The 890,424-nt window shown below is 67.9% G+C and carries 863 protein-coding genes, 14 tRNA genes, 11 pseudogenes, 1 CRISPR repeat array and 2 riboswitches (2 of these 891 cut by a window edge); of the genes and pseudogenes, 510 read left to right on the top strand and 378 right to left on the bottom strand.

What is annotated here, in order from left to right:
- The 4 genes from E3U26_RS06670 to E3U26_RS06655 all read left to right on the top strand — a co-directional run.
- On the top strand, window positions 1-325 hold the 3' portion of the coding sequence (locus E3U26_RS06670; RefSeq protein ID WP_072461696.1) for a DMT family transporter. The gene continues 629 nt to the left of window position 1, outside the view; 325 of the gene's 954 nt are visible here — the last part of the coding sequence; its start codon lies off the left edge, out of view; the stop codon is at window positions 323-325.
- 135 nt (window positions 326-460) lie between these two features.
- Window positions 461-537, top strand: a tRNA-Pro gene (locus E3U26_RS06665).
- Window positions 538-1,433: 896 nt separating this feature from the next.
- Window positions 1,434-2,117 carry a UPF0149 family protein gene (locus E3U26_RS06660; RefSeq protein WP_074991450.1) on the top strand — a complete coding sequence of 228 codons (684 nt, stop codon included), beginning with the start codon at window positions 1,434-1,436 and terminating at the stop codon, window positions 2,115-2,117.
- Between the two features lie 261 nt (window positions 2,118-2,378).
- A protein-coding gene (locus E3U26_RS06655) for an IS5-like element ISPme2 family transposase (RefSeq protein ID WP_088238952.1) occupies window positions 2,379-3,166 on the top strand; the annotation gives its coding sequence in 2 pieces (ribosomal slippage) (window positions 2,379-2,715 and window positions 2,715-3,166; 789 coding nt in all).
- A gap of 590 nt (window positions 3,167-3,756) precedes the next feature.
- On the opposite strand, the gene E3U26_RS06650 is transcribed toward E3U26_RS06655, so the two are convergent.
- From E3U26_RS06650 to E3U26_RS06635, 4 genes are all read right to left on the bottom strand, one after another.
- Complete coding sequence (locus E3U26_RS06650; RefSeq protein ID WP_499104607.1) at window positions 3,757-5,706, bottom strand: caspase family protein; 1,950 nt, start codon at window positions 5,704-5,706, stop codon at window positions 3,757-3,759.
- Window positions 5,675-10,594, bottom strand: coding sequence for a two-partner secretion domain-containing protein (locus tag E3U26_RS06645; protein WP_499104606.1), 4,920 nt, complete (start codon window positions 10,592-10,594; stop codon window positions 5,675-5,677). Before E3U26_RS06645 ends, E3U26_RS06650 begins: the two co-directional genes overlap by 32 nt.
- 31 nt (window positions 10,595-10,625) lie before the next feature.
- Window positions 10,626-12,395 (bottom strand): ShlB/FhaC/HecB family hemolysin secretion/activation protein, encoded by a 1,770-nt coding sequence (locus E3U26_RS06640; protein ID WP_499104605.1) that lies wholly within the window; start codon window positions 12,393-12,395, stop codon window positions 10,626-10,628.
- Between the two features lie 112 nt (window positions 12,396-12,507).
- On the bottom strand, window positions 12,508-13,020 hold the full coding sequence (locus tag E3U26_RS06635) for an OmpA family protein (RefSeq protein ID WP_166435530.1): 513 nt from the start codon (window positions 13,018-13,020) through the stop codon (window positions 12,508-12,510).
- Window positions 13,021-13,208: 188 nt separating this feature from the next.
- Between E3U26_RS06635 and E3U26_RS06630 the strand changes: the two genes are divergently transcribed.
- Genes E3U26_RS06630 through E3U26_RS06615 form a run of 4 tightly spaced genes read left to right on the top strand, consistent with a single transcriptional unit; the run spans window position 13,209 to window position 19,706 of the window.
- Window positions 13,209-13,964, top strand: a complete 756-nt coding sequence (locus E3U26_RS06630) for a PP2C family protein-serine/threonine phosphatase (protein WP_072461700.1) — start codon at window positions 13,209-13,211, stop codon at window positions 13,962-13,964.
- A 1-nt stretch (window position 13,965) separates the two neighbouring features.
- Window positions 13,966-14,913 carry a M15 family metallopeptidase gene (locus E3U26_RS06625; protein WP_499104604.1) on the top strand — a complete coding sequence of 316 codons (948 nt, stop codon included), beginning with the start codon at window positions 13,966-13,968 and terminating at the stop codon, window positions 14,911-14,913.
- Window positions 14,889-17,294 (top strand): type VI secretion system membrane subunit TssM, encoded by a 2,406-nt coding sequence (locus tag E3U26_RS06620; RefSeq protein WP_499104603.1) that lies wholly within the window; start codon window positions 14,889-14,891, stop codon window positions 17,292-17,294. The genes E3U26_RS06625 and E3U26_RS06620 overlap by 25 nt, the downstream gene beginning before the upstream one ends.
- 60 nt (window positions 17,295-17,354) lie before the next feature.
- On the top strand, window positions 17,355-19,706 hold the full coding sequence (locus E3U26_RS06615) for a type VI secretion system Vgr family protein (protein ID WP_499104602.1): 2,352 nt from the start codon (window positions 17,355-17,357) through the stop codon (window positions 19,704-19,706).
- Here E3U26_RS06615 and tagF read toward each other — a convergent pair.
- The 14 genes from tagF to E3U26_RS06545 form a co-directional block, all read right to left on the bottom strand.
- Window positions 19,693-20,184 (bottom strand): type VI secretion system-associated protein TagF, encoded by a 492-nt coding sequence (tagF, locus tag E3U26_RS06610; protein WP_499104601.1) that lies wholly within the window; start codon window positions 20,182-20,184, stop codon window positions 19,693-19,695. The two genes, E3U26_RS06615 and tagF, sit on opposite strands and share 14 nt — an antisense overlap.
- Complete coding sequence (gene tssM, locus E3U26_RS06605; RefSeq protein WP_499104600.1) at window positions 20,166-23,696, bottom strand: type VI secretion system membrane subunit TssM; 3,531 nt, start codon at window positions 23,694-23,696, stop codon at window positions 20,166-20,168. Before tssM ends, tagF begins: the two co-directional genes overlap by 19 nt.
- Window positions 23,697-25,091: a type IVB secretion system protein IcmH/DotU gene (gene icmH, locus E3U26_RS06600; RefSeq protein ID WP_072461704.1), complete on the bottom strand. Its 1,395-nt coding sequence runs from the start codon at window positions 25,089-25,091 to the stop codon at window positions 23,697-23,699.
- A gap of 9 nt (window positions 25,092-25,100) precedes the next feature.
- Entirely contained in the window at window positions 25,101-26,435 is a 1,335-nt protein-coding gene (tssK, locus tag E3U26_RS06595) for a type VI secretion system baseplate subunit TssK (protein WP_499104599.1), read from the bottom strand.
- Between the two features lie 11 nt (window positions 26,436-26,446).
- Complete coding sequence (tssJ, locus tag E3U26_RS06590) at window positions 26,447-26,920, bottom strand: type VI secretion system lipoprotein TssJ (protein WP_036761409.1); 474 nt, start codon at window positions 26,918-26,920, stop codon at window positions 26,447-26,449.
- On the bottom strand, window positions 26,917-28,140 hold the full coding sequence (tagH, locus tag E3U26_RS06585) for a type VI secretion system-associated FHA domain protein (protein WP_499104598.1): 1,224 nt from the start codon (window positions 28,138-28,140) through the stop codon (window positions 26,917-26,919). The genes tssJ and tagH overlap by 4 nt, the downstream gene beginning before the upstream one ends.
- On the bottom strand, window positions 28,140-29,177 hold the full coding sequence (tssG, locus tag E3U26_RS06580) for a type VI secretion system baseplate subunit TssG (protein ID WP_499104597.1): 1,038 nt from the start codon (window positions 29,175-29,177) through the stop codon (window positions 28,140-28,142). The genes tagH and tssG overlap by 1 nt, the downstream gene beginning before the upstream one ends.
- Window positions 29,141-31,003 carry a type VI secretion system baseplate subunit TssF gene (tssF, locus tag E3U26_RS06575; RefSeq protein ID WP_116221962.1) on the bottom strand — a complete coding sequence of 621 codons (1,863 nt, stop codon included), beginning with the start codon at window positions 31,001-31,003 and terminating at the stop codon, window positions 29,141-29,143. The genes tssG and tssF overlap by 37 nt, the downstream gene beginning before the upstream one ends.
- Window positions 31,003-31,749 (bottom strand): type VI secretion system baseplate subunit TssE, encoded by a 747-nt coding sequence (locus E3U26_RS06570; protein WP_116221963.1) that lies wholly within the window; start codon window positions 31,747-31,749, stop codon window positions 31,003-31,005. The genes tssF and E3U26_RS06570 overlap by 1 nt, the downstream gene beginning before the upstream one ends.
- A gap of 25 nt (window positions 31,750-31,774) precedes the next feature.
- Window positions 31,775-32,263: an Hcp family type VI secretion system effector gene (locus tag E3U26_RS06565; protein WP_036760978.1), complete on the bottom strand. Its 489-nt coding sequence runs from the start codon at window positions 32,261-32,263 to the stop codon at window positions 31,775-31,777.
- Window positions 32,264-32,406: 143 nt separating this feature from the next.
- Entirely contained in the window at window positions 32,407-33,921 is a 1,515-nt protein-coding gene (gene tssC, locus E3U26_RS06560) for a type VI secretion system contractile sheath large subunit (RefSeq protein WP_449045981.1), read from the bottom strand.
- Between the two features lie 3 nt (window positions 33,922-33,924).
- Complete coding sequence (gene tssB / locus E3U26_RS06555) at window positions 33,925-34,473, bottom strand: type VI secretion system contractile sheath small subunit (RefSeq protein WP_036760983.1); 549 nt, start codon at window positions 34,471-34,473, stop codon at window positions 33,925-33,927.
- A 58-nt stretch (window positions 34,474-34,531) separates the two neighbouring features.
- The gene (locus E3U26_RS06550) at window positions 34,532-35,605 is read right to left on the bottom strand and encodes a type VI secretion system protein TssA (RefSeq protein ID WP_499104596.1); all 1,074 of its coding nucleotides are present in this window, start codon (window positions 35,603-35,605) and stop codon (window positions 34,532-34,534) included.
- Between the two features lie 197 nt (window positions 35,606-35,802).
- Window positions 35,803-37,905 (bottom strand): serine/threonine protein kinase, encoded by a 2,103-nt coding sequence (locus tag E3U26_RS06545; RefSeq protein WP_499104595.1) that lies wholly within the window; start codon window positions 37,903-37,905, stop codon window positions 35,803-35,805.
- A gap of 173 nt (window positions 37,906-38,078) precedes the next feature.
- Here E3U26_RS06545 and tssH point away from each other — a divergent pair, with 173 nt between their 5' ends.
- Genes tssH through E3U26_RS06520 form a run of 5 tightly spaced genes read left to right on the top strand, consistent with a single transcriptional unit; the run spans window position 38,079 to window position 44,961 of the window.
- Window positions 38,079-40,865, top strand: coding sequence for a type VI secretion system ATPase TssH (gene tssH, locus E3U26_RS06540; RefSeq protein WP_499104594.1), 2,787 nt, complete (start codon window positions 38,079-38,081; stop codon window positions 40,863-40,865).
- Window positions 40,866-40,873: 8 nt separating this feature from the next.
- On the top strand, window positions 40,874-41,986 hold the full coding sequence (locus tag E3U26_RS06535; protein WP_499104593.1) for a DUF2169 family type VI secretion system accessory protein: 1,113 nt from the start codon (window positions 40,874-40,876) through the stop codon (window positions 41,984-41,986).
- The gene (locus E3U26_RS06530; protein WP_499104592.1) at window positions 41,983-43,047 is read left to right on the top strand and encodes a 3-oxoacyl-ACP synthase; all 1,065 of its coding nucleotides are present in this window, start codon (window positions 41,983-41,985) and stop codon (window positions 43,045-43,047) included. Before E3U26_RS06535 ends, E3U26_RS06530 begins: the two co-directional genes overlap by 4 nt.
- Window positions 43,044-44,015 (top strand): DUF4150 domain-containing protein, encoded by a 972-nt coding sequence (locus tag E3U26_RS06525; RefSeq protein WP_116221969.1) that lies wholly within the window; start codon window positions 43,044-43,046, stop codon window positions 44,013-44,015. The genes E3U26_RS06530 and E3U26_RS06525 overlap by 4 nt, the downstream gene beginning before the upstream one ends.
- A gap of 1 nt (window position 44,016) precedes the next feature.
- The gene (locus E3U26_RS06520) at window positions 44,017-44,961 is read left to right on the top strand and encodes a hypothetical protein (RefSeq protein ID WP_499104591.1); all 945 of its coding nucleotides are present in this window, start codon (window positions 44,017-44,019) and stop codon (window positions 44,959-44,961) included.
- Here the strand turns inward: E3U26_RS06520 and E3U26_RS06515 are convergent.
- From E3U26_RS06515 to meaB, 6 genes are all read right to left on the bottom strand, one after another.
- Complete coding sequence (locus tag E3U26_RS06515; RefSeq protein WP_499104590.1) at window positions 44,949-45,302, bottom strand: hypothetical protein; 354 nt, start codon at window positions 45,300-45,302, stop codon at window positions 44,949-44,951. The two genes, E3U26_RS06520 and E3U26_RS06515, sit on opposite strands and share 13 nt — an antisense overlap.
- Window positions 45,302-45,718: a DUF6484 domain-containing protein gene (locus E3U26_RS06510; protein WP_449045990.1), complete on the bottom strand. Its 417-nt coding sequence runs from the start codon at window positions 45,716-45,718 to the stop codon at window positions 45,302-45,304. Before E3U26_RS06510 ends, E3U26_RS06515 begins: the two co-directional genes overlap by 1 nt.
- 90 nt (window positions 45,719-45,808) lie before the next feature.
- A complete protein-coding gene (locus E3U26_RS06505; RefSeq protein ID WP_499104589.1) occupies window positions 45,809-46,603 on the bottom strand; it encodes a hypothetical protein in 795 nt (264 codons plus the stop codon).
- A gap of 259 nt (window positions 46,604-46,862) precedes the next feature.
- Window positions 46,863-47,138, bottom strand: a complete 276-nt coding sequence (gene rpmB / locus E3U26_RS06500) for a 50S ribosomal protein L28 (RefSeq protein WP_011748713.1) — start codon at window positions 47,136-47,138, stop codon at window positions 46,863-46,865.
- Window positions 47,139-47,293: 155 nt separating this feature from the next.
- Entirely contained in the window at window positions 47,294-47,884 is a 591-nt protein-coding gene (locus E3U26_RS06495; protein WP_499104588.1) for a methylated-DNA--[protein]-cysteine S-methyltransferase, read from the bottom strand.
- Entirely contained in the window at window positions 47,881-48,891 is a 1,011-nt protein-coding gene (gene meaB / locus E3U26_RS06490) for a methylmalonyl Co-A mutase-associated GTPase MeaB (protein WP_499104587.1), read from the bottom strand. The genes E3U26_RS06495 and meaB overlap by 4 nt, the downstream gene beginning before the upstream one ends.
- Before the next feature lie 139 nt (window positions 48,892-49,030).
- Here meaB and E3U26_RS06485 point away from each other — a divergent pair, with 139 nt between their 5' ends.
- The 3 genes from E3U26_RS06485 to E3U26_RS06475 all read left to right on the top strand — a co-directional run bounded on the left by E3U26_RS06485 (window position 49,031) and on the right by E3U26_RS06475 (window position 51,678).
- Window positions 49,031-49,393: a thioredoxin domain-containing protein gene (locus E3U26_RS06485; protein WP_449045993.1), complete on the top strand. Its 363-nt coding sequence runs from the start codon at window positions 49,031-49,033 to the stop codon at window positions 49,391-49,393.
- A gap of 75 nt (window positions 49,394-49,468) precedes the next feature.
- On the top strand, window positions 49,469-50,761 hold the full coding sequence (serS, locus tag E3U26_RS06480) for a serine--tRNA ligase (protein ID WP_499104586.1): 1,293 nt from the start codon (window positions 49,469-49,471) through the stop codon (window positions 50,759-50,761).
- Between the two features lie 77 nt (window positions 50,762-50,838).
- Window positions 50,839-51,678, top strand: coding sequence for a hypothetical protein (locus tag E3U26_RS06475; protein WP_499104585.1), 840 nt, complete (start codon window positions 50,839-50,841; stop codon window positions 51,676-51,678).
- A 15-nt stretch (window positions 51,679-51,693) separates the two neighbouring features.
- Here the strand turns inward: E3U26_RS06475 and der are convergent, their stop codons facing one another.
- From der to E3U26_RS06430, 9 genes are all read right to left on the bottom strand, one after another.
- Entirely contained in the window at window positions 51,694-53,160 is a 1,467-nt protein-coding gene (der, locus tag E3U26_RS06470) for a ribosome biogenesis GTPase Der (RefSeq protein WP_449045996.1), read from the bottom strand.
- A complete protein-coding gene (locus E3U26_RS06465) occupies window positions 53,157-54,479 on the bottom strand; it encodes a PQQ-binding-like beta-propeller repeat protein (RefSeq protein ID WP_116221978.1) in 1,323 nt (440 codons plus the stop codon). Before E3U26_RS06465 ends, der begins: the two co-directional genes overlap by 4 nt.
- An 82-nt stretch (window positions 54,480-54,561) precedes the next feature.
- Entirely contained in the window at window positions 54,562-55,257 is a 696-nt protein-coding gene (locus E3U26_RS06460; RefSeq protein WP_499104584.1) for a tetratricopeptide repeat protein, read from the bottom strand.
- A gap of 41 nt (window positions 55,258-55,298) precedes the next feature.
- On the bottom strand, window positions 55,299-56,210 hold the full coding sequence (rarD, locus tag E3U26_RS06455) for an EamA family transporter RarD (protein ID WP_072461725.1): 912 nt from the start codon (window positions 56,208-56,210) through the stop codon (window positions 55,299-55,301).
- Window positions 56,211-56,543: 333 nt separating this feature from the next.
- A complete protein-coding gene (locus E3U26_RS06450; RefSeq protein ID WP_499105782.1) occupies window positions 56,544-56,699 on the bottom strand; it encodes a Trm112 family protein in 156 nt (51 codons plus the stop codon).
- A gap of 35 nt (window positions 56,700-56,734) precedes the next feature.
- Entirely contained in the window at window positions 56,735-57,373 is a 639-nt protein-coding gene (locus E3U26_RS06445; protein WP_036757024.1) for an LON peptidase substrate-binding domain-containing protein, read from the bottom strand.
- A 1-nt stretch (window position 57,374) separates the two neighbouring features.
- Window positions 57,375-58,286, bottom strand: coding sequence for a thioredoxin family protein (locus E3U26_RS06440; protein ID WP_116221980.1), 912 nt, complete (start codon window positions 58,284-58,286; stop codon window positions 57,375-57,377).
- Between the two features lie 109 nt (window positions 58,287-58,395).
- Window positions 58,396-59,181, bottom strand: coding sequence for an exodeoxyribonuclease III (locus E3U26_RS06435; protein WP_499104583.1), 786 nt, complete (start codon window positions 59,179-59,181; stop codon window positions 58,396-58,398).
- A gap of 318 nt (window positions 59,182-59,499) precedes the next feature.
- Window positions 59,500-60,186 carry a response regulator transcription factor gene (locus tag E3U26_RS06430; protein WP_036757032.1) on the bottom strand — a complete coding sequence of 229 codons (687 nt, stop codon included), beginning with the start codon at window positions 60,184-60,186 and terminating at the stop codon, window positions 59,500-59,502.
- Between the two features lie 133 nt (window positions 60,187-60,319).
- Between E3U26_RS06430 and ribA the strand changes: the two genes are divergently transcribed.
- Together ribA and E3U26_RS06420 are read left to right on the top strand one after the other, a co-directional pair.
- A complete protein-coding gene (gene ribA, locus E3U26_RS06425) occupies window positions 60,320-61,381 on the top strand; it encodes a GTP cyclohydrolase II (protein WP_499104582.1) in 1,062 nt (353 codons plus the stop codon).
- A 17-nt stretch (window positions 61,382-61,398) separates the two neighbouring features.
- Window positions 61,399-61,914, top strand: a complete 516-nt coding sequence (locus E3U26_RS06420) for a L,D-transpeptidase family protein (RefSeq protein WP_279578038.1) — start codon at window positions 61,399-61,401, stop codon at window positions 61,912-61,914.
- A gap of 22 nt (window positions 61,915-61,936) precedes the next feature.
- On the opposite strand, the gene E3U26_RS06415 is transcribed toward E3U26_RS06420, so the two are convergent.
- Complete coding sequence (locus E3U26_RS06415) at window positions 61,937-62,686, bottom strand: SDR family NAD(P)-dependent oxidoreductase (protein ID WP_114535781.1); 750 nt, start codon at window positions 62,684-62,686, stop codon at window positions 61,937-61,939.
- Between the two features lie 97 nt (window positions 62,687-62,783).
- Window positions 62,784-63,998: a THUMP domain-containing class I SAM-dependent RNA methyltransferase gene (locus E3U26_RS06410; protein WP_499104581.1), complete on the bottom strand. Its 1,215-nt coding sequence runs from the start codon at window positions 63,996-63,998 to the stop codon at window positions 62,784-62,786.
- Between the two features lie 164 nt (window positions 63,999-64,162).
- On the opposite strand from E3U26_RS06410, the gene E3U26_RS06405 reads away from it, so the two are divergent.
- Window positions 64,163-64,957: a VOC family protein gene (locus tag E3U26_RS06405; protein ID WP_499104580.1), complete on the top strand. Its 795-nt coding sequence runs from the start codon at window positions 64,163-64,165 to the stop codon at window positions 64,955-64,957.
- Between the two features lie 90 nt (window positions 64,958-65,047).
- Here E3U26_RS06405 and E3U26_RS06400 read toward each other — a convergent pair whose 3' ends face one another.
- Window positions 65,048-65,836, bottom strand: coding sequence for a metallophosphoesterase family protein (locus E3U26_RS06400; protein ID WP_036757042.1), 789 nt, complete (start codon window positions 65,834-65,836; stop codon window positions 65,048-65,050).
- Window positions 65,833-66,795 carry a diacylglycerol/lipid kinase family protein gene (locus E3U26_RS06395; RefSeq protein ID WP_116221984.1) on the bottom strand — a complete coding sequence of 321 codons (963 nt, stop codon included), beginning with the start codon at window positions 66,793-66,795 and terminating at the stop codon, window positions 65,833-65,835. The genes E3U26_RS06400 and E3U26_RS06395 overlap by 4 nt, the downstream gene beginning before the upstream one ends.
- 380 nt (window positions 66,796-67,175) lie before the next feature.
- On the opposite strand from E3U26_RS06395, the gene E3U26_RS06390 reads away from it, so the two are divergent.
- The 3 genes from E3U26_RS06390 to E3U26_RS06380 are packed head-to-tail and all read left to right on the top strand — an operon-like array spanning window position 67,176 to window position 69,798.
- Window positions 67,176-68,381: an isochorismate synthase gene (locus tag E3U26_RS06390; protein ID WP_499104579.1), complete on the top strand. Its 1,206-nt coding sequence runs from the start codon at window positions 67,176-67,178 to the stop codon at window positions 68,379-68,381.
- The gene (locus tag E3U26_RS06385) at window positions 68,381-69,037 is read left to right on the top strand and encodes an isochorismatase family protein (protein WP_116221985.1); all 657 of its coding nucleotides are present in this window, start codon (window positions 68,381-68,383) and stop codon (window positions 69,035-69,037) included. Before E3U26_RS06390 ends, E3U26_RS06385 begins: the two co-directional genes overlap by 1 nt.
- Window positions 69,028-69,798, top strand: a complete 771-nt coding sequence (locus E3U26_RS06380; protein WP_499104578.1) for an SDR family oxidoreductase — start codon at window positions 69,028-69,030, stop codon at window positions 69,796-69,798. The genes E3U26_RS06385 and E3U26_RS06380 overlap by 10 nt, the downstream gene beginning before the upstream one ends.
- Here E3U26_RS06380 and E3U26_RS06375 read toward each other — a convergent pair.
- The gene (locus E3U26_RS06375) at window positions 69,795-70,040 is read right to left on the bottom strand and encodes a phosphopantetheine-binding protein (RefSeq protein ID WP_499104577.1); all 246 of its coding nucleotides are present in this window, start codon (window positions 70,038-70,040) and stop codon (window positions 69,795-69,797) included. The two genes, E3U26_RS06380 and E3U26_RS06375, sit on opposite strands and share 4 nt — an antisense overlap.
- Before the next feature lie 8 nt (window positions 70,041-70,048).
- The gene (locus E3U26_RS06370) at window positions 70,049-71,671 is read right to left on the bottom strand and encodes a (2,3-dihydroxybenzoyl)adenylate synthase (RefSeq protein ID WP_499105769.1); all 1,623 of its coding nucleotides are present in this window, start codon (window positions 71,669-71,671) and stop codon (window positions 70,049-70,051) included.
- Between the two features lie 187 nt (window positions 71,672-71,858).
- Here E3U26_RS06370 and E3U26_RS06365 point away from each other — a divergent pair, with 187 nt between their 5' ends.
- Together E3U26_RS06365 and E3U26_RS06360 are read left to right on the top strand one after the other, a co-directional pair.
- Window positions 71,859-73,208: a non-ribosomal peptide synthetase domain-containing protein gene (locus E3U26_RS06365; protein WP_499105768.1), complete on the top strand. Its 1,350-nt coding sequence runs from the start codon at window positions 71,859-71,861 to the stop codon at window positions 73,206-73,208.
- 58 nt (window positions 73,209-73,266) lie between these two features.
- The gene (locus tag E3U26_RS06360) at window positions 73,267-73,731 is read left to right on the top strand and encodes a GNAT family N-acetyltransferase (RefSeq protein ID WP_214272271.1); all 465 of its coding nucleotides are present in this window, start codon (window positions 73,267-73,269) and stop codon (window positions 73,729-73,731) included.
- Between the two features lie 5 nt (window positions 73,732-73,736).
- Here E3U26_RS06360 and E3U26_RS06355 read toward each other — a convergent pair whose 3' ends face one another.
- Window positions 73,737-74,171, bottom strand: a complete 435-nt coding sequence (locus tag E3U26_RS06355; protein WP_499105766.1) for a hypothetical protein — start codon at window positions 74,169-74,171, stop codon at window positions 73,737-73,739.
- Window positions 74,164-74,784, bottom strand: a complete 621-nt coding sequence (locus E3U26_RS06350; protein ID WP_072461738.1) for a DUF5671 domain-containing protein — start codon at window positions 74,782-74,784, stop codon at window positions 74,164-74,166. The genes E3U26_RS06355 and E3U26_RS06350 overlap by 8 nt, the downstream gene beginning before the upstream one ends.
- Window positions 74,785-74,983: 199 nt before the next feature.
- Between E3U26_RS06350 and E3U26_RS06345 the strand changes: the two genes are divergently transcribed.
- The 3 genes from E3U26_RS06345 to E3U26_RS06335 all read left to right on the top strand — a co-directional run bounded on the left by E3U26_RS06345 (window position 74,984) and on the right by E3U26_RS06335 (window position 76,770).
- Window positions 74,984-75,058, top strand: a tRNA-Gly gene (locus E3U26_RS06345).
- A 274-nt stretch (window positions 75,059-75,332) separates the two neighbouring features.
- The gene (locus E3U26_RS06340; RefSeq protein ID WP_036757148.1) at window positions 75,333-76,595 is read left to right on the top strand and encodes a class I SAM-dependent methyltransferase; all 1,263 of its coding nucleotides are present in this window, start codon (window positions 75,333-75,335) and stop codon (window positions 76,593-76,595) included.
- A gap of 101 nt (window positions 76,596-76,696) precedes the next feature.
- A tRNA-Cys gene (locus E3U26_RS06335) sits at window positions 76,697-76,770 on the top strand.
- 74 nt (window positions 76,771-76,844) lie between these two features.
- Here E3U26_RS06335 and E3U26_RS06330 read toward each other — a convergent pair.
- A complete protein-coding gene (locus tag E3U26_RS06330; protein WP_499105765.1) occupies window positions 76,845-77,912 on the bottom strand; it encodes a tyrosine-type recombinase/integrase in 1,068 nt (355 codons plus the stop codon).
- 73 nt (window positions 77,913-77,985) lie between these two features.
- Here E3U26_RS06330 and E3U26_RS06325 point away from each other — a divergent pair, with 73 nt between their 5' ends.
- The 3 genes and pseudogenes from E3U26_RS06325 to istB (E3U26_RS06315) form a co-directional block, all read left to right on the top strand.
- Window positions 77,986-78,171 (top strand): hypothetical protein, encoded by a 186-nt coding sequence (locus E3U26_RS06325; protein ID WP_499105764.1) that lies wholly within the window; start codon window positions 77,986-77,988, stop codon window positions 78,169-78,171.
- A gap of 225 nt (window positions 78,172-78,396) precedes the next feature.
- On the top strand, window positions 78,397-79,965 hold the full coding sequence (istA, locus tag E3U26_RS06320) for an IS21 family transposase (RefSeq protein ID WP_028717560.1): 1,569 nt from the start codon (window positions 78,397-78,399) through the stop codon (window positions 79,963-79,965).
- Window positions 79,895-80,164: pseudogene (gene istB / locus E3U26_RS06315) on the top strand (IS21-like element ISPkr1 family helper ATPase IstB); the annotation flags it as partial. The gene istA (E3U26_RS06320) and the pseudogene istB (E3U26_RS06315), both read left to right, overlap by 71 nt.
- 27 nt (window positions 80,165-80,191) lie before the next feature.
- On the opposite strand, the gene E3U26_RS06310 reads toward istB (E3U26_RS06315), so the two are convergent.
- The 16 genes from E3U26_RS06310 to E3U26_RS06235 form a co-directional block, all read right to left on the bottom strand.
- A protein-coding gene (locus E3U26_RS06310; RefSeq protein WP_114537220.1) for an IS3-like element ISPfe1 family transposase occupies window positions 80,192-81,345 on the bottom strand; the annotation gives its coding sequence in 2 pieces (ribosomal slippage) (window positions 80,192-81,099 and window positions 81,099-81,345; 1,155 coding nt in all).
- An 89-nt stretch (window positions 81,346-81,434) separates the two neighbouring features.
- Window positions 81,435-82,059: a CRISPR direct-repeat array (repeat unit 32 nt; unit sequence GTTTCGATCCACGCCCCCGCGAAGGGGGCGAC).
- A 189-nt stretch (window positions 82,060-82,248) separates the two neighbouring features.
- Window positions 82,249-82,539, bottom strand: coding sequence for a CRISPR-associated endonuclease Cas2 (gene cas2 / locus E3U26_RS06305; protein WP_085503159.1), 291 nt, complete (start codon window positions 82,537-82,539; stop codon window positions 82,249-82,251).
- A gap of 1 nt (window position 82,540) precedes the next feature.
- Entirely contained in the window at window positions 82,541-83,575 is a 1,035-nt protein-coding gene (cas1c, locus tag E3U26_RS06300; RefSeq protein ID WP_499105762.1) for a type I-C CRISPR-associated endonuclease Cas1, read from the bottom strand.
- The gene (gene cas4, locus E3U26_RS06295; RefSeq protein ID WP_499105761.1) at window positions 83,572-84,204 is read right to left on the bottom strand and encodes a CRISPR-associated protein Cas4; all 633 of its coding nucleotides are present in this window, start codon (window positions 84,202-84,204) and stop codon (window positions 83,572-83,574) included. Before cas4 ends, cas1c begins: the two co-directional genes overlap by 4 nt.
- Window positions 84,205-84,206: 2 nt before the next feature.
- Window positions 84,207-85,157, bottom strand: coding sequence for a type I-C CRISPR-associated protein Cas7/Csd2 (gene cas7c / locus E3U26_RS06290; RefSeq protein ID WP_499105760.1), 951 nt, complete (start codon window positions 85,155-85,157; stop codon window positions 84,207-84,209).
- Window positions 85,154-87,070: a type I-C CRISPR-associated protein Cas8c/Csd1 gene (gene cas8c, locus E3U26_RS06285; protein WP_499105759.1), complete on the bottom strand. Its 1,917-nt coding sequence runs from the start codon at window positions 87,068-87,070 to the stop codon at window positions 85,154-85,156. The genes cas7c and cas8c overlap by 4 nt, the downstream gene beginning before the upstream one ends.
- Before the next feature lie 66 nt (window positions 87,071-87,136).
- Window positions 87,137-87,865 (bottom strand): IS21-like element ISPkr1 family helper ATPase IstB, encoded by a 729-nt coding sequence (gene istB, locus E3U26_RS06280; RefSeq protein WP_024843951.1) that lies wholly within the window; start codon window positions 87,863-87,865, stop codon window positions 87,137-87,139.
- On the bottom strand, window positions 87,795-89,363 hold the full coding sequence (istA, locus tag E3U26_RS06275; RefSeq protein ID WP_028717560.1) for an IS21 family transposase: 1,569 nt from the start codon (window positions 89,361-89,363) through the stop codon (window positions 87,795-87,797). Before istA (E3U26_RS06275) ends, istB (E3U26_RS06280) begins: the two co-directional genes overlap by 71 nt.
- A 74-nt stretch (window positions 89,364-89,437) precedes the next feature.
- Window positions 89,438-90,220, bottom strand: coding sequence for a plasmid recombination protein (locus E3U26_RS06270; protein WP_499105757.1), 783 nt, complete (start codon window positions 90,218-90,220; stop codon window positions 89,438-89,440).
- The gene (locus E3U26_RS06265; RefSeq protein ID WP_499105756.1) at window positions 90,213-91,070 is read right to left on the bottom strand and encodes a hypothetical protein; all 858 of its coding nucleotides are present in this window, start codon (window positions 91,068-91,070) and stop codon (window positions 90,213-90,215) included. Before E3U26_RS06265 ends, E3U26_RS06270 begins: the two co-directional genes overlap by 8 nt.
- A 660-nt stretch (window positions 91,071-91,730) precedes the next feature.
- On the bottom strand, window positions 91,731-92,087 hold the full coding sequence (locus E3U26_RS06260) for a DUF779 domain-containing protein (protein ID WP_036757070.1): 357 nt from the start codon (window positions 92,085-92,087) through the stop codon (window positions 91,731-91,733).
- A 2-nt stretch (window positions 92,088-92,089) separates the two neighbouring features.
- Window positions 92,090-93,124 carry a zinc-dependent alcohol dehydrogenase gene (gene adhP, locus E3U26_RS06255; protein WP_499105755.1) on the bottom strand — a complete coding sequence of 345 codons (1,035 nt, stop codon included), beginning with the start codon at window positions 93,122-93,124 and terminating at the stop codon, window positions 92,090-92,092.
- Window positions 93,125-93,220: 96 nt separating this feature from the next.
- On the bottom strand, window positions 93,221-94,747 hold the full coding sequence (gene adh / locus E3U26_RS06250) for an aldehyde dehydrogenase (RefSeq protein WP_072461760.1): 1,527 nt from the start codon (window positions 94,745-94,747) through the stop codon (window positions 93,221-93,223).
- A gap of 106 nt (window positions 94,748-94,853) precedes the next feature.
- Window positions 94,854-95,852, bottom strand: coding sequence for a helix-turn-helix domain-containing protein (locus E3U26_RS06245; protein ID WP_036757076.1), 999 nt, complete (start codon window positions 95,850-95,852; stop codon window positions 94,854-94,856).
- 125 nt (window positions 95,853-95,977) lie between these two features.
- Window positions 95,978-101,479 carry an alpha-2-macroglobulin family protein gene (locus tag E3U26_RS06240; RefSeq protein WP_499105754.1) on the bottom strand — a complete coding sequence of 1,834 codons (5,502 nt, stop codon included), beginning with the start codon at window positions 101,477-101,479 and terminating at the stop codon, window positions 95,978-95,980.
- Between the two features lie 57 nt (window positions 101,480-101,536).
- The gene (locus E3U26_RS06235; RefSeq protein ID WP_072461762.1) at window positions 101,537-102,592 is read right to left on the bottom strand and encodes a quinoprotein relay system zinc metallohydrolase 2; all 1,056 of its coding nucleotides are present in this window, start codon (window positions 102,590-102,592) and stop codon (window positions 101,537-101,539) included.
- Between the two features lie 138 nt (window positions 102,593-102,730).
- On the opposite strand from E3U26_RS06235, the gene pqqA reads away from it, so the two are divergent.
- The 6 genes from pqqA (at window position 102,731) to E3U26_RS06205 (ending at window position 106,766) form a co-directional block, all read left to right on the top strand.
- Window positions 102,731-102,823 (top strand): pyrroloquinoline quinone precursor peptide PqqA, encoded by a 93-nt coding sequence (gene pqqA / locus E3U26_RS06230; protein WP_036757082.1) that lies wholly within the window; start codon window positions 102,731-102,733, stop codon window positions 102,821-102,823.
- A gap of 65 nt (window positions 102,824-102,888) precedes the next feature.
- Window positions 102,889-103,779, top strand: a complete 891-nt coding sequence (gene pqqB / locus E3U26_RS06225; RefSeq protein ID WP_499105752.1) for a pyrroloquinoline quinone biosynthesis protein PqqB — start codon at window positions 102,889-102,891, stop codon at window positions 103,777-103,779.
- Window positions 103,776-104,570, top strand: a complete 795-nt coding sequence (gene pqqC, locus E3U26_RS06220) for a pyrroloquinoline-quinone synthase PqqC (protein WP_243785573.1) — start codon at window positions 103,776-103,778, stop codon at window positions 104,568-104,570. The genes pqqB and pqqC overlap by 4 nt, the downstream gene beginning before the upstream one ends.
- Window positions 104,567-104,866: a pyrroloquinoline quinone biosynthesis peptide chaperone PqqD gene (gene pqqD, locus E3U26_RS06215; RefSeq protein ID WP_036757092.1), complete on the top strand. Its 300-nt coding sequence runs from the start codon at window positions 104,567-104,569 to the stop codon at window positions 104,864-104,866. The genes pqqC and pqqD overlap by 4 nt, the downstream gene beginning before the upstream one ends.
- On the top strand, window positions 104,863-105,999 hold the full coding sequence (gene pqqE / locus E3U26_RS06210; protein ID WP_499105751.1) for a pyrroloquinoline quinone biosynthesis protein PqqE: 1,137 nt from the start codon (window positions 104,863-104,865) through the stop codon (window positions 105,997-105,999). The genes pqqD and pqqE overlap by 4 nt, the downstream gene beginning before the upstream one ends.
- Window positions 105,996-106,766, top strand: coding sequence for a quinoprotein dehydrogenase-associated SoxYZ-like carrier (locus tag E3U26_RS06205; RefSeq protein ID WP_499105750.1), 771 nt, complete (start codon window positions 105,996-105,998; stop codon window positions 106,764-106,766). Before pqqE ends, E3U26_RS06205 begins: the two co-directional genes overlap by 4 nt.
- Here E3U26_RS06205 and E3U26_RS06200 read toward each other — a convergent pair.
- Genes E3U26_RS06200 through E3U26_RS06190 form a run of 3 tightly spaced genes read right to left on the bottom strand, consistent with a single transcriptional unit; the run spans window position 106,754 to window position 109,101 of the window.
- Window positions 106,754-107,344, bottom strand: a complete 591-nt coding sequence (locus tag E3U26_RS06200; protein WP_499105749.1) for an ATP-binding cassette domain-containing protein — start codon at window positions 107,342-107,344, stop codon at window positions 106,754-106,756. The genes E3U26_RS06205 and E3U26_RS06200 overlap by 13 nt on opposite strands.
- Window positions 107,334-108,116, bottom strand: coding sequence for an ABC transporter permease (locus E3U26_RS06195; protein WP_114535793.1), 783 nt, complete (start codon window positions 108,114-108,116; stop codon window positions 107,334-107,336). Before E3U26_RS06195 ends, E3U26_RS06200 begins: the two co-directional genes overlap by 11 nt.
- 7 nt (window positions 108,117-108,123) lie before the next feature.
- Entirely contained in the window at window positions 108,124-109,101 is a 978-nt protein-coding gene (locus tag E3U26_RS06190) for an ABC transporter substrate-binding protein (RefSeq protein WP_499105748.1), read from the bottom strand.
- Window positions 109,102-109,291: 190 nt separating this feature from the next.
- Here E3U26_RS06190 and E3U26_RS06185 point away from each other — a divergent pair, with 190 nt between their 5' ends.
- The 10 genes from E3U26_RS06185 (at window position 109,292) to E3U26_RS06140 (ending at window position 119,323) form a co-directional block, all read left to right on the top strand.
- A complete protein-coding gene (locus tag E3U26_RS06185) occupies window positions 109,292-110,002 on the top strand; it encodes a response regulator transcription factor (RefSeq protein WP_499105747.1) in 711 nt (236 codons plus the stop codon).
- Window positions 109,999-111,180, top strand: coding sequence for an FIST signal transduction protein (locus E3U26_RS06180; RefSeq protein ID WP_499105746.1), 1,182 nt, complete (start codon window positions 109,999-110,001; stop codon window positions 111,178-111,180). Before E3U26_RS06185 ends, E3U26_RS06180 begins: the two co-directional genes overlap by 4 nt.
- A 3-nt stretch (window positions 111,181-111,183) precedes the next feature.
- On the top strand, window positions 111,184-112,509 hold the full coding sequence (locus tag E3U26_RS06175; protein ID WP_449046037.1) for an ATP-binding response regulator: 1,326 nt from the start codon (window positions 111,184-111,186) through the stop codon (window positions 112,507-112,509).
- A gap of 84 nt (window positions 112,510-112,593) precedes the next feature.
- Window positions 112,594-113,211 carry a hypothetical protein gene (locus E3U26_RS06170; protein WP_114535797.1) on the top strand — a complete coding sequence of 206 codons (618 nt, stop codon included), beginning with the start codon at window positions 112,594-112,596 and terminating at the stop codon, window positions 113,209-113,211.
- Window positions 113,208-113,546, top strand: a complete 339-nt coding sequence (locus E3U26_RS06165) for a hypothetical protein (protein ID WP_036757127.1) — start codon at window positions 113,208-113,210, stop codon at window positions 113,544-113,546. The genes E3U26_RS06170 and E3U26_RS06165 overlap by 4 nt, the downstream gene beginning before the upstream one ends.
- A 58-nt stretch (window positions 113,547-113,604) precedes the next feature.
- Complete coding sequence (locus tag E3U26_RS06160) at window positions 113,605-114,387, top strand: SDR family oxidoreductase (RefSeq protein ID WP_499105745.1); 783 nt, start codon at window positions 113,605-113,607, stop codon at window positions 114,385-114,387.
- A gap of 54 nt (window positions 114,388-114,441) precedes the next feature.
- Window positions 114,442-114,531: riboswitch (glycine riboswitch) on the top strand.
- A 133-nt stretch (window positions 114,532-114,664) separates the two neighbouring features.
- Window positions 114,665-115,777 (top strand): aminomethyltransferase family protein, encoded by a 1,113-nt coding sequence (gene gcvT, locus E3U26_RS06155; RefSeq protein WP_499105744.1) that lies wholly within the window; start codon window positions 114,665-114,667, stop codon window positions 115,775-115,777.
- Window positions 115,778-115,787: 10 nt separating this feature from the next.
- Window positions 115,788-116,144, top strand: a complete 357-nt coding sequence (gene gcvH, locus E3U26_RS06150; protein ID WP_081750479.1) for a glycine cleavage system protein GcvH — start codon at window positions 115,788-115,790, stop codon at window positions 116,142-116,144.
- Window positions 116,145-116,294: 150 nt separating this feature from the next.
- The gene (gene gcvP / locus E3U26_RS06145; protein ID WP_499105743.1) at window positions 116,295-119,123 is read left to right on the top strand and encodes an aminomethyl-transferring glycine dehydrogenase; all 2,829 of its coding nucleotides are present in this window, start codon (window positions 116,295-116,297) and stop codon (window positions 119,121-119,123) included.
- Window positions 119,124-119,247: 124 nt separating this feature from the next.
- Window positions 119,248-119,323: transfer RNA gene (locus E3U26_RS06140), tRNA-Ala, on the top strand.
- 132 nt (window positions 119,324-119,455) lie between these two features.
- On the opposite strand, the gene E3U26_RS06135 is transcribed toward E3U26_RS06140, so the two are convergent.
- The gene (locus E3U26_RS06135) at window positions 119,456-119,656 is read right to left on the bottom strand and encodes a hypothetical protein (protein ID WP_499105742.1); all 201 of its coding nucleotides are present in this window, start codon (window positions 119,654-119,656) and stop codon (window positions 119,456-119,458) included.
- An 88-nt stretch (window positions 119,657-119,744) separates the two neighbouring features.
- Here E3U26_RS06135 and E3U26_RS06130 point away from each other — a divergent pair.
- Both E3U26_RS06130 and E3U26_RS06125 read left to right on the top strand, forming a co-directional pair.
- Window positions 119,745-120,532 (top strand): IS5-like element ISPme2 family transposase gene (locus E3U26_RS06130; protein WP_088238952.1). Its coding sequence is split into 2 segments (ribosomal slippage): window positions 119,745-120,081 and window positions 120,081-120,532, totalling 789 coding nucleotides; the frame shifts between segments, so codons are not numbered across the junction.
- A 388-nt stretch (window positions 120,533-120,920) separates the two neighbouring features.
- Window positions 120,921-122,074, top strand: a protein-coding gene (locus tag E3U26_RS06125) for an IS3-like element ISPfe1 family transposase (protein ID WP_114537220.1) whose coding sequence is annotated in 2 segments (ribosomal slippage) — window positions 120,921-121,167 and window positions 121,167-122,074 — 1,155 coding nt in all. Because the reading frame shifts where the segments join, the coding sequence is not laid out codon by codon here.
- A gap of 424 nt (window positions 122,075-122,498) precedes the next feature.
- Here the strand turns inward: E3U26_RS06125 and E3U26_RS06120 are convergent.
- Window positions 122,499-124,715, bottom strand: coding sequence for a heavy metal translocating P-type ATPase (locus tag E3U26_RS06120; protein WP_499105741.1), 2,217 nt, complete (start codon window positions 124,713-124,715; stop codon window positions 122,499-122,501).
- 92 nt (window positions 124,716-124,807) lie between these two features.
- Between E3U26_RS06120 and E3U26_RS06115 the strand changes: the two genes are divergently transcribed.
- The 5 genes from E3U26_RS06115 to E3U26_RS06095 all read left to right on the top strand — a co-directional run bounded on the left by E3U26_RS06115 (window position 124,808) and on the right by E3U26_RS06095 (window position 127,657).
- Window positions 124,808-125,248 (top strand): MerR family transcriptional regulator, encoded by a 441-nt coding sequence (locus E3U26_RS06115; RefSeq protein ID WP_499105740.1) that lies wholly within the window; start codon window positions 124,808-124,810, stop codon window positions 125,246-125,248.
- Window positions 125,249-125,315: 67 nt separating this feature from the next.
- Window positions 125,316-125,945: a CDP-diacylglycerol--glycerol-3-phosphate 3-phosphatidyltransferase gene (gene pgsA, locus E3U26_RS06110; protein ID WP_036758991.1), complete on the top strand. Its 630-nt coding sequence runs from the start codon at window positions 125,316-125,318 to the stop codon at window positions 125,943-125,945.
- Window positions 125,935-126,186, top strand: a complete 252-nt coding sequence (gene moaD, locus E3U26_RS06105) for a molybdopterin converting factor subunit 1 (protein WP_036759065.1) — start codon at window positions 125,935-125,937, stop codon at window positions 126,184-126,186. The genes pgsA and moaD overlap by 11 nt, the downstream gene beginning before the upstream one ends.
- A 1-nt stretch (window position 126,187) precedes the next feature.
- Window positions 126,188-126,628 carry a molybdenum cofactor biosynthesis protein MoaE gene (locus tag E3U26_RS06100; RefSeq protein ID WP_499105739.1) on the top strand — a complete coding sequence of 147 codons (441 nt, stop codon included), beginning with the start codon at window positions 126,188-126,190 and terminating at the stop codon, window positions 126,626-126,628.
- A gap of 72 nt (window positions 126,629-126,700) precedes the next feature.
- The gene (locus tag E3U26_RS06095; protein ID WP_036758998.1) at window positions 126,701-127,657 is read left to right on the top strand and encodes an acetyl-CoA carboxylase carboxyltransferase subunit alpha; all 957 of its coding nucleotides are present in this window, start codon (window positions 126,701-126,703) and stop codon (window positions 127,655-127,657) included.
- Between the two features lie 284 nt (window positions 127,658-127,941).
- Here the strand turns inward: E3U26_RS06095 and E3U26_RS06090 are convergent, their stop codons facing one another.
- Window positions 127,942-129,210, bottom strand: coding sequence for an aspartate aminotransferase family protein (locus E3U26_RS06090; protein ID WP_499105738.1), 1,269 nt, complete (start codon window positions 129,208-129,210; stop codon window positions 127,942-127,944).
- A gap of 100 nt (window positions 129,211-129,310) precedes the next feature.
- Between E3U26_RS06090 and E3U26_RS06085 the strand changes: the two genes are divergently transcribed.
- Entirely contained in the window at window positions 129,311-130,027 is a 717-nt protein-coding gene (locus E3U26_RS06085; protein WP_499105737.1) for a rhomboid family intramembrane serine protease, read from the top strand.
- On the opposite strand, the gene mnmC2 is transcribed toward E3U26_RS06085, so the two are convergent.
- Window positions 130,024-130,680, bottom strand: coding sequence for a tRNA (5-methylaminomethyl-2-thiouridine)(34)-methyltransferase MnmC2 (gene mnmC2 / locus E3U26_RS06080; RefSeq protein WP_499105736.1), 657 nt, complete (start codon window positions 130,678-130,680; stop codon window positions 130,024-130,026). The genes E3U26_RS06085 and mnmC2 overlap by 4 nt on opposite strands.
- 47 nt (window positions 130,681-130,727) lie before the next feature.
- On the opposite strand from mnmC2, the gene E3U26_RS06075 reads away from it, so the two are divergent.
- Window positions 130,728-131,744, top strand: coding sequence for an NAD(P)/FAD-dependent oxidoreductase (locus E3U26_RS06075; protein ID WP_036759004.1), 1,017 nt, complete (start codon window positions 130,728-130,730; stop codon window positions 131,742-131,744).
- Here E3U26_RS06075 and E3U26_RS06070 read toward each other — a convergent pair.
- A complete protein-coding gene (locus tag E3U26_RS06070; RefSeq protein ID WP_036759006.1) occupies window positions 131,728-132,237 on the bottom strand; it encodes an NnrU family protein in 510 nt (169 codons plus the stop codon). The two genes, E3U26_RS06075 and E3U26_RS06070, sit on opposite strands and share 17 nt — an antisense overlap.
- Before the next feature lie 89 nt (window positions 132,238-132,326).
- On the opposite strand from E3U26_RS06070, the gene E3U26_RS06065 reads away from it, so the two are divergent.
- Both E3U26_RS06065 and E3U26_RS06060 read left to right on the top strand, forming a co-directional pair.
- On the top strand, window positions 132,327-132,890 hold the full coding sequence (locus E3U26_RS06065; protein ID WP_036759070.1) for a DUF4202 domain-containing protein: 564 nt from the start codon (window positions 132,327-132,329) through the stop codon (window positions 132,888-132,890).
- A 16-nt stretch (window positions 132,891-132,906) separates the two neighbouring features.
- Window positions 132,907-133,569, top strand: a complete 663-nt coding sequence (locus E3U26_RS06060) for a sirohydrochlorin chelatase (protein WP_499105735.1) — start codon at window positions 132,907-132,909, stop codon at window positions 133,567-133,569.
- Here E3U26_RS06060 and E3U26_RS06055 read toward each other — a convergent pair.
- From E3U26_RS06055 to E3U26_RS06025, 7 genes are all read right to left on the bottom strand, one after another.
- A complete protein-coding gene (locus tag E3U26_RS06055; protein WP_036759010.1) occupies window positions 133,566-133,889 on the bottom strand; it encodes a DnaJ family domain-containing protein in 324 nt (107 codons plus the stop codon). The two genes, E3U26_RS06060 and E3U26_RS06055, sit on opposite strands and share 4 nt — an antisense overlap.
- 69 nt (window positions 133,890-133,958) lie before the next feature.
- On the bottom strand, window positions 133,959-137,051 hold the full coding sequence (locus E3U26_RS06050) for a valine--tRNA ligase (RefSeq protein WP_499105734.1): 3,093 nt from the start codon (window positions 137,049-137,051) through the stop codon (window positions 133,959-133,961).
- A gap of 61 nt (window positions 137,052-137,112) precedes the next feature.
- Entirely contained in the window at window positions 137,113-137,772 is a 660-nt protein-coding gene (locus tag E3U26_RS06045) for a glutathione S-transferase family protein (protein ID WP_499105733.1), read from the bottom strand.
- Window positions 137,772-138,404 (bottom strand): glutathione S-transferase family protein, encoded by a 633-nt coding sequence (locus E3U26_RS06040; RefSeq protein ID WP_499105732.1) that lies wholly within the window; start codon window positions 138,402-138,404, stop codon window positions 137,772-137,774. The genes E3U26_RS06045 and E3U26_RS06040 overlap by 1 nt, the downstream gene beginning before the upstream one ends.
- A 3-nt stretch (window positions 138,405-138,407) precedes the next feature.
- Window positions 138,408-139,043 (bottom strand): YceI family protein, encoded by a 636-nt coding sequence (locus E3U26_RS06035; RefSeq protein WP_116222032.1) that lies wholly within the window; start codon window positions 139,041-139,043, stop codon window positions 138,408-138,410.
- Entirely contained in the window at window positions 139,040-139,828 is a 789-nt protein-coding gene (locus tag E3U26_RS06030) for a VOC family protein (RefSeq protein WP_499105730.1), read from the bottom strand. Before E3U26_RS06030 ends, E3U26_RS06035 begins: the two co-directional genes overlap by 4 nt.
- Before the next feature lie 11 nt (window positions 139,829-139,839).
- Complete coding sequence (locus E3U26_RS06025; RefSeq protein WP_036759023.1) at window positions 139,840-140,196, bottom strand: DUF1428 domain-containing protein; 357 nt, start codon at window positions 140,194-140,196, stop codon at window positions 139,840-139,842.
- 88 nt (window positions 140,197-140,284) lie between these two features.
- Between E3U26_RS06025 and E3U26_RS06020 the strand changes: the two genes are divergently transcribed.
- The gene (locus E3U26_RS06020) at window positions 140,285-140,998 is read left to right on the top strand and encodes a winged helix-turn-helix transcriptional regulator (RefSeq protein WP_499105729.1); all 714 of its coding nucleotides are present in this window, start codon (window positions 140,285-140,287) and stop codon (window positions 140,996-140,998) included.
- On the opposite strand, the gene E3U26_RS06015 is transcribed toward E3U26_RS06020, so the two are convergent.
- Complete coding sequence (locus tag E3U26_RS06015) at window positions 140,932-141,414, bottom strand: peroxiredoxin family protein (RefSeq protein ID WP_072461665.1); 483 nt, start codon at window positions 141,412-141,414, stop codon at window positions 140,932-140,934. The two genes, E3U26_RS06020 and E3U26_RS06015, sit on opposite strands and share 67 nt — an antisense overlap.
- A gap of 79 nt (window positions 141,415-141,493) precedes the next feature.
- Here E3U26_RS06015 and E3U26_RS06010 point away from each other — a divergent pair, with 79 nt between their 5' ends.
- Together E3U26_RS06010 and rsmD are read left to right on the top strand one after the other, a co-directional pair.
- On the top strand, window positions 141,494-142,690 hold the full coding sequence (locus E3U26_RS06010) for an NAD(P)/FAD-dependent oxidoreductase (protein WP_499105728.1): 1,197 nt from the start codon (window positions 141,494-141,496) through the stop codon (window positions 142,688-142,690).
- Window positions 142,687-143,283: an RsmD family RNA methyltransferase gene (rsmD, locus tag E3U26_RS06005; RefSeq protein WP_499105727.1), complete on the top strand. Its 597-nt coding sequence runs from the start codon at window positions 142,687-142,689 to the stop codon at window positions 143,281-143,283. Before E3U26_RS06010 ends, rsmD begins: the two co-directional genes overlap by 4 nt.
- On the opposite strand, the gene E3U26_RS06000 is transcribed toward rsmD, so the two are convergent.
- The gene (locus tag E3U26_RS06000) at window positions 143,250-143,681 is read right to left on the bottom strand and encodes an Lrp/AsnC family transcriptional regulator (RefSeq protein ID WP_024843560.1); all 432 of its coding nucleotides are present in this window, start codon (window positions 143,679-143,681) and stop codon (window positions 143,250-143,252) included. The genes rsmD and E3U26_RS06000 overlap by 34 nt on opposite strands.
- Before the next feature lie 140 nt (window positions 143,682-143,821).
- On the opposite strand from E3U26_RS06000, the gene E3U26_RS05995 reads away from it, so the two are divergent.
- A complete protein-coding gene (locus tag E3U26_RS05995) occupies window positions 143,822-144,979 on the top strand; it encodes a type III PLP-dependent enzyme (RefSeq protein ID WP_499105726.1) in 1,158 nt (385 codons plus the stop codon).
- An 80-nt stretch (window positions 144,980-145,059) separates the two neighbouring features.
- A complete protein-coding gene (locus E3U26_RS05990) occupies window positions 145,060-146,145 on the top strand; it encodes a T6SS phospholipase effector Tle1-like catalytic domain-containing protein (protein WP_240540181.1) in 1,086 nt (361 codons plus the stop codon).
- Window positions 146,146-146,169: 24 nt separating this feature from the next.
- On the opposite strand, the gene metF is transcribed toward E3U26_RS05990, so the two are convergent.
- Window positions 146,170-147,033: a methylenetetrahydrofolate reductase [NAD(P)H] gene (gene metF / locus E3U26_RS05985; RefSeq protein ID WP_072461662.1), complete on the bottom strand. Its 864-nt coding sequence runs from the start codon at window positions 147,031-147,033 to the stop codon at window positions 146,170-146,172.
- A gap of 90 nt (window positions 147,034-147,123) precedes the next feature.
- On the opposite strand from metF, the gene E3U26_RS05980 reads away from it, so the two are divergent.
- From E3U26_RS05980 to E3U26_RS05960, 5 genes are all read left to right on the top strand, one after another.
- A complete protein-coding gene (locus E3U26_RS05980) occupies window positions 147,124-148,041 on the top strand; it encodes a LysR family transcriptional regulator (RefSeq protein ID WP_072461661.1) in 918 nt (305 codons plus the stop codon).
- A gap of 411 nt (window positions 148,042-148,452) precedes the next feature.
- A complete protein-coding gene (locus E3U26_RS05975; RefSeq protein WP_072461660.1) occupies window positions 148,453-149,547 on the top strand; it encodes an MlaE family ABC transporter permease in 1,095 nt (364 codons plus the stop codon).
- On the top strand, window positions 149,544-150,320 hold the full coding sequence (locus tag E3U26_RS05970; RefSeq protein ID WP_036759037.1) for an ABC transporter ATP-binding protein: 777 nt from the start codon (window positions 149,544-149,546) through the stop codon (window positions 150,318-150,320). The genes E3U26_RS05975 and E3U26_RS05970 overlap by 4 nt, the downstream gene beginning before the upstream one ends.
- 4 nt (window positions 150,321-150,324) lie before the next feature.
- A complete protein-coding gene (locus E3U26_RS05965; RefSeq protein ID WP_036759039.1) occupies window positions 150,325-151,626 on the top strand; it encodes an MlaD family protein in 1,302 nt (433 codons plus the stop codon).
- Window positions 151,627-151,636: 10 nt separating this feature from the next.
- Window positions 151,637-152,263: an ABC-type transport auxiliary lipoprotein family protein gene (locus E3U26_RS05960; RefSeq protein ID WP_036759042.1), complete on the top strand. Its 627-nt coding sequence runs from the start codon at window positions 151,637-151,639 to the stop codon at window positions 152,261-152,263.
- On the opposite strand, the gene E3U26_RS05955 is transcribed toward E3U26_RS05960, so the two are convergent.
- From E3U26_RS05955 to E3U26_RS05900, 12 genes and pseudogenes are all read right to left on the bottom strand, one after another.
- Window positions 152,264-152,695: a DUF6841 family protein gene (locus tag E3U26_RS05955; RefSeq protein WP_214272320.1), complete on the bottom strand. Its 432-nt coding sequence runs from the start codon at window positions 152,693-152,695 to the stop codon at window positions 152,264-152,266. It abuts the gene before it with no gap.
- A 12-nt stretch (window positions 152,696-152,707) separates the two neighbouring features.
- On the bottom strand, window positions 152,708-154,579 hold the full coding sequence (gene uvrC / locus E3U26_RS05950) for an excinuclease ABC subunit UvrC (protein WP_499105725.1): 1,872 nt from the start codon (window positions 154,577-154,579) through the stop codon (window positions 152,708-152,710).
- A gap of 301 nt (window positions 154,580-154,880) precedes the next feature.
- Entirely contained in the window at window positions 154,881-155,651 is a 771-nt protein-coding gene (locus E3U26_RS05945) for an SDR family oxidoreductase (protein ID WP_036759049.1), read from the bottom strand.
- Between the two features lie 103 nt (window positions 155,652-155,754).
- Complete coding sequence (locus E3U26_RS05940) at window positions 155,755-156,558, bottom strand: S49 family peptidase (protein WP_036759051.1); 804 nt, start codon at window positions 156,556-156,558, stop codon at window positions 155,755-155,757.
- 40 nt (window positions 156,559-156,598) lie between these two features.
- Window positions 156,599-157,468 (bottom strand): ribokinase, encoded by an 870-nt coding sequence (locus tag E3U26_RS05935; RefSeq protein WP_214272322.1) that lies wholly within the window; start codon window positions 157,466-157,468, stop codon window positions 156,599-156,601.
- 138 nt (window positions 157,469-157,606) lie between these two features.
- Window positions 157,607-158,320, bottom strand: a pseudogene (locus tag E3U26_RS05930) (cytochrome c1); the annotation flags it as partial.
- A gap of 669 nt (window positions 158,321-158,989) precedes the next feature.
- Window positions 158,990-160,312 carry a cytochrome b gene (petB, locus tag E3U26_RS05925; protein WP_114535821.1) on the bottom strand — a complete coding sequence of 441 codons (1,323 nt, stop codon included), beginning with the start codon at window positions 160,310-160,312 and terminating at the stop codon, window positions 158,990-158,992.
- Between the two features lie 10 nt (window positions 160,313-160,322).
- Complete coding sequence (gene petA, locus E3U26_RS05920; protein ID WP_208021296.1) at window positions 160,323-160,895, bottom strand: ubiquinol-cytochrome c reductase iron-sulfur subunit; 573 nt, start codon at window positions 160,893-160,895, stop codon at window positions 160,323-160,325.
- Window positions 160,896-161,092: 197 nt separating this feature from the next.
- Window positions 161,093-161,884 carry a JAB domain-containing protein gene (gene radC / locus E3U26_RS05915; protein ID WP_499105724.1) on the bottom strand — a complete coding sequence of 264 codons (792 nt, stop codon included), beginning with the start codon at window positions 161,882-161,884 and terminating at the stop codon, window positions 161,093-161,095.
- A 45-nt stretch (window positions 161,885-161,929) separates the two neighbouring features.
- Complete coding sequence (dnaJ, locus tag E3U26_RS05910; RefSeq protein WP_036759083.1) at window positions 161,930-163,084, bottom strand: molecular chaperone DnaJ; 1,155 nt, start codon at window positions 163,082-163,084, stop codon at window positions 161,930-161,932.
- A gap of 81 nt (window positions 163,085-163,165) precedes the next feature.
- Window positions 163,166-165,082, bottom strand: a complete 1,917-nt coding sequence (gene dnaK, locus E3U26_RS05905; protein WP_036759063.1) for a molecular chaperone DnaK — start codon at window positions 165,080-165,082, stop codon at window positions 163,166-163,168.
- Window positions 165,083-165,339: 257 nt separating this feature from the next.
- Complete coding sequence (locus E3U26_RS05900; protein WP_036752462.1) at window positions 165,340-166,161, bottom strand: ABC transporter permease; 822 nt, start codon at window positions 166,159-166,161, stop codon at window positions 165,340-165,342.
- Window positions 166,162-166,303: 142 nt separating this feature from the next.
- On the opposite strand from E3U26_RS05900, the gene cysQ reads away from it, so the two are divergent.
- From cysQ to E3U26_RS05855, 9 genes are all read left to right on the top strand, one after another.
- Window positions 166,304-167,101: a 3'(2'),5'-bisphosphate nucleotidase CysQ gene (cysQ, locus tag E3U26_RS05895; RefSeq protein WP_036752393.1), complete on the top strand. Its 798-nt coding sequence runs from the start codon at window positions 166,304-166,306 to the stop codon at window positions 167,099-167,101.
- 5 nt (window positions 167,102-167,106) lie between these two features.
- Entirely contained in the window at window positions 167,107-167,907 is an 801-nt protein-coding gene (locus E3U26_RS05890; RefSeq protein ID WP_499105722.1) for a 3-deoxy-manno-octulosonate cytidylyltransferase, read from the top strand.
- Window positions 167,907-169,160 (top strand): glycosyltransferase family 2 protein, encoded by a 1,254-nt coding sequence (locus E3U26_RS05885; protein WP_499105721.1) that lies wholly within the window; start codon window positions 167,907-167,909, stop codon window positions 169,158-169,160. The genes E3U26_RS05890 and E3U26_RS05885 overlap by 1 nt, the downstream gene beginning before the upstream one ends.
- 102 nt (window positions 169,161-169,262) lie before the next feature.
- Window positions 169,263-170,153, top strand: a complete 891-nt coding sequence (locus E3U26_RS05880; protein WP_036752388.1) for a UTP--glucose-1-phosphate uridylyltransferase — start codon at window positions 169,263-169,265, stop codon at window positions 170,151-170,153.
- 6 nt (window positions 170,154-170,159) lie between these two features.
- Window positions 170,160-171,158, top strand: a complete 999-nt coding sequence (gene galE / locus E3U26_RS05875; protein ID WP_499105719.1) for an NAD-dependent epimerase/dehydratase family protein — start codon at window positions 170,160-170,162, stop codon at window positions 171,156-171,158.
- Window positions 171,148-172,386, top strand: a complete 1,239-nt coding sequence (locus E3U26_RS05870) for a glycosyltransferase family 4 protein (RefSeq protein WP_499105718.1) — start codon at window positions 171,148-171,150, stop codon at window positions 172,384-172,386. The genes galE and E3U26_RS05870 overlap by 11 nt, the downstream gene beginning before the upstream one ends.
- A gap of 28 nt (window positions 172,387-172,414) precedes the next feature.
- Entirely contained in the window at window positions 172,415-173,437 is a 1,023-nt protein-coding gene (locus E3U26_RS05865) for a glycosyltransferase family 2 protein (RefSeq protein ID WP_499105717.1), read from the top strand.
- On the top strand, window positions 173,434-175,128 hold the full coding sequence (locus tag E3U26_RS05860) for a DUF5927 domain-containing protein (RefSeq protein WP_499105716.1): 1,695 nt from the start codon (window positions 173,434-173,436) through the stop codon (window positions 175,126-175,128). The genes E3U26_RS05865 and E3U26_RS05860 overlap by 4 nt, the downstream gene beginning before the upstream one ends.
- Complete coding sequence (locus tag E3U26_RS05855) at window positions 175,125-176,519, top strand: hypothetical protein (RefSeq protein WP_499105715.1); 1,395 nt, start codon at window positions 175,125-175,127, stop codon at window positions 176,517-176,519. Before E3U26_RS05860 ends, E3U26_RS05855 begins: the two co-directional genes overlap by 4 nt.
- A gap of 21 nt (window positions 176,520-176,540) precedes the next feature.
- Here E3U26_RS05855 and E3U26_RS05850 read toward each other — a convergent pair whose 3' ends face one another.
- The 7 genes from E3U26_RS05850 to choX all read right to left on the bottom strand — a co-directional run bounded on the left by E3U26_RS05850 (window position 176,541) and on the right by choX (window position 183,285).
- The gene (locus E3U26_RS05850) at window positions 176,541-177,482 is read right to left on the bottom strand and encodes a DMT family transporter (protein WP_036752370.1); all 942 of its coding nucleotides are present in this window, start codon (window positions 177,480-177,482) and stop codon (window positions 176,541-176,543) included.
- The gene (gene queG / locus E3U26_RS05845; protein ID WP_243783868.1) at window positions 177,479-178,531 is read right to left on the bottom strand and encodes a tRNA epoxyqueuosine(34) reductase QueG; all 1,053 of its coding nucleotides are present in this window, start codon (window positions 178,529-178,531) and stop codon (window positions 177,479-177,481) included. The genes E3U26_RS05850 and queG overlap by 4 nt, the downstream gene beginning before the upstream one ends.
- Window positions 178,512-179,201 carry an FtsZ-binding protein FzlA gene (fzlA, locus tag E3U26_RS05840; RefSeq protein ID WP_036752368.1) on the bottom strand — a complete coding sequence of 230 codons (690 nt, stop codon included), beginning with the start codon at window positions 179,199-179,201 and terminating at the stop codon, window positions 178,512-178,514. Before fzlA ends, queG begins: the two co-directional genes overlap by 20 nt.
- Window positions 179,202-179,288: 87 nt before the next feature.
- Entirely contained in the window at window positions 179,289-180,047 is a 759-nt protein-coding gene (gene mtgA / locus E3U26_RS05835; protein WP_499105714.1) for a biosynthetic peptidoglycan transglycosylase, read from the bottom strand.
- Between the two features lie 39 nt (window positions 180,048-180,086).
- Window positions 180,087-180,668, bottom strand: a complete 582-nt coding sequence (locus tag E3U26_RS05830) for a DUF1269 domain-containing protein (RefSeq protein ID WP_499105713.1) — start codon at window positions 180,666-180,668, stop codon at window positions 180,087-180,089.
- 181 nt (window positions 180,669-180,849) lie between these two features.
- Window positions 180,850-182,346, bottom strand: a complete 1,497-nt coding sequence (betC, locus tag E3U26_RS05825) for a choline-sulfatase (RefSeq protein WP_499105712.1) — start codon at window positions 182,344-182,346, stop codon at window positions 180,850-180,852.
- The gene (gene choX / locus E3U26_RS05820) at window positions 182,347-183,285 is read right to left on the bottom strand and encodes a type 2 periplasmic-binding domain-containing protein (RefSeq protein WP_499105711.1); all 939 of its coding nucleotides are present in this window, start codon (window positions 183,283-183,285) and stop codon (window positions 182,347-182,349) included. It lies immediately after the preceding gene.
- A gap of 173 nt (window positions 183,286-183,458) precedes the next feature.
- Between choX and E3U26_RS05815 the strand changes: the two genes are divergently transcribed.
- Window positions 183,459-183,534: transfer RNA gene (locus E3U26_RS05815), tRNA-Ile, on the top strand.
- 7 nt (window positions 183,535-183,541) lie between these two features.
- Here E3U26_RS05815 and E3U26_RS05810 read toward each other — a convergent pair.
- From E3U26_RS05810 to E3U26_RS05785, 6 genes are all read right to left on the bottom strand, one after another.
- A complete protein-coding gene (locus tag E3U26_RS05810) occupies window positions 183,542-184,660 on the bottom strand; it encodes a tyrosine-type recombinase/integrase (RefSeq protein WP_499105710.1) in 1,119 nt (372 codons plus the stop codon).
- A gap of 2 nt (window positions 184,661-184,662) precedes the next feature.
- Complete coding sequence (locus E3U26_RS05805) at window positions 184,663-184,833, bottom strand: hypothetical protein (RefSeq protein WP_499105709.1); 171 nt, start codon at window positions 184,831-184,833, stop codon at window positions 184,663-184,665.
- Between the two features lie 129 nt (window positions 184,834-184,962).
- Window positions 184,963-185,580: a hypothetical protein gene (locus E3U26_RS05800; protein ID WP_499105708.1), complete on the bottom strand. Its 618-nt coding sequence runs from the start codon at window positions 185,578-185,580 to the stop codon at window positions 184,963-184,965.
- A 54-nt stretch (window positions 185,581-185,634) separates the two neighbouring features.
- Window positions 185,635-185,853, bottom strand: a complete 219-nt coding sequence (locus E3U26_RS05795) for a hypothetical protein (protein WP_499105707.1) — start codon at window positions 185,851-185,853, stop codon at window positions 185,635-185,637.
- A 1-nt stretch (window position 185,854) separates the two neighbouring features.
- The gene (locus E3U26_RS05790; protein WP_499105706.1) at window positions 185,855-186,130 is read right to left on the bottom strand and encodes a hypothetical protein; all 276 of its coding nucleotides are present in this window, start codon (window positions 186,128-186,130) and stop codon (window positions 185,855-185,857) included.
- Window positions 186,127-186,285: a hypothetical protein gene (locus E3U26_RS05785; protein WP_499105705.1), complete on the bottom strand. Its 159-nt coding sequence runs from the start codon at window positions 186,283-186,285 to the stop codon at window positions 186,127-186,129. Before E3U26_RS05785 ends, E3U26_RS05790 begins: the two co-directional genes overlap by 4 nt.
- A 346-nt stretch (window positions 186,286-186,631) precedes the next feature.
- Here E3U26_RS05785 and E3U26_RS05780 point away from each other — a divergent pair, with 346 nt between their 5' ends.
- Complete coding sequence (locus E3U26_RS05780; protein ID WP_285048280.1) at window positions 186,632-186,886, top strand: hypothetical protein; 255 nt, start codon at window positions 186,632-186,634, stop codon at window positions 186,884-186,886.
- Between the two features lie 198 nt (window positions 186,887-187,084).
- Here the strand turns inward: E3U26_RS05780 and E3U26_RS05775 are convergent, their stop codons facing one another.
- The 10 genes from E3U26_RS05775 to E3U26_RS05730 form a co-directional block, all read right to left on the bottom strand.
- The gene (locus E3U26_RS05775) at window positions 187,085-188,146 is read right to left on the bottom strand and encodes a phage portal protein (protein WP_499105704.1); all 1,062 of its coding nucleotides are present in this window, start codon (window positions 188,144-188,146) and stop codon (window positions 187,085-187,087) included.
- Between the two features lies 1 nt (window position 188,147).
- Window positions 188,148-188,699, bottom strand: coding sequence for an HK97 family phage prohead protease (locus tag E3U26_RS05770; protein ID WP_058097237.1), 552 nt, complete (start codon window positions 188,697-188,699; stop codon window positions 188,148-188,150).
- The gene (locus tag E3U26_RS05765; protein WP_499105703.1) at window positions 188,699-189,934 is read right to left on the bottom strand and encodes a phage major capsid protein; all 1,236 of its coding nucleotides are present in this window, start codon (window positions 189,932-189,934) and stop codon (window positions 188,699-188,701) included. The genes E3U26_RS05770 and E3U26_RS05765 overlap by 1 nt, the downstream gene beginning before the upstream one ends.
- A gap of 8 nt (window positions 189,935-189,942) precedes the next feature.
- Window positions 189,943-190,275 (bottom strand): HNH endonuclease, encoded by a 333-nt coding sequence (locus E3U26_RS05760; RefSeq protein WP_082658044.1) that lies wholly within the window; start codon window positions 190,273-190,275, stop codon window positions 189,943-189,945.
- On the bottom strand, window positions 190,272-191,906 hold the full coding sequence (locus E3U26_RS05755) for a terminase large subunit domain-containing protein (protein ID WP_011748913.1): 1,635 nt from the start codon (window positions 191,904-191,906) through the stop codon (window positions 190,272-190,274). Before E3U26_RS05755 ends, E3U26_RS05760 begins: the two co-directional genes overlap by 4 nt.
- Window positions 191,903-192,118, bottom strand: a complete 216-nt coding sequence (locus E3U26_RS05750; RefSeq protein ID WP_128492958.1) for a hypothetical protein — start codon at window positions 192,116-192,118, stop codon at window positions 191,903-191,905. Before E3U26_RS05750 ends, E3U26_RS05755 begins: the two co-directional genes overlap by 4 nt.
- Window positions 192,119-192,470: 352 nt before the next feature.
- On the bottom strand, window positions 192,471-192,737 hold the full coding sequence (locus E3U26_RS05745) for a hypothetical protein (RefSeq protein ID WP_011748912.1): 267 nt from the start codon (window positions 192,735-192,737) through the stop codon (window positions 192,471-192,473).
- Window positions 192,734-193,267, bottom strand: a complete 534-nt coding sequence (locus tag E3U26_RS05740; protein WP_499105702.1) for a head-tail connector protein — start codon at window positions 193,265-193,267, stop codon at window positions 192,734-192,736. The genes E3U26_RS05745 and E3U26_RS05740 overlap by 4 nt, the downstream gene beginning before the upstream one ends.
- Complete coding sequence (locus E3U26_RS05735; RefSeq protein ID WP_499105701.1) at window positions 193,264-193,596, bottom strand: hypothetical protein; 333 nt, start codon at window positions 193,594-193,596, stop codon at window positions 193,264-193,266. The genes E3U26_RS05740 and E3U26_RS05735 overlap by 4 nt, the downstream gene beginning before the upstream one ends.
- 227 nt (window positions 193,597-193,823) lie before the next feature.
- A complete protein-coding gene (locus E3U26_RS05730; RefSeq protein ID WP_243783865.1) occupies window positions 193,824-194,564 on the bottom strand; it encodes an N-formylglutamate amidohydrolase in 741 nt (246 codons plus the stop codon).
- A gap of 120 nt (window positions 194,565-194,684) precedes the next feature.
- Between E3U26_RS05730 and pyk the strand changes: the two genes are divergently transcribed.
- The 8 genes from pyk (at window position 194,685) to E3U26_RS05690 (ending at window position 201,028) form a co-directional block, all read left to right on the top strand.
- Entirely contained in the window at window positions 194,685-196,130 is a 1,446-nt protein-coding gene (gene pyk, locus E3U26_RS05725) for a pyruvate kinase (RefSeq protein WP_036752328.1), read from the top strand.
- Window positions 196,131-196,170: 40 nt separating this feature from the next.
- Entirely contained in the window at window positions 196,171-196,683 is a 513-nt protein-coding gene (locus E3U26_RS05720) for a hypothetical protein (protein WP_499105700.1), read from the top strand.
- A gap of 106 nt (window positions 196,684-196,789) precedes the next feature.
- Window positions 196,790-196,990 (top strand): 50S ribosomal protein L35, encoded by a 201-nt coding sequence (rpmI, locus tag E3U26_RS05715; protein ID WP_017998717.1) that lies wholly within the window; start codon window positions 196,790-196,792, stop codon window positions 196,988-196,990.
- 12 nt (window positions 196,991-197,002) lie between these two features.
- On the top strand, window positions 197,003-197,362 hold the full coding sequence (gene rplT / locus E3U26_RS05710) for a 50S ribosomal protein L20 (protein WP_011748559.1): 360 nt from the start codon (window positions 197,003-197,005) through the stop codon (window positions 197,360-197,362).
- A gap of 199 nt (window positions 197,363-197,561) precedes the next feature.
- The gene (locus tag E3U26_RS05705) at window positions 197,562-198,923 is read left to right on the top strand and encodes a cytochrome P450 (protein ID WP_243783863.1); all 1,362 of its coding nucleotides are present in this window, start codon (window positions 197,562-197,564) and stop codon (window positions 198,921-198,923) included.
- 31 nt (window positions 198,924-198,954) lie between these two features.
- Window positions 198,955-199,299, top strand: a complete 345-nt coding sequence (locus E3U26_RS05700) for an arsenate reductase family protein (RefSeq protein ID WP_499105699.1) — start codon at window positions 198,955-198,957, stop codon at window positions 199,297-199,299.
- A gap of 62 nt (window positions 199,300-199,361) precedes the next feature.
- Window positions 199,362-200,453: a phenylalanine--tRNA ligase subunit alpha gene (gene pheS / locus E3U26_RS05695; protein WP_114536473.1), complete on the top strand. Its 1,092-nt coding sequence runs from the start codon at window positions 199,362-199,364 to the stop codon at window positions 200,451-200,453.
- Window positions 200,450-201,028, top strand: a complete 579-nt coding sequence (locus tag E3U26_RS05690) for a hypothetical protein (protein WP_499105698.1) — start codon at window positions 200,450-200,452, stop codon at window positions 201,026-201,028. Before pheS ends, E3U26_RS05690 begins: the two co-directional genes overlap by 4 nt.
- A 53-nt stretch (window positions 201,029-201,081) precedes the next feature.
- Here the strand turns inward: E3U26_RS05690 and E3U26_RS05685 are convergent, their stop codons facing one another.
- Window positions 201,082-201,393 (bottom strand): TM2 domain-containing protein, encoded by a 312-nt coding sequence (locus tag E3U26_RS05685; protein WP_499105697.1) that lies wholly within the window; start codon window positions 201,391-201,393, stop codon window positions 201,082-201,084.
- A gap of 195 nt (window positions 201,394-201,588) precedes the next feature.
- Between E3U26_RS05685 and pheT the strand changes: the two genes are divergently transcribed.
- Window positions 201,589-203,976, top strand: a complete 2,388-nt coding sequence (pheT, locus tag E3U26_RS05680; RefSeq protein WP_499105696.1) for a phenylalanine--tRNA ligase subunit beta — start codon at window positions 201,589-201,591, stop codon at window positions 203,974-203,976.
- Between the two features lie 46 nt (window positions 203,977-204,022).
- Here the strand turns inward: pheT and E3U26_RS05675 are convergent, their stop codons facing one another.
- Window positions 204,023-204,412, bottom strand: a complete 390-nt coding sequence (locus E3U26_RS05675) for a hypothetical protein (RefSeq protein ID WP_499105695.1) — start codon at window positions 204,410-204,412, stop codon at window positions 204,023-204,025.
- Between the two features lie 84 nt (window positions 204,413-204,496).
- On the opposite strand from E3U26_RS05675, the gene E3U26_RS05670 reads away from it, so the two are divergent.
- A protein-coding gene (locus E3U26_RS05670) for an IS3-like element ISPfe1 family transposase (protein ID WP_114537220.1) occupies window positions 204,497-205,650 on the top strand; the annotation gives its coding sequence in 2 pieces (ribosomal slippage) (window positions 204,497-204,743 and window positions 204,743-205,650; 1,155 coding nt in all).
- A gap of 23 nt (window positions 205,651-205,673) precedes the next feature.
- Here E3U26_RS05670 and E3U26_RS05665 read toward each other — a convergent pair.
- Window positions 205,674-205,877: a hypothetical protein gene (locus E3U26_RS05665; protein ID WP_499105694.1), complete on the bottom strand. Its 204-nt coding sequence runs from the start codon at window positions 205,875-205,877 to the stop codon at window positions 205,674-205,676.
- Between the two features lie 71 nt (window positions 205,878-205,948).
- A complete protein-coding gene (locus E3U26_RS05660) occupies window positions 205,949-206,650 on the bottom strand; it encodes a glutathione S-transferase family protein (protein WP_499105693.1) in 702 nt (233 codons plus the stop codon).
- A gap of 97 nt (window positions 206,651-206,747) precedes the next feature.
- Here E3U26_RS05660 and mscL point away from each other — a divergent pair, with 97 nt between their 5' ends.
- Together mscL and E3U26_RS05650 are read left to right on the top strand one after the other, a co-directional pair.
- Window positions 206,748-207,185, top strand: a complete 438-nt coding sequence (gene mscL, locus E3U26_RS05655; protein ID WP_114536477.1) for a large conductance mechanosensitive channel protein MscL — start codon at window positions 206,748-206,750, stop codon at window positions 207,183-207,185.
- 157 nt (window positions 207,186-207,342) lie between these two features.
- A complete protein-coding gene (locus E3U26_RS05650) occupies window positions 207,343-207,801 on the top strand; it encodes an Lrp/AsnC family transcriptional regulator (protein WP_175562323.1) in 459 nt (152 codons plus the stop codon).
- Window positions 207,802-207,872: 71 nt separating this feature from the next.
- On the opposite strand, the gene rpsU is transcribed toward E3U26_RS05650, so the two are convergent.
- The gene (gene rpsU, locus E3U26_RS05645) at window positions 207,873-208,079 is read right to left on the bottom strand and encodes a 30S ribosomal protein S21 (RefSeq protein WP_011748553.1); all 207 of its coding nucleotides are present in this window, start codon (window positions 208,077-208,079) and stop codon (window positions 207,873-207,875) included.
- A gap of 125 nt (window positions 208,080-208,204) precedes the next feature.
- Between rpsU and E3U26_RS05640 the strand changes: the two genes are divergently transcribed.
- Both E3U26_RS05640 and E3U26_RS05635 read left to right on the top strand, forming a co-directional pair.
- Complete coding sequence (locus tag E3U26_RS05640; RefSeq protein ID WP_036752297.1) at window positions 208,205-208,891, top strand: COQ9 family protein; 687 nt, start codon at window positions 208,205-208,207, stop codon at window positions 208,889-208,891.
- Between the two features lie 11 nt (window positions 208,892-208,902).
- Window positions 208,903-209,880 (top strand): NAD(P)H-quinone oxidoreductase, encoded by a 978-nt coding sequence (locus tag E3U26_RS05635; protein ID WP_499105781.1) that lies wholly within the window; start codon window positions 208,903-208,905, stop codon window positions 209,878-209,880.
- A 233-nt stretch (window positions 209,881-210,113) separates the two neighbouring features.
- Here the strand turns inward: E3U26_RS05635 and E3U26_RS05630 are convergent, their stop codons facing one another.
- The gene (locus E3U26_RS05630) at window positions 210,114-210,734 is read right to left on the bottom strand and encodes a ribonuclease T2 family protein (protein WP_036752293.1); all 621 of its coding nucleotides are present in this window, start codon (window positions 210,732-210,734) and stop codon (window positions 210,114-210,116) included.
- Window positions 210,735-210,895: 161 nt separating this feature from the next.
- Between E3U26_RS05630 and E3U26_RS05625 the strand changes: the two genes are divergently transcribed.
- Entirely contained in the window at window positions 210,896-211,642 is a 747-nt protein-coding gene (locus tag E3U26_RS05625; protein ID WP_036752291.1) for a DUF1013 domain-containing protein, read from the top strand.
- 44 nt (window positions 211,643-211,686) lie between these two features.
- Here E3U26_RS05625 and E3U26_RS05620 read toward each other — a convergent pair whose 3' ends face one another.
- Window positions 211,687-213,159, bottom strand: a complete 1,473-nt coding sequence (locus E3U26_RS05620) for an NAD-dependent succinate-semialdehyde dehydrogenase (protein ID WP_036752289.1) — start codon at window positions 213,157-213,159, stop codon at window positions 211,687-211,689.
- A gap of 280 nt (window positions 213,160-213,439) precedes the next feature.
- Here E3U26_RS05620 and E3U26_RS05615 point away from each other — a divergent pair, with 280 nt between their 5' ends.
- Complete coding sequence (locus tag E3U26_RS05615) at window positions 213,440-214,159, top strand: DNA alkylation repair protein (protein ID WP_499105691.1); 720 nt, start codon at window positions 213,440-213,442, stop codon at window positions 214,157-214,159.
- Here E3U26_RS05615 and E3U26_RS05610 read toward each other — a convergent pair.
- Entirely contained in the window at window positions 214,147-214,656 is a 510-nt protein-coding gene (locus E3U26_RS05610; RefSeq protein ID WP_449044257.1) for a hypothetical protein, read from the bottom strand. The genes E3U26_RS05615 and E3U26_RS05610 overlap by 13 nt on opposite strands.
- 124 nt (window positions 214,657-214,780) lie before the next feature.
- Here E3U26_RS05610 and moaA point away from each other — a divergent pair, with 124 nt between their 5' ends.
- The gene (gene moaA / locus E3U26_RS05605; protein ID WP_499105690.1) at window positions 214,781-215,827 is read left to right on the top strand and encodes a GTP 3',8-cyclase MoaA; all 1,047 of its coding nucleotides are present in this window, start codon (window positions 214,781-214,783) and stop codon (window positions 215,825-215,827) included.
- Here the strand turns inward: moaA and E3U26_RS05600 are convergent.
- Window positions 215,824-216,177 (bottom strand): GFA family protein, encoded by a 354-nt coding sequence (locus E3U26_RS05600; protein ID WP_036752283.1) that lies wholly within the window; start codon window positions 216,175-216,177, stop codon window positions 215,824-215,826. The two genes, moaA and E3U26_RS05600, sit on opposite strands and share 4 nt — an antisense overlap.
- Before the next feature lie 159 nt (window positions 216,178-216,336).
- Here E3U26_RS05600 and uvrA point away from each other — a divergent pair, with 159 nt between their 5' ends.
- The 4 genes from uvrA to E3U26_RS05580 all read left to right on the top strand — a co-directional run bounded on the left by uvrA (window position 216,337) and on the right by E3U26_RS05580 (window position 222,096).
- Window positions 216,337-219,195: an excinuclease ABC subunit UvrA gene (uvrA, locus tag E3U26_RS05595; protein ID WP_499105689.1), complete on the top strand. Its 2,859-nt coding sequence runs from the start codon at window positions 216,337-216,339 to the stop codon at window positions 219,193-219,195.
- A gap of 385 nt (window positions 219,196-219,580) precedes the next feature.
- Window positions 219,581-220,741: a Hint domain-containing protein gene (locus E3U26_RS05590; protein ID WP_499105688.1), complete on the top strand. Its 1,161-nt coding sequence runs from the start codon at window positions 219,581-219,583 to the stop codon at window positions 220,739-220,741.
- 102 nt (window positions 220,742-220,843) lie between these two features.
- Window positions 220,844-221,428, top strand: coding sequence for a hypothetical protein (locus E3U26_RS05585; RefSeq protein ID WP_499105687.1), 585 nt, complete (start codon window positions 220,844-220,846; stop codon window positions 221,426-221,428).
- A 281-nt stretch (window positions 221,429-221,709) separates the two neighbouring features.
- On the top strand, window positions 221,710-222,096 hold the full coding sequence (locus E3U26_RS05580; RefSeq protein WP_499105686.1) for a LysR substrate-binding domain-containing protein: 387 nt from the start codon (window positions 221,710-221,712) through the stop codon (window positions 222,094-222,096).
- A gap of 24 nt (window positions 222,097-222,120) precedes the next feature.
- Here E3U26_RS05580 and glmS read toward each other — a convergent pair whose 3' ends face one another.
- Together glmS and E3U26_RS05570 are read right to left on the bottom strand one after the other, a co-directional pair.
- Window positions 222,121-222,606, bottom strand: coding sequence for a methylaspartate mutase subunit S (glmS, locus tag E3U26_RS05575; protein WP_499105685.1), 486 nt, complete (start codon window positions 222,604-222,606; stop codon window positions 222,121-222,123).
- A gap of 151 nt (window positions 222,607-222,757) precedes the next feature.
- Window positions 222,758-223,195 (bottom strand): YbgC/FadM family acyl-CoA thioesterase, encoded by a 438-nt coding sequence (locus E3U26_RS05570; RefSeq protein WP_036752279.1) that lies wholly within the window; start codon window positions 223,193-223,195, stop codon window positions 222,758-222,760.
- 509 nt (window positions 223,196-223,704) lie between these two features.
- Here E3U26_RS05570 and tolQ point away from each other — a divergent pair.
- The 9 genes from tolQ to E3U26_RS05525 all read left to right on the top strand — a co-directional run bounded on the left by tolQ (window position 223,705) and on the right by E3U26_RS05525 (window position 233,125).
- On the top strand, window positions 223,705-224,400 hold the full coding sequence (tolQ, locus tag E3U26_RS05565) for a protein TolQ (protein ID WP_036752275.1): 696 nt from the start codon (window positions 223,705-223,707) through the stop codon (window positions 224,398-224,400).
- A 1-nt stretch (window position 224,401) separates the two neighbouring features.
- Window positions 224,402-224,866 (top strand): ExbD/TolR family protein, encoded by a 465-nt coding sequence (locus tag E3U26_RS05560; protein WP_036752272.1) that lies wholly within the window; start codon window positions 224,402-224,404, stop codon window positions 224,864-224,866.
- 3 nt (window positions 224,867-224,869) lie between these two features.
- Window positions 224,870-226,441 carry a cell envelope integrity protein TolA gene (gene tolA / locus E3U26_RS05555; protein ID WP_499105684.1) on the top strand — a complete coding sequence of 524 codons (1,572 nt, stop codon included), beginning with the start codon at window positions 224,870-224,872 and terminating at the stop codon, window positions 226,439-226,441.
- 88 nt (window positions 226,442-226,529) lie between these two features.
- Window positions 226,530-227,840 (top strand): Tol-Pal system beta propeller repeat protein TolB, encoded by a 1,311-nt coding sequence (tolB, locus tag E3U26_RS05550; RefSeq protein WP_373995203.1) that lies wholly within the window; start codon window positions 226,530-226,532, stop codon window positions 227,838-227,840.
- A gap of 22 nt (window positions 227,841-227,862) precedes the next feature.
- The gene (gene pal, locus E3U26_RS05545; protein WP_166435538.1) at window positions 227,863-228,372 is read left to right on the top strand and encodes a peptidoglycan-associated lipoprotein Pal; all 510 of its coding nucleotides are present in this window, start codon (window positions 227,863-227,865) and stop codon (window positions 228,370-228,372) included.
- Complete coding sequence (locus E3U26_RS05540) at window positions 228,372-229,292, top strand: tol-pal system YbgF family protein (RefSeq protein WP_499105683.1); 921 nt, start codon at window positions 228,372-228,374, stop codon at window positions 229,290-229,292. Before pal ends, E3U26_RS05540 begins: the two co-directional genes overlap by 1 nt.
- On the top strand, window positions 229,282-230,511 hold the full coding sequence (tilS, locus tag E3U26_RS05535; protein ID WP_214272387.1) for a tRNA lysidine(34) synthetase TilS: 1,230 nt from the start codon (window positions 229,282-229,284) through the stop codon (window positions 230,509-230,511). The genes E3U26_RS05540 and tilS overlap by 11 nt, the downstream gene beginning before the upstream one ends.
- 60 nt (window positions 230,512-230,571) lie before the next feature.
- The gene (gene ftsH, locus E3U26_RS05530) at window positions 230,572-232,470 is read left to right on the top strand and encodes an ATP-dependent zinc metalloprotease FtsH (protein ID WP_036752405.1); all 1,899 of its coding nucleotides are present in this window, start codon (window positions 230,572-230,574) and stop codon (window positions 232,468-232,470) included.
- Between the two features lie 337 nt (window positions 232,471-232,807).
- The gene (locus tag E3U26_RS05525) at window positions 232,808-233,125 is read left to right on the top strand and encodes a chorismate mutase (RefSeq protein WP_036752255.1); all 318 of its coding nucleotides are present in this window, start codon (window positions 232,808-232,810) and stop codon (window positions 233,123-233,125) included.
- Between the two features lie 486 nt (window positions 233,126-233,611).
- Here E3U26_RS05525 and E3U26_RS05520 read toward each other — a convergent pair whose 3' ends face one another.
- The 5 genes from E3U26_RS05520 to ruvC are packed head-to-tail and all read right to left on the bottom strand — an operon-like array spanning window position 233,612 to window position 237,094.
- Window positions 233,612-234,022 (bottom strand): PaaI family thioesterase, encoded by a 411-nt coding sequence (locus E3U26_RS05520; RefSeq protein WP_072461621.1) that lies wholly within the window; start codon window positions 234,020-234,022, stop codon window positions 233,612-233,614.
- Complete coding sequence (gene ruvB / locus E3U26_RS05515) at window positions 234,015-235,040, bottom strand: Holliday junction branch migration DNA helicase RuvB (RefSeq protein ID WP_499105682.1); 1,026 nt, start codon at window positions 235,038-235,040, stop codon at window positions 234,015-234,017. The genes E3U26_RS05520 and ruvB overlap by 8 nt, the downstream gene beginning before the upstream one ends.
- Window positions 235,037-235,912 (bottom strand): M48 family metallopeptidase, encoded by an 876-nt coding sequence (htpX, locus tag E3U26_RS05510; protein ID WP_499105681.1) that lies wholly within the window; start codon window positions 235,910-235,912, stop codon window positions 235,037-235,039. The genes ruvB and htpX overlap by 4 nt, the downstream gene beginning before the upstream one ends.
- 5 nt (window positions 235,913-235,917) lie before the next feature.
- Complete coding sequence (gene ruvA, locus E3U26_RS05505) at window positions 235,918-236,589, bottom strand: Holliday junction ATP-dependent DNA helicase RuvA (protein WP_499105680.1); 672 nt, start codon at window positions 236,587-236,589, stop codon at window positions 235,918-235,920.
- A 10-nt stretch (window positions 236,590-236,599) separates the two neighbouring features.
- Window positions 236,600-237,094, bottom strand: coding sequence for a crossover junction endodeoxyribonuclease RuvC (gene ruvC, locus E3U26_RS05500; protein ID WP_036752241.1), 495 nt, complete (start codon window positions 237,092-237,094; stop codon window positions 236,600-236,602).
- 125 nt (window positions 237,095-237,219) lie between these two features.
- On the opposite strand from ruvC, the gene E3U26_RS05495 reads away from it, so the two are divergent.
- From E3U26_RS05495 to E3U26_RS05470, 6 genes are read left to right on the top strand one after another with little or no spacing between them, the layout of a single operon-like run.
- Entirely contained in the window at window positions 237,220-240,060 is a 2,841-nt protein-coding gene (locus E3U26_RS05495) for a monovalent cation/H+ antiporter subunit A (protein WP_449044237.1), read from the top strand.
- Entirely contained in the window at window positions 240,060-240,443 is a 384-nt protein-coding gene (locus E3U26_RS05490; protein WP_036752235.1) for a Na+/H+ antiporter subunit C, read from the top strand. Before E3U26_RS05495 ends, E3U26_RS05490 begins: the two co-directional genes overlap by 1 nt.
- On the top strand, window positions 240,440-242,014 hold the full coding sequence (locus tag E3U26_RS05485) for a monovalent cation/H+ antiporter subunit D (protein WP_499105678.1): 1,575 nt from the start codon (window positions 240,440-240,442) through the stop codon (window positions 242,012-242,014). Before E3U26_RS05490 ends, E3U26_RS05485 begins: the two co-directional genes overlap by 4 nt.
- Entirely contained in the window at window positions 242,011-242,502 is a 492-nt protein-coding gene (locus E3U26_RS05480) for a Na+/H+ antiporter subunit E (protein WP_072461616.1), read from the top strand. Before E3U26_RS05485 ends, E3U26_RS05480 begins: the two co-directional genes overlap by 4 nt.
- On the top strand, window positions 242,499-242,768 hold the full coding sequence (locus E3U26_RS05475) for a cation:proton antiporter subunit F (protein ID WP_499105677.1): 270 nt from the start codon (window positions 242,499-242,501) through the stop codon (window positions 242,766-242,768). The genes E3U26_RS05480 and E3U26_RS05475 overlap by 4 nt, the downstream gene beginning before the upstream one ends.
- A gap of 9 nt (window positions 242,769-242,777) precedes the next feature.
- Window positions 242,778-243,161 (top strand): Na+/H+ antiporter subunit G, encoded by a 384-nt coding sequence (locus E3U26_RS05470; RefSeq protein WP_036752398.1) that lies wholly within the window; start codon window positions 242,778-242,780, stop codon window positions 243,159-243,161.
- Between the two features lie 229 nt (window positions 243,162-243,390).
- Here the strand turns inward: E3U26_RS05470 and dapA are convergent, their stop codons facing one another.
- The gene (gene dapA, locus E3U26_RS05465; RefSeq protein WP_499105676.1) at window positions 243,391-244,266 is read right to left on the bottom strand and encodes a 4-hydroxy-tetrahydrodipicolinate synthase family protein; all 876 of its coding nucleotides are present in this window, start codon (window positions 244,264-244,266) and stop codon (window positions 243,391-243,393) included.
- Between the two features lie 103 nt (window positions 244,267-244,369).
- Between dapA and E3U26_RS05460 the strand changes: the two genes are divergently transcribed.
- Entirely contained in the window at window positions 244,370-246,523 is a 2,154-nt protein-coding gene (locus tag E3U26_RS05460) for a lytic transglycosylase domain-containing protein (RefSeq protein WP_499105675.1), read from the top strand.
- Here E3U26_RS05460 and E3U26_RS05455 read toward each other — a convergent pair.
- The 4 genes from E3U26_RS05455 to E3U26_RS05440 form a co-directional block, all read right to left on the bottom strand.
- Window positions 246,477-247,436 carry a DMT family transporter gene (locus E3U26_RS05455; protein WP_499105674.1) on the bottom strand — a complete coding sequence of 320 codons (960 nt, stop codon included), beginning with the start codon at window positions 247,434-247,436 and terminating at the stop codon, window positions 246,477-246,479. The genes E3U26_RS05460 and E3U26_RS05455 overlap by 47 nt on opposite strands.
- Window positions 247,437-247,498: 62 nt before the next feature.
- Window positions 247,499-248,287, bottom strand: coding sequence for an inositol monophosphatase family protein (locus tag E3U26_RS05450; RefSeq protein ID WP_036752221.1), 789 nt, complete (start codon window positions 248,285-248,287; stop codon window positions 247,499-247,501).
- 68 nt (window positions 248,288-248,355) lie between these two features.
- A complete protein-coding gene (gene hutC, locus E3U26_RS05445; RefSeq protein WP_036752217.1) occupies window positions 248,356-249,057 on the bottom strand; it encodes a histidine utilization transcriptional repressor HutC in 702 nt (233 codons plus the stop codon).
- Complete coding sequence (locus E3U26_RS05440; RefSeq protein ID WP_214272395.1) at window positions 249,054-250,415, bottom strand: formimidoylglutamate deiminase; 1,362 nt, start codon at window positions 250,413-250,415, stop codon at window positions 249,054-249,056. The genes hutC and E3U26_RS05440 overlap by 4 nt, the downstream gene beginning before the upstream one ends.
- 96 nt (window positions 250,416-250,511) lie before the next feature.
- Between E3U26_RS05440 and hutI the strand changes: the two genes are divergently transcribed.
- The 11 genes from hutI to E3U26_RS05385 all read left to right on the top strand — a co-directional run bounded on the left by hutI (window position 250,512) and on the right by E3U26_RS05385 (window position 262,297).
- Complete coding sequence (gene hutI / locus E3U26_RS05435; RefSeq protein ID WP_499105673.1) at window positions 250,512-251,714, top strand: imidazolonepropionase; 1,203 nt, start codon at window positions 250,512-250,514, stop codon at window positions 251,712-251,714.
- Window positions 251,707-253,248 carry a histidine ammonia-lyase gene (hutH, locus tag E3U26_RS05430; RefSeq protein WP_499105672.1) on the top strand — a complete coding sequence of 514 codons (1,542 nt, stop codon included), beginning with the start codon at window positions 251,707-251,709 and terminating at the stop codon, window positions 253,246-253,248. The genes hutI and hutH overlap by 8 nt, the downstream gene beginning before the upstream one ends.
- Window positions 253,245-254,036 carry an N-formylglutamate amidohydrolase gene (gene hutG / locus E3U26_RS05425; protein WP_499105671.1) on the top strand — a complete coding sequence of 264 codons (792 nt, stop codon included), beginning with the start codon at window positions 253,245-253,247 and terminating at the stop codon, window positions 254,034-254,036. The genes hutH and hutG overlap by 4 nt, the downstream gene beginning before the upstream one ends.
- Window positions 254,033-255,181, top strand: a complete 1,149-nt coding sequence (locus E3U26_RS05420; RefSeq protein ID WP_499105670.1) for a CaiB/BaiF CoA transferase family protein — start codon at window positions 254,033-254,035, stop codon at window positions 255,179-255,181. Before hutG ends, E3U26_RS05420 begins: the two co-directional genes overlap by 4 nt.
- The gene (locus E3U26_RS05415; protein ID WP_499105669.1) at window positions 255,178-256,332 is read left to right on the top strand and encodes an acyl-CoA dehydrogenase family protein; all 1,155 of its coding nucleotides are present in this window, start codon (window positions 255,178-255,180) and stop codon (window positions 256,330-256,332) included. Before E3U26_RS05420 ends, E3U26_RS05415 begins: the two co-directional genes overlap by 4 nt.
- A gap of 12 nt (window positions 256,333-256,344) precedes the next feature.
- Complete coding sequence (gene hutU, locus E3U26_RS05410) at window positions 256,345-258,009, top strand: urocanate hydratase (RefSeq protein WP_072461606.1); 1,665 nt, start codon at window positions 256,345-256,347, stop codon at window positions 258,007-258,009.
- Window positions 258,010-258,072: 63 nt separating this feature from the next.
- A complete protein-coding gene (locus E3U26_RS05405; RefSeq protein ID WP_036752194.1) occupies window positions 258,073-258,891 on the top strand; it encodes a transporter substrate-binding domain-containing protein in 819 nt (272 codons plus the stop codon).
- A 59-nt stretch (window positions 258,892-258,950) separates the two neighbouring features.
- A complete protein-coding gene (locus E3U26_RS05400; RefSeq protein WP_072461605.1) occupies window positions 258,951-259,598 on the top strand; it encodes an amino acid ABC transporter permease in 648 nt (215 codons plus the stop codon).
- Window positions 259,598-260,260: an amino acid ABC transporter permease gene (locus E3U26_RS05395; protein WP_036752188.1), complete on the top strand. Its 663-nt coding sequence runs from the start codon at window positions 259,598-259,600 to the stop codon at window positions 260,258-260,260. The genes E3U26_RS05400 and E3U26_RS05395 overlap by 1 nt, the downstream gene beginning before the upstream one ends.
- A 4-nt stretch (window positions 260,261-260,264) precedes the next feature.
- The gene (locus E3U26_RS05390) at window positions 260,265-261,035 is read left to right on the top strand and encodes an amino acid ABC transporter ATP-binding protein (RefSeq protein WP_499105668.1); all 771 of its coding nucleotides are present in this window, start codon (window positions 260,265-260,267) and stop codon (window positions 261,033-261,035) included.
- A 158-nt stretch (window positions 261,036-261,193) separates the two neighbouring features.
- A complete protein-coding gene (locus tag E3U26_RS05385) occupies window positions 261,194-262,297 on the top strand; it encodes an NADH:flavin oxidoreductase/NADH oxidase (protein ID WP_499105667.1) in 1,104 nt (367 codons plus the stop codon).
- 36 nt (window positions 262,298-262,333) lie between these two features.
- Here the strand turns inward: E3U26_RS05385 and E3U26_RS05380 are convergent, their stop codons facing one another.
- The gene (locus tag E3U26_RS05380; protein WP_499105666.1) at window positions 262,334-263,488 is read right to left on the bottom strand and encodes a DUF3734 domain-containing protein; all 1,155 of its coding nucleotides are present in this window, start codon (window positions 263,486-263,488) and stop codon (window positions 262,334-262,336) included.
- Between the two features lie 302 nt (window positions 263,489-263,790).
- On the opposite strand from E3U26_RS05380, the gene E3U26_RS05375 reads away from it, so the two are divergent.
- Together E3U26_RS05375 and E3U26_RS05370 are read left to right on the top strand one after the other, a co-directional pair.
- Window positions 263,791-265,068, top strand: coding sequence for a hemolysin family protein (locus E3U26_RS05375; RefSeq protein ID WP_036752176.1), 1,278 nt, complete (start codon window positions 263,791-263,793; stop codon window positions 265,066-265,068).
- A gap of 69 nt (window positions 265,069-265,137) precedes the next feature.
- A complete protein-coding gene (locus E3U26_RS05370) occupies window positions 265,138-266,121 on the top strand; it encodes a hydrogen peroxide-inducible genes activator (RefSeq protein ID WP_499105665.1) in 984 nt (327 codons plus the stop codon).
- Here E3U26_RS05370 and E3U26_RS05365 read toward each other — a convergent pair.
- The 5 genes from E3U26_RS05365 to E3U26_RS05345 form a co-directional block, all read right to left on the bottom strand.
- Window positions 266,102-266,938: an energy transducer TonB family protein gene (locus E3U26_RS05365; protein ID WP_499105664.1), complete on the bottom strand. Its 837-nt coding sequence runs from the start codon at window positions 266,936-266,938 to the stop codon at window positions 266,102-266,104. The genes E3U26_RS05370 and E3U26_RS05365 overlap by 20 nt on opposite strands.
- On the bottom strand, window positions 266,935-267,498 hold the full coding sequence (exbD, locus tag E3U26_RS05360; RefSeq protein ID WP_499105663.1) for an ExbD/TolR family protein: 564 nt from the start codon (window positions 267,496-267,498) through the stop codon (window positions 266,935-266,937). The genes E3U26_RS05365 and exbD overlap by 4 nt, the downstream gene beginning before the upstream one ends.
- Window positions 267,499-267,501: 3 nt before the next feature.
- Complete coding sequence (exbB, locus tag E3U26_RS05355; RefSeq protein ID WP_499105662.1) at window positions 267,502-268,770, bottom strand: MotA/TolQ/ExbB proton channel family protein; 1,269 nt, start codon at window positions 268,768-268,770, stop codon at window positions 267,502-267,504.
- Window positions 268,771-268,925: 155 nt separating this feature from the next.
- A complete protein-coding gene (locus E3U26_RS05350) occupies window positions 268,926-269,963 on the bottom strand; it encodes a siderophore-interacting protein (protein WP_499105660.1) in 1,038 nt (345 codons plus the stop codon).
- Window positions 269,964-270,023: 60 nt separating this feature from the next.
- A complete protein-coding gene (locus tag E3U26_RS05345) occupies window positions 270,024-271,196 on the bottom strand; it encodes a pyridoxal-phosphate-dependent aminotransferase family protein (RefSeq protein ID WP_499105659.1) in 1,173 nt (390 codons plus the stop codon).
- 280 nt (window positions 271,197-271,476) lie between these two features.
- Between E3U26_RS05345 and E3U26_RS05340 the strand changes: the two genes are divergently transcribed.
- The 3 genes from E3U26_RS05340 to dinB are packed head-to-tail and all read left to right on the top strand — an operon-like array spanning window position 271,477 to window position 275,020.
- On the top strand, window positions 271,477-273,216 hold the full coding sequence (locus tag E3U26_RS05340; protein WP_499105658.1) for an ABC transporter ATP-binding protein: 1,740 nt from the start codon (window positions 271,477-271,479) through the stop codon (window positions 273,214-273,216).
- Window positions 273,216-273,932, top strand: a complete 717-nt coding sequence (ygfZ, locus tag E3U26_RS05335) for a YgfZ/GcvT domain-containing protein (RefSeq protein ID WP_499105657.1) — start codon at window positions 273,216-273,218, stop codon at window positions 273,930-273,932. Before E3U26_RS05340 ends, ygfZ begins: the two co-directional genes overlap by 1 nt.
- The gene (dinB, locus tag E3U26_RS05330; protein ID WP_499105656.1) at window positions 273,929-275,020 is read left to right on the top strand and encodes a DNA polymerase IV; all 1,092 of its coding nucleotides are present in this window, start codon (window positions 273,929-273,931) and stop codon (window positions 275,018-275,020) included. The genes ygfZ and dinB overlap by 4 nt, the downstream gene beginning before the upstream one ends.
- Here the strand turns inward: dinB and E3U26_RS05325 are convergent.
- Complete coding sequence (locus tag E3U26_RS05325; RefSeq protein ID WP_116171074.1) at window positions 275,011-275,952, bottom strand: DUF533 domain-containing protein; 942 nt, start codon at window positions 275,950-275,952, stop codon at window positions 275,011-275,013. The two genes, dinB and E3U26_RS05325, sit on opposite strands and share 10 nt — an antisense overlap.
- A 208-nt stretch (window positions 275,953-276,160) precedes the next feature.
- Here E3U26_RS05325 and tuf (E3U26_RS05320) point away from each other — a divergent pair, with 208 nt between their 5' ends.
- The 63 genes from tuf (E3U26_RS05320) to E3U26_RS05010 all read left to right on the top strand — a co-directional run bounded on the left by tuf (E3U26_RS05320) (window position 276,161) and on the right by E3U26_RS05010 (window position 329,740).
- A complete protein-coding gene (tuf, locus tag E3U26_RS05320; RefSeq protein WP_036754146.1) occupies window positions 276,161-277,336 on the top strand; it encodes an elongation factor Tu in 1,176 nt (391 codons plus the stop codon).
- Window positions 277,337-277,629: 293 nt separating this feature from the next.
- A complete protein-coding gene (gene yghX, locus E3U26_RS05315) occupies window positions 277,630-278,520 on the top strand; it encodes a dienelactone hydrolase family protein (protein WP_499105655.1) in 891 nt (296 codons plus the stop codon).
- 51 nt (window positions 278,521-278,571) lie between these two features.
- Window positions 278,572-278,964, top strand: a complete 393-nt coding sequence (locus E3U26_RS05310) for a VOC family protein (RefSeq protein WP_114536194.1) — start codon at window positions 278,572-278,574, stop codon at window positions 278,962-278,964.
- A complete protein-coding gene (locus tag E3U26_RS05305) occupies window positions 278,961-279,374 on the top strand; it encodes a GFA family protein (RefSeq protein WP_036754097.1) in 414 nt (137 codons plus the stop codon). The genes E3U26_RS05310 and E3U26_RS05305 overlap by 4 nt, the downstream gene beginning before the upstream one ends.
- Before the next feature lie 212 nt (window positions 279,375-279,586).
- Window positions 279,587-280,240 carry a CatB-related O-acetyltransferase gene (locus E3U26_RS05300; protein WP_036754100.1) on the top strand — a complete coding sequence of 218 codons (654 nt, stop codon included), beginning with the start codon at window positions 279,587-279,589 and terminating at the stop codon, window positions 280,238-280,240.
- Between the two features lie 57 nt (window positions 280,241-280,297).
- Window positions 280,298-282,139 carry an ABC transporter ATP-binding protein gene (locus tag E3U26_RS05295; protein ID WP_499105654.1) on the top strand — a complete coding sequence of 614 codons (1,842 nt, stop codon included), beginning with the start codon at window positions 280,298-280,300 and terminating at the stop codon, window positions 282,137-282,139.
- 50 nt (window positions 282,140-282,189) lie between these two features.
- Window positions 282,190-282,265: transfer RNA gene (locus tag E3U26_RS05290), tRNA-Trp, on the top strand.
- Between the two features lie 49 nt (window positions 282,266-282,314).
- On the top strand, window positions 282,315-283,097 hold the full coding sequence (locus E3U26_RS05285; protein ID WP_499105653.1) for a hypothetical protein: 783 nt from the start codon (window positions 282,315-282,317) through the stop codon (window positions 283,095-283,097).
- Window positions 283,098-283,263: 166 nt separating this feature from the next.
- Window positions 283,264-283,458 carry a preprotein translocase subunit SecE gene (gene secE / locus E3U26_RS05280; protein ID WP_024845742.1) on the top strand — a complete coding sequence of 65 codons (195 nt, stop codon included), beginning with the start codon at window positions 283,264-283,266 and terminating at the stop codon, window positions 283,456-283,458.
- Window positions 283,459-283,653: 195 nt separating this feature from the next.
- Window positions 283,654-284,193, top strand: a complete 540-nt coding sequence (gene nusG, locus E3U26_RS05275) for a transcription termination/antitermination protein NusG (protein ID WP_036754109.1) — start codon at window positions 283,654-283,656, stop codon at window positions 284,191-284,193.
- Window positions 284,194-284,281: 88 nt separating this feature from the next.
- A complete protein-coding gene (gene rplK, locus E3U26_RS05270) occupies window positions 284,282-284,734 on the top strand; it encodes a 50S ribosomal protein L11 (RefSeq protein WP_036754111.1) in 453 nt (150 codons plus the stop codon).
- 3 nt (window positions 284,735-284,737) lie between these two features.
- Window positions 284,738-285,436, top strand: coding sequence for a 50S ribosomal protein L1 (gene rplA, locus E3U26_RS05265; protein ID WP_036754114.1), 699 nt, complete (start codon window positions 284,738-284,740; stop codon window positions 285,434-285,436).
- A gap of 258 nt (window positions 285,437-285,694) precedes the next feature.
- On the top strand, window positions 285,695-286,210 hold the full coding sequence (gene rplJ, locus E3U26_RS05260) for a 50S ribosomal protein L10 (RefSeq protein ID WP_036754117.1): 516 nt from the start codon (window positions 285,695-285,697) through the stop codon (window positions 286,208-286,210).
- Window positions 286,211-286,277: 67 nt separating this feature from the next.
- The gene (gene rplL, locus E3U26_RS05255) at window positions 286,278-286,655 is read left to right on the top strand and encodes a 50S ribosomal protein L7/L12 (RefSeq protein WP_036754120.1); all 378 of its coding nucleotides are present in this window, start codon (window positions 286,278-286,280) and stop codon (window positions 286,653-286,655) included.
- 239 nt (window positions 286,656-286,894) lie between these two features.
- Window positions 286,895-291,043 (top strand): DNA-directed RNA polymerase subunit beta, encoded by a 4,149-nt coding sequence (rpoB, locus tag E3U26_RS05250; protein WP_072464176.1) that lies wholly within the window; start codon window positions 286,895-286,897, stop codon window positions 291,041-291,043.
- A gap of 3 nt (window positions 291,044-291,046) precedes the next feature.
- A complete protein-coding gene (locus E3U26_RS05245; protein WP_139294139.1) occupies window positions 291,047-291,358 on the top strand; it encodes a hypothetical protein in 312 nt (103 codons plus the stop codon).
- Window positions 291,355-295,563, top strand: coding sequence for a DNA-directed RNA polymerase subunit beta' (rpoC, locus tag E3U26_RS05240; RefSeq protein ID WP_499105652.1), 4,209 nt, complete (start codon window positions 291,355-291,357; stop codon window positions 295,561-295,563). The genes E3U26_RS05245 and rpoC overlap by 4 nt, the downstream gene beginning before the upstream one ends.
- Window positions 295,564-295,796: 233 nt before the next feature.
- On the top strand, window positions 295,797-296,072 hold the full coding sequence (locus tag E3U26_RS05235) for a hypothetical protein (RefSeq protein ID WP_072464175.1): 276 nt from the start codon (window positions 295,797-295,799) through the stop codon (window positions 296,070-296,072).
- A gap of 161 nt (window positions 296,073-296,233) precedes the next feature.
- The gene (locus E3U26_RS05230) at window positions 296,234-297,175 is read left to right on the top strand and encodes a DMT family transporter (RefSeq protein ID WP_083539324.1); all 942 of its coding nucleotides are present in this window, start codon (window positions 296,234-296,236) and stop codon (window positions 297,173-297,175) included.
- Window positions 297,175-297,996 (top strand): putative rhamnosyl transferase, encoded by an 822-nt coding sequence (locus E3U26_RS05225; protein WP_499105651.1) that lies wholly within the window; start codon window positions 297,175-297,177, stop codon window positions 297,994-297,996. The genes E3U26_RS05230 and E3U26_RS05225 overlap by 1 nt, the downstream gene beginning before the upstream one ends.
- Before the next feature lie 256 nt (window positions 297,997-298,252).
- Window positions 298,253-298,624, top strand: coding sequence for a 30S ribosomal protein S12 (rpsL, locus tag E3U26_RS05220; RefSeq protein ID WP_010399029.1), 372 nt, complete (start codon window positions 298,253-298,255; stop codon window positions 298,622-298,624).
- A gap of 12 nt (window positions 298,625-298,636) precedes the next feature.
- Window positions 298,637-299,107, top strand: a complete 471-nt coding sequence (gene rpsG / locus E3U26_RS05215; RefSeq protein WP_036754140.1) for a 30S ribosomal protein S7 — start codon at window positions 298,637-298,639, stop codon at window positions 299,105-299,107.
- A gap of 18 nt (window positions 299,108-299,125) precedes the next feature.
- Entirely contained in the window at window positions 299,126-301,249 is a 2,124-nt protein-coding gene (gene fusA / locus E3U26_RS05210; protein WP_072464173.1) for an elongation factor G, read from the top strand.
- An 86-nt stretch (window positions 301,250-301,335) separates the two neighbouring features.
- Complete coding sequence (gene tuf / locus E3U26_RS05205; RefSeq protein WP_036754146.1) at window positions 301,336-302,511, top strand: elongation factor Tu; 1,176 nt, start codon at window positions 301,336-301,338, stop codon at window positions 302,509-302,511.
- Window positions 302,512-303,558: 1,047 nt separating this feature from the next.
- Complete coding sequence (rpsJ, locus tag E3U26_RS05200) at window positions 303,559-303,867, top strand: 30S ribosomal protein S10 (RefSeq protein WP_010400227.1); 309 nt, start codon at window positions 303,559-303,561, stop codon at window positions 303,865-303,867.
- A 10-nt stretch (window positions 303,868-303,877) separates the two neighbouring features.
- On the top strand, window positions 303,878-304,615 hold the full coding sequence (gene rplC / locus E3U26_RS05195) for a 50S ribosomal protein L3 (protein ID WP_036747352.1): 738 nt from the start codon (window positions 303,878-303,880) through the stop codon (window positions 304,613-304,615).
- On the top strand, window positions 304,615-305,235 hold the full coding sequence (gene rplD, locus E3U26_RS05190; RefSeq protein ID WP_036754151.1) for a 50S ribosomal protein L4: 621 nt from the start codon (window positions 304,615-304,617) through the stop codon (window positions 305,233-305,235). Before rplC ends, rplD begins: the two co-directional genes overlap by 1 nt.
- Window positions 305,232-305,528, top strand: a complete 297-nt coding sequence (locus tag E3U26_RS05185) for a 50S ribosomal protein L23 (protein ID WP_024844053.1) — start codon at window positions 305,232-305,234, stop codon at window positions 305,526-305,528. Before rplD ends, E3U26_RS05185 begins: the two co-directional genes overlap by 4 nt.
- A gap of 95 nt (window positions 305,529-305,623) precedes the next feature.
- Window positions 305,624-306,460, top strand: a complete 837-nt coding sequence (gene rplB / locus E3U26_RS05180; RefSeq protein WP_036754154.1) for a 50S ribosomal protein L2 — start codon at window positions 305,624-305,626, stop codon at window positions 306,458-306,460.
- Window positions 306,461-306,463: 3 nt separating this feature from the next.
- Window positions 306,464-306,742 carry a 30S ribosomal protein S19 gene (gene rpsS, locus E3U26_RS05175; protein WP_010400236.1) on the top strand — a complete coding sequence of 93 codons (279 nt, stop codon included), beginning with the start codon at window positions 306,464-306,466 and terminating at the stop codon, window positions 306,740-306,742.
- Between the two features lie 5 nt (window positions 306,743-306,747).
- The gene (gene rplV / locus E3U26_RS05170; RefSeq protein WP_024844055.1) at window positions 306,748-307,143 is read left to right on the top strand and encodes a 50S ribosomal protein L22; all 396 of its coding nucleotides are present in this window, start codon (window positions 306,748-306,750) and stop codon (window positions 307,141-307,143) included.
- Complete coding sequence (gene rpsC, locus E3U26_RS05165; RefSeq protein ID WP_036754157.1) at window positions 307,143-307,865, top strand: 30S ribosomal protein S3; 723 nt, start codon at window positions 307,143-307,145, stop codon at window positions 307,863-307,865. Before rplV ends, rpsC begins: the two co-directional genes overlap by 1 nt.
- 12 nt (window positions 307,866-307,877) lie before the next feature.
- Window positions 307,878-308,291 carry a 50S ribosomal protein L16 gene (gene rplP / locus E3U26_RS05160; protein ID WP_036754161.1) on the top strand — a complete coding sequence of 138 codons (414 nt, stop codon included), beginning with the start codon at window positions 307,878-307,880 and terminating at the stop codon, window positions 308,289-308,291.
- Window positions 308,292-308,483: 192 nt separating this feature from the next.
- Window positions 308,484-308,690: a 50S ribosomal protein L29 gene (gene rpmC, locus E3U26_RS05155; RefSeq protein WP_072462399.1), complete on the top strand. Its 207-nt coding sequence runs from the start codon at window positions 308,484-308,486 to the stop codon at window positions 308,688-308,690.
- 12 nt (window positions 308,691-308,702) lie between these two features.
- A complete protein-coding gene (gene rpsQ / locus E3U26_RS05150) occupies window positions 308,703-308,951 on the top strand; it encodes a 30S ribosomal protein S17 (RefSeq protein WP_036754166.1) in 249 nt (82 codons plus the stop codon).
- Window positions 308,952-309,027: 76 nt separating this feature from the next.
- Window positions 309,028-309,396: a 50S ribosomal protein L14 gene (gene rplN / locus E3U26_RS05145; protein ID WP_010400243.1), complete on the top strand. Its 369-nt coding sequence runs from the start codon at window positions 309,028-309,030 to the stop codon at window positions 309,394-309,396.
- Window positions 309,396-309,701, top strand: a complete 306-nt coding sequence (gene rplX, locus E3U26_RS05140; RefSeq protein WP_036754169.1) for a 50S ribosomal protein L24 — start codon at window positions 309,396-309,398, stop codon at window positions 309,699-309,701. Before rplN ends, rplX begins: the two co-directional genes overlap by 1 nt.
- Entirely contained in the window at window positions 309,701-310,261 is a 561-nt protein-coding gene (gene rplE / locus E3U26_RS05135; RefSeq protein ID WP_036754171.1) for a 50S ribosomal protein L5, read from the top strand. The genes rplX and rplE overlap by 1 nt, the downstream gene beginning before the upstream one ends.
- A gap of 18 nt (window positions 310,262-310,279) precedes the next feature.
- Window positions 310,280-310,585 (top strand): 30S ribosomal protein S14, encoded by a 306-nt coding sequence (rpsN, locus tag E3U26_RS05130; protein ID WP_024844062.1) that lies wholly within the window; start codon window positions 310,280-310,282, stop codon window positions 310,583-310,585.
- A 9-nt stretch (window positions 310,586-310,594) separates the two neighbouring features.
- Window positions 310,595-310,993 carry a 30S ribosomal protein S8 gene (rpsH, locus tag E3U26_RS05125; RefSeq protein WP_114535287.1) on the top strand — a complete coding sequence of 133 codons (399 nt, stop codon included), beginning with the start codon at window positions 310,595-310,597 and terminating at the stop codon, window positions 310,991-310,993.
- An 11-nt stretch (window positions 310,994-311,004) separates the two neighbouring features.
- Window positions 311,005-311,538 (top strand): 50S ribosomal protein L6, encoded by a 534-nt coding sequence (gene rplF / locus E3U26_RS05120; RefSeq protein WP_036754174.1) that lies wholly within the window; start codon window positions 311,005-311,007, stop codon window positions 311,536-311,538.
- Between the two features lie 12 nt (window positions 311,539-311,550).
- Window positions 311,551-311,910, top strand: a complete 360-nt coding sequence (gene rplR, locus E3U26_RS05115; RefSeq protein WP_036754177.1) for a 50S ribosomal protein L18 — start codon at window positions 311,551-311,553, stop codon at window positions 311,908-311,910.
- 117 nt (window positions 311,911-312,027) lie between these two features.
- Window positions 312,028-312,594: a 30S ribosomal protein S5 gene (gene rpsE / locus E3U26_RS05110; protein WP_036754180.1), complete on the top strand. Its 567-nt coding sequence runs from the start codon at window positions 312,028-312,030 to the stop codon at window positions 312,592-312,594.
- Window positions 312,595-312,606: 12 nt separating this feature from the next.
- A complete protein-coding gene (gene rpmD, locus E3U26_RS05105; protein ID WP_036754182.1) occupies window positions 312,607-312,795 on the top strand; it encodes a 50S ribosomal protein L30 in 189 nt (62 codons plus the stop codon).
- Window positions 312,796-312,936: 141 nt separating this feature from the next.
- On the top strand, window positions 312,937-313,677 hold the full coding sequence (locus tag E3U26_RS05100) for a hypothetical protein (protein WP_116222143.1): 741 nt from the start codon (window positions 312,937-312,939) through the stop codon (window positions 313,675-313,677).
- A 221-nt stretch (window positions 313,678-313,898) separates the two neighbouring features.
- Window positions 313,899-314,384: a 50S ribosomal protein L15 gene (gene rplO, locus E3U26_RS05095; protein ID WP_036754184.1), complete on the top strand. Its 486-nt coding sequence runs from the start codon at window positions 313,899-313,901 to the stop codon at window positions 314,382-314,384.
- 103 nt (window positions 314,385-314,487) lie between these two features.
- Entirely contained in the window at window positions 314,488-315,864 is a 1,377-nt protein-coding gene (secY, locus tag E3U26_RS05090) for a preprotein translocase subunit SecY (protein WP_072462396.1), read from the top strand.
- A 40-nt stretch (window positions 315,865-315,904) separates the two neighbouring features.
- Window positions 315,905-316,561: an adenylate kinase gene (locus E3U26_RS05085; protein ID WP_036754188.1), complete on the top strand. Its 657-nt coding sequence runs from the start codon at window positions 315,905-315,907 to the stop codon at window positions 316,559-316,561.
- A 163-nt stretch (window positions 316,562-316,724) separates the two neighbouring features.
- A complete protein-coding gene (rpsM, locus tag E3U26_RS05080; protein ID WP_036754304.1) occupies window positions 316,725-317,093 on the top strand; it encodes a 30S ribosomal protein S13 in 369 nt (122 codons plus the stop codon).
- Between the two features lie 12 nt (window positions 317,094-317,105).
- On the top strand, window positions 317,106-317,495 hold the full coding sequence (rpsK, locus tag E3U26_RS05075) for a 30S ribosomal protein S11 (RefSeq protein WP_011747123.1): 390 nt from the start codon (window positions 317,106-317,108) through the stop codon (window positions 317,493-317,495).
- Window positions 317,496-317,615: 120 nt separating this feature from the next.
- Window positions 317,616-318,632 (top strand): DNA-directed RNA polymerase subunit alpha, encoded by a 1,017-nt coding sequence (locus E3U26_RS05070; RefSeq protein WP_036754191.1) that lies wholly within the window; start codon window positions 317,616-317,618, stop codon window positions 318,630-318,632.
- A gap of 111 nt (window positions 318,633-318,743) precedes the next feature.
- Entirely contained in the window at window positions 318,744-319,166 is a 423-nt protein-coding gene (gene rplQ, locus E3U26_RS05065) for a 50S ribosomal protein L17 (RefSeq protein ID WP_072462395.1), read from the top strand.
- 348 nt (window positions 319,167-319,514) lie between these two features.
- The gene (locus E3U26_RS05060; protein ID WP_011747126.1) at window positions 319,515-320,126 is read left to right on the top strand and encodes an autoinducer binding domain-containing protein; all 612 of its coding nucleotides are present in this window, start codon (window positions 319,515-319,517) and stop codon (window positions 320,124-320,126) included.
- 67 nt (window positions 320,127-320,193) lie between these two features.
- On the top strand, window positions 320,194-320,784 hold the full coding sequence (locus E3U26_RS05055; protein ID WP_036754195.1) for an acyl-homoserine-lactone synthase: 591 nt from the start codon (window positions 320,194-320,196) through the stop codon (window positions 320,782-320,784).
- Window positions 320,785-320,845: 61 nt separating this feature from the next.
- On the top strand, window positions 320,846-322,174 hold the full coding sequence (locus tag E3U26_RS05050; RefSeq protein ID WP_036754198.1) for a replication-associated recombination protein A: 1,329 nt from the start codon (window positions 320,846-320,848) through the stop codon (window positions 322,172-322,174).
- Window positions 322,171-322,545, top strand: coding sequence for a CrcB family protein (gene crcB / locus E3U26_RS05045; protein ID WP_499105649.1), 375 nt, complete (start codon window positions 322,171-322,173; stop codon window positions 322,543-322,545). Before E3U26_RS05050 ends, crcB begins: the two co-directional genes overlap by 4 nt.
- Window positions 322,542-323,588, top strand: coding sequence for an RluA family pseudouridine synthase (locus E3U26_RS05040; RefSeq protein WP_114535283.1), 1,047 nt, complete (start codon window positions 322,542-322,544; stop codon window positions 323,586-323,588). The genes crcB and E3U26_RS05040 overlap by 4 nt, the downstream gene beginning before the upstream one ends.
- Window positions 323,585-324,247 (top strand): HAD family hydrolase, encoded by a 663-nt coding sequence (locus tag E3U26_RS05035; RefSeq protein ID WP_499105647.1) that lies wholly within the window; start codon window positions 323,585-323,587, stop codon window positions 324,245-324,247. The genes E3U26_RS05040 and E3U26_RS05035 overlap by 4 nt, the downstream gene beginning before the upstream one ends.
- A complete protein-coding gene (locus E3U26_RS05030; protein WP_036754208.1) occupies window positions 324,240-324,953 on the top strand; it encodes an ATP12 family chaperone protein in 714 nt (237 codons plus the stop codon). The genes E3U26_RS05035 and E3U26_RS05030 overlap by 8 nt, the downstream gene beginning before the upstream one ends.
- 153 nt (window positions 324,954-325,106) lie before the next feature.
- Window positions 325,107-326,132 (top strand): amino acid ABC transporter substrate-binding protein, encoded by a 1,026-nt coding sequence (locus E3U26_RS05025; RefSeq protein WP_116222149.1) that lies wholly within the window; start codon window positions 325,107-325,109, stop codon window positions 326,130-326,132.
- A 114-nt stretch (window positions 326,133-326,246) separates the two neighbouring features.
- Window positions 326,247-327,500 (top strand): amino acid ABC transporter permease, encoded by a 1,254-nt coding sequence (locus E3U26_RS05020; protein ID WP_499105646.1) that lies wholly within the window; start codon window positions 326,247-326,249, stop codon window positions 327,498-327,500.
- A gap of 1 nt (window position 327,501) precedes the next feature.
- Entirely contained in the window at window positions 327,502-328,956 is a 1,455-nt protein-coding gene (locus E3U26_RS05015) for an amino acid ABC transporter permease (RefSeq protein ID WP_072462390.1), read from the top strand.
- Window positions 328,957-328,966: 10 nt separating this feature from the next.
- On the top strand, window positions 328,967-329,740 hold the full coding sequence (locus E3U26_RS05010) for an amino acid ABC transporter ATP-binding protein (RefSeq protein ID WP_036754218.1): 774 nt from the start codon (window positions 328,967-328,969) through the stop codon (window positions 329,738-329,740).
- 711 nt (window positions 329,741-330,451) lie between these two features.
- On the opposite strand, the gene E3U26_RS05005 is transcribed toward E3U26_RS05010, so the two are convergent.
- Window positions 330,452-331,312: an aminotransferase class IV gene (locus E3U26_RS05005; protein WP_499105645.1), complete on the bottom strand. Its 861-nt coding sequence runs from the start codon at window positions 331,310-331,312 to the stop codon at window positions 330,452-330,454.
- Window positions 331,313-331,478: 166 nt separating this feature from the next.
- On the opposite strand from E3U26_RS05005, the gene E3U26_RS05000 reads away from it, so the two are divergent.
- On the top strand, window positions 331,479-332,435 hold the full coding sequence (locus E3U26_RS05000; RefSeq protein ID WP_499105644.1) for an HpcH/HpaI aldolase/citrate lyase family protein: 957 nt from the start codon (window positions 331,479-331,481) through the stop codon (window positions 332,433-332,435).
- A gap of 422 nt (window positions 332,436-332,857) precedes the next feature.
- Here E3U26_RS05000 and E3U26_RS04995 read toward each other — a convergent pair whose 3' ends face one another.
- The 4 genes from E3U26_RS04995 to E3U26_RS04980 are packed head-to-tail and all read right to left on the bottom strand — an operon-like array spanning window position 332,858 to window position 337,904.
- Window positions 332,858-334,480, bottom strand: coding sequence for an ABC transporter ATP-binding protein (locus E3U26_RS04995; RefSeq protein WP_499105643.1), 1,623 nt, complete (start codon window positions 334,478-334,480; stop codon window positions 332,858-332,860).
- Window positions 334,477-335,286 (bottom strand): ABC transporter permease, encoded by an 810-nt coding sequence (locus E3U26_RS04990; protein ID WP_499105642.1) that lies wholly within the window; start codon window positions 335,284-335,286, stop codon window positions 334,477-334,479. The genes E3U26_RS04995 and E3U26_RS04990 overlap by 4 nt, the downstream gene beginning before the upstream one ends.
- A complete protein-coding gene (locus E3U26_RS04985) occupies window positions 335,283-336,221 on the bottom strand; it encodes an ABC transporter permease (RefSeq protein WP_036754233.1) in 939 nt (312 codons plus the stop codon). The genes E3U26_RS04990 and E3U26_RS04985 overlap by 4 nt, the downstream gene beginning before the upstream one ends.
- 48 nt (window positions 336,222-336,269) lie before the next feature.
- Entirely contained in the window at window positions 336,270-337,904 is a 1,635-nt protein-coding gene (locus tag E3U26_RS04980) for an MFS transporter (protein ID WP_499105641.1), read from the bottom strand.
- A gap of 252 nt (window positions 337,905-338,156) precedes the next feature.
- On the opposite strand from E3U26_RS04980, the gene E3U26_RS04975 reads away from it, so the two are divergent.
- Window positions 338,157-339,458 carry a D-amino acid dehydrogenase gene (locus tag E3U26_RS04975; protein WP_499105639.1) on the top strand — a complete coding sequence of 434 codons (1,302 nt, stop codon included), beginning with the start codon at window positions 338,157-338,159 and terminating at the stop codon, window positions 339,456-339,458.
- Between the two features lie 66 nt (window positions 339,459-339,524).
- Here E3U26_RS04975 and E3U26_RS04970 read toward each other — a convergent pair whose 3' ends face one another.
- Complete coding sequence (locus tag E3U26_RS04970; RefSeq protein ID WP_024844092.1) at window positions 339,525-339,785, bottom strand: GlsB/YeaQ/YmgE family stress response membrane protein; 261 nt, start codon at window positions 339,783-339,785, stop codon at window positions 339,525-339,527.
- 309 nt (window positions 339,786-340,094) lie between these two features.
- Between E3U26_RS04970 and E3U26_RS04965 the strand changes: the two genes are divergently transcribed.
- The 3 genes from E3U26_RS04965 to E3U26_RS04955 all read left to right on the top strand — a co-directional run bounded on the left by E3U26_RS04965 (window position 340,095) and on the right by E3U26_RS04955 (window position 342,490).
- On the top strand, window positions 340,095-340,838 hold the full coding sequence (locus E3U26_RS04965; protein WP_499105638.1) for a L,D-transpeptidase: 744 nt from the start codon (window positions 340,095-340,097) through the stop codon (window positions 340,836-340,838).
- 129 nt (window positions 340,839-340,967) lie between these two features.
- Window positions 340,968-341,507, top strand: a complete 540-nt coding sequence (locus E3U26_RS04960) for a hypothetical protein (protein ID WP_036754248.1) — start codon at window positions 340,968-340,970, stop codon at window positions 341,505-341,507.
- A 71-nt stretch (window positions 341,508-341,578) separates the two neighbouring features.
- Window positions 341,579-342,490 (top strand): lytic transglycosylase domain-containing protein, encoded by a 912-nt coding sequence (locus E3U26_RS04955; RefSeq protein WP_499105637.1) that lies wholly within the window; start codon window positions 341,579-341,581, stop codon window positions 342,488-342,490.
- Window positions 342,491-342,554: 64 nt separating this feature from the next.
- Here E3U26_RS04955 and E3U26_RS04950 read toward each other — a convergent pair whose 3' ends face one another.
- From E3U26_RS04950 to serB, 3 genes are all read right to left on the bottom strand, one after another.
- Window positions 342,555-344,024 (bottom strand): ABC transporter substrate-binding protein, encoded by a 1,470-nt coding sequence (locus E3U26_RS04950; protein ID WP_499105636.1) that lies wholly within the window; start codon window positions 344,022-344,024, stop codon window positions 342,555-342,557.
- A 56-nt stretch (window positions 344,025-344,080) separates the two neighbouring features.
- Window positions 344,081-344,773 (bottom strand): CDP-alcohol phosphatidyltransferase family protein, encoded by a 693-nt coding sequence (locus E3U26_RS04945; RefSeq protein WP_036754257.1) that lies wholly within the window; start codon window positions 344,771-344,773, stop codon window positions 344,081-344,083.
- 94 nt (window positions 344,774-344,867) lie between these two features.
- Window positions 344,868-345,743, bottom strand: a complete 876-nt coding sequence (gene serB, locus E3U26_RS04940; protein WP_116222443.1) for a phosphoserine phosphatase SerB — start codon at window positions 345,741-345,743, stop codon at window positions 344,868-344,870.
- 194 nt (window positions 345,744-345,937) lie between these two features.
- Here serB and E3U26_RS04935 point away from each other — a divergent pair, with 194 nt between their 5' ends.
- The 6 genes from E3U26_RS04935 (at window position 345,938) to hspQ (ending at window position 352,981) form a co-directional block, all read left to right on the top strand.
- Complete coding sequence (locus E3U26_RS04935) at window positions 345,938-347,092, top strand: phosphoserine transaminase (protein WP_072462382.1); 1,155 nt, start codon at window positions 345,938-345,940, stop codon at window positions 347,090-347,092.
- Window positions 347,093-347,207: 115 nt separating this feature from the next.
- Entirely contained in the window at window positions 347,208-348,797 is a 1,590-nt protein-coding gene (gene serA, locus E3U26_RS04930; protein ID WP_114535276.1) for a phosphoglycerate dehydrogenase, read from the top strand.
- Window positions 348,798-348,849: 52 nt separating this feature from the next.
- Window positions 348,850-349,578, top strand: a complete 729-nt coding sequence (locus tag E3U26_RS04925) for a metallophosphoesterase (RefSeq protein WP_243784309.1) — start codon at window positions 348,850-348,852, stop codon at window positions 349,576-349,578.
- A 176-nt stretch (window positions 349,579-349,754) separates the two neighbouring features.
- Complete coding sequence (locus tag E3U26_RS04920; protein ID WP_499105635.1) at window positions 349,755-351,383, top strand: Na/Pi cotransporter family protein; 1,629 nt, start codon at window positions 349,755-349,757, stop codon at window positions 351,381-351,383.
- Window positions 351,384-351,843: 460 nt separating this feature from the next.
- Window positions 351,844-352,305 carry a CreA family protein gene (locus tag E3U26_RS04915; protein ID WP_072462379.1) on the top strand — a complete coding sequence of 154 codons (462 nt, stop codon included), beginning with the start codon at window positions 351,844-351,846 and terminating at the stop codon, window positions 352,303-352,305.
- 343 nt (window positions 352,306-352,648) lie between these two features.
- A complete protein-coding gene (gene hspQ / locus E3U26_RS04910; RefSeq protein WP_072462378.1) occupies window positions 352,649-352,981 on the top strand; it encodes a heat shock protein HspQ in 333 nt (110 codons plus the stop codon).
- Window positions 352,982-352,983: 2 nt separating this feature from the next.
- Here the strand turns inward: hspQ and E3U26_RS04905 are convergent, their stop codons facing one another.
- The 3 genes from E3U26_RS04905 to mutS all read right to left on the bottom strand — a co-directional run bounded on the left by E3U26_RS04905 (window position 352,984) and on the right by mutS (window position 356,717).
- A complete protein-coding gene (locus E3U26_RS04905) occupies window positions 352,984-353,541 on the bottom strand; it encodes an ATP-binding protein (protein ID WP_072462377.1) in 558 nt (185 codons plus the stop codon).
- Window positions 353,538-353,885, bottom strand: a complete 348-nt coding sequence (locus tag E3U26_RS04900; protein ID WP_036754272.1) for an STAS domain-containing protein — start codon at window positions 353,883-353,885, stop codon at window positions 353,538-353,540. Before E3U26_RS04900 ends, E3U26_RS04905 begins: the two co-directional genes overlap by 4 nt.
- Before the next feature lie 195 nt (window positions 353,886-354,080).
- A complete protein-coding gene (gene mutS, locus E3U26_RS04895; RefSeq protein WP_499105634.1) occupies window positions 354,081-356,717 on the bottom strand; it encodes a DNA mismatch repair protein MutS in 2,637 nt (878 codons plus the stop codon).
- A gap of 183 nt (window positions 356,718-356,900) precedes the next feature.
- Between mutS and E3U26_RS04890 the strand changes: the two genes are divergently transcribed.
- The 5 genes from E3U26_RS04890 to E3U26_RS04870 all read left to right on the top strand — a co-directional run bounded on the left by E3U26_RS04890 (window position 356,901) and on the right by E3U26_RS04870 (window position 361,658).
- A complete protein-coding gene (locus tag E3U26_RS04890; RefSeq protein WP_499105633.1) occupies window positions 356,901-357,713 on the top strand; it encodes a 2-keto-4-pentenoate hydratase in 813 nt (270 codons plus the stop codon).
- 126 nt (window positions 357,714-357,839) lie between these two features.
- The gene (locus E3U26_RS04885) at window positions 357,840-358,946 is read left to right on the top strand and encodes an ABC transporter substrate-binding protein (RefSeq protein WP_499105632.1); all 1,107 of its coding nucleotides are present in this window, start codon (window positions 357,840-357,842) and stop codon (window positions 358,944-358,946) included.
- 53 nt (window positions 358,947-358,999) lie between these two features.
- Window positions 359,000-359,848, top strand: a complete 849-nt coding sequence (locus E3U26_RS04880; RefSeq protein ID WP_243784302.1) for an ABC transporter permease — start codon at window positions 359,000-359,002, stop codon at window positions 359,846-359,848.
- Window positions 359,845-360,627 (top strand): ABC transporter permease, encoded by a 783-nt coding sequence (locus tag E3U26_RS04875; RefSeq protein ID WP_072462372.1) that lies wholly within the window; start codon window positions 359,845-359,847, stop codon window positions 360,625-360,627. Before E3U26_RS04880 ends, E3U26_RS04875 begins: the two co-directional genes overlap by 4 nt.
- The gene (locus tag E3U26_RS04870; RefSeq protein WP_499105631.1) at window positions 360,624-361,658 is read left to right on the top strand and encodes an ABC transporter ATP-binding protein; all 1,035 of its coding nucleotides are present in this window, start codon (window positions 360,624-360,626) and stop codon (window positions 361,656-361,658) included. Before E3U26_RS04875 ends, E3U26_RS04870 begins: the two co-directional genes overlap by 4 nt.
- A gap of 10 nt (window positions 361,659-361,668) precedes the next feature.
- Here the strand turns inward: E3U26_RS04870 and E3U26_RS04865 are convergent, their stop codons facing one another.
- Window positions 361,669-362,433 (bottom strand): WecB/TagA/CpsF family glycosyltransferase, encoded by a 765-nt coding sequence (locus E3U26_RS04865; RefSeq protein ID WP_116222164.1) that lies wholly within the window; start codon window positions 362,431-362,433, stop codon window positions 361,669-361,671.
- A 108-nt stretch (window positions 362,434-362,541) separates the two neighbouring features.
- On the opposite strand from E3U26_RS04865, the gene E3U26_RS04860 reads away from it, so the two are divergent.
- From E3U26_RS04860 to E3U26_RS04840, 5 genes are all read left to right on the top strand, one after another.
- A complete protein-coding gene (locus tag E3U26_RS04860) occupies window positions 362,542-363,966 on the top strand; it encodes a hypothetical protein (protein ID WP_114536525.1) in 1,425 nt (474 codons plus the stop codon).
- 99 nt (window positions 363,967-364,065) lie between these two features.
- Window positions 364,066-370,359 carry a type I polyketide synthase gene (locus E3U26_RS04855; RefSeq protein ID WP_499105630.1) on the top strand — a complete coding sequence of 2,098 codons (6,294 nt, stop codon included), beginning with the start codon at window positions 364,066-364,068 and terminating at the stop codon, window positions 370,357-370,359.
- Window positions 370,360-370,361: 2 nt separating this feature from the next.
- Window positions 370,362-371,354 carry a glycosyltransferase family 2 protein gene (locus E3U26_RS04850; protein WP_499105629.1) on the top strand — a complete coding sequence of 331 codons (993 nt, stop codon included), beginning with the start codon at window positions 370,362-370,364 and terminating at the stop codon, window positions 371,352-371,354.
- Window positions 371,351-375,994 (top strand): MupA/Atu3671 family FMN-dependent luciferase-like monooxygenase, encoded by a 4,644-nt coding sequence (locus E3U26_RS04845; RefSeq protein ID WP_499105628.1) that lies wholly within the window; start codon window positions 371,351-371,353, stop codon window positions 375,992-375,994. The genes E3U26_RS04850 and E3U26_RS04845 overlap by 4 nt, the downstream gene beginning before the upstream one ends.
- On the top strand, window positions 375,991-376,614 hold the full coding sequence (locus E3U26_RS04840; protein WP_499105627.1) for a 4'-phosphopantetheinyl transferase family protein: 624 nt from the start codon (window positions 375,991-375,993) through the stop codon (window positions 376,612-376,614). Before E3U26_RS04845 ends, E3U26_RS04840 begins: the two co-directional genes overlap by 4 nt.
- Here the strand turns inward: E3U26_RS04840 and E3U26_RS04835 are convergent.
- Window positions 376,595-377,800 carry a glycosyltransferase family protein gene (locus E3U26_RS04835; RefSeq protein WP_499105626.1) on the bottom strand — a complete coding sequence of 402 codons (1,206 nt, stop codon included), beginning with the start codon at window positions 377,798-377,800 and terminating at the stop codon, window positions 376,595-376,597. The two genes, E3U26_RS04840 and E3U26_RS04835, sit on opposite strands and share 20 nt — an antisense overlap.
- Window positions 377,801-378,033: 233 nt before the next feature.
- Here E3U26_RS04835 and E3U26_RS04830 point away from each other — a divergent pair, with 233 nt between their 5' ends.
- The gene (locus E3U26_RS04830; protein WP_240540192.1) at window positions 378,034-378,213 is read left to right on the top strand and encodes a hypothetical protein; all 180 of its coding nucleotides are present in this window, start codon (window positions 378,034-378,036) and stop codon (window positions 378,211-378,213) included.
- Here E3U26_RS04830 and E3U26_RS04825 read toward each other — a convergent pair.
- Entirely contained in the window at window positions 378,207-378,905 is a 699-nt protein-coding gene (locus E3U26_RS04825; protein ID WP_114535465.1) for a sugar transferase, read from the bottom strand. The genes E3U26_RS04830 and E3U26_RS04825 overlap by 7 nt on opposite strands.
- 306 nt (window positions 378,906-379,211) lie before the next feature.
- Here E3U26_RS04825 and E3U26_RS04820 point away from each other — a divergent pair, with 306 nt between their 5' ends.
- Window positions 379,212-379,982, top strand: a complete 771-nt coding sequence (locus E3U26_RS04820; protein WP_116222172.1) for a hypothetical protein — start codon at window positions 379,212-379,214, stop codon at window positions 379,980-379,982.
- Here the strand turns inward: E3U26_RS04820 and E3U26_RS04815 are convergent.
- Window positions 379,979-380,806: a glycosyltransferase family protein gene (locus E3U26_RS04815; RefSeq protein ID WP_499105625.1), complete on the bottom strand. Its 828-nt coding sequence runs from the start codon at window positions 380,804-380,806 to the stop codon at window positions 379,979-379,981. The two genes, E3U26_RS04820 and E3U26_RS04815, sit on opposite strands and share 4 nt — an antisense overlap.
- Before the next feature lie 272 nt (window positions 380,807-381,078).
- Here E3U26_RS04815 and E3U26_RS04810 point away from each other — a divergent pair, with 272 nt between their 5' ends.
- From E3U26_RS04810 to E3U26_RS04795, 4 genes are all read left to right on the top strand, one after another.
- A complete protein-coding gene (locus E3U26_RS04810) occupies window positions 381,079-381,819 on the top strand; it encodes a P-loop NTPase family protein (RefSeq protein WP_036760114.1) in 741 nt (246 codons plus the stop codon).
- A 24-nt stretch (window positions 381,820-381,843) separates the two neighbouring features.
- A complete protein-coding gene (locus tag E3U26_RS04805; RefSeq protein ID WP_499105624.1) occupies window positions 381,844-383,346 on the top strand; it encodes a GumC family protein in 1,503 nt (500 codons plus the stop codon).
- The gene (locus tag E3U26_RS04800) at window positions 383,346-384,722 is read left to right on the top strand and encodes an oligosaccharide flippase family protein (RefSeq protein WP_036760118.1); all 1,377 of its coding nucleotides are present in this window, start codon (window positions 383,346-383,348) and stop codon (window positions 384,720-384,722) included. Before E3U26_RS04805 ends, E3U26_RS04800 begins: the two co-directional genes overlap by 1 nt.
- Window positions 384,723-384,804: 82 nt before the next feature.
- Window positions 384,805-387,087, top strand: coding sequence for an NADP-dependent malic enzyme (locus E3U26_RS04795; protein ID WP_036760120.1), 2,283 nt, complete (start codon window positions 384,805-384,807; stop codon window positions 387,085-387,087).
- Between the two features lie 60 nt (window positions 387,088-387,147).
- Here the strand turns inward: E3U26_RS04795 and E3U26_RS04790 are convergent, their stop codons facing one another.
- Together E3U26_RS04790 and trhO are read right to left on the bottom strand one after the other, a co-directional pair.
- Window positions 387,148-387,747, bottom strand: a complete 600-nt coding sequence (locus E3U26_RS04790) for an outer membrane protein (protein WP_036760122.1) — start codon at window positions 387,745-387,747, stop codon at window positions 387,148-387,150.
- Between the two features lie 220 nt (window positions 387,748-387,967).
- Window positions 387,968-388,873 (bottom strand): rhodanese-related sulfurtransferase, encoded by a 906-nt coding sequence (trhO, locus tag E3U26_RS04785; RefSeq protein WP_499105780.1) that lies wholly within the window; start codon window positions 388,871-388,873, stop codon window positions 387,968-387,970.
- Window positions 388,874-388,973: 100 nt separating this feature from the next.
- Between trhO and pncA the strand changes: the two genes are divergently transcribed.
- Together pncA and pncB are read left to right on the top strand one after the other, a co-directional pair.
- Window positions 388,974-389,570 carry a bifunctional nicotinamidase/pyrazinamidase gene (gene pncA, locus E3U26_RS04780; RefSeq protein ID WP_072462361.1) on the top strand — a complete coding sequence of 199 codons (597 nt, stop codon included), beginning with the start codon at window positions 388,974-388,976 and terminating at the stop codon, window positions 389,568-389,570.
- A complete protein-coding gene (gene pncB / locus E3U26_RS04775; RefSeq protein ID WP_499105623.1) occupies window positions 389,567-390,877 on the top strand; it encodes a nicotinate phosphoribosyltransferase in 1,311 nt (436 codons plus the stop codon). The genes pncA and pncB overlap by 4 nt, the downstream gene beginning before the upstream one ends.
- 179 nt (window positions 390,878-391,056) lie before the next feature.
- Here the strand turns inward: pncB and E3U26_RS04770 are convergent, their stop codons facing one another.
- Complete coding sequence (locus E3U26_RS04770; protein ID WP_499105622.1) at window positions 391,057-392,727, bottom strand: glutamine-dependent NAD(+) synthetase; 1,671 nt, start codon at window positions 392,725-392,727, stop codon at window positions 391,057-391,059.
- Window positions 392,728-392,858: 131 nt separating this feature from the next.
- On the opposite strand from E3U26_RS04770, the gene E3U26_RS04765 reads away from it, so the two are divergent.
- Entirely contained in the window at window positions 392,859-394,316 is a 1,458-nt protein-coding gene (locus tag E3U26_RS04765; RefSeq protein ID WP_499105621.1) for an MORN repeat-containing protein, read from the top strand.
- Between the two features lies 1 nt (window position 394,317).
- On the opposite strand, the gene E3U26_RS04760 is transcribed toward E3U26_RS04765, so the two are convergent.
- From E3U26_RS04760 to E3U26_RS04725, 8 genes are all read right to left on the bottom strand, one after another.
- The gene (locus tag E3U26_RS04760; protein ID WP_499105620.1) at window positions 394,318-394,896 is read right to left on the bottom strand and encodes a hypothetical protein; all 579 of its coding nucleotides are present in this window, start codon (window positions 394,894-394,896) and stop codon (window positions 394,318-394,320) included.
- A gap of 279 nt (window positions 394,897-395,175) precedes the next feature.
- Window positions 395,176-396,329, bottom strand: a protein-coding gene (locus E3U26_RS04755) for an IS3-like element ISPfe1 family transposase (protein ID WP_114537220.1) whose coding sequence is annotated in 2 segments (ribosomal slippage) — window positions 395,176-396,083 and window positions 396,083-396,329 — 1,155 coding nt in all. Because the reading frame shifts where the segments join, the coding sequence is not laid out codon by codon here.
- A 31-nt stretch (window positions 396,330-396,360) separates the two neighbouring features.
- Window positions 396,361-396,606, bottom strand: a complete 246-nt coding sequence (locus tag E3U26_RS04750) for a hypothetical protein (protein ID WP_499105619.1) — start codon at window positions 396,604-396,606, stop codon at window positions 396,361-396,363.
- A 412-nt stretch (window positions 396,607-397,018) separates the two neighbouring features.
- Window positions 397,019-397,876 carry a carbon-nitrogen hydrolase family protein gene (locus tag E3U26_RS04745; protein ID WP_499105779.1) on the bottom strand — a complete coding sequence of 286 codons (858 nt, stop codon included), beginning with the start codon at window positions 397,874-397,876 and terminating at the stop codon, window positions 397,019-397,021.
- An 8-nt stretch (window positions 397,877-397,884) separates the two neighbouring features.
- Window positions 397,885-398,466 carry a GNAT family N-acetyltransferase gene (locus E3U26_RS04740; protein ID WP_499105618.1) on the bottom strand — a complete coding sequence of 194 codons (582 nt, stop codon included), beginning with the start codon at window positions 398,464-398,466 and terminating at the stop codon, window positions 397,885-397,887.
- Window positions 398,463-398,888, bottom strand: a complete 426-nt coding sequence (locus tag E3U26_RS04735) for a ketosteroid isomerase-related protein (RefSeq protein ID WP_072462355.1) — start codon at window positions 398,886-398,888, stop codon at window positions 398,463-398,465. The genes E3U26_RS04740 and E3U26_RS04735 overlap by 4 nt, the downstream gene beginning before the upstream one ends.
- Window positions 398,889-398,971: 83 nt before the next feature.
- Window positions 398,972-399,640 (bottom strand): ABC transporter ATP-binding protein, encoded by a 669-nt coding sequence (locus E3U26_RS04730; protein ID WP_036753211.1) that lies wholly within the window; start codon window positions 399,638-399,640, stop codon window positions 398,972-398,974.
- A gap of 4 nt (window positions 399,641-399,644) precedes the next feature.
- A complete protein-coding gene (locus E3U26_RS04725; protein ID WP_499105617.1) occupies window positions 399,645-401,402 on the bottom strand; it encodes a KpsE/RkpR family capsule polysaccharide export protein in 1,758 nt (585 codons plus the stop codon).
- A 253-nt stretch (window positions 401,403-401,655) separates the two neighbouring features.
- Between E3U26_RS04725 and E3U26_RS04720 the strand changes: the two genes are divergently transcribed.
- A complete protein-coding gene (locus E3U26_RS04720) occupies window positions 401,656-402,408 on the top strand; it encodes an ABC transporter permease (protein ID WP_036759960.1) in 753 nt (250 codons plus the stop codon).
- A 547-nt stretch (window positions 402,409-402,955) separates the two neighbouring features.
- Here the strand turns inward: E3U26_RS04720 and E3U26_RS04715 are convergent.
- Entirely contained in the window at window positions 402,956-405,829 is a 2,874-nt protein-coding gene (locus E3U26_RS04715) for a calcium-binding protein (protein ID WP_499105616.1), read from the bottom strand.
- Between the two features lie 187 nt (window positions 405,830-406,016).
- Here E3U26_RS04715 and rfbC point away from each other — a divergent pair, with 187 nt between their 5' ends.
- The 5 genes from rfbC to E3U26_RS04690 all read left to right on the top strand — a co-directional run bounded on the left by rfbC (window position 406,017) and on the right by E3U26_RS04690 (window position 410,624).
- On the top strand, window positions 406,017-406,598 hold the full coding sequence (gene rfbC / locus E3U26_RS04710) for a dTDP-4-dehydrorhamnose 3,5-epimerase (RefSeq protein ID WP_072463644.1): 582 nt from the start codon (window positions 406,017-406,019) through the stop codon (window positions 406,596-406,598).
- Window positions 406,595-407,632 (top strand): dTDP-glucose 4,6-dehydratase, encoded by a 1,038-nt coding sequence (rfbB, locus tag E3U26_RS04705; protein WP_499105615.1) that lies wholly within the window; start codon window positions 406,595-406,597, stop codon window positions 407,630-407,632. Before rfbC ends, rfbB begins: the two co-directional genes overlap by 4 nt.
- The gene (gene rfbD, locus E3U26_RS04700; RefSeq protein WP_499105614.1) at window positions 407,629-408,480 is read left to right on the top strand and encodes an SDR family oxidoreductase; all 852 of its coding nucleotides are present in this window, start codon (window positions 407,629-407,631) and stop codon (window positions 408,478-408,480) included. The genes rfbB and rfbD overlap by 4 nt, the downstream gene beginning before the upstream one ends.
- Window positions 408,477-409,379 (top strand): glucose-1-phosphate thymidylyltransferase RfbA, encoded by a 903-nt coding sequence (rfbA, locus tag E3U26_RS04695; protein WP_072463647.1) that lies wholly within the window; start codon window positions 408,477-408,479, stop codon window positions 409,377-409,379. Before rfbD ends, rfbA begins: the two co-directional genes overlap by 4 nt.
- A gap of 195 nt (window positions 409,380-409,574) precedes the next feature.
- A complete protein-coding gene (locus E3U26_RS04690) occupies window positions 409,575-410,624 on the top strand; it encodes a glycosyltransferase (protein WP_499105613.1) in 1,050 nt (349 codons plus the stop codon).
- Between the two features lie 211 nt (window positions 410,625-410,835).
- Here E3U26_RS04690 and E3U26_RS04685 read toward each other — a convergent pair whose 3' ends face one another.
- Genes E3U26_RS04685 through E3U26_RS04645 form a run of 9 tightly spaced genes read right to left on the bottom strand, consistent with a single transcriptional unit; the run spans window position 410,836 to window position 415,434 of the window.
- Window positions 410,836-411,366, bottom strand: a complete 531-nt coding sequence (locus tag E3U26_RS04685) for a hypothetical protein (protein WP_499105612.1) — start codon at window positions 411,364-411,366, stop codon at window positions 410,836-410,838.
- Window positions 411,367-411,378: 12 nt separating this feature from the next.
- A complete protein-coding gene (flgH, locus tag E3U26_RS04680) occupies window positions 411,379-412,131 on the bottom strand; it encodes a flagellar basal body L-ring protein FlgH (RefSeq protein WP_499105611.1) in 753 nt (250 codons plus the stop codon).
- 10 nt (window positions 412,132-412,141) lie between these two features.
- Window positions 412,142-412,558, bottom strand: a complete 417-nt coding sequence (flgA, locus tag E3U26_RS04675; RefSeq protein ID WP_036760474.1) for a flagellar basal body P-ring formation chaperone FlgA — start codon at window positions 412,556-412,558, stop codon at window positions 412,142-412,144.
- On the bottom strand, window positions 412,558-413,343 hold the full coding sequence (flgG, locus tag E3U26_RS04670; RefSeq protein WP_499105610.1) for a flagellar hook-basal body protein: 786 nt from the start codon (window positions 413,341-413,343) through the stop codon (window positions 412,558-412,560). The genes flgA and flgG overlap by 1 nt, the downstream gene beginning before the upstream one ends.
- Window positions 413,344-413,354: 11 nt before the next feature.
- Window positions 413,355-414,071, bottom strand: coding sequence for a flagellar hook-basal body complex protein (locus E3U26_RS04665; RefSeq protein WP_036760479.1), 717 nt, complete (start codon window positions 414,069-414,071; stop codon window positions 413,355-413,357).
- A gap of 3 nt (window positions 414,072-414,074) precedes the next feature.
- Window positions 414,075-414,341 (bottom strand): flagellar biosynthetic protein FliQ, encoded by a 267-nt coding sequence (locus E3U26_RS04660; RefSeq protein ID WP_036760481.1) that lies wholly within the window; start codon window positions 414,339-414,341, stop codon window positions 414,075-414,077.
- 9 nt (window positions 414,342-414,350) lie between these two features.
- Complete coding sequence (gene fliE, locus E3U26_RS04655; RefSeq protein ID WP_036760483.1) at window positions 414,351-414,629, bottom strand: flagellar hook-basal body complex protein FliE; 279 nt, start codon at window positions 414,627-414,629, stop codon at window positions 414,351-414,353.
- 11 nt (window positions 414,630-414,640) lie between these two features.
- Window positions 414,641-415,033 (bottom strand): flagellar basal body rod protein FlgC, encoded by a 393-nt coding sequence (gene flgC, locus E3U26_RS04650; RefSeq protein ID WP_036760486.1) that lies wholly within the window; start codon window positions 415,031-415,033, stop codon window positions 414,641-414,643.
- Window positions 415,034-415,044: 11 nt separating this feature from the next.
- Window positions 415,045-415,434: a FlgB family protein gene (locus E3U26_RS04645; protein WP_214272446.1), complete on the bottom strand. Its 390-nt coding sequence runs from the start codon at window positions 415,432-415,434 to the stop codon at window positions 415,045-415,047.
- A gap of 108 nt (window positions 415,435-415,542) precedes the next feature.
- On the opposite strand from E3U26_RS04645, the gene E3U26_RS04640 reads away from it, so the two are divergent.
- Entirely contained in the window at window positions 415,543-416,859 is a 1,317-nt protein-coding gene (locus E3U26_RS04640) for a FliI/YscN family ATPase (protein WP_499105609.1), read from the top strand.
- Window positions 416,860-416,984: 125 nt separating this feature from the next.
- Window positions 416,985-417,608: pseudogene (locus E3U26_RS04635) on the top strand (Crp/Fnr family transcriptional regulator); the annotation flags it as partial.
- 111 nt (window positions 417,609-417,719) lie between these two features.
- Here E3U26_RS04635 and E3U26_RS04630 read toward each other — a convergent pair.
- The 3 genes from E3U26_RS04630 to E3U26_RS04620 form a co-directional block, all read right to left on the bottom strand.
- Window positions 417,720-418,580 carry an extensin family protein gene (locus tag E3U26_RS04630; RefSeq protein WP_499105608.1) on the bottom strand — a complete coding sequence of 287 codons (861 nt, stop codon included), beginning with the start codon at window positions 418,578-418,580 and terminating at the stop codon, window positions 417,720-417,722.
- A 2-nt stretch (window positions 418,581-418,582) separates the two neighbouring features.
- The gene (locus E3U26_RS04625) at window positions 418,583-420,022 is read right to left on the bottom strand and encodes a L,D-transpeptidase family protein (RefSeq protein ID WP_499105607.1); all 1,440 of its coding nucleotides are present in this window, start codon (window positions 420,020-420,022) and stop codon (window positions 418,583-418,585) included.
- Window positions 420,023-420,132: 110 nt separating this feature from the next.
- Window positions 420,133-420,882, bottom strand: coding sequence for a GntR family transcriptional regulator (locus tag E3U26_RS04620; RefSeq protein ID WP_499105606.1), 750 nt, complete (start codon window positions 420,880-420,882; stop codon window positions 420,133-420,135).
- A gap of 277 nt (window positions 420,883-421,159) precedes the next feature.
- Between E3U26_RS04620 and E3U26_RS04615 the strand changes: the two genes are divergently transcribed.
- The 4 genes from E3U26_RS04615 (at window position 421,160) to E3U26_RS04600 (ending at window position 424,720) form a co-directional block, all read left to right on the top strand.
- Window positions 421,160-422,335, top strand: a complete 1,176-nt coding sequence (locus E3U26_RS04615) for an MFS transporter (protein WP_499105778.1) — start codon at window positions 421,160-421,162, stop codon at window positions 422,333-422,335.
- A 57-nt stretch (window positions 422,336-422,392) separates the two neighbouring features.
- Window positions 422,393-422,872, top strand: coding sequence for an ureidoglycolate lyase (locus E3U26_RS04610; RefSeq protein WP_036760810.1), 480 nt, complete (start codon window positions 422,393-422,395; stop codon window positions 422,870-422,872).
- Window positions 422,869-423,501: a ribonuclease HII gene (gene rnhB / locus E3U26_RS04605; protein WP_072463663.1), complete on the top strand. Its 633-nt coding sequence runs from the start codon at window positions 422,869-422,871 to the stop codon at window positions 423,499-423,501. The genes E3U26_RS04610 and rnhB overlap by 4 nt, the downstream gene beginning before the upstream one ends.
- Before the next feature lie 88 nt (window positions 423,502-423,589).
- Entirely contained in the window at window positions 423,590-424,720 is a 1,131-nt protein-coding gene (locus E3U26_RS04600) for a site-specific DNA-methyltransferase (RefSeq protein ID WP_072463664.1), read from the top strand.
- 138 nt (window positions 424,721-424,858) lie between these two features.
- Here the strand turns inward: E3U26_RS04600 and E3U26_RS04595 are convergent, their stop codons facing one another.
- Together E3U26_RS04595 and E3U26_RS04590 are read right to left on the bottom strand one after the other, a co-directional pair.
- A complete protein-coding gene (locus E3U26_RS04595) occupies window positions 424,859-425,995 on the bottom strand; it encodes an alkane 1-monooxygenase (protein WP_499105604.1) in 1,137 nt (378 codons plus the stop codon).
- A 58-nt stretch (window positions 425,996-426,053) separates the two neighbouring features.
- The gene (locus tag E3U26_RS04590) at window positions 426,054-427,064 is read right to left on the bottom strand and encodes an A/G-specific adenine glycosylase (RefSeq protein ID WP_499105777.1); all 1,011 of its coding nucleotides are present in this window, start codon (window positions 427,062-427,064) and stop codon (window positions 426,054-426,056) included.
- Window positions 427,065-427,215: 151 nt separating this feature from the next.
- Between E3U26_RS04590 and E3U26_RS04585 the strand changes: the two genes are divergently transcribed.
- Complete coding sequence (locus tag E3U26_RS04585) at window positions 427,216-427,791, top strand: DUF721 domain-containing protein (protein ID WP_036760800.1); 576 nt, start codon at window positions 427,216-427,218, stop codon at window positions 427,789-427,791.
- On the top strand, window positions 427,788-428,444 hold the full coding sequence (locus E3U26_RS04580; protein ID WP_116222189.1) for a DsbA family protein: 657 nt from the start codon (window positions 427,788-427,790) through the stop codon (window positions 428,442-428,444). Before E3U26_RS04585 ends, E3U26_RS04580 begins: the two co-directional genes overlap by 4 nt.
- Window positions 428,445-428,523: 79 nt before the next feature.
- Here E3U26_RS04580 and lpxK read toward each other — a convergent pair whose 3' ends face one another.
- From lpxK to E3U26_RS04535, 9 genes are all read right to left on the bottom strand, one after another.
- Window positions 428,524-429,513 carry a tetraacyldisaccharide 4'-kinase gene (gene lpxK, locus E3U26_RS04575; RefSeq protein WP_499105603.1) on the bottom strand — a complete coding sequence of 330 codons (990 nt, stop codon included), beginning with the start codon at window positions 429,511-429,513 and terminating at the stop codon, window positions 428,524-428,526.
- Window positions 429,510-430,742: a 3-deoxy-D-manno-octulosonic acid transferase gene (locus tag E3U26_RS04570; RefSeq protein ID WP_116222191.1), complete on the bottom strand. Its 1,233-nt coding sequence runs from the start codon at window positions 430,740-430,742 to the stop codon at window positions 429,510-429,512. The genes lpxK and E3U26_RS04570 overlap by 4 nt, the downstream gene beginning before the upstream one ends.
- A gap of 16 nt (window positions 430,743-430,758) precedes the next feature.
- Window positions 430,759-431,004, bottom strand: a complete 246-nt coding sequence (locus tag E3U26_RS04565; RefSeq protein ID WP_036760816.1) for a DUF4170 domain-containing protein — start codon at window positions 431,002-431,004, stop codon at window positions 430,759-430,761.
- A 346-nt stretch (window positions 431,005-431,350) separates the two neighbouring features.
- A tRNA-Leu gene (locus E3U26_RS04560) sits at window positions 431,351-431,436 on the bottom strand.
- Window positions 431,437-431,520: 84 nt separating this feature from the next.
- Entirely contained in the window at window positions 431,521-432,441 is a 921-nt protein-coding gene (gene rocF, locus E3U26_RS04555) for an arginase (RefSeq protein WP_499105602.1), read from the bottom strand.
- A 124-nt stretch (window positions 432,442-432,565) separates the two neighbouring features.
- Window positions 432,566-434,680 carry a TonB-dependent receptor domain-containing protein gene (locus tag E3U26_RS04550; RefSeq protein WP_116222192.1) on the bottom strand — a complete coding sequence of 705 codons (2,115 nt, stop codon included), beginning with the start codon at window positions 434,678-434,680 and terminating at the stop codon, window positions 432,566-432,568.
- A gap of 192 nt (window positions 434,681-434,872) precedes the next feature.
- Window positions 434,873-436,591 carry a methionine--tRNA ligase gene (gene metG / locus E3U26_RS04545; RefSeq protein ID WP_449045054.1) on the bottom strand — a complete coding sequence of 573 codons (1,719 nt, stop codon included), beginning with the start codon at window positions 436,589-436,591 and terminating at the stop codon, window positions 434,873-434,875.
- Between the two features lie 95 nt (window positions 436,592-436,686).
- The gene (locus E3U26_RS04540; protein WP_116222194.1) at window positions 436,687-437,130 is read right to left on the bottom strand and encodes an NUDIX hydrolase; all 444 of its coding nucleotides are present in this window, start codon (window positions 437,128-437,130) and stop codon (window positions 436,687-436,689) included.
- Between the two features lies 1 nt (window position 437,131).
- Entirely contained in the window at window positions 437,132-437,746 is a 615-nt protein-coding gene (locus tag E3U26_RS04535) for a GcrA family cell cycle regulator (protein ID WP_072463668.1), read from the bottom strand.
- Between the two features lie 131 nt (window positions 437,747-437,877).
- Here E3U26_RS04535 and E3U26_RS04530 point away from each other — a divergent pair, with 131 nt between their 5' ends.
- The 4 genes from E3U26_RS04530 to argF all read left to right on the top strand — a co-directional run bounded on the left by E3U26_RS04530 (window position 437,878) and on the right by argF (window position 441,506).
- Entirely contained in the window at window positions 437,878-438,699 is an 822-nt protein-coding gene (locus E3U26_RS04530; RefSeq protein WP_072463669.1) for an ABC transporter permease, read from the top strand.
- Between the two features lie 165 nt (window positions 438,700-438,864).
- On the top strand, window positions 438,865-440,037 hold the full coding sequence (locus tag E3U26_RS04525; protein WP_499105601.1) for an aspartate aminotransferase family protein: 1,173 nt from the start codon (window positions 438,865-438,867) through the stop codon (window positions 440,035-440,037).
- Window positions 440,030-440,482: a GNAT family N-acetyltransferase gene (locus tag E3U26_RS04520; protein WP_499105600.1), complete on the top strand. Its 453-nt coding sequence runs from the start codon at window positions 440,030-440,032 to the stop codon at window positions 440,480-440,482. The genes E3U26_RS04525 and E3U26_RS04520 overlap by 8 nt, the downstream gene beginning before the upstream one ends.
- A 97-nt stretch (window positions 440,483-440,579) precedes the next feature.
- The gene (gene argF, locus E3U26_RS04515; protein WP_114537279.1) at window positions 440,580-441,506 is read left to right on the top strand and encodes an ornithine carbamoyltransferase; all 927 of its coding nucleotides are present in this window, start codon (window positions 440,580-440,582) and stop codon (window positions 441,504-441,506) included.
- A 93-nt stretch (window positions 441,507-441,599) separates the two neighbouring features.
- On the opposite strand, the gene E3U26_RS04510 is transcribed toward argF, so the two are convergent.
- Window positions 441,600-441,881, bottom strand: a complete 282-nt coding sequence (locus tag E3U26_RS04510) for a hypothetical protein (RefSeq protein WP_499105599.1) — start codon at window positions 441,879-441,881, stop codon at window positions 441,600-441,602.
- Between the two features lie 544 nt (window positions 441,882-442,425).
- Between E3U26_RS04510 and E3U26_RS04505 the strand changes: the two are divergent.
- Window positions 442,426-442,566 (top strand): annotated as a pseudogene (locus E3U26_RS04505) (type VI secretion system contractile sheath small subunit); the annotation flags it as partial.
- Window positions 442,567-442,599: 33 nt separating this feature from the next.
- On the opposite strand, the pseudogene E3U26_RS04500 reads toward E3U26_RS04505, so the two are convergent.
- Window positions 442,600-443,047, bottom strand: a pseudogene (locus E3U26_RS04500) (hypothetical protein); the annotation flags it as partial.
- Window positions 443,048-443,283: 236 nt separating this feature from the next.
- Between E3U26_RS04500 and E3U26_RS04495 the strand changes: the two are divergent.
- Window positions 443,284-443,475 (top strand): annotated as a pseudogene (locus E3U26_RS04495) (IS5/IS1182 family transposase); the annotation flags it as partial.
- Between the two features lie 113 nt (window positions 443,476-443,588).
- On the opposite strand, the gene E3U26_RS04490 reads toward E3U26_RS04495, so the two are convergent.
- The 10 genes from E3U26_RS04490 to sauS all read right to left on the bottom strand — a co-directional run bounded on the left by E3U26_RS04490 (window position 443,589) and on the right by sauS (window position 457,194).
- Complete coding sequence (locus E3U26_RS04490; protein WP_036760758.1) at window positions 443,589-444,002, bottom strand: hypothetical protein; 414 nt, start codon at window positions 444,000-444,002, stop codon at window positions 443,589-443,591.
- Between the two features lie 12 nt (window positions 444,003-444,014).
- Window positions 444,015-445,298, bottom strand: a complete 1,284-nt coding sequence (locus tag E3U26_RS04485) for a sulfite oxidase (protein ID WP_499105597.1) — start codon at window positions 445,296-445,298, stop codon at window positions 444,015-444,017.
- Between the two features lie 207 nt (window positions 445,299-445,505).
- Entirely contained in the window at window positions 445,506-446,945 is a 1,440-nt protein-coding gene (locus E3U26_RS04480) for an NAD(P)(+) transhydrogenase (Re/Si-specific) subunit beta (RefSeq protein ID WP_499105596.1), read from the bottom strand.
- Between the two features lie 13 nt (window positions 446,946-446,958).
- Entirely contained in the window at window positions 446,959-448,533 is a 1,575-nt protein-coding gene (locus E3U26_RS04475) for an NAD(P) transhydrogenase subunit alpha (RefSeq protein ID WP_499105776.1), read from the bottom strand.
- Window positions 448,534-448,561: 28 nt separating this feature from the next.
- Complete coding sequence (locus E3U26_RS04470; protein WP_499105595.1) at window positions 448,562-449,548, bottom strand: phosphate acetyltransferase; 987 nt, start codon at window positions 449,546-449,548, stop codon at window positions 448,562-448,564.
- 3 nt (window positions 449,549-449,551) lie between these two features.
- Window positions 449,552-450,568 carry a YeiH family protein gene (locus E3U26_RS04465; RefSeq protein ID WP_072462047.1) on the bottom strand — a complete coding sequence of 339 codons (1,017 nt, stop codon included), beginning with the start codon at window positions 450,566-450,568 and terminating at the stop codon, window positions 449,552-449,554.
- A gap of 213 nt (window positions 450,569-450,781) precedes the next feature.
- The gene (gene xsc / locus E3U26_RS04460) at window positions 450,782-452,563 is read right to left on the bottom strand and encodes a sulfoacetaldehyde acetyltransferase (RefSeq protein ID WP_499105593.1); all 1,782 of its coding nucleotides are present in this window, start codon (window positions 452,561-452,563) and stop codon (window positions 450,782-450,784) included.
- Window positions 452,564-452,778: 215 nt separating this feature from the next.
- Window positions 452,779-454,104: an MFS transporter gene (locus E3U26_RS04455; protein ID WP_036758144.1), complete on the bottom strand. Its 1,326-nt coding sequence runs from the start codon at window positions 454,102-454,104 to the stop codon at window positions 452,779-452,781.
- A 157-nt stretch (window positions 454,105-454,261) separates the two neighbouring features.
- The gene (locus tag E3U26_RS04450) at window positions 454,262-455,788 is read right to left on the bottom strand and encodes an acyl-CoA synthetase family protein (protein ID WP_499105592.1); all 1,527 of its coding nucleotides are present in this window, start codon (window positions 455,786-455,788) and stop codon (window positions 454,262-454,264) included.
- On the bottom strand, window positions 455,785-457,194 hold the full coding sequence (sauS, locus tag E3U26_RS04445; RefSeq protein ID WP_449045718.1) for an acylating sulfoacetaldehyde dehydrogenase: 1,410 nt from the start codon (window positions 457,192-457,194) through the stop codon (window positions 455,785-455,787). Before sauS ends, E3U26_RS04450 begins: the two co-directional genes overlap by 4 nt.
- Window positions 457,195-457,401: 207 nt before the next feature.
- On the opposite strand from sauS, the gene E3U26_RS04440 reads away from it, so the two are divergent.
- The 3 genes from E3U26_RS04440 to E3U26_RS04430 all read left to right on the top strand — a co-directional run bounded on the left by E3U26_RS04440 (window position 457,402) and on the right by E3U26_RS04430 (window position 460,619).
- Window positions 457,402-458,436: a LacI family DNA-binding transcriptional regulator gene (locus E3U26_RS04440; protein ID WP_036758153.1), complete on the top strand. Its 1,035-nt coding sequence runs from the start codon at window positions 457,402-457,404 to the stop codon at window positions 458,434-458,436.
- Window positions 458,437-458,750: 314 nt separating this feature from the next.
- Entirely contained in the window at window positions 458,751-459,017 is a 267-nt protein-coding gene (locus E3U26_RS04435) for a hypothetical protein (RefSeq protein ID WP_499105591.1), read from the top strand.
- Between the two features lie 276 nt (window positions 459,018-459,293).
- Window positions 459,294-460,619: an MFS transporter gene (locus E3U26_RS04430; RefSeq protein WP_499105590.1), complete on the top strand. Its 1,326-nt coding sequence runs from the start codon at window positions 459,294-459,296 to the stop codon at window positions 460,617-460,619.
- Between the two features lie 522 nt (window positions 460,620-461,141).
- On the opposite strand, the gene E3U26_RS04425 is transcribed toward E3U26_RS04430, so the two are convergent.
- A complete protein-coding gene (locus E3U26_RS04425; RefSeq protein WP_499105589.1) occupies window positions 461,142-461,465 on the bottom strand; it encodes a hypothetical protein in 324 nt (107 codons plus the stop codon).
- A 43-nt stretch (window positions 461,466-461,508) separates the two neighbouring features.
- Between E3U26_RS04425 and E3U26_RS04420 the strand changes: the two genes are divergently transcribed.
- Window positions 461,509-461,895 carry a methylglyoxal synthase gene (locus E3U26_RS04420; RefSeq protein WP_499105588.1) on the top strand — a complete coding sequence of 129 codons (387 nt, stop codon included), beginning with the start codon at window positions 461,509-461,511 and terminating at the stop codon, window positions 461,893-461,895.
- 254 nt (window positions 461,896-462,149) lie between these two features.
- Here the strand turns inward: E3U26_RS04420 and E3U26_RS04415 are convergent, their stop codons facing one another.
- Complete coding sequence (locus E3U26_RS04415; RefSeq protein ID WP_499105587.1) at window positions 462,150-463,301, bottom strand: YncE family protein; 1,152 nt, start codon at window positions 463,299-463,301, stop codon at window positions 462,150-462,152.
- A 351-nt stretch (window positions 463,302-463,652) separates the two neighbouring features.
- Between E3U26_RS04415 and E3U26_RS04410 the strand changes: the two genes are divergently transcribed.
- The gene (locus E3U26_RS04410; protein ID WP_499105586.1) at window positions 463,653-465,281 is read left to right on the top strand and encodes a hypothetical protein; all 1,629 of its coding nucleotides are present in this window, start codon (window positions 463,653-463,655) and stop codon (window positions 465,279-465,281) included.
- Window positions 465,282-465,354: 73 nt separating this feature from the next.
- Here the strand turns inward: E3U26_RS04410 and E3U26_RS04405 are convergent, their stop codons facing one another.
- Window positions 465,355-465,558: a LysR substrate-binding domain-containing protein gene (locus tag E3U26_RS04405; RefSeq protein ID WP_276242948.1), complete on the bottom strand. Its 204-nt coding sequence runs from the start codon at window positions 465,556-465,558 to the stop codon at window positions 465,355-465,357.
- A 325-nt stretch (window positions 465,559-465,883) separates the two neighbouring features.
- Here E3U26_RS04405 and E3U26_RS04400 point away from each other — a divergent pair, with 325 nt between their 5' ends.
- The 3 genes from E3U26_RS04400 to E3U26_RS04390 all read left to right on the top strand — a co-directional run bounded on the left by E3U26_RS04400 (window position 465,884) and on the right by E3U26_RS04390 (window position 467,820).
- A complete protein-coding gene (locus E3U26_RS04400) occupies window positions 465,884-466,810 on the top strand; it encodes an alpha/beta hydrolase (protein ID WP_499105585.1) in 927 nt (308 codons plus the stop codon).
- Window positions 466,811-467,016: 206 nt separating this feature from the next.
- Window positions 467,017-467,211 (top strand): DUF1127 domain-containing protein, encoded by a 195-nt coding sequence (locus E3U26_RS04395; RefSeq protein ID WP_072462037.1) that lies wholly within the window; start codon window positions 467,017-467,019, stop codon window positions 467,209-467,211.
- Between the two features lie 159 nt (window positions 467,212-467,370).
- On the top strand, window positions 467,371-467,820 hold the full coding sequence (locus E3U26_RS04390; RefSeq protein WP_036758128.1) for a thiol-disulfide oxidoreductase DCC family protein: 450 nt from the start codon (window positions 467,371-467,373) through the stop codon (window positions 467,818-467,820).
- Between the two features lie 45 nt (window positions 467,821-467,865).
- On the opposite strand, the gene E3U26_RS04385 is transcribed toward E3U26_RS04390, so the two are convergent.
- On the bottom strand, window positions 467,866-468,561 hold the full coding sequence (locus tag E3U26_RS04385) for a gamma-glutamylcyclotransferase (RefSeq protein ID WP_181820514.1): 696 nt from the start codon (window positions 468,559-468,561) through the stop codon (window positions 467,866-467,868).
- Between the two features lie 120 nt (window positions 468,562-468,681).
- The gene (locus tag E3U26_RS04380) at window positions 468,682-469,461 is read right to left on the bottom strand and encodes an aminoglycoside adenylyltransferase domain-containing protein (protein ID WP_499105584.1); all 780 of its coding nucleotides are present in this window, start codon (window positions 469,459-469,461) and stop codon (window positions 468,682-468,684) included.
- A 237-nt stretch (window positions 469,462-469,698) separates the two neighbouring features.
- Here E3U26_RS04380 and E3U26_RS04375 point away from each other — a divergent pair, with 237 nt between their 5' ends.
- Together E3U26_RS04375 and E3U26_RS04370 are read left to right on the top strand one after the other, a co-directional pair.
- Complete coding sequence (locus E3U26_RS04375; protein WP_499105583.1) at window positions 469,699-470,232, top strand: hypothetical protein; 534 nt, start codon at window positions 469,699-469,701, stop codon at window positions 470,230-470,232.
- Between the two features lie 217 nt (window positions 470,233-470,449).
- The gene (locus E3U26_RS04370) at window positions 470,450-471,730 is read left to right on the top strand and encodes a replication-associated recombination protein A (RefSeq protein WP_499105582.1); all 1,281 of its coding nucleotides are present in this window, start codon (window positions 470,450-470,452) and stop codon (window positions 471,728-471,730) included.
- Window positions 471,731-471,829: 99 nt separating this feature from the next.
- Here the strand turns inward: E3U26_RS04370 and E3U26_RS04365 are convergent, their stop codons facing one another.
- Both E3U26_RS04365 and E3U26_RS04360 read right to left on the bottom strand, forming a co-directional pair.
- Window positions 471,830-472,873, bottom strand: a complete 1,044-nt coding sequence (locus tag E3U26_RS04365; protein ID WP_499105581.1) for a sulfotransferase family protein — start codon at window positions 472,871-472,873, stop codon at window positions 471,830-471,832.
- Window positions 472,874-472,901: 28 nt separating this feature from the next.
- The gene (locus tag E3U26_RS04360) at window positions 472,902-473,492 is read right to left on the bottom strand and encodes a TetR/AcrR family transcriptional regulator (protein WP_072462031.1); all 591 of its coding nucleotides are present in this window, start codon (window positions 473,490-473,492) and stop codon (window positions 472,902-472,904) included.
- Window positions 473,493-473,582: 90 nt separating this feature from the next.
- Here E3U26_RS04360 and E3U26_RS04355 point away from each other — a divergent pair, with 90 nt between their 5' ends.
- From E3U26_RS04355 to E3U26_RS04340, 4 genes are read left to right on the top strand one after another with little or no spacing between them, the layout of a single operon-like run.
- Window positions 473,583-474,569, top strand: a complete 987-nt coding sequence (locus E3U26_RS04355; RefSeq protein ID WP_072462030.1) for a 3-oxoacyl-[acyl-carrier-protein] synthase III C-terminal domain-containing protein — start codon at window positions 473,583-473,585, stop codon at window positions 474,567-474,569.
- Complete coding sequence (locus E3U26_RS04350) at window positions 474,569-475,501, top strand: NAD-dependent epimerase/dehydratase family protein (RefSeq protein ID WP_499105579.1); 933 nt, start codon at window positions 474,569-474,571, stop codon at window positions 475,499-475,501. The genes E3U26_RS04355 and E3U26_RS04350 overlap by 1 nt, the downstream gene beginning before the upstream one ends.
- On the top strand, window positions 475,489-476,271 hold the full coding sequence (locus tag E3U26_RS04345) for an MBL fold metallo-hydrolase (RefSeq protein ID WP_499105578.1): 783 nt from the start codon (window positions 475,489-475,491) through the stop codon (window positions 476,269-476,271). The genes E3U26_RS04350 and E3U26_RS04345 overlap by 13 nt, the downstream gene beginning before the upstream one ends.
- Window positions 476,268-477,548 carry a F390 synthetase-related protein gene (locus E3U26_RS04340; protein WP_499105577.1) on the top strand — a complete coding sequence of 427 codons (1,281 nt, stop codon included), beginning with the start codon at window positions 476,268-476,270 and terminating at the stop codon, window positions 477,546-477,548. Before E3U26_RS04345 ends, E3U26_RS04340 begins: the two co-directional genes overlap by 4 nt.
- 50 nt (window positions 477,549-477,598) lie before the next feature.
- On the opposite strand, the gene E3U26_RS04335 is transcribed toward E3U26_RS04340, so the two are convergent.
- Entirely contained in the window at window positions 477,599-478,345 is a 747-nt protein-coding gene (locus E3U26_RS04335; RefSeq protein ID WP_499105576.1) for an SDR family NAD(P)-dependent oxidoreductase, read from the bottom strand.
- Between the two features lie 250 nt (window positions 478,346-478,595).
- Between E3U26_RS04335 and E3U26_RS04330 the strand changes: the two genes are divergently transcribed.
- Window positions 478,596-479,861, top strand: coding sequence for a CAP domain-containing protein (locus E3U26_RS04330; protein WP_499105575.1), 1,266 nt, complete (start codon window positions 478,596-478,598; stop codon window positions 479,859-479,861).
- 57 nt (window positions 479,862-479,918) lie between these two features.
- On the opposite strand, the gene E3U26_RS04325 is transcribed toward E3U26_RS04330, so the two are convergent.
- A complete protein-coding gene (locus tag E3U26_RS04325) occupies window positions 479,919-481,046 on the bottom strand; it encodes an ATP-grasp domain-containing protein (protein ID WP_499105574.1) in 1,128 nt (375 codons plus the stop codon).
- A 92-nt stretch (window positions 481,047-481,138) separates the two neighbouring features.
- Between E3U26_RS04325 and E3U26_RS04320 the strand changes: the two genes are divergently transcribed.
- A complete protein-coding gene (locus tag E3U26_RS04320; RefSeq protein WP_499105573.1) occupies window positions 481,139-481,891 on the top strand; it encodes a hypothetical protein in 753 nt (250 codons plus the stop codon).
- A gap of 179 nt (window positions 481,892-482,070) precedes the next feature.
- Here the strand turns inward: E3U26_RS04320 and E3U26_RS04315 are convergent, their stop codons facing one another.
- Window positions 482,071-482,394, bottom strand: a complete 324-nt coding sequence (locus E3U26_RS04315; RefSeq protein WP_036758107.1) for an FYDLN acid domain-containing protein — start codon at window positions 482,392-482,394, stop codon at window positions 482,071-482,073.
- A gap of 149 nt (window positions 482,395-482,543) precedes the next feature.
- Here E3U26_RS04315 and E3U26_RS04310 point away from each other — a divergent pair, with 149 nt between their 5' ends.
- The 4 genes from E3U26_RS04310 (at window position 482,544) to E3U26_RS04295 (ending at window position 486,963) form a co-directional block, all read left to right on the top strand.
- Window positions 482,544-483,227, top strand: coding sequence for a M48 family metallopeptidase (locus tag E3U26_RS04310; protein WP_114536699.1), 684 nt, complete (start codon window positions 482,544-482,546; stop codon window positions 483,225-483,227).
- A gap of 45 nt (window positions 483,228-483,272) precedes the next feature.
- Complete coding sequence (locus E3U26_RS04305; protein WP_036758106.1) at window positions 483,273-483,917, top strand: GntR family transcriptional regulator; 645 nt, start codon at window positions 483,273-483,275, stop codon at window positions 483,915-483,917.
- Window positions 483,918-484,019: 102 nt separating this feature from the next.
- Window positions 484,020-484,871 (top strand): helix-turn-helix domain-containing protein, encoded by an 852-nt coding sequence (locus tag E3U26_RS04300; RefSeq protein ID WP_499105572.1) that lies wholly within the window; start codon window positions 484,020-484,022, stop codon window positions 484,869-484,871.
- A gap of 232 nt (window positions 484,872-485,103) precedes the next feature.
- The gene (locus E3U26_RS04295; RefSeq protein ID WP_499105571.1) at window positions 485,104-486,963 is read left to right on the top strand and encodes a TonB-dependent receptor domain-containing protein; all 1,860 of its coding nucleotides are present in this window, start codon (window positions 485,104-485,106) and stop codon (window positions 486,961-486,963) included.
- A gap of 280 nt (window positions 486,964-487,243) precedes the next feature.
- Here E3U26_RS04295 and E3U26_RS04290 read toward each other — a convergent pair whose 3' ends face one another.
- From E3U26_RS04290 to E3U26_RS04280, 3 genes and pseudogenes are all read right to left on the bottom strand, one after another.
- Window positions 487,244-488,101 carry an arsenate reductase/protein-tyrosine-phosphatase family protein gene (locus E3U26_RS04290; protein ID WP_499105569.1) on the bottom strand — a complete coding sequence of 286 codons (858 nt, stop codon included), beginning with the start codon at window positions 488,099-488,101 and terminating at the stop codon, window positions 487,244-487,246.
- A gap of 77 nt (window positions 488,102-488,178) precedes the next feature.
- Window positions 488,179-489,180, bottom strand: coding sequence for a TAXI family TRAP transporter solute-binding subunit (locus tag E3U26_RS04285; RefSeq protein WP_499105568.1), 1,002 nt, complete (start codon window positions 489,178-489,180; stop codon window positions 488,179-488,181).
- A gap of 273 nt (window positions 489,181-489,453) precedes the next feature.
- Window positions 489,454-490,214 (bottom strand): annotated as a pseudogene (locus E3U26_RS04280) (IS5 family transposase).
- Window positions 490,215-490,443: 229 nt separating this feature from the next.
- On the opposite strand from E3U26_RS04280, the gene E3U26_RS04275 reads away from it, so the two are divergent.
- The 3 genes and pseudogenes from E3U26_RS04275 to istA (E3U26_RS04265) all read left to right on the top strand — a co-directional run.
- Window positions 490,444-490,761, top strand: coding sequence for a type II toxin-antitoxin system RelB/DinJ family antitoxin (locus E3U26_RS04275; protein ID WP_425355728.1), 318 nt, complete (start codon window positions 490,444-490,446; stop codon window positions 490,759-490,761).
- Window positions 490,754-491,029 carry a type II toxin-antitoxin system RelE/ParE family toxin gene (locus E3U26_RS04270; RefSeq protein ID WP_116222242.1) on the top strand — a complete coding sequence of 92 codons (276 nt, stop codon included), beginning with the start codon at window positions 490,754-490,756 and terminating at the stop codon, window positions 491,027-491,029. The genes E3U26_RS04275 and E3U26_RS04270 overlap by 8 nt, the downstream gene beginning before the upstream one ends.
- A 346-nt stretch (window positions 491,030-491,375) precedes the next feature.
- A pseudogene (istA, locus tag E3U26_RS04265) lies at window positions 491,376-492,023 on the top strand (IS21 family transposase); the annotation flags it as partial.
- A 26-nt stretch (window positions 492,024-492,049) separates the two neighbouring features.
- On the opposite strand, the gene E3U26_RS04260 reads toward istA (E3U26_RS04265), so the two are convergent.
- A protein-coding gene (locus tag E3U26_RS04260) for an IS3-like element ISPfe1 family transposase (protein ID WP_114537220.1) occupies window positions 492,050-493,203 on the bottom strand; the annotation gives its coding sequence in 2 pieces (ribosomal slippage) (window positions 492,050-492,957 and window positions 492,957-493,203; 1,155 coding nt in all).
- A 107-nt stretch (window positions 493,204-493,310) separates the two neighbouring features.
- On the opposite strand from E3U26_RS04260, the gene E3U26_RS04255 reads away from it, so the two are divergent.
- The 6 genes from E3U26_RS04255 to E3U26_RS04230 are packed head-to-tail and all read left to right on the top strand — an operon-like array spanning window position 493,311 to window position 497,030.
- Window positions 493,311-493,928: a hypothetical protein gene (locus E3U26_RS04255; RefSeq protein ID WP_499105567.1), complete on the top strand. Its 618-nt coding sequence runs from the start codon at window positions 493,311-493,313 to the stop codon at window positions 493,926-493,928.
- Window positions 493,929-493,933: 5 nt separating this feature from the next.
- On the top strand, window positions 493,934-495,259 hold the full coding sequence (locus E3U26_RS04250; protein WP_499105566.1) for a phage portal protein: 1,326 nt from the start codon (window positions 493,934-493,936) through the stop codon (window positions 495,257-495,259).
- Window positions 495,256-495,981: a collagen-like domain-containing protein gene (locus E3U26_RS04245; RefSeq protein ID WP_499105565.1), complete on the top strand. Its 726-nt coding sequence runs from the start codon at window positions 495,256-495,258 to the stop codon at window positions 495,979-495,981. The genes E3U26_RS04250 and E3U26_RS04245 overlap by 4 nt, the downstream gene beginning before the upstream one ends.
- A complete protein-coding gene (locus tag E3U26_RS04240; RefSeq protein ID WP_499105564.1) occupies window positions 495,981-496,307 on the top strand; it encodes a head-tail connector protein in 327 nt (108 codons plus the stop codon). The genes E3U26_RS04245 and E3U26_RS04240 overlap by 1 nt, the downstream gene beginning before the upstream one ends.
- Before the next feature lie 49 nt (window positions 496,308-496,356).
- The gene (locus tag E3U26_RS04235) at window positions 496,357-496,653 is read left to right on the top strand and encodes a phage head closure protein (RefSeq protein ID WP_499105563.1); all 297 of its coding nucleotides are present in this window, start codon (window positions 496,357-496,359) and stop codon (window positions 496,651-496,653) included.
- Entirely contained in the window at window positions 496,650-497,030 is a 381-nt protein-coding gene (locus E3U26_RS04230; protein ID WP_499105562.1) for a DUF3168 domain-containing protein, read from the top strand. Before E3U26_RS04235 ends, E3U26_RS04230 begins: the two co-directional genes overlap by 4 nt.
- Here E3U26_RS04230 and E3U26_RS04225 read toward each other — a convergent pair.
- Entirely contained in the window at window positions 497,027-497,263 is a 237-nt protein-coding gene (locus E3U26_RS04225) for a hypothetical protein (RefSeq protein ID WP_499105560.1), read from the bottom strand. The genes E3U26_RS04230 and E3U26_RS04225 overlap by 4 nt on opposite strands.
- Window positions 497,264-497,278: 15 nt before the next feature.
- Between E3U26_RS04225 and E3U26_RS04220 the strand changes: the two genes are divergently transcribed.
- The 7 genes from E3U26_RS04220 to E3U26_RS04190 all read left to right on the top strand — a co-directional run bounded on the left by E3U26_RS04220 (window position 497,279) and on the right by E3U26_RS04190 (window position 502,524).
- A complete protein-coding gene (locus tag E3U26_RS04220) occupies window positions 497,279-497,872 on the top strand; it encodes an HK97-gp10 family putative phage morphogenesis protein (RefSeq protein ID WP_499105775.1) in 594 nt (197 codons plus the stop codon).
- A gap of 212 nt (window positions 497,873-498,084) precedes the next feature.
- Window positions 498,085-498,540, top strand: a complete 456-nt coding sequence (locus E3U26_RS04215; protein ID WP_499105559.1) for a phage tail tube protein — start codon at window positions 498,085-498,087, stop codon at window positions 498,538-498,540.
- Window positions 498,540-498,983 carry a GTA-gp10 family protein gene (locus E3U26_RS04210; RefSeq protein ID WP_499105558.1) on the top strand — a complete coding sequence of 148 codons (444 nt, stop codon included), beginning with the start codon at window positions 498,540-498,542 and terminating at the stop codon, window positions 498,981-498,983. Before E3U26_RS04215 ends, E3U26_RS04210 begins: the two co-directional genes overlap by 1 nt.
- Window positions 498,980-499,123: a hypothetical protein gene (locus tag E3U26_RS04205; protein ID WP_499105557.1), complete on the top strand. Its 144-nt coding sequence runs from the start codon at window positions 498,980-498,982 to the stop codon at window positions 499,121-499,123. Before E3U26_RS04210 ends, E3U26_RS04205 begins: the two co-directional genes overlap by 4 nt.
- The gene (locus tag E3U26_RS04200) at window positions 499,113-501,278 is read left to right on the top strand and encodes a tape measure protein (protein ID WP_499105556.1); all 2,166 of its coding nucleotides are present in this window, start codon (window positions 499,113-499,115) and stop codon (window positions 501,276-501,278) included. The genes E3U26_RS04205 and E3U26_RS04200 overlap by 11 nt, the downstream gene beginning before the upstream one ends.
- On the top strand, window positions 501,278-501,940 hold the full coding sequence (locus E3U26_RS04195) for a hypothetical protein (protein ID WP_499105555.1): 663 nt from the start codon (window positions 501,278-501,280) through the stop codon (window positions 501,938-501,940). Before E3U26_RS04200 ends, E3U26_RS04195 begins: the two co-directional genes overlap by 1 nt.
- Window positions 501,940-502,524, top strand: coding sequence for a YqhG/Tai3 family protein (locus E3U26_RS04190; RefSeq protein ID WP_499105554.1), 585 nt, complete (start codon window positions 501,940-501,942; stop codon window positions 502,522-502,524). Before E3U26_RS04195 ends, E3U26_RS04190 begins: the two co-directional genes overlap by 1 nt.
- A gap of 9 nt (window positions 502,525-502,533) precedes the next feature.
- On the opposite strand, the gene E3U26_RS04185 is transcribed toward E3U26_RS04190, so the two are convergent.
- Complete coding sequence (locus tag E3U26_RS04185) at window positions 502,534-502,794, bottom strand: hypothetical protein (protein ID WP_499105553.1); 261 nt, start codon at window positions 502,792-502,794, stop codon at window positions 502,534-502,536.
- Between the two features lie 108 nt (window positions 502,795-502,902).
- Here E3U26_RS04185 and E3U26_RS04180 point away from each other — a divergent pair, with 108 nt between their 5' ends.
- The 5 genes from E3U26_RS04180 (at window position 502,903) to E3U26_RS04160 (ending at window position 511,139) form a co-directional block, all read left to right on the top strand.
- The gene (locus tag E3U26_RS04180; protein ID WP_499105552.1) at window positions 502,903-503,298 is read left to right on the top strand and encodes a GNAT family N-acetyltransferase; all 396 of its coding nucleotides are present in this window, start codon (window positions 502,903-502,905) and stop codon (window positions 503,296-503,298) included.
- Window positions 503,298-505,382: a phage tail protein gene (locus E3U26_RS04175; RefSeq protein ID WP_499105550.1), complete on the top strand. Its 2,085-nt coding sequence runs from the start codon at window positions 503,298-503,300 to the stop codon at window positions 505,380-505,382. The genes E3U26_RS04180 and E3U26_RS04175 overlap by 1 nt, the downstream gene beginning before the upstream one ends.
- A gap of 63 nt (window positions 505,383-505,445) precedes the next feature.
- Complete coding sequence (locus E3U26_RS04170; protein WP_499105549.1) at window positions 505,446-509,540, top strand: hypothetical protein; 4,095 nt, start codon at window positions 505,446-505,448, stop codon at window positions 509,538-509,540.
- Window positions 509,541-509,787: 247 nt separating this feature from the next.
- A complete protein-coding gene (locus E3U26_RS04165) occupies window positions 509,788-510,735 on the top strand; it encodes a hypothetical protein (protein WP_499105548.1) in 948 nt (315 codons plus the stop codon).
- 77 nt (window positions 510,736-510,812) lie between these two features.
- Window positions 510,813-511,139 (top strand): phage holin family protein, encoded by a 327-nt coding sequence (locus E3U26_RS04160; protein WP_499105547.1) that lies wholly within the window; start codon window positions 510,813-510,815, stop codon window positions 511,137-511,139.
- On the opposite strand, the gene E3U26_RS04155 is transcribed toward E3U26_RS04160, so the two are convergent.
- On the bottom strand, window positions 511,120-511,326 hold the full coding sequence (locus tag E3U26_RS04155; protein ID WP_499105546.1) for a hypothetical protein: 207 nt from the start codon (window positions 511,324-511,326) through the stop codon (window positions 511,120-511,122). The genes E3U26_RS04160 and E3U26_RS04155 overlap by 20 nt on opposite strands.
- A 179-nt stretch (window positions 511,327-511,505) precedes the next feature.
- On the opposite strand from E3U26_RS04155, the gene E3U26_RS04150 reads away from it, so the two are divergent.
- The 5 genes from E3U26_RS04150 to E3U26_RS04130 all read left to right on the top strand — a co-directional run bounded on the left by E3U26_RS04150 (window position 511,506) and on the right by E3U26_RS04130 (window position 513,125).
- Window positions 511,506-511,715: a hypothetical protein gene (locus E3U26_RS04150; protein WP_179921155.1), complete on the top strand. Its 210-nt coding sequence runs from the start codon at window positions 511,506-511,508 to the stop codon at window positions 511,713-511,715.
- On the top strand, window positions 511,712-512,338 hold the full coding sequence (locus E3U26_RS04145; protein WP_499105545.1) for a glycoside hydrolase family 108 protein: 627 nt from the start codon (window positions 511,712-511,714) through the stop codon (window positions 512,336-512,338). Before E3U26_RS04150 ends, E3U26_RS04145 begins: the two co-directional genes overlap by 4 nt.
- Before the next feature lie 2 nt (window positions 512,339-512,340).
- Entirely contained in the window at window positions 512,341-512,538 is a 198-nt protein-coding gene (locus tag E3U26_RS04140; protein WP_499105544.1) for a hypothetical protein, read from the top strand.
- On the top strand, window positions 512,535-512,789 hold the full coding sequence (locus tag E3U26_RS04135) for a hypothetical protein (protein ID WP_499105543.1): 255 nt from the start codon (window positions 512,535-512,537) through the stop codon (window positions 512,787-512,789). Before E3U26_RS04140 ends, E3U26_RS04135 begins: the two co-directional genes overlap by 4 nt.
- A gap of 135 nt (window positions 512,790-512,924) precedes the next feature.
- Entirely contained in the window at window positions 512,925-513,125 is a 201-nt protein-coding gene (locus E3U26_RS04130; RefSeq protein ID WP_499105542.1) for a hypothetical protein, read from the top strand.
- Here the strand turns inward: E3U26_RS04130 and E3U26_RS04125 are convergent.
- From E3U26_RS04125 to E3U26_RS04090, 8 genes are all read right to left on the bottom strand, one after another.
- Complete coding sequence (locus E3U26_RS04125) at window positions 513,116-513,412, bottom strand: hypothetical protein (protein ID WP_499105541.1); 297 nt, start codon at window positions 513,410-513,412, stop codon at window positions 513,116-513,118. The genes E3U26_RS04130 and E3U26_RS04125 overlap by 10 nt on opposite strands.
- A complete protein-coding gene (locus tag E3U26_RS04120) occupies window positions 513,409-513,720 on the bottom strand; it encodes a hypothetical protein (RefSeq protein WP_499105540.1) in 312 nt (103 codons plus the stop codon). The genes E3U26_RS04125 and E3U26_RS04120 overlap by 4 nt, the downstream gene beginning before the upstream one ends.
- Window positions 513,717-513,845, bottom strand: coding sequence for a DUF551 domain-containing protein (locus E3U26_RS04115; protein ID WP_499105774.1), 129 nt, complete (start codon window positions 513,843-513,845; stop codon window positions 513,717-513,719). Before E3U26_RS04115 ends, E3U26_RS04120 begins: the two co-directional genes overlap by 4 nt.
- A 114-nt stretch (window positions 513,846-513,959) precedes the next feature.
- Complete coding sequence (locus E3U26_RS04110) at window positions 513,960-514,274, bottom strand: hypothetical protein (RefSeq protein ID WP_499105539.1); 315 nt, start codon at window positions 514,272-514,274, stop codon at window positions 513,960-513,962.
- A 133-nt stretch (window positions 514,275-514,407) separates the two neighbouring features.
- Window positions 514,408-514,482, bottom strand: a tRNA-Val gene (locus E3U26_RS04105).
- A gap of 56 nt (window positions 514,483-514,538) precedes the next feature.
- Entirely contained in the window at window positions 514,539-514,832 is a 294-nt protein-coding gene (locus tag E3U26_RS04100) for an HU family DNA-binding protein (RefSeq protein ID WP_072462018.1), read from the bottom strand.
- Window positions 514,833-514,903: 71 nt separating this feature from the next.
- A complete protein-coding gene (gene lon / locus E3U26_RS04095) occupies window positions 514,904-517,321 on the bottom strand; it encodes an endopeptidase La (RefSeq protein WP_243785393.1) in 2,418 nt (805 codons plus the stop codon).
- A gap of 209 nt (window positions 517,322-517,530) precedes the next feature.
- Window positions 517,531-517,731 (bottom strand): CsbD family protein, encoded by a 201-nt coding sequence (locus E3U26_RS04090; RefSeq protein WP_036758093.1) that lies wholly within the window; start codon window positions 517,729-517,731, stop codon window positions 517,531-517,533.
- Window positions 517,732-518,441: 710 nt separating this feature from the next.
- Here E3U26_RS04090 and E3U26_RS04085 point away from each other — a divergent pair.
- Window positions 518,442-519,626, top strand: coding sequence for a GT-B fold glycosyltransferase domain-containing protein (locus E3U26_RS04085; RefSeq protein ID WP_499105773.1), 1,185 nt, complete (start codon window positions 518,442-518,444; stop codon window positions 519,624-519,626).
- 56 nt (window positions 519,627-519,682) lie between these two features.
- Here E3U26_RS04085 and ileS read toward each other — a convergent pair whose 3' ends face one another.
- Window positions 519,683-522,613: an isoleucine--tRNA ligase gene (gene ileS, locus E3U26_RS04080; protein WP_499105538.1), complete on the bottom strand. Its 2,931-nt coding sequence runs from the start codon at window positions 522,611-522,613 to the stop codon at window positions 519,683-519,685.
- A 182-nt stretch (window positions 522,614-522,795) separates the two neighbouring features.
- Here ileS and E3U26_RS04075 point away from each other — a divergent pair, with 182 nt between their 5' ends.
- From E3U26_RS04075 to E3U26_RS04065, 3 genes are read left to right on the top strand one after another with little or no spacing between them, the layout of a single operon-like run.
- Window positions 522,796-523,968 carry an FAD-dependent oxidoreductase gene (locus E3U26_RS04075; RefSeq protein WP_499105537.1) on the top strand — a complete coding sequence of 391 codons (1,173 nt, stop codon included), beginning with the start codon at window positions 522,796-522,798 and terminating at the stop codon, window positions 523,966-523,968.
- A gap of 40 nt (window positions 523,969-524,008) precedes the next feature.
- The gene (locus E3U26_RS04070; RefSeq protein ID WP_449045658.1) at window positions 524,009-524,410 is read left to right on the top strand and encodes a group III truncated hemoglobin; all 402 of its coding nucleotides are present in this window, start codon (window positions 524,009-524,011) and stop codon (window positions 524,408-524,410) included.
- 46 nt (window positions 524,411-524,456) lie between these two features.
- Complete coding sequence (locus E3U26_RS04065) at window positions 524,457-524,780, top strand: VOC family protein (RefSeq protein ID WP_499105536.1); 324 nt, start codon at window positions 524,457-524,459, stop codon at window positions 524,778-524,780.
- Between the two features lie 6 nt (window positions 524,781-524,786).
- On the opposite strand, the gene E3U26_RS04060 is transcribed toward E3U26_RS04065, so the two are convergent.
- The 6 genes from E3U26_RS04060 to E3U26_RS04035 all read right to left on the bottom strand — a co-directional run bounded on the left by E3U26_RS04060 (window position 524,787) and on the right by E3U26_RS04035 (window position 528,728).
- Window positions 524,787-525,419, bottom strand: coding sequence for a trimeric intracellular cation channel family protein (locus E3U26_RS04060; RefSeq protein WP_243785391.1), 633 nt, complete (start codon window positions 525,417-525,419; stop codon window positions 524,787-524,789).
- Window positions 525,416-525,883, bottom strand: a complete 468-nt coding sequence (rnhA, locus tag E3U26_RS04055) for a ribonuclease HI (RefSeq protein ID WP_072462013.1) — start codon at window positions 525,881-525,883, stop codon at window positions 525,416-525,418. The genes E3U26_RS04060 and rnhA overlap by 4 nt, the downstream gene beginning before the upstream one ends.
- Window positions 525,880-526,485 carry a glutathione S-transferase family protein gene (locus tag E3U26_RS04050; protein WP_499105535.1) on the bottom strand — a complete coding sequence of 202 codons (606 nt, stop codon included), beginning with the start codon at window positions 526,483-526,485 and terminating at the stop codon, window positions 525,880-525,882. The genes rnhA and E3U26_RS04050 overlap by 4 nt, the downstream gene beginning before the upstream one ends.
- 93 nt (window positions 526,486-526,578) lie before the next feature.
- Entirely contained in the window at window positions 526,579-527,529 is a 951-nt protein-coding gene (gene ispH / locus E3U26_RS04045) for a 4-hydroxy-3-methylbut-2-enyl diphosphate reductase (protein WP_036758077.1), read from the bottom strand.
- Window positions 527,530-527,568: 39 nt separating this feature from the next.
- On the bottom strand, window positions 527,569-528,132 hold the full coding sequence (locus E3U26_RS04040) for an adenine phosphoribosyltransferase (RefSeq protein ID WP_036758075.1): 564 nt from the start codon (window positions 528,130-528,132) through the stop codon (window positions 527,569-527,571).
- Complete coding sequence (locus E3U26_RS04035; RefSeq protein WP_499105533.1) at window positions 528,132-528,728, bottom strand: flavin reductase family protein; 597 nt, start codon at window positions 528,726-528,728, stop codon at window positions 528,132-528,134. Before E3U26_RS04035 ends, E3U26_RS04040 begins: the two co-directional genes overlap by 1 nt.
- A gap of 231 nt (window positions 528,729-528,959) precedes the next feature.
- Between E3U26_RS04035 and E3U26_RS04030 the strand changes: the two genes are divergently transcribed.
- Entirely contained in the window at window positions 528,960-529,520 is a 561-nt protein-coding gene (locus E3U26_RS04030; RefSeq protein ID WP_499105532.1) for a GNAT family N-acetyltransferase, read from the top strand.
- On the opposite strand, the gene E3U26_RS04025 is transcribed toward E3U26_RS04030, so the two are convergent.
- Window positions 529,508-530,071, bottom strand: coding sequence for an Ivy family c-type lysozyme inhibitor (locus E3U26_RS04025; protein ID WP_499105531.1), 564 nt, complete (start codon window positions 530,069-530,071; stop codon window positions 529,508-529,510). The two genes, E3U26_RS04030 and E3U26_RS04025, sit on opposite strands and share 13 nt — an antisense overlap.
- Before the next feature lie 157 nt (window positions 530,072-530,228).
- On the opposite strand from E3U26_RS04025, the gene E3U26_RS04020 reads away from it, so the two are divergent.
- Window positions 530,229-531,050, top strand: coding sequence for an EcsC family protein (locus tag E3U26_RS04020; RefSeq protein WP_114536686.1), 822 nt, complete (start codon window positions 530,229-530,231; stop codon window positions 531,048-531,050).
- Here the strand turns inward: E3U26_RS04020 and E3U26_RS04015 are convergent.
- The 3 genes from E3U26_RS04015 to hemE all read right to left on the bottom strand — a co-directional run bounded on the left by E3U26_RS04015 (window position 531,047) and on the right by hemE (window position 534,693).
- The gene (locus tag E3U26_RS04015; protein ID WP_036759760.1) at window positions 531,047-532,582 is read right to left on the bottom strand and encodes an ATP-dependent DNA helicase; all 1,536 of its coding nucleotides are present in this window, start codon (window positions 532,580-532,582) and stop codon (window positions 531,047-531,049) included. The genes E3U26_RS04020 and E3U26_RS04015 overlap by 4 nt on opposite strands.
- Window positions 532,583-532,769: 187 nt before the next feature.
- Complete coding sequence (locus E3U26_RS04010; protein WP_499105530.1) at window positions 532,770-533,648, bottom strand: DMT family transporter; 879 nt, start codon at window positions 533,646-533,648, stop codon at window positions 532,770-532,772.
- 16 nt (window positions 533,649-533,664) lie between these two features.
- Window positions 533,665-534,693 (bottom strand): uroporphyrinogen decarboxylase, encoded by a 1,029-nt coding sequence (hemE, locus tag E3U26_RS04005; protein ID WP_114536683.1) that lies wholly within the window; start codon window positions 534,691-534,693, stop codon window positions 533,665-533,667.
- Between the two features lie 75 nt (window positions 534,694-534,768).
- Between hemE and hemC the strand changes: the two genes are divergently transcribed.
- Window positions 534,769-535,710: a hydroxymethylbilane synthase gene (hemC, locus tag E3U26_RS04000; protein WP_208021314.1), complete on the top strand. Its 942-nt coding sequence runs from the start codon at window positions 534,769-534,771 to the stop codon at window positions 535,708-535,710.
- Here the strand turns inward: hemC and cbiB are convergent.
- Window positions 535,707-536,636, bottom strand: coding sequence for a cobalamin biosynthesis protein CobD/CbiB (gene cbiB, locus E3U26_RS03995; RefSeq protein ID WP_499105529.1), 930 nt, complete (start codon window positions 536,634-536,636; stop codon window positions 535,707-535,709). The genes hemC and cbiB overlap by 4 nt on opposite strands.
- A complete protein-coding gene (locus tag E3U26_RS03990) occupies window positions 536,633-537,187 on the bottom strand; it encodes a histidine phosphatase family protein (protein ID WP_036759751.1) in 555 nt (184 codons plus the stop codon). The genes cbiB and E3U26_RS03990 overlap by 4 nt, the downstream gene beginning before the upstream one ends.
- A gap of 184 nt (window positions 537,188-537,371) precedes the next feature.
- On the opposite strand from E3U26_RS03990, the gene E3U26_RS03985 reads away from it, so the two are divergent.
- From E3U26_RS03985 to E3U26_RS03975, 3 genes are read left to right on the top strand one after another with little or no spacing between them, the layout of a single operon-like run.
- Window positions 537,372-538,532, top strand: a complete 1,161-nt coding sequence (locus E3U26_RS03985; protein ID WP_499105528.1) for an isovaleryl-CoA dehydrogenase — start codon at window positions 537,372-537,374, stop codon at window positions 538,530-538,532.
- Window positions 538,532-539,029, top strand: a complete 498-nt coding sequence (locus E3U26_RS03980) for a lysozyme inhibitor LprI family protein (RefSeq protein WP_499105527.1) — start codon at window positions 538,532-538,534, stop codon at window positions 539,027-539,029. Before E3U26_RS03985 ends, E3U26_RS03980 begins: the two co-directional genes overlap by 1 nt.
- Window positions 539,029-539,466 (top strand): lysozyme inhibitor LprI family protein, encoded by a 438-nt coding sequence (locus E3U26_RS03975; protein WP_214272496.1) that lies wholly within the window; start codon window positions 539,029-539,031, stop codon window positions 539,464-539,466. The genes E3U26_RS03980 and E3U26_RS03975 overlap by 1 nt, the downstream gene beginning before the upstream one ends.
- A 62-nt stretch (window positions 539,467-539,528) precedes the next feature.
- On the opposite strand, the gene E3U26_RS03970 is transcribed toward E3U26_RS03975, so the two are convergent.
- Window positions 539,529-540,137 (bottom strand): OmpW/AlkL family protein, encoded by a 609-nt coding sequence (locus tag E3U26_RS03970; protein ID WP_114536677.1) that lies wholly within the window; start codon window positions 540,135-540,137, stop codon window positions 539,529-539,531.
- A 143-nt stretch (window positions 540,138-540,280) separates the two neighbouring features.
- On the opposite strand from E3U26_RS03970, the gene E3U26_RS03965 reads away from it, so the two are divergent.
- The 7 genes from E3U26_RS03965 (at window position 540,281) to E3U26_RS03935 (ending at window position 548,148) form a co-directional block, all read left to right on the top strand.
- Entirely contained in the window at window positions 540,281-541,885 is a 1,605-nt protein-coding gene (locus E3U26_RS03965) for a carboxyltransferase domain-containing protein (protein WP_499105526.1), read from the top strand.
- Window positions 541,886-541,890: 5 nt separating this feature from the next.
- A complete protein-coding gene (locus E3U26_RS03960; protein WP_072461999.1) occupies window positions 541,891-542,391 on the top strand; it encodes an O-acetyl-ADP-ribose deacetylase in 501 nt (166 codons plus the stop codon).
- A gap of 79 nt (window positions 542,392-542,470) precedes the next feature.
- Window positions 542,471-544,399, top strand: coding sequence for a biotin carboxylase domain-containing protein (locus E3U26_RS03955; RefSeq protein ID WP_499105525.1), 1,929 nt, complete (start codon window positions 542,471-542,473; stop codon window positions 544,397-544,399).
- Entirely contained in the window at window positions 544,396-545,049 is a 654-nt protein-coding gene (locus tag E3U26_RS03950) for a glutathione S-transferase family protein (RefSeq protein WP_499105524.1), read from the top strand. The genes E3U26_RS03955 and E3U26_RS03950 overlap by 4 nt, the downstream gene beginning before the upstream one ends.
- Window positions 545,036-545,890: a hydroxymethylglutaryl-CoA lyase gene (locus E3U26_RS03945; protein ID WP_114536673.1), complete on the top strand. Its 855-nt coding sequence runs from the start codon at window positions 545,036-545,038 to the stop codon at window positions 545,888-545,890. The genes E3U26_RS03950 and E3U26_RS03945 overlap by 14 nt, the downstream gene beginning before the upstream one ends.
- Window positions 545,887-546,672 (top strand): crotonase/enoyl-CoA hydratase family protein, encoded by a 786-nt coding sequence (locus E3U26_RS03940; RefSeq protein ID WP_499105523.1) that lies wholly within the window; start codon window positions 545,887-545,889, stop codon window positions 546,670-546,672. Before E3U26_RS03945 ends, E3U26_RS03940 begins: the two co-directional genes overlap by 4 nt.
- A 279-nt stretch (window positions 546,673-546,951) precedes the next feature.
- Window positions 546,952-548,148: an MFS transporter gene (locus tag E3U26_RS03935; RefSeq protein WP_036759730.1), complete on the top strand. Its 1,197-nt coding sequence runs from the start codon at window positions 546,952-546,954 to the stop codon at window positions 548,146-548,148.
- Here E3U26_RS03935 and E3U26_RS03930 read toward each other — a convergent pair.
- On the bottom strand, window positions 548,059-548,826 hold the full coding sequence (locus tag E3U26_RS03930; protein ID WP_036759729.1) for a DUF599 domain-containing protein: 768 nt from the start codon (window positions 548,824-548,826) through the stop codon (window positions 548,059-548,061). The genes E3U26_RS03935 and E3U26_RS03930 overlap by 90 nt on opposite strands.
- A 93-nt stretch (window positions 548,827-548,919) precedes the next feature.
- Here E3U26_RS03930 and E3U26_RS03925 point away from each other — a divergent pair, with 93 nt between their 5' ends.
- Together E3U26_RS03925 and E3U26_RS03920 are read left to right on the top strand one after the other, a co-directional pair.
- Entirely contained in the window at window positions 548,920-549,162 is a 243-nt protein-coding gene (locus E3U26_RS03925; RefSeq protein ID WP_072461994.1) for an HP1242/YdcH family protein, read from the top strand.
- Window positions 549,163-549,373: 211 nt separating this feature from the next.
- Complete coding sequence (locus E3U26_RS03920; RefSeq protein WP_036759727.1) at window positions 549,374-549,820, top strand: Hsp20 family protein; 447 nt, start codon at window positions 549,374-549,376, stop codon at window positions 549,818-549,820.
- Window positions 549,821-549,999: 179 nt separating this feature from the next.
- Here E3U26_RS03920 and recR read toward each other — a convergent pair whose 3' ends face one another.
- The 4 genes from recR to E3U26_RS03900 are packed head-to-tail and all read right to left on the bottom strand — an operon-like array spanning window position 550,000 to window position 553,088.
- Window positions 550,000-550,602 (bottom strand): recombination mediator RecR, encoded by a 603-nt coding sequence (gene recR / locus E3U26_RS03915; RefSeq protein ID WP_036759725.1) that lies wholly within the window; start codon window positions 550,600-550,602, stop codon window positions 550,000-550,002.
- Window positions 550,603-550,605: 3 nt separating this feature from the next.
- Window positions 550,606-550,950: a YbaB/EbfC family nucleoid-associated protein gene (locus E3U26_RS03910; protein ID WP_499105522.1), complete on the bottom strand. Its 345-nt coding sequence runs from the start codon at window positions 550,948-550,950 to the stop codon at window positions 550,606-550,608.
- Window positions 550,951-550,953: 3 nt separating this feature from the next.
- Window positions 550,954-552,732, bottom strand: coding sequence for a DNA polymerase III subunit gamma/tau (locus E3U26_RS03905; protein WP_214272502.1), 1,779 nt, complete (start codon window positions 552,730-552,732; stop codon window positions 550,954-550,956).
- 59 nt (window positions 552,733-552,791) lie between these two features.
- Window positions 552,792-553,088, bottom strand: a complete 297-nt coding sequence (locus E3U26_RS03900; protein WP_072461991.1) for a DUF2218 domain-containing protein — start codon at window positions 553,086-553,088, stop codon at window positions 552,792-552,794.
- A gap of 107 nt (window positions 553,089-553,195) precedes the next feature.
- Here E3U26_RS03900 and E3U26_RS03895 point away from each other — a divergent pair, with 107 nt between their 5' ends.
- The 5 genes from E3U26_RS03895 (at window position 553,196) to E3U26_RS03875 (ending at window position 557,068) form a co-directional block, all read left to right on the top strand.
- Window positions 553,196-554,158 (top strand): serine hydrolase domain-containing protein, encoded by a 963-nt coding sequence (locus tag E3U26_RS03895; RefSeq protein WP_499105521.1) that lies wholly within the window; start codon window positions 553,196-553,198, stop codon window positions 554,156-554,158.
- 126 nt (window positions 554,159-554,284) lie between these two features.
- Window positions 554,285-556,105, top strand: coding sequence for an ABC-F family ATP-binding cassette domain-containing protein (locus E3U26_RS03890; protein ID WP_499105520.1), 1,821 nt, complete (start codon window positions 554,285-554,287; stop codon window positions 556,103-556,105).
- A 182-nt stretch (window positions 556,106-556,287) separates the two neighbouring features.
- The gene (locus E3U26_RS03885; RefSeq protein ID WP_036759195.1) at window positions 556,288-556,494 is read left to right on the top strand and encodes a cold-shock protein; all 207 of its coding nucleotides are present in this window, start codon (window positions 556,288-556,290) and stop codon (window positions 556,492-556,494) included.
- 68 nt (window positions 556,495-556,562) lie between these two features.
- Complete coding sequence (locus E3U26_RS03880; RefSeq protein WP_036759192.1) at window positions 556,563-556,763, top strand: hypothetical protein; 201 nt, start codon at window positions 556,563-556,565, stop codon at window positions 556,761-556,763.
- A 155-nt stretch (window positions 556,764-556,918) separates the two neighbouring features.
- Window positions 556,919-557,068: a hypothetical protein gene (locus tag E3U26_RS03875; RefSeq protein ID WP_157034092.1), complete on the top strand. Its 150-nt coding sequence runs from the start codon at window positions 556,919-556,921 to the stop codon at window positions 557,066-557,068.
- 16 nt (window positions 557,069-557,084) lie between these two features.
- On the opposite strand, the gene E3U26_RS03870 is transcribed toward E3U26_RS03875, so the two are convergent.
- Both E3U26_RS03870 and E3U26_RS03865 read right to left on the bottom strand, forming a co-directional pair.
- Window positions 557,085-557,660 carry a retropepsin-like aspartic protease family protein gene (locus E3U26_RS03870; protein WP_243785759.1) on the bottom strand — a complete coding sequence of 192 codons (576 nt, stop codon included), beginning with the start codon at window positions 557,658-557,660 and terminating at the stop codon, window positions 557,085-557,087.
- Window positions 557,660-558,271, bottom strand: coding sequence for a MarC family protein (locus tag E3U26_RS03865; RefSeq protein WP_499105519.1), 612 nt, complete (start codon window positions 558,269-558,271; stop codon window positions 557,660-557,662). Before E3U26_RS03865 ends, E3U26_RS03870 begins: the two co-directional genes overlap by 1 nt.
- A 159-nt stretch (window positions 558,272-558,430) precedes the next feature.
- Here E3U26_RS03865 and E3U26_RS03860 point away from each other — a divergent pair, with 159 nt between their 5' ends.
- The 10 genes from E3U26_RS03860 to E3U26_RS03815 all read left to right on the top strand — a co-directional run bounded on the left by E3U26_RS03860 (window position 558,431) and on the right by E3U26_RS03815 (window position 570,360).
- Entirely contained in the window at window positions 558,431-558,757 is a 327-nt protein-coding gene (locus tag E3U26_RS03860) for a twin-arginine translocase TatA/TatE family subunit (RefSeq protein ID WP_072461988.1), read from the top strand.
- Window positions 558,758-558,775: 18 nt separating this feature from the next.
- Window positions 558,776-559,285, top strand: coding sequence for a Sec-independent protein translocase subunit TatA/TatB (tatB, locus tag E3U26_RS03855; RefSeq protein WP_499105518.1), 510 nt, complete (start codon window positions 558,776-558,778; stop codon window positions 559,283-559,285).
- A 33-nt stretch (window positions 559,286-559,318) separates the two neighbouring features.
- Complete coding sequence (gene tatC, locus E3U26_RS03850; RefSeq protein ID WP_036759184.1) at window positions 559,319-560,179, top strand: twin-arginine translocase subunit TatC; 861 nt, start codon at window positions 559,319-559,321, stop codon at window positions 560,177-560,179.
- Complete coding sequence (locus tag E3U26_RS03845; RefSeq protein WP_036759181.1) at window positions 560,172-561,014, top strand: ATP-binding protein; 843 nt, start codon at window positions 560,172-560,174, stop codon at window positions 561,012-561,014. The genes tatC and E3U26_RS03845 overlap by 8 nt, the downstream gene beginning before the upstream one ends.
- A gap of 200 nt (window positions 561,015-561,214) precedes the next feature.
- A tRNA-Met gene (locus tag E3U26_RS03840) sits at window positions 561,215-561,291 on the top strand.
- Window positions 561,292-561,584: 293 nt separating this feature from the next.
- Entirely contained in the window at window positions 561,585-563,336 is a 1,752-nt protein-coding gene (locus E3U26_RS03835; protein ID WP_346428956.1) for a sigma-54-dependent Fis family transcriptional regulator, read from the top strand.
- 140 nt (window positions 563,337-563,476) lie between these two features.
- Entirely contained in the window at window positions 563,477-565,624 is a 2,148-nt protein-coding gene (locus E3U26_RS03830; protein ID WP_499105771.1) for a hydantoinase/oxoprolinase family protein, read from the top strand.
- A gap of 15 nt (window positions 565,625-565,639) precedes the next feature.
- Complete coding sequence (locus tag E3U26_RS03825; protein ID WP_499105517.1) at window positions 565,640-567,955, top strand: hydantoinase B/oxoprolinase family protein; 2,316 nt, start codon at window positions 565,640-565,642, stop codon at window positions 567,953-567,955.
- A 69-nt stretch (window positions 567,956-568,024) separates the two neighbouring features.
- A complete protein-coding gene (locus tag E3U26_RS03820) occupies window positions 568,025-568,525 on the top strand; it encodes an acetone carboxylase subunit gamma (protein ID WP_036759216.1) in 501 nt (166 codons plus the stop codon).
- A 182-nt stretch (window positions 568,526-568,707) separates the two neighbouring features.
- The gene (locus E3U26_RS03815) at window positions 568,708-570,360 is read left to right on the top strand and encodes an acyl-CoA dehydrogenase family protein (protein ID WP_499105516.1); all 1,653 of its coding nucleotides are present in this window, start codon (window positions 568,708-568,710) and stop codon (window positions 570,358-570,360) included.
- On the opposite strand, the gene E3U26_RS03810 is transcribed toward E3U26_RS03815, so the two are convergent.
- From E3U26_RS03810 to thrS, 8 genes are all read right to left on the bottom strand, one after another.
- Entirely contained in the window at window positions 570,345-571,274 is a 930-nt protein-coding gene (locus tag E3U26_RS03810) for a DNA/RNA non-specific endonuclease (protein WP_499105515.1), read from the bottom strand. The genes E3U26_RS03815 and E3U26_RS03810 overlap by 16 nt on opposite strands.
- Window positions 571,274-571,528, bottom strand: a complete 255-nt coding sequence (locus E3U26_RS03805; protein WP_139293952.1) for a hypothetical protein — start codon at window positions 571,526-571,528, stop codon at window positions 571,274-571,276. Before E3U26_RS03805 ends, E3U26_RS03810 begins: the two co-directional genes overlap by 1 nt.
- Before the next feature lie 19 nt (window positions 571,529-571,547).
- Window positions 571,548-573,095 (bottom strand): S8 family serine peptidase, encoded by a 1,548-nt coding sequence (locus E3U26_RS03800; protein WP_243785749.1) that lies wholly within the window; start codon window positions 573,093-573,095, stop codon window positions 571,548-571,550.
- Window positions 573,096-573,636: 541 nt separating this feature from the next.
- Window positions 573,637-575,901, bottom strand: a complete 2,265-nt coding sequence (locus tag E3U26_RS03795) for an adenosylcobalamin-dependent ribonucleoside-diphosphate reductase (RefSeq protein WP_499105514.1) — start codon at window positions 575,899-575,901, stop codon at window positions 573,637-573,639.
- Window positions 575,902-576,056: 155 nt separating this feature from the next.
- Complete coding sequence (locus E3U26_RS03790; RefSeq protein ID WP_499105513.1) at window positions 576,057-576,704, bottom strand: DsbA family oxidoreductase; 648 nt, start codon at window positions 576,702-576,704, stop codon at window positions 576,057-576,059.
- Window positions 576,701-578,305 (bottom strand): class I adenylate-forming enzyme family protein, encoded by a 1,605-nt coding sequence (locus tag E3U26_RS03785; RefSeq protein WP_499105512.1) that lies wholly within the window; start codon window positions 578,303-578,305, stop codon window positions 576,701-576,703. Before E3U26_RS03785 ends, E3U26_RS03790 begins: the two co-directional genes overlap by 4 nt.
- A 211-nt stretch (window positions 578,306-578,516) precedes the next feature.
- Window positions 578,517-578,723, bottom strand: coding sequence for a cold-shock protein (locus tag E3U26_RS03780; RefSeq protein ID WP_011747293.1), 207 nt, complete (start codon window positions 578,721-578,723; stop codon window positions 578,517-578,519).
- Between the two features lie 227 nt (window positions 578,724-578,950).
- Window positions 578,951-580,897 (bottom strand): threonine--tRNA ligase, encoded by a 1,947-nt coding sequence (thrS, locus tag E3U26_RS03775; RefSeq protein WP_499105511.1) that lies wholly within the window; start codon window positions 580,895-580,897, stop codon window positions 578,951-578,953.
- Window positions 580,898-581,061: 164 nt separating this feature from the next.
- On the opposite strand from thrS, the gene E3U26_RS03770 reads away from it, so the two are divergent.
- Window positions 581,062-581,808: an alpha/beta hydrolase gene (locus E3U26_RS03770; RefSeq protein ID WP_499105510.1), complete on the top strand. Its 747-nt coding sequence runs from the start codon at window positions 581,062-581,064 to the stop codon at window positions 581,806-581,808.
- A 42-nt stretch (window positions 581,809-581,850) separates the two neighbouring features.
- Here the strand turns inward: E3U26_RS03770 and phaZ are convergent, their stop codons facing one another.
- Window positions 581,851-583,194, bottom strand: coding sequence for a polyhydroxyalkanoate depolymerase (gene phaZ / locus E3U26_RS03765; protein WP_114535293.1), 1,344 nt, complete (start codon window positions 583,192-583,194; stop codon window positions 581,851-581,853).
- A 112-nt stretch (window positions 583,195-583,306) separates the two neighbouring features.
- Here phaZ and phaC point away from each other — a divergent pair, with 112 nt between their 5' ends.
- The 4 genes from phaC (at window position 583,307) to E3U26_RS03745 (ending at window position 587,154) form a co-directional block, all read left to right on the top strand.
- Window positions 583,307-585,637, top strand: a complete 2,331-nt coding sequence (gene phaC / locus E3U26_RS03760) for a class I poly(R)-hydroxyalkanoic acid synthase (protein WP_499105509.1) — start codon at window positions 583,307-583,309, stop codon at window positions 585,635-585,637.
- Window positions 585,638-585,750: 113 nt separating this feature from the next.
- Window positions 585,751-586,224, top strand: a complete 474-nt coding sequence (locus tag E3U26_RS03755) for a phasin (RefSeq protein ID WP_036751216.1) — start codon at window positions 585,751-585,753, stop codon at window positions 586,222-586,224.
- Window positions 586,225-586,426: 202 nt separating this feature from the next.
- Entirely contained in the window at window positions 586,427-587,014 is a 588-nt protein-coding gene (phaR, locus tag E3U26_RS03750) for a polyhydroxyalkanoate synthesis repressor PhaR (protein WP_072461976.1), read from the top strand.
- A 50-nt stretch (window positions 587,015-587,064) separates the two neighbouring features.
- Window positions 587,065-587,154, top strand: a tRNA-Ser gene (locus E3U26_RS03745).
- 266 nt (window positions 587,155-587,420) lie between these two features.
- Here E3U26_RS03745 and E3U26_RS03740 read toward each other — a convergent pair.
- From E3U26_RS03740 to E3U26_RS03680, 13 genes are all read right to left on the bottom strand, one after another.
- Complete coding sequence (locus E3U26_RS03740) at window positions 587,421-588,137, bottom strand: M48 family metallopeptidase (protein ID WP_499105508.1); 717 nt, start codon at window positions 588,135-588,137, stop codon at window positions 587,421-587,423.
- Window positions 588,134-591,361, bottom strand: a complete 3,228-nt coding sequence (locus tag E3U26_RS03735) for a type I restriction endonuclease subunit R (protein ID WP_499105507.1) — start codon at window positions 591,359-591,361, stop codon at window positions 588,134-588,136. Before E3U26_RS03735 ends, E3U26_RS03740 begins: the two co-directional genes overlap by 4 nt.
- Complete coding sequence (locus E3U26_RS03730; protein ID WP_499105506.1) at window positions 591,361-592,431, bottom strand: DUF4917 family protein; 1,071 nt, start codon at window positions 592,429-592,431, stop codon at window positions 591,361-591,363. The genes E3U26_RS03735 and E3U26_RS03730 overlap by 1 nt, the downstream gene beginning before the upstream one ends.
- A gap of 3 nt (window positions 592,432-592,434) precedes the next feature.
- A complete protein-coding gene (locus E3U26_RS03725) occupies window positions 592,435-592,665 on the bottom strand; it encodes a DUF2188 domain-containing protein (protein ID WP_413852216.1) in 231 nt (76 codons plus the stop codon).
- The gene (locus E3U26_RS03720; RefSeq protein ID WP_499105505.1) at window positions 592,655-593,875 is read right to left on the bottom strand and encodes a restriction endonuclease subunit S; all 1,221 of its coding nucleotides are present in this window, start codon (window positions 593,873-593,875) and stop codon (window positions 592,655-592,657) included. The genes E3U26_RS03725 and E3U26_RS03720 overlap by 11 nt, the downstream gene beginning before the upstream one ends.
- Window positions 593,868-594,905, bottom strand: a complete 1,038-nt coding sequence (locus E3U26_RS03715) for a virulence RhuM family protein (RefSeq protein WP_499105504.1) — start codon at window positions 594,903-594,905, stop codon at window positions 593,868-593,870. Before E3U26_RS03715 ends, E3U26_RS03720 begins: the two co-directional genes overlap by 8 nt.
- Window positions 594,898-596,415, bottom strand: coding sequence for a type I restriction-modification system subunit M (locus E3U26_RS03710; protein WP_499105503.1), 1,518 nt, complete (start codon window positions 596,413-596,415; stop codon window positions 594,898-594,900). The genes E3U26_RS03715 and E3U26_RS03710 overlap by 8 nt, the downstream gene beginning before the upstream one ends.
- Window positions 596,415-597,005, bottom strand: coding sequence for a restriction endonuclease subunit S domain-containing protein (locus E3U26_RS03705; protein WP_499105502.1), 591 nt, complete (start codon window positions 597,003-597,005; stop codon window positions 596,415-596,417). The genes E3U26_RS03710 and E3U26_RS03705 overlap by 1 nt, the downstream gene beginning before the upstream one ends.
- Window positions 597,006-597,087: 82 nt before the next feature.
- Window positions 597,088-597,474 carry a bacteriophage-like protein gene (locus E3U26_RS03700; RefSeq protein WP_041375641.1) on the bottom strand — a complete coding sequence of 129 codons (387 nt, stop codon included), beginning with the start codon at window positions 597,472-597,474 and terminating at the stop codon, window positions 597,088-597,090.
- Complete coding sequence (locus E3U26_RS03695) at window positions 597,471-598,796, bottom strand: recombinase family protein (protein ID WP_499105501.1); 1,326 nt, start codon at window positions 598,794-598,796, stop codon at window positions 597,471-597,473. Before E3U26_RS03695 ends, E3U26_RS03700 begins: the two co-directional genes overlap by 4 nt.
- Entirely contained in the window at window positions 598,793-599,248 is a 456-nt protein-coding gene (locus tag E3U26_RS03690) for a DUF2924 domain-containing protein (RefSeq protein ID WP_499105500.1), read from the bottom strand. Before E3U26_RS03690 ends, E3U26_RS03695 begins: the two co-directional genes overlap by 4 nt.
- Before the next feature lie 323 nt (window positions 599,249-599,571).
- Window positions 599,572-600,303: a hypothetical protein gene (locus E3U26_RS03685; protein ID WP_134727203.1), complete on the bottom strand. Its 732-nt coding sequence runs from the start codon at window positions 600,301-600,303 to the stop codon at window positions 599,572-599,574.
- Between the two features lies 1 nt (window position 600,304).
- A complete protein-coding gene (locus E3U26_RS03680; RefSeq protein ID WP_134727204.1) occupies window positions 600,305-600,982 on the bottom strand; it encodes a LexA family transcriptional regulator in 678 nt (225 codons plus the stop codon).
- Between the two features lie 116 nt (window positions 600,983-601,098).
- Between E3U26_RS03680 and E3U26_RS03675 the strand changes: the two genes are divergently transcribed.
- From E3U26_RS03675 to E3U26_RS03615, 13 genes are all read left to right on the top strand, one after another.
- Complete coding sequence (locus E3U26_RS03675) at window positions 601,099-601,782, top strand: hypothetical protein (protein ID WP_499105499.1); 684 nt, start codon at window positions 601,099-601,101, stop codon at window positions 601,780-601,782.
- Between the two features lie 197 nt (window positions 601,783-601,979).
- Entirely contained in the window at window positions 601,980-602,246 is a 267-nt protein-coding gene (locus E3U26_RS03670; protein WP_094022092.1) for a helix-turn-helix transcriptional regulator, read from the top strand.
- Window positions 602,246-602,593, top strand: coding sequence for a hypothetical protein (locus E3U26_RS03665; RefSeq protein WP_245758743.1), 348 nt, complete (start codon window positions 602,246-602,248; stop codon window positions 602,591-602,593). The genes E3U26_RS03670 and E3U26_RS03665 overlap by 1 nt, the downstream gene beginning before the upstream one ends.
- A 35-nt stretch (window positions 602,594-602,628) precedes the next feature.
- The gene (locus E3U26_RS03660; RefSeq protein WP_499105498.1) at window positions 602,629-603,111 is read left to right on the top strand and encodes a hypothetical protein; all 483 of its coding nucleotides are present in this window, start codon (window positions 602,629-602,631) and stop codon (window positions 603,109-603,111) included.
- 104 nt (window positions 603,112-603,215) lie between these two features.
- Window positions 603,216-604,073 (top strand): ATP-binding protein, encoded by an 858-nt coding sequence (locus tag E3U26_RS03655; RefSeq protein ID WP_499105497.1) that lies wholly within the window; start codon window positions 603,216-603,218, stop codon window positions 604,071-604,073.
- Between the two features lie 22 nt (window positions 604,074-604,095).
- Window positions 604,096-604,869 carry a hypothetical protein gene (locus tag E3U26_RS03650; RefSeq protein ID WP_499105496.1) on the top strand — a complete coding sequence of 258 codons (774 nt, stop codon included), beginning with the start codon at window positions 604,096-604,098 and terminating at the stop codon, window positions 604,867-604,869.
- 79 nt (window positions 604,870-604,948) lie between these two features.
- The gene (locus E3U26_RS03645) at window positions 604,949-605,179 is read left to right on the top strand and encodes a hypothetical protein (protein ID WP_036731921.1); all 231 of its coding nucleotides are present in this window, start codon (window positions 604,949-604,951) and stop codon (window positions 605,177-605,179) included.
- A gap of 140 nt (window positions 605,180-605,319) precedes the next feature.
- Complete coding sequence (locus E3U26_RS03640; RefSeq protein WP_036731919.1) at window positions 605,320-605,547, top strand: DUF6511 domain-containing protein; 228 nt, start codon at window positions 605,320-605,322, stop codon at window positions 605,545-605,547.
- Window positions 605,548-605,557: 10 nt separating this feature from the next.
- Entirely contained in the window at window positions 605,558-605,773 is a 216-nt protein-coding gene (locus E3U26_RS03635) for a hypothetical protein (RefSeq protein WP_036731917.1), read from the top strand.
- A complete protein-coding gene (locus tag E3U26_RS03630) occupies window positions 605,770-606,567 on the top strand; it encodes a hypothetical protein (protein ID WP_499105494.1) in 798 nt (265 codons plus the stop codon). The genes E3U26_RS03635 and E3U26_RS03630 overlap by 4 nt, the downstream gene beginning before the upstream one ends.
- Complete coding sequence (locus E3U26_RS03625; protein WP_499105493.1) at window positions 606,564-607,313, top strand: hypothetical protein; 750 nt, start codon at window positions 606,564-606,566, stop codon at window positions 607,311-607,313. Before E3U26_RS03630 ends, E3U26_RS03625 begins: the two co-directional genes overlap by 4 nt.
- Window positions 607,310-608,629, top strand: a complete 1,320-nt coding sequence (locus tag E3U26_RS03620) for an ATP-dependent DNA helicase (RefSeq protein ID WP_499105492.1) — start codon at window positions 607,310-607,312, stop codon at window positions 608,627-608,629. The genes E3U26_RS03625 and E3U26_RS03620 overlap by 4 nt, the downstream gene beginning before the upstream one ends.
- Before the next feature lie 8 nt (window positions 608,630-608,637).
- Complete coding sequence (locus E3U26_RS03615; RefSeq protein ID WP_499105491.1) at window positions 608,638-611,226, top strand: VapE domain-containing protein; 2,589 nt, start codon at window positions 608,638-608,640, stop codon at window positions 611,224-611,226.
- A gap of 66 nt (window positions 611,227-611,292) precedes the next feature.
- Here E3U26_RS03615 and E3U26_RS03610 read toward each other — a convergent pair whose 3' ends face one another.
- Window positions 611,293-613,308 (bottom strand): ATP-binding protein, encoded by a 2,016-nt coding sequence (locus E3U26_RS03610; protein ID WP_499105490.1) that lies wholly within the window; start codon window positions 613,306-613,308, stop codon window positions 611,293-611,295.
- Between the two features lie 534 nt (window positions 613,309-613,842).
- Between E3U26_RS03610 and E3U26_RS03605 the strand changes: the two genes are divergently transcribed.
- The 4 genes from E3U26_RS03605 (at window position 613,843) to E3U26_RS03590 (ending at window position 616,764) form a co-directional block, all read left to right on the top strand.
- Window positions 613,843-614,364, top strand: coding sequence for a hypothetical protein (locus tag E3U26_RS03605; RefSeq protein WP_499105489.1), 522 nt, complete (start codon window positions 613,843-613,845; stop codon window positions 614,362-614,364).
- Window positions 614,361-614,561, top strand: a complete 201-nt coding sequence (locus E3U26_RS03600; RefSeq protein WP_499105488.1) for a hypothetical protein — start codon at window positions 614,361-614,363, stop codon at window positions 614,559-614,561. Before E3U26_RS03605 ends, E3U26_RS03600 begins: the two co-directional genes overlap by 4 nt.
- Window positions 614,554-614,979: a DUF6362 family protein gene (locus tag E3U26_RS03595; protein WP_499105487.1), complete on the top strand. Its 426-nt coding sequence runs from the start codon at window positions 614,554-614,556 to the stop codon at window positions 614,977-614,979. Before E3U26_RS03600 ends, E3U26_RS03595 begins: the two co-directional genes overlap by 8 nt.
- 450 nt (window positions 614,980-615,429) lie before the next feature.
- Complete coding sequence (locus E3U26_RS03590; RefSeq protein WP_499105486.1) at window positions 615,430-616,764, top strand: site-specific DNA-methyltransferase; 1,335 nt, start codon at window positions 615,430-615,432, stop codon at window positions 616,762-616,764.
- On the opposite strand, the gene E3U26_RS03585 is transcribed toward E3U26_RS03590, so the two are convergent.
- Window positions 616,709-617,338 (bottom strand): hypothetical protein, encoded by a 630-nt coding sequence (locus E3U26_RS03585; protein WP_379144978.1) that lies wholly within the window; start codon window positions 617,336-617,338, stop codon window positions 616,709-616,711. The genes E3U26_RS03590 and E3U26_RS03585 overlap by 56 nt on opposite strands.
- Before the next feature lie 67 nt (window positions 617,339-617,405).
- On the opposite strand from E3U26_RS03585, the gene E3U26_RS03580 reads away from it, so the two are divergent.
- Window positions 617,406-617,612 carry a DUF7220 family protein gene (locus tag E3U26_RS03580; protein ID WP_499105485.1) on the top strand — a complete coding sequence of 69 codons (207 nt, stop codon included), beginning with the start codon at window positions 617,406-617,408 and terminating at the stop codon, window positions 617,610-617,612.
- Window positions 617,613-617,665: 53 nt separating this feature from the next.
- Here the strand turns inward: E3U26_RS03580 and E3U26_RS03575 are convergent, their stop codons facing one another.
- Window positions 617,666-618,238 carry a DUF3489 domain-containing protein gene (locus E3U26_RS03575; RefSeq protein WP_499105484.1) on the bottom strand — a complete coding sequence of 191 codons (573 nt, stop codon included), beginning with the start codon at window positions 618,236-618,238 and terminating at the stop codon, window positions 617,666-617,668.
- Window positions 618,239-618,332: 94 nt separating this feature from the next.
- Window positions 618,333-618,605 carry a hypothetical protein gene (locus tag E3U26_RS03570; protein WP_499105483.1) on the bottom strand — a complete coding sequence of 91 codons (273 nt, stop codon included), beginning with the start codon at window positions 618,603-618,605 and terminating at the stop codon, window positions 618,333-618,335.
- 111 nt (window positions 618,606-618,716) lie between these two features.
- Here E3U26_RS03570 and E3U26_RS03565 point away from each other — a divergent pair, with 111 nt between their 5' ends.
- From E3U26_RS03565 to E3U26_RS03535, 7 genes are all read left to right on the top strand, one after another.
- Window positions 618,717-619,301: a hypothetical protein gene (locus E3U26_RS03565; RefSeq protein WP_499105482.1), complete on the top strand. Its 585-nt coding sequence runs from the start codon at window positions 618,717-618,719 to the stop codon at window positions 619,299-619,301.
- Entirely contained in the window at window positions 619,249-621,243 is a 1,995-nt protein-coding gene (locus E3U26_RS03560; RefSeq protein WP_499105481.1) for a phage terminase large subunit family protein, read from the top strand. Before E3U26_RS03565 ends, E3U26_RS03560 begins: the two co-directional genes overlap by 53 nt.
- Before the next feature lie 3 nt (window positions 621,244-621,246).
- On the top strand, window positions 621,247-621,462 hold the full coding sequence (locus E3U26_RS03555) for a phage head-tail joining protein (protein WP_168782140.1): 216 nt from the start codon (window positions 621,247-621,249) through the stop codon (window positions 621,460-621,462).
- 3 nt (window positions 621,463-621,465) lie between these two features.
- Window positions 621,466-622,986, top strand: coding sequence for a phage portal protein (locus E3U26_RS03550; protein WP_499105480.1), 1,521 nt, complete (start codon window positions 621,466-621,468; stop codon window positions 622,984-622,986).
- A 4-nt stretch (window positions 622,987-622,990) separates the two neighbouring features.
- Window positions 622,991-624,016: a Clp protease ClpP gene (locus tag E3U26_RS03545; protein WP_499105479.1), complete on the top strand. Its 1,026-nt coding sequence runs from the start codon at window positions 622,991-622,993 to the stop codon at window positions 624,014-624,016.
- A gap of 4 nt (window positions 624,017-624,020) precedes the next feature.
- A complete protein-coding gene (locus E3U26_RS03540; protein WP_499105478.1) occupies window positions 624,021-624,386 on the top strand; it encodes a head decoration protein in 366 nt (121 codons plus the stop codon).
- 82 nt (window positions 624,387-624,468) lie between these two features.
- Window positions 624,469-625,482, top strand: coding sequence for a major capsid protein (locus E3U26_RS03535; protein ID WP_499105477.1), 1,014 nt, complete (start codon window positions 624,469-624,471; stop codon window positions 625,480-625,482).
- Between the two features lies 1 nt (window position 625,483).
- Here E3U26_RS03535 and E3U26_RS03530 read toward each other — a convergent pair whose 3' ends face one another.
- A complete protein-coding gene (locus E3U26_RS03530; RefSeq protein ID WP_499105476.1) occupies window positions 625,484-626,329 on the bottom strand; it encodes a PGN_0703 family putative restriction endonuclease in 846 nt (281 codons plus the stop codon).
- A 15-nt stretch (window positions 626,330-626,344) separates the two neighbouring features.
- Here E3U26_RS03530 and E3U26_RS03525 point away from each other — a divergent pair, with 15 nt between their 5' ends.
- The gene (locus E3U26_RS03525; RefSeq protein ID WP_499105475.1) at window positions 626,345-626,659 is read left to right on the top strand and encodes a head-tail joining protein; all 315 of its coding nucleotides are present in this window, start codon (window positions 626,345-626,347) and stop codon (window positions 626,657-626,659) included.
- Window positions 626,660-626,664: 5 nt separating this feature from the next.
- The gene (locus E3U26_RS03520) at window positions 626,665-627,297 is read left to right on the top strand and encodes a DUF6441 family protein (protein WP_499105474.1); all 633 of its coding nucleotides are present in this window, start codon (window positions 626,665-626,667) and stop codon (window positions 627,295-627,297) included.
- Window positions 627,298-627,342: 45 nt separating this feature from the next.
- Here E3U26_RS03520 and E3U26_RS03515 read toward each other — a convergent pair whose 3' ends face one another.
- Window positions 627,343-627,720, bottom strand: coding sequence for a hypothetical protein (locus tag E3U26_RS03515; protein WP_499105473.1), 378 nt, complete (start codon window positions 627,718-627,720; stop codon window positions 627,343-627,345).
- Window positions 627,721-627,807: 87 nt separating this feature from the next.
- Between E3U26_RS03515 and E3U26_RS03510 the strand changes: the two genes are divergently transcribed.
- Complete coding sequence (locus tag E3U26_RS03510; RefSeq protein WP_499105472.1) at window positions 627,808-628,227, top strand: acyl-CoA transferase; 420 nt, start codon at window positions 627,808-627,810, stop codon at window positions 628,225-628,227.
- Between the two features lie 10 nt (window positions 628,228-628,237).
- On the opposite strand, the gene E3U26_RS03505 is transcribed toward E3U26_RS03510, so the two are convergent.
- A complete protein-coding gene (locus E3U26_RS03505; protein ID WP_499105471.1) occupies window positions 628,238-628,693 on the bottom strand; it encodes a thermonuclease family protein in 456 nt (151 codons plus the stop codon).
- Window positions 628,694-628,749: 56 nt separating this feature from the next.
- Between E3U26_RS03505 and E3U26_RS03500 the strand changes: the two genes are divergently transcribed.
- From E3U26_RS03500 to E3U26_RS03430, 15 genes are all read left to right on the top strand, one after another.
- Complete coding sequence (locus E3U26_RS03500; RefSeq protein WP_499105470.1) at window positions 628,750-629,691, top strand: phage tail tube protein; 942 nt, start codon at window positions 628,750-628,752, stop codon at window positions 629,689-629,691.
- Window positions 629,692-629,693: 2 nt separating this feature from the next.
- A complete protein-coding gene (locus E3U26_RS03495) occupies window positions 629,694-630,149 on the top strand; it encodes a phage-derived protein YdaY family protein (protein ID WP_499105469.1) in 456 nt (151 codons plus the stop codon).
- A gap of 68 nt (window positions 630,150-630,217) precedes the next feature.
- Window positions 630,218-630,376 carry a DUF7697 family protein gene (locus E3U26_RS03490; RefSeq protein WP_227364206.1) on the top strand — a complete coding sequence of 53 codons (159 nt, stop codon included), beginning with the start codon at window positions 630,218-630,220 and terminating at the stop codon, window positions 630,374-630,376.
- On the top strand, window positions 630,369-632,786 hold the full coding sequence (locus E3U26_RS03485) for a phage tail tape measure C-terminal domain-containing protein (RefSeq protein WP_499105468.1): 2,418 nt from the start codon (window positions 630,369-630,371) through the stop codon (window positions 632,784-632,786). The genes E3U26_RS03490 and E3U26_RS03485 overlap by 8 nt, the downstream gene beginning before the upstream one ends.
- Window positions 632,786-633,412 carry a DUF2460 domain-containing protein gene (locus E3U26_RS03480; protein WP_499105467.1) on the top strand — a complete coding sequence of 209 codons (627 nt, stop codon included), beginning with the start codon at window positions 632,786-632,788 and terminating at the stop codon, window positions 633,410-633,412. Before E3U26_RS03485 ends, E3U26_RS03480 begins: the two co-directional genes overlap by 1 nt.
- The gene (locus tag E3U26_RS03475; protein WP_499105466.1) at window positions 633,409-634,293 is read left to right on the top strand and encodes a DUF2163 domain-containing protein; all 885 of its coding nucleotides are present in this window, start codon (window positions 633,409-633,411) and stop codon (window positions 634,291-634,293) included. The genes E3U26_RS03480 and E3U26_RS03475 overlap by 4 nt, the downstream gene beginning before the upstream one ends.
- Window positions 634,290-634,724 carry a C40 family peptidase gene (locus E3U26_RS03470; RefSeq protein WP_499105465.1) on the top strand — a complete coding sequence of 145 codons (435 nt, stop codon included), beginning with the start codon at window positions 634,290-634,292 and terminating at the stop codon, window positions 634,722-634,724. Before E3U26_RS03475 ends, E3U26_RS03470 begins: the two co-directional genes overlap by 4 nt.
- A gap of 9 nt (window positions 634,725-634,733) precedes the next feature.
- Window positions 634,734-638,699 carry a glycoside hydrolase/phage tail family protein gene (locus tag E3U26_RS03465; RefSeq protein WP_499105464.1) on the top strand — a complete coding sequence of 1,322 codons (3,966 nt, stop codon included), beginning with the start codon at window positions 634,734-634,736 and terminating at the stop codon, window positions 638,697-638,699.
- A 53-nt stretch (window positions 638,700-638,752) separates the two neighbouring features.
- The gene (locus E3U26_RS03460; protein ID WP_499105463.1) at window positions 638,753-639,133 is read left to right on the top strand and encodes a hypothetical protein; all 381 of its coding nucleotides are present in this window, start codon (window positions 638,753-638,755) and stop codon (window positions 639,131-639,133) included.
- A 74-nt stretch (window positions 639,134-639,207) separates the two neighbouring features.
- Window positions 639,208-640,284: a DUF2793 domain-containing protein gene (locus E3U26_RS03455; protein WP_499105462.1), complete on the top strand. Its 1,077-nt coding sequence runs from the start codon at window positions 639,208-639,210 to the stop codon at window positions 640,282-640,284.
- Window positions 640,285-640,303: 19 nt separating this feature from the next.
- Window positions 640,304-640,591: a DUF6127 family protein gene (locus E3U26_RS03450; RefSeq protein WP_075784372.1), complete on the top strand. Its 288-nt coding sequence runs from the start codon at window positions 640,304-640,306 to the stop codon at window positions 640,589-640,591.
- A gap of 73 nt (window positions 640,592-640,664) precedes the next feature.
- Window positions 640,665-641,339 (top strand): YcbK family protein, encoded by a 675-nt coding sequence (locus E3U26_RS03445; RefSeq protein WP_499105461.1) that lies wholly within the window; start codon window positions 640,665-640,667, stop codon window positions 641,337-641,339.
- Entirely contained in the window at window positions 641,336-641,593 is a 258-nt protein-coding gene (locus E3U26_RS03440) for a hypothetical protein (RefSeq protein ID WP_409928533.1), read from the top strand. Before E3U26_RS03445 ends, E3U26_RS03440 begins: the two co-directional genes overlap by 4 nt.
- A 16-nt stretch (window positions 641,594-641,609) precedes the next feature.
- Window positions 641,610-641,747, top strand: a complete 138-nt coding sequence (locus tag E3U26_RS03435) for a hypothetical protein (protein WP_499105460.1) — start codon at window positions 641,610-641,612, stop codon at window positions 641,745-641,747.
- Window positions 641,748-641,842: 95 nt separating this feature from the next.
- Window positions 641,843-643,882 (top strand): DNA/RNA helicase domain-containing protein, encoded by a 2,040-nt coding sequence (locus tag E3U26_RS03430; protein ID WP_499105459.1) that lies wholly within the window; start codon window positions 641,843-641,845, stop codon window positions 643,880-643,882.
- 48 nt (window positions 643,883-643,930) lie between these two features.
- On the opposite strand, the gene E3U26_RS03425 is transcribed toward E3U26_RS03430, so the two are convergent.
- A complete protein-coding gene (locus E3U26_RS03425) occupies window positions 643,931-644,596 on the bottom strand; it encodes a HEPN domain-containing protein (protein ID WP_165905395.1) in 666 nt (221 codons plus the stop codon).
- 26 nt (window positions 644,597-644,622) lie between these two features.
- Complete coding sequence (locus tag E3U26_RS03420; RefSeq protein WP_499105458.1) at window positions 644,623-645,597, bottom strand: helix-turn-helix transcriptional regulator; 975 nt, start codon at window positions 645,595-645,597, stop codon at window positions 644,623-644,625.
- Window positions 645,598-645,734: 137 nt separating this feature from the next.
- Between E3U26_RS03420 and E3U26_RS03415 the strand changes: the two genes are divergently transcribed.
- The 6 genes from E3U26_RS03415 (at window position 645,735) to E3U26_RS03390 (ending at window position 657,625) form a co-directional block, all read left to right on the top strand.
- Window positions 645,735-646,013: a hypothetical protein gene (locus tag E3U26_RS03415; protein WP_499105457.1), complete on the top strand. Its 279-nt coding sequence runs from the start codon at window positions 645,735-645,737 to the stop codon at window positions 646,011-646,013.
- 144 nt (window positions 646,014-646,157) lie between these two features.
- Entirely contained in the window at window positions 646,158-649,466 is a 3,309-nt protein-coding gene (locus E3U26_RS03410) for a TM0106 family RecB-like putative nuclease (RefSeq protein WP_499105456.1), read from the top strand.
- Between the two features lie 38 nt (window positions 649,467-649,504).
- The gene (locus E3U26_RS03405; RefSeq protein ID WP_499105455.1) at window positions 649,505-652,000 is read left to right on the top strand and encodes a DUF8426 domain-containing protein; all 2,496 of its coding nucleotides are present in this window, start codon (window positions 649,505-649,507) and stop codon (window positions 651,998-652,000) included.
- Window positions 651,997-653,328, top strand: coding sequence for an McrC family protein (locus tag E3U26_RS03400; protein ID WP_499105454.1), 1,332 nt, complete (start codon window positions 651,997-651,999; stop codon window positions 653,326-653,328). Before E3U26_RS03405 ends, E3U26_RS03400 begins: the two co-directional genes overlap by 4 nt.
- A gap of 57 nt (window positions 653,329-653,385) precedes the next feature.
- Complete coding sequence (locus E3U26_RS03395; RefSeq protein WP_499105453.1) at window positions 653,386-654,813, top strand: hypothetical protein; 1,428 nt, start codon at window positions 653,386-653,388, stop codon at window positions 654,811-654,813.
- The gene (locus E3U26_RS03390; RefSeq protein ID WP_499105452.1) at window positions 654,806-657,625 is read left to right on the top strand and encodes a DEAD/DEAH box helicase; all 2,820 of its coding nucleotides are present in this window, start codon (window positions 654,806-654,808) and stop codon (window positions 657,623-657,625) included. Before E3U26_RS03395 ends, E3U26_RS03390 begins: the two co-directional genes overlap by 8 nt.
- Window positions 657,626-657,787: 162 nt before the next feature.
- On the opposite strand, the gene E3U26_RS03385 is transcribed toward E3U26_RS03390, so the two are convergent.
- Window positions 657,788-658,941, bottom strand: a protein-coding gene (locus tag E3U26_RS03385) for an IS3-like element ISPfe1 family transposase (RefSeq protein WP_114537220.1) whose coding sequence is annotated in 2 segments (ribosomal slippage) — window positions 657,788-658,695 and window positions 658,695-658,941 — 1,155 coding nt in all. Because the reading frame shifts where the segments join, the coding sequence is not laid out codon by codon here.
- Between the two features lie 358 nt (window positions 658,942-659,299).
- Here E3U26_RS03385 and E3U26_RS03380 point away from each other — a divergent pair.
- The 5 genes and pseudogenes from E3U26_RS03380 (at window position 659,300) to E3U26_RS03360 (ending at window position 667,520) form a co-directional block, all read left to right on the top strand.
- Window positions 659,300-660,088, top strand: a pseudogene (locus E3U26_RS03380) (IS5 family transposase).
- A 71-nt stretch (window positions 660,089-660,159) separates the two neighbouring features.
- On the top strand, window positions 660,160-660,408 hold the full coding sequence (locus E3U26_RS03375) for a FitA-like ribbon-helix-helix domain-containing protein (protein WP_028710727.1): 249 nt from the start codon (window positions 660,160-660,162) through the stop codon (window positions 660,406-660,408).
- 3 nt (window positions 660,409-660,411) lie between these two features.
- The gene (locus E3U26_RS03370) at window positions 660,412-660,837 is read left to right on the top strand and encodes a type II toxin-antitoxin system VapC family toxin (RefSeq protein WP_028710726.1); all 426 of its coding nucleotides are present in this window, start codon (window positions 660,412-660,414) and stop codon (window positions 660,835-660,837) included.
- A 31-nt stretch (window positions 660,838-660,868) separates the two neighbouring features.
- Window positions 660,869-664,000 (top strand): helicase-related protein, encoded by a 3,132-nt coding sequence (locus E3U26_RS03365; protein WP_499105451.1) that lies wholly within the window; start codon window positions 660,869-660,871, stop codon window positions 663,998-664,000.
- 13 nt (window positions 664,001-664,013) lie between these two features.
- Complete coding sequence (locus tag E3U26_RS03360) at window positions 664,014-667,520, top strand: type ISP restriction/modification enzyme (protein WP_499105450.1); 3,507 nt, start codon at window positions 664,014-664,016, stop codon at window positions 667,518-667,520.
- 37 nt (window positions 667,521-667,557) lie between these two features.
- On the opposite strand, the gene E3U26_RS03355 is transcribed toward E3U26_RS03360, so the two are convergent.
- The 4 genes and pseudogenes from E3U26_RS03355 to E3U26_RS03340 form a co-directional block, all read right to left on the bottom strand.
- Window positions 667,558-668,747, bottom strand: a protein-coding gene (locus E3U26_RS03355) for an IS3 family transposase (RefSeq protein ID WP_499105449.1) whose coding sequence is annotated in 2 segments (ribosomal slippage) — window positions 667,558-668,495 and window positions 668,495-668,747 — 1,191 coding nt in all. Because the reading frame shifts where the segments join, the coding sequence is not laid out codon by codon here.
- Window positions 668,748-668,807: 60 nt separating this feature from the next.
- The gene (locus E3U26_RS03350) at window positions 668,808-669,182 is read right to left on the bottom strand and encodes a hypothetical protein (RefSeq protein WP_499105448.1); all 375 of its coding nucleotides are present in this window, start codon (window positions 669,180-669,182) and stop codon (window positions 668,808-668,810) included.
- The gene (locus E3U26_RS03345; RefSeq protein ID WP_499105447.1) at window positions 669,179-670,504 is read right to left on the bottom strand and encodes a recombinase family protein; all 1,326 of its coding nucleotides are present in this window, start codon (window positions 670,502-670,504) and stop codon (window positions 669,179-669,181) included. Before E3U26_RS03345 ends, E3U26_RS03350 begins: the two co-directional genes overlap by 4 nt.
- Window positions 670,501-670,954, bottom strand: a pseudogene (locus tag E3U26_RS03340) (DUF2924 domain-containing protein). The gene E3U26_RS03345 and the pseudogene E3U26_RS03340 overlap by 4 nt, the downstream one beginning before the upstream one ends.
- Window positions 670,955-671,285: 331 nt before the next feature.
- Between E3U26_RS03340 and E3U26_RS03335 the strand changes: the two are divergent.
- Both E3U26_RS03335 and E3U26_RS03330 read left to right on the top strand, forming a co-directional pair.
- Window positions 671,286-673,448, top strand: a complete 2,163-nt coding sequence (locus tag E3U26_RS03335; protein ID WP_418024613.1) for a hypothetical protein — start codon at window positions 671,286-671,288, stop codon at window positions 673,446-673,448.
- A gap of 421 nt (window positions 673,449-673,869) precedes the next feature.
- Window positions 673,870-674,586: an RNA polymerase sigma factor gene (locus E3U26_RS03330; protein ID WP_062563252.1), complete on the top strand. Its 717-nt coding sequence runs from the start codon at window positions 673,870-673,872 to the stop codon at window positions 674,584-674,586.
- On the opposite strand, the gene E3U26_RS03325 is transcribed toward E3U26_RS03330, so the two are convergent.
- Complete coding sequence (locus E3U26_RS03325; protein ID WP_499105446.1) at window positions 674,574-675,008, bottom strand: type II toxin-antitoxin system VapC family toxin; 435 nt, start codon at window positions 675,006-675,008, stop codon at window positions 674,574-674,576. The genes E3U26_RS03330 and E3U26_RS03325 overlap by 13 nt on opposite strands.
- Window positions 675,005-675,244 carry a FitA-like ribbon-helix-helix domain-containing protein gene (locus tag E3U26_RS03320; protein ID WP_018000085.1) on the bottom strand — a complete coding sequence of 80 codons (240 nt, stop codon included), beginning with the start codon at window positions 675,242-675,244 and terminating at the stop codon, window positions 675,005-675,007. Before E3U26_RS03320 ends, E3U26_RS03325 begins: the two co-directional genes overlap by 4 nt.
- A gap of 124 nt (window positions 675,245-675,368) precedes the next feature.
- Between E3U26_RS03320 and E3U26_RS03315 the strand changes: the two genes are divergently transcribed.
- The 8 genes from E3U26_RS03315 to E3U26_RS03280 all read left to right on the top strand — a co-directional run bounded on the left by E3U26_RS03315 (window position 675,369) and on the right by E3U26_RS03280 (window position 681,337).
- Window positions 675,369-675,569: a hypothetical protein gene (locus E3U26_RS03315; protein ID WP_285048386.1), complete on the top strand. Its 201-nt coding sequence runs from the start codon at window positions 675,369-675,371 to the stop codon at window positions 675,567-675,569.
- Window positions 675,566-677,791: an AAA family ATPase gene (locus tag E3U26_RS03310; RefSeq protein WP_499105445.1), complete on the top strand. Its 2,226-nt coding sequence runs from the start codon at window positions 675,566-675,568 to the stop codon at window positions 677,789-677,791. Before E3U26_RS03315 ends, E3U26_RS03310 begins: the two co-directional genes overlap by 4 nt.
- A gap of 318 nt (window positions 677,792-678,109) precedes the next feature.
- Window positions 678,110-678,334 carry a hypothetical protein gene (locus E3U26_RS03305; RefSeq protein ID WP_499105444.1) on the top strand — a complete coding sequence of 75 codons (225 nt, stop codon included), beginning with the start codon at window positions 678,110-678,112 and terminating at the stop codon, window positions 678,332-678,334.
- The gene (locus tag E3U26_RS03300; protein ID WP_101750951.1) at window positions 678,327-678,707 is read left to right on the top strand and encodes a DUF6362 family protein; all 381 of its coding nucleotides are present in this window, start codon (window positions 678,327-678,329) and stop codon (window positions 678,705-678,707) included. Before E3U26_RS03305 ends, E3U26_RS03300 begins: the two co-directional genes overlap by 8 nt.
- Window positions 678,708-678,845: 138 nt before the next feature.
- Window positions 678,846-679,190, top strand: a complete 345-nt coding sequence (locus E3U26_RS03295; protein WP_499105443.1) for an HNH endonuclease — start codon at window positions 678,846-678,848, stop codon at window positions 679,188-679,190.
- 129 nt (window positions 679,191-679,319) lie between these two features.
- Window positions 679,320-680,624 carry a site-specific DNA-methyltransferase gene (locus E3U26_RS03290; RefSeq protein ID WP_499105442.1) on the top strand — a complete coding sequence of 435 codons (1,305 nt, stop codon included), beginning with the start codon at window positions 679,320-679,322 and terminating at the stop codon, window positions 680,622-680,624.
- Entirely contained in the window at window positions 680,621-680,830 is a 210-nt protein-coding gene (locus tag E3U26_RS03285; RefSeq protein WP_499105441.1) for a DUF7220 family protein, read from the top strand. Before E3U26_RS03290 ends, E3U26_RS03285 begins: the two co-directional genes overlap by 4 nt.
- Window positions 680,831-680,899: 69 nt before the next feature.
- A complete protein-coding gene (locus E3U26_RS03280; protein ID WP_499105440.1) occupies window positions 680,900-681,337 on the top strand; it encodes a hypothetical protein in 438 nt (145 codons plus the stop codon).
- Between the two features lie 69 nt (window positions 681,338-681,406).
- Here E3U26_RS03280 and E3U26_RS03275 read toward each other — a convergent pair whose 3' ends face one another.
- Both E3U26_RS03275 and E3U26_RS03270 read right to left on the bottom strand, forming a co-directional pair.
- A complete protein-coding gene (locus E3U26_RS03275; RefSeq protein WP_499105439.1) occupies window positions 681,407-681,556 on the bottom strand; it encodes a hypothetical protein in 150 nt (49 codons plus the stop codon).
- Between the two features lie 95 nt (window positions 681,557-681,651).
- The gene (locus tag E3U26_RS03270) at window positions 681,652-681,897 is read right to left on the bottom strand and encodes a hypothetical protein (RefSeq protein WP_499105437.1); all 246 of its coding nucleotides are present in this window, start codon (window positions 681,895-681,897) and stop codon (window positions 681,652-681,654) included.
- Between the two features lie 121 nt (window positions 681,898-682,018).
- Between E3U26_RS03270 and E3U26_RS03265 the strand changes: the two genes are divergently transcribed.
- The 16 genes from E3U26_RS03265 to E3U26_RS03190 all read left to right on the top strand — a co-directional run bounded on the left by E3U26_RS03265 (window position 682,019) and on the right by E3U26_RS03190 (window position 701,151).
- Window positions 682,019-682,489 (top strand): phage terminase small subunit P27 family, encoded by a 471-nt coding sequence (locus tag E3U26_RS03265; protein ID WP_285048372.1) that lies wholly within the window; start codon window positions 682,019-682,021, stop codon window positions 682,487-682,489.
- On the top strand, window positions 682,473-684,245 hold the full coding sequence (locus tag E3U26_RS03260; RefSeq protein ID WP_499105436.1) for a terminase large subunit: 1,773 nt from the start codon (window positions 682,473-682,475) through the stop codon (window positions 684,243-684,245). The genes E3U26_RS03265 and E3U26_RS03260 overlap by 17 nt, the downstream gene beginning before the upstream one ends.
- A gap of 27 nt (window positions 684,246-684,272) precedes the next feature.
- The gene (locus E3U26_RS03255) at window positions 684,273-685,580 is read left to right on the top strand and encodes a phage portal protein (RefSeq protein ID WP_230377229.1); all 1,308 of its coding nucleotides are present in this window, start codon (window positions 684,273-684,275) and stop codon (window positions 685,578-685,580) included.
- Entirely contained in the window at window positions 685,567-686,433 is an 867-nt protein-coding gene (locus tag E3U26_RS03250; RefSeq protein WP_499105435.1) for a Clp protease ClpP, read from the top strand. The genes E3U26_RS03255 and E3U26_RS03250 overlap by 14 nt, the downstream gene beginning before the upstream one ends.
- 10 nt (window positions 686,434-686,443) lie before the next feature.
- Window positions 686,444-687,730, top strand: coding sequence for a phage major capsid protein (locus E3U26_RS03245; protein WP_230377226.1), 1,287 nt, complete (start codon window positions 686,444-686,446; stop codon window positions 687,728-687,730).
- An 80-nt stretch (window positions 687,731-687,810) separates the two neighbouring features.
- A complete protein-coding gene (locus E3U26_RS03240) occupies window positions 687,811-688,251 on the top strand; it encodes a hypothetical protein (protein WP_152367102.1) in 441 nt (146 codons plus the stop codon).
- A 67-nt stretch (window positions 688,252-688,318) separates the two neighbouring features.
- On the top strand, window positions 688,319-688,858 hold the full coding sequence (locus tag E3U26_RS03235; RefSeq protein WP_499105434.1) for a head-tail connector protein: 540 nt from the start codon (window positions 688,319-688,321) through the stop codon (window positions 688,856-688,858).
- 2 nt (window positions 688,859-688,860) lie between these two features.
- Complete coding sequence (locus E3U26_RS03230) at window positions 688,861-689,181, top strand: phage head closure protein (RefSeq protein ID WP_230378524.1); 321 nt, start codon at window positions 688,861-688,863, stop codon at window positions 689,179-689,181.
- Between the two features lie 25 nt (window positions 689,182-689,206).
- A complete protein-coding gene (locus E3U26_RS03225; RefSeq protein WP_259676960.1) occupies window positions 689,207-689,482 on the top strand; it encodes a DUF6127 family protein in 276 nt (91 codons plus the stop codon).
- Window positions 689,483-689,555: 73 nt separating this feature from the next.
- A complete protein-coding gene (locus tag E3U26_RS03220; protein WP_499105433.1) occupies window positions 689,556-690,230 on the top strand; it encodes a YcbK family protein in 675 nt (224 codons plus the stop codon).
- Complete coding sequence (locus E3U26_RS03215) at window positions 690,227-690,484, top strand: hypothetical protein (RefSeq protein ID WP_230377217.1); 258 nt, start codon at window positions 690,227-690,229, stop codon at window positions 690,482-690,484. Before E3U26_RS03220 ends, E3U26_RS03215 begins: the two co-directional genes overlap by 4 nt.
- Before the next feature lie 261 nt (window positions 690,485-690,745).
- Window positions 690,746-695,644: a DEAD/DEAH box helicase gene (locus E3U26_RS03210; RefSeq protein ID WP_499105432.1), complete on the top strand. Its 4,899-nt coding sequence runs from the start codon at window positions 690,746-690,748 to the stop codon at window positions 695,642-695,644.
- Window positions 695,641-697,521, top strand: coding sequence for a PIN domain-containing protein (locus tag E3U26_RS03205; RefSeq protein WP_499105431.1), 1,881 nt, complete (start codon window positions 695,641-695,643; stop codon window positions 697,519-697,521). Before E3U26_RS03210 ends, E3U26_RS03205 begins: the two co-directional genes overlap by 4 nt.
- Window positions 697,522-697,571: 50 nt before the next feature.
- Window positions 697,572-698,711, top strand: a complete 1,140-nt coding sequence (locus tag E3U26_RS03200) for a coiled-coil domain-containing protein (protein ID WP_499105430.1) — start codon at window positions 697,572-697,574, stop codon at window positions 698,709-698,711.
- Window positions 698,708-700,546 carry an ATP-dependent Clp protease ATP-binding subunit gene (locus tag E3U26_RS03195; RefSeq protein WP_499105429.1) on the top strand — a complete coding sequence of 613 codons (1,839 nt, stop codon included), beginning with the start codon at window positions 698,708-698,710 and terminating at the stop codon, window positions 700,544-700,546. Before E3U26_RS03200 ends, E3U26_RS03195 begins: the two co-directional genes overlap by 4 nt.
- Complete coding sequence (locus tag E3U26_RS03190) at window positions 700,543-701,151, top strand: 4Fe-4S single cluster domain-containing protein (protein WP_230377212.1); 609 nt, start codon at window positions 700,543-700,545, stop codon at window positions 701,149-701,151. Before E3U26_RS03195 ends, E3U26_RS03190 begins: the two co-directional genes overlap by 4 nt.
- A gap of 305 nt (window positions 701,152-701,456) precedes the next feature.
- On the opposite strand, the gene E3U26_RS03185 is transcribed toward E3U26_RS03190, so the two are convergent.
- The 6 genes from E3U26_RS03185 to E3U26_RS03160 all read right to left on the bottom strand — a co-directional run bounded on the left by E3U26_RS03185 (window position 701,457) and on the right by E3U26_RS03160 (window position 705,673).
- Entirely contained in the window at window positions 701,457-701,804 is a 348-nt protein-coding gene (locus tag E3U26_RS03185) for a M48 family metallopeptidase (protein WP_499105428.1), read from the bottom strand.
- Between the two features lie 179 nt (window positions 701,805-701,983).
- A complete protein-coding gene (gene istB, locus E3U26_RS03180; RefSeq protein WP_024843951.1) occupies window positions 701,984-702,712 on the bottom strand; it encodes an IS21-like element ISPkr1 family helper ATPase IstB in 729 nt (242 codons plus the stop codon).
- Entirely contained in the window at window positions 702,642-704,210 is a 1,569-nt protein-coding gene (gene istA / locus E3U26_RS03175) for an IS21 family transposase (RefSeq protein ID WP_028717560.1), read from the bottom strand. Before istA (E3U26_RS03175) ends, istB (E3U26_RS03180) begins: the two co-directional genes overlap by 71 nt.
- 108 nt (window positions 704,211-704,318) lie before the next feature.
- Window positions 704,319-704,699 (bottom strand): hypothetical protein, encoded by a 381-nt coding sequence (locus E3U26_RS03170; RefSeq protein ID WP_499105427.1) that lies wholly within the window; start codon window positions 704,697-704,699, stop codon window positions 704,319-704,321.
- A gap of 413 nt (window positions 704,700-705,112) precedes the next feature.
- Window positions 705,113-705,286: a hypothetical protein gene (locus tag E3U26_RS03165; RefSeq protein WP_499105426.1), complete on the bottom strand. Its 174-nt coding sequence runs from the start codon at window positions 705,284-705,286 to the stop codon at window positions 705,113-705,115.
- Window positions 705,287-705,490: 204 nt separating this feature from the next.
- The gene (locus tag E3U26_RS03160; RefSeq protein WP_499105425.1) at window positions 705,491-705,673 is read right to left on the bottom strand and encodes a helix-turn-helix transcriptional regulator; all 183 of its coding nucleotides are present in this window, start codon (window positions 705,671-705,673) and stop codon (window positions 705,491-705,493) included.
- A gap of 414 nt (window positions 705,674-706,087) precedes the next feature.
- Between E3U26_RS03160 and E3U26_RS03155 the strand changes: the two genes are divergently transcribed.
- Entirely contained in the window at window positions 706,088-707,020 is a 933-nt protein-coding gene (locus E3U26_RS03155; RefSeq protein ID WP_179921185.1) for an IS5 family transposase, read from the top strand.
- Here the strand turns inward: E3U26_RS03155 and E3U26_RS03150 are convergent.
- The 6 genes from E3U26_RS03150 to E3U26_RS03125 all read right to left on the bottom strand — a co-directional run bounded on the left by E3U26_RS03150 (window position 706,978) and on the right by E3U26_RS03125 (window position 711,358).
- Window positions 706,978-707,286 carry a hypothetical protein gene (locus E3U26_RS03150; protein WP_499105424.1) on the bottom strand — a complete coding sequence of 103 codons (309 nt, stop codon included), beginning with the start codon at window positions 707,284-707,286 and terminating at the stop codon, window positions 706,978-706,980. The two genes, E3U26_RS03155 and E3U26_RS03150, sit on opposite strands and share 43 nt — an antisense overlap.
- Window positions 707,283-708,689, bottom strand: coding sequence for a tyrosine-type recombinase/integrase (locus E3U26_RS03145; RefSeq protein ID WP_499105423.1), 1,407 nt, complete (start codon window positions 708,687-708,689; stop codon window positions 707,283-707,285). Before E3U26_RS03145 ends, E3U26_RS03150 begins: the two co-directional genes overlap by 4 nt.
- Before the next feature lie 147 nt (window positions 708,690-708,836).
- Window positions 708,837-708,926 (bottom strand) — tRNA-Ser (locus tag E3U26_RS03140).
- A gap of 46 nt (window positions 708,927-708,972) precedes the next feature.
- Window positions 708,973-710,313 (bottom strand): sensor histidine kinase, encoded by a 1,341-nt coding sequence (locus E3U26_RS03135; protein ID WP_499105422.1) that lies wholly within the window; start codon window positions 710,311-710,313, stop codon window positions 708,973-708,975.
- Entirely contained in the window at window positions 710,310-710,972 is a 663-nt protein-coding gene (locus E3U26_RS03130; protein ID WP_036751072.1) for a response regulator transcription factor, read from the bottom strand. Before E3U26_RS03130 ends, E3U26_RS03135 begins: the two co-directional genes overlap by 4 nt.
- On the bottom strand, window positions 710,969-711,358 hold the full coding sequence (locus E3U26_RS03125; protein WP_240540205.1) for a hypothetical protein: 390 nt from the start codon (window positions 711,356-711,358) through the stop codon (window positions 710,969-710,971). Before E3U26_RS03125 ends, E3U26_RS03130 begins: the two co-directional genes overlap by 4 nt.
- Window positions 711,359-711,496: 138 nt before the next feature.
- On the opposite strand from E3U26_RS03125, the gene E3U26_RS03120 reads away from it, so the two are divergent.
- From E3U26_RS03120 to E3U26_RS03090, 7 genes are all read left to right on the top strand, one after another.
- The gene (locus tag E3U26_RS03120; RefSeq protein WP_499105421.1) at window positions 711,497-712,417 is read left to right on the top strand and encodes a hypothetical protein; all 921 of its coding nucleotides are present in this window, start codon (window positions 711,497-711,499) and stop codon (window positions 712,415-712,417) included.
- Between the two features lie 186 nt (window positions 712,418-712,603).
- Window positions 712,604-714,184 (top strand): OpgD/OpgG family glucan biosynthesis protein, encoded by a 1,581-nt coding sequence (locus E3U26_RS03115; protein WP_499105420.1) that lies wholly within the window; start codon window positions 712,604-712,606, stop codon window positions 714,182-714,184.
- A 5-nt stretch (window positions 714,185-714,189) separates the two neighbouring features.
- Complete coding sequence (gene mdoH / locus E3U26_RS03110) at window positions 714,190-716,355, top strand: glucans biosynthesis glucosyltransferase MdoH (RefSeq protein WP_243784498.1); 2,166 nt, start codon at window positions 714,190-714,192, stop codon at window positions 716,353-716,355.
- Window positions 716,352-717,485, top strand: a complete 1,134-nt coding sequence (locus tag E3U26_RS03105; RefSeq protein WP_499105419.1) for an OpgC domain-containing protein — start codon at window positions 716,352-716,354, stop codon at window positions 717,483-717,485. Before mdoH ends, E3U26_RS03105 begins: the two co-directional genes overlap by 4 nt.
- Window positions 717,486-717,552: 67 nt before the next feature.
- Window positions 717,553-719,220 carry a formate--tetrahydrofolate ligase gene (locus E3U26_RS03100; RefSeq protein WP_449045612.1) on the top strand — a complete coding sequence of 556 codons (1,668 nt, stop codon included), beginning with the start codon at window positions 717,553-717,555 and terminating at the stop codon, window positions 719,218-719,220.
- A gap of 3 nt (window positions 719,221-719,223) precedes the next feature.
- A complete protein-coding gene (locus E3U26_RS03095) occupies window positions 719,224-719,829 on the top strand; it encodes a nicotinate-nucleotide adenylyltransferase (RefSeq protein WP_449045611.1) in 606 nt (201 codons plus the stop codon).
- Window positions 719,826-721,238: a serine hydrolase family protein gene (locus E3U26_RS03090; protein ID WP_499105418.1), complete on the top strand. Its 1,413-nt coding sequence runs from the start codon at window positions 719,826-719,828 to the stop codon at window positions 721,236-721,238. Before E3U26_RS03095 ends, E3U26_RS03090 begins: the two co-directional genes overlap by 4 nt.
- Before the next feature lie 49 nt (window positions 721,239-721,287).
- On the opposite strand, the gene E3U26_RS03085 is transcribed toward E3U26_RS03090, so the two are convergent.
- Window positions 721,288-721,710: a tellurite resistance TerB family protein gene (locus tag E3U26_RS03085; protein ID WP_036751052.1), complete on the bottom strand. Its 423-nt coding sequence runs from the start codon at window positions 721,708-721,710 to the stop codon at window positions 721,288-721,290.
- A gap of 89 nt (window positions 721,711-721,799) precedes the next feature.
- Between E3U26_RS03085 and E3U26_RS03080 the strand changes: the two genes are divergently transcribed.
- Entirely contained in the window at window positions 721,800-723,392 is a 1,593-nt protein-coding gene (locus E3U26_RS03080; protein ID WP_499105417.1) for a lysine--tRNA ligase, read from the top strand.
- A gap of 140 nt (window positions 723,393-723,532) precedes the next feature.
- Complete coding sequence (locus E3U26_RS03075; protein ID WP_114536244.1) at window positions 723,533-725,827, top strand: glycosyl hydrolase family 28-related protein; 2,295 nt, start codon at window positions 723,533-723,535, stop codon at window positions 725,825-725,827.
- Window positions 725,828-725,861: 34 nt separating this feature from the next.
- Here E3U26_RS03075 and E3U26_RS03070 read toward each other — a convergent pair whose 3' ends face one another.
- On the bottom strand, window positions 725,862-726,347 hold the full coding sequence (locus tag E3U26_RS03070; protein WP_499105416.1) for a HugZ family pyridoxamine 5'-phosphate oxidase: 486 nt from the start codon (window positions 726,345-726,347) through the stop codon (window positions 725,862-725,864).
- Window positions 726,348-726,453: 106 nt separating this feature from the next.
- Here E3U26_RS03070 and cobU point away from each other — a divergent pair, with 106 nt between their 5' ends.
- The 5 genes from cobU (at window position 726,454) to E3U26_RS03045 (ending at window position 731,329) form a co-directional block, all read left to right on the top strand.
- Window positions 726,454-726,987: a bifunctional adenosylcobinamide kinase/adenosylcobinamide-phosphate guanylyltransferase gene (gene cobU, locus E3U26_RS03065; protein WP_499105415.1), complete on the top strand. Its 534-nt coding sequence runs from the start codon at window positions 726,454-726,456 to the stop codon at window positions 726,985-726,987.
- Window positions 726,984-727,940, top strand: coding sequence for a nicotinate-nucleotide--dimethylbenzimidazole phosphoribosyltransferase (gene cobT / locus E3U26_RS03060; RefSeq protein ID WP_036751042.1), 957 nt, complete (start codon window positions 726,984-726,986; stop codon window positions 727,938-727,940). The genes cobU and cobT overlap by 4 nt, the downstream gene beginning before the upstream one ends.
- The gene (gene cobS / locus E3U26_RS03055; protein ID WP_499105414.1) at window positions 727,933-728,700 is read left to right on the top strand and encodes an adenosylcobinamide-GDP ribazoletransferase; all 768 of its coding nucleotides are present in this window, start codon (window positions 727,933-727,935) and stop codon (window positions 728,698-728,700) included. The genes cobT and cobS overlap by 8 nt, the downstream gene beginning before the upstream one ends.
- A 134-nt stretch (window positions 728,701-728,834) precedes the next feature.
- Complete coding sequence (locus tag E3U26_RS03050; RefSeq protein WP_243784496.1) at window positions 728,835-729,458, top strand: TRAP transporter small permease subunit; 624 nt, start codon at window positions 728,835-728,837, stop codon at window positions 729,456-729,458.
- The gene (locus tag E3U26_RS03045; RefSeq protein WP_214272561.1) at window positions 729,455-731,329 is read left to right on the top strand and encodes a TRAP transporter large permease; all 1,875 of its coding nucleotides are present in this window, start codon (window positions 729,455-729,457) and stop codon (window positions 731,327-731,329) included. Before E3U26_RS03050 ends, E3U26_RS03045 begins: the two co-directional genes overlap by 4 nt.
- 102 nt (window positions 731,330-731,431) lie before the next feature.
- On the opposite strand, the gene E3U26_RS03040 is transcribed toward E3U26_RS03045, so the two are convergent.
- The gene (locus E3U26_RS03040) at window positions 731,432-732,556 is read right to left on the bottom strand and encodes a TRAP transporter substrate-binding protein (protein ID WP_036751032.1); all 1,125 of its coding nucleotides are present in this window, start codon (window positions 732,554-732,556) and stop codon (window positions 731,432-731,434) included.
- A gap of 247 nt (window positions 732,557-732,803) precedes the next feature.
- On the opposite strand from E3U26_RS03040, the gene nrdR reads away from it, so the two are divergent.
- Together nrdR and ribD are read left to right on the top strand one after the other, a co-directional pair.
- Window positions 732,804-733,268 (top strand): transcriptional regulator NrdR, encoded by a 465-nt coding sequence (nrdR, locus tag E3U26_RS03035; RefSeq protein ID WP_036751029.1) that lies wholly within the window; start codon window positions 732,804-732,806, stop codon window positions 733,266-733,268.
- Between the two features lie 14 nt (window positions 733,269-733,282).
- On the top strand, window positions 733,283-734,275 hold the full coding sequence (gene ribD / locus E3U26_RS03030) for a bifunctional diaminohydroxyphosphoribosylaminopyrimidine deaminase/5-amino-6-(5-phosphoribosylamino)uracil reductase RibD (protein ID WP_449045710.1): 993 nt from the start codon (window positions 733,283-733,285) through the stop codon (window positions 734,273-734,275).
- A 15-nt stretch (window positions 734,276-734,290) separates the two neighbouring features.
- Here the strand turns inward: ribD and E3U26_RS03025 are convergent, their stop codons facing one another.
- The 3 genes and pseudogenes from E3U26_RS03025 to E3U26_RS03015 form a co-directional block, all read right to left on the bottom strand.
- Window positions 734,291-736,282, bottom strand: a complete 1,992-nt coding sequence (locus E3U26_RS03025; protein ID WP_499105413.1) for a capsule polysaccharide biogenesis protein — start codon at window positions 736,280-736,282, stop codon at window positions 734,291-734,293.
- Window positions 736,283-736,286: 4 nt separating this feature from the next.
- A complete protein-coding gene (locus tag E3U26_RS03020) occupies window positions 736,287-737,366 on the bottom strand; it encodes a polysaccharide biosynthesis/export family protein (RefSeq protein WP_499105412.1) in 1,080 nt (359 codons plus the stop codon).
- A gap of 200 nt (window positions 737,367-737,566) precedes the next feature.
- Window positions 737,567-738,984 (bottom strand): annotated as a pseudogene (locus tag E3U26_RS03015) (capsule polysaccharide biogenesis protein).
- 226 nt (window positions 738,985-739,210) lie between these two features.
- Here E3U26_RS03015 and E3U26_RS03010 point away from each other — a divergent pair.
- The 8 genes from E3U26_RS03010 (at window position 739,211) to E3U26_RS02975 (ending at window position 745,086) form a co-directional block, all read left to right on the top strand.
- Window positions 739,211-739,804, top strand: a complete 594-nt coding sequence (locus E3U26_RS03010) for a riboflavin synthase (protein WP_499105411.1) — start codon at window positions 739,211-739,213, stop codon at window positions 739,802-739,804.
- On the top strand, window positions 739,804-740,382 hold the full coding sequence (locus E3U26_RS03005) for a hypothetical protein (RefSeq protein ID WP_036751022.1): 579 nt from the start codon (window positions 739,804-739,806) through the stop codon (window positions 740,380-740,382). The genes E3U26_RS03010 and E3U26_RS03005 overlap by 1 nt, the downstream gene beginning before the upstream one ends.
- Window positions 740,372-741,490 carry a 3,4-dihydroxy-2-butanone-4-phosphate synthase gene (gene ribB, locus E3U26_RS03000; RefSeq protein ID WP_036751019.1) on the top strand — a complete coding sequence of 373 codons (1,119 nt, stop codon included), beginning with the start codon at window positions 740,372-740,374 and terminating at the stop codon, window positions 741,488-741,490. Before E3U26_RS03005 ends, ribB begins: the two co-directional genes overlap by 11 nt.
- Window positions 741,491-741,494: 4 nt before the next feature.
- The gene (locus E3U26_RS02995; RefSeq protein ID WP_499105410.1) at window positions 741,495-742,046 is read left to right on the top strand and encodes a 6,7-dimethyl-8-ribityllumazine synthase; all 552 of its coding nucleotides are present in this window, start codon (window positions 741,495-741,497) and stop codon (window positions 742,044-742,046) included.
- A complete protein-coding gene (gene nusB, locus E3U26_RS02990; protein WP_036751013.1) occupies window positions 742,043-742,543 on the top strand; it encodes a transcription antitermination factor NusB in 501 nt (166 codons plus the stop codon). The genes E3U26_RS02995 and nusB overlap by 4 nt, the downstream gene beginning before the upstream one ends.
- 82 nt (window positions 742,544-742,625) lie before the next feature.
- Window positions 742,626-742,931: a hypothetical protein gene (locus tag E3U26_RS02985; protein WP_072462862.1), complete on the top strand. Its 306-nt coding sequence runs from the start codon at window positions 742,626-742,628 to the stop codon at window positions 742,929-742,931.
- Window positions 742,932-743,352: 421 nt separating this feature from the next.
- Entirely contained in the window at window positions 743,353-744,273 is a 921-nt protein-coding gene (locus E3U26_RS02980; RefSeq protein ID WP_036759386.1) for a DUF481 domain-containing protein, read from the top strand.
- 336 nt (window positions 744,274-744,609) lie between these two features.
- Window positions 744,610-745,086 carry an MmcB family DNA repair protein gene (locus E3U26_RS02975; protein WP_036759385.1) on the top strand — a complete coding sequence of 159 codons (477 nt, stop codon included), beginning with the start codon at window positions 744,610-744,612 and terminating at the stop codon, window positions 745,084-745,086.
- On the opposite strand, the gene E3U26_RS02970 is transcribed toward E3U26_RS02975, so the two are convergent.
- Window positions 745,067-745,294, bottom strand: a complete 228-nt coding sequence (locus E3U26_RS02970) for a DUF6324 family protein (RefSeq protein WP_024844535.1) — start codon at window positions 745,292-745,294, stop codon at window positions 745,067-745,069. The two genes, E3U26_RS02975 and E3U26_RS02970, sit on opposite strands and share 20 nt — an antisense overlap.
- A 115-nt stretch (window positions 745,295-745,409) precedes the next feature.
- On the opposite strand from E3U26_RS02970, the gene E3U26_RS02965 reads away from it, so the two are divergent.
- From E3U26_RS02965 to dusA, 3 genes are all read left to right on the top strand, one after another.
- Window positions 745,410-745,486, top strand: a tRNA-His gene (locus E3U26_RS02965).
- 350 nt (window positions 745,487-745,836) lie between these two features.
- A complete protein-coding gene (locus E3U26_RS02960) occupies window positions 745,837-746,412 on the top strand; it encodes an outer membrane protein (RefSeq protein ID WP_449045599.1) in 576 nt (191 codons plus the stop codon).
- A 266-nt stretch (window positions 746,413-746,678) separates the two neighbouring features.
- Window positions 746,679-747,689 (top strand): tRNA-dihydrouridine(20/20a) synthase DusA, encoded by a 1,011-nt coding sequence (gene dusA, locus E3U26_RS02955; RefSeq protein ID WP_499105409.1) that lies wholly within the window; start codon window positions 746,679-746,681, stop codon window positions 747,687-747,689.
- Here dusA and E3U26_RS02950 read toward each other — a convergent pair.
- Entirely contained in the window at window positions 747,673-748,539 is an 867-nt protein-coding gene (locus E3U26_RS02950) for a phosphotransferase (protein WP_499105408.1), read from the bottom strand. The genes dusA and E3U26_RS02950 overlap by 17 nt on opposite strands.
- Before the next feature lie 46 nt (window positions 748,540-748,585).
- A complete protein-coding gene (gene mazG / locus E3U26_RS02945; protein ID WP_243785241.1) occupies window positions 748,586-749,341 on the bottom strand; it encodes a nucleoside triphosphate pyrophosphohydrolase in 756 nt (251 codons plus the stop codon).
- A gap of 411 nt (window positions 749,342-749,752) precedes the next feature.
- Here mazG and yajC point away from each other — a divergent pair, with 411 nt between their 5' ends.
- From yajC to E3U26_RS02890, 11 genes are all read left to right on the top strand, one after another.
- Window positions 749,753-750,085, top strand: a complete 333-nt coding sequence (gene yajC / locus E3U26_RS02940) for a preprotein translocase subunit YajC (protein WP_036759383.1) — start codon at window positions 749,753-749,755, stop codon at window positions 750,083-750,085.
- Between the two features lie 16 nt (window positions 750,086-750,101).
- Complete coding sequence (gene secD / locus E3U26_RS02935) at window positions 750,102-751,766, top strand: protein translocase subunit SecD (protein ID WP_036759382.1); 1,665 nt, start codon at window positions 750,102-750,104, stop codon at window positions 751,764-751,766.
- A gap of 12 nt (window positions 751,767-751,778) precedes the next feature.
- The gene (gene secF / locus E3U26_RS02930) at window positions 751,779-752,771 is read left to right on the top strand and encodes a protein translocase subunit SecF (protein ID WP_036759380.1); all 993 of its coding nucleotides are present in this window, start codon (window positions 751,779-751,781) and stop codon (window positions 752,769-752,771) included.
- Complete coding sequence (locus E3U26_RS02925) at window positions 752,771-753,127, top strand: Mth938-like domain-containing protein (protein ID WP_083539286.1); 357 nt, start codon at window positions 752,771-752,773, stop codon at window positions 753,125-753,127. Before secF ends, E3U26_RS02925 begins: the two co-directional genes overlap by 1 nt.
- Window positions 753,124-753,756 carry a heme ABC exporter ATP-binding protein CcmA gene (gene ccmA / locus E3U26_RS02920; protein ID WP_114534713.1) on the top strand — a complete coding sequence of 211 codons (633 nt, stop codon included), beginning with the start codon at window positions 753,124-753,126 and terminating at the stop codon, window positions 753,754-753,756. Before E3U26_RS02925 ends, ccmA begins: the two co-directional genes overlap by 4 nt.
- A 24-nt stretch (window positions 753,757-753,780) precedes the next feature.
- Window positions 753,781-754,437 (top strand): heme exporter protein CcmB, encoded by a 657-nt coding sequence (ccmB, locus tag E3U26_RS02915; RefSeq protein ID WP_036759377.1) that lies wholly within the window; start codon window positions 753,781-753,783, stop codon window positions 754,435-754,437.
- Window positions 754,438-754,489: 52 nt separating this feature from the next.
- Window positions 754,490-755,215, top strand: a complete 726-nt coding sequence (locus E3U26_RS02910; protein ID WP_036759376.1) for a heme ABC transporter permease — start codon at window positions 754,490-754,492, stop codon at window positions 755,213-755,215.
- Window positions 755,212-755,355 carry a heme exporter protein CcmD gene (ccmD, locus tag E3U26_RS02905; protein WP_024844546.1) on the top strand — a complete coding sequence of 48 codons (144 nt, stop codon included), beginning with the start codon at window positions 755,212-755,214 and terminating at the stop codon, window positions 755,353-755,355. The genes E3U26_RS02910 and ccmD overlap by 4 nt, the downstream gene beginning before the upstream one ends.
- A 13-nt stretch (window positions 755,356-755,368) precedes the next feature.
- Window positions 755,369-755,887 carry a DsbE family thiol:disulfide interchange protein gene (locus tag E3U26_RS02900; RefSeq protein ID WP_036759389.1) on the top strand — a complete coding sequence of 173 codons (519 nt, stop codon included), beginning with the start codon at window positions 755,369-755,371 and terminating at the stop codon, window positions 755,885-755,887.
- A 191-nt stretch (window positions 755,888-756,078) separates the two neighbouring features.
- Complete coding sequence (hisC, locus tag E3U26_RS02895; protein WP_116222822.1) at window positions 756,079-757,182, top strand: histidinol-phosphate transaminase; 1,104 nt, start codon at window positions 756,079-756,081, stop codon at window positions 757,180-757,182.
- Window positions 757,182-758,117: a prephenate/arogenate dehydrogenase family protein gene (locus E3U26_RS02890; protein WP_036759372.1), complete on the top strand. Its 936-nt coding sequence runs from the start codon at window positions 757,182-757,184 to the stop codon at window positions 758,115-758,117. The genes hisC and E3U26_RS02890 overlap by 1 nt, the downstream gene beginning before the upstream one ends.
- 173 nt (window positions 758,118-758,290) lie before the next feature.
- Here E3U26_RS02890 and E3U26_RS02885 read toward each other — a convergent pair whose 3' ends face one another.
- Window positions 758,291-759,298, bottom strand: a complete 1,008-nt coding sequence (locus E3U26_RS02885) for a DUF2125 domain-containing protein (RefSeq protein ID WP_499105407.1) — start codon at window positions 759,296-759,298, stop codon at window positions 758,291-758,293.
- 92 nt (window positions 759,299-759,390) lie between these two features.
- On the opposite strand from E3U26_RS02885, the gene E3U26_RS02880 reads away from it, so the two are divergent.
- The 3 genes from E3U26_RS02880 (at window position 759,391) to E3U26_RS02870 (ending at window position 763,086) form a co-directional block, all read left to right on the top strand.
- Window positions 759,391-759,945 carry a gamma-glutamylcyclotransferase gene (locus E3U26_RS02880; protein WP_036759370.1) on the top strand — a complete coding sequence of 185 codons (555 nt, stop codon included), beginning with the start codon at window positions 759,391-759,393 and terminating at the stop codon, window positions 759,943-759,945.
- Between the two features lie 83 nt (window positions 759,946-760,028).
- Window positions 760,029-761,705 carry a hypothetical protein gene (locus tag E3U26_RS02875; protein ID WP_449045591.1) on the top strand — a complete coding sequence of 559 codons (1,677 nt, stop codon included), beginning with the start codon at window positions 760,029-760,031 and terminating at the stop codon, window positions 761,703-761,705.
- The gene (locus E3U26_RS02870; RefSeq protein ID WP_499105406.1) at window positions 761,695-763,086 is read left to right on the top strand and encodes a peptidoglycan-binding protein; all 1,392 of its coding nucleotides are present in this window, start codon (window positions 761,695-761,697) and stop codon (window positions 763,084-763,086) included. The genes E3U26_RS02875 and E3U26_RS02870 overlap by 11 nt, the downstream gene beginning before the upstream one ends.
- 64 nt (window positions 763,087-763,150) lie before the next feature.
- Here the strand turns inward: E3U26_RS02870 and E3U26_RS02865 are convergent, their stop codons facing one another.
- Window positions 763,151-763,702, bottom strand: coding sequence for a LabA-like NYN domain-containing protein (locus E3U26_RS02865; RefSeq protein ID WP_036759365.1), 552 nt, complete (start codon window positions 763,700-763,702; stop codon window positions 763,151-763,153).
- A gap of 12 nt (window positions 763,703-763,714) precedes the next feature.
- On the opposite strand from E3U26_RS02865, the gene folK reads away from it, so the two are divergent.
- The 4 genes from folK (at window position 763,715) to E3U26_RS02845 (ending at window position 767,534) form a co-directional block, all read left to right on the top strand.
- Window positions 763,715-764,308, top strand: a complete 594-nt coding sequence (gene folK, locus E3U26_RS02860; RefSeq protein WP_499105405.1) for a 2-amino-4-hydroxy-6-hydroxymethyldihydropteridine diphosphokinase — start codon at window positions 763,715-763,717, stop codon at window positions 764,306-764,308.
- 72 nt (window positions 764,309-764,380) lie between these two features.
- Window positions 764,381-764,737, top strand: coding sequence for a DNA-directed RNA polymerase subunit omega (gene rpoZ, locus E3U26_RS02855; protein ID WP_024844556.1), 357 nt, complete (start codon window positions 764,381-764,383; stop codon window positions 764,735-764,737).
- A gap of 22 nt (window positions 764,738-764,759) precedes the next feature.
- The gene (locus tag E3U26_RS02850) at window positions 764,760-766,877 is read left to right on the top strand and encodes a RelA/SpoT family protein (protein ID WP_036759362.1); all 2,118 of its coding nucleotides are present in this window, start codon (window positions 764,760-764,762) and stop codon (window positions 766,875-766,877) included.
- Window positions 766,878-766,889: 12 nt separating this feature from the next.
- Window positions 766,890-767,534: a DUF2062 domain-containing protein gene (locus E3U26_RS02845; protein ID WP_036759361.1), complete on the top strand. Its 645-nt coding sequence runs from the start codon at window positions 766,890-766,892 to the stop codon at window positions 767,532-767,534.
- On the opposite strand, the gene E3U26_RS02840 is transcribed toward E3U26_RS02845, so the two are convergent.
- From E3U26_RS02840 to E3U26_RS02830, 3 genes are all read right to left on the bottom strand, one after another.
- Window positions 767,531-768,841, bottom strand: a complete 1,311-nt coding sequence (locus tag E3U26_RS02840) for an NAD(P)/FAD-dependent oxidoreductase (RefSeq protein ID WP_499105770.1) — start codon at window positions 768,839-768,841, stop codon at window positions 767,531-767,533. The genes E3U26_RS02845 and E3U26_RS02840 overlap by 4 nt on opposite strands.
- A 68-nt stretch (window positions 768,842-768,909) precedes the next feature.
- The gene (locus E3U26_RS02835; protein WP_072463842.1) at window positions 768,910-770,268 is read right to left on the bottom strand and encodes a glutamine synthetase family protein; all 1,359 of its coding nucleotides are present in this window, start codon (window positions 770,266-770,268) and stop codon (window positions 768,910-768,912) included.
- Entirely contained in the window at window positions 770,265-770,975 is a 711-nt protein-coding gene (locus E3U26_RS02830) for a type 1 glutamine amidotransferase (RefSeq protein WP_072463843.1), read from the bottom strand. The genes E3U26_RS02835 and E3U26_RS02830 overlap by 4 nt, the downstream gene beginning before the upstream one ends.
- 148 nt (window positions 770,976-771,123) lie before the next feature.
- On the opposite strand from E3U26_RS02830, the gene E3U26_RS02825 reads away from it, so the two are divergent.
- The 3 genes from E3U26_RS02825 (at window position 771,124) to E3U26_RS02815 (ending at window position 773,489) form a co-directional block, all read left to right on the top strand.
- Complete coding sequence (locus E3U26_RS02825; RefSeq protein ID WP_072463844.1) at window positions 771,124-772,251, top strand: aminotransferase class V-fold PLP-dependent enzyme; 1,128 nt, start codon at window positions 771,124-771,126, stop codon at window positions 772,249-772,251.
- A gap of 97 nt (window positions 772,252-772,348) precedes the next feature.
- Entirely contained in the window at window positions 772,349-772,777 is a 429-nt protein-coding gene (locus tag E3U26_RS02820; protein WP_036759354.1) for an ElaB/YgaM/YqjD family protein, read from the top strand.
- Between the two features lie 10 nt (window positions 772,778-772,787).
- Window positions 772,788-773,489, top strand: a complete 702-nt coding sequence (locus tag E3U26_RS02815) for a phage holin family protein (RefSeq protein WP_499105403.1) — start codon at window positions 772,788-772,790, stop codon at window positions 773,487-773,489.
- 82 nt (window positions 773,490-773,571) lie between these two features.
- Here the strand turns inward: E3U26_RS02815 and grxD are convergent, their stop codons facing one another.
- From grxD to E3U26_RS02770, 9 genes are all read right to left on the bottom strand, one after another.
- Window positions 773,572-773,934, bottom strand: a complete 363-nt coding sequence (gene grxD / locus E3U26_RS02810) for a Grx4 family monothiol glutaredoxin (RefSeq protein WP_036759351.1) — start codon at window positions 773,932-773,934, stop codon at window positions 773,572-773,574.
- Window positions 773,935-773,986: 52 nt separating this feature from the next.
- Window positions 773,987-774,229 (bottom strand): BolA/IbaG family iron-sulfur metabolism protein, encoded by a 243-nt coding sequence (locus E3U26_RS02805; RefSeq protein WP_024844566.1) that lies wholly within the window; start codon window positions 774,227-774,229, stop codon window positions 773,987-773,989.
- Between the two features lie 230 nt (window positions 774,230-774,459).
- Window positions 774,460-775,647: a Hint domain-containing protein gene (locus E3U26_RS02800; RefSeq protein WP_499105402.1), complete on the bottom strand. Its 1,188-nt coding sequence runs from the start codon at window positions 775,645-775,647 to the stop codon at window positions 774,460-774,462.
- Between the two features lie 415 nt (window positions 775,648-776,062).
- Window positions 776,063-776,320: a hypothetical protein gene (locus tag E3U26_RS02795; RefSeq protein ID WP_449045577.1), complete on the bottom strand. Its 258-nt coding sequence runs from the start codon at window positions 776,318-776,320 to the stop codon at window positions 776,063-776,065.
- A complete protein-coding gene (locus E3U26_RS02790) occupies window positions 776,317-777,414 on the bottom strand; it encodes a quaternary amine ABC transporter ATP-binding protein (protein ID WP_499105401.1) in 1,098 nt (365 codons plus the stop codon). Before E3U26_RS02790 ends, E3U26_RS02795 begins: the two co-directional genes overlap by 4 nt.
- Window positions 777,407-778,294, bottom strand: a complete 888-nt coding sequence (locus E3U26_RS02785) for an ABC transporter permease (RefSeq protein WP_499105310.1) — start codon at window positions 778,292-778,294, stop codon at window positions 777,407-777,409. Before E3U26_RS02785 ends, E3U26_RS02790 begins: the two co-directional genes overlap by 8 nt.
- Before the next feature lie 397 nt (window positions 778,295-778,691).
- Window positions 778,692-779,690 (bottom strand): glycine betaine ABC transporter substrate-binding protein, encoded by a 999-nt coding sequence (locus E3U26_RS02780; RefSeq protein ID WP_072464124.1) that lies wholly within the window; start codon window positions 779,688-779,690, stop codon window positions 778,692-778,694.
- Window positions 779,691-780,699: 1,009 nt separating this feature from the next.
- Window positions 780,700-781,470 (bottom strand): Bax inhibitor-1/YccA family protein, encoded by a 771-nt coding sequence (locus E3U26_RS02775; protein ID WP_036760057.1) that lies wholly within the window; start codon window positions 781,468-781,470, stop codon window positions 780,700-780,702.
- Window positions 781,471-781,592: 122 nt separating this feature from the next.
- A complete protein-coding gene (locus E3U26_RS02770) occupies window positions 781,593-782,561 on the bottom strand; it encodes an NADPH:quinone oxidoreductase family protein (protein WP_499105400.1) in 969 nt (322 codons plus the stop codon).
- Between the two features lie 179 nt (window positions 782,562-782,740).
- On the opposite strand from E3U26_RS02770, the gene E3U26_RS02765 reads away from it, so the two are divergent.
- The 7 genes from E3U26_RS02765 to E3U26_RS02735 all read left to right on the top strand — a co-directional run bounded on the left by E3U26_RS02765 (window position 782,741) and on the right by E3U26_RS02735 (window position 792,151).
- The gene (locus E3U26_RS02765) at window positions 782,741-783,100 is read left to right on the top strand and encodes a helix-turn-helix domain-containing protein (RefSeq protein WP_499105399.1); all 360 of its coding nucleotides are present in this window, start codon (window positions 782,741-782,743) and stop codon (window positions 783,098-783,100) included.
- Window positions 783,101-783,184: 84 nt separating this feature from the next.
- Window positions 783,185-784,000: a histidinol-phosphatase gene (gene hisN / locus E3U26_RS02760; RefSeq protein WP_036760037.1), complete on the top strand. Its 816-nt coding sequence runs from the start codon at window positions 783,185-783,187 to the stop codon at window positions 783,998-784,000.
- Window positions 784,001-784,088: 88 nt separating this feature from the next.
- Window positions 784,089-785,474, top strand: coding sequence for a magnesium transporter (mgtE, locus tag E3U26_RS02755; protein ID WP_036760038.1), 1,386 nt, complete (start codon window positions 784,089-784,091; stop codon window positions 785,472-785,474).
- A complete protein-coding gene (locus tag E3U26_RS02750; protein ID WP_499105398.1) occupies window positions 785,471-786,061 on the top strand; it encodes a 5-formyltetrahydrofolate cyclo-ligase in 591 nt (196 codons plus the stop codon). The genes mgtE and E3U26_RS02750 overlap by 4 nt, the downstream gene beginning before the upstream one ends.
- Before the next feature lie 395 nt (window positions 786,062-786,456).
- Window positions 786,457-790,077, top strand: a complete 3,621-nt coding sequence (locus tag E3U26_RS02745; protein WP_072464121.1) for a vitamin B12-dependent ribonucleotide reductase — start codon at window positions 786,457-786,459, stop codon at window positions 790,075-790,077.
- 61 nt (window positions 790,078-790,138) lie between these two features.
- Window positions 790,139-790,390 carry a hypothetical protein gene (locus E3U26_RS02740; protein WP_036760042.1) on the top strand — a complete coding sequence of 84 codons (252 nt, stop codon included), beginning with the start codon at window positions 790,139-790,141 and terminating at the stop codon, window positions 790,388-790,390.
- 213 nt (window positions 790,391-790,603) lie between these two features.
- A complete protein-coding gene (locus E3U26_RS02735) occupies window positions 790,604-792,151 on the top strand; it encodes a DegQ family serine endoprotease (RefSeq protein ID WP_499105397.1) in 1,548 nt (515 codons plus the stop codon).
- 77 nt (window positions 792,152-792,228) lie between these two features.
- Here the strand turns inward: E3U26_RS02735 and E3U26_RS02730 are convergent, their stop codons facing one another.
- Window positions 792,229-792,999 (bottom strand): invasion associated locus B family protein, encoded by a 771-nt coding sequence (locus E3U26_RS02730; RefSeq protein ID WP_499105395.1) that lies wholly within the window; start codon window positions 792,997-792,999, stop codon window positions 792,229-792,231.
- Window positions 793,000-793,463: 464 nt separating this feature from the next.
- Here E3U26_RS02730 and E3U26_RS02725 point away from each other — a divergent pair, with 464 nt between their 5' ends.
- Window positions 793,464-795,038 carry a P-loop NTPase family protein gene (locus E3U26_RS02725; protein WP_499105394.1) on the top strand — a complete coding sequence of 525 codons (1,575 nt, stop codon included), beginning with the start codon at window positions 793,464-793,466 and terminating at the stop codon, window positions 795,036-795,038.
- Here the strand turns inward: E3U26_RS02725 and E3U26_RS02720 are convergent.
- Window positions 795,025-795,357, bottom strand: a complete 333-nt coding sequence (locus E3U26_RS02720) for a DUF6477 family protein (protein WP_499105393.1) — start codon at window positions 795,355-795,357, stop codon at window positions 795,025-795,027. The genes E3U26_RS02725 and E3U26_RS02720 overlap by 14 nt on opposite strands.
- 213 nt (window positions 795,358-795,570) lie before the next feature.
- Between E3U26_RS02720 and E3U26_RS02715 the strand changes: the two genes are divergently transcribed.
- Complete coding sequence (locus E3U26_RS02715) at window positions 795,571-796,758, top strand: DUF6456 domain-containing protein (RefSeq protein WP_114537191.1); 1,188 nt, start codon at window positions 795,571-795,573, stop codon at window positions 796,756-796,758.
- 91 nt (window positions 796,759-796,849) lie between these two features.
- Here E3U26_RS02715 and E3U26_RS02710 read toward each other — a convergent pair whose 3' ends face one another.
- On the bottom strand, window positions 796,850-797,398 hold the full coding sequence (locus E3U26_RS02710; protein WP_036760060.1) for a peroxiredoxin: 549 nt from the start codon (window positions 797,396-797,398) through the stop codon (window positions 796,850-796,852).
- Between the two features lie 140 nt (window positions 797,399-797,538).
- Here E3U26_RS02710 and lipA point away from each other — a divergent pair, with 140 nt between their 5' ends.
- Together lipA and E3U26_RS02700 are read left to right on the top strand one after the other, a co-directional pair.
- Entirely contained in the window at window positions 797,539-798,486 is a 948-nt protein-coding gene (gene lipA / locus E3U26_RS02705) for a lipoyl synthase (protein WP_036760049.1), read from the top strand.
- 166 nt (window positions 798,487-798,652) lie between these two features.
- Window positions 798,653-798,736, top strand: a tRNA-Leu gene (locus tag E3U26_RS02700).
- 684 nt (window positions 798,737-799,420) lie between these two features.
- Here E3U26_RS02700 and E3U26_RS02695 read toward each other — a convergent pair.
- The 8 genes from E3U26_RS02695 to E3U26_RS02660 form a co-directional block, all read right to left on the bottom strand.
- Window positions 799,421-799,496, bottom strand: a tRNA-Ala gene (locus E3U26_RS02695).
- Window positions 799,497-799,817: 321 nt separating this feature from the next.
- Window positions 799,818-800,792 (bottom strand): glutathione S-transferase family protein, encoded by a 975-nt coding sequence (locus tag E3U26_RS02690; RefSeq protein WP_499105391.1) that lies wholly within the window; start codon window positions 800,790-800,792, stop codon window positions 799,818-799,820.
- Between the two features lie 69 nt (window positions 800,793-800,861).
- On the bottom strand, window positions 800,862-801,305 hold the full coding sequence (locus E3U26_RS02685) for a thioredoxin family protein (RefSeq protein ID WP_499105389.1): 444 nt from the start codon (window positions 801,303-801,305) through the stop codon (window positions 800,862-800,864).
- Window positions 801,306-801,385: 80 nt separating this feature from the next.
- Window positions 801,386-803,173, bottom strand: a complete 1,788-nt coding sequence (locus E3U26_RS02680) for a SulP family inorganic anion transporter (RefSeq protein ID WP_499105387.1) — start codon at window positions 803,171-803,173, stop codon at window positions 801,386-801,388.
- Entirely contained in the window at window positions 803,164-803,589 is a 426-nt protein-coding gene (locus E3U26_RS02675) for a DUF6691 family protein (protein WP_072464113.1), read from the bottom strand. Before E3U26_RS02675 ends, E3U26_RS02680 begins: the two co-directional genes overlap by 10 nt.
- A gap of 1 nt (window position 803,590) precedes the next feature.
- On the bottom strand, window positions 803,591-804,010 hold the full coding sequence (locus tag E3U26_RS02670) for a YeeE/YedE family protein (RefSeq protein WP_036761444.1): 420 nt from the start codon (window positions 804,008-804,010) through the stop codon (window positions 803,591-803,593).
- Complete coding sequence (locus tag E3U26_RS02665; RefSeq protein WP_499105386.1) at window positions 804,007-804,312, bottom strand: YgaP family membrane protein; 306 nt, start codon at window positions 804,310-804,312, stop codon at window positions 804,007-804,009. The genes E3U26_RS02670 and E3U26_RS02665 overlap by 4 nt, the downstream gene beginning before the upstream one ends.
- 15 nt (window positions 804,313-804,327) lie before the next feature.
- Window positions 804,328-805,206: an MBL fold metallo-hydrolase gene (locus E3U26_RS02660; RefSeq protein WP_116222867.1), complete on the bottom strand. Its 879-nt coding sequence runs from the start codon at window positions 805,204-805,206 to the stop codon at window positions 804,328-804,330.
- Between the two features lie 427 nt (window positions 805,207-805,633).
- Between E3U26_RS02660 and ald the strand changes: the two genes are divergently transcribed.
- A complete protein-coding gene (gene ald / locus E3U26_RS02655; RefSeq protein ID WP_072464316.1) occupies window positions 805,634-806,752 on the top strand; it encodes an alanine dehydrogenase in 1,119 nt (372 codons plus the stop codon).
- Between the two features lie 6 nt (window positions 806,753-806,758).
- Here the strand turns inward: ald and E3U26_RS02650 are convergent, their stop codons facing one another.
- Together E3U26_RS02650 and E3U26_RS02645 are read right to left on the bottom strand one after the other, a co-directional pair.
- Window positions 806,759-808,243 carry a CYTH and CHAD domain-containing protein gene (locus E3U26_RS02650; RefSeq protein WP_499105384.1) on the bottom strand — a complete coding sequence of 495 codons (1,485 nt, stop codon included), beginning with the start codon at window positions 808,241-808,243 and terminating at the stop codon, window positions 806,759-806,761.
- 153 nt (window positions 808,244-808,396) lie between these two features.
- Window positions 808,397-809,674 carry a S8 family serine peptidase gene (locus tag E3U26_RS02645; protein WP_499105383.1) on the bottom strand — a complete coding sequence of 426 codons (1,278 nt, stop codon included), beginning with the start codon at window positions 809,672-809,674 and terminating at the stop codon, window positions 808,397-808,399.
- Window positions 809,675-809,768: 94 nt separating this feature from the next.
- Here E3U26_RS02645 and E3U26_RS02640 point away from each other — a divergent pair, with 94 nt between their 5' ends.
- From E3U26_RS02640 to E3U26_RS02620, 5 genes are all read left to right on the top strand, one after another.
- Window positions 809,769-810,260 carry an RNA polymerase sigma factor gene (locus E3U26_RS02640; RefSeq protein WP_072464314.1) on the top strand — a complete coding sequence of 164 codons (492 nt, stop codon included), beginning with the start codon at window positions 809,769-809,771 and terminating at the stop codon, window positions 810,258-810,260.
- A 45-nt stretch (window positions 810,261-810,305) separates the two neighbouring features.
- Window positions 810,306-811,019 carry an anti-sigma factor family protein gene (locus tag E3U26_RS02635; RefSeq protein ID WP_499105382.1) on the top strand — a complete coding sequence of 238 codons (714 nt, stop codon included), beginning with the start codon at window positions 810,306-810,308 and terminating at the stop codon, window positions 811,017-811,019.
- 44 nt (window positions 811,020-811,063) lie between these two features.
- Window positions 811,064-812,683 (top strand): SLC13 family permease, encoded by a 1,620-nt coding sequence (locus E3U26_RS02630; protein ID WP_499105381.1) that lies wholly within the window; start codon window positions 811,064-811,066, stop codon window positions 812,681-812,683.
- Window positions 812,684-812,820: 137 nt separating this feature from the next.
- The gene (locus tag E3U26_RS02625; protein ID WP_499105380.1) at window positions 812,821-813,993 is read left to right on the top strand and encodes a glycerate kinase family protein; all 1,173 of its coding nucleotides are present in this window, start codon (window positions 812,821-812,823) and stop codon (window positions 813,991-813,993) included.
- Window positions 813,994-814,104: 111 nt separating this feature from the next.
- Window positions 814,105-814,842: a calcium-binding protein gene (locus E3U26_RS02620; protein WP_499105379.1), complete on the top strand. Its 738-nt coding sequence runs from the start codon at window positions 814,105-814,107 to the stop codon at window positions 814,840-814,842.
- 77 nt (window positions 814,843-814,919) lie between these two features.
- On the opposite strand, the gene E3U26_RS02615 is transcribed toward E3U26_RS02620, so the two are convergent.
- Entirely contained in the window at window positions 814,920-815,564 is a 645-nt protein-coding gene (locus tag E3U26_RS02615) for a hypothetical protein (protein ID WP_499105378.1), read from the bottom strand.
- A gap of 279 nt (window positions 815,565-815,843) precedes the next feature.
- On the opposite strand from E3U26_RS02615, the gene E3U26_RS02610 reads away from it, so the two are divergent.
- Together E3U26_RS02610 and E3U26_RS02605 are read left to right on the top strand one after the other, a co-directional pair.
- Window positions 815,844-817,214, top strand: a complete 1,371-nt coding sequence (locus tag E3U26_RS02610; protein WP_499105377.1) for a malonyl-CoA decarboxylase — start codon at window positions 815,844-815,846, stop codon at window positions 817,212-817,214.
- A 16-nt stretch (window positions 817,215-817,230) separates the two neighbouring features.
- Window positions 817,231-818,757 (top strand): malonate--CoA ligase, encoded by a 1,527-nt coding sequence (locus E3U26_RS02605; protein WP_499105376.1) that lies wholly within the window; start codon window positions 817,231-817,233, stop codon window positions 818,755-818,757.
- Window positions 818,758-819,080: 323 nt separating this feature from the next.
- Here the strand turns inward: E3U26_RS02605 and groL are convergent, their stop codons facing one another.
- Together groL and E3U26_RS02595 are read right to left on the bottom strand one after the other, a co-directional pair.
- Window positions 819,081-820,718 (bottom strand): chaperonin GroEL, encoded by a 1,638-nt coding sequence (gene groL, locus E3U26_RS02600; RefSeq protein ID WP_499105328.1) that lies wholly within the window; start codon window positions 820,716-820,718, stop codon window positions 819,081-819,083.
- A 54-nt stretch (window positions 820,719-820,772) separates the two neighbouring features.
- Window positions 820,773-821,087, bottom strand: a complete 315-nt coding sequence (locus E3U26_RS02595) for a co-chaperone GroES (protein ID WP_499105375.1) — start codon at window positions 821,085-821,087, stop codon at window positions 820,773-820,775.
- A gap of 307 nt (window positions 821,088-821,394) precedes the next feature.
- Here E3U26_RS02595 and E3U26_RS02590 point away from each other — a divergent pair, with 307 nt between their 5' ends.
- Complete coding sequence (locus E3U26_RS02590; protein WP_499105374.1) at window positions 821,395-821,862, top strand: hypothetical protein; 468 nt, start codon at window positions 821,395-821,397, stop codon at window positions 821,860-821,862.
- A gap of 8 nt (window positions 821,863-821,870) precedes the next feature.
- Here the strand turns inward: E3U26_RS02590 and E3U26_RS02585 are convergent, their stop codons facing one another.
- Window positions 821,871-822,089, bottom strand: a complete 219-nt coding sequence (locus tag E3U26_RS02585; protein WP_036759637.1) for a hypothetical protein — start codon at window positions 822,087-822,089, stop codon at window positions 821,871-821,873.
- Between the two features lie 212 nt (window positions 822,090-822,301).
- Between E3U26_RS02585 and E3U26_RS02580 the strand changes: the two genes are divergently transcribed.
- Both E3U26_RS02580 and E3U26_RS02575 read left to right on the top strand, forming a co-directional pair.
- Window positions 822,302-822,769 (top strand): alpha-crystallin domain-containing protein, encoded by a 468-nt coding sequence (locus E3U26_RS02580; protein ID WP_499105373.1) that lies wholly within the window; start codon window positions 822,302-822,304, stop codon window positions 822,767-822,769.
- Between the two features lie 71 nt (window positions 822,770-822,840).
- Window positions 822,841-823,350 carry an Hsp20/alpha crystallin family protein gene (locus E3U26_RS02575; protein WP_499105372.1) on the top strand — a complete coding sequence of 170 codons (510 nt, stop codon included), beginning with the start codon at window positions 822,841-822,843 and terminating at the stop codon, window positions 823,348-823,350.
- A gap of 66 nt (window positions 823,351-823,416) precedes the next feature.
- On the opposite strand, the gene E3U26_RS02570 is transcribed toward E3U26_RS02575, so the two are convergent.
- The gene (locus tag E3U26_RS02570; protein ID WP_499105371.1) at window positions 823,417-824,541 is read right to left on the bottom strand and encodes a YihY/virulence factor BrkB family protein; all 1,125 of its coding nucleotides are present in this window, start codon (window positions 824,539-824,541) and stop codon (window positions 823,417-823,419) included.
- Window positions 824,542-824,781: 240 nt separating this feature from the next.
- Here E3U26_RS02570 and E3U26_RS02565 point away from each other — a divergent pair, with 240 nt between their 5' ends.
- From E3U26_RS02565 to E3U26_RS02545, 5 genes are all read left to right on the top strand, one after another.
- The gene (locus E3U26_RS02565) at window positions 824,782-825,564 is read left to right on the top strand and encodes a thioredoxin domain-containing protein (RefSeq protein WP_499105370.1); all 783 of its coding nucleotides are present in this window, start codon (window positions 824,782-824,784) and stop codon (window positions 825,562-825,564) included.
- A gap of 94 nt (window positions 825,565-825,658) precedes the next feature.
- Window positions 825,659-826,135 (top strand): carboxymuconolactone decarboxylase family protein, encoded by a 477-nt coding sequence (locus tag E3U26_RS02560; protein ID WP_499105368.1) that lies wholly within the window; start codon window positions 825,659-825,661, stop codon window positions 826,133-826,135.
- Entirely contained in the window at window positions 826,125-827,018 is an 894-nt protein-coding gene (gene sigJ / locus E3U26_RS02555; RefSeq protein ID WP_499105366.1) for a sigma-70 family RNA polymerase sigma factor family protein, read from the top strand. The genes E3U26_RS02560 and sigJ overlap by 11 nt, the downstream gene beginning before the upstream one ends.
- Window positions 827,019-827,193: 175 nt before the next feature.
- A complete protein-coding gene (locus E3U26_RS02550) occupies window positions 827,194-827,727 on the top strand; it encodes a type 1 glutamine amidotransferase domain-containing protein (protein ID WP_116222794.1) in 534 nt (177 codons plus the stop codon).
- Between the two features lie 151 nt (window positions 827,728-827,878).
- Window positions 827,879-828,940, top strand: a complete 1,062-nt coding sequence (locus E3U26_RS02545; protein WP_499105364.1) for a DNA topoisomerase IB — start codon at window positions 827,879-827,881, stop codon at window positions 828,938-828,940.
- A gap of 222 nt (window positions 828,941-829,162) precedes the next feature.
- Here E3U26_RS02545 and yghU read toward each other — a convergent pair whose 3' ends face one another.
- A complete protein-coding gene (gene yghU, locus E3U26_RS02540) occupies window positions 829,163-830,038 on the bottom strand; it encodes a thiol:disulfide oxidoreductase (RefSeq protein WP_499105362.1) in 876 nt (291 codons plus the stop codon).
- Window positions 830,039-830,334: 296 nt separating this feature from the next.
- Here yghU and E3U26_RS02535 point away from each other — a divergent pair, with 296 nt between their 5' ends.
- The 3 genes from E3U26_RS02535 to E3U26_RS02525 are packed head-to-tail and all read left to right on the top strand — an operon-like array spanning window position 830,335 to window position 832,936.
- The gene (locus tag E3U26_RS02535; RefSeq protein ID WP_036759621.1) at window positions 830,335-831,144 is read left to right on the top strand and encodes an ABC transporter ATP-binding protein; all 810 of its coding nucleotides are present in this window, start codon (window positions 830,335-830,337) and stop codon (window positions 831,142-831,144) included.
- The gene (locus E3U26_RS02530; protein ID WP_036759619.1) at window positions 831,141-831,920 is read left to right on the top strand and encodes an ABC transporter permease; all 780 of its coding nucleotides are present in this window, start codon (window positions 831,141-831,143) and stop codon (window positions 831,918-831,920) included. Before E3U26_RS02535 ends, E3U26_RS02530 begins: the two co-directional genes overlap by 4 nt.
- 14 nt (window positions 831,921-831,934) lie before the next feature.
- The gene (locus E3U26_RS02525) at window positions 831,935-832,936 is read left to right on the top strand and encodes an ABC transporter substrate-binding protein (protein ID WP_036759617.1); all 1,002 of its coding nucleotides are present in this window, start codon (window positions 831,935-831,937) and stop codon (window positions 832,934-832,936) included.
- Between the two features lie 48 nt (window positions 832,937-832,984).
- Here the strand turns inward: E3U26_RS02525 and E3U26_RS02520 are convergent, their stop codons facing one another.
- On the bottom strand, window positions 832,985-833,917 hold the full coding sequence (locus tag E3U26_RS02520) for a LysR family transcriptional regulator (protein ID WP_499105361.1): 933 nt from the start codon (window positions 833,915-833,917) through the stop codon (window positions 832,985-832,987).
- A gap of 105 nt (window positions 833,918-834,022) precedes the next feature.
- On the opposite strand from E3U26_RS02520, the gene E3U26_RS02515 reads away from it, so the two are divergent.
- Window positions 834,023-835,210, top strand: coding sequence for a CaiB/BaiF CoA transferase family protein (locus E3U26_RS02515; RefSeq protein WP_499105360.1), 1,188 nt, complete (start codon window positions 834,023-834,025; stop codon window positions 835,208-835,210).
- Window position 835,211: 1 nt separating this feature from the next.
- Complete coding sequence (locus tag E3U26_RS02510) at window positions 835,212-836,165, top strand: hydroxymethylglutaryl-CoA lyase (protein WP_499105359.1); 954 nt, start codon at window positions 835,212-835,214, stop codon at window positions 836,163-836,165.
- Window positions 836,166-836,309: 144 nt separating this feature from the next.
- On the opposite strand, the gene E3U26_RS02505 is transcribed toward E3U26_RS02510, so the two are convergent.
- Entirely contained in the window at window positions 836,310-836,819 is a 510-nt protein-coding gene (locus tag E3U26_RS02505; RefSeq protein WP_499105358.1) for a beta/alpha barrel domain-containing protein, read from the bottom strand.
- 478 nt (window positions 836,820-837,297) lie between these two features.
- On the opposite strand from E3U26_RS02505, the gene E3U26_RS02500 reads away from it, so the two are divergent.
- Window positions 837,298-838,302: an acyltransferase family protein gene (locus E3U26_RS02500; protein ID WP_244295346.1), complete on the top strand. Its 1,005-nt coding sequence runs from the start codon at window positions 837,298-837,300 to the stop codon at window positions 838,300-838,302.
- Window positions 838,303-838,515: 213 nt separating this feature from the next.
- Here the strand turns inward: E3U26_RS02500 and E3U26_RS02495 are convergent, their stop codons facing one another.
- From E3U26_RS02495 to E3U26_RS02470, 6 genes are read right to left on the bottom strand one after another with little or no spacing between them, the layout of a single operon-like run.
- Complete coding sequence (locus tag E3U26_RS02495; protein WP_499105357.1) at window positions 838,516-839,601, bottom strand: glycosyltransferase family 4 protein; 1,086 nt, start codon at window positions 839,599-839,601, stop codon at window positions 838,516-838,518.
- Complete coding sequence (locus E3U26_RS02490) at window positions 839,598-841,136, bottom strand: ABC transporter permease (RefSeq protein WP_499105356.1); 1,539 nt, start codon at window positions 841,134-841,136, stop codon at window positions 839,598-839,600. Before E3U26_RS02490 ends, E3U26_RS02495 begins: the two co-directional genes overlap by 4 nt.
- Complete coding sequence (locus tag E3U26_RS02485) at window positions 841,133-841,909, bottom strand: ABC transporter ATP-binding protein (protein WP_499105354.1); 777 nt, start codon at window positions 841,907-841,909, stop codon at window positions 841,133-841,135. Before E3U26_RS02485 ends, E3U26_RS02490 begins: the two co-directional genes overlap by 4 nt.
- Window positions 841,899-842,894, bottom strand: a complete 996-nt coding sequence (locus tag E3U26_RS02480; RefSeq protein WP_499105353.1) for an ABC transporter substrate-binding protein — start codon at window positions 842,892-842,894, stop codon at window positions 841,899-841,901. The genes E3U26_RS02485 and E3U26_RS02480 overlap by 11 nt, the downstream gene beginning before the upstream one ends.
- Before the next feature lie 19 nt (window positions 842,895-842,913).
- Entirely contained in the window at window positions 842,914-844,488 is a 1,575-nt protein-coding gene (locus tag E3U26_RS02475; RefSeq protein ID WP_499105351.1) for an alkaline phosphatase family protein, read from the bottom strand.
- Window positions 844,485-845,222, bottom strand: a complete 738-nt coding sequence (locus tag E3U26_RS02470; RefSeq protein ID WP_499105350.1) for a CDP-alcohol phosphatidyltransferase family protein — start codon at window positions 845,220-845,222, stop codon at window positions 844,485-844,487. The genes E3U26_RS02475 and E3U26_RS02470 overlap by 4 nt, the downstream gene beginning before the upstream one ends.
- A 94-nt stretch (window positions 845,223-845,316) precedes the next feature.
- Here E3U26_RS02470 and E3U26_RS02465 point away from each other — a divergent pair, with 94 nt between their 5' ends.
- Together E3U26_RS02465 and E3U26_RS02460 are read left to right on the top strand one after the other, a co-directional pair.
- Complete coding sequence (locus tag E3U26_RS02465) at window positions 845,317-845,865, top strand: cytochrome b (protein ID WP_499105348.1); 549 nt, start codon at window positions 845,317-845,319, stop codon at window positions 845,863-845,865.
- A 155-nt stretch (window positions 845,866-846,020) separates the two neighbouring features.
- Window positions 846,021-847,622 carry an OpgD/OpgG family glucan biosynthesis protein gene (locus tag E3U26_RS02460; protein WP_499105346.1) on the top strand — a complete coding sequence of 534 codons (1,602 nt, stop codon included), beginning with the start codon at window positions 846,021-846,023 and terminating at the stop codon, window positions 847,620-847,622.
- A gap of 1,035 nt (window positions 847,623-848,657) precedes the next feature.
- On the opposite strand, the gene E3U26_RS02455 is transcribed toward E3U26_RS02460, so the two are convergent.
- From E3U26_RS02455 to E3U26_RS02415, 9 genes are all read right to left on the bottom strand, one after another.
- Complete coding sequence (locus E3U26_RS02455; RefSeq protein ID WP_499105345.1) at window positions 848,658-849,707, bottom strand: TniQ family protein; 1,050 nt, start codon at window positions 849,705-849,707, stop codon at window positions 848,658-848,660.
- A gap of 2 nt (window positions 849,708-849,709) precedes the next feature.
- Window positions 849,710-850,672, bottom strand: a complete 963-nt coding sequence (locus E3U26_RS02450; RefSeq protein WP_499105344.1) for a P-loop NTPase family protein — start codon at window positions 850,670-850,672, stop codon at window positions 849,710-849,712.
- Window positions 850,673-850,676: 4 nt separating this feature from the next.
- Window positions 850,677-852,860, bottom strand: coding sequence for a transposase (locus E3U26_RS02445; RefSeq protein WP_499105343.1), 2,184 nt, complete (start codon window positions 852,858-852,860; stop codon window positions 850,677-850,679).
- Window positions 852,860-853,408, bottom strand: a complete 549-nt coding sequence (locus E3U26_RS02440) for a hypothetical protein (protein ID WP_114535528.1) — start codon at window positions 853,406-853,408, stop codon at window positions 852,860-852,862. Before E3U26_RS02440 ends, E3U26_RS02445 begins: the two co-directional genes overlap by 1 nt.
- Window positions 853,409-854,311: 903 nt before the next feature.
- Window positions 854,312-855,040 (bottom strand): IS21-like element ISPkr1 family helper ATPase IstB, encoded by a 729-nt coding sequence (gene istB, locus E3U26_RS02435; RefSeq protein WP_024843951.1) that lies wholly within the window; start codon window positions 855,038-855,040, stop codon window positions 854,312-854,314.
- Complete coding sequence (gene istA, locus E3U26_RS02430; RefSeq protein WP_028717560.1) at window positions 854,970-856,538, bottom strand: IS21 family transposase; 1,569 nt, start codon at window positions 856,536-856,538, stop codon at window positions 854,970-854,972. The genes istB (E3U26_RS02435) and istA (E3U26_RS02430) overlap by 71 nt, the downstream gene beginning before the upstream one ends.
- Window positions 856,539-856,646: 108 nt before the next feature.
- The gene (locus E3U26_RS02425; protein WP_499105341.1) at window positions 856,647-857,426 is read right to left on the bottom strand and encodes an ABC transporter ATP-binding protein; all 780 of its coding nucleotides are present in this window, start codon (window positions 857,424-857,426) and stop codon (window positions 856,647-856,649) included.
- A 294-nt stretch (window positions 857,427-857,720) separates the two neighbouring features.
- The gene (locus E3U26_RS02420) at window positions 857,721-857,909 is read right to left on the bottom strand and encodes a hypothetical protein (protein WP_036758520.1); all 189 of its coding nucleotides are present in this window, start codon (window positions 857,907-857,909) and stop codon (window positions 857,721-857,723) included.
- Window positions 857,910-858,819: 910 nt separating this feature from the next.
- Window positions 858,820-859,062 (bottom strand): DUF2312 domain-containing protein, encoded by a 243-nt coding sequence (locus E3U26_RS02415; RefSeq protein WP_083539266.1) that lies wholly within the window; start codon window positions 859,060-859,062, stop codon window positions 858,820-858,822.
- 144 nt (window positions 859,063-859,206) lie between these two features.
- On the opposite strand from E3U26_RS02415, the gene E3U26_RS02410 reads away from it, so the two are divergent.
- The 5 genes from E3U26_RS02410 to E3U26_RS02390 all read left to right on the top strand — a co-directional run bounded on the left by E3U26_RS02410 (window position 859,207) and on the right by E3U26_RS02390 (window position 863,395).
- Complete coding sequence (locus tag E3U26_RS02410; RefSeq protein WP_083539265.1) at window positions 859,207-859,434, top strand: hypothetical protein; 228 nt, start codon at window positions 859,207-859,209, stop codon at window positions 859,432-859,434.
- 1 nt (window position 859,435) lies between these two features.
- Complete coding sequence (gene dtd, locus E3U26_RS02405) at window positions 859,436-859,885, top strand: D-aminoacyl-tRNA deacylase (protein WP_214272764.1); 450 nt, start codon at window positions 859,436-859,438, stop codon at window positions 859,883-859,885.
- Window positions 859,886-860,106: 221 nt separating this feature from the next.
- Window positions 860,107-861,510 (top strand): DEAD/DEAH box helicase, encoded by a 1,404-nt coding sequence (locus E3U26_RS02400; protein ID WP_499105340.1) that lies wholly within the window; start codon window positions 860,107-860,109, stop codon window positions 861,508-861,510.
- Between the two features lie 83 nt (window positions 861,511-861,593).
- Window positions 861,594-862,172, top strand: coding sequence for a thymidine kinase (locus tag E3U26_RS02395; protein ID WP_036758515.1), 579 nt, complete (start codon window positions 861,594-861,596; stop codon window positions 862,170-862,172).
- Window positions 862,169-863,395, top strand: coding sequence for a cytochrome b/b6 domain-containing protein (locus E3U26_RS02390; RefSeq protein ID WP_499105339.1), 1,227 nt, complete (start codon window positions 862,169-862,171; stop codon window positions 863,393-863,395). The genes E3U26_RS02395 and E3U26_RS02390 overlap by 4 nt, the downstream gene beginning before the upstream one ends.
- A gap of 127 nt (window positions 863,396-863,522) precedes the next feature.
- Here E3U26_RS02390 and ndk read toward each other — a convergent pair whose 3' ends face one another.
- A complete protein-coding gene (ndk, locus tag E3U26_RS02385; RefSeq protein ID WP_011748041.1) occupies window positions 863,523-863,945 on the bottom strand; it encodes a nucleoside-diphosphate kinase in 423 nt (140 codons plus the stop codon).
- Between the two features lie 165 nt (window positions 863,946-864,110).
- Between ndk and E3U26_RS02380 the strand changes: the two genes are divergently transcribed.
- The 4 genes from E3U26_RS02380 (at window position 864,111) to E3U26_RS02365 (ending at window position 867,762) form a co-directional block, all read left to right on the top strand.
- The gene (locus E3U26_RS02380; RefSeq protein ID WP_036758546.1) at window positions 864,111-865,958 is read left to right on the top strand and encodes an ABC-F family ATP-binding cassette domain-containing protein; all 1,848 of its coding nucleotides are present in this window, start codon (window positions 864,111-864,113) and stop codon (window positions 865,956-865,958) included.
- A 100-nt stretch (window positions 865,959-866,058) separates the two neighbouring features.
- Window positions 866,059-866,793, top strand: coding sequence for a MipA/OmpV family protein (locus E3U26_RS02375; RefSeq protein WP_114535534.1), 735 nt, complete (start codon window positions 866,059-866,061; stop codon window positions 866,791-866,793).
- Between the two features lie 64 nt (window positions 866,794-866,857).
- Window positions 866,858-867,217 carry a DUF59 domain-containing protein gene (locus E3U26_RS02370; protein WP_036758506.1) on the top strand — a complete coding sequence of 120 codons (360 nt, stop codon included), beginning with the start codon at window positions 866,858-866,860 and terminating at the stop codon, window positions 867,215-867,217.
- Window positions 867,214-867,762 carry a sugar O-acetyltransferase gene (locus E3U26_RS02365; protein WP_208021383.1) on the top strand — a complete coding sequence of 183 codons (549 nt, stop codon included), beginning with the start codon at window positions 867,214-867,216 and terminating at the stop codon, window positions 867,760-867,762. The genes E3U26_RS02370 and E3U26_RS02365 overlap by 4 nt, the downstream gene beginning before the upstream one ends.
- 3 nt (window positions 867,763-867,765) lie before the next feature.
- On the opposite strand, the gene E3U26_RS02360 is transcribed toward E3U26_RS02365, so the two are convergent.
- Both E3U26_RS02360 and hemF read right to left on the bottom strand, forming a co-directional pair.
- The gene (locus E3U26_RS02360; RefSeq protein WP_499105338.1) at window positions 867,766-868,326 is read right to left on the bottom strand and encodes a histidine phosphatase family protein; all 561 of its coding nucleotides are present in this window, start codon (window positions 868,324-868,326) and stop codon (window positions 867,766-867,768) included.
- Window positions 868,326-869,186, bottom strand: a complete 861-nt coding sequence (gene hemF, locus E3U26_RS02355; protein WP_449044512.1) for an oxygen-dependent coproporphyrinogen oxidase — start codon at window positions 869,184-869,186, stop codon at window positions 868,326-868,328. The genes E3U26_RS02360 and hemF overlap by 1 nt, the downstream gene beginning before the upstream one ends.
- An 80-nt stretch (window positions 869,187-869,266) precedes the next feature.
- On the opposite strand from hemF, the gene E3U26_RS02350 reads away from it, so the two are divergent.
- Window positions 869,267-869,680 carry a hypothetical protein gene (locus E3U26_RS02350; protein WP_499105337.1) on the top strand — a complete coding sequence of 138 codons (414 nt, stop codon included), beginning with the start codon at window positions 869,267-869,269 and terminating at the stop codon, window positions 869,678-869,680.
- 3 nt (window positions 869,681-869,683) lie between these two features.
- On the opposite strand, the gene E3U26_RS02345 is transcribed toward E3U26_RS02350, so the two are convergent.
- From E3U26_RS02345 to clpS, 3 genes are read right to left on the bottom strand one after another with little or no spacing between them, the layout of a single operon-like run.
- Window positions 869,684-870,493 carry an SDR family NAD(P)-dependent oxidoreductase gene (locus E3U26_RS02345; RefSeq protein ID WP_036758495.1) on the bottom strand — a complete coding sequence of 270 codons (810 nt, stop codon included), beginning with the start codon at window positions 870,491-870,493 and terminating at the stop codon, window positions 869,684-869,686.
- Entirely contained in the window at window positions 870,490-871,539 is a 1,050-nt protein-coding gene (locus E3U26_RS02340; protein ID WP_499105336.1) for a class I SAM-dependent methyltransferase, read from the bottom strand. Before E3U26_RS02340 ends, E3U26_RS02345 begins: the two co-directional genes overlap by 4 nt.
- Before the next feature lie 3 nt (window positions 871,540-871,542).
- On the bottom strand, window positions 871,543-871,860 hold the full coding sequence (gene clpS, locus E3U26_RS02335) for an ATP-dependent Clp protease adapter ClpS (RefSeq protein WP_024845416.1): 318 nt from the start codon (window positions 871,858-871,860) through the stop codon (window positions 871,543-871,545).
- Between the two features lie 283 nt (window positions 871,861-872,143).
- On the opposite strand from clpS, the gene E3U26_RS02330 reads away from it, so the two are divergent.
- Window positions 872,144-873,775: a D-alanyl-D-alanine carboxypeptidase family protein gene (locus tag E3U26_RS02330; protein ID WP_258551861.1), complete on the top strand. Its 1,632-nt coding sequence runs from the start codon at window positions 872,144-872,146 to the stop codon at window positions 873,773-873,775.
- 598 nt (window positions 873,776-874,373) lie between these two features.
- Here E3U26_RS02330 and E3U26_RS02325 read toward each other — a convergent pair.
- The gene (locus E3U26_RS02325; RefSeq protein WP_072463627.1) at window positions 874,374-874,832 is read right to left on the bottom strand and encodes an Lrp/AsnC family transcriptional regulator; all 459 of its coding nucleotides are present in this window, start codon (window positions 874,830-874,832) and stop codon (window positions 874,374-874,376) included.
- A complete protein-coding gene (locus E3U26_RS02320) occupies window positions 874,829-875,284 on the bottom strand; it encodes an Lrp/AsnC family transcriptional regulator (protein WP_499105334.1) in 456 nt (151 codons plus the stop codon). Before E3U26_RS02320 ends, E3U26_RS02325 begins: the two co-directional genes overlap by 4 nt.
- A gap of 126 nt (window positions 875,285-875,410) precedes the next feature.
- On the opposite strand from E3U26_RS02320, the gene ilvC reads away from it, so the two are divergent.
- Complete coding sequence (gene ilvC / locus E3U26_RS02315; protein WP_036758482.1) at window positions 875,411-876,433, top strand: ketol-acid reductoisomerase; 1,023 nt, start codon at window positions 875,411-875,413, stop codon at window positions 876,431-876,433.
- A 182-nt stretch (window positions 876,434-876,615) separates the two neighbouring features.
- A complete protein-coding gene (locus E3U26_RS02310; protein WP_499105333.1) occupies window positions 876,616-877,089 on the top strand; it encodes an NUDIX hydrolase in 474 nt (157 codons plus the stop codon).
- A 3-nt stretch (window positions 877,090-877,092) separates the two neighbouring features.
- Here E3U26_RS02310 and E3U26_RS02305 read toward each other — a convergent pair whose 3' ends face one another.
- On the bottom strand, window positions 877,093-877,734 hold the full coding sequence (locus E3U26_RS02305; protein ID WP_499105332.1) for a TenA family protein: 642 nt from the start codon (window positions 877,732-877,734) through the stop codon (window positions 877,093-877,095).
- Between the two features lie 65 nt (window positions 877,735-877,799).
- A riboswitch (TPP riboswitch) is annotated at window positions 877,800-877,930 on the bottom strand.
- A gap of 170 nt (window positions 877,931-878,100) precedes the next feature.
- Between E3U26_RS02305 and E3U26_RS02300 the strand changes: the two genes are divergently transcribed.
- Window positions 878,101-879,291 (top strand): AI-2E family transporter, encoded by a 1,191-nt coding sequence (locus tag E3U26_RS02300; protein ID WP_036758477.1) that lies wholly within the window; start codon window positions 878,101-878,103, stop codon window positions 879,289-879,291.
- 76 nt (window positions 879,292-879,367) lie between these two features.
- Here E3U26_RS02300 and hflC read toward each other — a convergent pair whose 3' ends face one another.
- The 4 genes from hflC to rpiA are packed head-to-tail and all read right to left on the bottom strand — an operon-like array spanning window position 879,368 to window position 883,890.
- On the bottom strand, window positions 879,368-880,495 hold the full coding sequence (gene hflC, locus E3U26_RS02295) for a protease modulator HflC (RefSeq protein WP_499105331.1): 1,128 nt from the start codon (window positions 880,493-880,495) through the stop codon (window positions 879,368-879,370).
- On the bottom strand, window positions 880,495-881,700 hold the full coding sequence (gene hflK, locus E3U26_RS02290) for an FtsH protease activity modulator HflK (RefSeq protein ID WP_036758471.1): 1,206 nt from the start codon (window positions 881,698-881,700) through the stop codon (window positions 880,495-880,497). Before hflK ends, hflC begins: the two co-directional genes overlap by 1 nt.
- 58 nt (window positions 881,701-881,758) lie before the next feature.
- The gene (gene gorA, locus E3U26_RS02285; RefSeq protein WP_499105330.1) at window positions 881,759-883,159 is read right to left on the bottom strand and encodes an NAD(P)/FAD-dependent oxidoreductase; all 1,401 of its coding nucleotides are present in this window, start codon (window positions 883,157-883,159) and stop codon (window positions 881,759-881,761) included.
- Window positions 883,156-883,890: a ribose-5-phosphate isomerase RpiA gene (rpiA, locus tag E3U26_RS02280; protein WP_370362688.1), complete on the bottom strand. Its 735-nt coding sequence runs from the start codon at window positions 883,888-883,890 to the stop codon at window positions 883,156-883,158. Before rpiA ends, gorA begins: the two co-directional genes overlap by 4 nt.
- Before the next feature lie 147 nt (window positions 883,891-884,037).
- Between rpiA and E3U26_RS02275 the strand changes: the two genes are divergently transcribed.
- The 3 genes from E3U26_RS02275 to E3U26_RS02265 are packed head-to-tail and all read left to right on the top strand — an operon-like array spanning window position 884,038 to window position 886,144.
- A complete protein-coding gene (locus tag E3U26_RS02275) occupies window positions 884,038-885,180 on the top strand; it encodes a bifunctional 2-C-methyl-D-erythritol 4-phosphate cytidylyltransferase IspD/2-C-methyl-D-erythritol 2,4-cyclodiphosphate synthase (RefSeq protein ID WP_499105814.1) in 1,143 nt (380 codons plus the stop codon).
- 2 nt (window positions 885,181-885,182) lie between these two features.
- Window positions 885,183-885,680 carry a phosphatidylglycerophosphatase A family protein gene (locus E3U26_RS02270; RefSeq protein ID WP_072463621.1) on the top strand — a complete coding sequence of 166 codons (498 nt, stop codon included), beginning with the start codon at window positions 885,183-885,185 and terminating at the stop codon, window positions 885,678-885,680.
- 44 nt (window positions 885,681-885,724) lie between these two features.
- Window positions 885,725-886,144: a CinA family protein gene (locus E3U26_RS02265; RefSeq protein ID WP_499105813.1), complete on the top strand. Its 420-nt coding sequence runs from the start codon at window positions 885,725-885,727 to the stop codon at window positions 886,142-886,144.
- A gap of 111 nt (window positions 886,145-886,255) precedes the next feature.
- On the opposite strand, the gene E3U26_RS02260 is transcribed toward E3U26_RS02265, so the two are convergent.
- From E3U26_RS02260 to E3U26_RS02235, 6 genes are all read right to left on the bottom strand, one after another.
- Complete coding sequence (locus E3U26_RS02260; protein ID WP_499105329.1) at window positions 886,256-887,299, bottom strand: threonine aldolase family protein; 1,044 nt, start codon at window positions 887,297-887,299, stop codon at window positions 886,256-886,258.
- Window positions 887,296-887,736 (bottom strand): YcgN family cysteine cluster protein, encoded by a 441-nt coding sequence (locus E3U26_RS02255; protein WP_036758454.1) that lies wholly within the window; start codon window positions 887,734-887,736, stop codon window positions 887,296-887,298. The genes E3U26_RS02260 and E3U26_RS02255 overlap by 4 nt, the downstream gene beginning before the upstream one ends.
- Window positions 887,736-888,665 carry a bifunctional riboflavin kinase/FAD synthetase gene (locus E3U26_RS02250; RefSeq protein ID WP_036758451.1) on the bottom strand — a complete coding sequence of 310 codons (930 nt, stop codon included), beginning with the start codon at window positions 888,663-888,665 and terminating at the stop codon, window positions 887,736-887,738. Before E3U26_RS02250 ends, E3U26_RS02255 begins: the two co-directional genes overlap by 1 nt.
- Before the next feature lie 32 nt (window positions 888,666-888,697).
- Window positions 888,698-889,141: a MaoC family dehydratase gene (locus E3U26_RS02245; protein ID WP_036758533.1), complete on the bottom strand. Its 444-nt coding sequence runs from the start codon at window positions 889,139-889,141 to the stop codon at window positions 888,698-888,700.
- A 108-nt stretch (window positions 889,142-889,249) separates the two neighbouring features.
- Window positions 889,250-890,119, bottom strand: coding sequence for a TIGR01459 family HAD-type hydrolase (locus tag E3U26_RS02240; protein ID WP_036758447.1), 870 nt, complete (start codon window positions 890,117-890,119; stop codon window positions 889,250-889,252).
- A gap of 15 nt (window positions 890,120-890,134) precedes the next feature.
- Window positions 890,135-890,424, bottom strand: the end of a protein-coding gene (locus E3U26_RS02235) for a manganese-dependent inorganic pyrophosphatase (RefSeq protein ID WP_036758444.1). Its footprint extends 631 nt past the window's final position; the window shows 290 of its 921 coding nt (coding positions 632-921); the start codon falls outside the window, past its right edge; it ends in the stop codon at window positions 890,135-890,137.

Genomic DNA, 890,424 nt, shown 5'->3' with positions numbered 1-890,424 from the left:
CGGGGTGATCGCGGCCTTGGGCCTGGCGGCGGGTTTCCTGCTGATCCTGGCCTATCAGGCCGGCGAGGCGGCCAATGTCGCGCCGATGCAATATTCGCAGATGCTCTGGGCGGTGGGTTACGGCTGGTTCCTGTTCGGCGAAAGCCCGGACGGGCCGACGGTGCTGGGGGCGGGTCTGATCATGGCCTCGGGGCTCTACATCCTGATGCGCGAGCGGCTGGGCGCCTCGCGCCTGCGCCCGGCGACGCGGGCGCGCCTGGGCGCCGAGGCGGTGACGGCCCCGCGCTGGAGCCTGTTGCAGCGCCTGCTGCGCGCACGGGGCTGACGCGGCACTCGCCCGGCACCGGCAGGCGAGATCTCCGCGCTTGCTGTGCGCGGGGCTGACGCTGTTTTCTGCGGCTGTCCCGCAAGATTCCCCCTTGCATTCCGCCGCCCCAGGGGCTACCTGCCCCTTCACGGTCGGAGCGTAGCGCAGCCTGGTAGCGCACCTGCTTCGGGAGCAGGGGGTCGGAGGTTCGAATCCTCTCGCTCCGACCATGGAATTCTTGTGTGGATTGCCACTGAAGTCTTCCTCAAGTGGCCACAAATCTTCCTTTGCGGCAGCAAGGCTGACGTAGTTTGGAAGCGTTACAGGCGATACCCCGCACTACAGAAAATTTCCTGAGCCAGCGGTCTACTGTCCTTCCGGCTTCAATTCGCGAGCCAGGGGCATGGGAAGAAGCGATCAGAGGCTCTCGAATGCGGAAGCAGATCGAGCGAAGTTCATCGCAGCTTCGCAGAAAAGGGCTGGTCGGCGCGGCAGCAAGCAATCCCTCGAGTCGCCGGACAGTTTCGGCCCATTGCTGCCTTTCACACCCGAGCTGGTCGCTGCGGTGCGGCTTCCCCAGAACGGTCATTTGTGATTGCGGCGACCCTTCTCGCATGGCAAGCCCGGAAAGCGGAAAAGAGCTGATTTTCGCGCTGTGGCTCGCTATATCGAGGAGTAGTGAAGGGTGTTCACAAAATTTGGTAGGATCGCAGGCGTTGGGGCCGTTGCTATTGGCATCGTAGCGATCATCGGATCGTTCGTTGTTGCCCCCGATGTGCTGGCCCCCGACTTTGATCGGACCTCTATGGCACAGTCGGCGCTCTGGCTTTCGCAAGGTTCAGCGTTGGTGTTCTTCGGCTTGGTCCTCGGGGTCCTTTGTGAAATTAGCATCAAGTTAGGCAAATAACACCCGCTGGGAACACGGTGAACAAGAGCGAGTTCTTAGGCACTCACGGCACTTTGCAGACGTTGGCGCGACGATCTGATGCTACGTCGCGGCTTCACCACTGCGGACATTCGGGGTGCCTGCAGCAATCTTCCTGTCCGAGCTTGAAGCAGGCTTCGCGCGGATTGCGGGTTGGCGTCGCGCAGAGTAAAAAATTCCGAGCAACACCGGGAGGTATTTATGGACCAGTCCGATCAGGAACTCGAGCGTCTCAGCGCGCTGTTGCATGCGCTGCCCATCGAGAACATGCCCATGACGCTCAGTGAACTTGATGGCTACGTAGTCGGTGTTCTTGCCTGCCCGGATATGATCCCGCCCTCGGAATGGATGTCCCATGTCTGGGGAGAGACAGGTGAGGCAAATTTTCCCGATCAGAAAACCGCCGAAGCCACGGTCGGTGCGGTCATGGCTCACTACAACTCGGTTGCGGAGGCGATGACCCGCTCACCTTGGATCGAACCCATCTACGAGGTTGACCCCAACAGTGATGAGGTGATGTGGGAGCCTTGGATCGATGGCTTCACTCGCGCTATGGGGCTAAGACCGGATGCTTGGGATCGACTGCTCGCTCAGGCCGACGAAGAGACGCGGACGACGATGATCTTCTTGATGGCGCTTCAGGAAATATACACTGGCCACAGCAAGTTCACGGATGAGGAGATCGACGAAATCGACCTTGAAGCACCCAATCTGATCCCGAACTGCGTTGCGACGATACTCTATCAGTCTCGTCCCGAGCTTTCCCGCATGGAGCCCGCAAATCGTTCCGAGATGCCGTTCAACGCCGGTCCCCGGCCCGGGCGGAACGACCCATGCTCCTGTGGGGCGGGCCGCAAATACAAGCAATGTTGCGGTCGGAACTGACCGATCGCCCAAGTCTCTCACGGCCCGTAGCGGACGTTCGGCGGCCTTCGGTTTGCTGCGCGACAGCATCTCCGAAGCGAATGTTCGCCGCAGACGCAGCAGTGCGGGCAGGCCTCAAACCTCTCTGTGATGACCTCAGAACCCGGATGCGCTTGCGCGCCGTAAGAACAACCGCTGCCTCGCTCCATATTGGCATCCTAGGGTGTGTTGACAAAAGGGATTCACCGGGCGCGGTGATCGTGATTCAAGCTGGTATCTGCAATGGAGACCAGCGTGGCACGAAACCTGATGTCGAACGACGAGTGGGCGTTCTTTGAACGCTTCATCCTGGCTGTCCGTTCTCCGAACGGCCGCAAGCCCACGAACCATCGGCTTGTTCTGGATGGGATTTTCTGGATCGCCCGAACGGGGTCGCCCTGGCGCGACCTGCCGGAAGAGTTCGGCAAATGGTCGTCTGTCTATCGGCAGTTCCGGCGCTGGACGTTGGCGGGGCTGTGGGAACAGATCCTGGAGGCGCTGAACGAGAGCCGGATCGTGCCGGATGCGCTGCAGATGATCGACAGCACCGTGGTTCGCGCTCATCATCAGGCAGCGGGCGCAAAAGGGGGACTCCGCGCCAAGGTTTCGGCCGCTCGCGAGGTGGCTTCACGACCAAGATCCATCTGCGGGTCAATGCGGCAGGCCTGCCCATGAGAACCGAGATCACGGCCGGGCAGACATCGGACTACCTCGGCTTCGATCTGGTCATGGCTGACAACCTGCCCGAGCCAAGCGTTCTGCTCGCAGACCGCGGCTACGACTCCGACAACATCCGCAAGACCATGGAGGTGCGCGACGTGGTGCCGGTCATCCCCATGCGCAAAACCCGGAAGCTACGGGTCGCCGTTGACCGCAGGCTCTACCGCCTGCGCAATCTCGTTGAGCGGTGCTTCAACAAGCTCAAGAATGCCCGTCGCGTCGCCACCCGCTACGACAAGACCGCCGAAAGCTTCCTGGGCTTCATCGACATCACGTCGATCCGCCTCTGGCTCCGCCATTTGTCAACATGACCTAATCAGGGTTTGACTTGCTTCGATTATTTTCGGTCGTCGAGGTAGAGGTTCCTGATCCTTGCCAATTCTTTTGTCGTTTCAGGAAGTCCGGCCTTTTGTTTGATAAGGCACACTTCCGGCGCGCATCCCTCCCTTCAACGATGCCATCCTGTAGCGCAGGCGGCGAGTCCTCCTGCGCAAATAGGGTGGCAAGGTCTCGCGACGGCACACGAGTTGCATGACCGGGCTTCGGTCGCGGCATGGTTAAGGTTCAGGTCAAGGATGTCCTCGACACCATGGTCGGTCCCGCCGAGGAGGGCGTGGCCGTGCCCTGCGTTACCGATGAGATGGGCTTCGCACGGCCGGGCGCCGACCGGGATCTTCATGGACCGCGGCCAGAAGGTCGAGGGAGGCGGCACCCGGCGATTTCGTCAGCAACCCGCAAGGCCCCCGCGCGCGCGTTCCTGCAACAGGTCCTCCCCTGAACTGCCGCTGGGGGCCGGCTGTGCGGCAGGCAGCGATCCCAGGGGTTGCGCAGGCAGCAGATGCCCGGCAAGGCCCGGCAAGGCCCGGCCGGTTCCGACGCATTGCCGGCGTGGCGGCCGCGCTCAGCCCGACAGCGCCGCTGCGTTGAAGCCGCCGTTGCGCCACAGTTCCAGCGCCTGGCTCAGCGCCGGGCCGGGCCTGCCGTCCGCCGGGCCCTGGTAGAGCCCGGCCCGCGCCAGGCGGCGTTGCAGCGCGCTCAGCGTCTCGGGGTTCCAGTTCCCGCCCTGCTCGGCCAGCTCGCGCAGCAGGCCGCCATCGTCGGACGCGACGCCCAGCAGCAGCTGCACCGCCGCGCGCGAGGGGTCGCGGGGGATGCCGCGCCCCTCGTCCAGCAGCACGGCTGCGGCGCGGTGGCCGCGCGGCTCGCCCTCGCGCGCGGCGCGCTCGAACAGCGTCCGGGCGTCGCCGGGATCGCCGAAGCGGCCCTCTTGCGCCAGCACGCCCAGGTTGAAGGTGGCGATCGGCGACCCGGCCTGCGAGGCCTGCTGCATCAGCGCGATGCCGCGCTGCTGGTCCTGGGCGCGGGGGCTGTCCAGAAGCGTCACCGCCAGGTTGATCGCCGCATCGGCGCTGCCGGCGGCGGCCGCCCTTTCGTAAAGCGCCAGCGCGCCGGCCGGGTCAGGGGCCACGCCGTCCCCGGTTTCCTTCAGCAGCGCCAGGCTGACCATGGCCCGCAGGTCGCCGCGCCCGGCCGCGGTTTCGTAAAGCGCCACCGCCTGGGCGCGCAGGCCGGCCGCCGCCGTCGCCCGTGCCAGCAGCGCGACATATTTCGCCTGGCGGGGGTGAAGCCGGCTCGCCTCGTCGCAGGCATGCATCGCCTCGACGGCGTTCTGCGCCAGCAGTTCGTAGGAGACGCCGGGCGTGGCCTCGGTCCCGTCGCGCGGATGGGTCGCCAGCAATTCGCAGCGCCGGGCGGGGCCGGGGTCGGCCTGCGCCGAAAGCTCGGCCAGCAGCCGCCGGGCCTCGCCGATATGCGGCCCGTCGGGATAGCTGCGGGCATAGCTTTCCAGCAGCGGCTTCAGCCGGCTGCGCCGCGCCAGATCCCACAGCTGCTCGCCCGCCGCGCCCTCAGCCTCGGGCCCCATGCTGCGCCGCGCCTGGCCCGCGCGTGAGGGATCCTGCGCCAGCAGCGCCAGCACCTCGCCGACATGGCTGCCGTTGGGATAGCGCTGCAGGTACAGCCGCAGCAGCGCCGGATCGGCGGCGCGGACCGAGACCTGGTAGAACAGCGTCTCGGGCGAGGCGGTGGGCGGGCCGTCGGCAAAGCGGAACCGCCGGGTCAGCGCCGAGGCGTCCCAGGGGATCTGCTGCCCGCCGGTCCGCGCCATCACGTCCTTGCGCACCGCGATCATCATCTCGCCGATGTCCTGGGCGGGGGTGTGGATATGGCTCAGCAGCGCCTCGGTGAAGGTGCCGTTGCGGCCGGCGCCGTCAAAGGCCACCGCGCCGGGCTGGGTGGCATAGGCGATCAGGAAATCCGCGGGGCTGCCGATCCGGGCCAGGCCGCGGCCGGCGCCGGCAAGCCGCAGCGGATTGTCGCCGCAGGCGTCCAGCAGCACGATCTTGACCCCCGGCGCCCCGGCCATCGCCCCCAGCACCTCGTCCAGCGCCACGGTGCGCTCGGTGGCCTGGTCCAGCCGCTCCAGCCGGAAATCCCGCGGCAGCAGATAGTTCCGGTCGGCGACCTGAAAGGCATGGCCGGCATAGTAGAACAGCGCCACCTCGGCGGTCTGCGCCGCCGCGCCGAACTGGCCGATCAGCGCCCGCATCTGCGCCTGGTCGCTGTCCACGCCCAGGATCACCTGGAAGCCCAGGTCGCGCAGCGCCGCGGTCATGTCCTCGGCATCGTTGGCGGGATTGTCCAGCGCCGGCACGCCGCCATAGGCGGCATTGCCGATCACCAGCGCCACCTTGGGCGCCGCCGCGGCCTCGGCGGCCAGGAACAGTGCCGCGACCAGCGCGGCGAGGATGAGGGCGGGCCTAAAGCCCGACCGCGCGCACCAGGACGGCATCGGCTTTCTCGACCGTGGCAAGGATCAGCCCCTCCTGCCGGGCATGGGCGCGGGCCAGTTCGGGGTCTTCGACCCGCAGCAGCGCGATCTGCTTGACGATCTCGGCCCGCGCGCCGGCGATGGCCTGGCTGGCCTCGCGCAGGGCGTCGCCGCGGATGGCGCGGCGCTCGGCATCGCTGCTGGCCGTGGCCAGCCGGTCCATCGCCCGGCTGCGCGCCGCGCCGATCTCGGCGCTGGCCTGGCGCAGGATGGCCGAGACCGTCTGCATCGAGGGCGGCAGTTCCGCCGAAAACTGGTCCAGCGCGCTGGAATAGCGGTCCAGCGCCCGCGACAGGCAGGCCAGCATGTCCTCGGCCTGGCCCTCGTGCTGGCTGCAGGCGTCGATCATCTGCGACACCTCGTCCGACAGGGCGGCAAGCCGGGCCAGCCCGTCCTCCTGCACGCCGCCGCCGTCTGTGATCAAGGGCGGATCGGTCGGCAGCGTGACCGGAAGGGGCAGGGGGCCGTCCGTCGGGTTCGGCAGCCCGGTCTCCGGCAGGGTGTTCTGCGCGATGGGCAACCCCCTGGCCGTGCCGGGGCTGACGATCTGCAAGGTGCCGGGGGCATAGGTGATGGCATAGTTCGCCTCGGCCCCCGCCAGCATCCGCGCGTCCGCGGCGGTGATGCCGTAGGCGCCCGGCGGGCTGGCCGCGGCGGCATCGCTGGCCAGCAGGACGTCGGTGATCGCGTCGCCCTGGGCCAGGGTGCCCGCGATCAGCGCCCAGTCCAGCACCGGCGCGGTGCCGAAGCGGGCCGCGGCGTCGCGGGCGCCGATGGTGATGGCGCGGCGCAAGACCTCCAGCGCGCCCTCGGCATAGGTGATGATGTAATTGCCGGTCGCATCGCCGCCCGCGCCCTCGATCCGGGCGCCGCCGGCACCGATGACATAGGGCGAGCCGGCGACCCAGGCCCCGGCCGCCGCGCCCTCGCTGGCCAGGTCCAGCGCGGCCAGCCGGTCGTCATAGCGCAGGCCCGTCGCGGTGGCGTCCCCGACCAGCAGCCGGCGCTCTTCGCCATAGGTCTTGCTCAGGTCGTTGGCCGAGACGGTCAGCAGCGCGCGGTTGATGGTCAGGCTCGCCGCCGAGGCGATGATGCGATAGCCGGTCCCGTCGGCCGAGGTGACGCTGCCCGCCGTCTGGATGGGATAGGTTCCGGCATTGCGCACGCCCGCCGGCAGGCCGAAGATCCCTGCGACCAGGGGCTGGTCGCCGAACAGGTAGCGCCCCAGCCCATGCACCGTGCCGCCGGGCGTGGGCAGGGCGTCGCCATAGGTCGCGGACAGCGGCGCGGGTGCGGCCCAAAGCACCGGGTCGATGCTGTAGAGCTGCGGATAGGCGCCATTGCCGCCCGGCGCCCAGGTGGTGGTGAAGCTCCAGCCCGTCGCGCGGGCCATGAAGCCCGCCGTGTCCTGCAACTGCGCCGTGGTCAGCCCGCCGCCGCCGGCGGATTGCTGCTGCCCGCTGGCCTGGCGGTCCCAGAACGAGGCAGTGGTGCTGCCGGTGCCCTCGCCCTCGTCATTGGCCCCGACCAGCCCGCCGATGCGCAGCAGGCCCGCCGCGGCCGTGGAACTGATCCGGCCCGCCGCATGGGTCCGCGCGATGCTGCCGGCGTTCGAGCCGACCAGCCCGCCGATGGTCGCGGGCAGGTTGCCGGAATAGGTCACGGGCGCCAGCGCATAGGCGTCGGCGATGCTTCCGTCGTTCCACCCCGCCAGCCCGCCCAGGGCCGAGCGCGGGCCGTCCAGCGCCTCGGTGCCGTCCAGCGCGACCTCCAGGCTGCCCGAGGCGCGGGCGCGGGCGATGGTGCCCAGGTTCCAGCCGACCAGCCCGCCCGCCGCCGTCACCGCATTGCCCGAGACGCTGACGGCATTGTCGGCAAAGGCATCGGCGATCTCGCCCTCGTTCGCGCCGGCCAGGCCGCCGATCTCGGCGATGCTGTCGCCCTCGGGCAGGCCGGACAGGACAAGGCCCAGCCCGCCCAGGGCATAGGCAGCGCCGATGGTGCCCTCGTTCACGCCGACCAGCCCGCCGGCCCGGACATAGCCCGCGGTGTCGAGGTCCATGGCAACGTCGCTCCAGGCGTCCGAGATGGCGCCGCTGCTGGTGCCGGCCAGGCCGCCCAGGGCCAGCAGGCGGATGGTCTCGACATCGTCCTGCGACAGGGTGATGCCGCCGCTGGCCGAGACCCCGGCCAGGTCCGCCGCGTTCTCGCCCACCAGCCCGCCGATGATCCAGTGGCCGTTGCCGGTCTGGGAGATCTGCGCGGCGGCGGTGGAATCGGCGATGCTGTCGCCCTCCTGGGTCAGCCCGACCAGCCCGCCGATCCGCGAGGCGGGGGCAAAGCCTTCGCTGTTGTCCTCGGATCCGTCGAAGCCGGAATCGATGCTGCCGGCATAGCGGCTGCCGGTGATCGTCGTCCCGCCCAGCGATTGCCCGACAAGGCCGCCGGCCAGGACCACGTCGCCCCAGCCGTCCGCCTCGCCCGCAAGCGCCAGGGCGACGCGGGATTCCGCATCGGCGATGCGGCCGTCGCCGAACAGCCCGGCCAGGCCGCCAAAGCTGGCGCTGCTGACCGAATCCTCGCCCATCTCGGCCGCGATCCGGCCGGTGACCAGCACGTTCTCGATCACGTTGGGCGCGGCGCCCGCCTGCGTCTCGCCGACCAGCCCGCCGGCGACGGGGGCGAAGCTTTGCCGCGCCTCCAGCGCGATGTCCAGCAGGCGCAGGTTCTGGATCGTGGCGCCGGCGATGATGCCGAAAAGCCCACCCGGACCCGAGGAGACCACCTGCGCCAGCCCGCTGATCGCATGGCGCCCGCCCGCCGCCGCGGCGCCATCGAGGCTGCCCGAGAAGGGGGTGCCGCGGCTGCCGATGGGCCGGAACCCTTCGCCCAGGTTCCAGCCGGCCGTGCCCGATGCGGCGATGTCGGCCCCCAGCGCGTAATGCGCCCCGGCATAGCCGGCCGAGCCGATGCCCTGAAGCCCATAGGCATCGGTGACGACATAGCGGCTGGCGGCGGTCCCGGCGCCGCCCGTCGCCCGCAGGAAGCCCGCCGTGTCGGAAAGCGCGAAGTCGCGCGCCGCAAAGCCCGGCAGCGTGGCCGCGACCTGCCGCCATTGCGAGGCGCCGTTCAGGCGGAAGCTGTCCACCGAGACGCCCGCCGCCGCCGTGACCAGCGGCGCTTGCAGGTTCAGCACCCCGGCCGGCCCCTGCACCGGCGCGTTCAGCGCGATGCCTTCGCCCGCCGCCAGGTTCAGCGCCGTCGCGCCGCTCCAGCTCAGCGCGCCCAGGGTGGTAAGGCCGGCGCCGGCGGTCAGCGACAGCTGGCCCGGCCCGCTCCAGCTCATCGCCGCATTGACCAGCAGGTCGTTGTCGGCGCGCAGGTCCAGATGGCTGGCCGCGCCGGCGGCAAAGGTCAGGGTCATCGGCGTATCGACGACCAGGTCGCCGGCATCGTCGCCCTCGCCCTCGGTCGAGAGGATATAGTGGCCGGGGTCCAGCAACATGCCATAGATGTCCGTTACCAGCACATGCGTCGGATCGTCGGGGTCAAAGGTCTCCTCGTCGACGATGCGCAGGTTCTGCGGGTCGAACAGCACCGTGCCCGGCCGGCCGCGGGGGGCGGAGACCCGCACGTCGGAACTGCGGATCGCCAGGGCGCCATGGCTGGAGATCTCGGCAAAGCCGCCATCGCCGCCCATGTCGCCGCCGCGCGCCGACACGCTGCCGGCAAAGCGGGTATGCTCGTCGGACCAGACGATGATCCGCCCGCCATCGGCACGGCCGATGCCGTCGGCCAGCAGCCGCGTGCCGGCGTCCAGCGTGGTGCGGCGCGCCCGTGGCAGGCCGGCCCCGCCGCGATAATCGCCGCCGACGCGGATCAGCCCGCCGCCGCCGGTGCCGCTGGCATCCAGCACCGCGCCCTCCAGCGCGATCTCGGCGCCGGTGACGGTGATACTGCCGCCGCGCTCGGGCCGCGCCGCCGGCCGCGCGGTGCTGACCGGAGGGGCCGCGGCGCGCCGGCCGCCGCTGGCATCGATCCGGCCGGCGATGCGCACCCGGCCGCCGTCGCCGCCGCCCAGCACCACCCGCCCCGAGTGGCCCGAGACGGTGCGCGCCTCGGTCACGCCGGTCAGGTTGATCGCATGGCGCGCGGCATGGCGCGCCGTCGCCGCCTCGATCTCGATTACGCCGCCATCGGCCGAGATGCGGCCGTTCTGCCCGACCAGCGCCATGGCGTCGCCGTCCTCGGCCGGGGGCAGGGCCACCGACAGGAAGTCGTCGCCCGAAAGGTTCAGCACCGCCCGCCGCCCCGCGCCCAACCCCACCGTGCCCAGCGGCACGCGGATCGTGCCGCTGTTGGCGACCCGCCCGCCCAAGAGCGCGGCATAGCCGCCGGGGATGATGTCGATGCGGCCGCGATTCTCGACGCTGCCGGGCCGGTCGCCGGAAAAGCGCAGCCGGCCGGCGGTGAAATCCTCGTTCGAGATGTCCAGCGTCGAGCCGACGAAGCCCGCGGTGGCGATGCGCCCCTCGCGCCCGACCAGGATGCCGTTGCGGTTGACGACGAAGACCTGGCCGTTCGCGCCCAGGAAGCCGTCGATCCGGGTCGGGCTGTCGCCGGTCACGCGGTTCAGCAGCGCTGCATCGCGCCCCGGCTGATGCACCCGGACCGAGCCGCCGGCGCCGATGCTGAAGCTGGTCCAGTCGATGATGGCGCGGTCGCTTTGCTGGTCGACCCGCATGGCGCCGGGGTTCGGCGTGGCGATGCTGGCGCTGCCGCCGACGACGTTCGGCCCGCTGGGCAGGGTCTGCGCCGCCAGCGGTCCCGGCACCAGCGCGCTGCACATGAGCAGCGCCGCCCAAAGCCGGCGGCCGGGGCTAGAAGCGATAGGTGCTGACGATCGTGAAACGCGAGGGATCTTCCTGGCCATCGTCCCTGTTCCCTTTGCCGTATTCCAACCTGATGAGCGCCGAGGAATAGCTGGGATCGCGGATCAGCCGCAGATCGACGCCGATGCCGAACGAGCTGGCCTCGATGCGCGCAGCCTCGTCGGCGGTGGGATTCTCCAGATGGACCGCGCCCATGGCGGCAAAGACATAGGGGCTGACCACCAGCGGGTGCCCGAAGCCCTGCGCCGGGAAATGCCGCGCCACCTCGCCGCGCAGGAACCAGCCGGAATCGCCCGAAAGGCTGCCCAGGTCAAAGGCCGACAGCCCCTCGGTCGAGGCGATGCCGAATTGCTCGCTCGACAGCAGCGGGTCGCCGAAGGCGCTCTGCGCCTGCCCGGACAGCGCCATGCTCCAGTCCTGGCGAAAGTCGCGGTCGTAGCGGAAGGACAGCTCCAGCTTGCGGAAATCCGCATCCGCGCCGGCCCGCGACAGGGGCTCGGCCGGCGTCGCCTCGGCGGCGCTGCGCGCGCCCAGGGCGTCCAGCCCCACCGACAGGACGGCCGCCATGCGCAGCGCGCTTTGGTCGGAAAGCTGCCAGTTGCCCTCGCCGGTCAGGCGCAGGACGCGGGTGCGGTCCTTGTAGATCCCGAAATCGCCGGCGCCGGTTTCCAGATCCTGCCGGTCGCGTTGCAGGTCCAGCGCCGCCGTGACCGAGATGTTGCGCTTGACCGAGCGCACCACCGGATAGAACAGCCGCACAGACAGCCGGTCGAAATCCGAGGCCGTGGCCACGTCGCCGCTGTCCGGCCCGGCCTTGGAACTGGCCGCCTCGATCCCGAAGGTCAGCCCGTCGTTGCCCAGCGGAAACACCGCGCCGCCCGCCAGCGTGCGCAATTGCGGCCGGTCGTCCAGATAGCCCCGCTCGCCCAGCTTGGGATGGCCCGAGGCGCGCAGGTAGAACACCTCGCCCCGGCCGAGCTGGTTGTTCAGCTCGACCCCGGCGCTGAGGTTCCACCGCCCCAGCTCGCGCGAGAAGCTGTTGTCCAGCCCGACGAAGCCGGTAATCGTGCGGAATTGCGGGTTCAGGATGATGACCGTGCCGCCGGGCCGGGCGCCGGTGGACAGCGCCGATCCCAGCGCGACGCCGAACATGTCGCCCGCCAGCAGCAGCCGCCGCTCGATGTCGGGCAGGCGCAGGGTGGGGCGGTCGACCAGCGGCGCGGTCACGGCGTCCAGCCGGGCGCGCAGGCCGGGGGGTGCGGCGCTGGTGTCGATCTTCTCGACAAAGCCGTTGACCACGGTCAGGCGCAGCGGGCCGCCATCCTCCAGCGTCTGCGCCGGGATGACCACGCGCGCCAGCACATAGCCGTCGCGCACGAAGCCCGCCTCCAGATCCGAGGCGGCGGCGAAGATCTCGGACACCGCGATCCGCTTGCCGATCAGGCGCTGGCGCAGCGCGGCGATGCGGGTTTCGCTGTCGGGCAGGGCGCCCTCGACCCGGACATCGGCCAGCTGGATCGACAGCCGCTCGGCGCCCTCGGGCGCGGCCAGCCCCGGCGAGCCGCTGAACACCACCGCGCCGGTCAGCCGCTGCATCGGCGGCTGGTAGCTGTCCTGGGTGATCTGGCTTGCGGTCGGGATCCGTGTCTGGCCCTGCGCCGGCCCCGCCAGCAGGGCCGCCGCGGCAAGCGCCGCGATCCAGCCTGCCGGGCGGGCGAAGGGGCGTGGCCGGCGGATGCCGCGTCTTGCAGATGTCACGTTCTTGCCTCCCCCGAACGGTGCGGCGGCAGGGATGCCGCCCCGGTTTCGTCAGCCCGTCGAAAGCGTTCTTCTTATCGGTATCCAGCCGCTGCCGTGGCGGCCCGTCGCGTCAACTCAATGCCTGGAACTCGACCCGGCGATTCTCGGCTGCCGCCGGGTCGGCGGGATTGGCCAGGAAGCGCTTGCCCATGCCAAGCGCCTCCAGCCGCGCTGCGGCGATGCCGCAATCCTGGACCAGCCAGCGGCGCACCTCTTCGGCGCGCAGCTTCGAAAGCGTCTCGTTATAGCTGTCCGAGCCCTTGGCGTCGGTATGGCCGACGATGCGGAACAGCGCCACGTCCGACTGCCGCATGGCCCCGCACATCTTTTCCAGCAGCGGGTGCTGGTCGGGCGCGATGCTGGCCGAATCGAAGGCGAAGCGGATGGCGATATTGACCTGAAGCTCGGGCGCGAACTCGCCGAAGACCACGGTGCCGCCCTCTGCCGGCGCCTCGGCCCCTGCCGGCTCGCCGCCCTGGGGGACGGCGATCATGTCCAGCCCGCGCGTCTTCTGGCCCTGGACGGTGGCGCGATACATCTCGCGCTGGGCCTCGAAGCGTTGCAGGATCTGTTCTTCGGTCAAGTCCTGCCCCTGGGCGGAACCGACCAGAAGGCAAATACCGGACAATATGGCCAAGCCGGTCCGCAGCACGGGAATCACCATAAAAAAAACTGCATCCCTGAAAGATTATTTTACGCTAAACTAAAGATGTTTTCAATTCTTGCGCGATTGTTCGGGATGAGGCTGCCTTGCCCGCAAAGGATCACCCGGTGAACGGTCCCACCACCCGGCGCGGCCTGTCGGTCAGGGGCGCGGGGCTGACCCATCGCGGCACGGTGCGCGACCAGAACGAGGATGCGATCCTGGTCGATCCCTCGGGCCGGGTCTGGGCGGTGGCCGACGGCATGGGCGGGCACCGGCTGGGCGGCTATGCCGCGGACCGGGTGATCGACGCGCTCGAGACGGTCGCCGACGGCGAAGACCCTGCCGCCGCGCTGGCCGCGCGCTTTGCCGCGGCCGATGCGCTGATCGCCGCGCGCGGCCGCAGCGAGGGCGCGGTGATCGGCGCTACCGCCGTCGCGGCAGTGATCCGGCGCGGGCGACTGACGCTGGCCTGGGCCGGGGACGCGCGGGCCTATCTGCTGCGCGAGGACCGGCTGGCGCGGCTGACCCGCGACCATTCGCTGGTGCAGGAGCTGGTCGATGCCGGCCGGCTGGCGCCCGAGGCGGCGCGCGACCACCCCCAGGCCAATATCGTCACCCGCGCCGTGGGGGCGGGGGCGGCGCCGGAACTGGCGGCGCTGGACCTGGCGGCGGGGGACCGGCTGCTGCTTTGCTCGGACGGGCTGACGCATGTGCTGGCCGATGCCGCGCTGGCCCAGGCGCTGCGCGAGACCCGGCCCGGCACGGCGCTGGCCGCCGGCACGCCCGCCGATGCCGCCTGTGCCCGGCTGTTGCAGCAGACGCTGGCGGCGGGGGCGCCGGACAATGTCTCGGTCATCGTGGTCGACATCGGGCCGGGCTGAGATGGGCCGCCGTCCCGCCCCGCCGACCGCCCCGCCCGCGCGCAGCGCGATGCCGGGGCGCGGCCGGGCCCCCGCGCCGCGCCCGGCGGGCAGCCTGGCCGCGCCGATCATCGTGGCGATCGGCGTGGTGATCGGCGCCATCGCCTTTGCGGTCACCATCTGGTTTCTCGACAGCGCCGACCAGGCGACCGAGCTGCGCCTGTCCCGGCAAGAGGCGGAACTGGCCCTGCTGCGCGAGGCGCTGGCCGAGGCGCGGGTGGAACGCCAGGGCCTGCGCGCCGATCTGGCGCAGCTGCGCGACGACCTGAGCCTGGTGGCGAACCGCGCCCCGGTCGCGCCGCCGCTTCAGGCCGCCCCTCCGGCGGACCTGGGCGCCGAGGATTTCGAAAGCCCGCCCCCGACCGAGGCGCTGACCGAACAGATGCGGCTGGCCAAGTCGCGCTTCAACAAGGGCATCACCCAGCCGCGCAATGCGACCATGCTGGCGATCCTGGGACCGCCGCGCGACAGCTACAACACCGATTGCCAGCCCGTGACCAACCCCCGGCTGCGGGCGCTGATCGAGACGCGCAAGGTCGGGCCCATCACCGTGACCATGCTGAAGCCTGCGCTCGACAGCCTGGCGCGGGTGCTGGAGCGGCTGGAGCAGAGCGATCCCGACATCCATGCCAAGCTGGGCACCGCCGGCGGGCTTTGCGCGCGGCTGATCCGCGGCTCGACCCGGTCGATCTCGAACCATTCCTGGGGCACGGCCATCGACCTGACGCTGGAGGGGCAGCTCGATCCCTTTGCCGATGGCGCGACGCAGTTCGGCCTGCTGATCCTGGCCGAATATTTCAACGAAGAGGGCTGGTTCTGGGGCGCCGCCTATAACAGCCGCGAGGATTCGATGCATTTCGAGATCGGCGAGGAGACGCTGCGCAAATGGCAGGCCGAGGGGAAGCTCTGAGCGCCGCCGCCGAACGGCTGGCCGGGCCGGTGCTGGCCTATGCCGACCGACTGCCCTGGGTGGCCGAGGACATGGCGGCGCTGGCCGGCCATGCGCGGGTGCTGCTGGACCGCTTCGGGACCGAGGCGCTGCGCGCGGGCCTGCCGCCGCAGGCGGTGGCGGCGGCGCGGGCGGCGCTGGCGCTGCTCTTGCAGGATGCGGGCGCGGCCAATCCGGCGCTGCCGGGCTGGCAGGGCGCGGCCCGCGGCTTTGGCGCCATGGACGGCGCCAGCCTGGCCGAGGCGCTGCGGCGCGGCGGGGCCGAGCTGGACCCGGTGCGCGCGCTGGTGGCCGATTGCCTGGCCCGGACCGAGGCGCGGCGCCAGGCGCTGGACCGCAGCCGGCCCGCCGGCTGGGGCGCCATGCTGGCGGTGCTGGCGGCGGCCTGGCTGCTGGCCGCGCTGGCCTGGGCGCTGTGGGTCGAGACCGGGCAAAGCCGGGCGCTGGACCGGCTGTTCCAGGCCGAGGCTGTGGCGGCGGGCTTGGACCGCGATGCGCCCTTTGCCGACCTGGGCGCGCGGCTCGACCGGCTGCGGCGGGCCGAGGCGCAGGTGGCGGCGGGCATGGCGCGGGTGCGGGTGCGTCCGCTGGGCTGGCTGACTGGCCGCGATGCCGCCCGCCGCGCCGCCGCTGCGCTGGCCCAGGCGCGCGCCCGCCACCTGCCGCCGGCCCTGGCCCGCGCCATCGACACCGCCCTGGCCGGCGAGGGCGAGCCGGCCGCCGCCTATGACACGCTGCGCGCCTGGTCGGTGCTGTCGGGCGCGGCCGACTGGCAACCCGCCTGGCTGGCCGGCTGGGCCGAGGATCGCGCCGGCGCCGATCCCGCCCTGGCCGGCCTTGCCCCGCATCTGCTGGCCCTGCCGCACCGTCCCGACACCCCGGTCGCGCCGCCCGATGCCGAATTGCTGGCGCAGGCGCGCGTCCTTGCGGCCGAGACGCCCGAGCCCGAGCGCGCCTTTCTGGAGCTGCGCCGTTCGGCCGAGGCGGCGGCGCTGCCGCCCTGGCGCCCCTTGCAGGCGCTGCCGGTGCTGGCGGATATTGCCGAGCGCCGCTCGGGCCTGCCGCTGGACCGGCCGGTGCCGGGGCTCTACACCGCCGCCGGCTGGGACATGGCGCGCGCCCGCGGCGCGGGGCTGGCGGTCGAGGCGGCAAGGCAGGCCGGCGCGGCGCTGTTCGCCGAAGCGCCCGCCCCGCAGAACGACAGCCCCGACCGGGTGATGGCGCTGTTGCAGGGGGCGACCTTGCAGCATTGGCAGGGTTGGCTGGGCGACCTGCGGTTGCGCTCCTTCGACGACCGGCGGCGGGCGGTGCTGGTCTCGGGGGCGCTGTCGCGGCCGGATTCGCCCCTGGCGGCGCTGATCGCCGAGGCCTGGCGCCAGGCCGGCGGCACCGACCGCAGCCGCCCGCACGCGCTGCAACTGGCCGTCGCCGTCCGCTTCGGCCCCGAGATCCAATATGTCGAAAGCGGCCGCATCGCCCAGATCGCCGCGCTGTTTGCCGAGCTGAACGTGGCCTTGGGGGCGATGGACGCGGATGCGGCGGATGCGCAGCGCCGGCTGCTTGGCGTGCAGGCGCGGGCGCGCACGGTCCGCGCGCTGCGCGACGCGCCGCCGCTGATCGGCCGGCTGGTCGAGGATACGCTGGCCGAAAGCGGCGCGGCCGAGGCCAGCGACCTGACCAACCCCTTGACCCGTGCCTGGCAGGCCGAGGTGTTGCCGCTTTGCGCCCCGGCGCTGGCCGGGCGCTTTCCCTTTGCCCAGGGGCCCGATGCCGATCCGGCCGCGGTCGCCGCCCTGATCGGGCCGGGCGGCGCGATGGACCGTTTCCTGGCCGCGCGCGCCGCCACCCTGCTGGACCGCGAGGCCGATCCCTGGCGCTGGAAGCCCGAGGCGCGCTTTGCCGGGCTCAGCCCCGACAGCGCCGCCTTTCTGCAACGCGCGCTGACGGCGGGGGCGGCGCTGGCGCCGGGGCTGCGCATCTCGGCCGCTGCCCTGGCCGAACGCGGGCGGGCCACGCTGCTGATCGGCGGCGATGGCGGGCCGGTGGGCGCGGCGGGGGATGCGGTGGCGCTGGACTGGCCGGGCGCCGATCCCGCGGCCGGGATCGAGGTCAGCTTCGCCACGCCCGAGGGCGCGGCCCGGTTGCAGCAGCCCGGCCCCTGGGGGCTGATGCGCCTGCTGGCGCCCCTGCGGCTGCGCGAACGCGACGGCGGCCGGCGCTTCCTGATCGACCTGCGCACCGAAGGCGCGCGGCTGTTTCTGGAAATGGGGTTCGAACGGCCGCTGAACCCGCTTTCCGCCCGGCGCCTGCTGGCGGGACTTGCCTGCCCGCAGGTGCTGTAATCATTCGCCAATCCGCCCGGCTTGCGTCATACTGGGCCCGGCAATCGGCAGGAGGTCAGCATGTCATCCGCCCGCGAGATCACCGTCGCCATTCCCGCCATAGGCGAGCCCGTCACCTTCGAGCGCATGGAGGGCGAGGAACAGGTCTCGGCCCTCTTCGCCTTCGAGCTGCGCCTGTCGGCCAAGACGCTGGAGGTGAAGGCGGCCGACGTGCTGGGCACCCGCGCCACCATTGCCGTCAAGGGCCCCGAGGACAGCGAGCCGCGGCATTTCGACGGCCATGTCGCCGAGTTCGGCCTGGCCGAGATTCGCGACGATTTCGCCTTCTACCGGCTGCTTCTGCGCCCGGCGTTGTGGTTCGCGAGCCTGGCGACCGACAACCGCATCTTCCAGAACCTCTCGGTGCCCGACATCATCGACGAGGTGCTGCGCGCCTATCCCGACGTGGTGCTGGACAAGCGGCTGGAGGGCAGCTACCCGCCCCGCGACTATTGCGTCCAGTTCGAGGAAAGCGACCTCGACTTCCTCCAGCGGCTGATGGAGGAGGAGGGGATCTTCTATTTCTTCGAACATTCCCAGGACGGCCATGTCACCGTGCTGGCCGATGCCAATGCGGCGATGAAGCCTGCGCCGGGGGCCGAGGAGATCGCCTATGAGCCCGACAGTCCCAGCGCACCGCGCGAAGGCGACTACCTGACCGGCTGGGTGCCGCGCGCCTCGGTGCGGATCGGCGGCTTCGCGCAGACCGATTACGATTTCCTGAAACCGTCCTCGGACCTGATGGCGACGGCGAGCCGGCCCGAGGGCCATGCCGGCGACCGGCGCGAGGCTTATCTTTATCCCGGCCGGCACCTGGACCTGGGGCGCGGCGACCGCCTGGCCGGCATCCGGCTGGAAGAGGCGCAGGCCGCCTTCGAGCGCGTCGCGGCCGAGGGCACCGCCCGGCCGCTGGGGCCGGGGCGCAGCTTCACCCTGGCGGGTTTCCCGCGCGAGGCGGAAAACGACCGCCACCTGGTGCTGTCCGCCCGCTATCGCATGTGGGACGACCAGGTCCGCGCCGGCCAGCGCGCCGGGCAGGAGGGGCGCGATCCGCTGGGCTATCACGTCCGGCTGGTCTGCGCGCCCGCGCGCATCCCCTTTCGCCCCGAGCGCCGCACGCCGCGCCGGCCGATGCGCGGGCCGCAGACCGCCGTGGTGGTCGGCCCGGCGGGGGCCGAGATCTATACCGACGAACATGCGCGGGTGAAGGTGCAGTTCTTCTGGGACCGCAAGGGCCGGCGCGATGCGCATTCCAGCTGCTTCGTCCGCGTCAGCCAGGCCTGGGCCGGGGCGGGCTGGGGCTTCATCCAGATCCCCCGCATCGGGCAGGAGGTGATCGTCGATTTCCTGGACGGCGATGCCGACCGTCCCATCGTCACCGGCCGGGTCTACAACGCCGAGCAGGTGCCGCCCTATGGCCTGCCCGGCAATGCCACGCAATCGGGCTGGAAATCCAACAGCTCGCCCGGCGGCGGCGGCTGGAACGAGCTGCGCTTCGAGGACAAGGCCGGCGCCGAAGAGGTGTATTTCCAGGCGCAGAAGGACCATAACGAGCTGATCAAGAACGACGAGACCCGCCGCATCGGCCATGACTGGATCGAGGATGTCGGCAACGACGCGACCCAGTCCATCGGCAACGACCGGCGCGAAAGCGTGGGCAACGACAAGTTCACCACCATCGGCGCGAACCGCCAGGTCTCGATCGGGGTGGACGATACGGAAAAGGTCGGCGGCCATCGCAGCCTGGACGTGGGCGCGACCGAGACGATCCATGTCGCCGCCAGTTCCACCGAGGCCATCGACGGCGCGCACAGCCAGACCGTGGGCGGCATCCAGACCGTCACCGTCAAGGCGGCGCGGGTGGACAGCGTGGCCGCGACCGAGACGCGCAATGTCGGCGCGGCGCAGACCAACACCATCGTCGGCGCGCGCGGCGTGACGGTTCTGGCCGGGCAGAATCACGCCATCTCCTCGGATGACGGCTGGAAGGTGGGCGGCAACCGCTCGACCAACGTGGCGGGGAACGAGACCGTCGAGGTCGGCGGCAACCGCAGCCACAAGGCGGGCGGCAACCGGGTCGAGAAGGTCGGCGGCGATTCGTCGCTGGACGTCGCCGGCAAGCGGGCCACCACGGTCGGCGCGGATGAATTGCACAAGGTCGCCGGCAAGATGGGGCTGGACGTGGGCGCGGCGCTGGCCGTCGTGGCGGCGGATTCGATCGCGCTGACCTGCGGCTCGGCCGCCATCGTGCTGAAGAAGGACGGCACCATCACCATCGAGGGCAAGGACATCACGATCAAGGGCTCGGGCAAGATCGACGTGAAGGCCTCGGGCGAGACCTTGGTCAAGGGCTCCAAGGTCAACCTGAACTGAAGATCGCCGCCAGCGCAGGCTCCGGCGCCTGGGGGTCGGTGGCCAGCGCGGCATCCCCCCGCCGCCACAGCAGCAGCGGCGGCGCCTCGGCATTGCCGGCCGGCGCGGGCAGGGCCGCAAGCGCCTGCCACAGCGCCTCGGGGTCGGGCGTGGCGGCGGCTTGCAGCGCGGCATCGCACCAGGGCTCCAGCGCCTCGGGTCCGGGCAGGCCGTCGGCCAGCAGGAACAGCGCCAGCGGAAAGCGCCGCCCCACCGCATCGGCCGAGGGCAGCACCAGCCCCGCCGCCGCCCGCCCGCCCGAGGCGATGCGCAGCCGCAGCCCGCCCCGCGGCCAGCCCTCGCGCTCGGCCAGATGCGCCGCGGCCCAGCGGTCCCAGCGGCGGCGGAACGGTTCGGGCAGGCCGCGGCCGACAAAATCGCCGCGCGCCGGCAGCTTGCCCCAGAAGCCCGCCTGCGCGGTCAGAACGCTTCCGGGCATCGGAAGGCGCCGAACATGCTGAGGTCGAAGGGATTCTCGACCGAGGCCGCGCGCAGCTCGAACCGGGCGGCATAGGGGCCGATGCCCAGCCGCAGGCCAAAGACCTCGGGCAGCGCGGTGGGCGACAGCCCGGCCTTGCGCACCAGCCGCAGCCAGGCCCAGGCGCCGGTTTCGGTGCTGATCGCCTCGCCCGTGCCATCGACGGGGGTGAAGCTCAGCGAGATCAGGTTGGTGCCGTCCTTGCCCGGCCAGGTCATCGGCATCGGCCGGGCGGCGGCGTTGAAATAGACCAGGCTCTGTCCGTCCACGTTCAGCGTCACCCGCGCGGCATTCGGGGTCAGGTCCTTGGGCTCCAGCGTAAAGGCCATGACCGGCCCCGCGCCGCCCGGAAACAGCGCGTCGCGGATGGCGCGGGCCTGTTCGAACGGCGCCAGCGTGCGCGCGTCCAGCCCCAGGTCGGCCCGCCAGCGCCAGGGCCGGGCGCTGCTGTCGACATAGGGCGCCAGCGTCTCGTTGGTGAAGCCGTCGAAGCGGCCGCCGGGGCCGAAAAGCTGCTGGAAGTCGCTGACCGTCACGTCGATGGCGGAATCGGCGACGAAGGGATAGCGCCCGCCCGTCGCCGCGCGGCAGAAAGGCAGCACGTCCGCCCGCCAGCGCGCGTTGAGCTGGGCCAGGATCGCCTCGCGCGTGACGCTGATCGTGTCGCCGGCGATGGCGCCCAGCCAGGCGTTGACCGGGTCGGGCAGGGTGGCCGCGACATTGCGCAGGTCGCCCGTCAGCTGCGGCAGCCCGCCGCGCGACAGCAGCGCCGCCTGCGGATCGGGGCTGGCCTGCACGGTCAAAAGCTCCTTGGACAGCGCACCCAGCGCGGTCTCGGCGTCCAGGATCAGCGGCGGCTTGCCGTCCACCTCGGCGACGATGGCCTTGAGCGGGGCGAAATGCCGGGCGATCTCGGCGCCGGGGGGCGGCGGCTCGGGCTCGCCCGGACGGCGGGCGGCGGCGGCGACCTTGGTGCCGATCCGGGCCGCCGCGCCAAGGCCCAGCTTGCCAGCCACCTTCTTCAGCACGCCGGGATTGATCTCGGGGCTGTCGCCCTGTTCGGGCGGGCGCGCCAGGTCGGTTTCGGCGACGACGGCGTTCAGCAGCCGCTTCAGCGTGCTGTCGGGGCTGGCCAGATCCTTCAGGTTCGCCGTGGCGGTGGCCAGGTCGGGGATCGGCGCCAGCCGCACGTCGCGCAGGAAGCCTTCCCAGGCGTTGATGAAATCGTCCTGGTAAAGCTTCATCATGTCGGCCTGCAGCGAGGCGGCCGAGGCATCGGCGCTTTCCGCGCAGCCGCCGGCAAAGACCTTGCGGTCGTTCAGCGCCGCCTCGGCCATGCTGGGCAGCATCGGCAGCACCGTGGCGTGAAAGCCCTGCCAGGTGAAGGCGCCGGGAATGCCCTGGCGCAGGGTCTGGCCCGACAGCCGCGTCAGAACCTGCCCCGCCAGCGGCCCGGCCTTTTCCGCCGGGATCCAGTCGGGCAGGGCGGCGATCTCGGGCTCGGACATCAGCGCGCGATAGCTGCGCAGCGACAAGGGCACGGTGCAGACCGCCTGCAAGGCGGCCTCGACCAGCTGCGGATCGGCCTGGATGCGGCTTTCGTCGCCGCCCAGCCGGTCCAATGCCGCCAGTTGCCAGGCGCGCGCGGCCTCGGTCGGGAAGGGGGTCTCGGCGGCAAAGCGGGGCAGCACCTCCTGCCACCATTCCGCCAGCCAGGCCCGGTCATAGGGGCCCAGCCCGGTCAGCATCTGATAGGCCTTCAGCGCGCCCAGCAGGAAATCCGGGTCGCGGATCTGCCGCCACATCGTCGCTTCCAGAAAGGCGACCATGCGCGGCTCCAGCAGGTTGCGCAGCCCGCGTTCGCGGGCCAGCCGGGCCGCGCCCTCGATCTCGGCCGCGGCCGAGGGGCCGATCAGCGCCAAGGGCCCGCCGGGTACCGGCGTCCGCGCCGCCTCGATCTCGGTCATGGCGTCCAGCGCGACGGGCAGGTCCAGCGGCTCGGTCGGGGCCTGGCGCGAGGCGGCGTTGGCGAGCCGCCCCGACAGGTCGGCCAGCAGGCGCTGCTGGTCGGCGACGGCGCCCGACTGGCGCATGGTGTTGAACAGGAACCCCAGCCCCGCCAGCAGCACCAGCAGCGCCGCCGCCACGGCCGAGCCGCGCCAGATCCATGTCCGGCGCTCTTCGGCGCGCGGATCGAAAAGGCCCAGCCCCGCCTCGCCAAAGATCACCCCGGCCAGCAGGTCGTGCAGGAAGAAGGACCGCCGTTCGCCCATCATGCGATGCGGCATGGGCGCGGGCGCCAGGCCAAAGCCCGCCGCCATCCCCGCCAGCATCCGGTCCAGGGGCGAGCCGTCCTGCGTGGCCGAGGTCAGGTAGAAGCCGCGCAGCCAGGGCGCCTGCTCGTAGCGGCTTTCGCCGAAGGCGGTGTCGATCAACAGGCGCAGCGGCGCCTCCAGCCGCTCGAACTCGGCCGGAAAGCGGAAGATCGCGGCGCGCTGCGGCAGGTCGGCATCCTCGGCCAGCCGCGCGTCCAGCCGGCCCTCCAGCACGGCGGCGAGGCTGCGGAACTCGCGGGTGATCGCCTCGGGCTCGGGCAGGGCGTCGACGGGCAGGGTGGCGCCCCAGACCTGCGCCCGCTGGGCCGAGGTCAGCGCGCCGAAGAACGCCTCGAAGCCCGGCAGCCGGTCGGCCTTGGTCAGCATCAGATAGACCGGCAGCTGCATCTCCAGCCGCTCGCCGATCTCGGTCAGGCGCTTGCGGATCTCGCGGGCGTGGCGGCGCAGCGCGTCCTCGGGGCCCAGCAGCTCGTCCAGCGACAGGGCGACGATCACCCCGTTCAGCGCCCGCCGGCCGCGATGCTTCTTGAGCAGGTCGAGGAAGCCGGCCCATTCCGCCGCGTCGCGCTCGGGCTCGCTCGACTGGTCGGTATAGCGGCCGGCGGTGTCGACCAGCACGGCGGTTTCGGTAAAGAACCAGTCGCAGTTGCGGGTGCCGCCGACGCCCTTGAGGTCGTCGTTCAGCGCGATGGGAAAGTTCAGCCCCGACTGGCGCAGCGCCGTGGTCTTGCCGGTGCCGGGCGGGCCGATGATGACATACCAGGGCATCTCGCGCAGGAAGCGCCGCTTGCCCAGCCGGGATCGGGCCAGCGTGGCCAGGATTTCCTGGAACTTGCCGCCGATCTCGGCCGCGGCATCGGGCGCGTCGGGCAGGGGCGGCGGCGCGGCCAGCTCGGTGACGAACATGCGGTTGCGCCGCGCGGCGCGGATCTGGCCCAGCAGCAGGATCAGCAGCCACAGGACCAGGATGGCGCCCAGGCAAAGCGCGCGGACCTCGGCGCTTTCCAGCGGCGCCGCCTCGCCGACCGAGACCAGCGGGCCGTAGAACCAGATCGCCGCCGCCAGCAGCGCCAGCCCGACGAAGGTCCAGAAGCCGCGGGACAGGAGGAACCGGAACATGGCCTTGAAGATGCGCATCTATTGCCTCTTCTCGATGCGGATCTCGATCCGGCGGTTCTGGGCGCGGCCGTCGCGGGTGGCGTTGTCGGCCACCGGCTGGCTGTCGGCGCGGCCTTCGGCGCGGATGAGTTCGGCGGGCACGCCGGCCGCCGCCAGCGCCTGTGCCACGGTCTCGGCCCGCGCCTCGGACAGGCCCTGGTTCGAGGCAAAGGGGTTGCTGCGCTGCACCGGCACGTTGTCGGTATGGCCGCTGACCGCGACCGCGCCGATGCGGTGCGCGTTGGCGACGACGGTCCTGCCGATGGCCTCGACCAGCGGCTGATAGGCGGGGTTGAGGGCGGCCTTGGCCGAGCGGAACACCTCGGGGTCGCTGGCCTGCACCACCAGCACGACAAGGCCCGAGGTCTCGCGCCCCTTCATCGCCGGGCGGAGGGCGGCGGGCAGGGCGGCCTCGAAGGCGGGCAGCAGCGGGTCGATCACCGTCGCCGGCAGTTCGGGGGCCGGCTCGACGGTCTGGCGGACCGGGCGGAAGATCGCGGCGCGCTCGGCCGGAGGCAGGGCGGCAGCCTGGGTGAACAGGCTTTCCGCCTTGCCCGACAGATGCATGGACAGGCCCGTATGGATCGCCAGGACCAGCCCCAGCGCCCCCAGCCACAGCGTCCACAGCGGCACGGCGAAACGGCGCGGCGTGTCGGGGGCGATCACCCCGGCGCCATGCGGGGCCAGCGGCATGGCCTCGCGTTCGGGGTCGCGCAGCAGCCGGGCGATCTGGGCGCGCAGCGCCACCAGCGCGCCTTCGCCCGCGCCGCCCTGCACGCGATACTTGCCGCGAAAGCCCAGGCAGAGGCACAGCCAGGCCAGCTCCAGCAGGTCGCGTTCGCCGGCCGGGTTGCGCATCAGCGCCTCCAGCCGGTCGAAGAAGCGGGTGCCGGCATCGACCTCGCCGGTCATCTGCGTCACCAGCGGCTGGCGGGGCCAGTCGCTCTGCCCGCCCCAGGGCGTGTTCAGCGCCAGATCGTCCAGCAGGGCGGCGACGAACCAGGCGCCCTGGTCGGCCCGGCTCAGCGGCACGCCGGCGGCGACCGAGGCGTCGCGCCCCTCGACCAGCACCGATTGCAGCCGCGCCCGCAGCGCCTCGGGGCGGGCGGGGGGATTGGCGCGTTCAAGCTCGGGCGCCAGTTCCAGCAGCGTGGCATGGGCGGCGACCAGCGGGTTGGGATGCGCCCGCCCGCGCCGGGCATGGGGTGCGGCCTCGGGTGCGGTAGGATCGGGCGTGGCCTGCCAGGCGGGGCGCGGCGCGGCGGGGACGGGGCCGGGCGAAGCGGGCTGGGATTGCGGCCGGCCCGCGCCCAGCGGGCGGATGCGGGTGCGGCCGGGGTCGCCAAGGCCGAAGGGATCGTTCTGGTCGCCCATCCCCCGCCCCTACCTGCTGACCGCGTAGCAGTCGATTTCGGGCTCGCGGTCCAGCTTGCCCGACACGCCCAGCACGAAGCCCGGCGAGGCTTGCAGCCGCGCCCAATGCTCGGACTTGCGGTCCAGCTCCAGGCACAGCCGGTCGCCGTCATAGGGGATCTCGCGCGGCTGCGAATGCAGCGGCCGCAGCGGGATGCCCGGCAGGCGCGAGGTCCAGAGCGCCTCGAACTCATCGGCCGCGCCCACAGTGACCTGGCGGGTGAACAGCTGCATCAAGCCCTCGTCCGACATGTCCGAGCCGATGCGCAGCACGATGCGGCTGTTTTGCAGGATCTCGGGATTGTCGATGCGCACCTTCCAGACGTTCTGGGCGTGGCGCGCCACCGGCAGGGCGCGGGATTTCGGCTCGACATGGCGCAGGGACAGGATCAGCGAGCGCAGCGCATCCGCCAGCGCGGCGAAGGCCGGCTGCGGGTCGACATGGTCATAGTCCGGCAGCGGCGACAGCCGCCGCGTCGATGAGCCATAGGTCGCCATCCGCCCCGCCAGCTCGGCCAGGTCGGCGAAAAGCTCGGAGGGGTGGGCAAGGTTCTGCGCCAGCAGGTGCTGCAGCCGCGGCCGGGCGGCATTGGCCAGCTCCAGGATCAGCAGGTTTTCGACCGAGCGGCCGGCGCCGCCCAGCACCATGCCGCCCTGCGCCTCGATGATGCGGTCGAGCCCGCCGACCAGTTCCTTGAGCAGTCCGCCATACCAGGGCACGGCGGCCAGCGTCAGCGCGGGGGGCAGCCAGCCCTCGGCCAGCACGACGCGGCCGTCGGCGGCCAGCCCCTCGATCCCGGCCAGCGGCAGGGTGACGGCGCCCTGCACCGGCTCGCCGGGCAGGATCAGCCGGGTCGAAAGCCGGGCGATCTCGACCTCGGCCGGCTCGGCGCCGCCGCGGATCTCGTCGCGCAGGCTGGCCCATTCGCCGCGCCAGCGCGCACCGCCCGGCTCGGCATGGGCGGGATCGACCGCGGCGGTGCCGGGCTGGCGCGGCGCCACGCCCAGCAGGACCGCGCCGGCGGGCGTGGCGCGGCCGACCGTGACCGGCGGCGGCGCCGGGGCCTCGGCCGGGATGCGAAAGGCAGTGCCGTCGGGAAACAGCCCCTCGGCCTCGGCGACGGCGACCTGCCCGGCCTCCAGCGCCGAGGGATCCAGCCGCAGCGCGACAAAGCCCCATGCCTGCCGCGGCCGCGTCCGCAGCAGCGCGCGCAGCTGGGCCGCGGCATGGCGGTCCTGCTGCTGGAAATGCTGCGGGCGCAGGAACAGGCCCTCGGACCAGACGACGCGGCTGCCTTCGGTCATGCGCTTTCCCTTCAGGCTGGAGCCATCACGACGCCGCCCGGCCCGGCGGTGACGGTGAAGCTGGCGGTCCCGGTGGGCGAGACGGCGGCCTTGGCGCGGGTGGTCTTGCCGGCCGGGTCGCGATAGCCGGCGACCACCGCCACCGCCGTCGTCGACGGGTCGAGCACCAGCGCCTTTTCGGCGCTGCCGCCGGGGGCCAGCGTGACCGTCTCGGCCTTGACCAGGTCGGCCCCCAGGGCGGCGGCGGGATCTTGCAGCGCCAGCGTGTCGGCGGCGTCGAAGCCGGCGGTGCCGCGCAATTGCAGGATGTGCAGCGTCAGCGGCCGGTCGCTGCCGTCGGGGCCGGGATTGACCCCGGCCGCGGCCGACATCGCCAGGTTGACCGAACCGGGCCCCTGCGGCCCGCCGCAGGCCGCCGTCAGCGCCAGCGTTCCAAGCCCGGCCAGCGTGGCCCGGCGCGTGAATAGGGGAAAGATCGTGGTCATGGCTCGCTCCTGTCAGGGGTTTCGTAGGCATCGCGGAATTCGGCGCCGACCTCGCCCAGGAAGCGATCCTCGGCGGCGCGGGCGATCTCGGCCCAGCGGGCGGCATAGGCGTCCCAGAGCAGCGCCGAGCGCCCGCCCGCCAGCAGCGCCCGCAGCAGCCCGGCATCGGCCAGCTGCGCCTCGATCGCCTCGGGCGAGAAGCGGTCGATCATCCGGCGCAGCGCCGCCTGCAGCCCGTGCCAGCTGCGCATCCGGTGGTCGGCAAGGTCGCGGAACGCCTCGGCGATGGCGGCGTCGGGGTCCAGATAGCCCGCCCCGCGCGGCGCGACCAGCGCGGCCACCTGCTCGTCGGGCATGGCCAGGAATTTCAGCGGGTTGACCTGGGCTGCGCCCAGCGTGGTGCGGGCGACGCGCAGCGAGCCCTTTTCCTCGGCCCGCGCGCGCAGCAGCGCGACCAGCCCCTCGGCCAGCATGCGGTAGCGCCGGCCAAGCGCTTCCAGGTCCACGCCCTCGGCGCCCGACGGGTCCAGCCCGGCGCCGCGCAGGAAGGCGGCGGCCGCGTCGGATGGCGGAGGCGGGGCCGTGGGGGCAGGGGTTTCCTCGACGGGCGCGGGATCGGGCTGGGGCGGCGTCGCGCCAGACGGTCCCCAGTTCCAGTCGTCGCCCGGTGGGGGCGGGGCTGCCGGTTGCGCGGCCGGCAGCGGGTCCAGCGTGAAGGGATCGTCGAAGCCGGGCGGCGGTGCCGGCGGCTGCGGCGGCGCGAAACGGCCGGTCGTGCGCTCGAAGGGCTCGGGCAGGTCCGAGGGCCGCGGCGGAGGCGGCGGCGGCGCCGGATCGCGGGGGGCGAAGAACGGGTCGATGCCGATGCCCGGATCGGCGGGCGCCGCCGCTGCCGCCTGCGCCCCTGCCTCGACGGCCACGCCCAGCGTCACGTCGCCCAGCCGCAGCCGCATCCCGTCGCACAGCGCGGCGCTGCGGCCCGGTCCCAGCGGCTCGGCCGCCGCGTCGATGAACAGCCCGCCCGAGCTGGTATCGGTGACGGTCCAGCCCTCGGCCGTGGCCTCGACGATGCAATGGCGGCGCGAGACGAACATCTCGGGGTCGTCGATCTGCCAGTCGCAGCCCGGCTCGCGCCCCAGCACCGCCCGGCCGCCCTCCAGCCGCAGCTCTGGCCGGGGCTGGGGAACGGGGCTTGTGAGGACGGTGAGGCGCAGGGTCATCAGGCGGCCTGCCTTTCGTCCAGCGGCAGGCGCAGGTCGTCGCGGTCCCGCGCGGCGCCGTCGCCCAGCCAGCCGGTCCGCCCCAGCGCCATGCCCGCGCCCAGCCGGGGCGGCGGCACCTGGGGCGCGGCCAGCACCAGTCGCAGGTCGAAGCCGATCTCTTCGCCCATGGCAAAGCGCAGCAGGCGGCGCAGCGCCGCCCGTTCCGGGCCGTCCTCGGCCAGCCGGCGGTATTGCGCAAGGCCCAGCGGGCCGACGGTGATCTCGGCCCGCGCCTGCGGCTGGTAGACCCGCGGCCCCAGCATCGCGCCCCGGCCCAGCCCGGCATGGGCGCGGCCAAGGCGGCTGGCCAGGGCGGCGGGGATGTCCTGCCAATAGGGCACGAACTCGACCACCCGCACCGGCGCGCCCAGCAGGTCCGACAGCAGCGCGGCCAGCGTCTCGGGGCTGCGGATCTGGCTGGCCAGCCCGGTGGCGTGGCGCAGGACCGGCGCGGGATCGTCGAGCGCTTCGGCGATGCCGGGCAGGCCGAGGCCCGCCAGCGCCGCGATCATCGCCGCCAGCCGGCCCTCGCGCCCGTGGTCGGCGGCGATGGCGGGCTGCGCCTCGGCAAAGGCGCGGTAGTAAAGCGCCATCATCCGGTGCTGGAGCAGGTTGCAGAACTCCAGGAAGGCGCGATCCGCCCCCGGCTCGGGCTGGGCAGAGCCGGCGAACCAGCGTTCGGACATGCGTTCCAGGATGCGCCGGCTAAGGTGCAGCGGCATCGGGCCTTCGGGTCCGAACAGCCCGGTGATCTCCAGCGCGATGCGGGCGGGGCCGTCGCCCTCGGCGGGGCTGAAGCGCGCGACCTCGCAGGCGGCGGGGCCCAGCCGGATCTCTTGCCCCAGCCGCGCGGGCTCCTGTTCCGGGCCGCCGGCATGGCCAAAGCGGCGGCCGGGCGATTCCAGCCGGCGCATCAGCGCGAAGGCCTCGATGCCGGGGGGCGGAGGGGGTTCCGGCGTCAGATCCGGGGGCGCAGGCCGGGCCGCATCGGCCATGACATCTCCTCCTGTTTCTGCACAAGGCGGGTGCGGGTGCGCACGAAGCTGTTGACCGAGGCGTGGCGCGCGAACAGCCGGTCCAGCAGCGCCGGCAAAAGCAGCCGGCTGGCCCCGGCCAGCGGCGCCTCGTCGATTTCCAGCGTGATCTCGGTGCCGCGGCCGAAGGCCAGCGGGCCGGGCAGGTCCAGCCGCTCGATCACCGGGCGGCTGGCGACGGCGGCGACGGCGCGGGCGTGGCGGGCCAGCCGCGGATCGCCGCGGTCGGCGTAAAGCGCCAGCAGCGCGCAAAGCGGCGCGCCGTCGCGCCCGGCCTCGGCCAGCGACAGATGGCCAGAGGCAAGCTGCGCCACCAGCCGCCAGGTCAGCTCGTCCAGCCCCGCCGCGCCGCTTTGTCCGGCCATCGGTGGCGCGCCCGCCAGCGCCGGTTGCGGCCGGCGCATCGGGCCGACCAGATCCACCCGCATCACCGGCTCGCCGCCCTCGGGCGTCAGCCGCGGCGTGTCGTCCAGGATCGGCAGGTCGCGATTGGTGCAAAGCGCGCGGATGTCCAGCCGGCGCGGCATCCAGTCCCCGGCGCGCGAGACCGAGATCCACAGGTCGTGCCCGGCATGGGAACTGCGCATCTGGCCGCGCCGGATCTCGTCGGTGGCCGGCCGGCGGGGGCGGCGCTCGGCCCACCAGAGCGGGCCGGGATGGCGCGGCGCCTCGGGGGCATGGGCGGGGCAGAGCAGCCCGTCCGCGCCCTCGCGGTCGGCATCGGCGACGCGGACCAGGCGATAGACCTCGAAGTCGCGGGTGCGGGCGCGGTCGGGGTGGACCGGATGCGCCGTGGCCCGCGCGTCGAGTTCGACGAAATTGCATTCCTTCTCGAACAGGTTGACCAGCGGCACGGCGAAGAGCCGGAAATCGTCGCGGCCCAGCCCCTCCAGCAGCGGCTCGGGGCGGGAAAGCGGCACGGCAAGCTCCAGCGCCACGCCTTCGCCGCATTGCCGGGCGGCGGGGGCGAGCCCCTCCAGCCGCAGATAGTGAAAGCGTTCCGGCATCAGGAAATAGTCGCGCAGCAGCCGGAACCCCTCGAAGCTGGGGCGCAGGCGGGGGGTCAGCCCCTCGTCGTCGCCGGTGCCCACCAGGCCGGGCCGGCCGAGGGAAAGCGCCTGCGCACCCGGCCGGGCGGGACGGGCCAGCGCGCCCAGGCCGCTGCCGAAGATGGCGTCGAACAGCGCCCCCGCCCGCGCGCTGCCGGCAAAGCACAGGTCGAGCCTATCCAGCGCCAAGGCTGACAGCGCGGCCGGTCCCGTCGCGTGCAGGCCGATGCGGATGCCCGCCTCGGCCCCCGGCGCGGCAAGGCCGGCGGCGGCCAGCGCGCCGCGGTCGGGCAGGTAATCGGCCGCCGCCAGTGCCAGCGGCCAGAGCGTGACCGCCTGCGCGGTGGCATAGGTGGCGCGGGTGGCCAGACCTTCGCGCACGGCGGCGGTGAAGCGGCTGCCGCGCGGCACCGGATGCCCGGCCGCCATGGCCTGCACCTGCGGGCCGGGCTGCAGCACGCCGATGCCCATGGCCGGCCCCGGCGCGGCCAGGTCGGGCCAAAGCGCATCCAGCACCCCGGCGGCGAAACGCTGGCCCTCGGCCTCGACCTTCATCCGCGTGCGGGCGGCCAGGAAGGCCACGCCCTCCAGCAGCCGCTCGACATAGGGGTCGGGGCAGGGCAGGGCGTCCAGCGACAGGTTGCGCGCCACGTTGGGATGCAGGGCGGCGAATTCGCCGGCCAGCACCCGGATATGGTCCAATTCGGCCTCGTAGGCGGCAAGGAAGGCGCGGTCCATCAGCCCTCCTCCAGCACCGTGGCGGCGGCGCCCGTGTCAAGGTCGATGGTGGTCAGCAGCCGCAGCCGTTCGGGCGCGGGGGCCATCAGAAGCAGCCCCTCGATGCGCACGCGCAGGCCGGTGCGGGTGCCGGGCTGGACGGTGACGCGGATGGTGTCGCGGCGCAGGCGCGGCTCGAACACCGCCAGCACCTCGCGCAATTCGCGCGCCAGCGCCTCGTGGTCGAAATCGCCCGCGCGCCGCCCGGCAAAGGCCGGGACGCCGTAATTCAGCACCGAGGCGCGGACATGGGGAAAATCGGCCAGCATCTCGGCCGGATCCTCGGCGCCGCCGGCGATGCCGGGGGGTGCGGTGCGGCGCTCGGCCGGGGTCAGCAGATAGCGCACTTCCAGCCGCTCGATGCCGAAGAGATCCTCGATGTCGCGGCGCACCGCCTCGCGCAGCACCTCGGGCGTGACCAGGATGCCGCGTTCCTGCAGGGCGGCGCGGCGGGCCTGCAATTGCGCCAGCGCCGCCAGGTCGCGCGCCTGGTCGGGGTCGAGCCCGTCCCGCCCCTCGCCCGCAAGCAGCGCCGCCAGCCGGGCGGGGCCGTGGCGGGCAGCCAGGGCCGCCTCGCGCCGGGCGAGCTCGGCCGTCATGGCGGGCAGGTCGTCGATCAGCCGGTCCCACAGGCTCGGCTGCACCTCCTCGCGCCGCGCCTGGAGGGGCGTGGCGGTGCGGGGGCGGTCGGGGGCGGGGCTGGCCATGGCGATCCTGCGCGCCTCGGGGCGGTCACTTGGCGGCCATCAGGTCGTATTCGACCTCATGCTCGTCGCCTTTCGAATGGTCGTCGGCCTGGACGACGTATTTGACGGCGATCTTCTCGAACGAGATGCCGATCTGCTCGGCGATGGTGTCGATCTCGGGTGCGGGCTGGTTCTGGCTCATCGAATAGGACGAGATCAGGCAATTGGTCATGGTGATGGTCAGGTAGTCCAGATGCGCCTCGCCCGAGTCCTTGCGGACGGTGAAGGTCATGGTCTCGAAGGCCTTGCCCTGCATGCAAGCCAGCGCCAGGTAGGGCGAGGCGGCGTCATACCATTTGTAAAGCGTCAGGTCGCTGACGGTGGCGCGCCCGCGCACGCGGCCAGACCCGGTTGCGGCCGAGCTTTTCTGCTCGGCCTTCAGGTCGGCGCCCCAGATGTCGATTTCGCCTTCGTGATCGGCCCGGCGCGATTCGCCGTCGATGCCGTCGATCTTGAGGTATCCGGTGAAAGCCATCTCACATCTCCCTGTTCGGCCTGTTCGGCAAGCCGGGTTTCAGACATGGCGGGGCCCGTCGGGGCCGCGTCGGGGGCCGCGCGCGCCCTGGCGCCCGCCGGCCCGGCGCCGCAGGGGCCGCCGCGGCCCCTGGGCAAAGCGCGTCACGGCCCCTTGACCGAGGGCAGTTCCGAAACCAGCCGCAGCGAGGCGTTGATGCCTTCCAGCTGGTAATGCGGGCGCAGGTAGAAGCGGGCGGCGTAATAGCCGGGCCGGCCCTCGACGCTGTCCACCTGCACCTCGGCCTTGGCCAGCGGCCGCTTGGCCTTGGCCTTGTCGTCGGCCATGGCGGTATTGGCCAGCACGTAGCGGTTGATCCATTCGGACAGCCAGACCTCCATGTCGGCGCGTTCCTTGAAGGTGCCGATCTTGTCGCGGGCGATGGCCTTGAGGTAATGCGCGAAGCGGCAGACCGGCAGCAGATAGGGCAGGTTCGCCGACAGCCGCTCGTTGGCCTGGGCGTCGGGATCGACCAGCCGCCCGGCGCGGGCCTCGCAATCCTGCAGGGTCTGCGCGCCCAGGAAGGCCGCGACATCGGTGTTCTTGCGGTGCAGGATCGGCATCAGCCCCAGCTTGGCCAGCTCATGCTCGCGCCGGTCGTCGATGGCGATCTCGGTGGGGCATTTCATCACCACCGAGCCGTCGTCGCTGGGGAAGGTATGCACCGGCAGGTTGGTGACGGCGCCGCCCGATTCCACGCCGCGGATCTGGCTGCCCCAGCCGTAAAGCTTGTGGCTGCGGTTGATGTTCACCCCCATCGGGAAGGCGGCGTTCATCCAGACGTAATGGTCGTGCTTGCCGTCGATCTCTTCGCGGAAGTCGAAGCCCTTGACCGGGATGGTGTCCGGTCCATAGGGCAGGCGCGCCAGCACCCGCGGCAGGGTCAGGCCGATATAGCGCGCATCCTCGCTTTCGCGCAGGCTTTGCCAGGCCGCGTAGTCGGGCGAGGACGTGACCATCTTCAGGTCTTGCGGATTGGGCAGTTCCTGCCAGCTTTCCATGCGGAACAGCCGGGGCGAGGCCGCGGCGATGAAGGGCGCATGCGCCGAGGCGCAGATCCCCGACAGGTTGCGCAGCAGCCCCACGTCGCGCGGGTGGTGGCTGAATTCGTAATCGCCGACGATGCTGCCGAAGGGCGCGCCGCCGAAGCTGGAATATTCCTCGGTATAGAGCTTGCGGAACATGGGCGACTGGTCCCACATCTGCCCCTCGAAATCCTCCAGCTGGTCGGCAAGCTCGTCCTTGGTGATGTTCAGCACCCGGATCTTGAGCATGGTGTCGGTTTCGGTGTTGTTGACCAGGTAATGCAGCCCGCGCCAGCTTCCTTCCATGCGGCGGATCTCGGGGGTGTGCAGCACCTCGTTCATCTGCGTGGTCAGCAGCTCGTCGATGCCGGCGATCAGCGACTTGATCGAGCGCACGGCATTGCCGGAGATCGTGGCGCTGCCGGCCTTTTCGCGGGCGGCAAGGGCCAGGTTCGCGACCAGCTCGCGCAGCTTGGCGCTGTCGTCCTGTTCCTTGACGCGGAAGTCCTTTTCCAGAAGCGTGCCGAATTCGTCCAGGTCGACGGCCTCGGCTTCGGCGGCGGCTTCGGTGCCCTTGAGTTCCTGTTCGGCCATGGCTCAGCCCTCCGTCCCGTCGCCGCCGGGGGCCACCGCCTGCTCGGCGACGCGGGCCAGCAGCGGCTCGTCGTTCAGAAGCTGGGCGATGCGCTTTTCGGCGCTGGCCTTGCCGTCCATGTAGCTCAGCAGTTCCTCGAGCTTGCGGCGCATCTTCATCAGCTCGGCCAGTTCGGGGATCTGCTCGGCGATGCGGTCGGGGGCGAAATCGCCCATGTTGCGAAAGGTCAGGTCCACGAACATCTCTTCTTCCTCCGCGCCGGCCTCCTCGCCCTCCTTGCGGGGCAGGCGGTTGGGGATGCGGGCGGTGACGCGGGGCGAAAGCGCCTCCATGAAGGCGGGGAAGCGGCCGGCATCCACCTCGACGAAGGACCGTTCGGCGGGCGGCTTCTGCGCCTCGCGCGAGGTGGACTTGCCCGCCAGATCCGCCATCACCCCCATGACGAAGGGCAGTTCGATGGTGGTCGGGCTGCCGTAATGCTCGACGTCATAGGCGATCTGCACCCTGGGGGCGCGATTGCGCTCGATTACCTTGGCCTTGCTCTCGCTCATCGCGGGTTACTCCCTGTCGCGGCGCCATCGCGGCGCCGGCCCCGATTGCGCCCTGCCGTCAGCGTCCCTTGTCCTCGGCCACTCCGGCGACATTGCGGAATTCCTTCATCCCTCCCGGCGCCAGTTCCTCCATCAGCTGCAGGAAGTTCATCGGCACCATCTTCTTCATCCGCCGCGCCAGATGCGGCAAAGGCGAGGCGGGTTCGTTGCGTTCGTAGAAATCGATGATCAGGTCGAGACAGGTCGCGACCTCGGCACGCGAGGCCAGCCTTGCCGGCAGGCCTGCCGATGCGGGCGCGGTGGCAACGGCCGCGGGGGCGGGCGTTTGCGCGGACGGTGCCGCAGGCGCATTGGCCTGCGCCTGCGCCGCTGGCTGCGTGGGGCGGCTGAACTGCGCCTCGGGGCTGGCCAGCGTCGCCGCCATCCGCTCCAGCATCCGGCGCAGCGCCGGGAAGCGGGTCGGCGGGTCGTCCCCGATGCGCGCGGCCAGGGCCGCCTCCAGCCGGGCCAGCGCCGCCAGCGCGGCCGCAAGCCCGGTTTCCAGCTGCGCCACCGCCTCGGGCTCGGTGTCGCGCAGGGCGCGGCAGGCGGTCAGCACCCGCGTCGCCCTGGCGTCATGGCGGGCGGCGCGGTCGGCCTGTTCGGCGGCCGAAAGCCCCGTCGGCCCCTCGGCCGCCAGCACCGAGGCCGTGACCGCCCCCGCCGCCAGATCCCCGCCCGAGACCGCGGGCAGGCCGCGCGGGACCAGCACGGTGTTGAACTCCAGATCGCCCAGGATGCCGGCATCGGCATTCTCGATCTGGTAGAGCGCGTTGATCCGGCGCAGCGCGGCCTCGCGCACCAATTGGCCCTCGCGCAGGGCGGGATGCAGGTGGTCCCACCAGGTTTCCAACGTCTCGGCCAGCAGGTCCAGCCCCTCGGCCAGCCCCTCCGCGCCGCGCAGGTTGGTCATGATCCGCGCCACGACGACCAGCAGGCGCAGGTCGCGGCCGGCCTGGGCCAGCGCCTCGGCCTCGTCCAGCAGATGCGCCCAGTCCAGCGCCACGTCGCCGGTATTGCCCTTGGCCAGCTGTTCGGCCCGTGCCGCCCGAGAGGCCCCGTCCAGCGCCCTTTCGAGCGCCAGAAACCTCATGTCGTTGCGAAGATCCAACCCGGCGGAATCCGGCACGGCGAGCGGAGCGAGAAACATAGGGGAAACCTTTTCAAAGGCCGCATTATGTTCTTCTCGAAATGGGAAAATCATCTCATGGACTGCGGCTTTGCGCAATGAAATCCTGCGGATCGGCGGCGGCGCCCCCTGGCTGGGGCGTGCCCCCGGCCTTGGCGCGGTCAGGGCCGCAGGTCCAGGATGCGCTGGGTGGCGGCCAGGATGCGCTGCGGATCGGCCGCGCGCCGCGCCGCCAGCGCCTCGGCAAAGGCGTCGGCGGATTCGTCGCCCGGCCGGCGCTCGTCGAAAAGCGGGCCGCGGGTGACGAAGGCAAAGATCCCCGCCTTGCCGAAATCGCGGTCGTTCACGCGAAAGGCGATGCGTCCCGGCCCCAGGCCTGCATCCTCGGCGGGCCAGAGCACGCGCACGCGGCTGAGCGCGCCTTCGGGCTGGCCGATGCGGTCCAGCCGGGTTTCCTGGTCGGCCATGTTGGGCAGGACGTTGAAGACCTTGCCGGTTTCCTCGACCGCGACCCAAAGCTCGGCGCCGGGCGTCGCGGCCAGTTCGGCAGGGATCAGCACGTCCGCGACCGGGTTGTCGCCGGGGCGATAGATGCCGGTCAGCGAGGGCTCGGGCCGGCGCGCCTCGGACAGGCGGATGCCGATGCCGCCCTCGGGCAGGCCCGCCGCCGCTGCGCGGATCCGGCAAAGCGAGGGGCTCAGCGTCTCGGTCTCCAGTCGCAGGGCGCGCTCGCCCAGGGCCGGGCGCAGCGCCTCGGCCAGGGCCGCGGCGGCGGCGGCATCGGGCAGGGCGCCGCGGATCGCGACGCCGGCGCCGGGCGGGGCGCCGCCCTGGGGCAGGTCGCTGGTCAGCGGGCCGCAGCGGGCGGCGCCGGCCAGCAGCGCGTCCAGATCGGCGGGCATCAGCAGGGCGGGGCCGGCGGCAAGCCGCGGCACCAGCTCCATGCCCGAGGCCCGCGCCCATTCCGCCAGCCGGGCGGCGATGGCGTCGCGCTCGGCCGGGGTGGGGGCGCTGCCGGCGATCTCGGCGCGCAGGTCGGTGACAAGGACCGTCCAGTCCTGCAAGCCCTGCAATTGCGGGAAAAGCCGCTCGACCGCCTCGGCCCAGCCGGGCGCGGGCATGCCGCGCGCCGGGGCCAGTGCGTCCTGCGGCGGGCTGCCGCCGGCGGCGGCGGCGAAGGCGGCGGCGATCCGCGCGGCGCTGGCCGCATCCGGCGCCGGGCCGGACAGCCGCGGCGCCTCGCCCCCCGCCGCCTCCAGCCGCCAGGGCTGGACCAGCGGCAGGGCGGGGAAAAGCAGCGGCCTTGCGGCCAGGAACCCGCCGGCCAGCACCACGGCCAGAAGCAGCAGGACCAGCCAGCGCTGCCCGCCGCCCGCCTTGCGCGCCGGCTGCGGGCGCGGCGCGGCGCCCTTGCGGGCCGGCGCGGCCTCGGCCCCCTTCAGCAGCGCGTCCAGCCGCGCCACCACCGCGGCGGCCGAGGGCGCGCGTTCCCCGATGCGCGGCGCCGAAAGCCACAGGATCAGCCCGGCCAGCGGTTCGGGCAGGCCGGTCACGTCCAGGGGCTCGGCCTTGCGGCGGATCATCTCACCCGGCGTCGCGCCGGCAAAGGGCACCTCGCCCCGCGCCGCCGCCAGCAGCAGCGCGCCGAGCGCATAAAGGTCGCTGGCCGGCTCGGCCTTGCCGTCGAACTGTTCGGGCGCGGCATATTCGTATTTGCCGGCGAACTGGTTGCCGACCACGGTATGCGCCCCGGCGGCGGTGTCCTTGGCGATGCCGAAGTCGATCACCGTCGCGCCCTCGACCCGGCCGTCGCGCAGGATGACGTTGTCGGGCGACAGGTCGCGATGCACCACGCCGCGGGCATGGGCGGCGACCAGCCCCTCGGCCACGCGATGCGCGACGATCAGCAAGTCGCGCGTGCCCAGCCGCCGTTCGGCCATCACCTCGGACAGCGCCGGGCCGTCGATGAAGTCCATGACCAGAAAGACATGGCCCTCGGGCGTGCGCGAGCAGTCGCTGTAGCGCACCACGGCGTCGTGCAGGATGTCGCGCATCGCCTCTTCGCGGCGCATCAGCTCAAGATAGCCCTCGTCGCCGGAAAAGCCGGCCGAAAGCGCCTTGATCGCCACCACCCGGCCGGTGACGAGGCTTTTGGCGCGATAGACCTCGCCGGTGCCGCCGCGGCCCAGCACGCCCTCGACGGCCCAGGTGTTGTTGAGCACCTGGCCCTCGCGGAAGATGTCCCCCGGCAGGGCCGGGATCATGGCGACGTTCCCTTTTGCGGCAGGCTGGCCATGGCCGGCTCCTTGCGAAAAGATTTCCGAAAGCCGCGGTTTTGAAATACACTTTCCCCTAGGATCATTTCCCCCCGAGCCTGCCCCTGGCAAGCCCGTTTTATCGCTCCGGTTCTTTTGCCAGCTTTGCAAGGATGGCCAGGATGACGACCGTGACGCCCCGTGCCCCCGCCAGAGGATCCCGAGAAACCGTCAAGCGCAAGGAACTGGTCGGCCGGCTGGATGCGCTGTGCCTGCGGGCGTTTTCCGAAGGGGCGCGCAACGCCAAGGCGCGCGGCAATCCCTATGTCGAGCTGGTGCATTTCATCGCCGCCCTGGCGGGGGCGGCGGATTCGGACCTGGCGCTGATCGCCGCCGCGGCCGGGGTCGATGCGGCGCGGCTGGAGGGCGACCTGGCCCGCGCGCTCGACGCCTTGCCGCGCGGGGCCAGCGCGGTCGAGGAGTTTTCCGACCATATCTTCCACGCCATCCAGGAGGGCTGGACGCTGGCGGCGCTGGAGCGGGGCACCGACCGCGTGCGCTCGGGCGACATCCTGGTCGCCTGCCTCAAGACCCCGGTGCTGGAAGGCTTGCTGCTGCGCATCAGCCCGGAATTCGGCCGCATCGACCCCGACCGCCTGGCGCCGGACCTGCCCGGTATCCTGGCCGGCTCGGCCGAGGCCGAACCGGCGGCCCCGCCCGAGCCCGCGCCGGCCAATGTGCCGAAACCGCCCGAAGGGGCGCTGGCGAAATACGCCACCAACCTGACCGAGCGGGCGCGCGCCGGCAAGATCGACCCGGTGGTCGGCCGCGACCCGGAAATCCGCCAGATCATCGACATCCTGATGCGGCGGCGGCAGAACAACCCGATCCTGACCGGCGAGGCCGGGGTGGGCAAGACCGCCGTGGTCGAGGGCTTTGCCCTGCGGCTGGCGCGCGGCGACGTGCCGCCGCAGCTGGCGGCGGTCGATCTGTGGCTGCTGGACATCGGGCTGATGCAGGCCGGCGCGAGCGTCAAGGGCGAGTTCGAGAAGCGGCTGAAAGCGGTGATCGACGAGGTGCAGGCCTCGGCGAAATCGGTGATCCTGTTCATCGACGAGGCGCATACGCTGATCGGCGCCGGGGGCGCGGCGGGGACGGGCGATGCCGCGAACCTGTTGAAACCGGCGCTGGCGCGGGGCGAGCTGCGCACCGTCGCCGCCACCACCTGGGCCGAATACAAGCAGCATATCGAGAAAGACCCGGCGCTGACCCGGCGCTTCCAGGTGGTGAAGGTCGAGGAGCCTTCGGAAGCCGCCGCGGTCGGGATGCTGCGCGGCGTGGCGGGCGTGCTGGAACGGCATCACCGGGTCGAGATCCTGGACGAGGCGATCGGTGCGGCCGTCTCGCTGTCGCATCGCTATATCCCGGCGCGGCAATTGCCGGACAAGGCGATCAGCCTGCTCGACACCGCCTGCGCCCGCGTCGCCGTCAGCCAGCACGCGACGCCGGCGGAGCTGGAGGATCTGGAGCGCCGCCTGCAGGCGCTGGAGATCGAGGCGGGCATCATCGCCCGCGAGGCCGCCATCGGCATCGACACGACCGAGCGCCAGGCCGCCAACGACGCCGCCCGCGCCGCGGCCGAGGCCGAGCGCGCCGCCGCGCTGGAACGCTGGGAGGCGGAAAAGGCGCTGGTCTCCGACATCCTTTCGCTGCGGGCCGAGCTGCGCGGCGAGGGCATGGCGCTGGACGAGACCGGGGCGGAAGCCGGGGGCGAGGCCGCCGAAATCGCCGCCGAGGGGGCATCTGCCAGGGCCGCGCCCGATGCGCCTGCCGCGGCCGCGCTGTCCGGTGATGCGGATGCCGAAACCCCGGACCCTGACCCGGCCGCGCGGCTGTCGCTGTTGCGCGCCAAGATGGCCGAGCTGGCGGAGCGGCAGGGCGAGCGGCCGCTGATCCTGCCCTCGGTGGACCGGCTGGCGGTTGGGGCGGTGGTGCAGGACTGGACCGGCATCCCGCTGGGCCGGATGCTGGCCAGCCAGACCGAGCGTGCGCTGGGCCTTGCCGGCCTGCTTGCGCAGCGCGTGGTCGGGCAGGACCATGCCATGGCCGCCATCGCCAGCCGCATCCAGACCGGCATGGCCGGGCTGGGCGCACCGGAAAAGCCGATGGGCGTCTTCATGCTTTGCGGCCCCTCGGGCGTCGGCAAGACCGAGACCGCGCTGGCCCTGGCCGATGCGCTTTACGGCGGCGAGCAGAACCTGATCTCCATCAACATGAGCGAGTTCCAGGAGGCGCATACCGTCTCGACCCTCAAGGGCGCGCCGCCGGGCTATGTCGGCTATGGCAAGGGCGGCGTGCTGACCGAGGCGGTGCGGCGCCGGCCCTATTCGGTGATCCTGCTCGACGAGGTGGAAAAGGCCCATCCCGACGTCCACGAGATCTTTTTCCAGGTCTTCGACAAGGGGATGATGGACGACAGCGAGGGGCGGCGGATCGATTTTCGCAACACGCTGATCCTGCTGACTTCGAACGTGGGCACCGACGAGATCATGGCGCTGACCGATGCCGGCCGCAGCCGGATCGAGATCGACAGCCTGTCGGCCGCGCTGCGCCCGCCGCTGCTGAAGGTGTTTCCCCCGGCGCTGCTGGGGCGGCTGGTGACGATCCCCTACCTGCCGCTTTCGGATGCGATGATCGAGGCCATCGCCGGGCAGAAGCTGGTCGGCATCGGCCGCAGGCTGGCCGCCGCGCATGGCGCCGAGCTGGTGATCGGCACGGGCGTCATGGACCAGATCCGCGCCCGCTGCACCGAGGTCGAATCGGGCGGCCGCATGGTCGACGCCATCCTGACCGGCGCGATCCTGCCCGAACTCAGTCGCCGGGTGCTGGACGCCAGGCTGGAGGGGCGCGGCATCGGCAGGGTGACGGTGACCGGCGGGCCGGACGGCTTTGCCTATGCCCTGGACTGAGGCGTGCCGTGCAGATCCTGGACCAGACCGGCTTTCCCCATCAGATGGGGACCGGCATGGACGTGGCCGGGCAGGCCTTCATGCTGCTGGTGGTCAAGGGCAGCTTCGCCTTTCCCGAGCGTGAAAGCGACCCGCCCCTGCCGCTTCAGGACCAGCGCCCGCTGGTCATGGCCGACGAATATACCGGCGCGCCGGGCTTTTCCGCACCGCTTTGGGAAAGCGATTTCGCCTTTCGCAAGCCTCTTTGCGACGTGGTGCTGAACGGCGCCGCCCATGCCCCCGGCGGCCGCCCGGTCGAGCGGCTGCGCGTGGGGCTGGCGGTGGGCAACTGGTCCAAGCAGTTCGACGTGGTCGGCCAGCGCGAATGGCGTACGCTGGGGCCGGCCATTGCCGCGACCCGGCCCTATCCCTTCACGCGGATGCCGTTTTCCTATGACACCGCCTTTGGCGGGCCCGACCGCAGCCGTCCGCCCGGCCCCGACGTGCCGGTCCATGCCGCCAATCCGGTGGGGCTGGGCTGGGCCACCGCCGCGGGCGGTAGTCCGGCGGGCCTCGCGCTGCCCAATACCGAGGCGCCGGGGCAGGAGATCACCTCGCCCTATGGCGACTGGCAGCCGATGGCGCTGGGGCCCTACGGGCGCGGCTGGCCGCTGCGCCTGCCCTATGGCGGCACCTATGACGAGCGCTGGGTGGCGGAAACCGCGCCCTTCCTGCCGCGGGACTTCGACGAGCGTTACTACCAGATGGCGCCCCCCGACCAGCAGATCGTGCCGCCCGCGCCTTTTACGCCGGTGGTGCTGGTGCATCTGACCCCGCGCGGGCGCGAGGCGTTCCGCCTGCCCGACACCCGGCTGCCGTTCCGGGTCTGGCGCGGGCGCGACTGCTGCCTCGACACCGTGGCGCTGCCCGACACGCTGGCCATCGACGCCGAGGCGCGGGTCTTGATGCTGAGCTGGCGCGTGCAGGTGCCGATCCGCCGCACCATCGCCGAGTTCTCGCGCGCCTGGATCGGCGTGCCCACCGCCGCCATGCTGCGGGCCGAGCGCGAGGGGCGCGGCTATATCCGCCTGGCGGCTGTTCTGGGCGAGGGCGGGGGCGCGGACGGGGGGAACGGTCCATGATCGGCGTGCTGGCGGCGGGCATGGTCACGGCGGTGGGGCTGGACTGGGCCTCGTCGGCGGCGGCGATGCGGGCGCGGCTGGACGGGTTCGCCGAGATGCGCTTTACCGCGCCCGGCGGCTGGCGTATCGGCGCGCCGGTGCCGCTGCCACGCAACTGGATCGGCCAGCGGCGCATGGCGCATCTGGCCGCCGGCGCCTTGGCCGACATCTTGCGCCAGGAACCCGCCGCGGCCGAGGCCGCGCTGATCCTGTGCCTGGCCGAGGAGGGCCGCCCCGGCCGCCCGGTGCCCGATCCCTCGGCGCTGCTGCGGATGCTGTCGCAGATCCTTGGCCTGCCCGAGCGGCGGGCGCATGTGGTGGCGCATGGCCGGCCCTCGGGCTTCGTCGGGCTGGAGCGGGCGCGGCGCATGATCGCGGCGGGGCAGGCGGGGCGGGTGATCCTGCTGGGGCTCGACAGCTACCTGACCGGGCCGGCGCTGGCGCATTACGCGGGGCTGGAGCGGCTGCTCCAGGACGGCAACGCCGACGGCTTCATCCCCGGCGAGGCGGCGGCGGCGGTGCTGCTGGGGCCGGGCGGCGCCCTGCGGCTGACCGGGCTGGGCCTGGCGCGCGAGGTGGCCTTCCTGGGCAACGGCCGGGGCGAGGGGGGCGCGGACCTGCCCCTGCGCGGCGACGGCATGGCCGCGGCCTATCGCGCCGCCCTGGCCGAGGCCGAGACCGACCTTGCCCATGTCGAATACCGCATCTCGGACCTGCCGGGCGAGCAGCATTTCTTCCGCCAGGCGGCGCTGATGACCTTGCGGCTGGAACGCGGCCGCTCGGCCTTCCAGGACCTGTGGAGCCCGGCCGAGAGCCTGGGCAATATCGGCGCGGCCGTGGTGCCCGCCATGCTGGGCATGGCGCTGGCGGCCGTGCGCAGGGGCTATGCGCCGGGCTCGCCGGTGCTGGTCGATGCCTCGGGCGACGACGGCGCCTGCGGGGCGGCGGTGCTGCACGAGGCGCGCGGCGCCGCCCGGCGCGTCTCGGCCGAGGATCGCTTTGCCACGGGGGCGGCGCGATGAGCGGGGTTTTCGCCAACGGGCTGGAGATCAGCGGCAAGGCGGTCAACGCCCAGACCATCGCCGCCTTTCCCGACACCTGCTTCACCCCGCCCGAGAACCCGGCGACGCCGCCGGGCGTGCCGGTGCCCTATCCCAGCTTCGGCATGGCCTCGGACACGGAAAACGGCACCGGGACGGTGTTCATCTGCGGCAAGACGGTGAACATCAAGAACAAGTCCGACGTCAGCCGCACCTCGGGGACCGAGGCGGGTTGCGCGGCGAAAAAGGGCATCATCACCTCGAAGAACACCGGCAAGAAATACTTCACCTCGTGGTCGAACGACGTGAAATTCGACGGCGAGCCGGTGATCCGCTTTTCCGACCTTGCCACGCACAACCATGCCTCGCCCGGCGGGCAGACGCCGCCTTTCCCCGAGATCTGCGCGGCGAACCAGGCCTTTGCCGATTGCGTGACGCTGCTGAACAAGCTGGAAATGCAGCTGCACGAACATGGCAAGTCCCCTTGCAAGCATCCCGACCAGTCCGAGCATCCGCTGGAAAACCAGATGATGCAGAAATCGCGGGGCGGCACGAATTATGCCGCCTTTCCTGGCTATCATGTGGACAAGGCGCCCTGCATCTGCATGCGCTCCTTCAACCTGAACCCCGATGGCAGCCCCAAAAGCGGCGCGGGCAGCATGAAGGGGGCGCCGCATCCGATGAAGTCCAAGGCCAACCGTGATCTCTTGAAGAAGAGCCCCAAGCCGACCGTGCGCGAGGCGCTGGACGAGACCAAGCAAGCCTATGGCGATCACCATGACAAGCTGCAACCGCCCACCTCGGAAGAAGAAAAGAAGGCCGCGCTGGAATGCATCGAGGTGGTGATCGTGACCTATCTGCAAAGCGTGGCCAAGCCCAAGCAGAATGCCGACGGCTCGACCAGCCAGCCATCGACGCAGGACGTCCTGAATACCCAGTTGAGGAATTGACATGGCCGATACCGACACCCCTTCCGGCAATCCCCTGGACGATCTCGACCCTTCCGAGGTGAGGATCGAGGCGGTGGATGCCTTTCACCTGGGCGGCACGCACTATGCCGCCAGTTTCGAATTGACCGACATCCATTGCGAATTCTCGCGGTCCTTCCTGCTCGACATCGACTTCGGCGAGACGCTGACCTTCACGGTGCGGTTGCAGATCGAGGACGCGATCAATTCCCATGCCACGCTGGCGCCGGACAGGCATGTCGTGCTGGAACTGGGCGGGTTGATCCATGACCTGACGCCTGCGGGCGACAGCGTCACCGCCTTGCCCGAAGGTGTATTGCGGCGGATCTGGCATCTGGAGGGCGGCCCGCAATTCGTCTTTGGCGACCGCGGCGTGGCCTATGTCCGCGAACCGGGCGGCGACTGGGAGTTGATCGCCCCCCATGATCTGGCGGTGTTGCGCGCCATTCACGGCAGTTCGGCCCAGGATGTGCATGCCTGCGGCCATGGCGGGTTGCTTCTGCGGCTGGAAGGCCGCGCCTGGGTGCCGGTGGAGATCCCCGACCAGCGCAATTTCTACGCCCTGGAGGTCTCGGCCGATGGTGCAATGCATTTCGGCGGCGCCGAGGGCACCGCCTATGCGCTGATGGGCGAGGAATTGACGCCGTTGGAGGCTGCGCCTTGGGATTATTTCGGCATCTGCAGTTTCAAGGGCCGCCGCTACTGGACCGATTCCTCCTATGGCATCAGCGTGCAGGAGGGCAACGCGCTGCGTCCGTTCCGCAATCTGGGGCAGGGATTTTTCATGCACGCCTCGGCCGAAAAGCTGGTGATCTCGGGTTGGAAGGAGATCTTCATCTTCGACGGCGAGAACTGGGAGGGGTTCGAGATGGGCTATGACGGCAATATCTTCCTGCGTCGGCTCGACATGGCGGATTATGGCGGCTGACCCAGCCGGCCGGCCAGATAGGCCCTGACCTTGTCCAGGTCCAGCGCGGCCACCCGCAGCCCCTCGGCGCCGGGCTGCAGCATGCGCAGCACGAACAGTTCGCCCGGTTCGGGATATTCGGCCATGCGCGTCTCGGCCATGCGCAGCCCCTCGGCGCCGGCCATGCGCAGCCCGTCCAGATGCGCCTCCAGCCGCTCCAGCAGGCGGGCGATGCGCAGGGCGTCCATCTCGGGGTTTTCCTCGGGGAAAAGCATCGCCCGGTCGTAGAGCGTCCACAGGAAGGCCGCCTGCTCGGCGTGCTGACGCAGGATCTCGGGCAGGGCGGGGGCGGGCGGATACATCAGTTCAGGTTGATCGAGCCGCCCCGGATGCGGTTCGCCGCCGAGGCGTGGCTGACCAGATAGGTGCCGCGAATGGTGATATGGCCGTCCGCCTCCATCACGATCGAGGCCTTGCCGCAGCGCAGCTCGATCCGCTGCTGGGCGGTGATGCGCAAGGGCTCGCCATCGGCGACCGCCACCGGCCCGGCGGGCATGGCCGAGACGATGCGGCCGATCACCAGCGGCCGGGCCGCGTCGCCATCCTCGAACAGGATGGCAAGCTCGGCGCCGATGTCGCCCGGATCGAAACGCACCAGACTGCGCGCCGGGACCGCCTGGGCCGAGGGATTGCCGGGAAAGACCACCAGCGGCCGCCCCTTTTCCAGGCCCAGCAGCATGCCGATCACCACGCCGCCGCGAACATCCTCGCCGATCATGCCCAGCCCTCCGCCCCGGCTGCGGCGATGATAGCATGGTCGGGCCCCGAGTTCACCGGCTTTCGCGGCCTGGCCCGCCTGTGCGAGGGGCTATGGCCCGGCGATGCGGCGCAGGAAATCCGTCAGCCGGTGGCGGGCGGCGAAACCGCCGCAGAAGGACGAAAAGATCGCGCGGAGCTGCTGATCGCTGTGGTCCTGGCCCAGCGTGCCGTAATCCCGCCCCTCCACCAGCTCCGTGCCGAGCTTTTCGGACAGCACGGGCTTGCCGGCGAGATACGAGGACAGCAGCCGCGGATATTCGGTATAGATGCCATCGGCGAAATGGATGTTGACGACGCCGCGGCTGTCGCAGACGGCCTTGTGCAGGTCTGCGCCATAGGTCTCGGACAGCACGTGGCAATGATCCTTGGGCAGCCGGGCCAGGATCTTGGCCCTGCGGTCGTTGAGGGCGCCGAAGAACACCGGCGGGCGTTGCCCGGCCCGATAGGGCACCGGCCGGCAGGGAAAGACATGCGGGCCGAACAGCACCCGGCGCCGCAGAAAGCCGGGAAGCCATCGGTAATAGGGGGCGTTGGCGGGGCTGAGGTCCAGGATGAGGTGATAGAACAGCAGCTGTTTCAGCAACCGCCGTGGGCGGGGCTTTCTCCACATCGCACGGCCGTCTTCGTCGAAGTAATGTTCGGTCTGGAGGCCGAGCCGCAGCCCCCTGCGGAACAGGGCGGGGCCGAATTTCCGATGGATGCCGACATAGATGTTGATCCGGGCGGCGGGAAGGTTTTCCGCCCGGATGCCGGCCAGCATGTCGCGGGCGAACTGATCGAGGACGGGATGATTGGAAAAGACGGTCAGGGAGCCGATCTTGTGTTCCCGAATCGGATCACCCATCGCGGCCTCGTCTGGCAAAGCCTGCTTGCCGTTTCATGCCGCGGCCGCCGTCGATGCCGGGCGGGACAGGGCCGGACAGGATGTGCCCGCCGACCCTGGGGACCGCGCGGGACATCGTGCGGGACGATGCCGCCGATCCGCGGCGGGGCGGCTGTGGCGCGTTCCGATGCCGGGCCGGGGCATATGCAAAGGCCCCGCCGTCGCCGGCAGGGCGCATCGCATGGGACCGGCCCCGAATCGGCGCCACGGTCGAAGGGGATCAGGCTTTCGCCAGTTCGCGCTTGATCTTCAGCGCGCGGTCGGACAGTTCCGCGTCCTTGGCCTTCGCCAGGAAGGCGTCCAGGCCGCCGCGGTGATCGACCGAGCGCAGGGCCGCGGCCGAGATGCGCAGCTGGTAGCTGCGGCCCAGCTTTTCCGACAGCAGCGAGACTTCGTTCAGGTTGGGCAGAAACCGGCGGCGGGTCTTGTTGTTGGCGTGGGAGACGTTGTTGCCGCTCATCGGGCCCTTGCCGGTCAGTTCGCAAACGCGCGACATGATCTTGTTCCTTCGATTCGATCCTGCACGGGCGGCTGCCCGCAATATGAAAGGGCGCCGCGTGGCAGCGCCCGGAAATCCGTTTGCGCGGAATAAAGCGAGACGGGGGGCGCGTCAAGCGTTTTCGCCGGGCCGTCCGCTGCCGCCGCGTCGCTTCATGCCGCGAAATGCGTGGATTCATGCGCGATCAGCGCCTGCTTGCGCCACAGCCCGCCACCATAGCCGGTCAGGGCGCCGTCCGAGCCGATCACCCGGTGGCAGGGAATCAGCACAGCGAAGGGGTTGGCGCCGTTGGCCCGCGCCACGGCGCGGATGGCCGTGGGCCGGCCGATGCGCCGCGCCAGCTCGGCATAGCTGATGGTCCGGCCTGCGGGGATCTGTTGCAGATCCTGCCAGACCCGGTTCTGGAAAGGGGTGCCGGACAGCGCCAGCGGCAGCTCGAACCCGGCGCAACGGCCCGAGAAATAGGCCGAAAGCTGCGCCTGGGCGCGGTCGGTGACGGCGGTGCGGCCGCAGCCGATCGCGGCCCTCGCGTGCCGCGCCGCCCGGCGCAGCCCCGCCCCGAGCCGGGCGGGGTCGGCAAATTCCAGCAGGTGCAGGTGCGTGTCGTCGGCCAGGGCGACCATGCCGCCCAGGGGCGTGTCGATCCAGCCCGCCAGCAGCCGGGCATCCGGCGCCGGGGCCTGGCCCAGCAGCGCCGGCAGGGCCTGGCGGAAATCCTGCGCGTCTTCCAGCGCGGCGCTCATGCGCCCTGCAGCGACCGGGGGCGGGACGATCCGGCCTCGGGCGCGGCCAGCCAGTCCAGCATCTGCGCCGCCGCCGAATCGGGGTCGCTTTCGCCCCGCGCCACCGCGTCGCCCATCTCGCGCAGCCGGGCGCGCACCTCGGGCCGGTCGAGCCGCGCCAGGAGCCCGGCGCGCAGCTCGGACAGGAACCAGTGCCGCGCCTGCTCGGCCCGGCGGGCGTCGAAATACCCGTGCTCGCGCCGCCAGTCGGCCAGCCAGGTCATGTTGGCCCAGGCCTTTTCCAGCCCCTCGCCGGTATAGGCGGAAACCGGCAGCGCCTTGGGGAACCCCTCGGGGTCGTAGGGGCGCTTGCGCAAGAGCCGCAGCGCGCCGGCGTAATCGGCCACCGTGCGCATCGCGGTCTCGCGCAGATCGCCGTCGGCCTTGTTGACCAGGATGATGTCGGCGATCTCCATGATGCCGCGCTTGACGCCCTGCAGCTCGTCGCCGCCGGCGGGGGCGAGCAGCAGGATGAACAGGTCCGACATCTCGGCCACCAGGGTTTCGCTTTGCCCGACGCCCACCGTCTCGATCAGCACCACGTCGAAGCCGGCCGCCTCGCAGAGCCGCACGGTTTCGCGGGTGCGCCGGGCGACGCCGCCGAGCTCCGCGCGCGAGGGCGAGGGGCGGATGAAGGCGTTCGGGTCGCGCGAGAGCGTTTCCATCCGGGTCTTGTCGCCCAGGATCGAGCCGCCCGAGCGCGCCGAGCTGGGGTCGACGGCCAGGACCGCGACCTTGAGGCCCTGCGCGGTCAGCATCTTGCCGAAGGCCTCGATGAAGGTGGACTTGCCGACCCCCGGCGTGCCCGACAGGCCGATGCGCAGGGCCTGCCGCTCGGGCAGCGCGGCCAGCAGCGCGACGGCGCGGGCGCGGTGGTCGGGGCGGGTGCTTTCGATCAGCGTGATCGCGCGGGACAGCGCGCGGCGATTGCCCTGCGTCAGGGGTTCGGTCAGTTCGTCCATGCCCATCCCGGCTGCATCCTTGCGACGCGGGGGCCGACTGCCCCCGCACCCCCGTGGATATTTCCACACGGAAGACATGTAAACGCCGGGCCGTTGTGGTGGAAGGGTGTGTGGGGTAGGTCTGGCGCGGGAAACGGAGCGGGTCATGCTGACACGGCGGGCGATTCTGGCCGGGATGGCGGCGGCGATGGCGGCGGGGCCGGTGGCGGCGGCGGCCGGGTTGCAGTTGCTGATGGTGCGGCGCCGGGGCTGCGTCTATTGCGCGCAATGGGATCGCGAGATCGCTCCGGTCTACGGGCGGCATCCCGAGGGGCGGGCGGCGCCGCTGCTGATGGTCGACCGGGACGGGCCCTGGCCCGACGGGCTGGTGCTGGCGCGGCGGCCCTGGCTGACGCCCACCTTCATCCTGCTGCAAGGCGGGGTCGAGCAGGTGCGCGTCGAGGGCTATCCGGGGCGGGAGCGGTTCTTCGGGGTCTTGCGCGATATGATGGCAGCAGTGGCGGGTTGAGAGGGCGGGCTGAGGCTTTCGCCTTGCGCCGCTTTGGGTTATCCGGGGCCGCGTAACCTGCCAGAGGAATGGGCCATGCACGACATCCGCGCCATCCGCGAAAACCCCACCGCCTTCGACGCTGCGCTTGGCTTGCGCAACATGGCCCCGGTTTCGCCCGAGATCCTGTCGCTGGATGCCGACCGCCGGTCCCGCATCGCCGCCGCCGAGACCGCCCAGGCCGAGCAGAACCGGGCCAGCAAGGAGGCCGGCGCCGCCAAGGGCCGCGGCGATGATGCCGAGTTCCAGCGGCTGCGCGCCCTGGTGAGCGCCAAGAAGGACGAGACCGCCCGGTTGCAGGCCGAGGCCGCGGCGCTGGATGCGAAACTGCGCGAGTTGTTGCTGGCCGTTCCGAACCTGCCCCTGGAGAGCGTGCCGGCGGGTCAGGACGAGGATGACAATGTCGAGATCCGGCGCTGGGGCGAGCCGCGTGCCTTCGACTTTGCCCCGCGCGAGCATTTCGAGATCGCGGGTGTCCGCCCCGGCATGGATTTCGAGACCGCCGCCAAGCTTTCGGGCGCGCGCTTCGTGGTGCTGAAGGGCGGCGTCGCCCGCATCCATCGCGCGCTGGCGCAGTTCATGCTGGACCTGCATGTCGCCGAGCATGGGCTGGAAGAGACCTGGGCGCCGGTGCTGGTCCTGTCCGAGATGATGGAGGGCACCGGGCAATTGCCGAAATTCGGCGAGGACAGCTATCAGACCCGCGAGGGCTGGTGGCTGATCCCGACATCCGAGGTCACGCTGACCAATACCGTGAACGGCGACCTGGTCGATCATGCCAGCCTGCCGCGGCGCCTGGTGGCGCATAGCCAGTGCTTCCGGTCCGAGGCCGGCAGCGCCGGGCGCGACACCGCGGGAATGCTGCGCCAGCACCAGTTCGAGAAGGTCGAGATGGTCTCGATCACCGATGCGGAATTGGGGGTGGCGGAACATGCCCGCATGACCCGCTGTGCCGAGACGGTGCTGGAGCGGCTGGGCCTGCCCTATCGCACCATCGTGCTGTGCGGCGGCGACATGGGCTTCGGCGCCCGCATCACCCATGACCTGGAAGTCTGGCTGCCGGGGCAGGGCCGGTATCGCGAGATTTCCTCGGTCAGCTATTGCGGCGATTTCCAGGCGCGGCGGATGAATGCGCGCTATCGCCCGGCCGGCGGCGGCAAGCCCGAGTTCGTCCATACGCTGAACGGCTCGGGCCTGGCGGTGGGGCGCACGCTGATCGCGGTGCTGGAGAACGGCCAGCAGGCGGACGGCTCGGTCCTGCTACCCGAGGCGCTGCATCCCTATCTGGGCGGCCGGACGCGGCTGGGCGCGGACGGCGTGCTGGCGTGAATTAACAAAAGATAGATCGCGCGAAACCCGCCGCGAGCGGGCGGCGTTTCCTGCCCATGTCTCGCGCGGGCGCCCTGTTGCTGATCCTGGCAGTGCTGGTTTTCATTGCCAGCACGCTGCTGCATGCGGTCCAGCCCGGCCCGCCGATGCCGGCCCTGGCGGATGGGGGCTACGGCCTGTCGCCCTGGCAGGGCCTGGGCGATTTTCCCGCCCCTTCGGTCGATCTGTCGGCGCTGTTCCTGCAGCCTCGGGGCCCCGGCATGGCCGGGTTGCTGGGCATGACCTGGCTGGCGCTGGCCTATCACGCCGGGCGGCGCTGGCTTGAGCTGCGCCGGATGCGCCTGGCGCAGGCGGCGGCGCCCGACGCGGGGGGCGAGCTGCCGCCGCAAAGCCTGGGCCCCCCGACCGCCGGCCACCTGCTGCGGCTGCATCGCCATGACGACAGCCTGGCCGAACATGCGCCGCTGATCGTCGGGCTGCTGGCGGGCGCGGTCTGGCCTTGGCTGCTGCACAGCCATCCCGTCGCCGCCTTCCTGCTGTCGGCGGCCATGCTGGCGGGCTTCCTGGCGGCGGCGCTGCGGGGGGTCCGGGTCGGCAGCCTGGTGCAGCGCAGCTCGGCGCTGGGCTTCGTGGCGGGCTGGGGGCTGCTGGTCAGCTTTGCCGTCTTTGCCGGGCTGCTGCGCGACCGGCTGGGCGTGCCGCAGGAGGTGGCGGCCGTGGTCGCGCTGCTGATCGGCTCGGTCGCCGCCGTCAGCGTGCAGTTGCGGCTGGGACGGCGGATCGGCTTCAGCGTGGCGCTGATCTGGGGGCTGATCGGCATCGCCGCGGCCACCGTCACCAGCGCCGCGGCCATTGCCACCATGACCGTCATCGCCATCGCCATCATTGCCGTGGCGCTGGTGCGGGTGTTGACCTAGGCGGCGGCCGCCCGCCTAGCTGCCCTTGGGCTTTTGCCGCTGCCTGTGCTTGGAGAGCGCGCCGGACTGGCTGATCTTGCTGGCCTTGTCCTTGTAGGGGTTCTTGGTCCCCTGGTCGCGGAAGGTCAGCCGGATCGGCGTGCCCGGCATGTCGAAATCGGCCCGCAGCCCGTTGACGAGATAGCGCTGGTAGCTGTCGGGCAGCTTGTCGGTATGGGTCGCCATCACCACGAAGGCCGGCGGCCGGGTCTTGACCTGGGTGATATAGCGCAGGCGGATGCGGCGGCCGCCGGGCGCGGGCGGCGGATGCGCCTCGGTCATGGCGGAAAGCCACTGGTTCAGCCGGGCGGTGGGGATGCGGCGGTTCCAGACCTCATGCGCCTTCAGGATGGCGTTGTGCAGCCGGTCCAACCCCTTGCCGGTGCGGGCCGAGACCGTGACCAGGGGCGCGCCCTTCAGCTGCGGCAAGAGCCGCTCGAAGGCCTCGCGCAGTTCCTTGAGCTTTTCGGGCTTGTCCTCTTCCAGATCCCATTTGTTCGCGGCGACGACCACGGCGCGGCCCTCGGTCTCGGCGAAATCGGCGATGCGCAGGTCTTGCTGCTCGAAGGGGATGCCGACGTCCAGAAGCACCACCACCACCTCGGCAAAGCGCACGGCGCGCAGGCCGTCGGCGACGGAAAGCTTTTCCACCTTGTCGGTCACGCGCGCCTTCTTGCGCATGCCGGCGGTGTCGAAGATGCGGACCGGCGTGCCCATGAAATTCGTGCTGACGCTGATCGAATCGCGGGTGATGCCGGCCTCGGGGCCGGTCAGCAGCCGGTCCTCGCCCAGGATCTTGTTGATGAGCGTCGACTTGCCGGCATTCGGCCGGCCGATCACCGCGATCTGCAAGGGCTTCTGCGGGCTGGGGCGCCAGTCCTCGTCCTCGTCGCCATCCTTGACGGCGACATCGGTTTCGGGCGCCTGCTGGACGTTCTGCGCCTCGAACTGCTCGGCCAGGGGCAAGAGCGCGCGGTAGAGGTCGTCCATGCCCTCGCCATGCTCGGCCGAGATGCGCAGGGGCTCGCCCAGGCCAAGCGCATAGGCCTCCATCGCGCCCGCCTCGCCGGCGCGGCCCTCGGCCTTGTTGGCGGCCAGTATGACGTGCTTCGCGCGCTTGCGCAGGATGTCGGCGAAATATTCGTCGGCCGCGGTCACGCCGACGCGGGCGTCGATCACGAACAGGCAGACATCGGCCTCGTCCACCGCGCGCTCGGTCAGGCGGCGCATGCGGCCTTGCAGGCTGTCGTCCTCGGCGATCTCCAGCCCGGCCGAATCGACCACGATGAAGCGCAGGTCGCCCAGCCGTCCCGCGCCCTCGCGCAGGTCGCGGGTCACGCCGGGCTGGTCGTCGACCAATGCCAGGCGCTTGCCGACAAGGCGGTTGAACAGCGTGGACTTGCCGACATTGGGGCGCCCGACAATGGCGAGGGTAAAGCTCATCTGTATGCGATCAACTGGCCGTCATGGGTGACGACGTAAAGGGTCTGGCCCGCGACGGCCGGGCCTGCCGCGGCGCCGCCGGGGATCTGGGCGGTGCCGATCAGCGCGCCCGAGGCGGGATCGAAGACGCGCAGATAGCCGTCCGACGAGGCAAGGTAAAGCTTGGAACCGGCCAGCACCGGGCCGTAATGGTTCCAGACCCGGTCCTGCTTGCGGATGACCTGTTCGGTGAAATAGGGCAGCTTCTGCGCCCAGACCCGGCCGCCGTTGGCCGCGTCCAGCCGGATCAGCTGCGCCTGGTCGTTGACCAGGAAGACCGAGTTGCCGGCGGCCAGCACCGGGCTGGCCGCGCCCTCGCGCGCGTGCCATTTCATCGTGCCGGTGGTCAGGTCATAGGCGCCGACGCCGCCGGCGCTGGTGCCGGCATAAAGCGTATTGCCCAGGATGACCGGGTCGCCGGTCATATCGCGGAAATAGCTGACCGCGCGGCCCAGCCGGGTGCCGCCGACATTGGCGACCCAAAGCTGGCTGCCGTCGCCGGCGTCGACGCCCGCCAGCGCGCCGGTGTTCGACGGAAAGACCACCGTGCCGCCCGAAACCGCGGGCGAGGGGGCGCCCATCACCCCGGCCATGTCCTTGTTGCCGAAGCTGCGCCACAGCACCTTGCCGTCATTGGCGCGCACCGCCCAGCCGGTCTGTTCGCGGTCCATCACATAGACCACGCCATTCGCGACCGTGGGCGCGCCGCCGATGGTCGAGCCGACCTTCTGCCGCCAGGCGACGCCGCCGGTGCGGGCATCCAGCGCCACCAGCTCGCCATAGCCGGTCGAGGCGAAGACGCGGTTGCCCTCGAAGGCCAGCCCGCCGCCCGAGACGCTGCGGTCGCTTTCGCCGGCCGGGCGCAGGTCCACGCTCCAGACCCGGCCGCCGCCGGTGGTGGTGGCGGTGACGGTGGATTGGCTGTCCAGCGCAAAGACCAGCCCGCCCGCGACCACCGGGTCGGCGGTGATGCGGTGGCGCTTGTCCGAGGCCGCGCCGATGGGCGCGGCCCAGATCCGCTGCGTGCCGGCGCCAAGCGCGGCATTGCCCGGCGCATGGGCGGCATTGCCGGCGCGCTGCGGCCAGTCGGCATTGGCGCGCACCGGCGGCAGCGACAGGGCGGCGGTGGTCGGCGCCTGCGCGCCCTCGGTCGCGGGGCTGTCGGGGGACAGCACGGCGCGCGGGTCCAGCCGTTCGCCGGGCAGGATGGTGTCGCGCTCGGCGCAGGCCGAAAGGGCGGTCAGGCCAGCCAGAGCGGCGATCAGGGACAGCCTCGTCATCGCTTTCTCCTTTATCCGGGCCGGGGTGACATCGGGTTTCGGCCGCGGGCGCGTTGGTTCGGTTTGCCGGCGGGACCGGCCATCAGTTCGCGGCGGGGGCCGGCATGGTCTGGGGCACGGGGCCTTCGGCGGGCTCGGGCTCGACCCCCAGGGTGATCATCATCTCGGACAGGCGGCGGCGCAAGGGCTCGGACAGCCCGTCCTTTTGCTGGATCTGGCCGATCAGCATCACCGCATCCTCGGTGCGGCCGGCGCCGATCAGCGCCACCGCCTTCTGCTCCAGCGCCAGCAGCTCGAAGGGCGCGCCGGGCTTGGAGAGATCCGCCAGCAGCCGGTCGCGTTCGGCCGCATCCATCGCCGGGCCCGCCACCATCACCGCCTTGAGCAGCGCAAGATCGCGCAGCACCGCATCGTTGCGCAGCCCCTCGGCCGCGGCCTTCAGCCGCTCGGCGGCCTTCTGCGGCAGGCCGGCCTCGGCCTCGGTGCCGGCGGCCAGCATCTCGGCCAGCAGCTTGCGGCCGGCCGAGCCGGCGGGATCGACGGCGGAAAGCGCGGCGATCGGATCCTGGCCCTGGCGCGCGGCCAGGACGGCGTCGCCCCAGGCCTCGGCCCGGCTTTCGGCCTGGCTGCCGGAATATTCCCGCCAGGCGGCGCCGCCGACGATGCCCAGGATCACCAGGAGCGCGATCCAGCCATAGCGGCGGAACAGCGCGAACAGCCGGTCGCGGCGCAGATCCTCGGTGACCTCGTCGATGAAGCTGTCGTTCTGATTGGCCATGTCGCCCCCGGATGTTCTTTCGCGCTGTTCTATACGCGGTTTCACCCGTTTGCCAATGGCGGGGCGTGCCGGGACTGGCGCAGGGCCGAGGCGGAATAGATCGCCAGCGCCGCCCAGATCATCGCAAAGGCGATCATGTGCCAGCCGGTGAAGGGTTCGCCGAAAAGCAGCACGGCGCACAGGAATTGCAGCGTCGGGTTCAGGTAGAACATCAGCCCCAGCGTGGCCATGCCCACCCGCCGCGCGGCATAGCTGAACAGGATCAGCGGCACCGCCGTCACCGCGCCCGAGGCGACCAGCAGCAGCGTGTCCGGCAGATTCGCGCCGAAGCCCAGCGGCTCGGCCAGAGGCGCGGGCATCGCGCCCAGCGACTGGGCGACCAGCCAGCCAAGCGCCAGCGGCGCCAGCAGCGCGACCTCGGCCGCGACGGACAGCACTGGCCCCAGCGGCAGCGCCTTCTTGACCGCGCCGTAGAGGACGAAGGTCAGCGCCAGCCCCAGGCTGATCCAGGGGGCGACGCCCAGGCCCCAGGTCAGCAGCGCCACCGCCAGCGCCGCCAGCAGGACCGCCAGCGCCTGCACGCGGGTCAGGCTTTCGCCGAAGAACAGCACCCCCATGACCACCGCGGCCAGGGGAAAGATGTAATAGCCAAGCGAGCTTTGCACCACATGGCCAGACTGCACCGCCCAGATGAACATGCCCCAGTTGGTCGAGACGGTCAGCGCCGCAAAGGCGATCCGCCCCAGCTGGCGGCCGCTCAGGGCGGCGCGCAATTGGCCCAGCCGGCCCTGAACGCCCAGGATGGCCAGGAACAGCGCCAGCGACCAGATGGTGCGATGCGCCAGCACCTCGACGGTGGGCACGCCGGCCAGCGCGCGATAGTAGATCGGCGACAGGCCCCAGGTCACGCAGACCGCGATCATCGCCCAGAAGCCCTTGGTCCATTCGCTCATGCGCGATTCCTTTCGTCCCGCCAGCCATGCGTCCGATTCGCGGCAAGGGCAATGCCGGGGCCCCACGATCCGGCCAGGGCCGGCCGCGCCGATGGGCAAGAGGCCGGTTGCGCAGGCTTCCGGCCGGGCCTTGGCCGGACGGTGACCGACGCCGCGGCCGCAGCGGATGGGCAAGAGTGCGCGGGGCCGGTTCCCCTGGCTTCCCGCCGGGCCTTGGCCCCGCAAGGCCACGCGGCCTTCGCCGGGCGCGAGGGAGGGAGGCCGAGGCCCGGCCCCGATCCACGGTTGCGAGACCCAGGGGACATGCAGCCAGCCGGCCGCGCGGGCTTTCCCTCAGGCGCGGATCTGGCGCGCCTCGTTCAGCAGCATGATCGGGATGCCGCCCCGGATCGGAAAGGCCAGCCCGACCGCTTCCGAGACCAGCTCCTGCGCCTGCGCGTCATAACGCAGCGTCGTATGCGTCACCGGGCAGACCAGCGCCTCGAGCATGTGGCGGTCGTAGCCGCGTTCGGCGGTGTCGTCGGTCACTGGATCGTCTCCTCGTTGTCGCCGCCGTGCAGGGCGTATTCCAGCAGCCCCTCCAGCAGTTCGCGGCGGCCGGCAAGCACCGGCGCCTCCAGCAGGGCCTGCTTTTCCTCGGGGGCAAAGGGCAGCAGCATGGACAGCGAATTGACCAGCGTCTCTGCCTCCGAAGCCTCGGCGGCATCCCAGTCGGTGGACAGGCCGCGCTGCTCCATGTAGCGGCCCAGCCGCGCCATGAAGCCCTTGCGGTCGAAGCGCGGGTCTTCCTCGGGCTGGAGGGCCAGATCGCCCTCATAGCCCGACCAGTCCACCTGGCCGCGCAGATAGGGGGTGAAGCCGGGCCGCACCTCGTTCAGCCGAAACCGCGAACGCGCCCGAAGCGAAATCATCAGCCGGCCGTCGTCCAGCTCGGAAAAGGCCACGATCCGGCCCGCGCAACCGACCGAGGCCAGCGAATCGAGCCCGCCCTCGGCCGGCTGGATCATGCCGATCAGCCGCGAGGGGGTCTTCAGCACGTCCTCGACCATCTGCAGGTAGCGCGGCTCGAAGATCTGCAGGGGCAGGCGGGTGCGGGGCATCAGCACCGCGCCCGGCAGCGGGAACAGCGGGACGGTCTCGGGCAGGTCGATGCCGCGCGCCATGTCAGGCGAAGATCAGCGAGGACAGGCGGCGGCGCCCCTTCTGCGCCAGCGGATCGGTGGGCTTCATGGCATCGAAGATGGTCAGAAGCTGCGCCTTGGCCGCGCCCTCGTTCCAGTCGCGGTCGCGGCGGAAGGCCTCCAGAAGCTGGTCGATCGCCTCCTCGACCTCGCCGGCGGCATGCAGCGCGGTGGCATAGTCGAAGCGCGCCTGCTGGTCGGCGGGATCGGCCTCGACCTTCTGGCGCAGCTCGTCCAGGGGGCCGGCGCTCGCGGCCTGTCGCGCCAGCTGCAGCTGCGCGCGCGCCGCCTCGACGGGCGCGGCACTGGCGATGGCGGCGGGCACCTGCGCCAGGGCTTCCTCGGCCCGGTCGGCATGGCCGGCGGCCAGATGGGCGCGGATCAGCCCGCCCCAGGCGGCGGCGTTCTCGGGCTCCTCGCCCAGGATGGCCGAGAAGGTCTCGGCGGCATCCTCGGCCGCGCCTTCGGCGATCATCGCCTCGGCGGCATCCAGCGCCTCGGCCAGCCCGCCGTCATCGCCGCCAAGCGCCACCAGCTTCTCGACGAACTGCTTGATCTGGCTTTGCGGGATCGCGCCCTGGAAACCGTCGACCGGCTGGCCCTGGAAGAAGGCATAAACGGTCGGGATCGACTGCACGCGCAACTGGCCGGCGATCATCTGGTTCTCGTCCACATTGACCTTGGCCATGCGGACGCGGCCCTTGTGGCGGGCGACCTCGGCCTCCAGCTGCGGGCCAAGCGTCTTGCAGGGGCCGCACCAGGGCGCCCAGAAATCGACGATGACCGGCACTTGCATCGAGGCTTCGACCACCTCGGCCATGAAGGTCGCCTCGGATACGTCCTTGATGAAATCGGCAGGGGCGGCATCTTTGGGGGCGGAGCCAAGCTCGAGCATCGGGTATCCTCATGCGAAAGGGTCGCCTCCTAGATGGCGCAGCGACCGGCGCGATGCAAGATTGGCCGCGCCCCGCGCGCCCCTGCGGCGATGCGCCGCAGCGGAGGGGTCAGAGATCGAAGCTGGCCAGCACCGGGACGTGGTCGCTGGGCTGCTGCCAGCCGCGCAGGGGCCGCAGGATGCGGCTGTCGTGGCCGGCATCGGCGATGTCGGGGGTGGCCCAGATATGGTCCAGCCGCCGGCCCTTGTCGGCCGCGTCCCAGTCGCGCGCGCGATAGCTCCACCAGCTGTAGAGCAGGCCCTGCGGGATATCCTTGCGGGTGATGTCCACCCATTTGCCGGCATCCTGCGCCGCGCCCAGGTGCTCGACCTCGACGGGGGTGTGGCTGACGATCTTCAGCAGCGCCTTGTGGTTCCAGACGTCGTCCTCGCGCGGGGCGATGTTCAGGTCGCCCACCATGATCGAGCGCGCGGGCCGGTCGGCATGGAAGACGTCGCGCATCTCGGTCAGGAAATCCAGCTTCTGGCCGAACTTGACGTTCTGCTCGCGGTCGGGAATGTCGCCGCCCGCCGGGACATAGAAATTGTGGATGGTGACGCCGTTTTCCAGCCGCGCGGCGACATGGCGGGCATGGCCGAGCCCGGCATAGTCGCGGTCGCCCGCATCCTCGATCGGCAGCTTCGACAGGATGGCGACGCCGTTGTAGCCCTTCTGCCCGCGCGCGACGAAATGGTGGTAGCCCAGTGCCCGGAACGCCTCCAGCGGGATCTTCTCGACCGGGCTCTTGGTCTCCTGCAGGCACAGGATGTCCGGGGCTTCCTCGGCCAGCAGGCGGGCGACGAGGCCCTCGCGCAGGCGGACCGAGTTGATGTTCCAGGTGGCGATGGTGAACACGGGCAGGCTCCTTATTCCGGGCGCGACCCTAGGGGGCAAGGCCCGGCTTGTCCATCGCTGCCGGACCGGGGGTTTCACACCCCCGGACCCCCGTGGGATATTTGGACACAGAAGAACAGCACCGAGAGGCTGCTTCTTTCGTGGAAAAATATCCTCGGGGGGTGCGGGGGGCGAAGCGCCCCCGCGGGACGGCGCCCATGGAAAACCCGGCCGCCGGGCTGGGCCGGGGCCGGGTCATCATGTGGCCGCATCCTCCGACCACCGGGCTTCGCAAGCAGAACCCGCAAGCCGCGTGCGGGTTCCGCCGATCGGCATGGATCAGGCGACCAGGCGATAGCCGCCCGATTCCGTGACCAGCAGGCGCGCGTTCGAGGGGTCGGGCTCGATCTTCTGGCGCAGGCGGTAGATATGGGTTTCCAGCGTATGCGTGGTCACGCCGGCATTGTAGCCCCAGACTTCATGCAAGAGTACGTCGCGCGGCACCACCCCGTCCTGGGCGCGATACAGGAATTTCAGGATGTTGGTTTCCTTTTCCGTCAGCCGGATCTTGCGGTCCTTCTGGTCGATCAGCATCTTCATCGCCGGCTTGAACGTATAGGGGCCAAGCTGGAAGATCGCGTCCTCGGACTGCTCATGCGTGCGCAGCTGCGCGCGCAGCCGCGCCAGCAGCACCGGGAACTTGAACGGCTTGGTGATATAGTCGTTCGCCCCCGAATCCAGGCCCAGGATGGTGTCGGCATCGGTATCGTGGCCGGTCAGCATGACGATGGGACATTTCACCCCCTGCTTGCGCAGCCGCTTGCACAGCTCGCGCCCGTCGGTATCGGGCAGGCCCACGTCCAGCACCACGAGGTCGAAGATCGCGCCCTTGGTCCTTTCGACCGCCTCATGGCCCGAGCCCGCCTCGAACACCTCGAAATCCTCGGTGGCGACCAATTGCTCGGCCAGCGCCTCGCGCAGGTCATCCTCGTCATCGACCAGCAGGATCTTTTTCAGTCCGGCCATTCTTGCCTCCTTTGGCGTTATGGCGGAAAACTGTGGCGCGGCGCGGCAGGCGTCCAGCGGTTTGCAGCAATTCTCACATGGAGTTGTCGGAAATCCGCCCTATGTTTCAGATTGTTTCAACCATGCTGGCCCGATGACCCTGATCCCGACCCTGACCGAGACCCTGTCGCGCGCTCGCGCGGATCTGCGCATCGGCCTGCCCGTGGTGATCGGCGACCAGCTTGTCGCGGCGGCCGAGACGCTGACCGCCCCCCGGCTGGAGGCGATGCGCGCGCTTGGCCCGGCCGTGCTGGCCATCACCGGCCCGCGCGCCGAGACGCTGAAGGTCCGGGTCTATGACGGCGACCTGGCGCGGATCGAGGTGCCGGGCGATGCCGATCTGGCCTGGCTGTGCGCGGTGGCCGATCCGGCGGGCGACCTGATGACGCCGATGAAGGGCCCCTTCCGCAGCCCGCGCGGCGGCGATGTGGACGCCCATCGCGCCGGCATCGCGCTGGCGAAATCGGCGCAGCTTCTGCCCGCCGTTCTGGTGGTGCCCGTGGCCGGGCCGGCCGAGGGGCTGACGCGGCTGTCGCCCGGTCCCGCGCTGGCGCAGATGGCGACCGAGGCCGCGATGGCCCCCGTTGCCGCCGCGCGCCTGCCGCTGCTGGCGGCCGAGAATTCCAAGCTGCACATCTTCCGCCCCGACACCGGCGAGGCCGAGCATTACGCTGTCGAGATCGGCGCCCCCTCGCGCGCGGCGCCGGTGCTGGCGCGGCTGCATTCGGCCTGCTTCACCGGCGACGTGCTGGGCAGCCTGAAATGCGATTGCGGGCCGCAGCTGCATGCCGCCCTGGCCGCCATGGGCCAGGCGGGCGAAGGGGTGCTGCTTTACCTGAACCAGGAGGGGCGCGGCATCGGCCTGGCCAACAAGATGCGCGCCTATGCCCTGCAGAACCAGGGTTTCGACACGGTCGAGGCCAATCACCGCCTGGGGTTCGAGGATGACGAGCGCGATTTCCGCATCGGCGCCGGCATCCTGAAGAAGATGGGCTTCGGCGCGGTGCGGCTGATGACCAACAATCCGAAAAAGGTCGCCATGCTGGAGGGCCACGGCATCCGCGTGGCCGAGCGCGTGCCGCTGATCACGCCGCGCAACCGCCACAATACCGGCTATCTGGACGTGAAGGCCGCGAAATCGGGCCATCTGCTGTGAGGCTGCTGCTGACGCCCATGGGGCTGCGGGCGGGGTCGCGGGTCATTCCCTGCGCGGTCGGGCGCGGCGGCATCCGCACCGACAAGCGCGAAGGCGACGGCGCGACACCCGTGGGCCGGCACCGCATCGTCGGGCTGCTCTATCGTCCCGACCGGGTGGCGCGGCCGGCGGCCTGGGCGCGGCCGATCCTGCCGGGCGACCTGTGGTGCGATGCATCAGACCATCCGGCCTATAACCATCCGGTGCGCGCGCCCTTCGGCCCCAGCCACGAGGCGATGCGGCGCTCTGATCCGCTTTACGACATCGTGCTGGTGACGGATTGGAACTGGCCCGATGCCCGGCCGGGCGCAGGGTCCGCGATCTTCCTGCACCAATGGCGCCGGCCGGGGTTTCCGACCGCCGGCTGCATCGCCATGGCGCGGCGCGACCTGGCCTGGCTCGCCTCGGCCGTCGCGCCGGGGGATGTGCTGGACATCCCCGCCCTGCCGCGCTGGCCGGGGCGCAAGGCCACGGTGCGGCACGGCAAGGACTGAGGACGGCAAGGGCTGAGGCGCGTCAGAGCGCCGTATAGCCGCCGTCCACCAGGTGATAGCTGCCGGTGATGAAGCTGGCGCGCTCCGAAAGCAGGAACAGGACAAGCCCCGCCACCTCGTCCGCCCGGCCCAGCCGGCCGACGGGATGGCGGGCGACCAGCGCCTGCTTGACCTCCGGGTCCAGCTGGTCGAGCAGCGGCGTGTCGATGAAGGCCGGGCCGACCGAGTTCACCCGGATGCCCTGCGCCGCATATTCCAGCGCCGCGTTCTTGGTCATGCCCACCACGGCATGCTTGGCCGAGACATAGGCCCCGGCCCCGTTGAACCCGACCGAGCCGAGGATCGAGGCCATGTTCACGATCGCCCCGCCGCCCGATTCCAGCATGGCCGGAATGCCGTAGCGCATGCCATAGAAGACCGCGTTCAGGTTGACGTCGATCACCTTTTGCCAGCCGTCCAGCGGGTATTCCCCGACCGGCGCGCTGGGGCCGCCGATGCCGGCATTGTTCACCAGCAGGTGCAGCCCGCCCAGCCCCTTGGCGACCTCGACGGCCTTGCGCACCTGCTCGGGGTCCGAGACGTCGCCCGCCACGGCCTCGGCCCGGCCACCCGCGGCGACGATCCGCTCGGCGGTGGCGCGGGCCGTCGCTTCATGCAGGTCGGCCGCCACCACCGTGGCGCCCGAGGCGGCCAGTTCCAGCGCGATCGCCTCGCCCAGCCCCGAACCGGCGCCGGTGACAAGGGCGATCTGGTTGTCGAAACGAATATCCATGCGATTCTCCTGCGCGGTTCCGGGACAGCATATCATCCGCCGGGAACCCGTCCCTGCGACCAACCGTATCAATGCGCGGCGGCGGCCTGGGTTCCCGTTACAGCGGCCCGGTCTGCCACTGCCGGATCTTCAGCCCGCCATGGGCGACGTAGGGGCCCGGTTCGCGAAAGGGCAGGCCGGTGGCGCGGGCCAACGGCGCCTCGCTGGTGACAAGGCCGACGCGCCAGCCGCGGAAGCGTTCGCGCAGAACCTCGCCCAGCGTCGCATGCAGGCCGAAAAGCGGACCCTTGTTGCCGATGCGCGCGCCATAGGGCGGGTTGACCATGACCAGGCCCGGCGGGCCTTCGGGGCGGAGGAGATCGCCGATGGCGCGGTTTTCGAAGCTGGTCCAGCCGTCCAGCCCGGCGCGGGCGGCGTTTTCGCGGCTCATGCGGATCGCGCCGGGGTCGCGGTCGCTGCCGTGGTAGCGCGGTTCGGCCGGCGCGGGCGGGGCAGGGGCGTTGCGCATCGCCTGCCATGCCTGCGCGTCGAAGCTTGGCAGCCGTTCGAAGGCGAAAGGCCGCATCCGTCCGGGGCTGAGGCCCGCCGCGATCTCGGCCGCCTCGATGACGAAGGTGCCCGAGCCGCACATCGGGTCCAGCACCGGCTCGGCCCCGTCGAAGCCGCATTGGCGCAGGAACATCGCCGCCATGGTCTCGCGCATCGGCGCCTTGCCCACCGCCTGCTTGTGGCCGCGCCGGTGCAGCGATTCGCCCGATGTGTCCAGGCTGATGGTGCAAAGGTCGTCCTCGATGCGGATCTTCAGCGTGACCGGCACGTCCTCGGCCAAGGGGGCGCCCAGGCTGTCGCGGATCGCGGCCTCGATGCGCTGGGTGATGGCGCCGGCGTGATAGATGCGGGACTTGCGGCTGCTTGCCTCGATGCGGATGGGCACGTCCGGGCGCAACCAGTCGGCCCAGGGAAAGCGGCGCGCGCGCTTGTCGAGCTGCGCCGGATGCAGGGCGCGAAAGGCGCCGATGCGTGCGAGGACGCGGGTCGCGCCGCGGATTTCCAGGTTCGCCCGCCAGACATCCGCCCAGCCGCCGGTGAACGTGACGCCGCCGGGCTGGGCCTGCGCGTCCCAGCCGAGCGCGCGGGCTTCCGCCGCCAGCGGCTCTTCAAGGCCGGGGGTGGCGACCAGGAAGATCTCCATCCGCGCCGGATCGGCGGCCAGCGGCGCGGCGTCAGGCTGGGGTCGGGGCGGGGTCTTGGCGGATCGGGTCTTGGCGGGCTGGGGCTTGGCGGGTTGGGTCTTGGTGGTTCGGGGCTTCATCGGGTTCCGGCTGGCGAAAGGGCCCCGCATCATGCGCCGGGGCGCGGGCGAAGGCAATCCGTGGCCATTGTCGCCGTTGCGGCGGCAGTATTCCCCGATTGGCGCCATTTCGTGCCATGCGCATCGCCCCTATCTTGGGCGCAACAGGATATAAGGAGAGCATGATGGCCACGAGTGACGCCCCCATCCAGATCGGCCGGGTGGCCCTGATCGTCAACGACCTCGACCGGGTCGGGGATTTCTACCGCTCGGTGATTGGGCTGGAGCGGATCGCCGGCAGCGGCGAGGAACTGGTGCTGGGCGCGGGCGACAAGCCGCTGCTGGAGCTGCGCCGCGACCGGGCCGCCCGCCCGCGGCCGCAAGAGGCGGGGCTGTTCCATACCGCCTTCCTTCTGCCCGACCGCGCGGCGCTGGGACGCTGGCTGCGCTTCGTCGCCGGGCGCGGGATCGGGCTCGACGGGGCCTCGGACCACCTGGTCAGCGAGGCGCTCTATCTGCGCGACCCCGAGGGCAACGGCATCGAGGTCTATGCCGACCGTCCTCGCAGCGCCTGGCAGCATGACGGGGCCGAGGTGCGGATGGACACGCTTGCGCTGGACATGGCGGACCTGCTGGCGGCGGACGCGGGCGCCTGGACCGGCGCGCCGGAGGGAAGCGTGGTGGGCCATGTCCACCTGCAGGTGGGCGACGTGGCCGCGGCCGAGGATTTCTGCATGAACCGCCTGGGCATGGAGCGGATGGCGCATCGTTTCGGCGCGAGCTTCTTTGCCACCGGCGGCTATCATCATCATCTGGCAGGCAATGTCTGGAACAGCCGCGGCGCGGGGTTGCGCAGTCCCGGTTCGGCCGGGCTGGCCGAGGTGGTGCTGGCCGCCGATCCCGACCGGCTGCGGGGGCTGGGGGCGGCGGCGTTGCGCGATCCCTGGGGCACCGTCTTCCGCGTCGAGCCCAAGGGTTGAGCGGGGCCGGGGGCTTTGCCCCCGCGCCTCCCGGACCCCTCGATGGGGTCCGGGAGGCGCTCCCCCAGGGTATTTATGCAACGAAGAAGATCAGGCCGGGCGCCAGAGCCCCTCGCGGCGGGTGAAGCGCAGCTGTTCGGGCGGGCGGAAGCCGGGCTCGGTCATGGGCGCGACGTGGCGCTCGACCAGCAGGTCGGGGCCGGCGAACTCCAGCACGGCGAATTCGTTCTGCCGGTCGCCGGGCCGGTCGCACAGCGCGGTGCCGGCCTGGACTTGCAGGATCGGCCGCCCCCGTTCGCCCAGGAAGGCGCCGATCGACCACAGGTGCAGGTGGCCGGTCAGGACCAGCTGCACGCCCTCGGCCTGAAAGCCGGCCAGCGCCGGGGCGGCGCCCTGCATCAGCGCCTTGTCCACCTGCGGGCGCTGCTGCATCGGGTGGTGCAGCGCGACGATGTTGATGCAGGCGGGGTCCAGCCCGGCGATCACCCGCGCCACCTGCGCGGGCGTGACGATGCCGCGCTGCCAGGACATCGGGTCCACGCTGTTGATGCCCTGCACCCGCAGGTTGCCGACATGGCCCACGGGCTCGAGGTTCTCGGCGATGGCGCGCCGCCAGCGGCGCCAGGGGCGCATCATCCGGTCCGCCAGCTTGTAGAGCGGGATGTCGTGGTTGCCGGGCACCGCCAGCAGCGGCGCCTCGATCCGGCGCAGGAAGGCCGCGGCCTGCGCGAATTGCGCCGAGCGACCGCGATGGGTCAGGTCGCCCGTCACCACCACCAGATCGGCGCGGGCGGCGTTGATGCGGTCGATCAGCGGCTCGACCAGCGGCTTGCGCTCCAGCCCGAAATGCAGGTCCGAGAGATGCAGGATGCGCGTCATCCGGCATCCCGCCCGCCGCTATCGGCCGGGACCAGCACCTTCAGCGCGCCCCGGCGCACGCGGATGCGAAAGGGCGAATCCATCCAGGTCTTTTCGCCGTCATGGGCGACATATTCATGGCGCGGCACGGTCTCCAGCTCGAATTCATCGGCGCAGATCAGGTCGAAATCGGCATAGCGCGCCGTCTTGCCCAGGGCCAGCCGCAGCGCCGAGCGCACCAGCGGCCCCGGCCGCTTCGCCCGCGCCAGCAGCAGCGCCATCTGGCCCTGGCGCACGCAATCGGCCCCTTCCAGCCCGAAGGTGTCGAGCTGGTAGGCGCTTTTCGCCACGAAGGCCAAGGCGGTGGTGAAGCGCCGCTCTTCGCCGTTCGCGCGCACGGTCAGGTGCAGCGGGCGGCGCAGCGTCCACAGCGCCGCCACCGCCGACCAATAGGCCGCCAGCCGCGACCGGCCCCAGCGCCGATAGATGCTTTCGCGGCGCCGCAGGATCTCGGGATAGGCGCCGAAGCTGACATTGTTCAGGAAGATCATGCCGTTCATCTCGCCGACATGGACGCGGCGGATGCGGGGGGCGTCGAAGATCGCCAGCGCCGCCTCGACCGTCTCGCCCGAGCCGAGGTCGCGGGCGAAGTAGTTGAAGGTGCCGCCGGGGATCACCGCCATCGCCGCCGGGGTGCCGGCGACCGCGCCGGCCACGGCCGCCTGGGTGCCGTCGCCGCCGGCGGCGACGATCAGGTCGAACCCCTCGGCCACCGCCTCGCGCGCCATGGCGGGCAGGTCGGCACCCTTGCCGGTGCCGCGGAACCGAAGCTCGGCCACCCGGCCCTGCAAGGCCGCGCGCAGCTTGCCCGCGATGTCGTCGCCCGCCTCGCGCCCCGAGCCCATGTTCACGATGGCGCAGACCCGCGCCCTGGCCAGGTCGAAATCGGGGCTTGCTGCCGGCTCGTCCTGGCCGTTCATGTCCTGGTCCTTTCCGCATTGCCACGCCCCCCGAACCCGCGGCCCCGGCGCCCGGTTCCGGTTCCCGCCGGGGCCGGGGTTGCGACAATTCGCCGGCCGGCACTAATCCTGATCTTTTTACTTGCCTTTCTGGACCCGCTTTGACAGATTGCCGGCGGGAAGCTGAAGGGCGGGATTTCCAGACCGCCGCCCGACCGGCCGTGCCCCTTGGGGATTGCGGCGGTTCGCCACCCGAGACATCAGTTGCCAAACCCTGCGCAGGAGAGTTCTGCCCCGGATACGATCGCAGCATCATCCATGTCTGCACAGCCAGCGCCAGTTCCAAAGCCGCTGGCCGCCGCCGGGATCGGGGACGAAATTCCTTTGAAACGAGATGCATGATGAACATCCGCCTTTCCGAGGCGCCCAGCAAGACGGCGTCGCCCGTGCCTGATCCGGTTCTTTTCGGTTTCGACGGCCCTTCGGGGCGCATCCTGGGGCGCGGCCCCGCGCGGCGGATCGCCGCCGGCAGTGCCGCGACGCTGGAGACGCGCGTGGCCGCGGCCCTTGCCGGGGCGGCGCCGGACGAGATGATCGGCGGCGCCTTGCCCTTTGACCGCGAGGCCGGGGATTGCCTGTGGCAATGCCGGCGCAGCGATGCGCCCGCGCCCGGCGGCGCCGCGCCGCAGGGCCTGCCGCTGCCGGACTGGCGCCTGACGGCCGAGCCTGCCGCGCGCGACTATGCCGGCGCCGTCGCCCGCGCGCTTGGCATCATGGCCGAGGAGGCCGGCGGCCGCGACGCGCTGGAAAAGATCGTGCTGGCCCGCACGCTGCTGGTCGAATCCACCGCGCCGATCCCGGTCGAGGCGCTGATGGCGCGGCTGCATGCCGACCGCAGCGTGACCGCCTTTCGCGTGGCGCTGCCCGCCGGGCCCGAGCATCCGCAGGGCCGCGCGCTTTGCGGCGCCACGCCCGAGCTGCTGGTCGAGAAGCGCGGCCGGCGCATCGCCTCGCATCCGCTGGCGGGCTCGGCCCGGCGGCTGGCCGATGCGGCCGCCGACCGCGCCGCGGCCGAGGCTCTGTCCGGCTCGGCCAAGGACCACCGCGAACATGCGCTGGTGGTCGAGTCGATCCTGGACATCCTGGCCCCCTATTGCCGCGAACTGGGCTGCCCCGAGGGCACCTGCATCACCTCGACCCGCAGCATGTGGCACCTGGGCACCCGGATCGAGGGGCGGCTGAAGGACGAGGACACGCCCTCGGTCGTGCTGGCCTCGGCGCTGCATCCGACGCCGGCGGTCTGCGGCGTGCCGATGGCGCGGGCGGCCGGCTTCATCAAGGCCCTTGAACCCGTGGCGCGGGATTTCTATGCCGGCGCGGTCGGCTGGTGCGACGCAAGCGGGGACGGCGCCTGGCATGTCGCCATCCGCTGCGCCGAGATCAGCGGCCGGCGGGCGCGGCTATACGCGGGCGCGGGGATCGTTCCCGGCTCGGACCCGATGGCCGAGGCCGCCGAGACCGGCGCCAAGTTCGGCGCGCTTCTGGCCGCCCTTGGCTTGCCGCAGGATGCGGCCCTGCAGGGCGTGCCCTGCAACGGAGAGACCTGATGGCCCTGCCCGGCATCGCCCCCTATGTCCCCCCGACCGAGGCCGAGCTGCCCAAGGCGCGCGGCCCCTGGCAGCCCCGCCGCGACCGGCTGGCGCTGCTGGTCCACGACATGCAGCGCTATTTCTGCCGCATCTATCCCGAGGGTGCGCCCCTGGCGCCGGTGGTCGGCAACATCGCGCGGCTGATCGGCGCGGCGCGGGCGGCGGGCGTTCCGGTCTTTTACACCGCGCAGAAGGGCGACCAGTTCCGCCCGGATCGCGGGCTTCAGGCCGACCTGTGGGGGCCGGGGATGAGCGCCATCCCCGAGCATGAGGAGATCCTGCCCGAGCTGGCCCCGGCGACGGGCGACATCGTGCTGCTGAAGCATCGCTACAGCGCCTTCCAGCGCTCGAACCTCGAACATCTGATGCGGGCGCGCGGCCGCGACCAGCTGATGATCTGCGGCGTCTATGCCCATATCGGCTGCCTCGCCACCGCCGTCGAGGCGTTCCAGCGCGACATCGAGGCCTTTGCCGTGGCCGATGCGCAGGCCGATTTCTCGCGCGAGAAGCAGGACATGGCCATGGGCTGGATCGCCGCCACCTGCGGCGTGGCCCTGTCCACCCGGCAGGCGCTGGCGGCGCTTGGCGGGCAGGAGATGAAATCATGCGCCTGACCGGATTCCGCGACCGGACCGCCATCGTCACCGGCGCGGCGGGCGGCATCGGCCGCGCCGTGGTCGCCGCGCTGCTGGAGGCGGGGGCCAGGGTCGTCGCCACCGACACCGAATCCGCGCTGGCCGGCAACCCCGTCGCGGGGGCCGAGAACCGGGTGCTGGACGTGCGCGACGGCGATGCCGTCGAGGCGCTGGTGGCCGAGGTCGAGGCGACGCATGGCCCGCTGGGCCTTGGCGTCCATACGGCCGGCGTTCTGGCCATCGGGCCGCTGCTGGACCTCGCGCCCGAGGAATGGGAGCGGGTGATCGGCGTCAACGCCCGCGGCACCTTCAACGTCACCCGCGCCTTCGGCCGCGCCATGGTGCGCGGCGGGGGCGGCGCCATCGTCGCGGTCAGTTCGAACGCGGCGGGGATTCCGCGGCTGAACATGGGCGCCTATGCCGCCTCCAAGGCGGCGGCGACCATGCTGGTGCGCTGCCTGGGACTGGAGCTTGCCGCGCAGGGCGTGCGCTGCAACATCGTCGCCCCCGGCTCGACCCTGACGCCGATGCAGACCGGCATGTGGACCGAGGACGGCGGCGCCGGCGAGCGCGCGGTGATCGAGGGCAGCCTGGATGCCTATCGCACCGGCATCCCGCTGAAGAAGCTGGCGACGCCCGAGGACATCGCCGGCGCGGTGATGTTCATGCTGTCCGACCAGGCGGGCCATGTCACCATGGCCGACCTTTACGTCGACGGCGGCGCGACGCTGCGCGCCTAGATCCGGGACACGATCAGCGCCCACCAATTGTCCAGCGTCGGCTCGCGGGCCAGTTCCTCGAAACTGGCCTCGACGCCCATCTGCTTCAGCTCGGACGAAAAGGTCATTACCGCGATCGAGTCGAGCCCGTAGAGGACGAGGTTCTCGGCGGGCTCGATCTCGCAATCGTCCTCGATCATCTTCCGCACGTGGGCGGCCAGCCATTCGGGGCTGAGATCGGTCTTTTCGGCAATATCCATCATTCGTCCTTTCAGGCGGCGGTTTCGGCCACGAGGCTGTCGCGCAGGCGGCGCTTGTCGATCTTGCCCACCGCCGTCAAGGGCAGTTCGGGCACGAAGCGGAAGCGGTCGGGCAGCTTGTATTCGGCCACGCCCAGCTCCAGCAGGTGCCGGCGCAGCGCCGGCGGCGAAAGCTTGCCCGCCCCCTCGCGCAGCACCAGGAAGGCGCAGCTTTTCTCGCCCAGATGGGCGTCCGGCGCGGCGACCAGCGCGGCATGGGTGATGTCGGGATGGCGCACCAGCAGGTTCTCGATCTCTTCGGCGGCGATCTTTTCGCCGCCCCGGTTGATCTGGTCCTTGATGCGGCCCACGACGCGCAGGTTGCCGCCCTGCCGCACCACCACGTCGCCCGAGTAATAGAACCCCTCGGCGTCGAAGGCTTTCGCATTGTGTTCCGGGCTGCGGTAATAGCCGCGGAAGGTATAGGGGCCGCGCGTCGCCAGCGCGCCGGGCGTGCCGTCGGGAACGTCGCTGCCGTCCTCGTCGACGATGCGCACCTCGTCGTCGGGGCTGATCGGCCGGCCCTGGGTGGTGAAGACCACCTCGGGCGGATCGTCCAGCCGGGTATAGTTCACCAGCCCCTCGGCCATGCCGAAGACCTGTTGCAAGCGGCAGCCCAGCAGTTCCGGCACGCGCCGCGCGGTCGCCTCGGCAAAGCTGGCGCCGCCGACCAGCATCAGCTCCAGGCTGTCCAGCATGGCGCGGCGGGCGGGATCTTCTTCGACTGCGCGCAGCCACAGGGCCACGGCGGGCGGCACCAGCGGCGCCATGGTGATCCGCTCGCGCGCGACGATCTGGAAACAGCCCAGGGGCTCGGGGCTGGGGGCCATGACCACGGTGCCGCCGGCATGGAACACCCCCAGCGTGCCGGGCGAACTCATGGTGAAGTTGTGCCCCGCCGGCAGGGCGCACAGGAACCGCGTGGCTGAGGTCACGCCGCTGATCTGGACGCTGGCGCGGATGCTGTAGTCGTAATCGTTATGCGTGCGCGGGATCAGCTTGGGCGTGCCGGTGCTGCCGCCCGACAGCTGGAAGAAGGCGACCTGGTCGGCAGGCGTCGGCCCCGCGCCCTCGGGCAGGTCGCCGTCCGGTGTCAGCCAATGGGCCAGGCTGCGGGCGGGATCGTCCTCGCCCAGAAGCAGCAGATGCGCGACGCCGCCGGCGCGCAGCGCGTCGGCAAAAGCGTCGTCGCGGAACAGTTCGTGGTCGCGCGCGGCGATGACCACCCGCGGCGCGATCTGGCGGACATATTCGGTCAGCTCCAGCCGGCGATGGCTGTAGAGCGCGTTCACCGGCGCCACCCCGATTCGCAACAGCGCGAAGAAGGCGATGAAGAACTCGGCCACGTTGGGCAATTGCACCACCGCGGTATCGCCATGGCCCAGCCCCTGCCGCGCCAGGCGCGCGGCCAGGTTGCGCGACAGCCGGTCCAGGTCGCCATAGCTGAAGCGGCGCGAACCGCAGACCAGCGCCTCGGCCTCGGGGTTGGCGGCCAGCTGCGCGTCCAGGATATGCGTCAGCGGCTGGTCGATCCAGTAACCGGCCTCGCGATAGCGTCGGGCGAGGTCTTGCGGCCAAGGGCTGAATTCAATCATGCGGATACCTGCTTTTACGGCAATGAGCCGCCCAAGGCGCTTGCGGCACCTTGACGGATGACAATAGTTGAGTATTTTTATCCCGCTTTCTCTCTCGAAGCAAGCCAGCCGCGTCCCCACCCGGATGCAACCAAGCCAGCCCTCTCTCGTTCAGAATGCCAGACCCTGCGACAGGGACAAGGATTTCATGACGCATCATCAAGCCGAGGGGTTGTGGCTGCCCCTGACGCTGGCCCAGCTGGATTTCTGGGAAGAGTTCCGGTTCCATCCCGGAGAGGCGGTCTCGACCGTCGCCCATGCCATCGAATTGCGCGGCCTTGCCGATCCCGAGGCGCTGGCCCGCGCCATAAAGGCCACCATCGCCGAAACCGACATCATGGCGCTGCGCTTCGGCCTTGGCGCCGACGGCCGGCCGGTGCAGCGGGTCGATCCCGCTGAGCGGCCCGCGCTGCGCCGCATCGACCTGTCGGACCGCACGGATGCGCGCGCACATGCCTTTGCGCTGATGCAGGCGGATGTCGATGCGGCGCTGGACCTGCTGGTGCAGCCCATCGCGGCGCAATGGCTGGTCCGGCTGGCCGAGGGGCATTACCTGTGGTTCAACCGCGGCCATCACATCGCGCTGGACGGCTATGCCATGGGCCTGGTCGAACGCCGCTGCGCCCAGCTTTACGCCGCGCTGGCCGAGGGCGCCGATCCCGGCCAGCCGCTGCGCCCGCTGGCCGCCTATCTGAACGAGGAAACCGACTATCGCGCCAGCCCGCGCCATGCCGCCGACGCGCGCCATTGGGCCGGGGTGCTGGCGGCCGAACCCCGCCCGCGCGTGCTGCGCAAGGGGTCCGAGGACTATCCGGCCGAGGCGCTTTGCGCCGCCCACGACCTTGCCGCCCTGCGCCCGGCGCTGATGCGGCAGGCGCAGGCGGCGGGTATGGGCTGGCCGGACCTGCTGACCGTGATCTGCGCGGCCTGGGCCGCCTTGCATCTGCGCGACGGCTCGGCTGCGCATCTGTGCGACGACCGCGGCCGGATCGCGATGCCGGTCTGGCTGCCCTACATGAGCCGCATGGGCAGCGTCGCCGTCTCGGTCCCGGCGCTGGTGGTGAACATCCTGCCGCTGGACGTGACGCTGCATCCGGGCGAGCCGCTGGGCGAGGCGCTGGCCCGGCTCGGCGGGCGGCTGCGCCAGCTGCGCCGACATGGCCGCTACCGCATCGAGCAGATCGCCGAGGATTACGGCATGGAGCCGCGCAGCCGCTTCTTCTTCTCGCCGCTGATCAACGTGCTGCCCTTTGACGAGGCGCGATTCGCCGGCTGCGAGACGACGCGGCACGTGCTGTCGAACGGGCCGGGCGACGGGTTCAACATCACCATCCGCGGCGATGGCGAGGCCCGCGGGCTGGAGCTGCTGGTCGAGGCCGACCCGACCCTGACCCCGCCCGAGGATTTCGCCGCGCTGGCCCGGGGCCTGCCGCTTTTCCTGGCCGCGGCGCTGGCGCCCGAGAACCTGTCGCGCCCGCTGTCGGACCTGCCGGGCTGACATGCCCTTGCCGGCCCCTTTCCCCCGGCGCAACCTGCGCCGGACAGGAGGGGATGGGATGGACAGCGACGTGATACGCCTTGCCACGGCCGGCGACCTGGCCGTGGTCGAGGAAGTGGTGAACAGCGCCTATGCGCATTACACCGCCCGCATCGGCCGCAAGCCGGGACCGATGCTGGACGACCATGCCGCGCGCATCGCGGCCGGGCAGACGCATCTGCTGGAACGGGATGGCGCGATGCTGGGCCTGATCGTGCTGATCCCTCAGCCCGATGCGCTGCTGGTCGAGAATGTCGCCGTCTCGCCCGCCGCGCAGGGGCTGGGGCTTGGCCGGCGGCTGATGGATTTCGCCGAAACCCGTGCCCGCGCGGCTGGCCTGCCCCGGCTGCGGCTTTACACCCATGTGGCCATGGTCGAGAATCAGGCGATCTATGCCCGGCTCGGTTATGCCGAGACCCGCCGGGTGATCGAAGCCGGGCTGCACCGCATCTATATGGAAAAAGCCGTGCCCTCGTCGCGATAGGGGCCCTAGTCGCGATAGGGAATCGTCGCCTCGGCCCCCGGCCGCTGCGACCCGGTCGGGATGAAGCTGCGCGTGCTGCAACCCGCCGCGTCGCGATCCCAAGGACCGGACCGCGGGGGCTGCGGCAGTTCGAACCCGGCGCAGAGCCGATAGCTGCGCGGCCCCGTGACCTCGTAGCGATAGGGCGTGCCGGTAAAGGGATCGGCCAGCCGCACCTGCCAGTCGCATTGCGGCGTGGTCGCCAGCGTCTCGGGCAGGCGGTCGCCGTTCTCGCGCGCCAGGCAGACCACCAGCCGGGCCAGGTTGGCCAGGTCGCTTTCCCGCTCGCGGTCGCGGCGCTCCTTGCGGGCATGGCCGGGGCCGCCGGTCAGCGCCAGCCCGGCGACGACCGCCGCCGCGGCCAGCAGCGCGATGGCGATGGTGGCCCAGCCCTTAATCATTCAGCTCGTCCCGGTAATAGGCAAAGACCAGCCCCGCGACCCCGGCGACCAGCGCCGCCTTGGCGGCGAAACGCGCCGTCAGCTCGCCGTTGAGCAGCGTGTAGATGACATAGATCCCGTCCGCCAGGAACACCAGCGCCACCACCAGCAAAGTCACCGAGGCGAACCACTTGCGCACCAGCGACCGCCGTCGGCCGCCGTCGCCCAGGCTCATCCGCGCCACCTTGCGGTTGAGGATCACGAACAGCGGCACGAAGGCGATCAGCGAGGCGATGGACCAGCGGGTCGAGCTGCCCGGTCCGTAATAGCGGCTGTCGGCCGGGTCGGGGATCAGCCGCTCGATCAGCACCATGCCCAATTCGCAGACATGCCAGCCGATCATGCCCAGCGACAGGAACAGCAGGCCGTAAAGCAGCGCCTCCTGCGCCGAGGCATAGGGGCGGGGCCGCGGCACCGGCGGCAGGCCCGGCGCGGTTTCCCAGCCCCCCAGCGCCTCGTCGATCTCGGGCGCGGACCAGCCGGCATGGGCCAGCGCCTGGGCGATGCCCTCGCGCTCGCCGCCCTGTGCCAGGGCGCGGCGGACATATTCGGAAAGCTGGTCGGACGGTTTCATCGGCACCCCCTGTCTGGCCGGCAGGTTTCGGCAAGCCGGCGGCGCGGTCAAGCCCGCCAAGGCCGCAGCCGGGCGCAATTTTCCCCGCCGGGCCGCGTCGGCGAAAATTTTCCCGGCGGCGCGATTTTTCCCCTTGCACCCCCCGGCGCGCTCCCATAAATGACGCCTCACCGAAGGCGAAGCGCCATCGGGACGGAGCGCGGGCGTAGCTCAGGGGTAGAGCATAACCTTGCCAAGGTTAGGGTCGTGAGTTCGAATCTCATCGCCCGCTCCAAAAGTTTCCTTCGGGAACGGCGAAAAGCGGCCTTCGGGCCGCTTTCGGCTTTTCGGGCGGCTTTTCGGGCCAAAGCTTTGCCCGGCCAAGGCCCTGCGCGATCAACCTGCGGCAGACCCTTCACCCTGCCTCTGGCCATTTTCGGCGAATCGGCGCTAGTATGGCAACCGGAGTTGCCCCGGCAGCCAGGTCCGGGACAGTCGTCAGGAACAAGCTGCCGCGCCTCGCAACCACGCATCCCCCGAACCGCGGCCAGCCCAAGCGTGAGGTGATCATGCCGGCTCTGGAAGCTCTGATCGAACGGAAACTGCAACAGCTCTCGGTGCCGCTGGCGGTCCGCCTGCCCTCGGGGCGGCAACTGGGCCCGCCCGATGCGCGCGTGACCATCGCCTTCAAGGACATGGGCGCGCTGGCGCCGCTGGCCTCGGCCCGGCTGGGCCGGCTGGGGGACGAGATCGTCCGCGGCCGCGCCCGGATCGAGGGCTCGATGCGCGACCTGATGCGGATCGTGGCGGCGCTGGTGCCCAGCGACGGCCAGCCGATCCAGCCCAAGCCCTGGCAGCGGCTGCTCTATCACGTGCATTCGCTGCTGCGCCACAGCCGCGACCGCGATGCAAGGCAGATCCGCGCGCATTACGATGTCTCGGACGAGTTCTATGCGCTCTGGCTCGACCCGCGGCGGGTCTATTCCTGCGCCTATTTCGCCGAGCCGCAGATGACGCTGGCGCAGGCGCAAGAGGCCAAGCTGGACCTGATCTGCCGCAAGCTGGACCTGCGCCCCGGCGAGCGCTTCGTCGACATCGGCGCCGGCTGGGGCGGGCTCTTGCTGCATGCCGCGCGCCATTACGGCGTCGATGCCACCGGCATCACCCTGTCGCAGAACCAGTTCGACCATGTCGGCCGGATCATCGCCGAGGAGGGCCTGGGCGACCGGGTGCGCATCCGGCTGTGCGACTATCGCGACCTCGTGCCCGACCAGCCCTTCGACAAGCTGGCGTCGGTGGGCATGTTCGAACATGTCGGCCGCGCCCGGATGGGCATCTATTGCGACACGCTGCGCCGGCTGCTGCGGCCTGGCGGGCTGGCGCTGAACCACGGCATCGCCGCCTCGGGCTTGGACGACGCGATGGTGGGCGGCGGCCTGGGCGATTTCATCGAGAAATACATCTTTCCCGGCGGCGAGCTGGTCCATGTCAGCCAGGCCATCCGCAGCCTGTCGCAATCCGGGCTGGAGATGGTCGATACCGAGAACCTGCGCCCGCATTACGCCCGCACGCTCTGGGCCTGGTCCGACGCGCTGGAGGCGCAGTTGCCCGAGGCCGAGCAAGTGCTGGCGCGCTCGATGCCGCCCGATCGCGCGGCCGAGGTGTTGCAGGCCTACCGGCTGTATCTGGCAGGCTGCGCGCTGGCTTTCGAGCAGGGCTGGGTGGCGCTTTACCAGATCCTGCTGATCCATCCCGACCCGGCGCTGGCGACGCCGGACCTGCCTGGGGCGCAATCCGCCTATCCCTTCCGCCGGGACCATGTCTATCGCTGATCCCGGCCGTCACCCGGTCGCAGGCGAAGGGGGAAAGCGGCGGCCGCAGCAATAACCCCCTTGACCCCGCGCCTTGGAAACCCTAGCAAACGCAAGGCTCCGGCGGGTTGGCGGAGAGGTTACGCAGCGGATTGCAAATCCGTGAAGACCGGTTCGATTCCGGTACCCGCCTCCAAGTATTTTCAAGAGCTTGTGCCATATCGGGCTTTCCCCTCATTCCAGCGTTTACAGTAGCGTTTACAGTTTCGTTCACTTTGCGCCCCCTTTCGCTTGGGCAAGCTTGACCAGAATGCCATCCGATTCATCCGGCGAGACGCGAGCGTAATGCTCGATTACGGCTGCCGCGTAACGCACCGACCAGCCCATGTGCGAGGCGATATGCGCCAGTTCAAGCCCCGCATTCAGCAGACGTGTAGCAGCGGTCCCACGCGTATCCTGGAGCCGCAAATCATACCCCAGAGCCTCGGGTGTCAGCCCTGCCTTGTTCCGCCAGTAGCGCAGGCTGTCCGAGGCGTGACGGCCGGTCATAGCCCGCCCGCGATCACTGACCAGGATCAACATGCGGTCGACCGGCGTGGCATCGATCAGCGCGGCCATGGCCGGGGTGACGGGAACTGTGGCGATGCGCTTGCGCTTATTCGTCCTGATGCGAATGCGGCGCCCCTGCGGCGTCTTCTCGATCTGGTTGCGATGCAGGCGCACCAGATCGGCCGGCCGTAGCCCGGTTTCACAGCCGGCAGTAAGGATGCGCTGCACCCACTCCGGCGCGATGGCGCAAACAGCTTCACGCTGCGCCGGAGTCCACACGATTTCCGAACGATCCACCTCATAGACCTTCCGAAAGTCGCCGCAGTAGTGCATCCGGATCTTGCCGGCGTCCTTCCAGGCCCAATTGAGGATCCGCGTCACCACGGTTCCGGCATAGTCGTACTGGCGCGGCGAATGCGCCCATTGCTTGCGCCATTCATTAACCTCGCCGCGCGCCTCGGGTTCCTCGAACATCGCGGCAGGGTCGTCCTTGAACGCCGCCGCGAAGCGTAGCGCCCAGAGGCGATAATCCTGCCGGGTGCGCTCGCCCTTGGGCATCTCTGCGCTCGACAGAAAGTCATCGACCATTTGCTCGGTCATGTAATGCGCCGGCTTGGGGCGGGCGGTTGCCTCGGCGAATGCCACGAAGAAAGCCGGATCACTCGGAAAGCGGGCGCTGTCCTCCCAGAACTTGGGCCCACCGCGCCAAGCATAGAAATGAAACTTCGCGCCCGCCTTGGTGACGCGCCGAACGCAATGAACGCCCTTCGGCCGGTTAGATCGAAGCATTGCGCGCCCTCCGTTGCGCCACCAGCGACGCGGCACCATCTGAGCCCCGCGACGGCGTCAGGATATCCATACCTTGGGCCGCATCGAGGCGCTGACGAACATGCTTGGGATCGAACCATCCGGGACGGCCTGGAACATGCCGCAGGCCGAGCTTTGCGCAGAAATTGCGAAAGGCACTATTCGCGCCGGCATAGCCCCATTCCTCGGCCAGATCCTCGGCACGGATCAGGCCAATCATCTGGGTGAAGTGAGACGGTAAGGCTGACATGTAGCCCCTCCACGGCTTATACCTTTCATCGCACACTTGGGCGCGGAGCGGAGGGCGGATCGCCCGCACCTGCGAGTTGCTTTGCTTCGCGCAGCAGGATTTCTGTGAACCGGCGTGCAAAATTGACCCCGTAACGGGGTAATCGGCTTCCAAAAATGACCCCCCTTACGCTGATGGTCATGATGCCTCCGAGGCTATCGGGGGGCACAGTGTGGGATGCTGGTTGTGGAGACGATTGCGAAGATCCGCCGGGCGTATTTCCAGGACAAGAAGTCGATCAAGCATATCTGCCGAGAGCTGCGGGTATCGCGGAACACGGTTCGGAAGGTGATCCGGTCCGGCGCAACGGAGATGACTTACGAGCGAACCGTCCAACCGCAGCCGAAGATCGGTCCCTGGAAAGGCAAGCTCGACGAGATGCTGGCGGCGAATGCGCGCAAGCCGAAGCGCGAGCGGCTGACCCGCATCCGGATTTTCGAAGAGCTCAGGGCCCTCGGATATGACGGCGGCTACGACGCGGTCCGACGCTATGCGGCTTCGTGGTCGCAGGCGGAGCAGGAAGCGTCAGCCGCCGCCTATGTGCCACTGAGCTTCGATCCGGGTGAAGCCTACCAGTTCGACTGGAGTCACGAGGTCGTTCTGATCGACGGCGTGACCACCACGGTGAAGGTGGCTCACGTCCGGCTTTGTCATAGCCGGATGCTGTTCGTCCGGGCCTACCCGCGAGAGACGCAGGAAATGGTGTTCGATGCCCATGACAAGGCCTTTGCCTTCTTCGGCGGCGCCTGTGCGCGTGGGATCTACGACAACATGAAGACGGCGGTGGACACGATCTTCGTCGGCCGCGACCGCGCGTATAATCGCCGGTTCCAGCAGATGTGCGGACACTACCTTGTCGATCCCGTCGCCTGCACCCCCGCGTCCGGCTGGGAGAAGGGACAAGTAGAGAACCAGGTTGGCGTTGTCCGGCGGCGGTTCTTCGTGCCGCGGCCGCGCTTCAAGAGCTACGCGGAACTCAACGCCTGGCTTCAGGATCGCTGTATTGCCTGGGCCAAGGCCCATCCGCACCAGGAATTGCGTGATCGGACAATCTGGGACGTGTTCCAGGATGAGCGGGCGAGCCTGGTGCCCTACGTCGGCCCTTTCGACGGATTCCATGCCGTGCCGGCCTCGGTGTCCAAGACCTGCCTCGTTAGGTTCGACAAGAACCGCTACTCGGTCGATGGTCGCGCCGTCGGCCGTCCGGTCGAGATCCGCGCCTATGCCGAGCGGGTCGAGGTCTGGCAGGACGGCAAGATCGTCGGCCGGCACGACCGCGCCTTCGGGCGCGACAAGGCCATCTATGACCCGCTGCACTACATCCCGGTGCTGGCCCGCAAGCCCGGCGCCCTTCGAAACGGCGCTCCCTTCAAGGAATGGGAACTGCCGCCGGCGATACGACGCGTCCAGCGTAAGCTGGGGCGCGTGCCGAACGGTGACCGTCAGATGGTCCAGATCCTGAGCATGATCCCAACGGATGGACTGGAAGCCGTCGAGGCTGCCTGCGTCGAGGCCCTGACCGAAGGCGCCCCGGCGGCATCGGTCGTTCTGAACATCCTGGCCCGACATCGCGAGCCACCACCTCCGTTGACCATCGCCACGCCGGACGCGTTGCGCCTGACCTGCGAGCCCGTGGCCGACTGCAAACGCTACGACAGCCTCAGGAGACCCCGCCATGGAAAGATCACAGGTGCTGGACGCGATGGGCCAGTTGAAGCTCTACGGCATGAAGGCCGCCTACGATGAGATCATCGCCACGGCGGTGAAGCGACAGCACGAACCGCAGCAAATCGTGGGCGACCTGCTGAACGCCGAGATCAGCGAGAAACAAGCTCGCTCGATCAAATACCAGATGACCATCGCCAAGCTGCCCTTGGCCAAGGAAGTCGACGAGTTCAGCTTCGAAGACACGCCCGTAAACGAAACGCTGGTGCGCGATCTGGCCTTGACCTGCCCCCCGGTCGTCCCTCGTTCATAACGAGAGTCCTTGGGGTTGATATTGGTTGGTTTCGGGTGTGGCAAGCGCGCCGGGCGCGGAGCCCTCAGATTGCTCAAGCGCTCGGCGCGCGTCGGACGGGGTCTTGTTGCCCAGCGAGGAATGGGGCCTGACGTTGTTGTAGTCGTAGCGCCAGAGGGCCAGTTTGCGGCGGGCATCAGCCAGGCTGTCGAAGATTTCCTCGTTCAGGCATTCGTCGCGCAGGCTGCCGTTGAAGCTTTCGATGTAGCCATTCTGCTGCGGCTTGCCCGGGTCGATGTAGTGCCATTCGACGCCGTTCGCGTTGGCCCATTTCAGGATGGCCTTGCTGGTGAACTCGGTTCCGTTGTCGCTGACGATGCAAGCGGGCTTGCCGTAAATCCTGACCAGCGCATCCAGTTCCCGTGCCACCCGAGCCCCAGAGATGCTCGTGTCAGCGATCAACGCCAGGTTCTCGCGGCAGCAATCGTCGTTCACAGCCAGAATGCGGAACTTGCGGCAGGCCCCGAACGTGTCGGACAGGAAGTCTAACGACCACCGCTGGTTTGGCCTCAACGGCGCTGGTATTGGCGTCCGGCTACCTCGTGCCCTCTTGCGGCCACGCCTGCGGCGCACCGACAGGCCCTCTTCCCGGTAGATGCGATAGAGCTTCTTCTCGTTCATGATCATGCCCTTGCGCTCCAGCAGGATGCCCACGCGCCGGTAGCCGAACCGCCGGCGCTTCTCGGCAATCTTGTGCATCTCCTCACGGATTTCCGGGTTGTCGGGTGGCCTGTCACGCCGCACCGTCTTCGGATCGACACCGATCAGGACACAGGCCCGACGCTGAGAGATCGGATGATCCTTCATCGCCCGCAGCACCGCGTCCCGCCGTTGCACCGGTGTCGTCAGGGCTTTCCCAAGAGATCCTTCAGAACCACGTTGTCCAGCATGGCATCGGCCAGAAGGCGCTTCAGCTTCGCGTTCTCGTCCTCGAGCTGCTTCAGCCGCTTGGCGTCCGACAGGTCCATCCCGCCATACTTCGCCTTGAGCTTGTAGAACGTCGCGGGGCTCAACCCGTGCTTCCGGCAAAGCTCGGAAGTCGGCAAACCCGCCTCCTGCTCCTTGATCATCCCGATAATCTGCGCCTCGGTGAACCGGCTTTTCCTCATGTCGTCTGCTCCTTCTCAGGTTGGGCAGACTCTACATCACAGCGAGGGAACTTCCGGGGGGCAGGTCAGCACGAGCGAGCCGAGGGCGTGTTTCGATTCACGCCCCCGCGAAGGGGGCGACTTACGGGGCGGGCGCTCGTGTCGTGATCGTCGGGTTTCGATCCACGCCCCCGCGAAGGGGGCGACGGGTCACGACCGCCAATGACGTGATCGAGGTCAAGTTTCGATCCACGCCCCCGCGAAGGGGGCGACTTTCATGGCCGCCTCCTGATTGTGGACGGGGCGCGTTTCGATCCACGCCCCCGCGAAGGGGGCGACTTTGCAGCCCGTTGATACGGGCATGTTTCATCGCTGGTTTCGATCCACGCCCCCGCGAAGGGGGCGATACCTGCTTGGTGACAGTCAGCGCGCCTACGCCGCAGTTTCGATCCACGCCCCCGCGAAGGGGGCGACGTGGCTCGACCAGTCATGCAACGGTGACTGTCGGTTTCGATCCACGCCCCCGCGAAGGGGGCGACGCCTCCTGTCAGGGGTTAGACCGTGTTCCCGGCGTTTCGATCCACGCCCCCGCGAAGGGGGCGACCGTAGGCCGCGCCGGCACCATGAGCGATAGCCGGTTTCGATCCACGCCCCCGCGAAGGGGGCGACGGCTGGACCGTATTGCCAAGGCCGAGGCGGCGCTGTTTCGATCCACGCCCCCGCGAAGGGGGCGACCGCCCTCCCTATACCGCGCTGTTGTTATGCCGCAATCTTCCTTGCGAATGCGAAAGGGGCAGTTGCGCTCGTCCTAAGTCAGCCGATATGACGGACAGGAAAAGAAAATCCAACGATTTCAAAAAAGCCGCCCCGATGCGAACCTCAGCGCAAAAGTCGGCACGCTTCATGTTCGCAGGGACAAGAAAACTATAGAATCAGCGGGCCGTTAAGATCCATCGCGGGTTTTGCACCGACATGCTCGACCCGGCGCGACCAGTTCGAACCAAGGTAGTAATAGCGCAGGCTGTCGACCTCGGGGCGGATGATCCCTTCCAGGCGCGCCTTCAGCCGGGTCCATTGCGCCGGGTCCACCTCGATCTCGAAGACCGAGAATTGCACCCGCTGGCCGTAATCCTCGCACGCTCGGGCAACCTGACGCAAACGCTTCTTGCCGCCGGTGTCCAGCGTATTCACGTCATAGGTGACCAGGACAAGCATCTCAACTCCAGAACCAGGGCGGATAGGCGTCCAGATCGCCGCGCAGATGACGCGCCAGCATCTGCGCCTGAAGATAGGGCACCAGGCCGAACGGCGCCTTTTCCTGCAGGAAGGGATGCTGGCGCTCTTCCTTCTTGCGCTCCTGCCAGGCGGTCAGGATGGTGCGGCGAGCGTCGTCGGTCAGCAGCACCGCACCGCCGTCCATGCGGCGAAAGTCCCCCGCGCGCAACTGGCGGCGATTCACCAGGGACAGCGCCAGACGATCCGCCAAGGGCGCGCGAAGCTCTTCCATCAGGTCCAGCGCGAGGCTGGGCCGGCCGGGGCGGTCGCGGTGCAGGAAGCCAACGGCGGGATCCAGCCCGACCGCCTCGCAGGCCGAACGGCAATCATGGGTCAGCAGGGTATAGAGAAAGGACAGTACCGCATTCATCGGATCGAGCGGCGGGCGACGCGAGCGGCCCGTCCAGCGAAGCTCGGGATCGGGTGAGCGGATCAGGTGATCGAAGACGCCGAAATACAGCGTCGCCGCCTCACCTTCGGAGCCGCGCAACAGATCCACGCTATCGTCGGACAACTGCACGCGGCGCAGGATCATGGCCATGCGATCCGTTGCCCGCTCGAGCCCATTACGCGCCTCGGTCGTCATCTCGCCGCCGTAATCGCGCAGCGCGCGCCGGATCACCGCGCGCTGGTTGGCGATCTTGCCCATGACGATGCCGCGCACCACATCCGTCGCGTCGTCGGCCGCCTGATATTGTGCACGCCGTAGCAGGACATTCCCCGCGACCGGCCCCTCGACCCGGGCCTGGAACCGCCCGGCGCGATCCAGAAGCACCAACGTGATGCCGCGCTCGGCACAGATGCCGATCAGCGCCGGAGACAGCAGGATCGGCCCGAAGGCGACGACCGAGGCCAGCATATGCAAGGGTACACGCGCCTTTTCAGCCCCCTCGATTTCGGCCACCAGGTTCTCGCCATCCTTCTTCAGGGCGGTCCCCTCGGTCGTGACATAGACGGTGTTCAGCAGCTTTTTCATTCCAGCGCCCTTGCCAGCATACGATCGCGCCATTGCCGCACGGGACGGCGTATCGCCTCGGGCCGGCACAGATCCAAAAGCGAACAGGCCCGGCAGCGGCTGCGATGCGGCGTCGGGGGCGGCGTGCGGCGACTGGCCAGGACTGCGGCCAGTTCGGCAGCGGTGCTTTCGGTCAGCGCACGCAGATCGGCATCGAAGGGCACGGTGACCCGGCGTTTGGTCTGACCGTAGAACAGTGCACCCTGTGCCACCGGGCGGCCGGTCATCTCTTCGAGGCAGAGCGCCTGCGCGCAAAGCTGCACCTCATCGGCGCGGTGCATCTTGGGCTTGCCGCGCTTGTATTCGATGGGGAAAGCGGTCTCGCCAGCCGGGCCGGGGAGGAACTCGACCAGGTCGGCGGTGCCGGTCAGGTTCAATCGATGGCACGCCAGTGGCAAGGCCATCACCCGCCGCACGCCACGCGCCTTGCGACTGCCGCCCTTGTCAGCGACGGCGTGCAGGACATCGCCCTCGGCGGTAAAGCGGTTCTCGGCCCAAAGCCGCTCCAGATGGATCAGAGCGGCTTGGCGCAGGCAATAGACCGCATGTTGCAGCGCCGAGAGGGGAATGGGTTCCTCGACGCTGGCCATGATCAGATGAGTTCGAGGATTTCAACGCCTTCGGGCAGCCCCTCGCGGTCGATGGCGACGGTGTAATCCGCGAATTTCCGCGCTGGCGGCAGGTTGCCAAGACCGCGGTCGTCCAGCGCACGGAATTCGCCATCCACGTTGCGGCCGATCTGAACCAGGTCGAACAGCCGGTGTGCCGGCGCATTGCCAAGCGCATTCGCATGGCGGAAGACGATCAGCTTGCGCGAAGTCATCTCGCCCCGCGCGGCCGCGCGGTCATGCTCGAACATGTTCGCCAGCGCCTCGAACAGCAGGTCCAGATCGGCTTCGGAAAAGCCCGTACGTTCGGCGAACTTGGCCGAGACGAAGCCATGCGCGACATAGAGGCCATAGGGCACGATATGCTTGCGGCCCATCGTACGGTTGTCGGTGCGCAAATCGCCATCGTCCCCTTCGGCCCGCTTCTTCTGCTCGGCCTCGTTGGTGGCCGCCATGCGGGTGATCGAAATCTCGACCGGCAGAACCGGCTCGACCGAATTGGCGAAGGTCATCTGCACCGGGCCCTTGACCTGACCGCAATTGATCCCGGTAGACATGACGGCACCGAATGTCCGCACGTCGAAGAAATTGCGGCACATGAAGTCGCGCAGTTCCCTTGCCTCGGCGTCGTCCCTTGGGTTCAGCTTGGCATCCTTTTTCGACTTCTCGTCGCCCCGCAATGCAACATAGGCCTGACGGTGCTTTTCGTTCAGGATCGCGCCTTCCTGGACATAGATATGGTGCCCTTCCGTTCCCTCGCGCGCGAGCTCGACGTAATTGCGGATCTTCCGCTTTAGGCTGACATCGCTGACCAGGCCGTGATTTGTCTCGGGATCAAGCCGCGGCAGGTTGCCCGCATCGGGGTCGCCGTTGGGATTGCCGTTCGTCACGTCGAAGATCAGCACGAAATCATGGCGGCGGGAAAGCGTGGTCATTGGGATACCTCGGGGGTCTTGTCATCGTGCTTGCGAAAGAAATCGGAACGCTGGTGGTAATAGCCGATGCCGAACAGCGCCTGCTCTGCTGCATTCAGCGAGGCAGGGATCGGGTCCCCGGCCGGGTCCATCAGATCGGTGATCGAGGTCAGCAGCTTCTCAAGGTTCACCGCCCGGCCGGGGTTGGTCTTGCGCAGCTTGCCGAAATGGTTGGCCGAGCCGGAATCCAGCGTGCGGAACACCTTTTGCGGACTCGCCGATGCCGCGCCATAGAACTTGTCCTTGATTGTGGCATTGATGCCGCCAAGTGCGGCGCGCTGCACCTCTTCGTAGACGGCGAACAGCCGCCCAAGGACATAGCCCTTGTTGGTATTGGCGGGATCAAGCGCCACGGGAGCCTCCATCTTCAGGTTGCGGATCAGAATGGATTTCAGCATGGCGCATCGCAGGGCGTTGATCTCGCCATCGGCGCGCATGCGCATCAGCACCGTAGAAAGCAGGGTCAGCGGATAGGCCGTGCCGGTCAGGATCGCGCGCAACCACTCCCCGGCGATCAGCGGCGGCACGTTCTCGCGCTTGCCTTGCGAGGCCAGTTCCAAGAGATAGCGCCAGAGCGCCGGCCAGCCGTCGCGCGGCGGCGGATCTATCGCCGTATCCTCAAGGTAGCGCTGAAAATTCGCGGTCAGCCTGCCGAAATCGTCCTGCCAGTAGAAGCGCACCGAAAGCCGGGCGGCATTGGGGGCCAGCCCTAGGACATGAAAGCGCACCCCCTCGGCCAGTTCCGGCGCGACCCGCGACAGGCGCTGACCATTGCGGATGGCGTCGAGGCGGGAATGGATTTTGGCGGTTTCCAACCTCTCATCCTCGGCAACCAGCTTCTCCTCGGAAGCGGGGTCCAGCAACGCCGCAAAGAAGACCTCCGCCTCCGCGGCCAGCTTCATATCGCTGCAATCCGCCCAGAACACCGTCGAGGCATCGCCGATCTGGATGCGATGGCCGCTATCCTTGTCGAGGTAGCGGTTCAGCACCGTGCCATAGGCAAAGGCCGCTGCCTCGGAGACAGGGGCGTTGTCACCTTGATCGTGACCGTAGGACGTGAAGGCGTCGAGGTTGAAGGACACCAGGCTCGCACCCGAGGATTGCGCCCCCCAGACCCCCTTGATCGAGGGATGCAGCCGCGCCACCGAACCGGGTTCGCCCGTCACCAGGCAGATCTGCGGGTCCGAGGCGCCCTCGGCCCCGAGGCGCCGCCACAACGCGCGCGCAGCCGGGCGTTCATGCAGGAAACGCTCGCGATATTCCTCGGCCAGGGCGAAGACGATGTTCTGGTCGCGCATCTCATCGAGCCAGAGGGGTGGAGCGAAGGCATCCGGGCTCCAGCCGTCCAGGAAGCGCAGGAAAGCCAGCACGCCAGGATCGTCGGTTTCCGCAAGCCATTCCGCGTGGCGAGCGCGGAAGGCGGCATGTTCCTCCGCCGTCCTTTTGCCTTCACCAGCGGTCACACCCAGCACATAGGCCGACTTGTCCCACAGGAAGTTGGGGGCAATGCCGGCGGTCCGCTTTACGGCCTGCGGCACCAGCAGCATCCTGGGGCTACGTTTCCTGTCGTCGCCGCGCAGATCCTCGACACTGGCAACCGATCCGTCCGCGTTCAGCAGTACGCAAAAGCCGATCTTCTCGGTCGAGAAGCCGAAGGGCGGTGCATCGGGCAGCCGATCATAGGCCCGCACCAACGAGGCAAGCATGCTCATCCCTTCACCTCTGCGCTGCCGGGTTGCGGCACCTCCAGTACGCCGTCGCGCAGCGCGGCACGGAAAAACAGCGAGGGCCGGCCCGGTTTCCCGTGGTCTGTCAATCGGCACGCAACTTTGACCCCCTTTCGGCGCCCAATAATGACCCCGCTTGGTCAGCACGGGTAGCTGGCCCGATGCGGTGTAGCCTCCATACAGCGCAACCGGATCGGGCCAGCGGCGTCTCGGTCATTCCCGCGTCTTGAAGCGCCAGCTCTCGTTGCCGGTCTCGACGATGTCACAGTGATGGGTCAGTCGGTCGAGGAGCGCCGTTGTCATCTTCGCGTCTCCGAAGACGGTCGGCCATTCGCCGAAGTCGAGGTTCGTCGTCACGATGATCGAGGTGCGTTCGTAAAGGCGACTGATGAGGTGGAACAGGAGCTGGCCACCCGTCTGGGCGAACGGCAGATATCCCAACTCGTCGAGGATCAGGAAGTCGAGGCGGCACAGGAGATCCGCAGTGCGTCCCTGTCGGTCGGCGCGGGCTTCGGCGTCCAGCTTGTTCACCAGGTCCACGACGTTGAAGAAGCGGCCGCGCTTGCCACGGCGGATGCAGGCCCGGGCGATGCTGACGGCAAGGTGGGATTTGCCGGTCCCGGTGCCGCCGATGAGGACGACGTTACGCTGATGCTCGAGGAACTCTCCGGAGGCCAGATCGCGCACCAGCGTTTCGTTTACGGGCGTGTCTTCGAAGCTGAACTCGTCGACTTCCTTGGCCAAGGGCAGCTTGGCGATGGTCATCTGGTATTTGATCGAGCGAGCTTGTTTCTCGCTGATCTCGGCGTTCAGCAGGTCGCCCACGATTTGCTGCGGTTCGTGCTGTCGCTTCACCGCCGTGGCGATGATCTCATCGTAGGCGGCCTTCATGCCGTAGAGCTTCAACTGGCCCATCGCGTCCAGCACCTGTGATCTTTCCATGGCGGGGTCTCCTGAGGCTGTCGTAGCGTTTGCAGTCGGCCACGGGCTCGCAGGTCAGGCGCAACGCGTCCGGCGTGGCGATGGTCAACGGAGGTGGTGGCTCGCGATGTCGGGCCAGGATGTTCAGAACGACCGATGCCGCCGGGGCGCCTTCGGTCAGGGCCTCGACGCAGGCAGCCTCGACGGCTTCCAGTCCATCCGTTGGGATCATGCTCAGGATCTGGACCATCTGACGGTCACCGTTCGGCACGCGCCCCAGCTTACGCTGGACGCGTCGTATCGCCGGCGGCAGTTCCCATTCCTTGAAGGGAGCGCCGTTTCGAAGGGCGCCGGGCTTGCGGGCCAGCACCGGGATGTAGTGCAGCGGGTCATAGATGGCCTTGTCGCGCCCGAAGGCGCGGTCGTGCCGGCCGACGATCTTGCCGTCCTGCCAGACCTCGACCCGCTCGGCATAGGCGCGGATCTCGACCGGACGGCCGACGGCGCGACCATCGACCGAGTAGCGGTTCTTGTCGAACCTAACGAGGCAGGTCTTGGACACCGAGGCCGGCACGGCATGGAATCCGTCGAAAGGGCCGACGTAGGGCACCAGGCTCGCCCGCTCATCCTGGAACACGTCCCAGATTGTCCGATCACGCAATTCCTGGTGCGGATGGGCCTTGGCCCAGGCAATACAGCGATCCTGAAGCCAGGCGTTGAGTTCCGCGTAGCTCTTGAAGCGCGGCCGCGGCACGAAGAACCGCCGCCGGACAACGCCAACCTGGTTCTCTACTTGTCCCTTCTCCCAGCCGGACGCGGGGGTGCAGGCGACGGGATCGACAAGGTAGTGTCCGCACATCTGCTGGAACCGGCGATTATACGCGCGGTCGCGGCCGACGAAGATCGTGTCCACCGCCGTCTTCATGTTGTCGTAGATCCCACGCGCACAGGCGCCGCCGAAGAAGGCAAAGGCCTTGTCATGGGCATCGAACACCATTTCCTGCGTCTCTCGCGGGTAGGCCCGGACGAACAGCATCCGGCTATGACAAAGCCGGACGTGAGCCACCTTCACCGTGGTGGTCACGCCGTCGATCAGAACGACCTCGTGACTCCAGTCGAACTGGTAGGCTTCACCCGGATCGAAGCTCAGTGGCACATAGGCGGCGGCTGACGCTTCCTGCTCCGCCTGCGACCACGAAGCCGCATAGCGTCGGACCGCGTCGTAGCCGCCGTCATATCCGAGGGCCCTGAGCTCTTCGAAAATCCGGATGCGGGTCAGCCGCTCGCGCTTCGGCTTGCGCGCATTCGCCGCCAGCATCTCGTCGAGCTTGCCTTTCCAGGGACCGATCTTCGGCTGCGGTTGGACGGTTCGCTCGTAAGTCATCTCCGTTGCGCCGGACCGGATCACCTTCCGAACCGTGTTCCGCGATACCCGCAGCTCTCGGCAGATATGCTTGATCGACTTCTTGTCCTGGAAATACGCCCGGCGGATCTTCGCAATCGTCTCCACAACCAGCATCCCACACTGTGCCCCCCGATAGCCTCGGAGGCATCATGACCATCAGCGTAAGGGGGGTCATTTTTGGAAGCCGATTACCCCGTTACGGGGTCAATTTTGCACGCCGGTTCACACTCTGCCTCCTTCTGCGCCTTTAGCCGCTCCTGCTCGGCCTTCCACGCAGCCCGGTCCAGACGGCGGCGGCGCGGCCCCGTCCGGGCCTGCGCATGCTTCGCGCCGACCTCGGCATGATAGCGGTCCTGCCAGCCGCGCATCGCCTGCTTGTAGCTGCGAGACGGCGAGCCGGACCAGCCGTGATCCTTGTGCTGGTCCTGCTCGCGATGCCCCTCATGACAGCGCTTGGCGTCCATGCGCATATTGTCATCTGCACATATGGGCACCGCCAGCACATGCACATGCGGGTGGGCTTCATCGAGATGCTCGACGATGCTCAGCACCTCGGCCCCGTTCTGCGCCGCATCGGCCTTGGCGAAGGCAATCACGTCCTTGCGCCAGCGCAGATACTCAGCCTGGTCCATGTCCTCGACCGGATCGGGAAAGCTGAAAACGCTGCCGATCATCACATGGGTATCGACGCGGATGCCGCGCAGATCGTCCTTGCGATCCGGCTGCTCCTTGCGCCGCTGACGCAGCAGCTTGTTCTGTTCGGCGATGCGCTGCTCGATCAGCGCGACCACCTCCGAGGGCCGGGTGCCTTCGAGGATGGTGGGCGGCTGCGGGCTTGCGACATGCGGGCAGGCCCCGTCCAGCCGCTCGGCCTCATGCGAGATCTCGCTGACGGACCGGCTCTTGCTGTTTCCCTTGCGCGAATAGGTCTGCTTGTGCGCGAAGATGGATTTCCCGGTGCGGTCAGACATAACCTAATCCCTCGCTGAAGCCTGCGGCGCGCACTTCGCTGCGGGAAACCAGCTCGAGGTCCAGCGCCATGCGGACCTGCCCGACGCTCAGGGTCCGGCACAGGGGATGACGGGATTTGATCCAGTCGGCAGTTTTTGCCGCATGCGCCGGGGTCGGTTCAGGAGGTGATTCCGGCTCGTCCTCGATGTAATCGCGCCAGCGGCCCGTCCTGAACCAGTTGTCCGAGAAGCAGACCTTTGAGCGCGTATAGCCTGCGGTCTCCAGCGCATAGCGCTTTAAAGCCGAGAGAAGCTTTTCACGCCCGACCTCCTGCATGGCAGCCTCGACGTGATGCAGGCAGGCCGCTTCGTCGCGACATCGGTCGGTTGGATAGGCTTTCAGTATCTCCACAGATTCCGTCGCCACCTCGCGTGCGCACGCGCGCGAAGGTGGTTTATGGATGGTTTCAGGATGGTTTGGGGTCCGCTGTGGACGGGGTACCGGGTCCACAGCGGACCCCGTTCCGGGTTCACGGAAGACCCCGTCCTCTGTGGACCCCGTCTCGTCGTCGGGTTCGGCAATGCCCTCCAGGGTGCGGACGGCGGCAAGGGAAATGCGATAGACGACGGTAAAGCCGTTCTTGCAGGCACGGCGGCCGGTCTCGATCAGGATGCCTTCGCTCAGGAACTCGTTGATCGTGCGCTTGACGGTGGTCTCGCCAAGCTCGGTGTGCCGCTGGATCGTCCCCTTGGAGCACCAGATGCCCGACCCGTCATCGCTGGCCTTGTCGGCCAGAAACATGATGATCTGCTTTCGGACCGGACTGCCGAAGCGCCGCCCGGCGCAAAGATTCGCAACCTTCCAGCTCATGCTGCACCTCCCCACGGGGTTGCGCGGCGGGAAGCTGTGACATAATCTTTGGACAGAAGACCTTTGACAGTGCCGTCGGATGGAGTGCCAGCTCCTCCGGCGGTTTTCTTTTGTGCAGGCAAGGCCCAGAACTGCGGGACACCTGCGTCATCAATTGTGGCGCCCCTGATCACCCAGATCGTCGCTTCGTGGCTCATACCGGTACCCCATCACTGACAGGGTCGCGACCAGCTGCATCGGCCGAGCCGTTTACGGTCGAAACGTAAGCCGTTGATTCATGACCGTGAACAAAGCAGGGACGTTTACAAAGCTTGCCTTTGCTTTCAGCAAGCGGGGCAGGATTGCAAATCCGTGAAGACCGGTTCGATTCCGGTACCCGCCTCCAAGTCTTTTCAAGCTCTTGCGTTTTTCTTGCTGCTGCAAGCGCCACCTTCCGCCATTGCGGAAAGGTGCCCCCTTCGCAGCCGCGAACGCGCCTTCTTTCAGCCAAGCCCCCAGGGACCGGGACGGAAAAAGGCGGGCCTGGGCCGGAGGAATGGAGCATTCGCAGGCGCCGGACGGGCGGGCGCGTGCCTGCATGCTGCCGACCTCGCCGCAAGCGGCAGGGGGGCAGGGCGGGCGCACGGACGGCTTGGGGGAGGCCGTGCGCCCGCGCCGCGGTCAGAGCCGGCAGATCTCGGACCGCACCAGGAAGCGCCGCTCGCGCCCGTTGTCCAGGCTGAACATGCCGCCGCGGCCGGGCACCACGTCGATGACCAGGCGGGTGTGCTTCCAGGCTTCGTATTGGCTGGCCGAGATATAGAACGGCATGCCGCCGATCTCGCCCAGCTTCACGTCATGCTGGCCGATGCGGAAATCGCCCTGCGGATAGCACATGGGCGAAGACCCGTCGCAGCAGCCCCCGGACTGGTGGAACAGCACCGGCCCGTGATCGGCGACGATCTCGGCCAGAAGCGCCAGCGCGGCCGGGGTGGCATCGACCTGGTCCAGCCCCTCGGGATTGGCGACGGGTTCCATGTTCAGCCCGCCATGTCCAGCACCATGCGGCCCTCGATCTGGCCCTTGTGCATCTGGCCGAAGATATCGTTGATATCCTCGAGCTTGGCGCGATGCACGGTCGCCTTGACCTTGCCCTCGCCGGCGAAATCCAGCGATTCCTGCAAGTCCAGCCGGGTGCCGACGATCGAGCCGCGCACGGTGATGCCGTTCAGCACCATGCCGAAGATGTCCAGCGGAAAGTCGCCCGGCGGCAGGCCGTTCAGCGCCACGGTGCCGCCGCGGGCGACCATGCCGATGGCCTGCTCGAACGCCTTGCGGCCCACGGCGGTGACCAGCACGCCCTGCGCGCCGCCGTCGGTCTGGCGCTTGATCGCGGCGGCCGGGTCGGGGTCGGTCGCGGCATTGACCGTCACCGTCGCGCCCAGCTTGCGCGCCAGCGCGAGCTTTTCGTCGTCGATGTCCACGGCGGCCACGTTCATCCCCATGGCCTTGGCATATTGCACCGCCATGTGGCCCAGCCCGCCGATGCCCGAGATCACCACCCAGTCTCCGGGCTTGGTATCGGCGACCTTCAGCCCCTTGTAGACCGTGACGCCCGCGCAAAGCACCGGGGCGATCTCGACGAAATCGACGTTCTTCGGCAGGTGGCCGACATAGTTCGGATCGGCCACGACATATTCGGCAAAACCGCCGTTCACCGAATAGCCGGTGTTGAGCTGACTTTCGCACAGCGTTTCCCAGCCGCCCAGGCAATGGCGGCAATGGCCGCAGGCGGTGTAGAGCCAGGGCACGCCGACGCGGTCGCCCTCCTTGACGTGCTTGACCCCGGCGCCCACGGCCGAGACGAAGCCCACGCCCTCGTGCCCCGGAATGAAGGGCGGGTTCGGCTTGACCGGCCAGTCGCCCTCGGCGGCGTGCAGGTCGGTGTGGCAGACGCCGGATGCCTGGATCTTCACCTGGATCATGCCGGGTCCGGGTTCGGGGACCGGCACCTCGTCGATGGTCAGCGGCTTGCCGAATGCGCGCACGACGGCGGCTTTCATGGTCTTGGCCATGAGAGGGAACTCCTTGCAGTTGCTCTTGGGGGAGGAAAGGGGAGGGGAAGGAAAGGGGTGTGCCGGGCGCGGGGTGACTCGCGCCCGGCCATTCCCTCAGAAGAAGCCCAGCTTCTTGGGGGAATAGCTGACCAGCATGTTCTTGGTCTGCTGATAGTGGTCCAGCATCATCTTGTGCGTCTCGCGCCCGATGCCCGACTGCTTGTAGCCGCCGAAGGCCGCATGGGCCGGATAGGCGTGGTAGCAGTTGGTCCAGACCCGGCCGGCCTTGATGCCGCGGCCCATCCGGTAGCAGGTGTTGGCGTCGCGCGACCACACCCCGGCGCCCAGGCCGTAAAGCGTGTCGTTGGCGATCTCCAGCGCCTCGGCCTCGTCCTTGAAGGTCGTGACCGAGACCACGGGGCCGAAGATTTCCTCCTGGAAGATGCGCATCTTGTTGTGGCCGCGGAAGATCGTCGGCTCGATGTAATAGCCGCCCGACAACTCGCCGCCCAGGTCGGCCGCCTTGCCGCCGGTCAGCACCTCGGCGCCTTCCTTCCTGCCGATGTCGAGATAGCTGAGGATCTTTTCCTTCTGCTCGCTCGACGCCTGGGCGCCGATCATGGTGTCGCTTTCGCGCGGGTCGCCCTGCTTGATCGCCTGCACGCGCTGGACGGCGCGTTCCATGAAGCGGTCATAGATCGATTCCTGGATCAGCACGCGCGACGGGCAGGTGCAGACCTCGCCCTGGTTCAGCGCGAACATGGCAAAGCCTTCCAGCGCCTTGTCGAAGAAATCGTCATCCTCGCGCGCGACGTCGGCAAAGAAGATGTTCGGCGACTTGCCGCCCAGCTCCAGCGTCACCGGGATCAGGTTCTCGCTGGCATATTGCATGATGAGGCGGCCGGTCGTCGTCTCGCCGGTGAAGGCGATCTTCGAGATGCGGTTGCTGGAGGCCAGGGGCTTGCCGGCCTCGAGCCCGAAGCCGTTGACGATGTTCAGCACGCCCGGCGGCAGCAGGTCGCCGATCAGGTTGGCCCAGACCATGATGCCGGCCGGGGTCTGCTCGGCCGGTTTCAGCACCACGCAATTGCCGGCGGCAATCGCGGGCGCCAGCTTCCAGCAGGCCATCAGCAGCGGGAAGTTCCAGGGGATGATCTGGCCCACCACGCCCAGCGGCTCGTGGAAGTGATAGGCGACGGTGTCGTTGTCGATCTGGCTGATCGAGCCTTCCTGCGCGCGCAGCACGCCGGCGAAATAGCGGAAATGGTCGATGGCCAGCGGCAGGTCGGCGGCCATGGTCTCGCGGATCGGCTTGCCGTTGTCCCAGGTCTCGGCGGTGGCCAGCAGCTCCAGGTTCCGCTCCATCCGGTCGGCGATCTTCAGCATGATGTTGGCGCGCTCGGCCGGGCTGGTCGCGCCCCATTTGTCCTTGGCGGCATGGGCGGCGTCCAGCGCCAGTTCGATGTCGCCGGCCTCCGAGCGCGCGATCTGGCCGATCTCGGCGCCGGTGATCGGGGTGGTGTTGGTGAAATACTTGCCCGAGACGGGCGCCACCCATTCGCCGCCGATGAAATTGTCATAGCGTTCCTCGAAGGGCAGCGCGTTCACGCCCCGGAAAGGATGCGTCTGATCGTTCGGCATGATGTTCCTCCTGTCAGCCCGGCTCCTCCAGCCGGTTGCACAAGAGCCTGTGCCCTGAGGCCCCCTGGGGTCAACGCGGGGTTTCGCGCCGCGGGGCCGATGTGTTTCAGGGGCGAGACAGTTTGCCGGGATTTTCGTCGATGCCCAGCCGCGCCATGCGGCGGTATAGCGTGGCGCGTCCCACCCCCAGCGCGCGGGCGGCGGCCGAGACATTGCCCTCGGCTCTGGCCAGGGCGCGAATCACGGCGGCGCGTTCGGCGCGCTCGAAGCCGGTCGCCTCGTCCTGCCGGCCCAGCAGGTCCGAGGCCGGGCGCGGGCGCAACTGCCCCTCTTTCTCAAGGCCGAAGGCGCGGCGGGCGGCGCGGTTGGCGCCGATGGCCAGGTCGTCCTTGTCCACGGCGAGCAAGAGCGTGCCGTCCTCGGTCCCCACGGCCTCGGGGGTGACGATGCGCGCGCCGGGGAACGAGACGCGAAAGAAGGCGGCTTCGATCGCCCGCGCGCTGTGCGCGACCTGCGCCGCGATCAGCGCGTTCAGCCGCTCGGTATGGTCGGCGCGGGCAGAGCTGATGTCCAGCGCCGCGATCAGCCGCCCGTCCGGGCCCCAGATCGGCGCGTCCATGCAGGACAGCCCGGTGTTGCGGGCATAGAAATGCTCGTCGCGGTGGATCGTGACCTGCCGCCCCTCGGCCAGGCAGGTGCCGATGCCGTTGGTGCCCTGCACCTCCTCGGACCAGTCCATGCCGCGCCACAGCCCCCAGCCGCGGAAGGTGGCGGCGTCGCCCTGGCTCACGCGGTGTTCCAGCACGATGCCCTGCGCGTCGGTCAGCAGCAGGTTGCAGCCGGTCGGGCAGACCAGCTGGAACAGCTGGTCCAGCTGCGGCCGGGCGACGGCGATGAAGCGGTCCATGCGCTCGACCCGCTCGGACAGTTCGCGCTCGGTCAGGCGGCGGGGGTCGGGGGGGCGAGTCGGGTCCAGCCCGTGCTTGAGCATCGAGCGGCGCCAGCTTGCCGCCAGCCGGGTGACGGCGCCGGGCGATTGCGACGCCTGGACCACGCGATCTTCGTGGCGGGTTGCGCTGGGCGTTGCCGGGCGGGTCTCGGGCAAGGCGTCCTCCCTTCCTTACGCGATGGCGGGATATTGCCCGCCCCGGCGCTGCGGGGCAAGCAATGCTTTCGTGAAGCGCCCGCGACGAAACACCCCGGCCGCTTCGGGGCCGGGGTGCCGACGGTTCAGGGCGTGACCGTGACCGTGCCGCCGTTCGACCAGGCGCGGAACTCGGGGCGATACATGTCCTCGACGCTGGCGGCCGGGTGGCGGAACTCGCCCTGCGTCACCGCGCGGACGATATAGGCCAGCCGGAAGCTTTCGGCCGAGGTCCAGGTCAGCGCCGCGGCAAAGCGGTCGGCGCGGAACTCGGTCATTTCGGCCGCGGTCTCGCCCTCCAGCCAGTCCAGCGCCGAGACATCGCCGGCGCGCAGCAGGTTGGGGTTGTCGATCTCCCACCCGGCGGGCAGGGGGTCGGCGACGACCAGCCGGCCGCCGCCCTCGGATTGCGGCGCGATCTCCAGCACCACGACCATGCGCGTGCCCTGCGGCAGCTGCGCGGGGTCCAGCGCCTCGCCCTGCAGGCTGTAATAGCGCCGCGCGATGGCATAGCCCTTGCCTCCGGCCGCGACCGGACCCGAGGGCTTGCCGGTCGCGGTCAGCGTCACCTCCAGCGCGCCCTCGCCGGTATTGGCGATGCTGGCATCGGCGGGCAGGCTGGCGACCGGCTGGGTCAGCGCCACCCCGTTCAGCGTCGCGGGCGGGGCCGCGCCGAACAGCGACTGCGCCGCCAGCACCGTCCAGACCGATTCCTGCGTGGACAGGCTGCGGCCGTCCTGCTGGGCCTGCGCGATACGCTCGGCGATCTGGCTGGTCAGGTCGGTGGCATCAACGGCCTGCGTCCTCGCCTCGGCCGCCAACGCCAGCACGGCGGTCGCGTCGCGCAGCCGGGTGCCGTAATCGGCGCGGAAGGCATGGGGCTCGGGCGCGCCCAGGTTCAGCAGGTTGCGTGCCTGCGCAAACATCCGGTCCGCCCGCCCCTGGTCGCCGTATGAGGCCAGCGCCGCCCCCAGGCTGGCCGCGCCCATGGGCGTCGAGAACGACCCGGCGGCGGTATCGGCGTAATAGCGCAAATCGCCCACCGTGGCTGCCCGTTCCCGCGCCAGCACCGCCAGCGCATAGGCCAGCGCCGCGTTTTCCTCGGCCGAGGCGGCGCCGGGTTCGGTGGCGTAATTGGCGCGGTTGCGCAGGTTGTCGATGGCCATGCGGAAGCCGGTCTCGGGCACCTGATGCCCCGCCGCCCGCGCCCGCGACAGGAAGTCGGTGACATAGGCTTCCAGCCACAGGTCGCCCGAATCGGCCGACCACAGCCCGAAACCGCCGTTCGAGCCCTGCCGGGTCAGGATCTGGGTGATCGCCTTGTCCACCTGCTCGGCCGCATCGCCGCCCTCGACCCCCTCGGCGGCGGCAAGGCCGGGCAGGTAGATCAGCGGCATCGCGCCCGAGGCCAACTGCTCGGTGCAGCCATAGGGATAGCGCGCCAGCCGCATCAGCGCGCCGGCCACGTCCAGCCGGGCATAGGGGCCAAGCGCCGCCGTCACCTCGGCGCCCGGCAACAGGCCCTGCGTCAGGCTGGCGGGCACGGTCAGTCTTTGTCCCGGCTCGACGACCAGCCGGTCCTGACGCTGGATGTCGGCCTCGTTCAGGGCGACGGGGACGGCGATGTCCTTGGTCAGTTCCTCGCCATCGGGCGTGGTCAGCACCAGCCGCAGGTTGGCGGTGCCAAGCGCCTCGGTCGCGGTCACGGGGATGTCCACCTGCGCCTCGGCCTTTTCGCCCAGCTGCACCTGGGGCTCCACCCAATAGGTCAGCCCGCCCTCGCCGCCGACCTGCGACAGCGCCAGCCGCATCTCTCCGGCCGGCCCCGAGGTATGGGTCAGCCGCAGGCCCAGCCGGGCGCTGTCGTTCGGGGCAAGGAAGGCGGGGGCGGTCACGGTCATCACCACCGGATCGCGCACCAGCACCGAGGCATCGGCCTGGCCCACGCCCTTTTCCGACCAGGCCACGGCCATCACCTGCAACTCGCCGTTGAAATCGCCCACCGGCACTTCGATGGTGGCGGTGCCGTCCGCGCCCAGCGTCACCGGGCCGGAAAACCAGCTCATCAGCTTTTCGGTCGGCGGCGGCGCCTCGGCATTGCCGGCAAGGCTGGCGTCGCCCCCCTCGCGCAGCGCGCCGTCCGGCGCCCCGGTCGGCAGGATCAGCCGGCCGTAAAGGTCGCGCAGCGCCACGCCCAGCCGGCGCTGGCCGAAGTAATGCTGCGACGGGTCCGGCGGCTGGAAGCGGGTGAGGTTCAGGATCCCCTGGTCGACGGCGGCGACGGTGGCGTGGACCGTTTCGCCCGCCGCGCCCTCGACCTTCAGCGTGACCGGGACGGTGCCGCGCGGGCGGGTTTCGGCCGGGGCTGTGATGCTGGCCGTCAGCTTGCGGTCGCCGGGATCGACGGCGGCATGGGCCAGGCCCAGGGCGCGCACCGGCTGGCGGTCGCCCGGCCGCGCCTCGCCCAGGGGGCGGATGGCGCTGACGGTGACATAGACCCCGGCGCCCCAATCGTCGGTCACGGGCAGGTCGATCTGGTTCTCGCCCGCCTTCAGCGCCATGGTCTGCATCGAGACCAGCCGGTTCGACAGCACCGAGACCAGGCCCAGCCCGTCGCTCGCCGCCTCGACCCGGACCCGTGCCGTCTCGCCGCTGCGATAGGCGGGCTTGTCCAGCACCACCTGCAGCCGGTCCGGCGTCTCGGTTCCCGCATTGGCGACCGCGCCCCAGCCGGCATAGAACTGCGCCGAGCTTTGCCCGCCCTGGCCCGATGCCGGCTCGGCCACCAATTCGTATTGGCCCCATTCGACCGGGGCGGCGATCTCGGCCGGGGCCTCGCCCGGCTCGGCCACGCCTTCGGCGATGCGGGTGCGGCTGGTGATCGCCTCCCAGTTCCATTGCCCGCCCAGCGAATACCATTGGTAATCGGTGTCGATGCGGTTCAGCACCCAGCGCAGCGGCTCGGCCGCCGGCTTCAGGTCCGGGCCGACCGCGACCAGCGCGAAACGCGCCTCGCTGTTTTCGGATACCGTGTCGCCCTCGAACAGCGGGCGGATGCCCGCGACCGGGGCCTCGGGCATGACCACGCGCGACTCGCTGCGCTCGACCGGGCGGCCGGCGCCTTCGCGGATGTCCAGCACCACCTCGGCCTCGACCGGACGGGGGCCGAGCTGGGCGGCCTCCGGCAGGTCGATCTGCGCCTGGTAATGGCCTTGGGCATCGGTTGTGCCGGCGGGCAGGCTGTCCGTGACCGGCGCGCTGTCGTCGTCGTGGCGGCCAAAGACATAGCCGTCGAAGCCGCTCAGGCTGCGGGTCGGCGACAGGCGCAACTGCCCCTCGACCGGCAGGTTCGCGGCCGGGGCGCCGAACAGCCAATGCGCGTCAAGCGACAGCTCCAGCGTCGCGCCGGCGCGGGACGGGCCTTCGGGCAGGCGCGGGGTGAAGTCGATGCGCTCGGGCAGGAAATCCTCGACCAGCATCCGCGCGGTGGCCAGGGCCGGGCCGTCGGCCTCGGCGCGCAGCTCCAGGCGCCAGGTGCCGCGCGGGGCGTTGCCGGGGATCTGCCAGGCGACCACGCTGCCGCCGGCGCCCGCGTCCCTTGCGGGCATGCGGGTGGCCTCGACCCCGTCGGGGCGCAGGATCACCGCGGTCAGCGGCAGGTTTTCCAGCGCGCGGGCATCGGCATCGCGGGCCAGCACGGTGGCGTTCACCGTCTCGCCCACGCGATAGGCGCCGCGGTCGGTGGTCACGAACAGGTCGATGGGCGGCGCGGGGGGCTGGCCCTCGACGCCGCGGTCCGACAGGTCGAACTCGGGGTCCGACAGCGACAGGAAGGCCATGTCGCGCGGTGCGCGCTCGGCGCCCTCGCCCTGCCATTCCGTCACCGTGACCAGCGCCGGCGCCGCGCCGTCGCGGCCCATGGCAAGCCCCGGCGCGAAATGCGCCAGGCCCTGGTCGTCGGTCACGGCCCTGGCCAGCACCTCGTTCGAGCGGCTGACTAGCGCCACCTCGGCCCCCGCCTTGGCGGCGGTATCGGCCAGGCTGCGCACCGCGACGGTCAGCCCGTCCGCGCCCGAGAAGGTCGAGATCCCGAAATCCGAGATCACGAACCATTGCGTCGCCAGCCCGGTATCCGAGATGTCCTGGTTCTGGATCCCGGCCTCGACGATATAGATGCCGGGTTCCAGCGGGCCGGCCTCGGCCGGGATGGAAAGGCTGGTGGTCAGTTCCTGGTTCAGCACCTCCTGCCCCATGGGCCGGGCCACCTGCGCCGTGCCCTTCCAGACCTCGCGCGCCATGCGGTCGCCGAAATAATCGGCCTGCCAGCTGTCCAGGGGCTTGGCGAACATGTCCTCGGCCATGACGCGGATCAGGTTGCGGTCGGAAATCCGCAGGAGCCGCAGGTCGATCACCTCGGCATTGACCGTGACCATCGCCAGCCGCTGGTCGCCCGAGGCGGGCAGCACATAGGCGCGGCCGGGAAAGCGGACCGAGGGCGCGCGGTCGCGGACATAGCCTTTCAGCGTCACGTCGCGGGCCAGCGTCTCGCCATCGGCCGAGGGCAGGCCGGCGCGCAGGGTCAGCTCGACCTCTTGCCCATGGGTCAGCCCGGCCACGCACAGCCGGTCGCCATCGGCCTCGACGGTCAGGTCGCGGCCGGGCAGGCGCAGGAATTGCGCGTAATCGGTGCCCTCGGCCAGGCTGCGCGACATCACCGCGCAGAACCGCGGCATCCGGCCTTCGGATTCGACTTGGGTGTCGGTGACGCGCAGCCCGTTGCGGGCCTGCGATTCCTCCAGCGCCTGGGCGATGGCATTGTCGCCCGGCGAAAGCTGCGCCGCCAGCCGCAGCGCCGGCAGCGCGTCGCGGCCGCGGTCCAGCCGCTCCCACGCCATGGCCAGCCAGGACAGCGCGCGGGCGGCCACCGCATCCTCGCCCGCCCGCAGATAGCCGTTGATCGCCATCGAGGCGATGGATGCCGACGCCTCGCGGTCGTCCTGGTCGCTGACATAAAGCGTCAGCCGCGCCAGGTTGGTCCAGTCCTCGGCCCGGTCGTCGCGCGCCGCCAGCGAGGCCATGATCCGCGCCGCCCCGGCCAGGTCGCCGGCCCGTTCGGCCTCGGCGGCCTGGGCGCCAGCATCGCCCGGACCCAGCGCCGGATGCATGGCGGGAAACAGCCGCGCCTGGGTCCGGGCCGCCTCGCGGTCCTGCGCGCTGACGAAGGGCGCGGCGGCGGCGCGCGATTCGGCGCGCAGCCGCGTTTCGGCCGAAGCCGTCGCGACATGGCCCGAGATCGCGCCCGCGAACGCCGAGGGCGCGCCCGCATCGCCGCCCTTGGGAAAGCAGGCGCGGGAGCGCTGGTTATAGGTCAGCGCGCGGCAGTCGTCGTTGCCAAGGCACGCCTGCACGCAGGCTTGCAGCGTGGTGTCGAAGATCGGGCCCAGGTCGCCGCCGGGCAGGTCGGTATCGGCCTGCAGGGACAGCCGCCGCTCGGGCAGGGGCGCGTCGTCCTGCGCCAGCGCGCCGCCCGCGATAAGAAGCCCGCCCAGGGCTGCCGCGATGAAACCGTGCCAGACGGGACGTGCCATGGCCTTCCTCCTTCTGCGCTCGGCATAGTTGTGGCATCCGGGCGCGGGCGAGGCAATCTATTCCCATTCCAGCTCGGCATAGGCCGCGGCGGCATTGCGCGCCGTGGTGTCGCGGAAATCGGCCCAGCCCTCGGATACCGGCATCATCGCCGCGACGATGGCCGGGATCGCCCGCGACAGCGGCAGGCCGGCGCCGATCGCCTCGCGCGTGGCGTCGCGCAGCGCGGTCAGGTATTGCCGCGTCGGCGTCACCGCCTCGTCCCAGCTTTCCGCGACCGGGCCGTGGCCGGGCACGATCAGCGCCGGCTCGGGGTCGGGCTTGCGCCCGGTCCAGTCGAGCCAGCCGGCCAGCGAACCGTCGAGCGAGGGCGTCAGGCCCAGAAACACCAGATCGCCGGTGAAGAGCGTGGCGGTTTCCTCGTCCAGCACGGTCATGTCGCTGCCGGTATGGGCCGGCGGCACCGGCGTCAGCCGCAGCTGCCGGTCGCCCAAGGACAGCACCTGCGGCGCCGCGACGGTCTGGTCCACGCCGGCGATGCGCGTGCCGGCAAAGGCATCCTCGCCGATCTGGCGCGGGGTCGACAGCATCCAGCTTTCCGCGCGCCGCGCCACCGCCTCGGGCAGGCGGGCATCGGCGACGATGGTGGCGCCGGCCTCGGAAAACACCTCGGCGCCCAGGATGTGGTCGGGATGCATATGGGTCAGGATCAGGTGGCTGACCGGCTTGTCGGTGATCCGGCGGATGGCGGCGTAAAGCGCCTCGGCCTCGGCGCGGCTGCCGCCGGCGTCGATCACCGCCACGGTATCGCCGACGACAAAGGACAGGTTGGCGATCCGCCCGCGGTTCTGCCGTGAGATCTGCGCCATCGCGCCCTGATGCACATGCACGCCCGCCGCCACTTCCTGCACGCTCAGGGCGGGCAGTTCGGCAGTCTCGACGCAGCGCGGCCCGTCGCCGGTCAGTTCGGGATGCCGGGCCAGCCAGTCGCGGGCGATGGGGGCGGCGCGCTCTTCGCATTCCTGGCGCGTGGCGGCGTCGCCGGCGGGCAGCAGGCGCGGCTGGCAGGTGGCGGGCTGGGCCGCCAGGCAGGCGGCAAGGACCAGATGGAACATCCGCTTTCCTTTCGCGGCGCAAGGCTAACACAAGCCCGCGACCGGGACCATCTACGACCTTTGGCGTGTTGACTGGTGGCCCGGTCGGCTTAGCATCGAAACAGCCGCATTCCCGCGGTGTCTTGAGGAGGAGGTTATATGGCCTGGACCAAACCCGCGCCGAGGGAAATCGCCTGCGGCATGGAAATCAACATGTATGCCCCGGCCGAGGACGAGCCGGTCCTGTTCTAACCCGCCGGCGATATCCCCGGCCCGGCCCCCGGCCGACGGGGGCCGGGCCTGCCGGAGCCTTTCCCATGCGTATCGTGATTCTCGGCAGCGGCGCCGGTGGCGGCGTGCCGCAGTGGAACTGTGGCTGCCGCAATTGCGAGGCCGCGCGCGCAGGACGCATTCCCGCCATGAGCCAAAGCGGGATTGCCGTTTCCGCGAATGGCCGGGACTGGGCGCTGGTCAACGCCTCGCCCGACCTGCGCCAGCAGCTGGCCGCGACGCCGGCGCTGCGGCCTGGGGGGCTGCGCGGCTCACCGATCCGCTCGGTGCTGGTGACGAATGGCGACATCGACCATGTCGCCGGTCTGTTGACCCTGCGCGAAGGGCAGGGGTTCGACCTGTTCGCCACGCCCGCGATCCATGGCGTGCTGGCCGCCAACCCGATGCTGGCCGCCTTGGACCCGCGGCTGGTCGCCCGGCGCCCGGTGGCGCTGGAGCAGGGCTTCGACCTGGCGCCCGGCCTGGTCGCGCGGCTTTTCGCCGTGCCGGGCAAGGTGCCGCTTTATCTGGAGGGCGAGCGGGTCGAGACCGAGCTGATGGGCGAGCAGACCGTGGGGGTCGAACTGGCCGCCGGCGGGCGGCGGGTGTTCTATATTCCCGGCTGCGCCTCGGTCCCCGGCTGGCTGCGCGACCGGATCGCCGGCGCGGATGCGCTGCTCTTCGACGGCACGCTGTGGACGGATGACGAGATGCTGCGCGCGGGCCTTGGGGCCAAGACTGGGCGGCGCATGGGCCATGTGCCGGTCTCGGGCCCCGGCGGCAGCCTGGAGGCGCTGCGCGACCTGGCGCTGGGTGCCCGCATCTACGTGCATCTGAACAATTCGAACCCGATGGTCGATCCGACCAGCCCCGAGCGTGCGCAGGCGCAGGCGGCGGGCTGGCAGGTCGGCCATGACGGAATGGAGATCGCGCCATGAAACTTGCCGACCACCGCGCCCAGACCCGCGCCGAGTTCCACGAGCGCCTGCGTCGCATCGGCGCCGAGCGCTATCACGACCGCCACCCGTTCCACAAACGCCTGCACGGCGGGGAATGCACGCCCGACGAGGTGCGGGCCTGGGTCGTCAATCGCTGGCAATACCAGTCGCGCATCCCGATGAAGGACGCAGCCTTCCTGTCCCGCGTCGAAGACCCGCAGCTGCGCCGCATCTGGCGCAGTCGCATCGAGGATCACGACGGCGGCGTCGATCAGGGCGGCGGCATCCGGCGCTGGCTGGCGCTGGCCCGCGCCGTCGGCCTCGACCCCGATTACGTCGCCAGCGGCGTGGGCGTGATGCCGGCGACCCGCTTTGCCGTCGATGCCTATGTCCGCTTCGTGCGCGACATGCCGCTGCTGGATGCCGTGGCCGCCAGCCTGACCGAGATGTTCGCGCCCAGGATCCATGCCGAGCGGATCGAGGGCCTGCTGAAGCATTACGATTTCGCCGACGACGCCAGCCTCGCCTATTTCCGCAACCGGCTGGCCGAGGCGCCGAAGGACGTGGAGTTCGGCCTGAACTACGTGCTGGACCGTGCCGATACGCTGGAACGGCAGGACGCGGCGGCGGCGGCGCTGGTCTTCAAGACCGACGTGCTTTGGGCGCAGCTCGACGCGCTGTGGCACGGCTATGTGCAGGGCAACATCCCCCCCGGCGCCTGGCGTCCGGGCGAGGGGCTGCTGGACGCGGCCATCCCCGAGCCGGCCCCCGAGGCCGCGGGGGCCTCATGAGCGCGGATCGCATCAGCGGCGCCGCGGTGCCCTATCTGCCGCGCGGGGTGCGGCTTCACGACGACCGCGTGCGCGGCATCCGCGTGCTGCTGGCGCCCGAGCGGGTGATCCAGCTCGACCCGGTGGGCCATGCGATCCTGTCGGAACTGGACGGCAGGCGCAGCCTGGCCGAGGTGATCGAGACGCTCTGCACCCGCTACGACGCGCCGGCCGAGCAGATCGAGGGCGACGTGCAGGAGTTCCTGCGCGGCCTGATCGACCGGCGCATGGTGTTCCTGGAGGGGGAGGCGGCATGAGAGACGATCCCGCCCCCCGCGACATCGACGGCAACCCGGTCCGCGTCGGCCTGCCCATGGCCATGTTGGCGGAACTGACGCATCGCTGCCCGCTGGCCTGCCCCTATTGCTCGAACCCGGTCGAGCTGACCCGCGCCAGCGCCGAGCTGAAGGCGGCCGAATGGGCGGATGTGTTCCGCCAGGCCGCCGATCTGGGCGTGTTGCAGGTGCATCTGTCGGGCGGCGAGCCCGCCTCGCGCCGCGACCTGGCCGAGATCGCCGCCGCGGCCCGCGACGCCGGGCTTTACGTCAACCTCATCACCTCGGGCATCGGGCTGACCGAGTCGCGGCTGCGCGAGCTGGACGGCGCGGTCGATCACGTCCAGCTGTCCCTGCAAGGCATCGACGCCGAGATGGCCGACTGGATCAGCGGCTATGGCGGCAGTTTCGCGCGCAAGATGCAGGTGGCGGAATGGGTCCGCGCCATCGGCTTTCCGCTGACGCTGAACGCGGTGGTGCATCGCCAGAACCTGGACCGCCTGCCCGAGATGATCGACCTGGCCGAGCGGCTCGGCTGCCGCCGCATCGAGGTGGCGACCGTGCAGTTCCACGGCTGGGCCGAGCTGAACCGCCTGCCGCTGATGCCGACCCAGGCCCAGGCGATCCGCGCGCGCGAGGTGGTGGACGCCGCCCGCCTGCGCCTGCAAGGCCGCATGGTCATCGACTATGTGCCCGCCGACCATCTGGCGGCCTTTCCGAAAAGCTGCATGGGCGGCTGGGGCTCGACCGGGCTGAACGTGGCGCCGGACGGCACCGTGCTGCCCTGCCACGCCGCCCAGACCATCAAGGGCCTGGCGTTCGAGAACGTGCGCGCGGTGCCGCTGGCCCGGATCTGGCACGACGGCGCGGCCTTCAACGCCTTTCGCGGCACCGGCTGGATGCCCGAGCCCTGCGCCTCTTGCGAGCGGCGCGAGATCGACTTCGGCGGCTGCCGCTGCCAGGCGATGGCGCTGGCGGGCGACGTGCGGGCGACCGATCCGGTCTGTTCGCGCTCCAGCCTGCACGCCCGGTTGCGCGCGGCGGCCGAGGCCGAGGCGGCGAGCGATTCGACCGTGCTGGTCTATCGCCGCATGACAAGGGAGAAACGGGGATGAGGCTGGCTTGCCTGCTTGCCGCGATGATGCTGGCGCCGGGGGCGCTGGCGGCCGAGGTCGCCAATCCCATGCAGCCCTCGGCCCTGTGGGAGGACATGCGGCTTGCCGTGATCGGCACGGACAAGGAGCCGCCGGTCGATCCGGCGGTCTTCGACCTCGACGCGCCGCCGCGGGCCGACAACCCGGCGCTGGTGCCGGTGCGCATCACCCAGCCGCCCGGCGCGCCCGCGATCCGGGCGCTGGCGCTGGTGGTGGACGGCAATCCCGCGCCGGTCGCGGCCGAGTTCACATTCGGCGAGGCGCTGATGCCGCTGGATTTCGAGGTGCGGGTGCGGGTGGACAATTATTCCGACCTGCGCGCCATCGCCACGCTGGCGGATGGGCGCAAGGTCATGGCCGGCCGCTTCGTGAAAGCCTCGGGCGGCTGCGCGGCCCCGGCCGGCAAAAGCATGGACGAGGTGCGCGCCACCATGGGCGAGATGCGCTTTCGCGCGGCCGAGGAGGGTGGGCGAAAGGTCGGCACGCTGATGATCCGGCACCCGAATTTCTCGGGCCTGCAACGCGACCAGGTGACGCTGCTGACCATCCCGGCCGAGTTCATCCAGACGCTGGAGGTCAGGCAGGGCGAGGCGCCGCTGTTCACCATGGAGGCCGGGATCTCGATTTCCGAAGACCCGGTGTTCCGCTTTGCCCATGCGCCGGGCGAGGGGCCGGTGACGGTCCATGCCGAGGATACCGAGGGCCGGGTCTGGGATCAGTCCTTCTGAAGCCGCGCCGGATCGCCGCCCAGATGCAGGGGGCGGGCGCCTAGCGCCGCCGCCTCGGCCGGGTCATGCGTGACCAGCACCAGCCCGGCGCCGCTGCGGGTCAGCAGCGCATCGGTCAGCGCCAGCATCCGCGCCGCCGTGTCCCCGTCCAGCGAGGCGAAGGGCTCGTCCATCAGCAGGATGTCCGGCCCGGCGGCAAAGGCGCGGGCCAGCGCCAGCCGGCGCTGCTGGCCCAGCGAAAGCTGGCGCGGGAACTTCGCCTCGTGCCCCGCCAGCCCGACCTGCGCCAGCCAGTCCCGCGCCGTGGCTGCATCGCAGCCGGTCGGGATGGCGATGTTGCCGACCGCATCGCGCCAGGGCAGCAACACCGGCTCCTGGAACACCACGGCAAGGCGCTCGGCGCCCTCCAGCCGGCCGCGATAATCCGCGTCGAGCCCGGCCAGGATGCGCAGCAGCGTCGATTTGCCGATGCCCGAGGGGCCCAGGATCGCCAGCCGCTCGCCGCGCGCGACCGACAGCGCCAGCCGGCCCAGCACCTGCCTCGGGCCGAAGGACTTGGCCTCCAGCTCAAGCCGCATCCTGCCTCCAGCGGTTGGCGCGGCTCTCCCACGGCCGCAGCAGGATGAGGTCGATGGCCAGCATGACGGCGACGAAGGCCAGCGCCCAGGCCAGCACGCCGGTCACGTCGAAGCTGGAAAACAGCAGATGGATCTTGAAGCCGACGCCGTTCGAGCGACCCAGGAACTCGACCACCAGCACGATCTTCCAGATCAGCGAGATCCCGGCCCGCGCCGAGGCGGCGACATGCGGCGCCAGCTGCGGCAGCACGACATGGCGCAGCCGCGCCCAGGGCCGCATGCGAAAGGCGCGGGCCATGTCGTCCAGGTCGGGGCGCAGCGCCCGCGTGCCCTCGCGGATCATCACCGTGACCACCGGGATCTTGTTCAGCGCGACGGCCAGGACGGCGGCGGTCTCGTTCAGCCCGATCCAGATATAGCACAGCACGATCACCACCAGCGCCGGCACGTTCAGCAGGATGATGAGGCCGGGGTTCAGCCATTGGTCGGCGCCGCGGCTGCGGCCCATCCACAGCCCCAGCGCCATGCCCGCCGCCATGGCCAGCGCGAAGCTCGCGACCACGCGGAACATCGTCATCCCGGCGTTGAACCACAGCTCTCCGGTCGCGGCCAGGCGCATGATGCGCGCGGCGACGTCCCAGGGCGCGGGCAGGGTCTGCGGCCGGTCGGTCAGCTGCGAGGCCAGGGTCCAGACCAGCAGCATGGCCAGGATCGACAGCACTCCCGGCACCAGGCCCGGACGCAACGCGGGGGGTTTCGGCGCTCCGGTCAAGGCAGGGCTACTCCGGCCACCAGAACAGGCCCTCGGGCAGGGCGGAAAGGCCGCCGGTCAATTCGTCGCCGCCCAGTTCCGCCATGGTGGCGAACATCCTTTGCGCGTTCGCGGCATCGACCGGGCCGGGGGCGGGGATGCCGGCGCGCCAGCCGGCCTTCAGCGTCTGGAACTCGGCCTCGTCACCGGCCTGCATGATCGGGCGCAGCTCGTCCCAGGCGGCATCGTCCTGGGCCAGCAGATCCTTGGCCGCGCGGGATGCGCGCGCCAACCCCGCCGCCAGCGCCGGGTTGGCCGCGATCCAGTCGTCGCGCAGCACATAGCCCAGAAGCGGCGTCGAGGGGTCGAGGCCCAGGTCGCCCGCCGCCGTCTCAACCGAGATGATCTCGCGCATGCCGCGCGCCTGCATCCGGGCCTGGAAATGCCAGAAGTTGATCGCGGCATCGACCTCGCCGGTCTCGGCGGCGTTCAGGATCATCGGCGGCGCGCCGAAGACCTGCTGCGTCACGTCGGCCAGATCCTCGCCCAGCTTCTCGCGCGACCAGGCGCGCAGGATCAGCCAGCTCTTGTCCACCGGCCCGCCGGCGATGCCGATCTTTTTGCCCCTGAGGTCGGCCAGCACCCGCACCGGGCTTTGCGCCGGCACCATCACGCCGCCCACGGCGGTCGAATAGGGCAGGAAGCGAAAGCCCGTGCCGCGCGCCCGCTGCTGCGCCACCCACAGCCAGTCCGAGACGATGGTATCGACCTCGGCCCCCTGCATGGCGACCTGGGTGGCGGGGTTGCCGGCCAGGATCATCGGCTGCAGCCGAAAGCCGTTGGCGGTGTCCAGGCCGCGCCTGCGGATCGTCTCGATCTCCCAGGTGACGGTGCCGTTTTCCAGCGTGCCGATGCGGATGGCGGGGGTCTGGGCCAAGGCGGGCCGCGCCAGCCCGGCCAGGGCGGCGGCCCCCGCCAGCAGGGCGATTCTGCGGCTGAACGGCATGGTGATTTTCCCCCTTTGCCCCGGTCAAATTGCCATGTGCCTTGGTTTCGGCCAATACAACCGAAGTCGTAGCCCGAAACCCGCCCCGGCGTCCAACGGGCTTGCGCCGGCGGGCGGCGGTCTTAAGATGGATGGATAAAGGCCGGAGCGCCAAGGCCCCGGCCCCTGTCGTTTCTTGGGGAGGAGAACGATGGCCTCAGCCGAAATGCAGTCGCAGGACCGCGCCGCATCGCCAAGGCTTTCCGCCGACCGCGTCCGCGAGATCCTGATCGTGGACGACCATCCGCTGATGTGCGACGCCCTGGCCCTGACGCTGAAGATCAGCTTCGGGCTCAGGAACGTGCGCACCGCCCGCAGCCTTGCCGCCGCGCTGGAACAGATCCGCAACCAGGGCTCGCCGGATGCGGTGATCCTGGACCTGAACCTGCCCGATGCCAGAGGCGCCGAGGGGCTGGTGACGCTGCGCCGCCAGATCCCGGACGTGCCGATCACCATGATCTCGGCCGATCTGGAAAACGCCATGATCTCGGCCGCGATGGCGGCGGGGGCGCAGGGCTATATCAGCAAGTCGCTGGGCCGCGAGGCGCTGGTGGACAGCCTGCGCCGCATGTGGGAGGGCGAGCGGGTGACGCCCGACAGCTACCAGCCCGACCATGCCGGCGCCGAGGACGCGGCCCGCGCCGAACTGGCCCGCCGCTTCGCCACGCTCACGCCGCAGCAGATGAAGATCCTGCGGCTGATCTGCCAGGGCAAGGCGAACAAGGAAATCAGCTACGAGCTGTCCATCGCCGAGGCGACGGTCAAGACCCACATCACCGCGATCATGTCCAAGATCAACGCCCGCCGCCGCACCCAGGCGGTGCTGCTGGCCAATAGCGTCAGGCTGTTCGAACCGGCATGAGCGCGGCCTCGCCCGAACCCTGGCCCGGTGCGCGGTCCGAGGCGCGGCCGGCCGTGCCGCCGCCCGCGCCCGTCGCCGTCTCGGTGCCGGCTGCCGGCGACGACACCGCCCGGCGCATCGCCGCGGCCATGGCGCCGCTGGACCCTGCGCTGGTGCTTTTGTTCGGCATGCCGGCCGAGGGGCTGCCCGCCCTGGGCGGCGCGCTGCGCGAGGCGCTGGGGCAGGGCTGCCGGGTCGTCGGCTGTTCCTCGGTCGGCGAGATCGGCCCCGGCGGCTATTGTGCGCAGACGGTGACGGCGCTGGGGTTTCCCTCGGCCAGCTTCCGGGTCGGGGTCTGCGTGCTGCGCGACCAGGCGCTGGTGCCGGTGTCGGAATGGATGGCGACGCTGCGCCGCTTTCACGGCGATTTCCGCTCCGACCTGCGCCGCTCCAGCTTCGGCGTGCTGCTGGCCGATGCGCTGGCCCGGCAGGAGGACGTGCTGACCGCGACGCTGGACGCGGCGATCCCCGGCCTGCCGATCGTCGGCGGCTCAAGCGCCGAGGGCATGGGCTTCGGCCCGACCTGCCAGATGGTCGATGGTGTGGCCCATCCCGGCGCGGCGCTGTTCCTGCTGGTCGAGACTGACCTGGCGGCGGCCGAGGTTTCCTTCCAGCATTTCAGCCCGACCGACCGGCGCGCGGTCGTCACCGCCGCCGACCGCCACAACCGCATCATCCTGGAGCTGAACGACGAGCCGGCGGCGCAGGAATATGCCCGGCTGGCCGGCATCCCGGTCGAGGCGCTGACCCCGACCGAATTCGCCCGCCATCCCTTGCTGCTGCGCACCGGTAAGCGCCATCACGTCCGCGCCATCCGCGCCATCTCCCCCGAGGGCGGCCTGCAGCTTTTGTCCGGGATCGAGGCGGGCAGCATCCTGACGCTGGGCCGGGCCATGGACATGACCCGCGGCTTTGCCGAGGCGCTGGACGCGCTGCCGCGCCCGCCGCTGATGGTGCTGGGCTTCGACTGCGTGCTGCGGCGGCTGGCGCTGGAACGCGCCGGCATGGACGGGCAGATGTCGGAGCTTCTGGCGCGCTATCGCGTCGCCGGCTTCAACACCTATGGCGAGCAGCACAGCGGCATGCATGTGAACCAGACCTTCGTCGGCATGGCCCTGATGCCGCCCGCGCCGGGCTGAGCCATGTTCCTGCGCGACGACGATCCCCCCGCCCGGCGGGTCGAGAAGCTGACGCGCATCGCCGATGTGCTGGTCGAGCGCATCGACCGGCTGGAGGAAAGCCGCGGCTCGGCCTGGTCCATGTTCCAGGCCGCCGTGGCGCTGGAGCAGGAGGTGCAGGCCCGCACGCGCGAACTGGAGCAGGCGCTGGCCGACCTGTCCGAACGCAACCGCGAGCTGGCCGTCGCCCGCGCCTCGGCCGAAGAGGCGAACCGCTCGAAGACCCGGTTCCTGCGCGCGGCGAGCCACGACTTGTTGCAGCCGCTGTCCGCCGCCAAGCTGTTCCTGTCGGCGCTGAAGGACACGCCGCTGGACGAGTTCCAGCGCGAGCTGACCGGCCGGCTTTCCGGCGCCTTCGAATCGGTCGAGGAGCTGATGCACGCGGTGCTGGACATCTCCCGCCTGGACAGCCAGCGCATCGAGTTCCAGCGCAAGCCCGTCGACCTGGGCGAGCTGTTCCGCCGCCTGGCCGTCGAATATGCGCCCATGGCCGAGGCCAAGGAACTGCGGCTCAGCTTTGCGCCGACCTCGGCGGTGGTGGAAAGCGATCCGACCTTTCTGCGGCGGATCGCGCAGAACCTCGTCTCCAACGCGATCAAGTATACCGACCGCGGCGGCGTGCTGGTCGGCGTGCGCAAGCGCGGCGAGCGGGCGTGGCTCGAGATCTACGACACCGGCATCGGCATCGCCGCCGCCGACCGCGCCCGCGTCTTCGACGAGTTCCAGCGCATCGGCCGCGAGGGCGGCGCGCCCGGCATGGGGCTGGGCCTGTCCATCGTGCGCCGCGCCTGCGCCAAGCTGGGCCATCCCATCGCCATGGACAGCGAGCCGGGGCGCGGCACCGTCTTTCGCGTCAGCCTGCCGCTGGTCGCGCCGGGGGGCGAGGCCGCGCGGCCCGAGGGCGCCGGCCAGGGCCCGCATCTGCGCGGCCGGGTGGCGCTGGTGGTCGAGAATGACGACGCCATGCGCCGCGCCCTGCAACTGGTGCTGCAGGACCGGCTGGGGATGGTGGCCCGCGTCTCGGGCGGCATCGCCGAGGCCCTGGCGCAGATGGGCGACGAGCCGCCGGACGTGGTGATCGCCGACTACAACCTCGACAATGGCGACACCGGCCTGCAGGCCATCGCGGCCTTGCGCAGGGCGGCCGGGCAGGCGGTGCCGGCCATCGTCGTCTCGGCCCGGCGGGGGCCGGAGCTGGGCGGCGCCTGCCAGAAGATGGGCGTGCCCCTGCTGGAAAAGCCGGTGCGCCCCGAGGACCTGCAGGCCATGCTGCAGCGGATGCTGGCCTAAGACCAAAGCAGCAGGCAGCCGGCGGCGGGCTTTCGCCGCGGCCCGGACGGGGGCAGGGTCGCTGACAGGGAAGGAAGGACCGGGATGAACGTCTTGCGAGGACTGGCGCTGATCGCGCTGCTGGCCACGCCGCTTCGGGCGGGCGAGGCGGGCGACCTGGTCTTTGCCGAGCGTGGGCCCTGGGATCTGTCGCAGGGACCGCTGGTCTGGACGCTGCGCCAGACCGGCCCCGAGGTTGGGGGTTTTGCACCGCTGGGCGAGGGCACCGTCACGCTGGCAGCCGTCGCCCCGGACGCCGCGGACGGCCCGCCGGCGCTGGAGCTGACCGAGCAGACGCCGCGCATCACGCGCAGGATCGGCCCCTTCCCGGCCTCGGGCGGCGATCCGGCGCTGACCTTCTTTCTGGAAACCATCGCGCGGGACATGGCGGCGCTGACCGGGGGCAGCCCGTTCTATATCCGCAACCGGCTGAAGGATGCGCTGTTTCGCGACGGCGCGGTCCGGCGCGAGGGCGAGGCGACCGTCGCCGTCTTCACGCCCTTCGCGCAGGACGAGAATCGCGGGCGCATGGCCGGCTTCGACACGCTGGAGCTGCGCTTCACCCTGGACGATCCGAAACGGCCGATCCGGCGCATGCTGGCCGAGACCGGCCCGCTGGCCGGCGGGCGGCCGGCCTATCACAGCGAAATGGTGTTGAAATGATCCGGGCAACCCTGACGGCAGCCCTGACGCTTTCGGCCGGAATGGCCTGGGCGCAGGCGATCAACGACTATCCGACCAATGCGCGGGCCGATTACGTCTTCGTCTGCATGGCGGCGAACGGCCAGACCCGCGAGATGCTGGAGCGGTGCAGCTGCGCCATCGACCAGATCGCCGAGATCCTGCCCTATGACGACTACGTCAAGGCCGAGACGGTGCTGGCCATGCGCCAGACGCCGGGCGAGCGCGCCGGCATCTTTCGCCAGGGCATCGCCGTCAACGACATCGTCGCCAATTTCCGCCGCGCCGAGGCCGAGGCCGAGATCCTCTGCTTCTGAACTGGACAATCCGCGCGCCCCGCGCTTCCTTGGCGGCGAGCTGAACAGGAGGGAAGCCATGGATATGGGGATCAGGGGCAAGAAGGGGCTTGTCTGCGCCGCGTCGAAGGGGCTGGGCCGGGCCTGCGCCGAAGCCCTGGCCGAGGCCGGGGTCGATCTGGTCGTCAACGCCCGCGGCGCCGAGGCGCTGGAGGCGGCCGCGCGCGACATCGCGTCGCGTCATGGCGTTTCGGTCACGCCGGTCGCCGCCGACATCACCACCGAAGAGGGCCGCGCCGCCGTGCTGGAGGCCCTGGCCGGTCAGGCCGACATCCTGGTCAACAATGCCGGCGGCCCGCCGCCCGGCACCTGGACCGACTGGTCGCGCGAGGATTTCATCAAGGCCATCGACGCCAATATGCTGACCGCCATCGCGCTGATGCAGGCGCTGGTGCCGGGCATGATGGAGCGCGGCTGGGGCCGGGTGGTCAACATCACCTCGCAATCCGTGCGCTCGCCCATCGCGGTGCTGGGGCTGTCGAACACCGCCCGCGCCGGGCTGACCGGCTTTGTCGCCGGCATGTCGCGGCAGGTGGCGCCGCATGGCGTGGTGGTGAACAACCTGCTGCCCGGCATCCATGCCACCGACCGCGCCGTCAGCCTCGATTCGGGCGTGGCCAGGGCCGAGGGCATCGACCTCGACGAGGCCCGCCGTCGGCGCGAGGCGACGATCCCGACCCGCAGCTATGGCCGCCCCGAGGATTTCGGCGCCGCCTGCGCCTTCCTGTGCAGCCAGCAGGCGCGGTTCATGGTCGGTCAGAATATCCTGCTGGACGGGGGCGCGCTGAACGTCACGGTCTGAAAAACCGGGCGGCAGAAGGCTCTTGCCAGAATCCTGCCGCCCGGCTACGACGAAAGTCGGAAATCGGGAGACATTGGCGAAAAGCCAGGGCCGAAGGAGCAACCGCCCCAGGAATCTCTCAGGCAAAGGGACCGTTTTCCGCCGAACGCTCTGGAGAGAGGCGGCATCAGCCGCCCGCCGAAGGGATAACGATCTCAGGCGCCCCCGCTTCGGGGTAGGGACAGAGGGGGCATCGCAGCGGCCGGGACAGGTCCGTCCGCAGAAAAGGGGGATGCCCATGGCCGAGTTTCGGCGCACGACGCTATATGACCTGCACCTTTCGCGCGGCGCGAAGATGGTGCCCTTTGCCGGCTGGGAGATGCCGGTGCAATATCCGATGGGCGTGCTGAACGAGCATCTGCATACCCGCGCCCATGCCGGGCTGTTCGACGTCAGCCACATGGGCCAGGTGATCCTGCGCGGGCCGGGCGCGGCCGAGGCGCTGGAGGCGCTGGTGCCCGCCGACATCCTGGGCCTGGCCCAGGGGCGGCAGCGCTACGGGCTGTTCACCAATGAGGCGGGCGGCATCCTCGACGACCTGATGATCGCCAACAAGGGCGACCACCTGCTGCTGGTGGTGAACGCCGCCTGCGCCGAGCAGGACATCGCCCATCTGCGCCAGCTGGAGGCGCGGGGGATTTCGGTCGAGCCGGTGACGGATCGCGGGCTGCTGGCGCTGCAGGGGCCGGAGGCCGAGGCGGTGCTGGCGCGGCTGGTTCCCGGCGTGGCGGCGATGCGCTTCATGGACGTGGCCGAGTTCGACTGGCAGGGCGCGACGCTCTGGGTCAGCCGCTCGGGCTATACCGGCGAGGACGGGTTCGAGATTTCCGTGCCCGAGGACCGGGTGGTCGCCCTGGCCGAGGCGCTGCTGGCCGAGCCCGAGGTCGCGCCCATCGGGCTGGGCGCCCGCGACAGCCTGCGGCTGGAGGCGGGGATGCCGCTTTACGGCCATGACATGGACGGCTCGAGCCTGCCCGGCGAGGCGGGGCTCGGCTGGTCGATCCCCAAGGCGCGGCGCGCCGGCGGCGCCCGCGCGGGCGGCTTTCCCGGCGCGGATGCCGTGCTGGAGGAACTGGCCCGAGGCCCCGCCCAGAGCCGCATGGGCCTGCGCCCCGAGGGCCGCGCGCCGATCCGCGAGGGGGTCGGGATCTTCGACGCGGCCGAGGGCGGCGCCCTGCTGGGCAAGGTCTGCTCGGGCGGCTTCGGCCCTTCGGTCGGCGGGCCGATCGCCATGGCGATCCTGCCCGCGCGGCTTGCCCCCGGCGCCACCGTCTGGGCCGAATTGCGCGGCCGGCGGCTGCCGGTGACGATCACCCCGCTTCCCTTCCATCAACCAAGCTACAGGCGCTGAGAGGCCAGGCATGTTGAAATACACCGAAGACCACGAATGGTTGAAACAGGACGGCGACGAGATCGTCGTCGGCATCACGGCGCATGCCAGCGAGCAGCTGGGCGACGTCGTCTTCGTCGAGCTGCCCGAGGTCGGCCGCGAGGTCGAGGCGGGCGAGGAGATCGTGGTGATCGAATCGGTCAAGGCGGCCTCGGACATCGTGGCGCCGGTCGCGGGCGTCATCACCGCCGTCAACGAGGCGCTGCCCGACGCGCCCGGCGCGGTGAACGAGGATCCGATGGCGGCCTGGTTCTTTCGCATCAAGCCGGCCTCGGTCGACCTGTCCGGTTTCCTGGACGAGGCGGGCTACCAGGCGCTGATCGGCTGAGATTGCCGGGCCTGGCGGCCCGGCGGAAGCCGGGGGCTGTCTGCCCCCGGACCCCCGAGAGTATTTGGAGAACGGAGAAAGGTGGGCGTTTCGGGCCCGCGCGATCTCCGGGACCGTCCCCGTGGATATACTGATGCATCGAGGCCAGTGATGGGTAAATGGACCCCGACCGACTATGATCCCGACGATTTCGCCAATCGCCGCCACATCGGGCCGTCCCCGGCCGAGATGGCGGCGATGCTGAAGGTCGTGGGCGCCGAGACGCTGGATGAGCTGATCGGCCAGACCGTGCCGGCCAGCATCCGGCAGGCCGAGGCCCTGGACTGGCCGGCGCTGTCCGAGGCGGCGCTTTTGCAGCGCATGCGCGAGGTGGCGGCCAGGAACCGGGTCATGACCAGCCTGATCGGGCAGGGCTATTACGGCACGGTGACGCCGCCCGCGATCCAGCGCAATATCCTGGAGAACCCGGCCTGGTATACCGCCTACACCCCCTATCAGCCCGAGATCGCCCAGGGCCGGCTGGAGGCGCTGCTGAACTTCCAGACCATGGTCGCCGACCTGACCGGGCTGCCGGTGGCCAATGCCAGCCTGCTGGACGAGGCCACCGCCGCCGCCGAGGCCATGGCCATGGCGCAGCGCGTGGCCAAGTCCAAGGCGCCTGCGTTCTTCGTCAGCGAGAACCTGCATCCCCAGACCATCGCCGTGATCGAGACCCGTGCCGCGCCGCTGGGGATCGAGGTCGTCCGCGGCACGGAATGCGATCCGTCGGCCGTGTTCGGGGCGATCTTCCAGTATCCCGGCACTTTCGGCGAGGTCCGGGACTATACCGCCGAGATCGCGGCGCTGCATGCCGCGGGCGCGGTGGCGATCATGGCGACCGACCTGCTGGCGCTTTGCGTGCTGAAGGAGCCGGGCGCGATGGGCGCCGACATCGCCATCGGCTCGGCGCAGCGCTTCGGCGTGCCCATGGGCTATGGCGGGCCGCATGCCGGCTTCATGGCCTGCCGCGACGAGATGAAGCGCGCCATGCCGGGGCGGATCGTCGGCGTGTCGATCGACGCCAAGGGCAACCGCGCCTATCGCCTGTCGCTGCAGACGCGTGAACAGCATATCCGGCGCGAGAAGGCGACCTCGAACGTCTGCACCGCGCAGGCGCTGCTGGCGGTGATGGCGAGCTTCTATGCCGTGTTCCATGGGCCGGTCGGCCTGCGCGCCATCGCCCAGCGGGTGCATCTGAACGCGGCGACGCTGGCCGAGGCGCTGCGCGCCGCCGGGGCCGAGGTCCAGCCCGAGGCGTTCTTCGACACCATCACCGTGCGGGTGGGCGTGGGGCAGGCGGGGATCCTGGCCGCCGCCCGGCATCGCGGCATCAACCTGCGCCAGGTCGGGCGCGACCGGGTCGGGATCTCGGTCGACGAGACCACGGATGCGGGGGTGATCGCGCGGGTGCTGGACGCTTTCGGCATCACCGACCCGGCCCGTCCGGCCGCGACGCCCACGATCCCCGAGGCGCTGATCCGCGAAAGCGACTACCTGACCCATCCGGTCTTCCACATGAACCGGGCGGAATCCGAGATGATGCGCTATATGCGCAGGCTCAGCGACCGCGACCTGGCGCTGGATCGGGCGATGATCCCGCTGGGTTCCTGCACCATGAAGCTGAACGCCGCTGCCGAGATGATGCCGATCACCTGGCCCGAGTTCGGTGCGCTGCATCCCTTTGCCCCCGAGGACCAGGCGGCCGGCTATCACGAGGTCTTTGCCGACCTGACCGAGAAGCTGTGCGCGATCACCGGCTATGACGCGTTTTCCCTGCAGCCGAACAGCGGCGCGCAGGGCGAATATGCCGGGCTGCTGACCATCGCCGCCTATCACAAGTCGCGGGGCGAGGATCGCGATATCTGCCTGATCCCGGTCAGCGCCCATGGCACCAACCCGGCCAGCGCGCAGATGGCGGGGATGAAGGTCGTGGTGGTGAAATCGGCGCCGAACGGCGACATCGACCTGGAGGATTTCGCCGCACATGCGGCGAAGGCCGGCGACCGGCTGTCGGCGGTGATGATCACCTATCCCTCGACGCATGGCGTCTTCGAGGACACGCTGCGCGAGGTCTGCCGCATCACCCATGACCATGGCGGCCAGGTCTATATCGACGGCGCCAACATGAACGCGCTGGTGGGGCTGGTGCGGCCGGGCGAGATTGGCGGCGATGTCAGCCATCTGAACCTGCACAAGACCTTTGCCATCCCGCATGGCGGCGGCGGTCCCGGCATGGGGCCCATCGGGGTCAAGGCGCATCTGGCGCCCTTCCTGCCCGCCGATCCGCGGACGGGTTCGGGCGCGGTCTCGGCGGCGCCTTGGGGGTCTGCCTCGATCCTGCTGATCTCTTGGGCCTATATCCTGATGATGGGCGGCGCCGGGCTGACGCAGGCGACGCGGGTCGCGATCCTGAACGCGAATTATGTCGCCAGCCGCCTGACCGGCGCCTATCCGGTGCTGTTCATGGGCAATCGCGGCCGGGTGGCGCATGAATGCATCCTGGACACCCGGCCTTTCCAGGAGCATGGCGTGACCGTGGACGACATCGCCAAGCGGCTGATCGACAACGGTTTCCACGCGCCCACGATGAGCTGGCCGGTCGCCGGCACGCTGATGGTCGAGCCGACCGAATCGGAAACCAAGGCCGAGATCGACCGGCTGGTCACCGCCTTCCTGGCGATCCGCGACGAGATCACCGAGATCGCCGAGGGCCGGATCGGTGCCGAGGCGTCGCCCCTGCGTCATGCGCCGCATACGGTCGAGGATCTGGTTGCCGACTGGGACCGCGCCTATTCGCGCGAGCAGGGCTGTTTCCCGCCGGGCGCCTTCCGGGTGGACAAGTACTGGCCGCCGGTCGGGCGGGTGGACAATGCCTATGGCGACCGCAACCTGGTCTGCACCTGTCCCCCGGTCGAGGATTATGCCGAGGCGGCAGAGTGATGCGTCCTGCCCCGCCGATGTTTCGGCGGGGTTTTCCCGCGGCAGGGGGCAGAGCAGAAAGCTTCGAAACAGGTCTTGCGGCCCCTTGACAAGCCCCGGCGCTTGCGCGAGATAGCACGCCGATGGGGCCGTAGCTCAGTTGGTAGAGCGCATCGTTCGCAATGATGAGGTCAGGGGTTCGATTCCCCTCGGCTCCACCAGAAAATCCGCATAGAATTATGTTTTTATAGGGTTTTCTGTGGGGTTTCCCGCATTCATCCCATCATCAAGGCCGGTCACGTTTCTGGTCTTGGCGAGGCCGAGAAGATTTCCTCGCCAGACTATGCGATGCCTCATGGAATTGGGCGAAAGTCGGGGCTTTCGATTCGGTGCAACGGGTGCAAATATTCCCCTGCACATCGCCTGATTCTGAAATCGACCCCTCGATAGAACCCGAAATCATTCAGCCAAGTAACGCCGCAGACACTGCACACATCGGGCACTTTCCGATTGGCGCGCTGCTTCGACGGCTTGGATAGCTCTCTTTTGACCACAGTGCGATCTGACTTGCCAATGGCTTAGGGCGTGTTGACAAAAGGGATTCACCGGGCGCGGTGATCGTGATTCAAGCTGGTATCTGCAATGGAGACCAGCGTGGCACGAAACCTGATGTCGAACGACGAGTGGGCGTTCTTTGAACGCTTCATCCTGGCTGTCCGTTCTCCGAACGGCCGCAAGCCCACGAACCATCGGCTTGTTCTGGATGGGATTTTCTGGATCGCCCGAACGGGGTCGCCCTGGCGCGACCTGCCGGAAGAGTTCGGCAAATGGTCGTCTGTCTATCGGCAGTTCCGGCGCTGGACGTTGGCGGGGCTGTGGGAACAGATCCTGGAGGCGCTGAACGAGAGCCGGATCGTGCCGGATGCGCTGCAGATGATCGACAGCACCGTGGTTCGCGCTCATCATCAGGCAGCGGGCGCAAAAGGGGGACTCCGCGCCAAGGTTTCGGCCGCTCGCGAGGTGGCTTCACGACCAAGATCCATCTGCGGGTCAATGCGGCAGGCCTGCCCATGAGAACCGAGATCACGGCCGGGCAGACATCGGACTACCTCGGCTTCGATCTGGTCATGGCTGACAACCTGCCCGAGCCAAGCGTTCTGCTCGCAGACCGCGGCTACGACTCCGACAACATCCGCAAGACCATGGAGGTGCGCGACGTGGTGCCGGTCATCCCCATGCGCAAAACCCGGAAGCTACGGGTCGCCGTTGACCGCAGGCTCTACCGCCTGCGCAATCTCGTTGAGCGGTGCTTCAACAAGCTCAAGAATGCCCGTCGCGTCGCCACCCGCTACGACAAGACCGCCGAAAGCTTCCTGGGCTTCATCGACATCACGTCGATCCGCCTCTGGCTCCGCCATTTGTCAACATGACCTAGCGCGGTCGTCCGAAATACCCGTGCCAAATTCAATGATCAGGGCGACATCGCACCGACCGTTCTCATTGTTTTTAACCCCGGCCTCATTGTGTCCTTTGCCGATATACTCATAGCACTCATGCTCTTGATCAGCGCTATCGAGAACTTGAACGCCGTTCGCAAACTGCCGCCGATACTTGGGCCTAACCGTGGTGATCTGAAGTGGAGGGACACCAATCTTCGCCGTCAGATCAGCAACAATCTCGCTGATGCGCGGCTGATCAACTTGGTCGTAGTGCTGGATCGTACGCGATGCCCTCAAACTGATGCCTGGAGTGACCTGCCCCCCGGAAGTTCCCTCGCTGTGATGTAGAGTCTGCCCAACCTGAGAAGGAGCAGACGACATGAGGAAAAGCCGGTTCACCGAGGCGCAGATTATCGGGATGATCAAGGAGCAGGAGGCGGGTTTGCCGACTTCCGAGCTTTGCCGGAAGCACGGGTTGAGCCCCGCGACGTTCTACAAGCTCAAGGCGAAGTATGGCGGGATGGACCTGTCGGACGCCAAGCGGCTGAAGCAGCTCGAGGACGAGAACGCGAAGCTGAAGCGCCTTCTGGCCGATGCCATGCTGGACAACGTGGTTCTGAAGGATCTCTTGGGAAAGCCCTGACGACACCGGTGCAACGGCGGGACGCGGTGCTGCGGGCGATGAAGGATCATCCGATCTCTCAGCGTCGGGCCTGTGTCCTGATCGGTGTCGATCCGAAGACGGTGCGGCGTGACAGGCCACCCGACAACCCGGAAATCCGTGAGGAGATGCACAAGATTGCCGAGAAGCGCCGGCGGTTCGGCTACCGGCGCGTGGGCATCCTGCTGGAGCGCAAGGGCATGATCATGAACGAGAAGAAGCTCTATCGCATCTACCGGGAAGAGGGCCTGTCGGTGCGCCGCAGGCGTGGCCGCAAGAGGGCACGAGGTAGCCGGACGCCAATACCAGCGCCGTTGAGGCCAAACCAGCGGTGGTCGTTAGACTTCCTGTCCGACACGTTCGGGGCCTGCCGCAAGTTCCGCATTCTGGCTGTGAACGACGATTGCTGCCGCGAGAACCTGGCGTTGATCGCTGACACGAGCATCTCTGGGGCTCGGGTGGCACGGGAACTGGATGCGCTGGTCAGGATTTACGGCAAGCCCGCTTGCATCGTCAGCGACAACGGAACCGAGTTCACCAGCAAGGCCATCCTGAAATGGGCCAACGCGAACGGCGTCGAATGGCACTACATCGACCCGGGCAAGCCGCAGCAGAATGGCTACATCGAAAGCTTCAACGGCAGCCTGCGCGACGAATGCCTGAACGAGGAAATCTTCGACAGCCTGGCTGATGCCCGCCGCAAACTGGCCCTCTGGCGCTACGACTACAACAACGTCAGGCCCCATTCCTCGCTGGGCAACAAGACCCCGTCCGACGCGCGCCGAGCGCTTGAGCAATCTGAGGGCTCCGCGCCCGGCGCGCTTGCCACACCCGAAACCAACCAATATCAACCCCAAGGACTCTCGTTATGAACGAGGGACGACCGGGGGGCAGGTCAGGAGGAAGGAGCGGATAATTCATCCGGATCCGTTCACTGGTGCGATTGTTCCGCCCAAAGCTACGGTTAAGCTCACACCGTCCCGGATATTCGATCTTGATAGGTGTCGATGTCGGCATATGGAATATCATCTTATATTCTTTAAAGGGTGCGCTTGTGTCACTATTGCTCAAGCTCTCAAGAACGGACGGTTCTCTGCCTTTGTCGGCCATATCTTGCGGCGCATATGCTGCAAGGGCAACTTTGACCTGATCAGGCTTGTGGCCGGGCGCTATTCCCAGAATGTCCAGAGGTTCGCGCGGCCTAAGCGGCAGATCCTTCCCGCCGGGCCGGCCCTTCGACCCTGGAGGGATCGCCAGGCGGCCGACCTGACAAGCAGCGCGCCTGGCGGATCGACCCTAGCCCGCCTTGCCGGGGTCGTGGCCCAGCAGGCGCAGGGCATTGAGCGTGACCAGCACGGTCGCGCCGGTATCGGCCAGGATGGCGATCCACAGCCCGGTGATGCCGAGGACCGAGGTCACCAGGAACACCGCCTTCAGTCCCAGCGCGATGGCGACGTTCTGGCGGATGTTGCCCATCGTCGCCCGCGCCAGCCGGATCAGCGCCGGAACGTCCGCCACCCGGTCGCGCAGGATCGCCGCATCCGCCGTCTCCAGCGCCACGTCGGTGCCCGAGCCCATCGCCACCCCCACGCTCGCCTGCTTCAGCGCCGGGGCGTCGTTGATGCCGTCGCCGATCATCATCACGCCCCCCTGCGCGGCCATCTCGCGGATCGCGGCCAGCTTGCCTTCGGGCAGCATCCCGGCGCGATGGTCCATGCCAAGGGCACCCGCGATGGCCTCGGCGGTGCGCGGGTTGTCGCCGGTCAGCATGACCGCGCCGACATCCAGCGCGCGAAGCTGGGCCATCGCCTCGGCGGCATCGGCGCGCGGCTCGTCGCGCATGGCGATCAACCCCAGGGGGCGGCGCGCGCGAAAGACCGCGACCACGGTCTTGCCCTCGCTTTCCAGCGCGGTGGCGCGGCGGATCGCATCGGCTTCGATTCCGCCCTGCTCGGCGGCATGGCGGGGCGAGGATACCCATGCGGGCTCGTTTGCGACGACCGCCTCGACCCCCCGGCCCACCAGCGCCCGCGCCTCGCGCGCGGGCAGCGGGGCCACGCCCGCCTCGGCGGCGCGCGCCAGGATGGCCCGCGCCAGCGGATGGCTGGAGCCGGCCTCGACCCCGCCCGCCACCGCCAGCAGCCCGGCCTCGTCCACGCCGGCGGCCGGCACCAGGTCGGTGACCACCGGCCGGCCATGCGTCAGCGTGCCGGTCTTGTCGAAGGCGACATGGGTGACCTTGGCCGCGGCCTCGATCACCGCGCCGCCCTTCATCAACAGCCCGCGCTTCGCCCCGGCCGAGAGCGAGGAGGCTATCGAGGCCGGGACCGAGATCACCAGCGCGCAGGGGCAGCCGATCAGCAGCAGCGCCAGGCCGCGATAGATCCAGCTCCCCCAGTCCGCGCCGAATGCCAGCGGCGGCACCAGCACCACCAGCGCCGAGACCGCCACCACGGCGGGCATGTACCAGCGGCTGAAGCGGTCGATGAAGCGCTCGGTGGGCGCGCGGGCTTCCTCGGCCTCCTCGACCAGGCGGATGATGCGGGCGATGGTGTTGTCCGCAGGCTCGCGCATGACGCGCACGCGCAGCGCCGCCTCGGTATTGATCGAGCCTGCGAAAACCCCGTCCCCCGGTCCCTTGGTCACCGGCACGCTCTCGCCGGTCACCGGGCTGTCGTCGATGCCGCTCGTGCCCTCGGCGATCGCGCCATCGGCGGGGATGCGGTCGCCGGGACGGACCAGCACGACCTGGCCGATCTCCAGGCTGTCGGCGGGAACCTCCCGCGTCTTGCCGTTCACCTCCAGCAGCGCGGTCTTGGGCACCAGATCCGCCAGCGCCCGGATGCCGTCGCGCGCCCGGCCGGCGGCGACACCCTCCAGCACCTCGCCCAGGGCGAACAGGAACACGACCAGCGCCGCCTCCTCGGCGGCACCGATGAAGAGGGCACCGACGGCGGCGATGGTCATCAGGCTTTCGATGGTGAAGGGCTGGCCCAGGCGCAGCGCCGCGAAGGCGCGCTTCGCCACCGGGGCGACGCCGATCACGCAGGCCAGCAGGAAGGCCCAATAGCCCCATTCGGCCGTGGTCAGCAGCTCGAAGGCCCAGGCCGCGGCCAGCAGCAGGCCGGTCATGACGACCAGCCGGCCCTTGGCGGTGCGATGCCATCTCTGGCCGCGGGCAGCGCCATGGTCGTGGCCATGCGCGGCCGGGGCCGTCGCCAGCGCCATATCCGTCGCAGGCGCGGCATCGGGCAGCACGAAGGCCTTCTTGCGCGGTGCCTCCTGCCCGCGCGGCGCGATGCCAAAGCCCAGGCGCCGAACCGTGTCCTCGATCTGGTCGCGGCTTGTCCCGTCCGGGTGCAGCGTCAGCGACAGCTTCTCGGCCATCAGCCCGACCGAGACCTCGCCCACCCCCGGCATCCGCTCGACCGCCGCGGCGATCTTGCGGGTGCAGGCGGCGCAGTCCATGCCCGTCACCGTCCATTCGACCCGTTCGGCATTTTCGTCACGCATCGTTCATCTCCTGCCCGCGCAGACCGCGGGCCTTGTCCTCGATGATTCGGGAACCTAGGTGCTCCAGCAACTAGAGCTTCAAGGGGTTTCTCATGCTCTCCATCGGAAAACTCAGCCGGGCGACCGGGGTGAAGGTGCCGACGATCCGCTATTACGAGCAGATCGGCCTGCTGCCCCAGCCCGAGCGGACGGCGGGCAACCAGCGGCTTTACGCGCGAAAGACGCAAGAGCGGCTGGCCTTCATCCGCCACGCCCGCGACCTGGGCTTCCCGCTCGAGGCGATCCGCGAGTTGCTGGGCCTGTCGGACCGGCCGGACATCCCCTGCACCGCCGCCGACGAGATCGCCGGCCGCCAGCTTGCGGCGGTCAATGCCCGCATCGCCCGGCTGACGGTGTTGCGCGACGAATTGCAGCGCATGCTGGCGCAATGCGCCTGCGGCACCATCGCCGACTGCCGGGTGATCGAGGTGCTGGGCAACCATGCGCTTTGCACCCATGACCACGGCGCGGCGGGGCAGGGCGAGCCGGCCTGACAGCGGGATGCGACTGATGGCCTCGGGCCCCCTTCCCCCCGCCGCGCCGAAAGCCTAGATTGCCCCCATGCGCTGGACATTGCCCAATATCCTGACCGTTTTGCGACTTGCGGCCGCGCCGCTGGTGCCGCTGATGTTCTTTTTCCTCAGCCGGCCGTTCGCCGATTTCGCGGCGCTGGCGCTGTTCCTGGTCGCGGCCGTGACCGACTGGTTCGACGGCTACCTGGCCCGCGCCTGGGGCCAGGAAAGCCGCTTCGGTGCCGCCATGGACCCCATCGCCGACAAGGCCATGGTCATCATCGCCGTGGTGGTCATCACTGGCTATTCCGGCATGAATCCCTGGCTGATCCTGCCTGCGACGGTGATCCTGTTCCGCGAGGTCTTCGTCTCGGGCCTGCGCGAATTCCTGGGCGACAAGGCCCGGCTGCTCAAGGTCACCAAGCTTGCCAAGTGGAAGACCACGGCGCAGATGGTGGCGATCGCCGTGCTTTTCCTGGGGACCGGGCTGAACTATTATGAAACCGGCCACCCGCCCCTGGTGGGCGAGACCAGCCTGCCTTGGTCCGACAACTGGTCGGACCTGGCGACCCAGGCCGGGCTGGCGCTGATCTGGATCGCCGCGGTGCTGACCGCGATCACCGGCTGGGACTATTTCGCCAAGGCCCGGCCCTTCCTGAGGGATGACCATGGCGCTTGACGTGCTGTATTTCGCCTGGCTGCGCGAACGCATCGGCCAGCCGCGCGAGCGGATCGAGACCGAGGCCGCGACCGTGCGCGATCTGGTCGCGCAGCTTGCCGCCATGGACGAATGGCATGCCACGGCGCTGGCCGACCTGTCGGCGGTGCGCGTGGCCGTCGACCAGGAACTGGCCGACCTGGACGCGCCCCTGGCGGGGGTGCGCGAGGTCGCCTTCTTCCCGCCGATGACCGGGGGCTGAGATGTCGGCCAGGGTCCAGGCTGCGCCTTTCGAGCTTGCCGCCGAACTGGCGGGCTTCGGCGCGGGCTCGGGCGCGGTCGTCACCTTCACCGGGCTTGTGCGCGACGAAGGCGGCCGGCTGGTCGCGCTGGAGATCGAGCATTACCCCGGCATGACCGAAAAGGCGCTGGCCGCCTATGGCGAAGAGGCAGCGCGGCGCTTTGCGCTGGACGACTGGCGCATCCTGCACCGCCATGGCCGGCTGGCGGTGGGCGAGCCGATCATGATGGTCGCCACCGCCGCCCGCCACCGCGCGGCGGCCTTCGAGGCGGCGGAATACCTGATGGACTGGCTGAAATCCCGCGCCCCCTTCTGGAAGCGCGAGATCGGCCCGGACGGCCCCGGCGCCTGGGTCGATGCCCGAGCCGAGGACGAGGACGCGCTGTCGCGGTGGCAAGGCTGACGTTGCAATCCCGCCCTGCGGCGATCATATAGGGCGCGGACCAGACGACCGGATGACAGCGCGGAGCCCTGCATGACTTACCTGGAGTTCGAAAAGCCCCTTGCCGATCTTGAAGGCAAGGCCGAGGAACTGCGGGCGCTGGCCCGAAAGGGCGAGGGCGTCGATCTGGAAAAGGAGGCGGCGGCCCTGGACCGCAAGGCCGAGGAGATGCTGCGCGACCTCTACCGGCAGCTCGATCCCTGGCGCAAGACGCAGGTCGCCCGCCACCCCGAACGGCCGCATTGCCGCGACTACATTGAGGCGCTTTTCACCGAATACACACCCTTGGCCGGCGACCGCGCCTTTGGCGAGGATCACGCGGTCATGGGCGGGCTGGCGCGGTTCAAGGACCAGCCCTGCGTCGTCATCGGCCATGAAAAGGGCAATGACACCAAGTCGCGCATCTTTCACAATTTCGGCATGGCCCGCCCCGAGGGCTATCGCAAGGCGATCCGGCTGATGGATGTCGCCGACCGCTTCCGCCTGCCGGTGATCACGCTGGTCGACACCCCCGGCGCCTATCCCGGCAAGGGCGCCGAGGAACGCGGGCAGTCCGAGGCCATCGCCCGCTCGACCGAGAAATGCCTGCAGATCGGCGTGCCGCTGGTTTCGGTCATCATCGGCGAGGGCGGCTCGGGCGGGGCGGTGGCCTTTGCCACGGCGAACCGCATCGCCATGCTGGAGCATTCGATCTATTCGGTGATCTCGCCCGAGGGCTGCGCCTCGATCCTGTGGAAGGATGCCGAGAAGATGCGCGAGGCGGCGCATGCGCTGAAGCTGACGGCGCAGGATCTGAAGAAGCTCGAGGTGATTGACCGCATCATCGCCGAACCCATGGGCGGTGCGCAGCGCGCCCCCGCCGAGGCGGTCGCGGCGGTGGGAGAGGCGATCGCGGCCATGCTGGGCGAGCTGTCCGGCCGGAAGCCCGCCGAGCTGATCCGCGACCGGCGGCAGAAATTCCTGGCCATGGGCTCGAAGGCGCTGGCCTGAACGCCCGCCGCCTTCTGGTCGGCTAGTCGAAAAACGAAAACAGGCGTACGACGCCTCCCCGGTCCGGCTCGTCATGATCCGGTGCCGAACCTTCGCATCTTCTCTGTTGTCCAAATACCCATGCGGCAGTGCCCGCTGGCGCCGCCGCATGGGTATTTGGACAACGAAGAAGCACCAGGCGCGCCGCGGTTTGCGGGGCGGTTCTTTCCGTTTTCCAAATACCCAGCCGCCGCTGCCCCTGGGCGCGGCCGCGGGAGTATTTGCGAAACGGTGAAAGCGCGCAATCAGCCGCGGGCGGCCTGGATGGATGCCTCGAGAATGTCCAGCGCCTCGTCGAAGACCGCGTCGGGGATGGTCAGCGGCGCGAGGAAGCGGATCACATTGCCATGGACACCGCAGGTCAGCAGGATCAGCTTGCGCGCCAGCGCCTCTTCCCGGACGCGGTTGGCGAAATCCGGGCTGGGCCTGTCGGTGCCGGCGATGTTGAACTCGACCGCGTTCATGAAGCCGGGGCCGCGGATGTCCACGATCTCGGGCACGGTCTCGGCGATCCCGGCCAGGCGCTGCTTGAGCCGCTGGCCGAGGCGGGTGGCGCGGTCGCAAAGCCCCTCGTCCGCGATCACGTCCAGCACGGCATGGGCGGCGGCGACCGCCAGCGGGTTGCCGGCATAGGTGCCGCCCAGGCCGCCCGGCGCCGGGCTGTCCATGACGTCGGCGCGGCCGGTGACGGCGCTGATCGGCAGTCCGCCGCCCAGCCCCTTGGCCATGCAGGTCAGGTCGGCGGCGACGCCGTGATGCTCCATCGCGAACAGCTTGCCGGTGCGGGCGAAGCCGGTCTGCACCTCGTCGGCGATGAGCAGGATGGAATACTGGTCGCAGATCTGGCGCAGGCGCTGGATGAAGCCCGGCGGCGCTTCGTAGAAGCCGCCCTCGCCCTGCGCCGGCTCGACGATGATGGCGGCGACGCGCGAGGGGTCGATGTCGGCCTTGAACAGCCGGTCGAGCGCGGCCAGCGCGTCCTCGGCCGTGACGCCGTGCAGTTCGTTCGGGAAGGGCAGGTGCCAGATGTCGTTCATCATCGGCCCGAACCCGGCCTTGTAGGGCTGGACCTTGCCGGTCAGCGACATGCCCAGGAAGGTGCGGCCATGGAAGCCGCCGGCAAAGGCGATGACGCCGGCGCGGCCGGTGTGGTGGCGGGCGATCTTGACCGCGTTCTCGACCGCCTCGGCGCCGGTGGTGTAGAAGGCGGTCTTCCTTGGCCCCTCGCCGGGGACGAGCGCGTTCAGCCGCTCGGCCAGGGCGACGTAGTTTTCATAGGGCACGACCTGGTGGCAGGTATGGGTGAAGCGGTCGAGCTGCGCCTTCACCGCCTCGACCACCCGCGGGTGGCGGTGGCCGGTATTGACCACGGCGATGCCGGCGGCGAAGTCGATATAGCGATTGCCGTCCTTGTCCCAGATCTCGGCATTCTCGGCGCGCTCGGCATAGACCTGCGTGGTCATGCCCACCCCGCGCGAGATGGCGGCGTTCCTGCGGTCGGTCAGGCTGGTCATCGGCCCCTCCTCGATGCGATTCGCAGGTGATGCTATACGCGGCCCGGCGATCCGAACAGGCCCGCTTGCGCGCACCCATGCGATGCTTCAGGCTGTGGCCATGTTCCCGATCCGCGACCATAACCCCTCGGCGCGCACGCCCTATGTCACCCATGCGCTGATCCTGCTGAACGTGGCGATGTTCCTGATCACCATGCCCTGGGCGGGCGGGCAGGTCGGGCTGTGGCACCGGCTGGCGCTTTACCCGGTCGCCATCGCCCATGGCGAATGGCTGTGGGGGCTGGCCACGCATATGTTCCTGCATGCCGGGATCCTGCATCTTGCCGGCAACATGCTATTCCTGTGGGTCTTTGGCGACAACCTCGAGGACCAGATGGGCGGCTTGGGCTTCCTGGTCTTCTACCTGGCCTGCGGGCTTGCCGCGGCGGGGGCGCAGATCGCCGCGGTTCCGATGGACGACATTCCCATGGTCGGCGCCTCGGGCGCCATCGCCGGGGTGATGGGGGGATACCTGCTGATGTTCCCGCGCGCCCGCGTCGACGTGATCGCCATCATCATCGTCATCATCCGCCGCTTCACCATCCCGGCCTGGGTGCTGCTGCTGGCCTGGTTCGGCATCCAGCTCTTGGCCAGTGCCAGCATGGTCGACGACGGCGTGGCCTATGTCGCCCATGCTGCCGGTTTCCTGGCCGGGATCGTGCTGGCGGTGCCGGTCTTTTTGCGCCGGGGCGGGCCGGACTTCTGGCGGCGCACCCATGGCCGGCCGCCGCATGCACCGACCTATGCCCCCTCGCGCATCCCGCGGGTGCGGCGCTAGAGCTGGCCGCGGCTCATGTGGCGCTTGCCGGCGAAGCCGGGGGCGCGGCTGACCGCGAAGCCCGCCGCCGCCAGCGCCCGGCGCACATGGCCCGCCGCGGTATAGGTGGCGAAGGTGCCGCCCGGCGCAGTATGGGCCGCCACCTCGGCCATCAGCGCCTCGCCCCAAAGCTCGGGGTTCCGCGCGGGCGAGAAGCCGTCGAGGAACCAGGCATCGGCGCGGCCCTGCCAGCGCGGCAGCGCGTCGCGGGCATCGGCGCGGATGATCTCGGCCGCGACGGTGCCCAGGGTGAAACGCGGCTGCGGCCAATTGTCGCGCAGCTGGTGCGCCAGCGGCTCCAGTTCGGGAAAGGCGGCATGGGCGCGGGCCAGTTCGCCCCTGCTCATCGGGAAGGCCTCGAAGCTGGTGAAGCGGATCGGCACGGTGGCGACCTGGGCCAGCGCCAGCAGGTTCAGCCCGGTGCCGAAGCCCAGCTCGGCCACGTGAAAGCCCGGCCGCAACCGAGCCGGCAGGTCGTTGCCGGCCAGGAAGACGTGGCGCGTCTCGTCGAGCCCGCCGTTCAGGCTGAAATAGGGATCGTCGAAGCGGCGCGAGACGGGGATCGCGCCCTCGCGCCAGTCCAGATCGGCGCTGCTCTGGTCGGACGGCTGCATTCGCGCTAACTCCTCTTTGCAGCGGCAGATGCGGCGAAAGGGACCGGATGGCAAGCGAAATCACGGTGGCGGGCGGCGGGATCTTCGGCCTGGCCTGCGCCTGGGAACTGACGCGGCGCGGCCGCAAGGTGCGGCTGTTCGAGGCGGATCGGATCGGCGCCGGCGCCTCGGGCGGGCATGTGGGCGCGTTGGCGCCGCATGCGCCCGAGAACTGGAACGACAAGAAGCAGGTGCAGCTGGACGCGCTGGTCGCGGCCACGGATTGGTGGGCCGAGGTCGGGGCCGCGGGCGGCGTCGATCCCGGCTATGCCCGCACCGGCCGCATCCAGCCCGTGGCCCCAGGCGCCGAGGCACGCATGGCCGAGCGGATCAGGGCCGCCCGCGCCCATTGGCCGCAATGGGCGGGGATGGAACTGACCGAACGGCCGCAGGCGGCGCTGGTCCCGGTCTCGCCCTCGGGGCTGTGGCTTGTGGACCGGCTGACCGCCCGGATCAGCCCGCGCCGGGCCGGCGCGGCGCTGGCCGCCGCGATTCGCGCCCAGGGCGGCGAGATCGTCGAGGGGCAGGCCGCCCCCGATGCCCCGGCGATCTGGGCGACCGGGGCGGCGGGGCTGGCACCCTTTGGCGGCAACGGCGTCAAGGGCCAGTCGGCCCTGCTGGCGCTGGACATGGCCGATGCCCCGCAGGTCTTTGCCGACGGCATCCATGTCATTCCCCATGCCGACGGGACGGTGGCGATCGGCTCGACCACCGAACGCGACGTGCTGGACCGGCGGACGGACGAACAGCTCGAGGCGGTGATCGACAAGGCCCGCGTGCTGTGCCCGGCCCTGGCGGATGCCCCGGTGATCGACCGCTGGGCCGGCATCCGGCCCCGTGCCCGGTCGCGGGCGCCGCTGGTCGGGCCATGGCCGGGGCGGCCCGGCCATTACGTTGCCAATGGCGGCTTCAAGATCGGCCTGGCGATGGCGCCGGCCATTGCCGCGATGCTGGCCGACCTGATGCTCGAGGGCCGCGACCGCATCCCGCCGGGCTTCTGGCCCAAGCTCAGGGCAGGGGGCTGACGCCGATCACCGGCAGGTGCAGGTAAAGCAGCGCCGCCCAGGCCAGCGCTGCCAGGGCCAGGCGCGGCCAGGTCAGGCGCAGCGACGCGCCCCGCCGCAAGCTGATCGCCAGGCCGAACAGCGCATAGGCCAGCAACAGCCCGAACAGGATGACATGCGCCAAATCGCCGTTCGCGACCAGATGCACCGCGCCCCACAGGGTAAAGCCGGCCATCAGCCCGGCCATGCCGCCCAGGGTCGCCGCCAGCACCGCAACCGGCATGACCAGGTTGACCAGCCAGCGCATCCAGGGCTGCTGCGGCCAGATCTCGACAAAGGGCGCCCGGCCCGCGGCCAGGATCAGCCAGTAAAGCAGCGCCAGCGACAGCAGGCTGTAGCCGGCGACATAGGCGCGCTTGCCCAGCCGCGCGACCAGCGGCCCGCGCAGCCGCGCCGGTATGACATGCGAGCCCAGGAAGGCCGCCAGCGCCAATGCGAATTCGCCCCATTCCATGCCGGAAGCCTAGCCTTGCGCCCGCGGGACGGCAATCCGCGTTGACGCCGCGCGTTCCTGCGGCATGATGGCGCAAAAAAGAGGACCGCATGACCCGCCTTCAGAAAGCCTTCGACGCCATCGACAAGGCCAATGCCGCCGATCCGCATCTCAGCCCCGACGGCCAGCCCGAGGCGCTGCTCTACGGCCAGCGCATGACGGCCGAGCAGCAGGCGCTTTATCCCGACGCCTCGGAACCGCTGCGCATCGCCTGCCGCGGCCAGCATGTCGAGCGCTGGCAACTGCCGCGCGACGCCTATCCGATGGACCGCGCCGGCTACCTGGCCTGGCGCACCGAACAGGGCCGCCGCCACGCCGCCCGCATCGCCGGCATCATGCGCGAGGCCGGCTATGGCGACGAAGACGTCGCGGCGGCCGAAAAGATGCTGACCAAGCAGGGCATCAAGCGCGACGGCGCGGTGCAGGCGCTGGAGGACGTGGCCTGCTTCACCTTCATCCGCTGGTACATGGGCCCCTTCGCCGAGGGGCGCGACGCCGAGGAACTGCAGCGCATCGTGGAAAAGACCGCGCGCAAGATGTCCGCCATGGCCCGCGCCCGCGCGCTGGAGGAATTCGCCATCCCCGAGCCCTTCGCCGCCGCCTTCCGTGCATAGGGTGCCGCCCCAGGTCTTGATCGTTGCCCATGGCCAGCCCGGCGACCCCGCCCCGCAGCAACAGGCCATCGAGGCGCTGGCCGCCCGCATCCATGTCCCCGGTGCGCAGGTCCGGGGCGCGACGCTGGCCATGCCCGGCGCGCTGGACCGGGCGGATGACGAGACGCTGATCTATCCGCTGTTCATGGCGACGGGCTGGTTCACCCGCAGCGAACTGCCGCGCCGGCTGGCGCTGGCCGGTGCGGCGCAGGCCCGCATCCTGCCGCCCTTCGGCAGCGATCCCGGCCTGCCCGCGCTCTGCCTCGCCCAGGTCGCCGGGGCGGCCGAGGCGCAGGGCTGGCGGCTGGCCGAAACCCATGTGCTGGTCGCCGCCCATGGCTCCGGCCGCTCGCGCGCGCCGTCCGAGGCCGCACGGCAGATCGCGGCAAGCCTCGCCCCGCACGCCGCCGCCGCGACCTGCGGCTTCATCGAGGAAGCGCCCCATATCGCCGAGGCCGCCCGCGGCCTGCCCGCGCAGGCGATCTGCCTGCCGCTCTTTGCCACCCAGGCCGATCACGTCACAGACGACCTGCCCGCGGCGCTTGCCCAAACGGGCTTCCAGGGCCTCCTCCTGCCCCCCGTCGGCCTCGCCCCCGAGGTTCCGGCGATGATCGCCAGGGCCATCGGCCGCGCGCTTTAGCTCTTCATGAACCGCCGCCGCGCCTCGATGGCGATGGCGCGGCGCATCTCCAGATCGGCGATTCGCGCCAGCGCCGCATCGCGCTCGGCCCCTTCCGGGACCCCGGCCAGCGCCGTGCGCTCGGCGTCGATACGCTTCTTCAGCACGATCTCTTCGGGCAGGACACCGGCCTCGGCCATGATCCGAAAGCCGATGGCCTCGCCCGTTTCGGGCTCATGCCGCTGCGGCAAGGGCTTGCCCTCGCCCTCCAGGCCCGAAAGCTTGCCCTCGGCCCGGGCCTTCAGCATCATCCGTTCGGCAATCCGTTCCAGCCAGCGCATCCCGCCCGCCTTTCCGTTTCCCCAATACCCATGCGACCGAGCCACCGGCACGGCGCAAGGGCCGGGGGCTTACATCGCCGCCAGCTGCGCCAGCGCCGCGCGGATGCGGGCCAGGTCGTCCTCGAGCGCGGCGAGCTTCTCGCGCGTCTCCTCGATCACCTCCGGCTCGGCATTCTCGACAAAGCGCGGATTGGCCAGCCGCCCGCGCAGGCCCGAGGCGTCCTTCTCGGCCTTGGCGGCGGCCTTTTCCAGCCGCGCGGTCTCGGCGCCGACGTCGATCATCGCGCCCACCGGCAGGGCAAAGCTCGCCCCCAGCGCCGCGACCGAGATCATGCCCGGTCCCATGACGCCCTCGACGGGCGCGTTCACCCGCGCCAGCCGCTCGATCAGCGGGGCGTTGGCGGCCAGCGCCGCCCGCGCCGCATCGTCGGCCTCGGTCACGATCAGGTCGGGGCGGGCGCCGGCCGGCACGCCGATCTGGGCGCGGGCCGAGCGGATGGCCTCGATCAGCGAGATCACCCAGTTCATCTGCCGGTCGGCCTCGGCGTCGATCAGCTCGGCGCCATAGGCGGGCCAGTCGCCATGCACCAGCATCCGCTGGCGATCCCCGGTCAAGGACCACAGCTCCTCGGTGACGAAGGGCATGATCGGGTGCAGCAGGGTGTAGCACTGGTCCAGCACCCAGCCCATGGTGGCCTGTGTTTCCTCGCGATACTCGCCGTCGAACAGGGGCTTGGAGAACTCGACATACCAGTCGCAGACCTTGCCCCAGACGAAGGCGTAAAGCCCCGAGGCCGCGTCGTTGAAGCGGAAGCCGGCCAGCGCCTCGTCGGTGGCCTGCCGGATGCGGGCGACCTCGCCGATGATCCAGCGGTTCACCACGTGCCGGGGCTGGGGCCGCGCACCGCCGCCGCGAACGCCGTTCATCTCGGCAAAGCGGGTGGCGTTCCAGATCTTGGTGACGAAATTGCGGTTCGCCTCGACATGCTTCGGCCCCAGCTTGGGGTCGCGGCCCATGGCGGCCATGCTGGTCAGGGTAAAGCGCAGCGCGTCGGCGCCGTATTCGTCGATCAGGGTCAGCGGGTCGATGACGTTGCCTTTCGACTTCGACATCTTGGCGCCCTTTTCGTCGCGCACCAGCCCGTGGACATAGACGGTGCGGAACGGCACCTGCCCGACCACGGCCAGCTGCATCATCATCATCCGGGCGACCCAGAAGAAGATGATGTCGAAGCCCGTCACCAGCACGTCGGTCGGGAAATAGCGGCGCAGCTCGGCCGTGTCCTCGGGCCAGCCCAACGTGCCGATGGGCCACAGCCCCGAGGAAAACCAGGTATCCAGCACATCCGCGTCGCGCCAGACCGGATAGACCAGCTTCGTCGGATCCTGCGTCAGGTTGTAATCGGCCAGCCCCTGGGCAAAGGCGTCGATGGCGGCCTCGCGGTCCGCGACCTCGACCACGCGTGCCATCTCCAGCGGCACCGGCAGTTCGGCGGTGGAATCGCGGAACTTCTCGACCACCTCGGCAAAGCTCGACGCGGCATGGTGGATCTCGTCGCGATGGACCAGGCCCTCTTCCAGCAGGGCAAAGATCTCGACCTCGTCCAGCACGCCGTCATGGTCGTCCTCGACCTGGCCCTCCAGCCGCAGGTCGAGCCCATACCAGACCGGGATCTGGTGGCCCCACCACAGCTGGCGGCTGATGGTCCAGGGCTCGATGTTCTCCAGCCAGTGGAAATAGACCTTTTCATGCTGCTCGGGCAGGATGCGGGTCTGGCCCGAGCGCACCGCCTCCAGCGCCGGGCCGACGATCCTGGCGGTGTCCACGAACCACTGGTCGGTCAGCATCGGCTCGATCACCACGCCCGAGCGGTCGCCAAAGGGCTGCATGATCGGCTTGCTGTCCACCAGGGCGCGGCGTTCCAGATGCTCGGCGCCGGTTTCCTTGTCGATGGACTTGTGCAGATAGGTGACGGCCAGCCCTTCGCCGGTGATCGCCTCGACCACCCGGGCCCGCGCCTCGTAGCGGTCGAGGCCGCGCAGCTCCTCCGGCACCAGGTTCACGTTCGAGACGTCGCCCACGTCCTCGCCCCGCGCGGCGCGGGTGGCGATCTCGGCGCTTTCCTCGTAGCCGAGGCCGTCGTCGCGCATCCGCCCCTTGCCGTCCATCAGCACGTAAAGCGGGATGCCCGCGCGCATGGCCACGGCATAGTCGTTGAAGTCATGCGCCCCGGTGATCTTGACCGCGCCCGAGCCGAAATCCGGGTCGGGATATTCGTCGGTGATGATCGGGATCAGGCGGCGGTGTTCCTTGAGCCCGACCGGGATCTCGCAAAGCTTGCCGACGATGGGGGCATAGCGCGCATCGTCCGGGTGGACCGCGACCGCGCCGTCGCCCAGCATGGTTTCGGGCCGGGTGGTGGCGATGGAGATATAGTCGCGGGTCTCGCGCAGGGTGACGTTGCCGTCGGCGTCGCGTTCCACGTATTCATAGGTCTCGCCGCCGGCCAGCGGATACTTGAAATGCCACATATGGCCGGGAACCTCGCGGTTCTCGACTTCCAGGTCGGAAATCGCCGTCTCGAAATGCGGATCCCAGTTGACCAGCCGCTTGCCGCGATAGATCAGGCCCTTGTCGTGCATGTCCACGAAGACCTTGATGACGGCATCGTGGAAATTGCCTTCCTCGCCCTCGGGCGCGCCGGGGGCGCCGGACATGGTGAAGGCGTTGCGCGACCAGTCGCAGGATGCGCCCAGGCGCTTCAGTTGCTCGATGATGGTATGGCCGGATTCCTGCTTCCAGGCCCAGACCTTTTGCAGGAAGGCCTCGCGCCCGATCTCGCGGCGGTTCGGTTCCTGCCGCTCGGCCATGCGGCGTTCCACGACCATCTGCGTGGCGATGCCGGCATGGTCCTGGCCGGGCTGCCACAGCGTGTCGAAGCCGCGCATCCGGTGCCAGCGCACCAGGATGTCCTGCAAGGTGTTGTTCAGCGCGTGGCCGATATGCAGGCTGCCGGTCACGTTCGGGGGCGGGATCACCACCGAGAAGCTTTCCGCCCCCGGCTTCGCATTGGCGCCCGCGGCGAAGGCATTGCTTGCCGCCCATTCCCGCGCGATCCGCGCCTCGGCGGTCCCGGCGTCGAAATTCTTGTCCATGGCCATGTCGCTTACCCCTTGAATTGCCCAAGGGGATAGCGAAACCACGGCGAAAGGCCAAGAGGCGCTAGAGAAACCGCGCCGCAATCCCGTCCTTGAACGGGAACCAGCCGTAATAGGGCCGCGCGCCCTCGATCACCCGCTGGACCGAGGGTCGCGCCACCAGCCGTTCGAAATACGCGGTCAGGCGCGGATGATCCGCAAAGGGATGAATGGCGCCGGCATAGAACAGTGCCGGAAAGGCCGCGCAATCGGCCAGGCCGAAGCGGCCGGCGATCCAGTCGCGGCCGTCAAGCTGGCGGTCCAGCGCGGCATAGGCCAGGTCCAGCTTGCCGCGGGCAAAGGGCGCGACCCGTTCCTCGGCCCCCTCGGCCATGAAGATGCGGGCATCGACGATCTGCTGCATCATCTGCATGACTTGGAAATCCAGGAAGCGATCCCATTGCCGCGCCGGCAGCGAGGCATCGGGGTCCGGGTCCAAGAGCCGCTGCGGCCCGGAATGATGCCGGTCCAGCCATTCGATCATCAGCGAGCTTTGCGACAGCACCAGATCGCCCTCGCGCAGCGCCGGCATCCGGCCCATGGGTTCGACCGAGCGCATCAGCGCCCGGTCGCTTTCGTCACCCAGGTCGATGTGGCAAAACTCGAAATCCGTCCCCAGTTCGTGAAGCGCGATCAGCACCTTCTGTGTATAGGAGGACAGCGGGTGGCCATAGAGCGTCAGCATCACGCGGCCTGCGCGAAATGCGCGACCTGTGCGGCATGGGCGCGCTGGAAGGCCGGGCGGGCGGTGATGCGGTTCACATAGGCCGCCAGCACCGGATAGGCGGCAAGCTCGCCCAGGCTGTCGACGAGGCGCAGCACGTCGGCCAGCAATATGTCGGCGATGGTGAAGCGGCCGGCGGCGATGAAATCCCGCCTCTCCAGCACCGGCACCAGTTGGGCCAGGCGTTCGCGCAGGCGCGGCAGGGCCAGTTCCTCGGCCCGTGCGTCCTGGTCGAAGATCCGCGCCAGAGCCATGGCCATCACCGGGGGTTCCAGCGTGTTGAGCGCGGCGATCAGCCATTGCTGCGTCTCGGCCCGCGCGGCGGCGTCGCGCGGCATCAGCGTCTCGGCGCGCTCGCCCAGGTAAAGCAGGATCGCGCCGCTTTCGAACAGCGACAGATCGCCGTCGCGCAGGATCGGCACCTGGCCAAAGGGCTGGCGGGCGAAATGCTGCGCGGTCTTTTCGCGCACGCTGGTGGTTTCGATCCGATAGGGCAGGCCGGCTTCCTCGCAGGCCCAGCGGATGCGCAGGTCGCGGACATAGCCCACGGCAAAGGGCGGCACCCAGTCATAGGTGGTGATGGCGAAGGTCATGGCTTACTCCTGCCGGGCGAACTCGGCGTCGATTTCGATGGTGATCGGATCGGTGAAGAATTCGTTCATGCCATGCGCCTGCGGGTCGATCTGGGTCCGGGCATGGATGCCGATCAGGTCGCGGATGATCGGATTGCCGGATTCGTCGCCGGTATAGCCCTTGCCGGCGCCGATCAGGGTCACGTCGAATGTGGCGGGCCGGGTCTGGCCCAGCAGCGTCAGCTGGCCCGAAACCTTGCCCTCGGTCGGGCTTTCCGCCGCGAAACTGTCGGCGGTGAAGCGCGCGGTGGGGTTCGCCGCGCCGTCCAGATAGTCCGGTCCGGTCAGGATCTCGGCAAAGCCCGCGACCGGGGTCATGATCGAGGCGATCTCGACCTCGGCCTCGAGCCGGCTTTGCGCCGGGTCGTCCGGGTTCCAGTCGAGCCGGCCCGAGACCGCGCCAAAGCGGAACACGCTGACCGAAAAGCCCATATGCGGCACGCGGGCCTGCACCGCCGAATGCGCCGGGTCCAGCCGATAGGCCCCGGCGGCCGCGGCGTGATAGTCCTGCTGGCCGCGCGGGATGCTGTCCGGCGTCACCTCCTGGGCCGCAGCGGGTGCGGCCCAGAGGGCAAGCGCGATCAGGGATGCGCGGATCATGGCGTTTCGTCCTTGGGCCCGACCACGGCGAAATGCGCGCCCTGCGGGTCGCGCGCCACCGCGATGAAGGCCGAGCCCGGCACCTCGATCGGGCCGTGCAGAACCTCGCCGCCGCCCTCGCGGATGCGGGCGATGGCGGCATCGACGCCGTTCACGCCGAAATAGGCCAGCCAGCAAGGCACCGGCGCCTCGCCCAGGCCCATCATGCCGCCGATGTCGCCGCCCTGCCAGGAAAACAGCTGGTAGGTGCCCATCTCGCCCATGTCCATGGCGGTGGACTTGGTCCAGCCGAACAGCTCGGCATAGAAGTCGAAGCCCGCGGCGGGATCGGTGGACATCAGCTCGATCCAGTTGCCGTGGCCTTCCTTGCTTTGGTTCCAGGCCCCGGATTCGACCGGGGGCTGCGGGTCCATCGGCGCCGGTTGCAGGATGCCGAAAGTCGCGCCCTGCGGGTCGGTGAGGACGGCAAAGCGCCCGGTGCCGGGAATGTCGGCCGGCTCGCGGAACACCTTGCCGCCCAGGGTCTTGACCTTGGCCGCGGTGGCATCGGCATCGTCCACGTCGAAATAGATCATCCAGAAGGGCGGGACACCGGCGCAGTCGTCCGGCATCTCCATCAGCCCGGCGACCATGTCGTCGCCGTGACTGGCGAGGTGATAGGTAAAGCCCTCCATCCCGGAATCGGCGGTGGTCCAGCCGAGGACCTTGCCGTAGAAGGTCTCGGCCGCGTCTAGCCCGCCCTTGGTAGTGGACAGCTCGAACCAGCAGGGTTTGCCGTGATACATCGTTCCCTCCGTCAGGCTTTCACGTCCACGATGGGCTCGAACCCGCCCCACATCATGCGCATGCCGTCGAAGGGCATCTCGGGCGGCGCCTGCATCTCGGGGTCGGAGGTCATCTTTTCCTGCGCCGCGTCCGAGGTCGCCTTGTCGGGCCATTCGATCCACGAGAACACCACGGTCTCGTCGTCCTTGGCCTGGGTGGACATGTAGAAGTCGTTCACCTTGCCGCGGGGCACGTCCACGCCCCAGGCCTCGACCATGCGCAGCGCGCCATAGCGCTTGAACATGGGCCAGGCCGCATTGGCCATGTCGATGTATTTCTGCTTGTTCGCGGTCGGAACCGCCAGCAGGAAACCGGAGTAGTAGGTCATCTCTCTTCCTCCTCATCGGGCGCGAGATGCGCCAATGAGTCGCAGGCTGGCAGTTGCAGTATGAAAAAGCAACTGTTAATATCCAAACATGACTGATACCGGCAAGATCTCGCGACTGCGCTATGAAGAAGGGTGCCTTGGCGCCCATGCGCTGAATTTCATCGGCGACCGCTGGGCGCTTCTGGTGGTGCGCGAATTGATGTTTGCGCCCAAGCGCTTCCAGATGATCCGCGCCGGGCTGCCGGGCGTCACGGCCAGCGTGCTGACCCAGCGCCTGACCCAGCTGGTGCAGGCGGGGGTGGTGGCGCATGACGACGTGCTGGGGTTTTATGCGCTGACCGATGCCGGCCGGGCGCTGCATCCGGTGCTGCGCGAGCTGTGCCGCTGGGCGCTGCTGATGCCGGGGCACGACCCGCGGAAATTCATCAGCATTTCCGCGCTGATGATCTCGATCGCGGCCACGGTGGACCAGGCGGCTGCCGCCGGATCACCGCTGCGCGCGGGCTTCGTCTCGGGCAAGGAGGGGTTCGAGGTCACGCTTTCCGCGCAAGGTGCGCCGCAGGTGCGGGCGGTGCGTGCGCCCGAGGCGGATTTCGTGCTGGAGGGTTCGGGCAATGCGCTGGCGGCGGCGGTCTATGGGCCGGGGCCGGCGGTGCTGGCCTCGGCCGGGCTGGTGGCGCTGCGCGGCGACCGCAGCGCCGCGCAGCAGTTCACGGCGCTGTTCCGCCTGGAGCCTCAGACCAGGTCCAGCAGCGATTCGCCCGACGAGACCGAGCAGGCGCTGGGCGCCTCTTCGACCTGAAGCTCTTCGATGGTGCCGTCGTTGACCAGCATGGCATAGCGTTTCGAGCGGCCGTTGATCCAGCCCGCGCCCTGGATGTTCAGCCCCAGCGCCTTGGTGAAGCTGCCGTCGGCATCGGCCAGCACCTCGATTCCGGCATCGGCGGCGCCGGTATCCGCGGCCCATTTCCCGGCGACGAAGGGGTCGTTCACCGTGATGCAGACCAGGCGCGAGACGCCCTTGTCGCGGAAATTGCCGGCATTCTTCACGAAGCTGGGCATATGGGCGTTGGTGCAGGTCGGCGTATAGGCGCCGGGCACGGCAAAGATCGCCACCAGGCCCTGGGCCAGGTCGGCGGCGGCCACTTCCTCGGGGCCGTTGGCGCCCAGTTTCAGCAGCTTGCCTTCGGGCAGCTTGTCGCCTTTTGCGATGGACATGCGCGGTTCCTCCGTCAATTGCATCGTTCCGGGCGCGACTATAGGCTCTGCGCCGCGGGCAAACCAGCGAGGGCGAAGAATGAACATCGTGATCCTTGGCGCGGGGCAGGCGGCGGCCTCTCTGGCGGCGAAGCTGCGCGGGCTGGGGCATCGGGGCGGCATCGTGGTCATCGGCGACGAGCCCGCGCCGCCCTATCAGCGCCCGCCGCTGTCCAAGGCCTACCTTTTGGGCGAGATGGGGCTGGACCGGCTGACGTTGCGCGCACCGGACTGGTGGCAGGAACAGGGCATTGCCCTGCACCTGGGCGAGCGCGCCACGCGCATCGACCGCGACCGCCGCATGGTGGCGACGGGGCGCGGCGAATATCCCTATGACCAGCTTGCCCTGACGCTGGGCGCGGCGCCGCGCCGCCTGCCGGCCGCGATGGGCGGCGAATTGCCGGGCGTGCATGTGGTCAGGAACCTGGCCGACATCGCGGGCGTCCAGCCGGCGCTGGTCGCCGGGCGGCGGCTGGTGGTGATCGGCGGCGGCTATATCGGGCTGGAGGCCGCGGCCGTGGCCCGCAAGCTGGGGCTGGCAGTCACGCTGGTCGAGGCCGCGCCGCGCATCCTGGGCCGCGTCGCCGCGCCCGAGACCGCGGAGATGATCCGCGCCCTGCACCGCGCCCATGGCGTCGAGATCGTCGAGGGCACCGGCATCGCCCGCATCACCGGCTCGGATGCCGCGGATGGGGTCGAGCTGACGGACGGCCGCCGCCTGCCGGCCGACCTGGTGATCTGCGGCATCGGCATCGCGCCGGAAACCGCGCTGGCCGAGGCCGCCGGGCTGGCCATCGACAACGGCATCGCCACCGATGCGCTTGGCCGCACCTCGGACCCGGCGATCTGGGCGGCGGGGGATTGCGCCAGTTTCCCTACTTCGGACGGCCGGCTGCGGCTGGAAAGCGTTGGCAATGCCATCGACATGGCCGAGGCGGTGGCGGCGAACATGCTGGGCGCCGATGCCCCCTATGTGCCCAAGCCCTGGTTCTGGTCGGACCAGTTCGACGCGAAACTGCAGATCGCCGGGCTGAACCTGGGTTACGACCGGGTGGTGACGCGGCCGGCGGCGAATGGCGGCTCGGTCTGGTATTTCAGGGGCGGCCGGCTGATCGCGGTGGATGCGCTGAACGATGCCCGCGCTTATATGATCGGCAAGCGGCTGATCGAGGCCGGCCGCTCGCCCGAGCCCGAGGCGGTGGCCGAGGCGGCCGAGCTGAAGGCGCTGATGGCATGAGAATCGTCGGCGGCACCCTGCGCGGGCTGAAACTGGCCGAGGTCGGCGCGGGCGATCCGGCGGCGCATTTGCGCCCGACCACCGACCGGGTGCGCGAATCGATCTTCAACCTGCTCATCAACGGCACGCATGGCAATCCGATCCCCGGCGCGCGGGTGCTGGACCTGTTCGCCGGCACCGGCGCGCTGGGGCTCGAGGCGCTGTCCCGCGGCGCCGCCCGCGTGGCCTTCGTCGATGACGGCGTGGCGGCGCGGGCGCTTTTGCGCGCCAATATCGACAAGGCCCGCGCCATGGGCGCGACCGATGTCTGGCGCCGCGACGCGACCCGGCTGGGCGAGAACCGCGGCGCGCCCTATGGGCTGGTCTTCCTGGACCCGCCCTATGGCCAGGGGCTGGGCGAGCGGGCGCTGGAATCGGCGCTGGCCGGCGGCTGGATCGCACCGGGCGGCGTGGTGGTCTGGGAGGAATCGGCCCCGCTCGGCCCGGTCGCGGGGTTGGAGCAGATCGACCAGCGCAAATATGGCGACACGATTGTCACATTGTTGCGCAGGGGACACGATCAGGCGGCGCGATCCAGCTTGGTGGACAGGTGAATCAGGCTCTCGCTGGAGCGGACGCCGGTCAAACCGCCGATCTGGTCCAGCACATCGTCAAGCTGGCTGGTCGATATGGCGGCCAGTTGCAGCAAAAGATCGACGCGGCCGCTGGTGGTATGGATGCGCTCGACCTCGGGCAGGCTGCGCAGCCGGGCCAGGATCGCCGCCTGGGCGCGCGGCTCGATGGTCAGCAGGCAGGTGGCGCGGATGCGATGCTCGCGCGCGGAATCGCCCAGCCGCAGCGTGTAACCCGCGATGGCGCCCGATGTTTCCAGCCGCTCCAGCCGCGCCTGCACGGTTGAGCGCGCCACCTTGAGCCGCCGCGCCAGAACCGCTACGGACATGCGTGCATCCTGCGCCAGATGGGCCAGAATCCCGCGATCAAGTTCGTCCACCCGCCCACCTGTCGATCTGCCGAAGCTTTCGGCATATTAACGAAGCCGCGGCCCATTTCCACCCTTTTCATTGCAGCAATCGGAACCCATAGGGCGCAGACTTGTTTCCACCCCCACACGCGCACAGGAAGGACATGCCGATGGGACTGACCGAGGGCCGCGGCCCCAAGACCGTCTGGAACAATCCCGCCGAGATCATCCGTAGGCTGGCGCCGGAAAATCCGGTCATGGTCTTTGCCCCCTCGGTCCTGCGCGCCACCGCCCAGCGGTTCCTGCAGGGCTTTCCCGGCCTCGTCACCTATGCGGTCAAGTCGAACCCGGACGAGGCGGTGATCCGCACGCTTTCCGCCGCCGGGATCAAGGGCTTCGACGTGGCCTCGCCCTACGAGATCGACCTGATCGGCCGGCTGGCCCCCGATGCGGCGCGCCATTACCACAACCCCGTGCGCTCGCAGGCCGAGATCGCCCATGCCGTCGAGGCCGGGATCAAGTCCTGGTCGGTGGACAGCCGTTCGGAGCTGGACAAGCTTTTCGCCCGCGTGGCCCCCGAGGGCTGCGAGATCTCGCCCCGTTTCAAGCTGCCGGTGCTGGGCGCGGCCTATGACTTCGGCTCGAAGTTCGGCGCCTCGCCGGAACTGGCGGCGGAGTTGCTGCGCGCGGTGTCGGATCGCGGCTATATCCCCTCGCTGACCTTCCATCCGGGGACGCAATGCGTCGATCCGCATGCCTGGGAAAGCTATATCACCACCGCGGCCGAGATCTGCGCCATGGCCGGCGTCCGGGCGCGGCGGCTGAACGTGGGCGGCGGCTTCCCCTCGCATCGCGTGACCGGGGTCGAGCCGGACCTGACCGCGATCTTCGGCCTGATCCGGCGCGTGACCGACGAAGCCTTCGGCGCTGACGCGCCGCAGCTGGTCTGCGAGCCGGGGCGCGGGCTATGCGCCGATGCCTTCGCGCTGATCGCCCGCGTCAAGGCGGTGCGCGACGGCCAGAACGTCTTCCTGAACGACGGCGTCTATGGCGGGCTGTTCGAACTGCCCATCGTCGGCAACCTCGACCGGCTGCAGGTGCTGACGCCCGAGGGCACCCCGCGCGAGGACGAGCCGATGCCGCGGGTGATCTTCGGCCCGACCTGCGATTCGGTGGACCGGCTGCCGGGTGAGCTGCCCCTGCCGGCCGATATCCAGGAGGGCGACTATATCGTCTTCCACGGCGCGGGCGCCTATTCGACCGTCACCAATACCCGCTTCAACGGGTTCGGGCTGATGGCACACCTGACCGTGAACGCGCTTGAATAGGGATTAATCGACGCTTTGCGTTTCCATGCTAGCGTCGGACGATGGAATCGTCCCGCCCGCCGATATGCCAGGTCGTCCTGATGGACGGCACCTTCGCCTCGCTGACCGAGGGGCGAAGGTCGTCCATCGCCCGCATCCATGCCCTGCTGTCGGGCGAATGCGGGGCGTTGCCGGCGCCGCTTGGGGTGCATTATGCGCCCGGCCAGCAATGGGATGCCTGGCGCACATTGCCGGAACTGGCCATGGGCTCGGCGCTGGAACGGCATATCTGCGACGCCTATGCCTGGCTTGCCCGCGAATGGCGGCCGGGCAATCCGCTGTTCTTCTTTGGCTATTCCCGCGGCGCCTTTGCCGCGCGCTCGCTTGCCGGCATGATCGGGCGGGTCGGGCTGCTGACCCATGCCCATGCCTCGCGCCGCAACGTGCAGCAGGCCTGGCAGCTTTACCGCCAGGGCCGCGACCGGCTGGTCGGCCGGCTGGACCCCGCGCTTTGCCACCCGGTCGTGCCGATCCGCATGATCGGGGTTTTCGACACGGTGATGGCGCTGGGGATCCGGCTGCCGCTGCTGTGGATGCTGACCGAGCCGCGCTTTCGCTTTCACGACGCGCATCTGGGCGCCGAGGTCGAGCATGGCGTGCAGGCGCTGGCCCTGGACGAGACGCGGGCCGCCTTCCAGCCGCTGATCTGGGACAGCGCCTCGGCCCCCGGCCGGATCGAGCAGATGTGGTTCCGCGGCTGCCACCCGGATGTGGGCGGCCAGCTGTCCGGGCTGGAATATGCCCGGCCGCTGGCCAATATCCCGCTGGTCTGGATGATGTCGCGGGCCGAGGCCTTTGGCCTGCCGCTGCCCCAGGGCTGGCGCGGGCATTTCGACTGCGACGCCACCGCGCCCTCGGTCGGGTCGTGGCGCAACTGGGGCAAGGCCTTCCTGGCGCGCGCGCCGCGCCTGGCCGGGGCGGACCCGTCCGAGATGCTGCATCCTTCCGTGCCGCACCCCTATACCGGCCCGGCGCTGCTGGCCGGGGCGCTGGCCGATGCCGCGCCGCCGCGTCCGCATCGCCGGCTGGTCAGGGCAAGGCCGCGGCTTCCCGAAGCGCCGGCCCGGCCGGCGACTGTGCCGCAGCCGGAAATCGCCACGCCTGCGGGACAGGGGCCGGATGGCTGATGCCGCGGGGGCGCCGCTGCCGGTTCAGGCCACGCGCGAAAATTCGCCCTTGGGCTCGATTCCCAGCGCGGCGCAGACCTTCAGCACCAGCTCGGGCTTGTTCAGCGTATAGAAATGCAGCTTGTCCACGCCGCCTTCGACCAGCCGCTCGCACAGCTTGACGCAGACATCCAGCGCCAGCTGCGCCTCGCCCTCCTTGCCGGCGGCGGCAAAGGCGTCCTCGGCCCATTGCGGGACCGAGGTGCCGCAGCGTTCGGCAAAGCGGCGGGTGCCGGCCCAGCTTTGGATCGGCAGGATGCCGGGGATGATCGGCGCCTCGATCCCCGCCGCGCGGCAGGCGTCGCGAAAGCGGAAATAGGTCTCGGCGTCAAAGAAGAACTGCGTCATCGCCGATGTCGCGCCGGCATCGACCTTGCGCTTGAGCCAGGCCACGTCGGCGGCGGTGTCGGGGCTTTCGGGATGCGGCTCGGGATAGGCGCCGCAGCGGATGGTCATGTCGCCGCGCGCGGCGATGGCCTCGATCAGCTCGACCGAATTGGCGAAACCCTCGGGGTGGGGGGTAAAGCGGTCCTGCCCCTGCGGCGCGTCGCCGCGCAGCGCCACGATCTCATGCACGCCGGCGGCGGCGTAGTCCTGGACGATCTGCAGCGTCTCCTCGCGCGTGGCATCGACGCAGGTCAGGTGCGCGGCGACGTTCAGCCCGTAATGGCTGGCCAGCGCCGTCACCGCCTCATGCGTCAATTGCCGGGTGGTGCCGCCCGCGCCATAAGTGACCGAGACGAAATCCGGCCCCAGCGGCGCCAGCGCGCGCGCCGTCTCCCACAGCCGGAACGACTGGTCCAGGTTCCGGGGCGGGAAGAACTCGAAGCTGATCGCGGGTGTCGTCATGGTGCCATCCTTTTGTCGCAGGTCTTGTGACATGCCGCGCGACGTGAGACAAATTCATAATCCTCAAGATCGTCATGAGTTTCAGTCAAGATGCACCTTGAACTTCGCCACCTGCGCAGCCTGCGCGCCATTCATGAACAGGGCGGCCTTGCCCGCGCCGCCGAGGTGCTGAACCTGACGCAATCGGCGTTGTCGCACCAGATCAAGGCGCTGGAAGAGCAGGCGGGGGTCGAGCTGTTCCTGCGCAAGACCAAGCCCCTGCGGCTGTCGGCGGCGGGGATGCGGCTCTTGCGCACGGCCGAGCAGGTCTTGCCGCTGATCGACGCGGCCGAGGCCGAGTTCCGCGCCGTCGAACTGGGCCGCGCCGGCCGGCTGCATATGGCGATGGAATGCCACCATTGCTTCGACTGGCTGTTGCCGGTGCTGGACCAGTTCCGCCGTGCCTGGCCCGAGGTCGATCTGGACATCCGCTCCAGCCTGGCGCTGAAGGCGCTGCCCGCCTTGCAGCGGGGGCAGGTGGACATGGTGATCTCGTCCGATCCCGATGAGATTTCGGGCATCACCTTCCAGCCGCTCTTCGATTATGCGCCGACCATGGTGGTTGCCGCCAGCCATCCGCTGGCCGCCAAGGGCTATGCCGAGCCGGCCGATTTGGCGGGCGAGACGCTGATCACCTATCCGATGGAGCGGGCGCGGCTGGACGTGTTTTCGCAATTCCTCGACCCGGCCGGGGTCGAGCCCGCCCAGGTCCGCCAGGTCGAGCAGACCGCCATCGCGCTGATGCTGATCGCCTCGGGGCGCGGGGTGGCGGTGATGCCCGACTGGGTGCTGCGCGCCCAGGCCGGCAATCCCGAACTGGCGCTGCTGCCGCTGGGTCGCCAGGGCATGCTGCGCCGGCTTTACGCCGCGCTGCGGACCGAGGATCTGCAACAGCCCTATATGGCGCATGTGCTGCGCCTGGCCCGGACCGAGCCGGTCAGGATGATGCGCGCCCTGGCGCAGGGCTAGGGGGTGGCCGTCCTCGGGATCATGGTCAAAATGACACTCGTTCAGCCGGATCCCGAGGAGCCTTCCCCGGCATGGCCCTGGCCGCAGGGGCCGCGGGCGATGCCGCAAGCGATTTTCCTGGCCGGCCACGCCCTATGGACCCCACGGCCCGCAGCGCGTTTCGCCCCGGCCCGCCCGGTGCGGCACCGCCGCCCGCGCGAAGAAAACGGAATGCGCCCAACTAAACCAGAGCGTGTGTTCTAGTCAATATGTACAATTTGGGAACCTTGGTTAAATTTTCCTTTTCCGGCGGCTGCGTCGCCTGGGCCGGGACGGATCGGCCACAGCCCTGGGCCGGAACGGTCCTGCGGATTTGACAAACCCGCGCAATCGCTGGATGAATCCCACTCACCCTTTGCGAACGGGACCGTCATGGCCAGCCTTCCCGCAGATCCCAAGCTCAGCGCCGCGGTTTCGGACGGCGCCTTGCTGCTGGCGGGCGAGTTCACGGTCTGGACGCTGGGCCAGCTGCCGCCCGAGGCCGGCGCGGCGCATCGGCTGGAACTGTCGGGGCTGACGCGCATCGACACCGCCGCCGCCTGGTATCTGGTCGGGCGCGAACGCCAAGGCGCGCAGCTGGACGGGCTGACCGGGGCGCAGGCCCGGCTGCTCGACACCGTGCGCCAGGCGCTGCCGCAGCCCGATGCCGAAACCGCCGCGCCCGCCGGCTGGCGGCGGATGCTGGAACAGACCGGGCGGCGCATGGCCGCGGCGCTGCTGTTCCTGCGCGAGATCGCGGAATACCTGGGCCGCTTCCTGGCCGCCCTGGCGCGCGGCATCCGGCATCCGGGCGATTTCCGTTTCACCTCATTGGTGTATCACTGCCAGGAGACGGGCTTGCGCGCCGTGCCCATCGTGGCGCTGATGTCCTTTCTGATCGGCATCGTGCTGGCCTTTCAGGGCGCGGTGCAATTGCGCCAGTTCGGGGCCGAGGTCTTTGTCATCGACCTGATCGCCATCTCCATTCTGCGCGAGCTGGGCATCCTGCTGACGGCGATCATCGTCGCCGGGCGCACCGCCTCGGCGCTGACCGCCTCGATCGGCTCGATGAAGATGAACGAGGAAATCGACGCCATGCGCACGCTGGGGCTGGACCCGGACATGGTGCTGATCCTGCCGCGCGTGCTGGCCTTGATCATCACCCTGCCGATCCTGGGGCTGATCGCCAATATCGCCGGGCTGGTCGGCGGCGCGCTGATGTCCTGGATCGAGCTGGGCATCTCGCCCTCGATGTTCCGCTATCGGCTGCTGGCGGATACCAGCGTGGACCATGTCATCGTCGGCCTGTCCAAGGCGCCGGTCTTTGCGCTGATCATCGGCGTCATCGGCTGCCATGCCGGGATGAAGGTGGGCAAGGACGCGGAATCGCTGGGCGCCGAGACCTCGCGCGCCGTGGTCAACGCCATCTTCGCGGTGATCGTCGCCGATGCGCTGTTCTCGATCTTCTTCTCCGAGGTGGGGCTGTGAGCGGCAATATCATCGAGGTCCGGGGCCTGCGCACCCAGTTCGGCCGCCATGTCGTGCATGACGGGCTGGACCTCGACCTGCGGCAGGGCGAGATCCTGGGCGTGGTCGGCGGCTCGGGCACCGGGAAATCGGTGCTGCTGCGCACCATCGTCGGGCTGAACCGCCCCACCGCCGGCACGGTGCGGGTCTTTGGCCAGGACGTGGGCGCGCTGGCCGGCCCCGCGCGCGAGGCGCTGGAGCGGCGCTGGGGCGTGATGTTCCAGGGCGGCGCGCTGTTTTCCTCGCTGACCGTGCGCGAGAATGTCGAGGTGCCGCTGCGCGCCGTGCCGGGGCTTGCGCCCGAGGCGCGGCGTGGACTGGCGGAACTCAAGGTCTCGATGGCCGGGCTGCCGTGGAGCGCCAATGACAAATACCCCTCGGACCTGTCGGGCGGCATGAGAAAGCGCGCAGGGCTGGCGCGCGCGCTGGCGCTGGACCCCGAGATCCTGTTCCTGGACGAGCCGACGGCGGGGCTGGACCCGATCGGCGCCGATGCCTTCGACCGCCTGATCGTCGAGTTGCGCGATGCGCTGGACCTGTCGGTGTTCCTGGTCACGCATGACCTCGATACGCTGCATGCCTGCTGCGACCGCATCGCGGTTCTGGCGGAAAACAAGGTGCTGGTCAGCGGCACCATGGCCGAAATGCTCCGGGTCGATCACCCCTGGGTGCATGAGTATTTCCACGGGCCCCGCGCCCGCGCCGCCATGGCCACCGGCCGCGCAAAGGAGTAAGCCCATGGAGACCAAGGCCAATTACGTCCTGATCGGAGCCTTCACCATCGCCGGCTTCCTGGGGATGCTGCTGTTCCTGATGTGGTTTGCCAAGCTGCAACTGGACCGGCAATTCGCCTATTACGACATCTATTTCCCGGAAGTGTCGGGCCTGGGCATATCCTCGGAGGTGCTTTTCGCCGGGCTTTCCGTCGGCAAGGTGGTGGACATGCAGCTGTCGCAAAGCGTGAACGGCGCGGTCCGGGTCCGCATCGAGGTGGCCGAGGATACGCCGGTGCGCACCGATTCCCGCGCCGCCATCGAGATCCAGGGCGTCACCGGCGTCGCCAATGTTGCGATCACCTCGGGCCGGCCCGATTCGCCGCTGCTGCGCGACGTGGACCCGGATTCGATCCCGGTCATCGCCGCCAACCGCTCGGCGCTGCAAACGCTGTCGGACCAGGGCCCCGAGATGATTTCGCGGCTGAACACCGTGGCAGAGCAGCTGACCCAGCTTCTCGGCGACGAAAACCAAAGCCGGGTGCGCAACATCCTGGACAATGTGGAACGCTCCAGCGCCAACCTGGACAAGGCGCTGGCTGACGTGACCACGGCCACCGATTCCATCGCCTCGGCCGCATCCGACATCTCGGCCTTCGGCGAGCGGCTGGACGGGCTCAGCGCCGCGGCCGAGACGACGCTGGGCAATGCCGACACTGCGCTGGCCAAGTTCACCGAAAGCGCGGCCAAGGTCGACACGGCGCTGGATTCGGGCACCGCCACGCTGGACGAGGTGCGCGCCTATGTCGCGGGCGACCTCAAGGCGCTGACGCAGCGGCTGGACCAGACCGCCGCCACGCTGCAATCCGACCTGACCCGGCTGGCCGGGCGCGCGGACCAGAGCCTCGACAACCTGGACGCGGCCCTGGAGGTCGGAAGCCGCACGCTGGCCTCGGCCGAGCGGGCCTTCGACGGCGCCGACCGGGTCATCAACAGCAATGTGGAGCCGGTGGTGGCCGACCTGCGCGTGACGCTGGGCAAGGCGAACGAGGCCATCGACCGCGTGGTCGCCGACCTGCCCGAGATCACCGAGCGGCTGCGCAATGCCGCCGACAGCGCCGAGACCGCCTTTGCCAGCCTGCGCGGGATGCTGGACAGCGCCCGCGCCCCGGTGCAGGCTTTCACCCGCGAGGGGCTGCCGCAATTCACCCGCATGGCCGCCGATCTGCGCGGGCTGGTGGGCAATCTGAACGAGCTGGTCTCGGCGTTGCGGCGCAACCCCTCGCAAATCTTCTCGGGGCCGCGCGCGCCCGAGTTCCGCCGCTGAGAGGTCTGCCATGCGTCTTGCCGCCGCCTTGCTTGTCCTGACCCTGACCCTGCCGGGCTGCGCCGCCTTGCGCGCGCTGGAGGGCGAGCCCGACCGCGACGTGTTCGAGCTGCGCCCGCCCTCGGACGTGCCGCGGAGCTGCGGCCGCGGCCGGCTGGCCGAGCTGGTGATCGAGCCGCCCAAGGCGCGCGGCACGCTGGACACCGATCGCATCATGATCCGGCCGAACCAGTTGCAGACGCAATACCTGCCCGATGCGCGCTGGGGCGACACGGTGCCGGTAACGCTGCAAACCCTGCTGGTGCGCGGCTTTGCCGTCTATGATGCCTTCACCCATGTCGGCCGCGCGCCGCTGGGCGCGGCGGGCGATTACGCGCTGATCTCCGAGATCAACGACTTCAACGCCGAGGTCGCGGGGCAGGGGGCCGTCATCAAGCTGTCCGTCGATGCGCAGATGGTGCGCGAGATGGACGCCCGCGTCGTCTCGCGCGGGCATTTCACCGCCACGGCCCAGGCGGCGACGACGAAGACGGCCGACCTGATCCCGGCCTTCGATGCGGCCGGCCAGCAGCTTGTCGCGCAGATGACCGACTGGGGCCTCAACGCGGTGGGGGTGAACCCGGCGCGCTGCCGCTGATCAGAGGATGCCGTGCTGCTTCAGCAGCGCCTCTTCGTCGCCCGTCACCCAGCCGAATACCCTGGGCGTGCCGTCGAGGATCTGCACCAGGTAATGCACCTCGAAGTCGATGGTCACATCCGGCCCCTCGCCCCGGTCATAGACGGCCCGCCAGCCGACATGGGCCAGGCAATGCAGCGCGTCCATCGGCGAAAGCCGGATCTCGCGGATCGTCATCGCCTTGGTGCCGATGGCACGGTAATGCGCATAGCCCTGGGCCATCGCCTGCCTTAGCTGGTCGTCGTTCCGGCCCGCCCTGACACCCGCCGGAGAAGCGGCGATAAACTCGGGCGCGTAAAGCGCGGCGACCTCCTCCATATCCGCCTCGCCGGCCAGCGCCTGCGTGAACAGCCGTTCGTAGCGGGCGAAGAATGCGCGGATGCTGTCCTCCATGGCTTCCTCCTGTCAGCCCTTGTGGAAGTGATCGACGATCTTCTGCGCCATGGATTCGCTGATCCCCTCGACCGCGACCAGATCGGCCAGGCCGGCGCGGCTGACCGCCTTGGCGCTGCCGAAATGCTGCAGCAGAGCGCGCTTGCGGGCCGCGCCGATGCCGGGGATCTCGTCCAGCGGGTTCGCCATCACCGCCTTGGCCCGCTTGGCGCGATGCGTGCCGATGGCCCAGCGATGCGCCTCGTCCCGCAGGCGCTGGATGAAATACAAGACCGGGTCGTTCATCCGCAGCGCGAAGGGGCGCTGGCCGTAGCGGTGGAACTCTTCCTTGCCGTGGTCGCGGTCCTCGCCCTTGGCGACGCCGACCATCGGGATGTCCTCGACCCCCATCTCGGCCATGATCTCATGCACGGCCGAGACCTGCCCGGCGCCGCCGTCGATCAGCAGAAGATCGGGCCAGGTGTCGGTCTGGCGGTCGGGATCCTCTTTCAGCAGGCGCGAGAAGCGGCGGGTCAGCACCTCTTTCATCATGCCGAAATCGTCGCCCGGCGTGATCTCGGTGCCCTTGATGTTGAACTTGCGATACTGGCTCTTGATCCAGCCCTCGGGGCCGGCGACGACCATGCCGCCCACGGCATTGGTGCCCTGGATATGGCTGTTGTCATAGACCTCGATGCGCTGCGGCACCGCGGGCAGGTCCAGCGCCTCGGCCAGGCCCTCCAGCAGCCGCTGCTGCGCGGCGCTTTCGGACATGCGCCGCGCCAGGCTTTCGCGGGCGTTGCGTAGGGCGTTTTCCACCAGCTCGGCCTTTTCGCCGCGCCGGGGCACGCCCAGCACGACCTTGCGCCCGGCCTTTTCCGACAGCGCATCGGTCATCAGGTCGGGATCCTCGATGCCATGCGACAGCAGGATCAGCCGCGGCGGCACCTTGCCGTCGTAGAACTGCGCCAGGAACGCCTGCATCACCTCGTCGGCCGATTCCACCCCGTTCAGCTTGGGGTAGAAGTCGCGGTTGCCCCAACTCTGGTTGCCGCGGATGAAAAAGACCTGCACGCAGGCCTGCCCGCCCTCCATGTGCAGGCCGATCACGTCGGCCTCGGGGACGCCGCGCGGGTTGATCGCCTGCACCGATTGCACGGCGGTCAGTGCCTTGATGCGGTCGCGCAGCGCGGCGGCGCGTTCGTATTCCATCGCCTCGGCGGCTTCGGCCATCTCGCGCGCCAGGTCGGCCTGGATGCGCGTGGTCTTGCCCTGCAGGAACAGCTCGGCATCGGCGACCAGGCTGTTGTATTCCTCCAGCCCGATGCGGCCGACGCAGGGCGCGCTGCAGCGCTTGATCTGGTAAAGCAGGCAGGGCCGCGTCCGGCTGGAAAAGGTAGCGTCGGTGCATGATCGCAACAGGAACACCCGCTGCAGCTGGTTCAGCGTCCGGTTCACCGCCCCGGCGCTGGCGAAGGGGCCGTAGTAATCGCCCTTTTCCGCCTTGGCGCCGCGATGCTTCTTGATCTGGGCGAAGGGATGCGACTTGGCGACCAGGATGTTCGGAAAGCTCTTGTCGTCGCGCAAGAGCACGTTGTAGCGCGGCTTGAGCTGCTTGATGAGGTTCTGCTCCAAGAGCAGCGCCTCGGTCTCGGTGCGCGTGGTCAGGAACATCATCGAGCAGGTTTCGCGGATCATCCGCGCGATCCGTGCCGAATGCCCGGTGCCGCGCGCATAGTTCGAGACCCTGGCCCGGAGGTTTCGGGCCTTGCCGACGTAAAGCACCGCCCCCTGCTGGTCCAGCATGCGATAGACCCCCGGCGAGCCGTCGAGCGTCCGCAGATAGTCCTGGATCAGCGCATGGCCGGTCTTGGAGGGGCGCGTTTCTGGGGTGGAATCGGTCATCTTGTTAACAAAATGATTCTCGGGCTCGGCTGCAAGTTCGGGCAGGAAAGTTCAAGCTGAATCCTGTCCACGGAATCTGTGGATAACTCTGTGGGTGAGCTTGGGAGTATCACATGTTCAATTAGCGTTTCTTGGGGTTTCGTTACTTTGCACAAATTCTAGGCAGTATTGTAACTGTTTGATTTATGAGAATATTTTTTCTCTCCTCCGCAATCGACTGAATTTCTTAGCAGAATCGTGAAGATTGCGTGAACGCCTTCCGCAAAGTGGACAACTTGCCGCGGGCAGGCGATTTTCCGCCTTATTCGACGCCCAGCACGTCGGGGGTGCGCCAGGCAAGGTGCTGGCCGCCGTCCACGCAGATCAGCTGTCCGGTGACCGAGGGCGCGTCCATCAGGTAGCCCAGGGCGGCGCAGACATCCTCGGGCCCGGCGCCGCGTTGCAGGATGGTCGCGGCGCGCTGGTTGGCGAAATGCCGGTCGGATTGGCGGGTGCCCTGCATGGTCGGGCCGGGGCCGATGGCATTGACGCGGATCTCGGGCGCCAGGGCCTGGGCCGAGGTCCGCGTCAGCCACCACAGCCCGGCCTTGGCCAGCGAATAGGTCATGAACTCGGGCGTGGGCTTCAGCACGCGCTGGTCGATCATGTTGACCACCAGCGCCCGCGCCACCGGCTCGGCCCCGCTGCGGTCGGCCCTGGGGGCCTGCCGCGCGAAGGCCTGCGTCAGCACGAAGGGCGCGCGCAGGTTCGAGCCCATGTGCCGGTCCCAGCTGTCGCGCGTCGCCGTGGCGATGTTGTCGTATTCGAAGATCGAGGCATTGTTCACCAGCAGCGCCAGCGGCCCCAGCGCGGCATGGGCGCGGTCCACCAGCGCCTCGCTCTGGTCCAGGTCCAGCAGGTCCGCGCCGAAGACCTCGGCCCGCACGCCCAGGGCGCGGGCCTCGGCGGCGGTGGCCTCGGCCTCGGCGGCCGAGCTTTGGTAATGGATCGCCACGTCCAGCCCGCGCCGGGCCAGATACAGGGTGATGGCCCGCCCCAGCCGGCGGGCGCCTCCGGTCACCAGCGCGGTCATTTCCGCCCGATCCCCAGCAGCCGCGCGATCACGCGGCGCACCCCCGGACCGGCGGCCAGCGCCAGCGCGATGATGATGAGCAGGCACAGGATGACGGTCTTGATCATCCGCGCCCCGCCCCGAAGCGCGCGAAGGCGGCGCGTTCCTCGATTCCGTCGATCAGGTCATCGGCGGAAAGGCCGAAGCGGCGCAACAGGGGCACGCGCTGGCCATAGGTCAGGAAGCGCACCTCCTTGCCGTAAAGCTCGCGCATCTTGGGCACCAGGTGGGCGATGCCGTCCGCCAGCCCCAGTTCGACCGCCTCGCGGCCGGTCCAGATCTCGCCGGTGAACAGGTCGCTGTCCTGCGGCAGGCGGTTGCCGCGCCGGGCCAGCACCTGCTGCTTGAAGGCGTCGTGGATCGGGCCCAGCAGGCGGTTCAGCCGGGCGACATCTTCGGGCGTCTCGGGGCGGAAGGGGTCCAGCATCGACTTCGAGCGGCCGGCGGTATGCACGCGCCGCTCGATGCCGTGGCGCTGGATCAGCTCGGCAAAGCCGAAGCCCGAGGAGATCACCCCGATCGAGCCCAGCACCGAACTGTCGTCGGCCCAGATGTAATCCGCCGCCGTCGCCAGCCAGTAGCCGCCCGAGGCGGCCACGTCCTCGACGAAGGCATGGACCGGAATCTCGCGTTCCTCGGCAAGGCGGCGTATGCGGGCACCGATCAGGCTGGACTGCACCGGCGAGCCGCCGGGCGAGTTCAGGGCCAGCGCCACGGCGACGGGCTTGCGCCGCTTGAAGGCGCGCTCCAGCAGCGGCGCCAGGGCGGCGTCGGACAGGCCGGGGCCGCCGCGGCCGGCAACCCCGATGGCGCCTTGCAGGCGCAGGACGGCAACGGTGGCCGGGCGGTTCAGGAACGGTATTCTCATGGGTTTCCAGATAGGGGGCTGCGGGGCTGCGGGCAAGCGGTCAGCGCTGCGCTTTCAGAAAGGCAAGGACTTCGGCTCGGTCGGGCATGGCGTCGCCCGCGCCCTTGCGGGTGACTTGCAGCGCGGCGGCTGCGGCGGCGTGGCGCAGGGCATCGGGCGGGGTCTCGCCCCGCGCCAGCCCGGCGGCGAACCAGCCGGTAAAGCAATCCCCGGCGCCGGTCGTGTCCACCGCCTGCACCGCGAAGGCCGGCTGGTGCCAGGCCTGGCCGCTGCGCAGGTCGCGGAACTCGGCCCCTTCGGCGCCGCGGGTGATCAGCAGGCCCTCGACCGGCAGGTCTTCGCCAAGGGCGGCGAAGGTGTCGCGGGCCTCGATCTCGTTCACCGCCAGGATCGAGACATGCGGCAGCACCTCGCGCAGCGCGGCGATGCTGAACGGGGCGGCGGAATAGATCACCCGCGCCCCGGCCCGGCGGGCGTGCAGGGCGGCTTCGGCCTGCAGGTTGGTTTCGTTCTGCATCAGCAGGATGTCGTCCCGGCCCAGTCCGGCGGGGCGGGCCAGCTCGGCCGGCAGGGCCAGGTTGGCGCCGCCATGCAGCACGATCGAGTTCTCGCCCGCCGCATCGACCAGGATGATGGCATGGCCGGTGGCGAGGCCTGGCAGCCGCGCGATGGCCGAGGTCTGCACCCCCGCTGCGGCAAGCCGCCGCGGCACCCAGTCGTCGCCCGCGCCCATGGCGCCCAGGTGGATGACGTCGGCGCCGGCGCGGGCGGCGGCGACGGACTGGTTCGCCCCCTTGCCGCCCAGCCCCTGGGCATAGGATTGCGCGTGCAGCGTCTCGCCCGGACGGGGCAGGGCGGGCAGGCGATAGACATGGTCGATGTTGATCGAGCCGAGATTATAGATCGTCATGTCCCGCCCCTCGCCGGTGTCGCGCCGGCCCATCTGAACGGCGCGCAGGCGGCTTGTCCATATCGGCCGGGACGAAAGCGCGTCCGCGCCATGAAAAACGCGCCCCGAGGGGCGCGTTTCAGGATCAGGAGCGGGCGATCATTCCGGCTTGCGCGGATGCTTGATCGGCTGCCACAGCTTCTTGTTGGTCAGGTAGAGCAGGGCCGACAGCACGATCAGGAAGATCACCGAGACGAAGCCGACCTGCTTGCGATCCATCATCTTCGGCTCGGCGGTCCACATCAGGAAGGCGGCCACGTCGCTGGCCATCTGATCGACCGTCGCCGGGGTTCCGTCCTCATAGGTGACCTGGTCGTCGCTGAGCGGCGGCGCCATCTGGATCCAGTTCCCCGAGAAGGCGGCGTTGTGGTAAAGCACCGTCCCCGCCTCTTCCTTTTCCTCGCCGTCATAGCCGGTCAGGACCGCGTGGATGTATTCCGGGCCGCCGATGCCGTTGAACAGCTGCGACAGGCCGGTGCCATAGGGGCCGTGGAAGCCGGCGCGCGCCTTGGCCATCAGCGACAGGTCCGGGCCCATGCCGTCGCCGGTCACGGTCGGGAAATGGTCGGTGGGAACGCGCGGGCGATCCTCGCCGGTCTCGGCATCGGTGATGTCGAAATTCGCGGCATAGGCGCGGACCTGGTCCTCGGGCAGTTGCGGGCCGCCTTCGTCGGCCAGCGTCCGCAGCGGCACATAGCGCAGGCCGTGGCAGGCCGAGCAGACCTCGGTATAGACCTGCAAGCCGCGTTGCAGCTGGTGCTGGTCGAAGGTGCCGAAGGGCCCTTCGAAGCTGAACGAGATGTCCTCGATATGCGCGACGGCATGGCTGTCGGCGGCCTCCTCGGCGTGTTCGGCCGGGGCTTCCTCGACAGCTTCCTCCTCGACAACCTCCTCTTCGGCCGGGGCCTCCTCGGCGGGGGGTTCCTCCGCGGCCGCTTCCGGTTCCTCGGCCGCAGGCTCTTCGGCAGGGGCTTCTTCCGCGGCCGCTTCCGGTTCCCCAGCAGCAGGCTCGGCCTCGGCGGCTTCGCCTTCAGCCGGAGCTTCCTCGGCTGCCGGTTCCTCGGCAGGGGCCTCTTCGACCGCCTCGGCAGGCTCTTCCGCAGCCGGCTCCTCGGCTGCCTCGGCCGGGGCTTCCTCGGCGGTTGCCGCCGGTTCCTCGGCAGCAGGCTCGGCCTCGGCGGCCGGTTCCTCGGCTGCCGCCGGAGCTTCCTGCGCCGCAGGCTCCTCGGCGGCGGGTTCTTCCGCGGGTGCTTCCTCTGCGGCTTCTTCCGTGGCTTCGGCTTCAGGCGCGGCGGTTTCGGCCGCCGGTGCCGGCTCGGCCGCCGGGGCGGCCGTGTCGTTGGTCTGGTAGCTCGAGCCCGCGGGGGCCGTCGTGCCCGGCGCGGTGCTTGCGTCCTGCGCCACGGCGCCGCCTGCCAGGGCAACCGTCAGGGCCGCAACAGCCGTGAGCGATGCGTTTCTCAGGGTCATTGTTGCCTCTCCTTACTCGGCAGGATGGGTTTCGGGCCCGTAATGGGCGTTGAAGTCTTCCTCGATGGTCTGCGGCATGGGATCGGGCTTCTCGATAATGCCCAGCAGCGGCAGGATGATGAGGAAATAGGCGAACCAATAGGCCGCCCCGGCCAGCGCGATATAGGGATAGATCCCCTCGGCCGGCATGGCGCCCACCCAGGTCAGGACCACGAAATCCACCGCCAGCAGCCAGAACCACCACTTGAACAGCGGCCGATACTGGCCCGAGCGCACGCGCGAGGTGTCAAGCCAGGGCACCAGCGCCATGACCAGGATGGCGCCGAACATCGCGATCACGCCGAAGAACTTGGCGTCGATGATGCCGAAGGACAGCCATTCGACCAGCATCACCAGCCAGACGTCGGCGGTGAAGGCGCGCAGGATGGCGTAGAAGGGCAGGAAATACCATTCCGGCACGATATGCGCCGGCGTCACCAGCGGGTTCGCCTCGGTGTAGTTGTCGGGGTGGCCCAGGTAGTTCGGCATGAAGCCGACGATCGCGAAGAACACCACCAGGATCACGGCCAGCGCGAACAGATCCTTGATCACGAAATAGGGCCAGAAGGGCAGGGTGTCCTTCTTCGCCTCTTCCTTCGAGGTGCGGCGGACCTCGACGCCGGTCGGGTTGTTGTTGCCGGTGGTGTGGAAGGCCCAGATATGCACCACCACCAGCGCCGCGATGACGAAGGGCAGCAGGTAATGCAGCGAGAAGAAGCGGTTGAGCGTCGGGTTGTCCACCGCCGGGCCGCCCAGCAGCCAGGTCTGGATCGCTTCGCCGATGCCGGGGATCGCGCCGAAGAGGCCGGTGATCACCGTGGCGCCCCAGAAGGACATCTGGCCCCAGGGCAGCACGTAGCCCATGAAGGCGGTGCCCATCATCATCAGATAGATCAGCATGCCGACGATCCAGGTCACTTCGCGCGGCGCCTTGTAGGAGCCGTAGTAGAGGCCGCGGAAGATGTGGATATAGACGGCGAGGAAGAACAGCGAGGCGCCGTTCGCATGCAGGTAGCGCAGCATGTAGCCGCCGTTCACGTCGCGCATGATATGCTCGACCGAGGCGAAGGCCAGGTCGACATGCGGCGTGTAATGCATCACCAGCACGATGCCTGTGGCGATTTGCAGCACCAGGCAGAAGGCCAGCACGATGCCCCAGATCCACCACCAGTTGAGGTTCTTGGGGGTGGGGATCATCAGCGTGTCGTATACCAGGCTGACGACGGGCAGGCGGCGATGCAGCCAGCGCTCGAAACCCGTCTTGGGCTCGTAATGGTCGTGGGGAATACCGGCCATGTGCGCCTCCTCAGCCCAGTTTGATGGTGGTTTCGTCAAGGAATTCGGCAACGGGGATCCACATGTTCTCGGGCGCGGGGCCCTTGCGGATACGTCCGGCCTGGTCGTAATGCGAGCCGTGGCACGGGCAGAACCAGCCGCCGAAATCGCCGGCGCCGTCGCCGATCGGCACGCAGCCCAGATGGGTGCAGACGCCGATCATCACCAGCCATTCGCCGGCCTCGTCCAGCGTGCGGTTTTCGTCGGTGGCGGGCGCGTCGGGCTTGTTGGGGTTCTGGGCGCTCTGGTCGATCAGCTGGTTCAGCTGGACCGCGCGGCCGCCCTCGATCTCTTCCTCGGTGCGGCGGCGGATGAACACGGGCTTGCCGAGCCATTTCACCGTCAGCTGGGTGCCGGTCTCGACGCCGCTGACATCGACCTGGATCGAGGCGAGCGCCTGGACATCGGCCGAGGGGTTCATCTGGTTGACAAGGGTCCAGGCGGCGGCTCCGGCTGCGACGGTGCCGGCACCGGCCGTCGCGTAGTAGAGGAAGTCCCTCCGGGTGGCGCCGTGGTCGCCTGCGTGTTCGTCTGCGTGGGACACGGTTCTGATCTCCATTTATGCCCCGTAATCGGGGCGATACGACGGAACGGGTCGTGTTTATCGCACAGCCCTCGCCGGGCGGTTCTAGCGATCAAATCCGCGTCAGTCCAGCGGCCCCGGTGCGAGCCAGCGCCGCAAATCGACGCAGGTGTGGGATTTTGGTTGCGCGGGAAGCGCCGGCTTTTCGGCTGTTTGCGCTAAAGCAGTCCTTCGCTGCGAAAGCTCAGCTCGCGCGAGCGTCCGATGATCAGGTGATCGTGGACGGCGATTCCCATCACCTCGGCCGCGGCGGCGATGCGGGCGGTCATGCTGATGTCGGCCTGCGACGGCGTCGGGTCGCCCGAGGGGTGGTTGTGGACCAGGATCAGCGCGCTGGCGGTCAGTTCCAGCGCCCGGCGCATGATCTCGCGCGGATAGACCGGGACGTGATCGACGGTGCCGCGGGCCTGTTCCTCATCCGCGATCAGCACGTTCTTGCGGTCGAGGTAAAGCACGCGGAACTGTTCGATCTCGCGATGCGCCATGGCGGTGTGGCAATAGTCCAGAAGCGCGTCCCAGCTGGTCAGCACCGGGCGGTGCATGACGCGCGAGCGCGCCAGCCGCTGCGCCGCGGCCTCGACGATCTTCAGCTCCTGCACCACGGCGGGGCCTGCGCCCGCAACCTCGGCCAGCCGGGTGGGCGGGGCCGAAAGCACGCGGTTGAAATCGCCGAAATGGTCCAGCAGCCGGCGCGCCAGCGGCTTCACGTCCTGGCGCGGAATGGCGCGGAACAGCACCAGCTCCAGCAACTCGTAATCGGGCATCGCGGCCGCGCCGCCCTGCATGAAACGGTCGCGCAGCCGGGCGCGGTGATCGGCGATATAGCTGGGCGGGCGGTTGCCGCGCGCCGGGAGGGCAGTCCCGGCGAGCGGCGCTTCGTCCCCCGCGGATCCTGGCACGGGGGCGAAAAGCGGAAGCGGAGCTTCGTGAAAGGCGCGATTCGGTTCCATGCCGCCAGACTGGCATGGAAAGATGAACAGGCGGTTAACGCCGGATCACCCTTTCATCTCGTCCCAGAAACCCTTGATCTTCTGGAAAAATCCATGGGTCTGCGGGTTGTTGTCCGCGTGGATCGCCTCGAACTCGCGCAAAAGCTCCTTCTGGCGCGCGGTCAGGTTCACCGGGGTTTCGACCGCCAGCTCGATCAGCATGTCGCCGGGCTCGCCGTTCAGCCCCGGCCCGTGGCGCAGGGGCGGCATGCCCTTGCCACGCAGCCGCAGCTGCTTGCCCGATTGCGTCCCGGCCGGAACCTTGACGCGCGAGCGGCCGCCGTCGATGGTCGGCACCTCGATCTCGCCGCCCAAGGCGGCGGTGGCCATGCTGACCGGAACCTGGCAGGCCAGCATGCGGCCGTCGCGCATGAAGATCGGGTGTTCCTTGACCTCGATGAAGATATAGAGATCGCCCGCCGGACCGCCGCGCATGCCGGCATCGCCCTCGCCGGCCAGGCGGATGCGGGTGCCGGTCTCGACCCCGGCGGGGATGTTCACCGAAAGCGTGCGCTCTTTCTGGACGCGGCCGGCGCCGCGGCATTCCTGGCAGGGATTCTTGACGATCTGGCCCTGGCCGTTGCAGGTCGGACAGGTGCGCTCGACGGTGAAGAAACCCTGCGTCGCCCGGACCTTGCCCATCCCCGAGCAGGTGGGGCAGGTGGCGGGTTCGACCGCGCCCTCGGCGCCGGTGCCGTTGCAGGCGCCGCAGGCGACCGAGCCGGGCACGGTGATGGTCTTTTGCACGCCGTTGAAGGCTTCCTCCAGCGAGACGCGCAGATTGTAGCGCAGATCCTGGCCGCGGCTGGCGCGCGAGCGCCCCCCGCCCCCGGCCCGGCGGCCCATCATGTCGCCGAACAGATCCTCGAACACGTCGGCAAAGGCCGAGCCGAAATCGCCCTGGCCGTTGCCGCGGCCGAAGCCGCCGCCGCCATTCTCGAAGGCGGCATGGCCGAAACGGTCGTAGGCGGCCTTCTTCTGGTCGTCCTTAAGGCAATCGTAAGCCTCGTTCACTTCCTTGAACGCGGCCTCGGACAGCTTGCAATCCTTGTTGCGGTCGGGGTGCAGCTGCTTTGCCTTGGAGCGGTAGGCCTTCTTGATCTCGTCGGCCGAGGCGCCCCGAGGAACGCCCAGCACCTCGTAATAATCACGTTTCGCCATGTTCATCGCGTCCGGGGTCTTTCAAGAAATGACCGGCCCGTGCGGGTCTGCATCGGGCCGGCCGGGTGGCTCACATCGCGCTTACTTGCGCTTGTCTTCGCCGAGATCCTCGAAGTCGGCATCGACGATCTCGTCATCCACGTCGCGCGGGCCGGCGTCGCGCTCGGTCTCGCCGGCGCCCGCCTCGGCCTGGCTGGCCTTGTAGATGGCCTCGCCCAGCTTCATCGAGGCGTCCATCAGGTTCTGGATGCCGCCCTTGATCTTGCCGGCATCCTCGGACTTGAGGGCCTCTTCCAGCGCGCCCACGGCCAACTCGATCGCCTCGACGGTCGAGCCGTCCACCTTGTCGCCATGCTCTTCCAGCGACTTCCTGGTGGTGTGGATCAGGCTTTCGGCCTGGTTCTTGGCCTCGACCAGCTCCTTGCGCTGCTTGTCGGCCTCGGCATTGGCCTCGGCGTCCTTGACCATGCGGTCGATCTCGTCATCCGACAGGCCGCCCGAGGCCTGGATGGTGATCTTCTGCTCCTTGCCGGTGCCCTTGTCCTTGGCCGAAACCGAGACGATGCCGTTGGCGTCGATGTCGAAGGTCACTTCGATCTGCGGCATGCCGCGCGGCGCCGGCGGGATGTTTTCCAGGTTGAACTGGCCCAGCAGCTTGTTGTCCGCGGCCATCTCGCGCTCGCCCTGGAAGACCCGGATGGTCACGGCGTTCTGGTTGTCCTCGGCGGTCGAGAAGATCTGCGACTTCTTGGTCGGGATGGTGGTGTTGCGGTCGATCAGCCGGGTGAACACGCCGCCCAGCGTCTCGATGCCCAGCGACAGCGGCGTCACGTCCAGCAGAACCACGTCCTTGACGTCGCCCTGCAGCACGCCGGCCTGGATGGCCGCACCCAGCGCCACCACCTCGTCGGGGTTCACGCCCTTGTGCGGTTCCTTGCCGAAGAAGGCGGTCACTTCCTCGACCACCTTGGGCATGCGGGTCATGCCGCCGACCAGCACGATCTCGTCGATGTCGCCCTTGGACATGCCGGCGTCCTTCAGCGCGTCCTGGACCGGCTTCATCGTGCGCTTGATCAGGTCGCCGACCAGGCTTTCCAGCTTGGCGCGGGTCAGCTTCATGACCATGTGCAGCGGCGTGCCCGAATCCTTGTCCATCGAGATGAACGGCTGGTTGATCTCGGTCTGGCTGGAGCTGGACAGCTCGATCTTGGCCTTCTCGGCGGCTTCCTTCAGGCGCTGGAGCGCCATCTTGTCCTTGGTCAGGTCGACGCCATGTTCCTTTTTGAACTCCTCGGCGAGGTAGTTCACGATGCGCATGTCGAAGTCCTCGCCACCCAGGAAGGTGTCGCCGTTGGTGGATTTCACCTCGAACAGGCCGTCGTCGATTTCCAGGATGGTGATGTCGAAGGTGCCGCCGCCGAGGTCATAGACCGCGATGGTCTTGCTGTCCTTCTTGTCGAGGCCGTAGGCCAGCGCGGCCGCGGTCGGCTCGTTGATGATGCGCAGCACTTCGAGGCCAGCGATCTTGCCGGCGTCCTTGGTCGCCTGGCGCTGGGCGTCGTTGAAATAGGCGGGCACGGTGATGACGGCCTGGGTGACGGTCTCGCCCAGGTAGGATTCGGCGGTTTCCTTCATCTTTTGCAGGATGAAGGCGGAAATCTGGCTGGGCGAATACTTGTCGCCGCGCACCTCGACCCAGGCGTCGCCATTGCCGCCGTCCACGATGGCATAGGGGACCAGCTTCTTGTCCTTCTCGACTTCCGCGTCGGTGGTGCGGCGGCCGATCAGGCGCTTGACGGCAAAGACCGTGTTCGACGGGTTGGTGACGGCCTGGCGCTTGGCGGGCTGGCCGACCAGACGCTCGCTGTCGGTGAAGGCGACGATCGAGGGCGTGGTGCGCGCGCCTTCCGAATTCTCGATGACCTTGGGTTGGCTGCCATCCATGATGGCGACGCAGCTGTTGGTGGTTCCGAGGTCGATGCCGATGACTTTGGACATGCAATAACCTTTCTTGCGGCGATATTCTGGGCCTTGGGTCCACAAGCGGCCCCCGAAGCCCGATCCCTGGGTTGACCGAAGGGCGCCTGGTTCAGGAACCCTTCGAACTTCATGGGCCTATATAGGAAGGGGTCTGGCGGGCTGCAAGCAGACCCGAGGGCAGAAAACATGCGCCCCGCGCCCGTGTCGCAAGCGCTCCTGCGGCGGCGGGCGCGACCCGGCGGGCGGGGGCGCAGGAGAGGGGGCGGGGGCCGCCGTCACCGGCCGGCCGCCCAGCTGATCGAGACCGCCTTGCGGGTCGCGTATTCCGCCATCAGCCCGATCATCAGCAGCGTCAGCGTGGCATAGAGCGGATAGTCCAGCGACGAGTTGCGCGGCGAATAGTTGATGAAGGCGAAGCCGCGTGTCTGGTCGATCAGGTGGAACAGCGGGTTCCAGGAAAACATCTGCAGCATCGCGCTGGGCATCAGGTTCGCCACGAACATCTTGCCGGAAAACACCATGTTGATGCGCTGGTAGAACTGCGTCAGCACCTGCGCCGCCTGCGGCCACCAGGGCCGCAGGGCCAGGAAGATCAGCCCGATGCAGCAGCCCGAGAACCAGGCCAGCACCAGCATGGCATAGCAGGCCAGCGGGTTGTCGATCTGGATCGGCTGGATCATGTAGTGATAGCCGCTCAGCACCACGACGGCCGAGAAGGTCTGCTTGTAGAGCGAGGCGAGCGCCGCGGCCGAGATCATCACCGCGGTGTTCATCGGCCCGTGCTTCATCATCTGGTTGTTGGGGTTGCCGGCCATGGCCACCGCGCCCATGGCCTGCGAATGGGCCATGAACATGAAGATCCCGGACATGATATAGACGATGTAGTCGCCCCGGATCGGCGCGTGGCGCATGCCCATGATGGCGAAAAGCAGATAGAAGCCCAGGATCATGCTGATGGCCTGCACCACCGTCATGATCAGCCCGACCACGGCGTTGCGCTGGCCCTTGCGCAGGTTGTTGACCGTCACGTGATAGATCAGCGACAGCGTGGTGAAAGCGGCCTCGACCATGTTGCGGCTGCGGTGCTGGGTGAACATGGTCGGGATGGCTCTGGCTGCGGTTTCGGTTATGGCTTTCGCGGGGTGCTTGCCCTGCGCGGTCCGCCGCATCATAAGGAAGCCGACAGCCGTGTTCAATCGGCGCCGCATCCCCGATGCTTCGGGACGGAAAGGAAAAACCATGCAATTCGATCGAATGATTGCCGAAATGCGACGTCTTGCCCTGCGGGCCGGCGACGAGATCATGAAGATCTATGGCGCCGAGGATTTCGATGTGCGCGCCAAATCCGACGCCTCGCCCGTGACCGAGGCCGACGAGGCCGCCGACGCGCTGATCTCGGCCGGGCTGCGCGCGGCCTTCCCCGACATCGCGCTGGTGACCGAGGAACAGGCGGCGACCCATGGCCAGAGCCTTTCGACCTTCCTGATCGTCGATCCGCTGGACGGCACCAAGGAATTCGTGCAGCGTCGCGGCGATTTCACCGTCAACATCGCCTATGTGGAAAACGGCGTGCCGCGGCTGGGCGTGGTCTATGCCCCGGCCAAGAGACGGCTGTTCTATACCACCGCGCAGGGCGGCTCGGTCGAGGAAAAGGGCCCCTTCGGCGAAGAACCGGGCGAGCTGACGCCCATCGGCGTCAACTCGACGCCCGACAACCGGGCGCTGATGGTCGTCGCCTCGAAATCGCATCGCGACGCGGCGACGGACGACTATATCGCCCGCTACGGGGTGCGCGACATGACCTCGGCCGGCAGCTCGCTGAAGTTCTGCCTGGTGGCGACGGGCGAGGCCGATCTTTACCCGCGCCTGGGCCGGACGATGGAATGGGACACCGCCGCGGGCGACGCGGTGCTGCGCGGCGCGGGCGGCGAGGTGGTGCGATTCGATGACCACGCGCCGCTGACCTATGGCAAGCCGGGGTTCGAGAACCCGTTCTTCATCGCCTTCGCCCCCGGCGTGCTGCTGGTCAAGGACTGACGCCCATGTCCGTCGTCATCGTCATCCCCGCCCGCCACGCCTCGACCCGCTATCCCGGCAAGCCGCTGGTCGAGCTGCGCGGCGCGACCGGCGCGGGGCTGTCGCTTATCCGCCGCAGCTGGGAGGCGGCGCGGGCCGTCCAGGGCATCGACCGGGTGATCGTCGCCACCGACGACGAGCGCATCCGCGCCCATGCCGAGGGTTTCGGGGCCGAGGTCGCCATGACCTCGACCGCCGCCCGCAACGGCACCGAGCGCTGCGCCGAGGCGGTGGCCAATCTGGGCGTGTCGCCCGAGATCGTGGTGAACCTGCAAGGCGACGCGCCGCTGACGCCTTCCTGGTTCGTCGAGGAACTGGTCGCCGGGCTGCGCGCCGATCCCGGCGCCGACGTGGCCACGCCGGTCCTGCGCTGTTCGGGGGCCATGCGCTCGGACCTGATCGCCGACCGGGTGGCGGGGCGCGTCGGCGGCACCACCGCCGTCTTCGGCCATGACCGGCGGGCGCTGTATTTCTCCAAGGAAGTGATTCCCTATGCCTCGGCGGATTTCGGCCCCAGCGAGCCGACGCCGGTCTTTCACCATGTCGGCGTCTATGCCTATCGCCCGGCGGCGCTGGCCGAATACCCGACCTGGGACGAGGGCCGGCTGGAGGCGCTGGAAGGGCTTGAGCAGCTGCGCTTCCTGGAACGCGGCCGCCGCATCCTCTGCGTCGAGGTCGAGGCGAAGGGCCGCGAGTTCTGGGAACTGAACAACCCCTCGGACGTGCCCAAGCTGGAAGCGATGATGCAGCGCATGGGCATCGCCTGATGCCCGAAGGCGGGCTGCCTTCGATCAGCATCATCGTCGTCTCGCGCCACCGGCCGCAGGCGCTGGCGCGCTGCCTGGCCTCGCTGGCCGGCCAGGGCCATGCCGGTTTCGAACTGGTGCTGGTGGCCGATCCCGCCGCCGTCGGCATCTGCCCGGAACTGCCGGCCAAGCGGCTGGCCTTCGACCAGGCCAATATCTCGGCCGCGCGCAACGAGGGGCTGGCGCTGGCGGCGGGCGAGGTGGTGCTGTTCATCGACGACGACGCGCTGGCCGAGCCGGGCTGGGCCGGGGCGCTGGCCGCGCCCTTTGCCGATCCGCGCGTCATCGCCGCCACCGGCTTCACCCGCGGGCCCGACGGGCTGCGCTGGCAGGTCCGGGCCGAGCGAATCACGCCTTCGGGCGCCACCCTGTCGCTGCATGTCGCCGAAACCGCGCTGCTTGCGCCCGAGAACGGCTGCCCGGTCAGCACCATCGGCACCAATTCCGGCTTTCGCCGCGATGCGCTGCTGCAGATCGGCGGCTTCGATCCGGCTTTCGCCTATTACCTGGACGAAAGCGACGTGAACCTGCGCATGGCGGCGCGGTTTCCGCGGGGGCTGACGGCGGTGGTCCCGGCGGCTCAGGTGATCCATGGCGCCGCCCCCGGCGCCGTCCGGGGCGAGGCCGGGGTGCCGCGCGATCTGACCGCCATCGGCCGTTCCGCCGCGATCTTCGCCGCGCGGCACGGCGGCGATGCGGGCTGGCTGCGCGAAGGGCAGCGCCGGCGGCTCCTGCGGCATATGGTGGCCGGCCGGCTCGACCCTTTCGCCATCGCGCCGATCCTGGCGACGCTGGACCGCGGCCTGGCGCAGGGCCGGGGGCAGGCGCCCGCCCCGCCGGTCTGGATCCGGCCCCCGCCGCCGCCGTTCCAGCCGCTGCCGCGCCGGGCGCCGGGCGGCGAGCCGCTGTTTCTGGCCGGCTGGCACTGGCAGGCGCGCGCCCTGCGCGCCCGTGCGGCGCAAGCCGTGGCGCAGGGGAGGCCCACCGAACTGCTGCTGCTGACCCCCAGTTTCCTGCCGCATCGGCGGACCCGCGCCGCGGGCGGCTGGTGGGAACAATGGGGCGGTCTTTGGGGCGCCTCGCTGCCCAGAGACCCGCCTGTCATATTTCTGAGCAAGAATGCGCGCATTCTGCGCGAGCGAGGAAATTTGCCTGGACGGCGGAGCGAGATCAGCGGAAAATCGCCGCAAAACGCAAAAATTGAATCGCTTTAACATTTTAAAGGAACGACTGTGCCGGCCAGGCGCTTGTTGCGCAGGCGCCCGCAAAAAGGGATAAATGCCCTGCGTCGGTGCAGAAATCAGGAGACCGAATTCATGACTCGCAAAGTCACCAAGGCCATCTTCCCCGTGGCTGGACTGGGCACCCGCTTTCTTCCCGCCACCAAGAGCATTCCCAAGGAGATCATGACCTTGGTGGATCGCCCGCTGATCCAATACGCCATAGACGAGGCACGGGCGGCAGGGATCGAGGAGTTCATCTTTGTCACCTCGCGCGGCAAGGGCGCGCTCGAGGATTACTTCGACCACGCCCATGAGCTCGAATCGAGCCTGAAGAAATCCGGCAAGAACGAATTGCTGGACATCCTGCGCTCGACCAACATGGAATCGGGCGCCATCGCCTATGTCCGCCAGCACAAGGCGCTGGGGCTGGGCCATGCCGTCTGGTGCGCCCGCCGCCTGGTCGGCGACGAGCCCTTTGCCGTCATCCTGACCGACGACGTCATCATGGGCGAGCCGCCCTGCCTGCAACAGATGATCGAGGCCTATCAGGAAACCGGCGGCAGCATGGTCGCCACCATGGAGGTTCCGGCCGAGAAGACCAGGGCCTACGGCGTGCTGGACGTGTCCGAGGACATGGGCGCCATCGTCCGCGCCCGCGGCATGGTGGAGAAGCCCAAGGACAACCCGCCCTCGAACCTGGCCGTGATCGGCCGCTACATCCTGGCGCCCTCGGTGCTGAGCAACCTCAACAAGCTCAAGCAGGGCTCGGGCGGCGAGATCCAGTTGACCGACGCCATCGCCGACGAGATCGCCGAGGGTCGCGACGTGTTCGGCCTGCGCTTCCGCGGCCAGCGCTTCGACTGCGGCTCGAAGGCGGGCTTCCTGCAGGCGACCGTGGCTTTCGGCCTGGCGCGCGACGATCTGAGGGATGAATTTGCCGACTATCTTTCCGACGTCCTGGCAATGCGCAAGGCGGCGGAATAAGCGGGCATGACGAACAAGGTTCTGGTGACCGGCGGCGCGGGCTATATCGGCTCGCACGCCTGCAAGGCATTGCGCGCGGCGGGCTTCGAGCCCGTCACCTATGACAATCTCTGCACCGGCTGGCGGCAGGCGGTGAAATTCGGCCCCTTCGAGCAGGGCGACCTCATGGACCGGGCCCGGCTGGACGAGGTCTTTGCCCGCCACAAGCCCGTCGCGGTGATGCATTTCGCCGCGCTGAGTCAGGTCGGCGAGGCGATGCGCGAGCCGGGCAAGTATTGGCGCGGCAATGTCAGCGCCTCGCTGAGCCTGATCGAGGCGACGCTGGCGGCGGGGGTGCGGAATTTCGTCTTCAGCTCGACCTGCGCCACCTATGGCGACCATGACGGTGTCGTGCTGGACGAGACGACCGCGCAGACGCCGCTGAACGCCTATGGCGCCTCCAAGCGCGCGATCGAGGACATGCTGAAGGATTTCGGCGCCTCGGACGGGCTGAAATCGGTGATCTTCCGCTATTTCAACGTGGCCGGCGCCGACCCGGATGCCGAGGTGGGCGAGTTCCACCAGCCCGAGACGCATCTGATCCCGCTGATCCTGGACGCCATCGACGGCAAGCGCGCGGCGCTGACCATCCACGGCACGGATTATCCGACCCCGGACGGCACCTGCATCCGCGACTATGTTCATGTGATGGACCTGGTGGACGCGCATGTGCTGGGGCTGAAACACCTGCTGGACGGCAAGGTGGCCGAGGGCGGGCACGAGGTCTTCTGCCTGGGCACCGGCAACGGTTTTTCGGTGCGCGAGGTGATCGACCATTCCCGGCATGTCACCAACCGCCCGGTGCCGCTGACCGAGGGGCCGCGCCGTGGCGGCGATGCCGTCAAGCTGGTCTCGGGCAGCGGAAAGGCGGTCTCGGTGCTGGGCTGGAACCCGGCGCGCTCGACCCTGCCGCAGATGATCGGCGACGCCTGGCGCTGGCACCAGAACGGCGGATATGAGGCCTGACCCGGCGGTTCTGCTGGATGTCTCGCGGCTGATCTCGCGGCTCGGCGGTGGCCCGGCGACGGGCATCGACCGGGTCGAGGCGGAATGGCTGGCCCATCTGCAAGACCGGCCGCACCTGCTGCTGTGCCGGGTGCGGCGCGGGCAGTTGCTGCTGCCGCCCCAGGCCGGGGCGGCGATCCTGCGCTGGCTGGGCGGGGCGCTGGACGACCTGCCGCCGCCCGACCTGCTGGACCGGCTGCGCGGGCGGCGCACCCTGGCCGCGCGGGCCGAGGCGGCTTTGCGCGGCATGGCGCTGGCACGGGCCGGTCGCGACGGGCGGGGCCTGGGCCGCGCCGCCCAGGCGCATCTGGGGCAGGGCGTCTACGTCAACGTCGGCCATGCCAACCTGCAACCGGCGCTGCTGGCGAACCTGCGCCCCCTGCCGCGGGCGGTGCTGATCCACGACACCATCCCGCTGGACCATCCCGAATTCACCCGTGCCGGCCAGGCCGGGAAGTTCCGCGACCGCTTCGCCGCCGCGCTGGGGCAGGCAGAACTGATCCTGACCGTTTCGCAGGCCACCCGCGCCGATGTGCTGCGCTGGCGCGAGCGGCTGGGGCTGCCGAGCCATGCGCCGGTCGTCGCCGCGCCCATCGGCACCAGGCTGGCCGCGCCCGATCCGGCCGGGCTGCCGGCCGGCCTGGACCTGTCGCGACCCTTCTTCGTCACCCTGGGCACCATCGAGCCGCGCAAGAACCACGGGCTGCTGCTGGACGCCTGGCAGTTGCTGGAGCGCGGGCCGAAGCCGCCGCAGCTGTTCGTCATCGGCCGCCGCGGCTGGGAGAATCGCGCGGTCTTTGCCCGGCTCGACCGCCTGCTGCCGGGCGGGCCGGTGCGGGAGCTTTCCGACCTGGGCGACGGCGCGGTGGCGGCGCTGCTGAGCGGCAGCCACGGGTTGCTGATGCCCAGCCGGGCCGAGGGCTTCGGCCTGCCGCTGACCGAGGCGGCCGGGCGCGGCATCCCCGTCCTGGCCACGCCCCTGCCGGCGGCGCGCGAGATGCTGGGCGATTACGCGACCTGGCTGTCGCCCGACGCCCCGGCCGACTGGGCGGCCGAGATCGCGCGGCTGGCGGCCGCCCCGCCGCTGCGGCGGCCGGCCTTGCCGGTGCCGGCCTGGGACGGGCATTTCGCGCATTTCCACGCGGGGTTGAGCGAAACATTGCGCCTCTCGGAGGTTGCGTCTATGTGACGGGCAGTAAAAGGTAAAAAGAGTTCCCGTGCCGCGCCCGTTCAGGATTATCCGGCGTAAACTGAGGCTCCGCGCCCGCCGTCAATGGCTGCTGGGGCGCGCGATCCGCCGTCGCCGGCAGTTGCATCCGGTCTGGGACCGCACCGCCCGAATCGCGCCGGGCGACATCCTGCTGTTCATGACCATGCGCAACGAGGCGCCGCGCCTGCCGTGGTTTCTGGACTATTACCGGGCGTTGGGCATCCGGCACTTCCTGGTGGTGGACAACGGCTCGCAGGATGGCGGGCGCGAATACCTGGGCGAGCAGCAGGACGTCTCGGTCTGGCTGACCCATGCCAGCTACAAGGCGGCGCGCTTCGGCATGGACTGGATGAACTGGCTCTTGCACCGCCATGGCGCGGGGCATTGGTGCCTGACGGTCGATCCCGACGAATTCCTGGTCTATCCCCATCACGACACCCGGCCCCTGCAGGCGCTGACCGACTGGCTGGATGCCAGCAACATCCGCGCCTTCTCGGCCATGCTGCTGGACATGTATCCCCAGGGCTCGCTGGCCGCCGAGCCCTATCGCGCCGGGCAGGATCCGTTCCAGATCGCGCGCTGGTTCGACCCGGCCAATTACGTCATCCGCAAGAACGGCGAATACGGCAACCTGTGGATCCAGGGCGGGCCGCGGGCGCGGGCCTTCTTTGCCGACGATCCCGAAAACGCCCCGGCGCTGAACAAGATCCCGCTGGTGCGCTGGCAGCGGGGCCAGGCCTATGTCAGCTCGACCCATATGCTGCCGCGCTCGCTGAACCTTGTCTATGACCAGGACGGCGGCGAAAAGGCCTCGGGTTGCCTGCTGCATGCCAAGTTCCTGTCCAGCTTCGTCGAGAAATCCGCCGAAGAGCTGAGCCGGCGCCAGCATTACGCCGACAGCCAGGAATACCTGGCCTATCACGCCGGGCTGCGCGACGACCCGGATTTCTGGTGCGAGCAGTCCTGCGCGCTGCGGGACTGGCGCCAGCTCGAGGATCTGGGCCTGATCTCCAAGGGGAACTGGGCATGAGCGACGCGCCGGTGCGGCTGGGCGTGGTCATGCTGTGCCACGAGGAACTGCCCATCGCCGCCCGCATGGCGCGGGTCTGGGCCGAGGGCGGGGCGGCGGTCGCGGTCCATGTCGATGCCCGGACGGCCGAGGATGCGGTCCGGCCCATGCGCGCCGGGCTGGCCGACCTGCCGCAGGTGCTGTTTAGCCCGCGCCATCCCTGCGAATGGGGCACCTTCAGCCTGGTGCGCGCCACGCAGGACGCCGCGGCCCTGCTGCTCGGGCGGTTCGGGGACGTGACGCATGTGCTGGTCGTCTCGGGCGCCTGCCTGCCCTTGCGCCCGGTGGCGGATCTTTGCGCCTATCTGGCGTCGTATCCCGGACGCGACTTTATCGAAAGCGTGACGGCCGAGGATGTCGGCTGGACCGTCGGCGGGCTGAACGAGGAACGCTTCACCCTGCATTTCCCCTTTTCCTGGCGGCGCCGGCACAAGCTTTTCGACCGCTATGTCGCGCTGCAGCGCCGGCTGGGCTACAAGCGCCGCATCCCGCGGGGCCTGGTGCCGCATCTGGGCTCGCAATGGTGGTGCCTGACGCGGGCCACGCTGGGCGCGATCCTGGCCGATCCGCGCCGGGCCGAGTTCGACCGCTATTTCAGCCGGGTCTGGATCCCGGACGAAAGCTATTTCCAGACCCTCGCCCGCCGCCATTCCAGAAGCATCGAAAGCCGGTCGCTGACGCTGGCCAGGTTCGACGACCAGGGCAAGCCCTATATCTTTTACGACGACCACCTGGAGCTTTTGCAGCAATCGCGCTGCTTTGTCGCGCGCAAGATCTGGCGGGGTGCGGATCGGCTTTACCGGCATTTCCCGCCGGCCGAGGCCGCGGCCCCCCCGGCCGCCGAGCCCCGCCCCGAGCGGGTGGAGCGCATCATCGCGCAGGCGGTGGCGCGCCGGCGGCTGGGCCGGCCGGGGCTTTACATGCAAAGCCGCTTTCCGCTGAAGGACCGCGAGAACGGCAAGACCGCCGCGCCCTATGCCCTGTTCCAGGGCTTCACCGACCTGTTCCCCGGTTTCGAATCCTGGCTGGCCGGGCGGATCGACGCCGATGTGCATGGCCATGTCTTCGCCGTGCAGGGCGTCGAGTTCGCCGGCGGCAAGCCGCTGGGGCCGGGGGCGCTGCCCGACAGCGCCGGGCTGCGCGACCTGGACCAGCGCGGCTTCCTGGCCAACCTGATCCGCAGCTCGCAGCGGATGCAGGCCTGGCAGTTCAGCCCGCGCGACGGGCAGGAAATGAACTGGTTCCTCGCCACCGATCCCAATGCGCGCATCTTCGTCGTCACCGGCGCCTGGGCGGTGCCGCTGCTGCATTCCGACATGCCCTTCGACGACATCCGCCGGGTCGCCGCCATCCTGCAACGCACCGAACTGGCGCAGATGGAGGTGCTGAACTCGGTCTGGCTCAAGGCGCGCACGCAGGTCTGGGATCTGGGCGATGTCTGCGCCCGGCCCGCGGCCGTGCTGGGCGGCCTCCTGCAAGGGCTGGGCGGCGATGCCCACGCCGCGGCCGACCTGCCCCGGATGCGCGACATCGCCGGCATGGGGCGGTTCCTGCAAAGGCTGCGCAATGCCGGGCTGCATCCGCGGCTGATGGGGGATTTCCCGGTGGCCGATCCCGCCCCGCCGACCAGCCAAGGAAACCCCGCGCCATGACCCAGCCCTTTCGCAGCTTCGTCATCTTCGCCGAGATGCGCACCGGCTCGAACCTGCTCGAGGCGACGCTGAACGCCGTCAAGCGCGTCACCTGCTTTGGCGAGGCCTTCAACCCCTACATGATGGGCTGGCCCGACAAGGACGAGCTGAAGGGCATCACCATGGCCGAGCGCGAGGCCGATCCCCACCGGCTGCTGGCCGCGATCTTCGACAAGCCGAACCACCTGCCGGGGTTTCGCTATTTCCACGACCACGACCCGCGCGTTTTCGACGCCATCATCGAGGATCGGTCCTGCGCCAAGATCGTGCTGACCCGCAACCCGGTGGACAGCTATGTCTCGACCGCGCTGGCGCGGGCGACGAACCAGTGGAAGCTGAACGAGACCGAAACCCCGATCCCCGCCGCCGTGCGCTTCGACGGCGCCGAGTTCCGGCAGGCGGTGGGCGAGATCGAGGCGTTCCAGCTGAAGGTCATGCACCGGCTGCAAGTGACCGGCCAGGCCGCCTTCTGGCTGGGCTACGAGGATCTGCGCGACGCCGAGGTGATGACCGGTCTCTTGCACTGGCTGGACCGCACCGACCTGGAGCGGGTCGAGCCGGCCAGCGACCAGGTGCCGCAAAACCCGCGCGAACTGTCCGAGAAGGTCGAGAATTTCGACGAGATGCAGGCGGAACTGGCGCGCCTCGATCCGTTCATGCTGCGCCGCATCCCGAATTTCGAGCCGCGCCGCGGTCCCGCCGTGCCCTCGTTCCTGGGGGCCGAGGCGGGCAGGGGGCTGATCTTCATGCCGGTCAAGGGCGGGCCGACCGGCCGGGTCGCGGACTGGCTGCGGGCGATGGGCGCGGCCGCGGGCGATTTCACCCAGGCCAGCCTGCGGCAATGGAAGCGCCAGCATGTCGGCCATCGCAGCTTCACCGTGCTGCGCCATCCGTTGCTGCGGGCCTGGAAGGCGTTCGAATCGCTAACCCAGGGCAGGAATGCCGAATTGCGCGACCTGCTGCGGCGGATCCATCGCGTGCCGCTGCCGCCCGATCCCGAGCTTGCGGCGCTGGACCAGGGCCGCAAGGCCGAGCTGTTCGCGGCCTTCCTGGATCTGCTGCGCCGCAACCTGAACGGCCAGACCACGCTGCCGACCTATCCCGGCTGGGCCAGCCAGTCCGAGGTGCTGGCCGGTTTCGCCCGTCTCGGCGCCCCCGACATGGTGCTGCGCGAGGCGGACCTGCCGCGCGAGCTGTCCTGGCTCGCCGCCAGCGCCGGCATCGGGGCGCCGGCCGAACCGCCCAAGGCCGAGCCCTTCCCGGATTTCCTGAACGACCAGGAACTGCGCGCCGCGGCGAAAAGGGCCTATCTGCGCGACTACGTCGCCTTCGGCTTTGCCGGCCAGCCCTAGCCTGGCCCGGCCCAGCGGTGACTAGCCCTGCGGGGTCATGGCCTTGCGCTGGCGGTTGCGTTCCAGCCCCAGCTGCCGCTCGCGCCAGATGATCAGGATGCCGGCGGTGATGACCAGCGCCGCGCCTGCCAGCATGACCAGCGTCGGCGCCTCGTCGAAGATGAACCAGCCGATCAGCAGCGCCAGCAGCATCGAGGCATATTCGAAGGGCGCGACCAGCGAGGCATCGGCATAGCGATAGGCCGAGGTCAGCAGGATCTGCCCCAGCCCGCCCAGCAGCCCGATCGTGACCAGCAGCGCGGCGGTCTCGGCATCGGGCCAGACCCAGCCGAAGGGCAGCGTCAGCAGCCCCAGCAGCGTCGACGTGACCGAGAACCAGAACACGATGGCCGAGGTGCGTTCCTCCTGCACCAGCTTGCGCACGAAGATCTGCGCCAGCGCCGTGCAGGCGGCGCCCGACAGCGTGACCATGGCGCCCAGGCTTTCCCTGTAGCCCATGGCGGCGCCGAAGCTCAGCCGCGGCGACAGCACGATGACCACGCCGACCAGCCCCAGCACCACCATGGACAGGCGGAACAGCCGCACGTCCTCGCCCAGGAACATGGCGGCGAAGATCACCGTCAGCAGCGGCGCGGCATAGCCGATGGCCGTGACCTCGGGGAAAGGCAGCAGGGCCAGCGCCCAGAAGCCCAGCCCCATGGCCGCAGTGCCGATCACGCCGCGATAGAAATGCCCCATCGGGCGAAAGGTCTTCAGCCCCACGCCCAGCTCGTGCCGGAAGGCCAGCCAGACCAGGATGACCGGGATGGCGAAAAGCGAGCGGAAGAACACCTGCTGGCCCGGCGGCACGCCCAGACCCCCCTGGGCGGTGGCCTTGACGATCGAGGCCATGATGGTGAATACCAGCACGCTAAGGCATTTCAGCAGGATGCCGCGCAGCGGGCTTGGGGGCGTATGGATCATGGCAATCGCTCGCATGCCCAGCGTGCCGCATCGGCGACCGCGGGGTCGGGGTCATCGGCCAAGGATTCGGCCAGCGGGCGCAGATGTGCAAGCCCCGAATTGCCGATGGCGTAAAGCACGTTGCGCACCATGCGGTCGCGCCCGATGCGCTTGATCGGGCTGCCCGAGAAACGCTCGCGGAAACCCGCATCGTCCAGCGCCGCCAGTTCCGCCAGCGCCGGTGCGCCATGGGGCCCGTGATAGCGCAGCTCGGTCGCTTCCTGCGCGAACTTGTTCCAGGGGCAGGCGGCCAGGCAATCGTCGCAGCCATAGATGCGGTTGCCCAGGCTCGGCCGCAGCTCGGGGTCGACCGGCCCCTTGTGCTCGATGGTCAGGTAAGAGATGCAGCGCCGCGCATCCAGCTGGTAGGGCGCCGGAAAGGCCCCGGTCGGGCAGGCGTCGAGGCAGGCCCGGCACGAGCCGCAATGGCTGCGTTCCGCCGCGTCCCTGGGCAGCTCCAGCGTGGTGAAGATCGCGCCCAGGAAGAACCAGCTGCCCAGCTCGCGCGACAGCAGGTTGGTGTGCTTGCCCTGCCAGCCCAGGCCCGCCGCCTGCGCCAGCGGCTTTTCCATCACCGGGGCGGTGTCGACAAAGACCTTGATCTCGCAGCCGGTCAGCCCGACCAGCCAGCCGCCCAGGCGCTTGAGCCGCTTCTTGACTAGGTCGTGGTAGTCCTTGCCCTGGGCATAGACGCTAACCGCGCCGCGGTCCTTGTGGCCGATGGCCTCCATCGGATCATGCTCGGGCGTGTAGAGCTCGGCCAGCATGATGACCGAACGCGCCTCGGGCCACAGGCTTCCCGGCGAGGCGCGCCAATGCGCCCGCTCGGCCATCCAGCCCATCTGGCCGTGGCGGCCCTGCTCCAGGAAGGCGGCCAGCCGCTCGGGCAGCTGCGGGTTGGCGTCGGGGGCGCAAATGCCAAGGGCCGAGAAACCCTCGGCCCGTGCCTGCTGTTCCAGCCGCGAACGGATCTCCGCCGGGTCGGTCGGCCTAGAAGTCGAGCAGCGCATAATGCGGCGCCGGGTGGACGCCCGGCAGGTGGTCGGCCAGAAGGCTGCGGAAGGCGGGCCGCGACTTGATCTTGGCATACCATTCCTGCACCTCGGCCGAATGGGTCCAGTCCACGTCCGAGATATAGTCGAGGCAGGACAGATGCGCGGCGGCGGTGAAATCGGCCAGCGTCATCACGTCGCCCGCCAGCCAGCGCCGATGTTCCAGCAGGCCCTTCATGTAGTCCAGGTGATAGCGGATTGCCGAAAGCCCGGCCTTGACCGTGCGCGAATCCGGGTAGCCCAGGCGCATCACCTTCTTCCAGACCCGCTCGTTCATCACCGGGCGCGTCACCTCGGCGTTGAACTTGTCGTCGAACCAGGCGCAAAGCCGGCGCACCTCGTAGCGCTCGGCCGGCAAGGCCGGCATCAGCGAGGGCTGCGGCTGGATTTCGTCCAGGTATTCGCAGATCGCCTGGCTTTCGGCCAGAAGCCGGCCGTCCATGCGCAGGACCGGCAGCTTGCCCGCCGGGTTGCGGCGCATGATTTCCGAGCCCGGCTCCCAGAAACGGTCCTCGACCAGCTCGACCTCGATGCGCTTTTCGGCCAGCACCAGACGGACCTTGCGGCAAAAGGGCGACAGGGCGACATGGTAAAGGCGAATCGTGGAACTGGGCGAGGGCGTGTTCATGGGTGGAAAAACCGGTTCGTTCTCGGGCTTCCGGTTGATACGCTTGGGGACGCGCAGTTTCAACCGCGATGCGCGGCAGGGCGCGGATCAGCGCCCAAGCCCCAGGCAGGAATCGCGGCCATCCGCCCGGATCGTCTCGGCGCCGCTGACGATCGAGCGGGTGCGGGCCGAGCCGGTCTGCGGGTTGCGCGTGCGCGGTGCCGGCAGGATCGAGGCCAGCGCCGCCGCCTGCCGCAGGCTCAGCTTGTCGGGCGTGGTCTTGAAATAATATTCCGAGGCGGCCTTGATGCCAAAGACGCCGCGGCCGAATTCGGCGATGTTCAGATAGACCTCGACGATGCGGCGCTTGGACCACAGCGCCTCGACCATCGGGGTATAGGCCGTCTCCATCACCTTGCGCGGCCAGCTGCGCCCCTGCCACAGGAAGACGTTCTTCGCCGTCTGCTGGGTGATGGTCGAGGCGCCGCGCGACGAGCCCGAGGCGATCACCCTGCGGATCTCGACCATGTCGAAGCCCCAGTGGTTGCAGAAATTGGCGTCCTCGGCCGCGACCACGGCGCGAACCATATGCGCCGAGACCTGGTCCAGGCCGACCCATTCGCGCGTGGCCCGGCCGGGAAATTCGCGTTGGCCCTGGATGATGGTCCAGGTGGTCGGCGGGTTGATGAAGGAAAACAGAAAGACCAGCACGAACATCAGCGCCAGCAGCCGCGCGCCGATCCAGCTGGTCCAGGACCAGAGCCACCGCGCCAGGCGGCGCAGCGGCCGCCCGACGCGCAGGCCGCGGCGCCGGCGCGTCACCTGCGCCTCGGGGTTGTCGTCAAGGGTGTCCGTGCGGTGGGGCATGGGGGCGTCCTGTCACGCCCATGCCCCTTGCGTCAAGCGTCAGGCCGAGGGCGAGGGGTCCGATCCCTCCGCCGGCGCCGCGCCCGACGCCGGCCGGTCCACATGCGGCATGCCGAGTGCCGTGCCCAGCTTGCCGCCGGCAAAGGCCTTGCGCAGGCGATCCTCCTCGGCCTCGGGCAGCGAGCTTTGCAGCACACGGCCCCTCAGGTGGAAGCTTTCCAGCCGCGCCAGCACCTTGTCGGCGGTCATCTTGCGCACCAGGATGAACACGGCCGAGCCGCCGGGCGGGACGGATTGGCCAAGCTCGCGCATGAAATCGTCGTTGATGCCGATGTCGGACAGCGTGCCCGCGATGGCGCCGGCGCCTGCGCCGACCGCGGCGCCGATCAGCGGGTTGAGGAAGATCAGCCCGACCAGCGTGCCCCAGAAGCCGCCGCCAAGCGCGCCCGCCGCGGTCAGGTTCACGGCCTGGTGCAGCTGGATATCCTCGGCCGAGGGGCGGGTGACGACCACGGCATCCTCAAGCTCGATCAGATATTCCTTCTGCATCTTGACCAGTTCGGTGCGCAACTCGAAGCCGGTCGCCTCGTCGTCGAAGGCGATGACAAGCAGGTCGGACATGGCGGAAATCCCTCTTGGCTGATGGCGGGCCAACGCCCCGCCCGCATCGCGGGTTCCTTGCTGCGGCACAGGGTCGCGGCCGCCGAAATCCCCGCCTGCTTCTTTCGTGGCCAAATATCCTCGGGGGTCCGGGGGCAGACAGCCCCCGGCCGCGACGGAGCGGCCGGGCGCCGCCGCCCGCCTATTCGCCGCGCGGAAAGCGCTTGGCCTCCTCCAGCACGTTCAGGTCCATGTGGTTGCGCATGTAGCGTTCGGATGCCTTCATCAGCGGCTGGTGGTCCCAGGGGAAATAGGCGCCGTTGCGCAGCGCCTCGTAGACCACCCAGCGCCGGGCCTGGCTTTCGCGCACCTCGGCGTCGTAGGCGGCCAGGTCCCAGCGCGCGCCGGCCATGTCCCGCATCCGCGCCAGCACCCCGGCCGCCGCCGGATCGGCGGCGCGGTTCACCCGCTCGTCCGGGTCCGCGGCCAGGTCGAACAGCATCTCGGGATCGGCCGCGCAGGCGATGTATTTCCAGTCGCCGTCGCGCAGGCAGACCAGCGGCGCGATGCTGCCCTCGGCCGCGTATTCCATCGCTACCGGCCCGCGCGCCCCGGCGCCCTGTGCCAGCGACCGCCCGTCGGTCCAGGGCGCGACCTCGGCCATCGAGATGCCGGCAAGTTCGCAGAGCGTCGGCAGCACGTCGATGGTCGAGACCGGCGTGTCCACCCGCCCCGGCGCCATGCCCGGCGCCGCGATCATCAGCGGCACCCGCGCCGCGCCCTCGAAGAAGTGCATCTTGAACCACAGCCCGCGGCTGCCCAGCATCTCGCCATGGTCCGACAGGAAGACCACGATCGCCTCCTGCCGGGTGCGCTCCAGCACGTCCAGGATCTCGCCCAGCTTGTCGTCGATATACGAGATATTGGCGAAATAGCCCTGCCTTGCGCGGCGGATGTGATCGGGCGTCACCTCAAGGCCCCGCCAGTCGCAGGCATCCATCAGCCGCTGCGAATGCGGGTCCATCCGGTCATATGGGATCGCCTCGGGCGGCTCCAGCTCGGGGATGCCCTCGTAGAGATCCCAATACCTGCGCCGGGCGACGAAGGGGTCGTGCGGATGGGTGAAGCTGACGGTCAGGCACCAGGGCCGCGCGTCGCCGCCGCGCGCCAGGTCGTAGAGCTTGCGGGTGGCGTGATAGGCCACCTCGTCGTCGTATTCGTATTGGTTGGTGATCTCGGCCACGCCGGCGCCGGTGACCGAGCCCAGGTTGTGATACCACCAGTCGATGCGCTCGCCGGGGCGGCGGTAATCCGGGGTCCAGCCGAAATCGGCCGGATAGATGTCGGTGGTCAGCCGCTCCTCGAACCCATGCAGCTGGTCGGGGCCGACGAAATGCATCTTGCCCGACAGGCAGGTCTGCCAGCCCGCCCGGCGCAGGTGATGGGCATAGGTCGGGATGTCCGAGCAGAACTCGGCCGCATTGTCATAGACCCGCGTGCGGCGCGGCAATTGCCCGGACATGAAGCTGGCGCGGCCGGGCGCGCAAAGCGGGCTGCCGGTATAGGCGTTGGCATAGCGGGTCGAGCGCGCGGCCAGCCGGCGCAGATGCGGCACATGCAGGAACTCGGCCGGGCCGTCGGGGAACAGCACCCCCGACAGCTGGTCGGCCATCACGATCAGGATATTGGGTCGTTGCAATTACTTCACCGATGCCATGACTGCTTCCGCGCCGGGTTTTCCATCCAGCGTGGTCACGCCGTCAAGCCATGCCGCCACCGCATCCGGGTTCTCGGCGATCCAGCCCTTGGCGGCCTGGGTCGGGTCCATGCCCTCGTCCAGGATCTTGCCCATCAGCAGGTTCTCCATCTCCACGGAAAAGACCAGCTGGCCGAAGAGCCTGGCGGCATTGGGGCAGGCGGCGGTCCATTCCTTGCGGGCCAGCGTGTGGACGGTGGCGCCGCCGTAATCGGGGCCGAATTCCTCGTCGCCGCCCGACAGGTAGGTGATGTCCAGCGCGACGTTCATCGGATGCGGCGCCCAGGCCAGGAAGACCGAGGGCTGGCCGGCGGCGTCGTTGCGCTGGACCTGGGCCAGCATGCCCTGTTCGCTCGATTCGACCAGCTCCCAGTCGCCAAGGCCGAACTTGTCCGCCTCGATCATGGCCTGGATGGTCTGGTTCGCCGGCGCGCCCGGCTCGATGCCGTAGATCTTGCCCTGGAAGGCGTCCTTGTGGCCGTCGAGATCGGCGAAATCCTGGACGCCCAGGTCCGCGGCCGCAGCGGTGACGGCCAGGGTGAACTTGGCGCCGGTCAGGTTCTGCACCAGCTCCTCGGTCCGGCCCGAGGCGTCGAGGTCGTCGCGGAACCTCTGCTGCGCCGGCATCCAGTTGCCCAGGAACAGGTCGGTATCGCCGTTCTTCAGCGCCTCGTAGCCGACGGGGACCGACAGCGTGCGCAGGTCGGGCGTATAGCCCAGCCCTTGCAGCAGCGCGGTGGCGACGCCGTTGGTCGCGGTGATGTCGGTCCAGCCGGGGTCCGAGAAGCGGACGGTGCCGCAGCTGGCGGGATCGTCCGCCAGCGCGGGCGCGGCGGCAATCAGGGCAAGGGCAAGCGAGGGCAGCAGGGCGGTTCTGGACATGATCGGGCCTCTGGTTTCCTGCCGCGGCCGGGCCGCGGCTTCCTGCGCCATCAGCCCACAGGCGGGATGCGGGATCAAGAGCCGATGCCGGCCCGCCTGCCGCGGATTTCCCGCCATGCGACGTTCCCGGCCTTGACGCGGCGGGCCTGCTCGATCAATGGTGGCGCCGTTCGGGGCCTGTAGCTCAATGGTCAGAGCAGGGCGCTCATAACGCCTTGGTTGGGGGTTCGAGTCCCTCCGGGCCTACCAAATCCCTTCATTTCCCTTTTCCTTTCAAGGCGTTGATGGAATTTTTGACGAACCGCGCGGGGTGGTTCGTCAAGTTTTGTTCGCTTTCTGCCCCGGCGGGCAGACCCGCGATAGCCGAGTCGGCCTTGCCCTTGCGGTTAAAACGTTCGCAGTATTTCTGCGCTTCTTTGATGTCGGTATGGCCGCTGACTGCCATGACCTTGAACACGTCGCCCTCGACTTCCGCGATCCGGCGACAGATGGCTTTGCGCAACCCATGGGACGTGCAAAGAGGCAGTCCGGCTTTGTCGCACCATTTGCGCATCGAGTTTCCAAGGCCAGCGGGTGACCTGGCCTTGCCGTTCTCGGTTTGCAGGAAGGTGAAGGCCGAGGGGGCGACATGCTCCAGCGTCTCGGCCAGGTAGGGATGCACCGGGATATTGACCTCAAAGCCCTCGGGGTTCTTCTTGGTTTTGCGGCGACGATACACGATCCTGCCATCGCGGATGTTGCCGCGCCCCAGCTTGACTGCATCGCATTTCGCCGCCCCGGTGTAGAGCATCAGCGTCATGGCGCGATGCGCCGGGGTGCCCATCTGGTGGATTTCATAGAAGCGGGCGATCTCGCCCTCGTCCCAGGTGTGGAAGCCTTCGGAGTTAACCGGGAACCGCTTCACGCCCTTGACCGGATTGTCGGTGCGCCATTCCAGATCGACGGCCAGATCCATCATCTGCGATAGGCGTTTCAAGGTCTTGTTCGCCTGCATGGGCGTAGCGGCCAGATCGGCCTTGATCTCGATGACATGGCGGCGCTGCATGTGCGCAACGCGTTTGTGCCCATGCTTGGCGCGCAGAGGCTCGATCACCGCGCGATAATCGGCTGCGGTGCTGGCTGCGATGGTCGGCAGATGCAGCTTGTAGAACCTGACGACCAGATCATTGAAGCTTCCCGGCACCGTGCGATTCGCGCCGGCGCCGGGCTTGGCTTTCTGCTGGTTCACGGCCTCGGCATACCGCCGGCAGAAGTCCTCGCTGCCCCATTCGGGGCCAAGCTCGGCCGTGAAGCCCTTGCAGCGATACCGCCAGCGCACCTTGCCGTGGCGGTCGCGGTAGGGCTTGGCACGGGGAAAGCGATCCGTCTTTTTCATCGTCAATCCCAATCGTTCGCTTCTTTCGAGGCGCTTGCGGTGTCATGGGCCGTGATAACGATCTTGCCGTCGCGGTCGATTTCGACACGACTGACCGGGACGCCTGCCGCGATCACGCCCTTGGTGGCGCGGGTAACATCGGCTTGCTTGAAGGCAGCGCGCGGGTTTGCCATTGATCAACCCTTCGCTTCGCGCCGCGCTTGGATGATGCTATGCCGCTGCATATCTGATTCTCCTAGCGGGTTTCAGGTGGACGCCGGGGCGGGCGAAGTGTGGTAGCAGAGACCGCCCCGGCTGACTGTTCATTTGTCGGCCCCTATGGGGAATACAACGCTTTTCAGGCTTTGCAGCCACGTTGACGTAAAGCTGCGGCTCTCCACGATGCCAAGCAGGGAGTTTTCCGAAAACGCCGCATGGGAAAGCGCGTTTTGAACAGCAGCATCGTCACCAGCAGCGGCCCTCAAAGCATCCATGCCGCTCTCAATCCAGTTTCGATCCATATACATCAGGACGCTTTTTCCTGTCCTGACTGTTACCATCGCGGAACCGTCGAAGCGCACCTCGAACTCTGATGCCGCAGGCAGTCGGTTCGCCGGATCACAGATCGCAGTCATGAAATCGATCAGCTTGTGGTCGGGGTCAGGCAGAATGCTTTTGACCAAACGGTGTCCGTTCGATCTCGAAAGCTGCATCCCCTCAAACCGCCGGTATGCTTCAACGGCGCGTGCGGGCTTGTCGGTTGCCATGCGCGAGGTCAGGAGTTTTGCGAGGTAAACGTGATCCACCTCAATCGCGCTGCGACCACGCCCACCCTTGTCCAGCACACCTGCATCGCGCAGAGCCCGCGCGTGGACGGCAAGCGTTTTTTCGTCCACGCGGGCCAGCAAAGCAAAGAGAGTGATGAACGGACCTGGTTTCATATGATGTGAGTAACACGCCTATGGTGGGGTCGTCAATCCATAAGCGGTTTGCTCTTATGATGGCAGTTGGCCGGCTTCATCACAGTAAACACCCGCCCGCTCAAGGGCCGATTCGAACTTGTCGGCATAGCCCAGCAACACCCGCATCAGATCGAAGCAAGCTGGCGTTGCTGCTGGGTCGGCCTCAGCCTTCGCACAGATTTTTCGTATTTCGGCCGGGGATGCGTTGAAGATGATGCGCAGGAATTCATCCTCTTGAGGTGTCACGGCCATGTCAGGCTCTCCCGGTTGAAGCACAAGGCTGGCGCCAGCAGCCCCGCTTGGCGGGCCGGGCCAGCCCTTCGTAGCCCTCCGAAACCTTGGTAAGCAGCGCCTCGGTCACCTCAAGCGCCCGGGTGGCGGCGCTGGCCGTATCGCGCAGGTCCGAATCCTCGGCATATTCCAGCGCCTTTCTGGAAAGGAAAATCAGATCATGGGCGAAATCCATCAGCCAGTCGGCGGCATCAATGGGGTCTTCGTCGCGGAACAGGCGCGTGAAGTTCTGCCTCATGCCACGCCCTCCATCAGTTTGCCGACACGGCGCAGGGCGGCGCGGACGTAGCTGCGGGCCTCGCGCTCGGATTGCGAATAGCCCGAGGGGCGCTCGGTCGCGTCCAGCGCCAAGGTCAGGCAGTCGTGGATTTCGAAGAGGCGGGCGGAAGGCAAGCCGGGATTGTCCCCGGGAATCGGGTTAAGGTGCATTGTCATAGCTCCTAGGTTAAGGTATCAACAATTATTGTGGATACTCGCACCCCAAGGTTGCGTCAACAATTTTTGTGGATATGAAGCCTGCACAAGCACGCGCAGCGCGCGCCCTGATCGGAATGACGCAAGGAACGCTGGCCGAGGCGGCGAGCGTAAGCTTGTCAACCGTGGTGGATTTTGAGCGGGAAAGACGGGCTGTGGCTGAACCGTCAGTCAACGCAATCCGCACTGCTCTCGAAGCGGCCGGCGTGATCTTTATCAACGAAAACGGCGAAGGTCCGGGTGTCAGACTGAGGAAGGATAATCTATGATCGAAATCGGCAAAGACTACCGGCTTGTGATGATCGAGCGCGATGACGATGGATATCACACTGGTTCCATTAGCGTCACTGTAACTGGTCGGGATGGCAACCTGCTGCAAGTAAATGGCTGTGAAGTCATCAACATGGCATCGCCCTTATTTCACTCTTTGATCGATGAGGAAGGACGGCGGGCATACTTCAAAAGGGTGAACGAAAAGTTCGAAGCAAGCCTGTCTGGTGAGGATGGGGACTTCACCTGACGGGAATGGCCGGGGCGCATCAACGTCCCGGCCATGATCAGCCCCGGTTCCGCCATGCTGATCTGCGCCGCGACCGCCGGAGAGACGATCCGCGCCTTGACGGGGTTTGGCTTTCCCAAGCCGGGCACTCGCCGTCTGATCCCAGATGCTTCGCGGTGAACAAGTCGCAAGCCCGCAGGCGCATCCCGCCCTATTTCATCAGTCTGCCCAATCGATGAAGCTCATCACGTCCTTGACGGTGGCCGGGTCCAGATCGGCCTCTTTCGCCTGCGCCATGGCCTGCAGCATGGTGGCGACGGCGCGGGCCTTGCCGCCGTGGTCGTAAGCCTGCATCGGCCGCACCACGTCAATGGCGACGGGCGCCCCCAGCTTCTCGGTCGCTTCCTCGGCCATCAGGTTGACGATGGGTTGCAGCACCAGCTGTGCCAGGTGGCGCTGCGCCTCGCGCACCAGCGGGCCGGTGGTGGCCGGGTTGGTCAGGCCGGGCAGGATGCCGAACACGTTATAGATTTCGCCCTTGGCTTCGGTCAGCAGCTTGTCGGCAAGCGTCTTGTCGAGCTGGGGCGAAAGCTGATCAGGCGACTGGCCGATGTTCGGGTTCATGCCGGCGGCCGTCGCCTGGGCGGTGCCCTCGATGACCAAGGACGCACCCCGGTTGCCTCGGAAGCTGCGGCGCATCAGGTCCATGTCTTCGGCCGAGCCCTCGGGAACCGGGATGATCTGTGAACCGATGGGCGCATCGCGGAACACGTCGCGCAGCGCCATGGTGATTTCGTCCAGCAGGGACGCCGACAGCTTGGCGCGGGCCAGCGGTGCCGATCCGGCCCATGGGGTGACGGCATCGCAGCCGATGCGGAAATGCAGCACCTCGGGCGCCAGCACGGTTTCCGACCGCCCGCCGCCGATCTCGGGCAGGCCGAGGCGATAGGCGCGCGGCTGGCCGTAGCGGGTGGACAAGGCCCAATCGGTGGCCGGGATCAGCCGGTCGCGGATCAGGAACAGGCATTCCCCCCGCAAGGCCAGTGCGCGGGCGCAGATCGCCATGCTGCGCCGGTCCAGCAGATCAGTGCCGGTCACGTCCGCCAGCGACAGCCCGCTTTCCCAGAGGCTGACCGAGGCCTGCACGGCCGAGGTCAGTTCGGCCAGGCCGGAGCCGCCGGCAATCCAGGCCTCGCGCGCCGCCATCAGCGCGGCGGTATAGCCCGGCTGCACGGCGCGGGTTTCGACCGGCTTGCGGCGGAAAAAATCCATCAGCCCCATGTCAGAGCCTCCAACGGTTCAGGTGATGCGTGACGATGCGTTCCGCGTCATCGCCCACGGGCTGCCATTCCCGCGCCTCGATCTGGGCTTGCGAATAGGCCGGCCGGGTGACGGCCGAGACCTCGAACAGGTCCGCCGCCGTGATGGTGCGCAGCGTCCCGGCCGCGCGCCGCTCGATCCGTTCGCCGCCGCGCTGGACGCGGAAACCGGGCGACAGGCCACGGATCAGGCCCGAGGCATGGGCGGCAAGGAAGTCCCGCGCCCAGCTGGTCTGGCCGTCAATCGTGGCCTCGATCTCCAATGCGGCATCGGTGTCTCGCAGCTGCAAGGTGCCGGCCGCGCGCGATGCCAGCGGGCGGTTGAAGTCATGGCCGGCCAGCAGGTGGATATCCTCGCCCCGCTCGATCCGGTCTGCGAAGGCGCGGGCGGCGATGACCTCATACCGCCCGGCAGCCAGTTCGGTTTCCGCGCCATAAGGGAACGTCGCCCGAAGGCGGGTTGCCCCGCCCTCGCTGCGCAGCTCCAGCGCCCCGAGTGACGCCCCCCACAGCATCAGGGTTCCCCGATGCCGGTCAGGATGCGGGTCTGCATCCCGCGCGGCACGGTGAAATCGGCCGTGACCAGCGCCGTCAGCACCAGCTGACCCGATTGCGCCTTGGTGTAGGGATCGCGGATCAGGTCCACGCCGCCGTAGATGCCGAGATAGCCCGGCGCGATGCCCTGCACGGTCGCGGTCAGGATCGCGGTTTCGTCGGGGATCACGTTGCTGATCGCCGGGCTGGCAATGTGCTTGGTCAGGCGGTCCCATTCCGAAACGGCGGTGCCGGTGATCAGCGCATCATCCAGCTCGGCCCAGATCGCCGGGCCGAAACCCAGATTGACTTGGGCAGCCGAGGTGATCGCGTTGGCCTGCATGAAGGCCACCACCTGCGCCCGGAACGCCGCCCAGGTCGCAGCCGCGCCAACGGCGGTCGAGGCGATGCCATAGGTCGCCGCGCCGGGGATCATGCCCAGAGGCTGGCCGGCCGCGCCGGAACCGTTCACCACCACGCGGTCAAGCTCGGCCCCGATGGCGGCGTTCAGGTCGCGGCGGATGGCCGATTCCAGCCCTTCGCCAGCCTGTTTCAGCGCCTTGCGGCTGATGACCATCTGCGCCCCGCCGGTCTGGTCGGGGTTCAGGCTGCGTTCCGAGGTCTGGTATTCCGAGGCCGCGCCGACATTGCCCAGCTCGGTGGTCTGCCAGCCGAACACCGCGCCGGCGGTCGCAACCGGGAATTCCAGCTCGCCCGAGGTGATGTTGATCGACTGGACGCCGAGGCGCGAAGCCACCGAAGCCGGGAACAGCCGGTCGATTACCGGGCGGATGGTTTTCGGGTTGATCTGGTCGGCCGCGACGGTTTCGCCAGCGCGGGTTTCCAGAGCCGCCAGCGGGACCGGGACGCCCTGATAGCCGCCCTTGCTGCGCAGTTCGTCCACGACTTCCTTGGTCGCGCCCGACAGCGCCCGCCCTTCGTCGATGGCAAGCGCAACTTGGCGCAGTTCGAAGCGGCCGACCAGTTCGGCATATTCCCGGTCCGACCGGGTTTCCAGATCGGCCCCGGCCTCGCGGCGCTCGGTATCTTCCGCGATCAGGGCGGCACGATACCGGGTTTCGTTGGCGCGATATTCCGCGTCCAGCGTCTCCATGGAGCGGGTTTCGTCCTCGGTCGGGCTGTCCTTGCCCACCAGACCCGCCAGAGCCTGCCGGATTTCCGACTGGCGACGGGCGATTTTGACACTATCCAGCATGTGATACCTCATGTTGCCGGGTTTGGGTTCGTCGCCAGATCGGCAACGGCTTGCGCCCAGGCATCGCGCTCGGGCGACCGGATCGGCGCGGGGTGGCCGCATTCGATCCGGGTTTTCTTGGTGTGGCAGGAGCTGCACCGCGTGGCGCAGTTGGCCGGGTCGAAGGCCAGTTCGGGATTGCTGCGCACCGGCTTGATGTGGTCGATTTCCAGCCGGCCGCGCTTGGTGCCGCAATCGACGCAGGCCCATCCGTCGCGTTCCAGCACGATCTGGCGCAGCACCTGCCAGCGTTTGGTTTTCAGGACGGGCCGGGAATGGCGCCGCCATTGGTCGCGCTTCATGCCCATGCCGCCCTCGCTTTCCGGGTCGGTGCGGCCTGCATCCGCGCGCCCTGGGCAACCGCCAGCACCGCCGCCGCCGCCGCGTCGATGCGGCCGAGGGCGCGGCCCTTCGCCAACTTGGCGTTGCCGGCCGGGTCGATCAGGGTCACGGCATCCGCGAAGGCGAAGCGCAGCAGCAGCGACGGCACGACCTTCACGTCGCCGTCGAACAGCGCCCGGCGGAACCGCTCGATATCCTCGGCCCCGTCCTTCCAGCCGAAGCCGCGCCAGATGAACGGGACGCGGGCGAGGCCGGCGCCGTTCATGGCCTCGGCAAATTCGGCATGGCGGAAACGGTCGCCGACGATGCAGGCGGGCTGGATACCGTCCAGCTGTCGCACGATCTCGGCCAGCCACGGGCCGGGCGGAACCGTGTTCTCGCCCATGACCGACAATTCGCCGCGCTCGTGCATTTCGACATAGCGATGGGCGACGGCATCGGCCGCGCCGCGATCCGCCAGCGACGGGAAGGCCGGGAAGGTGCCGAGGGCTTCCAGCCGCCCGGTTTCCGGCCAGTAGAACGCCGCCGCCGACATGGAGCGCGAACCGCCCAGGTCCACGCCGAGAATGCAAGGGCCTTCGCGGGGCGGCAGATCCTCGGGCGCGACCTCGGCCGAAAGCCATTCGTCCACCGTGACCAGCACCGACCGATTCTCGATCGACACGCGCTCGTTGCGGTTCAGGTTGCGGAAGCTGGACAGGGCCGCGCCGCCGCGCGCGATGGCGGTCTTTGCCGCCGACAGCAGCCATTCCGGGGTCGAGCCGATGCCCTCGGCCGCGCCGGGGTTCGCCAGCAGCAGGCTTTCCAGATCATCGGCCGGCAGGCCGAAGGGCGGGCGATGCTCCTGGACGTAAGAACCGGGCGGCGGTTCATCCAGCCAGCGGCTGAAGGTGTTGGTGTCGTCGGGGGCCGAGGTCGAGATGATCAGCGCCCGGCCGTCGCGCTTGCCGAGACCCGAGAGAATGGCGTTTTCGAGATTGTCGCCCTTCTCGCGTTCCCAGGCGGCGCGCTCATCCATGATGGCCAGCGTCGGGGCACCGCCGAGAATGGACTTGCCGTCAGCGGCGATGCAGCGCGCCAGCCCGCCGCCATTGCCGCCGAATTCGATTTCCAGCTTGGAGCCGCGCCGAATGGTGAACTGCGCCTGATCGGACTCCGGCAGGCCGTTGATGTAGCCCAGCACGAAATTGAAGGCGATGCGCGCCTGGTCGCGGTTGCGGGCCGCGAAGATGATCTCGCGGTTCGGCTGCGGATCTTCCTGGAGCGCCCCGACCAGCTCGGCCAACGCGAGGCCCGCCGAAAGCGCCGTCTTGGCATTGCCCCGCCCGATGGACAGGACGCCGACCGTCACGCCTTTGCCGAACGCACCTTTCACGAATTTTTTCTGGAAATTCGCCAGTTTGAGCGGTTTTCCGGCCTTTTTGCCCTCGGGAACGCGCAACAGGCCCAAAAACTGGATCGCCCGCATCGACGGCGATTTTCCCCGGATTTTTTCCAGAAGTGAGAGAGGAACACTCTGGCGCCGGTCCCCCGGCAAAACCGAAGTCTGGGCATTGGGACCATGCCCGAACAGGTCGCGATCCGGGATCATGCCGACACCTCGACAGGGCGGCGGGCGATCCAGCCCCGGCACTCCATGACCTGATAGCAGAACCGCTTGGCCTCGGCCCTCGGCGTCGGGATGCCGTGATGCTGTGCGAGGCGATCAGCCAGCGCTGCCCAGTTCGCGACATGATCGACGGCCACGCCCTTGCGGCGCGCGATCTTGGTCAACCGCTTTCTGTGATTCGTCGTTCGTGCCATCTCTCATTCCTCTCTGACTTCACCGTTGCCCCCTGCTGGATGGTGAGGGCTTGAGCTAAGGGCATAGGACGACCAGCCCCGGCACATGGCCCGAGCTAGTCCCTATGCCCTGGGCGATCTTGCTGGCCGGAGCCGGGCCGTCGCTTTGGGCCGAGCCGTGCGCGTGACCTGCGCCGGATCGTCGGTTGCTGCTTGCAGGACGTGGTCACTGTCCTGGGGAACGGGCCTCAACCTTTCGGACTGCCCTTGCCTATGTTCCCGCCCCGTGGTGGGCGCAGCCGATCCAGAGCCACCGTATGCTAACCGTCCTCTGGTCGGCCCCCGCGTGCCGTCATGCGCGGGGTCATGTCTGTCAGTCGTCGCGGTCGATCAGCATCACATCGTCCGGCAGATCGTCACATGCACCGACCGGACCGCGATCCTGTTGCGTGGCCGCGACCAGCCGCTCCATGACGGCGAATTGCTTGTGAGAGGGGCGCCAGCCCGGCCGCTTGCGGTCGCGCTGGATGGACAAGGCAAAGCCCCGTTCCCAGCCCCTGGCATTGGCGATGACGCGGCCCCAGCTAAACAGCAGGCGGTCAACATCGGGGTGGCCTGTATAGGCTTCCTCGGCCCTCATAGCTGCACCCCGCGATAGCGGCCGAGGATACGGGCAAAATGCGCTGAAAGGGTTACTTCCTTCACATTGGCATTGCCGCGCACATCGTAATAGACCGCGACCTGATCCGTCATCGCCTGGCGAATATCGGCAGGGATATTCTCGGGCAGCGCGCCGAACCCGGCCCGATACTCGATCACCACCACGCCGGGCGGCGGGTTGCCGCAGATCATCAGCAGCGGCCGCGACCCGCCGCCCAGAAGCACATCCGCCCAAGGCTGGGTATTGATGGTGACGTTGATGCTGCTGCGGTCGAGGATCGGCACGATGGGCAGGCGCACATGGCCTCGAGGCCAGCCCGGCAGCAGGATGCGGATGGTCTGATCCAGGAGCGCGATCTGGGCGTAATCCTCGGCCTCGCGGGCCACCGCGTCGATCATGCGGGCGAAATCGGGATCCTCTTCCTCATGATCGACCCGCGCCCACCGTTTGGTGTCCGTCAGGGTCAACCATGCGTCCTGGCCGGTCATGGGGATGCGTTCGACGCTCATGCTGCCTCCTGCCTGCTGACGTGAAGCAGGAAAGCGGCCTGATCGGCCGGGGGCAGCGCCTCATAGCAGGCCAGCGCATAGGCCTTGTTCTCGGCCGTGCTGGCCCAGCTGGCCCATTCCCGCGCCTCGGGCATCAGTCGGTAGGGGTTCGGGATCGGATGGCCGCCGGTCATCTGCGCATGGATGATTTCGAGGAAACGCAGGCTGTCCTTGCCGCAATTCAGCACGGCATCGACAAGCTGGCGGGCGTTGGCCTCGCGGCCGGCATTTTCCTCGATCCAGTCGAGGAACACTTCTGCTGCCGCATCGCCGATGGGGCGGAATGGCAAGCAAGTGCCGGGCGTGTTGAGCTTAGGCGCGGCCAGGTTCGCCAAAGACCGATTTTCGCTATTCTTTTCAACGCCAGCATTTCTGCAGTTCACTGCGGCAAGGCATTGAGAAGGTTCAGCGGGGGGCAGCCCTCCGGGCCTACCACCCCCCTTTTCCCTTCGTCCTGAAATCGCCCTGTCCATCGACAGGGCGGCCGCCCGTCATCCCCCGCCTGCGCCCAGCCGTTTCAGACGCCGCGCCGGTCCAGGAAGCCTGCCAGCACATCGGACAGGCGCCCGGCCCAAAGCTGCTGGCCCGCCGCATCGGCGATCAGGTCGTTCCTGACCTCGATCAGCACGTTCGGGCGGCCATGCGCCAGCGCATGGCGGTCGATGGAATCGCCGTCGAGATGGCCGGAATAGGGCTCGTTCTCGCCGGTGATCCAGCCCAGGTCGCGGCATTCGCGCACCAGCGCCGGGCCGAGCCGCTTGTCGCGATGCGAATAAAGTACCCCCACCGCCCAAGGCCGGCGCGGCCGGCCGCGCAATTGCCGGGTAAAGCTGTGGATCGCGCAGATCGCCCGGCGCGGATGCATCGCCGCCAGCCGGGCATAGGCCTCGTGATAGGGGCGGTAGAGCCGCTCGAGCCGCCTTTCGCGCTCGGCCGGGTCGATATGGCGGTTGGCGGGAATCACCGTGCCGTCATAGATGCGCATCACCAGCGTCGGGTCGTCCTCGCCCCGGTTCGGGTCGATCACCAGCCGCGAGAAATCCGACAGGATCGCCGGCGCGTCCAGCCGCTCGGCCAGCGCGCGCGTCAGCCCCGCCGCGCCCACGTCATAGGCGATGTGGCGCGCCATGTCCTCGGGCGCGATGCCCAGCTCGCCGCCGCCGATCCAGCCCGGCACGCGGTTCGTCGCATGGTCGCAGGTGATGAGCCAGCGCGAGGGCCGGTCCTCTCCGATCGTTGAATAGGGCTGTGCCGTCATCCGTCCGTCGCCTTTCCGCTGCAAGGTTTAGGCAATCGCCGGACCAAGCACCAGTTGCCGCAAGCGCTCCGATAGGCCATAACAGCGGCGACGATAGCGCAAACATGCACGGAGAGACGGATGAGACGGCATCGCAAGGTCAAGATCGTGGCAACCCTGGGCCCCGCATCCAGCGATTTCGCCACCATCCGAGCCCTTTTCGAGGCCGGCGCGGACGTGTTTCGCCTGAACATGAGCCACGGCACGCATGAGGAACAGCGCGCCCGCTATGACATCATCCGCCGGGTCGAGGCCGAATCAGGCCGCCCCATCGCCGTGCTGGCCGACCTGCAAGGGCCCAAGCTGCGCGTCGGCACCTTCGCCGACGGCCCGCACGACCTGGCCGACGGGCAGGCCTTCCGTTTTGACCTGGACCCCGCGCCGGGCGATGCCAGCCGCGTCCAATTGCCGCATCCCGAGATCTTTGCCGCGCTGGAGCCCGGCGCCGAGCTTCTGGTCAACGACGGCAAGATCCGCCTGCGGGTCGAGGCCTGCGGCGCCGATTTCGCCGATTGCACGGTGACGGCGGGGGGCGCGATCTCGAACCGCAAGGGCGTGAACGTGCCCGACGTGGTGCTGCCGCTGGCGGCGCTGTCGGACAAGGACCGCGACGACCTGGAATTCGCCTGCGCGATGGGCGTGGACTGGCTGGCGCTGAGCTTCGTGCAGCGCCCCGAGGACGTGATCGAGGCGCGCGAGTTGACCAAGGGCCGCGCCGCCATCCTGTCCAAGATCGAAAAGCCCGCCGCCGTGCGCGCGTTTTCCGAGATCCTCAAGGTCTCGGACGGGATCATGGTGGCGCGGGGCGACCTGGGGGTCGAACTGCCGGTCCATTCCGTGCCGCCGATCCAGAAGCGGCTGGTGCGCGCCTGCCGCTCGGCGGCAAAGCCGGTGATCGTCGCCACGCAGATGCTGGAATCGATGATCGAAAGCCCGATGCCGACCCGCGCCGAGGTCTCGGACGTGGCCACCGCCATCTACGAGGGCGCCGATGCGGTGATGCTCTCGGCCGAAAGCGCCGCCGGCGCCTATCCGGTCGAGGCGGTCGCGACCATGGACAACGTCGCCCGCTCGGTCGAAAGCGATCCGACCTATCGCGACATCATCGAAAGCTCGCGCAGCGCCAAGCGCCAGACCGTGGCCGATGCCATCGTCGCCGCGGCGCGCGAGATCGCCGAGACCACCGACATTTCCTGCATCTGCGCCTTCACCCAGTCGGGCACCACCGCCAGCCTGACTGCGCGCGAGCGGCCGCGGGTGCCGATCGTCGCCATGTCCTCGGAACAGGACACGCTGCGCCGGCTGTGCCTGACCTGGGGCACGCATTGCGTGCAGACCCCCTCGCTCGAGCGCTTCAAGCAGGCGGTGGTCAATGCGGCCAAGGCGGCGCGGGATTTCGGCTTTGCCGACGAGACGAACCAGATCGTCGTCATGGCCGGCGTGCCCTTCAACGTGCCCGGCACCACCAACATCCTGCGCATCGCGCCATGCGACGAGCGCTTGATCTATCGTACCGATCCAGAATAAGGCGCGGGTTCAAAGAGATCCGCAACGGAAAGGTAATCCGATGATCGACATCCTGCTGCTGGCCGGCGTGGCGCTTTGCGTTCTTTCGGTCCTCATGGCCATCGTGTCGGTGGCCCGCACGCAGGCCCCACGCGGTGCCGCCATCCTGCTGGTGCTGGGCCTTGCGATGCTTCTGGCCGGGGGGTGGCTGGACCAGCGGCCCTTCGGCGTGCAGTCCCTGCAGGAAAGCTGGCAGCGGCTGGTGAACGGGCAGGTGACGACGGGCACCGATCCGGTGACCGCTCCCGCGCCCGAGGCCCCGGCCGAGGCGGCGCCGGCGGAAACCCCGGCCACCGATGCGCCCGCGACCCCGGCGGTCGAGGCCCCCGCTGCCGAACCCCCTGCGGTCGAAGCGCCCGAAGCGGATGCGCCCGAGGCCGCGGCCCCCGCGGCGGAAGAACCCGCCACCGCAGAGCCTGCTGCCGAAGAGCCTGCTGCTGAAGCCCCCGCCGCCGATGCGGTCGCCCCGGATGCGGGCGAGGGCGAGGCGCAGGCTCCGGCCCAGGGCCAATAGCCCTTGCCAATCCGCGCGTGCCCGCTTATAGGGCACGCTTCCACCCACGCGGCCGGCCGATGGCATTGCCGAGTCGCGCGTTCACTCTGACCGCAAGGAGAGTAAAATGCCGAAGATGAAGACGAAAGCGGCCGCCAAGAAGCGGTTCTCGATGACGGCCTCGGGCAAGGTCAAGGCCGGCCCGGCCGGCAAGCGCCACGGCATGATCAAGCGCTCGACGAAATTCATCCGCGATGTGACCGGGACCATGATCCTGTCCGATGCGGACGCGAAGATCGTCAAGAAATACATGCCCTACAACCGCTAAGGAGAACCGGACATGGCACGAGTCAAATCGGGTAAGATCACCCACGCCCGCCACAAGAAGGTTCTGGACGCGGCGAAAGGCTATTACGGCAACCGTTCGCGGAACTTCCGCACCGCGACCCAGGCCGTGGACAAGGCCAACCAGTATGCGACCCGCGACCGCAAGACCCGCAAGCGCAACTTCCGCGCGCTGTGGATCCAGCGCATCAACGCCGCCGTCCGCGCCGTCGATGCCGAGATGACCTATTCGCGCTTCATCGCCGCGCTGGCGAAAGCGGGCATCGAGGTGGACCGCAAGGTCCTGGCCGACCTGGCCGTCCACGAGCCCGAGGCCTTTGCGGCCGTCGTCGCGCAGGCGAAAGCCGCCGCCTGAGTCGGGGCGAGAGGATGAAACGGATGAAACCCGCGCTGCTTCCGGCGCGGGTTTTTTCATGGCCGGACCATGGGGGGCGAGGGGGGCTTTGCCCCCACGCCGGGCCGGCCCCTCGATGGGGCCGGCCCGGCGTTCCCCCAGGATATTTGGGCACGAAAGAAGCCGGGGGTCGTGACCTTTTCGGCGGAGGCCGGCGCTGATGTCCCCGGATCTGTCTTCCCCGCGCTATCCCGTTCGCGTGTCCTTGCAGCGCAAGCCGATCGGGGTGATCGCCAGCGCCCTGGCCGCGCGGCGCAACGTGCTGGAGCTGATCCCCGAGATCGCCACCCGCCAGCCCATGGTTTCCGGGCGGACGGGCGCGCGCTGGCACATGGTCATGGACCCCGAGGCGCTGCGCCGCGTGCTGAAGGACCGGGTCGAGGATTATCCGAAATCGCTGGTCACCCGGCTGATCCTGGAGCCCGCCATCGGCAATTCGCTGTTCGTGGCCGAGGGCGCGCATTGGCGCTGGCAGCGCCTGGCCGCGGCACCCGCCTTTTCCCAGCGCCATGTCGAGGCGCTGGCCCCGGTGATGACCGCCGCCGCCGAGGCCTGCGTGCGCCGGCTGGGGGCGGCGTCGGGGCGGGTCGAGATCTTTTCCGAGACCGCCGCCGCGACCTTCGAGGTGATCTCGGACGTGACCTTTTCCGGCGACGAGGGGTTTGACCGCGACGCGGTGCATCGGGCGATCGACGCCTATATTGCCGGCGCGGCCCGGGTTTCGGTATTCGACGTTCTGGGCCTGCCCGGCTGGATTCCGCGACCGGGGCGGTTGTTCTCGGGCAATGACCTGCGGCGGATGAAGCGCCTGGCCGACCAGGCGATCCGGCTGCGCGCCCGGTCCGGCCCGCATCCGGTGCCGGACCTGCTGGACCTGTTGCGGGCAGGGGTGGACCCCGAGACCCGGCGCCGCATGAGCACGCCCGAGCTGCGCGACAACCTGCTGACCTTCATCGTCGCGGGGCATGAGACCACGGCGCTGGCCCTTGCCTGGGCGCTTTACCTGCTGGCCTTCGACGCCGATGTCCAGCACCGCGCCGCCATCGAGGCGGTCGCGGTGCTGGGCGGTCGCGCCGCGACCGCCGCCGACCTGCCGCGCCTGACCTATATCCGCCAGGTGGTCGAGGAGGCGCTGCGGCTTTATCCTCCCGCCGCCTTCCTGTCGCGCACCGCGCGCACGGCCGACGTCCTGGGCGGGCGCGAGGTGCGGCGGGGCGACACGGTCATGCTGCCGATCTATGCGCTGCATCGCCACCGCCTGCTTTGGGATGATCCCGACCGTTTCGACCCCGAGCGCTTCGCCCCCGGCGTGACCCGCGACCGCTATGCCTTCCTGCCCTTCGGCGCCGGCCCCCGGATCTGCATCGGCGCCAGCTTCGCCATGCAGGAGGCGGTGATCATCCTGGCCACGCTGGTCGCCCGCTTCCGCTTTGCGCTGACCGAGCGCCAGCCGCAGCCGCGCATGATCCTGACCCTGCGGCCGCATGGCGGGCTTTGGCTGCAGGTCGCGGAACGCTCTTGAAAGCCCGCGCGGGCCGGGCCAAAGTCGCGCCATGATCACCATCTATCACAAGCCGACCTGCTCGACCTCGCGCAAGGTCCTGCAGATGATCCGCGACGCCGGGCATGAGCCCGAGATCGTCGACTATGCCCGCGCGGGCTGGAGCCGCGGCCAGCTTCTGGGCCTGTTCGCCGCTGCCGACGTGACGCCGCGCCAGGCCTTGCGCGTCAAGGGCACCGATGCCCAGGCCCGCGGCCTGCTGGACGCCGGCGACGCCGATATCCTGGCCGCCATGGTCGATAACCCGCTGCTGGTCGAGCGTCCCTTCGTCTGCGGCCCCGGCGGGGTGCGGCTGTGCCGCCCGGCCGAGCGGGTGGCGGAAACCTTCGCCCGCTGAGGCTTTTCCCTGCGGCGTCCGCGTGCTAATCGGCGCGGGCAAACCGCAAGGAAAGCCTGCCCATGTCCGACCAGTCCGACCTGACCACCCTTCGCCAGTCCTATCTCGACCGCATCTCGACCGCCGCCGACAGCGACGCGCTGGAGCAGGTGCGTCTGGCCGCCCTTGGCAAGAAGGGCGAGATCAGCGGCATGATGAAGGAGCTGGGCCGGATGACGCCCGAGGAGCGCCAGACCACCGGCGCCGCCCTGAACCGCCTGAAGGACGAGATCGACGCCGCTCTGCGCGCCCGCAAGCAGGGGCTGGAGGATGCGGCGCTGGATGCGCGGCTGAAGCAGGAATGGCTGGACGTGACCCTGCCCGGACGGCCGCGTCCGCAGGGCACCATCCACCCGATCAGCCAGGTGACCGAGGAGGTCACGGCGATCTTTGCCGACATGGGCTTCCGCGTGGCCGAGGGGCCGCAGATCGAAAGCGACTGGTTCAACTTCGACGCGCTGAACATCCCGCCCGAGCATCCCGCCCGGCAGGAGCATGACACTTTCTTCATGGCGCGCTCTGCCGACGACCCGCGCCCGCCGCATGTGCTGCGCACCCATACCTCGCCGGTGCAGATCCGCGCCATGCAGGCGACGGGCGCGCCGATCCGGGTGATCTGCCCCGGCCGCGTCTATCGCATGGACATGGACCAGACCCATACGCCGATGTTCCACCAGGTCGAGGGGCTGGCGCTGGGCAAGGACATCTCGATGGCGAACCTGAAATGGACGCTGGAGGAGTTCTGCCGCGCCTTCTTCGAGGTGGACGAGGTCGAGCTGCGCTTCCGCGCCTCGCATTTCCCCTTTACCGAGCCTTCGGCCGAGGTGGACATCCGCTGTTCCTGGGAAGGCGGCAAGCTGACCATCGGCCAGGGGGAAAGCTGGCTCGAGATCCTGGGCTCGGGCATGGTGCATCCCAAGGTGCTGGCGGCCGGCGGCATCGACCCCGAGGAATGGCAGGGCTTCGCCTTCGGCATGGGCATCGACCGCATCGCCATGCTGAAATACGGGATTCCCGACTTGCGGGCCTTCTTTGAAAGCGATCTGCGCTGGCTGCGGCATTACGGGTTCGCGGCGGGGGATGTGCCGAGCGTGAGCGGTGGGCTGTCGCGGTGAGCTTTCGCAGTCACGTGGTGGCTGCCATCGCGGGTGCCTTCATCGGCTATCCGATCACCGCGGGCTTGGAACTTGTCGTAAAGTATCTCGGCCAACTGTATCATGCGCCGGCTGCTTTGGTCTGGCAGGCCGATGACCGTTCTGGTGAGACCAACTGTTCCAACCTGGAGTATTGCGGCGGGGGCGTCTATTTCCTTCTGGAAAATTCGGGGAGTGATCTCTTACAGGATGTCAGCCTGAACTTTCGCAAGCCTGTCGCAAATATCTATCGGGATCCGATCGTCACGATCGCCTGGGAGAAAAACGGGTCTTTCTTTCAAGTGCCGAACATACCGGCGCATCATGTATTCGGCATCCTGGTGACAGGGGTGAAGAAAGCGGACATCGCCGGTGTCTGGGCAAATGGTTCCCTGGTTCCGGCTGGGACCGTCCAGCTATTCGGCCAGAAGCGCGGCCCGGTGAAGAACGGACTTATCGTATTCTTCGGCGTGATTTCGATCATGTCGATTTTTGCCGGGACGGCCGCGATGGTCGTCGCATGGATAACTCACAAGGAAATCGAACTCCTGAAGTGATCCGCTGGCATAGTCGGCATGCCGGAAAGCCATGCCGCCTCGATCCGCAGCCTTTATCGCCAGCCCGACCCCAACCGCCACCGCATTTCGTCCTTGTCGTCCTGGATCATGCCGGGGATCAGGAACAGGTCGATCAGCGCCCACAAACACACCAGCCCGACCAGCGGCCAGCCGATCAGCACCGGCGTCAACAGCCAGCCAAGACCCCAGAGCAGCAGCATGACGACGCCGCTGGCCCAGCGCTCCAGATACATGCGATGCGCGCCGAAACCCCAAAGCAGGATCGCCAGCAGGTAAGCCACCAGCGGCGATTTCGCGTCATTCGCGACCCTCTGTTCGATCAGCAGTTCCCTTTGCGTGTCCATCGGCTCCGTCCATGTTAATGCAATTCACATATAGGCCGGATGGGCGTCGCAACAAGGGCGGGCCGATGCGCGGGATGCTTGCCCATCTCGCGGCGAGCCCCGCCGGGTGCCGGGCCTTCGCATCCGGGTGGCACCACCCTACCAATCCGCCGCGCCATGCGCTAAGGGACGCGCAAACGTGACGGAGCCGCGCTCATGAAATTCACCCTCTCCTGGCTCAAGGAGCATCTCGACACCACTGCCAGCCTCGATGAGATCACCGAGGCGCTGACCGACCTTGGCCTCGAGGTCGAGGGCGTGGCCGATCCGGCGGCGAAGCTGGGGGCCTTTACCCTGGCCAAGGTTCTGCATGCCGAGCAGCATCCCGATGCCGACCGGCTGCGGGTCTGCCGCGTCATGACCGACGAGGGCGAGAAGCAGATCGTCTGCGGCGCCCCCAACGCCCGCGCCGGCATTACCGTGGTGCTGGCCAAGCCCGGCGACTACGTCCCCGGCATCGACGTGACCCTGGGCGTCGGCAAGATCCGCGGCGTCGAGAGCCATGGCATGATGGCCTCGGAACGCGAGCTGGAGCTGTCGGAGGAGCATGACGGCATCATCGAACTGCCCTCGGGCGAGGTGGGCGACAGGTTCGTCGACTGGCTGGCCGCGAACCGTCCCGAGGCGGTCGATCCAGTGATCGAGATCAAGATCACCCCGAACCGCCCTGACGCGCTGGGCGTCCATGGCATCGCCCGCGACCTTGCCGCGCGCGGGCTGGGCCGGCTGAAGCCGGTCAGGGACGTGACCGTGCCGGGCAGCTTCGCCTCGCCCATCAAGGTTACGATCGCGCCCGAGATGGCAGAAAAGGCGCCGTTCTTCAGCGGCCGGCTGATCCGCGGGGTCAGGAACGGGCCGTCGCCGGACTGGCTGCAAAAGCGGCTGACCGCCATCGGGCTGCGGCCGATCAATACGCTGGTGGACATCACCAATTTCTTCACCTTCGACCTGAACCGGCCGCTGCATGTCTTCGACGCCGACAAGGTGCGGGGCGACCTGACCGTGCGCGCCTCGGCCGAGGGCGAGGAATTGCTGGCGCTGGACGGCAAGACCTATGCCTTCGCCCCCGGCACCATGATCATCGCCGACCAGGCCGGCCCGGAAAGCATCGCCGGCATCATGGGCGGCGAGGAGACCGGCTGTTCCGAGGAAACGGTGAACGTCTTCCTGGAAAGCGCCTATTGGGATCCCATCGCCATCGCCACGGCGGGCCGGGCGCTGAAGATCAGCTCCGATGCCCGCTATCGCTTCGAACGCGGCGCGGACCCGGCCTTTACCCGGCCGGGGCTGGAACTGGCGACGCAGATGATCCTGGAGCTGTGCGGCGGCGAGGCTTCCGAGGTGGTGACGGCGGGCGCGGTTCCCGACACCACCCGCAGCTACCTTCTGGAGCCGGCGCGGGTCAGCAGCCTGGTCGGCATGGACATCCCCGAGACCGAGCAGCGCGCGACGCTGACCGCGCTGGGTTTCCGGCTGGTGGGCGATCGGGCATTCGTGCCCAGCTGGCGCCCCGACGTGCAGGGCAGCGCCGACCTGGTCGAGGAGGTGGCGCGCATCGCCAGCCTGACCAAGCTGCAGGGCCAGCCGCTGCCGCGCCCGCAGGCGGGCGTGCCGCAGCCGGTGCTGACCCCCTTGCAGCGCCGCGAACAGGCGGCGCGGCGCATGGCGGCCGCGCTGGGCTACAACGAATGCGTGACCTACAGCTTCATCGACCATAAGGCCGCGGCGCTGTTCGGCGGGGGTTCCGACGCGGTCAGGATCGAGAACCCGATCAGCAGCGAGATGACGCATATGCGCCCCGATCTGCTGCCGGGCCTGCTGGCGGCGGCGGCGCGCAACCAGGCGCGCGGCTTTGCCGACCTGGCGCTGTTCGAATGCGGCCCGGTCTTTTCGGGCGGCGAGCCGGGCGAGCAGGATCTGCACCTGTCGGGCATCCTGGTCGGGGCGAACGCGGCGCGCGACCCCTATGCCTCGCGGCGCAAGGTGGACATCTACGACGCCAGGGCCGATGCCGAGGCGGTGTTGCAGGCCATTGGCGCCCCCGCGAAAGCCCAGATCAACCGCAAGCTGGACGGCTGGTGGCATCCCGGCCGGGCGGGGAACATCGCGCTGGGGCCGAATACGCTGGCCACCTTCGGCGAGATCCACCCCCGCGTGCTGCGCCATTTCGGCATCAAGGGCGCGGCGGTCGGCTTTACCCTGCGCATCGCCGCCGTGCCGCTGCCCAAGGTCAGGACGCCTTCGCGCCCGGCGCTGGTGCTGTCGGACTTGCAGGCGGTCGAGCGCGACTTCGCCTTCGTGGTGGATGGCGGCGTCGAGGCGCTGGCGCTGGTCAATGCCGCGGCGGGCGCGGACAAGGCGCTGATCGAGCGGGTGACGGTCTTTGACCAGTTTACCGGGCTGGAAGGCGGCAAGAAGTCCATCGCCATCACCGCGCGGCTGCAGCCGCGGGAAAAGACCCTGACCGATGCCGAGATCGAGGCGGTCAGCGCCAAGATCGTCGAAAAGGTCGGCAAGGCCACCGGCGGCGTGCTGCGCAGCTAGGGCGGGCCATGGGGCCGGGGTCCGCGCCCCGGCCTGATGCCCCGGTTCAGTCGGTGAAATAGCCCAGCGTCTCGAAATCACGGGCGTAATGGTCGCGCACCCGGATCCGGTCCACCTGGTCCCAGGCGATCTCCAGCGGGTCGGGGCGCAGGTCGTGGGGCAGGCTTTCGGGCGGGGCGACGCCCAGCCATTCCGCCATGCGGGCAACCGGGGCCTGCAAGCCGTCCTCGAAGCGAAAGGTCTCGATCTCGCTGCCCAGGAACTCCCATTGCGGGCGCAGGTGGTTGTCCAGGCAGAAGGGTTCGCGCTTCTGGCGGTTCAGCCAGTCCTCGAGCCAGAGCGAGAAGACGGGCAACCCCTTGAAGAAGTTCTCCTTCGCCAGATGCGCCCGCATCCGGTATTCGCTGGCGACCCGGTCGTAGGGGTTGCGCACCACCGTCAGCGCATGGTCGTGACCTGCCCCCCGGAAGTTCCCTCGCTGTGATGTAGAGTCTGCCCAACCTGAGAAGGAGCAGACGACATGAGGAAAAGCCGGTTCACCGAGGCGCAGATTATCGGGATGATCAAGGAGCAGGAGGCGGGTTTGCCGACTTCCGAGCTTTGCCGGAAGCACGGGTTGAGCCCCGCGACGTTCTACAAGCTCAAGGCGAAGTATGGCGGGATGGACCTGTCGGACGCCAAGCGGCTGAAGCAGCTCGAGGACGAGAACGCGAAGCTGAAGCGCCTTCTGGCCGATGCCATGCTGGACAACGTGGTTCTGAAGGATCTCTTGGGAAAGCCCTGACGACACCGGTGCAACGGCGGGACGCGGTGCTGCGGGCGATGAAGGATCATCCGATCTCTCAGCGTCGGGCCTGTGTCCTGATCGGTGTCGATCCGAAGACGGTGCGGCGTGACAGGCCACCCGACAACCCGGAAATCCGTGAGGAGATGCACAAGATTGCCGAGAAGCGCCGGCGGTTCGGCTACCGGCGCGTGGGCATCCTGCTGGAGCGCAAGGGCATGATCATGAACGAGAAGAAGCTCTATCGCATCTACCGGGAAGAGGGCCTGTCGGTGCGCCGCAGGCGTGGCCGCAAGAGGGCACGAGGTAGCCGGACGCCAATACCAGCGCCGTTGAGGCCAAACCAGCGGTGGTCGTTAGACTTCCTGTCCGACACGTTCGGGGCCTGCCGCAAGTTCCGCATTCTGGCTGTGAACGACGATTGCTGCCGCGAGAACCTGGCGTTGATCGCTGACACGAGCATCTCTGGGGCTCGGGTGGCACGGGAACTGGATGCGCTGGTCAGGATTTACGGCAAGCCCGCTTGCATCGTCAGCGACAACGGAACCGAGTTCACCAGCAAGGCCATCCTGAAATGGGCCAACGCGAACGGCGTCGAATGGCACTACATCGACCCGGGCAAGCCGCAGCAGAATGGCTACATCGAAAGCTTCAACGGCAGCCTGCGCGACGAATGCCTGAACGAGGAAATCTTCGACAGCCTGGCTGATGCCCGCCGCAAACTGGCCCTCTGGCGCTACGACTACAACAACGTCAGGCCCCATTCCTCGCTGGGCAACAAGACCCCGTCCGACGCGCGCCGAGCGCTTGAGCAATCTGAGGGCTCCGCGCCCGGCGCGCTTGCCACACCCGAAACCAACCAATATCAACCCCAAGGACTCTCGTTATGAACGAGGGACGACCGGGGGGCAGGTCAGTCGAAATACCCCTCGCCCAGAAGCGCGCGGATGTCCTGCATGCGCAGGTGCTGCGGCGTGCATTTCATCGCCGCGGGAATGCCCTGGCTGAACAGGCGCAGCGGCGCGACGCCCTGCATCCAGTTCTCGATCGACGTGCCGCCGGTCTTGGGGATGTGGATGAAAAGGATACGTTTTCCGTTATACTCGATAAAAGGCATGCAACCATCCGGGAAAGTTTCCCGGACGGTCCATGAATTGCGCATCTGATGCAAGCCCTGCCGCGATGCGGTCAGGCGGCGCCGACCTCGATGCCGCGCTGCACGGCGGGGCGGGCAAGGAAGCGGTCCAGATAGGCCCGCACATTGGCGAACCCGTCCATGCCGGTTTCGGCCTCGGCCTCGTAGTTCACGCGCACCGTGCGCAGCCAGGGGCCGGTGGCCATGTCGGCGATGGAATATTCGCCGGTGATCCAGTCCCGCCCCTGAAGCTGCTTGTCCAGCACGCCCAGCAACCGCCGCGCCTCGTTGTAATAGCGGGTGCGCGGGCGGGGATCCTCGATCTCGCTGCCCTTGTAGCGGTGGAAATAGCCGACCTGGCCGAACATCGGCCCGACCCCGCCCATCTGCCACATCAGCCACTGGATCGTGTGATAGCGCGCAACCCCCGAGGCGGGCAGGAATTTTCCGGTCTTGTCGCCCAGATAGATCAGCATGGCGCCGGTTTCGAACAACCCGATGGGCTGGCCGTCCGGCCCGTTCGGGTCGATCATCGCCGGGATCTTGTTGTTGGGGTTCAGCGACAGGAATTCCGGGGTGAACTGGTCCTCGGGGTCGCCGATGCTGATGCGGTGGGCGTCATAGTCCAGCCCGCATTCCTCCAGCATGACCGAGGTCTTGATGCCGTTCGGGGTGTTCAGCGTGTAAAGCTGGATCACGTCGGGACGCCGGGGCGGCCAGCGGCGGGTGATCGGAAATTCGGAAAGTGCCGTCATGTCGTTTCCTGTCGAGTCCTGTCTCATGTTGCAAGGGGTTAGCGTGATGTGGCAGCCTTTGCCGGAACGCGCGCAACAGGCTGGGAAAGGTAAGCCCATGTTCAAGGAGTTCAAGGAATTCATCGCCCGCGGCAATGTCATCGACCTTGCCGTCGGCATCATCATCGGCGCAGCCTTCACGGCGATCGTGAATTCGCTGGTCGCCGACCTGATCAACCCGATCATCGGGCTGTTGACCGGCGGCACGGATTTCAGCGGGCATTACCTGGTGCTGAAGGGCGAGGTTCCGCCGGGCGCCAGCCTGCAGGTGGCGCGCGATTCGGGCGCCTCGGTCTTTGCCTATGGCGCCTTCCTCTCGGCGATCATCAATTTCCTGATCATCGCCTGGGCGGTGTTCCTGCTGGTCAAGGCGGTGAACCGGGTGCAAAGCGCCGCCACCCGCAAGAAGGAGGCCGAAGAGGCCGCCCCCGCCGGCCCGACGCAAGAGGAACTGCTGATGGAGATCCGCGACGAGCTGCGCGCCCGCCGCGCCTGAGGCGAAAGCGACCCAGGAAGGCAATGGCGCGGCCCCCCCTTGGGGTCGCGCCTTGTCGTCCATGGCGGCGATTTTCGCTTATATCCCGGCTCTGGCGGCGCTATGGTCGAAGAAACCGGCGCCGCCCGGCAGCCGCGAGACAGGGATCGCCCCGATGATCGAGCTTGACGCAACGGATCGCCGCATTCTTTCCGTCCTGCAACGCGACGGGCGCATGACCAATGCCGACCTGGCAGGCGAGGTCGGGCTGTCCCCCAGCGCTTGCCATCGCCGCGTGCAGCGGCTGGAAGAGGCGGGGGTGATCCGCGGCTATGTCGCGCTGCTCGACGCGCGCAAGCTCGAACGCCCGACCACGGTCTTCGTCGAGATCACGCTGTCCGGCCAGGCCGACGAGTTGCTGGAGGCTTTCGAGCGCGCCGTGCGCACCATCCCCGACGTGCTGGAATGCCACCTGATGGCCGGCTCGGCGGATTACCTGCTGAAGGTGGTGGCCCAGGACACCGACGATTTCGCCCGCATCCACCGCCAGCGGCTGGCCAAGCTGCCGGGGGTGCAGCAGATGCATTCCTCGTTCTCGCTGCGCACGGTGGCCTTCACCACGGCGCTGCCGGTGTGAATGTGCCGGCGTGAATGAAAAACCCCCGCGCATGGCACGGGGGTTTTCCTGAAACGAACGTGTCGCTCGTCTTACAGCGCGCCTTCGCGTTGCGCTTTCTTGCGCGCCAGCTTGCGGGCGCGGCGGACGGCCTCGGCCTTTTCACGGGCCTTCTTGACCGAGGGTTTCTCGAAATGCTGCTTGAGCTTCATTTCACGGAACACCCCCTCGCGCTGAAGTTTTTTCTTCAGAGCACGAAGCGCCTGTTCGACGTTGTTGTCGCGAACACTTACCTGCATGTGGTTGTCACCACCTTCCTAGGTTAAAGTTGAGCTGATTTGCAGGACGCGGCCTTCTAGCAAGCCGAATCGGCTTTGTCCAGATTTTCTGGACCCGCGCTGCAGGAAGAAAAAAGGAGAGTGCCATGACGGATGACCGCGAGCGGCTGATCGAGGCCGCCCTGTCCCATGTCGTCTTCGAGGGCATGGGGGAAAAGGCCATCGCCGAGGGCGCGCGCGACATCGGCATGAACCCGGCGCTGGCGCGGGTGCATCTGCCGCGCGGCGGCGCGGATCTTGCCGCCGCCTATCACCGCCGGGGCGACCAGGCGCTGCGCGACTGGATGGCCGCGCATCCGCCCGAGGGACGGTTTCGCGACCGCGTCTCGGCGGCGGTGATGCAGCGGCTGTCGCTGAGCAACCGCGAGCTTGCGCGGGCGGGGGCGGCGATCCTGGCCCTGCCGCAGAACGCGGCGCTCGGCGCGCGCTTGGTCTGGGAGACGGCCGATGCGATCTGGGACGGGCTCGGCGACCGCTCCGAGGACGTGAACTGGTATTCCAAGCGCGCGACGCTGTCGGCGGTCTATGGCGCGACGGTGCTTTACTGGCTGGGCGACGATTCGCCCGAGGCCGAGGAGACGCGCCGCTTCCTGGACCGCCGCATCGAGGGCGTGATGCGCTTCGAAAGCCTCAAGGAACGGGTCGGCGGGCTGCCCGGCGTCTCGACCCTGGCCGGGCTTGCGACGGGCTGGATCAGGCGGCCGGAAAATCGCAATCTGCCCGGAGCGTTGCGCGCAAATCCGCGCGCCCGGACGGAAGGAGGCGACGGGTGATTCCCGATGTGATGCAGGCGATCGAGATTTCATCCCCCGGCGGGGCCGAGGTGCTGCGGCCGGTGACGCGGCCGGTTCCGGTGGCCGGGCATGGCCAGATCCTGATCCGCGTCGCCTGGGCGGGGGTGAACCGTCCCGACGTGCTGCAACGCGCCGGCTCCTATGCGCCGCCGCCGGGGGCCTCGGACCTGCCGGGCCTGGAATGCGCCGGCGAGGTGGCGGCCGTCGGCCCAGGCGTCACGCGCTGGAGGCCGGGCGACCGGGTCTGCGCCCTGCTGCCGGGCGGCGGCTATGCGCAATACGCGACCTGCCCGGCAGACCACGCCCTGCCGATTCCGCAGGGCCTGTCGCTGCGCCTGGCCGCCGCATTGCCGGAAACCGCCTTCACCGTCTGGTCCAACGTGGTCATGCGCGGGGCCTTGCAGCCGGGCGAGCGCTTCCTGGTCCATGGCGGCTCCTCGGGCATCGGCACCATGGCGATCCAGGTCGCCAGGGCGCTGGGGGCGCGAGTCTGGGCGACGGCGGGCTCGGCCGAGAAATGCGCGGCCTGCGAGCGGCTGGGCGCCACCGCGATCAACTATCGCGAGCAGGATTTCGTCGCCGTGCTGCGCAAGGCCGGCGGCGCCGATCTGATCCTCGACATGGTCGGGGGCGACTATATCGCCCGCAACGTCCGGTGCCTTGCGGATGACGGCCGGCTGGCCATGATCGCCTTCCTTGCCGGTCCCAAGGCCGAGATCAATTTCGCCCAGATCATGGCCCGGCGGCTGTCCGTGACGGGTTCGACCCTGCGCCCGCAATCCGACCTGGCCAAGGCCCGCATCGCAGGCGCGTTGCAGGAACGGCTCTGGCCACTGGTCGAGGCCGGGGCGGTGCGCCCGCTGATCGACAGCACCTTCGCGCTCGCCGAGGCGGCCGAGGCGCATCGCCGCATGGAGGGCAGCGGCCATATCGGCAAGATCCTGTTGCGGGTTTCGGCCGAGGATTGACCGCTCCGGCGGTTTTGGCACGGCCCGGTGCCTCCGGCGGGGATATTTGAAGCACGAAAGAAGCCGTTAACCGAATCGCAAGGATTTTCTGCCAGTTTGGAATCACGGAACAGGCGGGGACGCCGATGGCCGTCACGGAAGAAGCCACACCCCGACCTTCAGCTCCGGCGGGCGGGGTGTGTGCTTTTCTTTCGTGTCTAAATATCCCCGCCGGAGGCATCGCAGCCGTTCCGTCACCGCGGCGCCGGCATCAGGAAGCTGCCCAGGCAATCCCGCCTGGCATCCTCGGCGCAGGCGCGGGGCTGCAGGTCGCGGGTCAGGCAGATGCGGATCTCTTGCAGGGCGCGGGCGCGGCAGGTCACGGTGATGCCGTCGCGCGCCAGGCCGGGATTGGCCTCGATGAAGGCGTCTTCGATCACCTGGGCGGGCAGGGTGACGTCGCGGTCGAGCCGGCGCAGGGTTTCGGGCAGGGCGATCCGGGCGGCGGCCTCGCGGGTCAGGGCGAAGTAGTCCCGCGCCGGCAGGCCCGAGCAGCGCCCGTGCTTCTTCCATTGATGCCAGGCCAGGCCGCCCGTTCCCATCACATCCGCCATGGCGCGGGTTTCGCGGCGCGGGGGGTCGCGGGCCTCGGTCCGGCAATATTCTGGCCAGCCGCGTTCGTATTGCGGCCACAGGCCATGGACGACGAAGCCAAGCTTCCGTCCGCTCGCGCATTGCTCGGCATCGCGCTCGGCGCGGCACCAGCTGGGCGACCAGCTGAGCGACAGGACATAATAGTCGAACCGTCCCGCGATGTCCTGGGCCAGGGCCGCGGGGGCGAGCAGGAGGAAGGCGATCAGGATGGCCGGTTTCATGGTGGGGAACCTAGCGCCGGTCCTTGCCGCGCGCCACGAATTTCAGGCTTTATTTTGGCCCCTTCCGGCCCTATATAGCCTGTCAATCCCCCGAAAATGGAATGGCGCCCCGCCGAAAGCCGTTTTCCCCGGCCGGAAGAGATATTGTTAAGGAGAAGGTCATGAACAAGCCGCTGATGGCCAAGGCCACCGCCGTCTGGCTGGTCGACAACACGACGCTGAGCTTCAAGCAGATCGCCGATTTCTGCGGCATGCACGAGCTTGAGGTCCAGGGCATCGCCGACGGCGACGTGGCGGTCGGCGTCAAGGGCTTCGACCCGGTCGCCTCGAACCAGCTCGACGCCTCCGAGATCGAGAAGGGCCAGAAGAACCCGCTGCACCGGCTGAAGCTCAAGCACAACCCCGCCGCCGAGGGCGAGGAGAAGCGCCGCGGCCCGCGCTATACGCCGCTTTCCAAGCGCCAGGACCGGCCCGCCGCGATCCTGTGGCTGGTCAAGTTCCATCCCGAGCTGGGTGATTCGCAGATCTCGAAGCTGGTGGGCACCACCAAGCCGACCATCGCCTCGATCCGCGACCGGACGCATTGGAACATCCAGAACATCCAGCCCATCGACCCGGTGGCGCTGGGGCTGTGCCGGCAGTCCGAGCTGGACGCCGCCGTGCAGAAGGCCGCCAAGCGCAAGGCGGCCGAGGGCGGCGCCATGACCGACGACGAGCGTCGCAAGCTGCTTTCGACCGAGACCTCGCTTGCCATGTCGGACGAGCCGCGCCTGCCCAGCTCGATCGCCGGGCTGGAGAATTTCAGCCTCAGCAAGGATGACGACAAGCCCGAGCGGGATGACAACCTGGATGCGGACAGCTTCTTCAACCTGCCCGATGCGGATGACGACGAGGACGAGGATCACTGATCCCGCAAACCCCGGAGCTCGGCTCCGGGGTTTTTTCTGGCCGGTCAGATCGACAGGCAGATATATTTCATCTCCAGGTAGTCCTCGATGCCGTGGCGCGAGCCCTCGCGGCCGAGGCCGGATTGCTTGACGCCGCCGAAGGGTGCCACCTCGGTCGAGATGATGCCGGTGTTCACCCCGACGATGCCGTATTCCAGCGCCTCCTGCACGCGGGTGATGCGGCCGATGTCGCGGGCATAGAAATAGGCGGCGAGGCCGAAGATGGTGGCATTGGCGCGCTCGATCGCCTCTTGCTCGGTCTCGAAGCGGAACAGCGGCGCCAGCGGGCCGAAGGTTTCCTCGCTCGCCACCTTCATCCTGTCGGTGATGCCGGTGACGACGGTCGGGTCGAAGAACAGCCCCTCGCGCGGCTTGCCGCCGGTGACGACGGTGGCGCCGCCCTCGACCGCGTCCTGGATATGCTCCTGGACCTTTTCGACCGCGTCCCGGTTGATCAGCGGGCCGGTGGTCACGCCTTCCTCGAGCCCGTCGCCGACGCGCAGCTTGTCGACCGCCGCCGCCAGCCGCCTGGCGAATTCGTCATAGACCCCGGCCTGCACATAGATGCGATTGGCGCAGACGCAGGTCTGGCCGTTGTTGCGGAATTTCGAGGCCATGGCGCCTTCCACCGCCGCATCCAGGTCGGCGTCGTCGAAGACGATGAAGGGCGCGTTGCCGCCGAGTTCCATCGAGCATTTCAGCACCTGGTCCGCGGCCTGGCGCAGCAGGATGCGGCCGACCTCGGTCGAGCCGGTGAAGGTCAGCTTGCGGATCAGCGGGTTCTCGCAGAATTCCTTGCCGATGTCGGAGGAGCGCGACGAGGTCACGATGCTGAACAGCCCCTTGGGCAGGCCGGCGCGTTCCGCGAGCACGGCGAGCGCCAGGGCCGAGAGCGGCGTCTCGGCGGCGGGGCGGCCGACGAAGCCGCAGCCGGCGGCGATGGCCGGGCCGCATTTGCGGGTGATCATCGCATTGGGAAAGTTCCAGGGCGTGATCGAGCCGACCACGCCGATCGGCTGGCGGATCACCGTCAGGCGCTTGTCGGGCTGGTGGCCGGGGATGGTTTCGCCGTAGATGCGCTTGGCCTCTTCGCCGAACCATTCGATGAAGCTGGCGCCATAGGCGATCTCGCCCTTGGCCTCGGGCAAGGGCTTGCCCTGTTCGGCGGTCAGGATCTTGCCCAGGTCGTCCTGGTTCTCCATCATCAGGTCGAACCATTTGCGCATGATCTGGGCGCGTTCCTTGGCGGTGCGGGCGGCCCAGCCCTTCATCGCCTCGGCCGCGGCGGCGATGGCGCGGGCGACCTCGGCGCGGGACAGGTCCGCCACCTCGGCGATCACGTCGCCGCGCGCCGGGTTCACCACCGGAAAGGTCTTGCCGTCATCGGCGTCGATCCATTCGCCGGCGACATAGGCGCGGGTCTGCAAGAGCGAGGGGTCTTTCAGCAGCATCTTCAGGTCGGTCGCATGTCTGGTCATGGCGGGCTCCTTCCGTTCGGGTCGGGTGCAGGCTTGCGCTTTTGCCGGGCCAACGCAAGCCGCAGCTGCCGCGTGCCGGGATCGAGCAATCGTGATGAACCGGATGGCGGGCTGCGGCGTTGCCTTGCCATCGTCAGGTTTTCCCTCTTGGCGTATTCGACTGGGCGGCGTCTCTCTCTGGCGCCGCCCTTTTTCGTCGCTTCTGTTTCGCCGCGGCAGGGATTATTCCCTGGGCAAACCCGGTGATGGGCCGGATTCAGGGTATTTGGAAAACGGTGAAATGCGGGAGCTGGATGAGCTGAAGGCGCTGGGCGATCCCGGCAAGGCGGCCGAGATGGCGGCCTATCACAAGGCGCCGCGCGAATACCTGGGCGTGGCGGTTCCGGTGATCGACGCGCTTGCCCGCAGCTGGCGGGCGGGGCTGGACGTGCCGGGGCGGGTCGATCTGGCGCGGCGGCTTTGGGACAGCGACCTGCACGAGGCGCGCATCGCGGCGGCCAAGCTGCTGACCCAGGCGCGGATCCGGCCCGACGACGCGGCCTGGGATCTGATCGCCGGCTGGGTGCCGCAATTCGACGGCTGGGCGATTGCCGATCACGCCATGAAGGCGGGCGAGCGGCGGCTGCTGGCCCGGCCCGAGCGGCTGGACGAGGTCGAGGCCTGGCTGGACCATCCCGGCTTCTGGGTGCGCCGCGCCGCGCTGGTCGGCACGCTGCCCTGGACGCATATCCGCAATCCCAAGCCGCAGGACCTGGAGCGGCGCGAGCGTGTGCTGTCCTGGCTGGACCGGCTGACCGACGACCGGGAGTGGTTCGTGCAAAAAGCCATCGGCTGGTGGCTGCGCGAACTGTCCAAGCACGACCCCGGCCGCGTGCGCGACTGGCTGGCCGCGCATGGCGCGCGGCTGAAGCCCTTTGCCCGGCGCGAGGCGGGGCGGTGGCTGCCGGAAAACCGCGGCGGGACGGGGCAGGATCGGCCGGGCGGCGATCAGCTGCCATAGACCTCGATCGTGGGCAGGTCGGTCAGGCTGACGCCGATCAGCTGCAATGCCGGCAGCGAGACCTGGCTGCCGCCGCTGGCCGGGCCGTCCAGCGGGATCAGCCGCACCTTGGCGGATTTGCCGTTCGCCGGGTTCACGATGCGGCCGTCGGCTTCGGATTTCACCAGCGGCGTCTTGATCCAGAAGCCGGGCTGCGAGGGGTCGCCCAGCGAGGCGATGGTGGTGCCGATCCGACGCTCGCCCGTGGCGGGCGGGGCGGCGGCGGCGGCCTTCTGCTCGCGGGTGGTGGTGTCGAATTGCGCCGCCGTGCGCGCCGCGGGCGAGGGGCGCGCGGCCGCGGTCAGCACCGAGCCCGCCGCGGTTCCGGTGCCGGCCGTTTCGCCGCCGATGCCGGCGGTGGTGCCGGGCGTGCGGGGGGTGGTCTGCGTTGCAGGGGTGCAGGCGGCCAGTGCCAGCAGCGCCAGCGCGCCCAGCAGGCGCAGGATCGGCTTGGTCATCGGCATGCGCTTGTCCTTCATCCTTTTCAGGTCGGGGCGAGGCTAGACCCGGCCGGCCCCTGCTGTCCAGCCGAGCTTCCATTCATGGTTACGAGACCATCAACGGATCGGCCGGCTTGTGCCGATGCCGGCCCGTGCTTATCTTTGCGCCATGGATGTCCAGGCCCCGCTGATAGACCCCTTTGCCAGGCCGATCACCTACCTTCGGGTGTCGGTGACGGATCGTTGCGATTTCCGCTGCACCTATTGCATGGCCGAGCACATGCAGTTCCTGCCCAAGCGCGACCTGCTGACGCTGGAAGAGCTGGACCGGCTGTGTTCCGCCTTCGTGGGCCTGGGCGTGCGCAAGCTGCGCGTCACCGGCGGCGAACCGCTGGTGCGGCGCAACATCATGGAATTCTTCCGCGCCATGTCGCGCCATCTGGGTGCCGGTTCGAATGGCGGGCTGGACGAATTGACGCTGACCACCAACGGCAGCCAGCTGGCGCGATTCGCCGACGAACTGGCCGATTGCGGCGTGCGGCGGGTCAATGTCTCGCTGGATACGCTCGATCCCGACCGTTTCGCCCGCATCACCCGCTGGGGCAGATTGCCGCAGGTGCTGCAGGGGATCGAGGCGGCGAAAGCCGCGGGGATGCGGGTCAAGATCAACACCGTCGCGCTGAAGGGTTTCAACGAGGACGAGCTGTTTCGCCTGGTCGACTGGTGCGCGGACCAGGGCCACGACCTGACCTTCATCGAGGTCATGCCGATGGGCGAGATGGGCGAGGAAGAGCGGCTGGACCAGTATTGGGCGCTGTCCGACCTGCGCGCGTGCCTGGGCGAGCGCTTCACCCTGACGCCGCTGACCGAACGCACCGGCGGGCCCGCGCGCTATGTCCGCCTGGAGGAGACCGGGCAGAAGATCGGCTTCATCACGCCGCTGACGCATAATTTCTGCGAAAGCTGCAATCGTGTCCGCATCACTTGCACGGGCGAGCTGTTCATGTGCCTGGGGCAGGAGGATCGCGCCGACCTGCGCGCGCCGCTGCGTGCCAGCCAGGACGACGCCCCGCTGCGCGATGCCATCCGCGAGGCCATCGCCCGCAAGCCCAAGGGCCATGACTTCGACTATTCCCGCCGGCATGTCGCCGGGCAGGTCAGCCGCTTCATGAGCCATACCGGCGGCTAGTAGCTGGCGCCGTCCACCGCCTGGCTGGCCAGTGCGCGCGGGTTGACCCCTGCGAGGCAGTTCACGTTCACCGCCACCATCTCGGCCCCGTCCGGTCCCGTGCCGAAGGCATAGGATTCGACGCCGCAGGTCGGGCAGAAGCGGTGATGGATCTGCTTGCGGTTGAACAGGTATTCCGTCACCGGCCCGTCGCTGGTCAGGCGGAAATCCGCCCTGGGCACGAAGGTCAGCACGAAGCCCAGCCGCTGGCAGCGCGAGCAGTTGCAGGTGAAGGTCTGGTCCAGATCGGCATCCACCTCATAGGCGATGCTGCCGCATTGGCAGCTGCCTTGGTAGTGCTGTCGGGTCATGGTTTGCCTCCCGTTTTGCGACTCGGGTGCATGGTGGGGCAGGGCGGCGGGCATCGCAAGCGGAAATGTTCCCGAGTTGTTCCGTTTCGGGTTGCCATTTCGCTGCGGATGCCTATCTCATGCGCTTGGCGGAATCAGGACGTGATCAGGACTGGCGCGATGGAACAGAAGTTCATCGAGGTTCGCGGCGCGCGCGAGCATAATCTGAAGAACGTGGACATGGACATTCCGCGCGACCAGCTGGTGGTCATCACCGGCCTGTCGGGTTCGGGCAAGTCCAGCCTTGCCTTCGACACCATCTATGCCGAGGGGCAGCGGCGCTATGTCGAAAGCCTGTCGGCCTATGCCCGGCAGTTCCTGGACATGATGGGCAAGCCGGACGTGGACCATATCTCGGGCCTGTCGCCGGCGATCTCGATCGAGCAGAAGACGACCAGCAAGAACCCGCGCTCGACCGTCGGCACGGTGACGGAAATCTACGACTACCTGCGGCTGCTCTTTGCCCGCGCCGGGACGCCCTATTCCCCGGCAACCGGCCTGCCGATCGAGGCGCAGCAGGTCCAGGACATGGTGGACCGGGTGATGGAACTGCCCGAGGGCACGCGCGCCTATCTGCTGGCGCCCATCGTCCGCGACCGCAAGGGCGAATATCGCAAGGAATTCCTGGAACTGCGCAAGCAGGGCTTCCAGCGCGTCAAGGTGAACGGCCAGTTCCACGAGCTGGACGAGCCGCCGACCTTGGACAAGAAGTTTCGCCACAATATCGACGTGGTGGTGGACCGCATCGTCGTGCGCGAGGGCATGGAGACGCGGCTGGCCGACAGTTTCCGCACTGCGCTGGACCTGGCCGACGGCATCGCCGTGCTGGAGACCGCGCCGTCCGAAGGCGAGCCCGAGCGCATCACCTTCTCCGAGAATTTCGCCTGCCCGGTCAGCGGCTTCACCATCCCCGAGATCGAGCCGCGGCTGTTTTCCTTCAACGCGCCCTTCGGTGCCTGCCCGGTCTGCGACGGGCTGGGGGTCGAGCTGTTCTTCGACGAGCGGCTGATCGTGCCCGATTCGGCGCTGTCGGTGGCGCAGGGGGCCATCGCGCCCTGGGCCAAGTCGAAATCGGCCTATCTGACCCAGACCGTCAATGCGCTGGCCCGGCATTACGGCTTTGACAAGAAGACCCCCTGGAAGGATCTGCCGGAATCGGTGCGCCAGATGTTCCTGCGCGGCTCGGGGCAGGACGAGATCCCGTTCCGCTTCGACGATGCCGGCCGCATCTACGAGGTGACGCGCCAGTTCGAGGGCGTGATCCCCAACATGGAGCGGCGGCTGCGCGAAAGCGACAGCGCCTGGGTGCGCGAGGAGTTCGAGAAATACCAGAACAACCGCCCCTGCGGCGCCTGCGACGGCTATCGGCTGAAGCCCGAGGCGCTGGCGGTCAGGATCGCCGGCAGCCATATCGGCAATGTCACCGAACTGTCGATCCGCGAGGCGCTGGCCTGGATCGAGGCGGCGCCCAAACACCTGACGAAGCAGAAGAACGAGATCGCCGCCGCCATCCTCAAGGAAATCCGCGAGCGGCTGGGTTTCCTGGTCAATGTCGGCCTGGATTACCTGACGCTGTCGCGCGCTGCCGGCACGCTGTCGGGCGGCGAAAGCCAGCGCATCCGCCTGGCCAGCCAGATCGGCTCGGGACTGACCGGGGTGCTTTACGTGCTGGACGAGCCCAGCATCGGCTTGCACCAGCGCGACAACGACCGGCTGCTTGCGACGCTCAAGGGGCTGCGCGACCAGGGCAATTCGGTGGTGGTGGTCGAACATGACGAGGATGCGATCCGCCATGCCGACTATGTCTTCGACATGGGGCCGGGCGCGGGGGTGCATGGCGGCCAGGTGGTCGCCCGCGGAACTCCGGCCGAGATCGCCGCCGATCCCTGCAGCCTGACCGGGCAATACCTGTCCGGCGCGCGCGAGATCGCCGTGCCGTCGGAACGCCGCAAGGGCAATGGCAAGGCGATTAAGGTGGTCGGCGCCACCGGCAACAACCTCAAGAACGTCACCGCCGAGTTCCCCCTGGGCAAGTTCGTCTGCGTCACCGGCGTCTCGGGCGGCGGCAAGTCCACCCTGACCATCGAGACCCTGTTCAAGACCGCCAGCCTGCGGCTGAACGGCGCGCGCCAGACCCCGGCCCCCTGCGAGACGATCAAGGGGCTCGAACATCTGGACAAGGTGATCGACATCGACCAGCGCCCCATCGGGCGCACGCCGCGGTCAAACCCGGCGACCTATACCGGCGCCTTCACCCCGATCCGCGACTGGTTCGCCGGCCTGCCCGAGGCCAAGGCGCGCGGCTACAAGCCCGGCCGCTTCAGCTTCAACGTCAAGGGCGGCCGCTGCGAGGCCTGCCAGGGCGATGGCGTCATCAAGATCGAGATGCATTTCCTGCCCGACGTCTATGTCACCTGCGAGACCTGCAAGGGCAAGCGCTACAACCGCGAGACGCTGGAAGTGACCTTCAAGGGCAAGTCCATCGCCGACGTGCTGGACATGACGGTCGAGGATGCGCAGGAATTCTTCAAGGCCGTGCCCTCGATCCGCGAAAAGATGGACGCGCTGGTCGAGGTGGGCCTGGGCTACATCAAGGTCGGCCAGCAGGCCACGACGCTGTCGGGCGGCGAGGCGCAGCGGGTCAAGCTGTCCAAGGAACTGTCGCGCCGCGCCACCGGCAAGACACTGTATATCCTGGACGAGCCGACCACGGGACTGCATTTCGAGGATGTGCGCAAGCTGCTGGAAGTGCTGCATTCCCTGGTCGAGCAGGGCAATACGGTGGTGGTGATCGAACATAACCTTGACGTCATCAAGACCGCCGACTGGATCATCGACATCGGCCCCGAGGGCGGCGACGGCGGCGGCCGCATCGTCGCCACCGGCACGCCCGAGGCCGTGGCCGAAGTCGAGGCCAGCCATACCGGCCGCTACCTGGCGCCCATGCTGGCTGCGGCGCGCAGCCGCGCCGCGGAATAGGCGCGGCCGCAGGCCAAGGGGCTACATCGTATCTGCGGGCTCGACACCGGCTGGCGGCGCGGGCCGCGGCCAAGGGCTATGCGACCTCGCCGTGACCCGGTGTGGCTTGACCGAATATGGCGCGATCCTGCCCCCCTGCCGCCGGCCGGCACGCGGCCTTGCGGCGATGATCGCTGGCCGGCCCGGCCGGGTAAAATGCGTTCCCCTGGCTGCTGCCGCTTTTTCGATCTGGTCAGGCGTTCGATTTTCGCGTTATCTCCATTTTGCCTGCATCTGTCTTTAGGCTTGATTTCGATCAAGCGGGGCGGATGCAGGGTTTCTCCAGTGTTTTCATCCGGCGCAGCGCACCGGATGAACCCGGTAACGAACGCAAAAGGAGCGCGAATTGCCTGTTACGACTGTTAATCTCATGTGGATCGGCAACCGGTCCCTGCTCGATCCCACCCCCTCCAGCAACATCAACCAGGACCAGGCCAATGCGATCGTCGGCTGGGAGGCCGAGGGCCGCGAGGAAATCGCGCCCCTCGCCTTGACCGGCGATTACTTCGGCTCAGGCAGCAACAGAACCTTCAGAACCAGCTATCAGTCGGGTTTTCTGCAACCTGCCAGCCGGTTTTCCTATACCGACCCGGATGGCAGCCCGCAAAGCGCCGTCACCCTCAACACCTTTCTCAGCGCTCGCTTTGCTGTTACCGTGCATGATGAGGATGGCGGTGCCAGCGTGGTGGAACTGAACGGCATCCTCATGCAGATGAGCAATGGCGATCTGTTCGTCCGTCCCTCGACGGACACGGCGGCTGCCTGGAGCGCCCATGCCCGCATCTCCAAGATCGAGATCTTGGGCGTGACCCGCTTGTCGGGCGACACGGGCGTCGCCACCATCGGCTTCAGCGCCGAGATCTTCGAGGCCGAGATCGTCTGCTTCACCCGCGGCACGCTGATCGAATGCGCCGGGGGGCTGCGGCCGGTGGAAAGCCTGCGCATCGGCGACCTGGTGCGGACGCTGGACAACGGCCTGAAACCGCTGCGCTGGATCGCCTCGCGCCGGCTGGGCCGGGAACTGGCGGCCACGCCCAAGCTGCGCCCGATCCGCATCCGCGCCGGGGCCCTGGGGCAGGGCGTGCCCTCGGCTGACCTGCTGGTCTCGCCGCAGCATCGCATCCTGGTGCGCTCCAGGGTGGCGATGCGGCTGTTCGGCTGTGCCGAGGTGCTGGTCGCGGCCAAGCAGCTGCTGATGCTGGACGGGGTGGACATCGCCCAGGATCTGGAGGTGGTGGAATATTTCCACTTCGCCTTCGACCGGCACGAGGTCGTCTTTGCCAACGGCGCCGAGGCGGAATCGCTTTACCCCGGCGCGCAGGCGCTGAAAGCCATCGGCCGCAGCGCCCGCGAAGAGCTGTTTGCGCTTTTCCCCGCCCTGCGCGTGCCGGCGGCCCCGCCGGTCGCCGCGCGCGAGATCGTCTCGGGCCGGCAGGGCCGCAGGCTGGCGCTGCGCCATCTGCGCAACGGCCGCCCGCTGGTCGCCGAGGCTGCCGGGCTGCATTGACGCCGCGAAACCGCGATGCAGGCCGCCCCGCCCGCCCGCCTGCATCGCCCGCCTTGCCCGGGGGTGCTTTCTTCCGCCCCTGGCGCGGGCTAAGGTCGCGCCATGACGCAGAATGCCCTGACACCCGAAACCATAGCCGCCCTGTTCACCCGCGACGGGCGCTATCTTTGCGCGCGCTGGGGCCGGCCGGTGGCGCCGGTCATCTTCGGCCTGGCCGATGAAAGCCTGGCGGTGTTTCGCGACGCCACCCGCGCCGTCCTGGCCCATGCCCGCCATCCCATCGCCGAGACCGACCCCGAGATGGGGGCGAACATGATGACCTTTTTCCTGCGCGGCTGGCAGGAATTGCGGGATCTGCCGGATCTCGACCGGCTGACCGGCCAGCCCGGTCTGGCGGCGCGGTTGCAGGGCAGCGATGCCGACCAGTATCGGCTGTTCCGCTTTGACGCCGACGGCGCCATCCGCGCCTGCATCGGTTTCGTGAACATGGGCGGACGGCTGGCCGGGGCCCATCCGGGCCAGCTTGCCGAAACCGTCGCCGTGCGGGCCATGCTGAGCTTTGCCCGCGACGTCACGCCCTCGCCGGAGCTGGCGGCGCTGATCCGGGTCGCCTATGACCCGGTGATGCCGCCCGCGGCGACCGATCCCTCGCATGCGCTGCGGCTGGCGGCGCGTCTGCCGCGGTGACGGCCCTGGGTCACGGGATCAGGACGACGGATCCTGTGGTCCTGTGGTCCTGTGGTCCTGCGGGCCTCGACCTCGGCCTGGGCCAGGGCGGCTTGCGCCAGCCGATAGGGCCGGGGCTCCGCGGCCCGGAGACGCCCCTCCTGCAGGGCCGCGAACAGCCGCCCGGCGTCGCCTCGTATTCCGCGCGATCCGCCGTGTAATGCGCGATCGAGGGCCAGGGCAACTATCGCCTGAGCAGGCTGGGCGCGATCCGTTTCGGGCTCTATGCCCCGCCGGACCATGTGCGGCGGCACGGCGCCCCCGAGAGGCCCGAGGATCTGCACCGGCACCCGGTCATCGGCTGGACCGAGGATCTGGCCTATCTGGCCATGGCGAACTGGCTTGAGAGCCGTTGTCCGGGGCTTCGCCCGTGCTTGCGGCTGGCCTCCTTCGCCGCGCAGTTCGAGGCGGTGCACAAGGGCGCCGGCTGGGCGGTGCTGCCCGACTTCGCCGCCCGCCGCGCGGGTTTGGTGCCGGCATTGCCGGGCGTGTTCCGCCCGGAGTCCGAACTCTGGCTGCTGACCCATGGCCAGTCCGGCGCTCTCCAGCGGGTCAGGCGGGTGTGCGACTGCGTCGCAGCGGCGATAACGGAGGAGTTGGCGGCCAAAAGCGATGCCGGCCGCGCCTAGCCCGAGTTTCGGACATGGGCTTGGTCAGGCGGACAGGCGTTCGGTGATGCCGAAGGCGGCCGAGTTGTGGCCATAGGCCAGCGGGCGGCGGATGCGGATGTCGGTCCTCAGCAGGTCCACCACGTCCTCGAGCCGCACGGTCGGCGGGAAGACCCGGTCATAGCCCATCTCGAGGAAGCGCTGCTCGACCTCGGCGAAGGCGCGCTTGCCGATCACCAGGTTGCCGCCGACGTAAAGCAGGATCTCGCCCAGCCCGCGCTCCGTGCAGCGGTCGCGCAGGCCCTGGCAGTCGATCTCGCCATGGCCATAGATCGACGAGACCAGGATGGCATCGGCCCTTTCCTCGATGGCGGCCTGGATGAACTCGTCCTGGCTGACCATGACGCCCAGGTTCACCACCGCGATGCCGTTCCGGCCCAGCACCGCCGCGATGATCTTGTTGCCGACTGCGTGGCAATCGGCGCCGATCACCCCCAGGATGACCCGGTATTCCGAGACCGCCTCCAGCATGGTTCCTCTCCTTTGCAATGAACCTGCGAAAAGGGGCAGGGGGAATCGCTCCCCTCCGGTCAAGTTTTGTGAAGTGATGTGATTAGTAGATAAATACCCCTTATCTGTTTCCGGCAGGGGGTGGCCGCCGGCCGGACCTTGACCGGGGGCGTCAGGCCGGGTCGCCGGGTTCCAGATAGGGCAAGAACGCCTCGACCAGGGCGGGCGGTATTCTCGCCGGTTTCATGGACTTGTTGATATGCACCAATTCTATCTCGATCCGCGCCAGCACCTGGCTTTCCCTGCGAAAGACATGCCGGATGCGCACGCCTGCGCCCCTGATGGAAATCACCGACGTCGCGCAAACGATCAGGTCGTCGAGGCATGCCGGCCTTTGCCAGGCAATATCGGCATTTCGCGCCACGAACTGCTCTCCGTCCGGGCTGACGAGGGGGTATCCGACATGCCTCAGCAATTCGGAGCGGCTTCGCTCGGCAAATTCAAGGTATCTGGAATGATAGACGATGCCGCCGGCATCCGTATCCGCATAGTAAACGCGATAAGCCTGCGTGAATGCAGGGCCATCTTGAAAGGGTGGGTTCAGCTGCATCCCAGGCTTCCTCGCTTCTGCCGGCCTTGGTCGCGGCCGTGACGCCCCGGCCGGAACTGTTCCATTGCTTCGCAACCCTATCAAGCCCTCGCCCCTTTCGCATGGGGGTCGCGCCCGGCTTCTGCGCCCGCCATGAACAGTCGATCAAGAGCGCATGAAGGGGATCGCGTTTCCGGTCATCGGCCGGGCCTTGGCGGGAGATTCACCCATGCAGGCCGGTTATCGCCCTTGGCCTGCGGCCGATATTCGGGGCCGCGACCCCTTCCCGCAACGGCGGCGCGCCGGTCCTTGCCCTGCATTCCGATGCGACGCGGCCGAATCGCCGTCCTTGCCGCCCGCCAGGCGCGGACCCCGCGCCCCTCCGCCAGGCGGGGGTGCGGCGGCAGGCCCGATCTCGCGGGCAATTGACGCAGAATTGACGCGCCGCGGGGTTGCTCCGCTGGGCGGTTCTGCTAACTCCGGCCCAGCAGAAGCCGCATTCCAGCGGCCCAAAGGACAGGCCGAATTTCATGGAACAACTCGCCGGAGCCGGGCAGCCGGTCGATTTCTCGCTTATCGCGCTGTTCGCGCGCGCCTCGCTGACGGTGCAGATCGTCATGGTGATCCTGATCCTGGCCTCGTTCTGGGCCTGGGCGATCATCATCCAGAAGTTCGTCGCCTTCAACGCCGCCCGGCGCGAGGCGGACCGCTTCGACCGCGCCTTCTGGTCGGGCCAGCCGCTGGACGACCTCTACGACCGCATAGGCGAGACGCCCTCGGGCCCGGCCGAGCGCATCTTTTCCGCAGGCATGGCCGAATGGCGCCGCAGCCATCGCGACGACGGCAACCTGATCGCCGGCGTCACCGCGCGCATCGACCGCGCCATGAACGTCACCATCAACCGCGAGAACGACCGCCTGACCCGCGGCCTGCCCTTCCTGGCCACGGTGGGCTCGACCGCGCCCTTCATCGGCCTGTTCGGCACGGTCTGGGGCATCAAGACCGCCTTCGAGGAGATCGCGATCTCGCAGAACACCTCGCTTGCGGTGGTGGCGCCGGGCATCGCCGAGGCGCTGGTGGCGACCGCGCTTGGCCTGCTTGCGGCGATTCCGGCGGTGATCTTCTACAACAAGCTCAGCTCGGATGCCGACCGCATCACCGGGGGATACGAGACCTTCGCCGACGAGTTCTCGACCATCCTCTCGCGCCAGCTGGACGACGAATAAGATGGGCGCGGGGATCGTCAAGCGCGGCCGCAACGGCAAGGGCCGCGCCCGCAGCCAGCCGATGGCGGAAATCAACGTCACGCCCTTCGTGGACGTGATGCTGGTGCTGCTGATCATCTTCATGGTGGCGGCGCCGCTTCTGACCGTGGGCGTGCCCTTGGAACTGCCCAAGACCGCCGCCCAGGCCGTGCCCGCCGAGCCCGAGGAGCCGCTGAGCGTCTCGGTCACGCCCGAGGGGCCGATCCTGGTCATGACCACCGAAGTCCCCGAAAACGAGCTTGTCACCCGGCTGCGCGCCGTCGCCGCCGAGCGGCAGAGCGACAAGATCTACCTGCGTGCCGACGGCGCCATCCCCTATGCCCGGATCATGGAGGTCATGGGGGCGCTGAACGCGGCCGGCTTCAACAATATCGTCCTCGTGACCGAGGCGGGCGGGCCGCGCATGGACGCGGGATCGGACGGCTGAGCCATGGACCGGGCGGAACGCATCGGCTTCTGGGTTTCGGGCGTCGCCCATGCCGGGCTGTTGGGCGCGGCGCTGGTCGGCGGCGCGCTGTTCCGGCCGCAGCCGCTGGAGGCCGTGCGTATGGCCGAGGTCGCGACCATGTCCGAGGCCGAGTTCCAGTCGCTGGCCGCCGCGGCCGCCGGGCGCGGCCCGGTATCCGATGCCGCCGCGACCACCCCGGCGCAGCCGCGTCCGCCCGCCGACGAGAACCGGCTGGGCGAGGTCGAGGCGGTCAGCCCGCCCGCCCCCGATGCGCAGGCGGCAGAGCTGTCCACGCCCCCCTCGCGGCCCGAGGCGCGGCCGGACCTGTCGGATTTCCAGACCCCGAACCGGCCTGTCGCCGTGGCGACCGATGCGCCGCGCCCCGCCGAGCCGCAGAACACCGTGGACCTGGCAGCGCTGCCGCAGGCGTCGGACCGCCCCGATCCGGCGCGCAATCCCGCCCAGCCGCAATCGCCGGCGCCGATCCCGCAGCGTTCGGCGCTGGCCCCGGTCGAATCCTCGCGCCCTCGCGGCCGTCCCGAAGGGCTGGCCGAGGCCGTGCAGGCCCGCCGCGCCGCCGCCGAGGCCGCGCGCCAGCGCGAGGAATTGCTGGCCCGGCAGGAAGCCGAGGCGGCTGCCGAACGCACTGCCGCCGCCAAGGCCGAGGAGGCCGCCGCCCGCCGCGCCGCCGAGGAACGCGCCAGGGAAGAGCGCCGCGAGGCCCAGGCCCAGGCCGATGCGGAAGCCGCCCGCAAGGCCGAGGAAGCCGAGGCCCGCGCCCGCCGCCTTGCCGCCGCCGAAGCGGCCGATAAGGCTGCCGCCGAGGAAGCCGCCGCCGAAAAACGTGCCGCCGAAAAACGCGCCGCCGAGCGCAAGGCCGAGGCCGATCGCCGCACCGCCGCCGAGAAGGCCGCCGCCGAAAAAGCGGCAGCCGAGAAAGCCGCTGCCGAGAAAGCTGCGGCTGAAAAGGCTGCCGCTGAAAAGGCCGAGGCCGAGAGAAAGGCCGCCGAGGCCAAGGCCCGCAAGGAGGCCGAGGAACAGGCCGCCGCCGAACGCGCCGCAGCCGAGAAGAAGGCGGCCGAGAAGGCTGCCGCCGAAGCCAAGGCCCGCGAGCAAGCCGAGGCCGAGCGCAAGGCCGCCGAGGCCGCCAAGCAGGCCGCGCTGGCCGAGGCGATGCAGGACCAGGGCTCGGGCGGTTCGGGCGGTGGTGGCGCCGCCGCGAACGGGCCGCCGCTGAGCCAGGGCGAGAAGGACGGCTTCCGCGTGGCGGTCGAGCAATGCTGGAACCGCGGCTCGCTGTCGACCGAGGCCAGCCGGACCACGGTTTCGGTGCAGTTCTCGATGGCGCCGGACGGGACGGTGGAAAAGGGCTCGCTGCGCATGATCGGCCATGACGGCGGCTCGGATGCGGCGGCGAAACAGGCCTACGAGGCCGCGCGCCGGGCGATCCTGATGTGCGAAAAGGGCGGCTACAAGCTGCCGCCGGAAAAATACAACCGCTGGAAGGACGTCATCATCGACTTCAACGCCAGCGGCGGCGCGCGGGTCAAGTGACATGGCATCCCGCATGGCATCTCTCGGTGCGACACTCTATCCTGCAACCAAGACCTCCAGAGGGCGAAACATGTTGCGTAAATTCCTGCTGACCTCCGTCATGGCCCTTGCGGGTCTTGGGCTTGCCGCGCCGGTCCTGGCGCAGGACGGGCCCTTGCGGATCGAGATCACCGACGGCGTGATCGAGCCGATGCCCTTCGCCATCGCCCGCTTCCACGACGAGGGCGGCGCGGGCGAATACCTGGCACAGGTGCAGAACCTGATCGCCGCCGACCTGACCGGCACCGGCCTGTTCCGCGAGATCCCGGCCAGCGCCCATATCGCGCGGCCCGAAAGCTTCGACGCGCCGGTCTCCTACGAGGACTGGAAGGCGATCAACGCCCAGGCGCTGATCACCGGATCGGTCAAGGTCGAGGGCGGCAAGGTCGTGGTCAAGTTCCGCCTGTTCGACGTCTTCGCCGGTCAGCCGCTGGGCGACGGCATGCAGTTCGACGCCGCGACCGGCAACTGGCGCCGGGCCGCGCACAAGGCGGCCGACCAGGTCTATTCGCGGCTGACGGGCGAGGGGCCCTATTTCGACAGCCGCGTCGCCTTCGTGCAGGAAACCGGCCCCAAGGACGCGCGCCGCAAGCGTATCGGCATCATGGATTACGACGGCGCCAACGTGAAATGGCTGACCGACGATGCCACGCTGGTGCTGAAGCCGCGCTTTTCGCCCGACGGCTCGCGGCTGCTTTACACCAGCTATGCCACCGGCTTCCCGCAGGCGATGATGATGGACGTGAACTCGCTGGGCGTGCGCCAGCTGGGCGCGGGCCAGCAGGGCACGATGAGCTTTTCGCCCCGCTTTTCGCCCGACGGGCGCTGGATCGTCTATTCGCTGGAGAAAAGCGGCAATACCGACATCTACCAGATGGATGCCGCGACCGGGGCGCAGCGGGCGCTGACCAATGCGCCCTCGATCGAGACCTCGCCCAGCTACAGCCCGGACGGCAAGCAGATCGTCTTCGAAAGCGACCGCTCGGGGACGCCGCAGCTTTACGTCATGGGCGCGAACGGCGGCGAGCCCAGGCGGATCAGCTTTGGCGAGGGGCGCTATGGCACCCCGGTCTGGTCGCCGCGCGGCGACATGATCGCCTTTACCCGGCAGGTCGGCGGCAAGTTCCACATCGGCGTCATGCGCACCGATGGTTCGGAAGAGAAAATGCTGACGGAATCGTTCCTTGACGAGGGCCCGACTTGGGCCCCCAATGGGCGCGTCGTGATGTTCACGCGGGTGACGCCGGGCGGCGACGGCCAGCCGCGCCTGCATTCGGTGGACATCACGGGGCGCAACATGCGCCCGGTCAAGATCAACGGCGCAGCCTCGGACCCCGATTGGGGCCCGCTGCTGCCCTGAAGCGCGTAAGATGGACAGGATTATGAAAACTTTCATGAAAATTGCCGCGATCGGCGCCGTTCTCGCGCTGGCGGCCTGCGCCCGGCCGGCACAGGACATGCAGGTCCAGGATCCCTATGCCGGGGCGGGCGGCCTGGGCGGGGTGGGCGCGACCGCGCTGCCGGGCACGGCCGAATATTTCAAGGCCAGCGTCGGCGATACCATCCTGTTTCCGCTGGACCAGTCCACCCTGACCGCCGAGGCGCGGATGACCCTGGCCAACCAGGCCGGCTGGCTGAACCAGAACCAGGGCTTCTCGGCCGTGATCGAGGGCCATGCCGATGAGCAGGGCACCCGCGAATACAACCTCGCCCTGGGTGCCCGGCGCGCCAATTCGGTGCAGGAATACCTGATTTCGCAAGGCATCGCGCCGGGAAGGCTGCGCACCGTCAGCTATGGCAAGGAGCGCCCGCTGGCGATCTGCTCGACCGAGGAATGCTTTACCAAGAACCGCCGCGCGGTGACCGTGGTCAGCCCAGGGGCGGGCATGTGATGGCGGCTTGGGGTTTCAGGGGGCTGCTGCTGGCCGCCGGTTTCGCGCTGGCGGCCTGCCCCGCGGCGGCGCAGGATGCGCGGACCCTGGCCGACATCCGGGCCGAGCTGTCCCAGCTTTCGTCCGACCTGCAAAGCCTGCGCGCGCAGCTTGTCGCCTCGGGGCCTGCCGGTTTCGCGGCGGCGGGCGGCGACAGCGCCATCGACCGCATGAACGCGATGGAGGCGCGGCTGGCGCAGCTGACCGGCCAGACCGAGCAATTGCAGAACCGCATCGACCGCATCGTCCGAGACGGCACCACCCGCATCGGCGACATCGAGTTCCGCCTGTGCGAGATGGAGGAGGGCTGCGACCTGGGCAGCCTGACCACGCCGACGCTGGGCGAGCAGGGCGGATCGGCGCCCCTGCCGTCCTCGGACCAGCAGGGCGCGCTGGCGCAACCCAAGACCCCTTCGGCCGGGGCTGCCGCGACCGCGGCGGAAAAGGCCGATTTCGACCGGGCTCGGGAGGTGCTCGGTCAAGGTGACTTTCACCGTGCTGCGGAACTCTTCGCGGCCATTGCCGAAACCCATGCTGGCGGCCCGCTGACCGCCGAGGCGCTGTTCCTGCGCGGGGCGGCGCTGGATTCCGCCGGCGACCTGGAAGGTGCGGGCGTGGCCTGGCTGGAAAGCTTTGCCGCCAACCCGAACGGGCCGCAGGCGGCGGATGCGCTTCTGGGCCTGTCGCGGGCCATGTCCGCCAAGGCCGGCCCGCAGGAAGGCTGCTTCTATCTTCAGGAAATCATCGCCCGCTTCCCCGCCGCCCCGCAGGCGGCCGAGGCCGAGCGGCGCATTGCCGAGACTGGCTGCGACGCGCCGGCCGAGCCGCTGGACGAGGATCTGGACCCCGAGGCCGCCGCGGACATGGCGGATGACGGCTGAGCCGGTCGCGGCGCGGGTCCATGCCGCGCTGGACCATCTGGCCGGCACCCGCCCCGCGCTTGGTATTGCCCTGTCGGGAGGCGGCGATTCCACCGCCTTGCTGCACCTGGCCCATGGCTGGGGCCGCGCGCGCCTGCTGGCGGCGACCGTCGATCACGGGCTGCGCCCCGGCTCGGCCGCCGAGGCGCAAGAGGCCGGGCGGGCGGCCGCGGCCCTGGGCATTCCCCATGAAACCCTGCGCTGGACCCGCCGGGACGGCGGCAACCTGATGGCCGCCGCGCGCGAGGCGCGGCTGGGCCTTCTGGCCGATTGGGCCGGGCGGCACGGCCTGTCCGCCGTACTTCTGGGCCATACGCTGGACGATCAGGCCGAAACCGTGCTGATGCGCCTGAACCGGGGTGCTGGCGTGGACGGGCTTTCCGCCATGGCCCCCGCGCGCGAGGCTTTCGGCGTGACCTGGTTGCGCCCCCTGCTCGACGTCGGCCGCGCCGAACTGCGGCAATGGCTTGCGGCGCGCGGGCTCGGCTGGGCCGACGATCCCTCGAACGAGAACGAGGGATTCGAGCGGGTGCGTGTGCGCAAGACCATCGCCGCGCTGGACCTGCCGATGCGGCAGCTGGCGCAATCGGCGGCGAATCTCGCCATGGCGCGCGATGCGCTTTGCGCCTTCGCCGCGCAGGTGGCCCAAGGCGCGCGAAGCCGCGCCGGCTCGCTGGCATTGCCGCTCGACCCCTTTCGCGCCGCGCCGCTGGAGATCCGGCGGCGGCTTCTTGTCGCAGGGCTGCGCTTCGTTTCTGGTGCCGCCTATCCCCCCCGGCGCGAGGCGGTGCTGCACGCGCTGGCGGCGCTGGAAACCGGCGCGCGCCTGACGCTGGAGGGCGTGATCGCCGAGCCGCGGGACGGGTTCCTGTGGCTGGTCCGCGAACCGGCCGCCGCCGCCCGCAGCCCCGCCGCCGAAGGTGCCGATGCGGTCTGGGACCGGCGCTGGCGCGTGGACGGCCTGCGCGCGGGCCAGCAGGTGCGCGCGCTTGGCCATGACCCGCTGCCGGGGCTGGACTGGCGCGGCGCCGGCCTGACGCGGGACGAGGCGGCCTCCAGCCCCGGCATCTGGGCGGGCGGGCGGCTGATCGCGGCGCCCGTGCTGCGGCCGGTGCCGGATTGCGGCGCAAAGCCGCTGCGCGGGATGGAGGAATTCGGCGCGCTGCTCTATACGCATTGAACCTGACGCCGGAATCCCTATTTTCAGGCGGAAGCCTGTTTACCCGCGGAGGACATGCCTTTGGGCAACGCGCGCAATATCGCCTTCTGGGTGGTGCTGTTTCTGATGATCCTGGCCCTGTTCAACCTGTTCAGCGACGGATCGGCCCAGATGAACAGCCGCCAGATCAGCTATTCCGATTTCATCCAGCGGGTGGAAAAGGATGAGATCACGGCCGTCACCATCGACGGCGAAAACGTCGGCATCATCGCCAAGGACGGCAAGCAATATGCCACCGTGCGGCCGCAGGGCGAAGAAATCGCGGACCGGCTGATCGGCAAGGGCGTCGAGGTCAAGGTCGAGCGCCAGCAGCAATCGGGCTTCATGTCGCTCCTGGGCGTCTGGCTGCCCTTCATCTTGCTGATCGGCGTCTGGATCTTCTTCATGAACCGCATGCAGGGCGGCGGCAAGGGCGGGGCCATGGGCTTCGGCAAGTCGCGCGCCAAGCTCCTGACCGAAAAGCACGGCCGCGTGACCTTCGACGACGTGGCCGGCATCGACGAGGCCAAGGAAGAGCTGGAAGAGATCGTCGAATTCCTGCGCAACCCGCAGAAATTCTCGCGCCTCGGCGGCAAGATCCCGAAAGGCGCGCTGCTGGTCGGCCCGCCCGGCACGGGTAAGACGCTGCTGGCCCGCGCCATCGCCGGCGAGGCTGGCGTGCCCTTCTTCACCATCTCGGGTTCGGATTTCGTCGAAATGTTCGTCGGCGTCGGCGCCAGCCGCGTCCGCGACATGTTCGAGCAGGCCAAGAAATCCGCCCCCTGCATCGTCTTCATCGACGAGATCGATGCGGTCGGCCGCGCCCGCGGCGTCGGCATCGGCGGCGGCAACGACGAGCGCGAGCAGACCCTGAACCAGCTGCTGGTCGAGATGGACGGCTTCGACGCCAACGAAGGCGTCATCATCATCGCCGCCACCAACCGCAAGGACGTGCTGGACCCGGCGCTTCTGCGCCCCGGCCGCTTCGACCGCCAGATCTATGTGCCGAACCCCGACATCAAGGGCCGCGAAAAGATCCTTGGCGTGCATTCGCGCAAGGTGCCGGTCGGCCCCGACGTGGACCTGCGCATCATCGCCCGCGGCACGCCGGGCTTTTCCGGCGCCGACCTGATGAACCTGGTCAACGAGGCCGCGCTGATGGCCGCGCGCATCGGCCGCCGTTTCGTGACCATGGAGGATTTCGAGAACGCCAAGGACAAGGTCATGCTGGGCGTCGAGCGCCGCAGCATGGTCCTGACCCCCGAGCAGAAGGAAAAGACCGCCTATCACGAGGCCGGCCACGCCATCGTCGGCCTGTCGCTGCCGAAATGCGACCCGGTCTACAAGGCGACGATCATCCCGCGCGGCGGCGCGCTCGGCATGGTGGTCAGCCTGCCGGAAATGGACCGGCTGAACTATCACAAGGACGAGGCCAAGCAGAAGCTGGCCATGACCATGGCCGGCAAGGCCGCCGAGATCATCAAATACGGCGAGGAAGGGGTGTCGAACGGTCCGGCCGGCGACATCCAGCAGGCGAGCGCGCTGGCCCGCGCCATGGTGATGCGCTGGGGCATGTCCGACAAGGTCGGCAACATCGACTATGCCGAGGCGCATGAGGGCTATTCCGGCAATACGGGCGGCTTCTCGGTCTCGGCCGCGACCAAGGAGCTGATCGAGCAAGAGGTCCATGACCTGATCGAGGAAGGCTATCGCGAGGCCTATCGCATCCTGAACGAGAAGCAGGAAGAGTTCGAGCGCCTGGCCAAGGGGCTCCTGGAATACGAAACCCTGACCGGCGAGGACATCGGCCGGGTGATCCGGGGCGAGCCGCTGGGCGGCGACGACGATGCGCCCGGCTCCTCGATCCCCTCGGTCAGCGCGATTCCGCGGGCGGGTGCCGCCAAGCCCGCGCCGGACGCCGCGCCCCAGCCGCAGGGCTGAGACGCCCCGGTCGGAAACAGGAAAGCCCCCGGATCGGCTCCGGGGGCTTTTTCATCGGCGAGGCCTGCGAGGGCCGGGAAAGATGCGGCGGGTCAGAACAGCAAAAGCGCGACCGCGCCCAGCGCGAGGCCCAGGCCGAAACCCAGGTTGATGACAAGGCTTGCTGGTTTCATCCGGTATCCTTTCCAAAGCGGGGCGGCTCCTTTCCCCAGTTGACGGCAAAACGCCGATTCGGACCAAGGCGTTCCCTATTCGGCGGAAATCCGCCTATTGCCTGCGGCAATTTCGACACAGCCGGGGCTTGCACCGGACGGCGGGGCAGGGCATGGGACGGGATATGAGCCGCCCCGAACCCGAACTGCCGCCAAACTCTGCCATGCCCGAACTGCGCGCGCGCATCGATGCGCTGGATGCGCGGCTGGTGGCGCTGCTGGCGGAACGCTCGGCGCTGATCGACGAGGCGGCGCGGATCAAGCTGCGCGAGAACCTGCCCGCCCGCATCGACAGCCGCGTCGAGGAGGTCGCCGCCAATGCCCGCCGGCTTGCCCTGCGCCAGGGGCTGGATCCCGACCTGGCGGAACGGCTGTGGCGGGTGATGATGGAGCATTTCATCGCCCAGGAGGACCGGGTGCTTTCCGATCCCCGCCGCGACTAGGCTGCCGCCTGAACCGGATTTAGCCGATGATTCCGGTGCCTCAGGGCGGTAGCAGGTCGCCAGCGGAGGGGGCACTCAAGGGCCAAGCCGGTGTGCTGCGAAGGCGGATCAGTCCCGAGATCTGCGTAGCCGCCGATAGAATTCCGCTGTCCCTTGCACTCCATCGTGGCGCGGCAGGGCCTTTGCGATGTCACGACCAACCCCCAAAAACCGCCGCAAGCACCTCTGCCACTTCGCGCCAAACGGCCGCCGGGGCCGTCGGCCAACACTCACCGGGGCCGTAAGGGTCCGGGGAATGCCCATTGTGCCGGTGATGAAGCGTGCCGGGGGCTTTGCCCCCGCGCGTTCCGCGCTCCCCCAGGATATTTGTCCACGAAAGAAGCCGGGGGACGATTGGCCCGTTCTTTCGTGGACAAATATCCTGCGGGGGTCCGGGGGCGCAAAGCCCCCGGCTGCGACATTGCCCAGGCTGGACAAGGGGCATTCTCAGACCGGGATCATCGTGCCCTGGAGCATGGCGACATGCTTGCGCCTGTCCCCGGTTTCAGCCCAGACATCGGCGGCGACCACCAGGATGCGGCGGCCGGGGCGGATCACCCTTCCCTCGGCCACCAGCCGGTCCCCGGTCGCGGGGGACATCAGGTTGATCTTCATCTCGACCGTCATCACCTCGGCCTCCTCCGGCATCAGCGTCAGCGCGGCATAGCCTGCCGCCGAATCGCCGATCGAGAAGGCGAGGCCGGCATGGCCCGCGCCATGCTGCTGCAGCGAGCCGGGCAGGATCGGCGCGGCGATGGCGACCTGGCCGGGCCCGACGCTTTCCAGCCGCGCGCCCAGGGTGCGCATCATGCTCTGGCGGTCGAAACTGGCGCGGATGCGACTTTCCAGGTCATTCATCGAACAGGCTCTCCTGCGTGCGGGGGGCGTCGAGGCCCAGGTGGCGCCAGCCCAGCCGCGCCAGCATGCGGCCGCGCGGCGTGCGGGCGACCAGGCCCTGCTGCATCAGGTAGGGCTCGATCACCTCCTCGATGGAATCGCGGCTTTCCGACAGCGCGGCCGAAAGCGTCTCGACCCCGACCGGGCCGCCGCCGTAATGTTCGGCCATCAGCGTCAGGTAGCGCCGGTCGGCCATGTCGAGGCCCAGGTGATCGACGCCAAGCCGGGTCAGGGCGGAATCGGCGATCTGGCGGGTCAGCCTGCCGTCGCCCTCGACCAGCGCGAAGTCCACCACGCGGCGCAAGAGCCGGCCGGCGATGCGGGGCGTGCCGCGGGCGCGGCGGGCGATCTCGCGCGTGCCCTCGGGTTCCGAGGGGATGCCCATCAGCCGGGCGCTGCGGGTCACGATCAGGTCCAGTTCCTCGATGGTGTAGAACTGCAGCCGGGTCGGGATGCCGAAGCGGTCGCGCAGGGGCGTGGTCAGCAGGCCCAGCCGGGTGGTGGCGCCGACCAGGGTGAAGGGTTGCAGCTCGATCCGCACCGTTCGCGCCGCCGGGCCTTCGCCGATCACCAGGTCCAGCTCGAAATCCTCCATCGCCGGATAGAGGATCTCCTCGACCGCGGGGTTCATGCGGTGGATCTCGTCGATGAACAGCACGTCGCGGGCTTCCAGGTTGGTCAGGATCGCGGCCAGGTCGCCTGCCCGCGCCAGCACCGGGCCGGAGGTCATCTTGAAGTTCACCCCCAGCTCGCGCGCCATGATCTGCGCCAGGGTGGTCTTGCCGAGGCCGGGGGGGCCGTGGAACAGCGTGTGGTCCATGGCCTTGCCGCGCATCCGCGCGCTTTCGATGAAGACGCGCAGATTCGCCCGCGCCTCGGCCTGGCCGACGAAATCCTCGAGCCGCTGCGGGCGCAGCGCACGGTCCTCGCCGTCGCTTTCCAGCGGTTCGGGGCGCAGCATCGGGTCGGGCTGGCTCATCTTGCGCCCCAGGGGCCGGCGCCCGTGCCTGCGGCCATGGCTTGCAGCCGGGCGATGCGTTCCTCGGTCGGGGGATGGGTGGCGAAGAGCCGGTCCATGCGCAGCGCATGCAGCGGGTTCACGATGAACAGGCTGGCCGCGGCCGGGTTGCGCTCGGCCGGGATGTTCACCACCTGGCCTGCGGCGCGCGAGATCTTGGCCAGCGCGCCGGCCAGCGCCATCGGCCGGCCGCAGATCTCGGCGCCGATGCGGTCGGCCTCGTATTCGCGGGTGCGCGAGATCGCCATCTGCACCAGCGCCGCCGCCAGGGGCGCGAAGATCATCGCCAGGATCGCCGCCAGCCCGCCGCCGCGATTGTCGTCGCGCCCGCCGAACATGCTGGAAAACATCAGCATGTTGCCCAGCATGGCGATGGCGCCGGCCATGGTGGCCGTCACCGTCATGACCAGCGTGTCGCGATGCTTGATATGCGCCAGCTCATGCGCGATCACCCCGGCCAGCTCCTCGCGGTTCAGAACCCGCATGATGCCCTGCGTCACCGCGACGGCGGCGTTTTCCGGGTTGCGGCCGGTGGCGAAGGCATTGGGCTGCTCGGTTTCCAGCACATAGACCTTGGGCATGGGCAGGCCGGCCCGCTGCGCCAGCGCCGCCACCATGTCGACCAGTTCCGGCGCCTGCTGGCGCGTGACCGGATGCGCGCCCTGCTGGCGCAGCACCATCTTGTCGCTGTTCCACCAGGCGAAGACATTGCCCGCCCCGGCGACCACCAGCGCGATCACCGCGCCGCCCTGGCCGCCGATCAGCCAGCCCATGCCCATGACCAGCGCCGTCAGGGTGGCCATCAGGATGAAGGTGCGCAGGTTTCCGGTCATCGTCCTTACTCCTTGGGCGCCAGCAGCCGCAGGGCCGCGCGGATCAACGCCGCGGGCGGCGCGGCGGGTTCCCGTGCCGCGGCCTCGGCCACCGCCGAGGCGGCCTCGGACGGAGCATAGCCCAGATTCCCCAAGGCCGAGAGCGCATCCGCCGTCGCCTGCGCCGAGGAGGGCGCCGAATGCGCGGGGGCGGGCGCGGGGGCGGCGGTTTCGACCAGCTCGACCTCGGGCAGGGGGCCGGGATCGACGGTCAGCGCGCCGCCAAGCGCCATCACCGCCGGGGCCTTGTCCTTCAGCTCCATCACCACGCGCTGCGCCAGTTTCGGGCCGACGCCGGGGGCCTTGCGCAGCGCCGACCAGTCGCCAAGCGCCAGCGCCCGCGACAGCCCGTCGGGCCCCAGCGTGCCCAGGATCGCCAGCGCCACCTTGGCCCCCACCCCCTGCACCGAGGTCAGGAGCCGGTGCCATTCCTTTTCGAGAAGCGTCGGAAAGCCGAAAAGCTGCAGCAGATCCTCGCGCACCAGCAATTCGGTATAAAGCGCCGTTGCCTGCCCGGCGGGGGGCAGGCTGGCGGCGGTGCGTTCGCTGACATGGACGATATAGCCCACGCCGCGCACGTCGATCAGCACATGATCCTGCGCCCGGTGCAGGATCACTCCGGCGATGCGTCCGATCATTCCCCGTCCCTCATGCGCTGGCCTTGATGCGCAGGGCGCGGCCCTGCAGGTGATGGGCGTGGCAGATCGCCACGGCCAGCGCGTCCGCCGCGTCCGGCCCGGCGAATTCGACGCCGGGCAGCATGAAGCGGACCATGTGCTGGATCTGTTCCTTGGCGGCATGGCCGACGCCGACTACGGTCTTCTTGACCGCGTTCGGGGCGTATTCGCCGATCTCCAGCCCCGCCTCGGCCGGGGCCAGCAGGGCGATGCCGCGCGCCTGGCCCAGTTTCAGCGTGCCCAAGGCGTCCTTGTTCACGAAGGTCTGCTCGACGGCGGCGGCATCGGGGGCGTGCCGGGCGATCACCGCGCAAAGCCCGCGGTAAAGCGCGGCGAGGCGCGGCCCCAGATCGCCCGCCTCGGAATGGACGATGCCGTTGTCCAGGTGCCGCAGGCGCGGCCCCTCGACCGCGATCACCCCCCAGCCCATGTTGCGCAGGCCGGGGTCTATGCCGATGATCTTCATGCCTGTTCCCTTGTTTTGATCCAGCGTTAGCACGAAAGGCGAACATCGCCTAGTTGCTTTGTCATTCGCTTGACATCCCGGCCCCCCGCCGCGAACAGAGGGGCACGAAAAGGGGACGAGGGACAATGTCGCCAGCACTGATCGCCGCGCTTCCGTTCATCGGGGCGCTGCTGCCCGGATTGCTGATCCGTTCGGGACGCGATGTCGCGGCCATCTCTTGCGCGACGGCGACGTTCATCGCGCTTCTGGGGCTTTGCCTGCATATCCCGGCGGTCATGGCGGGCGAGGTCGTCACGGCGCGTTTTGAATGGCTGCCCTCGCTGGGGCTGAACGCGAATTTCCGCATCGACGGGCTGGGCCTTCTGTTCGGCATCCTGATCCTGGGCATCGGCCTGCTGATCATCGCCTATGCGCGCCATTACCTGTCGCGCCAGGATCCGGCGGGGGTGTTCTACACCTACCTGATGCTGTTCCAGGGCGCGATGCTGGGCATCGTGCTGTCCGACAACATCCTGCTGCTGCTGGTGTTCTGGGAGCTGACCTCGCTGTCGTCCTTCCTGCTGATCGGCTACTGGAAGCACCTGCCCGAGGGGCGGCAGGGCGCGCGCATGGCGCTGACCGTGACCGGCATGGGCGGGCTTGCCATGATCGCGGGGATGATGATCCTGGGCAATATCGCCGGCAGCTTCGACATCACCGACATCCTGCAGGCGCGCGAGGCGATCCAGGCCAGTCCCTATTACCTGCCCGCGCTGCTGCTGATCCTGCTGGGGGCATTCACCAAATCGGCGCAGTTCCCGTTCCATTTCTGGCTGCCGCATGCGATGGCGGCGCCGACGCCGGTTTCGGCCTATCTGCATTCGGCGACCATGGTGAAGGCGGGGCTGTTCCTGATGGCGCGGCTGTGGCCGGTGCTGTCGGGCACGCCGGAATGGTTCTATATCGTCGCCACCACCGGGCTTGTGACCATGGTGCTGGCGGCCTGGATCGCCATCTTCCGCGACGACCTGAAATCGCTGCTGGCCTTTTCCACCGTCTCGCACCTGGGCCTCATCACCATGCTCCTGGGCTTCGGCACCGAGGCGGCGGCGGTGGCGGCCGTGTTCCATATCGTCAACCACGCCACCTTCAAGGCGGCGCTGTTCATGACCGCCGGCATCATCGACCACGAGGCCGGCACCCGCTCCATCGCCCGGCTGGGCGGGTTGCGCCGGCTGATGCCGATCACCTTCGTCATCGGCACCGTGGCGGCGCTGTCCATGGCCGGCATCCCGCCGCTCAACGGTTTCCTGTCAAAGGAGTTGATGCTGGAACAGGCCACCCATGCCGCGTGGCAGGGCCATCCGGGCCTGGTCGCGGCGATGGCCACGCTGGGGGCGCTGTTCTCGGTCTGCTATTCGCTGCGCTTCGTCTGGCAGGTGTTCCTGGGCCCCGAGCGCCAGGATTACCCGCACCGCCCGCATGATCCGGGTTTCGGCCTGTGGTCCGCCCCGGCGCTGCTGGCGGTGCTGGTGGTGCTGATCGGGCTGTTTCCCGACCCCATGGCCGGCTGGCTGGTCGCGGCCTCGGCCAGCGCCGTCACCGGCACGGCGCAGCATCCGCATCTGGCGCTGTGGCATGGCGTGACGCCGGCGCTGATGCTGTCGGCCGTCGCGCTGGCGGGCGGGGTGGCATTGCTGGCGCTGAACCGCCGGCTGCTGGCCCTGCGCGCGGCAATGGCATGGCCCGAGGCCAAGGCGATCTTCGATGCCATCACCCGCGCAGTCACCTGCGCGGCGGGCTTCCTGACCGACCGGCTGACGAACGGGTCCATGGCGCGGGCCTTTGCCGCCTTTTCCCTGACCGTGGTGCTTTGCGGGCTCTGGGCCTTCTCGACCGGGGGGTGGCAGGGCGCGACGCGGCCGATGCTGCCCATCCAGCCGGTGCCGCTGGTCGGCTGGGTGCTGCTGATGGTGGCGACCTGCTGCATGGTCGCCTTTCACCGCCGCCGCATCCTGGCGCTGGTGCTGGTCGGCATCATCGGGCTGATGGTCTCGGTCAGCTTCATCTACCTGTCGGCCCCGGACCTGGCGCTGACGCAGATCTCGGTCGAGGTGGTGACGGTGGTCCTGCTGCTGCTGGCGCTGAACTTCCTGCCCAAGTTCACCGTGATCGAAAGCCCCGACCGCAAGCGCGGCCTGGACGCCTTCATCGCCACGCTGACCGGGCTGGGCTTTGGCGCGCTGGCCTATGTCATCATGCGCAGCGACTTCGCTTTTTCCCCGATCTCGGAATACATGCTGGCCAACAGCTACAAGCTGGGCGGCGGCGACAACGTGGTCAACGTGATCCTGGTGGACTTCCGCGGCTACGATACCTTCGGCGAGATCACCGTGCTGGGCATCGCCGCGCTGACCATATTCGCCCTGACCGAGACGCTGCTGGCCGGCGCCAGCGGCCGGCGGCTGCGCAACTGGGTCCATGACAGCCGCCGCGCCGGCGACCGCCATCCGCTGATGCTGGTGGTGGTGACGCGGCTGGTCCTGCCCATCGCGCTGGTGGTGGGGCTTTATATCTTCCTGCGCGGCCACAACATGCCGGGCGGCGGCTTCGTCGCCGGGCTGGTGGTTTCGGTGGCGCTGGTGTCGCAATACATGGCCTCGGGCTTTGCCTGGGCGCAGGAGCGGCAAAAGATCAACTATCACGCGCTGATCGGCGCCGGCGTCATCGCCGCCGGGCTGACCGGCATCGGCGCCTGGTTTGCCGGGCTGCCCTTCCTGACCTCGACCTATGGCTATGTGAAGCTGCCGGGGCTCGAGGAGTTCGAGCTGGCCTCGGCGATGGGCTTCGACCTGGGCGTGTTCCTGTGCGTGGTGGGGGCGGTGATGCTGGCGCTGAACTCGCTGTCGCGCATCGCGCGGACGGCGGGCGAGACGGTGAACCTGCACCCGATGGACATCGACCCCAGCAAGGAGGCGCGGCGCTGATGGAACTGCTGCTGTCAAGCGCGATCGGCATGCTGACCGCGGCGGGGGTCTATCTGATCCTGCGCCGGCGCAGCTTTGCCGTGGTGCTGGGCATGACCATGCTCAGCTATGCCATCAACCTGTTCCTGTTCTCGACCGGGCGGCTGGTGGTGAACGCGCCGCCGGTGCTGCGGGACGGGGCGGCGAGCTATACCGACCCGCTGCCGCAGGCGCTGGTGCTGACCGCCATCGTGATTTCCTTCGGCATGACCGCGGTGGTGGTGATGATGGCGCTGGGTGCCTTCCTGGAAGGGGGAGACGACCGCGTGGACATGCCGCGCGCCGACCGCCTGCCGGCCGATTCCCTTTCTGCCGATCGCATGTCCGGGGATGGTGACGCATGAGCCACCTGATCATCGCCCCCGTCGTCCTGCCCGCGGTCATCGGGCCGCTCATCATCCTGTGGATGCGCCACGACCTGCTGCTGCAGCGGGTGTTCTCGGTCGCCGCGACCGCGGCGCTGGCCGGGGTTGCGCTTTACCTCAACCTGCTGGCGGCGGGCGGAGAGGTGCAGGTCTATCGCCTGGGCAACTGGGCCGCGCCCTTCGGCATCGTCTTGATGCTGGACCGGCTGGCGGCGCTGATGCTGCTTCTGACCGCGCTTCTGGCGCTGGCGGTGCAGCTTTACGCCATGGGCTCGGGCTGGGACCGCAAGGGCCGGCATTTCCATGCGCTCTGGCAGTTCCAGCTGATGGGGATCTGCGGCGCCTTCCTGACCGGCGACGCCTTCAACCTGTTCGTGTTCTTCGAGATCCTGCTGATCGCCAGCTACGGGCTGATGATCCACGGCGGGGGCGAGATGCGGCTGCGCGCCGGCGTGCAATACATCGCCTACAACCTCGCCGGCTCGACCCTGTTCCTGGCGGCGCTGGGGGTGCTCTATTCCGTCACCGGCACGCTGAACATGGCCGACATGGCGCTGCGCGTGGCGGCTATGCCGGCCGAGGACACGGCGCTCTTGCGCGTCGGCGCGGTGCTCTTGATGCTGGTCTTTGCGATCAAGGCGGCGCTGGTGCCGCTGCATTTCTGGCTGCCCTCGACCTATGCCAATGCGCCGGGGCCGGTGGCGGCGCTGTTCGCCATCATGACCAAGGTGGGGGTCTATGGCATCATCCGCTTCTTCACCCTGGTCTTTCCGCAGGATGCGGTCACGCAAAGCGTGGTGGCGGACCTGCTGCTGCCCGCGGCGCTGTTCACCCTGGCCATCGGCCAGGTCGGCATCCTCGGCACCCGCCACCTGGGCCGGCTGGCCGCCTTCGCCGCCATCGGCTCGATCGGCACGCTGATGATCGCGGTGGCGCAGTTCACGCCGCAAGGCACCTCGGCCGCGGTCTATTATCTGGTCCATTCGACGCTGGCGGCCGGCGCGCTGTTCCTGGTCATGGACATGATCGGCGCGCGCCGTGGCGACCTGTGGCTGCGGCTGGACCGGGTGATGCCGGGCAACGGGCTCGTCGCGGCGCTGTATTTCGTCGCCGCCATCGCCGTGGTGGGGATGCCGCCCTTCTCGGGCTTCGTCGGCAAGCTCTTGGTGATGCAGGCGACCGGGGGGGCGCCGGCGATGGTCTGGATCTGGGCGATCATCCTGATCACCTCGCTGGTCGCGATCTATGCCCTGTCGCGGGCCGGCACCATCCTGTTCTGGAAAAGCTTCGAGCTTGGCTTGGCCCCCGTTCCGCCTGCGGCAGCCGCGGCTGGCCCCAAGCTGGAGCCGGACGAGCCGGTCCAGGATCTCAGCGATGCGCCGGCGAACTGGCTGGCGGTGGCCTCGGTGGTGCTGCTCCTGTCGGGCATCGTCGCGCTGACCGCATTCGCCGGCCCCGCCATGCGCCTGGCCGAGGCGACGGCGGCGCAGCTTCACGACCCCGACGCCTATGTCTCGGCCGTGCTGGAAGGGCAGGAGGGCACGAAATGATCCGCCGGCTGTTCCCGCATCCCTGGCTGTCCTTCACGCTGGCGCTGGTCTGGATGGCCCTGGTCAATCGCTGGGCCGTGGGCTCGCTGGTCTTTGCCGCGATGATCGGCGTGGTGGTGCCGCTGGTCACCGCGCCCTATTGGCCCGGCACGAACGGCTATCGCGCGCCCTCCAGGATCCCCGCCTATCTGGCCATGGTGCTGTGGGACATCGCCAAGGCGAATTTCACCGTGGCGCGGATCGTGCTGTTCATGCCGCGCCGCGCGCTTCGGCCGGCCTGGATCGCCGTGCCGCTGGACCTGCGCCACCCCGAGGCGATCACGGCCCTGGCCGCGACCATCACCCTGACCCCCGGCACGGTCAGCTGCGACCTGTCCGAGGACGGGCGCGCCCTGCTGGTCCATGCCATGCACGCCCCCGACCCGGAGGCGGTGCTGGACGAGATCAAGACCCGCTACGAGGCCCGGCTGAAGGAGATCTTCGAATGATCGGATACGCGCTGCTCCTCGCCTATGGCTGCTTTTCGCTGGCGCTGCTGTTCTGCCTTTACCGGGTGGTCTTCGCGCCGGGTCTGTCGGACCGGGTGCTGGCGCTGGACACCATGGCCATCAACATGATCGCGCTCCTGACGCTGTTCGGCATCGACAAGGGCACGACGATGTATTTCGAGGCCTCGCTGATGTTCGCCATGGTCGGCTTCATCTCGACCGTGGCCTATGCGAAATTCGTCCTGCGCGGCGACATCATCGAATAGGGGATGGGCATGATCGCGGAAATCATCGTCTCGGTCCTGCTGGTGCTGGGCGGGTTCTTCGGCCTCGTCGGCTCCTACGGGCTGGTCAAGCTGCCCGACCCGATGACCCGGCTGCACGCGCCGACGAAATCGGCGACGCTGGGCGTCGGGGCGGTGCTGGTCGCCTCGCTGATCTGGTTCCCGGCGCGGCACGGGGTGCTGACCTGGCACGAGTTGCTGATCACGCTGTTCCTGTTCCTGACCGCGCCGGTCACGGGCTATTTCATCGCCAAGGCGCATATGCACCTGGGCTGGAGCCGCGACGACCTGCCCCGCCCGGCGCCCGGCAAGGACTGGGCGACCTTCTGCGACCCGGACAAGGAAAGCCTGGTCGACCGGCAGCCGGGGGACTAGCCAGGCGGCACGCTTGCTGGGGGCTTTGCCCCCGCGCGTTCCGCGCTCCCCCAGGATATTTATCCACGAAAGAAGCCAGGCGAGAAAGCCGGTGTGGCCGCTTCTTTTGTGCTTAAGTATCCTGCGGGGGTCCGGGGGCGCAAAGCCCCCGGCTGCGCCGGTCCCGCCGGTCCGGCCATGAAAAAAGGGCGGAAAGCCCGCCCCCTCTCGTTCCGGCCTGATGCGCGGTTCAGATCAGCCCGGCGTGGGCCAGCGCCGCGTCGACGCGGGCCTTGGTCGCATCGGTCAGCCCGACCAGCGGCAGGCGCACGGCGTCGCTGCAAAGGCCCAGCCGCGACATGGCGTATTTCGCGCCCGCTACCCCCGGCTCCAGGAAGATCGCCACATGCAGCGGCATCAGCTTGTCCTGGTAGTCTAGCGCGCGGGCGTAGTCGCCCGCCAGCGTCGCTTCCTGGAACGCGGCGCAGAGCCGGGGCGCCACGTTCGCCGTGACCGAGATGCAGCCGACGCCGCCATGGGCGTTGAACCCCAGCGCCGTCGCGTCCTCGCCCGAAAGCTGGACGAAATCCTTGCCGCAGGCCGCGCGCTGCATCGAGACGCGCTCGAGCTTGCCGGTCGCGTCCTTGACGCCGATGATGCGCGGCAGCCGGGCCAGTTCGCCCATGGTCTCGGGCGCCATGTCGATGACCGAACGGCCGGGGATGTTGTAGATGATGATCGGCAGGTCGCTTGCGTCGTGCAGCGCGGTGTAATGCGCGACCAGCCCGGCCTGGGTCGGCTTGTTGTAATAGGGCGTCACCACCAGTGCCGCATCGGCGCCCGCCGCCTGCGCGTGCTCCACCAGCCCGATCCCCTCGCGCGTCGAGTTCGAGCCGGCGCCGGCGATGACCGGGATGCGGCCGGCCGCCATGCGCACGACCTCTTCGATCACCTTGCGGTGTTCCTCATGGCTCAGCGTCGGGCTTTCGCCGGTGGTGCCGACGGGCACCAGCCCGTGGCTGCCCTGGTCGACATGCCACTCGACAAGCTTTTCCAGCGCGGGGAGATCCAGCTCCCCGTCCGGGGTGAAGGGCGTGACCAGCGCGGGCAGCGAGCCTCTGAACATGTGGGTATCCTGAATTTGCCTCTGATGGCGGCTTACATGCGGATGCGCGGATTGCCAAGGATGTGAGTTGCGCCGCGCGGCGGAACCTCGCAGAAATGGGGCCATGATGTATCCTTTCCGCGACAGGATCCTGGGGCCGGCACTGGCCCTTGCGCTGAGCTTCGCCCTGCCGGCCGGGGCCGAGGATGCCGGGCATCTGTCCCGCGCCCTGGCGGCGGCGGCGATGCGTGACTGGACCAGCGCCGCGGCCGCGGCCGAAGCCTCGGGGCCCATCGCCCGCGACCTGATCGCCTGGCAGCGGCTGCGGGCCGGGCAGGGCGGCTGGCCGGAATATCGCGACTTTGCCCGCCGGCATGCGGATTGGCCCGGCATGGCGCTGTTCTGGAAGCGCGGCGACGCGGTGCTGCGCCCCGACCTGCCTCCGGCCGAGGTGATCGAGTGGTTCGGCACCCGCCGGCCCGACACGCTGAACGGTGCCACGGCCCTGATCGTGGCCCTGCAGGCGACCGACCCCGCGGCCGCCAGGGCCGAGATCGCGCGGTTCTGGACCGAGCAGGCGCTGACCAAGCCCGAGGCCGACGCCTTTCTGGCCGCCCATGGCGCCGAGGTTGCCGGGCTGCACGATGCGCGGCTGATGCGGCTTCTGGATCTGGGTGAATGGCAGGCGGCGCAGGTGGTGCTGCCCATGGCCTCGGCCCCGGCGCAAGCCCTGGGCCGCGCCCGGCTGGCGCTGCAATCGGGGCAGGCCGGGGTGGATGCGCTGATCCTGGCCCTGCCCGAGGCGCAGCGGGACGATGCGGGCCTGGCGCTCGACCGTTTCCGCTGGCGGGTCTGGGCCAAGATGCCCGAACTGGCGCGCGACCTGATGCTGGAGCGCTCGACCAGCGCCGAGGCGCTGCGCGATCCCGCGGCCTGGGCCGGCAAGCGCGCCGATTACGCGCGCCTTGCGCTGCGGCAGGGCGACTGGACCCTGGCCGAAAGGCTGGCCGCCGGGCATTTCCTGCCGCCGGGCAGCGATGCCTTTTCCGACCTGGAGTGGCTGGCGGGCTATGCCGCGCTGCGCGGCGGCGCGGCGGACCGGGCGCTCCAGCATTTCCGCACGCTCGAGCGGGCGGTGGCGAGCCCGATCTCGCTGTCGCGCGCGCATTACTGGCAGGGCCGGGCGCTGGAGGCCGGGGGCGACGGGGCCGGCGCCGCGGCGGCCTATGCCCGTGCCGCCGCATACCAATCCGCCTGGTATGGCCAGCTGGCCGCCGAAAGGCTGGGCCTGCCGATGCAGCCCGCGCTGGCCGTCGCCGGGCGCAGCGCGGCCAGCCTGCCCGACTGGCGCGGCAGCCCGCTGCGCACCAACCCGGTCTGGCAGGCCGGCACCTGGCTGGTCGCGGCGGGCGAGCCCGACCAGGGCGCGCGCTTCTTCCTGCACCTGGCCGAGACCGCCGCGCCCGAGGACATCGGCCGCATGGCGCGGATGATGCTGGAGGTGCGGCAGCCCTGGCACGCGCTGCGCCTGGCCAAGGCCGCCGCCGCCAAGGGCGCGGTCTATCCGGCCGCCTATTTCCCGCTGACGGGCCTTGAGAACAGCGAGCTGGGCCTGCCGCCCGAGCTGGTCATGGCCATCGCCCGGCGGGAAAGCGAGTTCAACCATACCGTCTCTTCGCATGCCGGGGCGCTGGGGCTGATGCAGGTCATGCCCGACACCGCGCGTTCCATGGCGCGCAAGGTCGGCGAGCCCTTCGAACAGGCGCGGCTGACCCGCGACGCCGCCTATAACGCCCGGCTGGGCGCGGCCTATCTGGCGGGGCTGCGCGACCGCTTCGGCCCCTCGATCGCGCTGGTCGCGGCGGGCTACAATGCCGGGCCGGGGCGCTCGGCCCGCTGGCTGGACGAGTTCGGCGACCTGCGCGGGCAGGTCGATCCGGTCGATTGGGTCGAGATGATCCCCTTCGACGAGACGCGCAACTACGTCATGCGCGTGGCCGAGGCGCTGCCGGTCTATCGCGCCCGCATCAAGGGCCAGCCGGTGCCGCTGGTGCCGACATGGGATCTGACCGGGGGCGGCATGAAGCCCGCGCCGGCGCCGCCGCCGATCCGGCTGGTCGCCTCGTCCCGGCCGTCGATGCCGGCGCGCCGGCTGGTGGCCTATGCCGCGGGCGGCGTGCTGGCCGAGGTGCTGGGCCCGGCGCCGGTCGAGGAGGCCAGCGCCGCCCCGCTTAGCGCCGCCCGGCCCGCTCGCGCTGGCGAGCGCGCCACCAGGTGAACAGGCCGGCGCCGACGACGATGAGGCCGCCGAGGGCGACGTTCGGCGCCAGCGTCTCGCCAAAGATCACCACGCCAAAGAGGCTGACCCAGACGAGCTGGGTATAGGAGAACGGCTGCAAGGCCGAGGCCTCGGCCAGCTCATAGGCCTTGATGAGCATGAAATGCGCCACCACCGCCGCAAAGCAGAGCAGCAGGAGCCAGGGGATGTCGCGCCCGGCGATGGGCTCCCAATGCCAGATGCCGACCAGGGTGATGGCGACGGCCCCGGCGATGCCGGTCCAGAAAAAGCTGACCATGGCCGGATCGTCGCGCCCGACCATCCGGGTCAGCAGGCCATAGACCGCGAACATGGCCGCGCCGACGAAGGGCAGCACCGCATCGGCGCTGAAGACGCCGCTGCCCGGTTTCAGCACGATCAGGATGCCGACGAAGCCCACGGCGACCGCCGCCCAGCGGCGCCAGCCGACCTTTTCGCCCAGGACCGGCCCGGACAGCGCCGAGATCAGCAACGGGTAGCAGGCAAAGATCGCATGGGTGTTGATCAGGCCCAGCCGCACGAAGGCCTCGACCGTGACCACGACCTCCGCCACCAGCAGCACACCGCGGAATATCTGCGTCCAGGGCCGTTTCGAGCGGACGGCGCGGCCCAGTCCGCCCGGTGCCCGTGCGCAAAGCAGGATCACGAAGGCCGCGAAGAACCAGAAGCGCAGCATGATGACGAAGATCGGCGAATAGGCGGCGCCCAGATAGCGCGAGATGCCGTCCTGCGCCGCGAAGATCAGCGCCGAGGCACAGATCATCAGGATCGCCGCGCCCTGCCGTTCGGCGCGCGGCACGGCAAGCGGCGGCGGGACGGCAGGCGGGCTGGCTGCCGGGGCCATCAGCGGCCCCGTCTGGCGGTTGTTGGGCATTGCGGATATCCCAGTCTTGAGTTTCGCCCATGCCCTTGCACGCGGCAAAGGTCAAGCCGGGCTCAGTCGCGCTGACGCACCAATCCTGCGAACTCGTCGAAAAGCTGCGGGTTGGCGGCGACGATCGAGCCCGATTCGATCGCGCTCTGCTCGGGCCGGATCGATTCGACGAAGCCGCCGGCCTCTTTCACCAGCAGGATGCCGGCGGCCACGTCCCAGGACTTGATGCCACGTTCCCAATAGCCCTCGTAGCGGCCGGCCGCGACATAGGCGAGGTCCAGCGAGGCCGCGCCCCAGCGCCGGACGCCCGCGGTCAGCGGCATCAGCCGCGACAGGTCGCGCAGCGTCGCGGGCAGGGTGCCGCGCCCGGCAAAGGGCACGCCGGTGGCAAAAATCGATTCGATCATCTGCCGGCGGCCCGAGACGCGGATGCGGCGGTCGTTCAGGAAGGCGCCGTCGCCGCGCTCGGCGGTGAACAGCTCGTCCTTGGCGGCGTCGAAGACCACGGATGCGACGATCTCGCCCTTATGCTCCAGCGCAATCGAGACCGCCCAATGCGGCAGGCCGTGCAGGAAGTTGGTGGTGCCGTCCAGCGGATCGACGATCCAGCGCCGGGTCGGGTCTTCGCCGGCTTCCTCGCCGGTTTCCTCGCCGATCCAGCCGTAGTTCGGGCGGGCGGTGCGCAGCTCTTCCTTGATGATGCGCTCGGCCTCGCGGTCGGCGCGGCTGACGAAATCGCCCGCGCCCTTGACCGAGACCTGGAGGTTCTCGACCTCGCGGAAGTCCTTGACGAGGCTGCGGCCCGCCTTGCGCGCGGCCTTGATCATGATGTTGAGATTGGCGCTGGCCATGGCTTTTCCTTTTTGGGATTGCCAGCCTATTAGGCGAAGGGCCGCGCAAAGTGAAGCCGGCGCGGCGGTCAGTGCGTTGCGATCATGGCATAGCCGGGATGAAAGGCCACCCGGACCGAGGTGATGGCGCCCAGGTCGTTGAAGGTGGTGCGCTGCAGGATCAGAAGCGCGGTGCCCTGCCGCGTCTCCAGCAGCCGGGCGTCGCGGGCGCTGGCGTTCTCGGCCGAGAAGGCCATGTCGGCATGCAGCCAGGGAAAGTTCCTGACCAGCCATTCGTTGGCGGTGATGCGCTGGAAATCCACTGCCTCGGCCCCCGGCGCGGCGGCGGGGTTGATCCAGCGGTCCTCGGCCTGGAAGGGCTTGTCGTCGCCGTAATGCACGGTGCGCAGGTGGATCAGCTCGCGCCCCTCGGGCAGGGCCATGCGGGCGGCGACATCGGCCGGCAGCGGGCTGCGGCGCTGCGCGACGACGCGGTGGCTGTATTCCATCCCCGCCTGCTCGATCTGCTCGCGCACGATGGGGATGGTCAGCGTGGCCTTGCGCGCCGGGTTCACCGTCACATGGGTGCCGGCGCGGCGCTTGCGGTCCAGAAGCCCCTCTTCGGCCAGCATCTGCAGCGCCTTGTTCACCGTGGCGCGGGCGACGCCGAACTCGACGGCCAGTTCGGCCTCGTCCGGGATGCGGTCGCCCTGCCGCCATTCGCGGTCCACGATGCGGCGGCGCACCTCGCTGGTGATGGCTTGCGCCTTGGAGGCGTTTCTTTCGGTCACATGCGATCCTGAAGCCGGGCTATGGTTGCCAGATAATCGGCGATGATGCGGTCGCGGTCCATATGCCTGCCGTCCCGCACGACATGGCGGCCCGCCGACCAGACGTCGCGCACCAGCCCGTCATGGCCGGCAAAGACCAGGCTGTCGAGCAGCTGGTCGCCCTTGCGCCCGGCCATGACCGGGTTGTCCAGCCCGACCGCGACCAGGTCGGCCCAGAGGCCGGGCCGGATCGCCCCCGTCTCGCGCCCCGCCGCCGTGGCGCCGCCGTCGAGCCCGGCCTCGTAGATCACCCGCCCGGTCGAGCGTTCCGGCTGGGCCAGGATCGCCCGGCCGCGGTCGCGCAGGCGCTGGCTGTATTCCAGCGTCCGCAGTTCCTCGACCAGAGAGATGCGGATGTTGCTGTCCGAGCCGAAGCCGATGCGGCCCTGCGCCTCGGCCCAGATGGTGCCGTTGAAGATGCCGTCGCCCAAGGACGATTCGGTGATCGGGCACAGCCCCGCCACGGCGCCGGTGGCGGCAAGCCGGCGGGTCTCGTCCTCGGTCATGTGGGTCAGGTGGATCAGCGTCCAGCGCCGGTCGGGCTGGTGGTTGTCCAGCAGCCATTCGACCGGGCGGCGGCCATAGGCGGCGCTGATTTCCTCGATCTCGGGCAGCTGCTCGGCCAGGTGCATGTGCAGCGGCCGGCCGGGGCGCAGCGCGACGCAGGCTTGCAGGCCCTCGGGGCTGACCGCGCGCAGCGAATGCGGGGCGACGCCGATGCCCGAATCGGCGGGCAGGGCGCGCAGCGCGGCCTCGCAACCGTCCAGCAGGCGCTGGAATTCCTCGGGCGTGGTGCCGAAGCGGTTCTGGCCGGGGGCGAGTGGCCGGCGGTCCACGCCGCCGAACTGGTAATGCACCGGCAAGAGCGTCAGGCCGATGCCGGTGCGCCCGGCGGCGGCGGCGATGCGTTCGCCCATCTCGGCGATATTGTCGTAATGCGCGCCGCCGGGGCGGTGGTGCAGGTAATGGAACTCGACATTGGTGGCATAGCCGGCCTCCAGCATCTCCATCTGCACCAGCGCGGCGATCGCCTCGACATCCTCGGGCGTCAGGTGGTCGAGGAAGCGATACATGATCTGCCGCCAGGTCCAGAAGGTGTCGCGCGGCTCGGGGCCCTTCGCTTCGCTGAGGCCGGCCATGGCGCGCTGGAAGGCGTGGCTGTGCAGGTTGGCAAGCGCCGGCAGCAGCAGGCCCGTGCGATGGCCCTGCGGGGCGGCGTCCTTTTCCACCGCCGCGATTCGGTCCTGTTCGACCGTCACCCGGACATTTTCTGCCCATCCATCGGGCAACAAGGCCCGTTCCGCCCAGATAACCGTCATCCCGTCGCCCTTCTTTGTGCCAAAATAAGTTTAGACATAGAGATGAAATAAGTTTAGACATAGAACGACCGAGAAATCAATCCGGGATGCGATCCGATGCAGCTTCTCCACCACGCCCAGCTTGTCACGATGGACGAAGAATCAGGTGGTTACGGCCTGATCGAGCAGGGGGCGCTGGTGATCGAGGCCGGGCGAATCGCTTGGATCGGCGCCGAATCGGATCTGCCCGCGCATTATGCCGATGCGACGCGGCATGACCTGGGCGGGCGGCTGGTGACGCCGGGGCTGATCGACTGCCACACCCATATCGTCTTTGGCGGCGACCGCGCCCGCGAGTTCGAGATGCGGCTGGAAGGCGCCTCGTATGAGGAAATCGCCCGCGCCGGCGGCGGCATCCTGTCGAGCGTCCGCGCCACCCGCGAGGCGGATGAGGAGGCGCTGCTGGCATCCGCCCTGCCGCGCGTCGACACGCTGCTGGCCGAGGGCGTGACCACGCTGGAGATCAAGTCGGGCTACGGGCTGGACGTGGACAGCGAGCTGAAGATGCTGCGCGTCGCCCGCCGCATCGGGCAGGTGCGCCCGGTGACGGTCCGCACGACCTGGCTGGCCGCCCATGCCTTGCCGCCGGAATACAAGGACGACCGCGCGGGCTATATCCGCGAGGTGGTGGTCGCCGGGATGCGGCGCGGCCATGCCGAGGGGCTGATCGACGCGGTGGACGGGTTCTGCGAAGGCATCGCGTTCACGCGCGAGGAAATGGCCGGCATCTTCGACCATGCGGCCGGGCTGGGCCTGCCGGTCAAGCTGCATGCCGAGCAGCTTTCCGACCTGGGCGGCGCGGCTATGGCGGCGCGGCACGGGGCGCTGTCGGCGGATCACCTGGAATATCTGGGCCAGGACGGGATCGAGGCCATGGCGGCCGCGGGCACCGTGGCGGTGCTGCTGCCCGGCGCCTTCTATACGCTGCGCGAGACGCAATATCCGCCGATGGGTGCCTTGCGCGAGGCCGGCGTGCCGATCGCGCTGGCCACGGATTGCAACCCTGGCACCTCGCCGCTGACCTCGCTTCTGCTGACCATGAACATGGGTGCGACGCTGTTCCGCATGACCCCGGCCGAATGCCTGGCCGGCGTCACGCGCCACGCCGCCCGCGCGCTGGGCCTGGCGGATCGCGGCCGGTTGGCACCCGGCGTGCGCGCCGATCTGGCGGTCTGGGACATCCGCCACCCGGCCGAGCTGACCTATCGCATCGGCTTCAACCCCCTTCATGCCCGCATCGTCGGAGGCGAACTTGTCTGAACTGATCCTTACCCCCGGTGAAACCACCCTGGCCGAGCTTGAGCAGGTCTGGCGCAAGGGGCTGGCCGTGCGCCTGGCCGACAGCGCCCGTCCCGGCATAGCCGAATCCGCCGCCCGCATCGCCGCCGCCGCCAATGGCGAGGCGCCGGTCTATGGCGTGAACACCGGCTTCGGCAAGCTCGCCTCGATCAAGATCGCGGCGCGGGATACCGCCACGCTGCAACGCAACCTGATCCTGTCGCATTGCTGCGGCGTGGGCGAGTCGGTCGAGCCGGAAACCGTGCGGCTGATCATGGTGCTGAAGCTTCTGTCGCTGGGCCGCGGCGCCTCGGGCGTGCGTCCCGAGGTGACCCAGCTGATCGAGGACATGCTGGCGCGCGGCGTGTTGCCGGTGATTCCCGCGCAGGGATCGGTCGGTGCCTCGGGCGACCTGGCGCCCTTGGCGCATATGGCCGCCGCCATGCTGGGCGAGGGCCGGGCGGTTTATGACGGCCGCGAGATGCCCTCGGCCGAGGCGCTGGCGGCCGCGGGGCTTTCGCCCGTGGTGCTGGCCGCCAAGGAGGGGCTGGCGCTGATCAACGGCACCCAGGTCTCGACCGCCTTCGCCTTGGCGGGGCTTTTCGAGGCTTTTGCCAGTGCCCGCGCGGCGCTGGTCACGTCTTCGCTTTCGACCGATGCCATCATGGGCTCGACCGCGCCCTTCCTGGACGAGATCCATACCCTGCGCGGCCATCGCGGCCAGATCGCCGCCGCCCGTGCCATCCGCGCGCTGATGGAGGGGTCCGAGATCCGCGAAAGCCACCGGATCGGCGATACCCGCGTCCAGGATCCCTATTGCATCCGCTGCCAGCCGCAGGTGACGGGGGCCTGCATCGACCTGCTGTGGCAGGCCGCGCGCACGCTGGAGATCGAATCGAACGCCGCGACCGACAACCCGCTGGTGCTGGTCGGGGCCGACCGCATCGTCTCGGGCGGGAATTTCCATGCCGAGCCGGTGGCCTTCGCCGCCGACCAGATCGCGCTGGCCATCGCCGAGATCGGCGCCATTTCCCAGCGCCGCATCGCGCTGATGGTCGATCCGGCGTTGAGCCATGACCTGCCGCCCTTCCTGACCCCCGATCCGGGGCTGAACTCGGGGCTGATGATCGCGGAAGTGACCAGCGCGGCGCTGATGAGCGAGAACAAGCACCTGGCGACGCCGTGCAGCACCGATTCGACGCCGACCTCGGCCAACCAGGAGGATCACGTCTCCATGGCCGCGCATGGCGCGCGGCGGCTGAAGCGGATGAACGCGAACCTGGCGCAGATCCTGGGCATCGAGGCGCTTTGCGCCAGCGCGGGCGTCGAGTTCCGCGCGCCGCTGGCGACCTCGGCCCCGTTGCAGGCGGTGATCGCCACGCTGCGCCAGACGGTGCCGGCGTTGGAACAGGACCGCTACCTTGCCCCCGACCTGGCCGAATCCGCCCGGCTGGTGCGCGAGGGCGTGCTGGTCGGCGCCGTCCCCGCCAGCCTGCTGGACGAGGTGCGGCCGTGAACCCCGTCGAAGTCGCGCAGGGCGACAGCCCGGTCATCCTGGGCCTGCCGCATACCGGAACCTGGCTGCCCGACGACATCCGCGCCCGGCTGAACCCGCGCGGGCAGGTGCTGGCCGATACCGACTGGCATATTCATCGGCTCTATGACGGGCTTCTGCCCGGCGCGACCACGGTGCGCGCGACCTTCCACCGCTATGTCATCGACGCCAATCGCGGGCCGGACGACGCGAGCCTCTATCCCGGCCAGAACACCACCGGCCTGGTGCCGCTGACCGATTTCGACGGCGAGCCGATCTGGGAAACCGAACCCGCAGCCGAGGATATCGCCGAGCGCAAGGCGCGTTTCCATGCCCCCTATCACGCGGCGCTGGCCGCCGAGATCGAACGGGTGCGGGCGCGTCACGGGGTGGCGATCCTTTACGACTGCCACTCGATCCGCTCGGTGATCCCGTTCCTGTTCGACGGCGTGCTGCCGGATTTCAACATCGGCACCAACGGCGGGCGCTCCTGCGCGCCGGCCATCGAGGCCGCCACGCAGGAGGTCGCAGCCGCGACGGGCCGGACCCATGTTCTGAATGGGCGCTTCAAGGGCGGCTGGACGACGCGGCATTACGGCCAGCTCGGACAGGGCGTCCACGCGATCCAGATGGAACTGGCGCAGGCGACGCATCTGGAGACCGAGGCCCCGCCCTTTGCCTATGACGAGGCCAAGGCCGAAACCCTGCGCGCGACGCTGAAGGCGATCCTGGAGCGCCTTGCCGCGCTGGCGCCGGAGTTGCGGGCATGAAGCCGCTGCAAGGCATCAGGGTGCTGGACCTGTCCCGCGTGCTGGCGGGGCCCTATTGCACCGCGCTTCTGGCCGACCTGGGGGCCGAGGTCATCAAGCTGGAGCCTCCCGCCGGCGACGACTACCGCCATATCGGCCCGTTCAAGGACGGCGAAAGCGCGCTTTTCACGCTGAACAACCGCGGCAAGCAGAGCCTGGTCCTGGACCTGAAGGATCCCGCCGACCTGGCGCTGGCCAAGGCCATCGCCGCGCGCGTCGACGTGGTGGTGGAGAACTTCCGCCCCGGCGTCGCCGCCCGCCTGGGCCTGGGGGCCGAGGCGCTGCGGGCGGAAAATCCGCGGCTGGTCTATTGCTCGATCTCGGGTTTCGGCCAGCAGGGGCCGTTCCGCGACCTGCCGGCCTATGACCTGGTGGTGCAGGCCATGTCCGGGCTGATGGCCGGCACCGGCGAGGAAGGCGGCGCGCCGCTGAAGACCGGCGAAAGCATGGCCGACCTGATCGCCGGCCTGTTCGGCAGCTGGGCGGTCATGGCGGCGCTGGTCAACCGCAACGCCACCGGGCAGGGCGCCACGCTGGACGTGGCCATGTATGACGCGCTGTTTTCCATGCTGACCACCAGCCATGCGCTGCATCTCTATGCCGGGGTGCTGCCGCAGCGGGTGGGCAACCGCCATCCCCTGTCCACCCCCTTCGGCTGCTTTGCGACGCAGGACGGGCAGGTGGTGATCGCGGTGCTGAACCCGCGCCAGTTCGCCACGCTCGCCACGCTGATCGGCGCGCCCGAGGCCGCCGGCGACCCGCGCTTTGCCAGCGACGAAAGCCGCACCGCGCATGAGCCGGACCTCAAGCGCCTGATCGAGAGCTGGTCGCGCCGGCTGACCACCGAGGAAGCCGTCGCCGCCCTGGCCGGCGCCGGGCTGCCTGCCGCGCCGATCTGGGACATCGCCCAGGCGGCGGGCAACGAGCATGCGCTGACGCGCGGGCTGGTCAGCCGCCTGCCGCATCCGGTGCTGGGGCTGGCGCCGACCGTCGGCCAGCCGGTGCGCTTCGATGCAGAGAAACCCGTGGCCGAGACCTCGGCCCCGCGCCTTGGCGGCGACCGCGCCGCCATCCTGCGCGCATTCGGATTGGAGGAGACCGCATGAGCGACGACTGGCACATGCTGGCCGAGGAGGAACGGCTGTTCTGCGACGTGCTGGAGCGCATCTGCGCCGAGCGGATCGCGCCCAAGGCGGCGGAAACCGACGAGACCTCGGCTTTCGTCCACGACCAGCTTGCCGTGCTGGGCGAGGCCGGGATGATGGGCGCGAACCTGCCCGAGGAATATGGCGGCAGCGGCATTTCGGCCCCGGCGCTTTTGCGCGCGGTCGCCATCGTGGCGGGGGCCTGCGGCTCGACCGCCTCGGCGCTGACGGCGCATTACCTGGCGACCGATTCGATCCTGCTGGGCGGGACCGAGGCGCAGAAACAGGAATGGCTGCCGAAAGCCGCGGCGGGCGAGGCGCTGGGGGCATTCGCCCTGACCGAGCCCACCGCCGGTTCCGACCCCGCCGACATGAAGACCCGCGCCCGCCGGACCGAGAGCGGCTGGCACCTGAAGGGCACGAAATGCTTCATCTCGAACGGCGGCGTGGCGGATTTCATCGTCGTCTATGCCGTGACCGATCCCGAGAAGGCGCATAGGGGCATCTCGGCCTTCATCCTGCCCAAGGGCACGCCGGGGCTGGAGCCGGGCGCGGCCGAGCGCACGATGGGGCTGAAGGGCGGGCATGTCTTCACCCTGAACCTCGACTGCCATCTGCCCGAGGGCGCGCTCTTGGGCGAGGAGGGCAGGGGCTTCCGCACCGCCATGCAGGTGCTGGACAACGGCCGCATCGAGGTCGCCGCGCAATGCCTGGGGCTGGCGAAAGCGGCGATGGACGCCGCCATCGCCTATGCCAAGGACCGCATGATCGGCGGTGAGCGGCTTTCCGACCGGCAGGGCATCCGCTGGATGATCGCCGACATGGGTGTGGCCTATCGCTCGGCCCTGCTGCTGTCGCAGGACGCGGCGCGGCAGCGCCAGCACGCCCATGACCACGGCGGGCGCTTCTCGCTGGCCTCCAGCATGGCCAAGCTTGCCGCCAGCGAGGCGGCGGGCCGGATCGCCGACACCGCGCTGCAGCTGCATGGCGGCTATGGCTACACCCGAGACTTCCCCATCGAGAGGATCGCCCGCGACCTGCGCATCATGCGCATCTACGAGGGCTCCTCGGAAATCCAACGCATCATCATTTCCGGCAACATGCTGGCCTGAACGGAGAGAGACATGGACAATCCCCGTCACAACACCCGCGACATCTTCCCGCCCACCGGAACCGAGATCACCGCGAAAAGCTGGCTGACCGAGGCGCCGATGCGGATGCTGATGAACAACCTGCATCCCGACGTGGCCGAGAACCCGCATGAGCTGGTGGTCTATGGCGGCATCGGCCGCGCCGCCCGCACCTGGAAGGATTTCGACCTGATCGTCGACGCGCTGCGCAAGCTGGAAACCGACGAGACCCTGCTGGTGCAGTCCGGCAAGCCCGTGGGCGTGTTCAAGACCCACAAGGACGCGCCCCGCGTGCTGATCGCCAACTCGAACCTTGTTCCCCATTGGGCGAACTGGGACCATTTCAACGAGCTGGATAAGAAGGGCCTGGCCATGTATGGCCAGATGACCGCAGGTTCCTGGATCTATATCGGGTCGCAGGGCATCGTGCAGGGCACCTACGAGACCTTCGTCGAGGCCGGGCGCCAGCATTACGGCGGCAACCTCAAGGGCAAGTGGATCCTGACCGCCGGGCTTGGCGGCATGGGCGGCGCCCAGCCGCTGGCCGCCGTCATGGCCGGGGCCTGCTGCCTGGCCGTCGAATGCGACGAGACCCGCGCCGATTTCCGCCTGCGCACCCGCTATGTCGACGAAAAGACCCACTCGCTCGATGAAGCGCTGGAGATGATCGACCGCTGGACCAAGGCCGGCGAGGCGAAATCCGTGGCGCTGATCGGCAATGCCGCCGATGTGTTCCCGGAACTGGTCAAGCGCGGCGTGCGCCCCGACATCGTGACCGACCAGACCAGCGCGCATGACCCGGTTCATGGCTACCTGCCGCTGGGCTGGACCGTGGCCGAATGGCGCGCGCGCCAGGAAACCGACCCCAAGGCCGTCGAACGCGCTGCCCGCGCATCCATGCGCAAGCAGGTCGAGGCGATGGTGGCCTTCCACGACCAGGGCATCCCGACCGTCGATTACGGCAACAACATCCGCCAGATGGCGCTGGAAGAGGGTTTCGAGCGCGCCTTCGCCTTCCCCGGCTTCGTGCCGGCCTATATCCGGCCGCTGTTCTGCAAGGGCATCGGCCCGTTCCGCTGGGCGGCGCTGTCGGGCGATCCCGAGGACATCTACAAGACCGACCAGAAGGTCAAGGAACTGGTGGACGACCCGCATCTGCACAACTGGCTGGACATGGCGCGCGAGCGCATCAGCTTCCAGGGCCTGCCGGCGCGGATCTGCTGGGTCGGCCTCGGCATCCGCCACAAGCTGGGCCTGGCCTTCAACGAGATGGTCCGCAACGGCGAGCTGAAGGCGCCCATCGTCATCGGCCGCGACCATCTCGACTCGGGCTCGGTCGCCTCGCCCAACCGCGAGACCGAGGCGATGCAGGACGGCTCGGACGCGGTTTCCGACTGGCCGCTGCTGAATGCGCTGCTGAATACCGCCTCGGGGGCGACCTGGGTGTCGCTGCACCATGGCGGCGGCGTGGGCATGGGCTTTTCGCAGCATTCCGGCATGGTGATCTGCTGCGACGGCAGCGAGGACGCCGATGCGCGCCTGGCCCGCGTGCTGTGGAACGACCCGGCTACCGGCGTCATGCGTCATGCCGACGCTGGCTATCAGATCGCGCTGGACTGCGCGCGGGAGCACGGGTTGAATCTGCCCGCCATTCTCTGATCCATAGGCGCGGCGCCGCAACGCACCGGGCCGCGCCCCCTATCGTCCAACAAGGAGACAGACATGACCTTCCACACCAGCCTCAAGGCCGCGCTCTTCGGGCTTTCCGCGCTTGCGCTCGGCTCGGCGGCCTCGGCCGACCAGCTTGACGACATCAAGGCCGCCGGCAAGATCGTCACCGCGACCGACATGCACTATGCCCCCTTCGACATGCTGAACAACGGCACCTACGAGGGGATGACCAAGGACCTGTTCGACGAGGTCAGCAAGGAAATCGGCGTCGAGCCGGTCTATCAGGACATCCCCTGGACCGCCGAGCTGCCGGGCCTCGAGGTCGGCAAGTTCGACATCGTGATCGCGCCGGTCACGATCACCCCCGAGCGGCTGGAGCGCTATACCTTCACCCTGCCGATCGCCGATGCCACCGTCTCGCTGGTCCGCGCCGCCTCGAACACCGAGCTGGCCAAGCCCGAGGACATCAAGGGCAAGACCGTCGGCGTCCAGCAGGGGACCGCGCAATTCCGCCAGCTGCAAGCCTATGGCGAAAGCCTGGGCGGCGTGAACGTCAAGGAATACGGCACCACGGACGAAGCCTATGCCGACCTGGCCGCGGGCCGTCTGGACGCGGTGGCGGGTTCGCTGCCGAACCTGACCTATCTGGTGAAGAACCGCCCCGAGACCTTCGCGCTGTTCGAGCCGGCCCAGTTCGGCCAGCCCACCTATTTCGCCTGGGTGCTGCGCAAGGAGGAAGGCAGCGAAAGCTTTGCCAAGGCCATCAACGACGCGCTGCTGAAGATGACCGATGACGGCCGCGTCAAGGCGATCCAGGAGAAATGGCTGGGCAGCTATACCGAACTGCCCCGCGAAGTCCCCGCGAACTAAGTCGCTGGCGGGCGGGGCCTGGTCCCGCCCGTTCCCCCAAGGGCCAAGGCGAGGCGCGCATGTTTTCGATCCCGGTCTTTCTTCAAAGTTTCGAGCCGCTGTTCTGGGCGGCCCGCTATACGCTGCTGATCTCGGGGCTCGGCATCGCGCTGGGGCTGGTGATCGGCACGCTGGTCTGCGCGGCGCGGCTGTCGCCCTATCCGGTCCTGCGCGGCCTCGGCGGGATCTGGGTCAGCTTCCTGCGCGGGGTGCCGCTGCTGGTGCAGCTGCTGGTGTTCTACTACACGCTGCCGGTGATCGGCATCGACGTGCCGGCGATCTTCGCGGCGGTCGTTACCGTCGGCATCTGCGCCAGCGCCTATATCTCGGAGATCTGGCGCGGCGCCATCGCGGCGCTGCCCAGGGGCCAGGCCGAGGCCGCCGTGGCCATCGGCATGACCCCGCGCGACGTCTGGATGCGGGTGATCCTGCCGCAGGCCTTCACCCTGTCGCTGCCGGCGCTGGTCAACGAGCTGATCCTGCTGGTCAAGGCCAGCTCGCTGGTCTCGGTCGTCGGCATCCTGGAACTGACCCGCGCCAGCCAGGCGCAGGCCGCGACCACCTTCCGCCCGCTGGAGGTCTATATCGCCGCCGCCTGCATCTACCTGGCGATCAACCTGTGCCTTGCGGCGCTGGGACGTTACCTTGAACACAGGACGGCCGTCTGATGGAATGGAGCATCCTTGAACAATACGGCCCCGCCCTGCTGAGGGGCTTCGGCGTCACCGTGCTGTGCTGGATCCTGGGCACCATCTTCGGCATGGCGCTGGGTCTGGTGATCGCGCTGATGCAGCGCTACGGGCCGCGCTGGCTGGGCTGGATCATCCAGGCCTATATCGAGGTGATCCGCGGCACGCCCTTTCTGGTGCAGCTGTTCGTGCTGTATTACGGCGGGCCGCTGGTCGGGCTGCGGCTGGACGCGCTGCCGGCGGGGCTTCTGGGCCTGACCATCTATGGCAGCCCCTATTTCGCCGAAATCTTCCGCTCGGGCTTTCGCGCCGTGCCGCATGGCCAGATCGAGGCCGCCCGCGCCATCGGCATGGCCGAGCCGACCATCGTGCGCCGCGTCCTGCTGCCGCTGGGCCTGGTCTCGGCGCTGCCGGCGCTGGTCAATTTCTCGATCATCCTGACCAAGGAGACGGTGATCCTGTCCATCATCACCGTGCCAGAGCTGATGTACCAGGTCAGCCGCATGTCCACCGAGACCTTCCGCTATCTCGAGGCGAACCTGGTGCTGGCGCTGTTCTTCTGGGCGCTGGTCGAGACCATCTCGCGCGTCGGCCGCCGGTTCGAGGCGCGCATCACCAAACACCTGATCGAAAGGACCTGAGCCGATGCAGGCTTCTGCCGTCGATATTCGCAAGGTCAACAAGTATTACGGCCCCTTCCATGCGCTGAAGGACGTGGACCTGGCGATCCCGCCGGGCAAGGTGACCTGCCTGATCGGGCCCTCGGGCTCGGGCAAGTCCACGCTGCTGCGCTGCATCAACTTCCTCGAGGAATACGATTCGGGCGAGATCCGCATCGACGGGCAGCTGATCGGCTACGAGGCGCCGGGGCGAAAGATGTCGGGGCGCAAGCTGCGTGAGATGCGGCGCTCGATCGGCATGGTGTTCCAGCAGTTCAACCTGTGGCCGCACATGACGGCGCTGGGCAATGTGGCCGAGGGGCTGGTCCGGGTGCGCGGCCTGCCGAAAGCCGAGGCCCAGGCCCGCGCCGCCGAGGCGCTGGCCAAGGTCGGGCTGGCCGACAAGATGGGCAACCACCCCGCGCGCCTGTCGGGCGGCCAGCAGCAGCGCGTCGCCATCGCCCGCGCCATTGCCATGGAGCCGCGGCTGATGCTTTTCGACGAGCCGACCTCGGCGCTCGACCCCGAACTGGTGGGCGAGGTGCTGAACGTGATGAAGACGCTGGCCGGCGAGGGCATGACCATGGTGGTGGTCACGCATGAGATGGGCTTTGCCGCCCATGTCGCCGACCAGGTCGCCTTCATGGAAAAGGGCGAGCTTGTCGGCGTGGACAGCCCCGGCCGCATCCTGCACCACCCCGAGGATCCGCGCATCCAGGGCTTCCTGCGCACCTATCACGAACGCAACAGCTTCTGAGCGGGAGGGGGGCTTTGCCCCCACGCCGGGCCGGCCCCTCGACGGGGCCGGCCCGGCGTTCCCCCAGGATATTTGCACACGAAAGAAGCGCGCGGGCCGGGGCTTGCGGCTGGGCGGCTGCGGTTTATCTGAGACGGGTAGCAGCAAGGATGCCCCTCATGCCCCAACCCAAGCTTTTCGAGCCGATCGCCATCGGCGGCCGGACCCTTGCCAACCGGATCGTCGTCGCGCCCATGTGCATGTATTCGGCCGAGGACGGGCGGATGACCGACTGGCACCTGATCCACCTGGGCGCGCTGTCGCATTCCGGCGCGGCCATCCTGACCATCGAGGCCACCGCCGTCCTGCCCGAGGGCCGCATCTCTTATGCCGACGTCGGCCTGTGGGACGATGCGACCGAGGCGGCGATGGACCGGGTGCTGAAGGGCGTGCGCGCCTGGTCGGACATGCCCATCGCCATCCAGCTGGCCCATGCCGGGCGCAAGGCCTCGACCGCGAAGCCCTGGGAGGGCGGGGCGCAGATCGCGCCGGATGCGGCGCATGGCTGGCAGACCGTCTCGGCCTCGGACCTGGCCTTTGCCGAGGGCGAGAACCCGCCGCTGGCGCTGGACCACGCCGGGCTGGCGCGGGTGCGCGACGCCTTTGCCCAGGCCGCGCGCCGCGCCGTGCGCCTGGGGATCGACGCGATCCAGATCCATGCCGCGCATGGCTATCTGCTGCACCAGTTCCTGTCGCCGCTGTCGAACCGGCGCGAGGACGACTATGGCGGCAGCCTGGAAAACCGCATGCGCTTTCCGCTGGAGGTCTTCGAGGCGGTGCGGGACGCGGTGCCGGCGGGCTATCCGGTCACGGTCCGCATCTCGGGCACCGATTGGGTCGAGGGCGGCTGGGACATCCAGGGCAGCATCGCCTTTTCCCAGGCGCTCGAGGCGCGGGGCTGCGCGGCGATCCATGTCAGCAGCGGCGGGCTGGACCGGCGCCAGCAGATCCCCGTCGGTCCCGGCTACCAGGTGCCCCTGGCGCGGGCGGTCAGGCAGGCGGTCGGCATCCCGGTCATCGCCGTCGGCCTGATCACCGAGCCCGAGCAGGCCGAGGCCATCGTCGCCACCGGCGATGCCGACATGGTCGCGCAGGCCCGCACGGTGCTTTACGATCCGCGCTGGCCCTGGCATGCGGCGGCCAGGCTGGGCGCCAGCGTCTCGGCGCCGCCGCAGTTCTGGCGCAGCCAGCCCTCGGGGCTGCGGGATCTGTTCCGCAAATAGCCGGCCCGCGCCGGGCGCCGGCATGGCGGCGGGGGCTCAGACCGCCTTCGCCTCTTGCCGGTGCGGGTCGTGGAGGTCGAAGATCATCAGCCCGTCCTCGGGCACCTGCCGCTGGGTCCAGCGCGGATCGGCAAGCGAGCGTTCCGCGTCCTGCAGCCCGTCTCGCCAATGGTCCAGCATAGACAGGCGCGAGAATTCGTAGTCCTTGGACGCGCTTTCGTAATCGGCATGGCGATAGATCAGGTGCATCAGGCTGACCGGATGGGCCGGGCCGGATTCGATCAGCATGGCTAGGTCCGGGTCGTCGCGGAACGGGGCCGGCAGCCGCGCGTGCAGCCGCCGCGCCGCGCTGGCCAGCGCATGGCGGATGCGGAATTCGTCGGTGTTCAGCCGGGTGCGGCTGGAAAAGCGGATCTCGCGCTCGCGCTGCTCGACCTGGGCCATGGTGCGGGGCAGGGTGTCGCGCGACGGGTAGAGGTCCACCTGGTAGATGCACAGCGGCCGGTCGCAGGGCTTGGCCAGCACGAATTGCAGCGGCGAGTTCGAGACCAGCCCGCCGTCCCAGTAGTGCCGCCCCTCGATCTCGACCGCGGGAAAGCCCGGCGGCAGCGCGCCCGAGGCCATGACGTGATCGACGGTGATCCGCGTCTCGCGGCTGTCGAAACAGGTGAAGTTGCCGGTCTCGACATCCACCGCGCCGACGGACAGGCGCGGGCCCTGGGCGTTGAGATAGTCGAAATCCACCAGGGCCAGCAGCGTATCGCGCAGGGGCGAGGTGTCATACCAGCTGGTCTGCCGCATCAGGCCGGGCAGGAAGGAAAACAGGTCCGGGATGCGCGGGCGGAAAAAGCCGGGCGCGCCCAGCATGGTGGACATGGTGGCGCGGCTTTCGTTGCAGACGGCGCGCATCTGTTCGTGCAGCGGCCCGCCCTCGAAGCACGAGCCCAGCAGCCAGGGCGCGCCCGTCACCTCTTCCCAGAAGCGGCGCAGCGCCTCCAGCCGCTGGCCGGGGCGGTTGCCGGCGATCAGCGCCGCGTTGATCGATCCGATCGAGATGCCCGCCAGCCATTCCGGTTCCTGCCCGGCGCGGCAAAGTGCCTCATATGCGCCGGCCTGGAACGCCCCCAGCGCGCCGCCGCCCTGGAGGACGAAGACGATCTTCTCGGTAACTTCCCCGGTTCTGTCCTTCATCTGCCCCCTCGAATCCTGTGGTTCGGTCCCGTCGCGCCATGGCCGGGGATGGAAAATTTCCATAATGCCGCGGGAAACGAAAGAAAAAAACGCAAAAAATCGCGTAAAAAAGCGCGAGTGACGTTGCGTCCTGCGCAATTTCCGTCTGGGTGATTGTCACGGCCGCGCCAGCCGATATATTGGGGCATGACACAGCCGGAGCCAGCCGCCGACAAGCGCATGATCGACGACCCTTCCGACAGGCGCGGCCTGCTGCGCCCCGCTGCTTCCCGGCATCCCCCTGACCCGAGCGAGCCCCTTTGATGTGGATCGAAGTCCTTGTCGTCCTTGTCCTGACCCTGCTCAACGGGCTTCTGGCCATGTCTGAACTGGCCATCGTCTCGGCCCGGCCGGCGCGGCTGAAAGTCCTGGCCGAACGCGGCGACCGGGCCGCCGCCACCGCGCTGGCGCTGGGGGAGGAGCCGGGGCGGTTCCTGTCCTCGGTCCAGATCGGCATCACGCTGGTCGGCATCCTGTCGGGCGCCTTTTCCGGCGCGACGCTGGGCGCGCGGCTGGCGGCGGCGCTGCCGGGCTGGGGGGTGCCGCCCTCGCTGGCGCAGCCCCTGGGCATGGGCGGCGTGGTCGTGGCCATCACCTACCTGTCGCTGATCGTGGGCGAACTGGTGCCCAAGCAGCTGGCGCTGAAGGCGCCCGAGCGCGTCGCCGTGCGGATGGCGCCCCTGATGCTGGCCATCTCGCGCGGGGCGGCGCCGCTGGTCTGGCTGCTGGACCGGTCGGGCAAGCTGGTCCTGGCCGCGCTGGGGCAATCGGGCGAGGACCGGCAGACCATCAGCGACGAAGAGATCAAGCTGGTGATCTCGGAGGCCGAGACCGCGGGCGTCATGCACCGCGCCGAGACCGAGATGATCGCCGGCGTCATGCGCATCGCCGACCGCAGCGCGCGCGGGCTGATGACGCCCCGGCGCGAGATCGAGGCGGTGGATGTGGGCGACAGCTGGGAAGAGATGGCGCGCAAGTTCCGCGACGGCCGCCGCACCCGCCTGCCGGTCAGCGACGGCGACCCGAACAACCTGATCGGCGTGATCGCCAGCGTGGACCTGATGTCGCAAAGCCGCGCCGAGGCGGTGGACCTGCGCCAGGTGATGCAGCCCGCCCCGATCATCCCCGAGACGATGGACGCGCCCGAGGTCATCGCGCGCCTGCGCGCCGCGCCGGGGCAGATGCTGCTGGTCTATGACGAATACGGCCATTTCGAGGGCGTGGTGACGCCGATGGACGTGCTGGAGGCGATCACCGGCGAGTTCGCCGGCCTCGACGACGACGAGCCGAAGCTGGTCGAGCGCGACGACGGCAGCCTGCTGGTCGCAGGCTGGATGCCGGTCGACGAATTCGCCGACCGGCTTTCGGTCTCGCTGGACGAGGATCGCGACTATTCCACCGTCGCCGGGCTGGTGCTGGACCTGGCCGGCCGGCTGCCGCAGGCGGGGGATCGCGTGGATTGGCAGGGCTGGCGCATCGAGGTGGTGGACATGGACCATCGCCGCATCGACAAGCTGCTGGTCCAGCGCCTGCCGGGCTGATCCGCAGGGCCGCGCCGGCGGGCGGGAAAGAACGCTTGTGATTTCCCGCGGGTTTGATAACGCTTGGTTATGAACTTCACCCTGCGCCAGATCACCTATTTCCTTGCCGTCGCCCGGCTGGGCCATTTCGGCCGCGCGGCCGAGACGGTGCATGTCTCGCAGCCGGGCCTGTCCAGCCAGATCGCCCAGCTCGAGGCGCGGCTGGGCGGGGCGCTGTTCGAACGCGGCGCCGGCGCGGGGCCGGTGCGGCTGACCGCGCTTGGCGAGCGGCTGTTGCCGGTGGCGCAGGAGCTGATGGATACCGCCAAGCGGCTGGAGGCGCTGGCGCGGGCAGGACGGCTGCCCTTGTCGGGGCGGCTGCGGCTGGCGATCATTCCCACGGTCGCGCCCTATCTGATCCCGCACCTGGTGCCGGCGTTGCGTGCCAGCCATCCGATGCTGAACCTGGAATTGCACGAGATCGCGACGGACGAGGTGGTCTCGGGCGTGCTGAGCCACCGTTTCGATGCCGGGATCATGGCCCTGCCGGTCAACGAGCTGGGGATCGAGGCCGAGACGGTCTTGCGCGACGCCTTCCTGGTCGCGTTGTCGGGCAGCGACACTACGCTGCTGTCCGGCCCGGCCCGGCCCGAAAGCATCGAGGCGGACCGCTTGCTGCTGCTGGCCGACGGCCATTGCCTGCGCGACCAGGCGCTGGAGGTCTGCGGGCTGCGCAGCCCGCGGCGCAAGCTGAACCTGGAAGCGGCCTCGATGACGACGCTGATGCGGATGGTGGCCAGCGGCATGGGCATGACGCTGATCCCGCGGCTGGCCCTGGCGGACGAGAACCGCGACGGCCGGCTGCGCATCGTGCCCTTTACCGAGCCGGCGCCCTCGCGCGATCTGGCCGTGGTCTGGCGCCGCAATGCCGAGGCCGGGGCGGATGCGCGGGCCCTGGCCCAGGTGGTGCGCGATCTGGCCCCGGTTCTGGGGGTCGAGCCGATCCCCCGTCCGGTGCCGGATCCGGCGCCCGATGCGCCGACCCGCAAAAGGATCAGCGCAGCACGATCTTGACCGGCAGCACCAGCGCGGTGGTCTTGCCCGAGGGCGGCGCCGGCAGGCGCGGCATCCGCGAGGCCTGGCGGTTCAGCGCCGAATCGATCCTGGCATCCCCGGTCGAGCTTGCCAGCGACGCCCCGGCCACGCGGCCGCTGGGATCGACGCTGAAGCGCACGGTCACGGTCATGGTGTCGCCGCGCCCGTTGAAGCGGGTGCGCTGCATGTGGCGCGCCACCGCGGCCTGCACCTTGGACTGCCAGCTGGCCACCTGCCGCGGGCTGGGCGTGCCGGCCTGCGCCTGGGGTGCGGCGGTGCGGTCGGATTGCGGCGCCCGGACCCTGGTCGTGGCCTGGCGGGCCGGCTGCTCTTCCGGGGCCTTTTCCTTTTTCTCGCGCTTCTTGGGCTCGGGCTGCTTTTCGACGACCTTCCGCTCGGGCTCCGGCTCCGGCTCGGGACGCTCGGGCGGGCGTTCGGATTTCTGCAGCACCACCGCATCGGGCGGCGGCGGGAACAGCGAGTTCATGTCCGCCAGTGGTTCCAGTTCCTGAAGCGGCGGCATGGCGAGTTCCGGTTCGGGCTCCGGCTCCGGTTCGGGCTCGGGTTCCGGTTCGGCCTCGGTCATTTCCGGGGTCTCGGCCTCGTCCGGCGGGGCGGCCGCCTCGGGCATCGGTGCCAGCTCGACATAGACCGGGTCGGGCAGGCCGGGGGGCGCGGCGGCTTCGGCGCGTTGCAGGATCCACAGCGCGCCGCCCATATGCGCGGCCAGGGCCACCGCTGCGGCGGTGCCCCATAGCGCGCTGTCGCGCAGGGCCGGGGAAGGCTTCCAACTCATGGCGTGGGGGCTCCTCCGCTTGACGGGGTCGAGGCGGTTTGCTGGGCCGGCGCTGCGGCGGGTGCTGCCGCGGGTGCAGGTGCTGCCGCGGGCGCATCAAGCTCGGCATCGGCGGGCTGGGCGGCGGGCGCCACCCCCCCGCCGGTGGTTTCAAGCCCGACCAGAGCGATCTTGAGATAGCCGGTTTCGCGCAGGGTGTTCATGACGCCCATCAGGTCGCCATAGGACACCTCCCTGTCGGCGCGCAGGAAGATGCGCTCCTCGCGGTTGTTCTGGGTCGCGGCGGCCAGCGCCGTGGCCAGCCCGCCGGCCGGCACGTCCTCGTTGCCCAGGGCAAGCGTCAGGTCGGGCTTGACGGTGATATAGACCGGCTGGTCGGGGCGCTGCGCCGGGGTCGCGTTCGAGACCGGCAGGTCCACGTTCACATCCACCGTCGCCAGCGGCGCCGCCACCATGAAGATGATCAGCAGCACCAGCATCACGTCGATGAAGGGCGTGACGTTGATCTCGTGGTTCTCGACCAGATCGTCGCCTTGGGTTTCGCGGATGCCGCCGGCCATGGCTCAGACCTCCGTGCGCGAGACGGTGCCGCGGAAGTCGAGGTCGCGGCTGACCAGGCGCTTGACCCCGGCCGCGGCATTGGCGAGCCGCAGGCGGTAGCCGGTGATGGCGCGGGCGAAGACGTTGTAGATGACCACGGCCGGGATGGCCGCGACCAGGCCGATGGCGGTGGCCAGCAGCGCCTCGGCGATGCCCGGCGCCACGACGGCAAGGTTGGTGGTCTGCGCCTGCGAGATGCCGATGAAGCTGTTCATGATGCCCCAGACGGTGCCGAACAGGCCGACGAAGGGCGCGGTCGAGCCGATGGTGGCCAGAACGCCGGTGCCCCGGCTCATGCGGCGGCCGGCGATGGCCTCGATCCGGTCCAGGTGCGAATCGACGCGCTCCTTGACGCCCGAGTCGCCGGCCTGGTCCAGCGCCGGGGCCGAGCGGTCGTATTCGGCGGCCGCGGCGCGGATCATGCGCGAGACCGGGTCGCGGCGGTTGCCGGCCGAAGCCAGCGCCGAGGGCAGGTTCGCCGCCGCTTCGACCCGGCGGATGCCGGATTGGGCGCGCTGCATGGCCCCCAGCAGTTCCAGCACCTTGGCGACCAGCACCGTCCAGGTCACGACCGAGGCAAAGGCCAGGCCGATCATCACCGCCTTCACCACCCAGTCGGCGGCAACGAACATGCCCATCGGCGACAGGTCGTGCGGCAAGTTCGGGTCGCGTTCCGGCGGGTTCAGCATCGGCGACAGCGCGTCCTGCACCGCCTGCGGCAGGATGCTGGAGCCGGCGGGCTCGGCCGCTTCGGGCGCGGCCGGGGCGGGGGCTTCCGGTGCCGCCGGGGTTTCGGAGGCCGCCGGGGCCTGGGCGGTGGCGGGCGCGGTTTCGGGCGCCGCGGGCGTATCGGCGGCGGGGGCCGGTGCGGTCGTTTCCGGCGCGGTCGTTACCGGCGCGGTGGTTTCTTGCGGGGCGGCTTCCGGTGCGGTTGCCGCGGGTGCGGGGGTTTCGGGCGGGGTCGTCTCGGCCGCCGGCGCGGGGGTCGTGCTGGCCGCTTCGGGTGCTGCCGTGCCGGGGGCCGCCGCTTCCGGCGTCGCGGGCTGCGGGACTTGGGGCTGCGGGGCTGCGGTTTCGCCGGCGGGGGCGGCCGGCTGGGTCTGGACCTCGGGCGCCGGGCTGGTCTGGCCGCCCGTGGCGGCTTCCTGCGCCGCGATCGGCGTGGCAAGCAGCAGGCAGGTCAAAGCAACGGCGGTCCCCGCGCTACGGCGCGGCAGTGACTTCTGGGTCATGGCGATCCTTATAGTTCCGGCATTCGATCCGTCCGCATCTTGCTGGGCGCGTCACATGCAAACTGGCATGCCGCCGACCCTCTGGCCGCGGTTTGGGCTTCGTATCGATCACCAAGGTAAAATTGTCAACTATTCCGCGGACGGGCTGCCGCGCTTTATGCCGACCAATAGGCGGCCAGGTGGCTTTGAGCCCTGTCGTGGCCCAGCGTTTCCAGCAGCAGGGCGCGAAGCGCGGCAATCTCGGATTTTTCCGCTGCCGCCCACAGATAGCTGCCGGGCAAGGGCGGCTCGTCGCGCAGCAGGGCGCAAAGCGCCGCGGTCCCGCCGGGCAGGTGGCATATGCGGAAGCCCGCGGGCCGGGGCAGCGGATAGCCGGGCCGGGCGCCGAGCAGGAAGACCTGGCCCTGCGCGCTGCCGGCGCGCGATTCGAGGATGCGGGCCATGGCGGGCCAGGCGGTCTCGTCCCCGGCAAGCATCAGCTGCGCGGCCTGCGGGATGCCGCCGCCGCTGGGGCCAAGCAGGCCGATGCGCGCGCCCGGCCGGGCACTTTGCGCCCAATGCGCCGCCCGCCCGCCGGGATGGTCGAAAACGTCCAGCTCCAGCCAGCCGGCATCGGTGTCGATGCGGCGCACGGTATAGACTGGGCGGTGCAGCGCCTTGTCGCCCCTGGGCCAGAGGATCTGGCCGTTGGCGCCGAGACGCGGCCATTCCGGCGCGTCGTCGCCGGGCTGCGGCAGGACCAGCCGGAAATGCAGCGAATCCTCGGTGGCAAGCCGGTGCAGGTCGGGCGCGGCCAGCCGCACGCGCAGGAAATCCGGGCAGAGCGGCTGGACCCCGACGACCTCGGCCAGGCTGAAATTGCCGGGCGGCTTGCCGGCATCGGCAGCCGAGGGCCAGCGCAGCGCTGCCGCCGCCGCCGGCAGGTGCTGGCCAAGATGTTCGGAAATCGCCTGCTGCATCGCGCCCAGCCATTCGGCGCGATGGGCGCGGGCAAAGACCAGCACGCCGTCGCCGCGCCGCTTGGCGCCGAACTCGCCCATCTCGACCTGGCACCAGATCGAGCGGCCATGGCCGGTATGCAGCTCCAGCCCGTGTTCCTGGGCCTCGTCGCGGATCAGCCGCTCGATCAGGGCGAAATCCTGGCCGGGCAGCAGGGCCTCGGACTGGAACTCGGGCAGGGGGGTGATGCGCATCTGTCGCCTTTCGTGCCTTGCCCCGGAAAGGTTGGGTCTGCGGCGCCCTGCCGCAAGGGCTCAGGCGAGCCGCGCGATCTCGGCCGCCGCCGCCTCGAGCGCGCCCTTGCCATGCGGGATCGCCAGCGCCGTCATCCCGGCCTCGACCACCGCCAGCACGCCCAGCAGCTGATGCGCATTGGCATGGCCCATATGGGCGATGCGCAGCGCGTTGTCGGGATCGGCGGCGCCCAGGCCGATGCCCAGCGTCACCCCCGCGCGGGCGGCGGTCCATTCGCGCAGGGCGCCGGCCTGCGGCAGCCGGGCCGCGGTGACCGAGCGGGCGCGGCCGGCGGGATCGGCGATCAGCGCGCCGATGCCGGGATGGCCCGCGCCCCAGCGCTCCAGTGCCGCCCATGTCGCCCGCGCCAGCCCCTCGTGCCGGGCCCAGGCGGCGGGCAGGGTTTCCTCGTCCAGAAGCATCCGCAGCGCCTCGTTCATGCCGAAGATGTGCTGGACGGGCGGCGTGCCGCCCCAGAACTGCCACAGCGCCTCGGCCTCGGCCCGCGGAGTCCAGTCCCAATAGGGCGTGGCAAGGCCGCTGCGCCCGCGCGCCTTCACCCGGTCCGAGAACCACACGAAGGCCAGCCCCGGCGGCACCATCAGCCCCTTCTGGCTGGCCGAGACCAGCAGGTCCACGCCCCATTCGTCCATCCGCAAGGGCTCGCAGCCCAGCGAGGCGATGGCATCGACGGCCAGGAAGGCGGGATGGCCGCCCATGGCCGCGCGCAGGGCGGGAATGTCGGCGCGGGCGGAACTGGCGGTATCGACCTGGCAGACCAGCACCGCCCGGATCCGCCCCTCGCGGTCCTGCGCTAGCCGGTCGGCCAGCCGCTGCGGGTCGGGGGGCGCGAGGCCGAAGTCCAGCTCCTCGACCTCGATCCCAAGCGCGCGGGCCGTGGCGGCCCAGCCGCGGCCGAAATGGCCCGAGACCAGCGCCAGCGCCCGCTCGCCCCGGTCGAGCAGGTTGACGTTCGCCGCCTCCCAGCCGGCATGGCCGTTGCCGATATAGGGCACGACATGGCCCGCGGTCCCGGCCAGCCGCCTGAGCCCGGCGATCATCGCCCGGTTCTCGGCCGCCAGCGCCTCGCCGTAGATGTCGGGCGAGGCGCGGTGCATGGCGCGCAGCACGCGGTCGGGCGCGGGCGAGGGGCCGGGAATGGCAAGGACGGCGGCGCCTTGGGCGAAGCTCATGGGGAATGCCTTTCTGATGATCCGTCATCCGTAGGACGGCCCCTGCGCCGGGTCAACCGGGGGCGGGCGAGGTGCGGGGCATGGGTATTTGGGCAACGAAGAAGGGCTGGGCCTGGGGCGGCGAGGCCGGGGCGGGCAGCACGGGCGGGATGGGCATTTGGGAAACGGAAAGGGCCGGGCGGGGCCTTCGGCAGGGCCCGCCGGGGCACTGCGCCGCGGGCGGCTTGCCCCCGCGCGGCTTGCGCCTTATCCCTTGCCCTGACCGAGGATCGGGGATGCGATGGCGGACAGACTTCACAGGACGGCCAATCTGTTCGCCCGCATGTGGCGCGACTATCTGCGGCCCTATTGGGGCCGCATCCTGCTGGCGCTGCTGTTCCTGGTCATCGAGGGCTCGACCCTGGGCATGCTCAGCTGGATGCTGAAGCCGCTGTTCGACCGGGTCTTCGTCGGCGGCGACACCGATGCGATCTGGTGGGTCGGCGGCGCGATCTTTGGCCTGTTCCTGATCCGCGCCACCACCTTCGTCGTCAACCGCAGCCTGATGACCTCGGTCTCGCTGGCGGTCTCGACCTCGATGCAGACCGACCTTTTGCGCCATATCATGACCTTGGACGGCGGCTTCTTCCAGCAGAACCCCCCCGGCGCGCTGATCGAGCGGGTGCAGGGCGACACCATGGCGGTGCAGGGGGTCTGGACCACCTTCATCTCGGGCGCGGGGCGGGACATGGTCTCGCTGGTGTCGCTGTTCGGGGTGGCGCTGGCCGTCGATCCCTGGTGGACCATGGCGGCGCTGGTGGGCGCGCCGCTTCTGATCCTGCCGACGCTGGTGGTGCAGCGCTATATCCGGCGCAAGATGCGGCAGAACCGCGTCAACGCCAGCCAGCGCGCCACCCGGCTGGACGAGGTGCTGCACGGCATCAACGCCGTCAAGCTGAACCGGATGGAGGATTACCAGGCCGGCCGCTTTGCCCAGATCGTCACCCGCATCCGCCAGGCCGAGGTCAAGATGTCCGGCATCGGCGCCACCGTGCCGGCGCTGGTCGATGTCGTCACCGGCCTGGGCTTCATCGGCGTGCTGGCGCTTGGCGGTGCCGAGGTGACGCGGGGCGAGCGCACGGTGGGCGATTTCATGTCCTTCTTTACCGCCATGGCGCTGGCCTTCCAGCCGCTGCGCCGGCTGGGGGCGCTGACCGGCACCTGGCAGGTCGCCGCCGCGAGCCTGGAGCGCATCTATGCCGTGCTGGACCTGCGGCCGACCATCACCTCGGGCTCGCGGCGCGAGCCGCCGCCCGACACCACGATCCGCTTTCAGGACGTGCGGCTGGCCTATGCCAACCACCCGGTGCTGAACGGGCTGAGCTTTACCGCCGAGGCGGGCCGGACTACCGCGCTGGTCGGGCCTTCGGGGGCGGGGAAATCCACGGTCTTCAACCTGCTGACCCGGCTGGTCGACCCGGAATCGGGGCAGATCACCCTGGGTGGCGTGGCCTTGCGCGACTATGAGCTGGGCGTGCTGCGCGACCAGTTCTCGACCGTCAGCCAGGATGCGGCGCTGTTCGACGAGACGCTGCGCGAGAACATCCTGCTGGGCCACGACCAGGACGACGAGGCGCTGCGCCGCGCCGTCGTCGCCGCCCATGTCGCCGATTTCACCGACGCCCTGCCGATGGGGCTGGACACGCCTGCGGGCCCGCGCGGCTCGGCCCTGTCGGGCGGGCAGCGCCAGCGCGTGGCCATCGCCCGCGCCGTGCTGCGCAATGCGCCGATCCTGCTGCTGGACGAGGCGACCTCTGCGCTGGACGCGCAAAGCGAGCGGGTGGTGCAGCAGGCGCTGGACGAGCTTTCGGCCGGGCGCACCACGCTGGTCATCGCGCACCGGCTTTCGACCGTGCGGCAGGCCGACAAGATCGTGGTGGTCGAGGCCGGCCGGGTTGTCGAAGAGGGCAATCACGACCAGCTTATGGCCCAGGGCGGCGCCTATGCCGCGCTGGTCCGGTTGCAATTCGGAGAGGATTGATGCGGCGCATTCTGGCGGTTTCGGGCGAGGACCGGGTCGAGTTCCTGCAAGGGCTGGTGACGAACAAGGTCGGCCCGGCGCCGTGCTGGGCGGCGTTGCTGACGCCGCAGGGCAAGTATCTGGCCGATTTCCTGGTCGTGCCCGAGGGCGAGCGGCTGCTGATCGACGTGGACGCGCGGCTGGCGGACGACCTGGCGCGGCGGCTGTCGATGTATCGGCTGCGCTCGAAGGTCGCGATCGAGCCGATGGATCTGGCCGTCGCCCGCGGCACCGGGCCGGCGCCGGCGGGGGCGATCGCCGACCCGCGGCACCCGGCGCTCGGCTGGCGGCTTTACGGCGCCGAGGGGGACGACGGCACCGACTGGGACGCCATCCGGGTCGCGCATTGCATTCCCGAAACCCTGGTCGAGCTGATCCCGAACGAGACCTTCATCCTGGAAGCCGGGTTCGAGCGCCTGCATGGCGTCGATTTCCGCAAGGGCTGCTATGTCGGGCAAGAGGTCACGGCGCGGATGAAGCACAAGACCGAATTGCGCAAGGGGCTGGTGACGGTCGGGATCGAGGGCGCCGCCCCCGTCGGCACGCCGATCCTGATGGCGGACGGGCGCGAGGCCGGCACGCTTTTCACCCAGTCCGGCGGCCGCGCCATCGCCCATATGCGCTTCGACCGCATGGGCGAGGGATTGACGGCGGGGGATGCCCGCATCATCCCGTGACCGGCCCGGCCGAGGAGCGCGTCCGCCGCATCGTGCATGTGGACATGGATGCCTTCTATGCCTCGGTCGAGCAGCGCGACGACCCGGCGCTGCGCGGCCGGCCGGTCGCCGTGGGCGGCATCCAGCGCGGCGTGGTAGCCGCGGCCAGCTATGAGGCGCGGCGCTATGGCGTGCGCTCGGCCATGCCCTCGATGCGGGCGATGCGGCTGTGCCCCGGCCTGGTCTTCGTGAAGCCGCGCTTCGACGTCTATCGCGCCGTCAGCCAGCAGGTCCGCGCGATCTTTGCCGAATACACCCCGCTGGTCGAGCCGCTGTCGCTGGACGAGGCCTATCTGGACCTGACCGATCACCTGGACGGCCGCACCGCCACCCGCATCGCGCAGGAAATCCGGGCGCGCATCCGCGCGGCGACGGGGCTGACAGCCTCGGCCGGGGTCAGCTACAACAAGTTCCTGGCCAAGCTGGCCTCGGACCAGCGCAAGCCCGACGGGCTTTTCGTGATCCCGCCCGAGGCCGGGGCGCAATTCGTGCAGGGCCTGCCCATCGGCCGCTTCCACGGCATCGGCCCGGCCACGGCGGCGCGGATGGAGGCGCATGGCATCCTGACCGGCGCCGACCTGGCCCGGCAGAGCCTGGAGTTCCTGACCGCGCGCTTCGGCAAGTCGGGCAGCTATTACTGGAACATCGCCCGCGGCATCGACACGCGCGAGGTCAAGCCCGACCGCATCCGCAAGAGCATCGGTGCCGAGAACACCTATTTCGAGGATCTGCGCCAGATCGCGGCGGCGCATGAGGCGCTGGCGGTGCTGGCCGACAAGGTCTGGCGCCATGCCGCCTCGGCCGCGCGCCGGGGCCGCACGGTGACGCTGAAGGTGAAATACGGCGATTTCTGCCAGATCACCCGCGCGCGCTCGCTGCCGCGTCCGGTCGAAAGCCGCGACGAGATGCTGGAGATGGCCTGCGAATTGCTGGCCCCGGTCTTTGCCGATCCGCATGGGGTGCGGCTCTTGGGCATCACGCTGTCGGGGCTGGAAGAGGCGCGGCAGGACGAGCCGCCGCGCCAGCTGGGCCTGTTCGATCAGGCGTAAAGGTTGATCACCCCGACCTTCTGGTGGATGCCGTTCACGGTTTCCTTGTCGAGGCCGAGGCCCTGCGCCAGAGTGTGCAGGTATTCGGCCTCCTTGCGGTTGTCGAACTCGATCGCCATCAGCGACATCAGGTAGACCTGCGGGCCGAAGCCCTGCGGCACCTCGCGCGCCAGGGCGGCGGCATCGACCGGGGCGGCCATCTGTTCGCGGATGAAGGCGCGCTCCTCGTCGTCCAGCTCGCCGAACTCGGCCATCAGCTTGGCCTTTTCCGCCTCGTCGATCTCGCCGTCGGATTTCGCGGCCTGGATCATCGCCTTCAGCATCAGCCCGGCCAGCGCGTTCTGTTCCGGCGTGGGCGCGGTCGAGGGCTCGTCGCCGCTGGCCAGCGCCTCGTTGAAGAGTTCGCCGAAACTGGCGTCGTTCTGCGGCTGCGCGTCCTTTTGCGCCAAGCCGCCCCCGCCTTGCGGGGCCTGGCCCTGCGGCTGCTGGCCCTGCGGCTGCGCGCCGCGACCGCCCAGCAGGTCGCCCAGCATCCCGCCCAGGCCGCCCGCCGCCGCGCCGCCCAGCACGCCGCCAAGCCCGCCCGATCCCGTGCCCGAGCCGCCGCGACCGCCGGTCAGCTGGTCGAGCAGACCGCCCAGCCCGCCCTGGGCCGTGCCGCTGTGGCGGGGCGAGTTCGGCCCGCCATAAGCCGTGCCGCCGCCCGAGCGCCCGCCCAGCACCTGGCCCAGCATGTCGCCCAGCCCGCCCGCGCCGCTGCGGCGGTCGCCGGCTTGGCCGGTGTTGTTGCCGAACAACTCGTCGAGCAGCCCGCCGGGGCTGCGCCCGCCGCCCGATTGCGGCCGGTTCTGGGCGTTCTTCATCATGGTTCCGATCCCCTTGGCCAGCATGACGCCGGCCGCGACGCGGGCGAGGGATTTCATCAGGCTCATCTTGGTCCTCCGAAAGCGCTGCGGGGCCGCGGGCCGGGCAGCCTTGTTGCGCAATTCCAACGTATTCGCCGGGTTCCGGTTCCACCGCCACAGCCCCGGCGGCAAAGGCCCGGCCGCCCTTGATTTTTCCCCGGCACGATTATAAGTCGCGGCGGATGTTTCACGACGGGGGCTGTCGCGCGGGTGGCCCCCCCGATAGGAGGCCATGATGGCAAAGGCAAAGTTTGAACGGACGAAACCGCACGTCAACATCGGGACGATTGGTCACGTTGACCACGGCAAGACGACGCTGACGGCTGCGATCACGAAGTATTTCGGTGAATTCAAGGCCTACGACCAGATCGACGGGGCTCCTGAGGAGCGTGCCCGGGGGATCACGATCTCGACCGCGCATGTGGAATACGAATCGGCCAACCGGCACTACGCGCATGTGGACTGCCCCGGCCACGCGGACTACGTGAAGAACATGATCACGGGCGCGGCGCAGATGGACGGCGCGATCCTGGTGGTGAACGCGGCCGACGGCCCGATGCCGCAGACGCGCGAGCACATCCTGCTGGGCCGCCAGGTGGGCATCCCCTACATGGTGGTGTACCTGAACAAGGTGGACCAGGTCGATGACGCGGAACTGCTGGAACTGGTCGAGATGGAGGTGCGCGAGCTGCTTTCGTCCTACGACTATCCCGGCGACGACATCCCGATCATCAAGGGCTCGGCGCTGGCGGCGCTGGAAGGCCGCGACAAGGAGATCGGCGAGGATTCGATCCGCGCGCTGATCGCCGCCGTGGACGAATACATCCCGACGCCCGAGCGCGCGGTGGACCTGCCGTTCCTGATGCCGATCGAGGACGTGTTCTCGATCTCGGGCCGGGGCACGGTGGTGACGGGCCGTGTCGAGCGCGGCGCGGTTAACGTGGGCGACGAGCTTGAGATCGTCGGCATCCGCCCGACCAAGAAGACGACCTGCACCGGTGTCGAGATGTTCCGCAAGCTGCTGGACCGCGGGGAAGCCGGCGACAACATCGGCGCGCTCCTGCGCGGCGTGGAGCGCGACGGGGTGGAGCGCGGCCAGGTTCTGGCCAAGCCCGGCTCGGTGACGCCGCATACCGAGTTCGAGGCCGAGGCCTATATCCTGACCAAGGAAGAGGGTGGCCGTCACACGCCGTTCTTCGCGAACTACCGTCCGCAGTTCTACTTCCGCACGACGGACGTGACCGGGACGGTGAAGCTTCCCGAGGGCACCGAGATGGTGATGCCGGGCGACAACCTGAAGTTCACGGTCGAGCTGATCGCGCCGATCGCGATGGAGGAGAAGCTGCGCTTCGCCATCCGCGAGGGCGGCCGCACGGTCGGCGCCGGCGTGGTGTCGAAGATCCTGAAGTGATCCTTTGGGGCGGCGGCTTCCAGCCGCGGCCCTTCCGGGAGCATCGGGTGATCCCGCGAGGGATATCGCGATGAGGGGCCGCTCCGCAGGGGGCGGCCTTTTTCCTTGCCGCGGGGGTGGTGGCCGCGGGGTTGCTTGCTGGGGCGCGGCTGCCGGGGCTCTGCCCCGGACCCCGGGATATTGGGGCACGAAAGAAGCAGCGCAGGCCGCGCCGGGCGGGAGAGCGGCGCGGGAAAAAGAGCGGAGAGGGGGGGTCATGCTATCCTTGCGCCAGCAGGCAAAGGGAGAGGACGATGACCGAACGCAGGAAGGCTTCCGATTTCCATCCCCGCATCCTCGAGATCTTCGACGGCTACGTGCATGGCCGAATCAGCAAGCGGGATTTCATGGTGCAGGCGGCGCAATTCGCCACCGCCGGGATGAGCGCCGCCGCGATCTTCGAGGCGCTGCGGCCGGATTACGCCCTGGCCCAGCAGGTGCCGCCCGACGATCCCACCATCGCGACCCAGACCGCGAGCTATGACAGCCCCGCGGGCAATGGCCGCATCAGCGGGCTGATGGCGCGGCCGGCCGGGGCGCAGGGCAAGCTGCCCTCCGTGCTGGTGGTGCATGAGAATCGCGGGTTGAACCCCTATATCGAGGATGTCGTGCGCCGGCTCGGCAAGGCGGGCTACCTGGCCTTCGGGCCGGACGGGCTGAGCCCGCTTGGCGGCTATCCCGGCAATGACGACCAGGGGCGCGAGATGCAGGCCAGCCTCGACCCGGTGAAGCTGATGGAGGATTTCTTCGCCGCCCACGAATTCCTGCGCGACCATGCCGATTCGACCGGCAAGGTGGGCGCGGTCGGCTTCTGCTATGGCGGCGGGGTCTGCAACGCGCTGGCGGTGGCCTATCCCGAACTGGCCGCCTCGGTGCCCTTCTACGGCCGCCAGCCCCGGCCCGAGGAGGTGGCGCAGATCCAGGCGCCGCTGATGCTGCATTACGCCGGGAACGACGAGCGCGTGAACGCGGGCTGGCCCGCCTACGAGGCGGCGCTGAAGGAGCAGGGCAAGGAATACCAGGCCTTCTTCTATCCCGGCACCCAGCACGGTTTCCACAACGACACCACGCCGCGCTACGACGAGGCGGCGGCGGAGCTTGCCTGGCAGCGGACGCTCGATTTCTTCGCCGAAAAGCTCTCCTGACGCGAATTGTCAGCAGGGCGGGGCGATCCTTGCCGGGAAAGGAGATTTCGCATGATCGACCATATCGGATTTCCCGTCTCGGACCTTGCCCGCTCGCGCGCCTTCTACGACCGGGCGCTGGCGCCCCTGGGGATCGAGCTGCTGATGGAGGTGACCGCGGAGATGACCGGCGGCCATGGCGCGCATCTGGGCTATGGCCGCGCGGGCAAGCCGTTCTTCTGGATCGGCAGCGGCCGGCCCGCGGGTCCGGGCACCCATGTCGCCTTTGCCGCGCCCGACCGCGCCACGGTCGACGCCTTCCATGCTGCCGCGCTGGCCGCGGGCGGGCAGGACAACGGCGCGCCGGGGCTGCGGCCGGAATATCATCCGGGCTATTACGGCGCCTTCGTCCTCGACCCCGACGGCAACAATGTCGAGGCCGTCCACCACGGAGAACCGGCATGACCCTCTATCGCGGATCCTGCTTCTGCGGCGCCGTCCGCTTCGAGGCCGAGGGCGAGCTGTCGCAGGGCACCATGCGCTGCAATTGCAGCTTCTGCCGCAAGATGCGCTATTGGGAGATGCGCCTGCCCGACCCGGAGCGCTTCCGCATCACCCATGGCGCCGGCATGTTGGCCGAGACCCCGCGCCGGCAGCAGGACGGGGTGGACATGCACCACATGTTCTGCGCCCGTTGCGGCACGCGGCTGTGGACCGAGGGCAACCTGGAAGAGATGGGCGGTCGCTTCGTCCAGGTCTGCGTCGGCGCCCTGGACGACGTGCCCGAGGCCGAGCTGATCGCCGCGCCGGTGTTCTATGCCGACGGGGCGCATGACGCCTGGTGGAATCCCGCGCCCGAGACGCGGCACCTGTGACCGCAGGCCGCGCGCCGCATGCGCCTTCTCCGTTTTCCAAATACTCCGGGGGAGCCCCGCAGGGGCGGGGGCAGAGCCCCCGATCGCAGGCGCCGCGCCCCCGGTTGCCTCGGCGGCGAAATCCGGCTATGGTGCCCGCCGCAACAGGGGAGAACGGTGTCATGGACAACTCGCAGATCTGACCTTTTACGGACGGATTGAAGAGGATTCCCATGACGGCTGACTTCCTTGATGCGGCTTTGCCCCATCCCATGCGCTTTCCCGACGGCACCCTGAACCGGGGGCTGGTGCATCTGAACCGGGTGATCGACCATCCGAATATCGAGATCGGCGATTTCACCTATGCCAGCAGCTTCGACCCGCCGCAGGACTGGGCGGCGCGGCTTGCGCCCTATACCTATGCCGGCGCGCCCGAGCGGCTGGTGATCGGGCGGTTCTGCCAGATCGCCGACCGGGCGCGGATCGTCACCGCCTCGGCCAATCATCCGATGGCCGGGATCTCGACCTATCCCTTTGCGATCTTCGATCACGCGCGGGTGGGCGACTATATCGACCAGATCAGCGGCCTGCCGGATACGGTGATCGGCCATGACGTCTGGATCGGCGACGGCGCCATCATCCTGCCCGGCGCGCGGATCGGCAGCGGCGTCATCATCGGCGCAGGCGCCGTGGTCGGCGGCGTGGTGCCGGATTACGCCGTGGTCGCGGGCAACCCGGCCCGTGTCATGCGCATGCGCTTTGACGATGCCACCATCGCCCGGCTCATGGCGTTGCAATGGTGGCACTGGCCCGTGGCGCGGATCGCCCGCGCCACCGCCGCGCTGGCCCGTGCCGATGTCGCGGCGCTTGAGGAACTGGCCGCCTGAGGCGGTGCGACGAAACGAACCGGGCAAGGGCCCGGCCCGATACGAATGAGGTCTGTCATGTTCAGCTGGTTCGAGCGCCGGCTTGATCCCTATCCCGCCGATCCGCCGCGGATGCCGCCGCAGGGGCTGTGGCGGTTCATCCTGCATTTCTCGCGCGGGGCCGAGGGCTACATGCTGTCGATGGCCGCCTGCTCGGGCCTGATCGCCGTGGCCGAGGTGGTGCTGTTCGGCTATCTGGGCGAGCTGGTGAACCGGCTGGCCGCGGCCGACCGCGAGAATTTCTGGGCGCTCGAGGGCAATCGCCTGATCCTGATGGGCGCGATCCTGGTGATCGGCCTGCCGTTGCTGCAGGTTCTTTTCTCGCTGCTCATGCACCAGACGCTGATGGGGAATTTCCCGCAGCGCATCCGCTGGCAGGCGCATCGCTACCTGCTGCGCCAGTCGATGAGCTATTTCCAGGACGAATTCGCCGGCCGCATCGCCACCAAGCTGATGCAGACCGCGCTGGCCGTGCGCGAAGTCGCCATGAAGTTCATGGACGTGCTGACCTATGTCTGCGTCTATTTCATCGGCGCGCTGGTGCTGGCGGCCTCGACCGACGGCTGGCTGGCGCTGCCCTTCGTCGGCTGGGGCGTGTTCTACGGGCTCTTGCTGTGGTGGCTGATCCCGCGCATCGGCCGCATCAGCGAGGCGCAGGCCGATGCCCGCGCGCAGATGACCGGCCGGGTGGTGGACAGCTATACCAATATCTCGACGGTCAAGCTGTTCTCGCATTCATCGCGCGAGGAGGCCTATGTCCGCGAAAGCATGGACGGCTTTTTGCAGACCGTGCATGGGCAGATGCGGCTGGCCTCGATCCAGAACATCCTGCTGTCGACGCTGAACTCGGGCCTGGTCTTTGCCGTCACGGCGCTGGGGCTGTGGCTGTGGACCCATGGCCAGATCGACGTGGGCGCGGTCGCCGTCGCGATCCCGCTGGCGCTGCGGCTGGGCAACATGTCGCATTGGATCATGTGGGAATTCGCGACGCTCTTCGAGAATATCGGCACGGTGCGCGACGGCATCGGCTCGCTGTCCTTGCCGCGCATGGTGACGGATGCGCGCGGCGCCCGGCCGCTGGCGGTGCCCGAGGGCCGGGTCGAATTCGACCGCGTCACCTTCCGCTATGGCGAGGTGGCGCGGCCCGGCCGCGGCGCGGTGCTGGACGACCTGAGCCTGACCATCGCGCCGGGCGAGCGGATCGGGCTGGTCGGGCGCTCGGGCGCGGGCAAGTCGACGCTGGTGAACCTGATGCTGCGGTTTCACGACCTGGAATCGGGCCGTATCCTGATCGACGGCCAGGACATCGCGCAGGTCACGCAGGAATCCCTGCGCGCGGCCATCGGCGTGGTGACGCAGGACACCTCGCTGCTGCACCGCTCGATCCGCGACAATATCGCCTATGGCCGCCCGGATGCCTCCGAGGCCGAGATCCTGCGCGCGGCCGAACTGGCCGAGGCGGATTTCATCGCCACCCTGACCGATTCGCAGGGCAGGCGCGGGCTGGAGGCGCATGTGGGCGAACGCGGGGTCAAGCTGTCGGGCGGCCAGCGCCAGCGCATCGCCATCGCGCGGGTGCTGCTGAAGGACGCACCGATCCTGGTGCTGGACGAGGCGACCTCGGCGCTGGACAGCGAGGTCGAGGCGGCGATCCAGTCGCAGCTCGACATGCTGATGCAGGGCAAGACGGTGATCGCCATCGCGCATCGGCTGTCCACCATCGCGCGCATGGACCGGCTGGTGGTGATGGAGCAGGGCCGCATCGTCGAGCAGGGCACGCATGAGGCGCTGCTGGCGCGCGGCGGCATCTATGCCGGCCTTTGGGCGCGGCAATCGGGCGGGTTTCTTGAGGCCGAGTGATCTTCCCTCTTGAACCGCGCCCTCACCTGCCGTAATCAGACGCGCGGCTTAGGGGTTTAGCTCAGTTGGTAGAGCATCGGTCTCCAAAACCGAGGGTCGTGGGTTCGAGTCCCCCAACCCCTGCCAGCCGCCTTCCGTGTCATGCCGCGTGCCTTCCGATCCCTGCCGAGATCCCATGGCGCTGAGCATACATCTGGGGGCGCACAAGACCGCCTCGACCCATCTGCAATTTTCCCTGCGCCAGGTGCGCGACCGGCTGCTTTGCGCCGGGCTGGCCTATGTCGATCCGGCCATGCTGCGCGGCCAGCCGCTGTCGCTGTCCGCGGTCCTGGCCCAGGGCATCGGCGGCCGGGACCAGGAATCCGCCCGGCAGATGCTGCTGGACATGCGGCAGGGCTGTCGCGATCTGCTGATCTCGGAAGAGAACATCCTGGGCATGACCCATCGCAGCCGGCTGTTTTCCCGGCGCGGCGAGATCTATCCCCGCGCGGCACAGCGGCTGCGGCATGTCATCGCGCTGGCGGGCGGCGGGCCTGCGGTGGTGTATCTGTCGCTGCGCGACCCGGCCTCCTTCATCGTCTCGGCCTTCGCGCTCCAGGTCGCCGGCGGCAAGGAAATCGACATCGCCGCCTATCTGGGCGACCGCGATCCGGCCCGCTCGGCCTGGGCGGGGCTGGTCGGGCGGCTGGCGGCGGTCGAGGGCGTCTCGCGCATCGTGCTGTGGCGCTACGAGGATTATCCCGCGCTGCGCCCGCGGCTGCTTGAACGGCTGCTGCCCGCCGGCCTTGCCGCCGAGGTGCCCGACCCGCCGCCCGCCAACGTCAGCCTGACCCAGGCCGGCTATGACTGGCTGCTGCGCCGCATCGGGCGAGGGCATCGACCAGCGCACCCTGGCGCGACGTGCGCGCGAGCGGTTCCAGCCCGCCTCGGGCCATGCCCGGCTGCGCCTGCTGGATGACGAGACCCATGCCCGCTCGGCCCGCAACTATGCGCAGGACATCGCCGCCCTGCGCGCCATGCCGGGGGTCGAGTTCCTGGAGCCGTAATCGCCGCCGCTCAGATCGGCGCTTGAAATGCCGGCCGGCGCAGGCTATCTGACCCGCTGCAAGACCGAAGGAAAACCCATGGCCAATCCCGTCCAGTTCATCAGCCAGGTCCGCGCCGAGCTTGGCAAGATCACCTGGCCCACCCGCCGCGAGGTGGTGACGACCACGATCATGGTCTTCATCATGGCGACGCTGGCCTCGATCTTCTTCTTCCTCGTCGACCTGCTGATCAAGACCGGCCTTTCGGTCGTCATCAACCTGGTCGGCAGCTGAGGGCTTGCATTGAAGGGCAGGGGGCGTTATGTCCGCCCGACCTGCCCGTGATACGGCGTGCATCGATTCGGTCGTGCGCGCCGATTTCAATTTGGCCGGCGCCTGCGGCGATTGCCAAGGGATAGGCCGGGGCGGACAAGGAATTCAATGGGTTGGCCTTGGCTCGCCCGGAAGGAAACAGGGGTCGATCGAGACATGGCAAAGCGTTGGTATTCGGTCAGCGTCCTGTCGAACTTTGAAAAGAAGGTCGCCGAGGCGATTCGCCAGGCCGTGGTCGAGAAGGGCCTCGAGGACGAGATCGACGAGGTGCTGGTCCCGACCGAGGAAGTGATCGAGATCCGCCGCGGCAAGAAGGTCACGTCCGAGCGCCGCTTCATGCCCGGTTATGTGCTGGTACGCATGGAGCTGTCGGACAAGACCTATCACCTGGTGAACTCGATCAACCGCGTCACCGGCTTCCTGGGCGCGCAGGGCAAGCCGATGCCGATGCGCGACGACGAGGTGAACGCGATCCTGCATCGCACCGGCGAGGGCGGGGCCGAGGTGGCGCCGCGCAACCTGATCCGGTTCGACGTGGGCGAAAAGGTGAACGTGACCGACGGGCCCTTCGAGGGCTTCTCGGGCATGGTCGAGGAAGTGGACGAGGCCGCGAACCGCATCAAGGTCACGGTGTCCATCTTCGGCCGTCCGACCCCGGTCGAGCTGGAATTCACGCAGGTCTCCAAGACCGCGTGATCGTCTGCGGGAGGCGCCGGCCCTTCGGGGCCCAGCCGCACCGCTAAGTCGGCCCCTTTTCGGGGCGTGATGATAAGGAGAGGGCCAGATGGCCAAGAAAGTTGTCGGCAGCCTCAAGCTGCAAATCAAGGCGGGCCAGGCGAACCCGTCCCCGCCCGTCGGCCCGGCCCTGGGTCAGCGCGGCATCAACATCATGGAATTCTGCAAGGCGTTCAACGCGCGCACGCAGGAGATGGAGCAGGGCTCGCCTGTTCCGGTCGTGATCACCTATTACGCCGACAAGTCCTTTACCTTCGAGACCAAGACGCCCCCGGCCTCGTTCCTGCTGAAGAAGGCCGCCGGCCTGAAGCCGCAGGGCAAGCGCAACCGGGCCAAGGGTTCGGAAAAGCCCGGCCGCCAGGTCGCCGGCACCGTGACCGTCAAGCAGGTCCGCGAGATCGCCGAAGCCAAGATGAAGGATCTGTCCGCGAACGACGTGGAAGCCGCGATGCAGATCATCCTGGGCTCGGCGCGTTCGATCGGCATCGAGGTGAAAGGCTAAGCCATGGCTAAACTGTCGAAAAAACAAGCCGCCGCCCGCGCCGCCTTTGCCGGCAAGGCCAACCTCGCGGTCGAGGAAGCCGTCAAGCTGGTCAAGGAGAACGCCAGCGCGAAATTCGACGAGACCGTCGAGATCGCGATGAACCTGGGCGTCGATCCCCGCCATGCCGACCAGATGGTCCGCGGCGTCGTGACCCTGCCCAACGGCACCGGCAAGGACGTGCGCGTCGCCGTCTTCGCCCGCGGCCCCAAGGCTGACGAGGCGAAGGCCGCCGGCGCCGAGATCGTCGGTGCGGAAGACCTGATGGAGACGATCCAGTCGGGCAAGATCGAGTTCGATCGCTGCATCGCCACCCCGGACATGATGCCGCTGGTCGGCCGTCTGGGCAAGATCCTGGGCCCGCGCAACCTGATGCCGAACCCCAAGGTCGGCACGGTGACGATGGACGTGAAGGGTGCCGTCGAGGCCGCCAAGGGCGGCGAGGTCCAGTTCAAGGCCGAGAAGGCGGGCGTGGTCCATGCCGGCGTCGGCAAGGCCTCGTTCGACGCCGAGAAGCTGGCCGAGAACATCCGCGCCTTCGTGGATGCGGTGAACCGGGCCAAGCCCTCGGGCGCCAAGGGCACCTATGTCAAGAAGGTCTCGATCAGCTCGACCATGGGTCCGGGCGTGTCGCTGGACCTGGCTTCGACCGCCGCGCAGTAACGCGGCAGGAATTTCGCCGGCTTCCTTCAACAGGGCGCCGGCGGATGGCGGGGCAGCGATGCCCCGTCCTGTCCGAGACGGAGGGTGCGGGACGCGATCATTGATCCGGGCCGCTTAATCGTCCTTCCTGAGATGGGATCAAGACCATTTTCCGGGCCTCGCTCCGGGTGATCTTGGGACCGTCACGGACCCTCCAGTCGCTGTTCGGGCGGCTGGAAAGTGAGAGCCGGGGGGAAACCCCCAACTTGGAGTGAAACCGTGGATAGAGCGCAAAAAGAACAGGTGGTCGAAGAACTCGGCCAGATCTTTGAAGCCTCTGGCGTCGTGGTGGTTGCCCGCTACGAGGGAATGACGGTTGCCCAGATGCAGGACCTGCGCGCGCAGATGCGCGAAGCCGGCGGGTCCGTTCGCGTTGCCAAGAACAGGCTCGCCAAGATCGCCCTGGATGGGAAGCCTTGCGCAAGCATCGCCGACTATCTGACGGGTATGACCGTGCTCGCCTTTTCCGAAGACCCGGTGGCTGCCGCCAAGGTCGCGGATAAATACGCCAAGGGGAACGACAAGTTCGTGATCCTGGGCGGTGCCATGGGCGACACGGCGCTTGACCCTGCCGGTGTGAAAGCCGTGGCCCAGATGCCGTCGCGCGAGGAGCTTATCGCTTCGATCGTGGCCTGCATCGGTGCCCCTGCTTCCAACATCGCGGGCGCGATCGGCGCACCTGCCAGCAACATCGCGGGCATCCTCTCGACTCTGGAAGAGCGCGAGGCCGCCTGAGGCAATCCCCATTCCGTCGTGGGGTTGAAACCCCGACGTTGGAACACTTAATGGAAAGAACGGAAAAATGGCTGATCTGAAGAAACTCGCCGAAGAAATCGTGGGCCTGACCCTGCTGGAAGCCCAGGAACTGAAAAACATCCTGAAAGACGAATACGGCATCGAGCCCGCCGCTGGCGGCGCGGTCATGATGGCCGGTCCGGCTGCCGGCGCCCCCGCCGAAGCCGCTGAGGAAAAGACCGAATTCGACGTCGTCCTGCTGGACGCCGGCGCCAACAAGATCAACGTGATCAAGGAAGTGCGCGGCATCACCGGCCTGGGCCTGAAAGAAGCCAAGGATCTGGTCGAAGCCGGCGGCAAGGTGAAAGAGGGTGCCTCGAAAGCCGACGCCGAGGAAATGAAGAAGAAGCTCGAAGCGGCTGGCGCCAAGGTCGAGCTGAAGTAATTGGCCGTTTCGGCCGATTGACTGCAAGAAATGGGCAGGGTCCGGGGTTTTCCCGGACCCTGCCGAACCTGTCTTGAAGGGCGGTTTGTCCGCCAGACCTTCCTTCAGGGCATGTTCGGGGTTCGGGAGCCTCGCGGTGGGACGCGCGGCACGAATGGAACCCCGCCCCTCATTCGCCGCCTTGCGCCGGTCGGGCCCCGACGGCCGCTGCAAGCGAAAGACGAAAGGTAAGACCCTCTATGGCGCAAGCTTATGTCGGCCAGAAACGCATCCGGCGTTACTATGGCAATATCCGCGAAGTTCTGGAGATGCCGAACCTGATCGAGGTTCAGAAATCCTCCTATGACCTGTTCCTGCGCTCCGGCGACGCCGAGGGCCATCAGGACGGCGAAGGCATCCAGGGCGTCTTCCAGTCGGTGTTCCCGATCAAGGACTTCAACGAGACGGCGACGCTGGAATTCGTGAAATACGAGCTGGAAAAGCCGAAATACGACGTGGACGAGTGCCAGAGCCGCGACATGACCTATGCCGCGCCGCTGAAGGTGACGCTGCGTCTGATCGTGTTCGATGTCGACGAGGCGACCGGCGCCAAATCGGTCAAGGACATCAAGGAACAGGACGTCTACATGGGCGACATGCCGCTCATGACGCAGAACGGGACGTTCATCGTGAACGGGACCGAGCGCGTCGTGGTGTCGCAGATGCACCGTTCGCCCGGCGTGTTCTTCGACCATGACCGCGGCAAGACCCATTCCTCGGGCAAGCTGCTGTTCGCCTGCCGCATCATTCCCTATCGCGGCTCGTGGCTGGACTTCGAATTCGACGCCAAGGACCTGGTCTTCGCGCGCATCGACCGCCGCCGGAAGCTGCCGGTGACGACGCTGCTCTATGCGCTCGGCATGGACCAGGAGGGCATCATGGATGCCTTCTACAATACCGTGGACTACAAGCTGCAGCGCGCCGGCAAGGGGCAGGCCGCGGGCTGGGTCACGAAGTTCTTCCCCGAGCGCGTGCGCGGCACCCGCCCGACCTATGACCTGGTGAACGCCGAGAGCGGCGAGGTCATCACCAAGGCCGGCGACAAGGTGACGCCGCGGCTGGTCAAGCAGCTGATCGAACAGGGCGACGTGAACCTGCTGCTGCCGTTCGAAAAGATCATCGGCCGCTTCGTCGCCAAGGACATCATCAACGAGCAGACCGGCCTGATCTATGCCGAGGCCGGCGACGAGATCACCGTCGAATACGACCGCGACGGCGAGATTTCGGGCGGGTTGCTCAAGGTGCTGCTGGACAACGGCATCGAGGAGATCCCGGTCCTCGACATCGACCATGTCAACGTCGGCCCCTATATCCGCAACACCATGGCGGCCGACAAGAACATGAGCCGCGAAGGCGCGCTGATGGACATCTATCGCGTCATGCGTCCCGGCGAGCCGCCGACCGTCGAGGCCGCCTCGGCGCTGTTCGGCAGCCTGTTCTTCGACAGCGAGCGCTATGACCTGTCCGCCGTGGGCCGGGTCAAGATGAACATGCGCCTTGACCTGGATGCGCCGGACACCCAGCGCACCCTGCGCAAGGAGGACATCATCGCCTGTATCCGCGGGCTGGTGGAACTGCGCGACGGCAAGGGCGAGATCGACGACATCGACCACCTGGGCAACCGCCGGGTGCGCTCGGTCGGCGAGCTGATGGAGAACCAGTATCGCATCGGCCTGCTGCGCATGGAACGCGCGATCCGCGAGCGCATGTCGGGCGTCGAGATCGACACGGTGATGCCGCAGGACCTGATCAACGCCAAGCCGGCAGCGGCCGCGGTGCGCGAGTTCTTTGGCTCCTCGCAGCTGTCGCAGTTCATGGACCAGACCAACCCGCTGTCGGAAGTCACCCACAAGCGGCGCCTGTCGGCGCTTGGGCCGGGCGGCCTGACCCGCGAGCGCGCCGGCTTCGAGGTGCGCGACGTCCACCCGACCCATTACGGCCGGATGTGCCCGATCGAGACGCCGGAAGGCCAGAACATCGGCCTGATCAACAGCCTCGCGACCTTTGCCCGCGTGAACAAATACGGCTTCATCGAGACCCCCTATCGCAAGGTGGTCGAGGGCCAGGTGACGGATGACGTGATCTACATGTCCGCCACCGAGGAGATGCGCCACACCATCGCCCAGGCCAATGCCGAGCTGGACGGCGAAGGCCGCTTCGTGCAGGAGCTGGTCTCGACCCGCCAGGCCGGCGACTTCATGCTGAACCCGGTCGAGGCGGTGGACCTGATCGACGTGTCGCCGAAACAGCTGGTTTCGGTCGCCGCGGCGCTGATCCCCTTCCTTGAAAACGACGACGCCAACCGCGCGCTGATGGGCTCGAACATGCAGCGCCAGGCGGTTCCGCTGCTGCGGGCCGAGGCGCCCTTCGTCGGCACCGGCATGGAAGCGACCGTGGCGCGCGATTCCGGCGCCGCGATCATGGCCCGTCGCGGCGGCATCATCGACCAGGTCGATGCGCAGCGTATCGTTATCCGCGCCACCGAGGACCTGGGCGCGGGCGATGCGGGCGTGGACATCTATCGCCTGCGCAAGTTCAAGCGCTCGAACCAGTCCTCGACCATCAACCAGCGCCCGCTGGTCAAGGTGGGCGACAGGGTGGTCAAGGGCCAGGTCGTGGCCGACGGTCCCTCGACCGACCAGGGCGAACTGGCGATCGGCCGCAACGTGGTCGTGGCCTTCATGCCCTGGAACGGCTACAACTACGAGGACTCGATCCTGATCTCCGAGCGGATCCACCGCGACGACGTGTTCACCTCGATCCATATCGACGAATACGAGGTTGCGGCGCGCGACACCAAGCTGGGCCCGGAAGAGATCACCCGCGACATCCCGAACGTCGGTGAAGAGGCGCTGCGCAACCTCGACGAGGCCGGCATCGTCTATATCGGCGCCGAAGTGGGTCCGGGCGACATCCTGGTCGGCAAGATCACCCCGAAAGGCGAAAGCCCGATGACGCCGGAGGAGAAACTGCTCCGCGCCATCTTCGGCGAAAAGGCGTCGGACGTGCGCGACACCTCGCTGCGCCTGCCGCCGGGGGCCTATGGCACCATCGTCGAGGTCCGGGTGTTCAACCGCCACGGCGTCGACAAGGACGAGCGCGCGCTGCAGATCGAGCGCGAGGAAGTCGAGCGCCTGGCCCGCGACCGCGACGACGAGCTGGCGATCCTGGAGCGCAACATCTATGCGCGCCTGAAATCGCTGATCATGGGCAAGGAAGTCGTCAAGGGGCCGAAAGGCATCCGCGCCGGCGCCGTGGTGGACGACGACCTGCTGGGCCAGCTGAGCCGCGGCCAGTGGTGGCAGCTTGCCGTCGCCGACGAGGACACCGCCAAGGAAGTCGAGGCGCTGAACCAGCAATTCGACGCGCAGAAGCGGGCGCTGGACAACCGTTTCGACGACAAGGTCGAAAAGGTGCGCCAGGGCGACGACCTGCCTCCGGGCGTGATGAAGATGGTCAAGGTCTTCGTCGCGGTGAAGCGCAAGCTGCAGGCGGGCGACAAGATGGCCGGCCGTCACGGCAACAAGGGCGTCGTCTCCAAGGTCGTGCCGATCGAGGACATGCCCTTCCTGTCCGACGGCACCCCGGTCGACCTGGTGCTGAACCCGCTGGGCGTGCCCTCGCGGATGAACGTGGGCCAGATCCTGGAAACCCACATGGGTTGGGCGTCGCGCGGCCTGGGCATCAAGATCGACGAGGCGCTGCAGGACTATCGCCGCAACGGCGACATGAGCCCGGTGCGCGAGGCGATGCGGAACGGCTATGGCGACGACTTCTATGCCGAGACCTTCGAGGGCATGGATGACGAGACCCTGCTGGAGCATGCCGATGCGGTGCGCGGCGGCGTTCCGATCTCGACGCCCGTCTTCGACGGCGCGAAAGAGGCGGACGTGAACGACGCGCTGCGCCGTGCGGGCTTCGACACCTCGGGCCAGTCCATCGTCTTCGACGGCCGCACCGGCGAGCAGTTCGCGCGCCCGGTCACCGTCGGGATGAAATACGTCCTGAAGCTGCACCACCTTGTCGACGACAAGATGCACGCGCGTTCGACCGGGCCTTACTCGCTTGTCACGCAGCAACCGCTGGGCGGCAAGGCGCAGTTCGGCGGCCAGCGTCTGGGCGAGATGGAGGTCTGGGCGCTGGAAGCCTATGGCGCCGCCTATACCCTGCAAGAGATGCTGACGGTCAAGTCGGACGACGTGGCCGGCCGGACCAAGGTCTATGAGAGCATCGTCAAGGGCGAGGACAATTTCGAGGCCGGCGTGCCGGAATCGTTCAACGTCCTGGTCAAGGAGGTCCGGGGTCTGGGCCTCAACATGGAACTCCTGGATGCGGAGGAGGACGAGTAAGGCATGAGCATTGCCATCTGTCGCTTCGGAATGCTGCCTTCCCTCATCGCCCTTGCGGGCTGTGGGGTGCAGATCGAACGGATCGCAGATGGCAACTCGCGTCGAGAAAAAGGGTATGAGTTTGTCGCAACGACATTCGATTACTCGAACAACGACGCCGTGCCTGCGAACAGGATGCTCCAGGCAGCCGCAAGACATTGTCGGCTGCCTCACCACAACGCCCGCGAAACCATTCCGCATACCGGAGCCTATGGGCTTCATGGAGCTTGGATGATGGATTTCGCCTGCCCCGCGCCTGAAAAGGACATGAAATGAACCAGGAACTTGCCACCAATCCCCTGAACCCGCTGGCTGCGCCGCGGCAGTTCGACGAAATCAAGATCTCGCTGGCCTCGCCCGAGGAAATCCTCGCCTGGTCCTATGGCGAGGTGAAGAAGCCCGAGACCATCAACTACCGCACGTTCAAGCCCGAGCGTGACGGTCTGTTCTGCGCGCGCATCTTTGGCCCGATCAAGGATTACGAATGCCTCTGCGGCAAATACAAGCGCATGAAGTATCGCGGCCTGGTCTGCGAGAAATGCGGCGTCGAGGTGACGCTGCAAAAGGTCCGGCGCGAGCGCATGGGCCATATCGAGCTGGCCGCCCCGGTCGCGCATATCTGGTTTCTGAAGTCGCTGCCCTCGCGCATCGGCCTGATGCTGGACATGACGCTGCGCGACCTTGAGCGTATCCTCTATTTCGAGAACTACGTCGTCATCGAGCCGGGCCTGACCGACCTGAGCTATGGCCAGCTGCTGACCGAAGAGGAATTCCTCGACGCGCAGGACCAGTATGGCGCCGACGCCTTCACCGCCAATATCGGCGCCGAGGCGATCCGCGAGATGCTGGCCAACATCGACCTGGCCGCCACCGCCGAACAGCTGCGCGAGGAGCTGAAGGAAGCGACGGGCGAGCTGAAGCCGAAGAAGATCATCAAGCGGCTGAAGATCGTCGAAAGCTTCCTGGAATCGGGCAACCGTCCCGAATGGATGGTGCTGACGGTGATCCCGGTCATCCCGCCGGAACTGCGCCCGCTGGTGCCGCTCGACGGCGGCCGCTTTGCCACGTCCGACCTGAACGACCTGTATCGCCGGGTCATCAACCGCAACAACCGCCTGAAGCGGCTGATCGAGCTGCGTGCGCCCGATATCATCGTGCGCAACGAAAAGCGGATGCTGCAAGAGTCGGTCGATGCGCTGTTCGACAACGGCCGCCGCGGCCGCGTCATCACCGGCAACAACAAGCGCCCGCTGAAATCGCTGTCCGACATGCTGAAGGGCAAGCAGGGCCGGTTCCGCCAGAACCTTCTGGGGAAACGGGTCGACTTCTCGGGCCGTTCGGTCATCGTGACCGGGCCGGAGTTGAAGCTGCACCAATGCGGCCTGCCGAAGAAGATGGCGCTGGAGCTGTTCAAGCCGTTCATCTATTCGCGGCTTGAGGCCAAGGGGCTTTCCAGCACCGTCAAGCAGGCCAAGAAGCTGGTCGAGAAAGAGCGTCCCGAGGTCTGGGATATCCTGGACGAGGTGATCCGCGAACATCCGGTGCTGCTGAACCGCGCGCCGACGCTGCACCGCCTGGGCATCCAGGCCTTCGAGCCGATCCTGATCGAGGGCAAGGCGATCCAGTTGCACCCGCTGGTCTGCTCGGCCTTCAACGCCGACTTCGACGGCGACCAGATGGCCGTCCACGTCCCGCTGTCGCTTGAGGCGCAGCTGGAAGCGCGCGTGCTGATGATGTCCACGAACAACGTGCTGTCGCCCGCCAACGGCGCGCCGATCATCGTGCCGTCGCAGGACATGGTCCTTGGTCTCTACTACACGACCATGGAGCGCGAGGGCATGAAGGGCGAGGGCATGGTCTTTGCCAACCTCGAGGAAGTGGAACACGCGCTGGCCTCGGGCGCGGTGCATCTGCATGCCCGCATCACCGCCCGCCTGCCGCAGATCGACGAGAACGGCAACGAGGTCATCAAGCGCTTCGAAACCACGCCCGGTCGCATCCGCCTGGGCGCGCTGCTGCCCAAGAACGCCAAGGCGCCCTTCGAGCTGGTCAACCGCCTGCTGCGCAAGAAGGACATCCAGAACGTCATCGACACCGTCTACCGCTACTGCGGCCAGAAGGAATCGGTGATCTTCTGCGACCAGATCATGGGCCTGGGCTTCCGCGAGGCGTTCCGCGCCGGCATTTCCTTCGGCAAGGACGACATGGTCGTGCCGCCGACGAAATGGGAGCTGGTCGAGGAGACGCAGGACCAGGTCAAGCAGTTCGAGCAGCAATACCTGGACGGCCTGATCACCCAGGGCGAGAAATACAACAAGGTCGTCGATGCCTGGTCGAAATGCAACGACCGCGTCACCGACGCCATGATGAAGACCATCTCGGCCACCAAGAAGGACGAAAACGGCGCCGAGCTGGAGCCGAACTCGGTCTACATGATGGCGCATTCGGGCGCGCGGGGCTCGGTCAGCCAGATGAAGCAGCTGGGCGGCATGCGCGGCCTGATGGCCAAGCCGAACGGCGAGATCATCGAGACGCCGATCATCTCGAACTTCAAGGAAGGCCTGACCGTTCTTGAATACTTCAACTCGACCCACGGCGCGCGCAAGGGCCTGTCGGACACCGCGTTGAAGACGGCGAACTCGGGCTACCTGACCCGCCGCCTGGTGGACGTGGCGCAGGACTGCATCATCCGCGAGCATGATTGCGGCACCGAGCGGGCGATCACCGCCTCGGCCGCGGTCAACGACGGCGAAGTCGTCAGCCCGCTTTCCGAGCGCGTTCTGGGCCGCGTCGCGGCCGAGGACGTGCTGGTTCCGGGCGAGGACGTGGTCATCGTGCGCAAGAACGAGCTGATCGACGAGCGCAAGGCCGACGAGATCGAGGTGGCGGGCGTGCAGAACGTGCGCATCCGCTCGGCCCTGACCTGCGAGTCGGACGACGGGGTCTGCGCGCTGTGCTATGGCCGCGACCTGGCCCGCGGCACGCTGGTCAACATCGGCGAGGCGGTCGGCATCATTGCCGCCCAGTCCATCGGCGAGCCGGGCACGCAGCTGACGATGCGGACCTTCCACATCGGCGGCATCGCCCAGGGCGGCCAGCAGTCCTTCATCGCCGCGGCGCAAGAGGGCACGGTGGCTTTCGAGAACGAAAGCACGCTGGAAAACGCCAATGGCGAGCTGATCGTGATGAGCCGCAACATGCAGCTGCACATCAAGGGCGCGACGGGCGACACGCTGGCCAGCCACAAGCTGTTCTACGGCTCGAAACTGTTCGTGCGCGAAGGCGATGCCGTGGCGCGCGGCCAGAAGATGTTCGAATGGGACCCCTATACCCTGCCGATCATCGCCGAGAAGGCGGGCATCGCGAAATATGTCGACCTCATCAGCGGCATTTCGGTCCGCGACGAGACCGACGACGCGACGGGCATGACGCAGAAGATCGTGACGGACTGGCGCTCGGCCCCCAAGGGCAACGAGCTGAAGCCCGAGATCATCATCGTCGACCAGGATGGCGAGCCGGTGCGCAACGAACAGGGCAACCCGGTCACCTATCCGATGTCGGTCGAGGCGATCCTGTCGGTCGAGGAAGGCCAGGAGATCCGCGCCGGCGACGTGGTGGCGCGTATCCCGCGCGAAGGCGCCAAGACCAAGGACATCACCGGGGGTCTGCCCCGCGTGGCGGAACTGTTCGAGGCTCGTCGTCCCAAGGATCACGCGATCATCGCCGAACTGGACGGCTATGTGCGCTTCGGCAAGGACTACAAGAACAAGCGCCGCATCGCCATCCAGCCCGCCGACGACACGCTGGAGCCGGTCGAATACATGGTGCCGAAAGGCAAGCACATCCCGGTGCAGGAAGGCGACTTCGTGCAGAAGGGCGACTACATCATGGACGGCAACCCGGCGCCGCATGACATCCTGCGCATCATGGGGATCGAGGCTCTGGCCGATTACCTGATCGACGAGGTGCAGGACGTCTACCGGCTGCAAGGCGTGAAGATCAACGACAAGCACATCGAGGTGATCGTCCGCCAGATGCTGCAAAAGATCGAGATCCTCGACAGCGGCGACACCACGCTGCTGAAGGGCGAGCATGTCGACCGCGACGAGTTCGAGGAAGAGAACGCCAAGATCGAAGCCAAGGGCGGCCGTCCGGCCACCGGCGAGCCGGTGCTGCTGGGCATCACCAAGGCGTCGCTGCAGACCCGCAGCTTCATCTCGGCCGCCTCGTTCCAGGAGACGACCCGCGTGCTGACCGAGGCCGCCGTCCAGGGCAAGCGCGACAAGCTGGTCGGGCTCAAGGAGAACGTGATCGTCGGCCGGCTGATCCCGGCCGGCACCGGCGGGGCCACGGCCCGCGTGCGCCGCATCGCCACCGATCGCGACCACGAGGTGATCGAGGCGCGCCGCGCCGAGGCGGAAGCCGCCGCCGCGCTGATCGCGCCGGAAGACACCCCGGCCGAGGTCGGCGACGACGAGTGATCGCCCGCGGATGAAACTGGAAAGGCCCGGCAGCGATGCCGGGCCTTTTTGCTGGCGCGGGCTTGCCTCCGTTTCGGCAATCTGGGATTGCATGGCACGGGCATTATCCGCCGAAGGTTGCCTGGGCGCCTTCTTGCGGTGAACGGCCCGCCGTCCTGCCGATGTCCCTTGCGTTTCCGGGCTTCGGCCGGCCGGGGTAACGCCAGGGTAACGATTGTCGAGGAGGAACATCCATGCAGCTGTGTGGGCATTGCGGCTCGGAGGTTAAGGAAGGTTTTACGGTTTGCGCCGGCTGCGGGGCCAACCTGCGGCGCAGCCTGTGGCCGATCATCATCGGCGGGCTTGCGGTGGTTTTCGGCGTGGCCATGCTGCTGGACGCCCTGCTGGCCTTGACCTCCAACTTCTCCTGGGCGCTGAGGAATGGCGGCATCGGCGGCGTTCTGGTTCTGGTCGGCTATCTGATATTCCGATCGGGCTGGGAAAAGCAGTGGTACAGGCGCAACGCCTGATCGCGGTTTCCCATGGGCCGGACAGCGGCTCGCGGCCGGGGCGCCACGGCGGTTCGTGGCCAAAAGGCCGCGGAACCGCCGACCGGCTGCGGGCGCGCTTGACAGGCTATGGCTTTCTTTCTGCGGCTTTCCTAAGCATTGGAAAACCGCCGGGAATCGCCATGCGCACGCCGCTTCTTTCATCGGGTCGAAAGGGCCGGCCGCCCGCCGAGCCGCAGGTCTTTTCGGCCAGTGCCGCCGACAACCTGCGCGGCTCGGCGTTGATGATGCTCAGCATGGCGGCCTTTATCTGCAACGACGCCCTGATGAAGGCGGTGACGCAAAGCCTGCCGCTTTACGAATCCATCGCCATCCGCGGCGCCATGGTGCTGCTGACCATGGTGCTGATCGCGCGGGCGCAGGGCGGCGTCCGGCTGCGGGTGCCGCGCGGCGACGTCTGGCCGCTGGCGCTGCGCACGGTGGCCGACGTGATCTCGACGGTGTTCTACCTGCTGGCGCTGCGGCGCATGGCGCTGGCCGACATCTCGGCGATCATGCAGGCGCTGCCGCTGGCGGTGACGCTGGCTGCGGCGCTGTTCTTTCACGAAAGGCTGGGCTGGCGGCGGCTGCTGGCGGTCGGCATCGGCTTTCTGGGCGTGCTGCTGATCCTGCGGCCGGGCACGGGGGCTTTCGACCTGTGGTCGGCGGTGGCGCTGGCGGCGATGCTGCTGATCGTGCTGCGCGACCTGGTGACGCGGACCTTCTCGGTCGGGGTCGGCTCTTCGGCCATCGCCTTTTACGCGGCGCTGGCGGTGATGCTGTCGGGCTTCGTGCTGGGCTGGACGGAAAGCTGGCGCATCCCCACCCTGGCCGAGTTCGCGCTGCTGGCGATGGCCGCGGGGTTTCTGACCGTGGGCTATATCACCGCCGTCGCCACCATGCGGGTGGGCGAGATCTCGGTCGTCGCGCCCTTCCGCTATACCTCGCTGGTCTGGGCGGTGGTGCTGGGGCTGGCGATCTTCGGCGAATGGCCGGACCTGTGGACCTGGGCCGGCTCGGCGCTGGTGGTGGGGGCGGGCATCTATACCATCCTGCGCGAGCGACGGTTGCAGGGGAGGGGTTGATGCGGGTGCAGATGCTGGGCCTGTGCCGGTTTTCCTATCTCGGCGGGCGCGGGTTCCAGGTCGCGCACGAGTCGCTGGAGGAGCGGCGGGCGTTCCTCTATGACCCCGCGCGGCTGGCGCGGCGCTGGTTCTGGTTCGAGCATGTCGCGCTGCCCGGCTGGCTGGCCCAGACCGATCCGGATTTCACCCTGGTGCTGATGACGGGGCCGGACCTGCCCGAGCCCTGGCTGTCGCGGCTGCGCGAACTGGCCGGGATCATGCCGCAGGCGCGGCTGGCCCTGGTCCCGCCGATGGAGCGGCATGTGGAGGCCTGCATGGCCGCCGTCGCCCCCCATGTCGAGCCGGGGGCCGATGTTGTCGGCCATTTCCGCCATGACGACGACGATGCGGTGGCGGTGGACTATATCCGCGACGCCCGCCGCGATTTCGCGGCGATGCAGCCGCTTTGGCGGCAAAGGCGCCGGCTGTCCTGCGACTATTCCCGCGGCGTGGTGCTGCGCGCGGGGGCAGGGGGGATCGGCGCGGAACTGCGGATGATCCACAATGCCAGCGCGGCGCTGACCATCTACCTGCCGCCCGATGCGGGGCGTTGCGCGCTGCATTTCCCGCATTGGAAGGTGGCGATGTCCATGCCCGGCGTGACCATGCCCGGCAAGGTGATGTATGCGCGAATGCTGCACCGCGACAACGATTCCGGCGCGGTCGGCGCGGGCTATCCGGTCGAGGGGCAGGGGGCCGCGATGCCCGCCTTGCTGGCCGACCGTTTCCGCATCGACCTGCCCGGACTGGACGAGGGCGCGCGGCGCCTGTGGCAGGGGTGAAGAGCGGCGGCGGGGTTGTTGACTCACCCCCGGTTTGCCCATATACGCGCCTTCACCCGTCAGGAATCTGATCGGGGCCCAGAACCTCTGTGGTCATGATCCGGGCCGAATGCCCCGATCCTCTGGTAATTCAGCCCGTCCTCCCCGGTTTCGGGGACAGGATGGGTTGTGGCGTTTCACGATGGGCGTGATTCGCCGTCGAGAAGTGGCGCAGCCGATGGCTGCGAGTATTGACGAAAGCAAGACGGGGAACCGAATGCCGACGATCCAACAGCTGATCCGCAAACCGCGGCAGCCCAAGGTGCAGCGCTCGAAGTCGCAGCACCTGCAATCCTGCCCGCAGAAGCGGGGCGTATGCACGCGCGTCTATACCACGACGCCGAAAAAGCCGAACTCGGCCATGCGTAAGGTGGCCAAGGTCCGCCTGACCAATGGTTTCGAAGTCATCTCCTACATTCCGGGCGAAAAGCACAACCTGCAGGAACACAGCGTCGTGTTGATCCGCGGCGGCCGGGTGAAAGACCTTCCGGGTGTCCGCTATCACATCCTGCGCGGTGTGCTGGATACCCAGGGCGTCAAAGACCGTCGCCAGCGTCGTTCGAAATACGGCGCCAAGCGTCCGAAGTAAGGAGATCCGCATATGTCTCGTCGTCACGCCGCTGAGAAGCGCGAAGTCCTGCCCGACGCCAAGTATGGCGATCGCGTGCTGACCAAATTCATGAACAACCTGATGATCGACGGCAAGAAATCGGTTGCCGAACGCATCGTCTACAGCGCCCTCGACCGCGTCCAGGGCAAGCTCAAGCGCGAGCCCATCGAAGTTTTCCACGAGGCGCTCGACAACGTGAAGCCCTCGGTCGAGGTGCGTTCGCGCCGGGTCGGCGGCGCCACCTACCAGGTTCCGGTCGAGGTTCGCCCCTCGCGCCGCGAGGCCCTGGCGATCCGCTGGCTGATCGACGCTTCGAAAAAGCGCAACGAGCACACCATGGAAGAGCGCCTCGCGGGCGAGCTGGCCGACGCGGTGAACGGCCGCGGCACCGCCGTCAAGAAGCGTGAGGACACGCACAAGATGGCCGACGCCAACAAGGCGTTCAGCCACTACCGCTGGTAACCGGAAGGAAGGCCCTTTATGGCACGCGAATATCCGCTGGAGCGCTACCGGAACTTCGGGATCATGGCCCACATCGACGCGGGCAAGACCACGACGACCGAGCGCATCCTGTTCTATACCGGCAAGAACCACAAGATGGGCGAGACGCACGAAGGTGCGTCCACCATGGACTGGATGGAGCAGGAAGCCGAGCGCGGCATCACCATCACCTCGGCGGCGACCACCACCTTCTGGCAGCGCCACGAGGATGCGGACTTCACCCCCGATGACAAGGAGCGTTGCCGCTTCAACATCATCGACACCCCCGGCCACGTCGACTTCACCATCGAGGTCGAGCGTTCGCTGGCCGTGCTCGACGGCGCGATCTGCCTGCTGGACGGCAACGCCGGCGTCGAGCCGCAGACCGAGACGGTGTGGCGCCAGGCCGACCGCTACAAGGTTCCGCGGATCGTCTTCGTCAACAAGATGGACAAGATCGGCGCCGATTTCTTCAAATGCGTCGCCATGATCAAGGACCGCACCGGCGGCACCCCCTGCCCGATCGCCCTGCCGATCGGCGCCGAGGACAAGCTGGAAGGCATCGTCGACCTGATCAAGATGGAAGAATGGGTCTGGAGGGGCGAGGATCTGGGCGCCTCCTGGATTCGCCAGCCGATCCGCGAGGATCTGCAGGACGTCGCCGAGGAATGGCGCGGCAAGATGATCGAACTCGCCGTCGAACAGGACGACGAGGCGATGGAAGCCTACCTGGAAGGCAACGAGCCCGACGAGGCGACGCTGCGCAAGCTGATCCGCAAGGGCACGCTGTCGCTGTCCTTCTTCCCGGTCATGGCCGGCTCGGCCTTCAAGAACAAGGGCGTGCAGCCGCTTCTGAACGCGGTGGTGGACTTCCTGCCGGCGCCGACCGACGTTCCCGCCTACATGGGCTTCGCCCCCGGCGACGAGACGGAAGAGCGCAACATCGCCCGTCACGCCGCGGATTCGGACCCGTTCTCGGCGCTGGCGTTCAAGATCATGAACGACCCCTTCGTCGGCTCGCTGACCTTCACGCGGATCTATTCCGGCGCCCTGAAGAAGGGTGACCAGATGCTGAACTCAACCAAGGGCAAGCGCGAGCGCGTCGGTCGGATGATGGTCATGCACGCCATCAACCGCGAAGAGATCGACGAAGCCTTCGCCGGCGACATCATCGCCCTGGCGGGCCTGAAGGAAACCACCACGGGCGACACGCTGTGCGACCCGGCGAAACCGGTGGTCCTGGAAACCATGACCTTCCCCGAGCCGGTGATCGAGATCGCCGTCGAGCCGAAGTCCAAGGCCGACCAGGAAAAGATGGGCCTTGCCCTGCAGCGCCTGGCCGCCGAAGACCCGTCTTTCCGCGTCGAGACCGACCTGGAATCGGGCCAGACCATCATGAAGGGCATGGGTGAACTTCACCTCGACATCCTGGTGGACCGCATGAAGCGCGAGTTCAAAGTCGAGGCGAATATCGGCGCCCCGCAGGTGGCCTATCGCGAGACCATCTCGCGCGAAGCCGAGATCGACTACACGCACAAGAAACAGACGGGCGGTACCGGCCAGTTCGCGCGCGTCAAGCTGGTCATCACGCCCACCGAGCCGGGCGAGGGCTACTCGTTCGAGTCGAAGATCGTCGGCGGTGCCGTGCCCAAGGAATACATTCCGGGCGTCGAGAAGGGCATCAAGTCGGTGATGGATTCGGGTCCGCTTGCCGGCTTCCCGGTGATCGACTTCAAGGTGGCGCTGATCGACGGTGCCTTCCATGACGTCGACTCCTCGGTCCTGGCCTTCGAGATCGCCGCCCGCGCCGCCATGCGCGAGGGGCTGAAGAAGGCGGGCGCCAAGCTGCTCGAGCCGATCATGCGCGTCGAAGTGGTCACGCCGGAAGAATATACCGGCTCGATCATCGGCGACCTGACCAGCCGTCGCGGCATGGTCCGCGGCCAGGACACCCGCGGCAACGCCAATGTCATCGACGCGATGGTGCCGCTGGCCAACATGTTCGGCTATATCAACAACCTGCGTTCGATGTCCTCGGGCCGCGCGGTGTTCACGATGCAGTTCGACCATTACGAGGCCGTGCCGCAGAACATCTCGGACGAGATCCAGAAGAAATACGCGTAATCCCGGCGGTGCGTGGGAAACCGCGCACCCTACCAACCCCGTAGGGTGCGTGGCTGCACGCACCGTCAACATAAGGAGCCATGCCCATGGCAAAGGCAAAGTTTGAACGGACGAAACCGCACGTCAACATCGGGACGATTGGTCACGTTGACCACGGCAAGACGACGCTGACGGCTGCGATCACGAAGTATTTCGGTGAATTCAAGGCCTACGACCAGATCGACGGGGCTCCTGAGGAGCGTGCCCGGGGGATCACGATCTCGACCGCGCATGTGGAATACGAATCGGCCAACCGGCACTACGCGCATGTGGACTGCCCCGGCCACGCGGACTACGTGAAGAACATGATCACGGGCGCGGCGCAGATGGACGGCGCGATCCTGGTGGTGAACGCGGCCGACGGCCCGATGCCGCAGACGCGCGAGCACATCCTGCTGGGCCGCCAGGTGGGCATCCCCTACATGGTGGTGTACCTGAACAAGGTGGACCAGGTCGATGACGCGGAACTGCTGGAACTGGTCGAGATGGAGGTGCGCGAGCTGCTTTCGTCCTACGACTATCCCGGCGACGACATCCCGATCATCAAGGGCTCGGCGCTGGCGGCGCTGGAAGGCCGCGACAAGGAGATCGGCGAGGATTCGATCCGCGCGCTGATCGCCGCCGTGGACGAATACATCCCGACGCCCGAGCGCGCGGTGGACCTGCCGTTCCTGATGCCGATCGAGGACGTGTTCTCGATCTCGGGCCGGGGCACGGTGGTGACGGGCCGTGTCGAGCGCGGCGCGGTTAACGTGGGCGACGAGCTTGAGATCGTCGGCATCCGCCCGACCAAGAAGACGACCTGCACCGGTGTCGAGATGTTCCGCAAGCTGCTGGACCGCGGGGAAGCCGGCGACAACATCGGCGCGCTCCTGCGCGGCGTGGAGCGCGACGGGGTGGAGCGCGGCCAGGTTCTGGCCAAGCCCGGCTCGGTGACGCCGCATACCGAGTTCGAGGCCGAGGCCTATATCCTGACCAAGGAAGAGGGTGGCCGTCACACGCCGTTCTTCGCGAACTACCGTCCGCAGTTCTACTTCCGCACGACGGACGTGACCGGGACGGTGAAGCTTCCCGAGGGCACCGAGATGGTGATGCCGGGCGACAACCTGAAGTTCACGGTCGAGCTGATCGCGCCGATCGCGATGGAGGAGAAGCTGCGCTTCGCCATCCGCGAGGGCGGCCGCACGGTCGGCGCCGGCGTGGTGTCGAAGATCCTGAAGTGATCCTTTGGGGCGGCGGCTTCCAGCCGCGGCCCTTCCGGGAGCATCGGGTGATCCCGCGAGGGATATCGCGATGAGGGGCCGCTCCGCAGGGGGCGGCCTTTTTCCTTGCCGCGGGGGTGGTGGCCGCGGGGTTGCTTGCTGGGGCGCGGCTGCCGGGGCTCTGCCCCGGACCCCGGGATATTGGGGCACGAAAGAAGCAATGCACGCCGTGCCGGGCGCTTGGAGGGGCCCTGCCGAAGGTGCCGCAAAGCGTCAGGAGGGAACAGGGATGCCCGTCGTATCGAATGCTGTCCTGATATGCGCTAGGGTCTTCTTGCGGTGAATGATTCTCCGCCTCATGACGCCCCGATACCATGCATGAGCATCCACCTTCATGGCCTGCCGATAGGCTTCTTCGTCCCAATATGGCGTAATGTCGATGCCGTTGCGTCGCAGCGTATTAAGCAGCGGATCCTTGTTATAAAAGGCAATACCGTAGGGATGGACGGGGACGCCCTGAGGAGGAGGGGCATAGCAAAGGCCTTGATGATCAGCGCGTATTTCAGCTTACGGCACCTCGGCTCCAACTGTGCCCAAGCCATCCGGGATTGTGGGCGCCGCCGAAGGACAAGGATCTTCTGGTCGACGCGTCCCAACAGCTGGCGCCCATGCATCGCCGATCCCTCGGCGAAGATCAGGAGCCGAGCGCCGGCGTAGAGCGCCATTTGCCGCATCAGTGTTTCTTTTCCTGGATCCAGGATGGCGACGCCCGCCCGCGACATGGCTTCGACCAGCAGACGCTCTCCGGCATGGCCACGTCGTGTGCCGAGACAGATCAAGAGCGCCTTGATAGCCCGCGCAATGAGGGCAGAGTTCGGCGTGAAGATAGCTTGACCGCAGGTCGTGAACCGGATAAATCCCCGCAATCATCGCCGGTTTTCCAAGAATCGGCTTGTCAGGGCCGGGCCGCCACGCAAGGCGGCCTGCTCTTGTTTATACGGTTCGACGCTGGCGGTGCGTGGTGTGTCGTCAGCCTCTCAACTTGAACTCCCCGCAAGAGGGATGAGAATGCAAAGCCAGAATATCCGCATCCGGTTGAAGGCGTTCGATTATCGCGTCCTGGATGCCAGCACGCAGGAAATCGTCAACACCGCCAAGCGCACCGGCGCGCAGGTCCGCGGCCCGATTCCGCTGCCCAACAAGATCGAGAAATTCACCGTTCTGCGCGGTCCGCACATCGACAAGAAATCCCGCGACCAGTGGGAAATCCGCACGCACAAGCGCCTGCTGGACATCGTCGACCCGACCCCGCAGACCGTTGACGCCCTGATGAAGCTCGACCTCGCCGCCGGCGTGGATGTCGAGATCAAGGTTTAAGGAGGCCATCATGCTGCGGACTGGTGTTATCGCCAAGAAGCTGGGCATGACCCGGCTGTTCCTGGAGGACGGGCGTCAGGTGCCCGTCACCGTGCTGCACGTGGACAACGTGCAGGTCATCGCTCAGCGCACCGCCGAGAAAGACGGCTACGTGGCGCTGCAGCTCGGCGCGGGCGAGGCGAAAGCCAAGCGCACGACCGCCGCGCTGCGCGGCCATTTCGCCAAGGCGAATGTCGCGCCCAAGCGCAAGATCGCGGAATTCCGCGTCTCGCCCGAGAACCTGGTCGAGGTGGGCGAGGAGATCGTCGCCGACCACTACTTCGAGGGCCAGTATGTCGACATCGCCGGCACCTCGATCGGCAAGGGCTTTGCCGGTGCGATGAAGCGGCACAATTTCGGCGGTCTGCGCGCCTCGCACGGCGTGTCGATCAGCCACCGCTCGCACGGCTCGACCGGCCAGTGCCAGGATCCGGGCAAGGTGTTCAAGGGCAAGAAGATGGCCGGCCACCTGGGTGCCGTGCGCGTCACCACCCAGAACCTCCAGGTCGTCAAGACCGATGCCGAACGTGGCCTGATCATGGTCAAGGGCTCGGTGCCGGGTTCCAAGGGCGGTTGGGTCACGATCAAGGACGCCGTGAAGAAGCCGCTGGCCGAAAACACCGTTTTCCCGGCCGCGACCCGTTCGAAAGCTGCCCAGGCCGAGGCTGCCGCCCCTGCCGAGGCCGCTGCGCCCGAAGGAGACAACTGATGAAACTCGACGTTATCACGCTCGATGCCGGCAAGGCCGGGGACATCGACCTGAGCGATGACATCTTCGGGCTTGAACCGCGTGCGGACCTGCTGCACCGCGTCGTGCGCTGGCAGCGTGCGAAGGCGCAGGCGGGCACCCATTCGGTGCTGGGCAAGTCGGATGTCAGCTACTCGACCAAGAAGATCTATCGCCAGAAGGGCACCGGCGGCGCTCGCCACGGTTCCCGCAAGGCGCCGATCTTCCGTCACGGCGGCGTCTACAAGGGCCCGACCCCGCGCAGCCACGCCTTCGACCTGCCCAAGAAGGTCCGCGCGCTTGGCCTGAAGCACGCGCTGTCGGCCAAGGCCGCGGCGGGTGAGCTGGTCGTCGTGGAGAGCCTGAACATCGCGGAAGCCAAGACCGCGGCCGTCGCCAAGGCGGTCAAGGAAAACGGCTGGAAGCGCGTCCTGGTGATCGACGGGGCCGAGGTGAACGAGAATTTCGCCCGCGCCGCCCGCAATCTGGAAGGCGTCGATGTGCTGCCCTCGATGGGTGCCAACGTCTATGACATCCTGCGTCGCGACACGCTCGTGCTGACGCGCGCCGGTGTCGAAGCTCTGGAGGCTCGCCTGAAATGAGCGTGAAACCCGAACATTACGACGTGATCGTCAAGCCGGTCATCACCGAAAAGGCCACCCTGGTGGGCGATGCCAACGCCTATGTCTTCCAGGTGGCCAAGGAATCGACCAAGCCGGCGATCAAGCAAGCCGTCGAAGCCCTGTTCAACGTCAAGGTGAAGGCCGTGAACACGACCATCACCAAGGGCAAGACCAAGCGTTTCCGCGGCCGCCCCGGCGTCCGCTCGGACGTGAAGAAGGCCTATGTGACGCTGGAAGCTGGCAACAGCATCGACGTCTCGACCGGCCTCTGATAGAAGCCTGCGAATCGACGGCCCCGGCAGCGGGGCCGTCGCCATTTGACTGAAACGGACCTAGCTTTGGTCCAAAGCAACGGAAGACAGAAAGCATGGCACTCAAGTCGTATAAGCCGACGACGCCTGGCCAGCGTGGGCTGGTTCTGATCGACCGTTCGGAGCTTTGGAAAGGGCGCCCGGTCAAGTCCCTCACGGAGGGGCTGACCAAGAACGGCGGCCGGAACAACACCGGACGGATCACGATGCGCCGCAAGGGCGGCGGGGCGAAGCGTCTCTATCGCATCGTCGATTTCAAGCGCACCAAGTTCGATGTCCCGGCGACCGTCGAGCGGATCGAATACGACCCGAACCGCACCGCCTTCATCGCGCTGATCAAATATGAAGACGGCGAGCAGGCCTATATCATCGCGCCCCAGCGTCTGGCTGTCGGCGACAAGGTGGTGGCTGGCGCCAAGGTGGATGTGAAGCCCGGCAACGCCATGCCCTTCAGCGGCATGCCGATCGGCACCATCGTCCACAACGTCGAGTTGAAGCCCGGCAAGGGCGGCCAGATCGCCCGCTCGGCTGGCACCTATGCCCAGTTCGTCGGCCGCGACGGCGGCTATGCCCAGATCCGCCTGTCCTCGGGCGAGTTGCGCCTTGTGCGCCAGGAATGCATGGCCACCATCGGCGCCGTGTCGAATGCCGACCATTCGAACCAGAACCTCGGCAAGGCCGGCCGCAACCGGCACCTGGGCATCCGCCCGAGCGTGCGCGGCGTGGCCATGAACCCGATCGACCACCCGCATGGTGGTGGTGAAGGCCGGACTTCGGGCGGCCGTCACCCGGTTACTCCCTGGGGCAAGGGCACCAAGGGCAACCGCACCCGCACGAACAAATCGACCGACAAGTATATCCTGCGGTCGCGTCACGCGAAGAAGGGGCGTTAATCCATGGCACGTTCTGTTTGGAAGGGCCCCTTTGTCGATGCTTATGTGCTTCGCAAGGCCGAGAAAGCCCGCGAGTCCGGCAAGTCGGACGTCATCAAGATCTGGTCGCGTCGTTCGACCATTCTGCCGCAATTCGTCGGCCTGACCTTTGGCGTCTACAACGGCCAGAAGCACATCCCGGTCTCGGTGACCGAAGAGATGATCGGCCAGAAGTTCGGTGAATACTCGCCGACGCGGACCTATTACGGTCACGCCGCCGACAAGAAAGCGAAAAGGAAGTAAGCGTCATGGGTAAGGAACAAAATCCGCGCCGCGTGGCGGAGAACGAGGCGTTTGCGAAGACCAAGATGCTTCGCACCTCGCCGCAGAAGCTGAACCTGGTTGCGGCGATGATCCGCGGCAAGAAGGTGGACAAGGCCCTGGCCGACCTGACCTTCTCGTCCAAGCGCATCGCCGGCGATGTCAAGAAATGCCTGCAATCGGCCATCGCCAACGCCGAGAACAACCATAACCTCGACGTCGACAACCTGATCGTCGCCGAGGCCTGGGTCGGCAAGAACCTGGTCATGAAGCGTGGCCGTCCGCGCGCCCGTGGTCGTTACGGCAAGATCATGAAGCCGTTTTCGGAAATCACCATCAAGGTCCGTCAGGTCGAGGCCATCGAAGCCGGGGAGCGCGCGTAATGGGTCAGAAGGTAAACCCCATCGGGATGCGTCTCCAGGTCAACCGCACCTGGGACAGCCGCTGGTATGCGGATGACAAGGATTACGGCAATCTGCTGCTGGAAGACCTGAAGATCCGCGACTTCATCCACAAGGAAGCCAAGCAGGCCGGCGTCAGCCGCGTGGTGATCGAGCGTCCGCACAAGAAATGCCGCGTGACGATCTATGCCGCGCGTCCGGGTGTCATCATCGGCAAGAAAGGCGCCGATATCGAGACCCTGCGCAAGAAGCTGGCGAACTACACCGCCTCGGAACTGCACCTCAACATCGTCGAGGTCCGCAAGCCCGAGCTGGACGCCCAGCTGGTGGCCGAGTCGATCGCCCAGCAACTCGAGCGCCGGGTGTCGTTCCGCCGCGCCATGAAGCGCGCGGTGCAGAACGCCATGCGCATGGGCGCCCTGGGCATCCGGGTGAACGTGTCGGGCCGCCTGGGCGGCGCCGAGATCGCCCGGACCGAATGGTATCGCGAAGGCCGGGTGCCGCTGCACACGCTGCGCGCCGACATCGACTATGCGCTGTCGGAAGCCTCGACCCCCTACGGGATCATCGGGGTGAAGGTCTGGATCTTCAAGGGCGAGATCATGGAGCATGATCCGCAGGCCCGCGACCGCCGCGCGACCGAAGCGCAGGACGGTCCGTCGCCCCGCGGCCCGCGCCGTGATCGCGACCGCGACGCGCGCTAAGGAGAAGAAGCAATGCTGCAACCGAAACGGACCAAGTTCCGCAAACAGCACAAGGGCCGCATCCACGGTGAGGCCAAGGGCGGGTTCAACCTGAACTTCGGCTCCTATGCGCTGAAGGCCATCGAGCCCGAGCGCGTCACCGCGCGCCAGATCGAGGCGGCCCGCCGCGCGATCACCCGCCACATGAAGCGTCAGGGCCGGGTCTGGATCCGGATCTTCCCGGATGTGCCGGTTTCCTCGAAGCCGACCGAAGTGCGGATGGGTAAAGGCAAGGGTTCGGTGGATTACTGGGCCGCCCGCGTCCATCCCGGCCGGATCATGTTCGAGATCGACGGGGTGAACGACGTCATCGCCCGCGAGGCGCTGCGCCTGGGCGCGCAGAAGCTGCCGGTGCTGACCCGCATCGTCGCGCGCGAAGACTGGTAATTCGCCACCGCTTCCAGATTGCGCCCCGCCGCGACAGTGGCGGGGCGCTGCATTTTCGGCCTCCTCGGGACAATCGGGGTTGCCAAAATCCGGCCGAGCCTGTATGGGCAGGCCTTCATCATGAAACTCCACCGGAATCAGGGTGGCCCTGCATGGCAGGGGCTCGCCGGTGATGTTGAAAGGAAAAGGCGCATGAAAGCGCAGGAACTGAAAGACAAGACGCCTGACCAGCTGAAGGAACAGCTGCTCGCGCTGAAGAAGGAAGCGTTTAACCTGCGCTTCCAGCAGGCCACCGGCCAGCTCGAATCGACCGCCCGCATGCGCTCCGTCCGCCGCGACGTGGCCCGTGTGAAAACCATTCTGAACCAGAAAGCGGCGCAAGCCGCGGCGTCGAACTAAGGAGCCCGGTCCATGCCCAAACGCATCCTGCAAGGCAAGGTCGTCAGCGACAAGAACGAACAGACCGTCACCGTCCTGGTCGAGCGTCGCTTCAAGCATCCGCTGCTGCACAAGACCGTGCGTTCGTCCAAGAAATACCGCGCGCATGACGCGCAGAACCAGTTCAAGGTGGGTGACATCGTTCGCATCGTCGAATGCGCGCCGATCTCGAAGACCAAGCGCTGGACCGTGCTGACCGAAGCCACCGAGGTTTCGGCCTGAGGCCCAGTTTAATCGATACCCTGGGGCCGGCCCATGATCAAGGTCGTGCCGGTCCCCAAAGGTCGGGAGTAACCAAATGATCCAGATGCAGACCAATCTGGATGTCGCTGACAACTCCGGCGCACGCCGGGTGCAGTGCATCAAGGTTCTGGGTGGTTCGCACCGTCGCTATGCGTCGGTGGGCGACATCATCGTCGTCTCCGTCAAGGAAGCCATTCCGCGCGGCCGCGTGAAGAAGGGCGACGTCCGCAAGGCCGTCGTCGTGCGCACCGCGAAAGAAGTGAAGCGCGAGGACGGCACCTCGATCCGCTTCGACCGCAACGCCGCCGTCATCCTGAACAACCAGGGCGAACCGGTCGGCACCCGTATCTTCGGGCCGGTCGTGCGCGAGCTGCGGGCCAAGAACTTCATGAAGATCATCTCGCTTGCGCCGGAGGTGCTGTGATGGCTGCGAAGCTCAAGAAGGGCGACAAGGTCGTCGTGCTGACCGGCAAGGACAAGGGCAAGCAGGGCGAGATCGCCGCAGTGTTCCCGAAAGAGAACAAGGCGGTCGTTGACGGTGTCAACATCGCGATCCGTCACCAGCGCCAGACCCAGACGAGCCAGGGCGGCCGCGTGGCCAAGGCCATGCCGATCGACCTGTCGAACCTGGCGCTGCTGGACAAGAACGGCAAAGCGACCCGCGTCGGCTTCCGCGTGGAAGACGGCAAGAAGGTCCGTTTCGCCAAGACCACGGGAGACGTGATCTGATGCTGGACCAAGCCAATTACACCCCGCGCCTCAAGTCGCTCTACAAGGACCAGATCCGCGCCGCGCTCAAGGAAGAGTTCGGCTACAAGAACGACATGCAGATCCCGCGCCTGGACAAGATCGTCCTGAACATGGGCATCGGCGAGGCCGTCAAGGACACCAAGAAGGTCAAGCAGGGCGCCGAGGAACTGTCGCTGATCGCAGGCCAGAAAGCCGTCATCACCAAGGCCAAGAAGTCGATCGCCGGCTTCCGCGTCCGGGAAGAGATGCCGCTGGGCTGCAAGGTCACGCTGCGCGGCGACCGGATGTATGAATTCCTGGATCGCCTGGTCAACATCGCGCTGCCCCGCGTCCGCGACTTCCGCGGCGTCAAGGGCACGGCTTTCGACGGCCGCGGCAACTACGCCATGGGCCTGAAGGAGCATATCGTGTTCCCGGAAATCAACTTCGACAAGGTCGACGAAGTTCTGGGGATGGACATCATCATCTGCACCACCGCGCGGACCGACGCGGAAGCGAAGTCGCTGCTGAAGGCATTCAACATGCCTTTCAACGGCTGATCGCGGAGGGAAGAAGATATGGCAAAGAAATCCATGGTCGAGCGCGAGAAGAAGCGCGAGCGTCTGGTTCAGAAATACGCCGCCAAGCGCGCCGCGCTGAACGAGATCGTCCACGATCAGTCCCGTCCGATGGAAGAGCGTTTCAAGGCCAGCCTGAAGCTGGCCGAACTGCCGCGCAACTCCTCGGCCACGCGTCTGCACAACCGGTGCCAACTGACCGGCCGTCCGCATGCGTATTACCGTAAACTGAAACTGTCGCGGATCATGCTGCGCGAGCTTGGCTCGTTCGGCCAGATCCCCGGCATGGTCAAATCCAGCTGGTAAGGGGGCAATATGTCGATGAACGATCCTCTCGGCGATATGCTGACCCGCATCCGCAACGCGCAGATGCGCGGCAAATCGACCGTCCGCACTCCGGCCTCCAAGCTGCGCGCCTGGGTCCTGGACGTGCTGAAAGCCGAAGGCTACATCCGCGGCTATGAAGAAACCACGACCGAAGCCGGTCACAAGGAACTGGAAATCAGCCTGAAGTACTACGAAGGCACTCCGGTCATCCGCGAACTGGCCCGCGTGTCGAAACCCGGCCGCCGCGTTTACGCCGGCGCCAAGGAAATCCCGATGGTCCGCAACGGCCTGGGCGTTTCCATCGTCTCGACGCCGAAAGGCGTCATGTCGGACGCAGCGGCTCGCAACGCCAATGTTGGCGGCGAAGTCCTCTGCACCGTGTTCTAAGGAGGGCAGAGATGTCTCGGATTGGTAAGAAACCGGTCGCCCTCCCCAAGGGCGTGACGGCCGAAATCAAGGGCCAGACGATCGAGGTGAAGGGGCCGAAAGGCGCCCGCACGTTCACCGCGACCGACGACGTGACCCTGTCGGTGGAAGAAGGTTCGGTCAAGGTGACGCCGCGCGGCACCTCGAAGCGCGCCCGCCAGCAGTGGGGCATGACCCGCTCGATGGTCGAGAACCTGACCGTCGGCGTGTCGGAAGGCTTCAAGAAAGAGCTCGAGATCCAGGGCGTGGGTTATCGCGCCACCATGCAGGGCAAGACCCTGAAGCTGGCTCTGGGCTATTCGCATGACGTGAACTTCGAAACGCCGGACGGTGTGACGATCACCTCGCCGAAGCAGACCGAGATCGTGGTGGAAGGCATCGACCAGCAGCTGGTCGGCCAGGTCGCCGCGAACATCCGCGAGTGGCGCCGCCCCGAGCCCTACAAGGGCAAGGGCATCCGCTACAAGGGCGAGGTCGTCTTCCGCAAGGAAGGCAAGAAGAAGTAAGGGGCGCGAGAAATGGCACTGAACAAGAGAGAGCTGTTCCTGAAGCGCCGCCTGCGCGTGCGGAACAAACTGCGGAAGATCTCGGACGGCCGTCCGCGGCTTTCCGTCCACCGTTCTTCCAAGAACATCAGCGTCCAGGTGATCGACGACGTGAAGGGGGTCACCCTGGCCGCCGCCTCGTCGCTCGAGAAGGATCTGGGCGTGGTCGGCAAGAACAACGTCGAGGCCGCGGCCAAGATCGGCGCCGCCATTGCGGAACGTGCGAAGAAGGCCGGTGTCGAAGAGGTGATCTTCGACCGCGGCGGCTTCCTGTTCCACGGCAAGATCAAGGCGCTTGCCGATGCGGCCCGCGAAGGCGGCCTGAAGTTCTGACGAATGCGGGTGGCGGCAGCGCCACCCCGATGATCCGGGGGCCGTCCGATCCGTCGGCGGCCCACCAGGATTGGCTTCAACGGCGCGGAACGCGCGCCAGCGTATGAGGAATGCCTTATGGCAGAACGTGAAAACCGTCGGGGTCGCCGCGAAGAGCGCGAGGAAACCCCGGAATTCGCCGACCGTCTGGTCGCGATCAACCGCGTGTCGAAAACCGTCAAGGGCGGCAAGCGCTTCGGCTTCGCCGCTCTGGTGGTCGTCGGCGACCAGCGTGGCCGCGTCGGCTTCGGCAAGGGCAAGGCCAAGGAAGTGCCCGAGGCGATCCGCAAGGCGACCGAGCAGGCCAAACGCTCGCTGGTTCGCGTGCCGCTGCGCGATGGCCGCACGCTGCATCACGACATCGAGGGCCGTCATGGCGCCGGCCGGGTGGTGATGCGGACCGCGGTTCCGGGGACCGGCATCATCGCCGGCGGCCCGATGCGCGCCGTGTTCGAGATGCTGGGCGTCCAGGACGTCGTGGCCAAGTCGCTGGGGTCGCAGAACCCCTACAACATGATTCGCGCCACCATCGACGGTCTCAAGAAGGAAGCCTCGCCCCGCAACGTCGCGCAGCGCCGCGGCAAGAAGGTGGCCGAGATCCTGCCGTCCAACGACAAGCCGGCCGAAGCCGCCGTCGAAGCGTAAGGAGACAGGCATATGGCTAAAACCATCGTCGTGAAGCAGATCGGCTCGCCGATCCGCCGCCCCGCCGTCCAGCGCGAGACGCTGAAGGGCCTGGGCCTGAACAAGATGAACCGCACCCGCGAGTTGGAAGATACCCCGGCCGTGCGCGGCATGGTCGCCAAGATCCCGCATCTGGTGACCATCGTGGAAGAGCGCGGCTGATCCCGCCACGCCCTTCCCAGGCATTGCATCGAAAACGCCCCGGAGCTGCTCCGGGGCGTTTTTTCTTGGCCCGTTAACCCTTTGCTAACGGCTTGTCCCTAGGCTGCCGCCAGGACCGCGCCCGCAGGAAAGGAGCCAGATGTGCCGCGCCCGCTGCTCTGCCTTGCGCTTGCCGTCCTGTTGCTGGCCGGCGCGGCCTCGGCCAGTCCCTGGCCGCGGGCGGTGAATGGCGTGTTCCTGGCGCTGTCGGGCGAACGCGACGCCGCCGGGCACAGCTATGCCGGGCTTTACGCTGAACTGGGGCGTCGGCCGCGGCTGACGGTCGGGGTCGAACTGGGCCGCTCCAGCGCCGGCGAGACCAGCAGCCTGGTCTGGCTGCAGCGCGCGCTGGACCGGGGCAGGGGGCCGGACCGCTGGGCCGCCTCGTTGGGCCTGGGTGCGGTGGAACGTCGCGGCCAGCCGATGCCGGTGGCCCAGGCCGCGCTGGGTTGGGGCAGGGTTTTTGACGACCTGCCCTTGCTGCGGCGCGTTCGGGGCGGGGGCTGGGTATCGGCCGAGCTGCGCCACAAGCTGGCGGGCGCGCTCAGGGATGAAGAGGAAATGGCTGCGCTGGCCGCTCGGGGTGCCAGCGCGCTGAGCTATCTGACGGCCGAGGCGACGACCAAGGCCGAGGTGACGGTGGGGTGGCACATGACCGAGGCGCTGATGCTGATCCATCAGCTGCGGCTGGAGGATCGCGAGGACACCGGCTTTTCCGCCAAGCTCGCGGTCTCGGCGGTGCGCGACCTGTTCGGGCCTGCGAAGCTGGAATTGGGCCTGGTCGAGCCGCTGTCGGGACCGGGCGAGCGCGCGGTCAGGCTGGGGCTGTGGGTGGAGTTCTGAGACGGCCCAGGTCCGCGCAACGGGCTGGCCGCGGCGCTGAGCGGGCGATGGGCTTGCCGGCGCGGCGGGGCGCGGGCGCTTCGGCCATGCCAACTTGACCCAGCCGTGAACAGCCGATAGAAGCCGCCGGTGTTCCCTTGGGATCACGACTCGAACAAGCAAGAAACGCCGCGTTCGCCCCCTTTCGCTTCATGGGGCGTTTCCGGCCAAGGAGAAGCGACATGAAACTGCATGAACTGCACGACAATCCCGGCGCCAACCGCAAGAAAAAGCGCGTGGCGCGCGGCCCCGGCTCGGGCAAGGGCAAGACCGCCGGCCGTGGTATCAAGGGCCAGACCTCGCGTTCGGGCGTGGCGCTGAACGGCTATGAAGGCGGCCAGATGCCGCTGTATCGCCGCCTGCCCAAGCGCGGCTTCAGCAAGCCGAATCGCCTGGAGTTCGCGGTGGTGAACCTGGGCCAGCTGCAGGCCTTCGTCGAAGCGGGCAAGCTGGATGCGAAAGCCGACGTGTCCGAGGACGCACTGGTCGCCGCCGGCGTCATCCGCCGCAAGCTGGACGGCGTGCGCGTGCTGGCCAAGGGCGAGATCAAGGCCGCGCTGAACCTGACCGTGGCCGGTGCGTCGAAAGCCGCGGTCGAGGCCATCGAGAAGGCCGGCGGCAAGATCACCGTCACCCGCCCGGCCAAAGAAGCAGCCGCGGCCGAATAAGTTGTTGAAGGGCGCGCCCGCGCCCCATAGATAGCTGTCAAGTTTTCCAGGCGCCGCGGGATCGGGAAACGATCCGGCGGCGCTGCCACGAAGGGGCACAAGCATGGCGTCAGCCGCAGAACAGATGGCCGCGAACCTTTCCTGGGGCGCGCTCGGCAAGGCGACCGAGTTGCGCCAGAGAATCTGGTTCACGCTCGGACTTCTCATCATCTATCGTCTCGGCACCTATATCCCGGTGCCTGGCATCGACGGCGCCGCGCTGCGCAACTTCATGGAGCAGGCCCAGGCCGGCATCGGCGGCATCCTGTCGATGTTCACCGGCGGCGCCCTGGGGCGGATGGGCGTCTTCGCGCTCGGCATCATGCCCTATATCTCGGCCTCGATCATCGTGCAGCTGCTGGCCTCGATGGTGCCGGCGCTGGAGCAACTGAAGAAAGAGGGCGAGCAGGGCCGCAAGAAGATCAACCAGTATACCCGCTACGGCACGGTGGCGCTGGCGCTGTTCCAGGCCTGGGGCCTGGCCGTCAGCCTGGAACACGGCAACCTGGCGCATGAGCCGGGGATGTTCTTCCGCGCCTCGGTGGTCATCACCCTGGTCGGCGGCACCATGTTCCTGATGTGGCTGGGCGAGCAGATCACCGCCCGCGGCATCGGCAACGGCATCTCGCTGATCATCTTCGTCGGCATCGTGGCCGAGATCCCCGGCAGCCTGGCGCAGTTCCTGGCCCAGGGCCGTTCGGGCGCCGTCTCGACCCCGGTGATTCTGGGCGTGATCCTCATGGTCGCCGCGGTGATCGCCTTCGTGGTGTTCATGGAGCGCGCGCTGCGCAAGATCCACATCCAGTATCCGCGCCGCCAGGTCGGGATGAAGGTCTATGACGGCCAATCGTCGCACCTGCCGATCAAGGTGAACCCGGCGGGGGTGATCCCGGCGATCTTCGCCAGCTCGCTTCTGCTGCTGCCGGTGACGATCTCGACCTTCTCGGGCAACCAGACCGGCCCGATCATGTCCACGATCCTGGCCTATTTCGGCCCCGGCCAGCCGCTCTACCTGCTGTTCTTCGCGGCGATGATCGTGTTCTTCACCTATTTCTACACCTTCAACGTCAGCTTCAAGACCGAGGACGTGGCCGAGAACCTGAAGAACCAGGGCGGCTTCATCCCCGGCATCCGGCCCGGCAAGCGCACCGAGGATTACCTGACCTATGTGGTGACGCGGGTGCTGGTGATCGGCTCGGCCTACCTGGCCTTCGTCTGCCTTCTGCCCGAGATCATCCGCGACCAGCTGGCGATCCCGTTCTATTTCGGCGGGACTTCGGTGCTGATCGTGGTCAGCGTCGTCATGGACACGATCAACCAGGTGCAAAGCCACTTGCTCGCCCATCAATACGAAGGTTTGATCGAGAAATCGCAACTGCGCGGCAAGCGCGGCAAGGCCGGGGCGGCGGCCAAGCCGCGCAAGGCGCCGGCGCGCCGTTAAGGGGTAAACCCACCAAAAAGGGTAGGAGAGGGACGACGACATGGCGATCAACATCATTCTGCTGGGCCCGCCCGGCGCAGGCAAAGGCACCCAGGCCCGGCGGCTGATCGAGGAGCGCGGGCTCGTCCAGCTCTCGACCGGCGACATGCTGCGCGAGGCCCGCAACTCGGGCACCGAGATGGGCAAGCGCGTGGCCGAGGTGATGGACCGCGGCGAGCTGGTGACGGACGAGATCGTCATCGGCCTGATCCGCGAAAAGCTGGGGCAGGGCGGCAAGGGCTTCATCTTCGACGGCTTCCCGCGCACCCTGGCGCAGGCCGACGCGCTGCAGGCGCTGATGGCCGAGATGGACCAGCGCATCGATGCCGTGATCGAGATGCGGGTGGACGATGCGGCGCTGGTCTCGCGCATCTCGGGCCGCTTCACCTGCGGCAATTGCGGCGAGGTCTATCACGACGTGACCAAGCCGACCAAGGAGCCGGGCAAATGCGACGTCTGCGGCTCGACCGACCTGCGCCGCCGGGCCGACGACAACGAGGAAAGCCTCAAGACCCGGCTGATGGAATATTACAAGAAGACCTCGCCACTGATCGGCTATTACTATGTCAAGGGCAACCTGAACCCGGTGGATGGCCTGGCCGAGATCGACGAGGTGGCCGCCCAGGTCGCCAAGGTGATGGACAAGATCCCGTCCTAGGCTTGACCTCGGACGGCGAATCCCTTATTTCGCAGCATCTCGCAAGAGAATCACCCGGATGTCCTGGGTGTCGCTTCAAGGCCCGGAGGCTTGGCTTTCGGGTCTTTGGTTGTGAAAAAAGGTTCCGGCGCTACGGAACCGCAACATGGAAAAGGAAACACGCGTGGCTCGTATTGCTGGCGTCAACATTCCGACCGGGAAACGCGTCCCGATCGCCCTGACCTATATCCACGGGATCGGCTCGAAATTCGCCGACGAGATCGTCACCGCCGTCGGTATCGACCCGACCCGCCGCGTGAACGAGCTCTCGGATGCCGAAGTCCTGAAGATCCGCGAATACATCGACGCCAACTATACCGTCGAAGGCGACCTGCGCCGCGAGACGCAGATGAACATCAAGCGCCTGATGGACCTGGGTTCCTATCGTGGCCTGCGCCACCGTCGCGGCCTGCCGGTCCGCGGCCAGCGCACCCACACCAATGCCCGCACCCGCAAGGGCCCGGCGAAGCCCATCGCCGGCAAGAAGAAGTAAGGGGGAACGGACATGGCACGCGATAAAACCCGTATCAAGCGCAAGGAACGCAAGAACATCGCCACCGGCGTGGCGCATGTGAACTCGTCCTTCAACAACACCAAGATCCTGATCTCGGACGTGCAGGGCAATGCGATCTCGTGGTCGTCGGCCGGCACCATGGGCTTCAAGGGCTCGCGCAAATCGACCCCCTACGCCGCGCAGATGGCCGCCGAAGACGCCGGCAAGAAGGCGCAGGAACACGGCGTCCGCACGCTGGAAGTCGAAGTGCAGGGCCCCGGCTCGGGTCGCGAATCGGCGCTGCGCGCGCTGGCCGCGGTCGGCTTCAACATCACGGCGATCCGTGACGTGACCCCGATCGCGCATAACGGCTGCCGCCCGCCGAAGCGCCGCCGGGTCTGATCCTTTGGGATTTTGACGCGTCCTGCGCGGGGCTGTCCCGTGCGGGGCGCGCTTTACGCATTTCACCTCGGGCGTTTCCGGCCACGGTCATGGGGCGGGAACTGGTATGGAGGCAAACGCATGATCCACAAGAACTGGGCCGAACTCATCAAGCCCACCCAGCTTGAAATCAAGCCGGGCGCCGACTCGTCCCGCGTGGCCACCGTGGTCGCGGAACCGCTGGAGCGCGGCTTCGGCCTGACGCTGGGCAATGCGCTGCGCCGGGTGCTGCTGTCGTCGCTGCAGGGCGCGGCCATCACCTCGGTGCAGATCGACAACGTGCTGCACGAATTCTCGTCCGTCCCCGGCGTGCGCGAGGACGTGACCGATGTCGTGCTGAACCTCAAGGGCGTGACGCTGAAGATGGACGTCGACGCGCCCAAGCGCCTGACGCTTTCTGCGAAGGGTCCGGGCGAGGTCAAGGCCGGCGACATCCAGGAAACCGCCGGCATCACCATCCTGAACCGCGACCATGTCATCTGCCACCTCGACGAGGGGGCGGAGCTGCACATGGAACTGACCGTCGCCAATGGCAAGGGCTATGTCGCCGCCGACAAGAACCGCCCCGAGGACGCGCCCATCGGCCTGATTCCGATCGACGCCATCTTCTCGCCGGTCAAGCGCGTCAGCTACGAAGTCACGCCCACCCGCGAGGGCCAGGTGCTGGACTATGACAAGCTGACCATGAAGGTCGAGACCGACGGTTCGCTGACCCCGGAAGACGCCGTGGCCTATGCCGCCCGCATCATCCAGGACCAGCTGTCGGTCTTCGTCAACTTCGACGAGCCGGAAACCGCCACCCGCTCGGATGCCGAGGACGGGCTGGAGTTCGATCCGCGCCTGCTGAAGAAGGTCGACGAGCTGGAACTGTCGGTGCGTTCGGCGAACTGCCTGAAGAACGACAACATCGTCTATATCGGCGACCTGATCCAGAAGACCGAGGCCGAGATGCTGCGCACCCCGAACTTCGGCCGCAAGTCGCTGAACGAGATCAAGGAAGTGCTGTCCGGCATGGGCCTGCACCTCGGCATGGATGTCGTGGACTGGCCGCCGGAAAACATCGAGGATCTGGCCAAGCGTTTCGACGACCAGTTCTGAGTTCCGGGGGCGGCGACGCCCCCCCCGCAAGACCGGGCATCCCGCCCCAAGGAGAGCGGCCCGCACGCATGGGCCGCCGGACAAAGCAAAAAGACGTCATAGGAGATCATCATGCGTCACGCCCGCGGCTATCGCCGCCTGAACCGCACCCACGAGCACCGCAAGGCGCTTTTCGCCAACATGGCCGGCTCGCTGATCGAGCATGAGCAGATCAAGACCACCCTGCCCAAGGCCAAGGAACTGCGCCCCATCGTCGAGAAGCTGATCACCCTGGCCAAGCGCGGCGATCTGCACGCCCGCCGGCAGGCCGCCGCCCAGCTGAAGCAGGATGCCCATGTCGCGAAACTGTTCGACGTGCTTGGCGCCCGCTACAAGGACCGCCAGGGCGGCTATGTCCGCATCATGAAGGCCGGCTTCCGCTATGGCGACATGGCCCCGATGGCGATCATCGAATTCGTCGAGCGCGACACCAGCGCCAAGGGCGCGGCCGACCGTGCCCGCCTGGAAGCCGAATCGGCTGCCGACGAATCGTAAGAAATTTAACCCTTTCTTAGGGTTAAGCGATCATTGACGCCCGCAGCCATCGCCATGGCTGCGGGCTTTTTGCAACAGTCCACGATTCATGTGATCGGCGGCGAAAGGGAACGAATCCGTTCATTTTCGTGCGAAAGTTGCACCGTCCATTAGGAAACGCACGGGAATTGCAGCAAGCGCGACGGCTTGCGCCCGGAGGGCAAAGACGGCTATGCCTTGCCGTGCCGACGGGCTGACCCGACGGCATTCCGAAAAACGTCGCTCGCAAGCACGGTATTGCTTGAATACACTGAGAACCGTGCCATTTTTCGTTGTAACCCGAAGAAAACGCAATCTGTCCAAAAAGTCATGTCGTCTCGCGCGGAAATCAATGCAGCACTCGCCAAGCTGAAAAAGCTTGCTCCGGCGGGCTATTTCATCGGGCTGCACATTCGTTTCGCTGCACCGTTGATGCAGTTCCAGACCTATAACAAGGAATGGGCCCAGCGCTATTCCGAACGGGCCTATGCCCTGCGCGACCCCACCATCGCCTGGGGCTTCTCGACCACCGGCGCCTGCCGGTGGAGCGTGCTGCCCATTCCAGACCCGTTTTCGATTCTCCAGGACGCGGCCGATCACGGGCTGCACTATGGTCTGGTCGTGGCGCATGGGCCGATCAAGTCGCGCACCATTGCGGCCTTCGCCCATGACAAGCGGGAATTCACGGATGACGAGATCGATGTGATCTCGGCAACGCTACGACGGCTTCACGAAATCACGGAGCCGCCGGAGAGCCTGACGAAGGCTCAGCAAGAGGCCCTTCGGTGTATCGCAGAGGGGGATCGTCATGCAGCGGCGGCTGCCAAGCTTGGTATAACGGAAAGCGCATTCAAGGCACGTCTCATCTCGGCACGCGAACGACTCATGGCGCGCACGACGGCCGAGGCGCTGCAACGGGCCAAGGATTACCGCTTGCTGTAATACGGTTCGTCCGCCGTTGCGGTTTACACCTGGGGGCCACCACCACCAAGAACCCCAGGAGAAGACCATGCAGACCACCACACTTTCCTTCGCCAACCTCCACAACCACGGCGAGCTGTTCGCCAACATCTTCCGCGCCCGCAAGCAAAGCTTCATCGTCCAGAAACGCTGGAACCTGCCCCAGACCGACGACATGGAGTTCGACCAGTACGACACGCCGATGAGCCGCTGGGTGGCGATCCACGAAAACGGCCGGGTTCTGGCCGGCGTGCGCCTGACCCCCACCACGGCGCGCTGCGGCATGTATTCCTACATGATCCGCGATGCTCAGCTTGACCTGCTGGGCGGCTCGATCCCGCAGAACCTGCTGGACGAACAGGCGCCGGTCGAGCCGGGCACCTGGGAAGCCAGCCGGCTGTTCGTCGACCACACCATCCCGCAGCGCGAACGCCGCCGGGTGCATTTCAACCTGGTGCAGGAGATGACCAATTCGGCGCGGGAACTGGGCGCCTCGCGTCTGGTGTGCCTGGTCGCCTCGACCTGGCCGCGCTGGCTGGTGCCCTGCGGGCTGGACGCGCAGGCCATGGGCCCGGTGGTCTGGATCGACGACGGCTATTTCCAATGCGTCTCGATCAACCTGGCGGCCAAGATGCACTGATGCGGCGCGCAGGGTGGAGGGCCTTTCGCGCGTGATGCGGGCGGCGTAACATGTCGCCCGCATGGCAGACCTATTCGACACCGCGCCCACCTCGGGCGAAGCTGCGCGCCCGGTGGCGCGTCCCCTGGCCGACCGGATCCGCCCGGCCAGGCTGTCCGATGTCATCGGCCAGGACAAGGTTCTTGGCCCCGACGGCCCGCTGGGCGCCATGCTGGGCGCCGGCAGCCTGTCATCGCTGATCCTCTGGGGCCCGCCGGGGGTCGGCAAGACCACCATCGCCCGCCTTCTGGCGCAAGAGACGGACCTGGCCTTCGTGCAGATCTCGGCGATCTTTTCCGGCGTGCCGGAGCTGCGCAAGGTGTTCGACGCCGCCCGCCTGCGCCGGAGCCAGGGCCGCGGTACCCTGCTTTTCGTCGACGAGATCCACCGCTTCAACAAGGCGCAGCAGGACAGCTTCCTGCCGCATATGGAGGACGGCACCATCACCCTGGTCGGTGCCACCACCGAAAACCCCAGTTTCGAACTGAACGCCGCGCTTCTGTCCCGTGCCCAGGTCATCGTGCTGGAGCGGCTGGGCCTGGCGGACCTCGAGCGCCTGGCGCAGCGCGCCGAGCAGGAACTGGGCCGCGCCCTGCCGCTGACCGGCGAGGCCCGCGACCGGCTCCTGGAGATGGCCGACGGCGACGGCCGCGCGGTGCTGAACCTGATCGAGCAGGTGATGGCCTGGAAGGTCAAGGGCAAGCTCGACCCCGAGGCGCTGGCGCAGCGGCTGATGCGGCGCGCGGCGAAATACGACAAGTCGGGCGACGAGCATTACAACCTGATCTCGGCCCTGCACAAATCGGTGCGCGGCAGCGACCCGGACGCGGCACTCTACTGGCTGTCGCGGATGCTGGAGGGGGGCGAGGATCCGCGCTATCTCGCCCGCCGCCTGACCCGCATGGCGATCGAGGACATCGGCCTAGCCGATCCGGCCGCGCAGCGCCATTGCCTGGACGCCTGGGCGCTTTACGAGCGGCTGGGCAGCCCCGAGGGCGAACTGGCGCTGGCCCAGGCCACGATCTATCTGGCGCTGGCGCCCAAGTCGAATGCCGGCTATGCCGCCTACAAGGCGTCGCGCGCCCTGGCGCGGCGCTCGGGCAGCCAGATGCCGCCCAAGCATATCCTGAACGCGCCGACCGGGCTGATGTCGGAGCAGGGCTATGGCGCCGGCTATGCCTATGACCACGATGCCGAGGACGCCTTTTCGGGCCAGAACTATTTCCCCGACGGCATGAAGCGCCCGGTCTTCTACCTGCCCGTCGAGCGCGGATTCGAGCGCGAGCTGAAAAAGCGCGTTGAATGGTTCGCCGGGCTGCGTCAGAAGCGGCGGGCAGAGGACAAAGCATGAAACACACTTTCCTTCAGGTCGCGCTGGGTGGGGCCCTGGGTTCCGCGGCGCGCTATGGGGTCAATATCCTGGCCGGGCGGCTGACCCCCGGCTTTCCGCTGGGCACGCTGAGCGTGAACATCGCCGGCTGCCTGGCCATGGGGCTGCTGGCGGCCTTGCTGGCGCATCGGGGCGGGCAGCACCTGGCGCCCTTTCTGCTGACCGGGGTGCTGGGCGGCTTCACCACCTTCTCCGCCTTCGCGCTGGACACGATGACGCTGTGGGAACGTGGCGCCGCCGCCACCGCGCTTGGCTATGTGCTGGGCTCGGTCCTGCTGTCGCTGGCGGCGGTGATCGCCGGGCTGGCCCTGGGCCGGGGGCTTTTCGCATGAGCGGCGTGCAGACCATCCGCGTCGGCGCGGACGAGGGCGAGCAGCGCATCGACCGCTGGCTCAAGAAGCGATTCCCGCAGTTGACCCAGGGTGCGGTCGAGAAATGGTGCCGCACCGGCCAGCTGCGCGTCGACGGCGGCCGGGTCAAGGCCAATACCCGCATCGAGGCCGGGCAGGAGGTGCGCGTGCCGCCGCTGCCCGAGGGCGCGCCGCCGCCCGCCCAGCCGAAAGCGTCGGTGAAGCAGTCCGATGCCGAGATGATCCAGTCCTGCGTCTTGTGGCGCGACGAGCATATCATCGCGCTGAACAAGCCGCCGGGCCTGCCCTCGCAGGGCGGCTCGGGGCAGGGCGACCGGCATGTGGACGGGCTGACCGCGGCGCTGATGTTCGGCTACAAGGACCGGCCCAAGCTGGTGCATCGGCTGGACAAGGACACGTCGGGGGTGCTGCTGCTGGCGCGCACCGACCGGATCGCGCGGGCGCTTTCCGAGGCGTTCCGCCACCGGCTGACCCGCAAGATCTACTGGGCCGCCGTGGCCGGGGTGCCGCATCCGCGCATGGGCTCGATCAAATACGGGCTGGTCAAGGCGCCCGGCCGCGGCCGGGGCGGCGAGGGCGAGAAGATGATGGCCGTCCACCCCTCGGCCGTCGCCACGACCGAAGGCGCCAAGCGCGCCCATACCGACTATGCCGTGCTGGATGCGCTCGGCGGGCGCGTCAGTTGGGTTGCCATGGTGCCCGTCACCGGCCGCACCCACCAGCTGCGCGCCCATATGGCCGAGATCGGCCATCCCATCGTCGGCGACGGCAAATACGGCGGCTCGGGGCAAGAGAACCTGGGCGACGGCTGGGGCGCCCAGCTGGGCGGAGAGATCAGCCGCAAGCTGCACCTGCATGCGCGCATGATCCGCTTCGAGCATCCGATCACCAAGAAGCTGATCACCGTGACCGCGCCCTTGCCCGATCACATGAGCCGCACCTGGAAGACGCTGGGCTGGTCGGAAAACGACGTGCCCGAAGACCCCTTTGCCGAGACAGCATGAAACTGGTCATCTTCGACATCGACGGCACGCTGGTCGACAGCCAGCTTGAGATCACCCATGCGATGAACCGCGCCATGCAGGGCGCCGGCCTGCCCGAGATGGAGCCGGCGCGCATTCTCTCCATCGTCGGCCTGTCGCTGCCGGTTGCGGTGGCGCGGCTCTTGCCCGGTGTCGGTCCCGACCTGCACGAGCGCGTCGTGGCCGGCTATCGCGAATCCTTCATCGCCTCGCGCGCGGCGGGGGCGCTGCCGCCGCTTTATCCGGGCGCGCTGGACTGCCTGGACGCGCTGGCCGCGCGCGACGAGATGCTGTTGGGCATCGCCACCGGCAAGCCGGCGCGCGGGCTGGCGGCGATCCTGGACGCGCATGGGCTGACCCGGCGCTTCATCACCCGGCAATCGGCCGACGGCCATCCGTCCAAGCCGCATCCGGCGATGCTGGAAAGCGCGCTGTCGGAAACCGGCGTCGCGGCGGGGCGCGCGGTCATGGTGGGCGATTCCACCTTCGACATGGAAATGGCGCGGGCGGCCGGGGTTGCCGGCTACGGCGTCGGCTGGGGCTTTTGCCCGGCCGAGGAACTGCATGCCGCCGGTGCGCATCTGGTCGCGCCCGACTATCCCGCGCTGACCCGCGCGCTGCTGGAGTGGGCCGATGAGTGAATGGAAGGCGCGCCGTTTCTGGGCATCCGTCGCGATCCACAAGGAAGCGGACGGCGGCTGGAGCGTGCTTCTGGACGAACGTCCCCTGCGCACGCCCGGCAAGCAGCCGCTGCGCCTGCCGACCGAGGCGCTGGCGCTGGCCGTGGCCGAGGAATGGCAGGCGGTGCGGGATGTGATCGACCCCAACGCCATGCCGCTGACCCGCGCGGCCAATTCCGCCATCGAAAAGGTCATGCCGCAATTCGACGCGGTGGCGGCGATGCTGGGCGAATATGGCGGCACCGACCTGCTGTCCTATCGCGCCGATGCGCCCGAGGCGCTGGTGCGCGCCCAGGCCGAGGGCTGGGATCCGCTGATCGACTGGGCGGCGACCGAGCTTCGCGCGCCGCTGCGCATCACCCATGGCGTGATCCCGGTGCCGCAGGATCCGGTCGCGCTGCTGAAACTGCGCGCAGAGGTCGCAGCCCTCGATCCCTTCGGCCTGACGGCCTTGCACGATCTGGTGACCTTGCCCGGCTCGCTGGTCCTGGGGCTGGCGGTGATCCGCGGCCGCATCGACGCCGAGGCCGCCCATGCCCTGTCCCGGATTGACGAAGAATTTCAGGCACAACGCTGGGGCCGCGACGACGAGGCCGACGAGGCGGCCGCCGGCCGGCTGGCCGCGATGCGCGATTCTGAGCGGTTCTGGCTTCTCAGCCGCGGCTGACGGGCGCGTTTTGGTTCTTTCTTGACGCATCCGCCTCCATCGGCACAATGCCGCTTATGGGGGTAACGAATGCCCCTTGCTCAAACGGGCTCGCCAACGGCCCTATAGACGGCGCATTCCTGGGCGAGACCCGGAACAACAGTGGGGAAATCAATGAAGAAATCTGTATTCTTCGGCTCTGTGACGGCGGTCGCGCTGGCGGCCTCGGGTGCTTTGGCCGCAGAGGGCGACACGCTGAAAGAGGTCAAGGCCCGCGGCGTGCTGAACTGCGGCGTGAACACCGGCCTGATCGGCTTTGCCGCCCCTGACGCGAACGGCAACTGGTCGGGCTTCGACGTCGCCTTCTGCAAGGCCGTGGCCGCGGCGGTGCTGGGCGACGCGACCAAGGTGAAATACGTGCCGACCACCGGCCAGACCCGCTTCACGGCGCTTTCCTCGGGCGAGGTGGACCTTCTGGCCCGCAACTCCACCTGGACCTTCCAGCGCGACACCGACCTCAAGCTGGATTTCATCGGCGTCAACTACTACGACGGCCAGGGCTTCATGGTGCGCAAGGATCTGGGCGTTTCCTCGGCCAAGGAGCTGAACGGGGCCACGATCTGCATCCAGACCGGCACCACGACCGAACTGAACCTGGCCGATTACTTCAAGGCCAACAACATGGACTATCAGCCGGTCAACATCGACAGCAACGCCGAGGGCGAACAGCAATACATGGCCGGCGCCTGCGATGCCTATACGACCGACGCCTCGGGCCTGGCTGCGACCCGCGCCAGCTTCGCGGACCCGGAAAACCACATCATCCTGCCCGAGATCATCTCGAAAGAGCCGCTGGGCCCGGCGGTGCGCCACGGCGACAACAACTGGGGCGACATCACGCGCTGGACGCTTTACGCGCTGATCGCGGCCGAGGAATACGGCGTCACCTCGGCCAATATCGACGAGCTGGCGAAAAGCTCGAACAACCCCGAGGTCCAGCGCCTGCTGGGCACCACCGACGAGCTGGGCACGATGATCGGGCTTGACGCCGAATGGGCCAGGCGCGCCATCAAGGCCGGCGGCAACTATGGCGAGATCTTCGCCGCCACCATCGGCGAACAGACCCCGATCGGGCTGGCGCGCGGGTTGAACGCGCAATGGACCCAGGGCGGTCTGATGTATGCGATGCCCTTCCGGTAATCGCATCTGAACAAGGGCGTGCGGGGGCGCGTGCCCTCCGCGCGCCCCCGAACGAAAACCGGCAAGCCAGAGGCCAAAGGCCCGACATTTCCGCCGGTCACAGGGGGTTACTACATGGTCGCTTATACGGGGGCGGACAATCCGCCGTTCCGGTTGTCGATGCTGATCTATGATCGGCGCTATCGCTCGCTGACCCTGCAAGCCATCGTCTTCATCCTGGTGATGCTGGCGGCGAGTTGGCTGATCGACAACACGCTGCGCAACCTGTCCGCCATGGGCAAGACGCTCAGCTTCGATTTCCTGTTCCGGCGCGCCGGATACGACATCCCGCAGCAGCTGATCCCATACAATTCCGACGACACCCATCTGCGCGCGACCGTGATCGGGCTGCTGAACACGCTGCTCGTCTCGATGCTGGGCTGCATCGCGGCGACGGTCCTGGGCGTGATCGTGGGCGTGCTGCGGCTGTCCTCGAACTGGCTGATCGCGCGGCTGATGACGGTCTATGTCGAGGTCTTCCGCAACATTCCCCTGCTTTTGTGGATCCTGGTCTGCCTTGCGATCTTTACCGAGGTGATGCCGCCGCCCAATGCCTATCGCGGCGAGAACCCGGCCGCGAGCATGATCCTGTTCGACACCATTGCGCCGACCAACCGCTATACCGCCATCCCCTCGATCGGCATGACCAACCCGCCCGGCACCATCTCGCTGGGGCGCGAGGGGATCAGCTGGGCCTTCGTCGCCTTCGTCGTGGTCATCGCCGCCGCCTTCGTCGGGCGCCGGCTGCTGCGGAGCCGGGCGCAGCGCATCCAGGACCGGACCGGCAAGCGGCCGACGACCTGGTGGATCAGCCTGGCGATGTTCGCGCTGCCGGTGCTGTTCCTGACCTGGTATTTCGGCCTGCACCTGATCCCGCCGGTGCTGCGCGGCTTCAACTTTGCCGACGGCATCAACCTGGACAACGCCCTGGTGGTGCTGTGGCTGGCGCTGACGCTTTATACCGGCGCCTTCATCGCCGAGATCGTGCGCGCCGGCATCCTGGCCGTCAGCAAGGGCCAGACCGAGGCGGCCTTTGCCCTGGGCCTGCGGCCGCGCCGGACGATGTCGCTGGTGGTGCTGCCGCAGGCGCTGCGGGTGATCGTGCCGCCGCTGATCTCGCAATACCTGAACCTGACCAAGAACAGCTCGCTGGCCATCGCCGTCGGCTACATGGACCTGCGCGGCACGCTGGGCGGCACCACGCTGAACCAGACCGGGCGCGAGATGGAGGCGATGGTGCTGATGATGGGCATCTACCTGGCGCTCAGCCTGATCATCTCGGCCGGGATGAACATCTTCAACGCCCGCGTCAAGCTGAAGGAGCGGTGAGATGAGCGAGACGCATTCCGAAACCGTCGCCTATGTGCGCGAGACGATGCTGCCGCCCGAGCCGCCGCCCCTGGCCGAGACCGGCGCGATCAAATGGCTGCGCGAGAACCTGTTTTCCGGGCCGCTGAACATCGCGCTGACCTTCGTCGGGCTGGGCATCGTCTGGCTGGTGGTCAGCACCGTGGGGCCGTGGCTGTCGCATTCGGTCTGGAACGCCGGCAGCATGGCCGAGTGCCGCCAGATCATCGCCCAGACCTGGGGGGAAGGCGCCACGGGCGCCTGCTTCGCCCTGATCAAGCATCGCTGGAACCAGTTCCTGTTCGGCTTCTATCCGCAGGCGCTTTACTGGCGGCCGGTGCTGGCCTTCGGCCTGCTGTTCCTGGCGCTGGCGCCGGTCTTGTTTTCCGAAAGCACCAGGGCGCGGCGCGTGGTGCTGGGCCTGTCGCTGGCGCTGACCTTCGTCTTTGCCGCGCTGCTCGGGGCGCCCATGGGCGCGCTGCTGGGCATGGCGGTGCTGATGCTGCTCTGGGCCGCGCTGATCGAGACGCGCCCGCGCTGGTCGCTGCTGGCGAGCCTGGCCTATCCCTTCATCGCCGTCTGGCTGCTCTGGGGCGGCTCGCTGTGGAGCGAGGCGATGGTGCTGGCGGGCTTCTGCCTTGGCTTCGTGGTCTGGCGGCTGCTGGCGGCGCGGTTCGGGCTGCTGGCCTTTGCGCTGGCGGTGGTGGCGACGGCGGCCTGGTGGCTGCTCTTGGCCGGCCCGCTGGCTTCGGCGCTGGCCGGGGTGCTGCCCTTGCGGCTGCGTCCGGTGTCCTCGGACCAGTTCGGCGGCTTCGTGCTGTCGATCACCATCGGCGTCGCCGGCATCGCGCTCTCTCTGCCGCTGGGGGTGATCCTGGCCTTGGCGCGGCGCTCGGACCTGCCGGTGATCAAGCTGCTGGCGGTGATGTTCATCGAGTTCATCCGCGGCGTGCCGCTGATCACGCTGTTGTTCGTGGCCTCGCTGCTGCTGAACTATTTCCTGCCGCCGGGGACGAATTTCGACATCATCCTGCGGGTCATCATCATGGTGACGCTGTTTGCCGCCGCCTATATGGCCGAGGTGATCCGCGGCGGGCTGGCCGCCCTGCCCAAGGGCCAATACGAGGCTGCCGACGCGCTGGGGCTGGACTACTGGAAGGCGCAGCGGCTGATCGTGCTGCCGCAGGCGCTGAAGATCAGCATTCCCGGCATCGTCTCGACCTTCATCGGCATGTTCAAGGACACGACGCTGGTCGTCTTCGTCGGGCTGTTCGACCCCTTGAAGGCCATGGCCGACACCATCCGCGCAAGCTTCGAATGGAAGGGTGCCTATTGGGAGCCCTATATCTTCGTCGGCGCGATCTTCTTCATCCTCTGCTTCGGCATGTCGCGCTATTCCATGTATCTGGAACGCCGGCTGAAGCGCGACCACCGCTGAGGAGGCGCATATGACCACCCGAACCACCGCGATCCCCGCCGCAAGCGACGAAGCCGCGATCGAGATCGTCAAGCTGAACAAATGGTATGGCACCTTCCACGTGCTGCGCGACATCGACCTGGTCGTCGGCAAGGGCGAGCGCATCGTCATCGCCGGGCCCTCGGGTTCGGGCAAGTCCACGCTGATCCGCTGCATCAACCGGCTGGAGGAACACCAGTCCGGCAAGATCATCGTGGACGGGACCGAGCTGACCCACGACCTGAAGAACATCGACAAGGTGCGCTCCGAGGTCGGCATGGTGTTCCAGCATTTCAACCTGTTCCCGCACCTGACCATCCTGGAGAACTGCACGCTGGCGCCGATCTGGGTGCGCAAGATCCCCAAGCGCGAGGCCGAGGAGACGGCCATGCATTTCCTGACCAAGGTCAAGATCCCCGAGCAGGCGCATAAATACCCCGGCCAGCTGTCGGGCGGCCAGCAGCAGCGCGTGGCCATCGCCCGCGCGCTGTGCATGCGCCCGCGGATCATGCTGTTCGACGAGCCGACCTCGGCGCTGGACCCCGAGATGATCAAGGAGGTTCTGGACACGATGATCGAACTGGCCGAGGACGGCATGACCATGCTTTGCGTGACCCATGAGATGGGCTTTGCGCAGGCGGTGGCGCATCGGGTGATCTTCATGGACCAGGGCCAGATCGTCGAGCAGAACACGCCGAAGGAGTTCTTCAACAACCCCCGGTCCGAACGCACCAAGCTGTTCCTGAGCCAGATCCTGGGGCACTGAGCGGCGCAAGCGGCGCGGCCGCGGGGGACTTCGCGTCCCCCGTCCGCCGCCGGCGCGGCGGACTCCCCCTGCGGGATATTTGTCCACGGAAGAATGCCTGGCGGGCGGGCCGGCGCCGGGAATGACGAGATCGACCTGGGGAGCGACGACGATCTTTACGGCGCCCATGACCTGGGCGCCCTCGACGGCGGCTCGGGCAATCACGAGATCATCGGCGGTGCGGGCCGCGACCGGATCGAGGATCACGGCGGCGCGGTCTTCATCGAGGGCGAGCATGGTAACGACCTGATCCTGTCGCCCGACGCCTCGGACCCCGAGCGGCCCGACACGTTGCTGGGCGGCACGGGCGACGATACGATCCATGCCGGGGCGGGCGATCTGGTCGAGGGCGGCGATGGCGCCGACCTGATCGTGCTGCGCAGCGATGCGGGCGGTGCGGCCGACATCGCCTATGCCGGCGGGGACACCATCGCCATCACCCTGGCCGAGGACTATGCAGGCGCCGAGGAATATATGCTGGTGCAGGACGGCGACGATATGCGCGTGGTGCTGGATGGCGAGGACATGGCCATCCTGCGCGATACCCTGGTCCGCGACGTGGGCGCGATCACCCTGGACGCAAGGGCGCGGCGACCTGATCGGGGGCAGGGGTCATGGAGAAGGCGCGCGGGGCCGGCCCGTGCGCCTTTTCGACTATCTGCGCCCAGGGGGTCAGATCGCGGACTTGCGCGATTCCTCGAGGTAGATCTCGCGCAGGCGGGTCGCCACCGGGCCGGGCCGGCCGCTGCCCAGCGCCGCGCCGTCGATCTCGACCACCGGCATCACGAAGGCCGAGGCCGAGGTGAAGAAGGCTTCGTCCGCCGCCTGCGCCTCGGCGATGGTGAAGGGGCGTTCCTCGATCTGCATCTGCGCCTCGGCCGCATAGCGCAGCAGCGAGGCGCGGGTGATGCCGTGCAGGATGTCGTTGGACAGCGGGCGGGTGACGATCCGGCCGTCCTTGACGATATAGGTGTTGTTCGAGGTGCCCTCGGTCACGAAGCCGTCCTCGGTGAACCAGGCGTCGTCGACGCCCTGGTGCTTGGCCTCCATCTTGGCCATCGAGGGATAGAGCAGTTGCACCGTCTTGATGTCGCGCCGGTGCCAGCGCAGGTCGGGGATCGAGATCACCCGGATGCCGGTCTTGGCCTGCGGATTGTCGGCAAGGCCGGGCTTGGACTGGGTGAACATGACCACGGTCTGCGGCGTGTCCTCGGGCGGATAGGCGAAGTCGCGGTCGCCGGGATTGCCGCGGGTGACTTGCAGGTAGACCATGCCCTCGACCACCTCGTTCAGCGCCACCAGCTGGCGATGCGCGGCCAGCCATTCGTCGTCGGTCAGCGGATTGCCCATGCCGAGTTCGGCCAGCGAACGGGTCAGCCGCGTCATGTGGCCGGCAAAGTCCAGCAGCTTGCCCCCCAGCACGCTGGTCACTTCGTAGACGCCGTCGCCCATCACGAAGCCGCGGTCGAAGATCGACACCTTGGCTTCGGCTTCCGGCAGATAGTCGCCATTCAGATAGACGGTGCGGGTCATGTCGTTTCTCCTGTCCCAGGGCCTGCTAGCGCGGTCCTGCGCCGAAAGCGGCAGGGCGTCAAGATGCGGGGGTTTTCGCAGGTGCAAAATCAGCTTGATGCAGCCGCAGCAATTATCTATCAGTTTCGCAGCGCCGTTTGAAACATCCTTACCCGAAAGGCAAGCCATGTCCTTCCGTACGCAACCCCCCGCGCCCGCCCGCCTGAACCGCTGCCAGCTTTTCGGCCCCGGCTCGCGCGCGGCGCTGTTCGAAAAGATGGCCGGCTCGGCCGCCGATGTCATCAACCTGGACCTTGAGGATTCGGTCGCCCCCGACGACAAGGAGCAGGCGCGCCGCAACGTGATCCAGGCCGTCGGCGACATCGACTGGGGGACCAAGACCCTGTCGGTCAGGATCAACGGGCTGGACACGTCCTGGTGGTATCGCGACGTGGTCGACCTGCTGGAGCAGGCCGGCGAGCGGCTGGACCAGATCATGATCCCCAAGGTCGGCAATGCCGCCGACATCTATGCGGTGGACGCGCTGGTGACGGCGATCGAGGCAGCCAGGGGCCGGCAGAAGCGCATCGGCCTGGAGGTCATCATCGAATCCGCCGCCGGCATCGCCCATGTCGAAGAGATCGCGGCATCCTCGCCCCGCCTGCAGGCGATGAGCCTGGGCGCGGCGGATTTCGCCGCCAGCATGGGCATGGCCACCACCGGCATCGGCGGCACCCAGGAAAACTACTACATGCTGCATGAGGGCGCGAAATACTGGTCCGACCCCTGGCACTGGGCGCAGACAGCCATCGTCGCCGCCTGCCGCACCCATGGCGTGTTGCCGGTGGACGGCCCGTTTGGCGATTTCAGCGACGACGAGGGCTTCCGGGCGCAGGCCCGCCGCTCGGCCACGCTGGGCATGGTCGGGAAATGGGCGATCCATCCCAAGCAGGTGGCGCTGGCCAACGAGGTCTTCTCGCCCAGCGAAAAGGCCGTGACCGAGGCGCGCGAGATCCTGGCCGCGATGGAGGAAGCCAAGCGGACCGGCGCCGGCGCGACGGTATACAAAGGTAGACTGGTTGACATAGCGTCCATCCGTCAGGCACAAGTGATCGTGCGTCAGGCAGAGTTGATCGAAGCCTGATCGGCAAGAGATACCTGGGCGGCTACGCGGGGAGGCTGGCCGCCATGACAGGGGAGGAGCAACAGGCCCTGCGGCTGCGCGGGGCCTGTTGTCATTCAGGCCCCGCGGCTGGGATTTCGCCGATCTTCATGCAGATTCAATGCGGTTGCCGCAGCGTTCCCCGCGCGCCGGCAGGGGTTCGGCTTCCCGCGCCGTCCCCGCGCCGTCCATGGCCGGGCGCGGCTGCAGCGGATCGGGCGTGCGGTTGCGCCGGGCCAGGTCGGGAATCGGTGATTCGGGCATGGCCGGCAGGCCGCTGCCCATCAGGGAACGGAAGGCGGGCTTTCCCGCGGAAGCCGGGCGATTCCTGCGGCCGGCGGCGGGGCCCTTGCCGTGATCTTCGCGTGTCATGTCCCGTCTCGCTTAGAACAAGTCCGCAGCAGTTATGGAGCGGGCGGCGAAAGCGCAAGGCCGTTGACCGGAATGTGAGCCTGCCACGCCGCCGGGATGCGCGGCGTGGCCGCCAGCAGGCTTTGCGTATAGGGATGCTGCGGCTGCCCGAGTACCTGGTGGGTGGGGCCGGCCTCGACGATGCGGCCCTTTTCCATCACCAGCACCCGGTCGGTGATCTGGCGCACCACCGGCAGGTCGTGGCTGATGAACAGATAGGCCAGCCCGTGGCTGCCCCGCAGCCGCGCCAGCAGGTCCAGCACCTGCGCCCGCACCCGCACGTCCAGCGCGCTGACCGCCTCGTCCAGCACGATCAGCCGCGGCTTGATGATCAGCGCGCGGGCGATGGCGATGCGCTGGCGCTGGCCGCCGGAAAATTCGTGGATGTGCCGGCGCATGGCGTCGCCGGTAATGCCGACCTCGTAAAGCGCCTCGGCCACCTGCTCGCGCCAGTCGCGGGGCAGGCCGGTCAGGTGAAAGGGCTCGGCCACCAGCCGCTCGACCCGCCAGCGCGGATCGAAGCTGCCGAAGGGATCCTGGAACACCACCTGCATCCTGGCGCGCAGCTCCGCGGCCATGGCGCGGCCGGCGCGCACCTCTTGCCCGTCCAGCAGGATGCGGCCGCCCTGCAGCGGGTCGAGCCCCAGGATCGCCCGCGTCAGCGTCGATTTCCCGCAGCCGGATTCGCCGACCAGCCCGACCGATTCCCCGGCGTCGAGGCGAAAGCCGACCCCGTCCACCGCCCGCAGGGTTTCGCGCGGTGCGGCCAGGCCGCGGCGGGGCAGGGGGTATTCGCGCACCGCCCCCTCGACCTGCAGCAGCGGCCGCGGCTGCGCCGGGGGCAGCACCAGCCGCGGCTGGTGGGTCGAGGCGGCGAAGAGCGCGCGGGTATAGGCGTGGCGGCGCTGGCGGAACACCTGCTCGGTCGGGCCTTCCTCGACGATGGTGCCGCGCTGCATGACCGCCACATGGTCGGCGATGCCCGCGACCACCGCAAGGTCGTGGGTGATCAGCAGCAGCGCCATCCCCTCGTCCCGGACCAGCCCCTTGAGCAGGTCGAGGATGCGGGCCTGCGTGGTCACGTCCAGCGCCGTCGTCGGCTCGTCGGCGATCAGCAGGTCGGGACGCAGCGCGATGGCCAGGGCGATGGCGACGCGCTGGCGCTGGCCGCCCGACAGCTCGTGCGGGTAAAGCGTCAGCGGAAAGCGCGGCGCGGCCAGGCCGACGCGGTCCAGCCGGTCGCGGGCACGCTCCTGCGCCGTCTTGCGGTCCAGGCCCTGGTGGATGCGCAGCACCTCGGCCACCTGGTCGCCGATGGTCATCAGCGGGTTCAGCGCCGTCATCGGTTCCTGGAAGATCATGCCGATGCGCTTGCCGCGGATGCGGCACAGCTCGCGTTCGGGCAGTTCCAGCAGGTTCTGGCCGTCCAGCTCCACCCGGCCGTCGGCAGCCATGCCCTGGGGCAGCAGGCCCATGATCGCCAGCGCCGCCATGGACTTGCCCGAGCCGCTTTCGCCGACCAGCCCGGTGATGCGGCCCGGCGGCAGCGCCAGGTCGATGCCGCGCAGGATGTCATGCCCGCCGATGCCGACGGCCAGCCTGCCGGTCCTGATCATGGCGACCTGCGCAATCTGGGGTCCAGCGCGTCGCGCAGCCCGTCGCCCAGCAGGTTCAGCCCCAGCACGGTCACGACGATGGCCAGGCCGGGGATGACGGCGACATGCGGGGCCAGCGCCACCATGGTCTGCGCCTCGGCCAGCATCCGCCCCCAGCTGGGCGTCGGCGGCTGCGCGCCGAGGCCGACATAGGACAGCCCCGCCTCGGCCAAAATCCCCAGGCTGAACTGGATGGTGCCCTGCACGATCAAGAGGTTGGCGATATTGGGCAGGATGTGCTGGATGCTGATGCGGCTGGCGCCCTTGCCGGCGACCTGCGCCGCGCGGATATAGTCGAGCGTCCAGATCGGCAGCGCGCCTCCGCGGGTGACGCGGGCAAAGACCGGGATGTTGAAGATGCCGATGGCGATGATCGCGTTCAGCGCCGAGGGCCCCAGCGCCGCGGTGATCAGGATGGCGATGACCAGGCTGGGGAAGGCAAAGACCAGGTCGTTGCCGCGCATGACCACCTCGTCGATCCAGCCGCCCCGCGCTGCGGCGAGCAGGCCCAGCGGCACGCCGAAACCCATGCCGATGCCCACCGCGACCAGCGCCACCGCGATCGAGGTGCGCGCGCCGACCATGATCATCGACAGCATGTCGCGGCCGAAATGGTCGGTGCCCAGCCAATGCTGGCCCGAGGGCGGCAGCAGCTTTTGCGCGATGGCAAGCTGCGTCACGTCGGCCGGCGTCCACAGGAACGAGACCAGCGCCGCGGCCAGCGCCAGCCCGGAAAGCAGCGCGCCCAGGATCAGCGATGCCCTCATCTGCGCAGCCTCGGGTCGACCAGCGCATAGGACAGGTCCACCAGGAAAGTGACCAGGATCACCGCCGCCACCAGCACCAGCACCGCGCCCTGCACCACGATCAGGTCGCGCTGGGTGATGGCCTGGAAGATCAGCCGGCCAAGGCCGGGCAGGTAGAACACGTTCTCGATGATGATCGCCCCCGCCAGCAGGAAGGAAAACTGCATCCCCATGATGGTCAGCACCGGGATCAGCGCATTGCGCAGAGCGTGGCGCGACAGCGCCTGCCCGGCGCTCAGCCCCTTGGCGCGGGCGGTGCGGATGTAGTCCTGGCCCAGCGTCTCGACCAGGGCCGAGCGCAGCACGCGCGCCAGGATCGCCGCCTGCGGCAGGGCCAGCGCCACGGCGGGCAGCAGCAGCGATTTCAGCGCCGCCGCGGGATGGTCCCAGCCGGGAAAGCCGCCGGCGGGCAGCCAGCGCAGCTTCACCGCGAACAGCAGCACCAGCAGCATGGCGAACCAGAAATTCGGCAGCGCGATGCCGACCTGCGTCGCCGCCATGACCCCGGTGTCGCCCGCCCGGCCGCGCCTTGCGGCGGCGAACATGCCGATGGGCAGGGCGATCAGCACCGCCAGCGCCAGCGCCATCAGCGCCAGCGGCAGCGAGACCTGCATCCGGTCGAGGATCATCCCCGCCACCGGCGTCTTGTAGGTGAAGCTGTGGCCCAGGTCGCCCGCCAGCACGCCCCCCAGCCAATGCAGGTAGCGCAGCGGCAAAGGCAGGTCCAAGCCCATCTGCTGGCGCAGCGCCGCCACCGTCTCGGGCTGGGCGCCGGTGCCCAGCATGAAGCTGGCCGGATCGCCCGGCACCAGCTCGACCACCGAAAAGATCAGCGCCGAGGCCAAAAGCAGGCTCAGGCCAAGCGAGATCAGGCGGCGGATCACATAGCGCAGCATGGGGAAACGCTAGTGCGGCGCCGGGGCGCGGTAAAGCGGCCTTTGCGCTCAGGGCACTTCCAGCTTGCCGATCAGCGGCACGTCGTCGTCCAGGCTGACGGTGTGGCGCTCGATCATGCGGTGGACCACGGGCGGTTCGGTCCCGCGATGCAGCTTGTTCAAGTCCTGGTAGGTCTCGAAATCGGCCTTGGTGCGGCGCAGGTTGTGGCGCACGTATTCGTCCCAGGTGGCGATGTGATAGCTTTCGGTCCAGCGCTCGGGATGTTCCAGGTCGCGCAACAGCGCCCAGTTGCGCGCGCCGTCGCGGCGGCGGATGTTGCGGCGCAAGGCCATCAGCCGCAGGAACTCGGGCACGTCGAGCTGGTCGATCTCATAGTCGATCATCACCATGATCGGCCCCGAGCGGCCGCGCAGGTCCAGCGCCAGCTCGGGCTCGCGAAAGCGGTTCACCGGGTCCAGGTCCAGCGTGCCGAATTCGGGGATGCGCAGCCAATGGCCCAGCACCGCGCCCAGGAACAGCGGCACCGAGGCGGCGATCAGCGCCGTGTTCACGTCGTAACTGTTGGCGACCGAGCCCCAGATCCAGGCCCCCGCCGCCATGCCGCCGAAGACCGCGGTCTGGTAAAGCGCCAGCGCGCGCGCCACCACCCAGCGCGGCGTCGAAAGCTGCACGGTGACGTTGAACAGCGACAGCGCCAGCACCCAGCTGGCCCCGGCGGGCAGCATGGCCAGCGCGTGCAGCCAGGTGCTTTCGGTCAGCGCCAGCATCAGCGCCGAGGCGCCGAAGGCGGCAAAGGCGACGCGGACCACATTCTCGTTGTCCAGCCGCTCGCGCACCAGCGGGTTGATCAGCGCGCCGGCGATCGCGCCCAGCCCGAAGCAGCCCAGCAGCAGCCCGAACAGCAGCGAGCCCCCGGCGGGGTTCTGCTTGGCCACCAGCGGCAGCAGCGCCATGACCACGATGGCCGAAAAGCCGAACAGCGCCCCGCGCGACAGCACCCGCATCAGGTTCGGCGACAGCGCCACATAGCGCAGGCCCGCACCCACGGCGGCAACGAAGGGCTCGGGCGTGGTGGTGCGGGGCGGCGTCACCGGATGCCAGCGGATCAGCGCGCCGAGCAGCGGGATATAGCTTGCCGCATTGACCGCGAATGCCGCCGCCGCGCCGAAGGCGGCGGTGATGATCCCGCCCACCGCCGGCCCGACCGAACGCATCAGGTTGAAGCCCACCGAGTTCAGCGACACCGCCGCCGGCAGGTCGTCGCGCGGCACCAGGTCCTGCATGCTGGCCTGCCAGGGCGGGTTGTAGATCGCCTGCCCGACCCCGATCAGGAAGGTCAGCGACAAGAGCAGCAAGGGCGTCATCCAGCCCTGCCAGGTCAGCACCGCCAGCAGCACCGAGACCGCGGCCATGAAGACCTGCGCCCCCAGCAGCAGCGTGCGGCGGTCGAAGATGTCGGCCAGCGCCCCCGAAAGCAGCGCGAACAGCATGATCGGCAACGTGTTCGACGCCTGCACCAGCGCGATCAGCGTCGCCGAATCGGTCAGCTGCGTCATCATCCAGGCCGCGCCCACCGCCTGCACCAACCCGCCGAAGTTCGAGATCAGCGTCGCCGACCAGAGCAGCCGGAAGTCGCGGTGGCGGAACGGGGCAAAGGGGCTCTTGCGGGCTGTTGCTGGCATGATCCGAAAAACCTGGGACAATCCGGCCAAGCTTAGGCAGAGCCCCGCCGGGCCGCAATCCGGCCGGCCGATTCTTGCCGTATCGCGGCGATCTTTCGTCTATCCGCAATATGATCGAAGGATATTCGAGAAAATACCGTGTATACGACGATTATGTGATGCATGAAGCCTATTTTCCGCCGGAATCGGGATTTCATTTCCGCGCCGGCTGCTATCCTTGCCCTCGACTCGGATTTTGGGGGGTGCGCGACTATGAAGATCATCGTTCTTGGGGCCGGTGTCCTGGGCGTCACGTCGGCCTGGTATCTGGCCAAGGCCGGGCATGAGGTGACGGTGATCGACCGGCAGGACGGGCCGGCGCTGGAGACGAGCTTTGCCAATGCCGGCGAGATCTCGCCCGGCTATTCCTCGCCCTGGGCGGCGCCGGGCGTGCCGCTGAAGGCGCTGAAATGGATGTTCCAGCGCCATGCGCCGCTGGTGATCCAGCCCAGGCTGGACTGGCAGCGGGTTTCCTGGATGGCGCGGATGCTGGGGAACTGCACCTCTTCGGCCTATGCCGTCAACAAGAGCCGCATGGTGCGGCTGGCCGAATACAGCCGCGACTGCTTGGGCGAGCTGCGGGCCGAAACCGGCATCCGCTATGACGAGCGCACGCAGGGCACCTTGCAGATCTTCCGCAAGCAGCAGCAGCTGGATGCGGCTGGCAAGGACATCGAGGTGCTGCGCGCCGATGGTGTGCCCTTCGAGGTTCTGGACCGCGACGGCTGCGTCGCCGCCGAGCCGGGGCTGGCCGGTTCGGCCGAGCGGATTGTCGGCGGGCTGCGCCTGCCGGGGGACGAGACCGGGGACTGCTTCCTCTTTACCAACCGCCTGGCCGAGATGGCCGTGGCGGCGGGCGTGACCTTCCGCTGGGGCGTCGGCATCGAGGCGCTGGAGGCCGAGGGCGGCCGCATCAGCGCCGTGCGCACCGACAAGGGCCGGCTGACCGCGGATCGCTATGTTCTGGCGCTGGGCTCCTATTCGCCGCGCATGGTGCGGCACCTGGGCCTGAAGCTGCCGGTCTATCCGCTCAAGGGCTATTCGCTGACCATCGACATCCAGGACGAAAGCCGCGCCCCGGTCTCGACGGTGATGGACGAGACCTACAAGGTCGCGATCACCCGCCTGGGCGACCGCATCCGCGTCGGCGGGCTGGCCGAGATCGCCGGCTACGACCTGAGCCTGAATCCGCGGCGCAAGGAAACGCTGGCGAAATCGGTGGGCGAGCTGTTCGGCGGCGCGGGCGATGCGGAAAAGGCGCTGTTCTGGACCGGGCTGCGGCCGATGACGCCGGACGGCACGCCCATCGTCGGCGCGACGCCGATCCCGAACCTTTACCTCAACACCGGCCACGGCACGCTGGGCTGGACCATGTCGGCGGGCTCGGGGCGGCTGATCGCCGACCTGATCTCGGGGCGCAAGCCCGACATCGCGGCCGAGGATCTGGGCTATGCCCGCTACCTGCGCGGCGCCAAGGCAGCCGGCCGTCCGGCGCTGCAACCCGCCCGCGCCTGAAAATCGCGGCAAGCATGGAAAAAGGGGGCCTTTCAAAGGCCCCCTTTCTTGCCGTCCGCCGCGGTGTCAGGCCCGCTTGACGAGGCGCAGCACCACCAGCAGGATCACCGCGCCCAGGGTGGCGAAGATGATCGTGCCGAGGATGGGGGCCGAGGCGCTCATGCCCAGGCCGAGCATCGGGAACAGCCAGCCGGCGATCACGGCGCCCAGGATGCCGATGACGATGTTCATCAGCAGCCCCTCGCCATGGCCCTTGACGATCAGCCCGGCCAGCCAGCCGGCGATCGCCCCGATGATGAGCGTGATGAGCAAGGCGGTCAGGGTCATGAAAAGCTTCCTTTCCTTGCGGGTTTGCGGCGCTTGGCCGATCGGCAAGCCAACGTCGCTGGCCCCGCGCCGGTTCCGAAACCCGCGGATCGGGCCCGGCAGGCGCGGAAAATCGCGCGTTTGGGCAACAGTTCGGTAACGATTGCGCATGTCCGGCGGGTCCAAGGCTTGACGCCGCAGAACCGGAAGGGCTGATAAGGGGTTGCAACTCTTGCCCGCCCTCTGCTCGGGTCGGGCGCGTCATTCGACGCAATCTCACAGCTGCCACCGCCGCGCCCCTGGGCGCGGTGCGCTATGAAGGGAAAAACGATGCGCCTTGCTCCGCTTTTGCTGGTGGTGGGCCTTGGCCTTGCCGCCTGTGCGCCTGCCGCCGAGACCCCGACCCAACCGCCGCCCGATCACGGCGTCTATGGCGCGCGGACCGATACCGGCCCCAATGGCGAGCCGATCGAGATCAACGCCGTCCGCCCCGCCTATCTGACCGAGCGCAACCGCCGCCAGCGCGTGCCCTACAACGGCCCCGAAGGCGCCGGCACCATCGTCGTCGATCCCTATGCGCGCTTCCTTTATCACGTGCTGGGCAGTGGCGAGGCCATGCGCTATGGCGTCGCGGTCGGCCAGGCGGGCAAGAACTTCCAGGGCAGCGCAACCATCGGCCGCAAGCATGCCTGGCCCAGCTGGACGCCCACCGCCAACATGGTCCGCACCCAGCCCGAGCTTTACGGCCCGCTCAAGGGCGGGCTGCGCGGCGGGGTGGACAACCCGCTGGGCTCGCGCGCGCTTTATCTGTACAAGGGCGGGCGCGACACCATGTATCGCATCCATGGCACGATGGATCCGTCCTCGATCGGCAAGGCGACCTCGGCCGGCTGCATCCGGCTGTTCAACCAGGACATCATGGACCTGTTCGACGAGATCCCCAGCGGCACCGCGGTCAAGGTCCGCACCCGCGCCGAAAGCCTGGCGCTGGAAGGGCCTCTGGTCGAATTGCCCAACGGCTACCTGGCGCCCGCGGGCGAGGTGCAGACCGCCGAGGCCCAGGCCGCGCAATAACCGCGCCTTCCGGTTCCGACCCCATGCCCGCCCCGGCCCGTCCACGGCCGGGGCGTTCTTTTTCTGGCCAGCGTCGGCCGGGCGTGGCAGATTCCGCCCTGATCCGCCCAGCCTGAAAGGAGAGAGCCCATGGCCAAGCCCGCCGATCCGACCGCCTCCGCCTCGCGCGACCTGGATGCGATTGCCGAGCAGACCCAGACCGCGGCGCTGCGCCTGCTGGATCAGGCCGCGCTGGCCGCCTTGCAGCGCGACCTGCGCGCGATGAAGCAAAGCGAACAGGACGAGGCTGTGCGCAAGGCGCTGGCCCAGGCGATGCGCCGCGCCGCCGCCGAAAAGCGCCGCCGCGCCGAACAGGCCGAGCCCGCCGCGGATGTGGCTGCCGAGCCTGCCGCCCCCGCTTCTGCCGCGCCGTCCAAGTCCCCGCGCCCGGTGCGGCCGCTGCCCGACAAGGCCGAGAGGAAGCGCATCAAGGAGGCCGAGAGGGCCGAGAAGAAGCGGGTGAAGGAGGCCGAGAAGGCCGAGCGCAAGGCCGCGAAACAGGCGGCCAAGGCGGCCGAGAAAGAGGCCGCCCGCGCCGCGCGCAAATCGGCCAGGGCGGCGGAAGCCGGAAAACCCGCCGGGAAGGGCAACGGGCAGGGCGGCAAGGGCAAGGGCAAGAAGGCCCAGTAAGCGCGCAGGCGCGGTTCCCAAGCCGCGCCTTGCCTGCTATTGGACATCCGACCACTCCATCCGGGTTCACCATGCGCCGTCCGGTTCTGGCCCTTGCCGCCGCCGTTTCCGCCGCTTTCCTTGCCCTTCCCGTCCAGGCGGTGGAGGACGCGGTCCATGGCCCGCCGCCGCCCCCGGACCAGCTGCGCTGCACGGATGACGGCACCTATTGCATTTCGGTCGCCGCCTATGTGCCCGATGTCTGCTCGGCCATCGAGCGGGCGGCGGGGAAGAACGGGCTCGATCCGCATTTCCTCGCCCGGCTGCTGTGGAAGGAAAGCCTGTTCGAGCCGGGCGCGATCAGCCCGGTCGGCGCCATGGGCATCGCGCAATTCATGCCCGGCACCGCCGAGATGGTCGGGCTGGACGATCCCTTCAACCCGGCCAAGGCCATCGAGGCCTCGGCGCGCTACCTGGCGACGCTGACGGCGAGCTTCGGCAATGTCGGCCTGGCCGCGGTGGCCTATAACGGCGGCGAGAACCGTGCCGCGCGCTTCGTCTCGCAGGGGGGCGGCCTGCCCTGGGAGACGCAGGACTATGTCCAGGCGATCACCGGCCAGACCGCCTGGATCTGGCGCGACGATCCGCCCCAGCGGCTGGACGTGCGGCTGGACAAGGAGCGGCCCTTTCGCCAGGCCTGCATCGACCTGGCCAGCGCGCGCAAGCTGCGCGAGTTCCAGACCCCCGACCATCCCTGGCCCTGGGGCGTGATCGTCGCCACCCATCCCAGCCAGTCGGGGGCCAGCGCGCAGGTCGCGCGGCTGAACCGGCAGCTGCGGCCGATCCTGGGCGGCAAGCGCGTGAGCTATGTGCATCGCAAGATCTCGGGCGGGCCGAGGAAGCTTTTCACCGCGCAGATCGGCTATTCCTCGAAGTCCGAGGCCCATGCCTTCTGCAACCGGCTGCGGGGCCTGGGCGGGCGGTGCCTGGTGCTGAAGAACTGAAACGCCGCGCGGGTGGCGGCGTTCCTTGGGTATTTGGGGAACGAAGAAGCCGGACTCGACGCCCCTATTGCGTCCAGTGCACCTGGGTCAGGTCGTTTGCGGGCATCGGGGCGTTTTCCCACAGCCCCTCGATTTCCGCCTTGGCGACGCCGGTCTTCGCCAGCTGGAACAGGAAGGCGTTGGCATGATCGCCGGCGATGATCTCCTGCGCCTGTTTCAGCAGCGCCGAGCGTTCCGCCGGGTCGGTGGCGGCGTCGAGCCGGGCCATGGTCTCGTCGAAGGCCGGGTTCCGGTAGTTGAAGTAATAATCCTTGCGGGCGTAGATGCCGATGTCCATCGGCTCGACATGGCTGATGATGGTCAGGTCGTAATCGGCGTTCTTGAACACCTGTTCCAGCCATTGCGCCCATTCCATGTTGGTGATCTGGGTCTGGATGCCCACGGCGCGCAATTCGGCCGCCACGATCTCGCCGCCGCGGCGGGCATAGGGCGTCGGCGGCAGGGCGAGGCGCAGGGTCGGGATCTGGGTGCCCGACTCGGCCAGCAGCGTTTTCGCCAGTTCGGGGTCGTATCGCGATTTCGCGGTCAGGTCGACGTAATCGGGATGGTGCGGCGCGAAATGCGTGCCGATGGGCGTGCCATAGCCGAACATGGCGCCGTCGATGATTTCCTGGCGGTTGACGGCATGGGCGATGGCCTCGCGTATTTTGGCCTGGGCCAGCGCCGGGTGCTTGTGGTTCATGGCCAGGATCGTCTCGCCCTCGGTGGTGCCGACCAGCACCTTGAAGCGTGGATCGGCCTGCAGCTGCGCCAGGGTTTCCGGGGCGGGATAGATCGGGAAGGCGTCGATGTCGCCTGCCATCATCGCCGCGAAGGCGGCGCTGGGATCGGCGATGAAGCGGAAGGTGGCGGCTTTCAGCGCCGGCTTTTCGCCCCAGTAGCCCTCGAAGGCGTCGAGCCGGATATGGTCGCCCTGCCGCCATTCGCCGAAGCGGAACGGGCCGGTGCCGACGGGCCTGGTGGCGATCCCGGCCACGCTGGCCTCGTCCACCATCACCGCGTCGCCCCAGGCCATCTTGAACGGAAAGCCGCCGTCCGGCGCCTTGAGCGTGACGCGGACGGTCAGCGGGTCCAGGGCCTCGACCGTCTCGATGCCCTCGAACAGGGCCTTCTGGGCGTTGGTGCTGTCGGGCGCGCGGGCGCGGTCGAGCGAGAAGACCACGTCCTGCGCGTCGAAGGCGGCGCCGTCGTGGAAGGTCACGCCGGGGCGCAGGCGGAAGGTGTAGGTCTGGCCGTCGGCGCTGTCCCAGCTTTCGGCCAGGCCGGGCTTGACGCTGCCGTCGGGGGCGATGCGGGTCAGGCCCTCGAAGACATTGGCATAGACCACCTCGTCGATGGCGGCGGCGGCGCCCCCGGTCGGGTCCAGGTTCGGCGGCTCCAGCACCATGGCCAGCGTGATCGAATCCGGCGCCGCCAGCGCCGGCGTGGCCAGAATCGCCGCCAGCGCGGCCGTCTGCATCAGTTTCGCAAGCATCCCCGTCCCCCTTGGGCTGATCCCTGGGCGCAGCTTCCCGGCAAAACGGCCGGCGATCAAGCCCGCCGCTCGGTCAGCTGCTGGGCGAGGCCCGCGAACATCAGCCAGAGCGAGCTGAGCAGCAGCCCCCAGCGGGCAAAGCTTTCGGGGTGGAAATCGACCAGCACCGCCCAGACCGAGAACCCCACCCAGGCCACGGTGACGGGCAGCGAGACCAGGCGCCAGCGTTCGGTGCGCATCGGGTGGATGAACTTGAGATTGGTGAACATGGCGATCGCCAGCGCCACGACGATGGCCAGCGTCAGCCAGAAATCCGGCTTGATCGCGAACAGCACCAGCACCACCATGTTCCAGCAGGCGGGGAAGCCGGCAAAGGAATTGTCGCGGGTCTTCATCCGGGTGTCGGCGAAATAGATCACGCTGCCATAGGTGATGGCGATGATCGCGATCCAGCCGGTCCAGCCCGGCAAAAGCCCCGACATGAACAGCGCATAGGCCGGGATGAAGACATAGGTCAGGTAGTCGATGATCAGGTCCATCAACACGCCGTCATAGGTCGGCCAGTTGGTCTTGACGTGATAGCGCCGCGCCAGCGGGCCGTCGACGCCGTCCACGATCAGCGCGATGACCAGCCAGAAGAACATCTGCGACCATTCGCCCCGGACGGCGGCCAGCAGGGCAAGCATGGACAGCACCGCTCCGGTCGCGGTCAGCAGGTGGACGGTCAGGGCTTTGAGGCGCGGATTCATCCCCTGCTTCTGTCACCGATGGGTCATGATCGCAAGTTCGTGCGGGTCCGCGCCCTGCGCTTTTGCCGCGGGGTGATGCGGGCGGCCGACGGTCCTATGCGGCGAATTCCTCGGCCGCATAGCCTTGCAGATAGAGCAGCGCGGTCAGGTCGCCGTGGTTGATTCGCAAGCCCACCTGGGCTGCGACCACGGGTTTGGCGTGCAGCGCGACGCCCATGCCGGCCAGCTTGAGCATGTCGAGGTCGTTGGCGCCGTCGCCCACCGCCAGCACGTCGGCGGGGGCCAGGCCGCGGGCGGCGGTGATGTCGCGCAGCGCCTCGACCTTGGCCTCGCGGCCCAGGATCGGCAGGGCGACATGGCCGGTCAGCACGCCTTCCTCGGCCAGGAGCGTGTTGGCGCGATGCTCGTCGAAGCCGAGCGCGCGGGCGACCGGGCCGGTGAAATCGGTGAACCCGCCCGAGACCAGCGCGGCATAGGCGCCCTGCGCATGCATCGTCGCCACCAGCTGCCGGCCGCCGGGGGCCAGCGTGATGCGATTGTCCAGCACCTCGGCGATGGCCGATTCGCGCAGGCCGGCCAGCAGGCCGACGCGGGCCAGCAGGGCCTCGTGGAAGTTCAGCTCTCCGTTCATGGCGCGGGCGGTGATGGCGGCGACGCGCTCGCCCACGCCGGCGACATCGGCCAGCTCGTCGATGCATTCCTGCTGGATCATGGTCGAATCCATGTCGGCCAGCAGCACCGCCTTGCGCCGGCCGCGCGTGGGCTGGATCGCCAGGTCGAAGCCCTCGGCCTGCAGCCGTTCCCATGTCTGCCAGAAATCCGCCGGCTCGGCGGCGAGGGGAAATTCGGCGGCGGTGCCCTGGGCCAGCCAGATGACATGCCCGCCATCCCAGGCGCGGCGCAGGTCGTCGACCAGCGCGGCGGACAGGTCCGCGCGGCTGGGCGCGGCAAGGATGGTGACGGTGAACATGCTGGCCCCCTTGGCGATTGTTTCCGGCAGCACTAGCCAAAGCGCCGCGGCGGATCAATCAGTCGGATTCATGCCGAAAAACTGTCGCATGCATGGCTTGCAATTTTTTCTTGCGGGAATCCTTCGGCGGCGCTAAGGCCATCAGCGGGACACGCCGCCCCAACGCGGCGCTTCATAGCTGGAAGGCTAACATCATGGGCAAGACTGCTCCGGCCGCGCGGCCGGCCAATCCGCGCTTTTCCTCGGGCCCCTGCGCCAAGATCCCCAATTTCTCGCTGGACATGCTTGCCGACGCGCCGCTGGGCCGCTCGCATCGGGCCGCCGTGGGCAAGGCCAAGCTGGCCGAGGCCATCGACCTGACCCGCGACGTGCTGGGCGTGCCGGCGGATTACCGCATCGGCATCGTTCCCGCCTCGGACACCGGCGCCGTCGAGATGGCGCTGTGGTCGCTGCTGGGCGCGCGCAAGGTCGAGATGCTGGCCTGGGAAAGCTTCGGCGAGGGCTGGGTCACGGATGTCGTGAAGCAGCTCAAGCTGGATGCGGTGGTCCGCAAGGCCGATTACGGCAAGATCGTGGATTTCGCCGAGGTCGATTTCGACAACGACGTGGTCTTTACCTGGAACGGCACCACCTCGGGCGTGCGGGTGCCGAACGGCGACGCGATCCCCGCGGACCGCGCCGGGCTGACCATCTGCGACGCCACCTCGGCCGCCTTCGCGATGGAGCTGCCTTTCGACAAGCTCGACGTGGTGACCTTCAGCTGGCAGAAGGTACTGGGCGGCGAGGGCGCGCATGGCGTGCTGATCCTGAGCCCGCGCGCCGTCGAGCGGCTGGAAAGCCATACCCCCGCCTGGCCGCTGCCGAAGATCTTTCGCATGACCAAGGGCGGCAAGCTGATCGAGGGCATCTTCAAGGGCGAGACCATCAACACGCCCTCGATGCTGTGCGTCGAGGACTACCTGGTGGCGCTGAAATGGGCGCAATCCCTTGGCGGCCGCAAGGCGCTGGTCGCCCGCGCCGAGGCCAATGCGAAGGCCGTGCGCGACTTCATCGCCGGCAAGGATTGGATCGCCGACCTGGCCGAGGATCCGGCCACGGCCTCGACCACCTCGGTCTGCCTGAAGTTCACCGATCCGCGGATCCGGGACGGCGCCGCCTTCGCCAAGGCCGTCGCCAAGCGGCTGGAGAAGGAAGGCGTGGCCCTGGATGCCGGCGCCTATCGCGACGCGCCCCCCGGCTTGCGGATCTGGTGCGGCTCGACCGTCGAGACGGCCGATGTCGCGGCGCTGATGCCCTGGATCGAACATGCCTTCGAGGCCGAGATCGAGGCGCAGGCGGAAGTCGCCTGAGCGCGCTGCCGGACCGGGGCGCTGCCCCGGACCCCGGGATATTTGGACACGAAAGAAGCCGAGTTGCAGCGCCTGCGGCGCGCTGCCGGCCCCCGCATATCCAGAGGATAGAGAAATGCCCAAGGTTCTTGTTTCGGACAAGCTTTCGGAAACCGCCGTCCAGATCTTTCGCGACCGCGGCGTCGACGTGGACTACCTGCCGGATGTCGGCAAGGACAAGGAAAAGCTCGCCGAGATCATCGGCCAGTACGACGGGCTGGCCATCCGCTCGGCCACCAAGGTGACGGCGAAGCTGCTGGAGAACGCCACCAACCTGAAGGTGATCGGCCGCGCCGGGATCGGGGTGGACAATGTCGATATTCCGGCGGCCTCGAAGAAGGGCGTCATCGTGATGAACACGCCCTTCGGCAACTCGGTGACGACGGCGGAGCACGCCATCGCGCTGATGTTCGCCGTGGCGCGGCAATTGCCCGAGGCCAGCGTCTCGACCCATGAGGGCAAGTGGGAGAAGAACCGCTTCATGGGGGTCGAGGTCTTCAACAAGATCCTGGGCGTCATCGGCGCGGGGAACATCGGCTCCATCGTCATCGACCGGGCGCTGGGGCTGAAGATGAAGGTGCTGGCCTATGACCCCTTCCTGTCCGAGGAGCGGGCCAAGGAGCTGGGCGTGAAGAAGGTCGAGCTGGACGAGCTGCTGGCCCGTGCCGATTTCATCACCCTGCACGTGCCGCTGACCGAGAAGACCCGCAACATCCTGTCGCGCGAGAACCTGGAGAAGACCAGGAAGGGCGTGCGCATCGTCAATGCCGCCCGCGGCGGGCTGATCGACGAGGAGGCGCTGGCCGCGCTGTTGAAATCGGGCCATGTCGCCGGCGCCGCGCTGGACGTGTTCGCCACCGAGCCCGCGACCGAGAGCCCGCTGTTCGGCCTGCCGAACGTGGTGGTGACGCCGCACCTGGGCGCCTCGACCACCGAGGCGCAGGAGAATGTCGCCCTGCAGGTCGCCGAGCAGATGTCGGACTACCTGCTGACCGGCGCGGTGCAGAATGCGCTGAACATGCCCTCGGTCACGGCCGAGGAAGCGGCGGTGATGGGGCCCTGGCTGAAGCTGGCCGGGCACCTGGGCGCCTTCATCGGCCAGATGACCGACGAGCCGATCAAGGCGATCAACGTGCTTTACGACGGCGTCGCCTCGGAGATGAACCTCAAGGCGCTGAACGCCGCGGTGATCGCCGGGGTGATGAAGGCCACGAACCCGGACGTGAACATGGTCTCGGCCCCGGTCATGGCGGCCGAGCGCGGGGTGCAGGTGGCGACCACCACCCAGGCCAAGTCGGGCGTCTTCGACGGCTATATCAAGGCCACCGTCGTCACCGACACGCGCGAGCGGTCCATCGCCGGCACCGTGTTTAGCGACGGCAAGCCGCGCTTCATCCAGATCCGCGGCATCAATGTCGATGCCGAGATCGGCGAGCATATGCTTTACACCCGCAACCGCGACGTGCCGGGGGTCATCGGCGCGCTGGGCATGACCCTGGGCGACCTGGGCGTGAACATCGCCAATTTCACCCTGGGCCGGACCAAGACCGGGGACGATGCCATCGCCATCCTCTATCTCGACGAGACGCTGAAGCCCGAGGCGCTGGAGGCGCTGCGCGCCACCGGCAAGTTCCTGCAGGTGCGGCCGCTGCAATTCGAGGTTTGAACCTTGCGAACCCCCGGACTAGGCTCCGGGGGTTTTCATTTGCGGGGCTTGCATGCGGACCTATGCCATCGGCGACATTCACGGCCATCTCGACCTGCTGCGCGCCGCGCATGAGTTGATCGCGCGCGACGATGCCGCGCATGGCGGTGGCGGCAGGCTGGTCCATGTCGGCGACCTGCAGGACCGCGGTCCGGATTCGCGCGGCGTGGTCGACTACCTGATGCGCGGCCAGGCCGAGGGGCTGCCCTGGATCGTCCTCAAGGGCAATCACGACCGTTTCCTGCCGCGCTTTGCCTGGCAGCCGGAATGGATCGACCCCGGCCTGGCCTCGGGGCGGCACTGGCTCGAGCATCCCTCGCTGGGCGCGGCCGAGACGCTGGCCTCCTACGGCGTCGAGATCCGCGACCCCGCCCGCACCCATGCCGAGGTGCTGCGCGCCGTGCCCGAGGCGCATCTGCGCTGGCTGGATGCGCTGCCGCTGTGGCACCTGGCCCCGCAGGCGCTGTTCGTCCATGCCGGCATCCGCCCCGGCGTCGACCTGGCCCGGCAGACCGAGCACGACCTGGTCTGGATCCGCAAGGGTTTCCTGGACGATGCCAGCGATCACGGCCTGCTGGTGGTGCATGGCCACAGCCCGGTCAAGCAGGTGACGCATTTCGGCAACCGCCTGGCCATCGACACCGGCGCGGCCTATGGCGGGCCGCTGAGCGTGGTCGTCTTCGACGAAACCGGCCTGCATCTGCTGACCGAGGCGGGGCGCGAGCCGATCCCGGCCCCCTGAGCCCGGCCCCCTGAGCCCGTCCCACTGAGCCCGGCCCCTGAGCCCGGCCCTGTGGCAGGCTTGCCAGGGCACCGGCGGGAAATGTCTCAAATCCCACGCATCCATTGACCCCTTGCCACGCGGGGCCAAATATCAGCCCTATGCGCCATGCGTGGCGTGTCAGGAGGTGAGGCGCCGTGCAGTCCCTTTCCGTCATCTTCCAGCTCGCCGGGGCCGTGGCGCTGCTGCTTTTCGGGCTTGGCCTGGTCCGCGACGGGATGGTGCGCGCCTTCGGCGTCAGGCTCAAGATGGCGCTGGGGCGGGGCACGCGCACCGGGCTGCGGGCCTTTGCCTCGGGGCTGGTGGCGACGCTGGGGCTGCAAAGCTCGACCGCGACGGCGCTGATGACGGCCTCATTCGTGGATCGCGGCATGATCCGGCCGCGCATGGCCCAGATCGTGCTGCTGGGCGCCAACCTGGGCACGGCGCTGACCGCCTGGATCGTCGCCTCGGGGATCGAGGCGCTGGTGCCGGTGCTGCTGCTGGCCGGCTATGCCATGCGCCGCCAGCCCCGGCGCGGCTGGTCGGGCGGCGGGCTCGCGCTGATCGGCATCGCGCTGATGCTGCTGTCGCTGGGCCTGCTGGGCCATGCGACCGAGCCCCTGCGCGAATCCGCGGCCATGGCGGCCTTCCTGGCCATGCTGGGCAATGCCTGGCCGGTGGCGCTGGCCATCGCGGCGGGGCTGGCGGTGATCTGCTCGTCCTCGCTGGCGGTGGTGATGCTGGTGCTGTCGCTGGGGATGGAGCCGGCGCTGACCGTGGTGCTGGTGCTGGGCGCCAACCTGGGCGGGGCGATCCCGCCAGTGCTGGCCACGGCCGGGCAGGGCATCGCCGCCCGCCGCGTCGCCCTGGGCAACCTGGTCGTGCGCGCCGTCGGTTGCCTTGTCGCGTTGCCCCTGGCGGGCCAGGCGGCGCAGGTGCTGACCGCCGTGCCCCTGCCGGAAACCGGGCTGGCGGTCGAGGCGCATCTGGCCTTCAACCTGGTGCTGGCCGCGGCGATCTGGCCCTTCTCGGGGCTGGTCACGCGGCTGACCGGGCTGATCCTGCACGAGGATGAGGCGCCGCCGCCGATCGAGGCGCAGCTGCTCGACGGGCAGGCGCTGGACACGCCGGCGGTGGCGCTGGCCCGCGCCAGCCGCGCGGCGCTGGCCATCGGCGATGTGGTCGAACGGATGCTGCAGCAAGCCCACACCGCCTTCGACCGCGGCGACGATGCGCCGCTGGCCGAGGTTTCCGTGCTGGAAGAGCGGGTGGATCGCATGCAGCAGGAGGTGAAGAGCTTTCTCTCCCGCCTGGGCCGCGAGGCGGGCGAGGATCAGCGGCGCCAGGCCATCACCATCCTGGATTACGTCATCAACCTGGAACATGTCGGCGACATCATCGACAAGGGGCTCGGCCCCGAGATCCGCAAGAAGGCGGCGCTGGCCCTGCGCTTTTCCGACGAGGGCTATCGCGAACTCGACGGGCTGTTCCTGATGACCATCGAGAACCTGCGGCTGGCCCAGACCGTCTTCATGACCCGCGACCGCGACCTGGCGCGGCAGCTGATGGAGGAGAAGGTCGAGATCCGCCGGCTGGAGCGCATGTCGGCGCAGCGCCACCTGATGCGGCTGCGCGAGGGGCGGGCGGAGAGCCAGCAGACCTCTTCGCTGCACCTGGACATCCTGCGCGACCTGAAGCGGGTGAATGCGCATATCGTCTCGGTCGCGCATCCGATCCTGGACGAGGCCGACCTGCTGATCGAAAGCCGGCTCAAGCGGGGCTGACGGCCGGATCGGGCGGAGCCATCGGGCTGACGCGGCTGGACCGTTCGCGGGCGCATCGCGGGTTGCGGTCCTGGCGGAAGCCGCTGTCCGGCGAGCCGCGCGGCCCGGACCGGCTGGATGGCCCGCCGTGCCGGGTGGTGGAGATTCATCGGTCGAGCGCGGGAAACCCTTTTCCGGCGGGGTGGGCGTTTCGACGCGTGGCCTTTGGATTTCGCGCGGCGTGTGTCCAGGGATCCCGCGCGGCCGGCACGGGTCAGCCCCGGTCTTGCGCGGGCCGGCATGGCGATCCTGCCGGCAGGGGACGGGCGGCTTTCGCGCCGCGCTTTGCCGGGGCGCCGCGGCTGGCGCGATTCGCCCGCGGTGCCGGGCCCATGCCTGGGGGGTGCCGCGGGCAGCGGGGCTTGCGGCGGCGGTGCGGGCTTGCCATGCTTGGTCCGGTTTCGCTGACCCGGAGAACGAGATGAAGACATGGATTGCCGCCCTGGCGCTGATGGCCGCGCCCGTTTCGGCCGAGGTGGTCGGCAAGGTCGGCGTGGATTGGGTCGGCAACGACATCATCGTCGAGGCCATCGCCGATCCCCAGGTGCAGGGCGTGACCTGCCACCTGGCCTATTTCGACCGTTCGGTGATCGACCGGCTGAGCCAGGGCAACTGGTTCGAGGATCCGTCGAACTCGGCCATCGAATGCAGCCGGACCGGCCCGGTTACGATCGGCGACATCCGCCGGGGGCCGAAGGGCGAGGACGTGTTCAGCGCCTCGCGCTCGCTGATCTTCAAGTCGCTGCGGGTCAAGCGGATCTATGACGAGGAAAACCAGGTGCTGGTCTATCTTGCCCATGCCGATCAGGTGAAGGAAGGCTCGGCCAAGATGTCGATCTCGACCGTGGCGCTGGAGCCGGGCGAGGCCTTGCCGGCCCGGTGAAACTGCGGCATTCGCAGCCCGCAGCCCGCAGCCCGCAGCCCGCAGCCCGCAGCCCGCAGCCCGCAGCCCGCAGCCCGCAGCCCGCAGCCCGCAGCCCGCAGCCCGCAGCCCGCAGCCCGCAGCGCGGGTTGCGCGGGTTGCGCGGGCCTGGCCGATGGGGCCAAGCCGCAGCGCGGGCACGGCCGTCGATAGGGCGGGCACTGTGGCCCGGCGCTGCGTCCCGTCCCGATGCGGAATGTCCCGGCCCTCGCGTCAACGCCAGGGCGGGCAGGTGGTTTGCGGCCCCACAGGTGGACAGCGGCGCCCGGTGGTTGTAAGAGCCGCGCCAAACAGGAACGGTGAGATGCGGATTCCGTCCAAGAGCGCGAAATACAGTCTGGGCCAGGTGGTGCGCCATCGCGAACATCCGTTCCGCGGCGTGGTGTTCGACGTGGACCCGGAGTTTTCCAACACCGAGGAATGGTACGAATCCATCCCCGAGGAATCGCGCCCCTCGCGCAACCAGCCGTTCTATCACCTTTATGCCGAAACCGAGGCGACCTATTACGTCGCCTATGTCTCCGAGCAGAACCTGGTGCCGGATCATTCCGGCGAGCCGCTGGAACATCCCGAGGTGACGGAGATGTTCGGCGAATTCCAGGACGGCCGCTATCCGCTGCAATTCGGCCTGAACTGAGGTCAGGCGTCCGGGGGGGCGGGCGCGGCTTGCGGCCCCGGATCGGCCACCGGAACGACGAAGGCCAGGAAGTTTCGCCGCCCCTCGCGGAAATAGCACAGCGAGGCGGTCAGTTCCTGGATCAGGAACCAGCCGAAGCCGCCCTCGGGCAGCAGCAGGATCGCCTCGGCATCCTGGGGCGGCGGTCCGGTCCAGGGCAGGTCGTGCATGTCGAGGCAGGAGGAGGGCAGCGGCCGGCCGTCGTCCGTCACCGCGCAGGCGATGCCGCCGACATGGCGCGCGACGCAAAGGTGGATCAGCGGCGCATGCGGCCGGCCGCCCAGGCGCAGCGCCTCGTATCGGGTGCCGTGTTCGCAGATGTTGTTCAGCACCTCGGCCAACGCCAGTTCCAGCTTGGCGATGACCTCGTCCCCGGCGCTGCCGTCGAACCTTTCGCGCAGGAACAGCAGCGCGGCGCGCACCGTGGCGGGATCGGCGCGGAAGATGCGGTGGAACATCGGCTGGCGGGGTGGCGGGGGCTGGCGAAGCCGCTTTCCGGCCGGTTCGGGCGAAACGCTCATCTTTCGGGGCCTTCGGGGCGCGCGGCGGGGATCTCGGCGGACTTGCGGATCGTCAGCACGGTGTCCATCCGCGTCAGGTGGAACACCCGCTCGACATTCGGGGTCAGCCCGGTCAGCGTCAGCTTTCGCCCCGCGGGCATGGCCTTGTAGATCGCGATCACCGCGCCAAGGCCGGAACTGTCCATGAACTCGACCCCGCGCAGGTCCAGCGTCACCTGCGCGCCGCCGCCGGCGATCATGCCGCGCACGCGGTCCTTGAAGGCGGTGGCAATGGCGGCGTCGAGGCGTTTTTCATCGACGCGGATCGTCAGCCCGTCGGGCTGGGGCAGCAATGTCAGTTGCATTCTGGCTTCCGCTGTTTTCTGTATGCTTGCCCCCGTTCTAGACCGGCAATCGTTACCGGCTGGTAAGCGTCGCACGGATTTTCGCGCCGGAAGACGCGAAAATAGGGCGCATTTTCATGATCCCTGCGACCGGCACCGGCCCGGCCGGGAAAATCCGAGGAATCGGATCGGGCCCGCCAGTCCGGCCCCCGCCGTTTACGCCTCGCCCTCCAGCATCCCGCGCAGCTCATAGACCAGGTCCAGCGCTTCGCGCGCGCTGATCATGTCGGGGTTGAGGCCGCGCAGGCGGTCCTCGACCGCCGAGGGCTTGGCCTTGGCCGCGGGCGCCGGCGCGGGGGCGGCGCGGAACAGCGGCAGGTCGTCGAGCAGCGCGGCGGGCTTGCCGGTGCCCTGCCGCTCGCCGCTTTCCAGTTGGTGCAGGATGTCGCGGGCGCGCTCGACCACCGCGGGCGGCAGCCCCGCCAGCCGCGCCACCTGCACGCCATAGGAGCGGTCGGCGGCGCCCTTCCTGACCTCGTGCAGGAAGATCACCTCGCCCTCCCATTCGCGCACGGCGACGGTGGCGTTCTCGACGCCGGGCAGGCGGGCCGACAGGCTGGTCATCTCGTGGTAATGCGTGGCGAAGAGCGCGCGGCAGCGGTTGGTGGCGTGCAGATGCTCCATCACCGCCCAGGCGATGGAAAGCCCGTCCCAGGTCGCGGTGCCGCGGCCTATCTCGTCCAGGATCACCAGCGCGTGGTCGTCGGCCTGGTTCAGGATCGCCGCGGTCTCGACCATCTCGACCATGAAGGTGGACCGCCCGCGCGCCAGGTCGTCCGCCGCGCCGACCCGGCTGAAGAGCTGGCTGACCAGCCCGATATGGGCGCGGCGGGCGGGCACGAAGCCGCCGGCCTGCGCCAGGATGGCGATCAGCGCGTTCTGGCGCAGGAAGGTCGATTTGCCGGCCATGTTCGGCCCGGTGAGCAGCCAGATCGCCGGGGTTTCGCCCTCGGTCAGGGCGCAGTCGTTGGCGACGAAAGCCTCGCCCTTGCGCTTGAGCGCACGCTCCACCACCGGATGCCGGCCGCCCTCGATCACGAAGGCGCGGCTGGCGTCGACCTCGGGGCGCACCCAGCCCTCGCCCGAGGCGAGGTCGGCGAAACCGGCGGTCAGGTCGATCTCGGCCAGGGCGCGGGCCGCTTGTCCCACGGGGCCGGCCTGGTCCAGCACGGCGCGGGCCAGGCGGGCGAAGATCTCGCGCTCGATCTCCAGCGCGCGGTCGCGGGCGTTGAGGATGCGGGTTTCCAGCTCGGACAGCTCGACGGTGGTGAAGCGGATCTGGTTCGCGGTGGTCTGGCGGTGGATGAAGCGCCCGTTCAGCGGCGGGGCCAGCATCCGCTCGGCATGGGTCGAGGTCGTTTCGATGAAATAGCCCAGCACGTTGTTGTGCTTGATCTTGAGGCTCTGGACGCCGGTCTCGGCGATGTAATCGGCCTGCATCCGGGCGATGACGCCGCGGCCCTCGTCGCGCAGGCGGCGGGTCTCGTCCAGGTCGTCGTCATAGCCCGGCGCAACGAAGCCACCGTCGCGGGCGAGCAGGGGCGGCTCGGCCACCAGCGCCTCGTCGAGCAGGTCGATCAGCGCGTCATGGCCGGTCAGGTCGCGCGCCGCCTCGGCCAGCACGGCGATCTGGTCGCAGCCCAGCATGGCGGCGATGGCCGCGCCCTGCGTCAGCCCGGCGCGGATCGCAGCCAGGTCGCGCGGCCCGCCCCGCTCCAGCGCCAGCCGCGACAGCGCCCGGTCCATGTCGGGGGCGCGCGACAGCGCCTCGCGCAGGTCGGCGGTCAGGCGCGGGTCGTCCACCAGATGCGCGACCGCGGCCTGGCGGGCGTGGATTTCGCCCAGGTCGCGCGACGGTGCGCTGATGCGGCGTTCCAGCAGCCGCGCGCCCCCCGCCGTCACCGTGCGGTCGATCGCGGCCAGCAGAGACCCCTCGCGCCCGCCCGACAGCGCCTGGGTCAGTTCCAGGTTGCGGCGGGTGGCGGCGTCGATCTGCATGGCGCCGCCAAGCGCCTCGCGCACCGGCGGGCGGATCAGCGGCATCCGGCCCTTTTGCGTCAGCTCCAGGTAATCGGCGATGGCGCCCATGGCGGCCAGTTCGGCGCGGGAAAACTGGCCGAACCCGTCCAGCGTCTCGACCTGGAACAGCGCGCAGAGCCGGCGCGTGCCGGCGGCGCTGTCGAAGCTCATCGCCGGCAGTTCGGTCAGCGCCGCGCCCACCTCGGCGGCGGTCTCGTCCAGCCGCGAACCCTCGGCGGCCAGCAACTCGCGCGGGGCATGGCGGGCGAGTTCGGGGGCCAGCCGCGCCGGCGGGCAGGGCATGACGCGGAAGGCGCCGGTGGAAATATCGACCCAGGCCAGCGCCGATTCCTCGCGCACCGTGGCGAAGCTGGCCAGGAAATTGTGCCGCCGCGCCTCGAGCAGCGATTCCTCGGTCAGGGTGCCGGGGGTGACGAGACGGACCACGTCGCGGGCGACCACGGATTTCGAGCCGCGCTTCCTGGCCTCGGCCGGGTCTTCCATCTGCTCGGCGATGGCGACGCGGAAGCCCTTGCGGATCAGCGTCAGCAGGTAGGACTCAGCGGCATGGACCGGCACGCCGCACATCGGGATCGGCTCGCCCAGATGCGTGCCGCGCTTGGTCAGCGCGATGTCGAGCGCGGCGGCGGCGGCCACCGCGTCCTCGAAGAACATCTCGTAGAAATCGCCCATGCGATAGAACAGCAGCGCGCCGGGGTTGGCGTCGCGGATCGCAAGATACTGCGCCATCATCGGGGTGGGTTGGTCGCTCATGTCCAGCCTTGTCGCCTGCGGTCCCGTTCTTCTAGGGGATGCGCGGGCCGATGCAAACAGGATGCGGGCAAGTTGCGCCGGTGACGCAAGAATCCCGGTGACAGCCGCCTTTTGTTGCGGCATCGTCTGGCGGAAAACAGTCTTTGGGGCGAGGCGATGAAATCGTTGATTCTGGGCGCAATCATGCTGCCATTGGCGGGCGTGGCCGTCGCGGCCTGCCCGGATGTCTCGTTGATGCAGAATGCCGCGCGCGGCTGGATCGCCGGCCAGCGCCTGCCCGACCCGCTGGTGCGCACGCTTGAGGAGGGGGCCTGCGCCTATGCCAGCTTCCGCAGCGTGCTGGAGGCCGAGCTGGGCGCGCCGGTGGGGGTGAAGGTCGGCTTCACCTCGAAGCCGGTGCAGGAACGCTTCGGCGTGACCGAGCCGGTGGCGGGCGCGCTGTTTGCGCCCATGCTGCTGCCGGACGGGGCGCGGCTGAGCCTTGCGGGCAGCCGCGAGCCGTTCTTCGAGGCCGACCTGGTCGTGACCGTGGGCAGTTCCGCCATCATGCAGGCCCGCACCCGCGAAGAGGTGGCGGCCGCGCTTCGGGACGTGCGGCCCTTCATCGAGCTGCCCGACCTGGCGCTGCAAAAGGACGTGGTGCCGACCGGGCCCCTGATGGTGGCCTATGGCGTGACGCCCTGGCGCGGCGTGCTGGGCCGCGGCATCCCGATCTCGGATCTGCGCGATCCGGTCGCCGACCTGGCGGCGCTGACGGTGAACCTGAAGCTCGACGGCAAGAGCGTCGCGACCGGCTCGGGCGAGATGCTTCTGGGCCATCCGCTGGACGTGGTGCTGTGGCTGGTCCAGCAGGGCGGCTATGAGCTGAAGCCGGGCTCGGTGATCTCGCTGGGCTCGCTGGGCGGCCTGCATCCTGCCCAGCCCGGCCACCGGATCGAGGCCGAATATCGCATCGGCGGCCGGGCCATGAAGGTGGGGCTGGCGCTGGTGCCCTGACCGGGCGGCTAGGGCAGGCTGGAAAAAACCTTTGCCAACAGGGGAGTTCCGTCGCAAGACTGTCACGGGGGGCCGCTAGGTGGCATCCAGCCGCCTATGGGGCGTGTTCTGGAACGGAGTTGACCAATGACCATTCAATCGACCGCGGCGGGGCTGGCCGCGCTGAGCCTGCTGGCGGGTGCGGGTGTCGCCTCGGCGCAGGATCTGGCGGCGCTGGAAGAGGCCGCCAAGGCCGAGGGCATGCTGACCACCATCGCCCTGCCGCATGACTGGTGCAACTATGGCGGCGTGATCGAGGGCTTCAAGGCGAAATACCCCGAGATCCAGGTCAACGAGCTGAACCCCGACGCGGGCTCGGCCGACGAGCTGGAGGCGATCCGCGCCAACAAGGACAACAAGGGCCCGCAGGCGCCCGACGTGATCGACGTGGGCCTGTCCTTCGGCCCGCAGGCCAAGGCCGAGAGGCTGATCCAGCCCTACAAGGTCGCGACCTGGGACACGATCCCGGACGATGCCAAGGACGCCGAGGGCTATTGGTATGGCGATTATTATGGCGTGATGGCCTTTGGCGTGAACAGCGACCTGATCGACGCGGCGCCGAAAAGCTGGAAAGACCTGACCAAGCCGGAATACGCGAACGCCTTTGCGCTGGCGGGCGATCCGCGCGCCTCGGCCCAGGCGATCATCTCGGTCATGGCGGCCGGCATCGCGAATGGCGGCGAGCCGGGCGAGGCCTCGGGCCAGAAGGGCATGGAGCTGATGGCCGAGGTGAACAAGGCCGGCAATTTCGTTCCCGTCATCGGCAAGTCGGCGACCATCGCCCAGGGCGCGACGCCGATCGTCACCGCCTGGGACTACAACCTGCTGTCCTGGCGCGACAGCCTGAACGGCAACCCGCCGGTCGAGGTCGTCATCCCCGAGGACGGCGTGGTCGCGGGCGTCTATGTCCAGGCGATCTCGGCCTATGCGCCGCATCCGAACGCGGCCAAGCTGTGGATGGAATACCTGTATTCGGACGAGGGCCAGCTGGGCTGGCTGAAAGGCTATTGCCACCCGATCCGCTTCAACGACCTGGTTGCGGGCGGCAAGGTGCCGCAGGAGCTGCTGGACGCGCTGCCCCCGGCGGACGCCTATGAAAAGGCGATCTTCCCGACGCTGGAGCAGCAGGAGGCCAACAAGAAGGTCGTGACCGAGGGCTGGGACGCCACCGTCGGCGCGGCGGTCCAGGAATAAGGCGCGGCGGCCCCGCCCGCACCGGCGGGGCCGCCCCCAACGGGCGAGGCGGAATGAGACAGATCGGCTGGAACTGGCTGGGCGTCCTGCCCTTTTTCGCCTTCGCGCTGCTGTTTCTGGTGCTGCCGACGATGAACATCGTCATCGGCGCCTTCCAGAACCCGCAGGGCGAGTTCACGCTGGCCAACCTGGCTGGGCTCGCCTCGCCGCGGATCGTGTCGAGCTTTGCCATCTCGATCAAGATCTCGCTGGCCTCGGCGCTGCTGGGTTGCCTGATCGGCTTTGCCATGGCGGCGGCGGTGGTGATGGGGGGCGTGCCGGGCTGGATCAAGGGGCCGCTGATGACCTTTTCCGGCGTCGCCTCGAATTTCGCCGGCGTGCCGCTGGCCTTTGCCTTCATCGCCACGCTGGGGCGGGTGGGGCTGGTCACGATGCTGCTGCGGCAATGGTTCGGCATCAACATCTATGCCATGGGCTTCAACCTGCTGTCGTTCTGGGGCCTGACGCTGACCTATCTGTTCTTCCAGATCCCGCTGATGATCCTGATCATCACCCCGGCGCTGGAGGGGCTCAAGCGCGAATGGCGCGAGGCGGCCGAGGTCTTGGGCGCCAGCACCTTCCAATACTGGCGCATGGTGGCGCTGCCGATCCTGTTCCCGTCGCTTCTGGGCACCTTCGCGCTGCTCTTTGCCAACAGCTTCGGCGCGGTGGCGACGGCCTATGCGCTGACCGGCTCGTCGCTGTCCATCGTGCCGATCATGCTGTTCGCGCAGATCCGCGGCGACGTGCTGCAAGACCCGCACCTGGGCTATGCCATGGCCTTCGGCATGATCGTCGTCACCGGACTGGCGAACCTCGCCTATGTCGTCATGCGCGCCCGCGCCGAGCGGTGGATGCGATGAGGCGGGTCTGGTCCTGGGCGGCGCTGATCGTCGGCGGGCTGTATTTCCTGCTGCCGCTGATCGGCACCATCGAGTTCTCGCTGCGGATGCGGCGCGGGGAATATTCGCTGGACGCCTATCGTTCGGTCCTGTCGGACCCGAATTTCCGCGCCACCTTCAGCTATTCGGTGGCCATGGCGGCTCTGACCATCCTGCTGGGGGTGCTGATCGTGGTGCCGACCGCCTATTGGGTGCGGCTGCGCCTGCCGCGGCTGCGCCCGGTGATCGAGTTCATCACCCTGCTGCCGCTGGTCATTCCGGCCATCGTCGTGGTCTTCGGCTATATCCGGCTCTACAACACCAGCTCGATCCTGCCGCTGACCGGCACCGCTTCGGGCACCAACCTGCTGCTGCTTTGCGGCTATGCCACGCTGGCGCTGCCCTATATGTATCGCGCGGTGGATACCGGGCTTTCCACGCTGGACGTGCGCTCGCTGACCGAGGCGGCGCAATCGCTGGGCGCCGGCTGGGCGCGGATCATCGGCCGGCTGATCCTGCCCAACGTGCTGGGCGCGGTGATGTCCGGCGCCTTCCTGTCCTTCGCCATCGTCATCGGCGAATTCACCATGGCGGCGCTGCTGAACCGTCCCGCCTTCGGCCCCTACATGCAGCTCCTGGGCGCGAACCGCGCTTATGAGCCGGCGGCGCTGGCGGTGATCGCCTTTGCCGTCACCTGGGGCTGCATGGGGGTGATGCAGCTGATCTCCCGCCTGTTCGGCACACGGATGCAAGCGAAATGACCTTCCTGACCCTCGACCACCTGCAGAAATCCTTTGGCCCGACCAGGGTGGTCCACGACTTCGACCTGGGCGTCGAGAAGGGCGAGTTCGTGTCCTTCCTGGGCCCCTCGGGCTGCGGCAAGACCACGGTGCTGCGCATGGTCGCGGGGTTCGAGACGCCGACGGCGGGCCGGGTGGTGATCGACGGGCGGGACGTGACGCGCCTGCGCCCGAACCAGCGCCAGATCGGCATGGTGTTCCAGTCCTATGCGCTGTTTCCGAACCTGACCGTGGCCGAGAACGTGGGCTTCGGCCTGCGCACCGCGGGGGTGCCGCGCGCCGAACGCGCCGGCCGCGTGGCCGAGATGCTGGCGCTGATCGGCCTGCCGGACCTGGGCGGGCGCTATCCCTGGCAGCTTTCGGGCGGCCAGCAGCAGCGCGTCGCGCTGGCCCGCGCGCTGGCGCCGCGCCCGCGCGTGCTGCTGCTCGACGAGCCGCTGTCGGCGCTGGACGCCAAGATCCGCGTCAGCCTGCGCAACCAGATCCGCGAGATCCAGCAGCAGCTGGCCATCACCACCATCTTCGTCACCCATGACCAGGAAGAGGCGCTGTCGATCTCGGACCGCATCGTGGTCATGCACAAGGGCATCGCGGACCAGACCGGCACGCCGGCGCAGATCTACAACCAGCCCGCGACCGATTTCGTCGCCGGCTTCGTCGGCACGCTGAACCGTTTCGAGGCCGAGGTGCTGGACCCGGCCCGCGGCCTCGTCCGCGTCGCGGGGGCCGAGATCGCGCTGGACCGCCCCTTGCCCGCCGGCCGCATCACCCTGGCGGCGCGGCCGGAAAGCCTGCGCATCGCCGCCGAGGGCATCCCGGCCGAGATCACCGGCGTCGAGTTCCTGGGCTCGGTCCAGCGGCTGCGGGCACGGGTCGCGGGGCGCGAGGTGGTGCTGGACCGTTTCAACGAACCGGGGGTGGCATTGCCCCAGCCCGGCGCGCAGGTGCGCCTGGCGGCCGCGCAGGCCGGATGGCTGGTCCTGCCGGGCTGAGGGGCCGGGCCTATTTCCGGTTTTCGCCGCGGATGGCCAGCGCCCGGCGCAGGTGGCCGGGCAGGATGGCGAAGCCCTTGGCATAGCGCAGGAACAGCCGGCGCGGGTTGGACAGCATCCGCCACAGCCATTCCAGCTTGATCCGCCGCACCCATTGCGGCGCCCGGCGCTGGTGGCCCGACAGGAAGTCGAGCCCGGCCCCGATCGAGGCGAAGCCCACATCGCCAAGCGCGTCGCGGGCGCGGATGGCGAAAAGCTCTTGCCGCGGGGCGCCGAGCGCCAGGAAGCACAGCCGGGCGCCCGAGGCGCGGATGCGGGCGATGATCTGGGCCGCTTCCTCGCCCGTCGGGTCGAAGGGAAAGCCCGGCGCATGGGTCAGCGCGACGCGCAGCCCCGGCACCGCCGCCTGCATGCTGCGCGCGGCCAGCGCCAGCGATTCGTCGTTGCTGCCGATCAGCGCCACCGGCAGGCCGGCCCGCGCCGCCTCGGCAGCCAGGGGCAGCACCAGGTCCGAGCCGGGCGCCAGCGCCACCGGCCGGCCGGCGATGCGCGACAGCCAGACGATGGGGTTGCCGTCGGCGCAGACCAGGTCATGCGCGCCGTAGGCGCTGCGAAAGCGGGCGTCCTCGCCCAGCCTTTGCAGGTGGTCCACGTTGATCGTGGCGATGGCGAAGCCGCGCCCCTCGGCCAGCCGCTGCCGCACCGCGGCCAGCAGCGCGGAAGAATCCCGACAATTGACGCGGACGGCATTGCCGTCGGGAAAGCTGAAATGCATGATAAGCCCTCGGGTCCGGCCGGAATCGACGGCAGGATGTGTTGGCGGCGAGGGGATTGCAACGTCCTTCGCACCGCCGGTCGACAAGGCGGGGACGGGAGTCGGGCCATGCCCATATTGGCCTTCATGGTGCTGGTGACCTGGCCGGTGGTGGTGGCGGTGCTGTTCCAGCGCATGGAGCGGGCGCAGGCGATGATCTGGTCGATCTTTGCCGGCTACCTGCTGCTGCCGCAGCTGGTCGAGATCGACGTGCCCGCCTTTCCCGGCCTGAACAAGCACATGGTCCCGGCGCTGGCCGCCGCCATCATGGTCTATTTCGTCACCAAGGAGCGCGCCCGCAACGAGCCCGCGCCGCCGCCCATGGGGCCCTGGGTGATGCTGCTTCTGGCGATGAACTTCGCCGCGCCCATCCTGTCGGCGCTGACCAATCCCGATCCGCTGATCGACGGCGTCAACTATCGGCCGGCCATGTCGATCAGCCAGGGCGTGGCCGACCTGATCGTGCAGACGCTGCTGCTGCTGCCCTTCTTCCTGGGCTACAAGCTGTTGTGGAATGCCAGGGGCGCCCAGCTATGGGCGCGCAGCCTGCTGCTGGGCGTCCTGTGCTATACCGTTCCCATGCTGATCGAACTGCGGATGAGCCCGCAGATCAACGTCTGGGTCTATGGCTATTTCCAGCACGATTTCGTCCAGACCATCCGCTATGGCGGCTATCGCCCCATCGTCTTCCTGGAGCATCCGCTGTGGGTGGCGCTGATGACGATGACCGCCTTCCTGGCCGCCATCGCCTTTGCCCGCAACGAGCCGACGCGGCGCAACATCCTGATCGCGGTCTACCTGGCCTGCATCGTCTTTCTGTGCAAATCGGCGGGGGCGCTGGTGCAATCGCTGATGGCGGCGCCGCTGGTGGCCTTTGCGCGGCCGCGCATGATGGTGCTGGTGGCGGCGCTGGTGGCCACCGCCGCCGTCTCTTATCCGACGCTGCGCACTACCCCGTGGATGCCGCTGCAGGGCATCGTCAACCTGGCCATGTCCATCTCGCCCGAACGGGGGCGCTCGCTCGAGTTCCGGCTGATGAACGAAGAGGAGCTGCTGGAGCGCGCGATGGAGCGGCCGGCCTTCGGCTGGGGCGGCTGGGGGCGGTCGCTGTTCTACGATCCCTATAACGGCCGGCTGACCTCGGTCCCGGACGGGCAATGGGTGATCCTGATCGGGGCGCGGGGCATCTTCGGCTACCTGGCGCAGTTCCTGCTGCTGCTGACGCCGATCCTGGCGCTGCTGCGGGCGATGCCGGGCGGCCGGCATCCGCCGCGCAAGGCCGAGATGGTGGTGCTTGGCGCGATCTCGCTGATGCTGGCGATGAACATGCTGGACTTGATCCCGAATGCGACCCTGACGCCGCTGACCTGGCTGACCGCCGGGGCGCTGCTGGGCAATGCCCGCCGGCTGCGGCAGGGCGCGGGCGAGTCGGCCGATCTGCCGGCGGTCCAGCGGATTCTGCCTAAAAAGGCAGGCCTGCGGACGGTTTTATAGGTTGGTCCGAAGCGCGGGATTCGCTATGCCGGATACGCGCGCCAGTTGTTAAGTCATTGCTGCCCACAGGGGCATTCCACGAGTTCAATGAGGCACCGCATGGCCTTTGACAAATCCGCCGTCGAAGACGGTGATATCGCTATCATCGGCATGGCCGCCCAGTTGCCGGGGGCCGCGGGGATCGCCGAATACTGGGACAACCTGTGCCGGGGCGTCGAGGCGATCCGCCGCATCCCCGAGGCCGAGCTGATCGCGCGGGGCGAGTCGCGGGCGCGGCTGTCGGACCCGAACTATGTCCCTTCGGCCGCCGTGCTGGAGCAGTTCGACGAGTTCGACGCCGAGTTCTTCGGGCTTTCGCCCAAGGAAGCGGCGATCATGGACCCGCAGCACCGCAAGTTCCTGGAAACCTGCTGGCACGCGCTGGAGGATGCGGCGCATCCGCCCGAGCGTTTCGCCGGCAATATCGGCGTCTGGGCCGGCTGCGGCATGGGCAGCTATTACTACTGGAACGTCTGCTCGAACCGCGACCTGGTCGATGGCGTGGGCCATTTCCTGCTGCGCCATACCGGCAACGACAAGGATTTCCTGTCCACCCGCGTCAGCCATGTCTTCGACCTCAAGGGGCCCAGCATCAGCGTGCAGACCGCCTGTTCCAGTTCGCTGGTGGCGATCCACATGGCCTGCCAGTCGCTCAACTCGGGCGAATGCGACATGGCGCTGGCCGGCGGCGTGACCATCGAGCTGCCGCATGGCCTTGGCTATCTCTACAAGGAAAACGAGATCCTGTCGCCCGACGGCCATTGCCATGCCTTCGACCATCGCGCGCAGGGCACCGTCTTCGGCAGCGGCGCGGCGGTGGTGACGCTGCGCCGGCTGCGCGACGCGCTGGCCGATGGCGACCATATCTGGGCGGTCATCAAGGGCTCGGCCATCAACAACGACGGCGCGGCCAAGGCCGGCTACCTGGCCCCCAGCGTCGAGGGCCAGGCGCAGGCGGTGGCCGAGGCGCTGGTCATGGCCGGGGTTTCCTCGGACAGCATCGGCTATGTCGAATGCCACGGCACCGGCACCGCGCTGGGCGACCCGATCGAGGTCGCGGCGCTGAACCAGGCCTATGCGCGGGTTTCGGACGGCACGCGGCAGGGGCCGTGCCGCATCGGCTCGGTCAAGACCAACATCGGCCATCTCGACACCGCCGCCGGCAGCGCCGGGCTGATCAAGTCGGCCCTGGCGGTGCATCACGGGCAGATCCCGGCCAGCCTGGGCTACGAGGCGCCGAACCCCGCCATCGATTTCGAGGGCGGGCCGTTCCAGGTCAACGACCGGCTGTCGGACTGGCCGGTGCCGGGGCCGCGCCGTGCCGGGGTGAACTCGCTGGGCGTCGGCGGCACCAATGCGCATGTGATCGTGCAAGAGCCGCCCCTGGCCGAGGCGTCGGGGGAATCCGACTGGCCGTTCCACATCATCGCCGTCTCGGGCCGCAGCAAGGCGGCGCTGGACGCCAATTCGGCCGCGCTGGCGGGTTGGCTGGCGGCCAACCCGGCCGTGGACATGGCCGACCTGTCCTTTACCCTGACGCAGGGCCGGCGGCAGTTCGACCGCCGGCGCGTGCTGGTCGCGCATGATGCGGCCGAGGCGGCGCGGCTTCTGGCCGATCCCGACCCACTGCTGGTCTTCGACCACCAGCAAGCCGGCGACCCGGCCGAGGCGGTGTTCATGCTGCCCGGCGGCGGCGCGCAATATGCCGGCATGGCGCGCGGGCTTTACGAAACCGAGCCGGTGTTCCGCGAATGGATGGACCGCGGCCTCGACCACATGGCGGCCGCGCATGGCGCCGACCTGCGCGCGCTGTGGCTGCCCGAGCCGGGGGCCGAGGCCGAGGCGGACCGGCGGCTCCTGCAGCCCTCGCTGCAGCTGCCGCTGCTGCTGATCACCGAATATGCGCTGGCGCAACTGTGGATCAGCTGGGGCGTGACCCCCGCCGCGCTGATCGGCCATTCCATGGGCGAGAATACCGCCGCCTGCATCGCCGGGGTGATGAGCTTCGAGGATTGCATCGGCCTGGTGCGCCTGCGCGGCCTGCTGTTCGACCGGGTGCCGGCGGGCGGCATGCTGTCGGTGCCGCTGGCGCCCGAGGATTTCGCGGCCGAGCTGGCCGAGCTGGGGCTGGACCTGGCGGCGGTGAACGGGCCGGGCCTGTCGGTGGTCTCGGGCCCCGATGCCGCGCTGGACCGCTTTGCCGAGCGCATGGCGGCGCGCGAGGTGGAATGCCAGCGCATCGCCATCTCGATCGCGGCGCATTCGCGGCTGCTCGACGGGATCCTGGCCGAATTCCGCGCCTATCTCGCCTCGATCCCGCTGAATGCGCCGCAGATCCCGATCATCTCGAACCGCTCGGGCCAGCCGCTGACGGCGGCCGAGGCGACCAGCCCCGACTATTGGGTCGCGCATCTGCGCGGCACGGTGCGCTTTGCCGATGGCATCGCCCATCTGGCGCAGGTGCCGGGGCGGGTGTTCGTCGAGGTCGGGCCGGGCCGCGCCATGCAAGCCATGGCCAAGGCGCATCCTGCGGTCGCCGCCAACCAGGTGATTTCCACGCTGCGCCACCGCGACCATGCGACCAGCGACGACAGCTATTTCATGGGCGCCCTGGCGCGGTTCTGGGCCTGCGGCGGGCAGATCGACTGGGACCAGGTCTGGGGCGGCGCGCGGCGCCAGCGCCTGTCGCTGCCGGGCTATGCCTTCCAGCGCAAGCGCTATTTCATCGAACGCGCCACCCATGCCGCGGCCGAGCCGGCCTCGGAACTGGCCCGGATCGACGCGCCCGCCGACTGGGGCTGGCGTCCGGCCTGGAAACTCGCCTCGCCGAATGTCGAGATCGGGCCGCAGGGGCCGGTGGCGCAGGGCGCGCGGACCTGGCTGGTCTTTGCCGACGAGCTGGGCCTTGCCGCGCGCCTGACCGAGGCGCTGCGCGCCCGCGGCCAGCGCGTCGCCGTGGTCGAGGTGGGCGATACCTTTGCCGACAAGACGGTTGCGGGCGGCGACGGCCGTTTCCTGCTGCCGGTCGAATCCGACCGCGAGGGCTATGAGATGCTGCTGGCCGCGCTGGCCGGGCAGGACATGGTGCCCGACCGCATCCTGCACCTGTGGTCGGTGACGCAGGGGGCTAAGTTCCGCCCCGGCTCCAGCCTGCTCAACAGCCAGCTGGAGCGCGGCTTCTTCGGCCTTCTGCACCTGGCCCAGGCCATCGGCGCCGAGCTGCCGGATGCAAAGCTGGATCTGATCGCCATCTGCAACGACGCGCTGCGCGTCGCGGACGAACCCGCCCCGGTGCCGGAAAAGGCCACCGCCGCCGGGCCGATCCGCGTCATGCCGCATGAGATGCCGAATATCCGCGCCCGCCTGGTGGACATCCGCCTGCCGGCGAAGGGCCTGGACGCGCTGGCCGCCAACCTGCTGGAAGAGGCGCTGGCCCCCTCGGGCGCCGCCGTCGCCGCATGGCGCGACGGGCGGCGGTTCGAACAAAGCCTGGAGCGGGTGGCGCTGGAGGATGACGGCATGGCCGCCATCCCGCAGGGCGCGGCCTGCCTGATCACCGGCGGCTTCGGCGGCATCGGCCAGGCCATCGCGCGCGAACTGGCGCAGCGCGGCGGCGCGAAACTGGCGCTGACCACGCGCGGCCGGGTGGATTCGCCCGCCGTCATGGCCTCGGTCCGGCAACTGGAATCGCTGGGCGCCGAGGTGCTGGCGGTCCGCGCCGACGTGACCAGCCCCGAGGACATGGCCCGCGCCGTGGCCGAGACGCGGGCGCGCTTCGGCAGCCTGGACGTGGTGCTGCATGCCGCGGGCGTGATCCGCGACAGCCTGATCGCGGCCAAGACCGACGACGAGGCCTGGGACGTGCTGGCGCCGAAGCTGCTGGGCACCCGCGCGCTGATCGAGGCGCTGGCGGACAATCCCGCGAAGCTGACGGTGCTGTTCTCCTCGACCTCCTCGGCGATCGCGCCGGCGGGGCAGGCGGATTACGTCGCCGCCAACGAATACCTGAACGCGGTGGCGCGCTCGGCACCGCAGGCGCTGGGCCGGGTTGTCGCGGTCAACTGGGGCGTCTGGGCCGATGCCGGCATGGCGGCGCGGGCGATGGGGCTGGACACGGCCTCGGCCGTGGCGGTGCCGCAAGGGCGGCCGCTGCTGGACGAAAGCCTGCCCATGCCGGGCGGGCGCGAGTTCCGCACCGCGCTGAAGATGCAGGACTGGATCATCGGCGGCCACAAGACCGCCCAGGGCCAGGCGCTGATGCCCGGCACCGGCTGGATCGAACTGGTGGCCGAGGCGGCGCTGGAATGCGGGCTGAGCCTGCCGCTGGCGATCCGCGACCTGGAATTCCGCCGCCCGGTGCTGGTTTCCGACACCGCGCTGGTCAGCACCCGCGTTTCGCCCGAGGGCGATGCCATGCGCATCGATATCCTGGACGATCCGCAGGGCGAGCCGAATGTTTCGGCCCTGGTCGCGGGCTTGCAGGAACCGGCGCCCGAGCCGCTGGCCGGCGGCGGGCCATGGGACCGGGACGGGCAGGGCGCGGCGCTGCCTTCGGCGCAGGAAGGCCGGATGGCGTTCGGCCCGCGCTGGCAGGTGCTGCGCCGCTTCCGCGTCACCGGCGACGAGGGCGTGGCGGAACTGTCGCTTGCGCCCGAATACGCCGCCGAGGCCGGGGAATGGCTGGCGCATCCGGCGCTGATGGACATCGCGACCGGCTGGGCCATGCAGCTGATCAAGGGCTGGACGCCCGAGAACCTGTGGGTGCCGATGGGGTATGGCGCGATCCGGCTTTACGCGCCCTTGCCGGCGCAGGTGGTCAGCCGCATCCGCAATGCGGGCGAAAACACCGATGCGCAGGGCATGGCGCAATTCGACATCACCCTGGCCGCGCCCGATGGCACGGTCGTCGCCGAGATCCGCGGCTTTGCCCTGCGCAAGCTGGCGGCGGCCATCGCCGCCACGCCCGCGCGCAGCCAACCGCCCCGCAGCCTGTCCCCGGCCGAGCGCCGCTTGCAGCACAACATCAGCCAGGGCATCCCGGCCGCCATCGGGCCTGCGATGCTGAGCCGGGCGATCTCGACCGGGCTTTCGCAGGTCTATGTCTCGTCGCTGGACCTGCCGGCGCTGATCGCCGAGGCGGGGGTGGTCGAGGATGCCGCGCCCGCCGAGGGCGGGTTCGAGCGTCCCGACCTCGACAGCGATTTCGTCGCCCCGGCGCCGGGCATCCAGGCGGAACTGGCGGCGATCTGGTCCGGGCTGCTGGGCATTGCCCAGGTCGGCGCGGCGGACAGTTTCTTCGACCTGGGCGGGCATTCGCTGATCGCGGTGCGCATGTTCGGCCAACTGCGCAAGGCGTTCGGCGTCGACCTGCCGATCTCGACCCTGTTCGAGGCGCCGACCATCGCGCAGCTGGCCGCGCTGGTCGAGGAACGCACCGGCCCGCGCGAGCTGGTCTCGCCCGACAACGTGCGCGAATTGCCGGTCGCGGCCCGGCCGCGGTTCCGTTTCCTGGTCGACATGGGCGGGCGGGGCGAGGGCACGCCCTTCTTCATGGTCGCCGGCATGTTCGGCAATATCATGAACCTGCGCCAGCTGGCGCAGCGGCTGGGGCCGGATCGCCGCTTCTGGGGCATCCAGGCGCGCGGCCTGCTGGGCGACGACAAGCCGCATGAGGATTTCGCCGAGGCCGCCCGCGACTATATCGCGGAACTGCGCCAGGTGCAGCCGACCGGCCCCTATCTGATCGGCGGCTTCTCGGGCGGTGGGCTGACCGCCTATGAGATGGCGCGGCAGTTGCGCGCGGCGGGCGAGGAGGTGGCGATGCTGGTCATGCTCGACACGCCCCTGCCGCTGCGCGAGCCGGTCGGCCGCAAGGACCGGCTGATGATCCGCCTGGGCGAATTGCGCGAGGGGGGCGCGGGCTTCGTCTGGAAATGGCTGCGCGACCGCGTGGCCTATGAATTCCAGCGCCGCAGCAAGGCCAAGGCGGTCGAGGCCGAGGTCGGCGCCGAGGCGACCGGCGCCTTCCACGACCTGGCCATCGAGGCGGCCTTCCTGGCGGCGCTGCCCCGGATGCGGCTTTCGGTCTGGGACGGGCCGGTGGCGATGTTCCGCCCGCCGCTCGACAAGCGCTGGAAGGTGACGGGCGGGCGCTGGATCAATTCCGGCCGCGACTATGTGGTCGAGGACAACGGCTGGACGCCCTGGATGCCCGACCTGCGGGTGATCGAGGTGCCGGGCGACCACGATTCCATGGTGCTGGAGCCGAACGTGCGCCGCCTTGCCTCGGTCCTGCGCGAGATCCTGCGCGATGCCGATGCGGACGCCCCGGCAAGGATCAAGGCGGCAGAGTGACCATGGACCCCGATGCAGCCCCGCCCAGCGTTCATGTCATCGTGTTGAACTGGCGCACGCCAGAGATGTCCTTGCAGGCCGCCGAGGCCGCATTGCGCGAAATGCAGGGCATCGACGGCGGGTTGACCATCGTGGACAACGATTCCGGGGACGGTTCGTTTGAACGGATGCAGGCGGGCGTGCAGGCGCGCGGCTGGCCTTCGGATCGCGTCGCGGTGGTGCAATCGGGCTGGAACGGCGGCTTTGGCGCCGGCAACAACCATGGCATCCGCCGGGGCCTGCCGGACGGGCGCCGCGCCGACCTGGTCTATCTGCTCAATTCGGACGCCATCCCGCAGCCCGGCGCGATCCGGGCGCTGGTCGATTACCTGGGCGTGCATCCGCGGGTCGGGATCGCCTGCTCGCGGCTGCGCGGCACCGACGACATGCCGCACAGCACCGCCTTTCGCTTTCCCTCGGCCTTGGGCGAGTTCGAATCGATGAGCCGCACCGGGCCGATCTCGCGCCTGCTCAGCCGCAAGGTCGTCTCGCTGCCCCAGCCCCAGGTCTCGGGGCGGGTGGACTGGTCGGCGGGGGCCTCGATGATGATCCGCATGGAGGTGCTGGACCGCATCGGGCTCTTCGACGAGGGGTTCTTTCTTTACTACGAGGAAACCGACCTGTGCCGTCGCGCGGCGCGGGCTGGCTGGCAGACGCATTACGTCGTCGAAAGCCTGGTGCTGCATATCGGATCGGTCAGCACCGGCATGAAGGAATGGAAGCGCGCGCCGGATTACTGGTACGATTCGCGGCGGCGCTATTTCGAGAAACATCATGGGCGGCTGGGTGCGCTTTGGGCCACGGTCGCCCTTCTGGGGGGCGCGGGGGTGTTCCGCCTGCGCTGCCTTATGTCGGGGCGCAAGCCGGATGGGCCGCCGGGCCATCTGGCGCAGCTGACGCGCCACGCCTTTCGCCGGCAACCAAAGCCCGTTCATGTTGAAAAGGGTAAGCCATGACGCAATTTTCCGCGATTCTGGTGGGTAACGAATCCTTGCTGCGCCATGCGGCCGAAACGCTGCTGGCGCGCGGGCATCGCATCAATGCCGTGGTGACGCGCAATCCCGACCTGCGCGACTGGGCGCAGGGCGCCGGGCTGGCGGTCGAGGACCAGGACGCGCCGCTGCCCGCCGCTGCGCCCGCGGCCGACTGGCTGTTCAGCGTCGCCAACCTGTCGATCCTGCGCCCCGAGATGCTGGCGCGCGGCCGGCTGGGCGCGATCAACTTCCACGACGGGCCGCTGCCGCGGCTGGCGGGGCTGAACGCCCCGGTCTGGGCGATCATCGGTGCCGAGCCGCAGCATGGCGTCACCTGGCACATCATCGAGGGCGGCGTGGACGAGGGCGACATCCTGACCCAGCGCCTGTTCGAGATCCGCGAGGACGACACCGCGCTGACGCTGAACGCGCGCTGCTTTGCCCGCGGGGCCGAAAGCTTTGCCGATGTGGTGGCGCAGCTCGAGGGCGCCGGCCCGCAGCGGCAGCGCCAGGATCTGTCGCAGCGGACCTATGTCGGCCGCGACAAGCGCCCCGAGGCGGCGGCGGTGCTGGACTTCACGGCTGCCGCGGCGCGCATCGGCGCCTTGGTGCGCGGCCTTGACCATGGCGGCTACTGGAACCCGCTGGCCATGCCCAAGGTCCGGCTGGCCGACCGCGTGCTGCTGGTCGCGGGTTTCGAGGGCATCGAGCCCGCCGTGGCCCCGCCTGGCACGGTGCTGTCCCATGACGGCGCCTCGGCGCTGATCGCGGCGGCGGACGCGGCGGTGCGGCTGCGCTTTGCCGGCGACTTGCCCCCGGTGGGCACGGTGATCCCGCCGCTTTCCAGCGAGGAGGCCGCGCGGCTGACCGACCTGGCCGGGCAGGCGGCGAAGCATGACGGTTTCTGGCGGGCGCGGCTGGCGCGGATGAACCCGGCGGTGCTGCCGGGCGAGGGCTCCGGTTCCAGCCAGCGCGTGCAGCTGATGCCCGGCGCGGGGCCCGAGCGGATCGCGCTGGCCGCCTCGCTGATGGCGCGGCTGGCGGGGCAGGCCGCCTTCGACCTGGCGCTGCGGCCCGCGGCCCAGCCCGAGGCGGCCGGGATCGTCGCCGACTGGCAGCCCCTGGCGGTCGAGGCGCCGGGCGAGCGCACGCTGGCCGATCTGGGACAGGCGCTGGCGGCGCAGATCGCCGAACAGGCCAGGCGCGGCTTCTTCATGGCCGACCTGCTGCACCGCGCGCCCGAGCTGCGCGACATGGCCACGCCGGACCTGGCGATCAGCCTGGATGCCCGCGGCCCGGTCCGGGATGCGGCGCTGTGCGTGACCCTGACCGAAACCGGCGCCTGGCTGGACCATGATCCGGCCCGCGTCACGCCCGCGCAGGCGCAGCGGCTGGCCCGCGCGCTGGACGGCGGCCTGGCGCTGCCCGGCTCCACCACGCTGCGCGACATCCCCCTGATGGACGCGGATGAGCGCGAGGCGCTGCTGGTCGCCCGCAACGCCACCCAGGCCGAGGTGCGGCTGGCCTGCATCCACGGGCTGATCGCCGAGACGGCCGCGGCCGACCCGGATGCCGTGGCGCTGGCCTTCGAGGATCGCACCCTGACCCGCGGCCAGCTTGACCGCGCCGCCAATGCGCTGGCGGCGAAGCTGGTGGCGATGGGCGTGGGCCCGGACCAGCCGGTCGGGCTGTTCGCCCGCCGCTCGCCCGAGCTGGTGATCGGCGCGCTGGCGATCTGGAAGGCGGGCGGCGCCTATGTGCCCCTGGACCCGGACTATCCCGCCGACCGCATCGAGCTTTACATTCAGGACAGCGGCGCCGGGGTGGTGCTGGTGCAGGACGGGCTGGCCGACCGGCTGCCGGCGCATGGCGCGCAGGTGGTGGGCATCCCGACCGACCTGCCGCATGGGCTGGTGGCGGCGCCGGTCAGCGCCGTCGGGCCGCAGAACCTGGCCTATCTGATCTATACCTCGGGCTCGACCGGCCGGCCCAAGGGGGTGATGGTCGAGCATCGCAACGTCGCCAATTTCTTCGCCGGCATGGACGCGGTAATCCCGCACCGGCCGGGCGATGCCTGGCTGGCGGTCACGAGCCTGTCCTTCGACATCTCGGTGCTGGAGATCTTCTGGTCGCTGGCGCGCGGCCTTCGGCTGGTGATCGCGGGCGAGGAATCGCGGCTGGCGGTGTCCTCGGTCCCCGCCCAGCCGCGGCGCGAGGTTTCGGGCGGCATGGATTTCAGCCTGTTCTATTGGGGCAACGACGATGGGCCGGGGCCGAAGAAATACCAGCTGCTGCTGGAGGGCGCGCGCTTTGCCGACCAGAACGGTTTCGTCGCGGTCTATACGCCGGAACGGCATTTCCACGCCTTCGGTGGTCCCTATCCGAACCCGGCGGTTTCGGGCGCGGCGGTGGCGGCGGTGACGAAGAACATCTCGGTGCGCGCCGGCAGCTGCGTGCTGCCGCTGCACCACCCGGCCCGCGTGGCCGAGGAATGGGCGGTGATCGACAACCTGACCTCGGGGCGGGCGGGGCTGGCCATCGCCTCGGGCTGGCAGCCGGACGATTTCGTGCTGCGCCCGGAAAACGCGCCGCCGAACAACAAGGCGGCGCTGGCCCAGGGCGTCGAGCAGTTGCGCCGGCTGTGGCGCGGCGAGGCGGTCGAGTTCCCGCGCAAGGACGGCAGTCTGTTCGGCGTGGTGACGCAGCCGCGCCCGGTGCAAAGGGAACTGCCGCTGTGGTTGACCGTCGCCGGCAACCCGGAAACCTGGATCGAGGCCGGGCGGCTGGGCATGAACGTGCTGACCCACCTGCTGGGGCAAAGCATCGACACGGTGGAAAGCCGCATCAAGGATTACCACGCCGCGCTGCGCGAGGCCGGCCATGATCCGGCGCGCTTCACCGTCACGCTGATGCTGCACACCTGCCTGGCCGAGGATCGCGAGACGGCGCGCGAGATCGCCCGCGAGCCGATGAAGAACTACCTGAAGAGCGCCGCGGCGCTGGTCAAGCAATATGCCTGGGACTTCCCGGCCTTCCGTCGCCCGGCGGGCATGACCAACCCGATGGCCATCGACCTCGGCTCGCTCAGCGAGGAAGAGCTGGACGGCATCCTGGAATTCGCCTTCCTGCGCTATTTCGAGGATTCGGGCCTGTTCGGCTCCCTCGAGGACGGGATCGCGCGGGTCGAGCAGCTGAAGGCCATCGGCGTGGGCGAGATCGCCTGCCTGATCGACTATGGCATCGCGCCCGAGCAGGTGATGGCCGGCTTTCCGCTGCTGGCGCGGCTGCGGGCCGAGGTGAACCCGCATGGCGCCGAACCCGAGGAGGGCGATTTCTCGATCGCGGCGCAGATCCGGCGCTGGAAGGTGACGCATCTGCAATGCACGCCCAGCATGGCGCGCATCCTGGTTTCGGACCCGCAGGTGGCGGCGGCCATGGCCGGGCTGACATGCGTGATGGTGGGCGGCGAGGCGCTGCCGCCCTCGCTGCTCTCCGAGATCAAGGCGGCGACGCGGGCGCGGGTGTTGAACATGTATGGCCCGACCGAGACGACGATCTGGTCCACGGTGGCCGACCTGAGCGACGGCGGCGCGGTGACGCTGGGCCGGCCGATCGCCAATACCCAGGTCTATGTGCTGGACGGCGACGGCGTGCCGGTGCCCCCCGGCGCGCAGGGCGAGCTGTGGATCGGCGGCCATGGCGTGACCCGCGGCTATTGGCGGCGCGAGGATCTGACCGCGGCGGCCTTTCGGCCCGATCCCTTCGTGCCGGCGGATCGCGCCGCGCCTTGGGGCGCGCGCATCTATCGCACCGGCGATCTGGTGTGTTGGCGCGAGGATGGCGGGCTGGACTATATCGGCCGGGCCGACCACCAGGTGAAGCTGCGCGGCTTCCGCATCGAGCTGGGCGAGATCGAGGCGCAGCTGGCCAGCCTGCCCGGCGTGCGCGAGGCGGTGGCGCTGGTGCGCGAGGACGTGCCCGGCGACAAGCGGCTGGTGGCCTATGTCACCGGCGCGGCCGAACTGTGCGAAAAGGCGCTGCGCGAGGCTCTGCTTGCGCATTTGCCGGCGCATATGGTGCCGGGGCGGATCCTGCGGCTTGAGAAGATGCCGCTGACGCCGAACCGCAAGATCGACCGCAAGCATCTGCCGGTGCCGGGGGCCGTCGCGCAGGCTCCGGCGGGGGCGGCGCCGGCGGCGGCCATCGAGGCCGCCACCGCCGCTGCGGCTGCCGCCGCAAGCGCCGCCCCGACCGAGGATCTGGCGCAGGCGGTGCAGGCGCTGTGGTCCGAGGTGCTGGGCGTCGAGCAGATCGGCCCGCGCGACAATTTCTTTGCGCTCGGCGGGCATTCGCTGCTGGCGATCCAGCTGCACCGGACCATGCGCGACCGGCTGGCGCTGCCGCGGCTGGGGGTGACGGATATCTTCCGCTTCCCGGTCATGGCGGATTTTCTGAAGCATGTCGCCTCGCTGGCGCCGCTCGGCACGGTCGCCGCCCCGGTGGCGCCCGCGCCTGCGCCCGCGCTCACGCCGGCAGCGGTGGTGCCCGAGCCTGTGCTGGCCGCCGAGGATGCCATGGCCCGGCGCCGAGCCCTGCGGGCGCAGCTGCGCGGCGGGCGGTGAGCGGGGCTGCCGCGCTCGACGCGCTGGTCCGGCGCCTGCTGCCTGCGGGCTACGGCTGCGCGGTGCTGCCGCTGGTGGCGGAGCCCGCGCCGCTTTTGCCCCAGGAGGCCGAGGCCATCGCCCGCGCCGTTCCCAAGCGGCGGCGCGAGTTCGCCCTGGGCCGCATGGCGCTGCGGGCGGCGATCCGCGAGGCGGGGCACGACCTGCCCGCCGGCCGGCCGATCGCGGTGCGGCCGGACCGCCAGCCGGACCTGCCGCCGGGCCTGCGCGCCAGCCTGTCGCATAGCGGCGATTACTGCATTGCCATCGCCGCCCCGCCCGGCGGGGCCAGCGTGGGCGTCGATCTGGAACCCTGCGACCGCTCCGTCCCGCAGGGCCTGGCCGAGACGATCATGCCCTTTCGCTTGCAGGGCGCGGGGGATGCCCTGCTGGCCTTTTGCGCCAAGGAGGCGATGTTCAAGGCGCAATATCCGTTGACCGGGCAAATGCTGGATTTCCGCGCGGTGCCGGCGGTGGTCGGACCCCGGCGGTTCCGCGCCTGTATGGGCGAGCGGCTGATCGGCGGGCGCTGGGGGCAGGCGGCAGGCTGCTGGCTGGCGCTCAGCCTGTGGCGCGGCTGAACAGCGCCGCCAGCCGCCGGGCGGATTCGCGGATGTCGTGGCGTTCCATGACGCGGGCGCGGGCGCGGGCGCCCATGGCTGCCAGGGCGTCGGGCGCAGCCTCGGCGGCTTGCAGCATCGTATCGGCCAGCGCCGCGGCGTCGCCGGCGGGGACCAGCCAGCCTTCCAGGCCCGGACGGACCAGCTCGGGGATGCCGGCGATATAGGTGGCGATCACCGGGCGGGCGCAGGCCATGGCCTCCATGATGACCACCGGCAGGCCCTCGGCGAAGCTGGGCGTGACCAGGGCATGGGCGGCATCCATGGCGGCGCGCACGCCGGCCTCGTCCTGCCAGCCGAGCAGGCGGACCGCCTTGCCCATGCCTTCGGCGGCGATCAGGGATTCGACTTGCGGGCGCAGCTCGCCGTCGCCGACCAGCGACAGGCGCAGCGCCGGATTGCGGCGCCAGGCCAGGGCGAAGGCGCGGATCAGCAGGCCGAAGCCCTTCTGCTCGGCAAAGCGGCCGACGGCGACCATGTGGAAGGGGCCTGCCGGCAGGGTCTGCGGTTCGGCCCAGCGGGCCAGGTCCAGGCCGCAATGCACGACATGGACCTTGTCCCAGTCGCCGGGCGCGGCCCAGCGGCAAAGCTGCGAGCGGCCATAGCTGCTGACGGTGACGCAGAACTCGGCCAGGGCCAGCTTGCCGCCCAGATCCAGCGCCTGGGGATTGTCGAATTCCTCGGGGCCGTGGACGGTGAAGCTGAAGCGCGGACCGCCCAGCAGGCGCGCATAGGCGGCGACCCTGGCCGAATTGGTGCCGAAATGCGCGTGAACATGCGCAAGCCCCAGCGCCCGTGCCCGGCCTGCCACCCGCGCGCCCTCGGCCAGGTAGATCAGCTGCCGGGCAAGGCTGCCTTCGCCGGCCCGCGCCCGGCGCCGCGCCAGCCGCAGGGCGGCGGCGAATTGCGCGGGGCTTGCCGCGCCGCGTCCGGCCAGATCGGCCAGAAGCCGCGCGGCCCCGGCCTCCAGCACCCGCTCGGTGCGGGCATGTTCGGCAAGGTCGGCGGGATCGCTGAGCGCGCCGCCGTCGCCGCGCATGGCGAATCGGTGGATTTCGAGCCCCTCGTTCTCAAGCGCCGCGATTTCCCGCCGGATGAAGCTGTGCGAGGGGCGAGGGTAGGTATTGATCAAATAACCGATTCGCAAGCTGACGGTCCCTAATCCATGAAGAAAAGCCCTTGCGCCCCGTTATCGTCCCGAGATTTCGGCTGGTTGGCGCCTATTTTTGCTGAACAATGGGCGGATATGCCGTATTACCGCAAGACGCACCAAAGTTTGTCTAGCGATTTCCGGTTTCTTTGGCACTATTGTTCTGAGGATTTGTACATTTGAGGAGAAAGCCTCTGACTGGCATCCTGACCCTTGGTGTCGCAATTGCCTTGGCCAGCGCGCTGATCGGGTTTGCTGCCTTCGATCTGTCGTTCTGGGCCGCGCTGCTGATCTATATCGTCAGCGGGACGGCCGCCACCCTTTTCGTCGCCTGGCGGCGCTTCCGGTGTATCGAGCGGCACGAGATGCAGGCCGAAATAGGGGCCGGACGCGGCCGCACCATTCAGTAGCCGGTGCAGCGCAGCACCACGCCCACGGTCTTGGCGATGATGGCGACATCGCCGCTGAAGCTCAGATCGGCTGCATAGCGCGCGTCGAAGGTCGCGCGGGCGGCGAAGGTGCTGTCGTTGCGATCCGAGATCTGCCACAACCCGGTGACGCCCGGCCGCAGGTGATAGTAATCCGCTCCCGGATAAAGCGGGGCCTGTTCGATCATCATCGGCCGCGGGCCGACGATGCTCATGTCGCCGCGCAGCACGTTCCACAGTTGCGGCAGCTCGTCCAGCGAGGTCTTGCGCAGGAAGCGGCCGGTCGAGGTGATGCGCGGATCGTTCTTCAGCTTCTGCGTCAGATCCCATTCCGCCCTGGCCTCGGGATTGGCGGCCAGGTATTCCTCCAGCCGCCGGTCGGCATCCTCGACCATGGTGCGCAGCTTCCACAGCCGGAAGCTGCGGCCGGAACGGCCGACCCGCAGCTGGGTGTAGAAGGGCTTCTCGCCGTGCCACAGGATGACGAGCGCCAGGATCAGCACCACCGGCACGATGATCGGCACCGCCAGAAGCACGGCGGTGATGTCCAGCGGACGCTTGATAAAGCGGGAGTAAAGGGATCGGGCGCCCAGGGGCTGATTGGTGTTTCCTTTTGCGACCGTTTGCAGGACCGAGTCGATTGTCTCGATATCGAAATCCGTGGTGTGCCGCATTTGAAAACCCGCCCTCATCACTACCCTCGCAGTATAGCCGGGCATTTGAATAAAACTAGAACGAATTTGGACACTGACGAAAAGTATAGGTTCATTTGAAAACAATGCTTTACAGCAGGTTCTCGGCCGGGCGGAACCGCCTTTACCTAGGGTAAACATATTGGGCGAAACCCGAGAGTTTTGCTGGTCGTGCGGCGTATTGGTTGTCGCAGCGTTATATTGGCAACTGTCGGTTGAATTGGGTGGAATTCGCGATGCCGGGATGCGATGCTGGGCAAAAGCATTTCACAATCGAGGGTTGTCGATATGGCGGGTGTCCTGCAATTTTTAATTGAAAGCGTCTCGGCTTTCTACATCGGCCACAGCCTGATGGGCACGACGGTGCCCGGCATGATGCAGGGCCTGCTGGAAGAGCCGGTGGAAATGCAGATCCTCAACGGCGCCCCGCTGGAATGGCAGTGGAAGGAGGCGCATCACGCGCAAGGGGTGAACGGGCGCAAATGGCTGCCCGGCCATGCCGTCGAGGCGCTGGTCATCACCGAGCGCGTGCCGCTGGCCCCGGCGATGGAATACCACGACAGCCTTGGCTATGCCGCGAAATGGGTCGAACTGGCGCGGCAGTCGAACCCCAGGGTCAAGCCCTATCTCTACCAGACCTGGGATTACATCGAGCCGGGCTCGACCAGGGCCTGGCGCGACCGCATCATGGCGGATCTGCCGCAGTGGCAGGCGATCGCCGACCATGTGAACCGCGACCTGCCCGAGGGGGCCGAGCCGATGCGGCTGGTCCCGGTGGGGCTGGGCATGGTGCGGCTGCATGACGCCGCCGAAGCGGGCAAGGTTCCCGGCGCGACCTCGATCCGCGACTTTTTCCTCGACGACATCCACCCGACCGAGAAGGGCGGGTGCTATTACATCGCCATGATCAATTACGCGACCCTGACCGGCAAAAGCCCGGTCGGGCTGACCAACCGGATCCCCGGCGGCGGCGGCCCCTATCCCCAGGTGCCCCAGGAGCAGGCGGCCGTGCTGCAGGAGCTTGCCTGGCAGGTGGTGCAGGAATTCGGCGCCGACTAGCGGCCGCGCGCCCATTCCTGGCTGTTGCGGCCCAGCCGCACCGCCAGCGCGACGGCGGCATAGGCGGCAAAGCCCGGCGGATCGGCGGCGGCAAGGCGGGCGAGTTCCGCCCTGCCGGGGCGGACATGGCCCTGTCGCGGGGGCAGGTCGGGGAACAGCCGGGCGATCTCGGCCACGCCCGCGTCCTGGCGCCGCCGGACCCGGACCAGTGGCCCGAACCCCTCGACCAGCGGCCATTCATAGGGCTCGTCCACCAGGAAACGCTCGTCCTGCGCGAATTGCAGCCGGGCGAAGGTGTCGTCCGAGATGACCTGCGGAAAGGCCCCCCAGCGCGCGCGCCCGGCCTCGTTGACCGCGAAAAGCCCGGCGCCGGTGACGCCCTGGGCCACGAAGGGCAGTTTCTGCCAGAACCGGGCATAGGCGCGCGACACGGCGCTGCGGGCGGGCGCCACCACCAGCCGCCCGCCGGCATAGCGCGGCCGCGGCACGTCCAGCACCCGCATGATCCCCGACAGAAGCCGCGGTCCCATGCGAATGTCGGCGTCCAGATACAGCCGCACGCCCGGCCCGGCGCAGGCGTCGCCGTGGTTCAGCGCGCCGATCTTGCCGCCCTGCGCCAGTTCCTCGACCCGCAGCCGCCAGCCGCGCGCGGCAAAGGCCGGCGCATGGGCGCGGGCGCGGGCGGCGGTGTCGTCGCGGCAGCCGTTGGCGACCAGGACCAGTTCGACCGGGCCGGCATGGTCCTGCGCCAGCACATGGTCGAGGCAGGCGTCGATATAGCCGGCCTCGTCATGGGCGGGCAGGATGATGGTGCAGGGCGTCATCGGGCCGGCACCGGGCCTTCGGACGGGCCGCCGCCGAATCGAGCGGCAGGGCAATCGGCGGCCGAGAATCGCGCGCCGGCGCCGGTCGCCGGCCGGAACGGGGGGAAACGGCACCGCGACACCGGGAAATGCGGGGCATTGTCGGGATCGGGCCGGTTTTGGGTTGTCGCGTTCATGGCGCCGACGCTACCATGCCGCTGCCGGGAAAGTCACCGGCAGGCCGCCGCCCCCGTGGGCGGCGCCGTTTCACCAGAGGCAGAGGGGCAACAGGTTTGACGCCCGCGACAGGGAACGACCCGGACAGGACGCCGGTTGGACAGGCTGCGCCCGATGCGGCGCAGGGCCATGTCTCGAGCAAGTTCATCCGGCGCGAGGCGGCCTTGGCCGCCATGGACGCGAAACATGCCAAGATCAGCGCGCAGCGTTTCTCGCTGCTGCGCACCCGCATCCTGCGCGAGATGCGCAGCCGCGGCTGGAGCAGGCTTGCCGTGGTGCCGGTGACGCCGGGCGCGGGCGGCACCTTCGTCGCGGTGAACCTGGCCTTGGCGCTGGCCCGCCAGCCGCATACGCAGGTGACGCTGATCGACCTGGACCTGGGCAAGCCTAGCGTGGCCGGCCAGCTGGGCATTCCGGGCTGCACGGCGGTCTCGGCCGCGCTGCGCGAGGGCGGCGGCGGCCTGGGCGCGCTGGTCTCGCGCGTGGACGAGGCGCCGAACCTGTCGGTCCTGGCCCCCGACCGGGCCGAGCCGGACGCGGCCGAGCTATTGCAGGACGAGGCGCTGGCCCAGGCCATGCGGCAGCTGCACGACAGCCATCCCGCCCGGATCGCGGTCATCGACACCGCCGCCCTTTTGGGCGAGGATGCGGCGCTGGCCGCCCTGCCGCTGGCCGATGCGCTGCTGCTGGTCGCCGACGGGCGCAGCGGCACCGCCTCGGACATGGCGGAATGCGAAAGGCTGCTGGTCGGCATGCCGCCGGTGATGGGCGTGGTCCTGAACAAGTCGGAAGACTGAACAACGAAAGACAGGGTTCAAGATTTGGGACCGATTCAATCCTTGCAGGATCTGATCTCGATGCTCTGGCGGCGGCTGCCGCTGGTGCTGACGATCGTGGTCCTGGGCGTGCTGACCTCGTTCTACATGATCGTTTCCTCGCCCCGCGTCTATGAGGCGTCGGCGGTGATCCAGCTGGACATGCCGGCCGCCATCGACCAGGGCACCGACAGCTCGCTGCCCGCCTCGCGCCGGGTGCAGCTGATCGAACAGCGCCTGATGGCACGCGCCAACCTGCGCGAGGTGATCGAGCGGCTGGGGCTTTTCGCCGACACCCCGCTGAGCGAGTCGGAAAAGCTGGTGGCGCTGCGCAGCTCGACCCGGATCGAAAGCATCGCCGCCCCCGGCGTTTCGGTCGATTCCCGCATGTCGCTGGCCGCCATCGTCATCACCGCCCAGGCCGAGACGCCGGCGACCGCGGCCGCCATCGCCAACGACTTCGCCAACAGCGTCGTCAACCGCGACCGCGAGAATCGCCAGGCCCGCATCCTGGAGGCGCAGGAATACCTGCGCAGCGAGGAACGCCGCCTGAACGAGCAGCTTTCCGAACAGGAACGCAAGCTGGTCGAGTTCAGCGCCCGCAACGAGGATGCGCTGCCCAGCTCGCAGGAGTTCCTGCAAACCCAGCTTGCCCAGCTGACCGAGACCGAGACGGCGCTGGACCGCGACATCATGACCCTGCAGCGCGAACGGCTGTCGCTGGAGGCGGGGGGGCTTGCGGCCGAGATGCGGCCCCCGGCCTCGCTGGTGCAGCAGATCCGCACCGCCGAGATCGAACTGGCGCAGGCGCGCCGGACGCTGGCGCCCGACCATCCCGAGATCCGGCGGCTGGAAGAGAACCTGAAGCTGCTGAACAGCGGCACCGGCAGCGGCGGGCCCGACGTGATCCGCCGCCAGACCGAGCTGATCCAGGCCCAGCTGACCAAGCTGAACGAGCAGAAGGCCGGGATCGCGCTGCGCCGCACCGAGATCGGCCGCGCCCGCGCCCGCGCCCCCGAGGTCAGCCGCGAGCTTGAGGCGATGACCCGCCAGCAGCGCCGCCTGCAGGACCGCTACAACGAGATCTCGCGCCAGCTGGCCCAGGTCGAAACCCAGCAGATGCTGATGGAAAACGACCAGACCGAGCGTTTCGTGATGCTGGAGCGCGCCCTGCCGCCGGAATATCCCGCCATGTCGAACCGCAAGAAAAGCGCGGTGATGGGGGCGGGGGTCAGCATCGGGCTGGCGCTGGTCGCGGCATTCGCGCTGGAGCTGCTGAATCCGGTGCTGCGGCGCAGCGAGCAATTCGCCCGCGCCACCGGCACCCGGCCGGTGATCTCGCTGCCCTATCGCCAGACGGCGGCCGACCTGCGCCGGCGCCGGCTTCGCAACCTCTACATGGTCGTGGTTCTGGTGCTGGGCGTGCTGGTCGCCCTGTGGATGATCGGCAAGGTTCCCGGCCTGCCCTCGCCCGGCGTCGTGCCGATGCCGACCGACGGGATGGGCTGATGAGCGGGCAGGAGGGCGGAAGCGAGGCCGCCGCCGCCGCGCCGGGTCGCAGCTTTGCCTCGCGGGCCCTGGGCAGCGGCGCATGGTCCATGGCCAATTTCGGCCTGGGCCAGATCATGCGGCTCGGCTCGAACCTGATCCTGACCCGCATCCTCAGCCCCGACGATTTCGGCCTGATGGCGCTGGTGACAAGCTTCCTGATCGGGCTGACCATGTTCAGCGACATGGGATTCGGCCCCTCGATCATGCAAAGCAAGCGCGGGGACGAGCCGGATTTCCTCGACACGATCTGGACGCTCAAGATCATCCGCGGCTTCATGATCTTCGGCGCGGCCATGGTCATGGCCTGGCCGCTGGCGCTGTTCTACGACGCGCCGCTGTTCGGCTGGGTGTTTCCGGCGGCGGCCTGCTCGATGATCGTGGGCGGCTTCCTTCCCACCCGGATCGACACCGCCGCGCGCCACCTGCAACTGGGCCGGCTGACGGTGATCGAGCTTGGCAACCAGTTGATCGGCATCCTGCTGACCATCGCCGCGGCGCTGGTCCTGCAATCGGTCTGGGCGCTGGTCTGGGGCAATGTGCTGGGCGCCCTGGTCCAGCTGCTGATGTTCCGGCTGTTCCTGCCCGGACACCGCAACCGGCTGCGGATGGAGCCCGAGGCCCGCGCCGAGGTGATGAAATTCGGCAAATGGATCTTTTTCAGCACCATCTGCGGCTTCTTGCTGTTCCAGGGCGACCGGATCATCCTGGGCCGGGTGCTGACGCTGAACCAGCTGGGCATCTACAATATCGGCCTGTTCCTGGCGACGGTGCCGGCCATGCTGGGATCCTCCATCGCCGGGCGGCTGTTCATCCCGATGTATCGCCAGCACCCGCCGGCCGAAAGCGCCGAGAACACCCGCATCCTGGCCCGCACCCGTGCCGGGCTGACGGCCTTGCTGCTGGCCGTGGCGGTGATTCTGGCCTGGGCCGGGCCGCCGCTGGTCGAGCTGCTCTATGACCCGCGCTATGCCGCGGCGGGCGGCATCCTGGTCGCCATCGCCTGCATCCAGATGCTGCAGGTCATTCCGCTGAGCTATGAATCCGCGGCGCTGGCGGCGGGGGATTCGCGCGGCTTCTTCGTCGTGCAATCCACCCGCGCGGCGATCTATTCCGCGCTGGTCGCCGGGGGCGCGGTGCTTTACGGCCTGCCGGGGCTGCTGATCGGGCAGGCGCTGGCGCAGGTGCTGTGCTATCCGGCGACGGTCTGGCTGGCGCGGCGGCATGGCTGCTGGGATCCGCGCCACGACCTGGTCGCGGCCACGCTTGCCATCGTCGCGGCGGCGACGGCGCTGAACGGCCATCGCGACGCGGTGCTGGCCGCCATGATACCCTGAGCCGCGCCGCCGGGCATTTTACCCCTTCCGGTTCCGCTTGGGCTGGCGCTATTGCTGCCGGAACGTCACGAGGAGGCACCGGATGAGCGACGACAACACCCCGCGCAAGTCCCGCATCACGCGGGAAGAGGCTCTGGCCTATCACCTGGAACCCCGTCCGGGCAAATACGACATCGTGGCCTCGACCCCGATGGCGACGCAGCGCGACCTGTCGCTGGCCTATTCCCCCGGCGTGGCGGTCCCGGTCGAGGCCATCGCCGAACGGCCCGAGACCGCCTATGACTATACCGTCAAGGGCAACATGGTCGCGGTGATCTCGAACGGCACGGCGATCCTGGGGCTGGGGAACCTGGGCGCGCTGGCCTCGAAGCCGGTGATGGAGGGCAAGGCGGTGCTGTTCAAGCGCTTTGCCGACGTGAACGCCATCGACATCGAGCTGGACACCGAAGACCCCGAGGCGATCATCGACGCGGTGCGGCTGATGGGCCCGACCTTCGGCGGCATCAACCTCGAGGACATCAAGGCGCCGGAATGCTTCATCATCGAGCAGCGGCTGAAAGAGGTCATGGACATCCCGGTCTTCCATGACGACCAGCACGGCACGGCGGTGATCTGCGCGGCGGGGCTGATCAACGCGCTGGAGCTGTCGGGCAAGCGGATCGAGGATGTGCGCATCGTGCTGAACGGCGCCGGCGCCGCCGGGATCGCCTGCCTGGAACTGCTGAAATCCATGGGCGCGCGGCATGAGAACTGCATCATGTGCGACACCAAGGGCGTGATCTGGCAGGGTCGCACCGAAGGCATGAACCAGTGGAAATCCGCCCATGCCGTCGTGACCGAGGCCCGCACGCTGGAAGAGGCGATGAAGGGCGCCGACGTGTTCCTGGGCGTCTCGGCCAAGGGCGCGGTGACGCAGGAGATGGTGCGGGGCATGGCTGAGAACCCGGTCATCTTCGCCATGGCCAACCCGGACCCCGAGATCACCCCGGAAGAGGCCCATGCCGTCCGCCCCGACGCCATCGTCGCCACCGGCCGCTCGGACTATCCGAACCAGGTCAACAACGTCCTGGGCTTTCCCTATCTGTTCCGCGGCGCACTGGACATCCATGCCCGCGCCATCAATGACGAGATGAAGATCGCCTGCGCCCGCGCGCTGGCGGAACTGGCGCGCGAGGACGTGCCGGATGAGGTTGCCGTCGCCTATGGCCGCAAGCTGCAATTCGGCCGCGACTACATCATCCCGACGCCCTTCGACCCGCGGCTGATCCATGTCGTGCCGCCGGCGGTGGCGCGCGCGGGGATGGATACCGGCGTCGCCCGCCGCCCGATCATCGACATGGAGGGCTATGTCCAGTCGCTCAAGGCGCGCATGGACCCGACCGCGGCCATCCTGCAAGGCATCCATGCCCGCGCCCGCCAGGCCCAGGCCCGGATGATCTTTGCCGAGGGGGACGACCTGCGCGTGCTGCGCGCCGCCGTGGCCTGGCAGCGCGGCGGCATGGGCCAGGCCATTGTCGTCGGGCGCGAAAGCGACGTGCGCGAAAAGCTGGAGGCGGCGGGCCTGGGCGAAGCCGCGCGCGAGGTCGCCGTGGTCAATGCCGGCAATTCCCGCCACCTGGAGCAATATCACGAGACGCTCTATGCCCGCCTGCAGCGCAAGGGCTATGACCGCGAGGATGCGGTCAAGCTGGCCAATCGCGACCGCCATGTCTTTGCCTCGCTGATGCTGGCGCATGGCCATGGCGACGGGCTGGTGACGGGGGCCACGCGCAAGAACGCGCATGTGCTGGCCCAGATCGGTACGGTTTTCGACGTGACCCCGGCCGACGGCGCCGTGGGCATCACCGCGGTCCTGCACAATGGCCGCGTCATCCTGATGGGCGACACGCTGGTCCATGAATGGCCCGAGGCCGAGGATCTGGCCGACATTGCCACCCGCGGCGCCCATGTCGCGCGCGGGCTGGGGCTGGAGCCGCGGGTGGCCTTCCTGTCGTTTTCCAACTTCGGCTATCCGATCAGCGAGCGGGCGGTGAAGATGGCCCATGCGACCGAGGTGCTGGACGCGCGCCGCGTCGATTTCGAATATGAGGGCGAGATGACCGTGGACGTGGCGCTGAACCCGTCGCAGGCGGCGAAATACCCGTTCTCGCGGCTCAAGGGGCCGGCCAACGTGCTGGTGGTGCCGGCGCGGCACTCGGCCTCGATCTCGGTCAAGCTGCTGCAGGAAATGGCGGGGGCGACGGTGATCGGCCCGATCCTGACCGGCGTGCCGCTGCCGATCCAGATCTGCTCGACCGGCTCGACGGTGAACGACATCCTGAACATGGCCGCCATCGCCGCGGGCCGGCTGGGGCAGGTGAAATGACCCGCCCGGCTAAACGAAAGGCGCCCCCGAAGCGGGGGCGCCTTGCTTCTTGCGGCAGGATCAGAACCGATACGAGGCGCGCAGCTGCACCAGGTCGGTGTCCAGGTCGCGGCCGCTGATGCCGGTTTCGTCTTCCAGCACGTCCTTGAAGTCGCTGCGGCTGTATTCCGCGCCGACGGTGAAGCGCTCGGTGACCTTGAAATCGGCGCCGAGGCCATAGGTCAGCCCGGTTTCCGAGAAATCGTCGACCGAGATCTTGGCCGCGCCCAGCGTGACATAGGGCAGGAAACGGCCCATGTCGGCGCCCGCGCGCAGCCGCAGCCGGGTCAGGTCGCCGTCGTCATAGTTCTCGTCGGGCGAGATCTTGTTGTAGTCCAGTTCGCCGCCCAGGACGAAGCGGCCCAGGTCGCGCTGATAGCCCGCATGCAGGCCATAGCCGTCGTAATCGCCGAAATCGGCCAGCGCGCCGCGATTGCCAAGATCGCCGCTGCCCTTGCCGTATTGCAGACCGGCATAGAAGCCCGTCCAGTCGCTGTCCGAAACGGTCGTCACGGGCGGCGGCACCGCGACCGGCTGCTCGACCACGGGGGGGACATAGCCACCCGCATAGGCGCCACCGGCGACCAGCGAAACCAAAGCTGCGTATCCGACTTTCTTCATGGTGAGTTCTCCATTTAACTCGGACCGCCTGCCTACCACCCGGCGCCCGGATTGGAAGGCTTGCCGGCGTCGCGGCACGGACAAGTGACGGCCCGTTAGCCGCAGGGATGCGGGGCGCGGGAAAAAGCCCGCCGATACAGGGGCTTCGCGCTCAAGCCGGCGTGATGGGGCGTGATGCGGGAACGGAGATATTCCCTAACGCACTGATAATGATTATTTTTCAGCTTTCCGTTTCGACGGTGTCGCCAAAGCATTCGCCGCGCTCGGCCTGGCGCTGGCGTTCCCGGAAACGGGCGCGGTCGGCCTCGGTATATTCGCCCGCGCAGCGGTGGCAGCAGACGCCGGGCTCGTATTCCGGGCGGGCGCGATCCTCGGGCGCGAGCGGCCGGCGGCAGGCATGGCAAAGCTCGTGGCGGCCCTGCCGCAGCCCGTGGCCCAGGCTGACCCGCTTGTCGAAGACGAAGCACTCGCCGCGCCACAGGCTGTCCTGTTCCGGCACTTCCTCGAGGTATTTCAGGATGCCGCCTTTCAGGTGAAAGACCTCGGGCACGCCCTCGCCCAGCAGGAAATTGGTGGATTTCTCGCAGCGGATGCCGCCGGTGCAGAACATGGCGATGCGCTTGTTGTGGAAGCGATGAGCATTCTCGCGCCACCAGGCGGGAAAGTCGCGAAAGCTGTGGGTGCCCGGATCGACGGCGCCGGCGAATGTGCCGATCTCGACCTCGTAGTCGTTGCGGGTGTCGATCACCGCCACGTCCGGCGCGCTGATCAGCGCGTTCCAGTCCTGCGGCGCGACATAGCGGCCGACGGCGGCGGTGGGGTCCACGTCGGGCTGGCCCATGGTGACGATCTCGCGCTTCAGCCGCACCTTCATGCGGCCGAAGGGCATGGCCTCGGCCGTGCTTTCCTTCCATTCCAGGCCCGCGCAGCCGGGCAGGGCGCGGAGATGGGCCAGAACCGCGTCGATGCCTTCGCGCGTGCCGGCGATGGTGCCGTTGATCCCCTCGGGCGCCAGCAGCAGCGTGCCCCTGACCCCGTTCGCGCAGGCGCATTTCGCCAGCGGCGGCTTCAGCGCCTGCGGGTCGGGAAAGCGGGTGAAATGGTAAAGCGCGGCGACGATCAGCATGGGCTGGCCATAGCGCCGCGCGGGGGTGCAATCAAGTTGCCGCATTGACGCCCCCGCCGGCTGCGCCTACCAATTTTCCTGGGATAACAGGAGAGGCGCCATGGCAAAGGCCCTGATCGTCATCGACATGCAGCTGGATTTCTGTCCCGGCGGACGGCTGGCCGTCGCCGGCGGGGACGAGATCGTGGCGCCGATCAACGACCTGATGGCCGATTTCGACGCCGTGGTGCTGACCCAGGACTGGCACCCCCGCGACCATGCCAGCTTTGCCGACAACCATCCCGGCGCGGCGGCCTTTTCGGTCGTGGACATGGCTTATGGCCCGCAGGTGCTGTGGCCCGCGCATTGCGTGATCGGGACCGAGGGCGCGGGCTTTCACCCCGCGCTGGCCGCCGATTGCGCCGACCTGGTGATCCGCAAGGGGTTCCGGCCGCAGATCGACAGCTATTCCGCCTTCTACGAGAACGACCACCGCACGCCCACCGGCCTTGCCGGATACCTGCGCGACCGCGGCATGGAGGATCTGGCCTTCGTCGGGCTGGCGCATGACTTCTGCGTCGCCTGGTCGGCCATCGACGCGGCCAAGCTGGGTTTCCGCGCCACCGTGATCGAGGATGCCACCCGCGCCATCGACCTGAACGGCTCGCGCGAGGCGGCGCGCGAGGACATGCGCAAGGCGGGGGTGGTGCTGGCATGATGATCCCGACCGTCGACATCGCCACCCGCGTCTATAACCACAAATGGAAGATCGACCCGATCGTCCGCTCGCTGATCGACGACGATTTCTACAAGCTGCTGATGTGCCAGTCGGTGTTTCGCAACCGGCCCGACACGCAGGTCACCTTCAGCCTGATCAACCGCACAAGCCGCATCCGCCTGGCCGAGCTGATCGACGAGGGCGAGTTGCGCGAGCAGCTGGACCATGTGCGCGGCCTGACGCTGACGCGGGGCGAAAGCACCTGGCTGCGCGGCAATACCTTCTACGGCAAGCGGCAGATGTTCCGTCCCGATTTCATGGAGTTCCTGGAGAACCTGCGCCTGCCGGCCTATCACCTGGAAAAGCGCGACGGCCAGTACGAGCTGATCTTCGAGGGCCGCTGGCCCGAGGTCATGCTGTGGGAGATCCCGGCCCTGGCAATCATCATGGAGCTGCGAAGCCGCGCCGTCCTCAAGGACATGGGCCGGTTCGAATTGCAGGTGCTTTATGCCCGCGCCATGGCCCGGCTTTGGGAAAAGATCGAGGAATTGCGCAAGCTCGGCGCCGACCTGCGCATCGCCGATTTCGGCACGCGGCGGCGGCACAGCTTCCTGTGGCAGGACTGGTGCGTGCAGGCCATGGTCGAGGGCCTGGGCGACCAGCGCTTCATCGGCACCTCGAACTGCCTGATCGCCATGCGCCGCGACATCGAGGCCATCGGCACCAATGCCCATGAACTGCCCATGGTCTATGCCGCGCTGGCCGACAGCGACGCGGAATTGCGCCAGGCGCCCTATCGCGTGCTGGCCGACTGGCACGAGGAACATGACGGGATGCTGCGCATCATCCTGCCCGACACCTATGGCAGCAAGGGGTTCCTGGACCATGCGCCGGACTGGCTGGCCGGCTGGACCGGCATCCGCGTAGACAGCGGCGACCCGGCCGAGGGCGCCGAGACCGCGATCCGCTGGTGGCAGGACCGCGGCGAGGATCCGCGCGACAAGCTGATCATCTTTTCGGACGGGCTGGACGTGGACAAGATCCGGGATCTGTTCCAGCGCTTCCACGGCCGGGCCAAGATCAGCTTCGGCTGGGGCACGCTTCTGACCAACGATTTCCGCGGGCTGGTGCCGGGCGACGGGCTGGCGCCGTTCTCGCTGGTCTGCAAGGCGGTCGCGGCCGAGGGACGCCCGACCGTCAAGCTGTCCGACAATCCCGAAAAGGCCACCGGCCCGCAGGACGAGATCAAGCGCTACAAGCGCGTCTTTGGCGTCGGCCAGCAGCAGCGCATGGCGGTGGTGGTCTGATCCGCCGGCTCGGTCGGTGCCTTGCCGCTGCCGTCGCATATTCCTTGCCCGAGGCGCCGGATGGCCGTCGAACGAGATCGCGCCGTCCTCACCGTCGTCTTGCAGCAAGACCCGGCTAATCGCGCGCCAGCGGCGCCAGCCCCCGGTTTCGGCGGCTGGGGCAGGGCGGTCGCGCCGCGCTAAAGCCGGTCGCGCCAGCGGTTCACCAGCGGATAGCGGCGGTCGAGCCAGAAGGCCTTGGTCGAGATGCGCGGCCCCGGCGCGGCCTGGTAGCGCTTCCACTCGCTGCCATAAAGCAGGGTCTCGACCTTCTTGACCGTCTCGGGCTCGAAGCCCTGCGCGACCAGATCCCTGAGCGCCAGGTCCTTCTCGACCAGCCCTTTCAGGATCGCGTCCAGCACCTCATAGGGCGGCAGGCTGTCCTGGTCCTTCTGGTTCGGGCGCAGCTCGGCCGAGGGGGGCTTCGAGATGATCTGCGGTGGGATCACCTCGCCCGCGCGGCCCAGCATCCAGTCGCGGTGGTTTTCATTGCGCCAGCGGCAGGTCTGAAAGACGCGGGTCTTGTAGAGATCCTTGATCGGGTTGTAGCCGCCGGCCATGTCGCCATAGATCGTGGCATAGCCCACCGCGACCTCGGACTTGTTGCCGGTGGTCAGCAGCAGCTCGCCGAACTTGTTCGACAGCGCCATCAGCATCACGCCGCGCAGGCGGGACTGGATGTTTTCCTCGGTCGCGTCGGGCTGGGTGCCCGCCATCAGATGCGCCAGCGCGTCGCCCACCGCGTCGCGGGCGCCCTCGATATGCACCGTGTCCAGCCGCGTGCCCAGCCGGGCCGCGCAATCGGCGGCATCGTCCAGGCTGGCCTGCGAGGTGTATTCGCTGGGCAGCATGACGCAGCGGACGTTTTCCGGGCCGATGGCGTCGGCGGCGATGGTGGCGACCAGCGCCGAGTCGATGCCGCCCGACAGCCCCAGCACCACCTTGCGGAAACCGGACTTGCGCATGTAGTCGCTGAGGCCCAGCGTCATGGCGCGATAATCCTGTTCCCATTCGTCGGGCTGGTGGTCCATGCGCCCGGGCACCGCGCGCCAACCGGCGGGCGTGCGGGCGAAATCGACATGGGCCAGCATCTCGTCGAAGGGGGCCAGCTGCATGACCTTGACCGCGCCGCCGTCCTCGCCGGGGTTCAGCACGAAGCTGCCACCATCATAGACCTGGTCGTCCTGCCCGCCGACCGAGTTCAGGTAGATCAGCGGCAGCCCGGTCTCGACCACGCGGGCGACCATATGGCCCATGCGCAGGTCCAGCTTGTTGCGGTGATAGGGGCTGCCGTTCGGGACCAGCAGCATCTCGGCCCCGGTCTCGGCCAGGGTCTCGGCCACTTCGGGCCACCAGGCGTCCTCGCAGATCGGGCTGCCGATGCGCAGGCCGTCCAGGCTATAGGGGCCGCAGATCGGGCCGACGTTGAACAGCCGCCATTCGTCGAACAGCTGCTTGTGCGGCAATTCGTGCTTGAGCACCCGCGCCGCCACCCGGCCGCCCCTGAGGATCCAATAGGCGTTGTAGAGCCGGTCCTCCTCGGCATAGGGGCCGCCGATGCCGATGGTGGGGCCGTCGACGCAATCCCGCGCCAGATCGACGATATGCGCCATGGCTTCCTGCGTGAAGCCGGGCTTCAGCACCAGATCCTGGGTCTGGTAGCCGGTGATGAACATCTCGGGCAGGGCCAGCAGGTTGGCGCCGGCCTCGCGCGCCCTGGCCCATGCCTCGCGCGCCTTGGCGGCATTGCCGGGCAGGTCGCCCACGGTCGGGTTCAGCTGTCCAAGGGTGATGCGGAACGTGTCGGTCATGGCGCTTCCTTACCGGATCTTGCCCCCGTTGATAGGCGACGGCGCGGCAAAGGAAAAGTCGGGCTTTGCGCCGGCGCGCCCCTTGCGATAAACCGATGGCAAAAGCAGCAACGAGGCGGAGTGCAGCACCCATGAAGGCAGCCCTTGTCGCCTGCGCGGTGATCCTGGCCGGCGCGGGCATGGCCGGCGCGCAAGCGGTCATCACCAAGCAATATGACGACGGCGGCGTCTACGAGGGCACCTTCCGCAACGGCAAGCAGCACGGGCGCGGCACCTACAGGCTGCCCTCGGGCTATGAATATACCGGCGACTGGGTCGAGGGCGAGATCCTGGGCCAGGGCGTGGCGAAATTCCCCAACGGCTCGGTCTACGAGGGCGCTTTCGCCGGCGGCAAGCCGCATGGCAAGGGCAAGATCACCTATGCCGACGGCGGCAGCTACGAGGGCGACTGGCAGGACGGCCAGATCGTCGGGCAGGGGGTGGCGCGCTATGCCAACGGCTCGGTCTACGAGGGCGGCTTCCTGAACGCGCTGCATGACGGCAAGGGCGTGCTGACCCAGCCCAACGGCTATCGCTACGAGGGCGACTGGAAACAGGGCGTCAAGGAAGGCTTCGGCAAGATCACCTATCCCGACGGCGCCAGCTACGAAGGCGAGATGCGGGCGAACCAGCGTTCCGGCCAGGGCAAGCTGACCATGCCGGACGGGCTGGTCTACGAGGGCGGCTGGTCGGCGGGGCAGATGGCCGGGCAGGGCAAGCTGACCCAGCCCTCGGGCGACGGCTACGAGGGCCGCTTTGCCAATGGCAAGCGCGAGGGCAAGGGCGTCGCCGCCTATGCCAACGGCGACCGCTACGAGGGCGATTTCCGCGCCGACAAGCGCTGGGGCGTCGGCACCTTCACCGGCACCGACGGCTATGTCTATACCGGCGACTGGGTCGAGGGGCGGATGGAGGGGCTGGGCCGCATCACCTATCCCGACGGCTCGGTCTATGAGGGCGCGCTGATGGCCGACCTGCCGCATGGCCGCGGCCTGATCACCTACCCGGACGGCGCCAGCTATGACGGCGAATGGGTCGCGGGCGTGATCGAGGGGCAGGGCGTCGCCAAATACGCCAACGGCCTGGTCTACGAGGGCGGCTTCAAGCGCGGCCGCAACGAGGGGCAGGGCCGGATGACCTATCCCGACGGCTATGTCTATAACGGTGCCTGGCGCGACGGGCAGCGGCACGGGCAGGGGCAGGCGACCTATCCCGACGGCACCACCTATGACGGTTCTTTTGTGGACGGGCTGCGCCACGGCAAGGGCCGGCTGATCGCGCCGGACGGCTTCCGCTACGAAGGCAGCTGGAAGCAGGGCGAGATCGACGGCGAAGGGGTGGCGACCTATGCCAACGGCGACGTCTATACCGGCCATTTCGTCATGGGCAAGCGCCAGGGCGCGGGCGTGATGCGCTATGCCACCGGCCAGGTCGCCTCGGGCGAGTGGGAAGACAACCGGCTGGCCGTGCCCGCCGAGGGCGCGACAGTGCCCGAGGGCGCCGAGACGCCCGAAGGGGCGGTGCCGGCCGAGCCGGCCGTGGCAGAATAGGCTAGGGTTCGGGGCGGGCGTCCGCCTTCGCCTTGTTCGCGTCGGATGCGGCGGGCGTCTCCCGCCATGATCTGTCATCGCAGGGCCGGTCGAACCAGGCACGGTTTTTCAGCGCTGCATTGTCGAGATTTCGCCATTCGCAGGGCGGCAGGAGCGACGAGTATTTCTGGCCATCGAGCAGAAAAACGGCACCAAGGAGGCCGGTGTAATAGCCGTTGCACGCTTTGCGGCGCGCGTGCATCAGGAGATATTCCACGGAGTCCTGTTCTTCCTCTCGAACCTTGGCGTTGGTCTGGGCATCGTAAATGCCGGAATCACCGAGTTTGTAGGATGTGATGCTGACATAGCGATCGTCGAAGCAAACGAACTCGATCTTGCGCGCCAGAATCTTTCTGCCATCGGTAGCGAATAATGCGATAGGCGCTCCGGGAAAGTAGTATTCCAGCTTGAACATCATTCCATTTGGCAACGTCACGCTTTTGGGCGCGTGTCTGACCCATTGCACACCGGCGACCAGCGCCCACAGCAGGAAAAGAAAGACCGGAAGCAAAAGCAGGTGGCGGCCAAACTTGCGCAGCATTATCGCGGTTCCTTGGGATCAAAGTAAATGCTGCGCTTGCGGTCCTTGAGCACTTCTGCCGAGAAAGTCGTGCGCCACCTTCCGCTGATGTGATAGGGCGTGCCCCCAGGTTCGAAATTCATATCCAGCGGATCGACGAAATCGTCAGTGAATTCGAAACTGATGTCGCCGGAAATACGGAAGATCTCACCATAATCCTCGGCCCATCCTATGAACAATCCTTTGACGGTCCCGTCGCCATGGGAAAACGCGATGACCTGCCCCCCGGTCGTCCCTCGTTCATAACGAGAGTCCTTGGGGTTGATATTGGTTGGTTTCGGGTGTGGCAAGCGCGCCGGGCGCGGAGCCCTCAGATTGCTCAAGCGCTCGGCGCGCGTCGGACGGGGTCTTGTTGCCCAGCGAGGAATGGGGCCTGACGTTGTTGTAGTCGTAGCGCCAGAGGGCCAGTTTGCGGCGGGCATCAGCCAGGCTGTCGAAGATTTCCTCGTTCAGGCATTCGTCGCGCAGGCTGCCGTTGAAGCTTTCGATGTAGCCATTCTGCTGCGGCTTGCCCGGGTCGATGTAGTGCCATTCGACGCCGTTCGCGTTGGCCCATTTCAGGATGGCCTTGCTGGTGAACTCGGTTCCGTTGTCGCTGACGATGCAAGCGGGCTTGCCGTAAATCCTGACCAGCGCATCCAGTTCCCGTGCCACCCGAGCCCCAGAGATGCTCGTGTCAGCGATCAACGCCAGGTTCTCGCGGCAGCAATCGTCGTTCACAGCCAGAATGCGGAACTTGCGGCAGGCCCCGAACGTGTCGGACAGGAAGTCTAACGACCACCGCTGGTTTGGCCTCAACGGCGCTGGTATTGGCGTCCGGCTACCTCGTGCCCTCTTGCGGCCACGCCTGCGGCGCACCGACAGGCCCTCTTCCCGGTAGATGCGATAGAGCTTCTTCTCGTTCATGATCATGCCCTTGCGCTCCAGCAGGATGCCCACGCGCCGGTAGCCGAACCGCCGGCGCTTCTCGGCAATCTTGTGCATCTCCTCACGGATTTCCGGGTTGTCGGGTGGCCTGTCACGCCGCACCGTCTTCGGATCGACACCGATCAGGACACAGGCCCGACGCTGAGAGATCGGATGATCCTTCATCGCCCGCAGCACCGCGTCCCGCCGTTGCACCGGTGTCGTCAGGGCTTTCCCAAGAGATCCTTCAGAACCACGTTGTCCAGCATGGCATCGGCCAGAAGGCGCTTCAGCTTCGCGTTCTCGTCCTCGAGCTGCTTCAGCCGCTTGGCGTCCGACAGGTCCATCCCGCCATACTTCGCCTTGAGCTTGTAGAACGTCGCGGGGCTCAACCCGTGCTTCCGGCAAAGCTCGGAAGTCGGCAAACCCGCCTCCTGCTCCTTGATCATCCCGATAATCTGCGCCTCGGTGAACCGGCTTTTCCTCATGTCGTCTGCTCCTTCTCAGGTTGGGCAGACTCTACATCACAGCGAGGGAACTTCCGGGGGGCAGGTCAGCGACACTACCAAAATCGTAAGTAAACCGGAAATCGTAAGCAACTGGTCCGGCTCCCTGCTTTCTGGCGGCATCAGCAATCTGCCCCGAAAGTCTGGGAAAAGCCCCTTCTGCGCCATCGCGATACGCATACCGCTCGGAAATCTCGCGCAAATGCCCGATCTCATCGAGGGTCACGGCGCGGCCGCCGCAAAAATAGTAGTGGAACACGAAATCCAGGTCTACCCACCGAACGGAACTGGGCGGGAAACCGGACGTGAACTCGTGAGACGCGAACTCTGTCTCGCCGGGCATATAGGGCACGGCCTCGCAGCGGCAGTTGTAATCCTCGCCCGGATGGCCGGTGTCAGGCGGATCGTTTCATGAAAACACCCGGCATCGTTCGCGCGATGGGTCGTCCGCACCCGATCGTCGTTCCGGCAGCGCCAGACGTATTGCTCTGCCGGCCCCGCCTGTTTCAGGGTCAGGCGAATCGGAATGCCCTTGCGCAGATAAGCATCGAACGCCGTCCGATACGCTTCCGTATAGATCATGTTCATGCCAGAGAACCCCCCGTGTCGCCGGGGATACTCCAACAGAAACTGCCAAGATTCGGTTAATGGTGCGGGCGTTGCGGCCCGTTCTAATCCACCAGCCGCACCGCTGCACTCTCGCCCCAATGCGCGAAGGGCAGCACCCGCCCGTTGCGGCGGCTTTCGGCCACGAGGTCCAGGTCCACCTCGGCCTTGACCCATCCGGGCACGTCCATCAGCCCCTCGGCCAGGACGCCGCTTTCGGGCCACAGCCCGTCCGGGGGCGCATAGATCGCCGCGGCGCCGCGGTTCTCGTCGATGGCGGGGTTCCAGTCCACATCGCCCACGGTCGGCGCCTGCACCACGACGCATTGGCTTTCCAGCGCGCGGGCCATGGCGCCGATGCGGACCCGGTTGAACCCCGCCACCGTGTCCGTGCAAGAGGGCACCAGCACTACCTCGACCCCCGCCTCGGCCAGCACGCGGCCCAGCAGCGGAAACTCGCTGTCATAGCAGATCAGCACGCCCAGCCGCCCGACCTCGGTGTCAAAGACCCGCAGGCCGGGGGCGCCGACCACGTCCCAGTCCTCGCGCTCGAACCGGGTCATGACCTGCTTGTCCTGATGGCCGATCCGCCCCCGCGGCCCGAACAGCACCGCACGGTTGACCGGGCGCGGCCCGTCGAAACAGGGCCCCGAGGCGGCCAGGATATGCACCCCATGCCGCGCCGCCAGGTCCGCATGCAGCGCGTCGCGCGCGGCCTCGTGCCGGGCGACCTCGTGCAGCGAGGCTTCCAGGTCGCCCGCGACCAGCGGCCCGCCCAGCGAGGCCAGCTCCATCGCGCCATATTCGGGAAAGACCAGCAGGTCGCAATCGGCGGCCTGCTCGACCCAGGCCGAGATCTTGGCGCGATAGGCGTCCAGATCCGCCAGCCAGTCGAAGGGATAGGCGGCGGCGGCGATTTTCACGATCCGGCTCACAGGGTTTTCATCCAGAATTGCAGGGGTTTGCGGGAAGGTTCGGCCTCGCCGATGTCCTTCCATTCGAAGCCGGCGACCACGCCCGGCAAGGGCGCATAGCCGCGCTTCAGCCAGAACCCGTCCAGCGGGCGATAGCCCTGGGGCCGCAGCGGGTGGTCCTCGGGGCGGATCACGCTGCAAAAGGCGCTGTAGCGGCGGCCAAGCGCCCGGCCCTGCGCCTCGCGCCCGTCGAAGAAGGCGTGGCCCAGGCCATGGCCGCGATATTCGGGCAGCAGCACCGATTCGGCGCAATAGAAGATCTCGTCCAGCCGCTCGGGCCGGTTGGCGAAGGCGGCGGCGAAATCGCCGGCATGGTCCTCCATCGGCGCGCCGGTCGCGGCGCCGACCATGCGGTCGCCGTCCCAGGCCGCGACCACCACCGCGCCGGGCGACTGATAGGCGCGCAGGTAGTCGCGTTCATAATCCAGGTCGCCGTCGTAGAGATAGGGCCAGTCGCGGAACACCGCGATGCGCAGCCGCGCCAGGTCGTCCAGCGCGGCGGCGACCGCCTCTCCGGTCAGGGATTCGGTGCGGATCACGCCGAGACCTGCCCCGAAACCTCCCCCGAAACCTGGCGCGTCCAGTCGGCGAGGTTGTAATAGGTCGTCACCCGCGCGATCCGGCCGTCGCGGATGGTGAAGAAGGCGCCGGCGGGCAGGACGTATGTCTGGCCCTGCGCCTCGGGCAGGCCCTCGTCGGTCGCCAGATAGGTGCCGTTGACCACGAATTCCGCCGCCGCCCGGTCGCCCGCCTCGTTGGCGAAGATCACCATGTCGGTCAGTTCCTCGCGATAGCTGCGGGTCATATGGGCGTTGAACGCGGCGAAGGCGGCCTTGCCGCGGCGGATGCCGCCCTCGTTGACGTGATGCTCGACCTCGTCATGCAGATAGCCCAGCATCTCGTCGGTGCGGCCGGCGTTGAAGGCGTCGTAATAGGCGGCGATCAGGGCCTTGGTATCCATGGCGGTCTCCTTCTTTGGTTCCCCCTCTAGCGCGCCGGGTGCCTGTCGTCACCTCCGCCCTTTGGCGGAGATGGCCCCCCTTTTCACCTTGCTTGTGGGAGTCTCAGGATTTCCTCGTGCGTTTTGATTGCGTCTTCGATGTTTTCGAAGAGGATGAGGCCTGCGTTGTGCAGGACGGCGCCCATGGAGCACATGGAGCGGATCATCGGCATGGAATGGCTGACGACGATGGCCGAGGAGCGGGCCATGCGCTCGGCGAAGACGCGCTGGGACTTGGCGCGGAAATTGGCGTCGCCGACGCTGGTGACCTCGTCCACCAGATAGGTGTCGAAATGGATGCCCATCGAGGTGCCCATCGCCAGCCGCGAGCGCATCCCCGAGGAATAGCTGCCGAAGGGCTGGTGGTAATGCTGGCCCAGCTCGGCGAAATCGGCGACGTAATCGACCAGCTCGTCGGTGTCCACGCCGTAGATCCGCGCCACGAAGCGCACGTTCTGCGCCCCGGTCAGCTCGGGGTGGAAACTGCCCGAAAACCCCACCGGCCAGGAAATCGTGCCGTCCGACAGCACCCGGCCCGCGGTGGGCAGCACCGTGCCGGCGATGATCCGCAAGAGCGTCGACTTGCCGGCGCCGTTGCGGCCCAGCAGCGCCACCGAGGCCCCGGTCGGGAACTCGGCGTTCAGGTTGTCCGCCACCAGCGTCTCGCGGCCCTTGAGCCGGTAGATCTTGGTCAGGTTCTCGAGCCGGATCATCGCGCTAGCGGCGGTCGCGGACGCTGTAATAGACCAGCACCAGGATCGACCAGCCGGCCAGCAGCATGCCGGTGATCATCGCCCAGAGCCAGGGCCGGTTCGGCTCGGTCGCGCTTTGCGCCACCTTGGGCTCGATATGGGCGGCCAGGTAGCGGGCCTGGCGCTGCGCCTCGGCCAGCGCCGTCTCATGGGCGATGCGGGCCGAGCGATAGGCGCCCTCGGCGAATTCGCGGTCCACGGCCAGCTTTTCGTATTCCGCCATCAGCTGGGCATAGCTTTCGCCGGCCGGGCCCTGGCCCTCGGCGCCGAACTTGGCTCGCTCGGCCTCGATCAGCCGGCGCAGCGCGTCGATCTTCTGCTGGGACTGGGTGACGCGGTGGTCGGTGGGCTGGGCGTTGTCCAGAAGCAGGTCGTGGGCGACCAGCGCCTCGGCCAGCTGCGCCTGCAGCCCGCTCAGCACCCCCATCTGCCCGGCGAGGTCGGCCTCGGGGTCGACGATCTGCGAGCGCATGCGGAAGGCGGTCATCGCCTGGCGGGTCTCGGTCAGCTCGGCGCGGGCCTTGTCCAGCTCGGCCTTGGCCAGGCGGGTGGCGTCGTCCTGGGCGATGGTCGAGAGCGCGTTGATCTTGTCCGAGCTTTCCTGGAACACCGCGGCGGCGATCTCCTGCGCGTCCTGGGCGGTGAAGGCGCTGACCTTGAGCGTGATCAGCTGGGTGCCGCTGTCGTAGAGCACCTTGACCTGGCGCTGCCAGTAGTCGGTCAGCTCCTCGACATGGCCCTCGGGGTCGAAGGCGAAGACGAAGTCATGCGGCCAGGCGCGCGCGTAGCGGGCGCGCAGGTCGAGCCGGGCGTCGATCCTTTCGACCATGTCCTGGCTGCGGATGTATTCGTAGAGGATGTCGGTGTCCGAGGCGCTGCCGCCGGCGCTGGCCAGCGGCGCCAGCCCGCCCAGGAGGTCGATGGCGGGGGTGGATTGTTCCTTGCGCACCGAGAAGCCGACGGTCGAGACATACTGGTCCTCGGCGCGCAGCCAGAGATAGCCGGCCCAGAGGAGGCTCGGCAGCACCACCAGCGCCAGGAACGATCCCAGGATCAGCCAGTGCCGGCGCCGCGGCTCGGCCATGCGGGCGGGCGGGCGCAGGGGCTGGGCCGGGGCGGGGGCCGGGGCGGGGGCCGCCGGCCGGCGCGCGGGCGGCTGGGCGGCGGGCCGGGCGGCGGGCTGGGCCGGCGGCATGGGCCGGACCGGGATCGGCTGGCCCTGCGGGCGCAGCGCCGGCGGCTTGGCCTGGGACTGCGCCGCCAGCCGGCGCGCCCGCGCCGCCCGGCGCTCCCGCGCCAGTTCCTGCGCCGTCTTCTCCGGTGCCGTCTTCTCCTGCGCCGTCTTTTCCTGTGCGGCCTCCTGCGGTGGCTCCGGCTTCGCCTGCGCCGGGTCCTGCGCCGGTTCGGGCTGGCGCTTCGTCTCCGCCCGTGCCCCTTCCTGTGCCCCTTCCCGTGCCCCTTCCGGCGGCTTCGGCGGCGTCACGCCCAAGCCCTGCCGGTTCTGGAAGGGGCGCTGCGGGCCAGCCTGGGCGGTAGTCTGCGAGACAGCTTGCGGCCCCGGCCGGGATGCGGCCTGGGTTGCGGATTGCGGTGCGGGCGCGGCCGGCCGGGGCGCGACAGCCTCGGCCTCGGCCTGCCGCGGCAGGGCGGCGCCCGGCTGCCGGGTGGCGGGCTCGGCGGGCTGGCCGGCCTTGCCGCCGGCCGGTGTGGAGGGGGTGGTCACGGGCAGGTGCGCTTTCGCTGGTTTACCTTTCGGGCGCAGTTGTTACATATTGCCGCCCGTCCAGACCAGTGTTTGCGTTCACATGTCCGATACCGCCCCGGAAATCCGCCACCCCCAAGGCCCGGCCGGCCAGGCCCGTGCCGGCCAGGCCCGTGCCGGCGAAAGCCCAGCCGACGAAAGCCATGCCGGCGCAGCCCATGCGGGCCCGACCCGCCGGCCGCAGCGCCCGTCGCGCAACGGGCCGCGCTTTCGCATGCCGCGCACCGTGGTGGCCCTGATGCTGCGCGAGATGGCCACCAGCTACGGCCGCTCGGCCGGCGGCTATGTCTGGGCGGTGCTCGAGCCGGTGCTGGGCGTGGCGCTTTTGTCGGTGCTGTTCAGCATGGCGCTGCGCAGCCCGGGCCTGGGCTCGAACTTCCCGCTGTTCTATGCCACCGGCTACCTGCCCTTTGCCATGTTCACCGACCTGGCCAACAAGACCGCCGCCTCGATCCGCTTCTCGCGGCCCTTCCTGGCCTATCCCAGCGTGACTTTCCTCGATGCGCTGCTGGCGCGGGTGGTGCTGAACGCGCTGACCCATGTCGCGGTGATCGCCATCGTGATCGGCGGCATCTTCCTGGCCTACCAGCTGCCGGGGCCGGTGGACATGGCCGGGGTCTTCGAGGCGCTGCTGCTGGTGGCGCTGCTGGGCACCGGGGTGGGGACGCTGAACTGCTACCTGATGAACGCCTTCCCGGTCTGGGAGCGGATCTGGCACATCCTGACCCGGCCGCTGTTCCTGATCTCGGGGGTGATCTTCCTTTACGACATGATGCCGGTCCGGGCGCAGGACCTGCTGTGGTACAACCCGCTGATCCATTGCACCGGGCTGATGCGCCGCGGCTTTTACGCCACCTACGAGGCCAGCTATATCAGCCAGGCCTATGTCGTCGCCATCGCCCTGGTCTTCCTGCTCGCCGGCCTCGCCCTGCTCGAGAGAAACCACCAGAAACTCCTCGAACGATGATGCGCGGGGCGGCGTCGCCCCGGCCCGCCGCCTTTCCGTGATCCGGGCCGTGACGCACGCCATGTCCTGTGCCGTGCCCTCGCCGCCCAGGGCCGGATCGGAAGGCGCACCAGGCGGGCGCGCAGCCATCGGCCCCGCCGAGAGCACGAACCCATCGGCCCCAGGCCCGCCGGCACGGCAGAGCATCGGGAGTATCTCGGCCGCCGTCCCCCCGCCCTCCGGCACCGGCAGCGCCTCTGCATCCGGCCATGCCCAGGCCTGAACCCGCAGGCTCCAGGCCCGGCGCCGATCACGGGGCAATGCGCTGCGCCCCCCGACCGCCGCCGGAAAGCGGATGCGGCATTCGTGCAGGACGGCGCGCAGCGCCGCCGGGATCATCGCCGCATGATGCTGGAACACGCCGTGCAGGCCGCCGACCGCGACATCCCTTGGCCAGCAGGGCCGGGCGATGCGCTGCCGAGGGGGCGATGGTGCGCCACCCCGACCTTGCCGACCGGCTGCTGAGCGCCTCTCCGATCACGGGGCAATGCGCTGCGCCCCGCGACCGCTAGAGAAGCAGATCCGAGGCGTTCAACTGCTCCAGCCCGCCCAGCGCGATCGTCAACTCGGCCGTGCCATCGCCGTCCAGGTCGACCAGCAGCCGATGCGTGCCGGCCTGCGACCAGTCGGCGCGAACCTGCCCCAGCCCGGAAAAATCATCGGTGCCGATGAAGGTCAGCCACAGGCCAGAAAGGTCGATCCTGTCCTCGTTCGACTGGAAATCCAGGATGACATCAATGCTGCCGTCCAGATCCTCGGCGGCCGAGAACACGAACACATCGGCCCCAAGCCCTCCGGCCAGCGTGTCGGAGCCCGTCCCGCCAGCCAGCGTGTCGCTGCCGTCGCCGCCCTGAAGCAGGTCGTCGCCCGCCCCGCCGAACAGACTGTCATGGCCGGCGCCGCCGATCAGGGTGTCGTTGCCCTCACCGCCGAAAACGTCGTCGTTGCCTGGGCCGCCGTCGAGCAGGTCGGCGCCGAGATCGCCGAACAGGCTGTCATGGCCTGCCCCGCCAAGCAGCGTATCGTCTCCGTCGCCGCCATGGATCAGGTCGTGGCCTTCGTCGCCATGAAGTACATCCGCCCCTGCATCGCCGTAAAGCGTGTCATGGCCGGCCCCGCCGTTGAGCGTGTCATTGCCGTCGCCACCCCAAAGCATATCGTACCCATTGCCGCCGAGGAGCGTGTCGTTTCCCGATCCTCCTTCAAGGATGTCGTCGCCCGCATCGCCACGAAGCAGATCATTGCCGCCGTCGCCTCGCAGCGTATCGTTGCCATCGCCTCCATAGATGAGGTCGTCACCGTTTCCGCCCCAGAGCAGGTCGTTTCCGTCTCCGCCGTAGAGCAGGTCGTTTCCGTCGTCACCGCTTAGCGTGTCGTTTCCGACCTGGCCCCAGAGCGTATCGTCGCCCGCTCCCCCGACGAGGCTGTCGTTTCCGTCTCCGCCGAAGAGCAGGTCATCGCCCGCATCGCCACGAAGCAGATCATTGCCGCCGTCGCCTCGCAGCGTATCGTTGCCATCGCCTCCATAGATGAGGTCGTCATCGTTTCCGCCCCAGAGCAGGTCGTTTCCGTCGTCGCCGTAGAGCAGGTCGTTTCCGACCTGGCCCCAAAGCGTATCGTCGCCCGGCCCCCCGACGAGGCTGTCGTTTCCGTCTCCGCCGAAGAGCAGGTCGTTGCCTTCATGACCCATGAGCGTGTCGGCACCGGCCTCTGCCCTCAGCGTGTCGTTGCCCGCCCCGCCCTGTAGGTTGTCGTCCCCCGGTCCGCCCAGAAGCAGGTCGTTGCCGGCATGGCCGAAGACGTCCGAGCCGTTGCGGCTCGCGTTCAGCGTGTCGTTGCCCGCCGTGCCGGCCACCGTCGTGCGCATATCGGGGGCCGCGTAGTGCGCGATGGGGAAAAGCGAATTGTCAAAGGCGCTCGCCTGCAGCATCGTGTTGTCCCGTGTCATGACCCAGATAACCGAATTTCCGTAAAATATCCTGATTCCATAGCTTTCCGGCCGGAACCCCAGCTGCTCGACATTCCGGACCATGCCCAGGAAGGACAGGTCCAGCCGGTCCACTCCCGGCTCGAAATCGGTGATGGTGATCTTGCCGTTGACCTCGGCCGCCACAAAGATGTCCGCGCCGGCGCCGCCGGTCATCTGCACCGGGCTGCTGCCGGCGATCAGGATGTCGTCGCCGGCGCCGCCGTCCAGGCCGCGCGTCTCGGCGCTGGCCTGCATCATGTCGTTGCCTTCGGTTCCCGACTGCCAGCCTGCGCCGACTACCCGCGTCAGGCCGATCCCGCCCGGTTCGAAGACGAATTGCGTGATGCCGCTTTCCCGCCGCGACGAGGCGAAAAGCGCGATCTTGCCCTCGATCACCAGCGCCGAAAGCGCCGAGACATCGGCCAGCGCCCGGTCGTCGGCATCGACCAGCGTGGCCAGATGCATCAGCCGCCCCTCGGGCAGGACGGTGAAGACGCTGAGGCCGTCGTCGCCGCCGCCCACGAAGACGAAGGCGCGGCCGTCCAGGGTCGCGGTCGCAAGCGCGGTGGCGCCGGCAAAGCGGGTGCTGCGTTCGTCGATGACGTGATCGGCCGGCAGAAGCTCGCCCTCGTAGGTCAGGCGCATGGTGGTCAGGGACGAGCTTTGCGCCGCCGCGACCACCAGATAGGTCACGCCGCCGACCGCGACCGTGGCCAGGTGGCTGGGCTGGTCCATGCCAAGGCCGTGCCAGGACCACAGCATATGCGCCGTGCCGACCGAGCCGTCGGCATGGATCATCTGCACCGCGACGTAATTGCCCGTGGCCGAGGCCGAGATGAGGAAGCTGCGGTCGGCCAGGGTGGCCACCAGCATGTCGTCGATCTCGGTCCCCTGCACGCCCGAGCCGAGCGGCAGCGCCGCCTGGGTGACATGGGCGATGGTGCCGTCCGCGGCCTGCCGCCAGATGTCGAAGGCGGTCTGCCCGTCGCGGGCCGAATACAGGAAATTGCCCTGCGTCGTCTGGAACTGGCCCAGCCGGATCACGTCGCCGGGCAGGCCGGCCGGCCCGGCCAGGGGCGCCTCGGCGCGAAACCCGCCCTGGTCGTCCAGCCGGATGCCGGCGCCCAGCGCATCGCGCAGCCCGGTGCCGAACAGCACCGGCCCGTCCTTCAGCGTGACGATGCTGGCGTCCGGGGTGCCGCCGTAGCCCAGCGAGGCGGCATGGGGCTGGGCGCCGATCATCTCGATCGGCAGGTCGGCCGTGGTGACGCGATAGGCCGCGATGCCGCCGCCGACATGGGTGATGCTGTAGAGCGCATGCCCGTCCGGCCCGGAAAAACTCCGCAGATTCGTGATGTTGGTCACGAAGGGGGCCTGGGGGCCGATATAGGTGGCAACGTGACGGTATCGCATCGCGGGCTTCGTTGGTGGCGGGTCTGGTTCCTGTCCCGACAAGGTGCTGAACCGGCCTGCGAAGTCACGCGCAATTCCCCGTGCATTTTAATCTCCGCAGGCATAGGTTCGGCGCCAGCGCGCCGCTTGCGCGCCTTTGGGAGTTCCTCCATACGCATCCTGCGCAAGGCAAATCTGGTAGAGACAGATGCAGATCCAAAAGACCTCGCTTCCGGGCGTCCTGGTCCTTGTTCCGCGGCGGTTCGGCGATGATCGCGGGTTCTTTTGCGAAAGCTGGAGCCGCAAGACCCTGCACGAAGCGGGGCTGGACCTGCCGGAATTCGTGCAGGACAACCACTCGCTGTCGGCGGCGGCGGGCACCTTGCGGGGGCTGCATTTCCAGGCCCCGCCCCATGCCCAGGGCAAGCTGGTGCGCTGCGGGCGCGGGCGGCTTTTCGACGTGGCGGTCGATATCCGCAAGGGCAGCCCGACCTATGGCCAATGGACCGGCTGCGAGCTGTCCTTTGAAAACGGCCGACAGCTGTGGATACCGGCGGGCTTCCTGCACGGCTTCGTCACGCGCGAGCCGGACACGGAAATCCTGTATAAATGTACTGATTATTATGCGCCGGATTGCGACGGATCGGTGGTCTGGGACAGTATCGGCATCGACTGGGGCATCGCCGGCCGGCCGATCCTGTCGGCCAAGGACGCCGCCGCCCCGTCTTTGAACGAGTTCGACAGCCCTTTCACCTATGAAGGGCCTTTTGATTACGAGGCGAGATTATGAAGATTCTGGTTACCGGCGGCGCGGGCTTCATCGGTTCGGCGGTGGTGCGGCTGGCGGTGGCGCGGGGACATTCGGTGGTGAACCTCGATTCGCTGACCTATGCCGCCAATCCCGAAAACGTGGCCTCGGTTGCCGGCAGCCCGCTCTATGCCTTCGAACGGGCCGATATCCGCGACCGTGCCGCGCTGGACCGCATCCTGGCCGCGCACCGACCCGACGCCATCATGCACCTGGCCGCGGAAAGCCATGTGGACCGCTCGATCGACGGGCCGGGCGCCTTCATCGAGACCAACGTGACCGGCACCTACAACCTGCTCGAGGCGGCGCGCGCCTGGTGGACCGCGCAGGGCCGGCCCGAGGAGTTCCGTTTCCACCACATCTCGACCGACGAGGTCTTCGGCTCGCTGGGCGAGGCCGGGCAGTTCACCGAAGCCACGCCCTATGACCCGCGCAGCCCCTATTCGGCCTCGAAAGCCGCTTCGGACCACCTGGTCCGCGCCTGGCACGAGACCTATGGCCTGCCGGTGGCGCTGACCAATTGTTCCAACAATTACGGGCCGTTCCACTTCCCGGAAAAGCTGGTGCCGGTGGTGATCCTGAACGCGCTGCACGGCCGGCCGATCCCGGTCTACGGCGACGGTGGCAATATCCGCGACTGGCTTTACGTCGAGGATCACGCCGACGCGCTGCTGCTGGTCTTGGAAAAGGGCGTCATCGGCCGCAGCTACAACATCGGCGGCGAGAACGAGGCGAAGAACATCGACCTGGTGCGCACGATCTGCGCGCATATGGACCGGCTGCGCCCGGATGCCGCGCCGCATGACCGGCTGATCACCTTCGTCACCGACCGGCCCGGCCACGACCGGCGCTATGCCATCGACCCGACCCGCATCCGCGAGGAACTGGGCTGGCGGCCCTCGGTCACGGTCGAGGAGGGGCTGGCACGCACCGTCGAATGGTATCTGGAAAACGAGGACTGGTGGCGGCCGCTTCTGTCCCGCCAGGGTGTCGGCGAAAGGCTCGGCAGGGCATGAAGGGCCTGCTGGTCTTTGGCCGCAGCGGGCAGGTCGCGACCGAGCTTGCGCGGCTGGCGCCCGAGGCGCGCTTCCTGGGCCGCGATCGGGCCGACCTGGCCGATCCCGCGGCCTGCGCCGCGGCGATCCGCGCCTCGGGCTGCGCGGCGGTGCTGAACGCGGCCGCCCATACCGCCGTGGACCGCGCCGAATCCGAACCCGACCTGGCCCGCGCCGTCAATGCCGATGCGCCGGCCGCCATGGCGCGGGCGGCGGCGGAACTGGGCCTGCCCTTCCTGCATATCTCGACCGATTACGTCTTCGACGGCTCGGGCGAGCGGCCTTGGGTCGAAACCGACCCGACCGGCCCGCTGGGCGTCTATGGCGCCAGCAAGCTGGCCGGAGAGCAGGGCATCGCCGTCGCCGGCGGGCAATGGGCGGTTTTGCGCACCTCCTGGGTCTTTTCGGCCCATGGGGCGAATTTCGTCAAAACCATGCTGCGGCTGGGCGCCGAGCGCGAGGAATTGCGCGTCGTCGCCGACCAGCAGGGCGGCCCGACTCCGGCCGCCGACATCGCGGCCGCCTGCCTGGCCATGCTGGGCGCGATGCGCGGCGACGCCTCGCGCGGGGGGATCTATCACTTCGCGGGCAGCCCCGACACCAGCTGGGCCGGCTTTGCGCGCGAGATCATGGCGCAGGCGGGCCTGTCCTGCCGCGTCAGCGACATTTCAACGACGGATTACCCCACCCCCGCCCGGCGCCCGGCCAATTCGCGCCTGAACTGCGCCGCCATTCAGCGGGATTTCGGCATCAGTCGCCCCGACTGGCGCGCCTGTCTCGCCAAGGTCTTGCAGGAGCTGAAACCATGACCCAATCCCAGACCCCACCCAGCCGCCGCAAGGGCATCATCCTGGCCGGCGGCTCGGGCACCCGGCTTTATCCGATCACCATGGGCGTGTCCAAGCAGCTGCTGCCGATCTATGACAAGCCGATGATCTATTACCCGATCACCGTGCTGATGCTGTCGGGCATCCGCGAGATCGCCATCATCACCACGCCCGAGGACCAGGACCAGTTCCGCCGCCTGCTGGGTGACGGCAGCCAATGGGGGCTCAGCTTCGACTACCTGGTGCAGCCTTCGCCCGACGGGCTGGCGCAGGCCTATCTTCTGGCCGAGGATTTCCTGGCGGGCGCGCCCTCGGCCATGGTGCTGGGCGACAATATCTTCTTCGGCCACGGCCTGCCCTTGCTGCTGGAGGCGGCGGACCGGCGGGACACGGGCGGCACGGTCTTCGGATACCAGGTTTCCGACCCCGAGCGCTATGGCGTGGTCGATTTCGACCAGGCGGGCCGGGCGCGCGCCATCGTCGAGAAACCGGCCCAGCCGCCGTCGAATTTCGCCGTCACCGGGCTTTATTTCCTGGACGGCACGGCGCCGCGGCGCGCGGCCGAGGTCCGTCCCTCGGACCGGGGCGAGCTGGAGATCACCACGCTTCTGGAAAGCTATCTGCACGACGGCCAGCTGAGCGTCGAGAAGATGGGCCGCGGCTTTGCCTGGCTGGATACCGGCACCCATGCCAGCCTGCTGGATGCGGGGAATTTCGTGCGCACGCTGGAAAACCGCCAGGGCCTGCAAACCGGCTGCCCCGAGGAGATCGCCTTCCAGGCCGGCTGGATTTCCGCCGATGAACTGCGGGCCAGGGCCGGGCAATGCGCCAAGAATGCCTATGGCCGCTATCTGTTGCGCCTGCTGGGCGAGGCGGAGTAGCTGGCCCGCGATCCCGACGGCGCCTGTCCGGGGCAAAGCTTGCCGGGCAGGCCGCCTGCCGCGGCGTTCGGATCGTTGCGCGGCTTGCCGCGGATCGGCCGCCTGCCGCCCAGGCCGCTGCTTTATCCCCGCCGCGTCTCTTGCTAAGAAGCCCCGGTTTTGCGCCCCTTCCGCCAGCCAACCCGTGAGCCCGTCTTGATCCAGCCTGATCCTTCCCCTCCGGTCGTCGCGGCGGTCGTCGTCACCTTCAACCGGCTGGCGCATCTGGAAAAGACCCTGACCCGCCTGCTGGCCGAACCGCTCGATCACGTCGTGGTGGTCGAGAACGGCTCGACCGACGGCACGCGGGAATGGCTGGCCGGCCAGCACGACCCGCGGCTGCTCGTCATCGAGATGCCGCAGAACGGCGGTGGCGCGCTGGGGTTCGAGGTCGGAATGCGCGAGACCGGCCGCAGGCTGGACCCCGACTGGATGGTGCTGATGGACGACGACGCCCGCCCGGCGACCGGCGCCATCGTCCGGTTCCGGCAAGGCCTGGCCGAGGGCCGCTGGCCCGGCGCCGAGGCGCTGGCGGCGGCGGTGCGCTTTCCCGGCGGCCGGATCTGCGAGATGAACCGGCCCTGGGTCAACCCCTTCGGCGACCTGCCGGTTTTCCTGCGCGTGCTGGCAGGGGGCGGCCGGGCGGCGTTTCACATTCCTGACAGCGACTACGATGCGCAGGCGCCGCGGCCCCTGGACGGCACCTCCTTCGTCGGCTTCTTCGTGTCCCGCGCCGGGGTGGCCCGCGCCGGCTATCCCGATGGCCGGCTGTTCATCTATGGCGACGACGTTCTGTATTCGCTGGGGCTGACCCAGGCCGGCGGGCGGCTGCTTTTCGCCCCGAACCTGGAGTTCGAGCATGATTGCGCGACGCAGACGGCGGGGGCGATGCCCCGGCCGCTGTGGAAGGTGTATTACCTGCATCGCAACGCCTGGTTCGTCTATCGCCGGGTCGCGGGGCGGCTGTTCTTTCCGCCGCTGATGGCGCTGATGCTGCTGAAATGGTTGCGCAAGGGCCGCCTGCTGCCCCCGGCCGAGCGGCGCATCTGCCGCCGGCTGATTCGCCTGGCGGTGCGGGACGCCTTCCGTGGCGAGCTGGGGCGAAGCCATGCCCAGATCATGGCCCTGGCCAATGGTGCCGGAACGGCCGCCGCACCGGCCAATGGCGCCGGCACCGGCCCGGCCGCCGCCGGCGATGAGCGCTGAGCCGCTCGGCTATCCGAAGCCGCTCTCCGGCCTCGACTTGGCGGATCCCGTGCCGTTGCGGGACCACTTGGCGGCCGAAAAATGCATTGCCCCGGCTGTCGTGGAAGGCATCGCCCGAGTGCAGGGGGGCCAGAAGATGCGAAAACAGGCTGCCGGCTGGGCGCCCGCGTGATACGGTTCGGCCATGGCTGCCGGCCCGGATTGCCGAGCCTTACTGGATCTGCTGGCCGATATCCTCGATCAGGACGCGCCTGACATTCGGCCCCGCGGCTTTCCGGCCTGCCGCAAGCAGGGCCGCGCGCAGGCGTTGCATGGCCGGTTCGGCGGTGAAATTGCCGTCGAAGCCGCCGGTATTCGCCTCGATCATCAGCGCGTTCAGCAGGGCGTCCCGCAGCCGATGTTCCTGCGCCTCGATCTCTGCGCGGGCCGAGGCGGGCATCTCGACGCTCAGCGACAGGATCATGATGGCCGAGGGCGTGCCGTTGCGCAGGATCGGCACGAAGAACTGGTTGGGAAAGGCGAACCAGTCGAGGCTGGCCCCGGTGTCGGCCGCCTCGCCGCCGCCGTCCTCGCTGCCGTGGTCTGGGGCGGGATCGCCGGTCTCCGCCGCGCCCGGCTCGGCCGCCGTGGCGGCATCGCCCTGGGCAGGCTCGGCCGGTTTCGAGCCGCCCAGCATGTCGCCCCCGACCGCGCCGCCCAGGAAGGCCAGCAGGGGGACCAGGATAAGCAGGAGCTTTTTCACCGCGACCCCCTTTCAGTAAGGCAGGAGGATGTCGGCAAGCTGCTGGCCATAGCGCGGCTGCTGGACATCGCTGATCTGGCCGCGGCCGCCATAGGAAATGCGCGCGCCCGCGATGCGGTCATAGGCGATCTCGTTGCGCCGCCCGATGTCCGAGGGGCGCACGAAGCCGCTGACGGTCAGTTCGCGCACCTCGTAGTTCACCCGCACCTCCTGCGTGCCCTGGATGCGCAGCACGCCGTTGGCCAGCCGGTCCACCACGGTCGCCGCGACGCGCAGGGTCAGCTTGTCGCGGCGCGAGATATTGCCGCTGCCCTTGTAGCTCGAGGATGCCTTGGCTTCGGCCAGTTCCTCCATGCTGGCGCCTTCGGGCAGGATGCGGTCGATGCGCTGCGGCAGGCCCGCCAGCGAGGGGATGCCGTCCTTGTCGGCCGAACTGCGGCTGCGCCCCGAACTGTTCTGGATTTCGGCGCTGTCGTCGATCTCGATCACCACGGTCAGGATGTCGCCGCGGTCCGAGGCACGCCGGTCCGCCACCAGCGAATTCTGCGACACGCGCCAGAGCGAGGCCGTGCTGTCGGCCCTGTAGGGCAGTTCCTGCACGCCATGGCCCGACGAGGTCATGGCCTGGAATTCGACGCTGCTTTCGGGGGCGGTCATGTCGGGCACCTGCCCGATCTGCGTGACCCGGCCGCAGGCGGAAAGCGACAGGGCAAGGGCCAGGGCGCCGATCAGCGGGGCGGGGCGGGGGAACATGTGCTTGGGCATGGGCTGCCTTTCAGTTTTGCCGGACGATGACCGTCCCGTCGGGGGCCACGCGCCCCGAGACGGTCACACGCGAGGCGTTGTTCATGACGCGGATGACCTGCCCGGCGCTGCCGGCCGAAAGCGCGCGGCCCTCGGCCTCGATCCGCAGGGCGGCCTTTTCATAGGCGATGGTGACGATCTGGTTGCGCCCGACCAGGGTCGGCGCGGTCAGGGCCGAGGGGTCGATGCGGCGGCCCTGGTAGACCATGACGCGCAACTGCTGGCCCAGGACCGGCGCGAGATCCTCGATGCCGCCCTGCTGGTCCGGGACCAGCGTGACGTCGCCGGCCGCGATCACCGTGCCGGCAGGCAGCGTGCGGTTGGCCACCACCGATCCGGCCAGCACCCCTTGCGGCAGCAGCATCAGCAAAAGGACGAGGCCGCGCATCAGCGCACCTGCACCGTGGTGCCGAGCATCTGGTCCGCGGCGGTGATCACCTTGGAGTTCAGCTCGTAGCCGCGCTGCGCCTTGATCAGCTCGGCGATCTCGCGCACCGGATCGACCGAGCTTTCCTCGAGGAAGCCGGCGCGGATCGTGCCCAGCCCCTCTTGCCCCGGCGTGGCGACCTGGGGCGCGCCCGAGGCCGGGGTTTCCAGGAACATGTTCGAGCCGATCGCCTCGAGCCCCTTGGCGTTGACGAAATTGGCCAGCGTGATCTGGCCCAGGTTCTCGGGCTCGACCCGGTCGTCGAAATAGGCGAAGACCTGGCCGTCGGCATTGATCGCGATGCTGCGGGCGTCCTCGGGGATGGTGATGTCGGGAACCAGCGGATAGCCTTCCGAGGTGACGACCTGCCCCTCGGCCGAGCGTTTCAGGCTGCCGTCGCGGGTATAGGCCGAGATGCCCGAGGGCATCGTGACCTCCAGGTAGCCGTTGCCGTCGATGGCGATGTCGAGGTCGCCGTTGGTCTGGACCGGGGTGCCCTGCGCCAGCATGACCGCCACGCTGGCCGGGCGCACGCCCAGGCCAAGCTGCACGCCCGCCGGGACCATGGTGCCGGTGGCGGCGGTCAGCGTGCCGGGTCGGGTGGCCTGCTGGTATTGCAGGTCGGCGAACTCTGCCCGCCGGGCGTTGTAGCCCGTGGTGGACATGTTCGCGAGGTTGTTCGAGATGACATCGACGCGCATCTGCTGCGCGCTCATGCCCGATGCCGCGATTTGAAGTGCCCTCATGGCTTGTCCTTTCACCGGGTCAGCGAGGAGATGGTCTGGCGGATGCGCTGGTCTTCCTGGTCAAGGAAGCTCTGGCCCAGCTGATAGGCGCGCTGGACCTCGATCATGCGGGCGACCTCCAGCACGGGATCCACGTTGGATTCCTCCAGGAAGCCCTGGCGCAGCACCGCCTGGTCCAGCGGCTCGACCGCGCCGCCGGGGTCGAAGAGCGTGCCTGCCGTATGGCGCAGCCTTGCCGGGTCGGGGCTGGCGAAGACGCCGATCCGACCGATCGGGTTGCCGTCGGCCGAGATGGTGCCGTCGATGCCGATCCCGACGCTGCCGACCCCGGCCGGGATCACGATCGGGGCCTCGCCGTCGTCGAGCAGCGGGTAGCCGTCGGGGTTGACCAGTTCGCCCTCGGCATTGGTCATGAAGGCGCCGGCGCGGGTCAGGCGGTTGCCCTGCGGGGTCTGGACCATCAGGAAGCCCTCGCCGTCGATGGCCAGGTCGAACTGGCCGTTGGTCTGGGTCATGCCGCCGGGGGCAAGATCGACCATGCGGCCGCGGCCATTGGCCATGGCAAGGGTTTCGCCGCGCCCGTCCAGCGGCACCATGTATTCCGAGAACACCACGCCCTCGCGCCGGAAACCGGCGGTATTGGCGTTGGCGATGTTGTTGGCGACGGTGCGCATTTCGCGCATCAGGCCGGATTGCCGGGTCAGGGCGGCATAGATCGCGTTGTCCATGGCCTATGACCCCGCGATCTGCGGCAGGATCTGGTCGGTGAAGAAACTGGTCAGCGTCGCGGTCATGAAGCTCATGCTGACCCAGAACACCACCAGCATCAGGCCGATCTTGGGCACGAAGGTCAGCGTCATCTCCTGCACCGAGGTCAGCGCCTGGAACAGGCCGATCACGACGCCGGCGACCAGGGCCACGATCAGAAGCGGCGCCGACATGCGCACCGCGATCCACAGCGCCTGCCGGGTCAGGTCGAAGATCAGGTTCTCGTCCATGATTGCCCCTCAGACCGGCATGCGCAGGATTTCCTGGTAGGCCTCGACCACCTTGTCGCGGATGGCCACCACGGTCTCGAGCGCGATCTCGGCCTGGGCGATGCTGTGGACCAGCTCATGCGTCTCGGTCTTGCCGGTCATGGCGCCGGTGGCGGCCAGGTCGACCTGCTCCATCACGCGGGCGAAATCCGCCGCGGCGTTGGTCACGCCCTGCGGCAGCCCCTCGGCCGGGGCGACGGCATGGCGGGCACGGTCATAGGCGGTTGCGGCGATTGTCGGTGAAATCATGGCATTGCCCCTTAGCGGCGGATCAGATCCAGCAGCGAACTGCCCATCTGGCGGGATTGTTCAAAGACGCGCAGATTGGCCTCGTAGCTGCGGCTGGCCTCTTTGGCGTCGGCGATCTCGACGATCAGGTCCACGTTGGAGCCCGCGTAATAGCCTTCGTCGTCGGCCATCGGATGCGCGGGGTCGTAGACGCGCGGCAATTCGCGCCGGTCCAGCCGGGTCGGCCCCGCGCTGACCGCGCCGGTCGGACGGCCGAAATCGACCTGTTCCTGGAACGCCACCAGCTTGCGGCGATAGCCGGGCGTGTCGGCATTGGCGATGTTTTCCGAAATATGGCGCAGGCGCACGGCCTGGGATTTCATCCCCGACACGGCCAGCTCGGTGGCGGAAAGCGGCTGGGTCATGATCGCCCCCCTCAGCTGCGGCGGCCAAGGCTGGTGCGGACCAGCGAAAGCGAGGATTTGGTCACCGCCAGCGACAGGTCGAACTGGCGCTTGGCGGCGGCGCTGCGAAACATCTCGTCCTCGAGCGAGACGGAGTTGCCGTTGGGCGCGGGCTCGCCGCCGGCATCGGCGACGCGCGCGGAGCCTGCGCCCCAGCCGGCCCCCGCCAGATGGCCCGGCCGCGAGGCGCGCATCCCCATGGCCCCCTGGCTGCGATAGGTCTCGGCAAAGCCGGCAAGATCGCGTGACCGGAAGCCGGGCGTGTCGGCATTTGCGACGTTCCGGGCGATCAGCTTCTGCCGTTCGGCGGCATGGGCCGTCAGCGAACTGGCCATCCGCAGGGTGTCGATACGGTCAAACATCGAGGCTTCTCCTCAGGTTCCGATAAACCCGGTCTTAACCTCGACTGGTTTAGAAACCCTTTCGAGGCAGGGGCGCCGGCCGGAAAAAGCGAGGACGAAATGGATAAAATGCAATCTATCGCGACGCGGATACGGCGGGTCCGCCTGACCCGGCATTTCGGCCAGGTCAGCGCGATCCAGGCGGGGGTGATCCTGGCGGCCGGGTTGAACAGCCACGCGTCTCTGGGTGATCGCGTTGTCTTTTCAATGCGTTCCGGCGAAAACCTGAGCGGCGAGGTCATTGCGCTGCATTCCGACCAGGCGGCGATCCTGCCCGAGGGGCCGATGGACGGGCTGTCGATCGGCACGCGGGTCGAGCTGGTCTTTGCGCCCATGCTGGCGCCGGCGAATGCCTGGATCGGGCGAATCATCGACCCTTTCGGCAGGCCGCTCGACGGCCGCCCCCTGGTCGCAGGCGGCGAGGAGCGCGGCTTTCGTCCCGCCCCGCCGCCGGCCGCGCTGCGCAACCGGCTGGGCGGGCGGCTGGATACCGGGCTTGCGGTCTTCGACACGCTGCTGCCCCTGGTGCGCGGCCAGCGGATGGGGCTGTTTGCGGGTTCCGGCGTGGGCAAGTCCACGCTGCTTTCGGCCCTGGCCAAGGGGGTTTCGGCCGATGTGGTGGTGATCGCGCTGGTCGGCGAGCGCGGGCGCGAGCTGCGCGAATTCGTCGAGGAGACGCTGGGCAAGGAAGGGATGGCGCGCGCGGTCGTGGTCGCGGCGACCTCGGACCAGTCGCCGCTGATGCGGCGGCGCTGCGCCTGGGCGGCGATGACGGTGGCCGAGCATTTCCGCGACCAGGGCCGGCATGTGCTGTTCCTGGCCGATTCGATCACCCGCTTTGCCGAGGCGCATCGGGAAATCGCGCTGGCGGCGGGGGAAAGCCCCAGCTATCGCGGCTTTCCGCCCTCGACCTCGCATCTGATCATGTCGCTGGCCGAGCGTTCCGGGCCGGGCCCCGAGGGGGCGGGCGACATCACCGCGATCTTCAGCGTGCTGGTCGCCGGTTCCGACATGGAAGAGCCGGTGGCCGACATCCTGCGCGGGGTGCTGGACGGCCATGTCGTGCTGGACCGGGCCATCGCCGAGCGCGGGCGGTTTCCGGCGGTGGACGTGCTGCGCTCGGTCTCGCGGTCGCTGCCGCAGGCGGCAAGTGCGGCCGAGAACGCGCTGATCGCGCGGGCGCGGGCGACGCTGGGCACCTATGCCGAATCCGAGCTGATGATCCGCGCCGGGCTTTATGCGCCGGGCTCGGACCCCAGGCTGGACGAGGCGGTGCGGCTTTACCCGGCCCTGGACGCCTTCTTCACCCGGCAAGGCGCCGATGCGACGCAAAGCTTCGCGCTTTTGGCCGAGGCTTTGGGCGTTGCGGCGCCGAAACCGGGCTGAACACGAAAGAAGTCTATGAATCCGGCGGGGTTATGGCATGATTGATGAATGTTAACCGGAGTCCCGAGGTCATTGCGCAGCCCGCGGCGCGTTGACAATCTCCTGCGGTCGAGCCGAGGAGCGTCATGGCCATCACCGAATATTTTGTCCGATATTTGCAAAGACGAGACCTGCTTTCCGAATGCGATATTGCCTGCCTGCGCGCGATTCCGACCCAGCATGCCTGTTTTCGCCCCGGCGAGGTGATCGTGCCGCGCGGGCGGATGGCCACGCGCAGCTGCATGATGCTGCGCGGCATGTCGGCCCGCCAGCACGAGCTGGTCGGCCGTCCGGGCGAGCGGGTGATCACCGCCCTGCACGTTCCGGGGGATTTCGTGGACCTGCACGCCTTCGTGCTGGCCGGGCTGGAACATGACGTGATCTCGGTCGGGGAATCCGAGGTCGAATTCGTCGATCACGCCGAGCTGCGGCAGATCACCCAGAACTTTCCGCATCTGACCCGGCTCTTGTGGATGTCCACCGCGATCGACGCGGCGATCCACCGGCAATGGCTGGTCGCGGCGGCCTCGCTGCGCTCCAGCGCGCATCTGGCCCATCTTCTGTGCGAGCTTTACACGCGGCTGGCCAGCGTGGGCGCGGCGCAGGACCACCGCTTCGTGCTGCCGCTGCTGCAAAAGGAACTTGCCGACATCCTCGGCTATACGCCGATCCATGTGAACCGCGCCGTGCGCGACCTGCGCGCGGACGGGCTGATCCGCTGGAACGGTGCCGAGGTCGAGATTCTCGACTGGCAAAGGCTGGCGCGGCTGGCGCGGTTCGATCCCGAATATCTGGAGCTGGGCCGGGCCCGGCGCCAGGCCCTATTGGCACAGCCGGAAGCCGCCGCGCCGGGCCTTGATGTCCAGGTGCAGGTGGTCGTCATGCGCCGCATTGGCGCCGGGGCCGAGGACGGTGGTGAAATGCAGGCAGGCGGTGCCGCGCGCCGCGCGCTGGAAGGCCTCCTGCAAGTCGCCGTTGTCCTGGCGCGGGCCGATCTCGATGCGGGAGCCGTCGTCGAAACGGAAGGCGGCGATGTCGAAGGCGTTGCCGAAGGCATGTTCGGACAGGTTCTCGCCCGCGGTCCCGACGGTCGGCCGGCATTGATAGGTCGAGCCCGGCTCCAGCGCCACCAGCCGCGGCTGGCCCGGCAGCAGTGCCGCGGCGGGGCGGACGAAATCGCGCAGCCAATGCGCCAGGTGTCGCGCCAGGTCGCAGCGCATGGGCGCGCCGCCCGGAATCTCGATCCCCGGCAGGGGCTGGCGCAGCAAGACCGGCCGGTCGATGCCGCAATCGCGCTGATCGGGGTCGAGGATCGGCGGCGCCTCGCTGTAATCGGCGCCCAGCAGCGTCAGCTCCAGCAGGCAGGCGGAATGGTCGAAGTCGCTTTCGCGCAGGGTCGCATGAACCGGCGGGCCGGTCGGGACGGGGGCTGCGGGCGGGGGCTCGGCCTCGGCTTTCTCCGGGGTTTCGGGATCCGGGGCGGGCTCGGCGGGCGGCTCGGGCGCTGCCTCTGCCTGGGGCTCTGCCTCCGCCTGGGGCTCTGCCTCCGCCTCCGCCTCGGGGCGGGGCGCGGGGCGGTCGGCGGCGGGGTGGTCGGGACGCGGCGCGGGGGCGTCCTGCGCCGATGCGGGGGCGGTCAGCAGCGCGGCCATCGCCACCAGAATCGGCGCCAGCCAGCGCATCCTCAGGGCTGCCCGGCCTGGGGATACAGCGTCACGCTGCCCGGCGCCTGTCCGGGCAGGCTTTCCGGCAGCACCGCGTCCGAAGGATATTCCGGCTCTTCCTGGACGGGCAGGGCGGGGGCCGCCTCGGGGACCAGCGGCTCGCTCGAGGCCGGGACGTCGGGGGTGATGACCAGCGGCTCGGGTGTGACCACGGCGGCGGCGGTCGCTGCGGCGGCCTCGGCCATGGTCGCGGCGGCGGGGATGGCGACTGCCGTGGGCGCGGCCGGCGGCAGCCGGTCGCCGCGGGCCGGCGGGCGGGTGCTGGCGATGGCCGCGACCGCTGCCGTCTGCGTCGCCGCCGCCACGGGCGAGATCCCGGTCACATCGGCGATCCGCACGCCGGGGGGCAGGAATTCGACCGTCGTCACCTTGGGCTTGACCATATGCGCCAGCTCCCATGCGTCCCAGTTGGTCAGCCGCACGCAGCCATGCGACTGGTTCAGGAACAGCTGCGACGGGGTCGCGGTTCCGTGGATGCCATAGGTCGGCTCGGACAGGTCGATCCAGACATTGCCGACCGGCGCGTTCGGCCCCGGCGGGATGATCAGCACCCGGTCGTTCTCGCCCTGCTTGAAGTTGCGGTGCGGGTTGTAGGTATAGGTCGGGTTCAGCGCCACCGCATCGACCACGTGGTTGCCATGGGGCGAGGGCGTGTCGGCCGAGCCGACGGTGGCCGGGTAGTCCGCGACCATGTTGCCCTTGGCGTCATAGGCGGCGACGCGGCGGGTTTCCTTGTCCACGATGATGCGGGTGACGCTGGCGCGGATCGGCTTGGCGGGCACGGTGGCATGGATCGTCTCGCCGGGCTGGAAGCGGGCGCCGGGGTTCAGCTTGGCCAGGAACTTCTCGTCCATGTGAAAGCGTTCGGCCAGCTTTTCCAGCACGCTGGTATAGCCCTGCGAACTCATCGCCGCCTTTTCGGCATAATCCGAGGGGATGCGGTCCACCAGGCCGGTCGCGTCCTCTTCGGTGATGGTATAGGCCATGGTCAGCGGCGCGGCGGCATAGCCCTGGAGCAGATCCCAGACCGCGTGATCCATGCGCCCCGTCATCGGCAGGCCCGAGCGGCGCTGGAAGGCCATGATGGCGCTTTCGCTCATGCCGCCGCGCCAGCCGTCCACCACGCCGGGCGAGATGCCGGCGCGGTCGAGCAGGATCTGCACCTTGGCGGTCAGCGCGGACTGGCCCGCGGGCAGGTCGGTGCCGTCATAGACGGCCGCCTCGATCTCGGCCGGTGTGATCGAGGCCAGGGCCCTGGGCTTGGGTGCCGCGACCTGCGCCGAGGTGCCGGAGGCTGGCGCTGCCGTCTGCGCCCAGCCGGCGGAAAGCGGCAGCACAAGGGCGACCGCGGCCAGCGCGAGATGCGGAAAAAGGCCCGTGCGGGGTCGGGTCGGGAACATGCTCGGAACCGTTCTGTTTGCCTGTGGTCTTTTGCTTTTGTCGGGCACATTTGGCCAAATGTGCCGCGCAAGGCAAGCAAGAGCCGGTCAACTCGGGTTGAACGCCCGGCTCAGATCGTGGCGGCGAAGCGGTGGTGTTGCGGGAAATAGCGCCGCGTCAGCGAAACCGGCATGTTGTTCAGCCAGTCGATCCGTTCGGTGACCAGGACCGGATCGCCCGGCGCCAGTCCCAACGCCTCGGCCACGAAGCCCGAGCCGGCCAGCGTCGCCCCGATCGCCATGCTGGCGCGGTTGATCGGCACATGGCCCAGCAGCCATTCGCAGGGGCTCATCTGCAACAGCGCCTCGCGGGTCAGGCCGGGGGTGGCGTAGCTGTTGATCCAGCGTTCCTCGCAGCAATAGGGCGCTTCGTCGGCGCTGAACCGGGCCTTGATGCGCAAGAGGCTGTCGTCGGTGCGCAGCAGCATGGCCTGCGCCACGCCGGCCGGGGGCGGGCATTCCTGGTAGTCCAGCAGCGCATAGCCATAGGCCTTGCCCGCCGCCTCGATCTCGCGCCGCAGCAGGAAGCGCACCATCTGCACGCGCGGGTGCTGCGCGACGCGGGTGCCGACCTTGCGCCGGCGCTCCAGGACGCCGCTCTGCGCCAGGGTCTGCAGGGCGCGGTTCACGGTGGCGCGGGCGCAGCCGAATTCGGTCGCCAGCTCGGCCTCGGTCGGGATCAGTTCGCCCTCGGGCCAATGGCCGTCGTGGATCCGGGTCAGAACCTCTTCCTGGACGGCCTGCCAGGTCATGTTCCGACGCTTGCGCTCTTGTTGTTCGGCCGAAAGTGCCTGGGCAAGGTGGCGGGGAAGTTCAATCATCTCTGGAATATGTCTTTGCGTCGAGGGGGCGGCAGAACTCGATACGTCTGGATCAAACGGTTCGCGGCACCGAGGCTGCAACAAGGCCGTGCCACATGTCTCGCCCGACCAGAGGCTTAAGTAAACTTATTGGTTTAGTTTTTGAGAGCAAATTCCCGTGAGGGTCAAGGACAATCGCGCCGGCCGGCCGTGTTCCGCCTGCCACGGTTGACATTTTGCCGGCCGGACGGGACAAATCGGGCGATTCTCAAGAGGTGTTGCCGTGTCGGAAGCTTCGATGTTCCGCGGCCAGGGCGCTTCCGCCACGGCCTGGACGGTTCTGGTCGCGATCAGCCTGTGCCACATGATCAACGACATCATGCAGTCCATGCTGGCCGCGATCTATCCGCTGCTGCGCGAGGAATTCGCGCTGTCCTATTGGCAGATCGGCATGATGACCTTTGCCTTCCAGGTCACGGCCTCGCTTTTGCAGCCGGTGGTGGGCATGGTCACGGACCGCAACCCGATGCCGCGTTCGCTGGCCGTCGGCATGGGCTCGACCTTCGTCGGGGTGCTGCTGCTGGCGCTGGCGCATGAATATTGGGTGCTCCTGTCGGGGGCGATGCTGATCGGCATCGGCTCTGCGGTGTTCCATCCCGAAAGCTCGCGCGTGGCCCGCATCGCCTCGGGCGGGCGATTCGGCACGGCGCAGTCGCTGTTCCAGCTGGGCGGCAATTTCGGGGCGGCGCTGGGGCCGCTGCTTGCGGCCTTCATCGTGGTGCCGCTGGGCCGGCCCTCGGTCGCGATCTTCTCGATCGCGGCCATGGCGGGATCGGCGATCCTGTGGCGGATCGGCACTTGGGCCGACGGGCGGCGCAAGGCCGCCTCGGCGCGTCCCGCCGAGGCCCTGCCATTCACCCGCCAGCGGGTGGCGCTGGCCATCGTGGTGCTGGCGCTGCTGACATTCACCAAGAACATCTATACCGCCAGCATTTCCAGCTATTACACCTTCTTCCTGATCGAGAAATTCGGGCTCAGCACCCAGCATGCGCAGGTGATGCTGTTCCTGTTCCTGGGCGGGATGGCGGCGGGCGTCATGCTGGGCGGGCTGGTCGGCGACCGGGTCGGGCCCTTGAAGGTGATCTGGTTCTCGATCCTGGGCATCCTGCCCTTTACCCTGGTGCTGCCGCATGTCGGGCTGGTCGCGACCGGGCTTCTGACCGTGGTGATCGGGGTGATCCTGGCCTCGGCCTTTCCGGCCATCGTGGTCTTTGCCCAGGAGCTGGTGCCGGGGCGGACCGGGATGATCGCCGGCATCTTCTTCGGCTTCGCCTTTGGCATGGGCGGGATCGCCGCGGCGGTGCTGGGGGTGATCGCCGATGCCAGGGGGATCGAATTCGTCTATCAGGTCTGTTCCTATCTGCCGCTGATGGGCCTGCTGACCATCTTCCTGCCGCGGATGGGGCGGTTGTAGAGTTCGGGCCGGGGGCGCTGCCCCCGGACCCCTGGGATATTTGGGCACGAAAGAAACATGACGACGATCAAGGCAAGGCCGATCACGGCCGATGAGTTCGCCCCTTTCGGCGAGTTGCTGACCCCGCGCGAGGCACCCAGCAAGATGATCAACGCCGGGCGCTGCGAGCGCCATCACGCGCTGGCCACGGTCGAGCGCGGCGGGGGCGAGGCGATCATCTCGATCTTCCGGTCCGAGCCGGTGAGCCTGCCCTATGACTGCGCGCTGCTGGAGCGGCATCCCTTGGGCTCGCAGGCCTTCGTGCCGCTGGGGCCCGATCCCTGGCTGTCGATCGTCGCCCCGGACGAGGGCGGGCGGCCGGGCGCGCCCATCGCCTTCCTGGTGCCGGCGGGCATGGGGGTGAACCTGCGCGCCGGGGTCTGGCACGGCGTGCTGACGCCGCTGGACCGGCCGGCCGATTTCCTGGTCGTGGATCGCGAGGGCGGGGGCGTGAACCTGGAGGAGGTCGCGATCGCCCCCGTCACCGTCGAGGCATGAGCCTGCCCGACTATGCCCTGGAGGAGGCCGCGCTGCGCGAGGGCGCGCGGTTCGTCGCCGGCGTCGACGAGGTCGGGCGCGGACCCCTGGCGGGGCCGGTGACGGCGGCGGCGGTGATCCTGGATGTCGCCTGCATTCCCGAGGGGCTCAACGATTCCAAGAAGCTGACGGCGAAGCGCCGCGAGGTGCTGGCCGAGCTGATCATGGCGCGCTGCGACTGGGCCGTCGGCCATGCCAGCGTCGAGGAGATCGACCGGCTGAATATCCTGCGCGCCTCGCACCTGGCGATGTGCCGGGCCATCGCCGGGCTGCGCCGGCGGCCCTGCCTGGTGCTGGTCGACGGCAACATGCTGCCGCGCGAGCTGGACCTGCCGGGGCAGGCCGTGGTCGGCGGCGATGCGCGTTGCCTGTCGATCGCCGCGGCCTCGATCCTGGCCAAACTGTTGCGCGATCGCATCATGGTGGATTTGGCGCAACAGCATCCCGGATACGGCTGGGAGGCGAATGCCGGTTATCCGACCCCGGCGCATCGCCAGGCGCTGCTAGATCTGGGCGTGACCCCATATCATAGGCGCAGCTTTGCCCCGGTCCACAAGATATTGTGTAAAGAAGAAACTGCAAGCTGTTGATTCGAAAAAGAATTTGACGGCGAATCGGCTGTGACTCATTATCGGCCCCAGCAAATCGGCAAACCAATAGCCGAAACCCGAGGCAGTGATGACCAAGCTTGACACCAAATCCCGCGCTGCGGCGCGAACGCTTCCGCTTAACCAGATTCTCGCCGGCGATTGCATCGAGATCATGAACGCGCTGCCCGAGGCCAGCGTCGACCTGATCTTTGCCGACCCGCCCTATAACCTGCAGCTGAAGGGCGAGCTGCACCGGCCGGACAATTCCCGCGTCGATGCGGTGGACGACCATTGGGACCAGTTTTCCGGTTTCGCCGCCTATGACCGCTTTACCCGCGACTGGCTGGCGGCGGCGCGGCGCATCCTCAAGCCCGACGGGGCGATCTGGGTCATCGGCTCGTATCACAACATCTTCCGCGTCGGGGCCGAATTGCAGAACCAGGGCTTCTGGATCCTGAACGACGTGGTCTGGCGCAAGGCCAACCCGATGCCGAATTTCCGCGGCAAACGGCTGACCAATGCGCATGAGACGATGATCTGGGCCAGCAAGTCCGAGGGCGCGAAGTATACCTTCAACTACGAGGCGCTGAAGTCGCTGAACGAGGGCGTGCAGATGCGTTCCGACTGGGTGCTGCCGATCTGCACCGGCGGCGAGCGGCTGAAGGACGCGGAGGGCGCCAAGGCGCATCCGACCCAGAAGCCCGAGGCGCTGCTGCACCGCATCCTGGTCGGGTCCACGAATCCCGGCGACGTGGTGCTGGACCCGTTCTTCGGCACCGGCACCACCGGCGCCGTGGCCAAGATGCTGGGCCGCGACTTCATCGGCATCGAGCGCGAGCAGGCCTATCGCGAGGTGGCCGAAAAGCGCCTTGCCCGCATCCGCAAGTTCGACAGCGAGGCCATCGCCACCATCAAGCCCAAGCGCGCCGAGCCGCGCGTGCCCTTCGGCCAGGTGGTCGAGCGCGGGATGCTGCGGCCGGGCGAGGAGCTTTATTCGCTCAACAACCGCCACAAGGCCAAGGTGCGCGCCGATGGCAGCCTGATCGGCAATGACGTGAAGGGCTCGATCCACCAGGTCGGCGCCGCGCTGGAAGGGGCGCCCAGCTGCAACGGCTGGACCTATTGGCATTTCCGGCGCGAGGGGCGGATGGTGCCCATCGACATCCTGCGCCAGCAGATCCGCGCCGAGATGGAGGCCGAGGAAGGCCGCGCCCACTGAGTTTTCCGCTTTCGCCAAGTCCCGAGGCTCCGCAAGCTCTGGTGCGGCCGGGACCGCCTTGCCCCGTCCTGCGGCATGCCGCCGGGCGGGGCCTTTTCAGCTTTGCCGGAACCGGCGGGGCGGCCTGCGCCGGCGGCGCTAGAGCGCGCCGCGCGGCATCGGCAGCTTGCCGCGGTTATAGGGCTGCCAATCGGTGATTTCGGGATAGAACTGCCGTCGCCAGGCCCGGACGCGGGGGTTCATCCGCCGCCGCCACAGGGGCGGGACCATGGCCAGGAAGGTCATGGCCGGATAGCCCATCGGCAATTGCGGCGCCTCTTCCTCGCTATAGTTTTGCAGCAGCGGAAAGCGGCGGTCGGGCTTGTAGTGATGGTCGGAATGGCGTTGCAGGTTGATGAGCAGCCAGTTCGTCGCCCTGTGCGCGCTGTTCCAGCTGTGGCGCGGCAGCACATGTTCATAGCGCCCCTCGCCCAGATGCTTGCGGGTCAGCCCGTAATGTTCGACGTAATTGGTCAGTTCCAGCTGCCAGATGGCGATGAAGGCCTGCCAGAGGAACAGCAAGATCCCCTGCCAGCCGCCAAGCGCCGCCGCCAGGGCCAGCATCGCCAGTTGCAGCGCGCCATAGCGCCAGAACGGGTTGCGGCGGTCGAATTTCGACCGGCCGGCACGGGTCAGCCGCCGCGCCTCGGCCTGCCAGGCGCTTTTCGGGCATTCGGCCAGCACGCGCAGGAAGAAGCGGAAGAACCCTTCGTTGTAGCGGGCCGAAACCGCGTCGCGCGGCGTCGCCACCCAGGAATGATGCACCAGCAGGTGCTCGGTGCGGAAATGCGAATAAAGCGTCGAGGCCAGAAGCAGGTCGCCCATCCAGCGCTCCAGCCGGTTCTTCTGGTGCAGCAGCTCATGGGAATAGACGATGCCGATGGTGCCCGATGCCACGCCGATGCCGAAGAACAGGCCGAGCCTTTCCCAGCCGGTCAGGCCGCTGCGGGCGGAATACCAGATCGCACCGAAGATCATCGCCGCCTGGATCGGGAACCAGATCACGGTGATGGCGCGATACCAGAACAGCTGCGCCTCGGGTGTTTCGGTGTTGGGGTTTTCCTCGTTCAGGCCCAGGATCGCGTCCAGCATGGTCATCAGATACCAGGCGTAGAGCGGCATCAGCAGGAACCACCAGCCGCCGAAACGCGCGGCGATGAGGAAAAGGGGCACCATGCCCAGCGAAAGCCAGAAGGGCAGGGCGTCGATCAGACGGGAACGAAAAGCGGTTTGCATGGGGGCAACGAAATAATCGGTCTTGATACGGGGCTTGAGCAGCCGGGAGAAATGCGTGTCACGCGGGGGACTGTGGCGGGTTTCGCCATGGCTTGCCACGGCGACCGGTTGTCGCAGACCCGGTTGCGGTTTCGGGGCGGGCAAGCGCCCAGGCCTTGCGCATCAGCCCTGGCAGGGCGGAAGGTCTGAACTCGCTGAACGGTGCCAGACTGCCGCGCTGCGGCGCCGCGGTCAAGGGGGCGGACATCACCGTCAGGTCCAGCGCGAAATGGGTGAAGACATGGCGGACGAGCCCGATCTCTTGCCAGTCCGCGGGCGCCGGGGGCGGCAGGTCCGAGCCGTCCCAGCCCGTCGAGGGAAAGGCCAGCGTGCCGCCCAGCAGGCCCTTGTCCGGCCGGGTCTCGACCAGGACCGCGCCCTCGGCAAAGCCGATCCAGACGATGCCGCGGCGCAGGGGCTTGGCCTTCTTCGGCGCCTTGCGCGGCAGGTCCGCGGCGATGCCCTGCGCGCGGGCCGCGCAATGGGGGATGATCGGGCAGATGCCGCAGGCCGGGCTGCGGGGCGTGCAGATGGTCGCGCCCAGGTCCATCATGGCCTGGGCGAAATCGCCCGGCCGCCGGGGCGGGGTCAGGCGGGTGGCCAGCGCGACCAGTTCCGGCTTGGCGGCGGGCAGCGGGGTTTCGACCGCGAAAAGCCGTGCGACCACGCGCTCGACATTGCCGTCCACCACCGTCTCGGGCCGGTCGAAGGCGATGGCGGCGATGGCGGCCGAAGTATAGGCGCCGATGCCGGGCAGGACCGCCAGCCCCTCGCGCGTGTCGGGGAATCCGCCCATGGACGCGACCGCGCGGGCGCAGGCGACCAGGTTGCGGGCGCGGGCGTAATAGCCGAGCCCGGCCCATTCCGCCATGACCTGCGCGTCCTCGGCCGCGGCAAGGTCGTGGACCGTGGGCCAGAGGCTGGTGAACCGCTGGAAATAGGACTTTACCGCGGCGACGGTGGTCTGTTGCAGCATGACCTCGGACAGCCAGACGCGATAGGGGTCGGCCGCGCCGCCGCCCGGCGGCATGCGCCATGGCAGCACGCGGGCGTGGCGGTCGTACCATGCCAGCAGCTCGGTCGGGATCACCCTGGGGTCACGCAATTTTCAGCCTCGTCTCTCTGGTATCCGGGCGCGCCGCGGTCCAGACTGCGCGCCAGATAAACCATATGGTCGCCCGATGGCCCAGAAGAAACCCGAAACCCAGCCCCGCCGCCGGATGCGCGGCTTCGAGGCCGCGGCCCAGCTGGTCGCGCATCGGGTCAAGGCGGTGGGCGAGGGCCGGGGCTTTGCCGCGACCCGGCTGCTGACCCATTGGCCCGAGGTGGTCGGCCCCGAGCTTGCCGCCCATACCCGCCCGGTCAGGATCAGCCATGGCAAGTCCATGGGCGCCACGCTGACGCTGCTGGTGCCGGGGGCGCAGGCGCCGCTGATCGGCATGCAGCTGGAACAGATCCGCGCGCGGGTGAACGCCTGCTACGGCTTCAACGCCGTCTCGCGCATCGTGCTGACCCAGACCGCGCCCGTCGGCTTTGCCGAAGGGGCCGATGCCCAAGGGGCGGAAGGCTTTGCCGAGGGGCAGGCCGCGTTCCTTGCCGCGCCGCGCCGCGCGGCTGCGCCGGGTCCGCAAGACCTCGCCCAGGCCGAGGCCATCGCCTCGGGCTTCGACAATCCCGCGCTGTCCGCCGCCATGCGGCGGCTGGCGCTGAACATCCTGTCCCGCCGGGACGCCAACGACCGAAAGGCCAATCCATGATGCTGCTTCGCCGCTCCCTGATCGCCGCCGCCACGGCCGCGCTGACCCTTTCCGCGCTGCCCGCGATGGCGCAAGAGGCGAAACCCGCCGAGAATGCCGCCGAGCCGGCGCCCGAGGGCAAGGTTCTGCCCGACATCGCGCTGGGCCAGGCCGACGCCCCGGTCACGATCATCGAATATGCCAGCTTCACCTGCAGCCATTGCGCGGTCTTTCATGACGAGAACCTGCCCAGGCTGAAGGCGGAATATGTCGATACCGGCAAGGTGCGCTTCATCCAGCGCGACGTCTATTTCGATGCGGTCGGGCTTTGGGCCGGCATCCTTGCCCGCTGCGGCGGGGACGAGAAATACTATGCCGTCTCGGACCTGATCTTCGACGACCAGAAGAACTGGCTGAACGCGAAATCGGGCGACGAGATCGCGGCGAACCTGCGCAAGATCGGCGCCAAGGCCGGGATGACGACCGAGCAGATGGATGCCTGCTGGAACGACAAGCAGAAGGTCGCGGACCTGGTCACCACCTTCCAGACCCATGCCACCGCCGACCAGGTCGAGGGCACGCCGACCTTCATCATCGCCGGCGAAAAGGTGCAGAACCAGCCCTGGGAAGAGCTGAAGAAGATCATCGACGCCAAGCTGGCCGAGAAAGGCTGAGCGATCTCCGGGCGGCGCGGCCGCGGGAGTATTTGGAGAACGGAGAAAGCGGAAGGCCCCGGACCCGCTTCGGGGCCTTTCACAATCCCAGCGCGGCCAGCCGGTCGGCAAGCGGCGCCGGGTCGTCCAGTTGCAGCCGCACCGGCAGGGCCAGCACCTTGGGCCGGAAGCCGCGCGGCAGCCGCACCGCGTCCTTTTCCGTCGTCACCAGCTGCGCGCCGATCAGCCGCGATTCGGTTTCCAGCCGGGTCAGCAGCTGCGGCGTGAAGGGCTGGTGGTCCTCCAGCGCCTCGGCGCGGGCCACCTCTGCGCCGAGGTCGCGCAGGGTGGCGAAGAATTTCTCGGGATGGCCGATGCCGGCAAAGGCCAGCACGCGCTGGCCCTGCCAGTCCATGCCCGTCTGCAGGGGCACAAGCCGGCCGGTCAGGTGCGGCAGGGACAGATGCGCCCCCCAGGCCGCGGCGAATTGCGCCTGGGCCGGGGCCTCGCCGATCGAAAGCAGCAGGTCGGCGCGGGCGAGGCCGCGTTCCACCGGCTCGCGCAGCGGCCCCGCGGGCAGGCAAAGCCCGTTGCCGAAACCCTTGGCCGCATCGACCACCACCAGCGCCAGGTCATGCGCCAGCGCCGGATCCTGGAAACCGTCGTCGAGCAGGATCGCCTGCGCCCCGGCCTCGACCGCCGCCCTTGCGCCCGCCTGGCGGTCGTCCGCGACCCAGACCGGGGCGAAGGCGGCCATCAGCAGCGGCTCGTCGCCGACCTCGGCCGCCTTGTGGCCCGATTCCTCGACCCGCAGCGGTCCCTTTTCGCTGCCGCCATAGCCGCGCGAGACCACATGCACGGCAACGCCGCGGTCCTGCAAGAGCTGGGCCAGCATGATGGCGGTGGGCGTCTTGCCGGTGCCGCCGGCGTTCAGGTTGCCGATGCAGATCACCGGCACCCCCGGCCGCGTGCGTGGCCCCCGCGCCAGGCGGCGGGCGGTGGCCGCGGCGTAAAGCGCGCCCAGCGGCGCCAGCAGCCGCGCCTTGAGCCCCGGCGGCCGGAACCAGAAATCGGGGGCGCGGCGGCTCATTGCGGGTTCTCCATGGCCTCGAGGACGGTATCGGCGATGCGGCCCAGGACGGCGGCGCCGCCGGTGCTGACCGACCAGGCGTTGCCGGCCAGCATCGCCGCCTGATCCGGCGCCGAGAGATCGGCGACCGCGCGCGTCAGCCCGGCCGCCTCGGTCACCAGCCGCGCGGCCGAGGCCCCGTCGAGCTGTGTCCATTCCGGGCCATGCGCCTCGGTAAGCGGGCCGTGGATGATGGCCGAGCCAAGCGCCGCCGGCTCGAACGGGTGGCGCGGCGCCAGGCCCGGACCGGGCAGAAGCGTGCCGCCCATGAAGCAGACCGGCGCCAGCCGATACCACAGGCCCATCTCCTGCGTGTCCTCGGCGATCAGCACGTGATCGTCGGGCGAGGGGTCTTCGTCGTCCGAGCGCAGCACGGCGGCCAGGCCAAGCGCCTCGACCTCGGCCCGGACCTGGGGGATCGTCTCGGCCGGCAGCCCGGCCAGGATCAGCAAGGCGCGGTGGTTGTGGTGCAGCGCGGCCTGGTGCGCGGCCAGCGCCGCCTTGGCCTCGGGCAGCGTGGGACAGGCCGCCAGCCAGATGTGGCGGCCGGCAAGGATCTGGGCCAGCGCGCGCCGCTCTGCCTCGTTGGCGGCCAAGGGCGGCCGTGTCTCGGTGATCGGGCCGGTCAGCTCGATCCGGCCGGGCGGGGCGCCCAATTGCCGGGCGGCGGCGGCGGCGGTCGGGTCCGGGGCGAGGATGCGGGCGATCTTGCCCATCAGCCCGCGATTGACCGCGCCGCGCCAGGATCCGCGCCGGGCATGGGCCACGAGCCGCGCCTCGCACAGGATGACCGGCAGGTTCTGCTCGGCCGCGCCCGAGATCAGCGCGGCCGGAAGCTGGTCGCCCAGGACCAGCAGCGCCCGCGGCTGCAGCGCCCGGATCACCTCGCGCACCGCGGCCGGATCCTGCGGCCGGGGCAGGGTCACGGCGCGCAGCCCGGCAGGCAGGGTGTCCGGGGCCAAGGGCGCGCCGAGAAAGGCGAAGCGCAGCCCCGGCCGCCGGGCCAGCAGCGCCCTGACCAGCGCGCCCGGCTGCGGCGGCTCTTCGGCCTGTTCCGCCAGATGCACCATGACCAGCGGCCCCTCGCCCGGTGGGGCCTCGGGGAGTTCGACCGGGCCGCCAGCCAGCGCCGCGCGGCGGCGCAGGTGCAGCCAAAGCGCCAGGGACGCGGTTGCATCGGCGGGAAGCATCGCGATTCGCGGGGGCCTAGCTGCCCAGTTCCTCGGTCGGGCTGACCTCGCGCTCTTCGTCGCGCAGCCGGTGCAGGTGGGCGATGAAATAGCGGGTATGGGCGCTGTCCACGGTGCGTTGCGCCTCGGCCTTCCAGGCGGCATGGGCCTGGGCGTAGTCCGGGAAGATGCCGACGATATGGATGTCCCTGGTGTCGCGGAACTCGGTGCGGGTGGGATCGACAAGTTCACCACCGAAAACGAGGTGGAGGCGCTGTGCCATCATGTTCTCCTGGGTTCGGATTCCGGCGCGAACCTAGCCGAGCCGGGCGGGGGAACCAAGGCGATTTGTTTAAAATCGCGCGCGGTTGGCGTTTGCCGCGAAAGGGCCGCCGGGGTAGGGATGGCATGCGGTGCAAGCGGCACCCCCGGACAGGCCCGAGCGTGGTGGTAAGGGCCTTTCGGGTGGCAGGGAAAGGCGAACCGGTGCGCTTTTCCTTGCCCCTTTTCGAGGCCAGGCGGCGGCTGGTGCTGGCAAAGGATATGCCGCCGGCAGGGGCCGGAAGGGATTGGTGGTGCGGATCAGGCTATAGGCCGCCGGACCATGGGGGGAAGGATATGCGGGAATATGGTGCGGGCGGCGGGACTCGAACCCGCACAGGCTTGCGCCCCAGGGAGTTTAAGTCCCATGCGTCTACCATTCCGCCACGCCCGCGCCGGGGAATTGGCTAGCGGGCGGGCGGGGGATTGGCAAGCCTCCGTCGCGGCGGGGGCGCGGCGGGGGCCGCAGGTTGCGGGCTCAGAAGCTGCGGGTCGGCCGGTCGAAGACCTTGCGCCCCATCAGCGAGCCGACCAGGTCCACCATCAGCTTGGCGGTGCGGCCGCGTTCGTCCAGGAAAGGGTTCAACTCGACCAGGTCGAGCGAGGTCATCAGCCCGCTTTCGTGCAGCAGTTCGCAGACCAGATGCGCCTCGCGGAAGGTGGCGCCGCCGGGGACGGTGGTGCCGACGGCCGGCGCGATCGAGGGGTCGAGGAAATCCACGTCCAGGCTGACATGCAGCATGCCGTTTTCGGCCCGGACCCGGTCCAGGAATTCGCGCAGGGGCGCGATGATGCCGCGTTCGTCCAGCACGCGCATGTCGTTCACGACGATCTCGGTCTCGCGCAGCGCGGCCAGCTCGGCGCCATCCACGCTGCGGATGCCGAACATGCAGATGTTGCGGCCTGGAATCGGCGCGGGAAAGGCGGGGAAGGGGTCGAATCCCGGCCGCCCCGAGGCATAGGCCAGCGGCGTGCCGTGCAGGTTGCCCGAGCCCGTGGTCTCGATGGTGTGGAAATCGCTATGCGCGTCCAGCCACAGCACGAATTGCGGCCGTCCCGCCGCGCGGGCATGGGCCGCCACCCCGGCGAGCGTGCCAAGGGCCAGCGCGTGGTCGCCGCCCAGGAAGATCGGCATCCCCTCTTCCATCGCGGCGCAGCCGGCGGCGCGCAGCGCCTCGGTCCAGGCGACGATCTCGGGCAGGTGATGCACGGCGGGATTGGCACAGGTCTGGCCGCGGCCCGCGGCGGGAAGAAGGTCGCCGCGATCCTCGACCGTATGGCCCAGCTCGGCAAGCGTCGAGGCCAGCCCGGCCACGCGATAGGCGGCCGGGCCCATCAGGCAGCCGGGCCGCCGCTGCCCCTCGTCCACCGGGGCGCCGATCAGGATGCAATGGGTCATGCTTCTCTCCGCTAGGCTGGGTTGCAGAGGCATCATGCGTTGCCACGGCCCAAGGTTCCATATCGTCGGAAAGAAAAGGCCGCCCTTTCCGGGGCGGCCTTGGGCTTTTGTGCAGTCTATCGGATCAGAAGCGAGTGGTGATGCCCAGCGTGAACAGACGTCCGTTTTCGCGATAGGACACGTCCGTTTCGGGTTGGTCATTGAACAGGTTGTCGATGCCGACATTCAGCGTGGCCATATCGTTGAGGTCATAGGCCGCAGCCACGTTGACCAGATAATAGGCCTTGCTGTTCTGGCCTGCCGGGACCGAAGCCTGCTCGCCCGAGCCGACCACAAGACCTTCCTCGACGACATAACCAGCTTGCTTGCCGACATAGGTCACTTCACCCGACAGATTGAGGCGGTCGTTCGCCTGCCAGGCCAGGCCCGTGGTGATGTTCCACTTAGGCGTGGTGGCCATTGGATAGGCCGTGTCGAAATCGCCATATTTGAACTCGGACTTGGCGATATAGGTGCCCGAAGTGATCCAGGTCAGGTCGTTGGTAATGTCGTAATCTAGGCCGAACTCGACCCCGGCGGTCTTGCCGTAGTCGAAGTTGTCGCGCTGAAACAGAGCTCTGTCGGTCGGATCATTGGGATCGTCTGCGCGGATTCTGCGGGCGCTGATCATGTCTTCCACGTCGTTGTAGAAGGCCGTGATTTCCCAGCTGCTGCGCTCGCCCTGATAATTCAGCCCGATCTCGAAGTTGTCCGAGGTTTCGGGCTGAAGGTTGGGGTTGCCGATGATCGTGCAAGGCCCGCGATAGGGTTTGCAGCCATTTCCGTTCGAACCCATTTCATAATTGGGATTCAGGTTGCGGAGGTCTGGGGCAACGAAAGCCTGTGAATAGCCACCTTTCAGCATCAGCCCGTTACCAAAATCGTAATTTGCATAGATGCGCGGCGTGATATGGGTGCCAAAGCGCTCGTGATGGTCCACGCGCATGCCGGTGGTCAGGCTAAGTGCGTTGGTCGCTTGCAGACGGGCTTCGGCATAAAGCGCCGCAGTATTGACCGAGCCTTCGATCAAAGAAGCCGATGTCTGCGGGTCGCTCAGCTTTTCATGTGCAACCAGACCGCCGATGGTATAGTCGAGTTGCCGGCCAGTCAGGCTGGTCTGCGAGGTATAGCGGCTTTCCAGGATGGTCGTGTCATAATCAATAGCGTCGTTCCACGACCCGCTCGTCGAGTTCCAGGACTCGTTGCCCGATGTTTCGTAGCGAAGGTAGCTGGAAAGATGTCCTTGGCCCAGCTGCCATTCGTTGGTCAGGCCGATGCTTTTCTTGGTTACCTTGTTGGTGTCATGTGCTCCCGCATCGCCCAGGTAGTTGTCAACCGAAGCTTGGGTTTCTGCGCCCCATTCCACTCCTTCTTGCGGAAGCCACGTCAGCCGTGCGCCAAGTGTTTTCGTACGGGTTCCGTTTGAAGTATAAAGCGGAGTAAGCACGTTGTCGCGACCTACGGAATATCCATAAGGCTCGTCCGGCGCTTCGATTTCCGCCAGCTTCCCCCAGGCCGAGAGGTTGAGGTTTTGGCCCAGCGGACCCGAAATGAAGCCCGTGACCGAGCGGCTGTCGGCGGTGCTGTTTTCGTCCGCGAAAGCGAAATCGGTGGTCAGCGAGCCCGACCAGGTATCGGTCGCCTTCTTCGTGATGATATTGATAACGCCGCCCATCGCGTCCGAACCATAAAGGGTGGACATGGGGCCGCGCACCACCTCGATGCGCTCGATCGCATCCAGCGGCACGATTTGGAGGTCGCCCTGATAATGACGCGCAAAGGTGTTGCGGCTGCTGATGCGCTTGCCGTCGATCAGGGTCAGCGTGCGGCTGGAGGACAGGCCGCGGAACGACACCTGGGAATTGCCGTCGTTGCCTCGGGTCAGGTTAAGGCCGGGAACGGTACGCAGCACGTCCTTGAGATCGCGCGCGCCCTTGGCCTGGATGTCGCTTTGGTCGATGACGGTGATGGAGGCGGGGGCATCCTGGATCGAGGTCGCGATCGACGAGGCCGAAGTCACGAGGACCACGGTGTCCAGAACAACTTCCTCGGTCTCTGCCTGTGCCACCGCGATTGCGGGGGCGGTGAGTGCGGTCAGGCCAATCAGCAGGCCGGCGAGCCGTCCAGTCGGGGGCAAGGCCGCGCGAATGTTGCGGTTATCGCACACGCGGGCAGGGGAGTTCGTTTGATAGGACGGCATCGTCACCTCTCGACAACAGGAACGGTTTTTTGCCTGGGCCGAGAGGGCAAGGGGGATCGCCATGACCTGGGTAACTGCGGGCGATTAACCAGCCGCCATACCACGGGACAAGACGTCAGCCCGCCCGTGGAAAGGTTTGTGGCATGAATGCAACAAGCCTACGGCATTTTGTCGCAGGCCGTCGGGGTGATTTCAGCCGCGGATGCCCTTGAAGCGGTCCTGCCATTCGTCGCGGCTTTCGTCGCTGATCTTGGCGAACAGCACCTCGGGCACGGTGAAGGCGTGGCCGGCGGGCAGGGCCTCGAGTGCGGCGCGGACATCGTCCGGCCAGGTGCGGTCCTGGGTCCGCATCGCCGCCAGCATCGCATCGGCCGCAAAGGGGATGAAGGGCGCCGACAGCACCGCGTAAAGCCGGATCAGGTTCAGCCCCAGCCGCACCTGCATCGCCGCGCGGTCGGGGTCGGTCTTGAAGGTCGACCAGGGCGCCGCCGATTGCAGGTATTCGTTGCCCAGAACCCAGATCGCCCGCAGCTCGGCCGCCGACTTGCGGACCTCGACATGGTCCATGAAGCCTTCATAGGCGCGGACGCGGGCGGTCAGCGCCTCGACCAGCGCCTTTTCCTCGGGGCCGTAGCTGCCGCCCTCGGGGATGGTCTCGCCGAATTTCGAGCGGCAGAACTTGGTGATGCGGCTGACGAAATTGCCCAGCACGTCGGCCAGATCCTTGTTCACCGACTGCTGGAAATTCTCCCAGGTGAACTCGCTGTCGCCCGATTCGGGGGCGTGGGACAGAAGCCACCAGCGCCAGTAGTCGGCGGGCAGGATCGACAGCGCCTGGTCCATGAACACGCCGCGCCCCTGCGAGGTGCTGAACTGGCCGCCGTCATAGGTCAGGTAGTTGAAGCTTTTGATGTAATCGACCAGCTTCCAGGGCTCGCCCGAGCCGATGATCGTGGCCGGGAAGGACAGGGTGTGGAAGGGCACGTTGTCCTTGCCCATGAACTGGGTATAGGTCACGTCCCCGGCGCCCTCGTCCAGACGCCACCAGCGGCGCCAGGCGCTGTCGGGCTGGCCGCGCTTGTCGGCGCCCTCGGCGGTGGCGGCGATGTATTCGATGGGCGCGTCGAACCAGACGTAGAAGACCTTGCCCTCCATCCCCGGCCAGGGCTTGTCGCCCTTTTTCACCGGGATGCCCCAGTCGAGGTCGCGGGTGATGCCGCGGTCCTGCAGGCCGTCGCCGTCGTTCAGCCATTTCTTGGCGATCGAGGTGGTCAGGATCGGCCAGTCGGTCTTGCTGTCGATCCAGGTCGCGATCTGGTCCTTCAGCGCGCGCTGGCGCAGGTAGAGGTGCTTGGTCGCCCGCACCTCCAGGTTGGTCGAGCCGGAAATGGCCGAGCGCGGCTCGATCAGGTCGGTCGGGTCCAGCTGCTTGGTGCAGTTCTCGCACTGGTCGCCGCGGGCCTTGTCATAGCCGCAGTTGGGGCAGGTGCCCTCGATATAGCGGTCGGGCAGGAAGCGGCCGTCGTCGATGGAATAGACCTGCCGCTCCTCGACCTCGGCGATATAGCCGTTCTCGTCCAGCTTGCCGGCGAAATGCTGGGTCAGCACGTGGTTGCGTTCCGAGGACGAGCGGCCGAAATGGTCGAAGGACAGGCCGAAGTTGCGCGCGATTTCCGCCTGGATCTCGTGCATCTCGGCGCAATAGACGGCGACGGGCTTGCCGGCCTTGGCGGCGGCAAGTTCGGCCGGGGTGCCGTGTTCGTCGGTGGCGCAGATGAACATCACCTCGTGGTCGCGGCCCCGCAGGTAGCGGGCATAGAGATCCGCCGGAAGCTGCGAGCCGACGAGATTGCCGAGGTGCTTGATCCCGTTGATGTAAGGGATCGCCGAGGTGATGAGATGCCGCGCCATGATCCGGTCCTGTTGTTCTCTGGCGCTTCTTTATCCAGCACCGGCGGCGAAGGCCAGCGGTTCGCACGGTTTTCGCCGCGGGCCGGGCCGCGGGGTCAGCAGGAGGCGTCCCGGTAGGCCAGCGCCTTGCGGATGACATCGGGCACGCTGGCGCTGAGCGGCAGGCGGCCGGCCAGGATGTCGCCCACCGCCACCCAGCGCGCGTCCAGCGCATCATCCGCCGCCACCGGCTCGCCCGCGACATGGTCGCACAGCACCGCCGCCAGCAGGAAGTGAAAGCGCAGCGCGCCATCCGCGCCGCGCTCGATCACGTCGATATTGTCCAGATAGGCACGCGGCCGGCCGGTGACGCCGGTTTCCTCGGCCAGCTCGCGCACGGCGGCGTCAAGCGCGGTCTCGCCCGGCTCGACATGGCCGCCGGGGAAACCCCAAAGGCCCGCGTCGGGCGGGTTGCGGCGGCGCACCAGCAGCGCGCGGGCCGCGTCGCCGCAGCCGTCCAGCGTGACGGCCAGCGCGGCGAGCCGGGGGAAATCGGGCACCTCAGCGACGACGGTCGCGGCGCGAGCTCATCGGCTGGAAGGCCACGCCGACATGCGCCTCGCAATAGGGCTTGCCAGGCATCGAGGGCAGGCCGCAGAACCAGAACTTGTCGGTCGCCGGGTCGCCGATCGGCCATTTGCAGGTGCGCTCGGTCAGCTCCATCAGCGTCAGCTTGCGGGCGCGCTTCTCGACCTCGCGGACCGAGGCCAGCGCTTCGGGGCTGATCTCGTTGGCCGAGGGCTGCGGCGGCAGCGGCTGGCCGGCCGGCACGATGGGCCGGCGGTTGAAGCTGGCCGGCTGCGGCGCGGGTTCGGGTGCCGGCTCGGGCGCAGGGGCGGCCGCCGCGGCGGGCTTGGGCTGGGGCGCCGGTGCCGGCTCGGGCGCGGCGGGCCGCGGGTCAGGCGCGGGGGCGGCCGCGACGGCGGGCTTGGCGGCAACGGGTTCGGGCGCCGGGTCCGCGCCCTCTTCGGCGCGATTCGACAGGCCCAGGCGGTGGACCTTGCCGATCACCGCGTTGCGGGTCACGCCGCCCAGCTCCTTGGCGATCTGGCTGGCCGACTGGCCTTCGGCCCACATGCGTTTCAACGTCTCGACGCGCTCGTCGGTCCAGGACATGGCTTGCCTTTCCTGCACCGGGATGCGTCCCGGCGCTCTTCGTGCTAGTGGCTTCAATTCCGCAAGACCCGGCCTTAAATCCGGGGATAGCCAGATTTACCCATCCGAGCCCGCAAATTCAAGGAGCCCCGATGCAGCCGATCCAGTCCCGCCCCGGATTTCGCCAGATGGGCGTGCGCCGCTTTGGCCGGGTGAACTGGCTGGGCCTATACACGCTCAGCCGGCGCGAGATCATGCGCTTCCTCAGCGTCTGGCAGCAGACCATCTTCGCGCCGCTGATGACCTCGGCGCTGTTCGTGATCGTCTTTGCGCTGGCGCTGGGGCAAAACCGGGGCGAGGTGATGGGCCTGCCCTACCTGGCCTTCCTGGGGCCCGGCATCCTGATGATGACGGTGATCCAGAACGCCTTCGCCAATACCTCCTCCAGCATCATCTCGGCCAAGATGCAGGGCAATATCGTCGATACGCTGATGCCGCCCCTGTCGGCGGGCGAGATCCTGGCAGGCTACCTGACCGGGGCGGTGACGCGGGCGCTGATCGTCGCCGCCGCCATCGCCACCGGCATGGCGCTGGTTCTGGGGCAGGGGGTGGCGCATCCCTTCTGGGCGCTGGCCTTCGTGGTGCTGGGCGCGTTGCTGATGGGCGGGCTGGGGCTGCTGGCCGCGATCGTGGCGCAGAAATTCGACCAGATGGCGGTCATCACCAATTTCATCGTCACGCCGCTGTCGTTCCTGTCGGGCACCTTCTATTCGGTCGAGGCGCTGCCCCAGCCGTTCCGGGCGCTGGCGCATTGGAACCCGATCTTCTACCTGATCGACGGCGCGCGCTACGGCATCGCCGGGGTTTCCGACGCGCCGGTGCTGCGCGGGCTGGCGGTCTGCGGGCTGGCCGTGGCGCTGGTGCTGTTCACCGCCTGGCGCTGGCTGGCCTCGGGCTATCGCATGAAGCCCTGAAATCCCCGTTGCACGGGGGCCGCTTCCGCGCTATGCGAACGGGCATGATCGCTCGGACCGCCCATATCGCCCGTCCCCGACGTTGACGCTTTCGACGTCCGATCCCGCCTGCCTTTCCGTCAGCCATGGTGCCGCCGCGCGGCCGTTCCCAGAGAGGGTAACTCCATGATTTCGCATGTCCTGCCGACCTATAACCGCGCCCCCATCGCCTTCGAGCGGGGCGAGGGCTCCTGGGCCATCGCGACGGACGGGACGCGATACCTGGACCTGGGCGCGGGCATCGCGGTGAATGCGCTGGGTCATGCCAATCCCGACCTGGTCGCCGCGCTGACCGAACAGGCGGGCCGGATCTGGCATGTCTCGAACCTCTACCAGATCCCCGAGCAGGAAAGGCTCGCCGATTTGCTGGTCGAGCATACCTTTGCCGACACCGCCTTCATCACCAACTCCGGCACCGAGGCCGCGGAACTGGCGATCAAGATGGTGCGCAAGTATTGGAGCGAGCAGGGCGACCCCGACCGCTACGAGATCCTGACCTTCGAGGGCGCTTTCCACGGCCGCTCCACCGGCGCCATCGCGGCGGCGGGTTCGGAAAAGATGGTCAAAGGCTTCGGCCCGCTGATGCCCGGTTTCCGGCAATTGCCCTGGGGCGACATGGAGGCGCTGAAGGCCGCCATCTCGGACCGCACCGCCGCCGTCATGCTGGAGCCGGTGCAGGGCGAGGGCGGCATCCGTCCGCTGACCGACGCCGACCTGGCAGCGATCCGCGCGCTTTGCGACCAGACCGGCGCGCTGCTGGTGCTGGACGAGGTGCAATCGGGCATGGGCCGCACCGGCAAGCTGTTCGCGCATGAATATGCCGGCATCACCCCCGACATCATGATGATCGCCAAGGGCATCGGCGGCGGCTTCCCGCTGGGTGCGGTGGTGGCGACCGAAAAGGCGGCTGCCGGCATGGTGGCGGGCACGCATGGCTCGACCTATGGCGGCAACCCCCTGGCCTGCGCGGTGGGCGCCAAGGTGATGGAGATCATCGCCCAGCCCGAATTCCTGGCCGAGGTGAACCGCAAGGCCGCGCTTTTCCGGCAGAAGCTGGAGGGGCTGGTGGCGGCGCATCCCGAGGTCTTCGAAACGGTGCGCGGCCAGGGGCTGATGCTGGGCCTGAAATGCAAGGTCGCGCCGGGCGATCTGGTCAATGCCGGCTATGCCGAGCGCATCCTGACCGTGGCCGCGGCCGACAACACCCTGCGCCTGCTGCCGCCGCTGACCATCAGCGATGCGGAGATCGCCGAGGCGGTCGCCCGGCTGGACCGGGCCGCCGGCAGGCTGGATGGATAGGTTCGGCTTCCGGCCGGTCACGCGCGCCGACCTGCCCATGCTGGCGGATTGGCTGCGCCAGCCCGAGGTCGCGCGCTGGTGGCGCGGGGCCGAGGCGGAGCTGGCCGGGATCGCTGAGGATCTGGACGAGCCGGCGATGCGGCAGGTCATCGCCTATGCCCAGTATTACCCGGCGCATCACTGGGGCGCCCCGCATTTCGCCGGCCTGCCCGGCGATGCGCTGGCGATCGACTGCTTTTCCGGCCCCCAGGGGTTCGGCCACGGCGGGCTTTGGCTGCGCGCCCTGTCCGACGCATTGCTGGCCGAGGCGCCGGTCCTGGTCATCGACCCCGAGTCGGGAAACCTGCGCGCGATCCGCGCCTATGAAAAGGCCGGCTTCCGCGGCGAGGAACTGCGCCCCTCGGAAGACGGAACCCTGGCGCGCATCATGACGCGGCACCGATGAGGAGAGGTCGATTTCCGCCACGACGCGGGGCCTTTGGCCTTGACCTCCCCCAGGCAAAGCGGCTTGCTTGCCAGATCAATCCGAAAGACAGTCACAAATGAACAGTTTCCTCGACATCCATACCACCGACAAGGCAGACCTGCGCGGCATGATCGACGCTGCGCGCCGGATGAAGGATGCGCGCAACGGCCAGCCCAAGGGTGCGCCCGACGCCGATTTGCCGCTCAGGAACCGCATGGTGGCGCTGATCTTCGAAAAGCCCTCGACCCGGACCCGCGTCAGCTTCGACCTGGGCGTGCGGCAGATGGGCGGGCAGACCATGGTCCTCTCCGGCAGCGAGATGCAGCTGGGCCACGGCGAGACCATCGCCGATACCGCACGGGTGCTGTCGCGCTATGTGGACCTGATCATGATCCGCACCTTCGAAGAGGCGACGCTGCTGGAGATGGCCGAATATGCCAGCGTCCCGGTGATCAACGGGCTGACGAACCGCACCCACCCCTGCCAGATCATGGCCGACGTGATGACTTTCGAGGAACATCGCGGCCCCATCGCCGGCAGGAAGGTGGTCTGGTCGGGCGACGGCAACAATGTCTGCTGCTCGCTGATCCATGCCGCCGGGCAGTTCGGCTATGACTTCACCTTTACCGGCCCGCCGACGCTGGACCCCGAGCGCGAGGCGCTGGACTTCGCCCGCGCCCAGGGCGTGCAGGCGGTGATCGAGCGCGACCCGGCCAAGGCGGTCGAGGGCGCCGACCTGGTGGTGACGGATACCTGGGTGTCGATGCACGACCCGCAATCGGCGCGCGAGCGGCGTCACAACCAGTTGCGTCCCTACCAGGTGAACGAGGCGCTGATGGCGCGCGCCAAGCCCGATGCGCTGTTCATGCATTGCCTGCCCGCGCATCGCGACGACGAGGCGACGAGCGCGGTGATGGACGGCCCGAACTCGGTCATCTTCGACGAGGCCGAGAACCGGCTGCATGCGCAAAAGGCCGTCATGCGCTGGTGCCTGGGGCTTTGATCCGTCCGCCCGAACGTCCGCGCCCTTCGGAGCATGGACCTTTGCAGCGGGGGGGCCTGGGGCGCGGGATGGCGGGCGTGCTTCTCGGATGCATCAGCATTTTATGCGGGCGGGCGACTTTCCCAAACAGGTGCTGGGGAGTTTCGCGTTGACCGTGCATATTCGTCCGCGCCCGCCGGATGCGCTGAAACGCTGGTTCGAGCACTCCCGAGCGATGTCCGAAATCACGGCCATCTCCTGCTGGAGCAGCGCTGCGACCGCGACGACGGGCTGATAGCTGATCTCGTCGGCTATCTCGAATCCGCCCCTGCCGATGCGCGCCTTCTTCCATGAGCAGATGGGGATCGACCCCATCCCGACGCCGACGAGGCTCACGCGACCTATCCCTCCTGACTGCCCTCGATCACGCGGGACGGGGCGCTGACCGGGCATTACGGCGGCCACGACCGGAAGATTTGAGCCTTCCTGTTCCGATAGCATGAGGATGCCGAGGCTTGTCTCTTCGCGCTGGTGCGTGCCGAGGAGCGCAAGCGCGAGGGCCACGGCCGCCGCGGGTCGGACTTCCTGCGCCTGACGAAGCAGGCGAGGTGATCCGGTTCATCGTTATCGAAGCTGAGTCGGCGACATGATCGCCGGAAGCGTCGGAAGGCGTCCTGCCCATGGGAAGATGCGGTGCAAGCGCGCAGGGGCGGGCAACTGGCTGCATGCCATCGTATGCCATATGTGTTGTATATTTATGCAGTTATCTTCAGTATGACGACAATATGTAGCGTTTCCTTCGATCTGCCCATAGGCGAGCGGATGGGTGCGGATCAACAGGAAAGTCGGGCTTCGTGCAACTCAAGGCCGACTTGCTGGCACGTTAACTATCGTTATGCGCATGCACGGGTTCCGAGGAGATGTGTAATGGTTATTGGGCGTGTCGGTCGCTCCCAAGGAGCGTATCAACGCCAAGTTCGTCCCCGGAACCGGCGATCGGCAAGCAGAGGTTGAACTGCCTCTGAAGATGGTGGTTCTCGGCGACTTCACAGCGCGGCCCGACGAAACCGGGCTTGAAGAGCGCAAGGCGGTTTCGATCGACAAGAATTCCTCCTGCAGCGTGATGGCCCAAATGAACCTCCCAGATCGTGCGATCGCGAAGCTCCGGGTACGGATGCGACCTGGCCCATGCAACACAGCGGTCCTCGCGCCAGGCATTGAGTTCGGCATGGCTCTTGAACTTCGGTCGAGGCACGAAGAACCGCCGCCGGACAACGCCGACCTGGTTCTCGACCTGTCCCTGCGCCAGCGGGCTCGAACCGATGGCGCCACGCAGGCGCAGTCCCAGCCAGAGGCCGGGGTGCAGGGCCGTTCATTGAGGCGCCATTGGTTCAAGCCCCAGGGACGGCGGCTCGACCAGATAGTGCCCGCATATCTGCCGGAGTGAGCCTGTGAACGCCAGCGGTTCGAGAGAACAGGCGAACGCGATTGCAGGCGCGGTCGCGGCCGACGAAGATCGTATCCACCGCCGTCTTCATGTTGTCGTAGATCCCACGAGCGCAGCCCCGAAGAAGACTCCCGGCAGATCTGCTTGATCGTCTTCTGCTCCTGGAAATCCGCCCGACGGATCTTCGCAACTCTCTCCACAACCAGCATCCCGCACTGTGCCCCCGATGACTACGGGGGCATCATGACCATCAGTGTAAAGGGGGGGCTGTTTGGCAAGCCGATCACCCCCGTTACGGGGGCAGTTGGCCATGCCGGCTTACACACCGCCGGGAAACGCTTTGGCGACACCTGCATCTCGGGCCGGAAGTCTGGCGGCAAGCCCGTCAAACACGATAAGCGACGCTGCAGATGCCGAAACAGGATCGAGAGATCCCGTTTCGGCAGACTCGAGGACTGGCGACGGGTCGTCACCCGTTATGACCGCTGCCCGAAGGTCTCCCTCTCCGCCCTAGCCTTCGCGACCATGATCTTCTGGACCTGACCCGAGAGCCTGTCCTGACCCTAGGCCTGGGGATCGACTGTGGCGTTCAGCTTGGCCGTTTTGATCAGCCTGCAGGCGATGGCAGCGGCCTTTAAGCGTCCGCCCCCATCTCCTTACCTCTCGGATGAGAAGTTTGCCTTGAGATAGGCCAGGATCAGCGCCTTGGTTTCCGGCTCGGGCTCGACCATGCCCTGCGCCTCGACCATCCAGCGCCACAGCTCGTCCCAGCGATGGTCGGTGACGCGCTGCTGCTTGATGATCTCGGTCGAATGGCAGGCGACGCATTGGTAATAGGTCTCCTCGGCGCCCGCTCCGTCGGGCAGGCCGCCGAATTCCTCGTTCCCCGCCCGCGCCTCGCCCGCATCCGCCTTGGCACGGATCGCCGTCATCGGGTCGAGCGGGTTCGCGCCGGCGGGCCGGCCCGCCAGCGCCTGCATCGGGTCAAGCCTGGCCTCGGCCACGGCCTGCCCGGCGCCAAGCACCAGCACGGCCAGGGTCGCAGCCACGGTCGTCAGAATAATGCGCATCGCGATCACCCCTCACCCGACCGCGACCAGCGCGATGCGGTGCTGGATGTTGTTGGCATAGCCGCGCGGGTTCCAGACCGGCGACAGCGGCGGCTGGCCGATGCCGTCCTGGTCGGTGGCCCGCGCCCAGACCTCGTAATAGCCATGCTGCGGCAGGGTCAGCGTCGCGCGCCAGCGCTGCCAGGCAAAGCGGTTCGGCGCCGGCTCCAGCCCGGCCTCCTGCCAGGTCTGGCCGAAATCCAGCGAGACATGCACCGCGGCCACGTCGCCCTTGCCGCACCAGGCATGGCCGCGGACCTCGACCGCCTCGCCCGCCTTCACCTCGGCGCCGGTCTGCGGGAAGGTGACGATGGACTTCACCGGCATCTCGGTCAGCACCACCATGTCCTCCTCGGGCACCTCGGTGCCGGGGGCGACCGGATAGGCCGGGATGCGATAGGAATCGCCGGTCATCTTGGCGCCGTCATGTTCCCTGTCGCGGACCCGGATGCGGTCGAGGTATTTCTGCGAGGCCGAGGCCGGATAGCCCGGCACCACCAGCCGCAGCGGAAAGCCGTGCAGCGCCGGCAAGGGTTCGCCGTTCATCGCCCAGGCGATGACCGCGTCCTCCTCCAGCGCCTTTTCGATCGGCACCCCGCGCGAGATCACCTCCTTCTCCTCGTCGCCGCTCAGATGCACGTCGTTGCCGTAATGCCCGGTATAGACGGCGCTTTCCTTGACGCCCGCCGCCTTCAGCACGTCGGCCAGCCGCACCCCGGTCCATTCCGGGCAGCCGACCGCGCCGACGGTCCATTGGTTGCCCGAGGTTCCGGGCTGGAAGAAGGCCCGGCCGTTGCCGCCGCATTCGATCACCAGCCGGCGGGTGACGGTCTCGAAGCGCGACTTCAGATCGTCGATGGTCAGCTCCAGCGGGGTCTCGACCTCGCCGTCCACGGTCAGCACCCAGCCCTCGGCGTCCTGGTCCAGCGCCGTCTGCGGCACGAGGCCGTTCATGCGGATGAACAGCCGCTCATAGGGGGTGACGTCGTCGTCCAGCAGATGCGCCGGGGTCTCGGCGTTCAGCGGCCGGTCGCCCAGCACGATGAGCCCCTGCTTGCCGGCCATCAGGTCCAGGCCGGTATCCTGGGCCAGGGCGGCGGGCACGAAGCCGGCGGGCAGGTTGCGCTCGAACGGGACGGCCATGCCCAGCATGGCGCCAAGCGCGGACAGCCCCGTCGTTTTCAGAAAGCGTCGCCGCGATCCGCTCGGGGCCTCGGCATCCTGCGGGATCGAGGTGGAATCGGTTCTATCGGACATGGGTTTCCTCCGTGGCTTGGTGCGCTTTGCGCGCAACCGGCTGTCCGCAAGGCCCTCCTCCAGGACGCGCCTTGCAACTTCATTTCGGGAAAGCATTGCTCACCGGCAAAGCCATAACAACAGCAACTCTTTGTGTTTATTGGAATATATCGGAGACACCTGAGGGCATCGAGCTGCATCGCCGCCACCAACAGCGAGATCGGCCGCTCACTCGATCATGGGCAGGAGCTGGTCGATGGATTTCTTGGCGTCGCCGTAGAACATGCGGGTGTTTTCCTTGTAGAACAGCGGGTTCTCGATGCCCGAATAGCCGGTGCCCTGGCCGCGCTTGGAGACGAACACCTGCTTGGCCTTCCACACCTCCAGCACCGGCATGCCCGCGATCGGCGAGTTCGGGTCCTCCTGCGCCGCCGGGTTCACGATGTCGTTCGAGCCGATCACGATCGCCACGTCGGTCGAGGGGAAATCATCGTTGATCTCGTCCATCTCCAGCACGATGTCGTAGGGCACCTTGGCCTCGGCCAGAAGCACGTTCATGTGCCCCGGCAGACGCCCCGCCACCGGGTGGATGGCAAAGCGCACGTTCTTGCCGCGCGCCCGCAGCTTGCGCGTCAGCTCGCTGACCGATTGCTGCGCCTGCGCCACCGCCATGCCGTAGCCCGGCACGATGACGATCTCGTCCGCCTCGTTCAGCGCCGCCGCCACGCCGTCGGCGTCGATCGCCACCTGCTCGCCCTCGATCTCCATCGCCGGGCCCGCCTCGCCGCCGAAGCCGCCCAGGATCACGCTGACGAAGTTGCGGTTCATCGCCTTGCACATGATGTAGCTCAGGATCGCACCGGACGAGCCGACCAGCGCGCCCACCACGATCAGGAGGTCGTTGCCCAGGGTGAAGCCGATCGCCGCCGCCGCCCAGCCGGAATAGCTGTTCAGCATCGACACCACCACCGGCATGTCGGCGCCGCCGATGCCCATGATCAGGTGATAGCCGATGAAGAAGGCCAGCAGCGTGATCAGCACCAGCCACAGCACCGGCGCCCCGGCGGTGCAGTAAAGGATCACCGACAAGAGCGACAGCGCCGCCGCCCCCGCGTTCAGCATGTGCCCGCCCGGCAGCTTCCTGGGCTTGCCGTCGATCTTGCCGGCGAGCTTGCCGAAGGCCACGATCGAGCCGGTGAAGGTCACCGCGCCGATGAAGATCCCCAGCGCCACCTCGACCTTGAGCATGGCGATCTCGGCCGGGGTCTTGTGCGCCAGCACCGCGGCGAAGCCGTGGAACTCGGCCGCCGCGTCGGCGGCGCGGGCGCGCAGCACCCGCGAGAGCTCGAACTGGGCGTTGAAGCCGATCAGCACCGCCGCCAGGCCGACCAGGCTGTGCATGGCCGCGACCAGCTGCGGCATCTCGGTCATCTGCACCCGCTTGGCCACGACCCAGCCGATGGCGCCGCCGATGGCCAGCATGACCAGCGTCAGCCCCCAGTTGCCGTAGCCCGGCCCGATCAGCGTCGCGACCACCGCCAGCGCCATGGCCGCGATGCCGTACCAGACCGCGCGCTTGGCGCTTTCCTGGCCCGAAAGCCCGCCCAGGGACAGGATGAACAGCACGGCCGCGACCACATAGGCGGCGGTGGTGAATCCGTATTCCATGCGCCCTCTCCCCTTACGACTTCTGGAACATGGCGAGCATCCGGCGCGTGACCAGGAAGCCGCCGAAGATGTTGACGCCCGCCATCAGCACCGACAGCGCCGCCAGCACCACCACCAGCCAGCCGCCCGAGCCGATCTGCAGAAGCGCGCCGACGATGATGATCGACGAGATCGCGTTGGTGATCGCCATCAGGGGCGTGTGCAGCGAATGGCTGACGTTCCAGATCACCTGGAAGCCGACGAAGACCGCCAGCACGAAGACGATGAAATGCGACAGGAAGCTCGCGGGCGCGAACAGCCCCACCAGCAGCATCGCCGCCGCGCCCGCGCCGAGCAGCGTGACCTGGCTGCGGGTCTGGGCGCGGAAGGCGGCGATCTCCTGCGCGCGCCGTTCCTCGGGGGTCGGCTCCCTGGGCTTCTCGCGCGGCTTCTGGGCGGCGATGGCCGCGACCCTGGGCGGCGGCGGCGGCCAGGTCACGTCGCCGTCATGGGCGACGGTGGCGCCGCGGATCACGTCGTCCTCCATGTTCTGCACGATGACGCCGTCCTTGCCCGGCGTCAGGTCCGAGAGCATGTGGCGGATGTTGTTGCCATAAAGCTCCGAGGCTTGCGCGCCCATCCTCGACGGGAAGTCGGTATAGCCGATGATGACCACGCCGTTTTCCGTGACGATGCGCTCGTCCGGCACGGTCAGCTCGCAATTGCCGCCGCGCTCGGCCGCCAGGTCGACGATGACCGAGCCGGTCTTCATCGCCGCGACCATGTCGCGGGTCCAGAGCTTGGGCGCATCGCGGCCGGGGATCAGCGCCGTGGTGATGACGATGTCCATCCCGGGCGCCAGTTCGCGGAACTTCTCGAGCTGCTTTTCCCGGAACTCGGGGCTCGAGGGCGCGGCATAGCCGCCGGTCGCGGCCCCGTCCTGCACCTGGTCCTGGAAGTCCAGGTAGACGAATTCCGCGCCCATGGATTCGATCTGCTCGGCCACCTCGGGGCGCACGTCGAAGGCATGGACCTGCGCGCCCAGGCTGACCGCCGCGCCGATGGCGGCAAGCCCGGCGACGCCGGCGCCCACCACCAGCACCTTGGCCGGCGGCACCTTGCCCGCCGCCGTCACCTGGCCGGTGAAGAAGCGGCCGAAGTTGTTCGCCGCCTCGATCACCGCCCGGTAGCCGGCGATATTGGCCATCGAGGACAGCGCGTCCATCTTCTGCGCGCGGCTGATGCGCGGCACCATGTCCATGGCGATGGCGGTGACGCCCTGCTCGCGCGCCAGCTCCAGGAGGTCGGGGTTCTGCGCCGGCCAGAAATGCGAGATCAGGGTCTGCCCGCGCCGCATCTGCCGCAGTTCGGCCTCGCTCGGCGGCCGGACCTTGACCACCACCTCCACCGCCCCGACCAGCGCCGCGGCATTGGGATGCACGGCGACGCCCGCCGCCTCGTAGGCCGCATCCGAAAACCCCGCACGAACCCCCGCGCCCGTCTCGACATGCACGTCATGCCCCAGCTTGCGCAGATGCCCCGCAGAGGACGGAGTGATGGCGACCCGAGCCTCCCCCTCAAAAATCTCCTTCAATCCGCCGATCTTCACAAGGCCACCTCCCATTTGGTTTCTTATCCTACATGGCTGAAAAACGACATTGCCCGAGCTTTGCTGTCTGGACGGCTGTTACGGCTGCTGCGTCGACGATGTCTTTGACGGAGCATCCTCGCGAGAGGTCGTTTGCGGGTTTTGCCAGTCCCTGCAGGATGGGCCCGATGGCGGTGAGGCCGCCCAGGCGCTCGGCGATCTTGTAGCCGATATTGCCCGCGGCGAGGTCGGGAAAGACGAAGACGTTCGGCCGCCCCGACAGCCGGCTGGCCGGCGCCTTCCTCGCCCGGATCGCCTCGTCCAGCGCGGCGTCGAACTGCATCTCGCCATCCACCTCGAGATCCGGGGCCGCGGCGCGGATCAGCGCCAGCGCCTCGCGCAGCCGGCCGAGGCTCGGGTGGTCGGCCGAGCCCGCGGTCGAGAAGGACAGCAGCGCCACCCGCGGCTCCTCGGCCAGCAGCCGGCGGCAGCTTTCGGCGGCCGAAAGCGCGATGGCGGCGAGCTCCTGCGCGTCGGGCTGGATCACCAGCCCGCAATCGGCAAAGATCATGCCGCCCCTGATCGGCGCGCCCGGCCCGCAGGACAGCATCAGGAAAAAGCTCGACACGATGCCGGCATCGGGCGCCCGGCCGATGATCTGCAACGCGGCGCGGACGGTGTCGGCGGTGGTGGCGACGGCGCCGCCCAGCGTGCCGTCGGCCTGGCCCAGCCGCACCCGCATCGCCGCCTGGCGGATCGGGTCGCGCATCTCGGCCAGCGCGCGTTCGCCGGTCATGCCCCTGGCCGCGCGCATGCGGTGCCAATGGTCGGCCAGTTCCGCCAGGTCGGGCGCGCCGGCCGGGTCGATGCGGCGGGCGCCGGGGATCTCGGGCCCGCCCATCAGGGTGACGCGCGCCAGCCCCTCGGCCAGCAGCCGGCGGGCGGCCTCGGCCACGCGCGGGTCGTCGCCCTCGGACAGGATGATGTGGCGGTCCAGCGCCTTGGCGGTCTGGTGGATGCGCTCGAGCGGTTTCATCTCTTACCCCAGGAAATGCAGGCCGGCGACGACGAAGACGCCCAGGAACACGGTCTCGGCCACGATCAGCCCGATGGCGCCGGCGCCGACCTCGAGCATCTTGCCGAGCGAGGTCTTGATGCCGACCGCGGCGATGGCGATCAGCAATGCCCAGCGGGACAGCTGCCCGGCGAAGTCCGAGACCGCCGGCGGCACCAGCCCCAGGCTGTTGAGCGTGGCGAGCGCGAGAAAGCCGATGACGAAGCCCGGCAGCAGCGGCGGCGCCTTGCCGCCCCGGCGGTCCGAAAGCCCGCGCGCCCGGATCGCCAGGGAAAAGCACAGCACCACCGGCGCCAGCATGGCGACGCGGATCAGCTTGACCAGGGTCGCGGTCTCGCCCGCCTCGGGGCCGATCGAGAAGCCGGCGCCGACCACCTGGGCGACGTCATGGATGGTGCCGCCCAGGAAGACGCCGGAATCGCGGGCGGTGAAGCCGAAAAGCCCGGCCAGCATCGGGTAGAGCACCATGGCCACGGTCGAAAGCACGGTGACGGAGAGCACGGTGAAGACCAGGTCGCGTTCGGATTTCTCGTGCCGGGGCAGGACGGCGGCGATGGCCATGGCCGCCGAGGCGCCGCAGATCGCCACCGAGCCGCCGGTCAGCAGCGCAAAGCGCCAGCCGCGGCCGGCCAGCCGGCTGGCGGCAAGGGCGAACAGGATGGTCAGCACCACGCCCGCCGCCACCAGCGCGATGGCGCCCGGCCCCAGCGCCGCCAGCATGCCGGCCGAGATGCGCGCGCCCAGAAGCGCCACCCCCAGCCGCAGCACGGTGCGCGCGGTAAAGGCGATGCCGGGGGCGGTGCGGGTGCCCTCCTCGGCCAGGAAGTTCAGCGCCAGGCCCAAAAGCAGCGCCATCAGCATGGCGGGGGCGCCGTAATGATCCGACAGGAACTGCGCCGTGGCCGCGACCAGCGCCGAGACGGCGAAGCCCGGAAAGGCTTCCTCGATCAGGCCGCGCGAAGGGATCATGGTGGAAATCATCGTCCTCACCGGGATGCGGGGATGGGCCGGGGCGCTTGTTGCTGCACGCCGGGGGGTGTCATGGGGGTCGCGGGCGGGGCGGGGGCGCCGAGGGGGGCTCTGCCCCCCTCGCGCTTGCGCGGCCCCTCGATGGGGCCGCGCAAGCGCCCCCCCGGGGTATTTGGGAAACGGAGAAAGGCAGGGGACGCCCCGGCCTTCCGCCGCCGCCCCGCCTCAGGCCGCGCCCTGCTGGGGGCGCATGTCGGCCGGGTCGATGCCGGCGACCACCACCGGCTTCTTCATCGCGTCGCGGCGGAAGGGCTCGCCCAGTTCCTGGTTCAGCAGCACCTCGATGAAGGTGGTCTCGCGGTTCTTCATCTGCCGCTCGACCGCATCGTGCAGCGCCGCGGTCAGTTCCTCCTGGCTCTTCACCTGCACGCCGACGAGCCCGCAGGCCTGGGCGATCTTCGCATAGGAGGTGTCGCGGTCCAGCTCGGTGCCGACGAAGTTGTTGTCGTACCACAGCGTGGTGTTGCGCTTTTCCGCCCCCCATTGGTAGTTGCGGAAGATCACCATGGTGATCGCCGGCCAGTCCTCGCGGCCGCAGGCGGTCATCTCGTTCATCGAGATGCCGAAGGCGCCGTCGCCGGCAAAGCCGATCACCGGCACGTCCGGATTGCCGATCTTGGCGCCCAGGATCGCCGGGAAGCCGTAGCCGCAGGGCCCGAACAGCCCCGGCGCCAGGTATTTCCGCCCGGCCTCGAAGCTCGGGTAGGCATTGCCGATGGCGCAGTTGTTGCCGATGTCCGAGCTGACGATCGCCTCCTTCGGCACCGCCTGCATGATCGCCCGCCAGGCCTGGCGCGGGCTCATCAGCCCGGCGTCGCGCCTGCGCGCGTCCTCGTTCCATTCGGTGCCGGGATCGTCCTCCTCGTGGTCCAGGCTCGACAGTTCCTGCGCCCAGCGGGACCTGGTCTGCGCCACCAGCGCCTTGCGTTCCGCCCGGCCGGCATCGCCGGCGGTGGGGGCAAGCTGCGCCAGGATGCCGCGCGCCACCTTGGCCGCGTCGCCCTGGATGCCGACCGTGACCTTCTTGGTCAGCCCGATGCGGTCGGCGTTGATATCGACCTGGATGATCCTGGCATCCTTCGGCCAGTAGTCGATGCCATAGCCCGGCAGGGTCGAGAACGGGTTCAAGCGCGTGCCCAGCGCCAGCACCACGTCGGCCCTGGCGATGATCTCCATCGCCGCCTTCGAGCCGTTGTAGCCCAAGGGGCCCATGGCCAGCGGGTGCGAGCCGGGGAAGCTGTCGTTGTGCTGGTAGTTCGAGCAGACCGGCGCATCCAGCCGCTCGGCCAGCCTGGCCAGCTCCGGGATCGCGCCCGACAGCACCACGCCGGCGCCCGACAGGATCACCGGGAACTCGGCCGCGGACAGCAGCTTTGCCGCCTCGGCCACCGCCTGCTCGCCGCCCGCGGGCCGCTCGAAGGCGACCACCTGCGGCAGCTCCACGTCGATGACCTGGGTCCAGAAGTCGCGCGGGATGTTGATCTGCGCCGGGGCCGAGTTGCGCCAGGCCTGCATGATCACCCGGTTCAAGACCTCGGGGATGCGCGAGGCGTCGCGCACCTCTTCCTGGTAGCAGACGCAATCGGCGAAGATGCGCATCTGCTCCATCTCCTGGAAGCCGCCCTGGCCGATGGTGCGGTTCGCCGCCTGCGGCGTGACCAAGAGCAGCGGGGTGTGGTTCCAGTAGGCGGTCTTGACCGGCGTGACGAAGCCGGTCACGCCGGGGCCGTTCTGCGCGATCGCCATCGACATCCGGCCGGTCGAGCGGGTGAACCCGTCCGCCATCATCCCGGCGTTCGTCTCGTGCGCGCAGTCCCAGAACGTGATCCCAGCCCTGGGAAACAGGTCCGACACAGGCATCATCGCAGAGCCGATGATCCCGAACGCATGCTCGATCCCGTGAAGCTGGAGAACTTTCACAAAAGACTCCTCAGTGGTCATTTTCATTTTATTTTCCTTGCATTTTCAGTATATTATCTAGAGGCGGCGCGCATAATTCGTGGCCTGACCAGGCCGGGAACATGCCGATCCCAAGGAAAGACATTTCGCATCGGCCCTGGCATCGATCGAACTGCTCCGGGTGATCCTTCGCATGCCATTTGGCTTGGCTTGGTTTGGCGTGGCGGGGGGATCGGACCTGCCCGGCAGGGCAGGTCCCTTCTTCATTTCGATACTGCGCCGGCGATCTGTGGATCGCAGTCCAGATCCTTGTCTTCGTTCGCGTCCTCGTTCGCTGGATCGTCGAGAAACGGACGGTCAGGCCGGATGAACAGTGCCATGCCCGCGCCCAGCAGAAGCAAGACCAGCGAGGCGGCAAAGGGCAGGTCCCAGCGTCCGGTCAGGTCGATGATCAGCCCGAAGACGATAGGCGAGATCATCCCGGCCAGGCCAAAGCCGAAGTTCATGAAACCGCTGGCAGTACCGGAGTATTGCGGCGCGATATCCATCGGCGTGGCCCAGATCGGCGCCACGATCAGCTCGGCGAAGAAGAAGGCCGCGCTGAGGCTGATCGCCACCGTCACCAGATCGGTCGAGAACATCACCGGCAACATGCAGGCGAAGGCGCCCAGGAAGCCCAGGATGATCACGCTGATCCGCGCCAGGGCGACATTGCCGGTGCGGCGCAGGATGCCGTCGCTGAGCCAGCCGCCCGCCAGGTCGCCCACGACCCCGGCCAGGAAGACGCCGGCCGCGAAGATGGCGGATTTCTTCAGGTCCAGTTCGTGCTGGTGCAGGAAATAGGACGGGATCCAGTTCAGGAACAGCCACAGCGTCCAGCCATAGCAGAAATCGGTGATCGTCACCGGCAGCATCCGCTTGAGCAGCCGGCCCCAGGGCAGGGTCTTGCGCTCGCCCACGATCCTCTGGTCCGGCAGGGCCTCCAGTTCCTCGGGCGTGATGCCCTTGTGGCTGCGGGGATCGTCGCGGAAATACCACCACCACAGCGCCACCCACAGGAAGCTGATCAGGCCGACGATGACGAAGGCATGCCGCCAGGACAGCGCGATGACCAGGAAGGCGATCAGCGGCGGGGTCAGCGCATTGCCGAAACGGGCGAAGGCATGGGTGATGCCCTGCGCGAAGCCGCGCTTCTCGGCCGGCATCCAGTTCGACAGCGCCCGCGTGGCGGTCGGGAAGGCCGAGCCTTCGCCCATGCCCAGAAGCACGCGCGCGATGATGAGCGAGACCGCGCCCTCGACGAAGCCGATCATCACGGTTGCGGCCGACCAGACGGTGCCGCAGATGATCAGGGTCTTGTGCGGTCCCAGCCGGTCGCCCAGCCGGCCGCCGAGGATCTGGAACAGCGCATAGGGATAGGCGAAAGCGGAAAACGCCAGCCCCAACTCGAAATTCGACAGGCCCAGCTCGGCCTGCATGGCGGGGGCGGCGGTGCTGATGTTCACCCGGTCGATATAGGTGACCAGATACATCAGGCAGATGACGAACAGAACGCGGTCCGTCGTCCTGAATCGGGTAAGCCTTAGCATGTCTCCTCCCTGGATTATGCTGGATGTGTTGGCACGTCCGTTTGCGGCCCGTTGCGCGGTCCTCTGTTGAAGCTCCGCCCTCCTCCGGCGGGTCTTCGGGCTCCTGGCGGCGGGCCGTGTTCTTGGGAAACGACGCCTCCTTCCTGCCCCTCGGGCGCTATTGTGTCAGTTGCGCCAGCTTCAGGCGCTGGATCTTGCCCGAGGGGCCCTTGGGCAGCTCGGCCATCAGGTGGATCACCTCGGGCGACTTGAACTTCCCCAGCCGCTCCTCGCAGATCGAGATCAGCTCGGGCGCGCCAAGCGGCGAGCCGGGGCGCAGGGTGACGGCCGCCTCGACCCGCTCGCCGTAGCGGGCGCATTGGCGGGCGAAGGCCGCGGCCTCGATCACGTCGGGATGGGTATAGAGCGCCTCGTCGATCTCGCGCGGGGCGATGTTCTCGCCGCCCTTGATGATCAGCTCCTTCAGGCGGCCGGTGACGAAGACGTAGCCTTCCTCGTCCATCTGGCCCAGGTCGCCGGTGCGCAGCCAGCCGTCCGGGGTCAGTGCGGCGGCGGTCGCGGCCGGGTCGCCCAGATAGCCGCGCATGACATTGGCGCCGCGCACGGCGATCTCGCCCTCGATGCCCGGCGGCAGCGGGCGCAGGTCGGGCGACAGGATCGCCACCTGGTTGCCCACCGCCCGGCCAGGCGAGCCGATCTTGCGCAGGCCCGGCGGCAGCGGGTTCGACAGGATCTGGGCCGCCGTCTCGGTCAGGCCCATGGTCTCGACGATGGGAATGCCGAAGCGGCGCTCGAAGCTCGACTGCACCTCGGGCGCCAGCGCCGCCGAGGCCGAGCGGCCGAAGCGCAGCCGCGCTCGGGCAGCCGGCGACGGCTCGCCCTCGCCATGCAGCAGATGCGAGATGATCGTCGGCACGACCGAGAACCAGCTGGCCTCGTGCCGGTCGCACAGGCTCCAGAACCGGCTGGCCGAAAAGCGGTCGCAGACCACCACCGAGCCGCCCGAGAGCAGCGGGCCAAGGATGGTCACGCAAAGCCCGTTGATGTGATAGATGGGCAGCACGCACAAGGCCCGGTCCTCGGGCCGCAGCTCATGTGCCAACGCCGTGGTCCAGCCGCCGGCCAGCAGGCTGGCATGGCTGTGCACCACGCCCTTGGGCCGGCCGGTGGTGCCCGAGGTATACATCAGCAGCGCATCGTCCGCGGCGCCATGCGGATGCGGCTCGGCCGGCGCGCAGCCGGCGGGCCAGTCGAAGCCGGCACCCGCCTCGATCACCACAGGCGCGGCAGGATGGGCGGCGAGCGCCGCCTCCAGCAGCGCGCGCTGGCCGGGATCGACCAGCAGGGCGCGGGCGCCGGAATGCGACAGCACATAGCCGATGGCATCGGCGCCGGCGATCAGGTTGATCATGGTGGCCCGAAAGCCGCCGTAAAGCGCGCCGTAAAGGCCCAGCACCGCATTGCGGCCATTGGGCATCATCAGCGCGACGCTTTCGCCGCGCTCCAGGCCCAGCCCGGCCAGATGCCCGGCGATGCGGGCGGCCTCGTCGCGCAATTCGCGCCAGGTCAGGACCGAGCCGTCCTCGGGAAAGACATGGCTGATCGTCCGGCCCTGGTCGGCGGCACGATGGTCCAGCCAGTCGCGGGTGGTGCCCTGCGGCGGGTTCAGCGGATCCAGCCTCATTTCCCCGCCTCCTGCCAATAGCTGCCGAAGATCTCGTCAAGCGCCGGCTCGCGCGGGGGAATTGGCCGCACGACGCGGGTGCGCTGCATGAAATGGCGCCAGTTCAAATTGGCGTCGATGGAGTTGCCGCCCCAGCTTCCGCACCCCATCGACAGCGAAAAGGGCAGGCCGTTGTCGAAGGCTCCGCCGGTCGCAAAGCAATGCGCCTGGTTGACGATGACCCGGCAGACCGGCAGGTCGCGGCCAAGCGCCAGCGGGCGATCCGCGTCGCGCGAATGCAGCCCGACCGAATGGCCGGCGCCCTGATGGCTCAGGATGCGGCGCGCCAGTTCCGCCGCGTGCTCGAAATCCCGCGCGCGGTAAAGCGCGGCGATGCGGCTGAGCTTTTCGCCCGACAGCGGATGGTCGGGACCGATGCCCTCGGTCTCGACAGCGATCAGCCGGGTGCCGGGCGGCACCCTGCCGGCCAGCCCCAGCCGGTCGATCATCACCTCGGCATCCTTGGCGATGATCTCGCGGTTCATATGCCCGTCCTGCCAGAGCCGGGCCACGATACCCGGCACCTCGGACGGCGGCAGGACCGCGCCCCCTTCGGCCGCAAGTGCAGCGGCGAAGGCGTCATAGACCGCATCGACCACGATCAGCGCATTTTCGGACGAACAGGAGGTGGCGTTGTCGAAGGTCTTGGAGGCGGCGATCTTGCCCGCCGCATCGGCCAGGTCGGCGGTCTCGTCCACGATCACCGCCACATTGCCGGCGCCGACGCCGATGGCGGGGGTGCCGCTTTCATAGGCGCGCCGCACGTTGTCCTGGCTGCCGGTCACGACCACCAGGTCGGCGGTCTCCAGCAGGCGCTGGGTCTTGGCCTTGCTGCCTTGCCCTGGAAGCATCTGCACCAGGTCGCGGTCCTCGCCGATGCGGTCGAACTCGGCATGGATGAACCCCAGCAGCATCTCGCAACAGGCCACCCCCTTGGGCGAGGGCGACAGAACGATGGCATTGCCGCATTTCAGCGCGTTGATGATGTTGTTCGCCGGCGTCGCGGCCGGGTTGGTCGAGGGCACCACCGCGCCGATCACGCCGATGGGCCGCGCGATCTCGGCGATGCCGGTTTCGGGGTCGTCGGACAGGATGCCATGCGTGGCCACGCCACGGATGTCGCGCAGAAGCCCCAGCGTCTTGCGATGGTTCTTGACGATCTTGTCGGCGACATTGCCCAGCCCGGTGCTGCGGACCGCCAGTTCCGCCAGCTGCCGGTTGCGTTCGGGCTGCATGATGGCCCAGCCGACGGCAAGGGCAGCCCGGTCATAGCGGCTTTGGCTGCCCCCCGCCTCGTATCCGGCCTGGGCGCTGCGCGCCCGCACCATCGCCGCGTCGACCGAAAGAATATCGTTCGAGATGTTCATACCTGTCATTTGCTCCTGCTCCCGGCAGTCCGCCCGCCGGGAAGGTGAATAGGTCAGCAGCCCGGAAAAACCGGGGCTCGCCCTGTCTGCAATGTTGGTCTGGCACGGCCTCCTCTTGCCGTGGTTTTCGACCCTAGGCCATGAAAACAGTCTTGCAACTGTTTTCATTAAATTTTATGATTCACAAAAATATATGTGAAAAATCTGATGATTAAGCCGGATATTGTTTTCGTAGCCAATCTTGCAGGCGTTTCACCGGCGACGGTGTCGCGGGTGATGAATCACCCGGATCTGGTGCATCCGGCGACGCGCAAGAAGGTCGAACTGGCGATCGAGAAATCCGGCTATATCCGCAACCGCGCCGCGCAGGCCATGCATGGCAAGCGCAGCGCCACCATCGGTCTGGTGGTGCCGACCGTCGCCAACACCATCTTCGCCGAAGTGGTCCAGGCTTTTAACGACACGGTCAGCGAGCAGGGCTTCACCCTGCTCCTGGCCTCGCATGGCTACGATCTGGAGACCGAATATCGGCTGGTTCGCAAATTGCTGGAGCATCGCGTCGATGCGCTGGCGGTGGTCGGGCTGGATCACAGCGCCGGCACCTTCCGTCTGATCGCCGAACAGCGCGTGCCATTGCTGGCGCTCTGGAACTACCTGCCGGATTCGGCGCTGCCCTGCATCGGGGTGGACAACCGCGAGGCGGGGCGGATGGCAGCCGAACATCTGATCGCACTGGGGCATCGCCGCATCGGCATGGTCTTTCCCACCACCTTCGACAACGACAGGGCACGTGACCGCAAGACGGCGGCGACGGCTGTTTTTCGCGATGCCGGCATCGTGTTGCAGGATCGCTGGCAGGTCGAGGTGCCCTACAGCATCGCCCAAGCCAAGGCCGCTTGCCTGGAATTACTGGCGGGACAGGACCGGCCGAGCGCCTTGCTTTGCGCCAATGACGTGATCGCGCAGGGGGCGATCTATGCGGCGGCGAGGCTGGGGATCGCCATTCCCACCACCTTGTCGGTGATCGGCATCGGCGACTTTGCCGGCTCGGCGCAGATGGAACCGGCGCTCACCACAGTGCGCATCCCCGCGCAGAAATTGGGGGCCACGGCAGGGCGAGAGATTCTTGCGATGATTGGAGCGCCCGATCCCAATTACATGGTTCATAGCAAGATTGAATTGGAACTGATTATGCGTAGCAGCACAGCGATTGCGGTCGAGCTGTCCGGGGCGATCGTGTAGGTATTTGCAGCGGGGAAGGCGTATCCCCTTGTCCGCACGCAATGCGTTTCGAAAGAATACAGCCGCATTGCCCTATTCCATTCCGCCCCATTGCGAGTTCTCCGAACCGGGTCAGCCGGCCTCATGGGCCAGCGCCCACCTCCGCATCTGCGTGAGTTTCCCCGCCCGCCGGCAGCCGTGCCAAGCGCCCGGCTGCCGGCGGTTGGTCTTCCTGCAATCGCCGGGGCGGCTGGGATCGGCGACGGGGCGACGGCCGCGCAGCTGCCGAGCGTCTCGATCAGGCGTTCGCGGCCTAGCCGGTCGGACCCCGTCTCATGGCGGAAGCGGAGCGCGGCGCCTGGGCGGGCCAGCTTCTTCGCCAGCCGCTGGATGGATGCGTCGTCCTTGCGGGACTCGCCGAGGACGTGGCGGCGCTGGATTTCTTCGGCATTCCTTTGCGCTTGGCCAGTGGCGAGGTCGAGGAGCGCATCTTCGCAATTCTGGCCCGGCATGACGGCGACACGATGCTGGCCGATCTGGGGCTTGCCGCCGAACCGCGCAAATCCGACAGAACGGATGCGAAAGAACCGCGGCAAATTTGAGCGGGATTGCTTGCGGGTTTCGCGCCCGATCCGCTGAAAAAACCCTGGCTGGGCAGCCTGTGCGCCATGGTGATGCAGCCGGCGACGCGTCGAAAGCGGCGCCGGGATAGCCTTGGCGGCCAGGCGCCAGGCATTCGCCGGCAAGCCATGCGCCAGCCACCGCCTTCATGGCCTGCGGAGGAGCCACATCGTGGGCAAGCCATGGATCATGCGGATTTGCGAGGTTCCGCCGCTCTTCAGCGGAAGCCTCGGGCTTGAACGGAACGAGGAGGATAGATGGCCATTGCAATACTGTCGGGCGGGCCGGCGGTGCGGGACGCCCAGGGGCGCCTGCCTGTCGACGAGGCGCCGCTGAAAACCATTCACGTCCTGGCCGCCGCTGCCGTTCTGGGCGGCGCGGTGCTGGACGGCTATGTCCTGGGCATCGTCGGCCCGGCCCTGTCGCTGGCCGGAAACGAGATGCAGCTTTCCGCGCTGGCCCAGGGCCTGATCGCATCGAGCGCGCTGATCGGCATCTTCGTGGGCGGGCTGTTCTTTGGCAACCTGGCCGACCGCTTCGGCCGCCGGCCGGTGTTCGGCTGGAACCTTGCCGCCTTCATCCTGCTGTCGCTGATGCAGCTGTTCGTCCAGGACGTCTGGCAACTGGTGGCGCTGCGGCTGGCGCTGGGCCTGGCCGTCGGCGTCGAATATGCGGTCGGCTCGTCGGTGCTGGCCGAGTTCTCGCGCCGCAGGGGGCGGGGGATGCTGCTGGGCAGCTTCTCGATCGGCTGGCAGGTGGGCTTCACGCTCGCCTTCATCGTGGGCGCGCTTTACCAGGGCGACAACTGGCGCATGCTGCTGGCGACCAGCGCCGTGCCGGCGATCGTCACCTTCGTCTTGCGGATGACCCTGCCGGAAACCCCGATGTGGCTGCAAGCCAGGGGCCGCAAGGCCGAGGCGCGCGCCGTCGTCGACCGCCATTTCGGCAAGGAGTTCTACATCCCCGAAATCGAGCTGGGCGCGGAACATGCCTCGCCGCGCGAGCTGTTCACCGCCCGGACCTGGCGGCAGTCGCTTTATTCGGGCCTTTTCTGGTTCTGCCAGGTCGGCCCGTTCTTCGGCATCTTCACCTTCATGATGCCGGTGCTGCAATCCCTGGGCGTCGAGGAATCGGGCTCGGTCGACATGTGGCTGAACGCCATCCAGATCGCGGGCGCGTTCGCCGGCATCCTTCTGCTGCACTGGATGAGCCGGCGCGGCTTCGTCATCTGGACGTTTGCCATCATCCTGCTGACGCTGCTGGGCCTGGGCCTGTTCCCGCAAGCGCCCGCCTGGATCGTGCTGGGCCTGTTCGGCATCTACATGTTCGTGGCCCCGGCCGCCAACGACATCCAGTATGTCTATCCGCCCGAGATCTTCGACACCCATGTCCGGGCCACCGGCGTCGGCTTCTCGGCCGCCTTCTCGCGCATTTCCGCGGCGGGCGTGACCTTCCTGCTGCCCTGGCTGATGCAGACCTTCGGCTTCTCGGCCACGCTGACGATGATGGCGGGCTTCCCGTTGCTGGGCCTGGTCCTGTCGATCATGTGGGCGCCGGAAACCAAGGGCAAGCACCTGAGCTGAGCGCCTCATTCAGCAAGAGACGACCAGCCGCCCCTCCCTTGCCGGCGCAAGGAGCGGCTGGTGACGGGGCCGGCAGGACATCCGGTCCGCCGCAGCCGAGGGTGAAAGGGCCGGGCAGGGAAGGGTCTTTTCCGGGCGTCCTGTCCAGGCGGGTCTCGCCACCGCCGGGCACGGATCGGCTTGCCCGGCCTTCGACAAGCTCTCCGCCGCCGGGACGAACCGGGCTGGCAGATGCCGGATGCCGCGGCGGGAGTTTTCAGCGCGACCCGCTGATCCAGCGTGCCGAGCCCGCGTCCAGCACGCAACGCGGCCCGGCCCGCGCCACGATTTTCGGGGCGATTTCGGCGATGGTGGCCTCGGTGCGGGCCTTATCGCCCGCGGCTCTCCACTACCCCCGGTCGCTGCCGGCCGGGCTGGACGGCGATCGGCGTCACGCCGATCCTGCATCCCTGCATCCCTGCATCCCTGCATCCCTGCATCCCTGCATCCCTGCATCCCTGCATCCCTGCGCCGGCGCGGCGATCATGCGGGGTCCGCGAGCCTTGCCTTGATCTTCCAGCCGGCATCGTCCCGCCCCAGCAGCCAGGACTTGCGCGCGATGGAGGTTCCTGCCGCGGTGCGATGGCTTGCGATTTCCAGCCGGAATCCTTCGGGGCAAGGCGACAGGCGGCCCGGCACCTCGATCCCGTCGGCAAGGCATATGACGACATCGGTCCCGGCCGCGGGCAGATCGCCCGGCAATGTCGCGCGGCATCCCGGATAGGCATGGCTGTCGCCGAGGAAGATCTGCATCACCGCTCGCCCCTGAAAGTGCTTGCCATCATTAACTCGACTTGCGGCGGGCAAACCAATATGATTGCGCTAACAACAGCTATCTTGCGGAGCCTGCATGGATATTCACGCCGACCTGGCCCTTGTCGCGCATGACGGCAAGAAGGACGACCTGATCGCCTGGGTCGAAGAGCGGATCGACCGGCTGCGGCCGCTGTCTCTGGTCGCCACCGGCACCACCGGATCGCGGATCCATGCGGCGACGGGGCTTGATGTGGCCCGGCTTCTCAGCGGCCCGCTGGGGGGCGACGCGCAACTGGGGGCGATGATTTCCGAAGGGCGGCTGAAGAACCTGATCTTCTTCATCGACCCGCTGTCCGCCTTGCCCCATGACGTGGACGTGAAATCGCTGCTGCGGCTGGCGATCCTTTACGATGTGCGCCTGGCCGTGAACAGCAAAAGCGCGGATGCGGTGCTGGCGGCCATCGACGCCGATCCCCGCTGAACGGTGGGGCGATCCTGCGCCCCATCCTTTCCCGGACTGTGGTTCTTTGGCGTCGATTTCGAAGGTTTCCGTCGGAAAATGCCCTGGCGATCTTGCGGGCTCCGCCGGCCTGACGCGCATCGCGCGAGGCGTTCTTCGGGCGGCGGGGTCTGCGCAGGCTGACCCCGCGCGCGAGGTTCCAGGATCTCGCGCCGGCCAAGCCCCAATGGAAAGGGGCCGGGATGATCCGGTCCCCGATGTCCTTGCGCGGGCGGTCACAGGTCGATGCGCGCCACGCTCTCGTCGCTGTTCTTGGGCGCGCCCTCGGCGGATTTCACCGTCGTGAACAGCGCGTTCTGCCCGGCGTCGAAGGCCAGGCTGTTCGGATGCGCGCCCGTCTCCAGCTTTTCCAGCAGGTCATAGCTGTCGGTGTCGAAGACGCTGATGCTGCCCTCGGCCCGGTTGGTGACGTAAAGCCGCCGGTGCTCGCCGTCGAAGCGCAGGGCGACCGGCCCCTCGCCGCTGGCCATGCGCCTGATCTCGCTGCCGTCCCTGGTGCTGAAGACGAAGACCTGGTTGCCCTCGCCCCTGGGCTGGTAGTCGGGAAGCGCCTCGGCGCGGTATTTGGTGACGCGCGGATGGCCCTGGTCGGTGGCGAAAAGCCGCCCGCCCTGGGCGTCGAGCGCAAGGTTCAGCAGCTGGTCCGCCCCGGTCTCGACCGTGCTGACGATCTCCAGCGTCCCGGTATCGACGGCGAAGAACTGGCCTTGCAGGTTCGAGACATGGACCCGGCCCGCCGTGGGGTCGATGGCGATGCCGGTGGCGTTGTAGCCAAAGCCCGGCACGACCTTTTCCACCTTCATCGCCTCGGTATCGACGACATAAAGGCTGGAGCCCGTGGGGTGCAGGCCCGGCGCATAGAGGCGATGGTTCTGCGGGTCCAGCGCCAGTTCGCGGAAATGGTGGGGATAGGCGTCCTCGCCTTTCTCGTCCTTGATCTTCTCGGCAAGCTGGATGGTGCCGAGGACCTTGTTGTCGGCGGTGTCGATGACGATGACGGCGGCGTCCAGCCCGGCGCCGACATAAAGCCGACCGGCCGCGTCGTCGATGGCAAGGCCGAAGCCCTTCCGGTCCAGCGGGATCTCGGCCTGGACGGCCAGGGTCGCGGGGTCGAGGCGCAGGATGCGCGAAGGTGCTGCATTCTCGCCGAAGCCGCCGGCGGAGGCCGCGAACAGCGCGCCCTGGCGGGGTGAATGCACTAGTTCGTAAAGCCCTTGCGCCAGGGCGGCGGTCCTGATCCGGCTGTCCTGCCGGACCGCGGCCGGATCGGCCTGCGGCGCCTGGGCCGCCTGTTCGGCATGGGCGGCAAGGCCGCAAAGCAGCGATGCGGCCAAGGCGGTGGCCAGTCGCAGGGATGGATGTCGCATGAGGTCTCCTTCCGTTTTTCCGGGAGTCTTGCGGATCGGGCCGCCGCCCTTTCCTTGCATCCGGGTGGTGGCCTTGCCCTTGGGTCCAGGGGCCGGAAGCTGCCTGCCGCACGCCTGCCGCTCTAGCCCGATTTCCCGCGGGATGCCAGTTCGCGCGCCGTCGCAGGGGGGTGCGACGGATTTCCCGCCGTTTGACAGCCCCGCCTGCGCGACCTAATCTGCGGCCAGCGGTCCAAGCCGCTTCCAGACCCGCGGAAAGGGCCGAGCCCACTTGACCCGACGCCTGATCGTCGAACGAACCTTTGTGCTGCCGGATTGCGGGTCGTCGGCATCGGATGCACCGAGGGTTCCATGAGCGTTCTTCCCGAACGACCCGATCTTGATCAGCTGAAACGGCAGGCTAAGGAGCTTTTGCGGCTTTGCCGCGCGGGCGATGGCGGCGCGCTTGACCGCCTGCGCCGCGGCTTGCCTGCGGCAAGGGGGCGCGGCGACGCGCAGGTCGCGGCGGCAGGCTGCCGGCTGCATGATGCGCAATCCTGCATCGCGCGGGAGCATGGCTTCGCGTCCTGGGCGGCGCTGAAGGCCTTTGTCGAGGCGGCGCGGCCGCGCGGTTTGGAGCCCGGCGCGCTTGCCGAGGCTTTCGCGCGCTTCGCCTATGCCGGGGATATTGCCGGCGGCACCGGCAATGCGCGCCCGGAACTGGCGTTGCGGCTGCTGCAGGACCAGCCCCGGCTGCCGCTGGATTTCCCGATCATCGCCTGTGCCGCGGGGGATGTCGCCGCGGTGCGCCGCGCGATCCTTGCCGATGCGGGCTGGGTGCATCGGCCGGCGGGGCCGCTGTCCCTGCCGCCTCTGGTCGCCGCGACCCATTCGGGGCTGTTGCAGCTGCCGGCATTCCGCCCGCGCATCCACGCTGTGGTCGGGCTGCTTCTGTCCGCCGGTACCGATCCCGACCAGCGGGTCGGCAGCCGCTGGCCGCCTGCCTCGGTCCGGGAACCGGACGCCGGCGTGCCGCTTTCCGCGCTTTATGGCGCCGTGGGGCGCAATCACGACGCCGATCTTGCGCGCCTGCTGCTGGAGGCTGGCGCCGATCCGAATGACGGCGAGTCGCTTTACCATTCGCTCGAGGGGCCCGGCTGCACCGATCTGCTGCTGGCGGCGGGGGCGGTCGTCACCGGCACCAATGCGCTGTTCCGCTGTCTCGATTTCGACGATATTGCGCGGCTTCGGCTGTTGCTGGATCATGCCGGCGCCGCGCCCGAGCTGCGCGGCGGCGCCCTGCTGTTCCATGCCATCCGCCGGCGCCGCTCGCCCGCGCATGTCCGGGCGCTGCTTGCGGCAGGCGTCGATCCCGGAGCGCGGACCGGGGATGGCACCGATGCGGCCGCGCTGGCCCTGCGCTATGGCCTGCCCGAGGTCGCGTCCCTGCTGGGCCGGCCGGACGCGCTGTCGCCCGAAGAGCGCTTCATCGCCGCCTGCACCAGCGCCGATGCGGCCGAGGCCCGGCGGATGCTGTCGCAAGCCCCCGGACTGGTCGCCCGCCTGGACCCGGCCCGGCTGCGGCTTTTGCCGGATCTGGCGGCCGAGGGCGCCGGCGATGCCGTCCGGCTGATGGTCGAGCTGGGTTGGCCCATCGAGGCGCGCGGCGGGGATTGGAACGCAAGCGCGCTGAACCACGCCGTCTTCCGCGGCGATAGCGCCCTTGCCGAATTCCTTCTGCAGCATGGCGCGTCCTGGCGGGCCGGGCAGGGGTTCGGCGACGATGTGTCCGGCACCCTGGGCTGGGCATCCTTGAACCGGCCCGTGCCGGAGGGCGACTGGATCGGCTGCGCAAGGGTGCTGGCCCGGCATGGAATGGCGCCCTTCGGCCGCGATCCCGCGACGCCGGACGCGCTGCTTCTGGAAGGCCGCCGCCGGTATTTCTCGCCGGAGGTGGCCGATTGCCTGCTAAACGAAGCGGCCGGGGATCAGGGGCCGTGACGGGCCTGCTGCCTGTGGCAACGGCATGGGCCCGGATCGCCCGGCGTGCGGCTTTCGGGGCGTCGATACGCCATCACCCGCGCCAGCGCAGGGTCTCGACCAGCAGGGTGAAGGCCGACGAGGCATGGCGGCGGTGGGGATAATACAGGTGATAGCCCGGCAGGTCGGGCGTCAGCCGGGCCAGGACGCGCCGCAGGCGGCCGTCGTCCAGATCCTGCCGAACTTGGTCCAGCGGCAGATAGGCCAGGCCGTGGCCGTCCAATGCCGCATCGCGGATCAGGTCGATGCTGGTCAGGACCAGCGGGCCCTCGACCCGGACGCGGGTTTCCCGGCCGCCGCCAGCCGTTCAGCGTGCCGCTGGTCGGCAGCCGCAGGTTGATCGCCCGGTGGTCCACCAGCTGCGCCGCCGAGGTCGGGGGCGGGTGCCGGCGAAAGTAGTCGGGCGACCCCAGGATGGCCATGGGAATGTCCGGCCCGATCCGCACCGCGATCATGTCCCTGGCGATCTTGCCGCCCAGCCGGACGCCTGCGTCGAAGCGATCCGCCACCACATCGGCCAGGCCGTAATCGAGGGTGATCTCGACCGCGAAAGGAACCGGACAATGACCAGGATCAGCTTCACCAACAGCAACAACCCGGCGATCACCATGGCGGCGGTCGTCCACCTTCCCCAAGGCTTCGACGCGGCCAGGACATGGCCTGCCATCGTCGTGTCGCATCCCGGCGGCGGGGTGAAGGAGCAGGCGGCGGGCACCTATGCCGCCCGGCTGGCCGAGCAGGGCTTCATCGCCATCGCCTATGACGCCAGTTACCAGGGCGAAAGCGGCGGCACCCCGCGCCAGCTGGAAAACCCGCATATCCGCACCGAGGACATCAGCGCCGTCATCGACTACCTGGTGACTCTGCCCTATGTGGACCGGGCGCGGATCGGCGCGATGGGGATCTGCGCGGGCGCGGGCTATACCGCCAATGCCGCGATCCAGGACCGCCGCATCAAGGCGATCGGCACGATCAGCGCGGTCAATATCGGCGCGATGTTCCGCAACGGCTGGGACAACGACGTCCAGTCCAGCGACGCGCTGCCGCTGATCGAGGCGGGCTCGAACGCCCGGACCTCGGACGCCGCGGGCGGCAGCGCCACGATGCCGCTGGCGCCCCTGAAGGAAGCGGATGCGCCGAACGAGGAACTGCGCCAGGCCTGGGAATACTATCACACCCCGCGCGCGCAATGCCCGACCGCGCCGGGCTTCGCCACCCTGCGCAGCCTGAACCAGATCATCACCTATGACGCCTATCACATGGCCGACATCTACCTGACCCAGCCGATGCAGATCGTGGCGGGCAGCAAGGCCGGCAGCAAATGGATGAGCGACGATCTTTTCGACCGCGCCGCCAGCGCCGACAAGGCCTTCCACGTGGTCGAGGGCGCCAATCACATGGATCTCTATGACGGCCGGGAATACGTCGGTGAGGCGATCTCGGTGCTGGCGCCGTTCTTCGCGGCCAGGCTGAAGGGCGCGTCGCAGTAGCGCTATCCGCGATCCGGCTGCGGCTTGGGCTGCGGCCGGGTCGCGCCTTCGGCAGGGGTCATGGCCCTGCGCTGGGTGCTCATGCTGCGGCGCAGAATGCATAGCGGCTTTGCCGGGATCACGGCTACTTTCCGCGATTTGCCCAGCCTATATCCGCCTTGTCCGCAACATGCCCGCTGGATGGGCAAGATGAAAAAGGTGCCGAGATGTCCGCTGTCGAAATGAGCCATAACCATGCTGCCGGTGGCTTGGGCCAGGTCTTTGCCCGCGCGACCGCAATGATCGCCGCCTGGAACAACGCCCGCATCACCCGCCGCGAACTGGCCCGGCTGACCGACCGCGAACTGAGCGATATCGGCCTGACCCGCGGCGATATCGAGCGGATCGCCCGCGGCGCCTGAGGCCATCGCCATCGATGAACGAACCCCGCTTTACCGCGGGGTTTTTTCATGCCCGCCGGCAGGGCCATGGCCCGGCCTCCTGGGCATCCCTCCGCGGCCGGACGACCGGCGGGCACGAAGGGGCTTGCCCGGCCGCCGTCCCTGGCCGATGCTGGCGGCATGACCGCGCCCTATTCCTTTCGCGACGATCCCTTGGTGCCGCGTTTCGACGATTCCGCGCCCCTGGCCGTGATGGATGCGGAATGCGCGCTTTGCAGCTGGGGTGCGCGGATGATCCACCGGCTCGACCGTTCGGGCAGGGTGCGGATATGCCCGGTCCAGACCCCGCTTGGCGCGGCGCTCCTGCGCCATTACGGGCTGGAGGCAGAAGACCCCGCAAGCTGGCTTTTCATCGAGGACGGCATCGCCCATGCCGATTGCGATGCGGTCCTCTATGCCGGGCGGCGGCTTGGCGGGCCCGGCAGGCTGGCCGCGCCGCTGCGGATCCTGCCGCGCGGGCTGCGCAACTGGCTTTATCGGCGCTTTGCGCGCAACCGCTATCGCCTGTTCGGCAGGGCGGACATGTGCGCCTTGCCGGACCCGGCGTTCCAGCGGCGGCTGCTGCGCTGACCGCGGCCGCCCGTCGCGCGCGGGTTCGCCGCCAGCGCCCGGCGGTCATTCGTCCGCGCCATCCGTCCCGGCCTCGATCTCTTCGGCCACGAGCTGCTGGAGCGTCCAGATATAGTCGTCATGGATGCCGTGTTCCGCCAGCCCGCGGACGGTGCGCAGCAGGTATTCCGCGCCCGATCCCGCGGCCCCCGATGCGCGGGCCAGACGCCGCGCCTGATCCTCGACCGTCAGCTCGGCAAGCTGGGTGCCGATCGGGTCGGCATAGAAGGTCAGCGCCTCTTCCCGGCCGCGGTCGGTCTCGACCTCGATCCAGCAGGCGTTGGCCGAGAGTTCATGGGCGACAAGCTCGCGCCGCAGGATGGCGCGCAGCGACTGCGCCTCGGTCCCCTGGGCGATGTCGAGGACCAGCCCCTCGCAACTGCCGCCCGAGGCCAGCGCCAGCATCAGCCCCGGCCGCTCGGGCGTGCCGCGGAAATGCTCGAGCGAGATCGAGAAGCGGCGATGCCAGCCGATGGCGGTGGCGCGGCGCCGGGCGCCGACGGCAAAGCCGGGGTTCCAGATCAGCGAGCCATAGGCAAAGACCGGGATCGGCCGCGGCCGGTCCTGCGTAAGCCGGTCGGCCAGCAGGTCCAGATCGGCATCCTCGAGCATGCGCCAGCGCGGATCGTGCAGCGGCCCCTGGGCCGAGGCGACGCGGGCGACGTGATCGTCCGACAGCAAGATGGGGCGGCAATTGGTCATGGGGATTCCTGCAAGCGGCGACTGGTTCACCCGCGCAGGATTTCCGCGGCCGAGGCCGCCGGTCAACCCCGAAACCGGGCAAGGCCGCATCTCGGGGGCCGCGGGGCGGGTCGCCCGCGATCACAGCAATGCGAGGATGCGATCCCGCAGGTGCTGCGCCAGCCGCCGCGCTTCGTTGCCGCGAAGGCGGCATTCCTCCGCGGCCTCGCCCAGATAGGCCCGCCGGGCATGATCCAGCACCGCGGCATCCTGCGGGTCGGGGATCTGCGGCATCGCCCATGCCGCGGCCGCGTCCTTGGCGACGAAGGCCCCGGTGCTGGCGGTATGCCACATGCGGGCCAGCGTCAGCAGCACGTTGCGCCCGTCCCCCGGCAGTCCCGCCAGCAGCGCTGGCAGCGCATTGCGCATGGCCCGGCGGATATGGCCCAGGGGGATTTCGGGCAGCATTTCGGCTGCGGGCGGGCCGAAAAGCGGCCTGGCCTGCCGTTGCGCCTGCGCCAGCAGCAGCGTGTATTCGGGATCGCGGCTGGGCAGGGGGCTTTCGCCCGCCTCGAAATCCCCCCGCAGCCATTCGCCATAGAGGAACTCGGCCCTGGCCGGAAAGCCATGGGCAAGGTCCGGGGCGCGGACCACCAGAAGCTCGATGCAACGCGGCCCGCCGGGCCTGGCGGGATGGCGGGCGGAAATCCGCAGCAGGGCCGCCAGCAGCCTGGCCCGCCGATCCTCGGCCAGGCCCTGGGCGACGATGGCCAGCAGGTCGATGTCGCTTTGCGGGCGAAGCCCGCCCGACACCGCCGATCCGTGCAGGTAAAGTGCCAGCAGCGCCTCTCCGCACACGTCCTTCAGCGCGGCCATGACCGCCGGGATCTGGTCGGGGCTTTCCGCTGTGCTGTCCTGCATTCCGCCTTGCTCCTTGAAAGGCGTGACTATCACGGGGAAAGCCGCCTGTCCCCTCCCGTCACGCTACTGTCGGCCACCCGGCCCGACGTGTTCGTCGCCGGGTGCCGCATCCGCCGCCGCTGTCCGACCCGATTTCGGGCAGGATGTCGCAACGGCGCGGCCGCCCCCTTGCGGGCGCCGGTCCCCGTGCCTAAGTCCTGCCCGTGACCCGCCGGCAGCGAAAACAGAACAAAGGGCATGCTGACGATGCGTTTTCTGCTGACATTCCATTGCGAGGCGACCGGCCAATGGCGTTGCCTCGACACCGCGCTGCTTCCCGCGTTCCGGTCGGGCAGGGCCGAGGATCTGCCCGCCGCCCTGCGCGCCGAGCCGGAACTGGTCATGCGCTGGCTGCTCGGGCGCTATGAGATCGCGGATGCGCTGGTCCCTGCGACGACAGCGGCGCAGACGGGTCAGGGGGACGCGATCGCGGTCTATCCCCTTGGTGCCGACCGCGCGGTCATCGGCTTCGAGAATGCGTATAACGGCGCCTGGCTCGAGATATTCCTGCTTGAGAACCGGCCCATCGGCTTTGTCGCCGCCCACAAGCGGCAGGTCTTGCCGGCCGGCGGGGCGATGGCCTCGTTGAAGATACGGGCGGCGCGGCCGCTGCATGCCTCCGACCAGGCCTGCCGCATGACGGTGAGCCGGATCATCGAGCATCGGCAGATATGGGCCGAGCAGCGCAGGGAGGGTGCCGATCCGGTGGCTGCCCTGACCGAGGAAAGCTGAGCCGGGCCTGACAGGCTTTCCGGGCGTTCGGCCCGCATGCGCCGGGAATGGGCCGAGGATGTCTGCGGATCATGCGGCCCTGGGCTTTCCCCTCGGGATCGTCCGCGGCCGGGTCCAGGGTGGCCTCGGTCGAAGCCGCAGGGCGAGGGGCAAGCTTCATTGCCAGCGCTTGGCCTTCCTGTTACCCGGAACAAAACACGCACATGGTGGAATCCGCATGAGCGATCTTTTCGACGCCGCCCCGCGCCAGGGCCGGCTGCCGCTGGCGGCGGCGCTGCGCCCGGCGACGCTGGACGAGGTCATCGGGCAGCAGGCGCTGACCGCGCCCGGCTCGATCCTGCGCCGCCGCATCGCGGCCGGGGCGCCGGGCAGCGTCATCCTCTACGGGCCGCCGGGGATCGGCAAGACCTCGATCGCGCGGGCGGTGGGTGCCATGCTGGGCAAGAGCTTCCGGCCGCTGAACGCCACCCGTGCCGGGGTCGCCGACATCCGCCGCCTGGCGGACGAGGCGCGGATGACCCCGCTGCTGATCTTCGTCGACGAGGTGCAGCGCTTTTCCGCGACCCAGACCGACGACCTGCTGGCGATCTGCGAGGATGGCACGGCCGATTTCATCGGCGCGACCACCGGCAACCCCTATCACGTGCTGACCCCGGCGCTGGTCTCGCGCTCGACCATCCTGAAGCTGGAGCCGCTCTCCATCGAGGACATGGAACAGGTGGTGCGGCGCGGGCTGGATCACCTGCCCGGCGTGGCGATGACGCCCGAGCAGATCCGCCTGGTCGCCGGCCGCTCGGGCGGCGATGCGCGGCGCGCGCTGACCACGCTGGAAAGCCTGGCGCTTGGCCATGACGGGCCGGTCACGGAGGCGATGATCGAGGAAGCCTATGCGGCAGCGCCGATCAACCACGACCGCTCGGGCGATGCGCATTACGACGTGGTCTCGGCCTTCATCAAGTCGATGCGCGGCTCGGACCCGGACGCGACGCTTTACTGGCTGGCGCGGCTGATCCATGGCGGCGAGGATCCGCGCTTCATCGCCCGGCGCATCATGATCCATGCGTCCGAGGATGTCGGGCTGGCCGACAACACCGCCCTGCAGACGGCGGTGGCCGCGGCGCAGGCAGTCGAGAAGATCGGCTATCCCGAGGCGCAGATCGTGCTGGCCCATGCCGCGCTGCATGTGGCGCGTGCGCCGAAATCGGCCTCGGCCTGCCGCGGCATCATGGCGGCGCTGCAACTGGTCGCCTCGACCCCGCCCGCCCCGGTGCCGCTGCACCTGCGCGACGCGCATTACAGGGGGGCCGAGGCGCTTGGCCACACCGGCTATGTCCTGCCCCATGACGACCCGCGCGGCTGGGTCGAGCAGGACTATTCCCCGATCCCGCCCGGCACGCTTTACCAAAGCGATGCCCGCGACGCCGCGACCTTCGAGAAGCGGGCCGATGAATATTGGCGGAAGGTGACGGGGCGGCCACCGCACGGGCCGCAAACCTAGGCCGGTCGAGCATCCGGCCTTGCCGATATGCCGGGCGGGCGCCCACAGGCGGCAAACCATTCTTGCCGCCGCAAAGGCGGCCGCCCTTGGCTTTCCCGGCTAGGACGAGGGCGAAGCCGCCTTGGCCGTGCCGGAGCAGAAGGCGGCAAGCGCCGCCTCGCCGGGGGCGCAGGCGCGTTCCAGCGCCTCGCGCTCGGCGGGGGAAAGGGCGGCCAGGCGCGACGGGCGCAGCTGCGGCATGGCGGCGGCCCGGTCGAGCCATGCGGCGGGGGCGCCGGCCTGCAGATGTGCGCCCAGCCTTTCGATCCAGGTGCGGGGGTCGCGGCACAGATCCTCGTGGCGCAGGAGCATCGGCCGGGCGCCGCGCAGACCTTGCAGGCCGCGGATGGTCAGGGTCGACCAGAAGGCCCCGGTTTCGGCAAGGCCGGGACGGCGGGCGACGATGCGCCGGACGCCGGACGGCCCGCTGATCGCCGCGACCAGCGGCCAGAGGGCGCCGCGCCCGAAATGCCGGCGCGGGTGCAGCAGGTCGAGGCCCAGCGGCCCGAGCCTGCGCCAGCACCAGATCGCCAGCCGCGCGGCGGGATAGTCGCGCATCGACAGCACCGTGTCCGGCCCGTTGCGCGCCAGCAGCACCAGCGCTGCATCGGGAAACATCTCGCGCAGCGTCGCCGCGGCCACCAGCGACCCGCCTGACCGTTCCACCCAGATCTCGCGCCCGCCGATCTGCCGGGCCATCGCCTGGAAAAGCGCGCGGTAATGCGCGGCCAGCGGGGCCGGGGCCCGCGCGCGCATCTGCCCGGCCAGCGCATCGAACAGGGCATCGGGGTTTTCGCTCAGATGCGGCAGCGTGACCGCCAGGATCGGCGGGCAATGCCACGGGTCATGCGCGGGGTGCTGGACGCGGCCGTAAAGGAACTCGGAGGGCGCGGCATCGGGGTTCGCCACCTGCGCCATGGCGCGCGAGGGCCGGGCCATATGCGCCCAGAACCGCGCGCCGTCCAGATGCCGCGGGCGAAAGGCGTTATGCCCGGCGGCGGCGAAAAGCTCGGAAACCGACAGGACGGCCGGATGCGCGTTCAGGATCTGCGACACCAGCGTCGAGCCGCAGCGGGCCGAGCCCAGGATCAGCGCCCCGCGCATGGCCGGTTCTGCAACCTCGTCCGGGGCATCATTCGGCCCCGGCACGGATGGCGGCGATCATGCGCTCGACCGCGGCATGCGCCAGGTCCATGGGTTTTTGCCTGGTGATCAGGTCCAGCCGGTCGATGGCCGCCAGGGCGACGATGCCATGCACCGACAGCAGCAGCTGCTCGGCCAGCAGGCGCGGGTCGCCCTTGGGCTTCAGCGCCGCCACCGGCTGGGTGATGCGGCCGATCAGCCCGTCGATCTGCGCCAGATACCAGTCAGGAAAATTGTTCGAGATGCGCGGCCCCTCGAACAGCGCCCGCCAGACCGCGCGGCGATCCAGCATGAAGGTCACATAGACCTCGGCCAGCGCCAGCAGGCGTTCGCGCGGCTCGGTCTCGCGCACCGCATCCACGGCGATCGCCAGATCGACCAGCGCCTGCCGGTTCACCTCTTGCAGCACCGCGCTCATGCTGTCGAAGAGGTTGTAGATGGTGCCGGGCGTCGTCTTGACCGCACTGGCCAGCGCGCGGGCGGTCAGCGCCGCCGGCCCGCCTTCCTCCAAAAGCAGCTTCGCCGCCTCGATCGTGCGGGTCCGCAGGGCGTCGTGATCATATCGTCTGGGTCTGGCCATGGTGTTCCTGAACTATGTTCAAAAATACGCTTGACAGGAATCGGGGCGATTGTCAATGTTAATGAACATCGTTCAATAATGGTGCCTCACATGTCTCCGATCAATCTCACAATCACCGGGACCGGCAGCTACCTGCCCGCCACGGTCCTGCCTTCGACCGATATCGACGACCGCATGGGATGGGCGCAGGGCGAATGCCAGGCGCGCTTCGGCATCGCCTCGCGCCATGTCGCCATGCCCGAGGAAACCACCTCGTTCATGGGCGCCGAGGCGGCGCGGCGCGCCATGGAGATGGCGGGTTGCAAGCCCGAGGATCTGGACATGATCCTGGGCGCCTGCGGGGTGATGGAACAGCCGATCCCCTCGACCGCGACGCTGGTGCAGGAACGGCTGGGGCTGGGTCGGTCCGGCATCCCGGCCTTCGACGTGAACGCGACCTGCCTCAGCTTCCTGCAGGCGCTGGACCTTGCGGCGATGCATGTCCAATGCGGCCGGGTGCGGCGGGCGCTGGTGTTTTCCTCGGACATCGCCTCGGTCGGGCTGGACTGGAACCGGCCCGAGGCCGCCGCGATCTTTGGCGACGGCGCTGCGGCCGTGGTGGTCGAGGCGGGCGGCAAGGGCGCGGTGCTGGCGCATGATTTCCAGACCTATGCCCATGGCCATGACGCCTGCGTGCTGGCGGCGGGCGGTACGCGGGTCAATCCGGCCCGCGGCATCGCGCCGGGCCAGGATCGCTTTCACATGGACGGGGGCAAGGCGTTCAAGGTCGCCTCGCGCTATCTGCCGCGCTTTCTGCAAAGGCTGCTGAAAAAGGCCGAGGTGGGGCTGAACGGCATCGCCTGCGTCATCCCGCACCAGGCCAGCGCCCAGGCCCTGCAGCACGCGACCCGCAACCTGTGGCTGCCGCCCGAGCGGGTGATCGACATCTTTGCCCATGCCGGCAACCAGATCGCGGCCTCGATCCCGACGGCGCTGGATCATGCGGTGCGCTCGGGGCGGCTGATGCGCGGGGATACGGCGCTGCTGATGGGCACCTCGGCCGGCATCTCGCTCGGCGGCACGATGGTGCGGTTCTGATGCGCGCGCTGGTGACAGGGGCCAGCGGCTGCCTGGGCCGCGCCTTGGTCGAGCAGTTGGCGATGCATGGCTGGGACGTCAGCACCACCGCGCGCCAGCCCGCGGCGCTGCCCGGCTTTCGCGCCGCCGATCTGGTCAGCGCCGATCTGGGCCCGCTGCTCGACGGCATCGACGTGCTGTTCCATTGCGCCGCGCGCAGCTCGGCCTGGGGCGCGCGGGCCGAGTTCCATGCCGACAACGTGCTGGCGACGCAGCGATTGCTGGACGCGGCCGAGCGGGCAGGGGTCAAGCGCTTCGTCCTTGCCTCATCGCCCAGCATCTATGCCGACGGCACCGACAGGCTGGACGTGGCCGAGGATGCGCCGCTGCCGGCGCGCCCGCTGTCGCTCTATGCCGAAAGCAAGCTTATGGCCGAGCGGATGGTGCTGGGCCATGCCGGGGCCATGGGCTGCACGGCGATCCGCCCGCGTGCCATCTACGGCCGCCACGACCGGGCGCTGCTGCCGCGGGTGATCGAGGCGATGCGGCGCGGCCGGCTGCCGATGATCCGGGGCGGGCGGGCGCTGATCGACCTGACGCATCGGCACGATGCGGCGCGGGGGATGATCCTGGCCGCCTCGGGTCCGCGCGGGGGCGTGTGGAACATCACCTCGGGCGAGGCTTTCCGGTTCTGCGACCTGGCCGAGATCATCGCGCATCGCGCCGGGCTGCGCCTGCGCGGCATGCCGCTGCCGCAGGGGCTGGCGCGCTGGCTGGCCGGTGCCTCCGAGGCCGTGGCCCGGATGCGCGGCGGGGCCGAGCCGCGGCTGACCTTGCAGGCCGTGGCGTCCCTGGGCAGCAGCCTGACGCTGGACATCTCGGCCGCGCGGCGGGATCTGGGCTATCGGCCGCGGGTCGGCTTCCAGGAGGGGGTGGCGGAATGCTTCGCCTGACCACGCTGAAGATCGGCGAATGCCGCGCCCCGGCCTGGGGCGCGGGACTGCCGGGCCTGGGCGGCGCCACCTTCCCGGCGCTGGCCACGCTGGTCGAGACGGAAAGTGCCTGCGTGCTGGTCGATACCGGCTATGGGCCGGCCTTCTTCGCGGCGACGTGGGGCTTTCCGGCCCGGCTCTATCGCTGGCTGACCCCCGTCCGGCTGCCGGCGCAGGAACAGCTGCTGCGCCGGTTGCCGCGCCTGCCGGATCTGGTGTTCCTGACCCATATGCATGCCGATCACAGCGCCGGGCTGATCGACCTGCCGGCCGGCATCCCGGTCACGGCCTCGGCCGCGGCGATTGCCGAATTGCGGGCGCTCGGCGATCTGGCCAGCATCCGCGCCGCCTGTCCGCCGCTTTTGCGCGACGCGATCCTGGCGCGCGATCCGCAGCCGGTCGAGGCCTGCGCGGCGGTCCCGACCGGCCTGCCCGAATTTCCGCAAGGCCATGACCTGCTGGGCGACGGCCGGCTGATCGCCGTGCCGCTGCCGGGCCACGGCACCGGCCAGATGGGGCTTTGGCTGCCCGAGGCCGCGCGCTTCCTGGTCGCCGATGCCGCCTATGGCCGGGCGCAGCTGCGCGCAAACCGGCTGCCGCCCGGCCCGGTGCTGGCGCGCCTGGGCGATGCCGCCGCCTATCGCCGGACCTTCGCCCGGCTGCGCGCGCTGATGCTGCGCCGCCCCGACATCACCATCGACCCCTCGCATTGCCCCGAGACCGCCAGATGAGCCTGACCGCATTCCTGCACAGCCGCCATGGCCGCGGCTTTTCCTGCCGCGCCGAGATCGAGGCGCATCACGTCGCCGCCTTTCGCCGCTTCCGCGCGCGGGTCATGCCGTGCTCGCCCTTCTATCGCGGCATGGCCGACCTGCCGCTAAAGGCGTTGCCGCGCATGGACAAGGCGCGGCTGATGGCGAATTTCTCGGCCATCAACACCTGCGGCATCGACCATGACACGGCGATGCAGGTGGCCATCCGGGCCGAGGCCAGCCGCGATTTTCGCCCGCTGATCGGAAAGGTCTCGGTCGGGCTTTCGACGGGCACCTCGGGCCAGCGCGGGCTGTTCCTGGCGACGCCGCGGGAAAGGCGGCTCTGGGCCGCGATCATGCTGGGGCGCTACTGGCCGGAACTGTGGCGGCGCCAGCGCGTGGCGTTCTTCATGCGCGCCGACAATGCGCTTTATCGCAGCCTGTCGAATCCGCTGGTCCGCTTTGCCTTCTTCGACCTGCTGTCGCCCTTCGAGGATCACCTGGCCCGGCTGGCCGATCTGGACCCCAGCGTCCTGATCGCGCCCGCGCGCATCCTGGCGATGCTGGCCGAGCGGCAGGCGGCGGGCGGGCTGGCCCTGTCGCCGCGGCGGGTGATCTCGGTCGCCGAGACGCTGTCCCCCGAGGATGCGGCGCTGATCGAACGCGCCTTCGGCACCCGCGTCCACCAGGTCTACCAGGCGACCGAGGGCGTCCTGGCGATGACCTGCCGGCTGGGCCACCTGCACCTGAACGAACGCTGGCTGCGCATCGACCGCGACGTGATCGACGCGGCAAGCGGCGCCTTCTGCCCGGTCATCCACGATTTCACGCGCGAAAGCCTGCCGATCCTGAACTATCGCCTCGACGACGTGCTGATCCCCGATCCCGATCCTTGCCCCTGCGGCTGCGCCAGCCAGCGCATCGCCCGCATCGAGGGCCGCGAGGACGATGTCTTGTGGTGGCCCTCGGCCACGGGGCCGCGCATGGTCGCGTCCGAGGCGATCCGAACCGCCATCGCCTGCCTGCCGCAGCCCTTGCGCGACTATCGGGTCGTCCAGCAGGGCAGGATGCTGCACCTGTGGCTGGACGCAGCCGCGCCGGGTGCCGAGCCGGCGCTGCGAACCAGCTTGGCCGGGCTGGCGCGGCGACTGGGGGCCGAACCGCCCGCGCTTGTCTTTCATCGCGGCCTGCCGCCGGAAACCGACGCCAAGCGCCGCCGGATCAGGGTCTTGCCCGAGGCGCGGACCGGGGTGTGACGGCCGGAGCCCAGGGGTTTCCGCCTGCCCGGCAGCCCCCCGCGACCGGATCAGACATGCTGGCCGCCGTTGATGTGGATCTCGCTGCCGGTGACATAGGACGCCTGCCCGCTGGCGAGGAAATAGACCACCTCCGCCACCTCTTCCGGGCGTCCGAGGCGCTTCATCGGCACCTGCGCCTCGATGATCCTGTCGGTGCCCGGCGACAGGATCGAGGTCTCGATCTCGCCGGGGGCGACGGCGTTCACCCGCACCCCGTATTCGGCAAGGTCATAGGCCAGCTCGCGGGTCAGGGCCGAGAGCGCGGCCTTGGAAACGGCATAGGCCGCGCCGGCGAAAGGATGCACCCGGCTGCCCGCGATCGAGGTGATGTTGACCACCGCGCCCTGCCTTGCCTTCAGCGGCTCCAGAAGCTCCTGGCAAAGCTGCAGCGGGGCGACCAGGTTGACCTGCTGCACGCTCAGGAGCGTTGCCAGCGGCGTGACCAAGGCCCCCATGCGCCCGCCGTCCCCGCACTTCGGGGAAATCCCGGCGTTGTTGACCAGGGCCGACAGCCCGTGCCCGTCCAGCATTCGTTTCAGCCTGTCGGCGGCACCGGTGATCGAGCCGGGATCGGACAGGTCGACCTCGATGTGATGGATGATGCCTTCGGCCCAGGGGCACTGGGTCGAGAAGGGCGTGCGCGCCAGGGTGATGACGTTCCAGCCCTGGCGGTGGAAGTGGCGCACGATGGCATGGCCGATGCCGCGGCTGGCGCCGGTCACCGCGACAACGGGCTTGGAGGGATCGGTCATCATTTTTCATGTCCAGGTGACGGTGCGCGTGGCGAGCTTAGCCCCGGCCTTGGTCCAGATTAAACGGGTCCGCCGGTTGCGGCGTTCGGGCGGCGCAGGTCCGGGCGATGCCTGCGCGCCCGGCCCTGGCGGCGGGGCGGCTGGCTGATATCCGCCGTCCTGCCCTGGCGGTGGTTCTGATTCCGCCCAGGCTCTGATATGCTCCCTGAAGCTGCATTTCATGAGATGAATTCTCGCTAGGCGGATAACGACCATGTCCTTTGCATCTGCAAACGAGCGCTACTTCGTCAGCCTGGTCAACCAGGCTCGCCGGGCCGAAGGGCTTCCCGCGCTGTCCATCGAAAAACGGCTCAACGATTCGGCCGAGGGCCATAGCCGCTGGATGCTGGAGACGGATGTGTTCTCGCATACCGGCCGCGGCGGCTCTTCCTCGCGCGAGCGGATGGAGGCGGCGGGCTTCGACCTGGCGGGCAACTGGATGACGGCCGAGAACATCGCCTATGTCTCCATCCAGGGCGAGGCCGACCTGCGCGACGAGATCCGCCAGCTGCACCAGAACCTGATGAACAGCTCCGGCCATTCTCAGAACATCATGAGCGATGCGGCCTTTATCGGCATCGGGCTGGAGGTCGGCTATCTGACGGTGAACGGCCGCGACTACAAGGTGCTGATGGCGACGCAGAACTTTGCCGATACGGACGGGCAGGTGCGCGTCGATACCGGCACCTTCACCCGCGTCGCCAATCCCGGCGCGGACCTGTCGATGCAGTCCCGCGCCGACTGGCTGGCAAGCTTCAACGGCGAGGTCTTCGTCACGCCCGGCCCGACGCAAAGCACGCCGCGCAACGACGATTATCGCCTGACGGCCCGGCATGATGTTGCGTCGGGCGGGGACGGTCACGATTGGATGGACGGCAAGGCGGGGCATGACACGCTGAACGGTAGCGGGGGTAACGACCGGCTCATCGGTCGCGAAGGCTTCGATTCCCTGCATGGCGGTTACGGCAACGATACCCTGCAAGGTGGCAACGGCAACGACACCCTGGATGGGGCCGCCGGACATGACCAGATTCGTGGGGATGCCGGCAATGACACGCTTTTGGGTGGGGCGGGTTTCGACACATTGCTGGGTGGAACCGGTGCTGACAGGCTGGACGGCGGTGCAGGTAATGACTGGCTCAGGGGGGAAGGAGACAACGACCGCCTGATCGGCGGCGATGGCAATGACACGCTGCATGGGGGCTATGGCAACGACGTTCTGGTCGGCGGGGCCGGGGCCGATGTCTTCATCTTCCAGGATGGCCATGGCGCCGATACGATCAACGGCTATCAGCGCGGCATCGACCGGCTGCTGATCGACGATGCCATGCTGGACGCGAACCCCGCCGCCTTCATCCGCGACCACATGCAAAAGACCGCGAATGGCGTGGTCATCGACTTCGGCGACGGCGACCGGATCGTGGTCAACGGCCAGAACCTGACCGTGGCCCAGGTGGCGGACGACATCTTCGCGATCTGACGGCGATCCCTCGGCCGAAATGGCCGAGGGCAGGGATATGCAGAAGCGGGCCGCCGGTCACGCCGCCGCTTGCAGCGGCTCGGGGGCGGGCGCAGGCAGCAGGCGCTTGCCGCAAGCTGCAATCAGGTAATGCTGCAAATAGCTGCCCGCATTTCCGGTGATGGACCCGCCGAGCCGGGGATTGATCTCGAAGATCTTCGGCTTGCCGTCCACTTCGCGATAGTCGATGCAGCAGGCGCCATTCGCAAATCCCACCCTGTCCAGGATTTCCGTGAACAGATCCCGATGGCGCGAACCTTCCTGCCATACCAGGCTCTTGTGCCCGGTATTGATCCCCTTCACATGCGGCATGTCCGGCATGTCGAATATGGCCGTGCGGGAAAAAGCGATCCGGCCGTCGCGCATCAGCAGATATGCGGATAATTCGGTCGTGCCGGGAATATATTCCTGCAGGAATTCCTGCTCGGGATCGTAGACCAGCGGCGAATCCGGGGTCAGGCAGCAAATACGCGACAGCTTGCCCCATTCGTCCTTGCGGCGCTTGACGATGATGGGCTCGCCAATCGGAAGATTACCGGGATCGGCGAACATGGCCGGGACGTAATCACCCAGGCCGGCGCTGGCCATCAGCCGGTTGAAGGCAAGCTTGTCATGGCAGTTTTCCTGCGCCGTGGCGCTGGGGAACAGGGCGTTGAACATCTCGCCCCCGGCACGCCTTTGATCCAGGAAATCGCGGTCCCACAGGGTCAGCGGGACCACGGCGTCATAGCTGGACAGGTCGGCATGGCGAAGATCCGCCATATGGCTTTGGATGCCGATGGCCTGCGCGCTGCGCTCCAAAGCTGCCGACCAGTCGGCCTTCATTCCAAACAGAATACTTTTCACCACAAACCTCCCAGGTAATCGATAACTGATTGCAATCCGCCAGAGACAACAATCGGAACGCGAACAGGCCCAGTGATGCCCCACGGGGTGCTGCATGAGAAGCTGACTTTTTGGGCAGTTATTGCCCGAATTCTGCGGAGAATTGGCGCCAGGCGCCTGATATTTCCACGATATGGACGGATTTCCCGCCTGCCGCCGGATTGGCGGATCGGCAGGGGTGACGGCGCTGCCAACCGCTCCGGGCGCCGCGCCGTCGAGGGTATTTTCGCCCCGGTCGGCGATTCTCGAAAACGGTTTCAAGGGGGTGCGACAACGATACGCAGCTGCGCGGGATGACGCGGATGCGATCCGGCGCGACGAAACCCTTTCCCGCTTGCCGGGGTTTAGACCCGATGAGCATGAAGGAGGTAAGAGTCATGCTGAAACGCAGTTTGACGACCGCCCTGGTCGGCGGCAAGGCATTGGCGCTTGGCGCCATCATGGGCTCCACCGCGCTTGCGCAAAGCGGCGAGGTGATCGAAGGCGATACCACCGTCATCGAGACGCCCTCGGGCAACACCGCGATTGCGCCGGGCGCGGCGGTCGAGCCGAGCGCGCCGGTGGGCGCGGTTCTCGAGCCGGATTACCCGTTGCTGGAGCAACTCGACAATGACCAGGAGATCGCGCGGACGCTGATCGCGCAGGGCTTCAGCGATGTGCATATCCTGCGCGAGGGCCCGATCCTGACGATCAATGCGCAGCGCAACGGCCAGCCCACCGAACTGGTCTACAGCATCGCCAATGGCAGCCTGATCTCGGTGGACGGCGTGGAACTTCGCGCCGAACCGGACGAAAGCGGCAAGGGCGGGCCGACCGCCTCGGAAACCCAGGATGGGCCCGGCGCCGGTGACGAACCCGGCGAGGATGCCGGGGGTGATACGGGTGACGGAACCGGCGACGGGACTGGCGACGGAACCGGAGAGAATGGCGATGGTTCGGACGGCTCCGACAGCGGCTCCGACGGCGGTTCGGACGGATCGGATGGCGGCACCGGGGGCTCTGACGGAGGCGCGGATGGCGGCGCGGACGGCGGCTCCGACGGTGGTTCGGATGGCGGCTCCGATGGCGGTGATTCCGGCGGCGATGGTGGCGAAGGCAACGGCTGATCCCTGCCGCTAAGCCTACGCCAGCCCCTGGGCGGGCGCGTGCCCTCATTATGGCCGCACCGCCCGGCGAAGGCCGGGCCAGGATAGACGATACCCGTCGGACCCTGCCATGGCCCGATGGGAAAGGCCCCGGCGGCGCGGTCGCGCTCCGGGGCCTTCTGGTTGGTCAGGACGCGGAACTATTCGTCGTCGCTGTCCGGCACGTCGGCGATGTCGTCCAGCGACATGTCGCCATCGTCGTCGTCATCGTCCAGCAGATCGTCGTCCAGATCGCCGGTGTCGGCGTCGTCGTCCAGATCCTCGTCCTCGGCCAGGTCGGCCTGGTCCGCGTCGCGCGCAGCGGTCTTTTCCGAGATCAGCGAGCGCGAGCGACCGTTGGTCAGGCTTTCCACGGTAAATTCCGCACCGCAGGCCGGGCAGGTCATCGGGTCGTTCATCAGGTCGTAAAAGCGCGTCGCGCAATGGGGGCAAAGGCGTTTCGTGCCCCATTCCTCTTTGGGCATGGTTGTTCTCTTTCTGCCGCGTTCAGCTAAATCCGCTGTCCCCTGCCACAGCCGGGGCAGGGTGTCAAAGCCTTTTCCCCCTTGCGGCCGGCCGGCGGTGCGGGGGAAAGATGGGCAGAGGCGCAGCCCTTCGCAAGATGGGGGAACGGATGGACAGGATTCTGGTCGGAGGCGACATTCCGGTGACGCTGCGGCGCTCGTCCAGGGCGCGGCGCATGACCCTGCGCGTGGCGCGCGCGGGGGGCGAGGTGGTGCTGACCCTGCCCAGCCGCACCAGCCTGTCGGACGGCCGCGCCTTTGCCGAATCGCGGGCCGAATGGCTGCGGCAGACCCGCGCCGGGATGCCGCCGCTCTGCGTGGTCGAACCGGGCGCCCTGCTGCCCGTCGAGGGGCGCCCGCGCCGGATTGTGCCCCATGACGGGCGGCGGGTGGAACTGACCGAGGCGCTGCTGCTGGTCCCGCAGGGCCGTCCCGCCGGCCTGCTGGTCGAGGCCTGGCTGAAGCACCTGGCGCAGGCGCGGCTAAGCCGGGCCTGCGACCGCCATGCCGCGGCGCTGGGGCGCGGGTTTCGCGCGCTGGCGCTGCGCGACACGCGCTCGCGCTGGGGCAGTTGCACCCATGACGGGCGGCTGATGTTTTCCTGGCGGCTGGCCATGGCGCCGCCCGAGGTGCTGGACTATGTCGCCGCGCATGAGGTGGCGCATCTGTTGCACATGGACCATTCGGCCGCCTTCTGGGCCGCAACCGGCCGGCTGATGCCCGATTACGCACGCCATCGCGACTGGCTGCGCCGGCACGGGCATGAACTGCTGGCCTGGCGCTTTCGTTCCTGATCGAGGCGGCTTGACGGCGCCGGCATTTGTGATCACAGATGGCGCATGACAGCTTCGCGTTCCTCGGAAAGTTCGGCCCATGAGCGGCTTTATCGCAACCTGCGCCAGCGCATCATGCTGGGCGAGCTGCCGCCGGGCCTGCCCCTGACCCTGCGCGGCATCGCGGCCGAGCATCGCGTCTCGATGACGCCCGCGCGCGAGGCGGTGCGGCGGCTGGGGGCCGAGGGGGCGCTGTCGCTGTCCTCTTCGGGGCGTATCGCCACGCCGGAACTGTCGGTCGAGCGGATCGAGGAGCTTGCCGCCCTGCGCGGGCTGATCGAGCCGGAACTGGCCGCCCGCGCCCTGCCGCGCGCCCACCAGGCCCTTATCGAGCGCATGGCCGTCATCAACGCCGCCATCGGCGAGGCGGCAGAACGGCACGACGCCGTGGGCTATATCCGCACCAACCTGGAGTTTCATCGCCTGCTTTACCTGCGCGCCCAAGCCCCGGCGATGCTGGCCATCGTCGAGACGGTCTGGCTGCAGCTGGGCCCGACCATGCGGGCGCTTTACGGGCGGATGAAGCGCAACGAGCCGCCGCGCCATCACCGCATGATCCTGGCCTCGCTGCGGGCGGGGGACGAGCCGGGGCTGCGGCTTGCCGTGCGCGCCGACGTGACCCACGGGCTGCGCCACCTGGGATCGAACTAGGCGGGCGGGCTGCCGGGGCGCGACAAGTCATCGCTGCCCGAAATTATTTACCTTAACACTCAGGTATTCTAGGCATGGCGGATCAGGAGGTATCCCGCGACCATGCCAGGCTTTGCCCAGGACCGGACGACCGCTTTTGCCGGCCCCGAACTCGGGCGCCTGCGCCAGATCGACAGCTGGAGCGCACCGCTGCTGCTGCGCATCACCCGCCTGCACGAGGGCCAGGCCTGCAAGCCCCATGCCCATGCCCGCGGCCAGTTCCTGTTCCCGCGCAGCGGCCGCTGCCGGATCTGGACCGAGGGCGAGATCTGGACCGCCTCGCCCCGACAGGCGATCTGGATCCCCTCCGGCGTGCTGCATTATGTCGAGGGGATTGCCGCGACCGAGGTGCATAACGCCTATGTCGATGCCGGGATCTGCCGCGACATGCCGGGCCGGGCCAAGGTGATGACCGTCTCGCCCCTGCTGGCCGAGTTGATCGCCTATGCGCTTGGCCGCGGGGCGGAGGCCTTGCCGGTCGGGGCGGATGCGCGGGTGCATCAGGTGATCGCCGACCAGATCCGCAGCGCCCGCGACGTGGCGGCGATGCACCTGCCGCTAAGCGGAGACGACCGGCTGGGGCCGCTGCTCGACCGGATGGTGCGCCACCCCGAGGACGGCCGGTCGCTGGAGCAATGGGCCGATGCCGTGCATATGAGCGCGCGCACGCTCGCGCGGCTGTTCCTGCGCGAAACCGGGCTGTCCTTTGGGCAATGGCGGCAAAGGCTGCGGATCATGGAGGCGATGGCGCGCCTGGCCGAGGGGCAGTCGGTGCTGGCCGTGTCGCTGGACCTGGGCTATGCCAGCCAGAGCGCCTTCACCGCCATGTTCCGCAAGGTGACGGGCATGACCCCCTCGGACTTCCTGCGCGACAGCGCCGCCCCGACCGGGCGCGGCCGCCGTCCGGGATACTGACCGCGCCCTGTCCGTTTCTCGACGGCTTTTGGCCGGGGCGAAACAGACCGCCCCCCGCCCGGCTGATACAAGCCCGCATACCCAAGAAAATTTATCGGGTTTGCCGGAGGCGAAGGAACAGATGATTGTGAAAAGGTTGATTTCGGGAAAAGGGCGCCGGGCTTGCCTGGCCGCCGGGCTGGTCACGGCTTCGGCTTTGGCGATGACCTCTGCCGCGGCCCAGGAGGACACGGTGCGGTTGGAAACGATCTATCTCAAGGCCGGAACCGACAAGGACGGCGAGACGGTGACCGATGAAAGGATCGTGCAGCGCCAGCCGCTGACGCTCAACGATTTTTATGCCGCCGAGCCCGAGGTCCATGTCAGCGGCGCCGACCGCAGCACGGCGCAAAGGGTCTATGTCCGCGGGATCGAGGAAACCAGCCTCAACGTCACCGTGGACGGCGCCCGCCAGAGCGGCAACCTGTTTCGCCACAACGGCAACATGGGCATCGACCCCTTCATGTTGAAGCGGGTCGAGGTCGAGGCGGGCACCGGCGGCGCGCTGGCCGGTCCGGGCGCCCTGGGCGGCGCCATCCGCTACGAGACCAAGGATGCCGAGGATCTGCTTCTGCCGGGGCAGCGGCAGGGGGTGATGCTGCGTTTCGCCGGGCAGAGCAATGGCGACCGGCTTTCGCCGTCCCTGGGCTTCTACGGCCGGCCGGACGAGCGCTTTTCCTATCTGGTCTATGGGTCCAAGACCTGGGCCGGCAATTACAAGGACGGCGGCGGCAACGAGGTTCCCTATAGCGACGACGAACCCGCCGAGGGTCTGGTGAAGCTGCGCTTCCGTCCCGCCTCGGACCACGAGATCGCCCTGACCCACAACCGGCGCGAGGATAACGGCATGCGCGCCACGCAGGCCAATTTCGGCCTGCCGGATGCCGAGCCGCAGGACCAGGAGTTCATCCGCGAAACCACCAGCCTGCGCTATTCCTATGCTCCGGCGGGCAACCCGCTGATCGACCTGGAATTGCGCGCCTATGACAACCGCAGCGCGCTGAAGCGGCTGACCGCCTCGCCGTCCGAGGGCGAGTGGCTGACCAGCGGCCTGGATATCCGCAACCGTTCGGAACTGGGGGCGCTGGTGCTGACCTATGGCTATGACTACACGAGGGAACAGTCGCGCGGCCGCGCCGGTTCGGGCCCGCGCGTCTCGGAGACGGGCGAGACGCATGGCCTGTATCTGCAGGCCGAATACGGCTTTGCCGGGCATTGGCTGGCCTCGGGCGGGCTGCGCTATGACAGCGCCTCGTTGACCGATCTGGCGGGGAATGTTTATGACGGCGACCACCTCAGCCCGAATGTCGGGCTGCGCTTTGAAACGGGGCAGGGGCTGTCGCTTTTCGCCTCGTGGTCCGAGGCGCATCGCGGCGTCCGTCCGGTGCCGGGAACGCAGCTGACAAGCGGGATCAACGCCGCCGCCACCGACCCGACGCTGGAGGGCGAACGCGCCCGCACCACCGAGATCGGCGCCACCTTCGACGCCAATGGATGGCGCGCGGGGCTGATCCTCTTCGACACTCGCATCGAGGGTTCGATCCTTTACGGCGGGCAGCGCGGCATGCCCTATGCCCGGACGCGCGGCGGCGACATCGACAGCCGGGGCTTTACCGCGCGGCTTGGCCGCGACTGGGGCGACTGGAGCCTGGACCTCAGCTATTCCCGCGCCGATGTCGATTACGCCGGCGTTCCGGTCGGGCCGGGCGACTGGTCGAACGGCGTGGCGCCCCAGGGCGACAAGCTCGTGCTGGACATCGCCCATGCCATGGCCGCGCATGACCTGCAATTCGCCTGGACCAGCATCCTGGTCCTGGCCGAGGACGACCTGCCCGCCACCTTCACCGCGCTCGGGGAACTGCCGGGCTATGCCGTGCATGACCTGTCGGTGGTCTGGCGGCCGGCGGAAGGGCAGGAATACAGCCTGGCGATCCAGAACATCTTCGACAAGCGCTACCTGGATCACTCCACCCCCTACAGCGTGTCGGGCGGCGTGACCAATCTTTACGAGATGGGGCGCAGCATCCGGCTTGCCGGGGGCTGGCGGTTCTGAACCCCGACGCGGACTGCCGGGGGGCCGTGACGGAAGGCGATCACGGTCCCCTGGGGCAAGGCGTTCGGGCGACGGCCACCGGCGCCAGCGTCACCGGCCGTTCGCCAGCGCGCCGACGGGTGTTCCTGGCGATGGGCGCGAAGGTCGCGCGATGGGCGCGAAGGTCGCCGGGGCCGTTCACCAATGCGCCGCGCATCCGCCGGGGCCAGACTATGGCGGCGCGGGGTGCCGATTGCGACGATTTTGGCCCCCGCCGGCCCGCGCTGCGAAAGGCCGGCGATCAGCCTTCGGCGCGGGTATCGGGGGCCCGGCCGATCCGGTCCACATGGCCTTGCAGCGACAGGCGGTCGAGCGAGGCGATGGGCAGGCTGACGAAGGCCGAGATGCGGTTCTTCAGCGCGCGATAGGTCTCGGCAAAGGCCAGGTGCCGCTCGGCCTCGGTGCCGGTGGCGGCGACCGGGTCGGGCAGGCCCCAATGCGCGGTCATCGGCTGGCCGGGCCAGACCGGGCAGATCTCTCCGGCCGCATCGTCGCAGACGGTGAAGACGAAATCCATCTGCGGCGCCTCGGGTCCGGCGAATTCGTCCCAGCCTTTCGAGCGCAGCCCGGCCGTGTCATGCCCCCGCCGCTCGAGCAGCTGCAGGGCAAGGGGATGGACCGTGCCCTTGGGAAACGAGCCGGCGGAATGGGCGTGGAACCGGCCCTTGCCTTCGGCGTTCAGGATGGCCTCGGCCAGGATCGAGCGGGCCGAATTGCCGGTGCAGAGGAAAAGGACGTGATAGGGATGGTCGGTCATGGCGGGCCTCCGGCCGTTGCGGGCGATCTGGTCCAGAACCGGCTGGCACAGCTCGGGCCGGCCGCCGCAGCAATCCTGCATCAGGAAGGCCAGCAGCCCGCGCATCGCCTCGATCCCGGCGAAATAGCGGATCGAGCGGCCCTCGCGCGCCGAATGCACCAGCCCCGCCGCGGCAAGGACGGTCAGGTTGTTCGACAGCGTATTGGCGCGGATGTTCAGCATATCCGCGATCTCGCCTGCCGTCCGACCCTCGGGACCGGCCTGGACCAGCAAGCGAAACACATCCAGCCGGATGTCATGGGCCAGGGCGGCGAGCGTGCCGAGAACGCGATTTTTTTCCATTATTCATGTATAATGGAAATAATTTGCCAAGGCAAGCACCGGCCCACGGACACGGGCATCGCCGTTCGCGACTCGGTTCATTCCAGCTGGCCGGCTTCCCTGTAGAAACGCTCGGCGCCCGGATGGAAGGGGATGCCCGCGCCCTGGGTCGCATTCTCCAGCGTGATCAGCCTGCCCCTGGGATGGCCGGCGGCGAGCAGCCTTTGCGTGGTCTGGTTGTAAAGCGCCTGGGTGATGCCGTGGACCAGCACCTCGGGCTGGTCGGCGCCTGTCACCAGCTGCGCCCCGACCGAAAGCGTGGAGACATCGGCATCCTGCCCCTCATAGGTGCCGGCCGGCACCGTGTCGGCGGCAAGAAAGGTGTAGGTTTCGCGCAGCCCGTCGACCTCGGGTCCGGCGATCGGCACCAGCGCCACCTCCTGCTGGCTTGTCAGCTGGGCGATGGCCCCCGCCGGATAGCCGCCGACGAAGAAGAAGGCGTCTATCGTCCCCTCGCGCATGCGGCCGGCCGCCTGGTCGAGCCGAAGATATTCCGGCGTGATGTCGCTTTCCGACAGGCCGAAGGCCGCCAGGATGATCTCGGCATCGACCAGCGTGCCCGAGCCCGGCTCGTCCAGCGATACCCGCTTGCCCCTGAGATCGGCGACCGAGGCGATGCCGGCCTCGGCGCGGGCGACCAGGTGGATGCTTTCCGGGTAAAGGTTGGCGATCAGCCGCAGCTTTTCGACCGCCGGCTGGCCTTCCCACAGCCCGGTGCCGGTCTGCGCCCAATAGGCCACGTCGGACTGGCTGAAGCCGGCCTCCAGGCTGCCGCCGTCGATGGCCTTCACATTGCCGACCGATCCGCTCGTGGCCAGCGCCGTCGCCACCAGGCCCGGCACGCCGCAAGAGCCGCCTTCCTCGCAGGCACGCGAGCCGGGCGGGCTCGAGATCGCATTCGCGATCAGCCCGCCGATCGGGTAATAGGTGCCGGCGGTGCCGCCGGTGCCGATGCGGAAGAACGCGATCTCTTGCGCCGTCGCGGCCTGGCCCAGGCAGGCGGCGATGGCGAAGGCCGCGAACATTGTCCCTAGCTTCATGGCATGCCCCTGTTGCCCTGATCGTCCGCGGCGATGCTAGACAGAGCCGCCGCCGTCAACAACCGGCGGGGCTGCGAAAATGCGCGGTCGTCCTGCTGCCTGGGGGAGGAGGGATCCAGCCGACCTAGGCGCGCATTCTATGCGCTGGCCTAAGTCGCTGGGAATCATGGTGGGCGATAACGGATTTGAACCGCTGACATCTTCGATGTGAAGCCAGAAATTGCTTTGTCACCCCATTGCACGAGATGACACGAGACTGCATGAAAGTCTAGGTCATGTTGACAAATGGCGGAGCCAGAGGCGGATCGACGTGATGTCGATGAAGCCCAGGAAGCTTTCGGCGGTCTTGTCGTAGCGGGTGGCGACGCGACGGGCATTCTTGAGCTTGTTGAAGCACCGCTCAACGAGATTGCGCAGGCGGTAGAGCCTGCGGTCAACGGCGACCCGTAGCTTCCGGGTTTTGCGCATGGGGATGACCGGCACCACGTCGCGCACCTCCATGGTCTTGCGGATGTTGTCGGAGTCGTAGCCGCGGTCTGCGAGCAGAACGCTTGGCTCGGGCAGGTTGTCAGCCATGACCAGATCGAAGCCGAGGTAGTCCGATGTCTGCCCGGCCGTGATCTCGGTTCTCATGGGCAGGCCTGCCGCATTGACCCGCAGATGGATCTTGGTCGTGAAGCCACCTCGCGAGCGGCCGAAACCTTGGCGCGGAGTCCCCCTTTTGCGCCCGCTGCCTGATGATGAGCGCGAACCACGGTGCTGTCGATCATCTGCAGCGCATCCGGCACGATCCGGCTCTCGTTCAGCGCCTCCAGGATCTGTTCCCACAGCCCCGCCAACGTCCAGCGCCGGAACTGCCGATAGACAGACGACCATTTGCCGAACTCTTCCGGCAGGTCGCGCCAGGGCGACCCCGTTCGGGCGATCCAGAAAATCCCATCCAGAACAAGCCGATGGTTCGTGGGCTTGCGGCCGTTCGGAGAACGGACAGCCAGGATGAAGCGTTCAAAGAACGCCCACTCGTCGTTCGACATCAGGTTTCGTGCCACGCTGGTCTCCATTGCAGATACCAGCTTGAATCACGATCACCGCGCCCGGTGAATCCCTTTTGTCAACACGCCCTAGGATTCGAGGCGTCGGGGGAAGCGGGCCACCGGGCGGTGCTAATGTGCAAAGGTGTCGAAGATCGTGCAATCTGGTCGAATCCGGGGGAGGTGACCGGATGGTGACCATGCCTTGCTTCTGGGTCTCATTTGAGATACAATGCTGAAAGCACAGGAGGCCACCATGCCCGCACAAACTTCGATGCTGCACGTCCGCGTGGACGACCAACTCAAGGCCCAAGCTGCTGAGGCGCTGGCTGGCGTCGGCCTGACCCTGTCGGATGCGGTTCGCATCTTGCTGACCCGCGTCGCGCGGGAGGGCGGGTTGCCGGCCGGTTTGACAGCCGATCCAGATGCCTATGACGCGTGGTTTCGTGCCAAGGTGCGCGAAGCACTTCAGGATGATCGGCCGACGATCCGTCATGCCGATGTCATGGCAGAGATGCGCGAACTGATCGAGCGGAAGCGCCGTGCCTGAGGTGGAATGGCGGCAAGCCGCCCGTGACGACCTGCGTTCGATCTTCGAGTACATCGCCGATGACAATCCGACAGCGGCACTTGCGCTGCTGGATGAGATCGAGGCAAAGGTTGGCAAGCTGCCTGATCGGCTTAGAGCGTATCGGCCGGGCAGGGTGACAGGGACACGCGAAATGGTCGTCCGGCCTAACTATCTTGTGGTCTATGCTGAGGTCGGGGGAGCGCTGGTGATCCTGCGGGTTTTGCATGCGGCGCAGATGTGGCCGTGAGAGGCAAAGGTGGCAAAGACGGCCCAAAGCCGCCTGTCGCCCCTCTCGACGCTGCGTAGCCGCACGCCATTCGGACCATTCGTTGCGCCAGTAAAGTTGCATCCTGACGCCAGAGGTACATTTTGGATTGTTGTGCTGCAGCACGGTCGTATATGCTTCCCGAGCATCGTCACTGCTGGGATCCATCATGCATCTGGTTACAAAGTCTTATTTCGACACTTTCTGCGCAAATTTGTGAACCGGCGTGCAAAATTGACCCCGTAACGGGGTAATCGGCTTCCAAAAATGACCCCCCTTACGCTGATGGTCATGATGCCTCCGAGGCTATCGGGGGGCACAGTGTGGGATGCTGGTTGTGGAGACGATTGCGAAGATCCGCCGGGCGTATTTCCAGGACAAGAAGTCGATCAAGCATATCTGCCGAGAGCTGCGGGTATCGCGGAACACGGTTCGGAAGGTGATCCGGTCCGGCGCAACGGAGATGACTTACGAGCGAACCGTCCAACCGCAGCCGAAGATCGGTCCCTGGAAAGGCAAGCTCGACGAGATGCTGGCGGCGAATGCGCGCAAGCCGAAGCGCGAGCGGCTGACCCGCATCCGGATTTTCGAAGAGCTCAGGGCCCTCGGATATGACGGCGGCTACGACGCGGTCCGACGCTATGCGGCTTCGTGGTCGCAGGCGGAGCAGGAAGCGTCAGCCGCCGCCTATGTGCCACTGAGCTTCGATCCGGGTGAAGCCTACCAGTTCGACTGGAGTCACGAGGTCGTTCTGATCGACGGCGTGACCACCACGGTGAAGGTGGCTCACGTCCGGCTTTGTCATAGCCGGATGCTGTTCGTCCGGGCCTACCCGCGAGAGACGCAGGAAATGGTGTTCGATGCCCATGACAAGGCCTTTGCCTTCTTCGGCGGCGCCTGTGCGCGTGGGATCTACGACAACATGAAGACGGCGGTGGACACGATCTTCGTCGGCCGCGACCGCGCGTATAATCGCTGACCTGCCCCCCGGTCGTCCCTCGTTCATAACGAGAGTCCTTGGGGTTGATATTGGTTGGTTTCGGGTGTGGCAAGCGCGCCGGGCGCGGAGCCCTCAGATTGCTCAAGCGCTCGGCGCGCGTCGGACGGGGTCTTGTTGCCCAGCGAGGAATGGGGCCTGACGTTGTTGTAGTCGTAGCGCCAGAGGGCCAGTTTGCGGCGGGCATCAGCCAGGCTGTCGAAGATTTCCTCGTTCAGGCATTCGTCGCGCAGGCTGCCGTTGAAGCTTTCGATGTAGCCATTCTGCTGCGGCTTGCCCGGGTCGATGTAGTGCCATTCGACGCCGTTCGCGTTGGCCCATTTCAGGATGGCCTTGCTGGTGAACTCGGTTCCGTTGTCGCTGACGATGCAAGCGGGCTTGCCGTAAATCCTGACCAGCGCATCCAGTTCCCGTGCCACCCGAGCCCCAGAGATGCTCGTGTCAGCGATCAACGCCAGGTTCTCGCGGCAGCAATCGTCGTTCACAGCCAGAATGCGGAACTTGCGGCAGGCCCCGAACGTGTCGGACAGGAAGTCTAACGACCACCGCTGGTTTGGCCTCAACGGCGCTGGTATTGGCGTCCGGCTACCTCGTGCCCTCTTGCGGCCACGCCTGCGGCGCACCGACAGGCCCTCTTCCCGGTAGATGCGATAGAGCTTCTTCTCGTTCATGATCATGCCCTTGCGCTCCAGCAGGATGCCCACGCGCCGGTAGCCGAACCGCCGGCGCTTCTCGGCAATCTTGTGCATCTCCTCACGGATTTCCGGGTTGTCGGGTGGCCTGTCACGCCGCACCGTCTTCGGATCGACACCGATCAGGACACAGGCCCGACGCTGAGAGATCGGATGATCCTTCATCGCCCGCAGCACCGCGTCCCGCCGTTGCACCGGTGTCGTCAGGGCTTTCCCAAGAGATCCTTCAGAACCACGTTGTCCAGCATGGCATCGGCCAGAAGGCGCTTCAGCTTCGCGTTCTCGTCCTCGAGCTGCTTCAGCCGCTTGGCGTCCGACAGGTCCATCCCGCCATACTTCGCCTTGAGCTTGTAGAACGTCGCGGGGCTCAACCCGTGCTTCCGGCAAAGCTCGGAAGTCGGCAAACCCGCCTCCTGCTCCTTGATCATCCCGATAATCTGCGCCTCGGTGAACCGGCTTTTCCTCATGTCGTCTGCTCCTTCTCAGGTTGGGCAGACTCTACATCACAGCGAGGGAACTTCCGGGGGGCAGGTCAGTTGTTATCCCCTACAAGAAAGCGCATGACGATTTCGAATTGCGTTACGCCATTCGGTCTCTTGTCAATGTGACGCATGACCGGGTGATCGTTGCTGGTGACAAGCCCGACATTCCGGGCGTTGTTCATGTTCCGGTCGCGAGGAACGCGAACCGCTATGCCTCATCGACCGCCAATATTCTGGCGGCATGCGCCGCTGGCGTTTCGTCGCGCTTTATCGTCATGCATGATGACATTTTCGTGCTTCGCCCATGGAAGTTCCGGCATGAGGACAGGGGCACGATTGACGAATACCTGCGCAGTTCGTCGGCTGCGGGTCAGTATCGCGCGCAGACCCGTGCCACGAGAGATATTCTGATAGCCAAGGGTGTAGAGAGGCCGTTGTTCTTCGGTTTGCACACCCCGACTGTTTACGAGCGGGATAAGTTGGTGGCGCTGATCGAGGAATACGCAGGCTACGCCTATCTCCTGCGGACCCTTTATCACAACCTGCATCCGCAGCCGTCCGTCCGCCGCGATGATGTGAAGTTGCACAGGTGGTCCAAGCCGCCGCGCAGTCAGGATGTTGTGTCGATTTCGGACAGCGTGGCGCTTGACCGGGCGTTCTGCCGCTGGATCGATGAGCGGTTCCCTGAGCCGTCACCATACGAGAGGTAACGCCGATGTGGCCGTTCAAGCGCAAGGAAAAGGCGTTGCATCAGGTTCCGTCTCGGGGCGGATGGCGTGTGCTGGAATCGTTCCCTGGTGCTTGGCAAAGGAACGTCGAGGTCAGCAAGGAGTCTGTCCTCGCATTCCACGCCGTCTTTGCCTGCATGACCCTGATCGCTCGGGACATTGCCAAGCTGCGTGTCAAGCTGGTGCAGAAGGATGGTTCCGGCATCTGGTCCGAGGTGGCGAACCCGGCCTATTCGCCGGTCCTGCGGAAGCCGAACAGCTACCAGACCCGGATCCAGTTCTGGGAAAGCTGGGTGCTGTCCAAGCTGTCCTGCGGCAATACCTACGTCCTCAAGGTGCGGGATGGCCGCGGCGTCGTGATGCAGATGCACATCCTAGATCCGGCGCGGGTGAAGCCGCTGATTGCTGATGACGGGTCTGTCTTTTACGAGATACAGCCCGACAACCTGTCTGCTGGCAAGGAGAGCATCGTCGTTCCGGCCCGAGAAATCATCCACGACAGATTCAACACGCTGTTTCATCCGCTGGTCGGGTTGTCACCAATCTTCGCCAATGGGTTGGCTGCTACGCAGGGCCTGAACATCCAGAACAACAGCGCGTCGTTCTTCGGCAATCGATCGGTCCCCGGCGGTATCCTGACCGCCCCAGGCGCTATCTCCGATGAGACAGCGGCGCGGCTGAAAGAGACCTGGGAGGAGCGCTATTCGGGGCGCGGCGGCGGCAAGATTGCAGTCCTCGGTGATGGGCTGAAATTCGAGGCGCTGGCGATGAAATCGACCGACGCCCAGATGATCGAACAGCTTAAATGGACCGCAGAAGTGGTGTGCAGCACCTACCATGTGCCTCCCTACAAGATCGGCATCGGCCAAATGCCGACCTACAACAACATCCAGGCGCTGAACGTCGAATATTACAGCCAGTGCCTGCAATCGTTGATCGAGGACGCGGAAATCTGCCTTGATGAAGGGCTAGGCATGGCCGAAGGGATCGGGACGGAGTTCGATCTGGACGGCCTATTGCGCATGGATTCTGTGACTCAGATGGAGGTCATGGACAAGGCCAAAGGCATCTTTTCGCCCAATGAGATGCGTCGTCGTTTCGATCTGGGGCCGAAAAAGGGCGGCGACAGTCCGATGCTTCAAGAACAGAACTACAGCCTTGAGGCTCTGGCGAAGCGTGATGCGCGGCCTGATCCGTGGGCGAAAGCCGAAGCGGCCCCGCAACCGGACGCATCGGCGCAGGACGCAGCCGAGGAACGCGCCTTTATGGCGGAGACGCTGCTTGCGATGCGCAAGAGCTTGGAGGCCGCATGATCGACGCGAAAGCATTTGGCGAGGAACTGGCCGGAATCGTAAAGGCTGCAACCGCGCCGCTTCTGGCCCGAATTGAGGTTCTGGAAAGGGCGCTTGCAGAGCGCCCGGAGCCTGCGGCTGGCAAGGACGGTCGCGATGGCAAGGATGGCGCCAGCGTTGGGTTGGATGACGTGCTTCCCGTCTTGCGGGATCAGGTAAGGGAGTTCTTGGAATCCATACCTGCGCCGCAAGACGGTAAGGATGGCCGTGATGGGGTTGATGGCAGGGATGGTGCGCCCGGAGAACGCGGTGAGCCGGGCCGTGACGGTCTGGACGTGAAAGATCTGTTCCGCGCCGATGGCGGCAGTCTGGTCGCGGTGATGAGCGACGGCACCACGAAAAATCTTGGCGTGTTCGTCGGCAAGGACGGCGAGCCGGGCCGCGATGGTGCTGATGGTAAGGACGGTGCTGATGGACTCGGCTTCGAGGATATGAGCTTTGAGTCCGATGAGCATGGCCGGGTTGTCGTCAAGTTTCAGCGTGGCGACGTGGTGAAATCCATCCGCCTACCCGGCATCGTTGATCGTGGGCCTTACAAATCGGGCGAAAGCTACGAAAAGGGCGATGCCGTCAGCTACGGCGGCTCGCTGTGGATCGCGCAGGATGTGACAGACGAAAAGCCGGATGGCGGCAAGGGCTGGCGGTTGGCGGTCAAGAAGGGTCGGGATGCGAGGGCTTCGTGATGGTGCAGCTTGTCGATCTGGACGAAATCAAGGCCGCGCTCCGCATTGACGGTGATGACGAGGATGCGGCCCTTGAGCTACTATGCGAGGCCGTGAGCGAGGCCGTCATTGCCTATCTGAAAACCGGCGCCGCAGAGTTCATTGAGGATGGGGAGGTTCCGTCCGGCGCCATTGTTCCGACCCGGGTGAAGGTCGCGACGATCTACTGGATTGGCGTTCTGCGCCGGAACCCCGACAACGATACCGAGGGTGCATTCCAGTTGGGCTATCCGCCGTTTCCGGTGGTGTCGATGCTCTATCAGATGCGGGATCCGGCCCTTGCTTAGATCGTATCAGCCGATGACGGCAGGCCAATTGACCAAGCGAGCCACGCTGATGGAGCCGATTGAGGGCGAAGACGCGGACGGGCAGGTTGTCCAGTCCTGGGTGGATCGCGGCACGGTCTGGTGCAACTACGCGCCCCGGCGGGGTGGGGAGAGCGTGATGCAGGCGCGGGTCGAGAGCCGGAACCCGGCCATAATCACCGTTCGCGCTTCGACGCTGACCCGTCGCATCACCAGCGAATGGCGAGTGCGGATCGACGGCAGGATGTTCGATGCCATGGAAGATCCGCAGGAAACCGAGGATCGGGCGTTCCTGCAATTCTACGCCGAAACGAGGGGGCAGGAATGAGAGCCGGTCGCGCCCTGCGCCAGGTCGTCGTTGCCCGGCTGCGCAGCCAGATCACCGGCGTCCCGGTCGTGGACAAGCCGACCGAAAAGACACCGATGCCCTACATTGTGCTGGGTCCGAGCTACTGGAATGACGCCTCGGTCGAATGCATCGAGGCGCGCGAGGTGACGCTACAGATCGACGCCTTCGACAGGCGAACCAACAAGGGGGCGTTGGAAGACCTGACCGATGACATTGCCGCTGCGCTGAACGGCTGGGCGGATGAGGTGGCGCTGACCATGCATCCAATGCGCGTCACGCTGGTGCGCGTCATGGACGATCCTGATGGCGCGTCGGCGCATGGTATGGTCAGCGTTGAAGCGATGGTTGAAGGCTAGGGGTTGGCGCTATTTTTTTCCGGCTTGTCAATTGTCCAAAACTGCGCCTGTCGATCCCCGTCAGTTTCGGTTTTCCCAGATAGTGTGGTGATGCAATCGGCGGAAATCTTGTCTCGGTATGCGGCGGCTGCGCGTTCCTGACCGATTTTGCTAGAAAATCTCTCTGTTTGGTATGCGGCGAAAATAAGCTCATATGCTCTGGGATCTGGACTTAGCTTCATCTGATCGGCCATCGGGCGCCCTTCTTGATGGGCGGTCATTGCCAATTCAGCGAACCGGCCCCACGCGGCGCATCTATCCAGATGTTCGGGGGTTGTGTTCTGGAATTGTCCATGGCCTTGCGCCAAAGCCGCGCCGGCAATGGAGACCAGAGAGCATATCGCCAGTGGTTTTTTCATGGTGCCTCGCGCTACATGGGAGATGACATTTTGGTCAAAGGTATCCCTGAAATGCAAGCTATGTTTCGGCGGAAGGCCGCCAAGGTGGCTGCGGCAGGAAGGGCGCAAGCGCAGGTCAGCGGTGAACAGGTAGCCTCTGCGATGCGGTATCTGGCGCCACGCGAGGATGGCGCTTTGATCAGGTCGATCAGGGTCGAGGATGCCGCAACGATTGCAACAAGCCGGGGTGAGCGCGGATTTATCGGCGTCGTAGTCAAGGCTGGCGATGACACGACTATTGTCACAAACCACACGGGCGCGCGCTTCCAGAACGCAAAACTGCAAGAGCATGGCACCAAGAACATGCCGGCGAATCCCTATTTCAATCCCGCATGGCGGGCGAACAGGGCTCGGGTCAGATCGGCCATATCTCGGGCTATCCGAAAGGCGTGGACTTCGGGTTGAAATGCCAAGGCAGCGAAAGTGGCGCGTCCTTCGAGACTTCGAATGGGCGCCTAAGTGCAACGTCATCATGATCTTTCGTGCCGGTGAGGTTCATGCGGGCCTGACGCGATCCTGCCGCGAGAAGGCGGGCGACCGCATCCAAGAAATCCGGGACTGATCCCGGCCGCCCATCATGCGCCCGTGGGCAGGGCAATCATCAAATGGAGCCTACCATGGCAAAACCAACTACTTATGTTGGCAGCACGGTTGCTATCTTCCTTGAGAGCGCCACTGTTCCCGGCACCTATCTGCGCCCCTGCGGCCTGACCAATCACACGGCTTCGTTCACCAAAAACACGACCGAGGTCAACGTTCCTGACTGTGACGATCCTGAACTCCCGTCTTGGATCGAACGCGGTGTCGAAAGCCTTGATTTCAGCGCCAGCGGCTCGGGCATTCTTGCTGCGGAGGCGGTGGACGAATGGTGGGCGGCGTTCAACACGACCGAGAGTATCAATGCCAGGATCTACATCGGCGCGCCCGATGACGCGACAAATGGCCGTTACTGGCAGGGCAAGGTCCATGTGACCGGGTTCGAAGTGACCGGCGAGCGCGGCAACAAGGCGCAGACCACGGTTTCCATCGTATCCGATGGCGAATTGACCTTCCATGAGGTGGGGGCTTCCTGATGGCCGAGCCGTTTGCGGCGAACTGGTCGAGCGGAGAGGATGAGTTCCTTCTCCGCATCGGGGAACTAGAGGCCCTAGACGACCTGACCGAAGACGGTGCGATGGACCTGCGCTATCGGCTGTCGCAGGGCGTTTCACGCGGAAGCCTTGCTTATGCACCCGTCAAGGTGCGCGAGGTCATGGCTTGCCTGCGCCTCGGCCTGATCGGAGCCGGCATGGATCGGCAGAAGGCCGACCGCAAGGTCAAGCAGGCTTTCGATGATGCGGACATGTCCGAATTAAACGTTCTGGCGTTCACCATTCTCTCGCATGCATTTTCTGGCAAGGAGCATGATCCGGTGGGGGAGGTCGAGGCGGGGGCGGCGACGGAAGAATCCGCTTCTCCCGCATCTACGGAACCGGTGCCGCGCTCGGCTTCACGCCGTCCCAGATCAAAGAAATGACGTTCTGGGAGTTCTCGGCCTGCGTGGATGGCTGGAACCGGGCGCAGGGCAGCGGGCATGCCCATAGCGGCGATCCGCTGACCGACGATGAATACGACGCGCTCTGCGCGCTAGGTGAGAGGTGGAGCAATGGCGGCTGAGGCGGGTCTTGAACTTCCTATCGGGCTGACCGAGCAAAAGTTCTTGCAGCAACTCGCCCGGATCGAGGCGCGGTCGATCAAGGCCGCGCAGCGCGCAGAGGCTGCGTTCAAGAGTTCGAACAAGGCTTCGGAGCGTTCGTTTCAGGCTTTGGAGCGCTCTGCCGGGCGCTCACTCCGGGGAATGCAGCAACTGTTCAGGGTGGGTAGCGGATTGCTTGCCGGCGGCGTTGCTGCACAGCAGGTGCGGCAGTATATGCGCCTTGCCGATGCGGCCACCCAGATGCAGAACTCCTTGCGCGTTGCCGGCCTTGAGGGTGCGGAACTGTCGCGCGTCTACGATCAATTGTTCCGGTCGGCGCAGAGAAACTCGGCCCCTATCAATTCCCTAGTCGATCTGTATTCCAAACTGGCCTTGACCCAAAAGGAATTGGGCGTCACCGGGGACGATCTGATCCGGTTTACCGATGGGATCGCTGTTGCGCTTAAGGTTGCCGGGACCGATGCCGTCAGCGCCAGTGGATCTCTATTGCAGCTTTCTCAGGCCCTCGGTGGTGGCGTTGTCCGGGCTGAGGAATTCAACTCGATCCTTGAAGGCACCCCGACGATTGCGCAGGCCGTGGCGCGCGGCTTGAAAGAGGCGAATGGTTCCGTGGCCGAGCTTCGCAAGCTGGTGGTTGACGGTCAGGTTTCCAGCACTGCATTTTTCCGCGCTTTCGAGGCTGGATCGGGCGAGTTGCGCCGGCAGGCTGAAACGTCGCAGACCACAGTCGGGCAGGCGTTCACGCGGCTCGGCAACAGCCTTGTGACCGTGGTGGGCGAGTTTGACAAGGCAACGGGCGCGTCGGCAGCCCTTGCCGAGGGTATCAGCAGCTTGGGTTCCGGTCTGGATCGGTTCGACGCTGAAGGGTTTGTTTCCAGAATCCAGAGCATCGCGGATGCAATCCGTGATGCTGATGAAGCGGGAACGGCCTGGCTGAATAACCTGGGCAATGCTCAGATATTCGCGGATCTCAACGAAGCCCTTGGCATCAACGACGATGGGCAAACGCTCAACCCCGATGTTCGTGAGGCCGAACGCAAGATCGCTGCGCTTGAAGAGGAGGTCGGAACACTACAGGCGCGGATCGAACTCAATACCGAGTTGGGCTTTGACAACTCCGAGGCCATGGCGCGGCTGCGCGAGGTGCGCAACGAATTGGCCGCGTTGCGGGCTGAGGCCGCCAATATGCCCCGGCATAGCTATGGCGCCAACATGGATACCGGGACGTTCATCGGCTTGGATGGCTACACCCCGCCGCCGTCTGCGCCAAGCGTCGAGCCGGTCAGCATTGCCGATCACCCAGCGTCGCCCGGCAAGGGCGGCTCCAAGGGTCGCAAGAAGGGCGGATCTGGCGGCCGCAGCCGCAAAGAGCAACTGGATGACTACGCCAAGGAGGTAAAGGCAATCCGTGAACGCACTGCGGCACTGGAAGCCGAAGCTGCGTCTCTGTTGCTTGTAGCGGCAAGCGGCGAGGATTATGGCGATGCGCTGGAATATGCCCGGAAGCGCGCCGAACTCCTGCACGCTGCCCAGAAGGCCGGCAAGCAGATCACCCCGGAATTGAGCGCGGAAATCGATCAACTCGCGCAATCCTATGTTACCGCCGGTCTGAACGCCGAACAGGCCGCCGAGAAGCTGGACCAGATCAAGGGTGCGACAGAGCGCGGCAAGAATGCGCTGGAAGATATGTTCGGTTCGATCATCGACGGGTCGGCCTCGGCTAAGGACGCGGTGGCTTCTCTTCTGGCCGAGATTGCCAAGGCCCAGATCATGAAGGGGATTCTTGGCCTGCCGGGCATGGGAAGTCTTTCCAGCGCCATCGGCGGGCTGTTGTCCTTCGACGGAGGCGGCTTCACGGGACATGGCTCGCGCAGCGGCGGTATCGATGGCAGGGGCGGCTTTCCCGCGATCCTGCATCCCAATGAGACGGTGATTGATCATACACGCGGGCAGGTTGGCAGCGCCCCCAAGATCACCATCAACAACAACGCCCCCGGCGCGGTGGTTTCGGCCGATTACGTGACCAAGGACGAGGTGATCTTGACCGTCTCGCAGGCCATCGCTTCGAACAACCGGCGCCAGTCGGACCAGCAATATCTCAGGGGTGGCCGCTGATGCAGGTATCGTTCCCGTTCCCGGTCAAGCTGCAATCCTCGGTGCCGAAGCTGGAAGGGCTGCGCTTCCAGCCCTTCACCAACATCGACGGCGAGACGTTCGCCAAGCCGGCGCTGAATGGCTTCTGGCGGCTGGACATGACGGTTCTGGCCCACGACATGCAGTCGCATCTGGCCCTGTCGTCGTTCATCACCCAGATGAGCGCGGCTGGCACCACCTGCGTCGTCCCGGTCTGCACCCAATGGCGTCCGAACGATCAGCGTGGACGCCGGCTGACCGGCTGCGACATGGCCCCGGCCTATACCTTCGATCATGTCGGCTTCCTCGGTGAGCCTTTCGACGGCTTCACCTTGCGCGCCGCCGCTGCGCATAGGGCCAGCTATATCGACATCAACAAGCCGGCGCTGTCGCAACTGTGGCCGGGCCATTTCATCAGCCTGGGCGACCGGCTGCATCAGGTGGTCAACACCACCTCAATCGGGGAGAGCGAGACGGCGATCCGGGTTTCGATCATGCCGAACCTCCGCGAGGCGCAGCCGTCCGGGACGGTGGTGATCGTGGATCAGCTACGGCTCAAGGTGATGATGGAGACCGGCGACCAGATCGGCCTTGGGACGGGGCGCTTCCGTTCCTCGGCCCTGTCGCTGGTGGAGGCGTTCTGATGAGCATCCACGACATTCCCGACGAGGTGCTGCGCAACGGCGTCACCGGCTGCACGATCCTGTGCCAGATGGATTTCAAAACCAACCCCAAGAACTGGTGGCTCGGCTATGGCCCGCTGACCGCCGGCGGGGTCGAGTATCAGGGCACCGGCGACGTGATCCAGATCAGCGCCATGGAACTGACCTATGGCCTATCGGCGGGCATGGTGCGGTTCACCATCCCGAACGCCTCGCCCGAGATGATCGCGCTCTGTGACGATCAAGGCTCCGAGGTCAACGGCCGCCGCGTGCAGGTGCTGTATCAGCTTTTCGCAACGGACGAGCATGACGGCGAACACCGTGGCAGGCTGATCGGAGATCCGATGAGCGTGTTCGTCGGCCGCATGAAGGACATGACCAGCACGTCCAGCGCAGACGCCCGCACTATCGAACTGGAATGCTACGGGCGCATGTCGCAGCAGGGCAAACCGCCCTATGGGCGCTGGACGCATACCGACCAGCAGCGCCGCTATCCCGGCGATACCGGGTTGGAACTGCTGGCAACGCTCAAGGACAAGGCAATCACCTGGGTGCCAGGAAGCTAAAGGAGATCGTTATGAAATATCTTCGCCGTCTATCACCTCTGCGGCTCGTCGCAAAAATTGAACAGCGGATTGCCGAGCGAGTGCTTCGGCGTCTCGAAGAGTTGTCGTATCTCCGAGGCGGACGATAATCGTCAATTCCGCCGAACCGTGGCCGTCAGACAGTTGAGGGTCTTTGGTTTCGACGTAGAATCTCGTCCTGCGCAATCCTGGGTCGATGTGTTCGCGCACCGATGAAATATCCGGTCCGATCCCTTCAAGTATGATCTTCATTGCGGTTCCTCCCTCCCCGCAACCGTAAGCGACGGCTGGACGATTCGCCTATCCAGAACAGATGAGAACTCGGCTCCACCTCGGTGGGGATTTTTTCATGAGGTCCGCATGATCCGCCCCGCCACGATGCAGGACGTTCCCCGCATCATCGACATGATCGGACGGCTTGTCGTGTCAGTGAACGGCCCGCAGCGCGCGGACCGCCTCTGGACCGGCGAGACGCTGGCCCGGCTGATCCACGATCCCCGAGGCGTGGTGCTGGTCTCGGGCGGCGGGTTCATCGCGGGGTGTATCTCGGAAACGGTCATCAGCCCGGCTCCGGTGGCAATCGAACTCGGCTGGTTTGCCGAGGATCGGTCGGGTCTGGCGCTGCTGCGGGCCTTCGAGGCCTGGGCCGAGGGGCGGGGCGCAACCCTCGTCAAGATGACCTGCAACGGCGGCGCGGCGCAACGCATCCTTGAGCGGTCGGGATACCGGATCGCCGAAATCCAGATGGTGAAGTAATGGCGGTTTTCAGCACTATCGCGGCATGGGTCACGGCCGGGTTCAACGCCATCTTCGCCAATGCGCTGATGGCTCAGTTCGGTTTCTATGGTGCGGCCGGCATCGGCATGGCGGTGGGGCAGGTGGCAGCGGCCGCCATCGCCATCGGCGTTTCCCGCCTGCTGGCCCCGAAGATCAACATCCCCGTCTCGGAGATTCAGGCGGTCATCAACCAGACCGAAGCGGCGCGGCGGATCTATGTCGGCAGGAATCTTGCCGGCGGCATTCGCGCATTCTTTCACACCAAATCCGGGACGCTCTATCAACTGGTCGTGGTCAATCACGGCCAGATCAACGGATTCGTGGCCTTCTGGATCGACGGGGAGCCGGTCACGCTCGATGGCAATGGCGTTGTGACCAGCACCGACAAGGCCGGCTTCGTCACGGTCAGGACGCGCAACGGTTCGGGGCAGGGCGGCAATTACGGCGTCCTGTCCAGCGCGTTCCCGGCGACGTGGGGTGCCGCACGGCGATTGCAGGGGCAGGCGACTTTCCTGGTCACGGCGAGGGCGCCCAAGGCCGAGGACTTCGCCAAGGTCTTTCCGAAGGCCTCGAACACCACCTATCAATGGGTGATCGAGGGGCAGGCGATCCATGATCCGCGCAGCGACACCTCGGCCTATGGCGACAATGCGGCGCTGGTCATCGCGCATTACCTGACCCATGCGGACGGCTACCGGCTGGCATCGGGCGAGGTGGACTGGCCCAGCGTCGAGGCCATGGCCGATGTGGCGGACCTGCCGATCCCGCAGAAGGCCGGGGGCACCGCGCCGAACCTGCGGCTCTGGGGCTACTGGACGCTGGACGAGGGCCCGGTCGATGTGCTGGACCGCATGCACGCCAGCAGCGGCATCCGGGCCTATGAGACGCAGGACGGCAAGATCGGCCTGATCGGGGGCGGTTTCGGCACGCCGGCCTGCACCCTGACGGCAAAGGACATATCGTCCATCGTCACCAAGGAGGCGATCAACGAGCGCGAGGGCTACAACGTCCTGATCCCGTTCTTCCTGAGCGAGGATCAATCGTTCACGATTACCGAACTGGAACCGTGGCGGGATGAGGATCGGCTGGCCGAGGAAGGCGAGATATCGGCCGAATACCGCATGGAGATGTGCCCGAACCAGTCGCAGGCGCGCCGTCTGGCAAAAAAGCAGATCCACGACGACAACCGCGCCAAGGTCGAGATCGTCACCAATCTTGTCGGCCTCAAGGCGCGTTATCCGCGCTTTCCGGGCCAGCGCCATACCATCCTGCTGGACTACCAGCCCGAGGATGGCAGCGGCCGGCAGATCGTCGGGGAATACGAGGTGCTGAACCATCAGTTCGATCCGATCAATCTCGAATGCCGGATCGAACTGGCAAAGGTGGATCGCGCATCGGAGGCATGGGACCCCGAGGAAGAGGGTGATCTGATCGTGGCGCCTCCGACCCCGGAACTGGACGGGCCGCCGGAGCTGGACGCGGTGGTGACGCAACGGATCATCAACACCACCGGCACGACGGCGCAGGCGGTGATCGAGGTTGCCGCGGTCCCGATCCCCGACAGGGACGATCTGGAGGTGCAGGCCGAATACAGCATGATTTCCCCGGAGGCGGGTTACTGGCAACGAATGGTTTCGTCCGGGATGATCGCTACCTCGCCGGCAATCAGTGACCGCGCCATCTATGCTGTGCGCGCCCGCTGGACGGGCCTGTTTGAGGGCGTGGACGAATGGGAAGATCTTGGCAGCATCACCATCCAGGTTGATGCCACGCCGCCGGGCCAGCCGTCCGAGCTCATCCCATCGAACGGTTCGGGCTACGTCCATCTGTCGTGGCGCAACCCGACCGGCGCCTTTGCCCGCATCCGGGTCTACCGCAACGCGACGAACGATTTCGGGACCGCGACCATGATCGGCACCACTGGCGGCGCATCGGGGCAGATCAGCGAATATCAGGACGACACGATCAGCCCGGCGACGACCTATTACTATTGGGTCGTCGCTGCCAACGTCAGCAGCGTCGAGGGCGCGCCGGCTGGACCCGCGAACATCACCACGCCCTGACCTGATCGAAAATCACTGACCTACTGGCTCGCCTTACGCGGGCCTTTTTCTATTGGAGGGGCCATGCCTTTCATTGACGATGTCAATCGCCTGCTGCGCGACCATGAGGGCTATACAGGGGACGGGAAGGGTGGCGTTGGGCCCCTGCCGGTGGGCGACAGGTCCACGGCGCGCCGGGCCGTTTGGAAGCGCGACCTGCGCGATCTGTTTATCACCTTGGCGCAGACCATGGGCGATCCGTCGGCGCTGCAGGACATCCTGGACGAGTTGGACGGCAAGGCCGACCTCGCCAACAGCGGCCGGTTTTTCACGTCCCGCGCCGCGGCGGTGAGCGCCGGCCAGTCGGCCCTGCCGGGCGCGTTGGGTCTGATCATGACCATCGAGGATGACTGGCTCGCGGTGCGTAGCTTCAACAATACCGCTGATGATCCTCTGTTCGAGACGCAGCCCAGCTGGGGTGTGGCGCTCCGGGTGCCGAATGCCGCCACCTTGGCCGGTGCCCTGAACGTGGCTTCGGTGATCCCGCTGATCAATATCGGCGGCACTGGGAGCGCCATCACCGCCGATCTGGCCGTGAATGCCGTCGCGGCCGGCGCGTCGGTTACCGCCAGCACCTCGGTGCGCTACATCCCGGCCGCGACCAACACCAACGACGCAGAAACTGACGTAATGCTTCATGTGTCTGGCGACGAGAATCGGATCGTGCGTTCCGCCGACGGCACGCGGCTTCCCGCAGAGTTCTTCGTCGTCGGCCGGGCCTATACACTCGACCGGCGCGGGACGATCTGGCGCGTGGCCACGGGCAGCGTTGACCGTATGGAATTGAACGGCAAAGCGGACCTCGCCAACTCGGGCAAAACCTTTAACTCCCGTGCGGCTGCGGTCGCATTGGGACAGGAGAATCTGCCGAGCATTCTGGGACCGATTATCACTCAAGAGGGAAATTTTCTGGTGTTTCGTGGACCGGGACAGAACACCGATGATCCGCTCTTTGAAACTGCACCTCGGTGGGGCGTGATCGTGCGCGCGCCGGCCAGCACTTTGCTGGGCATAGGCGCGATTCCACTGATCAACATCAGCGGCACGGGCGATGCGATTGCCGCGGAACTTTCCATCCCAGAGGCCCGGATTTCCGACAGAACTTCGGTCGAATACATCCCTGTCGATACAAACACGGGTGCGGTCAAGCTCACCATCGACGGCGACATCGAGCGAGATGTGTTCAGCCCGGACGGGACGGTTCTGCCCCCAGGATACTTCAAGCCGGGCCGGTCCTATACCCTGACGCGCCGTGGCGCGAGCGCATGGCGCGTCCGCAGCGGTACAGTGGATGATCGAGATCTAGCGACCGCACTGGCCGCCAAGGCCGATCTGGCGAACAGCGGCCGAATATTCTCTACCCGAGCTGCCGCTGTCGCGGCTGGGCAGGCCGCTTTGCCGGGGTCGTTGGGCCAAATTTTCACCGGTGCCGGCCGGGCCCTCCAGGTGCGCGGCCCAGGGTCAACTAACGACCCGCTGTTCGATACGTGGCCCTATTGGGGTGTCGCGCAGGTCCAGAACACCTCCTGGGCGGTGGCGAATGCGGGGATACCGCGACTAAACACAATAGCGTCGAGTTCCGGTCCCTATCTGGCCCGGTTTGGCGCTGGAGTGGCGAACTACATCTCGGCTGGCGACCTCACCGACAACAGCAAGGTCGAGTTCATTCCGAACAGAGACAGCCCGGCGGCCCCCTCGATCTCGATTGAGGGTGATACTGAGAGGTCCATTTTTTCCAGCACCGGCCAGATTCTGCCCCAGGGGACGATGAAGGCAGGAAAGGCATATCTCCTGACCCGCAGGGGCGAATTCTGGCGCCTGCTGGTTGACGATTCCTCCGATGTGCCGCCTGATGTTGCAACCCGGCTGACAGCCTTGGAGGCCGGTCTGCCGGCAGAGAGGCTTGCTCGAGAGGCCGCGGATCAGGCGGAGGCCGATGCCCGGCAGGTTGACGTTGCAGGGCTTCAGCACGAGGTTTCTGACCTGCGTAGTGATGTCGATGCTCTCGTGACCGGTGTCCGACCGGTGGGGGATTGGGACGCGGCGTCGGGCGCCTTCCCATCCGATCGGCCTGACGCTAGCCCGGTACAGGCCGGTGACCAATGGTCAGTAACCGGTGGCGGCGTTGTCGATGGCGTCAATTTCGCGCCAGGCGACCTGCTGACCGCGTTGGTGGATGGAGGCGGAGCAACCTACGCTGGTTCTTGGAGCCGCCGTGTTGGCACGGCGACACAGGCCGATCAGGTGGTCACGACCACGCCTGGGGTTTCTGTTCAAAACTGGATCGACCGCTACGTAAAACGCACGTCTTTGGAGTGGAATCTGTCCGAATATCTGGATGACGAGGACTATTATTACGCCGGCCTGGCGAACTCTGCCGATCAGGATGAGGCTCGAGTCACGGCGGCGGTGCAGTTGTTTCATGACGAGTTTATGGACTGGTGGTCCACGTCTCCGGGGCGACATGGTTTGGTGCGTTACAGACCAATCACGCTGGCCGTCAATGATGAGGTGTTCAGCGAGTACTTCGCGCAGAGCCTTTGGGACATGGGCAACTTGTTCGATGACAGTCGGGTTGAGTTCGATTGCTCGGGCGTCAAATTCCAGATCAAGAACTGGAGCGCACGTGCGGCGGTCAGAACGTCCGGTTTCTGGGCCGCCGAGGGGATCGTTGATCCTGTTCCGAAGGCCGTTTGGCGGTGGGAGCAATCTTCCTCGCGCCAGTTTTCTCCCCAGATCAGGGGGCGCATGTATATCACGGGGGAAATGAACCCGAATATGGATGTGATTGGCATGAAAACCATGTCCCTAAACGCGGCAAATCTGGATCGAGTCTATATCAATAACCTGTGCAACTATGGAAAGTTCACCGAGAACTTCTTTAATTCCACGGTTAACGAGATGGATATTCTGCGTTGCGGATACCAGCCTACTGATTTTGGTGGCGACGGCTTCATGTCTGCATCGGTTCGATTTTCCAATGTCGGAAATATCATTGAGGCTACCGAGCCGGTGTTCGAAAGCGGCCATGCTGGCCTGTCGTTCGCGCTGGCGGGCGCGGGCCCTGCTCGCGGCGGATTGCGCCAGGTCCACTGGTCGCCGGTGGACGAAGTACTTGACGCGAACCATGTCAGGCTGGTCAAGGTTCCAGCCGCCAATGTGACCGGTCAGGTCGGCAGTTTCGAAGCGATCCGGGGCTCAATCGAGGCCGGGTCGGCCCTACTGGAACTGTCCAGACCGATCTCGCGGAGCCTGGTGGGGCGATATATCACCGTGTTCCGCTGTGGGCAGCAGGGCGCGCCGTCTGATTTCGGAACCCTGACCGCGCGGGTGACCTCCCATGTTGGCGATCAGGTCATCCTGTCCCATGCGGCGCGGCTGACCGTCCATGATGCTGCGGTCTCAGTTGCGTGTGGACTGTATCAAGGACGCTCGTCTGATTTCATGCTGACGAACAGGGGGCAAAACAATGATGTAACTTACCACAATCTCAGGCTGGTCGGCGGCGAGATTTCGCATTCAGCATGCGCAATACTCGTGGACAACAATGGCGTGGATTTTGGTCCAGGGTCCAAGGTCCACGGGTCGCCGCCAGTCGCGAATAACTTCGGCGGGAACTTCATGGCCATCGGTTATGACGTGGCGGAAACGGTGAACCTCGATCACTGCTTGATCGAGCATGGCGGGCATTCACCGCGTTTTGGTCGGCATGTCCTGACCGGCGGTAACATCCAAGTCGATGTGAGCGGAGGCGTGGCTGGCGATTTCCTACTCGGTACGGAGAGTGCGGAGGTTTACAACGACATTCACGACAATCCGACAGTGGCGCAGTTCTACTACTCGGCCATCCGCCATCGCGGCTATGTCGCCGATCAGCAGCTCATCCGCTACGGTGCGAACGGCCGGCCGGGACAGGTTCTGGGCGGGGCCAGTTCTCGGTCAGCGCGACGAAATCCCGACGCACTAGCGTTCCCCAACCGGGTTGCCGGGAACGGAGGCCCAACCTCTCAAAGGCCGAGCCCGCCGTTTCTCTTCGAGAAGTTCTTCGACACCGACCTCGGCGTCGAGATCACCTGGACGGGCTCGGCGTGGGTGGATGCCTTGGGGAACGCGGTGTGATGATTCGCGGTGCGCGGGCGAGGTCTCGACGGTCCTCGCCCCGGCGATGTTGCTGTAATGTTCTCGTGATCAAAAATTCTGCATTGTCGCCCGACACTTGGGTGGTCGATCCGCCTTAGCCTTGATCTGATCCGCCCGACCACCTATGCAATAGCTTCCGATCCAAGCAGCAAGGGCTTTTCAAATGCAACGGATTTATGTCACCGGCGGGTCCAACTCCCTTATGAGGAATGGTTGGGTTTCGCGAATGAAAACCACTTATGAGGATCGTATCGAGGTTGAGAATCTGTCGATCGGCGCGGCTACGTCGTTGATGGCAATTCTCCGGGTAAAGTCAGGCGCAATTCCTGACGGCAGCACTGTCGTTTGGGAGTATGCCCTTAATGAGTCAAATCATTTCAAGAACGGGCAATCAGCCGCGAGCTTGATGTATAATATCGACTGGTTGCTGACTCTTTGCGCAAGAAGGTCGATTAAGGTTGTTCCTCTGATATTCTGGACGAAGGTTGATGCTGAAGTGGCGGAAACTGGTGAGCCCGATCAGTATTATAAAGATCTTTTCGCGCTTTTCGAGAGCAGGGGAATTTCACCGCTGGATTTTGGCGCAAAGGTGAAAGAAATCGCCAGTGCTACGGGCGTCTCAGTTTCTGATATGTATGAAAATGGTCTACACTATGTGACCAGTGAAACAGTAATGGACGCTGTTTGCGAGCTCGTTGTAAGCGCATTGGACTCGGCATCTGTTCCGGAGGAGGCGGAAGGTCTAAAAGGAAAAGACTTGACGCTGATTCATCCTGAATCGGAAGCTGTTGAGAGCTTTAAGTCAGGCGCATTTGCAGGAGAATACGCACCTGTTGTGGATGAATTGCGCATTCCGGCAAATGGCCTGCTCCTCGCTTCTTATGTCGTTGCATCACAGAATGGTGGCGGGGTTGAGGTGGCTGTGGATGATCGGCCGCTCAATTCTTACTCTCTGATGACGCCGCAACGTGAAAACCCACCGTTCCGCCTGATCAAGCACTTGGTGCATGCGAACGGTGAGGGTGTTGGAGTTCCGGTAGAGAACTCCATCACGGTGTCTCGGTATCAGAAGGAGGATAAGCCGATTATCCAGAATATGTTCGCCTGGTATCCCAATAAGGCGCACGAAGGCGAAAAGGACGATGGGTTCATTTCTGCTCTCGTAGAGGTCTAACGACCTGAGACTGAATTCTAAACAGATGAATTAGCCCCGCCTTGTGCGGGGCTTTTTCTTTGCCAAACGGAGAGACAATGGATACACCGCCTGAACCCGGCCTGATCGAGGCCATGCAGAAGCTGATCGGCGGCGCCGGCACGGCCATGGTCGCTGCCGTCGTAGGCCGCCTGATGTGGCATGCCGGCGAGGTCCGGGCCCGCCGCCGCCCGGCCTTCGGGTTGTTCATGATCTGGGAGCTTCCGATGGCCATCGGGATGGCGCTGATCGGTGACGGCGCCGGCGAATACCTGGACCTGACTGACCCGCAGACCGTGGCGCTGATCGCGGTGCTGTCCTACCTCGGCCCGCGCGGCATCTGCGCGGCGCTGGAGCGCTGGTGGGTCAATCGGAGGGCACCGTAACACCCAGCTCGGCCGCCAGCCCCTCCAGCGCGGCAATCGTCGCGTCGTAGCTGTTCCCGGCCTTCGGGAACCGCGCCTTGCGGCTGCGATACCAGCGCAGCCATTTCGGCAGCTCGTCCAGGGGATAGGTGGCCGACCAGATCTCGCCGGTCAGGGTGAAGGTGGTTTCGTCATGCGTCGCTTTCATGGCGGCGTTTTGCGGCGGGGCGCGGTCGGCTGCAAGGGGGGCCAGGAGAACGCGCGGGACCAAACCCAGACCAAAACTAAACCGATCAGTTCAGAACCGGGACCGAACCGGGAATGAACGCGGAACACCCCGCCCACGTCGCCCCGCCTCGCGCGGGGCTTTTTCATTGGAGAAACGACATGACCAGATGGTGGCGTGCCTCCGTGATCCTGTCCCGCGCCCTCTGCGGTCCACGGGGCAAGCCGCTCTGCGCCCGCATCCACGAGGCCCGGCCCTCCGCATGGCGAACGGCGGCCATGCTGATCCTCGACATGATCTTTGCCGAACCTGACCACTGCGCCCGCATCCATCGCCGCTGGAAGGCGCTGCAACCCGCGAGGACGACATGAAAAGCAATTTCGACCGCTGCTTAGCGGAAACCCTCGCACATGAGGGGGGCTGGGCGGACGACCCGCGCGATGCCGGTGGAGCGACCATGAAGGGCATTACCTTCGCCACCTATCGCGCCTGGAAGAAGCGCCCGATCACCAAGGCCGAACTGCGCAACATCACCGATACCGAGGTGGCTGCCATCTACCGGCAGAACTATTGGGATGCCGTTCGCGGCGACGATCTGCCGGCGGGGCTGGATCTGGTTGCCTTCGACGCGGCCGTGAACAGCGGAGTCTCGCGCGGGGCGAAGTGGCTGCAATCCGCCCTCGGCGTGACCGCTGACGGGATGATCGGCCCGCAGACCATCGCTGCGGCAAAGGCGGCTCATCCCGAGGCGGTCATTGACCGCGCGATCAGCGCGCGGCTCGCTTTCCTGCGCGTGGCGAAGAACATCAAGACCGGCGCGCTACTCTGGCCGACCTATGGCAAGGGCTGGACGCGTCGCGTGGAAAGCGTGCGCGAGAAGGCAATTGCCATGTCGAAGGTGACGACGCCGAACGCCACCAAGTCTGCGGCGCCGTCAGTGGGCATCATCGCCGCGCTTCTGGCGCTTTTCAAGTCCATGTTCGGAGGGAAGTGACCATGTTCCTTTACATCCGCATCGCGCTCTACGCGTTCTTCGGCTGGCTGGCCGGGGCAGGGGTCGGCTCCATCGATCCGACAGGGCAGGTGTTCAGCATCGAGATTGACCGGCTGGCCGAATGGCTGGTGAGCGGCCTTGGTATCGCCGGCACCTTCGCGGCCTCGCGCGTGGCGAAGCGCATGGGGGGGCGGACATGACCGGCACAGTTATCGCCCTGCGGGGCGGCCCGACCGGGCGACCGGAGCCGAACCAAGCCTGCATCGACATGCTGGAATCGTGGCTCGAAATGGCCCGGTCAGGCGAACTGATCGGGGTGGCGCTGGCTGGGAACTGCTTCGACGGCTGCGCGCGCTATGGCCTTGCTGGAACCGTTGGCGGCTATTCGATGATCGGGGCGTTGGAAATCGCTCGCGCTGAATTGGTCAATGTCGCGCGAGGTGAGGCATGACCGCGTGGCTCCTCACCATCCTCGGGGCCATCGCCGCCGCCGTGGCTGCGTTCCTGCGCGGCCGGGCGCGGGGTAGGGCGGACGCACAGGCGCGAGAGGATGCGGCCTATCGTGAGACGCGCAGGAGGATGGACGATGTATCGACTGATGATCTGGACGACGCTTCTGTCGTTGACCGCCTGCGCGAACACGCCAGCAAGCGGCCCGGCGATCTGTGACGGCACCGAGGCGTCCCGCAAGGCGCTTGCCGCTGCGCTGATCGAGGACGGTGGGGTCAGCAGCCAGCGGGCAGGGCTGCGGCTGCTGGACCAGATGGCGGCTGGCTGTCACCCCTGACGCCGGGCGCGGCGCTGGTCGAGGATGGCGCGACATTGCCTCACCATGGGGCCGATACGATCAGCCATTGGCCCCTCTACGTATACGGTTGCCCGCTCCAACGCCTCTGCCAGCGCGTCCGCATGCGCCCGCTCGTCGGCAAGGGCGGCGCGCAGCCTCTCCACCTCGGCGCGGAGGCGGGCGAGCTCGGCGGCGGCTTCGCGCACCACTTCACCGAAGGTCCATGGCGTCGCATACGCATCATCCTCGGTAAAGTTCCGCAGCCGGTCAATCAGGTCGTCACTCATCGCGCGTCCTCCATATGCTCGGTCATGTGCTTCCGTGCCCGCGTCTCCCAATCGTGCAGATCGCGCTGGAATTGATCCTCTGCCCATAGCTGAGGGGTCAGGCTGCGCGTCTCGATCACGCGCCACGGGTCGCATTCGCAGTTGTGGCGTTCGACGTAGCGGTCAAACAGGCCCTCCGACTGCCAGCGTTCCGGGTCTTTCGACACCGCCAGCGTGTCAGCCCGGCGCTGGATGCCGTCGAGGGTGCGCCCCCGCACCGTCAGGTTCAGGGCCTCGTTCAGTAGGTCAGCGCAAGTGGTGCAGGTCATCTCGCGTCCTCCGGGGGCTGGGGCAGGGGCATCCAGTGGGTGGGAGCGGGGAAAACTTTCTCCCAGCCGGGACTTTCAAATCCGTCCGTTCCCCAAAAAACCCAGCCGCGACCGTTCAGCCACATAGAGTCTGCGATCCGCTCATTGTAGCCGGTCCAGAGGTCGATTTTCGTCCCATCCCTCGGCGCCGTCTCAATCGGTTGCCAGTCTCTCATGTCCTCTCCTTCTGGTCGCGGGGGTCAGTTCAGCACGAGCCGAGGGGGCCGGCGCAGCTTGCCGCCTGTCTCGCGCTCGAATGCCTCGATCTGGTCGGGGTGGATTCGCACAGCGGCCAGCACCTGCGATCCGCGATAGCGCGGATTGAACGCATGGACCGAGCCGATTTCGACATTCTGCGACAGGCAGAACATCATGAACCGAGCCATGCTGGCCTTGGTCATGGTCAAGCCTTCCTCGCAGTGCCGCCAGACGCGACCGTAGTGATCGGCCTCGCTGCCCGGTTCCGGGCATCGGCAATCGCGCAGCGGCTCGTTGCATCTCGCGCAGGTGCTCATGGCGTCATTCCTCTGTGGTGGGGCGTGGAGAATCGCGCGCTGAATTGCGCGAGTTCTGTGATTGCGTCCGCAGGGGAAGGTTCAGACGACTTAGGCGCGCTTCGTATGCGCTGGCCTAAGTCGTTGAAAATAATGGTGGGCGATAACGGATTTGAACCGCTGACATCTTCGATGTGAACGAAGCGCTCTACCGCTGAGCTAATCGCCCGATGCGCGCTAGATAGCCGCAGCCGCGGCGGGCTGCAAGAGGCTTTGGACGAAAAATCATGCCTCGCCGGCGGCGCGGCGGCGCAGGCGCAGGGTGATGACCTCGCCGCCCGATCTGTCGTTGCGCCGGCTGATCCGCGCCCGGCCCAAGGGCGGCAGCGCCAGCGTCATGCCCGCCGCAATCGCCTCGTCCAGCTCGGCCAGGGTGGCCTCGACGACGGCCTTGACCTCGCTGTTGCGCAGGCCGGTCCGCCGCGCGACCTGGGCCAGAAGCTGCCGCTTTTGCAGAACCCTTGCCGGCTCAGGCTCGGCTGTGCTTTCCCTTTTCGGTTTTCCCTCCGATCTTGCCATGAGCGAACTCCTTTCTGATGGAGCCTCGGTCAAGAAAAAACCGCGCGGGATGGCCCGCGCGGTTGCTTGTGTCAATGGGCGACCGCCGCGCCGCCGCTGCCCTGGTCACGGGTCGCGGCCAGCCGGCTGGCCTCGGCCGCTTCCTCGGCGGCCTCGTCCCATTCGATGGGCTCGGGCATCCGCACCAGCGCCTGCTGCAACACCTCGCGCACATGGCTGACCGGGATGATCCTGAGCCCTTCCTTGACGTTGGCCGGGATCTCGGCCAGATCCTTTTCGTTATCGGCCGGGATCAGCACGGTCTTGATGCCGCCGCGCAGCGCCGCCAGCAGCTTTTCCTTGAGCCCGCCGATGGCCAGCACGTTGCCGCGCAGCGTGACCTCGCCGGTCATGGCCACGTCCTTGCGGACCGGGATCTGCGTCAGCACCGACACGATCGAGGTCACCATGGCGATGCCCGCGGACGGCCCGTCCTTGGGCGTCGCGCCTTCGGGGACGTGGACGTGGATGTCCACCTTTTCGAACTTCGGCGGCTTCACCCCCAGCTCGGGGCTGATCGAGCGGACGAAGGAGGATGCGGCGTCGATCGATTCCTTCATCACCTCGCCCAGCTTGCCGGTCGTCTTCATCCGGCCCTTGCCGGGCAGCTTCAGCGCCTCGATCTGCAGCAGGTCGCCGCCGACCTGGGTCCAGGCCAGGCCCGTCACCACGCCGACCTGGTCGTCCCTTTCGGCCAGGCCATAGCGATAGCGGCGCACGCCCAGGTATTCCTCGGCCTTTTCGGGCGTCACCTCGACCGACTTGACCTTGCCCTTGAGGATCTCGGTCACCGCCTTGCGGGCCAGCTTGGCGATCTCGCGCTCCAGCGACCGCACGCCCGCCTCGCGGGTGTAGTAGCGGATCACATGGGTCAGCGCCTCGTCGCTGACCGAGAACTCGCCCTTGCGCAGCCCGTTCGCCTTGATCTGCTTGGGCAGCAGGTGCTGGCGCGCGATCTCGCGCTTCTCGTCCTCGGTATAGCCGGCCAGGGGGATGATCTCCATCCGGTCGAGCAGCGGCCCCGGCATGTTGTAGCTGTTGGCCGTGGTCACGAACATCACGTTCGACAGGTCGTATTCCACCTCGAGATAGTGGTCCACGAAAGTCGCGTTCTGTTCGGGGTCCAGCACCTCCAGCATCGCGCTGGCCGGATCGCCGCGGAAATCCTGGCCCATCTTGTCGATCTCGTCGAGCAGGATCAGCGGGTTCGTGGTCTTGGCCTTCTTCAGCGCCTGGATGATCTTGCCGGGCATCGAGCCGATATAGGTCCGGCGGTGGCCGCGGATCTCGGATTCGTCGCGCACCCCGCCAAGGCTGATGCGGATGAACTCGCGCCCCGTGGCACGGGCCACCGAACGGCCCAGCGAGGTCTTGCCGACGCCCGGAGGCCCGACGAGGCACAGGATCGGCCCCTTGAGCTTGGCCGAGCGGTTCTGCACCGCCAGGTATTCGACGATCCGCTCCTTGACCTTTTCCAGGCCGTAGTGATCGGCGTCCAGCACCTCCTCGGCCTTGCCGAGATCCTTGCGGATGCGCGATTTCACGCCCCAGGGCAGCGCAAGCAGCCAGTCGAGATAGTTGCGGCTGACCGTGGCCTCGGCCGACATCGGCGACATCGACTTCAGCTTCTTCAGCTCGGCTTCCGCCTTTTCGCGGGCCTCCTTGCTGAACTTGGTCTGCTTGATCTTCTCTTCCAGCTCGGTGATCTCGTTCGAGCCGTCCTCGCCGTCGCCCAGCTCCTTCTGAATGGCCTTCATCTGTTCATTCAGGTAGTATTCGCGCTGGGTCTTCTCCATCTGCGTCTTGACGCGGGACTTGATCTTCTTCTCGACCTGCAGGACCGACATCTCGCCCTGCATCAGGCCATAGACCTTTTCCAGCCGCTCGGCAGTCACCAGCGTTTCCAGCAGTTCCTGCTTCTTGTCCAGCGCGATGCCCAGATGGCCGCTGACCAGGTCGGCCAGGCGCGCCGCATCGCGGGCCTCGGCTACGGCCGAGACGACCTCTTCGGGGATGTTCTTGCGCACTTTCACGTAGCGCTCGAACTCCTCGGCGACGGCGCGGGTCAGGGCGGCCAGCGTCTCTTCGTCGCCCGGCTCTTCGGGCAGCATCTCGCAGCGGGCCTCGAAATAGGCGTCGTTCGGCACGAAATCGGTGATGGTGACGCGTTCGCGCCCTTCGACCAGGACCTTGACGGTCCCGTCGGGAAGTTTCAGCAATTGCAGCACATTGGCCAGAACGCCGGTGCGGAAGATCCCCTCGGCGGCGGGCTCGTCGACCGCGGCATCCTTCTGGGCTGCGAGAAGGATCGGGCGGTCCTGCTCCATCACGGCCTCGAGCGCCCGCACCGATTTCTCGCGCCCGACGAACAGCGGCACGATCATGTGCGGAAACACCACGATGTCCCGCAAGGGCAGGACCGGATGGGTGGTTTGGGCGAATTCGTTCATGGAATCAGTCCTTTCTCGCCAAGAGGCGCAACCCCTAAAGACAGGCAGTCTGCGCCCCCTGCTGGCAGACAAGATAGGAAGCCCGCGCAAGAGGTTCAATGGGGGATTTGTTCGCATTTTGTTCTTGATCCCGCCGGGCCGTGGCAAGAAAAGGGCCCCCGGCGCGAACCGGAGGCCCCGAGGGTCGTCGGACCTGGGTGAAAGCGGGGTCAGACCTTGTCGCGGAAGAAGTGGTCGATCTGCTCTTCCGCCTTTTCCTTGGTCCAGCCGTATTTCTCCTGCAGCTTGCCGGCAAGCTTGTCCTTCTTGCCCGCCATCTCGGTCAGTTCGTCATCGGTCAGGTCGCCCCATTTTTCCCTGACGCTGCCCTTGAGCTGGTTCCATTTGCCTTCGATGATATCCCAGTTCATCGGCACTCCTTTCGAGCGGATTGAGTTTGCATGTGGGAATTGAACGACCGTTCCGTGCAGGAGGTTCCCGCATGTGGCCGGAAATCTGCCGCAGGATTCGCCGCCTCCCTGCCGCGTCGCCGCCGGATTCCGGGAAAACGGGCTGATCTGGAAAGGGAAAATGCCCGGCCGGGAAATGGCGGAAACCAGCCTTGGGCAACGGGCAGGGACTGCCGGCCGACGATAGGCGAGCCGAATGCCGTCATTTCAACTGCAAGGCGGTGCCGGACCCCGGCCGATGCGCGCGACACATCCTTGGCCGGTGCGGTTGCAGGGCGCGCGATTCAATAAACCTGCACAAGAGCATCGGCGGAAAAGCGCCATGGTTTTATCGAAATGATCGACAAGTCTCGGGTAGAATGTCAAATTCGAATAAAGAGCGACCGGATGAGCACGGTGCCCACGTCTCACCCGGTCTTGCCGTACCTGTAAAAGTGGAAATCGTTCAACGGCTGAAGTCACCCTGCAATGAAAGCCGTTGAGCGGGAACCTGCCTTTTTGGTGAGGTTTCTGCCGAGTTTCTGCATTTCGTGCAATTCAAGGGTGTTTCCGTTCCCTATTCTTTCCCCGCCATATCGCATGGCGGTTGAATAAGGAAAACCGAATTCACCTCTGGAACGAAACCCCGTCCTGTTGCTAAACCCGTCGCGGTAAAGATTCGCAAGATGGGTATGTGTGACGTGGTCAAGGACAAGGGAAAAGACAAGGACCGGGAGGACCCGCCCCCGACGAGCAGGCGGGCCGCACAGCAGGCCGCCAACCGCGCCCAGCGCGAAGCCCAGCGCCAGTTGCGCCAGGCCGAACGCGCCGCGAAGCGCAAAAAGCCGGCAGCCAAGACCAAGGCCGAGGCCAGGGCCCCCGCGCCGGTGCCGGCCGGCCCCTTCAATATCCTGCTGATCGGCCAGGACATCCGCCTGGGCATGGAGGCGGCGCTGTTCGCCGCCAGCCTGCGCCACCACGCCCCCGACTGGCGCGGCCGGCTGATCGTCGCAGAGCCCGCCGCCGAGGGCGCCTGGAGCGGCGAGCGGACCAAGATACCCGCCCCGATCCGCCTGGCGCTGCTGGATTTCGGGGCCGAGATCCTGCCCTTCACCGCCCGGCATTTCGGCGCCAGCTATCCCTTCGGCAACAAGATCGAGGCGCTGTCGGTGCTGCCGCCGGGCGAGCCCTTCGTCTTCTTCGACAGCGATACGCTGGTGACCGGGCCGCTGGACCGGCTGCCCTTCGACTTCTCGCGCCCTTCGGCCTCGATGCGCCGCAGCGCGACATGGCCCGAGCCGCCGCTTTACGGTCCGGGCTATGGCGCGATCTGGAAGTCGCTCTATGACCGTTTCGGGCTGGATTACGAAAGCTCGCTGGACACCAGCCAGCCCGACGAGCATTGGGAGCGTTACCTGTATTTCAACGCCGGCTGGTTCTTCGGCGCCGACCCGCAGGAATTCGGCCGCCGCTTCCTGGACTGGGCGCTGGCGATCCGCAAGGATCCCGGCGAGGCGCTGGCCAGCCAGAAGCTGGACGTGCTGCTGGACCAGGTGGCGCTTCCGCTGGTGATCCACGCGCTTGGCGGCGGGCGGCCGGGCCCCGGCCTCGCCGGGCTCGACGGCGACGTGACCTGTCACTATCGCGACCTGCCGCTGCTTTATGCCAGGGAAAGCGACCTTGCCGTCGAGACGGCCGAGACGCTGCTGCGCGATCCGCGGCTGGCCCCGCTGGCCGAGGCATGGGCGCCCTCGCGGCAGATCGTGCTGGAGGGAACCGGCCGGGACCGCATCCGCCCCATGTTCGACCGCCGCATGCCGCTGAACGAAGGCCGCACGCGGCAAATCCTGAAGAAGGCCGGCCTCTGGCTGCGCTAGCCGCTAGCGACGGTTCCCGGCCGGCAGGGCGCTGCCGGGAACCATCGGCGGGACCGTCACCCCTTGGCCAGCACCGCATCGCAGCGGGCGCAGGTGCCCGGATGGCGGTGGCTGCCGACATCGGGCAGGATCTTCCAGCAGCGCTGGCATTTCTCGCCCTCCGCGGCTTCGAAGACCACGCCGATGCCGGGCACGTCCGACAGCCGGAACGCCTCGCCCGGCGCCGGATCGGCGGTCAGGCTCAGGTCCGAGGTGATGCAGATATCGGCGAAATCCACCGATTTCAGCGCCTTCAGATCCTCGGGCTCCTCGACATGCACCACCGGGGCGGCTTCCAGGCTGGCGCCGATCACCTTGTCCGTGCGCTTGATCTCCAGCGCGGCGGTCACGGTGCGGCGGATGCGGCGGATGGTGTCCCATTTCGCCGCCAGCGATGCGTTCAGCCACTCCGCCGGGGTGACGGGGAAGTCCCGCAGATGCACGCTGTCATCCTCGGAGGGGAAACGGCTCAGCCAGACATCCTCCATGGTGAAGGGCAGGATCGGCGCCAGCCAGGTGACGAGCCGGTGGAACAGCAGGTCCAGCACCGTGCGCGCCGCCCGCCGGCGCAGCGCATCGGGCGCGTCGCAATAAAGCGCGTCCTTGCGGATGTCGAAATAGAAGGCCGAAAGGTCCACGGTGGCAAACTGGAACACGGTCTGGAACACGCCCTGGAAATCGAAGCCGTCATAGCCCTTGCGCAGCTGCTGGTCGATCTGCGCCAGCCGGTGCAGCACCCATTGCTCCAGTTCCGGCATCTCGGCCGCCTCGACCCGCTCGGCCTCGTCGAATCCGGCCAGGTTGCCCAGGATGAAGCGCAGCGTGTTGCGCAGCCGGCGATAGCTGTCGGCGGTGCCCTTGAGGATCTCGGGGCCGATGCGCTGGTCGGCGGTATAGTCGGTCTGCGCCACCCAGAGCCGCAGGATGTCGGCGCCGTATTGCTTGATGATCTCGGCCGGCACGATGGTATTGCCGAGCGACTTGGACATCTTCATGCCCTTCTCGTCCAGCGTGAAGCCGTGCGTGACCACGTTGCGATAGGGCGCCCGGCCCCTGGTCGCGCAGGCCTGCAAGAGCGAGGACTGGAACCAGCCGCGATGCTGGTCGGTGCCTTCCAGGTAGACGTCGGCGATGCCGTCCGGCGCCCCGTCGGCGCGGTCGCGCAGCACGAAGGCATGGGTCGAGCCGCTGTCGAACCAGACGTCCAGCACGTCCATGACCTGATCGTAATCCGCCGGATCGGCCACGCCCTCCAGCACCTCGGCGGCAAAGCCGGGGCGATACCAGGCATCGGCGCCGTCCCGTTCGAAGGCTTCGATGACGCGGTCGTTCACCCGCTGGTCGCGCAGCAGGAACTCCGGGTCGCCGGGCTTCGCGCTCTTCTTCACGAAACAGGTCAGCGGCACGCCCCAGGCGCGCTGGCGCGACAGCACCCAGTCGGGCCGGTTCTCGACCATGGCATGGATGCGGTTGCGGCCCGATTGCGGCCACCATTTCACCAGCCTGTCGATGCTGGTCAGCGCCCGCGTGCGGATGGTGTCGCCATATTCGCCCATGCCGTCGGCCAGCGCATGGTCGATGGCCGCGAACCATTGCGGCGTGTTGCGATAGATCAGCGGCGCCTTGGACCGCCAGCTGTGCGGATAGGAATGCTTGATCTTGCCCTTGGCCAGCAGCGCGCCGGCCCAGGCCAGCTGCTTGATGACGCTGACATTGGCCGGGCCTTCCTTGCCGTCCGCACCGATGATCGCCTGGCCGCCGAACAGCGGCAGGTCGGCGCGATAGGAGCCGTCCGGCTCGACGTTATAGGTCATCGGCAGCTTGAAGCGCAGCCCAAGCTGATAGTCGTCGTCGCCATGGCTGGGGGCGGTATGGACGAAGCCGGTGCCGGCATCCTCGGTCACATGCTCGCCCGGCAGCATGGGCACGTCATAGTCCCATTCGCCCGCACCGCCCTCGACGCCGCGCAGGGGATGGGCCAGCACCAGCCCCTCCAGGTCGGCCGCGGTCACGTCGCGGACCCGCTCCCATTCCTCGATCTTGGCCGCAGCCCGCACGCTTTCGGCCAGCGCATCGGCCAGCACCAGCAACTCGCCGCTTTTCGCCGTCGCATTCTCGGCCACCGCGCCCACGCGATAAAGCCCGTAGGCGACGCCCGGATTATAGGCCACCGCCCGGTTCTGCGGGATGGTCCAGGGGGTGGTGGTCCAGATCACCACGCTGGCGGGTTTCTCCGTTGCCCAAATACCCTGCGACGATTCCACCGGGAACCGCACCCAGATGGTGTGGCTGGTATGGTCGTGATACTCGACCTCGGCCTCGGCCAGCGCGGTCTTTTCGACCGGCGACCACATCACCGGCTTCGAGCCCTGGTAGAGCGAGCCGTTCATCAGCAGCTTCATGAACTCGGCCGCGATCACCGCCTCGGCGTGATGGTCCATGGTCAGGTAGGGATCGTCCCATTTGCCGGTGATGCCCAGCCGCTTGAACTCCTCGCGCTGGACATCGACCCAATGCTCGGCAAAGCGGCGGCATTCCTGGCGGAACTCGACCACGTCGACCGCGTCCTTGTCGCGGCCTTCCTTGCGGTATTTCTCCTCGATCTTCCATTCGATCGGCAGGCCGTGGCAGTCCCAGCCCGGCACGTAGCGCGCATCGCGGCCCATCATCTGGTGGCTGCGCACGATGATGTCCTTGATGGTCTTGTTCAGCGCGTGGCCGATATGCAGGTTGCCGTTCGCATAGGGCGGGCCGTCGTGCAGGATGAAGGGCGCGCGCCCCGCCGCCCTCTCGCGCAGCCGGTCGTAGATGCCGATGCGCTCCCAGCGGGCCAGCCATTCGGGCTCGCGCTGCGGCAGGCCGGCGCGCATCGGGAAATCGGTCTGGGGCAGGAAGACGGTGTCGCGGTAATCGGTCGCGGCCTGGGTCTCGGTCGTGGTGTCGCTCATCTGGCGGGAATCCTTCGGTGGCAGGGCAGGCATGCATGACCCGGCGGCGAGGGCTCCCTACGCCGCCGGGCGAATAATTCGGAAGATCCGCGCCCTGCTGAACATGCGCGGGTTATAGGAAACCGCCCCGAACCCTGCAAGCGCGGCTTGCACCCGCGGCCCGGCTCGGGCAGCAAGCGGCCATGAGCTACAGGATCGCCATCGCCGGCGCCGGGATCGGCGGCCTGGCCTCTGCCGCGCTTCTGGCCCGCGAGGGCCACGCCGTCACCCTGTTCGAGCGCTTTGCCGCGCCGCGCCCGCTGGGCTCGGGCCTGGTGGTCCAGCCGGTCGGGCTGGCCGTGCTGGACCGGATCGGCGCGGGCGAGGAGACCCGCCGCCTCTCCAGCCCCATCGCCCGGATGCTCGGGCACGAGGCGCGGGGCCGCAAGGTGCTGGACGTCTCCTATCCCGCCGCCGCGCCGGGCCGCGGCATCCATCGCGCCACGCTGTTCGGGCTGCTCTGGGACCGGGTCGCCGCGCTCGGCCTGCCGGTGGTGACCGGGGCCGAGATCGCCGCGGCGCCGCCGGACGGGGCGGGACGGCGCCTTGCGCTGGCGGATGGGCGCGATTTCGGCCCCTTCGACCTTGTCGTCGATGCCAGCGGTGCCGGCTCGCGGCTGTCGCCGCTACGGGCGCGGCCGCTGGGCTATGGCGCGATCTGGGGCACGGTGCCCTGGCCCGAGACGGATTTCCCCCGCGACCAGCTGCGCCAGCGCTACCGCGCCGCCAGCCGCATGGCGGGCGTGCTGCCGATCGGCTGCCTGCCCGGCGACCCGACGCCGCGCGCGGCCGTCTTCTGGTCCATGCCGCTGGCCGAGCTGGACCGCTGGCCGCAAACCCCGGTCGCGGATTGGCGCGCCCAGGTCGCCGCGCTCTGGCCGCAGATGGCGCCCTTCCTGGAAACCATCCGCGACCATGCGCAGATGACGCCGGCGCGCTACAGCCACGGCACCCTGCGCCGGCCCTTTGCGCCGGGCCTGGTCCATATCGGCGATGCCGCCCATCGCGCCAGCCCGCAGCTGGGGCAGGGGGCGAACATGGCGCTGCTCGACGCCTTTGCGCTGGCCCATGCGCTGCGCCGCCCGCTGGCGGAAGCCTTGCCGGATTACGCCGCCATGCGCCGCTGGCATGTGCGCATCTACCAGGCGATGAGCGCGGCCTTCACGCCGATGTATCAATCGGGCAGCCGCAGCCTGCCCTGGCTGCGCGACCTGGTCCTGGCGCCGCTTTCGACCCTGCCGCTGCTGCGGCGCGGGCTGACGCATCTGGTCGCCGGCACCATGATCCCGCCGCTTTCGGGCACGCGCGATCCGTGACGGGCTTGCAGCGCGGGCCGCAGGGGTCCATATCCGGCGCATGATCCCGCCCCGTTTCGACGTCACACCCGAACAGATCGACCGCGTTGTCGCCACCTTCTACGCCGCGGTGCGCCGGCACGAGGTGCTGGGCCCGGTCTTCGCCGCCCATGTCGCCGACTGGCCCGAGCATGAGGCCAAGATCGCCCGCTTCTGGCGCAATGCCATCCTTTACGAGCGCGGCTATGACGGCAATCCGATGCAGGTCCACATGCGCACGGGCGACGTGAAGGCGCAGCATTTCGCGCCTTGGCTGATGCTTTTCGACGAAACCCTGCGCCGCACCCTGTCGCCCGAGACGGCCAAAGCCTGGTCGGCGCTTGCGCATCGCATCGGCGCCGGGCTGCGCATGGGGGTCGAGGATCTGCGCGAACGCCGTCCCGGCCCCCCGGTCTTGCGCTAGGCCGCGCGCAGGTAAACAAAACGGGAACATCCGAAAGGGCTTCCCGATGAAGATCGACTATCTCGAATTCAGCTCGCCCGACCTGCCGGCCACGAAAGCCTTCTTCGGCCAAGCCTTCGGCTGGCGCTTCAACGACTACGGTCCCGACTACCAGGAACTCGCCGATGCCGGCCTTGCGGGCGGTATCGCCGCCGGTCCCCCGGCGCCGCCGCTGGTGATCCTGCGCACCGACGACCTGGAAGCGGCGCTGGCCCGCGTGACCAAGGCGGGGGCGGCGATCACCCGGCCGATCTTCGCCTTTCCCGGCGGCCGCCGCTTCCAGTTCCGCGAGCCGGGCGGCACCGAGATGGCAATCTGGTCCGACCGCTGAGGCCGGTCACGTCCGCGGTGGCCGCGCCTTGTAGACCGGCAGCCGCCAGCCGAAGCCCAGGCCCCCGGCGCGCAGCAGCAGCACCACCGCCGCGCAGCCGATCAGCGCCCAGCCGCGCCCGGCACCCAGCGCCAGCAACAGCAGCGCCGCTACCGCCCCGCCAAAGGCGGCGGTGACGTAAAGCTCGCCCTGCTTCAGCACCAGGGGCACCTCATTCCCGACCACGTCGCGCATCAGCCCGCCGAAGGTGCCGGTCATCACCCCCATCAGCACGGTGACGACGGGGCTCACCCCCGCCTCCAGCGCCACGCCGACCCCGGCCGGCACCGCCACGGCCAGGGCAAAGGCATCCAGCCACAGGATGGCGCGATAGCGGCTCTCCAGCCGATGCGCGGTGAAGAACACCACGATCGCCGCGCCGGCGGTCAGCAGCAGCAGCTCGGGCCGCCCGACCCAGAACACCGGCGCCCGGCCCAAGACCAGGTCGCGCAGGGTGCCGCCGCCGATCCCGGTCAGCGTGGCGAAGAAGATGAAGCCGACGACGTCCAGCTGCCCGCGGCTCGCCACCAGCGCGCCGGTCAGGGCAAAGACCAGCACGCTGGCATAATCCAGAAGCGGGACCAGCGCCTCGACGCTCATCCCGCGGCCCTGGCCGGCTTGAAGGGCGCCATGCCCGCCCGCGCCAGCGCATCGGCGCGCTCGTTCTCGGGATGGCCAGCATGGCCCTTGATCCATTCCCAGCGCACCTTGTGGCGTGCCTGCGCCGCGTCAAGCCGCTGCCACAGCTCGGCATTCTTCACCGGCTTGCGGTCGGCGGTGCGCCAGCCGTTCTTCTTCCAGCCGTGGATCCATTGCGTGACGCCGTTCTTCACATAGGCGCTGTCGGTGGTCACGGTGATCTCGCTGGGCCGGGTCAGCGCCTCCAAGGCCGAGATCGCCGCCATCAACTCCATGCGGTTGTTGGTGGTCTCGGCCTCGCCGCCCGACAGCTCGCGCTCCTTCAGCACCGTCTCGCCTTCCATGGCCCGCATCAGCACCCCCCAGCCGCCGGGGCCGGGATTGCCGCTGCAGGCGCCGTCGGTCCAGGCGAACAGCGCGCTCATGCCTCCAGTCCCTTGTAGCCGGGCAGGGCGGCGATGCGGCCAAGCCAGCGCCCGATGCCGGGGAACCGCGCCATGTCGAACCCGCCCAGGCTGCCGGCCGTATGGGTATAGCCGTAAAGGCAGATATCGGCGAGGCTGACGGCATCGCCCACCAGCCAGTCATGCCGGGCCAGCCGGTCCTCCATCACCTGGAGCAGCGCATGGCCGCGCTCCAGCAATTCGGCCATGCGCTCGGGCGTCGCCTGCGCGCGGCGCTGCGGATAGACCTGCAAGGCCGCGCGCACGGCGATCACGCCCTCGTGCTGGTTCTGCTCCCAGAACATCCAGCCCAGCATGGCGGCGCGCTCGAAGGCGTCCTGCGGCACGAAGCGCGTGCCCTCGCCCAGCCAGCACAGGATCGCGTTCGATTCCGGCAACAGCCGCCCGTCGTCCAGCTCCAGCACCGGCGCCTTGCCAAAGGGCAGCCGCCCCGTCGCCTTGGCCGCCGCCAGCGCCTCGGTCAGATATTCGACATCCACGATCTCGCAATCGCGCCCCAGCAGCGCCAGGGCCAGCCGAACCTTGTAACTGTTGCCGGATGACGGCATCGACCAGAGCTTCATCCCGACCCTTTCTTCGTTCCCAAAATACTCCGGGGGAGGCCCGCAGGGCCGGGGGCAGCGCCCCCCGCGACGGCACCGCCCGGCAAGCCCGGCTCAGGCCTCGCGCAAGACCCGCGGCACCTTGAACTCGACATTCTCGCGCGCCGTCTCGACCATCTCGACCGTCACGTCGTAGCGTTCGCGAAAGGCCGCGACCACCTCGTCCACCAGCACCTCGGGGGCCGAGGCGCCGGCGGTCACGCCCACCGCCCGCGCGCCTTCGATGGCGCGCCAGTCGATCTGGTCGGCGCGCATCACCAGCTGGGAATAGGCGCAGCCGGCCGCGCTGCCCACCTCGACCAGCCGGCGCGAGTTGGAACTGTTCGGCGCCCCGATCACCAGAAGCGCGTCGATCTGCCCGGCGATGGCCTTGACCGAGGCCTGCCGGTTGGTCGTCGCATAGCAGATGTCCTCCTTGGCCGGCCCCCTGATGCCGGGAAACCGGGCCTGCAAGGCGGCCACGATGGCGGCGGTGTCGTCGACCGACAGCGTGGTCTGGGTGATGAAGGCCAGCCGGGAAGGATCGCGCGGCTCGATCCCGGCCACGTCCTCGACCGTCTCGACCAGCAGCACCTCGCCCTCGGGCAATTGCCCCATGGTGCCCAGCACCTCGGGGTGGCCGGCATGGCCGATCATCACCATCTGCAGGCCCTCGGCGTGGTGGCGCTCGGCCTCGACATGGACCTTGCTGACCAGGGGGCAGGTGGCGTCGACGAAGACCATCTCGCGCCGCCGCGCCTCGGCCGGCACCGCCTTGGGCACGCCATGGGCGGAAAAGATCACCGGCCGGTCGTCCGGGCACTCGTCCAGCTCCTCGACGAAGACCGCGCCCTTGTCGCGCAGGCTGTCGACGACGAACTTGTTATGCACGATCTCGTGGCGGACATAGACCGGCGCGCCCCATTTCTGCAGCGCCATCTCGACGATCTTGATGGCGCGGTCCACGCCGGCGCAAAAGCCGCGCGGCGCGGCCAAGTAAAGGATCAGGGGCGGTTTCTTGTCCATGGGCTTCACCTAACCCCGGTAGGGGCGCCTCGCAAGGGATCAGGCGCCCTCGAAGCTGGTCAGGGCATGGACCTCGTGGCCCAGCCCCTCCAGCAGCGCCCGCCCGCCTAGCTCGGGCAGCTCGATCACGAAGGCGCAGCCCACGACCTCGGCCCCCAGCCGCTCGCAAAGCGAGATCCCGGCCGCGGCGGTGCCGCCGGTGGCCAGCAGGTCGTCCACGATCAGCACCCGTTCGCCGGGGCGAAGCGCGTCGTCGTGGATCTCCATCACCGCCTCGCCATATTCCAGCGCATAGGCCTGGCTGATGACGGCGCCGGGCAGCTTGCCCTTCTTGCGGATCGGCACGAAGCCCACGGAAAGCTGATGCGCCACCGCGCCGCCCAGGATGAAGCCGCGCGCCTCGAGCCCGACCACCTTGTCGATGGCCTCGCCGGCATAGGCGGCCAGAAGCTGGTCCACCGCCATGCGAAAGCCGCGCGCATCGGCAAAAAGCGTGGTCACGTCGCGAAACAGGATGCCCTCATGGGGGAAATCGACGATGGTGCGGATATAGTCGCGCACCGTCCGGGTGTCGCGGCGACGCTTTTCGGGCCGGTTCTCCATCAGGGGCGCTCCATCTCGAAGGTCTGGGTGGTGATGGTGTAGTCCTTGTAGCCCATGCGCGACAGCCAGCCGGTGGCGCGCAGGTCGAAGCGGCCGTCCTTCAGGCAATCCTGGCGCAGGTGGATGCCGGTGACGACGCCCAGCACCATGTAGTTCGCCTCGCCCGCCAGCCGCAGGATGCGGGTCGCGCGGCATTCCAGCGCCGCGGCGGCGCCGGCCACGCGCGGGCAGTCGATGCTGTGGCATTCGGCGGGCTCGATGCCGGCGGCCTGGAACTCGTTCACCCCGGCGGGCAGGGCGGCGGAACTGGCGTTGACCTGGTCCTTCAGCGGCCCGTCGGCGATGTTGACGCAGAAGACGCGCGACTCGGCGATCTGGGCCACGCTGTCCTTGGTGCCGTTCCGGTCCGGCTTGGCCGCGGTCGAGGCGAACATGACCTGCGGCGGCACATAGGCGGTCAGGTTGAAGAAGGAATAGGGCGCCAGGTTGTCGCCCTGCCGCCCGCGGGTCGAGATCCAGCCGATCGGCCGCGGCGCGACGATGGCGTTCAGCGGATTGTGCGGCAGCCCGTGGCCGTCCTGGGGTCGGTAGAACATGGCGTGCCTCGCTGGTCGCTCAGTGATGCGGGGCCCAGAAGTGACCCCATGCGCGCGGCGCGTCAAGCGTTCTTGCCGCCTTGCCCGCCCGCCCCCGCCCGCCCTTGCGACAGTCCGGCGAATTTTGCCGCCCCGGTCCCGCAGGCGGTTTTCGCGGCCGCGCCTGCATGTTACGCGGTTCCTGCGCCGCGCCCAGACCACCCGAATCCCGACCCCAGCACCGGAGGCAGGATGTACGAACTTTGCCCCGAAACCCCCGCCGACGCGCCCGAGGTCGAGGCGCTTCTGGACCTGTGCTTCGCGCCGGGGCGCACGGCGCTGTCCTCCTATCGGCTGCGCGAGGGGGTGGCGCCGGTCGGGCCGCTGTGCCTGATGCTGCGCGACGATTTCGGCGCGCTGATGGGCGCGATCCGCTATTGGCCGGTGCGCGTGGCCGGGCGGCCGGTGCTGCTGCTGGGCCCGGTCGCCGTGCATCCGACGACACAGGGCGAGGGGCTGGGCGCGCTTCTGATGCGCGAAAGCCTGACCCGCGCGGCCGAGATGGGGTGGCAGCGGGCGATGCTGGTCGGTGATCTGCCCTATTATCAACGCTTTGGCTTCTGGAAGCTCGAAGATGTCGAGATGCCGCCGCCCACCAACCCCGACCGCGTGCTGGGGCTGGAGCTGGTGCCCGGCGCCTGGGAGGGCGTCACCGGCCTGGTCGAGCGCGAGACCGGCGAATCCGCGCCCGGCCAGCGCGAGATGCGCCGCGAGGGCTGCACCCAGGTCGCGCCGCCCGATCACTCGGCATAGAGGAAATCCTGCGGGTGATTGGCCAGGCTGCCGGTCAGCGCGGCATAAAGGATGGTGCGGCCGTCGATGGTCTCGGGCCCGCCGGCCATGCCGAGCCAGGTCAGCAGTTCCGCCCCCTCGCCGTCGCGCACCGAAAGCACGCCATAGGCCGTGCCGCCGGCGGGCGCGTAAAGCACCGCGAACTGGTTTTCGCCGCAGTCGTGCTGCTTGCAGGCGGTCATGGCCAGATATTCCTGCCCGCCGAAGGCGACCTTCTGGCTGGGCGAGATCACCGCGCCCTCGCGCAGCCATTCGGGCATCTGGTGGCCCTCGGCCATCTTCTCGACCGCCGCGGTCAGGCCCTGGTCCTTGCCCAGATCGGCCAGCGTCAGCCCCATCTCGGGCGCCGCGGCCTGGGCGGTCGCCTGCTCTGCCGGCTGCTCGGCCGTCGCTTGCGCCCCCGTGTCTTGCGTTCCCGTCTCCTGCGTCCCGCTTTCCTGCGCCAGGGCGGCGGGCCCCAGCATCAGCGCGGCGGTCAGGGTCAGGGCCGGGATCGTGCGGCGGATGTTCATGGCGGTCTTCCTTGTCCTTGTTCTTGCGTCGTTCTTGCGTCCCGCCCTTCCGGCGGCGGGCTGCCGATTCGCCACAGGAACCCGCGGCACGGGTTGCGGGTTCCTTTGCCAGTGCCCAGTTCTAGCACAGCCATGACATCGCAGGGTATCCACAAGGATGACCGAACAAAGCCAGATCCCCGTCCGCCAAACCGTCCTGCCGCCGATCGACGACCCGACCGTGCATGCGGCGATCGACCGGCTGGCGCGGCGCTATCTCCAGGCGGGCGGCGTGGCGATGGAGCTGCTGACTGCCATCGGCGGCAAGGCCGAGGGGTTGCTGGAACGCCTTCCGGCCCCGGTGCGCGGGCGCATGGATCGGCTTACGCTGGCGGCGCTGAACCGCGCCTTCGACGCCGCCTCTCGGTCGCGCGGGGTGCTGCGGGACCGGGGCGACCTGTTCAACCGCCTGCTCTCGACAACCTCGGGCGCGGTGGGCGGGCTGGCCGGGATCGGCGGCGCGGCGCTGGAGCTGCCGGTGACGGTGACGCTGCTCTTGCGTGCGATCATGGACATCGCCGCCGAGCACGGCTTCGACCCGGTCTCGGACGAGGCCCGGCGCGAGGCGCTGCATGTCTTTGCCTCGGCCGGGCCGCTTTCGGATGACGACGGCACCGACCTGGGGCTGCTGGCCGCGCGGATGACCATCACCGGCCAGACCGTGCAGGCGCTGATCGCGCGGGTGGCGCCGCGGCTGTCCGCCTCGCTGGCACAGAAGCTGGCGGCGCAGGCCGTGCCGGTGCTGGGCGCGCTTGCCGGGGCCTCGATCAACTACAGCTTCACCCGCTACTACCAGGAACTGGCGCGGGTGCATTTCGGCCTGCTGCGGCTGTCGCAGGAAACCGGCATCCCGCGCGAGGCGCTGGCCGAGGCGCTGGAGCTGCGCATGATCCAGCTCCGCCCGAACACGGCGGCGCGCAAGCTGTCGCGGCGCGCCTAGGCCTCGGGCTCGGCTGCCAGTTCCAGCACGGCCGCCGGCGCCTCAAGGTGCTCGATGCCCAGCGGCGCCGAGGGCCGGGCGAGGCGCGATTTCACCACCCAATGCAGCCGCTCCTGCGCGCGGGTGATGGCGACATAGGCCAGCCGCTTCCACAGCGCGATGCCGGCTTCCGAGCGGCCCGACCAGGCGGCGGCGGCGATGTCGGGGGCAAAGACCTGCACGTCGGGCCATTGGCTGCCCTGCGCCTTGTGGATCGTCACCGCCGCGCCATGCAGGAAGGTCGCGCCCATGCGGGCGGCAAAGGGGATGAAGGGCTCCTCGACATCCGGGATCTCGATCTTGACGATGCTGGCGGCGGAAAGCCGCGGCTCCTCGGCCCCCACGACATGCAGGCGCGAGAAGCCGGGCTTGCGCCCCGGTCCCAGATAGACCACCTGCGCCCCCTTGATCAGCCCGCGCGCCTCCAGGTCGATGCGCTTCTTGCGGTGCTTCAAGGGCAGTTCCAGCCCGTCGCAGATCAGGGGCTCGCCCGGCAGCAGCGCATCGCCCGGCGCGCCATAGGCCGAGCGAAAGGCCTGGATCAGCTTGATGCGGGTGATGTTGCGCCAGACCAGGACCGGGCTTTGCGCCATCAGGTCGGATTCGACCCGCTCGGCCCAGGTCACGCGCGGATCGCGGGCGGCGGCCTCGCGGATCATGCGCTCGAAGGCGTCGAACTCCAGCCTGGGATCCGCCAGCGCATGGGCCAGGTCCAGGATCGGGCTGTCGCCCTCCTGCCGGTGGATGCGGCTCAGCATCAGCCGCTGCGAGGCCGCGAGCCGATCAAAGACCATCTCGCCCGATTGCCCGACCGGGGCCAGCTGCGCCGGATCGCCGAACAGGATCAGAAGGGGAAAGATCTCGCGCAGGTCTTCGAACTGGCGCTCGTCCAGCATCGAGGCCTCGTCGACCAGCCCGATGTCCAGCCCGTCCTCGCGCCGCTTCCAGCCGCGGATGAAGTCCGAGCCGCGCAGGCCGGCCGCGGCCAGGGCGCCGGGGATCGAGGCATGCTGGTCGTAGAAGGCCTTGGCCCGGTCGAGCGCCGCCTCGGTCAGCCCCTCCATCAACCCTTCGACGGAAGGGCGCTCGCCCACGCCGGTCAGCCAGTCGGCGATGCGCTCGTATTCCGGGTCGTAGACCGGGGTATAGAGGATGCGGTGGATGGTGGTCGCCGGCACGCCGCGCATGCGCAGCACGAAGGCCGCCTTGTTGGTGGGGGCCAGGATGGCGACGGTGCGGCGGTCCTTGCGCTTCTTGCCCTCGTAATCGCCCGAGACGACATCGACCCCGGCCGCCTTCAGCGCCTTGGTCAGCTCGGCAAGCAGCAGGGTCTTGCCCGAGCCGGCCTTGCCGATCACCGCCATGACCCGGCCCTTGCCGGGCTTCGGCGGCGCGATCTCTTCCGAGACGAGGTCGATGCCGGACTCCTCGAGCGCGGCGGCAAGCGCATCCCAGGCTTCGGCCTGATCGGGGGAAAGGGCGGGCAGGGTCATGCGCCCTTGTTAGCCCGCGGCGCGAGGGGCGGAAAGGCCGATCCGGTGGCGCCGCCGCGATTTGGGTATTTGTGCAACGAAGAAGAAGCCGGGTGCGGCCCCGATCTTCTCTGTTCTCCAAATACCCATGCGGGGCGCGCGCGCGTTCGTCATGCGCAGGGGTCTTTCGGGGCGCAGGCGGGCGGGCTTATCCGTGGCTTGCCGCGATCAGCGCGGCGACGCCCTGCACGATCAGTGCCATGCCCGCCATCTGCCGCCCCGAGATGCCTTCGCGGAACAGCCGGCCCGAGACGAGCTGCGCCATCACCACCTCGACCAGGGCCAGCGTGCGGACATTGGCCGCCGCGGTCAGCGCGAAGCCCAGGAACCAGAAGAGCGAGGCCAGCGCCCCCAGGGCGCCCGCGCCCAGCGAGCCGCGCCAGTGCCGGGCGATGCCCGCCAGCGCCCTGCGGTCGGCGGCGGCCAGCCAGGCCAGCATGATCGCGCTTTGCAGCGCCAGGCTGAGCAGCAGGACGGTGGCGGCCCGCACCGGTTCGGCGCCGAAGGGCAGGGCGAGGATCGCGCCGCGAAAGCCGATGGCCGAGAGGCCGAAGAGCGCCCCGGCCGCGATGCCCAGGCCGCCCGCGCGCCAGCCGCCGCGCCGCCAGTCGGCCCCCGACATCAGCACCACGCCCAGCGTCGCCGTGGCGATCGCCGCCATGCGCGCCGGGCCCAGCGGCTCGGCCAGCAGCAGGGCGCCGATCAGCGCCAGCGTCACCGGCTCGGTCTTGATCAGCGCGGTGGTGACGCCGAAGCCGCGGCTTTCCATCGTCAGCAGCATCAGCGCGGTGGCGGCGATCTGCGAGCTTGCCCCCAGCGCCGCCCAGCCCAGCACCGCCGCATCGGGCATGGGCACCGGCACCAGCACCGCCATGCCGGCCAGGACCAGCGCGGCAAAGGGCAGGCCGAAGAGAAAGCGCACCGCGGTCGCGCCCATGGTGCCGAGTTCCGCCGTCAGCCGCCGCTGCGCCGCGTTGCGCCCGGTCTGGGCCGCGGCGGCGATCAGCGTGGCGAGGATCCAGCTCAAGCCCCGGCCTCGCCCATCAGCCCCGGATCGCCTCCAGCATCCGCGTGACGTTCTCGGGGTCGGCCTCGGGGGTGATGCCGTGGCCGAGGTTGAAGATATGCGGCCCCTGCGAGAAGGCCCGCACGATCCGGCGCGTCTCGGCCACCAGGGCGTCGCCGCCCGTCACCAGCAGGCGCGGGTCCAGGTTGCCCTGCACGCAGCCGTCCTTCTGCACCTCGGCCGCCGCCCAGTCGGCGCTGACCGAATTGTCCAGCGCCACGCAATCGGCGCCGGTGGCGCGGGCAAAGCCCGCATAGCGCGGCCCGGCCTCGCGCGGGAAGGCGATGACCGGGATGCCGGGATGGCGCGATTTCAGCGCGGCGATGATCCGGCGCGCGGGCTCGACCGCGAAATCGTCGAAGTCCCGGCCCTTGAGCGAGCCGGCCCAGCTGTCGAAGAGCTTGACCACCTCGGCCCCGGCCTCGATCTGGGCCGAGAGATAGTCGATGGTCGCCTCGGTGATGCGGTCGATCAGCGCGGTGAAGGCGGCGCGGTCCTCGGCCTTGAAGGCATGTGCCGGGGCCTGGTCGGGGGTGCCGCGGCCGGCGACCATGTAGGTCGCGACGGTCCAGGGCGCGCCGGCAAAGCCGATCAGCGTGGTCTCGCGCGGCAGTTCGCGCGCGAGGATGCGCACGGTTTCATAGACCGGCGCCAGCGTGTCGTGGATCGCCCCGGTCGGCTTCAGCGCCGCGACCCCGGCGGCGGTGGTGACGGTGGAAAGCCGCGGCCCCTCGCCGGTCACGAACCACAGGTCGAGTCCCAGCGCCTGCGGCAAAAGCAGGATGTCGGCAAAGAGAATCGCTGCGTCGAAACCATAGCGGCGGATCGGTTGCAGCGTGACCTCGGCCGCCAGGTCGGGGGTGTAGCACAGCGACAAAAAGTCGCCGGCCTGGGCGCGGGTGGCGCGGTATTCCGGCAGGTAGCGGCCGGCCTGGCGCATCATCCAGACGGGCGGAACGGGCAAACGCTCGCCCTTGAGCGCGCGCAGGATGGTTTTTTCGGACATAATTCACCTCTCGCTCCCTTCATGGCGCGCGCGTCCCCGTTGTCAAGGCCGAGGGGGGGCGCTAAGCCCTGTGCCATGACCCAGATGCCCGACCCCCAGAACCCCATCCGCATCGGCACCCGTGGCTCGGCCCTGGCGCTGGCGCAGGCGCATGAAACCCGCGACCGGCTGATGGCCGCGCATGGCCTTGCGGCAGACGCCTTTCAGATCGTGGTGATCAAGACCACCGGCGACCGCGTGCTGGACCGCCCGCTGAAGGAGATCGGCGGCAAGGGCCTGTTCACCCGCGAGATCGAGGATGCGCTGCTGGCGCAGCAGATCGACATCGCCGTGCATTCCATGAAGGACATGCCGACGCTGCAACCCGACGGGCTGGTGATCGACTGCTACCTGCCGCGCGAGGATGTGCGCGACGCCTTCGTCAGCGCGCAGTTCGCGGCGATTTCCGAGCTTCCCCAAGGGGCTGTCGTCGGTTCCTCGAGCCTGCGGCGGCGGGCGCAGCTGGCGGCGCGGCGGCCCGACCTGAAGCTGGTGGAGTTTCGAGGAAACGTGCAGACCCGCCTGAAAAAGCTTGAGGAAGGTGTCGCGGTGGCGACTTTCCTGGCCATGGCGGGGCTGACGCGGCTGGGGATGCTGCATGTGGCGCGCGGCGCGGTCGCCCCCGACGAGATGCTGCCGGCCGTGGCGCAGGGCTGCATCGGCGTCGAGCGGCGCAGTGATGACGCGCGCATCGCCGCGATGCTGGGCGCGATCTCGGACCGCGACAGCGCGCTGCGGGTGACGGCCGAGCGCGCCTTCCTGGCGCGGCTGGACGGTTCCTGCCAGACGCCCATCGCCGGGCTGGCGGAACTCGATGGCGACCGGCTGCGGCTGCGCGGCGAGATCCTGCGCCCCGACGGCAGCGAGGTGATCGCCGGCGAGCGCATCGGGCCGGCCGCGGACGGCGCAGCCATGGGCACCGACCTGGCCGAGGAATTGCGCGGTCGCGCGCCTGCCGATTTCTTCGACTGGTCCTAGAGCGCCAAGGCCAGCGCCAGGCCCAGCCCCAGCAGCGCCATTGCCCGGCGATACAGCGCCAGCCCGCGCAGCAGATCCGCCGCGCCGGGGTCGCGGGCGCCCGCGTTCAGCCAGGGTTCGGGGCTTTCCACGCCGTGATAGCGGCGCGGGCCCGACAGGCGCACGTCCAGCGCGCCGGCCATGGCACCCTCGGGCCAGCCGGCATTGGGCGAGCGGTGGCGGCGCGCGTCGCGGCGCATCACCCGCCAGGCCCGCCGCGACCCCGCCGCCGCGACAAAGAGCAGCCCGCTCAGGCGCGAGGCCGGCAGGTTCACCAGGTCGTCCAGCCGCGCCGCCACCCGCCCGAACAGCGCGTGACGCGGGCTCATGTGGCCGATCATCGAATCGAGCGTGTTGATCGCCTTGTAGGCGGCGATCCCCGGCAGCCCGGCCACCGCCGCCCAGAACAGGGGCGCGACCACGCCGTCCGAGGCGTTCTCGGCCAGGCTTTCCAGCGCGGCGCGGGCGATGGGCTCGGGCCGGTCGTCGAGGTCGCGGCCGACGATCATCGCCACCGCCGCCCTGGCCGCCGGAACATCCCCGGCAGCCAGGGGGCGGGCCACGGCGGCGACGTGATCGTGCAGCGAACGGGTGGCGACCAGCGGCCAGGCCAGAACGCCCAGAATCACCGGGCCGAAGGGCAGCCCCGCCAGGGCCCAGGTCAGCAGCAGCGCCGGGATCACCGCTGCGCCCAGCGTCACCGCCACCGCCAGCGCGCCGCGGGCGATGCGATGCCGGCCGCGGTTCCAGCGCGCATCCAGCGCCGAGATCAGCCGGCCGATCCAGACCACCGGATGCGAGATGCGGCGATAGAGCGCATCGGGCCAGCCGATCAGCGCATCGACCAGCAGGACGGTCAGGGCGATGGTCAAGGTCTCGGGCGTCATGGCGCGACCCGGTTGACGGCCTCGACGGCCCAGCCGGCCGGGCTGCGCGACAGGATGGTCAGCGACAGCGGCGCCACCGAGAATGACAGCGCCGCCGGGCCGACCGCCAGGGCCAGCGCAGCGCGCACCGTGCCGGCATGGGCGACGATGGCCACCGTGCCGCGGGCCTGCTCCAGCAGCGGCTGCACCCGCGCCGCCATGTCGAGGAAGCTTTCGCCCCCCGGCGGGCGCTGGCGGGCCAGCGCCTCGGGCGGCAGCGGGCCCAGGTCGGGGATCATGGCGCCGGGTTCCTCCCAGGCGCCGAAATCCTGCTCCCACAGGCCGGGATGCCACTCGGGGGCCAGGTCCAGCGCCGCGCAGGTCTGTCGGCAGCGCAGGGCGGGGCTGGACCAATGCTTGCCCGCGCCGCGCAAGGCCGCACGCGCCCAGTCGAGCGCGGCGCGGTCGCTGCAATCCGCCGCCACATCGCGCCGCCCGGCCAGCCCCGGCCCGGCCAGCGGCGCATGGCGCAGGATCAGCAGCCGTGCGGCGGTATCGAAAGGCGGGCTCATCGGGCATCCTTGCGGCTGGGCGCGGCAGGAATGGCGCGGGGACGCGGGCTTGTCAACGAAGCCCCGGCCGGCGCAGGATCGGCGGCAAGAAGAGGTGTCGCGACAGCAGGCTTGACGCCGGCCCGGTTCCGGCGGCATAAACCAGTTAAATGAACACTCGTTCAATAAACGGAGGAGATGGCCGATGTTCACCGCGGGAATGCAGTTCGACCTGGGCGAGGACGTGAACGCGCTGCGCGAGACCGTCCATCGCTGGGCGCAGGAGCGGGTGAGGCCCATCGCGGCCGAGGTGGACCGCAAGAACGCCTTCCCGAACGAGCTGTGGCGCGAGATGGGCGAACTGGGCCTGCTGGGCATCACCGTGTCCGAGGAATTGGGCGGCAGCGGCATGGGCTACCTGGCGCATGTCATCGCGACCGAAGAGATCGCCCGCGCCTCGGCCTCGGTCAGCCTGTCCTATGGCGCGCATTCGAACCTTTGCGTGAACCAGATCAAGCTGAACGGCACCGACGAGCAGCGGCGGAAATACCTGCCCGACCTGTGTTCGGGCCGTGCCGTGGGCGCGCTGGCCATGTCCGAGGAGGGCGCGGGCAGCGATGTCGTCGGCATGAAGCTGCGCGCCGAAAAGCGCAACGATCGCTATGTGCTGAACGGCAGCAAATACTGGATCACCAACGCGCCCGACGCCGATACGCTGGTGGTCTATGCCAAGACCGACCCCGAGGCGGGCAGCCGCGGCATCACCGCCTTCATCGTCGAGCGCGGCATGAAGGGCTTCTCGAGCAGCCCGCATTTCGACAAGCTGGGCATGCGCGGCTCGAACACCGGCGAGCTGATCTTCGAGGATTGCGAAGTGCCCTTCGAAAACGTGCTGGGCGCCGAGGGCAAGGGCGTGCGCGTGCTGATGTCGGGCCTCGACTACGAGCGGCTGGTGCTGTCGGGCATCGGCACCGGCATCATGGCGGCCTGCCTCGACGAGGTCATGCCCTATGTCAAGGAACGCAAGCAGTTCGGCCAGCCCATCGGGTCGTTCCAGCTGATGCAGGGCAAGATCGCCGACATGTATGTCGCGCTGAACACGGCGCGCGCCTATGTCTACGAGGTGGCGCGCAGCTGCGATGCCGGCCGCGTCACCCGGCAGGACGCCGCGGGCGCGGTGCTTTACGCCAGCGAGCAGGCCATGGTGCAGGCGCATCAGGCCGTGCAGGCGCTGGGGGGCGCGGGCTTCCTGAACGATTCGGTCGTCAGCCGGCTGTTCCGCGACGCCAAGCTGATGGAGATCGGCGCCGGAACCTCCGAGATCCGCCGGATGCTGATCGGCCGCCAGCTGATGGAGATCGCCTGATGCGCGCGCTGGCGCTGTTCCTGCTGATGGCTGCGCCGGCGCTGGCCCAGGACGGGCCCGGCTATGACGGCAAGCCGCTTGCCGCCTGCCTCGACCGCATGGCCGGCGAAGGGGGCGACCGGCGCAGCTGCATCGGCGCGGCCTCGGGGCCCTGCATGGACCAGCCGGGCGGCCAGACGACCGCGGGCATGGTGCAATGCCTGACGGCCGAGGCCGCGGATTGGGACCGGCTGCTCAACCGCTGGTATTCCGCGGCGATGAACCGGGCCGAGGCCATGGATGCCGGCCAGGGCGACGGCCAGGACATGGAAGAAGCGGCGCCGGTGCTGAAGCAGGCGCAGCGCAACTGGATCGCCTTTCGCGACGAAAGCTGCCGGTTCGAGGCGCTGCGCTATCAGGGCGGCACCATGCGCGGCATCGCTCATGCCGGCTGCATGATGCAACTCTCTGCCGAACAGGCGCTGCGGCTGCGCGTCCTTGCCGAGGAGGAGGGGTGATGCGCGCGCTGGCCTTCCTGTTGCTGCTGGGCACACCCGCCTTGGCCGGCGATGCCTCGGGCTTCGATCCGGCGGCGATCGACCAATGCCTCGACGCGGCCGAAACCCAGGGCGCGCGGGCCGATTGCGCCGGGACGGGGATGGATGCCTGCCTGGATTACGCCCGGCAGAAATACACCGGCGACGACCCGGATTTCCCGATGGCGAACTGCCTCGACGCCTCGCACCAGGCATGGGAGGCGAAGCTGACCGCCGTCTACCAGGCGGCGCTGGAGGCCGCCGATCCGCCAGAGCCGCTGCGCCGGATGGAGCGCAGCTGGATCGCCTTTCGCGAGGCGCTGTGCGAAGGCGCCGGCGATCTGGCCCGCGCCCGCTGCATCCGGGACGAGACGGCGCGGCAGGTGGCGCTGCTCATGTCGCTGGCGGACCTGCAATGAGCGGCGGTGGGGAAAAGGGGCGCCCCCGGTGGCGGCGCCCCCGTCCAGGCCGTGACGGCGGCCTAGAATTTCATCACATAGCTGATGCCGGCGACGAGCGGATCGACCTCCACGGTGCCGATCTTGGTGCCGTCCAGCTCGACATCGGGGTCGATGTCGATCCAGCGCAGGTCGGCGCGCAGCGCGGCGCGGTCGTTGATCCAGTGATCCACGCCCAGATGCGCAGCCAGGCCCAGGCTGTTCTTGACCCGCAGATCCTGGCCGGCCAGCGGCCCCTTGGCCTCGCCGTCCCAGAAGCCGGTAAAGTTCACGCCCAGGCCGACAAAGGGCTTCCAGCGCGGATGCACGTCGAAGTGATATTGCACCGAGACCACCGGCGGCAGGTGCTTGACCGTGCCGATCTCGGTCCCGTTCGACTTGATCGAATGCTTGAGGGGCAGGGCGCCCAGCACCTCGATGCCGATATTGTCGCGAATGAAATACTCAAAGGTGATGCTGGGGCGGGTGCTGTTGCCGACATCCACCGGCGTCGGCCCCGCCAGCACGCCATTGTCCGATTTCGGGTTCACATGCGCGATCCCGAAGCCAAGCGTCCAGTCGCCTTGCGATTGCGCAAGCACGGGGGAGGCAAGCGCGGCGAGTGCCGCGGCGATGGCAAGCTTGTGTCTCATGGCGATCCTCTTTTCTTGTCGCATGCTCGCTCATCGCGCCTTGTTTCGGGCTTCGACGTTGATCTGGATCAATATTTCCGCTTTTGGCCGGCCTGCGACAAACTGGCGCAGACCTCCGGCGCTTCGACCGAAAGGATGATGCGATGAAGCTTGGCACCTCGGTCCTGCCTTCCTCGGAAACCTTCCGCGCCAATCGCGCGGCGCATCTCGCCATGCTCGAGACGGTGCGCGAGGCGGCGCTGGCCGCGGCGGCGGGCGGCGGCACGAAGGCGCTGGAGCGCCATGTCGCCCGCGGCAAGATGCCCCCGCGCGAGCGGGTGGCGAACCTGCTCGATCCCGGCTCGCCCTTCCTGGAAATCGGCGCGACGGCGGCGCATGGCATGTATGACGGCGCCGCGCCCTCGGCCGGGGTGATCGCCGGCATCGGCCGGGTGCATGGGCAAGAGGTGATGGTCGTGGCCAATGACGCGACGGTCAAGGGCGGCACCTATTACCCGATGACGGTGAAAAAGCACCTGCGCGCGCAGGAGATCGCCGAGGAATGCCATCTGCCCTGCGTCTACCTGGTCGATTCCGGCGGGGCGAACCTGCCCAACCAGGACGAGGTCTTTCCCGACCGCGACCATTTCGGCCGCATCTTCTACAACCAGGCGCGCATGTCGGCCAAGGGCATCGCGCAGATCGCCGTGGTCATGGGCTCCTGCACGGCGGGCGGCGCCTATGTCCCGGCCATGTCGGACGTGACCATCATCGTCCGCAACCAGGGCACGATCTTCCTGGCCGGCCCGCCGCTGGTGCGCGCCGCCACCGGCGAGGTGGTCTCGGCCGAAGACCTGGGCGGCGGCGATGTCCACACCCGCCTTTCCGGCGTCGCCGACTACCTGGCCGAGGACGACGCCCATGCGCTGGCCATCGCCCGCCGCGCCGTCGCCAACCTGAACCGCCGCCGGCCCGAGGGCGTCGCATGGCAATCCCCCGAACCCCCGGCCCATGACCCCGAGGAAATCCTCGGCCTCGTCCCCGCCGATCTCAAGACCCCCTACGACATCCGCGAGGTGATCGCGCGCGTGGTGGACGGCTCGCGCTTCGACGAGTTCAAGGCCCGCTTCGGCGAGACGCTGGTGACGGGCTTCGCCCATCTCGAAGGCTGTCCCATCGGCATCGTGGCCAACAACGGCGTGATCTTCTCGGAAGCCGCGCAGAAGGGCGCGCATTTCATCGAGCTCTGCTCGATGCGGGGCATCCCGCTGGTCTTCCTGCAGAACGTCACCGGCTTCATGGTCGGGCGCAAATACGAGAACGAGGGCATCGCCCGGCACGGCGCCAAGATGGTGACGGCGGTGGCGACGACCAATGTGCCCAAGATCACCATGCTGGTCGGCAGCAGTTTCGGCGCCGGCAATTACGGCATGGCCGGCCGTGCCTACGGCCCGCGATTCCTCTGGACCTGGCCCAACAGCCGCATCTCGGTGATGGGCGGCGAACAGGCGGCGGGCGTGCTGGCCACCGTGCGCCGCGAGGGGATCGAGCGCCAGGGCGGCCGCTGGAGTGCCGAGGAAGAGGCCGAGTTCAAGCGCCCCACCGTCGAGATGTTCGAGCGCCAGTCGCACCCGCTCTATGCCTCGGCCCGGCTCTGGGACGACGGCGTCATCGACCCCCGAAAGACCCGCGACGTGCTGGCGCTCAGCCTGCGCGCCAGCCTCAATGCGCCCATCGAGCCGACGCGCTTCGGCATCTTCAGGATGTGACGCCGATGCGCATTTCCACCCTGCAAGGCGACATCACCCGGCTCGCCATGGACGCCATCGTCAATGCCGCCAATCGCACGCTGCTGGGCGGCGGTGGCGTCGACGGCGCCATCCACCGCGCCGCCGGCCCCGAACTGCTCGCGGAATGCCGCGCCATCGGCGGCTGCCCGACCGGCGAGGCCCGCATCACCAGGGGCTACGGCCTGCCGGCCCGATACGTCATCCATGCCGTCGGCCCGGTCTGGCAAGGCGGTACGGCGGGCGAGGACGACCTGCTCGCCAGCGCCTATCGCCACAGCCTGCTTCTTGCCCAGGCCCATGACATCGCCCGCATCGCCTTCCCGGCGATCTCGACCGGCATCTACGGCTTCCCGGCCGAGCGCGCCGCCCGCATCGCGGTCGCGACCATCCTCGACCATGCCGCCGGCCTCGAAGTGATCCTGGTCGGCTTCGACGCCGGCAGCCATGCCACGCTCCGCCAGGCGGTGGACGAGGCCCGCCGATGATTTCTCCGTTTTCCAAATACCCCACGGGGGTCCGGGGGTGTGAAACCCCCGGCCCGACCGCTGCCACAGGAGCCGCCGGATGTTCCAGAAGATCCTGATCGCCAACCGCGGCGAGATCGCCTGCCGCGTCATCGACACCGCCCGCAAGCTCGGCGTGCGGACCGTCGCGGTCTATTCCGAGGCCGACCGCGGCGCCCGCCACGTCGCCCTGGCCGACGAGGCCCTGCTGATCGGCGGCCCGGCGCCCAAGGACAGCTACCTGCGCGGCGATGCCATCATCCGCGCCGCGCTCGACACCGGCGCCGGAGGCATCCATCCCGGCTACGGCTTTCTCAGCGAGAACCCGGATTTCGTCGATGCGGTGACGGCGGCGGGGCTGACCTTCATCGGCCCCTCGGCGCAGGCGATCCGCAAGATGGGCCTCAAGGACGCCGCCAAGGCGCTGATGGCAGAGGCCGGCGTCCCGGTCGTCCCCGGCTATCACGGCGAGAACCAGGACGCGGACCACCTCCAGGCCCAGGCCGACAGGATCGGCTATCCCGTCCTGATCAAGGCGGTGGCCGGCGGCGGCGGCAAGGGCATGCGCCTGGTCGAACGCGCCGGGGACTTCCCCGCCGCGCTGCAATCCGCGCAGGGCGAGGCCGCCACCGCCTTCGGCAACCCGGCGGTGCTGATCGAGAAATACATCTCCAGGCCCCGCCATATCGAGGTGCAGATCTTCGGCGACGGCCAGCGCGCCGTCCACCTCTTCGAACGCGACTGCTCGCTGCAACGCCGCCACCAGAAGGTGATCGAGGAGGCCCCGGCCCCCGGCATGACGCCCCAGATGCGCGCGGCCATGGGCGCCGCCGCCACCCGCGCCGCCGAGGCCATCGGCTATGCCGGTGCCGGCACCGTCGAATTCATCGTCGATACCAGCCGCGGCCTTCGCCCCGACGGCTTCTGGTTCATGGAGATGAACACCCGCCTCCAGGTCGAACATCCCGTGACCGAACTCGTCACCGGCATCGACCTGGTGGAATGGCAGCTCCGCGTCGCCAGCGGCGAGCCGCTGCCGTCCCGGCAGGAAGACCTGGCCATCACCGGCCATGCCTTCGAGGCCCGGCTCTATGCCGAGGACGTGCCCGCGGGCTTTTTGCCCGCCACCGGGCGGCTGGCGCATCTGCGCTTTCCCGACCATGCCCGGATCGAGACCGGGGTGCGGCCGGGCGACACGATCTCGCCCTGGTACGACCCGATGATCGCCAAGATCGTCACCCATGGCGCGACGCGCGCCATCGCCCTGCGGGCGCTGGAATCGGCGCTCGTCGATACCGAGGTGGCGGGCTCTGTCACCAATGTCGATTTCCTGATCGCGCTGACCCGCCACGAAGGCTTCGGCCGGGGCGAGGTCGACACCGGCCTGATCGCCCGCGACCTCCAGGCGCTGGTCGAGGCCGCCGAACCCGACCCGCGGGCCAAGGCGCTGGCAGTCCTCGGCCTTGCCGGGCTCGACGATCCGACGCTGCGCGGCGGCATCACGCTGTGGCAGCCGCTGCGCCGCACCATCGCCTGGGACGGCGGCGAGGCCGTCCTCGAGGTGCTGGGCCCCGGCGCCGCCCGCGTCACGCTGGACGGCGGCACGCATGAGATCGGCTATGAGGGCGGGCGCTGGTGGGTCGACGGCAGCCCGCGCCGCTCGCGCATCGTGAACCATGCCGCGGGCACCAGCGTCTTCGGCGGCCGCTCGCTGACGCTCATCCCGCTCGACCCGCTGGCCCGCGGCGGCGAGGAGGCGGGGGGCGGCATGACGCTGTCGCCCATGCCGGGGCTCGTCAAGGCGATCTTCGTCGAGCCGGGGCAGCAGGTGGCGGCGGGCGAGCCGCTGGCGATCCTCGAGGCGATGAAGATGGAGCACACGCTGACCGCCGCCCGCGACGGCCGCGTGGCCGAGGTGCTGGCGGCTGCCGGCGACCAGGTCGAGGCCGGCGCCGCCCTGATCCGGCTGGAGGAGGAAGAGGACGCATGATCCTGCACCATGTCCCCGGCTCGCGCTCCATGCGCGTGCTCTGGCTGATCGAGGAACTGGGGCTCGATTGCACCTTGCGTTCCTGGTCCTTGACCGACGGCAGCCTGCGCAGCGCCGAGTTCCGCGCGCTCTCCCCCGCCGGCCGCATCCCGGCGCTGGAAATCGACGGCCGCGCCATCTTCGAATCCGGTGCCATCCTGCAATACCTGACCGAGCGCGAGGGCAGGCTGGCCCCCAGACCGGGCGAGCCCGAGCGCGCCGATTTCCTGGAATGGGTCCATTTCGCCGAAACCCAGGCCAATATCCTGCAGGCGCTGAACATCCACCACATCTTCCTGCGGCCCGAAAGCGCGCGCTCGGTGCCGCTGATGCGGCTCGATACCCGGCGGCTGGCCGTGACCGCCCAGGCGCTCGACGCGCATCTGGCGGGGCGCGAGACGCTGCTTTCCACCTTCTCGGCCGCCGAGTGCATGCTGGGCTTCAATATCGAGGCGCTGTTCCGCTTCCTGCCCGCCGCCGGCTATCCGGCGCTGGCCGCCTATCGCGACCGCATGCTGGTGCGGCCGGCCTATCGCCGCGCCCTGGCCCGCGCCGGGGGCGACGCCATCTATGACCGCGATTTCTACGAGGTGCCCGATGTCCAAGGTTGAGATCTTCGAGGTCGGCCCGCGCGACGGGTTGCAGAACGAAAAGCGCCTGATCCCGGCGGCGGAAAAGATCGCCCTGGTCGACCTGCTGTCGCAGGCCGGCTTCCGGCGCATCGAGGTGACAAGCTTCGTGCCGCCGAAATGGGTGCCGCAGATGGCGGACGCGGCCGAGGTCATGGCCGGCATCGCCCGCCGGCCGGGCATCCGCTATGCGGTGCTGACCCCGAACCTGCGCGGCTACGAGGCGGCGCGGGCCGCCGGCGCGGACGAGGTGGCGATCTTCGCCTCGGCCTCGGAGGGGTTTTCCAGGGCGAACCTGAACGCCACCATCGCCGAAAGCCTCGCGCGGCTCGCGCCGGTGGCAGAGGCGGCGCGGGCCGACGGCATCCCGCTGCGCGGCTATGTCTCGGTGGTGACGGATTGCCCCTTCGACGGCAAGGTGGCGCCCGCAAGCGTCGCCCGCGTCGCGGCCAGCCTGCGCGACATGGGCTGCTACGAGGTGAGCCTGGGCGACACCATCGGCCAGGCCCGGCCCGAGGCGATCGACGCCATGTTGGCCGCAGTTCTGGAGGAACTGCCGCCCGAAAACCTGGCCGGCCATTACCACGACACCGCCGGTCGGGCGCTGGAGAATATCGACGCGAGCCTCGCGCGCGGGCTGCGGGTCTTCGACGCCGCCGTGGGGGGCCTGGGCGGCTGTCCCTATGCGCCCGGCGCCGCGGGCAATGTCGCGACCGAGAAACTCGCCGCGCACCTGGCCCTGGGCGGCCACGACACCGGGCTCGACATGGCGGTGATCGAAAAGGCCGCCGCCATGGCCCGCGGCATGAGAGGAGGCGCATGATGGAAACGATCCGCATCGAGACCGATGCCCGCGGCGTCGCGCATCTGTGGCTGGCGCGCCCGGACAAGCACAATGCGCTTTCGGCGCAGATGATCCGCGAATTGACCGAAGCCGCGCAGCGGCTAGGCGCCGACCCGGCCGTGCGCGCGGTGGTGCTGGCGGCCGAGGGGCGCAGCTTCTGCGCCGGCGGCGACCTGGGCTGGATGCAGGAGCAGATGCGCGCCGATGCCCAGACCCGGCGGGCCGGCGCGCGCGAACTGGCGATGATGCTGAATGCGCTGAACACCCTGCCCAAGCCGCTGATCGGCCGGGTCCAGGGCAATGCCTTCGGCGGCGGGATCGGCCTGATCTCGGTCTGCGATGTCGCCGTGGCCGTGCCCGAGGCGCGCTTCGGCCTGACCGAGACCCGGCTCGGCCTGATCCCCGCCACCATCGGCCCCTATGTCCTGGCCCGCATGGGCGAGGACAGGGCGCGCCGCGTCTTCATGTCCGCGCGCCTCTTCGACGCGGGCGAGGCGATGCGGCTGAACCTGCTGGCGAGCCTTGCCGATGCCGCGGTGCTGGACGCGGCCGTCGAGGCCGAGATCGCGCCCTATCTCTCCTGCGCCCCCGGCGCGGTGGCGGCGGCCAAGCGCCTGGCCCGCCGCCTCGGCCCGCCCATCGGCGAGGCCGAGATCGAGGCCAGCATCCAGGCCCTGGTCGATGTCTGGGAAGGCGACGAGGCCCAGGAAGGCATCGCCGCCTTCTTCGACAAGCGCAAGCCGCGCTGGCAGCCGGGCTGAGGCGCTGGCCCGACAACTTCTTCGTTCTGAAAATACTCATCGGAAGGTTTTCTGCAGCGCCGCGATTGCAGGTTCAGTCGCCGCATCGACGCTGCGCCTGCCCGCGCTGCGGGATTTGAGTATTTGGGGAACGAAGAAGACAACCGGCGGCATGCCGTCGCAGCCTTGCGCCTATTGCATGTCAGGGCTTCGCGGCGGGCGGCTTGGCGGCATATGGTCGCATCTGTTAACGCTAGCGGGCCTGATTTTCCCACATCCGCCAGCCCTGAAGGTGCCGCCATGCCGCCGCAGCCCAATCTCAAGCTTGCCATCCTTGCCCTGGGCCTTGGCGCCTTCGCCATCGGCACCTCGGAATTCGCCGCCATGGGGCTCTTGCCCTGGTATGCGAGCGACCTGGGCATCAGCGAGCCGCAGGCCGGCCATGTCGTGTCGGCCTATGCGCTGGGCGTGGTGGTGGGGGCGCCGATCACCTCGATCCTGGGCGCGCGGCTGCCGCGGCGGCGCTATCTGGCGGGGCTGATCGCGGCTTACGGGGTGATGAACCTGCTGGCGGCGGTGCTGCCGGGCTATGGCACGCTGGTCGGCACGCGCTTCCTGGCCGGCCTGCCGCATGGCGGCTTCCTGGGCGTGGCCATGTTGTTTGCCGCCGATGCCCTGCCGCGGGACCAGCGCGCCAAGGGGGTGACGCAGGTGCTTCTGGGCCTGACCGTCGCCAATATCGCCGGGGTGCCGCTGGCCGGGGTGCTGGGACAGGGGCTCGGCTGGCGCTGGGGCTTTGCGCTGCCCGGCGTGCTGGCGCTTCTGGCGGGCTGGCTGATCCTGCGGCTGGCGCCGCGGGTCGGCGCGCCCAGGGATGCGCGGCCGCTGGCCGAGCTGAAGGCGCTGCGCAATCCGGCGGTCATGCTGATCCTGCTGGTCGGCGCCATCGGCTTCGGCGGGCTTTTCGCGGTCTATTCCTATCTCTCGGCCGCGATGCTGGCGACGACGCAGCCGCCGGGCTGGGCGATCCCGGCGACGCTGTCGGCCTTCGGCATCGGCGGCACGCTGGGCAGCATCCTGGCCGCCCGGCTGACCATGCGCCATGGCACCTGGGGCGCGGCGCTGCGGCTGATGCTGTTCATGGCCGCGACCCAGGCTTTCGCCGCCTGGGCGGTGGGCGACTGGGGGATGATGCTGGCCTCGTCCTTCCTGCTGGGCCTGGGCTCGGGCATGGTGGTGCCCTTGCAGACCCGGCTGATGGAGGTCGCGGGCGAGGCGCAGAGCATGGCCGCGGCGATGAACCACGCCGCCTTCAACGCCGCCAATGCGCTGGGGCCCTGGCTCGCCGGGTTGGCGCTGGCGGCGGGCTGGGGCTGGCGTTCCTCGGGGCTGGTGGCGGTGGCGCTGTCAGGGGCGGGGATGCTCGCCCTCGGGCTTGCCTGGCAGCAGGCCCGTCTCGCCGGGAACCGGCTTCATGATCGCCCGGCGCGAGTGTGAGGCGAATTCGCGCCGCCACGAGATGAAAAGCACGTAGCTGGTGGCCAGGAACAGCCCCCAGGGCCCCGCCAGCCAGCCAAGCGCCCCCAGCGCGAAATAGACGCAGCGCAGCCCCGAGTTGAAGCTTTTCGCCGCGGTGATGTTGATGTCGGCCGCCTGCATGGCCAGCGGCGCGGCGCGGGGGTCGTCGGGCTCGTTCGGGACCGAGGCCATGATGATCGCGCAATAGCCGAACAGCCGGTGCGACCAGACGAAGCGCAGAAGCGCGTTGGCCACGAAGAACAGCACCACGACGATCTTGATTTCCCATTTCAGCGTCGGCACGTGGCCCAGGTCGAACTGGCGCGCCACGCCGGCCAGCTGGTCGGTATTGCCGATCAGCGCCAGCCCGCCCCCGACCGCGATCAGGCAGGCCGAGGCGAAGAAGGCCGTGCCCTCGCGCAGGGTGGTCAGGATGGCGCTGTCGAAGATGCGCGGGTCGCGTGTGATGAATTGTCGCATCCATTCGCGGCGATAGGCCTTCATCAGCACCGTGACCGAGGGATGGGCCCTGGGCGGGTTCTCGGTGATCCAGCCGATGCCCAGCCAGGCCAGGAACAGCCAGAGCAGGGCGGCAAGGTCGGCCGGCGACAGCGGGCCAAAGGCGGGCAGGCCGGGCAGGGCGGTGTTCGGGTCCATGGCGCGGTTCTATCCTCGTGGTCTTGCTGTTGCCAGCCTGCGTCGCGGCGTCTATCCAGCAACCTGGTTATCTTTGTACCGGAGCAGATGAAAATGGCAGCACCCCACGCCATCCACGAGGAATTTCCCAACGATGCGGAGCGCATTCACGAGCTGAAGCTCTCGGATGCGCATTTCGCGCGCCTGCTTGAGGAATATGACGAGGTGAACGACCAGGTCGCCGCGGCCGAAAGCCGCCATACGCCGATGTCGGAAGAGGCCGAGACCCAGCTGCGCAAGCAGCGCGCCGGGCTGAAGGACGAGATCGCCCGCATGCTGGCCGCCGCCCGCGCCTGACGGGCCGCCCGGCTGCCGGCCTGGGGCTGGATGGGGCGTGCGGCGGGTCCGCGCGCCCTTTTTCCTTGCCTGTCCGGCCCGCGGCCGGGGCTTGAAAGCCGCCGGGCGCATTCCTACTTCAACCCTGTCGGAAGGCCCCTGGGGCGCCGACGGACCTGCCCGCCCGCACCGGGGGGCAAGCCTTTGTATCGCTTGAAGAAGGATGCGAAACATGCGCAATTTCGACCTGACTCCGCTTTATCGTGCCTCGGTCGGCTTCGACCGCATGGCCGATGTCATGGACCGTGCCCTGTCGGCCGACATCGCCAGCTACCCGCCCTATAACATCGAGAAGACCGGCGAGAATGCCTATCGCATCTCGATCGCCGTCGCCGGCTTTTCCGCCGACGAGCTGAGCGTCGAGGTCAAGGACGGCGCCGTCATCGTCTCGGGCCGCAAGGCCGCCGAGGACGAGGGCCGCAGCTATCTGCATCGCGGCATCGCCACCCGCGCCTTCGAACGCCGCTTCACCCTGGCCGATCATGTCCGGGTGCAGGGCGCCAGCCACGAGGATGGCATGCTGAACATCGACCTGGTGCGCGAGATCCCCGAGGCGCTGAAGCCGCGCCGCATCGAGATCGCCAAGCCGGCCAAGGCGGTGGAAAAGCTGGACGCCTGACGGCGCGGCCGGGGGCGCCGCCCCCGGACCCCCGGAGTATTTGCAGAACGGTGAAAGCCAAGGGGCGCCGGTTTCGGAGCCCCTTTTGTCATGCACACCGCCGATCCGTGTCCTGCGTCTTTCTCTGTTGTGAAAATACCCTCGGGGTCCGGGGCAGAGCCCCGGCTCGGCGGGCGTCGCTAGAACTGGCGGCGGGCGCGCAGCGCGGCGGTGATGGTGCCGTCGTCGAGATAGTCCAGCTCCCCGCCGATCGGCACGCCCTGCGCCAGGCCGGTGACGGCGACGCCGGTGGGTGCCAGCGCCTCGGCGATGTAATGCGCTGTGGTCTGGCCCTCGACCGTGGCCGAGAGGGCGAGGATGACCTCGGTGACCTTTTCCTCGGCGATGCGGGCGATGAGCTGGGGGATGCGCAGGTCTTCGGGGCCGATCTCGTCCAGCGCCGAGAGGCTGCCGCCCAGCACGTGGTAGCGGCCGTGAAAGGCGCGGCCGCGTTCCAGCGCCCAGAGGTCGGCCACGTCGGTCACCACGCAGATCTCGCCGGTGGCGCGGCCGGGATCCTCGCAGATCGGGCAGATGTCGGACTGGGTGATATTGCCGCAGACCAGGCATTCGCGGGCATGCTCCGCCACGCTGGCCATCAGCGCCGCAAGCTGGGCCATCTGCCCGGCGCGGCGGCGGATCAGGTGCAGCACGATGCGCCGGGCCGAGCGCGGCCCGAGCCCCGGCAGCCGTGCCATGGTGGCGATCAGCGTCTCGATCTCGTCGCCGGAGGTGGGCGGCATCGCCTAGAACGGCATCTTCATGTCGGCGGGCAGGCCGAGTTCGCGGGTCAGGCGAGCCATCTCCTCGGCCGCCTTGTCCTGCGCCCGGCGCTGCGCGTCCCTGACCGCGGCCAGGATCAGGTCCTCGACCACTTCCTTGTCCTCGGCCCGGAAGATCGAGGGGGCGATGTCGAGCGCCGTCAACTCGCCCTTGGCCGTCGCGGTGGCCTTGACCAGCCCGCCGCCCGATTCGCCGGTGACGGTCAGGCGGTTCAGCCCTTCCTGCATCTCGGCCATCTTGGTCTGCATCTGCTGGGCGGCTTCCATCATCTTCGACAGGTCGCCCATGTCGCCAAGGCCCTTGAACATCGCCTAATCCTCGTCCTCGAAGGGATCCCATTCCTCGACCTCGGCCACCGGGCCTTCGGTCAGCTCATGCGGGGATGTATCCTCGCCCGCCGGTTTTTCAACCGCGACCGGCACCGGGATCGGCCGGATCCGGGTGATCCTGGCACCGGGGAAGGCGGCGAAGATCGCCTGCACGGTCGGGTTCTGCATGGCGCGGGCGCGGGCCTCGGCCTCGCGTTCGGCGCGCTGTTCGCTGATCGAGGGCCGGCCGGGGTCCGAGGTCACGGTCACCGCCCAGCGTTGGCCGCCGGTCCAGCCGCGCAGCCGTTCCGCCAGCCGCTGCGCCAGGTCGCGCGGCGCCTGCTCGGTCGGCTGGAACTCGATCCGGCCGGGGGAATAGCGCACAAGACGCAGGTGATCCTCGACATCGAGCAGCAGCTTCATGTCGCGCATCCGCCGGATCAGCTCGATCACCGATTCGAAGTCCGGGAACCCCGCCAGCGCATCGGGCGAGACCGCCAGCGCCGCGGCGCTGCCGTCCTGGCGCACCGCCATGGGCGCGCGGGGCGCGGCGGCCGCCCGCGGCGCCTCGCTGCGCGCGGCGGCCGGTGCGGCGCTGCGGCTGAACGCGCCCGCCGCGGCGCTGGCCTGCACCTTGCGGATCAGCGCCTCGGGGTCGGGCAGGTCGGCGACATGGGTCAGGCGGATGATCGCCATCTCGGCCGCCATCATCGCGTTCGGGGCCTGGCCCACCTCTTCCAGGGCCTTCAGCAGCATCTGCCACAGCCGGGTCAGCGCCCGCATCGGCACCTTTTCCGCGATCTGCTGGCCGCGGGCGCGTTCGTCCGGGCCGATGGTCGGGTCGTCCAGCGCCTCGGGCGTGATCTTCACGATCGAGACCCAATGCGTGATCTCGGCCAGGTCGCGCAGGACCGCCATCGGGTCGGCGCCATCGGCATATTGCGCCTGCAGCTCGGCCAGCGCCTCGGCCGCCGCACCGCGCAGGATCATGTCGAAGAGGTCCAGCACCCGGCCGCGGTCCGCCAGTCCCAGCATGGCGCGGACCTGCGTCGCCGTCGTCTCGCCCGCGCCATGGCTGATCGCCTGGTCCAGCAGGCTGGTCGCGTCGCGGGCCGAGCCCTCGGCGGCGCGGGTGATCAGCGCCAGCGCGTCCTCGGTGATCTCGGCGCCTTCCGCCGTCGCGATGCGGCGCAGCAGCGCGATCATCACCTCGGGCTCGATGCGGCGCAGGTCGAAACGCTGGCAGCGCGACAGAACCGTGACCGGCACCTTGCGGATCTCGGTGGTGGCAAAGATGAACTTCACATGCGGCGGCGGTTCTTCCAGCGTCTTCAGAAGCGCGTTGAAGGCGCTGGTCGAAAGCATGTGGACTTCGTCGATGATATAGATCTTGTAGCGGGCCGAGGCGGCGCGATAGTGAACCGATTCAATGATTTCGCGGATGTCGTTCACGCCGGTTCTGGATGCGGCGTCCATCTCCATCACGTCGACGTGCCGGCCTTCCGAGATCGCCACGCAATGCTCGCAGACCCCGCAGGGCTCGGTCGTCGGGCCGCCCTGGCCGTCGGGGCCTGTGCAGTTCAGCCCCTTGGCGATGATGCGCGCCGTGGTGGTCTTGCCGGTGCCGCGGATGCCGGTCATCACGAAGGCCTGCGCGATGCGGTCCGCGGCGAAGGCATTCTTCAGCGTCCGCACCATCGCGTCCTGGCCGACCAGGTCGGCAAAGGTCTCGGGGCGGTATTTCCGCGCCAGCACCTGGTAGTTCCGTTCGCTCTCGCTCATGCCTCGGCCTTTGTTGACCGGCGCAGATTAGCGGCGCGGACGGGGGGCGGCAACCGCCCTTAGGCGGGCTGCCAGTCGAAGGCCAGTTCCTCGCGGAAGGCGAAGCGGGCGATGTGGCTGTCGACGATGTGGCGCATATGGGCGGTGGTGTCCTCGGGCGCCTCCAGCCGGATCTCCAGCGCCTCGGGCGTGGCGGTCAGGGTCACGATGCGATCCTCGGGCATGGCGATGCGGCCCTGGGCGGGGTCGAAGGCGACCTCGAACTTGTGCGCCCAATGCTTGCAGAGCTGCTGCAGGTAGCGGCTGCCGTTCGGCGTCGCCACGCGGCAGGTCGAAAGGATGACGGTCTGGGACATGGTCTTTCCTGTCTTGCGGGTCCGGCTGGCGGCGGCTGGCGGACATGGAAGGGTCACGAAACGGTGAGCGGGCTCGGCCCGGACCCGGTGTCCCCCATATAACCCGGATGAGGCGACGTTCAATCCTGCTTGCCCTGCCGCTGCTGGCCCTGCCGCGCCTGGCGCCGGCCTCGCCGCGCCAGGTGCTCGAGGCGGCGGACCTGCCGCAATTGCGCGCCGTCGCCGTCTGGCGCGACGGCGAGGAGGTGGCGGCGCGCGGCTTCGGCGGCTTCACGCCCGACCGGGCGACGAACATCAAGTCGGCCTCGAAATCCATCGTCTCGGCGCTGGCGGGCATCGCCATCGCGCGCGGGCTGTTCTCCGGCACCGACCAGCCGGTGGCCGAGCTGCTGCGTGCCGACCTGCCCGCCGACCCCGACCCGCGCCTGGCCCGGCTGACGCTGGGGCACCTGCTGTCGATGCAGGCGGGCCTGCAGCGCCAGTCCGGGCCGAACTACGGCCGCTGGGTAGGCAGCCGCAACTGGGTGCGCGCCGCGCTGGCCGCGCCCTTCGTCGCCGATCCGGGGCAGGGGATGCTTTACTCCACCGCCTCGACGCATCTGGTCTCGGCCATGCTGGCGCGCGCCTCGGGGCGCTCGACGCTGGCGCTGGCGCGGGACTGGCTGCGCATCCCCGGCTTCGCCATCGCCGCATGGGACCGTGATCCGCAGGGCATCCATCTGGGCGGCAACCAGATGGCGATGAGCACCCGCAGCCTCCTGGCCTTCGGCGCCGCCTATGCCGCGGGCGGGCAGGGCGTGATCCCGCCGCGCTGGATCGAGGCCAGCTGGCAGCCGCGCACCCGCTCGATCTTCAACGGCGAGGCATATGGCTATGGCTGGTTCATCAGCCGCATCGGCGGCCGGCCGGTGCGCTATGGCTGGGGCTATGGCGGGCAGATGATCTACGTGTTTCCCGGCCGGGTGCCGGTCGCCATCGCCATGACCTCGGACCCCGACCAGCCCTCGGCCCGCTCGGGCTATCGCACCGAGCTGCATGCGCTGGCCGGCCGGCTGGTGGCGGCGCTGTGATTTCCCGGCCGTTTCTCCGTTGCGAAAATACTCCGGGGGAGGCCCGCAGGGCCGGGGGCAGCGCCCCCATCCCGCCCCCGTCCGCCCCCCGTTGACCCGGAGGCTGGCGCGGCATATCTGCCCCTCATGGCACGCGCACCGCTTTTGCAACTCACCGATATTTCCCTGACCTTCGGCGGCAATCCCGTCTTCGACGGGCTGAACCTGACCGTCCAGCAGGGCGACCGGCTGGCGCTGGTCGGCCGCAACGGCTCGGGCAAGTCCACGCTGATGAAGGTCATGGCCGGGCTGGTCGAGCCCGACAGCGGCGAGGTCGTCACCCCCGCCGGCATCCATGTCGGCTACATGGAGCAGGATCCCGACCTGTCCGGCTTTGCCACCCTGGGCGATTTCGCCCGCGCCGGCCTTGGCGACGCCGAGGGCTACCGCGTCGAGATGGCGGCCGAGGGGCTGAAATTCGACCCCGACCGCCCGACAGCCACCGCCTCGGGGGGCGAGCGGCGGCGGGCGGCGCTGGCCCGGCTGCTCGCCGAGGCGCCGGAACTGATGCTGCTCGACGAGCCGACCAACCATCTCGACATCGAGGCGATCGGCTGGCTGGAAGAGCAGCTTTCCACGACCAGGGCCGGCTTCGTGCTGATCTCGCACGACCGGGCCTTCCTGCGGGCGCTGACGCGGGCGACGCTGTGGATCGACCGCGGCGAGGTGCGCCGGCAGGACCGTGGCTTCGAACATTTCGAGGATTGGCGCGAAACCCTCTGGGCCGCCGAGGACGAGGCGCGCCACAAGCTCGACCGCAAGATCAAGGCCGAGGCCCGCTGGGCGGTCGAGGGCATCAGCGCCCGGCGCAAGCGCAACCAGGGCCGCGTCCGCGCGCTGGCCGCGCTGCGCGAGGAACGCGCCGGCCAGATCCGCCGCCAGGGCACGGCGGCGATGGAACTGGACGCGGGGCCGCAATCCGGCAAGCGGGTGATCGACGCCAGGGGCATCTCCAAGTCCTTCGGCGAGCGGGTGATCCTGAAGCCCTTCGACCTGCGGGTTCTGCGCGGCGACCGCGTGGCCTTCGTCGGCCCGAACGGCGCCGGCAAGACCACGCTGATCAAGATGCTGACCGGCGAGATCGCGCCCGATACCGGCGATGTCAGGCACGGCACCAACCTGGAAATCGCGGTCTTCGACCAGGCGCGCAGCGCCATAGACGAGACGGTGACGCTGTGGGACGCGCTGGCGGGCGACCCGTCCATGCGGGTTTCGGGGCGCTCGGACCAGGTGATGGTGCGCGGCAACCCGCGCCATGTCGTGGCCTATCTCAAGGATTTCCTGTTCGACGAGGCGCAGGCGCGCGCCCCGGTCGGCAGCCTCTCGGGCGGGGAAAAGGCGCGGCTTTTGCTGGCGCGGATCATGGCCCGGTCCTCGAACCTGCTGGTGCTGGACGAGCCGACCAACGACCTCGACGTCGAGACGCTGGACCTGCTGCAGGACATCCTGGGCGACTACGACGGCACGGTGCTGCTGGTCAGCCACGACCGCGACTTCATCGACCGCGTGGCCACGACCACGGTGGCGATGGAGGGCGACGGTCGCGCCACGATCTATCCCGGCGGCTGGTCCGACTATCGCGCGCAGCGCCCGCAGGCGACCCCCGCGCCCGAGCCGGCCCGGCCGGTCCCCGCCAAGCCCGCGCAGGTCGCGCCCGCGCCCAAGGCCGAGGCGGCGCGCGCCGGGCTCAATTTTTCGGAACGCAAGCGGCTGGAGACGCTGCCGGCCGTGATCGAGCGGCTGGAGGCCGAGATCGGCAAGCTGACCGAGTTCCTGGCCCAGCCCGACCTGTTCCAGACCGCCCCGGCCAAATTCGCCAAGGCCAGCGACGCCCTGGTCGAACGCCAGCAGGCGCTGGCCGCCGCCGAGGAGGAATGGCTGGACCTGGCCGAGCGCGACCAGGGCTGAAGCGACCGAATATCCGGCCGCGCGCAGACAGCCCTTGCATTTTTGCGCATTGCCCCCCATGTTCTGCGGGCTAGGTTATTTCTTCCGCATCCTGTCTCCTTTCCGGCTTCAGACTATGCTTCGATCTGACTGAGCCGGGCCGTCGCATGTCGCGGACGGTATTACTCTAAGGAGACATCACGATGGCCAATGGCACCGTGAAATGGTTCAACGCCACCAAAGGCTTCGGCTTCATCGCCCCCGCAGAGGGCGGCAAGGACGTGTTCGTCCACATCTCGGCCCTCGAGCGGGCGAACATCCGTCAACTCGATGACGGCCAGGCCGTGACCTTCGAAATCGAAACCGGCCGCGACGGCCGTCAATCGGCGCGCGACCTGGCGCTGGCCTGATCCGGCCCCCGATTTCAAGACAGATGGTCCGACCGATCCTGGTCGGACCAACCTTATCGGAGGCTCGCATGGCACCCAAGGACCGACTGAAGGGACTTTTCCGCGAGCCGACGCCGCTGACGGCGATGGATCGGACCACCTCCGAGGCCAGGCAGATCATCAGCGAGCAGACCCAGCGCCGCCAGGAGCTGACTGCAAGCCTGCGCGCGGCGCGGCTGGCCAGGGAAGCCGCCGACGGCGGGACAGCGGGCAAGAAGCGCAAGAAATAGACGCCTCGCGCGTCACGGGTCTCGCGCAGTTCCTCCTGACCACTCCCATATTATCCCCTTATCGCGGCTGGTCCCATCGGGCCTTTCCCGGCGCAACCGGGCGAGGGTCGGGTGGGGGCGGCCCAATAATCTCAAGAAAAAAAGGCAAGACAAACATGGCAAGAACATCGAACAGGCGCGTCAATCGCCGCAAGATCACGCAAAGACAGCAGGACCGCCGCCGGCTGGCGATCATGTTCCTGAACAAGCAGATCGAAGCCTCGGCCGCTGCCGGGCGCGAGGGCAAGGCGGCCTCCGCCTCCTGAATCGTCAGGCGGCCGGTCAGCGTTCCAGGACCAGCCGGTTCCCCTCGATGCTGACACGGGCAAAGCGCGACAGGTAGGACATGCCCATCAGCGATTGCTCGAGTTCGGCGCGCAGCACCACCGCAGGAACGCGGGTGTCGCGGATCTCGCCGATGGCGACCGAATCGAGCAGCACGGTCGCGGTCTGGACGATGCCGTTCGCGGTGCGGGCCTGGCCGGCATAGGCCAGCGTCTCGGGGTCGATGCCGACGCGGGCGGCGTCCCTGGGCCCCAGCGCGATGCTGGTGGCGCCGGTGTCGATGACGAAGCGCACCGGGGTGCCGTTTATCTGCGCGGTCAGGTGGTAATGGCCGTCATTGCCGACCGGCACCTCGATCCGGCCGCCTTCCAGCATCCGTGCCTGCGGCGAGATGGTGCCGCGGATGTCGTCCCAAAGCCCGGCCAGCGCCACCGCGCCCAGGAAGATCAGCCCCCAGGCCGCCGCCTGCCGCAGCGTCTGGCCCGGCCGGACGCGCAGCTCGACCAGCAGGAAGCCGCCGACGGCGACCAGCAGCAGCACAAGATAGGCGATCCGGCCGAATTCCTCGCCCATCATACCAGCCCCGAACCCTTGAGCCCGTCGATCACGAACTGGATCGACAGCGCCGCCAGCAGCATGCCGAAAAGCCGCGTGACCACCATGGTCCCGGTGCGGCCCAGCACATGCGCAATGGGCACGGCCACGGCGAAAAGCGCGGCGGCGATGCCCAGGACCGCCAGCATGACCAGGTGGATCATCAGCGTATGGGCGGGGCCGGGGTTCTGCCCGACCAGCAGGATCATCGAGGCCAGCGCCCCCGGACCGGCCAGCAGCGGCGTCGCCAGCGGAAAGACCGAAGGATCGTCGTCATCGTCCCTGGCCTGGCCCTCGCGCCGCTCGGTGCGGCGTTCGAACAGCATGTCCAGCGCGGTCAGGAACAAGAGCAGCCCGCCGGCGATGCGGAAGGCGGACAGCGAGATGCCGATGCCGGTCAGGATCGCCTCGCCCGCAAGGCCGAAAAGCGTCATCAGCGCCGCAGCGATGGCCAGGGCCCGCCAGCCGATCCGCCGCCGCCGCTGCGGCGTCATGTCGCGGGTCAGGGCGATGAACAGCGGCGCAAGCCCCACCGGGTCGATCACGACGAACAGCGTGACAAAGGCGCTGATGATCTGGGTGCTTTCCATGGCGGGCGGTATGGCGTGGAACCTGGGCAGGGGCGAAGCGCGGCGGCGGGGCAAACGGCGCGATCACGCGTTTGGGGCTTTCGAAGAGGGCGATCCCGACCTATATCGGGACAGATGGATGCACCGCAAGGCCCAGGGGCCTGCCACGGAGGAAAACAGATGCACGCACCTTCACCCATGGCGCTATTGCTGATCGCAATCGTCGTTCTGGTTCTTTTCGGGCGCGGCAAGGTCTCGTCCCTGATGGGCGAGGTCGGCAAGGGGATCACCGCCTTCAAGAAAGGCGTCAAGGAAGGCGCCGAGGATATCGACGCCGCCGCCCACAGCGAGCCCAAGGAACTGGAGCAGCTGAAGACCGCCGACGACATCGAGCGCGCCCGCGCCGACCTGGCCGCCGAACGCGCCAAGCTTGACGCCGAGCGCGCCCGCACCGGCGCCGACAGCGCGCTGCGCGACGTGACGCCGACCGACACGACCAAGCTCTGATCCCCCGGCCCGACGGTCATGTTGGATATCGGCTGGAGCGAGTTGCTGCTGATCGGCGTGGTGGCGCTGATCGTCATCGGACCCAAGGATCTGCCCAAGCTGTTTCACACGCTGGGCCGGATCACCGCGCGCGCGCGCTCGATGGCGCGCGAGTTCAGCAGCGCGATGGAGGATGCGGCCAAGAGCTCGGGCCTTGACGACGCGGCCAAGACGCTCAAGGACGTGAACGCGCTGAGCTCGAAACGCGCGCTGGGGCTTGACGCGCTGGAACGCGCGACCGAGCGGTTCGAGAAATGGGATCCGCTGAACCCCAAGGACGAGGCCGGCCGCAAGGCGCCCGTCCCCGATCCCTCGGCCCCGCTGCCGCCGCAGCCCGCGGCGAACGGCAGCGATGTGCCTGCCGCCCCGCCCGCCGACCTGCCGCCCGCGCCGGGCGTCGCCGCCCCGCCGGTAGCCGCCGAGGATGCGCTGGACACGGCCGAGGGGCTCCGCCGCCTGCACGCCGTGCGCCGGTCCGACCGCGCTTGACAAGACTGACATGAAGAGGCCGCTCCCGTGGCGATGAAATCTGCCAAGCCGGACGATATCGACGACACATCCGCCCCCCTGATCGAGCATCTGGCCGAGCTGCGCACGCGGCTGATCTGGTCGGTTCTCGCCTTCGTCGTGGCGATGGTGCTGTGCTATTTCGTCTGGAACCCGATCTTCGACTTCCTGACCCAGCCGATCTGCCACGCGCTGGAAAAGCGCGACCAGGCCTGCGGTCTGATCCTGCTGAAACTGCAGGAGGGCTTCTTCGTCGCCATGCGCATCGCCTTCTTCGGCGGCTTCGTGCTGGCCTTCCCGGTGGTCGGCTACCAGCTGTGGCGTTTCGTTGCGCCGGGGCTTTACCGCAGCGAAAAGAACGCGCTGCTGCCCTTCCTGGTCGCCTCGCCGGTGATGTTCCTGATCGGCGCGGCCTTCGCCTATTACATCATCCTGCCCTGGGCCTTCGACTTCTTCCTGGGCTTCCAGCAAGGTCCGGCGGCACAGCCCGCCGATCCGGCGGCCGCCGCCGCGGCTGGGGCGGCGGGTGCGGCGGGTGCCGAGCAGCCCTGGGCCGGCATCGTCTTCCAGGGCTCGGTCGAGGAATACCTGGCGCTGACCACCAAGTTCATCCTGGCCTTCGGCCTGTCCTTCCAGTTGCCGGTGGCGCTGACGCTGATGGGCAAGGCGGGGCTGGTGTCCTCGGAAGGGCTGGCCAGCGTGCGCCGCTATGCCATCGTGGTGATCCTGATCCTTGCCGCCATGGTCACGCCGCCCGATGTCATCAGCCAGATCGTGCTGTTCTCGGTGATCTACGGGCTTTACGAGGTGTCGATCTTCCTGGTGCGGCGGATGGAGAAGAAACGCGAGCTGGAAGAACAGGAAGCCGATGTCTGACGAAGCCCTGCTGCGCATCGCCGCGGCGCTGGAACGCATGTCGCCGCCGCCCGCGCCCGAGCCGAGTTTCACCGAGGCCACCGCCTATGTCTGGCAGCCCGACCCCGACCGGCTGGAGCCGGTGGCCGAGGTCAACCGCGTCGATCTGGTGCAGCTGATCGGCATCGACCGGGCGCGCGACACGCTGCTGGCGAACACGCTGCAATTCGCCCGCGGCCATGCGGCGAACAATGCGCTGCTTTGGGGTTCGCGCGGCATGGGCAAGAGCTCGCTGGTCAAGGCCGTGCATGCCGAGGCGGTGCGCCAGGGCCTGCCGCTGGTGCTGGTCGAGATCGCGCGCGAGGATCTGGGCTCGGTCGGGCGGCTGCTGGCGATCCTGGGCCGGGCGAGCGAGCGCCGCTTCGTGCTGTTTTCCGACGACCTGTCCTTCAGCCATGACGACACGCAATACAAGTCGCTCAAGGCGGTGCTGGACGGCGGCATCTCGGGGCGGCCGGCGAACGTGATCCTTTACGCCACCTCGAACCGGCGCCACCTGATGCCGCGCGACATGATCGACAACGAGCGCTCGACCGCCATCCATCCCGGCGAGGCGGTCGAGGAAAAGGTCTCGCTGTCGGATCGCTTCGGGCTGTGGCTGGGCTTTCATCCCTGCTCGCAGGACGAATACCTGGCCATGGTGCGCGGCTATTGCGACGCCTACGGCTTGCAGATCCCCGAGGAGCAGTTGCGCGCCGAGGCGATCGAGTGGCAGGCGACGCGCGGCTCTCGCTCGGGCCGGGTGGCCTGGCAGTTCTTTACCGATCTCGCGGGGCGCAACGGCATCGCGATCTGATTCGACGGTGTTTCCGCGCAGGCGGCGGTGGCGCTTGCCGTGCGCGCCGTGGCGCGTGGTTTTTGGGTATTTGGGCAACGAAGAAGATCGGCCGCGGGCGATCATGGCGCAGGGGCCGGGGGCGGGCCAAAAACTTTCAGAAACCTGCTTTCGGCCCCTTGACGCCCCCCGCCGCCCGCCGTAAATCGCACGCACTCCGTGGCGGAGTAGCTCAGCTGGTTAGAGCAGAGGAATCATAATCCTTGTGTCGGGGGTTCAAATCCCTCCTCCGCTACCATTTCTCCCCCTTTGCAGATGAACCACCCCTTCGGGTCCGTTGCCCTTTTGCGCGGGCGAGGGATGGGGGCGCCGGAACGGCGGGAAGCCCTTTGGGGAGCCCGCTGCTGCCGCGACCGGCGTAAAAAGCCCCAGGTCGTCCGTCCGGCTTTTTCTTGACACCGGCAGGGCCGCGCACCTTACTATCCGTCAGCCTTTAACGCAGGGCGCAAGAACATGCCGGAAAGCATCCAGAAGGAGGACTGGGAGCGATTCCGAGCGCTGGGGAGCGTACCCCCCAGCATACGGGAGGTCGTGCTCAGATCCTGGGTCAGGTCCAGGGGACGCAAGGAGATCGAGACGCTCAAGCGCGCGCCCAGCGTCGCGCAGGACGAGTTGCGCGCGATCCGCAGCCGGAACCAGCGCCTGCGCTCGGCCGCGCAGACGGCGATCCGCCGCGCCGGCTACATGCTGAACGACGCGGGGATGATGCTGCTGCTTTGCGACCGCAGCGGCGTGGTGATGGAGGCCGAGGGCGATGCCCGCATCCTGTCGCGCGGGCAGGAAAACCACCTTCACCCCGGCGGCCATTGGAACGAGGACACCATCGGCACCAATGCGATCGGCACGGCGCTGCACCTGGTCAAGCCCGTCACCATCTCGGGCGTCGAGCATTTCTGCGAGGCGATCCAGCGCTGGTCCTGCGCCGCCGCGCCGATCAAGGATCCGTTCAGCGGCGAGTTGCTGGGCGCCATCGACATCTCGGGGCCTTCCGAACAGTCCTTCGGCCAGGTCGCGGCCTTTTCGGTCACGCTGGCCATGCAGATCGAAGAGGCGATGCGCAACGCCGGTCTGCAGGAGCATCGCCGCCTGGTCGAGCGGCTGCTGGCCGAGCGCCGCGACCGCAGCGGCGATGCGATCATGGTGCTGGACCGCTTCGGCCAGCCGGTCTGGTCCAGCGCCGGTTTCGATGCCGCGGCGGGCCGGGCCTGGGACGGCGAGGGCAGGGCGCTGCACCTGCCGGCCGACGCGCGCGATGGCGATCCGGGCCATCTGGCCGCCCGGCTGCGGCAGGTTCTGCCCCATGCCGACGTGGACGTGCTGGCGGATCGCGGCGACATGCTGGGCGTCATGCTTACCCTGCCGCGGCCCGGTTTGCGCAGCCGCGGCCCGGCCGATCCGGCGGTGGACCTGGCGCAGATCGCCCAGAGCGGCGCCTGCCTGGGCCCGATCTGCGCCGCCGCCGCGAAATATGTCGAGGGCAACGTGCCCCTGCTGATCGAGGGGCCGGTGGGGGCGGGAAAGGAAACCCTTGCCCGTGCGCTGCATGGTGCGGGGCCGCAGGCGGGCCAGCGCTTCGAATTCGTCGATTGCAGCCTGCTGGACCCCGATGCGCTGCGCGACGACCTGGTCGATGCGGGCGCGCTGACGCGGCTGGCCGAAAGCGGCGGGACGCTGTGCCTGGACGAGCCGGCCCAGGCGCCGCCGCCGGTGCAGGCGCTGCTGGCGCAGGTCCTGGCCCATCTGCGCCGCGCGGCAACCGCGCCCTTGCAGATCCTGTCGCTGTCCTCGGCTGGTCTGGCCGAGCGGATGGCGCAGGGCGAACTGCGCAGCGACCTGTATTTCCGGCTTGCCGCCGCCACCCTGCGCCTGCCCGCCCTGGCCGAGCGGCGCGACGACCTGCCCGCCCTGATCCGCCGCTTTGCCGCGGCTTATCCGCAGCAGCGCCATGGCCGGGCCCTGCGCTTTACCCCGGCGGCGATGCTGCATCTTCAGGCGCATGACTGGCCGGGCAACCTGCGCGAATTGCGCAACCTCATGGAATCGCTGGGCGCGACCTCGCTGAGCGGGCTCGTCGACGTAGCCGATCTGCCGCGGCACCTGACCCGGCCCGCCGGGCCGCGGGCCGAAAGCACCCTGCGCGACCGCGAACGGGCCGAGATCGCCGCCGCCGTGGCCGAGGCGGGCGGCAACATGACCGAGGTCGCCCGGCGGCTGGGGATCGCGCGCTCGACGCTGTATCTGAAGCTGGACCAATACGGCATCCCGCGCCCGCGCCGCGACTGACGCGCCGGCAGCTGTCCGCCCGTTGTCCGCCCGCTGTCCGACACATCGTCCGAAAACCGGACAACACGGGCCGGCCCCTCGGTTCCATCCTGTCATCACGCCACGGGGAGGTGGCGCAATGGGAGGAGAAAACCGTGCCATTGGACAAATCCAACAATCGCAAGGTGCAGGTGCTGGGCATCGACGCCGGCGGCACCATGACCGACACGTTCTTTGTCGACAGCGAGGGCGAATTCGTCGTCGGCAAGGCGCAATCGACGCCGCAGAACGAGGCGCTCGGCCTGATCGCCAGTTCCAAGGAAGGGCTTGAGCATTGGGGCCTGACGCTGGAGGAGGCGCTGTCCGGCATCCAGACCGGCGTCTATTCCGGCACCGCCATGCTGAACCGCGTGGTGCAGCGCAAGGGGCTGCGCTGCGGGCTGATCGTCAATGCGGGGATGGAGGACTTCCACCGCATGGGCCGCGCGATCCAGGCCTATCTGGGCTTTGCCTACGAGGACCGCATCCACCTGAACACGCATTACTACGACGAGCCGCTGGTGCCGCGCCACCTGACCCGCGGCGTGATGGAGCGCGTCGACATGTCCGGGACCGTGGTCATCCCGCTGCGCGAGGATACCGCGCGGCAGGCGGCGCGCGACCTGATCGCGCAGGATGTCGAGGGCATCGTGATCTCGCTTCTGCACAGTTATCGCAACCCCGGCCATGAACGCCGGGTGCGCGACATCGTGCAGGAAGAGGTGGCGGCCTCGGGCAAGTCGATCCCGGTCTTTGCCTCGACCGACTATTACCCGGTGCGCAAGGAAACCCACCGCACCAATACCACGATCCTGGAAGCCTATGCCGCCGAGCCGTCGCGGCAGACGCTGAACAAGATCTCGTTGGCCTTCAAGGAGAACGGCTCGAAATTCGACTTCCGGGTGATGGCGACCCATGGCGGCACCATCAGCTGGAAGGCCAAGGAACTGGCGCGCACCATCGTCTCGGGCCCCATCGGCGGGGTGATCGGGGCGAAATACCTGGGCGAGGTGCTGGGCTATTCCAACATCGCCTGTTCCGACATCGGCGGCACATCGTTTGACGTGGCGCTGATCACCCAGAACGAGCTGACCATCCGCAACGACCCCGACATGGCGCGGCTGGTCCTGTCGCTGCCGCTTGTCGCCATGGATTCGGTCGGCGCCGGGGCGGGCAGCTTCATCCGGCTCGACCCCTATACCAAGGCGATCAAGCTGGGGCCGGACAGCGCCGGCTATCGCGTCGGCGTCTGCTGGGCCGAATCGGGGATCGAGACCGTCACCATTTCGGACTGCCACGTCATCCTGGGCTATCTGAACCCCGACAACTTCCTGGGCGGGCAGGTCAAGCTGGACCGCGAGCGCGCCTGGAACGCGATGAAGGAACAGATCGCCGATCCGCTGGGCCTGTCGGTCGAGGATGCGGCGGCGGGCGTGATCGAGCTTCTGGACAGCGACCTGCGCGACTACCTGCGCTCGATGATCTCGGGCAAGGGCTCGACGCCGGGCAACTTCGTCTGCTTCAGCTATGGCGGCGCCGGGCCGGTCCATACCTACGGCTATACCGAGGGGCTGGGCTTCGAGGACGTGATCGTGCCGGCCTGGGCTGCGGGCTTTTCCGCCTTCGGCTGCGCGGCGGCGGATTTCGAATACCGCTATGACAAGTCGCTGGACATCAACATCGCCACCGACGCCAGCGCCGACCTGAAGGCCAACCAGGCCAAGACCCTGCAAGCCGCCTGGGAGGAACTGCGCGAGCGCGTGCTGGAGGAGTTCGAGATCAACGGCTACCGCCCCGACCGGGTCAAGCTGCAACCGGGCTTCCGCATGCAGTATCGCGGCCAGCTGAACGACCTGGAGATCGAAAGCCCGATCACCGAGGCGCATTCCGCCGAGGATTGGGACAAGCTGGTCGAGGCGTTCAACGACACCTATGGCCGGGTCTATGCCGCCTCGGCGCGCTCGCCCGAACTGGGCTATTCCGTGACCGGCGCGATCATGCGCGGCACGGTGCCGATCCCCAAGCCCAAGATCCCCAAGGAAGAGTTGCAGGGCGAAACCCCGCCCGAGGATGCCAAGCTGGGCACCCGCAAGTTCTATCGCCACAAGACATGGGTCGATGCGCAGCTCTACCAGATGGAAAAGCTGCAACCGGGCAACCGCATCACCGGCCCCGCGATCATCGAATCCGATGCCACGACCTTCGTCGTGCCGGGCGGTTTCGAGACGTTCCTGGACGGGCATCGCCTGTTCCACCTCAAGGAAGTCTAAGGGAGGAATGACACCATGAACATGCAAACGAAGGTCGACACCGGCGGCATCGTCCGCGGCGGCGAGACCCTGAAGCAGCACCGCGACCGGCTGATGGAGGCCACCAAGCGGACCAAACATTACGCCGGCCTCGAGCGGCTGGACCTGCGCGACAGCGATCCGATCAAGTATAACAAGCTGTTTTCCCGGCTGCGCGCCGGGGTGGTCGATGCGCGCGAGACCGCCAAGAAGATCGCCGCCTCGCCCATCGTCGAGCAGGAGGGGGAACTGTGCTTCACCCTCTACAACGCCGCCGGCGACAGCATCCTGACCTCGACCGGCATCATCATCCATGTCGGCACCATGGGCGCGGCGATCAAATACATGATCGAGAACGGCTGGGAGCATAACCCCGGCATCCGCGACAAGGACATCTTCTGCAACAACGACAGCCTGATCGGCAACGTCCATCCCTGCGACATCCACACCATCGTCCCGATCTTCCACGAGGGCGAGCTGATCGGCTGGGTCGGCGGCGTGACCCATGTGATCGACACCGGCTCGGTCGGGCCGGGGTCGATGTCCACCGGGCAGGTGCAGCGCTTTGGCGACGGCTATTCCATCACCTGCCGCAAGATCGGCGAGAACGACACGCTGTTCCGCGACTGGCTGCATGAAAGCCAGCGCATGGTGCGCACCACCCGCTACTGGATGCTGGACGAGCGCACCCGCGTCGCCGGCTGCCACATGATCCGCGACCTGGTGCAGGAGGTGATCGCCGACGAAGGCATCGAGTCCTACTGGAAATTCGCCTATGAGGCGGTGGAACACGGCCGCATCGGCCTGCAGGCCCGCATCAAGGCGATGACCATCCCCGGCAAGTATCGCCAGGTCGGCTTCGTCGACGTGCCCTATGCGCATGAGGACGTGCGGGTTCCGTCCGACTTTGCCAAGGTCGACACGATCATGCACACGCCATCCGAGATCACCATCCGCGGCGACGGCACCTGGCGGCTGGACTTCGAGGGATCGAGCCGCTGGGGCTGGCATACCTACAACGCCCATCAGGTCAGCTTCACCAGCGGCATCTGGGTGATGATGACCCAGTCGCTGATCCCGACCGAGATGATCAACGACGGCGCCGCCTACGGCACCGAGTTCCGCCTGCCCAAGGGCACCTGGATGAACCCCGACGACCGCCGCGTGGCCTTCAGCTATTCCTGGCACTTCCTGGTCAGTTCCTGGACGGCGCTGTGGCGGGGTCTCAGCCGGGCCTATTTCGGCCGCGGCTACCTGGAAGAGGTCAATGCCGGCAACGCCAATACCTCGAACTGGCTGCAGGGCGGCGGCTTCAACCAGTATGACGAGATCCATGCCGTGAACTCGTTCGAATGCGCGGCGAACGGCGTCGGCGCCAGCGCGCATATGGACGGCATCAGCCATGCCGCCGCGGTCTGGAACCCGGAAGGCGACATGGGCGACATGGAGATCTGGGAACTGGCCGAGCCGCTGGTCTATCTGGGCCGGCAGATCAAGGCCAGCTCCGGCGGCGCGGGCAAGTATCGCGGCGGCTGCGGCTTTGAATCGCTGCGCATGGTCTGGAACGCCAAGGACTGGACCATGTTCTTCATGGGCAACGGCCATATCAGCTCGGACTGGGGGCTGATGGGCGGCTATCCCGCCGCCTCTGGCTATCGCTTCGAGGCGCATGACACCCGGCTTCAGGAGATCATCGCCCAGGGCGGCGCCATCCCGCATGGCGGCGACACCGACCCCGAGAACCCGACCTGGGAGGCGATGCTGCCCGATGCGCGCATCAAGCGCGACAAGCAGGCGATCACCACCGAGGCCATGTTCAAGGACTACGACCTCTATCTGAACTACATGCGCGGCGGGCCCGGCTTCGGCGATCCGCTGGACCGCGAGCCGCAGAAGGTGGCCGACGACGTGAACGGCGGCTACCTGCTGCCCCGCTTTGCCGACAGCGTCTATGGCGTGGTGCTGCGGGACGCGGGCGACGGCATGAAGGGCGTGGACCTGGCCGCGACCGAGGCGCGGCGCAAGGCAATCCGCAAGCAGCGGCTGGAGGAATCGGTGCCCACCCAGGAGTGGATGGAGGGCGAACGCCAGCGCATCCTGGCCAAGGACGCGGGCGTGCATGTCCAGCAGATGTTTGCCGCATCCTTCAAGCTGGGCCCGCGTTTCGAACAGCAGTTCCGGGACTTCTGGAACCTGCCGGTGGACTGGAAGCTGATGGAGGCGGACCTGCCGATCCCTTCCTACGGGCGCGAATACTCGATGGACATCTCGGAACTGCCGGACGTCAGGACCGTGCAATTCGTCGAGGAATGACGCCCCGGCTGCGTCCGGTCCCCCTCGGGCGCAGCCAACCCCTTCAAGGCCAATCCAAGGGAGGACATGATGGCCTATACCAAAGCCAAGATCAAAGACCTGGTGGACGGCAAGATCGACCGCGACACGCTGCACACCATGCTGGCCACGCCCAAGGACAAGGAGCGTTTCCAGATCTACCTGGAGATCCTGCAGGAACAGGTGGACTGGGACGACCCGATCATCCTGCCGCTGGGGCCCAAGCTCTACATCGTCCAGCGCCAGTCGGACAAGAAATGGATGATCCGCAGCCAGGCCGGTTACGATTTCTGCGAATGGGACCAGAACTGGAAGCTGCATGCCCGCATCCGCGTGCGCAGCACCCCGGCGCAGATGGAAGAGCTGTATCCGCGGCTGATGGCGCCTTCGCCGGAATGGCAGGTGATCCGGGAGTATTTCTGCCCGCTTTCGGGCGATCTGCTGGATGTCGAGGCGCCGACGCCCTGGTATCCGGTGATCCATGATTTCGAACCGGACATCGACACCTTCTATCGCGACTGGCTGGACCTGCCCGTCCCCGAACGCGCCTGACCGCCGGTCCCGAGCCATGCCCGACGCCGCGGCTGCCCCGATGCGGGCGGCCGCGGTTTTCGCCGCGGTTTTCCGTGCCGATCGCCCGCCCGCCCGCCCGTCCGTTTCCCGATCGGGACTCGCGACGAGGCGGCCTTCCGGGTTAGGATCGCCCGGCACGAGGCAGCAGGAGGGGCCTGGCCATGCGCATCGATCCGACAGCCGACCTGGGCACGCATGAGGTGCTGAACCAGCCGCCGGGCCCCGGCGACCGCGACCTGTGGCGCGACGATCCCGCCCTGCGCGCCATGCTGGAGGCCGGCGGCGCGCAGCCCGAGGGGCTGGCCCGCTATGGCGCGCAACTCGGCCGGGCCGAGGCGGCGGGGGCGGCGCGCGATGCCAACCGCCATCCGCCCGAGCTTGTCCTGTTCGACAGCGGCGGCCGGCGGCTGGACGAGCTGCGCTTTCACCCCGCCTGGCATGGCTTCATGCGCGATTCCATCGCCGCCGGCTATCACTCGGTCGCGTGGGAGGGCGGTCCGGCCGGCCACCTGACCCATGCCGCCATGGTCTATCTGGCCAGCCAGGTCGAGCCGGGGCATTGTTGCCCGCTGACCATGACCTATGCCGCCATCCCGGTCGTCTCGGGCGCCGCTGACCTGCCCGGCGACTGGCGGGCGGCGCTGCTTTCGCGGCGCTACGACCCGGCGGTGCTGCCGCTTTCCGCCAAGCAGGGCGCGACGCTGGGCATGGCGATGACGGAAAAGCAAGGCGGTTCCGACCTGCGCGCCAACACCACGCGGGCCGAGCCGGACGGCGATGCCTGGCGGCTGACCGGGCATAAATGGTTCTGCTCGGCGCCGATGTCGGACGGGTTCCTGACGCTGGCGCAGACCGGGCGCGGGCTGACCTGCTTTCTGGTGCCGCGCTGGCTGGAGGGCGGGCGCAACGCCATCCGCATCCAGCGGCTCAAGGAGAAGCTCGGCAACCGCTCGAACGGCTCGGCCGAGATCGAATATTGCCGCGCCCTGGCCTGGCGGATCGGCGACGAGGGCGAGGGCATCCGCACCATCCTTGCGATGGTGCATCACACCCGGCTCGACACCGCCCTGGCGCCGGCCGGGCTGATGCGGGCGGCGCTGCGCGAGGCGCATCACTGGACCGCCCATCGCAGCACCTTCCAGCGCCGGCTGATCGACCAGCCCCTGATGCGGGCGGTGCTGGCCGACCTGGTGCTGGACTGGCAGGGCTGCCTGGCGCTTGGCCTGCATGTCGCCGCCAGCTTCGACGGCTGCGAGGCCGAGGATCGCGCCTTTGCCCGCATCGGCGTGGCGCTGGCGAAATACCTGTCGAACAAGCTGTGTCCCATGGTCGTGGCCGAGGCGATGGAGGTGCTGGGCGGCATGGGCTATGTCGAGGACACGCTCCTGCCGCTGCTGTACCGCGAGGCGCCGCTGAACGGCATCTGGGAAGGATCGGGCAATGTGATCTGCCTCGACGTGCTGCGCACGCTGGCGCGCGAACCCCTGGCGGCCGAGACGCTGGCGGTGCGGCTGGATAGCGCCCTGGGGCTGGACCCGGCCTATGACGCGGCGCTGGCCGCGCATCGCGAGCGCTGGGGCGGCGGCGTGCCCGAGGCCGAGGCGCGCTGGTTCACCGAGCGCAGCGCCCTGCTGCTGGCCGCTGCCGTGCTGCTGGTCCAGGGCGATGCCGACCTGGCCGGGGCTTTCGTGCGCACGCGCCTTGGCGCCGAGCGCGGCCGCACCCCCGGCGCCATCCCCGCCGCCATGGCCGAGCGCATCCTGGCCCAGGGCTTCCCGGTCGAGGCGGAAACGGCCGATCAGCGCGACAGGTAGAAATCGGCGGCGCTGGCCACCCGGATCTCCATCTCGGGCGAGGCGCCGGCCATCACGTCCAGTTCGGCATAGGCGGCAAGGTCCAGCCCGCTTTCCTGCGCGATGGCGCGGATCGGCACCTGGCTGTCGCGGAAATCGCCAAAGACGAAGCGCCCGCCCGCCGGCCGGGGCAGGTAATCCATCTGCGAGCGGCGATAGCCGATGGCGGTGAGTTCCCCGGTCTCGGCATGGACGAAGGCCAGGATCTTCCAGAAGGCGGTGGGGATCTGGCGGTTGTAATAGACCGGATCCTGGGCCGAGAGGATGGGGCCGGTGATGACCGTCACCTTCAGGTTGGCGCGGTCGGCATTGTCCAGCACGTAATCCTCCAGCGCCAGCCAGATGCCGCCGTTGAAGCCCTGCCGCTGCGGGGCGGCATTGGTGATGTGGAATGTGTCCGCCTCGGCCTGCCGCGCGATCTCGGGCAGGCCCCAGTTCGGGTCTTCGCGCCGGGTCAGGTGGCCGCGGCTGAACAGGCCCTGGTGGTCGTTGCCATAGCCTTCGCGCAGGTTCTGCGCCTGCGGGTCGATGCGCGGGTCGCGCCGCCAGACGTCGCTGCGCGGCAGGCCGCGCCGGGACCGGCTGCCGTCGATGTTGCAGGCGCTGCAAAGCGGCAGGCCGCGCGACCGCGCCATGCGGACCGAGAAATGGGTATAGCCGATCTCGGTCCCGTCCCCGCCGGGATCGCGCGCCTCGGGAAGCAGGCCCACCAGATCACCCGCCCAGCGGCCTGGGCCGGGCAGGGGCAGGGGCTGCTCGGGCAGGATGAAGCGCGGGTCATAGCCCTGCCGGTCGCCATAGCTTTCCAGCGGCAGCGGCGTTTCGACCACCCGCAGCGGGTCCGGCCCGGCGGGCGGGCCGAAGCCGCGCCGCATCAGCGCAGCTGCGCCTTGTGCGGAGGATTGAGCCGGAAGATCTTTTCCTGCGCCAATTGCCAATGCGCAAGATCGCCCAGGCATTTGCGCACGTCCTTCACGCTGCCCTTGACCCGGATGGTCCCCGGCACGACCTCTTCGGCGGGAAACGGCTTCAACTGGTCCAGCACCTCGGCGGTTTCCTCGCGGCTGGGGTCGCGGTCATCGGAATAGACGAGCACGCAGCTCGGGGTCTTCTTGCGTTCGGCCTTCATGGTCATCACCTCTGTGCCGTCATTTCTGGTCGATCAGGCCGGCGCCTTCGTAGCGGGGGCCGAAACCGATCGGAACAGCATGGCTGTTCGCCAGCTTGATAATGTCGTCAGAGCGCTGCTGGTTGCGCTCTGCCGAAAGGATCTCGGGGGTGCGGGACAGCAATCGCGCCATCAGCCCGGCCACGGCGGGACAGGCCATCGAGGTGCCGTCCATCACCCCTTTCGAGGTCTTGTCGACCCAAGATATAATACCCACGCCCGGTCCGATAAAGTCCACTTCCGGCCCGATATTGCTGAATCGGGCGAAAAAGCGGTCCTGGACCGGGGCAGGGTCGCCTGCGACATTTCGTCCGGTGATCGCGCCCTCGGGCCAGGCGTCCAGCACGCCGCCGGCGGATACCGCCGCCACCACGCCCGAGCGCGCCGGATACGACACGGGCGACATGTAGTCGTTACCCGCCGCTGCGACGCAGACCACGCCCAGGGCGCGTGCGCGGCGCACCTCGCGCGAGATCGCGATCGGCTCGGAGGACTGGCCCAGGCTCAGGTTGACGATGTCGCAGCCGTCCTCGACCGCCTGGCGGATGGCGCGGGCGATGGCGAATTCGCTGGCCCCGCCCTCGCCCTTTTCGAAGACGCGATAGGAATGCAGCACCACCCCCGGCGCAACCCGTGCCACGATGCCGGCGACATGGGTGCCATGGCCGGTGCCGTTGTCGAACCATTCGTCGGCGGGCTCGGTCCCGGTGGTGTTCAGCCCGCGCTCCAGGTTCAGCCCCTTGGCGGGATCGACGCCGGTGTCCACGATGGCGACGCGGACGTCCCGCCCGTCGGTTTTCTTCGCCGGCGCCAGCATCCGGTCCAGCCCGTCCGCGAAATCCGCGGCGATGGGGACCAGCGGCAGCTCCAGCCCGGTCACACCCTCTTCCTTGACGGGGATGTCCTCGGCCCCGCCGGGCCAGTATCCGGCCAGCGGTTGGCAGATCACCGCGTCGATGCGGGCCTGGCCCGCGGGTAGCGGCGTGCGGAACCGCCCGTCCTTGTCCGTCACCGCATCCGAGATGCCGAAGCCGCGCCGGCCGTCCAGCACCACCACCACCGAGGCCCCGGCGACCGGCTTGCCGCTGGCCGCATCGACGCAGCGCAGCTCAAGCTCCTTGGCCGAGCGGAAGGCGGCGGGCTTGGCCTCCTTGCGGATGATGTTGAGCCGGCCGTAGCGCAGCGGGTAAAGCCGCAATTCGCGCCGCACCCGCAGGCCGGGATAGGCGCGCTGCAATTCGCGCGCCTGCTCGGGCGTCATGCTGACCAGCGAGGCCTCGTTCTCGCCGATGGAATCGAGCAGCCGGATGCGGCCGACCTCGGTCTCCAGCATCCGCAGCCGCGGCCTTGTCGCCGGTGCCGAGCCCTCGCAGGCGCCCTGAGCCATGCTGTCGGCGGGCCTTGCCCCGGCCGCGCGGAACAGCCGCCGATGCATGGCGCGGAACAGCCGGAAGCTGGTGGTCTCCATGCTGTCGTTGAAGACGTTGTCGTCGGGAACGATCACATAGCGGGCGGTCTTTCGGGACATGCGCATCGGCTCCTAGCTGCAATCACAAGGCTACACCTTTGACGCGATTTCGCCAGATGCGGTTTGCGGCCCGGCGGGCATGTGCCGGCACGCCTATCGCCTTTCCTGGCCGCGGCGGGCCGTCGTTTCGGGCCTTGGGAGAAGCCGGGGGCCGTTCAGGCGATCCAGCGCAGGGCGGGAATGAAAAGGCAGGCCCTTTCCACGATGTGCAATGCCTGTGGCAAGTGCGAGCCGCGGGCATTGGACCGCAAGGAAGCAGCAGCACCGGCTTTGCCCTCAAGGGCTATGTCATGGCCTGGCTTGCATCTGTCGGATGGGATTGTCAGCGCTTTAAGGACGCGCATCGGGAGACAGGGCCGCGCCAACCGCCGTGATGGCGAATGACGCGGCAGTATTTTCGCAAAGAACGGTGGATGATCCGCGCTGTCGATTGCCGGATTTCAGCGGCCGCCCCGATTCCGCGCCAAGCGTAGCCGAGGCGGTCCCGGCGGATGTGCTCCACCCTTGGCTGGAACAGATCCGAGTCCCTATCAGCCGCCGGTCAGCCGCATTTCGAATGGCCGCAGGACGGGCAGGTCATGCAGCCCTCGATCATGCGCATCCCGTATTGGCCGCAGGCCGGGCAGGCCGGGCCGCGCGGGCGTTCGCCCACCGCCATCACCTCGGCCTGGGGGTCGGATTTCAGCCCCATCCCCTCGCCGGCCAGGAAGCCGGTGGCGACCATGTGGCGCTCGATCACCCCGCCGATGGCGGCCAGGATCGAGGGCACGTAGCGCCCCTCGATCCAGGCGCCGCCGCGCGGGTCGAACACCGCCTTCAGTTCCTCGACCACGAAACTCACGTCGCCGCCGCGCCGGAACACCGCCGAGATCATCCGCGTCAGCGCCACGGTCCAGGCGAAATGCTCCATGTTCTTCGAGTTGATGAACACCTCGAACGGGCGGCGATGCCCGCCCTGCACGATGTCGTTGATGGTGATGTAGATCGCATGTTCGCTGCCGGGGAACTTCAGCTTGTAGGTCGCGCCCTCCAGCGCCGCCGGGCGGTCCAGCGGCTCGGTCAGGTAGACCACGTCGGCGCCCTTGTCGGCCTGCGGCGCCTCCTCGGCCTTTTCGCTGACCGACAGGACCGAGCCGGTGACGTCGTTCGGGCGATAGGTGGTGCAGCCCTTGCAGCCCTTGTCCCAGGCGGCCAGGTAGACGTCCTTGAAATCCTCGAAGGAGATGTCCTCGGGGCAGTTGATGGTCTTGGAGATCGAGCTGTCCACCCATTCCTGCGCCGCCGCCTGCATGGCGACATGGTCCAGCGGCGCCAGGGTCTGGGCGTTGACGAAATACTCGGGCAGGGGGGCGTCCCCTTTCAGGTCGCGCCACATCTGCACGGCATAGTCCACGACCTCTTCCTCGGTGCGCGAGCCGTCCTTTTGCAGCACCTTGCGGGTATAGGCATAGGCAAAGACCGGCTCGATCCCCGAGCTGACATTGCCGGCGTAAAGGCTGATCGTCCCGGTCGGCGCGATCGAGGTCAGCAGAGCATTGCGGATGCCGTGCTGCGCCACCGCCTCGCGCAGATCCGCATCCATGCGCTGCATGAAGCCCGAGGCCAGGTATTTCTGCGCGTCGAACAGCGGGAAGGCACCCTTTTCCTTGGCCAGGTCGACCGAGGCCAGATAGGCCGAGCGCGCGATGGCCTTCATCCAGACGCGGGTCTGCTCGACCGCGTCGGCAGCGCCATAGCGCAGGCCCAGCATCAGCAGGGCATCGGCCAGCCCGGTGACGCCCAGCCCGATGCGGCGCTTGGCCTGCGCCTCGGCCGCCTGCTGCGGCAGGGGGAATTTCGAGGCGTCGACCACGTTGTCCATCATCCGCACCGCGGTGCGGACCAGCTCGTCCAGCGCCTCGGGGTTCAGCCGGGCCTGGGGCGTGAAGGGCGCCTCGACCAGCCGGGCCAGGTTGACCGAGCCCAGAAGGCAGGCGCCATAGGGCGGCAGGGGCTGTTCGCCGCAGGGATTGGTCGCGGCGATCGTCTCGGCATAGGCCAGGTTGTTTTGCTGGTTGATGCGGTCGATGAAGATTACGCCCGGCTCGGCATAGTCATAGGTCGCGCGCATGATCCGGTTCCACAGGTCGCGCGCCCGCACGGTGTGATAGATCTTGCCGTCGAATTGCAGATCCCAGGGGCCGTCGGCCTTGACCGCCTGCATGAAGGCATCCGTGACCAGCACCGACAGGTTGAACATGCGCAGCCGGGCGCTGTCCTGCTTGGCCTCGATGAAGGCCTCGATGTCGGGATGGTCGCAGCGCATGGTCGCCATCATCGCGCCGCGGCGCGAGCCTGCGGACATGATGGTGCGGCACATGGCGTCCCAGACATCCATGAAGGACAGCGGGCCCGAGGCGTCGGCGGCCACGCCCTTCACCTCGGCCCCGCGCGGGCGGATGGTGCTGAAGTCATAGCCGATGCCGCCGCCCTGCTGCATGGTCAGCGCGGCCTCTTTCAGCATGTCGAAGATGCCGGCCATGCTGTCGGGGATGGTGCCCATGACGAAGCAGTTGAACAGCGTCACCTCGCGCCCGGTGCCGGCGCCGGCCAGGATGCGGCCGGCGGGCAGGAACTTGAAATCCTCGAGCGCGGCATAGAAGCGGTCCTCCCACAGCGCCGGATCCTTCTCGACGCGGGCGAGGTCGCGGGCGACGCGGCGCCAGCTGTCCTCGACCGACAGGTCGATGGGCTGGCCGCCGCCGTCCTTGAGCCGGTATTTCATGTCCCAGATCTGTTCGGCGATAGGGGCTGAGAATCGGCTCATGGCGGGTGTCCTTGGCTTTGGGTCGGAAACGGGGCGAGCGGGTCTTATACAGCCGCGCGCGCCCGGTTAAAGTCGGAAAGGTGAGGACTCAGGAATATAGGCGAAACCGGCGCAAATTTCCAGATATTGCGGCAGCTGCCTGGGGCTTGCGCAACCTATTGGTGCTGCTTGCCCGCCAGTTCGTCGATCACCTGCAGCCACAGCGCGGCGGGCTGGGCTCCCGTCACCACATGGGCATCGGCGACGACGAAGGTCGGGACCGAGTTCACGCCGCGCTGCCTTGCGTGCATCTCGCGCGCCTGCACCGTATCCGCATCGGCGTCCGAGGCCAGCAGCCGGCGGATCACCGCCCCGTCCATGCCCGCGCCCTCGCCGATCTCGACCAGCACGTCGGGGTTCGAGATGTTGCGGCCCTCGCGCCAATGCGCCCGCATCAGCGCCGCCATGACCGGGGTCTGCGCGCCCTCGAGTCCCGCCCAATGCAGCAGGCGATGCGCGTCGAGCGTGTTCGGCATCCGCTCGATCAGCGAGGGGTTGATCCACAGGCCCAGCCGCTCGCTGGCCTCCATCACCGGCTTCATGGCGGCGATGATGCCTTTTTCGTCGGTGAACTTCATCTTCATGTAGGCGACATAGTCCATCCCCGCCCGCGGCATCTGCGGGTCCAGGCGGAAGGGCTGCCAGGTGATGGCAAAGGGATGGTCGGGGCGGCTTTCCAGCGCCCGGTCCAGCTCGGCCTTGCCGATCAGGCACCAGGGGCAGACGGGATCGGCGAAGATGTCGAGGCGGATCTGCTGGCTCATGTCCGGTCCTTGCGATGGGTGTCGTGCTGTGCGCGGGAAGAGGTGTCGTGCTGTGCGCGCGACGGGGTGTCGTGCTGTGCGCGCGACGGGGTGTCGTGCTGTGTGGGCGACGGGGTGTCGTGCTGTGTGGGCGGATGGGGGTCGTGCTTTGCACGCGAATGGACATCGCGCAAGGCGCGGCGGTTGATCTTGCCCGTGGGCGTGCGGGGCAGGGCGGGCAGGTGGATGTATTCGCGCGGCTGCTTGTAGCGTGCAAGCCTGCGTTCGGCGGCCGCGCGCAGCCGCGCCTCGTCGGCGCTGCCGGTCCAGAAGGCGGCGATGATGCTCGACCCCGGCCCGACCGGCAATTCGGTCGCGGCGATCTCGCCGATTTCGGGGATCTGCGCCAGCGCGTCCTCGACCTCGCCCGGCGAGACGCGGAAGCCGCCGGCGTTCATCATGTCGTCGTCGCGCCCCAGCAGGCGGATCGCGCCCTCGGGCGTGGTCTCGGCCAGGTCGCCGGTCAGGAACCAGTCGCCGCGGAAGCGGGCGGCGGTTTCCTCGGGCTGGTCGAGATAGCCCAGGAACAGGCCGGGGTCCGCGCGGTGGACGGCCAGGATGCCGGGGCCCTGGGCCGGGGCGCCGCTGTCGTCGAGGATGGCGATGCGGCGGCCGGGCTGGGGAAAGCCCGCCATGCCTTCGGGCGCGGGGCGCGCGGGGCTGCCGGACAGGAAGGTCGAGCATTCCGACATGCCCATGGCCTCGTGCAGGTCGGTGCCGGTGCGCGCCTGCCAGGCGCGGCGCAGGCCGGGATCGAGCCTTTCGCCGGCGGTCAGGCCATGGCGCAGGCCCGGCCAGGGCCGCCAGTCGGCGCGCAGCATGCGGCGGAAGACGCCGGGTGCCGCGGCCAGGATGGTGGCGCCATGGTGGCCGGCGATCAGCGGGATCTGTTCGGGCGCGATGCCGGGGGCGGGGATCAGCGCGGTGGCGCCCAGCGTCCAGGGGTCCATGAGGCCGGTGCCCAGGGTGAAGGTCCAGTTGAAGGCGCCGGCATGCAGCAGCCGGTCCTGCGGCGTCAGCCCGTACCAGCCGTCGAACATCATCCGGCGGGCGAGGATGGCGCGATGCGCGTGGCAGACGGCGCGCGGCTGGCCTGACGTGCCCGAGGTGAAGACGATATAGGCCAGGTCATCGGGCGCGGCCTGCGCGAACCCGGCCGGCGGCAGCAGGGCGAATTTGCCGAGGCGGGCGGCAGGCAGCACCGGCGCCGGCTGGTCGGGCAGGGCGATGTCCGGGTCGGCGATTACCATGGCCGGCCGGATCGCGGCGGCGATGCGGGTGATCTCGGGCGTGGTCAGCATGGGCGAGGTCGGGACCGGGACGATGCCGGCGGCGATGGCGCCGAGATAGGCCACGGGAAAGCCGGGATTGTTTCCCAGCCGCATCAGCAGCCGGTCGCCGGGGGCGAGGCCGGATTGCAGCAGGCCGGTGGCGGTGCCCAGCACCGCCTGGCGCAGGCGGGCATGCGACCAGCGGTCGGCGCGGCCCAGCCCCAGCACCGACATGGCCAGCCTGTCCGGCGTCGCAAGCCCCGCGCTGAGCACATGTTCGGCCAGGTTCATCCCATCGCCCCGTTTCTGTTCCGGGCTTGGGGATAGAGGCTGTCGGTGCGCATGGGAAGGGGGCTTTGCCCCCGCGCCTCGCCTGCCCCTCGATGGGGCAGGCGAGGCGCTCCCCCAGGATATTTCGACACGGAAGAAGCCGGAAGGGGGCAAAAGGAAACGGCCGGCGCCATGCGGGCCGGCCGTTTCCGAAATTCCGGGCGCTGCCGAATCAGAGCAGCTTCAGATCCGAGGCCGAGCTGCGGCCGTCGCGGCCCGATTGCAGTTCGTAGGCGATCTTCTGGTTGTCGTTCAGCCCGGTCAGGCCGGCGCGCTCGACCGCCGAGATATGGACGAACACGTCCTTGCCGCCGTCATCGGGCGCGATGAAGCCATAGCCTTTGGTGGCGTTGAACCATTTTACGGTGCCGGTAGCCATTATACCGTCTCTCCTTCAAGTCATCCTGGGGCGAGATTGCGCCCAGGCCGTGCAGCCCTTTCCCGTCAAGTCCGGCTGCCCCGTGAAGGGAGGCGGTAGAAAGTCGTGCTCACGCGGACGAGAGGATGAACGATTCGCCGAAAAACGCAAGCACGAATGCGCCGCGCAAGGTGACGTAGGGTCATCTTGCGCGTTCGCATCGGCAAATTGTCGCCAAGCCGGGGCGCTCAGCGCAGGTCCGGTGGGGTGGCCTCGGCCCGCAGCGTGGCCACGGCCGATTCGAGCCCGTGGCTTTCGCTGCCCTGGCGGTCGAGGCGGCGGATCGAGACGCTGCGCTCCTCGACCTCCTTCAGGCCCACGGCCATGATGACCGGCACCTTGCCGACCGAATGCTCGCGCACCTTGTAGTTGATCTTTTCGTTGCGGGTGTCGGCCTCGGCCCGCAGCCCGGCGGCGCGCAGGGCGGCCACGACCTCGTGGACGTAATCGTCGGCGCCCGAGACGATCGAGGCGACCACCACCTGGCGCGGCGCGAGCCAGAGCGGCAGCTTGCCCGAGTAGTTCTCGATCAGGATGCCGATGAAGCGCTCGAAGCTGCCCAGCACGGCGCGGTGCAGCATGACCGGCATGTGCTTGGCGCCGTCCTCGCCGACATATTCCGCCTCGAGCCGCTGCGGCAGGTTGAAGTCGCATTGGAAGGTGCCGCATTGCCATTCGCGGCCGATGGCGTCGGTCAGCTTGAAGTCCAGTTTCGGCCCGTAGAAGGCGCCGTCGCCGGGGTTGACCTCATAGGGCAGGCCGAGATGCTCGATGGCGCCTTTCAGCGCCGCCTCGGCCTTGTCCCAGATCTCGTCGGAGCCGACGCGGACATCGGGGCGGGTCGAGAGCTTGATGTCGAATTTCTCGAAGCCGAGATCCTTGTAGACCGAGGACAATAGTTCGATGAAGCCGGCGCATTCCGCCTCGATCTGGTCCTCGGTGCAGAAGATATGCGCATCGTCCTGGACGAAGCCGCGCACCCGCATCAGCCCGTGCATCGAGCCCGAGGGCTCGTAGCGGTGGCACGAACCGAATTCCGCCAGCCGCAGCGGCAGGTCGCGATAGCTCTTCAGGCCCTGGTTGTAGACCTGGACATGGCAGGGGCAGTTCATCGGCTTGAGCGCATTGATGCGCTTTTCCTTGGCGCCTTCCTCGTCCACCTCGACGATGAACATGTTCTCGCGATAGGCTTCCCAATGGCCGGATTTTTCCCACAGGATGCGGTCGACCACCTGGGGCGTCTTGATTTCCTTGTAATCGGCGCGGATCAGCCGGCGGCGCATATAGGCTTCCAGCTCGCGATAGATCGACCAGCCGTTCGGGTGCCAGAACACCATGCCCGGCGCTTCCTCCTGGAAGTGGAAGAGTTCCATTTCCCGGCCGAGCTTGCGGTGGTCGCGCTTGGCGGCCTCTTCCAGCATGGTCAGGTGCGCCTTGAGGTCGTCGCGGTTCCTGAAGGCCACGCCGTAGATGCGCTGCAGCATCGGCCGCGAGGCGTCGCCCAGCCAATAGGCCCCCGCGACATGCGTCAGCTTGAAGGCGTCGGCCGGCACCTGGCCGGTATGCTGCAGATGCGGGCCGCGGCAGAGATCCTGCCAGTCGCCGTGCCAATACATGCGGATCGGCTCGCCTTCCGGGATGCGGTCGAGGAGTTCGATCTTGAAGGGCTCGCCCTGCGCCTCGTAATGGGCGCGCGCGCGGTCGCGGTCCCAGACCTCGGTGCGGACCGGGTCGCGGGCGGCGATGATCTGCTTCATCCGCGCCTCGATGGCGCCGAGGTCCTCGGGGGTGAAGGGCTCGGCGCGGTCGAAGTCGTAGAACCAGCCCTGGTCGCGGACCGGGCCGATGGTGACCTTGACGTCGGGCCACAGCTCCTGCACGGCGCGGGCCATGATATGGGCGAGGTCGTGGCGGATCAGCTCCAGCGCCGGCTCGCTGTCCTTCATGGTGTTGATGGCGATGCTGCCCCCGGTGGTTATCGGCCATTGCAGGTCGATGTGCCGGCCGTCGAGGCTGGCCGAGATGGCGTTTTTCGCCAGGCTCGGGGCGATGGAGGCCGCGACCTCGGCGGCGGTGATGCCGGCGGGGTAGTCGCGCGCATTGCCATCGGGAAAGGTCAGGGAGATCTGGGACATGAGTCCTCCTCGTCGGTTTGGCGCCCACGGAACGCCCGGTTGCGGGTATGTCGCGCGGGTGTGGCGCGATTGCCCGGCGTTGTCAATGCGGGTAGGTGTGCAGGGGGGCTTTGCGCCCCCGTCGCGTTCCGCGACTCCCCCGCAGGATATTTGGACACGAAAGAATGACGCAGTTTCTGGAGGGGCCGCAGGGGCGGCGCATCGCCTATAACCGGATCGAGGGGCAGGGGCCCGGCGTGGTGTTCCTGGGCGGGTTCCGCTCGGACATGCAGGGCACCAAGGCGCTGTGGCTGGAGGATTGGGCGCGCGAGCGCGGCCGGGCCTTCCTGCGCCTGGACTATTCGGGGCATGGCGAATCCTCGGGCGCCTTCGAGGAGGGCGCGATCGGCGACTGGCTGGCCGATGCCATGGCCGCGATCCGCGGGCTGACCGAGGGGCGGCAGGTTCTGGTCGGCTCGTCCATGGGCGGCTGGATCAGCCTGCTGCTGGCGCGGACCATGCCCGAGCGGTTGGCCGGGCTGGTCACGGTGGCGGCGGCGCCGGATTTCACCGAGCGTGGCTATTGGGCCGGGTTTTCCGCGGCCGAGCGCGCGGCCCTGGCGGAGCGCGGCCAAGTCGAGCAGCCCAGCGACTATGGCGATCCCTATGTCATCACCCGCCGGTTGATCGAGGACGGGCGCGACCACCTGGTGCTGGACCAGCCCTTGCCGCTGCCTTTCCCGGTGCGTTTCCTGCAAGGCACCGGGGATGCCGAGGTGCCGATGTCCTGGGCGCTGGACCTGCTGGCCCATGCCTCGGGCGAGGACATGCGGCTGGTGCTGGTCAAGGGCGCCGATCACCGCTTTTCGACCCCCGATTGCCTGGCGCTGATCGGCGCGGCGCTGGAGGAGGTGCTGGCGCGGGCAGCCTGAGGCGGGCGCGGCCCGCCGGCCGCGCCCCGTTCCCGCGGGCGGTCAGACCGCGATCTTGGAATCGTGTTCGGTGAGGTTGCTGACGCCGCAATCGACCGGGACCGGGCCGCTGCGGCGGCGCTTGCGCTGGCCGGCGGGCTGGACCTGCTCGTCGATGAAATCCAGCACCAGCGGGCGGATGTTCAGCCGCCAGCTTTTCCCGGCGAAGATGCCGTAATGGCCGGCGCCGGGTTCCAGGTGCTGGGTCTTGCGGCTTTCGGGCACGCCGGTGCAGAGCGCCAGCGCGGCGACGCATTGGCCCGGCGCCGAGATGTCGTCGTTGGCGCCCTCGACCGTCATCACCGCGACATCGGTGATCTTGCCCAGGTCGACCGGCTTGCCGTTCACGCTGAAGCGGTTCTGCGCGATCTCGCGTTCCTTGAAGATGCGCTCGACCGTCGAGAGGTAGAATTCGGCGGTCATGTCCATGACGGCGAGATATTCGTCGTAGAAGGTGTTGTGCTTGTCGCCCTCGGAGCCCTGGCCGCGGGCCTCGGCGAAGATCTTGTCGAGGAAGGCCTTGGCGTGGGTCTCGGCATTCATGGCGATGAAGGAGGAAAGCTGGGCGAGGCCGGGATAGACCATGCGCCCGGCGCCGCGATACTTGAAGCCGACCTGCTGGATCATCAGGTAGTCCAGCTCGCCCATGGTGATGCGGTTGCCGAAATCGGTGACTTCGGTCGCCGCCGCGTCGGGGTCGATCGGGCCGCCGATCAGGATCAGCGAGCGCGGCTGGGCCTTGGGGTCTTCCTCGGCCAGCAGCGCGGTCGCGGCCAGCGCGAGCGGCGCCGGCTGGCAGACGGCGATCACATTGGTGTCGGGGCCGAGATGGCGGATGAAGTCGACCAGATACTGGGTGTAGTCGTCGATGTCGAACTTGCCGCAGCTGACCGGGATGTCGCGGGCATTGTGCCAGTCCGTCACATAGACTTCGCAATCGGGCAGCAAGGATGTGACCGTGGTGCGAAGGAGGGTGGCATAGTGACCGGACATGGGCGCGACCAGCAGGACCTTGCGCGCAAGCGGCGCGCGGCGGGCGACGCGGAAATGCACCAGGTCGCCGAAGGGGCGCTCGATCACCGGCTCGATATAGACGACATGGTCCTGGCCGTCCTCGGATACGACGGGGGGGATTTCCCAGTCCGGCTTGATGACCATGCGCGCGAAGCTGCGCTCGGTCACCCGGCCCCAGGCCGACATCAGCTTGAACATCGGATTGGGCAGCAGCGCGAAGGCCGGATAGGAGGCCAGGGCCCGCGCGCTGGCGCCCATCCATTCGTTGGTGTTGCGGATCGTCTCCATCGCATCATAGGAGATGATCCCTCTCAAACCCTTGTACGTCGTCATTCCCACCTTCTCCCATGAACCCGCCGGATTCGGCCTTGCCGGCAAGGACACGGCTTTACCTGCGTATTGTGCTGGGCATAATGATTTTACGGTTCAGGGAGGATTGTCAATTATGGCGGGCAAGGACGAAAAACCGGAAGCTGCGGACGCGGCCGAAGCCGGGGGCAAACCACGCAGGGGCCGCGGGGCAGGGGCCAAGGCCCGCGCCGGGGCCGAGGTCGCGAAACCCGAGCCCAAGCCTGCCGATTCGGAAAAGCCGGCGCGGGCGCGTCGCGGGAAGGCTGCGGCAAAGGCCGAGCCGGCGCCGGCGCCGCCCGCCAAGTCCAAGCCGTCCGCCAAGTCCAAGCCGGCCGCGGCGGCCGATGCGGCCAAGCCCGCCGCCAAGTCCGGCACGCGCAAGCCCGCCTCGCGCGGGCGGGCGGCCGGGCGCAGCGATCCGCGCCCTGGTCCGCGCCGCAAGCCCACGGGCAAGGCGGCCGCCAAGGCGCAGGCCGAGGCCGCCTCGATCAGCATGGCCGACGAGGCGCTGCGCCCGCTTGGCGCCGTCGGGCCGGGCACGGTGCCGCCGATGGCCGCGCCCCGCGCCCCTGCAGCCGCCCCTGCCGGGGCCGACCAGCCCCCCGTTCCCGCCGCCGAGCCGCATCCGAGCCCGGCCACCGCCGCCTTCGTCGAGGCGGCCTTCGGCGCCGGCAGCCGCCTGCCCGAGCAGCTGGCCCAGAACATCGAGCGCATCGAATCGCTGACCCAGCGCCTGATCAGCGCGCTGGCGCAGCGCCGCCCCTCCAATCCCGGCGTCGAGATGCCGGGCCCCGACCTTTTCGCCACCGCGACCTCGGCCTGGATCAAGCTTCTGGCCGAGCAGCCCGAGCGGGTGATCGGCCAGCAGGTCAGCTATTGGGGCGAGACGCTGCGCCATTTCGCCGAGGCCCAGGCTGCCTTCGCCCGCGGCACGCTGACGCCGCCGCCCAGCGAGGGGCCGCGGGACCGGCGCTTTGCCAACCCGCTGTGGGAGGCGCATCCCTTCTTCAACTTCATCAAGCGGCAATACCAGATCAACGCCCAGGCCCTGCAGGAGGCGGCAAGCGCGCTGGACCTGCCCGAGATGACCGACCGGCGCCGGATCGAATGGTTCACCCGCCAGATGATCGACATGATGGCGCCGACGAACTTCCTGGCGACCAATCCCGACGCGCTGGAAAAGGCGGTGGAGACCGAGGGCGAAAGCCTGGTCAGGGGCCTCGAGAACCTGGTGCGCGACGTCGAGCAGAACAGCGGCGAGCTGATCGTGTCGCTGGCCGACCGCGACGCCTTCCGCGTGGGCGAGAACATCGGCACCACCGAGGGCACGGTGGTCGCGCGCACCAAGCTTTACGAGCTGATCCAGTACAAGCCCACCACCGCGCAGGTGCATGAGATCCCGCTGGTGATCTTTCCGCCCTGGATCAACAAGTTCTACATCCTCGACCTCAAGCCGCAGAACAGCCTGATCAAATGGATCGTGGACCAGGGTCATACGCTGTTCGTGGTAGCCTGGAAGAACCCCGATCCCAGCTATGGCGACACCGGCATGGACGATTATGTCAGTGCCTATCTGGAGGTGATGGACCGGGTGCTGGACCTGACCGACCAGAAAAAGCTGAACGCGGTCGGCTATTGCATCGCCGGCACCACGCTGGCGCTGACCCTGTCGCTTCTCAAGCAGCGCGGCGACGACCGGGTGAACGCCGCCACCTTCTTCACCGCGCTGACCGACTTCGCCGACCAGGGCGAGTTCACCGCCTATCTGCAAGACGATTTCGTCTCGGGCATCGAGGAGGAGGCGGCGCGCACCGGCATCCTGGGGGCGCAGCTGATGACGCGCACCTTCAGCTTCCTGCGCGCCAACGACCTGGTCTGGGGGCCGGCGATTCGCAGCTACATGCTGGGCGAGACGCCGCCGGCCTTCGACCTGCTCTTCTGGAACGGCGACGGCACCAACCTGCCGGGGCGCATGGCGGTGGAATACCTGCGCGGCCTGTGCCAGCAGAACCGCTTCGTCAGGGAAGGGTTCGAGCTGATGGGCCATCGGCTGCATGTCGGCGACGTGACCGTGCCGCTTTGCGCCATCGCCTGCGAGACCGACCATATCGCGCCCTGGAAGGACAGCTGGCGCGGCATCGCGCAGATGGGCTCCAGGGACAAGACCTTCATCCTGTCCGAATCGGGCCATATCGCCGGCATCGTCAACCCGCCCAGCAAGAAGAAATATGGCCACTACACCTCGGATGCCGGCTTCCAGCAGGGCGAGCAGCACTGGCTGGACAAGGCGCAGCACCACGAGGGCAGCTGGTGGGGCCGCTGGGGCGAATGGCTGGCCCGGCGGGCGGGGGACATGGTCGAGGCCCGCGATCCGGGCGAGGGCTTCGGCCCCGCGCCCGGCCTCTACGTCCACGAGCGGGCGTAAAATTTTTCTGCACCGCAGCAAGAAAACCTTGCAATGCTGCGGTGCAGAAAGTATATGTTGGTCAGAACAGTTCAACCGGTGCCGAAGCTTCGCGCCGATCTAGGAGAGAGCAAATGGCCAAGACCCCTGACTTCACCAAGACCCTGCAAGAAGTGATGGCGAAATTCCCGGTCGACACCTCGTCGTTCCAGGACGCCTTCAAGTCGCAGACCGCGCTGGGCGAGAAGATGGCCCGCGTCGCGCTGGCCGCTGCCGAGCGTTCGACCGAGATCTCGGCCCAGTGGGCCAAGGACACCATCGCCCGCATGGGTGAGCTGACCTCGTCCAAGGAAGAGCCGGCCGAATACGCCAAGGCGCTGAGCGATTTCGCCACCGCCGCCGCCGAAATGGCTGCCGAGCACATGGCCGCCTTTGCCGAAGTGGCGAAGAAGGTCCAGATGGACACCGTCGACCTGATGCTGACCGCCGGCAAGGACCTGGCCGCCGACGCGCAGAAGGCCGCCGAAAAGGCCAGCCGCGAAACCCAGGCCGCGGTCAAGAAAGCCGCTGCCGCCGCGACCTCGGCCAGCACCGTGACCAAGGCCTGATCGCAGGCCCTTGCGGTTCCAGACGAAGGGGGGCAGTTCGCTGCCCCCTTTTTCCATGGCCGGGCCCGGTTCGTATCCGGCCGGGCCCCCGATCTGGGCCCGATCCGGGGCTCGTCCCCTGCTTCCGGCGCAGCATGGCGATTTTCTTTGCATTTTTCCGGGCCATTTCCCATCATGCTGCAAATGCACTGCCGGAGGAGCCATGGCTGAGCCCGAGAACACGACCCCGCTTCTGATCAAGCGCTATGCGAGCCGCCGCCTCTACAACACCGAGACCAGCGATTACGTCACGCTTGAGGATATTGCGGGCTTCATCCGTGCCGGGCGGCAGGTGCGCATCGTCGATCTCAAGACCGGCGACGACCTGACCCGGCAATATCTGTTGCAGATCATCGCCGAGCACGAGGGCCGGGGCGAGAACGTCTTGCCCATCGACGTGCTGATCGACCTGGTGCGCAGCTACACGACCCAGGCGCAATCGGTGGTGCCGCAATTCCTGGCCGCCAGTTTCGAGATGCTGCGCGAGGGCCAGTCGAAGATGATGGAGAATCTGTCGACCTTCCCCAACCCGATGTCCTCGATGCCGGGTTTCGAGGCGCTCCAGCGCCAGCAGCAGCTGTTCCTGAAGGCGATGGCGGCGGGCTGGGGCGCGGGCAGCAGCGGCCCCGAGATGGAGGAAACCGAGACGGATGAGACCCGTCGCAGCGGCAAGAAGGCTTCCGCGCCCGAGGACATGGCCGAGATCCGCCGCCAGCTTGCCGAGTTGCAGAAGCGGATTTCGAAGCTTTGAGAGAACTGCGACTTGCACCCCGCCGCCCGTCGCGCTAGACGAACCGCCACGGACGGTTGGCCGAGTGGTCGAAGGCGCACGCCTGGAAAGTGTGTAGGCGGGGAACCGTCTCGAGGGTTCGAATCCCTCACCGTCCGCCACTTGCCCTCGCGAAAGCGTTCTCCCGATCCGGCTGCGGCCGGATTTTTCCGTTGTATTCAAGGGTTATGCGGGTTGGGCTGAGCACTGGCTCGGGCACCAGGTGGGCCGGAAGCGGTCTCTCCAAGGCGATATTCTCCGGACCTGATGACTGCGCCCGTTTGGTGAATTTCTTATAAGTCCTTGTAAGATAGAAAAAAAATCTAGCGTCCTAAATTGCTTGGATTGGAGTCGCGTTTGGGGCTGCCGCGACCGGGTTCGGAAGTTCTCAGGCCATTGCCCGCTCCAGTCTTTGCTTCCGAAGCTCCCAATCGGGCATCACCTTGTCGAGTAGCTCGAAGAATGCGGGGCCGTGATGTGGCTCGGCCACATGGCAAAGCTCGTGGGTGATGACATAGTCGATGGCGTCGACCGGCGCTTGCACGAGGCGGCGGTTCAGCAGCAAGCGTCCGGCCGGCGACATGGACCCCCATCGCTGCCGGGTCTGGCGTACGATGAGACCTTTCGGCCTGAATGCTTCGGGATCCGGGAACAGACCGAGGCAGAGTTCGATCCGCTCCGGAAACTTGATGTGGGCCCGATCGCGGTACCATGTCTCGACCAGTTCGCGTGTCACCTCCGGCCTGGTCGGCCGGTGAGTCTGCACGACAATGAAGCCGCGGATCAGCTTCACGCTTTCCTGGACATGCGGGACCACCTTCAGCCGGTACTGGCGCCCGAGGTAGAGATGGGTCTCACCGGCGACAAACCTGCGCTCCGGTGTTCTTGGAAGGAACTGGGCGAAGTACCGCTGCTGCCGCGTCACCCATCCCGCGCGCTTCCGCAGCTTGGCTTCTATGGCGTCGAGCGTCGCGTCCTCCGGGGCCGCGATCACCACCGAAGCATCCGGCTCGACAGCGATCTCTAGCGTCTTCCTCGGACGGCGGACGATCTCGTACCGGATCTCCTGCTCGCCGTACTTCAGGCAGTGCAGTTCCCGCGTCATGCCGCGAACCGGGCTCGGGCGAGGTCCATGATCTTGAGTTCGAGGTCGTCGAGCACCTCCACGGGCAGGTCGACTCCCCTCTCGTCACGCAGAACGTCGAAGAAGTAGTCATCGATGGCATTGCGCAGTTTGTTCTGGGCCACTTCGTTCGACCAGATGTCGACGATCAGGTGGGACTTGATGATGTCGATGATCTCCAGGGCGATGGATGCTGCTTCGTCGCCGGCCACCGGCTCATCGTCCTTGATCTTGAGCTGACCTTCCAGGACGCCGAAGAACGCCTGTGCATCCTCATCGCCCCGGATGCTTTCGGGAACATCCCGGCCGCGATCCTTGCGCGCGACCTTGCTCGCGAGGTCCACGACGCTGTTCAGGTATTCGCGCTCGGACAGCCGCTTCTCGCGGTAGGCGCGGATGGTCTCTTCGAGCAGCTCGGAGAACTGTTTGTAGAACGTCGGGTCCTCATCCATCTTCTCGGTGATCGCCCGCCGGGTCGCGCTGGCGATGCGATCGGCCCTCGAGGCCTCGGACACCCCCGTCTCTTCGACGACGGCCTTCAGCGCGTCGGGATCGTTGATGTTGACCACCGCGATGATGGTTTCCGCCGGCATTGCCACGACGTGGTCATCAAGGAGCTTCTGGATCTTCGGCTCGAACTCGCGGACATCGACCGTCTCCTGGTAGCGGAGCTGGACCGAGCGCTTGAGTTCGGAGAACTGCTTCCAGTCGCGTTTCAGGGCATCGACCTTGGCCTCGTCGAAGACATCGAACAGCTTGTCGGACGAGAGCGAGATGTGCAGGCAGCGGCTGAATGCCTTGAGGCGCGCGTAGAACTCGTGGCGCAGCGCCTCGTCGGCAAGGTGCTGCTCGAACTGCTCCATGTCCTTCTTGTTCCGAACCGGCTTGAAGAGGTCCCAGAGCTGGTCGTGAAGCTGGGGCAGCTTGCGGATCTCCTCCCGGATATCATGCACCGTCCCGGCAAGGTCGGCCGCCTCGTAACCTTCGAAGGCGCTATAGGTCGTCAGGGCACTGTCCAGCTCGCCCAGCAGCCCCTCGTAATCGACGATGAAGCCGAACTGCTTCTCCGTTCCGCCGTCCTCGTAGAGACGGTTCACGCGCGCAATCGCCTGCAGGAGATTGTGTTCCTTCAGGGACTTGCAGACGTAAAGCACCGCGTTCCGGGGCGCGTCGAAGCCGGTGAGGAGCTTGGAGACGACGATCAGGATCTCCGGATCGCCGGAGCCCTTGAAGCCATCGATGATCTGGCGGTTGTACTCCTCCTCGGTCTTGTACTTCGCCATCATCTGCGACCAGAAGCGGCGCACGAGGTCCTTGGACTCCTGGTCGACCTCCTCGTTGCCCTCGTTTTCGTCCGGCGGGGAGATGACAATCGCGCTCGAGACGTGGCCGATCTCGTCGAGAACCTCCTTGAAGCGGACGGCTGCGGCCTTCGAGGGGGCAACGAGCTGGGCCTTGAACCCAGTCCCCTGCCAGTGCTGGCGAAAGTGCTCGGAGATGTCGAAGGCCTTGGCTCGGATGGCCTGATCGGTCTTGGCCAGGGCGTCCATCCGGGAGAACTTGCGCTTCAGATCACGCTTCTGGTTCTCGGTCAGCCCCTCGCTGATCTTGTCGAACCAACGGTCGATAACGGCGCCCGAGACCTGCTGCTCAACGAGCCGTCCCTCGTAGAGCAGCGGCACGACAGCACCGTCGGCGACCGCCTCGTCGATGGCGTAGCGGTGGATCAGCCGCCCGAAGGTCGACAGCGTATTCTTCTCCTTCTTGAGCAGGGGCGTGCCGGTGAAGCCGAGGTAGCAGGCCTTCGGAAGGAGGCGGCGCATCTTGGCGGCGAATTGGCTGTGGCCGCCGTAGCGCCCCGTCTGCGTTCTATGGCTCTCGTCGACCAGCACGAAGATGTTCGGATCCTCGTCCATCAGCTTGCTGTTCTTCAGCGCCGTGTCGAACTTGTTGATGATCGTGGTGACCAGCGGAGCCTTGTCCTGGACGAGCTCCAGAAGGTGAGCCCCGCTCGTCGCGCGGACCGGCTCGAGGTCGCAGGACTTGAAGGTGTCCTTGATCTGCTTGTCGAGATCGTCGCGGTCCGTGACGATGATGATCCGCGGGTTCTCGATGCTGCGCTCGAGAGCGAGCGAGCGCCCCAGCATCACCATGGTCAGTGACTTCCCTGAACCCTGCGTGTGCCAGATCACGCCGCCCTTTCGGGCGCCGCTGACATCGTGCTGCTTGACCGTCTCGACGGCGCGGCGGATCCCGAAGAACTGCTGATGGCGCGCAACCTTGCGGACGCCGCCATCGAACACTGTGAAGCGGCGGATCAGATCGAGCAGCCGCTCGGGGCGGCAGAGTGCATAAACCGTCCGGTCCTGGGCCGTGACCGCGCGCTCGCCCTCGGCGGCCATCGCGTCGAAATAGGCGCGTGCATCCGCGAAGTCGCCGGAGAAGATGGCGTCCTTCTCCGCCACGGTGAGCACGCGGTTTGAGAAGGGCGCGATGGCCTCGTCGGTGTCTTCCTCGTCCCGCCAAGTTTGCCAGAACTTTCGCGGCGTGCCGACGGTTGCATAACGCGCCTCGTTCCGGTTCATGCCGATCAGCAGCTGCGCGAAGTGGAAGAGCTGCGGGATGTTGTCCTCGTTCTGGTAGCCGATCAGCTGGCTGTCCGCCTTCTTCAGGCTCTCGGTCGGCCGCTTGTTCTCGATCACGAGGATCGGGATGCCGTTCACGAACGCGACAATGTCACAACGCTTGGTCTGGCTCGACGCTGTCCTCTCGACCGAGAACTCGGCAGTGACATGGAAGACGTTGTTCTCCGGCCGCTCCCAATCGATGTAGCGGAACGAGTAGCTCTTCGAGTCGCCGTCGATGGACTTCGTGATCGTCGTGCCGAGGACGAGCGTGTCGTAGATGTCCTGATTGGTGCCGCGCAGACCCTTCAACCGATCTGGCGTGGGCTTGAGCCGCCGCATCGCCTCGTGCGCGTCCTCGAGGTCGAAGCCGTACTCGCGGCCCCGGTGCGTGAAGCGGTTGATGCGCATCAGCTGCTCAGCGAGCACGTCGTCCAGCACCACGTTCCGCAGCCGCCCGCCGCGGAGGCGCAGCGCTTCCTCCTGCGAGAGCGGGATGAACCCGAGCGCCACGAGCAGCTGCAGCGCCGGAACCTGGGACTGGTGTTTCTCGCGGGTATCGAACCCATGGCCTCGATCCATCACGCCCCCCACACCTCGGCGGATCCGGCATCGAAGAAAGCAACAGACAGCGGGACACGTTCATCACGGTGAGCCGCAAGGGCGTTCGCAGCCGACCTGATCGCCTTGTTACCATCACTATTGGGCTCGCCATAGAGACCGACGTAAATCTGCCCGATCTTGCCGCGAGCAATCTTTTTCAGGATGTGCTGATCGTTCTCGGCCAAACTATGCCCAAATATGAAGAGCGCATCATTCCTCTGACCCATTTGCGAGGAGAAGCTCTTGTATGAATGGTGCAAGTAAGCGCTATGCTTGATTTTAGCCAACTTCTGATTGCTTTTTCCCTCGGCGACAAAAAGCGGGAACTTGCGCGCACCCATGGCTTCGCGAGCTTGCTCAAGCAGGGGTTTTCCAGTGTTGACCCAAGTGTATTTTTGAAGCTCCGCACCAGCATCGAACAGGTGCAAAGCGCCGTGGAGGTAGTGAACGCGCTGTCCGTGCGCCCCGCTCTCGCCCATCCAGTTCACATATTCCGGCTCCGTGTCCTCGTCGCGCCCAAAGCCATCGTTTGCAGCAAGGCTGATGGGGTCGTCGAAACCCATGTCCTCATGCATCAAGGTCCAATAGAGCAGGAGGTCGTAGTTTAGGGTGTAGACCTTTCCGTCCTTGTTCTCGTCGCCAAGGAAGTGCGCCAGGAACCGGCGGCATGCCCAGAATTGCTCGTCGTTGATCTCATTCGGAATATTGGGGTGGTTGTTGGCCACTGTCTGAATGAGGATATCTTTCAGGGCTTCGGCATCCGCAGCCATTTGAGCGGCCGCCTCCGTTGCCTCCTTTGAATAGACGGGGACAACACGCGAAGCGTCCTCCAACATCTTGATGATATGCTCGAAGTCCGTCGTTCCGACTGCGTCAAATACGTCAGGCAAGCGGGGTGCCGTCGAAAAGTCGGCCTGCTCAAACAGAGAGCCGTACGTGAAGATTTTCGGACGACAGGCGATGCTGAAACCGTTTCCAAGCAACAAGTGCCGCTTCTTGAATTGCGCTGAATGCCCAATGGCTTCATCGAATGTCAGGAAGTCTGCCATGCGTCACCCTTTCGGCGGATAGGGATCTTTCCCATAGGTGTTCCGCTCACGGATCTTGCCGTCGCGGCCCTTGAGGAAGGCCTCCCCCTTGGTTTCAGCGGCCTTCCCGCGCGAATGCGCCCAGGCGTCGGACTGGGTGTCCGTGACCTTGCTGGCGCGCGTCGCGCCTTCGCGCTTGGACTCCCACTTCCCGTCCGGGCGCTGCTGGGTCCAGTAGTTCTTCTTATCCGGCATGTTCGGTCTCCTCGGTGGCTGCGGAGGGTTCGGAGGGGTCAAGCGGCACTCGCCATTCGCCCGTCAGGAGCTTCTGCATCAGGCCGCGCTTTTGCAGCGTGACGGCTTCGATCTCGCGCTCGGTCGCGGCCAGGTCGGCGCGCGCAGTGTTCAGGACGGCGGCGATGGCCTTTTGCTCGTCGAGTTGAGGCAAGGGCAGTTTCAGCGCGGCGAGGTCATCGTAGTAGGTCCGCTGACGGACGCTGCCCGAGCCGCCGCTGTTGATGTAGTGGGCCCACCAGGACGTCTTGCGCAGGTGGTCGAGGTAGTCGGCATCAAGCCCGTCCGCGTTGCAGGCGAAGACGACGTAGTCGGGACTGACCAGCACCTCGTCCTCGCGTTCGTTCATCGCGATGGAGCCGACGTTGATGCGCATCGGGTTGTAGGCGAAGGCGCGGGGCGGCAGGCGCTTGTAGCGGCTGATGTCGCCGGCGATGGTCTGTTCCCGCATGGGGACGACGCCTTCAGCCTTCGTGACGCCCATGACCAAATCGCGGCCAAGCCCTTTGGCCCCATTCCGCCTGGTCAGTTCGTGAGTCACTGCGCCAAGGCGCGTCGGCGCCCAGTTGCGCCGCTGGCCGTTCAGGCGGAGCTCTCCGAACAAGAGGGCTGCGCGAAGGCCGACGAGGCGCTGTTCCTTCAAGGCGCGGAGGACGGCAAGCTTTTCGATTGCCTGCCCCCAAGTTTCTAGGACGAAGGCAATACGACGCTGCTCAGCAATCGGAGGAAGAAGGATTTCGATGCCTTCGAGGTCAGGGCGATTGATTTTGGGAAGCCCGGTGCGGAATGATCTCGACGTTGCTTCTGAAACAAAGCGCTCTGAGATCAGTGTGAAAAATAGGAACCCGCGATCCGTATGGTTCTCATCAACCGGCCAAAGCGGGTACATATCCGCGCTACAAATTCCAGAGAAGTCTGGAAGTGCGACCTTGTTTAGGTTTGGACGGATCTTGGAGTACAAAATCGACGCGGCATCGAAGGCGTACTTGCCTGAAATCTGACCAAGTTCGCGCGCGGTCCTGAGTCCTTCCTTGTCTATGCCTCCACCGGACAGGAGGTTGTCCGGTCCGACGCTGATCATATCAGCGAACGGCTCCTTTTTGGGGTCGACCGGTCCGGAAGCAATCGTGACAACCGATCCGAATGGCACGCGAACCCAACCATTACGCATCGCTACGGCCCTTCTTCTCCGCCTTCGCAACGTCGGCGATGCGTTTCAGCTCTTCGAGGTCGTCCACCTCGGCCGCCACCTGCCGCGCGGCTTCCTTCCGCTTGGTGTCGAACGCGTCGTAGCGATCGTGAGCGATGCGCTTCGCGGCCTCCGCCGAGACGGAGCCGGCGCCCTGCAGCTTCGGCAGCTCGTTGGAGGTCAGGAAGGTGTCGAGCACCCCCTCCCATTCGGCCAGCCGCATGGTCTGCCGCCGTGTCGCCCGCAACTCGGCGGTGTTCAGGAAGGTCTCGACGATCAGGTTGAGCTCCCGGATCTCGGCCTCGCCGAGATAGTTCTTGGCCGTGCCGACGTCGGACTTGCGCAGGGGGCGCCCCTTGTCGGCGTTCTTCCAGGTCGTCAGCCCCATGTTCGGCTGATCGGGATTGGCTCGGGCGCGGATCAGCTCTCCCGCCGTGTGGCTTGTGACGGCGTAGAGCATCTTGTTCTGGATCGTTGCATAGAAGGTATTCACGGTCGGCGACTTGGCGTCGTAATCCTCGCTCAGGGCGAGGATGTCGCGGACCTTCTGATAGAACCGCGCCTCGGACGCCCGGATGTCGCGGATCCGCTCGAGCAGCTCGTCGAAGTAGTCCCAGGCGGGATCCTTCAGGCGCTCGTCGTTCATGACGAAGCCCTTGACGAGATACTCCTTCAGTGCCGAGGTCGCCCACCGGCGGAACTGAATTCCACGGGGACTGCGCACGCGATACCCGACCGCAAGGATCATCTCGAGCCGGTACACGGTCACCGACCGCTTCACCTGCCGTTTGCCCTCAGCTTGAACTGTCAAGTATTCCTTGACCGTTGACTCCTGGTCCAGCTCACCCTCGGCAAGGATGTTGCGCACGTGCAGGCTGATGTTCTGCTTCGTTGTCTGGAAGAGCTCCGCCATCTCCAACTGGCTGAGCCAGACAGTCCCATCGACGGCTCGGAACTGAATCTCCGCCTGACCGTCCTCGGTGTTGTAGAGGATGATTTCGCCATCAGACATCGACGCCGAGCTCCTTCAGATACCCGGCCATCTTCGCCCGGACGTCGGCAAGCTCCGCCTCGATCCGCACGATGTCCTTCTGCACGGCGGCGACGTCGATCTCCTCCTCCGGCTCGAACGTGTCGACGTAGCGGGGGATGTTGAGGTTGTAGCCGTTCTCGGCGATCTCCTCTGGGCTGGCCCGGTGCGAATACCGCTCGACTTCGGCGCGGGTGGCGTAGGTCTCCAGCACCCTGGCCACATGCGTCTCGTCCATCACGTTCTGGGTCTTGCCCGGCGTGAACTCCTTGCTGGCGTCGATGAACAGCACGTCGCGCCGGTCAGCGTTCGCGCCGCCTTCCTCGCGCGAACGGTCGAAGATCAGGATGGCGACCGGGATCCCGGTTGTGGTGAACAGGTTGGCGGGCAGGCCGACGACGGCGTCGAGCAGGTTTTCCTCGATCAGCTGCTGGCGGATGCGCCCCTCGGCCCCGCCCCGGAACAGCACGCCATGCGGCACGATCACTGCGACGCGGCCGGACTGCCGTTTGGCGATCTCGATCATGTGGGTGATGAAGGCGTAGTCGCCCTTGGACTTGGGCGGCACGCCGCGCCAGAAGCGCTTGTACTGGTCGCTGTCGGCATCCTCCGCGCCCCATTTGTCGAGTGAGAACGGCGGGTTGGCGAGCACCACGTCGAAGCGCATCAGGTGGTCGCCCTCGACCAGCGCGGGGCTGTTGAGCGTGTCGCACCATTCGATGCGGGCGGCGTCCTTGGCGTGCAGGAACATGTTCATGCGGGCCAGCGCCCACGTCGCCCCGTTCACTTCCTGCCCGTAAAGGGCGAAGTTCTCGGATCCGACCTCCTGCGAGGCCTGGATCAGCAGCGAGCCGGAGCCGCAGGCGGGGTCGCATATCGTATTGCCGGGCTGCGGCGCCGCCAGTTTGGCGAGCAGGCGCGAGACGGCGGTGGGCGTGTAGAACTCGCCCGCCTTCTTCCCGGCGTCCGAGGCGAAGCGCGAGATCAGGTAGATGTAGCACTCGCCGATGATGTCCTCGGTCACCCGCGACGGGCGCAGGTCGAGCGCAGGCTTGGCGAAGTCCTCGAGGAGGTTCTTGAGACGGCGGTTGCGATCCTTCGGGCGGCCGAGGTTGGCCTCGGAGTTGAAGTCGATGTTGCGGAAGACGCCCTCGAGCTTGGCCCGGTTCGCGTCCTCGATCTTCTCCAGCGCGATGTTGATCAGCTCGCCGATATTGGCCTCGTTCCGCTGGGCGTAGAGGTCGTAGAAGCTTGCGCCCTCGGGCAGGATGAAACGCTCGCGCTCGAGGCGCCGGCGAATGCGGGCCTCGTCGTCGCCATACTGCTTGCGGTAGGTTTCGAGATGGTCGTTCCAGAGGTCCGAAATGTACTTCAGGAACAACATGACGAGGATGTAGTCCTTGTACTGGCCGGCATCGACGGCGCCCCGGAAGGTGTCGCAGGCCGCCCAGGCGGTTTGATTGATCTGCTGTTGGGTAATCTGATCGGTCATCAGGCAATTTCCTTCTGGTCGGCGGCCTTCGCTGCATCGCCGAGAATGGCGCTTACGAGTTCTTCGCGGCGAGCGGCGAGTTGACGGAGCAGCTGCCCCTCCTGCCGGGCGAGGGCGTCGAGTTCGACGATACGTTTCTGCGTGGGCAGGTCGGGCACGGCGATCTCGAGGTTCTCGAGGACCGCCATGGGAATCATTCTGAGGCTTGTGCCCTGCGCTTCCGCGCCGAGCCTGCGCTGCGCGTCGGGCTGGTTAATGGCCCATGCCACGTATTCGGGGAGAACGCGGTCCCTGTCGGGGCGAACGATCACCAACGGGACAATGACCACGACGGGCTCCGGCAGCGAAGCGGGAATGGCCACCGCGGCGTTCGGCTCGCCACGCGATCGAAAGACGACCTCGCCGCCGCGGACGAAGTATCGGTCGGACAGCTTGTCCAGGTCGTACCTCTGGAAGTCCGGTCCTGGCGCTTCACCGTTCGTTCCGATGTCTCGCAGCTGAAGCGCCGGCACGCCACCCTCCGACAGCGGATCGAGCCTGCCGCGCGCCGTGTAGCCGGAGTGAATGTCCGAGAGCTCCGCGAGCCGCATGAAAGAATCCTCTGTAAGGCGATTTACAGAGATCTATGCGAGCCCGTCCCTCGAGTCAATCCTTCAAAGCGCAGTTTTCTTCCTACAGAGAAAAATGCAGCGCCTGATGCTGCCATGTGAGCGGGAACGGCTCCAGCACCTGCGCGAGCGTCACCTCCGGCCCCTGCTTCCCGTCCAGGATCGCGTCGATGATGTCAGGCGCGAGCAGCGTGAGCCGTAGGACGCGGGTCATGTAGGAGGGCGCGATGCCCTCTCGTTCGGCCAGTTCGGCGATGGTGGCGTATTCGCCCGACTCGAGCATCCGCTTCCATCGGAACGCACGGGCCAGCGCCTTGACCAGTGTGCTGTCAGTCCGCTGCGATTGCGTGGCGCCCTCGGGCAACTGCATCTCCTTCTTCCCGCCACGCTTCACGATCCGGAACGGGACGTGGAGCGTTACAGTCTCCGGGATCGGCGTGCTGCGGTTCATGCGGCCGCCTCGATGCCGCCGGCCAGCATCTCGCGCGCGAGGCTGCCGAGCCCGTCGACGCGCAGGCGCACGTTGAGCCCGTCCGTACCGATGTCCACACGCTCGACCAACAGCGCCACGATGCGCGCCTGTTCGGCCGGGAAAAGCTCGTCCCACATCGGATCGAGCTGCTGCAGGGCCGCGCGGGTATCGGCCTCGGTGATGTCGTCGGCGTGGGCGCGCGCGGCCTTCCACGTGCCCGCCACGATCTCGGGTTGGCGAAACACGGCGCGCAGCTGGTCGATGATTGCCGCCTCAATCTCCCCTGCCGGTAAGCGTCCAACAGGACACGAACCCGCACCATGCTTAAGCACCGTCTGGCTTACGTAGTAGCGGTAGAGCTTTTCGCCCTTGCGGGTGTGCGTCGGGGAGAAGGCCGCGCCGTCGGGTCCAAACAGCAGACCCTTCAGCAGTGCCGGCGACTCGGCGCGTGTTCGCATCGCCCGCTTGCGCGGGCTCTCCTGCAGAATGGCGTGGACGCGATCCCACGTCTCGCGGTCGATGATCGCGTCGTGCTCGCCGGGATAGCTGTCGCCCTTATGGACCGCATCGCCGATGTAGGCGCGGTTGCTCAGCATCCGGTAAATGTATTTCTTGTCGATCCGGTTGCCCCGTGGCGTGCGGATACCGCGCTTCGCGACCTCGCGTGCCAGTTCCGTCCCGGATCCGATCTCGAGGAATCGACCGAAGATCCAGCGGACATGCTCGGCGGCTTCGTCGTCGATCACCAGCTTCCGGTTCTGGACCCGATAGCCGTAGGGCGGCACCCCGCCCATCCACATGCCCTTCTTTCGGCTGGCGGCGACCTTGTCGCGGATGCGCTCGGCCGTGACCTCCCGCTCGAACTGGGCGAAGGACAGCAGAATGTTCAGCGTCAGCCGGCCCATGGACGTGGTGGTGTTGAACGACTGCGTCACGGAGACGAAGGTTACGCCGTTCCGGTCGAACACTTCGACCAGCTTAGCAAAGTCGGCGAGCGAGCGGCTGAGGCGGTCGATCTTGTAGACCACGACCACATCGACCAGCCCATCCTCGATATCGGCCATCAGGCGCTTGAGGCCTGGGCGTTCCAGCGTGCCGCCCGAGATGCCGCCGTCATCATACTGATCGCGGACCAGCACCCAGCCCTCCGAGCGCTGGCTGGCGATGTAGGATTCGCAGGCCTCGCGCTGGGCATGCAGGCTGTTGAACTCCTGCTCCAGCCCTTCCTCGGAGGATTTCCGAGTGTAGATCGCGCACCGGAGTTTCCGGACCATTCCTGATTTCGCAGGGGCCTTCGTCATGTCCGCGCCCTCCGGTTCTTCAGCCCAAAGAACACCCACCCATTCCAGCGCGTGCCCGTGATGGCGCGCGCGATAGCGGACAGCGACTTGTACGGCCGCCCCTGCCATTCGAAGCCGTCGGCGGTGACGGTGACGATGTACTCGACACCTTGCCACTCGCGGAGCAGCCGCGTGCCGGTGATGGGGCGGTCACGGTCGAGGCGCATGCCGCGCTTCTTCTTGTCACCGCCGTCGAGTTCCTTGCCCAGCCGTTCCAGCCGCCGGATCGTCTCCGGCTTCAGCCCGCCATAGGCGAGCTCCTGGATACGATAGGCCAGCCGGCTCTCCAGGTAACGCCGGTTGAACGGCGGCGGTTCGCTGTCGAACAGATCGCGCCACTGCGCCTTCAGTTCCGGCGTCGTGGCGGTTTTCAGCGCAGCCAGGCGCGCGAGAATTGGATCGTGGGTCGTCATGCGGGTCTCCGGTGAGTTGGAGTTGCATGACGGCATCGGTCGGCCGGAGAGTGTAGGCGAATTTCTCCAGTATCGTCAGAAGGTTCGCCCTGTTCCCGCAGCTGCAGGCGGACCAGCCCGAGCGCCAGCAGGCCGCACAGTTCGCCGCGGCGCTCGGCGGGAGTCATCTGGTCGGGCGGCAGCGGGTTTGAACCCCGCTGTGGATTTGTCGGCACGTTTCGCATGGGGGAAACGCTACCCGCACACCCTCCGAAAACAATCGGATTCAAAGGCTTATGGGAGTCCCGCGTAAGCCTGCGCAGAGGATAGGAACCGGCGGAGCCTCAGTGACGAATCGCCGGCGCGACCTGGGCATCGGTGTCGAGAACCAGCGCCGATCTCCAGAGCGGCGTCTTCATGAACACCGCCTCCTCGAAGCGATAGCTAGCCGTGCCGCGTCCCTGCTGTAGCAGCCCCGCCCAGCAGAGCGGGCGCAGCACCTGGATGTAGAGCTGGCCCATCACCTCGTCGTAGCGCGGCAACGGCCCCATCTCGGGTTCTCCGAAGAGCACGCGGCGAAGGTGGGCGCCGGTGGCGCCGTTCTCGGACTCGACGTTGAGCACGTTCAGGAAAACGTCCCAGTTGCCCAGGATCGGCGCGTCGTCGAACCGCGACATGCTGGCGTGGTTGATCCGGAACAGGAAGAACGGGACGACCGTGCCGAAAATCCGACCGGGATGGCCCGCCAGTGCCTGGCCAGCCTTGGTTGGCCGGAATTCGCCCTTGTAGTGCCGCCCGAGCTTCATCGCGATCATCAGGTCGTGAAGCACCATCAGCGGGGCGAAGTCGGGCTCGTTCAGCACCTTGTTGACGGCGAAGAGGTCCGCCTCGGTGTGGCCGGGCCAGTCGAACTCGGCCGCGGCCCAGTGCACGAAGACCCGCTTGAAGGCCCTGGACGGCGTCAGGGAAATGCCGCCATGCTCGTCTACCCAGGCGAAGGTCTTCTCCATCCCGCGCACCAGCGGCGAGAACACCAGCGCCGGATCGGCATCATCGACCTCGCGGAACGCAATCACCTCAGATCTCCCGCGCGAACCAACGGATGCGGCCGACGATGTGGATCTCGTCGGCCGTTCTTTCGTATTCGGGGTAGTGCTTGTTGTCGGAGATGACGCGCACCGCGGGCGGGTCGCTGTTGGGGATGTGCTCGAGCCGCTTGGCGACCAGCCCCATCCCGTCATCCAGCACGAAGATGCCGGGCGGGTTGGGCGCACGCCGGGTCATGTCGACCAGCACCGCGTCGCCGCTCAGCAGCGTCGGCGCCATGCTGTCGCCCTCCACATGCATGATCCGCAGCTGCGACGGGCTGGCCTTGAGGCTGTTCCGGATCCAGGAGCGGCGGAAGTGGTAGACGCGACCGGGCGTGTCGCCGTCCTCGGTCACGACCGCGCCGCCGCCCATTGCCGGGCGCGGGGTGGCATGGGCGATGGCCACGAAGGCGTCGTCAGGATTGTCCAAGAAGGGGGGCTTCCCTTCCACCTCGCCGATGCCATGGATCAGCCAGTCGCGATCCACTTTCAGCACGCGGGCGACCTCGGCCAGCCGGTCTATGCCAGGTCGGGCTGAACGGCCACGGAGGATGTCGTAGACGAACGAACGGTTCACGCCGGCCATCTCGGCGACGTGGGCGGGACTGATGCCGAGCTGGTTGGCCCGGGCTCTGAGGCGGTCGGAAAGCGTGTGGTGCTCGGTCATGTCATCCCCACCCAACTGTGGATGAAATAGGATAAAATCGGATTGATCGAAGCCCGTCAAGCGAATAAGAACAGAAGGTAAACATCTTACACGGGAATCGGGGCGGAGGGCAGTGAATGCACATCGATAAATTGTACTTCACGCTCCCCGAGATCCTCGAGCGCTGGCAGATCACCGAGGCCGACCTGATCTACCTTGCTGAGAACGACAAGCTCCGCCTGTCGGTGCGCGTGTTCGGCGTGCCGATCGAGTTCGGCGACTACGAGGAAGCCGCCGACGGCGAATCCTACCGAGTGCCGTGGGAGCAAAGCCACTACAGCGGCCTGCTCGATCTCCATGCCCGCGACGTGTTCCAGCTTTTCCGATGCGGCGAGGTCCATCTCGACAGCTTTCGGACGCCGAAGGCCGACTACGCGACGACCTGGGGCGATGCGCAGCCTGTCCTCGTCATGATCGGTGATCTGCTCCTAAGACGCGATGAACGCGACCGTTTCGAGATCGAGACTGGGTTCTCGCCCGGCGGACAGCCGATTGAGGAGGCCACCTTCATCCACTCAGCCGACTACTTCGAGGTTCGCTACAATGGATGCCGGTTCAAGCTTGGCCCGATCCAGGCGGAAGTCGTGCGCGCGCTGCACGAGGCCGCGCAGGCTGGAGAGCCCTGGCAGAACGGCAAGGCGATCCTGTCGCGCGCCGGCTCGAAGAGCCTACGCATGGCCGACGTCTTCAAGTCGCAGAAGGACTGGCGGCATCTGATCCGCTCAGACCGGCGCGGCGGCTACCGTCTGAATCTCGACTGACGGATCCCCCTCCGCCCGGTCCCCTGTGGGATCGGGAGGGGGACGAGTGAGGGATGGTGGGGGATGACGGGCCCCGCCGGCCGCCAAACGTCAGTCCTGCAAGGGCCGACTGATCCCCCTCCGCATCCCCCGCCGATCCTGACGACATCCCACAGCGGAATTTCGCATGGTCTCCTCGACAACGAGAGGAGACACCGATGCTGCAGAGGCATTGCCTGAACCAGAAGGAGCTGGCCCGGCGCTGGGGGATCTCCCACCGGACGCTGGAACGCTGGCGCTACAACGGCCAGGGGCCGGCCTTCCTCAAGCTCGGCGGACGCGTGCTCTACCGGCTCGCCGATATCGAAGCCTTCGAGCAGAGCCAGCTGCAGCGTGCCCTGAAAATCAGCGAGGCGGTCGCGCGCGTCGGTCATTCGCCCCGTCGGCTGACCGCTGACCCCGCGCGGGCCGCACGGGTATGCTGATGGTCGCCGCAACCCCGATCGGCGCCCGCGTGGCGACGCCGAAGCTCACCGATGTCGAGCTCTATGCCTGGATCGCACAGGCCGAGGCTGGCGCCCGGATCGAGTATCACCGCGGCTTTCTCGGGATCGACGTCACGCCGGTGATCTCGACCCTGCCGGAGCCCGAGCGCCGCCAGCTCGCCGACCTCGGTCAGGCCGCGCTGGGCGCCTTCGAGAAGGGCCTCGTCCACCTCGTGCAGGAGCGCGTGGGCCCCGATCGCTTCGCCTACATCGCCGTCGCGCGACCCAGACCCAGAGCCGCCAACGCCTCGCTCTCGGCGCTGCTCCTCGAAGAGCGCGCCGCGTGATGGCCCTGCCATTCCCTTCCAACGGAGACCCCGCCATGCCGCACCCCAACAATGCCCCCCGCTTCGACGATCTCGAAGGTCTCGCCATCGGCGACATCGCGGCGTTGCCGCCCGAGATGCTGCTGGATCTGCAGACGACGGCGCTCGCCGAGACTGCCCGCGTGAAGCGGCTGCGGGACCGGCTCGAGGCCGGGATCGCGCAACGCTACGAGGGCGCCGCCGCGGCCGAGCGGACCGCGCAGGGGAAGACCAGCGGCACCGTGAGGGTCGAGGACGAGGGTGTCGTGGTTGTCGCGGACCTGCCGAAGAAGGTTTCCTGGGATCAGGACCGGCTTGCCGCCATGGCCGAGCGCATCCGCGCCGCGGGCGACGATCCCACCGAGTATCTCGAGATCGCCTATCGCGTTCCCGAGCGGCGCTTCGGCGCCTGGCCCGCGGCGATGCGCGAGGGCTTCGCGGACGCGCGCAGCGAAACCACCGGCAAACCCGTCTTCCGGCTCGAGGCTCGAGACCGGTGACGCGCGGCGGCGGGACGCCCGGTCGGCAACGCCGGGCAGGTTCCCCTTCGGCACCCGGTCACCCCCGCCGCCGCGCACCCTGAATGCAACTCCCGGAGAACCCCATGGCCTTCCGCATCATCACCGCCGACGAACGGCTCTCGGCCGCCGAGAACAAGACGTCCCTCGCCATCTTCGGTCCGCCCGGCGTCGGCAAGACGACGCTCCTGAAATCGCTGCCCGCCGAGGAGACCGTCTGCCTCGACCTCGAGGCCGGTATGAAGTCGGTGCAGGACTGGCGCGGGGACTCGATCCCGGTGCGCAGCTTCACCGATTTCCGCGACCTCGCCGTGCTGATCGGCGGCCACGATCCGGCCCAGCATCCGAAGTCCTGGTACGGCGCCGAGTATCACGCCTGGCTGCAGCAGCAGTATCTCGGCACCGGCATCGAGGACTTCCTCGCCCGGAAGCGGATCGTTTTCGTTGACTCGATCACCGACCTGACTCGGCAGGCCATGGCCTATGCCCGCCAGCAGCCGGAGGCCTTCTCCGAGCGGACCGGCAAGCCCGATATCCGCGGCGCCTACGGGCTGCTCGGTCGCGAGGTAATCCAGGCGCTCAAGCACCTCCAGCATGCCCGCGGCAAGACGGTGATCTTCGTCGGCGTGCTCGAGAAGGTCACCGACGAGTTCGGCGCGACGACATGGCAGCCGCAGATGGAGGGCACGAAGGCCGGGCGCGAGTTACCGGGGATCGTCGACCAGGTGGTCTCGATGCAACTCTTCGGCCGCGACGCCAAGGGCGACTGGACCCTCGACGATACCTCCGCCGAGCGCCGCCTCGTCTGCCGCTCCGGCAACCCCTGGGGCCTTCCCGCCAAGGACCGCTCCGGCCGCCTCGATACCACCGAGCCGCCCGATCTCGGGGCGCTGATCGCGAAGATCGACGGCCGCGCCCCGGCCCACACCGCCACCCCTTCCTGATCCAGACGCAAAGGACAGATCCATGAGCTACGATCTCAACGACGCCCAGCCGCAGATGGCCCCCATCGGCGAGCTGATCCCCGACGGCACCTTCGCCAAGGTCCGCCTGACCGTGCGCCCCGGCGGCGTCGACGGCGCCACGCCGATGGACGCAAAACTCCTGAAGGCCTCGCAGTCGAGCGACGCGAAGATGCTGGACTGCGAGTTCACCATCCTCGAGGGGCCCTATGCCCGGCGGAAGTTCTGGCAGAGCTTCACCGTGGCGGGCGGCAAGGTCGACGAGAAGGGCCAGTCGATCGGCTGGAAGATCTCGAAGTCCACCTTTCGGGCGATGGTCGACAGCGCTCTCGGGCTCGATCCCAGGGACGAAAGCCCCGACGCCAAGGCCAAGCGGGTTCTGCCCGGGCTCAAGCATCTCGACGGCATCGTCTTCGCCGCGCGCATCATGGTGGAGCCCGCCTCCAACCCCCAATACCGCGACCAGAACCGGATCGCGAACGTCGTTCTGCCCGACGAGCCGCAGCACGCACCGATCATGCGCGGCGAAACCGTGCCCCAGGAGCCCGTCAACGCCCCGCCGAGGAAAGCCGCGAGCGCGCCGGCGCCGGGCTGGCAGGCGCCCACGCCGGCATGGGGTGCGCATCCGCAAGCGCCGTCCGCTGCCCCGGCCTGTGGCGCACAGGCGCCCGCGCCGCAGCCCACGCAGCAGTCGCCCGCCCAGCAGCCGCCCGCGTCCTCGCCGTCCGCGCCGGGCGGAGCGCCGGCGACCGGCATGCCCGCGTGGCTCAATGGGTGAGGCGCGGTCGGCAGCACGGCGGCGGAGGTCAACCCGGCCTTCGCCGCCGCCCGAGGCCCGGCGCGATCCTGCCGGGCCGATGACCCCGGATGAATGGCAGGCGCATGTGACGCGCGAGGCGGCGCTGGAGATCGGACGATGGCTCGAGGCCCGAGGAAAACTGCACGCCCCCATCGCAAGCCTCGGCCTCGGAGACCTCGAAGCCATGGCCAGCAACGCGATCTCGCGCTGGATCGTGCTCCAGTCCGAAAAGCTCCAGAGGGCGGGTTGGCCGCCCGAGGACCCGATCGCGACCTTCTTGCTCGGGTAGCGATCTGCGCCGTCTGCGCCCGCGAGGCGCGCGGCTTCGGCTACTGCCACGGCCTCCGCTGGGATCGCCACCCTTACCACCGCTTCTGCTCGCGCCGCTGTCAGGACGTGGGCAGCTCCATCGCCCAAAGGAATAACGGCATGATCGACAAGACCGCGCGCGAGGCCCGTGCGATCCGCGACGCGCGGACGCTCTTCGCCGAAGCGCTCACCGACCTCGGGCTTATGGAGCCCTTCTTCCACCGCAGCGCCGAGGACATCGACCGCCTGATCGAGGCGGCGGTCACCGGCTACATCGACAGCATGCAGGAGCAGGCCGCGCGCAAGGAGCGCACCGGCACGGTCCTCGACGACCCGATCCCATTTTAGGAGCGCGGCGATGATCGACCTGAACGACGACACCCCGTCCTGCAGCTGGAAGCACCTGCTCGAGGCTGCCACCGAGAACGCCGTCACCGATTTCGAGATCGAGTTCTGCGACAGCCTCCGCGAGAAGCTCGCGCGGTTCGGCGACAGCACCCGGCTGACGGACGCGCAGTTCCACAAGCTGACCTGCATCGCGCAGGCCGGCGGGTTCTGGGAGCGCGAGCGATGATCGACCTGAACCATGGCTCGGGCTGCCTCTACGGCGCCGACGCGCCGCGCCCGCCCATCGCGGAAGCCGTGTCCACGGCCATCGACACGGCGCTGTCCGCGCGCAACCGCGCAGAGCGTCCGCGCACCTATGTCAGCTCCTCGGGTCTCGGCCGCGACTGCCTGCGCCAGATCCAGTACGACTTCCTCGCGGTGCCCAAGGACGAAGGCCAGGAGTTCGCACCACGCACGCTGCGCATCTTCGAGGCGGGCCACCGGGCCGAGGACATCGTCGCGGGCTGGTTCCGGATCGCCGGGTTCGACCTGCGCACCGAGCGTCCGGACGGCCGTCAGTTCGGCTTTGAAGCCCTCGGCGGGCGCTTCAAGGGCCATATCGACGGCTGCTTCGTCTCAGGCCCGGTCGCGATGGACTATCCCGCGCTCTGGGAGAACAAGGCGCTCGGCGCGGCCAGCTGGAAGGATGTGGTCAAGCGCGGCGTCAGCCTCGCGCGCCCCGTCTACGCCGCCCAGATCGCGCTCTATCAGGCTTACATGGAGCTGCCGGCCCCGGCGCTCTTCACCGCGCTGAACCGCGACACGATGGAGCTGCACGCCGAGCTCGTGCCCTTCGACGCGCATCTCGCGCAGGAAATGTCGGACCGCGCCGTTGCCGTGGTGCGAGCCTCCGAGGCGGGAGAATGGCTGCCGCGCGCGGCGGCCGAGTCCACCGCAGTCCTCTGCCGCGGCGGCATGGCGGCCGGCAAGTGGCATGCCCCCTGCGCCTGGGCGAAACGGTGCTGGGGAGAGCGGCGATGATCCCCGACGCCTATGAGCTCAAGCGGATCGTGCGCGCGCATCGCGAGCGGTTCTGGTGCTCCGACCTTCTCGGAGCGGCGGAGTTCGCGCCGATCTATTTCTTCGACGATCAGGCCTCTTTCGATGGCGACAGTGTCGACCGCGCGATGACCCGGGTGCTGACCGGCCCGCTTCGGCTGCCGCACCCGTCCGTGATCTTCGAGGTGCGCGAGCAGCGCGCGTCTCCTTCGGGCCTGATCGTCTGCGCTCGCGCCGACGGTGACATCGTCGAGGCCACGTTCCTCATACGCAAGCGGGCGCCGCGCGGCTGGACGGATTGCCTGGTGCGGATCTGGATGCATCCGGACGGCAAGGCGGAGATCGAGGGCAACCCGGCCGAGCGACACGACGAGACGGTCCGCGGTCACGGCGAAGTCGCCGCCGGCATCGTCTGGCGCGCGCTGACCATCCTCGGCGCGTCCCCGGAAATCCGCGATCGCAAGGTGTCGCTCGCGAAACGGTCCCGCCTGGCCCGCGAGGGCGTGCGCGGATGGGTCTGGCGCCAGGTCGCCATCGATCCGGCGCGCCTGCGGGCAGCGACGCCGCCGCAGGGCGGCAGTCACGCCAGCCCGCGCTGGCACATCCGCCGCGGTCACTGGCGACAGCTGGCCGACGGGCGCCGGGTCTTCGTCCGTCCGTGTGAGGTGGGCGATCCGACCCGCGGCGGGATCGTCAAGGATTACGCAGTGGAGATGCCTCAGCAATGACCGAGTTCACCCCATCCGCCACGCAGGCCGCCGCGATCCGCGAGATCAAGGAGTGGTTCGAGTCCCGGACCGAGCAGCAGCAGGTGTTCCGCCTCTTCGGCTATGCCGGGTCCGGCAAGACCACCGTGCTGAAGTTCGCGCTCGACGAGCTCGGCCTCTCGCCCCACCGCAGCGCGAAGGACGGCCGGTGTGTCCCGGGCGTCGTGACCGCCACCTTCACCGGCAAGGCCGCGCTGGTGCTGACCCGCAAGGGCACGCCGGCGCGCACCATTCACAGCCTGATCTACTCGGTGATCGAGTCGACCGAGGAGGAAATCGAGGAGGCTGCCCGCAAGATCGCGATGGCCGAACGCGACGCGCTCCGTCTCACCGGGTTCGCGCGCACAACGGCCGATGCCGCGATCGAGGCGATGCGCCAGGGGCTCTCAGCGATGAAGCATCCGCGCTTCGCCCTGAACCCGCAGAGCGACGCCGCGGACGCTCGGCTCATCGTGCTCGACGAGGTGTCGATGGTCGGCGAGGAGATGGCGCGCGACCTGATGAGCTTCGGCAAGCCGATCCTCGTGCTCGGCGATCCCGGCCAGCTGCCGCCCATCCGGGGTGAAGGCGCCTTCACCCGCGACAAGCCGGACGTGATGCTGACCGAGATCCACCGCCAGGCGGCCGAGAGCGCGATCATCCGCCTCGCCACCATGGCGCGCGAGGGTCGGCCCATCGGCTTCGGCATCTACGACGATCATGTCGCCAAGCTTCGCAAGGGCGACATCACGCCGGAACAGGCGTTGCGCGGCGGCCAGCTGATCTGCGGGCTGAACGCCACGCGGCTGCAGATCAACAACGCCATGCGCGCGGCGGCCGGTCTCGGCGGGACCTGGCTGCCCACGGGGCCGGCCGAGAAGATCATCTGCCTGAAGAACCAGAACGATCTGGGACTGATCAACGGGATGTTCGTGACGCTCGAGGACATCGTCGACGAGGGCAGCCTCTACTTCTCCGCCGTCGTCCATGACGAGGACGGGCGCCACATCGGCGAGCCCTATGAGGACGGGCGCCCGGGCCGGCTGCGCATCTACAAGGGGCATTTCGAGGACCATGTCGCCTACGACGACAAGCGTCACGACCGCGACTACAAGGAGAAGCGCCTGCTGACCGAGGCGACCTTCGGCTGGGCGATCACGGCCCACAAGGCGCAGGGCTCGCAGTGGGAGAACGTGATCGTCTGGGACGACGGGCTGGGTCGCAGCGAGATCGACCGCCGCCGCTGGCTCTACACGGCGATCACCCGGGCCGAGCGCGGGCTCGTCCTCCTGGCCTGAGGGGCGCGATGATCGATCTCAACGACATCGCGGTTCCGAAGACTCGGCACGATCTGGCGGCGGTGAAGGAGCGGCTCGCCTACACGGCCGCCGACTGGCTGCCGGGGCTCTTCCCCGAGGCCCGGCTCGCGCGGGACCGTCGATCCTTGCGCTGCGCAGACCTCTCCGGGCGCCAACCGCGCAAGGAGGGCTCCTGCACCATCCATCTCGACGGGCCCTATGCCGGCTGGGGCTTCGACTACGCCACCGGCGAGCGGGCCGGTCCCATCGACCTGATCGCGCAGGCGACCGGCCTCTGCGACGGCGCGCTCTTCGACGCGGCGGCGCGGCTTGCGGGGATAGACCATCCCGCGCCGCGGCCCGCGCCGGCGTCGCCCATGCGCGCGCGCCCGGATCACTCTGCCGAGATCGCGCGTCTCGTCGACGGGGCCGTGCCCCTCGCGGGCACGTTGGGCGAGACCTATCTCCGCGCTCGCGGGCTCTCGGATCCCGGAATGTCGGACCTGCTGTTCCATCCCGATCTGCCGGACTTCGACAGCTGCCGTGGCTGGCCCGGCCTCATCGCGATCCTGCGGCTGCCGGACGGGGAGCGCGCGCCGGGCATCCACCGCACCTTCCTGCTCGACGACGGCAGCGCGAAGGCGCCCCCGGGCAAGAAGATGCTCGGCAGCGTGAAGGATGCCGTGGTCCGGCTGTTCCCGATGCCGGAGGACGGGCACATCGGCATCGCCGAGGGCATCGAGACGGCGCTCGCCGCGCACGCGCTCTTCGGCACACCGGTCTGGGCGGCGCTGTCGGCTGACGGTCTGGCGCGGTTCCAGTGGCCCGAGAGCACCCGGCGCGTCACCATCTACGCCGATGCAGGGGACGCCGGCCGCCAGGCAGCCGCGACGCTCTCGGACCGCCTGAACCGGGCGGACATCCCGAACGAGATCGTCGCCCCGCTGCATGGCGACGACTTCAACGACGATCTGCTGCGCGGGGCGCGCCCGGAGGACTACGCGTGCGCGGCGTACACCAAGGCTGAGCCACTGGCCGGGGATCCGGTCGAGCCCGAGACGGCCACGCCCGTCGTCGCCTCCGCCGACGATCCGGCGACGCTGATCGCCGCGGCCGAGGCGCTGACCAACCCGCCCGAGTTCGAAGCCCTGTCCACGCTGCTCGGGCGCATCGCGCTGGCGAAGCTCGATCCGCTGCCCGAGCGGCAGGTCATCGCGCGGATCAAGTCCGCGACAGGGATCGGCATGTCCGTCCTCACCCAGCAGCTGGTCGAACTCCGCCGGCGCGTGAACGCCACCGGCGACCCGCACGCGCCGATCCCCAAGCCCGCCTGGTTCAGGCGCCTCCGGCTCGACCTCGCGGGGGCACCCGAGCGCAACGAGGCCAATGTCATCGTGGCGCTGACATCCGATCCTGCCTTCGCCGGCGTTCTCGCTTTCGACGAGTTCGGGCAGGAGATCGTGGTGCGCCAGCCGCTGCCGTGGGATTGTGCCATCGCGTCCCTCCCGCGCCCCTGGGAGGACGCCGACGACATCCGCACCGCCGAATGGCTGCAGCTGCGCGGCATCAACGTGGCGCCGGTGGTCGTCAGCCGCGCCGTCGGCGCCGTTGCCCGCGAGCTGCGCATCCATCCCGTCCGCGACTGGCTCGACACCCTGAATTGGGATGGCACGCCCCGGATCGAGACCTGGACCAGCGCCTATCTCGGCGCGGAACCCACGGCGTTCAACCACACCATCGGCGCGCTTTGGCTGATCTCGGCCGTCGCCCGCATCTACCGCCCCGGCGTGAAAGCCGACCACATGCTGATCCTCGAGGGGCCGCAGGGCGCGCGCAAATCCACCGCGATCAAGGTGCTGGCCGGCGAGGAATGGTTCACCGACGAGCTGCCGGAGCTCGGGTCGAAAGACGCCGCACTGCACATGCAGGGCGTCTGGATCGTGGAAATCGCCGAACTTGACGCCATCGGCCGCGCCGAGGTCTCGCGCATCAAGGCGTTCCTGACCCGCACCACCGACCGCTTCCGCCCGCCCTATGGCCGCTACACCGTCGAGGTGCCGCGCCAGTGCGTGTTCGCCGGCACCGTGAACCCCGACACGTACCTCCGAGACGAGACCGGCAACCGCCGTTTCTGGCCCCTCCGCTGCGGGACCATCGACATCGCGGGGCTCGCCCGCGACCGGGACCAACTCTGGGCCGAGGCCGTCCACCGCTTCCGCGCCGGCGCGATCTGGTGGATCGAAGATCCGGCGCTGCTGGCAGAAGCCCGCGAGGAACAGGACCGCCGCTACCAGTCCGATGCCTGGGACGACCTGATCGAACACTGGCTGACGCACGAGATCCGCACCGTCTCCGACGGCTTCCCAGACTACGGGAACTCCCGGACCGAGAGCGTGCTGCGCCCGGAGCCTCTCAAGGACGTATCGGTCGGCGAGATCCTCGAGGAGGCCATCGGGCTTGAACCCGCCCGCTGGACCCGAGGCGACCAGATGCGCGTCTCCGCCTACCTCAAGGCGAACGGATGGCAGCGGTACCGCCGCCGCGACGAGGGCGGGCGCGAGGCACCGCGGGAGTGGCGGTATCGGCGAGACGGCTGATGGCGCTTTGGACTGCGGAGAAGTGAAACGATCAATTTCGAAATATGCGCGCCCCGAAAGCCGATACTAATCACTTCCCTCATCTTCCGGATCCGAAGGCCTATTTGTTGCATTGTCATCCTCACCCTCGACGATGCCTTCAAGATATTTTGCGTAGGTCGTCTTGAGGTATTTGAGAGCCGCATCTCCCTCGACGTTGGCCTTCAGATGGTCTTGCACAAACCGCATACGACCTTTGTTGTCCGCGAGAATTTCCGACCATGGCCGAACCCATATTTCGATCAGGCCCTCCTTGAAAACGCGCCCTGGCGGACTGCCCTCCTGACGGGTCCGCCGCCGGGCGTGCTCATCAAGGTCGTTCGAGACCGCCCAGAAGGTCCATCTGGTTTTCAGGTCGCGGAATCTCTCATCTCCAGCGATCGCGAAGGCGTAGCTTTCAATCTGCGTTAGCTCTTTCGCGCCAATCACGACGGATGGGCGCTTTAGTTCAACGATCAGATGCTCACGCTCTTCCGACCGGCTGAGAGGCACTGCTCTCGATAGCATCAAATCAACAATGCCTGTTTTTCCGTCAATGCGCTTAACGGGCTCGTCAATGACGGTTTCTGCGCCGATCATTTCGCGGTGCTTGCGTAGAACTTCCCTCAGGCCCTTATCGTCTACGGTCAGGGCAAACTCTTCGCCAAAAATCCAGGTATTGCCTTCGGCAATCATCCGGTGAAGTTGGCTGCGTTCCTTCAGTAGTCCGCGAGTTTCCGGATCGTAGAGTAGATGCTCGATGCCCGACAGGAATTTGAGCCGGTCGGAGACAAGTCGTGAGGCGCTGATAACATTTGCCAAGTCAGCCTCCTCAAGGAGGCGAGAAAACTCATTTCGCGTCTTCTTGGGTAGATCAAGAACCTGCGTAAGAATGTTCTGAAGCTCGTCTGGCCCCCTTTCGATCGCCTGCCGAAGCATCCGCATTTGGAGGGCGCGACTCTTCGTGCTTTGCTCCGAAAAATCGGAGAGGTGCTTGCTCACCGTCAATGCTACGATGTCGAAGACTTGGCGCTCGGCAGCCTCGACTGGGGTCTGCGGTTCAGTGTCGTAAGGGTAGCTCCGCTCAGCCTTCCAGCGATCAATCTCAGTGCGAGCGGCCGCTGCACCGGCCTGCTTGAAGTGTGCCTGGATAGCTTCTGCTGCTTCCTCGTAGGCTTCTGCGATCGCCGAATCCATTTCGGCCAGGTCGATGGCTCCGCGTTCCTGAAGGCGGTCGACATACCGGGATTTCAGATAGGCCGAGAACACATATCCAGTCGTATGGAATTTTGGCGCAATCCTCGCGAACGGAAATCCGTCTTCACCGCAGAAGAACACTGATCGCTCTGGAGCCGAACTCCACTGGATCAGCTCCAACGCCACAGGGTATTCCTCGCCGTCAGCCTCAATGGGTGACAACGCGATCTTGCTCCTCTCAACGATGTTCGCCTCTGGATCGAGCTTTTGGTGGTCGAAATAGACCGCGGCGTCTCGATAGTCGGTGAGGTAAACCGCGAATACCGCCGATAGGTCGGGCACGGCTCGTTCCGGATCAAGCGACCGGAACTGTCGGTCGAGTTCGGAAATCCTCACCTCGACGCCCGTTCCAAGCGCGGCGTCCGCCTCCGTCGCCTCTGTAATGCGCACATCCACGAGTGAATCGCGGATCAAAGTCATACGAAACGCCATGAGGCGATTGCCCTCGCGATATCGGACGCTCCAATCCGCCACACGACCGAGGCCGAGCGCTCTCAACCGGCCTTTGCCCTCCTTGCCGTGCAAAGCGCGGCCCTTGCTCTTGGATCGAGCGCCATGCCGTTTCCATGATCCACCGACCTTCCCGAACAGCGCTTCAGCTTCTTGGCGTGAGAAGCCGTGACCGTTGTCCGTCACCGTGATGGAGCGCATGCCGAGGTCGCCCACGTCAACGTCAACGTCGACACGCGTGGCGTCGGCGTCTAGGGCATTCCAAACCAGTTCGGCGACCGCCTGCACCGGCGTCGCATTCGCGAGCTTGCGCAGATGGTCGTGCTCGACCTGCACTCTGAAAGTGCCATCTGCCATCTAAGCCCCTCGAATACAGATTGTTTCACCCCACAGAATCGGCTGGAAGGTACGCGGGTGTCAAGAAAATCGGCACTGTTCGAGCCGGTGCTGATGTGAAGCGCGCAGCGTCCCAACCTCCCCTTGGTCCCAACCCTGTCCCAACCTCTGGAGGTGGTTGGGGACACGAAAAGCCATTCAAAAACAACGGTGTCCCCAACCTCACACCGTGGTCCCAACCTTTTGCTACACATTCATGTGGGAGAACGGAAAAGGTCGGGAACATGCTTTTCTATACGAAAAGAGAAGGACCCCCGTTGGGGACACCGAGGTTGGGACCACATCCGATCAAGTCATTGGAGAAAAATGATAAAAGGCTGTCCCAACCCCCTCGTAGGTTGGGACCACGCGGTCGGAGGTTGGGACCGGAACGGGCAGCGAGTCGATCTTCGCCGGCCGCGCCGTCCCTGGTCGTTTTCGCTTTGGCCGAGGACCGCCGGATGCTACATCTGGTGGTGACCGCAGCCGAAGGCCCACAGCTTGTGAGCCTTCACGATGAACACAACGATCCCCGCGCAGGACGTCCGCCCCGAGCCGGACGCGATCAACCGGTCCTGCATCCTCGCCCTCGATCTCGGCACCACGACCGGCTGGGCTCTCCGCAGCCTTGACGGACTGACCACCAGCGGCACGGTCAGCTTTCGTCCCGGACGCTTCGACGGTGGCGGCATGCGCTACCTGCGCTTCACCAACTGGCTGACCGAGATCGATCGGCTGTCCGGACCCATCGCCGCGATCTGGTTCGAGGAAGTCCGCCGCCACGCTGGCACCGACGCGGCCCACATCTACGGCGGGCTGATGGCAACCCTGACTTCTTGGGCCGAGCTGCGCGGCGTTCCGTACGAGGGCGTTCCGGTCGGCACGATCAAGCGCCACGCGACCGGCAAGGGCAACGCGCCGAAGGCAGCGATGATCGCCGCGGCGCGAGCACGAGGGTTCTCACCCGCCGACGACAACGAGGCCGACGCGATCGCCATCCTGCACTGGGCGATCGAGACGAACGGGGGCTTGGGATGAGATGGCACCCGAAAGGCTACGGCGGCACGCGCCGGGATCCCGGCCAAGTGAAGCGCGATGGCTGGCATGACGAAGGTGTGCTTGCCGTCTCCGTCGACGACCATCGCCTGACATGGCCGGAGCGCGAGCTTGTGCGTCAGCTCGGCGAGAAGCTGTATGGGCCTCGGGCGGACGATCAGGAGGCCGCCAATGGCTGAGTGGACACCCACCATGGTTGAGGACCGGCTCGAGAGCGCGGCCGACGTGTTCCGGTCGCTGCCTGCGGTGAAGCCGCAGGGCTACTTCAACGCCTGGCCCGAGTACTTCCACAGCTTCGCGGACCAGGTTGGCCAGGAGCCCCGAACCCGCCGACCCAAGCCCGGACCGCGTGATATCACACAGGCCGAGGATGCTCTCCTCTGGCTGCGCTGGCTCGACCTCGCCGACGCGCGCCTGCTCTGGCTCCGGGCGAACCGAAAGCCGTGGAAGCCGATCTGCTGGGAACTCGGCATCAGCCGCGCCACGGCGAACAGGCGCTGGCAGTACGGCATCGCGGTGATCGTGTGGCGGTTGAACGGGAGGCGAGTGCCGAAGAAACGGTCGATGGAATTCGTCGTGGCGCAAGCTGCTCAATGAGCCTGTCAAGGTTCGACGTTCGCGCGAGACACTTTCCGGCGAGACACCGGACGGCGAGACGGATCGCCCCTCTGACGGTATCCATGGCGATATACTCGGGGTCGTGCGCTCGGACGGACCGACACTGATCGCGAGGTGGACACCGGTGCTGGCTTCCGGGGTCCAGGCGGGGTCCAGACCGCCAAGCCCCTGTTTTCCGGTTCCTTTCCGGGCCGAAACGTATGCTGGCGGGCTTGGCGCGAAACATCGCCAGCGACAGGGCCGATTTTTTGGGAAGCCACCGGAGTCCGGGGTCCACCCGCGACGCCTGAAACCCTCTTGAGTTCAAAGACCTGACCGGCCGCCCGGGGTGGATGCCCAGCGGATACCGGAGTCCAGCCGGAAGCCGGTGGACCCTGCCGCGCCGGAGTCCACCCTGCGGATACCGATCGACCATCGACAGGAACCTGCATGACCCTCGCCTTCGCCCCCGAGCGGATCGAGATGTGGCCGCTGGCCAAGCTCCAGCCCTACGCGAAGAACGCGAAGGTGCACGGGGCCGACCAGGTCGCGAAGATCGCCGCCAGCATGGCCGAGTTCGGCTGGACCGTGCCGTGCCTCGTCGGTGAGGACGGGGAGCTGATCGCCGGCCACGGGCGCGTGCTGGCGGCGACGCAGCTCGGGCTGACCGAGGCGCCGGTGATCGTGCTGGGCCACCTGACCGAGGCGCAGCGCCGGGCCTATCGGATCGCGGACAACAAGCTGACGGAACTCGGCAGCTGGGACGAGGCGCTGCTGTCGGCTGAACTGCAGGACCTGCTCGCGGACGACTACGACCTGTCACTGGTCGGTTTCTCGGACGGCGAACTCGACAAGCTTCTGGCCTTCGATCCGGACGGGGGCGGTGAAGAAGAGGGTGGCGCCGGAGGCTCCGTGCCTCCGGTGACCATCCCCGAGCCGCCGCGCAATCCGGCCTCGCGCACCGGCGATCTCTGGGTCCTCGGCGATCATCGCTTGCTCTGCGGAGACTCTACCAGCCACGACGATGTGCGCCGCCTGATGAACGGCGAGCGGGCGGTGCTGTTCGCGACCGATCCGCCGTACCTCGTCGATTACGACGGCTCGAACCACCCGACGCGGAACAAGGATTGGAGCCAGTCCTACGGCGTCACCTGGGACGACAGCTCGCAGGGCGCGGACCTCTACGACGGGTTCATCGCCGCGGCCGTGGCCGAAGCCATCACTGAGGATGCGGCTTGGTACTGCTGGCACGCGTCGCGCCGTCAGGCGATGCTCGAAGCCTGCTGGGAGAAGGCCGGCGCCTTCGTCCACCAGCAGATCATCTGGGTGAAGGACCGCGGGGTTCTGACCCGGTCCCACTACCTCTGGAAACACGAGCCCTGCTTCATGGGCTGGCGGCGTCCGAACCGCCCGCCAAAGGTGGCGGAGCAGACGCTGCCGTCGACCTGGGAGATGCCCAGCTTTGCCAAGGACGAGCGGCCCGACCACCCGACGCCCAAACCGCTCGACGCCTTCGGCATCCCGATGCGCCAGCACGTCGCGCGCGGCGGGCTCTGTTACGAGCCCTTCTCGGGGTCCGGCTCGCAGATCATGGCAGGCGAGGCCAACGGCCGACGCGTTTTCGCGATGGAGATCAGCCCGGCATATGTCGATGTCGCCATTGAACGCTGGCAAGGGCAGACCGGCCGCGAGGCGATCCTCGACGATGACGGCCGGAGCTTCGCCGCGATCAAAGCGTGCCGACTGGAGGACGGACAACAAGACACTCAGCATCAAGGACACTGAGATCGGTTGCCCAGCCTGTACGAAGCATCATTGCGCCAAGCAAATTCAGGCACTCGGGTTCACAGATAGCGCTCTCCAAAGGCCTCCGTCCGTCCGACATGTGCAGAAGATGCATTGCGGCAAGCTCAGCGTCTTCCACGTGGCGGGCATCGTGCGATTTCTTCTGATTTGTCACGAACGCCTCGAAAAAAAGAACACCCGCCGGCGCGGAGAAGAAGCTACGATAGTCCATAGTGGCAATGCATGTCGGCGTTGCCGAGCGAAGAGCGCGCAGGATGTACGGCACGACAACAGTGGCAATCACCAGCACAGTGCTTCCCGCACTTGCTGAATAGGGTCGATTGACACCACCGACACACTCACCCGAACGCGCTTTCGTGAGGTCACCGGCAGCGCTGCGCATTGGGACATACATCGGGGCTTCGAAGCCGAGAGCTACCGGGCCCCGCGAAATACGGTCCGAGATCTGATTGATCGCCTCATCAAGGTCTGTCCCTGAAGCGGGGTTGGAGCCGACAATTGCCCAGCCAAGGTTCTTGCCCGGCTTTCCGATGTCAATCACAGCAACATGCATAGCCTCTCCAATGTCTCGCGCCGAGTGTAGTACTGAGCCAGTAAACACCAGAAGCCAGTCGCGAACCATGTCGCTGGTCGAGGCGGTTGCGAACGTGGCGGTCGGCTACGGCGTCGCCGTCGTAACGCAGATCCTGATCTTCCCGGTCTTCGGGCTGCACACGACGCTGGCGCAGAACCTGAAGATTGGCGCGTTGTTTACGGTGGTGAGCATCGCGCGGTCCTTCGCCCTGCGGCGGCTCTTCGAGGCGATAAGAGTGCGCGGGGCACGATGAGAGACCGCCGCCCCGGTGGGACGGCGGTCATCAAGTTGTCGGGGTCGGGTGCGTCAGGCGCCAGGGAGTTTGTACACGCGCCCCCGGTTCTCGACCTTCTCCGAGGTGACCTCGAGCCCGAGCTTCTTCTTCAGTGCCCCGGCCATCGCGCCTCGCACCGTGTGCGACTGCCAGCCCGTTGCGGCCATGATCTCCTCGATTGTCGCGCCGTCCGGCGCACGCAGCATGGCGATCAGGGTGGCCTGCTTGGTGCCCTCGCGCGGCGTGCGCGTCTTGGGCGCAGCTTTCGGTTCGGTGGGGGTGTCCGGCGCAGGCTCCTCGGTTGCCGCGTTCGTCGCGCCCGCAGGCGCGGGGTTCGCGTCCTCGGGCTCGATCCCGATGGCGGCGAGGCCTGCGTTGCTGGCGACCAGCGTGACGCCATGGCCGTGGCCGGTCTCGCGCCAGACGGGCTCGCCCTTGCGCGTGTCGGCGTCGACTTCTTCGAGGAGGCCCTTGGCGAGCATCGCGCCGACCACCTTGGCGGCGGCGCCACCCCGCAGGCTCTCGGGCAGCGGCAGGGCGACGCGGTCCTCGCGTTGTGCCGCGGCGCTGAGGATGATGGCTTGGGTATCGGAAAGCTTGGTCATGGGGTCGTCTCCGTATTCGGGCCCGCGTCATGCGGCGCCTTCTACGACCCCGAGCCGCGCCTCGGCGCGGCAGGAGTTCCGGCGGTGCCGGAGATCAGCGGGCGTGTTCGCCTTCGCCGAACGCGCTGTCGGTGATGCGCTTGAGGAGGCTGGCGTAGTGTTCGAGGGTGCCGACCATGGCCCAGCCCACCTCGTCGGGGTGGCAGTTGAAATGGTCATCGCTGAGCGCCTGCAGGCGGGCGAGCATCTCGTCGATCTCGGTCTTCTTGCCGATGAATGCCGCGAGCGCGGCTTCCTTGTTGCGCCGCGCTTTCTCGGCGCGCAACTCGTGACGCGGGGTGGTGATCGGGTTCAGGCGGGTGGTCATCGTCGTGGCTCCAGGTGAGTTGCATCGTCCTTGTGGGATGGACGTTCGCTCCGGCGGACCGGCTTATCAACTCGATAAGCACCTGACTTTGAATGATAATCGGAGCCGTCGATGCAGGGCATGAGCGAGCGCCAGTACGCCGCCCATGTCGGGCTATCGCGCGGCGCGATCCAGAAGGCTAAGGCCGCCGGCCGGCTCGTCCTGCACGAGGATGGCAGCATCGACGCCGCGGCTTCGGACAAGCGGCGTGCAGAGACGACCGACCCGTCGAAGACCCGCAAGCCGCCCGCGCCGAAGCTTAAACCCGTGCCCGAGGCCGCCGTCGCCGCCGTCGGCGACACGCTACGGGAACAGGGGCTGTCCGCCCCAGCCGTCGGCGGCGGCACGACCTTCCTGCAGGCCAAGACCGCGAACGAGGTGCTGAAGGCGCAGGAGCGGCGCATCCGGCTCCAGAAGCTGAAGGGGGAACTGGTCGACCGCGCGCGGGCAGAGACGCTGATGTTCCGGCTCGCGCGCGACGAGCGCGATGCGTGGGTGACCTGGCCGGCGCGCGTCGCCGCCTTGATGGCCTCGGAGCTCACCGCGGCGCTGGGGGACGGGTCCGAGGTGGAGGCGGCGCTGATGCAGAAGGTACTGGAGGCCCATGTCCGCGCCCAGCTCGACAGCCTTGCGGAGATCCGACCCGGGCTTGGATGACGATCTTGTCGGGTTCGACGGCTCCGCCGCTCTGCTCCGCGCCTGGTCGCGGGGCCTGCGCCCCGACCCGGACCTGACCGTCTCGAGTTGGGCCGACCGCCACCGGAAACTCGCCTCGCGCGCTTCGGCCGAGCCCGGGCAGTACCGCACCGCGCGCACGCCCTACATGCGCGAGATCATGGACCGGCTTTCGCCCGGCGATCCGACCCAGCGGATCGTGTTCATGAAGGCCGCGCAGGTCGGCGCGACCGAGGCCGGCAACAACTGGATCGGCTTCGTCATCCACCAGGCTCCGGGGCCGATGCTGGCGGTCCAGCCGACGGTGGACCTGGCCAAGCGCAACTCGCGCCAGCGGATCGACCCGCTGATCGACGAGAGCCCGGACCTGCGGGAGCGGGTCAAACCGGCGCGATCCCGCGACGCGGGCAACACGATGCTGTCGAAGGAATTCGCGGGCGGCATCCTGATCATGACGGGCGCGAACTCGGCGGTCGGGCTGCGCTCGACGCCTGCACGCTACATCTTTCTCGACGAGGTCGACGCCTATCCAGCCTCGGCCGACGAGGAAGGCGATCCGGTGACGCTCGCGGAAGCGCGGTCGCTGACCTTCGCCCATCGGCGCAAGGTGTTCCTGGTGTCGACGCCCACGATCCGGGGTCTGAGCCGGATCGAGCGGGAGTTCGAGGCATCCGATCAGCGGCGCTACTTCGTGCCGTGCCCGCATTGCGACGCGATGCAGTGGCTGAAGTTCGAGCGGCTGCGCTGGGAGAAGGGACGCCCGGAGACGGCGGAATATCACTGCGAGGGCTGCGAGACGCCCACCGCGGAGCATCACAAGACGAGGATGCTCGAGCGCGGCGAGTGGCGCGCGACCGCCACCGCCGCCGATCCGACCACGGTCGGCTACCATCTGTCGGCGCTCTACTCGCCGGTCGGGTGGCTCAGCTGGCAGCGGATCGCGCGGGCACATGAGGCCGCACGGGGCAGCGACGAGGCGATGCGGGCGTTCCGGAACACCATCCTCGGCGAGACCTGGATGGAGACCGGCGAGGCGCCCGACTGGCAGCGGCTTGCGGACCGGCGCGAGGCGTGGGCTCCAGGCACGGTGCCCGAGCGCGGGCTGTTCCTGACCGCAGGAGCCGACGTGCAGAAGGACAGGATCGAGGTCGATGTCTGGGCCTGGGGCCGGGGTCTCGAAAGCTGGCTCGTCGATCACCTCGTGCTCGAAGGCGGCCCCGGCGATCCGGCCTGCTGGCAGCAGCTGACCGACCTGCTGGGTCGGACGTGGACGCATGCCTCGGGTCAGCCCATGGCGCTTGCCCGGCTCGCGATCGACACGGGCTACGAGACCAGCGCGGTCTATGCCTGGTCGCGCCAGGTGGGTTTCGCGCAGGTCGCGCCGGTGAAGGGCGTCGAGGGGTTCACGCGATCGAGTCCGGTGACCGGGCCGACCTACGTCGATGCGACAGTCGCGGGCAAACGGCTCCGGCGCGGCGCCCGGCTCTGGACCGTGGCGACCTCGACCTTCAAGGCCGAGACCTATCGCTTTCTGCGGCAGGACCGGCCGACGAGAGAGGAACAGGCCGCGGGTGCGCTGTGCCCGCCCGGCACCATCCACCTGCCGGACTGGGCGGACGGTGAATGGCTGAAGCAGCTGACCGCCGAGCAGCTGGTGACGGTGAAGGGCAAGCGTGGCTTCACGCGGCTCGAATGGCAGAAGCTCCGCGAGCGCAACGAGGCGCTGGACACGCGGGTCTATGCCCGCGCGGCGGCGTGGATCGCGGGGGCTGATCGCTGGCCGAAGGCGCGGTGGGCCGAGCTGGAAGCGCAGCTCGGGGTGGCGAAGCAGGACGGGTCTGAGCCCGGTCCAGCGACGGCGCCATCCGCCCCAACCCGAACGACGCCGCGCCGACGCACGGTGCGCTCGAGCTACATGAGGTGATCCATGGCCACGGCCGCAGAGCTCCGCGCGCGCCGCGACGCGCTGACCGCACAGCGGTCCTCGGGGGTGGCGCGGGTCAGCTACGACGGCAAGACCGTGGACTATCGCAGCGTGGCCGAGATCGACCGAGCCATCGAGGCGCTGGATCGCGAGATCGCCGCGGCCGAGGGACGTCGGATCGTCCGGCAGGTCCGCGTGACGACGACGAAGGGACTCTGATCGATGGGCCTCTTCGACCGTTTCCGCCGCCGGGGTTCCGCAGGCCCCGCTGCGGTGCGTGCCCGTCTGGAAGGTGCGATGGCGAAGCGGCGGCTGCGCGGGTGGAACCCGCCGCTCGAGAACATCAACGCGCTGGTCGCCTCGGGCGGCCCGCGGCTCCTGGCGCGGTCCCGCGAGCTGGTGGTGACGAACGGTTATGCCGCCAACGCCTGCGAGGCCTTCGCGGGGAACCTGGTCGGGGACGGGATCAAGCCGTCCTCGCTCATCGGAAACGCGGATCTCCGCGACCGGGTCCAGCGGCTCTGGCTCGCCTGGACCGACGAGGCCGACGCCGACGGTCTGACCGACTTCTACGGCCTGCAGGCCATGGTCGCGCGCGAGATGTTCGTCGCGGGCGAATGCTTCGTCCGGCTCCGACCTCGGCGTGCGGAGGACGGACTGCTCGTCCCGGTGCAGCTGCAGCTTCTACAGTCGGAGATGCTGCCCTTCGAGAAGACGGAGACCGCGGCCAATGGCAACCGCATCCGCTGCGGGATCGAGTTCGATGTGATCGGCCGGCGCGTAGCCTACCACTTCCGCCGCCGCCACCCGGGCGATAGCACCGACCAAGGGGCCGTGATCCCGGAGACGGTGCGCGTGCCGGCGGCGGACGTGCTGCACATCTATCGCCCCATCGACGCGGGCCAGATCCGGGGGCTGCCGCATATCGCGCCGGCGATGGTGCGGCTGTTCCTGCTCGACCAGTACGACGACGCCGAGCTCGACCGGAAGAAGACCGCGGCGATGTTCGCGGGCTTCATCACCAAGACCGCGCCGGAAGAGCCTATGATGGGCGAGGCGGAGGCGGATCTCGACGGGGCGGCCATCGCGAGTCTCGAGCCCGGCACGATGCAGGTGCTTCTGCCAGGCGAGGACGTGAAGTTCTCGTCCCCGGCGGACGTCGGCGGCGGCTACGAGGCGTTCCAGTACCGGACGCTGCTGGCGGTCTCGGCCTCGCTTGGGCTGCCCTATCACCTCGTCACCGGCGATGTCCGGCAGGCGAACTACTCGAGTCTCAGGGCCGAACTCGTCGAGTTCCGCCGCCGCATCAGCCAACTGCAGCATGGCGTCATCGTGCACCAGCTCTGCCGGGCGGTCTGGCGGCGCTGGCTGGAGACCGCGGTCCTGTCGGGCGCGCTGGATGCCGATCCCGCGGTTGTGCGGCCGGTGCAGTGGATCCCGCCACGCTGGGACTGGGTCGATCCGCTGAAGGACATCCAGGCGCAGGTGCTGGCGATGGAGTCCGGCATCACCTCGCGGCGCAAGGTGGTCGAGGCCACCGGCTACGACATCGAGGAAGTCGACCGCGAGAACGCCGCCGACGCCGCGCGCGCGACTGGGCTCGGCCTGCGCTACCGCACGAGCCCCGGCGAGACGCAGGGCGCTCGCGCGACGCCCGCGACGCGGCCTGACCCGGGCGCTGACGCCGGCAACGACACGGACGACGGCACCGACGCGACCGATCCGGCCACCGAACAGGAGTGACGACATGGCAAGCTGGTATGCGATCCGCGCCCGGGGGACCGGCGCGGAAGTGGCGATCTATGACGAGATTGGCGCCTACGGGGTTTCGGCGAAGGGCTTTCTCGCCGAACTTGGCGCGCTGCCCGAGGGCATGCCCGTCGATCTGCGGCTCAACAGCCCCGGCGGATCGGTCTTCGACGCGGTCGCGATCCACAATGCGCTGAAGCGACACGAGGGCACCGTCACGGTCTGGATCGACGGCATCGCCGCCTCGGCCGCCTCCTACATCGCGATGGCGGGCGACGAGATCGTCATGCCCGAGAACGCCTTCCTGATGATCCACGATCCGTCAGGCCTCGTGATGGGCACGGCCGAGGACATGCGCGCCATGGCCGAGGCGCTGGACAAGGTGAAGGGCAGCCTCGTCTCGGGCTACGCCGCGAAATCCGGCCGGCCGCGGGAGGAGGTCTCCGTGCTGATGGCCGCCGAGACCTGGTTCGATGCTGGTGACGCCGTGGCGCAGGGCTTCGCCGACCGGCTGATCGAGCCTGTCCGGATCGCCGCGAACTTCGCCATCGGTCGCTTCCGCAATGCGCCGCCTATCCTGGTCGACGCTATCGAAACCGAGCCGGAGCTCGATGACGAAAGCGACGGCGGTGAGATCGAAGCGGACGAGGATACCGACAACGCCACCGAAGGTGACAAGATCGCGGACGTCGAGGACGAGCCGGCCGCCGCCTCCAATGCTGCGCAGCCGCCCGCCGAAACCCCGCCGCCGAGCGGCGCGCCGCCCGATCCCGCCTCGATCCGCGCGCAGGCCATTGGGCATGCCCGAGCCGTCGTAGATCTCTGTCGCCTCGCCGGCCAGCCGCAGATGGCGGGTCGCTTCCTTGAACAGGACGCGAGCCTCGACGAGGTCCGCGCGGCGCTCCTCGCCGCCAAGGCCGAGGCGGAGCCCGAGATCGCGCCCCATCACCCGCAGCCCGGCCGCTCCTCGGCCGCGCGCCCTTGGGGCGAGGTCGTCGCCCGCACCTTCAAGCTGAAAGGATGACACCATGACCACGCTGGTCGAAGGCAAACACCCCGGCGGCTTCCTCGTCTGGGAGGCCTTCCGCGACTACACCCGCGAGACGATCACCGTCGCCGCGGGCACGCTCGAGCCCGGCACGGTGCTTGGCAAGATCTCCGCCTCAGGCAAGTACGCTGCCCACGACCCGGCCGCCGTCGACGGCACCGAGACCGCCGTCGCGGTTCTCTGGGGCAAGGCGGATGCGAGCGCCGGCGATGCGCCCGCCGTCGCAGTCGTTCGCGGACCCGCCATCGTCAACCGCCACGACCTCGTCTTCGCGGGCACCCCCAGCGAGGGCGAGATCGCGGCCGCCCATACGGCGCTTCTCGCCGCGGGCATCCTCGTCCGCTGATCCAAGTCCCCAATTCCCGCGCGTCCGGACGGAAAACCAGGATCCACTTTTCCTGGACGCGCTCATGACAAGAGGCATCCAAATGGCCACCATGGACATCTTCGAAGGCGATGCCTTCACCATCGTCGAGCTCACCCGCGCGCTCGAGAACATTCCCTTCAAGCCCGCGTTGCTCTCGGGATCGAACCTCTTCAGCCCGCGCGGCGTGCGCTCCCGCACCGTCGTGATCGAGAGCCGCGACGGCACGCTGTCGCTCATTCCGTTCTCCGAGCGCGGCTCGGCCTACGAACAGCAGGTGCCCGACCGGCGCGAGATGCGCGCCTTCGTCTGCCGCCAGTTCAAGAAGCAGGACGTGCTCTGGGCCTCGGAGATCCAGTCCGTCCGCGACTTCGGCTCGGAGAGCGCGACCCAGCAGGTGCAGACCGAGGTCGCGTACCGGCTGCGCAAGCTCCGCCAGGACGCCGAGACCACCTTCGAGTACCACCTGCTGAACGGCATCCAGGGGCTGGTGAAGGATCCGAAGGATCACGCCACGGTCGTGAACTACTTCACCGAGTTCGGCATCTCGCCGGCGACAGAGATCGACTTCGACCTCGACAATGCGAGCCCGGCCTCCGGGGCGCTACGGAAGCGCTGCCAGGCGCTGATCGAGAGCGTGGAGGACTCGATGGGCGGGCTTTCGGCCGGGGCCGTGCAGATCCGTGCCGAATGCGGCTCGGCCTTCTTTGCTGATCTCGTGGCCCACAAGGAGGTGCGGGAGACCTACCTCAACACCGCCGCGGCGGCCGATCTGCGGGGCCGCGTCGCCGACGAGGTCAGCTTTGGCGGCATCAACTTCCGCCGCTACCGGGGCGGCGTCGGCTTCACCGTGCCGACCGACAAGGCGTTCTTCTATCCCGAGGGCATCGAGGGGCTCTTCGAGATCTACTATGCCCCCGCCGACACGTTCGAAACGGTGAACACCCTCGGCCAGCCGCTCTACGCCCGCACGATCCCCGACCGGGATCGCGACGAGTGGGTGCGGCTCGAGATCGAGAGCAACCCGCTCCCGATCTGCACACGGCCGCAGGTGCTGCGCTCGGCACGGCGGACCTGAGTCAGAGCGTGACGCCGTATCGGGCGTGAAGATTGCTGAGATGCCGGACCAGCCAGTCGGCCGGTTCGGTATCCTGCCAGAAGCGCCAGAGTTCGGGATAGCTCATCGCCTCGAACGCCGGCGATGATCCTGCCACGCGCGCCCTGAACTCCTCGATCTCGTCTCGATGGGCCACGAACTCGGGACCGGCGGTCGGGTTCGCGGGCTCCCAGAACAGATAAAGCAGCGTCACCGGTCGGTCGGGGAAGCTGCGTGCCAGTCCGAACGCATGCTTGATAAGCTGCGCAGCGTCGAGCCAGGTGTACTGTTCTGGGCGATCCCGGAGGCGCAGCATCTCGCGAAAGTATCCCTGATCGCGCCGCGTGTCCCTGATCTGCTCTGCGTAGGCGGGCGAGAATTCGGCCCGGTGGGCCGACAGGTGTTCGGTCAGCTTGGACTCGATCCCGACCACGCCGCCGGGGCCCGAAAGCACGACGTCGAGGTTGGGTGCACGGCCGCCGCGGAGTCCGGTGGGGCATTTCCGTTCGAAGCGAAGATCGTCGAAACCGATACCCATCGGCATGGCGAGGCCGGCGATCCGGCTCCGAAACGGCGCGAAGCAGTTGACCGCCAGCCCGGATGAAGAATGGGCCGCCCGGAACTTGGTCTCCAGTTCGTTGCCGTCGCCCGAGGACAGGTCTGCCTCGAAATCCTCCAGCGAGACCTGCGGAAGCAGGGTGTCGCGAAAATCTGCAACGTAGCCCTTCGGGTCGAGAGATGTGTCCGGGTGCTGGTGAACGAAAGCCTCTGAAAGAGCTTGAACGGCTCGGATCCTCGTCGGGCGTTCTGAAATCGGTTCCTGTTTCATGGGAGCAGTATAGCCATGACCAGCGCGTTCGCATCCGCCCTCGACGCGCTCTTCGCGGATGCGCATCTCGCGCGCGACATCGTCTACATTGCCGAGGGCGGCGCGCCTTCGCTGGTCCGGGCGATCCTGCGCCGGCCCGATGACGTTACCGGCTTCGGCGAGGCGCGGATCTGGTCGGAGAGCACCCGGCTGGATCTGCGCCTTTCCGAGGTGGCCAACCCGCGTCCCGGCGACCGCATCGAGATCGACGGCGAGGCCTTCCTCATCCAGGGCGAGCCCGTCCGCGACCGCGAGCGGCTCGTCTGGACTGTGGATCTGCGTCCGGCCTGACCGCGATGAAGTTGAAACTCGACATCACGCCGGACCTCGTCGTCGCCATGGCCGCCGAGGTGAAGGCGGGCGAGAAAGCCGTCACCGCCGCCATGCGAGAAGCGGGCACCGAGCTGAAGACCGCCTGGCGCAGCCAGATCACCGGCGCGGGGCTGGGACGCCGGCTCGCCAACTCGATCCGGAGCCAGACCTATCCGAAGGCCGGCGAGAGCCTGAACGCCGCCGCGCTTGTGTGGTCGAATGCGCCCGTCATAATCGGCGCCCACGACACCGGCCCGCTGATCCGCTCGAAGGACGGGTTCTGGCTGGCGATCCCGACCGAGGCTGCCGGCCGCGGTCTGCGCGGCGGCAAGATCACCCCAGGTGAATGGGAACGCCGCCGCGGCTTGCGGCTGCGCTTCGTCTACCGCCGACATGGGCCGAGCCTGCTTGTGGCGGAAGGGAGGCTGAACAGCCGGGGGCTCGGCGTCGCATCACGCTCCAGGACCGGCCGCGGCCGCACGACGGTGCCGATCTTCCTGCTGGTCCCGCAGGTCAAGCTGCCCAAGCGGCTCGACCTCGAAAGGGACGCCGGGCGGGCACTCGACAGCGTTCCGGGGTTGATCGTGGCGAATTGGGTTGAGGGGCGGCTTGGATGAGTGCGCAACCATTGGAAGAAACCGCTGGACGCTCGACGGGGCGCGCTATTCAGCGCCGATCCATTTCAACACAGCAAGCGCCTCTGCCGAACTACGAACGCGAAGCTTGATTTCCCCGCGTGACGTTTCTTCCGAAACGGGAAAGCGCTCTTTGGTCTCGCCCGGATCAATAAGCCCTGCATTCAAGGCAGGCTTCCGAAAGTACCACAGTGCCCACTTCTGATTCAGGACCGCTGAATACAGCCAGTCGCCCTTGGCTTCGAAACGAAGTTCTCGTTCTATGTAACCATGTCCGGCCGGGCGCACCGTGGTCCCGCCGGGAAAACGCGCATGAGCAAAGGTCAAATAGGCGTCGCGGACGCCAGCGTCGATGGCTGTTGCCTCTCGTAGCTGTTCTTCGAGTCTATGCGGATCAAGCAGCATCTTTCCTCCCACCGCTTGGTTCCGCGCGGCCTTCATTAATCCAAACACCCTCGAAACAAACGTCAAGCGCGGAGTCGCGTGACAGATATGCCCACAGCACGCGAAACCATCTTCGCCGCGCTGCACGCGCGACTCTCGGTACTGCCTGCCACCGTGCTCCGCGGCGAAGTGCTTCCCGAGCGCGTCCCGGCCGAGGGGCTGCTGATCCTGCGTGACGGCGAGCCGGGGGAGCCGGAGGTGACGTTGTCGCCGCTGCGCTACCACTATCAGCATCGCGCCGAGATCGAGGCCGTCGTCCAGGGCGCGGACCGTGACGTCGCCTTCGACACGCTGATCGCGAGCGTCGGTGCGGCACTCGCCGCCGACCGGACGCTGGGCGGCCTCTGCGACTGGGTCGAGGCTGAAGCGCCGCGGCCAGTGGACCTGCCAGTCGAGGGCGCCGCGAGCCTCAAGGCGGCGGTGATCCCCGTTATGCTTCACTATTCCACGGCCGACCCGCTCGGCTAGCGCCGACGTGTCAGTTGCCGCGACAGGTGCCGTAGTAGCCGCCCGAGAAGTAGCAGTATTCCCGGGCCACTCCGGCAGCGATCATCTGAGCGGCGATGTCGCGACCATCGGGGAGGAAGCACTGCCCGACGATCCGCCCGTATTGGTCGATGTCGCGTACACGACAGGTCAGGCTTTGCCCGGCGACCAGCCGCTGCAGAGTGGATGTCGCGGCGGAAGCACCGCGCTCGTTGCGTTCGGGAGCATCGAGACCCCAGACACGGATCGGCCGATCAACGCCGCGAAGTGATAGGGTGTCGCCGTCCGTCACATAGCGGACCGCGCCGCTCACGGTATTCGTCTGTGCCAGGACGGGGGCGTTCAAAAGAACAAGGACCGTGAGGACAGAAACGATTATCCGGGTGGTGATCCAGCGACCGGAAATGCTGAGCGGGGAATTCGGACCAGTAATGCGCATGACCTTCATGTGCGGCACGGCCTGACCGAACGCAACCGCGCATCAACAACATCAAGGAGTTCACCATGGCACGAGCCCAGGGGGCGCGGGCGCTGATGGCGCTTGCGTTCGAGACGACCTATGGAACGCCGCCCGCCAGCGGCTTCACCCGCATGCCCTTCGCCAGCACCTCGCTGGGGGCGGAGCAGCCGCTTCTGAACTCGGAGTTGCTGGGCTACGGCCGCGATCCGCTGGCGCCGATCAAGGATGCGGTGACGGCCGACGGCGATGTCGTGGTGCCGCTCGATGCCGAGGCCTTCGGATTCTGGCTGAAGGCGGCGTTCGGCGCACCGACGACCACTGGCGTGGATGCGCCGTACACCCACGAGTTCCAGTCGGGGTCCTGGACGCTGCCCAGCATGTCGATCGAGACCGGCATGCCGGAGGTCCCGCGCTACGCGATGTATTCCGGCTGCGTGCTCGACCAGATCACCTGGCAGATGCAGCGCTCGGGCCTGCTGACCGCGACGGCGCGGCTCGTGGCGCAGGGCGAGACGGTGGGCACGACCACCAGCGCCGGGACGCCCGCCGCGCTCGAGCTGAAGCGGTTCGGCCATTTCAACGGGGCGATCACGCGCAACGGAACGGCGCTCGGCAATGTAGTCTCGGCCGAGATCACCTACGCCAACAACCTCGACCGGATCGAGACCATCCGCTCGGACGGGCGCATCGACGGCGCGGACCCGTCCATAGCGGCGCTGACCGGCCGGATCGAGGTGCGCTTCGCCGACCAGACGCTGGTGACGCAGGCCATCAACGGCGAGGCCTGCGAGATGGAATTCGCCTACGTCCTGCCCTCGGGCGAGAGCTTCACCTTCACGGTGCACGCCGTCTACCTGCCGCGTCCCCGCATCGAGATCTCCGGGCCGCAAGGCGTGCAGGCCACCTTCGACTGGCAGGCCGCCCGCGACAGCGTCGTCGGCCGGATGTGCACCGCAACCCTGATCAACGACATAGAGGTGTACTGAGGATGCTGACGCTCGACCTGACCAACGCTCCGCGCTGGCACGACCTCGCCCCCGGCGTCCGGGTGCAGCTGCGCCCGCTGACCACAGCGCTGATGGTGGCGACACGCAGCGACCCGGCTGTCGAGGCCGTGCCCGAGGAGGCCTCCGACGAGGAGCGCGCGGTCGCCTTCGCCAAGGCGCTGGCGCGGCGGGCGGTGCTCGCCTGGGAGGGCATCGGTGACGCCGATGGCAACGCCATCGATCCCAGCGCGGAGGCCATCGACGCGCTGCTCGACGTCTGGCCGATCTTCGAGGCCTTCCAGCTGACCTACGTTTCCAAGGGCCTGCTGCTGGAGCAGGAAAAAAACGCCTCCGCGCTCTCGCCGAATGGTCCTTCGGCGGGGGCGAGCGATACTGCGAGGGTTGCGAACCCTGCGGAGCCAGCGCGCAAGCCTGCCCGGACTGCCCGGCGCGGCTGAACCGTCCGGAAACGCCGGAGGGTTGGCAGGTCTGGGACCTCGTCGGCCGCCTCGGCGGCCAGCTGCGCGTGCTCCCCGGCGCGGTGATCGGCTGGGACATGTCGGCGGCGCTCGCGCTCGGTGACGCCCTCGGCGTGCCGCCGCTCGCCATGGCCGAACTGCTGCCGGTCATCGAGGCAGTGATGGTCACCAAACTCAACGAACAGATGGATCATTCCCATGGCTGAGAAGAGGGTCAGCGTCCGCCTCGCGGCCGTGGGCGGACGGCAGGTGCGCGCCGAGTTGGAAGGCGTGGGCGAAGCCGGATCGCGCGGCTTCGGACGGCTGAGCCGGGAGATGGAGGCGGCGAACGCCCGGCTCGCGGCCTTCTCGCGACGAGTGCGGGTCGCGGCCGCCGCCGCCGTGGCAGCCGCTGCCGCCGCTGGCGTGGCGATGATCCGGTCCGGGCTGCAGACCGTCGATGCACAGGCCAAGCTCGCCCAGTCCCTCGGCACCACCGTCGCCTCGATCCAGACGCTGGAGCGCGCGGGCGAACTGGCGGGCGTGTCGATGTCCGGCATCGAACAGGCCACGAAGGACCTGACGCGCCGTCTCAGCCAGGCGGCCGCCGGGACCGGACCCGCCGCCGACGCGCTCGACCGGCTGGGGCTTTCGGCCAATGAGCTGATCGCGCTGCCGCTGGACCAGCGCGTCGGCGCGATCAACGCCGCCATCGAAAGCTTCGTGCCTGCCGCCGAGCGCGCCGCCGTCGCGGGTCAGCTCTTCGGCGAGGAAGGCTCCATCGCCATGTCGCGGATCGACACCGCGACGCTGCGCCAGGCGACAGAGGACGTCCTCGCCTTCGGGGTCGTCGTCTCCGAGCAGGATGCCGACCAGATCGAGCGGACGAACGATGCCATCTCAAGGCTCGGGCTGATCTGGCGCGGGCTCTCCAACCAGCTGGCCGTCGCCGCAGCCCCGGCACTGGAAGCCGTCGCCGACGCCATGGCGGCAGTCGCCAGCCGGACCGGACCGCTTGGCATCGCGATCCGCGGGCTCTTCGACAACATCGGCCGCCTGACCACCTATGCCGCCACCTTCGCCGCCTTCCTCGCGGGGCGATGGGTGGCTGGCATGGCCGCTGCGGCGCTCTCCGTGCGCGGGCTCGCCACGGCGCTGGTCGTCCTGCGCGGTGCGCTGATCCGCACCGGCATCGGGGCGCTGATCGTCGGCGCGGGCGAGCTCATCTACCAGTTCACCCGCCTCGTCTCCGGCGCGGGTGGGTTCGGCGAGGCGATGTCGCTCTTGAAGGACCTCGCGGTCGAGGTCTGGGAGCGCATCAGGATGGGCGCTGCTGCGGCGGGTGCGGCCGCCACGGCGATGTTCTTCGACCTTAAGGCCGACGCCGCGTCGGGCATGCAGGGCGCCATCGAGAGCGTCGTCGGTTTCGGCAACACTGCCGCGAACACGTTCGAGGGAGCCTACGAGGCGATCAAGGCGATCTGGGGCCTGCTGCCGGCCGCAATCGGCGATCTGGCGTTCCAGGCGGCCAACAGCCTGGTCGATGGCGTCGAGGCGATGCTGAACGGCGTGGTCTCGCGCATCAACGGCTTCATCGGCGGCATCAACCAGGGGCTGGAAGCGCTCGGCTCCGAGCGGCGCATCTCGCTGGTGCCCGACCTCGACCTCGGCGAGATCGAGAACCGCTTCGAAGGGGCGGCGACCGCCGCGACGACAGCGGCGCAGGCAGCCTTCGACCGGGCCTTCGAGGACAATCCGCTGACCGCCCCCGATCTCGGCCTGACCGAGGCGGCAAACCGGGCGCTCGAGTCCGCCAACGTCTATCGCGGCGCGGCCCGCGATCTGGCCGAGGGGGCTCGCGCGCCTCTCGAAAGCTGGCAGGCGCTGCGCGACGCGGTGCGCGGTACCGACGAGGCCAGTGCCGATGTGCTGACTGAGGCTACCGGTGCGGCCGAGCGGCTGGAGACGGCGCTCGGCGATGCCGAACGCGCCGCGACGGGTGCGAGTGCGGCAGCCGGAGCTGCCGCCGCTGCAGCGGAGCCCGCGACCGAGGCTGCCGTCACCGGCTGGCAGGCGGTCACGGCGGCGCTTTCGGACTACGCCAGCAAGGCGCGCGAGATCGGTGGCGACATCGGCCAGAGCCTCGTCGGCGCCTTCCAGTCGGCCGAGAACGCCGTGGGTCAGTTCGTGAAGACCGGCAAGCTGAACTTCCGCGATCTGGTCACCTCGCTGCTGGCCGATCTCGCCCAGCTGGCGGCGCGGCGGTTCATCCTCGGGCCGATCGCCAACGCGCTCTCCGGCGTGTTCTCCGGGGCGGGCGGCATCTTCGCCAACGTCCTGCATGCGGGCGGGATGGTCGGATCGGCCGGGCCCTCGCGCATGGTCCCGGCCATGGCCTTCGCCGCTGCCCCGCGAATGCATTCAGGCGGCATGGCGGGGATACGCCATGACGAGGTGCCCGCGATCCTGCAACGGGGTGAGCGCGTGCTGTCCCGACGTGAGGCGCAGAGTTACGGCACTGGCGGCGGGGTAAACGTCACCATCATGGCGCGTGACGCCGAGAGCTTCAGGCAGTCACGCACGCAGGTCGCGGCCGACATCGCCCGAGCGGTGTCGCTCGGGCGGAGAGGCATGTGATGGCGTTTCACGAGGTTCGGTTTCCCGACAACATCAGTCGCGGCGCGCGGGGTGGGCCGGAGCGGCGCACGCAGATCGTCGAGCTCGCTTCGGGCGACGAGGAGAGGAACGCCAGCTGGGCCAATTCGCGCCGCCGCTACGACGTCGCCTATGGCATTCGCCGCGCCGACGATCTGGCGGCGGTGGTTGCCTTCTTCGAGGCACGGAACGGTCGCCTGCACGGTTTCCGTTTCAAGGATTGGGGCGACCACAAGTCCTGCCTGCCTTCGGGCACGCCGTCGTCCACCGATCAGGCCATCGGCACCGGCGACGGCGCGGCGACCGCCTTCCAGCTGGTGAAGCGCTACGCCTCCGGCGCGCAATCCTGGACGCGCGCCATCGCCAAGCCGGTGGCGGGGACTGTGCGCATCGCCCTCGGCGGGGTCGAGCAGCCCTCCGGCTGGTCGGTCGACACCGCCACTGGCGTCGTCACCTTCAGCGGCGCGCCGGGCGCTGGCGTTGCGATCACGGCGGGTTTCGAGTTCGACGTGCCGGTCCGTTTCGACACCGACGTGCTCGACGTGACGCTCGACCTCGAGCGGCTCGGCTCGATCACCTCCATTCCGCTGCTGGAACTGCGCCGATGAAAACCCTCGATCCCGACCTGCAGGCCCATCTCGACGAGGGCACAACGACGCTCGCCTGGTGCTGGCGGATCACGCGGGCCGACGGCGTCACCTTCGGCTTTACCGACCACGACCGGACGCTCAGCTTCGACGGGACGGATTTCGAGCCCGAGAGCGGCCTGACCGCGTCCGAGGTTCGCTCCGGTTCGGACCTGTCGGTCGATGCGCAGGACGCCGAGGGCGTGCTGACATCCGACCGGATCACCGAGACCGACATCCTCGACGGCCGCTGGGACAATGCTGAGGTCGAGGTCTGGCGGGTGAACTGGGCCGACACGAGCCAGCGCGTCCTGATGCGGCGCGGGGCCATCGGCCAGATCCGGCGCGGGCGGCTGGCCTTCGTCGCGGAGGTCCGCTCGCTCGCCCATGTGCTGGGCCAGACGGTCGGGCGGACCTTCCAGGCGACCTGCGATGCCGCGCTCGGCGACGCACGCTGCGGCGTGGATCTGGAAGACCCGGCCTTTAAGGGCACGGGCGCCGTCATCGATCTCCTGCGCGACCGGGCCTTCACCGCCTCGGGCCTCGGCGTCTTCGCCTCCGGCTGGTTCACCTTCGGCACACTGGACTGGACGAGCGGTGCGAACGCGGGGCGGCGCACCGAGGTGCTGGGCCATGAGGTGACCGACGGCGTGGCGATCCTGACCCTGCTGGAGGCGCCGGTGCGGTCCATCGCCGAGGACGACGGCTTCACCATCCGTGCGGGCTGCGACAAACGGATGGAAACCTGCGGGGCGAAGTTCGCGAACACCGCCAACTTTCGCGGCTTCCCGCACATCCCTGGTCAGGACGCCGTACTCCGCTATGCCACCAAGGACGGTGGGCACGAAGGGTCGGTGCTGTGACCTCCGCCGATCCCACTCGCGTCATCGCCATTGCGCGCTCCTGGCTCGGCACGCCGTACCACGACCAGGCGAGTCTCCGCGGCGTCGGCTGCGACTGCCTTGGGCTAGCGCGCGGCGTCTGGCGCGAGGTCGTCGGCCCCGAGCCGTTCGCGATCCCGCCTTACAGCCGGGACTGGGGCGAGACCGGACCGCGCGAGGTTCTGGCGGACGGCGCGCGCCGGATGATGATCGAGGTGCCTCCCGTAGAGGCCGGTCCCGGCGCGCTGGTCCTCTTTCGCATGAAGCCCCGCGCCATCGCCAAGCATGTCGGGATCCTGACCGGCCCCGACAGCTTCCTCCACGCCTATGAGCGGCTCGGCGTGATCGAGGAACCGCTGACGCAAGCCTGGCGGCGGCGCATCGCCTTCGCCTTTCTGTTCCCGCAACGCTGAGATCCAACCATGGCAACGCTTGTCCTCGGCGCGGCCGGCGCCGCCATTGGCGGCAGCATCGGCGGCGCGATCCTTGGCGTGAGTGCCGCGACTATCGGCGGCTTCATCGGCTCCACCATCGGCTCTGTCGTCGACAGCTGGATCATCTCGTCGCTGGCGCCCACCCAGCGCATCGAGGGCGCGCGGCTCGACACGCTGCGCATCACCTCGGCCACCGAGGGCGCGGTGATCCCGCGGCTCTATGGCCGGATGCGAATGGGCGGCAACATCATCTGGGCGACCGATTTCCGCGAGGAGACCAGGACCACCACGCAGGGCGGCGGCAAGGGCGGCGGGGGCGGCAAGGTCAAGACCACCGAGTATCTCTACTACGCCTCTTTCGCCGTGGCGCTTTGCGAGGGCCCGATTACCGGCATCGGGCGCATCTGGGCCGACGGCAAGCCGATGGACCTCTCCGGCGTGACCTGGCGCTGGTATCCCGGTGACGAGACGCAGACGGCCGACCCGTTCATCGCCGCAAAGATGGGCGCGGCCAGCACGCCCGCCTATCGGGGCACGGCTTACGTGGTTTTCGAGGAGGTGGCGCTCTCGACCTATGGCAACCGCCTGCCGCAGCTGTCGTTCGAAGTCTTCCGGCCGTTGGCCGATCCCGACACCGCCGAGGGGCTGACCCGCGCCGTCACCATGATCCCGGCCTCGGGCGAGTTCACCTACGCGACGCAGGCGATCCGCAAGACCGATGGCGGCGCGACGGTGCCGGAGAACCTGAACGCGCTGGCAGACTCGACCGACATGGTGGAGGCGCTCGACCGGCTGCAAGCGATGGCCCCTTCGGTCGAGAGCGTCAGCCTCGTCGTCGCCTGGTTCGGCGACGACCTGCGCGCGGGCTCCTGCAAGGTGCGGCCCGGTGTCGAGGTCTCGGCCAAGTCGACCACGCCGGCCAGCTGGTCGGTGAATGGCGTCAGCCGAGCCAACGCCTTCCTCGTCAGCCGCGACGATCAGGATCGCCCGGTCTATGGCGGCACGCCGTCCGACTTCGCGGTGGTTCAGGCGATCCAGGAGATGAAGGCGCGCGGTCTGCGCGTCACCTTCTATCCGTTCATTCTGATGGATGTGCCGTCCGGAAATACGCTACCGAACCCCTATTCCGACAACGCTGCGGAGACGGGCCAGCCTGCCTTTCCCTGGCGGGGGCGGATCACCTGTTCCCCGGCGGCTGGTTTCGCCGGGACGGTGGACAAGACCGCCACGGCCGCCGCGCAGGTCGCGGCGCTGTTCGGTGCGGCTACGCCCGCCAGCTTCAGCGTCTCGGGCCAGTCTGTCTCGTGGACCGGACCATCCGGCGACTGGGGTCTGAGGCGCATGGTGTTGCACTACGCCCATCTCTGCGCGGCGGCGGGCGGGGTGGACGCCTTCCTGATCGGCACCGAGATGCCGGGGCTGACGACGATCCGCTCGGGCGCGTCCACCTATCCGGCCGTGCAGGCGTATCGGGACCTCCTTGCCGATGTCCGCTCGATCCTCGGGGCCGGGACGAAGATCGGCTATGCCGCCGACTGGTCGGAATACTTCGGCCACCAGCCGGGCGATGGCACCGGCGACGTGTTCTTCCACCTCGATCCGCTCTGGGCCGATCCGGAGATCGATTTCATCGGCATCGACAACTACATGCCGCTCTCGGACTGGCGCGACGGGTTCGAGCATCTCGACGCGCAAGAGGGCTGGCCCGCGATCTACGACCGGGCCTATCTGCAGGGGAACATCGTCGGCGGCGAAGGCTTCGACTGGTTCTACGCCAGCGCGGCGGATCGCTCGGCGCAGGTGCGCACCCCGATCACCGACGGTGCCGCCAGCAAGCCATGGGTCTTCCGCTACAAGGATCTGCGCAGCTGGTGGTCGAACGCGCACTACAACCGCCCCGGTGGTGTGGAGAGCGGGACGGCGACGGCATGGACGCCGCAGTCCAAGCCGATCTGGTTCACCGAACTCGGCTGTCCCGCCATCGACCGGGGGACGAACCAGCCGAACGTCTTCTTCGACCCGAAGTCGTCCGAGAGCTTCACGCCGCATTTCTCGCGGGGCTGGCGCGACGACGCCATCCAGCGCGCCTATCTGGAGGCGACGTACCTCTGGTGGGGCGAGGCCACGAACAACCTGGAGTCCTCCGTCTACGGCGGCCGGATGGTGCATGTGCCGGAATGCGCCGCCTGGACATGGGACGCGCGGCCCTATCCCTTCTTCCCGGCGCTGACCGATGTCTGGACGGACGGGGCGAACTGGCGGCTCGGCCACTGGCTGACGGGGCGGCTCGGCGCGGTGTCGCTGGCCGCACTCGTCCGGCACGTCTGTCTGCGCGCAGGTCTGCCCGAGTCCTTGATCGATGTCACCGGCCTCTGGGGCGCGGTCGAGGGCTACGCCATCACGGCGCTCGAAAGCCCGCGCGCATCGATCACCACGCTGTCGCGGCATTTCGGCTTCGACGCGGTCGAGACCGAGGGCGTGATCCGCTTCGTAATGCGCGGCCGGGCTTCCGTCGCCACCCTCACACCCGACGATCTGGTGGCCGCCCGCGAGGGCGACGTGCTGGAACTGACGCGTGGCCAGGAGACGGAGTTGCCGCAGGCGTTGAAGTGGCAGATCGCCCGCGCCGATGAGGATTACGACGCGGCGCTCGTCGAAGCCCGCCGCATTACGGTCGACACGACCCGGATCGCCTCCGAGTCCTTTCCAATGGCGGTGCCGCCCGAGGAAGCCGAGCGCCGCTGCCGCCGTGCGCTGATGGAGGCGTGGGTGGGGCGCGAGACGGTGGCGTTCCGTCTGCCGCCCTCGCGGCTCGCGCTCGATCCGGCCGACGCGATCCGGCTGGAGCATGACGGGCGGCTGGTCGATCTGCGGCTCGTCTCCATCGCCGACGCCGAGGCGCGCGGCATCGAGGCGGTGCGCCAGGACCGGGCGACCTACGATCTGCCGCCCGGCGATCCCCGCGCGGCGTCGCTGACGCGGGCCGTGGTGTTCGGCGCGCCGGATTCGGTGCTGATGGACCTGCCGCAGCTCACCGAGGACCAGCCCGCGCATCGGCCGCTGGTCGCGGCGTACGCTCTTCCCTGGCCGGGCGAGATGGCGGTGTTCCGCAGCCCCTCGACCGATGGCTTCGAGCTGCTGACGACGTTCGGCAGCCGCGCCCGGATCGGGGCGCTGGTCACCGACTTCTTCGTGGGGCCGACCTCGCGCTTCGACCTCGGCAATGCGCTGGTGGTCGATCTGCTGACCGGCACGCTGGAAAGCGTCACCGATCTGACCCTGTTCGGCGGGGCGAATGCGTTGGCAGTGGAAACCACGCCCGGCATCTGGGAGATCGTGCAGGCGGGCGCGGCCGAGCTGCTGGCGCCCGGCCGGTATCGGCTGACGCGCTTGCTGCGTGGCCAGCGGGGCACCGAAGGAGCGATGGGCAATCCGGCTCCCGCAGGCGCGCGGGTGGTGGTGCTGGACGACAGCCTCGCCTCACTGCCCATCGCCGAGGCCGATCTCGGCATCCCCTGGAACTGGCGCATCGGTCCCGCAAGCCGCCCGGTCAGCGACGAGACCTATGTGGCGCAGGCCTTCACGCCGGTGGGCGTGGGGCTGCGGCCGTTCTCCGTCGTCCATGTCGAGCAGCCGTGGCGCACGCCACGCGGTCCCGGCGATCTGACCATCCGCTGGACGCGCCGGTCCCGCGCGCTCGCGGCCGACAGTTGGGGCGGGCTTGAGGTGCCGCTCGGCGAGGAACTCGAAGCCTATGAAGTCGAGATCCTCGACGGTGCCACCGTGAAACGGGTGCTGAGCACCGCAACCACCAGCGTGGTCTACACCGCCGCCCAGCAGACCGCAGACTGGAGCGCGCCGCTCGCCCCCGGCGACACGCTCGACATCCGCATCTTCCAGCTCTCCGCCCTCGTCGGGCGGGGCGCGCCCAAGACCGTCACGCTGACCTTTTGAGGCATCGCAATGAGTTCTGGAAGAGCACGCATCCTGCGGCGTAAGCTTGGGTCATGCGCCCTGAAGACGAAGACCGAATAGCAGCCCAGCTTGCCAGAGTGATGGCCGTGGCCTGCGTGCGCAACACGCAGTTGGAGGCCCTGCATGCGGGCCGGACGCCCATCTCGCGCACCGGTGACGGCAGCGACGTCATCGTCCAAGATGCAGAAGGCAACCGCATTCCCTGGTCCGAGGTCTCTCGGATCGATGACGACGAGATGCGCGCGCTCATGCGCGAGATTGTCGATCGGCTCTACACCTTCCATCTGCGGATCGATGACCCGGCCTTCCGTGCCGAAATTGATCGCTGGGCCGCGATGACCGCGAAGTGGGACGCGGCGAAACCCGACCCAGTTCTGTCCGCGATTCCGGGGAAGACGCCCGAGCACGGGTAGCTCGTCAGCACCACCGCTGCGTCACTGTTCGCCGCCTGCCATGCAGGCGGCGTTCTCCGTTCTGGAGACCGTCCATGTCCGATGCCACGACCCATCTGCTGCTGCCCTACATCCTGGCGGCGCAGGCCCAGAAGCACATCACCCACAACGAGGCGCTGAGGATCCTCGACGGGCTCGTGCAGCTCTCCGTCCTCGACCGGGACCTGACCGCGCCACCCGGAAGCCCCGCCGACGGCGACCGATACATCGTCGCCTCCGGCTCAACGGGCGACTGGGCAGGCTGGGACCTGAACGTCGCGCTCTGGACCGATGGCGCCTGGCTCCGACTGCCGCCGCGCAACGGCTGGCGGGCGTGGGTCGAGGACGAGGGCCTGCTGCTGGTCTACGACGGCTCAGGCTGGGTCGGTACCACGCCAGCCGCGCTGCAGAACCTCGCGCTGCTCGGGCTGGGCACCACGGCAGATGCATCGAACCCGTTCTCGGCCAAGCTGAACGCCGCGCTCTGGACCGCGAAGACCGTCGCCGAGGGTGGGACCGGCGATCTATTCTACACCATGAACAAGGAGGCGGCAGGCGACGACCTCGGCCTGACGCTGCAGACCGGCTTTGTCACCAAGGCGCTGGTTGGGCTGTTCGGCTCCGACCGCTTTCGGCTCGCGGTCTCTGCTGACGGCAGCACCTTCTTCGACGGGCTGAGCGTCGACAACGCTACCGGCGTCGTCGACCAGCCCCGGCTGCCGCGCTTCAAGGCATACACCAACTACGACAACTATGTTGGTGTGGGGGCCTGGACGAAGATCGGCCTGAACAACACCGACTACAACGATCAGGGGGCGTTCGACGCCGCGAACAACCACTTCGTGGCGCCTGTCGACGGCACCTACCTCTTCGGCGCGACGCTGCTCTACAAGATCAACGCCAGCGCTACGGCCCGCATGCGCGGGCGGCTCGTGCTGAACGGCACGACCGAAATCCGCGGCTCCCTCGGCGAAATCTCCGCCACCCATGCTTCGCTCGCTACCGCGATCTGGCTGCAGACCATGGTACCGCTGACGGTCGGCGACACCGTCGAGCTGCAGGGGTATTTCCGGGTCGCGGACGGCTACTTCGCCGCCGATCACACGTCCTTCTGGGGCTGCAAGATCGGCTGACCGGCGAAAGGAGGATCCGATGAACCCACCCCGATCCGAGGGCTTCGTGCGCATGCCCGACGCCGAGTTCGAGGCGATCCTGACGCGCGCCGCCGAGGAAGGCGCGAAGCGCGCGCTCGCCGATGTCGGCCTCGATGGCGACGAGGCCGCCCTCGACATCCGCGATCTGCGCTCCCTGGTCGACTGCATCCGGCTAGTGCGCCGCACCGCCATGCAGACCGCCGTCCGCATGATCACCACCGGCGTCATGCTGGCGCTGCTCGCGGGCATCGCCATCAAGCTCAAGATCTTCGGCGGCGGCCCGTAGCCGCGCCCCATCCCCCATTCTTCAGCCCAACCGCACCCGCCCTTGAGGCGGGTTTTTTGTTTTGGAGGACCCAATGACCACAACTTTCCACCGCCATTGGCGCGACGTTCCGGAGAGCGCCTGGCGCTGGCCAAATTTCAGCTCAGCCGAGATCGCCTGCCGGGGCACCGGCAAGCTGCTGATCAACGCGCCCGCGCTCGACAAGCTGCAGGCGCTGCGTGACCGGCTGGGCAAGCCGCTGATCGTCCGCTCCGCCTATCGCAGCCCAGAGCACAACCGCGCCGTGGGCGGCGCGACCCGATCGAAGCACCTCGACGGCGCCGCCTTCGACATCGCCATGGCGAACCACGACCCGATGGCCTTCGAGGCGGCGGCGCGGGAGGTCGGGTTCCTCGGCTTCGGCTTCTACCCACGCTCGGGGTTCATCCATATCGACCTCGGGCCCGCACGCCAGTGGGGCGAGCGGTTCCCGGCACGTGCCGTTCCCTTCGCGGCCGAGACCCCGCCGGCGCGCGAGGTCCTGGCGCGGAGCCGGACCATGAAGGGCGGTGGCGCGGCGGGCGTCGCGACGCTCGGAGCGGCCGGCGTCGAGGTGGCGGAGCAGGTGCTCACCGAGACCCAGACCGCGATCCTGCCGCTCGTCCCGTATCTCGACACCCTGCGCTGGGTGTTCATCGCGGTCGCCCTCGGCGGCATCGCCGTCACGATCTACGCGCGCCTTGATGACTGGCGCCGGGGGCAGCGGTGATCGGCGGCCTCCTCGCCACGCTCGCCGGATCGGCATGGGCGCGCACGGCGCTCCGCTACAGCGTCACCGCCCTTGCGATCCTCCTGTTCCTGCTGGCCCTGCGCCGTTCCGGAGAGCGCACGGGGCGGTTGGCCGAGCAGCTCGAAACCATGGAGAAAACCCATGACGCGCAACGACGGATGCTCGAGGCGGCGGCGCGTCGCCCTCGCTCTCGCGACGATCTGGCTGAGCGGCTGCGCGACGGGCGCTTCTGACCTCACCGGCGTCGGGATGTGCCCGCCTGTCGTCGAATACAGCCGGGAGTTCCAGGCGCAGGCGGCCGAGGAACTGACCCTGCTGCCGGAAGGGTCGGCAATCGCAGAGATGCTGGCGGACTACGCGGTGATGCGAGAGCAGGCGCGGCGGTAGCCTTCTGTAGATCGCTGCTCTTGTGAGTCCGTCCACTTGCGACCTATGCTAAGTCCTATGACTTCATGGGTTTTTAGGACGCGGTTTGGCGCACAATGAGTTTATCCCCTGACCTGGACGAGGCTGACCAGCCGCAAACCCCCGGGCGTCGCACGGGCCGCTCATTCTACGCTGCACCTATTTCAGAGTTTCGCATCACCGACGATGACGCGATCATCGGCAGGCTGTCATCTCGCCACGTTGCCTTCCACGCCGCCGCGGAGGCCGAGCAACTTCGCGCCTGGGAGCGCGAAATCGAGATTCTGAAGGAAAGCTTCGCAAAGCTAGGCTCGCTCTGCGACGACTGGCAGCTCCTCCTCGAAATCCCGCTGCTGCGGCTCGGAAAACGGATCGATGCGGTTGTGCTTGCACCCGGCGTCGTCGGCGTGATCGAATTCAAGATCAACGCCACCGGGTTTCAGAGCGCCGACCGAGTCCAGACGGAGCGCTACGCCCAATCGCTCAGCGATTTCCACGAGGCCTCACAGCAGCGGCTGATCCTGCCGATCCTATGCGCTGAGCGGGCGCGGGCGAGGCCGCCGGCGACAACGTTGGTCGAAGGCGTCGGTACGTTGATGGAAGCCAATGCGACAACGCTCGCAGACGCGTTTCTGGTTCTGCAAAGCCATGTCGATCCGAATGCTGCCGCGATTGACGCGCACGGGTTCGACTACTCACCGTACCGGCCGACTCCCAACATCGTGGAGGCAGCGCAGGCGCTCTATGCCGGGCACGAGATCGCAGACATTGGGCGCGGTGACGCAGCCGATGCCGAGTTGCAGGCTGCGGCAGCAGCGCTGCAGGAAATCGCCGCCGAGGCAGAGGCGTCGCGTGCCAAAGTCGTGTGCTTCGTGACCGGCGCACCTGGCGCCGGCAAGACGCTGCTCGGATTGGACCTCGCACTCAAGAGCAGATCGGGGACCCGTCCCGCAGCGCTTCTCTCGGGTAACCGCCCATTGGTCCATGTGCTGACCGAAGCCCTGGCGGAGGACAGCGCTGCGCGTGGCGCGATGACGAAGACCGAAGCGCGACGTTTCGCTGACGCAGCCATTCAGAACCTCCTTGGCTATTTGAAGGAGCACACGGACGGCGCTCCGCCGCCGGAGCATGTGATCGTCTTTGATGAGGCGCAGCGCGCCTGGGATGCCGAGGTTGGCAAGGAGCTTATGGGACGGCCGAGCTCCGAGCCCGAACTCTTTCTCGAGATCCTCGATCGCTTGGACTGGGCCTGCCTCGTCTGTCTGGTTGGTCCTGGCCAAGAGATCAATCGGGGCGAAGGCGGCCTCGCTCTCTGGGGGGAGACGCTGCGCTCAGCTCAGAGCGCAGGCAGTCGATGGCGTGTGGTCGCCGCGCCCCAGGCGCTTGACGGCGGGCCGGACGTTCCAGGATCCGGCATGTTCGCTGAGGGCGGGCTCGGCGGTGTCGAGGTTCGACGGGAGTCAGCCCTGCACCTGGCAAACGCCATCCGGGCGTATCGAAACCCCCTTCATGCGCAGTGGGTGGCGCGTCTTCTGGATGGCGACATCGTGGAGGCGAAGGCCCTGGCCTCCAGAATGGATGCCCCGCCGGCCTTGATGACGCGAGACATCTCCGTCGCGAAGCAATGGCTCCGTCAACGGCGACGGGGCGGTCGAACCGTCGGCCTGCTGGCGAGCTCGGGGGCCGTCCGCCTCGTCGGCGAGGGAGTGCCGCCTTCACCGCGATCAAATGAGTTGAATCCCATCGGCCATTGGTTCTTGAAGCCCTTCACTGATTTCCGCAGCGCTGGTGCGCTTGAGACCCCGATGAGCGAGTTCGGGTGCCAGGGGCTCGAGTTGGATTATGCGTGCCTGTGTTGGGGTGGAGACCTGATCTGGACTGATCAGGGTTGGCTGCCGAGGATGATGCGTGCGCCTCGATGGCAGATTGCACGAGACACTGAGAAACAGCGTTTTCGGCTGAATGGCTATCGCGTGCTGCTTACCCGGGCCCGGGCCGGTCTCGTGCTCTTCGTGCCGCGGGGCGAGGCTGATGATCCGACCCGTTCCCCGGATGAGATGGACGCCTGTGCCGAAGCTCTGCTTGCAGCGGGGTGTGCGGAACTCACACAGAACTAGAATCGCCGCTGATCGAACTATTGAGCGTATGAACTGTGTACAGTCTGGCTACTCGACCACCGGGTAGAAGGGACGCCCCCAATCCTCCTTCGGGTTATCCATCATCAGGTCCACGAAGACCGGGAGAAGGAAGCCGAGTATCGCGGCGCCGTCACGGACCTGTGCTCGGTTCACGCCGCTGTTCCACGTCGATCCGCCATGCACCAGCTGATTGCGCAGCACGTAGAGCCGGTCGAAGACGAAGCTGAGAACGCGAACGCTGTCGCCGGCCTGGAACGCCTGTGCAAAGCTGCGCGAGGAGGTCCGGAACCTTTCCTCCCAATCCTCGAACCCGTCTATGCCGTTCTGATGCTGCCAGAATGGGTTAAAGACGAAGCGGTTCTCCATGAGCATCCGAACTGGACCTGAGAACCTTTGCCATAGCGCCTTGTAAACGCGTCGCTCTTCATCCCGCGCCACCAGCTTGCCAAAGTAATCGACGATCGCAGCCCTTTCCCCGGGTGCAACCCACTGGAATTCGCGCTCGTCTGCATAGGCTGCGTTGAAAGCGATCCAGAGGAAGATGAAGCGTGCATCGTGATCGTCGCCGCACGACTCGGCTCGTCCGATCCAGCTGATGGAGCGGTGTACGCGCAGGCCCATCGTCTCGGGGAAGCCTGCACGGATCGCGCGTTGCTTCTCCTTTAAGGCGCTAAACGACAGGCTGTCCGTCATCGAATTCCTCCGTTTCTAATACTCGTTCACGGCATTGCGCCGAAATCGGACCGGCGGTATCCGTCCACCATCGCCCGAAGCGCCTCCGGGGCAATGACCTCGACCTTGTTCCCCCACTGGTAGAGGTGCCAGGTCATCTCCAGCCAGCCTGCTGCCTCGAAACGCACGACAAGGCTGCCGTCGTCTTGCGGCTCAAGCACTTGCCGCGGATGAAAGCGAAAGCCAGCGGCGCGCTCGGCTGCCTCAGGCGCGAAGCGCCAGATCACCTCGCCGTATTGTTCGGGATCCTGCCAGACCCCGAAGGACCGTGCAGCGTAATCCACGATGCTGAAACCCTCCTGAAGCGGGAAGCTCTCGTCGAGGACTTCCGCCGCGCGGATCAGGTCGATGCGGAAATTGCGTACCTCGTCTGCTTTGGCGGGGTCGCGTGCCGCTAGGTATGTCCGGTGGCCGAGCAAGACGCCATGTGGTTCCAGGATGCGGTTTGCGTCGTCCTGGTTGTAGCGCACACTCAGGCGAAACGGGCCGCGCAGGGCCTCGATGATGGCATCGAGCACGTCCGTTTCGACGCTGACTTTCGGGCCGGGGCGCGTGACCTGCCCCATGGCGGCCAGGACCGCCTCTGCGTCGGTTTCGATACGGGACCGGGAGGGCGCCTGAGCCAGCAGCCCCTCGCGCAGATCAGCCAAGGCTCGTGCATGTCGTAGCCGACCCTCGGCCTCCGCCCCGCGAACGGCGATCTCCAAGGCTTCCACACCTGTTTCATGGCGAAGTTGCAGGCGGTCGAGGCCGGGATCGATCAGGCGCCAGCGCCGTTTGCGGTCCTCGCCATCCTCTACCAAGACGTTTCCAAAGGCTTCCTCCAGCGCGTCGGTCATCCGCTGCGCTGTCCGGTGGGACACTCCGAATTCCAGCGAGATCTCCTCGAGGCTGATCCCGCAGCGTCTTGCCGCAGCCAACTGTGCGAGCCGGATCAGATCCTGAGCCTTGGAAAAGGACATGCGCGCCTCGCAGCCTGCCAATTTTTGACACCCTTGGAGGCTAAGAAGGTATCTGTTGCCTGTCGACCTGATTCTCTCACCGCTGCAGAGGAACTGGCGAAAGGCAGACAGAAGCTTCGAAAGGAAGATGGATGGCCATGAGTGGGCGTGTGATCAGGATCGAACGAGTTTCTCCACGTGAAGGCGTTGTGGAAGAACCAGACTTCACGTCGAAAGGTTACCGCCTTGGCGACCCTGCCCATGGCAACGCCAAGCATCACGCCGAACACACCGTCTATGTGAAGACCCTCGATGAAGCCGCGGAACTGATCGAGAAAGGCTTCTCTCTGTGGATGGGGGCGAATGGAAAGCGAGCTTCGCTGATTTCTCCGCAGAGCCTCCGGATCGTCCGTGGCGGGAATACCAAGCAGGCTTGAGGCGTGGCTGTTCGCACGCCCTCCAGGCGGCGGACCTTCGTAAGGGCCGACAGTTATTGACACCCACAGGGGTGATTTAAGAAGCTGCAATCAGGAGACGTTTTCCGCGGTTCGGGTTGCGCTCATTGACGATTGAAGGAGCCCATGCGGGAAATCGGCGGCAACATCCTCTTCTCGGCGAGCGACCTGATGCGGTTCATGGGCTGTGCCCATGCGACGACACTTGATCTGATGCGCCTGCGCGGCGAAGGGCCAGAACCGGGCGGGGACAGCGAGGATGCTGCGCTTCTGCAGAAGCAGGGCGACGCGCATGAGGCCGCGCATCTGGAGCGTTTGAAGGTTTCTGGCAGGTCCGTGGTCGAGATCCCGCGCGGCAATCTGGCGCGCGATGCGGAGGCCACGCGCGTGGCGTTGAACGAAGGTGCCGAGGTGGTCTTTCAGGGCGCGTTCCTGTCGGGCAACTGGGGCGGCTGGTCGGACTTCCTAGAGCGCGTGGAGCGCCCCTCGGCGCTCGGGCCCTTCAGCTACGAGGTCGCCGACACCAAGCTGAAGCGTCGGCCGCATCCGAAACACGTCCTCCAGCTCGTGCTCTACTCCGATCTCTTGACCGAGATTCAGGGGGTCGCGCCCGAATTCGCCCACGTCGAGCTCGGCTCGGGGGAGCGCGCAACCCTGCGCCTCGCAGATTACGCGCACTATGCACGCGGCGCGCGGGCACGGCTGGAGAACTTCGTGGCGAACCCGTCGCACACGCGCCCCATCCCCTGCGCCGATTGCGCCTTGTGCCGCTGGGCCGACCATTGCGAAAGCGTCTGGGCCGCCGAGGACAGCCTTTTCAATGTGGCGGGTATCAGCCGCGGACAGGTGAAGAAGCTCGAAGCGGCGGGGATTACGACCATGCAGGCGCTGTCCCGCCTCGATCACCCCATTCGCGGCATGGCGGAGACCACGCGGGCAAAGCTCGTCACCCAGGCGCGGCTTCAACATGCCCGCAAGACGGGGGCGCCTGCTTACGAACTGCGCGCGCCCGAGACGGGCAAGGGCTTCGACCTGCTACCCGCGCCGGCGCCCGGCGACATCTTCTACGACATCGAGGGCGATCCGCATTACGAAGGCGGCCTCGAATACCTTCACGGCGTGTGGTGCGACGGGCAGTTCCACTCATTCTGGGCGCATGACCATGAGGCCGAGGCGAAGGCCCTGTCGGAGCTGCTGGCATTCTTCCGGGCGCGGCTCGACGCCTACCCGGATGCGCGGATCTACCACTATGCACCTTACGAGATCACCGCGCTGCGTCGGCTGACCACGAAATACGGGATCGGCGAGGCGTTCCTAGACCGGCTCCTGCGCGAGCGCCGGTTTGTCGATCTCTACGCCGTCGTGCGCGGCGGACTGATCTGCTCGGAGGCGAACTATTCCATCAAGTCGATGGAAGCCTTCTATGACCGAAAGCGCGACGGCGCGGTGAAGACGGCAGGTGGGTCGGTGGTCGCCTACGAGCGCTGGCGCGAGACGGGCGAGCAGCAGATCCTCGACGAGATCGAGGAGTACAACCGCATCGACTGCATCTCCACGGAGGAACTCAAAGATTGGCTGGTTCGGGTCCGGCCCGAACGCCCCTGGCCGCGTCTGGCCGACGATGCGGGCGACAAAGAGGAGGCGGAGGATGCCGACGCCTCAGAGCTGCGTGCCATGCTTGCCGCGTCCGGGCTGCCCGACGAGCGCCAGCAGATGCTTTTCAACCTCGGTCTGTTCCACAAACGCGAGGCGAAACCCGCGCAATGGGCCGTGTTCGACAGCGCTGGTAAGGACGAGGACGAGTTGATCGACGACCTCGACGCGCTTGCCGGGCTCGAGGCTCTCGGGCCGGCGGAACCGGAGAAGCGATCCATGGCGCGCACATATCGGTTCCCGCCCCAGGAGACGAAGCTGCGGGGCGGCAAGAAGGCGACGGTGCCAGTTATCGACGGACCGCCTGCCACAATTGACATTGCGGCTCTCGACCGGACGAGGCGAGAGATCACTCTTAAGGCGGGACCAAAGAAAGCGCACCTGCTGGGCGAGCGTCTCACGCTGCACCCAGACTGGCCGCTCAATACCGGCGTTATTGCCGTGGCACTGCGTGACGTCATCGCGGATCAATGCGGGCCGCGCCGGTTCACCGCCATCGACGACCTCCTGTCCCGCGCAGCCCCGCGCCTAACAACTGGCCCGAAACCCGACCTGCTGGAGGGCGCCGATCCCGTAGCCGGGACGATCGCGGCGGTGGGCGCGATGGACGGCACCGTGCTTCCGATCCAGGGGCCGCCAGGCACCGGCAAGACCTATGTCACGGCGCGGGCGATTCTGTCGCTCGTACGGAGAGGGCACCGCGTCGGCGTGGCTTCGAACAGCCACGAGGCCATTCGCAATGTGCTGATGGGCTGTCTTCTTGCGCTAGAGGACGACGATCCGGACATCACATTGGAAAACGCCGAGCTCGCTCACAAGGTGAGTGGTGAAGACGACGGCTATCCCGAGGGCTTCGCCGGCATCACCCGCGCCACGTCCAACGACGACCCCGCGCTGACAGAGGCCCATGTCGTCGGCGGCACCGCCTTCTTCTTCTCGCGCCCGGAGCTCGAGCAGTCGCTGGACTGGCTCTTCATTGACGAGGCTGGACAAGTCGGCCTCGCGAATATGGTCGCCATGGGGCGCGCTGCGCGCAACATCGTGCTGGTCGGCGATCCGCGTCAGCTGCCGCAGGTGATTCAGGGCGCGCACCCCGAGCCTGCGAACCTCTCATGCCTCGACTGGATGCTGGGCGATCACGCTACGATCCCGCCGGACCGCGGCATCTTCCTTCCTGTCTCGCGGCGCATGCATCCTGAGGTCTGCCGCTTCATTTCGGACCAGGTCTATGAGGGTCGGCTGACCAGCCACCCCGATACCGCGCGCCAGGCCGTAACCGGCACGCATTTCCCCGAGGCAGGAGCGTTCTGGGTCCCAGTCGCGCATGAGGGCAATGCGCAGATCTCGACCGAGGAGGTCTCCGCGATCCAGGCCGCGGCCGCCGACCTTCTGAAAGGCGAGTGGACGGAGAAGGACGGCACGCGCCGCCCCATGCGCGAGACGGACATCATCGTCGTCGCCCCCTACAATGCGCAGGTGAACACCCTTCGCGACGCACTGCCGCCCGGCATCCGCGTCGGCACGGTCGACAAGTTCCAAGGGCAGGAGGCGCCGGTCTGCCTCATCTCCATGACGGCCTCATCAGCCGAGGAAACGCCGCGCGGGATGGACTTCCTGTTCTCACTCAACCGGATCAACGTGGCTGTCTCGCGCGCCAAGGGGTTGGCGCTGGTCTTCGGCGCGCCGCGTCTGCGCGAGGCAAAATGCGAGACGGTCGAACAGATGCAGTTGGTGAATACGATCTGTGCCCTCGAAGCATGGATCTCAAAAAGCAACCAGTAGGACTTGTATCATTGAACGGCAGACAAGCAGAAGAATTCTTGGACAGACTTGCATCCACTGGCAAGCTCGAGCGGCTAAGCAAATCTGGTCGCACGAAAGCCGTCATTTATCGAACCTCGAACGAGCGAGTCCTCGCCGTAATACCCGAGTCCGACCCTGCGAAACTTGTCTTGGAGCGGCGGCCAAAAGGGTACGATGTGATCTGGGACGATTGGCTGGGCGAAATTGGCGCTGAAGCTACGGGCCAGCAGCTTGCTACGACCGGACTGAAGGTAAAGGAGGCTGGTGCTCTCGCGGAGGGGCTGCAGCAGGTATTGGTGGTACGCAATCAAGATCAAATTGAAAAACTGCTTGAAAGATATCTTCAAGACAAAGACGCACCAGGCAAAAAACCATTCACGCGCGCGCAGGTTGAAGCGGCAATGGATGCTTTCGATCGCTACAGAAAGTATGGCGAAGACAGCGAAATATTCCGCCACTTCGGTGATCCGCGGGACTACTGGGTGCGATCCAGCCGCGACCGTGAGAACCGCGTCTACCCCAGCAAGCCGCTCGTGGGATACCTCCTGAAGAAGACTGAGCTGAATGGTGGCTGGGGCCAAAAAGCTGACGCGGCAGCCAGGCTTCACAACTCGGGATTCATAATCGTTGATCAGGCGGATGAGCCTGTCCAAGCCCCCGAACGATATGAGCACCTAATTTCAGGCGCTGATCGCATCAGGCTATGTGCACTCAATTACTTTATCGAGCCGGCTCGGGAGAAACGCCTGAAGACTGTGACCATACATGCTGGAGACATGGCCAGCGCAATGGGGCTGAAGAACGCTTTCCCAAATATCTGCCAGACTCTCGGTGGCGAGAAGCTTCAGCAGCTTGCGCAGGTGCCGCCGCCCACGATTTCAGCGCCGAATCCTAGCAGCTCAACAACATTTACCTACCAACTTGGATCTAAATCGGAAGCGGACACAATGGACCAAGCGAGCACGACGATATCGGCGTCCGCAACCAACCTCATCCTTTATGGGCCGCCAGGGACCGGGAAGACTTTCACCACAGCGGCGGAGGCGGTGAGGCTCTGTGCCGAGCCAGTCCCGCAGGATCGGGCCGAACTCATGGCGGTCTACCAGAGGCTCGTGGCGGCCGGGCGCATCGAGTTCGTCACATTCCACCAGTCGATGTCTTACGAGGATTTCGTCGAAGGTCGGCAGCCCATGACAGGGGCGGATGGAGACGGCGAGGCGGAGTCTGCCGGCTTCCGGCTCGAAACGGTCCACGGGATATTCAGGCGGATCGCGAAGCGCGCGGAGACCAGCCGCGGGCGCTCATCGGGCGATGACACGATCAGACTGGAGGGGCGCCAAGTCTTCAAGATGTCGATCGGCGAAGCGAACAACCCCGAGGACGCGCACCTGTTCGAGGAAGCGATAGAGGACGGCTACACACTCCTCGGTTTCGACGACATCGACTGGAGCGATGAGAAGTACGCCAACCGTGAGGCGATCTTCGAGGCCTGCAAGAACCACCGAGACGGCGGCGGCGACATAGATGCAAGATCCGGATGGGTCCAGATGCCCTTCCGATTCCGGAACTGGGTCCGGCAAGGCGACATCGTGATCGTGTCGAAGGGAAACCAGCAGTTCCGTGCCATTGGGGAGTTCGTCGGCGACTACGAGTTCAAGCCACGGCCGGAAGGGGGCTATGCCCACCGGCGTGCGGTGCGATGGCTTTGGGTGGATCGTGACGGGGTACCGGTCAGCGAGATCTACAGCCGCGGCTTCATGCAGCAATCGATTTATCTGCTCTACGACAGCGAGCTCAATATTCCTGCTCTTGAGCGCTACATGAACAGCCAGAGGAGCGACGGGGGGGGCGAGCCCGATCAGTTCGTCCTGATTATCGACGAGATCAACCGTGCGAACATCTCCAAGGTCTTCGGCGAACTGATCACCCTTCTCGAGGCCGACAAGCGGCTCAATCAGCCGAATGCGGTGCGGGTCCGCTTGCCCTATTCCGGGGACGAATTCGGCGTGCCGTCCAACCTGCACATCCTCGGCACGATGAACACCGCCGACCGGTCGATCGCGCTTCTCGACACTGCACTCCGGCGCCGGTTCACCTTCCGTGAGATGATGCCCGACGCGTCAATCCTCAAAGACGCTGCCGAGAAATGCGGGATCAACCTGCCGCGACTGCTCAACACGATCAACAAGCGGATCGAATACCTTTACGATCGGGAGCATCAAATCGGTCACGCCTACTTCACCGCGTGCCGTTCGCGAGCCGATGTCGATGAGGTTATGCGGGACAAGGTCATCCCGCTGCTCGCAGAATACTTCTTCGAAGACTGGGCCAAGATCGCGGCGGTGCTTGGCGACCTGGAACCGGGTGAAAGCTCGATAACCGGTGGCTTTCTCAAGCGTACGATCCTGAATCCGCCTCCGGGCCTCGAGGACGGCGATGCTGTCGCCCGGTTTCGCTGGCAGGTTCGATCCGTTGATGAAGGCTTCGACTACAGCAAGTTGGTCGGGCCATGATCCGCCGCACGATCCGCGAGTGGGAGCGTATCGCCTACGGGTCCGGCGACAACGAAATCCCGGAGACGCAAGCAGACCGGCTTGCCGCGGTTGCGCGGGCCTCGACCTTCTCCGGGCGCGGGGGTGAGGGCGTGCTGGAACACGGGCGAAAGGGGCTCCGCGCACGTGGCGTCGTCGGCGTCATTGCCACCCCCGGATGCCAACTGGAGATTCTCCCAAAGATCGAGGGGGGCGGCGAGAGCGGGGTGTCCGATGCGGTACTCCGGGAGCGCCTCATCCACATGCTTGCGGTGACCTACGATCTGCCAATCGAAGCCGGCGCGATGACGCAGCTCGGCTGGCAGCGCGAGACCGTGCTCGAAATTCTGATCCGGCTGTTCTGTGCGAAGCTCACCGACGCGGTCCGGCAGGGGATGCCGCGCCACTACCTCGAACACGAAGACGATTTGCCTGCGCTTCGGGGACGCCTGGACGTTACACGGCAGTTCTCGACGCTCGCGGTCTCGCCACAAAAGCTAGCGTGCCGTTTCGATGCTCTGTCGCCGGACATAGCGCTGAATCAGGTCATGCGGGCGGCGGTCAGGAAGCTGGCGCGTCTATCTGGCGCACCAGAAAACCAGCGCGCGCTGCGCGAGCTGAGCTTCGTGTACGCCGACGTAGCCGACGTCCCTCCGAACGCCCTCCGCTGGGACCGCATCGTCCTGGACCGCACCAATCGTCGTTGGCGGGACCTCCTGTCTTTCGCGCGCCTCTTTCTATCGGACCGCCACCAGCAGACGAGCGCGGGGACTATCGACGGTCACGCGCTGCTCTTCGAGATGAACGTCTTGTTCGAAGCATATGTCGAACGGATCCTGTCGCGTGCGTTGGCCGGCACGGGCTTTCGTGTGTCGTCGCAAGGCGGCCATCGGAACTGTCTTTATGAAGGCGAGACCGGGCGCTTCCGCACAAGGCCGGACCTCATCGTCCGGCAGGGCGAGAGGATCGCGCTGATCATCGACACCAAGTGGAAGCGCATGACCCCGCGGATCGATGATCCGAAGCAAGGTGTCAGCCAAGCGGACGTCTACCAGCTCATGGCCTACGGAAGGCTATATGAATGTCCGAACGTCGTACTGCTGTACCCCCATCATGGCGACTTGCCGCCCGATCCGATCCGTTGCCGGTACTCCATCGCGCAAAGGGGAGCAGATGAAACGCTGATCGTAGCCACGCACGATCTCGCCGGCACTCAGGGAGACCAAAGAGAGAGTTTGCGACAGCTGGTCGTCAATTCTCTAGTCTTCGGCGCATCGCGCGTCGATGTAGTAGATCATGAAGTGGTTTGAGCAGATGCGACTGGTGAGTACATTGCGCGCGCTGCCCTTAGCGAAAACGGCTGAATAATGAAGAGCCTGCTTTCTAAGATTAGACGCAAGCTGGGTGTATCTCCGGATGCACCCACACATCCAGATTTAAACCCACCGTCTGATTGGGGTGGCCCCGAAGCCGAATACATGCCCGGAACCGCAAAGGCTGAGGCCCGCTCTGAGCCTGACGAATCGGCGGCCGATCCCCGGCAGGTAATCGAAGACAGCGTTCACCCAGATCTGCTTCTTATTGAGCCTCAAATTCTTGCGGAGGATCCTCCTGGTAACCCGCATGCCAAAGCTCCAATACAATCGGAATTTCCCGTTTCTGGGCGCCAACCGCCGACAGCCGAGGCACTCACAGAATTTGAAGCGGAGAATGACGTTTCGGCCAACCATGAGCCGGACCCGGGTCCCGCCTTGGCTCCACCAAATCCCGATTCTTCGAGATTGAGTGCCGATCTCGAGCTTGTTGAGGCGGATGACGAATATGATGAACTCATTGGCGACGACGATGTATTCGATGAACCGGCCGACGATCTATGGGAAGCTGTACTTTCCTACGACGCCGATGGGGAAATTGAACGCGCCCGCGCCAATGATGATTTGTTCGAAGTTTCTGATTTCCGTAAGTTTCCGGAGTTTGGCCCAGGGGAGATCGAAAGCGAAACTGAAAGCGCTCAATGGGAAGACCTTTTGGATTTGGATCTATATGAGGAAGATCCAGATCTACTTTTTCCATTTATTGAAGAAGAGACCATCACCGATGGTCAACTATTGGACGACTACGCCGCAAGGCTAGTCAGCCAGATGCGTATCATAAAGCTTGACCAACGTTCCCTGCTTCAAGGTCGTTTGAAAGCAGTTTTGGAAGAGTTCCCGTTCTCGTCGAGTTACAGGGCTCTCTCAAGGCTGGTGCAAGCTGGCTGCAGCCTCGAAGAGCTGGAAGACGCATGCGAACTAAAATGTCTTTGGCGAGAATCCCCTTGGCTTTGGTCTCATCGAAAGTTCAACAGAATGCAGCGCGCCTGGGAGACAGAGGAGCGGTTGAGCTATCGCAGCGCTCTTTCTTGGAAACTCGCATTGGCATTGATCCATCGGGTTGGGCGCGTGGAGGCCGAGCGAAGGATTTTTGACGATTGGCGAAACGCATGGCTTCAGATGCAGCCAGAGCAATCGAGTGAGGGTGATTTTATAGACCCACGGTTCTGGAGCTATCCTGCTTTCCTTAATCTCAATTACGAGAGCATTGAACTAGCTGATCGTGAATCTTGGTATTACGAGGAGCCCATTGACGTTCAACCTTCAAGTTCCTTCCGACTCGAAGATAATGAAGGTGAGATTTGGCGCTTCGAGAAAAAAGATGGACGCTGCGACGTTGGCTTTCTGTCATTACTTCCACACTCCAAACGGGTTGCAGCAAAAAAGGAAGCCGAGGCAAAAGAGGAAGGCAAGGATGCATAGATCGCTTTATCCATCGAAGGGCGCCCTAGTGAAGTTGGAAGACGAGGCGCGCGGGGTGATCCATGATCTGAGGCCGAAGGCAGAGCCGAACGAGGCTCAACTTGCAATGGCAGGAAATCGCCGAGTATGGGTTGCGCTATCGGACCTGAAACCCGCATATGCTCCTGGACAGCAAGTACAGCACAAGCCACCGCGAGGTCGCGGACTGAGCCTCGGGACTGGAGTTGTACTTGCCACGCGTTCGCTCGCAGGTTTCGAGCAGGTTCTCGTACAGTTCGCAGAGACCGGAGAAACCAGGTGGTTGGACTGGCGTGTCCTCGCGCAGGCGATGCCTGTCGAACTGCGGATCGCAAGGCGACAAACCGGCCAGCATATGGACCATGCGGAGCGATTCCGGCTCCGAATGCTGTCTAAGGCACTTCAAATATGGAATGCGAACACCGGAGCTTTCGGTCGTCTCGACATCGACCCTCTACCGCATCAACTTGATGTGGCGCGGAAGGTCGTAACTTCCCCTCAGGCGCGTTGGCTGATCGCCGACGATGTTGGTCTTGGCAAGACCATTGAAGTTGGTCTTATTCTTCACGCCCTCTCGCAGCGTAACCGCTGCAGGCGCGTTCTGATCGTCTGCCCTTCTTCGCTGACTAAGCAGTGGAAAGATGAGATGCGCGCCAAGTTCGGACGTGCCTTCGAGATCTATCAACGCGACTTCCGCCCCGAATACGCCGACGAGATGCGACTCAGGGAGAATGTCATAATCTCGCTCGATCTCGCGAAGCGCGACGAGCATTTGGCGCGGCTCATCGAAGCTGGCTTCTGGGATGTTATTGTGTTTGACGAGGCGCATCGGCTCGGTCGGTCCGAAACGGGTGAGCAGACGGAACGCTACGCGCTCGCGCACAAGCTTCGCGACCGGACCCATTCGATGCTATTGCTTACTGCAACGCCGCACCAAGGTAAAACTCGTCGTTTCGCGGCTCTATTGGAGTTGGTACGACCAGACCTCCTGCCTGAAATCCGAACGCTAGAAATGAACCCAGAGGTGGTTGGGGACATCATCATTCGCAACCGGAAGACCCGTGTCACGGATGCAGAAGGCAATCTGATTTTTCGCGGTCACGACACGCTTCGCCACATGGTTATCCCATCGATCGAAATGCGCACTGCGGACAAGGCGCTCCGAAGGTATCTGAGCGAGGGGTATCGCGCCAGTGCTGACGCAAAGGATAGAATGATCGGCCGAGCCATCGGATTTGTCATGACGACGTATCGCAAGCTCGCTTCATCCTCCGTGGCGGCAATCGAGCGAGCACTAGAACGTCGATTGGAGCGGCTGCAAGGTTTCGATGCCGCTTCGGCGCCGGTGATACCTTCAGACGAGCAGCTCGAAGGGGATGACAACCTTTCGGAAACTGGGCCAATCGGTGAGGTTGGTGCCTTTTTCGCCGATGAAGCAAGCGAGGTTCAGGCCGTTCTGAGACTTATCCGCGTGGCTCGCCTATCGGATGCGAAGCTACAGACATTTCTAAATGACGTGGTTTCGCCGCTTCTAGCACAGGACCAAAATCTCTTGGTGTTTACTGAGTACAGGGCCACCCAGAGTTACCTAGCAGAGGCGATTGCGCAAGCATGTCCTGAGGTGCAGGTTGCCGCGATCAATGGCTCGATGTCGCTGGATGAAAAAATAAGGAATGTCCGCGCCTTCAACAGCCGAGAGGCTCAGGTCATGTTATCGACTGAAGCAGGGGGCGAAGGCCTGAACCTGCAAGACGCCTGTCATATCATGGTGAATTACGACTTGCCCTGGAACCCGGCACGTTTGGTTCAACGCATCGGCCGCTTGTACCGCTATGGTCAGACACGGCGCGTTCAAGTTATCAATTTGCAGTCGGATGATGGGTTCGACAACAGCGCGATCACTTTGTTGTTGGATCGCGTCAGTACGATTGCACAGGATATGGCGAGCGTTGCCGGCGAGATGAAGGATGCATTGGCTGCGGAAGTGCTCGGAGAGCTGATGTCTTATATCGACATGGAGAGCATCCTCGAGCGTGCGACAAGCATGAAGATGGACCAGACGGAAGAGGAGATCGCTGAAGCCATACGCGAAGCACAGAAGGCGCGGGCGGCCGAGGACGATATTCTGCAATTTGCATCCGCTCACCAGACACGCGTTTCAGGCGGCTTCGACTTTCGGCATATGGTCAGCTTTGTCAAAGGGATGGCACCAATCGCCGGATACGACGTGCGGGCCGAGATGCATGGCGGAAAGACGCTTGAGATTGAGCTCGGCGAAGAGGATATCGGTCGCTGGCCAGAGTTCGGCCGTCGCACCATTGTGCGCCTGACGGCTGACCACGCAAAGGCAATCGCTGACCCGTCGCTTGTTCCTATGGACTTCGAAGCCGGCTTTGTGCGTGATCTCTCAGAGCTGGCTAACGATCGGCTGATTTTCGACGGACTGTACGCGGAGGCCCAAACGGAAGCCGAAGATCACGAGGACGTGGTCGCCGTTCATCAGGTTCGCTGGCAGGGTCTTTCTGGCGAGTTACTAGAGGAAGAGTTGATCGCTTTGTCTGGCAACAAGGACGGTGCCAAGGAGCTGCCGCACGAAGAGTTTGCGGCACTGTTGCTGAGGCCAATGGAGAGTGTGCCGGCATCTAAGCCCGCAGACGAGGACCGGTTGATTGCAAAGGCCTTTGCGCCGGCTGTTGAAAGTTTTGTCTCGCGCTGGGCCGAAGCCGACCGCATGCCTTCGTCGGTGTTCTTGGCCGCAGGTCTGAAGAGGAGACGTCAATCCCCCCGCACTTAGTAGGTCGAGAGCAATCCGATCTGGAGAACGTTCGACGTCAGGCCCATCCCCTCCGCCACTTGCCCCCGCGAAAGCGTTCTCCCGATCCGGCTACGGCCGGATTTTTCCGTTGTTTTCGAGGGTTATGCGGGTGGGGTGACCTGCCCCCCGGTCGTCCCTCGTTCATAACGAGAGTCCTTGGGGTTGATATTGGTTGGTTTCGGGTGTGGCAAGCGCGCCGGGCGCGGAGCCCTCAGATTGCTCAAGCGCTCGGCGCGCGTCGGACGGGGTCTTGTTGCCCAGCGAGGAATGGGGCCTGACGTTGTTGTAGTCGTAGCGCCAGAGGGCCAGTTTGCGGCGGGCATCAGCCAGGCTGTCGAAGATTTCCTCGTTCAGGCATTCGTCGCGCAGGCTGCCGTTGAAGCTTTCGATGTAGCCATTCTGCTGCGGCTTGCCCGGGTCGATGTAGTGCCATTCGACGCCGTTCGCGTTGGCCCATTTCAGGATGGCCTTGCTGGTGAACTCGGTTCCGTTGTCGCTGACGATGCAAGCGGGCTTGCCGTAAATCCTGACCAGCGCATCCAGTTCCCGTGCCACCCGAGCCCCAGAGATGCTCGTGTCAGCGATCAACGCCAGGTTCTCGCGGCAGCAATCGTCGTTCACAGCCAGAATGCGGAACTTGCGGCAGGCCCCGAACGTGTCGGACAGGAAGTCTAACGACCACCGCTGGTTTGGCCTCAACGGCGCTGGTATTGGCGTCCGGCTACCTCGTGCCCTCTTGCGGCCACGCCTGCGGCGCACCGACAGGCCCTCTTCCCGGTAGATGCGATAGAGCTTCTTCTCGTTCATGATCATGCCCTTGCGCTCCAGCAGGATGCCCACGCGCCGGTAGCCGAACCGCCGGCGCTTCTCGGCAATCTTGTGCATCTCCTCACGGATTTCCGGGTTGTCGGGTGGCCTGTCACGCCGCACCGTCTTCGGATCGACACCGATCAGGACACAGGCCCGACGCTGAGAGATCGGATGATCCTTCATCGCCCGCAGCACCGCGTCCCGCCGTTGCACCGGTGTCGTCAGGGCTTTCCCAAGAGATCCTTCAGAACCACGTTGTCCAGCATGGCATCGGCCAGAAGGCGCTTCAGCTTCGCGTTCTCGTCCTCGAGCTGCTTCAGCCGCTTGGCGTCCGACAGGTCCATCCCGCCATACTTCGCCTTGAGCTTGTAGAACGTCGCGGGGCTCAACCCGTGCTTCCGGCAAAGCTCGGAAGTCGGCAAACCCGCCTCCTGCTCCTTGATCATCCCGATAATCTGCGCCTCGGTGAACCGGCTTTTCCTCATGTCGTCTGCTCCTTCTCAGGTTGGGCAGACTCTACATCACAGCGAGGGAACTTCCGGGGGGCAGGTCAGGGGCTCAGCACTGCTCCTGCTGCCAGGTGGCCGGAAGCGGTCTCTCAGGGCCGATATTCTCCGGACCTCATGACTGCGCCGTTTTGGTAAATTTCCAGCAAGTCATTGACATTGTTCTGTTTAATCACACGCCAGCTGAACACTTCGATTTCAGGGACACGCTTCGAGAAGGAACAGAAATCGAACTTATTATCGGAGGCTCATTCTGCTTTCACTGAACGAAAACTAGGTCGTGTTGACAAAAGGGATTCCCCTTGGGCTTGGGGCATGATTCAAGCTGGCATCTGCGATGGAGACCAGCTTGGCACGAGACCTTATGTCGGACGAGGAGTGGGCGTTCTTTGAGCGCTTCATCTTCGCCGTCCGCGCCCCGAACGGGCGCAAGCCCACCAACCACCGCCTCGTTCTTGATGGCATATTCTGGATCGCACGCACCGGTGCGCCATGGCGGGACCTACCTGCCGAGTTCGGCAAATGGTCAAGCGTCTATCGGCAGTTCCGGCGCTGGACGCTGGCAGGCCTGTGGGAGGAAATCATGGATGCCCTGAACCAGAGCGGAGCCGTGCCAAGCGCCCTGCAAATGATCGACAGCACCGTGATCCGTGCCCACCATCAGGCAGCGGGCGCTAAAGGGGGACTCCGCGACAAGGTTTCGGCCGTTCTCGAGGTGGCTTTACGACCAAGATCCACCTTCTGGTCAACGCGCACGGGCTACCTATGAGAACAGAGATCACGCCGGGCCAGACGTCGGACTATCTCGGCTTCGATCTGGTGATGGTGGATAATCTGCCCCGCCCGAGCGTGCTGCTCGCAGATCGCGGCTACGATGCAGACAAGATCAGAGACGGCATGGAGGCGCGCAACGTCCTGCCCGTGATACCGATGCGCAAGTCCCGCAAAAAAACGGATTGGTGTCGATCGTTCGCTGTATCGCCTGCGCAATCTGGTCGAACGCTGCTTCAACAAGCTCAAGAACGCCAGGCGTGTCGCGACCCGCTACGACAAGACGGCGGAAAGCTTTCTCGGCTTCATTGACATCACGTCGATCCGCCTCTGGCTCCGTCATTTGTCAACATGACCTAGTGCCGAGCTATGGCTTGATTGCAATGCAATCGCCGCCTAGCATCATCCCGATGGTCGGGGAACTTCATGGCAAGCATTACAATTCGCAACTTAGAGGACGATGTGAAGCGCCGCTTGCGCGTTCGCGCTGCCGAGCACGGTCGGTCGATGGAGGAAGAGGCCCGTGAAATCCTGCGCCAGGTTGTTGGCCAGGAAAGGCCCGCTCACAACCTCGCGGCCGCGATCCGGGCCCGGATCGCGCCCCTGGGTGGGGTGGAGCTGGACCTTCCCCCGCGTGAGCCGATGCGTCAGCCGCCCGCGTTCGACCGGGAGTAAAACGTGATCATCGTTGATACGAATGTCGTCTCCGAGCTTCTACGTCCAACCCCGGAACCGCGGGTCGAGGGGTGGCTCGCCGCCCAGGACGGGCTCGACATCTACCTGACCGCGATCTCCGAGGCCGAGCTGCGCTACGGCGTAGCGATCATGGACAACGGCAAGCACCGCGATGGCCTGGCTGACGCAATCGATCGCATCCTGCGCGACGACATGGCAGGGCGAGTGCTTGCCTTCGACAGTGCCGCCGCCGAGGCCTATGCCACCATTGCCGCCAGCCGGCGTACTGCCGGCCGGCCGATTGCGCAGGCGCATTGTCAGATCGCTGCCATCGCGCGCACACGCGGCGCTACCGTCGCCACCCGCAACACCCCTGACTTCGAAGGCTGCGGCGTCGGTCTGATCAACCCCTGGGGTGAGTCGTCGTGATCAGTCTTCGTTCAGAATATGGGTTGGTTTGATGCCGAAAAGGGAAAGCCACAAGGCCGGCAGTGAGCTGTTCATCGTCGATAATAGCGCCGATGAATGGAAGGTGCTCCGGTACCTCCACGACTGGTGCCAGCTCTCTAAATCAATCGATATTGCAACGGGATATTTCGAAATCGGCGCCTTGCTCGCGCTCGGCGACGAATGGCAAAAGGTTGATCATATCCGCATCCTGATGGGGGATGAGGTCTCGAAACGCACCAAGCGCGCATTCGAAGCCGGCCTTCGACAGATTGCCTCACGCCTGAACAGAAGCATCGAACAGGAAAAGGACAAGAACCACTTCCTGAAGGGGGTTCCAGCGATCGTCGAGGCGATACGGTCGGGCAAGATCGAGTGCCGGGTTTATAGGAAGGACAAGTTCCACGCCAAAGCCTACATCACACACGCCCGGCTCGAAGTGGTCGGATCATCCGCGCTTGTCGGTTCTTCTAACTTCACGGTCCCAGGCCTCACCCAGAACATTGAACTGAACGTCCAGATCACGGGCACGCCGGTTGCCGTTCTGCAGGAATGGTATGAGGAACGCTGGGAAGAAGCCGAGGACGTTTCGGACGAAGTCCTCAAGACCATTGAGCGCCACACGCGCGATTATTCCCCGTTCGATGTCTATGCGCGATCGATGCAGCTCTATTTCGCCGGACATGAGGAGACCGCCACCGAGTGGGAGAAGAACTCGTCAAGACTCTATCCGATCCTCGCGAAATACCAACGGGACGGATACGGGGCGCTGCTCAAGAGGGCTGGGAAATACGGCGGTGCTTTCCTGTGCGACGGGGTTGGTCTGGGCAAGACCTTCATCGGGCTCATGCTGATTGAACGTTTTGTTCAATATGAAAAAAAGAACGTCGCCCTGTTTGTTCCGAAGTCGGCCAAGTCGCCGGTTTGGGAGCGGGAGCTCAGGAACCGGCTGCCGGATGTGTTCAAGGGGTTCAGTCGGCTGAAAATCTTTAGTCACACGGACCTGATGCGCGAGAAGATGCAGGAGGAACTGGAGCAGGTTAAAGCCCAGGCTGATGTCATCATCATCGATGAGGCACATCACTTTCGAAACACCGGCACCCGTGGTGAAGAGGGTGCCAAGCGCAAATCTCGATACTGGCACCTGTATGATCTCGCCGAGGGCAAGGAACTTTACATGCTCACGGCCACGCCGATCAACAACAGCCTCTTGGATTTCCAGCATATGGTCGAGTTGTTCTCACGACACCGCGCAGATCATTTCGCCGATGCACCGCTTGGCATCCATTCGCTCGCGGGCCACATCCGACAGCTGGAACGATCGATTGAGCGTCAATTGCGATCGAATGGGGATGAAGAGGTCGCAGAGATCAACGCCGCTGACATTGGTGACTTGTTTGCGACAGACTCCCTATTTGATGCGCTCGTCGTTCAGCGAAGCCGAAGCTATGTGAAGGCGAGTATGCAGCGCGAAGGTGGAGGCGCGGTTGTATTCCCGGAGCCGCGCAAGCCAAAGGTGGCGCACTACTCGGTCAAGCAGACATATGGGAAGCTGCTTGAGATGGTTGCCGATGCCTTCCACAAACGTGTTCCGCTCTTCACCCTCGGCATCTACAACCCGTATGCCTACTATAAGGGCAATGATCCCGAGATCATCCCCGCCATGGAGAAGGGCCGCCGGAAGCAGGTGGTGGCGCTGATCCGAACAAATTTCCTGAAGCGCTTTGAAAGCTCAGCAGAAGCGTTTCGCTTGTCATGCTGGCGGCTGCTCTACAAGCTACTGGCCTGGTTGGACGTGAATGCGGAAACCGACCACGAACGGGAGGCCGTTGAGCGCTGGAAGCGGCGCAATGGAAAGCTGATCGGATACAAACCACAGCTTGACTTCCTTGATGAAGCTGAGGGCGAAGAGGACCTCTATCCAGAGGAGTTGCGGGACGCCGTTGAAAAGCTTGCCCGCGACGAATTTGATATCGAGAAGATCGTGCATGACACGATCCAAGATTTGGACCAGCTCGCCGACTTCCTGAACGAGCTTGAAAAGTTCAAACCTTCTCAGGACAAGAAGCTGAACGAGCTGAAGAAGCTGCTGAAGAATGATCCGATTCTGAAGGATCAGAAGGTGATCATTTTCTCGGAGTTTGGTGAGACGGCGCGTTATGTGGCGGCCCAGCTGGCGGAGGCCGGCATCGAGGGTGTCGATCAGATCGACAGTGGCACAAAGGGGGATCGCTCGCGGGTCATCCAAAGATTCGCGCCCTATTACAATGAGTCGAGTTCCTCAGACCTTGCGAAACGGGGCTTGAGCGAGATCAGGGTGCTGATATCGACCGATGTGCTCTCGGAAGGGCTGAACCTTCAGGACGCTACGCGACTCATCAACTATGACCTGCACTGGAATCCGGTGCGGCTGATGCAGCGGATTGGTCGTGTTGATCGCCGCATGAACCCGGTCATCGAGGAGAAGATACTCGCCGATCATCCGGACCAGAAGGACCTGCGCGGAACCGTCGGCTACTGGAATTTCCTGCCGCCTGACGAGCTCGATGAACTCCTTCGGCTCTATAACCGTGTCTCACACAAGACACTGCGCATCTCAAAGACGCTCGGCATCGAGGGCAAGAAGCTGCTGCGCGAGGACGACGACTATGAGGATCTGCGAAATTTCACGGAGCAGTATGAAGGCACCGCGAGCCCTGATGAGCAGATGCATCTGGAATGGCAGGACCTGCTTGCAGCCGATCCGGAACTAGAGGCACATCTTTCCAGCCTGCCCGACTCGGTATTTTCTGGCAAGCAGCACTCCAAGCGCGGCGCACGCGCTGTATTCTTCTGCTATTCGCGGCCGGCCCATGATCGCGAGGCCTCGGAGCGCGACGGCCAGGACGTCTGGTCCGCCGAGGCCGGCGACGTGAAGTGGTATCTGGCTGATCTCGAAAGCGATGCAATCTTGGAGGATGCCTCCCGGATCATCGAGTTCGTGCGCTGCGATCCCAAAACGCCCCGGCGCGTTCAGATCGATCAGGAGAAGCTCTCGGCGGTACGAAAGTCCGTCGAGAAGCACATCGCGAAAACATACTTGCGCAAGGTCCAGGCCCCTGTCGGCGTGAAGCCGATCCTGAAGGCATGGATGGAATTGAATTGAGGGTGATGGTCTGATGGGTAACGTGAGTGCCGCCGATCTCGACAGGGTGTCGAACTTCGAGCAGTTGGTCGAGCTTTTGCGCGATAAGCTGGAATGGCCGATCGGCGAGGATTACGGCTTTGATGATGTCGTCTTCGAATACGAGGCCAGCGAGCTTGGCCTGAAGAAGGACGAGACCGCCAGTATTCGCGAAATCCATCAGCTGCGCCCGCTGGCGACCAACCAGCCCTGGGGTATCTTCTTCATTTCGATGGAGAACAAGGCAATCCCTGTCACTGTTCTGCGCCGTATCCTCAAGGCGCTGGTGGTGAAAAAGCGCTCAGGGGCGCAAACGGCTGAGCGCCGAGCGTGGGACAAGAGCGACCTCATATTCGCGGCGAGCTTTGGGAAATCGGGCGCGCGCGAGCTGGCCTTCATCCACTTCTCAGACGGTAAGACGGCAGGGGACTTGCCGGTGATGAAGGTGCTGGGCTGGAACGCGCAGGATACGCGCCTCCACAACGAGTACGTGGCGAAGCTGCTGCGCGATAAGCTGATCTGGCCGGATGATCCCGACGACACGTCACAATGGCGCGCAACCTGGGCATCTGCGTTCGAGCTGGGCCTGAACGAGACGATCAGGACCTCCAAGGAACTGGCCACGCGCTTGGCCGAGCTTGCGTCGGACATCCGGGCCCGGGTCAACCAGCTGCTGAAGGCCGAAGACGACACTGGTCCCATGACCACGATGCAGGCGGCATTCCGCAAGAACCTAATCCATGACCTGGACGATGATGGTTTCGCCGACATGTTCGCCCAGACCATCGCCTACGGCATGCTGGCGGCGCGGATTTCGCGACCCGTGGGCATCATCGCCGACAACCTGGCCGACATGGTGCCGAAGACAAACCCCTTCCTGAAGGAGCTTTTCGGCAACTTCCTCAAGATCGGAGGGCGCGACAAGCGGACGGGTCTGGACTTCGATGAGCTGGGAATCCGGGATGTCGTCGACGTGCTCAATGCCGCGAACATGGAGGCGGTCCTGCGTGACTTCGGCGACCGGAACCCAAAGGAAGACCCGGTCATCCACTTCTATGAGCTGTTCCTGAAGGAGTACGATCCGAAGAAGCGGATGCAGCGCGGCGTCTTCTACACCCCGCGCCCCGTGGTGAACTTCATCGTCCGCGGCGTAGACGAAATCCTGCGCACCGAGTTCGATCTGCCCCTAGGGTTGGCCGACACCAGCACATGGGCCGAGGTCGCGGCGCGAAATGACCGCATCACCATCCCTGCGCATGTCAAGCCCGACGCGCCCTTCGTCCAGATCCTCGATCCGGCCACCGGCACCGGCACTTTTCTGGTCGAGGTGATCGATCTGATCCACAAGCGGATGGAACAGCACTGGAAGGGGCAGGGGAAATCGGCGGCCGAGATCAAGGCCTCCTGGAACGCCTATGTCCCCGTGCATCTGTTGCCGCGACTGACGGCCTTCGAACTGATGATGGCGCCCTATACCATCGCGCATATGAAGGTGGGGCTGAGGCTTTCCGAAACCGGCTATACGTTCGGCTCGGAAGAGCGGGCGCGCATCTTCTTGACCAATGCGCTGGAACCGGCGCGCGATCTGGATATGGAGTTCATCTTCATGTCCGAGGCGCTGGCGCATGAGGCGCAGGCTGCCAACGAAGCGAAGGCAAAGACCCCTTTCACCGTGGTGGTCGGTAACCCGCCCTACGCCGGGCATTCGAAGAACAACAACATTCCTGAGATCGTCAGCCTCGTTCACGACTACAAGAAGGACTGGCCCGAGTTGCTGAAGCCCGGCCAGGGCAAGTGGTTGCAGGACGACTATGTGAAGTTCATCCGGCTGGCCCAGTATAAGCTGGATCGCACCGGCTTTGGGGTTCTGGGCTTCATCACCAACCATTCCTTCTACGACAATCCGACCTTCAAGGGGATGCGGTCGAAATTGAAGGAAAGCTTCGGCCAAATTCGCGCTCTTGATCTGCACGGGAACGTCAAGAAGAAAGACAAAGCGCCAGATGGGTCCGCTGATGGCGGTGTTTTTGAAGGGGTCGCTCAGGGCGTTTCAATCACGCAAGCTGTCAAGCTCAATGGTTTTTCGGGCGAGCAGCAGCTATGGCGCGACGATCTATACGGCTCGGTTGAGTGGAAGCTGGACTACCTAATTGATGAAAAATCTAGAATTTCTGGTAGTTATAAGTGTCCCATACTTCCGCCTGAATGCTTCTTCTTTGCTGTTGATGCTGATTTGAAATCGGAGTGGCAAGCTTTTCAAGGACTGCCAAGCGGGTTCGGAGAAAATGGAGATCCTGCGCCGGGGATCGTGACAACTCATGATGAGTACGCAATTTCGTTCACCGAAGAGGAACAAATAGAAAAGGTGGAGTGGCTCGTCGCAACTCCAGATGAGGAAGCCGCGCGGCTGCGCTTTCAGCTTTGTACGCAAAATCAGTGGAGTTACTCCACTGCAAAGAAGATTTTGAAGTCCTGCGACTGGAAGAAGGAACTGGGCCCAGTTTCATATCGTCCCTTCGACAAGAGGTGGACGGTATTCAACTCGCATGTTGCTGTGCATCTTCGGGACCGAGTTATGCGACATATGCGAGGCCAGTCGAATGTCGGCATCATCTCCACCCGGCAAAGATCACAGTCAGGGGGTGTCTGGGCGAACGTCTTTATCGCGGATCAAGTGATAGAAAGCACATCAATATCAAACAAAACCAAGGAGATAAACTACCTCTTCCCCCTTTGGCTCAAGCCTTCCGCCGGAGAGCGTCAGCGTCGCCCCAACATTGACCGACCCTGGGCACTAAGGTTCGGCAAAGGTCTCGGCCTGACCTACGAGGACGGCATCCCTCGAGGCGAGCAGAAGAGCTTAGGCCCAGACTTCCAGCGCCCGAAATCCGAACAGCTTGGCTTGCTCGACACCCCATGGGACGGTCGTGGCGATCTGCAGAAGACCTTCGGGCCCCGCGACCTGTTTGACTATGTCTATGCCGTGCTGCACAGCCCCGGCTATCGTACCCGCTATGCCGAGTTCCTGAAGTCCGACTTCCCGCGCATCCCAACGCCCAGGGATCGCGTTACCTTCGCCGACCTCGTGATGCTGGGGCGAAAGCTTGTTTCCCTGCACCTCCTGCGCCCGGACGAAGCGCCAATCCTCGAAACGCCCGGTATCCGCTTCGCAGGAACCGGAGAAGCACGGGTCGAGAAGGGGTATCCCAAGTACGAGAACGGCAAGGTGATGATCAACGGTTCCCGCTGGTTCGAGGACGTGCCGAAAGCCACATGGGAGTTCCATGTCGGTGGCTATCAGGTGTGCGAGAAGTGGCTGAAGGATCGCGCGGGAAAGGGTGGCAAGAAGCCCAGCCTGGGCCGGGTTCTGACCGACGAAGACATCCTGCACTACCGCCGCGTCGTCGTCGCCCTGACCGAAACCAGGCGCCTGATGGCCGAGATCGACGCGGTGATCGAAAAATACGGCGGCTGGCCGGGTGCGTTCAAGGTGGCCGACTGATGGGACAAACCGCTGAAACTGACCTGCCCCTGAACTTTCATCCAGCGGCAACTGGAGCCCGGTTGCTATTTACGCCAATCGGCGCGGATTGAGCAATCGCCCGACGCGCGGAGCTTTCATCTCGCGCAGCGGGGCGGGCGATTGCGGTGGTCAGGGTGCGCGCATAGTCGACTGGGGTCTGGTAAGCCAAGGCCGAATGCGGGCGTTCGGTGTTGTAGTCGGTCACCCAAGCCGCGATTACGACGCGAGCGTGAGCCAGATTGCGGAACATGGTCTCATTGAGCAACTCGTCCCGCATCCGCCCATTGAAACTTTCCACGAAGCCATTCTGCATGGGTTTGCCCGGCGCGATGTAATGCCACTCGATCCCGTGCTCGACGCACCACTTCAGAATGGCATTCGAGGTCAGCTCTGTTCCGTTGTCGGATACGATCATACCGGGTCGACCACGCCGTTCGATCAGCGCGGTCAACTCCCGTGCCACCCTTCGGCCTGAAATCGACGTGTCGGGGATTGCCGCCAAACATTCCCGGGTCACGTCATCGACGATGTTCAGCACCCGGAATCTTCGCCCGCAATCGAACTGGTCATGGACGAAATCCAGCGACCAGCGTGCATTGGGCCGCGCCTCGACCAGGATCGGCGCCCGTGTCCCGATGGCTTTGCGCCGAGCCTTCCGTTTGCGCACCGTCAACCCTTCCTCGCGATACAAACGGTAGACCCGATTGATCCCGGAAGGCTCCCCCTCGCGTCGCAACAGGATGAAGAGTCGCCGATAGCCGAACCGACGGCGCTCATTGGCGAGCTCTCGCAGCCGCCCACGCAATTCCGTGTCGGGCGGGCGTTGTGACTGATAGCGGATCATCTTCCGATCCGCACCGGCGATGAGGCAGGCCCGTCGTTCCGACAGGCCGTGCTCAGCCTGCAGATATGCGACGGATTCGCGCTTCACGGCGGGCCCTACCACTTTTTTGAAACCAGGTCCTTCATTGCCGCCAGGTCGAGCATCTGTTCGGCCAGCAGCTTCTTCAGCTTCGCGTTCTCGTCCTCGAGCGCCTTTAGCCGCTTCGCCTCCGACACGGTCATGCCGCCGAACTTGGCCTTCCAGTTGTAAAAGGTGCCTTCCGACATGCCGTGCTTGCGGCACAGATCGGCACACTTCGCACCGGCCTCATGCTCGGCCAGGATGCTGATGATCTGCTCGTCCGTAAATCTCGTTCGCTTCATTGTCCGTCCTCAAGTTGGGCCGGACTCTAATCGCATCTGGAGGAAAAATCCCGTGGCAGGTCACCACCGCTGCGCCTCCCAGTCCAAGGGAAACGGCTCCAGCACCCGCGCCAGCGTCACCTCCGGCCCCTGCGTCCCGTCCAGGATCGCCTCAGCGATGTCGGGCGCGAGCAGCGTCAGCCGCAGGACGCGGGTCATGTAGGACGGCGCGATCCCCTCGCGCTCGGCCAGTTCGCCAATGGTGGCGAACTCACCCGACTCGAGCATCCGCTTCCAGCGGAAGGCGCGGGCCAGCGCCTTGACCAGCGTGTTGTCCGCCTTGCGGTCTGGCCGGGCGCCATCGGGCAGGTGCATTTCCTTGCGCCCGCCGCGCTTCACGACGCGGAACGGCACGTGCAGCGTCACCGTCTGGGGGATCGGCGTCGCGCGGGTCACGCCGCTTCTCCGATGCCCCCGGCCAGCATCTCGCGAGCGAGGCTGCTGAGTCCGTCGACGCGGAGCCCGACGTTGAGCCCGTCCGTGCCTATGTCGACACGCTCGACCAGCAGAGCCACGATGCGCGCCTGTTCGGCTGGAAAGAGTTCGTCCCACAGCGGGTCCAGTTTCTGCAGGGCCGCGCGGGCGTCAGATTCGGTGATGTCGTCGGCGTGGGCGCGCGCCGCCTTCCACGTCCCCGCAACGATCTCGGGCTGGCGGAAGACTGCGCGCAGCTGGTCGATCACGGCGGCCTCGACCTCGCCGGCTGGTACGCGGCCGACAGGGCATGATCCGGCGCCATGCTTCAGCACGGTCTGGCTGACGTAGTAGCGGTAGAGCTTGTCGCCCTTGCGGGTGTGGGTCGGCGAGAACGCCGCGCCGTCCGGCCCGAACAGCAGCCCCTTCAGCAGCGCGGGCGTGTCGGCGCGGGTGCGGGCAGCGCGTTTCCGAGGGCTCTCCTGCAGGATGGTGTGAACCTTGTCCCACGTCTCGCGGTCGATGATCGCGTCGTGCTCGCCCGGGTAGCTCTCGCCCTTGTGAACCGCCTCCCCGATATAGGAGCGGTTGTTCAGCATCCGATAAAGGTACTTCTTGTCGATCCGGTTGCCGCGGGGCGTCCGGATGCCGCGTGCGCTGACCTCTCGCGCCAGTGCCGTGCAGGACCCGATCTCGAGGAAGCGCGCGAAGATCCAGCGCACATGCGCGGCGGTGTCCTCGTCGACCAGCATCTTCCGGTTCTCCACCCGGTAGCCGTAGGGCGGGACGCCGCCCATCCACATGCCTTTCTTTCTGCTCGCAGCGACCTTGTCGCGGATGCGTTCGGCCGTCACTTCGCGCTCGAACTGGGCGAAGGACAGCAGGATGTTCAGCGTCAGCCGCCCCATCGATGTAGTCGTGTTGAACGACTGCGTCACCGAGACGAAGGTCACCCCGTTGCGATCGAACACTTCCACCAGCTTGGCGAAGTCGGCGAGCGAGCGGCTGAGACGGTCGATCTTGTAAACCACCACCACGTCGACCAGCCCGTCCTCGATGTCCTCCAGCAGCCGCTTCAGTCCGGGCCGTTCCAGCGTGCCGCCCGAGATGCCGCCGTCGTCATACTGATCGCGGACCAGCACCCAACCCTCGGACCGCTGGCTGGCGATGTATGCCTCGCAGGCCTCACGCTGGGCGTGGAGCGAGTTGAACTCCTGCTCCAGCCCTTCCTCGGAGGATTTCCGGGTGTAGACCGCACCGCGCAGCTTGCGGACAAGTTTCGATTTGTCGGGCGGCTTCGTCACTTCCGCCCCCTGTGGTTCTTGAGCCCGAAGAAGACCCAGCCGTTCCAGCGCGTGCCGGTGATGGCCCGTGCGATGGCGGACAGCGACTTGTACGGCCGCCCCTGCCATTCGAAGCCATCGGCGGTGACGGTGACGATGCTCGACGCCCTGCCATTCGCGCAGGAGCCGCGTACCGGTGATCGGGCGGTCGCGATGGGCGCGGATGCCGCGCTTGGATCGATCGCCGCCGTCCAGTTCTTCGCCTAGCCGCTCAAGCCGCCGGATCGTCTCGGGCTTCAGCCCGCCATAGGCGAGTTCCTGAATGCGGTAGGCCAGGCGGGATTCAAGGTAGCGGCGGTTGAACGGCGGCGGCTCGCTGTCGAACAGGTCGCGCCACTGTTGCTTCAAGTCAGGCGTCGGTGTGGTCTTGAGCGCGGCCAGGCGCGCGAGGATGGGATCGGACTTGTTCATGCATTTCTCCGGGGCGTCGGAGTTGCATGACGGCATTGGTCGGGCGGATAGTGTAGGCAACTTTCTCCAGTGTAGTCAGATTCTTCTACTGTCTCCCGCGTGCGCAGCCGACCCAGCCCGAGCGCCAGCAGCCTGCACAGTTCGGCGCGGCGCTCGGCCGGGGTCATCAGCATGGGGGACAGGGGATTGGGTCGTTTCATCAGGATCAGCCCGGTTGCTTCTCCTGAGGAAAAGCCACCCGTCCCGGAGGATCGGGACAGCGGGCACAAGATTATTTTGCCTTTTTCCTCTCTCGGGTTAGCCTTGGCAAACTCTGATCATGGAGACCTGCATGGTTCGAGCGCCTGCCAAGTCCTGCCCCGCCCTGTTCCGCCTGTTCGGCGATGCTGAGGCGTCGATGATCGCCGCGTTCCTGCAAATGCGGGTTTTCGACAAACTGACCTGGCTGGTCGATTACTACTTCGATCCGGATGAAACGGACGGGAACGTGCCGGCCGCCGCCATGCTGCGCGAGCAGCGCAAAGAGAAGCTGTCACCGCTCGAAACCGAAGCGGCCCGCATCGTCACCATGTCGTCAGATCGCGGCCAGTTCGCGCTCGACGGACTGGTTCGCTCCAAACTGACGACAGAGCAGAAGCGCGAGTTCGAGGGGCAGCGCGACGCGCTGGCGCGCAGCTTGTGGGCTTATCTCAAGGAGCCGATGTTGTTCGAGGCGGCCGAGAACACCCTGCATCTGCGGCTCTATCGCCGCTATGACCGCCACTACCAGACGTTCATGGTCGCGCCTGTGGAAGACGGCGCGGCTGATGTCGCCTCATCAGCGCTGGACACCTTGCTGGACGATCTGCGGGATAGGCTCGATCGGGGCGACGGGTATGAAGTCGACCGGTTCGCTATTCCCCAGGACGGCGATGTGCCCGCCGAGGTCATGTACCTTGTGGTTCACCCGGAAGCCCCCACCAGTGTGCGGGAACTCCACGACGACGGGCAGCGCACGACAATGTATTTCCGCCCACCAGGGGAAATCATGATCGTGCACACCCCGAGTACCGGACGCGTGCATGTCCGTGCTGGGACCCGAAAGCTTCGCCATGACGCGGCCGAGAGCTTCATCAGAACGGTCCTCGAGCAAGAGCCCTCGCAACAACCTGTCGATTTTCAGGCCTACGACATCGCGCGGTTCTTTAACGGGTTCGATCTGGGACTCCCCGAGTTCGACGACGCAAGCATCCTGCGAGCTCGCGTGATCCGCGCGGACATCAGTATCGGAAACCTCGCCAACAGGCTGTCGGTCTCGACGTCCCTGGATGAAGACATAGGCCAGCTGATCAGCGATCAGCCGGGCCTTGAGAGGATATTTCGCAATGCCCTCGCGATGCGGTTCGTGGAAATTGCTGTTCAATACCGGCGGGCGGGCGTGGACGGCGAGCGCACGCTGGACTTTACCCTGACGGATCGAAACACCACGAGCCTGCTGAGCCTGGATGATCCGTTCGAGCGCGTCCTCGGTCACCGCTTGCTCCGCCATTGGGGCATATTGCGTGATGGTCGCGCACCGACGCCCAGAGAGAGCACGGCGGTGCTGCCTGCATTGCTGGCTTTGTGGAACCTGGCATCTGACCGGATAAACGGTGCCTGGCTTCATGAGCGGGGGGTAGACGTCAAAACCCTGCTCGATCTCGGGTTCCTGGTCCCCTCAGGTTGGGAGGGTGACGACCTGATCGACGAAGAAGACGATTTCGGGGAACATGTGGCAAAGGTCGTGGAGCGTCCTGAAGGACTCGAGCTTCACTCGAGCGACGGCCAGTCATCGTCGGCCGCGCTGCCTGAGCGTTACCGTGTCTATCGGATTCGAGACGGATGGGTCGCCAGCCACCTACGCGAGCAGCTTGGCAAGGCGCTGGACATCACAGCGATGGAGAACATCCGGCCCGACCTCATCGCGCTCGGCGCACTCGAAATCGACGGGCGTGATGTGCCGCTCTATCTCGCGCGCCGACTCGAGGACGAACGGGTCCGCGCCGCCATCGACACCGAGCTTCGCGCGCGTGACAAACAGGGGATCGGGCTCGTCCTGCAGGCGGGCGACGTGGCCGGCGTCTGCCTGGCGGCAAATGTGCTCGCCAGACTCGCCGACCATATCCTGCCGGAGGGAGCCGAATTTGCTGTCGATCTGACAAGCCTGACGGCAGCATTTCGTCGGAACCGGTCGTTGGCCCAAGGTGGGGCGGCTGTCGAGTTCCACAAGTCGGGCACCGGCGCCGGGGTGCTGAGCGTACCAGGCCGAGGCACGATCGACATTGTGGGGGAAAATCGCGTCACGGTCATCGATCGACTGGTACAGGCATATCCGACGCCCATGAAGACCGAGGACATGATCGCAGGGTTCGGGGGGCAATCCCTCAGCAGCATTTTTGGCCAGCCATTGTGGGACAAGCTGAAGGCTGGCTTCATGCGCTCTCCGAAGCGCGGACAATGGGAGATCGCGGTCTGACCGCCAACTGCGCTCCAACTGCGTTCAGGGGCTCTGACTAACTGCGATTCGCTGTTTCATTTGAGTTGCTCCTTCAACGACGGAGCATTTCAAATGCCGACCCATCTCTCCCATGTTGCCGCGGTGCGCCGCACACTGGACCGTACGCCCCGCAGGTTCGGAAATGACTGGCGTTGCTGCTGCGGCGCACTGCTTGGCATCCACCGCGACGGCCTGATGCATGTGAGCTTCGCGCGCGGTCACGAATATCTGTTCAGCTATCCCGCCACGGCGACCTGCCGGCGCTGCGGGACCATGAGCCAGACGAAGGGACCGGCGCGTTAAGCCGCGCCGTTCCCCTGAATTTCCCGATCATCAGAGGCGCACGACGCCCTGAGGCCCGAGAGAGGCGCTGGACGCCCGGCCGGAAGGCTGGCGTCCCGTGTCTTTCTCCTGGTTCGCGATCCGCGAGGATCTCGCCCGTTCGTCGTCGACCCTGCAATCTCAACGCGATTATCGTGCCGTCCGGTCGGCCGAACCGTCGCTTCGGCCTTACGCCGATATCGTCGGGCTGCTCGGCGCCCTGCATCATGGGCATCTCGATTTCGATGGGCGAAACGCCATTCTCGCCGCCCTCGTGCGCAGGTCACAAGGCCGCGATCGTCCCGCGGGATTGGCCCTGCACGTCATGCTGCTTTCCCTGTGGCCGGGGCTCGATGCGATCCGCAACCGCTGCCTGCGTCGTCGTGTCGGCACTGCTGACGAGATCAGCTCCGACCTCCTGGCCCGCAGCACGGAAATCATCCGGACCCTTGATCTCGGTCGCGTCACCAATATCGCCGCCACCGTGCTGATGAACACCGAACGCGATCTGTTGCGCGCCCATCGACGCGAGATCGACCGCCAGCAATCTTGCGCGGAGGTAGAACCCGACTGGATTGCCGCGCCGCCGTCATGGGCGGAACGGGCCCGGATGCGGGCGGAATTGCGGGCTGATCTGTCGGCGGTAATCGGGTCAGATGCCGATCTGGTCCTTGGCGTCGCGGTGGACGGCTTAAATCAGATCGAGATGGCAAGCGCGCTCCGCCTGTCCGATGGGGCGGCGCGGAAACGTTATCAACGCGCCGCTGCGCGCCTGCGAGGCCATTACCGGCCTTGAGCCGCCTCGTGCCACGGATCCACCACCTCCACGCCCATGGCGGCGAAGGGCGCGGTGTCGCGGCTGGCGACGGGATAGCCCTGTGCCGCGGCAATGGCAGCAATCGCGCCATCGGCAAAACTCACGGCCTGTCCCTGCCGGCGCGCCGTTGCCATCAATACTCCGAAGGCACTGGCAGCGGCCTCGTCGAACCCCAGGACCCTGCCGGGAAAGACCTCCGTCAGCATCCGCTCGAGCCGCGCGTCAAGATCGTCCCGACGCCGCCCAGCGTCCAGGCATGCAATGCCGAACCGCAACTCGGCCAGGCTGATGGTGGTCAGGTGCAGGGTGGTCAACTCTTGCCGGTTGAGCCAGTCGATCACCCGCGGCTCTGGCGCCGGCTTCATCGTCTCCGAGACGACATTGGTGTCGAGGATGATCATTCGAAACCGGCCGGCTCCGCGGGCGTCCGGTCGCGTTCGACCGAAAGGTCGTCCGTCTCGGCGCCGGACCAGATACTGCGCATCAGATCACCCGCGCGCGGGCGCGACTGCGGCAGCACCGCGCGGGCAATGATCTCGCGCAACTCAGCCTCGGCGCTGCGACCATGCGCGGCGGCCTGCGCCTTCAGCGCACGATGCACCTCTTCCGGGATCTGACGCACAACGATCTGGGCCATTGGTCCGCCTCCTTCGATATCACTTCGCTAGATAGATATCACAAATAATCCCGTCTTCAATGTCCCGATCGACGTTCGCGGTTGGCTTTTGAACAGGTGAAGCCCTTGTTCACGAGCCAGACCGATGACCCTGCCGCCAATACCACCGCCTGACCTGCTCAAGCGCCTTCCCGGCTATTACCGTCGTTGGGAGCTGACCGAACTGGTGATGCCGGACCGGTATTACTTCTTCGAGGCGGCCGGCCAGCATGGGGACGGCGAAGACTTGTTCGCGGTCTATATCCAGCCCGCCGATCTGGCACGGGGCGAAGGGCGGCTGCAATGAGCGGCCTCCGGGTTGATCACGCGCAGATCGCGCTGTTCCTCGATGTGGTCTTTTCCTGGTGCGAAGGCCTGATCCCGCTGCGCGGTCTGCCCGAGAAGGCGGTCGTGCCGCCACCGCCCCATGATCTGCGCTGGCTGCCAGCCGATGCGCACGCGCCGGCGATCATCACCGCCTGCGCCGGCACAGCCGCCCCGCTCGGCCGCGCCATCTATGTCATCCCCGGAACCGTTGCCCGACAGGGTGAAGCCCGGGCCGAGCATGTGCTGCAGATGCAGGCAGTGATCGTCGATCTCGATGAGGGCGACATTGCGGCCAAACGCGCGCATCTGGTTCGTCACCTTGGTCCGGCGACGCTGACCGTGGCGAGCGGCGGGATGACCGGGGACGGCCAGCCCAAGCTGCATCTGTGGTGGAAGCTGACGGAGCCGGTCGAGGGGGAGGATATTACCAGGCTGTGCCGGTTACGCGCTGCGCTTGCACGGAAAGTCGGGGGAGACGACAGTTTCGGCTCGGCGCATCAGCCGGTCCGTGTGCCGGGCACCGTCCATGGCAAGTACGGACTGAAGTCACAGGTCCGGATCATCGATCATCAGGCGATCGAGGTGGATCTGGCCGAACTCGACACCCGCGCAGCCGCGATGCCGGCTTTGGCGGAGATGCCGTCGCCTGACGCCCCGCGGGCCGCAAACGTCACGGACAAGCCGTCGGTCGACGCCGTGCTGACCACGCCGGTGCGCGAAGGCGCGGTGGACGACTGGACCCGGTTCCAGGGGGCCAGTGCCGCGATCGGTCATTACCTGCGCCAGGCCCATGAGGGCCGAATGTCGCTGGACGAGGCCTGGGACGCGATCTGCGGCTATAATGAAGCGATGCTGCGGCCAGCATGGCCTGAGGCGCGGCTGAAGGCCGAAGCTCGTCGCTTGTGGATGCGACATCTCGAACGCAATGGTCCGCCGGTGCCGACGCGGGAGACCCCGCCGCCCGCGCCACTGGACTGGTTCAGCCTCGGTACGCTGCTCGACGACACCAGTCCGCTGCCCGATGATCTCATCGCCCCACGGGTGCTGACGCCGGGCGGCCTGCTGGTGCTCGGTGGCGCGCCCAAGGTCGGCAAGAGCGACTTCCTGATCTCCTGGCTTGTCCACATGGCCGCAGGGGTGCCGTTCCTCTGCTTCGCACCGCCACGGCCGCTGCGCATCTTCTACCTGCAGGCGGAGTTGCAATACCACTATCTGCGGGAACGCATCCGCCAGATCGCATTGCCGCCCGAGGTGATTGCCGCGGCCCGCGAAGGGTTCGTGGCCACGCCGCGCCTGAAGCTGCTGCTCGATCACCAGGGGGTCGAGCGCGTCACCGACGCGATCCGTGCCGCCTTTCCCGACGCGCCGCCCGACATCATCTGCATCGATCCGATCCGGAACCTCTTCGACGGCGGTCCCGAGAGCCGCGGCGAAAATGACAACAGCGCGATGATGTTCTTCCTCAAGGAACGCGTCGAGGCGCTGCAGGCCGCGATCAATCCCGATGCCGGGATCATCCTCGTCCATCACACCAGGAAACTCGCCCGTCAGCAGGTCAAGGACGATCCGTTCCAGGCGCTGTCGGGTGCCAGCGCGCTGCGGGGCTTCTACACCAGCGGTCTGATCCTGCACCGCCCGGACGAGGAGGCCAGCACGCGCCGCATCGAGATCGAGCTGCGCAACGGTCCGGCGCTGGCCCCGATGCTCGTCGACAAGATCGGCGGCCAATGGGTCGAGATCAACCCCATGAACGAGCGCCTGGTGCGCAAGGAGGTCGGGGCCCGTCTCGACGCCGAGCGCGACCGCAAGGCCGAGGTGATCCTTGACCTGCTCTACGAGGAGGCTGCGGAAGGCCGGCTCTACACCTCGACGCAGTTCGCCTCGACCTTCGAGAACCGCGCGGGGCTCGGCAGCCAGCACACCATCCAGGACCGGCTCAACGTCCTCGCGACCAAGGGCTTCATCAAGTACCAGCGCAACGGCGCCCTTTATGGACTGCCACTGGTCCGGTCACGCTTCGGCTACATGTGCGTCGAAGGCATGCGCTTCGGCCGCGCGGAGCATGTCGATCCCGAGACCGGCGAGGTGACTGCCTGCGGGATCCCCGTGTTCCCGAGCCACTATCGCTGCGCCTCCTCGGGTGCTGCACTCGAGGTGGAGAACCCTTCCGTCTGGGTCTGGCCGGAGGTGGCCGATGTCTGACAAATCCCTTGTCCGACATAAGTCGAGAATGTCTGACTTCCGCACCTGTCTGACTGATTGCTTGATTATCAATGGCTTACATAAGTCGAAGTCAGACATGTCCGACTTCCTTGTCCGACTTATGCAGAGCAGGAAAGGCAAGCAATATCAATGTCATGAGCCACTGAATAAGTCGAACAATGATCCCCCCCATACTACGTATGGGACCGCCCGCCGTCAGGCGGGGCGGCCCATACGCTGCGTCCGTGCCCGCGGTCCGCCGTCCGCCCTCGTCTCTGCCTCATCCGATCACAGCGGCCCGAACGACAGGAGATGACAATGGCCCGAATTAAACTGACAACGATGCGCTACGCGCCCCCCGGCTACGGTGGCACGCGGCGCAGCCCCGATGAGGTCAAGCGCGACGGCTGGCAGGAAATGGGCCTGCTGGCGGTCAGCGTGAATGATCCGCGGCTGACCTGGCCCGAGCGCGAAATGGTCGCGCAACTGGGTCGCAAGCTCTACGGCCCCCGCGCCGGCGAGGGAGGGCGTGGCCATGGCTGATCGGGACTGGACCGCGGACGATGTTGCCGACCACTTCGCCGAGGCGTTCCGCACGCTGCGCAAGCTGCCGCCGGTGAAGGCGCAGGGCTACTTCAACACCTGGCCCGACATCGTGCGGACCAGCCGCGAGATTGCAGCGATGGAGCCGCAGCCGATGCGGGTCTGGCCCTCGGCCGCCGCGATCACGCGGCTCGAGCAGACCTTCGACTGGGTGCTCTGGATCGAGCAGCCCGAGCGCAAGCTGGTCTGGTCGCGCGCGGCCCGGGTGCCGTGGAAGCAGATCAGCGGGGAACTCGGCTGCGACCGCACCACCGCATGGCGGCGCTGGCAGCTGGCGCTGACCAAGATCGCCGCGCGTCTGAATGCGCAGTGACTCCAATGTGTTGCAACACTTTTTCCTTCGACATCTGCAACATGCCGGTGCTATAAACAGGATATGATCGGGAGAAGAGCGCCTCGGAGCGCCACCGGTCGTTTCCTCCCCGTTTCATCCGACTTGCGAGGGCATCCCATGCCTGTGCGCCCGCCCATCCATCGCCCGGTGGGGACGCGTGACAAGCGTGAGGCCGATCGCGACGCCGACCACAAACGCGACCCCGCCATTCGGGCGCTCTACAAATCCGCTCGGTGGCAGCGTGCCCGGCGCATGTTCCTCGCCCGCCACCCGCTCTGCGCGGAATGCCAGCGACAGGGGTTGGTGAGCGCGGCCAATACCGTCGATCACATCATCCCCCATCGCGGCGATACGGATCGGTTCTGGGACCCGGACGGTTGGCAGCCGCTCTGTGCCAGCTGTCACAGTCGCAAGACCGCGAGCGAGGATGGCGGCTTCGGCAACGCCCGCCGTCAACCATAAACCACCGCCCCCCCGGGGGGAGGGTAAATCTCTGGGGCCTTCCAGCCCCGGACCGCGCGCCAAGCTTTCTGCATCCGTGGCCAAAATGGCGAGGGGGGGGTGCAGCCCATATCCTGAAGGAAATCGCCCGTGTCTGATCGTCAGCTTGCCGTTGAATACCGCCCGCTCGACAGCCTGGTGCCCTACGCGCGGAATGCCCGTACTCACTCCGAGGCGCAGGTGGCCGAGATCGCGGGCTCGATCCGGGAGTTCGGCTTCACCAACCCGGTGCTGATCGCCGAGGACGGCACGCTCATCGCCGGTCATGGCCGGGTACTGGCGGCGCGGCTGCTGGGCATGAAGACGCTCCCCGCCATTACCCTGACCGGCTTGTCGGAGACGCAGCGGCGGGCACTGGTACTGGCCGACAACCGCATTGCCCTGAACGCCGGCTGGGACGAAAGCCTACTGGCGCTGGAACTGAGCGATCTGAAGGACGCGGGTGTCGATCTCGGGATCATGGGCTTTGAGGACGGCGAACTCGACCGGCTGCTGACGGGCGCCGAGGAAGAGGACAATGGCTCGGCGCCGCCCGTGGTCATCCCCGAGCCGCCGCGCAACCCGGTCTCGCGCACCGGCGATCTCTGGATCCTCGGCGATCACCGGCTGCTCTGCGGTGACGCGACGTCCCACGACGACGTCCGCCGGCTGATGAACGGCGAGCGGGCGGTGCTGTTCGCGACCGACCCGCCGTATCTGGTCGACTACGACGGCAGCAACCACCCGACCCGGAACAAGGACTGGTCGCAGTCCTATGGCGTGACCTGGGACGACAGCAGCCAGGGCGCCGAGCTCTACGACGGATTTATCGGCGCCGCCGTGGCCGAGGCGATCACCGAGGATGCCGCGTGGTACTGCTGGCACGCCTCGCGCAGGCAGGCGATGCTCGAGGCATGTTGGGAGAAGGCCGGCGCCTTCGTTCACCAGCAGATCATCTGGGTGAAGGACCGCGGTGTTCTCACCCGGTCGCATTACCTCTGGAAGCACGAGCCCTGCCTCATGGGCTGGCGCCGCCCGAACCGCCCGCCGAAAGTGGCGGACGAGACACTGCCCTCGACCTGGGAGATGCCCAGCTTCGCCAGGGACGACCGGCCCGATCACCCGACCCCAAAGCCGCTCGACGCCTTCGGCATTCCGATGCGCCAGCATGTGGCCCGCGGCGGGCTCTGCTACGAGCCGTTCTCGGGCTCCGGTTCGCAGATCATGGCGGGCGAGGCCAACGGCCGCCGCGTCTTCGCGATGGAGATCAGCGCAGCCTATGTCGATGTCGCCTTGGAGCGCTGGCAGGCCGAGACCGGCACGGATGCGATCCTCGACGGCGACGGCCGGACCTTCGCCGAGGTGAGGGTCGAGCGGCTGGGCGACGTCGACGAGAGCCAGGAGGACGCGGCATGAGCCAAAGCTGCACCATGTCATTTGTGGAGTCGATCGCCAACGTGACCGTCGGCTATGGCGTCGCCGTCGTGACGCAGGTCCTGATCTTCCCGTACTTCGGATGGCACCCCACGATCGGGCAGAATCTGAGAATCGGTGCGGTGTTCACCATGGTGAGCCTCGCGCGATCCTTCGCGCTGCGGCGGCTGTTCGAGAGGTGGCGGTGAATCTGGCCATGGTCGCTCCGGAGAGATGCTGTTACGTCACGCATCATCCTGAATCGGGCTACTCGAAGAATGAACCACCACGAAGAGATCCGTCACAAGCTGGCGAAGCTCGAAGCGCTCTTTGCGCGCGGGGCGACGGCGGGAGAACGGGCAGCTGCCGGCGCGGCGCTTGAGCGCATGCAGGCCAGGCTGGACGCGATCGGACGCAAGGCCGAGCCGGACGTCGAACTGCAGTACATCCTTCCCGACGCCTGGGCGGTACGGATCTTTGTGGCGCTGTGTCGCAAGCACGGCGTGACGCCGTATCGCTACCCTCGCCAGCGGCGGACCACGGTCATGGTCCGGACGAACAAGGCGGACTTCGAGCGAACGATCGCGACCGAGTTTCGGATGCTTCATCGGGAACTGACGAGCTATTTCGACGAGATGGTGGACCATTTGATCGCCGGCGCCATGAAATCCGATGGCAACACGGAAACGCTTGAGCAACGCCAGCTCGGTCCATAGTCAGAACGAAACAGCCGGGGGCTGTGCTTCAGTCGGCGGCTTTACTTCTCCCGTTGGAGGGGCGTGCAGTCAAATCCTAGCAATTCTGTAGACCCGTCCGCGGGAAAGCAGCGCGCCCACCCCGGTCGCGGCGCCGCCGGGGAGCGGCAGGACGTTGCGGTCCTCGCGCTGTGCGGCGGCGCTGAGGATCAGGGATTGGGTGTCGGAAAGCTTGGTCATCGTCGTCTCCCGTATCGGGGCGCGCGGGATGCGGGCCCTTCTACGAGGTCGAGCCCGCCAGTCGGCGGGCAAGCGGGGTTCGACCGCCGACGACGCTAGTTTGCGTGCTCGCCCTCGCCGAAGGCGATGTCGGTGATGCGCTTCAGCGGGCTGGCATAGTGCTCGAGCGTGCCGACATGCCCCCAGGCGATCTCCTCGGGGTGGGCGCAGAAGTGGTCGTCGCTCAGCTCCTGCAGCCGGGCGAGCATCTCGTCGATCTCGGCCTTCTGCGCGACGAAGGCCGCAAGAGCATCCTGCCGGATCGGCGGGCGGGGGTTGGTGATCGGGTCCGGGCGGGTCATCGGATGGCTCCCTGGAGTGCATCGGCGTTCCGCCACCATCGCTCCGCGGCGCCCCGGAGTGCAGGCAAACCGGAGCAGCATCATTGCTTTATGTGGAGGCGCAGCAGAAAGGATCAGGATCATGGCGGGTCGCAAGCCACTGCCGACGCAGCTCAAACTGGTCAAGGGCACGGCCCGGTCGCACCGGCTGAACCCGGATGAGCCGCAGCCGGTGGTCGCGACCCCGGACCCGCCCGAGCATCTCGACGAAGCGGCTGCCGCGAAGTTCACCGAGATGGCCGCGCTGCTGGCGCGGCATGGGGTGATGACCGAACTCGATGTCGGCGCGCTGGCCCGTTACGTGGTGATCTGGCGCCGCTGGCTCGAGGCGGAGGCCGAGGTCAAGCGCCGCGGCCCGGTGGTGAAGACCGTGGGCGGGAATATCATCCAGAACCCGTTCCTGGCGGTGGCCAATAAATGCCTCGCGCAGATGGGCCAGATCGAGAGTGAGTTCGGGATGACGCCATCCAGCCGCACCCGGGTGCGCATGGCAGAGCCGTCCAAGACCCGCGACCCGTTCGAGGATTATCTGAACCGTGGCAGCAGCGCGTAAATCTGGTACCGCTCGGAAGGCACCGGCGTGCCCGGTCACCGCCTATGCAAAGGCGGTCACCGGCGGCAAGATCACCGCCGGCCGGCTGGTGAAGCTGGCCTGCGCACGGCATCTGGAGGACCTGAAGACCGGCAAGACCCGCAGTCTCTCCTGGGACCGCGCCGCCGCGCTGCACGCGATCGAGTTTTTCAGCCATCTGCGGCACTCGACCGGGGAATGGGCCGGCCAGCCCTTTGTGCTGCAGCCATGGCAGCAATTCGTGGTCGGATCCGTCTTTGGCTGGAAACGCGCTGATGGGCTCAGGAGGTTCCGCACTGCCTATGTCGAGGTGGCGCGCAAGAATGGCAAATCCGCGCTGCTCGCAGGCATCGCGCTCTACGCGCTGATCGCCGATGGTGAGGCCGGCGCGCATGTCTATGCCGCGGCGACCACCCGCGATCAGGCGCGCATCGTGTTCGGCGAGGCCGAGCGTATGGTGGCGGCGAGTCCTGCATTGTCAGCGCGGGTGACGCGCACCGTGAACAACCTCGCGGTGCTGCCCACCGCGTCGTGGTTCCGGCCGCTCTCGGCCGATGCCAGCAAGATGGACGGGCTCAACGTGCATCTGGCCGCCGTGGACGAGGTGCATGAACATCCGGGGCCGGAGATCATCCAGAAGCTCAACACCGCCACCGGTGCCCGGCGCCAGCCGCTGATCGTCGAGATCACCACCGCCGGCCATGACCGCCATTCGGTCTGTCGCCAGCATCACGAGTTCTCGGTCAAGGCGCTGGAAGGGTCTGTGCCGCATGAGACGGCCGATAGCTGGTTTGCCTATATCGCCACCATCGACGAGGGCGATGATTGGACTGATCCTGCGGTCTGGGTGAAGGCCAATCCGAGTCTTGGCGTGACGGTGAAGCGCGATGATCTGAAGCGCCAGATCGACGAGGCCCGCGAGATGCCGGCGCAGCAGAACGCCATCCGGCGGCTGCGGCTGAATGAATGGACCGAACAGGTCACCCGCTGGCTCGACATGGGCGTCTGGGCCGAGGGCGGGCCGGGTGACGGGGCTGATTGGCGAGACATCCGCGCCGGGCTGGATGATCTGGAGCAGAAGCTGCTGGGCCGCGAATGCTATGGAGGGCTCGATCTCGCCCGGGTCAACGACCTCTCGGCCTTCATGCTGCTGTTCCCACCGACGGGGGACCCCGCGCTCGGCGACCTCGCAGACAAATGGATCGTGCTGCCCCGCTTCTGGGTGCCTGAGGAGGACATCCTGCGCCGCGCCCGGCGCGACCGGGTGCCCTATGCCACATGGCGCGACCAGGGGTTTTTGACTGCCACGCCCGGCAATGCCACCGACTTCGCCTTCATCGAGGCGGAGATCATCGCACTCGCGGGGCGCTACGATCTGCGCGAGCTCTCTTACGACCGCACCTTCGCCGGAGAGATCGTCCAGCATCTGCAGGATGAGGGGCTGAACCTCGTGCAATTTGGGCAGGGCTTTTTGAGCATGGCGGCACCGACCGCGGAACTGGAGCGCCTCTCGGTGTCGCGGCTCTTGTGGCATGGCGGCCATCCGGTGCTGCACTGGAATGCCTCGAATGTCGCCGTGCGCCATGATCCGGCCGGCAATATCAAGCCGGACAAGGAACGCTCCTCGGAGCGCATCGACGGCATTGTCGCGATCTGCAACGCCCTCGGCCGGGCGCTCCTGCGCGACGTCAATGCCGGCCGCTCGGTCTATGACAGCCGCAGCATCCTGGTGCTGTAGGCTACCCGTCTTACGGAAAGAATGCCCATGTCCTTCTGGTCCCGCTGGTTTGCAGGCGCCCCGCCTGCGGCCTCGCCTCCGCACGCCCCATCACCGCGCGCGTCCGTCCAGGAGGCCGGCGGCGGGCTGGTCATCACCTCCGCTGCCGAACTGGACGCTGCGCTGAGGGCCGGGGCGGTCAGCGGCTCCGGCATGGCGGTGACGCCCGACAGCGCCATGCGGGTGGCGGCAGTCTATGCCTGCGTGCGCATCATTTCCGGCGCGGTGGCAACGCTGCCCTTGCATATCAAGCGCCGGGTCGATGCCCGGACCCGCGAGGATGCCTCGGATGCCCCGATCTGGCAGCTGCTGCGGCGAAGGCCCAATCGCTGGCAAACGCCATCGCAGTTCCGCCGGATGCTGCAGGCGCATCTGCTCTTGCGCGGCAATGCCTATGCCATGATCGTGCGCTCGCGCGGCACCGTGCAGGCGCTGATCCCGCTGCATCCGGATCGGGTCGAGGTGGTGCAGGACAAGGACCTGGCGCTGAGCTTTCTCTATACCCGCCCCGATGGAAGGCGTCTGCGGCTGGCGCAGGACGAGGTGCTGCATCTGGTCGGGCTGACGCTGGATGGGGTGCGAGGTGTCTCACCCATCGCCTATGCCCGCGAGACCATCGGACTGGCGCTGGCAATGGAGGATCACGGCGCCACCACCTTCCGCAACGGTGCCCGGGTCTCGGGCGTGCTCAGGCACCCGCAGAAGCTCGGACCCGAGGCGGTGGCCAATCTCAAGGCCGGGCTCGAGGCATTCCGCGCCGGCGGTGACCAGGAAGGCAAGCACCTCATCCTCGAGGAAGGTATGGATTACGCCCGCATCGCGATGACCGCCGAGGATGCGCAATGGATCGAGAGCCGCAAGTTCAGCCGCAGCGACATCGCCATGTTCTTCGGGGTGCCGCCGCACATGATCGGCGACACCGAGAAGTCCACCAGCTGGGGCACCGGCATCGAGCAGCAGTCGATCGGCTTCGTAGCCTATACGCTCGAGGATCACCTGACCATGTGGGAGGAGGCAATCGACCGCGACCTGATCGGCGCGGATGATCTGCTCTATGCCCGGTTCAACCGCGCAGCCCTCGTCAAGGGCGACATCCGGGCCCGCTGGGAGGCCTATGTGAAGGGTCTGCAATGGGGGGTGTGGAGCCCCAACGAGATCCGCGCGCTCGAGGACCAGAATCCACGTGCCGGCGGCGACATCTATTATCCGCCGCCCAACATGACGGCTGCGGCCGGGGACGCGGGTGACGATGCGGACGCGCCCACAAGCGAAGGAGTTTCCGATGAGCCTGCGTGATCTTCCTGCCGGACCGGCCTTGCCGCGCCCCGCGGCGTTCCAGGCCGATGCGCCATCGGACGCATTGGTCCGCTGGGCCGAAACGCCGGTCGCCGCGCAGGTCACTTCCGTCACCGAGAGCGACAGCACCATCACCATCTTCGACGTGATCGGCGAGGATGGTATGGGCGGCGGGGTGAGCCTGCGCCGGATCGCAGCGGCGCTCAGCAGGATCGGCCCGCAGGCGGTGACGGTGCAGATCAACTCGCCGGGCGGCGACATGTTCGAGGGCATTGCCATCTACAACCTGCTGCGCGCCCATCCGGCCGCGGTCACCGTCGAGGTGCTGGGCCTCGCGGCCTCGGCGGCCTCCATCATCGCCATGGCCGGCGACGAGATCCACATGAGCCCCGGCAGCTTCCTGATGCTGCACAATGCCTGGGGCGTGGTGATCGGCAATCGCCACGATATGGCTGAGGCCGCTGCGCTCTTCGAGACATTCGATGCCGCGCTGGCCGGGATCTATGCCGCCCGCAGTGGCAGGCCACAGGTCGAGGTTGTCGCGTTGCTGGATGCCGAGACCTTTCTCAGCGCCGAGGAGGCGATTGCGGCCGGGATGGCCGACTGCATGGTCGAGGGTTCGGCCGCTGGCCTGCCCGCGCAGTCACCGCAGAGCGGCGCGCAGTCGCGCCCCGACATTCAGGCGCGGCGCCGCATAGACGCGGCACTGGCCCAGCAAGGTATCCCGCGATCCGCGCGGCGCGCGATGCTGAGAGACCTCACCGGCACGCGGAACGCTGCCGAACCCGCCATGCAGAACGCTGGCCTCCCCCTAAGCGCCATCCGGCAGCTCATCGATACCATCCGCTCATAAGGAGACCCCCATGGGCATCCAGAAATCCCCCCGCATCCACGGGGCCGTTCGCGTGCGTGCCGAGACCGGCGACGCGAACGCCATCCTTGCCGATCTGAACCGCGCCTTTGCCGCCTTCAAGGACGAGCATCAGGCCGAGATCAGCAGCATCAACGCCCGCTTCGCCGATGTCGTGCAGACCGAGAAGGTCGAACGCATCAATGCCGAGATCACCCGGCTTCAGGGCGCGCTCGACGAGACAAATGCCATGCTGGCGGCAGCCAGGCTCGGCGGCGGTGTCGGCAGCGTAGATCGGTCGGACAGCCCCGAGACCCGCGAGCACGCCCGCGCCTTCAACCAGTTCTTCCGCCGCGGGGTCGAGGCCGGGTTGCGGGAGTTGGAGGTGAAGGCCGCGCTCCGCACCGACAGCGATCCCGATGGCGGCTATGTCGTCCCCGACCAGATGGAACAGATTATCGACCGGGTGCTGGGCTCGGTCTCGGCCATGCGCGCGATTGCCAGTGTCATCTCGATCTCGGCCGGCAGCTACAAGAAGCTGGTCAATCAGGGGGGCGCTGCGGCCGGCTGGGTCGGCGAGCGTCAGGCCCGCCCCGAGACCGCCACCCCGAGGCTCGCTGAACTGGCTTTCCCGGCGATGGAGATCTACGCCAACCCGGCTGCGACCCAGACGCTGCTCGACGATGCAAGGGTCGATATCGCTGCCTGGTTGGCCGAAGAGGTCTCGACCGCCTTCGCCGAGGCCGAGGCTGCCGCCTTCATCACCGGCGACGGGGTGAACCGGCCGCGCGGCATCCTGGCCTATGACACGGTCGCCAATGCCTCTTACGCCTGGGGCAAGATCGGCTACACCGCCTCGGGCGTCGCGGCCGCATTGACCGATGCCAGCCACAACGGCGTCGATGCGCTGATCGACCTCGTCTACGGGCTGAAGCAGGGCTACCGGCAGAATGCCCGCTTCCTGATGAACCGCTCGCTGCAGGCTGCGATCCGCAAGCTGAAGTCGAAGACCGAGGAGCTCTATCTCTGGCAACCCCCGGTCCAGGCTGGCCAGCCGGCAACGCTGCTCGGCTATCCGATCAGCGATGACGACAACATGCCCGATATCGCCGCCGGAGCTTTCCCGATCGCCTTCGGGGATTTCCGGCGCGGCTATCTGATCGTCGACCGCTTCGGCATCCGGGTGCTGCGCGATCCCTTCACCAACAAGCCCTATGTGCATTTCTATACCACCAAGCGCGTCGGTGGCGGGGTGCAGAATTTTGATGCCATCAAGCTGCTGAAGATCGCGGCCAGCTGATCGCCCGGCTGAACCAAGGCGCGCGCGCGGCAGGGTTCAGCCCGCGTCTTCCCACCCACATTCCTGCACAGGAGGATCCGATGAAGGATCTGCATTCCAGTCTCTCGGTGGCCGCGGCCATCAATGCTGCCACCCTCACCGACGACAGCACCCCCGTGGCCATTGATCTGCGCGGTCATGACGGTGCCGAGATCATTCTCGCCATTGGCGTGGGCGGCATCACCTTCACCTCGACCAACAGGATCGAGTTCATCCTGACCCATTCCGATGACGACAGCAGCTATGAGGCGGTGACCGCAGCCGACCTGCTGGGCGTCCCGACCGTGGGCGAAGGCGGCATCGTCAAGGCGCTGGTCGAGGCCCACGCCACCGCCGCCGTTTACCGCTTCGGCTATGTCGGAACCAAACGCTACCTGAAGCTGCTGGCGGCGCTTGAAGGCACCCATGCCACCGGCACGCCGATTGCCGGCCTGGTGATCAAGGGTCACGGCCGGATCAACCCGCAGGCCGATCAGGCCTGAGACCGATGCTGCAATAACTGCGCGGGCGATGAAGACCGCCCGTGCCCTGCCTCAGGGGGTTTTGCCCATGTTCACGCTGACCCGCATCACCGCGCCCGCGACCACGCCGATCACGCTGGAAGAGGCCAAGGCGCAGCTTCGGGTCGATCACGAGGACGAGGACCTGCTGATCCAGCATTATATCGATGCGGCCACCGCCTGGCTCGACGGGCCGGCGGGGATCCTCGGCCGCTGCCTAGTCACGCAATCCTGGCAGATGGATCTCGATGCCATCACCGGACCGATCCTGCTGCCGTTTCCCGACAGCGAGATCGACAGCGCCGTGTTCACCGATGCCGCGGGCGGCGATCTCGATTACCGGATCGACCGGCGGGACCAACGCCTGTTGTTGCGACCCCTCGCGGGCTTTGGCCGTCCTGCGGCGATCACCTTCACCGCGGGCTATGGCGCCCCCGCCGAGATCCCCGCCGCCATCCGTCAGGCCATGCTGCTGCTGATCGGGCATTGGTATGAGCATCGAGAGGCCGTCAGCCTCGGGGCAAGTCCATCGGCGCTGCCCATGGCGGTCGATGCGCTGCTCGCCCCCTATCGCAGGATCCGGCTGTGAGAATGGTTGCCGGACGCCTGCGGCGCCGGGTCACCTTCCAGCAGGCTGTGATCATCCGCGATCCGGACGGGATGCTGATCCAAGGGTGGGAGGATCGCTTCACCCTCTGGTGCCATGTTCATTATCTGCGCGGCTCCGAGGCCGTCATGCAGGCACGGCTGGTCTCGAAAGCACCGGCCATCCTGACGATCCGCGCCAGCGCCGAGACCCGCGCCATCACCTCGGAATGGCGGGCCCTCATCGACGCGGTGATCTTCGATCTCAAGGAAGATCCTCGGCCCAGCGAGGATGGCGCCTATTTCGAGATGCTGGTTGAGGCGTGAGAGGCCCAGAATGGGGGAGGCGCCGATGACACCGCACAGTTCTGACCGGTCGAACGCCGAACTCGAGGCGATGCTGACCCGTGCCGCCGAGCAGGGGGCGAAACGCGCGCTCGCCGATGTCGGCCTCGACGGCGACGAGGCCGCGCTCGACATCCGCGATCTGCGCTCCCTCGTGGACTGCATCCGGCTGGTGCGGCGCACCGCGATGCAGACGGCCGTCCGCATGATCACCACCGGCGTCATGCTGGCGCTGCTCGCGGGCATCGCCATCAAGCTGAAGATCTTCGGCGGCAGCCCGTAGCCGCGCCCCATCACCATTCATCAGCCCGCAATGACCCGCCGTCGAGGCGGGTTTTTTGTTCTGGGAGGACACCATGACCACGACATTCCACCGCCATTGGCGCGACGTGCCGGAGAGCGGCTGGCGTTGGCCGAATTTCAGCCCTGCCGAGATCGCCTGCCGGGGTACTGGCAAACTGCTGATCAACGAAACGGCGCTCGACAAGCTGCAGGCGCTGCGCGACCGGCTGGGCAAGCCGCTGATCGTCCGCTCCGCCTATCGCAGCCCCGAGCACAATCGCGCTGTCGGCGGCGCCACCCGGTCGAAGCATCTCGATGGCGCCGCCTTCGACATCGCCATGGCGAACCACGACCCGGTGGCCTTCGAGGCGGCAGCCCGCGAGGTTGGGTTCCTCGGCTTCGGTTTCTATCCGCGCTCGGGCTTCATGCACGTCGACCTCGGCCCCGTGCGCCAGTGGGGCGAGCGGTTCCCGGTGCGGGCGACAGCATTTGCAGCCGAAACGCCGCCCGCGCGCGAAGTGCTGGCCGACAGCCGCACGATGAAGGGTGGTGGCGCGGCAGGCGTAGCCACGCTGGGCGCTGCCGGGGTGGAGGTTGCGCAGAGCGTTCTGGCCGAGACCCAGACCGCGATCCTGCCGCTGGTGCCGTATCTCGATACGCTCCGCTGGGTGTTCATCGTCGTGGCACTCGGTGGCATCGCGGTCACGATCTACGCGCGTCTCGATGACTGGCGCAGGGGGCGGCGGTGATCGCCAGGCTGGTCACCGGGATTGCCACGAGCCCGTGGATGCGGGCGGCGCTGCGCTACGGAGCCATCACGCTCGCCGTGCTCTTGTTCCTGTTTTCGCTTCGGCGCTCCGGGGAGCGAGCGGGACGCCTCGTCGAACGCCTCGAAGCCACGGAGAAGGCCAATGACGTCCAACGCCGGATGCTGGAAGCGGCGGCTCGCCGTCCTCGTTCTCGCGACGATTTGGTTGAGCGGCTGCGCGACGGACAGTTCTGATGTCGATAGACTCGGTGCCTGTCCGCCGGTCGTCGAGTATAGCAGGGAGCTCCAGGCGCAATCGGCTGAAGAATTGGCCTTGCTGCCGGAGGACTCGGCCATCATGGGAATGATCAGCGACTACGCTGTGATGCGGGAGCAGGCGCGGGTTTGCGAGTAAGCCCCGACACCGCGGACACTAACCGCCTATACATCTGGTCACCGTCCGGGTACCATCAGGCAGCGGTTGACGAGCGAGGCGTCGCCGGAGCGGAGCAGACATTGGACTTCAACACCGTAGAAACTGATTCTATTTTTCCTACTGATGGCATCGATACTCTCCTTGTCGATCATCTACGGAAGATTATTTTTGAAGACGAACAAGAACACGAATTTCTTTGCAAGCGCCTGGAGCAGGCTCGAAAAGACGCCGAACAGCTCAAATCAAAGGTGAACGGCGACGCCGCTTTGCGGCTCCAGAAACTTCAAGCCTGCCTGGATGAAGCCAACACTGCCTTTGATCGCGCCGCGGTGGAGCTTCAGCACCTCGAGGGTGATCGAAAAAAGTATCGAGACTTAATCGAACGGGCGCGCGAGGGGAAGTGGTCGGAGACAGAAAAGGCGAAAGCGAAGGAATTTGCCGATGGTACGCTATCCGATCTGAAGCAGAAGATCGCGCAAGTCGAGACGCAGATCGAGGACTTATGGAAACGACGTGACGAGACGTCACAAGAGACACAGGTCCTGACGGAAGCGAAAAAAGCCGCGGAGCAGCAACTGTTTCTCTTGCTGGGAGGGGGTGCTCCGCCGGAGTTCTTTGAGGCTTTGAGAAAGCGCGAGACAGATCTCGAAGCGAAATTGCAGGCTGAATCAGTTCAAAAAATTGATGCATTGAAGGCACGCGAAAGCGAGGTTTCGATTGCGGAGACCAATTTGAGCCGAATGACAATCGAGTTGGAGGCTGCTCGCTCACGCGCCTCGCGAATGGCCTCCGTCGGACCGCTCGGGCGCTTCGCCCGAAATCTTAATCCGCGGAACTTGGTCCGGCGCAGTGAGGCCGCCATTCAGAATGACATCGACGCCCGACGGCAGGAATTGGACGCCGCAAACGCTGATATCGAGCGCATTACGAAAGAGCTGGCAGACTTGCGGGCCAGGTACGACACAGAGCTTGAGGCGCTGCCGGAATCTCTGCGCGGAAAGCTGATCGACGAAACCAAAACGAATTTGAGTGATCTCTCAAACAAGCTCGCGAACATCGAGCGGATGGTCCATGAAATCAAATCCGAGCTGGAAGCGCACGAATCTGAGCTTTCGAAATACCGAAAGGAATTTGAGGTCGAGCATCAGCGGCATGTGACGGCTCGCTTGGATAACATGCTCTGTCACGCACAAACTGCCCTCGCCGAAAACAAAAAAGAGATAGACGACGCGGCCGGGCGACTGCAACGCGCAGAACAGAGCCGAGCGCGCCTTTTGAGTATGATCGACGGGCGACGTGCAAGGCTGGAAGCCGCACTTGCTGATTGCGATGGTCGGGCGAGAGCGCATCTCGAACCTCTCCAGCGCGCCGAAGCTCGTTTGCGTCGCCGGCTTCAGGATCGTGCGCAAAAGGCTGGAATGGTTCTTGACCCGAAGACTGGCACGTTCCGGGAGCAGGAGGTTCCTCAACTCGAGACTGCTGTTGCCCGCGCGACCTATCGACGGCGCGGCGAGGCCTTGTCCTCTCTTGCGACCTTGCCGGTCTTGCTCCAGCGCCGCGAGCAAACAGGCTATGTGAGCAAGGATGATGAAAGACTTGCGACGGTTTTTGCAGCCATTCGTGACGAAGTGGAGCCAAGTGAAGCCGAACGCCCCGAATTCATCGACCGTTTTTGCGACATTGTCTTTGGCGATGACGAGGAGGAACGGCCGTTTTTCGTCTCCTTGGTGTCAAAGAAGGATGACCAACTGCTTGTTCTGGTTCGACCTGCAGAAGTGCTGCCGCAACTGAAAAGCTGCTTGCCTGAGGCAATGTCGGTTTGCCTGCTTTGCCGGCTCGATTACGGTTCCAGAAATACGCCGGACAACACGACGCTTCTAGTTCTGGACGCTGCGGTAGTTCCGGATTGCGCGCCGCGCCCATTTGAGGCAGTCGCTTCTTTTTTGCGCTATACATCGCGACGCTCGTTGCCAGCAGCGACACCTGCACTTGATGAGATTCTGGAGCAAGCGCAAGCTCTGCCAGACATGCTGGAGGAAGTGCTCCAGGATCGGTTGACTGACTGGCAAGGCTATCTGGACTGGGCCAACCGCGAGATTTCGCGCAAGGCACCTTGGGCAGCTATGGGACCCGGCGAGTGGGAAGACAATGCCTGGAATGGTGTTGTCATTTGTGAAGGTGCTGCGGCGGCCCGCCATATTTCCGGTGCCCGCCTGCCGAAGGACACACGCCGCAGTGTTGAGCTCTATCCATTGGAAGAACCCTGGAAGCAGGGTGATCGTAGGGGCCAAGCCATCAGTTATCGCTGTACTGATTTCAAGGTAATCGGACCCGCTGCACTCAGGCAGGATTTCTTGAAGGATTGCCCATGGCCTGACCCCAAAGCCATTCAGGTCCGGTTGAACTTTTCGCGCAAGGCTGATGTGACTGCGTTGGCCAAGATGGCCGAAAGCACATCGCTTGGATTGAGAGATTTGAGCGAAGCAACCGGCTCAAAGACGCAACTTGATCGTTACGGGTCAGCCCTGACGCAATTGCAGTTCGGGGCGAGCGGTCGGCGGCAAGCCAACCGCTTGCCCGCCGCCCCCTATTTGATGGCATCGCTTTTCAACGTAACGCTGGCGGCAAAACCATCAGACAGGCCTGATCGGCTTTTGAATGAGCAGATCGCCCAGATGTACCGCCTTAACGAGGATCAAAAGGCCGCCGTCGGCGTCATGCTCGCCGCGCCCGAAATCGCCTATATTCAAGGCCCGCCGGGAACCGGAAAGACCACGATGATCGCCGCGGCTTGCGCGCACTTCGTCCGGTCGGGGCATCGCGTGCTGATTGCCTCGCAGACCAACCTTGCGGTCGAGAACGCGCTTGATCGCCTGAGGGATGACCCCGAGGTTCGACAGCTTTGGCTAAGCAAAAACGACGGAGAGGAAAGAAAATCGACAGCTGTCGCCGAGTGGTATGAGATGGCCGCAGAACATGTGAAACAGAAGGTGAGCGGGCCGCTCAAGTCTCTGACAGCAGAGGTCAAGCAACTGCAGATCTGGCTGGGGCGCGCCCGAAAGCTGGCCGATGATCGACGGGTTTCGGATGCGGACATTGCGGCGCGCAAGGATGCGCTCGAGCGAGCCAATGCACGGCTGGACGAGGTGAGAGCGCGACAGAAGGCGGAATCAGAAACTAACGGGCGTGCGGCATGGTGGGCCATGGCTCGCAACGCGCTTGCGAATTTAGAGGATTGGGATCCCTCCTGCTTTAGGCCTGAGCTCGCGCCAGATGTGGCCGACCTTCTCGTAATGCTTGTCGAGCAGGAGGGAGGTAAGGCGCATCTTGAGGTCTCGGCGCCAGCTCTGCATCGCCAGGTGCAAGAACGGATCCGCGACATCCAGTCGAGGTTGAGGGACGAAGGGGATCAGGTTGGCCGAGAGAGGGCCGAGGGCGCAAGACAGCGGATACTCGATGCGTGGCCGGCTAAAGGGTCGCCCGTAGCGGAAGGATCCGGCGACGACGAGGCGAGTGCAAAAACCGAAGCAGTGGTGGCCGATCGCGAGCGTCTGCTTGCACAGCAGGCCCTGGCCGATGCACGCAGCCGTGGCGATAGGGTCCATGAGCAGTGTGTGGAACTGTTGTCGGAGGCGAGTGAATTTCTCGATCTTTCGGCCGAACCGTCTCCGTCCGACGTAGCGGCAGCGATAGCCCAGATCGAGGGCATTCTGGACTTGCGTACAAGCCGCCTCGCAGAAGCCGGTCCACTTGAGGATTGGTTGCCTTTGCTGGATGAATGGGTTGGCGACCTGAAGCAGCAGGCGGAGAAACGTTCCGCCACGGATCGCATGGGCGAACGCTATGTGCGCAGCGCCAATGTCATCGGCATCACGTGCAACGCCGACTTCAGGATCCTTTCGGACAACGGATTTTCCAACTTTGATGTGGTGATCGTTGACGAGGTCAGCAAGGCGACTCCGCTGGAGTTGCTACGCCCGATGCTTCTTGCACCCAAGACGATCCTTGTTGGTGATCACCGGCAGCTTCCTCCGACGTTCGAGTTTGCGTCTTTCTCGAAGCCGGACAAGTCTCTCACGGACGACGAGGATGCGGAAGCTTTGGAGCGTGAGGCCGAATTGCTACGTAAATACGAGCGTTTGACGACGGCATCGCTGTTCCGCGACGGCTTTGCCGAAATAGACCCCAGTAGCAGAGCGGCCCTAAACACCCAATATCGCATGCATCCGCAGATCATGTCGCTGATCAATCGTTTTTACGACGGGCGGTTGCAATCCGGTCTGACCGATCCGGATGGGCTGGATACCAGCGCCAGATGGTCATGGCGGACACATGGCCTGAACCTGAAGTCGCGATCCGGCGGACAGTACCTTACAGAGAGTCTTCATGCGCTGTGGATCGACAGTTCGGAAGATGAAACCGGAAAGGTTGCCTACGAGGACAGCGACGGGACCGGCATCGGAAATGAGCTTGAAGCACGACTCGTCGCCCAAGTCGTCGAGGACATTGTCAATGTCTGCGAACGAGATCATCGCACCAAGACCATCGCCGTCGCCACTTTCTACAACCGCCAGAAAAGGTTGATCCGCAAGGAACTCGAGTCGAGGCTCGGCGAGCGTTTCAAGGGCCTGCGAATAGACGTCGAGACGGTCGACCGGTTCCAGGGGAAGGAGGCGGACATCGTGATCGTGAGCATGGTTCGAAACAGATCTCAGCGTTTGGGCAAGAACTCCAATCCGGCGAAATTCGAAAGGATCAATGTGGCGTTCTCGCGGGCGCGCGATCTTCTGGTGGTGATCGGAGCGCGGAAGACCTTTGAGCGATTTGAGGTTGCGATCGAACCTGTTGACGGTGGCGCGCCGCGACGAACCCCCGTCTATGGGCAAATCATCGGTGATATCAAGGAACTGGGCGGTCTCTGGCAGGCCAAGGATATCCTTGGGCCGAAGCCGCTGCGCTCCAAGAGAAAAAATCCATGAGGCTGGGAGAGGCGTCTGTGTGGTTTCCGGTCCTGCACCTTCGTGCAAAGGTAACCTATCGTCTCCTGCCGGAGCTCACTCCACTGCACCGGGCTCTGGAAAAGGCGGTGGTTCGGTTTTCACGCAGCGACAACACCCTTGCCAAAGCACCGATCGGCAGCTTGTTTCGGGAGGTTTTCGGCGTGTCGGGCGCCCGGGAAATCATGCCCGATGTCCTCGGCGATCTTATTGAACGCGGGCGCGTTCATCGGGTGGCCGAGCACGAGATCGACCCGTCCTTGCTCCGCCTTGTCGATCTTGCGCCGGGGCCCGACGAGCCGCACGGTGCGCGTGCGGCGGAGCCGTCAGAGCAAGCCCGAAAATCGGCACAGGATCGAACAATCGAGCGGTTCTTTGATCCGGTCCTCGAAGAAATCGTTGAGGCCGATGTTCTGCTTGCCGAGCCCGTGGATGGGAGCTGTTTTCGTATCCCTGTCGACCCATTCTCGACCGATCCCCCTCGGCATTGGATTGACGGCGAACTCAGGGCTGAGTTGCAGGACGACATGCAGGTATACAATGCAACCTGCGAGAAGATTGGTCATCGATGGCGACGCGGCGACGCCGTGCTTGTCCTCAGAGACGGCGAGCTTTCCTTCGAATGCAGCGACCCGCGCGAGAGCGAGTATTTACGCGGTCTTCCACAAACGGTGCGGCGCTCCTGGTTGTTGCCGGACCGCCAGGACGGACCGAACCATTCCCCGCTTGAGGATGATGCCGCGGTGTCGCTCCATTGCCGGTTGCCCGAGGGGCTGCTTGGGCTGACATTGGTTCGTGGCTTGCCCGAGGCGATATCGACAGAGTTGGATTTTCCGTCATCGGTCGTCCTGGCCAAGCTCGATCCCGTGGAGGGGGTAACCGCGCCGACGTTCATTTCACCGCCGGCTCGGGGGCAAGCCATGCGGGTGGCTTATCCGCGGGAAGACAATCCAGGTGTCGCGGGAGTCTTTCTGGCGAGGGAGGGGCGCGAATACCTTAGGTTGCCCGTCATATGGGAAGGATTGCATGCTGAAATCGGGGTGTTCCGCACGACAGGTGGCTTTGCGCAGAGCGGTTCGGAATGGAGCGAACTGGTCGCTGCCCTTGAAAGTGAATGCCGGTTTTCGGAAGTTCCAGAGATATTTGTGCTGCCTGCATTTTGGCTGCCGCCAGCAACGTTTTGGATCAGTCTCATTGATCGGGTCAGGCATGAGCCGACGTCGCAAACATGGATGCAAGGGATCGTTGACGCGCTTGAAAACCTGCCGAGCTCTGTTCTTGAAGGGCTGGTCGAAACCTTGGCGAGAGATCCCTCACTGGATCAATTCCGACGTTCACAGCCTGAATTGGGCAGACTCGATCCTACTGCAACAGGGCTTGTCTCCAAAACGGATCAGCAATCTCGGGAGCTAGGGCTCGTTCCGCCCGAATTCGACAGAGTCGTCGCATTTGATACGTCATCTGTTCTTGAGTTTGGCGATCTGGCAGACCACCTTCTGCCGACAGATTTCTTAGTGTTTCCGAAAACGGTTGCAGAAGAAATCGAAAGGAAGAAAACACAAAAAGGCGACTTCCGATGGAAAAGTCGGAAGAATTTGCGTGCAATTTCGAGACTTCCGAAAAATCATTGGGCGGCACCCTTCCCTGATGTGAATTACCTTAAGTCAGGCGACAAGCGGAATGCAGATGGAGAGATTATCGCAGCGCTGATTCCCTACCGTCAGCCAGATCGCATAGTAGTTCTTGTCTCCGAGGACCTGGACTTCGTGCCGAGGTGCAAATCCTACAATATCGATGTGATGAGGGCAGAAGACTTCATGACCGATTCAAAGACACGGCGGAGGAACATCCAGAAATGAGCTTTGTAGCAGATAGGCGCTGGCGAATTGAGGCTCAGAAACGTAGGGAGATGTATCTCGACCGCATCCGGGACACTACATCGCGATATGCCGAACGAAATCGCGAACGCCTTGATGCCCTGGCTGAACAAGGTTTGGATGTTTTCGTTGCCGATGATTACCGCGATTGTCGCCGGGCGCTTGCACGGGTCGAACAGTTGTTAAGCAGAGACGCGGAACAAGCGCGGGATGAAAACATCCGCTTGTCTGGCATGATGCGTGGGTTGAACGGCCGCGCCCGTGAGAACCGTCGCTCCGCTCAGGCCGCTGAGAGAGAAGCGGCAGCCGCAGCCGCCGAGGCCGAGCGAGAAATCGCCCGCGAGCGCCTAGCCGGCGAGCGCGATGCGCGGAACGCAAGAAACGCACAGGAACTGGCTGCACAGGAAAATTTGCTCGATATGCTCCGCAAAGCCCGTGCGTCCTTGCCGAGCGCAATCGAGCGAGACCTCTGCCAGCAAGATTTGATGGCGCTTCGCCGCGAGATTGAGAGCGAGCCAATCGAGCTTGCGGTTTATGAGCGTCGGCGTTCAGAGCTGGCAAGTCGCCTTGATACGGTAATGGCGGGCGCCCGAGAGAAGGCCGAAACTCTCAAACACGCCAAGCAACGCGAAGACGACCGGCGCGAGAAGGAAGCCCTGCTGGAAGACGCGCTGGCGGTCTATGCGCAGTTGGGCGACGATCTGGCCCAAGCAGCGATCAGCGGCTTGCGACCGACCCTGACCGATGAGGGGCTTACGCTGCAAGACTTGGATGAAAGGCTTTCTGCGATCCGCCAGGCCGCCGATGAGCGCGCCCTGCAGGAGGCTGCGCGACGGCACGTGGTTTCTGGTCTTCTGCGCGAACTGCGCAACGCGGGGTTTGTCGTTTCCGACCCGAAGCTCGAAGCGGGCGAGGCCGCCGCCGTGGTCATCAAAGCACAGCGTCCATCTGGCGCGCAGGCGGCTTTCCGCGTCAATCTGGATGGGATGACTTACAAATTCGATCACTATCAAGGGCAGGCTTGCCTCGATGACGCTGACAAGGTCTTGCCTCGGCTGCAGGATATCTACGGGATCGAACTCGAAGAAGAGAAGGTTTCGTGGCGCAATCCGGACATGATCGGAAAATCGGCCAAGCAGTTGCCGGACGGTTCGGAGGAGCGCAGGAAATGAAGTCGGTTCATCGTCCTGTATGGTTGCGTAGCTTGGAAACGCATGCTGGCCTGGTGTCTTGCCTTGTCGTTCACGGCGAGGTTCACGATCTGCGCCGCAATCCTTGGACGACAGAGTATCAGCGCGTACCCGAAATGGTCGCCGCGGCACTTCGCGAGGGCGCCTTCAAGTCCGTGATCGAATGGGATCCCGTAACGGGAGTCCACGGCCGCGATGCGGCGAAATGGGAGACCTTGGCCAGCTCGGCAGGGCCGGCCGAGGCTCGAGGTGCGGATTATGCTGTTGCCCCGGATGCGCGTTTTGACAGTGCGGAACCTTCGCCGGTTACTGTGGAAGATTTCGTCGCCATCGTGCTCAGGGTACTGTCCAACAAGACCGCGCAGCCGACGGCCTTTGTCGCCAATCTGGCGAACTTTGCGTTCTCGTTCGGCCAGAATCCCTCACAGAGTGAACGAGACCTGCTTGCGCGACTTGCCAAGGCCATTGTCGGCGCGGCGCACCCAGAGGAGGTAGGGCCAAAGAACCTGTTGGTTCTCATCACACCCACTGCCCATGCGCTTCCCTTGTCGATGCTGCCGGGCCCGGCGCATCTACGCGAGGTTGTCGTGCCGCTGCCGGATCGGCAGGAGCGAGCTACGATATTAGGAGACCGGCTTCATCAATGGCGGCTGAAGAACCGACCTAAGGCCGGTCAGGCGGGATATGAGGACCTGATTGATGCGCTCGACGGGATGTCGTGCCAGGATATCCTGAATATCGAAGGATTGTCTGTCCGATGCTCTGAAACCGAAGAGTTGACGGCCGACAGTCTGTTGAGCCTCTATCGTCATGGTATTCAGACCAGCGCGTGGGAGGCACTCAGCCGCGATAAACTTCTCTCGATGCCGACCATGTTGGAAGAGCGCGTCAAGGGCCAAACTCACGCAATCGAGAAAGTCACCGCTGTCACCATTCGAGCCTTTACCGGCCTTTCAGGCTTACAGCATTCTAGGCGGCAACGAATGCCGAAAGGTTCGCTGTTCTTTGTCGGTCCCACCGGAGTCGGTAAGACGGAACTGGCAAAATCTCTCGCGGAGTTCCTCTTTGGGGATGAAGAGGCGTTCATTCGCTTCGACATGTCAGAATTCAACCATGAACACAGCGACCAACGCCTCATTGGCGCGCCGCCGGGATACGTCGGCTATGAGGAGGGTGGGCAGTTGACGAATGCCATCCGAAAGCGTCCTTTTTGCGTCCTTCTCTTCGACGAGATTGAAAAGGCCCATGTACGAATTCTCGACAAGTTTCTTCAAATTCTGGAAGATGGCCGCCTTACGGACGGACGCGGTCAAACCGTGAGCTTCTCGGAAGCAATTATAATATTCACGTCAAACATTGGTGCTGCCGAGATCGCTCCGACATTGACCGACGAAGAGACGAGAAAGGCTTTTAACAGTAGCGTGCGGGATTATTTCGTGAGGGAAATGGGGCGACCTGAACTCTTGAACCGAATTGGCGACAATATCGTCGCGTTCAACTTTGTTCGTGACAGGGGCTTTCTGGCTGAAATCATGCGGAGCAAACTTGGCTCGCTTCGCGCGCAGCTCCAGGATAAATATGGTATTCGGGCCGTCCGAATCGCTGAGGAACGTGTATTTCTTGAGAAGGTTGCAGGCGAAATCGACCCTAGCATGGGCGGACGCGGTGCCATCACCGCATTGACGAAATGGGTGATCGACCCGATTTCTAGGTTTCTTTTCAACGAGGTGCCGGATAGAGCCATGTGTATTGGCCAAACGCTTGTTATCGAGTTGACTAATGAAGGTTTGCCTCGTGTGACACTTGAGGCGTCATGACCCGGTATTTGAACATTGCTTCCCGTATACCCTGCACGGCCGTCGAAGGGCCTGGGCTACGCTATGCGCTTTGGGTTCAGGGTTGCGACATCGATTGTCCCGGTTGCTGCAATCAGGATTTACTGCCCTTCGTGCGCAGGCAGACCATTCTTTCATCGCAAATCGTGGACGAGATAGAGGAGGCCCGTGACTACTACGGCATTGAAGGGGTTACTTTCCTTGGCGGTGAGCCGTCCTATCAAGCGCAAGGGCTGGCCGAGGTTGCCAGCTCCTGCCAGAGACTTGGATTGTCCGTAATGGTATTCACCGGCTTCAGGCTGGAACAACTTCGTCGGCGCAATCTGCCGGGAGTTGAAGCGTTGCTTGAACACTCGGATATCGTGGTCGACGGCCCCTTCGTTGCGGCACAGCCGGATCAGAGGCGGAATTGGGTAGGTTCCTTGAACCAGAGGTTCCACTACATGACTTCAAGATACAGGCGGTCGATTGAGACGTCATCTTTTGATCGCCCGGCTGTCGAAGTGCGTGTGGGGTTAGACGATCAATTGCTAATGAATGGTTTTCCTATGATCCATTCTGCGGAGCCTCCCTCCAAGCCGAGTTGAGCCGGAGAAGGTTGGACGTCAGGCCCATCCCCTCCGCCACTTGCCCTCGCCAAAAGGTACTCCCCAACTGGCTGGGGCCCGATTTTTCCGTTGTTTTCGAGGGTTATGCAGGAGGGGCTGAGCACTGGCTCGGGCACCAGGTGGGCCGGAAGCGGTCTCTCAGAGGCGATATTCTCCGGACCTCATGACTGCGCCCGTTTGGTGAATTTCTTATAAGACCTTGTAAGATAGCAAGAAAATCCAGAGTCAGAAATTGCTTGGATTGGAGTCGCGTTTGCGTCTGCCGCGACCGGGTTCGGAAGTTCTCAGGCCATGGCCCTTTCCAACCTCTGCTTCCGACGCTCCCAATCGGGCATCACCTTGTAGAGTAGCTCGAAGAAGGCAGCACCGTGATGAGGCTCCGCCACATGGCAGAGCTCGTGGGTGATCACGTAGTCGATGGCGTCGACCGGCGCCTGCACGAGGCGGCGGTTCAGCAGCAGGCGTCCGGCAGGCGACATGGACCCCCATCGCTGCCGGGTCTGGCGTACGATGAGACCTTTCGGCCTGAATGCCTCCGGATCCGGGAAGTGGCCGAGACAGAGCTCGATCCGCTCCGGAAACTTGATGTGTGCCCGGTCCCGGTACCATGCCTCGACCAGTTCGCGCGTCACCTCCGGCCTGGTCGGCCGGTGTGTCTGCACAACGATGAAGCCGCGGATCTGTCAATCGGCACGCAACTTTGACCCCCTTTCGGCGCCCAATAATGACCCCGCTTGGTCAGCACGGGTAGCTGGCCCGATGCGGTGTAGCCTCCATACAGCGCAACCGGATCGGGCCAGCGGCGTCTCGGTCATTCCCGCGTCTTGAAGCGCCAGCTCTCGTTGCCGGTCTCGACGATGTCACAGTGATGGGTCAGTCGGTCGAGGAGCGCCGTTGTCATCTTCGCGTCTCCGAAGACGGTCGGCCATTCGCCGAAGTCGAGGTTCGTCGTCACGATGATCGAGGTGCGTTCGTAAAGGCGACTGATGAGGTGGAACAGGAGCTGGCCACCCGTCTGGGCGAACGGCAGATATCCCAACTCGTCGAGGATCAGGAAGTCGAGGCGGCACAGGAGATCCGCAGTGCGTCCCTGTCGGTCGGCGCGGGCTTCGGCGTCCAGCTTGTTCACCAGGTCCACGACGTTGAAGAAGCGGCCGCGCTTGCCACGGCGGATGCAGGCCCGGGCGATGCTGACGGCAAGGTGGGATTTGCCGGTCCCGGTGCCGCCGATGAGGACGACGTTACGCTGATGCTCGAGGAACTCTCCGGAGGCCAGATCGCGCACCAGCGTTTCGTTTACGGGCGTGTCTTCGAAGCTGAACTCGTCGACTTCCTTGGCCAAGGGCAGCTTGGCGATGGTCATCTGGTATTTGATCGAGCGAGCTTGTTTCTCGCTGATCTCGGCGTTCAGCAGGTCGCCCACGATTTGCTGCGGTTCGTGCTGTCGCTTCACCGCCGTGGCGATGATCTCATCGTAGGCGGCCTTCATGCCGTAGAGCTTCAACTGGCCCATCGCGTCCAGCACCTGTGATCTTTCCATGGCGGGGTCTCCTGAGGCTGTCGTAGCGTTTGCAGTCGGCCACGGGCTCGCAGGTCAGGCGCAACGCGTCCGGCGTGGCGATGGTCAACGGAGGTGGTGGCTCGCGATGTCGGGCCAGGATGTTCAGAACGACCGATGCCGCCGGGGCGCCTTCGGTCAGGGCCTCGACGCAGGCAGCCTCGACGGCTTCCAGTCCATCCGTTGGGATCATGCTCAGGATCTGGACCATCTGACGGTCACCGTTCGGCACGCGCCCCAGCTTACGCTGGACGCGTCGTATCGCCGGCGGCAGTTCCCATTCCTTGAAGGGAGCGCCGTTTCGAAGGGCGCCGGGCTTGCGGGCCAGCACCGGGATGTAGTGCAGCGGGTCATAGATGGCCTTGTCGCGCCCGAAGGCGCGGTCGTGCCGGCCGACGATCTTGCCGTCCTGCCAGACCTCGACCCGCTCGGCATAGGCGCGGATCTCGACCGGACGGCCGACGGCGCGACCATCGACCGAGTAGCGGTTCTTGTCGAACCTAACGAGGCAGGTCTTGGACACCGAGGCCGGCACGGCATGGAATCCGTCGAAAGGGCCGACGTAGGGCACCAGGCTCGCCCGCTCATCCTGGAACACGTCCCAGATTGTCCGATCACGCAATTCCTGGTGCGGATGGGCCTTGGCCCAGGCAATACAGCGATCCTGAAGCCAGGCGTTGAGTTCCGCGTAGCTCTTGAAGCGCGGCCGCGGCACGAAGAACCGCCGCCGGACAACGCCAACCTGGTTCTCTACTTGTCCCTTCTCCCAGCCGGACGCGGGGGTGCAGGCGACGGGATCGACAAGGTAGTGTCCGCACATCTGCTGGAACCGGCGATTATACGCGCGGTCGCGGCCGACGAAGATCGTGTCCACCGCCGTCTTCATGTTGTCGTAGATCCCACGCGCACAGGCGCCGCCGAAGAAGGCAAAGGCCTTGTCATGGGCATCGAACACCATTTCCTGCGTCTCTCGCGGGTAGGCCCGGACGAACAGCATCCGGCTATGACAAAGCCGGACGTGAGCCACCTTCACCGTGGTGGTCACGCCGTCGATCAGAACGACCTCGTGACTCCAGTCGAACTGGTAGGCTTCACCCGGATCGAAGCTCAGTGGCACATAGGCGGCGGCTGACGCTTCCTGCTCCGCCTGCGACCACGAAGCCGCATAGCGTCGGACCGCGTCGTAGCCGCCGTCATATCCGAGGGCCCTGAGCTCTTCGAAAATCCGGATGCGGGTCAGCCGCTCGCGCTTCGGCTTGCGCGCATTCGCCGCCAGCATCTCGTCGAGCTTGCCTTTCCAGGGACCGATCTTCGGCTGCGGTTGGACGGTTCGCTCGTAAGTCATCTCCGTTGCGCCGGACCGGATCACCTTCCGAACCGTGTTCCGCGATACCCGCAGCTCTCGGCAGATATGCTTGATCGACTTCTTGTCCTGGAAATACGCCCGGCGGATCTTCGCAATCGTCTCCACAACCAGCATCCCACACTGTGCCCCCCGATAGCCTCGGAGGCATCATGACCATCAGCGTAAGGGGGGTCATTTTTGGAAGCCGATTACCCCGTTACGGGGTCAATTTTGCACGCCGGTTCACACATGAACAATCCGCTTTGCGGATTCGGTTGCGGTGCTGATGTTGTCCAGATCAACAAAGTTCGAACGGACCCGCGTCACGTTGTGATCGGACGTTCCGTTTCCGTCCAGTTCGTTAGCGAAGAAAAAGACTGAATATCCTGCTACGTTCCAGAAACTGATAGTCGCCCAATCCGAATCGTTTGGATTCTGAAATGTGTGCGTGTTTGCACCCTGAACAGGCGCTGATTTCTGCCAAATCAATCTCACTGTTACGGGTGCATTCGGCCCGAGCAACGCAACAAGGAATTGCTTTGCTAAATCAATGTTCGGCACATCACTTGCGAAGGTGACAGGTCGTTCGCTCGCGGAAACCGCGCTCGTTACATAGGTATTCATTTGGGAAATTCCCGTTTCAAGAGTTTTGGTTTAATGATCCGTCAAGATCATGCCGGCTTTAATTCCGGTGCGGCTCGGGCGGCAAATCTCATGCGAGACAGTGACGTTCCACCCGAGCCAAACCAAAACGCCAAGCGGGCACCCTCGATATTGCCTCAAGGATGGGGAATTTGCAACCGGCTCTATTGGAATATGTGGCCCGGGCGGCAAATGCCTTGCGGCATAAGTGACGTTCCGCACCGGGCCTAACCAAAACCCCAAATGGGATGCCCTGAAAATGCGTCAAACTGTGACAGTTGTCAACGGGTCTTGCACGTTTTTGCACGAAAAAGCCGGGGCGATTCGCACCGCCCCGGCTCATGATGAAGAATTCGAGACCCTTCCGACCCCCTAGCCGAAAGGATATGGGTAAGCTAACCCGCAATGCCCGGCGGATCAAGCGGATAATCCCGCCCGTCCACTTCCTTGCCGTCTAACATGACGTCTATGTAATAGCGAAGATTCAATTGGAATCTTACAGTGTTGTTCTCGTCGTAAAGCGTGAGAACATCGCCTTTGATTTCGCCCTTTGCTTCAAATTTAATCATAGCACAATTCCTTAATCATGATCGGTTCTCGATTTGTGATGCAGAAGTTCGGCCCGTTGAAAATCCAGTTCGGATCGCTCAAATGCGGATCGGCTGCGCATCCTGCAAGCACTAGAAACAGAACGGCGGGTAGTTTGGCGGGTTGTTTCATGGTTTCAATCCAAATGATGTTGGATCAATAGGATAGAGCGGTGCCCTCGTCCGCTATGCAGCGGATCGCGTTGCTTCCCACTGTTCGATTTCGGACAATTTCCAGCGAGTGCAGCCGGGTGATAGTTTGATCGGGTGGGGAAATCCGTTGCGTTTCACCCATTTCCAGATCACTTCGCGCGATTTCAAGCCGTATCGCTGTGCAATTTGCACGTCAGATAGATAAATCTCGTTCATTTTGCCATGCTCCTGTCGGGGTCATGGCTAACCATTAATCGCAGTTTTACACGGATTGCATCAAGAACCAGCGGACAGAAACCCCCGGCCTATTCTGTCCGGGTGCGCAGAAACTCTGCGAAATCCTGCGTTTCTGCGCGTAGGGCGGATGGAAAAATCTGTGGGTTTCGGTTGCCTTCGCGATACCATTGCCCGCAACGGTGCCACCATTCGCCGGGGTCATAGCCTTCGCCGCCTGCGCGCCGTATCGCGCGCTCTATCGCTTCCTTGCCGCTCGCGCTGGTTCTGTTCAGTGCCTTGCACACTCGTTGGATCGCATCAGGATGTTCCATCCCCTCGGCATGTCGGAACGGCTCTGTTGCACAAATCCCGTCAGGGATTCAGATCGTGAATCCAGGGTGGTAGCTGTGATGTATGAGCAGACCCACACCGCCAACCTACAGGACCAGAAACTGGCCAGCCTACAATGAAGCGCTCAAGCGCCGGGGCTCGCTGACGATCTGGTTCGACCCCGAGATGAGCTGGGATGCCGTGCCGACGGGGAGGCGTGGCCGCCAGCAGACCTACAGCGATACTGCCATTCAGAGCTGCCTGACGATGAAGGTGCTATTCGGCATGGCGCTCCGGCAGACGACCGGGTTCGTCGAGAGCCTGCTGCGTCTGGTTGGCCTCGACTGGACGGTGCCTGACTTCAGCACACTGTCCCGCCGCCAGAAGACCTTGGCTGTGAACATCCCGTATCGCGGCTCCAAAGGGCCGCTGCACCTGCTGATCGACAGCACAGGAATCAAGGTCGAGGGCGAAGGCGAGTGGCACGCTCGCAAGCATGGTGGCCCCAAACGGCGGGTCTGGCGCAAGATCCACCTTGGGATCGACGAGGAAACGCTAGAGATCCGGGCTGTCGAGATCACCGGGAGCAACGTCGGCGATGCGCCGATCCTACCTGACCTTCTCGACCAGATCCCGGAGGACCAGGAAATCGGTAGCGTCACGGCAGATGGCGCCTACGACACGCGCAAGTGCCACGATGCGATTGCAGATCGCGGAGCCCATGCCGTCATCCCACCGCGCAGGAACGCGAAGACCTGGAAGACCATCACCGCTGGAGCCGTCGCGCGCAACGAGGCCCTCCGGGCGTCCAGGTATCTCGGCCGCACCCTGTGGCGACGATGGAGTGGATACCACCGCCGGAGCCGCATCGAGACGAAGATGCATTGTGTCAAACTGCTGGGCCAGCGGCTCATGGCAAGGGACTTCGACCGTCAGGTCGCCGAGTTCCAGATCCGCATCGCCGTCCTGAACGGCTACACCGCGCTCGGCATCCCGGTCACGGAAGCTGTAGGATAAGTCTGTCCGGGGAGGGGGTAACCGCGCCCATCACCTGAGTTATGCAACAGAGCCTGTCGGAACCACCAGTATAGCAGCGGCTCTTGCGCCTCCTTGGGCCGTCCAGATTTTCCCGGCAGGCGTTCCCGCGCCAGCCATTCGCGCTCGAACATGGTCAGGGTTATGGCCGGATCGCACAACCGGGCGCGCAGCAGCGCCCAATTTCCGGCCTGTGCGTTCGAGACGGCACTTAGGCCCGCATCGTGGTTCGGGTCGTCGCTGATCATTCCGCCGCCTGCGCGACCTGCGTGCCTGTCAGATAGTCGGCCCATGCCTGCATGAGCGGGCGGCGGGGGTCCAGCGCATCCCCGCGCTTATATGCCTGTTCAACGGAATCGCCCGCGACATGCGCAAGCGCGGCTTCGGCCAGTTCGCCCGGAAATGCTGCCCGGTCCTGAACCCACGTCCTGAATGTGGCGCGCAGGCCGTGCGGCGTGGCTATCTTGCCGTTGTGCTTGTCCAGCCAACCGGCGCGGCCTGCTTTCACTTGTGCGGCGTGGCGGTCCTTCATGGTCTTGCTTAGGGCCATGTCACCAAGCTGCCCGCCGCGCGGTGCCACGAAAATCAGTTCGGTTCCCTGATGCCGGGGCAGGGCGCGCAGCAGCGCCACCGCCTGCGCAGACAACGGGACGCGATGCGGCTGGCCCATCTTCATTCGTTCGGCTGGCACAGTCCAAACCGGCGCGGGACCGTTCAGCCCCTTGATTTCGGACCACCGCGCGCCGCGAACCTCTTGCGACCGGCAGGCCGTGAAGGCGACGAATTCCAGCGCGCGGGCGCTGATGCTCGGGCGGCTGCGCAGATCGGCAAACCATTCCTGTGCGTGTTCGACCTGCAAGGCGGGATGATGCTTCTTCTGCTGGGCAATGGCTTTCTGCTTCATGCCGCGCCGCACGGTGAACGCTCCAAGGTGTTTGAGATCGGACCATTGCGCAGGATTGGCGCGGTCCCTGTTCTCCTTGCCGTCTGCCCATCGGATAACAGCCTCAATCCGTGACCGGACGCGCCGCGCCGTTTCACGTTTGGTTTTCCAGATTGGTTCGAGAATGCGCGCAATGTCGTGTTTCGTCAGATCGGCAACCGGCTTTTCGCCAATACCGTCCTTGCCGATACCTTCGGGGTTTTTGCGGTTCCGTGGTGCCGCCCGTCCCGGTTCTTTTTCGCCTGCCGCATAGACCAGCAGAGTCGATTCCCATTGCGCCTTGTGCTTCGCGTTCGTCAGTTCGTCCAGTTGCCCGGATGCCGCGCTACAGAACGCCCGGACGGCTTCACGGAACGTCATCAGCTTCGCGGCTTCAACCGTCGCGGCGACTTCGGCGCGCTTGGCTACTTTCGCCTCTTGCCGTTCGGCCCACCAGTCACGGCCAGCACGCCCGGCCCGGTCGATTTCGTTGTGCGTGGCAAGTCCGCGTTCGCGCGCATCGGCAAGGCTGATCGCGGGACAAGCCCCAAGGCCGATTTCCCGCCGCTTGCCGCCCAACGTGACGCGCAGAATCCAGGACTTCGCGCCCGATGGGCTGATTTGCAGATACAGCCCCTTGCAGCCACCTGCCGAAATCTGCACCGGCCCCTTGCGGCCATCGTGCTTCGCCCGCTTCACGCCCAAGGCGTCCAGATCACCCTTTGCCATCGGCCAACCCCTCAACCCGCCAATCAACCCGCCGTTTTTTTAGCCGTTACCTACCACGCATGACAACGGGCATTAACGCAGTATCGACTTATATTGTTGATTTTTAATGTTAATTTTAACGGATGATCACGAAAGGCAACGCTAGGGTGGCGGAAGCGGTGGGATTCGAACCCACGGTGGAGTCTCCCCCACGCTGGTTTTCAAGACCAGAGCCTTAAACCACTCGGCCACGCTTCCAAGCCGGGCCGGGATAGGCCGGCGCGCCATGCGAGGCAAGGGGAATCTAGCCGCGCCGCGCTGCCGGCGCGGCAGCCCCCGGCAGCCGCAATCCCGCGCGCAAGCCCCCCAGCGCCGCGCGGTCCAGCGTCAGCGCGCCGCCATGCAGCGCCGCCAGGTCGGCGACGATGGCAAGGCCCAGGCCGGTGCCCGGCGGGCCGGCCTCGTCCAGCCGGGCGCCGCGGGTCAGCGCCAGGGCATGATCCTGATCCGACATGCCGGGGCCGTCGTCCTCGATCAGGATGTGCAGCTGGTCGCCTTGGGTCCGCGCGGTGATGCGGATCGCCGAGGAAGCCCATTTCACCGCGTTCTCGACCAGGTTGCCGATCATCTCCTCGAGATCCTGCCGCTCGCCGGCAAAGGCGGGATCGGCTTCGGCACGGACCTCGACGCGCAGGCCGGTCTCGCGGATCGGGCCGCCCAGCACCAGCAGGATGTCCTGGATCACCGGCGCGACCGGCGTGCGCTGGCCCAGAAGCCGCGGCGCGGCCGAGCTGCGCGCGCGCCGCAGGTGCCAGCCGATCTGGCGGTCCATGCGCGCGATCAGCGCGTGGCCGGGATGGTCTGGGGGCAGCGCATTGTCCAGCGCCGCCAGCGGCGTCTTCAGCGAATGCGCCAGGTTGCCGACATGCTCGCGCGCGCGGGCCAGCACGGCGCGGTTCTGTTCCAGCAGCGCGTTGATCTCGGCCGCGACCGGGCGCAGTTCGGCCACGGCGGGCAGGGGCAGCGCCTCGGCCTGGCCGGCGCGGATGCGGCGCAGGTCGCGGCCGAGCCGGTCCAGGCTGCGCAGCCCCGCCGCGACCTGCAGCAGGCTGGCCGCTGCCAGGGCCAGGCCCAGCACGGTGAGCGAGATGGCCAGCGGCCGGCGCAGCCGCGCCATGGCGGCGTCGATCTCGGCCCGCGGCGCGGTCACGGTGACGGCCAGGGCCGAGGCGGAACCGGGCAGGGTGAAGACATGGCGCGCGACCCGCAGCGGTTCGTTCGCCGGGCCAAGGCCGGGGCCGCCCTGGAAATCCGCCTCGGGCGGGTTCAGCACGTTGTCGAAGAGCGAGGGCGATTTCGCCATCACCTGGCCATCCTGCGTCAATTGCCAGAACCAGCCCGACAGCGGCATCTGGAAACGCGGATCGGTCGGGGCGGGGCCGGCAACCAGCCGGCCCTCGGCGTCGATCCCGGCGCCGGCGATCAGGGCGTCGGCCACCGCCCCGGTCTCGGCGTCGAAGCGGCCGGTGATGAAATCCTCGAGGATGGCGGCGATGGCGAGGTAGCCTGCGACCAGCGCCACCCCGGTCAGCAGCGCCGCCAGCCCGATCAGCCGGGCGCGGATCGAATCGCGCGGCAGGATCAAGCGGCGGTCCTCAGCACATAGCCCTCGCCGCGCCGGGTCTCGATCAGGCCCTCGCCGACCTTCTTGCGCAGCCGGCCGATCACCACCTCGATGGACTTGAAGTCGCGGTCGGCGGCGGAATCATAGAGGTGGTCGGACAGTTCGCTGCGGCTGACCACGCGGTTCTGGTGATGGATCAGATAGGCGAGGATGCGGGTTTCGAACGCCGTCAGCTTCAGCGCCAGCCCGTTGCGGGTGATGACGCCCAGCTGGGTGTCGAGCCGCAATGGCCCGGCCTTGATCACCGCCTGGGCATGGCCGGCGGCGCGGCGCACCAGGGTCTGGGCGCGGATCACCACCTCTTCCAGGCGGAAAGGCTTAACGGCATAGTCGTCGGCCCCGGCGCGAAAGCCGGCCACCTTGTCGGTCCAGTCGCCGCGCGCGGTCAGGATCAGCACCGGCATGGTCGCGCCGCCCTCGCGCCAGCGGGTCAGCACCTCGATCCCCGGCATGCCGGGCAGGCCCAGGTCCAGGATCGCGAGGTCGTAGGTCTCGGTCGAGCCCAGGAACTCGCCCTGGGTGCCGTCGGCGGCGATGTCGCAGGTGAAGCCGCCGTCGCGCAGGGCGGCGGCCAGCTGCGCGGACAGGGTCGGGTCGTCCTCGACGATCAGGCATTTCATGGCTTCGGCCCCTTTCGGCGGGCATCGGTCAGGCCCGCGCCCGCGACCTCCAGGAAATCGCCGCTATGCGCGTCCAGCCGGATCAGCAGCACGTCGCGCCTGGGCGTCAGCAGGCGCAGCTCATGCACCAGGATCACGCCCTGCGCCCGCTCGTCGGGGGTGGGCGGCACGATGCGCGCCGCGATCAGCCGGCCGCGGAACCGTTCCGCCACGATCTCGGCGGCGCGGTTGAGCGGCAGGATGCGGGAATCGTGGCGCTGGAGGCTTTCGAACTCGGGCGCCCAATCCTCGGGCCAGGGCGGGCCGCGGTCGTGGCCGCGATCCTCGGCCAGCGCGTTCAGCCCCAGCGCCAGCGCGACGGGAAGCGACAGGGATATGATGCGCATGCGGTTCATCGGCCCTATGTAATGGGCGAAATCCAAATGAAAGCCAAACGGGTCGTTGGTCTTTGGTTGGCGCGACAGGGGCTATCACCCGATTCGTCCGGGGCCGCTGAGGATGCCCCGATAAGGAAGGAACCAGAGATGAGCAGAAAACTCTCGACCTCGATCGCGCTTTCGGCCCTGCTGGCGGCGTTCTCGGCCCCCGTGCTGGCGCAAGAGACGCCCGCCGCGCCCCCGCCCGCGGCCGAGGCCCAGGCCCAGGCGCCGGTCGCGCTGCCGCAGGTGTTGCAGGATGCCGGACTGACCGACGTGACCAGCAAGCGCGGCCCGCGTGGCGCCACCCGGCTGGAGGGCAAGCTGCCCGACGGCACGCAGATCGACGCCATGCTGGACGACAAGGGCCAGCTGCGCGGGCTGCGCGCCAAGGGCGACGGTGTGTTGCCGCAGGCGCTGGTCGACCAGCTGGTGCCGCAGCCCGTGCGCGACAGCGCGGTCTTCGGCGAGCTGGGCGGATTGAAGGCGGTGTTTTCCGGCGAGCGCGGCGTGATGCTGGCCGGGCAGGGCGACGGGAAGCAGGGCGTGCGCGCCGCCTTTACCCAGGACGGCACGCTGATGCGCTTTGGCCGCGGCGATGCCGAGCGTGGCGGCGATCGTGGCAAGGGCTGGCAGGGCAAACACGACCACGACCGCCGGGACATGCGTCGCGGCCATCACCGCGGCGACGGCCCGCGGGGCTGGGACCATGGGCCGCGCGGGGATCGCGGGGGCGAGCGCGGCTGGGACCGCGGGCCGGGCCGCGACATGCCGCCGCCGGCCCCCGCCGGAGAGGCGCCGGCCCCTGCCGGCGAGGCGCCCGCGCCGCAGCGCCAGGGTGCGCTGTCGCCGGACCAGCTTGACCGGGGCGAGGTGCGCATGGCGCTGACCTCGGCCGGCTACAGCCGCATCGGCGAGATCATGCAGGACGGGACGCGCGTCCTGGCGCAGGCGGTGAACCCCGAGGGCGAGCCGGTCGCGGTCGAGCTGAGCCCCAAGGGGCAGGTCACGCGGGAAATCAACCGCTGAGGCAGGCGGCAGGCACATCGGGCCGCGCGGGCTTTCGGGCCGGCGCGGCCCTTTGGCGCGGCAATTCCGATCAACCTCTCGGCAAGACCCTGCCTTTCGGCGCGAAAAGGCTTGCCTGATGCGCGCGGCAATGCGAAATCCCCCCGGAATTTCCGGGCTTTCCTGCCCGAAACATGGGGTCGGTCGATGCGTCGTCGTGAATTTGTCCTTTCTGCCGGTGCGGCCGTGTCGGCCGTCAGCGCGCTGTCAGCCTCGCTGGGGGCGGCCCTGGCGCAGGAAAGCCCCGAGGCCCAGCCGGAAGCCGCCGCCGAACCGGCCGAGGAGGCCGCGCCCAGGCCCTTCGGCTTCGAGGATGTCGCCGCGATGGCCAGGGATCTGGCCGCCAATCCCTATGAATACCGCGATGCCGAGCTGGTCGGCAGCTTCGGCAACCTGACCTATGACCAGTATCGCGGCATCCGGTTCCGCCGCGACCGCGACCCCTGGGCCGGCAGCCGCGATTTCGCGCTGGACCTGCTGCCGCCGGGCGCGATCTTCCACGAGCCGGTGGACATCGCCCTGGTCGACGAGGGGGTGGTGATTCCGGTCCGGTTCGATCCGCACATGTTCGACTTCGACCCGGTGCAGTTCCCCGACGGCGTCGATTACGAGACGCTGGGCAACATGGGCTGGTCGGGGTTCCGCCTGCGCGCGCCGCTGAACCGTCCCGACGTGATGGACGAGATCGCGGTCTTCCAGGGCGCCAGCTATTTCCGCGCCGTGGCGCGCGGCACGCTTTACGGCCTTTCGGCGCGCGGCCTGGCCATCGGCACCGGCAGCGCCGAGGGCGAGGAGTTCCCGCTGTTCCGCGGCTTCTGGATCCACAAGCCCGGATCGCAGGACCGTTCCGTGCTGGTCCATGCGCTGCTCGACAGCCGCTCGGTCTCGGGCGCGTTCGAGTTCCGCATCACGCCGGGCGCCGAGACGGTCTTCGACACCCGCGTCTCGCTGTTTCCGCGCCAGGACATGCGCAACGCAGGCATCGCGCCCCTGACCTCGATGTATTGGTTCGGGCCGACCGACCGCTCGCGCGTGGACGACTATCGCCCTGCGGTGCATGACAGCGACGGGTTGCAGATGCTGACCGGCAGCGAACAGCGGCTGTGGCGGGTGCTGTCGGGGCACAGCACCTTGCAGGTCTCGGCCTTCATGGACAACGATCCGCTGGGATTCGGCCTGGCGCAGCGCGCGCGCGACTTCGAATCCTACAAGGATGCCGAGGCGCGCTATGAAAAGCGCCCCTCGGCCTGGATCGCGCCGCAGGACGAATGGGGCAAGGGCACGGTCACGCTGATCGAGATCCCGGTCGAGAACGAGTTCAACGACAATATCGTCTCGTTCTGGCAGCCGGCCGACACATTGGCCAAGGGCAATCGTTACGACTTCAACTACATTCTGACATTTGCCGCCGAAATCCCTGACAGCGCACCGATTTCTCGCGTTCTAGAGACCATGTCGGGCCAGGCGATCAACAATCCCAACGGCCGCACCTATATCGTCGATTTCGACCTGGGGCTGTTCGGCTCGGACGATCCGGTGCCGCAGCTGCGCGCCTCGGCCGGGCGGATCGGGCACAGCTACCTGCTGCGCCTGCCCGAGCAGGGCCGGATGCGGCTGGCCTTCGAATACCTGCCCGAAGGCGCCAAGCTGGCCGATCTCTCGGCGGTGCTGAACGGTCCGAACGGTCCGCTCAGCGAGACCTGGATCGCCCGCTGGACGCGCGAGTGACCGACATGGGCGCGACCCACAGCCAGCCGGGCGGGCATCCGGCCAGCCAGAACCGTCCCCTGCCTCTGTCCGCGGAAGAGGGCTGGGAGGCGCTGGACCTGCCGCAATCCGAAGGCCCGGCGACGCCGCCCGAAGCGCCGCTGGACATGCCCGAGCAGGATTTCCGTGCCCGCCCGCCCCTGGGGCCGGACAGCCGCTGGCCGGGCCTGGGCACGATCGCGGCGCGGCTGACCGCCTTTGGCGGCGCCGCCGCGATCGCCTGGCTGGGCTGGCGGCAGATGATGCTGACCTTCGGCACGAACATGACCTGGCTGCAATCGGTGCTGCTGGTGCTGTTCGCGCTGACCTTCACCTGGGTCGGGTTTTCCTTTACCTCCATGGTCTCGGGGATCTTCGCGCGGCGGCTGCGCAACCCGGAGGGGCCGAACCAGGCGCGCCTTGCCGTGGTCATGCCGGTCTATCACGAGAACGCGGCGGCGACGGCGGGCCTTCTGGCGGCGCTGGCGCGCGACCTCTACCGCGAGGGCCTGGGCGAGCGGGCCGAGATCTTCGTGCTGTCGGACAGCTACGAGCCGCAGGCCGTATTCGAGGAGATGGCGGCGATCAGCCGGCTGCGCGACATCTCGCCGGTGCCGGTCTGGTATCGGCGCCGCAGCTTCAACAAGGGGCGCAAGGCGGGCAATGTCGGCGATTTCGTGCGCCGCTGGGGCGGGCGCTATGACCAGATGGTGGTGCTGGACGCCGACAGCGTGGTCGGTGCGGCGACGATCAAGGCGCTGTCGGCGCGGATGAACGCCGATCCGGCCGTCGGGCTGATCCAGACCATGCCGATGCTGGTCGGCGGCCAGACCATCTTCGCCCGGCTGACGCAATTCGCCGGCCGCATCTATGGCCCGGCCGTCGCCCGCGGCGTCGCCGCCTGGTCGGGAGACAGCGGCAATTTCTGGGGTCATAACGCCATCATCCGCGTCGGCGCCTTCGCGCAATGCTGCGGGTTGCCCGAACTGCCGGGCAGGCCGCCCTTTGGCGGCACCATCCTGAGCCACGATTTCGTCGAGGCCGCGCTTCTGCGCCGCGCCGGCTGGAAGGTGCGGCTGGACCACGACCTGCGCCAGAGCTTCGAGGGCTGCCCGCCCACGCTGCTGGACATGGCCGTGCGCGAGCGCCGCTGGGCGCAGGGCAACCTGCAGCATGCGCGGCTGATCTTTTCGCGCGGCTTCGCCTGGATCAGCCGGGCGCATTTCGTCATCGGCATCCTGGGCTTCCTGATGTCGCCGATCTGGCTGATGCTGATCCTGGTCGGGCTGGCGCTGTCGGCCAATGTGCTGCTGTCGCGGCCGGATTATTTCCCGCAGACCTACCAGCTGTTCCCGACCTGGCCGACCTTCGACCCGGTGCGGATGCTGTGGCTGTTCATCGCCGCCATGTCCTTCCTGCTGGTGCCCAAGTTCATCGCCATCTTCCGCGCCTGGCTGCGGCCGCTGGCCAAGGATTCGGGCGGCAACGTGCGGCTTCTGGCCTCGGCCATGTTCGAAATCGTGCTTTCCGCGCTGATTGCGCCGGTGCAGATGCTGATCCAGACCCGGCAGATCATCGAGATCCTGCGCGGCCGCGATTCCGGCTGGGAGGCGCAGGTCCGCGCCGGCCAGATGCCGCCCTGGCACGTCGTGCTGCGCCGCCATGCGCTGCATGTCGTCCTGGGGGTCGCGACGCTGGTGGTGCTGGCCTTCCTGTCGCCCTGGCAGCTGGTCTGGCTGTCGCCGATCCTGGCCGGGCTGATCCTGTCGCCCCTGACCTCGCGCTGGTCGGCCAGCCCGGTCTTTGGCCGCTGGGCGCGCCGCCAGGGCCTGCTGGTCACCCCCGAAGAGCGCCAGCCCCCCGAGGTGCTGACCGCCGCCAACGTCCTGGACTTCCGCATCGCCGGCGGCCTGCCGCGCGGGGGGCTGGAGGCGCTGGGGCGCGATGGGGCGCTGCGCGCGCGCATCCTGGCGCTGCTGCCCGCCGCGCCGCGCGGCCCGGTCGAAGAGCGGCTCGACGCCATCTCGGCCGAGGCCAAGATCGGCCATGCCGCCTCGCAGGCGCAGGCGCTGCGCTTCCTGGGCCCGGCCGAGCAACTGGCGCTGATCGAGAACCGCGCGCTGATCGAAGCCTTCGCGAAGTTGCCGCAATGAAACGCATCGCCGCTTTGGACATGCTGCGCGGCTATGCGCTGGTCTGCATCATGCTGGACCACATGCCGATCGGGGTGCTGCGCAACCTGACGCTGACCAATTTCGCTGTCTTCGACGCGGCCGAGCTGTTCGTGCTGCTGTCGGGCTTCCTGGTCGGCATGGTCTGGGTCAAGGTCGAGGCGCGCGAGGGCCGCCGCGCCGCGCAGATCCGCTTCCTGCGCCGCGCGGCGCAGGTCTGGCTGGCGCTGATCGCCGGCGCCATCCTGCTGGCGCTGTTCTCGGCGCTGCTGTTCCAGCTGCACATGAACCATACCGCGGTCTGGTTCCAATATGCGCGCTGGATCATCGAACATCCCATCGGCTATGTCGCCACCGTGGCGCTGATGTGGATGCAACCGAACCTGCTCGACGTGCTGGCGCTTTACGTGCTGCTGATCGCCACCGTGCCGGTGACGGTGCCCTTCCTGTTGCGCTGGCCCTGGCTAGCCATGGCGGTTTCGGTGCTGGTCTGGGTCTTTGCCCAGCCGCTGAACGCGCTGATCCCCAACCAGCGACCGGGGCCGGGGCTGCTGTTCAACCCCTTCGGCTGGCAGCTCCTGTTCTTTGCCGGCGTCGCCATGGGTGCCTTCCGCGAGCGGATCATGCCGGTCCTGCGGCGCTATTCGGCGCTGCTGACCTGGATCTCGGTGGGGGTGCTGCTCTTCGGCCTGACCATCGTGATCGCCTGGAAGATCGGCGCGCCCGCCAAGCCCGTCAGCCGGTTCCTGCGCCAGATCACCGGCGGCATCGACAAATGGTCGTTGGATTTCATGCGCTTCACCGCTATTCTTGCAGCAAGCTGGATGGTGGCGGTGCCCCTGGCGCGGCCCTTTGCCTGGATGGCCGCCACCGTGCCGGGCGAGGCGCTGGCCGAGATCGGCCGCGGCGGGCTGTTTTCCTTCATCGTCTGCGTGATGCTGTCGATCTGGGGCGATGCGCTGGACATGACCGTGCCGCCCGGCGCGGCGAATATCTGGACCCGGCTGGCCATCGACATCTGGCTGGTGGTGGCCTTCTGGGCCATCTCGGCGGCCTGGATGCGGCGGGAAACCTGGCTGCCGCCGTTGCGGACACGCCTCGGGCTGGGCTAGGGCGTGCGGGGGCTTGCCTTGGCGGGCCCCAGCCGCTCAACTGTCGGCCGCAGACCGAGGAGGGATCATGAAATCGGACATCCAGATCGCCCGCGAGGCGCAAAAGCTGCCCATCGCGCAGATCGCCGGCCGCCTGGGCCTGGCCGAGGCCGATTTCCTGCCCTATGGCCGCGACAAGGCCAAGATCGCGCATGAGGCCATCGCCGGGCTGGCCGGGCGGCCGCAGGGCCGGCTGATCCTGGTCACTGCGATCAACCCGACCCCGGCGGGCGAAGGCAAGACCACGACCACCGTGGGGCTGGGCGACGCGCTGAACCGCATCGGCAAGCGCGCGACGGTCTGCATCCGCGAAGCCTCGCTGGGGCCGAATTTCGGCATGAAGGGCGGGGCGGCGGGCGGCGGCCATGCGCAGATCGTGCCGATGGAAGACATGAACCTGCATTTCACCGGCGATTTCCATGCTGTCACCAGCGCGCACAACCTGCTGGCGGCGATGATCGACAACCATATCCACTGGGGCAACGCGCTGCGCATCGACCCGCGCCGGGTGACATGGCGCCGGGTCATGGACATGAACGACCGGGTGCTGCGGCAGGTGGTGGTGGCGCTTGGCGGGCCGGCCAACGGCGTGCCGCGCGAATGCGGCTTCGACATCACCGTCGCCTCCGAGGTGATGGCGATCCTGTGCCTGGCCTCGGACCTGGCCGATTTGCAGGCGCGGCTGGGCCGCATCGTCATCGGCCAGACCTTCGACCGCCGGCCGGTGACTGCGCATGACCTGGGTGCCGAGGGCGCGATGACGGTGCTGCTGCGCGATGCCTTGCAGCCGAACCTGGTGCAGACGCTGGAGAACAACCCGGCGCTGGTCCATGGCGGGCCCTTCGCCAATATCGCGCATGGCTGCAACTCGGTCATGGCGACGCGCACGGCGCTGGCGCTGTCGGACTATGTCGTGACCGAGGCGGGCTTCGGCGCCGACCTGGGGGCCGAGAAGTTCCTGAACATCAAATGCCGGCTGGCCGGGCTGCAACCCGACGCGGCGGTGCTGGTGGCGACGGTGCGGGCGCTCAAGATGAACGGCGGCGTGGCCCGCGCCGACCTGGGGGCCGAGAATGTCGCGGCGCTGCGGGCCGGCTGCGCGAACCTGGGCCGGCATATCGAGAACCTGCGCCGCTTCGGCCTGCCGGTGGTGGTGGCGATCAACCATTTCGCCGGCGATACCGAGGCCGAGATCGCGGCGCTTGCCGATCATTGCCGCGGGCATGGCGTTCAGGCCGTGCTGTGCCGGCACTGGGCCGAGGGCGGCAGGGGGGCCGAGGATCTGGCCCGCGCCGTGGTCGCGCTGGCCGAGGGCGGGGCGGATTTCGCGCCGCTCTATCCCGACGAGATGCCCCTGGCCGAGAAGATCGAGACCATCTGCCGCCAGGTCTATCGCGCCGGCCAGGTCGAGTTCCTGCCGCATATCCTCGAGCGGCTCGAGGAATGGGAGCGGGCCGGGCACGGCCATCTGCCGGTCTGCATGGCCAAGACGCAATATTCCTTTTCCGCCAACCCTTCGGCGCTTGGCGCGCCCGAGGGCTTTACCATCCCGGTGCGCGAGGTGCGGCTGTCGGCCGGCGCGGGCTTCGTGGTGGCGATCTGCGGCGACATCATGACCATGCCCGGCCTGCCGCGCGACCCCGCGGCGCTGCGCGTGGGGCTGGACGGCGACGGCCATGTGCAGGGCCTGTTCTAGCCGATGCGCGCCGGCTTTCCCATCGCGCGGCCGGGCATGGCCGTGGGCCTTCTGGGTGGTTCCTTCGATCCCGCGCATGAAGGCCATGTCCATATCACGCAGGAGGCGCTGCGCCGCTTCGGCCTCGACCGGATCTGGTGGCTGGTCAGCCCCGGCAATCCGCTGAAGCCGCACGGGCCGGCGCCGCTGGCGCAGCGCATCGGCCGCGCGCGGCACCTCATGCGCGACCCCAGGGTCGAGATCACCGGCATCGAGGCCCGGCTCGGCACCCGCATGACCCGCGACACCATCGCCGCGCTGCAGCGGCTTTACCCCGGCGTGCGCTTCGTCTGGCTGATGGGGGCGGACAACCTGGTCCAGTTCGACCGCTGGGACCGTTGGCGCGACATCGCGGCGCGGGTGCCGATCGGCGTGATCGCCCGGCCGGGCTGGCGGATGCCGGCGCGGTTCTCGCGCGCGGCGCGGCTGCTGTGGCGCGCGCGCCTGCCCGAGTCGCGGGCGCGTGAACTCGCCCGGTCTGGGCCGCCGGCCTGGGTGATGATAAACCTGCCGCTGAACAAGCTGAGTTCCAGCGCCATCCGTGCGCTGGGGCCGAAAGGACGCGCATGAACGGATGGACGCGGCGTGGCTTCGTGGCGGGGCTGGGGCTGCTGGCGCTGGCTCCCCGCATGGCGCCGGCCCAGCAAAGGCCGGCCGCGCGCCCCGCGGGCTTCGACGCCGAGGCGCTGATCGCCGCGGCCGGGCTTGGCGGGGCGGTGGCCTTTGCGGTGATCGACCCGGCCTCGGGCCGGATGCTCGCCCAGCGCCAGGCCGACCGGCGCATGGCCCCGGCCAGCACGCTCAAGGCGGTGACGGCGCTTTACGCGCTGGACCGGCTGGGCGAGGGGCATTGCTTCACGACCAGGGTCATCCGCGCCGGCAACACGCTGATCCTGGCGGGCGGCGGCGATCCGCTGCTGGACACCGATGCGCTGGACGAAATGGCCGCGGCCGCGGTCGCCGACGAAAAGGCCGCCGGCCGCCCGGCCCCCACCGCCTTTGCCGTCTGGGGCGGGGCGCTGCCGCGCATCGGCCGGCTGGACCCGGCGCAGGACGAGCATCTGCCCTACAACCCCTCGATCTCGGGGATGATCCTGAACTTCAACCGGGTGCATCTGGACTGGCGGCAGGGCGAGGCGGGCTATCGGCTGTCCTTGCAGGCGCGGGGCCGCAAGCTGTCGCCCAGGGCCTATACCGCCGCGATCGCGGCGGTGGACCGTGGGCTGCCGCTCTTTACCTACGAGGCGGGCAAGCTGGAAAGCTGGACCATCGCCCGGCGCGGCCTGGGCAAGTCCGGCAGCCGCTGGCTGCCCGTCCGCCGCCCCGAGCTTTACGCGGGCGACGTGTTCCAGACGCTGTGCCGCGCCCGCGGCCTGGCGCTGCCCGATCCCGAGGTGATCGAGATCCTGCCCGAAGGGGCCGGGATCGCCCGCCACGACAGCCCGCCCCTGCGCGAGATCGTCCAGGGCATGCTGGAATATTCGACCAACCTGACCGCCGAGGCGATCGGGCTGGCCGCCAGCCGTGCGGGCGACGTGGCGGCCTCGGCCGCGGCGATGGCGGACTGGCTGCGCGGGCAGGGGGTCGGCGGCGATTTCGCCTTCCACGACCATTCCGGCCTCTCGCCCGCGAACCGTGCCGATGCGCGGATGCTGGCGGGGCTGATGGCCGGGCCGGGACGGGCGCGCGGCCTGCGCGGGTTGCTGAAGCCGATCCCGCTGAAGGACGCGCGCGGCAAGCGCAAGGACAGCGACATCGCCATCGAGGCCAAGACCGGGACGCTGAACTTCGTCTCGAACCTTGCCGGCTACGCCCAGGGCCCCGGCGGGCGCGAGCTGGCCTTTGCCATCCTGACCGGCGACGAGCCGCGCCGCGCCGCCAGCCAGGGCCAGGAACTGCCCGAGGGCGTCATCGGCTGGACCAAACGCTCCAAACGCCTCCAGCAGGCGCTGGTGGAGGGCTGGGTCGCCAGCCTCTGACTTCTTCGTTCTCCAAATACCCATGCAGCCGCGAAACCGCCGGGGCGCTTCAAAGCACGCGATGGCGGGCGCGGGCGGCGAGCTCGATGGCGGCGGCGTGCAGGCGGTCGATCTCCAGCTGGTCGCGGATCTCGGCCAGCATCTCGGCCTCGATCTCGCCCAGGCGGCCGTCCGAGGCGGCCACGTCGCAGGCCAGGACATAGGCGGTGTCGAACATCTTTTCCGGCAGCGCCTCGCGCACCAGGCCGAAAAGCGCGTCCAGCCCGTCCTCTTCCTCGAAGAGCGTCACCACCGTCTGCGACACGGCACGGACGCGGTCGATGTCATAGGCGGCAAAGACCGGCGTGTGGTTCACCGCCCGCTCGATGGCGACCAGCTCGGCGGTGCGCGGGTTCTGGTCCGAGGCCGAGACCGCCACCATGACCGCGACCAGCGCGTCGCAGGGCGAGAACGAGGGCAGGCTGTCGGGCATGGCATTTCTCCTTGCGTTTCCGGGGGTAATTATTGACCATCCGGCGCCGTTTCAATACGGGGAAGTCTCGACCCAATGGAGACCCGAAAATGACCGCCCTGCGTGACGCCGCGATGAAATCCAAGGCCTGGCCCTTCGAGGAGGCCCGCCGCGTGCTGAAACGCTACGAGAAGAAGGATCCCGAAAAGGGCTATGTCCTGTTCGAGACCGGCTACGGCCCCTCGGGCCTGCCGCATATCGGCACCTTCGGCGAGGTGGCGCGCACGACCATGATCCGCCGCGCCTTCGAGATCATCTCGGACATCCCGACGCGGCTGTTCTGCTTTTCGGACGACATGGACGGCATGCGCAAGGTGCCCGACAACGTGCCCCAGCAAGAGATGCTGCGCCGGCACCTGCAAGAGCCCCTGACCACGGTGCCCGATCCCTTCGGCGAATACGACAGCTTCGGCGGGCACAACAACGCCATGCTGCGCCGGTTCCTGGACACCTTCGGCTTCGAATACGAATTCATCAGCGCGACCGAGTTCTACAAGTCCGGCCAGTTCGACGCGACGCTGCTGCTGGCCGCGGAACGCTATGACGCCATCATGGAGGTCATGCTGGCGTCCTTGCGCGAAGAGCGCCAGCAGACCTATTCCTGCTTCCTGCCGATCAGCCCCAAGTCGGGCAAGGTGCTTTACGTGCCGATCAAGCATGTCGACGCCAAGGCCGGCACCATCACCTTCGACGACGAGGACGGCGAGGAACTGACGCTGCCCGTCACCGGCGGCCATGTGAAGCTGCAATGGAAGCCGGATTTCGGCGCCCGCTGGGCGGCGCTGGACGTGGATTTCGAGATGTATGGCAAGGATCACTCCACCAACACCCCGATCTATGACGGCATCTGCAAGATCCTGGGCGGGCGGCCGCCCGAGCATTTCACCTATGAGCTGTTTTTGGACCAGCACGGGCAGAAGATCAGCAAGTCCAAGGGCAACGGGCTGTCGATCGACGAATGGCTGACCTATGCCGCGACCGAGAGCCTGTCCTATTTCATGTTCCAGAAGCCCAAGACGGCGAAGCGGATGTATTTCGACGTCATCCCCAAGGCGGTGGACGAATACCACCAGCAGCTGCGCGCCTATCCCGACCAGACGGTCGAGCAGCAGCTGGCCAACCCGGTCTGGCACATCCATGGCGGCGCGGTTCCGGCCTCGGACATGGTGGTGCCGTTCCAGATGCTGTTGAACCTCGCTTCGGTGGCCGGCGCCAAGGACAAGGAGGGGCTCTGGGGCTTCATCCGCCGCTATGCGCCCGAGGCCAGCCCCGAGACCCATCCGACGCTGGACCAGGCCGCCGCCTTCGCGGTGCGCTATTTCAACGATTTCGTGGCGCCGACCCGCAGCTTCCGCGCCCCCACGGAAATCGAGCGCCGGGCGCTGGAGGATCTGGCCGGGCGGCTGGCGGCATGGAGCCAGCCCGCCGATGCCGAGGCCCTGCAGACCATGGTCTTTGCCATCGGCCGCGAACACGGGTTCGAGCCGATGAAGGACTGGTTCCAGGCGCTCTACCAGGTGTTGCTGGGCGCCGACCAGGGGCCGCGCTTCGGCGGCTTCATCGCGCTTTACGGCGTGGCCGAAACCCGCGCCCTGATCGAGCGGGCGCTGGCCGGCGAGCTGGTTTCCGAACCAACCGCCTGAACCGGCACGGGAATTCCCTGTTGCGCGCGGCTTCGTTGCCGCGCGCGCATGGTTAACGACCCGTTAACGCGAGATTGCCAGATTCCTACCGGACCGCGCGGGCAACCGCCTCGCACGTTCTGGATTAGGGGAGAATTGGCATGACCATTGCGATTATCGGCAACCAGTCGTTGATGCCGCGCGCCTTCCGGCTGGGCCTGGATCAGTGGTCCCGGACGGATGGCAGGGCAGGTTCGCCGACCTGGGCGGGGGTAGCGAATGCGGCCATCGTGCCGGCGGACGAGGATTTCGGCAGTTGCCTGGAAATCCTCAAGCAAGAGGCGGTGACGCAGATCCGCTACATGCAGCGCACGCCGATCAATCCCGGCAGCTATCTGCGCATCGCGGCCAGGGTCAAGGCCATCGCGGGCAACCTGCCGCAGGTGCGCATCGCCGCCTTTGCCGGCAATGCCGCCGGCAACAATGTGGCGGGCGTGCCGCAGACCGGCCCTGCGGTCACGCTGCCGGGCTATGGGCAGGTGGTCGAGGTCTCGGCCATCGTCGGCACCGGCCGGCGCGAGGGCGTGGACATGGCCTGGGGGCGCAGCGCCGCCTTTGGCCATTTCGGGCTGGACCTGACCGGGGACAACAACGGCTCGATCCGCATCGAGAGCATCGTGATCGAGGACGTGACCGCCGCCTTCGTGCCGGGGATGCTGGACTGGGTCGATGTGCGCGATTTCGGCGCCATGGGCGACGGGACCACCGACGACCGCGGCGCCTTCCTCGCCGCCGACCAGGCCGCGGCCGGGCGGCAGGTGCTGGTGCCCGAGGGCAGCTATCGCATCGGCTCGGACCTGAGCCTGTCCTCGCCGGTCCGTTTCGTCGGCACGCTGGCCATGCCGCGCACGGCGCGGCTGTCGCTGACGCGCAGCTTCGACTTTCCGACCTATGCCGCGGCCTTCGGCGACGAGACCGAGGGGATGAAGCGGGCGCTGCAGGCGCTGCTGGGCTTTACCGACCATGCGGTGCTGGACCTTTGCGGCCGCAACGTGCATCTGGCCGAGCCGATCAGCATTTCGGACGCGGTGCCGGGCATGACCAGCTTTGCCAACCGCCGCGTCATCGCTAATGGCCAGGTCAGCATCGTGCCCGGCCCGGCCTGGGATACGCGGGCGGCGACATCGGCCGCGACCTACGACCCGGCGCAGCCCCAGGTGCTTTCGGCCGTCGCCAACATCGCCAATATCGAGGTGGGCGCCCGCGTCACCGGCAACGGCGTCGGCCGCGAGGTCTATGTCCTGGCCCGGAACGTCGCCGCCGGGACGCTGACGCTGTCGCAGCCGCTTTACGGCGGGGCGGGCACGCGCAACTATACCTTCAGCCGCTATCGCTATGCCTTCGATTTCTCGGGGATGGAGCATCTGAGCCGCTTCAACTTCGACGACATCGAATTCCTGCTGGAGGGCAATGCCAGCGGCGTCATGCTGGCCAAGACCGGCAACATGAACTGTTTCCGCGACTGCTACTTCACCCGGCCCAGGGATCGCGGCATCACCTCGATCGGCTCGTCCTGCCAGGGGATGCTGGTGGACCGCTGCGAGTTCCTGTCCAACGAGATGGGCGACCTGGCGCAGAACCGCACCACCGTCGCGCTGAACGTCAACAATAACGACGCCAAGATCCGCCACAGCCGCTTCATCCGCTTCGCGCATTTCGCGGTGATGAACGGCGGCGGCCACATGATCGAGGGCAATCACTGGTTCCAGGGCGACAATGCCCAGAACGGCGTGCGCTTCGGCGGGCTGGTGCTGACCCAGACCAACCTGCAGGCGACCGTGACCGGGAACTATATAGACAATTGCTCGATCGAATGGACGAACGAGCATGACCCCTATCCGAATTTCGACGGCGAGGAATATTCCTTTGGCGGGCTGACCGTCACCGGCAACACCTTCCTGGCCTCGAACACGACGCTGGGGTTCAACTGGCTGGTGGTCAAGCCCTATGGCAGCGGCCATTTCATCCACGGCTTGGCGGTGATGGGCAATGTGTTCAAGTCGCTGTTCAACAAGATCGCCCGGATCGAGAAGGTGGACACCACATTCGCCGACATGAACTATCAGCGCATGCGCAACATCCAGTTCCAGGGCAACATGTTCAACGGCGTGAACAGCTATGTCGCCAACCCGGTCGACGTGGCGCATAACCAGGCCAGCGCCTCGAACCGCTGGCTGGTGACGGTGGACCAGGCGCTGCCCTTCAACGGCTGGGTGCGCAACGTCCAGTCCATCATCGCCACCAGCCAGATCACCAATGCCGCCAATGCCCGCGTGTCCGAGATGCCCTGGGTGCAGACCGCGCTGGGAACCACGCGGCAACAGGTTGCGCTGAACTGGGGCGCGGCGGTGCGCGGCTCGGTCAGCCTGCGGCTGCGCATGGACAACCCCGACTGACGCCCCCCTTATGCCGGCCTTTGCCCTCGGCGGATCATTCCGCCGGGGGTTTCAGCATGTCCGGCGGCAGCAGCCGGAACGCCTGGCCGAAGCCCGCGTTCAGCAGGGCCGAGATCGGCTCGATCCGCCAGAAGCGGAAATCCGGCAGGTCCAGATAGACCTTGGCCTTGGGATCGCGTGCCAGCCAGCGGGCGCGGCGTCCCTCGTCCGGCGCGACGGGCGCGGCACGGCCAAGGATCGACAGGCGGGCATGGGTCATGGCGTCGCCCCTGGCTGTCTCGGCCGCGATCAGCAGCCCGGCGCGCGGATCGGCCGCCAGCGCCCGCGTATGCGCGGCAAGCCCCGAAAGCAGCGCAAGCGGCGCGCCATCCGCATCGGTCTGCAGCGCGATGCGCGTGACCAGCGGCACCCCCGTATCGGGGTCGAGCGTGCCCAGGCTGGCATGGCGCGCCCCCTCCAGCAATTGCCGGGCAAGGGTGCGGGCCTCGTCGGTGGTTTCGCGAATCGGGTCGATCTTCATGGCCGCATGCTGCGCCGGCCGCGGCCCGGCAGGCAACCGGAACCTGTAAGACAGCCGCGGCGTTTTCCGGCTTTCGCAGCGCCCGGCCTTGTGAAACAACAGCTTCATGAGCAAGCACCCGCGCATCACCCTGGTCACCGGCGGCGCCCGCTCGGGCAAGTCCGCCCTGGCCGAATCCATCGCCGCCGGCCATGAGGGCGGGCGCATCTATATCGCCACGGCCGAGGCCTGGGACGACGAGATGGCGCAGCGCATCGGCTTGCACCGCGACCGGCGCGGCAGCGACGGCTGGCGCACGATCGAAGAGCCGCGCAACCTGGCCGGCGCGCTGGCGCGCACGGACGGGCAGGGGGTGCGGCTGGTCGATTGCCTGACGCTGTGGCTGTCCAACGTCATGGCCGAGGGCCAGCCCGGCCCGCATGTCCGCGCGCTTTGCCGGGCGCTGGATGCGCAGAAAAGCCCGGTGGTCGTGGTGACGAACGAGCTGGGATTGGGCATCGTGCCCGAAAACGCGCTTGCCCGCCGCTTTCGGGACGAGCATGGCTGGATGAACCAGGCCGTGGCCGGGATCGCCGACGAGGTCTGGATGGCCGTCAGCGGCCTGCCGCTGCGCCTCAAACCGCAAAGAGGGACACCGTGAAAGAGTTCGATCAATCCGCCGCCGCCGCCGCCCGCGACCGCCAGGACCAGCTGACCAAGCCCCCCGGCTCTCTGGGCCGGCTCGAGGAACTGGCGGTGTTCATGGCCGGCTGGCAGGGGCGCGAGCGCCCGCGGATCGAGCGCGCGCAGGCGCTGGTCTTTGCCGGCAATCACGGTGTCACCCAGCAGGGCGTGAACCCCTTCCCGGTCGAAGTCACCGCCCAGATGGTCGAGAATTTCCGCCAGGGCGGCGCGGCGATCAACCAGCTTTGCCGGCTCTCCGGCGCTGAATTGCAGGTGATCGCGCTGGACCTGGACCGGCCGACCGGCGATTTCACCCAAGGTATGGCGATGGAGGTCGACGACCTGGTCGCCGCCATCCAGACCGGCAAGAACGCCGTGGACGCGCAGGCCGACGTGATCCTGCTGGGCGAGATGGGGATCGGCAATTCCACCGTCGCGGCGGCGCTGGCGGCGGCGACCTTCGGCGGCACGGCCGAGGATTGGGTCGGCCCCGGCACCGGCGCCGACGACGAGGTGCTGGCCCGCAAGATCGCCGCCGTCGAGGCCGGGCTCAAGCGGCACAAGGGTGCGGCGACGGCGGCCTCGATCCTGGGCTCCTATGGCGGGCGCGAGCAGGCGGCGATCTGCGGCGCGGTGATCCGCGCGCGCGAGCTGGGCATCCCGGTGATCCTGGACGGGTTCATCTGCTCGGCGGCGGCGGGCGTGTTGCTGGTCAACGACCGCAACGCGCTGGACCATTGCCTGATCGGCCATGAAAGCGCCGAGCCGGGCCACCGCCGGCTGGTCGCGGTGATGCAGAAAAAGCCGGTGGTGACGCTGGACATGCGGCTGGGCGAGGGCTCGGGCGCGGCGGTGGCGCTGATGATCCTGCGCGCGGCGCTGGAATGCCACAACGGCATGGCCACATTCGCCGAGGCCGGGATTGGCTAGGCTTCTGGCGCAGGCGGCGCTGGCGCTGGTCTGGCTGACCCGGCTGCCCGTGGGGCGGCTTCTGCCCGCCTCGCCGCCGACGCTGGCGCAGGCGGCCTGGGCCTTTCCGCTGGTGGGGCTTGCCGTCGGGCTCGTCGGTGCCGCCGTGCTGGGGCTGGCGGCCCTTGCCGGGCTGCCGGGGATGGTCGCGGCACTTCTGGCGGTCGGCGCCATGATCCTTGCCACCGGCGCGCTGCACGAGGACGGGCTGGCCGATTGCGCCGATGGCAGCGGCGGCGCGACCCGTGAGCGCCGGCTGGAGATCATGCGCGATTCCCGCATCGGCAGCTATGGCGTGCTGGCGCTGGTCCTGGTCACGGGACTGCGCGTGGCGGCGATTGCGGCGCTGGTCGCCCAGCCCTGGCTGGCCGCGGTGGCCGTGGCCGGGCTGGCGGCGGCCTCGCGCGCGGGGATGGCGCTGGGGCTGGGGCTGATGCCGCCTGCGCGCCAAGACGGGCTGGGCCATGCGGCGGGGCGGCCGACGCGCGGCGCGATGCTCGCCGCCCTGGCGCTGGGAGCCGCGGCGCTGATGCTGCCGGCACTTGGCCTGCCGCATCCGGCGGCGGGCTGGCTGGTGCTGGCCGCGGCGGTGGCGGCGGCGCAGCTTTGGCTGGCGCGCCGGGCCCTGCGGGCGCTTGGCGGCCAGACCGGCGACGTGCTGGGCGCCATGCAACAGGCGGGCGAGACGGCCGGGCTGGTGGCCCTGGTCGCCCTTGCCTAAGCGCCGTTACGTCGCGTCGCCTTTTTCTTGACGGGTTTTTGCACTTCACTCATACCAAACGGCTACATGAAAGGTGGGGATTATCCGCCGCCGCCACGGCAAGGGGCGGCCATTGTTTTGGGGAGGTTTTTCATATGGGTGCCCTGCTGGGGCTTTCTCGCGGCATCGACCGCGTCAATTCGGCCATCGGCCGCAGCGCAAGCTGGCTGATCCTGGTCGCCGTGCTGGTCAGCGCCGGGAATGCGGTCATCCGCAAGGTGCTGAACACCTCGTCCAACGCCTGGCTGGAGTTGCAATGGTATCTCTATGGCGCCGCCTTCCTGGGCGCCGCGGCCTATACGCTGAAGGAGAACGAGCATATCCGCATCGACATCATCTATGGCATGTGGCGCCGCCGCCGCCAGCACTGGATCGACCTGATCGGGCATGTGTTCTTCCTGATGCCCTTCGTCACGCTGATGATCTGGTATCTCTACCCCTGGGCGATGCGCTCCTACTACCGCGGCGAGGTCTCGACCAATGCCGGCGGGCTGGTGCTGTGGCCGGCCAAGATGCTGCTGCTGGCCGGCTTCGTCATGCTGTTCTTCCAGGGCATTTCCGAGATCATCAAGAAGATCGCCGTCATGCGCGGCATCATCGAGGATCCCAACCCCTTCGTCTCGGCCCATGAGGCCGCCGCCATGGAGGGCGAGATCATGGTGCGCGAGATGACGGCCGCGATCGAGGACGAGACGAAGGACGGGGAGTCCCGCAAATGATGATCTTCATCGCGCAGAACATGGCGCCGATCATGTTCGCCTCGCTGGTGATCTTCCTGCTCTTCGGCTATCCGGTGGCCTTCGCGCTGGCGGCGAACGGGCTTTTGTTCTTCGTCATCGGCGTCGAACTGGCACCGCTGTCGGGCGGCAACATCAACCTCAGCTGGCCCCTGCTGAACGCCATGCCCGAGCGGTTATGGGGGGTGATGTCGAACGAGACATTGCTGGCCATTCCCTTCTTCACCTTCATGGGCATCGTGCTGGAGAAATCCGGCATGGCCGAGGACCTGCTGGACACGGTGGGCCAGCTTTTCGGCCCGATCCGCGGCGGCCTGGCCTATGCGGTGATCATCGTCGGCGCGCTGCTGGCGGCGACGACCGGCGTGGTCGCGGCCTCGGTCATCGCCATGGGGCTGATCTCGCTGCCGATCATGCTGCGCTATGGCTATGACCGGCGCATCGCCTCGGGCACCATCGCGGCCTCGGGGACTCTGGCGCAGATCATCCCGCCCTCGCTGGTGCTGATCGTGCTGGCCGACCAGCTCGGCCGTTCGGTGGGCGACATGTACAAGGGCGCGCTGATCCCCGGCCTGGTGCTGACCGGGATCTACATGCTCTATATCTTCGTCATGTCGTTCATCCGGCCGAACAGCCTGCCGGCCCTGCCGAAAGAGGCGCGGACGCTGGGCTCGGGCGTGACCTCGCTGCTGGTGGCGCTGGCGCTGACCGTGGGCATGGCCTGGCTGGCCTTCCGCTGGCTCTACCCGACCCATGGCAAGGATGCCGACATCCTCGCCCCCTCGCTGGCGGTGATCGTGATCTATGTGCTGGCGCTGCTGGACCGGGCGTTGAAGATCAACCTGATGTCGCGGCTGGCGCAGCAGGTCGTCATCGTGCTGATCCCGCCGCTGGCGCTGATCTTCCTGGTGCTGGGCACGATCTTCCTGGGCATCGCCACCCCCACCGAGGGCGGGGCCATGGGTGCGGTCGGCGCGCTGCTGCTGGCCGGGGTCAAGGGGCGGCTCAGCTATGACGTGATCCGCCAGGCGCTTCTGGCGACGACGCGGCTGTCGGCCTTCGTCATGTTCATCCTGATCGGGGCGCGGGTCTTCTCGCTGACCTTCTACGGCGTGAACGGGCATATCTGGGTCGAGCATCTGCTGACCTCGCTGCCCGGCGGCGAATACGGCTTCCTGATCGCGGTGTCGGTGCTGGTCTTTTTGCTGGCCTTCTTCCTCGACTTCTTCGAGCTGGCGTTCATCATCGTGCCGCTGCTGGCGCCGGCGGCGCAGGCGATGGGCATCGACCTGATCTGGTTCGGCGTGCTGCTGGGGGTGAACATGCAGACCAGCTTCATGCACCCGCCCTTCGGCTTCTCGCTGTTCTTCCTGCGCTCGGTGGCGCCGAAATCGCCCTATCGCGACAAGGTGACGGGGCAGATGATGCAGCCGGTGACCACCGGGCAGATCTATTGGGGCGCGGTGCCCTATGTCTGCATCCAGCTGGTCATGGTCGCCATCGTCATGACCTTCCCCGGACTGGTCATGCACTACAAGGGCGCGCCGGTCGATACCTCGAACGTCAGGATCGAGATCCCCTCGGGCGGCGGGCTGGGCGGCCTTGGCGGCCTCGGCGGGCTGGGCGATCCCTTCGGCCAGCCGGCCGCGCCCGGAACCGCCGCGCCGGGCGGCATTCCCGCGCCGGGCGGCCTGGGCGGGGCGCCGAACTTCGGCACCCCCGCTGCGCCGGCCGCGCCGGCGGATGGGGCGACTGCCCCGGCCCCGGCCCCGGCCGCGCCGCAGGACGGGCTGGGGGCGCTGTCCGGCCCGCCGCCGGGCCTGACCGCCCCGCAACAGCCGGCGGGGAACTGATCGGGCTGGGCGGGTTTCCCGCCCGCCTTCGCCCCCCGCGCCCCGCAACGAAAAGGGCCGCCGCGATCGCTCGCGGCGGCCCGATTGCAGGCTTGCGACGGATCAGAGCGTGCCGTTGCGCTGCTGGATCATCATGAAGGTATCATAGGTATATTCGGCGGTCTGGTTGTAGAGATACCAGTCGCCCCGCGCCCCCTTGATCGATTCCCAGATCTTCTTGAACGGCGCGTTCGAGGCTTCCAGTTCGGCATAGACCTCGTTCGCGGCCTTGTAGCAGGCGTCCAGGATCTCGGCGCTGAACGGGCGCAACTGCGCCCCCGAGGCCACCAGCTCCTTCAGAGCCGTGGGGTTCAGATGGTCGTATTTCTGCAGCATGTCGGCATCGACCGCCCGGCACGCGGTGTGCAGAAGCGACTTGTAGTTCTCGGGCAGCGCCTCGTATTTGTCCTTGGCAAAGAAGAAATGCACGGTCGGGCCGCCTTCCCACCAGCCGGGATAGTAATAATAGGGCGCGACCTTGAAGAAGCCCAGCTTCAGGTCGTCATAGGGGCCGACCCATTCCGAGGCGTCGATGGTGCCCTTTTCCAGCGCCGGATAGATGTCGCCGCCGGCGATCTGCTGCGGCACCGCGCCCAGCCGCTCCAGCACCTTGCCGGCAAAGCCGCCGACGCGGATCTTCAGGCCCTGCAGATCGGACACGGCGTTGATTTCCTTGCGGAACCAGCCGCCCATCTGCACGCCGGTATTGCCGCCCGGCAGGCCGAAGATGTTATGGGTGGCCAGGAATTCGTTGTAAAGATCGATGCCGCCGCCGTGGTATTGCCAGGCGTTCATGGCCCGCGCCGACAGCGCGAAGGGCACGGCCGAACCCAGCGCGAAGGTCGGATCCTTGCCCCAGCTGTAATAGCCGACCGTATGGCAGGCCTCGACGGTGCCGTCGGTGACGGCGTCCTGGGCCTGCAGGCCGGGCACGATCTCGCCGCCGGCGAAGACCTGGATCTGGAACTTGCCGCCGGTGGCCTCGGACAGGTACTTCGACAGAACCTCGGCGCCGCCATAGATGGTGTCCAGCGATTTCGGGAAGGCCGAGGTCAGCCGCCATTTCACCTCGGGCATCTCTTGCGCGATGGCAGGCGCGGCAAGCGCAGCCCCGGCCGCTGCGGTCGCGCCGCCAACCGTGGCGCGGGTCAGAAAGGCGCGCCGGCCGAACTGGTTGGTTGTCTTCATGGGTTCCTCCGCGTTGATCGGCCTGTTCCTGGGCGGCCGATGACGGGGTGAATGTTGCATGCGACCGGACGGCCTGTCGAGACGCCAGTGCCGGATTTCCGCCGCATCCCCGCCCGCTTGCGCAATTGCCGCAGCGTCAGTCCGCCCAGCCCGCGCATCGCCGATCTTGTAGGGCGCTCAACGCACTACCCAAGCGGTTTGGGCTTGCCTATACTGGCAGGGGTCCGGGGCTTTGGGGGAACAAGGGATGCGCTGTCCTTTCTGTGGAAATGTCGATACGCAGGTCAAGGATTCGCGTCCGGCCGAAGACAACGTGGCGATCCGCCGACGCCGCTTCTGCCCGGCCTGCGGCGGCCGCTTCACCACCTATGAGCGGGTGCAGCTGCGCGACTTGGTCGTGGTCAAGTCCAGCGGAAGGCGCGAGGATTTCGACCGCGCCAAGCTGGAGCGCTCGATCCGCATCGCCATGCAGAAGCGCCCGATCGACCCCGAGCGCATCGACCAGATGATCTCGGGCATCGTGCGCCGGCTGGAAAGCATGGGCGACACCGACATCCCCTCGAAGGTCATCGGCGAGATCGTGATGGAGACGCTGGCCCGGATCGACACCGTTTCCTATGTCCGCTTCGCCAGCGTCTACAAGAACTTCCAGGCGGCGGACGATTTCGACAAGTTCGTATCCGAGCTGCGCCCGCAAACGGTCGAGGAGTGACCGACCGCCGCCACATGCGCCATGCGCTGGCGCTGGCGCGGCGCGGCCTGGGCAATGTCTGGCCCAATCCGGCGGTGGGCTGCGTCCTGCTGCGCGACGGCGCGGTGGTCGGGCGCGGCTGGACCCAGCCCGGCGGCCGCCCCCATGCCGAGGTCATGGCGCTGGCCCAGGCCGGCGAGGCGGCGCGCGGCGCCACTGCCTATGTCACGCTGGAGCCCTGCGCCCATCACGGCAAGACCCCGCCCTGCGCCGAGGCGCTGGTCCGCGCCGGCATCGCCCGCGTCGTCACCGCCCTGACCGATCCCGACCCGCGCGTGGCCGGCCGCGGCCATGCCATCCTGCGCGCGGCCGGGATCGAGGTGACCGAAGGCATCTGCGAGGCCGAGGCCCGCGCGGTGCAGCGCGGTTTCCTCAGCCGCATCCAGCGTGGCCGGCCGATGCTGACGCTGAAGCTGGGCGCCAGCTTCGACGGCCGCATCGCCACCGCCTCGGGCGAAAGCCAGTGGATCACCGGGGCCGAGGCCCGCCGCCATGTCCATGCCCTGCGCCTGGGCCATGACGCGGTGATGGTCGGCGGCGAGACGGCGCGCGTCGACCGGCCGGGGCTGAACGTGCGCGGCTTCGGCCGGGTGCGGCAGCCGGTGCGGATCGTGGTCTCGTCGCGCCCCTTGCCCGACCTGCCGGATGAGGGGCCGGAGCATGGCCCGCTGTGGCAGCTCGCCGGCCGCCCCGAGGATGTCATGGCCGAACTGGGCGTCCGTGGCCTGACCCGTGTCCTTTGCGAAGGCGGCGGGGTGCTGGCGGCCAGCCTGTTGCGCGCGGGGCTGGTCGACCAGCTGATCGGCTATAGCGCCGGGGTGGTGCTGGGCGGCGACGGCCGCGCCGGAATCGGCGCGCTGGGGCTGGGGCGCCTGGCCGATGCGCCGCGCTTCCGGCTGGCCGAGACGCGCCGGATCGGCCCCGACGTCCTGCATCGCTGGCTGCGCGATGATGCGGTGGAGCGTTAATCAATCGGTCGTGGCCTAGCGCCGCCAGAGCCAGGCGTGGCCGGCCAGCAGGCCCTGCGCCTTGGACAGCAGCCGCAGCGCGGGGCCGCCCGCGCCGAATCCCGGATCGCGCAGCCGTTCCACGGCGACCTCGGGCGGGCAGGGCAGGTGGCTCACCGGGTCGAAATAGCGTGGATAGGCGATCAGCGCGGCATGGACCAGCAGCGCGAGGTCCGCCCGCACCTGCCGCCGCGCCGGCACCGGCCCCAGGTCGCGCGTCAGCCCCCAGCCGGCATAGAAGGGCGCGCCCAGCGTGGTGACGGGCAGGCCGCGCAACAGCGCCTCGAACCCCAGGGTCGAGGTCATGGTCCAGACCTCGTCCACCCGGCCCATCAGCGCATCGGCGGCCGCGTTGCGGGCGACCACATCGGCCAGCCGTTCCAGATCGGCCGGGGCGACCAGGCCGGGGCGCAACCCGGCCTCGACATCGGGATGCGGCTTGTAGACCAGCACCGCATCGGGGTTCTCGGCCCGCGTGCGTTCCAGCAGGGCCAGGTTGGTGCGCTCGGCTCCCGCGCCCAGGCGGATCGAGGCATCGTCCTCGACCTGGCCCGGCACCAGGATGCGACGGCCGGGCGGCAGGTCGGGCGGTCCGCCGGACAGGTTGTATTTGGTGATCCCGGCCTCGACCAGCAGCCGGGCCAGGCGCAGGGCGCGGTCCCGCCCGCCGGGGGGCAGGGGTTCGGCCATCAGCCGCTCGAACCGGCTTTCGCGGCCGGGGTCGTAATAGATGCCCAGGTCGTCGGCGACCAGCGACAGGGGCGGGACCAGCGCGGCCCCCAGCCCGCGCGAGCGCAGGAATCCGTCCTCGACCCGCAGCGCGCCGGGCACCTGATCGGCGCGGCCTGCCCAGGCCATGGTCACGCCCGGCCCCGGTTTCGCGACAAAGCGCACCCCCCGGCCGCTGCCGAAGAACCGCGCCATGAACGGGCGTTTCCACAGCCGGATGCCATGCGCGCGATGGCCGGCATGGTCCTGGCGCCAGGCGCGGGCCTCGGCCTCGATCTGCTCCAGCGCGCCCTCGAAATCCGTCAGCCGGTCGCGGCAGGGATCATACCAGGTCGGCGCCAGCAGGTGGCTGGCGGCGAAAAGCTGCTCGATGCTGGCCGGGCTGCGGCGCGGGATCGGGTGCTGGTCGTCCGTCAGGCCCCAGCCGGCATAGAAGGGACGGCCGAAGATGCGCGGCCGGTGGCCGGCCAGCATCGCCTCGTATCCCAGCTGCGAGGAAAAGGCATAGACCCGCGCCGCGCCCGCAAGCAGCGCCCAGGGCGACACCGCGCCGTCGCAAAAGACCTCGCCGCGGCGCAGGTCGGCGGGGGTGAAATGGCCGGGGCGCAGGCCGCGCGCGGTCTCGGGGTGGCTGCGCAGCACCAGCGGCAGGCCGGGATTTTCGTCGCGCGCCGCCTCCAGCATGGCCAGGAAATCCGCCCGGCCCGCCCCGCGCAGCGAGGCGTCGCCGCGGGTCTGGTCGATGACCAGCACATAGCCGGCGGCGGGCGGCGCGACCTGGGGCAGATGCGCGTTGTATTTCGACAGATCGGCCGCGATCAGCCGCGCGATCCCCTGTCGCGCGCGTTGCAACTGCGCCTGGGTGCCGGGCGCATGCACCAGCGTTTCGATCAGCGAGGGCGCCTCGGCGTCGAAATGCAGCCCGACGGGGTCGACCAGCAGGCCGATGGGCCCGCGCCGCGCCACCGCGCCGCGCGCCCGTCCCGGCAGGACCGAGCGCAGGAAGGCGTCCTCGACCCGCACCAGCCGGGCGCCGCGGCGGGCGGCCAGCGCCTTGCCGCGCCAGGCGGTCGGGCTGTCGCCCCAGATGCCGACGTGATCGCCGGGGCCGGGCAGGCCGATGCGGGGCGACCATCCGGCCAGCTGCAGGATGCGGCGCAGGCGAGGCCGGGTCAGGAAACCGCCGCTGCATATGAAAAGCCGCCGGGAATCCCCGGCGGCATCGTCGTTCTGCTCCACGTCCTTACCGGAAGGCGCTGTCTACCGAGCCGACCTCGGTCGCGGTGCCCAGGATCGACTGCAGGGTCTTGCGCCATTGCACGAAGGGCGCCTCGGTCACATAGACGGTGTCGCCGTCGCGGATGACGAAATCGCGCGCCAGGAACATGCCGTCGGGCCTGGTCAGGTCCAGCACGTAGGCGACGCGCTGGCTGCCCTGGATGTCGCCGCGGCCCAGCACGGCGCGGGCCACCGCCGGCGGCTCGTCGCGCAGCACGAACACGCCCTTGGGATCGGCCAGCGCGGTGCTGAGGCCGCCGACCATGGCCACCGCCTCGATGGCGTTGATCTGTTGATTGCCCAAGGGCACCTTGGTCTGGCCGCCAAGCGCGCCAAGCGCGGTAAAGCTGCGCTCGTCCTCTTCGACCAGGATCACGTCGCCGGGGCGCAGCGCGATGTCGTTGCGCGCGTTGGAATACAGGTCGCGCAGCCAGACCTTGCCGCTGGAATTGCCGCGCTTGACCGTGACCACGGCGATCTCGGGCTCGATCGAGACGCCGCCCGAGCGCGACAGCATCGAGGAAAGGTTGCGGGTCGGGCGCTCGATCGGATAGACGCCCTGCGCGTTCACCTTGCCCATGACCGAGACGGTGGCGCCGTCGCCGGCGACGCGCGTGACCATGACCTGCGGGTCGGGGGTCTGGGTTTCCAGCTTCTGGGTGATGATGCGGCGCAGCTCTTCGGGGCTGTTGCCGGCGGCCAGCACCCGCCCGGCATAGGGCACGAAGATATAGCCCTGGCTGTCCACCTGCAATTCGGTCAGCTGGGTCGAGCTTGTCCCCATCGAGGCCAGCAGCCCGTCATCGACGTTTTCCCAGATCGACAGCCCCAGCACGTCGCCGGGCCGGATGTCGTCGGCGGCGACCGTGCCGGCCGAGCGGAAATCGGCCGAGAAGCCATAGGCGGGGGTATAGTTCGCCGCCCGGTTCACCCGGTCGTCGACATGCACGATATGGGTGCTGCCGCCCTTTTCCACCGCGCCGGACATGATCTGGCCCTTGGTGGGGCCCGAGCGCGGCAAACCGCAGGCGGAGACGAGGAGCATTCCCCCCAGAATCGCGGCCCGCGTCAGGCGCGCGGCAAGGCTGCGGCGCATGCGGAGCGGCGCCGCACCGGATCGAAGGGGCGAAAAAATGGCTTGCGTCAAACTGTTGCTCCTGTCCTCTCGTGCGATTCCCGGATCGCAGGTCGTATTTTTCCGCACGTTAACCCAGCAACCAGGGGTTTTCCATATTTTTGCCCCGCTCAATCGTCCTTGCCGCCCATCTGTTGCCGATATTTGCCACGTCCGGCGAAAAGCGCCTGATAGGGATCCTCGGGCGCCAGGATCATGTCCACCACGATGCGCAGCGCATGGGCGCGGGACCGCGCGGCGTAAAACCCGCCCGGCACCTGGCTGCTTTCCAGCAGGAAGTCGCGATAGCGGCGATAGGCCAGGGCATGGGGCGGGCGGGGGTCGTGCAGGAATTCGTCCAGGCTCTGGTCCGAGACGAGGCCGGGCTTGTCGAAGACCGCCTGGCCCATGGCCTTGACCGGCAGCCCGCGCCACAGCGCCTGCTGCGCGGCGGTCGAGTTCACCGTGACCGCTGCATGGGCCTGGTTCAGCAGCCGCGCCAGCTTGCCGCCGCGCACGAAATGGACCCGGTCCTCGATCCCCAGCTCGCGCGCCCTGGCCAGGATGGCGTGGCGGATGCCGCCGCGCCCGTCCTCGAGCGGATGGGCCTTGAAGACGATGTGGTGGTGGCGCGGCGCCGAGCGGGCGAAGGCGGTCAGCACCTCGTCGGTGAACTCGGCCATGCGGCGATAGGGGGAATGGGCGACGAAGTTGGAATCATGTTCCAGCTGCATCAGCACCAGCACATAGGGAAAGCCGCCGCGGCGCACCGCCCCCGCCTCGCGCATGCGGGCCAGGGCGTGTGCAAGGGCGTCAGCAGGAAGCGGCGCAGGTTCAGCCGGAATTCCTGGAACACGCCGATCTGGCGGTGGGTGCGGTAGCCGGGATAGCGGCGGTTCGCCACCAGCACCAGGAAGTGATAGAGCGCGCCATAGAACTTGTGCTGGCGCATGTCGCCCCAGCGCGCCGGCGGGCGGTGCATCTCGGCGATGCGGTTGCGCAGCGCATTGCGCATCTCGCGCAGGGGGATGCGCATCAGCGCCGAATGCCCGTTCGAGCCGCCGCGCTCATAGGTGATCCAGAACGGGCGCAGATAGCCTTCCTCGAAGACATGCAGCACCAGGTCGTGGCGCCGCGCCGCCTCGCGCGCGGCGGCATGGACCGGGCGCACGTCGCCGTAAAGCACGATGTCGGTCACGCCCTTTTCGGTGACGATGCGGTCCAGGTGGTCGGGCCAGTCCTCGGGCCCGGTGCCGTGGCGGATGAACCGGGACGCGTCGGACCAGAAGAACTCGTCGCCGGCGTTGAAGCCGACGCGCCAGACCTGGGCGCCGGTGGCGCGCAAAAGCCGGCCGACGCGGTCGAAGAACGGGCCGTGCGGGCCCTGCAGCATCAGGAAGACGCGCTTGGCTGCGGGCAATGCGGCGGTCGCCGCCACCGGGACCAGCTTGCGCTGGGGCGGCGGCGGATCGGGCGGGGCAAGCGGACGCTGGGGTGCCGCAGGCGCCGGGGCGGGGCGCAGATCGCGGACGTGGCGGGGGCCGGTCATGGGATTGAGCATATGAGCCTGGTGTCTGTTTGTGCAGGAATCGGGCTTTTCGCTACAGGCGGGGCCCAGCCACCGAGGTCATATTCCCTCTGATTGCACCAAAATCCCACCGCTGTCACGGCCTTTCCTCATTTTGCCTTAATCGGCGCGGCCCCCGGCTGCGGCTTTGCTTGAAGATCGCGCGCCGAGGCTCTAGTTCTCGGGCAGCCAAAGGAAGGGGGCGTCCATGTTTACCGGCATCATCACCGATATCGGCGAGGTATCCCGCGTCGAGATGCGCGGCGACATGCGGGCGCGGATTTCCTGCCATTACGAGATGGCGGGGGTGGACCTGGGCGCCTCGATCGCTTGCGACGGCATCTGCCTGACCGTGGTCGAGAAGGGGGCGGACTGGTTCGACGTGGACATCTCGGCCGAGACGATTTCCAAGACCAACATCGGCGCGAACGGCTGGGCGCCCGGCAAGCGGATGAACCTGGAACGCGCGCTGCGCGTCGGCGACGAGCTGGGCGGGCATATCGTCTCGGGCCATGTCGACGGCGTCGCGGTGATCGAGGAGATGCGCGACGAAGGCGGCAGCACCCGCATCACCCTGCGCGCGCCCAGGGCGCTGGCGCGCTTCATCGCGCCCAAGGGCTCGGTGGCGCTGAACGGCACCTCGCTGACGGTGAACGAGGTCGAGGGCGACCGCTTCGGCGTGAACGTCATCCCCCACACCCAGGCCGTGACCACCTGGGGCGAGGTGCAGCCGGGCGACGAGGTGAACCTGGAAATCGACACGCTGGCGCGCTATGTCGCGCGGCTGGCCGAGGCGGGCTGATGGCCGGGATCGGCCATAACCGCGGTCCGGCGCTGTCCCCCGAGGCGGGCCGCGGCTTTCGCGCCCATGCCTGGACCGTGGCGCGGCGCGAGCTGCTGGGCGCGCGGCTGCCGGTCGAGGTGGTGCGCATGCAGGTCCGCCGGGCCAGGCAGCTGGGGCTGGACTACAAGACCTATGCCGGGGTGCGGGCGACGACCGGGCGCGACCTGGTGGCGTTTCTTTACTCGACGAATGCGCTGGGGGTGTTCCGCGACGGCCAGCCGGTCGGCGCGGCCGAGCGCCGGCGCATCGCCGAAAGTGCCGCCGCGCCGCATCTGGGCTGCGCGCCGGGGCTTGCGCCCGATGCGATCGCGGTGCAGATCGGGGCGGTCTCGGCCGAACGCCTGCCGCCCTTTGGCGCCAGCTGGTCGGCGATCCGGGACGGGATGAAGGGCTGGCTGCGGGCACGGGGCCTGCCCGGCGATGCGGTGCTGATGATCGGCGAGACCGGGCATGAGCGGGAAATGATGGTGGCAGGCGGGCTGGCGGGTTTCGTCACCGGCCGGCAATTCTTTGCAGGAGCGGCGGATGCAGTATGAAAAGCCGGGGCCGGTCGAGCGCGACTGGTCCGACGCGATCTCTCCCATCGAGGAGATCATCAACGAGGCCCGCAACGGCCGCATGTTCATCCTGGTCGACCACGAGGACCGCGAGAACGAGGGCGACCTGGTCATCCCCGCCCAGATGGCCACGCCCGAGGCGATCAACTTCATGGCCACCCATGGCCGCGGGCTGATCTGCCTGTCGCTGCCCGGCCCGCGCATCGACGCGCTTGGCCTGCAGCTGATGAGCCCCAAGAACTCCAGCCGGCACGAGACCGCCTTCACCATGTCGATCGAGGCGCGCGAGGGCGTGACCACCGGCATCTCGGCCCATGACCGCGCCCATACCGTCGCGGTGGCCATCGACCCCAGCAAGGGCGCGGCCGACATCGCCACGCCCGGCCATGTCTTTCCGCTGCGCGCCCGCGAGGGCGGCGTGCTGGTGCGCGCCGGCCATACCGAGGCGGCGGTGGACGTGGCGCGGCTGGCGGGGCTGAACCCCTCGGGCGTGATCTGCGAGATCATGAACGAGGACGGCACCATGGCGCGGCTGCCCGACCTGGTGGCATTCGCGCAGAAGCACGGGCTGAAGATCGGCACCATCAGCGACCTGATCGCCTATCGCCGCCGCCACGACAACCTGATCGCCGAGCGCGGCCAGCGCGCCGTGCATTCGATCCACGGCGGCGACTGGATGATGCGCATCTTCGCCGACGAGACCTCGGGGGCCGAGCATATCGTGCTGACCAAGGGCGACCTGACCGCGCCCGGCCCGGTGCCGGTGCGCATGCATGTGCTGGACCCGCTGCACGACGTCCTGGGGATCGGGCGCGAGAGCGCCGGCACCCTGGACGCCGCCATGCGCGTCATCGCCCAGGAGGGCAGGGGCGTCGTGGTGCTGTTTCGCGACCTCGAGCCGCGCCTGCCGCGCCAGGACGAGGTTTCCTCGCATGTGCTGCGCCAATACGGGCTGGGGGCGCAGATCCTCTCGGCGCTCGGCCTGTCCGAGCTGGTGGTGCTGACCAATTCGGCGCCGGTCAAGGTGGTCGGGCTTGACGCCTACGGGCTTTCGATCCATTCCACCCGCTCGATTCCCAAAGAGTGACGAAATGGCCGCCAGCATCGAACATGACCAATTGCCGCTGCCCCGGATCGAGGGCGGCGCGCGCCTGCTGATCGTGGTCGCGCCCTATTACCGCCAGATCGCCGACGGGCTGATCGCCGGCGCGCGCGGCGTGGCCGAGGCCGCCGGCGCCACCGTCGATCTGGTCGAGGTGCCCGGCGCGCTGGAAATCCCCAGCGCCATCGCCCTGGCGGCCGGCCGCAACCTTTACGACGGCTATGTCGCGCTTGGCTGTGTGATCCGCGGCGAGACGACGCATTACGACACCGTCTGCAACGACAGCTCGCGCGGGCTGATGCTGCTGGGCCTGCAGGGCCATTGCATCGGCAACGGCATCCTGACGGTGGAAAACACCGCCCAGGCCGAGGTGCGCGCCGATCCGCAGGGCCAGAACAAGGGCGGCGGGGCAGCGGCCGCGGCGCTGCACCTGATCGCGCTCAAGCGCGGCTGGGCCGGGCAATCGCCGCGCGGCGACGCCCCGGTGCCGCGCGACGTGATCAAGCTGGCCGGCGAGATCGACGGGCCGGGCAGCGCATGAGCGGGGCGGGCGACAAGACGCGCCGCGACGGCGACCGGCAGGCGCGGCAGGCCCGCGCCGCGGCCGCGCGGCTTTATGCGGTGCAGGCGCTGTTCCAGATGGAGGCGGGCGGCCAGTCCGCCGACCGCGTGCAGCGCGAGTTCCTGAACTGGCGCATCGGCCGCGAGGACGAGGACGAGGACATGGTCTCGGCCGAGGCCGACCAGGCGCTGTTCACCCGCATCGTGGACGATGCCGTCACCTGGCAGTCGCGGATCGACCAGATGACCGACCGGGCGCTGGTGGCGAAATGGCCGATCGGCCGCATCGACCCGGTGCTGCGCTCGGTCTTCCGGGCCGCGGGCGCCGAGCTGGTGACGCCCAAGACCCCGCCCAAGGTGGTCATCGCCGAATATGTCCGCCTGTCGCAGGCCTTCTTCGCCGAGGGGCGCGAGTCGAAATTCGTCAACGCGGTGCTGGACCACATGGCGCGCGAGGCCCGTCCCGAGGCATTCTGACGCGGGGCGCGCGGGATTTTCCCCTCGGGCTTTGCCGCGATCCGCGCTAGAATGGCCGGGCTTGTCTGTTCCGGGAAAAAAGATGCCGCAACTCGTCCGGCTTTATATCGTCAGCATCGCCATCGGCTTCGCGCTGGCGCTGGCCTTTACCGCGCTGCTTCTGGCGCTGGATGTCGGCACGCTGCGGCACCTGGTGACGGCCACGCGCGGCGGCTGGATCGCGGTGCTGATGCTGGTCGTCTTCCACACCATCCTGTTCTCGGGGGTGCAGTTCGGCATCCGCATCATGCTGATGGCGCGCAAGGATGGCCGCGGCGGCGGCCTGCGGCAGCGGATTCGCCCCAACCCCGCGCCCGCCATGGCCCCCGCCGCCACCCGCCCGCGCTGATCTTCGCGGCCCGCCCGGCAGGCGCTGCATTTTTGCGTCGCCACTGTGGACCTTTCGCAACAATTTCATCTCGGAAAGGCGCCGATCAGGTGCCTTTTTTTGTGCAACGCCTTGCCGTCATCCCGGTGTTTCAGCATTGTCATCTTTCGTTAGCAATGTGGTGCCCTGTTACCCGCCTGAGGCCGCGCCGAAAATTCCGTGCAACCGGCGGGCGAAAAGGTTTCATCACGTTTTCGCATGATCCGTTTTCCGCCGATGGGCAGGTTCCCGCCGAATTTCACGTTTTTGCGAGTTTTTGCGCAGTTTTCCGGGCCTCTTTATCGTCGGGCGCGACGGTTCTACCTCTGGGCCAGCAGAGATGCTCGTGGTTCCGCAAGGGCGGTGCCACGGACACGAAACGGTTCGGAAAAGGACTGACACAATGAAGACGCTTGCTTACCTCGCCGGTGCCACCGCCCTGGCCGCCGCGTTCTCGGCCCCCGCTTTCGCGCAATCCGAAATCGCCACGGGCGCCGATGCCACCGGCATCACGGAAGTCAACGAACAGATGCGGGACGTCGAGGAGGCGGTCCGCGACGATTTCGACCGCTCGTCCGACGCCTATCGCTTCGGCAATCCCGAGCGCCGCCAAGGCGTGTTCGGCTCGGTTGCGCTGAGCTACGTCGGCCGCACCGGCAACAGCGAGAACCAGGACTTCAGCCTGGCCGGCCGCCTGTCGTCGAACCAGGGCCGCTTCTCGCAATCGGTCGGTATCCTGCTTGAATACGGCGAGAACAATGCCGGCGACACGGATACCGAAAAGACCTATGTCATCTACGAAGGCATGTATGACATCAACGATCGCTTCTACGGCTTCGCTCTGGGTCGTCTGACGACCGATGCGCTGGCCAACGATCCGGTCAGCCTGGCCACCGACGAGAGCTTCGCGGACTTGGACGGCCGCCTGAAGCGTGACGCCTATTTCGGCGTCGGTCCGGGTTACCGCGTGATCAACAACGACACCACCGCCTGGCGCGTGCAGGCCGCCGTCGGCGTGCGCTACACCAAGGCCGTGGACGTGATCGACCCGGTCGCCGAGACCTACGACTACAACACGGAAACCGAAGTCGGCTACCTGCTGTCGTCGCGTTTCTATCACCGGATCAACGACCAGTTCTTCATCACCAACGACACCGACTATCTGACCTCGGACGCGAACGATACCGCGACCAACGAACTGGGTCTGAACTTCAAGATGACGGAAGCCTTCGCGACCCGGATTTCCTATAAGACCGAGTATGTTTCGGATCGCGCGACCCGCACCGACAACACGCTGGGCGTGTCGCTGGTCTACGGCTTCTGATCGAGCAGAAGAAAGAAGATCCCTCCTCTCTCTCCATGGGCGGCCTTCGGGCCGCCCCTTTTTGCATCGGGAGCAGGGGGAAAAGCGGTGGCGGGAACCGCAGCGACCGTGGCGGCGCAGGTTTCCCCGAAAGCCTGGATGTCCAGGTGGGAACCGGATAACGGGACCAGGGCCCCGACAGAGCCAGCCCCCTCGGTGAAGTTATAGGCCAGTGAGAAAGATGGCCGCGCACGAGAAGAGCAGAAACCCGCCAGCCCCAAAGATAGGACGGCCGCCCATGGGCTGCAAGGGCGGCGCAGGCTTGCGCAATGTTTCCCTTTCGTTCATGGTGGACGCATGAACAGCGCCGCCGATCCGACCGCCGATCTTCTGCCCGCCCTGCCGGGCCAGCGGCTTGCGCGCGGGGTGGCGCGGATGCTGGCCGGGCTGGGCCATGCGGCGCTGCCGGAATTCGTGCCGGCGGGCGGGCTGCGGGTCGACGTGATCTCGGTCACGCCCAGGGGCGAGATCTGGGTCGTCGAATGCAAGAGCTGCCGGGCCGATTTCGTCTCGGACCGGAAATGGCAGGGCTATCTGCAGTTCTGCGACCGCTTCTTCTGGGCGGTGGATGCCGATTTCCCCGAAGACCTGCTGCCCCAGGGCTCGGGCCTGATCCGCGCCGACAGCTGGGGGGCCGAGCTGGTGCGCATGGCCCCCGAATCGCGGCTGGCCGGGGCGCGGCGCAGCCGGCTTTTGCGCGACATCGCCCGCGTCTCGACCGCGCGGCTTCTGGCGCTGACCGATCCGATGGGGATCAGCGGCGCGGCTTCCTGACATCCTTGCCGGGTTTCGAGGGGCCGCCGATGCTGCGCGCGGCCTCGGCGGCGGCCAGCAGTTCCTCGGCGATTTCCTCGGCCTCGTCGGGGTCGAAGTCCAGCGGCAGGTCGACGTTCTCGGCCTCGACATAGATCCTGACCATGCCGCGGTCGGTGGGGCCGATCTGAAGATTGGCGGCGATGTCGCTTTGGCTGTTGATGCTCATGCTGGCTCTCCTGGCGCCTGGCCTCATGGATCCGGGGATTTTCCTTAACCCGCATGCGAATTTCCGGCAAGACGGGCTTGCACAGCCCGGTGGCTGGCGCTAGATACCCGCCTGTGCCGCCTTAGCTCAGTTGGTTAGAGCGCTAGATTGTGGATCTAGAGGTCCCCCGTTCGAGCCGGGGAGGCGGTACCATCCAATCAGCCACCAAGCGCAAGAAGCCGGGCGGATCATGATCCGTGCAGGCGACGGCCGTTTGAACGCGGTGCGGCTTGCGCCCGAGCGATTCCCGGTCCTGGGCAGCGCCCCGTCGGTTGCCTGGGGCAGGGCGGCGGCCTGCTGCGCCGCGGCAAGGATGGCTCTTGTTTTCATCGGCGCGGAGACGTCGGCTGAAGCTTATAAATCCCTGGCGCAGGCATGATATGCAAATGTCCGAGTCATAAAAATATCACATCGCCCTCGCGGCTTTTTCCGGCCGCTTTTCCGGTCGCGGCTTTGCCGATATGCGCCGCCGGCGAGCATTCGCATGACTTACGGAGATGAAGTTGAAAGCTGCATTCTATGCCGCCGCGGCCAGCCTTGTTGCGGGCGCCTCCTTTGCCGGGGGATATGTTCTTCCGGTCGTTGAGCAGCCGGTGGCCGTCGCGCAAACCCGCGCCGATGTCGATTGGACCGGGTTCTACGCCGGTCTCCAATACGGGCAGGGCAGCCTCGACGCCTCGGTTCCCGGCGTCACCGTCGATGCGGGCGATTTCGACGCGCTTGGCCTGCACGCCGGTTATCTGCGCGATTTCGGCCAGTTCGTCCTGGGCGGCGAACTGGACTACAACAATGTCGAGCATGACGATTTCGACGGCAGCGCGGACCTGTGGCGCCTGCGCGCCCGTGCCGGCTACGACATGGGCAAGTTCCAGCCCTATGTGACCCTGGGTGCCGCGCGTCTTTCGGGCGAGGATGCCAAGGAAACCGGCCTGACCTATGGCATTGGCGCCGATTTCCTTTTGACCGACAATTTCTCGGCCGGCCTGGAATACAGCCATGCCGATTTCTCGGATGTGCTCGGCACTAGCGCCGACCTTGATGCGGATATGGTCCAGATCCGGGCGTCGTATCGGTTCTGACAAAACCTGGCCGGTCGTTCATGACCGGCCGATGGTTGTCGCGACAATGAAGCCGCCTCATGGGCGGCTTTTCAATATCCCGGAAAGCACCCCTTGATGATTTCGGGGGTCGAATCCCCAAGGTGGCGCTGCCGGTGCCGCTGCGCTATAGACGGCGATGCCGTTCCCGGAGCGGCGCCGGGGCGGTGGTTCCCTGGGATTTGCCAAGACCCCGCGATTCGCAGGCGGGAACAAGACAGGATCGGGCGGCGCGACCAGTGCTGGAAATGGCTGAGACGGATAATTTCATCAACAAAAACAACAGCGCGCGGCTTTCCGTCGCGCCGATGATGGATTGGACCGACAGCCTCTGCCGCCGCATTCACCGGCTGCTGTCACGCCGCGCGCTGCTTTATACCGAGATGGTGACGGCCCCGGCGCTGGTTTTCGGCGACCGGGCCAGGCTCCTGGATTTCGACGCGGCCGAGCATCCGGTGGCGTTGCAGCTGGGCGGCTCTGACCCGGCGCAGCTGGCCGAGGCGGCGCGGATCGGCGCCGATTGGGGCTATGACGAGATCAACCTGAACGTCGGCTGCCCCAGCGACCGGGTGCAATCGGGCTGTTTCGGCGCCGTGCTGATGACCCGGCCGGAACTGGTCGCCGAATGCGTCGCGGCGATGATCGCCGTCAGCCCGGTCGAGGTCACAGTGAAATGCCGCATCGGCGTGGACGATCAGCTGCCCGAGGCGGTGCTGCCCGATTTCATCGCCCGCATGCGCGACGTGGGCGTGCGCCGCATGACCATCCATGCCCGCAAGGCCTGGCTCCAGGGCCTGTCGCCGCGCGAGAATCGCGAGATTCCGCCGTTGGACTATCCGCTGGTGCATCGCATGAAGCAGGCGTTTCCCGACCTGCACCTGTCGATCAACGGCGGCATCGCCTCGCTCGATGCCGTGCGCGATCACCTGCGGGCGATGGACGGGGTGATGGTCGGGCGCGCGGCCTATCACCAGCCCTGGGACATCCTGGGCGAGGCCGACCGGCTGTGGGGCGAGGAGCCGCGCTTTGCCGGTCCGCTGGAGGCGGCGCGGGCGCTGCGCGACCTTGTCGATGCGCATCTTGCCCAGGGCGGGCGGCTGCATCAGGCGACGCGGCACATGCTGGGCCTGTTCCACGGCCGTCCCGGCGCGCGCGGCTGGCGGCGGCAATTGTCCGAAGGCGCATCGCGGGCCCGCGACCGGGTCGAGGCTCTGGCGGTCTATGACGCGGCGCTGGCCGAGGTCATGGCGCCGGCGTGACCTCGTCCTTGGCCCAGGCCCGCATCGCCCGGACCAGCGCCCGGCGCCGCACCGGCTGGCGGGCGCTGTCGAGATAATAGGCCAGCATTAATTCCCCGACCAGGAAACGCAGGATCGGCGTCTGGTCCGGCGCCAGCAGGCCCGGCACCCCGGCCAGCGCCTGCCAGTCGGCCAGGGCGATCCCGTCCCGCGTCCGGCCCGGCGGCTCCGCACGCCGGCTTTCCAGCCAGACCAGCAGCCGCGCCATGTCGCGGGCCAGCGCCATTTCGGTCGCGCCCTGCATGTCGATGGCGGTCAGCCGCAGCGCGCCGGGGCGGGGCTCGTCGGCGAAAAGGTTGTCGGGCGTCAGGTCGCCGTGGCAGAGCCCGCGCTCGACCGCGGCGCCGCGCAGCGGGGCGGCCTCGGCCCGCATCCGCCGCATGTGGCCGGCGACCAGGTCGGCGTCGATCCAGCCCCCCGATGCCACCGCGATCCGCGCCTCGAGCCCGTTGAGCCAGAAGCGCGGGCCGAAGGTGCCGCGGGCGCGCGTCGCGGCGGCCAGGTGGCGCAGCCAAACCCCGATGCGCGCGATCAGCGCGGCGCGTTCCGCCGCGCCCGCCTCGGCCAGCAGTTGCGCCATGGGCCGGCCCGGAGCCGGCGCGGTGATCAGGATGCCCCGTTCGGGCAGGGCCAGCAGGGGCGGGGCGACGGCGTCGAGATCCTGCCCCAGCAATTCGGCTGCCCGATGCAGCCGCACCAGGGCCTGGGTCACGCCGGCGGCCGGATCGGCGCCGCGGAACTGCCGGAGCCAGGCCGGCCGCCCGTCCAGCCGGACCTGCATCACCAGCCGGTCGGGCCGGTCGCGCGCCACGCGCAGCGGCTCGATCCCGGCCAGCGGCGGCTGGGCGGCCAGCGGATCAGGCGCGTTCGGCAGCCTTGGCCTCGTTCCACAGCGCGTCCATCTCGGCCAGGTCGCTGTCCTCGGGGCGGCGGCCCTGGGCGGCGAGCGCCGCCTCGATGGAGCGGAAGCGGCGGGTGAACTTGGCATTGGCCAGGCGCAGCGCCTCCTCGGGGTCGATCTTCAGATGCCGGGCCAGATTCGCCATCACGAACATCAGGTCGCCGAATTCCTCGGTCAAATGGGCGTGATCGGAGCCGCCCCTGGCCTCGACCAGCTCGCGCGCCTCCTCGGTGATTTTGTCCAGCACCTCGGCCGGGCCGGGCCAGTCGAAGCCGACGCGGGCGGCGCGGTTCTGCAGCTTGACCGCGCGGGTCAGCGCCGGCAGGCCAAGCGCCACCCCGTCCAGCACGCCGCGTTCCGCCTTGGCCGCGCGTTCGCGGGCCTTGATCGCCTCCCAATCCTTGATCTGCTGGGCGGCCGACTTGTCGCGGGATTCGTCGCCGAAGATATGCGGGTGGCGGTCGATCATCTTGTCCGAGATCTTCTCGACCACGTCGGCAAAGTCGAACATGCCCGCCTCGGCCGCCATTTGCGCGTGGAAAACCACCTGCAGCAGCAGGTCGCCCAGCTCTCCGGGCAATTCGTCCCAGGCTTCGCGCGCGATGGCGTCGGCGACCTCATGCGCCTCTTCGATGGTATAGGGCGCGATCGAGGCGAAGTCCTGCTCGATGTCCCAGGGGCAGCCGGCCTGCGGGTCGCGCAGCGCGGCCATGATCGCCAGCAGGCGGCGGATGCCGGTGCGGTCGGCCGCATCGCGGGCCAGTGCGGGATGGTCCGGCGCGGGATGGGGCGCCTTGTCCTCAGCCATCGTGATCCCCCTTGCTAGGCTTGGCCCGCATTGACCTGCCACAGCCCGCCGCCCGTGTCCACGGCACCTTTCAGCGGGGGCTTTGCCCCCAGCGCGTTCCGCGCTTCCCCCAGGATATTTTGACACGAAAGAAGCGCGGGCCTTTCTTTCGTGCCCAAATATCCCGGGGGAGTCCGAAGGACGGGGGCGGAGCCCCCCTGCGCCGGTGCGGCGAGCAGCCATCGGCTTTCTTGCCATCGGTCCGAGCCGCGGATAGGGTGCGCGCCAATTCCGCCGGGGGATCGCCCGGAGAACGACAGCACAGGGATAGACTTAATGCTCGTGACCCCCGCCTATGCCCAGGCCGCCGGAGGCGCTTCCGGCGCTGCAGGACTCGCCTCGTTCCTGCCGCTCATCCTGATCTTCGTCATCATGTATTTCCTGATGATCCGCCCGCAGCAGAAGCGCGTGAAGGAACATCGCGCCATGGTCGAGGCGCTGAAGAAGGGCGACGAGATCGTGACCCAGGGCGGGCTGATCGGCAAGGTGACCTCGGTGCGCGAGAACGAGCTCGAGGTCGAGATCGCCCCCGGCGTCAAGGTCCGCGTGATCCGCTCGACCGTGACCGGGCTCGTGAACCGCACCCAACCCGCCGCCGCCAACAGCTGAAGAACCGCATCCCGCCATGCTGGACATCCCATTCTGGAAGCGTCTGCTGATCCTGGGGCTCGTCGCCCTGGGTCTGCTCTATGCCATGCCGAACCTGTTCTACAGCCGGGTCGAGCAGCATAACGACGCCGTCACCGCCGCCGAACGCAACGGGTTCGAATCCCAGGAAGACGCCGCCGCCCGCGCCGGCTGGCCCGACTGGCTGCCCTCGGGGCTGGTCAACCTGGGCCTGGACCTGCGCGGCGGCGCCCATCTTCTGGGCGAGGTGCATGTCCGGGATGTCTACAAGGCGCGCATGGATGCGCTTTGGCCCGAGCTGCGCGACGCGCTGGCGGCGCAGCGCGACGTGGTGGGCGCCGTCCGCCGCGTCCAGGCGCCCGAGGGGCAGCTGGCGGTCGAGATCGGCAATCCCGACCAGATGGCCAAGGCGGTCGAGATCGCCCGCGGCCTTGCCGTGCCCGTCACCTCGCTGACCGGGGCGGGGCAAAGCGACCTGGCGATCTCGGCCTCGGGCAACCGGCTTACCGTGCAGCTTTCGGATGCGGAAAAGGCCGCGACCGACGACCGCACCGTGCAGCAGAGCCTCGAGATCATCCGCCGCCGCATCGACGAGGTCGGCACGCGCGAGCCGACGATCATGCGCCAGGGCAAGGACCGCATCCTGATCCAGGTGCCCGGCATCGGCTCGGCCGAGGAGCTGAAGCAGCTGATCGGCACCACGGCGAAGCTGACCTTCAACCCGGTGGTCAGCCGCACCGCCGACGCCAATGCCCGCCCCGGCACCGGCAATGTGCTGCTGCCCTCGATGGACGAGCCCGGCGTCTATTACGTGATCGAGGAAAGCCCGGTCGTCACCGGCGAGGATCTGACCGACGCCCGGCCGAGCTTCGACCAGAACGGCGCGCCGGCGGTCGATTTCCGCTTCGGCCCCTCGGGCGCCAAGCGGTTCGGGGCCTATACCTCGGCCAATATCGGCCAGCCCTTCGCCATCGTGCTGGACAACCAGGTGATCTCGGCCCCGGTGATCCGGCAGGCGATCACCACCGGCTCGGGCCAGATCTCGGGCGCGATGAACGTGGACGAATCGACCCGGCTGGCCGTGCTGCTGCGCGCCGGCGCCCTGCCGGCCGAGATGACCTTCCTGGAAGAACGCACCATCGGCCCGGAGCTGGGGCAGGATTCGATCGACGCCGGCCGGCTGTCCTCGATCATCGCCACGGTCGCCGTGGTGGCCTATATGGTCGCAAGCTACGGGCTGTTCGGCGTCTTCGCCTCGATCGCGGTGATCGTCAACGTCATCCTGATCCTGTCGGTCATGTCGATGATGGGGGCGACGCTGACGCTTCCCGGCATCGCCGGCATCGTGCTGACCGTCGGCACGGCGGTGGACGCCAACGTCATCATCTACGAACGCATCCGCGAGGAACTGCGCGCCGGCAAGCGCATCGTCAAGGCCATCGACGACGGCTTCAGCGAGGCGATGTCGGCGATCATCGACGCCAACGTCACCAGCTTCATCGCCGCCGCGGTGATGTTCTTCCTGGGCTCGGGTCCGGTCAAGGGCTTCGCGGTCACGCTGACCATCGGCCTTGTCACCTCGGTCTTTACCGCGATCTACCTGACGCGGCTGATGATCGTGTTCTGGCTGGAATGGCGCAAGCCCAAAGAACTGATCTTGTAAGGGAGCAGGACCATGGCATTTCGTCTGAAACTCGTTCCCGACAACACCGCCTTCAACTTCTTCCGCTGGCAATGGCTGAGCTTCGGCGTCTCGGCCGCGGCCATGGTCGGATCGGTCCTGCTGCTGCTGGTGATGGGGCTGAACTTCGGCATCGACTTCAAGGGCGGCACCACCATCCGCACCGAAAGCCCGACCGCCTTCGAGGTCGGCGACTATCGCCAGGCGATGAGCGATCTGGACCTGGGCGATGTCTCGATCACCGAGGTCTTCGACCCCGCCTTCGGCACCACCAAGCATGTCGCCATGATCCGCATCGGCACGACCGACGAGACCGGATCGGTCACGCCCGAGCAGCTGAACGAGATCGAGGCGGCGCTGAAGACCGTCGATCCGCAGGTGGTCTTTGCCGCGGTGGAATCGGTCGGGCCCAAGGTCTCGGGCGAGCTGATCAAGACCGCCCTCTATGCGGTGGGTGCCGCGACCATCGGCATCATGTTCTATATCTGGCTGCGCTTCGAATGGCAGTTCGCGCTGGGGGCGGTGATCTCGCTGATCCATGACGTGCTGCTGACGGTCGGGCTGTTCTCGCTGTTCCAGCTGCGCTTCGACCTGACCACCATCGCGGCGCTGCTGACCACGCTGGGCTTTTCGTGCAACGATACGGTCGTGGTCTTCGACCGGCTGCGCGAGAACCTGATCAAGTACAAGACGCGGCCGCTGCTCGACCTGATGAACCTGACCTGCAACGAGACGCTGTCGCGCACCATCATGACGGCGGTGACGACCGCCATCGCGCTGACCGCCATGCTGATCTTTGGCGGCGACGTGATCCGCGACTTCGTCATCGCCATGCTCTGGGGCGTGATCGTGGGCTGCTATTCGACGATCTATGTCGCCAAGAACATCGTGCTGTGGCTGGGCGTCAAGCGCGACTGGTCCAAGCCCGATCCCAAGGAAAAGGCGCCGGGCGAGGACATTCCCGCCGCCTTCCGGGACGCGCCCTGATGCCGATGATGGTGCCGACGGAATTTTCCGGGGCCGTGCCGGTGGACGGCTACGGCCCCGGCTTCTTTCGCGTCGGCGGCGTGGTGCATCATGGGGGGGTGATCGTCACCGCCGCGGGCGTGCAGCCCTGGGGCGGGCTGGATGACCGCGCCCCCCTGCTGGCGCTGGCCGGCCAGGTGGACGTGCTTTTCCTGGGCATGGGGGCCGAGATCGCCTTTCCGCCGCGCGACCTGGCCGCGGCGCTGGACGCCGCGGGGGTGATGGCCGAGCCGATGAACTCGCCCTCGGCCGCGCGCAGCTACAACGTCACGCTGTCCGAAGGCCGGCGCGTGGCCTGCGCGCTGATCCCGCTATGAGCCTGCTCGCGGTCCGCGACCTGGCCGTGGCGCGGGGCGGGCTGCGTGCCGTCGAGGGCGTCAGCTTCAACCTGGAGGCCGGCGGCGCGCTGGTGCTGCGCGGGCCGAACGGCGTCGGCAAGACCACGCTTCTGCGCACGCTGGCCGGGCTGCAGCCGCTGGTCGCCGGCGTGATCGAGGCCGCGCCCGACGCCATCGCCTATGCCGGCCATTCCGACGGGCTGAAGCCGGCGCTGACCGCGGCCGAGAACCTGCGCTTCTGGTCCGAGATCTTCGGCGGCCATGACATCGCCGGAGCGCTGGAGGCGATGAACCTGCGCGACCTGGCCGACCGCCCGGCGCATGCGCTTTCCGCCGGGCAGAAGCGGCGGCTGGGGCTGGCGCGGCTGATGGTGACGGGGCGTCCGGTCTGGCTGCTCGACGAGCCGACGGTATCGCTGGATCGCGATTCGGTGGCGCTGTTCGCCGGGATGCTGCGCGCCCATCTGGGGCGGGGCGGGGCGGCGGTGATCGCCACCCATATCGAGCTGGGCCTGCCCGAGGCCGAGATCCTGGAGCTTGGCCCCTATCGCGCCACCCGCACGCGCCGCGAATCGCGGCCGGCCGGTTTCAACGAGGCATTCGGATGAGGGCGGCCAAATGAGGATGCGCGGATGAAGGCGCTGCTGATCCGCGACCTGCGGCTGGCCACCCGCGCCGGCGGCGGCTTCGGCCTGGCGCTGGCGTTCTTCCTGATCGTCTGCACGCTGGTCCCCTTCGGCGTCGGCCCCGAGGGCGGCCAGCTTTCGCGCATCGCGCCGGGCATCCTGTGGGTCGGGGCGCTGCTTTCGTGCCTGCTGTCGCTCGACCGCATCTTTGCGCTGGATTTCGAGGATGGCAGCCTGGACCTGCTGGCCACGGCGCCCCTGCCGCTGGAGGGGACGGTGGCGATCAAGGCCTTCGCGCATTGGCTGGTGACGGGCCTGCCGCTGGCGCTGTCGGCGCCGGTCTTCGGGCTGCTTTTGCACCTGCCGGGGCCGGCCTATCCCTGGCTGGTCGCCTCGCTGATGCTGGGCACGCCGGCGCTGTCGATGCTGGGCGCCTTCGGCGCGGCGGTGACGGTGGGGCTGCGCCGCGGGGGGCTGCTGATGTCGCTGCTGGTGCTGCCGCTCTACGTGCCGACGCTGATCTTCGGGGCCGAGGCGGTGCGGCGCGGTGCCGCAGGGGCCGATCCGGTGACGCCTTTGGTCTTCCTGGCGGCGATCACGCTGGCCACATTGGCCCTGGCGCCCTTTGCCGCAGCCGCTGCGCTGCGTGTCAATCTGCGGTGAATGCGACCACTGGCCACTTGAGCGGGCGACGCGCCCGATTTAGGAAGCGAACATGTCAATCTGGGAATATGCCAACCCCGTCAAGTTCATGCGCACCTCGGGCGCCGTGCTGCCCTGGGTGGCCGCGGCGGCGGCGGTCTGCACCGTGGCGGGGCTGGTCTGGGGCTTTCTGACGCCCCAGGACTACAAGCAGGGATCGACGGTCAAGATCATCTTCCTGCACGTCCCCGCCGCGCTGATGGCGATCAACATCTGGCTGATGATGCTGGTGACTTCGCTGATCTGGCTGGTCCGGCGCCACCACGTCAGCGCGCTGGCCGCCAAGGCCGCGGCGCCCGTCGGCGCGGTGATGACGCTGATCGCGCTGATCACCGGGGCGATCTGGGGCCAGCCGATGTGGGGCACCTGGTGGGAATGGGATCCGCGGCTGACCTCGTTCCTGATCCTGTTCCTGTTCTATCTGGGCTACATGGCGCTGTGGGGGGCGGTCGAGAATCCCGACAGCGCCGCCGACCTGACCGGGGTTCTGTGCCTCGTGGGCTCGGTCTTTGCGCTGCTGTCGCGCTATGCGGTGAATTTCTGGAACCAGGGGCTGCACCAGGGCGCCTCGCTGTCCATGGCGCCGGGCGAGCGGATGTCGGCGGTCTATCGCTATCCGCTCTACCTGACCATGGCGGGGTTCTTCCTGCTGTTCCTGGCGCTTTTGCTGGTCCGCACCCGGACCGAGATCCGCCGCCGCCGCCTGGCGGCCCTGCTGGCGAGGGAGAATCGCGCATGACCGAACTTGGCAAATATGCCGGGACCGTCCTGGCTGCCTATGGCGCAAGCCTGGTGCTGCTGGTCGGCATCGTCGTCCAGACCGTGCTGGCCAATGCCCGCGCCCGCCGCGAATTGCAGGAGCATGAGCGCCGTGGCTAGGATCTCGCCGATGATGCTGTTGCCGGTGGCGGTGTTTGCCGGTTTCGCCGGGCTTTCCGGCTGGGCGCTGCTGCGCGACGATCCCGACGCGCTGCCCTCGGCCATGATCGGGCGCGAGGCGCCTTCGGTCGGCGAGACCACGCTGCCCGGCAAGGTGCAGCTGACCGACGAGATGCTGCGCCAGCCGGGGGTGAAGCTGGTGAATTTCTGGGCCAGCTGGTGCCCGCCCTGCCGCGCCGAGCATCCGACGCTGACCGAGCTTTCGGCCAAGCTGCCGGTCTATGGCGTCGACCTGAAGGATCCCGAGGGCGCCGCGCTGGGGTTCCTGTCCGAGCATGGCGACCCCTATCACGCGCTTGCTACCGATCCGCGCGGGCGGGTGGCGATCGACTGGGGCGTGACCGCGCCGCCCGAGACCTTCATCATCGACGGTTCGGGCCGCATCCTTTACCGCTATGCCGGGCCGCTGGTGCGCGAGGATTACACCAACCGCTTCCTGCCCGAGCTGGAGAAGGCGCTGGCGGCCGAGTGACGGCACCGCCGGGCCGGCTGCGGCCTTGCATGGGTATTTTCGGAACGAAGAAGCCGGGGGAGACCGGCGGCGCCGGCGCATGCCGCGCGCCGTCGCATGAGTATTTGGAAAACGGTGAAGGCGGCGGGCCGACGAGGCTTTCCAAGCCTTTCTCCGGGCGCTAAGACGGCCGGGCTTGCAAGAGGGCCGCCATGTCGCAGAACCAGACGACCATCGCTCCGCAACCCGGCATCATGGAGATCTCGCTTTACGAGGGCGGGGCCTCGAAGGTGGCGGGGGTCGAGAATGTCGTGAAGCTTTCCTCGAACGAGAACCCCTTCGGGCCGTCGGACAAGGCGCGCGAGGCGGTGATCCGCGCCGCCCATGCGCTGCACCGCTATCCCAATACCGACCATGCCGGGCTGCGCGCCGCCATCGGCGAGGTGCATGGGCTGGACCCGGACCGCATCATCTGCGGCGTCGGCTCGGACGAGATCATCCATTTCCTGTGCCAGGCCTATGCCGGGCCGGGGACCGAGGTGCTGTTCACCGAGCATGGTTTCCTGATGTATCGCATCTCGGCCCATGCCGCCGGGGCGACCCCGGTGCAGGTGGCCGAACGCGACCGGGTGACGGATGTGGACGCGCTGATCGCCGGGGCGAGCGAGCGCACGCGGCTGATCTTCGTCGCCAATCCCAACAACCCGACCGGCACCATGATCGGCCTGCCGGAGCTGGAGCGGCTGGCCCGCGCCGTGCCGCAGGCGATCCTGGTGGTCGATGCGGCCTATGCCGAATATGTCGAGGATTACGACGGCGGCGCCGAGCTGGCGAGCCGGCTGCCCAACGTGTTCATGACCCGGACCTTCTCGAAGATCTACGGGCTGGGCGGGCTGCGCGTCGGCTGGGGTTACGGCCCGCGCGAGATCGTCGATGTGCTGAACCGCATCCGCGGCCCCTTCAACCTGTCCAACGTGGCGCTGGAGGGGGCCGAGGCCGCCATGCGCGACCGCGAGCATATCGCCCGCTGCCAGGCCGAGAATGCCCGCATGCGCGCCTGGCTGGCCGAGGCGCTGGCCGAGAAGGGCGTGCCCTCGGACACCTCCTGCGCGAATTTCATCCTGGCGCGTTTTGCCGATGTCGAGACCGCGGGGGCCTGCGACGAATATCTGAAGGCGCAGGGGCTGATCGTGCGCCGCGTCGGCGGCTACGGCCTGCCGCATTGCCTGCGCATCACCGTGGGCGACGAGGCGTCCTGCCGGCGCGTGGCCCATGTCATCGGCCAGTTCATGGCCGAGCGCGCGGGAAGCCGCTGATGGCCGCGATCTATGACCGGGTGGCGCTGATCGGGCTGGGGCTGATCGCCGGCTCGATGTCGCTGGCCATGCGCGAGGCGGGGCTGGCGCGCGAGGTGGTGGGCCATGCCCGCAGCCCCGAGACCCGCGCCGTCGCGCGAGAGATCGGGCTGGTCGACCGCGTGGCCGAAAGCGCGGCCGAGGCGGTGGCGGGGGCCGACCTGGTGGTGCTGGCGGTGCCGGTGGGCGCCATGGGCGCGGTCGCGGCCGAGATCGCGCCGCATCTGAAGCCCGGCGCGACCGTGACCGACGTGGGCTCGGTCAAGCAGGCGGTGATCGAGGCGGTGGCGCCGCATATCCCCGCGGGCGTGCATTTCATCCCCGGCCATCCGCTGGCCGGGACCGAGCATTCCGGCCCCCGTTCGGGCTTTGCCGCGCTGTTTCGCAACCGCTGGTGGCTGCTGACCCCCGCCCCGGACAGCGATCCGGCGGCGGTCGAGCGGCTGTCGGCGCTGATCCGTGCCATGGGTGCCAATGTCGAGGCGATGGACGCCGCCCATCACGACCTGGTGCTGGCGGTGACCAGCCATACGCCGCATCTGATCGCCTATACCATGGTGGGGGTGGCCGATCACCTCAAGCGCGTCACCGAAAGCGAGGTCATCAAGTATTCGGCGGCGGGTTTTCGGGACTTCACCCGCATCGCCGCCTCGGACCCGACCATGTGGCGCGACGTGTTCCTGCAGAACAAGGAGGCGGTGCTGGACATCCTGGGCCGCTTTACCGAGGAGCTTTTCGTGCTGCAGCGCGCGATCCGCATGGGCGACGGGGCGCATCTGCACGATTACTTCACCCGCACGCGGGCGATCCGGCGCGGCATCATCGAGGCCGGGCAGGACACCGCGGCACCGGATTTCGGCCGCAGCCTGGCGGCGGGCGAGACGCCCAAGCCCTAGCAGGCTGCTGAAAAAGTCCTTGCGACAGGACAGCGTGGGCGGGGAACCGGGAAATCCGCCTCAAATTGCCGAAAACACCCCATTTCCGGGCCGATATTCGCTGGATCCAGAACGATTTCCGCTGCGTCGCCCTCTCAAAATCCTTTTTCAGCAGCCTGCTAGCGGCGCGGGCCCTAGCGGCGCGGGAAGGCCGGGGCCGGGCCCAGAACCATCGGGCCAAGGCTCGTCCTGCCCTCGGCGAAGCTGAGCGGTAGGCGCAATTCGCCTTCGGCCGGGGGCGGGAAATCCTGGCCCGCATCCTCGGGCAGCGGCAGGTCCGAGATGTTCTTGAGCATGGTGCCGGCCAGCGTCACCACCCTGGTCGGGATCAGTCCCGCCGTGGCCGCGGCCTGCAACAGCGCCTCGGCGTCCCTGGTGTAAAGCACCAGCCGGCCCTGGGCGCGCCCTTGGGCATCGGCCTCGATTCGGCCCAGGATGCGGGCCTGCACCGCGCCCAGGCGCAATTCGGCATCGTCGAGCCGCAGCCCCACCGGCAGCGGCGCCCGGTCGGGGTTCAGCGTCGCCGGACGGGGCAGGGCGTCCAGCCAGACCCGGCCGGTGGCGGCCAGGCTGAGCCGGCCGGGCAGGGGCAGGGTCGCGAACAGGCCGGGTTCCAGATCGTCCAGGTCCAGCTCCAGGTCATAGGCGGCCGCGGCGGCCTCCGGCGCATCGGCGTCGAGGTCGCGCTGCACGGCATCGGCGTGCAGCCGCGTGGCGAGCGCCGCGCCCTCGACCGTCAGCGGGCCGGCCTCGATCCCGGCCGAGGCCATGGCCAGCCCGTGCAGCGGCTGCACGCGCAGCCGGGCGGCGGCATCGCCGAGCCCCAGCGCCACGGGGCCCGAGCCGGGGTCCAGCGTCGCGCCGGGCGGCAGGGCCAGCCGCAGCTCCGTGGGCCGCAGCGGGCTGAGCCAAAGCTCCGCCTGCGGCAGTTCGACGCGGCCGAGGTCGGTCTGCATCCCCAGCGCCGAGGCGCGCACCCCGATCCGGCCCGGCTCGCGCAGTTCCTGCACCGCGCCCAGCTCGGCCGCGGGTTGCCCGGCCGCGATCCGGCGCAGCTGCTGCGCCATCAGGCTTTCACCGCCCAGCCACAGGCCGCCCAGGATCAGGGCAAGAACGATCAGGGGGGCAAGCAATCGGCGCATCCGGTCCTCGGGGGTTTCATGGCGTCTTGGAACGCCGGCCCTGCTGTCCTAAGTTTTTCCTGACCGAATTATCTAGGGCGCCGGGGTAAAGAATGGGTGAACGGCCGGAGCATTGGGTCTTTGCCTATGGCTCTTTGATGTGGGATCCGGGCTTTCCCGTGGCCGAGATGGTGCCCGCGACGCTGGACGGCTATGCCCGCAGCTTCTGCCTGCGCTCGATCGTCTATCGCGGCACCAGCGAGACGCCGGGGCTGGTCCTGGGGCTGGAGGCCGATCCGGGGGCGCATTGCCGGGGCCTGGCGCTGCGCGTGGCCGAGCCGGACTGGGAAGAGACGCTGTCCGGCCTGCGCGCGCGCGAGCTGACCACCAACGCCTATGCCGAGCTTTTCCTGCCGCTGGCGCTGGACGACGGCCGCGGCGTCGAGGCGATCGCCTATGTGATCCGGCGCGATCACGACCAATATGCCGGCCCGCTGGAGCTGCACGAACAGGCCCGCATCATCGCCGTGGCGCAGGGCGGGCGGGGGCCGAACGCGGATTACCTGTTCAACACCGCCCGGCACCTGGCGCAGATGGGCATCGAGGACCAGGCCCTGGACGAGCTGGCGCGGCAGGTCCGCGGGCTGTTGCACCCCGGCGGGGGATAGGCGCGATTTCCCCTGGCGAGGACGCTTGGCAGGCGCGGGTCCGGCCTCTACAGTCGGCTCGGAAAACAGCAAGGGGGTGGAACTTGTCCCGAACTGACGCCGAACCGCCCGAGGGTCCGCCCGCCGCGCCGGAAGGCCGCCGCTCTCGCGCCGCCCGGCTGGCGGCCACGCGCGACGGGGGGCCGGGCGGGACCGGGCCCTCGCAGCCGCAATTCTCGCAGCCCGTCCGGCAGATCCTGCTGATGCTGATCGTGCTGGTGCTGGTCGTGGCCGGCGCCTGGTTCGCCTATGGCCGCATCCTGTCGATCTTTCATTCGAACGAATACCTGAACGGGCTGATCCTGGCCGTCTTCGTCATGGGCGTGCTGGGCTGTTTCTGGCAGGTGGCCGAGCTGGTCAAATCCGTCAGCTGGATCGAGCGTTTCGCCGCCCGCCGCCGCAATGCCGCCGAGCGCGGCGTCAGCGCGGCCGAGCCGGCGGGGCCGGACGATGCGCCGCGGCTGCTGGCGCCCCTGGCCGCGCTGCTGGGCCAGCGCGGGCCGGTGGGCGGGGCGATCTCGACCGAATCCTCGCGCTCGATCCTGGAATCGGTGGCGACGCGGATCGACGAGGCGCGCGACATCACCCGTTACCTCGCGAACCTGCTGATCTTCCTGGGCCTGTTGGGGACGTTCTACGGGCTTGCGACCACGGTGCCGGCCGTGGTGGACACGATCCGCGCGCTTTCGCCCAAGGATGGCGAGACCGGGCTCGAGGTCTTCAACAAGCTGATGACCGGGCTGGAATCGCAGCTGGGCGGCATGGCCACGGCCTTTTCCAGCTCGCTCCTGGGCCTGGCCGGCTCGCTGGTGGTCGGGCTGCTGGAGCTGTTCGTCGCCCATGGCCAGAACCGCTTCTATCGCGAGCTCGAGGAATGGATGTCGGGCTTCACCCGCATCGGCCTGGGCGGCGGCGACGGGCAGGGGCTGGGCGAGGCGGCGCTGGCCGGCTTCATCGAGCGGGTCGAGGCGCAGATGACCGGCCTGCAGGACTTCTACCTGCGCCGCGACGAATTGCGCGACCAGGAGGCCGCCGCCGCCGACCAGCGCTCGCTGGCGCTGGCCGAGGGGGTGGAGCGGCTGGCCGGGCTGCTGGGGTCGGACCGCGACCGGCTGGGCGAGACGCTGGCCGCCGAGCGCGAGGCGACCGCGCAGGCCCTGGCCGGGGTCGAGCAGGCGATCGGCGGGCTGGCCGCGCCGCGCCGCGACCCGGATCTGGTCGCCGTGCTGGAGCGTCTGGCCGAAGGGCAGGACCGTCTTGCCGCCGAGCCGCGCCACGATCCGGCGTTGCCCGCGGTGCTGGAACGGCTGGCCGCGGGCCAGGAGCGGCTGGCGGCGCTGGCCGAGGCGCCGGCGCAACCGGGCTTCGACGGCGCCGTCCTGGGCGAGGCGCTGGAGCGTCTGGCCGCGGGCCAGGCCCGGCTGGCGACGCTTGCCGAAGCCCCCGCGCCCGAGGACGGCCGGCTGGCCCGCGCCCTGGAACGGCTGGCCGAGGGGCAGGAGCGCATCCTGGACCTCGGCGCGCAGCGGCCGGCTGCCGCCGCCGCCGCCGCGGGCGACGATCCCGAGGCGCGGATGCGGCTGCGTTCCATCGACGTGCAGCTGGGCCGGCTGGTCGAGGAAACCGCCAGCGGCCGCGACGGGCTGATCGCCGAATTGCGCAGCGACCTGGCGGCGCTGACCCGCGCGATCCGCAACCTGGAGCGCGGCGATGGGACTTAGCCGGGGCGGCGGCAACCGTTTCTCTGCGACGATCTGGCCGGGATTCGTCGATGCGATGACCGCGCTGCTGATGGTCATGATGTTCGTGCTGACCATCTTCCTGCTGGTGCAATCGGTGCTGCGCGACCAGATCACCACCCAGGACAGCGAGCTGGACCAGCTTGGCCGCCAGGTGGCCGAGCTGTCGGACGCGCTGTCCACCTCGCAGGCGCAGGCGGCCTCGCTGGACCGCGACCTGGCGGCCGAGCGCGACCGGCTGCGGCGTTCCGAACAGGCCGTGGCTTCCGCGCGGGCCGAGATCGACGCACAGACCGAGGCGGCGCGCCTTGCCGCCGCCCGGCGCGAGGCGCTGGAGGCGCTGATCGGCGACCTGCGGCGCCAGAACACCGAAACGCGGCAGCAGCTGGACGAGACCGAGGCCGCGCGGCTGGCCGATGCCGCCGCCGCCGAGGCGCTGCGCGAACGGCTGGCCAGGTCGGATGCGGAACTGGACGCCGCCACGCTGGAGCTGGAGGCGGCGCGCAAGGAGGCCGAGGAAACCCTGACCCTGCTGGCCGCCGCCGAGGCCGCCAAGAAGCAGCTGGGCGAGCAGGCCGAGGCCCAGGCCAGCGAGGCCGAGAAACAGGCCGCCCTGCTGGCCCTGGCCCGGCAGGAGCTGTCCGAGCAGGAGGCGCTGACGGTCGAGGACCAGCGCCGTCTGGCCGCGCTGAACCAGCAGGTCGCGCGGCTCAACGACCAGCTGGGCAGCCTGCGCGCCGTGCTGGACGCCGCCGGCGACGAGCGCCGCGAGGCCGACCTGCGCGCCGAGGATCTGGGCCGGCAGCTGAACGTCGCCCTGCTGCGCGCCGCCGAAGAGGAGCGCAAGCGCCGCGCGCTGGAAGAGGACGCGCGCAGCAAGGCCGAGACCGAGGCCAAGGATCTGGCGCGCTATCGCTCGGAGTTCTTCGGCCGGCTGTCGCAGATCCTGGCCGGCCGTGAGGGCGTGCAGGTGGTGGGCGACCGCTTCGTCTTTTCCTCGGAAGTGCTGTTCGCGCCGGGCGAGGCGACGCTGTCGCCCGAAGGCCAGGCGCAGATCGCGCGGGTGGCAGAGATGCTGGGACAGATCTCGGCCGAGATCCCGCCCGAGATCGGCTGGATGATCCGCGTCGACGGCCATACCGACGACGTGCCGCTTTCGGGGCTGGGGCGCTATCGCGACAACTGGGAACTGAGCCAGGCGCGCGCGCTGGCGGTGGTGCGCTACATGGTGGACGATCTGGGCTTTCCGGCCACCCGCCTGGCGCCTGCCGGCTTTGCCGATACCCGCCCGGTGGCGCAGGGCGATACGCCCGAGGCCCGTGCCCGCAATCGCCGCATCGAGCTGAAGCTGACCGAACGCTAGGCGCGTGGCAGGCCGCTGTCAGGCGTCGATGGTGCAGGCCCCGTGCCGGGGCAGCTTTGCCGGGTCAGCTTTCCTGCGGGGCGGGCTCGCGCGGCGGGCGGCCGATGATGTCGCGCAGCGCGTCCAGTTCGATGAAATTGTCCGCCTGCCGGCGCAATTCGTCGGCGATCATCGGCGGCTGGCTGCGCATGGTCGAGACCACCGAGACCCGCACGCCCTGGCGCTGCAGCGCCTCGACCAGCGGCCGGAAGTCGCCGTCGCCGGAAAACAGCACCGCATGATCCAGCCGCGGCGCCAGCTCCATGGCGTTGATGACCAGCTCGACATCCATGTTGCCCTTGACCTTGCGGCGCCCCAGCGCGTCGGTATATTCGCGCGCGGGTTTCGTCACCATGGAATAGCCGTTGTAATGCAGCCAATCGACCAGCGGGCGGATCGGTGAGTAGTCCTCGTTCTCCAGCAATGCCGTATAATAATAGGCGCGGACCAGCTTGCCGCGCCGTTCGAATTCCTGCCGCAGCAGCTTGTAGTCGATGTCGAAGCCCAGCGACTTTGCCGCAGCATAAAGATTCGACCCGTCAATGAACAACGCCAGCCGGTCGTCCTTGTAAAACACGATTCCCCCGAGATGTCTCGAAACCAAAGTCAGAAAGCGAACTTAGTCCTCGTTGCCCTGGGTGCAAACCTGCCTAGTTCGGCAGGTTCGCCCTCGCAGAGCCTGCGTTTCGCCTTGCAAAAGATCTCGCAATTACCGCAGGTTGTGCCGGTGGCCTTCAGCCGCTTCTGGTTTACCCCAGCCTTTCCGGCAGGTTCCGGTCCCGATTATGTGAATGCGGCGGCGTCTTTCCGCTGCGTCATGCCGCCCGAACAACTGCTGCGCGAATTGCACGAAATCGAGGCCGAGCTGGGCCGCAGCCGCGACGGGGCGCGCTGGCAGGCCCGCGGGCTGGACCTGGACCTGCTGGCCCATGGCGATCTGGTGCTGCCCGATGCCGCCGTGCAGGACCATTGGCGCGGCCTGCCGCCGCAGGAACAGCCGCTGCATGTCCCCCAGGGCCTGATCCTGCCCCATCCCCGGCTGCAGGACCGCGGCTTCGTCCTGACACCCCTGGCCGAGATCGCGCCGGACTGGGTGCATCCGCGCCTTGGGCTCAGCGTGGCGCAGATGCTGGCGGCGCTTCCGCCCGAGGCGCTGGCGGGGATGCGGCCCGCAAGTGCTTGACATTTCCGTCGCGGGCGCCCAAATATCCGGCCTCGCCCCCTGCACCCCGATTCCAGCTGATAAGGTTGACCGATGGCCCGCGTTACAGTCGAAGATTGCGTCGATAAGGTTCCGAACCGTTTTGACCTGGTGATGCTGGCGTCCCATCGCGCGCGCGAAATCGCCGCGGGCAGCCCGCTGACCGTCGATCGCGACAATGACAAGAACCCCGTCGTGGCGCTGCGCGAGATCGCCGACGAAACCCAGCCCGTGGACGATCTGCGCGAGCGCATGATCGAGGCGCATCAGACCCAGATCGAGGTCGACGAGCCCGAAGAGGACGCGATGGCCCTGCTGCTGGGCGCCGAGATGGACCGTCCCAAGCCCGCCGACGAGGAATCGGAAGAGCGCATGCTGCGCATGATGCTGGAAGCGCAAGGCAGGAACTGAATCCAAAGGTCTTCGGCCCATCATGATCGACGTCGAAGACCTCATCGCGCTGATCCGCAACTACAACCCGCGCACCAATGCCGAACTGATCCGCGACGCCTATGAATACGGGCGTCGCATGCACGAAGGCCAGTTCCGCCATTCGGGCGAACCCTATTTCACCCATCCCGTCGCCGTCGCCGCCATCCTGACCGAGATGCGGCTGGACGATGCGACCATCGTCACCGCGCTTCTGCACGACACGATCGAGGACACGCGCTCGACCTGGGCCGAGGTGGCGCAGATCTTCGGGCGCGAGATCGCCGACCTGGTCGATGGCGTGACCAAGCTGACCAACCTGCAGCTTTCCGGCGCGCATTCCAAGCAGGCCGAGAATTTTCGCAAGCTTTTCATGGCGATGTCGCGCGATCTTCGCGTGATCTTGGTCAAGCTGGCCGACCGCCTGCACAATATGCGCACGATCAAGTCCATGCGCCCGGACAAGCAGCAGCAAAAGGCGCGCGAGACCATGGACATCTATGCGCCGCTGGCCGGCCGCATGGGCATGCAATGGATGCGCGAGGAGCTGGAAGACCTGGCCTTCAAGGTCATCAACCCCGAGGCGCGCAACTCGATCATCCGCCGCTTCGTCAGCCTGCAGCGCGAATCCGGCGACGTGATCCCCAAGATCACCGCCGACATCCGCGCCGAGCTGGAACGCGAGGGGATCGAGGCCGATGTCTATGGCCGCGCCAAGCGCCCCTTCAGCATCTGGCGCAAGATGCAGGAAAAGCAGCTTTCCTTCTCGCGCCTGTCGGACATCTACGGCTTTCGCATCATCACCCGGACGGAACCCGACTGCTATCGCACGCTGGGCGTGATCCACCACCGCTGGCGCGCGGTGCCGGGCCGGTTCAAGGATTACATCAGCCAGCCCAAGGCGAACGGCTATCGCTCGATCCACACCACCGTCTCGGGGCGCGACGGCAAGCGGGTCGAGGTGCAGATCCGCACCCGCCAGATGCACGAGGTGGCCGAGGCGGGCGTGGCTGCGCATTGGGCCTATCGCGACGGGGTGCGCACCGCGAACCCCTTTGCCGTCGATCCGGGCGAATGGATCGCCAGCCTGACCGAGCGTTTCGGCGAAGAGGATCACGACGAGTTCCTGGAACACGTGAAGCTGGAAATGTATTCCGACCAGGTGTTCTGCTTCACCCCCAAGGGCGACGTGATCCCGCTGCCCAAGGGCGCGACGCCCTTGGATTTCGCCTATGCGATCCATACCCGGCTGGGCTCGTCCTGCGTCGGCGCCAAGGTGGACGGCATCCGCGTGCCGCTGTGGACGCGGCTCAAGAACGGGCAGTCGGTCGAGATCATCGCCGCCTCCGGCCAGCGCCCGCAGGCGACCTGGCTCGACATCGTCGTCACCGGCCGGGCCAAGGCCGCGATCCGCCGCAGCCTGCGGCAAGAGGACCGGACCCGCTTCATCCGGCTGGGATCGGAACTGGTGCGGGTGGCCTTCGAACATGTCGGGCGCAAGGTCAGCGACAAGGCGCTGCGCACCGCGGCCAAGACCATGGCGCTGCCCGACACCGACGAGCTGCTGGCCCGCATCGGCAGCGCCGAGATCTCGGCCCATGACGTGCTGACCACGCTTTACCCCGAACTTGCCGAAAAGCGCAGCGAGATCGACGCCCGCCGCGCGGTCGCGGGGCTGGCGGCCGACCAGGAATTCACCCGCGCCCCCTGCTGCAACCCGCTGCCGGGCGAGCGTATCGTCGGCATCACCTATCGCGGCAAGGGCGTGGTGATCCATGCCATCGACTGCCCGGTCCTGGCCGAGTTCGAGGAAAGCCCGGAACGCTGGGTCGACCTGCATTGGCGCGAAGGCCAGCACCCGGCCGCCTATTCCACCATGCTGTCCCTGACCATCCGCCACGACGCCGGGGTGCTGGGCCGCATCTGCACGCTGATCGGCGCGCAGGGGGCGAATATCTCGGACCTGGAGTTCATCGACCGCAAGCCGGATTTCTATCGCCTGCGGGTCGAGGTCGAGCTGCGCGACCGCGAACATCTGCACACGCTGCTGACCGCGCTGGAAACCGAAAGCGACGTGGCCCAGGTCTCGCGCATCCGCGATCCTTCCGCCCATATAAGCTGAGGCGCGGCCGGCATGTTCAAAAGACGCAAGCCGCTGAGCTATGCTCAGATGTGGACCGAGATGTTCTATCCGCGCTCGGGCTGGAAGCGGGCGTCGAAATACGTGCTGCACCGGCTGCGCCGCCTGCCGGACCAGCCGCATCGGGTGGCGCGCGGCTGGGCCTGCGGCATCTTCATTTCCTTCACGCCCTTCTTCGGCTTTCACTTCATGGGGGCTGCGGCGCTGGCCTGGCTGATCCGCGGCAATATCCTGGCGGCGCTTCTGGGCACCTTCGTCGGCAACCCGCTGACCACGCCCTTCATCGCGCTGACCTCGGTGGGGCTGGGGCGCTGGATGCTGGGGGTCGAGGGCCGCTTTACCCCGCACTTGATCTTTGACGAATTCACCCGCGCCGGCAGCGAGCTGTGGAACAACCTGCTGGCGCCGCTCAGTGCGGAGCGCACGGCGCATTGGGACCAGCTTTTGCAATTCAACGAGCAGATCTTCCTGCCCTATGCGGTGGGGGGCGTGCTGCCCGGAATCGCGGTCTCGGTCGCGGCGCATTACCTGACCGTGCCGCTGATCAAGGCCTATCACCGCCACCGCGAAAAGCAGATGGCCGAGCGCATCGCCCGCGCCAAGGCCCGGCGCGACCGCGAACTGGCGGAAAAGCGCTAGAAGCCCAGCCGGTCGCGCAGCGAATACCAGCCCATGCCGGCGACCAGCAGCGGCCAGCGCAGCGCCGCACCGCCGGGAAAGGCGGGCGAGGGCAGGGCGGCCATGGTGTCGAACCCCTCGGCCTGCCCCTGAACCGCCTGCGCCATCAGCTTGCCCGCCAGGTTGGCCAGCGCCAGCCCATGGCCGGAATAGCCGCTGGCCGACAGGCAATTCGGCGCCGGCCGGGCAAAACAGGGCATGCGGTTCATGGTGATTGCCAGCGTGCCGCCCCAGACATGGGTCAGCCTGACGTCGGCAAGGCCGGGATAGATCTCCAGCAGCGGCTTCCTGACCTTGGCGGCGATGTCGGCGGGAAAGCGATAGCTGACATTCTCGCCGCCGCCGAAGATCAGCCGCCCCTCGGGGTCGAGCCGCCAGTAGTTCACCACGAACTTGGTGTCATGCACGCCGATGGGCTGGGTCAGCACCTCGGCCGCGCGCGGCCCCAGGGGCTCGGTCGCGACGATGAAATTGTTGATCGGCATGACACGGGCGGCGACATGGATGTCCAGATTGCCCAGATAGCCATTGCCCGCCAGGATGACATGGTCGCAGATCACCCGGCCCTTGCCGGTCTGGACGATGCTCTTTTCACCGGCGCGTCGGGCGTGGCGGATGTGGTGGACATGGCTCAGCTCGCGGATCTTCGCGCCGGCCGCATCCGCCAGCCGCGCCATGCCGAGGGCCAGGTTCAGCGGATGCAGATGCCCCGCGCCATGGTCCAGCTCGCCGGCGACATAGGCGTCCGAGGGCACCAGCGCGCGAAAGGCGTCGCGCTCCAGCGCCTCGATCCGATCATAGCCGTAGTCGCGCGCCAGCCTGTCGATCATGGCGCGGGCATGGTCCAGCTCGGCGGGCTTGCGAAAGGCATGGGCGATGCCACAGGCGACCGGCACCCCGGCGCGCGCTGCCAGATCGCGGGTCAGGCGCTTGGCCTCCTCGGCCATGTCCCACAACCGATGCGCCGCCTCGACCCCGGCCATCCGCTCCAGCTCGTCCACCTCCAGCCGCTGCCCCGAGCCGATCTGGCCGCCATTGCGCCCCGAGGCGCCGAAGCCCACGCGATGCGCCTCCAGCACCACCACGTCGCGGCCCGCCTCGGCCAGGTGCAGCGCCGCCGACAAGCCGGTATAGCCGGCGCCCACCACCACGACATCGGCGCGCGCCTCGCCCCGCTGCTCGGGGAAGGCAGGCAGCGGATCGCGGGTCGCGGCATAAAGGCTCGGCGGATACTCCCCCGGCCGATCATTGGAAAACAGCAGGTTCATCCCCTCGGCCTTCTTCGTTGTCCAAATACCCATTCCGACGGCGCACCAAGGCCAGGCCGTGCCCGGCTCTAGACGTTCAGCAGCAGATGCTCGCGCTCCCAGGGGCTGATGACTTGCAGGAACTCCTTGTATTCGTTGCGCTTGACCGCCTGGTAGACGTCGATGAACTCGGCCCCCAGCACCTCGCGCATCGGCGCGCTCTCGTCCATCAGGTCCAGCGCGTCGCCCAGGTTATAGGGCAGCTCGTCCTCGGACATATAGGCGTCGCCCAGGCATTCGGCGCGCGGCGCCTCGGCCTCGGCCAGCCCCAGGTAGCCGCAGGCGAGGCTGGCGGCCAGGCCCAGGTAGGGGTTGCAATCCATGCCCGCCAGCCGGTTCTCGACCCGCCGCGATTCCGGTTTCGAGATCGGCACCCGCAGCCCGGTGGTGCGGTTGTCGCGCCCCCATTCCAGGTTGATCGGCGCCGCGAAATCAGGGACATAGCGGCGATAGCTGTTGACATAGGGCGCCAGCAGCGCCACCGCCGCCGGCAGGTGCTTCTGCATGCCGGCGATGAAATGCATGAAGGCCGGCGTCTCGCGGCCCTGCTCGTCGGAAAAGATGTTGCGCCCGTCGCCGATGCCGACGACCGAGTGGTGGATATGCATGGCGCTGCCCGGCTCGCCCTCGATGGGCTTGGCCATGAAGGTGGCGAAGCAGTCGTGGCGCAGCGCCGCCTCGCGGATCAGCCGCTTGAAATAGAAGATCTGGTCGGCCAGGGCGACGGGGTCGCCGTGGTTGAGGTTGATCTCGACCTGGCCGGCGCCGCCTTCCTGCAGGATGCCGTCGATCTCGAAGCCCTGGGCTTCGGCGAAGTCGTAGATGTCGTCGATGACCTTGCCGTATTCGTCCACCGCGGACATGGAATAGGCCTGCTTGGCGGCGGCGCGGCGGCCGGTGCGGCCCATGGGCGGCATGATCGGCTGGTTCGGGTCGATGTTGCGCGCGACCAGGAAGAACTCCATCTCGGGCGCGACGATGGGCCGCCAGCCGCGCTGCCGGTAAAGATCGACCACCCGTTTCAGCACGTTGCGCGGCGCGATGGGCACCGGATTGCCGGACTGGTCCGAGACGTCGTGGATGACCTGCAAGGTCACGTCCGCCGTCCAGGGCGCCGCCGTCGCGGTCGAGAAATCCGGCGTCAGGATCATGTCCGGCTCGGTGAAGGCGCCCGAGGGGTTGTCGGCCCAATCCCCGGTGATGGTCTGCAGGAAGATCGAGTTCGGCAGGTAGAACCGTTCCTGATGCGCGAATTTCGAGGCGGGCATGGCCTTGCCCCGCGCCACCCCGGCGATGTCGGCGACGATGCATTCCACCTCGTCCAGCCGCCGCCCGGCGACATAGTCCTGGGCGGCCTGCGGGGTTTCCTCGATCCAATGCGGTCTCATGCGGCCCCCTGCCGGATTTCTGCGCTGAAGGCGCGCGGCGCCTTGAAGAAGGCCTCGATCCGGTCGGCGATGCCCGGCGATTGCCGCGGGGTGCCCATGCGGGCGCGGGCCTGGTCCAGCAGCGGCTTGGGCACCGCGCCGCGGCCGCGATGCTCGATCAGCCCCTGGATGAAGGCGTCGTCGAACTCGGGGTGGGCCTGCACGGTAAAGGCGCGATCCTCATAGACCAGCGCGGCGTTTTCGCAGAACTCGTTTCGCGCGACGATCTGCGCATCCCTGGGCAGGGCGATGACCTGGTCCTGGTGCCATGCGTTCAGCGTGACCTTTTCGCCGCCGAAATCGTAGTCATGCGCGCCGACCGCCCAGCCGCCGGGATGCTTCGTCACCGTGCCGCCAAGCGCCTGGGCGATGATCTGGTGGCCAAAGCAGATGCCGACCAGCGGCACATGCCGGGCATAGGCGGTGCGGATGAACTCCTCGAGCGGCGGGATGAAGGGATGATCCTCGTAGACGCCATGGCGCGAGCCGGTCAGAAGCCAGCCCTGGGCCGCGTGGACATCCGGCGGGAACTCCATCCTTTCAACGTGATAGCTGGTGAAATCGAAGCCCCGCCCGGCAAGGAGCCGCTCGAACATGGTGTCATAGTCGCCCAGATCGCCGCGAAGTTCCTCGGGCGATTGGCCGCATTTGAGAATGCCGATACGCATGGTGACTGGCCTGTCGGTTGTTCCCCCTGAAGCTAGTCGGGCGCGGCGCGGCCGGCAAGGGGCTGCTGCGGGCTGCCGCTTCGGTAGGGCTGGCCGTGTGGACGAGGGCGCGCTAGGCTGCCGGCAAAACCAGCAGAAAGGATCGGCCATGCCCGGACTTCGCCCCGATGTGGACCCCGAGGGATTGCAGGAATTCTCGGTCGTCTTCACCGACCGCTCGCTCAACCACATGTCGCAGAAATTCCAGGGCGTCATGCGCGACATCTCGGCCACGCTGCGCGAGGTCTATGGCGCCGATGCGGTGGCGCTGGTCCCCGGCGGCGGCACCTGCGCCATGGAGGCCGTGGCGCGCCAGTTCGGCCGCGACGCCCATGCGCTGATCGTCAGGAACGGCTTTTTCAGCTATCGCTGGAGCCAGATCTTCGAGGCGGGCGGTTTCGCGCGCCAGACCACGGTGATGATGGCGCGGCCGCAGGGCAACGAGCCCCGCGCCCCCTTTGCCCCCGCCGCCATCGAGGAAGTGGTGGAAAAGATCCGCGACACCCGCCCCGATGCCGTCTTTGCCCCGCATGTCGAGACGGCGGCGGGCATGATCCTGCCCGACGACTATATCAAGGCGCTGGCCGATGCCGCGCATGAGGTGGGCGCGATCATGGTGCTGGACTGCATCGCTTCGGGCGCGATCTGGGTCGACATGCGCCAGACCGGCGTGGACGTGCTGATCTCGGCGCCGCAAAAGGGCTGGTCGGCCTCGCCCTCGACCGGGATGGTGATGCTGTCCCCGCGCGGGATCGAGCGGCTGGAGACCACGGTCAGCGACAGCTTCGCGCTGGACCTGAAGAAATGGCGCGCGATCATGAAGGCCTATGAGGACGGCGGCCATGCCTATCACGCCACGCTGCCGACGGATGCGCTGCTGGGCCTGCGCGATGCGATGGACGAGACGCGCGCCTTCGGGCTCGAGGCGGCGCGCGAGGCGCAATGGCGGCTGGGCGATGCGGTGCGCTCGGAACTGGCGCGGCGCGGCCTGCGCTCGGTCGCGGCCGAGGGCTTTGCCGCGCCGGGGGTGGTGGTCTGCCATACCGACGACCCCGAGATCTCGACCGGGCGCAAGTTCCTGGCCGCCGGCTACCAGATCGCCGCGGGCGTGCCCCTGCAGGTCGGCGAGGGCGAGGGATTCCGCAGCTTCCGCATCGGGCTTTTCGGGCTCGACAAGCTCAAGGATGTCGAGGGCACGGTGGCGCGGCTGGTTTCCGCCTTTGACGCGGCACTTTGACGCTGCGGGCAGGAAATCGCGGCCGGTCCGGGAACGATCTGCGGGTTTCGGGGTTTGCTTTTCCGAAACCGATACAGCCCTGCGAAAGGACAAGATCATGGCGAACCACGAAGCCACCGCCGATGAACTGAAAGCCAAGGCGCGCGAGGCCGCTGACGATGTAGGCCGCCACGCCAGCCGTGCCGCCGACGAGGCCAGCGCAGCCTATGAGACCGCCCGCGAGAAGGGCGCCGAGCTTTACGAGACGGCGCGCGAAAAAGGCGCCGAATTCGTCGAGGACGCCAAGCGCCGCGGCGCCGAATATGCCGAAACCGTCCGCGAGCGGGGCCATGAATATGCCGAGCGCGCCCGCGACGAAGCCCGCCGGCTTTACCGGCAGGGCGAACGGCAGGCGCATGAGGTCGCGGCCCATGCCGAGGAATATTACGACGAGGTCTCGGGCATGGTGCGGCGCAACCCGGCGCAGGCGCTGGGGATCGCGGCCGGCATCGGCTTCCTGCTGGGCCTGATCATCGCGCGGCGCTGAGTCTCGGCGGATGTTCGACTATACCAGGAAACTCCAGCTCGCCCTGACCGACAAGCTACGCCGTGCCGGCCTGTCGGCCGGGGCAGGCGCGGCCCTGCTGATCGGGGCGGGGTTCCTGCTGGCGGCGCTGTGGACCTGGCTGGCCGATCACCTGGGCTGGGGGGCGCTTGGCGCCTCGCTGGCGATCGGCCTGGGCTTCGTGCTGGTCGGGCTGGCGGTGATGCTGATGGCGCGCAAGGAACGCCATCCCGTCCCCACCACCGACGAGCTGAAGGCCGAGGTCGAGCAGCGGCTGATGCTGGCCGCCGACATGGCCGTCGAAAAGGCCACCGGCGCCGCGGATGCGGCACTGGAGCGCGCCTCGCAAAAGGCCGGCCAGCTGATCGACCAGGCCGAGCAGCGGGTGCATTCGCTGACCGACAGCCTGGCCTACAAGGCGGACCGGATGGCCGACCGCGCCGAGGCGAGCGTCTATGGCGCCGCGCGCCGGGCGGGCGAAAGCGCCGTCGGCACGCTGGGCCTGCCGCCCGATACGCTGCGCCGCGTCGCCGGGCAGGTCCAGGGCGCCTCGCAGTCGCGGGCGGCGGCCGTGGCGCCGCTGATCGGCGCCTTTGCGGTTGGGATGACCCTGGCCTCGCGCCTGCAGCACTGGCGCCACCGCGACGAGCCGGACTGGGAAGAGGTCGAGGATTGGAGCGAAGATCCCTATTGAGGATCGTCCCGCAACCCATTGACAACAAAAGACCCCGCCGCCGGCGGGGTCTTTTTTCCTGTCGCGTCGGCTGCGCCCGCGCTCAGGCGTTCGCTTCGCGGATCTTGTTGGCGGCATCCTTGTCATAGGTCACGCCGGCCTTGTCGAACAGCTGGTCGAGTTCGCCCGAAAGCGTCATCTCGGTGACGATGTCGCAGCCGCCCACGAATTCGCCCTTGACGTAAAGCTGCGGGATGGTCGGCCAGTCCGAGAAATCCTTGATGCCCTGGCGGATCGTCTCGTCGGCCAGCACGTTCACGTCGCGATACTGGACGTTCATGTAGTTCAGAACCCCGGCCACGCGGCTTGAAAAGCCGCATTGGGGCATCTCCTTGGTGCCTTTCATGAACAGGACGACATCGTCTGCGTCGATCGTCTCCTGGATTTGCTGGCGTGCATCGGTCATTTCGTCCGGTCCTTGCTGAAGCGCCGCCTGGTCGCGACGCTTGCGGTTGATCTTAATCGGGTGCCTTGGTGGTCAGCGCAAGGGCATGCAGCGCGCCGTTGGGGCCGTCCATATGGCCCTGCAGCGCCGCATAGACGGCACGTTGCTGCTGAACGCGGTTCTGGCCGCGGAAGCTTTCGTCGATCACCTCGGCGGCATAGTGGTTTCCGTCCCCGGCAAGGTCGGTGATCGTGATCTTGGCATGCGGAAATGCAGCGCGGATCAGGGCTTCTATATCCTGGGCTTCCATCGCCATGGCGGATCCTTTCTTTGTTCTGCAAGATGTAGGGGAAGCCCACGCGGGCCGCAAGATCGACCGGCCTGCGCAATCGCTCCGCCCCGCGGGGGCGGGGCAGATCCACCCGCCGTCCTGCGGGTCTGGTGGCCTTGCTTGCCCGCGGCAGGCGCCGCCGGGATCGCGGCCCATGCCCGGCCTGCGGGCGGATGGAAAAAGGCCGGTCCAGCTTCCTGGCGACCCCGCCTTGGCTATTGCACCAGGGTCTTGCGATGCTGGGCGTGGCGCACGGCCAGCTTGCGCCCCATCCGGCCCGAGGCCAGAACGCGCGCGCCCACCGGCACCTCGTCCTCGGGCCGGTCGCGCAATTCGGGGAAAAGCGCAAAGATCTCGGCCTGGGCCTGGCGGCCGACGGATTTCAGCGCCTCGGGCCCGGTATGAAGCGATTCGGTCTCGGCGCCCTCGGACAGGACGATCTCGTGCTGGTCGAAGAGGAAGTGGAAATATTCCACCGAGGGCAGGTCGTCGGCGATGTCGATGCCCTCGATCTGCAAAAGCTGCTTGGCGGCGACCAGAACCTCGGGCGTGCCGAACATCTTCAGCGCGATCCTGGAACGCACCAGGATCCGGTGCTGGGGCGAGACGACCAGGTTGCGCAAGGGCAGCCCCTTGCCGAGCGCGCCGGCCCTGATGCGGATCGGGCGCAGGTTGGGGCTGGCGTCCAGCGCCTTGCTGCCCAGCACGCGCGAGCCGATCCAGCGCACCGGCTGCAAGCCGTTGTCGCTGGTCACGACCAGCATGCCGGGGGTCAGTTCCTCGACCGGCCGCGGCCCCTGGTCGGTTTCGATCAGCGTTCCGCGGACGAAACAGGGAAAGCAATGCCGGTCGGTGAAGATGCCGTGGTAGTCCAGCTCGTAATTGCCGGCCCCGGCGGGAAACGAGACCGAGACGATGGGCCGCGTGGTCAGCGTCTCGATCTCTTGCAGCGAGGCGCCCTTGGGCGGCGGCATCAGGAAGGTGTTGCCGGCGGTGTCCTGCATAATGCGGACCGGCAGGACCAGCGTCTCCTGGCTGCCGTCGGGATTGGCGAAGGTGACGGCGGTGTTCTTGACGACGAAGGTCGAGTCGACCTTGTAGCTGGCGATATTGCCGTCGCCGTCGGCATCGTGGCGGATCGGCTCGGCCAGAAAGCCGAAGGGGCCGTTGGTGCGGATGATGCCGTCCTGGTCCAGGTCCACGGCGCTGACCTCGACCAGCTGGCGCGACAGCGGGTCCGCCTGCGATCCGAAGCTGGCGCCGGCCAGTATCGTGCTGGCCCTTCCTGCGCCGGGGACAAGCTCCCAGGGGTCCATGTCGGGAAGCTTTCCCAGGAAGATCATCTTCTCGCAGTCGGGTCCGGCGGGACCGCAATGATTGTCGCCGGCATGATTGAAAGACATTTTAACACTCACCACTCAGATACGAGCCCCTGCCGGGGGCCGCGTAATCGGTTACCCCGCGTGTCCGGCTTCCAGGCAGACGAAGACCATCACTGGGATCGGCATTGCCGGCCCCAAGGCCGGGGCGATCCGTCAAGAGCCGCGACGCGCAGTATCGGGCCAACAGGGCGCCGACCAATTTTGTCTAAAAGATATGAGCATCATGACAAGCGGAAAAACTGAACAGTTCTTTTTAAAAGATAAGCGATCCCGGTGGGTTAACGCGCTCCTTGGCGCCTCTGCCGGCCGAAGGCGGGCTGCGGGATATGCATTCCCGCATCTGCCGGGACGGGCCGTCGCGGCAAGGGGGCGATCTGCCGATGGCCAAGGCGCCGTCCCGCGTTCAAGGCGTGGGGCGGCGCGGTCGGGTCATCCTTCAGGCCCCTGCGCCGAAGTCTGCCCGATCCACCAGCAGGGTGCGAAAGCCGCGTGCTGCGAGTTGGCGTGCGGTGGCGCAGCCGACGGCGCCGGCATTGCGCGCCCAGGCCACGTTGGCATGGCCGTGGTAGTTGGTCTGCGGGGCGCTGCGATTGAGCAGCACCAGCTCGCCCGGCGCCAGGATGCCGCGCGCGAGCAGCCCCGCGCCGAGCGCCGAGCCGAGCCAGCCGGTGGCGCCGATCAGGCCGACCCTCATGCCTGCTGCCCGTCATGCCGCCCGTCATGCTGCCCGCCATGCTGGCCGGTATAGGCGTTGATCGCGGCCTGGAAGGGGATGACGCCGATGGCCCGGCCCTGGGGGTCCTGGACCCGCAGCGCCTGCAGCCGGCTGGCGGCCATCTGCTGCAGCGCCTCGGCGATGCTGGCCTCGGGGGCAATGGCGGCTTCGGGGGCGTCGAAGCCGTGCCGGGCCTGCATCACCGCGCCGACCTTCAGCACCTTGCCGCGGTCGACATGCTGGACGAAATTCGCCACGTAATCGTCGGCCGGGCGCAGCACGATGTCCTGCGCCGTGCCCTGCTGGATCACCGAGCCGTCGCGCAGAAGCGCGATGCGGTCGCCGATGCGCAGCGCCTCGTCGAGGTCGTGGGTGATGAAGACGATGGTCTTCCTGACCTCCTGCTGCAGGTCCAAGAGCACCGTCTGCATGTCGTAGCGGATCAGCGGGTCGAGCGCCGAATAGGCCTCGTCCATGAGCAGGATCGGCGCGTCGTTGGCCAGCGCGCGCGCCAGGCCCACCCGCTGCTGCATGCCGCCCGAAAGCTGGCTCGGATAGCTCTTCTCGAAGCCGGAAAGCCCGACCCGCTCGATCCAGCGCATGGCGGTGCGGTAGCGCTCGGCCTGCGGGATGCCCTGCACCTCGAGCCCGTAGGCCGCGTTGTCGAGCACGGTGCGATGCGGCAGCAGGCCGAATTTCTGGAACACCATCGCGGTCTTGTGGCGGCGGAACGCGCGCAGCTCCGCCTGCGGCATGGCGACGACGTTGCGGCCCTCGATCACGATCTCGCCGGCGGTGGGCTCGATCAGCCGGTTGATGTGGCGGATCAGCGTCGACTTGCCCGATCCCGACAGGCCCATGATGACCTGGATGCTGCCCGGCGCGACCTGGATGTTGATGTCGCTCAGCCCCAGGACGTGCTGGTGGCGGGCCTGCAGCTCGGCCTTGGTCATGCCGGCGCGGACGGCCGCGACATGCGCCTCGGGATTGGCGCCGAAGATCTTGTAGAGATTGCGGATCTCGATGCCGATGGGATCCGTGGTGGCGGGATCAGGGGTGGCGGGATCAGTCATGGCTGGCCTCCTGGTGTTTTTGCAGCCGCTTGCCCCAGGCCTGGCTGATGCGGTCGAAGAGGATGGCGATGCCGACGATGGCGAAGCCGTTGAAGAGCCCGAGCGTGAAATACTGGTTCGAGATCGCGCGCAGCACCGGCTGGCCCAGCCCCTGCACCCCGATCATCGAGGCGATCACCACCATGGCCAGCGCCATCATGATGGTCTGGTTGATGCCGGCCATGATCGTGGGCAGCGCCAGCGGCAGCTGCGCCTTGACCAGCTTCTGCCAGGCCGAGGAGCCGAAGGCGTCGGTCGCCTCCAGCACCTCGCGGTCGACCTGGCGGATGCCGAGGTTGGTCAGCCGGATCATCGGCGGCAGGGCATAGATCACCACCGCGATCAGGCCGGGCACCCGGCCGATGCCCAGCAGCATCACCACCGGGATCAGGTAGACGAAGCTGGGCATGGTCTGCATGATGTCGAGGATCGGGCTGATGATGCGCTGCACCCGCTGCGAGCGCGCCATCAGGATGCCGAGCGGCAGGCCGATGGCGATGGACAAAAGCGTCGCGGCCAGCACCATGGAGATGGTCTTCATGGTGTCGTCCCACATGCCGAAGAGCCCGATCAGCACCAGGGTCAGCACGGAGCCGATCACCACGCGCAGGCTGCGGCTGGCGCCCCAGGCCAGGGCGGCGACGACGGCCAGGACGAGCAGCCAGGGGGTGCCCAGAAGCAATCGCTCGAACCAGATCAGCATGGTCTGCAGCGGGCTGAAGAGGCCCTCGATCATGTCGCCGTGGCTGCGGGTGAAGCTGCGAAAGCCGTCGTCGATGACGCGCTGCAACTCGCGCAGCCAGGCGCTTTTCAATTGGGGGAAGGAGGTGAGCCAGGTCATGGGATCCTCGCGCATGGGGCTGGGGGCCGGCCTGGGCGGCCGGGACCGGGAAAGGGTGGCGGCATCGGGCCGGGCCGGGGTCGGGGCGGTCCCGCGGACCGGCCCGGAGAGCCGGGCCGAGGGGTGGTCAGGGCCCGACCCGAGAGCCGGACCGATGGGGTGTCAGGGCCCGGACCCGAGCGCCGGCTGGGCCAGGGACCGGAACCGGGAGCGGGTCCGCGGGCCCGAGAGCCGCTCCACGGGGCCAGTCCTGGGCCAGTCCTGGGCCGAAACCGAAGCCGGACCGCGACCGCGGGCCCGAGAGCCGGAGTCTCGCCAGACCAAGACCGGACCCGAGAGCCGGAGGGCGGGCCGGGGCGGACTTTCGGCCCACCCAGCCCGGCCGCGGGGCGCGCGGTCAGAGCGCGGCCTTGATCCTTTCGGCCGCCTCGGGCGTGACCCATTCGGTCCACGTCGCCTCGTTCTCGCGCAGGAACTGCCGCGCGCCCTCCTCGCCCTGCGCCTGGTTCTCGGTCATCCAGGCCATCAGCGCGTTCACCGTCGCATTCGTCCAGCTCCGCTTGGAAAGATAGTCCATCACCTCGGGCGGGGCGCTGTCGGCGAAGCGCTTGGCGACGACGGTCTGCACCTTGTCGGCCGGCCAGTCGTTCTTCCTGGGCTCGGCGCAATCGGCGTTCGAGGTGCAGCCCTGCCATTCGTCCATGTCGAGCGCCACGCCGTGCTCCAGCTTGACCATCTCGTAGCGGCCCAGCAGCGCGGTCGGCGCCCAGTAATAGCCGACCCAGCCCTGCTGGCGTTCATAGGCGCGCGCGATCGAGCCGTCGAGCCCGGCGGCCGAGCCGGTGTCGACCAGGTTGAAGCCCGCCGCCTGGGCGCCGAAGGCCTTGTAGAGCTGGCTGGTGATCACCGTGCCGCCCCAGCCGGCCGGGCCGTTGAAGATGGCGCCCTTCGCGGGATCCTCGGGATCGGGGAACAGGTCGGGGCGCTTGAGCACGTCCTCGATGGTCTTCAGCTCGGGATTGGCCTCGGCGAGGTATTTCGGGATCCACCAGCCCTGCACGGCGCCGTCGCTGAGGATGTCGCCGGTGACGACGATCCGGTCCTCGGCCAGGCCGGACCGGATGACTTCGGGCACCAGGTCGACCCAGCCCTCGGGGGCGATCTCGGGCTGGCCCTTCTCGACCATCGAGGTCAGCGTCGGCACCGTGTCGCCCTGGATCACCTCGGCGCTGCAGCCGTAGCCCTCGTTGAGGATGAAGGCATCCAGCGCCGCCGCAAGCTCGGCGCTCTGCCAGTTCATGCTGGCAATCGTCGGACTGCCGCAATCCGCCCAGGCCGCGCCCGAAAAGCCCACAAGCAAAAGCGCCGCACCGCAGGAAACAAACCGTCTTCCCATTCTCTTTCTCCCTGGCGCGAACATGGCCCCCAAACCCCAGCCGTCGCGCAAACCGGGGAGGCTTCTTGGGCAGGAGCCGGTTCCTGCCGGTTGTCGTCTCGGCCCGCGGTTCCGGTCCGGGCCGCAGGGGCGAACCCGACAGGCGGACCGGGCATGCAGAAGCCGGAGGGCGCCGAAAGCGGCGCCGGTTCGCTGCCCGGCAAGGCGACGACCGGCGGTCCGCGCGCCGCCCATGGCGCATCATCCCCGGCCCGGCGCATCCCGGATGCAACGATAGCGGCATGTCTTGCGACAATATCGTCAGCCGGCCCTGGCATCCGCGGCCGGGCAGGGCGGCCGAGCCGGGACATGCGGGCATCCGCTTCATGGCGCAGGCAGAGGGGGAAGCGTGCCGTCTGTCGCTGGCCGGGGCGGATCCGCGCGGTGGCAGGGATGGGCGCCGGCCGGCTTGCAGCGCCTTGCGCATCCAGACGAGGCCGGTCGGCGCTGGGGAAAGGGTCCGGGTGCTCCGAGATGGCCGTGGTGCGGCGGCATTCTGGGCAGCGGCTGGCGAAGCGCGCCGTCAAGGCGTCCACCTGGCGGCCCTGCACAGCCCGGCAGCGCGGCGCGCATTCGGGCCGCGCCTCGAAGGCCCTGGGGAAGCGGGCACGCACATCCGGTGCCGCCCCGCCGTCACCGAAGAACCGGCGGAACCCGGCGCGCGGCAGGCGCCGCCGCCGGGCCGGCGGCGGGATCGTCACCGCGCCGATGCCGCCGTCGACCAGCGCCCGGCCGGCGGCCTCGCGCCGTCCCGCCTTGGGGGGAGCAGGGTTTTCCATACCCTTTCATAGCCCCGGCGGCGATTCGCCTCAACCGGACTGGCCAGCAATGCATACCAAAGGATCATGGGTGGCGTTTTAGTAGACATGGATGAACAATTCGTGCCTGGCTGCCCGCCTGCGCAGCAAAAGGCCCCGCCGGGCGATTGCGCCGGCGGGGCCGAAAAGGAAGCTCCGGGATGCTTCCGGCCTTATTCCCGGTTGCCCAGGAATTGCAGCAGGAACATGAACAGGTTCAGGAAGTCCAGGTACAGCTGCAGCGCACCCATGATCGCGGCCTTGCCCAGGAAGTCGCGGTCCGAGTTGGCCAGCTGCAGATAGGTGTTCTTGATGTTCTGCGTGTCGAAGGCGGTCAGCCCGGCAAAGATCAGCACGCCGATCGCCGAGATGGCGAATTGCATCGCGCCCGATTTCAGGAAGATGTTCACGATCGAGGCGACGATCAGCCCGATCAGGCCCATCATCAGGAAGGTGCCCATCCCCGACAGGTCGCGCTTGGTCGTGTAGCCGTAAAGCGACAGGCCGGCGAAGGCGATGGCGGTGATCAGGAAGGTCTGGATGATCGAGAAGCTGGTATAGGCGGCGAAGATCCAGCTGATCGAGATGCCCATCACCGCGGCGAAGGCATAGAACAGCGTGGTCGCGCCCTGCACCGACAGCCGGTTCAGCGCGGCGCCGAAGGCAAAGACCATGACCAGCGGCGCGAACATCACCACCCATTTCAGCGGCGACAGATACAGCGTCTTGCCGAACTCGGTCAGGTAGTGGCCATTGCCGAGCGCCCATTGCGTCGGCGTGTCGGAAAGCGCCAGGCCCGCCATGCCCCAGGCGGCGCCGGCCGTCACCAGCATGCCCACGGCCATCAGGCCATAGACCTTGTTCATATAGGCGCGCAGGCCCTCATCCACGGCAGCCGAGCGCGTCGCGGTCCCGGCCGTGCGGATCGAATTGTAGTCTTGCATAGGTTCTCCCCGGTCGAAAATCGCGGTGCGGCCCGCATGGCCGACCATCCACGCAGATATTGGCAAAGCACGCCGGTTTTTCAATGCAGAACCGGCGGTTTTGGCCCTGGCTGACGAAAATTTCAGATGCTAACGATCACCTTTCCGGTCGAGCGCCGGCTGGCCAGCAGGTCATAGCCCTCGGCCAGCCGGTCGAGCGGCAGGGTGGCGCCGACATGCGGGCGCAGGCGGCCCTGTTCGTAAAGCGCGAACAGCGCGGCGATGTCCTGGCGCAGCTGTCCGGGGTCGAGCTTGCGATAGCCGCCCCAGTAAAAGCCGTGGATGGCGATGTTCTTGACCAGCGCGTGGTTGAGCGGCAGGGCCGGAGGCTTGCCGCCGGCAAAGCCGATCACCAGGAAGCGGCCGCCGGGGCGCAGGGCGCCGAAGGCCGCCTCGCCGGGCGCATCGCCCACGGGATCGTAGACCACGTCGACGCCCCCCATCTCGCGCAGCGCGGCGCGCAGGTCGGGGCAGGTCTCGCTGTCGATGCAATCCGCGGCCCCCGCCGCCCGCGCCACCGCCAGCTTGTCGGCCCCGCGCGCCACCGCGATCACTCGCGCGCCCAAGGCGGCGCCGATCTCGACCGCGGTCAGCCCGACCCCGCCCGCGGCCCCCAGCACGGCCAGGGTCTCGCCCGCGCGCAGGCCCGCGCGCAGCGTCAGGGCGAAATGGCTGGTGCCATAGGCGATCAGGAAGCCCGCCGCCTCGTCATAGCTCATGGCGTCGGGGATCGGATGGCAGCTTTCGGCGGGAAACAGGTTGGCCTCGGCCATGGTGCCCTGGCCTTGCACGACGACGCGGGTGCCGGGCGCCAGCGCCACGCCTTCGCCCGCCGCCAGCACCTCGCCCGCGCCCTCGAGTCCGGGGATGAAGGGCAGGGGCGGCGTCTCCTGATACTGTCCCTTGGTCATCAGCAGATCGGCGAAATTCAGGGCGGCCGCGCGCAGGCCCACCAGCACCTCGCCCGGACCGGGCGCGGCCAGCGACAGCCTGCCCACGACGGGAGAGCCGGCCATTTTGTTGATTTGCATCATTTTCCAGGTCGTATTCATGATTCCTCCCACCGCTTTCCGCCTGCTTCCGGCCCGGCTTTTTCCCATGTTTCCGGGGGGTTCGGCCAGAGGCTTTCGGTGCCCGCAACCGATTGTCTTTTTGGACAAGTGGCCATTATCGACCTCGAAAATTGCGCCGTTCTGATGTAGCGCCCGTTTAGATTGAGTGAGGTGTTACCATGAAACATAACGTGGATGTCCATGTCGGAAAGCGGATCCGCCATCGTCGATGGATGATCGGCATGACCCAGCAGCAGCTGGCCGAAAAGGTCGGGATCAAGTTCCAGCAGATCCAGAAATACGAGACCGGGATGAACCGGGTCTCGGCCTCGCGGCTTTGGGACATCGCGCGGGCGGTGGACGTGCCGATCAGCTTCTTCTTCGAAGGGCTCGAGGACGGCCATGTCCAGAACTCGGTCGAGGGCGACATCCTGGCCGACAAGGAGGCGCTGCAGCTGGTGCGGGCCTATTACGCCATGCCCGAGGCGCAACGCCGCCAGATCTTCGAACTGGCCCGCGTGCTGTCGGACGCGGCCTGATCCGAACCCGCCGCGTTCCGGGGCTTTCGCTTGCGGAATACTGCGGCTAAACCTGCGCCCGAAGCATATCCGCGGGGGCAGGTCATGACGAGCGCGAACAAGACCAATCCTGTCGAAGACGCCGAACGGATCGTCGCCGTGGCGCATCGCCTTGCCGATGCCGCGCGGGCCGAGACGCTGAGCCTGTTTCGCAGCCCGGCATTGCGGCCCGACAACAAGGCCGCGACCGGCTTCGACCCGGTGACGGAAGCCGACCGGGCCAGCGAACGCGCCATGCGCGCCATCCTGGCCGCCGAGCGGCCCGAGGACGCGATCCTGGGCGAGGAATACGGCGCCCAGGCCGGGCGAAGCGGCCTGACCTGGGTGCTGGACCCGATCGACGGCACCCGCGCCTTCATGGCCGGGGCGCCGAGCTGGGGCGTGCTGATCGGGCTCAGCGATGCGCGGGGCCCGATCTACGGCATCGTGGACCAGCCGCATCTGGACGAGCGGTTCGAGGGCGGGCTGGGCCATGCCCGGCTGATCTCGGGCCGCGGCACCGTGCCCTTGCGGGCGCGCCGCGGCGTCGCGCTGGCCCAGGCGACGCTGATGACCACCTATCCCGAGGTCGGCGACCCCGCGGAACATGCCGCCTTTTCCCGCGTCGCGGCGCGGGCGCGGCTGGTGCGTTACGGGCTCGACTGCTATGCCTATGCGCTGCTGGCCGCCGGCCATGTCGACCTGGTGATCGAGGCCGGGCTGCAACCCTATGACGTGGCCGCGCCCATCGCGGTGATCCAGGCGGCGGGCGGGGTCGTCACCGACTGGCAGGGCGGGCCGGCGCATGGCGGCGGCACCATCCTGGCCGCGGGTTCACAAGAATTACATGCCGAGGCGCTAGCCCTGCTCAAGGGCGATTGAGGCCCCGGCGCGGGCCCCCTATGGTGCCCCGACCGACTTTCCCGACCGCCATCCTCGTCGCAAGACCCGAACCCCGAGGAGCCAGCCGATGACCGAGCCGCGCGAAACCGACACGGATGCCCCCGAAGCCGATTTCCAGCTGAGCCGGCAGGACATCGACGCGATCAACAAGGCCGTGGACGACGGCGACGGCCCGGCGCTGGACGCCGCGCTCGAGCCGATGCACGCCGCCGACATCGCCGACCTGATCGAGCAGCTGACGCCGGCGCGCCGGCGCGAGTTCCTGCATCTCTATTCCGGCGAGATCGACGGCGAGATCCTGTCCGAGATCGACGAATCCATCCGCGACGAGGTCATCGAGCAGCTGCCGCACGAGGTGGTGGCCGAGGCCGTGCGCGAGATGGACAGCGACGACGTCGTCGACCTGATCGAGGACATGGGCGCGCCCGAGCAGCAGGCCATCCTGGCCGCGCTGGACGAATCCGACCGCGCCGCCGTCGAACGCTCGCTGACCTGGCCGGAATATTCCGCCGGCCGCCTGATGCAGTCCGAGGTGGTGACGGCCCCCGAGCATTGGAGCGTGGGCGAAACCATCGACTTCCTGCGCGCCGAGGAATGGCTGCCAGACCAGTTCTATCACGTCGTGCTGGTCGATCCGCGCCGCCACCCCACCGGCTATGTCACCCTGGGCAAGCTGCTGGCCTCGCGCCGGCATGTGCTGCTGGGCGACATCCGCGAGGACAGCTTCCGCACCATCTCGGCCCGCCAGGACGAGGGCGATGTGGCGCATGCCTTCAACAAGTATCACCTGATCTCGGCCCCGGTGGTCGATGACGACGACCGGCTGGTCGGGGTCATCACCATCGACGACGCCATGTCGGTGCTGGACGAGGAACACGAGGAGGACATCCTGCGCCTGGCCGGCGTCGGCGAGGACAGCGCGATTTCCGATACGGTGGTCGAGACCATGCGCCAGCGCGTGCCCTGGCTTGCGGTGAACATCCTGACCGCGCTGGTCTCGGCCTCGGTCATCGCGTTCTTCGAGGACGCCATCGCCCGGCTGGTGGCGCTGGCGGTGCTGATGCCGATCGTCGCCTCGATGGGCGGCAATGCCGCGACCCAGACCCTGACCGTCGCCGTGCGCGGCCTGGCCACCAAAAGCCTGACCCGCACCAATGCGCTGCGCATCGTGCGCCGCGAACTGGCGGTGGGCCTGGGCAACGGGCTGCTGTTCGGCCTGGCGCTGGCGGGCGTCACCTATGTCTGGTTCCGCGATCCCAAGCTTAGCCTGGTGATCGCCATGGCCATGGTGGTGAACCTGTTCGTCGCCGCGCTGGGGGGCATCCTGATCCCGCTGGGGCTGGAAAAGGCGGGGGCCGATCCGGCGCTGGCCTCGGGGACTTTCGTGACCACCGTGACCGATGTGGTGGGCTTCTTCACCTTCCTCGGCCTTGCCGCGGTGATCCTGCTGTGAGCGCGGACCCGGCACTCAAGCACGCGCTGCGCCAGGCGGCGCTGGCGGCGCGGGCCGGGGGCGGCGACGATGTCGCGCTGACGCGCCACCTGGTCGCGGCGCTGGCCCCCCATCGCGGCAAGGTGCTGGCCGGCTATTGGCCGATGCGGGGCGAGGCCGATCCGCGCCCGGCCATGGCGGTCCATGACGGGCCGGTCTGCCTGCCGGTGGTGATCGGCCCGGCCCGGCCGCTGGAGTTCCGCGCCCATGGCGACCGGCTGGAGCCGGGCCGCTTCGGCACCCTTCATCCCCCCGCCGATTCGCCGCTGCTGCGCCCGGATGTGCTGATCGTGCCCCTGGCCGGGTTCGACCGGGCCGGGCACCGGCTGGGCTATGGCGGCGGTTTCTACGACCGCACGCTGGCCCGGCTGCGCGCCGAGGGGGCGGTGGTTGCCATCGGGCTGGCCTATGCGGCGCAAGAGATTCGCGCCATCCCCGCCGAGGCGACCGACCAGCCCCTTGACCTGATCGTGACCGACCGGGGCGTCATCCTGCCGCAGCCGGAAAAATCGCAGGACGCGAGTGCGGGAACGAACTTGCAACCCTGACGCCTTGCGGCTGGGGATAAGCCTGTGGAAACCGGGTGAGCGGCTGCAAGGAACCCTGCCAGATCGCTTGGCTTTTCGCCGCCGGCCGCGACGAGGCAGTTGTTAACAGTGCATTTGCAGCGAATCTCATGACGTCCCAAGGGTCGGGATCGGCGGCGAAGTCCAGCAAAAATTTTGATTGAAATGCGTGCTGTCTCGGGTCAATTTGTGGCCCAGGCTTTCGGCGCCACCAGATCTTGTGTCTTTTTCGACAAGTGATCCGGTCCGGCGGCGGGGGCGAAGATCAGGAAAAATGCTTCGGGGTGCCGTGCGATCCGGCCGCCTGGGCCCGTGCCTTGGCGCGGGTGGCGGCGGTCGGCATGCGGCCTTGTTGCGGATGACGGGGGACAGTCAGGATGCGGATCGAACGGCGCTTCACCACGGTCGAGAGCGGGGCTTACGGCGCGCTTTCCTTTACCACCACCAGCAGCGAGATCCGCAACCCGGACGGCACCGTCGTCTTTCGCAACGACGCGGTCGAGGTGCCCCAGGGCTGGAGCCAGGTCGCCTCGGACGTGATCGCGCAGAAATATTTCCGCAAGGCCGGCGTGCCGGCGCGGCTCAAGCGCGTCAAGGAAAAGGGCGTGCCCGAGTTCCTGTGGCGCTCGGTGCCCGACGAGGCGGCGCTGGCGGCCCTGCCCGAGGAGGCGCGCTTTGGCGGCGAGAGCAGCGCGCGGCAGGTCTTCGACCGCATGGCCGGCGCCTGGACCTATTGGGGCTGGAAGGGCGGGTATTTTTCCAACGAAGAAGACGCCCGCGCCTATTACGACGAAATGCGCTACATGCTGGCCAGCCAGATGGGGGCGCCGAACAGCCCGCAATGGTTCAACACCGGCCTGCATTGGGCCTATGGCATCGACGGCCCCGGCCAGGGCCATTTCTATGTCGACTACAAGACCGGCAAGCTGGTCCGGTCGGACAGCGCCTATGAACATCCCCAGCCGCATGCCTGCTTCATCCAGTCCGTCGCCGACGACCTGGTGAACGAGGGCGGCATCATGGACCTGTGGGTCCGCGAGGCGCGGCTTTTCAAATACGGCTCGGGCACGGGCACCAATTTTTCGTCCCTTCGTGGGGAGGGCGAGAAACTGTCGGGCGGCGGGAAATCTTCGGGACTCATGGGCTTCCTGAAGATCGGAGACCGCGCAGCCGGCGCGATCAAGTCGGGCGGAACGACCCGGCGCGCGGCAAAGATGGTGATCTGCGACATGGATCACCCCGACATCGAGCAGTTCATCAACTGGAAGGTCATCGAAGAACAGAAGGTCGCCTCGCTGGTGGCGGGTTCGAAGATGCATGAGCGCGAGCTGAATGCCATCTTCGCCGCCATCCGCGCATGGGACGGCAGCGCCGAAGATGCCACCGATCCCGCCCGGAACGCCGCGCTGAAGGCGGCGATCCGCGGGGCGAAGCGCGTGATGATCCCGGAGACCTATATCAACCGGGTTCTTCAATATGCCCGCCAGGGCTTTGATTCCATTGAGTTCCCGACCTATGATACCGATTGGGACTCGGAAGCCTATGTCTCGGTCTCGGGGCAGAACTCGAACAACTCGGTGCGGGTGACGGATGCCTTCCTGCGCGCCGTGCGCGACGACCTGCCCTGGGAGCTGGTGCGGCGCACCGACGGGCGGGTGACGAAGACCGTCTCGGCGCGCGAGCTGTGGCAGCAGATCGGCCATGCCGCCTGGGCCTGCGCCGATCCGGGCATCCAGTTCCACGACACCATCAATGCCTGGCACACCTGCCCCGAGGACGGGCCGATCCGCGCCTCGAACCCGTGCAGCGAATACATGTTCCTGGACGACACCGCCTGCAACCTCGCGTCGATGAACCTGCTGAGCTTCTGGCAGGACGGCGAGTTCGACGCCGACGGCTATGTCCATGCCTGCCGGCTGTGGACGGTGACGCTGGAAATCTCGGTGATGATGGCGCAGTTCCCCAGCCGCGAGATCGCGCAGCGCAGCTATGACTTCCGCACGCTGGGGCTGGGCTATGCCAATATCGGCGGGCTTCTGATGAACATGGGGCTGGGCTATGACAGCGAGCAGGGCCGGGCGCTGTGCGGCGCGCTGAGCGCGATCATGACCGGCGTCTCCTATGCCACCTCGGCCGAGATGGCGGCGGAGCTGGGGCCGTTCCCCGGCTATGGCAAGAACGCCGGGCACATGCTGCGGGTGATCCGCAACCATCGCGCGGCGGCTTACGGGACCGGCGCCTATCAGGGCGTGAACGTGGCCCCGGTGGAGCTGGACGCCGCGAATTGCCCCGACCCGCGGCTGGTGGCCCTGGCGCAGGGCGCCTGGGACGAGGCGCTGACCCTGGGCGAGGAGCACGGCTATCGCAACGCCCAGGCGACGGTGATCGCGCCCACCGGCACCATCGGGCTGGTGATGGATTGCGACACCACCGGCATCGAGCCGGATTTCGCGCTGGTGAAGTTCAAGAAGCTGGCCGGCGGCGGCTATTTCAAGATCATCAACCGCTCGGTTCCCGCGGCGCTTGAGGCGCTGGGTTACGGCTCGGCCCAGATCGAGGAGATCATCGCCTATGCCGTGGGCCATGCGAGCCTGGGCAATTGCCCTGGCATCAACCATGCCAGCCTGGTCGGCCACGGCTTCGGCCCGCGCGAGCTGGAAAAGATCGACGCGGCGCTGGCATCGGCCTTCGACATCCGCTTCGTCTTCAACCAGTGGACGCTGGGCGAGGCCTTCTGCCGCGAGACGCTGGGCATCCCGGCCGACAGGCTGAACGACCCGAGCTTCGACCTGCTGCGGCACCTGGGCTTCACGCGGGCGCAGATCGAGGCCGCCAACGACCATGTCTGCGGCACCATGACGCTGGAGGGCGCGCCGCATCTGAAGCCGGAACATTACCCGGTCTTCGACTGCGCCAATGCCTGCGGCAAGAAGGGTACCCGCTACCTGTCGGTGGACAGCCATATCCGCATGATGGCGGCGGCGCAGAGCTTCATCTCGGGCGCGATCTCCAAGACCATCAACATGCCCAACAGCGCAAGCATCGCCGATGCGCTCGCCGCCTATGAGCTGAGCTGGTCGCTGGGCATCAAGGCGAATGCGCTTTATCGCGACGGCTCGAAACTGTCGCAGCCGCTGGCCTCGGCGCTGGTCGAGGACGACGAGGAGGCTGAGGAGATCCTGGCCAGCGGCAGCTTGCAGGAAAAGGCCGTGGTCATCGCCGAGAAGGTGGTCGAGAAGATCATCGTCAAGGAAGCCGTGCGCAGCCATCGCGAAAAGCTGCCGCAGCGCCGCAAGGGCTATACCCAGAAGGCGATCATCGGCGGGCACAAGGTCTATCTGCGCACCGGCGAATATGACGACGGCAAGCTGGGCGAGATCTTCATCGACATGCACAAGGAAGGCGCGGGCTTCCGGGCGATGATGAACAATTTCGCCATCGCCGTGTCGGTGGGCCTGCAATACGGCGTGCCGCTGGAGGAATTCGTCGATGCCTTCACCTTCACCCGCTTCGAGCCGGCGGGGATGGTCCAGGGCAATGACAGCATCAAGAACGCGACCTCGATCCTCGACTACGTGTTCCGCGAACTGGCCGTGTCCTATCTGGACCGCACCGACCTGGCGCATGTGAAGCCGCAGGGCGCGCGCTTCGACGACCTTGGCGGCGGCGAGGCCGAGAGCCAGCCCAATGTCGCCCCGGTCAGCGAGGGCGCCTCGCGCTCGCTCGAGATGCTCAAGCAGATCAGCTCGACCGGCTATCTGCGCAAGCGCCTGCCGCAGGATCTGGTGGCGCTGCAATCCGGGGTCTCGGTTGCCGCGGTGGCGACGGCCGAGGGGGCCGCGGCTGCGGTGGGCGTCGTCGCCATGGATGCGCGCACCAAGGCGCGGATGCAGGGCTACGAGGGCGATCCCTGCGGGGAATGCGGCAATTACACGCTGGTGCGCAACGGCACCTGCATGAAGTGCAACACCTGCGGCGCGACCAGCGGTTGCAGCTGAGGCGATCGGGGTCCGGGCGCGGAAACGGCGGCCGGATCCTGGCCAGGACGAAAGGCAGGACATGGAACTGATCGTCGGCACCAGGCGCATCGCCGCCGCCGCCATCCATCCGATCCCCGGCGGGGTCGAGGCCGAGTTGCGGGGCGACGCGGTCCTGCCCTTGCTGGACGCGACCTTCCACGGCGCCGGCCGGGTCGAGATCCTGGGCGGCGGCATGGACCGCCGACCGATGGACGTGGCCGGCATCGAGATGCGCGGCGCCTCGACCCTGGTCACGCTGCTTTGCGCGGGCGAGGCGGCGGCGCTGCACTGAAGGATCATCGCTGCGATGAAACCTGTTCCGCGTCCTTTGGCCGCGGAACTTTTTTATGCTCAGGCGCTTGCGCCCGGCATTGCCTGCAAGTCACGATCAGTTCATCCTTTGCGAGCGTGGTTCATTTGCAACGGGCTCGAAAATCCCCTTGAACATGAGCATATTGCCAGGAGACCGGGTAGCGCCGCCCCGGCATGGAAGGAGACAATCCAGATGAACAGACCCTCTTCCCGCCATTTCCTGACCGCTTCGGGGCTTGCGCTGCTGATGGCCCTGACGCCGGCCGTCGCGCAAGAGCCGGCGACGCCCGGCGCCGATGCCGCGCAGGAGGCCGCGAACAGCAACCAGCCGCTGACCGCACCCGACAGCCAGGCCCGCCAGCAGCAGGTCATGCCCGAAAGCTTTGCCGACCTGGTCGAGAAGGTCAGCCCGGCCGTCGTCAACATCACCACCACCTCGACCGTCTCGACGCCGCTGGTGCGCGGGCCGCAACTGCCCGAGGGCAGCCCGTTCAGCGACCTGTTCCGCGAATTCGGCTTTCCGGGCTTCCCGCCGGGCGAGGGCAATCCCTTCCAGCGCGGGCCGCAGCAGCGCGAGCAGCGCTCGAACGCGCTGGGGTCGGGCTTCGTGATCTCGCCCGACGGGCTGATCGTGACCAACAACCATGTCATCGACGGTGCCGACGCGATCGAGGTCGAGTTCTTTTCGGGCAACCGGCTGCCCGCCAAGGTGATCGGCAAGGACGACAAGACCGACATCGCCGTGCTGAAGGTGGAAAGCAGCGATGCCTTGCCCTTCGTCAAGTTCGGCGACAGCGACCGGGCGCGGGTGGGCGACTGGGTTCTGGCGCTCGGCAACCCGCTGGGGCAGGGCTTCTCGGCCTCGACCGGGATCGTCTCGGCCCGCAACCGCGCGCTTTCGGGCACCTATGACGATTTCATCCAGACCGATGCGGCGATCAACCGCGGCAATTCGGGCGGGCCGCTGTTCAACATGGACGGCGAGGTGATCGGGGTGAACACCGCGATCCTGTCGCCCAACGGCGGTTCGATCGGCATCGGCTTCTCGATGGCCTCGAACGTGGTCAGCAAGGTGGTCGAGCAACTCGAGGAATATGGCGAGACCCGGCGCGGCTGGCTGGGCGTCAAGATCCAGCCTGTGACCGACGACATCGCCGAATCGCTGGGCCTGGCCGAGGCCAAGGGCGCCATGGTCACGGATGTTCCCGCCGGCCCCGCCGCCGATGCCGGGATGAAGGCGGGCGACGTGATCACCCGCTTTGCCGGCGGCGCGGTCGAGGATCCGCGCGACCTGGTGCGCCGGGTGGCCGATGCGCCGGTGGGCGAGGCGGTCGAGGTCGTGGTCCAGCGCGACGGCGAGCCGGTCGAGCTGAAGGTGACGCTGGGCCGGCGCGAGCTGGCCGAGGGCACCGGCGGCGGCAAGGTAGACAGCGCCGAGGAATCGGCCAGCGATCTGATGGGCATGACGCTGGCGCCGCTGACGCCCGAGATCGCCGCCGAACTGGGGGTGTCGCGCGACATGCAGGGGCTGGTGGTGCAATCGGTCGAACCGACCGGGGCCGCCGCCGACAAGGGGCTGGCCGCGGGCGATGTCATCACCGAGGCCGGCCAGCAGCCGGTCGCCACGCTGGCCGATCTGGAGGCGCGCATCAAGGAGGCGCGCGATGCCGGGCGCAAGTCCATCCTGGTCATGGTGCGCCGCGCCGGCGAGCCGCGCTTCGTCGCCCTGCCGGTGGGATGAGCGCATGAAAAGGGCCGGGGATGACCCGGCCCGTCCTTTGGTCGGGGCGCCCTGCGGCGCCCCGTTTTCGTTGCGGCTTACTGCTGCTGCGGCGCCGCGGCCGGGGCGGCTGCGGGGGCCGGGGCCGGCGCGGCGGCGAGGCCCTTGTTCGCCTCGGCCAGCGCGTTCATGCCGGCGGTGAAGCCGGTCAGCGACAGCGGCAGCTTGACCATCTGCTCCTGCGGCGCGCCGAAGGGCAAAAGCGACAGGGTTGCGGCCTTGCCGCGCTTCAGCGGGCCCAGGTCGGATTCGGCCAGGCCCACGCGCGACACGCAGCCGACCTGCGCGCAGAGCAGGAAGGGATAGCGCGATTCCTTGCCGGCATCGACTTGCAGCCCCACGCCGGCCTGGAGGTCGGTCTCCAGGGGCGCGATGAAGGTGATGACGGCCTGGACCTCGCCGGTCATCGGGATGACCGAAGCCTCGGCCACCGGCGAATCCTTGTCGTCCCTGAGCAGCTGGTAAAGCTCGCAGGGATCCTTGCCGTCCTGCGTCTTCATGCAGCGCAGCGTCCAGTCGCCATGGGTCGCCCTGGCATAGGGCTGGCCCACCTGCGGCTCGCCATCGCCGGCGGCCTCGGCGGCAGGCGCTTCGGTGGTGGGGGCTTCAGCGGCGGGTGCCTCGGCTGCGGGGGTTTCGGCGGCGGGCGCTTCGGTGGCGGCCTCGGCTGCGGGGGCTTCGGCCGCAGGGGCCTCGGCTGCCGGCTGGGCCGGGGTCTGGGTGCTTGCGTCCTGCGCCATCACGCCGGCGGCGCTGCTAGCCAGCGCAACAAGGGCGGCAACCAGTGCCGCGGATGTCCTGTTGACCATGTTCTCTTCCTTTGGTCCATGCATCGGCCCCGGTCCTAACATGGGCATCGCGCCTTGTCAGGGCGGATCGCATCGCGCGGCGTCACCTTTGCGTTGGCATGGATGCGGGACGCCGCAAACACAAGGATCCGGGGCGCGCAAGACCGCTGCCCCGGATCCCATGGCTTACCTTCCCTGCCGGACTGGCCGGTCATCATTGCGCGGAAGGCTAGATGCAGCGGGACAGGCCGTCAACTGTCCTAAAGGTCAAATATGACATCGCCGCGACGCATGCGCCATCTGACCGCATCGCAGGCAGCCTGGGCGAAAAAATGCCGCGCCCGAAGGCGCGGCAGTCCAACAGGGAGGAAGCCGGCCATCCGCCGATGCGGGGTCCGGCAAGGAACAGACTGGCACAAAATCCTTGCGATTGTATTGTCCTTTCGTCCTAGCCTTGCGCTTTTTTGCCGATCCGTGGAGGAAACATGACAGGCATCGTCGATCTGGACGCCGGAACCGTCTTCGTGGGCGGCGGCGGCCCCGGCCACGCCCAGCCGCAAAACCTGCTGCTGAAATATGCCAATCGTCACGGGCTGATCGCCGGCGCGACCGGAACCGGCAAGACGGTGACGCTGCAAACCCTGGCCGAATCGTTTTCCCGCGCCGGCGTGCCGGTGTTCATGGCGGATGTGAAGGGCGACCTGGCCGGCATCGCCCGGCCCGGCGATCCGAACGGCAAGCTGCATGGCCCCTTCCAGGCCCGCAGCGAAACCATCGGCATGGCGCTGGACTACCAGGATTTCCCCGTCACCTTCTGGGACATCTGGGGCGAACGCGGCCACCCGGTCCGCACCACCCCGGCCGAGATGGGCCCCCTGCTTCTGTCGCGGCTGCTGGGGCTGACCGATGCGCAGGAGGGGGTGATGAACATCGCCTTCCGCGTCGCCGACGAGCAGGGGTTGGCGCTGCTGGACATGAAGGACTTGCAGGCCATGCTGGTCTGGGTCGGCCAGAACGCCAAGGACCTGTCGCTGAAATACGGCAATGTCTCGACCGCCTCGGTCGGTGCGATCCAGCGCGCGCTGATGGTGCTGGAGAACGAGGGCGGCGCCCGGCTGTTCGGCGAGCCGGCGCTGGAACTGGCCGACATGATGCGGCTGGATGCCTCGGGCAAGGGCATGGTCAACATCCTGTCAGCCGAGCGGCTGATGAATGCGCCGCAGCTTTATGCCACCTTCCTGCTGTGGCTGATGTCCGAGCTTTTCGAGCAATTGCCCGAGGTGGGCGACCCGGACAAGCCGCGCATCGCCTTCTTCTTCGACGAGGCGCATCTGCTGTTCGACGACGCGCCGCCGGCGCTGGTGGACAAGATCGAGCAGGTGGCGCGTCTGATCCGCTCCAAGGGCGTCAGCCTGTGGTTCATCAGCCAGAACCCGGCCGACCTGCCGGATGCGGTGCTGGGGCAATTGGGCAACCGGGTCCAGCACGCGCTGCGCGCCTTTACCGCCAAGGACCAGAAGGCGCTGCGGCTGGCGGCGCAGAACTATCGCCCGAACCCCGATTTCGACACCGCCGAGGCGATCCAGGCCGTCGGCACCGGCGAGGCGGTTACATCCCTGCTGGAGGCAAAGGGCGTGCCGGGCATCGTGCAGCGCACCCTGATTCGCCCGCCACTGTCCCAGCTTGGCCCGATTTCGGATGCCGAGCGGGCGGCGATCAATGCGGCCTCGCCCATGGCGCTGAAATACGGCCGGGCGCTGGACCGCGAATCGGCGGCCGAGATCCTGGCCAAGCGCGCCGAGGCGGCGGCCGCGGACAGCGCCGGGGCAGGGGCCAAGGGGGCGGACGACGACCTGTGGCAGATGGACCGCGAATATACCCGCGCGCGCCGCTATGACCCCGGCCTGCGGGTTCCGGCCGAGCCCAAGCCGCGCGCGCGCAGCTCGAACAGCGATTCGATCGCCGTGACCTTCGGCAAGAGCCTGGCCCGGCAACTGGGCACCAGGACCGGGCAGGCGCTGGTGCGCGGCGTGCTGGGTTCCTTGTTCAGGGGCAAGTGACCCGGTTCGGCACCGGGCGGGGCGCGGCCTCGGCCGTCTCGGCCAGGATCGCGATCAGCAGCATGACGTGGCGGTGCATGTCGTAGCCGGCCTGGCCGCTGCGGCGGATCAGGTCCAGCCGCTCTTCTTCGGCCAGAAGCCGCGGCAGGGCGATGCCCGCGGGCGGCGGCGCGTCGCATTTCAGCACCCGGCGCAGGTCGCGCCGGCGGCTCCAACCCGCCAGCCCGGCCCTGGCGGCGCGCACCAGCAGGCGCGGGCGGCGCAGAGGCGGCTGGCCCAGGCGCGGCTGAAAGGCGATCACATTGCTCATCATCGTCATGGCGGTTTCCTCTGCCGGTCGAATCCGGTGGAATTATTTGCAACCTTGGGATGTGTTGCGCCGCCCGCCCGTGCTGCGCGCGCCGCAGCAAGGAATCGTTAGGAATTCTTAGCAAATACTGCCGCACCCCGCCGTGGTCCCGCTGTGCCGGACCGGGGCGGAGATACAACCCATCGGCGAGCCTCTGCCCGCTCGTCTGCAGGAAGCGAAGGAATGACCATGACGATTTTGACGGGAGATTTCGCGCCGGACGCCCTGATTGCCGCCCTGCCGGCCGGCGTCGAGCCCACGGACGGCAATCCGCCCGAAACCGCGCTTGTCCCGCAGGCCGAGGACGGCGATCTCAAGCTTTACCTGCGCCATGTCGAGGGTGGGGAAACGATCCGCTCTCTGGCCCGCGAAACGGGCTGCCACGCCTCGACCATCCTGCGCCGCATCCGCCGGTTCGAGGCGCGGCGCGACGACCCGCTGGTCGATCGCGCAGTCGAGCGGGCGGCAGAAAAGGGCAGGGGCAGCGGGGCAAGCCCGGCCGATCCGGGGCAGGCGGGCAGCAGGCAGATCACCCGCATCCTGCGCCGCCTGGCCGAGCCGGGGGCGCAGATGGTGGTGGCCGACGGCATGGAAAAGGCCATCGTCGTGCGCGACGACATCCGCACCGCCATCCTGGACCGCGAATTGGCCGAGCATATGGCGATGCGGGCCTGGGTGCATCTGCTGGGGCAGGGCAGGATCAACCGCTATGCCATCTCGGCCCAGGGGCGCGAGGCGCTTCGGGCGATGCTGGCCGCCCGGCGCGGCGGCGCCCTGCCGCGGGTCGAGGATTTCGTCCTTGCCGCCCCGGTCATGCCTCCGGCGCAGGGCTGCGCCGAGGATGCTGGCGCCTTCAGCCATGCCGACCGGCACCGGCAATGGGACGAGCGCGAGATCACCGACCCCGAGGACGGCCGCCGCCGCCGCGCCCGCGTCAATATCGCCGAGAGCCCGCTGCTGATGCTGGCGCGGCGGCGCGAGCCGGACGGGCGGCCCTTCCTGGCCGCCGAACTGGTCGCGGCCGGCGAACGGCTGCGCGAGGATTTCGAGCTGGCGCAGATGGGGCCGCGCGTCACGCAGAACTGGGACCGCTTCCTGACGGCCGGCGTCGATGTCTCGCGCGTCTCGGCCGGCCATGGCGGCGGCTCGGAAGGGGCGCGCAACCGCGTCGCCGCCGCGCTGCGCGAGCTTGGCCCCGGCATGGGCGACCTGTGCCTGCGGGTCTGCTGCTTCCTGGAGGGCATCGAGATGACCGAGCGGCGGCTGGGCTGGTCGGCGCGCTCGGGCAAGATCGTGCTGCGCCTGGGCCTGATGCGGCTGGAACGCCACTATCGCGAAACCTACGGCTCGGGCGCGCCGCTGATCGGGTGACGCCGGGGCAGGCCAAGGGGGAACGGCCATGAAAAAGGGCGCCCGGCGGCGCCCTTTTCGCATCGTCCCTGGCCCTGGCCCTAGCCCTGGATCAGGCCGCGGCCTTGGCCGGATTGGCGCGCAGCCAGTCCAGCACCGCCTCGGGCGCGGTGGCGCCATAGGGATCCTCGGGGCAGTCGTCCATCCGGCCGGGCTCTTCGAACCAGGCCTGGACGCGGCCGTCCTCGACGATGGCAGCATAGCGCCAGCTGCGGGCGCCGAAGCCCAGGTTGTCCTTGCGCACCAGCATGCCGACCTTTTCGGTGAAGGCGCCCGAGCCGTCCGGGATCACCTTGACGTTCTTCAGGTTCTGCGCCTTGGCCCATTGGTTCATCACGAAGCTGTCGTTGACCGACATGCAATAGATCGCGTCGATGCCCAGATCGGCCATCTCGTCCGCCGCCTTCTCGAAGCCCGGCAGTTGATAGGTCGAGCAGGTGGGCGTGAAGGCGCCGGGCAGCGAGAACAGCACCACGCGCTTGCCCTTGAAGTAGTCCGCGGTGGTCATCGCCTGCCAGCGATAGGGATTGTCCCCGCCCACGGATTCGTCGCGCACGCGGGTCTGGAAGGTCACTTCGGGAAGCAGATCGCCTTGTTTCATCATTCGTCCTTTCATCATCCGCTCCTCCCTTGGTCGATGCCGCGCCGCAGCATCGAGGGGCATAGATGCACCCTGCATTGGCGTTGATCAAGACCCGAAAAACCCGTAAGTTCGGCTGACTCCCAGCAAAGGATGCCGATATGGCGGACATGCCCCCGGTTCTGCGCCACCCCGAGAAAGCCCATCGCCCCGACCAGCCCCAGCCCAAGAAGCCGGACTGGATCCGCGTGAAGGCGCCGACCAGCCAGGGCTACAAGGACACCCGCGACATCCTGCGCAACAACCGCCTGTCCACGGTCTGCGAAGAGGCCGGCTGCCCGAACGTCGGCGAATGCTGGAGCCAGGGCCACGCCACCATGATGATCATGGGCGAGATCTGCACCCGCGGCTGTTCCTTCTGCAACGTGATGACCGGCAAGCCGAATGCGCTCGACGTGTTCGAGCCGGGCCGCGTCGCCCATGCCGTGCAGAAGCTGGGGCTGAAGCATGTGGTCATCACCTCGGTCGACCGCGACGACCTGGACGACGGCGGGGCCGAGCATTTCGCCCAGACCATCCGCGCCATCCGCCACCGCTCGCCCGGCTCGACCATCGAGGTGCTGACGCCCGACTTCCTGAAGTCCAAGCCCGGCGCGCTGGAGGCGGTGGTCGAGGCCCGGCCCGACGTGTTCAACCACAACCTGGAAACCGTGCCCGGCCTTTATCCGACGGTCCGGCCCGGCGCGCGCTATTTCCACAGCCTGCGGCTGTTGCAGCGGGTCAAGGAACTGGACCCCAGCATGTTCACCAAGTCCGGCATCATGGTCGGCCTGGGCGAGGATCGCCAGGGCGTCCTGCAGGTCATGGACGACATGCGCGCCGCGGACGTGGATTTCATCACCATCGGGCAATATCTGCAGCCGACGCCCAAGCATCACCGGGTGGACCGCTTCGTCACCCCCGAGGAGTTCAAGGGCTACGAGAAAGCCGCCTATGGCAAGGGCTTCCTGATGGTCTCGGCCACGCCGCTGACGCGCTCCTCCTATCATGCCGGCGACGACTTCGCGCAGCTGCGCGAGGCGCGGCTGGCAAAGCTTGGCCAGGCCTAAGTCGGGGCTTGCAAAACGCTGCGTTGCGCCTTAGGCGGAGCGCAGAGACGGCCTTGATGCCGGGCGGCGGATGTCCATGTTCCGAATGCCCGCCGGGGGAAGCATTGCCCCTTGCGCAGGGCGATGCCGTTTCGCCGGGCCAGGCCGGCCTGGACAAGGGCGCCACGGGGGTGTGGCGGAATGGTAGACGCGCCTGACTCAAAATCAGGTTTCGCAAGAAGTGTCGGTTCGAGTCCGACCACCCCTACCAGCGCCCTTTTCGGCCTTCGCTTCCGTCCCGTATCGGTCGGACTGTGCCGCATCCTCACCACCCCATGCCCCTGCGGCATATCCTTTGGTCGCATTAAGGCTTCGCCTGACGGAGCTGCTGGCCGGCCTGTATCCTGCCCCCGTGACCGGCTTTCGGCCCCGACGGGCCTCGCACGTTCGGCCATCCATGCGCAGATTTCCGCAGACAGGTTCCCGGCTCCCCGTGAAGCTGGGTTCGCGCACCGTCGCATGGCCGGAGACTTGGCTGCCGGCCGCCGCCACGCGCAAAGTGAGGCCAAGGCGGTCAAGGCGCTGAGGATGCGGCTTGCGCTGCTGCTGGCAGGATGGTCCTTTGGCTGCGGCGGGACGATCCGACGCTGGATGCGCGGGAAGCGGGCGCCGGGTTGCTCGTGGATGCGAGCGAGATGCTGTCCGGGGCCAGCGATGACCACCCTGATCGCGGCCTCAACTGCTACCTGCCGCCTTGGCCGCCGAAGCGGGCGGGATGGTCCCGAATGCGCCTCTGATCTGGCGCATCAATCCGGGGCGATTTCGAGGCCCCCTGGCCTCCAAGCGTCCGGCGAAACCCAGCGGGATCTTTTTTCGGGTATGGGGACGAGCATGGAGTAACGCACAACGGAACTCGCCTAGGCGGCTGATAGTCAACCAGAATGTGCGAGTGAATTGGTGGAGCCAAGGGGAGTCGAACCCCTGACCTCTTGAATGCCATTCAAGCGCTCTACCAACTGAGCTATGGCCCCACCGGAGGTCTCGGGCGGCGTCTCCGTCGCCCGTGTGAGGCGTCGTATAGGAGGGGGCGTCGGCGGGTGCAAGCGGAAAAATACAGCCTCGGGGAAAAATTCTCGCGCCGCCGGATAAGCCATGGAATCAAAGCGGTTTTCTCGGAAAATCTGCGCGCTGCAGCCGCGCGCGGGCAGGGCGTAGGACCTTGCCCGGCTGCTGCCTGGCCAGGGCCGCCCGCAGGATCGCCCTCCGGCCGCAGCGGCATGGGCGGGCGTTGGCCTCCGCCAGATGGGGCGGCTTCGCGTGTCGGACAAAGGGGACTGCCAAGGCCGCCTGTCTCAGCCCCGGCCGTGCGGTTCCTGCCAGTCGATCAGCGGGTTGATCGGGATGATGCGATGCGGGTTTATCGTGGCGTGGCTGTAGTGATAGTGGCGCACGATATGGTCGAAATGCACCGTCTCGGCCACGCCCGGCCATTGGTAAAGCTCGCGTGTCCAGCCCCAGAGGTTCGGATATTCCCGCAGCCAGCGCCGGTTGCATTTGAAATGCGTGTGATAGACCAGGTCGAAGCGCAGCGCGGTGGTGAAAAGCCGCCAATCGGCCTCGGTGATCCGCTCGCCGCAGAGATAGCGGTTGCCGGCCAGATGGCCCTCGAGCCAGTCCAGCGTCTCGAACAGCGGGCCGGCGGCCTCGTCATAGGCCGCCTGCGAGGTGGCGAATCCGGCCTTGTAGACGCCGTTGTTGACCCGGTCGTAGATGCGCCCATTCAGCGCGTCGATCCGGTCCAGCAGCCCGGCCGGACAGTAATCGTCGCGGTTGCCGGTCAGCCCGTCGAAGGCCGAATTGAACATGCGGATGATCTCGGCGCTTTCGTTGCTGACGATGGTCTCCTGCGCCTTGTCCCACAGCACCGGCACCGTCACCCGGCCCGAGGCCCTGGGGTCCACCCTGAGGTAGAGGTCGCGCAGATAGGGCAGGCCGTGCAGCCGGTCCCCGGTCGCGCCGGGGAAATCGGTGGCAAAGGTCCAGCCCTCGGACAGCATGTCGGGATGGACGGCCGAGACGCCGATATGCGCGGCAAGCCCCTTGAGCGCGCGAAAGATCAGCGTGCGATGCGCCCAGGGGCAGGCATAGGAGACATAGAGGTGATAGCGCCCGCTTTCGGCGGCAAAGCCGCCCATGCCGCTGGGTCCGGGACTGCCGTCCGCGGTGATCCAGTTGCGATAGGCCGTCACGCTGCGCTGGAAGCGCCCGCTGCTGCTTTCGGTGTCATACCATTCGTCATGCCAGGTGCCGTCGATCAACTGGCCCATGCTGCCCCCTCGCGCGTTTCCGTCCGGCCCCCAGCATAGCCGAGCGGGCAGGGCGGGCAACCGCCCGGTTCAGTCGCGCAGCTGCGCCCGCGCCCAGCCGGCGATCGAGGCGGCGTCCATGGCGCCCGATTGCCGCGCCACCTCGCGCCCGCCGCGATAGAGCAGCAGCGTCGGGATGCCGCGGATGCCCAGGGTGGCGGCAGCCTGCGGCTCGGCCTCGGAGTTCAGCTTGACGAGCCGCATCTCGGGCTCCAGCATGCCGGCGGCGCGGGCGAACTCGGGCGCCATCATCCGGCAGGGGCCGCACCAGGGCGCCCAGACATCGACCAGCACCGGGATCGAGTTGCGGTCGATCTGGCGCCGGAACATCGCCCCGTCCACATCGGCGGGATGGGCAGAGAACAGCGCCGCGCGGCATTTGCCGCAACGCGCCTCGCGCGCGTCGCGCCCGGGCGGCAGGCGGTTGGTCGCGCCGCAGGCGGTGCAGACGATCTGGCGGTCGGCGTCGGACATGGTCAACCTCGGGGTTCCGGGGGCTGTCCCAGATATATTCGCAGGCGCGTATATAAACAAGGCCCGGCCCCTGCCGGACCCTATCCGCCCCGCAAAAGCCGCGCTGCGTCGCCGTAACAGGCCAGCCCGGTTTCCCGCGCCGGGCTGGCATCCGGCCCCAGGTCGCGCCGCAGCTGGCAGATGGCCTCGTGCTGGCTCAGGAACACCTGGCCGGACAGGTGGCGCAGGAAATCGCTGCGCCGCAGCCGGTCCATGACCGGCCCCTTGACCTCGGACAGGTGCAGGCGGATCCCGCCCTCGGCCAGGCGGCGGTTGATTTCCTCCAGGCTTTCCAGGGCGCTGGCGTCGATGTCGTTGACGGCAGGGCACATCAGCACGACATGGCGCAGGCGCGGCCGGTCGGCGACCAGCGCGGCGATGCGGTCCTCGAGAAAGCGGGAATTGGCGAAATACAGGCTTTCGTCGACGCGCAGCGACAGGATCTCGGGCCAGACCAGCACGCGGTGGCGGTCGACGTTGCGGAAATGCTCGGTCCCCGGCACCTGGCCCACGACGGCGGAATGCGGCCGCGAGCTGCGGTAAAGCTGCATGACCAGCGACAGTAGCACCCCGGCGCTGATCCCCGGCTCGACCCCGACCAGCAGCGTGACCAGGATGGTCGCTGCCATGGCCAGGAAATCGCGCGGCGAATAGTCCAGCACCCGGCGAATGGCGCGGAAATCGACCAGCGACAGCACCGCCAGGATGATGGTCGCCGCCAGCACCGCCTGCGGCAGGTCCGCCAGCAGCGGCGTCAGGAACAGCGCCGCCAGCGCGATGCCGATGGCGGTGAATACCCCCGCCGCCGGGGTCTGCGCGCCGGCGTCGTAATTCACCACCGAACGCGCAAAGCCGCCCGTGACCGGATAGCCGCCGCCCAGCCCGGCGGCGATATTGGCCGCGCCCAGGCCGATCAGCTCCTGGTCCGGGGCGATCCGCTCGCGCCGCCGCGCGGCCAGCGTCTGGCCGACCGAGACCGATTCGACGAAGCCCACGACCGAGATCAGCAGCGCCGCCGGCGCCAGCGCCGCCAGCAATTCAAGCGACGGGATGGGCAGCGACAGCCCCGGCAGGCCCTGCGGGATGGCGCCGACCAGCGCCACGCCGCGCCCGCCCAGGTCCAGCGCCTTGGCCAGGGCGATGGCGGCGGCGATGGCCAGGATCGGCGCCGCCCGCGCCAGCATGTCGGCCAGCCAGCCGGGCAGGCCGGCCCGCACCAGCCCGTGCCGGCCCCAGCGCCGCGCCGCGTAAAGGAAGGCCAGCGACCCGGCGCCGATGGCCAGCGTCCAGGGATTGGTCCGGGGCAGGCCGGCGAAAAGCGCGGGCAGGATCTCGGGCAGGGTCGAGCCGCCGCCGCCCACGCCCAGCAGATGCCGGATCTGCCCGGCCGCGATCAGGATGCCCGAGGCGGTGATGAAGCCCGACATCACCGGGTGGCTGAGGAAATTCGCCAGGAACCCCAGCCGGAAGATGCCCGCCGCCACCAGCATCGCGCCCGAAAGCAGCGCCAGCGCGACGGCGGCGGTCAGGGCATCGGCCAGCCCCGCCTGCACCACCGGCCCGATGGCCGAGGCGGTCATCAGCGAGACCACCGCCACCGGCCCGACCGCCAGCACCCGCGAGGTGCCGAAGACCGCATAGGCGACCAGCGGCAGGATCGAGGCGTAAAGCCCGACCTCGGGCGGCAGGTTGGCCAGCATGGCATAGGCCAGGCTCTGCGGGATCAGCATGATGGTGACGATCACCGCGGCCAGCAGGTCGGCGCTCAGCACCGCCCCGCCATAGCCGCGCGCCCATTGCAGCATGGGCAGGCGGTGGATCAGATGCATCTGCGGCGAAGCCCCTGCCCGATTTTGACCATTGCGATTCCGGCGGCCATTGTTGCGGTGAAGAGGACGGGTTCGGGGCGGATGAGGCCGATGGCGGGGATGGCGCCGCCGGGGCAGAAGCCCGACAGCCCCCAGCCCAGGCCGAACAGCGCCGAACCCCCGACCAGCCCGGCGTCGATGTCGCGCCGCTCGGGCAGGTGGAAGCGCAGCGCCAGCACCGGCGCCGGCCGGCGCAACACCAGCCGGTAGCCCGGATAGGCCACCAGCAGCGCACCGCCCATCACGAAGGCCAGGGACGGATCCCAGGCCCCGGCAATGTCGAAGAAATTCAGAACCTTCGCAGGGTTGGCCATGCCCGAGACCGCAATCCCCGCGCCAAAGACCAACCCGACCAGCAAGGCCGACAGCAAGACCATCTCAGAACCCTCCCGCAAGATGGCGCACCGCATAGACCGTCGCCCCGGTCGCCAGCATGAAGCTCAGCGTCGCCACCAGCGACCGCGCCGACAGCCGCGCCAGCCCGCAGACCCCGTGGCCCGAGGTGCAGCCGCCGCCATAGCTGACCCCGATCCCGACCAGCAGCCCGCTGAGCGCCGTCCAGCCCAGCGGCACCGGGCTGTCGAAGCCGATCTCGACCCCGCCCAGCCGCACCAGCAGCAAGGGCGCCGCCACCGCGCCGGCCAGGAAGGCCAGCCGCCAGCCGCCGCCCGGCGCCAGCGCCCCGGCCAGGATCCCGGTCATGCCGGCGATGCGGCCGTGCAGCGCCATCAGCAGCACCGCCGCCAGCCCGATCAATCCGCCGCCCAGCAACGATTGCACAGGGGTGAATTCGGTCATGCCCCGCCTCCGTCCCGACGATCCCCGTTTTCGCGATCTCCGTCCCGACGATCCGCGCCTTCGCCTTCAGAGCCGCCTTCGGAACCGCCTTCGGAACCGCCGCCTTCCAGCCCGCGGCCGATGCCCAGCAGCGCCCAGACCGGGCAGAAGCGCAGCGCCGCGGTCGCCAGCAGCACCAGCCCGGCAACCGCCGCCGCCCAGCTCCACGCCGGCGAAAGCCCGGCCAGCAAGGCCAGCAGAACCAGGCCGAGGCCCAGCACCAGCCGCAGCACCCGCTCGGTGCCTGCGATATTGATCCGCATCCTTCCTCCTCCTCCTCAGTCCCAGGGCGCCTGCAGCAGGTCAAGCGGGATCTTCAGGTAGCGCCGACCGTTCGCCTCCGGCGCGGGCAGCCGGCCGGCATTGGTGTTGACCTGCAGCGCATGCAGGATCAGCTTGGGCATCGGCAGGGTGCGGTCGCGCGCCTGCCGCGCGGCGACGAACTCGGCCTCGGTCAGGTATTGCGCCATGTGGCTGTTGCGCGCCTTCTGCTCGGCCACGGTCGATTCCCAGGCCGGCGCCCGCCCGCCCTGGCAATAGTCGTGGCCGGTGAAGACCCGCGTCGCCTCGGGCAGGGCCAGGATCTCCTGGATCGAGCGCCACAGCGCATGCGCGTCGCCGCCGGGGAAATCCGCCCGCGCCGTGCCGCTGTCGGGCATGAACAGCGTGTCGTGCACGAAGGCCGCGTCGCCGATCACATAGGAGATCGAGGCCAGGGTATGGCCGGGCGAGAACAGCACCCGCGCCGGGATCGAGCCGAGGCGGAAGGTCTCGCCCTCGGCGAAGAGCCGGTCCCATTGCGAGCCGTCGGCGGGGAAGTCCGGCCAGTTGTAGAATTCCTTCCACAGTTTCTGCACCTCGACCACCTTCTCGCCGATGGCGGTGGGGGCGCCGGTCTTGCGCTTGAGGTAGTCGGCGGCCGAGAAATGGTCGGCATGGGGATGGGTGTCGAGGATCCATTCCAGCCTGTAGCCGCGCTCGGCGATGAAGGCGAGGATGCGGTCGGCCTCGATGGTGGCGGTGGCGCCGGATTTCTCGTCATAGTCCAGCACCGGGTCGACGACGGCGCATTGGCCGGTCGCCGGATCGGCCACCACATATTGCACCGAGCCGGTCCGCGCCTCGTAAAACCCCGTCACCTCCGGCACAGCCGCCAGGGCCGCGGCCACGCCTGCGCCAGAACCGGGGCCAGGATCGGAATGCGGATCGGAATGCGGATCGGCGGCCCGGCCGGGGCCGGAATCACGATCACGGGTATCACGATCACGGGTATCACGATCAGGGGCCGCGCCCTGGCCGGGCGTCGAGGTCGAGGTCGGGGCATGGCTCATCGGATACTCCTCCTGCGCGCAAACTGTCCTTCATCCATGAGATATTCGAGTATGCGAATATATGCAAGGGTGGCGAGCGGGGGGAAGCTTGCGCCCTGGCGCTTGACGGCGGCAGGATCTTCGATTCTTCTGGGAATCCGGGGCGTCCTTGTGCGCCGGCGCGCCTTGGCGGGGCTTGATTTCGCAGCATCTTGCGGAAAGCCAATGCCAGACTGGCGCCGGGAGTTCCGAAAACCAGCAGGAGGAGAAGGGAATGAGGATCGGCTGCCCCAGGGAGATCAAGCCGCAGGAATTTCGCGTGGGCCTGGCGCCCGCCGCCGCCGCCGAGGCCGTCCTGCGCGGCCACCAGGTGCTGGTCGAGGCCGGCGCCGGCCTGGGCGCGGGTTTCGCCGACGAGGATTACCTGGCCGCGGGGGCGCGGATCGTGCCGGATGCGGCCGCGGTCTTTGCCGAGGCCGAGCTGATCGTCAAGGTCAAGGAGCCGCAGGCGCCCGAGCGCGCCATGCTGCGGCGCGGGCAGGTGCTGTTCACCTATCTGCACCTGGCGCCCGATCCGGCGCAGACGCGCGAGTTGCTGGCTTCGGGCGTGACCGCCATCGCCTATGAGACGGTGACGGATGCGCGCGGCGGGCTGCCGCTGCTGGCGCCGATGTCCGAGGTGGCGGGGCGGCTGGCGCCGCAGGTCGGCGCCTGGGCGCTGCAAAAGGCCAATGGCGGGCGCGGCGTGCTGCTGGGCGGGGTGCCGGGGGTCAGGCCGGCCAATGTGCTGATCATCGGCGGCGGCGTGGTGGGCGCGGCGGCGGCGCGGGTCGCGGTCGGCATGGGCGCGAACGTGACGGTGATGGACCGTTCGCTGCCGCGGCTGTCCTGGCTCGACGATCTCTTCATGGGCAAGCTGACCACCCAGCACGCCAGCGCGGCCGCGACCGCCGAGCTGATCCAGCGCGCCGACATGGTGGTCGGCGCCGTGCTGGTGCCGGGTGCGGCGGCGCCGAAGCTGGTGTCGCGGGCGCAGCTTGAAACCATGCCGCGCGGCGCGGTGCTGGTCGATGTCGCCATCGACCAGGGCGGCTGTTTCGAGACCTCGCGCCCCACCACCCACCAGGATCCGATCTACGAGGTCGACGGCGTGATCCATTACTGCGTGGCCAACATGCCGGGGGCGGTGGCGCGGACCTCGACCCAGGCGCTCGGCAATGCCACCTTGCCCTTCCTGCTGGCGCTGGCCGACAAGGGCTGGCGCCGCGCGCTGGCCGAGGATGCGCATCTGCGCGCGGGCCTGGCCACGCATGAGGGGCAGCTGACCTCGCCGCCGGTGGGCGAGGCGCTGGGGCTGGCGGCGATCACCCCCGACCAGCTGCTGGCGGGCTAGGCCACCCTAGCGCCAGAAGCGCTTGGCATCGACCAGGGCCTCATGCGCTTCGGCGGCGGCCTCGACCAGGGCGCGCTTGTCGCGGTCGGTGCCCAGCAGCGCGGCCGCCGCGGGGTCGCCGGCCAGCCCCAGCCGCTCGACAAGCGCCGGGGCCGCCGCCAGGTCGTTCAGCGCCCCCATGCGGTCCTGCAACGCCTCGAGCGCGGCCAGGAAGCGCGCGGCCCGGCGCCTGCGGCGCTTTTCCGCATAAAGCGGCGCGAAGAACTCGGCGGCATAGCGCAGCTTCTTGGCGTCCTTGCGCAATTCGTGCCGGGTCTCGTCATCCACATCGGCAAGGCCGATGCCGTCCTTCTTGACCTTGCGGCGCAGGCGGTCGAGCGCGGCCGAGGCGAATTCGCGCAGGGGCAGGTCGCGGATCTCGGCGGCCGAGGGCTGCGTCGTCCAGGGGCCGATGGCAAGATATTCCGCCAGGTCGAGCATCAGCAGCCGCGCCCGGCGCGAGCCGAGCGCCGTCCGGGCCTGGGCATAGGCCGCCATCCGCGCCGGCTCCAGCCGGGCGCGCAGCGCATCCGGCCGGCAGCGCAGGCGCAGCACGTCCAGGTCGCGCGCCTCGCCCAGCATCCCGGCCAGCCAGCGGCTTTCACCGTTCAGCCGCGCGGCCGTCTCGTCCTGAAGCATCGGCTTGAAGATGGACAGGGCCGAGCGCAGCCGGCGCAGCGCCACCCGCGCCTGATGCACGGCCTCGGGGTTGCCGGGATCGACCAGCGGCTCGTTGAGGCGGAACTGCCGCAGGCAGGCGGCGCCGATCTGGCGAAAGCCCTCGGCCGCCGCCATGTCGCGGTGCAGGGCTGTCGGCGCGGCCTTGTGCATGCGCAGCACCGGGCCCAGCAGGCGAAAGCCGTGATCGGCCTCGCTCAGCACGCCCAGGCGCAGCGGCGCGATCTCGTCCAGCCGGCGGGCCAGCGCGTAAAGCGCGGCGGGCGCGCCTTCGCGCAGTGCCAGCCGAAGCTCGCAGCGCGCCGAGCGGCGGTCGGCGGCCGTCACCTCGCCCCGGTCCAGCGCCAGCTCGATGTCGGCGCCCTGCCAGGACAGGGACCAGAGCTGCCGCTGGATGTGCAGGTCGAACAGCGGGCCGATGTCGGCCACCTTTGGCCCCAGCAGCGCGCAAAGCGGCGTGCGCTCGTCCAGCACCGGCCTGTCACCTGCGACGGGCTGGCGCCATTCGGGCAGCACGAACAGATCGGCGGTGCTGCCGGTGGCCCGGACGGTCTGGATGCGCCCGGTTTCGTCCTCGCCTTCGCCCTCGGCCAGGCTCAGCGTGAAGCCGGCGGCCGCCAGGTCCCGGTCGGGCGTGTCGAAATAGGTGGCATGGAGCGGCAGGACGGCTGGCTCCCCCGGCAGCAGATCCGAGGCGCGCAGGGCCTCGGCCGCCTCGGGCGCGATCTCGAGCATCAGCTCCGGCACGGAGACCATGGTTTTCTGTTGCGGCATTTTCGACCTTCCATCGGGCGCTTCCAGACATCGTGCCGGCCCGTCCCGGAACGGGCGGCGGCGGATGCAGGATAACCGACGGCTGAAACACCTCCATGTCGGTTTTCGTCGAAACGCCGAAACTGCCGCAACCCCAGCCGCACCGTGCCGGGATCAGAGGCAGGGATCGGGCGGGCTGACCAGGCCGTGGCCGAAGACCTCGTCATGGCCGGCCTTGCCCAGATCCCGCGCGCTGGATTGCAGGCGCGCGCGCACCTCGGCCGGGGTCAGCCCCGGTTCCTTCTGCATCAGCAGCGCCGCGGCCGCGGTAACGAAGGGCGTCGCGAAGGAGGTGCCGGTCTTGGTCCGCGCCCCGCGGATCGAGGCGGCGGTCCAGACATCCACCCCCGGCGCCGCCAGGTCGATATGCCCGCCCCGGTTCGCCCGGCGATAGACCTGGGCGCGGCGGTCCACCGCCGTGACCGCGATCACCTGCGGATAGGCGGCCGGATAGGCCGGCTTCGCCGCCGGCCCGCCATTGCCCGCCGCCGCCACCAGCACGATCCCGTCCCGGTCCATGCGCCGGACCTGCCCGGCCAGGGCGTCGTTCGCCGGGCCGGCCAGCGACAGGTTCACGATCCGCACCTGCTGCGCGGTCAGGTAGTCCAGCGCCTCGACCAGCGCGAAGGCATCGGCGCGCTCGTCCTGGCGCTGCTTGTGAAAGGCATCGACGGCGACCAGCGGCGCCCCCGGCACCAGCCCCGGCGTGCGGCCGTCGGCGCGCCCGACCAGCAGCGCCGCGACCGCGGTGCCGTGCATCTGGTCCGAGGCCGCGGCCTCGGCGTCCGAGGCGATGCGGTGCAGGCTGATCCGCGCATCCTCCAGCGCCTCGTGCCGGATGTTGAGCCCGGTATCCACCATGCCGATCCGGGGCGGCGTGCCGCAGGTCGCGCCATGCGCCGGCCAGGCGATCATCTGCCGGGCGGGGCAGTCGGCGCCCCGGCAGCCCGGCGCATTGCCCGGCCGGTAGTAATGGTTGAAATCGGCCGCCGTGGCCGAGGCCATGGCGCGCACCACGTCCCGCGCCTGCTCAAGGGGCATGGCGGCGGGCTTGCGCAGCCGGTGCATCGGCTCGCCCGCGCTGAGCCGGGTTTCGTGCAGCACCTCGAAGCCCATGTCCTGCAGCTGCGCCAGATCGGCCGGCGACAGGCCGCGCGCGATCACCTCGTCCGGGGCGCGCTGGGGCAGGGGCTCGGCGCGGACCCGCGGCTGGGCCGGCGGCGGCGCCCGGCGGCGGGGCGCATCGTCATCGTCGTCGTCATCATCATCGTCGTCGTCATCGTCGTCATCGTCGGCCCAGGCGGCGGCGGGCGCCGTCCAATCGGCGCCGGGGCGCAGGTCGGCCAGCAGCATGGCGGCCAGCACGGTCACGAACAGCAGCAGGCGCGGCATTTCCCTTCCTCCATGAAGCCGGTTTCTGGACATTCTACGCCCGACACATTCTATTATTCCCCGCCCAGGTCAATTTTCCCGCCCGGAGGACTTCATGGATGCGGCTTTCGGCGAAGCCCTGATCGCCCTTTTGCCGAACCTGCGGCGATTCGCGCTGTCGCTGTCGCGCCGCGCCGATCTGGCCGACGACCTGGTGCAGATCACTGTCGAGCGCGCCATCACCCATGCCGCCGGCTTCGACCGCCGCGCGCGGCTGGAGCCGTGGCTGTTTCGCATCATGCGCAATGCCTGGATCGACCAGACCCGGCGGCAAAGGACCGCGGGCACCCAGGTCGACATCTTCGAGATGCCCGAGGCGCTGCCGGTGGATCCGGCCCCGGCGCTCGAGGCGCATCTGATGCTGCAATCGGTCGAGGCGGCGATGGCCACCCTGCCGCCCGAGCAGCGCGAGGTGCTGCATCTCGTCTGCGTCGAGGAGATGAGCTATGCCGAGACCGCCGAGGTGCTGTCGATCCCGGTCGGCACGGTGATGAGCCGGCTGTCGCGGGCGCGGCTCGCGCTGGCCGGGAAGTTGGGAATAGAATGACGGGCGGCGCGTATACGGCGGGCAACCCGGCGGGAGGACAGGCCCATGCAGATCGACGATGAGACCCTGATGGCGCTGGCCGACGGCGAGCTGGAGCCCGACCGGGCCGAGGCGGTGCGCCGGGCCGTCGCCGCCGATCCCGAATTGCAGCGCCGGCTGCGCCGCTTTGCCGAGACGCGGCGCCTGCTGGGCGGCCTGCGCACCGGCGCCGGCGGCGAAGACCCGCTGGCCGGCATGATCCGCGCCGCCACCGCCACCGCCGCGCCTGCGCCTGCTCCTGCGCCGCAGGCCGCGCCAAAGGCCCCGGCCGCGAACCTGAACCGCCGGCCATGGCTTGCGCTGGCGGCCTCGGCCGCGCTGGCCGCGCTTGGCCTTGGCTGGTGGGAATGGTCGGGGCGGGGCGCCGATGGGCTGCCGGGGGCCGAGCTGGCGGCGCTGGACGAATTGCCCTCGGGCGAGGTGCGGGTGCTGGCGGACGGCACCGAGATCAGCATGATCGCCTCGTTCCAGCTGGCCGGGGGGCAGTTGTGCCGCGAATATGAAACCGCCCGCGCGCGCGCGCTGCGCACCGTGCTGGCCTGCCGCGACGCGGATGGCTGGCAGGCGCGCTTCGCCGCCCAGGCCCAGGCGGATGGCGCGGACTACCGCCCGGCCTCGGGCCCCGAGAGCATCGAGGCGGCGCTTGCCGCCCTGGGCGCGGGCGAGCCGCTGACCCCCGAGGACGAGGCGCTGGCCCTGCGCGCCCTGCCGGGGGAATAGTTCGGAGCCCGCCGCGTAATCCTGTGGTCAGACAGGAGAACGCCATGACCGCCCGGACCCTTCTTGCCCCGACCCTGCCGCTTCCCCGGCCGCGCCGGCTGATCGCCGCGCTGCTGGCCCTGGCCATCATCGCCGCCGCCTGGGGCTTGCCCGCCACGCTGGAGCCGCGGGGGCGGATGACGCTGGCCGTCTCGGCGCTGGCGGTGCTGGGCTGGGTCGGCACGCGCCTGCCGGAATCGCTGGTGGCGCTGGCCGCCGTGCTGGCGCTGGTGCTGGGCGGCGTGCTGAGCGAGGCGCAGCTTTTCGCCGCGCTCGGCAGCGAGCTGATCTGGCTGCTGCTTTCGGCCTTCGTCATCGCCGCCGTGGCCAGGGATGCCGGGCTGACCCAGCGGCTGGTCGCGCCGCTGATGCGCCGGGGGCTGCGTTTCGCGCCCTTCGCCCTGCTGCTGGCGCTGCTGGTGGCGGCGACGGCCTTCGTGCTGCCCTCGACCTCGGGGCGGGCGGCGCTGCTGCTGCCGGTCTTTGCGGCGATCGCCGGCGCTCTGCCCGATCCGGCGCTGCGAAAGCCGCTGGCGCTGCTGTTTCCGACGGTGATCCTGCTGTCCGCCGGCGCCTCGCTGATCGGGGCGGGCGCGCATCTGCTGGCCGCCGCCAGCATCCGCAGCGCCACCGGCTTGCAGCTGGGCTATCTGGACTGGGCCATGCTGGGCCTGCCGTTTTCGCTGGCCGCCAGCCTGGCCGGGACCGCGCTGATCCTGCTGCTGTTCGTGCCGCGCGCCTTGCTGATGGTGCCGCTGCCCCGGATCGAGACGCCGCGGCCGGACCCCGCGACCCGCCGCCGCCAGGCGCGCATCGCCCTGGTGCTGGCGGCGGTGGTCGGGCTGTGGCTGACCGCGCCGCTGCACGGCATCGGCATGGCGCTGGCGGCGCTGGCCGGGGCGCTGGTGCTGCTGACCCCGCCCTTTGTCACCCGCAAGCCCAAGGAGATCTTCCGCGCCGTCGATGTCGAGCTGCTGCTCTACATGGCCGCGACCGTGCTGATCGCCCAGGCGATGACGGCGACCGGGACGGATCGCTGGCTGGCCGGCCATGCGCTGGCCGCGCTGCCGCCCGCGCTGACCGGAAATCGCGCCGCCGTGGTGGCGCTGCTGGCCGCGGCATCGGTAGCGGCGCATCTGGCGATCACCTCGCGCTCGGCCCGTGCGGCGGTGCTGATCCCGGCACTGGCGCTGCCGATGGCGGGCTGGGGCCACGATCCGGCGCTGATGATCCTGGTCGCGGTCATGGGCACCGGCTTTTGCCAAAGCATGATGGCCTCGGCCAAGCCGGTGGCGATCTTCGGCCATGCCGAGGGCGCGGGTTTCGCGCAGCGCGACCTGATGCGGCTGGCGCTGCCGCTGGCGCCGGCCGTGACCGCGCTGCTGGTCGGCTTCGCCCTGCTGGTCTGGCCCGCGCAGCTGGAGCGGATGCGCGGCGGGGCGCAGGAAGCCCCGGCCTCGGTGTCGGCTCCGGCCCCGACCATTTCCGCCACCCGGCCCGCGCCCCGGCCTGCTCGACTTCCGGCCGAGCCGCGCCACCCCCGCGCCATGGGCGAGTTGCAGCGGCTGCAGCACGAGGTGAACCGCGCCCTGCGCCCGGTGGGCCTGCGCATCACCATCCGATAAGATCGTTTCGGATCAAGGGGAAAGGGCGGCTCCGGCCGCTCTTTTCGCTTCCTGCCACAAATTTTTCGCATCGCGCCGGAATAATCCGCGGGTCCGGGCCGTAATCCTGCCAGACAACAGAAAAAAGGATGCCGGATATGTCCCTGACCGTTCTGATCGCACCCTCGGGGTTCAAGGAATCGCTTTCCGTCAATCAGGTGGCCGAGGCCATCGCCCGCGGCATCCGCCGCGCCGCCCCGCATGCGACCATCCTGACCGCCCCCATGGTCGATGGCGGCGAAGGCACGACCGAGGCGCTGGTCGCCGCCACCGGCGGCCGCATGGTCGCCACCACCGTCACCGGCCCCCTGGGCCAGCCCGTGGCCAGTTTCTGGGGCATGATGGGCGGCGACGGCCCGCGCAGCGCGGTGATCGAGATGGCGGCGGCCGCCGGCCTGTCGCTGGTCCCCCGCGACCGGCGCGACCCGACGCTGACCACCAGCCGCGGCGTCGGGGAACTGATCCTCGAGGCGCTGGACCAGGGCGCCACGCGCATCCTGGTCGGCTGCGGCGACAGCGGCATCAACGACGGCGGCGCCGGCATGGCGCGGGCGCTTGGCGCGCGCTTCCTGGACGCCCAGGGGCGCGAGCTGCCCGAAGGCGGCGGCGCGCTGGAGCATCTGGAACGGATCGACATCGCCGGGCTCGATCTCCGGCTGGCGGGGGTGCGGATCGACGCGGCGGTGAACTGGCACAACATGCTGCTGGGCGCGCGCGGCGTCGCCCGCGTCTTCGGCCCGCAAAAGGGCGCCACGCCCGAGCAGGTCGAGGCGCTGGACCGCGGCATGACCCGCCACGCCGCCGCGATCCTGGCGGCGACCGGGCGCGACGTGGCGGGGATGGCGGGCGCGGGCGCCTCGGGCGGGCTGGGGGCGGGGCTTGCCGGCCTTGCCGGCGCGACGCTGCATCCGCGCTTCGACATCATGCTGGACTACCTGGATTTCGACCGGCTGCTGGCCCGCGCCGACCTGGTCATCACCGCCGAGGGCGCGCTGGACGGGCAAAGCCCCTATGGCAAGGTGCCCTGCGAGGTCGCGCGCCGCGCCGAGGCGCTTGGCGTGCCGACCGTGGCGCTGGCCGGCACCATCGGCAAGGGCGCGCGCCAGACCTATGAACACGGGATCGCCGCCTATGCCTCGATCATGCGGCGGCCCTGTTCGCTGGGCAAGGCGATCGACGAGGGCGGCAAGCTGCTGCGCGCGGCAGCCGAGAACACCATGCGCATGCTGCTGGTGGGCCAGCGCCTGGCCTGGCGCGCCCGCGACGCCTGATGAACATCGCGACTTGCGCCCCCGGTCGAACCGGCAACCGGGACGCGCGGGGAACGGCCGCCCAAGGCCGCTCCGATCCTGCCGGTCCAACGCAAGTGACGGAGAACGACCATGGCAAAGATACGTGGCAACGACGACGACAACCGCCTGCTCGGCACCAGTGTCGCCGACCAGATCTGGGGCATGTCCGGGGACGACAGCATCTTCGGCTACCAGGGCAATGACAGCATCTATGGCGGCGCCGGCAACGACCGCCTGGATGCCGGACAGGGCCATAACCGGGTCTGGGGCGGCGAGGGCAACGACGTGATCCTGGCCGGTGCCGGCAACGACACCATCGACGCGGGCAGCGGCAATGACGTGGTGCGCGCCGGCAACGGCAACAACCGCATCACCCTGGGCGAGGGCAACGACCAGGCCTTTACCGGCAACGGCCGCGACCATATCGCCGCCGGCGACGGCAACGACGTCGTCCGCGCGGGTGCCGGCGCCGACACGCTGATGGGCGGCGAGGGCGACGACCGCCTGTTCGGCGAGGCCGGCAACGACCGGCTGGCCGGGCACGAGGGCAACGACACGCTGAACGGCGGTGCCGGCAACGACACCATGACCGGCGGCGAGGGCGCGGATGTCTTCGTCTGGAACGGCGGCCGCGACCGGATCACCGATTTCGACAGCGACGACGACCGCATCAACCTGTCGCATTACGCCCGGTTCGACGGTTTCGGCGACATCCGCGCCGCGGCGAGCCAGGTCGGCAACGATGTCGTGATCCGCGCCGGCAACGACCGGCTGGTGATCGAGGACATGCGGCTGGGCCAGTTGGGCGGCGACGATTTCATCTGGTAGGCGGCTTGCCCACGGCAAGCGACGGCGGCGCGGGCAGGTCCGCGCCGCTGCGATGCTGCGCGCCCCGCGGCCCCGGATCAGGGCCCGGCATCGTCGGCAGGACGCCCCGACCCAAGGCCCATGCCGGTGCCCATGCCCCCGCCCATGCCGCCACCGCCGCCCTTGCCGCCTTCGCCGCGCCCGCCCTTGGACGAGCCGCCAAGCTGGCGGGCCGGACCTTGCAGCGGGATCACCGCATCGGGCGGCACCGGCGCAAGGTCCAGCGCCTTGCGGATGAAATCGCGCAGCGAGACGACCAGCTCGGCGGTGTGGATCGGCCGGCCGGCGGCCATCTCGGCGGCAGCATGGCTGGCCAGGCGCACCTGTTCCTCGGTCCCCAGCAGGATGATGTCGGAAAGCGCCGCCTCGACCGCGTCGCGGATGCGCCGGGCTCGATCCGAGCCGCCGGCCTCATCGCCGCCCGCCTCTTGCGCGCGCTGCCGCAGGTCGCGCAGATGCGTCGGATCGACCAGCAACTCGCCGGTGAAGGAACCGCCCAGCACCTTGTAGGCGGCGATCAGCGTGCGCAGCCGCTCGTTGATCTGCCGGTTCATCCGCTGCTGGCGCTGCTGGATGGTCAGCAGCATCAGCACCCGGATGCCGACGCCGATCAGCGTGAACAGCGCAAGGCCCAGCAGGGTGGTCAGGATCCCCTGCCAGGTGCTGAAGTCGAAATAGCGCATCGGAAACTCCCTGGCCCGGCCGCGATCCCCGGCCCGTTTATCCCACCGCTTTGCCGCGATGCGCCAGAGGGTTTTGCGGCCAATGCCGCGAAAGGCCGGCGTCGCTTGTCGCCGGCGCGGCCGCGCGTCTGGAAGGCGGCCGATGCCTCTGGGGTGGACCGGCCGGCGTTTTTCCGCAAACTGCCGGACCATGGCGCGCCGGCGGTCGCCCGGCTGCGCCATGGTCGATCTTCGTGCTGCCGGGGCGATCCCGGCATGCCAACCCCTTCGGAGGCCGAAATGACCAGGACCGTCGAAACCCCGCGCCCCAGCCGCCCGGCCTTTCTGGGCGAGCTGTTCGAGGTGCTGACGAACCGCGGCCGCCGCCTGCTGGGACGGCGCGGTGCCGGCGCCGCCACCGAGTCGCCCGACCTGTGCGAACTGGGCGAGGCGCTGCTGTCGCGGCGGGGCGAAGCCTCGGGCGTGGCCATCGCCCAAGACCTGCTCGCCGCCTTCGAGGATGCCGACGAGGCGACGCGGCTGGCCTTCCTGCACGACCTCGCCGAGCGTTTCGGCCCCGATCCGGCGGCGGTCCGCGCCGCGCTGGAGGCGGTGCAGCGCGACCCCGAGGATGCGCTGGCCATCGAGGCGCTGCACGAGGCGACCGAGCCGCGCCGGCAGGAGCTGCTGCGTCGCCTGAACCTTGCCCCCGGCGGCACGGCGGCGCTGGTGCGGATGCGCGAGGAGCTGCTGGCCCATCTGAAGGGCAACCCCGCGCTGCGCCGGGTGGACCTGGATTTCGCGCATCTCTTCGCCTCCTGGTTCAACAGGGGATTCCTGGTGCTGCGCCATATCGACTGGAACACGCCCGCCAGCATCCTGGAAAAGATCATCCGCTACGAGGCGGTGCATGCCATCCAGAACTGGGACGACCTGCGCAACCGCCTGCAGCCGACCGACCGGCGCTGCTACGGCTTCTTTCACCCGCAACTGGTGGACGAGCCGCTGATCTTCGTCGAGGTGGCGCTGACCGAGGAGATCCCGGACAATGTCGCGGGCCTTCTCGACCTCGACCGCCAGCCGATCGAGGCTGAGCGCGCCAGCACCGCGGTGTTCTACTCCATCTCGAACACGCAGCGGGGCTTGGCCGGGGTGTCCTTCGGCAATTTCCTGATCAAGCAGGTGGTCGAGGAACTCAAGGCGGAACTCCCGAACATCCGCAGCTTCGTCACGCTGTCGCCGGTGCCCGGCTTTGCCGCCTGGCTGGCCCGGCAGCGCCAGGACGAGATGTCCGAACTGATCGGTGCCGACCAGCGCCTGGCCTTCGCCCTGCTGGACGATCCCGACTGGCACCGGGACCGGGCCGCGGCCGAAAGCCTGCGCGCGCCGCTGCGGGCCGCCGCCGCCACCTATTTCCTGCGCGCCCGCGACGGCAAGGGCCGCGTCGTCGATCCGGTGGCGCGCTTCCACCTGGGCAACGGCGCCCGGCTGGAGCGGCTGAACTTCCTGGGCGACGTCTCGGCCAACGGGCTCAAGCAGTCGCATGGGCTGATGGTGAACTACCTCTACGACCTCGACCGGATCGAGGCGAACCACGAAGCCTTCGCCGAAGGCAGCGCCATCGCCGCCTCGGACAGCGTGACGCGCGCGCAGCCGATTTCCAACGCATGAACCACGGGGACCATTCATGAGCGACAACCTGTTCGACCTTCTCGCCACCCGCATCCGCGACCCCGAGGCCGTGGCCATCGAGACGCCGGCGGGCGAGCGCATCCGCTACGGCGACCTGATCGCCCGCAGCGGCCGCATGGCCAATGCGCTGGCGGGGCTTGGCGTCCAGCCCGGCGACCGGGTGGCGGCACAGGTCGAGAAATCGGTGCAGGCGATCATCCTCTATCTCGCCACGCTGCGGGCGGGCGCAGTGTTCCTGCCGCTGAACACCGGCTACACCTCTGCCGAGATCGGCTATTTCCTGGGCGATGCCGAGCCCAGGGTCTTCGTCTGCGATCCCTCGCGGCAGGAGGCGCTGTGCGAGCCCGCGGAAGCCGCCGGCGCCCGCATGGTGACGCTGGACGCCGAGGGGCAGGGCAGCCTGACAGAGGCGGCCGATGCTGCCCCCGAGGCTTTCGCCACCGTGGCCCGCGACAGCGACGACCTGGCCGCGCTGCTTTACACCTCGGGCACCACGGGCCGCTCCAAGGGCGCGATGCTGACCCATGGCAACCTGGTCTCGAATGCCCTGGTACTGTGCGACGCCTGGCGCTTTACCGCCCAGGACGTGCTGATCCACGCCCTGCCGATCTTTCACACCCACGGCCTGTTCGTCGCCACCAATGTGGTGCTGTTTTCGGGCGCCTCGATGATCTTCCTGCCGAAATTCGACCCGGATCGGGTTCTCGGGGCGATGGCGCGGGCGAGCGTGCTGATGGGCGTGCCGACCTTCTACGTCCGGCTGCTGCAGGAACCGGCGCTGGATGCCGCGGCCACCGCGAACATGCGGCTGTTCATCTCGGGCTCGGCGCCGCTCCTGGCCGAGACGCATCGCGAATGGCAGGTCCGCACCGGCCATGCCATCCTGGAACGCTACGGCATGACCGAGACGAACATGAACGCCTCGAACCCCTATGACGGCGCGCGCATCGCCGGCACCGTCGGCCTGCCGCTGCCCGGAACCGAGATCACCGTCACCGACCCCGAGACCGGCGTGGAACTGCCGCGGGGCGAGATCGGCATGATCGAGGTGCGCGGCCCGAACGTGTTCAAGGGCTATTGGCGCATGCCGGAAAAGACCGCCGCCGAGCTGCGCGAGAACGGCTTCTTCATCACCGGCGACCTGGGGAAATTCGACGAGCGCGGCTATCTGCACATCGTCGGCCGCGGCAAGGATTTGATCATCACCGGCGGCTACAACGTCTATCCCAAGGAGGTCGAGGCCGAGATCGACGCGCTGCCCGGCGTGGTCGAATCCGCCGTGATCGGCCTTCCGCATGGCGATTTCGGCGAGGGGGTTACGGCGGTCGTGGTCCCGACCGGCAGTCCTGCGCTGGCCGAGGCGGGGGTGCTGGCGGCGCTGGCAGGGCGGCTGGCCAGGTTCAAGCAGCCCAAGCGCGTGCTCTTCGTCGAGGAACTGCCGCGCAACACCATGGGCAAGGTGCAAAAGAACCTGCTGCGCCAGCGCTTCGCCGGGCTCTACGACCAGCCGAGAAGGCGCTGAAGGCCTGACAGGGCGCGGCCTGCGGTCGCCAGGCCGTCTCCGTCTTCCAGGGCATGAAAATCTTCGGGTAAAGGACCGGGGGAGGGCTGTGGCCTCTGCCAGGAAAAGCGCATGGCCTTGCATGGGCCCTGGGCCGGCCCGTCCTTTCCCGACGGGTTCCCGGCCCCAGCCCGGCCCACCCCGGCCCGGTGCGGCCCCAGCCCGGCCCAGTGCGGCCCCGGTGCGGCCCCGGTGCGCGGCAAGGCCCTTGTTTTGGCGCGGTCCGCCCGCGAAAAAGGCCGCCCCCTGCGGGGCGGCCCGGTCCTAGCCGAAGGCGGGTCGGCTTACATCATGCCGCCCATGCCGCCCATGTCGGGCATGCCGCCGGCGGGGGCCTTGGGCTCGGGCTTCTCGGCGATCATCGCCTCGGTGGTGATCAGCAGGCCGGCGACCGAGGCCGCATCCTCCAGCGCGGTGCGAACCACCTTGGCCGGGTCGATCACGCCGAACTTGAACATGTCGCCATATTCCTCGGTCTGCGCGTTGAAGCCGAAGGCCTTGTCCGAGGATTCGCGCACCTTGCCGGCAACCACGGCGCCGTCCACGCCGGCGTTCTCGGCGATCTGGCGCATCGGCGCCTCCAGCGCACGGCGGATGATGGCGATGCCGGCTTCCTGGTCCGAGTTCGCACCGGCCAGCCCTTCCAGCGCCTTGGCCCCCTGCACCAGCGCCACGCCGCCGCCGACCACGATGCCTTCCTGCACCGCGGCGCGGGTCGCGTTCAGCGCGTCGTCCACGCGGTCCTTGCGCTCCTTGACCTCGATCTCGGTCATGCCGCCGACGCGGATCACCGCCACGCCGCCGGCCAGCTTGGCCACGCGCTCCTGCAGCTTCTCGCGGTCGTAGTCCGAGGTGGTCTCCTCGATCTGCTGGCGGATCTGGGCGACGCGCGCCTCGATCTCGGCCTTCTCGCCGGCGCCGTCGACGATGGTGGTGTTGTCCTTGTTGATCGAGATCTTCTTGGCCCGGCCCAGCATGTCGATGGTGACGTTCTCCAGCTTCATGCCCAGGTCTTCCGAGATCACCTGGCCGCCGGTCAGGATGGCGATGTCCTGCAGCATGGCCTTGCGGCGGTCGCCGAAGCCCGGCGCCTTCACCGCGGCGATCTTGAGCCCGCCGCGCAGCTTGTTCACGACCAGCGTCGCCAGGGCCTCGCCCTCGACGTCCTCGGCCACGATCAGGAGCGGCTTTTGCGACTGGATCACGGCCTCGAGCAGCGGCACCATCGGCTGCAGCGACGACAGCTTCTTCTCGTGCAGCAGGATGTAGGCATCCTCCAGCTCGGCGATCATCTTGTCGGCGTTGGTGACGAAATAGGGCGAGAGATAGCCGCGGTCGAACTGCATCCCCTCGACGACCTCGACCTCGGTCTCCATGCCCTTGTTCTCTTCGACGGTGATCACGCCCTCGTTGCCGACGCGCTGCATCGCCTCGGCGATCTGCTGGCCGATGAAGGCCTCGCCATTGGCCGAGATGGTGCCGACCTGCGCCACTTCCGAGCTGTCGTTGACCGGGCGGGCGGCGGATTTGATGGCTTCCACGACCTTGGCGGTCGCGACGTCGATGCCGCGCTTGAGATCCATCGGGTTCATGCCGGCGGCCACGGCCTTGAGGCCCTCGCGCACGATGGCCTGGGCCAGAACGGTGGCGGTGGTGGTGCCGTCGCCGGCCTCGTCATTGGTGCGCGAGGCCACTTCGCGCACCATCTGCGCGCCCATGTTCTCGAACTTGTCGGAAAGCTCGATCTCCTTGGCGACCGAAACGCCGTCCTTGGTGATGCGCGGCGCGCCGAAGGACTTGTCGATCACCACGTTGCGCCCCTTCGGGCCCAGCGTCACCTTGACCGCATCCGCAAGGATGTTCACGCCCTTCAGCATCCGGTCACGCGCGTCGCTGTTGAACTTAACTTCTTTCGCAGCCATCTGGCTCACTCCTTCCTGAGCAGCATTCTTGGGTTGGATCCTGGGGAATGGCCGTCAGGCGGCCTTTTTCGCGCTGGCCGGGGCCTCGATCACGCCCAGCACGTCGCTTTCCTTCATGATCAGCAGATCCTCGCCATCAAGCCGGATCTCGGTGCCAGACCATTTGCCGAACAGGATGCGGTCGCCGGGCTTGACGTCCAGCGGGTGCAGCGTGCCGTCTTCGCTGCGCGCACCCGGACCCGCGGCCAGAACCTCGCCTTCCTGAGGCTTTTCCTTGGCGCTGTCGGGAATGATCAGCCCGCCGGCCGTCTTTTCCTCGGCATCGATGCGGCGGACCAGGATACGGTCGTGGAGTGGACGGAACGTCATATCGTTCTCCTCATGGACAAACAGATTGCGAGAGGTTCCTCCGCACCGGCCAAGCGACCGGCACGGGGCTTGCGCGACCCGGATGGCATCGCGCGTGAGAGGAATTGGCACGCTAGGCGGCGGTTTCAAGGGGGTGGCGCGAAAAATTTCGGCACTTGCCGAAGACGGCTGCCAACACATGAGGTTTGCGTGCAATATCGAGTGATTTCAGCTGCCTCGGATCCATGCGGGGTCTTGACCTGCGGCGGGACTGCGCCAAACTTTTCCTTATGGAATGGTTTCGTTCAGACTGATGCCGAGGGGTTTCATGACGGACACGTATATCTCTGCCGCCCGCGACCTGGTGATCGAGGGGATGCGCGAAAGCCAGGTCGTCCTGTCGTCGGAGCTGGAATATCACCTTGCCTCGACGCTGGCGCGCTACATGCATCGCCCGATCGCGCCCGACCGCCTGACCGTCCGGCTGATGGACGCGGCGCAACGGCGGGCGCACCGGGGCGAGTCGCGCCAGATCGGGGACGAATGCCTGATCTCCTGCGCCTTCTTCGCGGCGCGGCTGACGCGGCGGGGAGGCTCCATCGTCCATTATGCCGGGCTGGGGCAGAGCGCCTATGAGATCGCGGGGATGCCGGACGTGGCGCTTGGCTTTCCCGACATGCTGGACGTGCTGCAGGCCAGCGGCCCGCATGTCGAGGACCGGCCCGCCCCCTCGAGGGAGGGCGAGGGCGAGCCGGAGAGCAGGATCCTGCTGCTGTCGCCCAGGTTCCGGCACTGAACCCGGCGCTATTCCTCGGGGTCCGGCTCGGCCGCCTCGAGGATGGCGAGCAGTTCGGCGACGCGGCCCTGGGGCAGGGGGCGGCCCTCGTCGATCATGGCCTCGTCGGCATGCAGCCAGCCCCAGGCCTCGGCCAGTTCCTCGGCCGTCGCATCCGTCCGGCTGATCTGAGCGATCAGCGTCTCGTCCACCGGCCCCAGAACAGCCCTGATGTCCTCAAGTCGCATGGCTGTCTCCTGTGATGTTCCTGCGGTTCGTCCCTGTCAGATAGGGGCTTTGCGGGCGGGGAAAAGGGGCGGCGCGCGCCCCCTTGAACCGCCATGCCCTCGCCCTAAATCGTGACTCGCCGGAAGCCCTTGACGGGACCGGCATGCCGGACGGGCGCCCAGCCCTGCCGGCAGAACGCTTGTACCCATGTTGCTCAACGGAGGATGTGGCTATGAGAACCACTTTCGATTTTTCCCCGCTCTATCGGTCGAGCATCGGTTTCGACCGGATTCTGGACGCGCTCGAGGCCGCGAGCCGCGTCGAAACCATCGACACCTGGCCGCCCTACGACATCGCCAAGACCGGCGAGGACGACTATCGCATCACCATGGCGGTGGCGGGTTTCTCGCCCGACGAACTGGCCATCACGCAGGAACAGACCATGCTGGTCGTGTCGGGCCAGAAGGCCGGCGAGGACAAGGCCGAGTATCTGCATCGCGGCATTGCCGAACGCTCCTTCCGCCGGCGCTTCCAGCTGGCCGACCATGTGAAGGTGACGGGGGCCGAGCTGCAGAACGGCCTGCTGACCATCGACCTGCGGCACGAGATCCCCGAGGAGATGAAGCCGCGCCGGATCGAGATCGCGGCCAGACCCCGGACCGAGCCGAAACGGATCGAGGCCGGGAAAGAGGCCGCCTGAGCCTGTCCGCCACGCAAACGGCGCCGGGCACCGCCCGGTGCCGGACCCGTTGCCCAGAAAGGAGGAAAATCATGAACGTCCGTGATCTGATCCCCTGGAGCCGCAACGGCGGCAACCAGCTTCCCACCGCTTTCCGCGAGGGCGACCGCGATCCCTTCCTGTCGCTGCATCGCGAGGTGAACCGGCTGTTCGACGACATGTTCCGCGGCTTCGGCGCCGGGCTGCCGTCCCTTGGCGCGGCCCCCGCATTCCGGGGCGGCTGGCCGAGCGTCGAGATCTCCGACAATGAAAAGGAGATCACGGTGACGGCCGAGGTGCCGGGCCTTGAGGAAAGGGACATCGAAGTCCTGCTGGATGACGGCGTGCTGACGCTGAAGGGCGAGAAGCGCTCGGAGGTCGAGGACAAGGACCGGCAATTCTCGGAACGCTTCTACGGCCGTTTCGAGCGCCGTATCCCGCTTGGGGCCGAGATCCGCGAGGACGAGGTCGATGCGCATTTCAGGAACGGCGTGCTGACCGTGACCCTGCCGAAGACGGAAAAGGCGCAGGCGCAGGTCAAGCGCATCGCCATCAAGGGCTGAGCCATCGGGGCGGCGACAACCGCCGCCCCGCCCTTGCCGGGATCGGCTGCCCCTGACCCGGCCGGATCACCTTTTGCGCTGTCCCGCCATGCGGATTGCCGCGCGCAGGGCCAGCGCCGATGCCAGCAGCAATTCCCGGCCCGGCGAGACCTGGTCGGGCGAAACCTTGTCGGGCGAAAGGGGCGCGGCCTTTCCCGCTGCGCCTGCCTCTGCGCCGTCGCGATGGTCCATTCCCGGCGGTGGCGTGTCCGCCTTGACCGCGCCGCCCCGGCCCATCGGCTGCGGCGCGCCCGTGGTGGTGTCGCGGGCGGTCTGCTGTTCGATCTCGGCATTCAGCTCGGCCCCGGCCAGGACCACATAGGCCGAAAGCCACAACCAGGTCAGCAGGACGACGACGCCGGCCAGCGTGCCGTAGGTCTCGGTATAGCGGGCGAAATTGCTGGCATAGAGCGAAAATCCCAGCGAGGCGGCGATCCAGACGCAGACCGCCAGCGCCGCACCCAGGCTGAGCCACCGCCATTTCGCCGCCTTGCGCGCCGGGCCGAAGCGATAGATCACCGCCAGCCCCAGCACCCCGGACCCCGCCAGGATCGGCCAGGCGATCCAAGAGATCGCCGCCTGCACCCCGTCGCCCAGATGCAGCAGCCCGGCGGCCAGGGGCAACACCACGATCAGCCCGATGGCGACGGTCAGGCCGACCACCAGCCCCAGCGTCAGCGCAAATCCGGTCAGGTAAAGCCGCAGCAGGCCCCGCGTCTCGTCCTCGTCATAGGCGATGTTCAGCCCCTCGATCAGCGTCATCACCCCCTTCGTCGCGCCGTAGATCGCGACCGCCAGGCCCGAGATCGCGACCAGCCCCGTCTGCGTGCCGCCGTCCGTCACCTTGACCAGCTGGTCGCGGATGATCCCGGCGGCATCCGGCGGCAGCAGGGTGAAGAGCCGCTCCATCGTGCTGCCCAGATCGGCCGGATCGAGGACCAGCCCGGAAATCGCCACCAGCGCCGCGATGGCCGGGAAGATGGCGATGAGGCCGTAGAAGGCGATGCCGGCGGCGACCACGCCGACATGATCCTGGGCGATCTCGGCCCGGACCCGCCGGAAGATCTGCCTCCAGCCGGGCAGGGGGATCCCGGCGGGGGTTTCGGCGGCATGGCCCAGATCGTCGGCAAGGCGGGCACCATCTGTCGGCATCGGGGAATCCTCGTCCAGTTCGGGATGATCCAGGCGGAACGCGGCAAGCGGCCGCTTGGGTCCAGGGTTCGTTCTGCCGGCGAAAGCTGAGCGTCGTCTATCGATCCCGCGCCAAGCGACATGCCCGCATGCCGCAGCGGTCGTGGAACCCCTGGCCGCCCGGCAGATTGGTTTCAGGCGAGGACTCATCCCAAGCATGATCGCCAAACTGCGGCCCGGCGATCCCGAAAGGAGAAGATCATGGCAAATGTCCCGAAACGCGCCGCGCTTTACCGCATGGTGACGGCGGACCATATCTGTCCCTGGGGGCTGAAGTCGCTCGACCTGCTGAAGCGCCAGGGCTACGAGGTCGAGGACCACCACCTGACCTTGCGATCCGAGATCGACGCCTTCCAGGCGCGGCACGGCGTCGAGACCACGCCCCAGGCCTTCATCGACGGCAAGCGCATCGGCGGCTACGACGATCTTCTGGCCTTCTTCGGCAAGGAGGTGAGGGACAGGGACGCGCCGACCTACCGGCCCGTCATCGCGCTTTTCGCCATGGCCGCGCTGATGGCCCTGGCGACCAGCTGGGCGGCCTTCGGCAACCTGCTGACGGTGCAGGCCGCCGAATGGTTCGTCGCCATCGCCATGTGCCTGCTGGCGCTGCAGAAGCTGAAGGATGTCGAGGGCTTTTCGACCATGTTCCTCAACTACGACCTGCTGGCGCGGCGCTGGGTGCCCTATGGCTACGTCTATCCCTTTGCCGAGGCGCTTGCCGGGGTGCTGATGATGGCCGGGGCAATGATGTGGCTGTCGATCCCGGTGGCGCTGTTCATCGGCACGGTGGGCGCGGTTTCGGTCTTCAAGGCGGTCTATGTCGACGGGCGCGCGCTGAAATGCGCCTGCGTCGGCGGCGACAGCAACGTGCCTTTGGGCTTCGTCTCGCTGACCGAGAACCTGATGATGGTCGCCATGGCGCTGTGGATGCTGCTCAAGCCCGCGGGCATCGGGCTGGGCCATGGCGCCGCGCCGGGAATGTGAGGCGGTGCCCTGGCCGCGCAATGCAGGCGGCACCAACCCGCCCGCCTGTCACAAACCCCGCCGCCATCTCGTCATGGTTCTGCAGGAAGCATTGATGGAGAAACCAACCATGACCGCACGTCTCGACTATTTCAAGGCGGCGCCCGCGGCGATGAAGGCGATGCTGGCGCTGGAGACCGCCAGCCGCCAGCTTGCGATTCCCGCGGCCCTGCGCCAGCTGGTGAAGATGCGGGTATCGCAGATCAACGGCTGCGCCTATTGCCTGGACATGCACGCCCCCGAGGCCCGCGAGGCGGGCGTGCCGCAGCAAAAGCTGGACGTGCTGGCGGCCTGGCGCGAAAGTCCGGCTTTCGACGCCCGCGAACGCGCCGCCCTCGGCTGGGCCGAGGCGCTGACGCGGCTGGAGACGACGGGGGCGCCGCAGCGGGACTACGACGCGCTCGCCGCGCAGTTCGGCGAGGCCGAGCGGGTCGAACTGACCCTGGTCATCAACACGATCAACGCCTGGAACCGCTTTGCGGTGGGGTTCCGGTCGCAGCATCCCGAACGGACCTTGGGCGATGGAAGCTGACCGGCATGCGCAGATCTTCCAGGGCCAGCGCCGCCGCCTGGCGGGGCTGGCCTATCGCATGACCGGCTCGGTCGCCGATACCGAGGACATCGTGCAGGATGCCTGGCTGCGCTTTGCCGGGCAGGATCTGCGCACCATCGAGCGGCCGTCGCGCTGGCTGGGCGCGGTGGTCACGCGGCTTTGCCTCGATCACCTGAAATCCGCGCGGATGCGGCGCGAGACCTATGTCGGCGCCTGGCTGCCCGAGCCGCTGGTCGAGGACGCCGCGGCGGGGGCCGAGCAGCAATGGATCGTGACCGAGGACGTGGGCATCGCCCTGATCCTGACGCTCGACGCGCTGTCGCCCGAGATGCGCGCGGCCTTCATCCTGCGCGATGCCTTCGACTACGATTTCGAGGAGATCGCCGCGGTGGTGGGCCGCAGCCCGGTCGCTTGCCGGCAGCTCGTCTCGCGTGCGCGGCGCAGGCTGGCGGGGGCCGCGCCCGCATCCCCGGTTCCGCCGGGCGAGGCATTGCCCATCGTCACCGCCTTCTGGCAGGCCAGCCGGCAGGGCGACATGGAGGGCCTGCTGCGGCTTTTCGCCGAAGAGATCGAGGTCCATACCGATGGCGGCGGCAAGGTGCCCGCGGCCATCAACGTCCTGCGCGGGCGCCGGCGGGCGGCCGGGTTCTTTGCGGGCATCGCGCGCAAATGGCCGCATGCGGCCGATGCCGTCCCGCACCTGTGCCGGATCAACGGCTCGCCCGGCTTCGTGCTGGTCAAGCCGGGGGGCGTGGTGCAGACCACGGCGCTGGCGATCCGGGAGGGCCGGATCGCCGCCATCTGGATCATGCGCAACCCCGAGAAGCTGCGGCACCTATCGCCGCGGGTCATCGCCGGCTAGGACCGAAGGCCATGCCGCCGCGACGCGCGGATCGGCCGGACGCCGCCCCCTGGGGACAGGCTCGGGCACGCCTGTCCGCCCGTTTCCCGCACGGCCAGGAACATCCTGCGGGTTTCCTTGTTGCCTACCCGTTGCCGTTGAAGGCGTGAACCCTGCAACAGGAAAGGACCATGACATGCGCAAGATTGCCGATGCCCGGATTCTCATCCTCGCCACCGATGGATTCGAGCAATCCGAACTGGAAGTTCCGCGCGACCGGCTGAGCGAGGCGGGCGCGACGGTCGAGATCGCCTCGCCCGGCGGGGAAAGCATTCGCGGCTGGCAGGGCGAGGATTGGGGGCAGAGGGTCCATGCCGACCTGGCCCTGTCCTCGGTCGATGCCTCTGCCTATGACGCGCTCGTGCTGCCGGGCGGCCAGATCAACCCCGACAAGCTGCGCATCGAGCCAGGGGCGGTCGACCTGGTGCGGCGCTTTCACGACGAAGGCAAGATCGTCGCCGCGATCTGCCACGGCCCCTGGCTGCTGGTCGAGGCGGATCTGATCCGGGGCCGCAAGGTGACATCCTACAAATCCATCCGCACGGACCTGGTGAATGCGGGCGGGGTCTGGGTCGACGGCCAGGCGGTGACGGACGACCGCATCATCACCGCGCGCAGCCCGGCCGACCTGGATGCCTTCTGCGACGCGATCCTGGCCGAGCTTGGCTGACGGGGGGCAGGCGGATCGCGCGCGGTCTCGGCCGTCCCGGAATCCTCGCCGTCCTGGCCCCGCAACCATCCGCGCAACCATCCGCGCAACCATCCGCGCAACCATCCGCCCCGGCCGGCGTTGAGCCCGCGACCGTCAGTCGGATCACCAGATGCCCAGGGACACGCCCGCCCCTTCGGACCCCGTCGCGGCCGCGAAACAGGCCGGGCTGGTGCATGTCAGCGACGACATGCCCGGGATCACCCGCATCCGCGCGGGCAAGGGGTTTTGCTATCGCGATCCCCAGGGCCGGCGGATCACCGACAAGGCCGAGCGCAGGCGGCTGGCGGCGCTGGCGGTGCCGCCGGCCTATACCGACGTCTGGATCTGCCCCGATCCGCGCGGCCATATCCAGGCCACCGGCAGGGACGCGCGCGGGCGCAAGCAATACCGCTACCACCCCGGTTTCCGCGCCTTCCGCGACAGCGCCAAATACGATCACATGCTGGCCTTTGCCCGGCTTCTGCCCAGGATCCGCGCCTGCGTCGCGCGCGACATGGCGCTGCGCGGGCTGCCTGCGCAAAAGGTGCTGGCGACGGTGGTGCATCTGCTCGAGACCACCATGATCCGCGTCGGCAACGGCGACTATGCCCGCCGGAACAGGTCGCACGGGCTGACCACCTTGCGCAGCCGGCATGTCAGGCTGGAGGGCAACCAGCTGCGGTTCCGCTTTCGCGGCAAGGGCGGCAGGGAATGGAACCTGGGCATCCGCGACCGCCGCGTGGCCCGGATCGTGCGCAGCATGCAGGATCTGCCCGGCCAGGCCCTGTTCCAGTATCTGGACGAGGAGGGCGCCCGGCAGAAGATCACCTCGACCGACGTGAACGACTATCTGCGCCGGATCTCGTGCAGCGAGGTGACGGCCAAGGATTTTCGCACCTGGACCGGGACGGTCCTGGCCGCGCTGGCCCTGTCGGCATATCCCGCCTGCGACAGCCAGGCGGCGGCGAACCGCAACATCCGCGAGGCCATCGAAACCGTCGCCGGCCATCTGGGCAATACGCCGGCGATCTGCCGCAAATGCTATGTCCACCCCCGGATCATCGAGGCTTACCTGGCTGGCGAACTGAAGCTGGGCCCCTGCCGCAAACCCGCCGGCGACCCGCAAAAGCCGGGGCTGCGGCACGAGGAAAGGCAGGTGCTGAATTTTCTCGGCCGCCGGCTGCGCGCCTGACCCGGACATTCGCGGGACAGGCACGCGAAGGCCGCAGCCGTCGGGACCGCGACTTCCCAGCGCCGCGCGGCGAGGACGCGGCCCTTCCCGGCGCGGCGCTTTGGCCGAGGGGCGGCAGGGCGGATTCCCACCCTGCAATCCGGATGTTCGGTCCGCCCGCGCAACAGACCCACGCAGCGTCTTTGGAAAAGCCCGGCGAGAACCGGGCCTTTCATGCGCGGCTCAACCCTCGGCCTTGTCGCCGATCTTGTCCTGCGTCCTGGTCAGGAAATCCGCGGCATCGTGGCGTTCCCAAAGCTGCCTGGCCGGATCGCCCGAGGTCTTGTTGACCATGATGCCGCGCCGAACCGCGGGACGCGCGGCGATCTCGTCCTGCCAGCGCCGGACATGGCCATAGATCCCGGCATCGAGGAAGGTCGCCGCGTCGCCATAGACCTTGCCCGCGATCACCTGCCCATACCAGGGCCAGATCGCCATGTCGGCGATGGTATAGTCCTCGCCGGCCATGAAGCGGTGATCGGCCAGGTGCCGGTCCAGCACGTCGAGCTGGCGCTTGACCTCCATCGTGTAGCGGTCGATGGCATATTCGATCTTGACCGGCGCATAGGCGTAGAAATGCCCGAAGCCGCCGCCGAGGAAGGGGGCCGAGCCCATCTGCCAGAACAGCCAGTTCAGCGCCTCGGTCCGCGCCGCCGGGTCACGGGGCAGGAAGGCGCCGAACTTCTCGGCCAGGTAAAGCAGAATCGAGCCGGATTCGAACACCCGCCGCGGCGGCGCGACCGAGCGGTCCATCAGCGCCGGGATCTTGGAGTTGGGGTTCACCGCGACGAAACCGCTGCCGAACTGGTCGCCATCGCCGATGCGGATCAGCCAGGCGTCGTATTCGGCGGCGAAGCCGGCTTCCAGCAATTCCTCCAGCATGATCGTGACCTTCTGGCCGTTGGGCGTGGCCAGCGAATAAAGCTGCAAGGGATGCTTGCCGACCGGCAGGTCCCTGTCATGCGTCGGCCCGGCGATGGGACGGTTGATGCTGGCGAACTCGCCGCCGTTTTCCTTGTCCCATGTCCAGACCCTGGGCGGGGCATAGTCGTCGCTCATGATCGCTCCTGTCGCTGCATGGCCCCAGGATGCGGGGGATGGGGCCGGACATCAACCGCGGCCGGGGACAACCGGAAGATCCCGCCCACAGGTTTCCAAAAAATAGAACAAAACATATGAAATTATATAATTGTGAGCATGATCCGGCTTGGATACGTTAGGGAAACCGCATGAGGAGGCTTGCGGTAAGGCGATATTCAGTCAGCGCGCAGCGGCGGCATCCGGTCGGGCATGTCGGGGCAACCCGGCATCCCTTCGCGGCCGGTCGCCTGGGCGATGGCGGTTAGGGAGGATGAATGCAGCACGCCGTGCGTCTGGATAATGTCGACATCAGTTTCGGCGGGACGGGAAAAACCGTGTTCCGCGCGGTTGCCGGCGCCAATCTCAGCGTTGCCGAGGGCGAGTTCGTCGCCATCGTCGGGCCGACCGGCTCGGGCAAGTCGACGCTGCTGAACGCCGCCGCCGGGCTGCTCAAGCCCTCGGCCGGGACTGTCGAGATCCAGGGCCAGCCGCTCGAGGGGCTCAACGGGCGCGCGGGCTACCTGTTCCAGGCCGATGCGCTGATGCCGTGGAAGACCTCGCGCGACAACGTGGCCATCGCGCTGGAAATCTCGGGCACGCCGCGGCGCGAAGCCCTGGAACGGGCCGAGGAATGGCTGGAAAAGGTCGGCCTGAAGGGCTTCGGGCATCGCTATCCCCACATGCTCTCGGGCGGCCAGCGCAAGCGGGTCGCCATGGCGCAGGTGCTGATCCGCGACCCGGAAATCCTGCTGATGGACGAGCCCTTCGGGCCGCTGGACGCACAGACGCGGCTGATCATGGGGGATCTGCTGCTGGACCTGTGGCAGCAGGACCGCAAGGCGGTGATGTTCGTGACCCACGACCTCGAGGAAGCCATCGCGCTTGCGGACCGGGTGGTCATCATGTCGACGGGACCGGACGCCAAGCTGATCGGGGATTTCACCATTCCCCTGGCCCGGCCGCGGGACGTGTCCGAGATCAAGCTGTCCCCCGAGTTCCAGGAGCTGCACCGCGACATCTGGCACCTGCTGAAAGAGCAGGTGCTCAAGGCCTATGGCAACCAGAACCGGGAGGAGCGGGCATGAACAGAGCCGTCCTGACAACCCTGCAGATCCTCGTGGCGGTCGTTGCCGTCGCGCTGTGGTGGGTGATCACCAAGACCTCGATCCTGGGCGATCCGGCCCGGATCCAGTTCTTCTTCTCGACCCCCGCCGACGTGTTCTGGCAGATCGTCGCCTGGTTCAGGAGCGGCGAGATCTGGCGGCATCTGTGGATCACGCTGGTCGAGGCGGCGCTGGCCTTCGTCATCGGCGCGGTCGCCGCGATGATCGCCGGTTTCTGGCTGGCGCGCCGGCCGAAACTGGCCGCGGTCTTCGACCCCTATGTCAAGGCCGCCAATGCCTTGCCGCGCGTGGTGCTGGCCCCGATCTTCACGCTGTGGTTCGGCCTGGGCATCTGGTCCAAGGTGGCGCTGGGGTTCACGCTGGTCTTCTTCATCGTCTTCTTCAACGTTTACCAGGGCGTGAAGGAGGTGAACCGGACCGTGCTGCAGAACGCCCGGATGCTGGGCATGACCGAGCGGCAGCTGCTGCGCCACGTCTACCTGCCCTCGGCGCTGAGCTGGGTGTTTTCCTCGCTGCATGTCTCGATCGGCTTTGCGGTGGTCGGCGCGGTCGTGGGCGAATACTTGGGGTCATCCGCCGGGCTCGGCTATCTGATCGCGCAGGCCGAGGGCATGTTCGACATCGCCGGCGTGTTCGCGGGGATGTTCGTCCTGTCAGCCTTTGTCCTTCTCATCGACTGGGGGGTGACGATGGTGGAAAGGAAGCTGCTGGTCTGGCAGCCCGACAACAATCACTGAAGGGAGGAGCAAAGATGACGATGCTCAGGACTATCCTTGCGGCGGCGCTGGTGGCGGGCGCGACGCCTGCGGCGGCTGAAACCGTCAAGATCGCGATCGGCGGGGCCAGCTGCGTCTGCTACATGCCCGTCGTCCTGGCCGAGCAGCTTGGCCTTTACGAAAAGCACGGGGTCGATGTCGAACTCGTGGATTTCAAGGGCGGCTCGGCGGCGCTGAAGGCCGTGGTCGGCGGCAGCGCGGACGTGGTCTCGGGCTATTACGAACACACGATCACGCTGGCGGCCAAGCAGCAGGAGCTGTCCTCGTTCGTGCTGATGGGCCGGCTGCCCGGCATCGCCGTGGCCGTGGCGCCGGGCAAGGCCGGCGAGGTCAAGACGATCAAGGATCTTGCCGGCAAGACCGTCGGGATCAGCGCGCCGGGTTCCTCGACCGACTTCTTCCTCAAATACATGCTGTCGCAGAACGGGCTGGAGCCGAATGCCGCGTCGGTCGTCGGCGTCGGCGTCGGCGCCACCGCGGTCGCGGCGCTGGAGCAGGGCCGGATCGATGCGGTGGTCACGCCCGATCCGGCGATCACCCAGTTGCAGAACCGCCATCCCGATCTGCCCGTGCTGGTCGATACCCGGAAAGCGGCGGACACCCACGCCCTGTTCGGCGCCGACTATCCCGGCGCGGCGCTTTATACCCGCACGGAATGGCTCGACCAGCATCCCGAACAGGCGCAGGCCCTGGCCGCCGCCATCGTCGAGACGCTGCAATACATCCACAACACCCCCGCCGAAGAGATCGCGGCGAAGATGCCGCCCAACCTGGTCGGCGCCGACCCGCAGGTCTATATCGAATCGCTGAACAACAGCATGGAAATGCTGTCGGAAACCGGGCTGGTGGATGCGAAGGGCGCCGAAGCGGTGCAGACCATGCTGAGCTTCAACCTGCCCGAGGTCGCCGGCGCCAAGATCGACCTGAGCAAGACCTATACCAACGCCTATGTCGAAAAGGTCTCGGCGCAGCAGTAGGCCGGTGAAACCGATGCGAAAGCCCCGTCCGCCCGGACGGGGCTTTCGTCATTCCGCTTCGACCAGCCTTGCCGGCCAGATGCCGTCCTTGACCGCGCGGACGATCAGGTCGCGGATCAGGTCGCGGATCGTCTCCAGCGCGATGGTCGGCGGCCGGTCCGTCTGCTCGCACAGATAAAGCGTCCTCGTCAGCGTCGGCGAGATGATTGGCCGCCAGTGCAGCCGGCCGGACTTGATCTCGTCGCCCATGAACAGCGTCGTCCCGATGGTGCAGCCCAGCCCCTCGCGGACCGCACCGGAAATCGCGTGGACCGAATTCATCTGCAGCTGGCTGGTCGCATAGATCTGTTCCAAGGTCTTGTGATGGTCCAGCAGCGCCCGCGCGGCCATGCCCTGGCGCAGCATGATGATCTTGAAATCCAGCAGTTCCGACACCGTCACCGGCTCGGACCCGCTGCCGATGATCTCGCGCTTGCCGATCAGGACCAGATCCTCCTCGAGGATCGGCGTGGCCTTGAAGGTGCTGGTCAGCGGCGGGTTGTAGGCCAGGCCCAGGTCGGCATCGGCCGAGGACAGGTGCAGCAGGGTCGTGCTGGAAAGGCTTTCGATCATGTTGAGCTGCAGGTCCGGGTAGTCCTCGACCACGACCTTCGCCAGCTGGACGCCGATGGCCTGGATCGCGGAATAGGCCAGGGCCAGCGACACCTCGCCCGAGACATTGTCGCGAAAGGTGGACAGATCCCTTTTCGCCACCTCGACCGTCTTCAGGATGGTCCGGGCATGCAGGTAAAGCCGCTCGCCCGCCGCCGTGGCCTCGAGCCCGCGCGGCTTTCGGGTAAACAGCGGCGCGCCGATCTCGGTCTCGAGATTGGCGAGATGGTAGCTCAGCGCCGAGACGGCGATCCTCTCGGCTTCCGCCGCGGCCGACAGGCTCTTGCTGTCGTAGATGCTACAGAAATACCGCAATTGCTTCAGGTCCAAGGGCGCCTCGCATGGATGCTAATTTTTAGAACATAGCTATAAGTATTATATAATTGTAAGAACAGTCAGGCAATCCTATCCTTTGCCCATGGGATGGGAGGCCGCATGACTGCCGAGTTCAAACCCCTCGCGGGGATCCGTGTCGTTGAGATGAGCCATATGGTGATGGGGCCAAGCTGCGGCATGTTCCTGGCCTTCCTGGGCGCCGAGGTGATCAAGGTCGAGCCGCCCGGCGGCGACAAGACGCGCCAGCTGACCGGCATGGGCAGCGCGTTCTTTCCGCTGTTCAACCGCCGCAAGAAATCCGTGGTCCTGGACAGCCGCACGCCGGCCGGCAGGAAGGCGCTGGACCGGCTTCTGGCCTCGGCCGACGTCTTCATCGACAATTTCAAGGACAGCACCCTGAAGGGGATGGGGCTGGATGCCGAAACCCTGCAGGACCGCTTTCCGCACCTGATCTGCGCCAGCCACAAGGGTTTCCTTTCAGGGCCTTACGAGCGGCGCACGGCGCTGGACGAGGTGGTGCAGATGATGTCGGGCCTGGCCTACATGACCGGCCCCAAGGGGCGGCCGCTGCGCGTCGGCACCTCGGCCAACGACATCATGGGCGGGCTGTTCGGGGCCTTCGCCGTCATCGCCGCGCTGTTCGAGCGCGGCAAGACCGGCGAGGGGCGGACCATCCGCGTCGGCCTGTTCGAGAATTGCCTGCTGCTTGTCTCGCAGCACATGGTGCAGTTCGAGCTTGAGGGCAGGGACCCCGAGCCGATGCCCGAGCGGGCCTTCAGCTGGCCGATCTATGACGTCTTTGCCGATGCCGAGGGGGGGCAGATCTTCATCGGCGCGGTCAGCGACGGCCATTGGACCCGGCTTTGCACCTATCTCGGCCTGGACGACCTGCTGCAGCACCCCGAACTGCAAAGCAGGATGGCCCGCATCAACGCCCGCTCCTGGGTGGTGCCCCTGGTCGCGGCGGCGGTCGCAAGGCGGCCCATGGCCGAGCTTCTGCCGGCGCTGGAGAAGATGGAGATCCCCTTTGCGCCGGTGGCCAAGCCCTCGGACCTGTTTCGCGACCAGCATGTCATGCGGCAGGGCGGGCTTGCGCTGTCGCAGACCCCGGATGGCCGGAGCTTCCGGGCGCCGGCCCTGCCGATCGAGATCGACGGCGCCTCGCTGGCCGGCGGGGGCGATGTGGACCGTCTCGGCGGGCACAACGCCGAGATCCTCGGCAGTCTCGGCCTGACGCCCGAGGAAATCGCCGCGGCCGCCAAGGCCCCCTCGGGCGAGGCGGCGTGACATGACCGGCCCCGAATCCGCACCGGGCAGGCAAGTCGCCGTGACCGAGGTTTCGCCCCGCGACGGCCTGCAATCCGAGAAAGCCTTCGTTCCGACCGAGGACAAGATCCGGCTCGTCGAAAGCCTTGTCGCGGCCGGCATCCGCTCGGTCGAGCTGACATCCTTCGTCTCGCCGCGCGCCGTGCCGCAGATGCGCGATGCGGCCGAGCTGGTGCGGCATTTCCGCGGCCGGGCCGGTGTCCGCTTCAGCGCGCTGGCGCCGAACCTGCGCGGTGCCGAAACCGCCATCGAGGCGGGGATCGACGCGGTGGTGATGTTCGCCTCGGCCTCGGAAAGCCACAACCTGAAGAACGTGAACCGCTCGCGCGCCGATTCGATTGCCGGGTTCCACGAGATCGCGCGCCTCGCCCAAGGGTCCGGGGTCGCGCTGCATGGCGCCATCGCCACGGCCTTCGGCTGTCCCTTCGAAGGCGACGTGCCGGTGGACCAGCTGGTCGAGCAGGCCATGCGGTATCGCGACCTCGGCATTTCGCGCATCACCCTGGGGGACACGACCGGCATGGCGACGCCGGGCAATGTCGTGCCGGCGCTCGACGCCCTGCGCAAGGCGGTGCCCGAGGTGGGGATCGCGCTGCATTTCCACAACACCCGCGGCGTCGGCCTGGCCTGCGCCTATGCCGGCCTGCTGCACGGCATCCGCGATTTCGAGGCGAGCGTGGGCGGGATCGGCGGCTGCCCGTTCGTGCCGCGCGCGACCGGCAATATCGCCACCGAGGATTTCGTCTATCTGTGCGAGGAATCGGGTTTTCCGACCGGGATCGACCTCGGCAGACTGATCGAGGCCGCCCGGACCGCCGAGCGGATCCTGGGAAGGGAACTGCCCGGCCAGGTCATGAAGGCCGGGCCGCGCCTGGCGCTATCCAGCATGGATGCCGTGCGGACCGCCCATGGCTGAGCCCGATCCCGATGCCCGCGGTGCAAGCTGGGGGATCGAGGGCGCTTCTGCGGCACGTTCCATTTGCGAACTGCGCCGGCGGGGCCGCCGGGGATCATGTCCGCATGTTCCCGTTCCTGCGTTTTCGGTTGACCGGCTTCAGCCTTAGCCGAGAGATCGGCAAGCGTCCGCACGCCAAGAAAACCCATCGCCGCCCGCATCTCGGCCATTGCCGGCAGCGCCGCGGCCCCAGCCTTGCCGCCGGCGGCAGGATCCCGTAACGGCGCGCGGCCAAGCTGCACCGCCGAGGGCCCGGTGTTTCAGCACGCACGAACCGCGCCGGACGCCGCTCTCGGCCAGCAGTTCGGGAACCGTTCGCGGATTGGCGGCGAGGCGGGGCAGGGCTGCGGCGGGCAGCGGCAGGCCGTCGAAACTCCGCCCGCCATGGGTCGAGACCACGATGGCATCGGCGCCCTCGGCGAACAGCCCGCCTTTCAGGCACAGCGCGCGGAAATCCCGTCCCGTCAGCGCGGGATCAACGCGCAACTCCTCGGCCATAGCCGGCGACAGCAGGCCGGCGTGGACCTCGGGCGGGTAATGGCCATAACTCGGCATCCGGCGCCGCAGGGCCGGCCGCAGGATCACGTCCCATGGCCAGCGCGGATGGCGCAGCATGTCGACGAGGTTCCGCAGCGTCGGCCGAAAGGGTGCGCCGAAGCCGTTGCGCTGGTTTCTCTTCGCGCTTGGGCGGCATCTGCCTGTCCACGGTCAGGACCAGCCTGTCGCAATCGCAGGCCGCGACCCGGCGCAGCAGACCATCTCAAGCAGGACGGTTGCTGTCTCTTCGTCCCAGGATGCGGGATGGCCGATGGCATTGCGACGGTCCTCTCGGCGCCACCGGGAAGGGTGGGCCGTTCACCGACAGCGCGGTTCGTGGCGACGGTGATGGACATCTGCCCGTAAAGTTTGCCAAACTTGGCCTCACCGCTCGACCCGGAACCAATCTGGGGGAATTGCCGCCGCATTCGACACGACCTTACGGTGGGCATGCCCCCGGCTCAGAATCCTCTCCGTCACCCGAAGTCCAGGCCCGATGATGCATCGCCGACATATCCGATCCCATACGGCGCTGCGCGGAATAGCCGCGTTGCTGGTGGTTCTCTATCACTATCGCCACGCCTTTCCCTGGGGCGCGGCCATCGACGGCAGAACCGGCTTCGTGATGAGCGCGACGCATATGGTCGACCTGTTCTTCATGCTGAGCGGCTTCGTGATGACACTCGTCTATGCCGCCGACGGTTTCGACAGCCGTTTCAGTCCGCGCGATTTCCTGCAAAGCCGGTTCGCACGGATCTATCCGCTTCATCTGCTGACGCTGGCGTGGATGTCCCTGCTGGTGCTCTATGGCGGTCCCTTTTCGGCCGAGCTTTCGCAGGAAGCGTTGCGAACGGTAGCGTTGGTGCAGGCCTGGGGGTTCCAGGACCAGTTCTCCCTGAATTTTCCAAGCTGGTCGATCAGTGGCGAGTTCGCCGCCTATCTGCTGTTTCCGCTTCTGGGTTGCGGCCTGCTCATGCGCCTGCGCCCTGGGCCCGAGGTCTTCGTCGTGCTGGCGATAGCGGGGCTCGCGGCGCATGAGATCCTGATGCAGCATTACGGGCTGCGCTGGGAACGCATTGCCCTGCTGCGGGCGGTGCCGGGGTTCCTGCTTGGATATGCCCTGTGCCACTATCGTCATTCCTGGACCGGATTGTCGGACAGGGCGCTGTCGCTGATTCAGCTGTCTTGCGTCGTTGCGCTGGCAGGCATGATGCATGCCCGTCTCGAACTGCTCTGGATGGTGCCGCTCTTTGCCATCTGCATCCTGTCCACCTGGGAGGACCGGGGCGTTCTGGGCCGCCTGCTGTCCGCCCGCGCGCCGGTCTGGCTCGGGGACATCTCCTATACCATCTACATGCTGCATGTCCCGGTCATCAGCGCGGGCTACCTTGCCTGGCCGAAGCTGGCTGGATTCCTGCCCGACACGCTCCGGCAGGCCTTGTTCGTGCCGGCAACCCTGCTGGTCACGCTGGGGCTTTCGGCGCTGGTCTACCGCCATTTCGAGGTTCCGATGCGCAGCCTGCTCCGCGCCCGGCAGCGGACTCGGGCCGGCGTGGACTGAGGTTTGCCTGTATCCGATCAAGCCCGCGCGCCGGCCAGAGGGGCGGTGCAGACAAAGCCGGCATGGCTTTCCATCCGGCGCCATTGCGGGCCTTCCTTTCGGGGGCCGGGGGCGGGGTCTTGATGCGACGGCTGTCGTTTCCGCTTGGGCGGACTAAGCCGCGGTTCCTGAACTGGCCGTCGGGTCCGCAAGGTCAGCTTTGGGCGCCTTGCGTCAATCGCGATCGCCGGCGGACCTGATTGCCCTGTATCGCGGCAGGGCGCAGCGCTCCAGGACCCGGCTGGCAACGGCTGCGGTTTCCCGCCAGCCGGGCAAGGCGTCGCCGGCCCGGCGCGCGGCGTCGCGCAGCTGCGCGTGCAGGGGCGCCTCGCCCAGCAGCCGGCGCAGCGCGGCCGCAAAGGCCGGCGGGTCGTCGGGCGGCACCAGCAGCCCGGCGGCCGCGGGCACGGTATCGGGGACGGCGCCCGTCGCGCAGCCGACGATCGGCAGGCCATGCGCCAGCGCCTCGTCGAAGACCAGCCCGTGCCCCTCGTATCGCGTCGCCAGCGCGAAGATCGAGGCGCTTGCGTAAAGCTGTTCCAGCCGCTCGGCATCCACCCGCCCCGCCAGCACCACCCGATCCGAAACCGGGCTTTCGGCCAGTTGCCGGGCCAGCGCGGCGGCATGGGCGCGGTCCCAGGGATTGCCGACGATCACCGCCTGCCAGTCCATATCTGCCAGCTCTGCCAATGCCTTGATCAGCACGTCATGGCCCTTGCGCGGATGCAGGATGCCCACCGACAGGATCAGCGGCGGGGTCAGGGGCGCGGGGACGAGCCATGGCCGCTCGACCCCCGGCCGGGCGATGGTGATGCGGTCGGGCGGCACGCCGTAGCGTTCGGTCAGCAGCGCGCGCGTATGGGGGCTGGGAACCAGCACGTGGCGCGCAAGCCGCAGGTTGTCGCGCTCGGTCCGGTAGAGATGCGCGCGCCGCGCAGGATCTAGGCCGGTCTCCATCGCCAGCGGGTGATGGATCATCGCCACGATGGGCGCGCGGACCTGGGCGAGGCCGGCGGTGTCGATGGCGCCGAAGACCAGCCCGTCGACGATCAGCGGGCGGTCCTCGGCCACCAGCGCCGCGACGGCCGCCGCCATCTCGGACGGGGCGGGGTCGGGGAAGCTGGCGGGCAGCTGCAGGTGGCGGACGTCGTGGCCCAGGGCGCGCAGCCCCTCCAGCAGCCGGCGTTCATAGATATAGCCGCCGGTCAGCGTGGCGATGTCGCCGGGGATGGCGAAGGCGGCGTCGCAGGGTGGGGTCATGGGCGCACCTGTTCGGGGGCATAGCGGGCCAGCACGCGGCGCTCGGCCGCGCCGACGCCTGCATGGCCCAGCCATGAGAGCAGCGTGACCAGCACCACCGAGGACCAGAGCATGTCGTAATCCGAGACCGAGGCCGACAGCGCCATCAGCCCGCCGATGCCGCCGCCCGTCGCCAGCCACTCGACCACGGTGACGGCCAGCACCGCGGCCGGCACGCTCATCCGCGCCGAGGCGAAAAGCGCGGGCAGCATGGCCGGGATGCGGACATGGACCATCTGCCGCCAGCGGCCGGCGGCATAGGTGTGGAACACGTCGAGGATCTGGCCCGGCGCCTGCCGCAGCCCGTGCTGGCAGGCGACGAAGGTCGGAAAGAACACCATGACCGCGACCAGCACCACCACCCCCGCCGCGCCGCGCCCGACCAGCAGCACGATCAGCGGTGCCGTGGTCACGATGGGAATGGCGCGCAGCGCGATGGCAAGCGGGGTAACGAGTGCCGAGAGCGCGGGCAGCAGCGCCAGCAGGACGGCGAGGCCCGCGCCCGCCGCCAGCCCTGCCGCATAGCCCGGCAGCACATGGGCGCCGGTCTGCGCCAGCGCGCCGGCCAGGGTCTGCCGGGTCTGGGCGGCATCCGGGGCCCAGGCCAGCGCCGCCAGCACGTCGCCCGGCCGCTTGGCGAAGAACGGGCTGAGCCCGGCCAGCCGCAGCCCCGCCCACCACGCGGCAAGCACGGTCGCGACCACCGCGAGCGTCGAGACCAGTGCCGCGCGGCGCGAGCCGGGCGCGGCGCCCGGCGGGGCCAGCAGCACGGGCGGCGATCCATCCAGGAAGCGGCGCGCCGCCGCGCCGATCAGCGCATAGGCCGCGACCGCGACGGCGGCGGCCAGCGCGGCGATACTCCAGAGCGCGGGCACGTCCAGCGCGCGGGTGAAGCGGATGGTCAGCACGCCCATCCCGCGCTCGGCCCCGGTGAACTCGCCCACCAGCGCGCCGAGGAAGGCGGCGGGGGCCGAGATCTGCAGCCCGGCGACCAGATAGGGCAGGGCGGCGCGCAGCCGGACATGGCGCAGCTCGGCCAGGCGGCCGCGGCCATAGACATGGACCAGGTCCAGCCAGGCGGCGGGCACGGCGCGCAGGCCGGCCAGCAGCGGGATCAGCGTGGTGTAATAGACTGCCAGCGCCGCCAGCGCGATCTGCGGGCCTTCGCCCGGCCCCATCATCACCCGCAGGATCGGCCCGGTCGCCACCAGCGGCAGGCAAAAGACCACCAGCGCCAGCCCCGAGACCAGCCCGGTCAGCCGGGGCCAGAGCAGTGCCACACCCGCCAGCGCCACCGCGGCCAGGTTCCCCAGCAGGAAGCCCGCCGCCGCATTGGTCCCGGTCACGGCCAGCGCCCGCGACAGCAGCCCGGCATGGGCGGCGGTCCATTGCGCGACCTCGACCGGGCCGGCGATCAAGTAGCGGCCCGCCAGGGCCAGCGCCGCGGCCTGCCACAGCGCAAGCAGCAGGATAAGCCCGGCCAGCGCATTCCTCATGGGCAGGCCGCGCCGGCGGGGGCAGAGAGCGCCGCCCGCGCCTCGGCCTCGATGCGGCGGAAGGCGGGGCTGTCGGCCAGTCCGGGACGGCGCGGACGGGGCAGCGGCACGGCGATGTCGGCGATGATCCGCGCCGGGCGGGGTGACAGGACCAGGATGCGGTCGGCGAGCCACACCGCTTCGGCCAGCGAATGGGTGACGAGCAGCGCGGTGGTGCCCTGCGCCTGCCAGAGCGGCGGCAGATCCTGCGCCAGCTGGCGGCGGGTCAGTTCATCGACAGCGCCGAAAGGTTCGTCCAGCAGCAGCACCTGCGGCGCGGTGACAAGCGCGCGGGCGATGGCGGCGCGCTGGCGCATGCCGCCCGACAGCGCCGCCGGGCGGGTGGCGGCAAAGCCCTCCAGCCCGACCAGTCGCAGCAGATGCGCGACCTTGCCCGGATCGGCGTGCTGGCGGGCGAGCTTTTGCGCCAGCGCCACGTTCTGCGCGGCGCTGAGCCAGGGCAGCAGCGAGGGATCCTGGAAGGCGACCGAGATTGCGCCCCGCCGGCGCTGATGGGCCGGGTCCAGCCCGCCGATGCGCACCTGCCCGCCGTCCGGCAGATCGAGCCCCGCGACCAGCCGCAGCAGCGTGGACTTGCCGCAGCCCGAGGGGCCGATCAGCGCCGTGGTCTGGCCCGCGGCGAAATCGGCGTCGAAGCCCGCAACCGCCTGCACGCCGCCGGGCCAGGTCTTGGTCAGCGCCCGGCAACTGATCCCGGCGCTGCTATCCTGCATGGACCGCCTCCAGGATCGAGCGGTCCCAGAGCGCGGGCGTCACCTCGCGGCCCAGCAGCGAGAGGGTGCGGATATTGGCCTCGACCGCCTCGTCGCTCCACCAGCCGAAACCGTGCGTCTCGGTCAGCTCCGAGAACATCAGCGGCAATTGCCGGCGCGCCTGCAATTTCTGCGTGGGCAGGTCCAGCCCGGCATCGGGGAACAAGGCGACGGTCAGTTCGGCCGCCGCATCGCTGTCGGCGCGGCACGCTTCCCACCCCCGCGCCTCGCCGGCCATCAGCGCCACCAGCGCCTCGCGGCGGTCGGCCAGGCTGTCCTCGGTCGCGATATAGGTCTGGGAATGCAGGGCATAGCCGTGATCGGCCATCAGCATGGTGCGGGCCTCGATGCCCTGGATCGCCATGGCGACCGGCAGGTCGGTTTCCCAGCAGAGCAGGCAGTCCACCTCGGCCGCGATCAGCGGCTGGGCGGAATATTGCGTGGGCACGATACGGATGGCGTCGAAATCCACGTCGTTCAGCTTGCACAGCGCCTGCAGGACGGGGGTGTTGGCGATGGCCATGCCAATGCTTTTCCCCGGCAGGTCGGCAGGGGTTTCCACGGGATTGCCCGGCAGCGAGGCGATGGCGAAGGGGTTCTTCTGCATGGCGACGCCGATGATGCGGAACGGCGCCCCCCGCGCCACCGCCGCCGCGGCATAGTCGGCGGCCGAGATGCCGACCAGCGCCGTGCCCGCCACCACCGGCGGCTCGACCGGCGCGTTCGGGCCGCCCTGCAGCAGCGAGACCTCCAGCCCCGCCTCGCGCCACCAGCCGTTTTGCAGCGCGATGTAGCTGCCGGCGAATTGCACCGAATGCAGCCAGGACAGTTGCAGCGCCACGGCCTCCTGCGCCCGCGCCCGGTGCGGCAGGCCCGAGAGGCCGAGCGCCAGCCCCGCCGCCCCCGTCTGCAGGATCCGGCGGCGTGTCGGCGGGGAATGGGTCATCGGGGCACCTCCGTTCGGGTCATGGTGGGGCAGGGGACGAACGACCGTGGCGGGCGAGGCGTTCCCTCGACCCCGCATCCGGCGCGGCAAAGCCTTGCAGGATCAGGTCGCGCATCCGGTCCATCGGGATCGCGGGGCTGTCCGCGCCAGGGACCAGGCCGGGGGCAAAGCCCCATGCGGCGCTGCGTTCGACCAGCGCCGCGGGGCCGATCACATGCATGGGCACGTCGCGCCCGCCGTCCGGCGCGATGCGTTGCGCGGCCTGGTGGTCGCCCAGCACCAGGATCAGCGGCGCGTCACCCGCATGGCGCAGCGCATAGGCCATGACGGTCTGCAAGGCATAGTCGATGGCGTCGCGGTAATGCCGGCGGATGTTGTCGCGGTCGCGCCAGACCTCTTGCGGGCTTTCCCCGGCGACGGCCATGGCGGCGAAGGCGGAACCGTCCCCGACCTCGTCCCAGCCGATCAGCCGCGGCACCGGCACCCAGGGCGCATGGGACGAAATCAGCGCCACCTGGGCGAAAAGCGGGTCGCCCCCATCATGGCGCAGCAGGCGGTCGGCGGCGGCCAGGGTGAACTGGTCGGGCATGGTGACCCAGTTGAAGGGCAGCCCGCGATAGCCCAGGTCCGATGCGGCCAGGATGCGGTCGAAGCCCATCTGCGCCGCCTCGGGCCAGGGGCGGGTGATGGCGGGCATGACGGCCGCGGTGCGAAAACCGGCGCGCTGCGCGTGGTGGAACAGCCCCTGCCGCCCGCTGGCCAGCGCGGCCTGGTAAAGCGACTGGTCGCCCACCCAAAGCCCCGAGGCGAAGGTCGCATGCGCCAGCCAGCTTTGCCCGCCCTGCGTGGGCGAAACCAGATACCCCGAGCGCATGGCAAGGCCGGCGCGCGCCAGATCGGCCTCGGCCCGGCGCAGGGTGGCGAGATGGGTTTCGGCGTAGAAGGGGGTCGCGAAACTGGCGCGGCCATAGCTTTCGACAAAGATCACCAGCACGTCGCGGTCGATGGCACCCAGCAGTCCCGGCCGGCCCGCCATCGGGTCGTTTGCCGCCGCCGCGCGGAAGTCGCGCAGCGCGGCGAAGGTGCCGGCGGCCAGCCGGGCGCGTTCAAGCGCATAGCGCGCATTCTCCGGCCTTGGGGCCATGGCGGGCAGCAGGACCAGCCCGATGGCCGCGACAAGGGCGATGCGCGCGCCTTGTCCCGCGACGGGGCGGGCCCAGAGCCCCGTCGCCCACCACAGCACCGCGGCGATGCCCGATGCGGCAAGGGCAGCGGCCAGGACGAGGCCGAGACCCGCCAGCGGGCCGAAGGTGCCGCCCGTCAGCCGCACCGCGGCGTCCAGCAGCGGCAGGTCCGCCGCGACGTTGAAGGGCCGCCCCAGCGCCGAGACCATGGCAAGGTCGGCAATCTTCTGCATCGCCAGCAGCGTAAGCGCCGCCGCGACCGGCAGGCGCGCCACGCCGCCGCCCAGCACCAGCAAAAGCAGCAGCGCAGGCAGTTCGGGCGTCGGGCGGATCGCGGCGCCCGGCACGATCAGCGCCAGCTGGATCGCCAGCGCCGACAGCAGCAGCGGCAAGGCCCTGCGCATGGTCATGGCCGGCGCCGCCACAGCCAGCGGATGTCGAGCGCAAAGGACAGCACCACCGCCGCCGTGGCGAACCAGGCCAGGAACTCGGCCTGCGCATGGCTCGGCAGCGGCGTTTGCAGCAGGATCAGCGTGCCGAGCTGCAGCACGCAGATCGCCTTGCGCCGCAGCCGCTGCGGCAGCTCGGCCCGCAGCCAGGGCAGGGCGAGGCCGGCGGCGACGAAGCCATAGCGCAGCACCCCCAGCAACAGCACCCCCGGCCCCAGCGTGGTGCCCAGCCAGGCATGCAGCGCCAGGGCCAGGGCGAAAGCCGCGTCCACCTCCATGTCGAAACGCGCCCCGAAGCCCGAGACGAGCCCCGACCGCCGCGCCAGCCAGCCATCGACTCCGTCGAGGACCAGCGCCAGGCCCCCGGCGACCGCGACCGCCCATCCTGCCGCCACGCCATCCGCAAGCGGCGCCAGCAAGGCGCAGGTGATGGCCGCGCGCAGCAGCGTCACCGCGTTGCAGCCGCCGATCCGGTCATGCGGATAGCTGCGCCGCATCTGCGCCAGGATCATGGCGCAGCAGCCCAGATAAAGCGCGCTTGCGGCAAGCCAGCCCCCGGCCGCGCCGCCGATCCCGCCAAGCCGCAGCGCCTGCATCGCGAAAACGCCCATCGCGGCGCCGGCGGCGACCTGCGCCGGTATTCCAGCCGCCGGGCGGGGCGGCTGCGCAAGCGGGCCGTGATCGGGGTCGGTCATGGGAAAATGCTACGCCAAGCGTGGGTTCCGTCAAGATGCTACGGCTTTGCGCGGGGCGGGGTTTTGCGATAGGATAGTGAAAAGGAGCCAGCCGATGCGCGAGCCCCCCTTGGGTTACAGAACGCCCGCCCGCCTGTTTCACTGGATCGTCGCGCTTGCCGTGCTGCTGATGATCCCGGCGGGGCTGACCATGACGCGCGAGGGGCTGGACCGCGGCTTGCAGGACGCGCTGTTCATCTTTCACAAGAACACCGGCACGCTGCTGATCCCGGTGATCCTGGCGCGGATCGTCTATCGCCGGCTGCATCCGCCGCCGCCCTTGCCGGCCTCGGTGCCCGGCTGGCAGAGGCGGGCGGCGGCCGCCTCGCATCTGGCGCTTTACGTCCTGCTGGTCGTCATGCCGCTGAGCGGCTTCGTCCGGGTGCGGGCCGGCGGCTTTCCCATCGAATTGCTCGACGCCATGGGGGCAGGGCCCTGGCTGCCGAAATCCGAAGCCCTGGCCGCCGCCGTGCAGGGGCTGCATTTCATCGCGGCCCTGCTCTTGATCGCGGTGCTGGCGGTGCATGTCGGCGCGGCGCTGCAGCACGCGCTGATCCGGCGCGACGGCGTGTGGCAGCGCATGTGGCCGCCCGCGGGGGGCTGAGGGCCGGGGGCTGAGCGCCGTCTGGCCGGCTGCAATGCGCCTTGCCCGGCGGCACCGATCGGCAAGACTCGGCCAATGCGGGATCGATGCCTTGAAATGCTGCCGCAGCTGGGCCCCGATGGCAAGCGACTGAATCACCTGATCCTTGGGGCATCATGCATTCGCAAAAACTCTTTCGCCGCACCGTGCTGCAGGCCGCCCTGGGCGGCGGCGCCTTCTTCCTGCTGCCGCGGATCGCGCGCGCGGCGGACGGCATCGCCGGCGATGCCGAGCCGGAGGCGTTCTCCTTCGATATCCTGACCGAGCGGGCGCGGGCCTTGGCGCAGGCCGCCTACCAGCCGCCCGAGATCGAGGAGGCCGATATCCTCGAGCAGGTGGATTACGACCGCCACAACGAGATCCGCTTTCGCCAGGACCAAGCGCTCTGGGGCGACGAGCCGGCCGCCTCGCGGGTGCGGTTCTTCTTTCCCGGCCGCTATTTCAAGCAGCCAGTCCACATCCATGCGCTCCGGGACGGCATGGCAAGCGAGATCCCGTTTTCGCTGGATCTCTTCGACATCCCCGACGACAATCCGGCGCGGCGGCTGGCCCGGACCGACGGCTTCGCCGGCTTCAGCGTCATGGATGCGCAGACCGGGCGCGACTGGATGGCGTTCCTGGGCGCCTCCTACTGGCGGACCTCGGGCTACAGCGGCCAGTTCGGCCTTTCGGCCCGCGGCCTGGCGATCGACACCGCCATCCCCGACGGGCCCGAGGAGTTCCCGCTGTTCACCCATTTCTGGCTCGAGCCGGAAACCGACAGCGGCATGACCACCTATGCGCTGCTCGACAGCCCGCGCGCGACCGGCGCCTATCGCATCGTCTCGCGCCGCGGCAAGGGCATCGAGCAGGACGTGACCGCCCGTATATTCCTGCGCGAGGGGGTCGAGCGGCTGGGCATCGCGCCGCTGACCTCGATGTATTGGTTCGGCAAGAACACGCCGCATATCGCGCCGGACTGGCGGCCCGAGATCCACGATTCGGACGGGCTCGAGATCCTGACCCATGCGGGCGAGCGCATCTGGCGGCCGCTGAACAACCCGCCCCATACCATGGCGAACACCTTCACCGCGCCCTCGGTCAAGGGTTTCGGGCTGATGCAGCGCGAAAGGAATTTCGAGCAATATCAGGACGACGGCGTCTTTTACGAAAAGCGCGCCAGCGCCTGGGTCGCGCCCCGCGGCGACTGGGGCGAGGGCACGGTCACGCTGGTCGAACTCAGCACCGATGACGAGATCCACGACAATATCGTGGCCTTCTGGCAGCCCGCCGCCCCGCCCAGGGTCGGCGGCGAATACCGGCTGGACTACCGGCTATCCTGGCTCGAGGACAGCCCGCTGGCCGGCAGCACCGGGCAGTTCGTCGCGGTCCGCATCGGTGCCGGCGGCGTGCCCGGCCAGCCGCGCCCGCAGGAGACGGTGAAGATCGTCTGCGACTTCACGCCCCATTCGCTGGCCCCCGGCGACAAGCCGCATCTCAACATCACCGCCTCGCGCGGGGTGGTGTCCAACGACGCGGTCTATCCGGTCGTCGGCCGCCCGACCTGGCGCGCCATGTTCGACCTTGGCTTCGGCGGGCCCGAGGAGCTGGTGCCCCGCGACGACAGCCCCATCGACCTGCGGGTCTTTGTCGCGAAAGCCGAGGACGCGGTGACAGAGACCCTGCTGCTGCAGCTGTTTCCCACGCAGTTGCGGTCCCTGCTGGCCAGCAGGCCGTGACCTGTGCGGGCGCGCGGCCGCCCCGCCCGTAGCATGGAGCATGGAGCATGGAGCATGGAGCATGGAGCATGGAGCATGGAGCATGGAGCATGGAGCATGGAGCATGGAGCATGGAGCATGGAGCATGCGCGTCGAGGGGATCGGCGTCCAGGCCGCCCTCGAAACCCTGGCCGCGGCAGGACCGCGGCGAGGCCGGAGGGGAAGGCAAAAGGTATTGCCAGGACGCATCGTCCTTGCGGACGATCACCGGCGTTTCGGCATGGATTGCGGCGTTTCGAGGCCGTGAGCTTTATCAGGACCCATGCCCCGGCCCAGAAGGCATGCGACCTTCCCGCCGGCCCGCTGTTTCCCGACATCGCCGTCGGCGGCCGATAAGAGCCGCCCCCTGCGTCACGGAAGACAGGCGGCACGGCGTCCTCGGCAAGATCATCCGGTCGCCAAAGCTTGCGGGGCAGGGGCCGATCATGACCGGCCTTGGGCGGCGGTCGTTGTTGCGAAACAGGACCGTAGAGCGGCAGAGCTGGCGCCTTCATGACGCATGTGCTTGGGCCCGGCTGTGCGACGGAGAGTCTTTTAAGTTATCTTTTAAAATCACTAGTTTGCGGGGAAATCCAAGTCTCCGAGTCAGGGCAGGGAACAGCAGCATCGGGTCGCATGATGGTATCCTGCGGGCATAGCGCCGCCGTTCGGAAAAGCGGCGCTTCCCCGGCGCTTCGACGAGGTTTCGCAGGCCCGGAAGCGATGGCGTCGGGCGGATGCTCGTCACGTCCCGCAGCAGTTGCCAGAACCTTGACAGCGGCCTTCCAAGTCAACCTGCCGGATCCCGGCGCCAGGACACGGCGCCTGGTGTCAACGCCATGCGCTGGATTCCAAGCAAACCCTTGCAATAAAATGATTATGTTGAAACCTTGCCCGCACAGTGGACATTAATCGCGCGTATAATGGCCATTGAGAGGGTTCCGTATTGTGGTAACTGATTGATTTTACGTTATCTCATGGATGCCTGTTTTCCCGCTTTGACCATTCTACGCGCGATTATTGACCATCGAAATGTTGCGTGACGGCCAAAGAAAAAGGCCGCCCGGAGGCGGCCTGACGAAGTCTGGCATCTGATGGAGGGCAGGGCCGGACTGGGCCTGCCGATAGCAGATCAGGATTCCGCCGTGCTCTCGATATGCTCTTCGAAGCTTCTGCGGAACGGGCTGCCCGGTGCGGGATGGTGGAGTTCGTCGAGCAACGAGCCGAAGGCATCCCATTTGCTGCCCCGCCTCGGCATCGGCGTGGGGTCAAATCCGGTCTGAAGGATCTGCAATGCGCCGCGGATTCCCGCCACCCCTTTGGCGGTGTAGATCCAGCCACAAGTGGTTGCAGCATCTGATCCTGGACTGATAGGTCGTCGAAAGCGGCATATGGCCCGAACTCCATAGCGGTGCCCAACAACTCCGTCACCCGGATACTTTGTTCGAGCGGCAGGCTGTCCAGCCATGCAGGGCCATGAATACCTACAAGCCGGTTGGCGATATAGGTCTGGAGCGGGGAAGCCGGACAGGATTTGGCACAGCCCGCAAGATCCCGCAGCATGGTGGCGGTTTCCGGCACGCTGCCGGCGAAGACGCCCTTCCCAACCATATGGTCAGGCCTGTCCCGGCGGATCAGGGGCAGCCTATGTGTCGGACAGGAACGGATCGGCTTCAGCCGCCAGATCAGCCGTTCGCGCCGGTGGATGGCGATATTCTGACCTGCCACCTTGGCGACCGCATCGTCCTCGGCCAGACAGGCCGGACAAAAGCGCAGATCCTGCTGCGGGCGCAGGCTGTCGATCAGGATCTCCTCACCAAGCCGCCAGCTCCGGCTGGTGTGCCGCATCAGGGTGTTGCGCAGCACCGGTCCCGGATCCTGCCCGGCGGTTGCGCAAAGGCGGTTCAGCTCATCCGGATCGCCGATGGACAGAACAAAAGGATCAAGGCCGAGATCACGCAGGAAGGTCTCGATGGGGCCGCGGATATGGAAAGCGGCCATGCGGACCGCCCAGGACCAATGGGTCTCGTCCGCCCGGAACGGCAGCAGGGGAAAAAGGCGGGCCATGCTCAGGCCCGCCGCCGCCGGGCCCGCGCGCGAGCAGGCGGATCGTCGGCCTCGTTCCGGTCGGGGTCGATCTGCGGCCAATCCGGGGCGAGGAAGACATTCCCGCCGGGCGGGCAGCCCTCCTGCATCGCCCAGAATTCCGCAAAATGGGCGATGTCCAGACGGGATGCCCCCGCCTCCAGGGCAAATTCGATCGCGCCGACCAGAGTCTCGATGCAGCGGCCAAAGCGATAACGCGCGCCATGGAACAGGCGCGGGATCAGATCTGCGTCAAGCGGCGGCTCAAGCCCCGCAATCCGGCAATATTCCCGGATCACCCGAACGACGCTTGCCCCATCCGTCACTTCTGAGACCGGCGGCAGGATCAGCGTCGAAAGCCGACGCTGGACCTGCGGATCGGAACGGACGATCTCGTGCAGCCTCTCGGTGCCGGACAGGATCGGGATGACGGCCTCGTCCCCCTGCATGAGGGATTTGAGGGCGCGCAGGATCAGGTGGCGATCGGCGCAAAACAGGTCATGCGCCTCGTCGATCCAGAGAACAACGATACCCAGATCCTTGAGCCGACCCCGGAGGGTTTCCCAAAGGCCCCAGCCTTCGCGGTTGGCGGTGATCACCGGGTAGCCGCTGCGCTGCAACAGCGCGCCGGTCATGCTTTTGAAGGTCGCAGGGCTGGGCACGCTGGCATCGAGATAGTGCCGCCCCGTCGCTCCGGACAGAACCGGGTGCCGTTCCAGGGCGCGGGAGATCAGCGTGGTCTTGCCGCCACCGGCGCCATCCACCACCATCACACCGCGGGTCTCTCGCCCGGCGGAAAAGCGCTGCGGCTCGGGCAGCAGGTTGCCCGCCTCATCCCGGCAGAGCAGCCGGTTGAGATGGGTGATGAATGCGGCGTCCCTTGGCGTATCGACGCGGAGTTTGCGCAGTTTCTGAAGGATCCGGGCGGCCTCGGTGGGATTGGGCATGGGGTTACTCCGTGATGGACCAGGGCTGCGTTGCGGGGGCCGCGTCGGGCAGGTCTGGTTGCGTGGGGGCAGGATCAGTGGCCGGCATCACCGGCAAGGTCGCCGGGCGCGGCGCCTGCGCTTCCGGGTCCGGAATGGAACGGCCAAGGCCATCAGCAGCCGCAGGCCGCGCCGGTCTGTCGCCGCCCGCATTGAAGCCGATATAGAGGCTGGCCTCCAAATCCCGGATCCGCTCGGGCGTCCATTCGTCGACGAGCAGCCCGGCCATCCGCGTCGCCGCGGTGCTGCGCCCTTCGATCGCCGTGATCGCGGCATGGATCATCTGGCGGTCATAGGATTTGCGACCCGCATTCGCGGCTTTCAGTTCCCGGGTTGCAGCGACCCACTGGCGGGCAGACACACCGTCGAAACCGGGCAGGACCGTGCCGACCTCGAATTTCTGCTGCCCGGCATAGACGGTCACCGTGCCGATATCGTCGGGATGCCAGCGCACCTCGACATCGCGCTCTTCCCGGTTGGTCATCAGTCGTGCCAGCGCCTCGGAGTGATAACGCAGGCCCAGGACGGTCACGCCCTCCCGGGACAGCTTGCGCGGCAGTCGCTCCCCGAAGATGGCGCGATGGGTGTCCATATCCGGCGGGGGCTGCACACCCCATTCGGCGGTCAGGCGACGCCAGCAATGAAGCGGGGTTTCGCCACCCAGACCGGCATGCGGGGTATTGTGGTAGATGTCGACGATCCAGCGCACCAGGCAGAAAGCCAGATCATCGAAGGTCAGCGCGGCGCGCCCCTCCGGATCTGCATTCCCCTTCTCGCGAATGCTGCCGAAGGTGCGGCCCGGCAGGCGGGGCAGCAGGCCGGTGTTGAGGCTATCGAAGAAGCGCTCGTTGCGGGCGCGCATCTGGGCCAACCCCGCCGGCGCCCGCAGCGTGGTGATGCCCAGATCCGCGCAGGCCACCCGGAAGCGCTCCGACTTGAAGGCCGCGCCATTGTCGGTGACGATCAGGGCAGGCGTGCCATGCATGTCCCAGGAGCCGAGGGAGCCGGCCGCATCAGCCCATTTGCCCTTGTCGCGCAGGATCATCTGCAGCACCTGCAGAGAGGCATTGTCCTTGGCCGAACGCGAAAAGGCCATGCCAAGGATGCAGCGCGTCGTGGCACAGATGGCGACGGTCACGAACCAGCGCGCCTTGCTGCGATCCAGGCCGAGGATTTTCTGCTCCTCCTTGGTCAGCAGTTCACGCAGCCCCCAGGATTCCGTCAGCGAGATGATGTCGATGATGTTTTCATCGATTTCCACCCGCTCGAGCGGCCGGGTCAGCCGCAGACCCTGGCCGACCGGCATGAATTTCTTGCGCGCCTCCTCGATTCCGTCACGGGCGACCGCGACCTCGAACGGATCGAGCATGTGGATCGCCCGGCGCACGGTTTCGTAACTGGGAATGGGAAAGGGGTGCAGCCCCTCCGCCACCCGGGCCTCGTTGCGAGCGTCGAAGGCGACGCTGACGTTTTCGTGGATCGTCTTCATGCTCGGCCGGTCTTCGCTGGCATAGCGCCGGACCTCGCGCATCATCAGGGCAAGCTGTTCGGGACCCATCAGGCGGTTGCGGTTCCCGCGCCGATTCATGGCATCGACGAGGCCGCCAATCCCCGATGCCCGATGATCCGCGTGCCACCGGCGCAGTGTTCTGGGCGACGGATCCTTGTTGAAGTCCTGCGATTGCTGGACGTTTTCGCCGCCCCGAAACTGCGCCGCGTAATCCATAGCGCGGCCACGCAACTCGAACCGGTTGGCCAGAATGGCCGCGTCGGTGCGGTTGATGCGCTTCTCGCGCTCCATCTCCAGGAATGCTTCGATATAGGCGTTCTTCTTCGTCAGCCGAGCGGCCGATTTCGCCTCCAGTTCCGAGATCAGCACATCTCCGGTGAGGAGACGGCGCTTTGCGATCTCGGGGGCATGGAAATTATGCTCGACCCGGATACGCTTCATCGACCCCAGGCGGCTCAGCTCCTGATGCGTGAAGCTGCCGCAGCGGCCGGAACCGTCATCCAGTTCCAGCAGCCAGCCTTCTTCGTTCCGGCTATGGGGCAGGGTCCTGTAGGTCTGACCTTCGATGGTGATGCGATCATATTTACCGAAGGCATAATGGTGGCGGTCGGCATCAAAGCTGAGATTGTGCATATGCATCAGAGGTCGCTCCTCTTGTAGGCCAACGTGGCCGGAGTAATGCGTTCATTCTGAACGGGGCGAAGCTGACCGCTGCGGACAAGCCGCAGCAGGGCCCGGAAGCCCGCGGCACCGCAGCCGGTCCTGGCGGAGAGATCCGCAAGAGAGGCGGTGCCGGTCATCTCGGACAGAACCTGGGCAGCGGCGGCATCGGCCGGCGGATCACCAGCGCGAACGCCGTGAAGGAGCCAGGCGTTGTGCAGCTCCACCGGGTCGAGATCCGCGTCGGTCAGCAGGCGGACGTCATCGGCGAAGCGGCTGCTGCGCGCCTGGTCCGCGATCCGCGCCATCTGCCGGCCGAAGCGGCCGCCTGTCCGTGCGACGGGACGGATGGCGCAGGCGATCCGGGTTCCGTCCGTTCTGGTGATGAACAGGTCGAAGTAATGGGTGCGATATTCGCCATGCTCGTCGAACCAGTCGAAACCCACCTGTTCGCGCAGGTCGGCGATGTCGGGGCGGAGCGACAGACAAAGGCACCAGCAGAGTTCGAGATGGCTCTCGACTTGCACGACCCGGGCCGGCGCCGGAAGCGGTGCCGCGGCCGGAGCCGTCGCCGATGACGAGATGGCCGCAGAAATGGGCCTTGGAACTGAGCGTCACGGAACGCTGCGCGGAGCTGGGCAGAGGCGTAGTGAATCCGCCAGGGCTTTCTTCGATGGGATAGTGCATTGGGGTTTCCTCACGGGATATCGGTTCCCGCCCGGCCTGGGCAGAAGCGGTCGCGCGTCGGACCGGCCAGGGCCGAGTCCGGGAGCCGCTTTCCGGGGCGCGGGCATAAGGGGACCGCTCCCAACCGGTCCCGTTCAGGGATTAGGCCGGGCCAGGCGCTCTGCCGAGCCGGAAGGCGCATATGGGGAGGAGGGCCGCCGTCCATGCAGATTCCTTGCGGCGGGCCGCGGAATCTGCTAGAGAACCTAGTATCAGTTGGTGGACTACGGTCTGCCTTGAACGATTGCACCGGGATGTTGGCGCATTCCGGTGCTCGTTTTTCCAGGATTAGTTCTTCATGGTTTTGTCCCTTCGTTTGCAGCCCGAAAGCGGCGGCACTCTATCGCATTTCGCATTCATGTAAAATAATATCAATTATTACAACGCGTTACTGGAAATCTGGGAACTCCCCCGATTTTCGCACAACCCTTCCGACCAGGAAGGGAAGGTCTTGTAGACAGGCACTTCCAACCCACGACAGCCGGTTCCTCCACGCCGTTCGGGAGCGGACGCAGAGCTTTGCGAAACGGCGGGGCCGGTTCACAAAGTTTCAAGCACAGTCAGCGAGGGTGGCTGTCAATCGGCACGCAACTTTGACCCCCTTTCGGCGCCCAATAATGACCCCGCTTGGTCAGCACGGGTAGCTGGCCCGATGCGGTGTAGCCTCCATACAGCGCAACCGGATCGGGCCAGCGGCGTCTCGGTCATTCCCGCGTCTTGAAGCGCCAGCTCTCGTTGCCGGTCTCGACGATGTCACAGTGATGGGTCAGTCGGTCGAGGAGCGCCGTTGTCATCTTCGCGTCTCCGAAGACGGTCGGCCATTCGCCGAAGTCGAGGTTCGTCGTCACGATGATCGAGGTGCGTTCGTAAAGGCGACTGATGAGGTGGAACAGGAGCTGGCCACCCGTCTGGGCGAACGGCAGATATCCCAACTCGTCGAGGATCAGGAAGTCGAGGCGGCACAGGAGATCCGCAGTGCGTCCCTGTCGGTCGGCGCGGGCTTCGGCGTCCAGCTTGTTCACCAGGTCCACGACGTTGAAGAAGCGGCCGCGCTTGCCACGGCGGATGCAGGCCCGGGCGATGCTGACGGCAAGGTGGGATTTGCCGGTCCCGGTGCCGCCGATGAGGACGACGTTACGCTGATGCTCGAGGAACTCTCCGGAGGCCAGATCGCGCACCAGCGTTTCGTTTACGGGCGTGTCTTCGAAGCTGAACTCGTCGACTTCCTTGGCCAAGGGCAGCTTGGCGATGGTCATCTGGTATTTGATCGAGCGAGCTTGTTTCTCGCTGATCTCGGCGTTCAGCAGGTCGCCCACGATTTGCTGCGGTTCGTGCTGTCGCTTCACCGCCGTGGCGATGATCTCATCGTAGGCGGCCTTCATGCCGTAGAGCTTCAACTGGCCCATCGCGTCCAGCACCTGTGATCTTTCCATGGCGGGGTCTCCTGAGGCTGTCGTAGCGTTTGCAGTCGGCCACGGGCTCGCAGGTCAGGCGCAACGCGTCCGGCGTGGCGATGGTCAACGGAGGTGGTGGCTCGCGATGTCGGGCCAGGATGTTCAGAACGACCGATGCCGCCGGGGCGCCTTCGGTCAGGGCCTCGACGCAGGCAGCCTCGACGGCTTCCAGTCCATCCGTTGGGATCATGCTCAGGATCTGGACCATCTGACGGTCACCGTTCGGCACGCGCCCCAGCTTACGCTGGACGCGTCGTATCGCCGGCGGCAGTTCCCATTCCTTGAAGGGAGCGCCGTTTCGAAGGGCGCCGGGCTTGCGGGCCAGCACCGGGATGTAGTGCAGCGGGTCATAGATGGCCTTGTCGCGCCCGAAGGCGCGGTCGTGCCGGCCGACGATCTTGCCGTCCTGCCAGACCTCGACCCGCTCGGCATAGGCGCGGATCTCGACCGGACGGCCGACGGCGCGACCATCGACCGAGTAGCGGTTCTTGTCGAACCTAACGAGGCAGGTCTTGGACACCGAGGCCGGCACGGCATGGAATCCGTCGAAAGGGCCGACGTAGGGCACCAGGCTCGCCCGCTCATCCTGGAACACGTCCCAGATTGTCCGATCACGCAATTCCTGGTGCGGATGGGCCTTGGCCCAGGCAATACAGCGATCCTGAAGCCAGGCGTTGAGTTCCGCGTAGCTCTTGAAGCGCGGCCGCGGCACGAAGAACCGCCGCCGGACAACGCCAACCTGGTTCTCTACTTGTCCCTTCTCCCAGCCGGACGCGGGGGTGCAGGCGACGGGATCGACAAGGTAGTGTCCGCACATCTGCTGGAACCGGCGATTATACGCGCGGTCGCGGCCGACGAAGATCGTGTCCACCGCCGTCTTCATGTTGTCGTAGATCCCACGCGCACAGGCGCCGCCGAAGAAGGCAAAGGCCTTGTCATGGGCATCGAACACCATTTCCTGCGTCTCTCGCGGGTAGGCCCGGACGAACAGCATCCGGCTATGACAAAGCCGGACGTGAGCCACCTTCACCGTGGTGGTCACGCCGTCGATCAGAACGACCTCGTGACTCCAGTCGAACTGGTAGGCTTCACCCGGATCGAAGCTCAGTGGCACATAGGCGGCGGCTGACGCTTCCTGCTCCGCCTGCGACCACGAAGCCGCATAGCGTCGGACCGCGTCGTAGCCGCCGTCATATCCGAGGGCCCTGAGCTCTTCGAAAATCCGGATGCGGGTCAGCCGCTCGCGCTTCGGCTTGCGCGCATTCGCCGCCAGCATCTCGTCGAGCTTGCCTTTCCAGGGACCGATCTTCGGCTGCGGTTGGACGGTTCGCTCGTAAGTCATCTCCGTTGCGCCGGACCGGATCACCTTCCGAACCGTGTTCCGCGATACCCGCAGCTCTCGGCAGATATGCTTGATCGACTTCTTGTCCTGGAAATACGCCCGGCGGATCTTCGCAATCGTCTCCACAACCAGCATCCCACACTGTGCCCCCCGATAGCCTCGGAGGCATCATGACCATCAGCGTAAGGGGGGTCATTTTTGGAAGCCGATTACCCCGTTACGGGGTCAATTTTGCACGCCGGTTCACAGCCAGGGCGCGGTCAGGCGGTTCGCACGACCGACGAAGGAAGCGACAAAGGGATTGGCCGGGGCTTCATAAATCTCGCGTGGGGTGCCGGCCTGCATCAGCTTGCCAGCCTGCATGACCACGATCTTGTCGCACATCGCGAGCGCTTCGACCTGGTCATGGGTCACAAACAGCGCCGTAATACCGGTCTTCTGCTGGATCTCGCGGATCTCCCGGCGCATTTCATCCCGCAGTTTCGCATCAAGATTGCTGAGAGGTTCATCCAGGAGCAGGATCGAGGGCCGCACCACCAGCGCACGTGCCAGGGCAACACGCTGTTGCTGGCCGCCAGAAAGCTGCGTGGGCTTGCGGTCTTCCTTGCCTTCCAGATGGACCATCCGAAGCGCGTCCCGCACCCGTGCCTTGATTTCATCCTTGCCGATCCCGCGCATCTCAAGACCGAAGGCGACGTTTTGGGCGATCGTCATGTGCGGGAAGAGGGCATAGGACTGAAAGACGAGTCCCATGTCGCGCTGATAGGTGGGGGTAGAGGTCACGTCCCTTCCGCCCACGAGAATCTCGCCGGAGGTCACTGGGATCAAGCCAGCCACCATTCGCAGTGTGGTGGTTTTCCCGCAGCCGGACGGGCCGAGGAGTGCGACCAGTTCGCCTCCCTGGATGTCGAGGTTCAGGTTATCGACCCCAACGAAATCCTGATATTTCTTCGTGAGCCCGCGAAGGTGAAGCGGAACACCCGTTCCCGCGGTCCGCGAGGGGCTCGGTTGGTCTGAAGGCATGGGTCATTCCCCTGTCTGGATCGCGCTTGCGCCACGCTTGGGATGGGTTGAAGCGGCCGGCTGTCCGGCCAGATAGCTGGCCGGGCCCCTCAGGGGCCCGGAGGCTTCATTCAGCGCGCAATCACCTTGCGGCGCCATTCCTGCATGATCCGCTCGCGGGCTGGCTGCCAGCCGCAGGCACTCCCAGCACCATCCAGAGGCTGGATGGGTGGAGCACGATCCGGATGAGTTGTTGAAGAACATCCGGGCGGTCCTTGCTGCCGCAGGACGGGTTGATGCCATTGCGCTCGCCAATCAGGGCGAGAGTTGCCTTGCCTGGGATGCGCAATCCGGCGAGGCGCTCTCGGTGCGCTCCCAGCCCTCATCGGCGAAAGGGTCCACGCCGCGCAGTTTACCTAGATGCCGGAGGAACCGATCCTCGAGCGAGGCGAGCGTTTCTCCGGGATCGAAGGTTCGGACGAGAAGGAACGGGATGCGGGGCATGCGGGATTCCTTTCGGCAAAGCCGGGTCGTTGACCGGGGTCAGCCGGCCGTGCGGTGAGGCAGGATAGGGGCGGGTTCAGGGCAAGGGGCGCACGACCGAACGCCGGCGGGTTTTCACTCAGCGCATGTGAGCGGGCCGTGTCGGCCCTGAAGCCTGCAGCAAAGCCTTGATGAAACGCGTGTTGCTGCGGCATCGTGATCGCTTTCGAGACACGGCTCCGTCGTTCGGAAAAGCGGCGCTTTCCGGCGGGATCGTGAGGGTTTGGAAACTCCGGAGATCCGGCAGCCGTCAGGCCGCGCCATCGCTCCGGAACGGATTGAAACGACCTTGCCGGGCAGCGACTCGACCGTCAACGGGTCGGATCCGGGCCTGTGCAGCAGATCACGATCACGGGCGGCGATTGAGCGCTTCCAGGTAATGCATTGAAATTGCCGAATTTATTGCAGAGCCAGTCGAAGCGATGGACAGTAATTGGTTGTAGAAAGGACAAAAAGGGGCCCGAATGGTCATTATTTCGGTTGTTCGACATCCTAGATCACCCTATGGTTGAATTTCCCCGATAACCGGAGTTATGTAACCAAATATACCCCAACTCCCGCCATCACCATCCGGCTTCAGCCGCGCAAATTCCGCCGTTCCCCGGCTGATCCACCTTCATGATGGCGTGATCGTCGGTTGCGCCGTATTCCCACCCGGCAAGCAACCGCTCGAGCTGTTAAGGAATGCCCGTGCGCGGGCGGCCCTGTCGGAGCCGCTACAACCAGACGGCTCCTAAAAGCACCATCTCGCAGCGGTCCGATCATCATGCGCCCGAGGGCCAGGACAGGCCGCATCGACGCGCAGGCGCGGCATGACGCAAAAGCGCATGCGAACGGATCGGGCCAAGGGAAGCCGGCCCGATCAAGGGCTTCAGGCCATGTTCAGGGCCTGCTTGTAGATTTCCAGCACCGCTTCTTCTTCAGCGACCTGGTCCTTGTCCTTCTTTCTCAGCGAAATGATGGACCTCAGCGCCTTGGTGTCGTAGCCGCGCCCCTTGCTCTCGGCGTAGACCTCCTTGATCTGCTCGGCGATGTCCTTCTTTTCCTGCTCCAGATGCTCGATCCGCTCCACGAACTGACGCAGTTCGTCCGCAGTCACCTGATACGAATCCATTTGCTGCTCCATTTGCTGTTGCGGATCGCGATGCGCGGCGCGCAAGGCCGCGACACCATCTCCATGCTTTCCGCCGCGGGTCTAGGCGGTCTTGCGGCCGGGCGCAATCGCCGCTAGGCCGTCGCTGGCAGACGGAGGCGGAAGATGACGATCTGGGACGGGCTGATCTGGGGCGGAACCGGGCTGACGGTGATCGGGCTCGTTGCGCTGGCATGGTGCATCGTCACCGCCGCGCGGGCCAAGGCGCGGATCTCGGACGACGACCAGATGCGCGCCACCATGCGCAAGGTGGTCGCCGTGAACATGGCCGCGCTGGCCGCGTCGGTCCTGGGGCTGATGCTGGTCGTGCTGGGCATCATGCTGGGCGGCTGAGATGCGGGCCCTGGTCCAGCGTGTCGCCGAGGCCCAGGTCACGGTCGCGGGCCGCAGCATCGGCCGCATCGGGCCGGGCCTGCTGGTGCTGGTCTGCGCCATGCGCGGCGATCCCGAGGACGCGGCGGCGAAACTGGCCGCGCGCGTGGCCAAGCTGCGCATCTTCCGCGACGAGGCCGGCAAGATGAACCGATCGGTCCAGGACATCGGCGGCGCGGTTCTGGTGGTCAGCCAGTTCACGCTCGCCGCCGACACCAGCACCGGCAACCGCCCCGGATTTTCCACCGCCGAGGCGCCCGAGCGCGGCGAGGCGCTGTATCTGCGCTTTGCCGAGGCGCTGCGCGCACTCGGCCTGCCGGTCGAGACCGGCTCCTTCGGCGCCGACATGCAGGTGTCGCTGGTCAATGACGGTCCGGTGACGATCTGGATGGATTCCGCAGACCGCGCTTGACTTTCGCGGCAGGAACCCTCATTTGCGACGGGTTGCCGCCCGCTGCCGCGTGAGCAGCCGGCGCCCTTGCGCCAAGGTCGGCACCGATTTTCCAGTTTCCCATTCACGCGGGGAGGCTGCGGGCATCACCGTATCCACGCCCGCCCCTCGCAACCAGCCGTGCGATCCGCGCGGCCCCAGCCATGCGCGCCGATACGCGGGCGACCTGGCCGAAAGACGACATGACGAACGAAACCACCCGCCCGAACCGTTCGGGCAACCCCCGCGCCCAGCAAGGCGGCAAGCCGCGCTTCCGCAGCGACAAGCCCAACACCAACCACCGCCGTCACCGCGCCGAGCCGGAAGAGAAGTTCATCCGCCGCGCCATCCCCGAGATGGACACCGCCTTCACCCGCATGGGGATCGACCCGCGCGTGGCGATCAACCTGCCGGGCCTGGGGATCGAGACCCCCTCCCCCATCCAGGAGAAATCCATCCCCGGCATCGTCGCCGGCCGCGACCTTCTGGGCCTGGCGCAGACCGGCACCGGCAAGACGGCGGCCTTCGGCCTGCCGATGCTGACCCGGCTGCTGAACATCGGCCGCAAGCCCGAGCCCAAGACCTGCCGCGCGCTGATCCTGGCGCCGACGCGGGAACTGGCGACCCAGATCGCCGAGAATATCGACAACTATGCCATCGGCACGCCGATCCGGCAGTTCCGCGTCGTCGGCGGCGCCTCGATCAACGTGCAGACCCAGCGGCTGGAACGCGGCGTCGACGTGCTGATCGCGACGCCGGGCCGGCTGATCGACCTGATCGAGCGCGGCGCCGTGGACCTGTCGCAGACCAAGTATCTGGTGCTGGACGAGGCCGACCAGATGCTGGACATCGGCTTCATCCACGCGCTGCGCCGCATCGCCAAGATGCTGCCGCGCGAACGCCAGACGCTGCTGTTCTCGGCCACCATGCCGAAGCTGATGGAGGAGCTGGCCGACAGCTACCTGAACGATCCCCTGCGCGTGGCGGTGAACCCGCCCGGACAGGCGGCGGAAAAGATCGACCAGGGCGTGCATTTCGTCAACCAGGGCGACAAGGCGACCCTGCTGGCGGAATACCTGTCGAAACATGTGGACGAGCTGGCCATCGTCTTCGGCCGCACCAAGCACGGTTCGGAAAAGCTGTCGAAGCTTCTGGAGAAATGGGGCTTCAAGGTCGCCGCGATCCACGGCAACAAGAGCCAGGGCCAGCGCGAGCGGGCATTGGCGAGCTTCCGCGCCGGCGAGACCAAGGTGCTGGTCGCGACCGACGTGGCGGCGCGCGGGCTCGACATTCCGCAGGTGGCGCATGTCTATAACTACGACCTGCCGAACGTGCCGGAAAACTATGTCCACCGCATCGGCCGCACCGCCCGCGCCGGGCGCGACGGCCGCGCCATCGCCTTCTGCTCGCCCACCGAGATCGGCGAGCTGCGCGCCATCGAAAAGGCGATGAAGGCCAAGATCGCCGTGGTCGGTGGCGAGGAACCCTTTGAGGCGGCCAAGATCCGCGAGCGCGGCGGCCCGGCCGCCCGCCCGGCCCAAGGCGCGGCGCGCAAGCGCCCTGCCCGGCGCCCCTCGCGCGCGCCGAAATCGACGCAGCGCAGCTGATCCCGCCGATATACGCGCAAACGTGAGCCGCCGCCCCGTCGCGGCGGCTTGCGACCATCGGGCCGTCGCGGCTATCTGCCGGCATGGCCAAGCTTTACTTTCATTATTCCACGATGAACGCCGGCAAGAGCACGCTCTTGCTGCAGGCGTCCTACAACTACCGCGAGCGCGGCATGGCGACGCTGCTGCTGACCGCGGCGCTGGACGACCGCGCCGGCAGCGGCCGCATCGCCAGCCGCATCGGCATCGCCGAGCCCGCGCTGGGTTTCACCCCCGAGGCCGATCTTTTCGCCCTGATCGAGGCCGAGGGCCGCGATGCCGCCTGCATCTTCGTCGACGAGGCGCAGTTCCTGACCGAGGACCAGGTCTGGCAACTGGCCCGCGTCGCCGACGATCTTGGCCAGCCGGTGATGTGCTATGGGCTGCGGGTCGATTTCCGCGGCCGGCTGTTTCCCGGCTCGGCGGCGCTGCTGGCCTTGGCCGACGACCTGCGCGAGGTGCGCACCATCTGCCATTGCGGGCGCAAGGCCACCATGGTCGTGCGCCAGGACGAAGGGGGCCGCGTGCTGCACCAGGGCGCCCAGGTCCAGATCGGCGGCAATGAAACCTATGTCTCGCTCTGCCGGCGCCATTGGCGCGAAGCGATGGGAGAAATCCGATGAAGGCCAGCAATACCGACCGCGCCTATGGCTGGGTCGCCCGCTTCTTCCACTGGACGGTCGCCGTCCTGATCCTGGCCGCGATCGCCGTCGGGCTTTACGCGGACAACCTGCCCGAGGGCGGCGACGCGCAGATGCAGGCGATCTTCGCCGCCTATTCCCTGCACAAGACCCTGGGCATGGCGGCGCTGGTCCTGGTGGCGGCGCGGTTGCTCTGGACGCTGGGGCAGCCGAAGCCCGGCCCCCTGCACCCCGAGCGGCGGCTGGAGACCCTTGGCGCCGAGGCGGTGCATTGGGCGCTGTGGATCGGCATGATCGTCATGCCGCTGTCGGGTTGGCTCTTGCATTCGGCGGCGCCGGGCGGCTTTGCCCGCATCCTCTGGCCCTTCGGGCAGCGCCTGCCCTTCGTGCCCGAGGACGTGGCCCTGTCCGAGCGTTTCGGGGTCTTTCACGAATTGGGCTGGTGGCTGCTGGCCGGGCTGATCCTGCTGCATGTCCTGGGCGCGCTGAAGCATGCGGTCATCGACCGCGACGGCACCATGCACCGCATGGCCGGCGATCCCGCGCTCGCGCCCGAACCGACCGCCCCGGCCTCGGGCATCCTGCCGCATCTGCTGGCGGCCGTGGCGGGGCTGGGGCTTTGGGTCGGCATCGCCCTGGTGCCGGCCTTGGTGTCGACCTCGATTCCGGCCGACGCGCCCGCGGTGCAGCAGCCGGCGGCATCCGTGCCTGCGACCGCCTCGGGTGCGGGCTGGGCGGTGGACCAGGGCAAGCTGGAGATCGAGGTTGTCCAGGCCGGCAATCCGGTCGCGGGCCAGTTCGGCCAATGGCAGGCCGATATTTCCTATGACCCGGACAGCCGGACCGGGCAGGTGCGGGTCGAGGTCGACATCGCCTCGTTGACGCTGGGCGCGGTCAGCGACGCCGCCAAGGGACCGGATTTCCTGGATGCCGCCGCCCATCCGACCGCCGTCTTCGAGGCCGAGATCCTGCCGCCCGCGGCCGAGGGGCAGCCGCATGTCGCGCAGGGCCGGCTGACCGTCGCCGGCCAGGCGGTCGAGGCCGCCCTGCCCTTTGAGCTGGTCATCGAGGGCGACGTGGCGCAGGCGCAGGGCCGGATGCAGCTCGACCGCCGCGATTTCGGCATCGGTGCGAGCTATGCCGACGAAGGCACCGTGGGCTTTGCCGTGGCCGTGGGGTTCGAGCTGAGCGCCAGGCGGCAATAGGGCAAGGGCCGCCTCGACGGGCGGCCCTGCCTTGGGTATTCGGGAAACGGTGACGGCGCGGCAGGAAAAAGGCCGCCTCGGTGGGCGGCCTTTTCCGATGGGTATTTGGGGAACGAAGAAGCCGGGCTCAGCCGACCAGTTCGAGGCCCGAGAAGAAGAAGGCGATCTCGCGCGCCGCGGCTTCGGGGCTGTCCGAGCCATGGACCGAGTTTTCGCCGACCGAGAGGGCGAATTCCTTGCGGATGGTGCCCTCGTCGGCATTGGCCGGGTTGGTCGCGCCCATGACTTCGCGGTTCTTCAGGATGGCGCCCTCGCCTTCCAGTACCTGCACCACCACCGGCTCGGAGGTCATGAATTCGGTCAGCTCGCCGTAGAACGGGCGTTCCTTGTGTTCGGCATAGAACTGGCCGGCTTGCGCCAGCGTCAGCTGGATGCGCTTTTGCGCGACGATGCGCAGGCCGGCTTCCTCGAACTTGGCGTTGATCTTGCCGGTCAGGTTGCGCTTGGTGGCGTCGGGTTTGATGATCGAAAGCGTGCGTTCGATGGCCATGGGATCGTCCTTTTCCTTGTTCCGGCCGCAGGTGGCGCGGAAATCCGCGCCCCGTTAGCATGGGCGGCGGCGCTTGAAAAGCCGGCGCGGCCCCGGCCCGCGCCTTGGCACGGGGCTTTGATGACGGCATTGACGGCGCGCGCGGCTTGCGCCATGCGGGGGCGCATGCTGCGCATCGACGACATATCCTATTCCATCGCCGGACGGCCGCTGTTCGAGCACGCCTCGGCCACCATCCCCGACGGCCACAAGGTCGGCCTGGTCGGCCCGAACGGCGCCGGCAAGACCACGCTGTTCCGGCTGATCCGGGGCGAGCTGGGCCTGGACGGCGGCGCCATCACCCTGCCGCCCCGCGCCCGCATCGGCGGCGTCGCGCAGGAAGCGCCCGGCACCGCGACGAGCGTGCTGGAGACGGTGCTGGAGGCGGACGCCGAGCGCGCCGCCCTGATCGCCGAATCCGCAAGCGCCGCCGATCCCGCCCGCATCGCCGAGATCCAGACCCGGCTGGCCGACATCGATGCCTGGTCCGCCGAGGCGCGGGCCGCGACCATCCTGCGCGGCCTGGGCTTTTCGACCGAGGACCAGGCCCGGCCGACCAGCGACTATTCCGGCGGCTGGCGCATGCGCGTGGCGCTGGCCGGCGTGCTGTTTTCCCAACCCGACCTGCTGCTGCTGGACGAGCCGACCAACTACCTGGACCTGGAAGGCGCGCTGTGGCTGGAAAGCTACCTGGCGAAATATCCCCATACCGTCATCGTCATCAGCCATGACCGCGACCTGCTGAACCGCGCCGTCGGCCATATCCTGCACCTGGAGGATCGCAAGCTGCTGCTTTACTCCGGCGGCTACGACACCTTCGCGCGGACGCGGGCCGAGAAGCGCGCCCTGCAGGCCGCCGAGGCCAGGAAGCAGGACGCCCGCCGCGCCCATCTGCAAAGCTTCGTCGACCGTTTCCGTGCCAAGGCCACCAAGGCGCGCCAGGCCCAGGCCCGCATCAAGATGCTGGAAAGGATGGAGCCGATCACCGCCCCGGAAGAGGCGAAGTTCCACCGCTTCGGCTTTCCGCAGCCCGACCAGCTGTCGCCGCCCATCGTCTCGCTGGACGGGGTTTCGGTCGGCTATGACGGGCGCGCGGTGCTGCGGCGGCTGAACCTGCGCATCGACCAGGACGACCGCATCGCGCTTTTGGGTCGCAACGGCCAGGGCAAGTCCACGCTGTCCAAGCTTCTGGCCGGGCGGCTGGAGGCGATGGAGGGGCGGATCGCGCGTTCGGGCAAGCTGCGCATCGGCTATTTCGCCCAGCACCAGGTCGACGAGCTGGAACTGATGGACACGCCGCTGGACCATGTCCGCCGGCTGCGCCCGGACGAGCCGCCGGCCCGGCTGCGCGCCCGACTGGCCGGCTTCGGGCTGATGGAGGCCCAGGCCGAGACCCGCGTCGGCCAGCTGTCCGGCGGGCAGAAGGCGCGGCTGTCGCTGCTGCTCGCGACCATCGACGCGCCGCATCTGCTGATCCTGGACGAGCCGACCAACCACCTGGACATCGAATCGCGCGAGGCGCTGACCGAGGCACTGAACGACTATACCGGCGCCGTGGTGCTGGTCAGCCATGACATGCACCTGCTGAACCTGGTGGCCGACCGGCTGTGGCTGGTGGACCAGGGCGGGGTCAGCCCCTGGCAGGGCGACCTGGACGACTATCGCCGCATGCTGCTGGCCGGCGAGGAGAAGTCCGAGCCGAAGCCCGAGGCGAAACCGGCGCCCAAACGCCCCGCGCGCGAGAAGGTTCTGGAGCTGCGCGCCGAGGCCCGCCGGGCCGAGGAGCGGGTTGAAAAGCTGACCGCCATGCTGGAAAAGCTGGATGCGATCATGGCCGATCCCGCGACCTATGACGACGCGCAGAAGGCCGAGGCCTGGGGCCGCAAGCATGCCGAGGCCAGCGAGGCGATGCAGCGCGCCGAGGGGTTGTGGATGGAGGCGCTGGAGCGGCTGGAGGAAGCCCAGCGGGCCTGAGCGCAACACCCGCGAATTATTGTCTAAAATTCGCTAGACTCCGCTTGCCCTGATGCCGGGTTTCGACGCAGGGTGCCGACCGATTTGATAAGGATTCGCCATGACCCGGATTGCCGCGCTTGCGCTTCTTGCCGCCACCGCCCTGACCTCGCCCGCCGCGGCGCAGTCGCTGGGGCTTGGGCGCGGGCTTTCGGTCGATGCCGGGCTGGGGGTGAAATACAGCCCCGAGTTCATGGGGTCGGACAACCTGGACGCCTCGCCCTGGATCATCCTGCGCAACGGCGATGCCGACCGCGGCAAGAAGGACGGGATCTCGATCCTGCCCTCGCTGAACTATGTGGGCAAGCGCGATGCCGACGATCACGAGGATCTGCGCGGCATGCGCGACATCGGCCGCGCCGGCGAATTCGGGGTGAAGCTGTCCTGGCGCATGGGCGACATGACCAGCTATGGCGCCATCCGCAAGGGCTTCGGCGGCCATCACGGCGTGGCGGGCGAACTGGGCGCGAAATACCGCTATGAGGTCAACGACAGGCTGACGCTTTGGACCGGGGCCGAGCTGGGCCTGGGCGACCAGGATTTCGTTGGCACCTATTTCGGCGTCGACGGGAACGAATCGCGGCCGGGCCGCGCCGCCCACAGCCCCGACGGCGGCGCCTATATCGCCCGCGTCAGCGTCGAGGCGCGTTACGAATTCATGCCCGACACGGCGCTGATGGGGCGGCTGACCTATGGCCGGCTGCTGGGCGATGCCGGCGATTCGCCCCTGGTGCAGACCCGCAGCCAGCCCTCGATCAGCATCGGCGTGGCGCGGCGGCTGAACTTCCGCTTCTAAGCGGCTCTGGACCCCGGAAGGCACAAGTCCTATATCATTGCCAAGATTTTACAGGACACGCCGCATGAGCACCGAGAATCTCAAGGAAGGCGACCCGCTGATCGCGCCTTCGACGACCGACCATCCCCTTTACGAAAGCGTGGTCGAGGCCTGCAAGACGGTCTACGACCCGGAAATCCCGGTCAATATCTTCGACCTGGGGCTGATCTATACCATCGCCATCGACAACGAGAATGCGGTGCGCATCGTCATGACCCTGACCGCGCCCGGCTGCCCCGTCGCGGGCGAGATGCCCGGCTGGGTCGCCGATGCGGTCGAGCCGCTGCCCGGCGTCAAGCAGGTCGATGTCGAGATGACCTTCCTGCCGCAATGGGGCATGGACATGATGTCCGAAGAGGCCCGCCTGGAGCTTGGCTTCATTTGACGGCGCGCGAGGACATGCTGGCCGGCCGGCCCTACAATCCCGGCGATGGCGAGTTGGTGGCGATGCGCAAGGCCGCGCAGGGATTGATGCGCGACTACAACGCCACCATTATCGGCGACAAGACCCGCGCCCGCACCCTGACGCAATTGCTGGGCACCTGGAACGGCGCGGTGATCCGCACGCCCTTTCATGTCGATTACGGCAAGCACATCCATTTCGGGCCGGATTGCTTCGTGAATTACGGCTGCTTCTTCATGGACATCTGCGAAATCCGCATCGGCGCGCGCTGCCAGTTCGGCACCGCCGTGCAATTGCTGACCGAGGACCGCCCGCGCGAGCGCGACAGCCGTGCCAAGGGCGTCGAATGGGGCAAGCCCATCACCATCGGCGATGACGTCTGGGTCGGCGGCGGCGCGGTCGTGCTGCCGGGCGTCAGCATCGGCGACGGCGCCATCGTCGGCGCCGGCGCGGTCGTGACCCGCGACGTGGCAGCCGGCGCGACCGTGGTCGGCAACCCTGCCCGTCCCTTGCCGGCGAAATCCTGAGCGTCAGAGAAACATCCGGTGCCGGCCGCGGCTGACCAGGTGCAGCCCGCCCTGGCTGACCGGCATTTCGGCCAGCCGCTCCAGCGGCAGGTCCATGGCCACCAGCCGCAGCATGCGCAGGGTGATGCCATGCGTCACGATCAGCGCCGGGCCGTCCAGGTCGTCCAGGAATGCGCGCACCCGCGCCTCGAGCCCGGCGAAATGCTCGCCCCCCGGCGCCAGGTCATACCAGTCCAGCGGCCCGCGGGCGAAGGCTTCCGGGTGCGCCGCGTGCAGTTCCGACGAAAGCCGGCCGCTGAATTCGCCGATATCGATTTCATGCAGGCGCTCGTCCAGGGCAAAGCCCTGCCCGCCAAAGGCGATGCGCGCGGTCTGCTGCGCCCGCCCCGCGGTGCTGGCAAGCCGCGCCATGCCGCGCAGATCGCGCACCAGCCAGGCCAGCCGCCGCGCCTGCGCCTCGCCCAGCGGGGTAAGCGGGGAATCCAGCCGGCCCTGCATCCGCCCCTCGGCGTTCCAGACCGTCTGGCCGTGCCGCATCAGGTAAAGGTCCGGCCAGTCCGGCATCAGGCCCATTTCGCCATGGGCGGCAGGCTCATCAGCACCGCCTCGGGGTCGTGGCCGGTGGCCAGGCCGAACTTGGTGCCGCGGTCATAGACCAGGTTGTATTCCGCATAGAGGCCGCGATGGATCAGTTGCGCGTCCTTGTCCGCCTCGTCCCAGGGCCGGGCCATGCGCTTTTCGGCCAGGGGCAGGAAGGCGGGCAGGAAAGCCTCGCCCACCGCCCTGGTAAAGGCGAAATCGGCATGCCAGTCGCCGCTGTTCAGGTCGTCATAGAAGATGCCGCCCACGCCCCGCGCCCTTCCGCGATGCGGGACAAAGAAATACTCGTCCGCCCAGGCCTTGAAGCGGTCGTAGTAATCGGCGCCATGCGGGGCGCAGGCAGCGCGCAGGGTGTCGTGGAAATGCGCGGTATCCTCGGCATATTCCAGGCAGGGGTTCAGGTCGGCGCCGCCGCCGAACCACCAGGCGCCCGGCGTCCAGAACATGCGCGTGTTCATGTGCACCGCCGGCGCATGCGGGTTCTGCATATGCGCGACCAGGCTGATCCCCGAGGCCCAGAAGCGCGGGTCCGCCTCGATCCCCGGCACGCCGCGGGCCGCCATGGCCTGGCGGGCGGCAGGGGACAGTTCGCCATGCACCGCCGACCAGTTCACGCCGACCTTTTCGAAGACCCGGCCGCCGCGCATGACCGACATCAGCCCGCCGCCGCCATCCTCGCCGCGCCGGGTCTCGCGGACCTCGAAACGGCCGGGCGCGGCGCTGCCGGGGCCGCGATCCTCCAGCGCCTCGAAGGCGGCCACGATGCGGTCGCGCAGCTCGCGGAACCAGGCCGCGGCCTTCTGTCGCTCATCGTGCATTTCCATGGGCTTGCCTCCGCATTCGTGAATTGCCCCACCTGGGGGACGGGCTTATGCTTCGGACGAAACAACTAGAGATCCCGGCCATGACCCGCAACATCCTGCTTGCCCTGATGCCTGTTCTGGTTGTCGCATCCTGCGGAACCCCGCAAGAGCAATGCTTCAGCCGCAACACCCGTGAATATCGCACCGTCTCGAACCTGCTGGCCGAAGTCGAGGCCAACCTGGCGCGCGGCTATGCCTGGGAAGAGCGCACGGTGATGCGCACCCAATGGGAAGATTGCCGCTATGTCTGGGTGGACAAGGACGGCAACCGCCGGCTGGGCTATCGCCCCTGCCTGCGCGACGTCGCCGATACCGAGCGCTACCGGGTGCCGATCGACCCGGCGGCCGAGACGCGCAAGCGCGACAACCTGCTGGCGCGCAAGCAGGCGCTGATGCCCGCCGCCCGCGCCGCGGTCGACGCCTGCAAGGCCGCCTATCCCGAAAAGGACGGATAACGCTCAGTAGACGCCGGGCGCCAGCGGGTCGCCCAGGCTGCGGCCACCATCGACGCGCAGGATCTGCCCGGTGACAAAGCTCGACGCCTCGCTGGCCAGGAACTGCACCGTCGCCGCCAGTTCGTCCGCCCCGGCGATCCGGCCCAGGGGCGTCGCCGCGATCATGCGGTCGCGCAGGCCCGGATCCTCGCGCAGCTTCAGCTGCAGGTTGTTCGACATGATGCTGGCGAAGGCCACGCCGTTCACCCTGATCCGCTTGGGCGCCAGGGCCGAGGCGAGCGAGCGCGTCGCCTGCGCCTGCGCCGCGCTGGCGATGGAATAGGCCAGCATCTGCGGCTGCGGCCAGTCGGCGGCCAGCGAGGTGACGTTGACGATGGCGCCGTGCTGGATCGCCTCCTCGCCCGCCTCCTCGGCCTGGGCCATCATCCGCTTGGCGACCATCTGCGACAGGCGCAGGCCGGAACTCATGTTCTGGCGCAGCATGTCGCCCAGCAGGTCGTCGTTTACCGTCAGCGGGTCGCAGCCCTGCACCATGCGATGCGCATTGACCAGGATGTCCACCCGGTCGAAGGCGTCGATGGTGGCCGAGACCAGGTTCGCCAGCGTCAGCTTCTGCCCCAGGTCGCCGGCAAAGGCGCGCACCGGCCCCTCGGCCGCGGCCTGGTCGCCCAGTTCGGTCATCAGCGCCGCCTCGTCGCTGTCGGCGAACATGACATTGGCGCCCGCCTCCTCGAAATGGCGGGCGATGGCCAGGCCGATGCCGCGGGCGGCGCCGGTCACGATGGCGGTCTTGCCCTGGATGGACAGGCTCATCTTTTCCTCGCTCTCGACAGGGGGGCTTTCGACTGCGGGCCTTTCGACTGGGGCCGCCCGGCACCGCCGCGCCGCGCGCCCGAGGCGGTCAGGATCTTGAACCGCGCGTCTCCGCCCAGCTCGGTGACTTCGGCAAAGCATTCGCGCAGCGCCTGCTCATAGGGAAGGTGGCGGTTGGCCACCATCCACAGCCGCCCCGCCCCGGTCAGCAGCCCCGCCGCCGCACGGATGAAGCCGGCACCGAGCCTCGGGTCGGCCGCCCGCCCCTCGTGGAAGGGCGGGTTCATGATCACGCCGTTCACCGGCTCGGGCAGGCGGAAATCCAGCGCATCCGCCCAGTGAAAGCGCGCGCGCGGATCGGCAATGTTGCGCCGCGCGCAGTCCAGAGCCGCGGCATCGGCCTCGACCAGGTGCAGCAGCTCGACGCCGGGATGGGTCAGGATCTGCGCCGAAAGCCAGCCCCAGCCCGCGCCCAGGTCGACGATGCGGGTCGGCAGTTTCTCGGGCAGCGCCGCCGCCAGCGCCTGCGAGGCGGGGTCCGGCCCGTCGGCCGAGAACACGCCCGGCCGCGTCACCATGCCGGGTGCGGCCAGGTGATCCTGCGCCGCCCAGCCCTCGGGCAGCCAGCCCGGCTGGGGCAGCGTCACCCGGAAGATCTTGCCATGGGCGCGCGACTGGACCTCGTCCACCGGGGCCAGGGCGCGCATCTCCTTCATCACCGCATCGACGCCGTCGGTCTTTTGCCCGTCGATCCACAGCGGGGCGCCTGGCGCCAGCCGCGCCGCGGCCTCGGCGATGCGCGCCCGCGCCTCGGCCCGCGCCCGCGGCAAAAAGACCACGGCGCCGTCGAAATCGCCCGAGGCCGCCGTCTCGACGTCGTAGCCTCGCGATTTCAGCGCCTGGTGGTCGGGATAAAAGCCCTGCACGATCTGCACGCGGGCAGGATCGAAGGACGAAAGATCGGTCGCGGCGCCCGCGCCGATCAGCAGCATGCGCCCTTCGGGCGGCGTGCCGCCAAAGACAAGTTCCAGCCGTGATCCAGCCAATTTCTACTCTTTTTCCATGGTGCATTGCAGCGGATGCTGCTGGCGGCGGGCCAGTTCCATGACCTGCGCCACCTTGGTTTCGGCGATCTCGTGCGAGAAGACGCCGACGACGGCCACCCCCTTGCGATGAACCGTCAGCATGATCTCGATCGCCTGGGCGTGGTTCATGTTGAACAGCCGCTCAAGCACATGCACGACGAATTCCATCGGCGTGAAATCGTCGTTCAGCAGCAATACCTTGTACATCGGAGGCCGCTGCGTGCGGGGTCTGGTCTTGACCCCCAGTTCGACCTCTTCGCGGTCCCCAGGTCGGTTGGTCATCTGCGGTTTGGTCACGACGCTCGTATCAGGATATGGACGGTTCTGGGACCGAATATAGAGCCTTTCCCCGCGCTTGATAAGCCCCGCCCCCGCCGCCGGGATGCGAAAGCCCCGGCAACCTGCGGCAGATTGCGCGGCATGGGCGCAAACTTGCGGTTTCCGAACACGGGAATGCGTGTTATTGTCATTTCATTAATGAAGGGCCCGCATAATGAACGGACCCTCAGAGGCAGAAGAGACCGGGACAGTGAGCAGAATCACCAGAAAAGTCCGCTTGGGACTGATGATCCTATTCGCCTGGGCATTGCCCATGGCGGTGGCCGCCGCCCCCTTCGCGGCCTTCGTCATGGATGCGCGCACCGGGCAGGAAATCTATGCGCAGAACGCGGATACGCGGCTTCATCCGGCCTCGCTGACCAAGATGATGACGCTCTACATGGCCTTCAGCGCCGTCGAGCGCGGGCAGGTGCGGCTGGACAGCAAGTTCCTGGTGTCCAGCCATGCGGCCGCACAACCGCCCTCGCGGCTGGGGCTGAAGCCGGGCCAGCGGATCGAGCTGCGCTACCTGATCCGCGCGGCGGCGGTGAAATCCGCCAATGACGCGGCCACGGTGATCGGCGAGGGGCTGGCGGGATCCGAGGCGAAATTCGCCGCGCAGATGACCCAGATGGCCCGTGCCCTGGGCATGCGCAACACGCATTTCCGCAACGCCAACGGCCTGACGGCCGAGGGGCATTATTCCACCGCCCGCGACATGACGGTCCTCGGGCGGCGACTGTTCTACGATTTCCCGCAATATTACTCGATCTTCTCGCGCCGCTCGGCCGATGCGGGGATCGCCACCGTCGCCAGCACCAACAAGCGCTTCCTCGACAGCTACGAGGGCGCGGACGGCATCAAGACCGGCTATACGCGGGCGGCGGGCTTCAACCTGACCGCCTCGGCCAAGCGCGGCTCCAAGCGGATCATCGCCACGGTGCTGGGCGGCACCTCGACGGCGCATCGCAACCAGGTCATGGCCCAGCTGCTGGACGCCGGCTTCGGAAAGGCCCCCACCCGTGTGCGAGAGGTGAAGCCCGCGCCGCCGCAGCTGGTGGCCGAGAAGAAGGTGCGCCGCACCGTGCAGGTCGCCCGCACCGAACCGCAGCAGGCGGCGACCGTGCGGCTTGCCAGCTCGGACCGTCCGGTGGCGCGAGCCTCGACCGTGGCGGTGGTGACGCCGGCGGCGATCTCGGCCGCGGTCTCGCGCGCCCAGGCGGCCGCGGCACCGGCCCCTGCCCGCAGCGGCAGCTCCCTTGCCGCCAGCGCCCGGCCGGCGCGCAAGCCCGGCACCGGCCAGTTCGCCAATGTCGCGACCGATCCCGAACTGCTGGCCCGCGCCGCCCGGCCCGAGGCGCGGCCGGAAGAAGGCGATGCCTCGGAACCCGCGGCCGTGCCGGTGAATGCCGTCCGCCCTGCCCCAGCGCCGCGCGACGACCGTTCGGCCGGGCTTTCCGCGCCGGCGGCGGGCTCGCCCTCGCTGTTCGTGCAGGCGACCCAACCGCAGCCGGAAAGCATGGCGCTGCTGGCCTCGCCGGCCCCGGCGCAGCGGTCCGAGACGATCATCCTCGCCTCGCTCGACCCCGAAGAGGATGCCGCGCCCGCGCCGACCGAGATCGTCGCCCGCGGATCGGATTCGGGCGGCAAGGGCTGGGGCGTCTCGCTGGGCCTGTTCCGTTCGCAATACGAGGCCGAGCAGATGCTGCTGAAAACCGCGCTTCAGGAAAGCGGCGCGCTTGGCAGCGCGCTGAGCCGCGTCGCCAATACCAAGCGGGGATTCGAGGCGAATTTCGTCGGGATGAACCGGGAAACCGCGGAACTCGCCTGCGGCCGGATCGCCGCGCGGCAGCAAAGCTGCCGGGTCCTCGGCCCCTGACCCCACCGGCCGAGGGGTTCGCCGCCGCCAAGCAACGAGGGCGCCATGGTCCGGCAGGACCAGGCGCCCTTGGCATTCCGCCCTTGGCATTCCGCCCTTGGCATTCCGCCCTTGGCATTCCGCCCTTGGCATTCCGCCCTTGGCATTCCGCCCTTGGCATTCCGCCCTTGGCATTCCGCCCTTGGCATTCCGCCCTTGGCATTCCGCCCTTGGCATTCCGCCCTTGGCATTCCGCCCTTGGCATTCCGCCCTTGGCATTCCGCCCTTGGCATTCCGCCCTTGGCATTCCGCCCTTGGCATTCCGCCCTTGGCATTCCGCCCTTGGCATTCCGCCCTTGGCATTCCGCCCTTGGCATTCCGCCCTTGGCATTCCGCCCTTGGCATTCCGCCCTTGGCATTCCGCCCTTGGCATTCCGCCCTTGGCATTCCGCCCTTGGCATTCCGCCCTTGGCATTCCGCCTTGGCATTCCGCCCTCCCTGCAAGCCGGACCGCTTGGGCAACCTGTAACCGCTGCATAGCGGGCACGAGGCCGCGCGGCCGGCTGCATTCCCGCGGCAAGCCTGCGTTTCCAGATGCGCGGGCCCGACAGCCGCCGGGCTAAAGCGGCCCCGGCCGGCGTTCTTCTGAAAGCATGACATTGGCCTCGACCTGGCCCACGCCGGGCAGGGTCATGATGCGGCGGCGCAGGATGCGCTCGAAATCGGCGATGTCGCGGGCATGGATGCGCAGGCGGTAGTCGAACTGCCCCAGCACGTGCTGCACAACCTGCACCTCGGGGATCGCCGTCACTGCGCGCTCGAAATCCTCCAGGCTGACGCGGCCCTTGGCGGCCAGCCGGATGCCCAGGAACACGGTGACGCCGAAGCCCAGGGCGGGCTTGTCCACCACCACCCGGCGCCCGGCGACCACCCCCGCCTCGGTCAGCCGGCGGATGCGCCGCCAAGCCGCGGGCTGGGTCAGGCCCAGGATCCGGCCGATCTCGGCCGCGCCGCGCGTCGCATCCTCGGCCAGAAGCCGCAGGATCGCCAGATCCGTCGCATCGGGGTGAAAGCTCACAGCGGCAGCTCCTGCACGTCCTTGATGGTCGAGACCAGCATCAGCGCATCGCTGTCGGCCACATGTGGCAGGGTCAGGATGCTTTCGCGATAGAGCTGCTGCCAATGCGCCATGTCGCGGGCGATCACCGACAGCCGCAGATCGACCGAGCCCAGGAAGGTCTGGATCTCGGTCACTTCCGGCACGCGCCGGGCGGCGGCGATGAATTCGTCGAAGGCGCGGGGATGGGTCTTGTCCAGGGTAAAGCGCAGGCTGACCTGCACCTCGTAGCCAAGCCTGCGCCAGTCGATGCGGGCTTCGGTGGCGCGGATCACCCCCGCCTGGCGCAGCCGTTCCAGCCGGCGCCACAGGCTGGCCGGCGTGACCCCTGCCCGCTCGGCCAGATCGGCGTTCGCGATGTCGGGATCGGCCAGAAGCTGGCGCAGGATGCGGCGGTCGGTCGCGTCGGGCATGAATTTTTCACCTCTATGGCATTCTTAGCATGATTGTCGCCAAACTTCCAGGACATCCGCGAAGATTGCACAGAACTGCTGTCGGAACGCTGCTAGAACCCTCGCATCGAAACGAGGGAGATCCCGATGCGTGTCTATTACGATCGCGACTGCGATGTGAACCTGATCAAGGACAAGAAGATCGCCATGCTGGGCTATGGCAGCCAAGGCCATGCCCATGCGCTGAACCTGCGCGATTCCGGCGCCAAGAACCTGGTCGTCGCCCTGCGCGAGGGTTCCGCCTCGGCCAAGAAGGCCGAAGCCGAGGGGCTGAAGGTCATGGGCATCGCCGAGGCCGCCGCCTGGGCCGACCTGATCATGTTCACCATGCCCGACGAGCTGCAGGCCGAGACCTATCGCAAATACGTGCATGACAACCTGCGCGAAGGCGCGGCCATCGCCTTTGCCCACGGGCTGAACGTGCATTTCGGCCTGATCGAGCCCAAGCCCGGCGTGGACGTGATCATGATGGCGCCCAAGGGCCCCGGCCACACCGTGCGCGGCGAATATGTCAAGGGCGGCGGCGTGCCCTGCCTGGTCGCGGTGCATCAGGACGCCACCGGCAAGGCCATGGACATCGGCCTGAGCTATTGCTCGGCCATCGGCGGCGGCCGCTCGGGCATCATCGAGACGAACTTCCGCCAGGAATGCGAAACCGACCTGTTCGGCGAGCAGGCGGTGCTGTGCGGCGGCCTGGTCGAGCTGATCCGCATGGGCTTCGAAACCCTGGTCGAGGCCGGCTACGAGCCGGAAATGGCCTATTTCGAATGCCTGCACGAAGTGAAGCTGATCGTGGACCTGATCTACGAGGGCGGCATCGCCAACATGAACTATTCGATCTCGAACACCGCGGAATATGGCGAATACGTCTCGGGCCCGCGCGTGCTGCCTTATGAAGAGACCAAGGCGCGGATGAAGGCGGTGCTGACCGACATCCAGACCGGCAAGTTCGTGCGCGACTTCATGCAGGAGAACGCCGTGGGCCAGCCCTTCTTCAAGGCGACCCGCCGCATCAACGACGAACACCAGATCGAGAAGGTCGGCGAGAAGCTGCGCGGCATGATGCCCTGGATCTCCAAGGGCAAGATGGTGGACAAGGAGCGCAACTGAGCGCGATGCCATGGAAAGCCCCGCCCCGGCGGGGCTTTTCCATTTCGCGGGCGCAGAGGCGCGCGGCGGGAGCCGGCATATCGCGTCGGGCGAGCTTTCCCGATCGCGGAGGCCGCAGGCCACGCCGCCCTTGGCCGGGCATGTGCTAGCCCGGCAGGCCGGGCGTTTTCAGGGCAAGGAACATGCGGATCATCGACAGGCAGGCCGTGCGGGCCATTCTGCTGACGCCCGAGGACCGGGTGCTGCTGATGCGGGTCGATTACGGCGGCGGCGACTGGTGGATCACCCCCGGCGGCGGCACCGAGCCGGGCGAGACGCCGGAACAGACCCTGCGCCGCGAATTGGCCGAGGAGCTGGGCTTGGCCCTGCCCGCCCTGGGCCCGCTGGTCTGGCGGCGCCGCGTGACCATGACGCTGCACCGGCAGCGCTGGCGGCAGTCCGAGGATTATTTCCTGGTCGAGACCCCCGGCTTCACCCCGGCGATCCAGGACGCGCCCGAAGCCGCCACCATCCGCGAATTCCGCTGGTGGAGCCTCGCTGAGATGCGCCACACCTCCCAGCGCCTGGCCCCGGCCGGGCTGGCGCGCATCGTGCTGGACTATCGCGAAAGCGGGCCGCCCGGCAGCCCGCCCGAGATGGAAATTATCGAGGATTGATCGCTAAGAAGCGAAAGCATCGTCGAAAAACGCCAGTTCCAGCGTAACGGCGCGGCGGAAGAAGTCCCGCGCCTGCTCTGCGGCCTCGGGGCCTGCCCGGTCGAATTCGTCGCGCAGGAAGCCGACGAAATCGCGGAAGAAGGGATTGTCGTGCAGCGTGATCCATTCGGCATGGACGAAATTCGCCGGCAGCGGCTGGGTCGCGCGCATGGCCCAGTCGAGATAGAGCCCCTCGGCCACGTTCAGCACCGCCAGAACGGCGGGATAGGCGCGCGTCTCGGCCGCCTCGCGCATCAGCGCCTGGAAACCCGCGGTAGGGGCGCTGTCGGGAATTGCGGCGCGGTCCGCCTCGCCTACGCCGAGCGCGGCAAAGGCGCGCAGGAAATAGTCGTTCTCCTCGCCCGAGACCATGCCGGCGAAGCGGCCGAAGCGCAGCCGCGATTCGAAACGGTCGGCCGAGGCGATGGCGGCGCCCAGAAGCGTCAGGAAGGCGTCGAGGAAACGGTGGTCCTGCACCAGGTAGCGCGCCATCGCCGCATCCGCGATGCTGCCGTCGCAAACTTCGCGCACGAAGCGGTGGCCGACGGCGGCGGACCATTCCGTCGCGCATTCCCGGCGCAGGGTCTCAAAGAAACTTTCGGTCATCATGCCCTCATGGCTTGGGGGCGAGACCGTCGGTGCGGCGGCCTCGCGGTGAGGCCGGCAAAAGGCAGGTGCGTCATTCCCATTCCTCCGCCGGCATGATCCGGGTCAGGTTCAAAGGGTCACCGCGCCGCCCGTTGCAGGTCGCGCCGGGCCAGCGGTTTCTCAGCCCCTTGCCGGGGCTCCCCTTGGTGGCGCCAGGTTAGCGCGGATGGCCGCGGCTGTCACGCGCCGCCCACAGGATCGTGAGCCGGGAAATCCGGGAGCGGCCGGGCCCGAGGCGGCATTCCGTCTTGCAGCCGGGGGCCAGATGTTATCTCGTTGCGACAGGGCGGGCGCGCGAGCCGCCCGCAGTCAGGACCGGGAACCATGACGACAGGCGAAATGCCGAAACCCACGACCACGACCGAGCCGAACCCCGCCGCTGCCCTGCAGCAAAGCCCGAAACAGGTCGGTCTGCGCCTGCACCGGCCGCCCCTGCTGACCAATATCTCGGCCGCGCGCTGGCTGCTGCTGGCCATCGTGGCGGCCTCGATCTACTTCTTCCACGGCTTCCTGGTGCCGGTGCTGGCGGCCATGGTGATCGCGCTGGCCAGCTGGCCCCTGCGCGAGCGCGCGGCCCACCAGCTGAACCTGGGCCGCACCGGCGCGGCCACGCTGCTGGTGCTGGTGCTGGTCTGCTTCCTGCTGATCCCCATCGCCATGGCGCTGATCTATGCCTTCCGCGAGCTGCGCGACTGGATCAACTGGGCGATCGTGGTCAACAGCTCGGGCGCGCCGACGCCGGGCTGGATGGTCGAGCTGCCGCAGGTCGGCGACTGGCTGGACGAGAACTGGCAGACCTATGTCGGCCGCCCCGGCGGCATCAGCGAGATCGTGCAGCTGGTCAGCGGCTCGAACATCGGCGCGATCTATCGCGGCGCGGTGACGGCGGGCACGCTGGCCTTCCACCTGGCGCTGACGCTGCTGTTCATGCTGATCACGCTGTTCGTGCTTTACCGCGACGGCGACAGGATCGTGGCGCAGATCGACCAGGTCGGCCGCCGCATCCTGCCCGACCGCTGGAGCCGGCTGTCGCGCGTGGTGCCCGCCACCATCAGCTCGACCGTGACCGGCATGACGCTGATCGCCATCGGCGAGGGGGTGATCCTGGGCATCGCCTATTGGCTGGCGGGCGTGCCCTCGCCGGTGACATTCGGCGTCATCACCGGCTTCATGGCGCTGATCCCCGGCGGCGCGCCACTGTCCTTCACCCTGGTCTCGGCCTATCTGGTGGCCAGCGGCACGCCCTTTGCCGGGGCGGCGCTGTTCATCTGGGGCACCTGCGAGCTGTTCGTGGTGGACAAGACCATCCGCCCGGTCCTGGTCGGCGGTCCGGTCAAGCTGCCCTTCCTGCCGACCTTTTTCGGGTTGATCGGCGGGGTCAAGACCATGGGCATCGTCGGGCTGTTCGTCGGCCCGGTGCTGATGGCGCTGCTGGTCTCGATCTGGCGGGAATGGCAGCGCGAATTGTCGGAAGAGGAACAGCGGCAGGACAGCAAGCTCATCGGCCTAGAGTGACCGTCGGCCCCCGGCATGAAAAAGGCGGGACGCAAGCCGCGTCCCGCCTTTCCTTTTGCGCTGTTCGTCCCGCGGATCAGTCGGCCGGCGCCGGCGTCGCGGCGGGCGGCACCACCGGCTCTTCCTGCGGCGGGCTGGCCAGCGATTCCGGCAGCGGCGTCAGCGTCACCCCGGCGCTGGAGCCCAGGGGCTGGCCGGTGCGGTCGGTTTCGGCCGGCGCCGGGGTCTCGCCCGGTTGCAGCGCGCCTTCGGTCTGCGGCTCCTCCTCCGACTCGGACTCCGACTCGGGCTCGGTGGCGGCGGGCGTCGGCACCGGCACCGGATTGGCCCGGTCCGCGCCGTCATTGCGCAGATAGTCGAAGAACTCGCCCTGGGGCTGGATCACCAGCGAGCTGTTCTCGCCCTTCAGCGCCCGCTCATAGGAGGTCATCGAGCGGGTGAAGGCAAAGAACTCGGGATCGCGGCCGAAAGCGTCAGCATAGATGGCGTTGCGGCGGGCATCCGCCTCGCCGCGCACCACCTCGGCCCGCTTGCGCGCTTCCGAGGTCAGCTCGACCACGGTGCGGTCGGCGGCGGCGCGAACGCGCTGCGCGGCCTCGCCACCGCGGGCGATCTCGTCGGCGGCCTCGCGCTCGCGCTCGGCGCGCATCCGGGCATAGGTCGCGGTCAGGTTCTGCTCGGGCAGGTCGGTGCGGGTCAGGCGCACGTCGATGACCCGGATGCCCAGGTCGCGGGCGTCGTCGCGGGCCAGGTCGCGGATGCGGTTCATCAGCGGCGTGCGGTCGTCCGACAGCACCGTGGTCGAGGGCACCGAGCCCAGCACCTGCCGGATCGCATTGGTCACGATCGGCTCAAGCCGGCGCTGCGCGAATTCGATGCCGCCAGAGCCCACCGCGCGGCGGAACTGCACCACGTCGGTGATCTGCCAGCGCGCGAAGGCATCGACCACCAGGCGGCGGTCGTCCAGCGGCGTGACCTCCATCGGCGGGGTCGGCAGGCCCAGGATGCGGGCATCGTATTTCACCACATTGTCGAGGAAGGGCACCTTGATGCCCAGGCCCGGCTCCTCGCGCACCTCGACCACCTCGCCGAAGCGCAGGACAAGCGCCTTTTCGCGCACGTCGACGATATAGAGCGCGGCGATGACCAGGACCGCCACCACGACCAGGAAGGGCAGCGCCAGAAGCGAGATTGCACGGTTCATCACTGGTTCCCCCCGCCGGTATTGGTGTTGCCGGAGCCCGAGGCCCCGCTGCGCAGCTGATCCAGCGGCAGATAGGGCACCACGCCCTGCCCGGCCTCGCCATCGAGGATGACCTTGTTCACCCCGCCCAGAACCTTCTCCATGGTTTCCAGATACATCCGGCGGCGCGTGACCTCCGGCGCCTTGACATATTCGTCATAGACCGAGTTGAAGCGCGCGGCCTCGCCCTCGGCGTTGTTCACCGCCTCGGCGCGATAGGCCTCGGCGCGTTCGATCACGGCGGCGGCCTCGCCTCGGGCGCTGGCCAGCACGCGGTTGGCATAGGCGTCGGCCTCTTTCTCCAGCCGGTCGCGTTCCTGCTGGGCGGCCTGCACCTCGCGGAAGCTGTCGATCACCTCGCGCGGCGGGTCGGCGCGGTCCAGGTTGACGCGCAGCACGTTGATCCCGGCCTCGTAGTCGTTCAGCGTGTTCTGCACCGCCAGCTTCAGGTCGTCGGCGATGGCGCCGCGGTCGCGGTTCAGGATCGGCGCCAGTTCCGAACGCGCCACGATGTCGCGCATGGCGGATTCCGAGACGGCGCGGATGGTGTCGTCGGGATCGGCCAGGTTGAACAGGAATTTCTCGGGGTCCGAGATGTTCCAGACCACCTGATAGGCCATGTCCACGATGTTCTGGTCGCGGGTCAGCATCAGCCCCGAATCCATCGGCCCGGCGCGGCCGGTGCCGATCTCCGTGGTCCGCTCGCCCGAGACCTGCACCACCTCGGCGGTGACGACGGGCCAGGGCGCGAAGTTCAGGCCCGGCTCGCCGGTGCCCACGGGCTTGCCGAACAGCAGCTCGACCGCGCGTTCCTCGGGCTTGACGGTGTAGAAGCTGGAAAAGGCCCAGACCGCGAGCACGGCCAGCGCCGCGATGCCCCAGGTGCCGCGGCTCATCTGGAATTGCGGGCCCTGCGGCCGGCGCGGGCCGCCGCCGCGGTTGCCACCGCCGCCGCCCTTGCCGCCCATCAGCACCCGCAGCCGGTCCTGGCCCTTGCGCACCAGTTCCTCGATCTCGGGGATCTGGTCGCCGCGGCGCGGACCCTGCGGCCGGTCGTCCCTGCCGCCGCCCGGACTGCCCCAGGGAGGCTGGCCGCCCCCTTGCGGCGGCTGCTTGCCGCCCTTGCCGTCATCTCCGCCGCCGCCCCAGGGGCCTTGTCCTGCCATACCTCTCGTGCCTCGCTTGATGTCTGTCTGGTTGAAACTGGTGCCTTCGGCCGGAAAATCAAGCCGATGCGGCGGGTTTGTCCATTTTTGCCGCCCCCACGCGGCGCGAAGGCTTGCGCATGGTCACAAGCTCTTCCGCCAGCGTCGGATGCACGGCGATGGCGGCGTCGAAATCGGCCTTGGTCGCGCCCATGCCGAGCGGGATCGCGATCATCTGGATCATCTCGCCCGCCTCGGGGCCGAAGATGTGGCAGCCCAGCACCTTGTCGGTCTCGCCATCCACCACCAGCTTCATCACCGCCCGCGCATCCGAGCCGGCGAAAAGCGAGCGCATGGGCCGGAAGCTGGCGACATAGATGTCGGCGGGACCGCAGGCCTCGGCCTCTTCCTCGGTCAGGCCGATGGTCGCCACCTCATGCGGGCGGGTATAGACGGCGCTGGCCACCAGCCGGTGGTCGACCTTGCGCGGCCGGGCGCCGAAGACCGTGTCGGCAAAGCTGTGCCCTTCGCGGATCGCGACCGGGGTCAGGTTCACCCGGTCGGTCACGTCGCCCACGGCATAGATCGACGGCACCGAGCTTTGCGACCATTCGTCCACCGCGATCTCGCCCCTGCGGCCCAGCCGGACGCCGGCCTCCTCGAGCCCCAGCCCCTTGGTATAGGGCGCGCGGCCGGTGGCGAACATCACCGCGTCGAAGATCTCGCTGCCGCCATCCTCGAAGGTGACGCGGACGCCCGCCCCCTCGCGGTCCAGCCGCGCCGGGTTGGTGCCCAGCCGCACGTCGACGCCGATGGCGCGCAGCTGCTCGGTGGCATGGCGGCGCATCTCGGCGTCGAAGCCGCGCAGCACCGCATCGCCGCGATAGGCCAGCACGGTGGCGCTGCCCAGCCCCTGCAGGATGGTGGCGAATTCGCAGGCGATGAAGCCGCCGCCCACCACCAGCACCCGGCCCGGCAGCCTGTCGAGCGTGAACAGGTCGTCCGAGATCAACCCCAGTTCCTTGCCCGGAATGTCGGGGCGCTGCGGCCGGCCGCCGACCGCGATCAGGATATGCTTGGCGCTCAGGCGCTGGCCGTCGGCCAGCTCGACCGTATGCGCGTCGTGCAGCCGGGCGCGCTGCATGTGGACCTCGGCCCCGGCATTCACCAGCCCCGAGGTATAGGCGCCCTCGAGCCGGTCGAGTTCGCGCAGGAGCTTGCCGTGGAACTCGGCCCAGTCGAAGCGGCCCTCGCCCGCGCCCTGCCAGCCGTAGCCGCGCGATTCGGCCGCCGCGGCGCCGGCTTGCGAGGCGAAGATCATCAGCTTCTTGGGGACGCAGCCGCGGATGACGCAGGTGCCGCCCATGCGGCTTTCCTCGGCCAGGCCGACGCGGGCGCCGTATTCGCTGGCCGCGATCCGCGCCGCGCGCACCCCGCCCGAGCCGCCGCCGATGACGAAAAGGTCGTAGTCGAATTTCATGCCATGTCCTCGCGCCGCAACTCCACCACCGACCCGTCCGGGCAGCCGATGATCGCCAGCTCGCAGATATTCAGGAACAGCCCGTGTTCAACCACCCCGGCGATCGCGGACAGCTCGGCCGCCAGCGCCTCGGCATCGGGGATCGATTCCAGCGCCAGGTCCAGCACCAGGTTGCCCTCGTCGGTGCGCAGGGGCGCATCGGCCCGCTTGCGCAGCAGGATCGGGCGCTGGGTCAGCTCCAGCCGGTCCAGCGCGCGCTGGATCAGCGTCCTGGTCGCCTGCCAGCCAAAGGGAATCACCTCGACCGGCAGGTGAAAGGCGCCCAGCCGGTCCACCACCTTGCCCTGGTCGGCGATGACCACCATGCGGTCCGAGGCGGTGGCGACGATCTTTTCGCGCAGATGCGCCGCGCCGCCGCCCTTGATCAGGTTCAGGTCCGGGTCCACCTCGTCGGCGCCGTCGATGGTCAGGTCCAGCCAGCCGATGGCGTCCAGGTCCTCGACCGTCAGCCCCAGCGCGGTCGCCAGCTCCGCCGTCGCCTTCGAGGTCGCGGCGCAGCGCAGCGCAAAGCCTTCCTCCTGCACCCGCTGCGCCAGGCGGCGCACGAAGATCGCCGCGGTCGAGCCGGTCCCCAGCCCCAGCCGCATCCCCGGCTCGACCAGCGCCACCGCGGCGCGGGCGGCGGCATCCTTGGAAAGATCGGTGACGGCGGGATCGGTCATGACGGGAATCCTTGGCTGAATGGCAGGCGGCACATGGCCGTCCTTATAAGCACAAGCCGCGCCATGGGCCACTACCGGCTGCGTCTTTTGGCCGCGACGAAACGCCTGACCGGCGGCGATTGCCTCGGGGCGGCGGCTGACCTACATCTGGCGGCTATGACGATACCCGCCACATATGCCGCCATCATCACCGCCGCGGGCCGCGGCACCCGCGCAGGCGAGGGCCTGCCCAAGCAATGGCGCGGCCTGGCCGGGCAAAGCGTGCTCGAGCGCAGCATCGCCGCCTTTTCCGGCTTCCCGCGCATCGTGGTGACGCTCGCGCCCGAGGACATGGCGCGCGGCCTGGCCGAGCTTGCCGGCCCGGTGGTGCTGGTCGCCGGCGGCGCGACGCGCAGCGACAGCGTGCGCGCGGCGCTGGAAAGCCTGGAAGGCAGCGGCGTGACCCATGTGCTGATCCATGACGGCGCCCGGCCGCTGGTTTCGCCCCGCGTGATCGACGGCGTGGTCGCGGCGCTTGCCGCCGGTGCGCCCGCCGCCGCCCCCGCCCTGCCCGTCACCGATGCGCTGTGGCGGGCCGCGGACGGCCGCGTCACCGGCACCGCCAGCCGCGAGGGGCTGTTTCGCGCCCAGACCCCGCAGGGCTTTGCGCTGGACGCCATCCTGGCCGCGCATCGCGCCCATCCCGAGGGCGCGGCGGACGACGTGGAGCTGGCGATCCGCGCCGGCCTGCCCGTCACCGTGACGCCGGGGGACGAGGACAACCTGAAACTGACCTGGCCCGAGGATTTCGCGCGGGCCAAGCGTATCCTGGGGGACGCGATGGACATCCGGCTTGGCAATGGTTTCGACGTGCATGCCTTCACCACAGGCGACCATGTCTGGCTGTGCGGGGTGAAGATCCCGCATGACAAGGCGCTGCTGGGCCATTCCGACGCCGACGTGGGGATGCACGCGCTGACCGACGCGATCTATGGCGCCTTGGCGCAGGGCGACATCGGCCGGCATTTCCCGCCCTCGGACCCGCAATGGAAGGGCGCGGAAAGCCATATCTTCCTGCGCCATGCCGCGATGCTGGCGCGGCAGATGGGCTATGAGATCTCGAACGCCGACGTGACGCTGATCTGCGAGCGGCCCAAGGTCGGGCCCCATGCCGGCGCCATGGCGCTGCGGCTGTCCGAGATCGTCGGGGTCGAGCCCGACCGGGTCAGCGTCAAGGCCACCACCTCGGAACGGCTGGGCTTCACCGGGCGCGAGGAAGGCATCGCCGCCATTGCCACCGTCACTTTGGTCAAGGGGTAATCATGGACAAGTTGATCGCGACATTCTTCGGCATCGGCCACCTGCGGCCGGCGCCCGGCACCTGGGGCTCGGCCGCCGCGGTGGTGCTGGGGGTCGCGGCCTATGAATGGCTGCATCCGATGCTGGTGCCGGCGGGTTTCGTGCTGGCGACCGTGCTGGGCTTCTGGGCGGTGCCGCGCGTACTGGCGCAAAGCGCCGACGGCGACCCGTCCTGGGTCGTCATCGACGAGGTGGCGGGGCAATGGCTGGCCATGTGCTTCACCGTGATCCCGCTGGCGCAGAAGGGCGTCTCGATCCTGGCGGCCTGGCCGGGCTTCGTCGCGCCCTTCCTGCTGTTTCGGCTGTTCGACATCTGGAAGCCCTGGCTGGTCGGGCGCGCGGACCGGCGCGGCGGCACGCTGGGCGTGATGGCGGACGACCTGTGGGCGGGCCTGTTCGCCGGCGTGGTCTCGGTCATCCTGGCCGGGCTTTACCATGCCGTGCTGGAGCCGATGCTGTGACCGACCCGGCCGAAGTCCTGGACCTGGCGCGCAGGCGCGGGGTGATGATCGCCACCGCCGAAAGCTGCACCGGGGGGCTGATCGCCGGGCGGCTGACCGACGTGCCGGGCTCGTCGGACGCGGTGGACCGGGGCTTTGTCACCTATTCCAACGCCGCCAAGGTCGAGATGCTGGGCATCCGCCCCGAGACGCTGGAGGCCCACGGCGCGGTCAGCGAGGAAATCGCGGCCGAGATGGCCTCCGGCGCGCTGGCCCGTTCGCAGGCCGGCGTCGCTGTCGCGGTCACCGGCATCGCCGGCCCCGGCGGGTCCGAGCACAAGCCCGAGGGCCGGGTCTGCTTCGGCATCGCCGATGCCGACGGCGTCAGCACCGAGACGGTGGATTTCGGCCCCCGCGGCCGCGCCGCGGTGCGCGCCGCCACCGTGGAACACGCGCTGGCTTTGCTGAAGGCCGCGCTGACCTAGGGGTGCGGCAATGCGGGGGCGAATGCCGGACGGTATACCCACACAGCAAGATCAGGTCGCGCCCGCCGGGCTGCCCAAGGCCAAGGCGACGCCGCCGCCCGCCGGGCCGCGTCAGGCCAGGGCCTGCAAGGCGCCGGTCACGTCCTCGAGCCGCGTGTCCCAGCCGCAGACCAGCCGGACGCCGACCGGCTCGTCATCCTCGGCCTTCCGGCTGTGCGGCCAGAGGTGATAGCAAAGGCCGCCGGCGCAGGCGCGGCGATGCAGATCGGCCGGGATGGTGGCGAAGACCGCGTTCGATTCGACGCGCTGGTCGATGCGCACGCCCGGCAGCCGCGCCAGACCCAGCGCCAGCTCATGCGCCATGGCATTGGCGTGGCGCGCCAGCTGCAGCCACAGGTCGCCCTCGAGCCAGGCCAACACCTGCGCCGCCAGATAGCGATGCTTCGAGACCAGCGCCCCGGCCCGCTTGCGGCGGAACTCGAACTCCTCGGATTTCGCGGGGTCGAAGAGCAGCACCGCCTCGACCCCCATGCAGCCGTCCTTGGTGCCGCCCAGCGACAGGATGTCCACGCCCGCCCGCCAGGTCAGGTCGGCCGGCGCCACGTCCAGCCCGGCCAGCGCATTGGCAAAGCGCGCCCCGTCCATATGCAGCCCCAGCCCGGCATCGCGGGCGACGGCGGCAAGGGCATCGACCTCGTCCGGGGTGTAGACCGTGCCCCATTCGGTCGCGTTGGTCAGGGTCAGCGCAGCGTTCCGCCCGGCATGGACCGAATCGCGGCCATGGACCACCAGCGCCTCGGCCAGCGCCTCGGGGGTGATCTTGCCGCCGGCGCCGGGCACCGGGACAAGCTTGGCGCCGCCGGTCATGAACTCGGGCGCGCCGGTCTCGCTGGTCTGCACATGGGCGTCGGCATGGCAGAAGATCTTGCCCCAGCCCGGCGCCAGCAGCGACAGGGACAGCGCATTGGCCGCGGTGCCCGAGGCCACGAAATGCACCGCCGCCTCGGGCGCGTCGAACAGTTCGCGCAGGCGGTCCTGGGCGGCGCGGGTGATGCTGTCCTGGCCGTAGGAGGGCACATGGCCCTCGTTCGCGGCGGCAAGCGCGGCCATGATGCGGGGATGCACGCCGCCCGCATTGTCCGAGGCGAAATTCATGAAAGATCCTCGATGATATGCTCGTCCCAGTCGTCCTCGGTCACGGAAAGCTCGCTGACGGTCCAGCCGCGCACCGAGGCGCCGGCGCGATGCACCGATTCGCGATCGCCCGAGATCAGATAGTGCCAGTCGTAAAGCGGCTTGCCCTCGGCGCGCAACCTGTAGGCGCAGGTCGAGGGCAGCCACCAGGCGATCTCCTTGAGCTTTTTGGGCGTCAGGACGACGCAATCGGGAACGAAATCATGGCGGTTGGCATAGCTGGAACATTGGCAGGTCTCGCCGTCCAGCAGCCGGCAGGCGACGCGGGTAAAGGCCAGCTCGCCCGTATCCTCATATTCGATCTTGTTGAGGCAGCACTTGCCGCAGCCGTCGCAAAGCGCCTCCCATTCCTCCTTGTCGAGGCGCGCCAGCGGCAGTTCCCAGAACCGTTCGCGCATCAGCGGGTCGCCAGGATCTCGCGGGCCTGGGCACTGTCGCGGTCCATCTGCGCGACCAGCGCGTCGAGCGTGTCGAACTTGGCCTCGGGGCGCAGGTATTCGACCAGGGCGACCGACAGGTGCTGGCCATAGAGGTCGGCGGCGAAATCGAAGACATGCACTTCCAGGTTGGGCCGGTTCTCGCCGAACATCGGCCGCACGCCAAGGCTGGCCACGCCCTTGTAGCTGCCGCGGTCCGGCCCGGTCAGCACGTCGACCAGCACGGCATAGATGCCGAGCGCCGGCAGGTGCAGCCCCTCGACCGCCATGTTCGCGGTCGGATAGCCCAGGTCGCGGCCGCGCTTGTCGCCATGCAGCACCTCGCCGTCGATGCGGTGCCAATGGCCCAGCATGCGCTCGGCGTCGCGGGTGCGGCCCTCGGTCAGCGCCTGGCGGATCGCGGTCGAGCTGTATTGCACCGCGCCATCGCCGATCAGCGGCGCCACGGTGACGCCGAAGCCCATCTCGCGGCCCAGCCGGGCCAGGGTCTGCGCATCGCCCGACCGCTTGCGGCCGAAGCAGAAGTCGGAGCCGACGGTGACATGGCGCACGCCCAGCCCCTCGACCAGCACCTCGCGCGCGAAGGCCTCGGGCGCAAGCCCGGCCAGCACCGCGTCGAAGGGCAGTTGGTAAAGATGGTCCACCCCCAGCCGCGCCAGCCGGTTCGCCCGCGATTCCACGTTCATCAGCCGGAAAGGCGGCGCGTCGGGGGCGAAGAATTCGCGCGGATGCGGCTCGAAGGTGATGACGCCGAGCGCCGCGTCGCAGGCGGCGCGCGCCGCGTCGATCACCGAGCGATGGCCCAGGTGGACGCCGTCGAAATTGCCCATGGCGACGGTGGCCCCGCGGGCATCGAGCGGCAGAGCTTTCCAGTCGTGATGGATGCGCAATCGGGCCCCCGGTGGGCCGGCGGCCGGCCCTGTCAGTCGAATTTGCGGCTTGGCGCCAGAACGACCGCCTCGCCTTTCAGGACGACCGTATCGCCGACGAGGCAGCGGGTTGCAAGGGTCACGCGGCGCTTTGCGTGGTCGATCGCCTCGACCGTGACCTCGGCGCGCACCATGTCGCCGGGCCGGACGGGGGCCATGAATTTCAGCGTCTGGCCCAGGTAGACCGTGCCGTGGCCGGGCAGCTGCTCGCCGATCACGGCCGAGATCAGCCCGGCGGTCAGCATGCCATGGGCGATGCGCCCCTCGAAGATGGTGTCCTGCGCATAGGCCTCGTCCAGATGCACCGGATTGCGGTCGGTCGAGACCTGGGCGAACATCTCGATATCCTCGTCGGTCACTACCTTCTGCAGGTAGCGCATCATCCCGACCTCGAGATCCTCGATGACGATCGTGCCGCGCGGAAGGTTGTCCAGCATCATTCAATGCTCCCGATGAGTGGCTTCATGCTGCATAGCAGCAAAAGCATGGGCGCGCAACAAAATAACACGGGCACCATCCGAAAGGACGGATTGTTACCGAACCGTTCAGCGCAGCCGGCCGATGGCATAGGCCGGGTTCTGCGACCGCAGCGCCAGCCATTCCCCAAGCCGGGCCGGGTCGGGGTTTTCCACATCCGCGCCGAACTGGTCGAAGGCAAGGCCGCCGGTGATGAACAGCGCGTCCAGCCCCTCGCCCGTCGCGCCGGCGATATCAGTGGCGATGCCGTCGCCGATGGCCAGGATGCGGGCATCCTCGCCCAGCCCCAGCCGGCGGCGGGCAAGGTCATAGATCGGCGGATGCGGCTTGCCGAAATACAGCGAGGTGCCGCCCAGATCCTCGTAAAGCTCGGCCAGGGCGCCGGCGCAGTAAAGCCGCTTCTCGCCCAGGTCCACCACCACGTCCGGGTTGGCGCAAAGCAGCTTGAGCCCGCGTTCGCGCGCCAGCATCAGCCGGGCGCGGTAATCCTCGGGCACCTCGACCAGGTCGTCGAAAAGCCCGCAGCAGACGATGCCCTCGGCCTCGTCCAGCGCGACGCGGGAAATGGCCGGGGCATCGCGCCATTCCTCGGGGATGTCGGTGAAGAAGCCCTCGTCCTTGGGCTGGGCGATGGCCCAGACCCGGCGGCCGACGGCGCCGGCGAACATCGCGTCCTGCGCCGCATCGCCCGAGCTGACGATGGCGTCCCAGGCGTCGCGCGGCACGCCCATGGCGTCCAGCTGCGCCGCCACATAGCGGCGCGGGCGCGGCGCATTGGTCAGCAGCACCACCCGCCCGCCGCCGGCGCGAAAGCCCTGCAAGGCGGCGACCGCGGCCGGGAAGGCCGCGACGCCATTGTGCAGGCAGCCCCAGAGATCGCAGAACAGGACGTCGTAATTCGGTGCGATCTCGTCAAGCGAGCGGATGATCTGCGTCATGGAACTGCCCTTCGGTCAGACGGCCAGGGCCGGAATGATCTGCTTCTTGCGCGACATGACGCCGGGCAGCACCACGCTGTCGCCCGAAACCGTGGCGTTGAAGCTTTTCTCGGCGACCTGACGGACGAAATCGTTCGGCACCAGCAAGGTCGCTTCCTCGTTCAGGATGTCGACGATGAACAGCAGCACCTCGTCGGCGCCATCGGCGGCCGCAACGGCGGGCATGGCGGCCATCAGCGCCGCCTTGCGGTCCAGCAGCACCTGCGGCGCGGTCGTCTCCAGCACCGAGACGCGCAGCTGCTTGC

The sequence above is a fragment of the Paracoccus ferrooxidans genome (genome assembly GCF_029909815.1).
Lineage (GTDB): Bacteria > Pseudomonadota > Alphaproteobacteria > Rhodobacterales > Rhodobacteraceae > Paracoccus > Paracoccus versutus.
Note: the sequence above shows the minus strand (reverse complement) of the source record. Positions and strands in the feature narration are given on the sequence as shown.

Coding starts and splice junctions, on each gene's coding strand:
- E3U26_RS06660 (WP_074991450.1), top strand. CDS start 1,434: ATGGACCAGTCCGATCAGGAACTCGAGCGTCTCAGCGCGCTGTTGCAT.
- E3U26_RS06650 (WP_499104607.1), bottom strand. CDS start 5,706: ATGCCGTCCTGGTGCGCGCGGTCGGGCTTTAGGCCCGCCCTCATCCTC.
- E3U26_RS06645 (WP_499104606.1), bottom strand. CDS start 10,594: ATGTGCAGCGCGCTGGTGCCGGGACCGCTGGCGGCGCAGACCCTGCCC.
- E3U26_RS06625 (WP_499104604.1), top strand. CDS start 13,966: ATGGGCCGCCGTCCCGCCCCGCCGACCGCCCCGCCCGCGCGCAGCGCG.
- E3U26_RS06620 (WP_499104603.1), top strand. CDS start 14,889: ATGGCAGGCCGAGGGGAAGCTCTGAGCGCCGCCGCCGAACGGCTGGCC.
- E3U26_RS06615 (WP_499104602.1), top strand. CDS start 17,355: ATGTCATCCGCCCGCGAGATCACCGTCGCCATTCCCGCCATAGGCGAG.
- tagF (WP_499104601.1), bottom strand. CDS start 20,184: ATGCCCGGAAGCGTTCTGACCGCGCAGGCGGGCTTCTGGGGCAAGCTG.
- tssM (WP_499104600.1), bottom strand. CDS start 23,696: ATGCGCATCTTCAAGGCCATGTTCCGGTTCCTCCTGTCCCGCGGCTTC.
- icmH (WP_072461704.1), bottom strand. CDS start 25,091: ATGGGCGACCAGAACGATCCCTTCGGCCTTGGCGACCCCGGCCGCACC.
- tssK (WP_499104599.1), bottom strand. CDS start 26,435: ATGACCGAAGGCAGCCGCGTCGTCTGGTCCGAGGGCCTGTTCCTGCGC.
- tssJ (WP_036761409.1), bottom strand. CDS start 26,920: ATGACCACGATCTTTCCCCTATTCACGCGCCGGGCCACGCTGGCCGGG.
- tagH (WP_499104598.1), bottom strand. CDS start 28,140: ATGACCCTGCGCCTCACCGTCCTCACAAGCCCCGTTCCCCAGCCCCGG.
- tssG (WP_499104597.1), bottom strand. CDS start 29,177: ATGGCCGATGCGGCCCGGCCTGCGCCCCCGGATCTGACGCCGGAACCC.
- tssF (WP_116221962.1), bottom strand. CDS start 31,003: ATGGACCGCGCCTTCCTTGCCGCCTACGAGGCCGAATTGGACCATATC.
- E3U26_RS06570 (WP_116221963.1), bottom strand. CDS start 31,749: ATGGCCAGCCCCGCCCCCGACCGCCCCCGCACCGCCACGCCCCTCCAG.
- E3U26_RS06565 (WP_036760978.1), bottom strand. CDS start 32,263: ATGGCTTTCACCGGATACCTCAAGATCGACGGCATCGACGGCGAATCG.
- tssC (WP_449045981.1), bottom strand. CDS start 33,921: ATGGCCGAACAGGAACTCAAGGGCACCGAAGCCGCCGCCGAAGCCGAG.
- tssB (WP_036760983.1), bottom strand. CDS start 34,473: ATGAGCGAGAGCAAGGCCAAGGTAATCGAGCGCAATCGCGCCCCCAGG.
- E3U26_RS06550 (WP_499104596.1), bottom strand. CDS start 35,605: ATGAGGTTTCTGGCGCTCGAAAGGGCGCTGGACGGGGCCTCTCGGGCG.
- E3U26_RS06545 (WP_499104595.1), bottom strand. CDS start 37,905: ATGATCCCGGCCCTGCCGGGGGACATCTTCCGCGAGGGCCAGGTGCTC.
- tssH (WP_499104594.1), top strand. CDS start 38,079: ATGACGACCGTGACGCCCCGTGCCCCCGCCAGAGGATCCCGAGAAACC.
- E3U26_RS06530 (WP_499104592.1), top strand. CDS start 41,983: ATGATCGGCGTGCTGGCGGCGGGCATGGTCACGGCGGTGGGGCTGGAC.
- E3U26_RS06525 (WP_116221969.1), top strand. CDS start 43,044: ATGAGCGGGGTTTTCGCCAACGGGCTGGAGATCAGCGGCAAGGCGGTC.
- E3U26_RS06520 (WP_499104591.1), top strand. CDS start 44,017: ATGGCCGATACCGACACCCCTTCCGGCAATCCCCTGGACGATCTCGAC.
- E3U26_RS06515 (WP_499104590.1), bottom strand. CDS start 45,302: ATGTATCCGCCCGCCCCCGCCCTGCCCGAGATCCTGCGTCAGCACGCC.
- E3U26_RS06510 (WP_449045990.1), bottom strand. CDS start 45,718: ATGATCGGCGAGGATGTTCGCGGCGGCGTGGTGATCGGCATGCTGCTG.
- E3U26_RS06505 (WP_499104589.1), bottom strand. CDS start 46,603: ATGGGTGATCCGATTCGGGAACACAAGATCGGCTCCCTGACCGTCTTT.
- rpmB (WP_011748713.1), bottom strand. CDS start 47,138: ATGTCGCGCGTTTGCGAACTGACCGGCAAGGGCCCGATGAGCGGCAAC.
- E3U26_RS06495 (WP_499104588.1), bottom strand. CDS start 47,884: ATGAGCGCCGCGCTGGAAGACGCGCAGGATTTCCGCCAGGCCCTGCCG.
- meaB (WP_499104587.1), bottom strand. CDS start 48,891: ATGGGCATGGACGAACTGACCGAACCCCTGACGCAGGGCAATCGCCGC.
- E3U26_RS06485 (WP_449045993.1), top strand. CDS start 49,031: ATGCTGACACGGCGGGCGATTCTGGCCGGGATGGCGGCGGCGATGGCG.
- serS (WP_499104586.1), top strand. CDS start 49,469: ATGCACGACATCCGCGCCATCCGCGAAAACCCCACCGCCTTCGACGCT.
- der (WP_449045996.1), bottom strand. CDS start 53,160: ATGAGCTTTACCCTCGCCATTGTCGGGCGCCCCAATGTCGGCAAGTCC.
- E3U26_RS06465 (WP_116221978.1), bottom strand. CDS start 54,479: ATGACGAGGCTGTCCCTGATCGCCGCTCTGGCTGGCCTGACCGCCCTT.
- E3U26_RS06460 (WP_499104584.1), bottom strand. CDS start 55,257: ATGGCCAATCAGAACGACAGCTTCATCGACGAGGTCACCGAGGATCTG.
- rarD (WP_072461725.1), bottom strand. CDS start 56,210: ATGAGCGAATGGACCAAGGGCTTCTGGGCGATGATCGCGGTCTGCGTG.
- E3U26_RS06450 (WP_499105782.1), bottom strand. CDS start 56,699: ATGCTCGAGGCGCTGGTCTGCCCGGTGACGCATACGACGCTGCGTTAT.
- E3U26_RS06445 (WP_036757024.1), bottom strand. CDS start 57,373: ATGGCGCGCGGCATCGACCTGCCCGAGACCGTCCCGCTGTTCCCGCTG.
- E3U26_RS06440 (WP_116221980.1), bottom strand. CDS start 58,286: ATGCTCGAGCTTGGCTCCGCCCCCAAAGATGCCGCCCCTGCCGATTTC.
- E3U26_RS06430 (WP_036757032.1), bottom strand. CDS start 60,186: ATGGCCGGACTGAAAAAGATCCTGCTGGTCGATGACGAGGATGACCTG.
- ribA (WP_499104582.1), top strand. CDS start 60,320: ATGACCCTGATCCCGACCCTGACCGAGACCCTGTCGCGCGCTCGCGCG.
- E3U26_RS06420 (WP_279578038.1), top strand. CDS start 61,399: ATGGGGCTGCGGGCGGGGTCGCGGGTCATTCCCTGCGCGGTCGGGCGC.
- E3U26_RS06415 (WP_114535781.1), bottom strand. CDS start 62,686: ATGGATATTCGTTTCGACAACCAGATCGCCCTTGTCACCGGCGCCGGT.
- E3U26_RS06410 (WP_499104581.1), bottom strand. CDS start 63,998: ATGAAGCCCCGAACCACCAAGACCCAACCCGCCAAGCCCCAGCCCGCC.
- E3U26_RS06405 (WP_499104580.1), top strand. CDS start 64,163: ATGGCCACGAGTGACGCCCCCATCCAGATCGGCCGGGTGGCCCTGATC.
- E3U26_RS06400 (WP_036757042.1), bottom strand. CDS start 65,836: ATGACGCGCATCCTGCATCTCTCGGACCTGCATTTCGGGCTGGAGCGC.
- E3U26_RS06395 (WP_116221984.1), bottom strand. CDS start 66,795: ATGAACGGCCAGGACGAGCCGGCAGCAAGCCCCGATTTCGACCTGGCC.
- E3U26_RS06390 (WP_499104579.1), top strand. CDS start 67,176: ATGAACATCCGCCTTTCCGAGGCGCCCAGCAAGACGGCGTCGCCCGTG.
- E3U26_RS06385 (WP_116221985.1), top strand. CDS start 68,381: ATGGCCCTGCCCGGCATCGCCCCCTATGTCCCCCCGACCGAGGCCGAG.
- E3U26_RS06380 (WP_499104578.1), top strand. CDS start 69,028: ATGCGCCTGACCGGATTCCGCGACCGGACCGCCATCGTCACCGGCGCG.
- E3U26_RS06375 (WP_499104577.1), bottom strand. CDS start 70,040: ATGATGGATATTGCCGAAAAGACCGATCTCAGCCCCGAATGGCTGGCC.
- E3U26_RS06370 (WP_499105769.1), bottom strand. CDS start 71,671: ATGATTGAATTCAGCCCTTGGCCGCAAGACCTCGCCCGACGCTATCGC.
- E3U26_RS06365 (WP_499105768.1), top strand. CDS start 71,859: ATGACGCATCATCAAGCCGAGGGGTTGTGGCTGCCCCTGACGCTGGCC.
- E3U26_RS06360 (WP_214272271.1), top strand. CDS start 73,267: ATGGACAGCGACGTGATACGCCTTGCCACGGCCGGCGACCTGGCCGTG.
- E3U26_RS06355 (WP_499105766.1), bottom strand. CDS start 74,171: ATGATTAAGGGCTGGGCCACCATCGCCATCGCGCTGCTGGCCGCGGCG.
- E3U26_RS06350 (WP_072461738.1), bottom strand. CDS start 74,784: ATGAAACCGTCCGACCAGCTTTCCGAATATGTCCGCCGCGCCCTGGCA.
- E3U26_RS06340 (WP_036757148.1), top strand. CDS start 75,333: ATGCCGGCTCTGGAAGCTCTGATCGAACGGAAACTGCAACAGCTCTCG.
- E3U26_RS06330 (WP_499105765.1), bottom strand. CDS start 77,912: ATGCTTCGATCTAACCGGCCGAAGGGCGTTCATTGCGTTCGGCGCGTC.
- istA (WP_028717560.1), top strand. CDS start 78,397: ATGCTGGTTGTGGAGACGATTGCGAAGATCCGCCGGGCGTATTTCCAG.
- cas2 (WP_085503159.1), bottom strand. CDS start 82,539: ATGCTTGTCCTGGTCACCTATGACGTGAATACGCTGGACACCGGCGGC.
- cas1c (WP_499105762.1), bottom strand. CDS start 83,575: ATGAAAAAGCTGCTGAACACCGTCTATGTCACGACCGAGGGGACCGCC.
- cas4 (WP_499105761.1), bottom strand. CDS start 84,204: ATGGCCAGCGTCGAGGAACCCATTCCCCTCTCGGCGCTGCAACATGCG.
- cas7c (WP_499105760.1), bottom strand. CDS start 85,157: ATGACCACGCTTTCCCGCCGCCATGATTTCGTGCTGATCTTCGACGTG.
- istB (WP_024843951.1), bottom strand. CDS start 87,865: ATGGAAAGATCACAGGTGCTGGACGCGATGGGCCAGTTGAAGCTCTAC.
- istA (WP_028717560.1), bottom strand. CDS start 89,363: ATGCTGGTTGTGGAGACGATTGCGAAGATCCGCCGGGCGTATTTCCAG.
- E3U26_RS06270 (WP_499105757.1), bottom strand. CDS start 90,220: ATGTCTGACCGCACCGGGAAATCCATCTTCGCGCACAAGCAGACCTAT.
- E3U26_RS06265 (WP_499105756.1), bottom strand. CDS start 91,070: ATGAGCTGGAAGGTTGCGAATCTTTGCGCCGGGCGGCGCTTCGGCAGT.
- E3U26_RS06260 (WP_036757070.1), bottom strand. CDS start 92,087: ATGGAACCCGTCGCCAATCCCGAGGGGCTGGACCAGGTCGATGCCACC.
- adhP (WP_499105755.1), bottom strand. CDS start 93,124: ATGGCCAAGACCATGAAAGCCGCCGTCGTGCGCGCATTCGGCAAGCCG.
- adh (WP_072461760.1), bottom strand. CDS start 94,747: ATGCCGAACGATCAGACGCATCCTTTCCGGGGCGTGAACGCGCTGCCC.
- E3U26_RS06240 (WP_499105754.1), bottom strand. CDS start 101,479: ATGGCACGTCCCGTCTGGCACGGTTTCATCGCGGCAGCCCTGGGCGGG.
- E3U26_RS06235 (WP_072461762.1), bottom strand. CDS start 102,592: ATGTTCCATCTGGTCCTTGCCGCCTGCCTGGCGGCCCAGCCCGCCACC.
- pqqA (WP_036757082.1), top strand. CDS start 102,731: ATGGCCTGGACCAAACCCGCGCCGAGGGAAATCGCCTGCGGCATGGAA.
- pqqB (WP_499105752.1), top strand. CDS start 102,889: ATGCGTATCGTGATTCTCGGCAGCGGCGCCGGTGGCGGCGTGCCGCAG.
- pqqC (WP_243785573.1), top strand. CDS start 103,776: ATGAAACTTGCCGACCACCGCGCCCAGACCCGCGCCGAGTTCCACGAG.
- pqqD (WP_036757092.1), top strand. CDS start 104,567: ATGAGCGCGGATCGCATCAGCGGCGCCGCGGTGCCCTATCTGCCGCGC.
- pqqE (WP_499105751.1), top strand. CDS start 104,863: ATGAGAGACGATCCCGCCCCCCGCGACATCGACGGCAACCCGGTCCGC.
- E3U26_RS06205 (WP_499105750.1), top strand. CDS start 105,996: ATGAGGCTGGCTTGCCTGCTTGCCGCGATGATGCTGGCGCCGGGGGCG.
- E3U26_RS06200 (WP_499105749.1), bottom strand. CDS start 107,344: ATGCGGCTTGAGCTGGAGGCCAAGTCCTTCGGCCCGAGGCAGGTGCTG.
- E3U26_RS06190 (WP_499105748.1), bottom strand. CDS start 109,101: ATGCCGTTCAGCCGCAGAATCGCCCTGCTGGCGGGGGCCGCCGCCCTG.
- E3U26_RS06185 (WP_499105747.1), top strand. CDS start 109,292: ATGGCCTCAGCCGAAATGCAGTCGCAGGACCGCGCCGCATCGCCAAGG.
- E3U26_RS06180 (WP_499105746.1), top strand. CDS start 109,999: ATGAGCGCGGCCTCGCCCGAACCCTGGCCCGGTGCGCGGTCCGAGGCG.
- E3U26_RS06175 (WP_449046037.1), top strand. CDS start 111,184: ATGTTCCTGCGCGACGACGATCCCCCCGCCCGGCGGGTCGAGAAGCTG.
- E3U26_RS06170 (WP_114535797.1), top strand. CDS start 112,594: ATGAACGTCTTGCGAGGACTGGCGCTGATCGCGCTGCTGGCCACGCCG.
- E3U26_RS06165 (WP_036757127.1), top strand. CDS start 113,208: ATGATCCGGGCAACCCTGACGGCAGCCCTGACGCTTTCGGCCGGAATG.
- E3U26_RS06160 (WP_499105745.1), top strand. CDS start 113,605: ATGGATATGGGGATCAGGGGCAAGAAGGGGCTTGTCTGCGCCGCGTCG.
- gcvT (WP_499105744.1), top strand. CDS start 114,665: ATGGCCGAGTTTCGGCGCACGACGCTATATGACCTGCACCTTTCGCGC.
- gcvH (WP_081750479.1), top strand. CDS start 115,788: ATGTTGAAATACACCGAAGACCACGAATGGTTGAAACAGGACGGCGAC.
- gcvP (WP_499105743.1), top strand. CDS start 116,295: ATGGGTAAATGGACCCCGACCGACTATGATCCCGACGATTTCGCCAAT.
- E3U26_RS06120 (WP_499105741.1), bottom strand. CDS start 124,715: ATGCGTGACGAAAATGCCGAACGGGTCGAATGGACGGTGACGGGCATG.
- E3U26_RS06115 (WP_499105740.1), top strand. CDS start 124,808: ATGCTCTCCATCGGAAAACTCAGCCGGGCGACCGGGGTGAAGGTGCCG.
- pgsA (WP_036758991.1), top strand. CDS start 125,316: ATGCGCTGGACATTGCCCAATATCCTGACCGTTTTGCGACTTGCGGCC.
- moaD (WP_036759065.1), top strand. CDS start 125,935: ATGGCGCTTGACGTGCTGTATTTCGCCTGGCTGCGCGAACGCATCGGC.
- E3U26_RS06100 (WP_499105739.1), top strand. CDS start 126,188: ATGTCGGCCAGGGTCCAGGCTGCGCCTTTCGAGCTTGCCGCCGAACTG.
- E3U26_RS06095 (WP_036758998.1), top strand. CDS start 126,701: ATGACTTACCTGGAGTTCGAAAAGCCCCTTGCCGATCTTGAAGGCAAG.
- E3U26_RS06090 (WP_499105738.1), bottom strand. CDS start 129,210: ATGACCAGCCTGACCGACCGCAGGAACGCCGCCATCTCGCGCGGGGTG.
- E3U26_RS06085 (WP_499105737.1), top strand. CDS start 129,311: ATGTTCCCGATCCGCGACCATAACCCCTCGGCGCGCACGCCCTATGTC.
- mnmC2 (WP_499105736.1), bottom strand. CDS start 130,680: ATGCAGCCGTCCGACCAGAGCAGCGCCGATCTGGACTGGCGCGAGGGC.
- E3U26_RS06075 (WP_036759004.1), top strand. CDS start 130,728: ATGGCAAGCGAAATCACGGTGGCGGGCGGCGGGATCTTCGGCCTGGCC.
- E3U26_RS06070 (WP_036759006.1), bottom strand. CDS start 132,237: ATGGAATGGGGCGAATTCGCATTGGCGCTGGCGGCCTTCCTGGGCTCG.
- E3U26_RS06065 (WP_036759070.1), top strand. CDS start 132,327: ATGACCCGCCTTCAGAAAGCCTTCGACGCCATCGACAAGGCCAATGCC.
- E3U26_RS06055 (WP_036759010.1), bottom strand. CDS start 133,889: ATGCGCTGGCTGGAACGGATTGCCGAACGGATGATGCTGAAGGCCCGG.
- E3U26_RS06050 (WP_499105734.1), bottom strand. CDS start 137,051: ATGGCCATGGACAAGAATTTCGACGCCGGGACCGCCGAGGCGCGGATC.
- E3U26_RS06045 (WP_499105733.1), bottom strand. CDS start 137,772: ATGCTGACGCTCTATGGCCACCCGCTGTCCTCCTATACACAGAAGGTG.
- E3U26_RS06040 (WP_499105732.1), bottom strand. CDS start 138,404: ATGACCTTCGCCATCACCACCTATGACTGGGTGCCGCCCTTTGCCGTG.
- E3U26_RS06035 (WP_116222032.1), bottom strand. CDS start 139,043: ATGATCCGCGCATCCCTGATCGCGCTTGCCCTCTGGGCCGCACCCGCT.
- E3U26_RS06030 (WP_499105730.1), bottom strand. CDS start 139,828: ATGTATCACGGCAAACCCTGCTGGTTCGAGCTGTCCACTACCAAGGGC.
- E3U26_RS06025 (WP_036759023.1), bottom strand. CDS start 140,196: ATGACCTACTACTCCGGTTTCCTGCTGGCGGTTCCGACCGCGAACAAG.
- E3U26_RS06020 (WP_499105729.1), top strand. CDS start 140,285: ATGACTGATACCGGCAAGATCTCGCGACTGCGCTATGAAGAAGGGTGC.
- E3U26_RS06015 (WP_072461665.1), bottom strand. CDS start 141,414: ATGTCCATCGCAAAAGGCGACAAGCTGCCCGAAGGCAAGCTGCTGAAA.
- E3U26_RS06010 (WP_499105728.1), top strand. CDS start 141,494: ATGAACATCGTGATCCTTGGCGCGGGGCAGGCGGCGGCCTCTCTGGCG.
- rsmD (WP_499105727.1), top strand. CDS start 142,687: ATGAGAATCGTCGGCGGCACCCTGCGCGGGCTGAAACTGGCCGAGGTC.
- E3U26_RS05995 (WP_499105726.1), top strand. CDS start 143,822: ATGGGACTGACCGAGGGCCGCGGCCCCAAGACCGTCTGGAACAATCCC.
- E3U26_RS05990 (WP_240540181.1), top strand. CDS start 145,060: ATGGACGGCACCTTCGCCTCGCTGACCGAGGGGCGAAGGTCGTCCATC.
- metF (WP_072461662.1), bottom strand. CDS start 147,033: ATGACGACACCCGCGATCAGCTTCGAGTTCTTCCCGCCCCGGAACCTG.
- E3U26_RS05980 (WP_072461661.1), top strand. CDS start 147,124: ATGCACCTTGAACTTCGCCACCTGCGCAGCCTGCGCGCCATTCATGAA.
- E3U26_RS05975 (WP_072461660.1), top strand. CDS start 148,453: ATGGCCAGCCTTCCCGCAGATCCCAAGCTCAGCGCCGCGGTTTCGGAC.
- E3U26_RS05965 (WP_036759039.1), top strand. CDS start 150,325: ATGGAGACCAAGGCCAATTACGTCCTGATCGGAGCCTTCACCATCGCC.
- E3U26_RS05960 (WP_036759042.1), top strand. CDS start 151,637: ATGCGTCTTGCCGCCGCCTTGCTTGTCCTGACCCTGACCCTGCCGGGC.
- E3U26_RS05955 (WP_214272320.1), bottom strand. CDS start 152,695: ATGGAGGACAGCATCCGCGCATTCTTCGCCCGCTACGAACGGCTGTTC.
- uvrC (WP_499105725.1), bottom strand. CDS start 154,579: ATGACCGATTCCACCCCAGAAACGCGCCCCTCCAAGACCGGCCATGCG.
- E3U26_RS05945 (WP_036759049.1), bottom strand. CDS start 155,651: ATGACCGCGCTGGTGACCGGAGGCGCCCGCCGGCTGGGGCGGGCCATC.
- E3U26_RS05940 (WP_036759051.1), bottom strand. CDS start 156,558: ATGAGAATACCGTTCCTGAACCGCCCGGCCACCGTTGCCGTCCTGCGC.
- E3U26_RS05935 (WP_214272322.1), bottom strand. CDS start 157,468: ATGACGATCTATAATCTCGGCTCGATCAACATCGACCATGTCTATCGC.
- petB (WP_114535821.1), bottom strand. CDS start 160,312: ATGGCCGGTATTCCCCACGACCATTACGAGCCCAAGACGGGTTTCGAG.
- radC (WP_499105724.1), bottom strand. CDS start 161,884: ATGGAACCGAATCGCGCCTTTCACGAAGCTCCGCTTCCGCTTTTCGCC.
- dnaJ (WP_036759083.1), bottom strand. CDS start 163,084: ATGGCGAAACGTGATTATTACGAGGTGCTGGGCGTTCCTCGGGGCGCC.
- dnaK (WP_036759063.1), bottom strand. CDS start 165,082: ATGTCCAAAGTCATCGGCATCGACCTCGGAACCACCAACAGCTGCGTC.
- E3U26_RS05900 (WP_036752462.1), bottom strand. CDS start 166,161: ATGTTCACCCAGCACCGCAGCCGCAACATGGTCGAGGCCGCTTTCACC.
- cysQ (WP_036752393.1), top strand. CDS start 166,304: ATGCAATTCGATCGAATGATTGCCGAAATGCGACGTCTTGCCCTGCGG.
- E3U26_RS05890 (WP_499105722.1), top strand. CDS start 167,107: ATGTCCGTCGTCATCGTCATCCCCGCCCGCCACGCCTCGACCCGCTAT.
- E3U26_RS05885 (WP_499105721.1), top strand. CDS start 167,907: ATGCCCGAAGGCGGGCTGCCTTCGATCAGCATCATCGTCGTCTCGCGC.
- E3U26_RS05880 (WP_036752388.1), top strand. CDS start 169,263: ATGACTCGCAAAGTCACCAAGGCCATCTTCCCCGTGGCTGGACTGGGC.
- galE (WP_499105719.1), top strand. CDS start 170,160: ATGACGAACAAGGTTCTGGTGACCGGCGGCGCGGGCTATATCGGCTCG.
- E3U26_RS05870 (WP_499105718.1), top strand. CDS start 171,148: ATGAGGCCTGACCCGGCGGTTCTGCTGGATGTCTCGCGGCTGATCTCG.
- E3U26_RS05860 (WP_499105716.1), top strand. CDS start 173,434: ATGAGCGACGCGCCGGTGCGGCTGGGCGTGGTCATGCTGTGCCACGAG.
- E3U26_RS05855 (WP_499105715.1), top strand. CDS start 175,125: ATGACCCAGCCCTTTCGCAGCTTCGTCATCTTCGCCGAGATGCGCACC.
- E3U26_RS05850 (WP_036752370.1), bottom strand. CDS start 177,482: ATGATCCATACGCCCCCAAGCCCGCTGCGCGGCATCCTGCTGAAATGC.
- queG (WP_243783868.1), bottom strand. CDS start 178,531: ATGCGCTGCTCGACTTCTAGGCCGACCGACCCGGCGGAGATCCGTTCG.
- fzlA (WP_036752368.1), bottom strand. CDS start 179,201: ATGAACACGCCCTCGCCCAGTTCCACGATTCGCCTTTACCATGTCGCC.
- mtgA (WP_499105714.1), bottom strand. CDS start 180,047: ATGCCCCACCGCACGGACACCCTTGACGACAACCCCGAGGCGCAGGTG.
- E3U26_RS05830 (WP_499105713.1), bottom strand. CDS start 180,668: ATGTCCGACCTGCTTGTCATCGCCTTCGACGACGAGGCGACCGGCTTC.
- choX (WP_499105711.1), bottom strand. CDS start 183,285: ATGTCCAGAACCGCCCTGCTGCCCTCGCTTGCCCTTGCCCTGATTGCC.
- E3U26_RS05810 (WP_499105710.1), bottom strand. CDS start 184,660: ATGAAAAAGACGGATCGCTTTCCCCGTGCCAAGCCCTACCGCGACCGC.
- E3U26_RS05805 (WP_499105709.1), bottom strand. CDS start 184,833: ATGGCAAACCCGCGCGCTGCCTTCAAGCAAGCCGATGTTACCCGCGCC.
- E3U26_RS05800 (WP_499105708.1), bottom strand. CDS start 185,580: ATGAAACCAGGTCCGTTCATCACTCTCTTTGCTTTGCTGGCCCGCGTG.
- E3U26_RS05795 (WP_499105707.1), bottom strand. CDS start 185,853: ATGGCCGTGACACCTCAAGAGGATGAATTCCTGCGCATCATCTTCAAC.
- E3U26_RS05790 (WP_499105706.1), bottom strand. CDS start 186,130: ATGAGGCAGAACTTCACGCGCCTGTTCCGCGACGAAGACCCCATTGAT.
- E3U26_RS05780 (WP_285048280.1), top strand. CDS start 186,632: ATGATCGAAATCGGCAAAGACTACCGGCTTGTGATGATCGAGCGCGAT.
- E3U26_RS05775 (WP_499105704.1), bottom strand. CDS start 188,146: ATGGGGCTGATGGATTTTTTCCGCCGCAAGCCGGTCGAAACCCGCGCC.
- E3U26_RS05770 (WP_058097237.1), bottom strand. CDS start 188,699: ATGCTGTGGGGGGCGTCACTCGGGGCGCTGGAGCTGCGCAGCGAGGGC.
- E3U26_RS05765 (WP_499105703.1), bottom strand. CDS start 189,934: ATGCTGGATAGTGTCAAAATCGCCCGTCGCCAGTCGGAAATCCGGCAG.
- E3U26_RS05760 (WP_082658044.1), bottom strand. CDS start 190,275: ATGAAGCGCGACCAATGGCGGCGCCATTCCCGGCCCGTCCTGAAAACC.
- E3U26_RS05755 (WP_011748913.1), bottom strand. CDS start 191,906: ATGATCCCGGATCGCGACCTGTTCGGGCATGGTCCCAATGCCCAGACT.
- E3U26_RS05750 (WP_128492958.1), bottom strand. CDS start 192,118: ATGGCACGAACGACGAATCACAGAAAGCGGTTGACCAAGATCGCGCGC.
- E3U26_RS05745 (WP_011748912.1), bottom strand. CDS start 192,737: ATGAGGGCCGAGGAAGCCTATACAGGCCACCCCGATGTTGACCGCCTG.
- E3U26_RS05740 (WP_499105702.1), bottom strand. CDS start 193,267: ATGAGCGTCGAACGCATCCCCATGACCGGCCAGGACGCATGGTTGACC.
- E3U26_RS05730 (WP_243783865.1), bottom strand. CDS start 194,564: ATGACGGCACAGCCCTATTCAACGATCGGAGAGGACCGGCCCTCGCGC.
- pyk (WP_036752328.1), top strand. CDS start 194,685: ATGAGACGGCATCGCAAGGTCAAGATCGTGGCAACCCTGGGCCCCGCA.
- E3U26_RS05720 (WP_499105700.1), top strand. CDS start 196,171: ATGATCGACATCCTGCTGCTGGCCGGCGTGGCGCTTTGCGTTCTTTCG.
- rpmI (WP_017998717.1), top strand. CDS start 196,790: ATGCCGAAGATGAAGACGAAAGCGGCCGCCAAGAAGCGGTTCTCGATG.
- rplT (WP_011748559.1), top strand. CDS start 197,003: ATGGCACGAGTCAAATCGGGTAAGATCACCCACGCCCGCCACAAGAAG.
- E3U26_RS05705 (WP_243783863.1), top strand. CDS start 197,562: ATGTCCCCGGATCTGTCTTCCCCGCGCTATCCCGTTCGCGTGTCCTTG.
- E3U26_RS05700 (WP_499105699.1), top strand. CDS start 198,955: ATGATCACCATCTATCACAAGCCGACCTGCTCGACCTCGCGCAAGGTC.
- pheS (WP_114536473.1), top strand. CDS start 199,362: ATGTCCGACCAGTCCGACCTGACCACCCTTCGCCAGTCCTATCTCGAC.
- E3U26_RS05685 (WP_499105697.1), bottom strand. CDS start 201,393: ATGGACACGCAAAGGGAACTGCTGATCGAACAGAGGGTCGCGAATGAC.
- pheT (WP_499105696.1), top strand. CDS start 201,589: ATGAAATTCACCCTCTCCTGGCTCAAGGAGCATCTCGACACCACTGCC.
- E3U26_RS05665 (WP_499105694.1), bottom strand. CDS start 205,877: ATGCCTTTTATCGAGTATAACGGAAAACGTATCCTTTTCATCCACATC.
- E3U26_RS05660 (WP_499105693.1), bottom strand. CDS start 206,650: ATGACGGCACTTTCCGAATTTCCGATCACCCGCCGCTGGCCGCCCCGG.
- mscL (WP_114536477.1), top strand. CDS start 206,748: ATGTTCAAGGAGTTCAAGGAATTCATCGCCCGCGGCAATGTCATCGAC.
- rpsU (WP_011748553.1), bottom strand. CDS start 208,079: ATGCAGGTAAGTGTTCGCGACAACAACGTCGAACAGGCGCTTCGTGCT.
- E3U26_RS05640 (WP_036752297.1), top strand. CDS start 208,205: ATGACGGATGACCGCGAGCGGCTGATCGAGGCCGCCCTGTCCCATGTC.
- E3U26_RS05635 (WP_499105781.1), top strand. CDS start 208,903: ATGCAGGCGATCGAGATTTCATCCCCCGGCGGGGCCGAGGTGCTGCGG.
- E3U26_RS05630 (WP_036752293.1), bottom strand. CDS start 210,734: ATGAAACCGGCCATCCTGATCGCCTTCCTCCTGCTCGCCCCCGCGGCC.
- E3U26_RS05625 (WP_036752291.1), top strand. CDS start 210,896: ATGAACAAGCCGCTGATGGCCAAGGCCACCGCCGTCTGGCTGGTCGAC.
- E3U26_RS05620 (WP_036752289.1), bottom strand. CDS start 213,159: ATGACCAGACATGCGACCGACCTGAAGATGCTGCTGAAAGACCCCTCG.
- E3U26_RS05615 (WP_499105691.1), top strand. CDS start 213,440: ATGCGGGAGCTGGATGAGCTGAAGGCGCTGGGCGATCCCGGCAAGGCG.
- E3U26_RS05610 (WP_449044257.1), bottom strand. CDS start 214,656: ATGACCAAGCCGATCCTGCGCCTGCTGGGCGCGCTGGCGCTGCTGGCA.
- moaA (WP_499105690.1), top strand. CDS start 214,781: ATGCCGGCCCGTGCTTATCTTTGCGCCATGGATGTCCAGGCCCCGCTG.
- E3U26_RS05600 (WP_036752283.1), bottom strand. CDS start 216,177: ATGACCCGACAGCACTACCAAGGCAGCTGCCAATGCGGCAGCATCGCC.
- uvrA (WP_499105689.1), top strand. CDS start 216,337: ATGGAACAGAAGTTCATCGAGGTTCGCGGCGCGCGCGAGCATAATCTG.
- E3U26_RS05585 (WP_499105687.1), top strand. CDS start 220,844: ATGACGCAGAATGCCCTGACACCCGAAACCATAGCCGCCCTGTTCACC.
- glmS (WP_499105685.1), bottom strand. CDS start 222,606: ATGCTGGAGGCGGTCTCGGAATACCGGGTCATCCTGGGGGTGATCGGC.
- E3U26_RS05570 (WP_036752279.1), bottom strand. CDS start 223,195: ATGCAGCTGAACCCACCCTTTCAAGATGGCCCTGCATTCACGCAGGCT.
- tolQ (WP_036752275.1), top strand. CDS start 223,705: ATGGAACAACTCGCCGGAGCCGGGCAGCCGGTCGATTTCTCGCTTATC.
- E3U26_RS05560 (WP_036752272.1), top strand. CDS start 224,402: ATGGGCGCGGGGATCGTCAAGCGCGGCCGCAACGGCAAGGGCCGCGCC.
- tolA (WP_499105684.1), top strand. CDS start 224,870: ATGGACCGGGCGGAACGCATCGGCTTCTGGGTTTCGGGCGTCGCCCAT.
- pal (WP_166435538.1), top strand. CDS start 227,863: ATGAAAACTTTCATGAAAATTGCCGCGATCGGCGCCGTTCTCGCGCTG.
- E3U26_RS05540 (WP_499105683.1), top strand. CDS start 228,372: ATGGCGGCTTGGGGTTTCAGGGGGCTGCTGCTGGCCGCCGGTTTCGCG.
- tilS (WP_214272387.1), top strand. CDS start 229,282: ATGACGGCTGAGCCGGTCGCGGCGCGGGTCCATGCCGCGCTGGACCAT.
- E3U26_RS05525 (WP_036752255.1), top strand. CDS start 232,808: ATGAGCCGCCCCGAACCCGAACTGCCGCCAAACTCTGCCATGCCCGAA.
- E3U26_RS05520 (WP_072461621.1), bottom strand. CDS start 234,022: ATGAATGACCTGGAAAGTCGCATCCGCGCCAGTTTCGACCGCCAGAGC.
- ruvB (WP_499105682.1), bottom strand. CDS start 235,040: ATGAGCCAGCCCGACCCGATGCTGCGCCCCGAACCGCTGGAAAGCGAC.
- htpX (WP_499105681.1), bottom strand. CDS start 235,912: ATGACCGGAAACCTGCGCACCTTCATCCTGATGGCCACCCTGACGGCG.
- ruvA (WP_499105680.1), bottom strand. CDS start 236,589: ATGATCGGACGCATCGCCGGAGTGATCCTGCACCGGGCGCAGGATCAT.
- ruvC (WP_036752241.1), bottom strand. CDS start 237,094: ATGAAGATCATCGGCATAGACCCCGGCCTGCGCAACATGGGCTGGGGG.
- E3U26_RS05495 (WP_449044237.1), top strand. CDS start 237,220: ATGTCGCCAGCACTGATCGCCGCGCTTCCGTTCATCGGGGCGCTGCTG.
- E3U26_RS05490 (WP_036752235.1), top strand. CDS start 240,060: ATGGAACTGCTGCTGTCAAGCGCGATCGGCATGCTGACCGCGGCGGGG.
- E3U26_RS05485 (WP_499105678.1), top strand. CDS start 240,440: ATGAGCCACCTGATCATCGCCCCCGTCGTCCTGCCCGCGGTCATCGGG.
- E3U26_RS05480 (WP_072461616.1), top strand. CDS start 242,011: ATGATCCGCCGGCTGTTCCCGCATCCCTGGCTGTCCTTCACGCTGGCG.
- E3U26_RS05475 (WP_499105677.1), top strand. CDS start 242,499: ATGATCGGATACGCGCTGCTCCTCGCCTATGGCTGCTTTTCGCTGGCG.
- E3U26_RS05470 (WP_036752398.1), top strand. CDS start 242,778: ATGATCGCGGAAATCATCGTCTCGGTCCTGCTGGTGCTGGGCGGGTTC.
- dapA (WP_499105676.1), bottom strand. CDS start 244,266: ATGTTCAGAGGCTCGCTGCCCGCGCTGGTCACGCCCTTCACCCCGGAC.
- E3U26_RS05460 (WP_499105675.1), top strand. CDS start 244,370: ATGATGTATCCTTTCCGCGACAGGATCCTGGGGCCGGCACTGGCCCTT.
- E3U26_RS05455 (WP_499105674.1), bottom strand. CDS start 247,436: ATGCCCAACAACCGCCAGACGGGGCCGCTGATGGCCCCGGCAGCCAGC.
- E3U26_RS05450 (WP_036752221.1), bottom strand. CDS start 248,287: ATGGCCAGCGCCAATCTCAACATCATGATCAAGGCCGCGCGCAAGGCG.
- E3U26_RS05440 (WP_214272395.1), bottom strand. CDS start 250,415: ATGACGGTTATCTGGGCGGAACGGGCCTTGTTGCCCGATGGATGGGCA.
- hutI (WP_499105673.1), top strand. CDS start 250,512: ATGCAGCTTCTCCACCACGCCCAGCTTGTCACGATGGACGAAGAATCA.
- E3U26_RS05420 (WP_499105670.1), top strand. CDS start 254,033: ATGAAGCCGCTGCAAGGCATCAGGGTGCTGGACCTGTCCCGCGTGCTG.
- E3U26_RS05415 (WP_499105669.1), top strand. CDS start 255,178: ATGAGCGACGACTGGCACATGCTGGCCGAGGAGGAACGGCTGTTCTGC.
- hutU (WP_072461606.1), top strand. CDS start 256,345: ATGGACAATCCCCGTCACAACACCCGCGACATCTTCCCGCCCACCGGA.
- E3U26_RS05405 (WP_036752194.1), top strand. CDS start 258,073: ATGACCTTCCACACCAGCCTCAAGGCCGCGCTCTTCGGGCTTTCCGCG.
- E3U26_RS05400 (WP_072461605.1), top strand. CDS start 258,951: ATGTTTTCGATCCCGGTCTTTCTTCAAAGTTTCGAGCCGCTGTTCTGG.
- E3U26_RS05395 (WP_036752188.1), top strand. CDS start 259,598: ATGGAATGGAGCATCCTTGAACAATACGGCCCCGCCCTGCTGAGGGGC.
- E3U26_RS05390 (WP_499105668.1), top strand. CDS start 260,265: ATGCAGGCTTCTGCCGTCGATATTCGCAAGGTCAACAAGTATTACGGC.
- E3U26_RS05385 (WP_499105667.1), top strand. CDS start 261,194: ATGCCCCAACCCAAGCTTTTCGAGCCGATCGCCATCGGCGGCCGGACC.
- E3U26_RS05380 (WP_499105666.1), bottom strand. CDS start 263,488: ATGAAGGACAGAACCGGGGAAGTTACCGAGAAGATCGTCTTCGTCCTC.
- E3U26_RS05375 (WP_036752176.1), top strand. CDS start 263,791: ATGTGGATCGAAGTCCTTGTCGTCCTTGTCCTGACCCTGCTCAACGGG.
- E3U26_RS05370 (WP_499105665.1), top strand. CDS start 265,138: ATGAACTTCACCCTGCGCCAGATCACCTATTTCCTTGCCGTCGCCCGG.
- E3U26_RS05365 (WP_499105664.1), bottom strand. CDS start 266,938: ATGAGTTGGAAGCCTTCCCCGGCCCTGCGCGACAGCGCGCTATGGGGC.
- exbD (WP_499105663.1), bottom strand. CDS start 267,498: ATGGCCGGCGGCATCCGCGAAACCCAAGGCGACGATCTGGTCGAGAAC.
- exbB (WP_499105662.1), bottom strand. CDS start 268,770: ATGACCCAGAAGTCACTGCCGCGCCGTAGCGCGGGGACCGCCGTTGCT.
- E3U26_RS05350 (WP_499105660.1), bottom strand. CDS start 269,963: ATGCGCATCACCCCCCTGCCCGAGTTCCAGTCCGAGGCCCTGCTGCCC.
- E3U26_RS05345 (WP_499105659.1), bottom strand. CDS start 271,196: ATGAGCTTCGCCCAAGGCGCCGCCGTCCTTGCCATTCCCGGCCCCTCG.
- E3U26_RS05340 (WP_499105658.1), top strand. CDS start 271,477: ATGGCGGACAGACTTCACAGGACGGCCAATCTGTTCGCCCGCATGTGG.
- ygfZ (WP_499105657.1), top strand. CDS start 273,216: ATGCGGCGCATTCTGGCGGTTTCGGGCGAGGACCGGGTCGAGTTCCTG.
- E3U26_RS05325 (WP_116171074.1), bottom strand. CDS start 275,952: ATGAGCCTGATGAAATCCCTCGCCCGCGTCGCGGCCGGCGTCATGCTG.
- tuf (WP_036754146.1), top strand. CDS start 276,161: ATGGCAAAGGCAAAGTTTGAACGGACGAAACCGCACGTCAACATCGGG.
- yghX (WP_499105655.1), top strand. CDS start 277,630: ATGACCGAACGCAGGAAGGCTTCCGATTTCCATCCCCGCATCCTCGAG.
- E3U26_RS05310 (WP_114536194.1), top strand. CDS start 278,572: ATGATCGACCATATCGGATTTCCCGTCTCGGACCTTGCCCGCTCGCGC.
- E3U26_RS05305 (WP_036754097.1), top strand. CDS start 278,961: ATGACCCTCTATCGCGGATCCTGCTTCTGCGGCGCCGTCCGCTTCGAG.
- E3U26_RS05300 (WP_036754100.1), top strand. CDS start 279,587: ATGACGGCTGACTTCCTTGATGCGGCTTTGCCCCATCCCATGCGCTTT.
- E3U26_RS05295 (WP_499105654.1), top strand. CDS start 280,298: ATGTTCAGCTGGTTCGAGCGCCGGCTTGATCCCTATCCCGCCGATCCG.
- E3U26_RS05285 (WP_499105653.1), top strand. CDS start 282,315: ATGGCGCTGAGCATACATCTGGGGGCGCACAAGACCGCCTCGACCCAT.
- secE (WP_024845742.1), top strand. CDS start 283,264: ATGGCCAATCCCGTCCAGTTCATCAGCCAGGTCCGCGCCGAGCTTGGC.
- nusG (WP_036754109.1), top strand. CDS start 283,654: ATGGCAAAGCGTTGGTATTCGGTCAGCGTCCTGTCGAACTTTGAAAAG.
- rplK (WP_036754111.1), top strand. CDS start 284,282: ATGGCCAAGAAAGTTGTCGGCAGCCTCAAGCTGCAAATCAAGGCGGGC.
- rplA (WP_036754114.1), top strand. CDS start 284,738: ATGGCTAAACTGTCGAAAAAACAAGCCGCCGCCCGCGCCGCCTTTGCC.
- rplL (WP_036754120.1), top strand. CDS start 286,278: ATGGCTGATCTGAAGAAACTCGCCGAAGAAATCGTGGGCCTGACCCTG.
- rpoB (WP_072464176.1), top strand. CDS start 286,895: ATGGCGCAAGCTTATGTCGGCCAGAAACGCATCCGGCGTTACTATGGC.
- E3U26_RS05245 (WP_139294139.1), top strand. CDS start 291,047: ATGAGCATTGCCATCTGTCGCTTCGGAATGCTGCCTTCCCTCATCGCC.
- rpoC (WP_499105652.1), top strand. CDS start 291,355: ATGAACCAGGAACTTGCCACCAATCCCCTGAACCCGCTGGCTGCGCCG.
- E3U26_RS05235 (WP_072464175.1), top strand. CDS start 295,797: ATGCAGCTGTGTGGGCATTGCGGCTCGGAGGTTAAGGAAGGTTTTACG.
- E3U26_RS05230 (WP_083539324.1), top strand. CDS start 296,234: ATGCGCACGCCGCTTCTTTCATCGGGTCGAAAGGGCCGGCCGCCCGCC.
- E3U26_RS05225 (WP_499105651.1), top strand. CDS start 297,175: ATGCGGGTGCAGATGCTGGGCCTGTGCCGGTTTTCCTATCTCGGCGGG.
- rpsL (WP_010399029.1), top strand. CDS start 298,253: ATGCCGACGATCCAACAGCTGATCCGCAAACCGCGGCAGCCCAAGGTG.
- rpsG (WP_036754140.1), top strand. CDS start 298,637: ATGTCTCGTCGTCACGCCGCTGAGAAGCGCGAAGTCCTGCCCGACGCC.
- fusA (WP_072464173.1), top strand. CDS start 299,126: ATGGCACGCGAATATCCGCTGGAGCGCTACCGGAACTTCGGGATCATG.
- tuf (WP_036754146.1), top strand. CDS start 301,336: ATGGCAAAGGCAAAGTTTGAACGGACGAAACCGCACGTCAACATCGGG.
- rpsJ (WP_010400227.1), top strand. CDS start 303,559: ATGCAAAGCCAGAATATCCGCATCCGGTTGAAGGCGTTCGATTATCGC.
- rplC (WP_036747352.1), top strand. CDS start 303,878: ATGCTGCGGACTGGTGTTATCGCCAAGAAGCTGGGCATGACCCGGCTG.
- rplD (WP_036754151.1), top strand. CDS start 304,615: ATGAAACTCGACGTTATCACGCTCGATGCCGGCAAGGCCGGGGACATC.
- E3U26_RS05185 (WP_024844053.1), top strand. CDS start 305,232: ATGAGCGTGAAACCCGAACATTACGACGTGATCGTCAAGCCGGTCATC.
- rplB (WP_036754154.1), top strand. CDS start 305,624: ATGGCACTCAAGTCGTATAAGCCGACGACGCCTGGCCAGCGTGGGCTG.
- rpsS (WP_010400236.1), top strand. CDS start 306,464: ATGGCACGTTCTGTTTGGAAGGGCCCCTTTGTCGATGCTTATGTGCTT.
- rplV (WP_024844055.1), top strand. CDS start 306,748: ATGGGTAAGGAACAAAATCCGCGCCGCGTGGCGGAGAACGAGGCGTTT.
- rpsC (WP_036754157.1), top strand. CDS start 307,143: ATGGGTCAGAAGGTAAACCCCATCGGGATGCGTCTCCAGGTCAACCGC.
- rplP (WP_036754161.1), top strand. CDS start 307,878: ATGCTGCAACCGAAACGGACCAAGTTCCGCAAACAGCACAAGGGCCGC.
- rpmC (WP_072462399.1), top strand. CDS start 308,484: ATGAAAGCGCAGGAACTGAAAGACAAGACGCCTGACCAGCTGAAGGAA.
- rpsQ (WP_036754166.1), top strand. CDS start 308,703: ATGCCCAAACGCATCCTGCAAGGCAAGGTCGTCAGCGACAAGAACGAA.
- rplN (WP_010400243.1), top strand. CDS start 309,028: ATGATCCAGATGCAGACCAATCTGGATGTCGCTGACAACTCCGGCGCA.
- rplX (WP_036754169.1), top strand. CDS start 309,396: ATGGCTGCGAAGCTCAAGAAGGGCGACAAGGTCGTCGTGCTGACCGGC.
- rplE (WP_036754171.1), top strand. CDS start 309,701: ATGCTGGACCAAGCCAATTACACCCCGCGCCTCAAGTCGCTCTACAAG.
- rpsN (WP_024844062.1), top strand. CDS start 310,280: ATGGCAAAGAAATCCATGGTCGAGCGCGAGAAGAAGCGCGAGCGTCTG.
- rpsH (WP_114535287.1), top strand. CDS start 310,595: ATGTCGATGAACGATCCTCTCGGCGATATGCTGACCCGCATCCGCAAC.
- rplF (WP_036754174.1), top strand. CDS start 311,005: ATGTCTCGGATTGGTAAGAAACCGGTCGCCCTCCCCAAGGGCGTGACG.
- rplR (WP_036754177.1), top strand. CDS start 311,551: ATGGCACTGAACAAGAGAGAGCTGTTCCTGAAGCGCCGCCTGCGCGTG.
- rpsE (WP_036754180.1), top strand. CDS start 312,028: ATGGCAGAACGTGAAAACCGTCGGGGTCGCCGCGAAGAGCGCGAGGAA.
- rpmD (WP_036754182.1), top strand. CDS start 312,607: ATGGCTAAAACCATCGTCGTGAAGCAGATCGGCTCGCCGATCCGCCGC.
- rplO (WP_036754184.1), top strand. CDS start 313,899: ATGAAACTGCATGAACTGCACGACAATCCCGGCGCCAACCGCAAGAAA.
- secY (WP_072462396.1), top strand. CDS start 314,488: ATGGCGTCAGCCGCAGAACAGATGGCCGCGAACCTTTCCTGGGGCGCG.
- E3U26_RS05085 (WP_036754188.1), top strand. CDS start 315,905: ATGGCGATCAACATCATTCTGCTGGGCCCGCCCGGCGCAGGCAAAGGC.
- rpsK (WP_011747123.1), top strand. CDS start 317,106: ATGGCACGCGATAAAACCCGTATCAAGCGCAAGGAACGCAAGAACATC.
- E3U26_RS05070 (WP_036754191.1), top strand. CDS start 317,616: ATGATCCACAAGAACTGGGCCGAACTCATCAAGCCCACCCAGCTTGAA.
- rplQ (WP_072462395.1), top strand. CDS start 318,744: ATGCGTCACGCCCGCGGCTATCGCCGCCTGAACCGCACCCACGAGCAC.
- E3U26_RS05060 (WP_011747126.1), top strand. CDS start 319,515: ATGTCGTCTCGCGCGGAAATCAATGCAGCACTCGCCAAGCTGAAAAAG.
- E3U26_RS05055 (WP_036754195.1), top strand. CDS start 320,194: ATGCAGACCACCACACTTTCCTTCGCCAACCTCCACAACCACGGCGAG.
- E3U26_RS05050 (WP_036754198.1), top strand. CDS start 320,846: ATGGCAGACCTATTCGACACCGCGCCCACCTCGGGCGAAGCTGCGCGC.
- crcB (WP_499105649.1), top strand. CDS start 322,171: ATGAAACACACTTTCCTTCAGGTCGCGCTGGGTGGGGCCCTGGGTTCC.
- E3U26_RS05040 (WP_114535283.1), top strand. CDS start 322,542: ATGAGCGGCGTGCAGACCATCCGCGTCGGCGCGGACGAGGGCGAGCAG.
- E3U26_RS05035 (WP_499105647.1), top strand. CDS start 323,585: ATGAAACTGGTCATCTTCGACATCGACGGCACGCTGGTCGACAGCCAG.
- E3U26_RS05030 (WP_036754208.1), top strand. CDS start 324,240: ATGAGTGAATGGAAGGCGCGCCGTTTCTGGGCATCCGTCGCGATCCAC.
- E3U26_RS05025 (WP_116222149.1), top strand. CDS start 325,107: ATGAAGAAATCTGTATTCTTCGGCTCTGTGACGGCGGTCGCGCTGGCG.
- E3U26_RS05020 (WP_499105646.1), top strand. CDS start 326,247: ATGGTCGCTTATACGGGGGCGGACAATCCGCCGTTCCGGTTGTCGATG.
- E3U26_RS05015 (WP_072462390.1), top strand. CDS start 327,502: ATGAGCGAGACGCATTCCGAAACCGTCGCCTATGTGCGCGAGACGATG.
- E3U26_RS05010 (WP_036754218.1), top strand. CDS start 328,967: ATGACCACCCGAACCACCGCGATCCCCGCCGCAAGCGACGAAGCCGCG.
- E3U26_RS05005 (WP_499105645.1), bottom strand. CDS start 331,312: ATGACCCGCACCGTCTATCTGAATGGCGACTATCTGCCGGAAGCCGAA.
- E3U26_RS05000 (WP_499105644.1), top strand. CDS start 331,479: ATGTCCTTCCGTACGCAACCCCCCGCGCCCGCCCGCCTGAACCGCTGC.
- E3U26_RS04995 (WP_499105643.1), bottom strand. CDS start 334,480: ATGATCAGGACCGGCAGGCTGGCCGTCGGCATCGGCGGGCATGACATC.
- E3U26_RS04990 (WP_499105642.1), bottom strand. CDS start 335,286: ATGAGGGCATCGCTGATCCTGGGCGCGCTGCTTTCCGGGCTGGCGCTG.
- E3U26_RS04985 (WP_036754233.1), bottom strand. CDS start 336,221: ATGCTGCGCTATGTGATCCGCCGCCTGATCTCGCTTGGCCTGAGCCTG.
- E3U26_RS04980 (WP_499105641.1), bottom strand. CDS start 337,904: ATGCCAGCAACAGCCCGCAAGAGCCCCTTTGCCCCGTTCCGCCACCGC.
- E3U26_RS04975 (WP_499105639.1), top strand. CDS start 338,157: ATGAAGATCATCGTTCTTGGGGCCGGTGTCCTGGGCGTCACGTCGGCC.
- E3U26_RS04970 (WP_024844092.1), bottom strand. CDS start 339,785: ATGACCCTGACCGCCTTGCTCATCACGCTCATCATCGGGGCGATCGCC.
- E3U26_RS04965 (WP_499105638.1), top strand. CDS start 340,095: ATGCGCCTTGCTCCGCTTTTGCTGGTGGTGGGCCTTGGCCTTGCCGCC.
- E3U26_RS04960 (WP_036754248.1), top strand. CDS start 340,968: ATGGCCAAGCCCGCCGATCCGACCGCCTCCGCCTCGCGCGACCTGGAT.
- E3U26_RS04955 (WP_499105637.1), top strand. CDS start 341,579: ATGCGCCGTCCGGTTCTGGCCCTTGCCGCCGCCGTTTCCGCCGCTTTC.
- E3U26_RS04950 (WP_499105636.1), bottom strand. CDS start 344,024: ATGCTTGCGAAACTGATGCAGACGGCCGCGCTGGCGGCGATTCTGGCC.
- E3U26_RS04945 (WP_036754257.1), bottom strand. CDS start 344,773: ATGAATCCGCGCCTCAAAGCCCTGACCGTCCACCTGCTGACCGCGACC.
- serB (WP_116222443.1), bottom strand. CDS start 345,743: ATGTTCACCGTCACCATCCTTGCCGCGCCCAGCCGCGCGGACCTGTCC.
- E3U26_RS04935 (WP_072462382.1), top strand. CDS start 345,938: ATGGGCAAGACTGCTCCGGCCGCGCGGCCGGCCAATCCGCGCTTTTCC.
- serA (WP_114535276.1), top strand. CDS start 347,208: ATGCCCAAGGTTCTTGTTTCGGACAAGCTTTCGGAAACCGCCGTCCAG.
- E3U26_RS04925 (WP_243784309.1), top strand. CDS start 348,850: ATGCGGACCTATGCCATCGGCGACATTCACGGCCATCTCGACCTGCTG.
- E3U26_RS04915 (WP_072462379.1), top strand. CDS start 351,844: ATGAAGACATGGATTGCCGCCCTGGCGCTGATGGCCGCGCCCGTTTCG.
- hspQ (WP_072462378.1), top strand. CDS start 352,649: ATGCGGATTCCGTCCAAGAGCGCGAAATACAGTCTGGGCCAGGTGGTG.
- E3U26_RS04905 (WP_072462377.1), bottom strand. CDS start 353,541: ATGAGCGTTTCGCCCGAACCGGCCGGAAAGCGGCTTCGCCAGCCCCCG.
- E3U26_RS04900 (WP_036754272.1), bottom strand. CDS start 353,885: ATGCAACTGACATTGCTGCCCCAGCCCGACGGGCTGACGATCCGCGTC.
- mutS (WP_499105634.1), bottom strand. CDS start 356,717: ATGAGCGACCAACCCACCCCGATGATGGCGCAGTATCTTGCGATCCGC.
- E3U26_RS04890 (WP_499105633.1), top strand. CDS start 356,901: ATGCTGCCATTGGCGGGCGTGGCCGTCGCGGCCTGCCCGGATGTCTCG.
- E3U26_RS04885 (WP_499105632.1), top strand. CDS start 357,840: ATGACCATTCAATCGACCGCGGCGGGGCTGGCCGCGCTGAGCCTGCTG.
- E3U26_RS04880 (WP_243784302.1), top strand. CDS start 359,000: ATGAGACAGATCGGCTGGAACTGGCTGGGCGTCCTGCCCTTTTTCGCC.
- E3U26_RS04875 (WP_072462372.1), top strand. CDS start 359,845: ATGAGGCGGGTCTGGTCCTGGGCGGCGCTGATCGTCGGCGGGCTGTAT.
- E3U26_RS04870 (WP_499105631.1), top strand. CDS start 360,624: ATGACCTTCCTGACCCTCGACCACCTGCAGAAATCCTTTGGCCCGACC.
- E3U26_RS04865 (WP_116222164.1), bottom strand. CDS start 362,433: ATGCATTTCAGCTTTCCCGACGGCAATGCCGTCCGCGTCAATTGTCGG.
- E3U26_RS04860 (WP_114536525.1), top strand. CDS start 362,542: ATGCCCATATTGGCCTTCATGGTGCTGGTGACCTGGCCGGTGGTGGTG.
- E3U26_RS04855 (WP_499105630.1), top strand. CDS start 364,066: ATGGCCTTTGACAAATCCGCCGTCGAAGACGGTGATATCGCTATCATC.
- E3U26_RS04850 (WP_499105629.1), top strand. CDS start 370,362: ATGGACCCCGATGCAGCCCCGCCCAGCGTTCATGTCATCGTGTTGAAC.
- E3U26_RS04845 (WP_499105628.1), top strand. CDS start 371,351: ATGACGCAATTTTCCGCGATTCTGGTGGGTAACGAATCCTTGCTGCGC.
- E3U26_RS04825 (WP_114535465.1), bottom strand. CDS start 378,905: ATGCGGCACACCACGGATTTCGATATCGAGACAATCGACTCGGTCCTG.
- E3U26_RS04820 (WP_116222172.1), top strand. CDS start 379,212: ATGGCGGGTGTCCTGCAATTTTTAATTGAAAGCGTCTCGGCTTTCTAC.
- E3U26_RS04815 (WP_499105625.1), bottom strand. CDS start 380,806: ATGACGCCCTGCACCATCATCCTGCCCGCCCATGACGAGGCCGGCTAT.
- E3U26_RS04800 (WP_036760118.1), top strand. CDS start 383,346: ATGAGCGGGCAGGAGGGCGGAAGCGAGGCCGCCGCCGCCGCGCCGGGT.
- E3U26_RS04795 (WP_036760120.1), top strand. CDS start 384,805: ATGAGCGACGACAACACCCCGCGCAAGTCCCGCATCACGCGGGAAGAG.
- E3U26_RS04790 (WP_036760122.1), bottom strand. CDS start 387,747: ATGAAGAAAGTCGGATACGCAGCTTTGGTTTCGCTGGTCGCCGGTGGC.
- trhO (WP_499105780.1), bottom strand. CDS start 388,873: ATGCTGATCGTCGCCGCGCTTTACCATTTCACCCGCTTTCCCGACCCG.
- pncA (WP_072462361.1), top strand. CDS start 388,974: ATGGCAAAGGCCCTGATCGTCATCGACATGCAGCTGGATTTCTGTCCC.
- pncB (WP_499105623.1), top strand. CDS start 389,567: ATGATGATCCCGACCGTCGACATCGCCACCCGCGTCTATAACCACAAA.
- E3U26_RS04770 (WP_499105622.1), bottom strand. CDS start 392,727: ATGACCGACACGTTCCGCATCACCCTTGGACAGCTGAACCCGACCGTG.
- E3U26_RS04765 (WP_499105621.1), top strand. CDS start 392,859: ATGAAGGCAGCCCTTGTCGCCTGCGCGGTGATCCTGGCCGGCGCGGGC.
- E3U26_RS04760 (WP_499105620.1), bottom strand. CDS start 394,896: ATGCTGCGCAAGTTTGGCCGCCACCTGCTTTTGCTTCCGGTCTTTCTT.
- E3U26_RS04735 (WP_072462355.1), bottom strand. CDS start 398,888: ATGGATACCAAGGCCCTGATCGCCGCCTATTACGACGCCTTCAACGCC.
- E3U26_RS04730 (WP_036753211.1), bottom strand. CDS start 399,640: ATGATCCGGCTCGAGAACCTGACCAAGATCTACCGGCTCAAGGGCCGC.
- E3U26_RS04720 (WP_036759960.1), top strand. CDS start 401,656: ATGCCGCGCACCGTGGTGGCCCTGATGCTGCGCGAGATGGCCACCAGC.
- E3U26_RS04715 (WP_499105616.1), bottom strand. CDS start 405,829: ATGCGATACCGTCACGTTGCCACCTATATCGGCCCCCAGGCCCCCTTC.
- rfbC (WP_072463644.1), top strand. CDS start 406,017: ATGCAGATCCAAAAGACCTCGCTTCCGGGCGTCCTGGTCCTTGTTCCG.
- rfbB (WP_499105615.1), top strand. CDS start 406,595: ATGAAGATTCTGGTTACCGGCGGCGCGGGCTTCATCGGTTCGGCGGTG.
- rfbD (WP_499105614.1), top strand. CDS start 407,629: ATGAAGGGCCTGCTGGTCTTTGGCCGCAGCGGGCAGGTCGCGACCGAG.
- rfbA (WP_072463647.1), top strand. CDS start 408,477: ATGACCCAATCCCAGACCCCACCCAGCCGCCGCAAGGGCATCATCCTG.
- flgH (WP_499105611.1), bottom strand. CDS start 412,131: ATGCCCAAGCACATGTTCCCCCGCCCCGCCCCGCTGATCGGCGCCCTG.
- flgA (WP_036760474.1), bottom strand. CDS start 412,558: ATGCGCGGCCTCGTCCTTTTGCTGATGCTGCTGCCGCAAGGGGTGCTG.
- flgG (WP_499105610.1), bottom strand. CDS start 413,343: ATGAGGGCACTTCAAATCGCGGCATCGGGCATGAGCGCGCAGCAGATG.
- E3U26_RS04665 (WP_036760479.1), bottom strand. CDS start 414,071: ATGGACAACGCGATCTATGCCGCCCTGACCCGGCAATCCGGCCTGATG.
- E3U26_RS04660 (WP_036760481.1), bottom strand. CDS start 414,341: ATGGACGAGAACCTGATCTTCGACCTGACCCGGCAGGCGCTGTGGATC.
- fliE (WP_036760483.1), bottom strand. CDS start 414,629: ATGATTTCACCGACAATCGCCGCAACCGCCTATGACCGTGCCCGCCAT.
- flgC (WP_036760486.1), bottom strand. CDS start 415,033: ATGACCCAGCCGCTTTCCGCCACCGAGCTGGCCGTGTCGGGGATGAAA.
- E3U26_RS04645 (WP_214272446.1), bottom strand. CDS start 415,434: ATGTTTGACCGTATCGACACCCTGCGGATGGCCAGTTCGCTGACGGCC.
- E3U26_RS04640 (WP_499105609.1), top strand. CDS start 415,543: ATGCAATCTATCGCGACGCGGATACGGCGGGTCCGCCTGACCCGGCAT.
- E3U26_RS04630 (WP_499105608.1), bottom strand. CDS start 418,580: ATGCGCTGGCTGGCGCCGATTCTGGTGGCGATGGCCGCGCTGCTGACC.
- E3U26_RS04625 (WP_499105607.1), bottom strand. CDS start 420,022: ATGTTCCCGACCCGACCCCGCACGGGCCTTTTTCCGCATCTCGCGCTG.
- E3U26_RS04620 (WP_499105606.1), bottom strand. CDS start 420,882: ATGATTGAACTTCCCCGCCACCTTGCCCAGGCACTTTCGGCCGAACAA.
- E3U26_RS04615 (WP_499105778.1), top strand. CDS start 421,160: ATGTTCCGCGGCCAGGGCGCTTCCGCCACGGCCTGGACGGTTCTGGTC.
- E3U26_RS04610 (WP_036760810.1), top strand. CDS start 422,393: ATGACGACGATCAAGGCAAGGCCGATCACGGCCGATGAGTTCGCCCCT.
- rnhB (WP_072463663.1), top strand. CDS start 422,869: ATGAGCCTGCCCGACTATGCCCTGGAGGAGGCCGCGCTGCGCGAGGGC.
- E3U26_RS04600 (WP_072463664.1), top strand. CDS start 423,590: ATGACCAAGCTTGACACCAAATCCCGCGCTGCGGCGCGAACGCTTCCG.
- E3U26_RS04595 (WP_499105604.1), bottom strand. CDS start 425,995: ATGCAAACCGCTTTTCGTTCCCGTCTGATCGACGCCCTGCCCTTCTGG.
- E3U26_RS04590 (WP_499105777.1), bottom strand. CDS start 427,064: ATGCCGCCGGGCGGCGGCGCGGCCGACCCCTATCGCGTCTGGCTGTCC.
- E3U26_RS04585 (WP_036760800.1), top strand. CDS start 427,216: ATGGCCCAGAAGAAACCCGAAACCCAGCCCCGCCGCCGGATGCGCGGC.
- E3U26_RS04580 (WP_116222189.1), top strand. CDS start 427,788: ATGATGCTGCTTCGCCGCTCCCTGATCGCCGCCGCCACGGCCGCGCTG.
- lpxK (WP_499105603.1), bottom strand. CDS start 429,513: ATGAGCCGCCGCGCCCCCGATTTCTGGTTCCGGCCGCCGGGGCTCAAG.
- E3U26_RS04570 (WP_116222191.1), bottom strand. CDS start 430,742: ATGCTTCCCGCCGATGCAACCGCGTCCCTGGCGCTTTGGCTGCACCTG.
- E3U26_RS04565 (WP_036760816.1), bottom strand. CDS start 431,004: ATGGCACAGCGCCTCCACCTCGTTTTCGGTGGTGAACTTGTCGATCCC.
- rocF (WP_499105602.1), bottom strand. CDS start 432,441: ATGACCCATTGCATCCTGATCGGCGCCCCGGTGGACGAGGGGCAGCGG.
- E3U26_RS04550 (WP_116222192.1), bottom strand. CDS start 434,680: ATGCCGTCCTATCAAACGAACTCCCCTGCCCGCGTGTGCGATAACCGC.
- metG (WP_449045054.1), bottom strand. CDS start 436,591: ATGGCGCGGCATCTCATCACCTCGGCGATCCCTTACATCAACGGGATC.
- E3U26_RS04535 (WP_072463668.1), bottom strand. CDS start 437,746: ATGTCCTGGACCGACGAGCGCGTCGAGACGTTGAAACGCATGTGGGCC.
- E3U26_RS04530 (WP_072463669.1), top strand. CDS start 437,878: ATGCAGCCGATCCAGTCCCGCCCCGGATTTCGCCAGATGGGCGTGCGC.
- E3U26_RS04525 (WP_499105601.1), top strand. CDS start 438,865: ATGATTTCGCATGTCCTGCCGACCTATAACCGCGCCCCCATCGCCTTC.
- E3U26_RS04520 (WP_499105600.1), top strand. CDS start 440,030: ATGGATAGGTTCGGCTTCCGGCCGGTCACGCGCGCCGACCTGCCCATG.
- argF (WP_114537279.1), top strand. CDS start 440,580: ATGAACAGTTTCCTCGACATCCATACCACCGACAAGGCAGACCTGCGC.
- E3U26_RS04490 (WP_036760758.1), bottom strand. CDS start 444,002: ATGCGCATTATTCTGACGACCGTGGCTGCGACCCTGGCCGTGCTGGTG.
- E3U26_RS04485 (WP_499105597.1), bottom strand. CDS start 445,298: ATGTCCGATAGAACCGATTCCACCTCGATCCCGCAGGATGCCGAGGCC.
- E3U26_RS04480 (WP_499105596.1), bottom strand. CDS start 446,945: ATGGAATACGGATTCACCACCGCCGCCTATGTGGTCGCGGCCGTGCTG.
- E3U26_RS04470 (WP_499105595.1), bottom strand. CDS start 449,548: ATGAAACCGCTCGAGCGCATCCACCAGACCGCCAAGGCGCTGGACCGC.
- E3U26_RS04465 (WP_072462047.1), bottom strand. CDS start 450,568: ATGATTTCCACCATGATCCCTTCGCGCGGCCTGATCGAGGAAGCCTTT.
- xsc (WP_499105593.1), bottom strand. CDS start 452,563: ATGAAAATGACCACTGAGGAGTCTTTTGTGAAAGTTCTCCAGCTTCAC.
- E3U26_RS04455 (WP_036758144.1), bottom strand. CDS start 454,104: ATGCTAAGGCTTACCCGATTCAGGACGACGGACCGCGTTCTGTTCGTC.
- E3U26_RS04450 (WP_499105592.1), bottom strand. CDS start 455,788: ATGAGGCTGGATCCGCTGAACCCGCCGCAGGGCACCACCCGCGACTGG.
- sauS (WP_449045718.1), bottom strand. CDS start 457,194: ATGAACATCTCGAACGATATTCTTTCGGTCGACGCGGCGATGGTGCGG.
- E3U26_RS04440 (WP_036758153.1), top strand. CDS start 457,402: ATGATTAAGCCGGATATTGTTTTCGTAGCCAATCTTGCAGGCGTTTCA.
- E3U26_RS04435 (WP_499105591.1), top strand. CDS start 458,751: ATGGCGGAAGCGGAGCGCGGCGCCTGGGCGGGCCAGCTTCTTCGCCAG.
- E3U26_RS04430 (WP_499105590.1), top strand. CDS start 459,294: ATGGCCATTGCAATACTGTCGGGCGGGCCGGCGGTGCGGGACGCCCAG.
- E3U26_RS04420 (WP_499105588.1), top strand. CDS start 461,509: ATGGATATTCACGCCGACCTGGCCCTTGTCGCGCATGACGGCAAGAAG.
- E3U26_RS04415 (WP_499105587.1), bottom strand. CDS start 463,301: ATGCGACATCCATCCCTGCGACTGGCCACCGCCTTGGCCGCATCGCTG.
- E3U26_RS04410 (WP_499105586.1), top strand. CDS start 463,653: ATGAGCGTTCTTCCCGAACGACCCGATCTTGATCAGCTGAAACGGCAG.
- E3U26_RS04400 (WP_499105585.1), top strand. CDS start 465,884: ATGACCAGGATCAGCTTCACCAACAGCAACAACCCGGCGATCACCATG.
- E3U26_RS04395 (WP_072462037.1), top strand. CDS start 467,017: ATGTCCGCTGTCGAAATGAGCCATAACCATGCTGCCGGTGGCTTGGGC.
- E3U26_RS04390 (WP_036758128.1), top strand. CDS start 467,371: ATGACCGCGCCCTATTCCTTTCGCGACGATCCCTTGGTGCCGCGTTTC.
- E3U26_RS04385 (WP_181820514.1), bottom strand. CDS start 468,561: ATGACCAATTGCCGCCCCATCTTGCTGTCGGACGATCACGTCGCCCGC.
- E3U26_RS04380 (WP_499105584.1), bottom strand. CDS start 469,461: ATGCAGGACAGCACAGCGGAAAGCCCCGACCAGATCCCGGCGGTCATG.
- E3U26_RS04375 (WP_499105583.1), top strand. CDS start 469,699: ATGCTGACGATGCGTTTTCTGCTGACATTCCATTGCGAGGCGACCGGC.
- E3U26_RS04370 (WP_499105582.1), top strand. CDS start 470,450: ATGAGCGATCTTTTCGACGCCGCCCCGCGCCAGGGCCGGCTGCCGCTG.
- E3U26_RS04365 (WP_499105581.1), bottom strand. CDS start 472,873: ATGCGCGGGGCGCTGATCCTGGGCTCGGCCCGCTGCGGCTCGACGCTG.
- E3U26_RS04360 (WP_072462031.1), bottom strand. CDS start 473,492: ATGGCCAGACCCAGACGATATGATCACGACGCCCTGCGGACCCGCACG.
- E3U26_RS04355 (WP_072462030.1), top strand. CDS start 473,583: ATGTCTCCGATCAATCTCACAATCACCGGGACCGGCAGCTACCTGCCC.
- E3U26_RS04350 (WP_499105579.1), top strand. CDS start 474,569: ATGCGCGCGCTGGTGACAGGGGCCAGCGGCTGCCTGGGCCGCGCCTTG.
- E3U26_RS04345 (WP_499105578.1), top strand. CDS start 475,489: ATGCTTCGCCTGACCACGCTGAAGATCGGCGAATGCCGCGCCCCGGCC.
- E3U26_RS04340 (WP_499105577.1), top strand. CDS start 476,268: ATGAGCCTGACCGCATTCCTGCACAGCCGCCATGGCCGCGGCTTTTCC.
- E3U26_RS04335 (WP_499105576.1), bottom strand. CDS start 478,345: ATGATGACCGATCCCTCCAAGCCCGTTGTCGCGGTGACCGGCGCCAGC.
- E3U26_RS04330 (WP_499105575.1), top strand. CDS start 478,596: ATGTCCTTTGCATCTGCAAACGAGCGCTACTTCGTCAGCCTGGTCAAC.
- E3U26_RS04320 (WP_499105573.1), top strand. CDS start 481,139: ATGAGCATGAAGGAGGTAAGAGTCATGCTGAAACGCAGTTTGACGACC.
- E3U26_RS04315 (WP_036758107.1), bottom strand. CDS start 482,394: ATGCCCAAAGAGGAATGGGGCACGAAACGCCTTTGCCCCCATTGCGCG.
- E3U26_RS04310 (WP_114536699.1), top strand. CDS start 482,544: ATGGACAGGATTCTGGTCGGAGGCGACATTCCGGTGACGCTGCGGCGC.
- E3U26_RS04305 (WP_036758106.1), top strand. CDS start 483,273: ATGACAGCTTCGCGTTCCTCGGAAAGTTCGGCCCATGAGCGGCTTTAT.
- E3U26_RS04300 (WP_499105572.1), top strand. CDS start 484,020: ATGCCAGGCTTTGCCCAGGACCGGACGACCGCTTTTGCCGGCCCCGAA.
- E3U26_RS04290 (WP_499105569.1), bottom strand. CDS start 488,101: ATGGAAAAAAATCGCGTTCTCGGCACGCTCGCCGCCCTGGCCCATGAC.
- E3U26_RS04285 (WP_499105568.1), bottom strand. CDS start 489,180: ATGAAGCTAGGGACAATGTTCGCGGCCTTCGCCATCGCCGCCTGCCTG.
- E3U26_RS04275 (WP_425355728.1), top strand. CDS start 490,444: ATGCTGAAAGCACAGGAGGCCACCATGCCCGCACAAACTTCGATGCTG.
- E3U26_RS04250 (WP_499105566.1), top strand. CDS start 493,934: ATGTGGCCGTTCAAGCGCAAGGAAAAGGCGTTGCATCAGGTTCCGTCT.
- E3U26_RS04245 (WP_499105565.1), top strand. CDS start 495,256: ATGATCGACGCGAAAGCATTTGGCGAGGAACTGGCCGGAATCGTAAAG.
- E3U26_RS04240 (WP_499105564.1), top strand. CDS start 495,981: ATGGTGCAGCTTGTCGATCTGGACGAAATCAAGGCCGCGCTCCGCATT.
- E3U26_RS04235 (WP_499105563.1), top strand. CDS start 496,357: ATGGAGCCGATTGAGGGCGAAGACGCGGACGGGCAGGTTGTCCAGTCC.
- E3U26_RS04230 (WP_499105562.1), top strand. CDS start 496,650: ATGAGAGCCGGTCGCGCCCTGCGCCAGGTCGTCGTTGCCCGGCTGCGC.
- E3U26_RS04225 (WP_499105560.1), bottom strand. CDS start 497,263: ATGGCCGATCAGATGAAGCTAAGTCCAGATCCCAGAGCATATGAGCTT.
- E3U26_RS04220 (WP_499105775.1), top strand. CDS start 497,279: ATGGGCGGTCATTGCCAATTCAGCGAACCGGCCCCACGCGGCGCATCT.
- E3U26_RS04215 (WP_499105559.1), top strand. CDS start 498,085: ATGGCAAAACCAACTACTTATGTTGGCAGCACGGTTGCTATCTTCCTT.
- E3U26_RS04210 (WP_499105558.1), top strand. CDS start 498,540: ATGGCCGAGCCGTTTGCGGCGAACTGGTCGAGCGGAGAGGATGAGTTC.
- E3U26_RS04205 (WP_499105557.1), top strand. CDS start 498,980: ATGACGTTCTGGGAGTTCTCGGCCTGCGTGGATGGCTGGAACCGGGCG.
- E3U26_RS04200 (WP_499105556.1), top strand. CDS start 499,113: ATGGCGGCTGAGGCGGGTCTTGAACTTCCTATCGGGCTGACCGAGCAA.
- E3U26_RS04195 (WP_499105555.1), top strand. CDS start 501,278: ATGCAGGTATCGTTCCCGTTCCCGGTCAAGCTGCAATCCTCGGTGCCG.
- E3U26_RS04190 (WP_499105554.1), top strand. CDS start 501,940: ATGAGCATCCACGACATTCCCGACGAGGTGCTGCGCAACGGCGTCACC.
- E3U26_RS04185 (WP_499105553.1), bottom strand. CDS start 502,794: ATGAAGATCATACTTGAAGGGATCGGACCGGATATTTCATCGGTGCGC.
- E3U26_RS04180 (WP_499105552.1), top strand. CDS start 502,903: ATGATCCGCCCCGCCACGATGCAGGACGTTCCCCGCATCATCGACATG.
- E3U26_RS04175 (WP_499105550.1), top strand. CDS start 503,298: ATGGCGGTTTTCAGCACTATCGCGGCATGGGTCACGGCCGGGTTCAAC.
- E3U26_RS04170 (WP_499105549.1), top strand. CDS start 505,446: ATGCCTTTCATTGACGATGTCAATCGCCTGCTGCGCGACCATGAGGGC.
- E3U26_RS04165 (WP_499105548.1), top strand. CDS start 509,788: ATGAAAACCACTTATGAGGATCGTATCGAGGTTGAGAATCTGTCGATC.
- E3U26_RS04160 (WP_499105547.1), top strand. CDS start 510,813: ATGGATACACCGCCTGAACCCGGCCTGATCGAGGCCATGCAGAAGCTG.
- E3U26_RS04155 (WP_499105546.1), bottom strand. CDS start 511,326: ATGAAAGCGACGCATGACGAAACCACCTTCACCCTGACCGGCGAGATC.
- E3U26_RS04150 (WP_179921155.1), top strand. CDS start 511,506: ATGACCAGATGGTGGCGTGCCTCCGTGATCCTGTCCCGCGCCCTCTGC.
- E3U26_RS04145 (WP_499105545.1), top strand. CDS start 511,712: ATGAAAAGCAATTTCGACCGCTGCTTAGCGGAAACCCTCGCACATGAG.
- E3U26_RS04140 (WP_499105544.1), top strand. CDS start 512,341: ATGTTCCTTTACATCCGCATCGCGCTCTACGCGTTCTTCGGCTGGCTG.
- E3U26_RS04135 (WP_499105543.1), top strand. CDS start 512,535: ATGACCGGCACAGTTATCGCCCTGCGGGGCGGCCCGACCGGGCGACCG.
- E3U26_RS04130 (WP_499105542.1), top strand. CDS start 512,925: ATGTATCGACTGATGATCTGGACGACGCTTCTGTCGTTGACCGCCTGC.
- E3U26_RS04125 (WP_499105541.1), bottom strand. CDS start 513,412: ATGAGTGACGACCTGATTGACCGGCTGCGGAACTTTACCGAGGATGAT.
- E3U26_RS04120 (WP_499105540.1), bottom strand. CDS start 513,720: ATGACCTGCACCACTTGCGCTGACCTACTGAACGAGGCCCTGAACCTG.
- E3U26_RS04115 (WP_499105774.1), bottom strand. CDS start 513,845: ATGTGGCTGAACGGTCGCGGCTGGGTTTTTTGGGGAACGGACGGATTT.
- E3U26_RS04110 (WP_499105539.1), bottom strand. CDS start 514,274: ATGAGCACCTGCGCGAGATGCAACGAGCCGCTGCGCGATTGCCGATGC.
- E3U26_RS04100 (WP_072462018.1), bottom strand. CDS start 514,832: ATGGCAAGATCGGAGGGAAAACCGAAAAGGGAAAGCACAGCCGAGCCT.
- lon (WP_243785393.1), bottom strand. CDS start 517,321: ATGAACGAATTCGCCCAAACCACCCATCCGGTCCTGCCCTTGCGGGAC.
- E3U26_RS04090 (WP_036758093.1), bottom strand. CDS start 517,731: ATGAACTGGGATATCATCGAAGGCAAATGGAACCAGCTCAAGGGCAGC.
- E3U26_RS04085 (WP_499105773.1), top strand. CDS start 518,442: ATGTGTGACGTGGTCAAGGACAAGGGAAAAGACAAGGACCGGGAGGAC.
- ileS (WP_499105538.1), bottom strand. CDS start 522,613: ATGAGCGACACCACGACCGAGACCCAGGCCGCGACCGATTACCGCGAC.
- E3U26_RS04075 (WP_499105537.1), top strand. CDS start 522,796: ATGAGCTACAGGATCGCCATCGCCGGCGCCGGGATCGGCGGCCTGGCC.
- E3U26_RS04070 (WP_449045658.1), top strand. CDS start 524,009: ATGATCCCGCCCCGTTTCGACGTCACACCCGAACAGATCGACCGCGTT.
- E3U26_RS04065 (WP_499105536.1), top strand. CDS start 524,457: ATGAAGATCGACTATCTCGAATTCAGCTCGCCCGACCTGCCGGCCACG.
- E3U26_RS04060 (WP_243785391.1), bottom strand. CDS start 525,419: ATGAGCGTCGAGGCGCTGGTCCCGCTTCTGGATTATGCCAGCGTGCTG.
- rnhA (WP_072462013.1), bottom strand. CDS start 525,883: ATGAGCGCGCTGTTCGCCTGGACCGACGGCGCCTGCAGCGGCAATCCC.
- E3U26_RS04050 (WP_499105535.1), bottom strand. CDS start 526,485: ATGAAGCTCTGGTCGATGCCGTCATCCGGCAACAGTTACAAGGTTCGG.
- ispH (WP_036758077.1), bottom strand. CDS start 527,529: ATGGACAAGAAACCGCCCCTGATCCTTTACTTGGCCGCGCCGCGCGGC.
- E3U26_RS04040 (WP_036758075.1), bottom strand. CDS start 528,132: ATGGAGAACCGGCCCGAAAAGCGTCGCCGCGACACCCGGACGGTGCGC.
- E3U26_RS04035 (WP_499105533.1), bottom strand. CDS start 528,728: ATGTTCTACCGACCCCAGGACGGCCACGGGCTGCCGCACAATCCGCTG.
- E3U26_RS04030 (WP_499105532.1), top strand. CDS start 528,960: ATGTACGAACTTTGCCCCGAAACCCCCGCCGACGCGCCCGAGGTCGAG.
- E3U26_RS04025 (WP_499105531.1), bottom strand. CDS start 530,071: ATGAACATCCGCCGCACGATCCCGGCCCTGACCCTGACCGCCGCGCTG.
- E3U26_RS04020 (WP_114536686.1), top strand. CDS start 530,229: ATGACCGAACAAAGCCAGATCCCCGTCCGCCAAACCGTCCTGCCGCCG.
- E3U26_RS04015 (WP_036759760.1), bottom strand. CDS start 532,582: ATGACCCTGCCCGCCCTTTCCCCCGATCAGGCCGAAGCCTGGGATGCG.
- hemE (WP_114536683.1), bottom strand. CDS start 534,693: ATGTCCGAAAAAACCATCCTGCGCGCGCTCAAGGGCGAGCGTTTGCCC.
- hemC (WP_208021314.1), top strand. CDS start 534,769: ATGACCCAGATGCCCGACCCCCAGAACCCCATCCGCATCGGCACCCGT.
- cbiB (WP_499105529.1), bottom strand. CDS start 536,636: ATGACGCCCGAGACCTTGACCATCGCCCTGACCGTCCTGCTGGTCGAT.
- E3U26_RS03990 (WP_036759751.1), bottom strand. CDS start 537,187: ATGAGCCCGCCTTTCGATACCGCCGCACGGCTGCTGATCCTGCGCCAT.
- E3U26_RS03985 (WP_499105528.1), top strand. CDS start 537,372: ATGTTCACCGCGGGAATGCAGTTCGACCTGGGCGAGGACGTGAACGCG.
- E3U26_RS03980 (WP_499105527.1), top strand. CDS start 538,532: ATGCGCGCGCTGGCGCTGTTCCTGCTGATGGCTGCGCCGGCGCTGGCC.
- E3U26_RS03975 (WP_214272496.1), top strand. CDS start 539,029: ATGCGCGCGCTGGCCTTCCTGTTGCTGCTGGGCACACCCGCCTTGGCC.
- E3U26_RS03970 (WP_114536677.1), bottom strand. CDS start 540,137: ATGAGACACAAGCTTGCCATCGCCGCGGCACTCGCCGCGCTTGCCTCC.
- E3U26_RS03965 (WP_499105526.1), top strand. CDS start 540,281: ATGAAGCTTGGCACCTCGGTCCTGCCTTCCTCGGAAACCTTCCGCGCC.
- E3U26_RS03960 (WP_072461999.1), top strand. CDS start 541,891: ATGCGCATTTCCACCCTGCAAGGCGACATCACCCGGCTCGCCATGGAC.
- E3U26_RS03955 (WP_499105525.1), top strand. CDS start 542,471: ATGTTCCAGAAGATCCTGATCGCCAACCGCGGCGAGATCGCCTGCCGC.
- E3U26_RS03950 (WP_499105524.1), top strand. CDS start 544,396: ATGATCCTGCACCATGTCCCCGGCTCGCGCTCCATGCGCGTGCTCTGG.
- E3U26_RS03945 (WP_114536673.1), top strand. CDS start 545,036: ATGTCCAAGGTTGAGATCTTCGAGGTCGGCCCGCGCGACGGGTTGCAG.
- E3U26_RS03940 (WP_499105523.1), top strand. CDS start 545,887: ATGATGGAAACGATCCGCATCGAGACCGATGCCCGCGGCGTCGCGCAT.
- E3U26_RS03935 (WP_036759730.1), top strand. CDS start 546,952: ATGCCGCCGCAGCCCAATCTCAAGCTTGCCATCCTTGCCCTGGGCCTT.
- E3U26_RS03930 (WP_036759729.1), bottom strand. CDS start 548,826: ATGGACCCGAACACCGCCCTGCCCGGCCTGCCCGCCTTTGGCCCGCTG.
- E3U26_RS03925 (WP_072461994.1), top strand. CDS start 548,920: ATGGCAGCACCCCACGCCATCCACGAGGAATTTCCCAACGATGCGGAG.
- E3U26_RS03920 (WP_036759727.1), top strand. CDS start 549,374: ATGCGCAATTTCGACCTGACTCCGCTTTATCGTGCCTCGGTCGGCTTC.
- recR (WP_036759725.1), bottom strand. CDS start 550,602: ATGCCGCCCACCTCCGGCGACGAGATCGAGACGCTGATCGCCACCATG.
- E3U26_RS03910 (WP_499105522.1), bottom strand. CDS start 550,950: ATGTTCAAGGGCCTTGGCGACATGGGCGACCTGTCGAAGATGATGGAA.
- E3U26_RS03905 (WP_214272502.1), bottom strand. CDS start 552,732: ATGAGCGAGAGCGAACGGAACTACCAGGTGCTGGCGCGGAAATACCGC.
- E3U26_RS03900 (WP_072461991.1), bottom strand. CDS start 553,088: ATGTCCCAGACCGTCATCCTTTCGACCTGCCGCGTGGCGACGCCGAAC.
- E3U26_RS03895 (WP_499105521.1), top strand. CDS start 553,196: ATGAGGCGACGTTCAATCCTGCTTGCCCTGCCGCTGCTGGCCCTGCCG.
- E3U26_RS03890 (WP_499105520.1), top strand. CDS start 554,285: ATGGCACGCGCACCGCTTTTGCAACTCACCGATATTTCCCTGACCTTC.
- E3U26_RS03885 (WP_036759195.1), top strand. CDS start 556,288: ATGGCCAATGGCACCGTGAAATGGTTCAACGCCACCAAAGGCTTCGGC.
- E3U26_RS03880 (WP_036759192.1), top strand. CDS start 556,563: ATGGCACCCAAGGACCGACTGAAGGGACTTTTCCGCGAGCCGACGCCG.
- E3U26_RS03875 (WP_157034092.1), top strand. CDS start 556,919: ATGGCAAGAACATCGAACAGGCGCGTCAATCGCCGCAAGATCACGCAA.
- E3U26_RS03870 (WP_243785759.1), bottom strand. CDS start 557,660: ATGGGCGAGGAATTCGGCCGGATCGCCTATCTTGTGCTGCTGCTGGTC.
- E3U26_RS03865 (WP_499105519.1), bottom strand. CDS start 558,271: ATGGAAAGCACCCAGATCATCAGCGCCTTTGTCACGCTGTTCGTCGTG.
- E3U26_RS03860 (WP_072461988.1), top strand. CDS start 558,431: ATGCACGCACCTTCACCCATGGCGCTATTGCTGATCGCAATCGTCGTT.
- tatB (WP_499105518.1), top strand. CDS start 558,776: ATGTTGGATATCGGCTGGAGCGAGTTGCTGCTGATCGGCGTGGTGGCG.
- tatC (WP_036759184.1), top strand. CDS start 559,319: ATGAAATCTGCCAAGCCGGACGATATCGACGACACATCCGCCCCCCTG.
- E3U26_RS03845 (WP_036759181.1), top strand. CDS start 560,172: ATGTCTGACGAAGCCCTGCTGCGCATCGCCGCGGCGCTGGAACGCATG.
- E3U26_RS03825 (WP_499105517.1), top strand. CDS start 565,640: ATGAACATGCAAACGAAGGTCGACACCGGCGGCATCGTCCGCGGCGGC.
- E3U26_RS03820 (WP_036759216.1), top strand. CDS start 568,025: ATGGCCTATACCAAAGCCAAGATCAAAGACCTGGTGGACGGCAAGATC.
- E3U26_RS03815 (WP_499105516.1), top strand. CDS start 568,708: ATGCGCATCGATCCGACAGCCGACCTGGGCACGCATGAGGTGCTGAAC.
- E3U26_RS03810 (WP_499105515.1), bottom strand. CDS start 571,274: ATGCGGCGCGGCTTCGGCCCGCCCGCCGGGCCGGACCCGCTGCGGGTG.
- E3U26_RS03805 (WP_139293952.1), bottom strand. CDS start 571,528: ATGAAGGCCGAACGCAAGAAGACCCCGAGCTGCGTGCTCGTCTATTCC.
- E3U26_RS03800 (WP_243785749.1), bottom strand. CDS start 573,095: ATGTCCCGAAAGACCGCCCGCTATGTGATCGTTCCCGACGACAACGTC.
- E3U26_RS03795 (WP_499105514.1), bottom strand. CDS start 575,901: ATGAGCCGATTCTCAGCCCCTATCGCCGAACAGATCTGGGACATGAAA.
- E3U26_RS03790 (WP_499105513.1), bottom strand. CDS start 576,704: ATGAGCCAGCAGATCCGCCTCGACATCTTCGCCGATCCCGTCTGCCCC.
- E3U26_RS03785 (WP_499105512.1), bottom strand. CDS start 578,305: ATGAACCTGGCCGAACATGTGCTCAGCGCGGGGCTTGCGACGCCGGAC.
- E3U26_RS03780 (WP_011747293.1), bottom strand. CDS start 578,723: ATGGCTACCGGCACCGTAAAATGGTTCAACGCCACCAAAGGCTATGGC.
- thrS (WP_499105511.1), bottom strand. CDS start 580,897: ATGTCCCAGATCTCCCTGACCTTTCCCGATGGCAATGCGCGCGACTAC.
- E3U26_RS03770 (WP_499105510.1), top strand. CDS start 581,062: ATGACGCAGTTTCTGGAGGGGCCGCAGGGGCGGCGCATCGCCTATAAC.
- phaZ (WP_114535293.1), bottom strand. CDS start 583,194: ATGACGACGTACAAGGGTTTGAGAGGGATCATCTCCTATGATGCGATG.
- phaC (WP_499105509.1), top strand. CDS start 583,307: ATGGCGGGCAAGGACGAAAAACCGGAAGCTGCGGACGCGGCCGAAGCC.
- E3U26_RS03755 (WP_036751216.1), top strand. CDS start 585,751: ATGGCCAAGACCCCTGACTTCACCAAGACCCTGCAAGAAGTGATGGCG.
- phaR (WP_072461976.1), top strand. CDS start 586,427: ATGGCTGAGCCCGAGAACACGACCCCGCTTCTGATCAAGCGCTATGCG.
- E3U26_RS03740 (WP_499105508.1), bottom strand. CDS start 588,137: ATGACGCGGGAACTGCACTGCCTGAAGTACGGCGAGCAGGAGATCCGG.
- E3U26_RS03735 (WP_499105507.1), bottom strand. CDS start 591,361: ATGGATCGAGGCCATGGGTTCGATACCCGCGAGAAACACCAGTCCCAG.
- E3U26_RS03730 (WP_499105506.1), bottom strand. CDS start 592,431: ATGGCAGACTTCCTGACATTCGATGAAGCCATTGGGCATTCAGCGCAA.
- E3U26_RS03725 (WP_413852216.1), bottom strand. CDS start 592,665: ATGCCGGATAAGAAGAACTACTGGACCCAGCAGCGCCCGGACGGGAAG.
- E3U26_RS03720 (WP_499105505.1), bottom strand. CDS start 593,875: ATGCGTAATGGTTGGGTTCGCGTGCCATTCGGATCGGTTGTCACGATT.
- E3U26_RS03715 (WP_499105504.1), bottom strand. CDS start 594,905: ATGTCTGATGGCGAAATCATCCTCTACAACACCGAGGACGGTCAGGCG.
- E3U26_RS03710 (WP_499105503.1), bottom strand. CDS start 596,415: ATGACCGATCAGATTACCCAACAGCAGATCAATCAAACCGCCTGGGCG.
- E3U26_RS03705 (WP_499105502.1), bottom strand. CDS start 597,005: ATGCGGCTCGCGGAGCTCTCGGACATTCACTCCGGCTACACGGCGCGC.
- E3U26_RS03700 (WP_041375641.1), bottom strand. CDS start 597,474: ATGAACCGCAGCACGCCGATCCCGGAGACTGTAACGCTCCACGTCCCG.
- E3U26_RS03695 (WP_499105501.1), bottom strand. CDS start 598,796: ATGACGAAGGCCCCTGCGAAATCAGGAATGGTCCGGAAACTCCGGTGC.
- E3U26_RS03690 (WP_499105500.1), bottom strand. CDS start 599,248: ATGACGACCCACGATCCAATTCTCGCGCGCCTGGCTGCGCTGAAAACC.
- E3U26_RS03680 (WP_134727204.1), bottom strand. CDS start 600,982: ATGACCGAGCACCACACGCTTTCCGACCGCCTCAGAGCCCGGGCCAAC.
- E3U26_RS03675 (WP_499105499.1), top strand. CDS start 601,099: ATGCACATCGATAAATTGTACTTCACGCTCCCCGAGATCCTCGAGCGC.
- E3U26_RS03670 (WP_094022092.1), top strand. CDS start 601,980: ATGCTGCAGAGGCATTGCCTGAACCAGAAGGAGCTGGCCCGGCGCTGG.
- E3U26_RS03665 (WP_245758743.1), top strand. CDS start 602,246: ATGGTCGCCGCAACCCCGATCGGCGCCCGCGTGGCGACGCCGAAGCTC.
- E3U26_RS03660 (WP_499105498.1), top strand. CDS start 602,629: ATGCCGCACCCCAACAATGCCCCCCGCTTCGACGATCTCGAAGGTCTC.
- E3U26_RS03655 (WP_499105497.1), top strand. CDS start 603,216: ATGGCCTTCCGCATCATCACCGCCGACGAACGGCTCTCGGCCGCCGAG.
- E3U26_RS03650 (WP_499105496.1), top strand. CDS start 604,096: ATGAGCTACGATCTCAACGACGCCCAGCCGCAGATGGCCCCCATCGGC.
- E3U26_RS03645 (WP_036731921.1), top strand. CDS start 604,949: ATGACCCCGGATGAATGGCAGGCGCATGTGACGCGCGAGGCGGCGCTG.
- E3U26_RS03640 (WP_036731919.1), top strand. CDS start 605,320: ATGATCGACAAGACCGCGCGCGAGGCCCGTGCGATCCGCGACGCGCGG.
- E3U26_RS03635 (WP_036731917.1), top strand. CDS start 605,558: ATGATCGACCTGAACGACGACACCCCGTCCTGCAGCTGGAAGCACCTG.
- E3U26_RS03630 (WP_499105494.1), top strand. CDS start 605,770: ATGATCGACCTGAACCATGGCTCGGGCTGCCTCTACGGCGCCGACGCG.
- E3U26_RS03625 (WP_499105493.1), top strand. CDS start 606,564: ATGATCCCCGACGCCTATGAGCTCAAGCGGATCGTGCGCGCGCATCGC.
- E3U26_RS03620 (WP_499105492.1), top strand. CDS start 607,310: ATGACCGAGTTCACCCCATCCGCCACGCAGGCCGCCGCGATCCGCGAG.
- E3U26_RS03615 (WP_499105491.1), top strand. CDS start 608,638: ATGATCGATCTCAACGACATCGCGGTTCCGAAGACTCGGCACGATCTG.
- E3U26_RS03610 (WP_499105490.1), bottom strand. CDS start 613,308: ATGGCAGATGGCACTTTCAGAGTGCAGGTCGAGCACGACCATCTGCGC.
- E3U26_RS03605 (WP_499105489.1), top strand. CDS start 613,843: ATGAACACAACGATCCCCGCGCAGGACGTCCGCCCCGAGCCGGACGCG.
- E3U26_RS03600 (WP_499105488.1), top strand. CDS start 614,361: ATGAGATGGCACCCGAAAGGCTACGGCGGCACGCGCCGGGATCCCGGC.
- E3U26_RS03595 (WP_499105487.1), top strand. CDS start 614,554: ATGGCTGAGTGGACACCCACCATGGTTGAGGACCGGCTCGAGAGCGCG.
- E3U26_RS03590 (WP_499105486.1), top strand. CDS start 615,430: ATGACCCTCGCCTTCGCCCCCGAGCGGATCGAGATGTGGCCGCTGGCC.
- E3U26_RS03585 (WP_379144978.1), bottom strand. CDS start 617,338: ATGCATGTTGCTGTGATTGACATCGGAAAGCCGGGCAAGAACCTTGGC.
- E3U26_RS03580 (WP_499105485.1), top strand. CDS start 617,406: ATGTCGCTGGTCGAGGCGGTTGCGAACGTGGCGGTCGGCTACGGCGTC.
- E3U26_RS03575 (WP_499105484.1), bottom strand. CDS start 618,238: ATGACCAAGCTTTCCGATACCCAAGCCATCATCCTCAGCGCCGCGGCA.
- E3U26_RS03570 (WP_499105483.1), bottom strand. CDS start 618,605: ATGACCACCCGCCTGAACCCGATCACCACCCCGCGTCACGAGTTGCGC.
- E3U26_RS03565 (WP_499105482.1), top strand. CDS start 618,717: ATGCAGGGCATGAGCGAGCGCCAGTACGCCGCCCATGTCGGGCTATCG.
- E3U26_RS03560 (WP_499105481.1), top strand. CDS start 619,249: ATGTCCGCGCCCAGCTCGACAGCCTTGCGGAGATCCGACCCGGGCTTG.
- E3U26_RS03555 (WP_168782140.1), top strand. CDS start 621,247: ATGGCCACGGCCGCAGAGCTCCGCGCGCGCCGCGACGCGCTGACCGCA.
- E3U26_RS03550 (WP_499105480.1), top strand. CDS start 621,466: ATGGGCCTCTTCGACCGTTTCCGCCGCCGGGGTTCCGCAGGCCCCGCT.
- E3U26_RS03545 (WP_499105479.1), top strand. CDS start 622,991: ATGGCAAGCTGGTATGCGATCCGCGCCCGGGGGACCGGCGCGGAAGTG.
- E3U26_RS03540 (WP_499105478.1), top strand. CDS start 624,021: ATGACCACGCTGGTCGAAGGCAAACACCCCGGCGGCTTCCTCGTCTGG.
- E3U26_RS03535 (WP_499105477.1), top strand. CDS start 624,469: ATGGCCACCATGGACATCTTCGAAGGCGATGCCTTCACCATCGTCGAG.
- E3U26_RS03530 (WP_499105476.1), bottom strand. CDS start 626,329: ATGAAACAGGAACCGATTTCAGAACGCCCGACGAGGATCCGAGCCGTT.
- E3U26_RS03525 (WP_499105475.1), top strand. CDS start 626,345: ATGACCAGCGCGTTCGCATCCGCCCTCGACGCGCTCTTCGCGGATGCG.
- E3U26_RS03520 (WP_499105474.1), top strand. CDS start 626,665: ATGAAGTTGAAACTCGACATCACGCCGGACCTCGTCGTCGCCATGGCC.
- E3U26_RS03515 (WP_499105473.1), bottom strand. CDS start 627,720: ATGCTGCTTGATCCGCATAGACTCGAAGAACAGCTACGAGAGGCAACA.
- E3U26_RS03510 (WP_499105472.1), top strand. CDS start 627,808: ATGCCCACAGCACGCGAAACCATCTTCGCCGCGCTGCACGCGCGACTC.
- E3U26_RS03505 (WP_499105471.1), bottom strand. CDS start 628,693: ATGAAGGTCATGCGCATTACTGGTCCGAATTCCCCGCTCAGCATTTCC.
- E3U26_RS03500 (WP_499105470.1), top strand. CDS start 628,750: ATGGCACGAGCCCAGGGGGCGCGGGCGCTGATGGCGCTTGCGTTCGAG.
- E3U26_RS03495 (WP_499105469.1), top strand. CDS start 629,694: ATGCTGACGCTCGACCTGACCAACGCTCCGCGCTGGCACGACCTCGCC.
- E3U26_RS03485 (WP_499105468.1), top strand. CDS start 630,369: ATGGCTGAGAAGAGGGTCAGCGTCCGCCTCGCGGCCGTGGGCGGACGG.
- E3U26_RS03480 (WP_499105467.1), top strand. CDS start 632,786: ATGGCGTTTCACGAGGTTCGGTTTCCCGACAACATCAGTCGCGGCGCG.
- E3U26_RS03475 (WP_499105466.1), top strand. CDS start 633,409: ATGAAAACCCTCGATCCCGACCTGCAGGCCCATCTCGACGAGGGCACA.
- E3U26_RS03465 (WP_499105464.1), top strand. CDS start 634,734: ATGGCAACGCTTGTCCTCGGCGCGGCCGGCGCCGCCATTGGCGGCAGC.
- E3U26_RS03460 (WP_499105463.1), top strand. CDS start 638,753: ATGCGCCCTGAAGACGAAGACCGAATAGCAGCCCAGCTTGCCAGAGTG.
- E3U26_RS03455 (WP_499105462.1), top strand. CDS start 639,208: ATGTCCGATGCCACGACCCATCTGCTGCTGCCCTACATCCTGGCGGCG.
- E3U26_RS03450 (WP_075784372.1), top strand. CDS start 640,304: ATGAACCCACCCCGATCCGAGGGCTTCGTGCGCATGCCCGACGCCGAG.
- E3U26_RS03445 (WP_499105461.1), top strand. CDS start 640,665: ATGACCACAACTTTCCACCGCCATTGGCGCGACGTTCCGGAGAGCGCC.
- E3U26_RS03435 (WP_499105460.1), top strand. CDS start 641,610: ATGTGCCCGCCTGTCGTCGAATACAGCCGGGAGTTCCAGGCGCAGGCG.
- E3U26_RS03430 (WP_499105459.1), top strand. CDS start 641,843: ATGAGTTTATCCCCTGACCTGGACGAGGCTGACCAGCCGCAAACCCCC.
- E3U26_RS03425 (WP_165905395.1), bottom strand. CDS start 644,596: ATGACGGACAGCCTGTCGTTTAGCGCCTTAAAGGAGAAGCAACGCGCG.
- E3U26_RS03420 (WP_499105458.1), bottom strand. CDS start 645,597: ATGTCCTTTTCCAAGGCTCAGGATCTGATCCGGCTCGCACAGTTGGCT.
- E3U26_RS03415 (WP_499105457.1), top strand. CDS start 645,735: ATGAGTGGGCGTGTGATCAGGATCGAACGAGTTTCTCCACGTGAAGGC.
- E3U26_RS03410 (WP_499105456.1), top strand. CDS start 646,158: ATGCGGGAAATCGGCGGCAACATCCTCTTCTCGGCGAGCGACCTGATG.
- E3U26_RS03400 (WP_499105454.1), top strand. CDS start 651,997: ATGATCCGCCGCACGATCCGCGAGTGGGAGCGTATCGCCTACGGGTCC.
- E3U26_RS03395 (WP_499105453.1), top strand. CDS start 653,386: ATGAAGAGCCTGCTTTCTAAGATTAGACGCAAGCTGGGTGTATCTCCG.
- E3U26_RS03390 (WP_499105452.1), top strand. CDS start 654,806: ATGCATAGATCGCTTTATCCATCGAAGGGCGCCCTAGTGAAGTTGGAA.
- E3U26_RS03375 (WP_028710727.1), top strand. CDS start 660,160: ATGGCAAGCATTACAATTCGCAACTTAGAGGACGATGTGAAGCGCCGC.
- E3U26_RS03365 (WP_499105451.1), top strand. CDS start 660,869: ATGCCGAAAAGGGAAAGCCACAAGGCCGGCAGTGAGCTGTTCATCGTC.
- E3U26_RS03360 (WP_499105450.1), top strand. CDS start 664,014: ATGGGTAACGTGAGTGCCGCCGATCTCGACAGGGTGTCGAACTTCGAG.
- E3U26_RS03335 (WP_418024613.1), top strand. CDS start 671,286: ATGGTTCGAGCGCCTGCCAAGTCCTGCCCCGCCCTGTTCCGCCTGTTC.
- E3U26_RS03325 (WP_499105446.1), bottom strand. CDS start 675,008: ATGATCATCCTCGACACCAATGTCGTCTCGGAGACGATGAAGCCGGCG.
- E3U26_RS03320 (WP_018000085.1), bottom strand. CDS start 675,244: ATGGCCCAGATCGTTGTGCGTCAGATCCCGGAAGAGGTGCATCGTGCG.
- E3U26_RS03315 (WP_285048386.1), top strand. CDS start 675,369: ATGACCCTGCCGCCAATACCACCGCCTGACCTGCTCAAGCGCCTTCCC.
- E3U26_RS03310 (WP_499105445.1), top strand. CDS start 675,566: ATGAGCGGCCTCCGGGTTGATCACGCGCAGATCGCGCTGTTCCTCGAT.
- E3U26_RS03305 (WP_499105444.1), top strand. CDS start 678,110: ATGGCCCGAATTAAACTGACAACGATGCGCTACGCGCCCCCCGGCTAC.
- E3U26_RS03300 (WP_101750951.1), top strand. CDS start 678,327: ATGGCTGATCGGGACTGGACCGCGGACGATGTTGCCGACCACTTCGCC.
- E3U26_RS03295 (WP_499105443.1), top strand. CDS start 678,846: ATGCCTGTGCGCCCGCCCATCCATCGCCCGGTGGGGACGCGTGACAAG.
- E3U26_RS03285 (WP_499105441.1), top strand. CDS start 680,621: ATGAGCCAAAGCTGCACCATGTCATTTGTGGAGTCGATCGCCAACGTG.
- E3U26_RS03280 (WP_499105440.1), top strand. CDS start 680,900: ATGAACCACCACGAAGAGATCCGTCACAAGCTGGCGAAGCTCGAAGCG.
- E3U26_RS03275 (WP_499105439.1), bottom strand. CDS start 681,556: ATGACCAAGCTTTCCGACACCCAATCCCTGATCCTCAGCGCCGCCGCA.
- E3U26_RS03270 (WP_499105437.1), bottom strand. CDS start 681,897: ATGACCCGCCCGGACCCGATCACCAACCCCCGCCCGCCGATCCGGCAG.
- E3U26_RS03265 (WP_285048372.1), top strand. CDS start 682,019: ATGGCGGGTCGCAAGCCACTGCCGACGCAGCTCAAACTGGTCAAGGGC.
- E3U26_RS03255 (WP_230377229.1), top strand. CDS start 684,273: ATGTCCTTCTGGTCCCGCTGGTTTGCAGGCGCCCCGCCTGCGGCCTCG.
- E3U26_RS03250 (WP_499105435.1), top strand. CDS start 685,567: ATGAGCCTGCGTGATCTTCCTGCCGGACCGGCCTTGCCGCGCCCCGCG.
- E3U26_RS03245 (WP_230377226.1), top strand. CDS start 686,444: ATGGGCATCCAGAAATCCCCCCGCATCCACGGGGCCGTTCGCGTGCGT.
- E3U26_RS03240 (WP_152367102.1), top strand. CDS start 687,811: ATGAAGGATCTGCATTCCAGTCTCTCGGTGGCCGCGGCCATCAATGCT.
- E3U26_RS03235 (WP_499105434.1), top strand. CDS start 688,319: ATGTTCACGCTGACCCGCATCACCGCGCCCGCGACCACGCCGATCACG.
- E3U26_RS03230 (WP_230378524.1), top strand. CDS start 688,861: ATGGTTGCCGGACGCCTGCGGCGCCGGGTCACCTTCCAGCAGGCTGTG.
- E3U26_RS03225 (WP_259676960.1), top strand. CDS start 689,207: ATGACACCGCACAGTTCTGACCGGTCGAACGCCGAACTCGAGGCGATG.
- E3U26_RS03220 (WP_499105433.1), top strand. CDS start 689,556: ATGACCACGACATTCCACCGCCATTGGCGCGACGTGCCGGAGAGCGGC.
- E3U26_RS03205 (WP_499105431.1), top strand. CDS start 695,641: ATGAGGCTGGGAGAGGCGTCTGTGTGGTTTCCGGTCCTGCACCTTCGT.
- E3U26_RS03200 (WP_499105430.1), top strand. CDS start 697,572: ATGTATCTCGACCGCATCCGGGACACTACATCGCGATATGCCGAACGA.
- E3U26_RS03195 (WP_499105429.1), top strand. CDS start 698,708: ATGAAGTCGGTTCATCGTCCTGTATGGTTGCGTAGCTTGGAAACGCAT.
- E3U26_RS03190 (WP_230377212.1), top strand. CDS start 700,543: ATGACCCGGTATTTGAACATTGCTTCCCGTATACCCTGCACGGCCGTC.
- istB (WP_024843951.1), bottom strand. CDS start 702,712: ATGGAAAGATCACAGGTGCTGGACGCGATGGGCCAGTTGAAGCTCTAC.
- istA (WP_028717560.1), bottom strand. CDS start 704,210: ATGCTGGTTGTGGAGACGATTGCGAAGATCCGCCGGGCGTATTTCCAG.
- E3U26_RS03170 (WP_499105427.1), bottom strand. CDS start 704,699: ATGAATACCTATGTAACGAGCGCGGTTTCCGCGAGCGAACGACCTGTC.
- E3U26_RS03165 (WP_499105426.1), bottom strand. CDS start 705,286: ATGATTAAATTTGAAGCAAAGGGCGAAATCAAAGGCGATGTTCTCACG.
- E3U26_RS03160 (WP_499105425.1), bottom strand. CDS start 705,673: ATGAACGAGATTTATCTATCTGACGTGCAAATTGCACAGCGATACGGC.
- E3U26_RS03155 (WP_179921185.1), top strand. CDS start 706,088: ATGAGCAGACCCACACCGCCAACCTACAGGACCAGAAACTGGCCAGCC.
- E3U26_RS03150 (WP_499105424.1), bottom strand. CDS start 707,286: ATGATCAGCGACGACCCGAACCACGATGCGGGCCTAAGTGCCGTCTCG.
- E3U26_RS03145 (WP_499105423.1), bottom strand. CDS start 708,689: ATGGCAAAGGGTGATCTGGACGCCTTGGGCGTGAAGCGGGCGAAGCAC.
- E3U26_RS03130 (WP_036751072.1), bottom strand. CDS start 710,972: ATGAAATGCCTGATCGTCGAGGACGACCCGACCCTGTCCGCGCAGCTG.
- E3U26_RS03125 (WP_240540205.1), bottom strand. CDS start 711,358: ATGCGCATCATATCCCTGTCGCTTCCCGTCGCGCTGGCGCTGGGGCTG.
- E3U26_RS03120 (WP_499105421.1), top strand. CDS start 711,497: ATGAGCAGAAAACTCTCGACCTCGATCGCGCTTTCGGCCCTGCTGGCG.
- E3U26_RS03115 (WP_499105420.1), top strand. CDS start 712,604: ATGCGTCGTCGTGAATTTGTCCTTTCTGCCGGTGCGGCCGTGTCGGCC.
- mdoH (WP_243784498.1), top strand. CDS start 714,190: ATGGGCGCGACCCACAGCCAGCCGGGCGGGCATCCGGCCAGCCAGAAC.
- E3U26_RS03105 (WP_499105419.1), top strand. CDS start 716,352: ATGAAACGCATCGCCGCTTTGGACATGCTGCGCGGCTATGCGCTGGTC.
- E3U26_RS03100 (WP_449045612.1), top strand. CDS start 717,553: ATGAAATCGGACATCCAGATCGCCCGCGAGGCGCAAAAGCTGCCCATC.
- E3U26_RS03095 (WP_449045611.1), top strand. CDS start 719,224: ATGCGCGCCGGCTTTCCCATCGCGCGGCCGGGCATGGCCGTGGGCCTT.
- E3U26_RS03090 (WP_499105418.1), top strand. CDS start 719,826: ATGAACGGATGGACGCGGCGTGGCTTCGTGGCGGGGCTGGGGCTGCTG.
- E3U26_RS03085 (WP_036751052.1), bottom strand. CDS start 721,710: ATGCCCGACAGCCTGCCCTCGTTCTCGCCCTGCGACGCGCTGGTCGCG.
- E3U26_RS03080 (WP_499105417.1), top strand. CDS start 721,800: ATGACCGCCCTGCGTGACGCCGCGATGAAATCCAAGGCCTGGCCCTTC.
- E3U26_RS03075 (WP_114536244.1), top strand. CDS start 723,533: ATGACCATTGCGATTATCGGCAACCAGTCGTTGATGCCGCGCGCCTTC.
- E3U26_RS03070 (WP_499105416.1), bottom strand. CDS start 726,347: ATGAAGATCGACCCGATTCGCGAAACCACCGACGAGGCCCGCACCCTT.
- cobU (WP_499105415.1), top strand. CDS start 726,454: ATGAGCAAGCACCCGCGCATCACCCTGGTCACCGGCGGCGCCCGCTCG.
- E3U26_RS03050 (WP_243784496.1), top strand. CDS start 728,835: ATGGGTGCCCTGCTGGGGCTTTCTCGCGGCATCGACCGCGTCAATTCG.
- E3U26_RS03045 (WP_214272561.1), top strand. CDS start 729,455: ATGATGATCTTCATCGCGCAGAACATGGCGCCGATCATGTTCGCCTCG.
- E3U26_RS03040 (WP_036751032.1), bottom strand. CDS start 732,556: ATGAAGACAACCAACCAGTTCGGCCGGCGCGCCTTTCTGACCCGCGCC.
- nrdR (WP_036751029.1), top strand. CDS start 732,804: ATGCGCTGTCCTTTCTGTGGAAATGTCGATACGCAGGTCAAGGATTCG.
- ribD (WP_449045710.1), top strand. CDS start 733,283: ATGCGCCATGCGCTGGCGCTGGCGCGGCGCGGCCTGGGCAATGTCTGG.
- E3U26_RS03020 (WP_499105412.1), bottom strand. CDS start 737,366: ATGCTCCTCGTCTCCGCCTGCGGTTTGCCGCGCTCGGGCCCCACCAAG.
- E3U26_RS03010 (WP_499105411.1), top strand. CDS start 739,211: ATGTTTACCGGCATCATCACCGATATCGGCGAGGTATCCCGCGTCGAG.
- E3U26_RS03005 (WP_036751022.1), top strand. CDS start 739,804: ATGGCCGGGATCGGCCATAACCGCGGTCCGGCGCTGTCCCCCGAGGCG.
- ribB (WP_036751019.1), top strand. CDS start 740,372: ATGCAGTATGAAAAGCCGGGGCCGGTCGAGCGCGACTGGTCCGACGCG.
- E3U26_RS02995 (WP_499105410.1), top strand. CDS start 741,495: ATGGCCGCCAGCATCGAACATGACCAATTGCCGCTGCCCCGGATCGAG.
- nusB (WP_036751013.1), top strand. CDS start 742,043: ATGAGCGGGGCGGGCGACAAGACGCGCCGCGACGGCGACCGGCAGGCG.
- E3U26_RS02985 (WP_072462862.1), top strand. CDS start 742,626: ATGCCGCAACTCGTCCGGCTTTATATCGTCAGCATCGCCATCGGCTTC.
- E3U26_RS02980 (WP_036759386.1), top strand. CDS start 743,353: ATGAAGACGCTTGCTTACCTCGCCGGTGCCACCGCCCTGGCCGCCGCG.
- E3U26_RS02975 (WP_036759385.1), top strand. CDS start 744,610: ATGAACAGCGCCGCCGATCCGACCGCCGATCTTCTGCCCGCCCTGCCG.
- E3U26_RS02970 (WP_024844535.1), bottom strand. CDS start 745,294: ATGAGCATCAACAGCCAAAGCGACATCGCCGCCAATCTTCAGATCGGC.
- dusA (WP_499105409.1), top strand. CDS start 746,679: ATGGCTGAGACGGATAATTTCATCAACAAAAACAACAGCGCGCGGCTT.
- mazG (WP_243785241.1), bottom strand. CDS start 749,341: ATGGCCGCGCTGCGCGACCCGCAGGCCGGCTGCCCCTGGGACATCGAG.
- yajC (WP_036759383.1), top strand. CDS start 749,753: ATGCTCGTGACCCCCGCCTATGCCCAGGCCGCCGGAGGCGCTTCCGGC.
- secD (WP_036759382.1), top strand. CDS start 750,102: ATGCTGGACATCCCATTCTGGAAGCGTCTGCTGATCCTGGGGCTCGTC.
- secF (WP_036759380.1), top strand. CDS start 751,779: ATGGCATTTCGTCTGAAACTCGTTCCCGACAACACCGCCTTCAACTTC.
- E3U26_RS02925 (WP_083539286.1), top strand. CDS start 752,771: ATGCCGATGATGGTGCCGACGGAATTTTCCGGGGCCGTGCCGGTGGAC.
- ccmA (WP_114534713.1), top strand. CDS start 753,124: ATGAGCCTGCTCGCGGTCCGCGACCTGGCCGTGGCGCGGGGCGGGCTG.
- ccmB (WP_036759377.1), top strand. CDS start 753,781: ATGAAGGCGCTGCTGATCCGCGACCTGCGGCTGGCCACCCGCGCCGGC.
- E3U26_RS02910 (WP_036759376.1), top strand. CDS start 754,490: ATGTCAATCTGGGAATATGCCAACCCCGTCAAGTTCATGCGCACCTCG.
- ccmD (WP_024844546.1), top strand. CDS start 755,212: ATGACCGAACTTGGCAAATATGCCGGGACCGTCCTGGCTGCCTATGGC.
- E3U26_RS02900 (WP_036759389.1), top strand. CDS start 755,369: ATGCTGTTGCCGGTGGCGGTGTTTGCCGGTTTCGCCGGGCTTTCCGGC.
- hisC (WP_116222822.1), top strand. CDS start 756,079: ATGTCGCAGAACCAGACGACCATCGCTCCGCAACCCGGCATCATGGAG.
- E3U26_RS02890 (WP_036759372.1), top strand. CDS start 757,182: ATGGCCGCGATCTATGACCGGGTGGCGCTGATCGGGCTGGGGCTGATC.
- E3U26_RS02885 (WP_499105407.1), bottom strand. CDS start 759,298: ATGCGCCGATTGCTTGCCCCCCTGATCGTTCTTGCCCTGATCCTGGGC.
- E3U26_RS02880 (WP_036759370.1), top strand. CDS start 759,391: ATGGGTGAACGGCCGGAGCATTGGGTCTTTGCCTATGGCTCTTTGATG.
- E3U26_RS02870 (WP_499105406.1), top strand. CDS start 761,695: ATGGGACTTAGCCGGGGCGGCGGCAACCGTTTCTCTGCGACGATCTGG.
- folK (WP_499105405.1), top strand. CDS start 763,715: ATGTCTCGAAACCAAAGTCAGAAAGCGAACTTAGTCCTCGTTGCCCTG.
- rpoZ (WP_024844556.1), top strand. CDS start 764,381: ATGGCCCGCGTTACAGTCGAAGATTGCGTCGATAAGGTTCCGAACCGT.
- E3U26_RS02850 (WP_036759362.1), top strand. CDS start 764,760: ATGATCGACGTCGAAGACCTCATCGCGCTGATCCGCAACTACAACCCG.
- E3U26_RS02845 (WP_036759361.1), top strand. CDS start 766,890: ATGTTCAAAAGACGCAAGCCGCTGAGCTATGCTCAGATGTGGACCGAG.
- E3U26_RS02840 (WP_499105770.1), bottom strand. CDS start 768,841: ATGAACCTGCTGTTTTCCAATGATCGGCCGGGGGAGTATCCGCCGAGC.
- E3U26_RS02835 (WP_072463842.1), bottom strand. CDS start 770,268: ATGAGACCGCATTGGATCGAGGAAACCCCGCAGGCCGCCCAGGACTAT.
- E3U26_RS02830 (WP_072463843.1), bottom strand. CDS start 770,975: ATGCGTATCGGCATTCTCAAATGCGGCCAATCGCCCGAGGAACTTCGC.
- E3U26_RS02825 (WP_072463844.1), top strand. CDS start 771,124: ATGCCCGGACTTCGCCCCGATGTGGACCCCGAGGGATTGCAGGAATTC.
- E3U26_RS02820 (WP_036759354.1), top strand. CDS start 772,349: ATGGCGAACCACGAAGCCACCGCCGATGAACTGAAAGCCAAGGCGCGC.
- E3U26_RS02815 (WP_499105403.1), top strand. CDS start 772,788: ATGTTCGACTATACCAGGAAACTCCAGCTCGCCCTGACCGACAAGCTA.
- grxD (WP_036759351.1), bottom strand. CDS start 773,934: ATGACCGATGCACGCCAGCAAATCCAGGAGACGATCGACGCAGACGAT.
- E3U26_RS02805 (WP_024844566.1), bottom strand. CDS start 774,229: ATGGCGATGGAAGCCCAGGATATAGAAGCCCTGATCCGCGCTGCATTT.
- E3U26_RS02800 (WP_499105402.1), bottom strand. CDS start 775,647: ATGTCTTTCAATCATGCCGGCGACAATCATTGCGGTCCCGCCGGACCC.
- E3U26_RS02795 (WP_449045577.1), bottom strand. CDS start 776,320: ATGAGGGTCGGCCTGATCGGCGCCACCGGCTGGCTCGGCTCGGCGCTC.
- E3U26_RS02790 (WP_499105401.1), bottom strand. CDS start 777,414: ATGACTGATCCCGCCACCCCTGATCCCGCCACCACGGATCCCATCGGC.
- E3U26_RS02785 (WP_499105310.1), bottom strand. CDS start 778,294: ATGACCTGGCTCACCTCCTTCCCCCAATTGAAAAGCGCCTGGCTGCGC.
- E3U26_RS02780 (WP_072464124.1), bottom strand. CDS start 779,690: ATGGGAAGACGGTTTGTTTCCTGCGGTGCGGCGCTTTTGCTTGTGGGC.
- E3U26_RS02775 (WP_036760057.1), bottom strand. CDS start 781,470: ATGCAAGACTACAATTCGATCCGCACGGCCGGGACCGCGACGCGCTCG.
- E3U26_RS02770 (WP_499105400.1), bottom strand. CDS start 782,561: ATGAATACGACCTGGAAAATGATGCAAATCAACAAAATGGCCGGCTCT.
- E3U26_RS02765 (WP_499105399.1), top strand. CDS start 782,741: ATGAAACATAACGTGGATGTCCATGTCGGAAAGCGGATCCGCCATCGT.
- hisN (WP_036760037.1), top strand. CDS start 783,185: ATGACGAGCGCGAACAAGACCAATCCTGTCGAAGACGCCGAACGGATC.
- mgtE (WP_036760038.1), top strand. CDS start 784,089: ATGACCGAGCCGCGCGAAACCGACACGGATGCCCCCGAAGCCGATTTC.
- E3U26_RS02745 (WP_072464121.1), top strand. CDS start 786,457: ATGCGGATCGAACGGCGCTTCACCACGGTCGAGAGCGGGGCTTACGGC.
- E3U26_RS02740 (WP_036760042.1), top strand. CDS start 790,139: ATGGAACTGATCGTCGGCACCAGGCGCATCGCCGCCGCCGCCATCCAT.
- E3U26_RS02735 (WP_499105397.1), top strand. CDS start 790,604: ATGAACAGACCCTCTTCCCGCCATTTCCTGACCGCTTCGGGGCTTGCG.
- E3U26_RS02730 (WP_499105395.1), bottom strand. CDS start 792,999: ATGGTCAACAGGACATCCGCGGCACTGGTTGCCGCCCTTGTTGCGCTG.
- E3U26_RS02725 (WP_499105394.1), top strand. CDS start 793,464: ATGACAGGCATCGTCGATCTGGACGCCGGAACCGTCTTCGTGGGCGGC.
- E3U26_RS02720 (WP_499105393.1), bottom strand. CDS start 795,357: ATGACGATGATGAGCAATGTGATCGCCTTTCAGCCGCGCCTGGGCCAG.
- E3U26_RS02715 (WP_114537191.1), top strand. CDS start 795,571: ATGACCATGACGATTTTGACGGGAGATTTCGCGCCGGACGCCCTGATT.
- E3U26_RS02710 (WP_036760060.1), bottom strand. CDS start 797,398: ATGAAACAAGGCGATCTGCTTCCCGAAGTGACCTTCCAGACCCGCGTG.
- lipA (WP_036760049.1), top strand. CDS start 797,539: ATGGCGGACATGCCCCCGGTTCTGCGCCACCCCGAGAAAGCCCATCGC.
- E3U26_RS02690 (WP_499105391.1), bottom strand. CDS start 800,792: ATGGGCCAGTTGATCGACGGCACCTGGCATGACGAATGGTATGACACC.
- E3U26_RS02685 (WP_499105389.1), bottom strand. CDS start 801,305: ATGTCCGACGCCGACCGCCAGATCGTCTGCACCGCCTGCGGCGCGACC.
- E3U26_RS02680 (WP_499105387.1), bottom strand. CDS start 803,173: ATGCATCTGATCCACCGCCTGCCCATGCTGCAATGGGCGCGCGGCTAT.
- E3U26_RS02675 (WP_072464113.1), bottom strand. CDS start 803,589: ATGGTCTTGCTGTCGGCCTTGCTGGTCGGGTTGGTCTTTGGCGCGGGG.
- E3U26_RS02670 (WP_036761444.1), bottom strand. CDS start 804,010: ATGACCGAATTCACCCCTGTGCAATCGTTGCTGGGCGGCGGATTGATC.
- E3U26_RS02665 (WP_499105386.1), bottom strand. CDS start 804,312: ATGCGGATCAATATCGCAGGCACCGAGCGGGTGCTGCGGCTGGTGCTG.
- ald (WP_072464316.1), top strand. CDS start 805,634: ATGAGGATCGGCTGCCCCAGGGAGATCAAGCCGCAGGAATTTCGCGTG.
- E3U26_RS02650 (WP_499105384.1), bottom strand. CDS start 808,243: ATGCCGCAACAGAAAACCATGGTCTCCGTGCCGGAGCTGATGCTCGAG.
- E3U26_RS02645 (WP_499105383.1), bottom strand. CDS start 809,674: ATGCCGCGCCTGCTGCTGTTCGTGACCGTGCTGGCCGCCATGCTGCTG.
- E3U26_RS02640 (WP_072464314.1), top strand. CDS start 809,769: ATGGATGCGGCTTTCGGCGAAGCCCTGATCGCCCTTTTGCCGAACCTG.
- E3U26_RS02635 (WP_499105382.1), top strand. CDS start 810,306: ATGCAGATCGACGATGAGACCCTGATGGCGCTGGCCGACGGCGAGCTG.
- E3U26_RS02630 (WP_499105381.1), top strand. CDS start 811,064: ATGACCGCCCGGACCCTTCTTGCCCCGACCCTGCCGCTTCCCCGGCCG.
- E3U26_RS02625 (WP_499105380.1), top strand. CDS start 812,821: ATGTCCCTGACCGTTCTGATCGCACCCTCGGGGTTCAAGGAATCGCTT.
- E3U26_RS02620 (WP_499105379.1), top strand. CDS start 814,105: ATGGCAAAGATACGTGGCAACGACGACGACAACCGCCTGCTCGGCACC.
- E3U26_RS02615 (WP_499105378.1), bottom strand. CDS start 815,564: ATGCGCTATTTCGACTTCAGCACCTGGCAGGGGATCCTGACCACCCTG.
- E3U26_RS02610 (WP_499105377.1), top strand. CDS start 815,844: ATGACCAGGACCGTCGAAACCCCGCGCCCCAGCCGCCCGGCCTTTCTG.
- E3U26_RS02605 (WP_499105376.1), top strand. CDS start 817,231: ATGAGCGACAACCTGTTCGACCTTCTCGCCACCCGCATCCGCGACCCC.
- groL (WP_499105328.1), bottom strand. CDS start 820,718: ATGGCTGCGAAAGAAGTTAAGTTCAACAGCGACGCGCGTGACCGGATG.
- E3U26_RS02595 (WP_499105375.1), bottom strand. CDS start 821,087: ATGACGTTCCGTCCACTCCACGACCGTATCCTGGTCCGCCGCATCGAT.
- E3U26_RS02590 (WP_499105374.1), top strand. CDS start 821,395: ATGACGGACACGTATATCTCTGCCGCCCGCGACCTGGTGATCGAGGGG.
- E3U26_RS02585 (WP_036759637.1), bottom strand. CDS start 822,089: ATGCGACTTGAGGACATCAGGGCTGTTCTGGGGCCGGTGGACGAGACG.
- E3U26_RS02580 (WP_499105373.1), top strand. CDS start 822,302: ATGAGAACCACTTTCGATTTTTCCCCGCTCTATCGGTCGAGCATCGGT.
- E3U26_RS02575 (WP_499105372.1), top strand. CDS start 822,841: ATGAACGTCCGTGATCTGATCCCCTGGAGCCGCAACGGCGGCAACCAG.
- E3U26_RS02570 (WP_499105371.1), bottom strand. CDS start 824,541: ATGCCGACAGATGGTGCCCGCCTTGCCGACGATCTGGGCCATGCCGCC.
- E3U26_RS02565 (WP_499105370.1), top strand. CDS start 824,782: ATGGCAAATGTCCCGAAACGCGCCGCGCTTTACCGCATGGTGACGGCG.
- E3U26_RS02560 (WP_499105368.1), top strand. CDS start 825,659: ATGGAGAAACCAACCATGACCGCACGTCTCGACTATTTCAAGGCGGCG.
- sigJ (WP_499105366.1), top strand. CDS start 826,125: ATGGAAGCTGACCGGCATGCGCAGATCTTCCAGGGCCAGCGCCGCCGC.
- E3U26_RS02550 (WP_116222794.1), top strand. CDS start 827,194: ATGCGCAAGATTGCCGATGCCCGGATTCTCATCCTCGCCACCGATGGA.
- E3U26_RS02545 (WP_499105364.1), top strand. CDS start 827,879: ATGCCCAGGGACACGCCCGCCCCTTCGGACCCCGTCGCGGCCGCGAAA.
- yghU (WP_499105362.1), bottom strand. CDS start 830,038: ATGAGCGACGACTATGCCCCGCCCAGGGTCTGGACATGGGACAAGGAA.
- E3U26_RS02535 (WP_036759621.1), top strand. CDS start 830,335: ATGCAGCACGCCGTGCGTCTGGATAATGTCGACATCAGTTTCGGCGGG.
- E3U26_RS02530 (WP_036759619.1), top strand. CDS start 831,141: ATGAACAGAGCCGTCCTGACAACCCTGCAGATCCTCGTGGCGGTCGTT.
- E3U26_RS02525 (WP_036759617.1), top strand. CDS start 831,935: ATGACGATGCTCAGGACTATCCTTGCGGCGGCGCTGGTGGCGGGCGCG.
- E3U26_RS02515 (WP_499105360.1), top strand. CDS start 834,023: ATGACTGCCGAGTTCAAACCCCTCGCGGGGATCCGTGTCGTTGAGATG.
- E3U26_RS02510 (WP_499105359.1), top strand. CDS start 835,212: ATGACCGGCCCCGAATCCGCACCGGGCAGGCAAGTCGCCGTGACCGAG.
- E3U26_RS02505 (WP_499105358.1), bottom strand. CDS start 836,819: ATGCTGCGCCATCCGCGCTGGCCATGGGACGTGATCCTGCGGCCGGCC.
- E3U26_RS02495 (WP_499105357.1), bottom strand. CDS start 839,601: ATGACCCCACCCTGCGACGCCGCCTTCGCCATCCCCGGCGACATCGCC.
- E3U26_RS02490 (WP_499105356.1), bottom strand. CDS start 841,136: ATGAGGAATGCGCTGGCCGGGCTTATCCTGCTGCTTGCGCTGTGGCAG.
- E3U26_RS02485 (WP_499105354.1), bottom strand. CDS start 841,909: ATGCAGGATAGCAGCGCCGGGATCAGTTGCCGGGCGCTGACCAAGACC.
- E3U26_RS02480 (WP_499105353.1), bottom strand. CDS start 842,894: ATGACCCATTCCCCGCCGACACGCCGCCGGATCCTGCAGACGGGGGCG.
- E3U26_RS02475 (WP_499105351.1), bottom strand. CDS start 844,488: ATGACCATGCGCAGGGCCTTGCCGCTGCTGCTGTCGGCGCTGGCGATC.
- E3U26_RS02470 (WP_499105350.1), bottom strand. CDS start 845,222: ATGACCGACCCCGATCACGGCCCGCTTGCGCAGCCGCCCCGCCCGGCG.
- E3U26_RS02465 (WP_499105348.1), top strand. CDS start 845,317: ATGCGCGAGCCCCCCTTGGGTTACAGAACGCCCGCCCGCCTGTTTCAC.
- E3U26_RS02460 (WP_499105346.1), top strand. CDS start 846,021: ATGCATTCGCAAAAACTCTTTCGCCGCACCGTGCTGCAGGCCGCCCTG.
- E3U26_RS02455 (WP_499105345.1), bottom strand. CDS start 849,707: ATGGCCCGCCTTTTTCCCCTGCTGCCGTTCCGGGCGGACGAGACCCAT.
- E3U26_RS02450 (WP_499105344.1), bottom strand. CDS start 850,672: ATGCCCAATCCCACCGAGGCCGCCCGGATCCTTCAGAAACTGCGCAAA.
- E3U26_RS02445 (WP_499105343.1), bottom strand. CDS start 852,860: ATGCATATGCACAATCTCAGCTTTGATGCCGACCGCCACCATTATGCC.
- istB (WP_024843951.1), bottom strand. CDS start 855,040: ATGGAAAGATCACAGGTGCTGGACGCGATGGGCCAGTTGAAGCTCTAC.
- istA (WP_028717560.1), bottom strand. CDS start 856,538: ATGCTGGTTGTGGAGACGATTGCGAAGATCCGCCGGGCGTATTTCCAG.
- E3U26_RS02425 (WP_499105341.1), bottom strand. CDS start 857,426: ATGCCTTCAGACCAACCGAGCCCCTCGCGGACCGCGGGAACGGGTGTT.
- E3U26_RS02420 (WP_036758520.1), bottom strand. CDS start 857,909: ATGCCCCGCATCCCGTTCCTTCTCGTCCGAACCTTCGATCCCGGAGAA.
- E3U26_RS02415 (WP_083539266.1), bottom strand. CDS start 859,062: ATGGATTCGTATCAGGTGACTGCGGACGAACTGCGTCAGTTCGTGGAG.
- E3U26_RS02410 (WP_083539265.1), top strand. CDS start 859,207: ATGACGATCTGGGACGGGCTGATCTGGGGCGGAACCGGGCTGACGGTG.
- dtd (WP_214272764.1), top strand. CDS start 859,436: ATGCGGGCCCTGGTCCAGCGTGTCGCCGAGGCCCAGGTCACGGTCGCG.
- E3U26_RS02400 (WP_499105340.1), top strand. CDS start 860,107: ATGACGAACGAAACCACCCGCCCGAACCGTTCGGGCAACCCCCGCGCC.
- E3U26_RS02395 (WP_036758515.1), top strand. CDS start 861,594: ATGGCCAAGCTTTACTTTCATTATTCCACGATGAACGCCGGCAAGAGC.
- E3U26_RS02390 (WP_499105339.1), top strand. CDS start 862,169: ATGAAGGCCAGCAATACCGACCGCGCCTATGGCTGGGTCGCCCGCTTC.
- ndk (WP_011748041.1), bottom strand. CDS start 863,945: ATGGCCATCGAACGCACGCTTTCGATCATCAAACCCGACGCCACCAAG.
- E3U26_RS02380 (WP_036758546.1), top strand. CDS start 864,111: ATGCTGCGCATCGACGACATATCCTATTCCATCGCCGGACGGCCGCTG.
- E3U26_RS02375 (WP_114535534.1), top strand. CDS start 866,059: ATGACCCGGATTGCCGCGCTTGCGCTTCTTGCCGCCACCGCCCTGACC.
- E3U26_RS02370 (WP_036758506.1), top strand. CDS start 866,858: ATGAGCACCGAGAATCTCAAGGAAGGCGACCCGCTGATCGCGCCTTCG.
- E3U26_RS02360 (WP_499105338.1), bottom strand. CDS start 868,326: ATGCCGGACTGGCCGGACCTTTACCTGATGCGGCACGGCCAGACGGTC.
- hemF (WP_449044512.1), bottom strand. CDS start 869,186: ATGGAAATGCACGATGAGCGACAGAAGGCCGCGGCCTGGTTCCGCGAG.
- E3U26_RS02350 (WP_499105337.1), top strand. CDS start 869,267: ATGACCCGCAACATCCTGCTTGCCCTGATGCCTGTTCTGGTTGTCGCA.
- E3U26_RS02345 (WP_036758495.1), bottom strand. CDS start 870,493: ATGAGCCTGTCCATCCAGGGCAAGACCGCCATCGTGACCGGCGCCGCC.
- clpS (WP_024845416.1), bottom strand. CDS start 871,860: ATGACCAACCGACCTGGGGACCGCGAAGAGGTCGAACTGGGGGTCAAG.
- E3U26_RS02330 (WP_258551861.1), top strand. CDS start 872,144: ATGATCCTATTCGCCTGGGCATTGCCCATGGCGGTGGCCGCCGCCCCC.
- E3U26_RS02320 (WP_499105334.1), bottom strand. CDS start 875,284: ATGCCCGACGCGACCGACCGCCGCATCCTGCGCCAGCTTCTGGCCGAT.
- ilvC (WP_036758482.1), top strand. CDS start 875,411: ATGCGTGTCTATTACGATCGCGACTGCGATGTGAACCTGATCAAGGAC.
- E3U26_RS02310 (WP_499105333.1), top strand. CDS start 876,616: ATGCGGATCATCGACAGGCAGGCCGTGCGGGCCATTCTGCTGACGCCC.
- E3U26_RS02305 (WP_499105332.1), bottom strand. CDS start 877,734: ATGACCGAAAGTTTCTTTGAGACCCTGCGCCGGGAATGCGCGACGGAA.
- E3U26_RS02300 (WP_036758477.1), top strand. CDS start 878,101: ATGACGACAGGCGAAATGCCGAAACCCACGACCACGACCGAGCCGAAC.
- hflC (WP_499105331.1), bottom strand. CDS start 880,495: ATGAACCGTGCAATCTCGCTTCTGGCGCTGCCCTTCCTGGTCGTGGTG.
- hflK (WP_036758471.1), bottom strand. CDS start 881,700: ATGGCAGGACAAGGCCCCTGGGGCGGCGGCGGAGATGACGGCAAGGGC.
- gorA (WP_499105330.1), bottom strand. CDS start 883,159: ATGAAATTCGACTACGACCTTTTCGTCATCGGCGGCGGCTCGGGCGGG.
- E3U26_RS02275 (WP_499105814.1), top strand. CDS start 884,038: ATGACGATACCCGCCACATATGCCGCCATCATCACCGCCGCGGGCCGC.
- E3U26_RS02270 (WP_072463621.1), top strand. CDS start 885,183: ATGGACAAGTTGATCGCGACATTCTTCGGCATCGGCCACCTGCGGCCG.
- E3U26_RS02265 (WP_499105813.1), top strand. CDS start 885,725: ATGATCGCCACCGCCGAAAGCTGCACCGGGGGGCTGATCGCCGGGCGG.
- E3U26_RS02260 (WP_499105329.1), bottom strand. CDS start 887,299: ATGAATTTCGCCTCGGACAATGCGGGCGGCGTGCATCCCCGCATCATG.
- E3U26_RS02255 (WP_036758454.1), bottom strand. CDS start 887,736: ATGCGCGAACGGTTCTGGGAACTGCCGCTGGCGCGCCTCGACAAGGAG.
- E3U26_RS02245 (WP_036758533.1), bottom strand. CDS start 889,141: ATGCTGGACAACCTTCCGCGCGGCACGATCGTCATCGAGGATCTCGAG.
- E3U26_RS02240 (WP_036758447.1), bottom strand. CDS start 890,119: ATGACGCAGATCATCCGCTCGCTTGACGAGATCGCACCGAATTACGAC.